The sequence below is a fragment of the Xanthomonas sp. JAI131 genome, from assembly GCF_013410075.1.
In the GTDB taxonomy this organism is placed as follows: domain Bacteria; phylum Pseudomonadota; class Gammaproteobacteria; order Xanthomonadales; family Xanthomonadaceae; genus Xanthomonas_A; species Xanthomonas_A bonasiae.
In genome coordinates this window covers 401,124-1,323,869 of sequence record NZ_JACCCN010000001.1, presented here as the reverse complement: position 1 = coordinate 1,323,869, position 922,746 = coordinate 401,124, and the positions used below count along the sequence as shown (strand labels likewise).

The 922,746-nt window shown below is 68.8% G+C and carries 737 protein-coding genes, 16 tRNA genes, 8 pseudogenes and 1 riboswitch (2 of these 762 running past the window's edge); of the genes and pseudogenes, 374 read left to right on the top strand and 387 right to left on the bottom strand.

Annotated elements, in window-relative coordinates; all coding sequences use genetic code 11:
- The 5 genes from HDC36_RS05460 to HDC36_RS05440 form a co-directional block, all read left to right on the top strand.
- On the top strand, window positions 1-4,207 hold the 3' portion of the coding sequence (locus HDC36_RS05460) for an NAD-glutamate dehydrogenase domain-containing protein (RefSeq protein ID WP_179565085.1). Its footprint begins 902 nt before the window's first position; only the last 4,207 of its 5,109 coding nucleotides appear in the window; its start codon lies beyond the left edge, outside the window; it ends in the stop codon at window positions 4,205-4,207.
- 255 nt (window positions 4,208-4,462) lie between these two features.
- A complete protein-coding gene (locus tag HDC36_RS05455) occupies window positions 4,463-5,086 on the top strand; it encodes a hypothetical protein (RefSeq protein ID WP_179565083.1) in 624 nt (207 codons plus the stop codon).
- A 73-nt stretch (window positions 5,087-5,159) separates the two neighbouring features.
- Complete coding sequence (locus HDC36_RS05450; protein ID WP_179565650.1) at window positions 5,160-5,930, top strand: NAD kinase; 771 nt, start codon at window positions 5,160-5,162, stop codon at window positions 5,928-5,930.
- Between the two features lie 134 nt (window positions 5,931-6,064).
- Entirely contained in the window at window positions 6,065-7,030 is a 966-nt protein-coding gene (locus tag HDC36_RS05445; RefSeq protein WP_179565081.1) for a 5'-nucleotidase, read from the top strand.
- On the top strand, window positions 7,027-7,836 hold the full coding sequence (locus HDC36_RS05440; protein WP_179565079.1) for a transferase: 810 nt from the start codon (window positions 7,027-7,029) through the stop codon (window positions 7,834-7,836). The genes HDC36_RS05445 and HDC36_RS05440 overlap by 4 nt, the downstream gene beginning before the upstream one ends.
- A 761-nt stretch (window positions 7,837-8,597) precedes the next feature.
- Here the strand turns inward: HDC36_RS05440 and HDC36_RS05435 are convergent.
- The 13 genes from HDC36_RS05435 to asnS all read right to left on the bottom strand — a co-directional run bounded on the left by HDC36_RS05435 (window position 8,598) and on the right by asnS (window position 20,788).
- On the bottom strand, window positions 8,598-9,134 hold the full coding sequence (locus HDC36_RS05435; protein WP_179565077.1) for a DUF2939 domain-containing protein: 537 nt from the start codon (window positions 9,132-9,134) through the stop codon (window positions 8,598-8,600).
- Window positions 9,135-9,245: 111 nt separating this feature from the next.
- Window positions 9,246-9,932, bottom strand: a complete 687-nt coding sequence (locus HDC36_RS05430; protein ID WP_179565075.1) for a DUF2461 domain-containing protein — start codon at window positions 9,930-9,932, stop codon at window positions 9,246-9,248.
- Window positions 9,929-11,368, bottom strand: a complete 1,440-nt coding sequence (sbcB, locus tag HDC36_RS05425) for an exodeoxyribonuclease I (protein WP_179565073.1) — start codon at window positions 11,366-11,368, stop codon at window positions 9,929-9,931. Before sbcB ends, HDC36_RS05430 begins: the two co-directional genes overlap by 4 nt.
- A 128-nt stretch (window positions 11,369-11,496) precedes the next feature.
- Window positions 11,497-12,876 carry an NAD(P)/FAD-dependent oxidoreductase gene (locus HDC36_RS05420; RefSeq protein WP_179565071.1) on the bottom strand — a complete coding sequence of 460 codons (1,380 nt, stop codon included), beginning with the start codon at window positions 12,874-12,876 and terminating at the stop codon, window positions 11,497-11,499.
- Between the two features lie 34 nt (window positions 12,877-12,910).
- Window positions 12,911-14,182 (bottom strand): kynureninase, encoded by a 1,272-nt coding sequence (kynU, locus tag HDC36_RS05415; protein ID WP_179565069.1) that lies wholly within the window; start codon window positions 14,180-14,182, stop codon window positions 12,911-12,913.
- Between the two features lie 30 nt (window positions 14,183-14,212).
- A complete protein-coding gene (locus HDC36_RS05410; protein ID WP_179565067.1) occupies window positions 14,213-16,348 on the bottom strand; it encodes an FUSC family protein in 2,136 nt (711 codons plus the stop codon).
- Window positions 16,349-16,381: 33 nt separating this feature from the next.
- Complete coding sequence (locus HDC36_RS05405; protein ID WP_179565065.1) at window positions 16,382-16,906, bottom strand: 3-hydroxyanthranilate 3,4-dioxygenase; 525 nt, start codon at window positions 16,904-16,906, stop codon at window positions 16,382-16,384.
- 45 nt (window positions 16,907-16,951) lie between these two features.
- The gene (can, locus tag HDC36_RS05400) at window positions 16,952-17,614 is read right to left on the bottom strand and encodes a carbonate dehydratase (RefSeq protein WP_058197164.1); all 663 of its coding nucleotides are present in this window, start codon (window positions 17,612-17,614) and stop codon (window positions 16,952-16,954) included.
- A 147-nt stretch (window positions 17,615-17,761) separates the two neighbouring features.
- Window positions 17,762-18,385 (bottom strand): FMN-binding negative transcriptional regulator, encoded by a 624-nt coding sequence (locus tag HDC36_RS05395; protein WP_179565063.1) that lies wholly within the window; start codon window positions 18,383-18,385, stop codon window positions 17,762-17,764.
- 7 nt (window positions 18,386-18,392) lie between these two features.
- The gene (locus tag HDC36_RS05390; RefSeq protein WP_179565061.1) at window positions 18,393-18,707 is read right to left on the bottom strand and encodes a hypothetical protein; all 315 of its coding nucleotides are present in this window, start codon (window positions 18,705-18,707) and stop codon (window positions 18,393-18,395) included.
- A complete protein-coding gene (locus HDC36_RS05385) occupies window positions 18,704-19,009 on the bottom strand; it encodes a hypothetical protein (protein WP_179565059.1) in 306 nt (101 codons plus the stop codon). The genes HDC36_RS05390 and HDC36_RS05385 overlap by 4 nt, the downstream gene beginning before the upstream one ends.
- Window positions 19,006-19,383, bottom strand: a complete 378-nt coding sequence (locus HDC36_RS05380) for an ADP-ribosylation/crystallin J1 (RefSeq protein WP_179565057.1) — start codon at window positions 19,381-19,383, stop codon at window positions 19,006-19,008. Before HDC36_RS05380 ends, HDC36_RS05385 begins: the two co-directional genes overlap by 4 nt.
- A 4-nt stretch (window positions 19,384-19,387) precedes the next feature.
- Window positions 19,388-20,788, bottom strand: coding sequence for an asparagine--tRNA ligase (gene asnS, locus HDC36_RS05375; RefSeq protein WP_179565055.1), 1,401 nt, complete (start codon window positions 20,786-20,788; stop codon window positions 19,388-19,390).
- A gap of 141 nt (window positions 20,789-20,929) precedes the next feature.
- On the opposite strand from asnS, the gene HDC36_RS05370 reads away from it, so the two are divergent.
- Window positions 20,930-21,283, top strand: coding sequence for an iron-sulfur cluster assembly accessory protein (locus HDC36_RS05370; protein WP_179565053.1), 354 nt, complete (start codon window positions 20,930-20,932; stop codon window positions 21,281-21,283).
- Between the two features lie 15 nt (window positions 21,284-21,298).
- On the opposite strand, the gene HDC36_RS05365 is transcribed toward HDC36_RS05370, so the two are convergent.
- The gene (locus HDC36_RS05365; RefSeq protein ID WP_179565051.1) at window positions 21,299-22,087 is read right to left on the bottom strand and encodes a 4'-phosphopantetheinyl transferase superfamily protein; all 789 of its coding nucleotides are present in this window, start codon (window positions 22,085-22,087) and stop codon (window positions 21,299-21,301) included.
- Window positions 22,088-22,513: 426 nt separating this feature from the next.
- On the opposite strand from HDC36_RS05365, the gene rpsF reads away from it, so the two are divergent.
- From rpsF to zipA, 5 genes are all read left to right on the top strand, one after another.
- On the top strand, window positions 22,514-22,948 hold the full coding sequence (rpsF, locus tag HDC36_RS05360; RefSeq protein WP_003473337.1) for a 30S ribosomal protein S6: 435 nt from the start codon (window positions 22,514-22,516) through the stop codon (window positions 22,946-22,948).
- A gap of 11 nt (window positions 22,949-22,959) precedes the next feature.
- The gene (rpsR, locus tag HDC36_RS05355; RefSeq protein WP_003473336.1) at window positions 22,960-23,190 is read left to right on the top strand and encodes a 30S ribosomal protein S18; all 231 of its coding nucleotides are present in this window, start codon (window positions 22,960-22,962) and stop codon (window positions 23,188-23,190) included.
- 228 nt (window positions 23,191-23,418) lie between these two features.
- Window positions 23,419-23,868, top strand: a complete 450-nt coding sequence (gene rplI, locus HDC36_RS05350) for a 50S ribosomal protein L9 (protein WP_179565049.1) — start codon at window positions 23,419-23,421, stop codon at window positions 23,866-23,868.
- A gap of 228 nt (window positions 23,869-24,096) precedes the next feature.
- On the top strand, window positions 24,097-27,600 hold the full coding sequence (gene smc / locus HDC36_RS05345) for a chromosome segregation protein SMC (RefSeq protein WP_179565047.1): 3,504 nt from the start codon (window positions 24,097-24,099) through the stop codon (window positions 27,598-27,600).
- A 58-nt stretch (window positions 27,601-27,658) separates the two neighbouring features.
- The gene (zipA, locus tag HDC36_RS05340; protein ID WP_179565045.1) at window positions 27,659-28,396 is read left to right on the top strand and encodes a cell division protein ZipA; all 738 of its coding nucleotides are present in this window, start codon (window positions 27,659-27,661) and stop codon (window positions 28,394-28,396) included.
- 198 nt (window positions 28,397-28,594) lie between these two features.
- Here the strand turns inward: zipA and HDC36_RS05335 are convergent, their stop codons facing one another.
- Window positions 28,595-29,719 carry a pyridoxal phosphate-dependent aminotransferase gene (locus tag HDC36_RS05335; RefSeq protein WP_179565043.1) on the bottom strand — a complete coding sequence of 375 codons (1,125 nt, stop codon included), beginning with the start codon at window positions 29,717-29,719 and terminating at the stop codon, window positions 28,595-28,597.
- A gap of 330 nt (window positions 29,720-30,049) precedes the next feature.
- Between HDC36_RS05335 and ligA the strand changes: the two genes are divergently transcribed.
- From ligA to gyrA, 5 genes are all read left to right on the top strand, one after another.
- Window positions 30,050-32,566 carry an NAD-dependent DNA ligase LigA gene (gene ligA / locus HDC36_RS05330; RefSeq protein WP_179565041.1) on the top strand — a complete coding sequence of 839 codons (2,517 nt, stop codon included), beginning with the start codon at window positions 30,050-30,052 and terminating at the stop codon, window positions 32,564-32,566.
- Between the two features lie 40 nt (window positions 32,567-32,606).
- A complete protein-coding gene (gene epmA / locus HDC36_RS05325; protein ID WP_179565039.1) occupies window positions 32,607-33,566 on the top strand; it encodes an EF-P lysine aminoacylase EpmA in 960 nt (319 codons plus the stop codon).
- 139 nt (window positions 33,567-33,705) lie between these two features.
- Window positions 33,706-34,413 carry a DUF3011 domain-containing protein gene (locus tag HDC36_RS05320; protein ID WP_179565037.1) on the top strand — a complete coding sequence of 236 codons (708 nt, stop codon included), beginning with the start codon at window positions 33,706-33,708 and terminating at the stop codon, window positions 34,411-34,413.
- 119 nt (window positions 34,414-34,532) lie between these two features.
- Window positions 34,533-35,597 carry an S-methyl-5-thioribose-1-phosphate isomerase gene (gene mtnA, locus HDC36_RS05315; RefSeq protein WP_179565035.1) on the top strand — a complete coding sequence of 355 codons (1,065 nt, stop codon included), beginning with the start codon at window positions 34,533-34,535 and terminating at the stop codon, window positions 35,595-35,597.
- Between the two features lie 211 nt (window positions 35,598-35,808).
- Complete coding sequence (gene gyrA / locus HDC36_RS05310; RefSeq protein WP_179565033.1) at window positions 35,809-38,649, top strand: DNA gyrase subunit A; 2,841 nt, start codon at window positions 35,809-35,811, stop codon at window positions 38,647-38,649.
- Between the two features lie 416 nt (window positions 38,650-39,065).
- Here the strand turns inward: gyrA and HDC36_RS05305 are convergent, their stop codons facing one another.
- The gene (locus HDC36_RS05305) at window positions 39,066-39,944 is read right to left on the bottom strand and encodes an AraC family transcriptional regulator (protein ID WP_179565032.1); all 879 of its coding nucleotides are present in this window, start codon (window positions 39,942-39,944) and stop codon (window positions 39,066-39,068) included.
- Between the two features lie 635 nt (window positions 39,945-40,579).
- A complete protein-coding gene (locus HDC36_RS05300; RefSeq protein WP_179565031.1) occupies window positions 40,580-41,434 on the bottom strand; it encodes a hypothetical protein in 855 nt (284 codons plus the stop codon).
- Between the two features lie 143 nt (window positions 41,435-41,577).
- On the opposite strand from HDC36_RS05300, the gene HDC36_RS05295 reads away from it, so the two are divergent.
- A complete protein-coding gene (locus HDC36_RS05295) occupies window positions 41,578-41,985 on the top strand; it encodes a hypothetical protein (RefSeq protein WP_179565030.1) in 408 nt (135 codons plus the stop codon).
- 348 nt (window positions 41,986-42,333) lie between these two features.
- Here HDC36_RS05295 and HDC36_RS05290 read toward each other — a convergent pair whose 3' ends face one another.
- From HDC36_RS05290 to HDC36_RS05260, 7 genes are all read right to left on the bottom strand, one after another.
- Entirely contained in the window at window positions 42,334-42,726 is a 393-nt protein-coding gene (locus HDC36_RS05290) for a DUF3037 domain-containing protein (protein WP_179565029.1), read from the bottom strand.
- The gene (locus HDC36_RS05285; protein WP_179565028.1) at window positions 42,704-43,480 is read right to left on the bottom strand and encodes a HipA family kinase; all 777 of its coding nucleotides are present in this window, start codon (window positions 43,478-43,480) and stop codon (window positions 42,704-42,706) included. The genes HDC36_RS05290 and HDC36_RS05285 overlap by 23 nt, the downstream gene beginning before the upstream one ends.
- A 126-nt stretch (window positions 43,481-43,606) precedes the next feature.
- Window positions 43,607-44,233 carry a TetR/AcrR family transcriptional regulator gene (locus HDC36_RS05280; protein WP_179565027.1) on the bottom strand — a complete coding sequence of 209 codons (627 nt, stop codon included), beginning with the start codon at window positions 44,231-44,233 and terminating at the stop codon, window positions 43,607-43,609.
- Window positions 44,233-44,490: an acyl-CoA-binding protein gene (locus HDC36_RS05275; protein WP_179565025.1), complete on the bottom strand. Its 258-nt coding sequence runs from the start codon at window positions 44,488-44,490 to the stop codon at window positions 44,233-44,235. The genes HDC36_RS05280 and HDC36_RS05275 overlap by 1 nt, the downstream gene beginning before the upstream one ends.
- 97 nt (window positions 44,491-44,587) lie before the next feature.
- Entirely contained in the window at window positions 44,588-45,319 is a 732-nt protein-coding gene (locus HDC36_RS05270; RefSeq protein WP_179565023.1) for a hypothetical protein, read from the bottom strand.
- A gap of 158 nt (window positions 45,320-45,477) precedes the next feature.
- A complete protein-coding gene (locus HDC36_RS05265; RefSeq protein ID WP_179565021.1) occupies window positions 45,478-46,998 on the bottom strand; it encodes a 4-amino-4-deoxy-L-arabinose transferase in 1,521 nt (506 codons plus the stop codon).
- Window positions 46,999-47,009: 11 nt separating this feature from the next.
- Window positions 47,010-48,122, bottom strand: coding sequence for a glycosyltransferase (locus HDC36_RS05260; protein ID WP_179565019.1), 1,113 nt, complete (start codon window positions 48,120-48,122; stop codon window positions 47,010-47,012).
- Between HDC36_RS05260 and HDC36_RS05255 the strand changes: the two genes are divergently transcribed.
- Entirely contained in the window at window positions 48,091-48,732 is a 642-nt protein-coding gene (locus HDC36_RS05255; RefSeq protein ID WP_179565017.1) for a hypothetical protein, read from the top strand. The genes HDC36_RS05260 and HDC36_RS05255 overlap by 32 nt on opposite strands.
- Window positions 48,733-48,972: 240 nt before the next feature.
- On the opposite strand, the gene HDC36_RS05250 is transcribed toward HDC36_RS05255, so the two are convergent.
- The 5 genes from HDC36_RS05250 to hutI all read right to left on the bottom strand — a co-directional run bounded on the left by HDC36_RS05250 (window position 48,973) and on the right by hutI (window position 56,044).
- Entirely contained in the window at window positions 48,973-50,409 is a 1,437-nt protein-coding gene (locus HDC36_RS05250) for a serine hydrolase domain-containing protein (RefSeq protein ID WP_179565015.1), read from the bottom strand.
- A gap of 192 nt (window positions 50,410-50,601) precedes the next feature.
- Window positions 50,602-52,269, bottom strand: coding sequence for a urocanate hydratase (hutU, locus tag HDC36_RS05245; protein ID WP_179565013.1), 1,668 nt, complete (start codon window positions 52,267-52,269; stop codon window positions 50,602-50,604).
- A 63-nt stretch (window positions 52,270-52,332) separates the two neighbouring features.
- Window positions 52,333-53,214 (bottom strand): N-formylglutamate deformylase, encoded by an 882-nt coding sequence (hutG, locus tag HDC36_RS05240; protein ID WP_179565011.1) that lies wholly within the window; start codon window positions 53,212-53,214, stop codon window positions 52,333-52,335.
- Window positions 53,215-53,303: 89 nt separating this feature from the next.
- Window positions 53,304-54,845 (bottom strand): histidine ammonia-lyase, encoded by a 1,542-nt coding sequence (hutH, locus tag HDC36_RS05235; RefSeq protein WP_179565009.1) that lies wholly within the window; start codon window positions 54,843-54,845, stop codon window positions 53,304-53,306.
- Window positions 54,842-56,044 (bottom strand): imidazolonepropionase, encoded by a 1,203-nt coding sequence (gene hutI / locus HDC36_RS05230; RefSeq protein ID WP_179565648.1) that lies wholly within the window; start codon window positions 56,042-56,044, stop codon window positions 54,842-54,844. Before hutI ends, hutH begins: the two co-directional genes overlap by 4 nt.
- Window positions 56,045-56,107: 63 nt before the next feature.
- Between hutI and HDC36_RS05225 the strand changes: the two genes are divergently transcribed.
- The 3 genes from HDC36_RS05225 to HDC36_RS05215 all read left to right on the top strand — a co-directional run bounded on the left by HDC36_RS05225 (window position 56,108) and on the right by HDC36_RS05215 (window position 60,439).
- Complete coding sequence (locus tag HDC36_RS05225) at window positions 56,108-57,505, top strand: formimidoylglutamate deiminase (RefSeq protein ID WP_179565007.1); 1,398 nt, start codon at window positions 56,108-56,110, stop codon at window positions 57,503-57,505.
- A gap of 40 nt (window positions 57,506-57,545) precedes the next feature.
- Window positions 57,546-58,277, top strand: a complete 732-nt coding sequence (gene hutC, locus HDC36_RS05220; protein WP_179565005.1) for a histidine utilization repressor — start codon at window positions 57,546-57,548, stop codon at window positions 58,275-58,277.
- A gap of 173 nt (window positions 58,278-58,450) precedes the next feature.
- Window positions 58,451-60,439: an SDR family oxidoreductase gene (locus tag HDC36_RS05215; protein WP_179565003.1), complete on the top strand. Its 1,989-nt coding sequence runs from the start codon at window positions 58,451-58,453 to the stop codon at window positions 60,437-60,439.
- Between the two features lie 231 nt (window positions 60,440-60,670).
- On the opposite strand, the gene HDC36_RS05210 is transcribed toward HDC36_RS05215, so the two are convergent.
- The 3 genes from HDC36_RS05210 to HDC36_RS05200 form a co-directional block, all read right to left on the bottom strand.
- Complete coding sequence (locus HDC36_RS05210) at window positions 60,671-61,675, bottom strand: restriction endonuclease (protein WP_179565001.1); 1,005 nt, start codon at window positions 61,673-61,675, stop codon at window positions 60,671-60,673.
- Between the two features lie 201 nt (window positions 61,676-61,876).
- Window positions 61,877-62,512 carry a phasin family protein gene (locus HDC36_RS05205; protein WP_179564999.1) on the bottom strand — a complete coding sequence of 212 codons (636 nt, stop codon included), beginning with the start codon at window positions 62,510-62,512 and terminating at the stop codon, window positions 61,877-61,879.
- 83 nt (window positions 62,513-62,595) lie between these two features.
- Window positions 62,596-63,870 carry a patatin-like phospholipase family protein gene (locus HDC36_RS05200; RefSeq protein WP_179564997.1) on the bottom strand — a complete coding sequence of 425 codons (1,275 nt, stop codon included), beginning with the start codon at window positions 63,868-63,870 and terminating at the stop codon, window positions 62,596-62,598.
- 87 nt (window positions 63,871-63,957) lie between these two features.
- Here HDC36_RS05200 and HDC36_RS05195 point away from each other — a divergent pair, with 87 nt between their 5' ends.
- Entirely contained in the window at window positions 63,958-64,677 is a 720-nt protein-coding gene (locus tag HDC36_RS05195; protein ID WP_179564995.1) for a hypothetical protein, read from the top strand.
- A gap of 195 nt (window positions 64,678-64,872) precedes the next feature.
- On the opposite strand, the gene HDC36_RS05190 is transcribed toward HDC36_RS05195, so the two are convergent.
- Complete coding sequence (locus HDC36_RS05190; RefSeq protein WP_003473856.1) at window positions 64,873-65,148, bottom strand: polyhydroxyalkanoic acid system family protein; 276 nt, start codon at window positions 65,146-65,148, stop codon at window positions 64,873-64,875.
- A 119-nt stretch (window positions 65,149-65,267) separates the two neighbouring features.
- Here HDC36_RS05190 and HDC36_RS05185 point away from each other — a divergent pair, with 119 nt between their 5' ends.
- Window positions 65,268-66,065 (top strand): FHA domain-containing protein, encoded by a 798-nt coding sequence (locus tag HDC36_RS05185; RefSeq protein WP_179564994.1) that lies wholly within the window; start codon window positions 65,268-65,270, stop codon window positions 66,063-66,065.
- Here the strand turns inward: HDC36_RS05185 and msrQ are convergent.
- Both msrQ and msrP read right to left on the bottom strand, forming a co-directional pair.
- Window positions 66,034-66,663, bottom strand: coding sequence for a protein-methionine-sulfoxide reductase heme-binding subunit MsrQ (gene msrQ, locus HDC36_RS05180; protein WP_179564993.1), 630 nt, complete (start codon window positions 66,661-66,663; stop codon window positions 66,034-66,036). The genes HDC36_RS05185 and msrQ overlap by 32 nt on opposite strands.
- A 105-nt stretch (window positions 66,664-66,768) precedes the next feature.
- A complete protein-coding gene (gene msrP / locus HDC36_RS05175) occupies window positions 66,769-67,737 on the bottom strand; it encodes a protein-methionine-sulfoxide reductase catalytic subunit MsrP (protein ID WP_179564992.1) in 969 nt (322 codons plus the stop codon).
- Window positions 67,738-67,889: 152 nt separating this feature from the next.
- On the opposite strand from msrP, the gene serC reads away from it, so the two are divergent.
- The gene (gene serC, locus HDC36_RS05170; RefSeq protein WP_179564991.1) at window positions 67,890-68,975 is read left to right on the top strand and encodes a 3-phosphoserine/phosphohydroxythreonine transaminase; all 1,086 of its coding nucleotides are present in this window, start codon (window positions 67,890-67,892) and stop codon (window positions 68,973-68,975) included.
- Between the two features lie 78 nt (window positions 68,976-69,053).
- Window positions 69,054-70,247 carry a prephenate dehydratase gene (pheA, locus tag HDC36_RS05165; protein WP_179564990.1) on the top strand — a complete coding sequence of 398 codons (1,194 nt, stop codon included), beginning with the start codon at window positions 69,054-69,056 and terminating at the stop codon, window positions 70,245-70,247.
- Window positions 70,248-70,321: 74 nt separating this feature from the next.
- On the opposite strand, the gene HDC36_RS05160 is transcribed toward pheA, so the two are convergent.
- The gene (locus HDC36_RS05160) at window positions 70,322-70,666 is read right to left on the bottom strand and encodes a hypothetical protein (RefSeq protein ID WP_179564989.1); all 345 of its coding nucleotides are present in this window, start codon (window positions 70,664-70,666) and stop codon (window positions 70,322-70,324) included.
- 78 nt (window positions 70,667-70,744) lie between these two features.
- Between HDC36_RS05160 and aroA the strand changes: the two genes are divergently transcribed.
- Window positions 70,745-72,058, top strand: a complete 1,314-nt coding sequence (gene aroA / locus HDC36_RS05155; RefSeq protein WP_179564987.1) for a 3-phosphoshikimate 1-carboxyvinyltransferase — start codon at window positions 70,745-70,747, stop codon at window positions 72,056-72,058.
- Window positions 72,059-72,137: 79 nt separating this feature from the next.
- On the opposite strand, the gene HDC36_RS05150 is transcribed toward aroA, so the two are convergent.
- On the bottom strand, window positions 72,138-72,356 hold the full coding sequence (locus HDC36_RS05150) for a hypothetical protein (protein WP_179564985.1): 219 nt from the start codon (window positions 72,354-72,356) through the stop codon (window positions 72,138-72,140).
- A gap of 106 nt (window positions 72,357-72,462) precedes the next feature.
- Window positions 72,463-73,122, bottom strand: coding sequence for an energy transducer TonB (locus HDC36_RS05145; protein ID WP_179564983.1), 660 nt, complete (start codon window positions 73,120-73,122; stop codon window positions 72,463-72,465).
- Window positions 73,123-73,263: 141 nt separating this feature from the next.
- Between HDC36_RS05145 and serS the strand changes: the two genes are divergently transcribed.
- From serS to HDC36_RS05120, 5 genes are all read left to right on the top strand, one after another.
- Window positions 73,264-74,544: a serine--tRNA ligase gene (serS, locus tag HDC36_RS05140; protein ID WP_179564981.1), complete on the top strand. Its 1,281-nt coding sequence runs from the start codon at window positions 73,264-73,266 to the stop codon at window positions 74,542-74,544.
- A gap of 573 nt (window positions 74,545-75,117) precedes the next feature.
- Entirely contained in the window at window positions 75,118-76,104 is a 987-nt protein-coding gene (locus tag HDC36_RS05135; RefSeq protein ID WP_179564979.1) for a LysR family transcriptional regulator, read from the top strand.
- 128 nt (window positions 76,105-76,232) lie between these two features.
- A tRNA-Ser gene (locus tag HDC36_RS05130) sits at window positions 76,233-76,322 on the top strand.
- A gap of 483 nt (window positions 76,323-76,805) precedes the next feature.
- Window positions 76,806-77,453 (top strand): response regulator, encoded by a 648-nt coding sequence (locus HDC36_RS05125; protein ID WP_145706360.1) that lies wholly within the window; start codon window positions 76,806-76,808, stop codon window positions 77,451-77,453.
- Between the two features lie 139 nt (window positions 77,454-77,592).
- A complete protein-coding gene (locus HDC36_RS05120) occupies window positions 77,593-78,156 on the top strand; it encodes a putative glycolipid-binding domain-containing protein (protein ID WP_179564977.1) in 564 nt (187 codons plus the stop codon).
- Between the two features lie 184 nt (window positions 78,157-78,340).
- Here the strand turns inward: HDC36_RS05120 and HDC36_RS05115 are convergent, their stop codons facing one another.
- Window positions 78,341-81,931, bottom strand: a complete 3,591-nt coding sequence (locus tag HDC36_RS05115; RefSeq protein ID WP_179564975.1) for an Rne/Rng family ribonuclease — start codon at window positions 81,929-81,931, stop codon at window positions 78,341-78,343.
- Between the two features lie 394 nt (window positions 81,932-82,325).
- On the opposite strand from HDC36_RS05115, the gene HDC36_RS05110 reads away from it, so the two are divergent.
- Window positions 82,326-83,318: an RluA family pseudouridine synthase gene (locus HDC36_RS05110; RefSeq protein WP_179564973.1), complete on the top strand. Its 993-nt coding sequence runs from the start codon at window positions 82,326-82,328 to the stop codon at window positions 83,316-83,318.
- A gap of 47 nt (window positions 83,319-83,365) precedes the next feature.
- Here the strand turns inward: HDC36_RS05110 and HDC36_RS05105 are convergent, their stop codons facing one another.
- The 4 genes from HDC36_RS05105 to HDC36_RS05090 all read right to left on the bottom strand — a co-directional run bounded on the left by HDC36_RS05105 (window position 83,366) and on the right by HDC36_RS05090 (window position 87,050).
- Window positions 83,366-85,180, bottom strand: a complete 1,815-nt coding sequence (locus tag HDC36_RS05105) for a DUF3300 domain-containing protein (protein WP_179564971.1) — start codon at window positions 85,178-85,180, stop codon at window positions 83,366-83,368.
- 130 nt (window positions 85,181-85,310) lie between these two features.
- Window positions 85,311-86,132, bottom strand: a complete 822-nt coding sequence (zupT, locus tag HDC36_RS05100; protein WP_179564969.1) for a zinc transporter ZupT — start codon at window positions 86,130-86,132, stop codon at window positions 85,311-85,313.
- 127 nt (window positions 86,133-86,259) lie between these two features.
- Entirely contained in the window at window positions 86,260-86,703 is a 444-nt protein-coding gene (locus tag HDC36_RS05095) for an energy transducer TonB (RefSeq protein ID WP_225209664.1), read from the bottom strand.
- A gap of 5 nt (window positions 86,704-86,708) precedes the next feature.
- Window positions 86,709-87,050, bottom strand: coding sequence for a 4a-hydroxytetrahydrobiopterin dehydratase (locus HDC36_RS05090; RefSeq protein WP_145706369.1), 342 nt, complete (start codon window positions 87,048-87,050; stop codon window positions 86,709-86,711).
- A 91-nt stretch (window positions 87,051-87,141) separates the two neighbouring features.
- On the opposite strand from HDC36_RS05090, the gene HDC36_RS05085 reads away from it, so the two are divergent.
- Window positions 87,142-87,738 carry an NfuA family Fe-S biogenesis protein gene (locus HDC36_RS05085; RefSeq protein WP_003468698.1) on the top strand — a complete coding sequence of 199 codons (597 nt, stop codon included), beginning with the start codon at window positions 87,142-87,144 and terminating at the stop codon, window positions 87,736-87,738.
- 16 nt (window positions 87,739-87,754) lie between these two features.
- On the top strand, window positions 87,755-89,455 hold the full coding sequence (locus HDC36_RS05080) for a hypothetical protein (RefSeq protein ID WP_179564967.1): 1,701 nt from the start codon (window positions 87,755-87,757) through the stop codon (window positions 89,453-89,455).
- 483 nt (window positions 89,456-89,938) lie between these two features.
- On the opposite strand, the gene HDC36_RS05075 is transcribed toward HDC36_RS05080, so the two are convergent.
- Both HDC36_RS05075 and HDC36_RS05070 read right to left on the bottom strand, forming a co-directional pair.
- Window positions 89,939-90,400, bottom strand: coding sequence for a cytochrome c (locus HDC36_RS05075; RefSeq protein ID WP_179564965.1), 462 nt, complete (start codon window positions 90,398-90,400; stop codon window positions 89,939-89,941).
- Between the two features lie 7 nt (window positions 90,401-90,407).
- Window positions 90,408-90,797, bottom strand: a complete 390-nt coding sequence (locus HDC36_RS05070) for a cytochrome c (protein ID WP_179564963.1) — start codon at window positions 90,795-90,797, stop codon at window positions 90,408-90,410.
- Between the two features lie 216 nt (window positions 90,798-91,013).
- Between HDC36_RS05070 and HDC36_RS05065 the strand changes: the two genes are divergently transcribed.
- The 3 genes from HDC36_RS05065 to HDC36_RS05055 are packed head-to-tail and all read left to right on the top strand — an operon-like array spanning window position 91,014 to window position 98,739.
- A complete protein-coding gene (locus HDC36_RS05065; RefSeq protein WP_179564961.1) occupies window positions 91,014-92,138 on the top strand; it encodes an efflux RND transporter periplasmic adaptor subunit in 1,125 nt (374 codons plus the stop codon).
- A complete protein-coding gene (locus HDC36_RS05060) occupies window positions 92,138-95,656 on the top strand; it encodes an efflux RND transporter permease subunit (protein WP_179564959.1) in 3,519 nt (1,172 codons plus the stop codon). Before HDC36_RS05065 ends, HDC36_RS05060 begins: the two co-directional genes overlap by 1 nt.
- Window positions 95,653-98,739: an efflux RND transporter permease subunit gene (locus HDC36_RS05055; RefSeq protein WP_179564957.1), complete on the top strand. Its 3,087-nt coding sequence runs from the start codon at window positions 95,653-95,655 to the stop codon at window positions 98,737-98,739. Before HDC36_RS05060 ends, HDC36_RS05055 begins: the two co-directional genes overlap by 4 nt.
- 203 nt (window positions 98,740-98,942) lie before the next feature.
- Here HDC36_RS05055 and HDC36_RS05050 read toward each other — a convergent pair whose 3' ends face one another.
- From HDC36_RS05050 to ykgO, 6 genes are all read right to left on the bottom strand, one after another.
- Complete coding sequence (locus HDC36_RS05050; protein ID WP_179564955.1) at window positions 98,943-100,226, bottom strand: TraB/GumN family protein; 1,284 nt, start codon at window positions 100,224-100,226, stop codon at window positions 98,943-98,945.
- 4 nt (window positions 100,227-100,230) lie between these two features.
- Window positions 100,231-100,779, bottom strand: a complete 549-nt coding sequence (locus tag HDC36_RS05045) for a GNAT family N-acetyltransferase (RefSeq protein ID WP_255432591.1) — start codon at window positions 100,777-100,779, stop codon at window positions 100,231-100,233.
- On the bottom strand, window positions 100,776-101,678 hold the full coding sequence (locus HDC36_RS05040) for a carbon-nitrogen hydrolase (protein ID WP_179564953.1): 903 nt from the start codon (window positions 101,676-101,678) through the stop codon (window positions 100,776-100,778). The genes HDC36_RS05045 and HDC36_RS05040 overlap by 4 nt, the downstream gene beginning before the upstream one ends.
- 313 nt (window positions 101,679-101,991) lie before the next feature.
- On the bottom strand, window positions 101,992-103,029 hold the full coding sequence (locus HDC36_RS05035) for an agmatine deiminase family protein (RefSeq protein WP_179564951.1): 1,038 nt from the start codon (window positions 103,027-103,029) through the stop codon (window positions 101,992-101,994).
- Between the two features lie 131 nt (window positions 103,030-103,160).
- A complete protein-coding gene (locus HDC36_RS05030) occupies window positions 103,161-103,490 on the bottom strand; it encodes a hypothetical protein (RefSeq protein ID WP_179564949.1) in 330 nt (109 codons plus the stop codon).
- Between the two features lie 128 nt (window positions 103,491-103,618).
- Window positions 103,619-103,744, bottom strand: coding sequence for a type B 50S ribosomal protein L36 (ykgO, locus tag HDC36_RS05025; protein ID WP_005913193.1), 126 nt, complete (start codon window positions 103,742-103,744; stop codon window positions 103,619-103,621).
- Between the two features lie 173 nt (window positions 103,745-103,917).
- Here ykgO and cmk point away from each other — a divergent pair, with 173 nt between their 5' ends.
- The 8 genes from cmk (at window position 103,918) to galU (ending at window position 112,265) form a co-directional block, all read left to right on the top strand.
- Window positions 103,918-104,589, top strand: a complete 672-nt coding sequence (cmk, locus tag HDC36_RS05020) for a (d)CMP kinase (protein ID WP_179564948.1) — start codon at window positions 103,918-103,920, stop codon at window positions 104,587-104,589.
- 237 nt (window positions 104,590-104,826) lie between these two features.
- Complete coding sequence (rpsA, locus tag HDC36_RS05015; protein WP_179564947.1) at window positions 104,827-106,506, top strand: 30S ribosomal protein S1; 1,680 nt, start codon at window positions 104,827-104,829, stop codon at window positions 106,504-106,506.
- 78 nt (window positions 106,507-106,584) lie between these two features.
- Window positions 106,585-106,890 carry an integration host factor subunit beta gene (locus tag HDC36_RS05010; RefSeq protein ID WP_179564946.1) on the top strand — a complete coding sequence of 102 codons (306 nt, stop codon included), beginning with the start codon at window positions 106,585-106,587 and terminating at the stop codon, window positions 106,888-106,890.
- A gap of 91 nt (window positions 106,891-106,981) precedes the next feature.
- On the top strand, window positions 106,982-107,281 hold the full coding sequence (locus HDC36_RS05005) for a LapA family protein (RefSeq protein WP_179564945.1): 300 nt from the start codon (window positions 106,982-106,984) through the stop codon (window positions 107,279-107,281).
- Window positions 107,282-107,287: 6 nt separating this feature from the next.
- Window positions 107,288-108,469 (top strand): lipopolysaccharide assembly protein LapB, encoded by a 1,182-nt coding sequence (lapB, locus tag HDC36_RS05000; RefSeq protein WP_179564944.1) that lies wholly within the window; start codon window positions 107,288-107,290, stop codon window positions 108,467-108,469.
- Window positions 108,470-109,441, top strand: a complete 972-nt coding sequence (locus HDC36_RS04995; RefSeq protein ID WP_179564943.1) for a glycosyltransferase family 4 protein — start codon at window positions 108,470-108,472, stop codon at window positions 109,439-109,441.
- Between the two features lie 17 nt (window positions 109,442-109,458).
- On the top strand, window positions 109,459-111,369 hold the full coding sequence (locus tag HDC36_RS04990; protein ID WP_179564942.1) for a nucleoside-diphosphate sugar epimerase/dehydratase: 1,911 nt from the start codon (window positions 109,459-109,461) through the stop codon (window positions 111,367-111,369).
- Window positions 111,369-112,265 (top strand): UTP--glucose-1-phosphate uridylyltransferase GalU, encoded by an 897-nt coding sequence (gene galU / locus HDC36_RS04985; RefSeq protein WP_179564939.1) that lies wholly within the window; start codon window positions 111,369-111,371, stop codon window positions 112,263-112,265. Before HDC36_RS04990 ends, galU begins: the two co-directional genes overlap by 1 nt.
- 123 nt (window positions 112,266-112,388) lie before the next feature.
- On the opposite strand, the gene HDC36_RS04980 is transcribed toward galU, so the two are convergent.
- From HDC36_RS04980 to HDC36_RS04970, 3 genes are all read right to left on the bottom strand, one after another.
- The gene (locus tag HDC36_RS04980; protein WP_179564937.1) at window positions 112,389-113,594 is read right to left on the bottom strand and encodes an acetyl-CoA C-acyltransferase; all 1,206 of its coding nucleotides are present in this window, start codon (window positions 113,592-113,594) and stop codon (window positions 112,389-112,391) included.
- A 161-nt stretch (window positions 113,595-113,755) separates the two neighbouring features.
- Window positions 113,756-116,128 (bottom strand): 3-hydroxyacyl-CoA dehydrogenase/enoyl-CoA hydratase family protein, encoded by a 2,373-nt coding sequence (locus HDC36_RS04975; RefSeq protein WP_179564935.1) that lies wholly within the window; start codon window positions 116,126-116,128, stop codon window positions 113,756-113,758.
- Window positions 116,129-116,187: 59 nt separating this feature from the next.
- Window positions 116,188-116,820, bottom strand: a complete 633-nt coding sequence (locus tag HDC36_RS04970; RefSeq protein ID WP_179564933.1) for a TetR/AcrR family transcriptional regulator — start codon at window positions 116,818-116,820, stop codon at window positions 116,188-116,190.
- A 222-nt stretch (window positions 116,821-117,042) separates the two neighbouring features.
- Between HDC36_RS04970 and ndk the strand changes: the two genes are divergently transcribed.
- From ndk to HDC36_RS04915, 11 genes are all read left to right on the top strand, one after another.
- Complete coding sequence (gene ndk / locus HDC36_RS04965; protein ID WP_002812972.1) at window positions 117,043-117,468, top strand: nucleoside-diphosphate kinase; 426 nt, start codon at window positions 117,043-117,045, stop codon at window positions 117,466-117,468.
- Window positions 117,469-117,501: 33 nt separating this feature from the next.
- On the top strand, window positions 117,502-118,683 hold the full coding sequence (rlmN, locus tag HDC36_RS04960) for a 23S rRNA (adenine(2503)-C(2))-methyltransferase RlmN (RefSeq protein ID WP_179565640.1): 1,182 nt from the start codon (window positions 117,502-117,504) through the stop codon (window positions 118,681-118,683).
- 22 nt (window positions 118,684-118,705) lie between these two features.
- On the top strand, window positions 118,706-119,488 hold the full coding sequence (locus HDC36_RS04955; protein ID WP_179565642.1) for a type IV pilus biogenesis/stability protein PilW: 783 nt from the start codon (window positions 118,706-118,708) through the stop codon (window positions 119,486-119,488).
- Complete coding sequence (locus tag HDC36_RS04950; protein WP_179564931.1) at window positions 119,485-120,348, top strand: RodZ domain-containing protein; 864 nt, start codon at window positions 119,485-119,487, stop codon at window positions 120,346-120,348. The genes HDC36_RS04955 and HDC36_RS04950 overlap by 4 nt, the downstream gene beginning before the upstream one ends.
- Before the next feature lie 64 nt (window positions 120,349-120,412).
- Window positions 120,413-121,051, top strand: a complete 639-nt coding sequence (locus HDC36_RS04945) for a tetratricopeptide repeat protein (protein ID WP_179564929.1) — start codon at window positions 120,413-120,415, stop codon at window positions 121,049-121,051.
- The gene (bamB, locus tag HDC36_RS04940) at window positions 121,048-122,409 is read left to right on the top strand and encodes an outer membrane protein assembly factor BamB (RefSeq protein WP_179565638.1); all 1,362 of its coding nucleotides are present in this window, start codon (window positions 121,048-121,050) and stop codon (window positions 122,407-122,409) included. The genes HDC36_RS04945 and bamB overlap by 4 nt, the downstream gene beginning before the upstream one ends.
- Window positions 122,410-122,425: 16 nt before the next feature.
- A complete protein-coding gene (gene der / locus HDC36_RS04935) occupies window positions 122,426-123,823 on the top strand; it encodes a ribosome biogenesis GTPase Der (protein WP_179564927.1) in 1,398 nt (465 codons plus the stop codon).
- A gap of 3 nt (window positions 123,824-123,826) precedes the next feature.
- A complete protein-coding gene (locus tag HDC36_RS04930; RefSeq protein WP_179564925.1) occupies window positions 123,827-124,432 on the top strand; it encodes an NTP transferase domain-containing protein in 606 nt (201 codons plus the stop codon).
- Entirely contained in the window at window positions 124,429-125,646 is a 1,218-nt protein-coding gene (glp, locus tag HDC36_RS04925) for a gephyrin-like molybdotransferase Glp (RefSeq protein WP_179564923.1), read from the top strand. Before HDC36_RS04930 ends, glp begins: the two co-directional genes overlap by 4 nt.
- 457 nt (window positions 125,647-126,103) lie before the next feature.
- Window positions 126,104-127,267, top strand: a complete 1,164-nt coding sequence (gene moeB, locus HDC36_RS04920) for a molybdopterin-synthase adenylyltransferase MoeB (protein WP_255432621.1) — start codon at window positions 126,104-126,106, stop codon at window positions 127,265-127,267.
- 302 nt (window positions 127,268-127,569) lie between these two features.
- A complete protein-coding gene (locus HDC36_RS04915) occupies window positions 127,570-129,420 on the top strand; it encodes a monovalent cation:proton antiporter-2 (CPA2) family protein (RefSeq protein WP_179564919.1) in 1,851 nt (616 codons plus the stop codon).
- A 119-nt stretch (window positions 129,421-129,539) separates the two neighbouring features.
- Here HDC36_RS04915 and HDC36_RS04910 read toward each other — a convergent pair whose 3' ends face one another.
- The gene (locus HDC36_RS04910) at window positions 129,540-130,313 is read right to left on the bottom strand and encodes an alpha/beta fold hydrolase (RefSeq protein WP_179564917.1); all 774 of its coding nucleotides are present in this window, start codon (window positions 130,311-130,313) and stop codon (window positions 129,540-129,542) included.
- Entirely contained in the window at window positions 130,314-130,610 is a 297-nt protein-coding gene (locus HDC36_RS04905; protein WP_179564915.1) for a DUF1244 domain-containing protein, read from the bottom strand.
- Between the two features lie 51 nt (window positions 130,611-130,661).
- Between HDC36_RS04905 and folD the strand changes: the two genes are divergently transcribed.
- The 3 genes from folD (at window position 130,662) to guaA (ending at window position 134,909) form a co-directional block, all read left to right on the top strand.
- Window positions 130,662-131,573: a bifunctional methylenetetrahydrofolate dehydrogenase/methenyltetrahydrofolate cyclohydrolase FolD gene (folD, locus tag HDC36_RS04900; RefSeq protein ID WP_179564913.1), complete on the top strand. Its 912-nt coding sequence runs from the start codon at window positions 130,662-130,664 to the stop codon at window positions 131,571-131,573.
- 182 nt (window positions 131,574-131,755) lie between these two features.
- Window positions 131,756-133,213, top strand: coding sequence for an IMP dehydrogenase (gene guaB, locus HDC36_RS04895; RefSeq protein WP_179564911.1), 1,458 nt, complete (start codon window positions 131,756-131,758; stop codon window positions 133,211-133,213).
- A gap of 130 nt (window positions 133,214-133,343) precedes the next feature.
- Complete coding sequence (gene guaA / locus HDC36_RS04890; protein WP_179564909.1) at window positions 133,344-134,909, top strand: glutamine-hydrolyzing GMP synthase; 1,566 nt, start codon at window positions 133,344-133,346, stop codon at window positions 134,907-134,909.
- Window positions 134,910-135,196: 287 nt separating this feature from the next.
- Here guaA and HDC36_RS04885 read toward each other — a convergent pair whose 3' ends face one another.
- Window positions 135,197-135,664: a PaaI family thioesterase gene (locus HDC36_RS04885; RefSeq protein WP_179564907.1), complete on the bottom strand. Its 468-nt coding sequence runs from the start codon at window positions 135,662-135,664 to the stop codon at window positions 135,197-135,199.
- A 137-nt stretch (window positions 135,665-135,801) separates the two neighbouring features.
- Here HDC36_RS04885 and HDC36_RS23445 point away from each other — a divergent pair, with 137 nt between their 5' ends.
- Entirely contained in the window at window positions 135,802-136,200 is a 399-nt protein-coding gene (locus tag HDC36_RS23445) for a hypothetical protein (protein WP_255432590.1), read from the top strand.
- On the opposite strand, the gene HDC36_RS04875 is transcribed toward HDC36_RS23445, so the two are convergent.
- The 3 genes from HDC36_RS04875 to HDC36_RS04865 form a co-directional block, all read right to left on the bottom strand.
- Window positions 136,201-139,266 carry an efflux RND transporter permease subunit gene (locus HDC36_RS04875; RefSeq protein WP_179564906.1) on the bottom strand — a complete coding sequence of 1,022 codons (3,066 nt, stop codon included), beginning with the start codon at window positions 139,264-139,266 and terminating at the stop codon, window positions 136,201-136,203.
- Entirely contained in the window at window positions 139,263-140,369 is a 1,107-nt protein-coding gene (locus HDC36_RS04870) for an efflux RND transporter periplasmic adaptor subunit (protein ID WP_179564904.1), read from the bottom strand. Before HDC36_RS04870 ends, HDC36_RS04875 begins: the two co-directional genes overlap by 4 nt.
- Before the next feature lie 75 nt (window positions 140,370-140,444).
- Complete coding sequence (locus HDC36_RS04865) at window positions 140,445-141,062, bottom strand: TetR/AcrR family transcriptional regulator (RefSeq protein ID WP_179564902.1); 618 nt, start codon at window positions 141,060-141,062, stop codon at window positions 140,445-140,447.
- Between the two features lie 86 nt (window positions 141,063-141,148).
- Here HDC36_RS04865 and HDC36_RS04860 point away from each other — a divergent pair, with 86 nt between their 5' ends.
- The 7 genes from HDC36_RS04860 (at window position 141,149) to HDC36_RS04830 (ending at window position 152,545) form a co-directional block, all read left to right on the top strand.
- Window positions 141,149-142,615: a TolC family protein gene (locus HDC36_RS04860; protein WP_179564900.1), complete on the top strand. Its 1,467-nt coding sequence runs from the start codon at window positions 141,149-141,151 to the stop codon at window positions 142,613-142,615.
- A 163-nt stretch (window positions 142,616-142,778) separates the two neighbouring features.
- Window positions 142,779-145,763, top strand: coding sequence for a TIM-barrel domain-containing protein (locus HDC36_RS04855; RefSeq protein WP_343204315.1), 2,985 nt, complete (start codon window positions 142,779-142,781; stop codon window positions 145,761-145,763).
- A gap of 35 nt (window positions 145,764-145,798) precedes the next feature.
- Window positions 145,799-147,184, top strand: a complete 1,386-nt coding sequence (locus tag HDC36_RS04850) for a glycoside hydrolase family 43 protein (RefSeq protein ID WP_218847998.1) — start codon at window positions 145,799-145,801, stop codon at window positions 147,182-147,184.
- A 268-nt stretch (window positions 147,185-147,452) separates the two neighbouring features.
- Window positions 147,453-148,574: a PAS domain-containing sensor histidine kinase gene (locus HDC36_RS04845; RefSeq protein WP_179564898.1), complete on the top strand. Its 1,122-nt coding sequence runs from the start codon at window positions 147,453-147,455 to the stop codon at window positions 148,572-148,574.
- The gene (locus tag HDC36_RS04840; protein ID WP_179564896.1) at window positions 148,571-148,930 is read left to right on the top strand and encodes a response regulator; all 360 of its coding nucleotides are present in this window, start codon (window positions 148,571-148,573) and stop codon (window positions 148,928-148,930) included. Before HDC36_RS04845 ends, HDC36_RS04840 begins: the two co-directional genes overlap by 4 nt.
- A 386-nt stretch (window positions 148,931-149,316) precedes the next feature.
- A complete protein-coding gene (locus tag HDC36_RS04835; RefSeq protein ID WP_179564894.1) occupies window positions 149,317-150,843 on the top strand; it encodes an ATPase domain-containing protein in 1,527 nt (508 codons plus the stop codon).
- The gene (locus HDC36_RS04830) at window positions 150,830-152,545 is read left to right on the top strand and encodes an ATP-binding protein (protein WP_179564892.1); all 1,716 of its coding nucleotides are present in this window, start codon (window positions 150,830-150,832) and stop codon (window positions 152,543-152,545) included. The genes HDC36_RS04835 and HDC36_RS04830 overlap by 14 nt, the downstream gene beginning before the upstream one ends.
- 87 nt (window positions 152,546-152,632) lie before the next feature.
- On the opposite strand, the gene HDC36_RS04825 is transcribed toward HDC36_RS04830, so the two are convergent.
- Window positions 152,633-153,991 (bottom strand): Nramp family divalent metal transporter, encoded by a 1,359-nt coding sequence (locus tag HDC36_RS04825; RefSeq protein ID WP_304951823.1) that lies wholly within the window; start codon window positions 153,989-153,991, stop codon window positions 152,633-152,635.
- A gap of 148 nt (window positions 153,992-154,139) precedes the next feature.
- Between HDC36_RS04825 and mntR the strand changes: the two genes are divergently transcribed.
- The 3 genes from mntR to orn all read left to right on the top strand — a co-directional run bounded on the left by mntR (window position 154,140) and on the right by orn (window position 155,792).
- Complete coding sequence (gene mntR / locus HDC36_RS04820; protein WP_179564890.1) at window positions 154,140-154,604, top strand: manganese-binding transcriptional regulator MntR; 465 nt, start codon at window positions 154,140-154,142, stop codon at window positions 154,602-154,604.
- A complete protein-coding gene (gene tadA, locus HDC36_RS04815; protein ID WP_179564888.1) occupies window positions 154,601-155,098 on the top strand; it encodes a tRNA adenosine(34) deaminase TadA in 498 nt (165 codons plus the stop codon). Before mntR ends, tadA begins: the two co-directional genes overlap by 4 nt.
- Before the next feature lie 115 nt (window positions 155,099-155,213).
- Window positions 155,214-155,792 (top strand): oligoribonuclease, encoded by a 579-nt coding sequence (orn, locus tag HDC36_RS04810; RefSeq protein WP_179564886.1) that lies wholly within the window; start codon window positions 155,214-155,216, stop codon window positions 155,790-155,792.
- A 60-nt stretch (window positions 155,793-155,852) separates the two neighbouring features.
- Here orn and HDC36_RS04805 read toward each other — a convergent pair whose 3' ends face one another.
- Together HDC36_RS04805 and ppsA are read right to left on the bottom strand one after the other, a co-directional pair.
- Complete coding sequence (locus HDC36_RS04805; RefSeq protein WP_179564884.1) at window positions 155,853-156,812, bottom strand: mechanosensitive ion channel family protein; 960 nt, start codon at window positions 156,810-156,812, stop codon at window positions 155,853-155,855.
- Window positions 156,812-159,187, bottom strand: a complete 2,376-nt coding sequence (gene ppsA / locus HDC36_RS04800) for a phosphoenolpyruvate synthase (RefSeq protein ID WP_179564882.1) — start codon at window positions 159,185-159,187, stop codon at window positions 156,812-156,814. Before ppsA ends, HDC36_RS04805 begins: the two co-directional genes overlap by 1 nt.
- 146 nt (window positions 159,188-159,333) lie before the next feature.
- Between ppsA and HDC36_RS04795 the strand changes: the two genes are divergently transcribed.
- The 3 genes from HDC36_RS04795 to HDC36_RS04785 all read left to right on the top strand — a co-directional run bounded on the left by HDC36_RS04795 (window position 159,334) and on the right by HDC36_RS04785 (window position 161,355).
- Window positions 159,334-160,155, top strand: a complete 822-nt coding sequence (locus HDC36_RS04795; protein WP_039009881.1) for a pyruvate, water dikinase regulatory protein — start codon at window positions 159,334-159,336, stop codon at window positions 160,153-160,155.
- A 147-nt stretch (window positions 160,156-160,302) separates the two neighbouring features.
- Complete coding sequence (locus HDC36_RS04790) at window positions 160,303-160,809, top strand: DUF1249 domain-containing protein (protein ID WP_179564880.1); 507 nt, start codon at window positions 160,303-160,305, stop codon at window positions 160,807-160,809.
- A gap of 57 nt (window positions 160,810-160,866) precedes the next feature.
- Window positions 160,867-161,355 carry an 8-oxo-dGTP diphosphatase gene (locus HDC36_RS04785; protein ID WP_179564878.1) on the top strand — a complete coding sequence of 163 codons (489 nt, stop codon included), beginning with the start codon at window positions 160,867-160,869 and terminating at the stop codon, window positions 161,353-161,355.
- A 290-nt stretch (window positions 161,356-161,645) separates the two neighbouring features.
- Here HDC36_RS04785 and HDC36_RS04780 read toward each other — a convergent pair whose 3' ends face one another.
- On the bottom strand, window positions 161,646-162,404 hold the full coding sequence (locus HDC36_RS04780) for a 3-hydroxybutyrate dehydrogenase (protein WP_179564876.1): 759 nt from the start codon (window positions 162,402-162,404) through the stop codon (window positions 161,646-161,648).
- A gap of 145 nt (window positions 162,405-162,549) precedes the next feature.
- Here HDC36_RS04780 and HDC36_RS04775 point away from each other — a divergent pair, with 145 nt between their 5' ends.
- From HDC36_RS04775 to HDC36_RS04750, 6 genes are all read left to right on the top strand, one after another.
- Window positions 162,550-163,164: a phosphatidylcholine/phosphatidylserine synthase gene (locus tag HDC36_RS04775; protein ID WP_179564874.1), complete on the top strand. Its 615-nt coding sequence runs from the start codon at window positions 162,550-162,552 to the stop codon at window positions 163,162-163,164.
- A 46-nt stretch (window positions 163,165-163,210) separates the two neighbouring features.
- A complete protein-coding gene (gene phaE, locus HDC36_RS04770) occupies window positions 163,211-164,401 on the top strand; it encodes a class III poly(R)-hydroxyalkanoic acid synthase subunit PhaE (RefSeq protein WP_179564872.1) in 1,191 nt (396 codons plus the stop codon).
- The gene (locus tag HDC36_RS04765; protein WP_179564870.1) at window positions 164,398-165,474 is read left to right on the top strand and encodes a class III poly(R)-hydroxyalkanoic acid synthase subunit PhaC; all 1,077 of its coding nucleotides are present in this window, start codon (window positions 164,398-164,400) and stop codon (window positions 165,472-165,474) included. Before phaE ends, HDC36_RS04765 begins: the two co-directional genes overlap by 4 nt.
- On the top strand, window positions 165,461-165,898 hold the full coding sequence (locus HDC36_RS04760) for a DUF5329 family protein (RefSeq protein ID WP_255432589.1): 438 nt from the start codon (window positions 165,461-165,463) through the stop codon (window positions 165,896-165,898). The genes HDC36_RS04765 and HDC36_RS04760 overlap by 14 nt, the downstream gene beginning before the upstream one ends.
- A gap of 28 nt (window positions 165,899-165,926) precedes the next feature.
- Window positions 165,927-166,130 carry a PspC domain-containing protein gene (locus HDC36_RS04755; RefSeq protein WP_179564868.1) on the top strand — a complete coding sequence of 68 codons (204 nt, stop codon included), beginning with the start codon at window positions 165,927-165,929 and terminating at the stop codon, window positions 166,128-166,130.
- Window positions 166,131-166,231: 101 nt separating this feature from the next.
- Window positions 166,232-166,582: a hypothetical protein gene (locus HDC36_RS04750; protein ID WP_255432619.1), complete on the top strand. Its 351-nt coding sequence runs from the start codon at window positions 166,232-166,234 to the stop codon at window positions 166,580-166,582.
- 3 nt (window positions 166,583-166,585) lie between these two features.
- Here HDC36_RS04750 and HDC36_RS04745 read toward each other — a convergent pair whose 3' ends face one another.
- On the bottom strand, window positions 166,586-167,797 hold the full coding sequence (locus tag HDC36_RS04745) for an FAD-dependent oxidoreductase (RefSeq protein ID WP_179564864.1): 1,212 nt from the start codon (window positions 167,795-167,797) through the stop codon (window positions 166,586-166,588).
- Window positions 167,798-167,974: 177 nt separating this feature from the next.
- On the opposite strand from HDC36_RS04745, the gene HDC36_RS04740 reads away from it, so the two are divergent.
- From HDC36_RS04740 to HDC36_RS04730, 3 genes are all read left to right on the top strand, one after another.
- Window positions 167,975-168,190 carry a hypothetical protein gene (locus HDC36_RS04740; RefSeq protein ID WP_179564862.1) on the top strand — a complete coding sequence of 72 codons (216 nt, stop codon included), beginning with the start codon at window positions 167,975-167,977 and terminating at the stop codon, window positions 168,188-168,190.
- Between the two features lie 75 nt (window positions 168,191-168,265).
- On the top strand, window positions 168,266-169,894 hold the full coding sequence (locus tag HDC36_RS04735; RefSeq protein WP_179564860.1) for a hybrid sensor histidine kinase/response regulator: 1,629 nt from the start codon (window positions 168,266-168,268) through the stop codon (window positions 169,892-169,894).
- Window positions 169,895-170,020: 126 nt separating this feature from the next.
- On the top strand, window positions 170,021-172,399 hold the full coding sequence (locus tag HDC36_RS04730) for a Tex family protein (RefSeq protein WP_179564858.1): 2,379 nt from the start codon (window positions 170,021-170,023) through the stop codon (window positions 172,397-172,399).
- A 57-nt stretch (window positions 172,400-172,456) separates the two neighbouring features.
- Here the strand turns inward: HDC36_RS04730 and HDC36_RS04725 are convergent, their stop codons facing one another.
- Both HDC36_RS04725 and HDC36_RS04720 read right to left on the bottom strand, forming a co-directional pair.
- The gene (locus HDC36_RS04725) at window positions 172,457-176,302 is read right to left on the bottom strand and encodes a PAS domain-containing protein (RefSeq protein ID WP_179564856.1); all 3,846 of its coding nucleotides are present in this window, start codon (window positions 176,300-176,302) and stop codon (window positions 172,457-172,459) included.
- A 115-nt stretch (window positions 176,303-176,417) separates the two neighbouring features.
- Complete coding sequence (locus HDC36_RS04720) at window positions 176,418-176,798, bottom strand: response regulator (protein WP_179564854.1); 381 nt, start codon at window positions 176,796-176,798, stop codon at window positions 176,418-176,420.
- A gap of 134 nt (window positions 176,799-176,932) precedes the next feature.
- On the opposite strand from HDC36_RS04720, the gene HDC36_RS04715 reads away from it, so the two are divergent.
- The 5 genes from HDC36_RS04715 (at window position 176,933) to HDC36_RS04695 (ending at window position 178,059) form a co-directional block, all read left to right on the top strand.
- Window positions 176,933-177,019, top strand: a tRNA-Leu gene (locus tag HDC36_RS04715).
- Between the two features lie 534 nt (window positions 177,020-177,553).
- A tRNA-Ala gene (locus tag HDC36_RS04710) sits at window positions 177,554-177,629 on the top strand.
- A gap of 48 nt (window positions 177,630-177,677) precedes the next feature.
- Window positions 177,678-177,753 (top strand) — tRNA-Glu (locus HDC36_RS04705).
- A 106-nt stretch (window positions 177,754-177,859) separates the two neighbouring features.
- A tRNA-Ala gene (locus HDC36_RS04700) sits at window positions 177,860-177,935 on the top strand.
- 48 nt (window positions 177,936-177,983) lie between these two features.
- Window positions 177,984-178,059, top strand: a tRNA-Glu gene (locus tag HDC36_RS04695).
- 97 nt (window positions 178,060-178,156) lie between these two features.
- On the opposite strand, the gene HDC36_RS04690 is transcribed toward HDC36_RS04695, so the two are convergent.
- Genes HDC36_RS04690 through HDC36_RS04670 form a run of 5 tightly spaced genes read right to left on the bottom strand, consistent with a single transcriptional unit; the run spans window position 178,157 to window position 186,541 of the window.
- Window positions 178,157-180,037 carry an alpha/beta fold hydrolase gene (locus HDC36_RS04690; RefSeq protein ID WP_255432588.1) on the bottom strand — a complete coding sequence of 627 codons (1,881 nt, stop codon included), beginning with the start codon at window positions 180,035-180,037 and terminating at the stop codon, window positions 178,157-178,159.
- Window positions 180,034-183,123, bottom strand: coding sequence for an efflux RND transporter permease subunit (locus HDC36_RS04685; protein ID WP_179564852.1), 3,090 nt, complete (start codon window positions 183,121-183,123; stop codon window positions 180,034-180,036). Before HDC36_RS04685 ends, HDC36_RS04690 begins: the two co-directional genes overlap by 4 nt.
- Window positions 183,120-184,235: an efflux RND transporter periplasmic adaptor subunit gene (locus tag HDC36_RS04680; protein ID WP_255432587.1), complete on the bottom strand. Its 1,116-nt coding sequence runs from the start codon at window positions 184,233-184,235 to the stop codon at window positions 183,120-183,122. Before HDC36_RS04680 ends, HDC36_RS04685 begins: the two co-directional genes overlap by 4 nt.
- Window positions 184,236-184,254: 19 nt before the next feature.
- Window positions 184,255-185,058, bottom strand: coding sequence for a MipA/OmpV family protein (locus HDC36_RS04675; protein WP_225209670.1), 804 nt, complete (start codon window positions 185,056-185,058; stop codon window positions 184,255-184,257).
- Window positions 185,059-185,083: 25 nt separating this feature from the next.
- A complete protein-coding gene (locus HDC36_RS04670; RefSeq protein WP_179564846.1) occupies window positions 185,084-186,541 on the bottom strand; it encodes an efflux transporter outer membrane subunit in 1,458 nt (485 codons plus the stop codon).
- A 114-nt stretch (window positions 186,542-186,655) separates the two neighbouring features.
- Between HDC36_RS04670 and HDC36_RS04665 the strand changes: the two genes are divergently transcribed.
- From HDC36_RS04665 to HDC36_RS04645, 5 genes are all read left to right on the top strand, one after another.
- Window positions 186,656-187,345: a response regulator gene (locus tag HDC36_RS04665; protein ID WP_179564844.1), complete on the top strand. Its 690-nt coding sequence runs from the start codon at window positions 186,656-186,658 to the stop codon at window positions 187,343-187,345.
- Window positions 187,342-188,529 (top strand): ATP-binding protein, encoded by a 1,188-nt coding sequence (locus HDC36_RS04660; protein WP_179564842.1) that lies wholly within the window; start codon window positions 187,342-187,344, stop codon window positions 188,527-188,529. Before HDC36_RS04665 ends, HDC36_RS04660 begins: the two co-directional genes overlap by 4 nt.
- Window positions 188,530-188,640: 111 nt before the next feature.
- Complete coding sequence (locus HDC36_RS04655) at window positions 188,641-189,330, top strand: TetR/AcrR family transcriptional regulator C-terminal domain-containing protein (RefSeq protein WP_179564840.1); 690 nt, start codon at window positions 188,641-188,643, stop codon at window positions 189,328-189,330.
- An 89-nt stretch (window positions 189,331-189,419) separates the two neighbouring features.
- Entirely contained in the window at window positions 189,420-190,514 is a 1,095-nt protein-coding gene (locus tag HDC36_RS04650) for an efflux RND transporter periplasmic adaptor subunit (protein WP_179564838.1), read from the top strand.
- A complete protein-coding gene (locus tag HDC36_RS04645; RefSeq protein ID WP_179564836.1) occupies window positions 190,511-193,579 on the top strand; it encodes an efflux RND transporter permease subunit in 3,069 nt (1,022 codons plus the stop codon). Before HDC36_RS04650 ends, HDC36_RS04645 begins: the two co-directional genes overlap by 4 nt.
- 207 nt (window positions 193,580-193,786) lie before the next feature.
- Here HDC36_RS04645 and HDC36_RS04640 read toward each other — a convergent pair whose 3' ends face one another.
- The 7 genes from HDC36_RS04640 to HDC36_RS04610 all read right to left on the bottom strand — a co-directional run bounded on the left by HDC36_RS04640 (window position 193,787) and on the right by HDC36_RS04610 (window position 199,424).
- On the bottom strand, window positions 193,787-193,993 hold the full coding sequence (locus HDC36_RS04640) for a hypothetical protein (protein WP_179564834.1): 207 nt from the start codon (window positions 193,991-193,993) through the stop codon (window positions 193,787-193,789).
- A gap of 84 nt (window positions 193,994-194,077) precedes the next feature.
- The gene (locus HDC36_RS04635) at window positions 194,078-194,329 is read right to left on the bottom strand and encodes a hypothetical protein (RefSeq protein WP_179564832.1); all 252 of its coding nucleotides are present in this window, start codon (window positions 194,327-194,329) and stop codon (window positions 194,078-194,080) included.
- Window positions 194,326-195,663, bottom strand: a complete 1,338-nt coding sequence (locus HDC36_RS04630) for a TFIIB-type zinc ribbon-containing protein (RefSeq protein ID WP_179564830.1) — start codon at window positions 195,661-195,663, stop codon at window positions 194,326-194,328. Before HDC36_RS04630 ends, HDC36_RS04635 begins: the two co-directional genes overlap by 4 nt.
- A gap of 19 nt (window positions 195,664-195,682) precedes the next feature.
- Complete coding sequence (locus HDC36_RS04625; RefSeq protein WP_179564828.1) at window positions 195,683-196,834, bottom strand: SPFH domain-containing protein; 1,152 nt, start codon at window positions 196,832-196,834, stop codon at window positions 195,683-195,685.
- Between the two features lie 233 nt (window positions 196,835-197,067).
- Window positions 197,068-197,343 (bottom strand): hypothetical protein, encoded by a 276-nt coding sequence (locus HDC36_RS04620; RefSeq protein ID WP_179564827.1) that lies wholly within the window; start codon window positions 197,341-197,343, stop codon window positions 197,068-197,070.
- A gap of 326 nt (window positions 197,344-197,669) precedes the next feature.
- On the bottom strand, window positions 197,670-198,302 hold the full coding sequence (locus tag HDC36_RS04615) for a Crp/Fnr family transcriptional regulator (RefSeq protein ID WP_179564825.1): 633 nt from the start codon (window positions 198,300-198,302) through the stop codon (window positions 197,670-197,672).
- Between the two features lie 291 nt (window positions 198,303-198,593).
- Window positions 198,594-199,424 carry a helix-turn-helix transcriptional regulator gene (locus HDC36_RS04610; RefSeq protein WP_179564823.1) on the bottom strand — a complete coding sequence of 277 codons (831 nt, stop codon included), beginning with the start codon at window positions 199,422-199,424 and terminating at the stop codon, window positions 198,594-198,596.
- A 116-nt stretch (window positions 199,425-199,540) separates the two neighbouring features.
- Between HDC36_RS04610 and HDC36_RS04605 the strand changes: the two genes are divergently transcribed.
- Complete coding sequence (locus HDC36_RS04605) at window positions 199,541-200,269, top strand: class I SAM-dependent methyltransferase (RefSeq protein ID WP_241093898.1); 729 nt, start codon at window positions 199,541-199,543, stop codon at window positions 200,267-200,269.
- A complete protein-coding gene (locus tag HDC36_RS04600) occupies window positions 200,266-201,015 on the top strand; it encodes a siderophore-interacting protein (protein ID WP_179564819.1) in 750 nt (249 codons plus the stop codon). The genes HDC36_RS04605 and HDC36_RS04600 overlap by 4 nt, the downstream gene beginning before the upstream one ends.
- Before the next feature lie 329 nt (window positions 201,016-201,344).
- Here the strand turns inward: HDC36_RS04600 and HDC36_RS04595 are convergent, their stop codons facing one another.
- The 8 genes from HDC36_RS04595 to HDC36_RS04560 all read right to left on the bottom strand — a co-directional run bounded on the left by HDC36_RS04595 (window position 201,345) and on the right by HDC36_RS04560 (window position 207,338).
- Entirely contained in the window at window positions 201,345-202,589 is a 1,245-nt protein-coding gene (locus HDC36_RS04595; protein ID WP_179564817.1) for a DUF418 domain-containing protein, read from the bottom strand.
- A gap of 26 nt (window positions 202,590-202,615) precedes the next feature.
- Window positions 202,616-203,173, bottom strand: coding sequence for a TetR/AcrR family transcriptional regulator (locus HDC36_RS04590; protein ID WP_179564815.1), 558 nt, complete (start codon window positions 203,171-203,173; stop codon window positions 202,616-202,618).
- A 660-nt stretch (window positions 203,174-203,833) separates the two neighbouring features.
- Window positions 203,834-204,337: a DoxX family protein gene (locus HDC36_RS04585; protein ID WP_179564813.1), complete on the bottom strand. Its 504-nt coding sequence runs from the start codon at window positions 204,335-204,337 to the stop codon at window positions 203,834-203,836.
- A gap of 45 nt (window positions 204,338-204,382) precedes the next feature.
- A complete protein-coding gene (locus HDC36_RS04580; protein ID WP_179564811.1) occupies window positions 204,383-204,721 on the bottom strand; it encodes a DUF3861 domain-containing protein in 339 nt (112 codons plus the stop codon).
- Entirely contained in the window at window positions 204,718-204,960 is a 243-nt protein-coding gene (locus HDC36_RS04575; RefSeq protein WP_179564809.1) for a hypothetical protein, read from the bottom strand. The genes HDC36_RS04580 and HDC36_RS04575 overlap by 4 nt, the downstream gene beginning before the upstream one ends.
- A gap of 122 nt (window positions 204,961-205,082) precedes the next feature.
- Complete coding sequence (locus HDC36_RS04570) at window positions 205,083-205,580, bottom strand: DUF1097 domain-containing protein (protein ID WP_179564807.1); 498 nt, start codon at window positions 205,578-205,580, stop codon at window positions 205,083-205,085.
- Window positions 205,570-206,511 (bottom strand): SDR family NAD(P)-dependent oxidoreductase, encoded by a 942-nt coding sequence (locus HDC36_RS04565; RefSeq protein WP_179564805.1) that lies wholly within the window; start codon window positions 206,509-206,511, stop codon window positions 205,570-205,572. Before HDC36_RS04565 ends, HDC36_RS04570 begins: the two co-directional genes overlap by 11 nt.
- Window positions 206,512-206,561: 50 nt before the next feature.
- Complete coding sequence (locus tag HDC36_RS04560; RefSeq protein WP_179564803.1) at window positions 206,562-207,338, bottom strand: SDR family oxidoreductase; 777 nt, start codon at window positions 207,336-207,338, stop codon at window positions 206,562-206,564.
- A 123-nt stretch (window positions 207,339-207,461) separates the two neighbouring features.
- On the opposite strand from HDC36_RS04560, the gene HDC36_RS04555 reads away from it, so the two are divergent.
- On the top strand, window positions 207,462-208,376 hold the full coding sequence (locus HDC36_RS04555; RefSeq protein WP_179564801.1) for a LysR family transcriptional regulator: 915 nt from the start codon (window positions 207,462-207,464) through the stop codon (window positions 208,374-208,376).
- A 213-nt stretch (window positions 208,377-208,589) separates the two neighbouring features.
- On the opposite strand, the pseudogene HDC36_RS23440 reads toward HDC36_RS04555, so the two are convergent.
- The 3 genes and pseudogenes from HDC36_RS23440 to HDC36_RS04540 form a co-directional block, all read right to left on the bottom strand.
- Window positions 208,590-208,820: pseudogene (locus HDC36_RS23440) on the bottom strand (Atu4866 domain-containing protein); the annotation flags it as partial.
- A gap of 108 nt (window positions 208,821-208,928) precedes the next feature.
- Window positions 208,929-209,294, bottom strand: a pseudogene (locus HDC36_RS04545) (nuclear transport factor 2 family protein); the annotation flags it as partial.
- A 261-nt stretch (window positions 209,295-209,555) separates the two neighbouring features.
- The gene (locus HDC36_RS04540; protein ID WP_218847996.1) at window positions 209,556-210,254 is read right to left on the bottom strand and encodes a hypothetical protein; all 699 of its coding nucleotides are present in this window, start codon (window positions 210,252-210,254) and stop codon (window positions 209,556-209,558) included.
- Window positions 210,255-210,412: 158 nt separating this feature from the next.
- On the opposite strand from HDC36_RS04540, the gene HDC36_RS04535 reads away from it, so the two are divergent.
- Window positions 210,413-211,312: an AraC family transcriptional regulator gene (locus HDC36_RS04535; RefSeq protein WP_179564799.1), complete on the top strand. Its 900-nt coding sequence runs from the start codon at window positions 210,413-210,415 to the stop codon at window positions 211,310-211,312.
- A 61-nt stretch (window positions 211,313-211,373) separates the two neighbouring features.
- On the opposite strand, the gene HDC36_RS04530 is transcribed toward HDC36_RS04535, so the two are convergent.
- Together HDC36_RS04530 and HDC36_RS04525 are read right to left on the bottom strand one after the other, a co-directional pair.
- Window positions 211,374-211,874, bottom strand: coding sequence for a lipocalin-like domain-containing protein (locus HDC36_RS04530; RefSeq protein WP_179564797.1), 501 nt, complete (start codon window positions 211,872-211,874; stop codon window positions 211,374-211,376).
- Window positions 211,871-212,164 (bottom strand): SDR family NAD(P)-dependent oxidoreductase, encoded by a 294-nt coding sequence (locus HDC36_RS04525; protein WP_179564795.1) that lies wholly within the window; start codon window positions 212,162-212,164, stop codon window positions 211,871-211,873. The genes HDC36_RS04530 and HDC36_RS04525 overlap by 4 nt, the downstream gene beginning before the upstream one ends.
- A 95-nt stretch (window positions 212,165-212,259) precedes the next feature.
- Between HDC36_RS04525 and HDC36_RS04520 the strand changes: the two genes are divergently transcribed.
- The 3 genes from HDC36_RS04520 (at window position 212,260) to HDC36_RS04510 (ending at window position 215,501) form a co-directional block, all read left to right on the top strand.
- Complete coding sequence (locus HDC36_RS04520) at window positions 212,260-213,189, top strand: LysR family transcriptional regulator (RefSeq protein WP_179564793.1); 930 nt, start codon at window positions 212,260-212,262, stop codon at window positions 213,187-213,189.
- Window positions 213,190-213,459: 270 nt separating this feature from the next.
- Complete coding sequence (locus tag HDC36_RS04515; protein WP_179564791.1) at window positions 213,460-214,470, top strand: AraC family transcriptional regulator; 1,011 nt, start codon at window positions 213,460-213,462, stop codon at window positions 214,468-214,470.
- Window positions 214,467-215,501, top strand: a complete 1,035-nt coding sequence (locus HDC36_RS04510) for an NAD-dependent epimerase/dehydratase family protein (RefSeq protein WP_179564789.1) — start codon at window positions 214,467-214,469, stop codon at window positions 215,499-215,501. Before HDC36_RS04515 ends, HDC36_RS04510 begins: the two co-directional genes overlap by 4 nt.
- Window positions 215,502-215,536: 35 nt before the next feature.
- Here the strand turns inward: HDC36_RS04510 and HDC36_RS04505 are convergent, their stop codons facing one another.
- Window positions 215,537-217,486 (bottom strand): M61 family peptidase, encoded by a 1,950-nt coding sequence (locus HDC36_RS04505; RefSeq protein WP_179564787.1) that lies wholly within the window; start codon window positions 217,484-217,486, stop codon window positions 215,537-215,539.
- 177 nt (window positions 217,487-217,663) lie between these two features.
- Between HDC36_RS04505 and HDC36_RS04500 the strand changes: the two genes are divergently transcribed.
- Window positions 217,664-218,311 (top strand): PAS domain-containing protein, encoded by a 648-nt coding sequence (locus HDC36_RS04500; RefSeq protein WP_179564785.1) that lies wholly within the window; start codon window positions 217,664-217,666, stop codon window positions 218,309-218,311.
- A 649-nt stretch (window positions 218,312-218,960) separates the two neighbouring features.
- On the opposite strand, the pseudogene HDC36_RS23435 reads toward HDC36_RS04500, so the two are convergent.
- Window positions 218,961-219,071 (bottom strand): annotated as a pseudogene (locus HDC36_RS23435) (exonuclease); the annotation flags it as partial.
- Window positions 219,072-219,278: 207 nt separating this feature from the next.
- Between HDC36_RS23435 and HDC36_RS04495 the strand changes: the two are divergent.
- Window positions 219,279-219,416 carry a hypothetical protein gene (locus HDC36_RS04495; protein WP_179564783.1) on the top strand — a complete coding sequence of 46 codons (138 nt, stop codon included), beginning with the start codon at window positions 219,279-219,281 and terminating at the stop codon, window positions 219,414-219,416.
- Between the two features lie 39 nt (window positions 219,417-219,455).
- Here the strand turns inward: HDC36_RS04495 and HDC36_RS04490 are convergent, their stop codons facing one another.
- The 26 genes and pseudogenes from HDC36_RS04490 to HDC36_RS04365 all read right to left on the bottom strand — a co-directional run bounded on the left by HDC36_RS04490 (window position 219,456) and on the right by HDC36_RS04365 (window position 264,723).
- A complete protein-coding gene (locus HDC36_RS04490; RefSeq protein ID WP_179564781.1) occupies window positions 219,456-223,679 on the bottom strand; it encodes a DUF4157 domain-containing protein in 4,224 nt (1,407 codons plus the stop codon).
- A gap of 3 nt (window positions 223,680-223,682) precedes the next feature.
- Complete coding sequence (locus HDC36_RS23295; RefSeq protein ID WP_218847995.1) at window positions 223,683-226,985, bottom strand: DUF4157 domain-containing protein; 3,303 nt, start codon at window positions 226,983-226,985, stop codon at window positions 223,683-223,685.
- A 281-nt stretch (window positions 226,986-227,266) separates the two neighbouring features.
- Window positions 227,267-228,352, bottom strand: coding sequence for a hypothetical protein (locus tag HDC36_RS04480; RefSeq protein ID WP_179564779.1), 1,086 nt, complete (start codon window positions 228,350-228,352; stop codon window positions 227,267-227,269).
- A 25-nt stretch (window positions 228,353-228,377) separates the two neighbouring features.
- The gene (locus HDC36_RS04475; RefSeq protein WP_179564777.1) at window positions 228,378-231,725 is read right to left on the bottom strand and encodes a DUF6519 domain-containing protein; all 3,348 of its coding nucleotides are present in this window, start codon (window positions 231,723-231,725) and stop codon (window positions 228,378-228,380) included.
- Window positions 231,726-231,734: 9 nt separating this feature from the next.
- Complete coding sequence (locus tag HDC36_RS04470; RefSeq protein WP_218847994.1) at window positions 231,735-234,053, bottom strand: phage tail protein; 2,319 nt, start codon at window positions 234,051-234,053, stop codon at window positions 231,735-231,737.
- Entirely contained in the window at window positions 234,050-236,656 is a 2,607-nt protein-coding gene (locus tag HDC36_RS04465) for a hypothetical protein (protein ID WP_179564773.1), read from the bottom strand. Before HDC36_RS04465 ends, HDC36_RS04470 begins: the two co-directional genes overlap by 4 nt.
- Entirely contained in the window at window positions 236,653-239,154 is a 2,502-nt protein-coding gene (locus tag HDC36_RS04460; protein ID WP_179564771.1) for a baseplate J/gp47 family protein, read from the bottom strand. Before HDC36_RS04460 ends, HDC36_RS04465 begins: the two co-directional genes overlap by 4 nt.
- Window positions 239,154-239,561: a GPW/gp25 family protein gene (locus HDC36_RS04455; RefSeq protein WP_218847993.1), complete on the bottom strand. Its 408-nt coding sequence runs from the start codon at window positions 239,559-239,561 to the stop codon at window positions 239,154-239,156. Before HDC36_RS04455 ends, HDC36_RS04460 begins: the two co-directional genes overlap by 1 nt.
- Window positions 239,558-239,836 carry a hypothetical protein gene (locus HDC36_RS04450; RefSeq protein ID WP_179564769.1) on the bottom strand — a complete coding sequence of 93 codons (279 nt, stop codon included), beginning with the start codon at window positions 239,834-239,836 and terminating at the stop codon, window positions 239,558-239,560. Before HDC36_RS04450 ends, HDC36_RS04455 begins: the two co-directional genes overlap by 4 nt.
- A 34-nt stretch (window positions 239,837-239,870) precedes the next feature.
- A complete protein-coding gene (locus HDC36_RS04445; RefSeq protein WP_179564767.1) occupies window positions 239,871-240,590 on the bottom strand; it encodes a phage baseplate assembly protein V in 720 nt (239 codons plus the stop codon).
- Window positions 240,590-241,705, bottom strand: coding sequence for a hypothetical protein (locus HDC36_RS04440; protein ID WP_179564765.1), 1,116 nt, complete (start codon window positions 241,703-241,705; stop codon window positions 240,590-240,592). The genes HDC36_RS04445 and HDC36_RS04440 overlap by 1 nt, the downstream gene beginning before the upstream one ends.
- A gap of 7 nt (window positions 241,706-241,712) precedes the next feature.
- Window positions 241,713-241,985 (bottom strand): hypothetical protein, encoded by a 273-nt coding sequence (locus tag HDC36_RS04435; protein ID WP_179564763.1) that lies wholly within the window; start codon window positions 241,983-241,985, stop codon window positions 241,713-241,715.
- Window positions 241,986-242,001: 16 nt separating this feature from the next.
- Window positions 242,002-242,703, bottom strand: coding sequence for a hypothetical protein (locus HDC36_RS04430; RefSeq protein WP_179564761.1), 702 nt, complete (start codon window positions 242,701-242,703; stop codon window positions 242,002-242,004).
- A gap of 1 nt (window position 242,704) precedes the next feature.
- Complete coding sequence (locus tag HDC36_RS04425; protein WP_179564759.1) at window positions 242,705-242,989, bottom strand: hypothetical protein; 285 nt, start codon at window positions 242,987-242,989, stop codon at window positions 242,705-242,707.
- Complete coding sequence (locus tag HDC36_RS23630; RefSeq protein WP_179564757.1) at window positions 242,986-245,223, bottom strand: ATP-binding protein; 2,238 nt, start codon at window positions 245,221-245,223, stop codon at window positions 242,986-242,988. The genes HDC36_RS04425 and HDC36_RS23630 overlap by 4 nt, the downstream gene beginning before the upstream one ends.
- Window positions 245,220-246,347, bottom strand: coding sequence for a DUF4255 domain-containing protein (locus HDC36_RS23615; protein WP_179564755.1), 1,128 nt, complete (start codon window positions 246,345-246,347; stop codon window positions 245,220-245,222). Before HDC36_RS23615 ends, HDC36_RS23630 begins: the two co-directional genes overlap by 4 nt.
- 1 nt (window position 246,348) lies before the next feature.
- Complete coding sequence (locus HDC36_RS04410; RefSeq protein ID WP_179564753.1) at window positions 246,349-247,272, bottom strand: hypothetical protein; 924 nt, start codon at window positions 247,270-247,272, stop codon at window positions 246,349-246,351.
- Window positions 247,273-247,292: 20 nt separating this feature from the next.
- Entirely contained in the window at window positions 247,293-248,078 is a 786-nt protein-coding gene (locus HDC36_RS04405; protein WP_179564751.1) for a hypothetical protein, read from the bottom strand.
- Window positions 248,078-248,587 carry a phage tail protein gene (locus HDC36_RS04400; RefSeq protein ID WP_179564749.1) on the bottom strand — a complete coding sequence of 170 codons (510 nt, stop codon included), beginning with the start codon at window positions 248,585-248,587 and terminating at the stop codon, window positions 248,078-248,080. Before HDC36_RS04400 ends, HDC36_RS04405 begins: the two co-directional genes overlap by 1 nt.
- 66 nt (window positions 248,588-248,653) lie before the next feature.
- On the bottom strand, window positions 248,654-251,065 hold the full coding sequence (locus HDC36_RS04395; protein WP_218847991.1) for a phage tail sheath C-terminal domain-containing protein: 2,412 nt from the start codon (window positions 251,063-251,065) through the stop codon (window positions 248,654-248,656).
- A gap of 57 nt (window positions 251,066-251,122) precedes the next feature.
- Window positions 251,123-251,401, bottom strand: coding sequence for a hypothetical protein (locus HDC36_RS04390; RefSeq protein ID WP_179564747.1), 279 nt, complete (start codon window positions 251,399-251,401; stop codon window positions 251,123-251,125).
- Between the two features lie 254 nt (window positions 251,402-251,655).
- Window positions 251,656-252,729 carry a sigma-54 dependent transcriptional regulator gene (locus tag HDC36_RS04385; protein ID WP_255432586.1) on the bottom strand — a complete coding sequence of 358 codons (1,074 nt, stop codon included), beginning with the start codon at window positions 252,727-252,729 and terminating at the stop codon, window positions 251,656-251,658.
- Window positions 252,730-253,244: 515 nt separating this feature from the next.
- A complete protein-coding gene (locus HDC36_RS04380) occupies window positions 253,245-254,714 on the bottom strand; it encodes a serine hydrolase (protein WP_179564745.1) in 1,470 nt (489 codons plus the stop codon).
- Between the two features lie 347 nt (window positions 254,715-255,061).
- Window positions 255,062-255,319 (bottom strand): annotated as a pseudogene (locus tag HDC36_RS04375) (pirin-like C-terminal cupin domain-containing protein); the annotation flags it as partial.
- 327 nt (window positions 255,320-255,646) lie between these two features.
- Window positions 255,647-257,323 (bottom strand): ShlB/FhaC/HecB family hemolysin secretion/activation protein, encoded by a 1,677-nt coding sequence (locus HDC36_RS04370; RefSeq protein WP_179564743.1) that lies wholly within the window; start codon window positions 257,321-257,323, stop codon window positions 255,647-255,649.
- Between the two features lie 44 nt (window positions 257,324-257,367).
- Window positions 257,368-264,723: an MBG domain-containing protein gene (locus tag HDC36_RS04365; protein ID WP_179564742.1), complete on the bottom strand. Its 7,356-nt coding sequence runs from the start codon at window positions 264,721-264,723 to the stop codon at window positions 257,368-257,370.
- A gap of 474 nt (window positions 264,724-265,197) precedes the next feature.
- Here HDC36_RS04365 and HDC36_RS04360 point away from each other — a divergent pair, with 474 nt between their 5' ends.
- A complete protein-coding gene (locus HDC36_RS04360; RefSeq protein WP_179564740.1) occupies window positions 265,198-266,259 on the top strand; it encodes a helix-turn-helix domain-containing protein in 1,062 nt (353 codons plus the stop codon).
- A gap of 336 nt (window positions 266,260-266,595) precedes the next feature.
- On the opposite strand, the gene HDC36_RS04355 is transcribed toward HDC36_RS04360, so the two are convergent.
- Entirely contained in the window at window positions 266,596-267,519 is a 924-nt protein-coding gene (locus HDC36_RS04355) for an alpha/beta hydrolase (protein WP_179564738.1), read from the bottom strand.
- 84 nt (window positions 267,520-267,603) lie between these two features.
- Window positions 267,604-268,245, bottom strand: a complete 642-nt coding sequence (locus HDC36_RS04350; RefSeq protein WP_179564736.1) for an isochorismatase family cysteine hydrolase — start codon at window positions 268,243-268,245, stop codon at window positions 267,604-267,606.
- A gap of 176 nt (window positions 268,246-268,421) precedes the next feature.
- Here HDC36_RS04350 and HDC36_RS04345 point away from each other — a divergent pair, with 176 nt between their 5' ends.
- Window positions 268,422-269,045: a response regulator transcription factor gene (locus tag HDC36_RS04345; RefSeq protein ID WP_179564734.1), complete on the top strand. Its 624-nt coding sequence runs from the start codon at window positions 268,422-268,424 to the stop codon at window positions 269,043-269,045.
- A 325-nt stretch (window positions 269,046-269,370) separates the two neighbouring features.
- Here the strand turns inward: HDC36_RS04345 and HDC36_RS04340 are convergent, their stop codons facing one another.
- From HDC36_RS04340 to HDC36_RS04330, 3 genes are all read right to left on the bottom strand, one after another.
- Window positions 269,371-270,165: an SDR family oxidoreductase gene (locus HDC36_RS04340; protein WP_179564732.1), complete on the bottom strand. Its 795-nt coding sequence runs from the start codon at window positions 270,163-270,165 to the stop codon at window positions 269,371-269,373.
- A 117-nt stretch (window positions 270,166-270,282) separates the two neighbouring features.
- A complete protein-coding gene (locus tag HDC36_RS04335; protein ID WP_179564730.1) occupies window positions 270,283-270,774 on the bottom strand; it encodes a cupin domain-containing protein in 492 nt (163 codons plus the stop codon).
- A 220-nt stretch (window positions 270,775-270,994) separates the two neighbouring features.
- A complete protein-coding gene (locus HDC36_RS04330; RefSeq protein WP_179564728.1) occupies window positions 270,995-271,606 on the bottom strand; it encodes a hydrolase in 612 nt (203 codons plus the stop codon).
- A 356-nt stretch (window positions 271,607-271,962) separates the two neighbouring features.
- On the opposite strand from HDC36_RS04330, the gene HDC36_RS04325 reads away from it, so the two are divergent.
- Window positions 271,963-275,076 carry a two-component regulator propeller domain-containing protein gene (locus tag HDC36_RS04325; protein WP_179564726.1) on the top strand — a complete coding sequence of 1,038 codons (3,114 nt, stop codon included), beginning with the start codon at window positions 271,963-271,965 and terminating at the stop codon, window positions 275,074-275,076.
- 197 nt (window positions 275,077-275,273) lie between these two features.
- On the opposite strand, the gene HDC36_RS04320 is transcribed toward HDC36_RS04325, so the two are convergent.
- The 7 genes from HDC36_RS04320 to HDC36_RS04290 form a co-directional block, all read right to left on the bottom strand.
- Entirely contained in the window at window positions 275,274-276,125 is an 852-nt protein-coding gene (locus HDC36_RS04320; protein WP_179564724.1) for an oxidoreductase, read from the bottom strand.
- Window positions 276,126-276,323: 198 nt separating this feature from the next.
- Window positions 276,324-276,881 (bottom strand): thioredoxin family protein, encoded by a 558-nt coding sequence (locus tag HDC36_RS04315; RefSeq protein WP_179564722.1) that lies wholly within the window; start codon window positions 276,879-276,881, stop codon window positions 276,324-276,326.
- A gap of 37 nt (window positions 276,882-276,918) precedes the next feature.
- Window positions 276,919-277,335, bottom strand: coding sequence for an organic hydroperoxide resistance protein (locus HDC36_RS04310; RefSeq protein ID WP_179564720.1), 417 nt, complete (start codon window positions 277,333-277,335; stop codon window positions 276,919-276,921).
- Window positions 277,336-277,367: 32 nt separating this feature from the next.
- A complete protein-coding gene (locus HDC36_RS04305; RefSeq protein ID WP_179564718.1) occupies window positions 277,368-277,874 on the bottom strand; it encodes a cytochrome P460 family protein in 507 nt (168 codons plus the stop codon).
- A 23-nt stretch (window positions 277,875-277,897) separates the two neighbouring features.
- Entirely contained in the window at window positions 277,898-278,965 is a 1,068-nt protein-coding gene (locus tag HDC36_RS04300) for an alpha/beta hydrolase (protein WP_255432585.1), read from the bottom strand.
- A 31-nt stretch (window positions 278,966-278,996) separates the two neighbouring features.
- Complete coding sequence (locus HDC36_RS04295; RefSeq protein ID WP_179564716.1) at window positions 278,997-280,328, bottom strand: epoxide hydrolase; 1,332 nt, start codon at window positions 280,326-280,328, stop codon at window positions 278,997-278,999.
- Between the two features lie 63 nt (window positions 280,329-280,391).
- Window positions 280,392-281,132, bottom strand: coding sequence for an SDR family oxidoreductase (locus tag HDC36_RS04290; RefSeq protein ID WP_179564714.1), 741 nt, complete (start codon window positions 281,130-281,132; stop codon window positions 280,392-280,394).
- Between the two features lie 252 nt (window positions 281,133-281,384).
- On the opposite strand from HDC36_RS04290, the gene HDC36_RS04285 reads away from it, so the two are divergent.
- From HDC36_RS04285 to HDC36_RS04275, 3 genes are all read left to right on the top strand, one after another.
- Window positions 281,385-282,128, top strand: coding sequence for a response regulator (locus tag HDC36_RS04285; protein WP_179564712.1), 744 nt, complete (start codon window positions 281,385-281,387; stop codon window positions 282,126-282,128).
- A gap of 68 nt (window positions 282,129-282,196) precedes the next feature.
- Window positions 282,197-283,483, top strand: coding sequence for a HAMP domain-containing sensor histidine kinase (locus tag HDC36_RS04280; protein WP_255432584.1), 1,287 nt, complete (start codon window positions 282,197-282,199; stop codon window positions 283,481-283,483).
- A gap of 204 nt (window positions 283,484-283,687) precedes the next feature.
- Window positions 283,688-284,032: a hypothetical protein gene (locus HDC36_RS04275; protein ID WP_255432583.1), complete on the top strand. Its 345-nt coding sequence runs from the start codon at window positions 283,688-283,690 to the stop codon at window positions 284,030-284,032.
- A 131-nt stretch (window positions 284,033-284,163) separates the two neighbouring features.
- Here HDC36_RS04275 and HDC36_RS04270 read toward each other — a convergent pair.
- Window positions 284,164-284,418: pseudogene (locus tag HDC36_RS04270) on the bottom strand (DNA/RNA non-specific endonuclease); the annotation flags it as partial.
- 54 nt (window positions 284,419-284,472) lie between these two features.
- Here HDC36_RS04270 and HDC36_RS04265 point away from each other — a divergent pair.
- The 4 genes from HDC36_RS04265 (at window position 284,473) to HDC36_RS04250 (ending at window position 288,102) form a co-directional block, all read left to right on the top strand.
- Window positions 284,473-286,458, top strand: coding sequence for a hypothetical protein (locus HDC36_RS04265; protein WP_179564708.1), 1,986 nt, complete (start codon window positions 284,473-284,475; stop codon window positions 286,456-286,458).
- Between the two features lie 339 nt (window positions 286,459-286,797).
- A complete protein-coding gene (locus HDC36_RS04260) occupies window positions 286,798-287,253 on the top strand; it encodes a hypothetical protein (protein WP_179564706.1) in 456 nt (151 codons plus the stop codon).
- A gap of 93 nt (window positions 287,254-287,346) precedes the next feature.
- Window positions 287,347-287,619 carry a hypothetical protein gene (locus HDC36_RS04255; RefSeq protein ID WP_179564704.1) on the top strand — a complete coding sequence of 91 codons (273 nt, stop codon included), beginning with the start codon at window positions 287,347-287,349 and terminating at the stop codon, window positions 287,617-287,619.
- Window positions 287,620-287,703: 84 nt separating this feature from the next.
- Window positions 287,704-288,102, top strand: coding sequence for a DUF4124 domain-containing protein (locus tag HDC36_RS04250; protein WP_179564702.1), 399 nt, complete (start codon window positions 287,704-287,706; stop codon window positions 288,100-288,102).
- 34 nt (window positions 288,103-288,136) lie between these two features.
- On the opposite strand, the gene HDC36_RS04245 is transcribed toward HDC36_RS04250, so the two are convergent.
- A complete protein-coding gene (locus HDC36_RS04245) occupies window positions 288,137-288,490 on the bottom strand; it encodes a hypothetical protein (protein ID WP_179564700.1) in 354 nt (117 codons plus the stop codon).
- Window positions 288,491-289,125: 635 nt separating this feature from the next.
- On the opposite strand from HDC36_RS04245, the gene HDC36_RS04240 reads away from it, so the two are divergent.
- Both HDC36_RS04240 and HDC36_RS04235 read left to right on the top strand, forming a co-directional pair.
- Complete coding sequence (locus tag HDC36_RS04240) at window positions 289,126-289,827, top strand: alpha/beta hydrolase (protein WP_343204314.1); 702 nt, start codon at window positions 289,126-289,128, stop codon at window positions 289,825-289,827.
- Between the two features lie 75 nt (window positions 289,828-289,902).
- Window positions 289,903-290,859: an AraC family transcriptional regulator gene (locus HDC36_RS04235; RefSeq protein ID WP_179564698.1), complete on the top strand. Its 957-nt coding sequence runs from the start codon at window positions 289,903-289,905 to the stop codon at window positions 290,857-290,859.
- 186 nt (window positions 290,860-291,045) lie between these two features.
- Here the strand turns inward: HDC36_RS04235 and HDC36_RS04230 are convergent, their stop codons facing one another.
- The 3 genes from HDC36_RS04230 to HDC36_RS04220 all read right to left on the bottom strand — a co-directional run bounded on the left by HDC36_RS04230 (window position 291,046) and on the right by HDC36_RS04220 (window position 293,866).
- Window positions 291,046-291,657 carry a TetR/AcrR family transcriptional regulator gene (locus HDC36_RS04230; RefSeq protein WP_179564696.1) on the bottom strand — a complete coding sequence of 204 codons (612 nt, stop codon included), beginning with the start codon at window positions 291,655-291,657 and terminating at the stop codon, window positions 291,046-291,048.
- Between the two features lie 143 nt (window positions 291,658-291,800).
- Window positions 291,801-293,201 carry an ATP-binding protein gene (locus HDC36_RS04225; protein WP_179564694.1) on the bottom strand — a complete coding sequence of 467 codons (1,401 nt, stop codon included), beginning with the start codon at window positions 293,199-293,201 and terminating at the stop codon, window positions 291,801-291,803.
- Window positions 293,201-293,866, bottom strand: coding sequence for a response regulator transcription factor (locus tag HDC36_RS04220; protein ID WP_179565611.1), 666 nt, complete (start codon window positions 293,864-293,866; stop codon window positions 293,201-293,203). Before HDC36_RS04220 ends, HDC36_RS04225 begins: the two co-directional genes overlap by 1 nt.
- 475 nt (window positions 293,867-294,341) lie before the next feature.
- Between HDC36_RS04220 and HDC36_RS04215 the strand changes: the two genes are divergently transcribed.
- The 8 genes from HDC36_RS04215 to HDC36_RS04180 all read left to right on the top strand — a co-directional run bounded on the left by HDC36_RS04215 (window position 294,342) and on the right by HDC36_RS04180 (window position 303,108).
- Window positions 294,342-295,874 (top strand): MFS transporter, encoded by a 1,533-nt coding sequence (locus HDC36_RS04215; protein ID WP_218847989.1) that lies wholly within the window; start codon window positions 294,342-294,344, stop codon window positions 295,872-295,874.
- A gap of 53 nt (window positions 295,875-295,927) precedes the next feature.
- Window positions 295,928-296,713 (top strand): MipA/OmpV family protein, encoded by a 786-nt coding sequence (locus tag HDC36_RS04210; RefSeq protein ID WP_179564692.1) that lies wholly within the window; start codon window positions 295,928-295,930, stop codon window positions 296,711-296,713.
- A 79-nt stretch (window positions 296,714-296,792) separates the two neighbouring features.
- Window positions 296,793-297,911, top strand: coding sequence for an SDR family oxidoreductase (locus tag HDC36_RS04205; RefSeq protein WP_179564690.1), 1,119 nt, complete (start codon window positions 296,793-296,795; stop codon window positions 297,909-297,911).
- 209 nt (window positions 297,912-298,120) lie between these two features.
- Window positions 298,121-299,497, top strand: a complete 1,377-nt coding sequence (locus tag HDC36_RS04200) for an MFS transporter (RefSeq protein WP_179564688.1) — start codon at window positions 298,121-298,123, stop codon at window positions 299,495-299,497.
- Window positions 299,498-299,646: 149 nt separating this feature from the next.
- Window positions 299,647-300,603 carry an SDR family oxidoreductase gene (locus HDC36_RS04195; protein ID WP_179564686.1) on the top strand — a complete coding sequence of 319 codons (957 nt, stop codon included), beginning with the start codon at window positions 299,647-299,649 and terminating at the stop codon, window positions 300,601-300,603.
- 151 nt (window positions 300,604-300,754) lie between these two features.
- Window positions 300,755-301,114: a hypothetical protein gene (locus tag HDC36_RS04190; protein WP_179564684.1), complete on the top strand. Its 360-nt coding sequence runs from the start codon at window positions 300,755-300,757 to the stop codon at window positions 301,112-301,114.
- A 103-nt stretch (window positions 301,115-301,217) separates the two neighbouring features.
- Window positions 301,218-301,463, top strand: coding sequence for a hypothetical protein (locus HDC36_RS04185; protein WP_179564682.1), 246 nt, complete (start codon window positions 301,218-301,220; stop codon window positions 301,461-301,463).
- A 61-nt stretch (window positions 301,464-301,524) separates the two neighbouring features.
- Complete coding sequence (locus HDC36_RS04180) at window positions 301,525-303,108, top strand: FAD-dependent oxidoreductase (protein WP_255432582.1); 1,584 nt, start codon at window positions 301,525-301,527, stop codon at window positions 303,106-303,108.
- On the opposite strand, the gene HDC36_RS04175 is transcribed toward HDC36_RS04180, so the two are convergent.
- The 4 genes from HDC36_RS04175 to HDC36_RS04160 all read right to left on the bottom strand — a co-directional run bounded on the left by HDC36_RS04175 (window position 303,105) and on the right by HDC36_RS04160 (window position 307,513).
- Window positions 303,105-303,581, bottom strand: coding sequence for a MarR family transcriptional regulator (locus HDC36_RS04175; RefSeq protein ID WP_179564680.1), 477 nt, complete (start codon window positions 303,579-303,581; stop codon window positions 303,105-303,107). The genes HDC36_RS04180 and HDC36_RS04175 overlap by 4 nt on opposite strands.
- Before the next feature lie 62 nt (window positions 303,582-303,643).
- Window positions 303,644-304,351: a TraX family protein gene (locus tag HDC36_RS04170; RefSeq protein ID WP_179564678.1), complete on the bottom strand. Its 708-nt coding sequence runs from the start codon at window positions 304,349-304,351 to the stop codon at window positions 303,644-303,646.
- 231 nt (window positions 304,352-304,582) lie between these two features.
- Window positions 304,583-306,298, bottom strand: coding sequence for an ABC transporter ATP-binding protein (locus tag HDC36_RS04165; protein ID WP_179564676.1), 1,716 nt, complete (start codon window positions 306,296-306,298; stop codon window positions 304,583-304,585).
- A 156-nt stretch (window positions 306,299-306,454) separates the two neighbouring features.
- Complete coding sequence (locus tag HDC36_RS04160) at window positions 306,455-307,513, bottom strand: serine kinase (protein ID WP_179564675.1); 1,059 nt, start codon at window positions 307,511-307,513, stop codon at window positions 306,455-306,457.
- Between the two features lie 202 nt (window positions 307,514-307,715).
- Between HDC36_RS04160 and HDC36_RS04155 the strand changes: the two genes are divergently transcribed.
- Both HDC36_RS04155 and HDC36_RS04150 read left to right on the top strand, forming a co-directional pair.
- Window positions 307,716-309,212, top strand: a complete 1,497-nt coding sequence (locus HDC36_RS04155; RefSeq protein ID WP_179564674.1) for a radical SAM protein — start codon at window positions 307,716-307,718, stop codon at window positions 309,210-309,212.
- Window positions 309,209-310,489: a nucleotidyltransferase family protein gene (locus HDC36_RS04150; protein WP_179564673.1), complete on the top strand. Its 1,281-nt coding sequence runs from the start codon at window positions 309,209-309,211 to the stop codon at window positions 310,487-310,489. Before HDC36_RS04155 ends, HDC36_RS04150 begins: the two co-directional genes overlap by 4 nt.
- A 96-nt stretch (window positions 310,490-310,585) precedes the next feature.
- Here HDC36_RS04150 and HDC36_RS04145 read toward each other — a convergent pair whose 3' ends face one another.
- The 15 genes from HDC36_RS04145 to HDC36_RS04075 form a co-directional block, all read right to left on the bottom strand.
- A complete protein-coding gene (locus tag HDC36_RS04145; protein WP_179564672.1) occupies window positions 310,586-311,692 on the bottom strand; it encodes a glycosyltransferase family 4 protein in 1,107 nt (368 codons plus the stop codon).
- On the bottom strand, window positions 311,689-312,813 hold the full coding sequence (locus tag HDC36_RS04140; RefSeq protein WP_179564671.1) for a glycosyltransferase family 4 protein: 1,125 nt from the start codon (window positions 312,811-312,813) through the stop codon (window positions 311,689-311,691). Before HDC36_RS04140 ends, HDC36_RS04145 begins: the two co-directional genes overlap by 4 nt.
- 26 nt (window positions 312,814-312,839) lie before the next feature.
- A complete protein-coding gene (locus HDC36_RS04135) occupies window positions 312,840-314,351 on the bottom strand; it encodes a radical SAM protein (protein WP_179564669.1) in 1,512 nt (503 codons plus the stop codon).
- Between the two features lie 23 nt (window positions 314,352-314,374).
- On the bottom strand, window positions 314,375-315,073 hold the full coding sequence (locus HDC36_RS04130; protein WP_179564667.1) for a class I SAM-dependent methyltransferase: 699 nt from the start codon (window positions 315,071-315,073) through the stop codon (window positions 314,375-314,377).
- Window positions 315,070-316,302, bottom strand: coding sequence for an amidohydrolase family protein (locus HDC36_RS04125; RefSeq protein ID WP_179564665.1), 1,233 nt, complete (start codon window positions 316,300-316,302; stop codon window positions 315,070-315,072). The genes HDC36_RS04130 and HDC36_RS04125 overlap by 4 nt, the downstream gene beginning before the upstream one ends.
- A gap of 3 nt (window positions 316,303-316,305) precedes the next feature.
- On the bottom strand, window positions 316,306-317,154 hold the full coding sequence (locus HDC36_RS04120) for a class I SAM-dependent methyltransferase (RefSeq protein WP_179564663.1): 849 nt from the start codon (window positions 317,152-317,154) through the stop codon (window positions 316,306-316,308).
- Window positions 317,155-317,292: 138 nt separating this feature from the next.
- The gene (locus tag HDC36_RS04115) at window positions 317,293-318,150 is read right to left on the bottom strand and encodes a Wzz/FepE/Etk N-terminal domain-containing protein (RefSeq protein WP_179564661.1); all 858 of its coding nucleotides are present in this window, start codon (window positions 318,148-318,150) and stop codon (window positions 317,293-317,295) included.
- Window positions 318,147-319,331 carry a hypothetical protein gene (locus HDC36_RS04110; RefSeq protein WP_179564659.1) on the bottom strand — a complete coding sequence of 395 codons (1,185 nt, stop codon included), beginning with the start codon at window positions 319,329-319,331 and terminating at the stop codon, window positions 318,147-318,149. The genes HDC36_RS04115 and HDC36_RS04110 overlap by 4 nt, the downstream gene beginning before the upstream one ends.
- A complete protein-coding gene (locus HDC36_RS04105) occupies window positions 319,328-320,269 on the bottom strand; it encodes a glycosyltransferase (RefSeq protein ID WP_179564657.1) in 942 nt (313 codons plus the stop codon). The genes HDC36_RS04110 and HDC36_RS04105 overlap by 4 nt, the downstream gene beginning before the upstream one ends.
- Window positions 320,269-321,522, bottom strand: a complete 1,254-nt coding sequence (locus tag HDC36_RS04100; protein ID WP_179564655.1) for an O-antigen translocase — start codon at window positions 321,520-321,522, stop codon at window positions 320,269-320,271. The genes HDC36_RS04105 and HDC36_RS04100 overlap by 1 nt, the downstream gene beginning before the upstream one ends.
- Window positions 321,519-322,634 carry a DegT/DnrJ/EryC1/StrS family aminotransferase gene (locus HDC36_RS04095; RefSeq protein WP_179564653.1) on the bottom strand — a complete coding sequence of 372 codons (1,116 nt, stop codon included), beginning with the start codon at window positions 322,632-322,634 and terminating at the stop codon, window positions 321,519-321,521. Before HDC36_RS04095 ends, HDC36_RS04100 begins: the two co-directional genes overlap by 4 nt.
- On the bottom strand, window positions 322,631-323,566 hold the full coding sequence (locus tag HDC36_RS04090) for a GNAT family N-acetyltransferase (protein WP_179564651.1): 936 nt from the start codon (window positions 323,564-323,566) through the stop codon (window positions 322,631-322,633). The genes HDC36_RS04095 and HDC36_RS04090 overlap by 4 nt, the downstream gene beginning before the upstream one ends.
- The gene (locus tag HDC36_RS04085) at window positions 323,553-324,512 is read right to left on the bottom strand and encodes a hypothetical protein (RefSeq protein WP_179564649.1); all 960 of its coding nucleotides are present in this window, start codon (window positions 324,510-324,512) and stop codon (window positions 323,553-323,555) included. The genes HDC36_RS04090 and HDC36_RS04085 overlap by 14 nt, the downstream gene beginning before the upstream one ends.
- Window positions 324,513-324,516: 4 nt before the next feature.
- The gene (locus HDC36_RS04080) at window positions 324,517-325,182 is read right to left on the bottom strand and encodes an acetyltransferase (RefSeq protein WP_179564647.1); all 666 of its coding nucleotides are present in this window, start codon (window positions 325,180-325,182) and stop codon (window positions 324,517-324,519) included.
- Between the two features lie 4 nt (window positions 325,183-325,186).
- Window positions 325,187-325,603 carry an FdtA/QdtA family cupin domain-containing protein gene (locus tag HDC36_RS04075; protein ID WP_004425725.1) on the bottom strand — a complete coding sequence of 139 codons (417 nt, stop codon included), beginning with the start codon at window positions 325,601-325,603 and terminating at the stop codon, window positions 325,187-325,189.
- A gap of 346 nt (window positions 325,604-325,949) precedes the next feature.
- Here HDC36_RS04075 and HDC36_RS04070 point away from each other — a divergent pair, with 346 nt between their 5' ends.
- The 14 genes from HDC36_RS04070 (at window position 325,950) to HDC36_RS04005 (ending at window position 337,197) form a co-directional block, all read left to right on the top strand.
- Window positions 325,950-326,486: a cytochrome b/b6 domain-containing protein gene (locus tag HDC36_RS04070; RefSeq protein ID WP_179565607.1), complete on the top strand. Its 537-nt coding sequence runs from the start codon at window positions 325,950-325,952 to the stop codon at window positions 326,484-326,486.
- A 60-nt stretch (window positions 326,487-326,546) separates the two neighbouring features.
- Window positions 326,547-327,908, top strand: coding sequence for a cytochrome C (locus HDC36_RS04065; protein WP_179564645.1), 1,362 nt, complete (start codon window positions 326,547-326,549; stop codon window positions 327,906-327,908).
- Between the two features lie 67 nt (window positions 327,909-327,975).
- Window positions 327,976-328,335 carry a c-type cytochrome gene (locus HDC36_RS04060; RefSeq protein WP_225209705.1) on the top strand — a complete coding sequence of 120 codons (360 nt, stop codon included), beginning with the start codon at window positions 327,976-327,978 and terminating at the stop codon, window positions 328,333-328,335.
- A 271-nt stretch (window positions 328,336-328,606) separates the two neighbouring features.
- Window positions 328,607-329,368, top strand: a complete 762-nt coding sequence (locus HDC36_RS04055) for a hypothetical protein (protein ID WP_225209677.1) — start codon at window positions 328,607-328,609, stop codon at window positions 329,366-329,368.
- 64 nt (window positions 329,369-329,432) lie between these two features.
- Window positions 329,433-330,020: a sigma-70 family RNA polymerase sigma factor gene (locus tag HDC36_RS04050; protein ID WP_179564641.1), complete on the top strand. Its 588-nt coding sequence runs from the start codon at window positions 329,433-329,435 to the stop codon at window positions 330,018-330,020.
- Window positions 330,017-330,667: a zf-HC2 domain-containing protein gene (locus tag HDC36_RS04045; protein ID WP_179564639.1), complete on the top strand. Its 651-nt coding sequence runs from the start codon at window positions 330,017-330,019 to the stop codon at window positions 330,665-330,667. The genes HDC36_RS04050 and HDC36_RS04045 overlap by 4 nt, the downstream gene beginning before the upstream one ends.
- Entirely contained in the window at window positions 330,664-331,995 is a 1,332-nt protein-coding gene (locus HDC36_RS04040; protein ID WP_179564637.1) for a S8 family serine peptidase, read from the top strand. Before HDC36_RS04045 ends, HDC36_RS04040 begins: the two co-directional genes overlap by 4 nt.
- Window positions 331,996-332,006: 11 nt before the next feature.
- Window positions 332,007-332,807: a heme ABC transporter permease CcmC gene (gene ccmC, locus HDC36_RS04035; RefSeq protein ID WP_179564635.1), complete on the top strand. Its 801-nt coding sequence runs from the start codon at window positions 332,007-332,009 to the stop codon at window positions 332,805-332,807.
- Complete coding sequence (gene ccmD / locus HDC36_RS04030) at window positions 332,804-333,019, top strand: heme exporter protein CcmD (RefSeq protein ID WP_179564633.1); 216 nt, start codon at window positions 332,804-332,806, stop codon at window positions 333,017-333,019. The genes ccmC (HDC36_RS04035) and ccmD overlap by 4 nt, the downstream gene beginning before the upstream one ends.
- Entirely contained in the window at window positions 333,003-333,479 is a 477-nt protein-coding gene (ccmE, locus tag HDC36_RS04025) for a cytochrome c maturation protein CcmE (RefSeq protein WP_179564631.1), read from the top strand. The genes ccmD and ccmE (HDC36_RS04025) overlap by 17 nt, the downstream gene beginning before the upstream one ends.
- A gap of 58 nt (window positions 333,480-333,537) precedes the next feature.
- Complete coding sequence (locus tag HDC36_RS04020) at window positions 333,538-335,523, top strand: heme lyase CcmF/NrfE family subunit (RefSeq protein ID WP_179564629.1); 1,986 nt, start codon at window positions 333,538-333,540, stop codon at window positions 335,521-335,523.
- Window positions 335,520-336,062: a DsbE family thiol:disulfide interchange protein gene (locus HDC36_RS04015; protein WP_179564627.1), complete on the top strand. Its 543-nt coding sequence runs from the start codon at window positions 335,520-335,522 to the stop codon at window positions 336,060-336,062. The genes HDC36_RS04020 and HDC36_RS04015 overlap by 4 nt, the downstream gene beginning before the upstream one ends.
- On the top strand, window positions 336,059-336,544 hold the full coding sequence (locus HDC36_RS04010) for a cytochrome c-type biogenesis protein (RefSeq protein ID WP_179564625.1): 486 nt from the start codon (window positions 336,059-336,061) through the stop codon (window positions 336,542-336,544). The genes HDC36_RS04015 and HDC36_RS04010 overlap by 4 nt, the downstream gene beginning before the upstream one ends.
- The gene (locus HDC36_RS04005) at window positions 336,538-337,197 is read left to right on the top strand and encodes a cytochrome C biogenesis protein (protein WP_179564623.1); all 660 of its coding nucleotides are present in this window, start codon (window positions 336,538-336,540) and stop codon (window positions 337,195-337,197) included. The genes HDC36_RS04010 and HDC36_RS04005 overlap by 7 nt, the downstream gene beginning before the upstream one ends.
- Window positions 337,198-337,432: 235 nt before the next feature.
- Here the strand turns inward: HDC36_RS04005 and HDC36_RS04000 are convergent, their stop codons facing one another.
- Entirely contained in the window at window positions 337,433-337,792 is a 360-nt protein-coding gene (locus HDC36_RS04000; protein ID WP_179564621.1) for a response regulator, read from the bottom strand.
- A 500-nt stretch (window positions 337,793-338,292) separates the two neighbouring features.
- On the opposite strand from HDC36_RS04000, the gene HDC36_RS03995 reads away from it, so the two are divergent.
- Genes HDC36_RS03995 through HDC36_RS03985 form a run of 3 tightly spaced genes read left to right on the top strand, consistent with a single transcriptional unit; the run spans window position 338,293 to window position 340,585 of the window.
- Window positions 338,293-338,640: a DUF3649 domain-containing protein gene (locus HDC36_RS03995; RefSeq protein WP_255432580.1), complete on the top strand. Its 348-nt coding sequence runs from the start codon at window positions 338,293-338,295 to the stop codon at window positions 338,638-338,640.
- Window positions 338,637-340,256 (top strand): PepSY-associated TM helix domain-containing protein, encoded by a 1,620-nt coding sequence (locus tag HDC36_RS03990; RefSeq protein ID WP_179564619.1) that lies wholly within the window; start codon window positions 338,637-338,639, stop codon window positions 340,254-340,256. Before HDC36_RS03995 ends, HDC36_RS03990 begins: the two co-directional genes overlap by 4 nt.
- Complete coding sequence (locus HDC36_RS03985; protein WP_179564617.1) at window positions 340,253-340,585, top strand: DUF3325 domain-containing protein; 333 nt, start codon at window positions 340,253-340,255, stop codon at window positions 340,583-340,585. Before HDC36_RS03990 ends, HDC36_RS03985 begins: the two co-directional genes overlap by 4 nt.
- Window positions 340,586-340,603: 18 nt before the next feature.
- On the opposite strand, the gene crcB is transcribed toward HDC36_RS03985, so the two are convergent.
- Both crcB and HDC36_RS03975 read right to left on the bottom strand, forming a co-directional pair.
- On the bottom strand, window positions 340,604-341,023 hold the full coding sequence (crcB, locus tag HDC36_RS03980) for a fluoride efflux transporter CrcB (protein ID WP_179564615.1): 420 nt from the start codon (window positions 341,021-341,023) through the stop codon (window positions 340,604-340,606).
- A 111-nt stretch (window positions 341,024-341,134) separates the two neighbouring features.
- Window positions 341,135-341,205, bottom strand: a riboswitch (Fluoride riboswitch).
- 1 nt (window position 341,206) lies between these two features.
- Entirely contained in the window at window positions 341,207-342,517 is a 1,311-nt protein-coding gene (locus HDC36_RS03975; RefSeq protein WP_179565601.1) for a replication-associated recombination protein A, read from the bottom strand.
- A 181-nt stretch (window positions 342,518-342,698) separates the two neighbouring features.
- On the opposite strand from HDC36_RS03975, the gene dmeF reads away from it, so the two are divergent.
- A complete protein-coding gene (gene dmeF, locus HDC36_RS03970; protein WP_179564612.1) occupies window positions 342,699-343,793 on the top strand; it encodes a CDF family Co(II)/Ni(II) efflux transporter DmeF in 1,095 nt (364 codons plus the stop codon).
- A 36-nt stretch (window positions 343,794-343,829) separates the two neighbouring features.
- Here dmeF and lolA read toward each other — a convergent pair whose 3' ends face one another.
- The 3 genes from lolA to HDC36_RS03955 all read right to left on the bottom strand — a co-directional run bounded on the left by lolA (window position 343,830) and on the right by HDC36_RS03955 (window position 348,939).
- Complete coding sequence (gene lolA / locus HDC36_RS03965; RefSeq protein ID WP_179564610.1) at window positions 343,830-344,456, bottom strand: outer membrane lipoprotein chaperone LolA; 627 nt, start codon at window positions 344,454-344,456, stop codon at window positions 343,830-343,832.
- Window positions 344,457-344,530: 74 nt separating this feature from the next.
- Window positions 344,531-346,480, bottom strand: coding sequence for a DUF3857 domain-containing protein (locus HDC36_RS03960; protein ID WP_225209678.1), 1,950 nt, complete (start codon window positions 346,478-346,480; stop codon window positions 344,531-344,533).
- A gap of 101 nt (window positions 346,481-346,581) precedes the next feature.
- Window positions 346,582-348,939: a DNA translocase FtsK gene (locus HDC36_RS03955; protein ID WP_179564608.1), complete on the bottom strand. Its 2,358-nt coding sequence runs from the start codon at window positions 348,937-348,939 to the stop codon at window positions 346,582-346,584.
- A gap of 298 nt (window positions 348,940-349,237) precedes the next feature.
- On the opposite strand from HDC36_RS03955, the gene trxB reads away from it, so the two are divergent.
- The 5 genes from trxB to infA all read left to right on the top strand — a co-directional run bounded on the left by trxB (window position 349,238) and on the right by infA (window position 353,280).
- Window positions 349,238-350,206, top strand: coding sequence for a thioredoxin-disulfide reductase (trxB, locus tag HDC36_RS03950; RefSeq protein ID WP_179564606.1), 969 nt, complete (start codon window positions 349,238-349,240; stop codon window positions 350,204-350,206).
- Complete coding sequence (locus HDC36_RS03945; RefSeq protein ID WP_179564604.1) at window positions 350,203-351,081, top strand: hypothetical protein; 879 nt, start codon at window positions 350,203-350,205, stop codon at window positions 351,079-351,081. Before trxB ends, HDC36_RS03945 begins: the two co-directional genes overlap by 4 nt.
- Window positions 351,078-352,199 (top strand): GNAT family N-acetyltransferase, encoded by a 1,122-nt coding sequence (locus HDC36_RS03940; protein ID WP_179564602.1) that lies wholly within the window; start codon window positions 351,078-351,080, stop codon window positions 352,197-352,199. Before HDC36_RS03945 ends, HDC36_RS03940 begins: the two co-directional genes overlap by 4 nt.
- A 30-nt stretch (window positions 352,200-352,229) precedes the next feature.
- Window positions 352,230-352,967, top strand: coding sequence for a leucyl/phenylalanyl-tRNA--protein transferase (gene aat, locus HDC36_RS03935; RefSeq protein ID WP_179564600.1), 738 nt, complete (start codon window positions 352,230-352,232; stop codon window positions 352,965-352,967).
- A 94-nt stretch (window positions 352,968-353,061) separates the two neighbouring features.
- Complete coding sequence (gene infA / locus HDC36_RS03930; RefSeq protein ID WP_004425677.1) at window positions 353,062-353,280, top strand: translation initiation factor IF-1; 219 nt, start codon at window positions 353,062-353,064, stop codon at window positions 353,278-353,280.
- A 124-nt stretch (window positions 353,281-353,404) separates the two neighbouring features.
- Here the strand turns inward: infA and clpA are convergent, their stop codons facing one another.
- Together clpA and clpS are read right to left on the bottom strand one after the other, a co-directional pair.
- Window positions 353,405-355,687 carry an ATP-dependent Clp protease ATP-binding subunit ClpA gene (clpA, locus tag HDC36_RS03925; protein ID WP_179564598.1) on the bottom strand — a complete coding sequence of 761 codons (2,283 nt, stop codon included), beginning with the start codon at window positions 355,685-355,687 and terminating at the stop codon, window positions 353,405-353,407.
- A 123-nt stretch (window positions 355,688-355,810) separates the two neighbouring features.
- A complete protein-coding gene (gene clpS / locus HDC36_RS03920; protein ID WP_046979857.1) occupies window positions 355,811-356,131 on the bottom strand; it encodes an ATP-dependent Clp protease adapter ClpS in 321 nt (106 codons plus the stop codon).
- Between the two features lie 75 nt (window positions 356,132-356,206).
- Between clpS and HDC36_RS03915 the strand changes: the two genes are divergently transcribed.
- The 6 genes from HDC36_RS03915 to HDC36_RS03890 all read left to right on the top strand — a co-directional run bounded on the left by HDC36_RS03915 (window position 356,207) and on the right by HDC36_RS03890 (window position 360,687).
- Entirely contained in the window at window positions 356,207-356,710 is a 504-nt protein-coding gene (locus tag HDC36_RS03915) for a hypothetical protein (RefSeq protein ID WP_179564596.1), read from the top strand.
- A complete protein-coding gene (locus HDC36_RS03910; protein WP_064539928.1) occupies window positions 356,710-357,168 on the top strand; it encodes an NUDIX hydrolase in 459 nt (152 codons plus the stop codon). The genes HDC36_RS03915 and HDC36_RS03910 overlap by 1 nt, the downstream gene beginning before the upstream one ends.
- Window positions 357,165-358,304 (top strand): tRNA 2-thiouridine(34) synthase MnmA, encoded by a 1,140-nt coding sequence (mnmA, locus tag HDC36_RS03905; protein ID WP_179564594.1) that lies wholly within the window; start codon window positions 357,165-357,167, stop codon window positions 358,302-358,304. The genes HDC36_RS03910 and mnmA overlap by 4 nt, the downstream gene beginning before the upstream one ends.
- The gene (hflD, locus tag HDC36_RS03900) at window positions 358,301-358,915 is read left to right on the top strand and encodes a high frequency lysogenization protein HflD (RefSeq protein WP_179564592.1); all 615 of its coding nucleotides are present in this window, start codon (window positions 358,301-358,303) and stop codon (window positions 358,913-358,915) included. Before mnmA ends, hflD begins: the two co-directional genes overlap by 4 nt.
- Before the next feature lie 135 nt (window positions 358,916-359,050).
- A complete protein-coding gene (locus tag HDC36_RS03895) occupies window positions 359,051-360,241 on the top strand; it encodes a methyl-accepting chemotaxis protein (protein WP_179564590.1) in 1,191 nt (396 codons plus the stop codon).
- A 128-nt stretch (window positions 360,242-360,369) separates the two neighbouring features.
- The gene (locus HDC36_RS03890; protein WP_179564588.1) at window positions 360,370-360,687 is read left to right on the top strand and encodes a hypothetical protein; all 318 of its coding nucleotides are present in this window, start codon (window positions 360,370-360,372) and stop codon (window positions 360,685-360,687) included.
- A 191-nt stretch (window positions 360,688-360,878) separates the two neighbouring features.
- Here the strand turns inward: HDC36_RS03890 and HDC36_RS03885 are convergent, their stop codons facing one another.
- The 4 genes from HDC36_RS03885 to HDC36_RS03870 form a co-directional block, all read right to left on the bottom strand.
- Window positions 360,879-362,198, bottom strand: a complete 1,320-nt coding sequence (locus HDC36_RS03885; protein WP_179564586.1) for a nitrate/sulfonate/bicarbonate ABC transporter ATP-binding protein — start codon at window positions 362,196-362,198, stop codon at window positions 360,879-360,881.
- Between the two features lie 21 nt (window positions 362,199-362,219).
- Window positions 362,220-363,974, bottom strand: coding sequence for an ABC transporter permease subunit (locus HDC36_RS03880; RefSeq protein WP_179564584.1), 1,755 nt, complete (start codon window positions 363,972-363,974; stop codon window positions 362,220-362,222).
- Window positions 363,975-364,055: 81 nt separating this feature from the next.
- Window positions 364,056-364,304 (bottom strand): hypothetical protein, encoded by a 249-nt coding sequence (locus HDC36_RS03875; protein ID WP_179564583.1) that lies wholly within the window; start codon window positions 364,302-364,304, stop codon window positions 364,056-364,058.
- Between the two features lie 394 nt (window positions 364,305-364,698).
- Window positions 364,699-367,488 (bottom strand): bifunctional diguanylate cyclase/phosphodiesterase, encoded by a 2,790-nt coding sequence (locus HDC36_RS03870; RefSeq protein WP_179564581.1) that lies wholly within the window; start codon window positions 367,486-367,488, stop codon window positions 364,699-364,701.
- Between the two features lie 172 nt (window positions 367,489-367,660).
- On the opposite strand from HDC36_RS03870, the gene HDC36_RS03865 reads away from it, so the two are divergent.
- On the top strand, window positions 367,661-369,760 hold the full coding sequence (locus HDC36_RS03865; protein ID WP_255432579.1) for a PAS domain S-box protein: 2,100 nt from the start codon (window positions 367,661-367,663) through the stop codon (window positions 369,758-369,760).
- A 5-nt stretch (window positions 369,761-369,765) separates the two neighbouring features.
- Entirely contained in the window at window positions 369,766-371,490 is a 1,725-nt protein-coding gene (locus tag HDC36_RS03860; RefSeq protein WP_179565595.1) for an EAL domain-containing protein, read from the top strand.
- A 137-nt stretch (window positions 371,491-371,627) separates the two neighbouring features.
- On the opposite strand, the gene HDC36_RS03855 is transcribed toward HDC36_RS03860, so the two are convergent.
- The 4 genes from HDC36_RS03855 to flgA all read right to left on the bottom strand — a co-directional run bounded on the left by HDC36_RS03855 (window position 371,628) and on the right by flgA (window position 374,330).
- Complete coding sequence (locus tag HDC36_RS03855; protein WP_318241166.1) at window positions 371,628-372,824, bottom strand: ATP-binding protein; 1,197 nt, start codon at window positions 372,822-372,824, stop codon at window positions 371,628-371,630.
- 137 nt (window positions 372,825-372,961) lie between these two features.
- The gene (locus HDC36_RS03850) at window positions 372,962-373,306 is read right to left on the bottom strand and encodes a flagellar protein FlgN (RefSeq protein ID WP_179564577.1); all 345 of its coding nucleotides are present in this window, start codon (window positions 373,304-373,306) and stop codon (window positions 372,962-372,964) included.
- On the bottom strand, window positions 373,303-373,620 hold the full coding sequence (flgM, locus tag HDC36_RS03845; protein ID WP_179564574.1) for a flagellar biosynthesis anti-sigma factor FlgM: 318 nt from the start codon (window positions 373,618-373,620) through the stop codon (window positions 373,303-373,305). Before flgM ends, HDC36_RS03850 begins: the two co-directional genes overlap by 4 nt.
- 65 nt (window positions 373,621-373,685) lie before the next feature.
- The gene (gene flgA, locus HDC36_RS03840) at window positions 373,686-374,330 is read right to left on the bottom strand and encodes a flagellar basal body P-ring formation chaperone FlgA (RefSeq protein ID WP_179565594.1); all 645 of its coding nucleotides are present in this window, start codon (window positions 374,328-374,330) and stop codon (window positions 373,686-373,688) included.
- Window positions 374,331-374,445: 115 nt separating this feature from the next.
- Here flgA and HDC36_RS03835 point away from each other — a divergent pair, with 115 nt between their 5' ends.
- From HDC36_RS03835 to HDC36_RS03395, 89 genes and pseudogenes are all read left to right on the top strand, one after another.
- Entirely contained in the window at window positions 374,446-375,390 is a 945-nt protein-coding gene (locus HDC36_RS03835) for a chemotaxis protein (RefSeq protein ID WP_179564572.1), read from the top strand.
- 150 nt (window positions 375,391-375,540) lie between these two features.
- On the top strand, window positions 375,541-375,942 hold the full coding sequence (flgB, locus tag HDC36_RS03830) for a flagellar basal body rod protein FlgB (protein ID WP_179564570.1): 402 nt from the start codon (window positions 375,541-375,543) through the stop codon (window positions 375,940-375,942).
- Window positions 375,943-375,944: 2 nt separating this feature from the next.
- Window positions 375,945-376,352, top strand: coding sequence for a flagellar basal body rod protein FlgC (gene flgC, locus HDC36_RS03825; RefSeq protein ID WP_145708233.1), 408 nt, complete (start codon window positions 375,945-375,947; stop codon window positions 376,350-376,352).
- Window positions 376,353-376,388: 36 nt separating this feature from the next.
- On the top strand, window positions 376,389-377,060 hold the full coding sequence (locus HDC36_RS03820) for a flagellar hook capping FlgD N-terminal domain-containing protein (RefSeq protein ID WP_179564568.1): 672 nt from the start codon (window positions 376,389-376,391) through the stop codon (window positions 377,058-377,060).
- 25 nt (window positions 377,061-377,085) lie between these two features.
- A complete protein-coding gene (gene flgE, locus HDC36_RS03815) occupies window positions 377,086-378,309 on the top strand; it encodes a flagellar hook protein FlgE (RefSeq protein ID WP_179564566.1) in 1,224 nt (407 codons plus the stop codon).
- A 149-nt stretch (window positions 378,310-378,458) separates the two neighbouring features.
- Window positions 378,459-379,214 carry a flagellar basal body rod protein FlgF gene (locus HDC36_RS03810; RefSeq protein ID WP_179564564.1) on the top strand — a complete coding sequence of 252 codons (756 nt, stop codon included), beginning with the start codon at window positions 378,459-378,461 and terminating at the stop codon, window positions 379,212-379,214.
- 117 nt (window positions 379,215-379,331) lie between these two features.
- Entirely contained in the window at window positions 379,332-380,117 is a 786-nt protein-coding gene (gene flgG / locus HDC36_RS03805) for a flagellar basal-body rod protein FlgG (RefSeq protein ID WP_179564562.1), read from the top strand.
- A 26-nt stretch (window positions 380,118-380,143) separates the two neighbouring features.
- Window positions 380,144-380,845, top strand: coding sequence for a flagellar basal body L-ring protein FlgH (gene flgH / locus HDC36_RS03800; protein WP_179564560.1), 702 nt, complete (start codon window positions 380,144-380,146; stop codon window positions 380,843-380,845).
- A gap of 8 nt (window positions 380,846-380,853) precedes the next feature.
- Window positions 380,854-381,972: a flagellar basal body P-ring protein FlgI gene (locus HDC36_RS03795; protein WP_179564558.1), complete on the top strand. Its 1,119-nt coding sequence runs from the start codon at window positions 380,854-380,856 to the stop codon at window positions 381,970-381,972.
- Window position 381,973: 1 nt separating this feature from the next.
- A complete protein-coding gene (gene flgJ / locus HDC36_RS03790) occupies window positions 381,974-383,203 on the top strand; it encodes a flagellar assembly peptidoglycan hydrolase FlgJ (RefSeq protein ID WP_179564556.1) in 1,230 nt (409 codons plus the stop codon).
- An 11-nt stretch (window positions 383,204-383,214) separates the two neighbouring features.
- Window positions 383,215-385,089: a flagellar hook-associated protein FlgK gene (gene flgK, locus HDC36_RS03785; protein WP_179564554.1), complete on the top strand. Its 1,875-nt coding sequence runs from the start codon at window positions 383,215-383,217 to the stop codon at window positions 385,087-385,089.
- Window positions 385,086-386,291, top strand: coding sequence for a flagellar hook-associated protein FlgL (flgL, locus tag HDC36_RS03780; RefSeq protein ID WP_179564552.1), 1,206 nt, complete (start codon window positions 385,086-385,088; stop codon window positions 386,289-386,291). The genes flgK and flgL overlap by 4 nt, the downstream gene beginning before the upstream one ends.
- The gene (locus HDC36_RS03775; RefSeq protein ID WP_179564551.1) at window positions 386,288-386,557 is read left to right on the top strand and encodes a hypothetical protein; all 270 of its coding nucleotides are present in this window, start codon (window positions 386,288-386,290) and stop codon (window positions 386,555-386,557) included. The genes flgL and HDC36_RS03775 overlap by 4 nt, the downstream gene beginning before the upstream one ends.
- 67 nt (window positions 386,558-386,624) lie before the next feature.
- Window positions 386,625-387,809, top strand: a complete 1,185-nt coding sequence (locus HDC36_RS03770) for a flagellin (protein WP_179564549.1) — start codon at window positions 386,625-386,627, stop codon at window positions 387,807-387,809.
- A gap of 198 nt (window positions 387,810-388,007) precedes the next feature.
- A complete protein-coding gene (fliD, locus tag HDC36_RS03765) occupies window positions 388,008-389,339 on the top strand; it encodes a flagellar filament capping protein FliD (RefSeq protein WP_179564547.1) in 1,332 nt (443 codons plus the stop codon).
- A gap of 169 nt (window positions 389,340-389,508) precedes the next feature.
- On the top strand, window positions 389,509-389,928 hold the full coding sequence (fliS, locus tag HDC36_RS03760; protein WP_179564545.1) for a flagellar export chaperone FliS: 420 nt from the start codon (window positions 389,509-389,511) through the stop codon (window positions 389,926-389,928).
- Window positions 389,925-390,227, top strand: coding sequence for a hypothetical protein (locus HDC36_RS03755; RefSeq protein WP_179564543.1), 303 nt, complete (start codon window positions 389,925-389,927; stop codon window positions 390,225-390,227). The genes fliS and HDC36_RS03755 overlap by 4 nt, the downstream gene beginning before the upstream one ends.
- Complete coding sequence (locus HDC36_RS03750; protein ID WP_179564541.1) at window positions 390,224-390,802, top strand: PilZ domain-containing protein; 579 nt, start codon at window positions 390,224-390,226, stop codon at window positions 390,800-390,802. Before HDC36_RS03755 ends, HDC36_RS03750 begins: the two co-directional genes overlap by 4 nt.
- 94 nt (window positions 390,803-390,896) lie before the next feature.
- Window positions 390,897-391,529, top strand: a complete 633-nt coding sequence (locus HDC36_RS03745; protein WP_179564539.1) for a response regulator transcription factor — start codon at window positions 390,897-390,899, stop codon at window positions 391,527-391,529.
- Window positions 391,530-391,799: 270 nt separating this feature from the next.
- Window positions 391,800-393,197, top strand: a complete 1,398-nt coding sequence (gene rpoN / locus HDC36_RS03740; protein ID WP_179564537.1) for an RNA polymerase factor sigma-54 — start codon at window positions 391,800-391,802, stop codon at window positions 393,195-393,197.
- Between the two features lie 13 nt (window positions 393,198-393,210).
- Entirely contained in the window at window positions 393,211-393,594 is a 384-nt protein-coding gene (locus tag HDC36_RS03735) for a response regulator transcription factor (RefSeq protein WP_010341669.1), read from the top strand.
- Window positions 393,591-395,081 (top strand): sigma-54 dependent transcriptional regulator, encoded by a 1,491-nt coding sequence (locus HDC36_RS03730; RefSeq protein ID WP_179564535.1) that lies wholly within the window; start codon window positions 393,591-393,593, stop codon window positions 395,079-395,081. The genes HDC36_RS03735 and HDC36_RS03730 overlap by 4 nt, the downstream gene beginning before the upstream one ends.
- Window positions 395,082-395,375: 294 nt before the next feature.
- The gene (locus tag HDC36_RS03725; RefSeq protein WP_179564533.1) at window positions 395,376-396,557 is read left to right on the top strand and encodes a DegT/DnrJ/EryC1/StrS family aminotransferase; all 1,182 of its coding nucleotides are present in this window, start codon (window positions 395,376-395,378) and stop codon (window positions 396,555-396,557) included.
- Window positions 396,554-396,778: an acyl carrier protein gene (locus tag HDC36_RS03720; RefSeq protein ID WP_003466862.1), complete on the top strand. Its 225-nt coding sequence runs from the start codon at window positions 396,554-396,556 to the stop codon at window positions 396,776-396,778. Before HDC36_RS03725 ends, HDC36_RS03720 begins: the two co-directional genes overlap by 4 nt.
- Window position 396,779: 1 nt before the next feature.
- Window positions 396,780-397,820, top strand: coding sequence for a ketoacyl-ACP synthase III (locus tag HDC36_RS03715; RefSeq protein WP_179564531.1), 1,041 nt, complete (start codon window positions 396,780-396,782; stop codon window positions 397,818-397,820).
- Window positions 397,821-397,822: 2 nt separating this feature from the next.
- Window positions 397,823-398,578 (top strand): SDR family oxidoreductase, encoded by a 756-nt coding sequence (locus tag HDC36_RS03710; protein WP_218847987.1) that lies wholly within the window; start codon window positions 397,823-397,825, stop codon window positions 398,576-398,578.
- On the top strand, window positions 398,575-399,354 hold the full coding sequence (locus HDC36_RS03705; protein WP_179564527.1) for an SDR family oxidoreductase: 780 nt from the start codon (window positions 398,575-398,577) through the stop codon (window positions 399,352-399,354). The genes HDC36_RS03710 and HDC36_RS03705 overlap by 4 nt, the downstream gene beginning before the upstream one ends.
- Window positions 399,351-399,998, top strand: coding sequence for a NeuD/PglB/VioB family sugar acetyltransferase (locus HDC36_RS03700; RefSeq protein WP_179564525.1), 648 nt, complete (start codon window positions 399,351-399,353; stop codon window positions 399,996-399,998). Before HDC36_RS03705 ends, HDC36_RS03700 begins: the two co-directional genes overlap by 4 nt.
- A gap of 13 nt (window positions 399,999-400,011) precedes the next feature.
- Window positions 400,012-401,151, top strand: coding sequence for an aromatic ring-hydroxylating dioxygenase subunit alpha (locus tag HDC36_RS03695; protein ID WP_179564523.1), 1,140 nt, complete (start codon window positions 400,012-400,014; stop codon window positions 401,149-401,151).
- Window positions 401,152-401,162: 11 nt separating this feature from the next.
- On the top strand, window positions 401,163-401,777 hold the full coding sequence (locus HDC36_RS03690; RefSeq protein ID WP_255432577.1) for an acetyltransferase: 615 nt from the start codon (window positions 401,163-401,165) through the stop codon (window positions 401,775-401,777).
- Complete coding sequence (locus HDC36_RS03685) at window positions 401,774-402,889, top strand: FkbM family methyltransferase (RefSeq protein WP_218847986.1); 1,116 nt, start codon at window positions 401,774-401,776, stop codon at window positions 402,887-402,889. The genes HDC36_RS03690 and HDC36_RS03685 overlap by 4 nt, the downstream gene beginning before the upstream one ends.
- A 69-nt stretch (window positions 402,890-402,958) precedes the next feature.
- Complete coding sequence (locus tag HDC36_RS03680; RefSeq protein WP_179564520.1) at window positions 402,959-403,888, top strand: sulfotransferase domain-containing protein; 930 nt, start codon at window positions 402,959-402,961, stop codon at window positions 403,886-403,888.
- Between the two features lie 216 nt (window positions 403,889-404,104).
- The gene (locus tag HDC36_RS03675; protein ID WP_255432576.1) at window positions 404,105-405,223 is read left to right on the top strand and encodes a DUF1028 domain-containing protein; all 1,119 of its coding nucleotides are present in this window, start codon (window positions 404,105-404,107) and stop codon (window positions 405,221-405,223) included.
- A gap of 242 nt (window positions 405,224-405,465) precedes the next feature.
- Window positions 405,466-408,957: a glycosyltransferase gene (locus HDC36_RS03670; RefSeq protein WP_218848062.1), complete on the top strand. Its 3,492-nt coding sequence runs from the start codon at window positions 405,466-405,468 to the stop codon at window positions 408,955-408,957.
- A gap of 343 nt (window positions 408,958-409,300) precedes the next feature.
- Window positions 409,301-409,663, top strand: coding sequence for a flagellar hook-basal body complex protein FliE (gene fliE, locus HDC36_RS03665; RefSeq protein WP_179564516.1), 363 nt, complete (start codon window positions 409,301-409,303; stop codon window positions 409,661-409,663).
- Window positions 409,664-409,674: 11 nt separating this feature from the next.
- Complete coding sequence (fliF, locus tag HDC36_RS03660; RefSeq protein WP_179564514.1) at window positions 409,675-411,387, top strand: flagellar basal-body MS-ring/collar protein FliF; 1,713 nt, start codon at window positions 409,675-409,677, stop codon at window positions 411,385-411,387.
- Window positions 411,388-411,397: 10 nt separating this feature from the next.
- On the top strand, window positions 411,398-412,387 hold the full coding sequence (gene fliG, locus HDC36_RS03655) for a flagellar motor switch protein FliG (RefSeq protein ID WP_179565591.1): 990 nt from the start codon (window positions 411,398-411,400) through the stop codon (window positions 412,385-412,387).
- Window positions 412,384-413,004: a FliH/SctL family protein gene (locus HDC36_RS03650; RefSeq protein WP_179564513.1), complete on the top strand. Its 621-nt coding sequence runs from the start codon at window positions 412,384-412,386 to the stop codon at window positions 413,002-413,004. The genes fliG and HDC36_RS03650 overlap by 4 nt, the downstream gene beginning before the upstream one ends.
- Window positions 413,001-414,377 carry a FliI/YscN family ATPase gene (locus HDC36_RS03645; protein ID WP_179564512.1) on the top strand — a complete coding sequence of 459 codons (1,377 nt, stop codon included), beginning with the start codon at window positions 413,001-413,003 and terminating at the stop codon, window positions 414,375-414,377. Before HDC36_RS03650 ends, HDC36_RS03645 begins: the two co-directional genes overlap by 4 nt.
- 3 nt (window positions 414,378-414,380) lie before the next feature.
- Window positions 414,381-414,848, top strand: a complete 468-nt coding sequence (gene fliJ, locus HDC36_RS03640) for a flagellar export protein FliJ (protein WP_179564511.1) — start codon at window positions 414,381-414,383, stop codon at window positions 414,846-414,848.
- Entirely contained in the window at window positions 414,845-416,143 is a 1,299-nt protein-coding gene (locus tag HDC36_RS23420; protein WP_179564510.1) for a flagellar hook-length control protein FliK, read from the top strand. The genes fliJ and HDC36_RS23420 overlap by 4 nt, the downstream gene beginning before the upstream one ends.
- 227 nt (window positions 416,144-416,370) lie before the next feature.
- Window positions 416,371-416,907: a flagellar basal body-associated FliL family protein gene (locus tag HDC36_RS03630; RefSeq protein ID WP_179564508.1), complete on the top strand. Its 537-nt coding sequence runs from the start codon at window positions 416,371-416,373 to the stop codon at window positions 416,905-416,907.
- A 12-nt stretch (window positions 416,908-416,919) separates the two neighbouring features.
- Window positions 416,920-417,927 (top strand): flagellar motor switch protein FliM, encoded by a 1,008-nt coding sequence (gene fliM / locus HDC36_RS03625; protein ID WP_179564506.1) that lies wholly within the window; start codon window positions 416,920-416,922, stop codon window positions 417,925-417,927.
- Entirely contained in the window at window positions 417,924-418,262 is a 339-nt protein-coding gene (fliN, locus tag HDC36_RS03620) for a flagellar motor switch protein FliN (protein WP_179564504.1), read from the top strand. Before fliM ends, fliN begins: the two co-directional genes overlap by 4 nt.
- Window positions 418,259-418,675 carry a flagellar biosynthetic protein FliO gene (gene fliO, locus HDC36_RS03615; protein ID WP_179564502.1) on the top strand — a complete coding sequence of 139 codons (417 nt, stop codon included), beginning with the start codon at window positions 418,259-418,261 and terminating at the stop codon, window positions 418,673-418,675. Before fliN ends, fliO begins: the two co-directional genes overlap by 4 nt.
- Window positions 418,676-418,677: 2 nt before the next feature.
- Complete coding sequence (gene fliP, locus HDC36_RS03610) at window positions 418,678-419,499, top strand: flagellar type III secretion system pore protein FliP (protein ID WP_179564500.1); 822 nt, start codon at window positions 418,678-418,680, stop codon at window positions 419,497-419,499.
- A gap of 4 nt (window positions 419,500-419,503) precedes the next feature.
- Window positions 419,504-419,773, top strand: a complete 270-nt coding sequence (locus HDC36_RS03605; RefSeq protein ID WP_145708136.1) for a flagellar biosynthetic protein FliQ — start codon at window positions 419,504-419,506, stop codon at window positions 419,771-419,773.
- Between the two features lie 15 nt (window positions 419,774-419,788).
- Window positions 419,789-420,580 (top strand): flagellar biosynthetic protein FliR, encoded by a 792-nt coding sequence (fliR, locus tag HDC36_RS03600; RefSeq protein WP_179564498.1) that lies wholly within the window; start codon window positions 419,789-419,791, stop codon window positions 420,578-420,580.
- 135 nt (window positions 420,581-420,715) lie between these two features.
- On the top strand, window positions 420,716-423,667 hold the full coding sequence (locus tag HDC36_RS03595; RefSeq protein WP_343204313.1) for a diguanylate cyclase: 2,952 nt from the start codon (window positions 420,716-420,718) through the stop codon (window positions 423,665-423,667).
- Window positions 423,668-423,882: 215 nt separating this feature from the next.
- Window positions 423,883-426,780 carry a ligand-binding sensor domain-containing diguanylate cyclase gene (locus tag HDC36_RS03590; RefSeq protein ID WP_255432575.1) on the top strand — a complete coding sequence of 966 codons (2,898 nt, stop codon included), beginning with the start codon at window positions 423,883-423,885 and terminating at the stop codon, window positions 426,778-426,780.
- Window positions 426,781-426,880: 100 nt separating this feature from the next.
- Window positions 426,881-428,011 (top strand): flagellar biosynthesis protein FlhB, encoded by a 1,131-nt coding sequence (gene flhB, locus HDC36_RS03585; RefSeq protein ID WP_179564494.1) that lies wholly within the window; start codon window positions 426,881-426,883, stop codon window positions 428,009-428,011.
- A 17-nt stretch (window positions 428,012-428,028) separates the two neighbouring features.
- Window positions 428,029-430,092, top strand: coding sequence for a flagellar biosynthesis protein FlhA (gene flhA / locus HDC36_RS03580; RefSeq protein ID WP_179565589.1), 2,064 nt, complete (start codon window positions 428,029-428,031; stop codon window positions 430,090-430,092).
- Between the two features lie 176 nt (window positions 430,093-430,268).
- Entirely contained in the window at window positions 430,269-431,930 is a 1,662-nt protein-coding gene (gene flhF, locus HDC36_RS03575; protein ID WP_179564492.1) for a flagellar biosynthesis protein FlhF, read from the top strand.
- Window positions 431,917-432,801: a P-loop NTPase gene (locus tag HDC36_RS03570; protein WP_179564490.1), complete on the top strand. Its 885-nt coding sequence runs from the start codon at window positions 431,917-431,919 to the stop codon at window positions 432,799-432,801. Before flhF ends, HDC36_RS03570 begins: the two co-directional genes overlap by 14 nt.
- A complete protein-coding gene (locus HDC36_RS03565) occupies window positions 432,798-433,547 on the top strand; it encodes an RNA polymerase sigma factor FliA (RefSeq protein ID WP_179564488.1) in 750 nt (249 codons plus the stop codon). The genes HDC36_RS03570 and HDC36_RS03565 overlap by 4 nt, the downstream gene beginning before the upstream one ends.
- 18 nt (window positions 433,548-433,565) lie before the next feature.
- Window positions 433,566-433,958 carry a chemotaxis response regulator CheY gene (gene cheY / locus HDC36_RS03560; protein ID WP_010341542.1) on the top strand — a complete coding sequence of 131 codons (393 nt, stop codon included), beginning with the start codon at window positions 433,566-433,568 and terminating at the stop codon, window positions 433,956-433,958.
- Entirely contained in the window at window positions 433,958-434,566 is a 609-nt protein-coding gene (locus HDC36_RS03555) for a protein phosphatase CheZ (protein ID WP_179564486.1), read from the top strand. The genes cheY and HDC36_RS03555 overlap by 1 nt, the downstream gene beginning before the upstream one ends.
- Window positions 434,567-434,570: 4 nt before the next feature.
- Window positions 434,571-436,304, top strand: a complete 1,734-nt coding sequence (locus HDC36_RS03550; protein ID WP_179564484.1) for a chemotaxis protein CheA — start codon at window positions 434,571-434,573, stop codon at window positions 436,302-436,304.
- 321 nt (window positions 436,305-436,625) lie between these two features.
- The gene (locus HDC36_RS03545; RefSeq protein ID WP_179564482.1) at window positions 436,626-437,366 is read left to right on the top strand and encodes a flagellar motor protein; all 741 of its coding nucleotides are present in this window, start codon (window positions 436,626-436,628) and stop codon (window positions 437,364-437,366) included.
- 10 nt (window positions 437,367-437,376) lie between these two features.
- Entirely contained in the window at window positions 437,377-438,366 is a 990-nt protein-coding gene (gene motD / locus HDC36_RS03540) for a flagellar motor protein MotD (RefSeq protein WP_179564480.1), read from the top strand.
- Entirely contained in the window at window positions 438,366-439,154 is a 789-nt protein-coding gene (locus tag HDC36_RS03535; RefSeq protein ID WP_179564478.1) for a ParA family protein, read from the top strand. The genes motD and HDC36_RS03535 overlap by 1 nt, the downstream gene beginning before the upstream one ends.
- A gap of 230 nt (window positions 439,155-439,384) precedes the next feature.
- A complete protein-coding gene (locus HDC36_RS03530; RefSeq protein ID WP_255432614.1) occupies window positions 439,385-440,614 on the top strand; it encodes a chemotaxis protein CheW in 1,230 nt (409 codons plus the stop codon).
- A gap of 288 nt (window positions 440,615-440,902) precedes the next feature.
- Window positions 440,903-441,211, top strand: a complete 309-nt coding sequence (locus HDC36_RS03525; RefSeq protein ID WP_074375519.1) for an STAS domain-containing protein — start codon at window positions 440,903-440,905, stop codon at window positions 441,209-441,211.
- Window positions 441,208-441,573 (top strand): response regulator, encoded by a 366-nt coding sequence (locus HDC36_RS03520; protein ID WP_003470902.1) that lies wholly within the window; start codon window positions 441,208-441,210, stop codon window positions 441,571-441,573. The genes HDC36_RS03525 and HDC36_RS03520 overlap by 4 nt, the downstream gene beginning before the upstream one ends.
- Window positions 441,574-441,607: 34 nt before the next feature.
- Window positions 441,608-443,608: a chemotaxis protein CheA gene (locus tag HDC36_RS03515; RefSeq protein ID WP_179564474.1), complete on the top strand. Its 2,001-nt coding sequence runs from the start codon at window positions 441,608-441,610 to the stop codon at window positions 443,606-443,608.
- A 600-nt stretch (window positions 443,609-444,208) separates the two neighbouring features.
- On the top strand, window positions 444,209-446,440 hold the full coding sequence (locus HDC36_RS03510; RefSeq protein ID WP_179564472.1) for a methyl-accepting chemotaxis protein: 2,232 nt from the start codon (window positions 444,209-444,211) through the stop codon (window positions 446,438-446,440).
- A gap of 313 nt (window positions 446,441-446,753) precedes the next feature.
- A complete protein-coding gene (locus tag HDC36_RS03505; protein ID WP_179564470.1) occupies window positions 446,754-448,919 on the top strand; it encodes a methyl-accepting chemotaxis protein in 2,166 nt (721 codons plus the stop codon).
- Window positions 448,920-449,312: 393 nt separating this feature from the next.
- Complete coding sequence (locus HDC36_RS03500; RefSeq protein WP_179564468.1) at window positions 449,313-451,523, top strand: methyl-accepting chemotaxis protein; 2,211 nt, start codon at window positions 449,313-449,315, stop codon at window positions 451,521-451,523.
- A 205-nt stretch (window positions 451,524-451,728) separates the two neighbouring features.
- Window positions 451,729-454,380: a methyl-accepting chemotaxis protein gene (locus tag HDC36_RS03495; RefSeq protein WP_255432574.1), complete on the top strand. Its 2,652-nt coding sequence runs from the start codon at window positions 451,729-451,731 to the stop codon at window positions 454,378-454,380.
- Window positions 454,381-454,784: 404 nt separating this feature from the next.
- Window positions 454,785-455,552, top strand: a complete 768-nt coding sequence (locus HDC36_RS03490; RefSeq protein ID WP_179564466.1) for a transporter — start codon at window positions 454,785-454,787, stop codon at window positions 455,550-455,552.
- A gap of 19 nt (window positions 455,553-455,571) precedes the next feature.
- Window positions 455,572-457,947 (top strand): methyl-accepting chemotaxis protein, encoded by a 2,376-nt coding sequence (locus tag HDC36_RS03485; protein ID WP_179564464.1) that lies wholly within the window; start codon window positions 455,572-455,574, stop codon window positions 457,945-457,947.
- A gap of 338 nt (window positions 457,948-458,285) precedes the next feature.
- A complete protein-coding gene (locus tag HDC36_RS03480) occupies window positions 458,286-460,529 on the top strand; it encodes a methyl-accepting chemotaxis protein (protein ID WP_179564462.1) in 2,244 nt (747 codons plus the stop codon).
- A 587-nt stretch (window positions 460,530-461,116) separates the two neighbouring features.
- Window positions 461,117-463,369 (top strand): methyl-accepting chemotaxis protein, encoded by a 2,253-nt coding sequence (locus HDC36_RS03475; protein WP_179564460.1) that lies wholly within the window; start codon window positions 461,117-461,119, stop codon window positions 463,367-463,369.
- 492 nt (window positions 463,370-463,861) lie between these two features.
- On the top strand, window positions 463,862-466,441 hold the full coding sequence (locus HDC36_RS03470; RefSeq protein ID WP_179564458.1) for a methyl-accepting chemotaxis protein: 2,580 nt from the start codon (window positions 463,862-463,864) through the stop codon (window positions 466,439-466,441).
- Between the two features lie 237 nt (window positions 466,442-466,678).
- Window positions 466,679-467,179, top strand: coding sequence for a hypothetical protein (locus HDC36_RS03465; protein ID WP_179564456.1), 501 nt, complete (start codon window positions 466,679-466,681; stop codon window positions 467,177-467,179).
- Window positions 467,176-469,440 (top strand): methyl-accepting chemotaxis protein, encoded by a 2,265-nt coding sequence (locus HDC36_RS03460; protein WP_179564455.1) that lies wholly within the window; start codon window positions 467,176-467,178, stop codon window positions 469,438-469,440. Before HDC36_RS03465 ends, HDC36_RS03460 begins: the two co-directional genes overlap by 4 nt.
- A gap of 303 nt (window positions 469,441-469,743) precedes the next feature.
- Complete coding sequence (locus HDC36_RS03455; RefSeq protein ID WP_179564453.1) at window positions 469,744-472,449, top strand: Cache 3/Cache 2 fusion domain-containing protein; 2,706 nt, start codon at window positions 469,744-469,746, stop codon at window positions 472,447-472,449.
- Window positions 472,450-472,507: 58 nt separating this feature from the next.
- Entirely contained in the window at window positions 472,508-473,290 is a 783-nt protein-coding gene (locus HDC36_RS03450) for a flagellar brake protein (RefSeq protein WP_179564451.1), read from the top strand.
- Between the two features lie 258 nt (window positions 473,291-473,548).
- Window positions 473,549-474,040 carry a chemotaxis protein CheW gene (locus HDC36_RS03445; RefSeq protein WP_145700030.1) on the top strand — a complete coding sequence of 164 codons (492 nt, stop codon included), beginning with the start codon at window positions 473,549-473,551 and terminating at the stop codon, window positions 474,038-474,040.
- A 202-nt stretch (window positions 474,041-474,242) separates the two neighbouring features.
- Complete coding sequence (locus HDC36_RS03440; RefSeq protein WP_145700032.1) at window positions 474,243-474,623, top strand: hypothetical protein; 381 nt, start codon at window positions 474,243-474,245, stop codon at window positions 474,621-474,623.
- A gap of 102 nt (window positions 474,624-474,725) precedes the next feature.
- Window positions 474,726-477,107 carry a methyl-accepting chemotaxis protein gene (locus HDC36_RS03435; protein WP_179564449.1) on the top strand — a complete coding sequence of 794 codons (2,382 nt, stop codon included), beginning with the start codon at window positions 474,726-474,728 and terminating at the stop codon, window positions 477,105-477,107.
- A gap of 179 nt (window positions 477,108-477,286) precedes the next feature.
- Window positions 477,287-479,386: pseudogene (locus HDC36_RS03430) on the top strand (methyl-accepting chemotaxis protein); the annotation flags it as partial.
- A gap of 304 nt (window positions 479,387-479,690) precedes the next feature.
- Window positions 479,691-480,260: an MCP four helix bundle domain-containing protein gene (locus HDC36_RS03425; protein ID WP_179564446.1), complete on the top strand. Its 570-nt coding sequence runs from the start codon at window positions 479,691-479,693 to the stop codon at window positions 480,258-480,260.
- A gap of 52 nt (window positions 480,261-480,312) precedes the next feature.
- Window positions 480,313-482,574, top strand: coding sequence for a methyl-accepting chemotaxis protein (locus tag HDC36_RS03420; RefSeq protein ID WP_179564444.1), 2,262 nt, complete (start codon window positions 480,313-480,315; stop codon window positions 482,572-482,574).
- Window positions 482,575-482,668: 94 nt separating this feature from the next.
- A complete protein-coding gene (locus tag HDC36_RS03415; protein WP_179564442.1) occupies window positions 482,669-483,535 on the top strand; it encodes a CheR family methyltransferase in 867 nt (288 codons plus the stop codon).
- The gene (cheD, locus tag HDC36_RS03410) at window positions 483,532-484,134 is read left to right on the top strand and encodes a chemoreceptor glutamine deamidase CheD (protein WP_225210148.1); all 603 of its coding nucleotides are present in this window, start codon (window positions 483,532-483,534) and stop codon (window positions 484,132-484,134) included. Before HDC36_RS03415 ends, cheD begins: the two co-directional genes overlap by 4 nt.
- A complete protein-coding gene (locus HDC36_RS03405; protein WP_179564440.1) occupies window positions 484,131-485,207 on the top strand; it encodes a chemotaxis response regulator protein-glutamate methylesterase in 1,077 nt (358 codons plus the stop codon). The genes cheD and HDC36_RS03405 overlap by 4 nt, the downstream gene beginning before the upstream one ends.
- Window positions 485,208-485,211: 4 nt before the next feature.
- The gene (locus HDC36_RS03400) at window positions 485,212-487,860 is read left to right on the top strand and encodes an EAL domain-containing protein (RefSeq protein ID WP_179564438.1); all 2,649 of its coding nucleotides are present in this window, start codon (window positions 485,212-485,214) and stop codon (window positions 487,858-487,860) included.
- A gap of 59 nt (window positions 487,861-487,919) precedes the next feature.
- The gene (locus HDC36_RS03395) at window positions 487,920-490,841 is read left to right on the top strand and encodes a diguanylate cyclase (RefSeq protein ID WP_179564436.1); all 2,922 of its coding nucleotides are present in this window, start codon (window positions 487,920-487,922) and stop codon (window positions 490,839-490,841) included.
- 406 nt (window positions 490,842-491,247) lie between these two features.
- On the opposite strand, the gene acnB is transcribed toward HDC36_RS03395, so the two are convergent.
- The 8 genes from acnB to HDC36_RS03355 all read right to left on the bottom strand — a co-directional run bounded on the left by acnB (window position 491,248) and on the right by HDC36_RS03355 (window position 500,028).
- Window positions 491,248-493,839, bottom strand: coding sequence for a bifunctional aconitate hydratase 2/2-methylisocitrate dehydratase (gene acnB, locus HDC36_RS03390; RefSeq protein WP_179564434.1), 2,592 nt, complete (start codon window positions 493,837-493,839; stop codon window positions 491,248-491,250).
- 54 nt (window positions 493,840-493,893) lie between these two features.
- Window positions 493,894-494,292 (bottom strand): type II toxin-antitoxin system VapC family toxin, encoded by a 399-nt coding sequence (locus tag HDC36_RS03385; RefSeq protein WP_179565583.1) that lies wholly within the window; start codon window positions 494,290-494,292, stop codon window positions 493,894-493,896.
- A gap of 7 nt (window positions 494,293-494,299) precedes the next feature.
- Window positions 494,300-494,524: an AbrB/MazE/SpoVT family DNA-binding domain-containing protein gene (locus HDC36_RS03380; RefSeq protein WP_179564432.1), complete on the bottom strand. Its 225-nt coding sequence runs from the start codon at window positions 494,522-494,524 to the stop codon at window positions 494,300-494,302.
- A 110-nt stretch (window positions 494,525-494,634) separates the two neighbouring features.
- Window positions 494,635-496,062 (bottom strand): porin, encoded by a 1,428-nt coding sequence (locus HDC36_RS03375; RefSeq protein ID WP_179564430.1) that lies wholly within the window; start codon window positions 496,060-496,062, stop codon window positions 494,635-494,637.
- Window positions 496,063-496,174: 112 nt separating this feature from the next.
- A complete protein-coding gene (locus tag HDC36_RS03370) occupies window positions 496,175-496,951 on the bottom strand; it encodes an ABC transporter permease (protein WP_179564428.1) in 777 nt (258 codons plus the stop codon).
- Window positions 496,935-497,768: an ABC transporter ATP-binding protein gene (locus tag HDC36_RS03365; RefSeq protein WP_179564426.1), complete on the bottom strand. Its 834-nt coding sequence runs from the start codon at window positions 497,766-497,768 to the stop codon at window positions 496,935-496,937. Before HDC36_RS03365 ends, HDC36_RS03370 begins: the two co-directional genes overlap by 17 nt.
- A 19-nt stretch (window positions 497,769-497,787) precedes the next feature.
- Complete coding sequence (locus tag HDC36_RS03360) at window positions 497,788-498,834, bottom strand: ABC transporter substrate-binding protein (RefSeq protein ID WP_179564424.1); 1,047 nt, start codon at window positions 498,832-498,834, stop codon at window positions 497,788-497,790.
- 87 nt (window positions 498,835-498,921) lie between these two features.
- Window positions 498,922-500,028, bottom strand: a complete 1,107-nt coding sequence (locus HDC36_RS03355; RefSeq protein WP_179564423.1) for a 4-oxalomesaconate tautomerase — start codon at window positions 500,026-500,028, stop codon at window positions 498,922-498,924.
- A 108-nt stretch (window positions 500,029-500,136) separates the two neighbouring features.
- Here HDC36_RS03355 and HDC36_RS03350 point away from each other — a divergent pair, with 108 nt between their 5' ends.
- Window positions 500,137-501,039: a LysR family transcriptional regulator gene (locus HDC36_RS03350; protein ID WP_179564421.1), complete on the top strand. Its 903-nt coding sequence runs from the start codon at window positions 500,137-500,139 to the stop codon at window positions 501,037-501,039.
- A gap of 174 nt (window positions 501,040-501,213) precedes the next feature.
- On the top strand, window positions 501,214-503,982 hold the full coding sequence (gene acnA / locus HDC36_RS03345; RefSeq protein ID WP_179564419.1) for an aconitate hydratase AcnA: 2,769 nt from the start codon (window positions 501,214-501,216) through the stop codon (window positions 503,980-503,982).
- Window positions 503,983-504,174: 192 nt separating this feature from the next.
- Here the strand turns inward: acnA and HDC36_RS23415 are convergent, their stop codons facing one another.
- Window positions 504,175-504,609 (bottom strand): nuclear transport factor 2 family protein, encoded by a 435-nt coding sequence (locus HDC36_RS23415; protein WP_255432573.1) that lies wholly within the window; start codon window positions 504,607-504,609, stop codon window positions 504,175-504,177.
- A gap of 109 nt (window positions 504,610-504,718) precedes the next feature.
- On the opposite strand from HDC36_RS23415, the gene HDC36_RS03335 reads away from it, so the two are divergent.
- Together HDC36_RS03335 and HDC36_RS03330 are read left to right on the top strand one after the other, a co-directional pair.
- A complete protein-coding gene (locus tag HDC36_RS03335; RefSeq protein WP_179564417.1) occupies window positions 504,719-506,404 on the top strand; it encodes a long-chain fatty acid--CoA ligase in 1,686 nt (561 codons plus the stop codon).
- Window positions 506,405-506,647: 243 nt separating this feature from the next.
- Window positions 506,648-507,523 carry a crotonase/enoyl-CoA hydratase family protein gene (locus HDC36_RS03330; RefSeq protein ID WP_179564415.1) on the top strand — a complete coding sequence of 292 codons (876 nt, stop codon included), beginning with the start codon at window positions 506,648-506,650 and terminating at the stop codon, window positions 507,521-507,523.
- A gap of 50 nt (window positions 507,524-507,573) precedes the next feature.
- Here the strand turns inward: HDC36_RS03330 and HDC36_RS03325 are convergent, their stop codons facing one another.
- The 21 genes from HDC36_RS03325 to HDC36_RS03225 form a co-directional block, all read right to left on the bottom strand.
- Complete coding sequence (locus tag HDC36_RS03325) at window positions 507,574-509,733, bottom strand: ATP-binding protein (protein ID WP_179564413.1); 2,160 nt, start codon at window positions 509,731-509,733, stop codon at window positions 507,574-507,576.
- Window positions 509,730-510,872: a two-component system response regulator gene (locus HDC36_RS03320; RefSeq protein ID WP_179564411.1), complete on the bottom strand. Its 1,143-nt coding sequence runs from the start codon at window positions 510,870-510,872 to the stop codon at window positions 509,730-509,732. Before HDC36_RS03320 ends, HDC36_RS03325 begins: the two co-directional genes overlap by 4 nt.
- Window positions 510,873-511,040: 168 nt before the next feature.
- Window positions 511,041-512,558 (bottom strand): lysine--tRNA ligase, encoded by a 1,518-nt coding sequence (gene lysS / locus HDC36_RS03315; protein WP_179564409.1) that lies wholly within the window; start codon window positions 512,556-512,558, stop codon window positions 511,041-511,043.
- Between the two features lie 97 nt (window positions 512,559-512,655).
- Window positions 512,656-513,781 (bottom strand): peptide chain release factor 2 gene (gene prfB, locus HDC36_RS03310; RefSeq protein WP_179564407.1). Its coding sequence is split into 2 segments (ribosomal slippage): window positions 512,656-513,705 and window positions 513,707-513,781, totalling 1,125 coding nucleotides; the frame shifts between segments, so codons are not numbered across the junction.
- Between the two features lie 97 nt (window positions 513,782-513,878).
- Window positions 513,879-514,775, bottom strand: a complete 897-nt coding sequence (locus HDC36_RS03305; RefSeq protein ID WP_179564405.1) for a LytTR family DNA-binding domain-containing protein — start codon at window positions 514,773-514,775, stop codon at window positions 513,879-513,881.
- Window positions 514,776-514,826: 51 nt separating this feature from the next.
- The gene (locus tag HDC36_RS03300) at window positions 514,827-517,763 is read right to left on the bottom strand and encodes a VIT domain-containing protein (protein ID WP_179564403.1); all 2,937 of its coding nucleotides are present in this window, start codon (window positions 517,761-517,763) and stop codon (window positions 514,827-514,829) included.
- Between the two features lie 321 nt (window positions 517,764-518,084).
- On the bottom strand, window positions 518,085-519,815 hold the full coding sequence (recJ, locus tag HDC36_RS03295; RefSeq protein WP_179564401.1) for a single-stranded-DNA-specific exonuclease RecJ: 1,731 nt from the start codon (window positions 519,813-519,815) through the stop codon (window positions 518,085-518,087).
- Window positions 519,812-520,732 carry a phosphoglycerate mutase gene (locus tag HDC36_RS03290; protein ID WP_179564399.1) on the bottom strand — a complete coding sequence of 307 codons (921 nt, stop codon included), beginning with the start codon at window positions 520,730-520,732 and terminating at the stop codon, window positions 519,812-519,814. Before HDC36_RS03290 ends, recJ begins: the two co-directional genes overlap by 4 nt.
- A gap of 4 nt (window positions 520,733-520,736) precedes the next feature.
- Window positions 520,737-521,201 (bottom strand): transcription elongation factor GreA, encoded by a 465-nt coding sequence (gene greA / locus HDC36_RS03285; protein ID WP_170867603.1) that lies wholly within the window; start codon window positions 521,199-521,201, stop codon window positions 520,737-520,739.
- Between the two features lie 8 nt (window positions 521,202-521,209).
- Window positions 521,210-524,452: a carbamoyl-phosphate synthase large subunit gene (carB, locus tag HDC36_RS03280; protein WP_179564397.1), complete on the bottom strand. Its 3,243-nt coding sequence runs from the start codon at window positions 524,450-524,452 to the stop codon at window positions 521,210-521,212.
- Window positions 524,453-524,460: 8 nt separating this feature from the next.
- Window positions 524,461-524,904 (bottom strand): hypothetical protein, encoded by a 444-nt coding sequence (locus HDC36_RS03275; protein ID WP_104558976.1) that lies wholly within the window; start codon window positions 524,902-524,904, stop codon window positions 524,461-524,463.
- A complete protein-coding gene (carA, locus tag HDC36_RS03270) occupies window positions 524,904-526,028 on the bottom strand; it encodes a glutamine-hydrolyzing carbamoyl-phosphate synthase small subunit (protein ID WP_179564395.1) in 1,125 nt (374 codons plus the stop codon). The genes HDC36_RS03275 and carA overlap by 1 nt, the downstream gene beginning before the upstream one ends.
- 161 nt (window positions 526,029-526,189) lie before the next feature.
- On the bottom strand, window positions 526,190-526,906 hold the full coding sequence (gene dapB, locus HDC36_RS03265; protein ID WP_179564393.1) for a 4-hydroxy-tetrahydrodipicolinate reductase: 717 nt from the start codon (window positions 526,904-526,906) through the stop codon (window positions 526,190-526,192).
- Window positions 526,907-527,269: 363 nt separating this feature from the next.
- Window positions 527,270-527,980, bottom strand: coding sequence for an MOSC domain-containing protein (locus tag HDC36_RS03260; RefSeq protein ID WP_179564391.1), 711 nt, complete (start codon window positions 527,978-527,980; stop codon window positions 527,270-527,272).
- Between the two features lie 22 nt (window positions 527,981-528,002).
- A complete protein-coding gene (locus tag HDC36_RS03255; RefSeq protein WP_225210146.1) occupies window positions 528,003-529,217 on the bottom strand; it encodes a PLP-dependent aminotransferase family protein in 1,215 nt (404 codons plus the stop codon).
- Window positions 529,218-529,545: 328 nt separating this feature from the next.
- Window positions 529,546-530,610 carry a hypothetical protein gene (locus HDC36_RS23410; protein WP_255432572.1) on the bottom strand — a complete coding sequence of 355 codons (1,065 nt, stop codon included), beginning with the start codon at window positions 530,608-530,610 and terminating at the stop codon, window positions 529,546-529,548.
- A gap of 58 nt (window positions 530,611-530,668) precedes the next feature.
- Window positions 530,669-531,262 carry a hypothetical protein gene (locus tag HDC36_RS03245; RefSeq protein WP_179564387.1) on the bottom strand — a complete coding sequence of 198 codons (594 nt, stop codon included), beginning with the start codon at window positions 531,260-531,262 and terminating at the stop codon, window positions 530,669-530,671.
- 654 nt (window positions 531,263-531,916) lie between these two features.
- Window positions 531,917-532,411: a hypothetical protein gene (locus HDC36_RS03240; RefSeq protein ID WP_179564385.1), complete on the bottom strand. Its 495-nt coding sequence runs from the start codon at window positions 532,409-532,411 to the stop codon at window positions 531,917-531,919.
- Window positions 532,353-532,607 (bottom strand): DUF6587 family protein, encoded by a 255-nt coding sequence (locus HDC36_RS03235; RefSeq protein ID WP_179564383.1) that lies wholly within the window; start codon window positions 532,605-532,607, stop codon window positions 532,353-532,355. Before HDC36_RS03235 ends, HDC36_RS03240 begins: the two co-directional genes overlap by 59 nt.
- A gap of 1 nt (window position 532,608) precedes the next feature.
- Complete coding sequence (locus tag HDC36_RS03230) at window positions 532,609-534,468, bottom strand: ferrous iron transporter B (protein WP_179564381.1); 1,860 nt, start codon at window positions 534,466-534,468, stop codon at window positions 532,609-532,611.
- Window positions 534,465-534,722 (bottom strand): FeoA family protein, encoded by a 258-nt coding sequence (locus tag HDC36_RS03225; protein ID WP_139117945.1) that lies wholly within the window; start codon window positions 534,720-534,722, stop codon window positions 534,465-534,467. The genes HDC36_RS03230 and HDC36_RS03225 overlap by 4 nt, the downstream gene beginning before the upstream one ends.
- A gap of 125 nt (window positions 534,723-534,847) precedes the next feature.
- Here HDC36_RS03225 and HDC36_RS03220 point away from each other — a divergent pair, with 125 nt between their 5' ends.
- From HDC36_RS03220 to HDC36_RS03195, 6 genes are all read left to right on the top strand, one after another.
- On the top strand, window positions 534,848-535,636 hold the full coding sequence (locus HDC36_RS03220) for an enoyl-CoA hydratase-related protein (RefSeq protein ID WP_179564379.1): 789 nt from the start codon (window positions 534,848-534,850) through the stop codon (window positions 535,634-535,636).
- Window positions 535,633-536,034, top strand: a complete 402-nt coding sequence (locus HDC36_RS03215) for a VOC family protein (protein WP_179564377.1) — start codon at window positions 535,633-535,635, stop codon at window positions 536,032-536,034. Before HDC36_RS03220 ends, HDC36_RS03215 begins: the two co-directional genes overlap by 4 nt.
- Window positions 536,035-536,211: 177 nt before the next feature.
- Window positions 536,212-537,105, top strand: coding sequence for a hydroxymethylglutaryl-CoA lyase (locus HDC36_RS03210; RefSeq protein ID WP_179564375.1), 894 nt, complete (start codon window positions 536,212-536,214; stop codon window positions 537,103-537,105).
- A 353-nt stretch (window positions 537,106-537,458) separates the two neighbouring features.
- Window positions 537,459-538,229: an SDR family oxidoreductase gene (locus tag HDC36_RS03205; RefSeq protein WP_179564373.1), complete on the top strand. Its 771-nt coding sequence runs from the start codon at window positions 537,459-537,461 to the stop codon at window positions 538,227-538,229.
- A 111-nt stretch (window positions 538,230-538,340) separates the two neighbouring features.
- Window positions 538,341-538,907 carry an elongation factor P-like protein YeiP gene (gene yeiP, locus HDC36_RS03200; protein ID WP_179564371.1) on the top strand — a complete coding sequence of 189 codons (567 nt, stop codon included), beginning with the start codon at window positions 538,341-538,343 and terminating at the stop codon, window positions 538,905-538,907.
- A gap of 22 nt (window positions 538,908-538,929) precedes the next feature.
- Window positions 538,930-539,298: a hypothetical protein gene (locus HDC36_RS03195; protein ID WP_218847983.1), complete on the top strand. Its 369-nt coding sequence runs from the start codon at window positions 538,930-538,932 to the stop codon at window positions 539,296-539,298.
- Window positions 539,299-539,530: 232 nt separating this feature from the next.
- Here the strand turns inward: HDC36_RS03195 and HDC36_RS03190 are convergent, their stop codons facing one another.
- The 3 genes from HDC36_RS03190 to HDC36_RS03180 all read right to left on the bottom strand — a co-directional run bounded on the left by HDC36_RS03190 (window position 539,531) and on the right by HDC36_RS03180 (window position 543,323).
- Entirely contained in the window at window positions 539,531-541,492 is a 1,962-nt protein-coding gene (locus HDC36_RS03190) for a DUF4105 domain-containing protein (protein WP_179564367.1), read from the bottom strand.
- Window positions 541,492-541,809 carry a DUF2388 domain-containing protein gene (locus tag HDC36_RS03185; RefSeq protein WP_179564365.1) on the bottom strand — a complete coding sequence of 106 codons (318 nt, stop codon included), beginning with the start codon at window positions 541,807-541,809 and terminating at the stop codon, window positions 541,492-541,494. The genes HDC36_RS03190 and HDC36_RS03185 overlap by 1 nt, the downstream gene beginning before the upstream one ends.
- A gap of 125 nt (window positions 541,810-541,934) precedes the next feature.
- Window positions 541,935-543,323, bottom strand: coding sequence for an FAD-binding oxidoreductase (locus tag HDC36_RS03180; RefSeq protein ID WP_179564363.1), 1,389 nt, complete (start codon window positions 543,321-543,323; stop codon window positions 541,935-541,937).
- Between the two features lie 291 nt (window positions 543,324-543,614).
- On the opposite strand from HDC36_RS03180, the gene serA reads away from it, so the two are divergent.
- Window positions 543,615-544,856 carry a phosphoglycerate dehydrogenase gene (gene serA, locus HDC36_RS03175; RefSeq protein ID WP_179564361.1) on the top strand — a complete coding sequence of 414 codons (1,242 nt, stop codon included), beginning with the start codon at window positions 543,615-543,617 and terminating at the stop codon, window positions 544,854-544,856.
- Between the two features lie 185 nt (window positions 544,857-545,041).
- On the opposite strand, the gene HDC36_RS03170 is transcribed toward serA, so the two are convergent.
- A complete protein-coding gene (locus HDC36_RS03170) occupies window positions 545,042-545,323 on the bottom strand; it encodes a hypothetical protein (RefSeq protein WP_179564359.1) in 282 nt (93 codons plus the stop codon).
- Window positions 545,324-545,436: 113 nt separating this feature from the next.
- Window positions 545,437-545,988 (bottom strand): NUDIX hydrolase, encoded by a 552-nt coding sequence (locus HDC36_RS03165; RefSeq protein ID WP_179564357.1) that lies wholly within the window; start codon window positions 545,986-545,988, stop codon window positions 545,437-545,439.
- Between the two features lie 169 nt (window positions 545,989-546,157).
- On the opposite strand from HDC36_RS03165, the gene HDC36_RS03160 reads away from it, so the two are divergent.
- The 6 genes from HDC36_RS03160 (at window position 546,158) to HDC36_RS03135 (ending at window position 552,260) form a co-directional block, all read left to right on the top strand.
- The gene (locus HDC36_RS03160) at window positions 546,158-547,633 is read left to right on the top strand and encodes an amino acid permease (RefSeq protein ID WP_179564355.1); all 1,476 of its coding nucleotides are present in this window, start codon (window positions 546,158-546,160) and stop codon (window positions 547,631-547,633) included.
- Window positions 547,634-547,717: 84 nt separating this feature from the next.
- The gene (locus HDC36_RS03155) at window positions 547,718-549,154 is read left to right on the top strand and encodes an amino acid permease (RefSeq protein ID WP_179564353.1); all 1,437 of its coding nucleotides are present in this window, start codon (window positions 547,718-547,720) and stop codon (window positions 549,152-549,154) included.
- Between the two features lie 10 nt (window positions 549,155-549,164).
- Complete coding sequence (locus HDC36_RS03150) at window positions 549,165-549,806, top strand: methylthioribulose 1-phosphate dehydratase (protein ID WP_179564351.1); 642 nt, start codon at window positions 549,165-549,167, stop codon at window positions 549,804-549,806.
- 105 nt (window positions 549,807-549,911) lie between these two features.
- A complete protein-coding gene (locus HDC36_RS03145; protein WP_179564349.1) occupies window positions 549,912-550,478 on the top strand; it encodes an acireductone dioxygenase in 567 nt (188 codons plus the stop codon).
- Between the two features lie 3 nt (window positions 550,479-550,481).
- Window positions 550,482-551,180: an acireductone synthase gene (gene mtnC / locus HDC36_RS03140; RefSeq protein WP_179564347.1), complete on the top strand. Its 699-nt coding sequence runs from the start codon at window positions 550,482-550,484 to the stop codon at window positions 551,178-551,180.
- A 51-nt stretch (window positions 551,181-551,231) separates the two neighbouring features.
- The gene (locus HDC36_RS03135; protein ID WP_179564345.1) at window positions 551,232-552,260 is read left to right on the top strand and encodes a C13 family peptidase; all 1,029 of its coding nucleotides are present in this window, start codon (window positions 551,232-551,234) and stop codon (window positions 552,258-552,260) included.
- Between the two features lie 1,335 nt (window positions 552,261-553,595).
- Here HDC36_RS03135 and HDC36_RS03130 read toward each other — a convergent pair.
- The 22 genes from HDC36_RS03130 to hisS form a co-directional block, all read right to left on the bottom strand.
- Entirely contained in the window at window positions 553,596-555,182 is a 1,587-nt protein-coding gene (locus HDC36_RS03130; RefSeq protein ID WP_179564343.1) for a calcineurin-like phosphoesterase family protein, read from the bottom strand.
- 548 nt (window positions 555,183-555,730) lie between these two features.
- Window positions 555,731-556,579 (bottom strand): sulfotransferase, encoded by an 849-nt coding sequence (locus tag HDC36_RS03125; protein ID WP_179564341.1) that lies wholly within the window; start codon window positions 556,577-556,579, stop codon window positions 555,731-555,733.
- A complete protein-coding gene (locus HDC36_RS03120) occupies window positions 556,573-557,277 on the bottom strand; it encodes an SDR family NAD(P)-dependent oxidoreductase (RefSeq protein ID WP_179564340.1) in 705 nt (234 codons plus the stop codon). The genes HDC36_RS03125 and HDC36_RS03120 overlap by 7 nt, the downstream gene beginning before the upstream one ends.
- A complete protein-coding gene (locus HDC36_RS03115; protein ID WP_179564338.1) occupies window positions 557,274-558,029 on the bottom strand; it encodes a hypothetical protein in 756 nt (251 codons plus the stop codon). Before HDC36_RS03115 ends, HDC36_RS03120 begins: the two co-directional genes overlap by 4 nt.
- A 5-nt stretch (window positions 558,030-558,034) precedes the next feature.
- Entirely contained in the window at window positions 558,035-559,282 is a 1,248-nt protein-coding gene (locus HDC36_RS03110; RefSeq protein WP_179564336.1) for a coproporphyrinogen-III oxidase family protein, read from the bottom strand.
- A gap of 101 nt (window positions 559,283-559,383) precedes the next feature.
- Window positions 559,384-559,665 carry a phosphopantetheine-binding protein gene (locus HDC36_RS03105; RefSeq protein WP_179564334.1) on the bottom strand — a complete coding sequence of 94 codons (282 nt, stop codon included), beginning with the start codon at window positions 559,663-559,665 and terminating at the stop codon, window positions 559,384-559,386.
- Window positions 559,658-561,007 carry a class I adenylate-forming enzyme family protein gene (locus HDC36_RS03100; RefSeq protein WP_179564332.1) on the bottom strand — a complete coding sequence of 450 codons (1,350 nt, stop codon included), beginning with the start codon at window positions 561,005-561,007 and terminating at the stop codon, window positions 559,658-559,660. The genes HDC36_RS03105 and HDC36_RS03100 overlap by 8 nt, the downstream gene beginning before the upstream one ends.
- Window positions 561,004-561,555: a hypothetical protein gene (locus HDC36_RS03095; protein ID WP_179564330.1), complete on the bottom strand. Its 552-nt coding sequence runs from the start codon at window positions 561,553-561,555 to the stop codon at window positions 561,004-561,006. Before HDC36_RS03095 ends, HDC36_RS03100 begins: the two co-directional genes overlap by 4 nt.
- 173 nt (window positions 561,556-561,728) lie before the next feature.
- Window positions 561,729-563,009 carry a hypothetical protein gene (locus HDC36_RS03090; protein WP_179564328.1) on the bottom strand — a complete coding sequence of 427 codons (1,281 nt, stop codon included), beginning with the start codon at window positions 563,007-563,009 and terminating at the stop codon, window positions 561,729-561,731.
- 9 nt (window positions 563,010-563,018) lie between these two features.
- On the bottom strand, window positions 563,019-563,828 hold the full coding sequence (locus HDC36_RS03085) for a CCA tRNA nucleotidyltransferase (protein ID WP_179564326.1): 810 nt from the start codon (window positions 563,826-563,828) through the stop codon (window positions 563,019-563,021).
- Window positions 563,829-563,896: 68 nt separating this feature from the next.
- On the bottom strand, window positions 563,897-564,670 hold the full coding sequence (locus HDC36_RS03080) for an ABC transporter permease (protein ID WP_179564324.1): 774 nt from the start codon (window positions 564,668-564,670) through the stop codon (window positions 563,897-563,899).
- 60 nt (window positions 564,671-564,730) lie between these two features.
- The gene (locus tag HDC36_RS03075; RefSeq protein WP_343204312.1) at window positions 564,731-565,552 is read right to left on the bottom strand and encodes a GrpB family protein; all 822 of its coding nucleotides are present in this window, start codon (window positions 565,550-565,552) and stop codon (window positions 564,731-564,733) included.
- Window positions 565,553-566,232: 680 nt separating this feature from the next.
- On the bottom strand, window positions 566,233-566,856 hold the full coding sequence (gene hisIE, locus HDC36_RS03070; RefSeq protein WP_179564322.1) for a bifunctional phosphoribosyl-AMP cyclohydrolase/phosphoribosyl-ATP diphosphatase HisIE: 624 nt from the start codon (window positions 566,854-566,856) through the stop codon (window positions 566,233-566,235).
- A complete protein-coding gene (hisF, locus tag HDC36_RS03065) occupies window positions 566,846-567,622 on the bottom strand; it encodes an imidazole glycerol phosphate synthase subunit HisF (RefSeq protein WP_179564320.1) in 777 nt (258 codons plus the stop codon). The genes hisIE and hisF overlap by 11 nt, the downstream gene beginning before the upstream one ends.
- Entirely contained in the window at window positions 567,616-568,350 is a 735-nt protein-coding gene (gene hisA, locus HDC36_RS03060; RefSeq protein ID WP_179564318.1) for a 1-(5-phosphoribosyl)-5-[(5-phosphoribosylamino)methylideneamino]imidazole-4-carboxamide isomerase, read from the bottom strand. The genes hisF and hisA overlap by 7 nt, the downstream gene beginning before the upstream one ends.
- Window positions 568,347-568,949, bottom strand: coding sequence for an imidazole glycerol phosphate synthase subunit HisH (gene hisH / locus HDC36_RS03055; RefSeq protein ID WP_179564316.1), 603 nt, complete (start codon window positions 568,947-568,949; stop codon window positions 568,347-568,349). The genes hisA and hisH overlap by 4 nt, the downstream gene beginning before the upstream one ends.
- A gap of 28 nt (window positions 568,950-568,977) precedes the next feature.
- Complete coding sequence (hisB, locus tag HDC36_RS03050) at window positions 568,978-570,051, bottom strand: bifunctional histidinol-phosphatase/imidazoleglycerol-phosphate dehydratase HisB (RefSeq protein WP_179564314.1); 1,074 nt, start codon at window positions 570,049-570,051, stop codon at window positions 568,978-568,980.
- Window positions 570,048-571,157: a histidinol-phosphate transaminase gene (gene hisC / locus HDC36_RS03045; RefSeq protein ID WP_179564312.1), complete on the bottom strand. Its 1,110-nt coding sequence runs from the start codon at window positions 571,155-571,157 to the stop codon at window positions 570,048-570,050. Before hisC ends, hisB begins: the two co-directional genes overlap by 4 nt.
- On the bottom strand, window positions 571,154-572,449 hold the full coding sequence (gene hisD, locus HDC36_RS03040; RefSeq protein WP_179564310.1) for a histidinol dehydrogenase: 1,296 nt from the start codon (window positions 572,447-572,449) through the stop codon (window positions 571,154-571,156). The genes hisC and hisD overlap by 4 nt, the downstream gene beginning before the upstream one ends.
- Window positions 572,446-573,360, bottom strand: coding sequence for an ATP phosphoribosyltransferase (gene hisG / locus HDC36_RS03035; protein WP_179564308.1), 915 nt, complete (start codon window positions 573,358-573,360; stop codon window positions 572,446-572,448). The genes hisD and hisG overlap by 4 nt, the downstream gene beginning before the upstream one ends.
- Window positions 573,361-573,369: 9 nt before the next feature.
- Window positions 573,370-573,696: a YerC/YecD family TrpR-related protein gene (locus HDC36_RS03030; RefSeq protein ID WP_179564306.1), complete on the bottom strand. Its 327-nt coding sequence runs from the start codon at window positions 573,694-573,696 to the stop codon at window positions 573,370-573,372.
- Between the two features lie 414 nt (window positions 573,697-574,110).
- The gene (hisS, locus tag HDC36_RS03025; RefSeq protein ID WP_179564304.1) at window positions 574,111-575,514 is read right to left on the bottom strand and encodes a histidine--tRNA ligase; all 1,404 of its coding nucleotides are present in this window, start codon (window positions 575,512-575,514) and stop codon (window positions 574,111-574,113) included.
- A 110-nt stretch (window positions 575,515-575,624) separates the two neighbouring features.
- Here hisS and HDC36_RS03020 point away from each other — a divergent pair, with 110 nt between their 5' ends.
- Together HDC36_RS03020 and HDC36_RS03015 are read left to right on the top strand one after the other, a co-directional pair.
- Complete coding sequence (locus HDC36_RS03020; protein ID WP_218847981.1) at window positions 575,625-576,380, top strand: helix-turn-helix domain-containing protein; 756 nt, start codon at window positions 575,625-575,627, stop codon at window positions 576,378-576,380.
- A 344-nt stretch (window positions 576,381-576,724) separates the two neighbouring features.
- On the top strand, window positions 576,725-577,045 hold the full coding sequence (locus HDC36_RS03015) for a hypothetical protein (protein WP_179564302.1): 321 nt from the start codon (window positions 576,725-576,727) through the stop codon (window positions 577,043-577,045).
- Between the two features lie 99 nt (window positions 577,046-577,144).
- On the opposite strand, the gene thrC is transcribed toward HDC36_RS03015, so the two are convergent.
- The 7 genes from thrC to HDC36_RS02980 all read right to left on the bottom strand — a co-directional run bounded on the left by thrC (window position 577,145) and on the right by HDC36_RS02980 (window position 584,290).
- Window positions 577,145-578,446, bottom strand: coding sequence for a threonine synthase (thrC, locus tag HDC36_RS03010; protein ID WP_179564300.1), 1,302 nt, complete (start codon window positions 578,444-578,446; stop codon window positions 577,145-577,147).
- Between the two features lie 393 nt (window positions 578,447-578,839).
- On the bottom strand, window positions 578,840-579,073 hold the full coding sequence (locus tag HDC36_RS03005; RefSeq protein WP_179564298.1) for a hypothetical protein: 234 nt from the start codon (window positions 579,071-579,073) through the stop codon (window positions 578,840-578,842).
- A 64-nt stretch (window positions 579,074-579,137) separates the two neighbouring features.
- Complete coding sequence (locus HDC36_RS03000; protein ID WP_179565573.1) at window positions 579,138-580,067, bottom strand: homoserine kinase; 930 nt, start codon at window positions 580,065-580,067, stop codon at window positions 579,138-579,140.
- A gap of 44 nt (window positions 580,068-580,111) precedes the next feature.
- Window positions 580,112-582,619 (bottom strand): bifunctional aspartate kinase/homoserine dehydrogenase I, encoded by a 2,508-nt coding sequence (thrA, locus tag HDC36_RS02995; protein WP_179564296.1) that lies wholly within the window; start codon window positions 582,617-582,619, stop codon window positions 580,112-580,114.
- Window positions 582,620-582,991: 372 nt separating this feature from the next.
- Window positions 582,992-583,171 (bottom strand): hypothetical protein, encoded by a 180-nt coding sequence (locus HDC36_RS02990; RefSeq protein ID WP_179564294.1) that lies wholly within the window; start codon window positions 583,169-583,171, stop codon window positions 582,992-582,994.
- A gap of 213 nt (window positions 583,172-583,384) precedes the next feature.
- Window positions 583,385-583,678 carry a hypothetical protein gene (locus tag HDC36_RS02985; RefSeq protein ID WP_179564292.1) on the bottom strand — a complete coding sequence of 98 codons (294 nt, stop codon included), beginning with the start codon at window positions 583,676-583,678 and terminating at the stop codon, window positions 583,385-583,387.
- A 535-nt stretch (window positions 583,679-584,213) separates the two neighbouring features.
- Window positions 584,214-584,290: transfer RNA gene (locus tag HDC36_RS02980), tRNA-Arg, on the bottom strand.
- Window positions 584,291-584,452: 162 nt separating this feature from the next.
- Here HDC36_RS02980 and HDC36_RS02975 point away from each other — a divergent pair.
- From HDC36_RS02975 to HDC36_RS02935, 9 genes are all read left to right on the top strand, one after another.
- Window positions 584,453-585,985, top strand: coding sequence for an aldehyde dehydrogenase family protein (locus tag HDC36_RS02975; RefSeq protein WP_179564290.1), 1,533 nt, complete (start codon window positions 584,453-584,455; stop codon window positions 585,983-585,985).
- Between the two features lie 3 nt (window positions 585,986-585,988).
- Complete coding sequence (locus HDC36_RS02970) at window positions 585,989-586,729, top strand: metallophosphoesterase family protein (RefSeq protein ID WP_179564288.1); 741 nt, start codon at window positions 585,989-585,991, stop codon at window positions 586,727-586,729.
- 85 nt (window positions 586,730-586,814) lie between these two features.
- On the top strand, window positions 586,815-587,096 hold the full coding sequence (locus HDC36_RS02965) for a DUF4190 domain-containing protein (protein ID WP_179564286.1): 282 nt from the start codon (window positions 586,815-586,817) through the stop codon (window positions 587,094-587,096).
- A 4-nt stretch (window positions 587,097-587,100) separates the two neighbouring features.
- Window positions 587,101-587,868 carry a class I SAM-dependent methyltransferase gene (locus tag HDC36_RS02960; protein WP_179564284.1) on the top strand — a complete coding sequence of 256 codons (768 nt, stop codon included), beginning with the start codon at window positions 587,101-587,103 and terminating at the stop codon, window positions 587,866-587,868.
- A gap of 9 nt (window positions 587,869-587,877) precedes the next feature.
- Window positions 587,878-588,933: a quinone-dependent dihydroorotate dehydrogenase gene (locus HDC36_RS02955; RefSeq protein WP_179564282.1), complete on the top strand. Its 1,056-nt coding sequence runs from the start codon at window positions 587,878-587,880 to the stop codon at window positions 588,931-588,933.
- Window positions 588,930-589,970: a UDP-N-acetylmuramate dehydrogenase gene (murB, locus tag HDC36_RS02950; RefSeq protein WP_179564280.1), complete on the top strand. Its 1,041-nt coding sequence runs from the start codon at window positions 588,930-588,932 to the stop codon at window positions 589,968-589,970. Before HDC36_RS02955 ends, murB begins: the two co-directional genes overlap by 4 nt.
- 32 nt (window positions 589,971-590,002) lie before the next feature.
- On the top strand, window positions 590,003-590,872 hold the full coding sequence (locus tag HDC36_RS02945; RefSeq protein ID WP_179565571.1) for a DMT family transporter: 870 nt from the start codon (window positions 590,003-590,005) through the stop codon (window positions 590,870-590,872).
- Between the two features lie 112 nt (window positions 590,873-590,984).
- Window positions 590,985-591,674, top strand: a complete 690-nt coding sequence (locus HDC36_RS02940) for an aspartate/glutamate racemase family protein (protein WP_179564278.1) — start codon at window positions 590,985-590,987, stop codon at window positions 591,672-591,674.
- Between the two features lie 109 nt (window positions 591,675-591,783).
- The gene (locus HDC36_RS02935; protein WP_255432570.1) at window positions 591,784-592,875 is read left to right on the top strand and encodes a TPM domain-containing protein; all 1,092 of its coding nucleotides are present in this window, start codon (window positions 591,784-591,786) and stop codon (window positions 592,873-592,875) included.
- 16 nt (window positions 592,876-592,891) lie between these two features.
- Here HDC36_RS02935 and HDC36_RS02930 read toward each other — a convergent pair whose 3' ends face one another.
- Complete coding sequence (locus HDC36_RS02930) at window positions 592,892-593,602, bottom strand: phosphatase PAP2 family protein (RefSeq protein ID WP_179564274.1); 711 nt, start codon at window positions 593,600-593,602, stop codon at window positions 592,892-592,894.
- Complete coding sequence (gene ispG, locus HDC36_RS02925) at window positions 593,583-594,848, bottom strand: flavodoxin-dependent (E)-4-hydroxy-3-methylbut-2-enyl-diphosphate synthase (RefSeq protein WP_179564272.1); 1,266 nt, start codon at window positions 594,846-594,848, stop codon at window positions 593,583-593,585. The genes HDC36_RS02930 and ispG overlap by 20 nt, the downstream gene beginning before the upstream one ends.
- A 104-nt stretch (window positions 594,849-594,952) precedes the next feature.
- On the opposite strand from ispG, the gene HDC36_RS02920 reads away from it, so the two are divergent.
- From HDC36_RS02920 to HDC36_RS02910, 3 genes are all read left to right on the top strand, one after another.
- The gene (locus HDC36_RS02920; RefSeq protein ID WP_179564270.1) at window positions 594,953-596,176 is read left to right on the top strand and encodes an ATP-binding protein; all 1,224 of its coding nucleotides are present in this window, start codon (window positions 594,953-594,955) and stop codon (window positions 596,174-596,176) included.
- The gene (locus tag HDC36_RS02915) at window positions 596,173-596,739 is read left to right on the top strand and encodes a response regulator transcription factor (RefSeq protein ID WP_179564268.1); all 567 of its coding nucleotides are present in this window, start codon (window positions 596,173-596,175) and stop codon (window positions 596,737-596,739) included. Before HDC36_RS02920 ends, HDC36_RS02915 begins: the two co-directional genes overlap by 4 nt.
- A 127-nt stretch (window positions 596,740-596,866) precedes the next feature.
- The gene (locus HDC36_RS02910) at window positions 596,867-598,663 is read left to right on the top strand and encodes a sensor domain-containing phosphodiesterase (protein WP_179564266.1); all 1,797 of its coding nucleotides are present in this window, start codon (window positions 596,867-596,869) and stop codon (window positions 598,661-598,663) included.
- A gap of 51 nt (window positions 598,664-598,714) precedes the next feature.
- Here the strand turns inward: HDC36_RS02910 and HDC36_RS02905 are convergent, their stop codons facing one another.
- The 8 genes from HDC36_RS02905 to pcnB form a co-directional block, all read right to left on the bottom strand.
- The gene (locus HDC36_RS02905; protein WP_179564264.1) at window positions 598,715-600,277 is read right to left on the bottom strand and encodes a sodium/sugar symporter; all 1,563 of its coding nucleotides are present in this window, start codon (window positions 600,275-600,277) and stop codon (window positions 598,715-598,717) included.
- A gap of 345 nt (window positions 600,278-600,622) precedes the next feature.
- Window positions 600,623-603,214, bottom strand: a complete 2,592-nt coding sequence (locus tag HDC36_RS02900; protein ID WP_179564262.1) for an exo 1,3/1,4-beta-D-glucan glucohydrolase — start codon at window positions 603,212-603,214, stop codon at window positions 600,623-600,625.
- Window positions 603,215-603,807: 593 nt separating this feature from the next.
- Window positions 603,808-605,322: a glucose-6-phosphate isomerase gene (pgi, locus tag HDC36_RS02895; RefSeq protein ID WP_179564260.1), complete on the bottom strand. Its 1,515-nt coding sequence runs from the start codon at window positions 605,320-605,322 to the stop codon at window positions 603,808-603,810.
- Window positions 605,319-605,699, bottom strand: coding sequence for an aspartate 1-decarboxylase (gene panD / locus HDC36_RS02890; RefSeq protein WP_003470181.1), 381 nt, complete (start codon window positions 605,697-605,699; stop codon window positions 605,319-605,321). The genes pgi and panD overlap by 4 nt, the downstream gene beginning before the upstream one ends.
- Before the next feature lie 465 nt (window positions 605,700-606,164).
- Window positions 606,165-607,004: a pantoate--beta-alanine ligase gene (gene panC, locus HDC36_RS02885; RefSeq protein WP_179564259.1), complete on the bottom strand. Its 840-nt coding sequence runs from the start codon at window positions 607,002-607,004 to the stop codon at window positions 606,165-606,167.
- Window positions 607,001-607,819, bottom strand: a complete 819-nt coding sequence (panB, locus tag HDC36_RS02880) for a 3-methyl-2-oxobutanoate hydroxymethyltransferase (RefSeq protein ID WP_179564258.1) — start codon at window positions 607,817-607,819, stop codon at window positions 607,001-607,003. Before panB ends, panC begins: the two co-directional genes overlap by 4 nt.
- 31 nt (window positions 607,820-607,850) lie before the next feature.
- Window positions 607,851-608,363 (bottom strand): 2-amino-4-hydroxy-6-hydroxymethyldihydropteridine diphosphokinase, encoded by a 513-nt coding sequence (gene folK, locus HDC36_RS02875; RefSeq protein WP_179564257.1) that lies wholly within the window; start codon window positions 608,361-608,363, stop codon window positions 607,851-607,853.
- Window positions 608,360-609,703 carry a polynucleotide adenylyltransferase PcnB gene (gene pcnB, locus HDC36_RS02870; protein ID WP_237651029.1) on the bottom strand — a complete coding sequence of 448 codons (1,344 nt, stop codon included), beginning with the start codon at window positions 609,701-609,703 and terminating at the stop codon, window positions 608,360-608,362. Before pcnB ends, folK begins: the two co-directional genes overlap by 4 nt.
- 103 nt (window positions 609,704-609,806) lie before the next feature.
- Between pcnB and HDC36_RS02865 the strand changes: the two genes are divergently transcribed.
- Window positions 609,807-609,881, top strand: a tRNA-Glu gene (locus HDC36_RS02865).
- Between the two features lie 86 nt (window positions 609,882-609,967).
- Here HDC36_RS02865 and HDC36_RS02860 read toward each other — a convergent pair.
- The 14 genes from HDC36_RS02860 to HDC36_RS02795 form a co-directional block, all read right to left on the bottom strand.
- Window positions 609,968-610,528 (bottom strand): carbonate dehydratase, encoded by a 561-nt coding sequence (locus tag HDC36_RS02860; RefSeq protein ID WP_179564256.1) that lies wholly within the window; start codon window positions 610,526-610,528, stop codon window positions 609,968-609,970.
- On the bottom strand, window positions 610,525-611,472 hold the full coding sequence (folE2, locus tag HDC36_RS02855) for a GTP cyclohydrolase FolE2 (RefSeq protein ID WP_179565569.1): 948 nt from the start codon (window positions 611,470-611,472) through the stop codon (window positions 610,525-610,527). Before folE2 ends, HDC36_RS02860 begins: the two co-directional genes overlap by 4 nt.
- 74 nt (window positions 611,473-611,546) lie before the next feature.
- On the bottom strand, window positions 611,547-612,713 hold the full coding sequence (locus HDC36_RS02850) for an N-acetylmuramoyl-L-alanine amidase (protein ID WP_179564255.1): 1,167 nt from the start codon (window positions 612,711-612,713) through the stop codon (window positions 611,547-611,549).
- A gap of 365 nt (window positions 612,714-613,078) precedes the next feature.
- Window positions 613,079-614,506 (bottom strand): sugar porter family MFS transporter, encoded by a 1,428-nt coding sequence (locus HDC36_RS02845; RefSeq protein WP_179564254.1) that lies wholly within the window; start codon window positions 614,504-614,506, stop codon window positions 613,079-613,081.
- Between the two features lie 90 nt (window positions 614,507-614,596).
- Window positions 614,597-615,937 (bottom strand): xylose isomerase, encoded by a 1,341-nt coding sequence (xylA, locus tag HDC36_RS02840; protein WP_179564253.1) that lies wholly within the window; start codon window positions 615,935-615,937, stop codon window positions 614,597-614,599.
- 39 nt (window positions 615,938-615,976) lie between these two features.
- Entirely contained in the window at window positions 615,977-617,470 is a 1,494-nt protein-coding gene (xylB, locus tag HDC36_RS02835) for a xylulokinase (protein WP_179564251.1), read from the bottom strand.
- Entirely contained in the window at window positions 617,467-619,878 is a 2,412-nt protein-coding gene (locus HDC36_RS02830; protein WP_179564245.1) for a glycoside hydrolase family 95 protein, read from the bottom strand. Before HDC36_RS02830 ends, xylB begins: the two co-directional genes overlap by 4 nt.
- A 184-nt stretch (window positions 619,879-620,062) precedes the next feature.
- A complete protein-coding gene (locus HDC36_RS02825) occupies window positions 620,063-622,963 on the bottom strand; it encodes a TIM-barrel domain-containing protein (RefSeq protein ID WP_179564243.1) in 2,901 nt (966 codons plus the stop codon).
- Window positions 622,964-623,016: 53 nt separating this feature from the next.
- Window positions 623,017-624,729, bottom strand: a complete 1,713-nt coding sequence (locus tag HDC36_RS02820; RefSeq protein WP_179564241.1) for a DUF5597 domain-containing protein — start codon at window positions 624,727-624,729, stop codon at window positions 623,017-623,019.
- A gap of 17 nt (window positions 624,730-624,746) precedes the next feature.
- Window positions 624,747-626,678, bottom strand: a complete 1,932-nt coding sequence (locus HDC36_RS02815; RefSeq protein ID WP_179564239.1) for a sialate O-acetylesterase — start codon at window positions 626,676-626,678, stop codon at window positions 624,747-624,749.
- Between the two features lie 114 nt (window positions 626,679-626,792).
- On the bottom strand, window positions 626,793-629,018 hold the full coding sequence (locus tag HDC36_RS02810; protein WP_179564237.1) for a cellulase: 2,226 nt from the start codon (window positions 629,016-629,018) through the stop codon (window positions 626,793-626,795).
- Between the two features lie 143 nt (window positions 629,019-629,161).
- Complete coding sequence (locus HDC36_RS02805) at window positions 629,162-631,894, bottom strand: TonB-dependent receptor (protein WP_179564235.1); 2,733 nt, start codon at window positions 631,892-631,894, stop codon at window positions 629,162-629,164.
- A gap of 391 nt (window positions 631,895-632,285) precedes the next feature.
- On the bottom strand, window positions 632,286-635,138 hold the full coding sequence (locus HDC36_RS02800) for a TonB-dependent receptor (RefSeq protein WP_179564233.1): 2,853 nt from the start codon (window positions 635,136-635,138) through the stop codon (window positions 632,286-632,288).
- A 451-nt stretch (window positions 635,139-635,589) separates the two neighbouring features.
- Window positions 635,590-636,549: a LysR substrate-binding domain-containing protein gene (locus HDC36_RS02795; protein ID WP_179564231.1), complete on the bottom strand. Its 960-nt coding sequence runs from the start codon at window positions 636,547-636,549 to the stop codon at window positions 635,590-635,592.
- A 332-nt stretch (window positions 636,550-636,881) separates the two neighbouring features.
- Here HDC36_RS02795 and HDC36_RS02790 point away from each other — a divergent pair, with 332 nt between their 5' ends.
- The 5 genes from HDC36_RS02790 (at window position 636,882) to fdxA (ending at window position 640,960) form a co-directional block, all read left to right on the top strand.
- The gene (locus HDC36_RS02790) at window positions 636,882-637,502 is read left to right on the top strand and encodes a 2-dehydro-3-deoxy-6-phosphogalactonate aldolase (RefSeq protein WP_179564229.1); all 621 of its coding nucleotides are present in this window, start codon (window positions 636,882-636,884) and stop codon (window positions 637,500-637,502) included.
- A complete protein-coding gene (gene dgoD / locus HDC36_RS02785; RefSeq protein ID WP_179564227.1) occupies window positions 637,499-638,650 on the top strand; it encodes a galactonate dehydratase in 1,152 nt (383 codons plus the stop codon). Before HDC36_RS02790 ends, dgoD begins: the two co-directional genes overlap by 4 nt.
- 8 nt (window positions 638,651-638,658) lie before the next feature.
- Window positions 638,659-639,576 carry an SMP-30/gluconolactonase/LRE family protein gene (locus HDC36_RS02780; RefSeq protein ID WP_179564225.1) on the top strand — a complete coding sequence of 306 codons (918 nt, stop codon included), beginning with the start codon at window positions 638,659-638,661 and terminating at the stop codon, window positions 639,574-639,576.
- Window positions 639,573-640,472 (top strand): 2-dehydro-3-deoxygalactonokinase, encoded by a 900-nt coding sequence (locus HDC36_RS02775; RefSeq protein WP_179564223.1) that lies wholly within the window; start codon window positions 639,573-639,575, stop codon window positions 640,470-640,472. Before HDC36_RS02780 ends, HDC36_RS02775 begins: the two co-directional genes overlap by 4 nt.
- 164 nt (window positions 640,473-640,636) lie before the next feature.
- Window positions 640,637-640,960 carry a ferredoxin FdxA gene (fdxA, locus tag HDC36_RS02770; protein ID WP_039005179.1) on the top strand — a complete coding sequence of 108 codons (324 nt, stop codon included), beginning with the start codon at window positions 640,637-640,639 and terminating at the stop codon, window positions 640,958-640,960.
- A 241-nt stretch (window positions 640,961-641,201) separates the two neighbouring features.
- Here fdxA and HDC36_RS02765 read toward each other — a convergent pair whose 3' ends face one another.
- Both HDC36_RS02765 and dapA read right to left on the bottom strand, forming a co-directional pair.
- Entirely contained in the window at window positions 641,202-641,735 is a 534-nt protein-coding gene (locus HDC36_RS02765) for a hypothetical protein (protein ID WP_179564221.1), read from the bottom strand.
- 18 nt (window positions 641,736-641,753) lie between these two features.
- Window positions 641,754-642,662, bottom strand: a complete 909-nt coding sequence (gene dapA / locus HDC36_RS02760) for a 4-hydroxy-tetrahydrodipicolinate synthase (RefSeq protein WP_179564219.1) — start codon at window positions 642,660-642,662, stop codon at window positions 641,754-641,756.
- A 160-nt stretch (window positions 642,663-642,822) separates the two neighbouring features.
- Between dapA and HDC36_RS02755 the strand changes: the two genes are divergently transcribed.
- From HDC36_RS02755 to HDC36_RS02715, 9 genes are all read left to right on the top strand, one after another.
- On the top strand, window positions 642,823-643,398 hold the full coding sequence (locus HDC36_RS02755; RefSeq protein WP_087943489.1) for a glycine cleavage system protein R: 576 nt from the start codon (window positions 642,823-642,825) through the stop codon (window positions 643,396-643,398).
- Between the two features lie 61 nt (window positions 643,399-643,459).
- Window positions 643,460-643,939 (top strand): peroxiredoxin, encoded by a 480-nt coding sequence (locus tag HDC36_RS02750; protein ID WP_179564217.1) that lies wholly within the window; start codon window positions 643,460-643,462, stop codon window positions 643,937-643,939.
- 84 nt (window positions 643,940-644,023) lie between these two features.
- Window positions 644,024-645,424 carry a PhoH family protein gene (locus HDC36_RS02745; RefSeq protein ID WP_179564215.1) on the top strand — a complete coding sequence of 467 codons (1,401 nt, stop codon included), beginning with the start codon at window positions 644,024-644,026 and terminating at the stop codon, window positions 645,422-645,424.
- Window positions 645,421-645,915 carry a hypothetical protein gene (locus tag HDC36_RS02740; RefSeq protein ID WP_179564213.1) on the top strand — a complete coding sequence of 165 codons (495 nt, stop codon included), beginning with the start codon at window positions 645,421-645,423 and terminating at the stop codon, window positions 645,913-645,915. Before HDC36_RS02745 ends, HDC36_RS02740 begins: the two co-directional genes overlap by 4 nt.
- A gap of 69 nt (window positions 645,916-645,984) precedes the next feature.
- On the top strand, window positions 645,985-646,653 hold the full coding sequence (locus HDC36_RS02735; protein ID WP_179564211.1) for a YoaK family protein: 669 nt from the start codon (window positions 645,985-645,987) through the stop codon (window positions 646,651-646,653).
- Between the two features lie 43 nt (window positions 646,654-646,696).
- The gene (thiD, locus tag HDC36_RS02730) at window positions 646,697-647,506 is read left to right on the top strand and encodes a bifunctional hydroxymethylpyrimidine kinase/phosphomethylpyrimidine kinase (RefSeq protein ID WP_179564209.1); all 810 of its coding nucleotides are present in this window, start codon (window positions 646,697-646,699) and stop codon (window positions 647,504-647,506) included.
- Window positions 647,503-648,354: an alpha/beta fold hydrolase gene (locus tag HDC36_RS02725; protein ID WP_179564207.1), complete on the top strand. Its 852-nt coding sequence runs from the start codon at window positions 647,503-647,505 to the stop codon at window positions 648,352-648,354. The genes thiD and HDC36_RS02725 overlap by 4 nt, the downstream gene beginning before the upstream one ends.
- A gap of 63 nt (window positions 648,355-648,417) precedes the next feature.
- Window positions 648,418-648,494 (top strand) — tRNA-Arg (locus HDC36_RS02720).
- A gap of 159 nt (window positions 648,495-648,653) precedes the next feature.
- A tRNA-Arg gene (locus HDC36_RS02715) sits at window positions 648,654-648,730 on the top strand.
- Window positions 648,731-648,813: 83 nt separating this feature from the next.
- On the opposite strand, the gene HDC36_RS02710 is transcribed toward HDC36_RS02715, so the two are convergent.
- Window positions 648,814-649,803 (bottom strand): DedA family protein/thiosulfate sulfurtransferase GlpE, encoded by a 990-nt coding sequence (locus HDC36_RS02710; RefSeq protein ID WP_179564205.1) that lies wholly within the window; start codon window positions 649,801-649,803, stop codon window positions 648,814-648,816.
- Between the two features lie 105 nt (window positions 649,804-649,908).
- Window positions 649,909-650,835, bottom strand: a complete 927-nt coding sequence (locus tag HDC36_RS02705) for a LysR substrate-binding domain-containing protein (RefSeq protein ID WP_179564203.1) — start codon at window positions 650,833-650,835, stop codon at window positions 649,909-649,911.
- Between the two features lie 162 nt (window positions 650,836-650,997).
- On the opposite strand from HDC36_RS02705, the gene HDC36_RS02700 reads away from it, so the two are divergent.
- The 3 genes from HDC36_RS02700 (at window position 650,998) to HDC36_RS02690 (ending at window position 654,797) form a co-directional block, all read left to right on the top strand.
- Window positions 650,998-651,699, top strand: a complete 702-nt coding sequence (locus tag HDC36_RS02700; RefSeq protein WP_179564201.1) for a pirin family protein — start codon at window positions 650,998-651,000, stop codon at window positions 651,697-651,699.
- Window positions 651,700-651,976: 277 nt separating this feature from the next.
- Window positions 651,977-654,115: a glycogen debranching protein GlgX gene (gene glgX, locus HDC36_RS02695; RefSeq protein WP_179564199.1), complete on the top strand. Its 2,139-nt coding sequence runs from the start codon at window positions 651,977-651,979 to the stop codon at window positions 654,113-654,115.
- A gap of 511 nt (window positions 654,116-654,626) precedes the next feature.
- The gene (locus tag HDC36_RS02690) at window positions 654,627-654,797 is read left to right on the top strand and encodes a CsbD family protein (protein ID WP_179564197.1); all 171 of its coding nucleotides are present in this window, start codon (window positions 654,627-654,629) and stop codon (window positions 654,795-654,797) included.
- A gap of 511 nt (window positions 654,798-655,308) precedes the next feature.
- Here the strand turns inward: HDC36_RS02690 and HDC36_RS02685 are convergent.
- From HDC36_RS02685 to rlmE, 27 genes and pseudogenes are all read right to left on the bottom strand, one after another.
- On the bottom strand, window positions 655,309-656,124 hold the full coding sequence (locus HDC36_RS02685; protein WP_179564195.1) for a 4'-phosphopantetheinyl transferase superfamily protein: 816 nt from the start codon (window positions 656,122-656,124) through the stop codon (window positions 655,309-655,311).
- Between the two features lie 183 nt (window positions 656,125-656,307).
- Window positions 656,308-659,361 carry an efflux RND transporter permease subunit gene (locus tag HDC36_RS02680; RefSeq protein ID WP_179564193.1) on the bottom strand — a complete coding sequence of 1,018 codons (3,054 nt, stop codon included), beginning with the start codon at window positions 659,359-659,361 and terminating at the stop codon, window positions 656,308-656,310.
- A 74-nt stretch (window positions 659,362-659,435) separates the two neighbouring features.
- On the bottom strand, window positions 659,436-660,491 hold the full coding sequence (locus HDC36_RS02675) for an efflux RND transporter periplasmic adaptor subunit (protein ID WP_179564191.1): 1,056 nt from the start codon (window positions 660,489-660,491) through the stop codon (window positions 659,436-659,438).
- Window positions 660,488-660,784 carry a hypothetical protein gene (locus HDC36_RS02670; RefSeq protein ID WP_179564189.1) on the bottom strand — a complete coding sequence of 99 codons (297 nt, stop codon included), beginning with the start codon at window positions 660,782-660,784 and terminating at the stop codon, window positions 660,488-660,490. The genes HDC36_RS02675 and HDC36_RS02670 overlap by 4 nt, the downstream gene beginning before the upstream one ends.
- Window positions 660,785-660,957: 173 nt before the next feature.
- On the bottom strand, window positions 660,958-662,025 hold the full coding sequence (locus HDC36_RS02665) for an ABC transporter permease (protein ID WP_179564187.1): 1,068 nt from the start codon (window positions 662,023-662,025) through the stop codon (window positions 660,958-660,960).
- Entirely contained in the window at window positions 662,022-682,949 is a 20,928-nt protein-coding gene (locus tag HDC36_RS02660; protein ID WP_255432611.1) for a non-ribosomal peptide synthase/polyketide synthase, read from the bottom strand. Before HDC36_RS02660 ends, HDC36_RS02665 begins: the two co-directional genes overlap by 4 nt.
- An 83-nt stretch (window positions 682,950-683,032) precedes the next feature.
- Window positions 683,033-684,877, bottom strand: a complete 1,845-nt coding sequence (gene fabD, locus HDC36_RS23280; RefSeq protein ID WP_218847977.1) for an ACP S-malonyltransferase — start codon at window positions 684,875-684,877, stop codon at window positions 683,033-683,035.
- 19 nt (window positions 684,878-684,896) lie between these two features.
- Window positions 684,897-685,154 carry an acyl carrier protein gene (locus HDC36_RS02655; protein WP_179564183.1) on the bottom strand — a complete coding sequence of 86 codons (258 nt, stop codon included), beginning with the start codon at window positions 685,152-685,154 and terminating at the stop codon, window positions 684,897-684,899.
- Window positions 685,155-685,251: 97 nt separating this feature from the next.
- Window positions 685,252-686,496, bottom strand: coding sequence for an aminotransferase class I/II-fold pyridoxal phosphate-dependent enzyme (locus HDC36_RS02650; RefSeq protein WP_179564181.1), 1,245 nt, complete (start codon window positions 686,494-686,496; stop codon window positions 685,252-685,254).
- A gap of 65 nt (window positions 686,497-686,561) precedes the next feature.
- A complete protein-coding gene (locus HDC36_RS02645; RefSeq protein WP_179564179.1) occupies window positions 686,562-687,548 on the bottom strand; it encodes an NAD-dependent epimerase/dehydratase family protein in 987 nt (328 codons plus the stop codon).
- Window positions 687,549-703,721: an SDR family NAD(P)-dependent oxidoreductase gene (locus tag HDC36_RS02640; protein WP_179564177.1), complete on the bottom strand. Its 16,173-nt coding sequence runs from the start codon at window positions 703,719-703,721 to the stop codon at window positions 687,549-687,551. It lies immediately after the preceding gene.
- A 449-nt stretch (window positions 703,722-704,170) separates the two neighbouring features.
- Window positions 704,171-704,279, bottom strand: a pseudogene (locus tag HDC36_RS23405) (IS5/IS1182 family transposase); the annotation flags it as partial.
- A gap of 469 nt (window positions 704,280-704,748) precedes the next feature.
- Window positions 704,749-705,111, bottom strand: a complete 363-nt coding sequence (locus HDC36_RS02630) for a hypothetical protein (RefSeq protein ID WP_179564173.1) — start codon at window positions 705,109-705,111, stop codon at window positions 704,749-704,751.
- A gap of 555 nt (window positions 705,112-705,666) precedes the next feature.
- A tRNA-Ser gene (locus tag HDC36_RS02625) sits at window positions 705,667-705,759 on the bottom strand.
- Window positions 705,760-705,840: 81 nt separating this feature from the next.
- Window positions 705,841-706,053 carry a carbon storage regulator CsrA gene (gene csrA / locus HDC36_RS02620; protein ID WP_145700275.1) on the bottom strand — a complete coding sequence of 71 codons (213 nt, stop codon included), beginning with the start codon at window positions 706,051-706,053 and terminating at the stop codon, window positions 705,841-705,843.
- A gap of 135 nt (window positions 706,054-706,188) precedes the next feature.
- Window positions 706,189-708,837 (bottom strand): alanine--tRNA ligase, encoded by a 2,649-nt coding sequence (gene alaS / locus HDC36_RS02615; RefSeq protein ID WP_179564171.1) that lies wholly within the window; start codon window positions 708,835-708,837, stop codon window positions 706,189-706,191.
- Between the two features lie 106 nt (window positions 708,838-708,943).
- Window positions 708,944-709,438 (bottom strand): recombination regulator RecX, encoded by a 495-nt coding sequence (recX, locus tag HDC36_RS02610; protein WP_179564169.1) that lies wholly within the window; start codon window positions 709,436-709,438, stop codon window positions 708,944-708,946.
- 118 nt (window positions 709,439-709,556) lie between these two features.
- Window positions 709,557-710,606, bottom strand: coding sequence for a recombinase RecA (recA, locus tag HDC36_RS02605; RefSeq protein ID WP_145700280.1), 1,050 nt, complete (start codon window positions 710,604-710,606; stop codon window positions 709,557-709,559).
- Between the two features lie 185 nt (window positions 710,607-710,791).
- On the bottom strand, window positions 710,792-711,427 hold the full coding sequence (gene lexA / locus HDC36_RS02600; protein ID WP_179564167.1) for a transcriptional repressor LexA: 636 nt from the start codon (window positions 711,425-711,427) through the stop codon (window positions 710,792-710,794).
- 148 nt (window positions 711,428-711,575) lie between these two features.
- On the bottom strand, window positions 711,576-713,252 hold the full coding sequence (locus HDC36_RS02595; protein ID WP_179565567.1) for an AarF/UbiB family protein: 1,677 nt from the start codon (window positions 713,250-713,252) through the stop codon (window positions 711,576-711,578).
- A 29-nt stretch (window positions 713,253-713,281) separates the two neighbouring features.
- Window positions 713,282-713,776, bottom strand: a complete 495-nt coding sequence (locus HDC36_RS02590; RefSeq protein ID WP_179564165.1) for a CinA family protein — start codon at window positions 713,774-713,776, stop codon at window positions 713,282-713,284.
- A 349-nt stretch (window positions 713,777-714,125) separates the two neighbouring features.
- Window positions 714,126-715,451 (bottom strand): ribosome rescue GTPase HflX, encoded by a 1,326-nt coding sequence (hflX, locus tag HDC36_RS02585; protein ID WP_179564163.1) that lies wholly within the window; start codon window positions 715,449-715,451, stop codon window positions 714,126-714,128.
- 26 nt (window positions 715,452-715,477) lie between these two features.
- Window positions 715,478-715,753 carry an RNA chaperone Hfq gene (gene hfq / locus HDC36_RS02580; protein WP_003471569.1) on the bottom strand — a complete coding sequence of 92 codons (276 nt, stop codon included), beginning with the start codon at window positions 715,751-715,753 and terminating at the stop codon, window positions 715,478-715,480.
- A gap of 119 nt (window positions 715,754-715,872) precedes the next feature.
- Window positions 715,873-716,823 carry a tRNA (adenosine(37)-N6)-dimethylallyltransferase MiaA gene (gene miaA / locus HDC36_RS02575; protein ID WP_179564161.1) on the bottom strand — a complete coding sequence of 317 codons (951 nt, stop codon included), beginning with the start codon at window positions 716,821-716,823 and terminating at the stop codon, window positions 715,873-715,875.
- Window positions 716,823-717,722 (bottom strand): dihydropteroate synthase, encoded by a 900-nt coding sequence (folP, locus tag HDC36_RS02570; RefSeq protein WP_179564159.1) that lies wholly within the window; start codon window positions 717,720-717,722, stop codon window positions 716,823-716,825. The genes miaA and folP overlap by 1 nt, the downstream gene beginning before the upstream one ends.
- Window positions 717,723-718,068: 346 nt before the next feature.
- A complete protein-coding gene (ftsH, locus tag HDC36_RS02565) occupies window positions 718,069-720,012 on the bottom strand; it encodes an ATP-dependent zinc metalloprotease FtsH (protein ID WP_179564157.1) in 1,944 nt (647 codons plus the stop codon).
- Between the two features lie 59 nt (window positions 720,013-720,071).
- Entirely contained in the window at window positions 720,072-720,704 is a 633-nt protein-coding gene (rlmE, locus tag HDC36_RS02560; RefSeq protein WP_179565565.1) for a 23S rRNA (uridine(2552)-2'-O)-methyltransferase RlmE, read from the bottom strand.
- 66 nt (window positions 720,705-720,770) lie between these two features.
- On the opposite strand from rlmE, the gene yhbY reads away from it, so the two are divergent.
- A complete protein-coding gene (gene yhbY / locus HDC36_RS02555; protein WP_003471333.1) occupies window positions 720,771-721,076 on the top strand; it encodes a ribosome assembly RNA-binding protein YhbY in 306 nt (101 codons plus the stop codon).
- 19 nt (window positions 721,077-721,095) lie between these two features.
- Window positions 721,096-721,470, top strand: coding sequence for an Mth938-like domain-containing protein (locus HDC36_RS02550; RefSeq protein WP_179564155.1), 375 nt, complete (start codon window positions 721,096-721,098; stop codon window positions 721,468-721,470).
- 393 nt (window positions 721,471-721,863) lie between these two features.
- Here HDC36_RS02550 and HDC36_RS02545 read toward each other — a convergent pair whose 3' ends face one another.
- Genes HDC36_RS02545 through surE form a run of 4 tightly spaced genes read right to left on the bottom strand, consistent with a single transcriptional unit; the run spans window position 721,864 to window position 724,760 of the window.
- Window positions 721,864-722,679: a peptidoglycan DD-metalloendopeptidase family protein gene (locus HDC36_RS02545; RefSeq protein ID WP_179564153.1), complete on the bottom strand. Its 816-nt coding sequence runs from the start codon at window positions 722,677-722,679 to the stop codon at window positions 721,864-721,866.
- Window positions 722,658-723,272 (bottom strand): YqaA family protein, encoded by a 615-nt coding sequence (locus tag HDC36_RS02540; RefSeq protein WP_179564151.1) that lies wholly within the window; start codon window positions 723,270-723,272, stop codon window positions 722,658-722,660. The genes HDC36_RS02545 and HDC36_RS02540 overlap by 22 nt, the downstream gene beginning before the upstream one ends.
- 34 nt (window positions 723,273-723,306) lie before the next feature.
- Window positions 723,307-723,984, bottom strand: coding sequence for a protein-L-isoaspartate(D-aspartate) O-methyltransferase (locus tag HDC36_RS02535; RefSeq protein WP_179564149.1), 678 nt, complete (start codon window positions 723,982-723,984; stop codon window positions 723,307-723,309).
- Window positions 723,981-724,760, bottom strand: coding sequence for a 5'/3'-nucleotidase SurE (gene surE, locus HDC36_RS02530; RefSeq protein ID WP_179564147.1), 780 nt, complete (start codon window positions 724,758-724,760; stop codon window positions 723,981-723,983). Before surE ends, HDC36_RS02535 begins: the two co-directional genes overlap by 4 nt.
- A gap of 109 nt (window positions 724,761-724,869) precedes the next feature.
- Here surE and HDC36_RS02525 point away from each other — a divergent pair, with 109 nt between their 5' ends.
- Entirely contained in the window at window positions 724,870-725,403 is a 534-nt protein-coding gene (locus tag HDC36_RS02525; RefSeq protein WP_179564145.1) for a Smr/MutS family protein, read from the top strand.
- Window positions 725,404-725,414: 11 nt separating this feature from the next.
- On the opposite strand, the gene truD is transcribed toward HDC36_RS02525, so the two are convergent.
- The 8 genes from truD to HDC36_RS02485 all read right to left on the bottom strand — a co-directional run bounded on the left by truD (window position 725,415) and on the right by HDC36_RS02485 (window position 732,603).
- Window positions 725,415-726,479, bottom strand: a complete 1,065-nt coding sequence (truD, locus tag HDC36_RS02520; protein ID WP_179564143.1) for a tRNA pseudouridine(13) synthase TruD — start codon at window positions 726,477-726,479, stop codon at window positions 725,415-725,417.
- Window positions 726,476-726,967: a 2-C-methyl-D-erythritol 2,4-cyclodiphosphate synthase gene (gene ispF, locus HDC36_RS02515; RefSeq protein ID WP_179564142.1), complete on the bottom strand. Its 492-nt coding sequence runs from the start codon at window positions 726,965-726,967 to the stop codon at window positions 726,476-726,478. Before ispF ends, truD begins: the two co-directional genes overlap by 4 nt.
- Window positions 726,968-727,039: 72 nt before the next feature.
- Entirely contained in the window at window positions 727,040-727,744 is a 705-nt protein-coding gene (ispD, locus tag HDC36_RS02510; RefSeq protein WP_179565563.1) for a 2-C-methyl-D-erythritol 4-phosphate cytidylyltransferase, read from the bottom strand.
- Window positions 727,741-728,094, bottom strand: a complete 354-nt coding sequence (ftsB, locus tag HDC36_RS02505; RefSeq protein WP_145700313.1) for a cell division protein FtsB — start codon at window positions 728,092-728,094, stop codon at window positions 727,741-727,743. The genes ispD and ftsB overlap by 4 nt, the downstream gene beginning before the upstream one ends.
- A gap of 3 nt (window positions 728,095-728,097) precedes the next feature.
- On the bottom strand, window positions 728,098-729,390 hold the full coding sequence (gene eno / locus HDC36_RS02500; RefSeq protein ID WP_179564141.1) for a phosphopyruvate hydratase: 1,293 nt from the start codon (window positions 729,388-729,390) through the stop codon (window positions 728,098-728,100).
- A 170-nt stretch (window positions 729,391-729,560) separates the two neighbouring features.
- Window positions 729,561-730,397 carry a 3-deoxy-8-phosphooctulonate synthase gene (kdsA, locus tag HDC36_RS02495; RefSeq protein WP_047324991.1) on the bottom strand — a complete coding sequence of 279 codons (837 nt, stop codon included), beginning with the start codon at window positions 730,395-730,397 and terminating at the stop codon, window positions 729,561-729,563.
- Between the two features lie 149 nt (window positions 730,398-730,546).
- Complete coding sequence (locus HDC36_RS02490; RefSeq protein WP_003474007.1) at window positions 730,547-732,211, bottom strand: CTP synthase; 1,665 nt, start codon at window positions 732,209-732,211, stop codon at window positions 730,547-730,549.
- A 137-nt stretch (window positions 732,212-732,348) separates the two neighbouring features.
- Window positions 732,349-732,603, bottom strand: a complete 255-nt coding sequence (locus tag HDC36_RS02485; RefSeq protein WP_179564140.1) for a hypothetical protein — start codon at window positions 732,601-732,603, stop codon at window positions 732,349-732,351.
- A gap of 166 nt (window positions 732,604-732,769) precedes the next feature.
- On the opposite strand from HDC36_RS02485, the gene parE reads away from it, so the two are divergent.
- Window positions 732,770-734,659, top strand: coding sequence for a DNA topoisomerase IV subunit B (parE, locus tag HDC36_RS02480; RefSeq protein ID WP_179564139.1), 1,890 nt, complete (start codon window positions 732,770-732,772; stop codon window positions 734,657-734,659).
- Between the two features lie 274 nt (window positions 734,660-734,933).
- Here parE and HDC36_RS02475 read toward each other — a convergent pair whose 3' ends face one another.
- Window positions 734,934-735,716 carry a CDP-diacylglycerol diphosphatase gene (locus HDC36_RS02475; protein WP_179564138.1) on the bottom strand — a complete coding sequence of 261 codons (783 nt, stop codon included), beginning with the start codon at window positions 735,714-735,716 and terminating at the stop codon, window positions 734,934-734,936.
- Between the two features lie 105 nt (window positions 735,717-735,821).
- Here HDC36_RS02475 and HDC36_RS02470 point away from each other — a divergent pair, with 105 nt between their 5' ends.
- The gene (locus HDC36_RS02470) at window positions 735,822-737,372 is read left to right on the top strand and encodes a S10 family peptidase (protein WP_179564137.1); all 1,551 of its coding nucleotides are present in this window, start codon (window positions 735,822-735,824) and stop codon (window positions 737,370-737,372) included.
- A gap of 104 nt (window positions 737,373-737,476) precedes the next feature.
- On the opposite strand, the gene HDC36_RS02465 is transcribed toward HDC36_RS02470, so the two are convergent.
- On the bottom strand, window positions 737,477-738,598 hold the full coding sequence (locus tag HDC36_RS02465; RefSeq protein ID WP_179564135.1) for an inorganic phosphate transporter: 1,122 nt from the start codon (window positions 738,596-738,598) through the stop codon (window positions 737,477-737,479).
- A gap of 85 nt (window positions 738,599-738,683) precedes the next feature.
- A complete protein-coding gene (locus HDC36_RS02460; RefSeq protein WP_179564133.1) occupies window positions 738,684-739,310 on the bottom strand; it encodes a DUF47 family protein in 627 nt (208 codons plus the stop codon).
- Window positions 739,311-739,560: 250 nt separating this feature from the next.
- Between HDC36_RS02460 and HDC36_RS02455 the strand changes: the two genes are divergently transcribed.
- Together HDC36_RS02455 and HDC36_RS02450 are read left to right on the top strand one after the other, a co-directional pair.
- Window positions 739,561-740,904: a hemolysin family protein gene (locus HDC36_RS02455; protein WP_179564131.1), complete on the top strand. Its 1,344-nt coding sequence runs from the start codon at window positions 739,561-739,563 to the stop codon at window positions 740,902-740,904.
- Complete coding sequence (locus tag HDC36_RS02450) at window positions 740,888-741,538, top strand: exopolysaccharide biosynthesis protein (RefSeq protein ID WP_179564129.1); 651 nt, start codon at window positions 740,888-740,890, stop codon at window positions 741,536-741,538. The genes HDC36_RS02455 and HDC36_RS02450 overlap by 17 nt, the downstream gene beginning before the upstream one ends.
- 61 nt (window positions 741,539-741,599) lie before the next feature.
- Here the strand turns inward: HDC36_RS02450 and HDC36_RS02445 are convergent, their stop codons facing one another.
- Complete coding sequence (locus HDC36_RS02445; protein ID WP_179564127.1) at window positions 741,600-741,764, bottom strand: hypothetical protein; 165 nt, start codon at window positions 741,762-741,764, stop codon at window positions 741,600-741,602.
- Between the two features lie 232 nt (window positions 741,765-741,996).
- Complete coding sequence (locus HDC36_RS02440) at window positions 741,997-742,992, bottom strand: LLM class flavin-dependent oxidoreductase (RefSeq protein WP_179564125.1); 996 nt, start codon at window positions 742,990-742,992, stop codon at window positions 741,997-741,999.
- Between the two features lie 326 nt (window positions 742,993-743,318).
- On the opposite strand from HDC36_RS02440, the gene HDC36_RS02435 reads away from it, so the two are divergent.
- The gene (locus HDC36_RS02435; protein ID WP_179564124.1) at window positions 743,319-744,125 is read left to right on the top strand and encodes an SDR family oxidoreductase; all 807 of its coding nucleotides are present in this window, start codon (window positions 743,319-743,321) and stop codon (window positions 744,123-744,125) included.
- 250 nt (window positions 744,126-744,375) lie between these two features.
- Here HDC36_RS02435 and HDC36_RS02430 read toward each other — a convergent pair whose 3' ends face one another.
- On the bottom strand, window positions 744,376-745,173 hold the full coding sequence (locus HDC36_RS02430) for a sulfurtransferase (protein ID WP_255432569.1): 798 nt from the start codon (window positions 745,171-745,173) through the stop codon (window positions 744,376-744,378).
- A gap of 199 nt (window positions 745,174-745,372) precedes the next feature.
- Window positions 745,373-745,738, bottom strand: coding sequence for a DUF6164 family protein (locus tag HDC36_RS02425; RefSeq protein ID WP_058360033.1), 366 nt, complete (start codon window positions 745,736-745,738; stop codon window positions 745,373-745,375).
- A gap of 66 nt (window positions 745,739-745,804) precedes the next feature.
- On the opposite strand from HDC36_RS02425, the gene HDC36_RS02420 reads away from it, so the two are divergent.
- The 3 genes and pseudogenes from HDC36_RS02420 to HDC36_RS02410 all read left to right on the top strand — a co-directional run bounded on the left by HDC36_RS02420 (window position 745,805) and on the right by HDC36_RS02410 (window position 749,092).
- The gene (locus HDC36_RS02420; RefSeq protein WP_179564123.1) at window positions 745,805-746,248 is read left to right on the top strand and encodes an FKBP-type peptidyl-prolyl cis-trans isomerase; all 444 of its coding nucleotides are present in this window, start codon (window positions 745,805-745,807) and stop codon (window positions 746,246-746,248) included.
- A 13-nt stretch (window positions 746,249-746,261) separates the two neighbouring features.
- Complete coding sequence (locus HDC36_RS02415) at window positions 746,262-747,521, top strand: TIGR03862 family flavoprotein (protein ID WP_179564122.1); 1,260 nt, start codon at window positions 746,262-746,264, stop codon at window positions 747,519-747,521.
- A 56-nt stretch (window positions 747,522-747,577) separates the two neighbouring features.
- A pseudogene (locus HDC36_RS02410) lies at window positions 747,578-749,092 on the top strand (serine hydrolase domain-containing protein).
- A 144-nt stretch (window positions 749,093-749,236) separates the two neighbouring features.
- Here HDC36_RS02410 and HDC36_RS02405 read toward each other — a convergent pair.
- The 4 genes from HDC36_RS02405 to HDC36_RS02390 form a co-directional block, all read right to left on the bottom strand.
- Window positions 749,237-751,423 (bottom strand): diguanylate cyclase, encoded by a 2,187-nt coding sequence (locus tag HDC36_RS02405; RefSeq protein WP_179564121.1) that lies wholly within the window; start codon window positions 751,421-751,423, stop codon window positions 749,237-749,239.
- A 224-nt stretch (window positions 751,424-751,647) separates the two neighbouring features.
- Window positions 751,648-752,175: a GNAT family N-acetyltransferase gene (locus HDC36_RS02400; RefSeq protein WP_179564120.1), complete on the bottom strand. Its 528-nt coding sequence runs from the start codon at window positions 752,173-752,175 to the stop codon at window positions 751,648-751,650.
- Window positions 752,172-753,797, bottom strand: coding sequence for an FMN-binding glutamate synthase family protein (locus tag HDC36_RS02395; protein WP_179564119.1), 1,626 nt, complete (start codon window positions 753,795-753,797; stop codon window positions 752,172-752,174). Before HDC36_RS02395 ends, HDC36_RS02400 begins: the two co-directional genes overlap by 4 nt.
- Before the next feature lie 126 nt (window positions 753,798-753,923).
- Window positions 753,924-755,216: a nucleotide sugar dehydrogenase gene (locus tag HDC36_RS02390; protein ID WP_179564117.1), complete on the bottom strand. Its 1,293-nt coding sequence runs from the start codon at window positions 755,214-755,216 to the stop codon at window positions 753,924-753,926.
- A 311-nt stretch (window positions 755,217-755,527) separates the two neighbouring features.
- Between HDC36_RS02390 and HDC36_RS02385 the strand changes: the two genes are divergently transcribed.
- Window positions 755,528-755,851 (top strand): transposase, encoded by a 324-nt coding sequence (locus tag HDC36_RS02385; RefSeq protein ID WP_179564115.1) that lies wholly within the window; start codon window positions 755,528-755,530, stop codon window positions 755,849-755,851.
- Window positions 755,852-755,867: 16 nt separating this feature from the next.
- A complete protein-coding gene (locus tag HDC36_RS02380; RefSeq protein WP_179564113.1) occupies window positions 755,868-756,044 on the top strand; it encodes a hypothetical protein in 177 nt (58 codons plus the stop codon).
- A 134-nt stretch (window positions 756,045-756,178) separates the two neighbouring features.
- Here HDC36_RS02380 and HDC36_RS02375 read toward each other — a convergent pair whose 3' ends face one another.
- Window positions 756,179-757,159, bottom strand: a complete 981-nt coding sequence (locus HDC36_RS02375; RefSeq protein WP_179564111.1) for a LacI family DNA-binding transcriptional regulator — start codon at window positions 757,157-757,159, stop codon at window positions 756,179-756,181.
- A 167-nt stretch (window positions 757,160-757,326) separates the two neighbouring features.
- On the opposite strand from HDC36_RS02375, the gene ptsP reads away from it, so the two are divergent.
- The 4 genes from ptsP to HDC36_RS02355 all read left to right on the top strand — a co-directional run bounded on the left by ptsP (window position 757,327) and on the right by HDC36_RS02355 (window position 763,964).
- On the top strand, window positions 757,327-759,837 hold the full coding sequence (gene ptsP, locus HDC36_RS02370; protein WP_343204311.1) for a phosphoenolpyruvate--protein phosphotransferase: 2,511 nt from the start codon (window positions 757,327-757,329) through the stop codon (window positions 759,835-759,837).
- On the top strand, window positions 759,834-760,787 hold the full coding sequence (locus HDC36_RS02365) for a 1-phosphofructokinase family hexose kinase (RefSeq protein ID WP_179564107.1): 954 nt from the start codon (window positions 759,834-759,836) through the stop codon (window positions 760,785-760,787). Before ptsP ends, HDC36_RS02365 begins: the two co-directional genes overlap by 4 nt.
- A gap of 97 nt (window positions 760,788-760,884) precedes the next feature.
- Window positions 760,885-762,606, top strand: coding sequence for a fructose-specific PTS transporter subunit EIIC (locus tag HDC36_RS02360; RefSeq protein WP_179564105.1), 1,722 nt, complete (start codon window positions 760,885-760,887; stop codon window positions 762,604-762,606).
- A gap of 92 nt (window positions 762,607-762,698) precedes the next feature.
- Window positions 762,699-763,964 carry a carbohydrate porin gene (locus HDC36_RS02355; protein WP_179564103.1) on the top strand — a complete coding sequence of 422 codons (1,266 nt, stop codon included), beginning with the start codon at window positions 762,699-762,701 and terminating at the stop codon, window positions 763,962-763,964.
- 602 nt (window positions 763,965-764,566) lie between these two features.
- On the opposite strand, the gene HDC36_RS02350 is transcribed toward HDC36_RS02355, so the two are convergent.
- Complete coding sequence (locus tag HDC36_RS02350; RefSeq protein WP_179564101.1) at window positions 764,567-765,421, bottom strand: hypothetical protein; 855 nt, start codon at window positions 765,419-765,421, stop codon at window positions 764,567-764,569.
- A gap of 97 nt (window positions 765,422-765,518) precedes the next feature.
- Here HDC36_RS02350 and HDC36_RS02345 point away from each other — a divergent pair, with 97 nt between their 5' ends.
- The 10 genes from HDC36_RS02345 (at window position 765,519) to HDC36_RS02300 (ending at window position 774,750) form a co-directional block, all read left to right on the top strand.
- Complete coding sequence (locus HDC36_RS02345; protein ID WP_179564099.1) at window positions 765,519-766,232, top strand: response regulator transcription factor; 714 nt, start codon at window positions 765,519-765,521, stop codon at window positions 766,230-766,232.
- Window positions 766,233-766,240: 8 nt separating this feature from the next.
- Entirely contained in the window at window positions 766,241-767,659 is a 1,419-nt protein-coding gene (locus HDC36_RS02340) for a sensor histidine kinase (protein WP_179564097.1), read from the top strand.
- A complete protein-coding gene (locus tag HDC36_RS02335; protein ID WP_179564095.1) occupies window positions 767,656-769,098 on the top strand; it encodes a TolC family protein in 1,443 nt (480 codons plus the stop codon). Before HDC36_RS02340 ends, HDC36_RS02335 begins: the two co-directional genes overlap by 4 nt.
- Entirely contained in the window at window positions 769,098-770,231 is a 1,134-nt protein-coding gene (locus HDC36_RS02330; RefSeq protein ID WP_179564093.1) for an ABC transporter permease, read from the top strand. Before HDC36_RS02335 ends, HDC36_RS02330 begins: the two co-directional genes overlap by 1 nt.
- Window positions 770,228-771,001 (top strand): ABC transporter ATP-binding protein, encoded by a 774-nt coding sequence (locus tag HDC36_RS02325; protein ID WP_179564091.1) that lies wholly within the window; start codon window positions 770,228-770,230, stop codon window positions 770,999-771,001. The genes HDC36_RS02330 and HDC36_RS02325 overlap by 4 nt, the downstream gene beginning before the upstream one ends.
- Complete coding sequence (locus tag HDC36_RS02320) at window positions 770,998-771,903, top strand: HlyD family efflux transporter periplasmic adaptor subunit (RefSeq protein WP_179564089.1); 906 nt, start codon at window positions 770,998-771,000, stop codon at window positions 771,901-771,903. Before HDC36_RS02325 ends, HDC36_RS02320 begins: the two co-directional genes overlap by 4 nt.
- Before the next feature lie 67 nt (window positions 771,904-771,970).
- The gene (locus tag HDC36_RS02315) at window positions 771,971-772,798 is read left to right on the top strand and encodes an alpha/beta fold hydrolase (protein WP_179564087.1); all 828 of its coding nucleotides are present in this window, start codon (window positions 771,971-771,973) and stop codon (window positions 772,796-772,798) included.
- Complete coding sequence (locus HDC36_RS02310) at window positions 772,798-773,160, top strand: EamA family transporter (RefSeq protein WP_009593961.1); 363 nt, start codon at window positions 772,798-772,800, stop codon at window positions 773,158-773,160. The genes HDC36_RS02315 and HDC36_RS02310 overlap by 1 nt, the downstream gene beginning before the upstream one ends.
- Window positions 773,157-773,555, top strand: a complete 399-nt coding sequence (locus tag HDC36_RS02305; RefSeq protein ID WP_179564085.1) for a DMT family transporter — start codon at window positions 773,157-773,159, stop codon at window positions 773,553-773,555. The genes HDC36_RS02310 and HDC36_RS02305 overlap by 4 nt, the downstream gene beginning before the upstream one ends.
- A complete protein-coding gene (locus HDC36_RS02300) occupies window positions 773,545-774,750 on the top strand; it encodes a DegT/DnrJ/EryC1/StrS family aminotransferase (protein WP_179564083.1) in 1,206 nt (401 codons plus the stop codon). Before HDC36_RS02305 ends, HDC36_RS02300 begins: the two co-directional genes overlap by 11 nt.
- A gap of 109 nt (window positions 774,751-774,859) precedes the next feature.
- Here the strand turns inward: HDC36_RS02300 and HDC36_RS02295 are convergent, their stop codons facing one another.
- Together HDC36_RS02295 and HDC36_RS02290 are read right to left on the bottom strand one after the other, a co-directional pair.
- The gene (locus HDC36_RS02295) at window positions 774,860-775,741 is read right to left on the bottom strand and encodes an arginase family protein (RefSeq protein WP_179564081.1); all 882 of its coding nucleotides are present in this window, start codon (window positions 775,739-775,741) and stop codon (window positions 774,860-774,862) included.
- 1 nt (window position 775,742) lies between these two features.
- Window positions 775,743-776,813 carry a GNAT family N-acetyltransferase gene (locus HDC36_RS02290; RefSeq protein ID WP_179564079.1) on the bottom strand — a complete coding sequence of 357 codons (1,071 nt, stop codon included), beginning with the start codon at window positions 776,811-776,813 and terminating at the stop codon, window positions 775,743-775,745.
- A gap of 113 nt (window positions 776,814-776,926) precedes the next feature.
- Here HDC36_RS02290 and HDC36_RS02285 point away from each other — a divergent pair, with 113 nt between their 5' ends.
- Together HDC36_RS02285 and HDC36_RS02280 are read left to right on the top strand one after the other, a co-directional pair.
- Window positions 776,927-777,199, top strand: coding sequence for an acyl carrier protein (locus HDC36_RS02285; protein ID WP_179564077.1), 273 nt, complete (start codon window positions 776,927-776,929; stop codon window positions 777,197-777,199).
- 6 nt (window positions 777,200-777,205) lie between these two features.
- Window positions 777,206-778,441, top strand: coding sequence for a beta-ketoacyl-[acyl-carrier-protein] synthase family protein (locus HDC36_RS02280; RefSeq protein WP_179564075.1), 1,236 nt, complete (start codon window positions 777,206-777,208; stop codon window positions 778,439-778,441).
- Window positions 778,442-778,502: 61 nt separating this feature from the next.
- Here the strand turns inward: HDC36_RS02280 and HDC36_RS02275 are convergent, their stop codons facing one another.
- Both HDC36_RS02275 and HDC36_RS02270 read right to left on the bottom strand, forming a co-directional pair.
- Window positions 778,503-779,858, bottom strand: coding sequence for an aminotransferase class III-fold pyridoxal phosphate-dependent enzyme (locus tag HDC36_RS02275; protein WP_206228713.1), 1,356 nt, complete (start codon window positions 779,856-779,858; stop codon window positions 778,503-778,505).
- Window positions 779,859-780,025: 167 nt separating this feature from the next.
- Window positions 780,026-780,718, bottom strand: coding sequence for an MtnX-like HAD-IB family phosphatase (locus tag HDC36_RS02270; protein ID WP_179564071.1), 693 nt, complete (start codon window positions 780,716-780,718; stop codon window positions 780,026-780,028).
- Between the two features lie 292 nt (window positions 780,719-781,010).
- Here HDC36_RS02270 and HDC36_RS02265 point away from each other — a divergent pair, with 292 nt between their 5' ends.
- From HDC36_RS02265 to HDC36_RS02255, 3 genes are all read left to right on the top strand, one after another.
- Window positions 781,011-781,988 (top strand): LysR family transcriptional regulator, encoded by a 978-nt coding sequence (locus HDC36_RS02265; RefSeq protein WP_179564069.1) that lies wholly within the window; start codon window positions 781,011-781,013, stop codon window positions 781,986-781,988.
- A 305-nt stretch (window positions 781,989-782,293) separates the two neighbouring features.
- Window positions 782,294-784,462: a TonB-dependent receptor gene (locus HDC36_RS02260; protein WP_179564067.1), complete on the top strand. Its 2,169-nt coding sequence runs from the start codon at window positions 782,294-782,296 to the stop codon at window positions 784,460-784,462.
- A 103-nt stretch (window positions 784,463-784,565) separates the two neighbouring features.
- A complete protein-coding gene (locus HDC36_RS02255) occupies window positions 784,566-786,650 on the top strand; it encodes a S9 family peptidase (protein ID WP_179564065.1) in 2,085 nt (694 codons plus the stop codon).
- A gap of 164 nt (window positions 786,651-786,814) precedes the next feature.
- On the opposite strand, the gene HDC36_RS02250 is transcribed toward HDC36_RS02255, so the two are convergent.
- The 3 genes from HDC36_RS02250 to HDC36_RS02240 all read right to left on the bottom strand — a co-directional run bounded on the left by HDC36_RS02250 (window position 786,815) and on the right by HDC36_RS02240 (window position 788,970).
- Window positions 786,815-786,901: transfer RNA gene (locus HDC36_RS02250), tRNA-Leu, on the bottom strand.
- Window positions 786,902-787,057: 156 nt separating this feature from the next.
- Window positions 787,058-788,464, bottom strand: coding sequence for an oxygen-independent coproporphyrinogen III oxidase (hemN, locus tag HDC36_RS02245; RefSeq protein WP_179564063.1), 1,407 nt, complete (start codon window positions 788,462-788,464; stop codon window positions 787,058-787,060).
- A gap of 71 nt (window positions 788,465-788,535) precedes the next feature.
- Window positions 788,536-788,970 carry a group III truncated hemoglobin gene (locus tag HDC36_RS02240; RefSeq protein WP_179564061.1) on the bottom strand — a complete coding sequence of 145 codons (435 nt, stop codon included), beginning with the start codon at window positions 788,968-788,970 and terminating at the stop codon, window positions 788,536-788,538.
- Window positions 788,971-789,197: 227 nt separating this feature from the next.
- Between HDC36_RS02240 and HDC36_RS02235 the strand changes: the two genes are divergently transcribed.
- Together HDC36_RS02235 and HDC36_RS02230 are read left to right on the top strand one after the other, a co-directional pair.
- On the top strand, window positions 789,198-789,512 hold the full coding sequence (locus tag HDC36_RS02235) for a hypothetical protein (RefSeq protein WP_179564059.1): 315 nt from the start codon (window positions 789,198-789,200) through the stop codon (window positions 789,510-789,512).
- A gap of 35 nt (window positions 789,513-789,547) precedes the next feature.
- Complete coding sequence (locus HDC36_RS02230) at window positions 789,548-790,654, top strand: 4Fe-4S dicluster domain-containing protein (protein WP_179564057.1); 1,107 nt, start codon at window positions 789,548-789,550, stop codon at window positions 790,652-790,654.
- Between the two features lie 162 nt (window positions 790,655-790,816).
- Here the strand turns inward: HDC36_RS02230 and HDC36_RS02225 are convergent.
- Together HDC36_RS02225 and HDC36_RS02220 are read right to left on the bottom strand one after the other, a co-directional pair.
- Window positions 790,817-790,890, bottom strand: a tRNA-Cys gene (locus HDC36_RS02225).
- A gap of 80 nt (window positions 790,891-790,970) precedes the next feature.
- Window positions 790,971-791,046: transfer RNA gene (locus tag HDC36_RS02220), tRNA-Gly, on the bottom strand.
- A 314-nt stretch (window positions 791,047-791,360) separates the two neighbouring features.
- Between HDC36_RS02220 and HDC36_RS02215 the strand changes: the two genes are divergently transcribed.
- Window positions 791,361-792,614, top strand: a complete 1,254-nt coding sequence (locus HDC36_RS02215) for a hypothetical protein (RefSeq protein ID WP_179564055.1) — start codon at window positions 791,361-791,363, stop codon at window positions 792,612-792,614.
- Between the two features lie 136 nt (window positions 792,615-792,750).
- Here the strand turns inward: HDC36_RS02215 and HDC36_RS02210 are convergent, their stop codons facing one another.
- The 3 genes from HDC36_RS02210 to HDC36_RS02200 form a co-directional block, all read right to left on the bottom strand.
- Window positions 792,751-794,283, bottom strand: a complete 1,533-nt coding sequence (locus tag HDC36_RS02210; RefSeq protein WP_179564053.1) for a hypothetical protein — start codon at window positions 794,281-794,283, stop codon at window positions 792,751-792,753.
- 42 nt (window positions 794,284-794,325) lie between these two features.
- Complete coding sequence (locus tag HDC36_RS02205; RefSeq protein ID WP_179564051.1) at window positions 794,326-795,150, bottom strand: glycosyl hydrolase family 18 protein; 825 nt, start codon at window positions 795,148-795,150, stop codon at window positions 794,326-794,328.
- 337 nt (window positions 795,151-795,487) lie between these two features.
- On the bottom strand, window positions 795,488-795,643 hold the full coding sequence (locus HDC36_RS02200; protein ID WP_179564049.1) for a hypothetical protein: 156 nt from the start codon (window positions 795,641-795,643) through the stop codon (window positions 795,488-795,490).
- 449 nt (window positions 795,644-796,092) lie between these two features.
- Here HDC36_RS02200 and HDC36_RS02195 point away from each other — a divergent pair, with 449 nt between their 5' ends.
- The gene (locus HDC36_RS02195; RefSeq protein WP_179564047.1) at window positions 796,093-799,461 is read left to right on the top strand and encodes an ATP-binding protein; all 3,369 of its coding nucleotides are present in this window, start codon (window positions 796,093-796,095) and stop codon (window positions 799,459-799,461) included.
- 172 nt (window positions 799,462-799,633) lie between these two features.
- Here the strand turns inward: HDC36_RS02195 and HDC36_RS02190 are convergent.
- The 6 genes from HDC36_RS02190 to kdsB all read right to left on the bottom strand — a co-directional run bounded on the left by HDC36_RS02190 (window position 799,634) and on the right by kdsB (window position 804,935).
- Window positions 799,634-799,709 (bottom strand) — tRNA-Gly (locus HDC36_RS02190).
- Window positions 799,710-799,745: 36 nt separating this feature from the next.
- A complete protein-coding gene (gene pgsA / locus HDC36_RS02185) occupies window positions 799,746-800,381 on the bottom strand; it encodes a CDP-diacylglycerol--glycerol-3-phosphate 3-phosphatidyltransferase (protein ID WP_179564045.1) in 636 nt (211 codons plus the stop codon).
- A 9-nt stretch (window positions 800,382-800,390) separates the two neighbouring features.
- Complete coding sequence (gene uvrC / locus HDC36_RS02180; RefSeq protein ID WP_179564044.1) at window positions 800,391-802,250, bottom strand: excinuclease ABC subunit UvrC; 1,860 nt, start codon at window positions 802,248-802,250, stop codon at window positions 800,391-800,393.
- A complete protein-coding gene (locus tag HDC36_RS02175) occupies window positions 802,247-803,668 on the bottom strand; it encodes a hypothetical protein (protein WP_179564043.1) in 1,422 nt (473 codons plus the stop codon). The genes uvrC and HDC36_RS02175 overlap by 4 nt, the downstream gene beginning before the upstream one ends.
- Window positions 803,665-804,153 carry a low molecular weight protein-tyrosine-phosphatase gene (locus HDC36_RS02170; protein ID WP_179564042.1) on the bottom strand — a complete coding sequence of 163 codons (489 nt, stop codon included), beginning with the start codon at window positions 804,151-804,153 and terminating at the stop codon, window positions 803,665-803,667. Before HDC36_RS02170 ends, HDC36_RS02175 begins: the two co-directional genes overlap by 4 nt.
- Complete coding sequence (gene kdsB, locus HDC36_RS02165; protein ID WP_179564041.1) at window positions 804,150-804,935, bottom strand: 3-deoxy-manno-octulosonate cytidylyltransferase; 786 nt, start codon at window positions 804,933-804,935, stop codon at window positions 804,150-804,152. Before kdsB ends, HDC36_RS02170 begins: the two co-directional genes overlap by 4 nt.
- A 213-nt stretch (window positions 804,936-805,148) precedes the next feature.
- Here kdsB and HDC36_RS02160 point away from each other — a divergent pair, with 213 nt between their 5' ends.
- Window positions 805,149-807,353 carry a TonB-dependent siderophore receptor gene (locus tag HDC36_RS02160; protein ID WP_225210093.1) on the top strand — a complete coding sequence of 735 codons (2,205 nt, stop codon included), beginning with the start codon at window positions 805,149-805,151 and terminating at the stop codon, window positions 807,351-807,353.
- Window positions 807,354-807,842: 489 nt separating this feature from the next.
- Here the strand turns inward: HDC36_RS02160 and lpxK are convergent, their stop codons facing one another.
- From lpxK to HDC36_RS02120, 8 genes are all read right to left on the bottom strand, one after another.
- Complete coding sequence (gene lpxK / locus HDC36_RS02155; protein WP_179564040.1) at window positions 807,843-808,877, bottom strand: tetraacyldisaccharide 4'-kinase; 1,035 nt, start codon at window positions 808,875-808,877, stop codon at window positions 807,843-807,845.
- Window positions 808,877-810,613, bottom strand: coding sequence for a lipid A export permease/ATP-binding protein MsbA (gene msbA / locus HDC36_RS02150; RefSeq protein WP_179565559.1), 1,737 nt, complete (start codon window positions 810,611-810,613; stop codon window positions 808,877-808,879). Before msbA ends, lpxK begins: the two co-directional genes overlap by 1 nt.
- A gap of 8 nt (window positions 810,614-810,621) precedes the next feature.
- Window positions 810,622-811,044, bottom strand: coding sequence for a biopolymer transporter ExbD (locus HDC36_RS02145; protein WP_179564038.1), 423 nt, complete (start codon window positions 811,042-811,044; stop codon window positions 810,622-810,624).
- Window positions 811,045-811,048: 4 nt separating this feature from the next.
- Window positions 811,049-811,726 carry a MotA/TolQ/ExbB proton channel family protein gene (locus tag HDC36_RS02140; RefSeq protein WP_179564036.1) on the bottom strand — a complete coding sequence of 226 codons (678 nt, stop codon included), beginning with the start codon at window positions 811,724-811,726 and terminating at the stop codon, window positions 811,049-811,051.
- On the bottom strand, window positions 811,620-814,190 hold the full coding sequence (locus tag HDC36_RS02135) for a DNA internalization-related competence protein ComEC/Rec2 (RefSeq protein ID WP_218847973.1): 2,571 nt from the start codon (window positions 814,188-814,190) through the stop codon (window positions 811,620-811,622). The genes HDC36_RS02140 and HDC36_RS02135 overlap by 107 nt, the downstream gene beginning before the upstream one ends.
- Window positions 814,191-814,691: 501 nt before the next feature.
- Window positions 814,692-816,158: a carotenoid oxygenase family protein gene (locus tag HDC36_RS02130; RefSeq protein ID WP_179564034.1), complete on the bottom strand. Its 1,467-nt coding sequence runs from the start codon at window positions 816,156-816,158 to the stop codon at window positions 814,692-814,694.
- Window positions 816,159-816,223: 65 nt separating this feature from the next.
- Complete coding sequence (locus tag HDC36_RS02125) at window positions 816,224-817,696, bottom strand: aldehyde dehydrogenase family protein (RefSeq protein ID WP_343204310.1); 1,473 nt, start codon at window positions 817,694-817,696, stop codon at window positions 816,224-816,226.
- On the bottom strand, window positions 817,686-819,350 hold the full coding sequence (locus HDC36_RS02120) for an FUSC family protein (RefSeq protein ID WP_179564030.1): 1,665 nt from the start codon (window positions 819,348-819,350) through the stop codon (window positions 817,686-817,688). Before HDC36_RS02120 ends, HDC36_RS02125 begins: the two co-directional genes overlap by 11 nt.
- Window positions 819,351-819,580: 230 nt before the next feature.
- Here HDC36_RS02120 and HDC36_RS02115 point away from each other — a divergent pair, with 230 nt between their 5' ends.
- Window positions 819,581-820,189, top strand: a complete 609-nt coding sequence (locus HDC36_RS02115; RefSeq protein ID WP_179564029.1) for a TetR/AcrR family transcriptional regulator — start codon at window positions 819,581-819,583, stop codon at window positions 820,187-820,189.
- Window positions 820,190-820,326: 137 nt separating this feature from the next.
- Window positions 820,327-821,391, top strand: a complete 1,065-nt coding sequence (locus HDC36_RS02110) for an SDR family oxidoreductase (protein ID WP_179564028.1) — start codon at window positions 820,327-820,329, stop codon at window positions 821,389-821,391.
- 574 nt (window positions 821,392-821,965) lie between these two features.
- On the opposite strand, the gene lolD is transcribed toward HDC36_RS02110, so the two are convergent.
- The 9 genes from lolD to HDC36_RS02065 form a co-directional block, all read right to left on the bottom strand.
- Window positions 821,966-822,676: a lipoprotein-releasing ABC transporter ATP-binding protein LolD gene (gene lolD, locus HDC36_RS02105; protein WP_255432568.1), complete on the bottom strand. Its 711-nt coding sequence runs from the start codon at window positions 822,674-822,676 to the stop codon at window positions 821,966-821,968.
- A gap of 37 nt (window positions 822,677-822,713) precedes the next feature.
- Window positions 822,714-823,958 (bottom strand): lipoprotein-releasing ABC transporter permease subunit, encoded by a 1,245-nt coding sequence (locus HDC36_RS02100; RefSeq protein ID WP_179564026.1) that lies wholly within the window; start codon window positions 823,956-823,958, stop codon window positions 822,714-822,716.
- A gap of 23 nt (window positions 823,959-823,981) precedes the next feature.
- Window positions 823,982-824,437, bottom strand: coding sequence for a hypothetical protein (locus tag HDC36_RS02095; protein WP_179564025.1), 456 nt, complete (start codon window positions 824,435-824,437; stop codon window positions 823,982-823,984).
- Complete coding sequence (locus HDC36_RS02090; RefSeq protein WP_179564024.1) at window positions 824,388-824,636, bottom strand: succinate dehydrogenase assembly factor 2; 249 nt, start codon at window positions 824,634-824,636, stop codon at window positions 824,388-824,390. The genes HDC36_RS02095 and HDC36_RS02090 overlap by 50 nt, the downstream gene beginning before the upstream one ends.
- Window positions 824,637-824,767: 131 nt before the next feature.
- Window positions 824,768-825,550: a succinate dehydrogenase iron-sulfur subunit gene (locus HDC36_RS02085; protein WP_179564023.1), complete on the bottom strand. Its 783-nt coding sequence runs from the start codon at window positions 825,548-825,550 to the stop codon at window positions 824,768-824,770.
- Between the two features lie 104 nt (window positions 825,551-825,654).
- A complete protein-coding gene (gene sdhA, locus HDC36_RS02080) occupies window positions 825,655-827,445 on the bottom strand; it encodes a succinate dehydrogenase flavoprotein subunit (protein WP_179564021.1) in 1,791 nt (596 codons plus the stop codon).
- A gap of 29 nt (window positions 827,446-827,474) precedes the next feature.
- Entirely contained in the window at window positions 827,475-827,861 is a 387-nt protein-coding gene (sdhD, locus tag HDC36_RS02075; protein WP_179564020.1) for a succinate dehydrogenase, hydrophobic membrane anchor protein, read from the bottom strand.
- Window positions 827,858-828,250 (bottom strand): succinate dehydrogenase, cytochrome b556 subunit, encoded by a 393-nt coding sequence (gene sdhC / locus HDC36_RS02070; protein WP_179564018.1) that lies wholly within the window; start codon window positions 828,248-828,250, stop codon window positions 827,858-827,860. The genes sdhD and sdhC overlap by 4 nt, the downstream gene beginning before the upstream one ends.
- 60 nt (window positions 828,251-828,310) lie before the next feature.
- Window positions 828,311-828,481 (bottom strand): DUF1674 domain-containing protein, encoded by a 171-nt coding sequence (locus HDC36_RS02065; RefSeq protein ID WP_179564016.1) that lies wholly within the window; start codon window positions 828,479-828,481, stop codon window positions 828,311-828,313.
- Window positions 828,482-828,519: 38 nt separating this feature from the next.
- Here HDC36_RS02065 and HDC36_RS02060 point away from each other — a divergent pair, with 38 nt between their 5' ends.
- The gene (locus HDC36_RS02060) at window positions 828,520-829,392 is read left to right on the top strand and encodes a folate-binding protein YgfZ (RefSeq protein ID WP_179564014.1); all 873 of its coding nucleotides are present in this window, start codon (window positions 828,520-828,522) and stop codon (window positions 829,390-829,392) included.
- A gap of 99 nt (window positions 829,393-829,491) precedes the next feature.
- Here HDC36_RS02060 and ugpC read toward each other — a convergent pair whose 3' ends face one another.
- Entirely contained in the window at window positions 829,492-830,583 is a 1,092-nt protein-coding gene (gene ugpC / locus HDC36_RS02055; protein WP_179564012.1) for a sn-glycerol-3-phosphate ABC transporter ATP-binding protein UgpC, read from the bottom strand.
- Between the two features lie 412 nt (window positions 830,584-830,995).
- Here ugpC and zwf point away from each other — a divergent pair, with 412 nt between their 5' ends.
- The 5 genes from zwf (at window position 830,996) to HDC36_RS02030 (ending at window position 836,975) form a co-directional block, all read left to right on the top strand.
- Entirely contained in the window at window positions 830,996-832,459 is a 1,464-nt protein-coding gene (zwf, locus tag HDC36_RS02050; RefSeq protein ID WP_225209771.1) for a glucose-6-phosphate dehydrogenase, read from the top strand.
- Entirely contained in the window at window positions 832,456-833,463 is a 1,008-nt protein-coding gene (gene glk, locus HDC36_RS02045) for a glucokinase (RefSeq protein WP_179564008.1), read from the top strand. Before zwf ends, glk begins: the two co-directional genes overlap by 4 nt.
- Window positions 833,460-834,179 (top strand): 6-phosphogluconolactonase, encoded by a 720-nt coding sequence (locus tag HDC36_RS02040; protein ID WP_179564006.1) that lies wholly within the window; start codon window positions 833,460-833,462, stop codon window positions 834,177-834,179. Before glk ends, HDC36_RS02040 begins: the two co-directional genes overlap by 4 nt.
- A gap of 124 nt (window positions 834,180-834,303) precedes the next feature.
- On the top strand, window positions 834,304-836,220 hold the full coding sequence (gene edd, locus HDC36_RS02035; RefSeq protein ID WP_179564004.1) for a phosphogluconate dehydratase: 1,917 nt from the start codon (window positions 834,304-834,306) through the stop codon (window positions 836,218-836,220).
- A gap of 98 nt (window positions 836,221-836,318) precedes the next feature.
- A complete protein-coding gene (locus tag HDC36_RS02030; RefSeq protein ID WP_179564002.1) occupies window positions 836,319-836,975 on the top strand; it encodes a bifunctional 4-hydroxy-2-oxoglutarate aldolase/2-dehydro-3-deoxy-phosphogluconate aldolase in 657 nt (218 codons plus the stop codon).
- Between the two features lie 128 nt (window positions 836,976-837,103).
- On the opposite strand, the gene HDC36_RS02025 is transcribed toward HDC36_RS02030, so the two are convergent.
- The 10 genes from HDC36_RS02025 to HDC36_RS01980 form a co-directional block, all read right to left on the bottom strand.
- A complete protein-coding gene (locus HDC36_RS02025; protein WP_255432567.1) occupies window positions 837,104-840,247 on the bottom strand; it encodes a discoidin domain-containing protein in 3,144 nt (1,047 codons plus the stop codon).
- 375 nt (window positions 840,248-840,622) lie between these two features.
- Window positions 840,623-841,459 carry a carbohydrate ABC transporter permease gene (locus tag HDC36_RS02020; RefSeq protein WP_179564000.1) on the bottom strand — a complete coding sequence of 279 codons (837 nt, stop codon included), beginning with the start codon at window positions 841,457-841,459 and terminating at the stop codon, window positions 840,623-840,625.
- Window positions 841,456-842,337 carry a sugar ABC transporter permease gene (locus HDC36_RS02015; protein WP_179563998.1) on the bottom strand — a complete coding sequence of 294 codons (882 nt, stop codon included), beginning with the start codon at window positions 842,335-842,337 and terminating at the stop codon, window positions 841,456-841,458. The genes HDC36_RS02020 and HDC36_RS02015 overlap by 4 nt, the downstream gene beginning before the upstream one ends.
- A complete protein-coding gene (locus HDC36_RS02010) occupies window positions 842,334-843,605 on the bottom strand; it encodes a sugar ABC transporter substrate-binding protein (protein WP_241092811.1) in 1,272 nt (423 codons plus the stop codon). Before HDC36_RS02010 ends, HDC36_RS02015 begins: the two co-directional genes overlap by 4 nt.
- A 38-nt stretch (window positions 843,606-843,643) precedes the next feature.
- A complete protein-coding gene (locus tag HDC36_RS02005; RefSeq protein ID WP_179563996.1) occupies window positions 843,644-845,266 on the bottom strand; it encodes a glucoamylase family protein in 1,623 nt (540 codons plus the stop codon).
- A 106-nt stretch (window positions 845,267-845,372) separates the two neighbouring features.
- On the bottom strand, window positions 845,373-848,348 hold the full coding sequence (locus HDC36_RS02000) for a TonB-dependent receptor (protein ID WP_179563995.1): 2,976 nt from the start codon (window positions 848,346-848,348) through the stop codon (window positions 845,373-845,375).
- 344 nt (window positions 848,349-848,692) lie between these two features.
- Window positions 848,693-851,674, bottom strand: a complete 2,982-nt coding sequence (locus tag HDC36_RS01995; protein WP_179563993.1) for a TonB-dependent receptor — start codon at window positions 851,672-851,674, stop codon at window positions 848,693-848,695.
- Between the two features lie 118 nt (window positions 851,675-851,792).
- Entirely contained in the window at window positions 851,793-852,812 is a 1,020-nt protein-coding gene (locus HDC36_RS01990) for a LacI family DNA-binding transcriptional regulator (protein WP_179563991.1), read from the bottom strand.
- A gap of 245 nt (window positions 852,813-853,057) precedes the next feature.
- Window positions 853,058-853,333, bottom strand: coding sequence for a BolA family protein (locus tag HDC36_RS01985; RefSeq protein WP_179565551.1), 276 nt, complete (start codon window positions 853,331-853,333; stop codon window positions 853,058-853,060).
- A gap of 20 nt (window positions 853,334-853,353) precedes the next feature.
- Window positions 853,354-853,653 carry a YciI family protein gene (locus HDC36_RS01980; protein WP_179563989.1) on the bottom strand — a complete coding sequence of 100 codons (300 nt, stop codon included), beginning with the start codon at window positions 853,651-853,653 and terminating at the stop codon, window positions 853,354-853,356.
- Between the two features lie 372 nt (window positions 853,654-854,025).
- On the opposite strand from HDC36_RS01980, the gene HDC36_RS01975 reads away from it, so the two are divergent.
- The 3 genes from HDC36_RS01975 to HDC36_RS01965 are packed head-to-tail and all read left to right on the top strand — an operon-like array spanning window position 854,026 to window position 857,567.
- A complete protein-coding gene (locus tag HDC36_RS01975) occupies window positions 854,026-854,964 on the top strand; it encodes a ScpA family protein (RefSeq protein WP_179563987.1) in 939 nt (312 codons plus the stop codon).
- 22 nt (window positions 854,965-854,986) lie between these two features.
- Window positions 854,987-856,012: an SMC-Scp complex subunit ScpB gene (scpB, locus tag HDC36_RS01970; RefSeq protein WP_179563985.1), complete on the top strand. Its 1,026-nt coding sequence runs from the start codon at window positions 854,987-854,989 to the stop codon at window positions 856,010-856,012.
- Window positions 856,005-857,567, top strand: coding sequence for a pseudouridine synthase (locus tag HDC36_RS01965; RefSeq protein WP_179563983.1), 1,563 nt, complete (start codon window positions 856,005-856,007; stop codon window positions 857,565-857,567). Before scpB ends, HDC36_RS01965 begins: the two co-directional genes overlap by 8 nt.
- Before the next feature lie 423 nt (window positions 857,568-857,990).
- Here HDC36_RS01965 and HDC36_RS01960 read toward each other — a convergent pair whose 3' ends face one another.
- Window positions 857,991-858,617 (bottom strand): hypothetical protein, encoded by a 627-nt coding sequence (locus tag HDC36_RS01960; RefSeq protein ID WP_179565549.1) that lies wholly within the window; start codon window positions 858,615-858,617, stop codon window positions 857,991-857,993.
- A 268-nt stretch (window positions 858,618-858,885) separates the two neighbouring features.
- Between HDC36_RS01960 and HDC36_RS01955 the strand changes: the two genes are divergently transcribed.
- Window positions 858,886-859,578 (top strand): hypothetical protein, encoded by a 693-nt coding sequence (locus HDC36_RS01955; protein WP_179563981.1) that lies wholly within the window; start codon window positions 858,886-858,888, stop codon window positions 859,576-859,578.
- 81 nt (window positions 859,579-859,659) lie between these two features.
- Here HDC36_RS01955 and HDC36_RS01950 read toward each other — a convergent pair whose 3' ends face one another.
- From HDC36_RS01950 to HDC36_RS01940, 3 genes are all read right to left on the bottom strand, one after another.
- The gene (locus HDC36_RS01950; RefSeq protein ID WP_179563979.1) at window positions 859,660-860,097 is read right to left on the bottom strand and encodes a hypothetical protein; all 438 of its coding nucleotides are present in this window, start codon (window positions 860,095-860,097) and stop codon (window positions 859,660-859,662) included.
- Between the two features lie 90 nt (window positions 860,098-860,187).
- A complete protein-coding gene (locus HDC36_RS01945; RefSeq protein WP_179563977.1) occupies window positions 860,188-861,018 on the bottom strand; it encodes an amidohydrolase in 831 nt (276 codons plus the stop codon).
- A gap of 150 nt (window positions 861,019-861,168) precedes the next feature.
- Window positions 861,169-862,317: a pyridoxal phosphate-dependent aminotransferase gene (locus HDC36_RS01940; protein ID WP_179563975.1), complete on the bottom strand. Its 1,149-nt coding sequence runs from the start codon at window positions 862,315-862,317 to the stop codon at window positions 861,169-861,171.
- Between the two features lie 218 nt (window positions 862,318-862,535).
- On the opposite strand from HDC36_RS01940, the gene ccmA reads away from it, so the two are divergent.
- The 12 genes from ccmA (at window position 862,536) to HDC36_RS01880 (ending at window position 872,551) form a co-directional block, all read left to right on the top strand.
- Window positions 862,536-863,183 (top strand): heme ABC exporter ATP-binding protein CcmA, encoded by a 648-nt coding sequence (gene ccmA / locus HDC36_RS01935; RefSeq protein ID WP_047324868.1) that lies wholly within the window; start codon window positions 862,536-862,538, stop codon window positions 863,181-863,183.
- Window positions 863,180-863,875: a heme exporter protein CcmB gene (gene ccmB / locus HDC36_RS01930; protein WP_179563973.1), complete on the top strand. Its 696-nt coding sequence runs from the start codon at window positions 863,180-863,182 to the stop codon at window positions 863,873-863,875. Before ccmA ends, ccmB begins: the two co-directional genes overlap by 4 nt.
- Window positions 863,876-863,990: 115 nt before the next feature.
- Window positions 863,991-864,740, top strand: coding sequence for a heme ABC transporter permease CcmC (gene ccmC, locus HDC36_RS01925; RefSeq protein ID WP_179563971.1), 750 nt, complete (start codon window positions 863,991-863,993; stop codon window positions 864,738-864,740).
- The gene (locus tag HDC36_RS01920) at window positions 864,737-864,910 is read left to right on the top strand and encodes a heme exporter protein CcmD (protein ID WP_003474125.1); all 174 of its coding nucleotides are present in this window, start codon (window positions 864,737-864,739) and stop codon (window positions 864,908-864,910) included. The genes ccmC (HDC36_RS01925) and HDC36_RS01920 overlap by 4 nt, the downstream gene beginning before the upstream one ends.
- The gene (gene ccmE / locus HDC36_RS01915) at window positions 864,907-865,359 is read left to right on the top strand and encodes a cytochrome c maturation protein CcmE (protein ID WP_179563969.1); all 453 of its coding nucleotides are present in this window, start codon (window positions 864,907-864,909) and stop codon (window positions 865,357-865,359) included. The genes HDC36_RS01920 and ccmE (HDC36_RS01915) overlap by 4 nt, the downstream gene beginning before the upstream one ends.
- A 123-nt stretch (window positions 865,360-865,482) precedes the next feature.
- Window positions 865,483-867,417 (top strand): heme lyase CcmF/NrfE family subunit, encoded by a 1,935-nt coding sequence (locus tag HDC36_RS01910; RefSeq protein ID WP_179563967.1) that lies wholly within the window; start codon window positions 865,483-865,485, stop codon window positions 867,415-867,417.
- Window positions 867,417-868,019 carry a DsbE family thiol:disulfide interchange protein gene (locus HDC36_RS01905; RefSeq protein WP_179563966.1) on the top strand — a complete coding sequence of 201 codons (603 nt, stop codon included), beginning with the start codon at window positions 867,417-867,419 and terminating at the stop codon, window positions 868,017-868,019. The genes HDC36_RS01910 and HDC36_RS01905 overlap by 1 nt, the downstream gene beginning before the upstream one ends.
- Window positions 868,016-868,462 (top strand): cytochrome c-type biogenesis protein, encoded by a 447-nt coding sequence (locus HDC36_RS01900; RefSeq protein WP_179563965.1) that lies wholly within the window; start codon window positions 868,016-868,018, stop codon window positions 868,460-868,462. Before HDC36_RS01905 ends, HDC36_RS01900 begins: the two co-directional genes overlap by 4 nt.
- Before the next feature lie 4 nt (window positions 868,463-868,466).
- A complete protein-coding gene (locus tag HDC36_RS01895) occupies window positions 868,467-869,543 on the top strand; it encodes a tetratricopeptide repeat protein (RefSeq protein ID WP_179563964.1) in 1,077 nt (358 codons plus the stop codon).
- A gap of 200 nt (window positions 869,544-869,743) precedes the next feature.
- A complete protein-coding gene (locus HDC36_RS01890; protein WP_179563963.1) occupies window positions 869,744-870,883 on the top strand; it encodes a homoserine O-acetyltransferase in 1,140 nt (379 codons plus the stop codon).
- On the top strand, window positions 870,880-871,929 hold the full coding sequence (locus HDC36_RS01885) for a DUF262 domain-containing protein (RefSeq protein ID WP_179563962.1): 1,050 nt from the start codon (window positions 870,880-870,882) through the stop codon (window positions 871,927-871,929). Before HDC36_RS01890 ends, HDC36_RS01885 begins: the two co-directional genes overlap by 4 nt.
- Window positions 871,919-872,551, top strand: a complete 633-nt coding sequence (locus tag HDC36_RS01880; protein ID WP_179563961.1) for an MAE_28990/MAE_18760 family HEPN-like nuclease — start codon at window positions 871,919-871,921, stop codon at window positions 872,549-872,551. Before HDC36_RS01885 ends, HDC36_RS01880 begins: the two co-directional genes overlap by 11 nt.
- Here HDC36_RS01880 and cydC read toward each other — a convergent pair.
- Both cydC and HDC36_RS01870 read right to left on the bottom strand, forming a co-directional pair.
- Window positions 872,542-874,227, bottom strand: coding sequence for a thiol reductant ABC exporter subunit CydC (cydC, locus tag HDC36_RS01875; RefSeq protein WP_179563960.1), 1,686 nt, complete (start codon window positions 874,225-874,227; stop codon window positions 872,542-872,544). The two genes, HDC36_RS01880 and cydC, sit on opposite strands and share 10 nt — an antisense overlap.
- A complete protein-coding gene (locus tag HDC36_RS01870) occupies window positions 874,224-876,143 on the bottom strand; it encodes an ATP-binding cassette domain-containing protein (protein ID WP_179563959.1) in 1,920 nt (639 codons plus the stop codon). Before HDC36_RS01870 ends, cydC begins: the two co-directional genes overlap by 4 nt.
- Before the next feature lie 201 nt (window positions 876,144-876,344).
- Between HDC36_RS01870 and HDC36_RS01865 the strand changes: the two genes are divergently transcribed.
- From HDC36_RS01865 to HDC36_RS01850, 4 genes are all read left to right on the top strand, one after another.
- Window positions 876,345-877,934, top strand: coding sequence for a cytochrome ubiquinol oxidase subunit I (locus HDC36_RS01865; RefSeq protein WP_179563958.1), 1,590 nt, complete (start codon window positions 876,345-876,347; stop codon window positions 877,932-877,934).
- Between the two features lie 19 nt (window positions 877,935-877,953).
- Window positions 877,954-879,105: a cytochrome d ubiquinol oxidase subunit II gene (gene cydB, locus HDC36_RS01860; protein ID WP_179563957.1), complete on the top strand. Its 1,152-nt coding sequence runs from the start codon at window positions 877,954-877,956 to the stop codon at window positions 879,103-879,105.
- A 34-nt stretch (window positions 879,106-879,139) separates the two neighbouring features.
- Window positions 879,140-879,250, top strand: a complete 111-nt coding sequence (gene cydX, locus HDC36_RS01855; protein ID WP_003470310.1) for a cytochrome bd-I oxidase subunit CydX — start codon at window positions 879,140-879,142, stop codon at window positions 879,248-879,250.
- 60 nt (window positions 879,251-879,310) lie between these two features.
- Window positions 879,311-879,387, top strand: a tRNA-Pro gene (locus tag HDC36_RS01850).
- A gap of 376 nt (window positions 879,388-879,763) precedes the next feature.
- On the opposite strand, the gene HDC36_RS01845 is transcribed toward HDC36_RS01850, so the two are convergent.
- On the bottom strand, window positions 879,764-881,680 hold the full coding sequence (locus HDC36_RS01845) for a CocE/NonD family hydrolase (protein ID WP_179563956.1): 1,917 nt from the start codon (window positions 881,678-881,680) through the stop codon (window positions 879,764-879,766).
- A 317-nt stretch (window positions 881,681-881,997) separates the two neighbouring features.
- Between HDC36_RS01845 and HDC36_RS01840 the strand changes: the two genes are divergently transcribed.
- Window positions 881,998-884,406, top strand: coding sequence for a glycoside hydrolase N-terminal domain-containing protein (locus HDC36_RS01840; protein ID WP_179563955.1), 2,409 nt, complete (start codon window positions 881,998-882,000; stop codon window positions 884,404-884,406).
- A 37-nt stretch (window positions 884,407-884,443) separates the two neighbouring features.
- Here the strand turns inward: HDC36_RS01840 and HDC36_RS01835 are convergent, their stop codons facing one another.
- The 14 genes from HDC36_RS01835 to HDC36_RS01770 all read right to left on the bottom strand — a co-directional run bounded on the left by HDC36_RS01835 (window position 884,444) and on the right by HDC36_RS01770 (window position 898,333).
- Window positions 884,444-885,217 carry a hypothetical protein gene (locus HDC36_RS01835; protein WP_179563954.1) on the bottom strand — a complete coding sequence of 258 codons (774 nt, stop codon included), beginning with the start codon at window positions 885,215-885,217 and terminating at the stop codon, window positions 884,444-884,446.
- 1 nt (window position 885,218) lies between these two features.
- Complete coding sequence (locus HDC36_RS01830) at window positions 885,219-886,466, bottom strand: glutamate-5-semialdehyde dehydrogenase (RefSeq protein ID WP_179563953.1); 1,248 nt, start codon at window positions 886,464-886,466, stop codon at window positions 885,219-885,221.
- A 124-nt stretch (window positions 886,467-886,590) separates the two neighbouring features.
- Window positions 886,591-887,802: a glutamate 5-kinase gene (gene proB, locus HDC36_RS01825; RefSeq protein WP_179563952.1), complete on the bottom strand. Its 1,212-nt coding sequence runs from the start codon at window positions 887,800-887,802 to the stop codon at window positions 886,591-886,593.
- Window positions 887,803-887,818: 16 nt separating this feature from the next.
- Entirely contained in the window at window positions 887,819-888,076 is a 258-nt protein-coding gene (locus tag HDC36_RS01820; protein WP_179563951.1) for a hypothetical protein, read from the bottom strand.
- 88 nt (window positions 888,077-888,164) lie between these two features.
- Complete coding sequence (locus tag HDC36_RS01815) at window positions 888,165-888,956, bottom strand: hypothetical protein (protein WP_179563950.1); 792 nt, start codon at window positions 888,954-888,956, stop codon at window positions 888,165-888,167.
- A gap of 65 nt (window positions 888,957-889,021) precedes the next feature.
- Complete coding sequence (argH, locus tag HDC36_RS01810; RefSeq protein ID WP_179563949.1) at window positions 889,022-890,320, bottom strand: argininosuccinate lyase; 1,299 nt, start codon at window positions 890,318-890,320, stop codon at window positions 889,022-889,024.
- 144 nt (window positions 890,321-890,464) lie between these two features.
- Window positions 890,465-891,433 carry an N-acetyl-gamma-glutamyl-phosphate reductase gene (gene argC, locus HDC36_RS01805; protein ID WP_179563948.1) on the bottom strand — a complete coding sequence of 323 codons (969 nt, stop codon included), beginning with the start codon at window positions 891,431-891,433 and terminating at the stop codon, window positions 890,465-890,467.
- The gene (locus HDC36_RS01800; RefSeq protein ID WP_179563947.1) at window positions 891,430-892,041 is read right to left on the bottom strand and encodes a GNAT family protein; all 612 of its coding nucleotides are present in this window, start codon (window positions 892,039-892,041) and stop codon (window positions 891,430-891,432) included. Before HDC36_RS01800 ends, argC begins: the two co-directional genes overlap by 4 nt.
- A gap of 5 nt (window positions 892,042-892,046) precedes the next feature.
- Complete coding sequence (locus HDC36_RS01795; RefSeq protein ID WP_179563946.1) at window positions 892,047-893,363, bottom strand: acetylglutamate kinase; 1,317 nt, start codon at window positions 893,361-893,363, stop codon at window positions 892,047-892,049.
- A gap of 59 nt (window positions 893,364-893,422) precedes the next feature.
- Window positions 893,423-894,520, bottom strand: coding sequence for an acetylornithine deacetylase (locus HDC36_RS01790; RefSeq protein ID WP_179563945.1), 1,098 nt, complete (start codon window positions 894,518-894,520; stop codon window positions 893,423-893,425).
- 6 nt (window positions 894,521-894,526) lie between these two features.
- Window positions 894,527-894,979, bottom strand: coding sequence for a GNAT family N-acetyltransferase (locus tag HDC36_RS01785; RefSeq protein ID WP_179563944.1), 453 nt, complete (start codon window positions 894,977-894,979; stop codon window positions 894,527-894,529).
- A 188-nt stretch (window positions 894,980-895,167) separates the two neighbouring features.
- Entirely contained in the window at window positions 895,168-896,409 is a 1,242-nt protein-coding gene (locus HDC36_RS01780; RefSeq protein ID WP_179563943.1) for an argininosuccinate synthase, read from the bottom strand.
- Between the two features lie 72 nt (window positions 896,410-896,481).
- The gene (locus HDC36_RS01775) at window positions 896,482-897,507 is read right to left on the bottom strand and encodes an N-acetylornithine carbamoyltransferase (protein ID WP_179563942.1); all 1,026 of its coding nucleotides are present in this window, start codon (window positions 897,505-897,507) and stop codon (window positions 896,482-896,484) included.
- A 298-nt stretch (window positions 897,508-897,805) separates the two neighbouring features.
- A complete protein-coding gene (locus tag HDC36_RS01770; RefSeq protein ID WP_179565547.1) occupies window positions 897,806-898,333 on the bottom strand; it encodes a hypothetical protein in 528 nt (175 codons plus the stop codon).
- 397 nt (window positions 898,334-898,730) lie between these two features.
- Here HDC36_RS01770 and cysS point away from each other — a divergent pair, with 397 nt between their 5' ends.
- From cysS to HDC36_RS01755, 3 genes are all read left to right on the top strand, one after another.
- Window positions 898,731-900,140: a cysteine--tRNA ligase gene (gene cysS, locus HDC36_RS01765; RefSeq protein WP_179563941.1), complete on the top strand. Its 1,410-nt coding sequence runs from the start codon at window positions 898,731-898,733 to the stop codon at window positions 900,138-900,140.
- A 415-nt stretch (window positions 900,141-900,555) separates the two neighbouring features.
- Window positions 900,556-900,993, top strand: coding sequence for a SufE family protein (locus HDC36_RS01760; protein ID WP_179563940.1), 438 nt, complete (start codon window positions 900,556-900,558; stop codon window positions 900,991-900,993).
- On the top strand, window positions 900,990-902,237 hold the full coding sequence (locus HDC36_RS01755; RefSeq protein ID WP_179563939.1) for an MFS transporter: 1,248 nt from the start codon (window positions 900,990-900,992) through the stop codon (window positions 902,235-902,237). Before HDC36_RS01760 ends, HDC36_RS01755 begins: the two co-directional genes overlap by 4 nt.
- 25 nt (window positions 902,238-902,262) lie before the next feature.
- Here HDC36_RS01755 and HDC36_RS01750 read toward each other — a convergent pair whose 3' ends face one another.
- Window positions 902,263-903,384, bottom strand: coding sequence for an alpha/beta fold hydrolase (locus tag HDC36_RS01750; protein WP_179563938.1), 1,122 nt, complete (start codon window positions 903,382-903,384; stop codon window positions 902,263-902,265).
- 621 nt (window positions 903,385-904,005) lie between these two features.
- Here HDC36_RS01750 and HDC36_RS01745 point away from each other — a divergent pair.
- The 9 genes from HDC36_RS01745 to HDC36_RS01705 all read left to right on the top strand — a co-directional run bounded on the left by HDC36_RS01745 (window position 904,006) and on the right by HDC36_RS01705 (window position 914,180).
- Window positions 904,006-905,280 (top strand): HlyD family efflux transporter periplasmic adaptor subunit, encoded by a 1,275-nt coding sequence (locus tag HDC36_RS01745; protein WP_003470118.1) that lies wholly within the window; start codon window positions 904,006-904,008, stop codon window positions 905,278-905,280.
- The gene (locus tag HDC36_RS01740; RefSeq protein ID WP_343204309.1) at window positions 905,277-907,490 is read left to right on the top strand and encodes a peptidase domain-containing ABC transporter; all 2,214 of its coding nucleotides are present in this window, start codon (window positions 905,277-905,279) and stop codon (window positions 907,488-907,490) included. The genes HDC36_RS01745 and HDC36_RS01740 overlap by 4 nt, the downstream gene beginning before the upstream one ends.
- Before the next feature lie 119 nt (window positions 907,491-907,609).
- Window positions 907,610-908,185, top strand: coding sequence for a 2OG-Fe(II) oxygenase (locus tag HDC36_RS01735; protein WP_003470112.1), 576 nt, complete (start codon window positions 907,610-907,612; stop codon window positions 908,183-908,185).
- A 26-nt stretch (window positions 908,186-908,211) separates the two neighbouring features.
- Window positions 908,212-909,111, top strand: a complete 900-nt coding sequence (locus HDC36_RS01730) for a hypothetical protein (protein WP_255432566.1) — start codon at window positions 908,212-908,214, stop codon at window positions 909,109-909,111.
- A gap of 35 nt (window positions 909,112-909,146) precedes the next feature.
- Window positions 909,147-910,808 (top strand): PQQ-binding-like beta-propeller repeat protein, encoded by a 1,662-nt coding sequence (locus tag HDC36_RS01725; protein WP_255432565.1) that lies wholly within the window; start codon window positions 909,147-909,149, stop codon window positions 910,806-910,808.
- A 107-nt stretch (window positions 910,809-910,915) separates the two neighbouring features.
- Window positions 910,916-911,782 (top strand): hypothetical protein, encoded by an 867-nt coding sequence (locus HDC36_RS23400; RefSeq protein WP_255432564.1) that lies wholly within the window; start codon window positions 910,916-910,918, stop codon window positions 911,780-911,782.
- A gap of 73 nt (window positions 911,783-911,855) precedes the next feature.
- Window positions 911,856-912,242 carry a hypothetical protein gene (locus tag HDC36_RS01715; RefSeq protein WP_179563936.1) on the top strand — a complete coding sequence of 129 codons (387 nt, stop codon included), beginning with the start codon at window positions 911,856-911,858 and terminating at the stop codon, window positions 912,240-912,242.
- Window positions 912,243-912,594: 352 nt separating this feature from the next.
- Entirely contained in the window at window positions 912,595-913,437 is an 843-nt protein-coding gene (locus tag HDC36_RS01710; protein ID WP_179563935.1) for a hypothetical protein, read from the top strand.
- A gap of 68 nt (window positions 913,438-913,505) precedes the next feature.
- Window positions 913,506-914,180 carry a hypothetical protein gene (locus HDC36_RS01705; protein WP_003470093.1) on the top strand — a complete coding sequence of 225 codons (675 nt, stop codon included), beginning with the start codon at window positions 913,506-913,508 and terminating at the stop codon, window positions 914,178-914,180.
- Between the two features lie 299 nt (window positions 914,181-914,479).
- On the opposite strand, the gene dksA is transcribed toward HDC36_RS01705, so the two are convergent.
- Window positions 914,480-915,574 (bottom strand): RNA polymerase-binding protein DksA, encoded by a 1,095-nt coding sequence (gene dksA, locus HDC36_RS23625; protein WP_179563934.1) that lies wholly within the window; start codon window positions 915,572-915,574, stop codon window positions 914,480-914,482.
- 130 nt (window positions 915,575-915,704) lie between these two features.
- On the opposite strand from dksA, the gene yidD reads away from it, so the two are divergent.
- From yidD to HDC36_RS01685, 3 genes are read left to right on the top strand one after another with little or no spacing between them, the layout of a single operon-like run.
- Window positions 915,705-915,977 (top strand): membrane protein insertion efficiency factor YidD, encoded by a 273-nt coding sequence (gene yidD / locus HDC36_RS01695; protein WP_179565541.1) that lies wholly within the window; start codon window positions 915,705-915,707, stop codon window positions 915,975-915,977.
- Window positions 915,978-917,312, top strand: coding sequence for a dihydroorotase (locus HDC36_RS01690; RefSeq protein ID WP_179563933.1), 1,335 nt, complete (start codon window positions 915,978-915,980; stop codon window positions 917,310-917,312). It begins immediately after the preceding gene.
- The gene (locus tag HDC36_RS01685) at window positions 917,312-918,172 is read left to right on the top strand and encodes a M23 family metallopeptidase (protein ID WP_179563932.1); all 861 of its coding nucleotides are present in this window, start codon (window positions 917,312-917,314) and stop codon (window positions 918,170-918,172) included. Before HDC36_RS01690 ends, HDC36_RS01685 begins: the two co-directional genes overlap by 1 nt.
- Before the next feature lie 376 nt (window positions 918,173-918,548).
- On the opposite strand, the gene HDC36_RS01680 is transcribed toward HDC36_RS01685, so the two are convergent.
- The gene (locus HDC36_RS01680; RefSeq protein ID WP_255432563.1) at window positions 918,549-919,505 is read right to left on the bottom strand and encodes a hypothetical protein; all 957 of its coding nucleotides are present in this window, start codon (window positions 919,503-919,505) and stop codon (window positions 918,549-918,551) included.
- Window positions 919,502-921,187 carry a diguanylate cyclase gene (locus HDC36_RS01675; protein ID WP_179563931.1) on the bottom strand — a complete coding sequence of 562 codons (1,686 nt, stop codon included), beginning with the start codon at window positions 921,185-921,187 and terminating at the stop codon, window positions 919,502-919,504. Before HDC36_RS01675 ends, HDC36_RS01680 begins: the two co-directional genes overlap by 4 nt.
- Before the next feature lie 483 nt (window positions 921,188-921,670).
- Here HDC36_RS01675 and eat point away from each other — a divergent pair, with 483 nt between their 5' ends.
- A protein-coding gene (eat, locus tag HDC36_RS01670; RefSeq protein WP_179563930.1) for an ethanolamine permease crosses the window boundary here: on the top strand, window positions 921,671-922,746 show its 5' portion. Its footprint extends 301 nt past the window's final position; only the first 1,076 of its 1,377 coding nucleotides appear in the window; it begins with the start codon at window positions 921,671-921,673; the stop codon falls past the right edge of the window.

Below are 922,746 nucleotides of genomic sequence, written 5' to 3'. Positions count from 1 at the left end.
CGGCGAAGACGTGCTGGCGCCGCTGGAGGACAGCGGCCTGGGCCTGCTGCGCGGCCACGACAAGTCGCCGGCGCGCCCGGTGCGCACCCTGGCCGCGCACGGCCTCAGCGAATCGGGGATCAAGGAAGCGCTGATCCTGACCAAGACCAACGCGCGCTCGCGGGTGCACCGCAGCGGCTACATGGACTACATCGGCGTGCTGGAGTTCGACGCCAAGGGCCGCATCGTCGCCGAGCAGCGTTTCCTCGGCCTGTTCACGTCCAGCGCCTACAACCGCCGGCCGTGGGAGATCCCGCTGGTGCGCGAGCGCCACGACTACGTGATGCGCAAGTCCGGGCTGACCCCGAGCAGCCATAGCGGCAAGGCGCTGCGCCACATCCTGGAGACGCTGCCGCGCGAGGAACTGTTCCAGTCCAACGAGGAGGAGCTGTACCGCACCGCGATGGGCATCCTCGGCCTGCAGGAGCGGGTGCGCAGCCGCCTGTTCCTGCGCCGCGACAAGTACGGCCGCTTCATTTCCGCACTCGTGTACATCCCGCGCGAGCGCTTCAACACCGACGTGCGCCTGCGCATCGAGGCCCTGCTGAAGGACGCGCTGCACGGCGAATACATCGATTCCAGCGTGGTGCTGGGCGAATCGCCGCTGGCGCAGCTGCACCTGATCGTGCGGCCCAAGCCCGGCGAAGCGCTGGAATTCGATACCACCGAACTGGAAGCGCGCCTGGCGCACCTGCTGCGCAACTGGCAGGACGACCTGCGCGAGGCGCTGGTCGCCAGCCGCGGCGAGCGCGACGGCCTGCGCCTGGCGGCCAACTACGGCCGCGCGCTGCCGGCCGGCTACATCGAGGAATCGACCGCGCAGATCGCCGCGCGCGACGTCGAGCGCCTGGCCGCGCTGCGCGGTCCCGACGACCTGCACCTGAGCCTGCAGTCGCTGCGCCGCGACGGCGCCGACAGCCTGCGCCTGAAGCTGTATCGCCAGCGCGACGACCTGCCGCTGTCGGACGTGCTGCCGATGATGGAGAACCTGGGCCTGCGGGTGATCTCCGAACGCCCGTACCGGCTGACCGTGGACGGCACGCTGCTGTACATCCAGGACTTCGAAGTGGAGCCGCTGGCCGGCAGCATCGACGTCGAACGCGCCGACGCGCCGCTGTGCGAGGCGTTCGTGCGCATCTGGCGCGGCGATGCCGAGAACGACGGCTTCAACCGCCTGATCGTCGGCGCCGGCCTGGGCTGGCGCCAGGTGGCGATCCTGCGCGGCTACTGCAAATACCTGCTGCAGACCGGGGTGCCGTTCTCGCAGGCCTACGTCGAAGAGACCTGCACGCGCTATCCGCTGCTGGCACGGCTGCTGGTGGAACTGTTCGAAGCGCGTTTCGATCCGGCCACCGGCAACGAGAGCAAGGCGCAGATCGCCGACGGCCAGGCCGCGCTGACGGCGCAGCTGCACCTGCTGGCGGCCGGCGACGAAGGCGCGCTGAAGGCGCTGCAACCGGTGATCGACGCGCGCCGCGGCGACCGCGATGCGCAGCTGGAGGCGGCCAATGCCGCGCTGCTGAAGCTGTTCGACCAGGTCGCCAGCCTCGACGAGGACCGCATCCTGCGCAGCTTCAAGGGCGTGATCGAAGCGACCCTGCGCACCAGCTACTACCAGACCGGCAAGGACGGCGGCCTGGGCCACTGCATCAGCTTCAAGCTCGATTCGGCCAAGGTGCCGGAGCTGCCCAAGCCGCGCCCGTACCGCGAGATCTTCGTGTACGGCCCGCGCGTGGAAGGCGTGCACCTGCGCTTCGGCGCGGTGGCGCGCGGCGGCCTGCGCTGGTCGGACCGGCGCGAGGATTTCCGCACCGAGGTGCTGGGCCTGGTCAAGGCGCAGATGGTCAAGAACACGGTGATCGTGCCGGTCGGCGCCAAGGGCGGCTTCTTCTGCAAGCGCTCGCCCGCCGGCGGCGACCGCGACGCGGTGCTGGCCGAAGGCATCGCCTGCTACAAGCTGTTCATCCAGGGCCTGCTCGACATCACCGACAACATCGTCGGCGGCAAGATCGTGCCGCCGCCGCAGGTGGTGCGCCACGACCAGGACGATCCGTACCTGGTGGTCGCCGCCGACAAGGGCACCGCCACGTTCTCCGACATCGCCAACGGGCTGGCGATCGACCACGGCTTCTGGCTGGGCGACGCGTTCGCCTCCGGCGGCTCGGTCGGCTACGACCACAAGGGCATGGGCATCACCGCGCGCGGCGCCTGGGAGTCGGTCAAGCGCCACTTCCGCGCGCTGGGCCGCGATTGCCAGAGCGAGGACTTCAGCGTGGTCGGCATCGGCGACATGTCCGGCGACGTGTTCGGCAACGGCATGCTGCTGTCGCGGCACATCCGCCTGCTGGCCGCGTTCGACCACCGCCACATCTTCCTGGATCCGACGCCGGATCCGGCGGCCTCGTTCGCCGAGCGCGAACGCCTGTTCAAGCTGCCGCGTTCCAGCTGGGCCGACTACGACGCCAAGCTGATCAGCGCCGGCGGCGGCCTCTATCCGCGCACGCTGAAGTCGATCGAGATCAGCGCGCCGGTGCGCGAGGCGCTGGGCCTGGAAGCGGGCGTCAAGCAGCTCTCGCCGAACGAGCTGATGAACGCCATCCTCAAGGCGCCGGTGGACCTGTTCTGGAACGGCGGCATCGGCACCTACGTCAAGGCCGCCAGCGAGACCCATGGCGATGTCGGCGACCGCGCCAACAACGGCCTGCGCGTCAACGGCGGCGAGCTGCGCTGCAGGATCGTCGGCGAAGGCGGCAACCTGGGCCTGACCCAGCTCGGCCGCATCGAGGCCGCGCAGGTCGGGGTGCTGCTCAACACCGACTTCATCGACAACTCGGCCGGCGTGGACACCTCCGACCACGAGGTCAACATCAAGATCCTGCTCAACGACGTGGTGCAGGCCAAGAAGCTGACCGTGGCGGCGCGCAACACGCTGCTGGCGTCGATGACCGACGAGGTCGCCGAGCTGGTGCTGTGGGACAACATCCGCCAGAACCAGGCGCTGAGCCTGATGGAGCGGATGAGCGTCAAGCGCCTGGGCTCCAAGCAGCACTTCATCCGCACCCTGGAAGCGCAGGGCCTGCTCGACCGGCAGATCGAATACCTGCCGTCGGACGCGGAGATCTCCGCGCGCAAGGCCCGCGGCCAGGGCCTGACCCGGCCGGAGCTGGCGGTGCTGCTGTCCTACTCCAAGCTGGTCGCGTTCCAGCAGCTGCTGGAATCGGACATCCCCGAGGACCCGTACCTGTCCAAGGAGCTGCAGCGCTACTTCCCGCAGCCGCTGCAGAAGAAGTACGCCGATGCGATGGAGCGGCACCGCCTGAAGCGCGAGATCATCGCCACCGCGGTCACCAACACCACCATCAACCGCATGGGCGCGACCTTCCTGATGCGCATGCAGGAAGACACCGGGCGCAGCATCGGCGAGGTGGCCAAGGCGTACACGATCAGCCGTGAGACGCTGGACGCGCGCGCGCTGTGGACGCAGATCGACGCGCTGGACGGGCAGGTGCCCGAGTCGGTGCAGATCGATGCGCTGGAAGTGATCTGGAAGCTGCAGCGCGCGTTCGTGCGCTGGCTGCTGTTCCGTCCCGGTCCGATGCCCGGCATCACCGCGGCGGTGGAGCGCTACCACGAGCCGTTCAACGACATCCGTGTCGCCTCCGGCGTGCTGTCGGACTCGCAGCGTCCGCTGTACGAGGCGTTGGTGCAGGAATGGCAGGACAAGGGCCTGCCGCCGGCGCTGGCGCAGCAGCTGTCGGAACTGCGCTTCCTGGAGCCGGCGTTCGACATCATCGAGATGGCGCGCACCCGCAAGCTCAAGCCGGTGGAAGTGTCGAAGGTGCATTTCCGCCTCGGCGAGGCCTTGCAGCTGCCGTGGCTGTTCGAGCAGATCGACGCGCTGGAGGTCAACGGCCGCTGGCATGCGGTGGCCCGCGGCGTGCTGCGCGACGAACTGGCCAAGCACCACAGCGCGTTGGCCGGGCAGGCCCTGGCGTTGCCGGGCGGCAATGCCGAGGCCAAGGTGCAGCAGTGGCTGCAGCGCGACGACAGCAGCCTGCGCTTCACCTTGAACATGCTGCAGGAGCTGTCGGCGCAGAAGGCGCTGGACTACCCGACGGTGTCGGTGGCGGTGCAGCGGCTGGGCCAGCTGGCGGCGCACGGGGTGTGACCCGTGCGCGGGCCCGCGACGCGGGCCCGACGCGCAGGTCGGCAGCGCCGGGTCCTGCGGCCCGGTCGCTGCGGCCGTCGCCATGCCTCTTTCACGAAAGGGGTGTGATCGCAGGCGTCGCGCTTGTCGCGATGCCGGCGCACGTCGCATGATGCCCATGGCCATGCCCGCGGGGCCGTTTGCCCTGGCGCTGGCCGGTCCGGTTCCCCGCGTACCGTCCGCTTCGCGTTCCGCGGCTTCGCGCCGGCAGAGACCATGCTCTACCTTCTGATTCCCGCGTTCGTCGTGCTGCTGCTGGTGCTCCTGGCCCGGCGGCCTTCGCTGGAGGTGCGGCTGCAGCGTGCGTTGCAGCAACAGCGGCAAGGCAACCTGGCGCCGCTGCGCGCGCTGTCCAGGAAATCCTTCGGCGATGCCGCGTATGCCTGGTTTCTGCACCTGGATGCCAGCGGCGAGCCGGTCGCGGCGCTGGCCGCATTGAAGCGCGCGGTCTACGCCCGCACCTGGCTGGACAATCGCTTCAGCGTCGCCTACCGCGAATATGGCCGCCGCTGCTTTCTGGGCGTCGGCGCCGAACCGGATCATGCCGCGCTGCTGGCGCAATGGGGCGCGCGCGGCTGGCGCGAGGGCGCGGGCTGGGAACCCGAACTGGCCTGGATCCAGGCCTTTGGTCCGCAGTCATGCCGGGATGTCGCACGCGCCTGGTACTGGTTATGTCTGGCCGATGCGCGGCAGGGCGAGGGCATGGGCGACATCAAGTCCGCGCAGCTGGCGCAGCAGGTCCGCGAACGCCTGATCGCCGTCGTGCCGGCATCGGTCCGCCAGGACATGCAGGAACAGGCCGCGCGCACCGTCTACGATGATTACGCGTCCGGACGCTAGCGTCGGCGCCGCCGGGATGGCCGCGCGCGCGTAACGGCGTGCCGGGTATGATCGCGGCATGAACGTTCCTGTCCTGCCGTCTTCTCCCCGCATCTGTTTCCTCGCCAGCACCGCGCCAGCCGCGCTCGCGGCGCGCGATCAGCTGATCGCGCGCTATGGCGACCATGCGCCGGCCGACGCCGATGTGCTGTGCGCGCTCGGCGGCGACGGCTTCATGCTGCAGACCCTGCATCGTCACGGCGGCCTGGGCAAACCGGTGTTCGGCATGAAGCTGGGCACGGTCGGCTTCCTGATGAACCAGTATCTGGACGACGATCTGGTGGTGCGGCTGGCGCAGGCCGAGCCGGCCAAACTGCGGCCGCTGGAGATGCTGGCGCAGACCGAGTCCGGCACCACCACCGGTTCGCTGGCCTACAACGAAGTGTCGCTGCTGCGGCAGACCCGCCAGGCCGCGCACGTCAGCATCGACCTCAACGGTCAGACCCGGGTCGACGAACTGATCTGCGACGGGGTGATGGTGGCCACGCCGGCCGGCAGCACCGCCTACAACTCCTCGGCGCACGGCCCGATCCTGCCGCTGGGGTCGCACACCCTGGCGCTGACCCCGATCGCCCCGTACCGGCCACGGCGCTGGCGCGGCGCGATCCTCAAGGCCGACACCGAAGTGCGCCTGCGCGTGCTCGATCCGTACAAGCGCCCGGTCAGCGTCACCGCCGACTCGCACGAAACCCGCGACGTGGTCGAAGTCACCATCCGCGAATCGCGCGACCGCCTGGTCACCCTGCTGTTCGATCCGGAGCACAACCTGGAGGAGCGGATCTTGAGCGAGCAATTTATGGTTTGAAAGCGGGGATTGGGGAGTCGGGATTGGGGATTCGCAACAGCGGGTCTGCCGCTCCGACGCTCTACTCCTTTACGTTCCGCTCCAGTAAGCCGCTTTTGCCAATCCCGAATCCCCAATTCCGAATCCCTGCTCCCATGTCCGACAACTCCCCCCGCCTGCTAACCGTCGCGATCACCTCGCGTGCCCTGTTCGATCTGGAAGAGGGCCATGCCCTGTTCGAGCAGCAGGGAGTGGAGGCGTACAGCGCGTACCAGCGCGAGCGCGAGGACGATGTGCTGGCGCCGGGCGTGGCGTTCCCGGTGGTGCGCAAGCTGCTGGCGCTGAACCAGGGCACGCCGCCGGAGACGCCCCCGGTGGAGGTGATCCTGCTGTCGCGCAATTCCGCCGATACCGGGCTGCGCATCTTCAATTCGATCCAGCACTACGGGCTGGGCATCGTCCGCGCCACCTTCACCTCCGGCGAGGCCACCTGGCCCTACGTCAAGCCGTTCGGCACCGACCTGTTCCTGTCGGCGAATCCGGAATCGGTGCGGCGCGCGCTGAGCCACGGCATCGCCGCGGCGACGATCCTGCCCAAGCCGCCGGGCGAACATGCGCAGGAAGCGGCCGCGGCGGCCGGAGCGATCGATTCGGAGCGGTTATCCACGCAGCTGCGCATCGCCTTCGACGGCGATGCGGTGATCTTCGGCGACGAGGGCGAGCGCTTCTCGCGCGAGCAGGGCGTGGAGGCGTTCGGCCGCTACGAGCGCGAGAACGCGCGCGAGCCGCTGACCGGCGGGCCGTTCCGCAATTTCCTGTCCGCGCTGCATGCCTTGCAGTCCGCGTTCCCGGCCGGCGAAGCCTCGCCGATCCGCACCGCGCTGGTCACCGCGCGCTCGGCGCCGGCGCACGAGCGGGTGATCCGCACGCTGCGCGAATGGGGCGTGCGCCTGGACGAGGCGCTGTTCCTGGGCGGCCGCCACAAGGGGCCGTTCCTGCAGGCGTTCGGCGCCGACATCTTCTTCGACGACTCGCAGCACAACATCGACAGCGCCGCGCGCGAGCGGGTGGCCGCCGGGCACGTGCCGCACGGCGTGGCCAACCTCATCGCCAAGCCGTGAGCGCGGCCTCCGGCGGCGGCGCAGGCCGCTGGGCCACGCTGCGCCAGTTGCTGCGGCCGGACCGCGCGCAGACGCAGGCGCTGCGCCCGGGACGGCCGTACGTGGAGCGCGGCTGGCGCTACACCAGCCTGCAGTTCAAGGGCGAGGTGACGCAAAGCCGGATGCTCACCTGGTGGCCGCACGTGCTGGAAGTGGACTACACCCGCAGCATGCTCGGCGCTCTGCTGCTGCGGCCGGAGCCGCGCTGCATCGGCATCGTCGGCCTGGGCGGCGGCTCGCAGGCCAAGTTCTGCTACCGGCATCTGCCGCAGGCGCGCATCGAGGCGATCGAGGCCGATGCCGACGTGCTGGCGCTGCGCGACGCCTTCCACATCCCGGCCGACGACGCGCGTTTCCAGGCGCTGCGCGGCGACGGTGCGCAACTGCTGCCGCAGCGCCGCGGCCGCTACGACCTGCTGCTGCTCGACGCCTACGATGCCGACGGCATCCCCGCGGCGATGCGCACGCGCGGTTTCTACGACGATTGCCATGCCGCGCTGACGCCCGGCGGCGTGCTGGTGGTGAACCTGTACGACACCGACACCCGCCAGCACGTGGCGCACCTGCGCAAGATCTTCGGCGGCCGGGTGCTGCGCATGGACGAGCCGGAACTGGACAACCACGTGGTGTTCGCCTGGACCGGCGATCTGCCGGTGCTGGACGCGCGTGCGGCATTGGCGCACCTGCCGTGGTCGGCGCGCTGGCAGTTGCGCGTACCGTTCCGGCGCGTGCAGCAGGCGTTCGAAACGACCGCCTGGCGCCGCTGAGCGGCGCGTCGCTGCGATATGCCGCCCGTCACTGTGGCAGCGGCTTCGATCGCGACCGGCGGAGGCGGATACCATCCTGGCTCCGGTACCTTGTTGGGGCGGATGCATCGAGCAGTCGGGACTGAAGCCCCTCCCACAGTGCACCCAGCCGGCTTGCCGCAAGTCCTTGTGGGAGCGACTTCAGTCGCGATGAGCGGAGGCGGATACCCTCTTGGCTCCGATGCCTTGTTGGGGCGGATGCATCGAGCAGTCGTGACTGAAGTCCCTCCCACAGTGCAGCCAGCCGGCTAGCCGCAAGTCCTTGTGGGAGCGACTTCAGTCGCGATGAGCGGAGGCGTATACCATCTTGGTTCGGTTGCTTTGTTGGTGCGGAAGCATCGAGCAGTCGGGACTGAAGTCCCTCCCACAGTGCGGCTAGCCGGCTTGCCGCAAGTCCTTGTGGGGAGCGACTTCAGTCGCGACGGGCAGAGGCGGATACCATCTTGGTTCGCTTGCCTTGTTGGTCCGGAAGCATCGAGCAGTCGGGACTGAAGTCCCTCCCACAGTGCGGCTAGCCGGCTTGCCGCAAGTCCTTGTGGGAGCGACTTCAGTCGCGACGAGCAGAGTTGGAAGCCGCTATGGTTTCGGCACTTTGTGGGTGGGTGTAAGGCCTGCACCCACCGGATTGGTCGCAAGCTTCCTGTAGTGACTCCGGGTGGCCTCGGGCCATCAGTTGCGATTGAAGACTTCTTCCGGCGTCGATGTCGCGGCTGAAGCCACTCCTACAACGGCAGCAGGATGTTGCTGAGCTTCCAGCGCAGCCCGTCGCGGGTGAACACGCAGGGCACCGCGGTGCCGTCGGCGGTGTGGAGGGTGGCGACGAAGCGCGAGGTCGATTCGAAGCGGTGCTCGGCCTGCCGCAACGGTTGCGGCGGACGCGGCGCGGCGTAGGTGTCGCCGCCGACGGTGTCGCCGCTGGCGCGCTTCCACAGCGCGTCGCCCTGCAGCAAGGCGCCGATCCCGGCCGGGGTGACCATCGCATCCACGCCCATGCCGCTGACGCTGCCGGCCAGCGACAGCAGCGCGCCGCCGAACAGGCCGGCCTGCAGGTCCGGCCCGGCGCGGCGCAGCAACGCATCGTCGACCTGCGCCTTCAGGTTGACCCGCAGGGTGGGGAAGTCGACGTAGCGCTCCAGCGCCGCCGCATCGCGCTGTTCCAACGCCTGGCTGATGCCGCGGATCGCCAGGTAGGGCCCGGCGACGACATAGCCGCCGAGCGCGAGCAGGGCGAGGAACAGCAAGGCCAGCCATTTTTTCATCGTGTGCCTCGGTGCGGATGCATCTTTTGTAGGAGCGGCTTCAGCCGCGACAGGCGTTACCGATGATGCCTGTCGCGGCTGAAGCCGCTCCTACAGGGAAAGCGGACTGCCTCAAAATTCCAGATCCAGGGCCGCGCACAAATAGTCCACGAACGGGGCCAGCGTCTGCAGATCGGCCGCCACCAGCGAGCGCAGCTTCGGCCCGGTCATCGTGGCGTCGTCGAGCTGGCGCCAGAACACCCAGTTCTTGTGTTTGAGGTCGTCGATGAACTCGAACTCGGCGGGAAAGCCGCGCGGCGGCCGCACCAGCATTTCCGTGGCCTCGAAATCGAAGCGGCGGCGCAGCTTCGGCGCGTGCGCGGCGGCTTTCCAGCTGCCCGGGTTGTCGAAGATGAACTGGCGCACCTTGCGCTGCGTGTCCGGCTCCGGATGCCACAGACCGGCGCCGACGAAGCTCTCGCCCGGCTGCAGGTGGATGTAGAACGACGGCGCCGGCACCTGCTTGCGCCGCTCGTGGAACAGGCGCGCGCCCTGCCAGGTCTTGTACGGCGACTTGTCGTGGGAGAAGCGCGCGTCGCGATGGATGCGGAACAGCGAGCCGCCGACGCCGCGCGGGTCGGAGCGGAAATGGTCGCTGACCTGGGCCAGGTCCGGCTGCAGGTCGGTGATCAGGCGCAGGAACGGCTGGCGCACGTGCTCCTCGTACTTGTGCCGGTTGTCGTTGAACCAGGCCTTGTCGTTGTGCCGCGCCAGGGCACGCAGGAACTTGAAGCTGGCGTCGCTGAAATAAGAAGTCATAGGGTACGTTGCAGGTCCTGGCCCCAGGCGGCCAGCTGATCGAGCAGGGCTTGCTTGGTAGCATCATCGGAGTGAGCCAGACGTAAATCGGCGAGCTGCGCGAAGTAGCCGTCCAGGCCCAGTTCGGACAGGCCGCTGTCGCCATGCAGGCGCCGGCGCCGGTAATCGTCCCAGCGGTTCTGCTCGACGATGGACAGCGTCTGCGGCCAGTTGCGCGCGCGGTAGCGGAACAACAGCTCGGGCAGGCGCGGATCGCGGAAGCCGGTTTCCAGCGGCGCCAGCTGTGCCGGCGGGGTCGCACGCACCTGCGCCATCGCGCGCTTGTCGGTGTCGGCCAGGAAGCCGTCGTACAGCGAGGCATCCACGTCGGCCGGGGCCGCCGCGCGTTCGTTGCCGAACACGCGGCGGACCTTCTCGGCCAGTTCCGGCCCGGCCTCGCGCAGGCGCGCGGCCTTGGCCAGGATCTGCGCGGGGTCGATCTGCAGGCGCGCGAAATCCGCATCGCGCAGGTGCGACCAGGCGACCAGCGCCGGTGCCTTGTTCAGGTGCACTTCCTTCAGCGGGATGCGCTGCTCGCCTTCGGGCAGGTCGGCCTGCGGGGTGTACAGGCGGTCGGCGATCTGCTCCGGGGTGTAGCGCAGCAGCGGCTCGATATCGCCTTCCAGGTCGAACACCAGCACCCGGCTGTCGATGCGCGGATGCCGCGCCAGCGGCAGCACCGGCGCGGCGCACAGGCGCGCGGCCGGATAGCGCATCGACACGTGCAGCACCGGCTGCATCGCCACCACGTCGAGCAGGCCGCCGCAGAAGCGCTTGTCGCGCAGTTTCAGCGCGTAGTCCCATAGCCGCGGTTGCCGCTCGCGGAACAGCCGCGCCATGCCGATGGTGGCATAGACGTCGGACAGCGCCTCGTGCGCGTCGCCGTCGCGCACGCCGTTGGCCAGCGCCAGCTGTTCCAGCTTGAACGAGGTGGCGCCGTCCTCGCGCTGCGGCCAGACCACGCCGTCCGGGCGCAGCGCGTGCATCAGCCGCAGCATGTCCAGCAGGTCCCAGCGCGAATTGCCGCCGCGCCACTCGCGCTCGTACGGATCGTGGAAATTGCGGAACAGGCCGTGGCGCACGAATTCGTCGTCGAAGCGCAGCGAGTTGTAGCCCAGCGTGCAGGTCTGCGGCCGCGCCATCTGCTCGGCGATGCGCGCGAACGCATCGGCCTCGTTGACCCCGTCGCGCAGGGCCTGCTGCGGGGCGATGCCGGTGATCAGCGTGGCGATCGGCGAGGGCAGCAGGTCGTCGGCCGGCTGCACGAAGAAACTGACCGGCTCCTCGACCACGTTCAGCGCCGCATCGGTGCGCACCGCCGCGAACTGGGCGATGCGCGTGCGCCGCGGATCGGCACCGAAGGTTTCCAGGTCGTAGAAGAGAAAGCTGTCGGGCATGGTCGGACCAGAGCGGTGTGGGTGGTGCGTGCGGGCTGGCTTTTGCAGGAGCGGCTTCAGCCGCGGCCAACGCTACCGGTAATGCCGGTCGCGGCTGAAGCCGCTCCTACAGGGTAAGGCACACAGGCTCAATGCGCGCCGTCCAGCGGTGCCAGGCGATCGTGCACGGTGCGTTCCAGCCAAGCCCAGTCGATCCGCGACAGGTCGCTGTGGCCCTGCGTGGCCTGTACCAGGATCTGGCGCTGGATCTCGCTGCGCTCCAACGCCAGCGCGTACGGCGTGCGCAGGAAAGTGACCATGGTGTAGTGCGGCACGAAGCGGGTCGGGTGGCGCTCCTGCAGCGCCTGTTCCAGCTCGCGCTGCAGCAGGAAGCCGGCATCGCCGACGCGGTCGCGCATCTCGATGTAGTTCTCCAGCGCCATCTGTTGGATCGCGCTGGCGTTGGGCTTGCGCTCTGCCTCGAAAGCCGCGTAGGCGCGGCCCAGGTCCGGTTCGCGCTGCAGGTGCGTGGCCAGGGCGACGCAATCCTCGAACGCGCAGTTCATGCCCTGGCCGTGGAACGGCACCATCGCATGCGCGGCATCGCCGAGCAGCACCGCGCGCCCGTCCAGGTGCCAGCGTTCCAGGCGTAGCGTGCCGAGCAGGCCCGGCGGGTGCTGTTCCCAGTGCTCGGCCAGTTGCGGCATCAGCGGCAGCGCATCGGCGAAGTCGCGTTGGAACAGCGCCAGGGCTTCCGCGCCGCTGCGGGTGGTGGCGAAACTGGGCTCGCCTTCGTTCGGCAGGAACAGGGTGACGGTGAAGGTGCCTTCGTCGTTGGGCAGGGCGATGCACATGTAGTGCCCGCGCGGCCAGATGTGCAGCGCGTTGGCCTCGATGCGGAAGCTGCCGTCGGGGTTGGGCGGGATCTCCAGTTCCTTGTACGAATGGTCCAGGAACTCGGTGTGCTCGGCCATCGGCGACTTGCGCTGCATCGCCGCGCGCAGCGCCGAGCCGGCGCCGTCGGCGCCGATCATGCTGCGGAAGCGGATGTCGTGCGGCTGGTCGTCGCGGTCGTCGATGAAGCGCGCGTAGCCGGCGTCGAAGTCCACCGTGTGCAGGCGCCGGTAGAAGTGGATCTGCGCGCCGGCCTGTTCGGCCAGCTGCAGCAGGGTGATGTTGAGGTCGTTGCGGTGCACCGACCAGATCACTTCGCTGTCGTCGCGGCCATAGCGCTGCAGTTGCTGGCGGCCGTCGGCGAAATGCACCATGCGCCCGCGCATCATCACCGCCTTGGCCATCACCGCGGCGTCAGCGCCGGCCTGGCGCAGCGCGTGCAGGCCGCGCTCGGCCAGCGCCAGGTTGATCGAGCGGCCGCGCTCGTAGTCCTGGATGCGCGGATCGCCGCGGCGCTCGTAGACGGTGACGCGCCAGCCCTGGCGCGAGAGCAGGATGGCGAGCAGGGAACCGGCCAGGCCGGCGCCGATCAGGGTGATGCTGCGGGGGGAGGCGCTCAAGGAGAAATCCGGCATGACGCGCGGCGGGGGCCGCGCAGGAGGGGGCGGCTCAGACGCCGGCCCAGGTTTCCGCTTCCTCGACGAAGCGGTAGACGTCGCGATAGCGGGTGTACAGCGGCACCGGGCTGATCCGGATCACGTCCGGCTCGCGCCAGTCGCCGAGCACGCCGACCGATTGCAGGTACTCGAACAGCGCACGGCCGCGTTCGCGGCCGCCGATCACGCGCAGCGACAGCTGGCAGCCGCGCTGCGCAGGGTCGGCCGGGGTGACGATCTGCAGGGTCTCGGCCAGGCGCGCGCGGATCAGCGTTTCCAGATAGCCGGTCAGCTGCAGCGACTTGCGCCGCAGCGCCGGCAGCCCGGCGCGTTCGAACAGCTCCAGCGAGGCGCGCAGCGGCGCCATGCTCAGGATCGGCGGATTGCTCAGTTGCCAGCCGTCGGCGCCGGGCGCGGCGACGAACTCCGGCCGCATCTGGAAGCGGGTGCGCTTGTCGTGGCCCCACCAGCCGGCGAAGCGCGGCGTGTCGCCGTGGCCATGGCGCTCGTGCACGAACGCGCCGGCGACCGCGCCGGGGCCGGCGTTGAGGTACTTGTAGTGGCACCACACCGCGAAATCGGGCGCGGTGTCGTGCAGGGTCAAGGGGATGTTGCCGACCGCATGCGCCAGATCGAAACCGACCGCGGCGCCGGCCGCGCGGGCCAGCCGCGCCACCGCGTCCAGGTCGAAGGCCTGCCCGGTGCGGTACTGCACGCCCGGCCACAGCACCAGCGCCAGGCGCGGGCCGTGTTCGGCGATCGCGCGCTCGATCGCCGCCAGCGACACGGTGCCGTCGGCGCCGTCGGGCTGCACTTCGATCAGTTCGGTCGCCGGGTCGAAGCCATGGAAGCGGATCTGCGAGGCCAGCGCATGCTGGTCGGACGGGAACGCGCCGGCCTCGATCAGGATGGCCGGGCGCTCGCGGGTGGGGCGGTAGAAGCTGACCATCAGCAGGTGCAGGTTCACCGTCAGCGTGTTCATCGCCACCACTTCGTGCGGCAGCGCGCCGACCAGCTGCGCCAGCGGCGCGGCCAGCAGTTCGTGGTAGGTCATCCACTGCGTGTCGCCGGTGAAGTGGCCTTCCACCGCCAGCGTCGACCACTTGTCCAGCACCTCCTGCACCGCGGCGCGCGCGCCGCGCGGCTGCAGGCCGAGCGAATTGCCGACGAAGTAGGCCTGGTCGGCGCCCTGGTGCTGCGGGAACAGGAATTCGCGGCGCAGCTCGCGCAGCGGGTCGGCGGCATCGAGCGCGGTGGCGTGGTTGCGGGTCAGGATCTCGTTCATCGGCAGCGGGTAACAGGACGAGGGCACAGTCTACCGGTCGCGGCGTAGCGCTTCGTCGGCGGGCGTGGCGGTGGCCGGCAGCATGGCGCTGCGCAACAGGTGGGTGAGGGTGCCGACGCTGTCGGCGACGCGGTCGCCGGTGTCGGCCAGCGCGGCCAGCGCCGAGCCGTCGCTGGCTTCCTGCAGATGCGCGGCCAGCGCCTCGGCCAGGCGCCGTTCGTCGTTGCGCAAGGTCGCCTGCGGCGGCGGGGTGCCGCTGCGCAGGCTGTCGGCCAGTTGGGTCAGCGCCGCATGCGCCTGCTGCCGAAACTGCGCCAGTTCCGGCAGCGGCGGCAACGCCGGGCTGTCGCGCAGCACCGCTTCCAGCGCCAGCGAGGCGCGGATCAGGCGATTGCCGTTGGCCAGCACCGATTCGGCCAGCTTGAGTTCGCGCAGGTTGCGCTTGCGCCGCGGTTCGCCGCGCAGGCGCTCGATCGAGGCCTGTACGTTGGTGCGCGCGGTACGCGACGCGGCGCGGGTCTCCGGCAGCGCCTGCAGGCGGCCTTCGAGCAGCGCGGCGAGATGGTCGCGATAGGCCAGCAACAGCTGCGCCAGGGTGGCGCGGATATGCCGCCGCTCCCAGGTCGGCCACAGCGCATAGGCGACCAGCGCCAGCGCGCTGCCGAGCACGGTGGCCTGGATGCGTTCGCCGATCGCCTCGCCCGGGGCCATGCCTTCGAACGACAGCAGCAACACCAGCATGCCGGTCAGGCAGGCCACGCCGAGGCCGTAGTTGACCTGGGTCAGCAGGCGGAAGCCCAGGCAGAACACAGTCAGCAACAGCAGCCGCACCACCGCGCCGTCCATCGTGAAGTGGGCCAGCACGGTAGCCAGCACCAGCCCGGCGAAGGTGCCGGCCACGCGCAACGCGCCGAAGCTGAGAGTGCCGCCGAAATCCGGCTTGAGCACGATCGCCGTGGTCATCGGGATCCAGTAGCCGTGCGGGATCGCCTGCCAGCGTTCGAACAGCACCGCCAGGCTCAGGCACACGCCGCAGCGCAAGGCATGCCGGAACGCGACCGAGGAGAAGCCGAGGTTGGCGCGCAGGGTCTGCAGCGGCGCCAGCGGGCGCAGCGCCGCCGGCAAGCGGGCCTCGGCCAGCTCGGCCTGGATCTCGCCGCGGCTGCTGGCCCAGTGGCCGTTGCGCACCAGCGCGCGCAGCTGCCCGCCCAGGCCCTGCGCGCGGGCCACGGCAATGCGCAGCAGGCGCCGCTCGCGGGTGTCCTGCGCTTGCGCCTGGGCCTGCGCCAGCGCCTCGGCCAGATCGTCGAAGCCGGTCATCGAGGCCTCCGCCGCGGCCGGGTCTTCGGCGTTGTCCAGCGCGTAGGCGAGCTGGTCCAGCACCACCGCGCTGCGTTCCAGCACGCGCTCGATCGGCAGCCGCGCTGCGGCGGCTTCGTCCAGGCGCCCGTGCAGGTCGGTCAGGGTCAGCAGTTCCAGTCGCGCGCGTTCGCACAGCTCGGCGATGATCCGGAACGACTGCACCGCCAGCCCGCGCGAACGGTGCTCGCCGTGCAGCATCACCATCGCCTCGAGCACCGCTTCGGTGGCCGGCGGCGCCAGCGTCGCGCTCGGCCGCTGGCGGGCGATGCCGGCCAGCTGCCGCATCAGTTCGGCCAGCGCGAACCGCTCCGGGCGGTAGCGCTGCAGCGGCCAGGCGGCCAGCGCCATCAGCATCTGCAGCACGCCGCCGGCGAAGATCAGCGCGGCCACGCCGACGCTCTGTGCCGCGGGGAGGCGCACGTCGGCGCTGACCACCAGCAGGATCATGCTGGTCAGCCCGACCCGCGCCGCGACCGGGCCCAGCGCCACCAACAGGCCGCCGCCGAGGCCCAGCAGCAGCGCCGCCAGCGCCAGCGCCGGGGTATGCGCGCCGATCAGCATGCCCAGCAGCGCCGCGCCGCCGGCGGCGAGCGCCGCCATCAGCATGCGCTGCATGCGCGCGCGGTACGGCCCGGGCTGGTCGGAGAACATGGTGTTCAGCGCGCCGGTGGCCATCGCCAGGCCCAGTTCGGCATGGCCGCTGGCCACGCCCACGGCGAGCGGGGCGACCACCGCGAAGGTGTTGCGCAGGGCGACGCGCAGCGGGACGTCGCGCGGCTTCAGCGCGATCAGGCTATGCAGCATCGCAGCCCGGCGCGACGGTCGGCGAGGGTGCGCTCACGGCGCGGCGACGGGCGCCGGCACCGGGTGCAGCTGTCCGCAACGGCCGCAGGTGCGCAGCGCCTCGGAGGCGTAGAAGCGCGCGAATACCGGCGGAAAATCGGTCTCGATATTGCGCAGCGGGAAATATTCTGCGTACAGCAGGTGGTTGCAGCGTTCGCAATACCACTGCAGGCCGTCGTTCTCGTGCGGCAGGCGGCGGCGCTCGATCACCAGGCCCACCGAATCGGGCAGCCGCTGCGGCGAATGCGGGACCTTCGGCGGCAGCAGGAAGGTCTCGCCGGCGCGGATCGGGATCTCGCGCACTGCGCCGTCTTCCTGGATCCTCAATACCATCTCGCCTTCGAGCTGGTAGAACCACTCCGGGCCTTCGTCGTAGTGGAAGTCCGAGCGCGCGTTCGGCCCGCCGACCGCCATCACGATGAAGTCGCCGGCGTAGATGCACTTGTTGCCCACCGGCGGTTTCAGCAGGTGCCGGTGTTCGTCGATCCAGGCGTGCAGGTTGAGCGGGGCGGGGAGCATGCGGTGTCCTTGGGCAGTCGTGTCGGCGCGGGCGCCGGCACCGGATCAGCGATCCTCGCGGTCCTGGCAGATCCGCGCCAGTGCGGCATCGTAGCGCGGCGCCAGGTCCTCGATCCGCTCCAGTTCCATGCCCAGGTCGTGCACGCGGCCGTCGCGCAGGCTGTAGACCCAGCCGTGCACGGTCAGCTCCTGGCCGGCGGCCCAGGCGTCGCGCACGATCGAGGTGCGGCTGACGTTGACCACCTGCTCGAGCACGTTGAGCTCGCACAGGCGGGCGTGCTGCAGGGTCAGGTCGCCGGCCTGCTGCAGGCAGCCTTCGTGCTTTTCGGCCACGTCGGTGACGTGGCGGATCCAGTTGTCGACCAGGCCCAGGCGGGCGCGGGTCAGGCCGGCATGCACGCCGCCGCAGCCGTAATGGCCGACCACCAGGATGTGCCGCACCTTCAGCACTTCCACCGCGAACTGGATCACCGACAGGCAGTTGAGGTCGGTATGCACGACCACGTTGGCGATGTTGCGATGGACGAACACCTCGCCCGGCGCCATGTCGATGATCTGGTTGGCCGGCACCCGCGAATCCGAGCAGCCGATCCACAGGTATTCCGGGGTCTGCTGCTTGGACAGGCGGCCGAAGAAGTCCGGATCCTCGCGATTGATCCGCTCGGACCAGGCACGGTTGTTGTGCAGTAGCTGATCGATTTTGCTCATAGCCGCGCATTATTCCAGAAGCAGGCGCACACATGGGCGGGTCGCGGCGGCGGCGGGCGTGGCGCGGTTCATCGGCGCGGACACACGCCGGCGTATGTTGGTCGGGACGTGCGGCGCGCCCGCGCTCGTGTGCGGACGCAGGCGCCGTCAGCGCCGTTGCAAGCGCTCGCGCATCAATGCGGCCACCGCCTGCGCGCCAGGATCGGCCTGCGCCTGCAAGGCCGCGCTCACCGCCGTCGCGTTCGCTGGCGGGTGGTTCTGGCTCAGCTTGAACTTCAGTTCCACCCGCTCCGGTTCGAAACGGAAGCCGACGATGCCGCGCAACTGGCGCCGGTGCGCCTCGTTGTGCGGCTCGTAGCGCCAGTCGCTGCCGAGCGCGCGCTCGTGGCGTTCGCTGAGCCGGGCCACGATGTCGGCCAGCAGCGCTTCGTCGTCGCTGGCCTGCAACCGGCCATGCAGGTGCGCGGTGGCGTAGTTCCAGGTCGGCACGCGCGCCATCGCCTCCTTGTCCGGATACCAGCCCGGCGACACATAGGCCTGCGGCCCGTGCACGATCAGCAGCGCCGGGCCGGCATGCCGCGACTGCGGGTTGGCGCGCGCCCAGTGGCCCTCGATCACGATGCGCGTGCCGTCGCGCCGGTACAGCACCGGCAGCGGCGTGGCGCAGGGCAGGCCGTCGGCGACGGTGACCAGGGTGACGAACGGATCGCGCGCGATCAGCGCGTCTAGCGCGCCCAGGTCGGTTTCGGCGAACGCCGGCGGGACGTGCATCGGCGGCTCAGGCGCGCGTGCCCAGGGTCTGGGTCATGCGTCCGCGCAGCGCGGCATCGTTGTCGGCCTGCGGCGGCGCCACTTCGTGCAGCGAGAACCCGCGCGCCAGCGCGTCGTCCTCGTCCAGGCCGTCGAAGGCGACGAACTCGGCGTCGAACAATGCCGCCTGCGCGGTGTCCTCGCTGTCGTAGCTGAGCGTGTTGCCGTCGCTGTCCAGCACCTCGGCGGTGCCGGCTTCGCGCACGCGCAGGCGCGCCCACACCAGGATGCGGCCGAGGCTGGCCAGGTACCACCGATCGGCGGCGGAAGCGTCTGAAGTCATGGAATCACCAGGGAAAGCAGCCAGAGCAGGGCGGCCATGCCCAGGCCGAAGAAGATGGTCAGCAGCGACAGCCAGGCCGGGGTCGCCAGCCCGGACAGCGAGCGGTCGCCGAGCGGGCGGTAGCGCCGCGCCAGCAACCAGCCCAGCGCCACCGGCTTGAGAAACGCGCCGGGCCCGAATTCAGCCACCAGCGGCGGATGCCGGTCGCGGATATGCACCAGGGTCAGCGGCCAGAAGATCAGGAACGCGCTGAACCCGGCGATGGCCACGCCGACGAAGCACAGCGCGAAGAACAGGATCATGCCGAGGTCTCCTCAAGCGGAGCATCGAAGCGCGCCACGATCTCGATGAGGCCGACGATATTGTCGTTCAGCGTCTCCAGCGCCTCGGCCGGGATCCACCACTCGGTGTGCTGCGCGCCGCCCACCTTCTGGATCGGATAGGGCGCCAGGAACGCCGCGCGCACCGCGAACCGCGCCACGTAGCCGACCCCGCTGTCCTTGACGTTCCAGCGCCCGGCGATCTCCTCGGCGTAGCGCTGGTTGGTCACCGGATAGAAGATCGGCTGTTCCGGCAGCCGCGGCGGCCAGCGCCGGAACCCGGAATCGCGCACCAGCGCGAATTCCTCCGGTCCCAGCGGCCGGTACATGGTCACCGTGGCGTCGGCGTCGGCCATGTCCTCAGAACTCGGCGCTGCCCGGCGCGCGCGGGTAGGGGATCGCGTCGCGGATGTTGCTCAGCCCGCAGATGTAGACCACCAGGCGCTCGAAGCCCAGGCCGAAGCCGGCGTGCGGCACCGTGCCGTAGCGGCGGAAGTCGCGGTACCAGCCGTAGTGCTGCGGATCCAGGCCGAACTGCACCATGCGCGTGTCCAGCACGTCCAGGCGCTCCTCGCGCTGGCTGCCGCCGATGATCTCGCCGATGCCCGGGGCCAGCACGTCCATCGCCGCCACGGTCTTGCCGTCGTCGTTCAGGCGCATGTAGAAGGCCTTGATGTGCTCGGGGTAGTTGGTCACCACCACCGGGCGGCCGACGTGCTGCTCGGTCAGCCAGCGCTCGTGCTCGGTCTGCAGGTCCAGGCCCCATTCCACCGGGAACTCGAACTTGTGCCCGGACTTCTGCAGCAGCGTGATCGCATCGCCGTACTCGATGCGCTCGAACGGCGAGTTGATGAACGCCTCCAGCTTGCTGATCGCGGTCTTGTCCACGCGCTCGGCGATGAACGCCAGGTCGTCGCCGCGCTCCTCGAGCACCGCGCGGAACAGGTACTTGAGGAAGTCCTCGGCGACCCGCGCGTCCTCGGCCAAGTCGGCGAAGGCGATCTCCGGCTCGATCATCCAGAACTCGGCCAGGTGGCGGGTGGTGTGGCTGTTCTCGGCGCGGAAGGTCGGGCCGAAGGTGTAGACCTTGCTCAGCGCCAGGCAGTAGGCCTCGACGTTGAGCTGGCCGGACACGGTCAGGAAGGTCTCCTTGCCGAAGAAGTCGCGGCCGAAATCGACCTGGCCCTTGCCGTCGCGCGGCAGGTTGGCCAGGTCCAGGGTCGACACGCGGAACATCTGTCCGGCGCCTTCGGCGTCGGAGGTGGTGATGATCGGGGTGCTGATCCAGTTGTAGCCGTTCTGGTGGAAATAGCGGTGCACCGCCTGCGCCAGGCAGTTGCGGATGCGGGTCACCGCGCCGAACAGGTTGGTGCGCGGGCGCAGGTGCGCGACCTCGCGCAGGAATTCCAGCGAATGCGCCTTGGGCTGGATCGGATAGGTTTCCGGATCCTCGACCCAGCCCACCACCTCGATCGCCTCGGCCTGGATCTCGAAGCTCTGGCCCTGGCCCTGCGAGGCGACCAGGCGCCCGCGCGCGATCACCGCGCAGCCGGCGGTCAGCCGCTTCACTTCCGCCTCGTAGTTGGGCAGCTCGGCCGGCGCCACCACCTGGATCGGCGCGAAGCAGGAGCCGTCGCTGACGTTGACGAAGGACAGCCCCGCCTTGGAATCGCGCCGGGTGCGGACCCAGCCGCGTACCGTCACCTCGCCGCCCGCCGGGATCTTCCCGGCCAGCGCATGCTCAACGCTCACCACCGTCATGACTTGAATCCTCGCCGCAGCGACTCGATATGGAACGGGCAAGTGTACTGGCTGAACCGCGGCGCTTGCGAGGCACGGTGCGCATCCGCCGCCGCGCTTCCTCCCTATAATGACCGTTCGCTGTTCCCGGAGTCGTTCGCCATGGCCATCCATCTCACTCCCGTCGCCTTCGAGCGCGTGCAGCGCTTCGTCGCCCAGACCCCCGGTGCGCTGGGCCTGCGTTTCGGCGTCGAGCGCACCGGCTGCTCGGGTTGGGGCCACGTCACCGACCTGGCGCGCGAAGCGCACCCGGACGATGCGGTGTTCGAGCAGGATGGGGTGCGCATCTACGTCAACGCCGCCAGCCTGCCGCTGGTCGACGGCACCGAGATCGATTTCGCCAAGCAGGGCCTGGGCGAGACCTTCATCTTCCGCAATCCCAACGCCACCGCCGAATGCGGCTGCGGCGAGAGCTTCACCACCGACGCCGAGCATGCGGCGGCCGCCGCGCGCTGAGCGCCGGCGCTGCGCTCACCACGCGTAGTGGGTCAGCACCAGCTGCGGATCCAGGTCCAGCCGCGCAAAACCGATCTCGCAGGCCTGGCCTTCGACGAACTGCGCGCATAGCGTCTCGGTGAGTCGCAGGCACAGGCGCTGCCGCACCGGATCGACCCCGCAGGCGCGGGCCGCGGCGAAGTCGAAATAACGCCCGACCGCGCCGAACGCGGCCTTGAACAGGCTTTCCTTGGCCGAGAACAGCGCGGTCAGCAGCGCATCGTGCGACCACTGCGGGTTGGCCGCGGCCGCCAGCAGCTCGGCTTCTTGCGCATCGATCGCCACGCCCAGCACGGCCTCGCGCGCGGCCGGCGCGAGCAGCCGTTCCAGGTCGATGCCGATGCCATGGGCCTGGCCGGCCGGCAGCGCCACTGCCGCCGCGCAGCCGCCGCTGTGGGAAATGCTGCCCAGGCCGCCGGCCGGCCAGCGCGGCTCGCGCGTCGCGCCGATCGCGATTTCGGCCCGCGCCTGCGCCGGGCCGAGCGCTTCGTCCAGCGCCAGCCGCGCGGCCAGGCGCCCGAACAGGAATTCCGCCTGGCGCTTGCGCACGCTGCGCGCGACGCTGTCCGGGCAGGCGATCGTCGCCGCGGCGAAGGCCTGCGAGTGGAAGCGCTCGGCATCGAACCCCAGCGCGTACAGCGGCGTGCCGTCGTGCAGCAGGTAGCGGTGTGCACTGCGCAGGGCGGTGGCGACCGCCGGCGGCAGGTCCAGCTGCAGCGGCTGGCCGACGCGCAGGGCAGGGTCGGCGTCCAGGCGGGCGCTCAATGCGCGCACCCGGCCGACATGCCGCGTATGCGAAAGGGGAGCGCGGCGCTTTCGGCGCGGCGTACTCGCGCAGGCCTGGCCGCAAGGTCGCGGCCTGCGGCAGCGGGCAGGGCAGGCCGCTGCGCGGGCAGGCGTGCAGGAAGCGCGCTGGCGTCGGTGGCTGAGGGTGCGGGCGGTGTGCGGTTCACCCGGCCAGTGTCGCAAAACCGGCGCCGGCGCGGCAGCGGCCCGGGCGGGCGCATCGTCTGCAGCCGGCGGCACCCGCTCAGGGCGGGTGGACAGCCCGCCTTGCGGCGCGGCCTCTGCGCTGCCATACTTTCCGGCTTCCTGCGCCCGTCGTGGCGGGATCCCTTGCCCCACCGCACCCGTTTCGGGCCTCGCGGGGGGCTGTCCGGCCCTCGGGCCACATCCGAAAGGTATAACCACATGAGTCGTCATTACGAAATCGTGTTCCTGGTCCATCCGGACCAGAGCGAGCAGGTCCCGGCCATGATCGAGCGCTACAAGTCGCTGGTCGAGAACGGCAGCGGCACCATCCACCGTCTGGAAGACTGGGGCCGCCGCCAGCTGGCGTACCCGATCCAGAACCTGGTGAAGGCGCACTACGTCATGCTCAACATCGAAGTGGACCAGGCCATCCTCGCCGAACTGGTCGAGAGCTTCCGCTTCAACGACGCCGTGCTGCGCCACCTGGTGATCAAGCGCGACGGCCCGGACACCGAGCAGTCGCTGATCATGAAGAGCAAGGACGAGAAGGGCGACAAGCCCGAGCGTAGCGAGCGCCGTCGCCGCGACGACGAGGAAGGCGATGCGCCTGCCGCCGCCACCGAAACCGACGGCGACGCCGCCGAAGCCGCCTAAGGAGCACTGCCATGTCCAAGTTCTTCCGTCGTCGCAAGTTCTGCAAGTTCACCGCCGAGGGCGTCAAAGAGATCGACTACAAGGATCTCAACACCCTGCGCCAGTACCTCACCGAGAACGGCAAGATCGTGCCGAGCCGCGTGACCGGCACCAAGTCCAAGTACCAGCGCCAGCTGGCCACGGCGGTCAAGCGCTCGCGTTTCCTGGCGCTGATCCCGTACACGGACAACCACGACATCTGATGTGACCGCTCCGGAAGCGCCCGCACGGTTGTGCGGGTCCTTCCGGGCAACAGCCCACGCATCCGTGCGCGGGCTACTCAATATGAAGTCTGGCGATCGAAGAGTGCGGCGTTGCTCGGGGATTTTGCGATTCCCGATTCCCGATTCCCGATTCCCGGCTTTTCCTATTCGGACAGCAAGCGTTGCGGGCGCCTTCGGGCGTGCGCTAACGAATAACGGAGCAACACCATGCAACTGATTCTTCTGCAGAAAGTCACCAACCTGGGCGGCCTCGGCGACAAGGTCGACGTCAAGCCGGGCTATGGCCGCAACTTCCTGGTGCCGCAGGGCAAGGCCGTGCCGGCCACCGCCGCCAACATCGCCGAGTTCGAGGCCAAGCGCGCCGAGTACGAAGCCAAGGCACAGTCGATCCACGCCGACGCCGAGGCCCGTGCGGCCAAGCTGGAAGGCGCCAGCGTGACAGTCAAGGCCAACGCGTCCACCGAAGGCAAGCTGTACGGCTCGGTCGGTCCGCGCGACATCGCCGAGGCGTTCACCGCCGCCGGCCTGCCGCTGGAAAAGGGCGAAGTGGTGCTGGGCGAAGGCGCGTTCCGCAACATCGGCGAGTACGAGGTGCTGGTGCGCCTGCACGCCGACGTCGAGACCACGGTCAAGGTCGTGGTCGAAGCCGAAGCCTGATCCACGGCTTCATGCTGTACCGAAACGGGCACCGCAAGGTGCCCGTTTCGTTTGCGGCCTCCGGCCCCGGTCCTCGCTGGGTGCCGTTATACTCATCGGTTCGTGCCTGTTTTCTGTCCGGCGATCGTAGTCGTATCAAGGACTTGGAAGCGGGACTTCACCTGGATATTCATTAGCGGCAGCGCGTGCCGGCCCGCCGGCCGCCGCCTGCCATGGATTGCCTGCCCCATGCGCCTGTCGACCATCAAGCTGTCCGGCTTCAAGTCCTTCGTCGATCCGACCACGCTGCACCTGCCGACCAACATGACCGGCATCGTCGGTCCGAACGGCTGCGGCAAGTCGAACATCATCGACGCGGTGCGCTGGGTGATGGGCGAAAGCTCGGCCAGCCGCCTGCGCGGCGACTCGCTGACCGACGTGATCTTCTCCGGCTCCTCGGCGCGCAAGCCGGTGTCGCAGGCCACGGTGGAGCTGATCTTCGACAACTCCGACCACACCATTTCCGGCGAGTACGCCTCGTTCAACGAGATCTCGGTCAAGCGCCAGGTCAGCCGCGACGGCAGCAGCAGCTACTACCTCAACGGCACCAAGTGCCGGCGCCGCGACATCACCGACCTGTTCCTCGGCACCGGCCTGGGCCCGCGCAGCTACTCGATCATCGAGCAGGGCATGATCAGCCAGATCATCGAGGCGCGCCCGGAAGACCTGCGCGTGTACCTGGAAGAGGCCGCCGGCATCTCCAAGTACAAGGAGCGGCGCAAGGAGACCGAGACCCGCATCCGCCATACCCGCGAGAACCTGGAACGCCTGGGCGACCTGCGCGAGGAGATCGGCAAGCAACTCGAGCACCTCAAGCGCCAGGCGCGCCAGGCCGAGCAGTACCAGGCGCTGCAGGAAGAGCGCCGGGTCAAGGACGCGCAGTGGAAGGCGCTGGAATACCGCGGCCTGGACGGCAAGCTGCAGGGCCTGCGCGAGGCGCTGGGCCAGGAAGAGACGCGCCTGCAGCAGTTCATCGCCGAACAGCGCGAGGCCGAGGCGCGGATCGAGACCGGCCGCGTGCGCCGCGAGGAAGCCGCCGACGCCCTGAGCAAGGCCCAGGCCGAGGTCTACCAGGTCGGCAGCACCCTGGCGCGCATCGAGCAGCAGATCCAGCACCAGCGCGACCTGTCGCAGCGCCTGCACAAGGCGCGCGACGAAGCGCAGCTGGCGCTGGCCGAACTCGGCCAGCACATCAGCGGCGACGAGGCCAAGCTGGCGCTGCTGCGCGAGTCGGTGGACATCGCCGGGCCGCAGCTGGAGCAGCTGCAGGAAGACAACGAATACAAGCAGGAAGCGCTGCGCGACGCCGAGGCCAGGCTGGCCGACTGGCAGCAGCGCTGGGAAGCGCACCAGCGCTACACCGCCGAGGCCTCGCGCGCCGGCGAAGTGGAGCGCACCCGCGTCGATTATCTGGACCGGCAGTCGCTGGAAGCCGAGCGCCGCCGCGAAGCGCTGGCCGCCGAGCGCGCCGGGCTGGACCTGGACGCGCTGGCCGCCGCGTTCGAACAGGTGGAGCTGCAGCACGAGACCCAGCGCGCCGCGCTGGACGGGCTCAACGAACAGGTCGAAACCCGCAAGCAGGCGCTGACCGCGCTGCAGGAACAGCAGCGCGGCGCGCAGGCGGAACTGGCCGAGGTGCGCAAGCAGGCGCAGGCCGCGCGCGGCCGGTTGTCGTCGCTGGAAACCCTGCAGCAGGCCGCGCTCGGCCAGGAGCAGGGCGCCGCGGTGGCCTGGCTGAAGGCGCGCGGGCTGGATTCGGCGGCGCGCGTGGGCGAGCGCATCAGCGTCGAAAGCGGCTGGGAAAACGCGGTCGAAGGCGCGCTCGGGCAGTTGATCGAAGGCGTGCTGGTCGATGCGCCGGAGACCCTGGTCGACGCGCTGGGCGAACTCGGCGAAGGCCGCATCGCGCTGGTCAGCAGCGACGAGGAGGCCGGCCACTTCGCGCCGACCTCGCTGGCCGCCAAGGTGCAGGGGCCGATCGCGATCCGCCGGCTGCTGTCGCGGCTGCACGCGGCCGAGGACCTGGCCGCCGCACGCGCCTTGCTGCCGCAGCTGGGCGAGGGCGACTCGGTCATCACCCGCGACGGCGCGCGGCTGGGCGAAGGCTGGCTGCGCGTGTCGCGCTCCGGCGCGGCCAAGCAGGGCGCGTTGCTGCGCGAGCGCGATATCCAGGCCCTGCGCGGCCAGATCGATGCGCTGCAGGACCGCGAAGCGGAACTGGACCAGCGCCTGGCGAGCCTGCGCGAGCAGTCGCTGGCCGCCGAGCAGCAGCGCGAGGAAGCGCAGCGTCAGCTGTACCAGGCGCACCGCAGCGTGTCCGAACTGGCCGGGCAACTGCAGAGCCAGCAGGGCAAGGTGGACGCCGCGCGCACCCGCATCGAGCGCATCGAGACGGAGATCGCGCAGCTGCTGGAAACGCTGGACAGCAGTCGCGAGCAGGCGCGCGAGGCGCGCTCCAAGCTGGAAGACGCGGTCACCAGCATGGGCGACCTGGAAAGCACCCGGCACACGCTGGAGAGCGAGCGTCGCCAGCTCACCGAAGCGCGCGACCTGGCCCGCGATGCCGCGCGCCGGGTGCGCGAGGCCTCGCATGCGCTGGCCCTGACCCTGGAATCACAACGCACCCAGATCGCCTCGCTGAGCCAGGCGCTGGAGCGCATGGGCAACCAGCGCGGGCAACTGGATTCGCGCCTGGGCGAACTCAGCGCGCAGCTGAGCGAAGGCGATTCGCCGGTGCATGCGCTGGAAGCCGAGCACCAGGCGGCCCTCAGCGAACGCGTGCGCACCGACCGCGCGCTCGGCGAGGCGCGCGCGCTGCTGGACGGCATCGACAACGAATTGCGCGGCCTGGAACAGACCCGCCAGCAGCGCGACGAACAGGCCCTGGCGCAGCGCGAGCGCATCGCCCAGCGCCGCCTCGACCAGCAGGCGCTGGTGCTCAGCGCCGAGCAACTGTCGGCGGCGGTGGTCAAGGCCGGCTTCGTGCTCGAGGACGTGATCAACGGCCTGCCCGAACAGGCCGATCCGGCCGAGTGGGAGCAGGCGGTGCAGCAGATCGACGGACGCATGCGCCGCCTGGAGCCGGTCAACCTGGCCGCGATCAGCGAATACGGCGAGGCCGCGCAGCGCGCCGAATACCTGGAAGCGCAGGACGTCGACCTGAACACCGCGCTGGAAACCCTGGAGGACGCGATCCGCAAGATCGACCGCGAGACCCGCGGCCGCTTCAAGGACACCTTCGACCGGGTCAATTCCGGCGTGCAGGCGCTGTATCCGCGCCTGTTCGGCGGCGGCCACGCCTATCTGGAACTGACCGGCGAAGACCTGCTCGACACCGGCGTGGCGATCATGGCGCGTCCGCCCGGCAAGCGCGTGTCCAGCATCTCGCTGCTGTCCGGCGGCGAGAAGGCGATGACCGCGGTGGCGCTGGTGTTCGCGATCTTCCAGCTCAACCCGGCGCCGTTCTGCCTGCTCGACGAGGTCGACGCGCCGCTGGACGAAGCCAACGTCGGCCGCCTGGCGGCGATGGTCAAGGAGATGAGCGAGAAGGTGCAGTTCCTGTTCGTCAGCCACAACAAGGCCACGATGGAAGCGGCGCACCAGCTCAGCGGCGTGACCATGCGCGAGCCGGGCGTCAGCCGCCTGGTCAGCGTGGACCTCGAGGAAGCCGCGCGTTTGGCGGGCGCGGCCTGACGTGACATGCTAAATACCTTGTCTTCCCCCTACGCACCCCTGCCGGAGTAACCCCCGAATGTCCGACATGGCAATGCTGCGCATCGGCATCCTCGCCGCCGGTCTGTTGCTGATCGCGGCGATCTTCCTGTTCGGCCGCCCGAAGAAACCGACCCAGGGCCGGCGCGTGGAGCCGGCCGACCCGGCCGCACCGCGCCGCGAACCTTCGCTCGGCGATGCCGCAGCGCCCGCCGACGGCGACGCGATCGCCGCGCCCGACCAGGACGGCGCCCTCGGCCAACCCGAACTGGGCCTGTCCGCCGCCGAGGCGGCCAACGCCGAACTCGGCAAGCGGCCGAGCCAGGACTTCGACAAGATCGTCTCGCTGTACGTCGCCGCGCGCGCCGGCCAGGTGCTGCGCGGCGAGGACATCGTCGTCGCCGCCGAGAAGACCGGGCTGGTGTTCGGCCACATGAGCGTGTTCCATCGCCTGGTCGAAGGCCATCCCGAGCGCGGCCCGATCTTCAGCATGGCCAGCATCATGAAGCCGGGCAGTTTCGACATGGCCCACATCCGCGAGATGGAGACCCCGGCGATCGCGTTCTTCCTGACCCTGCCGGCGCCGCTGACCGCGCTCGACGCGTGGGAAAAGATGCTGCCGACCGTGCAGCGCATGGGCGAACTGCTCGACGGCGTAGTCCTGGACGACAGCCGCAACGCCCTCGGCCGCCAGCGCATCGCCCACATCCGCGACGAACTGCGCGCCTACGACCGGCAGCACCAGGCGCCCCCGTTGACGAAGGCGCCACGCTGGTAAGTGTGGCGCCGGGATTGGGGATTCGGGATTGGGGATTCGTAACAGCGAATCCGCTGCGCCTTCCCTTCTCCCATCGGGAGAAGGTGCCCCGAAGGGGCGGATGAGGGTACGGGGGCCGATGAGGTTACGGGCCGATGAGGTAAGCGGCGAAGCCAGCTTTTACGAATCCCCAATCCCGACTCCCCAATCCCAAGCGCGCTACTTGCGCGCTTTCAACACCGCCTCACGAAACCGCAGCATCTCCGCCTCGGTGCCGACGGTGACGCGCACCAGCTTCGGCCAGATCGGCCAGCTGCGGCCGATCATCACGCCCTGCTTGGCCATCGCCGCGGCGAACGCCTTGCCGTCGCGCTTGACGTCGACCATTAAGCAGTTGGCCTGCGACGGCAGGCACTTGTAGCCCTTGCTCTGCAGCCAGGCGATGGTCTCGTTGCGGATCCGCGCGTTCTCCGCGCGCCGTGCCGGCACCAGTTGCACGTCGCGCAGGCTGGCGATGCCGGCGGCCACCGCGGGGATCGCCACCGGGTTCTCGCCGAACGCAGCCAGCTTGGTCAGCAGTCCCGGCGAGGCCACCGCCAGGCCCAGGCGCAGCCCGGCCATGCCGTACAGCTTGGAGAAGGTGCGCAGCACCAGCAGGTCCTGGCGCTGGCCGATCAGGTCGATCACCGAGGGCTGCTCGCTGTAGTGGATGTAGGCCTCGTCGACCAGCAGGACGCTGGAAGCGGGCTTATTGGCCAGCAGCCATTCGATGTCGGCGCGCGCGGTGATCGAGCCGGTCGGATTGTTCGGGTTGCACAGGTAGATCAGCCCGGCGTTCGGATCGGCGCTGGCCATCGCCTTGACGTCGTGCCCGCCGTCGGCGCGCAGCGGCACCCGCCGCACCGGCGCGCCGTGCGCGGCGGCGACATCGGCGACCGCTTCGAAGGTCGGATCGGCCACCACCACGCCGGCGCGGGCCGAGGTGAACGCACGCGCGGCGCGGTTGAGCGGGTCGCTGGAGCCGGGATAGACCGCGACGTGATCGCTGGGCAATTGCTGCTCGCCGGCGAACAGCGCGATCAGGTCGTTCTGCAGTTCGAACAGGTAGCGGCCGGCGCGCGGCAGGATCGCCTGCGCCGCATCCAGCGCGGCCGGCGCCGGACCCAGCGGACATTCGTTGAAGTTCAGATAGACCGGGCCGACCGCCGGCGCCACGCCGGGCGTCGCGACCGCAGCCGCCTTGCGCTTTGCCGCTTCCGCAGCGGGCGCCAGGCCCAGTGCGCCGACCGCCAGGCCCGAGGTGGCGAGGGAAAGGAAGGAACGGCGCGAAACCGGTAGCGACACGGGCACTCTCCAGCGAAACGTCAGGGCGGGGAGGCAAACCTAATGTTTCCTTAACGTTTCGGCAAGTTTTCTGAATCGTGGGAAAACAGGGAATCGGGAAAGGGGAGTGGGGAATCGGAAAAGCGAGGCGCTGCGATCGGAGCGTCCGCTGAGCCCCTCTCCCCTCGGGAGAGGGGTTGGGGTGAGGGTGCGTCCGCTGCGCTACCGGTCCCCCATCTTCAGAGCCCGAATCCGAATCCCTAACTCCAATCCCGGCCTCACCCGCATTTCCCCTTGCCAGGCACGCAGTTACTATCGCCTCCCTCTCCGTCACCAGGTCCCCGGCCGCGCATGACCGCCACGCCCGATCTCCAGCAGCGCGCCGCCGACTTGCGCCAGCGCATCGAAGACGCCAACGACCGCTACTACGTGCACGACGATCCGTCGATCACCGATGCCGAGTACGACGCGTTGATGCGCGAGCTGGAGGCGCTGGAAGCCGAGCACCCGCAGCTGGCGCGCGACGACTCGCCGACCCGCACCGTCGGCGCGCGGCCGGATGGCGGCTTCCCGGAAGTGCGGCATGCGATCCCGATGCTGTCGCTGGCCAACGCGTTCGAGACGCCGGGCGTGGCCGAGGATGCCGACGACCGCGAGCGCTTCGCCGAAGTCGCCGATTTCGAGCGGCGCATCGAGCGCGCACTGGACCTGGCCGCGCCGGTGTTCTCGGTCGAGCCGAAGCTGGACGGCCTGGCGATCAGCCTGCGCTACGAGGACGGCGTGTTCGTGCAGGGCGCCACCCGCGGCGACGGCAGCACCGGCGAGGACGTCACCGCCAACCTGCGCCAGGTGCGCTCGGTACCGTTGAAGCTGCGCGACCTGGGCACGCCGTTTCCGGCGGTGCTCGAGGTGCGCGGCGAGATCTACATGCCGCGCGCGGCGTTCGCCGCCTGGAACGCCAAGGCGCTGGAACGCAACGAGAAACTGCTCGCCAATCCGCGCAACGGCGCCGCCGGTTCGCTGCGCCAGCTCGATCCGGCGGTCACCCGGCGGCGGCCGCTGGCGTTCTTCGCCTATTCGGTCGGCGAGGTGCGCGGCCCGGAACTGCCCGAGACCCATTCGCAGACCCTGGCCCTGTTGCGCCGCTATGGCTTCCCGGTGGCGCCCGAGGTCGCGACGGCAACCGGCTTCGACGGCCTGATCGCGTACTTCCGCCGCATCGGCGCCAAGCGCGACGCGCTGCCGTACGACATCGACGGCGTGGTCTACAAGCTCGACGACTACGACCAGCAGGCGGCGATGGGCTTCGTCTCGCGCGCGCCGCGCTGGGCGCTGGCGCACAAGTTCCCGGCGCAGGAACAGTCCACCGTGCTGCGCGCGATCGAAGTGCAGATCGGCCGCACCGGCGCGGTCACCCCGGTGGCGCGGCTGGAACCGGTGCAGGTCGCCGGGGTCACCGTCACCAACGCGACCTTGCACAACGCCGACCAGATCGCGCGGCTGGATGCGCGCGAAGGCGACACCGTGATCGTGCGCCGCGCCGGCGACGTGATTCCCGAAGTGGTGCGGGTCATCGAAGAACGCCGTCCCGCCGGCACGCTGCCGTGGACGATGCCGGCCACGTGCCCGGTGTGCGGCTCGGAGCTGGTCAAGGAAGAGGACGCGGTGGCCTGGCGCTGCAGCGGCGGTCTGGCATGCGCGGCGCAGCGCAAGGAGGCCGTGCGCCATTTCGCCTCGCGCCGGGCCATGGACATCGAGGGCCTGGGCGATCGCCAGGCCGATGCCCTGGTCGAATTCGGTTTCGTGCAGTCGCTGGCAGATCTGTATGCGCTGAGCGTCGAAGACCTGGTGCGGATGAAGGCGGCGCTGGATGCGGCGACCGCCGCCGACCTGGTGCAGGCCGTGAACGACAGCAAGGGCGCGCTGATGCTCGATGCGCGGGCGCAGGCGCTGCTGGCGCAGGGATCCCCGGACTGGAAGCGCGCCGACTTCCTGCGCGCGCACCTGAGCGTGGATCTGGGCGGCAAGCTGGCGACGAAATGGGCGGAGAACCTGGTCGCCGGGATCGCCGCCAGCCGCGACACCACATTGCCGCGCTTCCTGTTCGCGCTGGGCATCCCGCACCTGGGCGAGACCACCGCCAAGGCGCTCGCGCACTGGCTGGGATCGCTGGACTTCGTGCGCAGCACGCCGGCGGTGCTGTTGCAGGCGCTGCCCGATATCGGCGGCGAGGTCGCGCGATCGATCGCGACCTTCTTCGAGCAACCCGGCAACGCGGCCGTGGTGGATGCGCTGGTCCAGGCCGGCATCCGCTTCGCCGACGAGGGCGCGCCGCCGGCGGAACTGCGCGAGCGGCTCGACCTGGCGCACCTGCTGACCACGCTGCCGGTGGACAAGCTCGGCGGCAAGAGCGCGCAACGGCTGGCCGCGACCTACGGCACGCTCGATGCGCTACTGCGCGCCAACGAAAGCGGCTGGACCGGCGCCGGGCTGTCGGCGGCGGGCGCGGCCAATCTCGCCGCCTATCTGGCCGATGACGCGCGGCTGCAGGCGTTGCACGCCGCCGACGCGGCGATGCGGCGCCTGCTCGACGCGGCGCCGGCGCAGGCCGTGCGCCGCGCCGCGCCGCTGGACGGGCAGACCGTGGTGCTGACCGGCACCCTGCAGCAACTCAGCCGCGATGCGGCCAAGGCGCGCCTGGAAGCGCTGGGCGCGAAGGTCGCCGGCAGCGTGTCGAAGAAGACCAGCTTCGTCGTCGCCGGCGCCGAGGCCGGTTCCAAGCTGGACAAGGCGCAGGAACTGGGCGTTGCGGTGTGGGACGAGGCGCAGTTGCTGGCCTTGCTCGGCGAACACGAGGGGCAGGGGTGAGCCGGCTTCCGGGCGCGACGCACCCGATCGGATCGCCGCGATGAGCGAGGCTGTGGACATCGCCGCGCTGCGCCTGCGCGCCGCGCTCAACGCGCGCATCCGCGCCTTCTTCGCCGCGCGCGACGTGCTCGAGGTGGAGACCCCGATGCTGTCGGCGGCCGGCAACACCGAACCCAACATCGACAGTTTCCAGACCCGCTTCAGCGGCCATGTCGATGCCGGCCCCGCGCTGCGCTGGCTGCGCACCTCGCCGGAGTATCCGCTCAAGCGCCTGCTGGCCGCCGGCGTCGGCGATTGCTACGAACTCGGCCGGGTGTTCCGCAACGGCGAGGCCGGCGGCCGCCACAATCCCGAATTCACCATGCTCGAGTGGTACCGGGTCGGCTGGAATCATCTGCAGCTGGTGGACGAGAGCGTGGCGCTGATGCGCGAGGCGCTGGCGCTGGTCGCGCGCACGGCGACGCTGCAGGTCGTCACCTATCGGCAACTGTTCCTGGATACGCTGGGCATCGATCCATTGCTGGCGCCGCTCGATGCGCTGCAGCAGCCATTGCGCGACATCCGCATCGACGCTGCAGGGCTGACCCGCGACGACTGGCTCGACCTGCTGATGACGCATCGCCTGCAAGCGGCGTTTCCGGCCGACCGCATCACCGTGGTCCACGACTGGCCGGCCACGCAGTGCGCGCTGGCGCGCGTCCGCGACGAACAACCGCCGGTGGCCGAACGCTTCGAACTGTACCTGGGCGGCTACGAGCTGGCCAACGGCTACCACGAACTCAACGACGCGGCCGAGCAGCGACGCCGCTTCCTGCGCGATCACGCGCTGCGCCGCGAGCGCGGCGCGCAACTGCCGCCGCTGGACGAGCGTCTGCTGCAGGCCTTGCCGGCGCTGCCCGATTGCGCCGGCGTCGCGGTCGGCGTGGATCGCCTGCTGATGGCGATGCGCGGCACCGCGTCGATCGGCGATGTGCTCGCGTACGATTTCGCGCGAGCCTGAACCGTGCGTCGTTCATGTAGCATCTTCTTGCTTTGTCGACATCGATGATGGTTTGATCCAGCCCAGCATGCGGTCGATGCGCGATATCGGTGGAGTGGTCTTCGTTGTTCAGGTTCCACGCATAGGGGCAGAGCCAAGCATGAAGTGGTCGTACGGGCTCGGTAGCTGGTGTTGGCTGGGGTTGGCGGTATCGGCGTGTCCGGCGAAGGCGTTCGCGCAGGCGCCGGACGGTTACGATGCCGCGGTGGTGCGGTGCGAATCGCGCGACATGAGTTGGGTGCATTGCCCGATGCCGACCGAACAGGGCGTGGAATTGATCCGGCAATTGTCCGACAACGACTGCATCCGCGGCAGCGAATGGGGCTCGGACGGCACCGGGGTGTGGGTGACGCTGGGCTGCCGCGCCGAATTCCGTTCCAATCCGCCCGAGCCTACGCGCAGCGCGATGCGCCGCGTGCTGCGCTGCGAATCCGACGGCCGGGTCGAGAGCTGCCCGGTGATGCTGCGCGGCGCGCCGGTACGGCTGATGCGCCAGCTGTCCTCGGTGCCGTGCCGCGAGGAGCGCAGCTGGGGCGTGCGCCGCAACGAGATCTGGGTGTCGCGCGGTTGCCGCGGCGAGTTCGAGATCGGCGCCAGCGACGGGTCCGGCTTCCCGGTCGGCGCACGTCCGGTGCTGTGCGAATCCAAGGGCCGCTCGCGGCGCCGCTGCGGGGTCAGCATCCACAACAGCGTGCAGCTGCGCCGGCAGCTGTCCGGCACCGCCTGCGTGCAGGACGACAGCTGGGGCTGGGACCGCGACGGCATCTGGGTGGACAAGGGCTGTCGCGCGGAATTCAGCGTCAACTGAGCATCGCAGCCACCGCGCGCCGACACTGCGCCGAGCGCCAGGGCAGGGCCCATGGCAACCGCACGCAGCGCCGCTTCTGCGAATCCCCAATCCCCAATCCCCGCCGTTAAAATAGCCGGATGAACGCCGACCTCGATATCGATTACGCCCGCTACGACCATATCCGTCCGATCCTGTGGACCGGCGAGGCGCTGGAGCTGCTGGACCAGCGCAAGCTGCCGTTCGTGGTCGAGCACGTGCAATGCACCGACAGCGACCAGGTCGCCGACGCGATCCACAGCCTGGCGGTGCGCGGTGCGCCGGCGATCGGCATCGCCGCCGGCTGGGGCGTGGTGCTGGCCGCGCGCGACGTGCAGGCCGACGACGGCGCACAGGCGCTGGCCAAGCTGGAACCGGCGCTGCAGCGGCTCAATGCGGCGCGGCCGACCGCGGTGAACCTGGCCTGGGCGCTGATGCGCATGCGCAAGGCGCTGGCCGCGGCCGGCGCCGACTGGCGCGAGGCGATCGCACGCCAGGCGCAGGCGATCGCCGAGGAAGACCTGGCCGCCAACCGCCACATGGGCGCGCTCGGCGCGGGCCTGATCGCGCCCGGCAGCGGCGTGCTGACCCATTGCAACACCGGCTCGCTGGCCACCGCCGGCTTCGGCACCGCGCTGGGCGTGATCCGCGCCGGCATGGCCCAGGGCCGCATCGCCAAGGTGTTCGCCGGCGAGACCCGGCCGTGGCTGCAGGGCGCGCGGCTGACCGTGTGGGAACTGCAGCAGGACGGCATCGACGCGACCCTGATCGCCGATTCGGCCGCGGCGCACCTGATGAAGACCGGCGCGGTGCAGTGGGTGATCGTCGGTGCCGACCGCATCTGCGCCAATGGCGACACCGCCAACAAGATCGGCACCTACCAGCTGGCGATCGCCGCGCGCCACCACGGCGTCAGGTTCATGGTGGTGGCGCCGTGGTCCACCGTGGACATGGACACCGCCGACGGCGCGCAGATCGAGATCGAGCAGCGCGACCCGGGCGAGCTGTTCGGCGTGGGCGGGGTGCGTACCGTGGCCGAGGGCATCGCCGCCTGGAACCCGGTGTTCGACGTGACCCCGGCCGAGTTGATCGATGCCATCGTCACCGAACGCGGGGTGATCGAACGGCCGGATCCCGAGCGCATGCGCGCCGCGTTCGGCGGCTGAGCCGCGGCAACCGCGCCAGCCGCCCTGCACGGCCCCGCAAATCCACGCAAGTGCTTGTTCGGGCCGGCAAAAACCGGGCATTCGCGCGCCCGTCATGATAGAATCCGGCGGTTCGATCGACCGCTGCGCGCCGTAGATTTTCGGTGCCGGCAGGCCCGCTTGCCGCGGGCCGGCGTCCTGGTCGATTAGCCACCAGACTTACGGAACCCGAATGGCAGAATCCGCCAAGGAAATCATCCAGGTCAACCTGGAAGACGAGATGCGCAAGAGCTACCTCGATTACGCGATGAGCGTGATCGTGGGGCGTGCCCTCCCGGATGCGCGCGACGGCCTCAAGCCGGTGCATCGCCGCGTGTTGTTCGCGATGAACGAACTGGGCGCGCACAGCAACAAGCCCTACTACAAGTCGGCGCGTATCGTCGGCGACGTCATCGGCAAGTACCACCCGCACGGCGACCAGTCGGTGTACGACACGCTGGTGCGCATGGCGCAGCCGTTCTCGCTGCGCTACCTGATGGTGGACGGGCAGGGCAACTTCGGTTCGGTCGACGGCGACTCCGCGGCGGCGATGCGTTACACCGAGGCGCGCATGTCGCGGCTCGCCCACGAGATGATGGCCGACATCGACAAGGAAACCGTCGATTTCCAGCCCAACTACGACGAGAAGGAACTGGAGCCGACGGTCATGCCGACCCGGTTCCCCAGCCTGCTGGTCAACGGTTCGGCCGGCATCGCGGTGGGCATGGCGACCAACATCCCGCCGCACAACCTGACCGAATCGATCAACGCCTGCCTGGCGCTGATCGACAATCCGCAGATCGACGTCGACGGGCTGATGGAATACATCCCCGGCCCGGATTTCCCCACCGCCGGCATCGTCAACGGCACCAGCGGCATCGTCGCCGGCTACCGCACCGGCCGCGGCCGCGTGCGCATGCGCGCCAAGGCCGAGATCGAGATCCAGGACAACGGCCGCGAGGCGATCGTGGTCAACGAGATCCCGTACCAGGTCAACAAGGCGCGGCTGATCGAGAAGATCGCCGAGCTGGTCAAGGAAAAGAAGCTCGAAGGCATCAGCGAACTGCGCGACGAGTCCGACAAGGACGGCATGCGCATCTACATCGAGATCAAGCGCGGCGAAGCCGCCGATGTGGTGCTGAACAACCTGTACCAGCAGACCCAGATGGAGTCGGTGTTCGGCATCAACATGGTGGCGCTGGTCGATGGCCGCCCGCAGCTGATGAACCTCAAGCAGATGCTGGAGGCGTTCGTCCGCCACCGCCGCGAAGTGGTCACCCGCCGCACCATCTTCGAACTGCGCAAGGCGCGCGCCCGCGCGCACATCCTCGAAGGCCTGACCGTCGCGCTCGCCAACATCGACGAGATGATCGAGCTGATCAAGACCTCGGCCAACCCGACCGAGGCGCGCGAGCGCATGCTGGCCAGGCGCTGGGACGCGGGCCTGGTCGGCGCGCTGCTCGGCGCGGCCGGTGCCGATGCCTCGCAGCCGGAAGACCTGCCGGCCGGCGTCGGCCTGCTCGCCGACGGCTACCAGCTGACCGAAGTGCAGGCCTCGCAGATCCTGGAAATGCGCCTGCACCGCCTGACCGGGCTGGAGCAGGAGCGCCTGACCGAGGAATACAAGCAACTGCTGGAAGCGATCGCCGGGCTGATCCGGATCCTGGAAAACCCCGACGTGCTGCTGCAGGTGATCCGCGAGGAGCTGATCAGCATCCGCGAGGAATACGGCGATGCGCGCCGCACCGAGATCCGCCACAGCGAGGAAGATCTCGACATCCTCGACCTGATCGCGCCGGAAGACGTGGTGGTGACGCTGTCGCATGCCGGCTACGCCAAGCGCCAGCCGGTCAGCGCGTACCGCGCGCAGCGCCGCGGCGGCCGCGGCCGCAGCGCCGCGGCGACCAAGGAAGAGGATTTCATCGACCAGCTGTGGCTGGTCAACACCCACGACACGCTGCTGACCTTCACCAGCAGCGGCAAGGTGTTCGCGCTGCCGGTGTACCAGTTGCCGGAGGCCGGCCCGAACGCGCGCGGCCGCCCGATCATCAACTGGATCCCGCTGGAGAACGGCGAGCGCGTGCAGGCGGTGCTGCCGGTGCGCGACTATGCCGGCGGCCGCTACGTGTTCTTCGCCACCCGCAACGGCATGGTCAAGAAGACCCCGCTCAGCGACTTCGCGTTCCAGCGCAAGGCCGGCAAGATCGCGATCAACCTCGACGAGGGCGATGCCCTGGTCGGCGTGGGCCTGACCGACGGCGAGCGCGATGTGCTGCTGTTCGCCTCCAACGGCAAGACCGTGCGCTTCTCCGAACGGCCCAAGGACGACGAGGCCGAGGACGGCACCATCGACGAGGGCACGGGCGAGGACAACGGCGACGATGAGATCGCGCTGGCCGAGGCCGTCGAGGACGGCGACGACGCGCGCAGCCCGCGCCGCAAGAGCCGCGGCGGGGTCAAGCCGACCGGGCGCAGCAGCCGCGGCGTGCGCGGCATCCGCCTGGCCAAGAGCGAGTACGTGGTCAGCCTGATCGTGGCCGAGCCGGCCGTGGGCCAGGACGAGGATGCCGAGGACGTCGAGACGGCGCCGGAGACGGAGGCCGACGTCGATGCCGAGGTCGCGGTGCGCAACGGCGACGAGCCCGATGCCTACATCCTCACCGCCACCGAGAACGGCTACGGCAAGCGCACTCCGCTGGCCGAGTACCCGCGCAAGGGCCGCGGCACGCAGGGCGTGATCGGCATCCAGACCAGCGAGCGCAACGGCAAGCTGGTCGGCGCGGTGCTGCTGAGCACCAAGGACGAGGTGCTGCTGATCTCCGATGGCGGCACCCTGGTGCGCACCCGCGCCTCGGAAATCTCGCGCGTCGGCCGCAACACCCAGGGCGTGACCCTGATCCGCCTGTCCAAGGGCGAGAAGCTGCAGGCGGTGGAGCGCCTGGACGGTTCGCTGGTCGAGGAAGAGCCGGCCGAGCCGATCGTGGGCGAAGGCGGCAGCGCCGAGATCGCCAGCGAGTTGCCGCCGGAAAGCTGATCGCGCATGCTGGAGGTATACGACGACGCCGGCGCAATGCCGGCGTCGTCGTTTCTGGCGCGGGCAGGGCGCGGCATGACGACGTCGCCGATGCAATGCAGGCACGCACGCCATGCGCGGCTTCTTCCGCACCTCATCCGCGCCTTCAGGACGAAAAGGCGGCCATGGTCCCGACGGGAGAAGGAAACGGCCGCGGCGCGCTTTAGCCCCTCTCCCCCCGGGAGAGGGGTTGGGGTGAGGGTACGGCGCGAAGCGGCTCGTGGATTTGGGTACAGGAGGCTGCGCCCGTACCCTCTCCGGCCCTGCGTGCCGTGCCACCTTCCCCCGACGGGAGAAGGGATCGGCCGCTGATCGATCGCCGAACGTGGAGCGCAGCCCGCACCACCAAGGGTTCGGTTCTGGTCACCACCGGCAGGTCAGGCCTCCACAGGGACATGGAAGTCGATGAAGGACCCTGGCTTGTGCGGATCGAAGCGGCCGTCGTAGAGCTCAAAGTCGGGACCATCGACGACCCTTAAGCCCGAGGCCGGGATTAGCTCGCCCCAGATGGATGCCAGCGCCTGTTTGACTTGCGGGTGCAGCGCCGTGCCATTGAGTGCGATGCGGAATACTGCGTAGGTCGCGGCCGGGATCTGCATCGTCGAAAAGTTGGTTGGCGGCACGCAGGCGGATTCGACGCCGACGCCCGCCATGTACTGAAAGCAGCCCTCAGCCTTGTCGACGACGGAGACGACGCCGTAGGTCGCCCAGCTCTGAACCTGGCCCGCGAATGGCAGCGCACCGATCAACGCCGACCACAACTGCGGGATCTCCGCCTTGCTGGCCTCGTCGAACTGGCGCGCGGGTCCGGCGACGCGGAAAGCCGGCATCGCTACGAGCTCGGGCAAGCGAAAGACGGATGTGTTGTGGGCGGAAGGGAGGTGCATGGGATATTGGCCTTCGATGGGTTCGACCGCAAATCCGCTGCGGAACCGGCCAGGAGAGACGCCGAACAGGCGCTTGAACGCGCGCGTGAACGCCTCCTGAGATTCGAATCCGCAGTCGAACGCAAGGTCGACGAGCTTCAGATAAGGCTCATCGCAGAGCCGTCGTGCCCCGCGCACGAGTCTGCGGCCGCGCACGTGGGCCATCACGCTGCGGCCCATGCGCGCGGTGAACAGCCGCGAGAAGTGATACGGCGACAAGCCAGCCCGTGCTGCGACCTGTTCCAGAGTCAGCGACTGGTCGAGATGCTGCTCTATCCAGGCGACGACGCTCGAGAGCGGGTCGAGGACGAGTGGTGTCGTGCTGTTCATGGCCGCATCGTGTCAAAGTGAGGGCGCAGCGTCTTGACCGAATTTGCTGCGCGGAAGAGACGACCAATCACGGCTGCCCGCATAACCAAGAGCTGCCGCCCGCCACTACCCGTGGCCGGTGGCCGAAATCCAATCTCCGGGTCCTGAAACCACTAGTTGGTCAAGATGGGGCGGGCGTTGGCTTACGGCCTGTCGCGGCTGGCCGGTTTGCTCGGCCTGGTACTGGGCCAGCCAGCGATGCACGGCGCATCGACCAAATCCAGATCGCGGCATACCTGGCCCACGCTCACGCCTTGGTCCCGCATCATCTGCACCGCCTACTACAGCTTGAAGGCGGTATCGAAGGTTCTATGCGGGCGGGATGTCATGTCGTGCTCGGTCCTCGTTGGCGATGATCATCCCCTATCGAGGTGTCCACGAGAATTAGACCAGGACAAAGGAACGGCCGATTAGCCCTCTCCCACCGGGAGAGGGGTTGGGGTGAGGGTACAGCGCGAAGCGACTCGCAATGATCGATTGCATGAGGCTTCGCCCATACCCTCATCCGCCCTGCGGGGCACCTTCCCCCGAAAAGGGGGGCATGGTCCCGATGGGAAAAGGGAACGGCCGCACATGCATGGCACTGCGGCCGCCAACTACTCCAACTGCTCGCGCGCGAACGCCGCGTCCAGCGCTTCCATCGCGTCGCGCGGCTTGAGCTTGGCGGCTTTTTCGAACGCGCCGGCGGCCGCGTCCTCGTGCTTGTCGCCGTGCAGCAGCAACAGCACGTTGGCGTATTCGACATGCGCGATCGGCGCATCCGGCGTCAGCTTCAGCGCTTGCTGGATATGCTGCTCGGCGGTCGCGGCCTTGGCGCCGTAGGTGAGTCCGCCGATCATCGCGCCGACCTTGCCGATGATTTCGGCGTGGTACAGCGCCAGCGCCATGTGCGCCTCGGCGTGCTTGGGCTCCAGTTCCAGCGCGGCCTCCAGCGATTGCCGCACCTTGCCGGCGATGCCTTGCTTGAGCGCCTTGACGATGCTCAGCCCCTGGCTGTAACGGCCCAGCGCGAACGCGTGGCGATAGTGGCTGTTGGCCTCGTCCGGCAGCACGGCGATCGCCGCTTCGGCCAGCGTCGCGGCCTGCTGCAGGCGTTGCAGCTTTTCCTTGTCGTCGTCGACCAGGTAGCTGGCGTGGATGCCCAGCGCCTTGACCGCGACCGAGGCGCCGAACACGCCCAGCGCCTGCCCGGCGCTGTAGGCCTGCTGGAACTGGCCCTGGTGGAAGGCGCGCCAGGCCTCGATCAGCGCTGCTGACAGCGTCTGCGCATCGTGGCCCTTGCCGGCCTTGCCGGCGGCAGCGAGCAGCGCCTGCGCGCGGGCCGGGTCCGGGTACGGCTCGCGGTCGCCGGCGTGCAGCTTGGGCCAGGCTTTCTTCAGCGCCTCGCCCGGGTAGGCGTAGGCGTTGGCGTCGTACGGAAACGGCGCCCATGCGGTCGGTTTTGCTGCCATGCCTGGCCTCCCTGGAGTTCGCGCCGAGCATGGCGCCGCGATGGCTGGCTGGCAAGCTGCACTGCGGATAGTGTGTTTGCTCAAGCCGCTGCCGCCAGCATGCGTCGCATCGGTGCCGCTGTCGGCATCCAAGGAGACCTGCGATGGCGACCAAGAAGCGTTCCACCTCTGCACCCCGATCCGAGACCCTGGCGCCGCGGCACCTGTGGCTGGCCGGCCTGGGCCTGGTGTCGCTGACCCGCAAGCGTGCGCTGGCCGCGGCCGCCGATGCCGCCAGCGGCGCGACCACGTTGAAGGCGCTGGTGGCGCAGCTGGCCGACGGCGCCGAAAGCAGCGTGCGCGAGGGTGCCGCGGCGCTGCGCGGCCAGGTGCAACCGTTGAGCGCCGAGGTCGAGGCGCGGCTGCAGCCGGTGCTGGTCAAGCTGGGTCTGCAGCCCAGGCCACGCGCCACGCCGCGCAAACGTGCGGCGGCGACCAAGACGGCGAAGCGGGCGACGAAGAAGACCGCTGCGCCACGCCGCGCGGCGAAGCGCAGCGCACGCTCGCCATAACAGCGCACGGCATCGTTGCCGGATGTGGGGCGCGTTGGGTGCGGGCACGGCGATCCGCGTGCCGAGTGCTGGATTCTGTCGCGGCTGAAGCCGCTCCTACAGGGGCGTGCGGCAGGTCTGCCGGGTGCACTGTGGGAGGGAGGTCGGTCCCGACTGTGACCGGAGCCGGGAAGATCCGCCGCTGTGCCGGTCGCGGCTGGCGCCGCGCTTGAAAGGACGGTTGCGTGCCGGATGGAAGGCGAGTCTACAGAGGGGCGCCGCGAGCTGCTTGAACGCGGTGCGGTAGCAACAGGGCTATGCGGTCGATCCGCCAATGTGCCGATGGAGGCTGACCACCACGTCGGCGAGCTAGCGCGGCGTCCTGACCATGCGTTCGAGCAGATGCTCGACCACGCGCTCGGGCTGGGTGGTGCGACCGACGTGCGCCGAGGACATCTGGATGATGGAGCTGCGCCGCGCGGTCAGCCAGTGGAAGCGCGCGCGCGGCGGCAGCAGTGCGATCGGGCCGGCATCGGCGTCGCCGCGGCAGATCGCCGGGATCGCGTCCAGGTACGGACGCAGGCGTTCGATGTCCAGGGTCGGGTCCAGCGCGTGCAGCCGTGCCGGCGCCAGTTCGATCGCCGCATGCAGCAGCTTGGAGGTCGGGCACGACACGATCACCCCGACGTTGACGAATTCCTCGCGCTCCACCCGCGGCACCACGCGGATGACCGCGTAGTCATACGTGTGCAGCGTGGGCACGGAGCGCCTCCTCGACGAACGCCGCGCGCAGTACCAGCCGCTGTTTGAGGTAATCGGCATAGGCCTGGCGATGCGCGTCCACGCTCGCGAAGCTGGCTTCGGCCTGCAGCCATGCGTCCGGGATCTGCGCCACGATCGCGTCGATGACCGCATCGGTCAGCCGCGGCGCCAGTTCCGTGTCGGCCTGGGCGATGGCGCTGGCGTAGGGCAGCAGCACGTGGTCGCGGATGCGCGCGAACGGCGAGGCGCAGGCGCTGCCGGCGTGTTCCCAGTCGTGATGGAAATACAGCGCCGCGCCGTGGTCGATCAGCATCAGCTTGCCGTGCCAGACCATCAGGTTGGTGTTGCGCGCGGTGCGGTCGACATTGGTGACGAAGGCGTCGAACCAGACGATCGCCGAGGCCAGCGCCGGGTCCGGGCGCAAGGCGGCCGGGTCGTAGTTGATCGCGCCGGGCAGGTAGTCCAGCGCCAGGTTCAAGCCCTCGCTGGCGCGGATCAGGTCCTGGATTTCCGGATCCGGCTCGGTGCGCGCGAACTCGCGGTCGAGCAGCGCGAACACCAGTTCCGGCATCGGCAGGCCCAGCGCACGCGCCAGTTCGCCGCCCAGCAGTTCGGCGATCAACGCCTTCGGGCCTTGGCCGGCGCCGCGGAACTTCAGCACGTACAGGCCGTCGTCGTCGGCCTCGACCACCGCCGGCAGCGAGCCGCCTTCGCGCAGTGGGGTCACGTAGCGGGTGGCGACGACGGTTCTCACGCGGATTCCGGGCGGCGAGGGCAGGGCGGCAAGCCTAGCCGATGCCGGCCGCGCTTGGCGAATCGATGCGCGGCGCACCTGGCACCTGGCGTCGTCGTCGCCTGCTGGGGGGCGCGTTCCCCGCGCTCAGTCCAGATAGGCCTGCATCAGCGTGGCCAGGTGCGCGCGCTCGGCCTCGCGCAGGAACGGACTGATCAGCAGCATCACCTGCACGATGCCGTGGCGGATCGCCAGTTGCTCGTCCTTCTCGCCGCGCGCGGCGGCGTAGTTGAGCCAGAACGTGGCCACCACCAGCACGTTGGTGGCGATGCCGCCCAGTTCCTGCGCGGTGGCGCGCATCGCCCCGGCCTGCGCCAGGCCCTGGAACACCGCCTGGGTGCTGTCGTCGGCGCGGCGCAGGATGCGCGCAAAGCGCAGGCGCAGGCGTCGGCTGCGGCTGAGGATCTCGATCAGGTCGCGGTACAGGAAGCGGTAGTCCCAGATGCACTCGAACACCAGGTGCAGCTGCAGCCAGATGTCCTCCAGCCCGGGCAGGCGCGCGCTCGGCAACTCCAGCGCCGCGTCCATGCGCTCCTCGTAGCGCGCGAACAGGTGCTCGATGATGTCGTCCTTGTTGCGGAAGTGGTAGTACAGATTGCCCGGGCTGATCTCCAGCTCGTCGGCGATATGGTTGGTGGTGACGTGCGGCTCGCCCTGCGCGTTGAACATCGCCAGGGCCGTGTCGAGAATGCGCCGGCGGGTGTCGCGCGCCATCAGGCCAGCAGCTTCTTCACCAGGTCCACGTACTTCTTCTGCGCCTCGGCCTGCGGCATGCCCTTGAGCTTGGCCCAGGCCTCGTACTTAGCGATGCCGACGAAGTCGAAGAACCCCGGCTTGGCGCCGGCGACGTCGCCTTCCGCGCCCTGTTTGTACAGCGCGTACAGGCGCAGCAAGGTGTCGTTGTCGGGACGCTCCTCGCGCTGCTTGATGTCCTTGGCCGCTTTTTCGAAGGCCGCCTTGATGTCTGCCATGTCGCTGCTCCCACCCGGATCGGGACGCATCACAGCACGCGCGACCGGTCCGGTCAACGCGGGCGCCAGGGGCGCGCGTTCGCCCGGTGGTGGTACGTCAGGCGACCGGTGCCGCGTGCAGTTCCGCGCTGGCCTGGGTCTGCGCCTGCCGCGCCAGCGATGCCTTGGCGGCGATCGAGCGGATGGCGTCGGTCACATCGGCGAGCGGGACGTGGCTGCTCAGCCGCTGGAACGTGTCGCGGCTGTTGTAGCCGGATCCGTCCTTCAGATATTGCTCGTACATCGCCAGCAGTTCGGTGCAGGCGGCGGTCAGGGTGTCCACGTTGCCCCTGGCCAGGGCGTGGCCGATCTGGTCCAGGCTGTGCAGGCAGTCGGAGAGCCAATGCAGGTCGTAGCGCGCGCTGCTCAGCTCCGGCGCGTTGTGGCCGCGGCTGTAGGCGCTGTAGCGGCGGATGCTCCGGGCCACCCGCGCCACATGCGCGAGCAGCGTGCCGATCTCCGCGGAAATGTCCAGGCGTTCCATCACCAGGATCGGCACCGGTGGCCGCTCCACGGCCTGCTCGGCCGGCGGCGCGTCCTGCTGCGCCTGCAGTTCCAGCGTCTGCCGCAGGCTGGCGTAGGCCTGTTGCAGCGCCTCCAGCTCGCGCGCGCTGACGGCCGCACGCGCCTTCATCTGCGACAGCGCGGCCTGGTGGCGGGCGAGGCTGTCCTGCACGCTCGCCTGTTGTTGTTGTTCGCGGCGCAGGCGGCCGAAGAAGACCCAGGCGAGAACGGTGGCGGTGATCGCCCAGAGCGCGACGGCGGGAGTCAGGTAGATCAGGATGCCCATGAAGGCTCCTCGAAACGTTGCATCTCTTGTCGGCGCCGTTTCGACGATCTTGAGCCCGCGTGTCGCAAGGCGTGACCGCGTTCCAGTTGCGCGCCGTTTGCGTGCGATCCAGGTGGCCGCAGGATGCGTCGCCCGCCAGCGCGGCGGCTTGGCCTGCGCTATTTGCCCAGCCTGGTCAGGACCGCGTTGACTTCGTATTCCCTGGGCACCTCCCCGGTACAGCCGCCGGCGCGCCGATAGACGCAGTAGGCCTTGCTGGAGCACCCCAGCAGCGCGTATTCCGGGGCCAGTGGCGGGGCCTGTGCCACCGACAGCACGGTGTCGTAGGCGCTGCGGTAACGCAATGCGGCGGCGTGGTCGTCGCGCGTGTCGAACAGGTAGATCGGGGTCTGGCGACCGTACAGGGCGTAGGCGGCGCTCAGTGGATTCGGTGGCCGGTACAACGCCATTCCGCAGGTGTCAGGGTCGGCGCCGGCCAGTTGCATCGCCGCGATCAAGGGGCGCCCGGATTTCCAGTAGCGTTTCACCGGCCCGGTGGTGGCCACCAGCAGCGAGGCCAGCAGCCACAGCAGCAGCGCCTGTCCGCACAGGCGCTGCAGACGCGGCTCGTCGCCGGCGGCGCGGCGCTGCAGCGCGTCGACGGTGCCGAACGCGGCCAGCACCACCAGCAGCGTGGTGGACAGCAGGACGAAGCGGTATTCCTTGTGCGGGATCAACGAATGCATCAACAGGTTGACCAGCGCCACCGCCAGCAGGACCGGGTAGCGCCGCGCGCCGAGGATGGCCAGCGGCACGATGCCCAGCGCCGCGAGCCGCCACTGGTTGCAGATCCGGGTCAGATACCAGTACGCCGGTTTGGTGCCGAAGCTGGCGCTTTTCTGCTCCACCAGGTTGATGTGGAAGTTGGCGTAGATCCAGCGCAACGGCGGCTGTCCTGCGACCAGCATGTCCACCGCCGCATCCACGCCCAGGCCGAGCAGGCCACCGGCTGTCAGCCACAGCCAGGCACGCCAGCGCAGGCCGCAGGCCCAGGCCGCGAGCACGAACAGCGCCGGCGCCAGCTGGAAGCGCGCCGAGAAGCACAGGCCGAGCAGCAGCCCGGCGCCTGCGTAGGTGGCCCGGGTGCGCTGCGCCAACGGCCGCGTGAGCAGCAGCGCGGCCGGAAAGAACAGCGCCATCGCCACCGGTTCGGACATCGCCCGCGGCCCGAAATAGACCAGTTCGGCCCAGATCGCGGCGACCACGCCGGCCATCGCGCCATGCAGCCGCGACAGGCGCATCCCCATGCCGGTGGCGCAGGCGACGGTGGACAGCGACAGCAGCACCAGCATCAGGCGCGGCAATGCCAATGTCAGGCCGCCGTCGGGCGCCAGCCAGGCGCCCAGCCGCATCGGCATGGCCAGCAAGGCGGGGATCAGCCAGGTGCGGATGCCGTCGCGGTATTCCCATGCCACCACCCAGTGCCCGAACACGAGGCGATGCGCCGGTTCCAGGTATTGCCAGATCTCGTCGGGGTGGTGGTAGTTGCTCGGCACCATCGCCAGCAGCCGCAGCAGCAGGGCCAGCCCCAGCACGCCTGCGAACATGCGCCGATCGGTGGACCACCACCATGCCAGGCGCGAGACGCCCGGCGTGCCGCCGATCGGCGGCCGGAGTTGGACCGCAAGCGAACCGGACATGGGCGGGCGCATCAGCGCGACGACACGCGCAGCTCGACCGCCACCGCCGCGGCTTGCGGCGGATTCAACGTCGACGACCATGCCGTGCGCTTGGCCGCGTGATAGTTCCACAACGCGGCGGCCACGCTGCCGGCGCCCGCCGCCAGCGCCCAGTTGACGCCGGCCGCGTGCAAGGCCCAGCCGATGCTTTCGTTGACGAACGCACCGAACATGCAGGCCAGATAGAACATCAGCAGGCCGCTGAGCATGCGTGCGCCACGTAGGCGGCAGTGGCGAAACGTCAGGATGTTGTTCATCAGGAAATTGCAGGTCATCGCCGCCATGATCGCCACCAGTTGCCCGATCCAGAACGGACAGCCGGCATGCAGCAGCGCCCACAACGCCGTCAGATGCACTGCCAGGCCGCCCAGCCCGACCGCGAAGAACAAGGCCATCTGCGCCGGCAGCAGCCCGCGCGTGCGCTTTTCCAGCAGCAGGGTCAGCAGGTCGGCCACCACGCGCGGATCCATCTTGGACACGCCGCCGCGGCGCTCGCCCAGTTGTGTGGGCACTTCGGCGGTGTTCGGGCGGCGGCGGCCGGAGGCCACCACGTCCACCAGGATCTTGAAGCCGAGCCCGGACAGGTGCGGACGCACGTCGGCGTACCAGTCGCGGGTCATCGCAAAGCAGCCGCTCATCGGATCGGCCAGCCGCGCGCCGAGCAGCAATTGGGTCAGGCGGACCGCACCGCGGCTCATCGCATGCCGGACCAGGCCCAGCCCGGAGCTGCGGCTGTGCAGATAGCGGCTGGCCACCACGACGTCCTGTCGGCCCTGCTCGAGGAGCCGGAACATCTGTGCGATCAGGCGCGGATCGTGTTGGCCATCGCCGTCCATGATCGCCAGGTACTGTCCATGCGCCGCATCCCATCCGGCGATCGCCGCGGAGGCCAGTCCTCGGCCTTCGCGCCGGCGCAGCAGGCGGATCTGGGGCGTGTGCGCGGCACAGGCCAGGACCGCCTGCGCGGTGAGCTCGTCGTGCGAATCGTCCACCACCACGATCTCGTGATCGATGCCGGCCATCGTTGCGGAGAGTTCGTCCAGGACGCCAGCGATGGCGTCCGACTCGTCCAGCGTGCAGATCACCACGGACAACCTTGGACCGGAAGAGCAGGGGGAAGCGGTGCCGATGGACGACATGGATGGCCTTGGCGGACTGGAGTTCGCCGAAGGTTCAAAACCGCCTGTTGCGCTCGATTGGCGAATTGCGCCGCCCGCTGCGATGCGCCAGCACGTGCCGGCGCGTGGCATCCGCAAAGCCGCCGCCGATCCGCCCGCGACCCTTGTGCCTGCAATCGATCGGCGTCCGCACGGCGCGTGCGCGGGCATGGCCGAAAAGCTTGAATCGCCCCTGACTGCTGCGACCGGCATCCTCTCCAGGGCGACAGCGGCACACCGCTATTGCGCGTATTTGCGCAATGTGCACAGGCTCTGGATTGGCGCGACGATGTCCGGTTCGTGGCCAATACAGCCGCAGCATCGCGGTCGGCACCGCAGGCTGCCCGGGTCGGGCGGCCTGCGGCGCAAGGCCATGGTCATCGGTCGGTGTCGGTCGGCAGACGCGTTCGCTTGCGATGTACGGCGTGCCGCTGTGTGTCCGGCCTGTTGCCACTGGCCGTTACCGGCCTCCAGCGGTTCGCGCAGTCCAGCGTTCGGATCGGCCGCGCGTTTCTGCGCGGTGAGCGCGTTGCGTTGATGCCCGCGATGTCTGCGATGCGAGCCGGCATGCCATGCAGTCCCTTGCGAGGCCATGCGCACCCCGCTGCCCCGTGACGCTTGCTCGAGCACGACTGTCGCGATGCGTGGCGGCGGTCCGGTTACGCTCCAGTCGGCGCGCTTTTCGTTGCGTTTGCGCTCGCTCGAACGCGTGGACCGGCATGCAATGCATTCTGCGCAGATCTGGTTCGGGGCGGGCGGCTGTTCAGCAAACGCGACCCTAAGGAATGGGCTTGGACAGTGCCTTCGACTTCGCGTACAGCGCCTTGGCGATCTCGGCATCGCCCAGCGCGGCGCGGCATTCGGCCAGGCTGTCCCAGGCATTGGCCGAGTCCGGATACAGCTCGGTGTTGAGGGTGAACACCTTCAGCGCCCTGCCTGCACCGAGACTCTCGCGGATGGCGTAGCCGCTGGCATTGATCGCGCGTTCCCGCTCACTGGCGGGGACGCCGTCGCCATCGCGCAGCCACGCACGCATGGCGTCCGCAGCGCCGGCGCGTTCGTCCATCGCGTAGGCGATCAAGCGTTCGGCGAGGACCGCATGCGGGAACTCCTTCGGCGCGACCTGCGCCATCGTGCTTTCCACCAGCGTGCTGGACCAGACATTGCGGGCGCTGCCGTTGGTGAAGTACACGAATACCCAATAGCCGCTGGCCAGGGTGCCCTTGTAGGCCAGTCTCGCCCGCACGCGGGTGCCGCCATCGTGGCCGACCTGGGTATAGCCATCGCTGCGGGTGGTATCCCATCCGGTGGAAAAGAAGTTGCTGCCGCCGCCGGTCAGCATCTGCGGTTGCCACAGTCTTTCCAGGGTTGCCGTGCGCACCAGCTTGCCGTTGGCCAGCGCCTGCAGGAATCGGTTGATGTCGCCTACGGTGGTCTGCAGGTCGGCGTGGCCCCAGCCGTAGCTCGGCCAGGGGTCTTCATTGGCCGGCTGCAGCGTGCCGTCCTTGCCGATGTACGGCACGGCCGCGCGATCCGGCGGGACGCTGGCCAGGCCCCACGACGTGCTGCGCATCTTCAGTGGCTGCAGGATGCGTTCGCGTGCGATGGCCGGGTAAGGCTTGCGGTAATGCGCTTCCAGCAGGGCAGTCAGCACCAGGTAGTTGGCCTGCGTGTACTGCACACGGCTGCCGGTGGCGAACTGCATCGGTGCCGCGCCGGCAACCTTCAGCGCAGCGGCGAGGTCGGGCGCCACGCCGGGGTAGCCCTTGCTCACCCAACGGTTGTCCACACGGTCGTAGTACTCGGCAATGCCGGAGCTGTGATTGAGGAAATCGCGGACGCGGATCGCCTGCCACGCGGCCGGCAGGTCCGGGACGTAGCGGTTGGCTGGGGCATCCAGATCCACCTTGTCCTGATCCACCAGCTGCATCACCAGCGTGCTGGTCAACAGCTTGGCCATCGACTGCGCGGCGAAGATGGAATCGACGGTGGCCGGCGCGTGGGTGGCCGGATCGCGTTCGCCGCTGGCACCCTGGTAGAGCACCTGGCCATTGTGTGCGACCAGCACCGCCTGACCGGCGATGCCATAGCGTTCGCGGTTGGCCTGCAGCTGGGCGTCCAATTGCGAGGCGAGGTCGTGCGGTGTATCCCGAGCCGAAGCAGGCAGGCTGCCGAGCAGGGCGCAGAGCAGTGCGACAGCAAAGGCGCGAGACATCGCGGTGATCCGTCAGCGGCGATCGCGCATCATCGTCACGACCGGGGACAGGGTCAAGCGTGCGTAGCCGAGCCTTTGCGCGGCTGCTCCTGGATGAGGCAGCGTGCGCCCGGATCCATTGAGCCGATGCCCGGCTCTACGGAAAGAGGGCGCTTGCAGGCCAGCGACCTGCATGCGCCCAGCGGCACTCGGTCAGCCCACAATCCCAGGCAGATCCAGTCCCTTCTCCTTCGCGCATTCCACCGCGATCTCATACCCCGCATCCGCATGGCGCATCACACCGGTCGCCGGGTCGTTCCACAGCACGCGCGCGATGCGCTTGGCCGCCGCCTCGCTGCCGTCGCAGACGATGACCATGCCGGCGTGCTGGGAGAAGCCCATGCCGACGCCGCCGCCGTGGTGCAGCGAGACCCAGGTGGCGCCGCTGGCGGTGTTGAGCAGGGCGTTGAGCAGCGGCCAGTCGGAGACGGCGTCGGAGCCGTCGGCCATCGCTTCGGTCTCGCGGTTGGGCGAGGCGACGCTGCCCGAATCCAGATGGTCGCGGCCGATCACCACCGGTGCTTTCAGTTCGCCACTGGCCACCATCTCGTTGAACGCCAGACCCAGGCGGTCGCGGTCGCCCAGGCCGACCCAGCAGATGCGCGCCGGCAGGCCCTGGAACTTGATCTTCTCGGCGGCCATGTCCAGCCAGCGGTGCAGGTGCGGGTTGTCCGGGATCAGATCCTTGACCTTGGCATCGGTCTTGGCGATGTCCTCCGGATCGCCGCTCAGCGCCGCCCAGCGGAACGGGCCGATGCCGCGGCAGAACAGCGGGCGGATGTAGGCGGGCACGAAGCCGGGGAAGTCGAAGGCATTCTCGACGCCTTCTTCCAGCGCCATCTGCCGCAGGTTGTTGCCGTAGTCCACGGTCGGCACGCCGAGCGCGTGGAAGGCGAGCATGGCGCGGATGTGGTTGGCCATCGAGTCGCGCGCGGCGGCCTCGACTTCCTTCGGCGCGCTGGCGCGCTTTTCGTCCCACTGCTTGACGCTCCAGCCCTGCGGCAGGTAACCGTTGACCGGGTCGTGCGCGGAGGTCTGATCGGTCAACAGGTCCGGCTTGACCCCGCGGACCAGCAGCTCGTCCAGCACGTCGGCGACATTGCCGAGCAGGCCGACCGACAGCGGTTTCTTCGCCGTGCACGATTCCTCGATCAGGCGCAGCGCTTCGTCCAGGTCGTCGGTCCAGGTGTCGAGATAGCCGGTGCGCAAGCGCATGTCGATGCTGCTCTTGCGGCATTCCACCGCCAGGCACGAGGCGCCGGCCATCACCGCGGCCAGCGGCTGCGCGCCGCCCATGCCGCCGAGGCCGCCGGTGAACAGCCACTTGCCGGCCAGGCTGCCGGCGTAGTGCTGGCGGCCCATCTCGACGAAGGTTTCGTAGGTGCCCTGGACGATGCCTTGCGCGCCGATGTAGATCCAGCTGCCGGCGGTCATCTGGCCGTACATGGCCAGGCCCTTTTTATCGAGCTCGTTGAAGTGGTCCCAGGTGGCCCAGCGCGGCACCAGGTTGGAATTGGCGATCAGCACGCGCGGCGCATCGGCGTGGGTGCGGAACACGCCGACCGGCTTGCCGGATTGCACCAGCAGGGTCTGGTCGTCGTCCAGGCGCTTGAGCGCGGCCACGATCGCGTCGAAGGACTCCCAGTCGCGCGCGGCGCGGCCGATGCCGCCGTACACCACCAGTTCCTGCGGGCGTTCGGCCACGTCCGGATGCAGGTTGTTCATCAGCATGCGCAGCGGCGCTTCGGTCAGCCAGCTCTTGCAGGTGAGGGTGCTGCCGGTGGGCGCTTGGATCGTGCGGGTGGTGTCGAGGCGGGTCATGCGGATTCCTTGATCTGAAGAGTCCGCACATGCAGGTGCGGGGTTTGCGAAGGATTCGCAGCGTCAAACGTTCGTGGAGGGCGGTGCGGGTGCCGGCGAGGAATGCGCGCTGTCGCGGGCGAAGTCCAGGCACGCCTGCAGCACCTGCTGCAGCACCGCACGCAGCGGCGCGGCGTAGTCCGGCTGCCACGGCGAGGGCCAGTTGTCCGGCGCCACCTCGGCCGGTTCGTGCATGTAGCCGCGGCAGGCCAGTTCCATCTGGATCGCATGCACGCCGCGCCGCGGCGCGGCGTGGTGGCGCGTGCTCCAGCCGCCCTTGAAGCGGCCGTTGCGCACGTGGCTGAAGCCGCTGCCGGCGCAGACCCGTTCGACCGCATCGGTCAGCGCGGGGGCGCAACTGCTGTCGTTCGCGCCGGAGGGCCCGGCGCTGCCGATATTGAACTGCGGCAGTTCGCCGTCGAACAGGTGCGGGATGCGCGAGCGGATCGAATGCGCGTCGTAGACCACGATGGCCGGGTGATGCGCACGCAGGCGCTCGATCTCCGCGTCGAGGGCGGCATGGTAGGGATCGAACCAGTGCGCGCGGCGCGCCGCGATCTCGTCCGCGTCCGGCTCGGCGCCGGGGCGATACAGCGGTTGCGCGTCGAAGGTGGTCAGCGGGCACAAGCCGGTGGTGTTCTGCCCCGGATACAGCGACGTGCCGCCGGGATCGCGATTGACGTCGATGACCGACCGCGAGATCGCGGTGCGCACGGTGGTGGCGCCGAGCGCGGCGGCGAAGGCGTACAGCTGGTCCACCCACCAGTCGGCATCGCGTTGCGCCAGCCACGGCGACACGAAGCGATCGGCCAGCGCTGCCGGCAGCTCGGTGCCGGTATGCGGAAAGCTGACGATCAGCGGCGCATCGCCGCGATGGAGGGTGAGCCAGTCGGGGAGGGTGGTCATGCGGGGCCTCGCTTTTTGTAGGAGCGGCTTCAGCCGCGACCGGGTTTTACCGGTAAGGCCCGGTCGCGGCTGAAGCCGCTCCTACAGGGTCATGGTCCGGACGTTGCGTCGGGCAGGGACACATCGACCGCTTCGGCCAGCGCGCCGCCGCGCACCAGCGCCGTGGCGGCCAGCATGTCCGGATGGAAATAGCGGTCGTCCTGCAGCGCCGGCACCTGCGCGCGCAGTAGCGCGCGCGCCGCTTCCAGCGCGGCGCTGGAGGTCAGCGGCGCATGGAAGTCGCAACCCTGCGCGGCGGCCAGCAGTTCGATGCCGACCACGTTGGCCGCGTTCTCGGCCATCGCCAGCAGCCGCCGCGCGCCATGCGCGGCCATCGACACGTGGTCTTCCTGGTTGGCCGAGGTCGGGATCGAATCGACGCTGGCCGGGTAGGCGCGCTGCTTGTTCTCCGACACCAGCGCGGCGGCGGTGACCTGCGGGATCATGAAGCCGGAGTTGAGCCCCGGCTTCGGAGTCAGGAACGCCGGCAGCCCGGACAGTGCCGGATCCACCAGCATGGCCACGCGGCGTTCGCTGATCGAGCCGATCTCGCACACCGCCAGCGCCAGCATGTCGGCGGCGAAGGCCACCGGCTCGGCGTGGAAGTTGCCGCCGGACAGCGCCTCGCCGGTGTCGCTGAACACCAGCGGATTGTCGGATACGCCGTTGGCCTCGATCGCCAGCGTGGTCGCAGCCTGGCGCATCACGTCCAGCGCCGCGCCCATCACCTGCGGCTGGCAGCGCAGGCAGTACGGATCCTGCACGCGCACGTCGTTGTCGCGGTGCGAATCGCGGATCGCTGAGCCGTGCATCAGTTCGCGCAGCGCGGCGGCGGTGGCGATCTGCCCGCGCTGCCCGCGCAAGGCGTGGATGCGCGGATCGAACGGCGTGTCCGACCCCTTCGCCGCTTCGGTGGACAGCGCGCCGGCGACCAGCGCGGCATGGAACACGCGCTCGATCTCGAACAGCCCGGCCAAGGCGTAGGCGGTGGAATACTGCGTGCCGTTGAGCAGCGCCAGACCTTCCTTCGCGCCCAGCGCCAGCGGCTGCAGCCCGGCCTGCGCCAACGCCTGCGCGGCGGGCAGGCGCTGGCCGCCGACGAAGGCCTCGCCGACCCCGATCATCACCGTGGCCAGATGCGCCAGCGGCGCCAGGTCGCCGGAGGCGCCGACCGAACCCTGGCACGGCACCACCGGGATCACGTCGTGCCGCAACAACGCTTCCAGCAGCGCCAGCGTGGCCGGGCGCACGCCGGACGCCCCCTGCGCCAGACTGGCCAGCTTCAGCGCCAGCATCAGCCGCACCACCGGCACCGGCATCGGCTCGCCGACCCCGGCCGCATGCGACAGCACGATATTGCGCTGCAGGGTATCCAGGTCTTCGCGCTCGATGCGCACGCTGGCCAGCTTGCCGAAGCCGGTATTGATGCCGTACACCGGCGCACCCTTGGCGACGATCGCCTCCACCGTCTGCGCGCTGCGCAGCACCGCTTCGGCGCAGGCAGGATCCAGGCGCACGCCGGCGCCGCGGTACACGGCGCGCCACTGTGCCAGGCTCACTGCGCCCGGGCGCAGCACGATCTCGTTGCTCATTGTCCCCTCCAGATGCGCGCATGCAGCGGGTTGAAGCCCATGCGATAGACCAGTTCGGCCGGTTGTTCGATGTCCCAGATCGCCAGGTCGCACTGCAGCCCGGCACGCAGCCGGCCAACCTGTTCGTAGCGTCCGAGCGCGCGCGCCGCCTCGCGGGTGAAGCCGGCGATGCATTCGGCCACGCTCATGCGGAACAGCGTCGCCGCCAGGTTCATCGCCAGCAGCGGGCTGGTCAGCGGCGAGGTGCCGGGATTGCAGTCGGTGGCCAGCGCGCGCGGCACGCCGGCGGCGCGCAGTGCGGCGATCGGCGGCAGCTGCGTGTCGCGGGTGAAGTAGAACGCGCCCGGCAGCAGCACCGCCACGGTGCCGGCGGCCGCCATCGCGGCGATGCCGGCGTCGTCCAGGTACTCGACGTGGTCGGCCGAGCGCGCGCCGTAGCGCGCCGCCAGCGCCGCGCCGCCCTGATTGGATAGCTGTTCGGCATGGATCTTCAGCGCCAGGCCATGCCGCTGCGCGGCCTGGAACACCTGCTCGGTCTGCGCCGGGGTGAAGGCGAGGTGCTCGCAGAACACGTCCACCGCTTCGGCCAGGCCTTGTGCGGCGACGGCAGGAATCATCCGTTCGCAGACTTCGTCGATGTAGGCCTGCGCCTCGGCGCCGGGCGGCACCGCGTGCGCGCCGAGGAAAGTCGGCGCCACTGCGACCGGGCGCAGTTCGCCCAGGCGCCGCGCCACCCGCAGCATGCGCAGTTCGTCGTCCAGGGTCAGTCCGTAGCCCGACTTGATCTCCACCGTGGTCACGCCTTCGGCGAGCAGCGCGTCCAATCGCGGCAGGCTCGCAGCGAGCAGCGCGGCTTCGTCGGCGGCGCGGGTGGCGCGCACGGTGGCGACGATGCCGCCGCCGGCACGGGCGATGTCGGCGTAGCTGGCGCCGAGCAGGCGTTGCTCGAACTCGCCGGCGCGGTTGCCGGCGTAGACCAGGTGGGTATGGCAGTCGATCAGGCCCGGGCCGATCCAGCGTCCGCCGCAATCGACGCTGTGCTGCGCGGCCAACGGTTCCGGCAGCGCCGCGGCGGCGCCGGCATAGACGATGCGTCCGTCGCGGCAGGCGACCACGCCGTCGCGGACCAGGCCCAGGCCGCCGTCGTCGGCGTCCAGGGTCATCAGGTGAGCGTTGTGCCAGAGCGTGTCGCAGGGCATGGTCACAGGCGGGCTCGTCGGTTATTTTGTATATACAATATTGTGGTCGACGGAGGGTGTCCAGTGCAGACCCTGGCGCAGCAACAGGCAGGCGGGAACGAGGCGGCGAGCGGTTTCTGGTGCGCGCAGGCGCTGCTGCCGGAGGGCTGGGCGCGCGAAGTGCGGATCGAGGTGCGTGGCGGGCGCATCGCCGCGGTGCAGTCCGGCGTGGTCGCCGCGTCCGGCGACCATGCGCTGGCCATCGCCGTGCCCGGGCTGGGCAACCTGCACAGCCACGCGTTCCAGCGCGGCATGGCCGGGCTGACCGAGGTCGGCGGCCGCAGCGGCGACAGCTTCTGGAGCTGGCGCGAGCTGATGTACCGCTTCCTGCAGCGGCTGGACCCGGACAGCATGCAGGCCATTGCCGAACAGGCCTACGTCGAAATGCTCGAGGCCGGCTTCACCCGCGTCGGCGAATTCCATTACCTGCACCACGCCGCCGATGGCCGGCCGTATGCCGACCGCGCGGAGATGGCGCAGCGCCTGGCCGCCGCCGCGCAGAGCATCGGCATCGGCCTGACCCTGCTGCCGGTGTTCTACGCGCATGCCGATTTCGGCGGCGCCGCGCCGAATCCGGCGCAGCGGCGGCTGATCCATGACGTGGACGGTTACGCCGAACTGCTCGACGGCAGCCGCCGCGCGCTGCGCGGCCTCGACGACGCGGTGCTGGGCATCGCCCCGCACAGCCTGCGCGCGGTGACCCCGGACGAACTGGCCGCGCTGCTGCCGCTGTGCGACGGGCCGGTGCACATCCACATCGCCGAGCAGACCCGCGAGGTCGAGGCCTGCCTGGCCTGGAGCGGGCAACGGCCGGTGCAGTGGTTGTTGGCGCATGCGCCGGTGGACGCGCGCTGGTGCCTGGTCCATGCCACCCATGTCGATGCCGCCGAAGTGCAGGCCATCGCCAGCAGCGGCGCGGTGGTCGGCCTGTGCCCGATCACCGAGGCCAACCTCGGCGACGGGCTGTTCCCGATGCGCGCCTTCGTCGACGCCGGCGGGCGCTTCGGCGTCGGTTCCGATTCCAACGTGCTGATCGATGTGGCCGAGGAACTGCGCCTGCTCGAATACGGCCAGCGCCTGCAGCTGCGCGGGCGCAACGTGCTCGCCGTTGACGCCGCGCAGTCCAGCGGCCGTTTCCTGTTCCAGTCCGCGGCGCAGGGCGCGGCGCAGGCGCTGGGCGTGGAACAGGGCCTGCGCGTCGGCGCGCCGGCCGATCTGGTCGAACTGGATCCGGCGCATCCGGCGCTGTGCGCGCGCAACGGCGACGCCTTGCTGGACAGCTGGATCTTCGCCGCGCGGCGCGGCGCGGTGCGCTCGGTCTGGCGCAACGGCCGCGCACTGGTGCGCGAGGGCCGCCATCATCGCCGCGAGGCGGTCGCTGCGGCTTATGCGCGCGCGCTGACCGCGCTGTTGGACGCATGATCCGGCAGCGCCTGCGGTACGCTGCCGCGCGGACGCGCCGATGAGCCCGTCCCGGCCCGCGGCGACGCTCAACCACCGCATCCGCAGCGACATCGAAGGCCGCATCCGCAGCGGCGAATGGCCGCCGGGCCATCGCATCCCGTTCGAGCACGAACTGATGGCGCAGTACGCCTGCTCGCGGATGACGGTCAACAAGGTGCTGGCGCTGCTCGCCGACGCCGGCATGATCGAGCGCCGCCGCCGCGCCGGCTCGTTCGTGGCGCGGCCGCATCCGCACATGGAACAGGTGGCGCTGGAGATCCCCGACATTCCGGTCGAGGTCGCCGCGCGCGGCCATGCCTATCGCTTCGAACTGCTGGATCGGCGCCAGCGCGCGCCGCGCGCCGAACTGCCGCAGGAAGCCGAGGTCGCTGCCGCCGGCACGCTGCTGTCGCTGCACTGCCTGCATTTCGCCGACGGGCGCCCGTTCGCGCTGGAGGAGCGGGTGATCAATCCGGTGGCGGTGCCGGAAGCGCTGCAGATGGATTTCGCGGTCGTCGTGCCCGGCAGCTGGCTGCTGCAGCACGTGCCGTGGACCCGCGCCGAGCACCGCATCAGCGCCGTCGGCGCCAACCCCGCGCAGGCGGCGCGGCTGCAGGTGGCCGCCGGCACCGCCTGCCTGCTGATCGACCGGCAGACCTGGCGCGGCGAACAGGCCGTCACCTTCGTGCGCCAGGTGTTCCTCGGCGACACCTACGACCTGGTCGCACGCTTCTCGCCAGGCGTGCGTTGAGCGCCACGCGGCAGGCGAAACCCGCCGTGTCGTGGACGACCGATGCTGCGCTGCCGCACGCGGCGCGTGCGCGCCGTACCCCGGCGTGCGTTTGTCCTGCCTGCCGCACTCTGGCAAGTTAGCGGCCAGGACGGGGCGAGGGGCCGCGGCCGCAGCACGAGGGATGGTTCGGCATGACGTATTTCGTTACGGGCGCCACCGGTTTCATCGGCCGTTATCTGATGGCCAACCTGATGCGGCGCAAAGGCCTCATCCACGTCCTGGTCCGCAAGGAGTCGCAACGCAAGTTCGATGCGCTGGTGCGCGAGCAGGGCTGGGACGCCAAGCGCCTGGTCGTGCTGCACGGCGATGTCGGTGCCGACTGTTGCGGCCTGGACGAGGCGCAACGCAAGACGCTGCGCGGCAAGGTCAAGCACTTCTTCCATCTGGCCGCGCTGTACGACCTCACCGCCAAGGCCGAGGCGCAGCGCGTGGCCAATCTCGACGGCACCCGCAACGCGCTGGAGCTGGCCGCGCAGATCGGCGCCGGCGTCTTCCACCACACCAGTTCGATCGCGGTGGCCGGGCTGTACCCGGGCATCTTCCGCGAAGACATGTTCGAAGAGGCCGAAGGCCTGGACGATCCCTACCTGCGCACCAAGCACGACGCCGAGGCGCTGGTGCGCGCGGAAACCCGGATCAAGTGGCGGATCTACCGCCCCGGCATGGTGGTCGGCGATTCGCGCACGGGCGCGATCGACAAGATCGACGGGCCGTACTACTTCTTCCCGCTGATCAAGAAGCTGCGCCAGCTGCTGCCGCCGTGGGCGCCGATGCTGGGCATCGAGGGCGGGCGCATCAACCTGGTGCCGGTGGATTTCGTCGCCGATGCGATGGACCACATCGCGCACAAGCCCAAGCTCGACGGCCACACCTTCCACCTCACCGATCCGGAGCCGCTGCGCGTGGGCGAGGTGCTCAACGTGTTCTGCCGCGCCGGCCACGCGCCGGAAATGACCTTGCGGGTGGATGCGCGGATGTTCGCGTTCGTGCCGGCGGGGATCCGTGCCGCGGTCGGCGGGCTGCCGCCGATCCGCCGCTTCACCGGCATGCTGTTGCGCGATTTCCGCATCCCGCGCGAGGTGCTGAAGTTCATCACCTATCCCACGCGCTTCGACAGCCGCGAGACCGAGCGCGCGCTGAAGGGCAGCGGCATCGCCGTGCCGCGGCTGGAAGACTATGCCTGGCGCCTGTGGGACCACTGGGAACGGCACCTGGACCCGGACCTGTTCGTGGACCGCACGCTGAAGGGCAAGGTGCGCGGCAAGGTGGTGCTGATCACCGGCGGCTCCTCCGGCATCGGCCTGGCCACCGCGCAGCGCGTCGCCGAAGCCGGCGCCACCACCATCATCGTCGCCCGCGGCGAACAGGAACTGTTTGCCGCACGCGATGCGATGAACGCCAAGGGCGGCAAGGTGTTCGCCTATACCGCCGACCTGTCCGACCTGGCCGGCTGCGATGCGCTGCTCAAGACCGTGCTTGAAGCGCACGGCCACGTCGACGTGCTGATCAACAACGCCGGCCGCTCGATCCGCCGCTCGATCGAACTCAGCTATGACCGCTTCCACGATTTCGAGCGCACCATGCAGCTGAACTACTTCGGCAGCCTGCGCCTGATCATGGGCGTGCTGCCGGGCATGACCGGGCGGCGCAAGGGCCACATCATCAACGTCAGCTCGATCGGCGTGCTGGCCAATTCGCCGCGTTTCTCCGCCTACGTGGCCTCCAAGGCGGCGCTGGACGCGTGGAGCCGCTGCGCGCAGGGCGAGCTGTCCGGCAAGGGCATCAGCTTCACCACGGTCAACATGCCGCTGGTGAAGACGCCGATGATCGCGCCGACCAAGATGTACGACAGCGTGCCGACGCTGAGCGTGGAGGAAGCCGCCGATCTGATGGTCAAGGCGATCATCGAGCGCCCGAGCCGGGTGGCGACGCGGCTGGGCATCTTCGCCGCGCTGGTCAACGCGGTGGCGCCGAAGGCCTACGAGGTGGTGATGAACACCGCCTTCGAACTGTTCCCGGATTCGGCCGCGGCCAAGGGCGACCGCAAGGCGCTACGCGAGGCCAAGCCCAGCCAGGAGCAGATCGCGTTCGCGGCGCTGATGCGGGGCGTGCATTGGTGATGAGCCGGGATTGGGGATTTGGGATTGGGGATTCGCAAGAGCGTTAGCACCTGCGAGTCCATCGTCCCGCTGTTTGCATCCGGTGCGGCAAAGCGCTTTTACCAATTAGCCGGGATTGGGGATTGGGGATTCGCAAGAGCGTTAGCATCTGCAAGTTCATCGTCCCGCAGTTGCATCCGGCGCGGCAAAGCCGCTTTTACCAATCCCGAATCCCGACTCCCCAATCCCGGCTCAAAACGTCCTACATTGCCGCCAGCGCACCGGCTCGTCGCGGTCCGGGCGTGGATTGAGCTGGATGCGCACGGTGCGCAGCGAGGGATAGCGCTCCACTTCCTTGCAGATCCGCGGCCACACCTGCGCGTCGTCGTCGCTGCGGTCGATCACCAGCGTCATCTGGGTCTGCCAGATGCCGCGGATCACGCCGGGCGTGCTGGCCAGGGCCTTGGAGACCGAATGGCGATACTCGGCCTCGGTGGCCGGGTCGGGGTCTGCGCTTGCCGGCGGTGCTCCGGTGACGGATGCGGCAGCGGCCGTTGCCGCAGGCGCGGCCACCGGCGTGGTGCCTGGTGCCGGCGGCGCTGCCGGCGTGGGCGCGGCGGGCGCGTGGGGCGCGACCACGGACGTGGCACCGTCGCTGCGCTGCTGCAGCGCCAGCCCGCCCAGTCCCACCAGCAGGCCCAGGGTCAGCGCGGCCAGTGCGGCGATCGCGGTATGCCGCTGCGCACGCCGGCGACTGGCGCCGATCACCCCGTCCTCCAGTTCGCTGGGCAGGTAGCGCTTGAGCATCGGCCAGATGCGGCGGCCGTCGAGGATCTCCACCGACTGCTTGTCGGCCGCGGCGATGCCGTCGCGCTGCACCTTGCCCTCGGTGACCAGGATGCCGCCCTGCGCGCCCATCAGCCGTGCCGCGGCCCCCAGTTCGTTGACCGCGGCCGAGCCGATCCGGTAGGCGCGGCCGTGCTTGCACGACAGCAGCCAGCGCGCATCGCCGCGGGTCATCACGAAATCGCTCTGCGGTTCCTGGGAAACGTCCTCGTCGGCCACCGCGTCGTGCAGGTCGCGCTGCTCGCGCATCGCGCGCCGCACCATGCGCGAGAAATCGCGCCAATGCAGTCCGGCCAGCGCATGCAGCCCGGCGGTGGTCTCGTTCTCGCGGCGCCGGACCACCCACAGGTAGAGCGTGGCAGCGAGCCATGCTCCCACTGCCAAGACCGTTGCCACTATCCAGGAAAACATGCTCGCACCCGCGTAACGCTATTCGATGACGCCAGTCTATCGCCAGCGTGTCACAGCGCCGGCAAGGCGACAGCGGGGAACGGCGGACAGCAGAAGACCCGCCAGTCCGAAGCCGAGAGGGGAGGGGAGCAAACGGTCTTCAGATGGACTGGCGGGTCCGTCCCGATTGTCGGAAAAAATCTGCTGCTTTGCAACAAAACCTTATTCGGCCGCTGCCGGTGCCGCTGCGCGCTTGCGGCTGGCGCGTTTCGGCGCGGGCGCGGCGCTGGCCACGACCGGACCGGCACGGCGTCGCGCCGGCGCTGCCTGCTTGGCCGGGCGGGGTTTGGGCGCGGCGGTCTTTGCCGCCTTCTTGGCTGCCGGCGCCTTGGCCGGCGCCTGGCGTGCGCGACGGCCGCTGCCGAGGTTGCGCAGTTCGGCATTCAAAGCGTCTACGCGGTCGACCAGGGTGCCGAGGTCTTCGCGGCTGGGCACTTCCAGTCTGCGCAACGCGCGCTGCACCCGGTCCTCGAACACCTTCTCCAACCGGTCCCAGGTGTCGGCGGCGCGCTCGCGCGCCTGGCCGACCCGGTTCTCCACCACGTCGCGCACCGCATCGACGCCGCCGCCGGCCAGCTTGCGCGTGCTCTGCTCCAGGGTCAGGCCTTCCTTGACCAGGGTTTCGAACAGCTTGCCGCCTTCGGCCTGGGCACGGCCGAACGCGCCGACCCCGGCCAGCCACACCTGCTGCGCGGATTCGCCCAGACGCTTGGACAGCTTTTCCGCCTGCGCCTGCAGGCCCTCGTCGGCAGCGGCGGCAGACTTCTTCTTGCGTGCGGATTTCTTCAGGGTGGCCATGACGATGCGGTTCCTTCGGCGGTTGGGTGGCTGGATTCGAGACTCACGGCGTTGGTTAGAGTAATCACACCAGCGCCGGCGCCTCAGTCGGCGGAAAGCGGCGGCGCGCGCCGGGTGCGGCGGGTGGCGCGGCGCCGGGCGATGACCTGGTCGACGTCGTCGAGCGCGCGGCGCAGGCGCGCGGTGGCTTCGGTGGTGCGCCCTTGCTGCACGTCCACGCCGTCGATGAAGGTGCGATGGCGATCGTTGAGGATGTCGTGGCGCAGCGCGATGCCGTGCGCGGCCAGCATCGGCTCCAGCACGTCGGCGTTGCGGCGCAGGTCGGCCAGCGTGTTGCGATAGGCCAGCTGGCAGACGCGGTGGCGCGCGGCATAGCTGAACAGATTGGTGAAGAACAGTTCGCTGTTGTCGGCGTTGGGCTCGAACACCAGCTGGTCCACGCGCGGATATTGCCGCGCGTACTTCTCCAGCCCTACCTGCATGCGCGACTGCAGGAGGGTGCGGAAGGTCTGCGACAGCACAGCCGGCAGGCCGCCGTTGAGCAGCCGCGCGCGGTCGATCTGGCCGTTGCGGCGCGGCGCGTGGGTGGCGTCGTAGGGCACCAGCGGGTTGATCCCGATCATCAGGTCGATGCCGCGCTCCAGCAGGGTGGAGGCATGCATCGTGCGCCGCAGCGCGCCGTCGACGTAGTGGTGGCCGTCGATCTCCACCGGCGGATACAGCCCCGGCAGCGCGGCGCTGGCCTGCACCGCCAGCGAGATCGGCACCTGGTCCAGGCCCGGTTCGCCGAAGCGCACGGTGCGGCCGCTGTCCAGGTCCACCGCGACCACGAACAGGTCGGTGTCCAGCGCGCGGAAATCGTTGCTGCGGCCGCGGCGGCTGAACACGTCCTGCATGAAGCGCTCGACCCCGGCGTTGTCGAACAGCCCGCTGGGCACCAGTCCGCCGAAGCGGGTGATCAGGTCCGACCAGCGGGTCTTGCGCGGTTCGGTCAGCAGGTCGTGCCACCAGCCGTAGGCGAGCTTGGGCAGGGTCGCGGCGCGGCGCAGGTATTCGTAGACGTTGGGGCGGAGGAAATCCTCAGGCCGGAAGTGCGCATCGTCGCTGTTGCCGGTGACGAAGATCCGGCAGATCTCGGCGCTGCTGATGCGATTGGCCAGGCCGGCGGTCAGGAACGCGCCGGAACTGACGCCGACGTAGCAATCCAGCCGGGTCAGGTCGAGTCCGTCCAGGGCCTCGTCCAGCGCGCGCAACGCGCCGAGTCCGTACATGCCGCCGATCGGGCCGCCGCCGGCGATGGCCAGGCCGATACGGCCGTGGGAACGGGGGCGTGGCGAGGCGCTGTGGAGGGAAAGCATGCGCGGTCCGCGAAGGGCGTTGGCCGGAGTGTAGCCGAGCGGCATGATGCTTGCGGTCACGCGCGGCGACCAGCATCATCGGCGCCCATGGCGCGCAGCAATCCCGTCCTGGAACGACTCGGCCGCCGTCTGGCGTGGCATCAGGCCGTGCACGATCCGGCGCACGAGCCGCGCAATGCGCTGCGCTGGCTGCAGGAACTGCGGCGCTGGCAGACGCAGCGGCTGGAGCGCAGCTTCGAACACTTCCTGGAGGACCCGCAGCGGCGCCCGGCGGCGATGTTCTTCCTGACCGACGTCTATGGCGACCGCGATTTCAGCCGGCGCGATGCCGACATCGTCAAGGTGCTGCCGATGATGCAGCGGCTGATGCCGGCCACGCTGCTGGACACGGTCGCCGACGGCATCGAGCTGGGCGTGCTGACCCACGCGCTGGACCTGCGCATGGCCGAAGCGCTGCAGGCGCTGGCGCCGCGCCGCAAGCGCCTGGACGACGAGCTGTACGCCGAGGCCTACCGGCACACCGGCCTGCGCCGCCTGCGCCTGCATCAGATCGACCTGATCGCCAGCGTCGGCCTGGGCCTGGCCACCGCGGTGCACACCCCGGGCGTGCGCATGCTGCTGCGCTTCGCACGCGGCCCGGCCAAGGCGGCGGGGCTGTCGGAGCTGCAGGGGTTCCTGGAACGGGGTTTCGACGCGTTCTCCAAGCTCGGCGACGCGGAAGGCTTCATCGGCGACATCGAGACCACGGAGCGCGAAGTCTCGCGGCGCCTGTTCGCCGGGCACCCGCAGCCGTTCGCGTTCGACTGAGCGGGCCGGACCCTCACCCCAACCCCTCTCCCGGTGGGAGAGGGGCTAGCCTGTCCCTTCTCCCATCGGGAGAAGGTGGCCCGCAGGGCCGGATGAGGGTACGGGCGAAGCCTCGCGCGCCCAAACACAGCGAGCCGCTTCGTGCCGGACCCTCACCCCACAACCCCGCTCCCGACGGGAGAAGGGCTTTGCCGCTCAGCCCAGCTTTTCCGCCAGCACGCGGCGGATCTCGCTTTCCACCGTGCCTTTCAGCGCCGACAGCAGGAAGCCCAGTTCGGCGGTGACATGCACCTGCTTGGGCAGCAGTTCGATGCGCCCGTCCACGCCGGAGCGCGAGAACAGCAGCGCATCGCCGTCCCAGCGCGATTCCAGGTCGAAACGTTCGGACAGCTTCTTGGCGGCGTCTTCGATCGCCTTGCGCGCCTGTGCGGGGGTCTTGCCGTGGTCGTGGCGGATGTCGATGCTGGACATGCTGGCTCCTGTGCGGGCATGCGGCCCGCGGAAAAGATCAGGCATTGTGCGTATGCGCGGAGTGTTGTCCAGGTGCGGCGCGCTTCTTCAAGCGCGGGCAACCTGCTAGGCTCCCCGCCGTGCCCGACCTGCAAGTCCATTTCAGCAACCGCCAGCAACCCGACCGGCCCTTGCGCGCGGGCGTGCACCGCATCGTGCGGCAGGCGTCCGGGCATGTGCGCGTGGTCGACGACACCCAGGGCGCGCTGCTGCTGGCGCAGTTCTGCCTGGACCGGCGCGGGCTGTGGCTGCAGGTCGCCAACGGCGTCCGCGGCATTCACGTGAACGGGCGTCCGGTGCGGCGCATGGCGCTGCTGCGCGCCGGCGATGCGGTCTATGCCGATGGCGTGGAAATGGTGGTCCGGGGCGTGTGCGAGCCGCTGCAGCGCCTGCCCGATGCGGCGGAAGGCGAGGGCGACGATCCGCGGCTGGTATTGCGCGGGGTCGGCGGCCAGCATCATGGCCGCAGCTATACCCTGGACCGGGTGCGCAGCATCGGCCGCCTGCGCGACTGCGATATCTGCATCGACGATCCCGCTTTCGCCGAACGCCACGCGCGCCTGGAGCGCCATGGCGAACGCGTGCTGCTGCGCGGGCTCGGCGATGCGCAGACCCAGGTCAACGGCAATGCGGTACGCGATTGCTGGCTGCAGCCTGGCGACCAACTGGTGTTCGACACGCAGCACCGCTTCGTGCTGGAAGTGCCGCAGGCGGCGGCCGGCGAGCCGCTGAAGCACGATCCGGCCAGCGTCCCGCTGGCCGCCGCAGCGGAGCCCGCACCGCGCCCGGCCACCGCGCTGCGCTGGCCGTGGCTGCTGCTCAGCGCCTTGCTGCTGGCGGCCGCGCTCAGCGGGCTGCTGTGGTTCGGCGCGCGCTGAGCGCCCGCCAGCCGCGCCAGCCCAGCAGCAACGCCAGGATCGCCGCGTACAGCAGCGGTTCGCGGATGTCCGATTTCACCAGCCACCAGAAATGCAGCACCGCCAGCACGCCGATCGCGTAGATCGCCTTGTGCAGCTTGCCCCAGTTGCGCTTGAGCCGGCGCATCCAGCCCTGGGTGGAGGTGATCGCCAGCGGGATCAGCAGCAGCCAGGCGATGAAGCCGACGGTGATGTAGGGACGTTTGACGATGTCCTCGAAGATCTGCGCCCAGTAGCCGCGCAGATCCAGGCCCAGATACACGCCCAGGTGCACGCAGGCGTAGAAGAACGCGTACAGCCCGAGCATGCGCCGGAACCGCAGCAGCCCGGATTGCCCGCTCAGCTGCCGCAGCGGCGTGATCGCCAGGGTCAGCAGCAGCAGGCGCAGTGCCCACAGCCCGGTGCGGTGCTCGATCTCGGCGACCGGATCGGCGCCGAGCGCATCGCTGCCGCTCTGCCACACCTGCCAGAACTGCCAGCCCAGATAGGCCAGCGGCGCCAGCGCGAGCGCATGCACCAGCGTCTTGGCCGCGATCAACGAAGCGGATGTCTTAGCCATGCGGTCTCAGTACGTCGGCGGCGGCTAGGCAGATCGGACGTGAGTTCGATGGCCGCACAGCAGCCACGCGTTCCCAATCCCGAATCCCGAATCCCCAATCCCGGCTCAATACCATTTCTTCAGATCCATCCCCGCGTACATCCCCGCGACCTGCTCGGCATAGCCGTTGAACGGGCGGGTCGGGATGCGTTCGGCGAACAGCTTGCTGGCCTTGCCGGCGATGCGGCGTTCGGTCTTCTGGCTCCAGCGCGGATGGTCCACCGCCGGATTGACGTTGGAGAAGAAGCCGTACTCGGAGGCCTGCAACTCGTGCCAGGCGGTTTCCGGCATGCGTTCGACGAAGCGGATCTCGACGATCGACTTGATGCTCTTGAAGCCGTATTTCCACGGCACCACCAGCCGCAGCGGCGCGCCGTTCTGCTGCGGCAGCGGCTTGCCGTACAGGCCGGTGGCGAGCAGGGTCAGCGGGTTCATCGCCTCGTCGATACGCAGGCCTTCCTTGTACGGCCAGTCGATCGAGCGGTAGCGGATGCCTGGCATCTGCTGCGGATCGGCCAGCGTGGTGAAGGCGACGTACTTGGCCTTGGAGGTCGGTGCGAAGCGCTTGAGCACCGCGGCCAGCGGCACCCCCAGCCACGGGATCACCATCGACCAGCCCTCGACGCAGCGCAGCCGGTAGATGCGCTCCTCCGGGCTGCTGCCCTTGAGCAGGTCGTCCAGCGCCAGGGTGCCGGGCTTTTCGCATTCGCCGGAGACCTTCACCGACCACGGCGCGGTGCGCAGGGTCTTGGCCGCCTTCGACGGATCGGTCTTGTCGGTGCCGAATTCGTAGAAGTTGTTGTAGCTGGTGACGTCCTCGTAGCGGGTCAGTTCTTCGCTGGTGCGAAAGCCGCTGCGCGCCTGCTCCGGGGTCACCACGGTCTTCGGCGGGGCCGGCGGCTCGGCCTCGGCGCAGCCGACCAGGCCCATCGCCGGCGCCAGCGCCAGGGCCTGCAGCAGGCGTCGCCGATCGCGGTAGACCGCCTCGTCGGTGATCTCGCGGCTGGGGATGTTGAGCGCATCGCGCAATGACATGGCTGACTCCTGGAGGGGGCGGGCGACCGTTGGCGGCTTCTTGGCAAAGACTACGCTTGCGCCGGGCCAATGGATGCAAATGCAACCTAAATTGCCCGGGCCGCAAGCTGGTGCGCTGCGGCATACTAGGCGTCTTGTCCGATAGGTGCCCCATGACACGCGCGTTCAATTTCAGTGCCGGCCCCGCTGCATTGCCGGAATCGGTCCTGCGCCAGGCGCAGGCGGAGATGTTGGAGTGGAACGGCGTAGGCGCCTCGATCGTGGAGTTGAGCCACCGCGGCGCCGAGTTCATGGCGGTGGCGGCCGAGGCCGAAGCCGACCTGCGGCGCCTGATCGGCATCTCCGACGACTACGCGGTGCTGTTCCTGTCCGGCGGCGCCACCACCCAGCAGGCGCTGCTGGCGCTGAATTTCGCCGCGCCCGGGCAGACCGTGGACTACGTGGTCACCGGGCACTGGGGCAAGACCGCGATCAAGCAGGTCACCCCGTACGCCAACGTGCACGTCGCCGCCAGCAGCGAGGCCGGCGGCTTCCACGACATCCCGCCGCGCGACAGCTGGCAGCTCAGCGCCGATGCCGCCTACGTGCACATCACCGCCAACGAGACCATCCACGGCGTCGAATTCCGCGACGCGCCTGACGTGGGCGCGGTACCGCTGTTCGCCGACTTCAGTTCCAGCATCGCCGCCGAGCCGATCGACGTGTCCAAGTACGCGGTGATCTACGCCGGCGCGCAGAAGAACCTGGGGCCGGTCGGGGTGGCGGTGGTCATCATCCGCAAGGACCTGTTGCAGCGCAGCGGCCAGCCGCGCGCCGACATCTTCGACTACCGCTCGCACGCCGCGCGCGATTCCATGCTCAACACGCCGCCGACCTGGAACTGGTACCTGGCCGGGCTGGTGTTCAAGTGGATGCTGGCCGAGGGCGGGGTGGAGGAATTCGCGCGCCGCAACCAGGCCAAGTCGGCGCTGGTGTACGCGGCGATCGACGGCTCCGGCGGCTTCTACCGCAACGAAGTGGTGGCCGATGCGCGCTCGCGGATGAACATCCCGTTCTTCCTGCCGGACGAGATCTTGACCGCGCGCTTCGTCGCCGAATCCAAGGCGGCCGGATTGCTGGCGCTGAAAGGACACAAGGCGGTCGGCGGCATCCGCGCCTCGCTGTACAACGCGATGCAGGTGGCCGGCGCGCAGGCGCTGGTCACCTTCATGCGCGACTTCCAGCAACGCAACGGCTGAGCCGTCCCCCTGTAGGAGCGGCTTCAGCCGCGACCGGATGCTTCACAGGCGCTCCGGAACATCGAGGAACCACGATCCATGGCCGCAAAGCCGAACAAATCCCGAACCGCTGACGCCGAATCCAGCAAGCCGACCAGGAAGGCCAAGCCGGACAAGCCGAAATCGACGGCGATCGCCGAGCCCGCCGCGGCGGGCTCGGCGCTGGCCGACGTGCGCGCCAAGATCGACCAGATCGACCGCACCATCCAGGCGCTGATCGCCGAGCGCGCGCAGTTCGCGCACCAGGTCGGCAAGGCCAAGGGCAAGCTCGCCGCAGCGGTGGACTACTACCGTCCCGAGCGCGAGGCGCAGGTGCTGCGCATGGTAGTGGACCGCAACCAGGGGCCGCTCAGCGACGAAGTGCTGGTGCACGTGTTCCGCGAGATCATGTCCGCCTGCCTGGCGCAGCAGGAGCCGCTGAAGATCGGCTATCTCGGTCCGGAAGGCACCTTCAGCCAGCAGGCGGTGCTCAAGCATTTCGGCCGTTCGGCGGTGGGCCTGCCGATGGCGACGATCGAGGAGGTGTTCCAGGAAGTGGAGAGCGGCAACGCCGATTTCGGCGTGGTGCCGGTCGAGAATTCCGGGCAGGGCACGATCCAGGTCACGCTGGACATGTTCCTGACCTCGAACCTGAAGATCTGCGGCGAGACCGAGCTGCGCGTGCACCAGTATCTGCTGTCGCGCACCGGCCGGCTCGATGCGATCGAGCGCATCTATGCGCATCCGCAGTCGTTCGCGCAGACCGCGGGCTGGCTGCGCGCGCACCTGCCGAAGGTGGAGAAGATTCCGGTGTCGAGCAATGCCGAGGGCGCGCGGCGCGCGCGCAATGCGGAGGATGCGGCGGCGATCGGCGGGGAGAGTGCGGCGCATGTGTATGCGCTGAAGAAGGTGATCATGAAGTCGATCGAGGACGACGACGACAACACGACGCGCTTTCTGGTGATCGGCCGGCAGATCTTTCCGCCGTCGGGGCACGATCGGACGTCGGTGCTGGTGTTCATCCACGACAAGCCGGGTGCGCTGTTCGATGTGCTGAGCCCGTTCGCGCGGCATGGGATCAGCATGAACCGGATCGAGTCGCGGCCTTCGCATCAGGCGAAGTGGGAGTATGGGTTCTTCATCGATCTGGCCGGGCATGTGGAGGACGAGTCGATGAAGCAGGCGTTGGCGGAGTTGAAGGCGCATTCGGCGCAGATCAAGGTGTTGGGGTCGTATCCGGTGGCGGTGCCCTGATCTGATGGTTTGCTTACGGGCGGCTTTAGCTGGAAACCAAAGCCAGCGCTAGAAGCCGGAGCTAGAAGCCGGAGCTAGAAGCAAAGGCTTTCGCGCGTTGCGCGACTTACTTTTCTTTGTACGGCCAAAGAAAAGTAAGCAAAAGAAAGGCCGCCCCAGTCGGGTCGCCCCGCGCTGCGCGCGGGGTCCGCGAGCAACCTGGGATTTTTCGATGGCACATCCATGTGCCAGCGAAAAACGTCGCGCATCCTGCGCGCCGCCCCTGCGGGGTTCTTCCCAGGCCGCTCGCCGACCCTCAATGGGGACGCCTGAAAAGCGAAGGGCAACAACAGCAACAACAACAGCAGCAACAGCAGCAACAGCAGCAGCAAAAGCAACAGCAGCAAAAGCAACAGCAGCAAAAGCAACAGCAGCAGCAACAGTGGAATCGGCTGCAACAACAAGATCAACAGCGCGGGGCCCGCTTGCGGGTGACGACGGCAATCTCAGGAACGGTGATGAGCAACGAGCAGTACTGGATCGCGACGAAGGGCTCTGCCTTGCAGGGGACGTTGAATGTGCCGGGCGACAAGTCGGTCTCGCATCGGGCGGTGATGTTCGCGGCGCTGGCCGATGGGGTGTCGCATATCGATGGGTTCCTGGAGGGTGAGGACACGCGGTCGACCGCGGCGATCTTCGCCAGGCTCGGGGTCAGGATCGAGACGCCGTCGCCGTCGCAGCGGATCGTGCATGGTGTCGGCGTCGATGGCTTGCAGGCGCCGCAGGGCGAGCTGGATTGCGGCAATGCCGGGACCGGCATGCGCCTGCTCGCTGGTTTGCTGGCGGCGCAGCCGTTCGACAGCGTGCTGGTCGGCGACGCGTCGCTGTCCAAGCGGCCGATGCGCCGCGTGACCGAGCCGCTGGCGCTGATGGGCGCGCGCATCGACACCGACGCCAACGGCGTGCCGCCGCTGCGTATCCATGGCGGGCAGCCCTTGCACGGCATCGAGTTCGCCTCGCCGGTGGCCAGTGCCCAGGTCAAGTCGGCGGTGCTGTTGGCCGGGCTGTATGCCGACGGCGTCACCTCGGTGCAGGAGGCGCATCCGACCCGCGACTACACCGAGCGCATGCTGTCCGCGTTCGGCGTGGAGATCGCGTTCGAGCCCGGCCAGGCGCGCCTGCGTGGCGGCCAGCGGCTGCGCGCCACCGACATCGCGGTGCCGGCCGATTTCTCTTCGGCGGCGTTCTTCATCGTCGCCGCCAGCATCGTTCCGGGTTCGGACATCACCCTGCGCGCGGTCGGCCTCAATCCGCGCCGCACCGGCCTGCTCGCGGCGCTGCGGCTGATGGGCGCGGACATCGCCGAGCACAATCACAGCGAACACGGCGGCGAGCCGGTGGCCGATCTGCGGGTGCGCTACGCGCCATTGCGCGGAGCGCAGATTCCCGAAGCGGTGGTGCCGGACATGATCGACGAGTTCCCGGCGCTGTTCGCCGCCGCCGCCGCGGCGCATGGCCAGACCGTGGTCACCGGCGCGGCCGAGCTGCGGGTCAAGGAATCCGATCGCCTGGCCGCGATGGCCGCCGGTCTGCGCAGCCTGGGCATCGTCGTCGACGAGACGGCCGACGGCGCCACGATCCATGGCGGCCCGCTGGGTAGCGGGGTGATCGAAAGCCACGGCGACCATCGCATCGCGATGGCGTTCGCGATTGCCGGCCAGCTGGCCGATGGCGAGGTGCGGATCAACGATGTGGCCAATGTGGCGACCTCGTTCCCGGGCTTCGACACGCTGGCGCGCAATGCCGGATTCGGGCTGGTCGCTGCCGGTTGAGGGGGGCCGCGGCCTGCCAGGCGCAGGCCGCGACGTGTGCATCGTTTGCCGGCCGCAAGGCGGTCCGGCGAGCGCGTCGCTACGGAGCGCGTGGAGGATCGTTGGCAGGCGTCGCCGGCGCGGGGACATTGGTAGGCATGTCGTCGCCGCGATCGCGGCTGAGCCACCAGCCGCCGGCCGCCAGCACCAGCGCGACGACAAGGATCCATGCCCAAGGCGAACCCCGGTGGGCATGCGAACGGGCCTTGGTGTCGTTTTCCCGCGTGTACAGCTCCTGAGTATCGTGCGGTCTCGACATGGTCGTGCTCCTGCGTCTTGAGGACGCGACCAGTCTTGCCTCGATCCTGTTCAAGGTGTGTCAGCCACCTGTGAACGCGCAGCGCGCGCCGCAAGTTTCGTTCAGCTTACTGAGCCGGCTTGAAGTCGAACGGAATCTCAAGGCTGCCGGCGACCGCCTGGCCCTTCTGCTGCGCCGGGCGGAAGCGCCAGCGACGCACGGCTTCCATCGCGGCGCGATCCAGTTCGCGCGAGCCGCTGCGCTTGACCAGGGCCACGCCACCGGGGTTGCCGCTCGCGTCCACCTCGACCCGCACCACCACCGTGCCGCTGTCGCCGCGGCGCAAGGCCGCCGACGGATAGCGCGGCGGCGGTTGCCCTTCCAGCGGCACCGGACGATCGCCCGGTGCCAGTGCGGTGGCGTTCGTTCCCGCAGCAGCGCCTTCGGTGCCGCCGGGCACCGGCGCCATCGCATCGGCGGGCGGCGGGGCCGGCGGCGCGGTCTCCACCAGTTTCGGTGCTTCTTCCGCTGCCGGCGGCTTGGCCTGCGGCATGTCGCTGGCGCCGCTGCCGGCGGGCAGGGGTTCGGGCAGCGGCTTGATCTCTGCCGCATCCTGCTGCACCTGCGCCGGCTGCGGCTTGTAGAAGTCGTTGTCCTTGCGCCCGACCAGCCATACCGCCAGGAACAGCAGCAGCCCTGCGCAGAAGGCGATGCCGACGATCACGAGGAGGCGGCGCGGCAGGCGCAGCACGATGCCGGTGTTGGAGGACGGAGGCGACGTGGACATGGGACTCACCGTAGGGAACCGCTGGATTCTGGCATAGCCGCGGTTAATCGGGTGCGCAGCGCGGCGCAGCCTCGCTGTTTCGGCAAAAGCGCGGCCGACAGGCGATAATGCGTGGCTCCGATCCATCCACGTGCCGCGCCCATGCTCGATCCCGTCCTGCTCCGCCAACAGCCCGCCGACCTTGCCGAGCGCCTGCGCACCAGCCGCGGCTATGCGCTGGACGTGGCCGCCCTGGAAGCGCTGGAGGCCGACCGCAAGCGCATCCAGGTGCGTACCCAGGAATTGCAGAGCCTGCGCAACAGCCGTTCCAAGGCGATCGGCCAGGCCAAGGCCAAGGGCGAGGACGTGGCCGCGCTGATGGCCGAAGTCGCCGGATTCGGCGACGAACTGAAGGCCTCCGAACAGCGCCTGGACGAGATCCGCGCGCAGTTGGAGACGCTGGCGCTGGAGATTCCCAACCTGCCGCAGGCCGACGTGCCGGCCGGCAAGGACGAGGCCGACAACGTCGAGGTGCAGCGCTGGGGCACGCCGCGCGCCTTCGATTTCGAGGTCAAGGATCATGTGGAACTGGGCGCGCGCCACGCCTGGCTGGACGGCGAGACCGCGGCCAAGCTGTCGGGCGCGCGTTTCACCGTGCTGCGCGGGCCGATCGCGCGCCTGCACCGCGCGCTGGCGCAGTTCATGCTCGACCTGCATACCGGTCCGCACGCCTACCAGGAAACCAACGTGCCGGTGATCGTCAACGCCGACAGCCTGTACGGCACCGGCCAGCTGCCCAAGTTCGAAGAGGACATGTTCGCCACCCAGCTCGGCGAGCAGAAGCGCTACCTGATCTCCACCTCGGAGATCTCGCTGACCAACCTGGTCCGCGACGAGATCGTCGAGGCCGAGCGCCTGCCGCTGCGCATGACCGCGCACTCGCTGTGCTTCCGCTCCGAGGCCGGCAGCGGCGGCCGCGACACCCGCGGCATGATCCGCCAGCACCAGTTCGAGAAGGTGGAACTGGTCAGCATCTGCCGTCCCGAGGACAGCGCTGCCGAGCACGAGCGCATGACCCGCTGCGCCGAAGTGGTGCTGGAAACGCTGGGGCTGCCGTACCGCAAGGTGCTGCTGTGCACCGGCGACATGGGCTTCTCGGCGACCAAGACCTACGACCTGGAAGTGTGGCTGCCGTCGCAGCAGACCTACCGCGAGATCTCCTCGTGTTCCAACTGCGGCGATTTCCAGGCGCGGCGCATGCAGGCGCGCTGGCGCAATCCCGCCACCGGCAAGCCGGAACTGCTGCACACGCTCAACGGCTCCGGCACCGCGGTCGGCCGCGCGATGATCGCGGTGATGGAGAACTACCAGAACGCCGACGGCTCGATCGACGTACCCGACGCGCTGCGTCCGTACATGGGCGGTATCGACCGCATCGGTTGAGCTTCAGGCCCCTGCGCACGCGGCGCGGCGGCCGGTCGTGCGGCAGTCTCCGGCGGTAAGTGCGGGAGCGAGGTCAGCCGCGACGGGCATTGCCGGGAACGCCTGTCGCGACTGACCTCGCTCCCACCGTCGTTGCCGGTTGACGAAAGCCGCTCCGGCGTGGCGTCCTGTGCCTTGCCGCTGTGCGGATGCGGTGGCTGCGCATTCGCCCGCCCCCAGGCAAGAGTTCCATCCGACCTGGCATCCCTGGCACGTCGCTCGTCTGCGTTAGGGTCAGGCGCATTCGATCGCATCGGCGCACCGGCAACCAAGACGCCGGTGTTGCTGCATGCTTGAATGGCTGCGAACGACCCAGCAGCCACGTGCCGATGCAAGGCTCAGGGCTGGGGCAGGGCGTTCACGTCATCACTCTGCCGCGAACCGGGAGCCGCTGCGGCGTTGCTGCCGGACGGGCCGCCGCGACGCGCTCGGGGATGCGTCATGCCAGGCAGGCCCGATTGCACAGCCCGGATCGTTGTGGGAGTAGAATGAATCCAACGCGATTTCATCCATCGTTCTAAATATCGAAAGAACATGCACGATCTCAACGACCTGTACTACTTTGCGATGGTGGTCGATCACGGCGGTTTCGCCGCCGCCGAGCGCGCCCTGGGCATTCCCAAGTCGCGCCTGAGCCGCCGCATCAGCCAGCTGGAAACCGATCTGGGCGTGCGCCTGCTGCAGCGCTCCACGCGCCGCTTCGCGGTCACCGACTTGGGCATGAGCGTGCATCGCCACGCGCAGACGATGCTGGCCGAGGCGCAGGCCGCGCGCGAGGTGGTGGATCGGCTCAGCGCCGAGCCGCGCGGCCTGGTGCGGGTCAGCGTGCCGGTGTCGCTGGCGCAGATGCAGCTGCCCAAGCTGCTGCCGATGTTCCTCGACCAGTACCCGAAAGTGCGCCTGCAGTTGAACATCAGCAACCGCCGCGTGGACATCATCAACGAGGGCTACGACGTCGCGCTGCGGGTGCGCTCGCGCCTGGACGACGACGGCAGCCTGGTGATGCGCAGCTTCGGCCAGGTGCAGGAACTGCTGGTCGCCAGCCCCAAGTATCTCGACCGCGCCGGGCGTCCCAAGGATCCGGAAGAGCTGGCCTCGCACGTGACCTTGAGCATCAGCGAGGACGAGGCGCGGCAACGCTGGGAACTGCACGGACCGGCCGGCGAAGTGCGCCGCGTCGACCTGCAGCCGCGCGTGGCCGGCTTCGATTTCCCGTTGCTGCAGTCGATGGTCAAGGACGGCTTCGGCATCACCTTGCTGCCCGAAACGGTCTGCGCCGACGCGGTGCGCAACGGCGAACTGGAAGTGGTACTGCCGGAATGGTCGCTGCCGCAGGGCATCTGTCACGCCGTGTTCGCCTCGCGCCGCGGCCTGTTGCCGGCGGTACGCGTGTTCATCGACTTCCTCGCCGAGCACCTGCCACGCCAGATCGAGGCCTCGCGCCTGGACTGCAGCGGCTGCCCGGAGCGGATCAAGGTCAAGCATTCGACCCTGGGCGCGATGGCGGTCGAAGCCGGCTGAGCAAAACCGGCGCGGCCGTGCGAAAATGCGCGGCCGCAGCGCCACGCCAACGCTGTGAGCCGTTCTAATCAGTTGCAAGCGCATGCCAGGCAATCTGGCATGCAGCGTGAAGTGGTGTAGTCGCAATCGGAGAGATGGCCGAGCGGTTTAAGGCACCGGTCTTGAAAACCGGCGAAGGGTCAAACCTTCCGTGGGTTCGAATCCCACTCTCTCCGCCAGTCGGTTCGACCCTGTTTCTTCGACAAGCGCCGAGCGCGCCCTTCGCGCGTGCGATTGCGCTGGTTGCATGCGCCATGCGCGCCTGACATGTGGTCGTTGTGGAGCGTCAGAAAATTCCGCTTCGGTACGGCGTACAACTGTTGCATCGAAACTCGGATTTCGGGTCGAGCGAGGTCAGGAAAATCTGACCCGATATCAGGCTTTGCCCTGATAACGTTGTCGCTGGCCAGCCGCGATACTGCGCCTGCCTGACGCAGGTACCGCCGCGCTTTCCTAGAGGAGCGAACAGGCTGGTCACTCGCCCTGCGTGCCGAGCCTTGAGTAAGCTCGGTGTGGTGTTTTTTCAGCATGATGACAGTGCGGCGTGGCTAGCTGAGCAGGCTGTGAAGTCTGGATGATTTTGTCTACAAATTGTAGTTGCCCTGAACAATTCACGCCGCTAGTCTGACTATGCGGCGTTCGCTGCGTTGGGGTTATACGAGATGGCCATTAGAGTTTTTTTGGTCGACGATCACGCTCTTGTCCGTACCGGCATGAAGCTGATCCTTTCGAATCAGACCGATATCGAGATCGTCGGTGAGGCCGAGAGCGGCGAGGCCGCGATGCCGCAGATCCGCCAGCTCAAGCCGGACATCGTGCTCTGCGATCTGCACATGCCTGGCGTCAGCGGGCTCGAGGTCACCGAGCGCATCGTCAAGGGCGATCACGGCACCAAGGTCATCATCGTGTCGGTGCTGGAGGACGGCCCGCTGCCCAAGCGCCTGCTCGAGGCCGGAGCGTCCGGCTATGTGGGCAAGGCCGGCGACGCGCAGGAGCTGCTGCGCGCGGTGCGTGACGTGGCGATGGGCAAGCGCTATCTCGGTGCCAACATCGCACAGAACCTGGCACTGGCCAATCTGGAAGGCGGCGGTTCGCCGTTCGATGCGCTGTCTCCGCGCGAACTGGAAGTCGCGCTGCTGCTGACCCGCGGACTGCGCCAGGAAGACATTGCCAAGCGTTTGAGTCTCAGCGCCAAGACGGTCAACACGCACAAGGCGCGGCTGTTCGAGAAGGTCGGCATCCACGACAACATCGCGCTGGCGCGGCTGGCGACGCAGTACGGTCTGCTGGATCCGGCGCATCCGCTGTAGCGCACCGGATTTTCCTTGCGCAAAGGAAAGCGACCTGACGGGTCGCTTTTTTTGTGTCCGTCGTGTGCATGCGGTGCCGTCGGACGTCGCCAGTTTGCAGGGTTTGCTTCGGGTGTCCGCCCCCGGCATCATCCGCGGCATGCAAACCGTTGCCTCCATCCTGTGGCGCAGGCTCGACGCACCGGGCCATGACGCTTGCCGGCTGCAGCGCAACGCCAGCGCATGGCAGCTCGACGGCGCCGCCGTGTTCCGCCTCGAACATGGCCGCATCGGCCAGTTGCAGTACCGCGTGCAATGCGATCTGCACTGGCATACGCAATGGGGCACCGTGCGCGGCTGGCTCGGCGGCGGGACGGTCGACCTCGCGATCGCGCGCGATGCGCGTGGCCACTGGACGCTCAACGGCCGGCCGGTGGCCGACGTGTCGCACTGCATCGACCTCGACCTCGGCTTCACGCCGGCCACCAACCTGCTGCAACTGCGCCGGCTCCGCCTGGCAGTGGGCGAGGGCGCCGACGCCCCGGCGGCCTGGGTCGACCTCGACGGCGGCGGCACGCTCAGCGAGCTCATGCAGCACTACGCGCGCACCGCCGACGATGCCTACGCCTACCAAGCGAAGCGCTTCGGTTATTCGGCGACGCTGTATGCGACCGGCGAGGGCTTCGTGCGCGACTATCCGGGGCTCTGGACCGCAGAGGCCTGAGCGGTCGCTCCAACGGCGAGCGTCTCCCGCCATCGGTTCCCGATTCCGTGTTCGGTCCGCTCCGATCGCGTGCGCCCAAGCTGCGCACGTCCTTGATGTGGTGCGCGAATAGAGATGGATCCACGCCCAGACAAAAAAAGCGGCCCGAAGGCCGCTTTTTTCTGCTGCGAAGAACGGCGCCGGATCAGCTGGCGCGTTCCTTGTGCTCCTTGTCGTCGTCGCTTTCGCCTTCGCCGGACTTGCTGGCATGCGGCTGGTGCTGAGCGACGCTGACCGGTGCGTCCGCCGGAGCGGCGGGCGCATCGAACAGGCCGTTGCCAGCCGCAGCGGCAGGTGCCGGGTCGGCATCGCCGACGTGGCGGCTTTCGGCGCTGTCTGACACCGGAGCGGCAGCGACCGGCGCGTGCACCGGCGTCGGTGCGACCGCGGCGGCCGGTTGCTCTTCATGGAAGACGTCCAGCAGGGTGGTCTGCACCGGCACGTAGGCCGGCTTGCTGGGCGCTTCTTCCTCGGCGAGCGGTTGCTGCGCCGTCGTGGCGTCCTGTTGCGGCTTGCTGCCCGTCGTGGATGCCGTGACCGCCTGTTCGACCGGCGCAGCCGACGCTGCAACAGTTTCCATTCCGGCGTCGTGCTTGGTCGTGGCAACCGGGGCGGGCTGCTCGACAATCGGCGTCGGCGTCGGCTGCAGTGCGTCCTCGATGGTTTCCGGAGACGCCGTTGCGGAAGCGGCCGACTCGGTGACGATCGACGGAGCAGGCTCCGCGGCAGTCGCTGCCTCGGAACGCGCCGCTGGCGCCTCGGCGACGACGGACGGCAGCGGTGCCGCCGCTACCGGCGCCACCGTTTCCGCCTGTGCGGTACCGACCGATGCTGCGTCGACCGATGCCGTCACGGCAACGGAAGGCGTGGTTGCGATCGCTGCGGCTGCGGCCACCGGCGCGGCCTGCACCTGCACGGTGCGGTCCTCGGTCTGCGGCGCTGCGGTTGCGGCGACCGGTGCGGTCTGCTGCGCGGGGGCGGTATCGCCCTCGGCCTGCGGCTCCACGCTTGCAGCAACGACCGGCGCCGGGGCGTTAGCGGCCTGCTCGTGACGCGGCGGCCGCGGCTCGCGCTTCTCCCGCGGCGCACGCGGCGCTTGCTGCGGCTTGGCCTCGGCGGCCTCGGCGGGCGCTGCGTCGTCGTCGAAGTCGAACTCCGGCTGGCTGCGGCTCGGCGCCGGCGCGGTTTCGCCGTCGCCGTCGCTGTCGCCGGCATCCAGGTCGTTGTCGTCGAACGCTGCACCCTCGCTGCCGCTGCCGGCTTCGCCATTGCCGCGACGACGGCGACGGCCGCCACGACGGCCGCGACGGCGGCGACCACCGGCCTCGCCATTGGCGTCGTCGGCTTCGCCGTTCTCGCCGACCGGTACGGCCTGCGCGGTTTCCGCAACGCTCTCGCGCTCGTCGACGCCTGCCGGTGCCGGGTTCGGCTGTGCCGTCACCGGAGTCGAAGCCGTGGTGTTGGCCTCGCTGGCTGGCGCATCGCCGCTCAGCGCGACGGCGCCGCCGGCCACGGCAGCGGCCGCGATCGTGGTGGCGTCCTGCGTTGCGGCGGCAGGTGCGGTAACGGGCTTGGCCGCGACTTCATCCTGGCGCGGCTGACGCTGCGGCTTGTCGCCCTGCAGGGCGGCCTGCGCCGGATCCTGCTGCGGCTTGGGCTGGCGCGGCGGGTTCTGCGGCTGCTGCTGCTTCGGCGCCTTCGGCTGCTGCGGGTTCTGTTGCTGCGGCTTGGCCTGCTGCGGCGCCTGCTCGTTGCGCGGCGGCTTGGGCGCAAGGTTCTGCTGGCCGCCCTGCGGGTTGCCGCCGCCGTTGCCTGGACGACGCTCGTCGCGGCGCACGTTGCCGCCGTTGCCGCGGGCGGCATTGCCGCCCTGGCCGCCGTTGCGGTTGCCGCCGTCGCGACGCGCGTTGCGGTCGCCGCGGTCGTTGCGGTTGCGGTTGCCGTCATGGGCACGCTGGCGTTGTGCCGGCTCGCTCGCGGCCGGGGCCGGCGCCGGGCTTTCGCCGGCACCGAAGATCCGCTTCAGCCAGCCAACCACGCCGGTGGCCGGCGCCGCGACCGGGGCGGGCGCCGGCGCCTGGACCTGCACGGGCGCGGCGACCGGTTCCGGTGCCTCGACCACTTCGCGCACCGGGGCCGGCTGCGAGTGCTTCACATTGGTCACCGCCGGCGCCGGAATGTTCAGCTGCGCCTTGGTCAGCGCATGCACCGGCAGCTTGCGCGGGGTGTTGCGCTGGTAGCTGGGCTTGGCGCTTTCCTCGCCGAGCTCGTTCTCGCGCAGGCGGGTCACTTCGTAGTGCGGGGTGTGCAGCTGCTCGTCGGCGACGATGACGATCGGCGCGTCGTGGCGCTTTTCGATCTCGCTGAGCGCGCGGCGCTTCTCGTTGAGCAGGTAGTTGGCGATCTCCACCGGGGCCTGCACCAGCACTTGTCCGGTGTTCTCCTTCATCGCATGCTCTTCGGCGACGCGGATGATCGACAGCGACATCGACTCGACGCTGCGCATGCGGCCATGGCCGTCGCAGCGCGGGCACACGATCTGGCTGGACTCGCCCAGCGACGGACGCAGGCGCTGGCGGCTCATTTCGAGCAGGCCGAAGCGCGAAATGCGCCCGATCTGCACCCGCGCGCGGTCGTACTTGAGCGCGTTCTGCAGGCGATTCTCGACCTCGCGCTGGTGCTTGTTGGAGGCCATGTCGATGAAGTCGATGACCACCAGGCCGCCGAGGTCGCGCAGGCGCAGCTGGCGCGCCACCTCTTCGGCGGCCTCCAGGTTGGTCTGGAACGCGGTGTCCTCGATGTCGCTGCCCTTGGTCGCGCGCGAGGAGTTGACGTCCACCGCGGTCAGCGCTTCGGTCTGGTCGACCACGATCGAGCCGCCGGACGGCAGGCGCACGCTGCGCTCGTAGGCCGCCTCGATCTGCGACTCGATCTGGAAGCGGTTGAACAGCGGGATGTCGTCGGTGTAGTGCTTGAGCTTGCGCAGGCTCTGCGGCATCACCTGCTGCATGAACTCCTGGGCATCGCCGTACATCTCGGGGGTATCGACCAGGATCTCGCCGATATCGGCGCGCAGGTAGTCGCGCAGGGCGCGGATGATCAGCCGCGATTCCTGGTAGATCAGGAACGGCGCCGGCTTGGCCAGCGCGGCCTCGGCGATCGACTTCCACACCTGCAGCAGGTAGTCCAGGTCCCACTGCAGCTCTTCGGCATCGCGGCCGACGCCGGCGGTGCGGATGATCACGCCCATGTCGTCGGGGATGTTCAGCTTGTCCAGCGCTTCCTTCAGCGCGGCGCGGTCCTCGCCCTCGATCCGGCGCGAGACGCCGCCGGCGCTGGGCGAGTTCGGCATCAGCACCATGTAGCGCCCGGCCAGCGAGATGAACGTGGTCAGCGCGGCGCCCTTGTTGCCGCGTTCTTCCTTGTCCACCTGGACCACGACCTCCTGGCCCTCGCGCAGCAGTTCGCGGATCGTCGCCTTGTTGTGGTCGACGCCGGCCTGGAAGTAGTCGCGGGAGATTTCCTTCAGCGGCAGGAAGCCGTGGCGCTCGCCGCCGTATTCGACGAAGGCGGCTTCGAGCGAGGGTTCGAGCCGCGTGATCCGGCCCTTGTAGATGTTGGACTTCTTCTGTTCCTTGGACGGCTGCTCGATGTCGATGTCGTACAGGGTCTGGCCGTCCACGATGGCCACACGCAGTTCTTCCGCCTGCGTGGCGTTGATCAGCATTCGCTTCATTGTTGCGTTCCTCGCGCTGCTACCGCGCGGAACGCCATGGGGTTTCGCTTCTGGTCACGCTTCGCCGCCCATCGCGCAGGCGCGGGGAGGGCGGCTTGGGTTTCCAGCGCTACGACACCACGGCGAGCCGCGGGAGCGCTTCTTTCTTTTAGGTGGTTCAGGACCGGCGGCGACTCCAGCCAGGCTGGGCGCCGCACGGGGCATGTTCAGCGCGGACGCTTGTGGCATCCGGCGATGGCCGGGTAGGCCGGTGAGCCGCTAACATGGCCGCCCCGGGGGCGGTGGTCGCGCACTGTGCCGGAATCGTCGCAAGCCGGGCTTCTGGCCCTGAGCTAACTTCCAACGAAATCAAACCCTTATCTCGCCCCCCGAGTGTAACAGAATAAACTGCCTGATGACTTCTTCCCCGATCCCTCCCAAGCCGCGCGACGTCGCGACCAGCGCGGTGCGCATTCTCAAGGTCCCGGAAGACAGGGCTGGACAGCGTGTAGACAATTTCCTGCTCGGCCAGCTCAAGGGCGCCCCGCGCAGCCTGATCTACAAGCTGATGCGCAGCGGCCAGGTCCGGGTCAACGGCGGCCGCACCAAGGCCGAGCGCAAGCTGGAGGCGGGCGACGAGGTGCGCATCCCGCCGGTAAAGCTGCACGAGGAGGGCGAGAAGACCGCGCCGCCGGACGCGTTCATGGCCCGGCTGGAGGCGGCGATCGTCTATGAGGACGCCCGCTTGCTGGCGCTGAACAAGCCGTCCGGGGTCGCCAGCCATGGCGGCAGCGGGATCAGCTTCGGCGCGATCGAGACCTTGCGCGCCCTGCGCCCGAACCAGACCCTGGAACTGGTGCACCGGCTCGACCGCGACACCTCCGGGCTGCTGATCGTGGCCAAGAAGCGCTCGGCGCTGACCGAGATGCAGGCGCTGATGCGCGAGGACGACCGGGTCGAGGGCCGCGGCATCAGCAAGCGCTACCTGACCCTGCTGGTCGGGCGCATGCCCGACGGGGTGATGAGCGTGGATGCGCCGCTGCACATCGGCCTGCGCCAGGGCGGCGAGCGCCATGTGCAGGTTAACGCGGCCGGCAAGGAGTCGCTGAGCCATTTCCGGGTGCTGGAGCGGCGCGGCGGGCATTCCTATTGCGAGGTGCGGATCGAGACCGGCCGCACCCACCAGATCCGCGTGCATGCCCAGCACCTGGGGCATGCGGTCGCCGGCGACGACAAGTACGGCGATCCGGCGGTCAACAAGCGCCTGCGCGAGCAGATCGGGCTCAAGCGCCTGTTCCTGCATGCCGCGTCGCTGGAATTCACTCTCGACGGCGGCAAGACCCCGTATCTGCTGAATGCGCCGCTGGCCGACGAACTGGCCGAGGCGCTGAGCCGCCTGGGCGGCTGAGCCAGGCGCGGACGGGCGGCGGTGTGTACGCCGCCCGCCGGTGCCGTCTATCCGTTGTGCTTTTCGTGGTCGTGCTCGTGGTGCGGCTCGGAATGCGCTTGTGGCGGACGCGAAGCGGGGCGCGGCTCGGTCGCGTGCATCGGCTGCGGCCGCGGCGATGCGACCCGCGCCATGCGCTGCTCCTGCATCGGCGGCCGCTGCTGTTCCTGTCGCGACATGGCCTGAACGCGCTCAGGGAACTCGCGCATCGGTGCCTCCCGGTGCGCGGGTGCCGGCTGCTGCGCATTGAACGCGGCGAACTGGTGCGGCGCCTGCCGTGCCGGCTCGGGCTGGGCGAATCGGGCCTGCTGCGCACGCGGATCCTCGTGGTGCGGTGCCGGCATCGACATTGCCCGCGGCTGTGCGGCATGCGACATCTGCATGTTCCCCATCGGCATCGGCGCGTTGGCGCGCGGCGCCTGCGGCATGTCGCGGCGCGGCGCTGCGGCAGCGTTGGCCATCGGCATGGCATGGCGGGAATCGGCCGCGGACATCGGCATCGGCGCGTGCGGCGGTTGCGCAAAGGGCGACTGCGTACGCGCATCGCGTGCGGCACTCATTGCGTTTGCGTTCGGGCCGTTCAGCCCGGGCAGCGGCGACCGCTGCGCCGCATTCGCCACGACCGGACGACCCGGCTGCAGCATCCGTTCGTTGAAATGCGGTGTGGACAGCTGTGCATAGTCGACTGGGTGGCGCGCCGCCACCGGTGCGAACTGCGGCGCGGGGCCGCGCGGGTTCTGGGCCAGATGCGGCGCCAACGCGGCCGCGGCGGCCGCCGCAGGCATCGCCGCCAGCGCGGCCCGCTGCGGGAAGCTGCGGTTGTCGTTGTGCACGAAGCTGCGCGCGTCGATCCGGTTGTTGCTGATGTTATTGGTGATGTTGTTGTTGATGATGGTGGTACGCGGCGCGTACACGCGGTTCTGGTAGACCACGTAGTGCGGTGCCGAGGGCGGGGCATTCCAGTTCATGCCCCAGCTGTTCCAGCCCCAGCGGTGCCAGGCCGGTTCCGGTTCCAGCCAGCCCAGCGGGCCGTGGTGGTGGTGTTCCAGCGCGTCGCCGACCAGCACGCCGACGCCGAAGGAGATGATGCCGGCGGTCACCAGATCGCCTTCGCTGTAGTACCGCGGACGGTAGCGGTACTCACGGTACACGTCGACCGGGGCGCCGTAGACCACGTCCGGATCGTAGCGCGGCACATAGACGACATCCGGCTGCGCCGGTTCGATGACGATGGTCTGCCGCGGCGGCGGGATCCGCTCGTCTTCGTAAGCCGGTTCCACCACGGTGCGTTGCACCACCTGCACCCGTTGTTGCGGCGTGCTGCGCAGATGGCCCTGCGCCTGCGCCCGCCCGCGCATGACCTGGATCGCGTCCAGCACCTCGTTGGGGTCGTGCGCATAGGCATCGCCGAGCGCGCGGGTCCAGTCGCCGTTGCTGGCCAACTGCTCGACCACGTCGGGAAAGGCGATCAGCGCCTTGACGCTGGGATCCCATGGCTGCGCTGCCGCCGCCTGCAGACGGTCCGCCGCGGCCAGGCCGCTGTTGCTATGCAGCCAGCCCTGGGCATCGCCGACCTGGTCCGGATACACCGAGGCGGCCAGGGTCTGCGCGAGCAGCTTGTCGGGAAACAGCGCGATCGGCGCGACCAGCTTGTACAACTGATCGGCGCTGGGCGGCACGTAGGGCGCGGGCGCGGCGACGGTTGCCGCGGCCGGTGCCGGTGCAGGCGTCGGTTGCTGTTGGCACGCACTCAGCGCCAGCACGCTCACCGCGGTGACCAGCGCCAGCGTCAACTTCGTTGATGGCAGGGAGCGGATATCCATGCTGCACCTTTTCGACGTGGTGTTCGGAAGTTGCGCGCAGGATGCTCTGTGTTGCATGTCTGCAAGCTTTCTGCGAAGCGCTGCAACACGGGCGCGCCAGCGTTCGTTCAGCCGGGCCGCCGCTGCCGGCTCAGGGCGTGGTGGACAGGCGGAACAGCACCAGGCTCAGCGCCAGCGTGGCCATGCCGGTGACCAGTCCGTATACGGTTTCGTGGCCCTTTGCGTAGCGCTTGGCCGCCGGCAGCAATTCGTCCAGGGCCAGGAACACCATCACCCCGGCGATGACCCCGAACACCGAGCCGAAGATCGCCTCGGACAGGAATCGCGACAGCGCCACGTAGCCGATGATCGCGCCGATCGGCTCGGCCAGGCCCGACAGCAGGCTGGCGGCGAAGGCATAGGATTTGCGCCCGGTGGCGTAGTGCACCGGCACCGCAATGGCGATGCCTTCGGGGATGTTGTGCACGGCGATCGCGAACGCCAGCGGCATGCCCACGGTCGGGCTTTCAAGGGTGGCGAAGAAGGTCGCCAGGCCTTCCGGAAAGTTGTGCGCGGTGATCGCCACGGCGGTCAGCAGGCCGACGCGCTTGACGTAGGCGCGGTTGTCGGCGCGGAACAGCGGGTCCTGGGCATTGAGGCTTTCGTGCGGATTGGGCACCAGCCGGTCGATCACCACGATCAGCGCCATGCCGGCCAGGAACGCCAGCGTGGCATAGGCGTAGCCCAGCCGCGGATCGAACGCGTGGCTGAAGGAGGCGACCGACTTGCCGAGGATCTCGGTCAGCGACACGTACACCATCGCGCCGCCGGCGAAGGCCAGGCCGAAGGCGAGCAGGCGCGGATTGGGGCCTTTGGTGAACAGCACCAGCACACTGCCCAGGCCAGTGGCCAGGCCGGCGGCCAGGGTCACCGCCAAGGCGATCCATACGTTGTGCGACGGAATATCCAGCATGCGCCAGGCGGCTCCTGTGTCGAGAGGGGGATGGAGACAGGGATGAAAGCGGGCGCGAGGCTGGCGGAATGTGAAGGGGGCGCACCGCCAAGGCCGGCGGCGCGCGCAAGCGGCCCGCGGGCCGCGTTCAGCTGGAGTGGTGCGCCTGCGCGTCGAGCGCGAAGCAGCGGTCCGGCCGCGGTTGCGGCGGATTGAAGTTGACCGGCACCTGGATCGTGCGCGGCACCGCCTTGCCGTCGCGCGTGGCGGGCTTGAAGATCCACTCGCGCACGCGCTGCTGCGCCGACGCGTCGAGTTTGGGCTGGCCGCTGCTGCTGACCAGCTGCACGTCGGTGGGCTTGCCCTGCACGCCGACCACCACGCTCAGTACTGCCTTGCCGCCGAGCCCGGCGCAGGCCAGTTCGATCGGGTAGTCCGGCGGCGGGGTCTGCACCGCGGCGACTTCGGTCGGCGCGGCGGCCACGCTCTGGGTCTGCGATTGCCCGGACTTGCCGCAGCCGCCGAGCAGCAGGACGGCAGCGAGCGGCAGGCAGGAGGCGGCGAGGATGGAACGGCGGGATGCGGCAGGCATGGGGATCATTCCGGTAGGGCCGAGGCTTTGGCGGCGCAGATGAAGTCGTTTTCGCTGAGGCCGCCGACGTCGTGGGTGGAATAGCGCACCACCACGCGGTCGTAGTGCACGCCCAGGTCGGGGTGGTGGTCTTCGCGGTGCGCGATCCAGGCCAGCGCGTTCACGAACGCCAGGGTGCGGTAGTAGTCGGGGAAGCGGAACGTGCGGCTGATCGCCATGCCGTTCTCGACCAGCTCCCAGCCGGGCACCTGCGGCAGCAATTCGGCCAGGCGCGCCTGGGTGAGCTTGTATTCGCTGCCCTTGCAGGGCGAGCAATGGGCCTGTGCGAGCGGGATCAGGTCGTTCATTGTTGGAGCCTCCGCGGCAGGCTGGCTGAACGCGCCGCCGATGGGAAAAGTTCGCGATGAGCCGGTCGCGTGGAAGCGTTAGAATAACCGCATGATCCAGATCTCCGACAACGCGCAGACCCATTTCCGCAAACTGCTCGAACGCGAGGCCGTGCCCGGCATGGGCGTGCGCCTGAGCGCGGTCGATCCCGGCACCGCACGCGCCGACGCGCGGCTGGAGTTCGCCGAGCCGGCGGACCTGGCCGGCGACGAATGGGCGATCGACTGCGCCGGCTTCACCCTGTATGTGGCCGCCGACAGCGTCGGCTGGCTGGACGGCGCCGAGATCGACTACGTCACCCAGGGCACCGGCCAGCAGCTGACGATCAAGGCGCCGAAGATCAAGGGCGAGGCGCCGGGCGAGGCCGCTTCGCTGGTCGAGCGGGTGCGCTGGGTGGTCGAGAACGAGGTCAATCCGCAGCTGGCCCAGCACGGCGGCCGCGTGGCGGTGCAGGAAGTGTCGGCCGAGGGCGTGGTGCTGCTGCGCTTCGGCGGCGGCTGCCACGGCTGCGGCATGGCCGACGTGACCCTGAAGCAGGGCATCGAGAAGACGCTGATGGGACGCGTGCCGGGCATCACCGCCGTGCGCGACGCCACCGACCACGACAGCGGCAGCGCCCCGTACATCCCGCGCGATTCCGCGGCCTGATTCCTCCGCTACGCCGGTGACGCGCGCCGCCGACATCCTCGCCGCGCTGTTGGCGCGCTCGCCGCGCAAGCTGCTGCGCGATCGCCGCACCGGCCTGCCGTACGGCTGGGCGCACTGGATCTCCTCGCAGCCGGTCAAGCCGCGTCCGTTCGTCTCCTCCGAGTTGATCGCGGCGTTGCCGCAACCGGCGCCGGCACCGACCTCGCGCCTGCCCGCATTGAGTCCATGGCAGGCATTCCGCCGCCTGTGGTGGCAGGACTGGGACCCGGCCCCGTACGACCAGCGCTGGTGGCGGCGGATCGCGGCGCTGGTCAGCCTGGCCTTGCATCTGCTGTTCGCGCTGTTCCTGCTGTGGGTCGCCTTCGTGCGCCTGTTGCCGCCGCGCCCGGAGGCGAGCGAGGCCGGGCGCGTGCAGGTGGAATTCGTCGGCCGCGGCACGCCGGCCGAGACCGGTGGCGGCGCGGACGCGCAAGACCCGGCGGCCGCTGCCGCCGCGCAAGCCGCAGCGGCGAGTGCGCAGCGGGCCGCGGCGACGACGGCCGTCACCCAGCCCAAGACCGCAGCCGCGGCGCCGGCCGCCTCCGCCACGCCAGCGGCGAGCACCGCGCAGGCGGCGCCCAGTCCACCGCCGCCGCCGCCGGATCAGCCGCTGCAGGTCACCGAGACTGCGCAGCCGAGCAGCGATTTCGTGCTGCCGCCGCCCAGCGTGCGCGAACCGACGCTGACCCTGCGCGAGATCGCGCCGCCGAGCGTGCAGGTGCCGGAGCGCGAAGTCGAAGTGGTCACCGAGATGCCGGCGGTGGCGCAGATCCGTCCGCGCGAAGTGCCGGTGCCGCGCCCGTCGGAACCCCAGTTGCAGGTACGCGAGCGCGAAGTGCCCGAGCCGCTGCCGCAGGTCCAGGTGCAGATGCCGCAGATCCGCGCGCGCGATCCCGCACCGACGCTGCGCACGCCGGAGGCGCCGCAGGTGCGGCAGATCGAACTGCCGACGCCTGCAACGGCGGCGACGCCGACGCCGCCAGCGGCGGTGCAGCCCGAGGTGCCGGCAAGCGCATCGGCAACTGGCGCGGCCTCGGCGCAGGCGGCGGCCCAGACCAGCGCCGCGGCGCAAGGCAAGGCCGAGTCGCGAACGCCAGCTGGCAGCGGTGCCGCGCCGCCCGGCAGCCAGGCGGCCGCGCCGGGCAGCGGTCCGGCGGCGGTCGCGCACGACGGCGGCTGGGCGACGCCGCAACGCGGCGACGACTGGGGCGCTTCGGCGCGCAACCGCGCCGGCGACGCCGGAGCCGGCGCCAGCCAGCGCAATGGCATGTTCAACGGCGATGGCAGCGTGCGCGTGCCTGGCGGCGAAGGGCAGGGCAAGGCGCCGCCGCGCGGCGCGCCCGGCAGCGAGACTGACAGTTGGTCGCGCGACCAGATCGCCAATGCCGGGCAGTGGCTCAAGCGTCCGCCGTACGACTACAAGCCGACCTCGTTCGACAAGTATTGGTTGCCGAACGCGACGCTGCTGGAAGAGTGGGTGCGGCGCGGCATCAAGACCGTCAACATCCCGATTCCCGGCACCACCAGCAGCATTTCCTGCGTGGTCTCGATCCTGCAGCTGGGCGGCGGCTGCGGCATCACCGATCCGAACCTCAACGACCAACCCGCCGGCGCGCGGCCGCCGCCGGCGGTGCCGTTCAAGCCGGGCCTGCAGGAAGACAACGGCAGCGTGAAGTAGGCGCCGGGAGTTCGCGCATCTGCGCTGTGGCGTCCAGCCAGCCGTGATTGCCCGGCACGCATGCGACAGCGATTCGCCAACATGCAGACGCCTGCCTCCTGCATTCTGCAGGCGCGGCCATCTTGCTGATGCGGCCATCCTGCAGGTGCGGCTTCAGCCACCACAGAATCTATCGGTAGATGCCTGTCGCGGCTGAAGCCGCTCCTACAGAACTCGCGGCCGACGGGTTGAATGCACAGTAGGAGCGGCTTCGGCCGCGACCGATCGCCGAGACCGGCGCAAGGCCGGATCGCGTTCGCCGCGCCTACAGAAAGGTGGCTCGCCGCCGACATGCGGGCGATCGCGCTCAATCCAGATGCGCACACACCGCCTCGCCGATCTCGGCCGGTCCGGCACGAAGCCGGGCACCTGACGCCGGCTATGCCGCGTTTGGCGTGCGGACTTGCGGTGGAAACCGGTGCCGGCAAGATGCCGGCGCCGCGATCACTTCACGCCGTGCAGGTCGCGCAGCTGGGTGGCGCGCGATCCGAAATACGCCGCCAGGTCGGCGATGTCCTGGTCGCTGAGCGGCGCCGCCTGCGGGGTCATCAGCGGATGCTGGCGATCGCCGGCACGGTACGCCTGCAGGGCATGCGCGACATAGTCGCCGTACTGGCCGCCGAGCTTGGGATAGCTCGGGTCGATCGGCGCGTTGCCGTCGGCGCCGTGGCAGTCGATGCAGCTCTGCCCGGTGGCCTTGCCCTTGGCGTGGGCCAGCTTCTCGCCGGCGGCGGCACGCCCGCTCGGCAGGCCGGCGGACGAGCCGGACCCATGTTCGCCGCTGGCGTGGCCGGGGTCGCCGGCGGACTGGCTGGTGGATTCCACCTGCGATTGCGAACACGCCCCCAGGCACAGGGCAGCAAGCAGGACGATGGCGGGACGCAATGCGTGCGCGGCTTTCGGCATGGGATGGCTACTTGAGGGTGGTCAGGTAAGCGGCGATGTCGGCGATGTCCTGGTCGGAGAAGCTCTCCGCCTGGGCCTGCATGGTCGGATGCTTGCGCTTGCCGAGCCGGTATTCGGTCAGCGCCTGGGTCAGGTACTGCGCCGACTGGCCGCCGATCTTGGGAACGCGGTAGCTCGGGTAGGCATTCTTGTAGCCGGTGACGCCGTGGCAGCCCTGGCAGGTATAGGTCAGCAGTCTGCCGTTGTCGGCATGGCCGACGGCGGCAGCGGGCGCCGCCGGGGCGGCGGCTGGGGCGGGAGCGGCGGGCGCCGGCGCGGTCTGCGCCGCGGCCGGGGCAACCCCGAGAGAAACGAGTACGGCCAAAGCAAAACAAGCGGCTAGCGGCTGCGTGCGCATGGTTTCGTGGTCCGGAGGACGGGACTGGGAGTTCCGGCGTGGGGGAACACGGAACGACCCGAGTATAGCCTGGCCTTTCGCGGCTCCGAAACAGGCCTTGGGAATCCTCACGCCGCACCGTGCGGTGGACCATGACCTTTGGCTCATTCACCTGGGCGTCATCAGGTGATCTACTTACCTACAACACCATTCACGCCATCCACCAGGGACACGACGATGACGCGATATTCCACGCGCCGACGCACCGCCAGCTGCGCCGCCGCGCTGTTGATCACCTCCACGCTGTTGCTCGGCGGCTGCAAGCCGGCGGCCGGCGATGCGCAGGCCAAGGCCAAGGAGGCCGAGAAGGCGCCCGACGCGGTCCCGGTCGAGGTGGCCAAGGCCAGCCGGCGCGCGGTGGCGGCCAGCTACAGCGGCACCGCGGCGCTGGAGGCGCGCGCCGAATCGCAGGTGGTGGCCAAGACCTCCGGCGTGGCGCTGGCGGTGCTGGCCGAGGAGGGCCAGCAGGTCCGCGCCGGGCAGCCGCTGGTGCGGCTGGATCCGGACCGCGCGCGGCTGGCGGTGGCGCAGAGCGAGGCGCAGCTGCGCAAGCTGGAGAACAACTACCGGCGCTCGGAGCAACTGGTCGGCCAGCAACTGGTCAGCGCTGCCGACGTCGACCAGATCAAGTACGACCTGGCCAACGTGCGCGCGCAGCACCAGCTGGCGTCGCTGGAGCTGTCCTACGCGACGGTGGTCGCGCCGATCTCCGGAGTGATCGCGTCGCGTTCGATCAAGACCGGCAACTTCGTGCAGATCAATACGCCGATCTTCCGCATCGTCGACGACTCGCGCCTGGAAGCCACGCTCAACGTGCCCGAGCGCGAGCTGGCCACGCTCAAGGCCGGGCAGCCGGTGACGCTGCTGGCCGATGCGCTGCCGGGCAAGCAGTACCTCGGCAAGGTCGATCGCATCGCGCCGGTGGTGGATTCGGGCAGCGGCACGTTCCGCGTGGTGTGCGCGTTCGAGGAAGGGGCCGAAGCCTTGCAGCCTGGCATGTTCGGGCGCATCCGCATCGACTACGACCAGCGCGCCGATGCGCTGGTGGTGCCGCGCCTGGCGCTGCTCGACGACGGCGAGCCGGCCGTGTTCCGGGTCAGTGCCGGCAAGGTCACGCGGGTGCCGGTCAAGCTGGGCTACTCCGAAGGCCCGTGGGTGGAGATCCGCGACGGCCTGCAGCCCGGCGACCAGGTGGTCACCGCCGGCAAGGTCGCCTTGCGCGACGGCAGCCGCGTGCAGGTGATCGCGCCGCAGCGCGAGGTCGCTGAGGTCGGCGGCGGCGCCGCGGTCGGAGCGCACTGATGACCAGCGCCGGTTCCGATCACGGCAGCGATCCGCACGAACATTCGCCGCCGGGCGTGCGCGGCGGTGGGCTGGTCGAATTCGCCACGCGCCGCCGCGTCACCATCGCGATGGCCACGGTGACGCTGCTGCTGTTCGGCGTGATCGCGCTGAACAGCCTCAAGGTCAACCTGCTGCCCGACCTGAGCTATCCGACCCTGACCGTGCGCACCGAGTACACCGGCGCGGCGCCGTCGGAGATCGAGACGCTGGTGACCGAGCCGGTCGAGGAAGCGGTCGGCGTGGTCAAGAACCTGCGCAAGCTCAAGTCGGTGTCGCGCACCGGGCAGAGCGACGTGGTGCTGGAGTTCGCCTGGGGCACCAACATGGACCAGGCCAGCCTGGAGGTGCGCGACAAGATGGAGGCGCTGGAGCTGCCGCTGGAAGCCAAGGCGCCGGTACTGCTGCGCTTCAATCCGTCCACCGAGCCGATCATGCGCCTGGTGCTGGCGAGCAAGGCGACGCCGGCCAGCGACGCCGATGCGGTGCGCGCGCTGACCCAGTTGCGCCGCTATGCCGACGAAGACCTGAAGAAGAAGCTGGAGCCGGTGGCCGGCGTGGCCGCGGTCAAGGTCGGCGGCGGGCTGGAAGACGAGATCCAGGTCGACATCGACCAGCAGCGGCTGGCGCAGCTGAGCCTGCCGATCGACAACGTCATCACCCGGCTCAAGGAAGAGAACATCAACATCTCCGGCGGGCGCCTGGAGCAGGGCTCGCAGCGCTACCTGGTGCGCACGGTCAACCAGTTCGTGGATCTGGACGAGATCCGCAACCTGCTGCTGACCACCCAGGGCGCGGGCAGCAGCGCCGCCGACTCGGCGATGCAGCAGATGTACGCGATCGCCGCCTCGACCGGCTCGGAAGCGGCGCTGGCCGCGGCCTCGGCGGCGCAGAGCGCCTCGTCCAGTTCCACCACCACCATCGCCAACGGCATGCCGGTGCGGTTGAAGGACGTGGCCGAGGTGCGGCAGGGCTACAAGGAGCGCGAGGCGATCATCCGCCTGGGCGGCAAGGAAGCGGTGGAACTGGCGATCTACAAGGAAGGCGACGCCAACACCGTGTCCACCGCGGCGGCGTTGCGCAAGCGCCTGGAGCAGCTGAAGACGCAGATCCCGCCGGACGTGGAACTGACCACGCTGGAAGACCAGTCGCGCTTCATCGAGCACGCCATCGGCGACGTCAAGAAGGACGCGGTGATCGGCGGCCTGCTGGCGATCCTGATCATCTTCCTGTTCCTGCGCGACGGCTGGAGCACGTTCGTGATCAGTCTGTCGCTGCCGGTGTCGATCGTGGCCACGTTCTTCTTCATGGGCCAGCTCGGGCTGAGCTTGAACGTGATGTCGCTGGGCGGACTGGCGCTGGCCACCGGGCTGGTGGTGGACGATTCGATCGTGGTGCTGGAGAGCATCGCCAAGGCGCGCGAGCGCGGCCTGAGCATCCTCGATGCGGCGATCGCCGGCACCCGCGAGGTGAGCATGGCGGTGGTCGCCTCGACCCTGACCACGATCGCGGTGTTCCTGCCGCTGGTGTTCGTCGAGGGCGTGGCCGGACAGTTGTTCCGCGATCAGGCCCTGACCGTGGCGATCGCCATCGCGATCTCGCTGGTGGTGTCGATGACCCTGATCCCGATGCTCAGTTCGCTGAAGGGACGCCCGCCGCTGGCGTTCCCGCCCGAACCCGAGCAGCCGCAATGGCAGCCGCAGCGCGGCTGGCTGAAGCCGGTGGCGTGGGGCCGGCGCGGTGCCGCCGCGGCGGTGCGCGGCAGTTTCTTCGGCGTGGCGTGGCTGGTGGTGCGGCTGTGGCGCGGCGGCGTGGCGGTGATCGCGCCGGTGATGCGCAAGGCCAGCGACCTGGCGATGGCGCCGTATGCGCGCGCCGAACGCGGCTATCTGCGGCTGCTGCCGGGCGCGTTGGCGCGGCCGTGGCAGGTGCTGGGCCTGGCTGCGCTGGCGTTCGCGGCGACGCTGGCAGTGGTGCCGATACTTGGCGCCGACCTGATCCCGCAGTTGGCGCAGGACCGCTTCGAGATGACGGTGAAGCTGCCGGCCGGCACGCCGTTGCGGCAGACCGATGCGTTGGTGCGCGAACTGCAGGAAACCCACGGCAAGGACGCCGGCGTGCAGGCGCTGTACGGCGTCAGCGGCAGCGGCACCCGGCTCGATGCCAGCCCCACCGAAAGCGGCGAGAACATCGGCAAGCTGACCATCGCCATGGCCGGCGGCGGCAGCGCGCAGTTCGAGGCGCAGCAGAGCGACCGCATGCGCGCGACGATGCGCAAGCATCCGGGCGTGCAGGTCGGTTTCAGCCGCCCGGAGCTGTTCAGTTTCTCCACGCCGCTGGAAATCGAGCTGCGCGGGCAGGACCTGGAGACGATCCAGCACGCCGGCCAGAAGCTGACCGCGATGTTGCGCGGCAATGGCCACTACGCCGACGTGAAATCGACGGTGGAAGAGGGTTTCCCGGAAATCCAGATCCGCTTCGACCAGGAACGTGCCGGTGCGCTGGGCCTGACCACGCGGCAGATCGCCGACGTGGTGGTGAAGAAGGTGCGCGGCGACGTCGCCACCCGCTACAGCTTCCGCGACCGCAAGATCGACGTGCTGGTGCGCGCGCAGCAGAGCGACCGCGCCAGCGTCGACAGCATCCGCCGGCTGATCGTCAATCCCGGCAGCAGCAAGCCGGTGACGCTGGATGCGGTCGCCGACGTGGTCGCCACCACCGGTCCCAGCGAGATCCACCGCGCCGACCAGATCCGTGTGGCGATCGTGTCGGCCAACCTGCGCGACATCGACCTGGGCGGCGCGGTGCGCGAGGTGCAGGACATGGTCGCGCGCGAGCCGCTCGGAGCCGGCGTCGGCATGCACATCGGCGGGCAGGGCGAGGAACTGGCGCAGTCGGCCAAGTCGCTGCTGTTCGCGTTCGGCCTGGCGATCTTCCTGGTGTACCTGGTGATGGCCTCGCAGTTCGAATCGCTGCTGCACCCGTTCGTGATCCTGTTCACCATCCCGCTGGCGATGGTCGGCGCGGTACTGGCGCTGCTGCTGACCGGCAAGCCGGTATCGGTGGTGGTGTTCATCGGCCTGATCCTGCTGGTCGGGCTGGTGACCAAGAACGCGATCATCCTGATCGACAAGGTCAACCAGCTGCGCGAGGAGGGCGTGGCCAAGCGCGAGGCGCTGATCGAGGGCGCGCGCTCGCGCTTGCGGCCGATCATCATGACCACGCTGTGCACGCTGTTCGGCTTCCTGCCGCTGGCGGTGGCGGCGGGCGAGGGCGCCGAAGTGCGCGCGCCGATGGCGATCACCGTGATCGGCGGCCTGCTGGTGTCCACGCTGCTGACGCTGGTGGTGATCCCGGTGGTCTACGACCGCCTGGATCGTCGCGCCGACGGCTATTACGCCGAGCGCGGGCAGCGCGCGCGGCGGCGTCTGGAAGGGCTTGGCCACGGCGCAGGCGACGGCGCGGGTGAACCGGCATGAGCGTCGCCGAGTTCAGCATCCGCCGTCCGATCACCACCATCATGTGCTTCGTGTCGCTGGTGGTGGTCGGATTGATCGCGGCGTTCCGGTTGCCGCTGGAGGCGTTGCCGGATATCTCCGCGCCGTTCCTGTTCGTGCAGTTGCCCTACAGCGGCTCGACTCCCGACGAGGTCGAACGCAACCTGGTGCGGCCGACCGAGGAAGCGCTGGCGACGATGACCGGGATCAAGCGCATGCGCTCGACCGCGACCGCCGACGGCGCCAACATCTTCATCGAGTTCTCCGATTGGGATCGCGACATCGCCATCGCCGCCTCCGACGCGCGCGAGCGCATCGACGCGATCCGCGCCGACCTGCCCGACGACCTGCAGCGCTACCACGTGTTCAAGTGGTCCAGCAGCGACGAGCCGGTATTGAAGGTGCGCCTGGCTGGCGCGGCCGACCTGACCGGCGCTTACGACATGCTCGACCGCGAGTTCAAGCGGCGCCTGGAACGCATCCCCGGCGTGGCCAAGGTGGAAGTGTCCGGCGCGCCGCCGAACGAGGTGGAGATCGCGATCGCGCCGGACCGGCTCAGCGCGCACAACCTCAGCCTCAACGATCTCAGCGAGCGCCTGGGCAAGCTCAATTTCTCGCTGTCGGCCGGGCAGATCGACGACCACGGCCAGCGCCTGCGGGTGCAGCCGGTCGGCGAACTGCGCGACCTGCAGGAACTGCGCGACCTGGTCATCGACAACAAGGGCTTGCGCCTGGGCGATATCGCCGACATCCGGCTGAAGCCGACCCGGATGAACTACGGCCGGCGCCTGGACGGGCGCCCGGCGGTGGGCCTGGACGTGTACAAGGAACGCAGCGCCAACCTGGTCGAGGTGTCGCGCGCGGTGCTGGCCGAGGTGGAGCAGATCCGCACCCAGCCGGCGCTCAGCGACGTGCAGGTCAAGGTCATCGACAACCAGGGCAAGGCGGTGACCTCGTCGCTGACCGAACTGGCCGAGGCCGGCGGGGTCGGCCTGCTGCTGTCGGTGACGGTGCTGTTCTTCTTCCTGCGCCACTGGCCGTCGACGCTGATGGTGACCCTGGCGATCCCGATCTGCTTCACCATCACCCTGGGTTTCATGTACTTCGCCGGGGTGACCCTCAACATCCTGACCATGATGGGCCTGCTGCTGGCGGTGGGCATGCTGGTGGACAACGCGGTGGTGGTGGTGGAGAGCATCTACCAGGAACGCGAGCGCATGCCGGACCAGCCGCAGCTGGCCTCGATCATCGGCACCCGCAACGTGGCCATCGCGCTGTCGGCCGGCACCCTGTGCCACTGCATCGTGTTCGTGCCGAACCTGTTCGGCGAAACCAACAACATCAGCATCTTCATGGCGCAGATCGCGATCACCATCTCGGTGTCGCTGCTGGCCTCGTGGCTGGTGGCGGTGAGCCTCATCCCGATGCTGTCCGCGCGCATGCGCACGCCGGCGCTGGTCCGCTCCGAGCGCGGCCTGATCCCGCGCCTGCAGCGCCGCTATGCCCGCGTGCTGCGCTGGTCGCTGGCCCATCGCGGCTGGAGCGTGGCCGCGATCGCGCTGATCACCGCGCTCAGCGTGGTGCCGATGCTGCAGACGAAGAAGGACATGTTCGGCGGCGACGGCGGCGAGCAGATCTTCATCGGCTACCAGTGGAAGGGGTCGTATACGCGCGAGCAGCTGTCCACCGAGGTCGCCAAGCTCGAACGCTTCATCGACGCGCGCCGCCAGCGTTACCACGTCACTCAGGTGTACTCGTGGTTCAGCGAAGTGGAAGGCAGCAGCACCACGCTGACCGTGGACCTCAAGCAGGTGCGCGACCTGCAGGCGCTGATCGAACAGATCCGCAAGGAGCTGCCGCGCTCGGCGCTGGCCGACTACAGCGTCGGCAGCAACGGCAACGGCAATGGACAGGGCAGCGGCGCGCAGAGCGTGCAGGTGCAACTGGTCGGCGATTCCACCCAGACGCTGCGCGCGATCGCCGACGACGTGGTGCCGCTGCTGGCGCGGCGCAAGGAATTGCGCGACGTGCGCGTGGACACCGGCGACCGCACCACCGAGCTGGCGGTGCGGGTGGATCGAGACCGCGCCTCGGCGTTCGGCTTCAACGCCGAGCAGGTCGCCAGCTTCGTCGGCCTGGCGCTGCGCGGCGCCTCGCTGCGCGAGTTCCGCCGCGGCGACAACGAGGTGCCGGTGTGGGTCCGCTTCGCCGGCGCCGAGGAGACTACGCCCGAGGACCTGGACAGCTTCAACGTGCGCACCAAGGACGGGCGCAGCGTGCCGTTGCTGAGCCTGGTGGACGTGCAGACGCGGCCGGCGGCGACCCAGATCGGGCGCACCAACCGGCAGACCACGCTGACCATCACCGCCAACCTCGGGGTCAAGGTCACGCCGGCGGAGGCCAAGCAGGCGATGGAGGACACGCTCAAGGGCGTCAGCTTCCCGGCCGGCTACCACTACAGTTTCGATGGCGCCGATGGCCAGGACGAGGACAAGGCCGGCCAACAGATGATGTTCAATCTGCTGATCGCGCTGTTGATGATCTACGTGGTGATGGCCGCGGTGTTCGAATCGCTGCTGTTCCCGGCGGCGATCATGAGCGGCGTGCTGTTCTCGATCTTCGGCGTGTTCTGGCTGTTCTGGATCACCGGCACCAACTTCGGGATCATGGCCTTCATCGGCATCCTGGTGCTGATGGGCGTGGTGGTGAACAACGGCATCGTGATGATCGAGCACATCAACAACCTGCGCCGGCGCGGCCTGGGCCGCACCGAGGCGCTGGTGGAAGGGTCGCGCGAGCGCTTGCGGCCGATCATGATGACCATGGGCACCGCGATCCTGGCGATGGTGCCGATCTCGCTGACCACCACGCAGATGTTCGGCGACGGCCCGGCCTACTACCCGATGGCGCGCGCGATCGCCGGCGGCCTGGCGTTCTCCACCGTGGTCAGCCTCCTGTTCCTGCCGACCATCTACGCGATCCTCGACGATCTCAGTGGCGGCGTGGCGCACCTGGTGCGCCGCGCCCGCGGTGGCCGCGGCGTGGCGGCGCCGCAGCTGTCCTGACCAAGGCAGATATGCCGCGCGCCGGAACGGCTCGCGCGCTCGTCGCCTGCGGCATATCGTGCAAAACCTTGTGGGAGGGGCTTCAGCCCCGACGCCGTTATCGATAGAGCGTCGGGGCTGAAGCCCCTCACACGACGGTTGACGACACGAAGGCCATATGCGATGGGGCAGGGCGCATGGCCCTGCCGCCGCGGCGCGCTAGCTCAACCGGCCAGCTTGCCGAAGATGCGGAATCCCGCCAGCCACACCCCGACCATGCTGCCGAGGTTGGTCAGCAGGAAGGTCAGCACCACCCGCGAGACGCGGTTGCGGTACCAGCCGCGCAGGTTCTGCGCGTCGTCGCGCAGCGCCAGGAAGTCGCCGTAGGCCGGCTTGCGCATGTGCACCTCGACCAGCGCGCTGAACGCACCGGCCGGCACGCCGGGCCGGAACGGCTTCAGCGGCGCGGCGATGGCGCCGGCGACGATGCTCAGCGGATGGCCGCCGGCCAGCAGGCAGCCGAGCCCGGCCAGGCCGCCGGTGAACAGCACCCACTGCAGCAGCAGGTCGGTGCCCAGCGCGAAGCCGCCACGCCAGTAGCCCCAGGCCACGCCGCCCAGCACCAGCGCGGTCAGGGTCAGGGTGATCCACGGAACCTTTTTCTTGGTCGGCACGTCTTCCAGCGTCTTGCGCAGCGTGGCCGGATCGTCCTGATCGTCCTGCAGGTGCCTGGCCAGGCCGGCCAGATGACCGGCACCGACCACCGCCAGCACGTCGCGGATGCCGTCGGCACGTGCGCTGTCGAGATAGTCCGGGGTCGCGATCGGCGTCTGGCCGGGCGCGGCCCGCTGCGCGTGTTCCTCGCGCAGGCGGGTGGCCATGTAGCGGTCGCGCTCGGCGATGATGGTGTCGTACAGCGCCGGGCTTTCGCTGGCGAAGTCGCCGAAGCTGGCCTCGAGCATGTCGCCCTGCTTGAGTTTCTCGATCTCCGCCTCGCCGACCTCGTCGGAGGCGAACAGGCCGCCGAGCAGGCCGCTGCCGAGCTTGAGTTTGCCGAAGAAACCGAGCCGGCCGGAGGCGCGCTTGAAGGTCAGTCCGACCTCGCGGTCGATCAGGTACACCGGCAGCTGCCGCTCGCGCGCCAACAGCACTGCGCGCTTGAGTTCGGCGCCGGGTTCGATGCCCAACTGCTCGGCCAGGCGCCGCTGGTAGGCGGCCAGCGCCAGGTTCGCCGCGAACAGCGCCACCCGGCCCTTGCGGATCACCTGCACCAGGTCCAGCTTGGTCAGCGCGTCCGGGTCGGTCAGCGCCTGCAGCCGTTGCGGGTCCAGCTCCACCGCGACCGCATCGAAGCGGCCGCTGTCGATCGCCCGTTCCACGGCGGCGACGCTGGCCAGCGACACATGCGCGGTGCCGAGCAGGGTATAGCGCACGCCATCGCGCTCGACGATGCGGTACGGCTGGCCGGCGAACAGGGCGTCGTCGCCGGCCTGGGAAAGTTCGTTCATTCCATCACTCATCGGAGGGCGCCTCGTCGGCGCCGGAGCCCAGTGGGCGTTGCATCTGTATTGTGTCCAGCCAGCGGTCATGCTTGCGGCCGAGTCCGGTGAATACGCCGACCGGGATGAAGCCATGGCGTTCGTGCAGGCGGATCGAGGCCTGGTTGGTCGAGTCGCCGATCACCGCCACCATCTGCCGGAAGCCGCGCGCCTCGCAGTCCGCGATCAGCGCCTGCAGCAGCGCCGTACCGATCCCGCGGCCGTGCAGCGCCGGCGCCACGTAGATCGTGTCCTCCACCGTCCAGCGGTAGCCGATGCGAGCGCGGTAGCTGCTCGCGTAGGCATAGCCGGCGAGGCGGCTGTCGGCGGTCTGCGCGATCAGATAGGGGTAGCCGCGTGCGACGACGTCCTGCATCCGCCGCAGCATTTCCGCCTGGTCCGGCGCATCGTACTCGTAGGTATTGACGTTGCAGCGCACCTCGTCGGCGTACAGCGCGGCGATCGCGGCAATGTCGGCGGCCTCGGCGGCACGCAGCTGCAGGTCGTCCAAGAGGCGGCTCAATCGATGTAGCGCTTCAGCAGATCGCCATAGGCGTCGATGCGGCGGTCGCGCAGGAACGGCCAGATCCGCCGCACGTGCTCGCTGCGCTGTAGGTCCACGTCGCAGACCAGCACGGTCGGTTCGGCGCTGGCTTCGGCGATGAATTCGCCCTGCGGGCCGAGCACGTGGCTGTTGCCCCAGAACTGGATACCGGCCGCGCCCACCACGCCATCGGCAGCCAGCGGCGAGGCTTCGTGGCCGACCCGGTTGCAGCTGAGCACCGGCACGCCGTTGGCGACGGCATGGCCGCGATGGCTGAGGATCCAGGCGTCGCGCTGGCGCTCCTGCTCGGCCTGCGCGTCGCTGGGATCCCAGCCGATCGCGGTCGGATACAGCAGCAGTTCGGCACCGGCCAGCGCCATCAGCCGCGCCGCTTCCGGATACCACTGGTCCCAGCACACCAGCACGCCGAGGCGGCCGACCGAGGTCTGGATCGGGGTGAAGCCGAGATCGCCCGGGGTGAAGTAGAACTTCTCGTAGAAGCCCGGATCGTCCGGAATATGCATCTTGCGGTACTTGCCGAGCAGGCTGCCGTCCTTCTCGAACACCACCGCGGTGTTGTGGTACAGGCCGGCGGCGCGGCGCTCGAACAGCGAGGCGACCAGCACCACGCCATGGCGCCTGGCCAGCGCGCCGAGGCGCTCGGTGCTGGGGCCGGGAATCGGCTCGGCCAGATCGAATTCGTCCACCGACTCGTGCTGGCAGAAGTAGGCGCCGTTGTGCAGTTCCTGCAGCAGCACCAGCTGCGCGCCCTGCGCCGCGGCCTCGGCCACGCGCGATTCGATGACCGCCAGATTCGCCGCGGCATCGCCATGGTTGCGCTCCTGGATCAGCGCGACGGAAAGAGTGTTTCGGCTCATTGCGGAAGGATGGTCGGCGAAAGCGCGCATGGTAACGCGGATGGCGCCGCGGCAGGTTCCCGGCAGATGAATGCCGCCCGGCGCGGCGTGGCGATGTTCCCGGGCGGCACGGCGTGGAGGCGCGAGCGCCGTGCGGTGCCGAATGCGGTGCGTTGCCCAGGTTCCGCAGAGGGGTATGAATGCCGGCGTTCTGTCGCCATCGCCGCCTCGGGAGCGGAGTCCTCCGGCGGCGCGGATGGCGATGCCTGCGGGGCGGTGCGACCTGGCGAAAGCCTGCAGTCGCTCGCGCGCGCCTTCGATCAGCGAACGCGGATCAGGCCGCCAGCACGCCCTCGGGCAGCTGCATGGTGATGCAGTGCAGGCTGCCGTTCTGCCAGATCAGCGCGCGGCACGGGATCGGCACGATGTCGTGCTGCGGGAACGCCTGCGCCATCACCGCCTGCGCCTGCGCATCGGCCGCATCGCCATAGGCCGGCATCAGTACTGCGCCGTTGACGATCAGGAAGTTGGCGTAGGACGCGGCCAGGCGCCGGCCGTGGTCGATCACCGGCTGCGCCCACGGCAGCGGGAACAGCCGGTACGGGCGACCGTCGGCGGTGCGCAGCGCCGCCAGTTCGGCGCCCATTGCCTGCAGTTCGGCGTAGTGCGAATCGCTCGCGTCGTTGCAGGCCTGGTAGACGATCGCGTCTTCGCTGGCGAAGCGGGCGAGGGTATCGATATGCGCGTCGGTGTCGTCGCCTTCCAGGTAGCCGTGGTCCAGCCACAGCACGCGCTGCTGCGCCAGCCAGTCGGCCAGGTCGCGGCTCAGCGATTCGCGCGAGCGCTGCGGATGGCGTTCGTGCAGGCACTGCCAGGTGGTCAGCAGGGTGCCGGCGCCGTCGCTGTCGATCGCGCCGCCTTCCAGCGCGAAATCGATGCTGCGCACATCGCTGTCCGCAAACAGCTGCTGCGCGGCGAGCGCGCTGACCAATTGGTCGTCGCGGCTGGCCTGGAACTTGCCGCCCCAGCCGGTGAAACGGAAGTCCAGCAAGCGGAAACCGCCGCCGGCGCGGGCCAGGGTGATCGGGCCGGAATCGCGCAGCCAGGTGTCGTCGTAGTCGGCCTCGACGAACTGCACGCGCTGCATATCCACCCGCGCCGAGCGCAGCCGCGCCTCGGCATAGATCTGCAGGTCGGCATCGGCGACGCAGACCAGCACGCGCTGGTAGCGCACGATCGCCGCGACCAGCGCGATATAGGTCTCCTCGACCTCGGCCAGGCGCTCGGCCCAGTCGGTGCCGGCATGCGGCCAGGCGATCAGGATGGCGGACTGGGGCTCCCATTCCGCGGGAAGGCGAAGGCTGTCGCTCATTGCAGACCACTACTCACGTCGTACCGGACCGAAGCCAGGCTGTTATTTAAGTCCCCGCACATGGATGTGCGGGCTTTTGAAGGATTCGCAGACATCGGGCTCTTGCGAAGGGGCTCGCATCCCGACTCGCATCACCGAATCGCAGGCTTGGGCCCAACCTCGTTGGCATCGGCCTGGTTGGCGACCACGTCCACCACCTTGTGCTTCTCGAAGTACACGGTGAAGGCCGGATACACCCAGCGGTTGATGGTCGGCCACTGCCGCTTCTGTCCGCCGCGCGGTTCCAGCTTCTGCTGCGGGGCGCCGTAGCGCGACTCGACCTCGCCCATGCTCAGCCCGCGCGCCGGCATCGCCGCCACGGGTTCCTGCTTGACCCGTTCGACCAGCAGGGTCTCGGCGTGGGCGCCCCCGGCCAGGCCCAGGACGACCAGCAGCGGCAGTACGGACAGACGGTGCTTCATCACGGTGTGCTCCCCAGAGGACGAACGGCGATTACAGCAAATTTCGGCAACAAAAAACCGCCCGAAGGCGGCTTTCGTCGATGACCCGCAACCGTGCGCGCGGTGCCGCAGGGCGGGCCGTCGTCGGATCAGCGCTGGCGAGCCTTGAAACGCGGGTTCGACTTGCAGATCACGAAAACCTTGCCGCGGCGGCGGACCACCTTGCAGTCGCGGTGACGGGTCTTCGCCGACTTCAGGGAGGACAGGACTTTCATGGCACACCTCGGCGTAAACTTGTGGATTAGAGAAGGAAACGGCGCGGTGAAACCACGTCGCTGGATCAGTAAGCCGGCGAGTATAGCCTGGTTTTCTTCATGGTTTCAACTGCTTGCGCCAGCCAGGCCGGCGCCGGGGCTACAATGCGCCGCCCCCCCGTCCGAGGAACCGCATGAACGACCCCGCTCCCGTCCTGACCATCGATGGCCCTTCCGGGGCCGGCAAAGGTACCGTCAGCCGTATCGTCGCCGGCAAGCTGGGCTGGCATTACCTGGATTCGGGCGCACTGTACCGGGCGGTCGGCGTGGCCGCCAGCTGGGCGAACCTGGACATTTCCGACGCCGCGGCGCTGGTGCGCTGCACCTTCGATACCCATGTCACCTTCGAGGACGTGGCCGGTCGCGGCCTGCGGGTCAGGATCAACGAGGTCGACGCCACCGACGAGCTGCGGCTGGAGACCACCGGCGCGGTGGCCTCGGCGATCGCCGCGATTCCGGAGGTGCGCGCGGCGCTGAAGCAGCGCCAGCGCGCGTTCCGGCGCCCGCCGGGGCTGGTCGCCGACGGCCGCGACATGGGCACGGTGATTTTCCCGGACGCCCCGTACAAGGTGTTCCTGACCGCCAGTGCCGAGGAGCGCGCCATGCGCCGGCATAACCAGTTGAAGGAAAAAGGAGTTTCCGTTATATTCGACGACCTGCTGCGCGAGATCATGGCCCGCGACGCACGCGATGCCCAACGTTCGGTGGCGCCCCTGAAGCCGGCAGACGATGCCGTCCTCCTCGACACCACCGGCATGGACATCGAACAGGTGGTCGGCCGCGTCCTGGACTTGCTGCCCGCCTGAGGGTCGCGCCGGGAGTAGGGCAGCAGCACGGCGCCGCTTCCGCGGCGTGCAGGCGATGTACCCGCAATCCGCTTCACGTAATGCCGCAATACCGTTGTTCCACGCGCCGCCGCGCAATGTCGCGCTGCGGTTTTTCCCATTTCACACCCGGCCGCGGTTTGGGCCGACTAACCAGGTGGGCAGTCCGCCGTTTCCAGAAGAAACGCACTGTCCGTGTGTCCACGAGAGTAATTTCAAATGACCGAATCTTTTGCCGAACTGTTCGAAGCCAGTCAAACCAATCTGGCCAAGCTGAAGCCGGGCTCCATCGTCACCGGTACCGTCGTGGAAGTCCGCGGCGACGTGGTGGTGATCAACGCCGGCCTGAAGTCCGAAGGCATCGTGCCGATCGAACAGTTCCGTAACGACGCTGGCGAGATCGACGTCGCCGAAGGCGACCTGGTCAAGGTCGCCCTCGACTCGCTCGAGAACGGCTTCGGCGAAACCGTGTTGTCGCGCGAGAAGGCCAAGCGCGCGATGGTGTGGGACGAGCTGGAAGAAGCGTTGGAAAAGAACGAGACCATCACCGGCCGCATCAGCGGCAAGGTCAAGGGTGGTTTCACCGTGGACATCAAGGATGTCCGCGCGTTCCTGCCGGGTTCGCTGGTCGATGTGCGCCCCGTGCGCGACCCGGCCTACCTGGAAGGCAAGGAGCTGGAGTTCAAGCTCATCAAGCTGGACCGCAAGCGCAACAACGTGGTGGTCTCGCGTCGTGCCGTGGTCGAGAGCGAGCACTCGGAAGAGCGCGAGCAGCTGATGGACAAGCTGCAGGAAGGCGCGATCCTGAAGGGCGTGGTCAAGAACCTGACCGATTACGGCGCGTTCGTGGACCTGGGCGGCATCGACGGTCTGCTGCACATCACCGACATGGCCTGGAAGCGCGTGCGCCATCCGTCCGAAGTCGTCAACGTCGGCGACGAGCTGGACGTGCGCGTGCTGAAGTTCGACCGCGAGCGCAACCGCGTTTCGCTGGGTCTGAAGCAGCTGGGCGAGGATCCGTGGGACAACATCGCGCGTCGTTACCCGGCCAACAGCCGCGTGTACGGCAAGGTCTCCAACGTCACCGATTACGGCGCGTTCGTCGAGATCGAGCCGGGCGTGGAAGGCCTGGTGCACGTGTCGGAAATGGATTGGACCAACAAGAACGTCAACCCGTCCAAGGTCGTGCAGGTCGGCGACGAGGTCGAGGTCATGGTCTTGGACGTGGACGAGGAGCGTCGCCGCATCTCGCTGGGCATGAAGCAGGTCGCCGCCAATCCGTGGGAAACCTTCGCTGCCACCCACAAGAAGAACGACAAGGTGTCCGGCCAGATCAAGTCGATCACCGACTTCGGCATCTTCATCGGCCTGGACGGCGGCATCGACGGCCTGGTGCACCTGTCGGACATCAGCTGGAACACCACCGGCGAAGACATCGTGCGCAACTTCAAGAAGGGCGACACGCTGGAAGCGGTGGTGCTGGCGGTGGACCCGGAGCGCGAGCGCATCAGCCTGGGCGTCAAGCAGCTGGAGCAGGATCCGTTCGGCCAGTACATGGCGGCCAATCCGAAGGGTTCGAAGGTCGAGGGCGTGGTGCGTGAAGTGGACGCCAAGGGCGCCACCATCGACCTGGCCGACGGCATCGAGGGCTACGTCGCCGCGCGCGACATCGCCAACGAGCGCGTCGACGATGCGACCCAGCACCTGAAGGTCGGCGACAAGATCGAAGCCAAGTTCGTGGGCATGGACCGCAAGGGCCGCACCCTGCAGCTGTCGATCAAGGCCAAGGACGATGCCGAAATGCGCGAAGTGCTGGAGGAATACCAGTCCGCGTCGGGCGGCACCACCCAGCTGGGCGCGCTGCTGCGTGCGCAGTTGAACGGCAACAAGTCCGAGTAATCCGCCACACGCAGCGTTTCTGGCACGGCCCGGTCGATCCGGGCCGTGCCGGGTTGCGACCCCACCGCACGAATCCGAATGACCAAGTCCGAACTGATCGAAATCCTGGCGCGCAAGCAGGCGCATCTGAAGGCGGACGACGTCGATCTGGCGGTGAAATCGCTGTTGGAAATGATGGGCAGCGCGCTGTCCGGCGGAGACCGCATCGAGATCCGCGGTTTCGGCAGTTTTTCCCTGCATTACCGGCCGCCGCGCCTGGGACGCAATCCCAAGACCGGCGAATCCGTCGCGCTTCCCGGCAAGCACGTGCCGCATTTCAAGCCCGGCAAGGAATTGCGCGAACGCGTCAGCGGCGTCGTTCCGGTCGAGTCCGACACGCCCTGATACGCTCCGAGCCCGCGCCGTGGCCTCCCGGACTTTCCCGGAACCCGCGCCTGTTCGGCTAATCTAGTGTCTCCCGACGCTGGAGAGCTTCATGAAAATTGCCCGTCTGCTGATATTGCTGGTGTTCCTGCTGGCCGGTCTGGTCATCGGATCGCTGAATTCGCAGCAGATCGTCATCAATTTCGGTGTCGCCGGCATCAACACCACCTCCGGCATCGCCATCATCGTCTCGCTGTTCGCCGGCGTGGTGATCGGCGCGGCACTGGTGCTGGCCACGTTGGTGATCCCGCTATACGCCAAGCTGCGCCGCGCCAACAAGGCCGCGACCGCCGCTGCCGCGCCGGTCGTCGCACCGGTACCGACCTATACCCCGCCTGTGGACGGACGCTGATCTTCGATGGACTTCCTGACCGAGTGGTTCTGGTTCTTCCTGTTCCTGCCGCTGGCGGCACTGAGCGGATGGGTGATCGGCCGCCGCGGTGGCCAGCGCCACGGCGACACGCAGGTCAGCCGGCTTTCCAGCACGTATTTCCGCGGCCTGAACTACCTGCTCAACGAAGAGCCGGACAAGGCGATCGAGCTGTTCCTGCACATCGCCGAGTTGGACAAGGAAACCTTCGAGACCCAGGTCGCGCTCGGTCACCTGTTCCGCCGCCGCGGTGAAGTCGACCGCGCGATCCGCCTGCACCAGGGGCTGGTGCAACGCGCCGACCTCAGCGATCCGCAGCGCGTGCAGGCCTTGCTGGCGCTGGGCGAGGACTACATGAAATCCGGCCTGCTGGACCGGGCCGAGACCGTGTTCACCGAGCTGGCGCAGATCGACCAGCGCGCGCCGCAGGCGCTCAAGCACCTGATCGGCATCTACCAGGCCGAGCGCGATTGGGAAAAGGCGATCGACAACGCCACCCGCTACGAAGACGTGACCGGCGAGCCGATGGGCAAGCTGATCGCGCAGTTCGAATGCGAGCTGGCCGACCGCTACCGCGCATCCGGCAAGCCCGAGCTGGCACGCTCGGCGATCGCGCGCGCCTACCAGGCCGACGCCACCTCGGTGCGCGCCGGCATCCTGGAAGGGCGCATCGACGTGGACGACGGCAACGACGAGGCCGCGATCCGCGCCTTCGAACGTGCCGCGCGGCACGATCCGGACTACCTGCCGGAGATCATGCCGGCGCTGATGGATTGCTATCGTCGCCGCGGCAACGATCTCAGCGGCGCGCGCGCCTTCCTGTCGGAAATGACCGAGCACTATCGCGGCATCGCCCCGGTGCTGGCGCTGACCCGGTTGATGGAGTCGCAGGAAGGCGTGTCTGCGGCGCGCGCCTATCTCGGGCGGCAGCTGAAGGATCGGCCGTCGGTCCGCGGCGAGTCGGCGCTGATCGACCTGACCCTGGCCGAGGGTGCCGATTCCACCGCCACCCTGCAGGACCTGAAGCACATCACCGACCAGTTGCTGGTGCGCAATCCCAGCTACCGCTGCACGCGCTGCGGCTTCGGCGCGCGCACCCATCACTGGCAATGCCCGAGCTGCAAGGAGTGGGGCACGGTCAAGCCCCTGCTCAACTACGCGGTGGTGTAGATGCAGCTGGCAGGGTGGGCGCTGCTCGCCGCGCTGGCGACGTTCAGCGCGGTCGGGACCTGGTTGTCGCGCCGCTATGCCCTCAAGCGCAAGCTGATGGACGCGCCCGGCGAGCGGCGCAGCCATACGGTGGCGACGCCGCGCGGCGGCGGCGTGGCAATCGTGGCCACGGTGCTGGCGGGGTGCGCGTATGCGGCGGCGCTTTGGCCGCAGCAGGGCATGGCCATCGCGGCGTTCGCTGCCGGACTGGTGCTGGTCGCCGGCATCGGCTGGTGGGACGATCACCGCCCGCTGTCGGCCGCACTGCGGCTGCTGGTGCATGCGCTGGCCGCCACGTTGCTGGCGGGGCTTGTCTACCGATTGCACCAAAATGCCTGGTTGACCGCGTTGACCTGGCTGGCGACGATCTCGCTGATCAACATCTGGAACTTCATGGACGGCATCAATGGCTTGGCGACCAGCCAGGCGATGCTGGTGGCGCTGGGTTTCGCCGTCCTGCTGCCCGCGCCGCTGCGCTGGCCGTGCTGGGTGCTGATCGTGGCCTGTGCCGGCTTCCTGCCGTTCAACTATCCGCGGGCGCGCATCTTCCTCGGCGATGTCGGCAGTGGCGCGTTGGGGTATCTGGTCGCCGCGCTGTTCGCGCTGTGCAATGTTGCGACCGAGCTCACGCCATGGTTGCTGTTGATACCAATATCCGCGTTCGCCATCGACGCAGGCTTCACGCTGCTGTCGCGCATGCTCGCCGGCGAACGCTGGTGGCAACCGCATGCGCAACATTTTTACCAGCGTTGGGTACATACAGGCAGGAGCCACACGGTTGTGACCTTCGCCTATGCCCTGTTCAGCATTGTCGCGATTACAATCGCCTGGTTCGGTGGAACGCTGCGCACCGGGGGGCAGGTTGGGTTGGCGTTTGCCTGGTACCTCTCGGCGAGCGCGCTTTGGCTGACTTTGCGCAAGGGATTGCGCTGAACTCTCATGGATAACTGATGCTTTCGATCCGCGACCGCTTTACCGAGCTGTTCCCCAAGGCCTCCGTGGTCGTGCACGATCTGGTGATCGTCTGGATCTGCTGGCAGCTGCTGCATGCGGCGCGCTACACGATGCTGCCCGGCGAGCATCCGCTGCCGTTCTGGAATCTCAATACCGCCATCGTGCTGTTGGCGCAGGGCCTGGTGTTCTGGAAGGTCGGGCTGTATCGCGGACTATGGCGCTTCGCCAGTGTTCCGGACTTGCTGAACATCTTCAAGGCCAGCTTCTATGGGCTGGTCGCGATCGTGCTGGGGCTGGCGTACAGCCGCTTCGACTCCATTCCGCTGTCGGTGCTGATGGTGTACCCGTTCGCGCTGTCGGCGCTGCTCGGCGCGCCGCGGCTGTTGTACCGCGCATGGAAGGACTACCAGATCGCGCATTCGGACGAGACCGCGCGGCGCGTGCTGATCGTCGGCGCCGGCCGCGCGGCCGAGGCGCTGGTACGCGACCTGCGTCGTTCGGGCGCTTATAACCCGGTCGGCTACGTCGACGACGCCGGCCATCTGCATGGCGCCAAGCTGCAGGGCCTGCCGATTCTGGGCCGGATCGACGAAGCCGGCGCGATCGCCAAGGAAACCGCGGCCAAGCTGCTGGTCATCGCGATCCCGTCGCTGGACGCGGCCGGCATGCAGCGGGTGGTGGCGATCTGCGAAAGCACCGGGCTGCCGTTCCGCACCGTGCCGCGCCTGCTCGACGTGCTCGAAGGCCACTTTCTGCCGGGCGAACTGAAGGAGGTCGCGATCGAGGACCTGCTCGGGCGCAAGCCGGTGACTCCGGACTGGAAGCTGATCAAGGGCTGGTTGTCCGGGCGCACGGTCATGGTGACCGGCGCCGGCGGTTCGATCGGTTCGGAGTTGTGCCGCCAGTGCGCGCGCCATGGCGCGCGCAAGGTGGTGCTGCTGGAGATCGACGAACTGGCGCTGATCACCATCCATGCCGATCTGCACCGCACCTTCCCCGACCTGGAGATCGAGTGCGTGCTCGGCGACTGCGGCGATCCGGCCGTGACCCGCCATGCGATGCGCATCGCCGAGCCGGATGCGGTGTTCCATGCCGCGGCCTACAAGCAGGTGCCGCTGCTGGAGCGGCAGTTCCGCGAGGCGGTCCGCAACAACGTGCTGGCCACCGAGAACGTGGCCCGCGCCTGCGTTGCCGCCAAGGTCTCGACCTTCGTGTTCATCTCCACCGACAAGGCGGTGAATCCGGTCAACGTGCTCGGCGCCTCCAAGCGCTATGCCGAGATGGTGTGCCAGTCGCTGGACGACCAGACGGTGGGCACGCGCTTCGTCACCGTGCGCTTCGGCAATGTGCTCGATTCGGCCGGCAGCGTGGTGCCGTTGTTCCGCGAGCAGATCCGCCAGGGCGGCCCGGTCACCGTGACCGATCCTCAGGTGACCCGCTATTTCATGACCATTCCCGAGGCCTGCCAGCTGATCGTGCAGGCCGCCGCGTCGGCCTCGCACGGCGCGATCTACACGCTGGACATGGGCGAGCCGGTGCCGATCCGCCTGCTCGCCGAGCAGATGATCCGCCTGGCCGGCAAGCAACCCGGCCGCGACATCGCGATCGTCTACACCGGGCTGCGCCCGGGCGAGAAGCTGCACGAGACCTTGTTCTATTCCGACGAGAACTATCGGCCCACCTCGCATCCGAAGATCCTGGAGGCCGGCGCGCGCAGTTTCTCGCGCGAGAACGTGCTGCAGGGACTGCAGCAGCTGCGTGCGGCGGTGGCCGAATACGACAGCGACGCGATCGAGAAATTGCTGCGCACCACCATGCCCGAATTCGCGCCGCTGCGACAACAAGCCGGTCAGGATAGCTCGGCTACAATCGTCCCATTCCCCGCACGCGAGGCCAGAAGGCTCTGATGAGCAAGAGAATCCGCAAAGCAGTTTTTCCGGTTGCAGGTCTGGGTACCCGCTTCCTTCCCGCCACCAAGACGGTTCCCAAGGAAATGCTGCCGATCATCGATCGGCCGTTGATCCAGTACGCGGTGGACGAGGCGATCGAGGCCGGTTGCGACACCCTGATCTTCGTCACCAACCGCTACAAGCACGCGGTTGCGGATTACTTCGACAAGGCCTACGAGCTGGAGCAGAAGCTCGAGCGCGCCGGCAAGCTCGAGCAACTGGAATTGGTGCGCCATGTGCTGCCCAACGGCGTGCGCGCGATCTTCGTGACCCAGGCCGAAGCGCTCGGCCTCGGCCATGCGGTGCTGTGCGCCAAGCCGATCATCGGCGACGAGCCGTTCGCGGTGCTGCTGCCCGACGATCTGATCTGGAACCGCGGTCCGGGCGCGCTGACGCAGATGGCCGACGTGGCCGAGCGCTCCGGCGCCAGCGTGATCGCGGTGCAGGACGTGCCGCACGAGAGCACCGGCAGCTATGGCATCGTCGCCACCGAGGCGTTCGACGGCAGCGAAGGCAAGATCACCGCAATCGTCGAGAAGCCCAAGCCGGCCGATGCGCCGAGCGACCTGGCCGTGGTCGGCCGCTACGTGCTCAGCTCCAAGATCTTCGATCTGCTGGAAAAGACCGTACCGGGCGCCGGCGGCGAGATCCAGTTGACCGATGCGATCGCCGCGCTGATCGAGAGCGATCCGGTGCATGCGTACCGTTTCGAGGGGACCCGCTTCGACTGCGGTACCCATATCGGCCTGATCGAGGCGACCATCCGCTATGCGCTGGACCACGAGAAGCTGAGCAAGCCGGCGCAGGACATGATGCGTCGCGCCCTGGCCGACGTGGACGCCGGCAGCAAGTAGAACGCGGCAACGCTGCCGGAGCGCGCGGGTCTGCCGCGTCGCGTACGGGGTTCGGCAGCGCGAACCGCCGCGCAAGAAAAAGGGCAGCCTAGGCTGCCCTTTTTCGTGGTCGCGGCGCGGGATTCAGAGCGCTTCGATGATGCCCGCCGCACCCATGCCGGTGCCGATGCACATGGTGACCATGCCGTACTTCTGTTGGCGGCGACGCAGGCCGTGCACCAGCGTGGCGGTGCGGATCGCGCCGGTGGCGCCGAGCGGATGGCCGAGCGCGATCGCGCCGCCGAGCGGGTTGACCTTGGACGGGTCCAGGCCGCTGTCGCGGATCACCGCCAGCGACTGCGCGGCGAAGGCCTCGTTGAGCTCGATCCAGTCGATCTGGTCCTTGCTCAGCCCTGCCTGCTTGAGCGCCTTCGGAATCGCCGCGATCGGACCGATGCCCATCACTTCCGGGCGCACGCCGGCGACCGAGAAGCTGACGAAGCGGGCGAGGGGAGTCAGGCCGTAGTCCTTGATCGCCTGCTCGGAGGCCAGCAGCACCGCGCCGGCGCCGTCGCTCATCTGCGAGGAGTTGCCGGCGGTGACGCTGCCGCCGAACTGGCCGTTGCGGAACACCGGACGCAGCTTGGCCAGGCCTTCGATCGAGCTGTCCGGGCGCGGGCCCTCGTCGGTGTCGACCAGGCGCTTGCGCAGCGCGATGACGTTGCCGGCCAGGTCGGGCTGGTGCGACAGGATCTCGTACGGGGTGATCTCGTCGCGGAACTCGCCGGCGGCGATCGCGGCGATGGCCTTCTGGTGCGAGGCGAGCGCGAACGCGTCCTGGTCCTCGCGCGACACCTTCCATTCCTCGGCCACCTTCTCGGCGGTGATGCCCATGCCGTAGGCGATGGCGACGTGGTCGTCGGCGAACACGCTCGGCGACAGCGCCACCTTGTTGCCCATCATCGGCACCATCGACATCGACTCGGTGCCGCCGGCCAGCATCAGGTCGGCGTTGCCCAGGCGGATCTGGTCCGCGGCCAGCGCCACGGCCTGGATGCCGGAGGAGCAGAAGCGGTTGATGGTCTGTCCGGCGACCGAATTCGGCAGCCCGGCCAGCAGCACGCCGATGCGCGCCACGTTCATGCCTTGCTCGCCCTCGGGCATCGCGCAGCCGATGATCGCATCGTCGATGCGCGAGGGGTCGATGCCCGGCGCCTGCGCGACCACTGCGCGCAACACGTGCGCCAGCATGTCGTCCGGACGGGTATTGCGGAACACGCCCTTGGGCGCCTTGCCGACCGGGGTACGGGTGGCGGCGACGATGTAGGCTTCCTGGATCTGTTTGCTCATGGCTTTCTCCGAAAGCCGGGATTGGGGATTCGGGATTGGGGATTCGTCAAAGCGAATCCCGGTGCCCGAATGTACTTGTGCCCGGCGGATGAATTGTTGGAGGGAATCGTTGGCGAGATGGGGAGCCGCTGTTGCGAATCCCCAATCCCAAATCCCGAATCTCAGTTCCTCAACGGCTTACCCGTCTTGAGCATGTGCCCAATCCGCGCCTGGGTCTTTTCCTGCTGGGCCAGTTCGACGAAGTGCTTGCGCTCGAGCTTGAGCAGCCATTCCTCGTCCACCAGCGCGCCGCGGTCGACTTCGCCGCCGCACAGCACGGTGGCGATGCGGGTGGCGATCTCGTAGTCGTACTCGCTGATGAAGCGGCCTTCCAGCATGTTGACCAGCAGCATCTTGAAGGTGGCGATGCCGACGTCGCCGGCGACCTGGATGCGTCGGGCGGGCAGCGGCGGGCGGTAGCCGCTCTCGGCCAGCGCGCGCGCTTCGGCCTTGGCGATGTACAGCGCCTCGTAGCTGTTGAACACGACCTTGTCGGTGCCGCGCAGCAGGCCCAGTTCCTTGGCGTTGACCGCCGAGGTGGAGACCTTGGCCATCGCCACGGTCTCGAAGGTCTTCTTCAGCTCGGCGAACACGTCGCCGCCGGGGCCGGCCGCCTGCGAGGCGCGCACCGCGATCTCCTTCAGGCCGCCGCCGGCCGGCAGCAGGCCGACGCCGGCCTCGACCAGGCCGATGTAGCTCTCCAGCGCGGCCACGGTCTTGGCGCTGTGCATCTGGAATTCGCAGCCGCCGCCCAGGGCCAGGCCGCGCACCGCCGCGACTACCGGCACCAGCGAATACTTGATGCGCTGGCTGGTGGCCTGGAAGTTGGCGACCATCGCCTCGAACGCATCGACCTTGCCGGCCTGCAGCAGGCCCAGCGCGCCGGCCAGGTCGGCGCCGGCGGAGAAGGGCTCCTTGTGCTGCCACAGCACCAGGCCCTTGAAGTCCTTCTCGGCGCGGCCGACCGCTTCCTGCAGGCCGTCGAGCACCTGGTCGGACACGGTGTTCATCTTGGTCTTGAAGCTGACCACGGCGATGTCGTCGCCGTCGTGCCACAGGCGCAGGCCGTCGTTCTCGAACACGGTCTCGCCCGGGGCGAACTTCTCGCCCAGCAGCGGATCGGGGAAGCGCTGGCGCTGGTACACCGGCAGCGCCGAGCGCGGCAGTTTGGCGTTGCGCGCCGGGCTGTAGCTGCCCTCGGCGGCATGCACGCCGTCGCGGCCGTCGAACACCCAGTCCGGCAGCGGCGCGCTGGACATGGCCTTGCCGGCGACGATGTCGTCGGCGATCCACTGCGCCACCTGCTTCCAGCCGGCGGCCTGCCAGGTCTCGAACGGGCCCAGCGACCAGCCGTAGCCCCAGCGGATCGCCAGGTCCACGTCGCGCGCGGTCTCGGCGATGTCGGCCAGGTGGTAGGCGCTGTAGTGGAACAGGTCGCGGAATGTCGCCCACAGGAACTGCGCCTGCGGGTGCTGGCTCTCGCGCAGCTTGGCGAACTTCTCCGCCGGGTTCTTGATCTTCAGGATCTCGACCACTTCCGGCGCCGCGCTGCGGTCGGCCGGACGGTAGTCCTGCTTCTCCAGGTCCAGCACCACAATGTCCTTGCCGACCTTGCGGAAGATGCCGGCGCCGACCTTCTGGCCGAGCGCGCCCTTGGCGATCAGCGCGTCCAGCCACTTCGGCGAGGCGAAGTACTGGTGCCACGGATCGTCGGGCAGGGTGTCGGCCATGGTCTTGATGACGTGGGCCATGGTGTCCAGGCCGACCACGTCGGAGGTGCGGTAGGTCGCCGACTTCGGGCGGCCCACCAGCGGGCCGGTCAGCGCGTCCACTTCATCGAAGCCCAGGCCGGACTGCGCGGTGTGGTGGATGGTGGACAGGATCGAGAACACGCCGATGCGGTTGCCGATGAAGTTCGGGGTGTCCTTGGCATAGACCACGCCCTTGCCCAGGGTGGTGACCAGGAACGCTTCCAGGCCTTCCAGCACCGCCGCATCGGTGCCCTTGGCCGGGATCAGCTCGGCCAGGTGCATGTAGCGCGGCGGGTTGAAGAAATGCACGCCGCAGAAGCGATGGCGCAGCTGCTCGGGCAGCACGTCGGACAGCGCATTGATGCCCAGGCCGGAGGTGTTGGAGGCCAGGACCGCGTGATCGGCCACGAACGGGGCGATCTTCTTGTACAGGTCCTGTTTCCAGTCCATGCGCTCGGCGATGGCTTCGATGATCAGGTCGCAGCCGCGCAGTTGCTCCAGGCCGGAGTCGTAGTTGGCCGGGGTGATCGCTTCGGCCAGCGTGGCGCTGGCGAGCGGGGCAGGGCTCAGCTTGGTCAGGTTGGCGATGGCCTTGAGCACGATGCCGTCGGGGTGGCCGTCCTTGGCGGGAAGGTCGAACAGGACGGTGTCGACGCCGGCGTTGGTCAGGTGCGCAGCGATCTGCGCGCCCATCACGCCCGCGCCCAGGACGGCGGCACGGCGGACTAGCAGGGGGTTGGACATAGCGATCAGCCTCTGTGGGTCAACGATTGCGGGATGTGGACAGAACGGTTCTTGCGGAATTACGGCGCGGAGCGGGCCAGGAAGCCCGCCTCGGCGAAACGGATGAGTTCGCGCGCGGCGTGGGCGCGATGCGCGCCTTCGCTGACGCCGGCGGGGCGCTTGATCAGGCCGAAGTCGGCCATGGCATAGGTCAGGGCGCCGGCCAGGAAGTCCAGGCGCCAGTACAGTTCTTCCTTGCTCAGTTCGGGCACGCAGACGGCGATGGCCTTGCCGAACTCGCGCAGCACGTGGCCGTAGTGGTCGGACAGGAACTGGCGCAGGCTGTCGTTCTTCTCGGCGTAGGCGCGGGCGATCACGCGCACGAAGGCGCCGCCGCTCTGGCGGTCCTGGGCCATCGCCAGCGCCGGCTCCACGAACGCCGCTAGCACCGGGCCGAGCTGGCCGGGATGCTGCCGTTGCGCGGCTTCCAGCTGCGCCAGGCGCGCGGCGGTCATCTCGTCCATGCGCCGCCGGAACACCTCGTTGACCAGGTTTTCCTTGGAGCCGAAGTGGTAGTTCACCGCGGCGATGTTGACGTCGGCCTGGCTGGTGACCTGGCGCAGCGAAGTGCCGGAAAAGCCGTGCTGGGCGAACAGTTCCTCGGCCGCGCTGAGGATGCGGTCCTTGGTGGAGAAGTGCGCTTGCTTTGCCATGCGGCCGCCGGAATCAATCAAACGATTGTTTGAGTCTAGGCCTGGCATCCGGCCGCGTCATGTTGCGATGCAGCATGATTCAGCCGGCGGCCGTGCAAAGCCCGCTGCGATTGGATAGAATTGTCCATCGCAATTCTGGCTAAGCCCGCGTTTTGACGCGGGTTTTTTTCATGCTAACCTCGGGCCATCCAGTCTAGTGGCCCGCCCAACGGAGAAATTCCCATGGCGCTGGAGCGCACCCTGTCCATCATCAAGCCCGATGCCGTCGCCAAGAACGTCATCGGCGAGATCTATTCCCGTTTCGAGAAGGCCGGCCTGAAGGTCGTGGCCGCCAAGTACAAGCAGCTGTCGCGCCGCGAGGCCGAGGGCTTCTACGCCGTGCACCGCGAGCGTCCGTTCTTCAACGCGCTGGTCGAGTTCATGATCTCCGGCCCGGTGATGATCCAGGCGCTGGAAGGCGAGAATGCCGTGGCCGCGCACCGCGACCTGCTCGGCGCCACCAACCCGAAGGATGCCGCACCGGGCACCATCCGCGCCGATTTCGCCGACTCGATCGACGCCAACGCCGCGCACGGTTCCGACTCGGTCGAGAACGCCGCCAACGAAGTGGCGTATTTCTTCGCCGCCACCGAAGTGGTTTCGCGCTAAGAGGTCATCGTGAACGAGGTCGTCCACACTCCGTTGGCGCTCGCCGATCCGATCCGGACCGGCGGCGCGACCAAGCAGAATCTGCTCGACCTCGATCGCGAGGGCCTGGAGCGTTTCTTCGCCGACACGCTCGGCGAAGCGCGCTACCGCGCCCACCAGGTGATGAAGTGGATCCACCATCGCTACGTCACCGACTTCGACCAGATGACCGACCTCGGCAAGGCGTTGCGCGCCAAGCTGCAGCAGCATGCCGAGGTCGTCGTCCCCAACATCGTGTTCGACAAGCCTTCCGCCGACGGCACCCACAAGTGGCTGCTGGCCATGGGCACCGACGGCAAGAACGCGATCGAGGCCGTGTATATCCCGGACAAGGGCCGCGGCACGCTGTGCGTGTCCTCCCAGGTCGGCTGCGGGTTGAACTGCACGTTCTGCTCGACCGCCACCCAGGGCTTCAACCGCAACCTGTCCACCGCCGAGATCGTCGGCCAGGTGTGGGTCGCGGCGCGGCATCTGGGCAACGTGCCGCACCAGCAGCGCCGTCTCACCAACGTGGTGATGATGGGCATGGGCGAGCCGCTGATGAATTTCGACAACGTCGTGCGCGCGATGAGCGTGATGCGCGACGACCTGGGCTACGGCCTGGCCAACAAGCGGGTCACGCTGTCGACCTCCGGCCTGGTGCCGATGATCGATCGCCTGTCCACCGAGAGCGACGTGTCGCTGGCGGTCTCGCTGCATGCGGCCGACGACGCGCTGCGCGAGACGCTGGTGCCGCTGAACAAGAAATACCCGGTCGCCGAGCTGATGGCCGCGTGCGCGCGCTATCTGCGCGCCAACAAGCGCCGCGAATCGGTCACCTTCGAATACACGCTGATGAAGGGCATCAACGACCAGCCCGAACATGCGCGGCAACTGGCGCGGCTGATGCGCCAGTTCGACAACGCGGTGCAGGCCTCGAACGCGGGCAAGGTCAACCTGATCCCGTTCAATCCGTTCCCGGGCACGCGCTACGAGCGTTCCGGCGAGACGGAAATCCGCGCGTTCCAGAAGATCCTGCTCGATGCGCAGGTGCTGACCATGGTGCGGCGCACGCGCGGCGACGACATCGATGCGGCCTGCGGCCAGCTCAAGGGGCAGGTGCTGGACCGCACCCGGCGCCAGGCGGACTTCCAGCGCCAGTTGCAGACCCAGGCGGACCGGGATGCGGCGGCCTAAGCATCCTCTGGCCATCGTCGCGTTGGCCGCGGCGCTGCTGGCGTTGTCGGCGTGTGCCGGGCACGGTACCAAGTCCGGCAAGCTGCGCAACGTCGAGCAGGTGGCGCCGGACTACGATTTCCGCGACAGCGGCGAGGTCAAGGCGCGCTACGCGTTGCAGGAACAACTCGGCCTGGCCGGCAACCGGCTCAGCGGCGGCGATCTGGTCGGCGCCGAGGAGCATGCGCGCAAGGCGCTGGCGCTGGCTCCGGATTCGGTGCAGGCGCACACGCTGATGGCGGTGGCTGCCGGCCGCCGCGGCGATACCGCCACTGCCGGCGAGCATTACCGCAAGGCCGCCGAACTGGCGCCGAACCGCGGCGAGGCCTTGAACAACTACGGCGCCTGGCTGTGCGCGAACGGTGCCGCGGCCGAGGCGCTGCAGTGGTTCGATCGTGCGCTGCAGGCGCCCGGCTACGCCACGCCGGCGTCGGCCCTGGCCAATGCCGGCGGTTGCGCGTTGCAGATCGGCCAGCGCGAGCGCGGCGAACGCGACCTGCGCAAGGCGCTGGCGCTGGAGCCGGGCAATGCCTACGCGCTGGAAGCGATGGCGCGCGACGAAGCGGCGCATGCGCGCTTTTTCGAGGCGCGCGCCTTCTCGGAACGGCGTCTGGCGGCTGCGCCGGCCACTGTATCCGTGTTACAACTTGCTATTCAGATTGAACAAGGGCTTGGCGACATGGCTGCTGCCGGCCGTTACCAACAGCGGTTGCGCAAGGAGTTTCCCGATGCCGCGACCACGACTCCCGGGGCTAGTGCATTGTGATCAGTGATTCCAATCCGAACGCTTTCGACGGCGCCAAAGGTTGCGGGCAACAGCTCCGCGAAGCGCGCGAAGCGGCGGGCCTGAGCATCGACGAGGTCGGTAGCCGTTTGCGCATGCCGGTGCACGTGATCGGTGCGCTGGAAGCGGAGCAGTGGCAGCGCCTCGGCGCGCCGGTGTTCGTGCGCGGTCAGCTGCGCAGCTATGCGCGCCTGCTCGGGGTGGACCTGGAGCCGCTGCTGGCCAGCGCGCAGATCGCGCCGGTGCAGCCGGTGGAGCTGATCAGCCATACGCATACCCCGCCGCTGCGGCGCATGCTCGAGAGCGCGACCCGGCGCATGGTGTACGTGGTGATCACCGCCGGACTGGCGGTGCCGGTCTGGTACGCGACCCGCACCCATTTCGCCGACGACGGCCCGAGCACCGCGTCGCTGGACGTGGTGCCGGCGGCGCCGGGCGACGCGGCGCCGACCGCGACGGCGGGCACCGGCGGCAACCCGGCGCCCACCGCCGCGTCCGGCAATCGCCCCGCGCCGCCTGCGGCGCCGTACATCGCCTCGCTGACGCCGCTGCCGCGCGCCTCCAGCGAGGCGGAAAAGCCCGGCCTGAGCCTGTCGTTCCAGGGCGACAGCTGGGTCCAGATCATCGCCCCGGACGGCACGCCGCTGGAAAAGGCGCTGCTGAAAGCCGGCGAAAAGCGCGACTACGCGCCGGGTCAAGTGGGCCGCATCGTGCTCGGCAATGCGTCGGCGGTCCAGGTTCAGCAATCCGGTAGTACCGTGGATCTGACTCCGTACAAGCGCGCGAACGTGGCCCGCTTTGCGGTATCCTCTGACGGTTCCGTGGTGCCAGCGTCCGAGTGACGGCGGCGCGGTTCCTCAATCTCAACATTCCATGTCCCGTCGTTGCGGCGGGGCGAGAGTACGCATGGCGATCGACGACCTGCTCGACGAGCACGAACAAAGCGAACGCGTCCGCACTTGGCTCAGGAAAAACGGCGCCGGCCTGATCGGCGGCATTGCCCTGGGCATCGGCGCGATCATTGGCTGGCAGTGGTGGACCAAGCAGCATTCCAACGACCTGGCGCAGGCCAATTCCCACTACGACGCCGTGCTCAAGAGCATCCAGGCCAAGCAACTGGACAAGGCCAGCAAGGATATGGCGGCGCTGCAGCAGGGCCCGGCCAACATCTATGCCGAACTGGCCGCGCTGCGCCTGGCCAAGGCGCAAGCCGATGACGACAAGTACGACCAGGCCCTGGCCACGCTGCGCGGCCTCAAGGCCGAGGGCGAGCTGAAGCTGCTCATCGACCAGCGCGTGGCGCGGTTGCTGATCCAGACCGGCAAGAGCGACGAAGCGCTGAAGTTGCTGGCCGCGGCCGACGACAACCAGAGCCTGGAGATCCGTGGCGATGCGCTGATCGCGCAGGGCAAGCGCGATGCGGCACGCGAGGCGTACGCCAAGTCGTTGACCACCCTGGACGTGGCGGCGCCGCAACGGCGACTGCTGGAAACGAAGTTGATGGATGCGGGCGGCACCGTGCCGAATCCTGCGGAGCCGATCTGATGAAGGTAGTCATGTTCAAGCGCATCGCGACCATCGCGCTGCTGGGTCTGGCGCTGTCCGGTTGCAGCACGGTCAAGGGCTGGTTCGCAGGCAAGGACGCGGCCGCCAAGAAGGCCGCCGAGCCGGCCGAGCTGGTCGATTTCAAGCCGTCGGTGAAGATCGTCAAGCTGTGGTCCACCGACGCCGGCAAGGGCGAGAAGCGGATCGGCGTGCGCCAGCATCCGGCCGTGGCCGACGGCAAGGTGTACCTGGCCGCGGCTTCCGGTTCGGTCTACGCGCTGGACCTGCAGACCGGCAAGACGCTGTGGGAATACGACGCCAAGAAGGCGCGCAAGGAGCGCCTGTCGCAGGTGCAGGAGCAGCAGCCGGAGAGCCAGGTCGAGGGCGAATCCAGCAAGGGCCTGTCCAAGGACGAGCGTGCGGCCTACAAGCAGCGCCTGCGCAACGAGAAGCAGCAGGCCAAGGAGCGCAAGCGGCTGGAGAAGAACCGTCCGCTGCCGCGCTTCGCCGGTGGTCCTGGCGTGGGCGAGGGCCTGGTCGTGGTCGGCGGCCTGAATGGCGAAGTGATCGCGCTCGACGCCGCCAGCGGCAGCGAGAAGTGGCGCGCCAAGGTGCCCAACGAAGTGATCGCCGCGCCGGTGGTCTCGCAGAACATGGTGTTCGTGCGCAGCAACGACGGCCACGTCACCGCGTTCGATGCGGGCACCGGGCAGCAGCGCTGGTTCCATGTGCAGGAACTGCCGACCCTGACCGTGCGCGGCAACGCGCCGGTGGTGTCCGGCCCGGGCGTGCTGTTCATCGGCAACGACGACGGCACGCTGGCGGCGCTGGCGATGCAGGACGGGCGCGTGCTGTGGGAGCAGACCATCGGCGTGCCGGAAGGCCGCACCGAACTGGAGCGCATGGCCGACGTGGACGGCGCGCCGGTGCTCGACGGCACCACCCTGTACGCGACCAGCTTCAAGAACCAGACCGTGGCGCTGGAAGGCCCGAGCGGGCGTCCGCTGTGGACCCGCGACCATGGCGGTGCCGGCGGTGTCGCGGTCAATTCCAGCAGCGTGGTGGTGGCCGACAATGCCGGTTCGGTGTGGGCGTTGGACAAGGCTTCCGGTTCGGCGACCTGGTCGCAGCCGGCGCTGGCGCGGCGTTCGCTGACCGGCGTGGCGATCCAGGGCGACTACGCCGTGGTCGGCGACTACAAGGGGTATCTGCATTGGTTGAAGCTCGACAACGGCGAGATCGCCGCACGCGAGCGGGTGGGACGCAAGGCGCTGGTAGCGCAGCCGGTGGTAGCCGATGGCATCCTGCTGGTCCAGAACACGAAAGGCGACCTGACCGCGTTCCGGTTGGGTCAATAAAGGAAGGGAATTCGCGATGCTGCCGCTGGTCGCCCTGGTTGGACGGCCGAATGTCGGCAAGTCCACGCTATTCAATGCGCTCACGCGCAGCCGCGACGCGCTGGTCCACGACCAGCCCGGCGTCACCCGCGATCGCAATTACGGCGTCTGCCGGCTGGAGCCGGACACCCCGTTCGTGATCGTCGACACCGGCGGCATTTCCGGCGAGGAAGAAGGCCTGGCCGGGGCGACCGCAGACCAGGCGCGCTCCGCTGCCGGCGAAGCCGATCTGGTGCTGTTCGTGGTCGATGGCCGTGAGGGATCCTCCTCGCTCGACGACGAGATCCTGGCCTGGCTGCGCAAGCTGGCGCGGCCGACGCTGCTGCTGATCAACAAGATCGACGGCACCGACGAGGACCAGGTCCGCGCCGAGTTCGCGCGCTATGGCCTGGGCGAGGCGATCGCGGTGTCCGCGGCGCATCGCCACGGCATCGACGACCTGCTCGAGGAAGTGCTGTCGCGCTTGCCGGAAGAGGGCGCCGGCGAGACGCTGGACACCGATCCCAAGCGCATGCGCATCGCCTTCGTCGGCCGCCCCAACGTCGGCAAGTCGACGCTGGTCAACCGGCTGCTCGGCGAGGAGCGGATGATCGCGTCCGAAGTGCCGGGCACCACCCGCGATTCGATCGCGGTCGACCTGCAGCGCGACGACCGCCTGTACCGGCTGATCGACACCGCCGGCCTGCGCCGTCGCGGCCGGGTCGAGGAGGCGGTGGAGAAATTCAGCGTGTTCAAGACGCTGCAGGCGATCGAGCAATGCGAGGTCGCGGTGCTGCTGCTCGACGCCACCGAAGGCGTCACCGACCAGGACGCCAGCGTGCTCGGCGCGATCCTGGACGCCGGCCGCGCGCTGGTGGTGGCGGTCAACAAGTGGGACGGGCTGACCGACTACCAGCGCGAACAGGCCGAGGCGCTGTTGTCGCGCAAGCTCGGCTTCGTGCCGTGGGCCGAAGCGGTGCGGATCTCGGCCAAGCACGGCTCCGGCCTGCGCGAGCTGTTCCGCGCGATCCACAGCGCGCATGCCTCGGCGATCCGCGAATTCAGCACCAGCGAAGTCAACCAGGCGCTGGAAGTGGCCTACGAGACCAATCCGCCGCCGAGCATCCGCGGCCATGTCTCCAAGCTGCGCTACGTGCATCCGGGCGGCAGCAATCCGCCGACCTTCATCGTCCACGGCACGCGCCTGAAAGTGCTGCCGGAGTCGTACAAGCGCTACCTGGAGAATTTCTTCCGCAAGCGCTTCAAGCTGGTCGGCACGCCGGTGCGCTTCATGTTCCGCGAAGGCGCCAATCCGTACGAAGGCAAGAAGAACGTGCTGACCGAGCGCCAGATCGCCAAGAAGCGGCGCTTGATGAAACACGTCCGCGGCAAGTAGCCGATGGACGCGCGGCGCGAGGTCACGCTGGGCATCCTCGCCGGCGGCCGCGCGCAACGCCTGGGCGGTTGCGACAAGGCCTGGCTGCAACGCGACGGGCAAGCGCTGGTGCAGCGCCTGGCGCAGGCCTTGGCGCCGGCGGTCGCGGCGGTGCTGGTCAGCGCCAACCGCGACCTGCCGCGCTACGCCGCCGCCGGACTGCACGCGCTGCCCGACCGGATCGCCGCGCCGCCTGGCGCCGAGCGCTCGCTGGGGCCGATCGCCGGCCTGGACGCGCTGGCCGCGGCCTGCGCCACGCCGTGGCTGCTGACCTTGCCGGTGGACCTGTGCCGGCTTCCGCCTGCGCTGCTGGACAGGTTGATCGACGCCAGTGGCGATGCGGATGGCGCCTGTGCCGAGGACGACGACGGCGTACAGCCGCTGGTGGCGCTGTACCGCGTCGCCGCGCTGCGGCCTGCGTTGGCTTCGGCGCTGGATGCCGGTCGCTACGCGCCGCGCGCCTTGCAGCAGCAGTTGGCGATGGTCCGCGCACGCGTGCCCGGGGAGACCTTCGGCAACCTCAACACGCCGCAGGACCTGCGCGCAGCGGGTATCCTGCCGGCGCCATGAACGACTATCCCTCCCGTATTGCCTATTCCGAGGCGCTGGCCATCGTCGCCGCCGTCGCCCAGTCGCGCCCGTTGCCGGCCGAACGCCTGGCGCTGCCGCGCGCCGATGGCCGCATCCTGCTCGAATCGCTGGACGCGCCGATCGACCTGCCGCCGTTCGCCAACAGCGCGATGGACGGCTTCGCGCTGCGCCATGCCGACCTGCATCCGGATGCGCCGACCGTGTTGCGCCTGGCCGGCGAGCAGTTCGCCGGCGAGGATTTGCGCCAGGCGATCGGTGCCGGCGAATGCCTGCGCATCACCACCGGCGCGCCGCTGCCGGCGGGCGCCGATACGGTGGTGATCAAGGAAAACGTGGTCGAGCGCGACGGCCAGGTGCAGGTGCCGGCCGCGCCGGTCGCCGGCGCGCACGTGCGTGCGCGCGGCGAGGACGTGCGCGCCGGCGAGCGCGTGCTCGAAGCGGGCCTGGCGTTGACGCCGTCGCGGATCGGCCTGGCCGCCGCGCTCGGCGTGGCGCAGGTGGCCGTGGCGGCGCGACCGACCGTGGCGGTGTTCGCCACCGGCGACGAACTGGTCGAGCCGGGCATGCCGCTCAAGCCGGGGCAGATCTACAACAGCAACCGCGACATGCTGATGGCGCAACTGCGCCTGCTCGGCCTGGAGCCGACCGCATGGCCGACGCTGCCGGACGATCCGCAGCGGATCGAAAGCATGCTGACCGATGCGGCCTCGGCGTTCGACGTGGTGCTGACCTGCGGCGGCGTCTCCGCCGGCGAGAAGGATTACCTGCCGCGGCTGCTGGCCGAGCGCGGCCGCATCCATTTCTGGAAGGTGCGCATGCGCCCGGGCATGCCGCTGCTGTTCGGCGAGCTGGACCGCGCCCTGTTCCTGGGCCTGCCCGGCAATCCCGTGTCGGTGCTGGCCACGTTCATGGCGATCGGGCGGCCGCTGCTGGACGCGCTGCAGCAGCGCGCCGAGCCGCGCCCGCAATGGCGCGCGCGGCTGGCCTCGGGTTGGGACAAGCGCCACGAGCGCCTGGAGTTCCTGCGCGGGCGCATGCGCTGCGACGCGTACGGACAGCTGTGGGTGGAGCCGAACCCGGCCGACGGCTCGCACCGCCTGCGCGGCGCCGCCGACAGCGACGTGCTGCTGCGGCTGGACGAGGGTGCGCGCCGTTTCGATGCCGGCGACGTGGTCGAGGTGTTCGCGTACTGAGTGTTGCGGGCGCGTCCGCACACAGGTCGCGCGAACGTTCATGCGGGTCGGACCGCACAGACCGTACGGCTGGAGCAGCTCGACCCAGGTTGCGGCCTGGTTGCACGCGCCGCCGTCGGCGGCGGCCGCCGCAGGTCAAGGTGTTCTCGATCGCCGGAAGCCGGCCTGCGTTCCGCACTGGCGCCCGTCACGTCGCGCGATGCGCGCGGCAACCGGCGAGCGCTCAGGACTGCGTGGCGATCGCGAACTCGTCTCCGGGGAGTGTGTGGGCAGCCAGTCACGGGCCTGGTTCGGGGAGTATTTCCTCGATGCGCCGATCCACCGTCCTGGCCACCGCGGCGACCATGCTTGAATAGCGTTCCCTCCGCCGGATGCAGGCGTCGGCGATGCGTCGAAGATGCCGGATCCGACGCTGCCGACTCGGGAACCGCACACCGCCCCCCGCGCGAAGGACGCGCTGCAAGTTTGCGCCGATAATGCGCGCATGAGCATTCGAGAACTGACCCCGCAGCAAGCCCGCGAGCGTGTGGCCCAGGGCGCGCGACTGATCGATGTGCGCGAGGAACACGAGCGCGCCGCCGGCATGGCCGAGGGCGCGCTCGGCGTGGCCCGCGCGCAGTTGCAGGACGACCCGGCCACGCATGTCGGCGCGGCCGACGCCGAGACGATCCTGATCTGCCAGAGCGGCAAGCGTTCGCACGAGGCTGCGCTGTTCCTGCAGCAGGCCGGTTATGCCGCGGTCGCGTCGGTGCTGGGCGGCACCACGCGCTGGCAGCGCGACGGATTGCCGCTGCAGCGGCCGGCGCTGGCGCCAGAGCAGCAGGATTTCTTCGAGCGCTATTCGCGCCACCTGCGCCTGCCCGAAGTCGGCATCTATGGCCAGCGGCGGCTGCAGGCGGCGCGCGTGCTGCTGGTCGGCGCCGGCGGGCTGGGTTCGCCGGCCGGCTTCTACCTGGCCGCGGCCGGGGTCGGCCAGCTGCGCATCGCCGACGACGATGTGGTCGATCGCAGCAACCTGCAGCGGCAGATCCTGCATACCGAAGCGCGGGTCGGGCAGCCCAAGGTGGCGTCGGCGGCCGCGGCGCTGGCCGCGCTGAATCCGGGCGTGCAGGTCGAGCCGGTACGCGAACGGGTGACCTCGGCCAATGTCGAACGCCTGTTGCAGGACGTGGACGTGGTGCTCGACGGTTCGGACAATTTCCCCGCGCGCTACCTGCTCAACGACGCCTGCGTGAAGCTGGGCAAGCCGCTGGTGTACGGCGCGGTGCAGCGCTTCGAGGGCCAGGTCAGCGTGTTCGACGCCGGCCGGCTGCGCGGGCAGGCGCCGTGCTACCGCTGCCTGTTCCCGGAGCCGCCGCCGCCGGAGTTCGCGCCCAGTTGCGCCGAGGCCGGCGTGCTCGGGGTGCTGCCCGGCATCGTCGGCCTGCTGCAGGCCAACGAGGTGCTGAAGCTGCTGCTGGAGATCGGCGAGCCGCTGCGCGGCCGCCTGCTGTACTTCGACGCGCTGGCGATGCGTTTCCGCGAAACCCGCCTGGCCGCCGATCCGCAGTGCCCGGTATGCGCGCCCGGGCTCGCGTTTCCCGGCTATATCGACTACGCGAAGTTCTGTGGCGCGGAGTAAGCCCCTCTCCCCTCGGGAGAGGGGGGTGGGGTGAGGGTACGGAGCGAAGCGCTCGCGCTGTTCGATCGCCAGGCTTCGCCCGTCCCCTCATCCGCCGCTGCGGGGCACCTTCCCCCGAGAAGGGGGCCATGGTCCCGGCGGGAGAAGGAACGGGCGATCGCTGCCGTCTTTGAACGGCGCGGCGTCTCTCCATGCGTGATGCGTAACGCGCTACGGCACTGCAAGCGTGCGCCGTCGTGCTCCGTCGCCATGCCGCACACCGATGCATGGGGGCGCCCCGGCCTTGTGGGTAGAATCGGCGCATGACCAGTGCAGCCGACAGCAGTGAATTGATCAAGGTGGTGGCGTTGCTCGGCGCCGCGGTGGTGGCGGTACCGGTGTTCCGCCGCCTGGGCCTGGGCTCGGTGCTCGGCTATCTGGCCGCGGGCCTGGCGATCGGGCCGTTCGGATTCGGCTGGTTCGCCGATCCGCAGGCGATCCTGCACGTGGCCGAACTGGGCGTGGTGATGTTCCTGTTCGTGATCGGGCTGGAGATGCGGCCCTCGCACCTGTGGAGCCTGCGCAAGCAGATCTTCGGCCTGGGCACGGCGCAGATCGTGGTGTGCGCGACGGTGCTGACCGGGGTGGGGCTGGCGCTGGGGCTGTCCTTGCCGGTGGCGTTCATCGCCGCGTCCGGTTTCGTGCTCACCTCCACCGCGGTGGTGATGCAATTGCTCGGCGAGCGCGGCGACATCGCCTTGCCGGCGGGGCAGAAGATCGTCGCGATCCTGTTGTTCGAAGACCTGCTGATCGTGCCGTTGCTGGCCGTGGTGGCCTGGATGGCGCCGGTGCCGGTCGCCGCCGATGCGCCCTCGCGCTGGATCGGCATCGGCATCGGCGCGGCGGCGATCGTCGGCCTGCTGGTGGCCGGGCGCTGGCTGCTGAATCCGCTGTTCCGGTTGCTGGCCGCGGCCAAGGCGCGCGAAGTGATGACCGCTGCTGCGCTGCTGGTCGTCCTGGGTGCGGCATTGCTGATGCAGCTCGGTGGGCTGTCGATGGCGATGGGCGCGTTCCTGGCCGGGGTGCTGCTGTCCGAATCCACCTTCCGCCACCAGATCGAGGCCGACATCGAGCCGTTCCGCGGCATCCTGCTGGGGCTGTTCTTCCTCGGTGTGGGCATGGCCCTGAACCTGGCAGTGGTGGCGGCGAACTGGACGCTGATCCTCAGCGGCGTGCTCGCGTTCATGGCGGCCAAGGCCGCGTGCATCTACCTGGTCGCGCGGCTCACCGGCAGCGGCCACGCGCAGGCGCTGGACCGCGGCGTGCTGATGGCGCAGGGCGGCGAGTTCGCATTCGTGCTGTTCGCCGCCGCCGGCGCGGCCGGGGTCATCGATGCGCAGGTCAACGCCAACCTGACCGCGATCGTGGTGCTGTCGATGGCGCTGACTCCGCTGTTCGTGCTGCTGTACCGGCGCTGGGCGCCGGTGGAAGCGCCGTCGCTGGACGGCGTGGAGGCGGCCGACGGGCTCACCGGCAGCGTGCTGATCATCGGCTTCGGCCGCTTCGGCCAGGTCGCCAGCCAGTCGCTGCTGGCGCGCGACGTGGACGTGACCATCATCGACAACGACATCGAGATGATCCAGAGCGCGGCCGAGTTCGGCTTCAAGATCTACTACGGCGACGGCACCCGCCTGGACGTGCTGCATGCCTCCGGCGCGCACAGCGTGCGCGCCATCGCGGTGTGCATCGACAACCGCGAGGCCGCCAACCGCATCGTCGAACTGGCCACCCAGGAATTTCCGCACGCCAAGCTGCTGGTGCGCTCCTACGACCGCGAGCATTCGCTGAAGCTGATCGCCGCCGGCGTGGACTACCAGATCCGCGAGACCTTCGAGTCGGCGGTGGAATTCGGCCAGGCCGCGCTGATCGAACTGGGCATGGCCGAGGACGAGGCCGCGAGCATCGCCCGCGAGATCCGCCGCCGCGACGCCGAGCGCCTGGAACTGGAGATCGCCGCAGGCGACGTGCGCGCCGGCAGCGGCCTGATGTACGGCAACATCGCCCCGGCGGTGCCCAAGCCGACCCCGTTCACTCCGCCGCGGCGCGAGAGCCGCACGCTCAATCCCGAAGCGGTGCCGGCGGCGGAGGCGGTGGACGAGCGCCGCAACGACTAAGGCACCGCCGCCCTGTAGGAGCGGCTTCAGCCGCGACCAGGCATCACCGGTGATGCCCGGTCGCGGCTGAAGCCGCTCCTGCAGTGGCTGCGGACTGCGAATGTCCTAGCTGAAACGCCTCAGCGCAGAAATGCGCGCAACGCCTGCGCATAACGCGGATCGGCGCTGATGTCGTCGTGTCCGGCGCGCGGCATCGCGACCACGGTGGGTGTCTGCGCCAGGGAATCGAGCAGCCGCTGCGTGCTCGACGCCGGCACCACCTGGTCGCGGCCGGCGCGCAGCACCAGCAACGGCCCGCGGTAGGCGCGCAGCGCGCTGGCCGAGTCGTAGCGGTCGCGCAGCAGCCAGCGCACCGGCGCCCACGGGTAATGCGCCTGCGCGGCCGAGGCCAGGCTGTCGAACGGGGTGACCAGCACCAGCCGCGCCAGCGGCCGCCGCGCCGCCAGCTGGCTGGCGACGCCGCTGCCCAGGCTGCGTCCGAGCACGGCGATCTCGGCCTGCGGCTGCGCGGCGTGCACGTGGTCGTACAGCGCCAGCGCGTCGCCGATCAGCGCCGCCTCGTTCGGCGTGCCGTCGCTGGCGCCGTAGCCGCGGTAGGCCAGCAGGTGCACGCTGTAGTCGGGCAGCAGCGGCGCCAGCTGCGCGCGCGCCTGGCGCAGGTCCTCGGCGTTGCCGCCGAAGTACAGCAACACCTTGTCGCGGCCGGGATTGACCCGCCAGCCGCGCAGGCGCAGCACCGGGCTGCGCTGCAGGACGAAATCGGTCTGCGCCGCGGCCACCCGGGTCGCCTGCGGGAAATACAGCAGCTCGCGCTGGCCCAGGTAGAGCAGGGCGCAGACCACCAGATAGGCGACGACCGCGATCGCCGCGACGATGCCCAGGTGACGCAGCATCTATCCGTGCCGGCGCTGCGCGTCGGCGAAGGCCGCCAGTTGTTCCGGCGTGGCCTCGGCCTGGAACTGCGCCTTCCAGTCGGCGAACGGCATGCCGTAGACGCGTTCGCGCGCCTGGTCCTTGCTCAGCGTCTCGCCTTCGGCGGCGGCCGCCTCGCGGTACCAGTCGGCCAGGCAGTTGCGGCAGAAGCCGGCCAGGATCATCAGATCGATGTTCTGCACGTCGCTGCGGTCCTGGTTGAGGTGCTGCAGCAGCCGCCGGAACGCGGCGGCCTCGATGCGGGTGGTGTCGGTCATGGCGGAATCGGGGACAATAGGGGTCCCCAGACTCTACACCCGCTCGCCTCGATGACCGATTCCGCGCCCGTCTCCTCCGTTCCGGCCCGCATCCTCGACGGGCGGCGCATCGCCGACGAACTGCTCGACCAGCTCAAGCTGCGGGTCGATGCGCGGCTGGCGGCCGGGCAGCCGCGGCCGGGCCTGGCGGTGGTGCTGGTCGGCGGCGATCCGGCGTCCACGGTGTACGTGCGCAACAAGCGCCGCGCGGCGGAAAAGGTCGGCATCGAGGCGTTCGACTACGACCTGCCGGCCGGTACCGGCGAAGCCGACCTGCTGGCGCTGATCGACCGCCTCAATGCCGACCCCAAGGTGCACGGCATCCTGGTGCAGCTGCCGCTGCCGGGTATTCCCGACGCCAGCCGGCTGATCCATCGCATCGATCCGCGCAAGGATGTGGACGGTTTCCATCCGGAGAACGTCGGCCACCTGGCGCTGCGCGAATTCGGCCTGCGCCCGTGTACCCCGCGCGGCATCGTCACCCTGCTCGGGCATACCGATCAGCCGGTGCGCGGCCGCAACGCCACCATCGTCGGAGTCAGCAACCACGTCGGCCGGCCGATGGCGCTGGAACTGCTGATCGCCGGCTGCACGGTCAGCTGCTGCCACAAGTTCACCCCGCCGGACGTGCTGCAGGCGCGCGTGCGCGATGCCGACATTCTGGTGGTGGCGGTGGGCCGTCCCGGCCTGATCCCCGGCGAATGGGTCAAGCCCGGCGCGGTGGTGATCGACGTCGGCATCAACCGCCTCGACGACGGCCGCCTGGTCGGCGACGTCGGCTTCGACGCGGCCGCGCAACGCGCCAGCTGGATCACCCCGGTGCCGGGTGGAGTAGGGCCGATGACCGTGGCCACGCTGATGCAGAACACGATCGAGGCCGCTGATGCGGCCGGGATTCGGGATTCGGAATTGGGGATTCGTTAAAGGCAACGGCAAAGCGCGTGCGGCGGTCGATCGCGGTTGCCTCCGAGGTCGGCCGGCCGTTGGCGTCCAGGCAACCATGCAAACGGCCGGCTGCGGAAGGCTTCGCCGTTGCGAATCCCAAATCTCCAATCCCGGCCCCAAATGCGTTAAAATGCCGCGCTTCCCCACATTCGGGTCCGCCGATGCTGCGCATCCAGGCTGAAGCTTTAACGTACGACGACGTTTCGCTCGTCCCCGCCCATTCGATCGTCCTGCCGAAGGACGTCAGCCTGGAAACCCGGCTGACCCGCGACCTGCGCCTGAAATTGCCGATCCTGTCGGCGGCGATGGACACGGTGACCGAACACCGCCTCGCGGTGGCCATGGCCCAGCTCGGCGGCATCGGCATCATCCACAAGAACCTGACCCCGGCGCAGCAGGCGGCGGAAGTGGCCAAGGTCAAGAAGTTCGAAGCCGGGGTGATCACGGAGCCGTTCACCGTCGGTCCGGAAACGACCATCGGCGAAGTGCTGAAACTGACCCGCGCGCGCAACATCTCCGGCGTGCCGGTGGTCGACGGCAGCGAGCTGGTCGGCATCGTCACCAGCCGCGACATGCGCTTCGAGAAGAAGCTCGACGATCCGGTCCGCCACATCATGACCAAGAAGGATCGGCTGATCACCGTGCGCGAAGGCGCCAGCGACGAGGAAGTGCTGCAGCTGCTGCATCGCAACCGCATCGAGAAGATCCTGGTGGTCAACGACAGCTTCGAGCTGCGCGGCCTGATCACGGTCAAGGACATCCAGAAGAAGACCGACAACCCCAACGCCGCCAAGGACGCGGCCACGCGCCTGCTGGTCGGTGCGGCGGTCGGCGTCGGCGGCGACACCGAGCAGCGCATCGAACTGCTGGCGGCGGCGGGCGTGGACGTGGTCATCGTCGATACCGCGCACGGCCACTCGCAGGGCGTGATCGACCGCGTGGCCTGGGTCAAGAAGACCTATCCGCAGCTGCAGGTGATCGGCGGCAACATCGTCACCGGCGATGCCGCGCTGGCGCTGATGGACGCCGGCGCCGACGCGGTCAAGGTCGGCGTGGGTCCGGGTTCGATCTGCACCACGCGCGTGGTCGCCGGCGTCGGCGTACCGCAGATCACCGCGGTGGACATGGTCGCCGAGGCGCTGCAGGACCGCATCCCGCTGATCGCCGACGGCGGCATCCGCTATTCCGGCGACATCGGCAAGGCGCTGGTCGCCGGCGCCTCCACGGTGATGGTCGGCGGCCTGTTCGCCGGCACCGAGGAAGCCCCGGGCGAGGTCGAACTGTTCCAGGGCCGCAGCTACAAGAGCTACCGCGGCATGGGCAGCCTGGGCGCGATGGAGAAGGGCAGCAAGGACCGGTATTTCCAGGACGCCTCCGACGCCGACAAGCTGGTGCCGGAAGGCATCGAAGGCCGCGTGCCGTACCGCGGTCCGCTCAGCGGCATCATCCACCAGCTGATCGGCGGCCTGCGCGCCACGATGGGTTACGTGGGCTGCGCGACGATCGAGGAAATGCGCACCAAGCCGAAGTTCGTCACCATCACCGGTGCCGGCCAGCGCGAGAGCCACGTCCACGACGTGCAGATCACCAAGGAACCGCCGAACTACCGCATGGGCTGATGCCCATGCGCGGGATTGGGGATTCGGGATTGGGGATTCGTAGTAGCCCGCCGCGTCTCCACCGGCAGTGCACATCGCCGCCATCCCGCTGTTGCGAATCCCCAATCCCGCATCCCCAATCCCGGCCCCAATGACCAACATCCACAGCGACAAGATCCTCATCCTCGATTTCGGCGCGCAGTACACGCAGCTGATCGCGCGCCGTATCCGCGAACTGGGGGTCTACTGCGAGATCTGGGCCTGGGACCACGATCCGGCCGAGATCGCCGGCTTCGGCGCCAAGGGCATCATCCTGTCCGGCGGCCCGGAATCGACCACGCTGCCGGGCGCGCCGGTCGCGCCGCAGGAAGTGTTCGACAGCGGACTGCCGGTGTTCGGGATCTGCTACGGCATGCAGACCCTGGCCGCGCAGCTGGGTGGCGCCACCGAGGCTGCCGACCAGCGCGAGTTCGGCCATGCGGAAGTGGAGGTGGTCGCGCCCGACGCGCTGTTCTCCGGCCTCAGCGACCATCCCGGCGCGGCGCGTTTGAACGTGTGGATGAGCCACGGCGACCACGTCTCCAAGGTGCCGCCGGGTTTCACCGTCACCGCCGTCACCGACCGCATTCCGGTCGCGGCGATGGCCAACGCCGCCAAGCGCTGGTACGGCGTGCAGTTCCATCCGGAAGTCACCCACACGCTGCAGGGCCAGACCCTGTTGCGCCGCTTCGTGGTCGACGTCTGCGGCTGCGAGACCCTGTGGACCGCGGCCAACATCATCGACGACCAGATCGCGCGCGTGCGCGCCCAGGTCGGCGACGACGAGGTGATCCTGGGCCTGTCCGGCGGCGTCGATTCGTCGGTGGTCGCCGCGCTGCTGCACAAGGCGATCGGCGACAAGCTGACCTGCGTGTTCGTCGATACCGGCCTGCTGCGCTGGCAGGAAGGCGACCAGGTGATGGCGATGTTCGCCGAGCACATGGGCGTCAAGGTGATCCGGGTCAACGCCGCCGACCGCTATTTCGACGCGCTGGCCGGGGTCAGCGACCCGGAAGCCAAGCGCAAGATCATCGGCAACCTGTTCGTGGAGATCTTCGACGAGGAGTCGAACAAGCTGGCCAACGCCAAGTGGCTGGCGCAGGGCACGATCTATCCGGACGTGATCGAGTCGGCCGGCAGCAAGACCGGCAAGGCGCACGTGATCAAGAGCCACCACAATGTCGGCGGCCTGCCCGAGCACATGAAGCTGGGCCTGGTCGAGCCGCTGCGCGAACTGTTCAAGGACGAGGTGCGGCGCCTGGGCGTGGAACTCGGCCTGCCGCGCAGCATGGTCTACCGCCATCCGTTCCCGGGTCCCGGGCTGGGCGTGCGCATCCTCGGCGAAGTGAAGCGCGAGTACGCCGAGCTGCTGGCCAAGGCCGATGCGATCTTCATCGAAGAGCTGCGCAAGGCCGACCTGTACGACAAGACCAGCCAGGCGTTCGCGGTGTTCCTGCCGGTCAAGTCGGTGGGCGTGGTCGGCGACGCGCGCGCCTACGAATGGGTGATCGCGCTGCGCGCGGTGGAGACCATCGACTTCATGACCGCGCACTGGGCGCACCTGCCGTACGACTTCCTCGGCACCGTCTCCAACCGCATCATCAACGAACTGCGCGGCGTCTCGCGCGTGGTCTACGACATCTCCGGCAAGCCGCCGGCGACGATCGAGTGGGAGTGATTTTTGCCGATCCGGGCGTATCCGACCTGCGCGACGGACCTCGCCCATATTGACCCGCCGCAAAATCGGAAGTGCCGTCAGGAGAGGTGAGCTCTTGACGGTTTCCTCGACATGAGTGTCTGAAGACGGTCATTTCCCGCCAAGACTCACTCAAGATCGTATTCCGGTACTTTTGCAGGCGACGCGCAAATGCAGCCGGATGCCGCGATCAAGGCTCTGAAGCCGCGAGACGACTGCGGATCTTCCGGCGTACCCGGACGAACTTTGCGGTTGCTGTGTTCTTCGGGTCAGGAGCGCTGCCGTTGCGGGCGCTCCATCACCAGCAGGGTCGAGGTCGCGCTGGCATAGATGCGCGCGTTGGCGTCCTTCAGCGTCGCCTCGGCAAAGGCGGCACGGCGGCCGACGGATAGGACGCGGCCTTCCGCGCGGAGCGGGCCGGTGTCGGCGGTGATCGGGCGCAGGTACGAAACCTTCAGTTCCAAGGTGGTGTAGGCCTGGTCCGCCGACAACTTGGAATGCACGGCGCATCCGCACGCCGAATCGAGCAACGTCGCGGCATAGCCGCCATGGACCGTGCCGATCGGGTTGTAGGCGTGCACGCCGGGCGTGCCTGAGAAGACCGCCCATCCATCGCCGGCTTCGACGAAAGTGAAGTCCAGCGAATCGCCGATCGGCGGTCGGCCTCCGGCAGCGATCAGCGCCTGCAGGGTCTCAAGCCCGGAAAGGCCGGGGGCAATTTCGTCGACGAGATTCACTGGCATGTCTCCAATGTGGGCCGGCGCAGGGCGCGGACGGCTTCAGCAAGATTGACGTCTGCGGGGCGCATCGTCTTTCCTGCTTATATGATGACCATAATATATGAACGTGCCAAGCGGCGGTCCTGACCGGGTGCGTGGCCGACATTTGTCGATACAAAAGCCGCGACCCGATCGCCGGTCAGCAGGGCAGGGCGGCGGTAGCGCTGGCGACAAGCAGCGGAGGCTGGATCATTTTTGACGCGGCGCCAGCAGCGTCCGCGGTCGATCCGGTTGCCCCGCGATCCGCTCCAGGGCGGGTAGCGCAACGTACCCTTGCCAAGGAGCCAGGCCGAGACAACGTCGAAGTCGTCTCGGCGGATCTCGTGGCGATGCCGGAGACCATGCAGCCAGCGGATGTGCTGTGGCTGCACCTGTTCTACCCCGATCTCCATACCGCGCTGATCCAGGCCAGGGGCGCGACTGCGGCCCGCTTCAATCGAGCCGTCTACGAGCGGCTGCGGCATCGCTTCGCCTATCGGTTCGTGAAGCCTTGATCAGCGCGAAGGTTCCGGCCTGATCCGGAACCAGATGGAATACATCGCCGGCAGGAACACCAGGGTCAGGATCGTCCCGGCGAAGGTGCCGCCGATCAGCGTGTAGGCGAGGGTGCCCCAGAACACCGAGTGGGTCAGCGGGATGAATGCCAGGATCGCGGCCAGGGCGGTCAGGATCACCGGCCGCGCCCGCTGCACGGTGGCTTCGACGACCGCGTCGAACGGGCTCAGCCCTTCGCGTTCGTTGTGGTGGATCTGCCCGATCAGGATCAGCGTGTTGCGCATCAGGATCCCCGACAGCGCGATCAGGCCGACCAGGGCATTGATGCCGAAGGGCTGCTGGAACACGAGCAGCGTCGGCGCGACGCCGATCAGGCCGAGCGGACTGGTGGCGAACACCATGACCATCGCCGCGATCGAGCGCACCTGCAGGATGATGATGAGCAGGGTGAGCGCGACCATGATCGGGAACAGCGGCAGCATCGCCTTGGTAGCCTTGCCGGCCTCCTCGATCGAGCCCGCCTGTTCGATCCGGTAGCCGGGCGGAAGCGCGCCGATGATCGGCTGCAGCTGGGCCAGGATGGCGGTGGAAACGTCCGGGGGCTGCAGGCCTTCGGCGATGTCGCCGCGGACCGTGATGGTCGGCGTGCGATCGCGGCGGCGCAGGATGGGATCCTCCATGCGCACATCGACGGTGCCGGCCTGGGACAGCGGAATGCGCTGTCCCGCCGCTCCGACCAGCGTGAAGCCGGCGATCTTCGCAGGATCGAAACGGATCTCGCCGGCCGCGCGTCCCAGCACCTGCACCGAACGGATGTCCTCGCGCACCTCGGTCAGGGGCACGCCGCTCAACAGGAACTGCAGCTGCGAGGCCACGGCGCTGGAGGTCAGCCCGACGGCCTGGAGCCGGTCCTGGTCGAGCGTGAAGCGCAGCGTGGGGACGCGCGGTCCCCAATCCGTGTTGACCGTGCGCATCATCGGGCTGGCATGCATGACATCGGCGACATCGCCTGCGATCTTGCGCAGCACGTCCGGGTCGGGACCCATGACGCGATACGCCACCGGAAACGGCGAAGGCGGGCCGAACACGATCTGGGTGGCGCGCACCTGCGCCTCCGGCGCCAAGCCGTCGGCCACTGCCCGGCGCAGCCTGAACTTGAGCGCTTCGCGTTCCTTGTCGTCGCCCGCAAGGACCACGATCTTGGCGAACGACGGATCGGGCAGTTCGGGCGACATCGCCAGGAAGAACCGTGGCGCGCCCTGGCCGATGTAGGAAGTCACGATCCGCGCCTCCTTCTGTTTCGCCAGCCAGGCTTCGACCTTCGCCGTCGCCGCACTGGTCTGCTCGATCGAGGTGCCGTAGGGCATCTGCACCTCGACCAGCACCTCGGGCCGGTCGGAGGTCGGGAAGAACTGCTTGTTGACCACGCCCATGCCGACGACGGACAGCGCGAACAGCCCAAGTACCGCGCCGGCGACCAGCCATTTGCGCGCGATGACGCGCCCGAGCACTTGCCGGAAGCGGTTGTAGTGGCGGGTGTCGTAGATGGCTGCGTGGCCGCCTTCGATCTTCTTGATGTCCGGCAGCAGCTTCACGCCCAGGTAGGGAGTGAACGCCACCGCGACGACCCAGGACGCGATCAGGGCGATGCCGACGATCCAGAACATGTTGCTGGTGTATTCGCCGGCCGTGGAGCGCGCGAATCCGTTGGGCATGAAGCCCACGGCCGTGACCAGCGTGCCGGACAGCATGGGCGCCGCCGTATGGCTCCAGGCATAGGCCGAGGCGGCGACGCGGCTGTAGCCTTCCTCCATCTTCACCACCATCATCTCGATGGCGATGATGGCGTCGTCCACCAGCAGGCCCAGCGCCAGGATCAGCGAGCCGAGCGTGATGCGGTCGAAGTTCTTGCCGCTCGCGGCCATGACCACGAACACCGCCGCCAGCGTCAGCGGCACCGCCGCGGCGACCACGAGGCCGACACGCCAGCCCATGCTGACGAAGCACACCACCATCACCACCAGCAGGGCGACGAAGAACTTGACCATGAACTCGTCGACCGCAGAATCGATGTTGACGGCCTGGTCGGTCACCTTGCTCAGCGTCATGCCCAGCGGCAGCCCGGCGTTGACCTTGGTCACTTCCGCCTCCAGCGCCTTGCCCAGCTCCAGGCCGTTCCAGTCGTCGCGCATCACCACGCCCAGCAGCAGCGCCGGTTCGCCGTTGTTGCGGACCAGGAAGGTGGCGGGATCCTCGTAGCCACGTTCCACGGTCGCCACATCCGACAGCTTCAGCGTCCGTCCCTGCGCGACGATCGGGGTCTGCCGGATCTTCTCCAGGCTGTCGAATGCGCCATCGACGCGCAGGAACACCTGCGGTCCCTTGGTCTCGATGGAGCCGGCGGGGGTCAGCACGTTCTGGCTGTTGAGCGCGGCGAAGATGTCCTGCGGCGCGACGCCCAGCGTGGCCAGGCGGTCGTGGGAGAAGGAGACGAAGATGCGCTCGGGCTGCTCCCCGATGATGTTGACCTTCTTCACGCCCGGAACGTGCAGCAATTGCTGGCGCAGCGTCTCGGCGTCGCGCACCAGCAGCCGTTGCGGTTCGCCCTTGGCCTTGAGCGCGAACAGCGCGAAGGTCACGTCCGCGTACTCGTCGTTGAGCATCGGGCCGATGACGCCGGCCGGCAGTTTCCTGGCCTCGTCGCCGAGTTTCTTGCGGGCCTGATAGAACTCCTCCTGCACCTGCGCAGGCGGGGTGCTATCGAGCAGCGAAATCATGGTGAAGGCCAGGCCGGGGCGCGTATAGGTTTCCGCGCGGTCGTACCAGCGCAGTTCCTGCAGGCGTTTTTCCAGCGGTTCGGCGACCTGGTCCTGCATCTCCTGCGCGGTCGCGCCCGGCCAGGCGGTGACGACCGTCATCTGCTTGATCGTGAACGGCGGATCTTCCGCGCGTCCGAGCTGGAAGAACGCGAGAACACCGGCGACGGAGATCAGGAAGATCAGGAACAGCGTGATCGAACGCTCGCGCACCGCCAGCGCCGACAGATTGAAACGCCCCTCGCTCATGGACGCGCTCCGCCGGCCAGCGCCTGGCCCTGGCCGATCGGCCTGACCAACTGGCCTTCGCGAAGCAGATGCGCGCCCAGCGACACCACCTGGTCGCCAGCCTCGAGATTGCCCTTCACCTGCGCTACCTCGTCGGTCAAGCCAAGCACCTGGACCGAGCGCCAGACAGCCTTGGCAGGCTTGCCCTCGACGGCCCACACGCCCGGGCCCTTGCCCGGATCGAACACGGCGCCGATCGGGACTTGCAGCGAAGCGGCGGCGTCCGTGCCGGTCGGGATCTCGACGGTGACGGTGGCGCCCAGCGGCGCGCGGGCCAACGCGCCGTCGAGCACGTACCTGGCCTCGTAGGTGCGGGTCAGCCGGTCAGCCGCATCGGACAGCTGCCGCAAGGTCGCCGGCATCGCGGCCTGGCGATCGCCGTACAGCCTGGCATGCGCCAGCGAACCCGCAGCCGGCCGCAGCGTCTCGGGCAGTTGCACGATGGCTTCGCGCTGGCCCGCATGCGCCAGGCGCATGACCGGCTGCCCGGCGCCGACCACTTGCCCCGGCTCGGCCAGCGTGTCCACGATCACGCCATCGGCGTCGGCGAGCAGGACGGCGTAGCCCGACGCGTTCCTGGCGACGCCGGCTTGCGCCTCGGCCGCCTTGAGTTGCGCCCGCGCCGTGTCGGCGGCGGCCTTGATCTGATCGTAGGCGGATACCGAGACGGCCCCTTCGGCAACCAGGTCGCGATAGCGCGCCGCCTCGTCGGCGGTCTGCGTGGCGCGCGCCCGCGCTGCGGCGACCGTTTCCTGCTGCGCCTGTGCCTGCAGGCCCAGGTCGATCGGGTCCATGCGCATGAGCGCCTGGCCGCGTTTGACAGTCTGCCCGGTATCGACCAGGCGCTCGAGCACCTTACCCGGCACGCGAAACGCCAGATCGCTTTGGATTCGAGCCGCGACGACGCCGGTGAACGACCGCGGTGCGTCGGCGCCGCCCTGCACGGCTCCGACTCTGACCAGCGGCGCTTCCGTGCGCGGATCGGCGGCATGTTTGTCGCCGCATGCCGCTAGGACAAGAGTTAATAGGCAAATGGCATACGGGACACACTGGCGCCGAAACATGGGAACCCTTCCTGACGGGATAGGGCACCCATTCTATACTTGTGACCAAAATGGTCAATAGTCACAACGAAGGACTCAGGGCGACAGGCTGCGCAGGATCAGGCCGGACAGCTGGCCTGTCGCCTCGGCGGCGTTGTCCAGGTTGTGCTGCAGCAACAGCGGATTGATGAACGGGCGCATGACCAGATAGATGGCATTGGCTGTCTCGTCCAGCGGGGTCTTGCGCTCGAATTCGCCCGCTTCGCGACCGTCGCGCACGATCTGCAGGACCAGGGCCTTGACGTGCTCTTCGTAGGCGCGGGCGGAGGGCCAGGATTCGGCGGCCGAGGTCCTGGCGATGTCGTAGAGCTTGCGATCGTCGAAAAACAGCGCGCTGCCGGCCTCCACCAAGGCCTTGAAAACGCGCCGCAGGCGCTCGGGGGCGGAAGGGGCGCCGGCCACGGCCGCGTCGACCGCGGCCATGATCGCGCTGAGGCGGTTGGAGCAGATGACCTCGCCGATCGCCTGCTTGGAATCGAAGAACTTGTAGATGTAGGCCTTGGAGAAGCCGATCGCTTTGGCCAGGTCGGAAACGGTCGTCTTCTCGTAGCCGTACAGGCCGAAATATTCGGTTGCCGCCTCGACGATCTGGTCGCGGACATCGTGATCCGACGGTCCCCTGGGTTGGGGCGCGGGGGAAGGGGTCTTGGTCATTGCCACAGGGTACCGTGCGGCCTGTGGATTGACAAAGAGTGACCATTTCGTAATATGGTCACAACAAGCCAGCTTTCAGGATCGCCATGCAGCTCCCTCGCTCTCTCGTCCTTCTGCTCTGCGCCAGCGTGACGGCGGGCTGCGCGGTAGGCCCCGACTACCGCCGACCCGAGGCGCCGCTGCCCAGCCACTACCTCGGGCAGACACAGGCCGGGCAGGATGGCGGCCCGTCCGCGATCGAACTGGCGGCGTGGTGGCAAGGCTTCGACGATCCGCTGCTGACGCGGCTGGTGGCGTTGGCGCTCGAGCAGAACCTGGACCTGGCGCAGGCGGCCGCGCGCGTCGCCCAGGCACGCGCCGGGCTTGGTGCGGCCAATGCGGCCCTGCTGCCGTCGGCAGCCGTCAGCGGTTCGGCCGCGCGCGCCCGCCAGTCGATAGAAACCCCGTTGGGGCAGGTGCTCGATGCCGCGCCCGGATACGACCGGTGGGGAAGCGCCTACGAGTTGGACTTGGAGGCAGGCTGGGAAGCGGACGTGTTCGGCGGTCTGCGGCGTGGTCGTGAGGCGGCATTGGCCGACTATCAAGCCTCGCAAGCCGGTGCCGGGGCAGTGCGGCTGGCGGTAGCCGCACAGACCGCCGACATCTATATCACCATCCGCGGCCTGCAGACGCGCCTCGACATCGCCCGGCGCCAAGTCAGGGCCCAGCAGGACCTGCTGGCGAAAGTGGGCCTTCTGTACAAAAAGGGACTGGCTGCCGAGTACGAAGTGCGACAGACGGAAGGCACGCTGTCGCAGGTGCAGGCGACGGTTCCCGGCCTGCAGACGGGCCTGGATGCGGCGATGAACGCCTTGGATGTGATGCTGGGTGTCCCGCCCGGAACGCATCGGGACGAACTCGAAGCCGCCGCACCGATTCCGGCGACGCCGGGAATCGCCGGGATGGGTTCCCCGGCCGACCTGCTGCAACGTCGCCCCGACCTCGTTGTCGCAGAACGCCGGCTTGCGGCGGCCAATGCCCGCATCGGCGAGGCGGTCGCGGAGTACTACCCGAAGTTCTCGTTGAGTGGCTTGCTGGGAAGCGCCACCGCGGTATCCAGCGGCAACCTGTTCACCAGCGGCGCGAGCCAGGCGGCAGGCGTGTTGGGACTGCGCTGGCGGCTTTTCGATTTCGGCCGTATCAATGCGCAGATCGATCTGGCCAAGGGTCAGGATGCCGAGGCCTTGGCCGCCTATCGCCAGGCGGTTCTGCGCGCGACCGAGGATGTCGAGAACGCCTTTTCGGCATTGGTCAACCGTCGGGACCAGGCCACGCTGTTGAAGCAGGGCGAGGCATCGCTGACTCGGGCCAGGGAATTGGCGTTTACCGCATACCAGCGCGGGACCGCGAGCCTGATCGACGTGCTGCATGCCGACGCATCGCTGTTGAACGCGTCCGACGCGAGAGCGCAGGCGCAGACCGAATCGGCGCGAGCCGCCGTCGCCGCGTTCCGGGCGCTCGGTGGCGGCTGGCAGCCGCTTTCTTCCGACGCGCTGGCGGCTCGTGGATCGTGAGGCGCGAATGACTGCTTGACGGTCATGCCGTCGGGGTAGATCGCAGGCATGGTGCCGCCGCAGACCGATGCGATCCCATATGCCGAGCCCGCATGGATGCAGTTGCAACCTTCGGTTGATCGCGCGAGCGCAAGGCGTACACTTTTTTCGGAAAGCGAACGCCATGCGCCCGCGACGGGCGACGAGGGAGCGGCACATGCGGATGGGGCGACAGAGGGTTGTGGCGGCGGCGTTCCTGGCCTTCGGGCTTTCGGCATCCATTCCGGCATCGTTCGCTGCCGGTACGAAGCAGGCTGCAAGCGCGGCGGAGACCGGCCTGGATGCGCGCGGACACCTGCGTGCTGTCGCGACCGGACGCGACGAGTCGTTCGCGTACACGCGGCTGCAGCAAGGCGTCCAGGTCCGCATCGGCCAGATCGCCAAGAACGTGATCTTCTACGGACCGCAGACCGTTCGCGTGAATGCGAACCTGGGAGAGAACTACTGGACCGCCCCCAGCCTGGCGGTGATCGGCACGCCGCAACCCATCGCCTTCGCCACCGGCGAGACCGAGGACACGCTGACGCTCAAAAGCGCCGCATTGCGCGTTGAAATCAGCAAGAGGACCGGCGCGGTGCGTTTCCTCGACGCTGCGGGTAAGCTCTATACGGAAGAAGACAGCGACGCGCCGCAGACGTTGAAGAAGGTGGTCGTGTCGGGCGCGCCGACGTTCGAGGCGGCCAACAGGTTGACCTTGCGCCCGGACGAAGCGATCTATGGCCTGGGTTTCCTCGGCGAGCAGAGCAGCAATCGGCGCGGCAAGGAACTGCTGCTGGTGCAGACCAACGTGGGCATCGTCATCCCCGTGCTGATGTCCTCGCGCCGCTACGGGATCCTGTGGGACACGTACTCGCAGATGCGCTTCAAGGACGATGCGGACGGCGCCTCGATGTGGGCCGAAAGCGCGCCCGGCGGCGTCGATTACTACTTCATGGGCGGCGATACCCCGGATGCGGTGGTCGCGGCCTACCGGGCGCTGACCGGGCAGGCGCCGATGTATCCCAAGCAGGCGTTCGGCCTGTTCATGAGCAAGGAACGCTACAAGACCCAGGAACAGCTGCTCGACGTCGCCCGCAGCTTCCGCAACGACGGATTTCCGCTCGACTACATCGTGCAGGACTGGCAGTACTGGGGATCGGACAAGGACGGCAGCTGGAGCGGCATGACCTGGGATCCGGTCCGCTATCCCGATCCTGCCGGCATGGCGCGCCAGGTGCACGACCTGCACATGAAGCTGATGGTGTCGATCTGGCCCTCGGTCGGCGACGATACCGCGCTGGCCCACGAACTGGACCAGCACCAGTTGCGTTTCGCGCCGCTGCACTGGATCTCCAAACACGCGCGTGTGTACGACGCCTACAGTCCGCTGGGGCGGCAGATCTACTTCAAGCACATCAAGTCGGGCCTGCTCGACAAGGGCGTCGATGCGCTGTGGATGGACGGCACCGAGATCGAAGTCAGCAGCGCCATGTGGAACACGCAGGACAATATCCGCGACACCAAGGCGCTGGGCTCCAACGCGCTGGGCGACTTCACGCGGTATCTCAATCCTTACTCGCTGCTCACCACGCAGGGCACGTACGACGGGCAGCGCGCCACCAGCGACAAGCGCGTGTTCACGCTGACCCGTTCGGCGTGGGCGGGCGCGCAGCGCACTGCGGCGGCGTCCTGGAGCGGCGACATCTACGCCAGTTGGAAGACGCTGAAACAGCAGGTCGCCGAAGGCGTCAATGTGACGGTGACCGGCAATCCCTACTGGACCCAGGACACGGGCGGCTTCTTCGTCGCCGATTTCCCCGGCGGCGAAAACAATCCGGCCTGGCGCGAACTCTATGCGCGCTGGCTGCAGTTCTCGGCGTTCAATCCGCTCATGCGGATCCACGGCACCAACGTCGAGCGCGAGCCGTACCGGTTCAAGTCGATGGACCCGGCGGTCTATGCCTCGCTGCTCAAGAGCACGCAGCTGCGCTATCGCATGCTGCCCTACATCTACAGCCTCAGCTGGAAGGTGACCGCGGACGGCTACACGCTGATGCGGCCGCTGATGATGGATTTCCCCGACGATCGCGCCACCGACGCCATCGACGATACCTTCATGTTCGGCAACGCGTTCCTCGTCCATCCGGTGACGCGGGCGATGTACCACGTCGAACCGCCGCCGGCGACGACCATCCCGGGCGAGGTGCTGCGCACGCCGGACGGGAGGCCGGGCCTGGCCGGCCAGTATTTCGAAGGCGAGCATTTCCAGACGCCCAGGAGCCGCTTCGTCGATCCGAAGGTGGACCACACCTGGCCCGATCCGCCGCTGGCCGAGGTGCCGGCCGGCCTTTCCGGCCTGATGCACTTCTCCGCACGTTGGCAGGGCACGCTGACCGCGCCTGAAGAAGGGGAATACGAGATCGGGGTCGAGGGCGACGACGGCTTCCGGCTGATGCTCGACGGCAAGACCGTCGTGCAGGACTGGGACGCCGGCGCTGCGCGGTACAAGGCGACGACGGTCGCGCTGCGCAAGGGCCAGGTCGTCAAGCTCGGGCTCGAGTACTACCAGGGCGATGCCGAGCGCATGCTGCGCCTGGCGTGGAGAACGCCGAGCGAGCGGCAGGCGCTCAGCGCGCCGCGCGCCGCCCTCGACGACAACGTCGACACCTATCTGCCCAAGGGCGCGGACTGGTACGACTTCTGGACCAACCAGCGCTTCGATGGCGGCCGCCACGTCGTCCGGCGCGCGCCGCTGGATCTGCTGCCGCTCTACGTGCGGGCCGGATCGATCGTGCCGATGGGGCCGCAGGTGCAATACGCCACGCAGGCGCCGCAGGCGCCCTACGAAGTCCGCGTCTATCCGGGCGCGAACGCGCGCTTCACCCTGTACGAGGACGACAACGAGACCTATGCCTATGAAAAGGGCGCCTATGCCACCTACGAGCTGATCTGGAACGATGCGGCCAGAACGCTGCGCATCGGTCCGCGGCGAGGCGGCTTTCCCGGCATGACCGCGCAGCGCGAGCTCGACGTCGTACTCGTGGACGGCGCCGCCGGCGGCGGCATGGAGCCGGCGCCGGTCACCAAGCGTATTTCCTATACCGGAAAACCTGTCACGGTCCGGTTCTGAAATCCCGCGTCGTCGTTGTCCGCAGGAGTACAGCCTTGTCGAAGCCTGCCATTTTCGCCGCGCTGGTCCTCGCCGTCGGCCTGCCGCTCGCTGCAGCGCGCGCCGACAATCCCATCGTGCAGACGCGGTTTACCGCGGATCCGGCGCCGCTGGTCCACGACGGCGTCCTGTATCTCTACACCAGCCATGACGAGGACGATGCCGCCGGCTTCAAGATGCTCGACTGGCGGCTGTACCGGTCCACCGATCTGGTCAACTGGACCGACCGCGGCGTGGTCGCCTCGCTCAAGACCTTTCCGTGGGCGGTGCAGAGCAACGATGCCTGGGCGCCGCAGGTGGTCGCGCGCGGCGGCAAGTTCTATCTCTATGTGCCGATCAGCGTGGCCGGTTGGCCCAAGAACGTCATCGCGGTCGCCGTGGCCGACACGCCCGACGGGCCGTTCCGCGATGCGCTGGGCAAGCCGCTGATCGCGCCAGCCGAGGGCTTCTTCGACCCGACGGTGTGGATCGACGACGACGGCCAGGCCTACCTGTACTGGGGCAACCCGGACCTGTGGTACGTCAAGCTCAACCCGGACATGGTGTCCTATTCCGGGCCGATCACCAAAGTGCAGAGCAAGCCGGCGGACTACCAGGAGGGGCCGTGGTTCTACAAGCGCGGCGGCCACTACTACATGGCCTACGCATCGACCTGTTGCCCGGAGGGGATCGGCTATGCGATGAGCGACGGCCCGACCGGCCCCTGGGTGCACAAGGGCAAGATCATGGATCCGAACCAGGGCTCCACCGGCAACCATCCCGGCATCATCGACTACAAGGGTGGCTCCTATCTGTTCGGCTTCAACTACTGGCTCAACTTCGAAACGACGCCGATCCATCACGAACGCCGCTCGGTCACCGTCACCAGGTTCCAGTACCGGCCCGACGGCACCATTCCCAAGCAGCCGTGGTGGGACCGCAAAGGGGTGGCGCAGCTCGGCACCGTCGATCCGTACACGCGGGTGGAGGCCGAGACGATCGCGTGGACGTCGCGGCTCAAGCGCGACCGCGACCGGCCGTACGACTGGGCGCCGGGCGTCAGCACCGCCGGCGAGGCGCGCAGCGGCGTGTATGTCACGCGCATCGCCGACCGCAGCTACATCAAGGTCGCCGGCGTCGACTTCGGCACGCCGGGCGCCAAGCGCTTTGTCGCCAGCGTGGCCAACGCGGTTGCGCCGTCGTCGATCGAACTGCGGCTCGACGGCGTGGACGGTCCGCTGATCGGCACGCTGCAGGTTGGCGCGAACGATGCCGTGGGTCGGTGGCAGGAACGCACGGCGTCCGTGTCCGGCGCTGTCGGCACGCACGATCTGTACATGCTGTTCAAAGGCGGCGCGGAGCCGTCGCTGTTCGATTTCGACGATTGGCGTTTCGCGCGTTGAAGCCCGCCCAGGGCGGCACCGGCTTTGGACGGTCCACGGCATTCGCTATCCGACTGGACGCGCGCGGCAGTCGCAGTCGCCAGCGACCGCCGGATGCGGACGTCCGGACCGGGCGTCACCGGAGCCTCGCCGTGTGGGTCGCGCAACGACTGAACTGCGGGCCGCAGCGAGATGCGCGGCGCCACGCAGCGAGAGGGCCGCGCAGTCCACAAAAAACTAACAATTGGCTGGCTATTTTTGGCCGACTTCACCGCCTCACCTGGCTTGAATGCGCACTCCGCTCGCAACCGAAGCAGACCGTCTGCTCCTGCAGAGCGTGACTGACTACGCGATCTACATGCTCGACCCGGAAGGCTTCATCCTCAGCTGGAACACCGGCGGCCGCCACATCAAGGGCTACGAGGAAGCCGAGATCGTTGGCCAGCACTTTTCCAGGTTCTACACGCCGCAGGACGCCGCCGCCGGCCTGCCGCGCAAGGGGCTGGACGCGGCCAGGCGCGAAGGCCGCTACGAGGCCGAAGGCTGGCGGGTGCGGAAGGACGGTTCGCAGTTCCGTGCCAGCGTGGTCATCGATCCGGTCTGGAAGGATGGCGCGCTGGTCGGCTATGCCAAGGTCACCCGCGATGTCACCGAGCAGTTCAATGCCGCGGAAGACCTGCGCAAGGCCGAACGCGCCCTGGCGCAGGCGCAGAAGGTGCAGGCCATCGGCCGCCTGACGCTGGGCATCGCCCACGATTTCAACAATCTGCTGGCGGTCATCGTCGGCAGCCTGGACCTGCTGGCCAAGACCCAACACGACGCGCGCAGCAAACTGCTGATCGGGGCGGCGACCGATGCGGCGGAGCGGGGCAGCAGGTTGTCGCAGCAGATGCTGGCCTTCGCCCGCGGGCAGGACCTGGTCCCCGAACCCAACGACGTCAATGCGCTGATCGTCGGGGCCGCCGAGCTGTACCGGCGCGTGGCCGGCGATGCCATGACCTGCGAGTTCGCGTTCGCCGATGCGTTGCCGCCGGTCGTGGTCGACGCCAGCCAGTTCGAAGCGGCGCTGATGAATCTGGTCGCGAACGCGCGCGACGCGGTGCGGCAGGGCCGGATCGTGATCTCCACGCGGCTGTGCCGCTCCGGCCTGTCCCTGCACGCGGAAGCCAGGCCCGATCACGACTACGTGTGCGTGGCGGTGCAGGACGACGGCCCGGGCATGTCCGAGGAGGTGCGGCTGCGCGCCATGGAGCCGTTCTTCACCACCAAGGATGTCGGCAATGGCAGCGGCCTGGGATTGAGCCAGGTGTTTGGCTTCGCTGGCCAGTCCGGCGGGTTCGCGACCATCGACAGCGGGCAGGGGCAGGGAACCCTGGTCACCATGTACATTCCGGTTGCGATGACGCCATGACCACGAGAAGGATCCTCTATGTCGAGGACGATGCGCTGCTGCGGATGGTGACGGTCCTCGCCCTGAAGGATGCCGGGTTCGACGTCCTCGAAGCGGTCAACGGCATCCAGGCGCAGGCGGAACTGGCCAGTGGACGGTTCGACTGCGTGATCAGCGACATCAGCATGCCTGGCGGCGTCAGCGGCATCGAGGTCGTGCGCACCGCGCAGGCGATGAATCCGGCCTGCTTGGCGATCCTGCTGTCCGGCTATGCGCAGTCGCAGTTGCCGCCCTTGCCGCCCACGGCGCGTTTCCTGTCCAAGCCGTATCGCATGCACGAACTGCTGGGGACGCTGGATCCAGAAGGCCACGCATGAACGCTGCCAGCGCGGGGCCGCGCTTGCCGGACTTCCCGGGTCTTGGCGAACCGCCTACCGGCTCGGGCGAGGCGGTTTCGCGACCCGGCGAGGCATTCGTGGTATTGGGCCTGGCCGTCGCTCGACCATGTTCGCGACCCGTTTCTCCGCCCTGCAGGACGCAGGCTGTGCCTACACAACAACATCACTTTGCCGAACGTAGTGTGTTTTGGCGTCACTGAACCGTGAGCGTTGCGGCACGCCCAGGTGAGCGGGCGCCGGTCGCGGCATCCATGCAAGGCGTGCTGGCGAAAGGGAGACTGCTGATGCGAGTTGCTGCGCGCGGTCCTTAGCAAGACAGTTGCAACACATTACGTTCGATCCACACGCACCCTTCAAGGACCCCTATGACCCCCCACCGGCAACCCGATCACGCGCACGGCGACGACCTGCCGCGCATCTCGACCGGCAGTGCGGGCCTGGACAATATCCTCGGCGGTGGCGTCGACCCCAACCGCCTCTATCTCTACGAAGGCCGCCCAGGCACCGGCAAGACCACGATCGCCTTGCAGTTCCTGCTGGAAGGCGCCCGGCATGGCGAGCGCGTGCTGTACATCACCTTGTCCGAAACCCAGCGCGAACTGCATCTGGTGGCTGCCCGCCACGGCTGGAGCATGAACCAGGTCGATGTGTTCGAACTGGTGCCGCCGGAGATCGTGCTGGATCCGGAACGCGAACTCACCGTGTTCCATCCTGCGGAAATGGAGCTGACCGAGACCACCAAGCTGATCTTCGACAAGGTCGAACAGCTCAATCCCACGCGGGTGGTGCTGGACAGTCTCTCCGAACTGCGCCTGCTCGCGCAGAGCCCGCTGCGCTATCGCCGCCAGGTATTGGCGCTGAAGCATTTCTTCGCCAGCCGGCAATGCACGGTGATCCTGCTCGACGACCTGTCCTCGCAGGAAAACGATCTGCAGTTGCACTCCATCACCCACGGCGTGGTGTTGCTGGAGCAACTGGCCATCGACTACGGCGCCGAACGCCGGCGCCTGCGCGTGGTCAAGATGCGCGGCATCCAGTTCCGCGGCGGCTATCACGACTTCACCATCGAGAAAGGCGGGCTGGAAATCTACCCGCGCCTGATCGCGGGGGAATACAAGCACCACCATATCGAGGAGGTCGCTCCCAGCGGCAACGCCGAGCTGGACCGGCTGCTCGGCGGCGGACTGGAGCGCGGCACCAACGCCTTGCTGTTGGGCGCGGCCGGCGTGGGCAAGTCCTCGCTGGCGTTGACCTATGCCATCGCCGCGGCCGAGCGTGGCGAACACAGCGTGTTCTTCGCCTTCGACGAGGGGCGCAGTACCGTCGAGGCGCGCGCTCGCACGCTGGGCTTGCCGCTCGACGAAAAGCTCGACAACGGCCTGATCCGTTTCCAGCAGATCGATCCGGCGGAGATGTCGCCGGGCCAGTTCGCGGCCAACGTGCGCCGCAGCGTGGAAGTGGACGGCGCGCGGGTGATCGTCATCGACAGCCTCAACGGCTATCTCAACGCGATGCCGGACGAACGCTTCCTGATCCTGCAGATGCACGAACTGCTCAGCTATCTGGGCCAGCAGGGCGTGCTGACCATCCTGGTCCTGGCGCAGCACGGACTGGTCGGGCCGATGGAAACCCCGCTGGACCTCAGCTATCTGAGCGATTCGGTGCTGATGCTGCGCTATTTCGAAGTGGACGGCACGGTGCGCCGGGCGCTGTCGGTGGTGAAGAAACGCAGCGGCAGCCACGAGACCACCATCCGCGAGTTCCGGCTCAGCGGCAACGGCCTGGATATCGGCTCGCCGATCAAACAGTTCAGCGCGATCTTCAGCGGCACGCCGCGCTACGGCGGAAACGATCTGCCTTTCATGGATTCCGCTGCGCATGAGCAGCAGTGACGCCATCGAAAGCCGGGTCCTGGTCTACGCTCCGATCGGGCGCGATGGCAATGCGTCGGTAGAACTGCTGCGGCGTGGCGGCGTGGTGGCATGCAACTGCGCCGACCTGGACAGCGTGGTGCGCGAACTGAACATCGGTGCCGCTGCGGTGTTCATCGCCGAAGAAGGCCTGTTCGGCAAGGATGCGAGCGCGCTGTTCGCCTGGGCCGACGCGCAGCCGCCATGGTCTGATCTGCCGTTCGTGGTGCTGACCAGCCATCAGGAACAACCGTCCGTGGTGACCTGGCGGCGCAAGCTGGTGGCCTCGCTGCGCAACGTCGCTCTGCTCGAGCGGCCGGTGCAGGCGATCACCTTGACCAGCACCATCAAGGCCGCGCTGCGCGCCCGTACCCGTCAATACGAAGTGCGCTCGCTGTTGCGCGAACAGGCGTCGGCGGCGCAGAAGCTGGAGGCGCAGGTGGTGGCGCGCACGCGCGAGCTGGAGCAGGCCAATCGCCTGCTGCGCACGCAGATGGACGAGCGCGCGCGGGTCGAGGAAACCCTGCGCCACGCGCAGAAGATCGAGGCCATCGGGCAATTGACCGGTGGCGTCGCGCACGATTTCAACAATTTGCTGATGGTGATCTCCGGCGGCCTGGCGATGCTCGACACCCAGGCCGATCCGGCCGTGCGCAAGCGGCTGATGGATGGCATGCAGAAGGCCGCGCAGCGCGGCGCCGGGCTGACCCGGCAGTTGCTGGCGTTCTCGCGGCGGCAGGAGCTCAAGCCGGAGCCGGTCGACCTGACCCGGCAGATCGGCGGCATGCGCGAACTGCTGGACCGCAGCCTGCGCGGCGACGTGCACGTGGATTTCGATTTCGCCGACGGCCTGTGGCCGATCGAAGTGGATCCGGGCGAGCTGGAACTGGTGGTGCTCAATCTGGCGGTCAACGCGCGCGATGCGATGCCCAATGGCGGCACGATCGTGGTGCGGGCGCAGAACGTGCCGGGCGCGGGCAAGACCGATCCGGACTTCATCCGCCTGTCGATCGTCGATACCGGCGTCGGCATGGCGCCGGAAGTGAAGGCGCGGGTGTTCGAACCGTTCTACACCACCAAGGACATCGGCAAGGGCTCGGGCCTGGGCCTGGCGCAGGTGCACGGGTTCGTGCAGCAATCCGGCGGCTCCATCCACATCGACAGCGAACCCGGGCAGGGCACCGCGATCCATCTGCTGTTGCCGCGCTCGTTCCGCGCGCCGGCGCCGGACGAACGGCATCTGGTGGACCTGCAACAAGTGGCGCGCCGCGCCCCGGGCGACGCCGGCTACGTGCTGCTGGTCGAGGACGACGACGAAGTCGCCGCCCTGGTGGGCGAAATGCTGCGCCAGCTCGGCTACCAGGTCACCCGCGTGGCCAGCGCCGCTGCCGCGCTGGGTGCGTTGGCCAACGAGCGCGTGGTGGACATCGTGTTCTCCGACATCATGATGCCCGGCGGCATGAACGGCCTGGAGCTGGTCCACGAGATCCGCCTGCGGCGCCAGGAATTGCCGATCCTGCTCACCAGCGGCTACGCGGAAGCGGCGAAATCCGCGGCCGAGGCGCAGGGCGTGCAGATCCTGTCCAAGCCCTACCGGCTGGACGAGCTGGCCACCGCGTTGCAGCAGGTGCGGGCCAATCCCGGCGCCCAGGACAAACCGGAAGCGGCGCCCCTGTATTCGTAAGCGCAGGCATCGTTGGCCCGGCCAGCGCGCCTGCGCCGACTCGCCCCGGCCGCCGCGTCAGCGCGGTGCCCGGGTTCTTGCGCCGGCTCAGTGCAGCAGGGTATCGCCGAGCAGCTTCACGTTCAGCGCCACGATCAGCGCGGCGATGATCCACGACAGCCAGATCAGCCAGCGCGGCGCGACCAGTGCGCCCATCTTGCGTTTGTCGGCGACGAAGCGCACCAGCGGGATCACCGCGAACGGCAGCTGCATCGACAGCAGCACCTGGCTCAGCACCAGCAGCTTGGCGGTGCCCTGCTCACCGTACAGCCAGGTCACCACCACCACCGGCACGATCGCCAGGCCACGGGTCAGCAGGCGCCGCGCCCAGGCCGGGATGCGCAGGTGCAGGAAGCCTTCCATGACGATCTGCCCGGCCAGCGTCGCGGTCACCGTGGAGTTGATGCCCGAGGCCAGCAGCGCCACCGCGAACAGGGTCGAGGCCACGCCGACGCCGAGCATCGGCGCCAGCAGCTCGTAGGCCTGCTCGATCTCCTCCACGTCGGTGCGGCCGTGCGCATGGAACACCGCGGCGGCCAGCACCAGGATCGCGGCGTTGACGAACAGCGCCAGGCTCAACGCGATGGTGCTGTCGGCCAGCGCCCAGCGCAGCGCCGAGCGGCGGCCGTTGTCGCTGCGCTCGTAGGCGCGGGTCTGCACGATCGACGAATGCAGGTACAGGTTGTGCGGCATCACCGTCGCGCCGATGATGCCGATCGCCAGGTACAGCGCGGCCGGGTTGGTCACCACCTCGGCGCGCGGGATGAAGCCGGCCAGCACCTCGTGCAGCGGCGGCGCGGCCATCGCGATCTGCACCACGAAGCAGGCGAAGATCACCAGCAGCAGCGCGATCACGAATGCCTCCAGGGTGCGGAAGCCGCGCCGCATCAGGTACAGCACCAGCAGCGCATCGATCGCGGTGATGATCGCGCCCAGGGTCAGCGGGATGCCGAACAGTAGCTTCAGCGCGATCGCGGTGCCGATCACCTCGGCCAGGTCGCAGGCCACGATCGCCGCCTCGCAGGCCAGCCACAGCAGGAAGTTGACCGGCCGGGAATAGTGCTCGCGGCAGGCCTGCGCCAGGTCGCGGCCGGTGGCGATGCCCAGCCGCGCCGCCAGGCCCTGCAGCACGATCGCCATCAGGTTCGACAGCAGGATCACCGACAGCAACAGGTAGCCGAAGTGCGAGCCGCCGGCGATGTCGGTGGCCCAGTTGCCCGGATCCATGTAGCCCACCGAGACCATGTAACCCGGCCCCAGGAAGGCCAGGAAGCGGCGCCAGCCGAGCCCGCCGCTGGGCACGGCAACGCTGCCGTTCATGCGCCCGAGGCTGCGCCGCGGCGGCTCGCTGGCCTGCGGCCAGGCGGCATTGGAATCGGGCAGGGGCAGGGGCAGAGGATCGGCCATGGCGGAAACGTGCGTGGGAGGAGCGCGATCCAGTATATAGCACTTGCTATTCTGTTTAGCATTGGCAAATCGGATCGCTGCGATAGGCGCGATTTCGGCCAGAATAGGCAGCGGCCGGCGTTCGCCGGCACCGGACAAGGGCGTTGCGATGCAGAAAAGCGGGAAGTTGACGGCACCGGGGGCGGTGCTGCTCGACGCCGAAGTGCAGGTCGAGAGCTTCCGCCAGGTGCGCGAGGCGCACCGCCTGGAGCTGATCGAGGACTATGTGGAGCTGATTTCCGACCTGCTGGCCGACGGCGGCGAGGCGCGGCAGGTGGACATCGCCGCGCGCCTGGGCGTGGCCCAGCCGACCGTGGCGAAGATGCTCAAGCGGCTGGTCAAGGGCGGCTGGGTGATCCAGCGGCCGTATCGCGGCGTGTTCCTGACCCCGGACGGCGAAGCGCTGGCGGCGGCCAGCCGGCAGCGGCACCAGACCGTGGAGCAGTTCCTGCTGGCGCTGGGCATCGACGAGGACATCGCGCGGCGCGATGCCGAGGGCATCGAGCACCATGTCAGCGAAGCCACGCTGGCGGTGTTCGCCGAGTTCGTGCGCAAGCACGCCGCGGCACGATGAACGGCGACAGCGACACCGCCGCGCGCGACGAGCGCTGGATGCTGCACGCGCTGGCCCTGGCCGACCGCGCCGAGCGCGAGTTCGACGAGATTCCGGTCGGCGCGGTGCTGGTCTCGGCGCAGGACGAGGTGCTGGGCGAGGGCTGGAACCTCAACATCGCCGAGCACGATCCCAGCGCGCACGCCGAGATCGTGGCGCTGCGCCAGGCCGGGCGCCGGCTCGGCAACCACCGGCTGGTCGGCAGCACCCTGTACGTGACCCTGGAACCGTGCGCGATGTGCGCGATGGCGGTGGTGCATGCGCGCGTGGCGCAGCTGGTGTTCGCGGCCGCCGATCCGAAGACCGGCGCCTGCGGCAGCGTGTTCGATCTGCTCGCCGATCCGCGCCACAACCACCGCGTGCAGGTGCGCGGCGGCGTGCTGGCGGCGCCGGCCGGGCTGCGCCTGACCAACTATTTCCGCGCCAAACGCGGCAAGCCGCTGCTCGGCGGTTGAGCGCCGCGGTGCGGCGCTGGCGGGGCGTGAACCCGCCGGGTCACGCGCGGTATCATGCACGACCGATACGAAACCCCCGCGCCGGCAGCGCCGCCGCGAACGACTGGATGGTGATATGGCGGAACCGCACGTGGACAACGATCGTCTGATCTGGATCGACCTGGAAATGACCGGGTTGGACACGGACAAGGATTCGATCATCGAGATCGCCACGGTGGTCACCGACAGCCAGCTCAACGTGCTGGCCGAGGGCCCGGAATTCGCCATCGCGCATCCGCTGCAGACGCTGCAGGCGATGGACGAGTGGAACCGCAACCAGCACCGGCATTCCGGACTGTGGCAGCGCGTGCTCGACAGCCAGGTCACCCTGGGCCAGGCCGAGGCGCAGACCGTTTCGTTCCTGGCGCAGTGGTGCAAGCCGGGCGCGTCGCCGATGTGCGGCAACTCGATCTGCCAGGACCGGCGCTTCCTGCACCGGCAGATGCCGCGGTTGGAGCGCTTCTTCCACTACCGCAACCTGGACGTGTCCACGCTGAAGGAACTGGCGCGGCGCTGGGCGCCGTCGGTCGCGTCGGGATTGAACAAGACCTCCTCGCACACCGCGCTCAGCGACGTGCACGATTCGATCGACGAACTGCGCTACTACCGCCCGTTCATGGGCGCGCTGGGCGGGCAGGGCAACGGCGCGCGCTGAGTCGCGCTGCGCGACACGCAGGCCGCGCCTGCACGGCGCGGCCTTGCGGCAAGGCCAGCGTCACCGGGCCAGCGGCGGCCCTTGCTTGGTCTCGCCGTCGTCGGTCACGCCCTTCAGCAGCAGCTCGGCGATCGGACGCCCATCGGCGTCGTGGTGGTACACGTGCAGATCGCGCTGCGGATAGGGAATGCTGAGCCCGTTCTCCAGCAACTGGTTGCGGATGTTCTCCAGCGTGCTGCTCTTGGCCGCGCCGAAGTCGCCGTTCCTGGCGTAGGCGAACAGCATCAGGTCCACCGTGCTCTCGCCCAGGTTGGTGACCTGCACGAACGGCGCCGGCGTCTCCAGGATGTTCGGATTGTCCTGGGCGATCTGCAGCAGCAACTGCTGCGCCTTCTTCAGATCGTCGCCATAGCCCACGCCCACCGTGATCTCCAGGCGCCGGTTGGGCAGGGTGCTGTAGTTGACGATCGGCGCGGTGGTGATGGTGCTGTTGGGCAGGGTGATCATGCGCTCGTCGAAGCTGCGGATGCGGGTCTGGAAGATCCGGATCTCGTCGACGATGCCTTCCTGGCCCGCCACCACCACGTGGTCGCCATCGCGCATCGGCCGCAGCACGATCAGCATCACCCCCGAGGCGATGTTGGACAGCGAATCCTTCAGCGCCAGGCCGACCGCCAGGCCGGCCGCGCCGAGCACGGCGAACAGCGAGGTCGGCGGCACGCCGATCTTCTGCAGCGCGGTGACGAACACCAGCACCAGCAGCAACGCATAGGCGACGTTGCGCAGGAAGTTGCTGAGCGTGGTCTCCACCCGGGCGCGGACCAGCGCGCGCTGCAGCCACAGGCTCAGGCGCTTGGCGATCCACATCCCGAGTACCAGGATGATCAGCGCCACGCCCCAGTTGAGCGCGTACTGCGCCCAATCCAGGTCTCTCCAGTTGAACGGCTGCTGTGTCCGCGCCGCCGGTGCGGCGGAGGCCGCCGTCGCGACCGCCGCCAGCAACGTCGTTGCCGTGCCCATCAGCCGGCGGCTTTCAGCTTGGCCAGGCGCAGCCAGGTGTCGACCACGGTGTCAGGATTCAGCGACACCGACTCGATGCCTTCCTGCATCAGCCATTCGGCCAGGTCCGGATGGTCCGACGGCCCCTGGCCGCAGATGCCGACGTACTTGCCCTTGGCGCGCGCGGCCTTGATCGCCATCGACAGCAGCTTCTTGACCGCCGCGTTGCGCTCGTCGAACAGGTGCGCCACGATCGACGAATCGCGGTCCAGGCCCAGGGTCAGCTGGGTCAGGTCGTTGGAGCCGATCGAGAAGCCGTCGAAGATCTCCAGGAACTCGTCGGCCAGCAGCGCGTTGGACGGCAGCTCGCACATCATGATGATCTTCAGGCCGTTCTCGCCCTGCTTGAGCCCGTTCTTCTCCAGCACCTCGATGACCTTGCGGCCTTCTTCCAGGGTGCGCACGAACGGGATCATCACCCACATGTTGTCCAGGCCCATCTCGTTGCGGACCTTGAGCACGGCCTTGCACTCCAGCGCGAAGGCGGCCGAGAAGCTCGGGTCGACGTAGCGGCTGGCGCCGCGGAAGCCGATCATCGGGTTCTCTTCGTGCGGCTCGTAGTTGCTGCCGCCGATCAGGTTGGCGTACTCGTTGGACTTGAAGTCGGACAGGCGCACGATCACCGGGTTCGGCGCCACCGACGCGGTCAGCGTGGCGATGCCTTCGGCCAGGCGGTTGACGTAGAAGCTGACCGGATCGGCATAACCGGCGATCTTCTCGTCGATCTTCTTCCTGGTCGCCGCGTCCTGCTTGGCGTATTCCAGCAGCGCGTTGGGATGGATGCCGATGTGCGCGGCGATGATCATCTCCAGCCGCGCCAGGCCGATGCCGGCGTTGGGCAGCTGGCCGAAGTCGAACGCGCGCTCCGGGTTGGCCACGTTCATCATGATCTTCAGCGGCGCCGGCGGCATGTTGCCCAGATCGGTGGTGGTGCGGTCGAACGGCAGCAGGTCGGCGTAGATGAAGCCGGTGTCGCCTTCGGCGCAACTCACCGTCACCTCGCGGCCGTCCTCGATCAGTTCCATCGCGTTGCCGGTGCCGACCACCGCCGGCACGCCCAGCTCGCGGGCGATGATCGCCGCGTGGCAGGTGCGGCCGCCGCGGTTGGTGACGATCGCCGAGGCGCGCTTCATCACCGGCTCCCAATCCGGATCGGTCATGTCCGCGACCAGCACGTCGCCGGGCTGCACCCGGCTCATGTCGTCAAGGCTGCGCACCACGCGGGCGACGCCGGCGCCGATCTTCTGGCCGATGGCGCGGCCTTCGGCGATCACCGTGCCGCGCTGCTCCAGCGCGAAACGCTCGATCTGGGTGGCGTGGCCGCGCGATTTCACCGTCTCCGGGCGCGCCTGCACGATGAACAGCTTGCCGCTGACGCCGTCCTTCGCCCATTCGATGTCCATCGGCCGCTGGTAGTGCTTCTCGATCACCAGCGCCTGCTTGGACAGTTCCTGCACGTCCTCGTCGCTGATCGAGAAGGTGTTGCGCAGCTCGGCGGGGGTGTCTTCGATGCGCACGCGCTCGCCGGGCACGTCCGAATAGACCATGCGGATCATCTTGCTGCCCAGCGAACGGCGCAGGATCGCCGGCTTGCCGGCCGCGAGGGTGGGCTTGTAGACGTAGAACTCGTCGGGATTGACCGCGCCCTGCACGACCATTTCGCCGAGGCCGAAGCTCGAGGTAACGAACACCACGTCGCGGAAACCGGATTCGGTGTCGAGCGTGAACAGCACGCCGGCGGCGCCGACGCCCGAGCGCACCATCAACTGCACGCCGGCCGACAGGAACACGTCCTCGTGCTTGAAGCCGTGGTGCACGCGATAGGCGATGGCGCGGTCGTTGTACAGGCTGGCGAAGACTTCCTTGACCTTGTGCAGCACGTCGTCGGCGCCGGTCACGTTGAGGAAGGTCTCCTGCTGGCCGGCGAAGCTGGCGTCGGGCAGGTCTTCGGCGGTGGCCGAGGAGCGCACCGCCACCGCGACGTCGCCGCCGCCGTTCTCGGCGCACAGCTGCGCGTAGGCCTCGCGGATCGCCTGGTCCAGCTCCGGCTGCAGCGGCGCATCGGTGACCCAGCCGCGGATTTCCTTGCCGGCCAGGGTCAGCGCGCCGACGTCTTCCACGTCCAGCGTCGCCAGCTTGTCGAAGATGCGCTGATAGAGATTGTTGTGGGCGACGAACGCCTTGAACGCTTCGGCGGTGGTGGCGAAGCCGCCGGGTACCGAGACTCCCAAACCCGCCAGGTTGCCGATCATTTCGCCGAGGGAGGAGTTCTTGCCACCGACGCGGGCCAGGTCGGTCAGGCGCAACTCGTGCAACCAAAGGATGTTCTCGTTCAAGCGCGATGCTCCGTAGGGCCATCGCCCGAGGCGGGCAGAGTGGCCGCGTCCGTGGGGGAAGAAGCCGATATCATGCAGTGCGCACCCGAGTCGGCACAAGCTCGGCGGGGTGCATCCGTTGGGTTTCAGCAAGGAGAATCCAGGCAATGTCGACGATCCGACCGGTGTTCTACGTGTCCGATGGAACCGGTATCACCGCTGAAACCATTGGGCATAGCCTGCTCACCCAGTTCAGCGGTTTCAGCTTCGTCACCGACCGCATGTCGTTCGTAGACGATCCGGAAAAAGCGCGCGAGGCGGCGCAGCGCATCCATGCCGCGGGCGAGCGCTATCAGGTGCGGCCGATCGTGGTCAACTCCTGCGTCGATCCGCAGCTGAGCATGCTGCTGTCGGAAAGCGGGGCCTTGATGCTCGACGTGTTCGCGCCGTTCATCGAGCCGCTGGAGCGCGAATTGAACGCGCCGCGGCATTCGCGGGTGGGGCAGGCGCACGGCCTGGTCGATTTCGAGACCTACCACCGCCGCATCAACGCGATGAATTTCGCGCTGACCCACGACGACGGCATCGCGATCAACTACGACGAGGCCGACCTGATCCTGGTCGCCGTCTCGCGCGCCGGCAAGACGCCGACCTGCATCTACCTGGCGCTGCACTACGGCGTGCGTGCGGCCAACTATCCGCTGACCGAGGAGGATCTGGAGCACGACCGGCTGCCGCCGCGGTTGCGACCGTATCGCAGCAAGCTGTTCGGGCTGACCATCGATCCGGATCGGCTGCAGCAGATCCGCCAGGAGCGGCGGCCGAATTCGCGCTATTCCAACCTGGAGACCTGCCGGCGCGAGGTGTCCGCGGCCGAGACCATGTTCAGGATGGAACGGATCCCGACCCTGAGCACCACGCATACCTCGATCGAGGAGATTTCCAGCAAGGTGCTGGCGACGCTGGGGCTGCAGCGCGAGATGTTCTGAAACGCCGCGGGGCGGAGCGGGCCGCCTGCGTGGAATCGGCAGAACGGCGAGGCGGTCGCACCGCCGCGCCGAGACTTCCAAGGTAGGCCGGCGCGGGCGATCCGTCAATGCTGCCGCGCCGGCGTTGCAACGTGTAGCATCGGCTCCATGCAGCACGCCCTGACCCGCAGCGAACGCATCCCCCGGCTGAGCCGATTCGGCTGGCTGATGGGGCTGTACGCCGAGAACTTCGTGCACCTGAACCGGCTGTTCGTGCCGTCCGACCTGGCCGTGGGCAGCTACCTGTCCTCGATCGGCGACGGCCTGGACCTGCGCCTGGACGTGATCGAGCACCACCGCTACACGGTGGAACTGCGCCTCACCTACGACCTGTGCGACCCGCTCACCGGCGAGCCGGATCCGTCGGCCTACGTGCGCCTGTACCGCGACGCGCGCCAGGCCGAGACCACGCATTGCTACGTCGGCCGCCGCTGGCAGGACGTGATGGGGCTGTATCCGCCGCCGGCGGAACTGATCAGCCACCGCATGCGCATGAACACCTTCCTCAGCAAGTGGCTGGAATACCTGGCCGAGCGCGGCCACGGCGTGGCCACGCTGAAGCCGGCCGGCCCGCTGCGGCGCCCGGCCGAGAACGCGACGCCAGCCGTGCCCTGACCGTTGGCCGCGGCGGATGCGGCATACTGCGCGCCCGCCGACTCGCCCGCCCGCCGCATGCCCTACACCCCGATCGTCGCCACGCTGGGCTACGTGCTGTCGCCCGACCGCTCCAAGGTGCTGCTGATCCATCGCAACGCGCGGCCCGGCGACCACCACCTGGGCAAGTACAACGGCCTGGGCGGCAAGGTCGAGGCGGACGAGGACGTGCTGGACGGCATGCGCCGCGAAATCCGCGAAGAAGCCGGCATCGAATGCGACGCGCTGCAACTGCGCGGCACGATCAGCTGGCCCGGCTTCGGCAAGCACGGCGAGGACTGGCTGGGCTTCCTGTTCCTGATCAGCGCCTACAGCGGCGAACCGTTCACCGAGAACGCCGAGGGCACGTTGGCCTGGGTGCCGGTGGCGGACATGGAAGCGCTGCCGTTGTGGGAGGGCGACCGCCACTTCCTGCCGCTGGTGTTCGACGGCGATCCGCGCCCGTTCCACGGGGTGATGCCGTACCGCGACGGGCGCATGCTGTCGTGGCGCTATTCGCGGGTCTGAGCGCGCTCGCGCCTGCGCCCGGCTTGTCCACAGCGGCTGTGGATCGATCCTGCACAAGCCTGTGGGCAAGCACGGCAAGTCGCTGAAACTGCTGCCGCATTTTGCCGGCTGGCGAAAATTTCACCATTGCCGCCACGCTTCTCCACAGCGGGTGTGGATGGAACCGGCCGAACGCTGTGGATAAGGCCGCGATCGCGTTGCAGCGCAACGCCTGTCGCCAGGCTGGCGAAAATTTCGCCAGCATCGAGCGCTGTTCCGAGCGGCGTCCATCTCGCCGAACGCACCGCACGCTACTGCGCGGTCCAGCCGCCGTCGATGGCGATGGTCTGCGCGGTGATGTTGCGCGCCGCCGGCGAGGCCAGGAACGCGACGCAGCCGGCCAGTTCGTCGTAGTCGATGAACACGCCCTTGGGCATCGGCCTGAGCATCACCTGCGCGATCACGTCGGCTTCGGAAATGCCGCGGGTGCGCGCCTGGTCGGCGATCTGCTTGTCCACCAGCGGGGTTTTCACGTAGCTGGGGCACAGCGTATTGATGGTGATGTCGGTGTCGGCGGTTTCCAGCGCCACGGCCTTGGAGAACCCGACCAGGCCGTGCTTGGCGGCGACGTAGGCGCTCTTGTACGGGCTGGCCACCAGCGAGTGGATGCTGCCGATGTTGACGATGCGGCCGAAGCCGCGCTCACGCATGCCCGGCAGCACGGCCTGGGTCAGGCGCGCCACGCCGGTCAGCATCACCTCGATCAGCAGGCTCCATCTGGCCATCGGGAAGTCCTGCAGCGGCGCCACGTGCTGCAGCCCTGCGTTGTTGACCAGCACGTCCACAGGCCGCGAGATCGCCGCCAGCGCCGCGCCGATGCTGGCCTCGCTGGCCACGTCCAGCGCCACCGCCTCGGCCGAGCCGCCGGCTTGGCGCAGCTGTGCGGCCACGGCGGCGGCCGCGTCCGCATCCAGGTCGCTGACGACGAGATGGCGGCCGCCGGCGGCCAGTTCGCGGGCGATGCCGGCGCCGATGCCGCTGGCGGCGCCGGTGATCAGGACGGTCTGCATGGGAAGCACCTGTCGGGGAGGGAAGGTGCGCAGCGTAGCAGCGCGGGGCGAGGGCGCCACGGCACCGGTCCTCGCCAGTGCGGTGGCGCCACGCTACCCTGTGCCGGTCGCACCCTTCTCACGCCGGATCCGCCACGCTATGCCGATGAAACGCCACTTTTCGATGCTGCGCGAATTCCAGTTGGCCGACTGGTTCACCCTGGCCAATGCCTTCTGCGGCACCGGCGCGGTGTTCGCGTCGATGCGCTTCCTGCAGGAGGGCCGGCGCAGCGACCTGCTGATCGGCATGGCGCTGATCCCGCTGGCGTTCGTGTTCGATGCGCTGGACGGGCGCGTGGCGCGCTGGCGCAAGTCCTCGTCCACGCTCGGCCGCGAACTGGATTCGCTGGCCGACGTGATTTCCTTCGGCGTCGCCCCGGCGGCGCTGGCCTATGCCTGCGGCATGCAGGGCGGCTGGGACTGGCTGGTGCTGAGTTTCTTCGTGTGCTGCGGGGTCAGCCGCCTGGCGCGCTACAACGTCACCGCCGAGCAACTGGCCGGCGACGGCGACAAGGTGCCGTATTTCGAGGGCACGCCGATCCCGAGCAGCCTGGCGCTGGTGATCGTGCTCGCGGTCGCCGCGCACCTGGGCCATCTCCGCGATGCGCTGTGGTGGGGCGAATGGCGGCTGGGACCATGGCTGCTGCACCCGCTGGTGCTGCTGTTCGCGCTGTCCGGTTCGCTGATGATCAGCAAGACCCTGCGCATTCCCAAGCCTTGAGCGGCGGCAGGTTGCTATCATCCCCGCCTGACCTGGGAGGGTGGCGATGAAGGCTAGCGGCGGCAGCGGTGCCGGCGATTTCGAAGCGTTGGCGCGGCAGTACTGGGGCGCGTGGAGCGATGCGTTGCGCCAGAGCGGCGCTGCGGCCGCGCAACAGCCCGCCGATGGTGCCGGCCACGGGTCGTGGCGCGAGGCGATCGACACCTGGGCGCAGTGGTTGCCGCGCGGCACCGGGGCGCAGGCCGAGGACGCGGTGTCGCAGTTGCAGCAGCAGGCCGGCGAGTGGTTCGGCGCGATGCAGCAGGTGGCCGCGCAGTTCGCCGGGCGCGATGCCAGCAGTGCCGACGTGGCCGAGGCCTGGAAGCAGCAGGTGCAGGGCCAGCGCGAGCAGATGCTGCAATGGCTGCTCGGCACCGCGCGCGGTGCCGGCCAGGCCGGCGTGGATCCCTGGCTGCAGCAGGCGGCGCAATGGCTGCAGGGCTGGCAGCGCGACAGCGGGCCGTGGCTGCAGATGCCGGGCTTCGGTCCGGGCCGCAACCACCATGCGCGCTGGCGCGCGCTGGCCAAGGCGCAGCAGGACTACCAGGCGCAGTTGCAGGCGTACATGGGCCAGTTGCAGGGTGCGATCGATCGCGCCTTCGGCGTGTTCGAGGCCAAGCTGCGCGAGCACGAGGATCCGGGCCGCCAGCTGACCAACGCGCGGGCGATGTTCGACCTGTGGATCGACGCCGCCGAAGAGGCCTACGCCGCGTCCGCGTTGTCGGAAGAATTCCGCGAGGTCTACGCCGGCTTCGCCAATGCGCAGATGCGCCTGCGTGCGCTGCTGCAACGCGAGACCGAGCAGCTGTGCGAGCAGTTGGGCCTGCCCACCCGCACCGAGCTGGATGCCGCGCATCGGCATATCGCCGATCTGGAGCGGCGGCTGCGCCGGCTGGAGCGGAGCGCTGCGCCGGCCGCCGCGGCGGCGCCATCGGAACGAACCGCGAGCGGTAAGGCAGCGTCGCGTCCGCCGTTGCGATCCAGGCCTGCGCCCGCTGCGCCGTCCAAGGCGGCTGGCACGAGGACCAGAGCCGCTGCCAAGCCCTCCGTTGCGCGCGCCGCTTCAACGTCCAAGCCACCGGCCAAGTCCAAGCCCGTTGCGAAGCCGAAGTCCAGGCCTGCCGCGAAACCCAAGCCCGCTGTGCCCAAGCCGGCACGCGGCAAATCGGGCGCCACGCCGCGCCGGAGCCGCGCATGAAAGGGCCATTGAGCTTCAGCAGCGACGACCTGCTTCAGGAAACCCTGGAGCTGCAGCGCAAGCTGATGGAAGGGCTGCGCGTGCTGCCGGGGCTGGACGACGTGCAGTACGGCGTCACCGAGCGGCAGGAGGTGTGGCGCGACGGCAAGGTGGTGCTGTACCGCTTCGTCGGCGAGCGGCCGCCCACCGCGAAGGTGCCGCTGCTGATCGTCTATGCGCTGGTCAACCGTCCGTACATGGTCGACCTGCAGGCCGACCGCTCGCTGGTCAAGGGCCTGCTGGCGCTGGGCGAGGACGTCTACGTGCTGGACTGGGGCTATCCCGACCGTTCCGAGCGCTACCTGACCCTGGAAGACTATCTGCTGCGCTACATCGACGGCGCGGTCGATCACCTGCGCGAGGCCGCTGCCGGTGCGCCGGTCAACGTGCTCGGCATCTGCCAGGGCGGCACCTTCTCGCTGTGTTACGCGGCGCTGCAGCCGCACAAGGTCCGCAACCTGGTGACGATGGTGACGCCGGTGGATTTCCACACCCCGGACAACATGCTGTCCAACTGGGCACGGCAGGTGGACGTGGACCTGTTCGTGGACACGCTGGGCAACGTGCCGGCGGACCTGATGAACGCCAGCTACCTGATGCTCAAGCCGTTCCGGCTGAACCTGCAGAAATACGTGGGGCTGCTGGACATCCTCGACGATCCGCGCGCGCTGGAGGATTTCCTGCGCATGGAGAAATGGATCTTCGATTCGCCCGACCTGGCCGGCGAGACCTTCCGCGAGTTCGTCAAGCAGTTCTACCAGGACAACGCGTTGGTGCACGGCCGCGCGCGCATCGGCGAGCACGCGGTGGACCTGGCCAAGGTCGCCATGCCGGTGCTCAACATCTACGCCGAACAGGACCACCTGGTGCCGCCGGACGCCTCGCGCGCGCTGCGCGGCCTGGTCGGCAGCGACGACTATGCCGAACTCAGTTTCCGCGGCGGCCACATCGGCATCTACGTGTCCGGCCGCGCGCAACGCGAAGTGCCGGCGGCGCTGCATCGCTGGCTGGCCGAGCGCGATGGCGGCGAGTGAAGGCGTGATGCGCCGCGCCGCGCCATGTCCGCGTCGGCTCGGTGCGCGCCTGCTGGCGTTCGGCCTGGTCTGCGTCTGCGCGGTCGCCGCGGCCGCGCCGTCGCCGGTCGCCGAACGCGAAATCGACGCGCTGCTGGCGGCCTTGCAGGCCTCGCCGTGCCGGTTCCAGCGCAACGGCAGCTGGTATCCGGCGGCGGAGGCCAAGGCGCATCTGCAGCGCAAGTACGACTACCTGCGCAAGCGCGACCTGGCCGCCAGCGCGGAGCAGTTCATCGAGCGCGGCGCGAGCCGCAGCAGCAGCAGCGGCAAGGCCTACCGGGTGGCCTGTCCGGGCCAGCCGGAGCAGGACGCGGCGAACTGGTTCGCACAGCAGTTGGCCGCGCTGCGCCGTCACCCCGCATCCGCGCCGCCGCGCCCAGACTGAGCGCGCATTCGTCGCAGGAGCCGCCGCCATGTCCCAGTCCACCCCAACCCTGTCGCGCTCGCTCAACGACCGCATGCTTGCCGGCGTGATCGGCGGCATCGCGCACCGCTTCGGCTGGAGCGCTACGCTGCTGCGCGTGGTCTACGTGGTCGGTTCGATCGCCTCGGCCGCGTTCCCCGGCATCCTGGTGTATCTGATCCTGTGGCTGCTGATTCCCAACGAAGCCGATTGACGCGGCAGGCGCTGGCCGCGCTGCGCCTGGCCGGTTTCGCGCTCGGCGCGCTGTGGACCTCGCCCAATACGCTGCTCGGCCTGGTCGCCGGCGTCGCCGGCATGCCGTTCGGCGCGCGCGCGCGGATCAGCCGGCGCGAGCTGGCGCTGGTGTTCGACCGCTTCCCCTGGGGACCGCGCGGCGCGTTGACGCTCGGCACTGTGATCCTGGTCAGCGCCGACGACCTGGACGTGGCCTGCGCCACCTACGAACATGCCGCCGGCCGCTGCCGGCATCCGAACGTGCGTCTGGGCGACCACGAGCGCGCCCACGTGCTGCAATATCTGCTGCTCGGTCCCTTGTTCCTGCCGGTGTACTTCGCCTGCGGCGGGGTCGGCGTACGCAACCCGTTCGAACGCGCCGCCGACCGCTACGCCTTGCGCGGCCGCGGCTGGTGGCCGGGACGGCGCTGAGGCTCAGTCGAGCCGGCCGAAGCCGAACAATCGCTTGAGCGGATGCGCGCGGCGCTCGATCTGCGCGCGCAGCAGGCCGGCGCCGAGCATGCTGTAGGTGATGCCGTTGCCGCCATAGGCCATCGCGAACTGCATGCGCGGCCCGTGTTGCGGGTGCGGGCCGAAGAACGGCAGGCCATCGGCGGTCTCGGCGAAGGTGCCGGCCCAGGCGAAGGTCGGCTGCAGTTCCAGCCCCGGCATCGCCTTGGCGATCTTGCGGCACAGCGTGCGCGCCTTGCTGTCCACGCGTGCATCGCGGCGCGCGGGAATGTCCACGCTGTCGTCCTCGCCACCGGCGACGATGCGGCCGTTGCCGGTGCTGCGCAGGTACAGATAGGGGCGCGCGCTTTCCCACACCATGGTGTCCTTCAGCGCACCGAGTTGGGCGTCGTCCAGCGGATCGCTGACGAAGGCGTAGCTGCTGCGGTTCCTGGCCACGCGCTGGTCCAGCCAGCCCTGGCTGGCATAACCGGCCGCCATCACCACGTGCCCGGCACGCACCTGCACGCCTTGCTCGGTGCGCAGGGTGGCGCCGCGGCCGTTCACCTGGATATCGGCGATGCGCGTGCGGTCGTAGACGCCGGCGCCGTGCTTGTGCGCGCGGCCGAGCAGGCGGTAGGTGAGGCGATACGGATCGACGCGCGCGGCCTGATGGCTGAGGATCGCGCCGTGCGCCTCGACCCCGTACACGCTGCGCAACGCCTGCGCATCCAGCCATTCCACCTCCAGGCCATGGCGCGCGCGCAGCTGCAGTTCCTGCTGCAGCACGCGCACGTGGCGACGGCGGCTGGCGTAGTACAGGCTGTCGTTCCAGCCGAAGTCGACGTCGCGCAGCGGCCGCACCAGCGCACGCAGCTGTTCCAGCGCCTGCGCGCAGGACCGGTAGGCGAGGGCGGCGGCGTCCTCGTCGTAGCGCTTGGCCAGGTCGAGCATGTGCGTGTCGATCTCGTACTGCAGCAGCGCGGTGCTGGCCGCGGTGCTGCCCCAGCCGATGTCGCGTTGCTCCAGCACCGCGACATCATGGCCATGCGCGACCAGTTCCTCGGCGATCAAGGCCGCAGTGATGCCGCCGCCGACGATCGCCACGTCGCAGCGCAGGTCGCTGCGCAACTGCGGGAAGCTCTGCATCAGGCCGTTGCGCACCGACCAGAAGGGGTAGCCGCTCTTGAGATCCATACATGCCGATTGCGGTGGGAGGTGCGCGACTAACGCTCAGATTCGGTTAAACCGGCGTGAGGCCGGCGTAAGTCATGTGCGGGCAAACAGCCGCGATTAACCTGCGTGGAGAAAGTCCTCACGATGCGCTGTGTAGGCTGCGCGCCAGTTCCACGAATTCCCAGCAGAGGAAGTGTCATGTCGGTCGTTCTGTATATCGGTGGCAGCAAGGATGGCCAGAAGGGCGTGATGCCCTATGGCTTCAGCAAATCGATGAAAGAAACCGACGAGGGGCCGGAGATCTATGTCGAGCGCGTGCTCGCGCTGAGCGATCGCCGGGTCCGGATCATGGCGCTGGAATCGCTGCAGGAGGAGATCGTGGTGGAACGCTTGCACCAGTACTATTCGCGTTGACGCCGGCATGCGAACCCCGGTGTGGTCGCCCGCCTAGCAGGGCCAGCAGCGGTTCGCATCGATCTTTTCTCGACCATGCCCGCACCTGACTCCAGCAATCTGCCGCGCGTCACCGTCCACGAAAGCACCACGGCCGATCTGTCCGAGCACCGTAGCGACATCTTCTTCGCCGCCGTGGAAACCACGCGGATGCCGATGATCGTCACCGATCCGCGGCAGGCGGACAATCCCATCGTGTTCGTCAACCGCGCCTTTCTGGAAATGACCGGCTACAGCAGCGAAGAGCTGCTCGGCAACAACTGTCGCTTCCTGCAGGGGCCGGACACCGATCGCGACACCGTGGACAGCGTGCGCGAGGCGATCGCCGCGCGCAACGAAGTGGCGGTGGAGATCCTCAACTACCGCAAGGACGGTTCCAGCTTCTGGAACGCGTTGTTCATCTCGCCGGTCTACAACGAGCATGGCGAGCTGGTCTATTACTTCGGCTCGCAGCTGGACGTCAGCCGCCGCCGCGATACCGAGGACGCATTGCGCCAGGCGCAGAAGATGGAGGCGCTGGGCCAGCTGACCGGCGGCATCGCGCACGACTTCAACAACCTGCTGCAGGTCATGTCCGGCTACCTGGAATTGATCGAGCATGGCCTGGAGCGCGAGCCGCTGGATCCGGCGCGGCTGCGCAAGAGCGTGGAGCGCGCGCGCGACGCGTCCGGCCAGGCCGCGCGGCTGACCCAGCAGCTGCTGGCCTTCGCGCGCAAGCAGAAGCTGGAAGGGCGCGTGCTCAACCTCAATACGCTGGTCGCCGGCATGAGCGACGTCGCCGAGCGCACCTTGGGCGACGGCATCGCGTTCGCGCTGGACCTGGCGCCGGACCTGCGCAACTGCCGGATCGATCCGACCCAGGCCGAAGTGGCGCTGCTGAACATCCTGATCAACGCGCGCGATGCGATGGCCGAGCAACCTGCGCGGCGCCTGGTGATCCAGACCCGCAACGTCACGATCCGCGCCGACGAGCCCACCACCTACGACAACCTGCTGCCCGGCCACTACGTCTGCGTGTCGGTCACCGACAACGGCAGCGGCATGTCCGCGGACGTGCTGGCCCATGTGCTGGATCCGTTCTTCACCACCAAAGACGAGGGCAAGGGCACCGGCCTGGGCCTGTCGATGGTCTACGGCTTCGCCAAACAGTCCGGCGGCGCGGTGCGGCTGTATTCGGAGGAGGGCCACGGCACCACGGTGCGGCTGTACTTCCCGATCGACGACAACGTCGAGAACCTGGCGCCGCGCGACGCGCGCGCCCGCCGCGCCTCCGACCGACAGGGCAACGAGACGATCCTGATCGTGGAGGACCGGCCGGACATCGCCGAGCTGGCGCGGCTGTTCCTGGAGGACCAGGGCTACGCCACCCACGTCGTGCACAACGCGCGCGAAGCGCTGGAACTGGTCGACAACGGGCTGCAGGTGGACCTGCTGTATTCGGACCTGATCATGCCCGGCGGCCTCAACGGGGTGATGCTGGCGCGCGAAGTGCGGCGGCGCCGGCCCAAGATCAAGGTGCTGCTGACCACCGGCTACGCGGAGACCTCGATCGAGCGTACCGATGCCGGCGGCACCGAATTCGACGTGCTGTCCAAGCCGTACAACCGCCAGGAGCTGATCCGCAAGGTGCGCATCGTGCTGGACGGCCCCACTGGCGTGAGCTGATGCGGACAAGTCGGCCCGCGGCGTGAGCTGACGCCGACAGGTCGGCGCGCCCCTGTCAACGGGTTCCCGGACGGCGCCGGCACTGCGAAAATGGCGTTTTCCGCAAGGCGGCTTCGGCCGGATGCAATGCACGACACTCAGCTCGCCCAGCAGATTGCCACTACCATCGCCGCCGAGATCGGCGCGCAGCCGGCCCAGGCCCGCGCCGCCATCGCCCTGCTCGACGAAGGCGCCAGCGTTCCGTTCATCGCGCGCTACCGCAAGGAAGTCACCGGCGGCCTCGACGACACCCAGCTGCGCAACCTGGAAACCCGCCTGACCTATCTGCGCGAGCTGGAAGACCGCCGCGCCGCGGTGCTGGCCAGCATCGACGAGCAGGGCAAGCTCAGCGCCGAATTGCGCGCGGAGATCGTCGCCGCCGATACCAAGTCGCGGCTGGAAGATCTGTACCTGCCGTACAAGCCCAAGCGCCGCACGCGTGCGCAGATCGCGCGCGAAGCCGGCCTGGAGCCGCTGGCCGACGGCCTGCTGGCCGATCCGTCGCTGACGCCGGACAGTTTCGCCGCCGGCTTCGTCGACGCCGACAAGGGCGTGGCCGACGTCAAGGCGGCGCTGGAAGGCGCGCGCGCGATCCTGATGGAGCGCTGGGGCGAAGACGCGGCGCTGGTCGGCGAACTGCGCGGCTGGCTCGCCGAGGTCGGCGTGATCCGCGCGCGCGTGGCCGAAGGCAAGGAGCAGGAAGGCGCCAAGTACCGCGACTACTTCGACCACGCCGAGACGCTGGGCAAGATTCCCTCGCACCGGCTGCTGGCGCTGTTCCGCGCACGCCGCGAGGAAATCGTGTATCTGGAGCTGGACCCGGGCAGCGATGCCGAGGCCGGCCACCAGTACGCCGAAGGCCGTGTCGCCGTGCGCGCCGGCATCGCCAACCAGGGCCGTCCCGGCGACCGCTGGCTGCTCGACGCGTGCCGCCTGACCTGGCGCGCCAAGCTGCACATGCACCTGCTGCTGGACCTGTTCAACCAGGCGCGCGAGAAGGCAGAGGCCGAGGCGATCGCGGTGTTCGGCGACAACCTGCAGGACCTGATGCTGGCCGCGCCGGCCGGCGCGCGGGTGACCCTGGGCCTGGATCCGGGCATCCGCACCGGCTGCAAGATCGCGGTGGTCGATGCCACCGGCAAGCTGCTGGCCACCGACACCATCTATCCGCACGAGCCGCGCAAGCAGTGGGACCAGTCGCTGCACACGCTCCGGCAGCTGTGCACGCAGCACGGCGTGGAGCTGATCGCGATCGGCAACGGCACCGCCAGCCGCGAGACCGACAAGCTCGCCGCCGACCTGATCAAGCAGAACCCGCAGCTGACGCTGGAGAAGATCGTGGTCAGCGAGGCCGGTGCGTCGGTGTATTCGGCGTCCGAATTCGCGGCCAGGGAATTCCCGCAACTGGACGTGTCGCTGCGCGGCGCGGTGTCGATCGCGCGGCGCCTGCAGGATCCGCTGGCCGAGCTGGTCAAGATCGAGCCGAAGGCGATCGGCGTGGGCCAGTACCAGCACGACGTGGACCAGTACCGCCTGGCGCGGGCGCTGGATGCGCGGGTGGAGGATTGCGTCAACGCGGTCGGCGTCCACGTCAACACCGCTTCGGCGGCGCTGCTGTCGCGCGTGTCCGGGCTGTCGGCCAGCGTGGCCGAGAACATCGTCCGCCACCGCGACGACAATGGCCCGTTCAAGCGCCGCAAGGATCTGCTGAAGGTGCCGCGGCTGGGCGACAAGACCTTCGAGCAATGCGCCGGCTTCCTGCGCATCGCCGATGGCGACGAGCCGCTGGACGCCTCGTCGGTGCACCCGGAAGCGTATCCGGTGGTGGAGCGCATCGTCGGCGCCACCGGCAAGCCGATCAAGGCGTTGATCGGCGACGGCGGTTTCCTGCGCGCGCTCAAGCCGGACCAGTTCACCGACGAAAAGTTCGGCGTGCCGACCGTGCGCGACATCCTCAAGGAACTGGAGAAGCCTGGCCGCGATCCGCGCCCGGAGTTCAAGGCCGCGCGCTTCGCCGACGGCGTGGAGGACATCAAGGACCTCAAGCCGGGCATGGTGCTGGAAGGCGTGGTCAGCAACGTGGCCGCGTTCGGTGCCTTCGTCGATATCGGCGTGCACCAGGACGGCCTGGTGCACATCTCCGCGTTGTCCGACAGCTACGTCAAGGACCCGCGCGATGTGGTCAAGGCCGGCGATATCGTCAAGGTCAAGGTGCTGGAAGTGGATGTGGCGCGCAAGCGCATCGCGCTGACCCGGCGCCTGGACGATGCGCCGGCAGCGGCATCGGCGCGTGGCGGCGAGCGCGATGGCGGCGCGCGTCCTGCGCCGGGCGCGCCGCGTCGCGAGCGCGATGCGCGCGGCGGCAATGGCGGCAATGGCGGCGGCAACGGCAAGCCGCGTGCACCCGCTGCGCCGCCGTTGAACAGCGCCTTGGCCGACGCGTTCGCCCGCGCCAAGCGCAACTGAGCGGACGCGCGCCGCGGCGGCCGCGGCACGCGTTCGGCGTCGCGGCGTCGCGCCGGCTCAGGCCGGTTCGGCCTGCGCGTTCGGGTCCTGTTCGGTGGTGCTGTGCGGCTGCGCCAGCGAGGCGGCCAGCGCGATCAGTTTGACCGGATCCACCGGCTTGCCCAGATGCGCGTTGAAGCCGGCATCCAGCGCCAGCGAGCGATCCTCGCCGCGCACGTAGGCGGTCAGCGCGATCGCCGGAATGCGGCTGACCGCGCCGGCGCCGCGCGCGCGCACGCTGCGGATCAGGCTGTGTCCGTCGCGGCGCGGCATGCCCACGTCGCTGACCAGCAGATCGTACGGGCGCTCGCGCAGCAGCGACTCGGCATCGTCGGCGGACACCGCGGTCTCGACCACCGCACCGGCTTCCTGCAGAAAACGCTGGGTGACCCCGCGCGAGTCCATGTCGTCGTCGACCACCAGCACGCGCACACCGTTCAAGCGGATCCCGCCGCGCTGCAACGCCGCTGCGGCGTTCGCCGCGCCGTCGCTGCGCCGCGCCGGATCGAGTCGCTGCAGATCGTTGCGCGGCAGCAGCAGGGTGAAGGTGGCGCCCATGCCGATGCCTTCGCTGCTGACCGACAGCTGGCCGTGGTGCATTTCGGCCAATTGCTTGGCGATCGCCAGGCCCAGGCCCAGGCCGCCGGCGCTGCGCGTACTGCTGGCGTCGGCCTGGCGAAACCGGTCGAACACGTGCGGCAGGAACAGCGGATCGATGCCGACGCCGCTGTCGCTGACGCTGACGCGCAGATGGGTGGTGCTGTTGTCGAGCGTCACCGTGATCTTGCCCGCGCTGGGGGTGAACTTGATCGCATTGCCGATCAGGTTGGTCAGCACCTGCTGCAGGCGCACCGCGTCGCCGAGATAGGGCAGCACGGGGGCGTCGCTGCACGGGGTCAGCGCGATGTCGATGCCTTTGCTCTCGGCGCCGGGCCGCGCCGCATCGATCGCTTCGCCGACCAGCGTGCACAGATCCAGTTCGGTGGCCTCCAGCCGCACCTTGCCGGACAGGATCGCGCTCATGTCCAGCAGGTCGTCGATGATCTGCGCCTGCGCATGGGCGCTGCGCTCGATCACCTCCAGGCCGCGGCTCAGGTCCTTCTCGCGCACCGCCTCGCCCTGCATCAGCCGCGACCAGCCCAGGATCGCGTTGAGCGGGGTGCGCAGTTCGTGGCTTAGCGTGGCCAGGAATTCGTCCTTCATGCGGCTGGCGCGCTCGGCCTCGCCGCGCGCGCTCTGCTCGGCGGCGAGCAGCTGCTGCAGGCGCAGGTCGGTTTCGCGGCGTTCGATGATGATGCCGGCCAGGTGCGAGGCCGAGCGCGCCAGGTCCTGCTCGTGCACGGTGGGGTAGTGCACGAACGGGTGGTACAGCGCGACCACGCCCAGCACCTGGCCGTCGCTGGCCAGGATCGGCGTGGAGCAGCAGGCGACGATGTCCGCTTCGGCGGCCGCGACCAGATACTCCTGCCAGTTGGGGTCCACGCGCACGTCGCTGCACAGCACCTGCCGGCGCAGGAACGCGGCGCGCCCGCAACAGCCGCTGCGCTCGCCGATCGGCAAGCGGTGCACCATCTTGCGGAACGCGGCGGGCATGCTCGGCGCGGCGCCTTCCAGCAGGCACTGGCGGTGTTCGTCGACCAGCATGATGGTGCAGCGCAGGCCCGCGTCGCTCTGCGCCTCGATGCCGCGCGCGATCGCTTCGAGCACCGCGGTCAGCGGCTTGCCGGTGGTGATCATCTCCAACGCCGCACGCTCGGCGGCGGTGGCGTTCTCGATGCGCTTGCGCTCGGCGATGTCCAGCAGCGAGCCGATGAAGCCGAGGAACTGGCCCGACGAGCTGAACCGCGGCGAGGCGGTGTCCACGCACCAACGGTACTCGCCGTCGTGGCGGCGCAGCCGGTATTCGATGGTGAAGGCGCGGCGATCGGCGGCGGCGCGGGCCAGCGTACGCCCGACTGCCGCGGCGTCGTCGGGATGGATCTTCTCCATCCAGCCCGAGCCCATCGCCTCCTGTTCGGTCTGTCCGGTGAACAGGTACCACTGGCGGCTGACGTATTCGCAATCGCCATCGGCGTTGGCCATCCAGATCAGCACCGGCGCGTTGTCGCACAGGTTGCGGAAGCGCAGTTCGCTTTCCTGCAGGCGCTGTTCGACCACGCGGCGATCGTGGATGTCGGTATTGGTGCCGATCCAGCGCACGATCCGGCCGCCGCCATCGCGGATCGGAAGCGCGCGGCCCAGGTGCCAGCGATAGCTGCCGTCGTGGCGGCGCAACGGGTATTCGATCTCGTAGGGCTGGCCGCTGCGCACGGCGTCCGGCCAGGCCTGCATCGCCCGCGCCAGGCCGTCCTCGGTATGCACCTTGCGCCAGCTGTCGTAGCCGGATTCGCCGACCGGAAGGCCGGTGTATTCGTACCAGCGCCGGTTGAAATAGTCGACGTTGCCGTCGGGCGTGGCGGTGAACACGATCTGCGGCATCGCATCGGCCAACTCGCGCAGGCGCGCCTCGCTGCGCGCCAGGTCCGATTGCGCGCCGGCGCGCTCCATCGACTCCCAGCAGCGCGCCGCGACCAGCCGCACCAGTTCGATCTCCGCCGAGGTCCACACCCGCGGCCGCAACTGGTGCACGCCGATCACGGCGACCAGGCGGCCGGCCTTGTGCAGCGGCGCACTCAGCATCGCGCGCATGCCCAGGCGCCGGTAGCCGGGGTCGTCGACATGCAGCGGCGGCGCATACGCCTCGGTGTCCTGCACCACCCACGGCCGGTTCTCGCGCATGCATTCCAGCAGGTCGCTGCCGAACTCGCTGAAGCGCGCGCGCCCGGTCAGGTGCGCGGTGCCGTCGACATAGTCGGCGCGCACGTCGAAGGCATCTTCGTCGGCGTCGACGATCGCATACGCGCAGCGGTTCGCCTGCAGGTGCCGGCCGAGCAGTGCGGCGCCGGTCTCGCAGATGGCCTCGGCGCTGTCGAGGTTCTGCAGCGCGTCCTCCAGCATCAGCAGGAAGCTGTCGTGGGCCTGCGCGCGGGTCTGCTCGGTGCGGTCGATGCCGTGGACCAGCACGCCGGTGACCTTGCCTTCGGCGTCGCGCATCGGCTGGTAGACGCATTCCAGCGTGGTTTCGGAGACCGTCTCGTGCGGCGTGCGGCGCAGGTTGAAGGTCATCGACTCGCCGGTGAAGGGCAGGCCGCTGGCGCGCACGTTGTCGAGCAGGCGGATGAAACCCTGCTGCTGGATCTCAGGGATCGCTTCGGCCAGCGGCTTGCCGACCACCTCGCGCGGCCCGACCAGTTGCTGGTAGCGCCGGTTGACGCTTTCGACCACGTAGTCCGGGCCGCGCAGGATCGCCAGCGCCGCCGGCGACTGCTCGAACGCATCGGCCATCTGCGTGCGCTGCGCATCCAGCGCCTTCAGCAACGCATCGCGCTCGCGTTCCAGCTTGATCCGGGCGGTGTCCTCGGTGCAGACGCACAGCACGCCGCCGATGCCGCCCTGGTCGTCGAACAGCGGGCTGTAGGAAAACGTGAAATACACCTCTTCGCTGTAGCCGTTGCGCAGCATCACGAACGGGACGTGCTCGTTCCAGGTCGATTCGCCGGTGGCCATCACCTGTTCGGCCTGCGCGCCGACCGTCGGCCACACGTCGGGCCACACCTCGGCCACCGCGCGCCCGAAGGCGAAGGGGTGGCGCATCCCCAGGATCGGAATGTAGGCGTCGTTGTAGAGGTTGATCAGCCGCGCGCCCCAGCGGATCACCATCGGGAAGCGCGAGCTCAGGCAGATCGACAGCGCCGAACGCAGACTCTGCGGCCATTCGTGCAGCGGTCCCAACTCGTGGCCGGACCAGTCGATGGCGCGCAGCAACTCTCCCGTGACGCTGTTGGCGGGCAGCCAGACAGGAGGGGGCGATCGGTCATGAGCGTTGATGGCGATATCCCTCGAATCGATCCCTGCAGGGCAGGCTCCCGATCCGGGATTCTCAAGGGCGAGCGGTCATTTTCGCGTGAGCATCGCCCAGCGCCTTGATCAGCTGTTCCGACAGATACGGCTTGGTCAGCACCACTCCGGCGGCGAAACCGGCAGGAAGCGATTCGGCCGCCACGCCGGTGGCCAGTACATACGGGATCGCACGCTCGGTCAGCATCCGCGCGACCGCCTCGCTGGTCTCGCCGGCGGCCAGGCGGAAGTCGAGCACCGCCCGATCCGGCCGTTCCTGGTCGATCAGCAAAAGCGCTTCCCGCACCGACTCGGCCGGGCCGATGACGTCTGCCCCGGCCTGGGCAAGCTGCAATTCCAGCAGCGTGGCGTTCATTTCGTCGTTCTCGACCACCAGGATACGCAGGCCCCGCAATGCCGACATCGCTTGCTCGTTAAGGTTTGGGAACGGAAATTATAGCGGCAGCCGCGATGGCGCTGGTTGGATCGCGATCCCAACGAAGATGAAGGATTTACCCCTGTCGCAGGCCGTTGCGGTCGGCTATACTTCGCGGCCGCGCCGAAGTGGCGGAATCGGTAGACGCAGCGGACTCAAAATCCGCCGCCCTTAAAAGCGTGTGGGTTCGAGTCCCACCTTCGGCACCAGAAACCTACGGCAGCTTCGGCTGCCGTTTGTTTTTTGCGCGATGGGTCGTGGGAGCTCTGCACCGACCTGCGCTTGTGCCGATGGCGCTGGTCCGCGACGAGCGCATCGACACCATGGCTTCTGGAAAGGGGGCGCCGGCCGTTTGCGTTTGCGGAGGCGAGCGGGGCATCTGTCCGCTCCTCACCGAGGCGGACCCTGGATCCGGATTGCCACCAGCGCCTCGACCCATGCCGCGGACGCGAACTCCCGCGGGACGCCGATGCGAAGTTGGTCTTACACATCTCTAGGTGTGCGGTGGACGAGGCAGTGCTTCGCTGTCGGCCCGGCATGTCTGATCATGCACACCGATATCGCCTGGCTGCTGGCGATCGAATGCGATCGAAGGGCAGTGCAGCGAGGCGATGGACGCATGCGGTCGGCGCTTGCGCCAGCCGATCGCCTAAATCGCACGCTCCGCCGCGTTAAAAAAACTTCAAAAAACGCTTGCGCAGGCAGGACGCCGTCGCTAATATTCCGCTCCTCGCAGCACACGTGGGGCCATAGCTCAGCTGGGAGAGCGCTTGCATGGCATGCAAGAGGTCGCCGGTTCGATCCCGGCTGGCTCCACCAACTTTTTCGGGCACTAGGCCTGTCCGCAGAAGCTACATCGTTATCAGCGTCCCCATCGTCTAGAGGCCTAGGACATCACCCTTTCACGGTGGCGACCGGGGTTCGAATCCCCGTGGGGACGCCATTTTTATTTGCAAGAAACCTGAAGTCCGGCGATGCCGGACTTTTTTTGTGCGGGGTTTGTACATGCCGCCAGAATCGAGTAAGATTCCGCTTCTGCCAGTACACGTGGGGCCATAGCTCAGCTGGGAGAGCGCTTGCATGGCATGCAAGAGGTCGCCGGTTCGATCCCGGCTGGCTCCACCAACTTTTTCGGGCATTAGGCCTGTCCGCAAAAGCTACATCGTTATCAGCGTCCCCATCGTCTAGAGGCCTAGGACATCACCCTTTCACGGTGGCGACCGGGGTTCGAATCCCCGTGGGGACGCCATCTACACCAAGACACCCGGCGCTGCCGGGTGTTTTTTTGTCTGCGTTTCGCGCGCCGCCGGCACCCGGTCGGCGGCGTTGTCGCTCGCCGCTGCGGTTCAGCGCAGCAGCTTGCGGATCTGCAGGATGGCCTGCGGGGTTTCCTGCACGCTGTGGCCGGAGGCGATCACGGTTTCCGACGCCGCACCGTCCAGGTGCGCGCTCCAGTAGGGCACGAAGCCGTCGTCCGATTGCGCCAGCGGCACGCGCGGATCGCGGCGGGCGATGATCGAGTGATAGCTCACCTTCGGCGAAATCTTCAGCTGCGCCGCGGCTTCGACGAAGTCGTCGTGGTCGTCGAGGTTGTCCATGCTGGTCGGCAGCTTGCCGACCAGGCCGGTGCCGGTGATGTCCTTGAACTGGTCGAGAACGCGCGCGGGCAGGCCGATCAGGCGTCCCACCAGGCTGCCGAGCATGCCGGTGGCATGCGGGGTGCCGCGATGCGGCGAGGCCAGGAAGATGGCCTCGGAGACTTCCGGCATCGGCTCGAAGTGCAGCATCGGCGACAGTGTGTCGCGCAGCGTCCGCATCGCCTGCGGCGCGAGCGTCGCGTTGCCGAACAGGCGCTGCCAGAGCCGGTCGCCGTCGCTGGAGGACACCATCAAGCGTGCCAGCACGCCGCCCATGCTGTGCCCGACCAGCACCATGTCGTGCGTCGAGGCGCTGCGCCGTTGCGGATCGAAATGGTCCAGCGCCTGCTCCAGGCCTTTGCGGATTTCCATCTGGTTGTAGGCGATCGGCAGGTTGGTCGGGTAATAGACCAGCCAGATCTGATAGCGGGCGCGCAGCTGTTCGTCGCCCAGCAGTTCGTTGGCCAGGTTCACCCAGGCCTCGGGACTGCTGGCCAGGCCGTGCAGCAGCACCAGCACCCGGCGGTCGGGATCGTAGGGTTGGGTCAGGAAGATGTGCGGCCGGTCGATGCCATGGGCCATGCCGAACAGCGTGCGCAGCGATTGCTCGGCGAAACCCGAGCGCGCCATCCACACCCCGTAGCCGGCACTGAAGTCGCCGGCCAGCGGTACCGCGTAGCCGCCCAGCGTGGCGCGGGCGCTCAGGTACGGATCGTAGGCTTCCACCCGCACCGCGCGGCTGGCCAGCACCTCGGCCAGCGTGTCGCCATCGAAGCGCAGCAGCACGGTCAGGCTCGGCGTCGGCATTTCGCTGTAGGCCGGGCTCGTCGCGTCCGACGCGCTCGCCTCGTTCCGCAGCGACGTCGCATCCGGCAGCACCGCGACCATCTCCGCGCCGAATCCGTCGCGCCGGTAGACGCTGCGCAGCCCGGTGAAGCGCAGGCCGCTGGCCGGCAACATCGCATCCGGCATCGGCATGTCCTGCAAGGCGCCCAACCGGCTCACGTCCAGCGCGATCCTCCAGCCGGGCAGGGCCGACAGTTCGGCCGCGCTGTCGGCCCGCTGGCCCTGTTGCTGGAAGCGCACGAACAGCGCCGACACTGCCTGTTGCACCGCATAGTTGTAGTAGTCGCGGACCTGGGTCTGGCGGTCCTCGAAGGTGCGCTCGCCAGGCGCGCGCGCGCTGAAGAACAGGTAGGCATAGGCATAACGCGCGGTCTCCAGCCAGGCGCTCAGTGCCGCGTCGCTGCGCGGCTGGCGCTTGGCCAACCGCAGCGAGGCCTGCAACCACAGCTCGGCGACGGCCGCCAGCTTGCGTTCCTGGACCACGCCGTCGTTGTCGAGCAACTGCTCGGCGCATTGCCGGGTCCGCGTGCTGCATGCGCTTTCGCTCAGGCCGATCACTGCGAGCGTCTCGATCGCCGGGATGCTGAGGTGGCCGTTGCCGAGCGGGTCGCCGCGCCTGGCCTGGATGTACTCCGCCGCGCTCACCGGTTTCAGCGTGACCATGGCGCAGCCGCTGGCGCCCGACGCCAGGCACAGCGCGGCGAACATGCGCCAGGCCAGGCGGCGGCTGCGCTGGCCGATCATGCCGCGGCCGTCCGCAGTGCGCTGCGGACGGTGCGCAGCGAGAACAGCAGGTCGTACAGCACCGGGATCACGCCCAGCGTGACCAGCGTGCCCAGCGCCAGCCCGCCGATCATGGTGATCGCCATGCCGGTCCACAGCGGGCCGGCGAACAGCATCAGCGGGACCAGGCCGACGATGCAGGTCAGCTTGGTCATCACGATCGGGCGCAGGCGCTTGACCGCGGCCGCGACCACCGCTTCGTGCCGGTCCAGGCCGTCGGCCAGTTCGGCATCGATGCGCTCCAGCAGCAGCACCGCGTTGTTGACGATAATGCCGGCCAGCGCGAGCAGGCCGAAGGTGGCCATGAAGCCGAACGGGTAGCCGGTGACGAGCAGCGCCAGCGCCGCGCCGATCAGCACGAACGGAACGCTGGCGACGACGATGAACAGCTTGCGGAACGAGTTGAATTGCCAGATGAACAACAGCAGGATCGCGCCCAGCGCATGCGGCATGTACTGCAGCAAGGCCTGGTTGGCCTCGGCCGAATCCTCCAGTTCCCCGCCCATCTCGATGCGGTAGCCCGGCGGCAGGCGCAGCGCGGCGACCTTGCCGGCCAGCGCGGTCACCACTTCGTCGGTGGTCATGCTCGGGTTGTGCCCGGTGACGGTGATGGCGCGGCTCAGGTTGCGGCGCTGGATCGCCGACGGCTCGGAGGACAGGGCGATCTCGGCGATCGCCGACAGCGGCACGGCGGCGGCGCCGGACGCGGGATAGAGCAGGATGCTGCCCGGATCGCTGGTCGCGGCGCGTTCGTCGGCGCCGCCGCGCAGCACGATCGGCACGTTGACGCTGTCGTCGCGGATCACCGAGGCGTCGATGCCGCTGTAGCGCAGTTGCAGGGCTTGGGCGATGTCGTCGCTGCCGACCCCGGCGCGGCGCGCCTTGACCTGGTCGACGCGGACCTCGTAGCGCGGAATGCGGATCTCCCAGTCGTCGCTGACATCGATGGTGCCCGGCAGCTGGCGCAGCGCCTGCGCGATCCCGGCGGCGATGCGGCGCAACTGCGCTTCGTCCGATCCGACCACCCGATAGATCGCCACGCCGGATTCGGTCGAGCCCATCGAGAAGCGCTTGGGCTCGGCGCGCACGGCGGGATAGCCCTGGCGGATGTGCTGGCGGACGCGCGCGATGACCGCGTCGAGGTCGGTGCCGGGGCGCACGCTGACCGTGAAGTAGGCGATGTTGGCCGCGGCCTGCGGCGGATTCAGGCCGAGCACGATGCGCGGTCCGCCGTCGGCGACGTAGCCGATGCTGTCCACGATCTCGGGATTGCGCTTGCGATCGGCCAGCCAGCGGCTGATCGATTGCACGGTGCGCAGGGTTTCGCGCGAATCGCTGCCCGGCTGCAGCGTCACCGGCATCTGGAACTGCAGGCGATCGGACTTGGGCAGGAAGCTGTAGGGAATCGAGCCCAGGATGGTGGCCGCCACCGCCAGCAACAGCAGCATGCTGCCCAGGAACAGCGCCTTGTGCCGGAGCAGGGTTTCGATAATGCGCCGGTAGCCGCGGTACAGCCTGGAATCGTAGTGGTCGGCGCCATCGGCACCTTCGGCATGCGCGCTGCGGTGCGCGCGCGCGAAGTACATGCACAGCAGCGGGGTCACGGTGACGCTGAGCAGCCACGAGCCGAGCAGGGTCACCGCCAGCACGATCGCCAGCGAACGCATGTACTCGTTGGTGCTGGTCTGGCCGAAGAAGAACGGCGAGAACGCGAGCACGATGACCAGCGAGGAGGTCAGCAACGGCAGCGCCAGCGTGCGCCCGGCGGCTTCGCAGGCCTGCCGGCGTTCCTCGCCGGCGGCCAGGCGGCGCTCGATGTCCTCGGCGATGACGATGCCGTTGTCCACCAGCAGCCCCAGCGCCAGGATGATCGCGGCGATGGAGACGGTCTGCAGTTCCACGTCCAGCGCCCGCATCACGATCAGCGTGCCGAGGATGGTCAGCGGCACGATCGCGCCGACGATCAGGCCGGTGCGCCAGCCCAGGAACAGCATCACCACCGCCATCACGATGAGCACGGTCTCGCCCATGACGTGATGCATCTTGCCCATTTCGCGTTCGACCACGTCGGCCTGGAAGGTGACCACGTGCTGGGAAAAGCCGACCGGCAGCATCCGCGCGGTCTCGCCGAGCTTCTGCCGCAGCGCCTGGCCGACTTGCGCGATGTTGTAGCCGGGCGCCATCGACACCGCCACCACGACAGCCGGCTGGCCCTGGTAGATCGCGGCGCTCTCCGGCGGATCGGCCGGCATCAGCGCGATGCGGGCCAACTGCGACAGCGGGATCTGGCGCGCGCCATCGGCACCGGAAACCGAGATCGGCGTATTGCGCAGCTCGTCCAGGGTGCGGATTTCGCCGGAGGTGGTGACGGTCATCGCCAGCCCGGACGCGGCGATCTGGCCGCCGCTGGCGACCACGTTCTGGGTGCGCAGCTGTTGCGCCACCGCGCTGGGCGTCAGGCCGGCCTCGCTCAGCCGGGTCCGCTCGAAGGCGACATAGATGCGGTCCTCGCGCAGTCCGTGGAAGCTGACGCGTTCCACCCCGGGCACGGTGTACAGCTGTTCGCGCATCTGCCGCAGCGGCGCGCGCATCTCGCTGGTGGCGAAGCCGGGCGCGGTCACCGCGATGGAGGCGATCGCGACACGGCCGAAATCGTCGTCGACGAACGGCCCCTGCGTGCCCGGCGGCAACTCGGCGCTCGCATCGGCCGCCTTGGTGCGCACCCGCTGCCACAGCGCGGGCAGATCGTCGACGTCGTCGCGCGCGGTCAGCTGTACGATCGCGCTGCCGGGCCGCACGGTGGTGACGATCTTCTTGATGCCGGTCAGTTCGCGCAGGTGTTCCTCGAGCGGGCGCGCGATCATGTTCTCGATGCGCTCGCTGGGCATGCCGGGAAACGCGACCTGCACCACCGCATCGCGGACGGTGACGCTGGGTTCCTCCTGCGACGGAAAACCCAGGAAGGTGACGATGCCGCCGATCAGGATCAGCGCGGCGGTGAACAGCGCGAAGCGGCTGGAAGCGAGGGTGGCGCGGGTCAGGTTCATGGCGAGGCGGTGCCGGTCAGGCGCGTAGCGGGATGGAAGGGGACGACGGTCTGTCCGTCGCTGAGGAAGGCCGCGCCGGCGGCGACGATGCGTTCGCCGGCGCGCAGTCCCTGGCGGACCTGCACGCGGTCGCCTTCGGCATTCCCGGTCACGATCTGGCGCCGGCGCACGCTGGCGTTGCTGTCCTGGTAGACGAACACCATCGGCTTGCCATTGCCCATGCTCGGCACCAGCGCGCTGAGCGGGACGCTCAATGGCTGCGTTTCGGCGTGGGGCAGGGCCAGCAGCAGGTTCTCGCCGCTTCGCAAGCCAGCGGCGGGATCCGCGGCACTTTCGAACAGCGCCTGCACGGTGGCGCCGCCGTCCAGGCGATCGGACACGCTGCGCAGCCGCAGCGGCAGCGCCTGCTCGGGCGCGCCGGCCCGATACGCCGTCGCCGCCTGGCCGGGATGCAGCGTCGCTGCCAATGCCGACGGCAGCGCGACCGTCACCTGCGCACGCCCGCGGCCTTCCAGTTGCAGCACCGGCTGGCCCGCTGCCACGTTGGCGTCGGGCTGCTGCAGCCGCGCCACCACGCTGCCGTCGAACGGCGCACGCAGCTCGGCCTGGCGCAGGCCGCGGCGCGCCAGCGCCAGGTCCGACTGCGCGCTGCGCACGCGCGCCTGTGCGCTGGCGAAGGCGGTCTTGGCGGCGGTCAAGGTGGTGGCGGACGCGGCGCCGTCCTCGAACATGGCCTGCTGCTGGGCGAGCTGGGTCTGCTGCTGTTGCAGATCCGCCGCCGCGATACGCACGTTGGCCTCGGCCTGCTCGGCACGCAGGCGGATCGGTTCCGGATCCAGCCGCGCCAGGACCTGGCCCTGGCGCACGCTGTCGCCGACATCCACCGCGACCGAGGCGATGCGGCCGCCGCCTTCGAAGCCCAGTTCGGCGCGCTGCTCCTGGCGCACCTGGGCCACGAGGCGATCGTCGGTGCCGGCGCTGCTGCCGACGGCCTCCAGCTTCACCGCGCGCGGGGCTTCCGCAGGCGGCGTCGGGTCGCGGCTGCAGGCGGTCAACGCCACTGCCGCCAGCGGCACGCAGACGCAGAGAAACATCGCAAGACTCGGTTTCATGGGCATTCTATGTGGCGGGTCAGAAGGTGTAGGTCACGGCGCCGATGGCGCTGGCGAAGGCGCGGCGCTGCACGATCGGGCTGCCGTCGGCGTTGTCGACATAGCGCGTACCGGCGACCGTCAGCGAGGTGCTCCAGTGCTTGGACAGCGCGTGGTCCCAGTTGGCGCCGACCGAATAGGCGTACAGGCCGGAGCCGGCGCTGTAGGCGGCAAACCCGCTACGCGCGCTCTGCGCATCGGTGACCCCGAAATAGGCCTGGTTGTAGCGGCGGTCGCCCCAGTGCGCGTCCAGGTTCATGGTCAGCGTGTCGCGGTCGTTCTGCAGCAGGGTGAACTTGGCCCCGGCGCGATAGTTGTTGCGACGCGCACCGTCCTTCAGGGCGAATTCGGCTTCGGCATCCAGCATCAGATACGAGGTGAACTGCTGCGCGATCATGGTGCGGCTGGTGATCGAACCGGGCACGTCGCCCATGCCGGCCAGGGTTCTGGAGCCCGGGCGCCAGCTGCTGTTGCGGTCCAGCCGGCCGAGGTCGTAGCCGAACGACTGGCTGACGTAGAAGCCGCCATCGCTCTGGAATTGCGCGCCTAGGCCACGCACGCTGTCGAAGAACAGCAGGCCGCTCTGCGCCGCGAGCACCGGGGCGAATTGCACGCGGTCGTCCCTGGAGCCGAAGTAGCGCGGCGCCGCCACTGCGGCGGCGCCGATGCTGAGTTCGGTCTGATGGCCGAACAGGCGGAAGCCGGATGCGTCCGCATCGGCGGCGTTGGCCACCAGCGGCGACACGGCGCAGGCCAGGAGCGGGAACAAGGCGATCATTTTCATGGACGTTCTCTTCGACGTGGAGGGATCAGGAGGCGTGCGGCAGTTGCACGCCATAGAACGCGCGGAACAGCGCGATACGGTTGAGGATCAGGTCCTGGCGGGCCTGCAGGTGATCCAGGGCGGCCTGCTCGGCGGCGATGCGTTCGCCGAGCAGCGCGGGGCGATCCTGCAGGCCCTGGGCGACGCGGCGCTGCATGCGTTGGATGCGTTGCCGTTCGCGATCGCGGTTGGCCCGCTCGTGCTGTTCGCGTTGCTGCAGGGCAGGGCCGGCATCGAGCGCATCGGCCACTTCGCGGAACGCCGATTCGATCGCCTTCTCGTAGTCGGCGACGCCGGCCTGCTTGCGCAGCTGCGCGATGTCCAGGTTGGCGCGGTTGCGGCCGAAGTCGAAGATCGGCATGGTCAGTTGCGGAACGAAACTCCAGGTGCGGCTGCCGGCGGCGAACAGGCCGCTGAGCACATCGCTGGCGGTTCCCAGCGAGGTGCTGAGCTTGATCGACGGGAAGAATGCGGCGCGCGCGGCGCCGATGTCGGCATTGCGCGCGCGCAACTCGGCTTCGGCCTGCTGGATGTCCGGACGCTGCAGCAAGACCGCCGAGTCCAGGTCGCGCAGCGCCATGCTGCCCGCGTCGGCCGGCAGCACGTCCTCGAGATCGCCGGCGCTGGCCGGTGCGTCGTAGCCGGCGACCAGTTGCAGCGCGCGGCGCGCGGCGGCGTGGTCGCTGGCCGCCTGCATCGCGCGGACTTGGGCCTGGTCGGTCTGATGGCGCTGGCGGTCGAGCGCGTCGGTGGAGATCAGCCCGACATCGTGCTGGTCGTCGGCGACTGCCAACAGCGCGTTGCTGTCGTCGGCGATGGCCTGGAAACGCGCCTGCGCCTGGGCGGCGGCGCGTTCCAGCGTGTAGGTGCGCAACACCTCGGCGACCAGCGCGCCGCGCGCGGCCTGCTGGCCGGCGCTGGACGCCAGATAGCGCTGCTGCGCGGCAGCGGACAACGCGGCCAGCTTGCCGAACAGATCCAGTTCGAAATCGTCGACGCCGACCGCGGCGGTGACCAGCTTCTGCCCGTAACGCTCCTGCTGCCGCGGATCGTCGTAGCTCTGCCGGGCCTGCTGCGCATCGATGCCGAGCTGCGGCAGCTGCTGCGACCGCTCGATCCGGTATTGCGCGCGGGCCTGCTGCACTTGCAGGACGGTGTTGCGGAAGTCCGGATTGTGCGCCAGCGCCTGCTGCACCAGCGGCGCGAGGTCGTGGTCCGGCGAGAATTCGCGCAGGAACCGCCGTTCCTGCTCCGACAGCGCGACCGCGGGCGCCGCGCTCGCTTGCGGCAGCGGTGGCGCCGCTGCGCCGCCCAGCGTGCTCGGCACGGCGGCCTGCGGGCGCTCGTAGACCGGCGCCAGCGAGCAGCCGCCGAGCAGCACCGCCAGCGCGGCGACGAGGAGGCGAGGGCGGTACGGACGCTTGCCTGCGGGCGATACAATCATTGGGGGTCAGTCGGGGTGGCCAATCTCGAGTGATAGAGTCGGCCGGCAAGTTCAAGCTGGCTTCTAGGAATCTTCAAGATTCCGTCAAGACGCGCGACCAGGGCGGCACAGGGCATGAGTTCCAAGAAGATTCTTGTCGTCGAGGACGACGCCGACAGCGCCAGCATCCTCGAGGCGTATCTGCGCCGCGACGGATTCGACGTCGCCATCGCCGGCGACGGCGCGCGCGCGATCCAGCTGCATGCGCAGTGGAAACCGGATCTGGTGCTGCTGGACGTGATGCTGCCCAAGCTGAGCGGCACCGAAGTGCTGTCGACGATCCGCCGCAGCGGCGACACGCCGGTGATCATGGTGACCGCGATGGGCGACGAGCCGGAGAAGCTCGGCGCGCTGCGCTACGGCGCCGACGACTACGTGGTCAAGCCCTACAGCCCGAAGGAGGTGGTCGCGCGCGTGTACGCGGTGCTGCGCCGCGCCGGGCCGGCCAGGACGAGCGAGGAACCGCTGAAGTACGAGCGGCTCACCGTCGACACCAACGCGGTGCTGGCCACGGTGCAGGATGCCGACGGCCACGACGTACCGCTGGACCTGACCCCGACCGAATTCAACATCCTGGCCACCTTGCTGAAGACGCCGTTCAAGGCCTATACGCGCAGCGAACTGCTGGAAATCTGCCTGCCGGAAAGCGACGCGCTGGAGCGGGTGGTGGACGCTCACGTGCACAACCTGCGCAAGAAGCTGGAGAGCGAACGCATCACCGATGTGCTGGTGACAGTGCGCGCGATCGGCTATCGCTTCCGATGAAATGGCCGTTCGCCCGGCGCAAGGCACACACGCCGCTGTGGCGATGGGCGGGCCTGCGCATGAGCGCGCTGGCGGTGGTCGCCATCCTGGCGATCGTGTTCGGCATGTGGCTGCGCTTCGCGATCTGGGACATCCTCACCCTGCGCCAGATGCCACCGGCGGCGCGCCAGGAGATGATGGAACTGCGCGAGGATCCGCACAGCAACGAGCAGCGCCTGTGGCAGCTGTTCGCACGCTACTACGACGTCGCCGATTTCCTGCCTGGCTTGGCCAGCCGCGACTGGCTGCTGCTGGCGGTGCTGGTCATCGCGTCGATTCCGGTCATCGTGGTGTGCGGGTTGCTCGCGTCGCGGCCGTTGTCGCGCCAGTTCTCCAATGTGGCCGAGGCCGCCCGGCGCATCAGCGAGGGCGACTTTTCCGCGCGCGCCAAGGTGATCCCCTCGGCGCCGGACGAACTGGCCAGCTTCGCGATGGACTTCAACGGCATGACCGCGCAGCTGCAGCAGTACGAGCGCGAGGTGCGCGATTCCAGCGCGATGCTGGCGCACGAACTGCGCACGCCGTTGAACGCGGCGATGGGCCGGGTGCAGGGCATGCTGGACCAGGTCTTCCCGTGCAGCGACGAACAGCTGCAGATGGTCCATCGCCAGCTGGAGCAGATCAATCGCCTGGTCGGCGACCTGCATCTGCTGTCGATGGCGCGCGCCAATCAGCTGATGCTGGAGCCGCACACCTTTCCGCTCGACGTGCTGATCCGCGAGCGCCTGGCCTGGCTGGCGCAGCCGCTGCAGGCGGCGCAGATGGAGGTGGAGGTGCGCGTGCCGGGCGGCGTGTCGATCAGCGCCGACCGCGACCGCATCGGCCAGGTGCTGTCGGTGCTGATCGACAACGCGCTGCGCTATGCCGCGGCCGGCAAGCATCTGCTGATCGAAGTGAGCGCCGGCGCCAACGACATGCTGATCTGCGTCTGCGACCGCGGCCCGGGCGTGACGCCGGAACTGTTGCCGCGGATGGTCGATCGCTTCTGGCGCGCCGAGGATTCGCGTGCCCGGCACTCGGGCGGCAGCGGCCTGGGCCTGTCCATCGCCGCGGCGATCTGCCATGCCCACAGCGGCGCGCTGGAATTCGGCAACCGCGACGGCGGCGGCTTGTGCGCGCGGGTGCGATTGCCGCGAGTGGCGTAAATCCGACTCGGCAACCCCGGACACTGCGGTCGGCATGCCGTGCTGCAGCAGCCCTTGTTCGTGTCCCCTAACACTGTTAGATTTCGCCAAACTAACAGCGTTAGGCTAGGCATGCGCAAGACCCTCGGGCGCGACCAGATCGTCGACGCGGCCTTCCAACTCCTGGACGCAGCCGGCATCGAAGGCGTGAGCCTGCGCAAGGTGGCCTGCCAGTTGGGCATCCGCGCGCCGTCGCTGTATTGGCACTTCAAGAGCAAGCAGGCGCTGATCGATGCCATGGCCGATGCCTTGATCGAGGATGTGGCCCGCGACATCCCGGCCGGCCAACCCTGGCGGGCGACCCTGCGCCAGGTCGCGCATGAATTCCGGCTCGGATTGAAGGCGCACCGCGACGGCGCGCGCGTCTATGCGGGCACCTACATCGCAAGCGATAACGTGCTGCGCCTGGGCGAAGCCATGATCAAGGCACTGGCCGAGGCCGGTGCGCCGGTCGGCTTCGCCGCCACTGCGGCGATGGACCTGGCCTATTACGTCATGGGCTTCGTCATCGAGGAACAGGCAATGCCCGACTATCGCCACCTCGAGGACGTGGGCAAGGCGTTCCTGGCGTTGTCCCAGGCGCGCTTTCCCTACTGCTGGCAGGCCAGGCATCTGCTGACCGAGCCGGATTTCGATCGGCGCTTCGAACAGGGCCTGGGATTGATGCTGGACGGCATCGAACACTGGCTGGCCCAGGCCGACGCGCAACCCGGCCAGCACGGCGACCTCCCTGCCCAGGCACGGGCCGCCGTTGCGCCATGACCGCCATCGCGTCCCGCTTCCCCTCCCGCCAGCCATCGCCAGCGTCCACTCTTCCAGCGCCCTTCCACTGTGGGCTACAGGCGTCCTCCATGCGTATCCAGATTCTGCGTTGTGCTTCCCTGATCCTGATCGGCGTGCTGCTGTCGGCCTGCGGCGGCACGGACAAGAAGGCCGATGAGGCGGGCGCTGCGTCCGCGCTTGCAGTCACCGTGGCGGCCGCGCAGACGCAGACGCTGGCACGCACGGTGGTCGTGTCCGGCCCGGTCTCGGCCTACGAGGAAATGCAGCTCGGGGTCGAACTGTCGGGCCAGCGGGTGACGGCGTTGAAGGTGGACGTGGGCGAATGGGTCAAGCAGGGCCAGGTGCTGCTGGAACTGGACCACCGCACGCTGGACAGCGAACTGGCGCAGGCGGACGCCGCGCTGCACCAGGCGCAGACCGCGCAGGAGCTGGCGCGGCTCAACTACGAACGCGGCGCGAAGCTGGCGGCCGAGCGGCTGGTCAGCGCCAGCAGCCTGGACGAACTGCGCGCCACGCGCGTGGACGCCGAGGCGCAGACCGCCACCGCCCGCGCCAGGCGCCAGGCGGCGCAACTGCAGCGCGACTTCGCGCAATTGCGGGCGCCCGCCGACGGCGTGATCTCCAAACGGCTGGTGCAGGCGGGGCAGGTGGTCGCGGCGGGCAACGAACTGCTGCGCTTGATCCGCGATGGCCGGCTGGAATGGCGCGCGGAACTGTCCGAGGCGCAGCTTGCCGGCGTGGCCGTCGGCAACAGCGTCGAACTGCCGTATGCCGGGCAGACCATCGCTGGCCGCATTCGCGCGGTCAGCCCCGGCGTGGACGCGCAGACGCGCACCGGCACCATCTACGCGGATCTGCCCGCGCCCGGCCCGCTCAAGCAGGGCATCTACGTGGAAGGACGCATCGTCACCGGCGATGGCCGGGCGCTGACCATTCCCAGCGCCGCGATCGTGCAACGCGACGGGCACAGCTATGTGTTCACCGTGGATGCCAGGCAGCACGTGCAGCGCCGGCGCGTGCGCAGCGGCCAGACCGTGCAGGGGCGTACCGAGATCGTGGAAGGATTGAAGGAAGGCGACCGGGTGGTGGTGGACGGCGCCGGTTTCCTGGGCGAGGGCGACCGCGTGCGCGTGGTGACCGAGGCGAAGGCGGCCGCGCGATGAATATCTCCGCCTGGGCGATCAACCGCCCGCTGCCTGCGATCCTGGTCTTCTTCGTGCTGTGCGTGGCCGGCCTGTGGGGCTTCCACCAATTGCCGGTGGCGCGCTTCCCGGACATCGCCTTTCCGATGACCACGGTCACGGTCACCCAGCCGGGTGCCTCGCCCAGCCAGCTGGAGGCCGAGGTCACGCGCAAGATCGAGGATTCCGTGGCCACGGTGACCAACGTCAAGCGGGTGATGTCCACCGTCAGCGAAGGCGTCAGCACCACCACCATCGAGTTCCAGCTCGAGGCCGACCTGGCCACCGCGCTGGACGACACCCGCGATGCGGTGACGCGCATCCGCACCGACCTGCCGCAGGACATCCAGGAACCGGTGATCTCCAAGGTCGACATCGGCGGCTCGCTGATGACCTATGCGCTGGTGGCGCCGCGGATGACGCCCGACGAGGCCAGCTGGTTCGTCGATCGCGAGATCGCGCGCGCCATGTACGGCGTCCCGGGTGTGGCCCGGGTCACCCGGGTGGGCGGCGTGCAGCGCCAGGTGCGCGTGGACCTGGACCCCAACGCCTTGCTCGCCTTCGGCATCACCGCCGGCGACGTGTCCAAGCAGCTGGCGCAGATCCAGGTGGAGCGGGCAGGCGGCAAGGCCGAACTCGGCGGCGCGCAGCAGACCATCCGCACCCTGGGCACCGTGGGCGACGCGCAGGCCCTGCGCGATTTCTCGATCAGCCTGCCCGACGGGCGCGCGGCGCGCTTGTCCACGCTGGCGCGGATCACCGATGCCGCCGCCGATCCCAGCGAAGCCGCCTTGCTGGACGGGCGCGACGTGGTCGCCTTCTCGATGTCGCGCACCCGCGGCTCCAGCGAGGTCGAGGTGGAGGCGGGCGTGCACAAGGCGCTGGACGCCATCAAGGCCGCGCATCCGGGGATCGATTTCCGCCTGGTCACCACCGCCATCGACGAGACCCACCGCTCCTACGAATCGTCGATGACCATGCTCTACGAAGGCGCCGCGCTGGCGCTGCTGGTGGTGTGGCTGTTCCTGCGCAACTGGCGCGCGACCTGGGTCTCCGCGCTGGCGCTGCCGCTGTCGATCATTCCGACCTTCGCGGTGATGCACCTGTTCGGCTTCACCCTGAACATGATCACCTTGCTGGCGCTGTCGGTGGTGGTCGGCATCCTGGTCGACGACGCCATCGTGGAAATCGAGAACATCGTGCGCCATCTGCGCATGGGCAAGCCGCCGTTGCAAGCGGCGCGCGACGCCGCCGGCGAGATCGGCAACGCGGTGATCGCCACCTCGCTGACCCTGGCCGCGGTGTTCGTGCCGGTGGCGTTCATGCCCGGCATCGCCGGCAAGTTCTTCCGCGAATTCGGCTGGACCGCGGCCACCGCGGTGCTGTTCTCGCTGCTGGTGGCGCGCCTGCTGACGCCGATGATGGCCGCCTACCTGCTCAAGCCGCATGGCGAAGAGCAGGCCGATTCGCGGCTGATGCGCTGGTACCTGGGCTGGGTCGACGCGGCGTTGCGCCATCGTGCGCGCACCTTGTGGATCGCCACCGGCCTGTTCGCGGCCTCGCTGGCGCTGGTGCCGCTGATCCCGGCCACCTTCATCCCGCAATCGGACCTGGGCCGCAGCAATCTGAACCTGGAACTGCCGCCCGGTACCCGGCTGCAGGAAACCGTCGCCGTCGCCGAGCGCGCGCGCGCGTTGCTCAAGGACATTCCCGAACTGAAGCAGGTCTACACCGCGGTCGGCAGCGTGCTCGACCTCGGCGATCCGAACGCCACCGGCGTGGGCGAGGCGCGCAAGGCCACGCTGGTGCTGGACTGGGGCGTTGCCGACCACCGCGAGCGCGACCAGCGCGTGCTCGAGCGCGAGGCGCGCGCGCGCCTGGCGGACATGCCCGGCGTGCGCGTGAGCTACGTGAGCTCGGAACCGGGCAATCTGTTGCAGCTGGTCCTGGCCGGCGACGACCCGCAGCACCTGCAGGACGCCTCCACCGCCCTGGAGCGCGACCTGCGCGGCATCTCCGGACTGGGCAGCGTCACCTCCACCGCGTCGCTGCTGCGGCCGGAGATCCAGATCGTCCCCGATCCAGCGCGGGCCGCGGACATGGGCGTGGCCACGGCCACCATCGCCGAGGCCGCGCGCATCGCCACCGCCGGCGATTACGAGCAGCGCCTGGCCAAGCTCAACCTGCCCGACCGCCAGGTCCCGATCCGGGTCGGCTTCGCCGAATCCACCCTCGCCAACCCGGCCCTGATCGGCCAGTTGCGCGTGCCGGGCCGCTATGGGCCGGTGCCGCTGGCCGCGGTGGCGGAGATCCGCATGGGCAGCGGCCCGTCGCAGATCTCGCGCTACCAGCGCCAGCGCAACGTCACTCTCACCGCCGAACTCAACGGCCGGCCGCTGGGCGAGGTGATGGAACAGGTGCAGCAGCTGCCCAGCGTGAAGCAGCTGCCGCCGGGGGTGAGCTTCCTCAACACCGGCGATGCCGAAGTGTTCGTGGAGCTGTTCGTCGGCTTCATGCTGGCGATGGCCGCCGGCCTGGTCTGCATCTACATGGTGCTGTTGCTCCTGTTCAACCATGCGCTGATGCCGATCACCATCCTGGTCGCGGTGCCGCTGTGCGCCGGCGGCGCGTTCGGGGCCTTGCTGCTGACCCAGAACATGCTCTCGCTGCCGGCGCTGATCGGCTTGCTGATGCTGATCGGCATCGCCACCAAGAATTCCATCCTGCTGGTGGACTACGCGGTGATGGCCGAGGACGAGCACGGCATGAGCCAGCACGACGCGCTGATCGACGCCTGCCGCAAGCGCGCCCAGCCCATCGTCATGACCACCCTGGCGATGGGCGCCGGCATGATGCCGATCGCGCTGGGCTTCTCCGGCGATTCCAGCTTCCGCGCGCCGATGGCGATCGCGGTGATCGGCGGCCTGATCACGTCCACGCTGCTGAGCCTGATCGTGATCCCGGCCGCGTTCACCCTGGTCGACGATCTCGGCGAGTGGATGTCGCGGCGCTTCCGCCACCGGTCGTCGCATTCGGCTGCCGGTTGAGCAAGGCTGCCCAGGTGCGCGCAACGTGCGCGCGCGCTCGCGTGGCCGCAACGGCGGTGCGCGACGCGGGCGTCGACGGCGGCCCGATCGCGGCGGATTTGGCGGTAAAGTTGTGCCTGGCCGTTGCAACCGGCCAACCTGGATTTCCATGACCGGACGAACGCATTGACTGCAAAGCGCCCAGCCGGCCCGACCGGCACGACCCGTTCACAGTGGCAGGCGATCGAGCGAGCTGCGGAAGAGGAACTGCAGCGCCGCACGCGCGAGGCGCACGCGGCGATCCTCGCATTGCTTCAGCGCCATGCCCAGGATTTCAGCCCGCGGCAGATCGCGGGGCTTCGGCGACGCTTGCGCAAAGGGCGTTGAGCGCAGGAACGGGCATGCGAACCGATCGGCGCGGAAGCATCGCGCCATGGATGGATCGTCGCGTCGAAGCGGTGCATCTCGGGCCTGCACCGCTGCCCGCCCCCTTGGCCGGGCATGGAGCTGGACAGCGCCTCAGCCAGTCTCCCGCTGCACGCGCGCCCGGTACGCGCGCACGTTGTCGCCGCGGATGCGCCGGTCCTGCGTACCCGTCACCGTGCCGACCTTGCTGTCCGAGCCGGTCACCGGCTTGGCCTCCACGCTCGTCTCCCGCTCGAAGGCATGCGATTTGTCGGTGTTGCGGTAGTACCGGTACAGGGCCCAGTACAACGCGCTCGCGCCGGCCGGGCCGGCCAGCAGCAACCAGAGTCCACTGTCGTCGCTCATGAGGTGGTCACCACGATCCAGAGGGCGATGGCTTCGATGACGCTGCCGGCGGTGAGCGCGGCCAGCAGCAGCTTCCACTGCTGCACCGGCACGCTGCCCATGGTCTCGCCGGTGCGGCCGTTCACCGCGATGTAGTGCAGCATTCCGCCGTTGCGGCCGGGCTGGTGGTACGAATACAGCCACACCGGCAGGTACATCGACACCCAGCGCGTGCCGTGGACCTCGAGCCGCTCCTGCTCCCAGCGCACGCCGCGGTCGTAGCGGTCGACGGAGTCCTCGACCTGGGCGCGGGCGATCGACAGCAACTGGTCTTCCAGCCGCGGCCGCAGGTGTTCGACGTCGCGGTTGCGCTTTTCCGAGGTGAAGCCCGCCAGGTACGACGCGTTCCACTGCACCGCGTTCTTGGTGTCGAACGGCAGGATGGTGTTGATGATGTTGTTGGTGTTGGCCTGCGCATCCAGGTTGCCGCGTTCGGAAGACGATTCCAGCGGCAGGTCGTCCACGGTGAAATCCACGTGCCGTTGCACCTGGTACACGTCGGCGTCGTAGTACGTGGTCTTGTTCTTCTCGGTGCCGCGCGTGTATTCGCGGGTCTTGATCTCGCCCTTGCCGGCCACGCTGGCGCTCACGTTGCCGTCGACGATCATGTAGGGCAGGTACACGCCGACCACGTTCTCGGGCGTGAATTGCTCCTTGAAGGCCTTCAGCGCGAACAGGCGCCGCTTGTCCACGAACTGGCGGATGCGCGCGACCGCATCCTCCTTCTTGATGTGGAAGGGCAGCACCGCGTCGGGCACCGCGCCGTTGGCGACCTGCTCGTTGACGCCGAACACGTGGCGGCACCAGTGGCAGCGCGCAGTCATCGTGCTCTCGGTATTGACCGTGACCTCGGCACCGCAGCCGCTGCACTTGAAGCTCATCAGGCTGGCCGCGTCGGCGGCGATATCGCGCGCGCCGGAGGCGATGACGGTGCCGCGCAGCTCGCCGATGCCGGCGCCGAACCCGAAGACCTCCTCGACCCGCGCGCCATGCCATTCGTTGCGGCAGTACTGGCAGACCAGCAGGTCGGTGCCGAGCTTGGGACGGATGTCGGTGGCGCCGCATTTCGGGCAGCGGTTGAGGCCGTCCTTCAGCTCGTTGGCGGCGGTGTCGATGGCGAGCGGATCGGGCGCCTGCAGTTCGTCGCGGATCGGCGCGGGCAGGGTGGCCGGATCGAGCGGAAAGCTGCCGGGCAGGGGCGGCACGTCCTGCGGCGAACCGGGTCCGGTCACGGCCGCCGCAGGCAAGGGCGGCGGCACCGGCGGCAACGGCGGCGGGGTTCTGGAATCGGACATGATCGCGGCGTCCGGCGGCTTACAGGCCCAGCGCCTTGGCCTTGGCCGCGTCGTAGTCGCTTTGGGTGATCAGGCCCAGGTCCAGCATCTCCTTGGCCTTCTTCAGCTTGGCCACCGCATCGTCGGCGGCCGGCGCGGCGGGCGCGACCGGCTGCTGCAGACCGCCCACGCCGCCGACCATGCCCGTGGCCATGCCGACCCCGACCAGGCCCGCGGCGCCGCCATGCTCGCCCGCCGACTGGATGCCCTGGGCGACGCTCGCCTGCAGGTTGGAGTTGCCGCGCGCGCCGGCCAGCGCATCGGCGCGCTGCACGGTCTTGAGCAGTTCCCGCGTGTTCGCGTCGTACTCGATCGACACGATCGCGGTCTTGACGATGGCCAGGCCGCGCTCGGAGCGCCACTGGTACGCCTGCTCGACCGCATCGGACAGGCTCTTGGCGAAGCCGAGCGAATCCTGCTGCAGCTTGGTGATGCGGTTGCCCTTGCCCGGGTCGTTCGTGTACAGGCTGAAGGCCGGCGCCAGCGACCCAATCACCTCGTTGAACAACTGGTTGGCGGCGGCGTTGTCGAGGTCGGTGAAGTCGAACACCTGGCCCGGCTGCAGATAGCGCGCCGGCACGAAGTTCTTCACGAACAGGATCGGGTCGACGATCTTCAGCGTATACGCGCCGCGCGTCACCGCGCCGACCTGGGTGCCGAGGAAGCCGTCGTCCCAGTAGATCTCGGACTGCGTGCCGAAGCGATTGTCGGGCAGCTCCTTCAGCGAGACGAAGAACGCGGCCTGCTGCGACCCCGGCTGGCCACCGAACTTGAAGCGCTCCCAGCTCTGCCGGATGAGCGGCGCGACCAGGCCGTCGCCGGCGAAGATCGACTGCGAATTCGGATCGTCGGAGCGCCACTCGTAGCCGCCCGGCTCGGCGACGAAACCGGTGATCGCACCGTCCTGGATCAGCAGCAGCCCGTAGCCCTCGGGCACCACGATCTTCGACCCGTTACTGATGATGTTCGACGACGCGCCGGTGTTGGAACCGCGCCCGGCATTGGTGCCGTGCGGCACCGCGGCGAACAGCGCCGCCGTCGCCGGCAGGCCGGCCGGCACGGTGTAGAAGTCCTTCCACTGATCGGCGAGAACGCCGCCGACCGCACCTGACACTGCCTGGACGAGACCCATGACAACTCCGTTTGATTCGTGGACGGGCACCATGCCCATCGTGCTGGCCGGACTATATCAGCAGCGGGCACCGGGCGAGGGAGGGCGCGGGTCTAGCGCCGGGGTGTCGTTGGCTTTGTGCCGAAGAGGCCATCGCGGTACGCGGCACGCCAAAAACAAGGCCCCGCGCGAGCGGGGCCTTGTTCGAGGGACGGGGCTTCAAGGCGCGGACCGGTGCAACGCCGGTATCGGCCTTACGGCAGATTGCACTTGAGCTTGCCGTCCACATAGTAGGGCTTGGGGACATCCGGATTCTGGCTGGTCTTCTCGAACACCACCTCGAACGATTCGAGATCCGGCGTGCCCTTGCGCGACGTGCAGGCCTCCTGCAGCTTCTGCTTCACCGCGGCGATGCCGGCGTCGCGATTGGCGCCATCCGCGCTGTTGGTCAGGTTGACGACCTCCGCCGATGCCAGTGGGCTCAGGCCGAGCAGGCATCCGGCGAACACGAGTACGTGCAGCTTCTTCATGGAGTCTCCTTTGCGATGTCGATGTCCGTTGGCGGCCGGCGACGTGGTATGTGCTCCACGATCCACGCGAGGGCGTGGCGGGCATCGTCCGGCGCGTCGGTAGGATAGGGGGAGCGGGTTAAGGCTTCGTGGGGACAGCGTTGGACCGAGGGAATCGCCCACTGCGGTCGCGCGCTTCTTTGCCCACCTGGTGCCGGCGCAAAGCACGCTGGTCAGTGCCGGCGACACGGTGAAGGTGGAACGCAATCGTGGCAGCCAGCGATGCCGCGCTTCCTTGGCGATGCGAAACGGCGCGCAGCCTCTCGATGCAGCGATCGAACGGGTGGCTACCATCGTCCAGGAAGAGGCTTGACCAGAACCAACCGCGCCCCTTCGTTCTTGGCGATGAAACCGCCTCGCAGCAGATCGCGAATGACGTGGTTGACCATCTCGCGCGTCGCGCCGACCCGCGCGGACATCTCGCGCTGGGTCAGCGCGGCGGGAATGAGGCGCTGCCCGTCCTGTTCGACGGCCTCCGCGTTCAACAGATCCACCAGCCGTTCGTAGACGCCGCTGAGCGCGAGGCTGCGCGCCTGATCGGTGGCATGCCGCAGGCGCCTGATCAAGGTCACGATCAGGAACTCCGCGAACGCCGCATTCTTCTCCATGAACGCGCGGAACTCGGCAAACGCGATGACGATGCATTCGGATGGCTCGGCGCTCTTGACCGAGGCGGATCGCCGACCGCCGTCCAGCAGCATCTCGCCGAAGAATTCACCCGGCCGCATGACGTTGTAAACCAACTCGCGGCCCCTGCTGTCGCACGTGAACACCTTGAGCTTGCCGCTGACCAGGATGTACACGGCGTCGGCCAGGTCGCCCTCGGAAACCAGGATGTCGCGGGGGGCGTAGCGGCGCGTTTCACCGACCGCAACCAGCTTCTTCAGAAGTTCCTCGGGAATCAGACTGTTCGGTTCCATGACCATCACGTCCCGGTAGCCTGGAGGTGCGCGGAAAGCTCTGCCCCCCAACGCAGACGGCAAGGCTGTGAACTATTTCCATTGCAGCCACGTTGGATCCGTGGTTTTTTAGCACACCAGGGGATGCTGCTCGGGAGGATGATTCCACCAATCCGTAGACAGGCGAGCCTTGGGGAAGAGGCTCGCGCTCGCTTCGAGGCAGCGGTCGGCTACCAAGCCGATCGTTGCTCGGAGCCCGGATCCGGCAGGAACATCCATCGGGGGCATGAGGGGCGAAATGCCGGATGGCCATCAGCAGGGATTGCGCCGCTCGGCCATGTAGCGGCCAGGCGAGGTGCCCAGCGCCTTGCGGAACATCGTGACGAAACTGCCGGCGCTTTCGTAGCCCAGGTCATCGGCCACCTGTTGCACCGAGTTCCCCGTGCTCAACCATTTGACGGCGAGCATCAGGTGCAGCTGCTGGCGCCAGCGGCCGAAGCTCATGCCGGTCTGATGCGTGAGCAGGCGCGCCAGCGTGCGCTCGCTCATGCCCGCGCGCCGCGCCCACGTCTGCACCGTGCCGCGCTCGGCCGGCTCGGCGACGATCGCCTCCACGATCCTGCGGAGCCGGACGTCGGTCGGCATCGGCAGGCGCAGCGTTCCAATCGGCGCCGCCGCCAGTTCGTCCAGCAGCAGGACGATCAGATGCGATTCGGCGCCGCCCTCCGGATAGAGCAGCGGAAGCCGCGCGGAACGGATGACCAATTCGCGCAGCAGCGCCGTGGTGGAGAGGGCGCAGCAGGTCGCCGGAAGCGCCGAGGCGGCAACCGGATCGATGAAGGCGACATAGACTTCGATCATGCCGGCGGCCGTGATCTTGTGCAGGACATCGCACGGGACCCACAGCGCGCCCTGCGGAGGCACGATCCAGAGGCTGCCTTCCACTTCGCAGGTGAGCACGCCACGCAGCAACAGCATGAGCTGCCCCTTGCGGTGGCGATGGAAGTCCTTTTCCAACCGGTCCTGCCCGAGGTCGAGGCTGGCCACGTCGATGCCGGTGGTGCCGATGATCACCACCGGGCGCGGCACCAGGTCCGGATCGATCCACTCGGCGGGATCGCTGAGATCGGTCAGGACAGGCACGTCGCCGGCTCCGAAGCAGTTGGCAGGAATTCCGAATATCTTGACATGGTTACCCAATGCCGCCAGCGCTGCGACTTCCTACGATGCGTGACGGCCGATGGATCCCCCGTCGGCCCTTGCCATCGATTGGAGGAAACACCGTGGATTCACTCAGCAGCGGACGCGTCGCGCAGACCCTGCAGCACCTGTTCCAGGAAGCGGAGCGCGCCGACAAGGGAATCACGGACCAGTTCGAGGCCGATCACGGCGAGCATGCAGAGCAGGTCTTCAGCGGCGCCATCACCGAGCTGATGGACGCGGAAAGGCGCGACCTGCGCGGCGTGTACCACGCGTACGCCGAGAACTTCCTCAACGTCACGCCGGCGTATGGCCGATTCCTCTACCAGATCGCGCGCGCGCGCCGGGCCACGCGCATCGTCGAGTTCGGCACGTCGATGGGCGTGTCCACCATCCACCTCGCCGCCGCATTGCGCGACATGGGCGGCGGACAACTGATCGGTACCGAGTTGGAACCCGGCAAGGCCGCCCGCGCCAACGCGAACCTGCACGCTGCCGGGCTCGCCGACCTGGTCGACATCCGGGTCGGCGACGCGCGCGAAACATTGGCCGCTGTCGGCGGCGAGATCGATCTGGTGCTGCTGGACGGCGCGTTCAGCCTCTATCTGCCGATACTCAAGCTGCTCGAGCCGCACCTGACGCCAGGTACGCCGATCCTTGCGGAAAACGCCTTCGACCACGACAACGAATACCTGGCCTATGTTCGCGACCCGGCGAACGGCTATCTGTCGCAGCCGATCGCGATCAACGAAGGCAGGGGCAACGAACTGACGGTCCTGACCCGATGAGCGCGCAGAACGCCGACGCCGCGATGCCCAGGCCCGGCCGCATAGGCCGCGCCTTCCTCAAGATGTTCATGAAGCAGGCCAGCGTCGTGCAAGCCGAACGTCTTGCCGACGACTTCCGGCTGATCACGCTGGAAAGCCCGGCGTTCCGCGAGCTCCAATGGCAGCCTGGCCAGAAAATCCAGATCGCAATGGGCTCCGCGCTGGTCGCCAGGACCTACACGCCGATCGACTGGGACGCGGCCGCCGGGCGTACCCGCATCGTCGCATGCACGCACGGCAGCGGTCCCGGCAGCGCCTGGATCGCCAGCGCCAGGCCCGGCACCGAATGCGATGTCTTCGGCCCACGCGCATCGCTGGATCTCAATCGCGTCACCGGCCCCTGCGTCGTTCTCGGCGACGAGACCTCCATCGGACTGACCTACGCCCTCGGTCGCCGGCTCGGCAGCCGCAGCCGCAGCGGCGTGGCGTGCTTGCTGGAGGTGACCCGCGAGCCCGCGGCGCGCGCAGTGCTGGACCGCCTCGACCTGGGCGGTGTCGAACTGTTCGGCCGCTGCGCCGACGACCTGCACCTCCAGGACATGGAGCGCCGCCTGCCCGCGGTCGCCGCGACCGAGGCCACCTTCGTCCTGACAGGCAGGGCGGCTTCCATCCAACGCCTGCGCCGGGCGCTGCAAGGCCTGGGCATTCCGGCATCGCGGATCAGTGCCAAGGCGTACTGGGCGGCGGGCAAGACGGGATTGGACTGAGGTTGGCGAACGAGGGCAGGGCGCACGACAGCGTCCGACCCGAAGCGGACATATGGATCGGGTGTAGCAGCATGGGCGAAGGTCTTCTTCAGCTTCGTTCGGCGCAATCCTCCCAATTTAGTCGGCCCTGGGAGTTCTGCCAGCGCTCAGCCAAAGAAGGCCGCGTAGCCGGCGCGGCTGTGAGGTAGATTGACGGCATCCCAGTATCCGGGTCTTGTCGACGCCGGCGGCCGCAGCGACGCGCTCATGGCGCTGAATCCGCCCGCACACCACCACGCCGACAGGCGCAAAAAACACGGCGCTAATGCCGCGACGCGGCATCACCCACGCTACCGGCTTCGGGCCTGTTCAGCCTCCGCCCCGGCCGCTGCGAGCGCCGGTGGGCGCCGGTGAATGCCGCCGTAGCTCAATCGCCGCCACAGCCACTCCACCGGGCCGATGCTGAAGCGCGCCAACCACCAGCGGCTGCTGATCACCTGCATAGCGAACAGCAGCACGCCCAGCGCCAGCGCCAGGTCGAGCGGCATCCGCCCGTACTGGCCCAGACCGAAGCCGTAGAAGATCCATGTGCAGACCAGCGACTGCAGCAGGTATTGGGTCAGCGCCATGCGACCGAGCGGCGCGAACACACCCAGCCACACGCGCCAGCGCGATCGCTGCAGCAGCAACAGGATACCGGCCGCGTAGCCCAGGGTCAGCGCGAACTTGGCGAAGAAGAAGGTCGCCTTAATCAAGACCCGCAGCGGCTGCAGCGCAAGCTGATTCACCCAGGCATGCAGCGCCTCCTGCGGCACCGCGTTGGCCACCAGCCCGAAGCTGAAGCAGAGCACGAAGACCTGCCGCAGCCGGCGCCGATGCGCGTCCGGCGCCGAAAGCCATCCGCCCTTCCAGGCCGCAACGCCGACGATGAAGAACGGCGCCAGGATGACGAAGCGATTGGCGATACGCATCGGGCCGATCACATGCAGCGTTTCCCACCATCGGTATTGCAGGGCGTCGAGCCACCCACCTTGCCCGTAGTGCTGGAGACCAAGGGTGTAGGTTTGCGCCGGCGGCAGATCCGTTGCAAGCGCCTCAATCGGACCGGCAATCACCGCCGAGACGATCAGCACCACCGGGATCGCCCACAACACCCGGCCGGCCGACAGCCGCAGGAAGGGCAGAACCATCAAGCTGATCAGTGCGTAGTCGAGCAGGATGTCGACGTTCCACAACAAGAACGTGTGCACGCTGCCCAGCAGGGCGAGCACCGCGCTGCGACGCAGCGCAAATGGCCAGCGCGACTGACCCTTGTCGGACGCACGATCGGCCTGGATGGCGAGGCCAGCACCGAACAGGATCGACAGCAGCGCCGCCGCCTTGTTCTCCAACAGCACCCTAACGAGGTCGCCGGCCAAGCCGCCGGAGTCTCCCAGCGGATAGGCGACCCCGGCCTCCCGCGCCAAATCGGCACCGCAGAAGTAACCGATATTGACCAGCAGCACGCCGAACAAGGCCAGACCGCGCAGCACATCCAATTGCAACAACCGTTCGCCGCGAGCGACCGGGCCTTGCGACACAACTTGCGCGGACATAACTACTCTCTCAGTAAGACACTGACTCAGTTCGCCGGCGCGATGCCGAGTACCCGCGCCGCCATGTTTTTTGCCCGCGTGGCGGGGGTCGGCTTTCCTTCGCGAACCGCGGTGACCACGGCCCCGTCGAACAGCAGCATGAGATCGCCGGCCGCGCTTTCGTCCAGCCCGGCCGCTCGCAACAAACGGGCGAAGTAGGCCTCGAAGCGGTGCTTGTGCGCAGCCGCAGCCCGATGCAGTGCGTGGCTGGGCAGCGGCGTCTCGGCGATGGTGTTGAGGAAGGCGCAACCGCGGTAGTCGGGGCTGGCCAGGCGCATCGCCAAGGCGTCGAACACTGCCAGCGGCCGCAGATTTGCATCGGGCGCCAAGCGCTCGACCTCCTGCTCGAACCAGGCGCAGAGTCGTTCGTCGCGCCGCTCCAGCACCGCCAACGCCAGACCTTCCTTCGACCGAAAGTGCCGATAGAAGCTCATGCGGGCGACTTCCGCGGTGCTGATGATGGCGTCCACGCCGACCGCCTGAATCCCCTGCCGATAGAACAGATTGGTGGCGACATCCAGGATGCGCTCGCGAACCTTGCTCATGATCACTCCGGCGGTGGATTCCCGGCGGATGATATAGACCGGTCAGTATCATTTCAAGTCAAGCGCAGGCGGACCCTACCCACGACATCGCCGGGAGCAGGCGTGGCATCGCGTTTGGCTTGGCTGGCCCGGCGCTTGAACTCAGGCGTGTTCGGTGCTGGCGGCAAAGGTCCAGGCCTTGCCGTGGATCGTGCTGATCCTAGCCATCACGGAGTACGCGGGGCGGGGCCAAACGTTCGATCGATGTGCTACTCCCCATAGTGGCCGGAAGGGATGCTCAGGGTTGCGAAGCGATCAGTAGGAACCTCATGAAGTTCCCTCTTTCGGGCGAGGTCTCGCAGCACTTTCTGAACTTCTTCTTCTGGCCGATCAGGTTTCCTTTGTTCCAAGCCTCGTGAGGCTGAGATGTGTAAAGAATTGCCATGACTATCTCCTGATGAAGGGTTGGTCAGGCTTCTCCCAAGCCTGGAAGCATGGCGTGATGCGACCCGAAGCGGACCTCTTCGACGGTGGCGACGCCAACCGGCACGGGCGGAGTCGCCGACGAAGGTGCCGGATGCCGCGCCTCTCGACCGGACCCATCCACTTGTCGCCACGGCCACCGTCACGGCGTCGCCAAGCGGGACGCAAGAATCTGGCCTCTGCGGTGCGTCCCCGATCTCAAAGTTCGCGTCCAATGGCGCGGTCCAGCGACCAGCGGCCGCCCCCCTTGAAGGCCATGAACAGTCCGAGGAACATCATCAGGAACGGGAACTCGATGCCGCGATCGATCCAGGGCCAAGTCGGCCCCAGGGCCACGCAGATCACGAGCATCTGCACCGCGACCATGGCGGCAATGGCGCGCGTACCCAAGCCGATGGCCAGCAGTGTGCCGCCTACGCCTTCGAGCAAGGCGACGAACATCGCCAATGCGGGCGCGGCGGGCAGGTGCAGGACATTCTCGATCAAATGGATCGAGCCGGACATCGGGTCGGCCATCGAGCCGTGCGAGGTTCGCAGCAGCTTGGGCAGGCCATGGGTAATCAGGACCACGCCGAACACGACGCGCAACAGGGCATAGGCCAGCGGCTCGACACCCGCGTACAAGCCGTGCAGGAAAGGGAAGATCAGTTGCGGGTCGGCGGCGGCCGGGCTGACTGCATGGCGCGGGGTGGGAAGCTGCATGGTGTCCTCCTGGAGGGCGACGACCAAGGGCCGTCGCGTCGAGCATCAGGGTGGTGGTGCGGCTGAGGCGGGCGTGGTGGAGGCGACGCGTGCCTTCAGATTGCCGATAAGGGTGCGCAACGCAGGCTGGACATCGGCGAACAGCGGATCCTTGCGGTGAAGCGACATCACGCCGGTGAAGAGCTTCAGGCCGACCGCGAGTGCGATGGCGTCAGCGTCCGCAAAGGCCGTGGCAGCGCGGATGCGCGTGACGATGCCGAACAGGTCGTCGCGCTGGTCCACCTCGAAAGTGAGCGTGGCGTTCGACCAAGCCGATGTGCCGCCCGCATCCGCTTGCGCCTGCCCGAGCTCCTCGATGTGGATGCGATAGTGATGCGCTTTCATGCGACGTCCTCGACGGCAACCGGCTGCAGTGAGCGGGTGACTCCCGCAATGTGGCGGCGGACCGTCCCTGTCGACCGCACCGCGGCCGCGGCATTGGCAATGGCGTTGAACTGCGCTGCCGGTTCGCCCATGTAGGTTGGCGCAGCGAAGACCATCGCGTCGGGCTCGCCCAACTGGCGCAGCACCGAGTCGACCTTCCACCGGCCACCGAAACTGGGCGTGGCGGCTGCCGCAGGCACGGGCGTCCCTGCCTTCGATCTTGCGAGCGCCCTGGCCAATCGCGTCGGCGAGCAGCGCCGTCGTTCCGGTCTGCGAGAAGGGGATGACGGAATCGATGGACATGGGATCTGCTCTCGGCGGCTCAGGCTCGGGCGTCGGCGCGCAGAGCCAGACGCTGGAGCACGACGGCGATGCCGGCGGCCGCCGCGCCGACGGCGGCGGCCAATCCCAACTCGGTGAATGCGCTCCATGACGGCGGCTTGTGCGAAGCAAAAAACGCGACCAGCCCGAGGAAGAAGCCGAGCAGGTTGTTGAATACCGGCAGGTGCCGCAACGACAACACCAAGACCGACACGGCGAATACCACGGCCGTCAGCGTGGCTGAACCGAGGTGCGGCGTGAGGACCTGCGTCGCTGCGCCGGCAGCGATTCCCAGCCCGAGTCCGACGAACACGCAGGTCAGATTGATCAGCCCTTGGCGAAGATTGACGCCCCGCGTGAAGTAGGAGATCCACCCGACGAACATCGCCCAGACCGGAACTTCCAGCACCAGCGTACTGACCGTTGCCGCGAGCGTCGCAACGACAGACTCGCCCAGTGTGATCTTGAGCTCCCTGGCAACACTGGCGTCATGCCGCATTGGATACCTCCTCGGCTGGCGCCGGGTTGTCGCGCGGTGCCAGCAGATCGCCGAGCTGGATGCGGCGCAGGAACTCGGCGCGAATTCGGTCGGCCACTGCGTTCACTACTTCGCAGCCGTCGCTGGACGGATCGACGTGGACGCGGAACGGACGTGCTCCAAACGGTGAAGCGACGACGTCGACGACGGCCTGTGCAACGGCGGCCACGTCGGCATCCGGTGGCTCGCAAGCGGTGAGTCCGCTGAGGATTTCCTGGGTGAAGCCTCTGGTCGGACCGGTGTCGTACTCGGCGACGCGATTCGCATCGGCGGGCGTTCCTGCGTGGGTGAAGTGATTCGTGCCCTTGGTGAACGCGCCGGGTACCACGATCGCGGTTTCGATGCCCCATCGCGCGAGCTCGCCGGCATAGCTGACCGCGAGCGCATCCATTGCCGCCTTTGCCGCGAAGTACGGGGCGAGATAGGGTGGGGTGCCACCGCGATGGCTGCTGCTGCCGATCCACACCACCAGGCCGCGGCCCTGTTGGCGCAGCTGCGGCAGGGCCGCGCGGTTGACGCGCTGCGTACCGAGAACGTTGACATCGTAGGTCTGCGCATACTGCTCGGGCGTGAATGCCTCCGCCGGGCCGAACACCATGTGCCCGGCGTTATGCATGACCACATCCAGCCGGCCGTTCTCGGCAACGATGCGCGCCACTGCCTCGTCGGCAGAGGCTTGCGACTGTACGTCCAGTTCAATCGTCCGCAGGTCGACGCCGTGCTCGTTCGCGTAGTCGCGTGCGGCCCGCACCTGCGCGGCGTTGCGGCCAGCGATCTCCCGCATGCTCGCGTAGACGATGTGTCCCGCGCGTGCGAGCGCTCGAGCCGACAGGGCGCCGAAACCGCTGGATGCGCCGGTAACCAGGATGACGTGCTTCGGATTTGCATTCATGGAGATTCTCCGGTGTGTGCGCCTGCATCGCGCGAGGAAGACCCGCGTGCTCAGGCGTAGCCGCCGTTGACGCGCAGTACTTGGGCATTGACCCAGCCGCCATCAGGCCCGGCCAGGAAGGCGACCGCGCCTGCGATCTCCTCGGGAGTGCCGAGGCGTTCGAGCGGCGCGAGCTTGCCGATGTGTGCAATCTGCTCCGCGGTCTTGCCGTTGAAGAACAACTCGGTGCCCACTGGCCCCGGGGCGATCGCGTTGACGGTGATGCCGCGGCCACGCAGTTCGTTGGCGAGCACCGGCACCAGTGCCTCCACACCGGCCTTGGAGGCGATGTAGGACCCGTAGCCGGGGAAGGACTTGGCGATCACGCTGGTGGACAGCGCGATGATCCGACCACCTTCGCGCAGGTGATGCGCTGCGTGCGCCAGCATCAGGAAACTGCCGCGCAGGTTGATGGCGATGGCGCGATCGAAGTCGGCGAGGCTGGACTCCGCGATGGGCGCCATCGGCATGATGCCGGCACTGTTGACGACCACGTCGACACGACCGAAAGCTTCCTGCGTCGCCGCGAACAGGTGGGCGACATCTTCCGCGCGGCTGACATCTCCCTGCACGGCGATGACATGGCCGCCGTCGGCGCGGATATCCTGCGCGACCGCTTCTGCCGCTGACGCGTTGCCGGCGTAGTTGATGACGACCGCAAAGCCATCGGCCGCGAGACGATGCGCGATCGAGCGGCCGATGCCGCGCGAGCCGCCGGTAACGATGGCGACCCGCGCGGCAGGGCCGGGGGGGACTGGCTGACGGGCCTGGGCGGTGGTGCTGTTCATTTTTTGCTCCTTGGGGCATCTGCGGGAGGGACGCGGGGGACGGAGGGCATTCTTATCGTTGTCGCCATCTGAATAAACAGGCTTGAACTGGCAATTGAATTCAAAAATGGACAACAATCAGGCATGGACCGCTTTGACTCCTTCCAACTGTTCACTCGGATCGTCGAACTGGGCAGCTTCACCCGGGCCGCCGGCGCGCTCGGCCTCCCGCGCGCCACCGCCACCCATGCGATAAAGGAACTGGAGGCGAGACTGGGCGCGCGCCTGCTCGAACGCACCACCCGCCAGGTGCGGCCGACCCTCGATGGCCAGGCGTTCTACGAGCGCTGCGTGCAACTGCTGGCGGATCTGGACGACGCCGAATCCTCACTGCGCACGATCGCCGCGAACCCGCGCGGCACCTTGCGCCTGGATCTGCACGGCACCCACGCCACCCGGATCGTGTTGCCGCGCATCGATGAGTTCCGCAGCCGCTATCCGCAGATCGACCTCGTCGTCAGCAGCGGCGATCGCCTGGTCGATCTGGTCCGCGAGGGAATCGACTGCGTCGTGCGTGCCGGCACGCCCAAGGATTCGTCCCTGGTGGCGCGGCGCCTGGCTGTCATGCCCGAAGTGATATGCGCGAGCCCGGAGTACCTGCAGTACTTCGGCACGCCTCAACATCCCGATGAGTTGTCTTCGCATCAGGCCGTCGGGTTCTTTGCCAGTAGCCATGACCGCAACTACCCGTTCGAACTCGTCGTCGACGATCAGGTCCGCGAATTCGAGTTGGGGGGCTGGATAACGGTCAATGACGCGGAAAGCTACGTGAGATGCGCGCTGCGCGGCTGTGGCCTGATTCAGTTGCCGCGGTTCCATGTCGAGGACGAGCTACGCGATGGCCAGCTCGTGGAAGTCCTGGGGAATTGGTCGAGCGCGGGCCTACCTGTGTCGGCGATGTACCCCCTGCATCGCCAGCTGTCGCCACGCGTGAGGGTCTTTGTCGACTGGGTAGCGAAGGTGTATGAGGATCGTTTTGGAGCTTCGCCACCCCGGTAGCGGCGACAACGCTCATATGCATCCGCGGCCGGAGGCGGCCAGCCTTGTGCCTGCTGGCCAAAAACGGCGGGCAGTCCCCCCCCTTTGAATCGAACGAAGTGGGGCACTGCTGCCCGATTCAATCTCCGGCGCAAAGCGCGTCGGCCCCCGGCATAGCCGGCGCGACGCCGAAACTCGCGGCGGGCGCCTGGCATGCAGGGCAAGAAATGGCGGCTATCGACGGCGAAAGATCATCCCGCCGTGATGGAGCGTGTTCTCGTCGACGAAGACGCCGTCTGCCGTGAACCCGGTGTCGTCCCAGTAGTCGATCCGGTTGCCCTTCACCTCGTACCGCCCCTGGTAGGCGCTTTCCCGCGTACCGCGCGCCTCGTCATAGCGGCCACTGGCCAGAAGCTCATGACGGATGCGCCCGTCATCGGTCACCCACATGCCGACGTAGGGGTGCTTGCTCATTTGCGTATCTCCCTGATGATCGATCGGAATTCGCCTGATGACGTCGTCGTAGGGCACCAGGTCGAGGAAAGCGGTGACTTCGCTCGCGCGTAGATTCGCCATTCGGAGGATCCACACATAGCTGTTGCTGTAGGGCATTCCGTCGGCGGCGGTGGCGGCACCGTCCCAATGTACGATGACGTGGTCGCCCTCCGCCCAGATGCCCTTCACCGTCGGCCGGACGGGTGAGGACAGGCGGGCGGCGAAGGGCGCCACGGCCTGTTGCAGGAACGCATCGCGCCCCTTGTAGCTCCCGGCCGCCGGGCTCGTTCCCTTGATCGTCCAGGTCGCGTCGGGCGCCAGCACGTCCCGGAAGAACGTCCCGCCGCCGGCTGCCCACTTCTCGAAGGCTTGCGCAATGAACTGGCGGTTGCGTTCGGCGGTCGAATCGACAGGCCGCGCCAGCGCGCAACCGCTGATCAGCATGGCCAGAACCAGCGCCGCAGCAGTGACCGATCTTGGCATCGTCATGTCGTGTGCTCCTGAGCATGTTGGAGCGCGCAGGACGACGGTCGTGCGCGCGTGATGGACCTGGCGTGTTGCCGGAGTGTGGAAGCGCTTCGACTTTGGGCACCGCGATGACGAGGAATGAGTGGCGCCCGCCGGTCTTCCCGTCGGTGCCGTGACGCGGCCGGACCAGCGTCGAGCGGGTGCGCGGGCCCATTCGCTCCATCTGTCGACAAGATCTCATTGGCTGGCAGGGACGATCGCATCGATCTCCTCCCGCGGCAGGCGGCGGGTGGACGTGTGCTCGCGCACGATCCTCCAGCCAGTGGACGTGCACTGCCAGACCAGCGACGAGCGCGCCCGGATGCCGACGATCTTCTCTTCCGCGGTCTCGAGGCGCGCCGCGAATTCGAGGGTGGAGGCGGACAGAACGCCGCCGTCGACGACCTCCGGGCCATCCATGATGCGGTGCCTGGCGGACCTCAACGCAGTGAAGGGCTCGGTCCAGATCGAGGCCCATTCACTCGCGCTGCGCGCCACCCGGTGCTGGGGATCGAAGTCGTCGTAGAGCCGGACATCGCTGGAGTTCCAGTGATAGAGGTGGCCCAGCCTCTGGCGAAAGTCGAACGGGGGATCGCCGCGACGCTTTTCCCATCCCACCATGATCCATTCGCGATGAAGCTCGCCGGGGCTGGTCGGACCGTTGGCGGCGCACATCCCGGGTTGAGGTTCGGCCGTTGTTTGTGCGCTGGCCGGGGCAAGGCTGCCCACTGTGGTGGCCAGGATCAGGGCGGCACACAGGCGCCGAAGATGCAGCGTGCCCCCGTCCGCGCCCCGGCCCGATCGGAGCCGAAGGTCGCGTTGCCCGGAGCAGGGCGAGACACAGATGCCGGATCGTCCGGAAAGGCGATATTGGTCCAGCGTAAGGGGATGGAGCATCCTGACCTCCTTCCAGAGTCGATGCATTGGATTTGCAGGGCAGAAGTCTGCCGTTGAGCGGCCGAAAGCCTGTAGCGGGATCGTCCGGCGTTCTTGTACGATCGTCCAGGCGCGGGCTTTCGACTCGCTGGCACCGCGACCCGTTGATGGAGTGACGCATGGACTCGCTGACAAAGCTCGCCGATATCCTGGGCCGTCACGCCCGGGACGACGGCATGCACGGCACGCCGATTCCGGGCGTCCGCCTGGTTCGCTCGGGTACGCCCACCATGCCGATGCCTGTGGTGTACGAGCCGACGCTCTGCCTTGTCGCGCAGGGCCGCAAGCGGGTGATGCTGGGAACAACCGGCTATGTGTACACCCCGACCAGGTACCTGCTCGCATCGGTCGATCTTCCGGTCACTGGGTCGGTCATCGAGGCCAGCGAGACCGTTCCCTATCTGTGTCTGGTGCTCGACCTGGACATGACCGAACTGAGCGACCTTGCCCTGCGTCATCCCACCCCGGACGAGACGGACGGGGCACCGCCCGCCGGCCTTGTCCTCAACGACACGACGCCCGAACTGTTGGACGCGGCGGCACGGCTCGCGGCATTGCTCGACAGGCCGCGCGACATCCAAGCGCTGGCCCCGTTGCTGGTTCGCGAGATCCTCTACCGTCTTCTGACCGACCCCGGTAACGGCGTCGTCCGCCAGATGGCGACCGCGGACAGCCGCTTGAACCAGATCGCAAGGGCCATCGCCTGGCTGAGGGAGCACTACAGCGAAACATGCCGGATCGATGAAATCGCGGAGATCGCCGGCATGAGCCGTTCCACGTTCCATGCGCACTTCAAGGCGGTCACGTCGATGAGCCCGCTGGAATTCCGTAGCCAGTTGCGGCTGCAGCAAGCGCGCAGGCTCATGGTTGCCGAGGCCATGGATGCAGCAGGCGCTGGATATCGCGTCGGCTACGAGAGTCCCTCGCAATTCAGTCGCGACTATGCCCGCATGTTTGGCATGCCTCCAGCCAAGGATGCCGGGAGGCTGCGCAGGATGGCCGCGATGCCGACAGGCTAGCCCCGGGTTGGCGGTCCCATCGGGGATCGCCTTCGCAGGTCCTTCCGGCGCCCGATGCGCACTAACGGACCCGCACGAACTCCGCGCTCACCCGTCCTCCGTCCGGGCGAGTGAACGTTTCGTACATCCGATCGCCCTCGACCGTCAGCTGCAGGTCCCGCCTGGTTCGCACCGCGCCCACCCAGTTGGGAAACGTGGCGCCTTCGACGCGGTTGCCGGCGAAACGGCCGTGTTCGTCCACCGCGTAGGTACCGAAGAACCCGATGCTGGACGCCATGGCGCGCCTGTTCTCATCGTCGGTGCCACCGCCCCGAGCGTCTGACGCGAAGCGTGGGGTGTCGCCGTCGGTCAGTACCTCGACGAAGTGCATGTCGGTAGTGAAGACGAGCATGCCCCGGGGATTCTCGCCATAGGGTCGCAGGGTCTCGCCACCGGTCTCCAACGTGGCGGCAACCATGCGCCACGTGCCGGCAACCTGGTTGGGTCCGGCAGGGGAGGGCGCAGGCTCGCCGGCGCCGACGACGATGGGGGCCGCGAGCAGGAGCGCGAGCAACCACTTCATCGCCTGTCCGCCTCGGCGGCGCCAAACGATCCGTGACCGGCCTCGCCGACCACCGTCTCGATCCGGCCGAAGGCGGCGAAGGCGGTACCCGCTTCCTGCCGCAGCGCGGCCATGTCGTCGGCAAGGTCGAAGCACGCGACGCGCGGGCTGTCGCCCACCGTTCGCTGCAGCGCCCCGAACGGTGCCGCCCGTCGCCCGCACGCGACCATCCGCTCGCCCCGCGCCAGCAGCTTCGCGGTCGCGACCAGCCCAAGGCCGGACGACGCACCTGTGATCGACCATGTCTTCATCGGGGGCTTCCTGTGGGGGTGCATGCAAGGTAAGAGCCCGGATGGCATATGATAAGTCGCACCAATACGAACGAGCTGGTGAAAAGCATTCACCAATGACGGATGTCAGCCTCTCCGATCTGAAGGCATTCGCCCTCGTGGCGCGACACCGCGGCTTCCAGAAGGCTGCCGACGCGCTTGGCGTATCGCGGTCGTCCCTCAGCCATGCACTGAAGGGGCTCGAGCGCCGACTCGGCGTCCGCCTTCTGCATCGGACCACCCGCAGCGTTGCGGTGACGGAGGACGGCGCACAGCTGCTGCAGCGCCTGGTTCCCTTGTTGCGGGAACTGGACGACCTGCTGGATGCTGTCAGCCATGGCCAGGACGAACTGGTCGGCACATTGCGCATCAACGCCAACAGGAGCGGGGCGCGCTGGCTACTCAGGCACGCCATCCCGCTCTTCCAGCAGCGACATCCGCGCGTCGTGCTGGATCTCGTCGCCGAAGCGCAGCTGGTGGACATCGTGGGCGAAGGCTTCGATGCCGGCGTGCGCCTAGCCGAGTCGGTACCGAAGGACATGGTGGCCGTGCCGTTCGGCAGCGACATCCGTTTCGTTGCGGTGGCGGCACCGGGCTACGTCGAGGCGTTCGGGGCGCCCGCGACGCCGGGCGACCTGATGTCCCATCGTTGCATTCGCCAGCGGCTTCCCGGCGGAAAGCGCTACCGCTGGGAGTTCGAGAAGGGCACGCAGCGGCTCGCACTGGATGTCCCCGGCATGCTGAGCCTGGACGACAACGACCTGATGGTCCAGGCGGCGTCCGATGGCCTGGGCGTGGCGTTCGTCCCGGAATCCTTCGCTCGGCCAGCCCTGGATAGCGGCGCGCTGGTCCTGCTGCTGGAAGACTGGACCCCGGCGTCGCCTGGCCTGTGCCTCTACTACGCCAGCTATCGCCATGTGCCCGCGCCGTTGGGGGCATTCATTGCGGTCGTTCGTGAGGCGACGCGGAGCCGCGACTTGCGCGGATCACCGAAAGCGTCCAGCTGAGCTAGGCGGGATCCGTTGCGACTGGCGGCCCGGCCATCCGGAGCGCCGAGCGCGACATGCAGGCGCCGGCGGCTCCCGGTTCTGGGTAGCGCGTCGATCGGGGATGTCCATTGGGGGCAACGAGGCGTGCTCCCCGACCCAAGGCCAGCATCGTTCCCAATGGGATCGCGTTGCCGGCGAGCTGTTGGACGTCACCGCGCCATTCTTCGGGAATCGCAATGTTGGCGCGATCGGATTTGCTGGCATCGCGCATCTGCCTATAGTCGCGCCATGGAAGGGCCAACCACGTTCTCAATCCATCAGGACATCCTGACAGACCCCGGTCTGCCGTTTGCCCGGCTTTTGGCGCGCGCGGGCGTCGAACCGTCAAACAGATGGACGACGAAGGACTTCTTCCGCATCTGGGAAGCCGCAGACCGAGAGTTCGACGACCGGTCCATGGGCCTGAGCTTTGGAGCGAACGGGATGAGTTCCGGCTATGGCATAGCGTCGTTGGTCGCCCTGCATGCCCCGGACTTCAGTGGCGCGCTCGCCGCCCTGTCTCGCTACAAGCGCCTGACGTGCCCGGAACTTGTCGAGGTGGACGTCACGGGAAGCGAGGCGGTCGTTCGCTACCGCTGGCTGCAAGCCACGAGCGAAGTGCCACGACTGCTCGTCGACATGACGATGGCCTCATTGTTCCAGCTGGCCAAGGTCGGGACGGGCTTGAAGGTGAAACCGATCAGGCTCGAACTCTCGCGCCCAAGCGAAGATCGCGAAATGCTCCAGAACCACTTCGGTTGTCCCGTGGTCTTCGGGGCGATGTCCGACGCCATGGTATTCGAGAGATCCGCGCTCGATGCAGCGCTCGTCACCGCCGATGGAGGCGCGTTCGCTCGCCTCGTGAGGGATCTCGATGGGGAGTTGGCCAGCGGGGCGGGGTATCCAGCACCGATCGCGGAGTTGCGGGTGAGCATCGCTCGCCAGCTCAGCGAAGGCCGCCAGGCAAGCGTTGCTGCAGTCGCAGGCCGACTCAATGTCAGCAAGCGCACGCTTCAGCGCCGCCTGGATGGGCACAAGACCAGCTTCCAGCAGCAGCTTGCCGACGTGAGGCGGACGATCGCCAGGCGCCTGCTCGCCAATACCAAGTTCGATACCGTCGCCATTGCCATGGCACTGGGTTTCGTCGAGCCGAATTCATTCACGCGCGCGTTTCGCTCCTGGGAAGAACAGACGCCGCTTCATTGGCGTCAACAGAACGAAGGCGCACGCAAGCGCCAGAAGACCAGTAACCGCCTGTGAAACACTCGCATGTGCTTGTTACAGGCGGCTCCGGTTTCATTGCCGGCCACTGCATTCTTGAGCTCCTTGGGCAGGGATACTCCGTACGTACTACGGTGAGATCCCTCGACAAGGAGGCGGCCGTGCGGTCGGCGCTCGAGGACGCCGGCATGGCGCACTCGGATAGGCTGAGTTTCGCTGCAGCGAACCTCACCGATGATGCAGGCTGGACGGAAGCAGCGTCCGATGTCGAATTCGTGTTGCACGTGGCGTCTCCGGTGCAGCCCGGATACGTGCGAAACGAGAGCGAGGTGATCGCTCCCGCACGGGAGGGCACATTGCGCGTGCTGCGTGCCGCGCGGGACGCGGGAGCAAGACGGGTCGTGTTGACCTCGGCATTTCATGCCGTAGGTTGGGGCCACCCGCGCCGCAGCCATGCTTTCACCGAGAGCGACTGGACCAACATCGACGGCCCGGGTGTGGATGCGTATGGAAAGAGCAAGACGCTTGCGGAACGAGCGGCATGGGACTTCGTGTCCAGCGGCGCTGGAGCCATGGAGTTGACCACAGTGCTGCCGGTCGCGGTGATGGGGCCGGTCCTCGGCAAGGAGATTACCGGCTCGAATCACTTGATTCAGCTCATGCTCGCTGGGCGGATGCGCGCCCTGCCTGATCTCCATGTGCCCATTGTGGACGTCCGGGACGTGGCCAAGGCGCACGTCCAGGCCATGACCAACCTGCGCGCTGCCGGCGAGCGCTTTCTGCTGTCGGGCGGCCGCGCCCTCTCCATGAAGGAGATCGCCACCATCCTCAAAGCCGAGTTCGGCGGTGCGGCCGCGAAAGTTCCCACCCGATTGGCGCCGAATCTGGCGCTGAGGATCGCCTCCTTCTTCAATCCGGCCGTTCGCGGCATCCTTCCCGATCTCGGTTACGCAAAGAAGGTGTCTCATGAGAAGGCCACAGGCCTGCTCGACTGGATCCCGCGCGACTCGACCGAAGCACTCGTTGCTGCGGCTGAAAGCATGATACGGAAGGGACTGATTGATGCGTGATCTTCGATGACGCGCTTCGAGCAGAGATCGAAGGGCTACTCACCCCTCTCGACTTCCACTGGCTTGTCGGCCGACACAGCCGCTCCGAGTGATCGTGGCTTCAGGAGTGGCGTCAGCCGGTCAGGGCGACCGCCGATCCTGCGCAAATGCGGATAGCGCGGGCCTCCGTCATAGTCGATCTCCAGGTCGGAACGACGGGCGTCGTTGTTCACCCGCAAGGCGATGGGTGTCTCGGTGCTTTTCTCGATCGCGCTCAGCAGCGCTGCGCGAGAGAACGCTTCGCCATCGATCGCTTCCAGCACCGCCCCGGGAGCGATGCCCGCACGGTAGGCCGGGCTGTCCCACATGACCGACAGCACCCGTCCCCGCGTGTCGACCACCATGCCAATGGAGTGACGCACGTCGTAGCCCCCCATTTCCGCTTCGGATTGCAGAAAGGTGGGGGTGGGTTTGCGGTCATAGACAAGCTCCCAGCCCGCACGTTCCAGCCCTCTCAGTACCAGCGGCATGTGCGTATCCAGCCGCTCGTCGAGTTGCCTTGACCAGTCAATGGGTAGAAGTCCGTGCAAGGCGGTGCAGAGATCATCGAACGTGTAGGTATGAGGGCCAGACCCCATGTCGGCGGAATAGAACGCCGCGGCCAGGTCGTCCAGACCATACCGGCCATCGGAGCCCTCGCGAAGCATCATGTCGATCTCCAGCCAGAGCAGGACTCCCTCGGTGTAGTAATCCTTGCGACGCTGCCATTCCGGCCATGCCGCATAACGGCTTGACAGGTAGACCGGGTCGTTCGTGGTGTCTCGCAGCGTCTTCCACGCTCGGCCGTTCATCGCCTGGGTGTTGGCCGCATCCAAGGCAAGTTTGTCCAGCGTCTCCTGGTGGTTGCGCAGGCCGCTTCTGGCCGCAAGCACTCGTCCCCAGAACTCGGTCTGACCTTCGTAGATCCATAGCATTCCGTTGCGTATCGGGGTGTTCGGCGTGGGAGTCCATTGTCCGGTCGGCACGCGGAAGCGCCCATTCCATGCGTGCACGTGCTCGTGGACGATCAGGTCGAGGTTGTTGAGTTGGCTGGAGCGATCGCGGAAGTAATCTGCAGGCAGATAGATCTCCGCAGAGTCGGCATGCTCGACGCCTCCAGCAGGGAATGCATCACTCAGCACCACCATGGCCTCAAACCGTTCGTAGGGCGCCCGACCGAACACGGCATGGGTTTCCTCCACCATGCGCCGCATGCCGGTCGCATCTCGATCCGAGAGCTGGGGTGCTTCTTCGCTGTCGGACAGAAGGCTTAGCCGGAAGGCCGGCTGTCCCGGCAGGCCCAAGTCGTGAGCGCGGATGTATCTGGCGGCTATCACCGGGGCGTCCAGCAACGCATCCAGCGTGGTGCCACCGAACCGCACCGATTCACCCGAGGTCGCTTCGGCATGCAAGGAAGAAACAGCGTGCAGGCCGCGCGGGAGACGGACAGCCGCCTGGATTGGGAGGTTTCTCGCGTACCAGCCGGCAGGGTAGAGCAGCAGCCTTTGCCATTGCACCGTGACCAGGTCCGGACGCAGCAACGCTTCGCCCGCCCGAACCACGTACTGGAACTCGACCGTGATGTCATGGGCGCCTTCAGGGACATCGACATGGAAGGCATGCATCTCGAGCTCATCTCTGCGCCACTCCAGGCGCTGCGGGCCGGCGAACACCACCAGTCCCGCCAGACTTGCCGCGGAGATGGTGGGCGCGTGGCTGGACGCTTCCCACTCCGGATACAGCAACGTCATTGTGCCCGGCGCCTGCACGGGGATGGTTTCCCGCACATGGAACACCCGGCGAACGACATCGCGAGCGTCGACCTCGAGCCGTATCGTGCCGTCGAACCTCCGGTCTTGCGGTGCCGCAATGGTCGGCTGCTGCAGATCCTGCTGCGCATGACAGTTGGCCGAGGCCGGCACTCCCAACGCGGCCACCGCGCCAAGGATCTGAACCAGCCAGCTCAAGAGGACACCATGACCTTGTTTGCTCGCCACACAATGCCTTTCATTGCCGCACCGAACGTCCGGTGACACCCAGGCTAGATCGGCATTAGACAATTTGTCAATCTTGGATAATTTGAACAGACCTGCTTGATCGGGCTACGCTGCACGCTTCCAACATGGTTCCCGCCACCTCCCGACATGCCCAATCGTCCTAGCCCTGCCGCCTCTCTTGCGCCGCATTTCCCGGTTGCCGACGCGATAGCGGCGCTGTTCCGGCCTCACGTCGAAGTGGTCGTCCACGACCTTCACACGATGAAGATCGCCCACATCGCCAATCCGATCTCCAGACGCAAGGTGGGCGACAGCTCCAGCGGTGACCGCTTTCCGGATGAGGCGCTCCTGCAACCTGTGATCGGCCCCTATCGCAAGACCAATACCGACGGCCGCAACCTACGGTGCGTCACAGCGGTGATACGCGACGAGAAAGGGAAGCCACGTGCGATGCTGTGTATCAACTTCGATGTGACCATGCTGGAACGCGTCCGCGATAGTCTCGGGACGCTGGCATTCCTGCCCCCGTCGCCTGAGCCAGAGAACTTCTTTCACGACAACTGGCGACAGGTCCTGGAACAGATCGTCAGCAATCACGAAACGGCCGTGGGAATGTCCGCCCGGGCACTGGACACCACCGGACGTCGTGAACTGATTGCCCGGCTGCACGAGGCCAGGATCCTGGATATCCGCAACGCCGCGCCCGCCGTGGCGAACAGGATGGGCATTTCCCGCGCATTGCTCTACAAGTATCTGAAAGAGATCCGAAAGCCGGACTCGGCTTCCGGCAACTGATCCATCTTTGCCTCGAATCGAACAGTGCGTGCCGTCAGCGCCTGGTGCCGTGTGCTGGCTGACAGCGCTGGCATCCACCTGGATGATGGATGCGACGCCTCCTGAGCAGCAGGCCAGCTTCGCTCTGCGAGCGCAGGGATTCGGAAGCGTCATCAGGAGTAACGAGGACGTGCGAACTGGCCACGGTGGGAAATCCGGAAACGCGATCGGAAGTGCATGGTGAGTACTTCTGTTCCTCAACGTCCCCGAGCACAGGCTGATTGGATGCGATGTTCCAGCCCAGACCCTTCCGTCAGGGCACCTGACGATGATCGTCACTCCTGGCGGATAGGATGCCTCGCTCGTCGGTTCCACCTGACATTTTGGCTCGGCAAACGTACCAGGCACCCAGCCGGTTCGGGCCAGACTGACGAGGCGCCTGCCGTATGCTGGGACTGCGGCGGCAGCCGAGTCAGCGCTGAGGCGTTCGTCGTGTAGTCCTTCGCCGACCGCGACGCTTCCTCAGCCTGTCACGGAATGATTCGGTTTCCTCGAAGCCATCCTCTGTGGGCTGAGCACGTGATGCGATTTGGTGCTCGGTGGACGATAGCCAGCCACCAAGCGTGGACCACGTCGTGATGGTACCTGGGGCCAAGTAAAACAGCACACCGGCCAGACTTTTCAGACCTTGGCGGTTGTGCTCCAGAACGCGCCTGAGATTCACCGCAGACCGGCCGCGTGGATGGCTCAGCCATGCAACCAGCGCGTCTGAGCCGGGCAGGTGTGGCCGCCCTCTGGGCTTGCACGAGCTGCGCAACGAGAGAGTTCGCATGGGCAAGAGCCGGTGTGTTCGAATCCTTCGAGCGGCTCCATAACCCAAGAATGCGGCGAAGGGCCGCCAGGCTGGATTTGGAGTTTTCCACCCTCAATGGGCAGGCGGGCAGGGGCTGTTGACGACGCGTTGAGGTCTTCACTGGATCGCGCAGCAATGCAGGGCACACAGACGGGCAGGCAGCGCGAACGCAGCACGATTCGCGAGCGTTATCGAGGGCAGGGAGATGTCCGCTTCTGGCCGGAAGCGGTCATCATCGCCGCGCCAGCCGGGCGCTACGGCGTCAACCGCTGAATGAGGCGCGGCAGCGCCGCACACCGCGGGCTGGCGCGCTCACTCGACTTCCGCGCCATCGGGGCGGATCTTCTGCGGGCATTGCGCGCCCTTTGGCAGCAGGGCTTGCCGGCTGCCGAGGTCCTGCTCGGTGCCGTCTGAGCGGTAGAGGGTGATGCGCTCGGCGGAGATGAGGTAGTGCTGGTGGCCGCAGAAGGCGGTGGCGGCCTTCTTGCTGTCTTCCGGCGAGGGGTGTTGGCTGTTGCCGTCGTCTTCGGGGTGGGTGTGGACGGTGCCCAGGGCGTAGCTTTCCTTGCGGATGCGGCTGCAATCGATGACGGTCTCCAGGTGTTCGTCGTCGCCGGTGCCTTCGAAGAAATCGGTGCCCTCGGGCGCTCGCACTTTCTGGCGGTCGCGGTCGATGCCGTAGGCGAGCGCGAATTCGCGCGGTCGGATGAATTCCAGCGGGCTCTGGGTGACGTCCGAGCAGGCCCACATCTGCGCCATTTCAGCTTTGATCTTCGGGTCGTCGATCAGCAGCGGTTCGGCTTCCTTGGGTGCCAGGTGGAAGCTGACCACGCCGTTGCTGGGCGGGTTGCGCAGGATGGCGGCCTGGCCGGTGCCGAGGAAGTCGCGCTTGTGCAGGCGCAGCGCGAGCGCGCGGGCCAGGTGCAGGCGCGCGACGTCGGCCAGGCTGGGCGAGACCACCTGTACGGGATTGTCCGCGGCGCTGGCGTTGAAGTAGGGCTGCATGCGGCCGGTGGCGGGGTTGACCTTGATGCTGATGTCCATCGGTGCGAACACGAAGCCCAGACGCGGCATTTCCCGCTCGGGCTCGCCGTGTTCGAGCTCTTCGGTGGTACGCAGCTTGAGCGTGTCGAGGATGGTGGTGGCGGTGCGGATGTATTCGGGCACGGTCATCTGGCCGGCGCTGGCCGCGGAGGGCGGGGCGATGGTGCGCTGGAACTGGCGGAACAGGTCGATGTCCGAGGCCACCGGCTGATCGAAACGGGCCTGGCGCGTGTCGGGCATGTCGTCGGAGTTGAGCAGGGTGCGGAACTCGCTGTCGAAGGCGAAGCGCTCGCGCTCGGGGTCTTGGCCCAGCGCAGGGTTGACGTCGCGTTCGGCCTGCGAGAGGTTGCCGCGGATGTGGCTGGTGCGCTGGTCGTAGTGGGTATCGATGTCGTAGCTCAGGCCGTCGATGAACGTCACGCCAAAGCGGTCCAGCGGCGCGCCGCGGCGGCGCGCGGCCAGCCACAGGCCGACCCGGGTGTGGCGCTGCCAGTTGTCCATCACCACCGAGCCAGCGGTGGCGGGGCGCAACAGGTTGAGCATGAGCGCGAAGCTGTGGGGCAGCTTCCAGGTGGCGCGCATCGAGACCAGACCCCGCGAATCCGGACGCCCCGAGGCGGTGGCGCTGGTCCATGGCGCGGGCGCCACGGCTTCGCCGCGAAGCTGCGCGGCGCGGATCGGGACGGGCAGCTGCTGCAACACCTGGGTGCCATCGACGTATTCGGCCAGGAACAGGTCATCGAGCACGCCTTGCATGAAGCCGACTTCGTAATCGGCGAAGTGCGCCGGGTCGCCGAGCGTCTGCAAGGTGCTCGAGGCGCCCATGATCGCACCGCTGTTGAAGGTCATCGGGCGCTGGTTCTTTTCGGTGCCTTGGGGATTGCCGGTGGCGGCGGACAGTCTGCCGTCGAAGCCGACGAAGTTGAAGAAATGCGGGGGCGTGGCGTCCACGGTCAGGAAGTCGGCGCGTTGCAGGCCGTCGTCGCCGGCGATCGCGCCGCTGGAGCGGGTGGGCTGCGGCGCGCTGGCGCAGCGTGGTAGCGGAAGGCCCGTGCGCGGATCCCGCTCCAGCGGCGCGTCGATGCCGATCGGGCCGAATGCCGCCGAAGTGGCCATGCGCTGGCGATCGCCCTCGCAGGCGCCCAGGCCGGCGAGGTGGATCAGGTGCAGGCCGGCCAGGTGGCGGTCGGAGGGCGGGGCGGCCTTGTCGTTGGGGTCGATCTTGCCGGGCCGCGCGTCGGTGAGGTCGCTCGGCAGGTCCGGGTCGCGGAGCACCGCGTGGTGGAAGGCCATGTCGACCAGGCGGCCCATCACGCATTCGATCGGGTTGTCCGCACGCAGGGCGGTGTTGGACAGGCGCACGCCGTTGACGCCGAGGTCGCCGCTTTCCTCCTGGCCGTTGGCCTGGTCGCGGAACTGTTCGTTCTTGTCGTTCTGCGGCAGCGACACCTGCAACCGCTGCACGGCTTGGCGCACGGTGGCGGTGCGGCCGCAGGTCCAGCGGCTGATGTAGATGTCGGCGGCGGCCTCGTACTGGCCGGCGGTCAGGCGCGCGCGCGCCACGTCGATGATGCGTTGCTTCTGCGCGTCGGTGTCGGCGGGGCGATCGGGGTCGCGGAGTTCGCTGACCGCGCCCTGCTCGGCCAGCACCACGGCGACGCGATCGAGGCCTTCCATGCCCGCTTCGCCCGAGCTGAAGGCGGTGGTCTCGCCGTTGCCGGCGACTTCGCGCAGTTGGTCGGGGCGCACGCCGGCATTGAGCAGTTCGCGCGCGACGCGTTGTGCGCGATGGCAGGACAGGCGCTGGTTGTAGGCGCTGTCGCCTTCCTGGCTGGCGAAGCCGTGCACCACGTAAGTGGCGGCCGAGGCCTGGTGCGCGGCGAAACTCGCGATGCGGGAGGAGCCGCGATCGTTGAACACGTCGGAGTCTTGGCAGAACTGGAAGTGCTGCAGCTGCGCGCTGGAACTGCGGCCCCGCAGCTCGACGCTAGCGCGGTCGCAGGGCACTTCGGTCTGCACGTCGCCGAGGTGGCGTGGGGCGTCGGCGCAGTCGGGTTCTTCGGGCGTGGTGGAACCGGGAATCTCGGCGTAGAGCACGACCAGGCGGTTGTCGGCCGGATCGGGACCGAACTCGGCGGTCTCGCCACGCGTCGCCACTTCCATGCGCTCGCGCAGGTCCGCGTCTTCGGCGCTGCGGTTGCCGGTGCGGCGCAGTTTGTCGGCCAGCGCGGTGCGCAGCGCAGCGCCGACGGTGTTGGCGCGGTGGCAGGCCAGGGCGAGGTTGTAGCCGGCGTCGCCATCGGTGCTGGCGTGGCCGTGCACCAGGTAGCGGGTGTTGCGGTGGTGGTCGCCGATTGTGTTGGCGAGGTCGCGCAGGGTTTGGCCCGGGGCGATCTGGTTGGAATCCAGGCAGAAGCGCCAGCGCCGCACTTCGTTGGTGCCGATGTGGCTGGCGCGCGGGCACGCCGGCTGCGGCGCTTGCAGGCCCAGGTTGGTCGGCGTGGGCGGGCACGGTTCGCCGCTGTCCGGCGCGGAGACGGGGCGCTCGAAGCCGGGGATGTCCTGGCGCTGCACACGGCGTTGCGGCGCGGCGGGAGCGGCGCAGTTGCCGCGTGCGCCGGCACCGCCCTGCTGCACGACGTGGGTGAGTTCGTGCGCGAGCAGATGCAGGCCTTGCCGCGTGTGCGGTGCGTAGCGGCCGGCGCCGAACACGATGTCCTGGCCGTAGGTGTAGGCCTGCGCGTCGATGGCGGCGGCGGCGCGGGCGGCGGCGCCGTCGTGGTGGATGCGGACGGGCGCGAAGTCGGTGCCGAATTGCGCTTCGACGAAGGCGCGCGTGCGCGCTTCGAGCGGGTGGCCGGGGCCCAGCGCGGTCGGCAGCAGCGCCTGTTCGGGCACGCCGCGGTAGTGGGCGGGATCGCCGCCGCCTTCGCGTTGCAGGCGGCGCCTGGCGTCATCCTTGCAACGGCTGCAACTGCCGCCGCAGGCGCAGCGCCGCACGCTGCGGACCGGGCTGCGGTTCACGCGCAGGCGCACGTCGGCGTTCGCGTTGGCGCTGCGCGGTGTTGCGTTGGTGGCTCGCGATGCGGCGCCTGCGGGCGCGCGCGGATCGTCGTTGGCAGGCGGGGGCGGGGTGGCGTCGCTGGTTGCCGGTGGCGGTGGTGGTGGCGACGCGGGCGGCGGATCGTGTGGTGGCGCGGCGGGCGGGTCGGGCAGTGCACCGGCCGCGGCGGCGACGACACGTTCGGCGACGCGTTCGGCCTCCTGTTCGAAGGCGTCGTCGGGCGCGCCGATCTCCAGGCGTGGTTGCAGGCCTTCGCGCTTCTTGTCGGCGCAGCGCGGGCAACCGCCGCCGCAGGCGCAGCGGCGTTGCACCGGGGCGGCGTGCAACGCTGTGGCGGGTGCGTCGCCGCGCGCGCGCTTGGCCGGCTTGGGTTGCACGCGCTTGGCCGGCGACGCGGCGGGCGAGCGGCGTTCGCGCGACAGGCGCATGGCTCAGCTGCCCCACACCGCGGGCAGCGGCACGCGGGTGTTCATGCCGTCGGGCATGCGGGCGGCGAGTTCGGCGAACTCGCGATCCATCATGCTTTCCAGGGTGTTGCGGGTTTCCTGCGACAGCCCGGGGGTCTGCCGCAGCGCCTGCCGTTGCGCGTCGAGCACGTCGCTCAGCGGGGCGGTGAAGTCGCTGCTGCCGAAGGCGCGGATGGCGCGGCGACGGTTGGAGATCCAACGCATCCAGTTGTGGTCGAAGGCCTGGTGGGTGGCGCGCGGCAGCAGCACGGTGAGCGCGCGGGCGCGGCTGTAGTTGAGCAGGGTGCGCAGCAGCGAGGTGGCGCCGATGTGCGCCGACTCGCGGGTGCGTCCGGTCTGGCCGGTGGCGCCGCGGCGCTCGCTGGCGTCCTCGTGGGCGCCGACGACCGCGCGCACCGGGCTGCCGGCGGCCGGATCGCCAGCGGGGTCGACCCAGCCGGCGGCGGTGGCATCGGCGTGGGCGTCGGCGATGCGGGTGGCGGTCGAGCCGGTACGTGGCGCGGTGGTCGGCGCATCCAGGCCCAGCTCGGCGGTGATCTGCGCGCCCCAGGCCTCGGCGTCGGCGGCTTCGTTCGGATTGGGCGTGACCGCGCGCGTCGCCGAGGTGACCGGCGCGACTTCTTCGGTGGCGCTGGGTGTCGTGGGTGGCGCGACGGTGGTGGCGGCGGGAGCGGCGAGTTCGTCGGCGCCGGCGGTGGGCGTGGCGGCGTCAGTCGCCGCAGAGGTGTCCGGCGCGGGGGCGGGCGTGGCGGCGGTGGGGGTTTCGAGCTCCGGACGCGGCGCACCGATCGCGGCGGCCGGGGTCTCGATGTCGGGCGCGGCCGTCGTGCGTGGGGTGGTGGTGGTTTCGATCATTGGATCTGGCGTGGGGGCGCTGCGCGTGGTGGGCGAGGCGGACACGCTGCCGATGCGCGGCGAGGCGTCTATTTCCAGCGCGGCGATGGAGCTGCCACCGAAGCCCGAGCGCAGCGGCGGCAGGGCGTCGGCGGTGCCGATCAACACCGCGGCCGAGTAGGTGGCCACGGTGCGGCCGGTGCTGCGCAGGCTGTCGCGGGTGGCGGCACCGGCGCTGCGGCCGCTCTCCACCAGTGCGGCGTCGGCATCGGCACCGTGGGTGGCGCGGCTCATCGCGATGTTCTGCGCGACGGCGACGCCGGCCTGCGCCATCGCATCTTCCGGCGACATGCCGGAGGCGCGCGCGCCGAGGTAGGCGGTGCCGCCGGCGGTGAACGGCGCCACCAGGTTGCGCGCGATCGGATTGTTGGAGCCGCCGACCAATGCGCCGGGGGCGCTGAGCACGGCCGAGCGCAGCGCCGCCTGCACCGCCTGCTCCAGCGTGCCGCCCTGGATCAGCACGTCGATCAGGGTGGAGGTGCCGTTGACGATGGCTTCGGCGGCGATGCGGCGCAGCGCCTGCGCGCCGAGGTTGCTGCCGACGCCGAGCGCGGGGCCGAGCAGGCGGCCGGCGGCGCCGCCGGCCCCGGCCATGAAGCCCTCGCGGAAGCCGGTGGAACCTTCGCTGCGGAACGCGGCGGCAGCCTCGTCGAGTGAGCCGCCGGCCAGGCCGGTGCCGAGCGCGGCCGAACCGCCGCGCACCACGCCCACCCCGGTGCCGACCAGCGTGCCGGTGCCGACCACGGTCAGACCGGTGCCCATGATGCCGGTGACGCCCAAGCCGCCGGCGCCCACGAAGCCGGCCACCACCGGGGCGGCCAGCACCGCGGCGATGGAGCCGGCGATGGCGAACGACGCGTTGCGGGTGATTTCCAGGTAATGCACCGCGCGCTCGGCGCCTTCGATGTAGCCCTCGTAGTAGGCGCGCGCGAGTTGGCGGATCGCCTCGGCGTTGTTCTCGATGGTGGGCAGCAGCGTGGCCGCCTCGACCATGTTGCCGCTGGCGACGTAGGCGCGCAGCGTGCCGACCTGGCCCTGCACCACGAAGCAGCGCGTGGCCAGTTCCGCGCCGGGGTCTTCGACATCGCCCAGCCAGCCGCTGATGCCGGCGATGACCGGGTGTTCGTCGTTGAGCGCGACCTGCGCGTGGTATCGCTCCCAGTAGTACTCGGAGTTGCCGATCACCCGGGTGCCGGCGCGGCTGAGCTGGTCGTGCAGCGTGCCGCGGAGCGACTGCGCCTGCTCGGCGGAAATCGCCACGCGCTCGCCCTGGTGGTACAGGTAGAACAGGTTCGGGTTGCCGGGTTCGCCGGCGATGCCCTGGATGGTGCGGGCCAGGTTGGCCAAGGCATCGACGGCGGCAGGATCCGGCGGCGCCAGCGCGGCCTGCACGCGGCGCGCGTGCCGCTCGGCGACCACGCGGCCGCGATCGACGTTGAGCTGCGGGGCGAGGTTGTTGCGCTCGGTGGTGAGCACGCTGCGCTCGTGCGCGGAGATCTCCGGGCGGGTCAGCCACTGCATGATGAGGTCGTACTCGGCGCGCATGTCGGCCGGGTTCTCGTACATCACGCTGGTCATCTCGGTGAGGATGCGCGGGTAGCGGTCGGGCAGCGGTTCGCTGCTGGCCGCCGCGGCGGGGGCCGGCGCGCGTGCGGCACGGGCGCCGCCGCGGGTGCGGCGTGCCGCCGGCGTGCGCGGGCCGGCGGCCGCGGTGTCGCGGCGGTTGACCTCGGCGCGCAGCAGGCGCAGGGCTTCTTCGACGCGTTGCAGGTCGTCGGTGGTGGCGGTCTGGCGGTTGATCCACTGGTTGAGTTCGTCGATTTCGGCGACCAGTTGGGTGTAGCTGAGCGAGTTCACCGCGACCGAGCCGGCGAGCCATTGGTCCACCGAGCGCGCGACGGCGGGGGCGGCGCCGCGGATCCCGACCGGGTCGGCGCCGGCGGCATTGGCCGCATCGGCCGGCGTGGTCTGCTGCACGACGTGGGCCAGTTCGTGTGCGAGCAGGCGATCGCCCGAGTCGGTGCCGGGCGCATAGCGGTCCGCGGCAAACACGATGTCGGCGCCGTGGGTGTAGGCATCGGCGCGGATTTCGCGCGCGCGTGCGGCGGCGTCCGGATCGGTATGCACGCGCACGTGGTCCAGGCTGGCGCCGAAGCGTGGCTCGTAGCGCGCGCGCGTGGCCGGATGCAGCGGCTGGCCGGCGCCGAGGTCGGGATGGCGAGGGGTGGGGTGGGCGATAGCGGGGGGCGGGGCGCGCGCGGCGCCATCGGGCTGGGCGCGAACGCGGCTGGCGGCGCGGTCGGCGTCGTGTTCGAGGGCGGCATCGCTGCGCACGGGGGCGCTGCCGCGTGGCGCCGGTGCGGTGGTGTTCATGGCGGCGGCGCGCTTGGCGGCGCAGCGCGGGCAGCCGCCACCGCAGGCGCACGGCGCGTGCGCAGGCGCGACGGTGGGGGCGGTCGAGGCGCCGGTTTCGCGTGCGCCTGCGGCGGTGGCCGCACTGCTGTCGCCCGCGGACATGCCCGGTGCGAGCGAAGCGCCGGCACGCGCGCTTGCGCCAACGCCGCGGCCGCCGCGCGCGGGTGCGGATGCGATGCGACGCGTGCCGTGCCTGCGCATCGCTCTGGCTCAGGGCCTGGCGGTGGAGGGCGGGCGGCTCATTTGCGCCTGCCCTTGGGTGGGGTCGCGGGCGCCTTGCGCGATCGGGCGACGGCGGGTCCCTTGGGGGCCGATGCGCGCGGTTCGAGCGCGGGCTTCGCGGCGGTGGCCTTGGTTACCGTCTTCGTCACGGGCCGCGTGGTGGCGGTGGCGGCGGGTTTGGCCTCGGCGAGTCTGGTGTCGGCCGTGGTGCCTGCCGGATCGGCGGCCTTGGTCGCTGCGGAACTGGCGGCCTCTCGCGCGGCGGCGGAGGCTGCGGTCTGCGTCGTGGCCGTCGCGGCATCTTTCGCCTTCGTGTCGTTGGCGGTGGTGCCGGTCGCGGTGCGGCCCTTCGGCGGTGGCGGCGGGTCGCCGTCGTCGGCCGCCTCGCCGCTGATCAGGTATTCGCGGTAGACGGTGCCGGCATCGAGTGCGATGGCGTCGGGGTCGGCGTACAGCAGGGTGCCGTTGGCGTCGTGGATCGACAGCTTGCCGGCGGAGCCACCGGGGGTGGGAGCCGCCGCGGCCGCGGCGTTGACCTGCGCGTTCTTCGCATCGACCTTGGCGCCGGCGGTGCCGCGTGCGAGCAATGCGGCCAGGCTGCCGACATCGGCCTTGGACTTGCGGTCGCCGAGCTCGATGCGGAAGTAGCCGTCCTCGCCGGTACTGGCGCTGCGCGGCTTGTCGTTGTCCAGCTGCAGTTGCACGCGCAGCTTGGACAGCGGCCGCAGCTGCGAGTCCGAGACGAAGCCGTGCAGCAGCCGCGCGTCGGTGTCCTGCAGCGAGAGCATGCGCTCGACCCGGGCCAGGCCCAGCTCGCTGGTGCCGCGCAGGGTTTCGGCCTGTTCCATGGAGTGCAGCAGGCGCTGCACGCGCGGGCTGTCCTTGCCATTGTCGTCGGAGGCCTGTACGCGCTGCAGTTCGCGGCGCTGCGAATCGGCGAAGGCGCGCGGCAGCAGCTTGAGCAGCGCGAACGCTTCCAGCGCGGCGGCCAGCGCCGGCGCGCGCGCGCTTTCCAGTTCGCGCGCGATCACCGCGTCGCGCGGGTCGCGGCCGTTGCCTGCCATGCGGGCGGCATCGCCGAAGAAGTTGTCGGAACTGACCATGTCGGTTGCCTTTCCAGGAGTGGGATCAGACGTTGCGGTGTCCGCAGATGTCCTCGCAGAACGCCTCGATCAGCGCGAGGTTGTCGCGGAACACGAGCAGGTTGGGCTGCATCGCGTTGGCGCGCATGCAGTGGGTGGACTGGTTGCCGGTGGTGGTGTTCATCAGCCCCATCGACACGCCCGAATACGCCGCGCGCATCCAGGTCTCGCTGAAGCGGTTGTCGGCCATGCGCACGCTGCCGCCGATCGCCAGGTTGGCGAAGAAGTACACCTGCTGGGTCGAGCTGATCTCGATCTGGTTGTCGACCATGGCCACGTCGTCCAGGCTCGCCACCAGCACCGAGGTGATGCCGAGCAGGCCCTCGTCGTCGATCACGTCCAGGGTGATCTGGTTCTCGCTGAGCAGCAGCTTGCCGGTGGCCCAGCGCCGCACCAGCGGCGGCCACAGCGTCGGCGGCTTCCGGGTGGTGTCGTACACGCCGAAGGTGCGCGCGTACTCGCAGAAGATCTTGCGGTCGTCGAACTTGTCGCCGCCCACGAGCATCAGGACCAGCACGCTGAGCAGGCCCAGCGTCCATTCGTTGCTGATGCCCAGGTCGCCGATCAGCACGGTGGCGGCGATGCGGTCCAGCCCGGTGCCGGTGTTGCCCTGGGTCACCAGCCGGTTGCGCGCCACCGTGGCCGGGCCGACCGCGAAGCAGGTGAGCGCGCGGCCGAGCGGGGCGACGATGACGTTGTCGCGTACCATCAGCGCGGTGGCGCCGTTGCGCAGCACCAGCCGGGTGTCGGCCTTGAGGTCGCTGGCGAGCATGGCCGCGGCCGGCGCCTCGATCTGCGGCAGCACCAGCCACACGTGCACGCCGCCGCGGATGCCGGGTTGCGGCTCGCGCAGCGCGCCGTCGCGCGGTCCGTTGTCGACGATGCGGTTGGCGTCGACCTGCAGGCCCTGCACGATCAGCGCGAACACGCCGCACACCGGCAGCTGGAAGCGGTTGCCGTTCTGCACGATCTCGTTGCCGGTGATGCGCAGGTCGGTGACCTTGGCCAGCGCGATGCCACCGTAGGCGATCAGCAGCGCGAAGGCGTCCTTGGGGCGCGCCGGATCGCGGTACAGGCAGCGGGCGATCACGTTGTCGGCGATGCGCAGGCCGTGCACGCCGACCAGGTCGCCGCCCTTGGCCAGGTCGAAGTAACGCACCGTGCCGATGCCGTTGATCCCCATGTCGGTGATGCGGTTGGCGACGATCTCGATGTCGTACAGGTCGCCGGTGGACACGTAGCGCGGGCGGCCGTTGTCGTCCACGTCGTCGTCGCTCAGATCCGGCGGCTGGCACGGATGGCAGCGGTCCGGCGGCTGCGGCTTGTCGGGGATGTCGTCGTCGGGCCGGCCGTCGACGGCGGTCAGGCTGCCGAGGGTGATGCCGTTCCACACCCCGCCGCGGATCAGGTTGTGGGCGATGCGCACGCGGTCCGAGCCGCCGGCCAGCTGGATGCCGCCGCGGGTGGCCTCGCCACGCCACAGCGGATCGGGCGCGGTGTGCACGCCGGCCGGCGCGCTCGCATCGCCGAGCTTCGGTGGCCGCTGCGCCGCACCGGGGACGAGGCCTTGCTTGAGGTCGCGCGGATCGATCACCTCGATGATGTTGTGCTCGATCAGGATGTCATCGCCGCGCGAATAGACCGCCTGCCACACGGTGTCTTCGTCGCGCATCTGGATCAGGCAGCGGCGCACCTGCACGTGGCGCGCGTTGTCGATGTGCACGGCGCTGCGCGGGCCCGATTCGATCGCCATGTCCTCCAGCGCGACGCTGTCGCAGTCGCGGATCCAGAGCGCGGGCAGCGCGCCCCTGCGCTCGTCCCGGATGGCGCGCACGCGGGTGGACGGGCCGCAGCCGTGGATGCGCACGTTGACCCGCCCGCGGATGCGCACGCTCTCGTCATAGGTGCCCTTGCGCACGCAGATGGTGCCGCCCTCGACGGGCAGCGCGTCGACCGCGGCCTGGATGGACGTGAACTGGCCGAAGCTGTGGCGGCCGTCGCCGACGGTGTAGATGCAGCAGCCGCGCATCTTCGCCAGCGGCAGGAACGGCTGGCGACAGTCGTGGATGTCGTCCTTGCCCAGCGCGAGCGAAGTCGGCGGGCTGCCGCTCCAGGTCAGCACGCCGAGCGCAGCGCGGTGATGCACGACGCCCTGCGGCGGCGCGGCGTTGGGCCACACGCCGGGATCGAACGCCACGCCGGCCGCGCGCGCAGGGAAGGTCCAGTAGTCGCCGGGCACGTACAGGCCACTGGCCGGCATGTCGAAGGCGATGCGGATGCCGTCGTTGAGCTCGTTGTCCAGCGGCAGCCCGAGCGGGAAGTCGCCAACGTTCCCGATGCCGTTCCACAGCCGGAAGAAGGCCGTCTCCATCGGCGCCGGCCAGCTGCCCTCCACCGCGGTGAGCGCGAGCGTGCCGCCCGCGCCGAGGGCGGCCTGCGCGCTCATGCGCACGCGCCAGTGGCCGTCGGCCGGGTCGAACGCGAGCGCTTCGAAGTAGAAATCGTCCAGCCCGCTCTGTTCGAGCATCGACAGGTTGGCGGTGATCGCGACGGTGCCGCTGCTTGCATCGATCGGGGTGTACTCGCCGCGGCCGACCAGCCCGCCATTGAACTGCGACCACTTGAAGCGTGCGACGCCGGCCTTGGGCTCGGCGATCTCGATGCGGTAGAGATAGTGCTCGAAGCCGCTGTAGCCGCCGCTGTCGGGCACCGGGCAGGGGCCGGGGATCACCGTGGTCGGCGAAGGCGTGACGGTGAGCCTGCCGCGGCTGCCGAAGTCGTCGTCCAGGTCGAGGTCGCCGCAGTCTTCGCCCGGCTGCAGGCGCTTGAGCTTCAATGCCAGGCAGGTCTGCACGCGCGCGGTGGTGTCCGGGCCGCCGAGTGCCGGCTCCAGCAGAGCGAGCGGATCCTGGAACGCGCTGAGCGCCTCGTCCCAGACTTCCAGCACCACGGCGTCGCGTACGCCGGCGGCAATGCTGGAGACATCGAACGGCGGATCCTGCAGCGGCGCCTGCAGGTATTCGGCGTTCAGCGCGCTGCTCGCGGCGTAGTGCAGCAGCACGCCGTCGACCCAGGCGCGCCCGGGCGCGAGCGTCAACTCCACGCCGCCGGCGGTGGCGCTGGCGCCGAGGATCTGCAGGCTGTCGGGCGCGGCCACCGGCACCGCGACCACGCCGTCGCCGACGATGTCGCGGCCGGCCTGCTCGCGCCACAGCGCCTGGATCTGCTGGGCGGCGTTCCAGTCCTGGTCGAGCAGCACGCGGCCCTGCTGATGCAGCACGCCGCTGTAGTTGTCGGCGGAGGACAGGCCCCACTTGGAAAAGTCACCTTTCATCTCGTCCTCCTACGTGACCGTCACCAGCACCGGGCGCACGCCGACCGGCATGTATTCGCGGTAACGGATCTGGATGTTCTTCATGCGATGGCTGTTGAGCAGGAACCCGTAGGCGCCCATCTCGTCGTTGTCCGGCCCTTGTTCGCGGATGCGCAGGTCGCTGTCGGCGGCCAGCTGCGCATACGCCGGATCGCCGAAGGTCTCGGCGACGAAGCGCAGCGGCGCGGTGTTGCCCTCCACGCAGGCATGGTGGGGCGGCAGCCAGTTGCCATCGCCGCAGAAGCAGCAGTGCTTCAGGCAGCCTGACTGGTTGTCGCGCACCCGCAACGCGTGCACGAACAGGCCGCCGCGGCCCGAGGCGCTGAATACCCGTGCGCGGCCGAAGCAGGTGACGCCGGCGACCGTCAGCGGTGGGCCCCAGGTCAGTTCGGGGTTGCCGCTCGCTGCGCCGATGGCCAGCGCCGGTACGGCGGCGCCAACGCCGCTGCCGGCATCGACGATGCAGTCGCCCAGGTCGAGCCGGTAGCCGCCATCGATCGCCAGCGGGCCGGCGATCGTGCGCTGCAGGACGATCTGCGGGGTCTGGTCGAAGGCGGTGAGTTCGTTGGCGGCGCTGAAGCCGTACGTATCGTCCAGGCGCAGCGCCTGGCGGATCGGCGCGCGGCTGCCATCGAGCGCGATGCAGCCGCCCGGGTCGAGCGTGCAGTCGCGCACGTGCAGTTGGTTGACCGCGGCACGCGCGACCAGCGCGGCGGTGGCCGGAAACGCGCTGGCGCGCGTCAGGTACAGGCCTTCCAGCCGCACGGTGAGCGCGTCCATCAGCGCGCCGGCGTTCGGGCCGAGCACGGCGTGCGGGCGGAACGCGAGCGGACGCGCCAGCCGGATCACCGGGCGTTCGCCGTCGGTGGCGCGGATCCACAGCGGGGCCGCGAGCCGCAGCGTGTCCAGGCCGGCTTCGTTGCCGCTGCCGGCGACCGCAGCCAGGTCCAGCGCGTGCACCTGGCTGTCGGCGATTTCGACGATCAACGGCGCGCCGAGCGTGTGCAGGTTGGCGAGCGCGTCCTGCAGGGTGAAGCCGGGCGTCGCGAGCGTGTCGACGCGGCGCAGCAGCGGGGTCTGCTCCAGCCACTGCGGCGGGCTGGCCGCACGCGCGATCGGGTGCGCGCCGACCGGTCCGGGCGCGGCATAGGTCGCCGATGCGAACAGCGCGGCGGCGATGGCATCGGCCTCGCTGGCCTGGGTGGCGCCCATTGCGCCGAACACGACGCGGCCGCGGCGCGGATCGATCGCGATCTCGTGCGCGCGCAGCGGCGGCTGCAGCCCGGTTTCCCACGCGCACAGGTTGGCGCCGCGGAACCGCCAGCCGATTCCCGCGAACGGCGGCGCGGGCAGCAGCAGGCTCAGCCCGAGGCGATCGACGATCGGCGGCACGCCGGCCTGCGGATAGTTCAGCACCTCGACGTATTCCTCCGCGCGGCCGGCCGGGGTGTCGTCGCTGAGCCGCGCCGGCGGCATCGGACCGGGCACGGCGTCGGCCGAGGTCAGCTGCGGCGGCTCGGCGTCGGCCTGGTAGCGATGGGTGTTGAACAGCTGCAGCGGCTCGGCCTGCGGATGCAGTTCCACGCGCACCGCAAAGCGCGCATCGCTGGCGACCAGCGGCGCCAGCACGACGACCTGGGTGCGACCCGGACGCGTGCGCGTCACCGTGTAGACGTGCAGCCGCCACAGGAAGATTGCCAGGTTGGGCAGGGTGTACAGGCCGCGCCAGCCGGCCGCCGGCTTGACGTCGACCACGTGCGCGAACGGATCGAACGGGGTATCGAGCAGGCGCAGCAACGCGGGGTCGCGCAGGTTGACCGTGCCGCCGCGCCGCGCATCGCCCAGGAAGCGGCTGCGGGTCAGGGGCGGCACGCCGCCTTCGTCCGGGCGCTGGTGGTTGAGGTGCTGGTTCCAGACCAGTCGATCGCGCATCTCCACCACGTGCACCGCCCAACCCGACAGCGCCCAGGTCAGCGACTCGATCGCGCCGAGCGTGCCCTTGCGGCGCCGGTGGTGCACGGTGCGCGCGACATCGGCGCGCAGCGTCCACGGATCGCCGGACAGGTGCGACACGCCCAGGCCATCGGCGATGTATGGAATCACCCAGTCGTCGCAGGTCTCGATGAACAGGTCGTCGCCGAGCGCCTCGATGTTGTCGCGCAGCGCGGCGTGCGCTTCATCGAACAGGCCCACGTACGCGGCGAGCTGGCCGGGCGGCTGCTGTTCCTCGTCGCGAATCCGATAGATCTCCGGCAGGCGCTGGTACATCGGTCGACGCGGACTGTTCATGACGCGCACTCCGCTTGTCCGATGTCCAGGGTCAGGCTCAGCCGCAGGTGGCGTGCGTGCAGCGCGAGCAATGCGCGCGGCGGGCAGGCGATGGCGGCGGCGGGAATCACGTCGACGGCCGGCAGCGGCAGCAGCGACGGATCGGCCTGCGGCGGCGAACCGGTCGGCAGTGCCATCGCAGCCAGCAGCCGCACCCACAGCACCCCGTCGACCCCCTGCAGCGCCGCGATCACTTCCGAACCGTGCACGGCAGCGTGGAAGTCGCGGCGGTCCAGCCCGAACAGGCCATCGCGCGCGTCCATGCCGTCCGCCTCCAGGCCGGCCACGCCGAGCGCGCGTTGCAGGTCGCGGGCGAGCGCACCGGTCTCGCGCGAGCCGTCATGCGCCACCTGCGCGTGCAGGTAGACGTAGCGGCGCTCGCCGCGCAGCACGCGCAGCGGATGGCGGCCGGCGCCACGGCAGCGCTGGTAGCCGGCCAGCGCCTCGCGCACCGCGGCCAGGTCGGCGTCGTTGCCGCTGGCGGTCAGCACGGTGAGCACCACCGCGGGCACGCCGTCGGGCGCATCCCAGCGCGCACCGGCCTTGACCACGTTGGGCAGCATCAGCGCCTCGGCCTCGTGGTCGGCCAGGCTGACCAGCCGGCCCAGGCTCTGCAGCCGCACCGGCGCGGCGCGGCGTGCGTTGTCGGCGCTCTCGGCCGGCGCGCCGGTGTCGACCGGGCCGGGCAGGAACACCTTGTCCAGGCCGGTCAGCTTGCCGGTGGCCTGCGGCTGGGTATCGGGCTTGAGCGCGCCGTGCGCGGCAATTCCGGTGCGGTAGCGCGCCTGGATGTTGTCGCGGCCGCTAGGCGCGCGCGCGCCGGTGATGCCATCGCCGAACTGCACGACGCTTTGGCCCTCGGCGTCCTCGCGCACGATGTAGACGCGGTCGCCGGGCGCGGCGTCGAACAGCGTGTCGACCTGCCGCCAGCGCGTGCCATCGACGAAGATCTCCAGCGCCGGAACCTGCGCCGGTTGATGGGTGGGCTCGAAGCGATAGGTCAGCGGCGACTTCGGCAGCGGCACGCTGTGGAAGGCGACGCGCGCATCGCCGGAGCCGATCGCGGCCAGTTCGACGGTCTTGCCCTGGCTGGCCGCCACGACATTGCCGAACACCCGCGTGCTCGGCGTGGCGACATCGAAATCGCCGTGTCTGACCGGCGCGCTCAGGCGGACCCGATGCCAGGCCTCGCGGGTGGGGTCGGGGCCGGCCGGCGGCGAGATCGTCGTCTGCACCACGCGCTCGTCCACGCGCCCGTCGGCATGCGCGAACAGCAGCCGGCGTCCGCGCAGCGCGCGCGCGGCCGCCGCGGTGCCGAAGTAGCCCAGCAGGTCCCCCTGCGCGGCGGCGGTGGGCAGCGGCGGGGCGTGCACGTCGAACGCCGGTGCGCTCACCTGCAACAGGCTCAGCGTGCGTACGTCCAGATAGGGATAGGTACTGGCGCCGATGCTGGCGAGCAGGTCCTGCGCCAATCCCAGCACGCTGCTGGCGCCGCTGTTGCTGCCCCAGCGCAGCGAGCGCGACTCGGCCTCGCTCACCCGCCGCAGCAGGGTGATCCGCTGGCCCGCGCCGCCGGCGCTCGCGGCGAAGCGTCCCTGCACCAACACGCTGTCGCCGGGCTGGATGCGGTCGAAACTGCGGTCCAGTGCGAATTCGTTGGCCGCCAGCGCAGGCGCCACGTCCGCGCTGGTGGTGGCATTGCCGAGCCGCGCGAACGAGATCGCGCGCTGGCTCGGCACGCCCTGTGCCGACACCGCGGCGATCGTCTCCGGCGCATTGTGGCCAAAGTGGCGCAGGCTGTCGCCGAGCGGGAACGCGCGCAGTTTCGCGATCGGCGTGGCGCGCCGCAGCGGTGTCTTCAGCTGGATATGGGTCCGGTCGAATTCCACCCAGCTGGCCTCGACCTCCACGATCTGCGCATCGGCGATGCGTGCATTGGCCGCGCCCTCGGGCAGCGGCTGGCCGACCAGCAGGCGGTCCCTCGGCTTGATCGGCAGGCCCGGGTCGTCCACGCACAGCACGCTGGCGCCGGCGCTCAGCGCCGGCACCGCCTGCGGGCGATACAGCGAGAACTCGCTCAGCGCCGGCAGCGCGTCGAGCGCGGCATCGGTCTCGAAGTCGACCGGCTTGTCGCTGCCCTGGATCTGCGCCTTCAACCCGAACGCCAGCGGCACGCTCACCGCCACGCTGCCCTTGAGCTTGAGCGCGAACGTCGCCTCGCCGCCCACGCCTGGCGCCAGCCGATAGCCGCCGAGCCGCACCAGGTCGGCCACGCTCTCGCGCAGTTGCGCGGTGCGCAGCCAGGCCTCGTTCGCATACAGCGACTGGTAGAAGGTGAGGATGTCGATGACGACCGCGTCGGCCTCCAGCAGCGCGATGCCGGGGTCGTCGACCTCGCGGTGCGTCCACGCCGATAGCGCCGGCGCGGCGTTGAGCCGTTCGAACAGATGCGCGCGCACCTCCGGATAGCGGCCGATGCGGTAGTCGATGCGCGGCAGCCCCGGGCGGTTGTCGAGCGTGCGCGGAAACAGCGGCGGACGCGGGCAATCGTGTTTGCAGCTCATCGCCGGCCCCCGAGGATCTCGAAGTTGAGCCGCCCGGTGTCCAGGTGGCTGGGATCGTTGAGGACCTGGATGATCTCCATCGGCCGCACGGCGAGTTTCTCGACGATCGGCAACGGCACATCCCCGGGCGCGACGGTGATCGTGGCCAGGCTCGGCCCGCTCGATCCGTGCAGGCGGCGTACGCTGACCAGCAGCACGCGGCCCACGCCGGTCACCGCCATCGCCCGCCCGACCAGCTGCGACAGGTGCAGCGGCTGGCCGAAGGTCCATGCGTCCGGATGGAAGAAGCCGCGGCGGCCGTCGGCGGTATGCCCGGCGGAGAATTCCAGCTCCAGGGCGCGGCGCAGGTGCTCGGGCCAATAGTCCGGATGCGCGCACAGGCGCAGGAAGATATCCAGCGGCACGTAGCGCGCCGGGCGCACTTCGATGTCCTCGCCGATCAGCCGCACCGCCTCCAGCGAATCGGCGATGCGCCGCCGCAGCGTCTCGTCGAGCACGTTGCGGTCGCGCGGATCGATCGCCACCCGGACGGTGCGCCACGAGCCGGTCCACGCGTAGCTGGCATGCGCACGCGCGACCTCGGCCAGTTGCTCGGCGCGCTGCGCGTAGTCGGCCAGGGTCACCGCGCGCAACTGGCGGCGGCGATAGGCCTCGGGCACCTTGCGCAGGATCTCGGCCACCGGTTCGGGCGCGCGTCCGTTGCCCACGTCGAACGGATTCCAGACCCGGCTGCCCGGCGGCAATGCGGCCGGCGCGAAGCCGGTAATCGCATCGCAGCCGACGTTGCCATCCAGCCCATCGCCGACCTGGTACAGGCAACGCACGGTGGCATCGGGTGCGAGCGCACGGCCGTTGAGGCCCCAGCCGAAGCGCAGCCGGCTGGTGCGCGATTCGTCGGTCTCGACGATGAAGTGCTCCTGCTCGGGACGCGATTCGATCAGGTCGCTCTGCTCGGCCCACGGATCGGCGAAGCCGGACACCCGCACCAGCAGCGTGCTGCGCGGCGGGGTGATGCCATCGGGCCTGGCGCCGGGCGCAGTGACGTCCAGATAGGCGAGCGGCGCATGCGGCAGCGTGGCCAGCACGCCGCGCCGGGTGAATGCGTAATACGCCTCGTCGGTGTAGCGGAACGCGTCGGGATTGGCTGCCGCCAGGTCGCTGCCCGGGGGCCGCAGCAGCGTGCGGTGCGGGCGGCCGTGGCGGATCGCGACCAGATTGCCGTGGAACAGGCTGACCCGATCATCCGGCAGTGCGAGAGCGCATTGGGTGCTGAAGCAGTAGCGCCGCGCCAGCGCATCGGCTTCCACCCAGTTCACCCGCACGCACCATTGCCCGCCGGCGCCAGCCATCGGATCGAACACCGACTGCGCGTCGCCGCGCAGCAGCAGGCGTTGGCGTGCGCGCGGGTCGCGGCCGTTGACGGTGCCGGTGGACGGATTGAGATGCTGCTGCAGCAGCAGCGCCCGGCCGGGCGCGTTGAGCAGGTCGCGCAGCGCGTCCGCGTCGGCCTGCAGGTCGGCGTTGAGCGGCGGTGGCAGCGCCAGATCGGCACTCGTCGCGCCGGCCTCCAGCGCGGTGACGCTGCCGCCCCAGCTGTACAGCGCCAGCGTGTTGAGCACGCGCCGGCAATCGACCGCGGCGGTGGTGATGAAGATGCACGCGCCCGGCCGGCGCCAATCGTCGCCCGTCCACACCCCGGTCTCGACCGGCAACAGCGTGTCGCTGCCCACTTCCAGCGCCAGCCAGGTGCTGGCCTGGTTGCCGTGGTGCAGGTGGTAGTCCATCAGCCGCGCGTGCCGCGCCAGCGAGACGCGCTTGCGTGCGCTGCCCAGCCAGGCCTCGTTGATGGTGCGGTCCTGGTAGTCGGACAGCTCGTCGGCGTCGGCGGCGATGAGGTCGATGAGCACCTGGTCCAGGTCGGCCTCGCTGCTCGGCGTCCAACCCGGCACGCGGTCCTGCATCGCGCAGATCAGCGTGTGCTTGAACGAGTCGAAGTCCTTGGCCAGGTAGCCGATATCCGGCAGCGGCGGCGCGGCGGGCAGTTGCTGCTCGCCGGCGCAGTTGAGGTTGAAGCAGGCCGGGCGGAACTTGAAAGCGATCTCCGACAGCATCGGATCGATCAGCGCGAAGTCCACCGCCAGCGTATAGGTCGAGTAGTCGCCGATCAGCGGCACCTTCAGCCGCAGCTGGTTCGGTTGTGGCCCGGCCAGCACCTGGGCGACCTGGACCTGGCCATGGGCCGGCCCGGCGACGATCCGGCTGCCGCCGCGAATCGGGAAGATTGCGCGCGGCGCGGTGCCGCCGCCGATCGCGCCCAGGATCGCGGCCAGCTGCAGGGTGTTGTGGAATTCCAGGTCGAGCCAGGCCTCGGTCGGCGCCGGGTCGGGCAGCAGCCGCACGAACAGCAGGTGCACGCCGTTGAGGCCGCGCGCGGCAAGGTTGCGCGCACGCTCGGCCAGCACTTCCTCGTTGACGATGCGGGTGCTGGACTGGGCCATCACGCACCTCCGCCGCGTTCGAAGCGCACCCGGCGTTCTTCGCCGGTGTCGATCACCCGGTAGCTCAGTTCGATGTCCAGCCGCGCGTCCTCGGAGGCGATGTTGAGCGCGGTCACGCTGATCCGGTGGCCCAGCCAATCGCTCAGCGCCTGGCTCAGGCTGGCCTTGGCCAACCCGGCGGCGACCTCGTCGTTGCGCTGGAACAGCCTGCTCGGGTCGTTGCCCTCGAACACCAGGCGCCGCACGTTGCCGCCGAAGCCGGGCAGGAACGGGCGCTCGCCGGTGTTGGTCAGCAGCAGCTGCAGCAGCTCGCCGCGGATGTGCGCATCCAGCGACTCGGGCATCACGGTGCGGCCATCGCGGCCGATCCGGAACGGGAAGGCGAGGTGGCGTCCGTTGCCGTTCACAGGTTGAGCTCCAGCTGGGTGACCAGGTTGATCTCGTCGGCGCCGATGCCGGTATCTTCGCGCAGGGTGATGCGGGTGATCACCTCGTCCTCGTGCGCCTTTAGGTAGGTGAACAGGCCGCGTGCGAAGGCGACGAACAGCAGGCGCCGGTCCTCGCTGCCCTGTTCGGGCAACGCGAAGCCCTTCACCGCCAGCCATTCGTCCTTCATCGCCAGCTCCATCGCCTCGGCCAGGCTGTTGCCGAAATCGGAGACGCGGCCTGCCTTCAGGGCCATGTCGGTGTCCTCCGCATGCGGGTCGCGAGCGCGTTCATCCGGTCTTGACCTTGGTCGACAGCAGCGCCGGGGTGGCCGGCGGCATCGGGGGCACCGGCGTCATCGGCGTTACCGGGAACACCCCCAGCGCCATCTCGCCCGGGTGGGTGTGGGTCTGGTAGATGTTGATCATCTGGTTGAGGAAGTTGAGCAGGTCGTCGCCGAACACCAGCGGGTGCATGCAGTTCTCGACCAGCTCGATCTGCGGCGCCTCCACCACGACTTTGCTGGCGGCGGCGATGCGCACCTTGCCGGCGTTGACCTCGATGGTGACGACGTTGTCGGCCTGGCTGTCGCTGATCGAGATCTGCCTGGCGTCATCGTCGAGGGCGACCAGCAGGCCGCTGTCGCTGCGCAGTATTCGCCGGTTCGGCGTGGCGTCGCTGCCCGACTCGTTCTGCGGCAGCTCGTCGTCGGCCCACCAGGTGCCCGCCCAGATCGGCCGCGACGGATCGCCGCCCTCGAACTCGATCCACACCCCGGCGCCCACCGGCGGCACCGCGTACAGGCCCTGGTTCGGGCCGGCATACGGCGCGCACGGCAGCGCCCACGGCGACTCCACGTCCTGCAGCACCGCCGGCACGTGCGCGCGCAGTCGCCCCAGATGGCTCGGGTCGTCGACCGCGCTGACCACGCCGCGATACTTGCCGAAGAAGCGCGAGCGCGACCGCTCGGCGAGCTCGACGATGAGTTGTTCGATGCCGGCGTCGTACATCAGAACACCCCCCCGAGCAGCCCGCCGGCCGAGGCCCCGCCGGCCGAGCGCGCGTTGCGCTTGAGCGTGAGGTTCTGCCGGTAGTGGCCATCGCCGATGACGTGGTGCACGCGGCTGACCAGGTAGGCGCCGCCAAGCTGGCTGCCGGCGCCGGAGACATTGACCACCCGGTACGGCGCCAGCGACTGGTCGTAGTCGTTGGCGTCCAGCTCCACGCTGGCGGTGTAGGCGAAGCTGGACAGGTCCACCGCCGCAGTGGTGGCCGCGTCCAGGTCGGCCTGCTCCTCGCGCACGTCGCTCATCAGCGTGAGCGCGCTGGGCGAAAGCATCGCGTGTACGGTTTCGTCGCCGAGCGCCTCGACTACCGGCGCGTCGGTACGGCTGTCGAGCAGCTGTTTGTCGGACACCCGCACGCTGCCGGCGCGCGCGGCCAGCGGCTGCAGCGCGTCCAGCTGCGCGGAGAACTTCTGCACGTTGCGCTCGGCGCCGATCAACAGCAGTTCGGCCGCATCGTCCGCGGCCAGGCTGGGACGCGCGAACACGCACACGCTCTGGCCCGGCAGCTCGCCCGGCTTGACGTGCACGAACATGCCGTTGCGCCGCGCCAGCTCGCGCAGCAACTGCATCGCGCTGCCGCGCTGGACCACGAAGCGGGTGTGCGCCGCGCCCGCGGCCGGCACGCTCTGCACGTCGGGGATCAACCCGCCGTCGCTGATCAGCGCCTGTGCGATCTCGTGCGCGGCCATGTCCTCGAACAGCGCCACCTGTTCGGTCTGGCTGAGCAGCACGCTGTCGTCGTGCACCACCAGGGTCAGCGCGCTCTCGCCGGGGCCGGCGCTGAGTTCGAAGCGCTGCGCCACGATCGGCCCGTCGATCAGCGCGCTGTAGTCGCCTTCGCCGATCTTCACCTCCACCCGCACCCGCTGGAAGGCCTGCGCGAACGGCGCCTCGATCGTCGACCACAGGCCCTGGTCGTCCAGGGTCAGGTCGATGTCCAGCTCGCCCTCGGCGGCCACGCCTATCGCCTGGTCCACGCGCACTTCGCGCAGCAGCTCCAACTGCTCGTCGCTGGCCGGCTGGCCGTTGAGGAATACGCGCAGTGCGACCAGGCTCATGGGCGGCTCACTTCGCCGGCACGTCGATGCGACGGCCCGGTTCGCGCACCAGCGTGTTGGCTTCCAGCTCGCTGTTGGCGTCGGCGATGTGCCAGAACCGGGTGCCGTCGCGATAGCGGCGATACGCCATCACGTCGAGCTGGTCGTGGTCGTGCACGCTGGTCGGCTCGCCGGCCGCGCTCGGCAAGCGGCGTGGCGCGACGGCCTGCACCGGCTCGCCGCGCGCGTCGGCGGCGCTCATCGTCGGCAGGCCGTAGTAACGGGAGTTCTTCAGGAACACGTGATTCTCCGGTCGACTAGAAGGGGATGATCTCGATCGCGCTCTGCACCGACTTGGCGAGATTGGCGACCGCCTGCACGTCCTTGATCGCGCGCGTGTAGGCCAGCGCGCCCTGGCCGACCTTGTCGCTGCTGCGGCGGTTGAAGGTGATCACCTCCAGGCCGATCTGCACCTCGGCCTGCACCGGGTTGAGGAACGCATCGAATTTCTGCTCGGTGATCGTCATGCTCTTGATCCGCACCGGCAGCACCCGCGACGGACCCCAAATGAACAGGATCCGCGGCAGCACTTCGCGCGGGGTGGGGCGGGTCGGCGGGGTGGCGTTCGCGCTCAGCCCCAGCGCGCTGCCGACCGCGTCGATCGCCTGCCCGAGCAGCCCGCCCAGCGGCGCGGCCGGATACACCATCTTCTCCAGCGCGGCCAGCTGCGGCCCGATCCCGAACACCCGCGGGATCGCCGACACCGCGCCGCCGCTGCCCAGGTCGTCGGCGGCGCTGAAGTGCGCGCTCACGGTGAAGCTCTCGCTCGGCGGCGAGGGCGTCTGCGCCGGTTCGCGCTGGCGCGTGCGGGCGCCGGTGTTGGCGGCCGGCGGCTCGGGGATGGTGATCGAGCGCGCCAGCTGCTCCGGATTGAACTGGAAGAACACGATGTTCGGGATCGGCCCGATGAAGTCGCCGCTGTATTCCACCAGCACGCCACGCAGCAGGAAGCCGGACATGTCAGGGCGCCTCCGTTTCTTCGCCGGGCTGCGCCGGTGCCAGCAGCGCGGCCAGGCCATCGACGATCAGCCCGCGCAGCAGCGCCGGATCGGTCGCGCCGCGCGCATCCACCGGTGGCAGCCGCAACGTCGGCGCCAGCGCACGCCAGCGCGCCGGGTCGATCGCGCGGGTGTCGAGACGGTGCAGCAACTCGATGTCCAGCCCGTCCAGCGCCGCGCGTGCCAGGTCCGGGCGCACGCCTTGCAGGTGCAGGGTCAGCCGGTCGATCTTCAGGGCGGCGCTCATGGCGACTCCGCGAACAGCGGGCGCAGCAGCGCCTCGTAGGGGCCGAAGGTCTCTGGCGCGTGCGGCCGGTTGAGCTTGTCGAGCTCGCGCTTCACCGCCACCAGCACCGGCGGCATGTCGATGCGCGGCGCGGCGTTGTCGCGCGCGGCCTGCAGGCTGGCGTTGAAGGCGATCGAGCGGATGTGGCCACCGGCCAGCGGGAACAGCCTTGCCAGCAGCGGGAAATCCAGCGCGCCGGTGTCCACGCCCGGCGGGAACACGCCGCGCCACAGGCGCTCGCGCTCGCGTTCGCCCGGCAGCGGGAATTCGATCAGGTAGCGCAGCCGGCGCAGGAACGCCTCGTCCAGGTCCTTGCGGCGGTTGGTGGCCAGCACCGCGATGCCCTTCAGCCGCTCCATGCGCTCGAGCAGGTAGCTGATTTCGATGTTGGCGAAGCGGTCGTGCGCGTCCTTGACGTTGGTGCGCTTGCCGAACAACGCATCGGCCTCGTCGAAGAAGATCACCGCATCGCTCTCCTCGGCCGCATCGAAGACCCGCTTGAGGTTCTTCTCGGTTTCGCCGATGTATTTGTTGACCACCTGCGACAGGTCGATGCGGAACATCGGCAGCTGCAACTCGCTGGCCAGCGCCTCGGCGGCCATGGTCTTGCCGGTGCCGGGCGGGCCGCAGAACACCACCGACAGCCCGGCATCGTTCCAGGTGCGCGCGGTGCCCCAGCCGTGGTGCACGCGGGTCAGCGCACGCATCGCCTGGGCGATCTCCTGCAGCTGCGCCATCTGCGCGGCGGGCAACACCATGTCGTCGAACGCGAAGCGCGGCTCCACCCGCTGCGCCAGGCTGCCCAGGTCCGGGCGGGTCTGGCTGCGGCAGATCGCCTGCAGCCGCGCGCCGTCCAGGTGCGGCTCCAGCGCCGCGGCCGCGCCGACCGCGGCAATCGCCGTCGGGCCGAGCCGGAAGCGCCGCGCGGCCTCGTCGATCTCCGCCGCCAGCGCGCCCGCACGCGGGCCAAGGGCCTGCGCGAAGCGACGCACGCGGGTGTCGAAGTCGGTTGCCGGCAACACGATCGCCGCCTGCAGCGCGCCCTGCGGCAGCAGCGAAGTGGCGGACAGGTCGTGCATCGGCGCCAGCCAGCGCAGCGGCGTGCGCGGCCAGCGCGGGGTTTCGCGCGCGGCGTGTTCCTCGCCCCGTTGCAGCAGTGGCAGCAACACATCGGCCCGGTACAGCCAGCACCAGGCGGCGAGGGCGGCCAAGCGGTTCGGTTCGGGCAACGGATCGGCGATGAGTTCGACCAGCGCACGGCCATGCTGCGCCGCCAGGCGCGTGGCCCATTCGGCGAAGTCGCAGCCGGCGTCGCCGAGCAGCGGCACGAACTGCGTGCGCGGCGGCGGCTCGCGCAGCAGATGCACGGCGATCGCCAGCGCCTCGGGCAGTTGGGCGGCCTCGTTCGCCGCCGCGCCGGCCTGTCGCGGCGCCTCGGTCTGCACGTGGCGCAGCCGCAGCTCGGGGGGCAGCCGGCCGTCGTCGTGCAGCAGCGCCTGCGCGACCAGCGCGCCGGCCTCGAAGGGCAGGTGCCAGGCGGCGCCCTCGTGCAGGCCATCGGCGTTGATCAGCAACGCATGCTGGAACAGGGCATGCACATCGTCCTGGTCCAGTCCGAGATCATTGCCGTTTTCGTCGTCGAACAGGCGTCGCGCCAGCGCCAGCGTGGGCAGCAGCCGCGTGGCGTCGTTCTGGCACGCGGCCAGGACCGGCCCGCTGGCCGGATCGGCGTAGGCCAGCAGCCCGAGCGCCAGCGCGAACTGCGCCGGCTCGCCCAGCCGCAGCCGCTCGGTGATCGCCAGCCACGGGCCCGGTAGCGCTTGCCGCTGCGCGCGCAAGGCAGCGATCCGCGCCTGCAGGAACGCGGCGGTCGCATCCTCGGCGAACAGCCGCCGGCGATCCTCGGCGAAGCGGCGCAGCTCCAGGCTCTCCAGCAACGCATCGCCGCCGGGCGGCAGCAATCCAGCGGCCCCGGCCAGCGTGGGCGACAGCCCGCCGCGCTGCTGCCACAGCCAGCACACTTCGCGCCGCAGCCGCAGCGTCGCCTCGGCCAGCCAACTGGCGGTGAGCGGATCGCTCACCCGCACGCTCGGGCTGAAGGCGATGGCCTCGTTCAACGCCACGCCCTCGTCCAGGGCGGTGGCCTGCGCCTCGGCCGCCGGCACTTCGATCACCGCGGGCGCAGCGGCGTTCACAGCTGCCACTCGACGCGCGGAGTGAGCGTGGCCTGCGCGCCGTTCACGCGCACGATCAGGTAGTACTCGCCCGGCGCCAGGGCATGCGCGGTGTCCACGCTGGCCAGCAGCGAGGTCTGCGACAGCGTGCCGGCGGCCTCCAGGTTCAGCGCCACCACGCCATCGCGATAGAACGCGACGAAGACGCTGTCGTCGGGCCCGCCCAGGCGCTGCCCGGCGATGCTCACGTCGCCGGACAGCTTGCCGGCGCTGTCGGTCAGCGCGCCCAGCCCCGCCGACACCACGGTCGGCAGCAGCGTGGCGAACTGCGGATTGCTGCCCATCCAGCGGCCACTCGGCAGCCGCCGCGCGACAGTGACCGGATGGAAGCCGGGCGACAGCGCCGGCGTGGCCGGAATGCGCGCCTGCACCGCACCTTCGCGCGCGGCGATCACCGGCAACGCGAGCGGGCCGACGTTGACCTGTTCGATCGAGCCGTCCACGCCGGCGCCGCGCAGCTCGATCAGCGTCCCGGCCTCGAAGCGCGCCGGCACCACTTCGTCCAGCCACGGCCCCAGCGTCGGCAGCACGGTCACGCCTTCGGCACCGGCCGGGCCCACGGTCAGCACCGGCGGCGCGTAGGCCGGCGGCACGTCCGGCACGATCAGCACCGGCCGCACCTGGAACGCCACCGACAGCCGGTACTTCTCGTCGGTGCCCTGCATGATCTTCGACAGCAGGTCCACGTCGCATGGATCGAAGGTGAGCTTCAGCGGCTCCGGGTTGTCGGCCAGCGCCGGCACCGTGGGCCGCAGGAAATTGAGTTCGCGCAGGCACGCCATGCCGCGCGCCAGCAGCCGGTGCGCGGCGATCGAGTCGCTGTCGTGGCCCTGGTCGTAGGCGGTGAGCAGGTAGCGCAGGGTCAACCACAGCGGCGCCGGCTGGCCGGCGTCGAGCGGGTGGTTCTTCAGGTACGCATCGAAGTCGGCCTGGTACAGGAACAGGTTGAGCTTGGGCTCCTCGTCGCTGGTCGCGGCCAGGTCCGGCCGGCTCACCGTCACCAGCAGCGCGGTGCGCAGCGACAGTTGCGAGCGCAGCGCCTCTGACACCGCGCCGATCGCTTCCTGGGAGGCGGCCAGAGGCATCTCAGCCGCTCCGCAGGTAGTGGCGGCGCGGGTTGAACGCCGGCCTTGGCGGGGCAGTGGCCGGCGCCGCGGGCGCCGGCGCGGGATTCGGCGCGAACGCCGGCGGCGCGGCGCTGATCTCCAGCTCGATGCGGCCGATGTGGATCTGCCATTGCGCCGGCGCGTCGCTGCGGCGTTCGATGTGCAGCGGCGTGGCGTCGCGTGGTCGCGCGGTCGCGGCGGGTTCGAGTGTTCGCGGCGCCCCGGCGATGCGGGTGGCGGCGTCCTGCTGCGCTGTCGCTGCAAGCGGCGCATGCGATGCAGTCGGCGCCGCGTCGCGCACCGGCACCGGCACCGCCTGCGCCAGCACCGGCAACACGCGCATCGCCGCGACCGGTGCAGGCGACGAATCCGGCACGCTCACCGCGGCCGGGGCAGGCGACGAATCCGGCGCCCTGACCGCGACCGGCTCCGCGTGCGCATGGGTCTCGAGATAGTCGTCCGCGCCAGCGGCAGCGAGGGTTGCCCGCGACGGCGGCAGCGCAACGCGCGGCCGCGGCGCGGCGGCGTGCGAGGCCGGTGAAGGGGGTGTCTGCGGGCGACGTGGTGCGGCGGCCCGAGCGGTCTGCTGGGTGGACGGCGCATGCGTTTGCATGGGCGTCGGTTCGGTGCGCGGCAACCCGCTTGCGGGCGTGGCCGACGTCGTCGCCGCCTGCTGCGAAGCCGCGTCGTGCGTGATCGCCGAATCCGTTGCAACGGCCGGCGTCGCGCGCCTCTCCAGCGCAGGTGCCACCGGTTCCGGCCCGGCCTCGCTCCAACCCTCCACTTCCTCGAAAGGCGCGCTCGCGCGCTCCGGCGCGTCCTGCATCGTTTCCAGCGCCGTCGGCTCGGCCGCGCGCGCCGGCCCCGCGACGGACACATCGGCGCCGCCGCCGCGTTCGGCCAAGCGGGCGAAGTAGGGATTCATCACGCGAACTCCGCCTGCACGCGCGCCAGGTAGCGACGGCGCCGCCAGGCCGGCATCGCCACGATCTGCGCCTCGCTCCAGTGATACGCGCGCGCCAGCCGATGCACCTCTTCCAGCACCGCGTGCTGCCGACGGCGCAGCGCATCGAGCAGCAACGTCTCCAGGTCGATCGCCACCGGCGTGGCGCGGCCGCAGAACGGGCAGGGCACCTCCAGGGTCAGCGCGGTCAGCGGATCGACGTCCTGCAGCGCCTGCGACATCGGCGCCAGCCACGCGTCCGGCAACGGCCACTCGGGCGCTGGCACCCGCCCATCGACCTGCAGCAGCAGCCGACGCGCCAGCCAGCCTTCCTCGCCATCGCCCTCGCGCCACCATGCCTGCAGGTCCACCGGCGTGGGCAGACGGCAACGCACCGTGTGCCCGTCCGGCGCCGACCACGCGAACTCCGCGGGCGCCACCCGCTCGAACTGCCGCAGCCCCAGCTCCAATTCGATTTGCCCCGCGCATTCGCGGTCCAGGCAGCGCGCCAGCGCAGGCAGCACCTCGCCCACGCTCGCTCGCGCGATCGCCAGCAGACCCTGCAGGCGTTCGGCCACGCTCCAATGCCGCAATGCCTCGGCCTCGAACGCCGAACCATCCGGCGCACGCAGGCACAGCAGCAGCAATTCGCTGGCCGCCACCGTCGCCGACTGCGCGTCGAATTCGATGTCCAGGTCCTCGCTGCCACGCGCGAAGGCGCGCGCGCGGAAGCCGGGCAGGGCGGCGCTGACGTGACGGGCGGACATCAGCCCGCCTCGCCCGGCTCGGTCGTAGCGACGTCGCGCTCCCAGCCCTCCAGCTCGATCTTGATGTTTTCGATCGCGATCGCGTTGGCGTTGGCGTCCAGGTCCGGCATCGCGGTGTACTCGCTCACCCAGCACGCATGCAGGAAGTAGCGCTTGGCGACCTGGCCCTTCTCGTTCATCACCTCCAGGGTCAGCTCCTTCTTGTAGCCGGCCAGGTCCATCACCGGGTCGCCGGCATAGGCATGCACCTTGTTCGCCCAGGCCTCGAAGTCCGGGTCGTGGGTGATGCCGCGCTCCAGGGTGATCGGTTCGTAGCTGGTGCGCCCGGGCGACTTGTGGTCGATGCTGTTCTCGCCGCCGCTGCGGTGCTTGACTACCTCGGTGGTGCGCTTGAGCGAACTGGCCTTGCTCACCCCGAGCACCGGCCTGTTGTCCCACAGCACGCGGAACTTGAAGTTCTTGTAGGGGTCGAAGCGATGGGTATTGATGACGAATCCGGTGTTTGCCACGGGCGATCTCCTGGATGGATCGGCCCGCCGCCACCGCGGTCAGGGCCGGGATGGAAGCAACGCGCGCTACAAATCGCCCGCGATCTGCTGGATCTTGATGACCACGAACTCGGCCGGCTTCAGCGGCGCGAAGCCCACCTCGATATTGACGATGCCCTTGTTGCGGTCGTCCTGCGTGGTGGTGTCCTTGTCGCATTTGACGAAGAACGCCTCCTTCGGACCGGTGCCCTGGAACGCGCCCTGGCGGAACAGCGACATCATGTAGGCGTTGAGGTTGAGGCGGATCTTGGCCCACAGCGGCTCGTCGTTCGGCTCGAACACCACCCAGCGCGTGCCGCGATACAGCGACTCCTCCAGCATCAGCGCCAGGCGCCGGATCGGGATGTACTTCCACTCGCTGCCCAGGTCGTCGTCGCCGGCCAGCGTGCGCGCGCCCCAGTTGACCAGCCCGTTGGGAAACACCCGGATGCAGTTCACCCCTTTCTTGTTGAGCACGCCGTTCTCAGCATCGGTCAGTTTCACTTCCACGCCGAGCACGTCGCGGATGTCGGCCTCCAGCCCGGCCGGCGCCTTCCACACCCCGCGCGTGGCATCGGTACGCGCCATCAGCCCGGCGATCGCACCCGACGGGCCGATGTACTTGCGCAGGCCGTTGTTGTCGAACATCAGCCGCGGATAGAACACCGCCGAATGGGTGATCACCGATACCCCCAGCGCGCTGATCATCGCGGTGTCGCCGGTTACCACCGGCCGCTTGTCCTTGTCGGTCCACGACGCCGGCGAATCGACCAGCAGGAACGCGCGATGCTCGGCGCAGTACACGCTGGCCGGTCCCCACAGCGTCTGGTGCACGGCGGGCAGCACGCCTTCGTCGGCGGGCAGCACCAGCAGGTTGAACAGGTCCACCGAATCCAGCGCATGGAAGCCGGTCTGCGTGGCCTCGTCGCCGAGATAGTCGGCTGCGGTCGGCGCGCCGCCCTCGTCGCCGTCCACGCCAGCGGAGGCAAACGGTCCGGTGCTCGCGGTGCCGAGCGCGGTCTGCGCGGTGTTGAAGGCATTGTCCGTGTTGAAGCCGGCCGGCGCCGCCACGATGCCCGCGGGCACCGTGGCCACGCCCGGGGTCTTGGCGATCAGCGCGATCTCGTAGCCCCAGCGCTCGGCGCGGAATGCGGCGGCCGCCTGCGAGTTGATCGCCGCGACCAGGATGTCGAGCTTCTCGCGCACGCCATCGCCATTGCCGGGCGCGCTCTCGTGCCAGAAGTTCGCCGCACCCACCGTGCGCAGGTCGAACGGGCCGGTCGTCAGCGGCAGCGCCGGCTGGCCGTTGAACGCCAGCGAGGTCACCCCGCCCTGGGTCAGTCCGGCCAGGTTGTTGACGTAGGCGGCCAGGTTGCGGTGCTCGAACGGCACTGCGGCCCCGCTGTGCAGGTGCCACAAGCCGGCGCTGGGCGCGGGCCGGAAATTGCTGAAGCGGGTCTGCTCCAGGCCGCCCTGGTCCACCCCGAACAGCAGCGGCCCGGCGATGTCGCGGCTGCTGGCGCGGCTCACCCGTACCGACGCCTTCGCATCGCTGGTGGCGGTGAAGGTCAGCAGCCGGCCGACATTGGCACCGCCATCGACCACGGTGGCCGCCACGGTCTGGATCGGCGACTGCTTGGCCAACGCATCGTTCGCGCGCAGGGTGAGTTCGGCCTCCACATTGGCGGCGGTCAGCGCCGCACCGGCCAGCGACACGCGCACTGGCGCGGCGTCGTTGACCGACAGCATCAGCGTGTCCCGGCCGCCGGTGATCAGCGCCTGCAGGGCAGTGGCCGCCGCCCCGACGTTCGCGCCCAACGGGCGGCGCGCCTGCGAGTAACCGTCGAAGCTGTTGCCCGCCACGTTGATGAAGGAGCCGGGCAGGGTCGGGTCGCCCATCGCCGGCGCCAGCGCCAGCTCGATCATGTCCGAGCTCTGGGTGATGAAGTCCGGCGCGAACCGCGGAGAGCGCGGATTCATCGACAGGCCCAGGTGCCGTTCCGAGGCCACCGTCGCGCCGCCCTCGACCTGCGCGATGCTCAGGTTGAACGTGTCGTGCGGGCTCGGCGTGGCGTAGTCCACGCTCAGCCGCAACTGATTGCCCCACGCGCCTTCCGACTTCGCGGTGGCCACCAGCACCGGTTGCGGCCCGGACCCGAGCAGGCTGTGCAGGGTGATCGAGGCACGCGCCGCGCCGCTGGCGATGCGCACCACATAGCAGTCGGTACCGCCATTGGCGAAGAACTGCCGCACCGCGAAGGCCAGGTCGCTCTGCGGATGCGGCGCGCCGAAGTTGCGCGTGAAGTCGGCCAGGCTCAGGCATCGCACCGCCCGGTTGAGCTTGCCCTTGCCGGTGCGCCCGAGAAACGCGGCGATCGAGGTCGAGACGTTGGTGATGGTGTGCACCCCACTCGACACTTCGTCGATATACACCCCGGGATAGCTGACGGTGACTGCCATACGGAACTCCTTCGGTGGCGTCGGCGTGCGACGCCGCGCGGTGGTGTGGACTCGGACTCAGTGGCCTTGACGGTGAACACTTTCGGAATCGACGCCGACATCGCCGCGTGCATACAGGGCAGTGCCGTCGGGCAGCGTGGTGCACTGCATCTCGCCGCCATCGACCAGGTGTTCCAGGGCCGGCAGCAGCACTCCGAGCGGTATTGCCTGCAACGCCTGCGGCAGCCACCAGCGACGGATGCCTTCCGGGCTGTCGGCGGCTTCGGGATGCCGCTCAAGGTAGCGCCGCAACGCATCGCACAACGCCTGGGACATCGCTGGTGCGTCCGCCGACATGGCGCCTCCGCTGTGCGTCGGCGTGGACGCCCAGTGAGGAACGCAAAACGCGTGCCACCGTGTCGAGGGCCGCAAATCAAACGTTTGCGCCGTTGGCACCCGGGGCAGCGGGTCGTTTCCGACCCACAAACCCGGGTACGCACGCATGCACCGGGTAACGATCGACCCACCCGGCCTGCGCCGCTTGCAGCGGCTTCCGCCGCGAACCACGCCACGCGCGACATACATACGCCGCTGCCACGCGGAGAACACCCTCAACGCGCAGCAATTCCATACTTCTTGATCAGCTTCCCGATCGAGCGCCGTTCCTTGCATGCCAGCCGCGCCGCAGCGGTCACATTGCCGCGCGTCACTTCCAGCAATCGCTGGAGGTAGTCGCGCTCGAAAATTTCGATGGCACGCGACTTGGCACTGCGAAAGTCCGTGTGCTGCTCATCGAAAACAACCGATGCGCCAGCACCCGCACTCGTGGCCGCCACGGCCGCCACCTCGCTTTCCGGCAGATCTTCGAACACGATCTCCGCTCCGTCGCTCAACAGCACCGCGCGATGGATCATGCTCTCCAACTCGCGGATGTTGCCCGGCCAATCGTGGCGCATCATCCACTCCCAGCAATCGGTGCGCAGCGACCGCAACGGCAGCCCATAGCGCGCGCAATACTGCTTCAGATAATGGCGTGTCAGCGGCGCAAGGTCGCTGCGGCGCTCCCGCAGCGGCGGCACGCGCAGATGGATGATGTTGATGCGGTACATCAAGTCGCCACGGAACGCGCCACGTCGCACCAGTTCCCGCAACGGCTGGTTGGTGGCCGCGATGATCCGGCTGTGCGAGATGCGCTCGGTCGAATGCCCGACCGGCCGGTAGCAACGTTCCTGCAGGAAGCGCAGCATCGCCACCTGCCCCTTGCCAGGCAGGGTATCGATCTCGTCAAGAAACAAGGTGCCGTCGTGTGCCTGCGCGACCACGCCGTCGCGATTGCTGCGTGCATCGGTGAAGGCGCCGCGCACGTGCCCGAACAACTCGGACTCGATCAACGACTCGGGCACCGCGCCACAATTCAACGCCACGAACGGCTTGCCATTGCGCGCACTGCAGTAGTGGATCGCGCGCGCCGCCAGCTCCTTGCCCACGCCGGTCTCGCCTTCGATCAGCACGGGTGCATCGGTATGCGAGATCCGCTGGATCTGGCAGAGCAGCCGGCTGAACTCGACCGAATTGCCGATCATGCCGCCCGGATGCGGGCCATCGCTCATTGCGCAGGCGTATGGCTGTTCCGTCAAGCGCTCCGGAGACTGCGGACTTTCCTGTGGCTGCTCCTTGCGTTTCATACGTAGATTTCCTGTTGAACCAACTACAACAACGTAAGCTGCGGCAAATTCGGCCAGCACCACCAGGATCGGACCTGGGCGACCTCCGGTGTTGGGCAGCGGACTGCATTGAAGTCCAAAAATCGGCAACACTTCGATGCCTGAAAACCGGGCATCGCACTCCAATGCGCCCTCAGTAACACATTGATTTCAATGGCAGGAACGTCCGTCGCACGCCGAACTGCGACCACCCTGCACACGGCATGGCATGGATGTCCATGTCGCGCATTCGAGTGCGGCATATTTCGGTGCGCCGCACCGGAACGTGCCCAGTCTTCGCGATGAAGTTGTGATGGATGCCTGGCTACGGGCGACGTTGGTGTCTTCGCTTTCGTACGTCTACGCGCACGGCGCTGATTCGCCATGTGCGGCGCAGGGCAAGCTCCGCCCCTGGATCAGGGATGTCTATCGGGGGCAGGGGAGGGCCGCTTCCGAACCGAAGCTGCCCATGGGTGAAATCGCAACAGTGTCACAGTCTATTTACTTTGCAGGCTTCGAAGGCGCGTGACTGCATGATTGTTTTCAGGATTGAACCGCAGTGACAGTTTGTAATTTTCAATGGCCCCGGCCCGATCGCCGGTATCTTCGAGTAGCTCGCCCAGGCTGTCATAGGCATTCCAGCTCTGTGCGAAGAGCGTGGTATTCAGCCTCATGATCGCCAGCGCCTGAATTGGCTGTTTCTGGTTCAACAACGTGTATCCCCAGGCGTTCAGATCCTCCTCTTTCAGCTGGAACGACGGATTCTTCGCGTGGAGTTCGGCCGCGATTTGCGGCGCCCGTTCGAAGCCTCGTCGCAGCAGTTCGCTACGCAGAAGCCTGATGTCTTGCGGCAGTCCGAACCCTGTGGATGCGTGCATATCCGGGAGATAGTAGGCGGCGACTTCATCGGCGAAGTTCTCGGGGTTGGCCCCTTGCAGATTGGTCAGGATGACAACGGACAGATCGTCCTTCGGATATACAAAGAAGGTCGAGCGCATGCCGCCGATCGGACCGGCAGCCGGATGGTCCGCTCTTGTCGTTACAGGCCAGCCCAATCCCGATCCGTGAAGCAAATCGTTCATGCCCCCCGTCGTACCGTCGTTCAGGACGACCGAGGTCCACAGCAGTTGAACGCTGGCCTCGTCTTTCAGAAGCCTTCCCGACTGCAACGCGATCAACCAGTGCGCGATGTCGGTCGAGGTCGACAATATGCCGGCGGCGGTCCTGAAAAACGTCGGGAAGGTGACGTGGATGGCTGACAGTCGATCGCCGCGTTTCCATTCGCCGTCGACGTTGTGGAGATAGGAGTAGCCGCCTGCGGAATGGGGCACGACGTCGGAAGAGTCGCCAAACCGCGTGTGGTTCATGCCGGCCGGCTTGAACTGTTTTTCCTCGATGAACCTCGCGAACGGCTCGCCGCTCAGCTTGTCGATGATTTTGCCAATGATGACGTAGCCAGTCTGGTTATAGCGGAACCGCTCGCCCGCCTTGAATTCCAGCGGCAGCGTTTTCACGGTGGCCCAGGCCGATGCCTCGCTACCGTCCCCGATCAGATTTTCCTTGTCGTCGATGATATTGGGCAGGCCCGACACATGCGCGAGCACCTGCTTGATCGTGATCGATCGCCATGCCTGGGGCAGATCGTCGAGATACAGCGAGATGGGGTCGTCGACCTTGAGCTTGCCTGCTTCGGCCAGCTGCATGATCGCCACGCCCGTAAATGCCTTGGTGCAGGAATTGATCGAGAAGACGCTTTCGTTCGAGGTGGCCACGGCGTGTTCGACATTCGCGGTGCCGAAGGCGGCCCGATTGACGATCTTGCCGTGGCGGATGACGGCGACCTGCAGCCCCGGAATCTGCTCGTCGCGCATCTTGTCCTTCAGGAACGTCGCTACGCCGTCTTCAGGAGACTGGGCATGTGCCGGAACAGAGAGGCACAGCGCGGCGAGCAGCATCAATCGCTTCATGATTCGGAAATCCAATGTGAGACAGGCGCGTTTTGGCTTGATGGCGGGCAGATGCAAGAGGACAGAGCGCAGGATGCTGCTGCTACGCATGCGCAACGCGTGGGAGTGTCGGTGGGGCTTTCACGAGAACAGTTCCAGCGCACCCAGCGAGTGGCCGGCTATACCGGCCTCACCCATGGACGCCACTTTCAGTGGTCTTTCAACGCCTCCACTATGGCATATCGATGCCGTCCGGGGGCGTCCACCCCAACGCATCGGCTGACCGCTTCTGCGGTCTTCTTCAGGCCTTCAGCGTCCATGAATGCCGTTGCGCCGGGTTGAGTGCGTTGCCGCAGACCAGGGGCCGCTCAGGACATGGAGTTCGGAGGCGGCAGCGGATCCACCGGCAGGGGGATGAATTCGCCGTTGTCGAGATCGGGGAGCTTCATGCATCCCGCGCGCCAGTCGGCCTTGGCTTCTTCGATCCGTTCGAAGCGAGACGACACAAAGTTCCATTCGATGTAGCGGCGCCCGAGCGGCTCGCCGCCCAGCAGCATCACGACCGCACGGGTGCGGGCGAGCACCGAAGCGCTCCTGCCGTTCTGGAAGATCAGCATCTGTCCGGGGCCATCGGTGCGCTGTGACCTCACTCTATCGGTCCAAGCCGATGTCGCATCGCGATGCCGCTTAACCCGGGCGTTCGTCGCCAAGTTCGCTTTGGGTCGGAAGCCGACCTCCGCCAGTCGGCGGCGTCAGACTGGTCAGCTGCGACTGGAACCGTGATGCAGCGGCGTCGGCGCACGCACCCAGTTACGATCGGGACTTCTAGGCCTCTGTTGTTGTATGCGCCGAAGGCGCGTCGCAGGCTGCGTCCCTTGGCCGGTGCGAGTGTGTTCGAATCCATCGAGCGGCTCCATAACCCAAGAATGCGGCGAAGGACCGCCTGGCTGGATTCAGAAGCCCCTGACCAGCTGTAACCATGCCCGTGCGGAGCTGCGCTTGCCGAGCAAGGTGGGTGTCGCGCCCACCGGCGCGGCCAGTTGCACTTGCGCCTGCCAATGGCGCGTGCCGACCCAGCTGAAGCCGATGCCGACGCCATCGAGGTCGAGTTGATTGCGGCCGGCGATCCACGGGTCGGCATTGATGCGCAGGCTGCCATGGTCGACAAACAGGCTGCCCTCGCAGCGGCCGGCGCAGCCGAACGGCAGGTGGTGGCGCAGCTCTACTGTGCCCAGCCAGCCGCTGGCGCCGGCGATGCTGGAGACGTCGTATCCGCGCACGCTGTTCGACCCGCCCAGCAGGAACTGCTCGGAGGAGTCGAGGTTGCGGTTGCTGTACTGGCCGCTGAGGCTCACATACACGCGGGTAGCGGCACTGAGGTTCTGCAGGCGGGCGAGGCTGGCGTTCCAATGGGTGTAGCTACCTTGCGTGCGTGCGGTGGCAGCGTCGGCGGCCGCTGTCGCTGCGTTGGCGAAGCCGAGCCGACCGTGGCCGAGGCTGAGGCTGGCGCTGCTCAGCCCGCCGCCGCCCCAGTCGTCGCCGTGCTGGCTGACGACGCTGGCTGTCCAGTGGTTGCTGTGGCGGTCGTTGCGCAGGGCGGTGCTGTCGATGCGGTCGCGCAGTTGCTTGCGGTCGAACTGCAAACGGACGTCCAGTCGGCTGTCGTGCGTGCGCACCAGCGGCTGCGTCAGCCAGGCACTGGAAACCCGGGCGGTACCGTGCGCATCCAGCGCATCGAGCGGACCACCCAGCGCGTAGGCCAGCATCGAATACGCCGCGCCGAGTCGGGTGCCATGCCCGTTCAGGGTGAACTGGTAGCCCAGCCGGCCGTAGCGCAGGCCGCGGCCGGAGGTGAGTGTCCCCAGGCTGAGCTGGTCGCCGTGGCGCATCGGATTGTTGATGTCGAGATAGGCTCCCGCGCGCAGGCGGCCGGTGTAGCGGCTGCCTGCGGTGTCGGCGACCAACTGGCCTTGCAGAGTTGGTTCGGCGTCGGCCTGCACGTCGAGGGTCGAGGTGCCCGGTTCTGTACCGGGGCGCAGGGTGGCGTGGGGTTCCACACCGGGCAGGTCGCCGAGCAGCAGCAAGCGGGTATCCAGCGTGGACTGGGTGACGACCTCGCCGGAGTGCAACGGCGCCAGCGTGGCGCGCAGCAGGCCGTTGCCGATGCGGCTTTGGTTGGCCAGTTCGATCTGGTCGTAGCGCGCCTCGACCACCAGCAGCCGCACCGTGCCGCCGCTCAAGGTCTGCGCCGGTACCAGCGCACGGGCCAGCGGGTAGCCGTGCGTGTGGTAGTAGTCGGTGATCCGTTGCGCCAGCGCGTTGAGCTGGGTCAGGGTCTGCGTTTTCCCTTCGCCGTCGGCGACCAGCGCATGCAGGGTTGCGTTGTCGAAGATGGAGTTGCCTTCCATCTGCAGCTGCGTCACCGCGAACGGGGTGGCGTCTTCGGTGGTGTTGCTGGTCGGCGATTCGATCACCAGGCCGGGTGCGGCGACGGGTTTCTCCAGCGGCTTCGGCGGCACTTGCTGCAGGATCTGGCCGCTGTTGGGGATCGTCTGCGCTGGCGCGGCCAGCGGCAGGGCGCAGCAGGCCAGTGCAAGCGGGGCGAAGCGAAAGCGGAACGGTGACGGCATGCGGTGATCCTTGCGCGCGGCGCGGAATGTGCGGGTTGCATGGTTCACGGCAGACGAACTCCACCATCGACGATGTGCACATCCGGGGCATGCGGCGCGTGGACAGCATCGGTGGCGTCCGAGGATTGCTGCAGCCCGGCGACGGTGCTGGCGACAAGGCGCGGCGCGCTGCCATCGACCACCTGTAGCGCGGCGGCGTTGCCTGGTGCCTGCTCAAACAGATAGTTGAGTGCGGACAAGCCGCTGCCGTCGATGGCGTACGGCCCGGCCGGGCTGGTCGCGGTGGCTGGCGTCTGCCATGTCAGCGTGCCATCGGTGGCATCGGTCAAGGTATCGCCACCGACGAACCCGGTTACGGCACCGCTCAAACCAGCCGGCATCTGTCCGATCTTGAAGTGGGCGGTATCCGCGCGGTACGTCAGCGTCGCGGGGGTGACATCGGCGGTCGTGGTCGCGCTGGTTTTGAAGCTGTAGTTGTTCGCTTCGCTGCCGCTGGCCGTGATGCCGAAGACGTTGACGGTTTTTCCGGTACCGACATTCTTGGTGAGGAAGCTGCCGGTACCGGTGAAGTGCACCGTATCGCCGGACAGCACACCGACACTTGCCAGCGTGACCGCATCGGCCGTGCTGCCGTCGTAGACGCGGTTGGTACCGGTGGCATCGACGGTGATGCCGAGCGGGCTGATGTCGGCTGTCGTGTTCGTGGTGGTGTTGTAGCTGTAGTTGCCCGCATCGGCACCGCTGGCGATGATGCCGTTGACGGTGACCGCCTTGTTGCTGCCGGCGTTCTTGTCGGCGAAGGCCGCCGAGGCGTTGCCGAAGGTGACGGCATCGCCCGCCACCAGACCAGTTGTGCCCAGTGCTGCGATTTTCGCGGCCGTGCTGCCGTCGTAGACCTTGTCCACGCCGATCGCATCGACCGTGATCGTCTTGGCGGTAATGTCGGCTGTCGTGTTCGCAGTGGTGTTGTAGCTGTAGTTACCCGCGTCGGCGCCGCTGGCGGCGATGCCGCTCACACTGACCGCCCTGGCCGTGCCGACATTCTTGGTGAGGAAGCTGCCGGTACCGGCGAAGTGCACCGTATCGCCGGACAGCACGCCGGCACTTGCCAGCGTGACCGCATCGGCTGTGCTGCCGTCGTAGACGCGGTTGGTACCGGTGGCATCGACGGTGATGCCGAGCTGGCTGATGTCAGCTGTCGTGTTCGTGGTGGTGTTATAGCTGTAATTGCCCGCATCGGCGCCCGTGGCGACGATGCCGCTGACACCGACCGCCTTGGCGACACCGACGTTCTTGTCGGCGAAGGCGCCGGTGCCGCTGAAGTCCACCGTGTCACCGGCGAGGATGCCGATACTGGCCAGTTTTACCGCATCGGCGGTGGTGCCGTCGTAGACGCGATTGGTACCGGTGGCATCGACGGTGATGCTCCGCGCGGTGATGGTGCTGCTGCTGTTGTCGACGTAGGTGACGGCATAGTTGCCGCCGCTGTTGCCGTCGCTCACGGTGACGCCGTTGATGGTCACGTGCTTGCCGATGCCGACGTTCTTGTCGGTAAAGGCGAAATTGCCGCCGCTGAGGGTATCGCTGCCGAACAGCGTGCCGCCGCTCACTACCGCTGTGCCGATCGCGCTGAGCCCGCCATCGTAGGTTTTGCTGACGTTGCTGCTGCTGACCGTCAGCGCGGCCTGACCCACCGAGAGGCGGCCATTCCTGTAAGCGATGGCGTAGTTGCCAGAGGTGAGGCCGTCGGGCGTGATCGTGTAGCCGCCCGCATTGGTGGCGCCTTGCGCATCGCCGGCATAGCGCAGCGCGCCGCCGAGTACCGAGGTGGTCTCGCCGTTGACAAAGCCACTGTAGGTGATGCCGTGGCCGCCCGTATAAGCGAGGCCGTTGTAGGTCTTGCTGTCGTCATTGGCGGTGACCGTCAGCGCGGCCTGGCCCACCATGAGGCTGCCATTTCTGTAGGTGATGGCATAGTTGCCAGCGGTGAGGCCGTCGGGCGTGATCGTGTAGCCGCCCGCGTTGGTGGCACCCTGCGCATCGCCGGCATAGCGCAGCACGCCGCCGAGTACCGAGGTGGTCTCGCCGTTGACAAAGCCGCTGTAGGTGACGCCGTGGCCGCCCGTGTAAGCGAGGCCGTTGTAGGTCTTGCTGTCGTCATTGGCGGTGACCGTCAGCGCGGCCTGGCCCACCGTGAGGCGGCCATTCCTGTAGGTGATGGCGTAGTTGCCAGAGGTGAGGCCGTCGGGCGTGATCGTGTAGTCGCCCGCGTTGGTGGCGCCTTGCGCATCGCCGGCATAGCCCAGCGCGCCGCCGAGTACGGAGGTGGTCTCGCCGTTGACAAAGCCGTTGTAGGTGACGCCGTGGCCGCCCATGTAAGCGAGGCCGTTGTAGGTCTTGCTGTCGTCATTGGCGGTGACCGTCAGCGCGGCCTGGCCCACCGTGAGACTGCCATTCCTGTAGGTGATGGCGTAGTTGCCCGCGTTGAAGCTGCCGCCGGTAGCTGCGTTCGACGTGATGGTGTACGGGCCGCCGGTGACGCCGGCGCTTGCCGCGGCACCGGCGCTGGTGAGCGCGACATCGCCGATGGTTTCGCCGTTCTGCAGGCCGCTGGCCGTGAACTCGTTGCCTGCAAACGTGAGCGTGTCACCGTAGGTCTTGCTGGCGTTATTCGCTGTGATTGTCAGGATGGCCGGGTTCACCGTCAGTGCGGCGGCGTTGCCTGTCGCTTGTGCGAACGTGTAGTTGCCGTAGTTCGCGGTCAGGCCGTTGCCGTCGATGGCGTAACTGCCGACGTTGCTGGTGGCTGTGGCACCGGTAGCGAAACTGGCGGTGCCGGTGGTGGCGTTGGCCAGGGTCTGGCCGTTGACGAAACCGGTCACCGTGCCGGTCAACCCGCTCGGCGTGTTGCCGTAAGTCGTAGTGGCGGTATCGGCCAGATAAGTCAGGAGGGCCGGATTCACCGTGAGTGCGGCGGCATTGCCTGCCGCTTGTGCGAACGTGTAGTTGCCGTAGTTCGCGGTCAGGCCGCTGCCGTCGATGGCGTAGTTGCCGACGTTGCTGGTGGCTGTGGCAGCGGTGGCGAAACTGGCGGTGCCGGTGGTGGCGCTGGTCAGGGTTTGACCGTTGACGAAGCCGGTCACCGTGCCGGTCAACCCGCCCGGCGTGCTGCCGTAGATGCTGCTGGTCGATGTCGCCAAATAGGTCAGGATAGCCGGGTTCACCGTGAGTGCCGCGGCGTTGCCTGTCGCTTGCGCGAACGTGTAGTTGCCGTAGTTTGCGCTCAGGCCGCTACCGTTGATGGCGTAGCTGCCGACGTTGCTGTTGGCTGTGGCGCCGGTGGTGAAACTGGCGGTACCGGTCGTGGCGTCGGCCAGAGTCTGGCCGTTGACGAAGCCGGTCACCGTGCCGGTCAGCCCTGTCGGCGTGCTGCCGTAGGTGGAAGTTGCGGTATCGGCCAGATAGGTCAGGGTGGCTGGGGCGATGGTCAGCGTGCCGGGCGTGAAAGCTATGTCGTAACCCATCTGGCCGGAATACAGGTCGCTAGCCAGCGCGTAGCTGCCGGCATTGGTGGCCGGGGTGCTGGTTCTGGCGTTGGCGTCGCCCAGAATCAGGCTCGCATCCACACTGCTCGACGGCCGCCAATAGCTCGGCGTCAGCGTGCCAAGGACCAGGCTGCTGCTGCCAGCAAAGGCGGTGCCGTTGTAGACCGTGCCGAGATTCTTGGCGCTGACCGCCAGACCAGTCATGAAGATACGCAACAGCGGCGCGGTGTCACCCGCGTAGATCCGCCAGGCCGCAGAGCTGCCGCCGACGGCACTGATATCCGTGCTCCAGGCCGCAAAACTGGCCGGGTCCATCATCTGCACGGTGGTGAGGCCGGTGCCGCCGCCGTCACTGGTGGATCGGCCGGTGGTTTCCCTGTTCCAGTAACTGCCGGTGATGGCGCCTCCGCCGTAGAGACCGACCAGACCCCCGACATAGTTGTTGCCGCCGACCGCCCCCGTGGCGTAGGTGTTGGTGATCGTGCCGCCCGCTTCGTTGGAGCCAACCAGGCCGCCTACGTAGTTGCCGCCGCCGTTATAAAAGATGCCGTTGACCGCCCCTGTGGCATAGGCGTTCGTGATCGCGCCAAGGTTGCTTCCGACCAGACCACCGACATAGTTGTTGCCTCTGACCGCCCCGGTGGCATAGGCGTTGGTGATCGTGCCGCCCGCTTCGTTGAAGCCAACCAAGCCGCCAACGTAGTCGCGTTCGTCGGAGGTCAGGCCGTTGGCCATCCCGGCGGCATAGGTGTTTGTGATCGTGCCGCCGTTGTCTCCTACCAGGCCGCCGACGTAGTTCCGGCCTGCAACCGACCCGCCGAGCAGACCGAGATTGCGGATCGCGCTGCCGTTGCCGGTGACGCCGAACAGGCCGACGTCATCGGTGTTTGGCCAATTGATGGTCAGGTTGTTGATGGTGTGACCAAGGCCATCCAAGACGCCGGTGAACGGTGCGCCTGCGGCGCCAATCGGCCGGAAGCCGTTGTAGGCGATGATGGGGCGGCCTTGGGCGTTCAACTCAACGCCCAGCCATGCGATCGAGGCGCTGGCATCGATGTCGTTGCCCAGCACATAACGGCCGGCGAGGCCGGTGTTCACGGCCTGCAACTGATTCAGATCCAGGATGACGGTGTAGAGGTTGGGCCGGTTGCTGGGCGTCACGGTGCCTGTGGGCAGGTCGTTGGTGTTGAATACCTGATTGCCGGACATGCCCAGCAAGTATGGCGTGGTCTGGTTGCCGACATTGCCCCACCTGGCGGCCGTGAAACCTGCGGGCAGCGCTGCGATCAGTGCCTTGGTAGTCAGGCCGGTACCGCCGCTGCTGGTGGACTGGCCGGTGGTTTCCGTGTCCCAGTAACTGTTGGTGATCGTGCCGGCATTGTTGAACCCAACGAGACCGCCGACGTTGCTGCCGGTGCCGCTGACCGCACCAGTGGCATAGACCTGGCTGATCGTGGTGCCGGATACGTTGTTCCCGACCAGGCCACCGACATAGTTGCTGCCACTGACCGCGCCGGTCGCATAGGCTTGGCTGATCGCGCCGCTGATGTTGTATCCCACCAGACCGCCGACGTCGTTGCTGCCGCTGACCGTACCGGTCGCATAGGCTTGGCTGATCGAGCCGCTGTCGTTGATCCCGATCAGGCCGCCGACGTCACCGCCGCTGCTGCCGACCGTACCAGTCGCATAGGCTTGGCTGATCGGGCCGTGGTTGTTGTACCCGATCAGGCCACCGACAGTGGTCGCGCCGCTGATCGCACCGCTGGCATAGACTTGGCTGATCCGGCCGCTGCTGTCGTTGTATCCGACCAGGCCGCCGATGTTGGCACCGCCGCCGAAGCCGACGTCGGCACCGCCGAGATTGCCGTTGATCGCACCGGTGGCGTAGGCCTGGCTGATCGTGCCGTAGTTGTACCCGACCAGGCCGCCTACGTTGCTTTGCCCCTGGATCGACACGCCAAGCAGGCCGACGTTGCGGATCTTCGTAGTGGTGTAGGTGTAACCGAACAGGCCGACGTTGTTGGAGCCGGGTCGGTTGATGGTGAGACCACTGATGGTGTGGCCGAGGCCGTCGAAGGTACCGGTGAACATCTTGGAATCGGTGGCGTTGAACCTGTGGCCGATCGGCACGAAGCCGGAGCCGATGGCAGAGCCGAAGGCGGAATCCCCCCAGTTGGCCGTGGCGCTGGCGTCGATATTGGCACCTAGCGCGAAATAGCAAAAACAGTTGAGGGCGCCGCTGATGCCTTGCAGGTCCGTTCCGGACGTGCTGCCGGGGGCACCCAACGTCGTGATGATGGTGTACGACTGGCCGTTGATTTTCAGCGTGTTGCTGCCGCCGGTGAAATCCACCCGGCCACTCTGGCCCGGCGTGGTACTGACCATGTTGACATTGACGGTGCCGCCGCCAATCGCCGCATCGCCGCCGTTGGCGGTACTGGGATTCAGCGCGAGGCCGGCGCTGCCGCTGGCCGTCATCACGGCGTTGATATCGACATCGTGGGCGGCGGTGAGCGTGAGCGTGTTGGCGCCCCAGTTCACTAAATCATTGACGTGGATGTCGCCGCTGCCGCTGGCGTTGGCGCCTTGGCTGGACTGAATGGTGACATTGCCACCACCAAGCTGGCTGCTCAAAGTGCCGCCGCTCATGTCGCCACCGCTGAAGGCGATGGTGAAATCGTGCGGATCGATCAGCCAGGTGCCGGCGTTGCCCGTGGCGGCCAGGGTGGTGATCTTTGCGCCGTCGGCCACCCGCACATGCGCCGCCGAGGTTTCGACAAAGCCGCCGTCGCCGCCGTTCGGCGCGCTGGCGTCCAGCGTGCCGTCCACCTGCGTGGTGCCTGCTTCCATGCCGCCGAGCAGCACGATCTTGCCGGCGCGGTTTTCGACCGTCCGCGCCTGGATCGTGCCGCTGTTGTTGACCACGCTGGCCAGCAACGAATCCTTCGCGCCGGCGCTCATCAGCACCTGGCCGCCGTCGGCGACGATCAGCTGCTTGTTCTCGGCCAGCGCATTCAAGGTGCTGGCGTCGATCTGCATGTCGAGCAGGTGGTTGCCGTCGAAACGCAAGGTGACCGCGCTGCCGCCGGCCAGCGCCACGCTGCCGGCAGGCGCATGGATCGCACCCTGGTTTGACACCGCGTGGCCGAGCAGGGCCACGTAGCCGCCGGGTGCAGCGGTGATCGTGCCGAGGTTGGTCACGCGGCCGACGCTTGTGCCGGTAAAGTGCAACGTGCCGCGATCCAGCTGGCTGTCGCTGACGTCGAGCGTGCTGGCGACCAGGCCGCCCGCGCTGACCTGCGCGCCTTGTCCAAACAGCACGCCGTTGGGGTTGATCAGGAACACCTGGCCGTTCGCGTTAAGGTGGCCGAGGATCATGCTGCCGTTGGGATCGGCGATGCGGTTGACAGCGATGGACTGCGCATTCGGCTGCAGGAAATTGACCGTGTCCTGCGCGCCGATATTGAAGCTCAGCCAGTTCAGTGACAGGTTCTGGCTGTTCTGCTGGATAGTGGTGAGGTGATCGCCGTAGTCGATACGGCCGCTGCCGGCGGTGACCTGGCCGCCGGCGGGATGGGTCGAGGATGCCGCCGACGCGATGACCGTCGGCGCGAGCGTCGGATGAGCGGCGACGATGGCGCCCGCCGGACGGGCGCCATCCATCGCCGTAACGCCGCTTGGCGCGGTAGCGAGGGCCAGCATCGGCAGGCTCAGGGGGAGCGCAGCCCACCCGGCCCGGCGCGTACGGCGCGATGTCGAGGTACGCCCGGCCTTGCCGCGGCCGCGGGCGAGTTCGGAAACGACCAGCCAGGCGCGACGGACCTGGCTCCAGACCAGCCGGTAGATGTGATTCATGCGATTCCCCTGTGGTGCAACGCAGATTTCCCCGGGCAAGCTTCTCTTGGACAGGCTCGGATGACCGGGTTGGTTAGCTGGGAATTTTGCGCGTTAGGGCACAGGCGACTTGATCGGCTGTCTCAGTTGGGAAGGGAAGGTTGGGGAATGACGACGTTGGGGTGACGAGCTATCGCTTGCGAGGGCAAGGCCACAGCGGAGGAACGGTTCGCTTTTGTGGGGCAATTGCCAACTTCGCTGTTGTAAAGCGACTCCCGCCTTCGCGGGAGCGACGACATGGGGAAAGAGGTTTTCGTCGGCAAGACGGCAGGCGGTAGCGAGTCGATACGCCAGGCCTGGCGCTGATTCGATGTGCCAGCAAGCGTGAGCGCCAGCGTGGGAGGGTGTTGCGGCATGCCACGACAGGCGGCGACCGGCGGGGATAAAAGCGGGCGCGCGTCCTGTAGCATGAGCGCGAGCGGACGGGGGCCCGGGATGACCAGCAACAGCACAAGCCATGTCGAGGTCGAGGCAAGCGTTCGCGCGCCGATCCGCCACCACTTCAGCACATGCGACGTCGCACGAACGCAGCAACTGGTGGCATGGCGTGATCGAACCTCCTCTTTTCTCGAGATAGCGGTGTCGCACGCACAGGTGGCTGACGGGTTTCGCGCCACGCTCGACCATTACCAGGTCGATGGCATGAGGTTTATGCACGCCTGCACCGACCCGATCACGCAGACCCGCACGGCGCCACAAATTTCCACGGACACCATGCGCGATTATGTCTTTCACATGCTGCTGGTGGGGGGCGGCGGCGTCGAAACCACAACCGGTCTGTATCCGCGGCGCAAGGCGCTGCAATCCCGGCCAGGCATCCTGGCGCTGGACATGGGCCAGACGATGCGCATGGAGCGGGAGTGCAGGAGCCGGGTCATGGCCTTGTTCCTGCCGCGAGCCCAGGTGGAATCGGTGCTGCCCGATGCGGAAGCGCTGCATGGCCGCGTGATCGACTACGTTTCGCCGTGCGCGCGCATGTTTCTCGGCGAACTGGAGGCGCTTTCCAGCAGCATCGATACGATGAGCGTGGCTGAAGCCCGCTCGATGATGGCCACATGCGCGCACCTGATCGTCGGGGCCTTCGCCAAACAATGCGGCCTGAGTGGCGACGCGCGCGCCGCGATCCGCGCGGCGGTGTTCGGGAGGGTACGGCGGCATGTCGAGCAGCACTTGCACGAGCCGGAACTGTCGCTGGAGAGCATCGTCGGTGCATCGCGGCTGTCCCGCGCCGCGCTGTATCGCCTGTTCGAGCATGAAGGCGGCCTGGCCACCTACATCCGCAATCGCCGGTTGCGCGAGGCCGCGGACGAACTCATCCGATTCCCGAAGGCACCGGTCGTGGAGATCGCTTACGGCCTGGGGTTCAGGAGTGCGGCGGATTTCAACCACGCGTTCCGCCGCGCGTATGACATGCCGCCCCGGGACTTCCGTGCCCTGGCCAGGGCGCGCCAAAGCCGGGCATCAGGCCAGAAGTCCGTCGCTTCCATCACGCCGTGAATGGCAAGGACCGACACTTGCAGACCGCCGGACATGCGTCGCGCTATCGCTTGGAGATGCAGATTCGGCGCAGCGCCAGAACTGCCCGGCGAAATGTGCGGGGAGGGACGGGAGCTTGGATTGGGTGATTAGAGAGCGTTAACGCAGGCAGGCACTGCCTGCGGGCAGGCAGCGCCACCGTCGACCATCGCGTATCACCACGCGTTCGCAACAGTCATCCTTGCAATCTGCTCGCTCCCCGGCAGCTCGCGTGGAAATGAACCACCCAAGTGCCGTTCGCCGAGGACGACCGCATCGTGAATGCGAGTCGGTTCCTCGCATACTATTTCTCTCGCGTTACTTGTCCAGAAAGGAAACGAGCGCAGGGATCGTCTGCTCTGGCGCCTCCTCCATCAGCCAGTGGCCCGAGCCCTTGACGATGACGCCTTCGACATTGGTATCGACCAAGCGCGCTTGGTCGATCAGGAACTGGCCACCGGCCTTCTCGCCGGACAACACCAGCATGGGGACATGGAGCGGGGTCCGGGCGAAGCCGGCGAAGTCCTTGGCGTCCTGCTCGAAGTTGCGGAAGTATTCGAAGCCGGCGCGCATGCCTCCCGGCTTGGCGTACTGCGCGGCGTAGAACTGCCGGTCCGCCTCGGAGATCGAACGCGCGCGATCGGCAGCGAAGTCGTTCCAGAAATGCTCGAAGTAGATGCGTTCGCGTCCATCGACCAGCTTGAGCGGCACCTCTCCATAGAAGTGAAAGTGCCAGAGGTCGCGCAGCAACCAGACCTTGGTCCAGTCGCCTACGCCCGGCAGGAAGGCGTCCATCAGCACGACACGCTCGACCTGATCGGGGTACTGGGCCGCGTAGGCGTAGGCTACCATCAGGCCGATGTCATGGCCGACGATTTTGACCTTGGGATAGCCGAGCGACTGCACCAGCGCATGGATGTCCTGGGCCATGGACTTCTTGTCGTAGCCGCCTTGCGGTTTCGAGGACGAGCCTGCACCCCGCAGATCGGGTGCGATCACCACATGGCGGTCGGCCAGTTGGCGCATCAGCGGACGCCACATGTGGCTGGTCTCGGCATAGCCATGCAGCAGCACGACCGGTGTGCCGGTGCCATGGCCGGCCTGCAGGTAGTGCAGCGTGACGCCATTGACGTCGGCCGAGCGGCTCTGGATGGGATCGTTTGCCGCATGGGCGTTGGATATGGCGAGAAGCGTCAGCAATGCGATGACGGCATGCTGGAAGGATCGAAGCAGCGTTTTCATGGTGATTCCTCGTTAGGAGCGTTGCGGGGAGGGACGGTTTCCTCCGGCCACATGGGCGCCGTTGCCGGCAGAGAAGGAACTGGGTCATGGATCGGCGGTGAAGGGCACGCGTGCCAGGAACTCTCGCGTCGTCAGTAGTTCATGGGCATAAGTGGGCCCGTTGATTTCGTGTGCGTAGAACATCACGTCGTGACTCGAGGCCGCGGTGGCATCGGTGACCAAGGTGACGTGGTAGCCCAGCTCGCTGGCATGGCGGGCGGTGGTTTCGACGCAGAGATTGGCGATCAACCCGACCACGACGACGTGGCTGATGCGCTGTTGCTTGAGCAGGAAATCCAGGTCCGTGCTGACGAAACCGTTAGCGCCCCAGTGTTCCTTGGCCACGGTGTCGCCGGGCGCCGGCATGAAGTCCGGATGCCACTGGCCTCCCCAGCCGTTCTTCAGGAACGCCTGGGCTTGCGAGATCACCTTCTGGTAGGGGGTGGGCTGCTGCCAGCGGTCGAAGTCGTTGGGTTCCGCGCGGTGATGGGGCACGAAGAACAACGGCCATCGGGCGCAGCGGATCGCCTGCCGGATCCGGCGCAGGTTCGGCAACAGGTCGACGGCCACGGCAACTTCGGCCAAGCGCGGCCAGAGCTTTCCGCCATCGGACAACGAATCGTTGTAAGGGTCTACCAGCAGCAGAGCGGTATGGCCCGGTGGATAGAACGGCCCCAGCGAATCCATGGCAGCGTCTCCGGGCGCGCCGGTGCGCCCACGACGCCAGCTTCGGCCGGTCGTCGCGAGGCGACATCGCAGAGAATGGTGGCGCGCGCGTCCTCCATTTGGGGGATCCCGCTGCCGCCCCGGGTTTGCGGTACATTGCACCGCGAACGACAGAGGCGGGCGTAGCGGAGCAGGGCATGGCCATCCGGATACTGACCATCGACGATCATCCACTGGTACGGGAAGGCATTTCCGCCATGCTGGAGGTCGAGCAGGACTTGATCGTGGTAGGCGAGGCCGGCGATGTCGACAGCGGCCTGGAAGCGTTCCGCCGCCTGCTGCCGGATATCGTGCTGGTGGATCTGCAGATGCCAGGCTGCAATGGCATCGAGTTCATCCGCAGGCTGCGCGGGGAGTTTCCCGCAGCCAAGGCGGCAGTGCTCACGACCTACGGCGGGGATGGCAATGCGCGCGAGGCGATGGCGGCGGGTGCGTACGGCTACCTGCTGAAGAGCTCGCTGAGGGGCGAACTGATCGACGCGCTGCGCAAGATCGCGCAGGGAAAGCGTTGCGTGTCCGCCGAGGTGTCGCAGGAGATTTCCCGGCACATCGGCGAGGAAGCGTTGACGGCGCGCGAACTGACCATCCTCACGGCGCTGGCGCGGGGCTGGGAAAACAAGCGGATCGCCAACGAGATGGGGATCTCGGCCGAGACCGTCAAGTCGCACCTGACCCGCATCTTCGAAAAGATCGATGCCAGCAATCGGACCGAGGCATTCCAGATCGCGCTGCGCCGCGGCCTGGTGAGGCTGGACGATTGAACGGCTGCTCTGTCCAGGCGATGAGGGCGGCGGCAGCGTACCCCTCAAGGGGAGTTCACGACACCGACTGCAGGGCGCCGGTGGACGCCGCGGCTTCCGCCTGGTCGAGCAGCAACATCGGTTGCGTCCGCGCGACCTGCTGCTTCCAGCCCGGTGTGCCTCGCGGTTGACGAGGCGGCGGGCGATGGTGCAGCAACGTCGCGCCGCCTCGTCGAGGGAGCGGCACTGCCTTGGCCTCGGTCGATCGCGATTGGCAGCAGCGCGATCCAGCCGGCATCGGCCCGGTCGGCAATCGCTGCTGCGCCAGCGCGGTTTTCCCGCCAGTTCAGACAACGGAGCGCACCACGCCACCATCTACGCGTACGGCCGCGCCGGTAGTGGCCGAGGCCTGCTCCGAGGCAAGATAGACACTGGCATTGGCGATTTCTTCGACCGTTGCGAGGCGTCGAATCAAGGAAGTCGGGCGGTGTGTGGCAATGAAGTCGCGTTCGACCTCCGCCTGCGGAATTCCCTTCTCCGCGGCGATTTTCCCAAAGAAGTCGCCGACGCCTTCGGATCTCGTGGGACCCGGCAAGATGGCATTGACGGTGACCCCTGTTCCGGCCAGCGATTCGGCGAGACCGCGCGACACGGCGAGCTGTGCGGTTTTGGTTGCGCCGTAATGAACCATCTCCGCGGGGATCTGCACCCCTGATTCGCTCGAGATGAATTGAATGCGGCCCCAGCCACGCAGGGCCATTTCCGGAGCGTAATGCCTGGCAAGGCGAATGCCACTGAGAACATTCACTTCAAAGAATCGCATCCAATCTTCGTCGGGAATATCGAAGAAGGCTTTCGGCTCGAAGATACCCAGATTGTTGACAAGGATATCCGTGGCCGAGACGGCGCCAATCAGCTCCTGTGCGCCCTTGCTTGTCCCCAGGTCGGCGGCGATGCCCGATACCTTGGCATGGGGAACGTTGCTGGTAATGGCAACGACCGCATCGTCCACGCGCTGATGGGTACGGCCAGTGACAATCACCCGAGCGCCAGCGGCGGCCAGGCCATTGGCAATGGCAAGGCCAATGCCAGCGGTCGAACCCGTGACGATGGCGGTCCTGGTGTTCAGATCGATTCGCATGGAAATTTCCTCTGGCGGACTTCGGCGATGTTGTTCCTGGGATTGCTCGGGCTCGATGGGGCCGCGCATTGCAGCACCATGACATCGGCCGCTCTTCTCCGAGCGCGACGGGCGGGCTCAGCGCTTGGACTGCGGAGCGTCAGCGGGATTTTCGTAGACCGTATCCGTCGGCCCGAATCCGGTGATGAGGACGGTGACCGCCTCGTCGCCGGTCTGCGCGAAATGCGCGGCATTTGCCGGCTCGGTGTAGACCGAACCGGCCGCCAGTGTCTTGAGCTTGCCTGGGTCGAATTTCTGTCCGTAGCCGAAACGCCACGTGCCCGACAACACCGTCCCGACGCGGTCACCGGCATGATGATGCGCGGGGATGGCGGCATGTGGGGCCACGCGAAGCAGTTGGCTGTAAGAGCCGGGCTGCGATGGATCGCCGAGGATGGTGACCACCTGCACTTTCGCATTGCCAGAGCCGCCTGCGCCGCCCGTGGGGGAAATGGCAGAGAGTTCGCCGGGTGTCTTTGCATAGTTATCCGAGAACGTCGGGGCACTCGTCTGCTGCGCATGCGCATCCACTGCAAGAGCAACCAGGAATGCAGTCATCAGCTTGTTCATGTGGGCTCGTCCTTTCGGTGATGTTTGAATTCTCTGCGCCCTTCATGGGCGAGGCGGCCTGCAAGTGCGTGCAGAAGCCTGGTTCCGTGTCGTGCCGGATCGGGTTCCGCATGGCACCATCGACATGGCCACGCGCCCGCTGGCGTTCCGCTTGAGCGGTTGCGTTCCTTGCACGAGTCGGCCCGAGGTGACGAAACGCAAGGTGCCTTGCAGCGCCGCGTCAATGGTCCTCGACCGCGAAAAGAATCTCGGCGAAGCCGGGCACGGTCGCCTCCCGGTTCCAGTCGCGCTGCAGCTCGCAGATCAGTTGCACCCAGCTTGTTGGCTTGGCACCGGCCTGGAGCAGTCGGTCGAGGGCAGCGTTGTGGGCCTCGAGCGAGGTTCCTGCGCAGGCATCAACGACGGGGTAAACCTCGAAACCGTCCTCGATGGCGTCCAAGGCAGGATGAACCAGACACACCTCCGTCCATAGCGCCGCCACGATCAGCTTCTTTCTGCCTGTCGCTTTCACTGCGGACACGAAGTCCTGGTCCTCCCAGGCGTTGATGGAGGTGCGGTCGATGATCGGGATCTGCCCGAGGACGTCGGTAAGTTGATGGATCGTGGGCTGGTTTCGCCCGGTGGAGACGTTCACCGACGAGAGCACGGTCGGCAGCCCGTAGAGCCTTGCGATACGCGCCAGCGCCGTGATGTTGGCGACCAACTGACGCTTGTCGCGCGAGGCGATCGAGCTCACCTGCACCGGCTGGAAATCGATGATCACCACAGCGGAATTCTGTGGGGTAAGCAGGTGGTCGGTGACCGCATCTCGGGCGCTGGGATATGACGTCATTTCGAAGATCCTTTGGGAGAAGGAATGTCATCGGCGCGGTCAGGAGCACCGCGGATCAGGAAGGCCTCCAGGAGAGCGGCATGGCCCGGCGAACGGACTGGCCGCAGTGAATCCATGGCAGGTGCTCCGGGCACGTGCCGTGGCGTCCACGACATCAGCATCGACCGATCTTCGCAGGGCGGCATCGCGGGAAACGGTTGGTCGCCCATCCTCCATTTGGGGGATTTCCCGTGTTGCCCGCGTTCGCCGATCGTCGCGCGCAGCCGGATGCAGCGCTTCACCTGCTGCGCCATACTCCTGACGTCCATCCCGGCGAGGGAGATCGCCGGGCACATCCCTCTGGCTACGACATACCCATGGCCCCTCTGGTCTCCGCCGTGCTGTCCTTCCGGTTTGGCGAGCCGGACGGTGGTGCGCGCCGTCTCCTGGATGCTGGCTTCGCCTTGCTCCTGCTCGGCTTGTGCGCCACGGCACAAGCCCTTTCTCCCGATCGCGCGTTGTCGCAGCTGCGGCATGACCGATGGACTCCCGACCAGGGAGCGCCGGCGCAGGTCATGTCGATCGCGCAGACGCCGGATGGATTCCTCTGGCTAGGATCGCGACAGGGCTTGTACCGGTTCGATGGGGTGCGCTTCGAGCGGATTACCCGGATCGCAGGCGAGGCCATCGTCGACGACGACATCCTCAACCTGTTCGCCGACGAAGACGGCAGCGTCTGGATCGGCTATGTCAGCGGCGGCATGAGCCGCATGGGCGGGCCACGTCCAGCGAACTACGCGTATCAACGCGACGACGTACCCGTCGGTTCGGTGATCGGGTTTGGACGGGACGCGACGGGGCGGCTGTGGGCAGCCACGTCGGCCACGATCGTGTATCTGGACCTCGGCACGGATACGTGGAAGGCCCCTGGGGATATGGGCTTCGATCCGGCGTGGTCGCCGCAGCGCTTGTTCGTCGACCGCGAGAAGGGCATGTGGGTGGCCTTTTCGGACGGAGCGCAACACGGTATCGCGTACCTGGCGCCCGGCGCGAAGCGGTTCGAGCGCGTGCCGCAGTCGATCGAGACTCCATTTTTCGACCAGGCGTCGAATGGCACGCTCTGGGCGGCGGACGAATGGGGCGTCCGTCCGCTTGCGCAGGCAATGCCGCTGCCCGGACACGCCGGAGCCACGGCCAGTTGGCTTGCACCGGATTTCAAGGGCGCCGGCCTTCGCTTCGACCGCGATGGCGTGATGTGGCTCGCCACCGCGGATGGAATCGCGCGCGTACGCGATCCCGCCAAGCTGCATGCGCCGGACAAGGTCCATCCCGCGCCGTCGCCGGAATACTTCGGCACCGCGCAGGGATTGACCTCCGAGGTGGTGTGGACGCTGTTCGAGGATCGGGAGGGCAACATCTGGACCGGTACCGCCAACGGCCTGGACCGCTTCCGTGAGAACGCGCTGGCCGCGATCCGCCTACCGCGGCGCGAGCAGGCATTTTCCGTAGAGGCGGATCGCTCGGGCCGCATCTGGACGGGCAATCCCGACCAGGGGCCGATGCGCGTCACCCCGGATGCCGACCAGGCCAACGGCGCGCTCGTGCAGGAAGTCGGGGGTGCGGATGACGGCGTTACCGCACTGCATCGCGATGGTGCCGGAAATCTCTGGGTCGGAGACGCCGACGGCGGGTTGTGGCGCACCGACGGGGCAGGGCTCCGGCCTGTCCCGCTGCCGCCGGAGGTCGCCGGTGGCGGCAGGATCGTGACGATGGCCAGCGATCACGAGGGCGGACTGTGGCTGAGCAAGGTCAATGGTGGATTGCTGCGGTTCCACGAGGGCCGGTGGGAAGCACAGAACGCCAAGTACGGCATGGCACCGGGGACCGCGCCGCGGGCGCTGGTGGAGGACGCCCAGGGCCGGATCTGGTCCGATGCGGGACAGACGATCCGGGTGTTCGAGCACGGCGGACACCATGATTTCGATGAAGAAGGACCGGGTGTCGGTCGCATCGCGGTGCTGCGCACCTGGAAGGGCGAGCTCTGGATCGGTGGCGTGCAGGGCGTGGCGGCGCGCATCGGCGAGCATTTCCAGCGCCTGCTGGGCCGCGGTGGCGAGGCGTTCGAACGCACAGCCGGGATCGTGATGCTGGCCAATGGCGAGGCCTGGTTCATCGGGCGCCCCGGCGTCACCCGGGTGCCCGCTAGCGAGATCGCACGCTGGCGTGTGCAGCCGTCCTATCGTGTCGCCTTCGATCGATTCGGGGTGTTGGATGGCTTGCGAGGCGCAGCGGAGCAGAGCGGTGCTTCGCCGGTCGCAGCGGCCGACGGCCAGAGTCGGATATGGTTCGCGACCAGTCGCGGCGTCCACTGGATCGATCCGCGGGAGCTCCAGCGCAGCACTGCGGGTCCGGGTGCCGAGCCCGTCGTGCTGACCCTGCACGTCGATGAAAAGAATCTACCGCTCGCATCGTCGCTGACCCTGCCGGCCGGTAGCCGGGACCTGCGGATCGGCTACACGGCGCCGTTCCTGCGCAGGCCCGAACAGGCCCGGTTCCGTTACCGCCTGGATGGACTGGACGATGACTGGCGTGACGCCGGCGCTCGACGCCAGGCGTTGTACAGCCGCCTGGCCCCGGGCACCTATCGGTTCCGGCTCATGGCGGGCGACGGGGCACGGCCGTGGTCCGAACGGGAAGCGGCGTTTACCTTCGAAGTGATGCCAGCGTTCTGGCAGACCTGGTGGTTCGCACTGGCCTGCCTGGTGGTCACGCTGCTGCTGGTCTGGTGGCTGGTGCGTTGGCGTGTGGCGATCGCGCGTGAGGGCCTGCAGCGGGCGTACCGTGCCCGTATCGGCGAGCGCGAGCGTATCGCACGCGATCTGCACGATACGCTGCTGCAATCGATGCAGGCGCTGGTGTTCCTGGTGGATGCCGCGCGGGGACGGCTCGAACGCGGCGATGGCGAAGCGGCCAAGGCCGGGCTTTCCCGCGCGATACGCGAAGCCAATGCCGGGCTGGTGGAAGGCCGCGACCGTATCCGCGACCTGCGGCAGCAAGGCGCGGAGCGCCAGGATCTGGAAGCGGCCCTCTGCGACCTGCCGAAGAAACTCGAGATGTCGCCGGATTTCGCCTACGCGTTCAGTACGCGGGGCAGGCCGGTCCGCTGGCATGCGTCGGAGCAGGACGAGGTGTATCGGATCGTGCGCGAGGCGGTCGCCAACGCGGCGCGCCATGCCGGTGCCACGCACATCCGCGTCCGCGTGACCGCTGGATGGCTTGGCGTCATGGTGGAGGTCAAGGACGATGGTTGCGGGATCGAAGCGAAACTCCTGGCACGCGGCAACCGGGATGGCCATTGGGGACTGACCGGCATGCGTGAACGGGCGAGACTTTTGGGGGCAACGCTCTCGGTGACATCCAGGCCGGCGGAGGGCACCGTCGTGCGGCTGCGCCTGCCACGCTGGCGCGCGGTGAGAGGCGCTGGAGTTTAGGTCGGGTTTTGGCTCCATCCACTCAAGATGCTCATGCGATGGCATCGCCGCTGGCACTGATGGCGTGACGACGCAGCCACGCTGAAGATGCTTCATTCCGGCCTCGATCGCGCTCGACGCAACAGCGGTGTTCCGCGAGCGCCGCGGCAAGGCTTGGTTGCCACGGAACGACGACGTTGCCGGTGCCGCTTACAGCGCTACGCCGACCCCGTAGCGGCGGCCGCAGCAAAGTCGGTGGAGATGCTCAGCGGCCGCCAGCGTTCGAGTTCGGCCATGCGCGCCGTGTCGGCGGCGCCGATGCTGGCCACCGCATCGCTGCCCAAGGCCAGCCGCAGCGGCGGTGCATCCATGGCCGCCACCGCGAGGATGACCTGCGCTGCCCGCGCCGGGTCGCCCGGCTGTCGGCCGTTGTAGTCGCGCTGTCGGCGTGCCGTGGCGCCGACCACGGCATCGTAGTCGGCGCGGCCTTCGCGCAGCGAGCTCGATGCGCCGGCGAAGTCGGTGCGAAAACCGCCCGGCTCAAGGAGGGTGACATGGACGCCGATCAGGGCCATCTCCAGCGCCAGAGACTCGGAGAACCCTTCCACGCCCCACTTGGCAGCGGAGTAGGGCGCCCTTCCCGGGGCACCGAGGCGGCCGCCGACCGATGACAGCTGCAGAATCCGTCCGTTGCGCTGCGCACGCATGATCGGGATGGCGGCCTTGGTCAGGATGATGGTCCCGAACAGGTTGGTCTCGATCTGGCGGCGGAACTCTTCGAGCGGGGTGTCTTCCACGGAATCGACGTCGCCGTACCCGGCATTGTTGACCAGCACGTCCAGTCCGCCGAAGGCGTCGACGGCGGTCTGTACGGCATGGCGAGCGGCGGCGGGATCGGTGACGTCCAATCGCACCGTGCGCACCGCATCGCCGTAGCGTTCGGCGAGGTGCTGCAGTTGGGCCGGGTCGCGGGCGGTGGCGACCAGGCGGTGGCCGGCATGCAGGACGGCGTCGGCGAGGGCGCGGCCCAGCCCGCGCGAACTGCCGGTGATCAACCAGGTGGATGGCATGAGGGAATGCTCCGGTGGTGTCGAGGGAAGCAGGTTGAAGCGCGGCAGCCGAGTGAAGTCGACGGTGCACGGTTACCGCTCGCAACGTGTGGCGTGTTGCTGCAGGACAGCGTCATGGTCGAACAATCGCTCTGTCGGTTGCATGTGCCCAGCTGGCGTCGCCTGGCGAACGGAGCCGGTTGCAGCTGCTTGGCGGCGTCATCCGCCTGCGGTCTGCATCGCCAGCAGCCTGCGGATCTGCGCCTCGGTGGCGGCGTAATCGCCTTCGCCGACGTGCCGATAGACGATGCGGCCCTGCTGGTCGATCAGATAGAACGCCGGCCAGAACTGGTTGCCGTACGCGTGCCAGGTCTGGAAGTCGTTGTCCTGCGCGACCGGCCAGGTGATCCCGAAGCGCTTCACCGCGGCCTCCAGATTGGGCAGTTCTTTTTCCTCGTCGAACTCGGGCGTGTGCACGCCGATCACCACCAGGCCCTGGTCGGCATAGCGGGCGTGCCACTGCTTCACATGCGGCATGACGTTGCTGCAGTTGATGCACGAATAGGTCCAGAACTCGACCAGCACGACCTTGCCGCGCAGCTGCTGCAGCGTCTGCGGCGGGCCGTTGAGCCAATGGCCGGTACCCTTGAACTCGGGCGCCAGCGGCGCCGGCGTGCTAGGGCTGGGCCGCACCGGGTCGGCCGCGGCGCCAGGCGTGCAGGCACTGGCCGCGATGCAGGCGGCCAGCAGGGTGACGATGGGACGAAGTATGCGCATCGGAAAATTCCTTGCCGACGAAGGGGAGGGGATGGCTTTACGCGACGGAAATCCGCACGTCGATGTTGCCGCGCGTGGCCTTCGAGTACGGGCAGATGCGATGCGCCGCTTCCACCAGCGCCCGCGCCTGGGCCCCGTCCAGGCCGGGCACGCTGACGTGCAGGCGCGCCTGCAATTGGAATTCCTCGCCGGCGATGCCCAGGTCGACTTCCGCATCGATCGCGGTCTGCGCCGGCAGCACCAGTTGCAGCGTGCGCGCGGCCTTGCCCATCGCACCGTGGAAGCAGGCCGACCACCCTGCGGCGAACAGTTGTTCGGGGTTGCTGCCGGGCTTGCCGCTGCCCGGTGGCGACAGCGCGATGTCCAACTGGCCATCGTCGCTGCGGGCGCGGCCGTCGCGGCCGCCAACGGTGCGTGTCTTGCCGGTGTACAGAACCTTGTCGATCGCCTTCATGACGGTTGCCTCTCGATTGGGCGCCGTGGGATTCACGGTGCGTAATGGGTGAACACGTAGTCGCGCTGCTTGACCCGGGACGTGTGGCAGGCCGCGCAGGTGCGGTGCTGCGCCTCGTCCACCGGCTGGCCATCGACGAAACGGCCGTAACCCCAGCCGCCGGTGGCGGCATAGCGCTTGGCGTCCTTGACCATCACCTGCACGGTGGTGGCGTGGCCCGGAATGGTCGCCGTCGCGAAATCCGGCGAGGCCTGGCGCTTCCAGGCGCGCTTGACCAGCACCGAGCCGTCGGGGAACGGCAGCACCCCGTCGCGATAGGCGCGCATCGCCACCGGGTTGCCGACCACCACCCGCAGCTCGTCCAGCGGCGCTGCTTCCTCCGCAGGGGCGACCAGGGGCCAGTCGCGGTAGCCCTCCGGCAACGCCACGCCGTAGATCGGCGACACCGGGCGGGGCGTTTGCCCGCAATGCGATGCCCAGCCCAGGCCGAGCGCTGCCGCGACGATAGCGAGCGCCGCGGCGTAGTGAACAGGTTTCATCGTGTCAGCTCCGGTGGCCGCGGTCAGAGGGCGGACGCATCGATCACCGCCTGCGCGAACGCCACCGGCGCCTCTTGCGGCGGGTTGTGGCCGATGCCGCCGGGCAGCAGGCGGTGTTCGTAGCGGCCGGTGAACTTGCCCGCATAGGCCGCCGGATCCGGATGCGGGGCGCCGTTGGCGTCGCCCTCCAGGGTGATGGTCGGCACGCCGATGGTCGGCGCCTTCGCCAGCCGCCGCTCCAGCGCGGCGTACTTCGGCTCGCCCTCGGCCAGACCGAGCCGCCAGCGGTAGTTGTGCACGACGATGGCGACGTGGTCCGGGTTGTCCAGCGCGACCGCGCTGCGCTCGAAGGTGGCCTGGTCGAACGTCCACTGCGGCGACGCCAGCTGCCAGATCTGGCGCGCGAACTCGTGGGTGTAGCGCGCGTAGCCGGCGCGGCCGCGCTCGGTGGCGAAGTAGTACTGGTACCACCATTGCAGTTCGGCCTGCGGCGGCAACGGGGTCTTGCCCGCCTCCTGGCTGCTGATCAGATAGCCGCTGACCGAAACCAGCGACTTGACGCGCTGCGGCCACAGCACGGCGACGATATCGGCCGTCCGCGCGCCCCAATCGAAACCAGCGAGGTTGGCGCGTTCGATGTGCAATGCATCCATCAAGGCGACCACGTCGGCAGCCAGCGCGGCGGGTTCGCCGTTGCGTGGCGTGTCCGCCGACAGGAACCGGGTGCTGCCGTAGCCGCGCAGATGCGGCACGATCACGCGATAACCCTTGGCCGCCAGCAGCGGCGCCACCGCGGCATAGGCGTTGATGTCGTAGGGCCAGCCGTGCAGCAGTACGACCACCTCGCCCTTGGCCGGCCCCAGTTCGGCGTAGCCGATTTCCAGGTCGCCGGCGACCACGCGCTTGTCCGCCAGCAACGCGCGGGGCGACGGCGAGGCCGAGACTGTCTGCGCTGCCGTCGGTGCGGCAGGCGGTGCCGGAGCGGCCGCGGCCATGCCCGTCGCCAGCAGCTGGGCAGCCAACAGCGGCATCAGGCGGGACATCTGGATGCGCGGCGAGCGCGAGGCGGCAACAGCTAAAGATGGCAGCATGGTTTTTCCTCGAAAGGCGGTGGTCAGTGACTCAGCGTCTGGCGCGGAGCGGGCGGAAGGCGGCGCGCAATTCGGCGCTGAATCGCTGCGGCTGTTCCCAGGCGGCGAAGTGGCCGCCCTTGTCCACTTCGCTGAAGTAGTACAGCGTCGGATAGGCGCGTTCGGTCCAGGTCCTGGGTGCGCGGTAGATCTCGCCCCGGAACACCGAGACCGCGACAGGCACGCTGATCTGCGTGGTCCTCTGCGCGGCAGCGCTGAAGTTGTTGTTGTTGTTTTCCCAGTAGAACCGCCCGGACGCGGTAGCGGTGCCAGTCAACCAGTACAGGCTGACGTCATCGAGGATGGCGTCGCGGCCGAGCACGCGCTCGGGTTCGCCGTCGCTGTCGGTCCATTGCACGATCTTGTCGTACATCCACGCGGCCAGGCCGACCGGCGAATCGTTCAGCGCATAGCCGATCGTCTGCGGGCGGGTGACCATCATCGCGCCGTAGGCGGCATTGCGGCCGAAGAAGCGGCTGAGCGTGTCGTAGGCGATGCGTTCGTTTTCCGCCAACCCGGCCGGGGCGGGCGCGCCGTCGTTGATGCCGGCGACCAGTTCGCTGGGCACGGTGGCGGGCATGGTCAGATGGATGCCGAGCAGGCCGGCAGGCGCCTGCCGCCCCATCGCGTCGGAGATGACCGAGCCATGGTCGCCGCCCTGCGACACATAGTGCCGGTAGCCGAGCCGTTTCATCAGCACGTCCCAGGCGTGGCCGACCCGCTCCGGGTTCCAGCCCAGCTCCGTCGGTATGCCTGAGAAACCGTAGCCGGGAATGGACGGGATCACCACATCGAACGCATCCTCGGCGCGGCCACCGAATGCGGTCGGATCGGTCAACGGCCCGATCGTGTCGACGAACTCCAGCACCGAGCCCGGCCAGCCATGCGTCAGGATCACCGGCAGCGCGTTCGCATGCGCCGAGCGGACATGGATGAAATGGATCACCACGCCGTCGATGGTGGTCGTGAACTGCGGCAATGCATTGAGCCTGGCCTCCAGCCGGCGCCAGTCGTAGCCGGTCGCCCACCAGCCGACCAACGCCTGCAGTTTCGCCAGTTGCAGGCCCTGGCTGTCGTCGGCCACCAGCTCGCGGTCCGGCCAGCGCGTGGCCTGCAGGCGGCGACGCAGATCGGTCAGTTCGCTTTCCGGTACATGGACCTTGAAGGGACGGATTGCACCGTCGACCCGCGGCGGCGCCGCCGCGCGCGCAGCCTGCGTCGGCAGCAGGCCAAGCAGTGCACTGCCGGCAGCGGCAGCGGTGGCCGCACCAAGCAGGCGACGACGGGACGGGCTGGCGGCATCGTTGGGCGGGGCGATGGACATGGCGGATACCTCGTGGCGCAAGGAAGAGGGGAGACGCAGGGGAGGGGGCGCGGGACGTTCGACTCAGATCGCCCAGCCGCCATCGATGGTCAGGCTGGCGCCGGTCATGTAGCCGGCCTCGCTGCCGGCCAGCCACGCCGCCAACCCGGCGACTTCCCCGGGCTGGCCGACGCGGCCCAGCGGATTGCGCTGCACCAGTTGGTCGAGCAGGCCGGCGGTGATGTCGGTCGCGATCGGACCGGGCTGGATGTTGTTGATGGTGATGCGTCGTGGCGCCAGGTCCAGCGCGAGCTCGCGCACCAGGGTGGCCACCGCGGACTTGGTCATCGCGTAGACGCTGCTGCCGACCGAACCGCTGCGCACCGCGGTGTTGCTGCCGATGGTGATCAGGCGGCCGCCGTCGCGCATGGCGGCCGTGGCCGCCTGCACGGCCAGGAACACCCCGCGCACGTTCACCGCGAGCATCCGGTCCAAGACATCGGTGCGGAATTCGGCCAGCGGGCTGCCGTCGTAGATGCCGGCGTTGACCACCGCGACCTGCAGCGGGCCGAACCGCGCCACGGCCTGCGCCACCGCGGCCGCGATCGCGGCCGCGTCGGCGCTGTCGGCCTGAATGGCGAGCGCCTGGCCGCCTTCGGCCTGGATCGCGGCCACCACCTCGGCGGCCTTGTCCGGCTGGGAGACATAGGTCAGTGCGACCGCATGTCCTTCGCGCCCTAGGCGCAGGGCGATGGCCGCGCCGATGCCGCGCGAACCGCCGAAGACCAGTGCGGTGGTGGAGGAGGGCTGTGCGATGGCGCTCATGCGGGTGTCCTGTGGGCTTGCCGGCGGAAGAGCCGCTGGCGTCGGAGGCCATTGGATGCCCGCGCGGTATCCGGCAGGTGTCGCCGGCCCCGGGGATTTGTCGGGTTTTCGCGCAATCGCGGCCGTTGATACACAGGCATACAAAAGTCCGCGTCCGGCGCCTGGGCGCGGTGCCGTCGGGCCGGCCAAGCGGCGATACCATGGCCAGCAGGGCCCGTGCGGGCCGCAAGAGCGAACGACACGGAGCCGCGGATGACGACCCATACCGACCACATCCTGGTCGTCGACGACGACGGCGACATCCGCCAGTTGCTCGGCGATTACCTGCGCCGCAATGGCCTGCGCGTGACCCAGGCCGCAGACGGACGCGACATGCGCGCCACGCTGGAGACCAGCGATGTCGACCTGATCGTGCTGGACGTGATGATGCCGGGCGAGGACGGTCTGTCGTTGTGCCGGAACCTGCGCGCCGGCAAGCATCGCGCCGTGCCGGTGGTGATGCTGACCGCACGCGACGACGAGACCGACCGCATCGTCGGCCTGGAAATGGGCGCCGACGACTATGTGGTCAAGCCGTTTTCGTCGCGGGAACTGCTGGCGCGCATCACCGCGGTGCTGCGCCGCGCGCGCATGCTGCCGCCCAACCTGCAGGTCAGCGAGGCCGCGCGCCTGATCCGCTTCGGGCAATGGCGGCTGGACACCACCGCGCGGCACCTGCTGGACGAAGCCGGCACCGCGTATCCGCTCAGCGGCGGCGAGTTCCGGCTGCTGCGCGTGTTCATCGATCACCCACAGCGAGTGCTCAGCCGCGACCAGTTGCTGAACCTGACCCGCGGCCGCGACGCGGAACTGTTCGACCGCTCCATCGACCTGCTGGTCAGCCGCCTGCGCCAACGCCTGGGCGACGACGCGCGCGAACAGACCTTCATCAAGACCGTGCGCAGCGAAGGCTACGTGTTCAGCCAACCGGTCGTGCTGGTCGGCGAGGACGCATGAAGCCGACGGCGCGCTGGCGATGGCCGCGCACGCTGGGCGCGCGCCTGCTGCTGATCCTCGCCGCAGGCATGCTGCTGGCGCATGGCCTGTCGTTCGCGTTGCTGTTCTACGAGCGCGCCATGGCCACGCGCTCGATGATGTTGAGCAATATGGAGGACGACGTCCCGCTCAGCGTCGCGCTGCTGGAACGCCTCACGCCCGACGAGCGTATCCAGTGGCTGCCGCGGCTGGAGCGGCGGACCTACCGCTACCTGTTGCGCCCGGCGCGGCCCGGCGCCGCGCTCGCCAGCGACCGCGCGCGGCGGGTCGTGGCGCTCGTCGACGACGCGCTGGCGCACCGTTACGCATTGCGGCCGCGCGCGGTGTCCGCCGTGCCCGAGCGCTACGAAGTCGAGCTGACCTTGTCCGATGGCCGGCCCCTGACCATCGAAGTGACGCCCTCGCTGCTGCCGATCGCGCAATGGTTGCCTTGGGTCCTCGCTGCGCAGGTCGTAGTACTGCTGGCCTGCGTCTGGCTGGCGGTACGCCTGGCCACGCGGCCATTGGTCCGGCTGGCCGAGGCCGCCGACCGGCTGGACGTGGCCGGGCAGGGCGCCGCGATCGCCGAACAGGGGCCGCGCGAAGTCGCAACCGCGGCGCGCGCCCTCAACGCATTGCAATCGCGCGTCGCCGCGCACGTCGGCGAGCGCATGCAGATCCTGGCGGCGATCTCCCACGACCTGCAGACGCCGATCACGCGCCTGCGTCTGCGCATCGAGTCGCTCGACGAAACCCCTGCGCATGCACGTCTGCTGGACGACGTCACCCAGCTCGGACAACTGGTGCGCGAAGGGATCGACTACGCACGCAGCGCCAACCTCGCCATGGGCGCACCGGTACAGCTCGATCTGCCGGCATTCCTCGACAGCGTGGTGGGCGACTACGAAGACATCGGCAAGCCGGTCGAACGCCTGCCGGGCGACCGCGCCACGCTGCAGACCCATCCGCAGGTACTGCGCCGCATCGTGCAGAACCTGATCGACAACGCACTGGCCTATGCCGGCAGCGCCCAGGTCGGCCTGACGGTGGACGCGGAGGGAAGGACGAGCATTGCCGTGCTGGACCTGGGACCCGGCATCCCCGAAGCATCGATGGCTGCGGTGCTGCAGCCGTTTCATCGCCTGGAACCTTCGCGTGGGCGCGCGAGCGGCGGCACCGGCCTAGGCCTGGCAATCGCCGAGCAGCTGAGCCGGTCGCTGGGCGGGCGTTTGCGATTGAGCAATCGTGTAGGGGGTGGGTTGTGTGCGGAGGTGGAGTTGAATGTGGGAGTGAAGTTGAGTGCGAAGGGAAAGGATGGAGTGGAGAAGAAGGCGTAAGGAAGACCAAAGGCCTCGCATGCGAGGCCTTTGCTTTTTGCCCCGCGGCTCCTTGACGAGGCAGGTGGGCAGGTATGGAATTGGCAGCGGCAAGATGCATGTCTATCCTCGTAGACGTTTTTAACAGTCATCGAGTTGTCGCTTGCGGGCCTATCTGGCCAGCAGTAGGGTTTCTGCAACGCGTTCCTCGTCAAGGACCGAACGATGAAAACCATCTCCAGAGCATTGCTCGGAGTGGTCGTGCTGGCGACTGGCCTCTCTCCAGTCGCCGAGGCAGCGGACCAAGTGACGAACCCAGGCGACGTCATCGACGGCATGGGAGAGCGCGTCCCCCCGGGCAAGAAGAGCGTTAGCCTATCCCCGCTGTTCAAGGTCGACACCTTCGAAAAATCGGGGCTGAAATTCGTTCAAATCAACTATCTGCGGGACGAGGTCATTACGGTCATCGTCGTGACCCCAGGCGCCGAGTCCCGTCTGCCGATCGGCTCCGCAGCGGGCCAGCCACTGCTCTTGATCAACAACGAAGCCGCGAGCTTGCAGTCCGGATAAGGAGCAATGGCGGGACGCTTGGACTCGTCGCTACTGAATCGGCGACTGCCGGGATGTGCCAGCCCAAGTCTGGGAAGCCCCGGTTGGACTGGGGGTTGGGGCGAAGCTGTGTAGTGCTGACGTGCGATCAGCTCAGGTGTCCGGGTGCCGTGGCTGGAGAGGAAGTAGTCATTAGACGTATCTCCGAAGACAACGCCACCGTAGACCTTTAGTGGCTTGATGTCGCGGCAGCATTCGACCATGTTCTCCGCCTCCACCCAGATGCCCTGATTGAAGCCAGAGACCTGGACGGCGATGTTGGTCATGTAGTGCGACCGGCGGATGTAGGTCGCGTTATGGTCCATGTGGTTGGACGTGACCAGAGAGCTTTCATAACCAACGTCGTAATTTCACACCCAAATAGCTTAACTGGGAATGTCCTCAGACATGGAGGTAGATCCATGCTTCGTGTGCAGCAAAGATTCAGCACTCTTGCGCTTGTAACCAGCCCGAAGGGCAATTTGAACGTTCTTGGTATTGGTATTGGAACCGAACAAACGGACCCTCCTCAGTTACAAAACGTCGCTTGGCAATCAAACGCACGAGGCGAATGGATGATTCCCAGCTATCCAGTCCCTGGAAAACAAGATCATCCGATCGACAGCATCACGGCGGCGAAAGGCGGCCATGGTACGGTTGAGGTAGTAGTGCGCTATACCCATGACTTGCGCCTCTGGGTTGCTGCACGCCAAGAGAGTAATGATTTATGGCAGCAAAATTTTGATTCCATAGTGGTCACAGTCGATCGATACGATCCTCCGCTCTTGGTTCCGGGAAACGCTAATCGGCTACAAATGCTCGCCATTAGGCAAAAGGACAGGACGATATGCCTTGCCGCCTGGCAAGACTTAGACGGAAAGTGGAAATATAAAGATCATAGTTTGGATGGCGCTCAGCGTTATACCAGTTTCACTGCGGCTCGAGATGCGGAAGGGTTAGTGCGAGTCGCAGGGGTCCTAGAAGATGGGCGAGTTAAAATTGCTGCTTGGCAGAGTTCAGCAGGTACATGGGCACCTGACGCTGGCGTGGTTGAGGTCTACGGCGAGTTCAAAGACGTACTTATGGCGGATGGCCACTCAACTTTATTCTTGATAGGTATTTTGTCGAACAATATCCCTACGATCATAGGTGTAAAAGCACGCGGCAAGCATTGGAGCTTTCCTGCCAATGGATCTCTAACATTATCTGAGGGACTTGATAACTATGTAATTGGAAAAGGTGAAAAAGGGCGCCTCCAACTTATAGGGCTCAGGGATGGAGACGTATACTGTGTCAGCTCATCGGATGATGAAGATCATTGGTCGCCCTCCAACAGTCCAAGTAGACTTACAAGTGGTCTTGAACTACAAAACATCTGGACTGAGCGGGGCGACGGAAAGCTGCAAGTAATAGGTATTGACCGACATGGCAAGCCTAGCGTCGTGCTTTATCAGGGGGAAGATGAAAAATGGCACCGAGGACGCTCCCTTGCGTTAGAGGACGATTCTGGGCGATGGAGCAGCATCCATCTGGCAGAGGTGCTGAAGGCTTACATAAATGTCCCAGACAATTATAATCGCTTTACATACACAGGCTACAGGCCGCCAATTAGCGAGACCCTCACCCATATTCAAGGGATGGCGCAGTATAAAAATTACTATATCATGACCCATGATGTAATAAGGGGAAACTCATTGATTTATATTTTCAACAGGACAACCAAGAAGCAAGTTCACAAACTAGAAGCACCTCATGGCGACTATCATCACCCCGGAGGCTGCCAGATTATCGGTGATTATCTCGCGATCGAAATCGAGAAGGGTGACGAATCCTATGTGCTTTTTTACTGGCTAGGAACGCTGACGGATACTAGCTCCCCCATCCTCATGCCTGCCAAGATAAAAACGGAGGGCAAGACGGGCGCGAACTGCATTGGCATATCGGATGTGAAAACACGGAACGGCCGAGAGTACGTGATTATAGTCAGGTCAAACGAGGGAATGACTGTGTATCGCTCCAACGGCTTGTATCTGGATGATCCGGAACTTGAGTTTATCAGAGATTTCAACGGCTCGTTTCGCAAGGGAGAATCTACTGGTGCGGACAGTATCAACCTTGTGACACAGCAAGATGGTGAGCTTTTCGCTTTGGTCTTTGCTGGCAATGAAAAGGACTGGCAGTCTGATTACTTTGACTTGTACAGGATTGATTTGCTGGATAAGGAAGTTAAATTCATTAGAACGCGCAGCATAACTGTAAAATCTACAGTTGATTTTATAATGGGATTTCGGTATGGCGCGGGATCCGTTGTGGTAGATCAAGACACTTTGAATATTTACTGCTGTGGCCGGCAAGCAATCCCTACCACTAACTTCCTTCTTATAGATGAGTTCGATTCAAGGCATTGAATTGATACATAAGACAACTCCTCTATTAAGGAGCTCCAGGGCCATTTTCACCGAACGCTCCCGAATTTCTGGCGAGGGGAGGGGGCTTGCTCGCCCTGCTCATCGCTCCATCTTCTCAAGAAAATGGAGTCTCAGAATTACCGGGGTGCTTCAAAGTCCTCAATTGCACTACCTTGCCGCAATTCCGCCCGAGGCGCCCGGAACAGGCGACTGAACCTCACGCAGGTATGCCGGGCTGCACACCAACCTTGTCCGCAATGCCGCCCTCATGTCGCGGAGGCAACCATGATGAGATGACCAGTTCGATGCCGCCCTTCTAGCTGAACAAAGGAGAACGCCATGGATGCTGCGCCATTTTTTCCAAAACGGATCGCCATCGGCACAGCACTGCTTGCCATGTTCATTGCCTTTGTTGCTGGACGATCTATTTCACATGGCACGCCAGATTGGGCACTGGTACTCACAGCCAGCCTAATCGGCAGCCTGCTGATCATTAAGTGGTCCGCCCCCAGAATTCCCTTGTATCAGGCAGGGGAGGTTACCTATGTCGCCACGGGGTGGCCGCGCGCCGCGCCCGAGCCTGATGCCAGGACGTACAACACACGTGAGGCCGGGCTCGTCGACGGTGGTGGCGCGGGTGCGAGCGCAAGCTCGCAGAGCGGCGCCACCGGTGGCGAGCCAACCCGTTCCGGTGGCGTCGTCGTGCGCAAGGCAACCAGGGCGCTCGGCACGTTCACTGAGAACAAGCCCTACGAGACCGCCACGTACACGCCGGCGACCACGCTGGAAATTTAATTTCGTGACGCGTCACTTATAACGAACGACATTAGGCATTCGTGACGCGTCACTATAATATATCACTATCGACAGGCAGTATGGAGTTGCGTGATGCGTGACGAAAAAGACTCGGGCACCATGGAGATGCCGCTGCCACGTCGGCGCGGCCGACCTCCTGTCGGCGATGTTGCTATGACCCCTGCGCAGCGTGCGCGCGAATATCGCTGGCGCCGCAAGGATGCGAGGGATGCTGCCTACCGCAAGGAAGTTTCCGACGCCGCGATGATCGATGCGTTGCGCGATGCCATGGCGAAAGGTGATGCGGATTACGCGCTTGACCTGTTGGCGGATCTGCGCGCTCGCGTCCAGGCGTCTAAAGCATGATCGTAACGCTTCACGAAAATACTACGGTTTGTCTAAGTCCTCTCGATGCCTCTTCGATATGATCCGCCCATAAGGGGAGGGATCATGGCCGTTCGGGTATTTCTTGTAGTTTTGGTTGCGGTCGCTGCGCCCGCGCACGCGCAACAGGTCTATAAGTGCGTCAGCGGCAAGGCTGTCACCTATCAGTCGGCGCCGTGCGTCTCTGGCTCCGCGGTGAAGTCCTGGGATGCCGCACCCGTTCCCGAGCCTTCCAACGCCGAATTGTGGCGCCGCTACCGCATGCAGCAAGAGCTAGACCAGCGCTATGCGGCGCAGCATTCCAGCAGTCGCGCTTATGGTGCGAGTGTTTCGGGTTCGCAATCGGGCAGTGCCTGCGAGGCCGCCAAGCGCCAGCGCGACGCTGTCTACAAAGCGGCCGGGCTGAAACGCTCTTTTGAGCTGTCCAGTCGCATGGATGGCCAGGTGCACGACGCCTGCAAGTAGACCGGGTGCAGGGGCACGCCCCTGCATAGACGCTCTATCCTGCGATCGATCCGAAGTGACGTCCTCGCCAGCTTGCCAGATCCACGACAACGACTTTCACCATCGACTGCTGACGCGCCTTCCTGGCGAGGTTCCGATTTCGTGCCGCGTCACGTAAGTCCGTGGCATCTGCGCGCCATAGCAGGCCGCGCAGCCGGCGTTCGGGGATGTGTTCGCCGGACGGCGCGACCAGGTCCCGTCCGGCGAGACACCAGCCAGCCCAGGGGCCGTGCAGATCCACGTGGTTGTCGATGACGTGCCGCGCGTGGGCCTGGGCGCACGGATTCGGGCAGGGCTGGTCGGCAGCACAGCAAGGCGGCCGCCGGTCCATGTTGTAGCTGTCGCTCATGCTGCGAGTTCCGTTTCGCGAGGGGAGCGCCTGGGCAAGCAAGACTTGATCCATAGCCAGATCCAGCGCACCCGGACCCGTAGTGCATTTCGCATAATGTATATTATGTTAAATATGGTTGCGCCGTGGGTGTCTCAAGCCATACCAACTCCAACTGATTGGAGCGCGACGGAAAACAGCGAACCGTTCGTGCCCAGCGCCGCCGCCCGTCGGATGCGAACCTCCCTGCCCTTGATAGCACCATTGGCTGGCGCTGCTGCCCACTGCCCAGTTGTCCTGGGAGGTCCATGCGCTCCTGGCGCCCCATCGGATTCTGTCGCTGGATGATCCCGCTGCCGGCGCAGCGCCAGATGGACGGCGTGCCGGGGCGAAGATCGCCGAAGCTGCAGGCAGCCAAGCGCTCTATGCCTCCCGACCTCAGACCGTCGTGGATCTGATCAAACAGGCAGCGCAAGGTTCGAAGTGGCTCAGCACAAAGAATGGATACCTCCGGGTGTCCATTCTCCCCTGGTCCCCGCGCACGCCGGTACAAGGACGTGGCCCGTTCGTTCAACCGTTGTCTCGATTATTCGCGACCGGCTCTCCATGCCTGCGCCAGCATGGCGCCTCGTCAAAAACTCACTTCGGAGGCTGCTGTGGAACTGAAAGACGCATTGATTTCCATCGTTCTCGTCCACGGCGGATTCGTGGACGCATCGGGCTGGCGGGGTGTCTACGAGGAGCTGACCAGGGACGGCTACCACGTCAGCGTGGTCCAGAACCCGACAACGTCCCTGGCGGACGATGTGGCGGCTACCCGCCGGGCCATCTCGGCAATCGACGGACGCGTGGTCTTGGTTGGCCACTCTTACGGTGGCGTTGTCATTACCGAGGCAGGTAACGACCCCAAGGTCGCGGGCCTGGTCTATGTCGCTGCATTCGCGCCCGATGCGGGCGAGTCGGTGTCCTCGCTGATCGCCAATCCTCCCCCTGGCGCTCCGGTGCCGCCGATCCTGCCCCCAAACGAGGGATTGCTCCTGCTGGACCGGTCGAAGTTCGCTGGCGCGTTCGCCGCTGATCTGGACCCCGCGCTGGCACAGTTCATGGCCGACTCCCAGCTGCCCTGGGGCGTGAACGCCCTGACAGGCGCGATCGGCACGCCCGCATGGAAAAGCAAGCCCAGCTACTACCTCGTGGCCACGGAAGATCACATGATCCCGGTCCCTGCCCAGCGCTCGATGGCAGAGCGCGTGGGCGCGACGGTTGCGGAGGTCCCCGGAAGCCACTCCGTGTACGTCTCCAAGCCCAGGGAAGTCGCCGCGCTGATTCGCCGTGCGGCCGAGGAGGTTTCCAAGTAGGCCGGGATGACGCGATCACGGCGGCGGCGCATACTCGCGCCGCCGCCGTGCTCTGCTGGCCCTCCGAGGAACCTCATGAGCCTCGATACTGCACACCTAGAGAGAAAGCCTTCCGGCCTCCGGGTCGTTCCCGACTCTCTCCATTTGCGCGATGCCGCCGTGCTCCCTGCAGGTGCCACCTGCAAGTCGGGCATGGGATTTGTAGAGCTGGTCGGCAGCCGGGCGGACGTAGGGATCAGTGAATCCGTTTGCAACGACGCGTTCATGATCGCGGTCCAGCTCAAGGACTGCCCGGATTTCGACTTATTTGTGGATGAGCGGGCGCACCGCCACCGTGGCTTCGTGACCGGCAGTGTCGCGATCTACGACCTTCGCGCCAATCTGGTCTACGACCTGCGCGCGCCGAGGTCGGCGCGGTCTGCCGAATCGTTTCATGCGATCGATTTCTACCTGCCTCGAAAATCGCTCGACTCCCTAACCGACGACATGGGGTGCGGCCGAATCGATGAGCTCAGGCACGAGCCCGCGAAAGTGCTCGCGGATCAGGTTTCGGGCAACCTCTTGAGGGCTGTTCAGCCCACGCTGGCAGCACCGGCCGAAGAGCGCAACGGCCTGTTCGTCGACCACGTGGCAATGGCGCTTGCCACACATGTCGTGCACGCCTATGGCGGAGTCCGGTCGCTGCCACGATCGGCGTTTGGGCGCCTGGCCCCCTGGCAGGAACGGGCGGCGAAGGAATATCTTGCCGCAAATCTCAGCGGCAACATCGCGTTGAGCGACCTGGCAACGATCTGTGAATTGTCGGTCCGACAATTCACGCGGGCCTTTCGCGTGTCCACGGGCATGTCCGCCCATGCTTGGCTGCGGCAGGCGCGAATAGAGAAGGCAAAGAGCCTGCTCGTCGCTCGCAACTCGGTGCTTGCTGACATCGCGTTCCACTGCGGTTTCGCCGATCAAAGCCATTTCACCCGGGTCTTCCAGCGAAACGTCGGCATAGGCCCCGGCGCCTGGCGCCGCATGTATCGACGCTAGCTTCTCCCCTGGGGAATGACCTCGCGTTCAATGGGCCGACTGAGCGACGTCGGCTTTCGGCCAGAAGCTGACATGACGATCGCCACCGCAGCGAGCCCAATCGGGGGCGCCCACCTCACGGCTAACCGGTTTGAGGTACGCACCGATCACGGGGCCAGAGGCAGCGGATCCGATCCCAGTGCGCCGTCAAAGTACGGACTTCAGGGTATCAAAGGCGTCGCGCAAGAACTTGGCGGCCGACCTTCGCTGGCCGCTCTGTTCCCGCCACGCCTGAAGCGCGATCTTCATCGCGCCGATGGACACCATGGCCACCATCCGAAGCGCCGCGCGGCGTTCGGGCTGTCGCCAGACCTCGCACAGTGCGTTGAACAGCGCCTGTTCCTGTTCCGCGTAATGTGCCTGCTTGCGCGCAAGCAGCGATTCGCTCGACAGCATGAGCTTGTCGACCGCGATCATCTGCTCGGTCGTGTATCGCGCGATGTGCTTGACCATCACGTCGCGGACCGCGTCGAGCGGAGGCACGTCGGGCGACGTCTTCAGCAGGCTGGCGATCAGGCTGACGCTGTCAGCGTCCAGCCAGAAGAATATGATGTCGTCCTTGGACTTGAAGTACGAGAAGAAGGTGCGGCGCGAGATGCCGGCCTCCGCTGCGATCGCGTCCAGTGTCGTGCTGTCGTAGCCCTTGCTGAGGAACAGGCGCTGGCCGATCTCGGCGATGCGCTGCTGCGTTTGGCGGCGCTTGCGTTCCCGCAAGCCTTCTGTGGGCACAATGCCCGAGCGGGAAAGGAGTTCCGACATCGTGAATGGCGCCTACCGATTATGCGCTCAGCTTACCAGAGCGTGGCCACCGGGAAGCCCTCGGCAAGCCACTTGGCACGATCCTGCGACGGTTGCGATGCCGCTGGCCGGGCCCGCGTTCTCGCGTGCTGCCCTCGTACGCGCTACCGGCCACGGTCGGCGTGGGAACCTCTTGCAGCGAGAGCAGGCAACCGGATCTCGACGCCAAAGCCGCGGCCGTCGAGCCCCGCACCACAGCGCAGCCGCCCGCCATGCGAGGCGACAACGCGCTCGACCAGCGACAGACCCATGCCGATGCCCTGTGCGCGATGGCCGGTGCCGGCGCGGTAGAACCGTTCGAAGACCCGCTCGTGCTCGCCCTCGGCGATACCCGGGCCATCGTCGGCAACGGTCAGGATCGCCACCGGCGCGCGCTCCTCGTCCTCGACTCGGGTTTCCAGTCGCACGCGCGTGCCCGGCCCTCCGTGTCGCAAGGCGTTGTCGAGCAGGTTGCGGACCAGGATTCCCAGGTCGTCGATGTCGCCATGCACCGGCGCGTGCCCGCCTTCGACCTCGATCGACTGGCCAGCACGCAGCGCGAACAGTTGGAACTCGTCGGCGACCATTCCTGCGACCAGCGCCAGATCGACGTCCGCCGCGCGCACGCTGCCGCCACCGCCCTCCACCCGCGCGGCATCGAGCAGTTGCTGCGCCAGCCGCGAGGTGCGCTCGATCCCGGCGACCAGATGGTCGAGCGCCTCGCGCGCTTCGTCGCGGTCGCCGGCGTGCTGCAGCACCTGCGCCTGGGTCAGCAACGCCGCCAGTGGCGTGCGCAGTTCGTGCGCGGCCTCGTCGAGGAACTGGCGCTCGTGCTGCAGCGCCTGCTCCAGCCGCGCCATCAGCTGGTTGAACGAGCGCACCAGCGGCATGAACTCGTCCGGCAGTCCGTGTTCCGGCAGCGGCGTCAGGTCCAGCGGCGCGCGCGTGGCGAGCGACTGGCTGATCTGCACCACCGGCCGCAACGACCAGTGGATCACCAGCCAGATCGCGATGCCGATGCACAGCAGCAGCAGCAGCGCGCTGCCGAGGCTGGTGCCGAACCACCGCCGCAGCTCCGCCCGCAGCGCCGCCTGCGGCAGGCCGACCTGCACCTGCACCCGCGCGTCGGCGTCGCTGAGCGCGAACACGCGCCAGGGCGCGCCGGCGATGGTCGCCTCCGAGAAACCGTCGGCGAAGTCCGGCACCATCGCATGCGCCGGCGCCGGCCGCGACGACATCAGCCGCCGCCCGGTGCCCCGCTCCCAGACCTGGAACCCCAGCGCGGCGAACTTGCCGCTGGCCCGCGTCGTTTCGCCGCCCAGCGCGAACTGCCGCTGCTGGCCCGCGGTCGCGATGTCCGCGGGCAACGAATACAGGATCTGTTCGGCAACATTGCGCAACATGCCATCGACCTCGCCGCCCTGCCGCGCCGTCATCTCCAGGTACTGCATCAGAAACCAGCCGCCCCAGGTGGCGAGCAGCACCGCCGCCAGCGCCACGAGCAGTCGCGTACGCAGTGCGCGCATCAGTCTTCGCCCCCGGCACGGTAGCCGAAACCGAGCTCGGTCAACACCACCTCGTCGCCGAGCTTGCGCCGCAACTGGTGCACGTACACCGCGACCGTGTTGCTGCCGATCTCTGCGTCGCCGCCGTAGAGCCGATCTCGCAGCTGATCGCGGCTGAGTACGCGGCCGCGCGACTGCAGCAGCGCCACCAGGATGCTGTATTCGCTCGCGCTCAGGCTCACCCGCTTGCCGCCCCGGGTCACCGTCCGCGCGGCCGGATCGACCTCGACATCGCGCCAGCGCAGCACTGGCGTCACCGCGCCGCGGCTGCGGCGCAGCACCGCGCGCAGCCGAGCCAGCATCTCGTCGCGCTGGAACGGTTTGACGATGTAGTCGTCGGCGCCGGCGTCCAGCCCGCGGACCCGGTCGCTGAGTTGATCGCGCGCGGTGATGATCAGCACCGGCGTCGGGTCATAGCGGCTGCGCATCGTCGCCAGCACTTCCAACCCGGAGCCGCCGGGCAGCCCGAGGTCGAGCAGCACCGCGACGAAGGCATGGTCGACCAAGGCGGCACGCGCGGATGTCGCGTCCTCGCAATGGACCACGCGCCAGCCTTCCTGGCCAAGCGCGGCAGTCAGCGCACGGCCGAGCATGTGGTCGTCTTCGACGAGAAGGAGTGCATCCATAGCGGCGGGCAGAAGAGAAAGCGATCGGCGATGGTCCGCTGCCGGCATTAATACCGGATTAAACGCCGCCGTCAAAACCCGCCGGGTCCCTCGCCCGCCGTGGCAGGTCCCCCGCGCGCTGCGACAGCGCCTGCATGGCGCCTTAAACGCAAATTAATCGCGCCCGCAGAAGTTGGCGGCGCTCGCTCCCGCCGATGCATGGATGCATTGCATCCGATCCCTTTCACCTCCCCCGCAAGGCACAGACCATGGCCCACTGGACAGCGACCGGCATTCCCTCTCGACGCGCGCTCTCCGCGGTCGGCATCGACACCGCAAGCCGCGCTCCCATCGCACGCCCGCTTTCACGATGGCGCACCTTTCTCGCCGCGCCTGGCGCGCTGCCGCCTTCCGCGTGCGCTGCGGGTGGCCCGATCGCGCGGGGCCAGCCCGAGCCGGACGGGAGCACTGCGTGGCCCACTCGGCTTCGCACCCGATGCCCAGCGCGCCATCCGCCTTTGGACCTTCCGCGAACAGCTCAGCCGTGCGCGCTCTCCGTCGCGCCTTGCCGGATGAATTGCCAACGCACGCCCCTGCGGCGCGCACCGAACCAGGATTCCCACGCATGAATCGAACCACGACACCGGCGCCGCATCGCCCGAGCCCGTTGCAGGCCCTGTTCAATCTCCGCCGCGAGGAGGCCGGACCGGTACTCGTCGCATCCCTGTTCTTCTTCTGCGTACTGACGGCACTGATGCTGCTGCGCCCGGCCCGCGACGCGCTGGGCATGGAGCGCGGTATCGAAGGCATCCGCTGGCTGTTCATCGGCACCGCGGTGGTGACGCTGGCGGTGAACCCGTTGTTCGGCTGGCTGGTCGCCCGTCTGCGGCGACTGCAGTTCATCGCCGCCACCTACGGGTTCTTCGTGCTGAGCCTGGTGGGCTTCTGGGCGCTGCTGTCGTTCGCGCCCGGCGCGATCGGGCAGCGCAGCGGGCAGGTGTTCTACGTCTGGTTCAGCGTGTTCAACCTGTTCGTCACCATGGTGTTCTGGGCGCTGCTGGCCGACCGTTTCAGCCTCGACCAGGGCAAGCGATTGTTCGCCCTGATCTCGGTGGGCGGCACTCTCGGCGCGATCTTCGGGCCCTGGCTGACCTCGCGGCTGGCCGAGCCGCTGGGCACGCCGAGCCTGCTGCTGGTCGCGTGCGGATTCCTGCTGTTGGCCCTGGCCGCGGCCTGGTTGCTGGTGCGCGTTGCGCCCGACAGGACGGGCACCGAGGCACCTGGCGCCGATGTCGGATCGGCAACCGAGGCCGGACCTATCGGCGGCAGCGCCTGGGCGGGCGTGCGCGCCGTGCTCCGGTCGCGCTACCTGACCGGCATCGCCGGCTACATCATGCTGATGACCGTACTGGCGACCTGCATCTACTTCACCCGCCTGCAGATGGTCGCGGCTGCGGCGGACGGCCTGGACGCGCGCGCGGCGATCATGGGCAACATCGACATGTGGACGCAGGTCGCGGTGCTGGTGCTGCAGTTCACCCTCACCGGGAAGATCATCCAGCGCTTCGGCCTGGGTGTGACGCTGGCGATCCTGCCGGTCGCGACCGCGCTCGGCTTCATCGGGCTGGCGATCTACGGCTCGTTCGCGGCGCTGATCCTGCTCGAGGCCGCCAACCGCGCCGTGCAGCGTGGCATCACCCGACCGGCGCGCGAAGCGCTGTTCACCGTGGTCAGCCGCGAGGAGAAATACAAGGCCAAGGCCTTCGTCGACACCTTCATGTACCGCGTCGGCGATGTCGTCGGCGCGCAGGCCGAAGGCGTGCTCGGGCGATTGGGCCTGGCCATGGGCGGACTGGTGGGCGCGGTCGTCCCACTGGCGCTGGCATGGGCCGCGCTGGGCATCTGGCTGGGCCGCGCGCAAGCCCGACGCAGCACGCCGCCGGCAGACGCCGCGTCTGCGCCTTCCGGAGGCGCGCACCAAGACCCTCCCCCTTCTGCAGCGCATACCGCCGCTTCCTCCGCGCGCTAGCGCGCATCGAACGAGCCCCACCCACCCATCACCACGGCAGCCACGGAATGAACATGACAACACGCAACCTCGTAAAGCTCGCCCTTCTCGCGCTTCCCGCCACCGCGCTCGGCCAGCAGCCCCCGCCCGCCTCCGGCGCATGGTCCATCGGTGCCGGCGCTGCGGCCATCGACAGCCCGTATGCCGGCGAAGGGACGCGGGTACGCCCGTTCCCCCTGGTCGGCTACGAGGGAGAACGCGTATTCCTGCGTGGCGTCTCCGGCGGCGTGCACGTGTACAAGTCCGACGGGTTCACGCTCGATGCGCTGCTGTCCGCCCGGCTCGACGGGTTCGACATCGGCGATCTCGGGCGGACCGAGCTTCTCGCCAACGGCGTGAATCCCGCCCTGCTGAGCGATCGCGACGACGGCATCGATGCCGGCTTTCGCGCCAGCGTCGGCTCGACGTGGGGCGCGATCTCGCTCGAGGCCGTCCACGACATTTCCGATACCAGCGACGGCTACCAGATCTCCCTGGACTACCGGTACACGTGGCTGTTCGACCGCAGCACGCTCACCACCAACGCGGGCGCGAGCTGGATGTCGTCGCATCTGGCCGACTACTACTTCGGAATCCTCGACGAGGAAGTCGCGCGCGGCGTCGCCGCGTACGCGCCGGGATCGGCGCTGGTCCCGCGCGTCGGGCTGACCCTGATGCAGCCGATCGGGACGACCAAGTGGCAACTGCTCGGATCGGTCGAGTATCGGTTCCTGCCAAGCGAGCTCAGCGACAGCCCGTTGCTGGAACCTGGACGCAACGGAATCGGCCGCGTGGTGCTCGGACTGAGCAGGCGCTTCTGATCCAGCGCCATACGCAATGCCGCTATCGCAACCAAGCGACTCGCCCCCCTGCTCCCCCATCACCTTTAGGAAGACGATCATGACCAATTGGACAGTTCGCACGATTTTCTCTCGACGTCGGCGCCCGGCGCTGGCCGCTGGAACTGGCAGCCACAGCACCCAAGATCGGCGTGCCGCCCGCCATGGATGGCGGAACCGGCTCGCCGCCCTCAGCGTGCTGCTGAGCTGCGCTTTCTCGACAGGCAGCGCGCTTGCGCAGGACCCGCCGAAGCCCGATTGGGGCCTGGCCGACATTCCGTCGCAGAAAGGCCACATCTTCCTGATCACCGGGGGCACCAGCGGCATGGGATACGAAGATGCCCAGGCCCTGGCCGCTGCGGGCGCCCAGGTGGTGATCGCGGCGCGCAACCCGCAGCGGGGCCAGGAAGCGATCGATCGGATCAAGCAGCGGACGCCCGACGCCCAGGTGCGGTTCGAAGCCGTCGACCTGGCCGACCTGTCCTCGGTTCGCGCGTTGGCGAGACGTCTGGGCACCACCCTGCCCCGGCTCGACGGCCTGATCAACAACGCCGCCATCATGGCGCCGCCGGAGCGCGGCACGTCGGCGGATGGCTTTGAGATGCAGTTCGCCACCAACTACGCGGGGCATTTCGTGCTGACCGCCGAGCTGTTGCCGCTGCTGCGCAAGTCCCAGTCCCCCCGCGTGGTCACGGTATCCAGCATCGCAGCGCAACGCGGCCGCATCAATTTCGACGACCTCCAGTTCAAACAGGCCTATGACCCGATGGGCGCCTACGCCCAGTCCAAGCTGGCGTGCCTGATGTTCGCCTTCGAGCTGCAGCGGCACAGCGAGGCCGAAGGCTGGGGCATCCGCAGCATCGCCGCCCACCCCGGCGTGGCGGTGACCGAACTGGTGGCACGCGGCCCGGGCCTGGACAGCGCACAGGGCCGCCAGTGGTCCAGCAACCGCGAGCACTTCCAGACCGCCGCCCAGGGCGCGGTACCCACCCTGTACGCCGCCACCGCGGCCGAAGCGCAAGGCGGAGCCTACTACGGCCCGACCGGCCCGAACGAACTGGCCGGCCCGCTCGGCCTGGCCGCCGTTCCCGCCGCAGCCAGCGATGCGACGGTGGCGGCCTACCTGTGGACGATCAGCGAAGAACTCACCGGCACGCGCTTTCCCACGCGCGCCCGGTGATCCCGTCGGCCACCGTCCGGCGCGAGGCATCCCGACGCCCGCACAGGAGAAGGTCGCAGGCGCTGCCCAGGCGTTCTGCGATCTCTGTGCGCAGGCCCCGCCCGCCGTTTCGCGCCCCCCTTCCTGTGAGCATCCGGCATGGCCGCCGTGTGCCTGACTGCACCGATCGAGCGCTCGCGTCCCAGACGCCGGCGCGCCCGGGAACCACCATGAGCCGGACCGACATCTCCGCCCAGCGCCCGCCTCTGTGGGAGGCAGTGTTCAACCTCCGTCGCGACGAGTTCGCGACGGTCGTGATCGCGTCGCTGTTCTTCTTCTTCGTGCTGACCGCCCTGATGGTGTTGCGGCCCGCGCGCGACGCCCTGGGCATGGAGCATGAGATCGAAGGCGTGCGCCGGCTGATCGCCGTCACCGCGGTATTGACGCTGGCGGCGAACCCGCTGTTCGGCTGGCTGGTCAGCCGCCTGCGCCGGCTGCAGTTCATCGGCGCGACCTACGGCTTGCTCGCACTGGCCCTGGTGGGCTTCTGGGGCCTGATGACGTTCGCGCCCGCTGCGGTACGCCATGGCGCCGGCCAGGTGTTCTACGTCTGGTTCAACGTGTTCAACCTGTTCGTCACCATGGTGTTCTGGGCGCTGCTGACCGAACGCTTCACCAGCGACCAGGGCAGGCGCCTCTTCGCCCTGATCTCGATCGGCGGCACGCTCGGCGCGATCTTCGGCCCATGGCTCGCCTCGCGGCTGGCCGAGCCGCTGGGCACGTCCAGCCTGTTGCTGGTCGCCAGCGGCTTCCTGCTGCTGGGCATGCTGACCGCCTGGCTGCTGCTGCGCATCGTGCCCGACCGCGCGGCCGACACCGGCCTGGCCGCGTCGCTGCGCGCGGACGACGCCGCACGCATCGGCGGCAGCGCCTGGGCCGGCATCGGCCTGGTGCTCCGCTCGCCCTATCTGGCCTGCATCGCCGGCTACGTGATGCTGATGGCGGTGATGGTGACCTTCGGGTACTTCACCCGCCTGCAGATGGTCGCGGCGATGGTCGACGGCATCGACGCGCGCGCGGCGATCCTGGGCAAGATGGACATGTGGGCGCACGTCGCCGCGCTGGCGCTGCAGCTCACCCTGGCCGGACGGATCATCAAGCGCTTCGGCCTGGGCGTCACGCTGGCGATCCTGCCTGTGGCCACCGCAGCCGGTTTCATTGGATTGGCGATCTACGGTTCGTTCGCGGCATTGGTGCTGCTGGAGGCCGCGACCCACGCAGTGCAACGTGGCATCACCCAACCGGCGCGCGAGACGCTGTTCACCGTGGTCGACCGCGAAGGCAAGTACAAGGCCAAGGCGCTCGTCGACACCTTCATCCACCGCGCAGGCGATGTGGTTGGAGCCCAGGCCGAGGGCGCGCTGGGTCGGCTCGGGCTGGCGATGGGGGGCCTGGCCGGCGTGGTCGTGCCGCTGGCGCTGGCGTGGCTGGCGCTGGGCCTTTGGTTGGGCCACGCACAGGCGCGGCGCGCGGCGCCGCCGCTGGCGCGCGGCAGCCCGCCGCCAACCGGCGCCACGAACAGTCGTCCCGTCCGACCCGTCGCGTAGTTCCCGCGCCCTCCGCTGGTTTGGCGCTGCTGTCCCTGGAGAGTCCATGACGTGCGAACGAGTCGTTGCAAAGCGCGCCCGGATACTCATATTATGCACTGAGTGCAATTTTTAATGCACTTGGCGCAACCACTCTAAAGGCAACCACCATGGCCCACTGGAAAGCTACCGACATACCCTCTCAACGCGGTCGCATAGCGGTCGTCACTGGCACGGGCGGACTCGGGTTCGAGGATGCATTGGCGCTGTCGCGTGCCGGTGCGCACGTCATCATTGCCGGCAGAAGCCCGTCGAAAGGGGCGATCGCGGTCGACCGGATTCGCAAGCGCGTTCCCGACGCGGATGTCCGGTTCGAAGCACTGGACCTCGCCAGTCTCGCTTCCATCGAAGCGTTCGGAGAGCGGCTGCGCTCTTCGATCGACTGCCTCGATCTGCTGATCAACAACGCCGGTGTGATGGCGCCTCCGAAGCGGCAGGTGACGGCCGACGGGTTCGAATTGCAGTTCGGTACGAACCACCTGGGCCACTTCGCCCTGACAGCGCAGCTGCTTGGGTTGCTGCGCCGGGGCAGGCAGTCACGCGTGGTCACGCTGTCAAGCGTCGCCGCGCGTGGCGGTGCAATCAACTTCCACGATCTGCAGTCCGAGCGCGACTACGTACCGATGACCGCCTATAGCCAGTCGAAGCTGGCCTGCCTGATGTTCGCGCTCGAATTGCAACGCCGCAGCGATGCGGCTGGCTGGGGGATCCGGGGCGTGGCGGCTCATCCAGGCATTTCGCGCACCGATCTGTTGCCCAATGGTGCGGGCGCAGGGAGCACTGCCGGCCTGGTCCGTCGCTTCCTGTGGTTCCTGTTCCAGCCGGCCGCGCAAGGCGCGTTGCCCACGCTCCTCGCCGCGACGTCGCCACAGGTCCAGGGCGGCACCTACTACGGCCCGGACAAGCTAAGCGAGACGCGAGGCTACCCTGCCGCCGCCAAGGTGCCTGCGCAAGCGCTGGACCTGGGCGACGCCGAAAGGCTGTGGCGCGAGTCGGAACGACTGACGGGCGCGGTTTTCCCTGCCGCCCACGCCCAGGATTCCAGCGTGGCGTACATCGGGAAATGATCGCAACCACCGCCACCGCCAGCCCTGTACCGGATTCATTCCCGGCGCGGAGCCACCTGGTCGCCCACGCCAATGGGCCGTGCGCCGACGCGCATGGCCGCTGTCGCCGGCGAGAAGCCGCTCGCCGCACCGATCATCAGGAGCAAGCACCATGCACAAGTACATCGTCTATGCAGCCTACGGCTGGCTCGCCCTGAGCGGGGCACTGCACTTCATCGTCGACGTGGCATCCCAGTATCTACGCGGGAAACGCGAACCCGGCTTGGAAACGACGCTGTACTACGGGCTGAACTCCGCCTTTTCCCTAGGGCAGCTTGCCTTCGGGCTGCTCGGGGTCTTCCTGGCCTGGCGGGCCATGGACCTGGTGAGCGCGACACCCGTGCTGATCCTGTCGATCGCGGCGGCGCTTGGATGGCTCGCAATCACGTTCATGTTCATGGAGTACTGGGAGCCCAAGCTCAACGCTGGAGTTTTCCTTGCGCTGCTGGTTGTCGTCTTCGTCACCCGGTGATATCGCGGCTCGCACCGGTCCAGAGCGGATCCTCCATTCCTGTCGCACGATCAGAACGTGTCCCTCGCCGTCCACCCATAGGCAAAAAATAGGAGGTCCCGTCATGAAGCACGGCATCGTTCGTCAAGTCGCCAATCTCGCGCTCCAGCTCGACAACGACCCGGAGCACGTTTATCGCTGGATAACCGAAGAGCAGATTCCAGCCCTCGATGATCGAAGGCCGATCGAACTCATCTGGGAAGATAAAGGCGAGCTCGTGCTTTCCTTTCTGTCTGATCTCATCGGCAGGAACGTGCCATCCCGAGCGTTCGCGCCGTCCCGCGCCGGACCGCTGGACGAACATCGCTAGCTGCCGTTACCCATCCCGGAGCGCGCGACCGGCAGTGGCGCCATCGCCTGCTCGATGACGCATGGGATTCAGACACAATCATGTGTATCTTGCACTCTTCTCGAAAGAGGCATACGCTGCCGCCCAATTGAGTGCATTTTGCACATATGGAGGCGGTATGAACGACAGTCAGCCACTGGACGTGTTGATCTGCGGCGCTGGCGCCGCGGGCCTGACCCTGGCCTTGGAGCTGGCGCGGCGCGGGGTCGGCTTTTGCCTGATCGACAAGATCGACGAGCCGTTCGGCGGGTCCCGCGGCAAGGGCATCCAGCCACGGACGCTGGAGATCTTCGAGGACCTGGGGATCGCCAATCGGCTCGCCGCGGTGGGCGGTCCCTACCCGCCTGAGCGGAAGTACGGCGAGGACGGCAGAGAGTACGTCGCTGCTGCCGAACAAGCCCCGCCAGCGCGGCCCTCCGAGCCGTACACGCTGCCGTTGATGGTGCCGCAGTTCCTGACCGAGCGCGTCCTGCGCGAGCGGCTGGCCGAATTCGGGCATGCCCCTAGCTACGGGTGCGAACTGGTGGATGTGCTGCAGGACGCCGACGGCGTGACCGCCCAAGTGGTCGACGCTGCTGGCACGCATCGCATTCGCGCGCGCTTCCTGGTCGCGACCGACGGCGGGCGCAGCTTCGTGCGGCACGCGCTGGCGGTCGATTTTCCCGGCAAGACGCTGGGGGTTCGCGCCATCGTTGCCGACGTCGCCTTGGGCGGTCTGGATCGGGCTTGCTGGCACCGCTTCAACGAAGCGTCCATGCAGCGCCACGTCTCGCTGTGCCCGCTTGCCGGCACCGATCTGTTCCAGGTGCAGGCGCCGATTCCGCTGGAGGGCGAAGTCGACCTGTCCGCTGCCGGCATCGATGCCATGATCGCGGAGCGTACCGGGCGCACGGATATCCGCATCCACCAGGTCTTCTGGGCATCCGCCTATGCGATGAACGCCCGCCTGGCCGATCGCTATCGCGTCGGCCGCATCTTCCTGGCCGGCGATGCTGCCCACATCCATCCGCCGACTGGCGGACAAGGCCTCAACACCAGCGTGCAGGACGCCTACAACCTGGGCTGGAAGCTGGCCGCGGTGATCGCCGGCGCCGCCGACGCGTTGCTGGACAGTTACGAGCAAGAGCGGCGCCCTATCGCCGCGGGCATGCTCGGCCTGTCGGTCAAGCTGCTGGGCGCGGCCAAGCAAGGCGACATGCGCCGGGGCCGCGAGACCCAACAGCTGGACCTGTACTACGACGCTTCGGTCCTGGTGCAACCGGCCATGTCTTCTTCCAGGATCGCCTCCGGAACGCGTGCGCCCGATGCGCCGCTGCTAGGTGCGGCAGGCCAGATGACGCGCCTGTTCGAGCTGTTCAAGGGGCCGCACTGGACGCTGCTGGGCTACGGAATCGAACACGCGGCACTGCCGGCCCGTCGCGGTGTGCAGGCGTATACCGTTGGCGAGCGCGGCGACGTGCGCGACATTGGCGGGCATGTCGCCGAGGCCTACGGGCTGTCGCCGGGCGATGTGGTACTGGTGCGGCCGGATGGCTATGTCGGCATGACCGCGCAGGTCGGCGAACGGCATGCGCTCGCCGATTACCTGGCGGCGCTCGGCCTCTAGTCTGCGGGCAGCTTGCCTTTGATGTCGTCGGCGAACTTGCACATGAGCCGGACCAGTTCCTCGACATCCCGATCCTCCCAGTCGGCGAAGACCGAGACGCCGATCCGCTTGCGCGCCTCGTCGACACGGTCCGTCATCGCCTTGCCCTTGTCGGTGACGACGGCCTCGCGGATGCGGCGGTCGCTGGCGCTTTCGCGGCGGTTGACCAGGCCGTGGCCTTCCAGCTTGGCCACCTGGCGGCTGACGGTGGTGTAGTCGCGCCCCACGCGATCGGCCAGCTCGACGACCCCGATCGGTCCAAGCCGTTCCACCAGCACCAGCAGCGGGAACAGGGCGCGTTCCAGGGAGATTCCCGCTTCCCGAATCATCGCCTCGTCGCGCTGCGGCCTGTTCATGACGCCGACGATCTCGAGCAACGCCCCGTGCAGATCGCGGAATCGATCGTTGCGCTGTGCCTGTTTCGCCTTCTTCATCGACCCTGAATCAGCTTTCTTCGATGCGTGCATGCTACACCCATGCACCTGGGAACGAGGTCTCAGGCGGCATGCACGGCCAGCGTTCGCGCCAGCACCGCCAGCACCGCCAGATGCCCCACGTAGTAGATGTAGAACGCCCAGCGCGTCCGTGGAATGGGGAAATCGCGGTTCGCCAGCAGCACCACCATCGGCAATGCCAGCAAGGCCCAGCCGTTGCCGTTCCACCAGCACAGCGGTCCGAACGCCACGACGAGTACGGCGATGCGCGCATAACGGTGTTCAATCACGTCGCGCAAGCCGCGCCGGCGCGCGCCCTGGCGTGGCGCGTGCGGCATCGCGCGCAAACGGAACACCCACCAGGCGGCCAGTACCAGGATCAGTCCGGCCCAGTTGTAGTCCACCAACGGCGGCGCCGCCAGGACGCACATGCCGAGCAAGGTCCATTGCCGTCGCTGGATACTCCAGATCACCGCCGCCGCCAGGGCGAAGCTCAGCAGCACGTTGAACGGCATCCAGTAGCCGAACGCCAGTCCGTACGCCGGCTGGGCCAGGATTCCCCACAGCAGCAGCCTGCGCACGGACTTGAGCAGGTCGGCGCCAGGCTGGGCCAGGTTGTAGGCCATGACCAGGGCGAACAGCGGGAACGCGACGCGACCGAGTTCGGACACGATCGGGATATAGCCGTGGACCAGCACCTTCGCTGCGTGATCGCCGGTCATCAGCAGCAAGGCGATCCATTTCAACAGTTCGCGGGCACTGCTGGTCATCGTGTCGTTCAGAACGCCGCTCCTGGCGGCCAAGTGTCCGCCCTGCCCCTGCCTTGCCGCCATTGCCTGTGACGGCGGCGCGGCGCGCATCGCGGCGGTTCGGCGAGCAGCCGGCGCGCATCGCTGTCGAAGCCATGGACGGTAGACTGTTCCGCGCAAGTCGGCAATACGGGCGACTGCGTTTCCCGGCGCGGCGCGCCATCGCGGATCGCGCCATGGATGCGGCCGCGGTCAGTGCGGCTGTGGCTGCGCCATCGGCAATGGTGCGGAAGCCGGGCGCGCCATGTGCAGGCAGCGGTCGGCCACGGCGGACAGGCTGGTCCGGTGCGATACCACGACCAGCGCGGTGCGCGGCAGGCGTTGCCGCAGCGTCGCCAGCACGTGCTGCTCCGAGACCGCGTCGAGAGCGCTGGTGGCCTCGTCGAGCAAGGCGATCCGCGGTTGCCTGAGGATCACCTGCGCCAGCAGCAAGCGCTGCAGTTCGCCGCCGGAGAGTTTGGCGGCGGCGCTGTTCAAGGTGGTGTCCAGGCCCTGCGCGCCAGTCTGCAGGCGCGCGGCCAGGCCGACGTCGCGCAGCGCCTGCCACATCGCCGCTTCGCTGGCGCCCGGCTCGGCCCAGGCCAGGCAGTCGCGCACCGTGTGCTGCCACGGGCGCACGCTCTGGCCGACATAGGCGCCATGCCGCACCAAGGCGCGGTACGCCGCGAAATCCAGCGTTTGCCCATCACATTGCGCCGCGAACACGCGAGGTTCGACCATGCCGGCGAGCACGTCCATCAGGCTGCTCTTGCCGGCACCGGAGTGTCCGCAGATCAAGGTCATGCTGCCGGGCGCCAGGATCAGTTCGCCGATCACGACCGCGGCCAGCGGCGGCGCCAGGCCGATCCTGTGGATCCGCAACGGGCCATGCATGGGCGCGGCCGCGTGCGGCGTTGCCGGTGTCGCCCTCGCCGTCCCCAGGCCCACATAGTGCTGCCACAGCTCCAGCGCCGGTGCCGCCGAACGCAGTTGCTGGAAGCTCTGCCGGGTCGAGACCAGATACGGCAGCAGCCGTCCCAGCAACAGGCCTACGGTGATCAACGCGCCGCGGTCGATGCCGTGCCAGAAGCCGGCCAGCAGCATGATCGCCGCGATGGCGGCGACGGCGCTGAGTTCGAGCAGCAGCCGGCCCGAGGCGACCAGCGCCTGTTGCCGCCAGTAGCCATGGCTGAGCCGGCTGGAGATCGCGTCGTAGCCGCTTTTCTCCAGGTCTTCGCGTTCGAACGAACGCACGTGGCGCAGGCGCCGCGGGAAATCCTCGCTGAGCCAGAACAGCCGGGTCATGTCGGCGACGTACTGTCGGCTCACCCGCGCCTGTTCGTGGCCGGAAATGCGGAACGCGAGCACGGCCAGGCCCAGCAGCGGCGGCAGCGCCAGCACCAGGGTCGGCGACACCAGGAAGGCGATGCCCAGGCTGACGCCGGCGGTGATGGCGGCCACCAGCAACTGCAGCAATGCGCTGAAGCCCTGGACGATGATCTCGATGTTGTAGGTGAGGACGTTGGCGATTTCCGCCGAACTGGCATCGGCAAGCGCCGGTAGTGGCGCGTCGAGCAGGCGCGCGTGCACCATGCGGCGCAGGCGCGCCGCATGGCCGCTGGCCAGGTCGGCGGCCTGCCGCGCGCCCGTCCAGCGCAGCAGGGCAAAGCCAACGCTGGCGACGACGAAGATCGCCGCCTGGGCGAGGACGCCGTCGGGCAACGCGAGCACGCGGCCGCCGAGCGTCAGTGCATGCCCGGGTTGCACCAGCGGCACCAAAGCGACCGTGGCGACGCCGCCGGCCAGCGCGCAGACCAACGACAGCACGACGTAGACACAGATGCGCATCCGCTCGCCACGATCCAGGGTGGCGATGAAGGTACGCAGCAGCGGCGCCGGGTCGGGCGCGCTGTGGCGGTGCGCGGTCATCGGTGCCGGCCCGGGGACGGCGCCCGTTCGCCGGTCAGCGTGGCAGGCTGCGGCGCGCCAGCATGCCGCGCCACTGCGAGCATGGTGCCGCGGCCGCCCTCGCCTGCGCGCGACGTCGCCGTTCTCATGGCCAGCATACGTTCGTCGTCGCCGCACTCATCGCAGCAACTGCAGCACGGCGTCGACCGAAGCATCAGGATGCGTGCCGCGTTGCAGTTCGTGCACGCCCAGTCGCTGCAGCTGGCGTGCGAACAGCGGCCATCCCGGTTGCGCGGCGGCATAAGGCTGGTCGGCGGTCAGGCGCTCGAGTACCTCGGGCTCGGCAATGGGCCGCAACAGCTGCTGGGGATCCGCGGCAGCCGTGCTGGAAACGAACACCGCACCGGCAAGCTGCAACGGCGCGGGCGCAAGACAGGCGCGACCGTTGCGGATATCGACTTCGTGCTTGACCGCGCCGCTGCGGCGCCGGATCGTCGGCGCGGCGGCGATCCAGGCGCGGGTCCGCGCGTCGACCAGTCGCAGCAGATCCGGCCGCAGGTGCAGGAAATTGCCGATGCCGGTGGCGAGCATGCGCTGCGGTTCGACGAACAACGCGTCCTCGGCGAGGAATTCCAGGCCGCGCAGCAGGCTGTGCAGGGCCAGCGTGGACTTGCCCGCACCGCTGGCGCCGAGCAGCAGCACGCCGCGCCCGCCGGCGCCGACGCAGGCGCCGTGCAGCGGCACCAGGCGCATCGCGCGCGCCGCCAGCACGAACACCGCGAACTCGATCAGTTCGTAGCGCACATGGTAGGGATGGGCGAGCATGTCCTCCGACACCACCAGCAGCGCCCTGCCCTGGTCCGGCATCAGCACCATGTAGTTGTCGGCGTCGATGACCCCGCACAGTACGCCGGCGCCGGAATGGGTCTGCACCGGCGGCGGCTGCAGCGCGAAGACATAGGGGGCGTCGTGGCGCGCGACCAGGTTCAGTTCGATATGAAAGTCGGCCGCCTCCGGCAACTGGTGCGGCGGTACGCCGCCGAACGCCGCTTCGACCAACTGCAGCAAGGCCTCGCTGTTGCTTTCGAAGCGGAAGCGACCGCCCAGCAATTGCTTGCTGAGCACGTGGTCGCGCCGCAGCCGGTCGTGAAACGGATCGGCGGCGACGCCAGCCTGCGTTGCGGCAGTGCTGGCCGCAGGCTCCCAGCGTTGCGTGCGCATGGTCGAGAGCTGCATCGGGGATGGGTCCGTGGGGTCGATGCGCGTGAGTGCGTGCAGCGGCAGGAAAGGTTGCGCGGGTCATGCGCGACGACGCGCCTGCGCGGCGTGCACAACCAAAGACGGCGCCGGCGGCACTTACGGCACGGCCACCTGTGCGCGGCCACTGCTGCATGCGCCGCGGCATCCGTTGCCGGCGCCGAACGAGACCCTTCCGCCGATGCCAAAGATCCAGGTCAGCCACTCCTATTTCCTGCGCTACGACCCCAAGCAATGGGAGCGCGGAAAGCCGTATCCGCCGCTGGCCACACTGCAGGTGGCCACGCTGCTGCGCCGGCACGGGCACGAGGTGACGCTGTTCGACGCGATGCTGGCCGACGGCGTGGAGGACTACCAGGGCTCGCTGCGCGCGGCACAGCCGGACCTGGTGGTGTTCTACGAGGACAACTTCAATTTCCTGACCAAGATGTGCCTGAGCCGGATGCGCGAGGCCGCTTGCCGGATGATCGCCGAGGCGCGTGCCGGCGGCAGCCGGGTGATCGTGGCCGGCTCCGACGCGTCGGACCACCCCGAAGCGTTCCTGGCCGCCGGCGCGCACGCGGTGCTGATCGGCGAAGGCATCGCGCCGCTGCTGGAACTGGTCGAGCGGCTGCAGCGAACGCCCGACATCGATGCCGCGGCCTGGGTGGCGGACGTGGCCGATGTCGCCACCGCTGCGCTGCCGCAGCTCAAGCGCGCGCAGATCGGCGCGCGGCCGCCGGATCCGCGCCTGTCCGGGCTGGCCGCCTGGGACCTGGTCGATATCGAGCGCTACCGGCGCCTGTGGCTGCAGCGGCACGGCTATTTCAGCCTGAACATGGCCGCCTCGCGCGGCTGCCCATTCCGCTGCAACTGGTGCGCCAAGCCGATCTGGGGCAACCACTACAAGCGCCGCAGCGCGCCGGAAGTGGCCGCGGAAATGATCCATCTCAAGCGTGCCTTCGCCCCCGACCATATCTGGATGGCCGACGACATCTTCGGCTTCCACATCGAGTGGGTGGAAGAATTCGCCGCGGTGCTGGCCGCCGCCGATGGCTCGATCCCGTTCACCATCCAGACCCGCGCCGATCTCGGCAGCGAGCGCATGGCCGCCGCGCTGGCCCGCGCCGGCTGCGCGGAAGCGTGGATCGGCGCGGAAAGCGGCAGCCAGCGCATCCTCGACAAGATGACCAAGGGCACCGCGGTGGAGGACGTGATCGCCGCCCGCCAGCGCCTGGGCGCGCACGGCATCCGTGTCGGTTTCTTCCTGCAGCTCGGCTACCTGGACGAGCAACTGGACGACATCCTCGCCACCCGTGCGCTGGTGGCGACGGCGCGTCCGGACGACATCGGCGTCAGCGTGTCCTACCCGCTGCCCGGAACCAAGTTCTACCAGCAGGTGAAGAACCAGCTCGGCCGCAAGACCCATTGGCAGGACAGCGACGACCTGGCGATGATGTTCCATGGCGCCTACGACTCGGAGTTCTACCGGCGGGTGCGCGATCTGCTGCACCGGCAGGTGAACCTGCAGCGCAGCGAGGCCACGCGGCCGGCGCAGGACTATGCGCAGGACTGGGTGGCATTGGATGCGCAGTGGGACGCATTGATCGCCAGCGAAGGCCGGCACCGGACCGACGCCGCCCTGCCGGCCGCAGCCACTGCCTCCGACCGCCGCATCCCGCTGGTGCAACGCCAATGACCGCGCAGGCGACGCCGCAAACGCATGCGCCCTCCTCCGCCGATCCCTTTGCCGAGCGTGCGACGCAACCTGCGTTGAAGCATGTCGGCACCGGGTTGCGGCTGGCGACCGAAACCCTAGCGCGCGAGCTGGCGCGGCCGGGCAACGCGATGCCGCAGTGGGACCGGCTGCAATGGCAGCTGGCCGCGGCGGCGACCGCCGCGCACGGCATCGGGCCGTTGCTGAGCCGGCTGTCGGTATGGCCCGATCGCGACTGGAGCGCGTTCCTGGCCGAGCAGCGCGAACACGTCGCCCACCGCTACCGGCGCATCGCCGCGCTGCTGGAGCGGATCGATGCGCTGGCGCAGGCCGCCGGCGTGGCGATCGTGCCGCTGAAGGGCGCGGCCTTGCACGCACAAGGCCTGTACCTGCCTGGCGACCGGCCGATGGCCGACATCGACCTGCTGGTGCGCGCCGAAGATGCGGCACAGGTGGGTGCGCTGCTGGAAGAGCTCGGCTACGTGGCCGAGTTCGCGCAGTGGAAGCACCAGACCTTTCGCCCGGCGCAGGCGCACTCCGTCGCCAGCCTGGGCGAGCATCGCGACACGCCGATCAACATCGAGCTGCACCTGCGCATCCAGGAGCGGCTGCCGCTGGCCACGGTCGATATCAGCGAGCGGATATTCCCGCGCGACAGCCGCCCGGGGCTGAACCCCTACCCGTCCAACGGCGCGCTGATGAGCCATCTGCTGCTGCACGCGGCCGGCGGCATCTGCAGCCGCAGCCTGCGCTTGATGCATCTGCACGATATCTCGTTGCTGGCGACGCGGATGAGCGGCAAGGACTGGCGGGTGCTGTGCGACACCGCCGATGGCGCGGCGTGGTGGGCGTTGCCGCCGTTGCAGCTGGTGCTGCGCTATTACCGCACGGCGATTCCGAAGACGGTGCTGGCGCAGCTGCGCGCGCAGTGTCCGCCGCTGCTGCGGCTGGTCTCGCGGCGGCTGGACCTGACCCGCGCCTCGTGCTCGCAGCTGTGGCTGCCGGCGCTGCCCGGGATCGAGTGGGCGCGCTCGCTCGGCGAGGTCGTGCGCTATCTGCGGCAGCGGCTGCAGCCTTCGCAGGAAAGCCGGCAGGAACGCGCGGACATGATCCGCACCCAGCTGTGGCTGCAGGGCCAATCCTGGGTCGCCCTGCCGCAGCGTCGGCGCGTGCTGCTGCGCCTGCTGCGTCCGGTGCCGCGCATGGATACGTTGTATGCGGTGCGCAGTGCGCTGCAGGGATATGCGGCGGCGCGTTGAGTGATGTAGCTCCCTGTAGGAGCGGCTTCAGCCGCGACAGGCAGTGCCGGAAACGCTGTCGCGGCTGAAGCCGCTCCTACAGGGAAAACGTTATGTTCACGCGCGCGCCGGGCACAGCCGGCGGTAGATCGCGCCGAAGCTGCGCACGGTGTGCTCGGCATCCTCGCGCACCGCGCGGCACTGCGCGGACCAGGCCAGGCGCAGGCGCAGTTCGTCGTCGGCCAGGACCTGGCGCAAGGCTTCGGCCAGACCGGCCCAGTCGCCGGTCGGCACTGCCAGCGCGGCCGACGGCGCCCATTCCAGCAGGTGCCCTACCCCGGTGCCGACGGTGGGCACACCGGCCACCGCCGCTTCCAGCAGCACCATCGGCCCGGCCTCGTGCAGCGACGACAGCACCAGCAGATCGGCGGCCTCCACCAGCGGGCGCAGTTCGCGCTGGGTCTTGAAACCCAGGAAGCGCACCTGCCGCGAAAGCCCCAGTTGCGCGACCAGGCGCTGCATCTCGCCGTCGAGCGTGTCGACGCCGACGATGTCGATCCGGAACGCGACCCCGGCACGTGCCAGTGCCGCCAGTGCGCGCAGCAGCGTCGGCTGGTCCTTGACCCGGTTGAGGCTGGCGACGTGCAACAGCTGCGCCGTGCCGCCACCGCGCCGGCGCGGCGCGCGCTGCGGCCAGGCGCGCAGGTCCACGCCCAGCGGCACGCGTTCGGCGGCGATGCCCAGCGCCTGCACTGCCTCGACGATCGGCGCGCTGGCCGCGGTGACCGCGTCCGCCAGCCGCAGCACCAGCGCTTCGCGCAGCCGCCCTTGCCATTTGCGCCGCCCGCCATAGCCGATGGCATGCAGCGCGACCAGTTCGCCGCCGGCGATGTGCACCAGGCTCGGCCGCCGCAGCAAGCGCGCGGCGGCCACCGCGATCAGGCTGCAGTGGCCGGAGAAGATCGATTGCACCAGGTCGAACGGCGCCCGCCGATGCTCGGCGCGGATCGCGGCGACCGCGCGCAGCCGGGTGCGGCCGTCGCCGATGTTGTGGATGCGCGCGCCGAGCAATTCCCAGCACGCCGGCGCAGGCTCCTGGTGCAGCACGAACACATGCACCTCGTGGCTGCGCGCCAGGCGCTCGATCAGGGTCAGCAGCACCGGGATCACCCGGTACTCGCCGCTGCGATCGACTCCGCCGGGCACCACCAGCGCCAGCTTCATGCGTCGCTCCGCGCTGCTTGCTCCAGCAACTGCGCATAGGCGCGCGACCAGCGCCGGCCCACCGCCGCGAACGACAGCTGCGCATCGAAATGGGCCCGGACCTGCGCCGGCGACGGCCGTTCGCTGGCGGCATGCACCAGCGCCTCGGCGAGCAGTCCGGCATCGCCGCACGGCCACAGTTCGCCGACGCGGCCGCAGTCGGTGAGCGCACGGAACGACGGGATGTCGGTCAGCACCGGCAGCGTGCCGCAGGCGAACGCTTCCAGCGCCGCGTAGCCACAGCTTTCGGCCAGGCTGCCCGACACGAACAGATCCGCCGCGCGCATCAGCGTCTGCACCTGCGCGTGGTCGACCTTGCCCAGCAGATGCACGCGCCCGCGCAGACGCGGATCCCGCTGCACGCGTTGCTCGACCGCTTCCAGCAACGGCGCGCTGCCGAACGCGCAGAACAGCTGCAGTCCGGGCAGCCGCGCGGCGGCGCGGGCCACGCCTTCGAGTACGGTCAACGGATCCTTGCCGGCGCTCAGGTGCCCTACCCACAGCACGCAGGGCGCGCCATGCAGGCCGCTCTCGCGCCGCGCCTGATCCCGATCGCCGGGGGTGAAACGACAGCTGGATTCGGGGATCGCGAACAGCCGGGTGGACGGCGCGAACAGACCGGCATGCACGAACGTTCGCGCCAGATCCAGCGAGGTGAAGGCGATCCCCGCTGCGGCCGCGTACCACTGCCGCCACTGCGAACGGCGCCACCAGCGCGGCGGGCGATTGGCGTGGTCCTGCAGCAGGATCGGCACCTGCGGCAACTGCCGCGCCATCGCGCAGGCCTCGCGCGCGAACTCCAGGCCGTGCACGTGGACCACGTCGGCGCCGATCGCGTGCACGATGCCGGCGATGCGCCGCGCACGGCTGCTGGTGCCGGCGTTGCCCGGATCGGTGAAGTGATACTCCAAGCCGTTGCGCAGCAACTGCTCCGATGCGTCCGCGGCCTGGATCACCGACACGCGAGTGCCGGCGCTGGCCACCGCTTCGGAGATGTCGGCCAGCGACGGCCAGTGCGCGAACACCTGCGCCGGCGCCAGTCCCGGCGGCGTGCGGACGAAATTGATCTGGGCGACGTGCATGGGTTTTCCGCTGGGGGGCGACACGCCTAGATGCCGGAGACCTGCGGCCGGCGCAGGCGCACCAGCCAATTGGCCAAGTTCAGCTCCCACGGCCTGTCGTAGCGTCGGTAACGGTAGCGCCATGCGGCCATCGCGCTGAGGCCGCGCTTGGCCCAGCGCGGTGAGCGCAGGTCCTGCGCGGTGGGATAGCGGCAGCCGAGCACGGTGACGAAGTCGCGGATGCGCTGGCGCAGCGCGTCGTCGAGCCAGGGCGCATCGGCATGGCAGGCGTAGTCCACCCATTGCGGCTGGGTCCACTCCTCCGGCGTGCGCGGGAACTCCACCGGCGCACCGTGCAGGTCGCGCAGCGGCATCGATGCGCGCTTGCCGCGATCCTTTTCGTGGCGGCTGGCTTCCGGCAATGGCGTGTACACGTAAACGATGATTTCCGACTGCGGATTGATCCGCTTGAGCTCGCGGATGAACTCGAAGGTCTGCTCGGTCTCGTGCGCGGTGTCCTGCGGTGGCGCGACCATGAACGACAGTTCCGGGATCACCCCGTTGCGCCGGCACAGCTCGGCCACTTCCAGGGTCTGGTCCGGGCGCGTGCCCTTGCGGATTTCCTTCAGCATCGCCCCGCTCGGCGATTCGGCGCCGATGTAGGCCATGCGCAGCCGGCTCTTGCGCACCAGCTTCCAGGTGCTCTCGGACAGGTTGAGCAGCGCGTCGGCGCGCGCATAGCACCACCAGGGCATCTCCAGCTTGGCCATGACCTCCAGCAGCGGGATCATCTCCGCCTCGCGGTCGAAGAAGTTGTGGTCGAAGAACTGGATCGAATCGGCGCCCAGTTCCTCTTTCAGGTAGCGCAGCTCGCGCTCCAGCCGCGCCGCGGTGGGCAGCGCGGTGGCGCCACCGAACATCGCCGCCACGCCGCAGAAGGTGCAGCGGAAACGGCAGCCCAGCGCGGCCTGGTGCGACGCGGTGCGGCGGCCGAGAAAGCTGCGGCCCAGGTACTGGCGCGGGTCGCCGAGCTTCGCGTACGCCAGCGCCGGCGCCGCCTCGCCGCGGCTGAAACCGCGATTGCGGTTGTGCACGATCGCGCCGTCCTGTTTCCACGACAGGCCCTCGATCTGCGCCAGGCCGGGGCCTTCGCCGCGCAACGCCGCAACCAGTTCCGGCAGGGTGTCCTCGCCCTGCGCGCGGATCGCATAGTCCACGTACGGCGCGCTCAGCGCGGTGTCGGTGTACAGGGTCGGGAAATAGCCGCCCCAGACGATCGGCATGGCCGGGAAGCGTTCGCGGATCGCCGTGGACAGCGCGATCGACGGTGCGATCTGCGGCCCGCCCATGACGCTGATGCCGACCGCGTCGTAGCGTTGCTCCTGCAACGCCTGCAGCGCGCTGTCGATGAAGCCGCGATCGACGTTGCCGTCGATGATGCGGCTGTCGCCGCGGCGGTCCAGCGCCGCGGCCAGGTTCAGCAGCGCCAGCGGGAAGCGGGCGTTGCCGCGCGAGGTGATGGTCGGATTGACCAGCAGCGTGTTCGGTGTGGAAGGCATGGGAGGAGACCGCAGGACGAGGCTCACGGCAGGCGCCGCAGCCGGAACACCAGCGCCACCGGGACCTGCAGCGCGGCAGGATCGAAGTGCGCGCCGGCGGGAATGTCGGCAGGATCGAGCATCGGTTCGCATACCGCCTCGATCGCCAGCCCGAGCGCGGCGCAGGCCGCATGCCAGTGGCTGTAGAGGTGCTGGGTATGGCGCACCGCGTAGCGTTGGCCAGCGGCCTTGAAATCGCGCTTCCAGCCCAGCGCGTGGCCGATCGGGTGCACGTCGCTGCACAGCACGCTGCCGCCCGGGCGGGTGGCGCGGCGCAGTTCGGCCAGCGCCGGCAGCAGTTGCGGCAGATGCCCCACGACCAGGGCGCAGATGCTCAGGTCGGCGTCGGCATCGGCCACCGGCAGCGCGTCCAGGCTGCCTTCGCACAGCGTGTAGCGATTGCCGACGCCGGCCGCATCCAGTTCGCGTGCGGCGCGGCCAAGCATCTGCGGCGACAGGTCCACGCCGGTGGCGTGCGCGGCGTGACGCTCCAGCGCATGCAACAGATAGCGTCCGCTGCCGCAGCCGGCATCGAGCACGCGCTGGCCGTGCAGCGCGGGCGGCAACAGCGCCAGCATGGCGCGCTGCTCGGCCTGCATCACCGGGTTGTGGGCGTGCGCCGGGTAGCTCGCCGCCCACAACGCATAGGCCTGGACCGGATCCAGGATCGGCACGGCGCTCATGCGCGGCGCGCCTGCAGCGCGGACGGCGCGATCGTGCGAAGCGCAGCGCCGCCTTGCAGCTCCAGCCCGGGTTCGAGCGCGAGCAATGCGGGGTCGGCCAGTTCCGCGGCCAGCAGCTTCGGCACGCCGTCCAGCGTGACCGGCACCGCCGCCACGCCGGTGGCCTCGAACCAGTCGGCGAAATCGGGATCGGCGATGCGCGGGCGGCCATCGCGCACTACCGCACGCAGTTCGCTGCGTGCCAGCCCGACCAGGCTATGCGCCGGATCGCCGCCGCGGTCGCCGACGATCAGCAGGTCCGCGGCGCTGCCGACCGCGAGACTGCCGCGTCCGGGCAGGCGCAGGATGCGCGCCGCGGCGGTGGTCGCCAGTGCGAGCGCCTGTCCGGCATCCAGGCCGTTGGCGGTGGCCACCTGCAGTTCCTCGAGCAGGTCGCGCGCGCCGCTCAGGCGCGAATCGCTGCCCAGCGCCAGGCGCCCGCCCGCGTACAGACGGCGTGGATCCAGCGTGCGCCCCAACAGCGTCAGGTTGCTCGACGGGCACCACACCACGGCGGCGCCGCAAGCGAGCACGCGCTCGATGTCGGCCGCGCCGAGGCCGACCCCGTGGATCAGCACGCTGTTGGCGGCCAGGCAGCCGCGCCGGTCCAGCTCGGCCAGTTCGCCAGCGGCGACCGCATCGGTGCCCTCGGCCAGGTGGATCATCCACGGGCGGTCGGCGGCGGTCGCGGCGAAGCTCTGCGCCAGCGGCGGGCCGTAGTCGGGGCCGTGCAAGGCGTAGCTCCAGCCGAACTCGCGCAGCAGCGCGACCGGGAAGTCCGCCGCGTCCAGTTCGGCATGCCACGGATCGTGGTGGGCGACGCAGGTGACACCGGCGAGCAGGTTCTTCAGCGCGCCGTGGCGCAGTCGCAAGGCTTTCGGCAGTTGCAACGCGGCGGCGACGGCGGGATCGCGGAAATGCGCGGCGAACGCCTCGATCCACGCGTAGCTGTTGGCGAACGGCGCGGTCTGCGGCAACGGCGGCACCGCGTTGACCTGCAGGTGCTCGTGCGCATTGAGCAGCCCCGGAAACACCAGGTGCCCATGCAGCGCGACCCGGTACGCCGCAGTGGCCGGCGCAGCGGCGATGCATGCGCCGCGCAACCCCAGGGACGCGCGTATCGCGCCGGCCGGCGTGGCCAGGCGCGCGCCGTGCAGGCAGATCTCGGCAGCAGCGGAAGGCATGCGCATCGGTCAGCGCTTGCGCATCACGATCAGGAAGTGATCGCCCATGTCGCGCAGCAGCGGCCAGCCGCCGATGCGGTCGTCGAGCCGGCCCAGGCGCTCGCCCCAGCGCGGGTGGCGCCGGTAGTGGTCGACCAGGTACGGCGGCGGCAGGCACAGGCTGAGCGCGCGGTAGGAGTCCAGTTCGAAATGCGCGGAGAAGGCGCGGTAGAACTCGCGTGGCAGGTAGTACCAGGTCCAGATCGTGTGCCCGTTCATGCCCACCGCGGTGACCCCGCGCGCGCCACGCACCGCGGCGCGGCGGAAGCGCCCGCGCAGCGCGTAGTGGCCCACTTCCCACGGGCACAGGCGGCCGATCACCGAAAACACCAGGCGCCCGTCGCGGCGCAGCAGGCGCGCGCATTCGGCGGCGACCGCGGGCAGATCCGGCGCGCAGTTCAGCGGGCCGAAGTTGGAATACATGCCGTCGAACTCGCCGTCGAGGCGGTCCAGTTGCTGGATGCCGACGTGCGCCGCGCTGAGCCGCCCCTGCAGCGCCGGGTCCTGCGCCCGCTGCCGGGTGCGCGCCACCATCTGCGGCGACCAGTCGGTGGCCAGCACGCGATAGCCGCGTTGCGCGAACTCGTGGGCGTCCAGGCCGGTGCCGCAGCCCAGGTCGATCAGCCGAGCGCCAATCGGCAACTGCGCGGCCACCGTGTCCCACAAGGTGGTGCGCATGCGCTGGATCAGCTCGTTGTTGCCGCGCGGGCCGTCGTAGTCGGCGGCGACGCTATCGAAGGCGCGCTGGGTCTCCAGCAGCAGCGCCGGATCGATCGTCGCCGCGCGCGCAGCGGCGCCGGGCTTGCCATTCGCAGTCACATCCACTCTCCACTCGCCTGCCGTCGTCGTCGGGAATTGCCGTGCCGGCCGCAAGCGCGGATCGCACGGTATGCCAGTGAGTGCGGGTGGCGGGCGGTTTGGTTGAATCGCCGTGAGCGGCGTCGTGCGTCTTCGCGCTTATGCGCCGCTGCCGGCCGGCGCGGGCTGCGGCATGCGTGCGGCCTGCCGGCGCCGCAGCGCGTTGCGGACGATCGCGGCGAACACGCCAAGCCCGACGCCCAGCATCAGCCCCACCGCCAGCACCAGCACCGGATTGGGAAATGCCGGGCGTTCGGGCACGTAGGCCGCCCATGGCGCGGAGGTGTCGTAGGTATAGCGTGCGCCGAGCCGGGCGAGCAGGTCGTCGCGCTCGGACTTCAGGCTGCGGATGGTCGCGTTCTTCTCCGACAGCAGCATGTTGCCGAGCAATTGCTGCTCGACGCTGCCCTTGCCCTCGGCCTGCTGTTGCAGCAGGCGCGCGCGCTCGGCCTGGGTCGCGGCGAGTTCGCTGCCGATGTCCTGCAGGCGTTCGCGCGTCTGCTGCATCGGCACGGCCTGGATGCGCCGGTGCAGTGCCTGCAGCTGCGCCGTGGTCGCCGTGGCCAGGGCGCGCGCCTGCTGCGCCGAATCGGCACGCAGGCTCAATTCGATCAGGTTGGCATAGGGATCCGGGTCCAGCTTCAGGCTGCTGCGGTACAGCGCGGCCTCGCGCCCGTTCAACGGCAGGCCCAGGCTCTGCAGCACCTGGTCCTGGAACAGCCGGGTCTTGATCCGCTCGATCACGCGCTGGAACGGCTCCAGCTTGGGGTCGCGCCCGGCCGGGGTCGGGCCGAATTCGCCGACCTGCACCCACGCGGTGGCCTGCCACTGGCGCGTGGCGCCATGCAGGAAGGCGAACGCCAGCGCCAGCGCGGCGAGCAGCGGCAGCACGCACCATCTCCACTCGCGCCGCAGGATCCGCCACAGGTCGATCAGGTAGATTTCGTCTTCTTTCATGGCAGGGCACTTCCCGGAGAAAAAGGTGGCGACGGCGCCTGCCCCGCCCCGCCCGGCGCCGACAGCGCCGCGCGGCGGTTCGGCAGCAGCGCGCTGCAGGCGTGCAGGACCAGGCACAGCGCGATGAAGCCGGCGTTGGTCCAGGTGAAGGCCTGCGGCGCGAACGGCGACATCAGGCAGGCGTAGGCGATGCGCAGGAACACCAGCAGGTTGAACAGCGACACCGTGCTGCCGAGCAGGCGCACGCTCCACAGCAGCGCCGCGTACAGCGCCAGCATCGCCGCCAGCGCGGCGCCGGCGCCGCCGGCCAGCAGGAACGGGAAGAATTCGGTGCCGACGTTGATGTTCGGCGCATCCAGCGGAATGCCGGTGCCGGCGGTGGCGATCGAGCCGCTCAGCGGCACCAGCTGGTTGACCAGGAAGCTGGCGTTGACGTAGTCCTTGGCCAGCATCGCGCCGAAGTTGTACGGGCCGGCGCCGATGTACAGCAGCAGCCACTTGATGCCTTGCGGCGCGGCGCGGTACAGCGCGCCGAACGGCAGCGTCACCGAATCCAGCGACCCCGAACGCAGCGTGCCCAGCAGCGAGAACGCCGCGCCGCCGGCGACCAGCAACGCCATGATGGCCTTCCACGGCACCGGCCGCGCCGGATCGCGCCGCAGCAGCAGGAGCAGCGCGAAGCTGAACAACGCGGCGAAGATGCGGTTGCGGTCGATCACCAGCACCGGGAACACGAAGCCGGCGACGATCATCGCGTTGCGCAGCGTCTTGTCGCGCACGCACAGCAGCGCGATCGGCGGGAGGATCCAGCACATGTTGGACAGGTGCCGCACGTGCGAATGCAGCGGCGTCAGGTCGGCATACGCGGAGGGATTGGTGAACAGCGGGATCGGGAACAGCGCCAGGTCCAGCACGCAGAACACGCCGACCAGCGCGGCCAGGCACAGCGCGACGAAGGCCTCGCGCGTGCCGGCATAGCGGCGCGCGCGAAACGCGGCCAGCGACGGCAGGCGGATGCCGTGCAGCGCATCCAGCAACAGCGTCGCGGCGGCCGCGGCGGCCAGCAAAGCGATGCCGGCGGAGTAGCCGGGCGGCAGATCGAAGCTGAGCAGGGTCAGCGCGCAACTGAACAGCAACGGCAGGCCGAAATAGCTCGACGGCAGGCGCAGCAGGCGCTTCATGCGCGCTCCGCCAGCGGCGCCGCTGCGGCCGGCCGCAGGCGTGCCAGCAGCGACAGCCAGGCATGCGCCAGCAGGTGGCCGCCCAGCGCCGCCGGCTGCCGCCGCAGGAACGCGATCTTGGCCGCGATGTAGTGCGCCTGCGCATGCAGCAGCGTGCGGCATGGGGGATCGAACAGCGCGGCGCGGCGCAGCGCCACCTGCCGCGACTCGGTCAGATTGGCCAGGCGGCTGGGCAGGTGCCGGGTCCTGCTGGCGTTGGCGCCATGCAGCCGGTACGCGCAGACGCCGACGTCGATGAAGCCCAGCGCGTCGCGCGCGACCAGGCGCAGGAAGAAGTCCCAGTCCTCGATGTGCAGCTCTTCGTCCCAGGCCACGCGCGCCTGCAGCGCGCTGCGCCGCACCAGGGCCACCGCCCCGCTCACCGCCCAGTGCCGGATCACCGCGCGGCGGATGCCGGCGTCGCTCAGGTACAGGCGTTTGTCCACGCCGTGCAGGTCGCGCATGCTGCTCTGGTGCAGCAGGCGCCCGTCCGCGTCGACCACGACCGCATCGCCGATCACCGCGGTCTTGTCCGGCGAGGCGCGCAGATAGGCGACCTGCGCGGCCAGACCGCCCGGCAGCAGATAGTCGTCGCTGGCGCCCAGGCGCAGGAACTCGCCGCTGGCCATCGCCACCAGGTGGTTCAGCGTGGCGGCGATGCCGCGGTTCTCGCGCGGCCAGAACCGCACCGTCAGGCGCTGTCCGTGCAGCGCGATCCACTCGGCGATGCGCGCGGCGGTAGCGTCGCTGGAGCCATCGTCGACGATCACCAGTTCCTTGTTCGGATACGGATCTTCCAGCACGCTGTCCAGGCAGCGCTGCACGAAGCGTTCGTGGTTGTATGCCGGCACCAGCACGGACACCAGCGGCACGTCGTGATGCGGTCCAAGTTCGGCCATCAGCGCAACCCTCCCAGATAGCGCCGCACCACCACGACGTTGAACGCCAGGTACAGCGCATAGTTGACTGCGAATGCGTAGGCCGCCCCGATCAGGCCCATGCGCGCGGTGAACAGATAGACCAGCCCCAGATAGCTGGCGGCGAACACGCATTCGGAGATCACGAACAGCCGCGTCATCGCCTTGGCCAGCATCAGGTACGACAGCACGAACGAGGCGATCTTGATCACGTCGCCGACCAGCTGCGGCGCGTACAGCGGCGCGGCGGCGGCGAAATCGGCGGCGAACAGCAGCCGGGTGAGCCAGTCGCGGCACAGGTAGATCGCCGCGGCCAGGGCGATCACCGCCGGCAGCACGTAACGGTAGGCGGTGCGCAATTCCAGCAGCAGCCCGGCGCGATCGCGCAACGCCGCCAGCTTGGGCAGGTAATAGACGTTGATCGCGGTGGTGAAGAACAGCAGGTAGGCCTCGGAGACCTTGCTCACCGCCTGCCAGTAACCGACCTGCCGCCAGCCGAAGGTCTCGGCCAGATGGTCGCGCACGCCGATGTTGACCAGCAGCGGCAGCAGTGCCGAGGTCAGCGTCATCACCGAGAACGCGGCCAGGCGCCGGGTCATTTCCGCATCGAAGCGGATGCGCAGCATGTCGCGGCGGAAGTATGGGCTGCGCCACAGGGCCGGCAGGCCGGCGCACAGCCACAGCACCTGCCCGGCGACCAGCGCCAGCAGCGCGCCGTACAGCTGCAGCCAGCGCGACAGCCACAGCACCACCAGCACGCTGAGCACCGAGCCGGCGACCTGGATGAAGGCCAGTCGGCGCACGTCCATGAAGCCGTTGACCACGGCCAGGATGTAGTTGACCAGGGCGATGCCGAGCTGGGCCACGGCCAGCACGCAGATCAGGCTCTGGTACTGCGGATCGCCGAGCAGGCGCTGCGCGATCTGGCGGCTGAACAGCAGCGCGAGCACGCCCATCACGCACGCGGCGCAGCAGGCATAGCCCAGCGCCGCACCGAGCAGCCGCGCCAGTGTCTGCGCATCGTCGCGGTACTCGGCCACGTACTTGACGATGCCCGCACCGATGCCGCCGCCGGCCAGCACCGCCAGCAGCGACATCAGGCTGGTGAACTGGCCGAGCCGGGCCACGCCGGCCGGCCCCGCGTAGACGGCGACCAGCTTGAGCACCAGCAACGCGGCCAGCAGCTTGGCCGCGGTGGCCGCGCCGCTGTACAGGCCGCTGCGCAGCACGTTCATGCCGCCACCGCCTCGAATTCCAGGCAGGCTGCGATCACCTGTTCCACCGCATCCGCGTCCAGGGTCGGCCCGATCGGCAGGCTCAGCACCTCGCGGTGCAACTGCTCGCATAGCGGCAGGCTGAGTCCGCTCAGTGCGGCATAGGCCGGCTGCCGGTGCGGCGGCTGAGGATAGTGCACCAGGCAGTGGATGCCGCTGGCCAGCAGATGGCGCTGCAGCGCGTCGCGCCGAGCGCAACGCACCACGAACAGATGCCAGGCGTGGGCCGCATCGTCGGCCACCTGCGGCAACTGCAGCTGCGGATGCACGATGCCTGCGCGGTAGCGCCGCGCCACATCGCGGCGCAAGGCGATGTCGGCATCCAGGTAGCTCAGCTTGACCCGCAGCAACGCCGCCTGCATTTCGTCCAGGCGCGAGTTCACGCCTTGCACCAGGTGCCGGTACTTGATGTCCGAACCGTAGTTGCGCAGCATCCGGATCTGCGCGGCCAACGCGGCATCGTCGGTCGTCACCGCGCCGCCGTCGCCGAGCGCGCCCAGGTTCTTGCCGGGGAAGAAACTGAAACCGGCGGCGTCGCCGAAACTGCCGGCGTGGCGCCCGTGCCGGCGCGCGCCGTGCGCCTGCGCCGCGTCCTCGATCAGCAGCAGGCCGTGCTGTCGCGCCAGCGTTCGCAGCGCGGCCATGTCCGCCAGCTGGCCGTACAGGTGCACCGCCATGATCGCCCGCGTGCGCGGGCCGATCGCGCGTTCCACGCTGGCCGGGTCCAGGTTGAAGCTGACCGGGTCCGGCTCCACCGGCACCGGCAGCAGCCGGTTCTCGCTGATCGCCAGGAAGCTGGCGATGAAGGTGTTGCCCGGCACGATCACCTCGTCGCCGTCGCGCAGCCGGCCCAGTTCGCGGTAGCCGCGCAGGATCAGGGTCAGCGCGTCCATGCCGTTGCCCACGCCGATCGCATGTTCGGTGCCGCAATAGCCGGCGAATTCGCGCTCGAACGCGTCCAGTTCCGCGCCCAGCACGTACCAGCCCGAGTCGATGACCCGTGCCGCCGCGGCCTTCAGTTCGTCGGCGTAGCGGGCGTTGAGCGCGCGCAGGTCCAGGAACGGCACGCTCATCGCAGGTCCCAGGCGTAGAAATCGTGGACCACGCCGCGCGCGCCGAAGCGCTCCTTCTGCGTGACCAGGCCGTCGTTGAGTGCCTGGCCCTGCTGCTCGGTGGAAATGCCGAGGCTGAAGTAGTCGCGCTGCGCGTAGCGGTCTTCGATCAGCTCGGCCAGCAGCAGACTCAGCGCGTCCACGCGCCGGCCCTGCTCGGAGCAGGCCAGGTACTGGGTGTGCACCACGCGGCCGAAGTCGTACAGCAGCGTGCCGGCCAGCAGCGTCTCGCCATCACGCACTTCGTACAGCACCAGGTGTTCCGGGAAGCGCCCGCACAACAGGCGCAGTTCCTGCAGGCTGTGGGTGGGCGTGGCGCCGTGGCGCTGCAGCACTTCGCTCAGCAGCGCATGGAACGGCGCCGGATCGTCGCTGCGCTGCACGCGCAGGCCGGCCTTGCGCGCCTTGCCGACCGAGCGCCGCCGTTCGGCGGCGAAGCGCGGCGGCTCGCGCAAGGCGATCGCCGAAGACAGGTCGCGGCGCTGCAGGCGCGCACCGAGCCGATGCAAGGCGTAAAGATCCTCTTCCGCAGGCGCGGCATGGAACAGGTGCGGCACCGCCTTGTAGAGCAGCTCGCGTACGCCGCGGGCGCGGTAATGCGCGGCGATCTGCTCGAACACGTCCAGCGTCGCCGCCGCGCGCAGGGCATGCGCGGACAGCAGCCCGGCATAGCTCAGCCCGGCATGGCTGACCACGCGCGTGCCGTCGATGTTGGCCGGGAACGCGGCCACCAGCGCACTGCCGCGTTCGACCAGCAGCGAGGCGTCGACGAAGCGCTCGGCGTGGTAGTCCATGTAGCCGCGCCGGTGCAGCAGGTTGCCGTTGCGGGATTCGGCGATCAACGCGTCCCAGGCCGGCGCATCCTCGGCGCGATAGGGCCTAACCGAATACATCGCCGCTCCCCTCGCCCGCACCCTGCGCAAGCGGCGCCACCGCCACGCCGAAGCCGTCGCGGCCCATGTCGTTGCCGTTGTAGAACATCAGCACGCGGTCGCGGTGCCGGATCAGCGCCGGATAGCACAGCGTGCGCGCGTCCCAGCCGCCGGGCGAAAGCGCCAGACCGAAGGCGTCGTCGCAACGCTGCCAGTGGCGGCCGTCGTCGCTGCGCGCCACGCCGGGGAAATACGCCCCATCGACGTTGCCGCGGGTGAAGTACATCAGGTAGCCGCCCTGGTGGCGGTACACGCGCGGGCGGCCGATGCGGTATTCGCTGCCCTGCGGTTGCAGGCACGGCGTGTCCTGGCGCGGGATCGCCTGAAGGTCGTCGGTCTCGGCGTAGCGGATGTGGTAGCGCGGGAACGGCGTGCCGTCGATCCATTCCCAATCGTCGCCGACCGCGTACCACAGTCGCCAGCGGCCGTCCTCGTAGCGTGCCGAATGCACTGCGGCGATGGTGCTGCGCCCGGGCGCACGGTCCAGCAGCGGCGTGTCCTGGCGCCGCTGGAACGTCTCGCCGCCGTCGCTGGACACCGCCAGCCCGGTGAAGGCCAGGAACTTGGCCTTGGCCACGCGCTGGAAACCGACATAGAACATGTACAGCCCGTCCGGCGCGGAGACCACGTCGCCGAGGATCATGCCGTTGTCGTCGAAGCAGCCGTCGCGGCCGATATCCAGCACCGGCGTGGCGCTGACCCGCACCACCCGGGTCGGGTCGTCGCCGCGCACGTCGACGTAGCCGATGCGGCTGATCCCGGCGTCGTCGCGGAAGCCGGCGTAGACGCGGATCAGCTCGGCATCCAGGCGATGCGGGGTCGGCGTCAACGCCGAATGCCGCATCCAGCCGCCGACGCCGTCGCGTGCGGTGGCGAACGCCAGGCCGCGTTTGCTCCAGTCGAACATGGCGTCAGAGCGTCACGTCGAAGCTGGACTTGCCGGCCACCGCGCGCGCCGGCGCGCCGACGTAGACCCGGCCCGGCTCGGTGTCGCGGGTGACCAGCGCGCCGGCGCCGATCACGTTGTCCGCGGCGACCTTGACCCCGTCGCTGAAGGTGGCATTGACCCCGACGAAACTGCTCTGGCCGATCTCGCAGTAGCCGGAAATCACCGCATGCGAGGCGACGAACACATGGTCGTGGATCACCGTGCGGTGGCCGACGTGGTTGCCGCTCCACAGGATGCAGTTGTCGCCGATGCGGGTGAACGGCTGCACCACATTGCCTTCGAACACGAAGCAGTTCTCGCCCAGCTGCGCATTGCGCCAGACGAAGGCGCGCGAACTGACGTAGCTGGCCAGGCGATAGCCGCGGCGCTTGGCGTCGAGGAAAAACCGCGTGCGCAGGCGGTTGAGGCCGCTGGCGGGAATCGCCACGAACGCCTCGACCTCGCCTGGCGGGTACAGCCGTTCCAGCTCCTCGTACGCCACCACCGGCCGTTCGGCCAGGGTCGGCGCGGCGATGTAGGCGCGCTCGGCGCTGAAGGCCAGCACCTCGTAGTCGCTGTCGTGGCTGAAGTACTCGCAGGCGATCTGCGCCAGTTCGCCCGCACCGATGATGACCAGCGGTTTCGCCATGGCCCTACGCCTCCTGCCTGCGTTCGCCCGCGGCTTCGCGCAGGAACTCGTCGTAGTCGAGGATGTAGTCGGCCGGATCGTAGGCCTGGTCGGCCAGCACCATCAGCACGCAGTCGGCGCTGAAGTCGTACAGGTCGCGCCACACCATGCTGCCGAGCAGCAGCCCCTGGCAGGGGTCGTCGAGCACCACCTGCACCGGTCCGCTGCCGTCGTCGAGCAGGAACGATACCGAGCCATGCAGGGCCACCGCCAACTGATTCAGATGGCGGTGCGCGTGCTGGCCGCGGTGCACACCGTGCTTGGTGGCGAACAGGTAGTACACGCGCCGGATGTCGAAGGGCACGTCGCGTTGCTGCTCCAGGGCCACGAGCAGACCGCGCTCGTCGCCGTGCGTACGCAACTGGATTCGTTCGATTGCCATAGTGTGTCCGACACGGACTCCGACGCGGAGTTACCAGGCTGAGTGCCGCCGGCCTGCGGAAAGGTTGCGCCATGCCATCGCAGCGCGATCCGAAGGTGACCGCCACGCCGACGCAACCTTTTGCCGCGCCCCCGGCACCCATCTGCGACCACCACTGCGCCAGCCGTTGCGCTGCCCGCCGGTGGCGCAGCACGACGCCGCGAACGGCAGCGCGCATTCCATCGACACGACCTGGACAGGGCACGCCACCATGACTTCATCCACGCAGGCCGACGACGGCACCTCTCTCTCCGACGCGGCGGCGCATTCGCCACCCGCATCTGCCGCTGCAGGGTTGCCGCGGCCGATGGTGCTGCTGCACTGGCTCACCGTGCTGTGCCTGGTGCTGGCGGCGGGCCTGATCCTGCTGCGCGAAGAGGTCGAGGGCCGTGCCGTGCGCCAATGGTTGCTGGAGGGACATCGGCATTTCGGCCTGTTCGTGCTCGGCCTGTTCTTCCTGCGCGTGGCGCTGCGCCTGCGCCTGGGCAAACGCCACGACCCCGAGGCCGCCTCGCCGCTGCTGCGTGCGGAGGCCGCCTCGCCGCTACTGCGTGCGCTTGCCGGGCTCACCCACGTGGTCATGTACGCGCTGCTGCTGACCCTGCCGGTGCTGGGCTGGGCGCTGAGCCAGTCCATGGGCAAGCCGGTGCATCTGTTCGCCGCCACGCTGCCGGAACTGGTCGCCCCCGATCCGGATCTGGCCGACACGCTCGGCGCCTGGCACGTGTATGCCGCCTGGGCGCTGCTCGGCCTGATCCTGCTGCATATCGGGGCCGCGCTATGGCACCACTTCGTGCGCCGCGACGACACCCTGCGGCGAATGCTGCGCTTGCGCCGCGGCTGAACCGTGCTTTACGCCCTTCCCTCGTCCGCCGCCGCGCCGACCCGCTCAAGGACCCATCGCATGCAGACCACCCCGTCCCCTTCTTCCTTCTTCCGTCCAGGCACGCTGCGTGGCGCCGAGCAGGTGCTGCTGTGGTCCACGCTCGGCTCGCTGTTGCTGCTGGCCAGCCCGCGCGCCGCGGCGGTGCCGGCGTTCGCGCGGCAGACCGGCTCCTCCTGCGCGGACTGCCACATCGGCGCCTACGGCCCGGCGCTGACCCCGTACGGCATGCGCTTCAAGCTCAACGGCTACACCGACAGCGACGGCAACGGGACCAAGATCCCGGCCTCGGCGCAACTCACCGGCACCCGCAGCGTGCCGGTGCGCGGCAAGACCAACAACCAGCTCAGCGAGGCCGACCTGTACCTGGCCGGCCGGGTCAGCGACAACGTCGGCGGCTACATCAAGGTCTCCAGCACCAACAACGGCAAGGACAAGTTCACCACCAAGCTGGACAACGTGGACCTGCGCTTCGTCGCCAAGACCTTCAAGCTCGGCGGCAAGGACGCGCTGCTCGGGGTGAGCGTCAACAACAACCCCGGCAGCCAGGATCCGATCGGCGTGCTGCCCAATGCCTCCGGCCTGGGTCCGGCCTCGGCCTACGCCGGCTCCACCACCCTGCTCAACCAGTCCTCGCTGTCCAACCGGGTGATCGGCACCAGCGTCTACGGCGTCTACGACCGCAACTGGTACGGCGAGATCGGCACCTACAACGCGCTGCCGGTCTCCACCCAGGACGACCTCGGCTACGCGGTCGGCGGCGACCCGGGCAAGCTCAGCGACACCGGCTACCTGCGCCTGAGCTACATGAAGGACATGAAGAAGCAGTTCTTCTCCGCCGGCGTGGTCGCGCTGAGCACGCGCCGCCAGCTGCCGCGCAGCACCGGCCCGCGCGACGACTTCACCGACCTGGGCTACGACCTGAACTACCAGTTCCTCGGCACCCGCGAGCACATCCTCAAGCTCGGCTACCTCAACATCTACGAGCGCCGCCGCTACGGCAGCGCGGCGATCGACCCGGCCGACCCCAGCGTGGCCGGGCTGCGCCGCGGCAGCATCCGCGACCAGTCGATCAATCTCAGCTACACCTACAAGCAGAGCTACGGCCTGCTGCTGGCGCACTTCATCAATACCGGCTCGGCCGACCCGTTCCGCTACAGCCCGTACGGCACGCCCGACACCACCAGCAACCTGATCAGCGCCTCCTGGGCGCCGTTCGGCAAGGACGACTCGTTCACCTCGATCGCCAACCTGCGCCTGTCCGCGACCTGGTTCCGTTTCAGCAAGTTCAACGGCACCACCGGCAACGTGTTCGGCGCCCTGCCGGTGACCCGCCCGCACGACCTGAACCAGTTCTCGCTGGCCCTGAGCCTCGCGTTCTGAGCACACCTTTCCCCCAGTACGGATCGTCATGAAACCAGCCAACGCATTTCCCCTGTGGTGCACCCTGATGGCCAGCCTGCTGCCGCTCGGCGTCGCGCTCGCACCCGCCGCGCATGCCGGCGGCGGCCTGCCCGGCGCCGGCGTGTTCGCCACCGAATGCGCCGAATGCCATAGCGCGGCGCCGGGCAAGAACAAGAAGGGCCCGACCCTGTTCGGCGTGGTCGGGCGCAGCGCCGGCAGCGTGCCCGACTACCGCTACTCGGACGCGATGAAGAAGACCCAGTGGACCTGGAGCGACGACAAGCTGCGCAGCTACCTGGCCCAGCCCGCGTCCAAGGGCATCCCCGGCGCCAACATGAAGTACGACGGGCTCGACGACAGCAAGCAGCTCGAGGACCTCATCGCCTATCTCAATACCCTGCATTGAAGTCGGCGCCCGGCCCCGGCATAGTCGAAACTGAACCCGGCGGTCCACGCCGGGTGTGCGCCGCGTCGCCGCCAGTCCGCAACGCCGATAATGGCGAGCGTCCACGCGGCGAGCGCTCCGGCGTTGCCGCTGCCACGCGCCCCAGCGTCCCCTGCGATCCGACCCGCGACCATCGAGCGACCGTGCACAACCGCCCTTCCGCCGCCGGCTCCCTGTCCCCGACCGCCCTGCCCGCGACCGACATGGGCCGCCGCCGCGGACACCGCCATGCATGGGCATCCCGACCGGCATGACCGCGGCCGCAGGTGACCTGGCGCAGCGTGCCGCGCGCCTGCGCCCGCTGCGCGGCACGCTGGCGCTGGCGGCGGCGCTGTGCCTGCCGGGCACGGCGCTGGCGGCCAAGCTGGGCGGCGCGGTCGGGCTCAGTTCGCAATTGGTCGATCGCGGCATCGCGGTGACCGCCGACACCCCGTCCCTGCAGCTCGCCGGCTACTGGCTGCCCGCGCCGGGCTGGTCGCTGGGCGCGTCCGCCAGTACCGCGCTGGACGCGCCGGGCCACCAGTTGCTGACCACGATCGAGCTGTCGCGCAGCTGGACCCTGTCCGACAGCTGGCAGATGCAGGCCGGGCTGCTGCGCTACGACTACCCCGGCAACCGCATCAACCGCCTGTTCAACCGCAACGAGGCCAGCCTCGGCTGGTCCTACCGGGACCGGCTGAGCGTATCGCTGGCCGCGTTCGAGCTGCCCGACAGCTACCGTGGCCGCTGGTACGGCGCGGCCGACCTCACCGTGCACCAGCCGCTGCCGGGGCAGCTGTCGCTGTCGGCCGGGATCGGCATCAGCCAGGCCCCGCCGGCGCTGTACGGGCTGGACTACGCCGACCACTACAGCTACGGCCACGCCGGGCTGATGTGGAACGCCGGCGCCTGGAGCGTGGAGGTGGACCGCGTGTTCAGCGACGCGCGCAGCATCTACGCCAGGCGCGGCAACGGGATCTGGCCGTGGGTGGTCACCGTGTCGCGCGCCTTCTGATCCGCACGCAACCTTTCCGTGCCGACCCGGCACATACCGGTGCCCGTTGCCAAGCCAGCCCTCCATGACCGACACCGATCCACTAGGCGATGCCACCGACCGCATGCTGCTCCGGCGCATGGCCGGCGGCGACCGCGATGCGCTGGCCACCCTGTACCGCAACTACCACGGGCGCCTGTGCCGGTTCCTGTCGCGGCTGACCCGGCGCCCGGACATCATCGAGGAGGCGATCAACGACTGCTTCTGGATCGCCTGGCAGAAGGCCGGCGATTTCCGCGGCGACTCGCAGGTCTCGACCTGGATCATGGGCATCGCCTACCGCTGCGGGCTCAAGGCGATCCGCCACCACAGCGACGAGGCGATCGAGGACGGGGTGAGCGCCGAAGAGCATTTCGCCTCCTCCGCCGACCCGGACGAGGACCGCGAACTGCGCGACTGGCTGGGCAAGGGCCTGGAGCGGCTGTCGGCCGACCAGCGCCTGGTGGTCGAGCTGGTCTACGGCCTGGGCCACAAGCTGGAAGAAGTCGCGGCGATCATGCAGTGCCCGGTGGGCACGATCAAGGCGCGGCTGTTCCATGCCCGGGTCAAGCTGCGCAACGTGCTGCCGGGATTGGCCGGCGGCGCTTCCCCTCTGACGGAGAGCGTGTCATGAAGACAGGCTTCAACGAGCCGGGCAACGAGTGCTCGCATGCCTGGGAACTGATGCCGTGGGTGCTGCAGGCCAGCGCCACGGAAGAGCAACACGAGTGGCTGATCGCGCATCTGGCCAAGTGCAGCTTCTGCAGCGCCGAGTTCGCGCAGCAGAGCCGGCTGCGCATGGCGATGTCGCTGCCCAGCGACGTGGCGGTGGACGCCGAGGCCGGGCTGCAGCGCCTGCTCGGCCGCCTCGACGCGCCGGAACCGCAGCGCCTGCCGGCGCGCGCGCGCTCCAGCTGGACCACGCGGGCGCTGGTCGCCGCGGCGCTGGTGCAGGCGGTCGGACTGGGCGTGCTCGGGGTCAGGCTGTCCGCCAGCGACCAGGGCCAGGGCCAGGGCGCCAGCTACCGCACCCTCAGCGAGACCGCGCAGCCGCTGGCGAGCGACGCGATCCGCGTGGTGCCGGACGCGCGCATGACCCTGGCCGACTGGGACGCCGTGCTGCGCAAGCTGCAGCTGCGCGTGGTCGGCGGCCCCAACGGCGCCGGCGCCTACACCGTGGTGCCGGTCCAGGCCGGGTCGCCGGCGCAGCCGCAGCGCAGCGTGCAGCAGCTGCGTGCGACGCCCGGCATCCGCCTGGCGGAGCCGATTTCCGCACCATGAGCCTGCGTCGTCTCTGCTTGCTGATGGCCTGCCTCGCGCTCGGCGCCTGCGCCCATGGCGGGCGCAGTGGCGCCGACGCGCCCGTCGCTGCCACAGCGGCGCCGGCCAAGACGCCGACCCTGGACGCCTCGCCGGCGTTGGACAGCCAGCGCCAGATCGTGCTCGCGGTGGCCAACCCGATGGCCGCACCGGGCCGGCATGCCGGCTCCAACCTGATCGGCTATGCCTCTTCCAAGTATTACGGGGCCGGCACCCAGGCGGCGGCGACGCTGGACGCGCTGGCCCAGCGCTACGGCCTGCGCCAGGTGACCGGCTGGCCGATCAAGCCGCTGGGCGTGTACTGCGTGGTGTTCGAGCCGGCGCCGGGCGCGGCGCGCGACGCGCTGCTCGCCGCGCTGGCCAAGGACGAACGCGTCGCGCTGTCGCAGCCGTTGCAGGAGTTCGCCACCTACGCCGACCCGGCGCCGCCGGCCAAGCCCGCGCAGCCGCTGCGCTACAACGATCCCTACGTCGACATGCAACGCGGCTTCGCCGCGACCAACGCCGCCACCGCGCAGGTGCTGAGCCAGGGCCAGGGCGTGGGCGTGGCCATCGTCGATACCGGCGTGGACACCGCCCACCCCGACCTGCAGGGCCGCCTGCGCGAGGTGCGCGACCTGGTCGGTGCCGACCCCGCCGCGTTCAATCGCGATCACCACGGCACCGAGGTCGCCGGGATCATCGCCGCCGGCAGCAACAACCATCTGGGCATCGTCGGCATGGCGCCCAAGGCCATGCTCGACGTGTACAAGGCCTGCTGGTACCCGCAGCGCGCCGGGGCCGGCGCCGGCTGCAATTCCTTCACCCTGGCCAAGGCGCTGGTCGCGATCGGCGACACGCGCACGCGCATCATCAATCTGAGCCTGGGCGGGCCGGCCGATCCGCTGCTGCGCAAGCTGCTCGAGCAGTTGCTGCGGCAGGGCCGCATCGTGATCGCGGCGATGCCGCCGGACGGCCGCCTGGACGGCTTTCCCGACGGCACCCCGGGCGTGATCGTGGTACGCACCAGCAGCGCCACCGCGTCGCCGCCGGGGGTGCTCAGCGCGCCGGGCGAGGACATTCTCACCACCCAGCCCAACGGCGCTTACGATTTCACGTCCGGCTCGTCGATGGCCACCGCGCACGTCAGCGGCGTGGTCGCGCTGCTGCTGTCGCTGGCGCCGCAGCTGGACGCGCGCAGCGTGCACGAGCTGCTGCGCCGGACCAGCCGGCAACGCGACGGCCTGCTGCAGGTGGATGCCGCCGCCGCGGTACAGGCGCTGCCCCGCGCCGCCACGACGTCCCGCTGAGCGCAGCGGCCATGGCCAAGTGGATTCCGCACTGGATGCACCGGCTCGCCTCGCCGCCAACGTTCTATCGCGTCGCCGGCGCGATCCGGCCATGGGCGCTGGGCGCGGCGCTGCTGCTCGGCGCAGTGGCGTTCTACGGCGGCCTGGTGCTGGCGCCGCCGGACTACCAGCAACACGACGCCTACCGGATCATCTTCATCCATGTGCCCAGCGCCTGGATGAGCCTGTTCGTCTACGCCGCGATGGGCGCGGCCGCCTTCGTCGCCCTGGTGTGGCGGCTGAAGCTCGCCGAAGTGGCGTGCATGGCCTCCGCCTCGATCGGCGCCGCGTTCACCTTCATCACCCTGTGCACCGGCTCGCTGTGGGGCAAGCCGATGTGGGGCGCCTGGTGGACCTGGGACGCGCGGCTGACCTCGGAACTGGTGCTGCTGTTCCTGTACCTGGGCGTGATCGGCCTGTACCGCGCGATCGAGGATCCGCGCCAGGGCGCGCGCGCCGCCGCGCTGCTGGCGCTGGTCGGGCTGATCAACCTGCCGATCGTGCATTTCTCCGTGGTCTGGTGGAACACCCTGCACCAGGGCTCCACGGTGCGCGTGCTGGGTCCGTCGAAGATGCCGCTGGCGATGCTGTGGCCGCTGCTGACCGCGGTGCTGGCGAGCAAGTGCTATTACCTGGCCAGCCTGCTCGGGCGCATGCGCACCGACCTGCTGGCGCTGGAGCGCGGCAAGGGCTGGGTGCGGGCGCTCGCCCTGGCCGCACACGCGCCGGCGCCGCTGCCGGAAGCGCGCCTGGCGGCGGAGCGCGCGGCATGAGCGGCTTCTGGGCGATGGGCGGTTATGCCGCCTACGTATGGCCGGCCTACGCGCTGTTCCTGCTGGTGCTGCTGCTGGACACGCTGCTGCCGCGCTGGCGGCAGCGGCGCCTGCTTGCCGAGACGCGCGCACAGGTGGTGCGCGAACACAGCCGCCGCCAGCGCGGCGCCGCGCCGCTGTCGCCAGGTCCCGCCCATGAATCCCACCCGTAAGCGCCGCCTGCTGATCGTGCTGCTGGTGCTGGGCGCCGCCGCGCTCGCCACCGGCCTGTTCGTGCTGGCCCTGCAGCACAACATCAGCTACCTGTTCACACCGAGCCAGGTGCAGGCCGGCCAGGCCGACGGCTACCGCGTGTTCCGCCTCGGCGGCATGGTCAAGGCCGGCTCGATCCGGCGCAGCGCCGATTCGCTGCGGGTGGACTTCACCGTGATCGACGCCTCCGGCGCCACCGCGGTCGCCTACACCGGGATCCTGCCCGACCTGTTCCGCGACAACCAGGCGGTGATCGCCACCGGTTCGCTGCACGGCGCCGCTTTCGTCGCCACCGAGGTGCTGGCCAAGCACGACGAGACCTACATGCCGCAGGAGCTGAAGGACGCGATGGCGCAGGCCCATGAGGGCCGCACCGCAGCGGCGGTTTCCGCGTCGGCGGCCACGTCCGCGACGCCATGAAGCCGATGCCGCCCCACCGCGCCGCGCTGCGCTGGCCACGCTCGGCCGCCCTGCCGCGATGACCGCCGAACTGGCCCAGCTCGCGTTGATCCTGGCCCTGCTGCTGGCGCTGGCGCAGGGCCTGCTGCCGCTGCTCGGCGCCTGGCGTGGCGACCGTGCGCTGATGGCGGTGGCACGGCCGGCCGCCTGCGCGCAGGCGCTGTTCGCCTGGCTGGCCTTCGCCCTGCTCGCCTATGCGCTGCTGCGCCTGGATTTCTCGGTGCGCTACGTGGCCGCCAACGCCAACCTGGCGCAGCCCTGGTACTACCGGCTGGCCGCGGTCTGGGGCGCGCACGAAGGCTCGCTGCTGCTGTGGATCGCCATCCTCGACCTGTGGACGGTGCTGCTGGCGCGCAGCAGCCGGCACCTGCCGGAGGCGTTCGCCGCGCGTGTGCTGGGCGTGCTCGGCCTGATCGCCGCCGGCTTCCTGGCCTTCGTGCTGTTCACCTCCAACCCGTTCGCGCGGCTGTCGCCGATGCCGCTGGACGGCAACGAACTCAACCCGGTGCTGCAGGATCCGGGCATGGTGTTCCACCCGCCGGTGCTCTACACCGGCTACGTCGGCTTCTCGGTGGCCTTCGCCTTCGCCATCGCCGCCCTGCTCGGCGGCGAACAGCAGCAGGCCTGGGTGCGCTGGGCGCGACCGTGGACCAATGTCGCCTGGGGCTTCCTCACCGCCGGCATCGTCGCCGGCAGCTGGTGGGCCTATGCCGAACTGGGCTGGGGCGGCTGGTGGTTCTGGGATCCGGTGGAGAACGCCAGCTTCATGCCGTGGCTGGTCGGCGCGGCGCTGATCCACACCCAGGCGGTCACCGAAAAGCGCGGCGCGCTCGGCGCCTGGACCCTGCTGCTGTCGATCCTGGCCTTCTCGCTGTCGCTGCTGGGCACCTTCCTGGTGCGCTCGGGCGTGCTGACCTCGGTGCACGCCTTCGCCGCCGACCCGCGCCGCGGCCTGTACATCCTCGGCTTCCTGATCGTGACGGTCGGCGGTGCGCTGCTGCTCTACGCGCTGCGCGCGCCGCGGCTGGCCGCCGGCAAGCCGTTCGCGGCGCTGTCGCGGGAAACCGCGATCCTGGTCGGCAACCTGATGCTGACCGTGGCCGCGGCGATGGTGCTGCTGGGCACGCTGTTCCCGCTGCTCGGCGATGCGCTGCGCTTGGGCAAGGTCTCGGTCGGCCCGCCCTACTTCGGCCTGCTGTTCCCGCTGCTGATGCTGCCGGTGGTGCTGTTGCTGCCGTTCGGCCCGTACCTGCGCTGGGGCCGGACCGAACCGGGCGCGCTGCAGGCAGTGGCCGTGCGCGCGGTGCTGGCCGCACTGGCCTGCGCGCTGGTCGCCTTCGTGTTGACCGACGGCTCGGCCCGCGCGGTGGCCGGCGTCGCCGCCGCCACCTGGATCGGCATCGGCACCGCGCTGTATGCCTACAAGCGCCTGCGCGAAGCGCCGCGCGGGCGCCGCTTCCCGGCGGAGCTGGCCGGCATGCTGTTGGCCCATGCCGGCGTGGCGGTGTTCGTGGCCGGCGTGCTGCTGTCGGAAAGCCTGTCGATCGAGCGCGACGTGCGCCTGGCGCCCGGGCAAAGCGAACAGATCGGCGGCTACGCGTTCCGCTTCGATGGCGTGCGCATGATCGACGGGCCGAACTGGAAGGCCGAGCAAGGCACGCTGACGGTGAGCCGCGACGGTGCGGCGGTGGCGGTACTGCATCCGCAGAAGCGCCTGTATTCCAGCGAACGGATCCAGACCGAGGCGGCAATCGATGCCGGCGTCGTCCGCGATCTGTACGTCGCGCTGGGCGAGCCGATGGACGACCAGCACATCGAGAACGCCTGGACCCTGCGCCTGTACTACAAACCCTTCATCCGCTGGATCTGGCTGGGCGGCCTGCTGATGATGCTCGGCGGGTTCGTCAGCGCCTGCGCGCGCCGGCTGCGTGCGCCGCACCCGGTCGCACCCGGCGCCGAGCTTGCCGCGCCGCTCGCCACGACCGCATCGGCGATACCGACATGAGCCGGCTGCTGCCCCTGCTTGGTTTCCTGCTGCTGGCCGCACTGTTCGGTTTCGGCATCTACTGGAGCCGCGCGCACGACCCGCGCGAGGTGCCCTCGCCGCTGATCGGCAAGCCGGCGCCGGCGTTCTCGCTGCCGCGCCTGGACGATCCCGCGCAACGCGCCGGCAGCGCCGAATTGCGCGGCCGCCCGTACCTGCTCAACGTGTTCGGCAGCTGGTGCCTGGCTTGCGGCGAGGAGCATCCGCTGCTGCTGGCGCATGCCAACGACCTCGGCGTCGCACTGATCGGCTACGCCTACAAGGACGACCCGCGCGACGCGCGCGCCTGGCTCGCGCAGCGCGGCAATCCGTATGCGCTGGTGGTGGTCGATCAGGATGGACAGCGCGCGATCGACTTCGGTGTCTACGGTGCTCCGGAAACCTTCCTGATCGATGCCCGGGGCGTGATCCGCTACAAACATGTCGGCGTGCTGACGCCTGCAGTGATCGCCGGCGAACTGCGTCCGGCGATCGCCGCGCTGGACGGAGCGCAGCGATGAGCGGTCCATTTGCGCGGGCGCTGCGCGGCCGGCCATGGACCAGGCCGTGGCTGTCGCTGCTGGTCTTGCTGCTGCTCGCCCACGCGTTGCCGGCGGCGGCGCAGGCGGTGGATCCGTTGCCGTTCCGGGATCGGCAGCAGGAACTGCGCTTCCAGCGCCTGACCGCGCAGTTGCGTTGCCTGGTCTGCCAGAACGAGAACCTGGCCGACTCCAACGCGACGCTGGCGCGCGACCTGCGCCACCAGGTGTTCGCGCAATTGCAGGCCGGCCGCAGCGATGCGCAGATCAAGCAGTACATGGTCGATCGCTATTCCCGGTTCGTGCTCTACGACCCGCCGCTGGCGCCCGGCACCTGGCTGCTGTGGTTCGGCCCGCTGCTGTTCCTGCTCGGCGGCGCGGCCATGGTCGTGGCCACGCTGCGGCGCCGGGCCGCCGCCGCGGCGCACGTGGCGCCGGACCAGGAGCCGGAAGAACAATGGTGACGGCCGGCTTCGGCATTGCTGCCGCGGGAATGGTCGGCATCGCCTTGGGCGCCTTGCTGTGGCCGCTGCTGCGCCGGCGGCCCGGCGCCCGCGTGCAGCGCTGCGTCGCCGCGGCGCTGGTGGCGGTGACGCTGCCGCTGGCGAGCGCGGGCCTGTATCTGCTGGTCGGCGATCCCGCGGCGCTGGCAGGCATCCCCGTGCAAGCCGCGCCTGCGCCCGACCCGGACGCGGCGCAACGTGCGCTGCAGCGATGGATGGAGCAGGCCGCGGCCGCGGCGCAGGCCAAGCGCAGCGCCGAGGCGCGCGACGCCTACGCGCAGGCGCTGCGGATCGCCCCGGACGACAGCGAGGCGATGCTCGGCTGGGTCGAGGCGGACATGGCGCAGCAACCCGACTTCGCCGTCGGCCCGGCCGCGCACGGCATGCTCGAGCGCATCCTCGCGCGGCAACCGGACAACCAGCGCGCGCTATGGATGCTCGGCATCGGCGAGTTCCAGCAACACCGCTACGCCAACGCCGCGATGCGCTGGCGTCACCTGCGGACCTTGCTGCCGGACGCTTCCCCGCTGCGCGCGGCGGTGGCACAGAAGATCGTCGCCGCCGACGCGATGGCCGCTGCGCCCGCCGCCCGGGCGCCTCCCGCGACGCGTTGAAGCGCGACTGTCGATACCGCCGCGACGGCACGCTGCCTCGGCATTCCCCGCACATGCGAGCCCAGGCGCCACTTGCGCCGATCGAGGCCTGCGGTGCGATCGGCCCGCAGGTGGCCGGCGCTGCCGGTCAGTCGCGCTGCGCAGCCACGGCGCTTGCCCGCCTTGGCCATGCCGCGACCAGCGCACGCACCGCAGGCCGGTTGGACCCTGTCGCATCGCCGATCGCCGAAACCGGTCAGAGCACGGCCTTGATCTTGCCCTGCAGCGTCTCGGCGTTGAAGGGCTTCATGATGTAGCCGCTCGCCCCCGCCTCCTTGAGGGCGGTGATGTCGTCGCGCCTGTCGTTGGCCAGGACCATGATGAACGGCGTGCCGGCCAGCGCACGGTCGCTGCGGATTTCGCGCAGGAGCTGCAGGCCGGTCATCGGCTGCATGTTCCAGTCGCACAGGACCAGGCCGATCCTGTCCGCCCGCAACGCGGCCAGGGCCGACGCACCGTCTGCAGCCTCGGCCACGTCGTCGTAGCCGAGCCGATTCAACAGGTTCTGGATGACACGCCGCATGGTGCGGTAATCGTCGACCACGAGAATCTTCATCCATCGCATCTCCGCAGTGATCCGTTGCCGGCATCGATCGGCCATCGTGCGCGTCAGGCGCGGGACCGTGCCGTGACGGGAGCGCGGCACCGGCCGTCGGTCCCTTGCGCTCGGCATCGTTGCCTGGCCCATGGTGCCAGCAGCGCGGGAAGGATGGCAGCGCCGGAACATGCCGCGAGAGATCGTCATTCGTCCCGAGCCGCTTGCCGGCGCCGTGGCCTGACTGCCGCCTCCGCTACCTGCGGCCATGGCACCAGGCATGGCCGCAAGGTTCGAGCGCCGCCGCTGCGGATCGCTCCGCCAGCGCTTCAGCCGACGGCCAACCCCGGCGGCACGTTGCGCAGCGTGGTCCTGGCATGCGCTGCGCCCACTGCCGCATTGGCGGCGCATTGCGCAGCAAAGATAGGAATGCGTATCATTAACGTGTTCGGCATGCTTCATCGCCGCCACGCTCCCGCCTAGCCCGATGCCAAGCCGGTGCCTTTTCCCGACAGGCTTCCATGCATCCAGTTCCTCCCGCGCCCCTGCACGATCCCCACGCCTCGCGCCCGCCCGCCGCGTCGCGGCGTCCATTGCCACCCTGGCTGGGCGTGCTGTCGCGCACCCTGGCGGCGATCTTCGGCGGCTATGCGCTGGCCGCGGCGACCTCCGCGCTGCTGCCACTGCTGTGGCCGAGCCTGCGTGCGCAGGCCGTGCTCAGCGGCATGATGCTGGGCATCCTGGTCTGCGCCTGCACCGCGTTGTGGGCGTTCGCCGCGCGCAGCGCCGCCCGCGCCTGGCTGGGGATCGTCGCGTTGCTGGCGCCGATGGCCCTGGCCATCGCCTGGCTGCAGCAGCACACGCCATGAAGCAGGGATTCCGTCAGTCGATGGCCTGGCTGCACACCTGGACCGGGCTGCTGGTCGGCTGGGTGCTGCTGCTGATCTTCATGGCCGGCACCGCCAGCTATTTCCGCAACGAGATCAGCCGCTGGATGCGCCCGGAGCTGCCGCGCGCGTCGCTGGGCACGGACACCGTGGCCGCACGTGCAGTCGCGTTTCTGGAGCGGCAAGCGCCGCAGTCGCCGCAATGGACGGTGTCGCTGCCGGGGGCACGCTCCTCGTTCACGCAACTGTTCTGGCGCAATCCGCCGCCGGCCGACGGCAGCGCCCAGAGCCGCAAGCAGATGTTCGGCGACGCACTGCTGGATCCGCTCAGCGGCCAGGCCAGCACCGCGCGCGACACCCGCGGCGGCGAGTTCTTCTATCGCCTGCACTTCGACCTGCACTACATCCCGGTGATGTGGGCGCGCTACATCGTCGGTTTCTGCGCCATGTTCATGCTGGTGGCGATCATCAGCGGGGTCATCACCCACAAGAAGATCTTCAAGGACTTCTTCACCTTCCGCCCGGCCAAGGGCCAGCGCTCGTGGCTGGACTTCCACAACGTCAGCGCGGTGCTGGCCCTGCCCTACCACGCGATGATCACCTACACCGGGCTGGTCACGCTGATGCTGATGTACCTGCCGTGGGGCATCAAGGTCGCCTATCCGAATGCCGAAGAAGCGTTCTACGCCGAAGCGTTCTCGCAGCCGGAGAATCCCCGCGAAGCCAGCGGCCGGCCGGGCACGCGCCTGCCGATCGCGCGCCTGCTGGACGTGGCGCGCGCCGAATGGGGTGCGCAGGCTCCGATCGCCGGATTCTCGCTGTACAACCCGGGCGATGCCGCGGCGGTGATCGAGATCCGCCAGGGAGAGGGCCGGCGCCTGGCCTACGACCCGCCGGCGCTGCTGCTGGACGCCGGCAGCGGACAGGTCCTGGCGCGCAGCGGCAGCCCCGGCGCGGCCGCGCAGACCCGCAGCACGCTGTACGGCCTGCACCTGGCGCACTTCGCCGGGTCCGGGCTGCGCTGGCTGTTCTTCGGTTCCGGCCTGCTCGGCTGCCTGATGGTGGCCAGCGGCGTGATCCTGTGGGCGGTCAAGGAACGGCCCAAGCACGCCAAGGCCGGCCGGATCGGTGTCGGCCTGCGCCTGGTCGACGCGCTGAACATCGGCACGGTGGCCGGCCTGCCGATCGCCTTCGCCGCCTATTTCTGGGGCAACCGGCTGATCCCGGTGCATCTGGCCGAGCGCCCGGAGCAGGAAGCGGCGGCGTTCTTCCTTGCCTGGGCAGCGGCGCTGGTCGCCGCCTTCGTCTGGCCAAGGCGCGCGATGTGGGCCTGGCAGTTGTACCTGGGTGCGGCCCTGTTCACGCTGCTGCCGGCGCTCAACGCACTGACCACCGACGCGCATCTGGGCAATACCCTGCCGGCCGGCGACTGGGCGCTGGCCGGTGTGGACCTGGTCTGCTTCGGGCTGGGCTGCGTGCTGGCGGTCGCGGCGCGGCGCATGCAGCGCTGGCAGCCGCCGCTGTCGGCGGCCGAACGCCGCGCGCGCGAACGGGCGGCGGCGCAGCCCGTGTCGACCACGGCACTGGAGACGCCATGAACCTGCTCGGCCTGGGCCTGGCCTTTTCCGGCTTCGTCGCGCTGTGCCTGGCGATGGAGAAACACCAGCTGGAACTGTACGGCGCGCAGCGCGCCGCGCCGGCGCGGATGCGCCAGCTGCGCATCGGCGGCTGGCTGCTGCTGGCCGCGGCGTTCGCGTGCTGCGTGACAGCGCTGGGCTGGACCATCGGCCCGGTGCTGTGGCTGGGCACGCTCAGCGCCAGCGCCGCGCTGCTGACCTACGGCCTGCTGCCGTACCGGCCGCGCGCCATCGTGCCGCTGGCGCTGGCAGCGCCGCCGCTGGGGCTGGCGGCCGCGCTGCTGTCCTAGCACGCACGGCCAATGCACTCACTTGCCGGCACTGGCTGCCGGCGGTCGCAGTTCGGTCGCCACACGGGCGCCGCCGATCACCAGCAGCAGGCCCGCCGCCAGGGTGATCGCCAGGTACAGCGGCACCATGCCGCCGCGCCCGTTGCGCAGGAACACCAGGCTTTCCATCATCAGCGAGGAGAACGTGGTCAGGCCGCCGAGCAGGCCGACGACCAGCAACGCACGCCAGTACGGCGCGCTGGCGCCCTTGCCTTCGATCCAGACCAGCAGGAAACCGCCGAAGAACGCGCCGACCAGGTTCACCGTCAGCGTGCCCCACGGGAAACCGGCGCCGTAGCGCTGCAACAAGGCGCTACCGACGGCGAAGCGCACACCGGAGCCGACCGCGCCGCCGGCCATCGCAAGCAACAGCTGCTGCCACCACAGGGCGAAGTTCATGCGCTGCCCCGCTGCGCGGCGGCGCGGCGGCGTGGGAAAACGAAAACGAAGTGCGGCATCGTGGTCTCCAGATCGGGCGATGCCGGGGCGCAGGCCTGCCGCCCCGGCGGGGGTTGGGCAGGCATCATCAGCGCGCAGGGACTGCGGGCGGTTCGAGGAGGAATGCCATCTCCTTGATGCCGATTATGAGCGCGTCGGCTTGGCCTTGTCAGCCCGTGCCTGCTCGCGTGCGGCGCGCAGCCGGTCGAGCTTGTCCTTGAGCTTGATCTCCAGGCCGCGCTCCACCGGCCGGTAGTACACGCGCTCGCCCATCGCATCCGGAAACCCGGTCTGGTCCAGGGCGATGCCGCCTTCGGCATCGTGGTCGTACTGGTAGTGCTCGCCGTAGCCGAGGGTCTTCATCAGCTTGGTCGGCGCGTTGCGCAGATGCAGCGGCACTTCCTGGGTGCCGCTCTCGCGCACTTCGGCCTTGGCCTGGTTGAACGCGGCGTAGCCGGCGTTGGACTTGGCGGTGCTGGCCAGGTACAGCACCAGTTGCGCGAAGGCCAGCTCGCCTTCCGGACTGCCCAGCCGCTCGTAGATGTCCCAGGCTTCCAGCGCCATCTGCTGGGCGCGCGGATCGGCCAGGCCGATGTCCTCGATCGCCATGCGGGTCAGGCGCCGCGCCAGGTAGGCCGGATCGCAGCCGCCGTCGAGCATGCGCGTCAGCCAGTACAGCGCCGCATCCGGATTGGAGCTGCGCACCGACTTGTGCAGCGCCGAGATCTGGTCGTAGAACTGCTCGCCGCCCTTGTCGAAGCGGCGGGTGCGGTCGGCCAGCACCTGCAGCAGGGTCTGCGGGGTGATCTCGCCGTCCTCGCCCTGGGCCAGCTCGGCGGCGATCTCCAGCAGGGTCAGCGCGCGCCGCACGTCGCCGTCGGCGGCGCTGGCGATCTCCAGCAGCGCGGCGTCCGAGACCCGGATCGCGTCCTCGCCCAGGCCGCGCTCGCTGTCGTGCAGCGCACGCTGCAGCGCCTCGACGATGTCCTGCGGCGACACCGATTCCAGCACGTGCACGCGGCAGCGCGACAGCAGCGCCGAGTTCAGTTCGAACGACGGGTTCTCGGTGGTGGCGCCGACGAACAGGATGGTGCCGCGCTCGATGTGCGGCAGGAACGCGTCCTGCTGCGCCTTGTTGAAACGGTGCACCTCGTCCACGAACAACACCGTGCGGCGCCCGTCGGCGAAGCGCTGCGCGGCCTCGGCCAGCACCAGCCGCACCTCCGGCAGGCCCGACAGCACCGCCGAGATCGCCTTGAACTCGGCCTCGGCATAGTGCGCCAGCAGCAGCGCCAGGGTGGTCTTGCCGCAGCCGGGCGGTCCCCACAGGATCATCGAATGCACGCGCCCGGACTCGACCGCGCGGCGCAGCGCGCTGGCCGGGGCCAGCAGGCGTTTCTGGCCGACCATTTCGTCCAGCGTGCGCGGGCGCATGCGCTCGGCCAACGGGCGCATCGCATCGCGATCGACGCTCAGCAGGTCGGGGGTATCGGGGGCGAGGAGTCTGCGCTTGGCCACCTGCGCATTCTATCGCCGGCGCGTGCAGGCCGCGCGTTGCCGGTGGCGCCGGCAGCGCAAACCGGCGCCGCGCTGTCGCTACAATCCGTTGCGTTCCCCCTGCCCTGCGAGTGCCCCGATGAGCCACCACCGCACGCTGGACGCCTTCACCCATGCGCACGACTTCCTCGGCGATCGCCACGAGCGCAACGCGCGCCGGACCTGGGCGGTGGTCGCGCTGACCGCGGCGATGATGCTGGTGGAGATCGTCGCCGGCTGGTGGACCGGCTCGATGGCGCTGCTCGCCGACGGCATGCACATGGCCACCCATGCCGGGGCGCTGTCGATCGCCGGCTTCGCCTACTGGTTCGCGCGCCGCCACCGGCACGATCCGCGCTTCAGCTTCGGCACCGGCAAGGTCGGCGACCTGGCCGGGTTCTGCAGCGCGCTGATCCTGGCCCTGATCGCGCTCGGCATCGGCGTGGAGTCGGCGCTGCGCCTGGCGCAGCCGGTCCACATCGCCTACGACGAGGCGATCTGGATCGCGTCCTTGGGCCTGTTGGTGAACCTGGTCAGCGCCTGGATGCTCGGTGCCGACCATCACCATGGTCACGATCACAACCACGATCACGGGCACGGCCATTCCCACGCGGCGCAGGCGCCGGCCGCGCAGCGCCACGCACATCACGACCACGACCACGACCACGACCACGACGATCATGCACACGGGCACGGGCACGATCATGCCCACGCCCACAACCATGGGCCCGACCATACGCATGGCAGCAGCGCCCACACCGCGCACGCGCACACCGACCACAACCTGCGCTCGGCCTACGTGCACATGCTGGCCGACGCCCTGACCTCGGTGCTGGCGATCGTGGCCCTGCTGCTGGCCAAGACCCTGGGCTGGCTGTGGATGGACGCGCTGATGGGCATCGTCGGCGCCATCGTCATCGCGCGCTGGTCGCTGGGCTTGTTGCGCGACACCGGCGCAGTGCTGCTCGACGCTTCGGCGCCAGCCGCCTTGCAGGCGCAGATCCGGCAACGCCTGGAACAGGACGACGAGCGCATCGCGGACCTGCACGTGTGGCGGATCGGCCCCGGCCAGCATGCGGCGATCGTGTCGCTGGTGACCCACCGGCCGCGGCCGGCGACGTTCTACCACGCGCGCCTGGAGGGCGTGGCGACACTGGGGCACGTCAGCATCGAAGTGCAGACCTGCCCCGATTGAGCCGGCCCGGCGTGGCCGCAGCCGGCGTTCGGCGCCTCAGCGGTCGCCGACCACGTCCACGTCCTTGTCCGGCACGTAGCGGAAGGTGCCGGCGGCGAAGGCCGGGTTGCGCTGCCAGCCGCTGAAGCTGATCTCGGTGCGCTGGCCGACCGCATCGACCACCTCCATCCGCGCCAGGCCGTTACCGTCGAAGCCGAGCTTGGCGATCTGGAAGCTGGCCTCGGTGTCCACCTTCGGCGTCATCGACAGCCACTGCAGGCCGTCGCGCGCCACCGCTTCCTCGCTGACGTCGTACTGGCGGTCCAGCTTGCCCGGGTCGATCAGCGCGGTCAGCGGGCTGTTCTGCTCCTCGGCGCCCTGGGTGCGCACGGTGACCTGCTTCAGGTCCGGATCGTAGACCCAGACCTTGGCGCCGTCGGCGACGATCAGCTGCGTATAGGGCTTGCGGTATTCCCAGCGGAACAGGCGCGGCGCCGACAGCGCGACGCGGCCGCTGGCGGTTTCCTTCAGCGCGCCCTTGCCGTCGTAGACCTTCTGCGCGAACTGGCCGTCCAGGCCCTTGAGCCCGCGGGTGAAGGTGTTCAGGTCGTCGCGCGCGCCGGCGAAGGCGCTGCCGGCCAGCAGCGCGCTGGCGAGGACGGTATAGCGGAGTGTGCGAAGCATGCGGATGGAGTTCCGGATGGAGTGTGGGAAGTGTGCCGCGAACAAGCTGAATAGGCGATCAGACCCCGATGCGCTCAGTGCCCGGTCTGCATGCGGCCGAGGTCGCCGTACAGGATCTGGCCGCGGAAGCCGCGCCGCACCTGCTGGTACAGCTCGCGGAACGCGGCATAGTCCTGCGGCTGGCACAGCGCCTGCGGGCCATGCACCGCACGCCGGTGCAGCGTGTGCGTGGCGACCACGGTCTGCCCGTCGCGCACCCAGGTCGCGGCGTATTCGCCGGCGGCGTTGCGGAAATGGGTGTCGGCCGGGATCGCGATGATCGGCACGCTGTCCGGGAAGGTCAGCCGGTAGGTCTCGCTGCGCGCGTTGTCGTTGCAGTAGAACGGGGTCAGGTTGCGCTCGGCCGAGGTGGTCGCATAGACCCCGCGCACCGAATCGGCGCCGGGCATCTGCGGCAGGGTCATGCCGCCGACCACGCCGAAGTCGACGTAGTCGGTGGCGTGAAATTTATAGGCGTAGCCGAACGGCCGGCTCAGGTCCTGCGGCGCTCCCTGCAGCTCCAGTTCGCCGCTGCCGTCGAAGCCGGACGTGGCCAGGATCGATTCCTCGATGCGGGTGCGGTTCTGCGTATTGAGCTGCACGAACATGGTGCGCAGGCCGATCTCGCCGATCTGGCCGCTGTCCAGCCGGGTGGTGCCGCTCAGGCTGCCGTCGGCGGCGAAGCGGTAGTCGGCCTCGGCCTGGTACAGGTTGACCCGCGCGTCGTTGGGCGGGGTCCGCGCCACGCTGCCGTCGACGGTGTGCAGCACCGGCACGCCGAGATCGCCGGCCGGCAGCTGGCCGAAGCGCGCGTAGGGATTGGTCGAGTCCACGTACAGCTTGAACTCGGGCAGATAGGTGATGGCGTGGTTGAAGCGGCCGAGCACCGGCACCTCGGGCAGGGTCGGCCCGCCTTCGGCGCCGATCAGCACCGGCGTGCTGGCGATGCCCTTGGCCGCCAGCAGCGCCTCCAGCACCACGGTGTGGTCCTTGCAGTCGCCGTAGTGGTTGTCGAGGATGCTGTCGGCGCTGTTCGGCTCCAGCCCGCCGTTGCCCAGGTACACCGCCACGTAGCGGATGTTGCGCGCTACCCATTCGTACAGCGCCGCGGCCTGCGCACGGCGGTCGCCGATGCCGGCGGTGATCTGCTCGGCGCGGGCGCGCACCTTCGGCGTGACCTGCGCGGCGACGCCGCTGCTGCGCTGGTAGGCCTGGCCCATCTGCGACCAGCGGCGGAAGCTGCTGGCCATGATGGTCGGGCTGAACTCCCAGGTCGCCGCCGCCCAGTTCTGGCTCTTCATCGGCTCGCGGCGCTGGTAGCGCCATTCCCAGCGCGCCTGCGCGCCATCGATCTTCGGCGTGTCGGCGCCGTCCACGCCGCGCGTGGACACGTGCATCGGCATGCGCCGCGGCGCGACCAGGGTCACCGTCGCGTCGTCGTACTGGGAGAACACGCTGAAGGTCTCCCACAGGCTGAAATAGCCCGGGAAGTACGGCACGGTCTGGGTGCGGCGCACCCGGTACACCAGCCGCGTGCCCGGCATCAGGTTGGGGAACACCACCACCTTGACCTTGCGGTCGGCGTACATCGCCGCCGAGGCGCTGGAGTAGCTTTCCTGGGTGTAGATCTTGTCGGCCGGCACGTCGTGGCGCAGCCCGTCCGGGGTGATCGCGTAGGCCGCCAGCACCTCCAGCGTCTCCAGCTTCTCGCTGTAGCTCAGCCGCACCTGGCTGAACTTGTCCACGCCGGCCTTGGTCTTCAGCAGCAGCTCGTACTCGTCGGTCTCCACGCTGCTGGCGTCGTCGCGCACCTCGTAGTCGGCGCGGTAGCGCACGTAGCTGTAGTTGTTGGCGACTTCGGGCGTGGCCGCTGCAGGGCTGGCCGCCGCGGCGGCAGCGGCTGGCGGCTGCGCGGCGGCAGCGGATCCGGCCACGGCAAGGACGGCGCACAGCAACAAACGCACGGTGCAGGCGGTTCGGGACATCGGCAACGGCAGCGGGCGGAAACGGCCGCCAGCATCGCATGCGGCGCTGCGCCGGGCGGTTCCGATGGCCGGGAACCGGGATGCGGGCCGCGTCGCGCGTCTCACTTCGGCGGCGGCGGCGCCAGCACGCTGCGGTCGCCGTTGTGTTCGGGCGGGCTGACCACGCCGGCCGCTTCCATCGCTTCGATCAGCCGCGCGGCGCGGTTGTAGCCGATCTTCAGCCGCCGCTGCACGCCGGAGATCGACGCGCGGCGGGTCTCGGTCACGATGCGCAGGGCTTCGTCGTACAGCGGGTCGGACTCATCCCCGCCGCCGCCGCTGCTCTCCGGCAGGCCGGTGGCGCCGACCACGGTGCCGTCGCCCATGGTCTGTACCTCGTCGAGCACGCCCTCGATGTAGTCGGCCGGGCCGCTGGCCTTGAGATGCTCGACCACGCGGTGCACTTCCTCGTCGCTGACGAAGGCGCCGTGCACGCGGTCGGGCATCGCCGTGCCCGGCGGCAGGTACAGCATGTCGCCGTGGCCGAGCAGGGTCTCGGCGCCGGACTGGTCGAGGATGGTGCGCGAGTCGATCTTGGAGCTGACCTGGAACGCGATGCGGGTCGGGATGTTGGCCTTGATCAGGCCGGTGATCACGTCCACCGACGGGCGCTGGGTGGCCAGGATCAGGTGGATGCCGGCGGCGCGCGCCTTCTGCGCCAGGCGCGCGATCAGCTCTTCGACCTTCTTGCCGACGATCATCATCATGTCGGCGAATTCGTCGATGAAGATGACGATGAACGGCAGCGTGTCCAGCGGCCGCGGCGCCTCGGCCAGGTCCGGGTTGGGCTTGAACAGCGGGTCCATCATCGGCTGCCCGGCGTCCTGCGCGTCCTTGACCTTCTTGTTGAAACCGGCCAGGTTGCGCACCCCGACCGTGCTCATCAGCTTGTAGCGGCGCTCCATCTCCGCCACGCACCAGCGCAGGCCGTTGGCGGCCTCCTTCATGTCGGTGACCACCGGCGCCAGCAGGTGCGGGATGCCCTGGTAGACGCTCAGCTCGAGCATCTTCGGGTCGATCATCAGCATCCGCAGTTCCTTGGCCGAGGCCTTGTACAGCAGGCTCAGCACCATCGCGTTGACCGCCACCGACTTGCCCGAGCCGGTGGTGCCGGCGACCAGCAGGTGCGGCATGCGCGCCAGGTCGGCCACGGTCGGGCGGCCGGCGATGTCCTTGCCCAGCGCCAGGGTCAGCGGGCTGGCCGACTTGTCGTATTCCTTGGAGCGCAGCAGTTCGCTGAGATAGATCATCTCGCGGCTGACGTTGGGGATCTCCAGACCGACCACCGACTTGCCCGGGATCACGTCGACCACGCGCACCGACTTCACCGACAGGCCGCGCGCGATGTCCTTGTCCAGCGAGCTGATCTGGCTGACCTTGACGCCCGGCGCCGGCTCGATCTCGAAGCGGGTGATCACCGGGCCCGGATAGGCGCCGACCACCTGCGCCTCGATGCGGAAGTCCTTGAGCTTGAACTCGATCTGCCGCGACAGGGTCTCCAGGGTTTCCTCGGAATAGCCCTTGGTCTGCGGCTTGGGATCGTCGAGCAGGGCCAGCGGCGGGATGCCGGACTGGTCGCCGCCGGTCCCGTGGAACAGCGGGATCTGCTGCTCGCGCTTGGCCCGCTCGCTCTTCTCCACCACCGGCGCCGGCGGCGGCTCGATCTTGACCGGTTCGCGCTTGGCGCGCTGCACCGCATCGACCTTGCGCACTTCCTCGCGTTCCTCGCGCATGGCGCGGGTCTGCTGCCATTCGTTGGCCTGCTGGCTGCCGCGCCGGGCCAGCGTCGGCAGGGTCATCACCGCGCGGCCGATGCGCTCCATCACCGCGAACCAGGACAACCCGGTGGCCAGGGTGATCGACACCAGCAGCAGCACCAGCACGAACAGGTTGCTGCCCAGCGCGCCGAAGCCGGCGGTCAGCGAACTGCCGACCAGCTTGCCGAGGATGCCGCCGGCACCGGCCACGTCGCCGCTGAACAGGCGCAGGTGCAGCAGCCCGGTGCCGGCGATCAGGAAACCGACGATCCCGACCAGGCGCAGCGCCGGGCCCAGGTCGGCCTCGCCATCGCCATCGCTGTCCATGCCGAACAGCGCGATCCAGGAGACCGCGCCGATCACCACCGGCAGCAGGAACGCCACGTAGCCGAACAGCTGCAGCAGCACGTCGGCGATCCAGGCGCCGAACTTGCCGCCCATGTTGTGCACCGGCGCGACCACGCTGCCGGTATGCGACCAGCCCGGGTCGGTCGCCGAATAGGTGGCCAGGCTGGCCAGCAGGTACAGCAGCAGCGGCGCGATCGCGATCAGCGCCAGGTCGCGCCACAGCTTCTGCCGGCGCGGATTGGCCGCGGCGGCCTGCTTGCGTGCGGCCGCGTTGGCGCCCTGGGATTTGCCGCGTTCCGGAACCTGCTTCGCCACGCTATGACCAGACCTTAGAAATACACCGTTAGTGATTGATAATAAACGAATCGGATCGGCATTTCAGCAGTCGGCACCGGATCGGCAGGCGAAGCCTGAATCGTCCAGCGCCCTCTCCCCCACCGCGACGCGGCGGCATGGACACGCGGCGGGCGCAAGGCGGCGCGCTGGCCGCAGGCCGCAGCGTTCTCGCCACGCGGCTTGATTCATCCCAGGCCGGCCGCCACTCTATGCGACTACGCCGGAAGCCGCGCAATGCCGCGAATCCGCCGCCATTTCCACCTCTTCGCGAGTATACATGAGCTCTTCTGTCGCCAATTCCGCCAAGCATTCCCGCCTGCTGATCCTGGGGTCGGGCCCGGCCGGCTGGACCGCCGCGGTCTACGCCGCGCGCGCCAATCTCAAGCCGGTGGTCATCACCGGCCTGCAGCAGGGCGGCCAGCTGATGACCACCACCGAGGTCGACAACTGGCCCGGCGACGCCCATGGCCTGCAGGGTCCCGACCTGATGGCGCGGATGCAGGCGCATGCCGAGCGCTTCGATACCGAGGTGATCTTCGACCACATCCACACCGCCGACCTGTCGCAACGCCCGTTCAGGCTCAGCGGCGACAGCGCCGAGTACACCTGCGACGCGCTGGTCATCGCCACCGGCGCCACCGCCAAGTACCTGGGCATCCCCTCGGAAGAAGCGTTCAAGGGCCGCGGCGTGTCCGCCTGCGCCACCTGCGACGGCTTCTTCTACAAGGACCAGGACGTGGTCGTGGTCGGCGGCGGCAACACCGCGGTGGAAGAGGCGCTGTACCTGTCCAACATCGCCCGCAAGGTCTACCTGGTGCACCGCCGCGACACCTTGCGCGCCGAGAAGATCATGCAGGACAAGCTGTTCGCCAAGGTCGCGGCGGGCAAGATCGAGACCGTCTGGCACCACGCCATCGACGAGGTGCTGGGCAACGAGGCCGGCGTCACCGGGGTGCGGGTCAAGTCCACCCAGGACGGCAGCACCCGCGAGATCGAAGCGCATGGGTTCTTCGTGGCCATCGGCCACCACCCGAACACGCAGTTGTTCGACGGCCAGCTGGCGATGAACAACGGCTACCTGGAGATCCGCTCCGGCCTGGGCGGCGCGGCCACCGAGACCTCGGTGCCCGGCGTGTTCGCCGCCGGCGACGTCGCCGACCAGCACTACCGCCAGGCGATCACTTCGGCCGGCTTCGGCTGCATGGCCGCGCTGGATGCCGAGCGCTATCTGGACAAGGGCGCTTGACCGAATCGGGCTCCCGGGCCGGCGAGCGCGGCCGCCGTGGCGTCGCGCTCGCCGGCCTGCTCGCGGCGGCGGGCGCGCTGCATGCCGAGCCCGTGGCGCCGCCGCTGACGATCGGCTCGGTGGAAGCGGCGCATATGGCGTTCTGCATGTCCCCGGAACAGGTCGATGCGCTGGCCGCGACGATGGCCGGCGGCTTGCTGGGTACCGGGGCCGACGACAGCATCAAGCTGCTGATGAGGTCGATGAGCAAGTCCGTGCGCGACACCGGCGACCGCATCACGGCCGAGGCCATCGCTGGCGATGCCGGCGCGCGGGCCGTGTTCACCCGTTTTCTCGGCGAGTGCCTGCTGGCTGGCATTCCGACCGCCCCGCAGCGCCGCGAGCGCGCCCTGGGCTGGTTGCGTGAGGACGCGGCTGGCGGCACCGTCGACGCGGCCGACACGCTTGCGGCCCTGGTCGCGCTGGGCGATCTTCCGGGCGGCGCCAGCGAAGTGCAACGCTTGCTGGCAGCGCACCCTTCGCAGGCGCCGGCAGGCGAGGCCGCCGTGCAGACCGAGGCGGCGCAGCAGCACCTGGCGCTGGCCTCGGCGCTGTTGCGCGGCGCGATGAGCACGTTCTCCAGCGAACTGGGCGCCAACGCGTCCGATGGCGCCCAGTTGCGCTTTCTCTACCGGCCCTGCCCGGGCTCGTTCGAATCCAGTGCAGCGCAGGCGGTGGCGGCGCCGCCGCAACGTGCCGCCGGCCTGGCCCGGGTGACGGCGCGCCTGGCGCAGTTGCCCAGGACCGGGCTCGACTGCACCGACCCGGCGCTCGCCGCGGTCGTCCTGCCGCTCTCGTTCACCGCGCCGGCCCGTCCCGAACCAGCCCGGCGATGACCCAGGTACGCTGGCTGCACCGGCTCGACGAGGTCGCCGCGTCCGCCTGGGATGCCCTGCACGACGGCCGCAACCCGTTCGTCGCGCACGCGTTCCTGGCCGGCCTGGAACGGCATGGCTGCCTGCGCCCGGACTGGGGCTGGAATCCACTGCACCTGACCCTGTGGGACGGCGAGGCGCTGGTCGCCGCTGCGCCGGGGTACCTGAAGACCAACTCGCACGGCGAATTCGTGTTCGACCATGCCTGGGCGCACGCCTATGCGCGCTACGGCCAGGACTACTTCCCGAAATGGCTGTGCGCGGTGCCGTACTCGCCGGTGACCGGGCCGCGCTTGCTGGCACGCGATACGACCGGCCGCCAGGCGCTGCTGGCGGCGATGCAGGCGTTGACCCAGGCCAGCGGCCTGTCCTCGGCGCACGTGAACTTCCACAGCGCCGACGAGGACGCCGCGTTCGGCGACGACTGGCTGGCACGCAGCGACGTGCAGTACCAGTGGCACAACGACGCCGGCTGGACCGAGTTCGATGCCTACCTGGCGGCGATGGACCATAAGCGGCGCAAGAACATCCGCCAGGAGCGGGCCAAGGTGCAGCGCGCCGGCATCGGCTTCCGCGTCGTGCACGGCGACGAGGCCAGCGCCGCCGACCTGCAGGCGATGTACGCGTTCTACCTGCGCACCTTCGACGACTACGGCAACTCGCCGGCACTGACGCTGGAGTTCTTCTCGCATCTTGCGCGAGAAATGCCGCGTAATTTCCTGATATTTCTAGCCACTCTGGATGAAACGCCGGTGGCCGGAGCGCTGTGCCTGCGCGGCGGCGACACCTTGTACGGCCGCTACTGGGGCGGCGACACCCTGCCCGGCCTGCACTTCGAGACCTGCTACTACCAGGGCATCGACTACTGCCTGCGCGAGGGCCTGACCCGGTTCGAGCCCGGCGCGCAGGGCGAGCACAAGATTGCCCGCGGCTTCCTGCCGCGGCTGGTGCGCAGCCGCCACTGGATCGCCGACCCCGGCTTCCGCGCGCCGCTGGCGGACTGGTGCGCGGAGGAAACCGTCGCGGTCCGCCAGCATGCGGCGACCCTGCTGCGGCACTCGCCGTTCCGCCAGGACTGAACCGCCCGCCCGATCGGCTACCCTGCGCCGATGCGCCGTCTCCCTGCCCTGCTTGCCGCCGATCCGGCCGCCCCGTTCCCGCCCGCGGCGAGCGCGCTGCGCGAACCGGAAGGCCTGCTCGCGATCGGCGGCGACCTGACCCCGACGCGCCTGCTCAATGCCTACGCGCACGGCATCTTCCCCTGGTACTCGGAAGGCGATCCGATCCTGTGGTGGAGCCCGGACCCGCGCACCGTGTTCCGCAGCGACGGGGTGCGGCTGTCCTCGCGCTTCCGCCGTTCGCTGCGCCACTCGCCGTGGCGGGTGCGCGCCGACACCGCGTTCGCGCAGGTGATCGCGGCCTGCGCGCAGGCACCGCGCCGCGGCCAGGACGGGACCTGGATCACCGCCGAGATGACCTCCGCCTACGTCGCCCTGCATCGCGCCGGGCACGCGCACTCGGTGGAGGTGTTCGACGGCGAGGCACTGGTCGGCGGCATCTACGGCGTGGCGCGCGGACGCATGTTCTTCGGCGAAAGCATGTTCAGCGCGCGCAGCGGCGGCTCCAAGGTGGCGCTGGCGGCATTGGCCAGGCGCCTGCATGGCTGGGGCTGGCCGCTGATCGATGCCCAGGTCGAGAACGACCACCTGCTCAGCCTCGGCGCCGAGCGCTGGCCGCGTGCCGCGTTCCTCGACGCGATCGCCGCGCTGGTGGCCGAGCCCGGCCCGGCCGGCCCGTGGACGCCGCGTTTCGGCGAACTGGCGGCCGCGGAACTGGCCTTCCCCTGAGCCGCATTAACGCAAACTTTGCATGCTGCGGCCGAGGCGAGTAAAATCCCCGCTCTTAAGGCCTTTGGCCGCACGCGAAATCGCACAGGATTACATGTCGAAAGACGACTCCATCGAATTCGAAGGCACCGTCAGCGAGACGTTGCCCAATACCACCTTCCGGGTCAAGCTGGAAAACGGGCACGAGATCATCGCCCACATCTCCGGACGCATGCGCAAGAACTACATCCGCATCCTGACCGGCGACCGGGTGAAGGTCGAGATGACCCCGTACGACCTGACCAAGGGTCGTATCACCTACCGCATGAAGTGACCGCCCCGCAGCGGTTGTAAGAAAGGCGGCCATCGGCCGCCTTTTCGTCTCTCATCGGTGACATCGCAAGGCGACTGCAGGGTCTGCAGCCGCCTTTTGTCGTGCCTGGCGTTCTAGCGCGCCATCACTCCACGGTCGCCGGCAGCAGGCGCTCCGGCTCGGCCTGGGTGTCCACCACCAGCTCGCCGTCCTGCACGTCGATGGTGACGCGGCCGCCGCCGACCAGCTTGCCGAACAGCAGCTCGTCCGCCAGGGGGCGCTTGACCTTGTCCTGGATCACCCGCGCCATCGGCCGCGCGCCCATCAGCGGGTCGAAGCCGTGCTGGGCCAGCCAGTCGCGCGCGGTCGGCGTGGCCGACAGCGACACGTGCTTCTCCTGCAGCAACATCTCCAGTTCGATGATGAACTTGTCGACCACGCGCAGGATGTGGCTGAACGCCAGCGGCTGGAACTGCACCACCGCGTCCAGGCGGTTGCGGAATTCCGGGGTGAAGCTGCGGCGGATGGTTTCCATCGCGTCGGTGGAATGGTCCTGCTTGGTGAAGCCGATCGAGCGCCGCGAGGCCTGGGTGGCACCGGCATTGGTGGTCATCACCAGGATCACGTTCTTGAAGTTGGCCTCGCGCCCGTTGGTGTCGGTCAGCACGCCGCGGTCCATGACCTGCAACAGGATGTTGAAGATGTCCGGATGCGCCTTCTCCACCTCGTCCAGCAGCAGCACGCAGTGCGGGGTCTTGACGATCTTCTCGGTCAGCAGGCCGCCCTGGTCGAAGCCGACATAGCCGGGAGGCGCGCCGATCAGGCGGCTGATCGAATGCGGCTCCATGTACTCGGACATGTCGAAGCGCACCAGCTCGATGCCCAGCTGCAGCGCCAGCTGCTTGGTCACCTCGGTCTTGCCGACGCCGGTGGGGCCGGCGAACAGGAAATTGCCGATCGGCTTTTCCGGATTGGCCAGGCCCGAACGCGCCAGCTTGATCGACGAGGCCAGTGTCTCGATCGCCGGATCCTGGCCGAAGATCACCATCTTCAGGTTGCGCTCCAGGTGCTGCAGCACGTCCTTGTCGGTGGCGCTGACCTGCTTGGCCGGGATCCGCGCCATCTTGGCGACGATGGTCTCGATCTCCTCGATGTCGATCAGCTCCTTGCGCACGCCCTGCGGCAACAGCCGCTGGCGCGCGCCGGCCTCGTCCATCACGTCGATCGCCTTGTCCGGCAGCAGGCGGTCGCCGATGTGCTTCACCGACAGGTCCACCGCCGCCTGCAGCGCGTCGTCGGCGTAGGTCACGCCGTGGTGCGCCTCGTACTTGGGCTTCAGGCCCTGCAGGATCTCGAAGGTCTCGCCCACGGTCGGCTCGACGATGTCGATCTTCTGGAAGCGCCGCGCCAGCGCGCGGTCCTTCTCGAAGATGCCGCGGTATTCCTGGAACGTGGTCGAGCCGATGCAGCGCAGATCGCCCGAGGCAAGCGCCGGCTTGATCAGGTTGGAGGCGTCCATGGTGCCGCCCGACGCCGAGCCGGCGCCGATGATGGTGTGGATCTCGTCGATGAACAGCACCGCGTTGGGCACCTTCTTCAGCGAGGTCAGCACGCCCTTCAGGCGCTTCTCGAAATCGCCGCGGTACTTGGTGCCGGCGACCAGCGCGCCCAGGTCCAGCGAGTAGATGACCGCGTCGGCCAGCACCTCGGGCACGCTGCCCTCGACGATGCGCTTGGCCAGGCCCTCGGCGATCGCGGTCTTGCCGACACCGGCCTCGCCCACGTACAGCGGGTTGTTCTTGCGCCGGCGGCACAGCACCTGGATGGTGCGCTCGATCTCGTCGGCACGGCCGACCAGCGGGTCGATGCGGCCATTGCGCGCCTGTTCGTTCAGGTTGCTGGCGTATTCGGCCAGCGCGTCGCCCTTGGGCTCGCCCTCACCCGCCTCGCCCTTGGCTTCGCCGTCGGACGGCGCCGGGCTTTCGCCCTCCTCGCCGAGCTTGGCGATGCCGTGCGACAGGTAATTGACGATGTCGAGCCGGGTGATGTCCTGCTGATTCAGGAAATACACCGCATGCGAATCCTTTTCGCCGAAGATCGCGACCAGCACGTTGGCGCCGGTGACTTCCTTCTTGCCCGAGGACTGCACGTGGTAGACCGCGCGCTGCAGCACCCGCTGGAAGCCCAGCGTGGGTTGCGTGTCGCGGCCGTCGTCTTCGGCCAGGCGCGACACCGAGGCTTCGATGGCCTGCTCCAGCTCGCCGCGCAGGCGTTCGGTATCGGCGCCGCAGGCTTTCAGCACCGCCTGCGCCGAGGGGTTGTCGAGCAATGCCAACAACAGGTGTTCGACCGTCATGAACTCGTGACGGGCTTCCCGGGCGCGCTTGTAGCACTGGCCGATGGTTTGCTCGAGATCTTTGCTGAACATGGTTCACTCCGACGTCTGTTGCCAACAATATGCGGCTGGAGTTGCGAATTTCCACAACCCTATCGGATCAGTGTGTTCAGACCGCGTTAGTCCGGGCAAACCGGTGACCGACGCTTACCAATATCAGGCTTTTTCCATCGTGCACAACAGGGGATGCTGGTTCATCCGCGAAAACTCGTTGACCTGAGCTACCTTGGATTCAGCCACTTCGCGGGTGTACACCCCGCAAACGCCGCGGCCGCGGGTATGCACGTGCAGCATCACCTGCGTGGCCTTCTCCAGGTCCAGCGAGAAAAACTGCTGCAACACGGTCACCACGAAGTCCATCGGGGTGTAGTCGTCGTTCAGCAACAGCACTTGGTACATCGGCGGGCGGGCGACTTCGGGCTTGCCGGTCTCCACCATTACGCCGTGGTCGTGGTCTGAAGAATTCTTGCGAGGCATGCGCCGATTATATACGGCGGCTGTCGGCCCGGATTGGACGACCGCCGATCCTGCCCGCACAATTCCCCTTCTTTGATGGCGCAACGCATGCAATCGACGAATTTCCGCACGGCCGCCCTGCTCGCCGCGCTCCTGGCCGGCACCGCCGCGCCGGCGCTGGCCGCGCCGGACCAGGCGCTGGGCAAGCGCCTGAAGGCAATGGGCTACGACGTCCAGGCCGATGCCGACGGCGACTACCAGTTGCTGTTCGGCCTGCGCGAACAGGGCCGCGAGCGCCAGCAGCTGATCTACGTGCGCTCGCCGGTGGAGAGCTTCGGCAGCCACCGGATCCGCGAGATCTGGTCGCCCGCCTACCAGGCCAAGGGCGACACCCTGCCCGCCGCGGTCGCCAACCGCCTGCTGGAAGACGCCCAGGCCGACATCCTCGGCGGCTGGGTGCGCCAGGGCGGCACCGCGGTGTTCGTGGTCAAGGTCGCCGCCGATGCCGACGACACCGCCTTGCGCGAGGCGCTGGAAGCGGCCGCGCGCGGCGCCGACGCGATGGATGCCGAACTCAACGCCGGCAAGGACGCGTTCTGATGGCGCTGGCCCCCGGCCCCTGGCAGCCCGACGTGACCGTGGCCACGGTGGTGGTCCGCGACGGGCGCCTGCTGCAGGTGGAGGAGTCCATCGCCGGCGCGCTGGTGCTGAACCAGCCGGCCGGGCACCTGGAGCCGGACGAGAGCCTGCTGCAGGCGGCGCTGCGCGAGACGCTGGAAGAGACCGGCTGGCAGGTGCGGCTGACCGCGTTCATCGGCGCCTACCAATGGAAGGCCGACAACGGCCGCCACTACCTGCGCTTCGCCTTCGCCGCCGAGCCGGTGGCGCACGACCCGCAGCGTCCGCTGGACGACGGCATCGTGCGCGCGCTGTGGATGACCCCGGCCGAGCTGCAGGCCGCCGCGCCGCGCTGGCGCAGCCCGCTGGTGTGGCAGGTGGCCGCCGATTTCCTCGCCGGCAAGCGCTATCCGCTGGACCTGGTGCGGCAACTGGCATGAACGGCGCGCGGATCATGGTCGGCGTCTCCGGCGGGGTCGATTCGTCGGTGGCGGCCTGGCAACTGGTGCAGCAAGGCGCCGACGTGGCCGGCCTGTTCATGCAGAACTGGGCCGACGACGGCAGTGGCGATTGCCGCGCCGAGGACGACCGCCGCGACGCGGTGGCGGTGTGCGGCCTGCTCGGCATGCCGTTCCACTTCCGCGATTTCTCGCAGGAATACTGGCAAGGCGTGTTCGCCCATTTCCTGGCCGAATACGCCGCCGGGCGCACCCCGAACCCGGACGTGCTGTGCAACCGCGAGGTCAAGTTCAAGCATTTCCTGGACGCGGCGCGCGAACTGGGCGCCGAGCGCATCGCCACCGGCCACTACGCCCGGGTGGCGTTCGCCGACGGCCGCTGGCGGCTGCTGCGCGGGGTGGACCGGAACAAGGACCAGAGCTATTTCCTGCACCAGCTCGGCCAGGCGCAGCTGGCCGCGACCCTGTTCCCGGTCGGCGAGTTGCCCAAGGAACAGGTGCGGCGCATCGCCCGCGAGGCCGGCCTGCCGACCCATGCGAAGAAGGACTCCACCGGCATCTGCTTCATCGGCGAGCGCGACTTCCGCGAGTTCCTCGGCCGCTACCTGCCGGCCCGGCGCGGCGAGATCCGCGACCCGCAGGAACAGGTCGTGGCCGAGCACCCGGGGGTGTTCTATTTCACCCTAGGCCAGCGCGAGGGCCTGAACATCGGCGGCGTGCGTGGCCGCGCGGCGGCGCCGTGGTACGTGGTCGGCAAGGACGTGGCGCGCAACGTGCTGTACGTGGACCAGGATCGCGACAGCCCGCACCTGATGTCCATCCAGCTGCAGTCCGAAGCCGCCCACTGGATCGCCGGATCGGCGCCGGCACGGCGCTTCGACTGCACCGCGCAGACCCGTTACCGCCAGGCCGACGAGCCGTGCACGGTCGAGGTGGCCGACGACGGCACCCTGGCGGTGCGCTTCGCCCGCCCGCAGCGCGCCGTGACCCCCGGCCAGTCGCTGGTGCTGTACCAGGGCGACGAGTGCCTGGGCGGCGCCGTGATCGCCACCACCGATGCCCCGCTGCAACGCCGTCTGGCGCAGCGCACCGATCTACATGAGGAAACCACCCGATGACCGATTCCATGGACGCGCGCGTGCTGGCGCTGGCCGGCGTCGCCCAGGCCCTGCAGCAGGTCAGGCGCATCGCCGAGACCGGGCAGTCGGAGGCGTCGCTGGTGCGGACCCTGCTGGACAGCGTGTTCCGCACCGATGCCGATACGCCGGAGGCGGTCTATGGCCGGGTCGGCGACGTCGCGCCCGGGCTGCGCCTGCTGCACAACTATTTCCGCAACCAGGGCCAGGACGAGGAGCTGCCGCGGCTGGCGCTGGCGGTGCTGCAACTGGAGCGGCGCTTCGTGCGCGACACCGAGACCAGCGCCAAGGTCACCGCCGGCATCGCCCAGATCGCGCCTAGGCTGGCCGAGCACGCCGACAGCGCGCATCCGGAGGTGATCGGCGCGCTCGGCCAGCTGTATGCCGACACCATCAGCCACCTGCGTCCGCGGGTGATGGTGCAGGGCAATCCGCATTACCTGGGCCAGGCCGGGGTGGTGGCGGAGATCCGCGCGCTGCTGCTGGCCGCGGTGCGCTCGGCGGTGCTGTGGCGGCAGATGGGCGGCAGCCTGTGGGATTTCCTGCTGGCCAAGCGGCGCATGATCGACGCGGTGGACCGCGCGCTGGGCTGAGCGCGGCGCTGGCGCCGCCGGCGCAGGCTCGATGCAGCGCACGTTTCGCCGCGCGGACGCGATCGGCAGCACACCGCGGCTAAAGACCGAGGGGGTACGGCCGATACAGCAATCGTGAATCTGCCGAGAACGTCCATGTACTCACGCCTCCTGATCCGTCTGGCTGCTCCGCTCGCCCTGACGCTGCTGTTCCCCATCGCCGCCGGTTTCGATTGGCCGGCCCCGGTCCGTTGGGCCATCCTCACCACGATGACGTTGAGTTGGCTGGGCTTCGCCGCCTGGACAGCCTATAGCCAGAGCCGGCGTTCGCCGGAGCAGTCCAAGATCATGCGCGAGCAGGATCAGCTGCTGAGCGAACTGCGCAGCTTCGTCGGCAACGAGATCGACGGCTCGCGCAGCGAGATCGAACGGGCCCGCGAACTGATCCGCCAGGCGGTCAGCGGCCTGGGCGGCAGCTTCGAGGCGATGAACCGCAAGTCGCGGCAGCAGAGCGTGGCGCTGGCCCGGATCGTGGATCGCGCCGGCGACGACGGCGGTGCCGGGGTCGACGTGGCCCGCTTCGCCCAGCATGCCAGCCAGCGCATGGAGCAATTGGTCGAGGCGCTGGAACAGGTCAGCGGCCAGAGCAGCGCCACGGTGCATTACATCGACGACATGTCGCAGCACCTGGACGGCATCTTCGCCCTGCTGGAGGACGTCAAGTCGATCGCCGACCAGACCAATCTGCTGGCGTTGAACGCGGCGATCGAAGCGGCGCGTGCCGGCGAGGCGGGCCGCGGCTTCGCGGTGGTCGCCGACGAGGTGCGCAACCTGTCCGAGCGCTCGACCACCTTCAACGAGCAGATCCGCAAGCTGGCACACAGCTCCAAGGACGCCATCGCCAAGGTCCGCGAGACGGTCTCGCACATGGCCTCGCGCGACATGGACCGCTCCCGCGAGGCGCGCGCCGAGGCCGCGTCGATGCTGGACAACGTGGCGGCGATCAACAACTCGCTGGGCGAAGGCATGCGCGAGATCTCCGAGTGCGGCCGCGCCATCGACAGCAGCGTCGCCGAAGCGGTACGCGCCCTGCAGTTCGAGGACATCGCGACCCAGGCCCTGGGTGGCGTGCATACCCACCTGGACCGCCTGACCGCGATCAACCGCGAGGCGGTGGCCCTGCAGGAACTGCTGCATCGCAACGGCGGCGTGTTCGACAGCGAGTTGGTCGATGCGCTGCAACGGGTCGGCACCCGCCTGCGCGAGATGCGCGTGGAGTGGGAGCGTCCGCCGCACAAGCCGGTGGCGCAGCAGAGCATGGGCGCCGGCACCGTCGAGCTGTTCTGACCGACACCGCGTGCACCCTGCCGTACCATGAAACGACCAGTCCCCGGCCCTGTCCGGGGCTTGTCGTGTCTGCCCTCCTCCGACCGTTCGAGCCGATGCCTTTCCAGTCCCAATCCCGAGTCGAGGCCATGTCCTGCGACGACCTGAGCGCCGAGCACGGCGCCCTGCCCGCTCGCGCGCACCCGGCACCGGGTGTGGCCGCCAACGTCACGCCCGTCGCGGCGCGGCGCCAGCCGGGCAGCGCGCTGCGGCAGCTTGAAATGCTGGCGCAGGACGAACTGCGGCAGATGCTCGGCGGGCGTGGCCCGATGGCGCAGAGCGACGGCATCGCCGACCTGATCTGGGCCGGCCTGGCCTGGGACATGGGCCTGAGCGGGACCGCCATCGCCGCGGCCGGCACGCCGCACCCGCTGCCCGGCTACGCGGCACTTTGCGACAACGACTGAATCGGTCCGCGCGCGCGCGCCGCCATCTGCGCTTGCGGATGCAGCCACCCGACCGCATCGCGACATCGCCACGGCCGCTGAAATGCCTTGGCGCCGCCAATCCTGTAGGAGCGGCTTCAGCCGCGACCGGGCGTTCCCGGTGAGACCCGGTCGCGGCTGAAGCCGCTCCTACAAGAGCGCGGGCGAACCAGCTAGCTGGGATTCTCCAGCGAAAACAGGTCCGCCTGCTTGTCGTAGGCGAAGTACTCGGCGTAGCGCGCCCAGCTGATCACTGCCTGTACGGTTTCGGCCGCATAGTCCTCGGACATGTGATCTTCCAGCTCGTCGCGGAAACGCCGCGCCGGCGCATGGTGGGTCGGGCGTTCGTCGAGCACGCGGCGGATGTGCGCGGCCAGCGGCACGTAGGTGGCCAGGTGCTGGGCGAACATCTGCTTGCGCGCGTCGGTGCCCAGTTCGGCGAAGCGTTGCCCGGCCGGGGTCAACTGCAGGTCGCCCTGCTCGAACACCGCGAAGCGCAGCAACTGCAGGGTTTCGGCGATCGGGAACAGTTCGTCCACTTCCAGCTGCAGGCTGGCCGCCAGCGGCGGCAGGTCGGCGCGGCCGTGGTAGGGCTCGGCCGCCACCGCCTCGACCAGGCCGGCCAGCAGGTTGCTCGACACCCGCGGCAGCACCATCGCGATGCCGCTGCCGGGGAACACGCCTTCGCGCGCCTGCGGCCGCTGCGGGCTGGCGGTCATGCGCGCGTAGATGTCGTCGACCAGGGCGCGGAACGCCGGCGCCAGGCGGTTGCGCGGCTGCGGCAGGGTGACCTGGATCTCGCCGATCACCCGGCCCGGATTGGCGCCGAAGATCACGATGCGGTCGCACATCAGCACCGCTTCCTCGATGTTGTGGGTGACCATCAGGATCGACTCGATCGGCATGCGCCCTTCCGACCACAGGTCGAGCAGGTCGGTGCGCAGGGTCTCGGCGGTCAGCACGTCCAGCGCCGAGAACGGCTCGTCCATCAGCAGCAGTTTCGGCCGCACCACCAACGCGCGGGCCAGGCCGACGCGCTGGCGCATGCCGCCGGACAATTCCTTCGGGTAGGCGCCCTCGTAGCCGTCCAGACCGATCAGGTCGATCGCCGCCAGCGCCCGCCGGCGGCGTTCGTCGGTGGCCACGCCGCGCGCCTCCAGTCCGACCTCCACGTTCTGCAGCACGGTCAGCCACGGGAACAGCGCGAAGCTCTGGAACACCATCGCGATGTCGTCGATCGCCTGGGTCGGGGTGGCGTCGCGGAACGCGATGCTGCCGGCGCTGGGCTGCAGCAGCCCGGCGATGGCGCGCAACAGCGTGGACTTGCCGGAGCCGGAGCGTCCGAGCAGGCCGACGATCTGGCCCGAATGCAGGGTCAGGTCGACATCGTCCAGCACCACCAGCGGCGTCGCCCCGCCCTTGTCGTAGCTCTTGCGCACGCCGTGCACGCGGACCAGCGGGGCGCGCTCGGGCGCGCTTGCGGAAAAGGTCATGGTCGGAATCTCCAAGGATGGTCAGTCGAAGCGCAGGCGGCGTTCGGCGAAGGCGTACAGGCGCCGCCACACCGCGCGGTTGAAGACGGTCACGAACAGCGACATCACCGCCACCCCGAGCAGCACCCGCGCGCCGTCGCCGGCGGCGGTGGCGCGGGCGATGTAGGAGCCCAGCCCGTAGGCCTGCACCTGGGTGTCGCCCCAGCTGGCGAGTTCGGCGACGATGCTGGCGTTCCACGAGCCGCCGGAGGCGGTCAGCGCGCCGGTGATGTAGTACGGGAAGATGCCCGGCAGGATCACCCGCCGCCACCAGGTCCACGAGCGCAGTTGGTAGACCGTGGCCGCCTCGCGCAGGTCGGTGGGAAACGCGCTGGCGCCGGCGATCACGTTGAACAGGATGTACCACTGCGTGCCCAGGATCATCAGCGGCGACAGCCAGATGTTGGGATTGGCGCCGGTGGCGACGATCGCCAGCACCGCGAACGGGAACAGCACGTTGGCCGGGAACGCGGCCAGGAACTGCGCCAGCGGCTGCACCCGCTGCGCCACCTTCGGGCGCAATCCGATCCACACCCCGATCGGCACCCACACCACGCTGGCCAGCGCGATCAGCACCACCACCCGCAGCAGCGTGGCCAGGCCGCCGCCGAACGCCTCGACCAGGTCGTGCAGGCGCAGGTGCTGGCGGCCGTAGTCGAACGCGAACCAGGCCGCGGCCAGTCCCGCGAGCGCCAGCGCCGCGCTCCATAGGCGGTCGCCCCAGACGTTGCCGCTGGCGTCCTGCACGGACGCCGACGCCGGACGCGGGCGCCGCGGCGCCCAGCGCAGCAGCAAGGTGCGCTGCCACACCCAGGCCAGCGGCGCGACCAGGCGCTTGGCCAGGCGGGTGCGCCGCAGCAGGTCGTACAGCCACGATTGCGGCTTGTCCTGCGAGGCGGTGAGTTCGGCGCGGAACTTGTCCGACCAGGCGACGATGGGGCGGAACAGCAACTGGTCGTACAGCACGATCAGCACGCCCATCGCCAGCACCGCCCAGCCGACCGCGGCGAAATTGCGCTGCGCGATCGCCAACGCCAGGTAGGAGCCGATGCCGGGCAGTTCCAGGGTGTGGTCGCCGACCGTGATCGCTTCGGAGGCGACCACGAAGAACCAGCCGCCGGACATCGACATCATCATGTTCCAGATCAGCGCCGGCGTCGCATACGGCGCTTCCAGCCGCCAGAAGCGCTGCCACGACGACAGGCCGAAGCCGCGCGTGACCTCGTCCAGGTCGCGCGGCACGTTGCGCAGCGACTGGTAGAACGAGTACGCCATGTTCCAGGCCTGGCTGGTGAAGATGGCGAAGATCGAGGCCAGTTCGGCGCCGATCTGGCGGCCGGGAAACAGGCCCAGGAAGAAGGTCACGGTGAAGGTCAGGAAGCCCAGCACCGGTACCGACTGCAGGATGTCCAGCGCCGGCACGATCAGCCGCTCGGCGCGGCGGCTCTTGGCCGCCAGGGTCGCCACGACGAAGGTGAACATGAGCGAGGCGGCCATCGCCGCGAACATGCGCAAGGTGGTGCGCAGGCCGTATTCGGGAAGCTGGCGCAGATCCAGCGAGACCGCTTCGGTGCCCGGCGGCGGCAGCGGCGCGCGCATGTCGGCGGCGCCGTGCAACAGCAGCACGCCCAGCGCCAGCAGCAGCGCGAACACCGCCAGATCGTGGAAATTGGGCAGCACGCCGGGGCGTGCGGCGACAGTACCGGGCGCGTTGCGGTCGCGGGGGAATAGCACCATGGGAAGGTTCCGGCAGGACGGCGGCGCCAGCTGCGCCGCACGGATGGTAGGGAATGAGGGAAACCGGCGGGGGACGACCGCTCAGTGTGGCAAGCGAATATGCAAGCCAGGCGTCAGCCGCTGCTGCGCCGCGTTCGTGGTGTGCCCAGAGGCCACCTGGCCGATGCCGGTCGCGGCGTCGATCGCGGCAGGCGCGCCGGCGTCGGCCAGGGCCGCAGCGCGTCCGTGACGGCACATGCCCAGCCGGATCGGGTTGCCGGCGGCGCGACCGGCAGCCGCGCCGCTGCCGCGCGCCGGCGTGCAGCGCGGATCGAGCAGCGGCGGCAGCATGCCCCGCCGCGGACCATGGACCGCGGCGGGCGCGCGTACGCACAACCGGCGGCGCTCAAGCGGCGTATGGCGACAACGACGACGACAGATGCATGGGCGGCTCCGGAATGCGGAAACGCCAGTGGCCACGCTCGGGGTCCTCGCGGATCGGGCTTGCGTACTGCGGGAGTGTCTTGCCAGCGCCGGTGCGGCGGTGGCGAACGATCCCGTCCTGAGCGGACGGGACCCATCTGGGACGAACCCAGACCTTGGCGGTCCTGTCAGCTCGACAGCTGCAGCGTCGGTCTAGGATGACTGTCCAAGGAAGTGGCCTCTGGCCGGGAACGATGGGCGCGAAGTATAGCCAGCAACCGCGGTACCGCAACAGCGTCCGACGGGCGCCGGCGGCGAGCGTTCACTGGCCAGCAAGCACCAGCCGCGGCAGCGTCGCCGGGGTCTCGGCCTGACGCGCGCGCAGCCAGGCCGCCAGCTCGCGCGGCGGCAGCGGCCGCGAGTGCAGATAGCCCTGGATCTCGTCGCAGCCCTGCTCGCGCAGCAGCGCCTCCTCCTGCGGCGTCTCCACGCCCTCGGCCACCACCTGCATGCCCAGCGCATGGCCGAGTTGCACGATCGCCTGGGTGACCTTGGCGGTGCCGCTGTCGATGAGCATGTCCTGCACGAAGCTGCGGTCGATCTTCAGCCGCTGCACCGGGAAGCGGTTGAGGTAATGCAGGTTGGAGAAGCCGGTGCCGAAGTCGTCCACCGCCAGCAGCACGCCTTCCTGCTCGAACAGTTCGAAGCAGCGGCGCAGCGATTCGGTGTCGCGGATCAGCGCCGATTCGGTCAGTTCCAGCTCCAGCCGCTTGGGCGACCAGCCGTTGCGCTGGCACAGCTCGATCACCCGCTCGGCGAAGCCGCGGTCGCGCAGCTGCATCGCCGAGACGTTGACCGACACGCGGTCGAAGCTCAGCCCCGCCGCATCCCAGGCCGCGGCCTGGCGGCAGGCCTCGTTGATCACCCAGTCGCCCAGGCGCACGATCTCGCCGCATTCCTCGGCGATGGGAATGAACTCGGCCGGGTTGCAATGGCCGTGGCCGGGGCGGTGCCAGCGCAACAGCGCCTCGACCGCCGGCGCGCGTTCGCCGGCCGCATGCACCAGCGGCTGGTACACCAGCGAGAACTCCTCGCGGTCCAGCGCGCCGTGCAGCGCATGTTCGATCTCCAGGCGCCGCTGCGCACGCAGCAACACGTCCTGGCTGTAGTAGTGGCAGGTGTTGCGGCCCGATTCCTTGGCCGCGTACATCGCCGCATCGGCGGCGCGCAGCAGGCTGTCGAAGTCCTGGCGCCCCTCCTCCATCAAGGCGATGCCGATGCTGGCGCCGATCTTGATCACGTTCTCGCCGTTGTGCAGCGGCTCGGCCAGCGCCGCGATCAGCTTGCGCGCCACATGGCCGGCATCGCCCGGCTCGGCCAGGTCGCGCAGCACCACCAGGAATTCGTCGCCGCTGAAGCGCCCGAACAGGTCGCTGGTGCGCAGCTGCTGGTGCATGCGCGTGGCCGCCAGTTTCAGCAACGCATCGCCGGTGGCATGGCCGAAGGAATCGTTGATGCTCTTGAACCCGTCCAGGTCGACGAACAGCATCGCCAGCGTGCTGCCGCGCTCCACCGCGTCGTGCATCGCCGCTTCCGCCTGCTCGCGCAGCAGCTGCCGGTTCGGCAGCCCGGTCAGCAGGTCGTAGTGGGCCAGCAGTTCGATGCGCTCGCTGGCCTCGCGTTCGCGGCTGATGTCGCGGAACAGCACCACGAAGCGCGGCGGCAGGCCGTCGCGGTCGTCCAGTTCGATCAGCACCTGCACCCACACCCGGTGCCCGGAGGGGCGGTGGAAGCACAGGTCCAGTTGCTCGGGCAGGCCGCCGTGGGCGATCCGCGCCAGCGCCGTTTCGAACGCGTCGCGCGAATCCAGGGTGTACAGGGCCAGCGCCTGGTCCAGGTCGATGTTTTCCTTGCGCAGGCCGTGGATGCGGTAGCACTCCTCGGTCCATTGCATGCGCCGGGTGCCGACCTCGATCTCGCAGCCGCCGATCTTGCCCAGCGCCGAGACGCGGTTGAGCAGTTCGGTGCGCCAGCGGATCAGCGCGTCGGTCTGGCGCTGCTCGGTGATGTTCTGCACCTGACCGAGCACGCGCTGCACGGCGCCGTCCGCTTCCAGCTGCGGTTGCGCCCATACCCGCAGGTGCAGCGGCGCCTCGCTGCCGCGTACCAGCTCGACCTCGAAATTGGCCTGCTTGCCGTCGCGCTGCATGCGCCGCCAGGTGGAGATCACCTGCGCCGCCGACTCGCGGCTGAGCAGGCGCAGCCAGCCGCGGCTGCTCGGCACCTGATCCTCGGCCAGGCCGGTCACGCGCAGGAACTCGCGCGACCACCAGATCCGGTTCTGCAGCGGATCCCACGACCAGCTGCCCATGCTGGTCATGCGCTGCGCCTCGCGCAGCAGGGTCTGCTGGTCGCGCAGGCGCTGCTCCAGCAGCTTCTGTTCGTGGATGTCGGTATGCGTGCCGACCATGCGCAGCGGGCTGCCGTCGGCGGTGCGGGCGACGATGCGGCCGCGGTCCAGGATCCAACGCCACTGGCCGTCCTGCTGGCGCAGCCTGAATTCGCACACGTAGGTCGCGCTGCGGCCTTCGAAATGGGCGCGGATCGCCTCGCGCAGGCGCGCCTGGTCGTCGTTGTGCACCAACGGCAGCAGCGCGTTGAGTCCGTAGTCCGGCGCGTTGCCTTCGTAGCCGAGCATCTGCTTCCAGCGCTCGGAACGGAAGATCCGGTCGCTGGGGATGTCCCAGTCCCACAGGCCGTGTTCGGCGCTGTCCAGGGCGATTTCCCAGCGCGTGGCGCCGTCGCTGCCGACCGGCTCGGGCACGCTCAGGGTATAGGCCAACAGCGCGCCGGCATCGTCGCGCACCGCGCGCAGCCACCCGTCCAGGCGCCGCCCGGCGGTGCCGGGCAGCGCGCAGGCGAGCATGCTCTCGCCGTTGACCAGTCGCTCGCGCACGTCGCGCATCAGCTCGGCATAGGCCTCGACCGTACGCGGCAGCTCCAGCGCCTGCGCGGCCCGGTTCGCGGCCAGCGGCCGCCCTTCGGCGTCCAACAGGACCACGGCCGAGGTGAGCGGATGCTGCAGCAAGCTTGCGATGACGCCTTGATCCACGCCGAGGTGCTCCGTTTCTGCCGCGCTGGTGCTGGCGGACGAAGGTGATAACGGCACCCGGCGGCATTAATTGAGCGCCCGGCCGGCCGCGGCGCCGGTCGCGCTGGGCCGCAATGGCCGCTTGCCGGTAAGATGGCGGCGGACGAATACCGCCGCATCGGGCTGTCGGGGCATGCAACCACAACGCGATCTCTCCCCGACCTCCCCGTCCTCGGGCATGCGTCTGGCGCAGCGGCTGGACCGGGGAATCTGGCGGACCGCGCTGCTGTACCTGCTGGTCGGCCTGATCTGGTCGCTGGGCAGCGACCTGCTGCTGGTTCGATTCGTGGACGACACGCAGACCCTGGCCATGCTGCAACTGGTCAACGACGCGGTGTTCCTGCTGTTGACCGCCATCGCCCTGTACTGCCTGCTGCGCCCGCTGGTGCGCGGCGCGGTGCAGGTGCACGCGCAGCTGGCGCTGTCCGAGGCCGGCTACCGGCAGATGTTCCAGGCCAATCCCAGCCCGATGCTGGTCTACGATCCGGAAACGCTGCGGGTGGTGGACGTCAATCCGGCGGCGATCGCCTTTTTCGGGTGGCCGCACGACACCTTCGTCGGGCTGGAACTGGGCCGGCTGTGGCCGCCCGGCGCCGCCGAGCGCATGAGCGACGTGATCCAGGCGATCCGCGACGCCCCCTCCAAGGTCTGCGTGGTGGCCGAGCCGCTGTGCCTGCGCGACGGCAGCCAGCGCATGGTCGAGGCGCGCAGCACCGGCCTGGACTACCGCGGCCGCGGCGCGCGGCTGGTGGTGATCAGCGACCGCAGCGCCGAGCACGAGGCGCAGCAGCGCCGCGACCAGGCGCTGCTGCGGCTGGAGGAGGCGCAGGCGATCGCCCGCCTCGGTTCCTGGCAACTGGACCCGGCCAGCGGCCTGGGCCGCTACTCCGACCAGGTCTACCGGATGCTCGGCCGGCGCGCGCCGGAGTCGCCGCGCCAGCATCGCCTGGAGGAATTGCTGATCCCCGCCGACCTGGCGTCGCAGGCGCGCATCCAGCGCATGCTCGAGGACCTGTGCGGCACCGCACCGGTGCAACTGGACATGCTGCTGCCGGTGCTGGCCGCCGACGGCCAGGCGCGCATGCTGCACCTGCGCGCCGAATCGGCCAACGACGACGATGGCGCGTCCTGCGTGCGCGGCACCCTGCAGGACGTGACCGAGCACGAACGCTCGCGGCGCCTGCTGCACGAGCGCGAGGAACAGTTCCGCGAACTGGTGCGGGTGCTGCCCGACGGAGTGGCGATCCTGCACCAGGAACACGTGCTGTACGCCAATGCCGCCTGCGCCGGGCAGTTCGGCTACGAGGGCGAGAACCTGCTCGGCGAACCGTTGCAGGGCCTGGTCTACCCCAGCGATCTGCAGCAGGTGCGCGAGCAGATGCGCGATGCCGGCGACAAGGGCGAGCGCGGCGCCGCCGCGCGCATGCGCCGCCGCGACGGTTCGCTGTTCCACGCCGGGCTGTCGTTCGGCAAGGTGCGCTACAGCGGCCGCGACTGCAAGCTGCTCATCGTGCGCGACCTCAGCGAGCCCGAGCGCATGCGCGACGCGCTGGCGCTGAGCAACCGCGAGCTGCAGGCGATGGCGCGGCGGCTGTTCTCGCTGCAGGAGGACGAGCGCCGCGCGATCTCGCGCGACCTGCACGACGACATCGGCCAGGCGATCACCGCGATGAAGCTGTCCGCGCACGCGGCGCTGGACGAAACCGATGCCGAGCGCCGCCGCGAAGACCTCAACGAGATCGTGCAGCTGGCCGACAGCAGCATCACCAAGCTGCGCAACCTGTCCACCCTGCTGCGCCCGCCGCAACTGGACGCGCTCGGGCTGGAAGCGGCGCTGCGCTGGCAGGCCGGCATGCTGTTCCGCGCCTCGCCGGTGCGCCTGCAGCTGGAGATCGCCACCCTGCCCGCGCGGCCCAGCGGCGAGGTCGAGCAGGCCTGCTTCCGCATTGCGCAGGAAAGCCTGACCAATGTACTGCGCCACGCCTGCGCCGGCGAAGTGCGCATGGCGCTGAGCGACGAGCAGCACCGGCAGCTGCGCCTGGAGGTGGTCGACGACGGCGACGGCTTCGATCCGGCCGGACCGCGCGGACTGGGCCTGATCGTGATGCGCGAGCGCGCGCAGAGCGCAGGCGGTACCCTGCAGATCGACACCGCGCCCGGTGCCGGCACGCGGGTGACGCTGTGCCTGCCCTACACGACGGCGGCGACGCCGACGCACCCACCTGGACCCTGAAGACGATGTGGAATCCCGCTGCCCCCGTGCCGCCAGACGACGAACTTCCGTCGCGCCTGGGCGCAGGCCACCCGGCGCTGACCGGCATGATCGCCGAGGCGCTGGCCGGCGGGCCGGGGGTGATGCTGCTGCACATCGACATCGACCACTTCGCCTCGATCAACGAGAACATGAGCGCGGAAGTCGGCGACCACGCGCTGGCGCTGCTGGCGCATCGGCTGCAGGCGCATCTGCGCGGGCGCGGCCTGCTGTGGCGCCACGGCAGCGACGAACTGGTCATGGCGGTGCCGCGCACCGCCGACGTGCCGCCGCCGGAGGCCTTCGCCGAAGAGGTGCGGCAGCAGATCGAACTGCCGCTGTCGGTACTGCCGTACACCTTGTTCATGACCGGCAAGATCGGCGTGAGCCTGTGCCCGGAACACTCAACGCGGCTGTCCACGCTGCTCGACTACGCCGAGGACGCGGTCTACCAGGCCGCGCGCGAAGGCGGCAACATGGTGCGCCTGTACGCGGCCGACGGCCCGCCCAGCGCGCACAGCGAGAGCATCATCTCGCGGCAGATCGTCGATGCGATCCCCAATGGCGAGCTGCGCCTGCGCTACCAGCCGATGGTCAGCGCCCGCGACGGCCGCGTGGTCGGCATGGAATCGCTGCTGCGCTGGCAATCGCCGACGCTGGGCATCCTGGTGCCGGAACGGTTCATGCGCACCGCCGAGCGGCTGGGCGTGATCGTGCAGATCGGCACCTGGGTGATGGAGGGCGCGCTGCGCCAGGCGCGGCTATGGCGCGACCAGGGTTTCGACGACTTCACCATCGCGGTCAACGTCTCCACCCTGCAGCTGCTGCGCCCGACCTTCTTCAACGAAGTGATGTCGGCGCTGCAGGCGGCCGGCGTGCCGCCGCAGATGATGGTGCTGGAGATCAACGAAAGCGCGCTGACCAACAACGTCAACTTCGTCCACGAGACCCTGGCCAACCTGTGCCGCGAAGGCATCAGCCTGAGCCTGGACAACTTCGGCACCGGCGATTCCAGCCTCAGCGCGCTGGTGCGCTATCCGGTGGACAAGCTGAAGATCGACCGCAGCTTCATCAAGAGCGCGCCGGCCGGCAACCGCGAGGCGGCGATCGCCCGCGCCATCATCGCCATGGGCCACCAGCTGGGCATGGTGGTGATCGCCAACGGCGTCGAATCGCAGGCGCAGCTGGGCTTCCTGCGCCGCAACGACTGCGACATCTTCCAGGGCTACCTGTTCGGCGAGCCGATGTCGGCCGAGGCCGCGGGCATGGCGTTGCGGCGCCGTTACCTGCGCCCGGAATCGTTCACCGAGACCCGTCCGGACCGCACCCTGCTGCTGCTCGACGACGAGGAGAACGTGCTGCGCTCGCTGGTGCGCCTGTTCCGCCGCGACGGCTACCGGATCCTGGCCGCCGGCAACGTGCGCGACGCCTTCGACCTGCTCGCCACCAACGACGTGCAGGTGATCCTGTCCGACCAGCGCATGTCCGACATGAGCGGCACCGAGTTCCTGGGCCGGGTGAAGATGCTCTACCCCGACACCATCCGCCTGGTGCTGTCCGGCTACACCGACCTGGCCACGGTCACCGACGCGATCAACCGCGGCGCGATCTACCGCTTCCTGACCAAGCCCTGGAACGACGACGAACTGCGCGAACACATCCGCCAGGCGTTCCGCACGCACGACGAACAGCGGCGGGATGCTGGGCCCTGACGGGCCGGGATTGGGCATTCGGGATTCGGGATTCGCAAAAGCCGCGGCGTCGGCTTTTCATTGGCTCGCGAGGGGATGGAGCAGCAAACGCAAACCGCTCTTGCGAATCCCCAATCCCGAATGCCGAATCCCGGCTCCTACTTCGGCTGCCTCACCGGAATCACGATCCGGAAGCTGGAGCCCTCGCCGACGGTGCTGGTCACGTCGATGCGGCCGTGGTGCTTGTTGATGATGCCGTAGGAGATCGACAGGCCCAGGCCGGTGCCGCTGCCGACCGGCTTGGTGGTGAAGAACGGGTCGAAGATGCGCTGCAGCAGGTCCGCCGGGATGCCGGCGCCGGAGTCCTTGAACTCGATCCAGACCTCCTCGCCGTCCTGGCCGGTGCTGACCACGATGGTGCCGCGCTCGCCGATCGCCTGGCCGGCGTTGAGCAGCAGGTTCATGTACACCTGGTTGAGCTCGGACGGCAGGCACTCGACCAGCGGCAGGTTGCCGTAGTGGCGGTCCAGGGTGACCTTGTACTTGAGCTCGTTCCAGATGATGTTGATCGTGGACTCGAGCCCGGAATGCAGGTCCACCAGCTTCCACGATTCCTCGCGGCCGGAGTACGAGAAATCCTTGAGGTCGCGCACGATGCGCGTCACCCGCTCGATGCCTTCGCGCGACTCGGCCATCAGCTGCGGCAGGTCGCGGCTGATGAAGTCGATGTCGAAGCGGTTGCGGATGTCGTCGATTTCCGGGATCAGCGCCTTGGGATCGGGCGCGCGCAAGGCGCGCTCGTAGGCTTCGATCAAGGTGAACAGGCTGCGCAGGTATTCCTGCAGGCTGCCCAGATTGGAATGCACGTAGCCGATCGGGTTGTTGATCTCGTGCGCGACGCCGGCGGCGAGCTGGCCGATCGAGGCCATCTTCTCCGACTGCAGCAGTTTTTCCTGCGCGCCGTTGAGGCGCAGATAGGCCTGGCGCAACTCGGCGTGGCGCTGCTGCAGTTCCTGTTCGTAGTCCTGCTGGCCTTCGATGCCCTGGATCAGCACCAGAAAGTGGCCATCGTCGCCGTCGGCATGGAAATACAGATGCGCCAGCACCACGTGTTCTTCGGTCGGCAGGCTGCCGCTCCAGCGGCCATGGCTGCGCGCCTGCGACAGCGCATCGCTGGGCAGCCACTGCGCCAGGCGCTCGCCCAGGGCGCAGTCGTCGAAGACTTCGGCATTGCACAGATGGCCGCGCGCGGCACTGTTGGCCAGCAGCAGGCGGCCATCGGCGCGGAACAGCACCAGGCCTTCGTCGATCAGCTCGCTCAGCGCGAGCAAGCTCTTGCGCGAAGGCAACGGCACCGTGTCGGTGTAATCGGGATCGGCGAAATTCACGAAAGGCAACGGGTAACGAGCGGACGCTCAATATACGCCGATGCCATCGCCAGGTGCGTGGATGCCGGCACATGGCCGGCACGCGGTGACGCGCCTGGCGTTTCTCAGGCGATCGCCAGCGGGCGACTCATCCGCAAGGTGCTGGACTGGCCATTGGCATCGTAGGACGAGGCGCTCTCGCTGCGCCCCAGATGCCGCAGCGCCCAGTTGACCTCGCGCCGCCGCCGCGACAGCAACGCGCCGTTGGCGCGGTTGGCGTCGGCCAGCTGGCGCAGCAGCGACTCGGCCTCGGCACCGGCCGGCACGTTGGCCTCCAGCGCCCGCAGCGCGGCCAGCTTGTCGCCGGTCGCCTGCATCAGGCCTTCCACGTTGTGATCCAACAACGCCTGCCGTTCGCCGGCGAGTGCGTCGCTGAGCTGCTGCAAGGGGTTGGTCACGGTCGTGTTCATGCGCTGAGCTGCTGGTCCATCTGCAGCATGCGGCTGGCGATCGCGTCCGGATTGATCTTGTAGCTGCCGCTCTGCAGCGCGCTGCGCACCGACTCGACGCGGTTGCTGTCCACCGCCGGCGCCGCCGCCAGTTCGCGCTGCAGGCTTTGCAGCCCGGACGCTTCGCCGGTCAGGCGCAGACTGTCGGTCGCGGCCGTGGCGCCCACCGCACTCGTCTTGCCGTCCTCGGACGCGCCGGAGGCGGCCTTGGTGTTGACGGTCGACGTGCGAAGGGTGGCCTGGGTCGGCGAATTCCCTTCAATTTTCTGGCTCATGACGAAATCCTGCTACGGGTTCGGTGTAGGTAACGGCCCTACACCGACGAACTTTAGGCCAGATCTCAACGCGTCACAAAAACGTCGCCATTTTGTGACACGGTTCCCTGAACGACGCGGCGAGACGACAGGTTTTCGACGGTCACCCGCTCGTTCTCGCCGCCGTCGCTGAGCGCGCGCCCCGCCATGCGCACTTCCAGCGCCCCGTTGCGCGCCACCAGCGCCACATTGTCGCCGCGCCGCACCAGCCGCTGCGCGACCAGATCGCTGGCCGACAGCAAGGTGCCGGCCGGCAGGGTACGCCGCACCACCCTGCCGATCGCCGCGGCCGGATCGGTCATTGCCGCACCGACGATCCGCGCCGCGTCGCGCTTCTCGACGACCATATCGGCGGCACCGACGGTTTCTCCAGCGGCCAGGCCGCGGCCCAGCACCAGCACGTTCTGCAGGCGCCGCACCTTGACCGGCACGAACAGGCGCCAGCCGGCCTCGCGCGGACAACTCACTTCCACTGTCGTGGTCCCGGTCGGCTGCGCCTGCAGCGACACCGGACACAGCGGCACGCGCACCGACGGGTCCAGCGTCGCCTCGGCTTCGGCATCGGCGCCAAGGGTGGACAGCGCCGCGGCGCGGATCGAGTCGACCGATTGGAATTCCGCGGCCCAGGCCGGCATCGCCGCCAGCAGGACCACTAACAGGATCAGGCGCATGGCCGTCTCTCTAATGAAGGTGTCGCCAGTCCCATGCAAAGCGCGTGCCGCAATTCGCGCCCCTCGCCGACAGCCCGGCCTCAAGTTCCGCCGCGAAGGCGCCGATATGAACCCCATGTCTCATGACCTGCTCAACCGAATCGACCAGCGCACCCGCTTGGCGGGCCACAATCGGCTTGCCCTGCTGCTGTTCCGGCTGGGCGGCCGTCAGCTTTTTGGCGTGAACGTCTTCAAGGTGCAGGAAGTGCTGCGCCGGCCGGAGCTGTTCCAGGTGCCGGGGCTGCCACTGCAATTCTCCGGGGTCGCCGATGTGCGCGGCCGTTCGGTGCCGGTGCTCGACCTGGGCCTGGCGATCGGCCATCCGGAACGCGAGACGCAGGCCGACAAGGCGCCCGGCTACCTGGTGGTCACCGAGTTCAACCGCTCGGTGCAGGGCTTCCTGGTCAGCGGCGTGGAGCGCATCGTCAACATCGCGGTGGAGGACATCCATCCGCCGCCGGAACTGGGCGCCGAATCCAGCTACCTGACCGCGGTGACCCGCTTCCAGGGCGAGCTGATCCAGGTCATCGACGTGGAAAGCGTGCTGGCCGACATCGCCCAGAACCGCACCGAGGCGCTGATCGACCCGTCGCTGGCGCTCACCGGCTCGCAGCTGCAGGTGCTGGTGGTGGACGACTCGCGCGTGGCGCGGCAACAGATCCGCAGCGTGCTCGACCAGCTCGGGGTCGGCGCCACCCTGCTGTCCGACGGCCGCCAGGCCCTGGACCACCTCCTGCAGATCCACGCCGGCGGCGAGAATCCGGCCGACCGCTACGCCATGGTGATCTCCGACATCGAGATGCCGGCGATGGACGGCTATACGCTGACGACGGAAATCCGGCGCCACCCCGGCCTGGCCGGCCTGTACGTGCTGCTGCACACCTCGCTGTCGGGGGTGTTCAACAACGCCATGGTCGAGCGCGTCGGCGCCAACGCCTTCGTCGCCAAGTACAGCCCGCACGAACTGGCCGATTACGTGCTAGCGCGGCTGCGAGTGGTCGCCGAGGCCCAGGCCGCCTAGCGTTTCGCGGCCCCGGCGCGACGCCGGGCGCCCAGCAGCACGCCTTCCGCCGCAATGGCGAAGGCCGCCCCACCGCGCCGCACGGCGCGCGCACCCCGGTTCTGGCACAGACTTTGCCTGTACTCCTGCAACGAACCGCGGGAGCGCGCCATGCCCAATCTGATTTCATCCTACCTAGGTGTCCACGGCGACGCCCTGCCGCTGCGCGAGCAACGGATGAAGCTGATCGCCAGCAACCTCAGCAATGTCGACACGCCCGGCTACAAGGCGCAGGACCTGGATTTCGACGCGGCGATGCGCGCCGCGCAGGGCCAGCGCGACGGCAGCCAGATGCAGGTCACCGACAGCCGCCACATCGCGGTCGGCGGCAGCACCGGGCTGAATCCGTTCCAGGTCACCCGCGAGGCCAACCAGCCCAGCCTCGACGGCAATACCGTCGATGCGGACACCGAACGCGCCGCCTACGGCCGCGCCGCGCTGGAATACCGCGCCTCGCTGAGCTTCGTCGAATCCAAGGTGCGCAGCATGCTCACCGCGATCACAGGCCAATAAGCATGAGCAATCTGCCGATTTTCGACGTCGCCGGCTCCGCGCTGCAAGCGCAGTCGGTGCGCCTGAGCACCATCGCCAGCAACCTGGCCAACGCCGATTCGGTGGCCGGGTCGGCCGAAGCGGCCTACAAGCCGATCGAGCCGATCTTCCAGGCGGTGCGCAACCCGCACGACAGCAGCCTGACCGCGGTCAACGTCAAGGAAATCACCCAGAGCAAGGATCCGCCGATCAAGCGCTACGAGCCCGGCCATCCGCTCGCCGACGCCGACGGCTACATCTACTCGCCGGACGTGGACCCGGTATCGCAGATGGTCAACCTGATCTCCGCCTCGCGCAATTACCAGGCAGGCGTGGAAGTCCTCAACACCGCCAAGGAACTGGCGTTGGCCACCTTGTCCATGGGCCGCTGAGCCCTCCCCTCCCGCCTAACGGCCTAGGACGTACTGATGAGCACCGTTTCCAGCGACATCTATTCCAGCCTCGGATTGACCGCCTCCAGCACCACCAGCACGTCCAACAAGTCCTCGTCGCTGGACCAGGCCGACTTCCTGAAGCTGATGACCGAGCAATTGCAGCACCAGGATCCGCTCAAGCCGATGGACAACAGCCAGATGGTCTCGCAGATGGCGCAGCTGTCCACCGTGCAGGGCATCGGCGACCTCAACAAGACCGTGACCGCGCTATCCGATTCGATGAGCACCGACCAGATCCTGCGCGGCGCGCAGCTGGTCGGGCACAAGGTGCTGGTGCCGTCGGCGACGATGCCGCTGGGCAGCGACGGCGGCACCACCGGCGTGATCGCCGCGCCCAGCGCGGGCATCGTCAACCTCACCGTCACCGATGCCAACGGCAACGCGGTCAAGCAGATCAGCGTCACCGCCAGCAAGGCCGGCGAAGTCAATTTCAGTTGGGACGGCACCAACACCGCCGGCGAGCGCATGCCGGCCGGCGCCTATGGCGTCACCGCCACGCATACCGACAGCAAGGGCACCAACACCGCGCTGTCCACCTACGTCCAGGCCCCGGTCGAGAGCGCCACCATCGGCTCGGACGGCATCTACCTCGACCTGACCGGGCTGGGCACCGCCCCGCTCGCCAACGTGCTCCGCGTCAGCTGAGCCGGCCAATCCACAGGAGTCCATCATGGGTTTCAATACTTCGCTGTCCGGTATCAAAGCGGCCAACTCCGACCTCAACGTCACCGCCAACAACATCGCCAACGTCAACACCACCGGCTTCAAGGAGTCGCGCGCCGAGTTCGCCGACCTGTTCTCCGCCACCGGCTACGGCCTGGCGCGCAACGCGATCGGCGCCGGCGTGCGGGTCAGCAACGTCGCCCAGCAGTTCTCGCAGGGCAACGTCGACCCGACCGGGCGCAACCTGGACCTGGCGATCTCCGGCGACGGCTTCTTCACCCTGACCAACAACGGCGCCAAGGTGTATTCGCGCGCCGGCAACTTCCAGACCGACGAGAACGGCTACGTGGTCAACCCGCAGGGCGCCAGGCTGCAGGTGTTCCCGCCGGCGGCCAACGGCAACGGCTTCGCGGTCGGCACGCTGAGCGACCTGCAGCTGCTGACCACCGACAGCTCGCCCAAGCAGAGCGAAACGGTGAACCTGATGTTCACCCTGCCCGGCAACGCCAGCGTGCCGACGGTGACCACCTTCGATCCGGCCGACGCCAACAGCTACAACCATTCCACCGGCGGCATCACCGTCTACGACTCGCTGGGCGTCAGCCACACCCAGACCTCGTATTTCGTCAAGACCGCCAACGCCAACGAATGGCAGGTGCACAACTATGTCGACGGCACCGCGGTCGGCACCCCGAGCACGATCCAGTTCGACGGCAACGGCAAGCTCACCACTCCCGCCGACGGCAGGATCGCGCTGAGCACCTTCACCCCCAGCACCGGCGCCGGCACCCTCAACCTGACCCTGGACATCAGCGGCTCGACCCAGTACGGCGAGGCGTTCGCCTTGCGCGACGCGCGCCAGGACGGTTACGCCAGCGGCAAGCTCAACTCGATCAGCATCGACGCCAGCGGCGTGGTCTACGCGCGCTACTCCAACAACGCCGACAAGGCGCTGGGCCAGGTGGCGATGACCAACTTCGTCAATCCGCAGGGGCTGAGCTCGCTCGGCGACAATGTGTGGGCGGAAAGCTCGGCCTCGGGCAACGCGCGCACCGGCGCGCCGGGGACCTCGGATTTCGGCAGCGTCCAGTCCGGCGCGCTCGAAGCCTCCACCGTCGACCTCACCGAACAGCTGGTCAACATGATCGTCGCGCAGCGCAACTTCCAGGCCAACTCGCAGATGATCTCGACCCAGGACCAGGTCACGCAGACCATCATCAATATCCGTTAAGGCCGGGATTGGTGATTCGGGATTGGTGATTCGTCACGGCTGGCATTCCGTCGATCGGAAGCCAGCCTTGCACGCCACCCCTGATCGTTTGCGGCACCCCCGCTTCTTCGAATCCCGAATCCCCCCATCCCGAATCACGGCTCACACCCATGGACAAAGCACTCTACGTCGCCATGACCGGCGCCCGCGCTTCGCTGCAGGCGCAGGGCACGGTGTCGCACAATCTGGCCAACGTCGATACCGCCGGCTTCAAGGCGGCGTTGGCCAATACCGAGGCGTACCGCATCAAGGGCGCCGGCTATCCGTCGCGGATCGATGCGCTGCACATCGACCAGGGCTTCAATCGCGATGTCGGCGCGCAGCAGGTGACCGGCAATGCGCTGGACGTCTCGCTCAGCGCCGACAACTGGCTGGCGGTCCAGGCCAGCGACGGCAAGGAGGCGTACACGCGCGGCGGCGAACTGGCGTTGACCCCGAACGGCCAGCTGGTCACCTCCAGCGGCCGCGCGGTGCTCGACGACCAGGGCAATCCGATGGCGATCCCGCCGCACCAGTCGCTGGAGATCGGCGGCGACGGCTCGGTGTCGATCGTGCCGCTGGGCGAAGGCCCGCAGGCGATGACCGTGGTCGGCAAGATGAAGGTGGTGCAGGCGCCGGCCGAACGCCTGGAACGCCGCCCCGACGGGCTGATGCGCAACATCAGCGACGATCCGACCCAGGCTTTCGCCCTGGCCACCGGCACCGCCGTGCACACCGGTGCGCTGGAAGGCAGCAACGTCGATGCCGCCGGCGCGCTGGTGCAGATGATCCAGCTGCAGCGCCAGTTCGAGATGCAGGTGAAGGTGATCAAGCACGGCGACGAGAACGCGCAGTCGGCCAACACCATGCTGCGCCTGAACGGCTAAGCCCGCCATGGGCGCCGCGCCGCTGCCGACGAAAAGCCGGCGCATTTGTGGCACGGCACATGCATCAATCCCCCTGCCCCTCGCGGATCTCGGGGCCACCATCAGAGGAATCGGGTCATGAATCAGGCTTTGTGGGTCGCCAAGACCGGACTGGATGCGCAGCAGACGCGCATGTCGGTCGTGTCCAACAACCTGGCCAACACCAACACCACCGGCTTCAAGCGCGATCGCGCCAGCTTCGAGGACCTGCTGTACCAACAGGTGCGTCAGCCTGGTGGCGCGACCTCGGCGCAGACGCAGTTGCCCTCGGGCCTGCAGCTGGGCACCGGCGTGCGCGTGGTGTCCACCTCGAAGGATTTCGAACAGGGCAATCCGCAGCAGACCGGGCGCGCACTGGACGTGATGGTCAACGGCCGCGGCTTCTTCGAAGTGCAGATGCCCGACGGCACCTCGGCCTACACCCGCGACGGCAGCTTCCAGATCAACTCGCAGGGCGAGCTGGTCACCAACAGCGGCTACGCGATCCAGCCCGGCATCCAGGTCCCGGAAGGCGCGCAGTCGCTGACCATCGGCACCGACGGCACGGTCAGCGTGCAGGTCGCCGGCACCGCCGCGGCGCTGGAGATCGGTTCGTTGACGCTGAGCGACTTCATCAACCCCTCGGGCCTGCAGGCCAAGGGCGAGAACCTGTACGCGGAAACCGCCGCCTCCGGTCCGGCGCAGAACGGCACGCCCGGCCTCAACGGCCTCGGCACCACCGTGCAGGCCTCGCTGGAAGGCAGCAACGTCAACGTGGTCGAGGAGCTGGTCAGCATGATCGAGACCCAGCGCGCCTACGAGATGAACGCCAAGGCGATCTCCACCACCGATTCGATGCTCGGCTATCTGAACAACAACGTCTGATCCCGACACTTCTTCTGGAAACCGCCATGTCGCGTCCGTCCTCCTTCTCTCTCATCGCTGCGCTGGTCCTGCCCGCGCTGCTCGGCGGCTGCGCCGGGCTGGGCATCGCCGCCGGCGACGTGCGCCCGTATGCGCCGATGGCGCCGATCGTGCCGGTGGTGGCGCAGCCCGCGCAGCCCAGCGCCGGCGCGATCTACGCCGCCGGCCCGAGTCTGTCGCTGTATTCGGACCGGCGCGCGCGCGACGTCGGCGATCTGCTGACCATCACCCTGGTCGAAAGCACCAACGCCAGCTCCACCGCCAACACCAGCATCACCAAGAAGGACGCGGTGACGATGGCCACGCCGACCCTGCTCGGCGCGCCGCTGACGGTCAACGGCATCAACGTGCTCGAAAACAGCACCAGCGGCGACCGCAGCTTCGCCGGCAAGGGCAACACCGCACAGAGCAACACCATGCAGGGAAGCATCACCGTGACCGTGGTGCAGCGCCTGCCCAACGGCAACCTGGTGATCCAGGGACAGAAGAACCTGCGCCTGAACCAGGGCGACGAACTGGTGCAGGTGCAAGGCATCGTCCGCGCCGCCGACATCGGTGCGGACAACACCATTCCGTCCAGCAAGGTCGCCGACGCGCGCATCGCCTACGGCGGCCGCGGCGCCGTCGCCCAATCCAACGCGATGGGCTGGCTGAGCCGCTTCTTCAACTCGCGCATCTCGCCGTACTGAGGCCTGCCATGAACCTTCTGTCCCTGTCCTGCCGCCTGCTCGCCGCGTTCGCGCTGTGCGCCGGCCTGGCCGCCCCGGCCGCCGCCGAACGCATCAAGGACCTGGCCCAGGTCGGCGGCGTGCGCGGCAACGCGCTGGTCGGCTACGGCCTGGTGGTCGGCCTGGACGGCAGCGGCGACCGCACCAGCCAGGCGCCCTTCACCGTGCAGAGCCTGAAGAACATGCTCGGCGAGTTGGGCGTCAACGTTCCGTCGAACGTCAATCCGCAGCTGAAGAACGTGGCCGCGGTGGCGATCCACGCCGAACTGCCGCCGTTCGCCAAGCCCGGCCAGCCGATCGACATCACCGTGTCCTCGATCGGCAACGCGGTGTCGCTGCGCGGCGGTTCGCTGCTGATGGCGCCGCTGAAGGGCGCCGACGGCCAGGTCTACGCGATCGCCCAGGGCAGCCTGATCGTCGGCGGCTTCGGCGCGCAGGGCAAGGACGGCTCGCGGATCTCGGTGAACGTGCCCAGCGTCGGCCGCATTCCCAACGGCGCCACGGTGGAGCGCGCGTTGCCGGACGTGTTCGGCAGCAGCGGCGAGATCACCCTGAACCTGCACCAGAACGATTTCACCACGGTGTCGCGGATGGTCGCGGCGCTGGAGAACACCTTCGGCCCCGGCAGTGCCCACGCGGTCGACGGCGGCACCGTCGCGGTGCGCTCGCCCACCGACCCGAGCGCGCGCATCGGCCTGCTGGCGCGGATCGAGAACGTGGAACTGTCGCCGGGCGCGGCGCCGGCCAAGGTGGTGGTCAACGCCCGCACCGGCACCGTGGTCATCGGCGCGCAGGTGCGGGTCAGCCCGGCGGCGATCTCGCACGGCTCGCTGACCGTCACCATCAGCGAAGGCACCCAGGTCAGCCAGCCCAACGCGCTGAGCAACGGCCAGACCGTGGCCACGCCGAAATCGACCATCACCGCCACCAACGAAGGCAGCCGCATGTTCAAGTTCGAGGGCGGCACCTCGCTGGACCAGATCGTGCGCGCGGTCAACGAAGTCGGCGCCGCGCCGGGCGACCTGATCGCGATCCTGGAAGCACTGAAGCAGGCCGGCGCGCTGAGCGCGGAGCTGGAGGTGATCTGACATGCGCATCTCGGCCTCTCCCATCGAACTGAGCGCGACCACCCAGAACGATCCTGCCCGGATCGACAAGGTGTCGCGCCAGTTGGAAGGACAGTTCGCGAACCTGCTCGTCAAGAGCATGCGCGACGCCAGCTTCGGCGATTCCCTGTTCCCGGGCGAGAACCAGACCTTCCGCGACATGTACGACCAGCAGATGGCCAAGGCGCTGACCGAGGGCAAGGGGCTGGGCCTGGCGGCGATGATCGCCAAGCAACTGGGCGGCGGCAAAAGCGCCGACGCGCCGGCCATCAACACCTCGATCGGTGCCGCGCAGGCGGCCAAGGCGTATTCGCTGGTGTCCGGCCAGGGCGGCGGCAGCGCCGGCAACAGCGCCAACGCCGGTGCCTCCGCGCTTGCCGATACCGGCGCAGCCGCAGGTGCCGGTGCCGCTGCCTGGGGCGGCCTGGACGCCGCCGACGCGCCGCAGCAGCAGGTCGCGCGCGTGCTCGACCTGATCGCCGGCCGCGAGACCAGCGCCATGCACGAAGCGATCGGCAGCAATCCTGCCGACGGCAGCGCCAGCCTGGCCTGGACCGGGGCGGACGACCGCTGGTCGGATCTGGCGACGACGGCGGCGGACGACAGCATCGGCATCGATGCCAGCGCTACCGCCGCCGCCAAGGCCGCCGCGGCCAGCCTCGGCGAGCGCACCCCGGAAGGCTTCGTCGCGCAGATCTGGACCCATGCGCAGAAGGCGGCCAAGGAACTGGGCGTGGATGCGCGGGCGCTGGTCGCGCAGGCCGCGCTGGAGACCGGCTGGGGACGCCGCGGCATTTCCCGCGGCGACGGCGCCAGTTCCAACAACCTGTTCGGGATCAAGGCCACCGGCTGGAGCGGCGAGCGCGTCACCACCGGCACCCACGAATACGTCGGTGGGGTCAAGCAATCGCAGACCGCCGATTTCCGCGCCTACGCCTCGCCGGCCGAGAGCTTCGCCGACTACGTGCGCCTGCTGAAGACCAATCCGCGCTACCAGCAGGCGCTCAATGCCGGCACCGACATCCGCGGCTTCGCCCAGGGCCTGCAGCGTGCCGGCTATGCCACCGATCCGTCCTACGCCGCCAAGATCGCCGCGATCGCCGGCGGCCCGACCATCGGCCGCGCCGTCGCCGCGATCGGCAACGCCGCCGCCAGCGGCATCGAACGCGCGTTCGCCAGCACCTCCGATCCATCCAACAGCGTCCTGCGCTGAGGTAGCCGTCCATGTCCGTCCTGTCCACCGGCACCAGCGCCCTCATCGCCTTCCAGCGCGCCCTGGCGACCGTGAGCCACAACGTCGCCAACATCAACACCGACGGCTACAGCCGGCAGCGCGTGTCGTTCGCGACCACCACGCCGACCCAGTACGGCTCGGACTACATCGGCAACGGCACCAAGATCACCGACATCTCCCGCGTCGCCGACCAGCTGGCGACCTCGCGGCTGCTGGACAGCAGCGGCGAACTGGCGCGGCTGAAGCAACTGTCGAGCCTGTCCGACCGCGTCGACGGGCTGTTCTCCGACAAGGCCACCAACATTTCCGGGCAGTGGTCGAACTTCTTCGACGCCACCACCGGGCTGTCCTCCAACGCCTCGGCCACCGCCAGCCGGCAGAACGTGCTGGACAACGCCAACTCGCTGGTGACCCGCTTCAAGCAGCTCAACGGGCAGATGGATTCGCTCGGCAACGAGGTCAACAACGGCCTGCTCTCGGCCACCACGGAAGCCAACCGCCTGGCCACCGAGATCGCCAAGATCAACGGCCAGATCGGCGGCGACGCCAGCTCGGCCGCGCCGGACCTGCTCGACCGGCGCGATGCGCTGATCACCCAGCTGGTCGGCTACACCGGCGGCAGCGCGGTGCAGCAGGACGGCGGTGCGATCAACGTCTATACCTCCGGCGGCCAGGCGCTGGTGGTCGGCACCACCGCCTCCACCCTGACCACGGTCACCGATCCCTACCAGCCCGGGCGCCTGCAGGTCGCGCTGAAGGCGCAAGGCACCACCATCACCCTGAGCGACAGCTCGCTGGGCGGGCAGATCGGCGGCCTGCTCGAGTTCCGCAGCAGCGTGCTGGATCCGACCAAGGCCGAGCTGGGGCGCATCGCCACCGGCCTGGCGGTCACCTACAACCAGCAGCACAAGGCCGGCGTGGACCTGTACGGCAACCTGGGCAGCGACTTCTTCTCGCTGTCTGCGCCCAGCGTCAACGCCAACGCCGCCAACACCGGCACTGCCAGCTTCAGCGCCAGCGTCAGCGACCTGAGCAAGCTCGACGGGCAGAACCTGCTGCTGAAGTTCGACGGCAGCACCTGGACCGCCAGCCGCGCCGACACCGGCGCCAGCGTGGCCATGACCGGCACCGGCAGCAGCACCGATCCGTTCGTGGTCAACGGGGTAACCCTGCAGGTGTCCGGCAGCGCCGCCGCCGGCGACAAGTTCCTGCTGCAACCCACCGCCAACGCGGTCACCGGCCTGGCGGTGGCGATCACCGATCCGTCGCGCATCGCTGCGGCCACGCCGGTCACCGGCAGCGCCGACCTGGACAACCTGGGCACCGGCAAGGTCAGCAACGTGCGCGCCACCGACGCCAGCAACGCCAATCTGCTGACGCCCTCCAGCATCGCCTTCATCGACGCCAACCAGTACACCATCGACGGCGCCGGTCCGTTCGCCTACACCGCGGGGCAGACCATCAGCGCCAACGGCTGGAGCATGACCCTGGACGGCGCGCCGGTCGCCGGCGACACCTTCGCGGTCAAACCCACCGGCGCCGGCTCCAGCAACAACGGCAACGCGCTGACCCTGTCCAACCTGGACGACAGCAAGGCGTTCAACGGCGGCACCATCACCCTCAATGGCGCGGTGTCCGGACTCACCACCACGATCGGCTCGGCGGCGCGGCAGGCGACCTACGCGGCCGACGCGCAGGAAGTGATCCACACCAGCGCGCAGGACGCGCGCGACTCGGTTTCCGGCGTCAACCTGGACGAGGAAGCCTCGGACATGTTGCGCCTGCAGCAGGCCTACCAGGCCGCCTCGCAGTTGATCTCCACCGCCGACACGATGTTCCAGTCCATTCTGGGTGCGATCCGATGAGCAACCGTATCTCCACCGGCATGATGTTCAGCCAGTCGGTCAACAACATGCTGGGCAAGCAGGCCAAGATCTCGCATCTGGAACAGCAGCTGGCGACCGGCCAGCGCCTGGTCACCGCCGCCGACGATCCGGTCGCCTCCGGCACCGCGGTCAACCTGGACCGCGCGGTGGCCGAACTGGAGCGTTTCGGCCAGAACGCCAACAACGTGCAGAACCGCCTGGGCCTGCAGGAGAACGCGCTGTCGCAGGCCGGCGACCTGATGGCCCGGGTCAACGAATTGACCGTGGAAGCGAACAGCTCGGCGTTGACCACCGACAACCGCAAGGCGATCGCCTCCGAACTCAAATCGCTGCACGATAGCCTGCTCAGTCTGTCCAACAGCACCGACGGCAGCGGCCGCTACCTGTTCGCCGGCGCCGCCGACGACAAGGCGCCGTTCGCGGTGGTCAACGGCAGCGTGGTCTACAGCGGCGACCAGACCCAGCGCAGCGTGGAGGTGGCGGCCGACACCCAGGTCGCCGACGCCCTGCCCGGCAGCGAGATCTTCATGCGCATCCGCACCGGCGACGGCACCGTCGATGCGCACGCGGCCAGCACCAACACCGGCACCGGCCTGCTGCTGGACTACAGCCGCGACTCCGGCGCCGGCGGCTGGAACGGCGGCAGCTACAACGTCGCCTTCACTGCCGCCGACACCTATGAAGTACGCGACAGTACCGGCACCGTGGTCACCACCGGCACCTATGCCGCCGGCGAGACGCTCAGCTTCGGTGGCCTGAAGATGCGCCTGGACGGCGCGCCAGCGGTCGGCGACAGCTTCCAGATCGGCGCCTCCACCACCAAGGACGTGTTCTCCACCATCACCAATCTGGTCAATGCGCTGAACACCGACCCGATCACCGCGACCGACAAGGCCGCGTTGCAGAACACCCTGCAGTCGTCGATGCGCGACATCAGCCAGGCCTCGGCGAAGATGATCGATGCGCGCGCCGCCGGCGGCGCGCAGCTGGCCGCGCTCGACAGCGCCGCCGAGCTGCGCGAATCCAATGAAGTGACGCTGAAGACCACCCTGTCCTCGCTGCGCGACCTGGACTACGCCGATGCGATCGGCCAGTACCAGCTGGAACAGGCCGCGCTCAAATCGGCGCAGACCATCTTCACCCAGATGCAATCGATGTCGCTGTTCAGCATGATCCGTTGAATCCCGATTCCACTCCATACGCGAAGGCCCGGAGCGCAGCGATGCCTCCGGGCCTTTGCCTTTATACCGAGTTCGTCATCGCTGCCGATCCCGCCAAATTTCGTGCCAAGGCCGCTAAAGTTTGCCAAACCGCGGCCGAAACAAGCTCTTCGCCGCGCGTGCCACAGGCTCCCGGTTCGCCACATCGCGATAATTTCCGCAGCGAATCGCTAAAGGTTGTTGACATCGCGCCGTTATTTATCTCAGCAGCGGCAACGGCCAATTGATGGCCCCCCTGCGGAGGCTCCAGGCACCGATGGGTTGCCGGATAAATCGCTTAGAGGAGATATCAAAATGGCACAGGTAATCAACACCAACGTAATGTCGCTGAACGCTCAGCGTAATCTCAACAGCACCAGCGCGAGCATGGCGACGACGATTCAGCGTCTGTCTTCGGGCCTGCGCATCAACAGCGCCAAGGACGATGCCGCCGGTCTGGCGATCTCCGAGCGCTTCACCACCCAGATCCGCGGCCTGGACGTCGCCTCGCGCAACGCCAACGACGGCATCTCGCTGGCGCAGACCGCAGAAGGTTCGATGGTTGAAATCGGCAACAACCTGCAGCGTATCCGCGAGCTGTCGGTGCAGTCGGCCAACGCCACCAACTCCGCCACCGACCGCGAGGCGCTGAACTCGGAAGTCAAGCAGCTGACCTCGGAAATCGACCGCGTCGCCAACCAGACCAGCTTCAACGGCACCAAGCTGCTGGACGGCTCGTTCTCCGGCGCGCTGTTCCAGGTCGGCGCCGATGCCGGCCAGACCATCGGCATCAACAGCATCGTCGACGCCAACGTCGATTCGCTGGGCAAGGCCGGCTTCGCCGCCACCCAGACCGGTTCGGCCGCCCTGGCCTCCGGCACCGCGACCGCCAGCGGCAGCTTCTCCGGCATGTCGGTCAACGGCACCACCATCGCCTCGGTCGCCGTCGCCGTCGGCGACACCGGCAGCGATATCTCCAAGAAGATCGCCGCCGCGATCAACGACAAGCTGGACCAGACCGGCGTGTATGCCTCGGTCGACAGCACCACCGGCGCGCTGAAGCTGGAATCGCTGAAGGCCGGCAAGGACTTCTCCTTCACCGCGGGCTCGGCCACCGGCGCCACCGGCGTCACCTTCAGCAACGCAGGCATCGCCGCGTCGGCCACCGCCGTCGCCGGTACCACCAACACCCTGAAGGACCTGGACATCTCCACCTTCTCCGGTGCGCAGAAGGCCCTGGAAATCGTCGACAAGGCGCTGACCGCGGTCAACTCCTCGCGCGCCGACATGGGTGCGGTGCAGAACCGCTTCACCTCCACCATCGCCAACCTGAGCTCCACCTCGGAGAACCTGTCGGCCTCGCGTAGCCGCATCCGCGACACCGACTACGCCAAGGAAACCGCCGAACTGACCCGCACGCAGATCCTGCAGCAGGCCGGTACCGCGATGCTGGCGCAGGCCAAGTCGGTCCCGCAGAACGTGCTGAGCCTGCTGCAGTAACAGCCCGCTCGACACCGGCAAGACCCGAAAGCCCCTCCGCAAGGAGGGGCTTTTTTGCGTCTGGCCGGGCGCAGGCACAGGATTTGCATTGCCTCCAGGGCATTGCCGACGCGCGCGCGGCCTCAAGAACCGCCGTGCGCCGCCGATACCCCTATCTACCGCTGGCCTCCGCGCCCGCTACCGTAAGGAAGCCCATCCATGGCTACTTCATCGCTCTCTGCCGTCGGCTCCGGTATGGACGTCGCCGCAGTCGTCAAAACCTTGGTCGCCGCCCAGCGCGCTCCGCAGGAAAACCGGATCAACGCCGACGGCACCGCGTCCAGCGCCCAACTTTCGGCGCTGAGCACGATCAAGGGTGCGCTGTCCAACCTGCAGACGGCGATGAACGCGATCGCCAAGAGCGCCGACAAGAGCGCGGTCAAGGCCACCGTCGCCGACGGCGCCGGCTATACCGCCAGCGTCACCGAGAGCGCCACCGCCGGCAACTACAGCGTGGAAGTGGTGAAGCTGGCCGAACGGCAGAAGCTGACCTCGGCCGCCTACGCCGACGACGCGGTGGTCGGCGACGGCACCTTGACCATCGGCTATGGCGACAAGACGCTGAACGTCACCGTGGCCGAAAACAGCAAGCTCAGCGACGTCGCCGCCGCGATCAACAAGGCCGCCGGCGGCAGCGGGGTGACCGCCAGCGTGGTCAGCGCCGACGACGGCGACCACCTGGTGCTCAACGCGGTCGATTCCGGCACCAAGGGCGCGCTGACCATCACCAGCGCCGGCGGCAACGGCGGACTCGCCGCGCTGACGTACAGCAGCGGCAGCAGCGGCGGCCTGACCCAGACCGTGGCCGCGGCCGATGCGGTGGTGCGCGTGGACGGCTTCGAACGCACCTCCAGCAGCAATGCGATCGCCGACCTCGTGCCCGGCGTCACCCTGAACCTGACCAAGGCCGCGGAAGGCACCAAGTACAGCCTGACCATCGCCAACGACAGCAGCAGCCTGAAGGCGAACCTCACCGCGTTCGTGACTGCCTACAACACCGCCAACACCCTGCTGAAGTCCTCCAGCGCCTACGACGCCACCAACAAGAAGGCCTCGGCGCTGACCGGCGACTCGATGGTGCGCGGGCTGCAGCAATCGCTGCGCAAGCAGGTCAGCGACAACGTCGTCGATCTCAAGGCGATGGGCGTGACCATCGACAAGGCCGGGGTGATGAGCTTCGACAGCGCCAAGTTCGACAGCGCCATCGCCAGCGACCCGGCCTCGGCCAAGGCGATGTTCGGTACCGACGGCAGCTTCACCGCGGGCGTGACCACGCTGCTGAACAGCAACCTCGACGTTACCAACGGCACCATCACCCAGCGCACCGCCTCGCTCAACAAGCACATCACCGACCTGACCGACCAGCTCAGCGACCTGGACAAGCGGATGGACACACTGACCACCAACTACACCGCCAGGTTCACCGCGATGGACACCATCGTCGCGAAGATGCAGACGATCAGCCAAAGCCTCTCCCAGTTCTCCTCGTAGCGGCAACGGCATCGGAATGAAAGACGCTGCCAGCGCTCAAGTCCGAGCGGGCAGCTGCCGATATCTTTAGCATCGACAGTCATTCCGGACTGGCAGCACGTACCGCCGCCGCGGCGCCTTCGCCGTCCGGCGCGGCAGCGCGGCACCAGGCCACCCGAGGGAGTTTTCCATGCACGGTTCCAGTCGCCAATACGCCGAGCAATATCGCAAGATGAGCGTGTCCACCAGCATCACCGATGCCGACCCGCACAAGCTGGTGGCGCTGCTGTTCGCCGGCGCGTGCCAGCGCATCCGCCAGGCCCAGGCCTGCCTGGCGCAGGGCGACCAGGCGCGCAAGGGCAAGGCGATCGGCGAAGCCTGCGCCATCGTCGGCCACCTCAACGGCTCGCTGGACCACGAGGCCGGCGGCGAGATCGCCAACAACCTCTCGGCGCTGTACGACTACGTGATGCACCGGCTCACCGAAGCCAACCTGCACAACGACGACAGCGCGCTGGTCGAGTCGCTGGAACTGCTCAGCGAGATCGATGCGGCGTGGAACGCCATTCCCGTCCAGCAACGCGAACTCGCCGCGGTCGCCACCCTATGATCGCCGTCAGCATCGAATCGCTGCACGCCGAACTGCAGCAGCTGCAGCAGGTGCTGCACGGCGACGACCACGCGCTGGCCGAGCGCATGGTCGCCGAGCACGACCAGCACCTGCGCGAATACCTGCAGCAGGCCGGCAGCGACGTCTCGCGCGAGGGCATCGGCTCGCTGCTGAAACTGCAGCAAGCGGTGATCGCGCAGATGCTGCAGGCGCGCGACGAGGCCGGCGACTGGCTGCGCGCCAACCGCCTGTCCAACAATGCCGCGCGCGCCTATTCGCAGGCCGGATCGCTGAGATGAACAGCGCGTCCGACGGCGTCGTGCACCACCCTGCCGAAACGGAGCTGTTCCACGACACCCTCAGCTGCGAACTGGCATTGCCGGCCGACTTCAAGCTCGGCAACGGCATCGGCCGCTTCGGCGCCGGCGAAGCCCTGCTGCGCGGCCTGGCCCAGGTCGAGGACCTGCGCAGCGAGGACGGCGGCGAGGAGCGCAGCGACCAGCCGCTGCAACTGCAGCGCATGGACGCCAAGCTCGACCTGATGCTGGTGCTGCTCGGCCGCCTGGCCCGGCAGCACGAGGAAGGCCTGCCGCTGCGCCCCGTGCGCTGGTCGCGCCGAGGCCTGAGACTGGAATTGGGATCGCGCTCGGGCGCGCTGCCGGGCGCGGCCGGCCTGTTGCGCCTGCAGCCCTCGGACTGGCTGCCCGACCACCTCGAACTGCCGGTCCAGGTGCTGGCCGAGGCCACCGCTGGCGGCGGTTTCTATCTCTGGCTACGATTCGAGACACAGCCACCCGGCCTGGAAGAAGCCCTGGAACGGCACCTGTTCCGCCTGCACCGGCGGCAGATCGCCGACAGCCGGCGCGCGCGCTGAATCGCCGCTGGCCGCCCCGCCGCGGCGCCGCGAGGTTGGCGGCGACGGCGCGCTCGGCTAAGGTGCGGTACTAGAGTAGAGAGATCTTCCCACTGTGCGAGTCATCATCGTCGACGATCACACCCTGGTCCGCGCCGGCCTGAGCCGGCTGTTGCAGACGTTCGCGGACATCGACGTGATCGCCGAGGCCAGCAACGCACAGGAAGCGGTGGACCTGGCCAGCCTGCACCGCCCCGACCTGGTGCTGATGGACCTGTCGCTGCCCGGGCGCAGCGGCCTGGACGCGCTGACCGACGTGCTGCAGACCTCGCCCAAGACCCGCGTGGTGATGATGTCGATGCACGACGATCCGGTACACGTGCGCGACGCGCTGGACCGCGGCGCCACCGGCTTCGTGGTCAAGGATGCGGCGCCGCTGGAACTGGAACTGGCGCTGCGCGCGGCCAGCCTCAACCAGGTGTTCCTGAGCCCGCAGATCTCCTCGAAGATGATCGCGCCGATGCTGGGCCGCGAGCGCCCGGTCGGCGTCGCCGCGCTGTCGCCGCGGCAGCGCGAGATCCTGCGCCAGATCGGCCGCGGCCAGAGCAACAAGGAAATCGCCTCGGACCTGGGGATCAGCGTCAAGACCGTGGAGACCCACCGCGCGCGGATGATGGAATCGCTGGGCTGCCGGCGCGCCAACGATCTGGTCCTGCTGGCCGCGCGCCACCAGAACGAATTGACCTGAGCGGCCGGGAACGGGTTCCCGACGCGACGCACTGGCATGCGGCTTGCCTTAACCGCTCAGCTGCCGCCGTGAAACCGTCGAAGCCCGCCAGCGTTGACTCTGCAGCGCCGATCGACCGGCGCCCCCTACGGTCATGTAGGGATTTTCCCCACATGCTGTCGGGAATTTGACTACCTCACTCAGGAACGCCCTGATTCTGTTACCGTCAGGTGGCAAGCACTATGCATTCCACGGGCGCCAGAGGGTTGGCGCCAAACCGAGGAAGTTCGCATGAAGCCGACCGTCTCCGCCCAGCTAGGCCAGCAACTCCACCTGACCCCGCAATTGCTGCAGTCGATCCGGCTGCTGCAACTGGACGGGATGCAATTGGAAATGGAAATCCGGCGCGCGCTGGAAACCAATCCATTGCTGGAACTGGAAGAGCCGGAAGGCGTGCTCGAGCCGGTGGTCGATCACGACACCACGCTGGAAACCGCCGCGTTCGACGAGCTGCCCGAATCCTCGATGTGGGACATTCCCGCCGCCGGCTGGAGCGAGGGCGAAGACGACCGCATGCAGCGCATTGCCGCCGGCGAGTCCACCGATCCGCAGCTGCGCGTGCTGCAGCGCCTGGCGCTGGAACTGGACGAGCGCGACCTGGAAGTGGCCGCGTTCTGGCTGGAGCACAGCGACGATGCCGGCTACCTCGACGGCGCGCTGGACACCCTGACCCTGCTCGCCTGTGCGCGCTTCGACCGTTCCGCCGCGCAGGTGGAAGCGATCCGCCAGCGGCTGCTGCACGGCGACCCCGCCGGCCTGGCCGCCTGCGACCTGCGCGAATGCCTGAGCGTGCAGCTGGCCGCCCTGCCCGGCCGCGTCGCCGGCCGCCACCTGGCCGCGCGCATCCTCGCCGGCGACCTGAATCTGCTCGCCAGCCACGATTACCCGCTGCTGGCGCGCCTGCTCGACGCCGAAGCCGACGACGTGCGCGAAGCGGTGCGGCTGATCCTGTCGCTGCAGCCGCGTCCCGGCGACAGCCTGCTGCCGGAGAACCTGGGCCACGTGATTCCCGACGTGGTCGCCTGGCACAGCGACGGCACCTGGCGGGTGGCGCTGAACCCGGCCACCACCCACCGCGTCAGCGTCAATCCGATGCACGAGCGCGCCCTGGCCGAGGCCGGCGAGGCGGCGGCGCCGTTGCGCGAAATGCTGCAGGAGGCGCGCTGGCTGACCCGCGGCCTGTCGATGCGCTACGAGACCCTGCTGCGCACCACCCGCGCCATCGTCGAACGCCAGGCCGCGTTCCTGGTCAAGGGCGAGGAAGCGATGGCGCCGCTGACCCTGAAGGAAGTGGCCGACGCGATCGGCATGCACGAGTCCACCGTGTCGCGCATCACCACCGGCAAGTACCTGCAGACGCCGCGTGGTACCTTCGAACTGAAGCATTTCTTCGCCGTGCGCCTGGAAGGCGCCGCGGTCTCGGGACAGGCGGTGCGCGCGATGGTGCGGCGCCTGATCGAATCCGAGCCGTCGGGGCGGCCGCTGGCCGACGAGGCGATCGCCGGCCTGTTGTCGCGCCAGGGCGTGAACGTGGCCAGGCGCACCGTGGCCAAGTACCGTGAACAACTGGATATCGCCCCCGCCCGCGAACGCCGTCGCGCCAAACCGCTGCTGGCCCGCGCGGGCTAAGGAAACACTACACATGAACAAATTGTCCGTGCTTCTGGTCGACGACCACGAAGGCTTCATCAACGCCGCGATGCGCCACTTCCGCAAGCTCGACTGGATGGAAGTGATCGGCAGCGCCGCCAACGGCCTGGAGGCGATCGAACGCTCCGAGTCGCTGCGCCCGCAGGTGGTGCTGATGGATCTGGCCATGCCCGAAATGGGCGGCCTGCAGGCCACGCGCCTGATCAAGACCCAGGACCAGGCGCCCTACATCGTGATCGCCAGCCATTTCGACGATGCCGAGCACCGCGAGCACGCCATGCGCGCCGGTGCCGACAACTTCGTCAGCAAGCTGTCCTACATCCAGGAAGTGATGCCGATCCTGGAGGGCTTACGCACAGAGGGAGTACCGGCATGAGCGAATCGCGCATCCTGGTGATCGATGACGACGCGGTCCGCGCCGAACGCACGGTAAGCCTGCTCGAATTCATGGACCTCAACCCGCGTTGGGTGACCGACGTGGCCGACGTCAATCCCGGCCGCCACCGGCAGAGCGAGTGGATGGCGATCCTGGTCGGCGGACTCGACGACCAGGCCCAGGCCGACGCGTTCTTCGGCTGGGTCGCGCGCAGTCCGCTGCCGCCGCCGGTGCTGCTGCTCAATGGCGAGGCGCAGGCGTTCGCGCAGCGCCACGGCCTGCACGAAGCCAACGTGTGGCAGCTGGAAGCGCCGCTGCGCCATGCGCAGCTGGAAACCCTGCTGCGCCGCGCCAGCCTCAAGCGCCTGGACGCCGAGCACCAGGCCGGCGCGGTGCAGGACAGTGGCCCGACCGGCAACAGCGCCGCGGTGGTGCGGCTGCGGCGGCTGATCGACCAGGTCGCCGCGTTCGACACCACCGTGCTGGTGCTGGGCGAGTCCGGGACCGGCAAGGAAGTGGTCGCACGCGCGATCCACCAGCAGTCGCCGCGCCGCGACGGCCCGTTCGTGGCGATCAACTGCGGCGCGATCCCGCCGGACCTGCTGGAAAGCGAACTGTTCGGCCACGAGAAAGGCTCCTTCACCGGCGCGCTGTCCGCGCGCAAGGGCCGCTTCGAGATGGCCGAGGGCGGTACCCTGCTGCTCGACGAGATCGGCGACATGAGCCTGCCGATGCAGGTCAAGCTATTGCGCGTGCTGCAGGAACGCAGTTTCGAGCGGGTCGGCGGCAACGTCACCATCCGCTGCAACGTGCGGGTGATCGCCGCCACCCACCGCAACCTGGAAGAGCGCATCGCCGGCAACCAGTTCCGCGAGGACCTGTTCTACCGGCTCAACGTGTTCCCGATCGAGATGCCGGCGCTGCGCGAACGCAGCGACGACCTGCCGGCGCTGGTCAACACCATCGCCGCGCAGCTGGCGCGCACCGGGCGCGGCGAAGTGCGCTTCTCCGAAGAAGCCTTGCAAGCGCTGCGCGGCTACGACTGGCCGGGCAACGTGCGCGAGCTGACCAACCTGGTCGAGCGCCTGGCGGTGCTGCATCCCAGCGGCCTGGTGCGGGTGCAGGACCTGCCGGCGCGCTACCGCGGCGACTTCGCCTCCTCGATCGACGTGTCGGCGCCGCCGGCGCCGATCGCCGCACCGGATCCGCGCCGCGTGCCCAACGTGGTCGACCTGCACGTCGGTCCCAAGGCGTTCTCCGATCCGTCCGAAGCGGCCGCGCAGACCGCATCGACGCTGCCGGAGAGCGGCCTGGACCTGCGCGGGCACATGGCCAACATCGAGTTGGCGCTGATCAACGAAGCGCTGGAGCGCACCCAGGGCGTGGTCGCGCATGCGGCCCAGCTGCTGGGCCTGCGTCGCACCACGCTGGTGGAGAAACTGCGCAAGTACGGCATCGATCGCGACCAGACCGAACTGGCTGGCTGAGCGCGCGTCGCGAGCAGATCCGCGTCGCCACGCGCGTGCTGCGCTACGGAACGACCGCGGTTCGAAACTGAAGTACCCTCCCCTCTACGCATCGCATGCTTTCCGGACGTGCGTCCGGCCGGCCCGCTGCGGCTGTGTCGCGAACGATGGGGATCGTCGCGCGCTCGCACGCTTCTCGCAGGCGAACGCGGAAGCAGTGGACACGTCTGTTGGCATATGGCTTGCTTTCAGAACAGGAACCCCGTCGCCACGATCCGCGCCGCGGATTCTCCACACGTACCCACGCAGGCCACCATGCCCATTCCCGTCACCAGTCCGCTGCTGCCTCCCCTGGACGAGTTCGTGCCGTACCTGGAGAAGATCTGGAGCAGCCGCATCCTGACCAACGGCGGCGACATGCACCGGGCGCTGGAGAAGGCGCTGGCGGAGTACCTGGGCGTCGGGCATCTGGCGTTGCTGACCAACGGCACGCTGGCCCTGCTCACCGCGCTGCAGGCGCTGCGCGTCACCGGCGAGGTGATCACCACGCCCTACTCGTTCGTGGCCACCGCGCACTCGCTGCTGTGGAAAGGGATCAAGCCGGTGTTCGTCGACATCGATCCGGTCACGCTTAACCTGGACCCGCAGAAGATCGAGGCCGCGATCACCCCGCAGACCACCGCGATCATGCCGGTGCACTGCTACGGCACGCCGTGCGACACCGCCGCGATCGAGCGCATCGCCGACACCTACAACCTCAAGGTCATCTACGACGCCGCGCATGCCTTCGGGGTCAAGGACGACGGCGGCTCGATCCTGCGCCACGGCGACCTCAGCGTGCTCAGCTTCCACGCCACCAAGGTGTTCAACACCTTCGAGGGCGGCGCCATCGTCTGCCCCGACGAAAAGACCTACCAGCGCATCAGCCGGCTGAAGAACTTCGGCTTCGTCGACGAGACCACGGTGGTGGCCACCGGCATCAACGGCAAGATGAGCGAGGTGAACGCCGCCTTCGGCCTGCTGCAACTGCAGCACATCGATCGTGCGCTGGCGCAACGCCGCGAGATCGACGCCGACTACCGGCGACGCCTGGCGCAGGTCCCCGGCATACGTTGCCTGGCGCCGCGCTCCCCGGACCTGGCCAACTACGCCTCGTTCCCGATCCTGATCGAGGACGACTTCCCGCTGACCCGCGACGGCCTGCATCAACTGATGCGCGAGCGCGAGATCCTGGTGCGCCGCTACTTCTATCCGCTGATCAGCGATTTCCCGATGTACCGCGGCCTGCCTTCGGCCGCGCCGGCCGGCTTGCCGGTCGCCCGGCAGATGTCCGAACGGGTGCTGTGCCTGCCGATCTATCCCGGCCTGAGCGCCGGCGACGTGGAGACCATCGCCGACCTGATCGCGGGTGCCGGTACAGCCGCATCAACCGCTGCAAAAATCGGTCGCCCTGCCGCGACCCTCCCTTCCTCCGCCCACTCCGTGGAACAAGAATGAGCCAAGCAACGTTTATCGAGAATTTCCTGTCGGCGACCGATTTCCAGACTCCGGTCGAGGTGACGACGGACACCGTGCTGCGCGAGCTTCCCGAATGGGACTCGCTCGCCGCGCTCGGCGTGATCGTGATGTTCGACATGGAATACGGCAAGACCATCACCGGCGAGCACCTGGCCGCCGCCGTCACCGTCGGCGACCTCTACCAGCTGACCGAGGCATAGCATGCCGATCTCCACCCTGCACAACGTGCGCTTCGCCGGCATGGCGACCTGCGTGCCCAAGCGCATCGTCTCCAACCTGACCGATTGCCGGCCGCAGATCCGTTCCGAGCGCGAGCGGCTGGTCCGCAACATCGGCATCGAGACCCGGCGCATGGCGCAGGAGTGGCAGTGCTTTTCCGACCTGGCGTTCGATGCCGCGCAGGGCTTGATCGAACGGCTGCAATGGCAGCGCGAGGAGATCGATGCGCTGATCGTGGTCACCCAATCGCCGGACTATCCGATCCCGGCGACCGCGATCATCCTGCAGGATCGGCTGGGCCTGTCGCATGCCACCGTCGCCTTCGACGTCAACCTGGGTTGCTCGGCCTATCCGTTCGGCATCAACCTGCTGGGCTCGATGATCGCCGCCGGCGGGGTCAAGAAGGGCCTGCTGCTGGTCGGCGACCGCAGCGCCAACCTGGAGGACCCGATCTTCTCCGATTCCGGCACCGCCACCGCGCTGGAATTCAGCGCCGACGCCGCGCCGATGCATTTCGACCTCAACAGCGACGGCAGCGGCTACAAGGCGATCATCCTGCCGGTGGGCGGCCAGCGCGAGCCGGTCGGCATCCAGCACCTGATGCCGTTCCGCGCCGACGAGAACGATTACTGGCATCGCGGCGTTGACCTGCAGCTGGACGGCGTGGCGGTGCTGAGCTTCTCCACCCAGCGGGTGCCGCCGGCGGTGCAGAAGCTGCTCGACTACACCGGCGTGTCCAAGGACGAGATCGACTACTTCGTGTTCCACCAGGCCAACCGGATGATCAACGAGACCATCCGCAAGAAGCTCGGCCTGCCGGTGGAGAAGGTGCCTTCGACCCTGCGCGACTTCGGCAACACCAGCGGCGCCTCGCTGCCGGTGACCATGACCGCGCGGATCAACAAGGAACTGGAATCGGGACGCAAGCGCGTACTGCTGTGCGGTTTCGGCATCGGCCTGTCCTGGGGAAGTTGCCTGGTGGACATCGAGGGCGCGGTGTTTCCCGACCTGATCGAATCGTGACGATGGCGGCTTCCACCGAGGCGTTCGGCCTGACGGACAAGGTCGTGCTGGTGACCGGAGCCTCCTCGGGCATCGGTGCGGCCACTGCCAGACTGTGCGCGCGCCTGGGCGCCAGGCTCGTCGTCACCGGGCGCGACGCTGCGCGGCTTGAGGCCGTGGCCACCACGCTCGAAGGCACCGGCCATGTCAGCGTGATCGGCGACCTGACCGACGCGCAGACCCGGCAGCAGTTGCTCGACGCCGCCGACGGCTACCACGGCATGGTGTCCTGCGCCGGCGTCGCCGCCCTGGTGCCGTTCCGCATGGCCGCCGAAAAACACCTGCAGCAGATGCTGGCGGTCAACTACCTGGCGCCGATCACCCTGACCCAGCAGTTGCTGTTCAAGCGGCGCCTGCACGACAACGCTTCGCTGGTGTTCGTGTCCGCATTGTCGGCGCGCGCGGCGCCGCAGGCGGCGGCGGGCTATGCCGCATCCAAGGCGGCGCTGGAAGCGGCGGTACGCACGCTGGCGCTGGAGCAGGCCAAGCATGGCATCCGCGCCAACTGCATCGCGCCTGGCTATGTCGATACGCCGATGCTGGAAAAGCTGGGCACGGCCACGGACATGGACGACAAGATCGGCCTGACCCCGCTGGGTCGCATCGATCCGGACGACATCGCCAAGGGCGCCGTGTATCTGCTCTCCGCCGCGAGCCGCTGGATCACCCGCAGCACCTTGACCATCGATGGCGGCATCTCCCTGCCGATACGCTTATGACCGAACTCGCAGCCGCCTCCTCTTTCGATACCGCGTCGGCGCTGTTGCGCGACATGTTCGGCCTGCAAGGCAAGACGGTCCTAGTAACCGGCGCGTCCAAGGGCATCGGCCAGGCCGTCGCGCAGACCTGCGCCGCCGCGGGCGCCCGTGTGCTCGTCGCCGGACGCGACGCGGCGCGCCTGGAGGCGGTGCGCGCAGCGCTGGACGGCGACGGGCACCGGTCGTTCGTCGGCGATCTAAGCGATTCGACCACGCTGCAGCGCCTGGCGCTGGAAAGCGGGCCGATCGACGGGCTGGTGCACAGCGCAGGCATCCGCGGCCTGTCGCCGATGAAGCTGGTCGGCGAGAGCTTCCTCAAGGAAGTGCTGGACATCAACTACGTCGCGCCGGTAATGCTGACCCGGCACCTGCTCGCACGCCAGTCGATTCGTCCAGGCGGCGCGATCGTCTTCATCTCGTCCATCGCCGCGTTGACCGGCACGGTCGGCGTCGGCCCCTATGCCGGCTCCAAGGCGGCGCTGATCGGTACGCTGCGGCCTCTGGCGCTGGAACTGGCGCGGCGCAACATCCGCGCCAACGCGCTGTGCCCGGGACTGGTCGAGACCACGCTGATCACCGAGGACAAGAGCTGGTTCGAGGAGAGCCGCAAACGCTATCCGCTCGGCGTCGGGCAACCGGACGATGTCGCCCTGGCCTGCCTGTACTTTCTTTCCGACGCCAGCGCCAAGATCACCGGACAGGTGTTCAGCATGGACGGGGGGGTGGAATTCGCATGAGCGCTCTCTCGTTCTGGCATGTACTGATCGTGGGCGCGGGCGGCTTCGGCAAGGGCGTGGCCGCCATGGCCGTTAACGACGATCCGGGGTTCGGCACGAAGTGGGACATCAAGGGCTTCCTCGACGATCGCAGCGGGTTGGCGCAAACCTCGCGCTGGCCGATCGTCGGCGACCCGCACACCTACCAGCCGGTGGAAGGCGACCTGTTCGTGTGCGCGCTGGGCGATCCGGCGACGCGCCGTCGCTACACCCGGGCGCTGCTGGAGAAAGGCGCGGACTTCATGGTGCTGCGTCCGGGCCTGCGCGAGGCATCGGCGACCCGGATCGGGCGCGGCGGCCTGTTCGAGCCGGGCGTGTCGATCGGCGCGGACAGCCAGCTCGGCGAATTCGTCACCGTGCTCTCCACCACCATCATCGGCCACGACGTGACGATCGGCGACTACGTGCAGATCGGCAATTTCGTGTTCATCGGCGGTGGCGTCCGCATCGGCAGCGACGTGGTCATCCATCCGCATTCCACCCTGATCCCGGGGATCACGATCGGCGACGGCGCGGTGATCGGGGCCGGCAGCGTGGTGGTCAGGGACGTTCCGCCCAATGTCACCGTCGCCGGCAATCCCGCACGCACCATCTTCAGCAAATAGCAGGACCCGCACCATGCCCCGCCATGCACTCGATGCCGAGCACTACATCAGCGAGCACAGCCTGCGCCTGGAACAGCAGCGGCTGTTCGGCAAGCTGTGGAACTTCGTCGGCTTTTCCTCGATGGTGCGCGAACGCAACCAGTTCTTCGCGCGCCAGGTGGCCGGCGTGCCGGTGCTGGTGCAGCGCACCGATGCGGGCATCCGCGCCTTCCTCAACCAATGCCCGCATCGCCAATCGGCGATCCAGATCGAGGCGCAGGGCAAGCGTCCGCTGGTCTGCCCGTACCACGCCTGGTCGTTCGGCCCGGAAGGCGAACTGCGAGGGCTGCCGAATTCCGGCCTGTACCAGTTCACCGCGCAAGAAAAGGCCGGTATCTGCCTGACCAGGTTCCGCCTGGAGCAGGTCGGCCAGCTGCTGTTCGTGAACTTTTCCGACGACCCGTTGCCGCTGGAAGAACAATTTTCGCCAGAGTATCTCGAGAACCTCCGCACCGCGTCGTCGCACCTGGATGCGCAGATCATCTACAGCTGCCATCGCGTGCGCTACAACTGGAAGTTGAACATGGAGAACGTCAAGGACTACAACCATGTTCCGTTCGTCCATCCCAAGACGTTCAGCCCGTTGATGGTGGGTGCGAGCAAGCCGTCCGCCAGCGTGGAGCGGCCCGCAGACGTCGCGTCCGAGGTGCAGCAGCTGCTGCAGGCGCAGGCCCGCCCGGCGCTGAGCGAACTGAGCTTCCCGGTCAAGGCGCCGATCACGCCGCAGGAAAACTGGTTCCGCGAGCTGTGCGAGGCCTATGGCGAAGAATCCGCCTACTACAACTGGTTCATCTATCCCAATGTGAACTTCTGCAGCGTGCGCGGCGATTACTTCCTGCTGCAACAGTACGATCCGGTGTCGGCGCACGAAACCGATTACCACCTGTGGGTGATGACCGCGCGCCGAAAGAGCGAGCGCACCGATTTCACCGCGCTGTTGAGCAACCTGATCCGCGGCGAGCGCACCGTCATCGCCGAGGACACCGTGTTGCTGGAACGCATGCAGGCCGGCCTCGGCGCGCATTCGCCGCGCGTCATGCACGGCGACTACGAAACGCAGCTGGTGCGACAGCACCTGTGGTATCGCGCCAACGTGCTGGGAGAGCCGGCATGACCTCGCTGCTGTTGCTGGGCGAAGGCGCCGCGCTGGAGCAGGCGCAGCGGACCGCGCAGGACTGTGGACTCGTCTATGCGTCTCTCGCGCTGACTTCAATCGACCACTACAACTTCGATCTAGGCGCGCTGCTGACGCACCACGCCGCTGCCGATACCGAGGTGTTCGTCGCGCTCGACGAACGCGCGGTCAACCATGCGCGGCACAAGCTGCTGGCCGATGTGCGCCTGGCGGGTTACCGCACGATCAATCTGGTCTCGGCGTCCGCGCACCTGGATGCCGACGTGCGCCTGATGGGCAACGTGCATATCGGCCCTGGCTGCAACTTGGCGTCGGGCACCCGTGTCGGTCCTGGCTGCTGGCTGGAGCGGCAGGTGATCGTGGAACGGGAGGTACGCCTGGGCGCCTGCGTGACCCTGCATGCCGGAGTGCATCTTGGGCGCAGCACGCAGATCGGCCAGGGCAGCACCCTGGGCAGCGGCAGCCTGACCCGCATCAACAGCAACATCGGACGCCATTGCGAATGGTTGCTGCCGGGCATGCTGCCCGATGCACTGCCGGAGCGATCTTTTCACGATGCACTGATGCCGGAAGGCGCACGCATCTTTACCGGAACACACTCATGAACGACATCGCAGCGCTTCGCTCCGACCCGTTGGATGCGCTCGCAAAGGCACGGGCGGTCTTCTTCCTGGCGCCGAGTTCCCACATCGGCAGCATCCACATGCCGCAGGTCCTGGTCGAATGCAGGCAGCGATTTCCGGGAATCCGCCTGGTCGCGGTGGACGACATGTACCATGCCGCGCCAGGCATGGTTGAAGGATACGACCAGATCCTGCCAGTGGCCGACTATGTCGGCGAGCCGCACTCTGTCGCCGTGAATTGCGGTCATCTGCTGGCGACATGGCTGTATTTCGACCACCTCGCCAAAGCCAGGCAAGGCAGCGTGATCGACCTTCCGGAGCTGTTGTACGCCTTCGACATGGTGCTGGTCTATCAGAACGGAAAGACCACGCGCGCGCAGACGCTCGAACACGCCGAACGATTCTCCGCGCTGAAACGCCGATTTGCTGACGCGCACAGCGTCGATACGCTCGATGCCGTGCTGCGCATGAGGATGACGGGCGACCGAGCGCATCTGCTGGATGTGATATGTCCCAGCGAGCAGGAATACTTTTCCATGTATCGCTCCGAGCTCACCCCGATCACGCTGCACGATAGCGAACACTATGTGGACATCGGCGCCTACGATGGCGACACGCTTCGCAAGTTTCTGACCGCCGCGCGCCATCGCTACCGGTCGATCCACGCGTTCGAGCCGGACCCGAGCAATTTCGCCGCCCTGCAGCAGCGCATGGGCTCCGTACCCGGACCGATATTCCTGCACAACCAGGCGGTCGGCAATTCGGACCAGCCGCTGTCGTTCTCGGCCAAGGGCAACATGGGCAGCCGGGTAGAGGTTGGCGGCGACATCCAGGTGCCGAGCGTGCGACTGGACGACGTGCTGGACGAGATCACGCTGTTGAAGATGGACGTGGAAGGGTTCGAGGCCCAGGTGTTGCTCGGCGGAGCGCAGGTGATCGGCCGCTGCCGTCCGCGCATGGCCATCACCTGCTACCACCATGCGCTGGACCTGCTGGACATCGTCGCTGTGCTCGACCGGATCTACCCGGACGCGCGCCTGCGGCTGCGGCACTATGCGATGTTCTTCTACGACACCATCCTCTACGTGGAGTGAGCGAAAGACCGTGCGAGCGAATCGATACACCTGCGCCGTTGGCGGCGACCGCTAACGGAAAATGGCGCAATGAAGCCCGATTACATCTTCATAGCCGGTACCGACAAAAGTGGCACCACGGCGTTGGCCAGCTGGCTCAGCAGCAATGGCCTCGCGCGCTTTGTCTTGCCTGGAATCAAGGAACCGTACACCTATCTGTCGGAAGGAACTGCGCGGCCGCTGCCGGCGGAACTGCCCTGGCTCGATGCCAGCGTCAACTATGCGATCAGTCCCCACGTGATCGCACGCCTGCCGGAGCACCGCACCAAGATCGTGCTGTGCGTCAGGAACCCGCTGGAGCGGGCCTGGAGCTCGTACCGGATGAAGAAAATCGCCGCGCTCGGCGGTGCGGTGGCGGCACGGATGTTCAGCGACTACCACCAGCATGGAGGCTGTATCACCGATGCCACCCCCGCGGGCTCGCACTCGGACGCGGTTTCCCTGGACGTCCTCAGAGACATTACCGCGCTCTGCTTTCCGCGCGCGTCCTCCCCCCATGTCCAGCGCCACTTCCAGGCCGAGGCCGAACGGCTGCGCGTCACCACCTTTGCCGCACGCGCCGATTACGAGATGCAGTTCCTGATGACGCGCCGCGCCTTCCCGTTCCTGTCGATGCTGGAAGGCAGCTTCTACTACGCCGCGCTGCGTCCACTTTCAGCGCGCTATCGGCCCGAGGACATCCTGCTGGTGTCGCTAGGTCGGCTGCGCGAGCCGCAGTACCGTGAGACGTTTCTGCGGCGCCTGATCGGCCACGCCCCGGCCACCGAACCGGTGCCCTTCGTCTTCTCCAGCCGCGAACTGGCGTTCGACGAGCCGGTGCCCGACTTCGCAGCGCCGGCGCTGCAGGCGCTGCGCGGCGCCCTGGCTTATGATTTCCGGCAATCCACCGAGCTGATCGCAGCACAGGGAATCGATGACGACTTGCTGGACATGGACGACATGCGCCGGCACCTGTTGTAGAGCCGACGTGGAAAAGCGCACGGACCTGCCGTTGCGTCAGCGAGCCGTCCGCGGCACGCATGCTGCATCTGCAGCGGACCGGCCTGCTCATGGGATCCAACGCCCCGCTCAGCATCGTCGTGCCGGCCTGCATGCCTTTGCGCCGCGTCGGCCAGACTCGCAGTACCGGCTGCCGATCGCCATGACCGGCATAGCTCCGCGCCGCGGATGCTGTGCATGATGTGCGCTCGCGTGCCGCTGCCGGCAGCGATGAACGTCCGCATTGCGGCGTGCGGAGAGCAACGGCCACGGCCGCGGACTTTCCGCAAGGCGTTTTCTTGTTCGCGACATCGCGAGGCATCGGACACCATGCGTTTCACCAGGAACCTCCGCCAAAGAGCGGTACGCCTGATCGCCGTTGCGTTTGGTTTCGCTATCGCCGGGCCGGCACTGGCGACATTTTCGATCGTGGCTTGCGCGCCGTCCGGCACGTGCGGGGCCGCGGTCGCAACCAACAATCTCGCCGTGGGCGCGACCGTCATCTATGCCCAGGCGAACGTCGGCGCAGTAGCCTCGCAATACGAAACCAATCCCTCCTACGGCCCCAAAGGCCTCGCCTTGCTGCAACGGCACGTCAGTGCGCGCGCAGCACTGGATGAACTGGTGCGGACCGACGACGGCTTCGAAGGGCAGGATGCCGCGTTCCGGCAGGTAGGAATCGTCGGAATCGGTGACGAGGGCGCTGCTTTCACCGGCGAGCAAGCCATGGCGTCTCCCTGGTCGGGGTCTGCGACCGGACCTGGCTACGCGATCCAGGGCAATGGCCTGAAAAGCGAAGCCGTCATCGCCGCGATGCGCGGCGCCTTCCTCGATGGCAAGGGATCGCTCGCCGATCGCCTGCTTGCGGCGCTCGCCGCGGGTCAGCGCGCCGGGGGCCAGACGACGGGAAAGATGTCCGCCGCGTTGTTGGTGCGAACGCAGGAAGGCGGCTTCCAGGACATCGATCTGCGCATCGACGCCGCTGCCGACCCCGTACCTGCTCTGCGTCATCTGCTCGATCTGCACCAGGCCAACAGCGCGATGGTCCGGGCCGAGCGCGCGCAACGCCGGGGAAAACGCGAACAGGCGCGCATCGCGCTGCACGAGGCGATCAGGCTTGGCGCCGACTGGGACCGGGTCTGGCGCCGCGCGGCGCGCCTGCAGATGGCATTGGGCGACAGCAACGGCGCGCTGCAAGCGCTGGCCGCGTTCGCGCATCTGAACCCGACCTGGGCGCAACTGGAAATGCAAGACCCGCTGTACACCGCCTTGCCCGCGGACCAGTTGCCCAGGATCGTCTCCCCGGCGCCGGATTAGGCCAAGGCGTGTGGCATTGGCGGACGTTAGCCGGATCGCGCGCCGCCGCGCCGGCCTCCATCTGAGCGCGCGGTCGTTCACCTCCCGCACGCCTCCACGGCACGCATTTTGCATCGCCTGCAGATCGGCAGCGCCAACGCCATCGTCGACCCGGCGCGTGCCGTGAACCGGCAAAACGCGCCTCCTTCCTCCTTCGAGACGGCCCATCCCGCATGAGTTCCAACGCCCTGGTCAGCATCGTCATGCCGGCCTACAAGTTCCGCTACTTCGAGCGGACGCTCGACAGCGTGCTGGGCCAGACCCATCCGGCGCTGGAACTGGTGATCTGCGACGACAACCCCGATGGCACGATCGCCGCGGCGGTGGAGCGCAGGCGTGCTGCGGCGCGCTTCCCGATCCGCTACCAGCGCAACCCCAGCCGCCTGGGCGAACTCGGCAGCACCATCAAGGGCATCGGCCTGGCGCAGGGCGACTACGTCAAGTTCCTGCACGACGACGACGTGCTGGAACCGGACTGCATCGCCGCGCTGGTGCAGGCCATGCAGGCCAGCCCCGACGTGGTGCTGGCGTCCTCGCGCCGGCAGCGCATCGACGGCGACGATGCGCCGCTGCCGGACATCCACGCCACCAGCTTCCCGTTCGCCGGCGACGTGCTGCTCGACGGCCCGGAGCTGCTGTCCTTCCTCGCCGACCACACCATCAACTTCATCGGCGAACCCAGCTGCGTGCTGTGCCGGCGCCAGGATCTGCTGGAGATCGGCGACCAGCTGATGATGCTGGACGGCAAGGTGATCCACTGGGTCGGCGACCTGGCGCTGTACGCCAAGCTCCTACACCGCGGCAACCTCGCCCTGCTGGCCAGGCCACTGACCCGCTTCCGGGTGACGCGGGACCAGTACAGCCAGGCCGGCCGCGACCAGCCGGGGATCGGCGACCAGGGCCACGACGATTTCCGCCGCGGCGTGCGCGCCATGGGCTGGTACCGCGGCGACGGCGACGTGCGCCTGGTCCATGTGACCCCGCTGGACGGAGGCCGCGCCGAACCGGTCGATCTGCTGCAGGCGATCCAGGCCGTGTATGCGCGCGGCCGCGCCCAGCTGGCGCTGCGCGACTGGCAGGCGCAGCGCCAGCTGCCGCCGGCCAAGCGCGCCCTGTTCGACGCGCGCCTGGCGGAACTGGGCGGCGGCGCGCGGCTGGCGGTAATGCTGGACGCGCGCAACGCCGACGCGGCCGCGCTGCAAGCCAGCCTGCACAGCCTGCTGCTCGACGGCGCCGCGTTCGCCACGCTGAGCGTGGCCGTGCTCGGCGCCGCGACGGCCACGCCGTGGCCGGATCCGCGGGTCCGGCATCTGCCGCTGGCGTCCGCCGACGAGGCCGCCGACCGCAACGCCGCGCTGGCCGAACTCGACCGCTCTGACTGGTTCCTGTGCGCCCGCGCAGGCACCGTTTTCTGCGCGGGCGGCCTGCTGCGCTTGGTGCTGGAACTGGCGCAGCAGCCGCACGGCAGCGCGCTGTATGCCGACGAATGGCTGGCGCTGGACGCCCAGACGCTGGCCCCGGTGCTGCGCCCGGATCCGGATCTGGACCTGCTGCTGGGTAATCCGCTGGCGACCGCCGGGCACTGGGTGTTCCGCCGCGCCCTGGTGCAGGAGCTGGGCGGGTTCGATCCCGATCACGACGGCGCGCTGGAATTGGAGCTGATCCTGCGCCTGTTCCAGCGCGATGCCGGCGCCAGCCTGGGACATCTGCCCGAGCCGCTGCTGATCGCGGCGCCGGCCGACGCCGCCGCGGGCGCCGAGGCGCGCCAGCGCGCCGTCGCCAGCCATCTGCGGGCACGCGGCTATGCCGACGCCAGGATCGACGCGCTGCCTGGCGGGCTGCATCGCATCGACTATGGCCATGCGCAGCAGGCGCCGGTCTCGATCGTGACCATCACCCAGGACAATCTGCCGGCCCTGCAGCGCCTGGTGGTCGGCCTGCTCGAGACCACCGCCTACCCGGCCTACGAACTGCTGCTGGTCGACAACGCCAGCGACGCGCCGGCGGTGGGCGCATGGCTGCAGGCGGTGGCCGAACTGGGCAACGGCCGCATCCGCGTGTTCGCACTGGAGCAGCGCGTGGCCCAGGCCGAGGCGCGCAACCTGGCCGCGACCCAGGCGCATGGCGACTACCTGCTGTTCCTGGACGCCGACAGCGCCGTGGTCCAGGGCCGCTGGCTGCACGAACTGATGAACCACGCGCAGCGCCCGGAGGTCGGCATCGTCGGCGCCAAGGGCGTGTCCGCGGACGCCACCATCACCCACGCGGGTCTGCTGCCCGGGCTGTTGCCCGGTGCCGGCCACGCCTTCGCCGGCGAGCCGATGGCGCAGGCCGGCTACATGGGCCGGCTGCAGGTGGCGCACCGCTACAGCGCCGTGTCCGAGCGCTGCATGCTGGTGCGGCGCGACCTGTTCGAACGCTTGTCCGGCTTCGATGCGGGCGGGTTCGGCGACGGCGGCGCCGACGTGGACCTGTGCCTGCGCGCCGCCGCGCTGGGCGAATGGACGCTCTGGACGCCGGAGGCGCTGCTGCTGCAGCCCGCCGCGCCGCCACGGCCGCAAAGCGCGGACGATGCGCTGCTGCAACGCTGGCTGCCGGTCATGGCGCACGATCCGGCCTACTCGCCGAGCCTGGGCCTGGAGCAGCCGGGCGGCTTCAAGCTCGGCGAATCCGAGTTCTCCTGGCAGCCGCTGGCGTGGAAGCCGCTGCCGCGGATCCTGGCGCATCCCGGCGACGCGTTCGGCAGCGGCCACTACCGGGTGATCCAGCCGTTCCAGGCGCTGGCCGAGGCCGGGCAGATCGACGGCGTCTACTACGCGCGCCTGCTCGACCCGGTGGAGATGGAGCGCATCGCCCCCGATGCGGTGGTGGTGCAACGCCGGGTCGGCGACGTCGAACTGGCCAAGATGGAGCGCATGCGCCGCTTCTCCACCGCGTTCAAGGTCTACGAACTCGACGACTACCTGCCCAACCTGCCGTTGAAGAGCGTGCATCGCGAACAGATGCCCAAGGACGTGCTGCGCTCGCTGCGCCGCGCCGCGGCGCTGGTGGACCGGGTGGTGGTGTCGACCCCGACCCTGGCCGACGCCCTCGCCGGCCTGCATGCCGACATCCGCGTGGTCCACAACCGGCTGGATCCGCGCATGTGGGGCGATCTGCCTGCACCGACCAGGACCAGCGCCGGCGCCAAGCCGCGGGTCGGCTGGGCCGGCGGCGCCAGCCACACCGGCGACCTGGAACTGATCGCCGACGTGGTGCAGGCGCTGGCCGGCGAGGTGCACTGGGTGTTCATGGGCATGTGCCCGGAGCGGCTGCGTCCGCATGTGGCCGAAGTGCACCCGGGGGTGGACTTCGAACGCTATCCGCAGGCCCTGGCCGCGCTGCGCCTGGACCTGGCGCTGGCGCCGCTGGAAGACAATCTGTTCAACCGCTGCAAGAGCAATCTGCGCCTGCTCGAATACGGCGCCTGCGGCTACCCGGTGGTGGCCAGCGACCTGCCGCCCTACCAGCACGGGTTGCCGGCGACCCTGGTCAAGAACCGCTTCCGCGACTGGGTCAATGCGATCCGCATGCACCTGGCCGATGCCCCCGCCCGGGCTGCGGCCGGCGACGCGCTGCACGCGGCGGTGCGCCGCGACTGGATGCTGGAAGGCGCCAACCTGCAGGCCTGGCGCGCGGCCTGGCTGCCGGACTGAGCGCAGCGGCCGCCGGGACCGGCACCAGGATTGCATCCTGCTGATCCGGTCCAGGACCCGGGCCGGCACGGCGCGTCAATCGGCCGTCACCAGGGCAGCGACGACCGCGGCCGGGCTGCGTCGGGAAGCCGACGCCGCCGCCTGCCCTCGCACGGCGCGCGCCTCCCTTCTCCCCCGGGAGAAGGTGCCCCGAAGGGGCGGATGAGGGTAAGGGCGACGCTTCGTGTCGTTCGATGCGGCCATGCGTTCGCCCGTCCTTCCGGGTAGCCGATCGGCACCCGCCGGATTTCGGCACACCGCTTGCATCCATCCCGGGTAGCCGCCCCGGCATGGACATCCCCGTATGAGCGACTCCATCAGTTCCATCCTCTCGCAGATCCGCAGCTACCAGAGCCAGGTCGGCCAGGCCGCGCCTGCGCAGGTGGCCGATGCCGGACGCAGCAATGCGATCGAAGGCCTGACCGGGACCCAGGGCACGCAGGCCCCGAGCTTCAGCGAAACCCTGCGCAGCGCGATCAGCGGCGTCAACGACACCCAGCAGAAGGCCGGCGATCTGGCCAAGGCGTTCGAAATGGGCGACCCCAACGCCGGCCTGGCCAAGGTGATGATGGCCGCGCAACAGTCCCAGGTGGCGTTCCGCGCCACCGTGGAAGTCCGCAACCGACTCGTCCAGGCGTACCAGGACGTGATGAACATGCCGCTGTAAGGTAGACAACGATGGCTCTTGCGCTCAGCAAAGACACTCTCAGCGGCGAAAAGGCAGGCGCCTGGTTCGATCGCCTGCAGAGCCTGCAGATCACCCGCCGCATCGGGCTGATGGCGATGATCGCCGTGGCGGTGGCCGCGGGCCTGTTCGTGTTCTTCTGGTCGCAGAAGCCCGCGTACACCCCGCTGTACACCGGCCTGGACGAAAAGGGCACGGCCGAGGCCACCGATCTGCTGCGCACCGCGCAGATCCCGTTCAAGCTCGACCAGACCACCGGCGCGATCACCGTGCCGGAGGACAAGCTCTACGACGCGCGGCTGAAGCTGGCCGGCTCCGGCCTGACCGACACCGGCAACATGGGCTTCGAGGTCATGGAGAAGGATCCGGGCTTCGGCGTCAGCCAGTTCGTCGAAAACGCGCGCTACCAGCACGCGCTGGAGACCGAACTGGCGCGCACCATCGCCAGCCTGCGCCCGGTGCGCGAGGCGCGGGTGCACCTGGCCATCCCCAAGCCCAGCGCGTTCACCCGCCAGCGCGACGTGGCCAGCGCCTCGGTGGTGCTGGAACTGCGCGGCGGCACCACCCTGGAACGCAACCAGGTCGATGCGATCGTCAACATGGTCGCCTCCAGCATCCCCGACCTGACCCCGGAGCGGGTCACCGTGGTCGACCAGAGCGGGCGCATGCTGACCATCGCCGACCCGAACAGCGACGCGGCCCTGAATGCGGCCCAGTTCGAGCAGGTGCGGCGCCAGGAAAGCTCCTACAACCAGCGCATCCGCGAACTGCTGGAGCCGATGACCGGCCCCGGCCGGGTCAACCCGGAAGTCAGCGTGGACATGGACTTCTCGGTCACCGAGGAAGCGCGCGAGCTGTACAACGGCGAGCCGCCGAAGCTGCGCAGCGAGCAGGTCAGCGACAGCAGCATGGCGGCGGCCGGCCCGCAGGGCGTGCCCGGCGCGACCAGCAATTCGCCGCCCGGCGCCGCCGCGCCCGGCCAGCCCGGTGCCGCCGGCACCCCGGGCGCGACCCCGGCCAACACGCAGCAGGCGGCCGCCGCGACCCCGACCGAAACCTCCAAGAGCGCCACCCGCAACTACGAGCTGGACCGCACCCTGCAGCACACCCGGCAGCCGCCGGGCCGGATCAAGCGCGTGTCGGTGGCGGTACTGGTCGACCACGTGCCGCGGCCGGGCGCCAAGGGCAAGATGGTCGAGCAGGCGCTCAGCGCCGCCGAGCTGACCCGCATCGAAGGCCTGGTCAAGCAGGCGGTCGGTTTCAACGCCGAGCGCGGCGACACCGTCTCGGTGATGAATGCGCCGTTCGTGCGCGAAGCGCCGGAAGCGGCGGACAAGCCCGGTTGGTGGGAAGATCCGCGGGTGATGAACGGCTTGCGCCTGCTGCTCGGCGCGGCGGTGGTGCTGGCCCTGCTGTTCGGCGTGCTGCGCCCGGCGCTGCGCCAGATCGCCGGCCCGGCGCCGGCCAAGAACACCGGCAAGGACAAGTCCGAGCCGCACAACGCCAATGTGTCGATGCTGGACGACGACGACCCGCTGCTGCCGTCGATGGCCGAAGACACGGCCAGCATCGCCGGCGGCAGCCGTCCCGCGATCGCCCTGCCCGACGCCTACGAAGAGCGTCTGCGCCTGGCCCGCGAAGCGGTCAAGCAGGATTCCAAGCGTGTCGCGCAAGTCGTGAAGGGATGGGTCGCCAGTGAAGCCTGATGCCAGTGCAATCAATGGAGTGCAGCGCGCCGCGGTGCTGCTGCTGTCGCTCGGCGAAGCCGACGCGGCCGAGGTGCTCAAGCACATGGACCCCAAGGAGGTGCAGAAGATCGGCATCGCCATGGCGACCATGAGCGGCATCTCGCGCGACCAGGTCGAGAAGGTCATGGACGAGTTCAACAACGAACTCGGCAGCAAGACCTCGCTGGGCGTGGGCGCCGACGACTACATCCGCAACGTGCTGGTGCAGGCGCTGGGCGCGGACAAGGCCGGCGGCCTGATCGACCGCATCCTGCTCGGCCGCAACACCACCGGCCTGGACACGCTGAAGTGGATGGACCCGCGCGCGGTCGCCGACCTGGTGCGCAACGAACACCCGCAGATCATCGCCATCGTCATGGCGCACCTGGACAGCGACCAGGCCGCCGAGGCGCTGAAGCTGCTGCCCGAGCGCGTGCGCGCCGACGTGCTGATGCGCATCGCCACCCTCGACGGCATCCCGCCGAACGCGCTGAACGAACTCAACGAGATCATGGAGCGGCAGTTCTCCGGCAACCAGGGCCTGAAGTCGTCCAACGTCGGCGGGGTCAAGGTCGCCGCCAACATCCTCAACTTCATGGACAGCGGCCAGGACCAGGGCGTGCTGGCGGCGATCGGCAAGATCGACGCCGAGCTTAGCACCCGCATCCAGGACCTGATGTTCGTGTTCGACAACCTGGTCGAACTGGAAGACCGCGCGCTGCAGACCCTGTTGCGCGAAGTCAGCGGCGACCGCCTCGGCCTGGCCCTGCGCGGCGCCGACATCAAGGTGCGCGAGAAGATCACCAAGAACATGTCGCAGCGCGCCGCCGAAATCCTGCTCGAGGACATGGAAGCGCGCGGTCCGGTGCGCCTGGCCGACGTGGAGGGCGCGCAGAAGGAAATCCTCACCATCGTGCGCCGGCTGGCCGATGAAGGCGTGATCAGCCTCGGCGGCGCCGGTGCGGAGGCGATGGTATGAGCGGCAACGTGGTGCGCTGGTTCGCGCCGGAGCTCAACGCCGCGCCGGTACCCGAGCCGCAGTTCGAGGACGCCCTGCCCGAAGAGCCGGTCTTGCGTCCGCCCAGCCTGGAAGACATCCAGGCGATCGAGGCGGCCGCGCAGCTCGAAGGCTTCGAGCGCGGCCACAGCGAGGGCCTGGCCCAGGGCCAGGCCGAGATCCGCCGCCTGACTGCGCAGATCGAAGGCATCCTGGACAATTTCTCGCGGCCGCTGGCGCGGCTGGAAAACGAAGTGGTCGGCGCGCTCGGCGAACTGGCGGTGCGCATCGCCGGCAGCCTGGTCGGCCGCGCCTACGAGGCCGATCCGGCGCTGCTGGCGGACCTGGTCGGCGAAGCGCTGGACGCGGTCGGCGGCGCGCGCCGCGAGGTCGAGGTGCGCCTGCATCCGGACGACATCGCCGCGCTGACCCCGTTGCTGGCCTCGATGGCCGACGGCACCCGGCTGGTGCCGGACCTGACCCTGAGCCGCGGCGACCTGCGCGTGCATGCCGAAGCGGTGCGCATCGACGGCACCCTGGAAGCGCGCCTGCGCGCGGCGCTGGAGACGGTGATGCGCAAGTCCGGAGCCGGCCTGTGAGCGCGCTGTCCGGCACCCATCCGGCCGACTGGCTGGACGCGCGCAACCTGCGCCTGGCCTCGCGCCTGGGCCAGCTCGACCTGGACGCCGCCGCCGGCCGCGGCCTGATCCGCGAAGGCATCCTGCGCCGCGCGGTCGGGCTGACCCTGGAAGCGGTCGGCTGCGAGGCGCCGATGGGCGCCACCTGCAAGGTCGAGGTCGACGGCGGCTGGGTCGATGCCGAAGTGGTCGGCTTCTCCGGCGAACGCACCTCGCTGATGCCCAGCGCCGAAACCCATGGCCTGCTGCCCAACGCGCGGGTGGTGCCGGTGCGCCGCCGCGGCGGCGTGGAAGTGGGCGAAGGCCTGCTCGGCCGGGTCATCGATTCGGACGGCGTGCCGCTGGACGGCAAGGGCCCGATCCGCGCCGAAGGCTCGGTCGGCATGGCCGGCATCTCGATCAATCCGCTGGCGCGCGAGCCCATCACCATGCCGCTGGACGTGGGCGTGCGCGCGATCAACGCGCTGCTGCCGATCGGCCGCGGCCAGCGCGTGGGCCTGTTCGCCGGCTCCGGCGTCGGCAAGTCCACCCTGCTCGGGATGATGACCCGCTACACCGCCGCCGACGTGATCGTGGTCGGGCTGATCGGCGAACGCGGCCGCGAAGTGCGCGATTTCGTCGAGACCACGCTGGGCGAGGAAGGCCTGCGCCGCGCCGTGGTCGTGGCCGCGCCGGCCGACCGCCCGCCGCTGGCGCGCCTGCACGGCGCCTACCGCGCCACCGCGATCGCCGAATGGTTCCGCGACCAGGGCCTGAACGTGCTGCTGCTGATGGACTCGCTGACCCGCTTCGCCCAGGCGCAGCGCGAGATCGGCCTGTCGGTCGGCGAACCGCCGACCACCCGCGGCTACCCGCCGTCGGTGTTCGCCAAGCTGCCGGCGCTGGTCGAGCGCGCCGGCAACGGCGCCAAGGGCCGCGGCTCGATCACCGCCTTCTACACCGTGCTGACCGAAGGCGACGATCCGCAGGATCCGATCGCCGACGCCGCCCGCGCCATCCTCGACGGCCACATCCTGTTGTCGCGGCGCGTCGCCGACAGCGGCCTGTATCCGGCCATCGACGTCGAATCCTCGGTCAGCCGCGTGGTCCAGGACATCGCCGACGAGCCGTGGCGGCTGCGCATCCGCGCGCTGAAGCGGCTGGTCTCGGCGTACTCGGCCAACCGCGACCTGATCACCATCGGCGCCTACCAGCGCGGCAACGATGCGGCCGTGGACGAGGCGCTGGAGCGTTGGCCCGAAATCATGGAATTCCTCGGACAGGATGTCGCCAAGGCCGCAGATCTGCCCCACAGCCAGGCCGCGTTGAAGCGCCTGGTCGAACGTGAGAACTAAGCCATGATGCAATCACAGCGTATCGATCCCCTGCTCCGCCGCGCCCAGCAGCACGAGGACGAGGTCGCCCGCGACCTGGCCGAGCGCCAGCGCGCGCTGGAGACCCACGAGTCGCGGCTGGAAGAACTGCGCCGCTACGCCGAGGAATACGCCAACAGCCAGATGGCCGCGACCAGCCTGGCGCAACTGGCCAACCGCCGCGCGTTCCTGGATCGCCTGGAAAGCGCGGTGCAGCAGCAGTGCCAGACCGTGGACCGCAATCGCGAGAAGGTGGAAATGGAGCGCAGCCGGCTGTTGCTGGCCAGCCGCGACAAGCAGGTACTGGAACAACTGGCGGCCAGCTACCGCGCCCAGGAACGCAAGGTCGACGACCGCCGCAGCCAGCGCGAGATGGACGACCTCGGCGCGCGCCGGGTGCGCCTGGCGGTGGCCGCGGCCGACAGCGACAACGACAACGGAGACAGCCGATGAGCAACGCACTTTCCGCGCTGGGCGGCAACGCCCGCGCCAGCGCCTCCGGCAACAGCGCCGACACCCAGGGCCGCGACCGCAGCGGCGGCCAGGACTTCGACAAGCTGCTAGGCAACGACAGCGCGCGCGCCGCGCCGAAGCCGGCGCCGCGGTCGAGCGCCAAGTCGCAGCAGGCATCCGCCGACAAGGACGCGGCGGCGAAGCGGCCGGAGGCGGCGGACGACAACGCCAGCGAACCGGCGCGCAGCGCGCAGGCCGGCAACCAGGCCGCCCGCGACAGCGAAAAGAGCAGCGAGGACAGCAAGGCGCCGAGCAAGGACAGCAAGGCCGCCGCCAAGAAAGGCGAGGACGGCGAGGAAGACGCCGGCTGGCCGCCGGCGGGCCTGGCCGGCATCGGCATGAGCCTGTTGCCGACGCTCGCTGCCGCGCTGCCGGCGGCGAGCGCCGGCCCGCTGGGCGCGGCCGGGCTGGCGATCGGCGTCGCCGGCGCCGCCGCCCAGGGCGTGGCCGCGTTGCTCGGCGGCGACACCCTGGCCGCGGCGGCCGGCGCCGATACCGCCGCCGCCGGTGCGGCCGCGACCGCCGCCGCGCCGGCCACCGCCGCGGCCAACAGCGGCGCCAGCGCCACCGGCTTCGGCGGCATGCTGGCGCAGGTCGCCGGGGCCGCGGCGCAGGCCGCCAGCGGCGGCGATGCCACGGCCCCGGTCGCCGCACTGGCGGCGCTGGCGACCGCCACCGACAAGAGCGCCGACAGCGGCAGCGATGCGGCCAGCACCGGCACCGATCCGATCAACCTGCTGGCCACGGCCGGGATCCACGCGCCGGCGCGCAGCGCCGACACCGCCGCGCCGTTCACCGGCTCGCCGACCCCGACCCCGAACCTGCACGGCGACAACTTCGACGACGAACTCGGCGCGCGCATGAGCTGGCTGGCGGACCAGAAGATCGGCCACGCGCACATCAAGCTCAGCCCGGCCGACCTGGGCCCGGTCGAGGTGCGCCTGCATCTGAACGGCGACCAGGTCAACGCCAGCTTCAGCAGCGCCCAGCCCGAAGTGCGCCAGGCGCTGGAGAACAGCCTGCCGCGGCTGCGCGACATGCTCGGCCAGCACGGCTTCCAGCTCGGCCAGGCCGACGTCGGCCAGCAGCAACAGCAGGCCTCGCAGAACGCCCGCCAAGGCAGCGGGTCGAACGCCGGCAATGCCGGCGGCGGCGTTGGCGACGAGCTGCTGGGCAACGTCGGGATTCCGTCGGTGGTGCTGCGCCAGCGCGGCCTGCTCGACGCCTACGCGTAAGCCGACCGCAGCATCGCGGCGGCCTCGGCCGCAACCGCTGCCTGTGGGAGGGGCGTCAGCCCCGACGCGGGTCGCCGATCAAGCCCGTCGGGGTTGAACTCCGTCCCACAAAAAGCCGCATCCATCGGCCGTCGCAGCCACCGTCAAATATCCGGCGAGTCCATCCCGCCGTTTCGGCACGCCGATTGCATCCTTAGGGGCAGAGTCCCCCCTTAAGGAGCCCATCCGTGGCAGCAGCAGCCGACAAATCCAAGAAATCCGCCGACGCCAAGGATGCCAAAGAGGCACCGGAGGGCGGCAAGTCGAAGAAGAAGCTGCTGATCATCGTCATCGCCGCGGTGCTAGTGCTGGGCGGCGGCGGCGCCGGCGCCTGGTTCTTCCTGAAGAAGCCCGATGCCGCCCATGGCAAGGCCGCGGCCAAGACCGCAGAACTTCCCAAGCCGGCGCAGTACTTCGCGATGGACCCGGCGTTCGTGGTCAATCTCAACGGCAGCCCCGACGAGGGCCCGCACTACCTGCAGATGGAAGTGCAGCTGATGACCCGCGACCCGGAAGAGCTGAAGCTGATCACCGAGAACGCGCCGGCGATCCGCGCGCACCTGCTGATGCTGTTCTCGCAGGTGCAGGCGCAGGACATCGCCGACATCGCCGGGCGCAAGAAGCTGCAGGCCGCGGCGCTGGCCGACGCGCAGAAGCTGATGACCGCCGAGACCGGCAAGAAGTGCGTGGAAGACCTGCTGTTCACCAGCTTCGTGACCCAGTAAGGCGCCGCCGCGATGACCGACCTGCTTTCCCAAGACGAGATCGATGCGCTATTGCATGGCGTCGATGCCGGCGCGGTGGACACCGGACCGGCGCCGCCGGCGCCCGGCGAAGCGCGCCAGTACGATTTCTCCAGCCAGGACCGGATCATCCGCGGGCGCATGCCGACCCTGGAGATGGTCAACGAGCGCTTCGCGCGGCTGTGGCGGATCGGCCTGTTCAACCTGATCCGGCGTTCGGCCGACCTGTCGGTGCGCGGCATCGACCTGATCAAGTTCAACGACTACATGCACTCGCTGTACGTGCCGAGCAACCTGAACCTGATCAAGTTCAAGCCGCTGCGCGGCACCGGCCTGATCGTGTTCGAACCGACCCTGGTGTTCACCGTGGTCGACAACTTCTTCGGCGGCGACGGCCGCTATCCCACCCGCATCGAAGGCCGCGAATTCACCCCGACCGAGATGCGGGTGATCCAGCTGATGCTCAAGCAGACCTTCGCCGACCTGCACGAGGCCTGGGCGCCGGTGATGGAGGTGGAGTTCGAGTACCTCAACTCCGAGGTCAACCCGCACTTCGCCAACATCGTCACCCCGCGCGAGTACGTGGTGGTCAGCCGCTTCCACGTGGAGCTGGAAGGCGGCGGCGGCGAGATCCACATCACCCTGCCGTACTCGATGCTGGAGCCGATCCGCGAACTGCTCGACGCCGGCATCCAGAGCGACCGCGTGGACCGCGACGAGAGCTGGAACATCATGCTGCGCGAGCAACTCAACACCGCCGAGGTCACCATCTCCAGCGTGCTGGCGCAGAAGCAGATGACCCTGCGCGAGCTGACCCGGCTGAAGATCGGCGACGTGCTGCCGATCGAGCTGCCCAAGCAAGTGCCGCTGTGCGTGGAGAACATCCCGGTGTTCACCGGCGAGTTCGGCATTTCCCGCGGCCAGAACGCCGTGAAGATCACTTCGACCCAACCCCCGGGCGCGCTGCGCCGCCGCCCCGCCCTTCAGGAAGACGCGTCATGAGCCAGAACGAAATCCCCGAGCCGGTCCCGACCCAGTTCGACAGCCTGCAGCCGGAAACCGGCAGCGACGGCAACGAGCTGAATCTGGACATGATCCTGGACGTGCCGGTGACGCTGTCGCTGGAAGTCGGGCGCAACCGCATCCCGATCCGCAACCTGCTGCAGCTCAACCAGGGCTCGGTGGTGGAACTGGAGCGCGGCGCCGGCGAGCCGCTGGACGTGTACGTCAACGGCACCCTGATCGCGCACGGCGAGGTGGTGACGATCAACGACCGCTTCGGGGTGCGCCTGACCGACGTGGTCAGCCCCAGCGAACGCATCCGGAGACTGCGGTGAGCCTATTGCTCGCGGCCGCCACCCAGGCGGCCAAATCGGCCTCGGGCGTCGGCAGCGCCGCGCCCTCGCCGCCCAGCCTGATCGGCGCGGTGTTCGCGCTGCTGCTGGTGTTGGGGCTGATCCTGGGCATGGCCTGGGTGCTCAAGCGCCTGCCCGGCAGCGGCTTCCGCCCGGCCGAGGGCCTGCGCGTGGTGGCCAGCCTGGCGGTCGGCGCCAAGGAGCGCGTGGTGGTGGTCGAGGTCAACGGCGAGCAGTTGCTGCTGGGCGTGTCGCCGGGCGGGGTACGCACCTTGCATCGCCTGCCCGAGCCGCTGCCGCAGGTGCCGGCGCCGTCGCTGCCGAACCTCAAGCAGCTCAAGAACCTCCCCGATTTCGCCCAGCTGCTGGCGCAGAAGCTGCGCAAGGACAAATGATCATGTTGCCTCGTTGGAACCGTTATGCGCGCGGCCTGCGCCTGCTGCTGATCCTGCTGACGCTGAGCCTGCTGCCGGCGCTGGGCTGGGCCCAGGCCGCGCCGACCGCGCCCGCCGCGCCGGCCGCGCAGAACGCCGCCCCGACCCTGCCCTCGCTGCCGGAAGTGAACGTCGGCAAGGTCGGCGCGCAGCCGGTGAGCCTGCCGCTGCAGACCCTGCTGCTGATGACCGCGATCACCCTGCTGCCGTCGATGCTGCTGGTGCTGACCGCGTTCACCCGCATCACCATCGTGCTCGGCCTGCTGCGCCAGGCGATGGGCACCGGGCAGACCCCATCCAACCAGGTGCTGATGGGCCTGGCGCTGTTCCTGACCGCGCTGGTGATGATGCCGGTGTGGGAAAAGGCCTGGGGCCAGGGCATGAGCCCCTACCTCAACGGCCAGCTCGACTTCCAGACCGCGTGGACCCTGACCACCCAGCCGCTGCGCGCGTTCATGCTGGCGCAGATCCGCGAGGCCGACCTGATGACCTTCGCCGGCATGGCCGGCAACGGCACCTACAGCAGCCCCGACGCGATCCCGTTCCCGGTGCTGGTGGCTTCGTTCGTGACCTCGGAGCTGAAGACCGCGTTCGAGATCGGCTTCCTGATCTTCATCCCGTTCGTGATCATCGACCTGGTGGTGGCCAGCGTGCTGATGTCGATGGGCATGATGATGATGTCGCCGATGCTGGTCTCGGCGCCGTTCAAGATCCTGCTGTTCGTGCTGGTCGACGGCTGGGTGCTGACCGTCGGCACCCTCGCCGCCAGCTTCAACGGAGTCTGAGCCGATGAGTCCCGAATTGGCCCTGACCGAATTGCGCGGCGGCCTGATCACCGTGTTGTGGGTGGCCGGCCCGTTGCTGCTGTCGATGCTGGTGGTGGGCGTGGTGATCGGCGTGTTCCAGGCCGCCACCCAGCTCAACGAACCGACCATCGCCTTCATCGCCAAGGTCATCACCCTGACCGCGATGCTGTTCGCCACCGGCAGCATGCTGCTGGCGCACCTGGTCGAATACACCACCATGCTGTTCCAGCGCATTCCGCATCTGATCGGCTAGCGGGCCGCCGGCGCCATGGATTCCGCAACGCAAATGGTCATCGATGGCCAGCAGGCCTTCGCCATGGTCGGGGCGATCCTGTGGACCATGCTGCGCATCGGCGCGATGCTGATGGCGATGCCGCTGGTCGGCACCCGCGCGGTGCCGGCGCGGGTGCGGGTGATGCTGGCGGCGACGCTGGCGATGGCGCTGGCGCCGCTGCTGCCGCCGGTGCCGGACTGGAACGGCTTCGACGCCGCGGTGGTGCTGAGCGTGGCGCGCGAACTGGCGGTGGGCGCGAGCATGGGCTTCATGCTGCGGCTGATCTTCGAGGCCGGCGCGCTGGCCGGCGAACTGGTCTCGCAGAGCACCGGCCTGGGCTTCGCGCAGATGGCCGATCCGCTGCGCGGGGTCACCTCCGGGGTGATCGGGCAATGGTTCTACCTGGCCTTCGGCCTGCTGTTCTTCACCGCCAACGGCCACCTCGCCGTGGTGCAGCTGCTGGTGGACAGCTACAAGGCGCTGCCGATCGGCAACGCGCTGCCGGATGCGCAGGCGATGGCCTCGGTGGCGCCGGATTTCTTCATGAGCATGATGCGCGGCGCGGTGACCCTGGCGCTGCCGGTGATGGTGGCGATGCTGGCGGTGAACCTGGCGTTCGGCGCGCTGGCCAAGGCCGCGCCGGCGCTGAATCCGATCCAGCTCGGCCTGCCGGTGGCGGTGGTGATCGGCCTGGCGCTGCTGGCGGTGCTGGTCGGCGAGATGGGGCCGCCGGTGCAGCGCCTGTTCGATGCCGCCTTTGACGCCGCCCGGCAGGTCACCGCCTAGACTACGCGGGCGCAGGCGCGCTGCCGGGCCTTGCGCATTCAAGCCCCGTGCGGCTGCGCCGATATCCTTTCCAACGGTGTTGCGCGTGCAGCACTTACCGCCGCGCAGCGCCTTCCGGGGACGCCAGTCATCGCCGTGCCGAACAGCCACCCGCCGCTGTCGCCCTCCCCGTCGCGCGGCATCGCATGGCGGCTCGCCGCCCTGCTCGCGCTATGCGCCTGCGTCGGCGCCGCCCCGGCGCAGGAATACAGTTTCCGCGACTACGCGCAGGCCGACGGCCTGCAGGGCCTGAGCATCAATTGCCTGTACGCCGATCGGCACGGCGTGGTCTGGGCCTGCACCGAACTGGGCCTGCACCGCTACGAGCGCGAACGCTTCGAACAGGTCGGCACCGATGCCGGCTTCGGCAGTCCGCTGGTCTATTCGATCGCCGAGGATCGCCGGCAACGCATGTGGGTCGGCACGTCCAATGCGCTGTACGTCGGCGACGGGCGCCGCTTCGCCGCCGTGCCCGGCGCCGACGGGCGCCGCCTGCGGATCGACCAGGGGCAATCGCTGGCGGCGTTCGGCGACGCCATCGTGGCGCTGAGCGGCAAACAGCCGCTGCGGATCGCCGCTGGCGCCGCTGGCGGCTGGCAGGTCGCGCCGCTGCGCACCGCCGACGGCGCGCCGCTGGCCGAGATCTCCAGCGTCACCGCGATCGGCGAGGCGCTGTGGCTGGGCTGCGGCCGCCAGCTGTGCCGGCTGGACGCGCAAGGCCGCCTGCAGCGGCTCGGCCGCGCCGAGGGCGTGCCCGACGACAGCTGGCTGGCGCTGCTGCGCGACCGCAACGGCACGCTGTGGGCGCGCGGCATCCACCACGTGCTGGCCTGGCCCGCCGGCGCGGCGGGCTTCGCCGAGCGGCCGCCGCCGCCGGGCAGCAGCCTGTCGACCATGGCGGTGGGCATCAACCTGGTCGAGGACGCCGCCGGCCGCGTACTGACCCGCAGCGACACCGGCCTGCTGCGCTGGGAAGGCGGGCATTGGCGCGCGTTCGAGCGTGCGCAGGGCCTGGGCGCGCTGGCGGCCAACATTTCCCCGATGCTCAGCGATCGCCAAGGCCGCCTGTGGATGGGCACCCGCGGCCGCGGCGTGCAGCGCTGGCTGGGCTACGGGCTGATCCAGCATTGGGAGGAACCGCAGGGACTGGCGACCGGGCCGACCTGGTCGATCCTGCGCAGCCGCGGCGACGGCCGCCTGTACGTGGGCAGCGAAATGGGCGCCAACGTGCTCGACGCCGACAGCGGGCGCATGCTGCCGCTGACCGACCGCGACGGGCAGGCGTTGCGGCAGACGGTGCAACTGATCGATGCCGCCGACGGCAGCCTGTGGCTGGGCCAGTCGTCCGGGCGGGTGCTGCAGCTGGATCGCGGCAGCGGCCGCATGCTGGAGCGGACCAAGGTGCTGTCGGCGCTGAAATGGATGTTCTTCGACGACGCCGGCACGCTGTGGCTGTTGACCACCCGCGGCATGTTCCTGCTGCCGCCGGGCGAATCCAGCGCACGGCCGGCGCGCGACGTGCCGCGCGACCAGTTCGTCGGCGGCGGCTGCGATGCGCGCCGCCGCCTCTGGCTGGTCGGCAAGAACGGCCTGTACCTGCGCCAGGCGCAGGGCTGGCAGTCGATCCGCCTGCGCGGCGCCGCGCTGCCGGATGCGGAACTGGACAAGTTCAGCATCGACGCCAGCGACGAAGCCTTGCTGTCGTTCGACGATGTCGGGATCTGGCGCGGGCGCTTCGACCCGCGCAGCGCCAGCCTGTCGCTGCGCAAGGTGGACGACCCGCTGCTGGCGCGGATCGTGCCCTACGTGTTGCGCCAGGACCGGCAGCAACGGCTGTGGGTCGGCAGCAGCCAGGGCCTGGATTTGTGGTCGGGCGGACGCTGGATCCGGGTCACCCAGGCCGACGGACTGCTGTGGGACGACACCTCCGAATCGGCGTTCTTCGAGGACAGCGACGGCTCGGTGTGGATCGGCAACAGCAAGGGCGTCAGCCAGATCCTGGACCCGGCGCGGCTGTTCGCCGTGCGCCCGCTGCAGTTGCGCTTGCTGCGCGCCACCCGCGCCGGCAAACCGGTCACCGCCGGCGCACAGCTGCCGTGGTCGCAGCAGCCGATCGAGTTCGCCTTCTCGGCCCCCGGCGCGGTCGGCGGCAGCGACAGCATCGGCTTCCGCTACCGCCTCGAGGGCCTGCAGGAGCAATGGGCCGGCACCCAGCAGGCGCATCTCAGCTACACCCTGCTCTCGCCCGGCCGCTACGCGCTGGAGGTGCAGGCGCTGGACGAACGCCAGCGCACCCGCAGCAACCTGGTGCGCCTGGAATTCTCGATCATGCCGCCGTGGTGGCGCAGCCCGCTGGCATGGATGGCGTACCTGCTGGCGGCGGCATTGCTGCTGACCGTGGTCTGGCGCTGGCGGGTGAAGCAGTTGCTGGTGCGCGAGCGCACCCTGGCGCGCCTGGTCGCCGAGCGCACCCAGGAACTGGAGCACGACAAGCGCGAACTGGAGCAGGCGCGTGCCACGCTGGCGCTGAAGTCGGTGCGCGACGACCTCACCGGCCTGCTCAACCGCGTCGGCATCCTCGACGCGCTGGCGGTGCAGATCCAGCGTTGCCAGGACGACGGCAGCCCGTTGGCGGTGGCGATGATCGATCTGGACCACTTCAAGCAGATCAACGACCAGCACGGCCATCTGATCGGCGATGCGGTGCTGGCGCGGGTCGGGCGGCGCATGAACGCCAACCTGCGCGGTGCCGACCTGATCGGCCGCTACGGCGGCGAGGAACTGCTGGCGGTGCTGCCGGGCCTGTCGCCGCCGGCGCAGAGCCGGCTGCGCGCCCTGCACCAGGTGATCGGCGCCACCCCGTTCCTCACCGACGCCGGCCTGCTCGAGGTCACCGCCTCGATCGGCGTGGCCTGGTACCGCGAGGGCGAGTCGGTGCAACAGTTGCTCAGCCGCGCCGACGACGCGCTGTACCGGGCCAAGCATGGCGGCCGCAACCGGATCGAATTGCATCTGGACCCGGCCCTGGGAGCCAGCGTGCCGCGCTGAGCGGCGCCGGCTCAAGCCCAGCCGCGGCGCGGCCGATAACAGACAGCGAGCGACGCGCCGCGCGCGCAGCGCCACGGCCGCCGACCGCTGCGACCACGGCACGCAACGGTCGCGCTCCTTCTCCACTTCTTGCCCGGTGCCGCACGCGATGTCGGATTTCCTGCCAGCCCCCGCCGATGACTGCCGCGGCACACGCGGCGGCTGAGGGGCCCGGTATGCGCGCGCGCCGGCGCGGCCTGTGGCCGCTGCAGGCCCTGCTGCTGTGGCTGGCCCTGGAACTGCTGTCGGCCGGCGTCGCCCGTGCGCAGTCGATTCCGTTGCGCCGCTACGCCCACGACCAGGGCCTGCTCGGCCTGGCCGACACCTGCCTGCTGCAGACCGGCGACGGCAGCCTGTGGGTGTGCACCGAGAGCGGGCTGTACCGCTTCAATGGCCATCGCTTCGAACAGGTGCCGCTGCAGGGGCAGCGCGGCCATTTCATCAGCGCCGCGACCGAGGACGCCGAGCACCGGTTGTGGGTGGCCACCTTCGACGCGCTCTATGTCGGCGACGGCACCCAACTGCGCCGGCTGACCACGCAGGAGACCGGACCGCTGCACAAGAACAAGCTGCGCCTGGCCAGCGCCCCCTGGGGCATGGTGCTGCTCAACGGCCAGCAGGCGCTGCGCGCGGTGCCCGCCAGCGACGGCCGCTGGCGGCTGCGGCCGCTGTTCGACGCGGCGACCCTGGCGCGGCTGCCGCAGCTCGGCAAGCTCGCTGCGGCGCAGAGCGAAGCCGACACGCTGTGGCTGGGCTGCGACCAGGAGCTGTGCCGGGTCGCCGCCGATGGTTCGGTGACGGTCTACGGCCAGGCGCAGGGCCTGCCGCCCGATCGCTGGCGCCATGTCGTGCGCGACCACGACGGCGCGCTGTGGCTGCGCGGCGACCACCACGTGATGCAGTTGCCGGCCGCGGCCGAGCGTTTCGTCGCGCGGCCCCCGCCCGGCGCCGGCCAGCGCCAGGTGGTCGGCCAGGCGCAGATCCTGCTCGATCCGCAGGGGCGCGTGCTGGTCCGCACCGGCCAGGGCCTGGCGCGCTGGGAACATGGCCACTGGCGCCAGTTCGACCGCAGCAACGGCCTGCCCGACGGCGGCATCGTGGTGCTGCTGTTCGACCGCGCCGGCGACCTGTGGATGACGGTGGACGGCGAAGGCGTGGTGCGCTGGAACGGCTACGGCTGGATCGAGAACTGGGACGTCTCGCAAGGCATGAGCACCGCGCCGACCTGGAGCATCCTGCGCAACGGCGACGGCGCGCTGCTGCTCGGCAACGAAGCCGGCATCAACCGCCAACGCCGTCCCGACCAGCGCTTCCAGCCCTGGCTGGCGGATGCCGGGCTGCAGGTCATCAGCCTGCAGATCGCGGCGGACGGATCGCTGTGGAGCCTGGGCTCGCTGGGCGAACTGCGCCACCACGATCGCCACGGCCGCCTGCTGCGCAGCTATCCGCGCCTGGGCGGCTCGATCAGGCGGGTGTTCCTGGATGCCGACGGCCGGATCTGGATCCTCGCCGCGGATGGGCTGTACCTGCTGCAGCGGCCGCAGTCCGACGACGTGCCGCAGCGGGTGCAGGCACTGCCCGCCGGCGAGTACTCGGACATCCAGCAGCGCCGCGACGGCACCCTGTGGCTGGCCGGCGCGGCCGGCGTGTTCCGGCTGCGCGGCGACACCTGGACCCCGATCCGGCTGCAGCTGGACGGCAAGCCGGCGCAGCCGTGGGTCAGCAAGCTGCTGATCCAGGAAGACGGCCAGGTCTGGGCCGCGCTGTACAACCCGGGCGTGTGGCAGGGCCGGCTCGACGGCGACACCCTGCAGTTGCGGCCGAGCGCCCAGCCCGAGCAGCGCGAACTGCAGATCTACCTGATTCGGCGCACCCGCAACGGCTGGATCTGGATCGGCCACAACCAGGGCGTGGACGTCTACGACGGCCGCCGCTGGTCGCGCCTGACCCAGTCGCAGGGGCTGCTGTGGGACGACATCTCCGAATCGGCGTTCTTCGAAGACCACGACAGCTCGGTGTGGATCGGTACCAGCAAAGGCGTCAGCCATATCCTGGCCCCGCCGCGCCTGTTCCAGGCCAACGCGCCAGGGGTGATGCTGAGCGAATTCAGCCGCGGCGGCCATCCGATCGCGGCCGGCGCGCGCCTGCCCTGGAACGAGGAGCCGCTGCACATCGAGGCCGGATCGCCGGACCTGTACGACGACCGCAACCGGGTTTCGCTGCGCTACCGCTTCGAAGGCGCGCATACGCGCTGGATCTACACGCCCAACTTCGAGATCGAGCATCCGCCGCTGGCGCCGGGCGACTACACGTTCGAACTGCAGTTGCTCGACGCCTACCGGCACAGCGCCTCGGCGCCGGTGCGGGTGGCGTTCTCGGTGGCGCCGGTGTGGTGGCGCAGCCAGACCATGCTGGCGCTGTACGCGTTGCTCGGCGGTGGGCTGGCGATCGCCGCGCTGCATTGGCGCGAGGGCCGCCTGCGCCAGCGCGAGCGCCACCTGGCCGACCTGGTCGCGCTGCGCACCCAGGAACTGGAGCACGACAAGCGCGAACTGGAGATCGCCCGCGCCGCGCTGGCGGTGAAGGCCTCGCACGACTCCCTGACCGGCCTGCTCAACCGCGCCGGCATCCTCGATGCGCTGGCCGCGCAGATGCGGCACAGCCTGGCCGAAGGCTGGCCGCTGGCGGTGGCGATGATCGACCTGGACCACTTCAAGCGCATCAACGACACGCACGGCCACCTGATCGGCGACGCGGTACTGACCAAGGTCGCGCAGCGCCTGAACAGCAATCTGCGCGAATCGGACCTGATCGGCCGCTACGGCGGCGAGGAACTGCTGGGCGTGCTACCCGGCCTGCCGATCCCGTCCCACGAGCGGCTGCAGGACCTGCGCGTGGCGGTCTCCGGGCATCCGCTGCGGGTCGGCACGCAGAGCCTGGCGGTCACCGCCTCGATCGGCGTGGCCTGGTACCGGCCGGGCGAGAGCCTGCAGCAGTTGCTGGCCCGTGCCGACGAGGCGCTGTACCGGGCCAAGCGCCTGGGACGCAATCGCGTGGAACTGCAGCAGGACTAGGCAGAGGCGCCGCGGCGGAGACGCGGCGCGGCCGTGCAGCGAACGGTACGGTCCTTGCAAGAGGCTGGGTTGAATCCCCTGCCCGGCACGCCTCACCGTCATGTCCGAAAACGAAGAAGGCACCGAAAAAACCGAACAACCGACCGAAAAACGCCTGCGCGAGGCGCGCGAGCAGGGCAACATCCCGCATTCGCGCGAACTGGCGACGGCGGCGGTGTTCAGCGCCGGCATCTTCGCCCTGATGGGGATGTCCGGCTCGCTGGCGGCCGGCGCGGCGAACTGGATGAAGGGCGCGCTGCGCCCGGATCCGCGCCTGCACGACAACCCGGACGCGCTGTTCGGCCACTTCGGCGAACTGCTGCTGGGGCTGCTGTGGGTGACCCTGCCGCTGGTCGGCATCTGCGTCGCGGCCGGCTTCGTCGCGCCGATCCTGATGGGCAGCCTGCGCTTCTCCGGGGCGGCGCTGATCCCCAAGTTCGAGCGGCTCAACCCGATGGCCGGACTGACCCGGCTGTACGGCCCGGAAAGCCTGGCCGAACTGTTCAAGTCGATGCTGCGCATGGGCTTCGTCGGCGGCGCCGCCGCGCTGTGCATCTCCAACAACGTGGACGGCCTGCGCAGCCTGATGCGGCAACCGCTGGAGACCGCCATCGGCGACGGCCTGGGCTTCACCCTGCACCTGCTGCTGTATACCGCCGGCGCGCTGGCGCTGCTGGCGGCGATCGACGCGCCGTACCAGAAGTGGAACTACACCCGCAAACTGATGATGACCCGCGACGAAGTGCGCCGGGAAATGAAGGAGAGCGAGGGCAGCCCCGAGGTCAAGGGCCGCATCCGGCAGATGCAGATGCAGCTGTCGCAGCGGCGGATGATGGAGGCGGTGCCCAGCGCCGACGTGGTGGTGGTCAACCCCACCCACTACGCGGTGGCGCTGAAGTACGAGAGCGGCCGCATGCGCGCGCCGACCGTGGTCGCCAAGGGCGTGGACGAACTGGCCTTCCGCATCCGCGAGATCGGCGAGCAGCACCGCGTCGCAGTGGTGTCTGCGCCACCTTTGGCACGCGCCTTGTATCGGGAAGGGCAACTCGGCAAGGAAATTCCCGTGAGACTGTATTCGGCGGTGGCCCAGATCCTCTCCTACGTCTACCAGCTGCGCTCCTGGCGCAGCGGGCCGATGCCGCCGTTGCCGCCGCTGGAGGTCGATGAATTCGCCCCGGGGAGCAAGCCGTGAGCCAGCCTGCCGCGCAGATGAACACGCGCAAGATGATGGACATGATCAAGCACGGCCTGGGCGCGCCGGTGATCGTGATGGCGATGCTGGCGATGGTCGTGGTGCCGCTGGCCGCGCCGGTGCTGGATGCGCTGTTCACCTTCAACATCGCGATCTCGCTGATGGTGCTGCTGGCGGTGGTCTACGTGAAGCGGCCGCTGGAGTTCAGCATCTTCCCGATCGTGCTGCTGATGACCACGATGCTGCGCCTGGCGCTGAACGTGGCCTCCACCCGCGTGATCCTGATCAACGGCCAGGACGGCCACGGCGCCGCCGGCAAGGTCATCGAGGCGTTCGGCGAGTTCGTGATCGGCGGCAACTACGCGGTCGGCATCGTGGTGTTCGCGATCCTGACCATCATCAACTTCGTGGTCATCACCAAGGGCGCCGGGCGCGTGTCGGAAGTGACCGCGCGCTTCATCCTCGACGCCATGCCCGGCAAGCAGATGGCGATCGACGCCGACCTCAACGCCGGCCTGCTGACCCGCGAGGAAGCCAAGGCCCGGCGCGAGGAGGTGCGCGAGGAAGCGGACTTCTACGGTTCGATGGACGGCGCCAGCAAGTTCATCCGCGGCGACGCCATCGCCGGCATCCTGATTCTGTTCATCAACCTGATCGGCGGCATGGCGGTCGGCGTCCTGCAGCACGGCATGCCGGTGGCGCAGGCCGCGTCCACCTACACCCTGCTGTCGATCGGCGACGGCCTGGTGGCGCAGCTGCCGGCGCTGCTGGTGTCCTCGGCGGTGGCGATGCTGGTCACCCGCGCCTCGCGCTCGCAGGACATGGGCGCCTCGATGATGGGCCAGGTGTTCGGCCAGCACAAGGCGCTGGCGGTGGCCGCGGCGATCATGGGCCTGGTCGGCCTGGTCCCGGGCATGCCCAACGTCGCTTTCTTGACGCTGGCGCTGATCCTGGGCCTGCTGGCCTGGAAGATGTGGAAGCGCAGCCTGCTGCCGGAAGAAGCCAAGCCGGATCCGGCGCAGCAGGCGGCCAGCGCCGGCGCGCAGGCCAACGCCGAACTGGGCTGGGACGAACTGCGCCCGATCGATCCGCTGGGCCTGGAGGTCGGCTACCGGCTGATCCCGCTGGTGGACAAGGCCCAGGGCGGCGAGCTGATGGCACGGATCAAGGGCGTGCGCCGCAAGCTGACCCAGGACATCGGCTTCCTGATCCCGCCGGTGCACATCCGCGACAACCTGGAGCTGCCGGCCAACGCCTACCGCCTGCTGGTGCACGGGGTGCCGGTGGCCACCGCCGACATCCACCCCGATCGCGAGCTGGCGCTGGACCCGGGCGGCGCGCTGGGCAAGATCGACGGCATCGCCGGCAAGGACCCCGCGTTCGGCCTGGACGCGATCTGGATCCAGCCGCACCAGCGCGCCCAGGCCGAGACCATGGGCTACACCGTGGTCGACCCGGCCACCGTGATCGCCACCCACCTGTCGCACCTGATCCGCGAGCACGCCCCGGAACTGCTCGGCCACGAAGAGGTGCAGCAGCTGCTGGCCACCCTGGCCAAGAGCGCGCCGAAGCTGGTCGAGGACCTCACCCCGAAGGCGCTGCCGCTGTCGGTGGTGGTGCGCGTGTTGCAGAACCTGCTGATCGAGAAGATCCCGGTGCGGCAGCTGCGCAAGATCGTCGAGGCGCTGGTCGAGCACGCCCCGCAGAGTCAGGAACCCGGCGCGTTGACCGCGGCGGTGCGCAATGCGCTGGGCCGTTTCATCGTCCAGGAAATCGCCGGAATGTCGGCGGAACTGCCGGTGTTCACCCTGGCCCCGCAATTGGAACGTGTCTTGCAAGACTCTACCCAAGGCAACGGTGCCGCGCTGGAACCCGGCCTGGCCGAGCGACTGCACCAGAGCCTGGCCGAATGCGTCAGCAAGCAGGAAGCCCGCAACGAACCGGCGGTGGTGCTGGTCCCGGCGCAAGTCCGCGCCGCGCTGGCCAGGCTGGTCCGCCACAGCGTCCCCTCGCTGTCGGTGCTGTCCTACAGCGAGGTACCGGAAGACAAGCGGCTGAAGCTGGTCGGGACGATCAGCTGACAGGCAGGGATTGGTGATTTGGGATACGGGATTCGCAACAGCGGGTCCCGCGAGCGGAGAGAGACAGCAGTGAAACGATCGAAGACAACCAGAGCAAGGCGACCGGATGCCAGCCGCGCAATGGCGGCATCCGCGACCAATCCCCAATCCCCACTCCCGAATCCCGGTTTCCACCCATGAAGATCAAACGCTTCGTAGCCCCCGACATGCGCACCGCGTTCCGCATGGTCCGCGACGAGCACGGTCCGGATGCGGTGATCCTGTCCAACCGGCGCACCGACGAGGGCATCGAGATCGTCGCCGCCAGCAACTACGACGAAGCCCTGGTGCAGCAGGCGCTGGACGCGGCGCGTCCGGAAGAGGCGGCGCCGCGGCTGCAGGTGTCGGCCGCCAATCCGGCGCCGCGTGCGGCCAAGGCCGCCGCCAACCCGGCGATGGCGATGATGGCCGCGATCAGCGAGCGCCGCGCCCCGGCCGCGGCCATGGCCGGCGCCGGCAGCAGCGCGAGCGTGGCGCAGGCCGCGCCGGCGCGGCCGCTGACCCAGCCCGCCGCGATCGCCGCTTCGGCGATGCCCGCCGGCACCGCGCCGGCGCCGAGCCGCCCCGCCGCCGCGCCGCGGGCCCCTGCCCCGGCCCAGCCAGCCGCCCCCTTCGCCGAATTCCGCATTCCCGAGGACGTGTTCCGCAACGCACCGATCAGCGTGCCGATGCCCAGCCCGTTCGCCGCCCCGGGCGCCGCTGCCAGCGCTGCCGCGATCGCCGCCGACGTGCCGGCCTGGCTCGAGGACATCGCCGCCGTGTCGCTGACCCCGGCCGCCGCGCCGAGCACCGCGAACGTGGTGCCGCTGCCGGCCGCGGCGCCGGCGGCCAGCGCCGGGATCCCGGCGCCGCCGACGCTGGCGCCGGTGGCGAGCTTCCCCGGCGTGCAGAACGACGAACAATTGACTCAGCTGCGCGACGAACTGGCGCTGATGCGGCAGATGATCGAGCGCGAGATGAACCGGCTCACCGACGAACGCCTGCGCGGCTCGCCGGTGCGCGCCCAGGCGCTGGAGCTGATGGACGACTACGGCTTCGACAGCGGCCTGACCCGCGACGTGGTGATGCAGATTCCCGCCGACCTGGAGCTGCACCGCGGCCGCGGGCTGATGCTGGGGCTGCTGTCCAAGCGCCTGCCGATCGCCCCGCTGGACCCGATCGAGGAAGGCGGCGTGATCGCCCTGATCGGCCCCACCGGCGCCGGCAAGACCACCACCATCGCCAAGCTGGCCTCGCGCTTCCTGGAGCGCCACGCCGCCCGCGACGTGGCCCTGGTCACCACCGACACCATCCGCGTCGGCGGCCGCGAACAGCTGCACAGCTACGGCCGCCAGCTCGGCATCGCCGTGCACGAGGCCGACAGCGACGCCGCCCTGCAGCAGCTGCTGGAGCGCCTGCGCGACTACAAGCTGGTGCTGATCGACACCGCCGGCATGGGCCAGCGCGACCGCGCCCTGGCCGCGCAGTTGCACTGGCTGCGCGCCTCGCGAGTGGTCCGGTCCTTGCTAGTACTCCCTGCCAACGCTCATTTCTCCGACCTGGACGAGGTGGTGCGCCGGTTTGCCGGCGCCGATCCGCAGGGGGTGATCTTGACCAAGCTGGATGAAACCGGGCGGTTTGGCAGTGCCCTGTCGGTGGTCGCGGACCACCGGCTTCCCATCACCTGGGTGACCGATGGTCAGCGCGTGCCGGACGACCTGCACCGCGCCAACGCCGCCAGCCTGGTATTGCGCCTTGAAGATTTGCGGCGCGCTGCCGATAAGCCCTGTACTCCGGAGCAGAACCATGCCGTCGCGTGATTACGCCAATCTGACCAATGCCTTCCCCCTGTCGGCAACGCGCAGCGAACCGCTCGGCCCGGTGCGCACGATCGCCGTGACCGGCGGCAAGGGCGGCGTCGGCAAGACCAACATCTCGGTCAACCTGTCGATGGCGCTGGCCGACATGGGCAAGCGCACCCTGCTGCTGGACGCCGACCTCGGCCTGGCCAACGTCGACGTGCTGCTCGGGCTGACCCCCAAGTTCACCCTGGCCGACCTGGTCGCCGGGCGCTGCACCCTGGAAGAGGTGCTGATCGACATGCCCAACGGGCTGATGGTGGTGCCCGCCGCCTCCGGTCGCCGGCACATGGCCGAGCTGCCGCCGGCCCAGCACGTCGGCCTGGTCAACGTGTTCTCCGAGCTCAAGCGCGAGCTGGACGTGATGATCATCGACACCGCCGCCGGCATCACCGACAGCGTGCTGACCTTCTGCCAGGCCGCGCAGGACGCGGTGGTGGTGGTCTGCGACGAGCCGGCCTCGATCACCGACGCCTACGCGCTGATCAAGGTGCTGTCGCGCGAACGCGGCGTGGACCGGGTGCAGATCGTCGCCAACATGGTCCGCGACCTCAACGAAGGCCGCCTGCTGTACGACAAGCTGAGCCGGGTGTGCGAGAAGTTCCTCGGCGACGTGTCGCTGAACTACCTGGGCTGCGTGCCGCAGGACGACTGGCTGCGCCTGGCGGTGCAGCGCCAGCAACCGGTGGTCAAGGCCTACCCGTCCAGCCCGTCGGCGCAGGCGATCGCCGAGATCGCCCGCCGCACCTCGCGCTGGCAGGCGCCGACCGTGCCGCGCGGCAACGTCGAGTTCTTCGTCGAACGGATCATCCAGCGGGGGGTCGCCGCATGAACGCCGCCGCCCAGTACCGCGCCGTGCAGCGCAACAGTTCCAACGACTACATCGCCCAGCATTCGGACCTGGTGCGGCGCATCGCCCACCACCTGGCGGCGCGGCTGCCGGCCAGCGTCGAGATCGACGACCTGATCCAGGCCGGCATGATCGGCCTGATCGAGGCCTCGCGCAGCTACGACGCCGACCAAGGCGCCTCGTTCGAGACCTACGCCTCGATCCGCATCCGCGGCTCGATGATCGACGAGATCCGCCGCGGCGACTGGGTGCCGCGTTCGGTGCACCGCCGCGCCCGCGACGCCGCCTCGGCGATCCGCAAGATCGAGCAGAGCACCGGCCGCGCCGCCGCCGCCAACGAAGTGGCCGCGGCGATGGACATGCCGCTTCCCGAATACCTGCGATTGATGGAAGATGCCGCGCGCGGCCAGGTGCTGAGCCTGGAGTCGCGGGTCGAAGACCACGGCGAGCTGGACACCATCGCCAAGGGCGGGCCCAATCCGCAGCAAATGCTGGAGCGCAGCGAGTTCGGGCGCGAACTGGGCAAGGCGATCGCGCAGCTGCCCGAGCGCGAGCAGCTGGTACTGTCGCTGTACTACGAACAAGAATTGAACTTGAAGGAAATCGGCGCGGTGCTCGGTGTCAGCGAGTCGCGCGTCTGCCAGATCCACGGCCAGGCCACGGTACGCTTGCGCGGACGCTTGAAAGCGTTCGAAGCGGCGGACGCCGGCCTGGAAGACGAAGAATAAGACCCAAGGGAGTTAGCGGTGAACAAGAACATGCGGATTTTGATCGTGGACGATTTCTCGACGATGCGGCGCATCGTCAAGAATCTGCTCGGCGATCTGGGCTTCACCAACACTGCAGAGGCCGAAGACGGCAACAGTGCGCTGGCGGCACTGCGCTCGGCACCGTTCGAGTTCGTGGTCACCGACTGGAACATGCCCGGCATGACCGGCATCGACCTGCTGCGCAACATTCGTGCCGACGACAAGCTCAAGCACCTGCCGGTGCTGATGGTGACCGCCGAGGCCAAGCGCGAGCAGATCATCGAGGCGGCGCAGTGCGGCGTGAACGGCTACATCATCAAGCCGTTCACCGCGCAGACGCTGCAGGAGAAGCTGGGCAAGATCTTCGAACGCCTGGGAGCGACCGCCTGATGCAAGCCACCGCCGAACGCAGCGCCCTGATCGAACGCCTGCAAGGTGCGCTGGACGCACTGGAGCGCGGCGACGAAACCGCCTGGCGCAAGGAAATCGACACGCTCGCCGCGTGGCGCACGCGGCCGATGATGCAGGGCCTGAGCCGGCTGGCGCGCGACCTGGGCCAGGCGCTCGGCGAGCTGCCCACCATCCCCTCCGAAGCCGGCGAGCTGGACGACGCCTGCTCGCGCCTGGACCACGTGGTGGCGATGACCGAACAGGCCAGCCACCGCACCCTGGACCTGGCCGAGGAATGCCGCGCGCTGGCCGACCAGCTGCGCGCCGGCGGCCTGACCGGCGACCAGGGCGAGATCCTCGACAAGATCCGCCACAACCTCACCGAGATGGCCCTGGCGCAGAGCTTCCAGGACCTGACCGGGCAGATCATCCGCCGCGTGGCGACCATCGTGCGCCGCGTGCACGAAGGCTTCGGCGCGCTCGGCCTGCCGCCGAAGGAAGACAAGAAGCCCGACGGCAGCCTGGCCGGCCCGGCGCTGGCCGGGCTGGACCGCCACGGCGTGTCGCAGAACGACGCCGACGACCTGCTGTCCGGACTGGGGCTGTAATCCGATGAGCGCCGTGCCCGACGACATCGCTGCCGACTTCATCATCGAGGCCCAGGAAATCCTGGACCGGCTCGGCGAGCAGTTGGTGTCGCTGGAGCAGGCGCCCGAGGACAGCGACCAGCTCAACGCGGTGTTCCGCGGTTTCCACACGCTCAAGGGCGGCGCCGGGTTCCTGGCGATCACCCCGATGGTCGAGCTGTGCCACGCCGCCGAGGACACCCTGGGCCAGGCCCGTGCCGGCCAGGCCACCCTGCAGGCGCGGCACTTCGATGCCGCGCAGCAGTCGCTGGACTACCTGCAGTCGATGCTCGACGCGTTCGGCAGCGGCAACGAACCGCCGCGCGCGCCGCAACAGCTGATCGCGCAGTTCGCCACCAGCGGCGAAGAGACCGCCGCGCCCAGCGCCAAGGCCGCCGTCGCCGCGCCGCCGCCTGCCGCAGGCGGCAACGGCGACATGATCGACGACGACGAATTCGAAGCGTTGCTCGACCAGTTGCACGGCGGTGCCGCGCCGGCCGCGCTGCCGGTGCCGGCCGCCGCGCCGCGGCCGGCGCCCAGCGCCAAGCCCGCCGCTGCGCCCGGCAAGGCCGCAGAACCCGAACACACCGTGCGCGTGGACACCAAGCGCCTGGACGCGATCGTCAACCTGATCGGCGAGCTGGTGCTGTCGCGCAACCGGCTCAAGACCCTGCGCGTGCGCCTGCGCGACGAAGAACTGGACCGCGCGGTCAGCAGCCTGGACATCGCCACCTCGCGCCTGCAATCGGCGGTGATGCGCACCCGCATGCAGCCGGTCGGCAAGGTGTTCTCGCGCTTCCCCAAGGTCGCGCGCGACGTCGCCCGCTCCCTGAACAAGGAAGTGGACCTGGAACTGATCGGCGCCGACACCGAACTGGACCGCAACCTGGTCGAGGCGCTGGCCGATCCGCTGGTGCACCTGGTGCGCAACGCGATCGATCACGGCATCGAGACGCCGGCGCTGCGCGAAGCCACCGGCAAGCCGCGCGGCGGCCACGTACGCCTGTCGGCGCAGCAGGAAGGCGACTACGTCAGCATCGAAGTGCAGGACGACGGCGCCGGCATCGACCCCGAACGCCTGCGGCAGAAGGCACGCGAAAAGGGCCTGATCGATCCGGAGGCGGCCGCGCGGCTGACCACCGAGGAATGCCTGCACCTGGTGTTCCTGCCAGGTTTCTCGACCAAGTCCGAAGTCACCGACATCTCCGGCCGCGGCGTCGGCATGGACGTGGTGCAGTCGCGCATCCGCGAACTCAGCGGGCAGATCCAGATCCAGTCCGAACTGGGCCGCGGCAGCCGCTTCCTGATCCGCGTGCCGCTGACCCTGGCGATCCTGCCGACCCTGCTGGTGCAGGCCGGCGACACCGTCTATGCGCTGCCGCTGGCGCGCGTGGTGGAAGTGCTGCACGCGCCGCGCCGCGCGCTGGGCTGGTTCGACGGCCGCGCCGTGCTCGACCGGCAATCGCACACCTTGCCGCTGGTGGACCTGCGTCACTGGTTGAACATCGAAGCGCCGGAACTGCCGCTGCTGACCGTGGTGGTGCTGCAGGCCGGCGAATCGCGCATGGGCCTGGTCGTGGACCAGGTCCGCGGCCGCGAGGAAGTGGTGATCAAGCCGCTGCCGCGCGCACTGCGCGGCCTGCCCGGCTACGCCGGCGCGACCCTGATCGGCGATGGCCGGCTGGCGTTGATCCTGGATGTGGACGGGTTGAAGAGCTGAGAAGCCGGGATTGGGGAGTCGGGATTGGGGATTTGAAGGCGGTCCCGGTGCGGATCGCTGGCGGGCGATCCGATGCCCAAAGTGTCATCGACCTGCCGGTAAGTTCAACGTCGGTTTCCCGCCGCGCGCTCCTGTAGGAGCGGCTTCAGCCGCGACGCCTTACCGGTAACGCCTCGCGGCTGAAGCCGCTCCTGCAGGGTGCCGCGCGCGCGCCGATCCGCGGCTCGACAGCCGACGGCCTGGCGCCTCGAATCCCCACTCCGGACTCCCCAATCCCGGCCGTCCCATCAAGTCCCTCCCCTAGCTGCCGATAGTTTCTGCATGGACAAACTCAGTCTCATTGGCTTGCTGTTGGCGATCGCCTCGCTGGTCGGCGGCAGCATCCTCAAGGGCGCCGGCGTTTCGGCGCTGTGGTCGCCGGCCGCGTTCGTGATCGTGATCGTGGGCACCGTCGCCGCGATCCTGGTGCATACCCCGCCGGCGGTGTTCAAGCGCGCGTTCCAGATCGCCAAGTGGATCCTGCATCCGCCGGCCAGCGATCGCCAGGCGCTGCTGCAGCAGATCGTGGAGTGGAGCAACATCGCCCGCCGCCAGGGCCTGCTCGGCCTGGAGAACCAGGTGCAGCAGCAGCACGACCCGTTCGTGCGCAAGGGCCTGCAGATGCTGGTCGACGGGGTGGAGCCGGAATCGATCCGGCACATGCTGGAAATCGACCTGGACGGCCAGGAACACTGCGACCTGGCCGCGGCCAAGGTGTTCGAAGGCATGGGCATCTATGCGCCGACGCTGGGCATCATCGGCGCGGTGCTGGGGCTGATCGCGGTGATGAAGAACCTCGCCGACCCGAGCAAGCTCGGCCACGGCATCGCCGCCGCGTTCACCGCCACCATCTACGGCATCGCCTCGGCCAACCTGCTGTTCCTGCCGATGGCCAGCAAGCTCAAGAGCGTGATCAAGCACAGCAGCGGCGAGCGCGAAATGATCATCGAAGGGCTCATCGCCATCGCCCAGGGCGAGAACCCGCGCAACATCGAATCGAAGCTGGCCGGCTTCTTGCATTGACCCGACGACTATGGCCCGCAAGCGTCAGCACGAAGATCACGTCAACCATGAGGCATGGGCCATCCCCTATGCCGATCTGATGACGTTGCTGCTCGCCTTCTTCGTGGTGATGTACGCGCTGTCCACGGTCAACGAGGCCAAGTACCGGGTCATGGCCGACGCGATGAGCACCGCCTTCGGCGGCGCGCCGCGGACGATGAGCCCGGTGCAGGTCGGCGATCACCTGATGCAGGGCCAGGGCGGCGCGCGCCCGACCCCGATCAAGTCCAGCCCGGCGCTGTCCCTGCCCGACCCGAACCGGCTGCCCTCGGCCTCGCCGCTGCGCTCGCCCAGCGCGCTGCGCGACGAGGAGCAGCTGCGGCGCGCGCAGCGCCAGCTCGACGGCATCGCCGACCGGCTCGGCGCCGCCCTGGCGCCGCTGATCCAGAAGAAGCTGATCACCGTGCGCCATGCCGGGCTGTGGATCGAAGTGGAGATCAACAGCGACATCCTGTTCGGCTCCGGCTCCGCGTCGCTGGACCAGAGCGCCCGCGCCACCCTGGCGCAGCTGGCGCAGGTGCTGGTGCCGGTGCCCAACGGCGTGCGCGTGGAGGGCTATACCGATAACAGCCCGATCGCCACCCTGCAGTTCCCGTCGAACTGGGAACTGTCGGCGGCGCGCGCGGCCAGCGTGGTGCATCTGTTCGCCGACCAGGGCCTGCAACCGTCGCGGCTGTCGATGATCGGCTACGGCGAGTTCCGCCCGCGGGCCGACAACGACAGCCAGGCCGGCCGCAACGCCAACCGCCGCGTGGTGCTGGTGATCCTGGCCGACGCCGGCGGTCCCGACAGCGGCAGCGGCACGGCGCCCGTCGCCGCGGCCGGCGCGCCGACGCCGCAAGACCGATTGACCGATACCGCCGGCGCCGCGCCGGCGACCCCGCTACATTCCGCCGCGGCGGCCACCGGCAATGCCGGCCCGTCCCGCGCGGTACCTGCCGCCATTGAAGGAGTGAACTGATGCGCATCTGGGCGATTGCCAACCAGAAGGGTGGCGTGGGCAAGACCACGACCACGCTGGCGCTGGGCCGTGGCCTGGCCATGCTCGGCCACCGCGTGCTGATGCTGGATCTCGATCCGCACGCCTCGCTGACCCGCGCCTTCGACGTGCCGCAGGACCCGCCGCCGAGCGGCGTGCTGGACCTGTTCGCCACGCCGCCGAGCGACCTGGCCGCGCTGGCCCGCGACAGCGCCATCGAGCGCCTCAGCTACGTCTGCGGGCAGACCGCGCTGGCCACGCTGGAGCGGCGCAGCGCCAACCAGCCCGGGCTGGGCCTGGCGCTGCAGCAGGCGATGGCGCGGCATGCCGGCCAGCACGACTACATCCTGCTCGATTGCCCGCCGACCCTGGGCCTGCTGATGATCAATGCGTTGGCCGCGGCCGACCGGGTGATCATCCCGACCCAGGCCGAGCCGCTGGCGCTGCACGGCCTGGCCAGCATGGTCCGCACCGTGGACATGGTCGAGCGCTCGCGCCGCCGTCCCCTGCCCGCCTCGATCCTGCCGACCCTGTTCGACAAGCGCACCCGCGCCGGCAACGACACCTTGCGGCAGATGCAGGACAGCTACGGCGAGCGGGTCTGGGAAGACGCGATCCCGGTCGACACCAAGATCTGCAACGTCAAGGCGTTGACGGTGGCCGGCGTCCCCGGAGACTACCCCGGCCGCGGCCTGGCCGCCTACCGCCGCGCGCTGGAATGGCTGATCGCCAGCGACGCCACGCCCATGGAGCAGGAGCAGGCCGCATGAACACGCCCGGGGTCATCGATGACTATCTGGAAGGCCTGCTGCACGACGTGATCGCCGAAGAGCGCGACGCCGAACGCCAGGCCACGCTCGCCGCGGCCAGCGCCGCAGCGACGCCGGAACCGGAACCGGTGCGCGCCGTCGAGGCCGCCGCGCCGGTGGTCCCCTCCGCGGAGGACATCGCTGCCGCGGTGCTGGCCGAAGCCGATTCCGATCCGACCCTGGCCGGCATCATGTCGCAGCAGGCCCTGACGCCCAAGCCGGCCGGCCCGACCCCGGAAGAACTCGCCGCCGCGGTGCTGGCCGAAGCCGACGCCGACCCGGCGCTGGCCGGCATCATGTCGCAGCAGGCCCTGGCGCCCAAGCCGGCTGGCCCCACCCCGGAAGAACTCGCCGCCGCGGTACTGGCCGAAGCCGACGCCGACCCGGCCCTGGCCGGCATCATGTCGCAGCAGGCCCTGGCGCCCAAGCCGGCCGGCCCGACCCCGGAGGAACTCGCCGCCGCCGTGCTGGCCGAAGCCGACGCCGACCCGGCCCTGGCCGGCATCATGTCGCAGCAGGCCCTGGCGCCCAAGCCGGCTGGCCCCACCCCGGAAGAACTCGCCGCCGCGGTACTGGCCGAAGCCGACGCCGATCCGGCCCTGGCCGGCATCATGTCGCAGCAGGCCCTGGCGCCCAAGCCGGCCGGCCCCACCGCCGAAGAAATCGCCGCCGCGGTACTGGCCGAAGCCGATTCCGACCCGGCCCTGGCCGGCATCATGTCGCAGCAGGCGCCGTCCGCCGCCGACCGTGAGGCCGATCTCGAGGTGGTCGCGGCGATGGAGATGCAACGCGCCGCCGCGCCGCCGCGCGACCTGGCCGCCGAAGACGACGCCGCCGCCGCGCGTGCGGTCAAGCGCCCGCCGATGGCGGTGCCGCCGGAACGCCGCGTCGAGGCCGAGCGTGCACAGGCCGCGGGATCGCGGCTGCCGCCCAACCTGCAGGCGTTCATGGCCCCGAGCGCCCCCCACGAAGCCTCCCCGCACCAGCGTCGCGCGCCGGACCGCAGCACCCGCTGGCTGCGCCTGCGCTGCGGCGAACAGGCCTATGCGCTGGAACTGCTGAAGGTGCAGGAAGTGGTGCTGCCGGTGCCGTTGCTGGCGCTGCGCGGCACCCCGACGGCGATGCTGGGGATCATGAACCTGCGCGGCCAGGTGGTGCCGGTGATCGACCTGGGCATCCACCTGGGCGCCGCGCCGATCGAGATGGACATGCTGACCCGGGTGGTGGTGCTGGAAGAGAACGGCGAGACCCTGGGCCTGCGTGTGTCCGCGGTCGAGGACGTGGCCAGCCTCACCGACCAGCAGATCGAGCCGCCGGACAACGCCCGCATCTGCCGCATCTCCAACCACCTGTTCCGCGGCGTGGCGCGGCTGGGGCCGCAGCCGATGATCCTGCTCGACGCCGAGCAACTGCTGCACTGAGCGCGCGAGGGCAGGCCCGCCGTGCTTGCGCACCTGCGCGGCAAGCCGGGCCAGAAAGGGAACCTGTGCCGGCAGGCGCCCCGCAATGGCGCAGTGCCGTGCGCGCCGGGCGCCGCACGGCCAGTGGCCGTGTGCGGCGCGCCCCAACCCAGGCCCCGAGCCAGCGGCGATGCGCCGTGGCAGCGGCGGCCGGCAACTGCCAACCCTGCCGCACTTTCCCGATGCGCCGCTAAAGCTTCCCGCGCATTGGCCGTTATCTGCCCTAGAACCATTCCGTGCGGAGCAATGATGAGCACAGTGACCCTTGGCGAAGATCTCGGCATCGAGACCAGCGCCGACCTGAAACAACGGCTGACCCCGTTCCTGGCGTCGGACGACGAGCTGCAGCTGGACGCCGGCGAGGTCCGCCGCATCCATACCGCATCCGTGCAGGTGCTGTGCGCATTCGTCGATGCACGTCGGAAGGACGGCAAGAGCACTGTGTTCGCAACCTGCAACGACACGTTCCGCGACGCGGCACGCCTGCTAGGGGTCAGCGCATCGCTGGGCCTTCCTGCAACCCCTGACAACCTGAAATCTGTGGAGAACGCCGCATGAGCGCACGTATCTTGGTGGTGGACGATTCGGCGTCGATGCGCCAGATGGTCTCCTTTGCCCTCACTTCGGCCGGTTTCGCGGTCGAGGAAGCCGAAGACGGCCAGGTCGCCCTCGGCCGCGCCCAGGGCCAGCGCTTCAACGCGGTGGTCACCGACGTCAACATGCCGAACATGGACGGCATCTCGCTGATCCGCGCGCTGCGCCAGCTGCCGGACTACAAGTTCACGCCGATGCTGATGCTGACCACCGAGTCGGCGGCGGACAAGAAGTCCGAAGGCAAGGCCGCCGGCGCCACCGGCTGGCTGGTCAAGCCGTTCAACCCGGAACAGCTGATCGCCACCGTCCAGAAAGTCCTGGGCTGATTTCCTCTCCACCCTTTTTCCGGATTCCCCGCCCATGAGCATGGACCTGCAACGTTTCCACGCCACCTTCTTCGAGGAGAGCCGCGAAGGGCTGGACGCGATGGAAGCCGGATTGCTGTCGCTGGAAGAAGGCAACCGCGATCCCGAAGTGATCAACTCGGTGTTCCGCGCCGCGCACTCGATCAAGGGCGGCGCCGCCACCTTCGGCTTCGAGGCGATGGCCGGCCTGACCCACGTGCTGGAGACGCTGCTCGACGAGCTGCGCTCGGGCAAGCGCGAGGTGGAAGCGCACGCGATCGATGCGATCCTGGGGTCGGTGGACGTGCTGCGCGCCTTGCTGCGCGAAGCCGAGCACGGCACCCCGGCCGATCCGGTCGCGGTCAAGGCGGTGCACGACCGCCTGCAGCAGGCCCTTAACGGCAACGCCGCCGCCGCGCCCGCCGCGACCCCGGCCGCCAACCAGCCGGCCGAACCGGAAGCCTGGCAGATCGGCTTCACCCCGGCGCCGTCGCTGTTCATGAGCGGCAACGACCCGCTGCGCATCATCCGCGAACTCGAACACCTCGGCCCGCTGCAGGTCGCCTGCCGCACCGCGCGCCTGCCTGGCTTCAGCGACCTCGACCCGCTCGAGGCCTATCTGGCCTGGGACCTGGGCCTGGTCGGCAAGATCCCGCGCAGCGCGATCGAAGACACTTTCGCCTGGGTGATCGACGATTGCGAACTGGACATCCGCGCGGTGCCGCCGCCGAGCCTGGCCAGCGCGCCCGCCCCGACCCTGGCGCAGCCGCCGGCCAGCGCCACCGCCGCGCCGGCCGCTGCCGTGGCCGCCAATGCGCCGGCCGGCAATGCCGCCGCCGCGCACGAAGCGGAAAGCTCGATCCGGGTCAGCGTCGACAAGGTCGATGCGCTGATCAACCTGGTCGGCGAACTGGTCATCACCCAGGCCATGCTCAAGCAGGTCTCCGGCGATCTCGACCCGGCCCATGCCGAGCGCCTGTTCGCCGGCCTGGACCTGCTCGAGCGCAATACCCGCGACCTGCAGGAAGCGGTGATCGGCGTGCGCATGCTGCCGGTGGACGCGGTGTTCCGCCGCTTCCCGCGCCTGGTCCGCGACCTGTCCACCCGCCTCGGCAAGCAGGTGCGGCTGCGCACCATCGGCGAAGGCACCGAACTGGACAAGGGCCTGATCGAAAAGATCGCCGATCCGCTGGTGCACCTGGTGCGCAATTCGATCGATCACGGCCTGGAAATGCCGGAAGCGCGCCGCGCCGCCGGCAAGGACGAGACCGGCACCATCACCCTGGCCGCCTCGCACCAGGGCGGGCACATCGTCATCGAAGTCAGCGACGACGGCGCCGGCCTCAACCGCGACCGCATCCTGGCAAAGGCCGCCGAACGCGGCCTGAGCGTGCCGGACAACCCCACCGACGCGCAGGTGTGGGACCTGATCTTCGCCCCCGGCTTCTCCACCGCCGACGCGGTCACCGACCTCTCCGGCCGCGGCGTGGGCATGGACGTGGTCCGCCGCAACATCCAGGGCCTGGGCGGCGAAGTGCAGCTGGAAAGCAATTCCGGCCGCGGCACCCGCGTGCTGATCCGCCTGCCGCTGACCCTGGCGATCCTGGACGGCATGACCGTGTCGGTCGCCGGCGAGACCCTGATCCTGCCGCTGGCCTACGTGCTCGAAGCGCTGCAGCCGCAGCCCGACGACATCCGCAGCATGGCCGGCGAAGGCCGCGTGTTGCGGGTCCGCGGCGAATACCTGCCGATCCTCTCGCTCAGCGATTCGTACGGCTACGGCCGCACCGAGCAGGCCGAGCCGCTGGTGGTGGTGGTCGAGGCCGACGGCCAGAAGATCGCGCTGGAAGTGGACGAACTGGTCGGCCAGCAGCAGGTGGTGGTCAAGAACATCGAGAACAACTACCGGCGCATCGGCGGCATCTCCGGCGCCACCATCCTCGGCGACGGCCGCGTCGCCCTGATCGTGGACATCGGCGGGCTGGTGCGTTCGCTGAAGGTGCCGCAAGCGGCCTGATCGCTTCGGTCGATGCACCGCCGACGACGCGGCAGCGCGTCGTCGGCCAACGAAATCGCGGCCAAAGCCGTTGCTTTCGGAACACGCCGCATCCTGGACGGACTCCCCACGCGTCGTGACGCAGACGGGTCCGTGCAGTCGAACACATCGACGTTGGCGTTCGGCTCGGCGCAATGCCGAGAACGCCCAGGGCATGATGCCTGCTCGCGGATGCGCCTGATGCATACCGCAGAGTCACCAGAAATCAGGTAGCCGAACACGCAGCTGCGCTCGACCCGCTTCGCCGGGATCGGGCGCCGATCGCGCAGGCTGCAGCGGCGATGCAGCAGGCCGCACGACCCCACCGCATGCGCCCCAAGAACGCCGGCACCATCGCCGGCGCGAAGAAAAGCAGGCCGGACACCGACGCTGGCCGCCGACGCTCCATTTTTCAGACGCCACGACCGCTACGCCGCAGACCCCAGACGCGATGCCCAGGATCCATGGGCATGGCGCGCGGTCTTGCGGCTACAGCGGCCTTCCTGCAGGGACGCCGCAAACGCAACTGACATCCTCACGTCAGCCGATCTTCCGTGCCCTCGGGCTTCCTGGAACTCTGCAATGAACGCACTTCTGCAACGCTACAACGTCGGCCGCCGGCTGACGATGGCCTTCGGCCTTTTGATCCTGCTGTCCTGTCTGCTGGTCACCGCCGGCCTCGTCACCCTCGCCAAAGCGCGCGGCGAGCTCGACGACATCGTCAACGTCAACATGGAAAAGATCCGGCTATGGAGCGAGATGCTGGATGCCAACAACAGCATCTCGATCGCGTTGCGCGACCTGTCCATCGCCAAGGATGCCGACGACATCGCCACTGCCAAGGGCGTCATCGATAACCAGCGCCTGCGCTACAACACCAACCGCGATGTGCTGTTCGCCAAGCCCACCGATGCGCAGGGCATGACGAACCGCGCGCTGGTGTCCAAGCAACGGGACATTGCCCGCGTAGCGAACGATGCGATCATCGACAGCGCCATCGCAGGCCGCCAGGCAGAAGCGCAAGCGATGTTGATGGGGACAGGCGGATCAGCGATGAACGCCTGGCAAAAAGGCATCCGTGACGCCGTTTCCACCCAGCGCAAGAATGCCGCCATCGCCTACACCACGGCGACCAGGGCAATGGCGAACGGGCGCAATACGATGGTCGCCGGGGGCTTCGGCGTGCTGCTGGTCAGCAGCCTGCTGGCCTGGATGATCACCCGCAGCCTGACCCAGCCGCTGAACCGCGCCATCCGCATTGCCGAGGCGATCGCCGACGGTCGCCTGGACAACGATGCGAAGACCCAGGCGCGCGACGAGACCGGCCGCCTGCTCGATGCAATGGATCGCATGCAGACCCAGTTGCAACGCTTCTCCAGCGAAACCGCGCTGATGATCGAATTGCACGCGGACAAGGACATGACCCACCGCATGCCGTCGGATTTCCCGGGCGTGTACGGCGAGCTCGGCGCAGGCGTCAACACCATGATGTTCGAGCACCTGGATGCCATCGTCGATGCGATCGCGGTGCTCAACGAGTACGCCATCGGCGACCTGCGCCGCGATGCGCGGCGCCTGCCCGGCAGCCGGGTGGTCCTGCACGAATCGATGGACGCGGCCAAGGCCAGCCTGCTGGCGATCAACACCGAGATCAAGCGCCTGGCCGCGGCCGCCGCCGCCGGCGACTTCAGTGCCCGCGGCGATGCCGGACGGTTCCAGTACGATTCGCGGGTGATGGTGCAGGATCTCAACGCGATGCTGGAAGCCAGCGACAGCAACCTGGGCAAGCTGTCCACGCTGTTGCGCTCCATCGCCGAAGGCGACCTGACCGCACGCATGCACGGCGAGTTCCAGGGTGTGTTCGCCACGATGCGCGACGATGCCAATACCACGGTCGCGCAACTGACCGACATCATCGGCGGCATCCAGACCGCCGCGATCAGCATCAACGCCGCCGCCAGCGAGATCGCGACCGGCAACGACGACCTGTCGCGCCGCACCGAGCAGCAGGCCGCCAGCCTGGAGGAAACCGCCGCGTCGATGGAAGAGCTGACCTCCACGGTCAAGCAGAATGCCGACCATGCACGCCAGGCCAACCAGCTCGCGGTCGGCGCGGCGGCCGTCGCCACCCAGGGCGGCGATGTCGTGAGTCAAGTGGTGACCACCATGAGCGGCATCGAGACGTCGTCGAAGAAGATCGCCGACATTATCAGCGTCATCGACGGCATCGCGTTCCAGACCAATATCCTCGCCTTGAATGCCGCCGTGGAAGCGGCGCGTGCCGGCGAACAGGGCCGCGGTTTTGCGGTGGTCGCCAGCGAGGTGCGCACCCTCGCCCAGCGCTCGGCCGGCGCGGCCAAGGAGATCAAGAGCCTGATCGACGACTCGGTCGGCCGCGTTGCCGCAGGTTCGGTCCTGGTCGGCCAGGCCGGCCAGACCATGCAGGAGATCGTGTCCTCGGTGCAGCGTGTCACCGACATCATGAGCGAGATCTCCTCGGCCTCGCAGGAGCAGTACGCCGGCATCGAACAGGTCAACCAGACCGTGACCCAGATGGACGAGACCACCCAGCAGAATGCCGCCCTGGTCGAGGAAGCCACTGCCGCGGCGCGTTCGATGGAAGAACAGGCCGGTCAGCTGACCGAAACCGTCGCCCTGTTCAAGCTGGAAGCCGCCGCCGCGCCTTCGCCGCAACGCACCTCGGCCGCATCGCGTCCGGCCCTGCATGCGGTGCCCGCACGCAAGCTGCCCGTACGCGCCAAGCCGGCGCTGGCAGCGACAGCCTCCACCGCGAAGGATTGGCAGACCTTCTGAGCCAGGCCAGGGCATTGCCCTGCGAAGCGCCCCATCGGCCGTGCTCACCCCACGGCCTTTTTTGTGTGCATGGGCGCATCGCGCGCTTCAGTCCGGCCGCAGCCGATCGCGGACCAGGGTGGATCCCGCCCGGCACTCGGGCGCTTGGCAGCCGAACCCTGCCATCTACAGGTGCGCTGCGATGCGCTCAACCGGCTAAAGATCCCGACCACACCGCCGTTATGAAGTAGACAAAATACGACGAAATTCACAGTTTCAAAAAAATATTATTGCTTAGTGAATTAAAGTCAATCTACGACAAGGAGCCAGCTACATGACCGCATTCCTGCAGCGCTACAGCGTTGGCAATCGACTCTCAGCAGCATTCGGCATCCTGATCCTGATCTCCGGCCTGCTGGTTGCCGCCGGATTGTTCGCGATGTCCGCCGCGCGCAAGCAATTGGACAGCATCGTCCATTCCAACATCGAGAAGATCAACCTGTCCAACGGCATGCTGGATGCGAACTCCGCCATCCTGGTGGCACTGGGATCGTATGCCACCCAGGTCGGCAATACCGATGCCGCCAAGGAGTTGGCAGTGATCCAGACCGAACGCCAGCACTACAACAGCGAACGCGACAAGCTCTATGCGATGCCGACCAATGACGCCGGCAAGCGCCTGCGTGCGGAAATCCAAGACCTGATGAACAAGGCACGACCGCTGAACAACGCGGTGATCGAAGCCGTCAAGGCGGGCGAGTATGCTCAGGCGCAGCAACTCTTCCACGAAAAATCGCGTCCCGCGACGCTCGCCTGGCAGACCAAGATCCGCGAGAACGCGGTCCTGCAGAACCAGCTCAGCAAAGAGGCGCATGCGACCGCGGTCGGCCATATCGAACGCGGCCGCGCGATGCTGATCGGCGGCGGCATCGCCGCGGTGCTGGCCAGCAGCCTGCTGGCCTGGCTGATCACCCGCAGCCTGACCCAGCCGCTGAACCGCGCCACCCGCGCCGCCGAGGCGATCGCCAACGGCCGCCTGGACAACGACGTCAGTACCCAGGCCCGCGACGAGCCCGGCCGCCTGCTCAACGCGATGGACAAGATGCAGACGCAGCTGCAGCGCTTCTCCAGCGAGACCGCGCTGATGATCGAACTGCATGCGGACAAGGACATGACCCATCGCATGCCGCTGGACTTCCCCGGCGTGTACGGCGACCTGAGCAAGGGCATCAACACGATGATGTTCGAGCACCTGGACGCGATCGTCGATGCGATCGCGGTGCTCAACGAATACGCCAACGGCGACCTGCGTCGCGACGCGCGGCGCCTGCCCGGCAGCCGCGCGGTGCTGCACGAATCGATGGATGCGGCCAAGGCCAGCCTGCTGGCGATCAACACCGAGATCAAGCGCCTGGCCGCGGCCGCCGCCGCCGGCGACTTCAGTGCCCGCGGCGATGCCGATCACTTCCAGCACGACTTCCAGGCAATGGTGCAAGGCCTCAACGCCATGATGGAAGTCAGCGACCGCAACCTCGGCAAGCTCTCCGCGCTGCTGCAGTCGATCGCCGCCGGCGACCTGACCGCGCGCATGCACGGCGAGTTCCATGGCGTGTTCGCGCGGATGCGCGACGACGCCAACGCCACCGCCGATCAGTTGACCGGCATCGTCGGCCGCATCCAGACCGCGGCGGTCAGCATCAACGCCGCGGCCACCGAGATCGCCGCCGGCAACGACGACCTGTCGCGCCGCACCGAGCAGCAGGCCGCCAGCCTGGAAGAGACTGCCGCCTCGATGGAAGAACTGACCTCGACCGTCAAGCAGAACGCCGAGCACGCACGCCAGGCCAACCAGCTCGCGGTCGGCGCCGCATCCGTCGCCTCGCAGGGCGGCGACGTGGTCGGCCAGGTCGTCACCACGATGAGCGGCATCGAGACTTCGTCGAAGAAGATCGCCGACATCATCAGCGTCATCGACGGCATCGCGTTCCAGACCAATATCCTCGCCTTGAATGCCGCCGTGGAAGCGGCGCGTGCCGGCGAACAGGGTCGCGGTTTCGCCGTGGTCGCCAGCGAGGTGCGCACCCTCGCCCAGCGCTCGGCCGGTGCGGCCAAGGAGATCAAGAGCCTGATCGACGAGTCGGTGACCCGCGTCGCCGAGGGCTCGACGCTGGTGCGCCAGGCCGGCCAGACCATGACCGAGATCGTGTCCTCGGTGCAGCGCGTCACCGACATCATGGGCGAGATCTCCGCCGCCTCGCAGGAGCAGTACGCCGGCATCGAACAGGTCAACCAGACCGTGACCCAGATGGACGAAGCAACGCAGCAGAATGCTGCGCTGGTGGAAGAAGCCACGGCCGCGGCGCGGTCGATGGAAGACCAGGCCGGCCAGCTCACCGAAGCCGTGGCGGTATTCAAGCTCGAGGCGGCCAACACCGCGCCGGCCAGCCGGGCCGCCCTGCGCAGCCTGCCGGCACAGCCGGCGCAATTGCGTCAGGCATAGACGCCAGGCCTAGCCAGACAGGAATGGCGGCGATCGCAAGTCCAGCCGCCACCTGACCCAGCGCAATGCGACACCGATCGGCCGCGGACCCCGCGGCCGAATCGCGTTCTGGGACACAGTGACGACTTACCCCGTGCTGGGACTCGCCGCACACGGCCGCTGTGCGGCAAGCCACAACCACACGCCGTCGCGTGCCACTGGCCAGCCGGATAAAGGCGTCATGCATCAATAAACCAAATATCGATATGCTTTGACTATCTATTGATATCAAGAAATCGATTGAATTTAACGATAGATCCGCCGTTACAGAGGACATGGATGCAGTGACCGGCATCCGACGCGCTGCTGTCGCCCTTTCATAGCCCGTTTCATCCTCAACTCCGGGATCCATCGATGAAGACCAAGAATCTGCCCCTGTCGGCCCAACTCGCCATCGGCTTCGGCGCCGTCGTGCTGGTGCTGCTCATCGTCGGCGCGATCAGCCTGCGCAGCCAGTTCCAGTTCAACGACGCCGTCGCCATCAACGAACATACCTTCAAGGTGCTGGCCACCGGCGAACTGATGCAGGCCAACACCCTGAACGTGCAGACCAGCACCCGCGGCTATCTGCTGTCCGGCAACAAGGACTACCTGCAGCCGTTCGCACTCGGCCAGGCCGGCTTCGAGAAGAGCTTCGCCGAGGCCAAGCGCCTGACCGCGGACAATCCGCGGCAACAGGCGCGCCTGGCGCAATTGCAGTCCGCGTACCAGGAGCTGGTGCAGATCGAGCAGCAGGTCATCGCCCTGCGCGAGCGTCCCGACAGCCAGCAACAGGTCCTGGCCGCGTTCGGCGAAGGCCGCGACCGCGAGGCGATGAACAAGATCCGCCCACTGCTGAGCGCATTCGCCGACGAGGAAAGCGGGTTGCTGGTCAAGCGCAGCCAGCAGCTGGAAACGGTGCGCGCGCAGGGCAAGTGGTCGGTGCTGCTCGGCAGCCTGGTCGCGATCCTGGTCGCCGTGGGCATGGGCCTGGTGATCCGCCGCCAGCTGGTCAAGCGTCTGGGCCTTGCGATCGACGTGGCCGACGCCATCGCCTCGGGCAAGCTGGACAACACCATCGATACCCAATCGCGCGACGAGACCGGGCGCCTGCTGGTCAGCATGAGCAGCATGCAAAACCAGTTGCGCGCCGTGCTCGCCGCGCAGACCGAAATGGCGCAGCGCCACGACGCCGGCCAGATCAGCTATCGCATGGACGAGAGCGTCTTCCCCGGCGACTACGGGCGCATGGTCCGCGACAGCAATGGCCTGGTCGCTGCGCATATCGCGGTGAAGATGCGCCTGATCCAGATCATGGGCCGCTATGCGATCGGCGACCTCAGCGAGGACATGGACCGCCTGCCCGGCGAGAAGGCCGTGCTGACCACGACGATGGACACGGTCAAGCAGAACCTCGGCGCGATGAACCGCGAGATCGGCCAGCTTGCCGATGCCGCGGCGGCGGGAGACTTCAGCGTGCGCGGCGACGCCGAAAGCTTCCAATACGACTTCCGCGCCATGATCGACAGCCTCAACCAGCTGATGGCCACCGCCGACGGCAACCTCGACGCGCTGTCGCAAATGCTGCGCGCCATCGCCGCCGGCGACCTGACCGCCCGCATGAGCGGCGACTTCAACGGCGTGTTCGCGACCATGCGCGACGACGCCAACGCCACCGCCGAGCAACTGGCCAGCATCGTCGGCGGCATCCAGACCGCGGCGGTCAGCATCAATGCGGCGGCCAGCGAGATCGCCGCCGGCAACGACGACCTGTCGCGCCGCACCGAGCAGCAGGCGGCTAGCCTGGAAGAGACCGCCGCCTCGATGGAGGAACTGACCTCCACCGTCAAGCAGAATGCCGAACATGCGCGCCAGGCCAACCAGCTCGCGGTCGGCGCGGCCTCGGTCGCGGCGCAGGGCGGCGACGTGGTCGGCCAGGTGGTGACCACCATGAACGGCATCGAGGCCTCGTCCAAGAAGATCGCCGACATCATCTCGGTGATCGACGGCATCGCCTTCCAGACCAACATCCTGGCGCTCAATGCCGCGGTGGAAGCGGCGCGCGCCGGCGAACAGGGTCGCGGCTTCGCGGTCGTCGCCAGCGAAGTGCGGACGCTGGCCCAGCGCTCGGCCGGCGCGGCCAAGGAAATCAAGAGCCTGATCGACGACTCGGTCGGCCAGGTGTCCAACGGTTCGGCGCTGGTGCGCCAGGCCGGCCAGACCATGAGCGAGATCGTGTCCTCGGTGCAGCGCGTCACCGACATCATGGGCGAAATCTCCGCCGCCTCGCAGGAGCAGTACGCCGGCATCGAGCAGGTCAACCAGACCGTCAATCAGATGGACGAGACCACCCAGCAGAATGCCGCCCTGGTCGAGGAAGCAAGTGCCGCGGCGCGGGCGATGGAAGAACAGGCCAACCAGCTCACCGGCGCCGTGGCGGTGTTCAAGATCGAGGCCGCCAACGACGCCGTCGCGGCCCGACCCGGCCTGCGCAGCGTGCCGGCCCCGCGTTCGCCGCTGCGCCCGGCGCCGCGGCCGCGGGCCCTGGCCGCCGTGGGGACCGCAACGGAATGGCAGGAGTTCTGAGTCCAGCGGCGGCCCCCACCGCTGCATGAGGTTCGATCGGCCGCAGCTCGCTGCGGCCGATTCAATTTATGAGACGCAGTGCCGATAAGGAATCAGACCCAGGATAGTGCCGATACCGTCGTACCCAACAAGAAACGCGGCACCACAGCGCGGGCGAACGGATCGGTTGCTTCGTTTTTTTCCACTTCTGCCAGCGATGAACGCCATGAGCCCGACCCCAGCCCCCCGCTTCACCAGCGTCGCCACCCGCCTGATGCTCGGCGTGGCCGCGATCGCCGTGCTGTGTTTCGGCGTGACCGCCGCGATCATCTACGTGCGCAGCAGCGATGCGCTGCTCACCTCGGCCAAAGCCGGCATGACCGATGCCGCCTACCTGGAAGCGCAGCGCATTTCCAACGATATCGGCGCGGCCTTCGTCTCCAACCAGGTGTTCGCCAACAGCCTGCTGGCGCAGCGCAACCAGGACGGCAAGGTGCGCGAGACGTTCAGCGATATCGTGCTGCGCGAATTGCGCCAGCACCCCGACTGGACCGGCCTGGGCACGCTGTGGGAGCCGCAGGCGTTCGATGGCAAGGACACGGCCTATGCCAACGCCGACGGCCACGACGCCAGCGGCCGCTACATGGTGTATTGGGCCTGGCAGGGCGACAAGCAGGTGCGCGAACCGCTGCGCGACTACGAGGTGCCCGGCTCCGGCGACTGGTATCTGAAGGCGCGCCAGCAGCACCGCCCGACCGTGGTGGAACCCTACGTGTACGAGATCGGTGGCAACAAGGTGCTGATGACCACGCTGACCACGCCGGTGCTTGAGGACGGCAAGTTCCTGGGCGTGGTGACCACCGACTTCGGCCTGGCCAAGCTGCAGGAACGCCTGTCCAAGCTGCGCCCGCTCGGCGCCGGCCATGTGCGCCTGCTGTCGCCCGGCGGCGCGATCATCGCCGACCGCGACCCGGCCAAGGTCGGCAAGAAGCTGGACGACCCGGCCACGCGCACCTTGCTGGCCGCCATCGCCAAGGGCGAGAGCGTGACCCGCGAAGTCGCCGATGCGCAGACCGGCGCCACCGACATCGAAGTCTACGTGCCGCTGCAGATCGGCCAGGCGCAGGAGCGCTTCGCGCTGGGCGTGGCGGTGCCGCGCGCACTGCTGATGGCCCAGGCGCGCTCGCTGCTGTGGACCATCGTCGCGGTCGGCCTGTGTGCGGCGCTGCTGCTCAGCGCCGGTCTCTACCTCCTGCTGCGGCGCCTGGTGGTCACCCCGCTGGCCAACGCCGTAGAGGTGTCCGGCGCCGTCGCCGCCGGGCGCCTGGACAGCCGCATCCACTACCAGCGCAACGACGAGCTGGGCCGCCTGTTCGGTTCGTTGCAGCGGATGCAGGAACAACTGCGTGCCGTGCTCGATGCGCAGAAGGAAATGGCGCAGCGCCACGACGCCGGTCAGATCAGCTACCGCATGGACGAAAGCGCCTTCCCCGGCGATTACGGGCGCATGGTCCGCGACAGCAACGCACTGGCCGCGTCGCATATCGCGGTGAAGCTGCGTCTGGCGCAGATCATGGGCCGCTACGCGATCGGCGACTTCAGCGAGGACATGGACCGCCTGCCCGGCGAGAAGGCCGTGCTGACCGAGACCATGGACACGGTCAAGCAGAACCTGACCGCGATGAACCGCGAGATCAACCAGCTCGCCTCTGCCGCCGCGGCCGGCGACTTCAGCGTGCGCGGCGATGCCGAGCGCTTCCAGTACGACTTCCGCGCCATGGTCGACAGCCTCAACCAACTGATGGCCACCGCCGATGGCAACCTGGAAGCGCTGTCCACGCTGCTGCAGGCCATCGCTGCCGGCGACCTGAGCGCCCGCATGCAGGGCCAGTTCCAGGGCGTGTTCGCCCGGATGCGCGACGACGCCAACGCCACCTCCGAGCAGTTGGCTGCCATCGTCGGCCGCATCCAGACCGCCGCGCTGAGCATCAACAGCGCCTCCAGCGAGATCGCCGCCGGCAACGACGACCTGTCGCGCCGCACCGAACAGCAGGCGGCCAGCCTGGAGGAAACCGCCGCGTCGATGGAAGAACTGACCTCCACGGTCAAGCAGAACGCCGAGCACGCACGCCAGGCCAATCAACTCGCCGTCGGTGCGGCCACCGTCGCCTCGCAGGGTGGCGACGTGGTCAGCCAGGTGGTGACCACAATGAACGGCATCGAGACCTCGTCGAAGAAGATCGCCGACATCATCAGCGTCATCGACGGCATCGCCTTCCAGACCAACATCCTGGCGCTCAACGCCGCGGTGGAAGCAGCGCGTGCCGGCGAGCAAGGTCGCGGTTTCGCCGTCGTCGCCAGCGAAGTGCGCACCCTCGCCCAGCGCTCGGCGAGCGCGGCCAAGGAGATCAAGGGCCTGATCGACGAATCGGTGACCCGCGTCAGCGAGGGCTCGGCACTGGTCGATCAGGCCGGCAGGACCATGCAGGAGATCGTGTCCTCGGTGCAGCGCGTCACCGACATCATGGGCGAGATCTCCGCCGCCTCGCAGGAGCAGTACGCCGGCATCGAGCAGGTCAACCAGACCGTCACCCAGATGGACGAGGCCACCCAGCAGAACGCCGCATTGGTCGAGGAGGCCACGGCCGCGGCGCGCGCGATGGAAGAGCAGGCCGGCCAGCTCACCGAGGCCGTGGCCGTGTTCAAGCTCGACAACGCCGCCGTCTCCACGCCGGCAGCCGTGGCCAAGCCCGGCCTCGCGGTCGCCGCGTCAGGCACGAACGCCAAGCGCGCGCCGGCAAAGCGCAGCAACGTGCCGATGCGCGCGGTGCCAGGCAAGCCGGCGAGCGCCGCCGACGCGCAGTGGCACGAGTTCTGAGCCGTTGCGGTTCGGCGCATTCCCGCACCACCGCGGGTATGCGCCGCAACGGCATGGGCGGCTGTGCCTGGTTGGATGGCTTGTCGCCAGCCGTTCCATCGCGTCGCCATCGGCTGGGCCCCTCTCCCACCGGCGACCGAAGGAAAGCCCTGTGGGAGAGAGGATTGGGGTGACGTGCGACAAGCACGCCACGCCAACCGCCGCTGCGTTGTCCTTTCGATGACCTCCGCGCGCCATCGGTCGGACATGTTTAAAGATACGTCGCGTCTGGCCGCTAGCCAGTATGACATTTGGCTGACCGCGTCTTGGGGACGCGACAGCCGGTCCAAACGGACCATGCGGCCAGTCCGGGACAGCCCGGCCAGGCGCATGCGTTTCACGGTCGACCGTTCACGGGGAACACAATGAAACCTATCGTTCTTGCCAGCTGCCTGACCTTGTTCGGCATCGCCAGCCTCGCGCACGCCGAAGAGGAGCCGATCGCCACCGATCGCCCCGACTTCGTCGAATCCAGCCTCACCGTCGGCGATCGCCGCCTGCAAGTGGAAACCAGCGTGGCCTGGGAGCGCGACGACGGTGTCGACGGCTACGCCACGCCCACCCTGTTCCGCTACGGGCTCGGCCCGACCTGGGAACTGCGCCTGGAAACCGACGGCTGGCAGCACAACGACGTGCCCGGCGGCGATGGCGACATCTCCGGCTTCGCCGACGTTTCGCTCGGGGTCAAGCATCACCTGGCCGCGTCCGACGACGGCGGCGCCTCGCTGGCGTGGTTGCTGCACGTGGACCTGCCCAGCGGCGCGCGCCGCCTGCGCGGCAACGGCGCGCGGCCTTCGTTCCGCCTGGTCGCCGAATGGGAGCTCAGCGACAGCCTCTCCGCCGGGGTGATGCCGGGCGTGATCTGGGACGAGAACGAGGATGGCCACCGCTACGCGGCCGGCATCTTCGGCGTGGTGCTCGGCAAGTCATGGACCGAACGCAGCCGTTCGTTCGTCGAACTGGCGCTTCCGCAGATCGCGAAAAGCGACGACGGCGGCACCGTCGCCCTGCTCGACGTCGGCTCGGCCTGGCTGCTGAGCAACGACGTGCAACTGGATGTGGCCTACAGCTACGGCCTCAACGATCGTTCGCCGGATCACGCGCTCGGCGCGGGTTTGTCTTTCCGTTTTTGAACCGAACCAGGCGATACCGATGAAGATCATGCACATGCTCGCAATCCTGGTGCTGGTGGCGGTGCTCGCACTGCTGGCGCTGGGCGGCGTCGGCTACAGCGCCCAGCAAGGATTGCTAGGCGCGGTCGCCGCACAGGTCACCTCGTCCGATGCGCTGCGCAACCACATGCAGGCGGACATGATGCACGACGCGTTGCGCGGCGACGTCACCACCGCGCTACTGGCCGCCTCGCGCCAGGACGATGCCGGCATCAAGGCCGCGCGCGCCTCGCTGGGCGAGCACGCCGCGGAGTTCCGCCAGGCCCTGGCCGACAACCGCAAGCTGCCGCTGGATCCAGCCCTGCGTCGCGAACTGGACGCGGTCACGCCTGCGCTGCAGGGCTACATCGACGCGGCGAGCCAGGTCGTGGGCCTGGTCGAAACGGGTGCGGACAGCGCCGCCGCCTACGCCGCCTTCACCGAAAAGTTCGAGCAGCTCGAAACCCGCATGGGTTCGATCAGCGACCGCATCGCGGCGCTGAACGAGGCCAATCGCAGCGCGGCCGAGCAGTACAGCCACCGCGTGACCTGGCAACAGTCCGCTGCGGTGGTGCTGGCGATCCTGTGCCTGGGACTGGCCGCCGGCTGGATCCTGCGCTCGGTCTCGCGCCTGCTCGGCGGCGAGCCGAGCGTGGCGATGGCCGCCGCCCAACACATCGCGGCGGGCCGCCTGGACCAGCCGATTCCGGTCGCCGCCAAGCACGCCAACAGCCTGATGGCGGCGCTGGCGCGGATGCAGCGCGAACTGCGCGAGCGGATCGAACGCGAGCGCAGCGTCGCCGCCGAGAACCTGCGCATCCGCACCGCGCTGGACAACGCCTCGACCGGCATGTACATCGCCGATCCCGACCTGACCATCGTCTACGCCAACGGCGCGCTGCAGAAACTGCTGGACACCTACGCCGACGATATCCACGCCTGTGCGCCGGCGTTCCAGCGTTCCAGCCCCCTGCTCGGCCAGCCGGTGTCGTTGCTGGAAGTGGGCAACTCGCAGGACGCCGAGATTTACCAGCAGCTCGACCGCCAAGGCGTCGCGCAGCGCGAGGTGCGCTACCGCGAAGCCTGCATCGCCCAGGAGGTCTCCGCGATCCGCAACGAGGTCGGCGCCCACGTCGGCTTCGTCTGCGAATGGCGCGACCGCACCGCCGAAGCCAGGGTCGAAGTGGAGGTGGCCGAGGTGGTGCGCAGCGCCGCGGCCGGCGACCTGTCCAGACGCATCGACAGCGACGGCAAGCAGGGCTTCTTCCTGTTGCTGGCGCAGCAGCTCAACGGCCTGCTCGACGCCAATGCGGGCAGCATCGCCGAAGTGTCGCGCCTGCTCAGCGCGCTGGCCGACGGCGACCTGAGCGCGCGCATGCACGGCGAGTTCGACGGCGTGTTCGCGACCATGCGCGACGATGCCAACGCCACCGCCGAACGGCTCGCCGGCATCGTCGGCCGCATCCAGCAGGCCGCCGGCAACATCAACACCGCGGCCAGCGAGATCGCTGCCGGCAACGACGACCTGTCGCGGCGCACCGAGCAGCAGGCCGCCAGCCTGGAAGAGACCGCCGCCTCGATGGAAGAGTTGACCTCCACGGTCAAGCAGAACGCCGAACACGCGCGTCAGGCCAACCAGCTCGCGGTCGGCGCCGCCTCCGTCGCCTCGCAGGGCGGCGCCGTGGTCAGCCAGGTGGTGACCACGATGAGTGGCATCGAGACCTCCTCCAAGAAGATCGCCGACATCATTTCGGTGATCGACGGCATCGCCTTCCAGACCAACATCCTGGCGCTCAATGCCGCGGTGGAAGCGGCACGTGCCGGCGAACAGGGCCGCGGCTTCGCCGTGGTCGCCAGCGAGGTGCGCACCCTCGCCCAGCGCTCGGCCGGCGCGGCCAAGGAGATCAAGGGCCTGATCGACGACTCGGTGACCCGCGTCGCCGAAGGCTCGGCACTGGTCGATCGCGCCGGGCAGACCATGGCCGAGATCGTGTCCTCGGTGCAGCGCGTCACCGACATCATGGGCGAGATCTCCGCCGCCTCGCAGGAGCAGTCGGCGGGCATCGAGCAGGTCAACCACACCGTCACCCAGATGGACGAGGCCACGCAGCAGAACGCCGCCCTGGTCGAGGAAGCCACCGCCGCGGCGCGCGCGATGGAAGAACAGGCCGGCCAGCTCAGCGAGGTCGTCGCGATCTTCAGGCTCGACGGCAGCGCGCCGGGCACGGCGCTACCGAGCCGACCCGTGGCTGCGGCGCAGACGCAAGCGAAGCGGCCTCAGCCGGCGAGCGGCGCGCGCAAGCCCGCCATGCGCGCGATCCCCGGCAACCGCGCCGCCGCCAGTACCGCGGCCGAGACGGATTGGCAGGAGTTCTGACCGAGGGCCAGGCGGACAGTTCGTCCGGCTGGCCTTCGGTACCGACGCGACATGCACGACGAGGCGCAATGGCGCGCCTCCCAGGCGTAGGGAGCGCACGCATCCAAGGTCGGGAATCGCCTTACGCCTAATGTTTCATGCAGCACCCCGGCTTCCGTGCCGATAGAGCCTTGAGGCGACGGCACGGCAGCTGCACACCAGTACAACGAAACAGTTGAATTCTCGCTCCATTTGCTTACCGCCACGTCTCGCCGCTCAAGGTTTCTTTCGGCACCGCCCATTGGGCGTGGCCAATCGAACCGCGACAGCCAACCTTCGGTAATCCAAAGAGGTCAGCCATGAATTCGTTCCTGCAACGCTACAACGTCGGCCGCCGCCTCGGCGGCGCCTTCGGTCTTCTGATCCTGCTCTCGTGCCTGCTGGTGGCGGCCGGGCTGCTTTCCATGTCGCGTGCCAAACAGGAACTCGACAACATCGTCAAGGTCAGCGTCGAGAAGACCCGGATCAGCAACGGCATGCTCGACGCCAATACCAATATCCTGGTCGCGCTGGGCACTCTGTCCATGGTCACCAGCGAGGAACTCAATCATCAGGCGCTGGCCGAGATCAAGAAGCAGCGCCAGCGCTATGCGGATTTGCGCAAGCAACTGGACGCGTTTCCGCCGAGCGAGAAAGGCAAGGTGCTTCGCGCCGAGATCGACGCCGCACGCGCCACCGCCCGCACCATGAACGACGAAGTCATCGCGCTCGCCACCTCCAACCGCAATGCGGAAGCGCAAACTGCGCTGAGCGAACACTCGCGCCCGGCCACCCTCGCCTGGAATGCGAAGATCCGCGAGAACGTGGACCTGCAGGACGAACAGCTGCAGACGGCCTATGCCGAGGCGACGCAGGCGATCGCCAGCGGTCGCAACATGCTGATCGCCGGCGGCGTGGCGGTACTGATCGTCAGCAGCCTGCTGGCCTGGGCGATCACCCGCAGCCTGACCCAACCGTTGAATCGCGCTACCCGCGCCGCCGAGGCGATCGCCGACGGCCGCCTGGACAACGACGTGCGCACCGATGCGCGCGACGAACCTGGCCGCCTGCTCAACGCGATGGACAAGATGCAGACGCAGCTGCAGCGCTTCTCCAGCGAAACCGCGCAGATGATCGAGCTGCATGCGGACAAGGACATGAGCCATCGCATGCCGCTGGATTTCCCCGGCGTGTACGGCGACCTGAGCAAGGGCATCAACACCATGATGTTCGAGCACCTGGACGCGATCGTCGATGCGATCGCGGTGCTCAACGAATACGCCAATGGCGACCTGCGCCGCGACGCGCGGCGCCTGCCCGGCAGCCGCGCGGTGCTGCACGAATCGATGGATGCGGCCAAGGCCAGCCTGCTGGCGATCAATACCGAGATCAAGCGCCTGGCCGCGGCCGCCGCCGCCGGCGACTTCAGCGCCCGCGGCGATGCGCAGCACTTCCAGCACGACTTCCGCCTGATGGTGGAAGGCCTCAACGCCATGATGGAAGTCAGCGATCGCAACCTCGGCAAGCTCTCCGCGCTGCTGCAGTCGATCGCCGCCGGCGACCTGACCGCGCGCATGCACGGCGAGTTCCATGGCGTGTTCGCGCGGATGCGCGACGACGCCAACGCCACCGCCGATCAGTTGACCGGCATCGTCGGCCGCATCCAGACCGCGGCGGTCAGCATCAACGCCGCCGCCACCGAGATCGCCGCCGGCAACGACGACCTGTCGCGCCGCACCGAACAGCAGGCCGCCAGCCTGGAAGAAACCGCCGCCTCGATGGAAGAGCTGACCTCCACGGTCAAGCAGAACGCCGAGCACGCACGCCAGGCCAACCAGCTCGCGGTCGGCGCGGCAGGCGTCGCCACCCAGGGCGGCGACGTGGTCGGCCAGGTGGTGAGCACGATGAGCGGCATCGAAGCCTCGTCGAAGAAGATCGCCGACATCATCTCGGTGATCGACGGCATCGCCTTCCAGACCAACATCCTCGCGCTCAATGCCGCGGTGGAGGCCGCGCGCGCCGGCGACCAGGGTCGCGGTTTCGCCGTGGTCGCCAGCGAAGTGCGCACCCTCGCCCAGCGCTCGGCCGGCGCGGCCAAGGAAATCAAGGGCCTGATCGACGACTCGGTGGCCCGCGTCGCCGAGGGCTCGGTACTGGTCGACCAGGCCGGCAGGACCATGCAGGAGATCGTGTCCTCGGTGAAACGCGTCACCGACATCATGGGCGAGATCTCCGCCGCCTCGCAGGAGCAGTACGCCGGCATCGAGCAGGTCAACCAGACCGTCACCCAGATGGACGAAACCACCCAGCAGAACGCCGCGCTGGTGGAGGAAGCCACCGCCGCGGCGCGCTCGATGGAGGAACAGGCCGGGCAGCTCACCGAAGCGGTGGCCGTGTTCAAGATCGACGACGCTCCCGCGGCAGCGCGCCGCCGCCCCACGGTCAGCGCGCCGGAGGTGGCCGCCGTGGTCAAGGCACAGGTCGCCGCTGCGACGCGTGCGGTGCGCAATGCGCCCAAGCGGGCGGCCGGAGGCGGCGGCGACGCCAGCTGGCAGGAGTTCTGAGTTCCGCAGTCGCCATGCCCACCACGGCATGGCGACTGCGGCCGGCCAGGCCGGCATCGCATGATCGGCAAGCCCGGATCGCGGATTCGGGCTTTTAATGTCCGCAGCGCGAATATGCGCCGCGCGCACCCGACAGATCGCGTCGCACCGCAACGGTCGCGGCGCCGCATGACCAGGCGCCGGAAGGCGCGTCGGCCAGTGCACAGCGACAGCGCCGCAAGGCATGGGAATCATTCTCATGCACGACACAAAAAAACCTGCTCAAACCCCTCAAGTTTCTGAGATGCGCATCTTGAGCCGAACATTTTTCGGTTCGCCCCCCTAAAGTCCATCCGGCCAATGCCGCTAAAAGTCTCAATATGAGAATTTGTCTAAAAAATACTACTAAAGTTTTCGCCCTTCTCTGCTAGGGACTGCCGCCGTCCGACAGACGGACGGCCGCGTCTGTGGGCCAGACGCACAGTGCCAACCGCTTCTCCTGCATCCGCGTCACGTCTGCTGAGCTCCGGCGCCATGCAGACCGTTCTCCCTGCCGGGCCCGTACTTCCACAGTTCGACCATTCGTTAACCTGACCCGGTAGAGCCACATGACATCCAAAAATCCATCCATCTCCACCCAGCTCGCCATCGGCTTCGGCGCCGTGGTGCTGGTCTTGCTCGTCGTCGGCGGCATCAGCCTGAGCAGCCAGTCCAAATTGAACAGCGCCATGGAGATCAACGAACACACGTTCAAGGTGTTGGCCACCGGCGAAGAGATGCAGGAGAACGCACTGAATATCGAGACCGGCACGCGCGGCTATCTGCTGTCGGGCGACAAGCAGCATCTGCAGCCGTTCGAGAAGGGTCAGGTCGCGTTCGAAAAGGGCTACGCCGATGCCAAGCAGCTGACCGCGGACAATGCCAAGCAACAGGCGCGCCTGGTCGAGGTGGACAAGGCATACCGGCAATTCCTGGACGTGGAAAAAGACACCATCGGCATACGCGAGGCGGCCAACGGTGCCGAACAGTCCCTGGCCGTGTTCCGCGAGGGACGCGACCGCGCCGCGATGGGCAAGATCCGCCAGCTGCTCGCCGACTTCGCCAACGAAGAGACCAGTCTGCTGGCCAAGCGCAGCGCCGAGCTGGAAGCGGTCCGCGCCCGCGGCAAGTGGTCGGTGCTGATCGGCAGCCTGATCGCGGTGCTGGTCGCTGTGGGCATGGGCCTGGTGATCCGCCGCCAGTTGGTCAAGCGGATGGGCCAGGCCATTTCGGTCGCCGATGCCATCGCCTCGGGCAATCTCGACAATGCCATCGACACCCGGTCGCGCGACGAAACCGGCCGCCTTCTGCTCAGCATGAACAATATGCAGACGCAGCTGCAGGCGGTCCTGGCCGCGCAGACCGAGATGGCCCAGCGCCATGATGCCGGCCAGATCAGCTACCGGATGGATGCCAAGGCGTTCCCGGGGCAATACGGCCGCATGGTGCACGACAGCAACGAGCTGGCGGGTTCGCACATCGCGGTGAAGATGCGCCTGGCGCAGATCATGGGCCGCTACGCGATCGGCGACTTCAGCGAGGACATGGATCGCCTGCCGGGCGAAAAGGCCGTGCTGACCGAGACCATGGACACGGTCAAGCAGAATCTGACCGCGATGAATCGCGAGATCAGCCAGTTGGCCACTGCCGCAGCGGCCGGCGACTTCAGCGTGCGCGGCGACGCCGAGCGCTTCCAGTACGACTTCCGCGCCATGGTCGACAACCTCAACCAGCTGATGGCCACCGCCGACGGCAACCTGCAGTCCTTGTCCACGCTGCTGCAGTCCATCGCCGCCGGCGACCTGACCGCACGCATGCACGGCGAATTCCAGGGTGTGTTCGCCCGGATGCGCGACGACGCCAACGCCACCTCCGAGCAGTTGGCCGCCATCGTCGGCCGCATCCAGACCGCCGCCTTGAGCATCAACAGTGCCTCGAGCGAGATCGCCACCGGCAACGACGACCTGTCGCGCCGTACCGAGCAGCAGGCCGCCAGCCTGGAGGAAACCGCCGCCTCGATGGAAGAGCTGACCTCCACGGTCAAGCAGAACGCCGAGCACGCGCGGCAGGCCAACCAGCTTGCGGTCGGTGCCGCCGCGGTCGCCTCGCAGGGCGGCGACGTGGTCGGCCAGGTCGTCACCACGATGAGCGGCATCGAGACCTCCTCCAAGAAGATCGCCGACATCATTTCGGTGATCGACGGCATCGCCTTCCAGACCAATATCCTGGCCTTGAATGCCGCGGTGGAAGCGGCGCGTGCCGGCGAACAGGGCCGCGGTTTCGCCGTGGTCGCCAGCGAGGTGCGCACCCTCGCCCAGCGCTCGGCCAACGCCGCCAAGGAAATCAAGAGCCTGATCGACGACTCGGTCAGCCAGGTGTCCAACGGCTCGGCGCTGGTGCGCCAGGCCGGCCAGACCATGACCGAGATCGTGTCCTCGGTGCAGCGCGTCACCGACATCATGGGCGAAATCTCCGCCGCGTCGCAGGAGCAGTACGCCGGCATCGAGCAGGTCAACCAGACCGTCACCCAGATGGACGAGGCGACGCAGCAGAATGCTGCGCTGGTGGAAGAAGCCACCGCCGCGGCACGCTCGATGGAAGAGCAGGCGCGCGAGCTCACCGAAACCGTCGCGGTGTTCAAGATCGACGATGCTCCGGCGACGACGGCACCGGCGAGCCGGCGCCAGGCGATCAGCGCACCTTCCGTGTCCGCAATGGTCAAGCCACAGGTGTCGGCAGCGACCCGCACCGTGCGCGCCGCACCCAAGCGTGCGGTCGGCGCTGGCGCCGCCGCTACCGATACCAGCTGGCACGAGTTCTAAAGCCCTGCCATCGGAATGCCCACGATCGCCATGCCGTTCCGGCATGGCGATCGTCGTTGTGCCTGCCACGCGCAGCGCGAGCGCCTCCAGACTCGCGCTCTGCAGCGGTCGCTTGGATTCCCGCGCAGCTCACGCCGATCGCCGGCAGTGACGGCACCGCCTCGGAATCGGCCCACCGTGTCGGATCGAGCGCCACGCCCAGTGCCAGGCGATGCAACGGCGCTGTAACCAGGCGCTCACAGCCACGCGACAAACTCGATCGTCGGCTGACTCGCACGCCGGAAACGCTTCAACAATCCAGCCCCCACGCCGTTACTGCATCGACACCAAGCCGCTTCCGCAAGCAGTGATCGCCATGAAGCATTCCCTATCGCGCTGCCCACTGCCTGCATCCGTGCGCGCCGCGGATCCGTATCTGCAAGCAGACGATGCCGTGCAGTCGCAATCGCGCGCTGCTTGACCTGTCGCCACCACGACGCTCAGAGACTTTTCATGTCACAACAGGTTCCCCAGGCCGCTGCCGGCCATCCCCGCTCCGCCCTCGGGTCGCAGCGCGTCTTGCGTGCCTGGCACGATCTCGCCATCGCCAGGAAGCTCAGCATCATCGGCATCCTCGTCCTGCTCGGGCTGGCGATCCCGGTCCTGCTCTACAGCGACAAGCTCAACGAAAGCGTCGGCATCAGCCGCAACGAACTGCGCAGCTATGCGCCGCTGCGCGAAATGCTGTCGCTGCTGGCGGCGCTGCAGGCCGAACGCGTCGAAACCGGCGCCGCCGCCGCCGCTGCGGCACGCGCTGCGGACCGGTCCCTGGCCGATCTGCAGCGCACCGTTGCGGCGCTGCCCGGCTTCGAAAGCAGCGACAAGGCCTTGGCGCGCTTGCGCCAGGCGTTGGCAAACGGACGCGGCGACAGCGGCGCGGTCGGCGAACAGGCCGCTGCTGCGCTCGATGCGCTGCGCGACGACAGCCAACTGGTCTATACCCCGTATGTGGAGAGCTATCACCTGGTGGTGGCCAGCCTGATCTACGGTCCGGATACCAGCGAAGCGCTGACCCGCCTGGATGCGGCGGCGGATCCGTCGCAGGCCGGCGCGGATGCGCCGGTGCTGCGCGAGCAGATCGCGCAGATCGCGCGCGACCATGCCCGGCTGCGCAACGAAATGGAAAAGGCGGTGGGCCTGCTCGAGCAACCGGATCCATCGCTGGCCGCCGCCGTCGCGACCGAAGCAGGCCACGCCGACGACGCCTTGCAGCAACTGTCCGCCGCGCTGGACAGTGGCGCGCCCGATGCCGACCGCCGCTGGAACCGCGCGCTCGACGCCTGGGGCCATGCGCTGCAAGCGCTGAGCGCGACGTCGTTGCAAGCGCTGCAGCGGCAGTCGGCACGGCACCTGGCCGACGCGCGCAGCGCGATGTGGTGGACGATCGCCGGGTTGAGCCTGCTGACGCTGCTCATCGTCGCCTTGTGCGTCCACACCCTGTCGGTGCTGACCCGCAACGTCCGCAACGCCGCCAGCGTCGCCGCGCAGATCGCGCAGGGCCGCCTGGATACCGCGATCGCGGTGTCCAGCCGCGACGAAAGCGGCCAGTTGCTCGCAAACATGCAACAGATGCAGCAGCAACTGCAGCGCGTGCTGGCGGCGCAGGTCGAGATGGCGCGGCGCCACGACGCCGGCCAGATCAGCTACCGCATGGACGAAAGCGCCTTTCCCGGCGACTACGGGCGCATGGTCCGCGACAGCAATGCGCTGGCCGCGGCGCATATCGCCGTCACCCTGCGCTTGGCGCAGATCATGGACCGCTACGCGATCGGCGACCTCAGCGAGGACATGGAGCGCCTGCCCGGCGAGAAAGCCGCGCTGACCGCGACCATGGACACGGTCAAGCAGAACCTGACCGCGATGAACCGCGAGATCAACCAGCTCGCCGCCGCCGCCGCGGCCGGCGACTTCAGCGTGCGTGGCAACGCCGAACGCTTCCAGTACGACTTCCGCGCCATGGTCGACAGCCTCAACCGGCTGATGGCCACCGCCGACGGCAACCTCGACGCGCTGTCCGCGATGCTGCAGGCCATCGCCGCCGGCGATCTGACCGCACGCATGCACGGCGACTTCAACGGCGTGTTCGCGACCATGCGCGACGACGCCAACGCCACCGCCGAGCAGCTCGCCGGCATCGTCGGCCGCATCCAGAGCGCCGCATCGAGCATCGACAGCGCCTCCAGCGAGATCGCGGCCGGCAACGACGACCTGTCGCGGCGCACCGAGCAGCAGGCGGCCAGCCTGGAAGAAACCGCCGCGTCGATGGAAGAGTTGACCTCCACGGTCAAGCAGAACGCCGAGTCCGCGCGCCAGGCCAACCAACTGGCGGTGGGCGCCGCGTCGGTCGCCGCACAGGGCGGCGACGTGGTCGGCCAGGTGGTGAGCACCATGAGCGGGATCGAGGCCTCGTCCAAGAAGATCGCCGACATCATCTCGGTGATCGACGGCATCGCCTTCCAGACCAATATCCTCGCGCTCAACGCCGCAGTGGAAGCGGCGCGCGCCGGCGAACAGGGCCGCGGTTTTGCGGTGGTCGCCAGCGAGGTGCGCAGCCTCGCCCAGCGCTCGGCCAACGCCGCCAAGGAAATCAAGCGCCTGATCGACGACTCGGTCGGTCAGGTGTCCAACGGTTCGGCGCTGGTGCGCCAGGCCGGCCAGACCATGAGCGAGATCGTGTCCTCGGTGCAGCGCGTCACCGACATCATGGGCGAGATCTCCGCCGCCTCGCAGCAGCAGTACGCCGGCATCGAACAGGTCAACCAGACCGTGACCCAGATGGACGAGGCGACGCAGCAGAACGCCGCGCTGGTCGAGGAAGCCGCCGCCGCGGCGCGCGCGATGGAAGAACAGGCCGGCCAGCTCACCGAGACCGTTGCGCTATTCAAGATCGACCCGACCCATGCCACGCCATCGCCGCGGTCCCGCTCCGCTGCGACAACCAAGGCAGCGGCAAACGCGCTGGCCTCGGCGACCGAACGCAAGCCGCAGCCCGCGTATGCCAGCCACGGCAGCGCGGCGATGGCAGGGCCGTAACGCACCCTGCCCAACGGCGCCGGACCCCTGCGCCGACCCGCACCGGCCGTGGAGCGTTCCCGCGGCCGAGGCGGTCCGCGTCGCCACCCGGGCGACGGCGCGTCGGCGGCGAAGGCCTGGGGCAAGCGCCCTGCCCCGCTTCCGGCATCCGAATCGGCAATCGCCTAAAGCCAGCCGGGTTCCCGTCGATAACGTGAAGAGCCGGTGATTGTCGGCGCAGCGCCCATCGGGGGGCCCATGCACGATGCCACCATCGCCGAGGCGAATCGTCCGCGCCGGCGCTCGCCGTTGCCGGTCGGCATGCTGTTGCTCGCCGTCTGGGCCGCGTGGTCGGCGGCCAGCCTGGCGTACCTCGCCGAGCCGTCGTCCGGCGCCAGCGCCGACACCATCCGCCGCCAATTGCAGGCCTTCGCGTCCTCCACGCCGCCGCGCGGCCAGGCCGTGGCGTTCCAGTTGCGCCTGGCCGGATGCGGCTGCACGCCTCGCGGACCCGCGCCCACGCTGCCGGGCCTGCTCAACATCGACCTGGGCGACCGGCCGGCGCCCGAGGCGCTGCCCTACCCGCTGATCGTGCTCGATGCCGACGGCCGCCTGGTCTACGCCGGCCCTTCGCACATCGAGGGCTGCGGCGCCGCCATTCCCGCCGCGTCATTGCTGCCGCGCCTGCTCGCGGCCAGCAGTGCGACGCCGCTGATCCTTCTCACCCACTGTGCATGCCCAAAGGAACCATCCGCATGAGCGCCGCCACCACCCAGGGAAGCTTTCTCGTAGGCAACGAGCGCTACGTCTATCTGCAGAAACTGGCTGCGGAGGCCGACCGCCTGTTCCTGGCTGTGGCCGCGTTCACCGCCATCGTCAGCCTCGCCGCCGCCTGGCGCCAGGACGTGTGGACGCCATGGCTGGCGGTGACGCTGCCGACCCTGGCGATCATCGCCCTGCAGGTGAAGCTCTATCCCGGCACGCTGCTCAGCCGCTGCACCGTGGCGCTGGGCCTGATGGTGCTGGCCGCCGTGCTGATCCAGCAGGCCGGCGGCATGGCCGAAGTCCACTTCGGCGTGATCGTGCTGATCGCATTGCTGCTGTACTACCGCGACTGGCGGCCGATCGTGGTCGCCTCCGCCGCCATCGCCGTCCACCACGTGCTGTTCTTCTGGCTGCAGCATCGCGGCCTGCCGCTGCAGGCATTCGCGGCCGACGCCGGGATCGGCATCCTGGCCACCCATGCCGGCTATGTGGTGGCCGAAGCCGGGATCCTGGTGGCGATGGCGGTGCAGATGCGCAAACAATTGCTGGACGTCGGCCACGACCCGCGCGACCTGGCGCTGCTGGCGCGCGCCATGGCCCGCCAGCAACCGCTGCCGGCCTCGATCCGCGGCCTGACCCTGCCGGAAGGCTCGATCGCCCATACCCTGGTGGTGGCCAGCGAGCAGTTGCTGAGCAGCCGCGAACAGGACGCGGAGATCCAGCGCGAGGGTCTGCGCATCCGCACCGCCCTGGACAACGTCACCGCCAACGTGATGATCGCCGACGCCGAGCGCAACATCGTCTACGTCAACAAGCCGCTGGCGCGGATGCTGTCGGCGGCGCAGGAAAACATGCGCCGCGAGCTTCCGGGCTTCGATGCGGACGCCCTGCTGGGGCGCAACATCGACATCTTCCACAAGCGGCCCGAGCACCAGGCCAAGCTGCTGGCGGCGCTGCAGCAGACCCACACCGCGCAGATCCGGGTGGGCGGGCACACCATGCGCCTGATCATCAACCCGATCGTCAGCAGCGCGTCCGAGCGCCAGGGCTTCGTCGTGGAGTGGGCCGACCGTACCGGCGAAATCCAGGTGGAAGAGGAAGTGACCCAGATCGTGCGGGCGGCCGCCGCCGGCGACCTCGACAGCCGCATCGGCCTGCACGGCAAGCAGGGCTTCTACCTGCTGCTGGCGCAGCAGCTCAACACGCTGCTGGACAACAACGCCGACGGCCTGGCGCGGATTTCGCAGCTGCTGTCGGCGCTGTCGCAGGGCGACCTCACCGCGCGCATGGACGGCGATCTGCATGGCGTGTTCGCCCGCATCCGCGACGACGCCAACGCGACCGCGACCCAATTGGCAACGATCGTGCGCCAGATCCAGGGCGCCTCGGATGCGATCAATACTGCCGCCGGCGAGATCGCCGCCGGCAACGACGACCTGTCGCGGCGCACCGAGCAGCAGGCCGCCAGCCTGGAGGAAACCGCCGCCTCGATGGAGGAACTGACTTCCACGGTCAAGCAGAATGCCGAATATGCGCGCCAGGCCAACCAGCTCGCGGTGGGCGCCGCCTCCGTCGCCTCGCAGGGCGGCGACGTGGTCGGCCAGGTCGTCACCACGATGAGCGGCATCGAGACCTCCTCGAAGAAGATCGCCGACATCATCAGCGTCATCGACGGCATCGCCTTCCAGACCAACATCCTCGCCTTGAATGCCGCGGTGGAAGCGGCGCGTGCCGGCGAACAGGGCCGCGGCTTCGCCGTGGTCGCCAGCGAAGTGCGCACCCTCGCCCAGCGTTCGGCCACCGCCGCCAAGGAGATCAAGGGCCTGATCGACGCCTCGGTCGGCCAGGTCGCCAACGGCTCGGCGCTGGTGCGCCAGGCCGGCCAGACCATGAGCGAGATCGTGTCCTCGGTGCAGCGCGTCACCGACATCATGGGCGAGATCTCCGCCGCCTCGCAGGAACAGTCGTCCGGGATCGAGCAGGTCAACCAGACCGTCACCCAGATGGACGAGGCCACGCAGCAGAACGCCGCGCTGGTCGAGGAAGCAAGCGCATCGGCGCGGGCGCTGGAGGAACAGGCCGGGCAGCTGGCCGACGCGGTCGCGGCGTTCAAGCTGTCCGACGCGGCAACGACCGCCACGCTGCGCGCGCATCCCGCCGCAGCGCCTCGCCCTGCCAGCAAGCCGGCCGCGTTGTCCGCAGTGCGCAGCGCACCGATCGCCGTCGCCACGGGCACCGAGTTGCGCGAGTTCTGATCCCGCGCAGCGCAGCCGCCCGGCCAGCCGCACACCGACATCCCGCGCTCACCGGAGCGCGGGGACGCATATCGCTTCGACGCGCATGCGTCGCCATAGCAAACGTATTTGCCGCAGGAGCTGGGGGGGCCTGCCGGCTTAGCGAATGTCCCGATCATGTCCCCAACTGTCTCGGGACAGGCCGAAATGCAGGGAAAACTGCCTGCAACGGGTCACTATTCGGTCAATTTTTCGTCATCGCCGCCGATAGGATTTCACGCGCCGCTCACATAGGCGCCCTATCTCGTCCGCATAGGCGTTGCCATGAAAAAATTCAGCCATCTCTCGGTCGGCACCAAGCTGTCGGCCCTGCTCACCATCGCGGTCAGCGCCGCGCTGGTGTTGCTGGCCACTCTGATCTACCGCCAGTCCGCCAGCAGCCATGAGACCCAGGTACGCAAGGAAATCGAGTCGGCCACCACGCTGATGAATCAGTCGGTGGCGATGTACGACCGGGTCCTGAGCGAGGAAACCGATCGGATGGGGCAGATGTTCGCGACCATGCTGCCCGCCGGTGCGGCGCAACTGGAACCGGCCAAGACGGTACAGATCGGCGACGTGCAGACGCCGACGCTGCGGCTCGGGCCGCATGTGCTGAATCTGGATTTCGCCTCGGTGGACCATTTCGCCGACGCCAGCGGCGGCGTGGCGACCGTGTTCGTGCGCAGCGGCGACGACCTGGTCCGGATCGCGACCTCGCTGCACGACCAGTCCGGCGCACGCGTGGTCGGCACCGTGCTGGACCATGCGCATCCCGCCTATGCGCTGCTGCTGCAGAACAAGCCCTACACCGGGCCGGCGCATCTGTTCGGCAACGACTACATGACCCATTACCAGCCGCTGCACGACGCGCAGGGCAACCTGGTCGGCGCGCTGTTCGTCGGCCGCAACTACACCCAAGGCCTGGCCGCGCTGCAGGAACGCCTGCGCAGCACGCGCATCGGCGAAGACGGCCACTTCATCGCCGTGGACATGCACCCGGCGCGGCGCGGGCAACTGCTCGCGCACCCGGTCTCCAAGGCCGCCAACGTGGAAGCGCTGGTGGTGGAGGCGGACAAGCCGTTGCTGCAGGCCTTGCTCGAGGGCAAGCAGGCCAGCGCCACGCTGCGGCTCAAGCGCGACGCGACCGCAGATGCGGCGGCCGAGCCGTTCCTGGTCACCGCCCAGGCCTATCGGCCATGGCAATGGGTGCTGCTCGGCGCGCAGCCGCGCAGCGCCATCGAGGCGCCGCTGCAGGCCTTGATGCGCAACATCCTGGCGTTCTCCGCGTTGATGCTGGTCGGCTGCGCGGTGCTGGTGTTCGTACTGGCCCGGCGCATGGTGTCGCGGCCGCTGGCGGTGGTCGAGCAGGTGGTCGGCGACATCGCCGCCGGGCGCCTGGAAAGCCATATCGAGGTCGGCCACGGCCAGGACGACGTCGGCCGGCTGCTGCACGGCATGCGCCGCATGCGCGACGATCTGCGCGAACGGCTGCGTACCGAGCGCGTGGTGGCGGCGGAGAATCTGCGCGTGCGCGTCGCGCTGGACGATGTCAGCACCAACGTGATGATCGCCGACGCCGATCGGCGCATCGTCTACGTCAACCGTCCGCTGGTGAAGATGCTCGGCGACGTGCAGGACGACCTGCGCCGCGACCTGCCGCACTTCGACGTGCAGAAGCTGATCGGCAACACCATCGACGTATTCCATCGCCACCCCGAGCACCAGGCGCGCCTGCTGGCCGAACTGAAGACCACCTACCGTGCGCAGATCCGCGTCGGCGGCCGCACCATGCGCCTGATCGTCAATCCGGTGATCGACGGCGACGGCAATCGCCTCGGTTTCGTCGTCGAATGGGCCGACCGCACCGACGAGGTGAGCGTGGAAGAGGAAATCGCCGGCATCGTGCGTGGCGCGGTGGCTGGCGACCTGGGCGGACGCGTGCGCCTGGACAACAAGCAGGGCTTCCTGTTGCAGCTGGCCGAACAGATCAATGCCCTGCTGGAAGCCAGCGCCTCCGGCCTGGGGCATATCCAGCACATGCTGCAGGCGCTGTCCGAAGGCGACCTGTCCACCCGCATCGACGCCGACCTGCAGGGCGTCTACGCCAACATGAAGGACCACGCCAACACCACCGCCGAGCAACTGGCGACGATCGTGCGGCAGATCCAGGGCGCTTCGGATGCGATCAATACCGCCGCCAGCGAGATCGCGGCCGGCAACGACGACCTCTCGCGCCGTACCGAACAACAGGCCGCCAGCCTGGAAGAGACCGCCGCCTCGATGGAGGAACTGACCTCCACCGTCAAGCAGAACGCCGAACACGCGCGCCAGGCCAACCAGCTCGCGGTCGGCGCCGCCTCCGTCGCCACCCAGGGCGGCGACGTGGTCGGTCAGGTGGTCACCACCATGAGCGGCATCGAGACTTCGTCGAAGAAGATCGCCGACATCATCTCGGTGATCGACGGCATCGCCTTCCAGACCAACATCCTGGCGCTCAATGCCGCGGTGGAAGCGGCGCGCGCCGGCGAACAGGGCCGCGGCTTCGCCGTGGTCGCCAGCGAGGTGCGCACTCTCGCCCAGCGCTCGGCCGGCGCGGCCAAGGAGATCAAGGGCCTGATCGACGAGTCGGTCGCGCGCGTCAGCGAAGGCTCGGCGCTGGTCGACCGCGCCGGACAGACCATGCAGGAGATCGTGTCCTCGGTGCAGCGCGTCACCGACATCATGAGCGAGATCTCCTCGGCCTCGCAGGAGCAGTACGCCGGGATCGAGCAGGTCAACCAGACCGTGACCCAGATGGACGAGGCCACCCAGCAGAACGCCGCGCTGGTCGAGGAAGCCACCGCCAGTGCGCGTTCGATGGAAAGCCAGGCCGGCGAGCTGGCGCGTGCGGTCGCCTCCTTCACACTTGACCAGCGCCCGCCGGCCGGCGCCGCGGGAAACATCGCCACATTGCATCCAGGCTACAAAAAAGCCGGTCACGGCCGATAGCATCGTGGGACGGGCGGAATGCGCCGCCCCGCCCCATCCACGATCGCATTGCCCACCCATGGCCGAAGGCATTCCCAGCGACTCCCCCGAACCGTCTCCGCACGAGGCGACGGAACAGGACGACCGCTTCCTGCTGACCAACCCGCGCCAGATCCGGCAGCTGCTGCAGTCGCTGATCAACCAGCGCTCGCAGATCAGTGCGCATCTGGGCGGCCGCGACCAGTCGTTCTCGACCGCGCTGCTGGAACTGGACGAGCACAGCCTGCTGCTGGACCTGAGCGTCAACGAGGCCAGCAACCGCTCCGCCGAGCACGCCGAGTACCTGCTGTGTTTCGCACAGCTGGACAAGGTGCGCCTGCGCTTCCGCATCGCCGACCTGGAACGGGTCGACAGCGACGGCACGCCCGGCTTTCGCGCGCCGCTGCCCGATTCGCTGTATTACCTGCAGCGCCGCGAGCACTTCCGCCTGGAGACGCCGATCACCGAATCGCCGATGTGCGTACTGCGGCTGGACGATGCCAGCCCGCCCACCGAACTGGTGCTGCGGGTCATCGACATCAGCGGCGGCGGCCTGGCGGTGGCGCTGGTCCCCGGCCAGCCGGTGCCGGAGCAGCGCCAAAGCTACCCGCGCTGCGTGCTGCAGTTGCCCGACGCCGACGCCATCAAGCTGACCCTGCAGGTCTGCAACATGTACCCGCACAAGCTGGCCAACGGCCAGGACACGCTGCGGGTGGGGCTGCGCTTCGCCGACCTGCCGCGCGGCGCCGATGCGGCGATCCAGCGCTACATCTTCCGCATCGAGCGCCAGCGCAGCGCACGCAAGAGCGGCGTGCTGTCCTGAACGGCGCATCGACCATGCACCACGCATCCTGCAGGAGCGGCTTCAGCCGCGACCGGGGCGTTACCAGGAAAGTCCCGGTCGCGGCTGAAGCCGCTCCTGCAGGCAACGCTTTCCATATGTCTGTCTCGGATGCATCAGGCCGGCCAGGACGGTTACAGGGACCGCTAAAGTTCTGCCCCACCACGCCGATCTAGTGCAAGAGCCGCATTTCCCGCTTCCCGCCATCCCTCCGCAATCCGTGCGCACCAGGAGCACACGATGAACGACAAGAATACCTCTGCCTCCGGTGCCACCGGCGGCGAATTCCTCAGCTTCACCCTCGGCGAAGAGCATTACGGCGTCGACATCCTGAAGGTGCAGGAAATCCGTGGCTACGACTCGGTCACCCGGGTGCCGGACGCCCCGGAGTACATCAAGGGCGTGATCAACCTGCGCGGCACCATCGTGCCGGTGATCGACCTGCGCCTGAAGCTGCGCCTGAAGGAAGCCCGCTACGACGCCTTCACCGTGATGATCGTGCTCAACGTCGAGGACCGCGTGGTCGGCATCGTCGTGGACAGCGTCTCCGACGTGATCCCGTTGAACGAGGACCAGATCCGGCCGACGCCCGAATTCGGCGCCGCGGTGGACACCCGCTTCATCTCCGGCATCGGCACCCAGGACGACAAGATGCTGATCCTGCTGGACATCGAGACCCTGCTCGACAGCGCCGACCTGAGCCAGCACGCGCACGTCGACGAAGCCGCCTGAGCCGGCTCGAGCCGCGGCCGCGCCGCGGTTTCGCACGCAATTCCCGACCCGCCGTCCATCGGCGGGTTTTTTCTTTCGGAAATGCGAACTGCTTATCACTTGCGCCGGTCAAGTTCGTCGTTACCACGCCGATAGCTGATAGGTGGCCCGATCAAGCACCTGGGCCGACCTCTTTCGCCCACCCCTAAAGGAGTTTCCCCCGATGAAGCCGAGCTTTCCCCTGCTGCTGGTCCTGCTGCTTGCCGCCAGCCCGAGCGCCTTCGCCCAGTCGCAGCAGATGATCCCGCCGGAGATGGCGGCCCGCTTCGTCGGCAAGGACGGCATGGTCTGCGGCAAGGTCGAGAAGGCCAAGTACGCGCAGAACTCCGAAGGCGAGCCGACCTTCCTGTACATGGGCGGCATGTTCCCGCGCCACACCTTCTCCGCGCGCATCGCCGGCGCCGACCGCGGCAAGTTCGGCTTCGCGCCGGAAACCCTGGAAGGCAAGGACGTGTGCGTGATCGGCAAGATCGAACGCGACAGCTCGCGCGCCGAGATCCAGGTCAGCGCGCCGTCCAGCCTGAAGCTGGCCACGATCAAGTAAGACGAAGCGTCGCCGCGCCGGAGCCCATGCGCTTCCGGCATGGCGGCGCTTTTGTTTTTTTGGTGCTTCGCCGCCGTCGTCGAACCAAGGGGAAATGCGTTCATGCAGTGGATAAAGAATCTCAAGTTGATGCCGAAGCTGATGCTGGCGTTCGGTCTCGTACTCGCCATCATGTTGGTGCAGGGATTGGCGGCCTACAACGGCCTGCACTCGCTCAACGGCGTGGCCGACGGCGTTTCCAAACAGGTGGTGCCCAGCGTGCGCACCGGCGGCGAGATGCGCGGCATCCTCGGCGAATACCGCAATGCGGCCTACCAGAGCCTGATCCGCAGCAGCGATGCACTGAAGAAGGAATCGGAGGCGCGCAAGGTTGCGCTGGGCAAGCAGTTGGACGATATCCTGGCCAAGTACCCGCCGATGATCGGCAGCGAAAAGGAACGCGAGATCTACAAACGCACCGTCGCCGACTGGAAAAAAGCCGGCGACTCGTACAAATCGGTCGACGAAATGCTGCAGCTGGAGCTGCACGACGATGCGATCGACACCTTCACCAGCGAGACGCGCACCCTGCACAACAAGGTGGTGGCCGACGTGATCGACCTGATCGCGGAGAACAATCGCCAAGCCGAGGTCGCCGCGAACGCCGCAGCCAACACCTACGGCAAGGCCTCGGCCACCCTGCTGGTCTGCCTGCTGATCGGCGTCGCCGGCGCGGTGGGCCTGGCCTGGCTGTTCGGGCGCATGCTGGCCACCAACGTGCGCGGCGCAGTCAAGATCGCCAATGAAGTCGCCGCAGGCAAGCTCGACGGGCACATCGACGCCAGCGGCCAGGACGAGATCGGCGAACTGATGCAGGCGCTCAAGCGCATGCAGCAAGACCTGCGCGAGCGCACCGAGCGCGACGCGGCCGTGGCGTCCGAGAACCTGCGCATCCGCACCGCGCTGGACAACTCCTCCACCGGCATGTTCATCGCCGACCTGGACTACGCCATCGTCTATGCGAACCCGTCGATGCAGGGCATCGTCGACAAGTACGCCGACCAGATCCGCAAGGTCGCTCCCGCGTTCGATTCGAGCATGCCGCTGGTCGGTTCCTCGCTGTCGGTGCTGGAATACGGCAACCAGATCGACACCCGCACCGTGGCCGCGATCGAGAAGCATGGCGTGGCCGAACGCGAGATGGCCTACGGCCACGCCCGCATCGCCCAGATCGTCTCCAGCATCCGCGACGCGCACGGCAGCCATGTCGGCTTCGTCTGCGAATCGCGCGACCGCACCGTCGAGGCCCAGGTCGAAGAAGAGGTGGCCAAGATCGTGCAGGCCGCCGCCGCCGGCGACCTCTCCGGGCGCGTGGCCACCGACGGCAAGCAGGGCTTCTTCCTGCAGCTGGCGCAGCAGCTCAACGGCCTGCTGCAGGCCAACGGCGACAGCATCGGCGAAGTCTCCAAGCTGCTGACCGCGCTGTCGCAGGGCGACCTGACCGCGCGCATGCATGGCGAGTTCGACGGCGTGTTCGCGACCATGCGCGACGATGCCAACGCCACCGCCGAGCAGCTCGCCGCCATCGTCGGCCGCATCCAGACCGCTGCGATCAGCATCAACGCCGCCGCCGGCGAGATCGCCGCCGGCAACGACGACCTGTCGCGCCGCACCGAGCAGCAGGCGGCGAACCTGGAAGAAACCGCCGCCTCGATGGAAGAACTGACCTCCACGGTCAAGCAGAACGCCGAGCATGCGCGCCAGGCCAACCAGCTCGCGGTCGGCGCCGCGTCCGTCGCCTCGCAGGGCGGCGCCGTGGTCGGCCAGGTCGTCACTACGATGAGCGGCATCGAGACCTCGTCGAAGAAGATCGCCGACATCATTTCGGTGATCGACGGCATCGCCTTCCAGACCAACATCCTGGCGCTCAATGCCGCGGTGGAAGCGGCGCGTGCCGGCGAACAGGGCCGCGGTTTCGCGGTGGTCGCCAGCGAAGTGCGCACCCTGGCCCAACGCTCGGCCAATGCGGCCAAGGAGATCAAGGGCCTGATCGACGCCTCGGTCAGCCAGGTCGCCAACGGCTCGGCGCTGGTGCGCCAGGCCGGCCAGACCATGAGCGAGATCGTGTCCTCGGTGCAGCGCGTCACCGACATCATGAGCGAGATCGCGGCCGCCTCGCAGGAGCAGTCGTCCGGCATCGAGCAGGTCAACCAGACCGTCACCCAGATGGACGAGACCACCCAGCAGAACGCCGCGCTGGTCGAGGAAGCCACGGCTGCCGCACGCTCGATGGAAGAACAGGCCGGGCAGCTGACCGAGGCCGTCTCGATCTTCCGCGTGGAACAGTCGCCGGCCAGCGCGCCAGCACCGCGCCATGCGCAGGTGCACTCGATCCGCACGGTGGCGAAGAAGCCGGTCGCGGTGCCGTCGGGCAAGCCGGCGCTGGCCACCGGCAGCAAGAAGTCCGTACCGGCCCTGGCCGATTCGGACTGGCAGGAGTTCTGAGGCGCCGGCAGTCGCGGCATTCAGGCACGTCCCGATCCCCGGCCCCGCGCCGGGGATTTTTTTGCCGGCCACCCCCGGTCCCGGCCACGGCGGCTCGGCCGGGCCCGCGCGGGTTTGTCTCAATTTTGTTACCGCCGCGCCGTTAAAGCCTTCGAGAACCACTCGAAGGTGTCCATCCAATGTCGTATCCGTCGCTCGTCGCTCGCCTGTCGGATCTGCCGCTGCGTCGCAAGTTCGTCTGGCAAACCCTGCTGCTCGGCAGCGGCATCGTGCTGCTGGCGATCCTCGCCGCGCGCATGCAGTACGTGGATATCCGCAACACCCGTGAGCAGGCGTTGAAGAGCCAGATCGAACTGGCGATCGGCGTGGTCCAGGCCTACGCGGCCAAGGTGGAGGGCGGGCAGATGCCGCTGGCCGAGGCGCAGCGCACCGCGCTGGCCACGCTGGAGTCGATGCGCGCCCGCGACGGCGTGGACTATTTCTACGTGCACGACATGCGTCCGACCATGCTGATGCACCCGACCCGCCACGACCTGGTCGGCAAGGACATCGGCAACGTGCTCAGCGCCGACGGCAAGCCGATCTTCCGCCAGTTCGCCGCGGCGGCCGCGGCCGGCGGCGGCTATGTGGACTACCTGTGGCCCAAGCCGGGCAACGACAAGCCGGTCGAGAAGGTGTCCTACAACGCGCCGTTCAAGCCCTGGAACTGGGTGATCGGCACCGGCGTGTACATGGACGACGTGCAGGCGCAGGCGCTGCTGTTCACCGGCGTGATGACCGTGGCCGGCGGCGTGCTGGTGCTGATCACCTTCGGCATCAACTGGCTGATCGGCAGCTCGGTGCTGGTGCCGGTGTCGCGCACGCTGCAGGCGATCCGCGCGGTGTCGCGGGGCGACCTGAGCGTGCGCATCGACAATCCCGGACGCGACGAGACCGGGCAGATGCTGCGCGCCACCGGCGAGATGATCCAGATGCTGGAACGCTTCTCCAGCGAGACCGCGAAGATGGCGGTGCTGCACGCCGACAAGGACATGTCGCACCGCATGCCGCAGGACTTCCCCGGCGTGTACGGCGAGCTCAGCAAAAGCATCAACACGATGATGTTCGAGCACCTGGACGCGATCGTCGACGCGATCGCGGTGCTCAACGAATACGCCAACGGCGATCTGCATCGCGATGCGCGGCGCCTGCCCGGCAGCCGCGCGGTGCTGCACGAATCGATGGATGCGGCCAAGGCCAGCCTGCTGGCGATCAACACCGAGATCAAGCGCCTGGCCGCGGCGGCCGCCGCCGGCGACTTCAGCGCCCGCGGCGATGCGACGCATTTCCAGCACGACTTCCGGCTGATGGTGCAGGACCTCAACGCGATGATGGAGGTCAGCGACCGCAACCTGGGGCAGTTGTCCACGCTGCTGCAGGCCATCGCCGCCGGCGACCTGACCGCGCGCATGCACGGCGAGTTCCACGGCGTGTTCGCGACCATGCGCGACGACGCCAATGCCACCGCCGACCAGCTGGCCGACATCGTCGGCCGCATCCAGACCGCGGCGCTGAGCATCAATACCGCGACCACCGAGATCGCCGCCGGCAACGACGACCTGTCGCGCCGCACCGAGCAGCAGGCGGCCAGCCTGGAAGAGACCGCCGCCTCGATGGAAGAGTTGACCTCCACCGTCAAACAGAACGCCGAGCACGCGCGCCAGGCCAACCAGCTCGCGGTCGGTGCCGCCGCGGTCGCCTCGCAGGGCGGCGACGTGGTCGGCCAGGTCGTCACCACGATGAGCGGCATCGAGACCTCCTCCAAGAAGATCGCCGACATCATTTCGGTGATCGACGGCATCGCCTTCCAGACCAACATCCTGGCGCTCAACGCCGCGGTGGAAGCGGCGCGTGCCGGCGAACAGGGTCGCGGTTTCGCCGTGGTCGCCAGCGAGGTGCGCACCCTCGCCCAGCGTTCGGCCGGTGCCGCCAAGGAGATCAAGAGCCTGATCGACGACTCGGTGACCCGCGTCGCCGAAGGCTCGGCACTGGTCGATCGCGCCGGGCAGACCATGGCCGAGATCGTGTCCTCGGTGCAGCGCGTCACCGACATCATGGGCGAGATCTCCGCCGCCTCGCAGGAACAGTCGGCGGGCATCGAGCAGGTCAACCAGACCGTGACCCAGATGGACGAGGCCACGCAGCAGAACGCCGCGCTGGTCGAGGAAGCCAGCGCATCGGCGCGGGCGCTGGAGGAAGAGGCGCGCCGGCTGAGCGAGGCCGCAGCGGTGTTCCGGCTCGGCACCGGCGGCGGCAGCAACCCCGCTGCGGCCACGCCCGTGCGCGCGGCGTCGCGTCCGGCGGCGGCCAAACCGGCCCCGCGCCAGGCGGCGGGCAAGCGCGCGGCGGTGACGGAAACGGACTGGGCGGAGTTCTGAGCGCTGCGCCGCGGCCCGGCCATCCAATCGGACTTGCATCACAGTTGCATCGGTGCCGCGCACGGGCGATCTCAAGCGTCCGTCCGCGCAGTCGATATCGAATTAACGATGCGTGAATGCGGTCACCGCAGCCACCTCGCCATTGCCGCCGCTTCGGGAGCCTGAGATGCCGCGCTATACCGATCTGAAATCGTCCCTGCTCGCGTCGCTGCTGTGCGTGCTCGGCTGCGCCGCGGTGATCGGGGTGGCGCATCTGAGCACCCGCACCCTCGACGACTCGCGCCAGCACCTGCTGCAGTTGCAGACCCGGCAGGCGCCGTCGGCCATGGCCTTGCGCGAGCTGCGCGCGCAGCTGGCGGAACTGCGTCTGTACCAGCTGTCGCTGATCGCCGCGACCGGCAATGCCGCGGAAGTGGCCGACTACGACCAGCGCATCGAACGCTCGATGCGCGGCGCGCGCACGCAGGTGGCGCGGTACATCGCTACCGCGCCGAGCGGCGACGAACGCCGCCGCTTCGCCACGGTCCAGGCGGAGCTGGACGCCTATCTGCAGCTGCACCGGCAGATCAGCAGCGCGGTGCATGCCGGCGATCGCGAACGCGCCCGCCAGCTGTCCACGCAACAGGCGCTGCCGCAGCGCCGCGCCCTGTTCGCCGACCTGGAGGAACTGAGCCGGGTCAACGCCGCACACGCGCTGCACCCGGACGCCGACGCGCCCGCCTACGTCGCCCGCTAGCCCCACTGCGGTACTGCCTCGCCATCGCCCAATCCGCTGCACGGAAACGCCAATGAACGTCTTCAAGCAACTGAAAATCCGCGACAAGCTGATCTTCGCATTCGCCCTGACCACGCTGCTGACCGTGATCCTGGGCGTGTTCACCTATTCGCGCACCACCTTGGCGATGTCCGAGCTCAAGCGCATCGAGCTGGATTGGGTGCCGGCCACGCAGGCGCTGGCCGAAGTGCGCGCGCAGCTCGGCGAGTTCCGCACCTACGAGCTGGCGCAGATCGCGCGCGCCGACGACCCGGAAGCGATGGCCGACTATTTCAAGCGCATGCAGAAGGTGCGCACGGAAGTTGCGAAGAACCAGGCCATCATCGAACGGGTGATGCTGGAAAAGACGCAGCGGCAGATGTATGCCGGGGTCAAGGAAAAACTGGACGCCTACCTGCAGGCCAACACGCTGATGGGCGATGCGATGCGCGGCGGCGACGTCGCCGCGGCGCAGACCATCTCCGACAAGCAGTCGCGGCCGCTGCGGCGCGACCTGTTCGAACGGATCGTGGCGCTGACCGACTACAACGTCGCCCAGCTGAACCAGGAAATGGACACCATCAACGCGCAGCTGGCGCGCACCAAGCTGCTGATCATGAGCCTGCTCGCACTGGCCATCGCGGCCGCAGCCAGCGTCGGCTGGATGATTTCGCGCGGCATCGCGCGCCAGCTCGACGCGGCACGGCAACTGTCGCAGGCCATCGCCCGCGGCGAACTGGACAGCGCCGTGCGCGCGCGCTCCAACGACGAGGTCGGCCAGCTGATGGGCGACATGCTGGACATGCGCAGCCGCATCCGCGAGGTGATCGATGCGCAGAACCTGATGGCGCAGCGCCACGAACAGGGCACGATCAGCTATCGCATGGACGCGACCGCCTTCCCCGGCGACTACGGGCACATGGTCAAGGCCACCAACGATCTGGTCGCCTCGCACGTGGCGGTGAAGCTGCGCCTGGTGCAGATCATCCAGCGCTATGCGATCGGCGACCTGTCCGAGGACATGGAACGCCTGCCCGGCGAGAAAGCCGTGCTGACCGAGGCGATGGACACCGCCAAGGCCAACCTGACCGCGATGAACGTACAGGTCAAGCAACTGGCCGAAGCCGCGGCGATCGGCGACTTCAGCGCGCGCGGCGACGCCGAGCGCTTCCAGTACGATTTCCGGGCGATGGTGCAGAACCTCAACGCGATGATGGAGGTCAGCGATCGCACCCTCGGCGAGCTGTCGCAGCTGCTGCAGGCCATCGCCGCCGGCGACCTGAGCGTGCGCATGCATGGCGAGTTCCACGGTGTGTTCGCCAAGATGCGCGACGACGCCAATGCCACCGCCGAGCAGTTGGCCGATATCGTCGGCCGCATCCAGGGCGCAGCGGCCAGCATCAACGTCGCCTCGTCGGAAATCGCCGCCGGCAACGACGACCTGTCGCGCCGCACCGAGCAGCAGGCGGCCAGCCTGGAAGAGACCGCCGCCTCGATGGAGGAACTGACCTCCACGGTCAAGCAGAACGCCGAACACGCGCGCCAGGCCAACCAGCTTGCGGTCGGCGCGGCCGCGGTGGCCTCGCAGGGCGGCGACGTGGTCGGCCAGGTGGTCGCCACCATGAGCGGCATCGAGACCTCGTCGAAGAAGATCGCCGACATCATCAGCGTCATCGACGGCATCGCCTTCCAGACCAATATCCTCGCGTTGAATGCCGCGGTGGAAGCGGCGCGCGCCGGTGAGCAAGGCCGCGGCTTCGCGGTGGTCGCCAGCGAAGTGCGCACCCTCGCCCAGCGTTCGGCGGGGGCGGCCAAGGAGATCAAGGGCCTGATCGACGACTCGGTGACCCGCGTCGCCGAAGGCTCGGCGCTGGTCGATCGCGCCGGACAGACCATGCAGGAGATCGTGTCCTCGGTGCAGCGCGTCACCGACATCATGGGCGAGATCTCCGCCGCCTCGCAGGAGCAGTCGCTGGGCATCGAGCAGGTCAACCAGACCGTCACCCAGATGGACGAGGCCACCCAGCAGAACGCGGCGCTGGTCGAGGAAGCCACCGCCGCGGCACGTACGCTGCAGACCCAGGCCGGCCAGCTCAGCGCCACCGTCGCCGAGTTCAAGCTGGACCCGCAGGCCAGCGCACCGGCGCCGCAGGCCGCGCCGGTCGCAAAAGCCAGGCCGTCCGTGCGCGCCAAGACCTCTCCGGTGGCGACCGCACCGCGTGCGCCCGCACGCATCCGCAGCGTGACGGGTACGGCACGCGCCTCCACCGCCGAAGACCAGTGGCAGGAGTTCTGAAGGCAGCGGCAGCGGCCCAGGCCGCGCCTTGTTCCGGCGTCAATTTCGCCCGGCGCCGGCCGATAACCCGATAGACCGATCACCGCTGCGAGCCATGGCCACTCCAACGTCTTCCCTGCCCCACCCCGGTTCCGACAACCGCGACTTCGAATTCAGCGATCGCGATTTCAAGCGGGTCTGCGACCTGATCTACCAGAAGGCGGGCATCGCGCTGGCCCCGGCCAAGCGCGACATGGTCTACGGCCGGCTGTCGCGGCGCCTGCGCACGCTGGGCCTGCGCTCGTTCCGCGAGTACCTGGACTGGCTGGAGCGCGACGGCGGCGACGAGTGGGAAGCGTTCACCAACGCGCTGACCACCAACCTGACCTCGTTCTTCCGCGAGCCGCACCACTTCGAGCGCCTGCGCGAAGAGCTGCAGAAGCACGCCGCCTCGGCGCCGGTGAAGATCTGGTCGTGCGCCGCCTCCACCGGCGAGGAGCCCTATTCGCTGGCGATCACCGCCTGCGAGGCGTTCGGCACGCTGACCCCGCCGGTGCGGATCCTGGCCACCGACGTGGACACCCAGGTGCTGGCGACCGCCTCGCGCGGCGTGTACGCGGTCGATCGCATCTCCAGCCTGGACCCGGCGCTCAAGCGCAAGTACTTCCAGCGCGGCAGCGGCGCCAACGAGGGCCAGTGCCGGGTGGTGCCGGCGCTGCGCGAGCTGCTCGAGTTCCGCCAGTTGAACCTGCTGGAGCCGCGCTACGACGTCAGCGGCCCGTACCTGGCGCTGTTCTGCCGCAACGTGATGATTTATTTCGACAAGCCCACCCAACGTGGCATCCTGTCGCGGCTGATCCCGCATCTGGACGATGAAGGCATGCTCTACACCGGCCATTCGGAAAACTACCTGCATGCGGCCGACCTGATCCAGCCCTGCGGCCGCACGCTGTACCGGCGCGCCGCCAAGGCACGCGCATGAGAGCCGCCACGATGGTCGCGGATCAGGTGATGCGCTACCACGACACCCGCTTCCAGACCATGGCGGCCAAGCTGTTGCCGACCCAGTATCTGGTCGTGGACGACGACACCGCGCTGACCACCATCCTCGGTTCCTGCGTGGCCGCCTGCATCCGCGACCCGCTGCTGAAGATCGGCGGCATGAACCACTTCATGCTGCCCGATGGCCAGGCCGGCGACGGCGCACCGGCGCGCTACGGCAGCTATGCGATGGAAGTGCTGATCAACGACCTGCTCAAGCGCGGCGCCAGCCGCAGCCGCCTGGAAGCCAAGGTATTCGGCGGCGGCAACGTGCTCAAGGGTTTCACCAACAACCCGGTCGGCACCCGCAACGCCGAGTTCGTGCTGAACTACCTGAAAGCCGAGCAGATTCCGGTGGTGGCCGAGGACCTGCGCGGCATCCATCCGCGCAAGATCTGGTTCTTCCCCGGCACCGGCCGCGTGGTCGTGCAGCGCCTGCCGCATGCGCACGAAGAAGCCGAAATCGCCGCCGCCGAATCGGCGGTGCGTGCCCGCCTCGCCAAAGCGCCCGTCACCGGCGCCGTGGAGTTGTTCGAATGACGTCAGAAATCCCCTGCCGCGTGCTGATCGTCGACGACTCCGCGGTCGTGCGGCAAATGCTGACCGAGATCCTGTCGCGCGCGCCCGGCATCGAAGTGGTCGGCTCGGCCGCCGATCCGATCCTGGCCCGCGAGAAGATCAAGCGGCTCAATCCGGACGTGATCACCCTGGACGTGGAAATGCCGCGCATGGACGGCCTGGCGTTCCTGGAAAACCTGATGCGGCTGCGGCCCACGCCGGTGGTGATGATCTCCTCGCTGACCGAGCGCGGCGCCGACACCACGCTGCAGGCGCTTGCGCTGGGCGCGGTCGATTTCATCTCCAAGCCCAAGCTCGACGTGGCCCGCGGCCTGGAGGAATACGCCGAGGAAATCGTCGGCAAGGTCAAGGCCGCGGCCAAGGCCAAGGTCCGCGCGCTCGACCGCCCGGCCGCGCCGCGGCCTGCCGGCAACGCGGTGATCACGCCCAGCGCCGTGTCCACGCTGAAATTCCGCACCACCGACCGGCTGATCGCGATCGGCGCCTCCGCCGGCGGCACCGAAGCGCTGCGCGTGGTCCTGGAAGGCATGCCGGCCGATGCGCCGGCGGTGGTGATGACCCAGCACCTGCCGGCCGGCTTCAGCACCGCCTTCGCCGACCGTCTCAACCGGCACTCGGCGATGGCGGTGCGCGAGGCCAGCGAAGGCGAAGCGATCCTGCCCGGCCACGCCTACCTGCCGCCCGGCGGCAAGCACCTGCAGGTGGTCCGCGACGGCGCCCGCTGGCGCTGCAAGATCGACGACGGCCCGCCGGTCAACCGGCACAAGCCGGCGGTGGACGTGCTGTTCCAGTCGGTGGCGCGCAACGCCGGCGCCAACGCGATCGGCGCGGTGCTGACCGGCATGGGCGACGACGGCGCACGCGGCCTGCTGGAAATGCTGCAGGCCGGCGCCAGCACCCTGGTCCAGGACGAAGCCACCAGCGTGGTCTGGGGCATGCCCGGCACCGCATTCCGGCTCGGCGCCGCGCAGGAGGTGTTGCCGCTGGACCGGATCGCCGAACGCCTGATCGCCTTGTCCAACCAGGCCCGCTAGCCCCATGCCGCGCCAGCGCGTCCGCACCCCGAACGCGCCCAGCGAACCCGCTGCGACCTCGGCTTCCTGCCTGGCCAGGCTGCAGGATTCCGAACAGGCCCTGCTGAGCTGCCTGCAGCAGGCGCCTGACGGTGTGGTGGTGATCGACGCGGACGCGCGCATTCTCGCCTTCAATCAGACCGCCGAGGCGCTGTGGGGCCTGTCGCAGGCGCAGGTGCTGGGGCGTTCGCTCGGCGAGCTGGTACCGGACGAGGCGCGCGCGCCGTTCCTGGCCAGGTGCATGCGGCATCGCGCCGACACGCCCGGCGACGGCTACGAACTGCAGTTGCCCGGCAACGACGGCGTGCAGCGCTGGGTGTCGGTCAGCGCGGCCACGGTGCCGCAGCAACCGGCGCCGCTGTCCGTGGTGTTCGTGCGCGACATCAGCGCCGAACGCGAGCGCGACGCCAAGATGCGGCTGCTGTCGCTGGCCCTGGACCGCAGCGACAACGCCATCGTGGTCTGCGACCCGCAGCTGGCGATCCTCTACGTCAACGCCGGCTTCGTGCACATGTTCGGCTATGCCGCCGAGGAAGTGCGCGGACTGCTGCCCAGCAGCGTGCTGCCCGGCATCGGCACCGACATGCAGGCGGTACGGCTGACCCGCGAACGCGTGGTCGGCGGCCTGGGCCACCAGACCGATCTGCTGGTCTACCGCAAGGACGGCTCGCCGCTGTGGACCACGCTGATGGCCAATCCGATCGCCGACGCGGACGGCGGCATCCAGCACTACGTGGTCTCGTTCACCGACATCACCCAGAGCAAGATGCACGAGATCCTGCACAAGAACGTGCTCGACGCGCTGGTCCGCGAACAGCCGCTGGTCGACGTGGCCACGCTGATCTGCAGCGAGGTCGAACGCATCGCCCCGCAGGTGGTGGCCTCGATCATCAGCGTCGATGGCGACGGGCGGCTGCACCCGCTGGCCTCGCCGAGCCTGCCGACCGCCTTCAACGAGGCGGTCGAATGCATGCGCGTGGGTCCCACCGCCGGTGCCTGCGGCGCGGCGATCTGGCGCGGCAAGCAGGTGCTGGTGCGCGACGCCGCCACCGATCCGCTGTTCGCCGAGTACCGGTCGCTGGTGCAGCAGCTCGGCCTGGGCAGCTGCGTGGCCAGCCCGATCAAGTCCAGCGGCGGGCGCGTGCTCGGCAGTTTCGCGCTGTATTACCGCGACGTCTGCGAACCGCAGGCCTGGCACCTGCGGCTGATCGAGCTGTGCCTGCATCTGTGCGCGCTGGCGCTGGAGCGCGAGCAGACCAAGGCGCGCGTGCACCAGTTGGCGTTCTACGACTCGCTGACCGGCCTGCCCAACCGGGTGATGTTCAGCGCCCGCGCCGAGCAGGCGCTGGCCGCCGCCGAATACCACGCGTTTCCGGTGGCGATCCTGTTCGTCGACATCGACCGCTTCAAGCGCGTCAACGAGACCCAGGGCCACGCCGCCGGCGACGGCATGCTGCGCGACATCGCGCGGCGCCTGGGCGAGACCTTGAACGCGACCGACCTGATCGGCCGCCAGGCCGGCGACGAGTTCGTGCTGATGCTGCCGCAGTGCGGCGCCGAGCAGGCCGCCGGGGTGGCCGAGCGCCTGTTGCTGGCGCTGGCCGAGCCGCTGGTGGTCGGGCACGTAACCCTGCACCCGGGCGCCAGCATCGGCGTGGCGATGTTCCCCGACGACGGCCGCGACATCGAGACCCTGCTGCGCCACGCCGACCTGGCCATGTACCGGGCCAAGAACGAAGGTGGCGGCAGTTTCCGCTTCTTCAGCGCCGACATGAACCGCATGGCGCAGGAACGCGTGGCGCTGGAGACCGCGTTGCGCGAAGCGTTGCGCCGCGACCAGCTGCAGTTGCACTACCAGCCGCAGCTGCACAGCCAGCCGCCCTACGCGCTGTACGGGGTGGAGGCGCTGCTGCGCTGGCAGCACCCGCATCTGGGCGACATCTCGCCGGCGCGCTTCGTGCCGATGGCCGAGGAATGCGGACTGATCGACGAACTCGGGCATTGGGTGCTGCGCCAGGCCTGCCGGCAGATGGCCGATTGGCGCCTGCGCGGCGTGCCGGTGCCGCGCGTGGCGGTCAACCTGTCGGCCAGCAACTTCGCCGACGCGCAGTTGCCGGCGCGGGTGGCGCAGATGCTGAGCGCGCATGCGCTGGCGCCCAGCGACCTGGCGCTGGAAATGACCGAGAGCGTCATGCTGTCCAACGCACCGGCGGTGCTGGCCAATCTGCGTCAGTTGCAGGCCAGCGGCGTACGCCTGTCGCTGGACGACTTCGGCACCGGCTATTCCAGCCTCAGCCATCTGCACCAGCTGCCGGTCAACGAACTCAAGCTGGACATGAGCTTCGTCCGCGACCTGGAACACAGCGAGACCGCACGCGCGCTGACCACCTCGGTGCTGCGCATCGGCGAGAGCCTGCGCCTGCATACCGTCGCCGAGGGCGTGGAAACCGAGGCGCAGCGGGCCTTCCTGGCGTGGCTCGGTTGCGACGTGCTGCAGGGCTTCCTGTTCGCGCCCGCGCTGCCGGCGACGCAGCTGGAACACTGGATCGGCGCGCATCGGGCCGAGGCGGCAGCGGCCGCGCCGCCCGCAACGTCCGGCGCGGCGCCTCCGTAGCCGGTCGCGGCACAGTTATTGCTTGATCCGCAGCACGTTTTTTTACCCCCCGTCAGGCAATGCCGATCCGCTTCCTGTTGTCGCTGCTGCTGTGGTCCGCCAGTGCTGCGCTCGCCGCGCAGACGCTGCGCCCTGCCTATCCCGACGTCGTGCGCCGCTTCTCCACCCACGACGGCCTGCCGCAGAATTCGGTGAACGCGATCGTGCAGGACCGCGACGGTTTCCTGTGGCTGGGCACCTTCGGCGGGCTGGCACGCTTCGACGGCAGCGGGTTCAGCGTCTACCGCAGCCTGGCCGGCAGCGGCCCGTCCAGCGACCGCATCCTGCAACTGCTGGAGGACGAGCGCGGCCAATTGTGGATCGGCAGCGAGGACGCCGGCGTCAGCGTCTACCGCGACGGCCGCTTCCTGCGCCTGGACCTGTGCGGCGGCCGCTGCCTGATCCGCCGCTTCGTCGCCGCGGCCGACGGCAGCGTGTGGGTCTTCAGCAGCGCCGGCGCCTACCGGATCGACCCGCGCACCCTGCGCACCCTCGAACAGCAGCCGCAGGCGCTGGACATGGCCGCCGCGCTCGGCGGCGACGGACAGCTCTATCTGGGTGGGCAAGGCCTGTGGCGGCTGCGCCAGGGACGCCGCGAAGCGGTGCCGTTGCCGGCCGGGGAAACCCGGGTCAGTTCGCTGCACAGCGAAGGCAGCGTGCTGTGGGTGGGTGCCGGTGCGGCCCTGCACCGCTACGACACGCTGCGCCGGCAATGGCTGCCGGCAGCGGCGCCGGTGCGCGGCGCGCAGGCGCTGGCGCGCGATGCGCAGCACCGGCTGTGGGCGGTCGATGTCGATGGACAGCTGTTCCGCGACGACGACGATGGCGCTGGGCTGCGTCCGTTGACGACGCCGGCGCTGCCGGCGTCGCACAGCCTGCTCAGCGACCGCGACGGCAACCTGTGGCTGGGCAGCAACGCACGCGGCCTGCTGCGCATCGCGCGCTCGCGCATCGGCCTGCTCAACGACGCGCAGCAGGGCATGGACCTGCCCGGCCTGCCGGTGATCGGCGACGGCAGCGGCGGGCTGTGGCTGGGCACCGTGTGCGGCGGACTGCGGCACTGGGACGCGCCCAGCGGACGCCTGCGCCGCTGGTCGTTGCAATCCGCGCTCGGCAACGAGTGCGTGTGGTCGCTGCACCGCGACGAGGCCGGCGGCCTGTGGATCGGCACCGTCGATGGCCGCGTCGGCTATCTGCAGCCCGACGCGCAGGACGACCGCGCCGATCGCGACAACGACGCCTACCGCAGCCAGGCGCTGCGGCTGGTGGCGCAATGGCCGGACCAGTTGCCGATCCGCGCCCTGTACCGCACCGCCAAGCACAGGCTGCTGGTCGCCAGCGGCCACGGCGTCTACGCGGTCCCGGTCGGCGCCGGCGGCGAGACCGGCGCGCCGCAGCGCCTCCCCGGCTTGCCCGGCAGCGTCACCCTGATCCAGCCGGCGCAGCAAGGCGGCCTGTGGCTGGCCGGCGGCGAAGGCGTGGTGCGCTGGCGGCGGCAACGGGTGGTGGAACGCTGGAACACCGGCAACGGCCTGTCCAGCCGCTTCGTGCGCTCGCTGTACGAACAGCCCGACGGCACGCTGTGGATCGGCACCTATGGCGGCGGCCTCAACCGCATCGGCAACGGCCGCGTCCAGCGCTTCGATCGCGGCAGCGGCCTGTTCGACGACGTGGTCTCGTGCATGGTCGCCGACGCGCGCGGCGGGCTGTGGCTCAGCGGCAACCGCGGCATTTCCCTGCTGCCGCCGGAGGAACTGGCCAAGGCCGCCGCCGGCAGCGAGGAGTTGAGCGCGATCGGCTTTTCCGAGAGCGACGGCCTGGAACCGGCCGAAACCAACGGCGGCGGCCAGCCGGCGTGCCTGCGCGACGCCGCCGGCAAGCTGTGGTTCCCGCTGATTTCCGGCTTCGCCGAGATCGATCCGCTCGCGCTCGGCCAGCGCCGCGTGCAGGCGCCGCCGGTGCGGATCCAGTCGCTCGACGTCGGCGGCCGCAGCGTGCCGCTGGCCGCGGAGCTGCGCCTGCCGCCGCACAGCCACGACATCGAGGTGGGCTTCACCGCGATCAACCTCAGCGCGCCGGAGAAGACCCGCTTCCGCTACCGGCTGACCCGCCCGGGACAGGACCCGGCGTGGACCGACATCGGCGCGCAGCGCAGCCTGCACTTCCCGCTGCTGCCATGGGACGACAGCACCCTGGAAATCATCGCGCGCGGCGATACCGGCGCCTGGTCGAGCACGCCGGCGCGGCTGCGCTTCCGGCAGCCGTCGCCGTGGTATCTGTCGCCGTTGAGCTGGGGTGCGGCAGCGGTGTTGCTGCTTGCCGCGCTGCTGCTCGGCTGGCGCGTGCACGGCTATCGGCTGCGCCGCCAGCGCGACCTGCTGGCGCAACTGGTGAGCACCCGCACCCGGGAACTGGAGCAGGCCAACCGCCGCCTCGCCGACCAGGCGCAGCGCGACCCGGTCACCGGCATCGCCAACCATCGCCATTTCGTCGAAAGCCAGCAGCGATTGTGGGACCAGATGCAGGCGCAGCAGCGGCCGCTGGCGCTGCTGATGATCGACATCGACGAATTCAAGCGCTTCAACGACCACTACGGCCATCTGGCCGGCGACGACTGCCTGCGCGTGGTGGCGCTGGCGATGGCCGCGCAACTGCGCGAGGACGGCGTGCTGGCGCGCTACGGCGGCGAGGAATTCGTGGCGCTGCTGCCCGGCTGCGACAGCGAGGCCGCGCATGCGGTCGGCGAACGGCTGCGCCAGGCGGTGCTGGGCTGCGCGGTGGCGCACGCCCCGGGCGCGCGCCACCGGCTGGTGACGGTCAGCATCGGCTGCGCCAGCAAATCGCCGCGGTCCGGCCTGTCGAGCACGCGCCTGACCAACCTCGCCGACCAGGCGCTGTACCGGGCCAAGGAGAACGGCCGCAACCGGGTGGAAAGCGCCTGAGTGCAGGTCGTTACGCAAGCGGTCGCGGTTGAAACCGCTCCTACAGAGAGCATCCTGGGTGCACTGTAGGAGCGGTTTCAACCGCGACCAACGAAGTCGGCATGCCGGCCGGCGCAGCGATCGATCCAGACGCGAAATGCTCCGGCAGCACAACACAACCGAACCGAAGGGGGATGAGGGTACCGGCGAAGCCTCATGTACCCAAACTTCGCGAGGCGCTTCGCGTCCGTACCCTCACCCCAACCCCTCTCCCGGGGGAGAGGGGCTTTGATCAGCGGCGCGGTGCCGGTGCGACCTTCTGCGCCAGCGCTGTCGCCGCATCGGCCCGTCCCTACTGCAGGGCCAGGCGCAAACGAAAAAGCCCGGCATCGCCGGGCTTTCTCGTTGCACTGTTCGACCGCCTGGATCAGGCCGCGACGGTATCGGCCACGTCCTGATATTCCTGGATCTGATCGAAGTTCATGTAGCGATAGATCTGCTCGCCACTGGTCTTGATCACGCCCACGTCGGCCATGTACTCGTCCTTGGTCGGGATGCGGCCCAGGCGCGAGCAGATCGCCGCCAGTTCCGCCGACCCCAGGTACACGTTGGTGTTGCGGCCCAGGCGGTTGGGGAAGTTGCGGGTGGAAGTGGAGAACACCGTGGCGCCCTCGCGCGCCTGCGCCTGGTTGCCCATGCACAGCGAGCAGCCCGGCATTTCCATGCGCGCGCCGGCCGCGCCGAAGGTGCCGTAGTGGCCTTCCTTGGTCAGCTCGGAGGCGTCCATCTTGGTCGGCGGCGCGACCCACAGCCGGGTCGGGATGTCGCGCTTGCCTTCCAGCAGCTTGGCCGCGGCACGGAAGTGGCCGATGTTGGTCATGCACGAACCGATGAACACCTCGTCGATCGCCGCGCCTGCGACTTCGGACAGCGTCTTGACGTCGTCCGGATCGTTCGGGCACGCCACGATCGGCTCGTGGATGTCGGCCAGATCGATCTCGATCACCGCGGCGTACTCGGCATCGGCATCGGGCTCGAGCAGCTGCGGATCGGCCAGCCACTCTTCCATCTTCTTGATGCGGCGGCCCAGCGTGCGCGCATCGGCGTAGCCCTCGGCGATCATCCAGCGCAGCAGGGTGATGTTGCTGGTCAGGTATTCGATGATCGGCGCCTTGTCCAGGCGCACCGTGCAGCCGGCGGCGGAACGTTCGGCCGAGGCGTCGGACAGTTCGAACGCCTGCTCCACCTTCAGGTTCGGCAAGCCTTCGATCTCCAGGATGCGGCCGGAGAAGATGTTCTTCTTGCCCTGCTTGGCCACGGTCAGCAGGCCGTCCTTGATCGCGTACAGCGGGATCGCGTTGACCAGATCGCGCAGGGTCACGCCCGGCTGCATCTCGCCCTTGAAGCGCACCAGCACGCTCTCCGGCATGTCCAGCGGCATGACGCCGGTGGCGGCGGCGAACGCGACCAGGCCGGAGCCGGCCGGGAACGAGATGCCGATCGGGAAGCGGGTGTGCGAGTCGCCGCCGGTGCCGACCGTGTCGGGCAGCAGCATGCGGTTGAGCCAGCTGTGGATCACGCCGTCGCCCGGGCGCAGCGACACGCCGCCGCGGGTGGAGATGAATTCCGGCAAGGTGTGGTGGGTCTTGACGTCCACCGGCTTCGGATATGCGGCGGTGTGGCAGAACGACTGCATCACCAGGTCGGCGGAGAAGCCCAGGCAGGCCAGGTCCTTCAGCTCGTCGCGGGTCATCGGCCCGGTGGTGTCCTGCGAGCCCACCGAGGTCATCTTCGGCTCGCAATAGGTGCCCGGGCGCATGCCCTGGCCTTCCGCCAGACCGCAGGCGCGGCCGACCATCTTCTGCGCCAGCGAGAAGCCCTTGCCGGTGTCCGGCGGCACCATCGGCAGGCGGAACAGGTCCGACGGCGGCAGGCCGAGGAACTCGCGCGCCTTGGCGGTCAGGCCGCGGCCGACGATCAGCGGGATGCGGCCGCCGGCGCGCACTTCGTCGAACAGCACGTCGGACTTCATCGCGAACTCGGCGATCACCTGCCCGTTCTTCAGCGCCTTGCCGTCGTACGGACGCAGCTCGACCACGTCGCCGTGCTCCATCTGCGACACGTCCAGCTCGATCGGCAGCGCGCCGGCGTCTTCCATGGTGTTGTAGAAGATCGGCGCGATCTTCGAACCCAGGCACACGCCGCCGAAGCGCTTGTTCGGAATGAACGGAATGTCCTCGCCGGTCCACCACAGCACCGAGTTGGTCGCCGACTTGCGCGAGGACCCGGTCCCGACCACGTCGCCGACGTAGGCGACCAGGTGGCCCTTGGCCTTGAGGTCGGCGATCGCCTGGATCGGGCCGCGCTTGCCGTCTTCTTCCGGCACGAACGCGGCGCCGTCGCGCTTGTTCTTCAGCATCGCCAGCGCGTGCATCGGGATGTCCGGGCGCGTGGTCGCGTCCGGCGCCGGCGACAGGTCGTCGGTATTGGTCTCGCCCGGCACCTTGAACACGCTGACGGTCAGGCTCTGCGGCACTTCCGGCTTGCTGGTGAACCACTCCGCGTCGGCCCAGCTCTGCAGCACCGCCTTGGCGTGCGCGTTGCCGGCTTCGGCCTTTTCCTGCACGTCGTGGAACGCGTCGAAGATCAGCAGCGTGTGCTTGAGGCCTTCGGCGGCCACCGCGCCGAGCTCGGCGTGGTCCAGCAGCTCGATCAGCGGGTGGATGTTGTAGCCGCCGAGCATGGTGCCCAGCAGTTCGGTGGCGCGCTTGGGCGAGATCAGCGTGCACTGCTCGCTGCCGAAGGCGACCGCGGCCAGGTACGACGCCTTGACCTTGGCCGCGTCGTCGACGCCGGCCGGCACGCGCTGGCTCAGCAGCTCGACCAGGAACTGTTCTTCGCCGGCGGGCGGCTGCTTCAGCAGCTCGACCACCTCGGCGGTCTGCTGCGCGCTCAGCGGCAGCGGCGGGATACCGAGCGCGGCGCGCTCTGCGACGTGGTGGCGGTAGGCTTCCAACATGGCAACTCCAGATGATTCTTCGGGAAGAATGCGGTTTAAAAAAATGAAGTGGGCTCAGGCTTGCGGCACGATCAGCTTCAGGCCCTTGAAGTAGTCGCGATAGAATTTTTCGTTCCAGGTGATCAGGCCATCGCACTGCAGCAGTGCGTGCGCCCCCACCATGAAAGCGTCCAGGCTGCGGCGGCCTTCGCCGCGCTGCCGGTGGCGGCGCTGCATCTCGCCGGCGCGCAACGCGGATTTAGCTTCCAGCGCATTGAAATGCACGCCCATTTCCTCCAGCGCCTCGAGCACTTCGGCGCCGCCGCGCAGCGCGGCGCACAGCTCGGCCAGCGTTGCGGCGCAGACCACCACGCGCCCACCGACCAGGTTCTGACGCAGGCAGGCTTCGACCGCATCGGCCTGCGGACCGTTGCTGAGCAACTCGATCAGGACCGGGGCATCGACCGCGATCATCGCCGGCTCAGTCTTCGTCACGGACAGCCTTCACCGCGGCGTCGGACGAGGCGAAACCGTCCAGCGCGAACTTGCCGCGCGCGCGGGAAATGGCGTCGTCCACGCTCTTGCGCAGGATGATTCGGCCGCCTTCCAGCTCGACGGTCAACTGCGTGCCCTTGGTCAGGCCCAAGGCATCGCGCACCGCCTTGGGGAGGGTGATCTGGCCGCGCTCGGCAACGGTGGCTTCCATCGGTGGACCTCCAAGGTATGCATGAATTATACATACCTCAGATGGCATACCGCCATTACCGAGACGACCTGCGCTCCAGGACGCGATTCACCCGCGGACGCCGCTGCCGCTCAGAACGCCAGTTGCAGCCGCGTATTGACGGTGGTGCCCTGGTCCGGCCCGAGGTAGGCGCCGCTGCGGTTGTCGGTGCGCCAGCGCACGACATCGAGCATGATCCGGCTGTAGTCGTTCAGGTACCAGTTGCCGCCGGCGGTCCATGCACGCCCGGTACCGCCGCTCGGCAGGTGCGCATAGTCGACGTCCTCGTAGCGCGCCTTGAGCTCGAACGCGCCCCATCCGCCGGCCCCCACCGGTTCGGCCACTTTCACCCTGCCCCAGGTCCCCGCCTTGGCCGAATACGCCGGCAGCGCGCCGGACACGAACCACCCTGCCCCGACCGCCCAGGCCTGGTGGTCCAGAGCGTAGCGGCCACGCGCGCCGATCCCGCGCACGTTGCGCGTGCCCCACTCGCCGCTGGTCCAGAACGGACCGAAAAAGCCCGCCGCCTCCAGGCCCCAGGCAGTGCTGCGCTCGGCGCCGGCCAGCGCGCCCGGCGCCACCTTGACCTCATCGTTGAAATGCCCGCCGATCGCCGAAGCGCGCAGCACCCCGGACGCGTCGCGGGACAGTTCCTCGTGGAAGGCCCAGCCGGCCAGGTGCACGGTGGCGTGCTTGCCGAGCAGCGGATTCCAGTGCGCGCGCGTGGCCCAGGTCAGGCTGTCGTTGTCGCTGCCGCTGTTGTTGAGGTCGTTGCCGGCCGCCGACACGCTGGCATGCCAGGCCTTGCCATAGACCCGTTCGGTCAGGCCCACGCCGAACAAGCCGCGCTGCGGCAGCACCAGCGTACCGACCACGTTGCGCTCCTGAAACGGGGTGTTGGAGGTGCTGCTGGATCCGTCCAGGCCGCGATCGTTGAGGCGGTTGCCGACGGTCAGTTCGGCCGCCTGCCCGAACAAGCGGTGGTCGACCGTGGCGTACACCGACTTCCAGGCCACCTCGTTGTCGGCAAAGTCGCCTTCCACCACATAGCCGAGGACGCCGTAGCGGCCTTCGGCACCCAGGCGGACGGAACGGATTTCGGTACCGGACAGGTTGCGCGCCGCGTGGTCGGACCCGGAGGTGCTGGACTGGTCGGCGAACAGGCGCCCGCGGGGACGGAAGGTCGCCTCGCCATCGGCGCTGCTGAACTCCGGCGCGCCCTTCGACCACGACACCCGTGGTGCCCTGGACTGTGCGGCTTCCACGGCCGCTACGCGTTGTTCGAGCGCCGCCGGCGGCGCCGCTGTGCCGGCGATCGGCGCGGCAGCCCCCTCGACGGCGCGTAGCCGCGCTTCGAGCTGTTGGATCTGCCGGGCCTGCTGCCGGACCAGCGCGGTGAGTTCAGCCTGGCTCAGCGGCGGCGGCACGTCGGAGGTCCGGGCGCCGGCGTGGCCGCTGGCCAACAACAGGCCGAGCGCCACCGACAGCGCTGCACGGGGCAGCACATGGAACGTTTGCATGGGTTCTCTCCCCGGCCAGTCGGCGCCTGGCCGGATGCTGTCCGGTATCTGGTGGGTGCGGAAAAGGCGAAGGCCGCGGCGGCGCCGGCAACCGGCGCCGCCGGGCCAGGCGTCAGCTGGTGGCGGACTGCGACGCGTTGGGGCGCCAGGTGATGACGCGATTCTCGACCAGGTCGAGCAGCGCATCGATGACCAGCACGAAGGCGGCCAGGATGATGATGCCGGCGAACACGCCCACCGCGTTGAAATTGCCTTCGGCCTGCGCGATCAGATAGCCCAGGCCCGCCGATGCGCCCAGATACTCGCCGATGATGGCGCCGACCACCGCGAAGCCCACCGAGGTGCGCAGCGAGGACAGGATCCAGCTCGCCGCCGCCGGGAAATATACGTGGCGCAGCAGGTCGCGGCGCCCGGCACCGAGGATGCGCGCGTTGGCCAGCACCACCGGATTGACTTCGCGCACGCCCTGCATGGCGTTGAAGAACGTGGTGAAGAACACCAGCGTCACCGCCAGTGCGACCTTCGACCACAGGCCCAGGCCCAGCCACAGCACGAAGATCGGCGCCAGGACCACACGCGGGATCGCATTGAAGCCCTTGATGAACGGATCCAGGATGCGCGCGGAGCGGCGGCTCAGCCCGAGCCAGACGCCGCCGGCCACGCCCAACGCGGTCCCGATCAGGTAGCCCAGCGCGGTTTCGGCCAGGGTGATGTACACGTGCTGGTAGAACGCGGTGTCGGCCAGCCAGGCGTACATCTGCTTGCAGATCTCCCATGGCGCCGGGAAGAAGAACGGGTCGATCCAGCCCAGCGCGTTGCCGGCCTGCCAGCCGCCGAACACGGCGGCCACCAGGGCGATCTGCAGGAAACGGTCAGTCTTGTCGTGCATAGCTCTTCTCCACTTCGCCGCGCAGGCAGGCCCAGATGTCGCGGTACAGATCGGTGAAACGTTCGTCCAGCTTGATCTCCGCCACGTTGCGCGGGCGCTCGAGGTCCACGTCGAAACTGCGCACGACCCGGCTGGCCGGGCCGGAGGACAGCACCACCACCCGGTCGCCCAGCGCGATCGCCTCCTCCAGGTCGTGGGTGATCAGGATCACCGAGCGGCGATCCTCCTGCCACAGCCGCAGCAGTTCGTTCTGCATCAGGTGCCGGGTGTGGATGTCCAGCGCCGAGAACGGCTCGTCCATCAGGATCACCTTCGGCTCCACGATCAACGCCTGCGCCATCTGCACGCGCTTGCGCTGGCCGCCGGAGAGCTGGTGCGGGTAACGGTGATCGAAGCCGGTCAGGCCGACTTTCGCCAGCCATGCAGTGACCTTGCGCTTGCGCTCGGCCTCGCCGACGCCGCGGAAACGCAGGCCCAGTTCGACGTTCTGGTAGGCCGTTTTCCAGGGCAGCAAGGCGTCCTGCTGGAACAGGTAGCCGACCGCCTCCTGCACGCCGGCGACCGGCTTGCCATCGATCGCGATCTCGCCGGCGGTGGGCTTGAGCAGGCCAGCCACGGAATTGAGAATGGTGCTCTTGCCGCAGCCGGTGGGCCCGACGATGGCAAGGAATTCGCCGTCGCGCACCTGGATATCGACGTCGCGCACGGCGGTGAAATCGCCGAAGGACATGCTCATCCGGTCGATGCTGACCATGGTCTGCGCAGGCTCCAGCTGCGGCACGCCATTGAACTGGCGCACGGTGGCATTGAGTGCCATGGGGAGTCTCCCTTGTAGGTTACGGTTGGGCGGCCGGCGCAGCGGCGCCGGCACGCTCGACGAAGGCATTCGTATACGTCCTGGACAGATCGATCCGGGCAGCGGCGACGTCCTTGTTGAACTCGCGCAGCACCGCCAGCGGCGTCTGCAGGTCGGCGGGGATGAAGCGGCCGTCGCGGGTGAAGATGGCGCGGGCGTTGTCGACGGCGCGCGCGTAGGTCTTGCGGTCGCCGGACACGTACGCATCGGGCAACGCGGCGACGATGTCCTCGGCGCTGTTGTCGGCGATGAAGCGCAACGCCATCTGCTGCGCGCGCGCGATCTTCTCGGCCGCATCCGGGCGCCGCTCCAGGAAACTCCGATTGGCGTACATCACCGAGGTGGGATACAGGCCGCCGTACACCTGGCGCGCGCCCGCATCGCTGCGCGCATCGATGATGATGCGGCCGACCTTGCGCTCGGTGATCAGCGTGGCAGCAGGATCGTAGTTCACCAGGAGGTCGATCTTGCGCTGTTCCAGCGCTGCCACGGCAGCCGCACCGGAACCCACCCCGATCAGCGAGACGCTGTCCACCGGTATGTCGTGCCGGGCCAGGAAGTGCCGCACGAAGAAATCGGACGAGGAGCCCGGCGCGGTGATGCCTACCTTCAGGCCCTTGATGGTCTCCGGCCTGGCCGGATCGAACGTGGTGTCGTCCGGCCCCGCCAGCACCAGGCCCGAATTGCGCGACAACAGCACGAAACCCACCACGTCCTTGTGCTTGGCCTGCATCTGGATGGTGTGGTCGTAGAAGCCGACCGCCACGTCGGTGGAGTTGGCCACCAGCGCCTGCAGCACCTTCGAGCCGCCCTGGGCGAAGTTCTCGGTCTTCACCTTCAATCCGACCTGGTCGAAGTACCCGTTCGCATCGGCGATGAAGAACGGCAGGTTGTTGATGTTGTAGGAGCCGACGCTGATGCGTACCGGCGCATTGTCGGCGCCGCCGCCCTCGGCGGCGCCCTTGCCGCAGGCGGCCAGCGCCAGCGTCGCCGCGACCAGCGCGGCCTTGAGAATCTGCTTGTACATCATCCCTCCCAGGATTGTGGAACGTTGTTGCCGTAGTGGTGTCGGAACGGCGCGCCACCCGTGGCGCACCGCCGCGACGGTGTCAAGTCATGCAGCGGACGTCCATTGGCTTGCTTCGGTGGAAGATGGCGAGGTCGCGAACACGCGGCCCTCGAACAGACGCCGGGCGGTGCGGATCACGCTGGCCACGACCGGCGCACTCTCGGAACTGCGGCTCAAGCTCACGTCCAGGGCACCGCTCGGATGTTCGAGGGTAATCTCCGCGGGCAGGTCGACACAGCCGACGAAAGTGTTAGGCAGCGTGCCCACGGTGACCGCGGCGGTGGCGATCCCGACGCCGCCGGTGATCGCCAGTGCCGTGTGGCAATGATGGGGCATGAAGTAGCGCACCTGCAGCGCGCCGCCGTGCTCGGCTGCCGACAGCAGCACCGGCTTGGGAATCACCTTGCTGCCGGCGTCGGCGATGCCCATGCGCACCCCGGCCTCGATGCGGATCGCCTCGATCCGTTCCAGCAGCGCGCGATTCGCATTCAGTTCGGCCGGTGTTTCGCCGCCGCGGACACCCAGATCGAGCGCACGCATCATCACCATCGGCATGGCGCAATCGATCAGGCTGACCGGCACGCCCTGGATCTGGTCCTGTGCATTGCCGGTGGGCAGCAGCCGGCCGGTCCTGGCGCCGGCAGCGTCCAGGAACGACAGCCGTACCGGTGCGGCGCTGCCGGGCGCTCCGGCGATGCGGGTGTCGCCGCGGTACACCACCTGCCCGCCCGGGGTTTCGACCGTGGCCAGAATGATCTTGCCGGTATTGACGTTGTGGATCCGCACTTCCGTGCGCGGGTGGCGCGCCGCGACCAGGCCCTTCTCGATGGCGTACGGCCCCACTGCGGCCAGCATGTTGCCGCAGTTCGGCGAGGTATCCACCACGCGCTGCTCGACCCTGACTTGGGCGAACAGATAGTCGACGTCCGCGTCCGGCCGGCTGGCGCGATCGACGATCGCGACCTTGCTGGTCAGGGCGTTGCCGCCGCCGATGCCGTCGATCTGCAGCGGATGCCCCGAACCCATCACCTCCAGCAGCAGGCGGTCGCGCCATCCGGTGTCGGCAGGCAGATCCGTGGCGAGAAAGAACGGCCCCTTGGAGGTGCCGCCACGCATCAGGACGCAGGGAATGCTGGTGAGATCGTTGGCCATACGTGTGCTAGATTGATGTCTCAATCAGATCAATTAACTTCTGTGATTCGATACTGGCATGAGCAAGATTGATCTGTGAATTGCTATTTTTTGGATGATTGATACCTCATGAGCATCAATTGCGAGATCCTCGATCTACGTGCCTTCCTGCTGGTGGCCGAGACCCGCAGCTTCCACCGCGCCGCCGAGGCGCTGCACGTTTCCCAACCGGCACTGAGCCGGCGCATCCAGAAGCTGGAACAGGCGGTCGGCGCGCCTTTGCTGGAGCGGACCACGCGCAGCGTGTCCACCACCGCGGTCGGCGAGAACCTGCTGCCGCTGGTCCGGCGCATGCTGGAAGAATTCGATGGTTCGCTGTTCTCGGTACGCGGGCAGGACGACACCCGCGGCGCCCAGGTCACCATCGCCTGCCTGCCCACTGCCGCGTTCTACTTCCTGCCCAGCGTGATGGCGCGCTTCCACGAGGCGTTCCCGAAGGTACGCTTCCGCATCCTCGACATCCCCGCCACCGAAGGCCTGCAGGCGGTGGAGCGTGGCGAAGTGGAATTCGGCATCAACTTCATGGGCGCCAACGACCCCAATCTGGATTTCGACGTGCTGGCCGAAGACCCGTTCGTGCTCGCCTGCCGGCGCGACCATCCGCTGGCGAAGAAGAAGCGAGTGGAATGGGCCGACCTGGCCCGCCATCAGCTGATCACCGTGCACCGCACCAGCGGCAACCGCACCCTGCTCGACGGCGCGCTGGCGCGCGAGAATCTCAAACTGAGCTGGCACTACGAAGTGACCCATCTGTCCACCTCGCTGGGCATGGTGGAGGCCGGCATCGGCGTGTCGGTGCTGCCGAAGATGGCCACCCCCGACGGCGAACACGCGACCCTGGTCACTCGCCCGATCGGCAACCCGGTGGTCTCGCGCACGATCGGCATCGTGCGCCGTCGCGGCGCGCTGCTGTCGCCCAGTGCCGAGCGCTTCCTGCAGATGCTGATGAGCCAGTGGCGCGGCAAGCCATGACATCGACACTACACATGCCCGTGTAACCTTGCGTCCTGAGCCCAGGGCTGGCACGCCGCCGCCGCTGTCGCATACTGCGATGCAGCGGCGGGCACAGCGAGCCCGGCGCAGCCGCAAGCAGGCGCGCGTTCCGGCGCAGCCGTTGCAAGCCATCAGCAAAAGGAGCCATCTGCAATGAGCGATTCGTTCTCCAGCCGCAGCCAGCTGCACGTCGGCGGCAAGACCTACGGCTACTTCAGCCTGCCCAAGCTCGGACAGCAGTTCGACATCTCCCGCCTGCCCTACTCGCTGAAGATCCTGCTGGAAAACCTGCTGCGCCACGAAGACGGCGGCGTCACCGTGGGCAAGGACCACATCGAGGCGGTGGCGAAGTGGGATCCCAAGGCCGAACCCGACACCGAGATCGCGTTCATGCCGGCGCGGGTGGTGCTGCAGGACTTCACCGGCGTGCCGTGCGTGGTCGACCTGGCCGCGATGCGCGATGCGGTGGTCAAGCTCGGCGGGCGCCCGGAGCAGATCAACCCGCTGATCCCGTCGGAACTGGTGATCGACCATTCGGTGCAGGTGGACGTGTTCGGCAAGGCCGACGCGCTCGATCTCAACGGCAAGATCGAATTCCAGCGCAACAAGGAACGCTACGGCTTCCTGCGCTGGGGCCAGAAGGCGTTCGACAACTTCAAGGTGGTGCCGCCGAACACCGGCATCGTGCACCAGGTCAACCTCGAGCACCTGGCGCGGGTGGTGATGACCGGCGAGCGCGACGGCGAGGCGATCGCCTATCCGGACACCGTATTCGGCACCGACAGCCACACCACCATGATCAACGGCATCGGCGTGCTCGGCTGGGGCGTGGGCGGCATCGAGGCGGAAGCGGCGATGCTCGGCCAGCCCTCGTCGATGCTGATCCCCCAGGTGGTCGGCTTCAAGCTGACCGGCAGGCTGCCCGAAGGCGCCACCGCCACCGACCTGGTGCTGACGGTGACGCAGATGCTGCGCAAGCACGGCGTGGTCGGCAAGTTCGTCGAGTTCTTCGGCGAGGGCCTGCAGCACCTGCCGCTGGCCGACCGCGCCACCATCGGCAACATGGCGCCGGAGTACGGCGCCACCTGCGGCATCTTCCCGGTCGACGCCGAATCGCTGACCTACCTGCGCCTGTCCGGGCGCAGCGAGGAGCAGATCGCGCTGGTCGAGGCCTACGCCAAGGCGCAGGGCCTGTGGCACGACGCCGACACCGCGCACGCCGACTACAGCGCCACGCTGGAACTGGACATGGGCCAGGTCAAGCCATCGCTGGCCGGCCCCAAGCGGCCGCAGGACCGGGTGCTGCTGGAAGACATGCAGCGCAATTTCCGCGACAACCTGGTGCCCTTCGCCGAAGCGCGCCACAAGCGCCACAGCGACCTCAAGCAGGAAGACCGGCTCAAGAACGAAGGCGGCGGCGGCACCGCGGTCGGCGCCAAGGCCTCGCAGGCCGAGACCGGCGAAGACAGCGGCGCCGGCTGGCAGTTGCGCGACGGTTCGGTGGTGATCGCCGCGATCACCTCGTGCACCAACACCTCCAATCCGGCGGTGATGCTCGGCGCCGGGCTGCTGGCGCGCAATGCCGTGGCCAAGGGCCTGAAGGCGCAGCCCTGGGTCAAGACCTCGCTCGGGCCGGGTTCGCTGGTGGTCACCGACTACCTGAAGAAGGCCGGGGTCATGGACGACCTGGAACGACTGGGGTTCTACGTGGTCGGCTACGGCTGCACCACCTGCATCGGCAACTCCGGCCCGCTGCCGGACGACGTGTCGGCGGCGATCGCCAGGGACGACCTGGTGGTGGCTTCGGTGCTGTCGGGCAACCGCAACTTCGAAGGCCGCGTGCACCCGGAAGTGAAGATGAACTACCTGGCCTCGCCGCCGCTGGTGGTCGCCTACGCCATCGCCGGCACCACCGACATCGACCTGAGCCGCGACCCGCTGGGCACCGGCAGCGACGGCCAGCCGGTATACCTGCGCGACATCTGGCCGAGCAACAAGGAAATCGGCGACACCATCGCCGCCACGGTCGGCCCGGAGATGTTCAAGCAGAACTATGCCGACGTGTTCAAGGGCGACAGCCGCTGGGCCGCGATCGCCTCGCCCGACGGCGAGCTGTACGCCTGGGACGCGGCCTCCACCTACATCAAGAACCCGCCCTACTTCGACGGCATGACCATGCAGGTCGGCAACATCGACGATGTGCACGGCGCGCGCGTGCTCGGCCTGTTCGGCGACTCGATCACCACCGACCACATCTCCCCGGCCGGCAACATCAAGAAGGACTCGCCGGCGGGCCGCTTCCTGCAGGAACGCGGCGTGCAGCCGGCCGACTTCAACAGCTACGGCAGCCGCCGCGGCAACGACGACGTGATGGTGCGCGGCACCTTCGCCAACATCCGCATCAAGAACCTGATGTTCGGCGGCGAAGAAGGCGGCAACACGCTGTACCGCGGGCCCGACGGCGCGCAGCCGCAGAAGCTGGCGATCTACGACGCGGCGATGAAGTACAAGGCCGACGGCGTGCCGCTGGTGGTCGTGGCCGGCAAGGAGTACGGCACCGGCTCCTCGCGCGACTGGGCGGCCAAGGGCACCAACCTGCTCGGGGTCAAGGCGGTGATCGCCGAGAGCTTCGAGCGCATCCACCGCTCCAACCTGGTCGGCATGGGCGTGCTGCCGCTGCAGTTCCTGGACAACGAGAACGCGCAGTCGCTGGGCCTGGACGGTTCGGAGGTGTTCGACATCACCGGGCTGCAGGACGGCGCCAGCAAGCGCGCCACCGTCGATGCGAAGAAGGCCGACGGCAGCGTCAAGCAGTTCCAGGTCAAGGTGCTGCTGCTGACGCCGAAGGAAGTGGCGTACTTCAAGCACGGCGGCCTGCTGCAGTACGTGCTGCGCCAGCTGGCGGCGCGCAAGGCGGCCTGAGCGGCCATGGCGGCGCGGCGCCTGCACGGGCGCCGCGCACGCTCGCGCGGGGACGCACCGCCACGCACGCGCACCGCCTTTTCATCGGCACCGCGTTTCGAAACAACGGGTCTTTGCCCGCCAGACAGACCGTACTGAAGGTGCCCCGTTTCCCGAACGGGGCGATTGCCGTTTGGCGCTGCGCACGGCTCGCTACGGCGCTGCATTCCATTGCGCATGCCGCAGCCGCCAGCGCCCGTCCTGCTCGCGCCAGCCGGTGACCACCTCGTAGCGCCGGACCCGCTCCGGCAACACACGCGCATCGCCGCCGCTGACCACCGCGTCGAACCGTACCGTGGCGTCGTCGCCCTGCAGCGCGATCGACAGCGGTCCGGTGTTCACCCCGATCCGCGCGTTGGCCAGGAATTGCGCGCGCAACAGGTTGTGCAGCGCAGCACGATCCATCCCCGCCTCGCCCGCGAAATCGTCGGCCACCGCGGCCATCGCATCGCGCAGGCGATGTTCCTCCACCGCCTCCTGCATGGCGGCGATGTCCTTGCGCAGCCGCTGTTCCGCCGAATCGCGCTGGCAGCCGGGCAAGGCCAGCAGCAACGCGCATCCCCATCCCCACGCCCATGCCTGTCGCATCCGGATTCCTCCTCGGCTTCGCCTTTTCCATGCGGAACGGTATCCTGCCACTCGCCACGCCGCAGCGTTGCGTCGGCGTGCGGCAGCATTCCACACGAGGGGGGAGTACATGAGTCAGGAACGTCCGTGGTTGCAGAGTTATCCGGCCAGCATTCCCGCCGAGATCGATGTCAACGAGTACCGGTCCGTCGCCGCCGTCTTCGAAACCTCCGTCGCCAAGTTCGGCGACCGTCCGGCCTACTGCAACTTCGGCAAGACCCTGACCTACCGCGAGGCCGGCGAACTGGCCCGGCACTTCGCCGCCTACCTGCTGGGCGAGTTGCAGCTCAAGAAGGGCGACCGCGTCGCGCTGATGATGCCCAACTGCCTGCAGTACCCGATCGCCACCTTCGGCGTGCTGCTGGCCGGCATGACCGTGGTCAACGTCAATCCGCTGTACACGCCGCGCGAACTGCGCCACCAGCTGATCGACTCCGGCGCCAGCGCGATCGTGGTGATCGACAACTTCGGCAAGACCGTGCAGGAAGTGCTGGCCGACACCCCGCTCAAGCAGGTCATCACCACCGGCCTGGGCGACATGCTCGGCTTCCCGAAGGGCGCGCTGGTCAACTTCGTGCTCAAGTACGTCAAGAAGCTGGTGCCCGACTACGACATCCCCAACGCGGTGCGCTTCCGCGACACGCTGACCCTGGGCCGCCTGCACACGCTGCCGCAGCTGGACATCGAGCCGGACGACATCGCCTTCCTGCAGTACACCGGCGGCACCACCGGGGTGGCCAAGGGCGCAATGCTGACCCACCGCAACCTGGTCGCCAACATGCTGCAGGCCGGCGCCTGGATCGCGGCGACCGGCAAGCTGGAGGAAGGCAAGGAAGTCATCATCACCGCGCTGCCGCTGTACCACATCTTCGCGCTGACCGCGAACGGCCTGGTGTTCATGAAGCTCGGCGGCCTCAACCACCTGATCAGCAATCCGCGCGACATGCCCGGCTTCGTCAAGGAGCTGCAGAAGACCCGCTTCACCGCCTTCACCGGGGTCAACACGCTGTTCAACGGCCTGCTCAACACGCCCGGCTTCGACAAGGTGGATTTCTCGACGCTGAAGTTCACCCTGGGCGGCGGCATGGCGGTGCAGCGCGCCGTGGCCGAGCGCTGGAAGCAGGTGACCGGGGTGACTCTGGTCGAGGCCTACGGCCTGACCGAGACCTCGCCCGCCGCCTGCATCAACCCGCTGACGCTGAAGGAATACAACGGCGCCATCGGCCTGCCGATCCCGTCCACCGACGCCTGCGTCAAGGACGACCAGGGCAAGACCATGGCGCCCGGCGAGGTCGGCGAGCTGTGCATCAAGGGTCCGCAGGTGATGAAGGGCTACTGGCGCCGTCCCGAGGAAACCGCCGGCGCCATCGATGCCGACGGCTGGCTGCACACCGGCGACATGGCGCGGATGGATCCGCAGGGCTTCTTCTACATCGTCGACCGCAAGAAGGACATGATCCTGGTCTCCGGCTTCAACGTGTACCCGAACGAGGTCGAGGACGTGATCGCGATGATGCCCGGCGTGCTGGAAGTGGCCGCGGTCGGGGTCCCGGACGAGAAATCCGGCGAAGTGGTCAAGGTGGTCATCGTCAAGAAGGACCCCAACCTCACCGCCGAGGACGTCAAGGCCCACGCCCGCGCCAACCTGACCGGCTACAAGCATCCGCGCATCGTCGAGTTCCGCAAGGAACTGCCCAAGACCAATGTCGGCAAGATCCTGCGGCGGGAATTGCGCGACAGTCCGCCGGCAGCCTAGGTCGCCGCTGGCGTGGACTGCGGGTCCACGCCGCCCGGGCAAGGGAAGGCCCTGCCCTCCCCTTCGCGGCCCCTGCCGTCAAGCCGCGTGGCTGCAGCCAGCCACGCGCGCCAGCAGACGCGAATTTCTCCGTCTGCGTCGCCATCAGTCCTCAGTTTACGTAGGTGTAGCATCGGCTCGCGCGCCGCTTCCCGGCCCCTGCGCACGCCGTTTCGCCGCCAACCAAAACACCGAGGAAATCCCATGAACGTTGACAAACGCTTCTTCAACCCCAGCTTCCCCACCATCCGCGTCGAGTCGAGCGTGGATGGCAACGCGCATTGGATGTTCATGCACAACGACGCGGCCATCGGCTCGCGACCGTGCTTCAGGGACGATCTGCTCGACGACATGTGGAGCTTTACCGATGCGATCACCCTGAGCGGCGGCAATGCGCTGCAGCGCGGGCAACTGCGGCACTTCGTATTGGCTTCGGATGCGAATGTGTTCAACCTCGGCGGAGACCTGGAGCTGTTTACCCAGCTCATTCGCCTGCGCGACAGGGACAGCTTGCTCGCCTACGCCAAGCGCTGCGTGGAAGGCGTGCATACCCTGCATACCGGCCTCGGCGGCGACGTACGGACCATCGCGTTGCTGCAGGGCGACGCCCTGGGCGGAGGCCTGGAGATGGCGTTGGCATGCCACACCATCGTGGCGGAGGAAGGCGTCGGCATGGGCTTGCCGGAGGTGATGTTCGGCCTGTTCCCAGGCATGGGCGCCTATTCCTTCCTGTGCCAGCGTGTATCGCCGCAACTGGCGGAGAAGATCATTCTGGAGGGAACCGTCTACAGCAGCGAGCAGATGCACGCACTCGGCGTGGTCGACATCCTGGTCCCCAAGGGCGAGGGAAAGGCGGCGGTCGAGGAACTGATCCGCATCCAGCAGCGCAGCAAGCTGTCCTATCTCGCGATGAACGCGGCACGCCGCATCTCGCAACACGTGTCATTGCGGGAACTGATGGACATCACCGAAGTCTGGGTAGACACGGCGCTTGCGCTCGACGACAAGTCGCTACGCATGATGGACCGATTGGTGCGGGCGCAGACGCGGCGCGCGCACAACGTCGCCGCGCTCGCCTAGAAGACTCGGACCGGAAGGGGCCGGGCCCGGCCGTATGCCGGGCTTTCCCCTCAGCGCAGCTCGTTGCCGTCCTGCTGACTGCTTCGCAGCGCCCGCAGGTCCAGCACCTCCCTGCCCTCGGTCAGGCTGGCATTGAGCGTCGCCAGGCATTGCCGCCACTCGCTGCGCATCTGCCAATCCGCCATCCGCATCAGTTCGCCGCCAAGGTTGGCCATCTTCACCAGCCCCAGGTTGCTCGCCACGCCCTTTACCGCATGCGCATGTTCGCGCAACCGCTCCCAATTCTCGGACTCGCCCGCCACCTGCATTCCGCCCAGGCAGCCATCGGCATCGTTGAGGCACTGGGAAATGAATTCCCGCTCGAATCCGTCGCCCATGCCCAGACCGGCCAGTTCGTCGAGCACGGACGAATCCAACACACCCTCCTTGGAAAGCCGCGATTGCGGTTCGGCCGGGCGCAACCTGCCGTCCGTGGCGATATCCGTCAGCGTGTCCAGCAGCCGCGAGGCCACCACCGGCTTGGCCAGGAACGTATGTGCGCCGGCCTGTTCGCAGCGGTGAATCGACTCCGGCGTGACGTCCGCGCTGAGCACCACGACCGGCGTGCGCGAGCGGCCGGCCTGCATGATCCGCAGGTGCTTGAGCATGTCCAGGCCACTCATCCCGGGCATGTGCAGATCGACGATGACGGCATCGAAATCGGTTTCGGCAAGCGCATCGAGCACCGCTTCCGCGCCATCGAGACAGATCGCGCGATGGCCGGCCTTTTGCAGCAGGCGCTGCAGCACCATGCGGTTGGCCGCATGATCGTCGGCGACCAGGATGCGCATGCTGCGCACCCGCGCACGGTGGCGCAAGAACGGATCCGTGAACGCGATGATGTTGCCGCTCGGCGACGGCTCTTCTTCGCTTGCGCCATCCCGAGCGGTGCTGGACAGCGGCGCGGCGGCGGCCGCCTCGAACGGCAGCTCGAACCAGAAACGGCTCCCGCGCGGAGGACTCTCCTGGTAGCCGATGCTGCCGCCCATCGCTTCGACCAGGCCCTTGGCGATCGTGGTTCCCAGGCCGGTGCCTTCGTAGCGCCGGGACAGGCCCACGTCCGCCTGCTCGAAGGCCTCGAACAGGCGCGGGCGCATCGCGGGCGGCACGCCGATCCCGGTGTCGACGATGTCGAAACTCAACCGGAACGGTTCGCCGGCATCGTTGCGCTGTATCCGGACACGGATGTCCACCCGCCCCATGTTGGTGAACTTGATCGCGTTGCCGGCCAGGTTCAACAGGATCTGCCGCAGGTGCCCCGCGTCGCCACGCACATTGTCCGGCACATCGGCTGCGACCTCCAGGTGATAGCCCAGCGCCTTGGCGCGCGCCTGCGGCTGCAGGATCAAACCGATCTGCGCCAGCGTCTCGCGCAGCGAGAAATCGTGTTTCTCGGTGCGGATCTTGCCCGCCTCGATGGCGGAAATATCCAGCACCTCTTCCACCAGGGACAGCAGACTGCGCGCGGAGGCCTGGATGGTGCCCACGCACTCGCGCTGTTCCGCGTCCAGCTTGGTGGTGGCCAGGACTTCGGTCATGCCGGACAACCCGTTCAACGGGGTCCGGAACTCATGGCTCATGTTGGCAAGGAATCGGCTCTTGGCTTCGCTGGCGCGCCGCGCCTCCGCGGTCGCCTGGGTCAACTGCCGCAGCAGCCCCGACAGATACATGGGAATGGCGATCAGACCGGCCCACAGCCCGGCGCTCAGCGTGATGTTCTCGCGCCAGTAGCCATTGAGCAGGACCACGCAACCGAAACTGATGCAGGCGGACACCACGGCGCCGATCAGATAGCGGTTTCCGTAGCGAAGGCCATTGCCGACGGTGACCCACATGATGATGACGTACAGCCAGGCCAGCGGTTCTCCCTGCAGGATCATCGCCACCGTCATCAGGCCATAGTCGGTCACCATGCCGATGACGCGCCGAACGTTCGACGTCCCTGGCCGCACCAGAATCGCGGCGAACAGCGCCAGACCGACAAGCACGCCGACGCCGCTCATCAGCACCGATGTCAGGTATACATCGGGTGCGAGCTGACCCAGCTTTTCGGCGATCGTCATGCAGACGATGACGCACAGGAAGATGCCGACCCGGATCAGCGTCTGCCCGTGTTCGGTGTCCGTGCGTTGTCGCAAGCGGGCCCTGATCCATTCCAGCCGCGGTTTCACAGCGCGACCCCCGGCCGGACCGAGGCGCTCGAGAACTTCTCGCAGATCAGATGCAACTGCTCGCGCCCGCGGAACAGCGCGTCCACGCAGCGCGGGTCGAACAGGCGGCCGCGTTGCGCGTAGAGATAGGCGAGGGTCGCATCCATGGTCCAGGCTTCCTTGTAGGGACGCGGCGAGATCAGCGCGTCGAAGACGTCGGCGACCGCCACGATCCGCGCCTCCAGCGGGATCGCTTCGCCGACCAGTCCGTCGGGGTATCCGCTGCCATCGTAACGCTCATGGTGGCGCAGCGCGATCAGCGCGCCGACCTGGATGAAGCGGTTCTGGCTGCCGCTGAGCAGTTCGTAGCCGATGCGCGGGTGCATGCGCATCACCGCCATCTCTTCCTCGTTGAGCTTGCCGGGCTTGAGCAGCACCGCATCGGGAATGGCGATCTTGCCCATGTCGTGCAGGCTCGCGGCCATCTCGATGACCCGCACCTCGTCCTCGGACAGGCCCAGCTGCTCGGCGATCAGGCCGGCCACGTGCGCCATCCGCTCCAGGTAGGCGCTGGTCCCGGCGTCGCGGTACTCGATCGCCCGCGCCAGCCGCGACAGGGTCTCGCGCTCGCGTTCCTCGACCTCGCGCATGCTCGCCAGCAGGCGCTGCTCCAGCGACATCGCGCGCTGCTTGATGTTCTCGCTCTGCAGCCGCAGCTGCAGCAGGTTGTGGCAGCGCGCGCGCAGCTCGCGCGGGCGGATCGGCTTGACCAGGAAGTCGATGACCCCGGCTTCCAGCGCGGCCTGGCGGATCGGCTCGTCGCCGACCACGGTGATCAGGATGATCGGAATGTCGCGGTGCTTGGGCAGGCGCCGCAGCCGCCGCGCGAATTCCAGCCCGTCCATGCCGGGCATGCGGTAGTCGAGCAGCAACAGGTCGACCTTGCCGGCCTCGCACCAGGCCAGGGCAGCCTGCGAGTCGCCGAAGTCGCGGACGGTGAGTTCCGGGGCGATGTCCTCGATCACGTGGCGCAGCATGGTGCGCGCGGACGTCTGATCGTCGACGATGACGATGTTCAAGCGATTGTCCGCCCCCTCCGCCCAGTCCGGGCGGTCGCTGCTGGAGGATACTCCGGACAGGCTCATGCTGGCATCTTGCATCTGCGATCCTCTTGCCCACGGGCTTCGGGCTGCTGAGACAATAACGGGAAACGCTCCGGCGCCGGCTATGCCGACCCAACCGCCTCACTTCGCTTGCTTGCCAACCGCTTGCTTGCCGACGCCCGATACGAGAACCCCACGCCAAGGCCACCGCCGCCTTCGGCTAGATTAAGCCTCCGGACGCATGTACGGGAACAGCAGCACGTCACGGATCGAATTGCTGCCGGTCAGCAACATTACCAGCCGGTCGATGCCGATGCCCAGGCCGCCGGTGGGCGGCAGGCCGACCTCCAGCGCACGGATGTAGTCGGCGTCGAAGTGCATGGCCTCGTCGTCGCCGCCCTCCTTCGCCGCCACCTGGGCCTGGAACCGGGCGGCCTGGTCTTCCGGATCGTTGAGTTCGGAGAAGCCGTTGGCGATCTCCTTGCCGTTGATGAACAGCTCGAAGCGGTCGGTATAGCCGGGTTCGGTGTCGCTGGAACGGGCCAGCGGCGACACCTCGACCGGGTGGTCGGTGATGAAGGTCGGCTGGATCAGGGTGTGCTCGACGGTGGCCTCGAAGATCTCCAGCAGCAGCTTGCCCCAGCCGTAGGACGGCTTGGTGCGGATCTTCAGCCGCTCGCAGTGGCGCAGCAGCGCCTCACGGTCGGTGCAGTCGGCGGCGCTGATCTCGGGGTTGTGGTGGCGGACCGCCTCGTCCATGCGCCAGCGGCGGAACGCCGGGGCCAGGTCGATGTCGGCGCCGTCCCAGTGCACCTGGGTGGTGCCGAGCACCTCCTGGGCCACGTCGCGGATCACGCTCTCGGTCAGGTCCATCACCTCGTGGTACGTGGCGTAGGCCTCGTACAGCTCCATCATGGTGAATTCGGGATTATGCCGGGTGCTGACGCCTTCGTTGCGGAAATTGCGGTTGATCTCGTAGACCCGTTCCAGGCCGCCGACCACCAGCCGCTTCAGGTACAGCTCCGGCGCCACCCGCAGGTACAGGTCCAGGTCCAGCGCGTTGTGGTGGGTGGTGAACGGCTTGGCGGTGGCGCCGCCGGGGATGTAATGCATCATCGGCGTCTCCACTTCCAGGAAGCGGCGCGCGTCCAGCCAGGCGCGCATCGCGCGGATGATCTTGGAGCGCTTGACGAACACCTCGCGCGCCTCCGGCGACACGATCAGGTCCACGTAGCGCTGGCGGTAGCGCTGCTCCACGTCGGACAGGCCATGCCACTTGTCCGGCAGCGGGCGCAGCGCCTTGGTCAGCAGCCGCAGCGCGGTGGCCTTGACCGACAGTTCGCCGGTCTTGGTGCGGGTCAGCCCGCCTTCCACGCCGATGATGTCGCCGATGTCCCAGCCCTTGAAAGCGTCGTAGGCCGGGCCCAGCGCGTTGGCCTGCAGGAACAGCTGAATGCGCCCGGATTCGTCCTGCAGCTGCACGAAGCTGGCCTTGCCCATCACCCGCTTGGCCAGCAGGCGCCCGGCCAGGCGCAGGCTGCGGCCTTCGGCCTCCAGCGCCTCGGCGCTCCAGCGCTCGGCATCGGCGAATTCGGCCTGCAAGTCGCCGGCGAAATCGTGGCGGCGGAAATCGTTCGGATAGGCCACGCCCTGCGCGCGCAGCGCTCCCAGCTTGGCGCGGCGTTCGGCGATGAGGCCGTTCTCGTCGACGGGAAGGGACGGCGCGGGGGTCTGCTCGGTCATGGGAATGGGTACGCGGAGAAGAAGGGAGAGGATGCAGCAGATGCGGGGGGCTGCCCCGCGTGGCCGGCCTCCGCCACGGCGGGCGGGGGCCGACGGTTCAGGCGTCGCTGCGTTTGGCGCCGACTTCCAGGCCGGACTTGAGGCTGGCCTCGACGAATTCGTCCAGGTCGCCGTCGAGCACCTTCTGCGTGTCGGTGCGTTCGATGCCGGTGCGCAGGTCCTTGATCCGGCTCTGGTCGAGCACGTAGTTGCGGATCTGGCTGCCCCAGCCGATGTCCGACTTGGTCGCCTCGACCGCGTCGCGCTCGGCGTTGCGCTTCTGGATCTCCAGCTCGTACAGCTTGGCGGCGAGCATCTTCATCGCGTTGTCGCGGTTCTGGTGCTGGCTGCGCCCGGTCTGGCAGGCCACGACGATGTTGGTCGGGATGTGGGTGATGCGCACCGCCGACTCGGTCTTGTTGACGTGCTGGCCGCCGGCGCCGGAGGAGCGGTAGACGTCGGTCCGCAGGTCGGCCGGATTGATGTCGATGTCGATGTTGTCGTCCACTTCCGGCGACACGAACACCGAGGTGAAGCTGGTATGGCGGCGGTTGTCCGAGTCGAACGGCGACTTGCGCACCAGCCGGTGCACGCCGGTCTCGGTCTTCAGCCAGCCGTAGGCGAAATCGCCTTCCACGCGCAGCGTGGCCGACTTGATCCCGGCCACTTCGCCACCGGAGACTTCCATCAGCTCGGTCTTCCAGCCGCGCGACTCGCACCAGCGCAGGTACATGCGCAGCAGGATTTCGGCCCAGTCCTGGGCCTCGGTGCCGCCGGCGCCGGCCTGGATGTCGACGAAGGCGTTGCTGGCGTCCATCTGCCCGGAGAACATGCGCTGGAATTCCAGCTTCTCCACGTGCGCCTGGAAGCGGTCGACATCGGCGACCACCGCCAGCGCGGTGTCCTCGTCGTCCTCGCTCTCGGCCAGTTCCAGGAACTCCAGCGCCTCGTTCAGCCCGTCGAGCACGCTGGCGATGCCGCCGACGGTCTTCTCCAGGTTGGCGCGTTCGCGGCCCAGGCCCTGGGCGCGTTCGGGGTCGTTCCAGACATCGGGGCTCTCAAGCTCCCGGGTGACTTCCTCTAGGCGTTCTTTCTTGACGTCGTAGTCAAAGAAACCCCCGGAGCGACAGCACCCGATCGGACAGATCGGCGATGCGGTGGCGGATGGGATTGAGTTCGATCATGGCGGCATTCCGGCAAACGGCAAACAAGAGCGCGATTCTAGCAATTCCGGCCGCCGCGCCACAGCGCGCGCGCTGCCGCGACCGGGCCGGGCCGCGATCACTCGGCGATCGCCGCCTCGCCCTCCCCGGCCGCCGTGCGCAGGGCGGCGCGGTAGCGGCGGCTGCACGGCACATGGCCGCCGTCGCGCAGGTGCACGCGCGCCTCGCCGGCCTCCAGCGGTTCGATCGACACCACGCAGCCCAGGTTGACCATGTAGCTGCGATGGATGCGCACGAACACGGCCGGGTCGAGCCTGGCCTCGATCGCGGCCATGGTGCTGCGCAGCGGGTAGTCGTGGCCGCGCACGTGCAGGTTGACGTAGTTGCCCGAGGCCTGCAGCCATTCGATATCGGCGGCGGCGACCAGGAACTCGCGGCCGAGCTTGCGCACCAGGAAGCGCTCCGGGCGCTCCAGCGACTCCACCGGCGGGCCTTCGTCGGGCGCGCCGAGCAGGGCCGCCTCGCCCTGCCAGCGGCGCAGCAGGAAGCGGTACATCTCCACGCACAGCAGCATCGAGGCCAGGCTGCGCACGTCTTTCAGATACTCGTAGGCCAGCCCCTGCGGCCACGGGCCGAAGTCGTAGTGCATGCCCTGCAGGCGGTACACCGCGCTGCGGATCGCGACCATGCCCAGCACGTGCAGCACCGACAGCGCGACGCTGCCCAGCAGGTAGGCCGGCAGACGGCGCCGCCAGTTGTCCCAATGCAACGGATGGCGCCGGGTCAGCGCCGCCAGCAGCGGCACGATCAGCAGGAACATCAGATTGCTGGACCATTCCCACAGCGCCGGCTCCCACGCGGCGAAGTGCAGCCCCGCCTTGCGGATGTCCATCAGCACGGTGACGCTGTTGGCGGTGCTGTTGACCAGGGTGAGCGCGACCCAGAAGCCGATCTCGAAGCTGCGGCGCCACGGCAGGAAGCGGGCGTAGACGCTGGTGGCGGGCGATTCGGACATGGCGCATTTTAGCGCGCCGGCCACTCGGCAATGGCCGGCGCGCGGACGGCCTCAGCGCACCTCGAACTCGCCGACCAGGATCGTCTCCTTCTTGTCCTTCAGCCGCAGCGTCACCTGCTGGTCGCGCTGCGTGGCGCTGCCCCAGCCGGTGCTCAGCTGCAGGTGCAAGGTGGTGGCGCCGGTGACCAGCGGCTGGCGGTCGCCGAAGAAGTTCGCCTCCACCTTGTACTTGCCCGGCTTGGCCCGGCGCAGCGAGAACTCTTCCGGCCCGTAGCCGCCGGTGAAGTCCTGCGACAGCTGCCCGCCCTGGTAGGTCGAGCGGTGCGCGTAGTAGCAGCGCTCGCCGTTGGGATCGGTCACCCACAGATCCATGTCGCTGTTGTCGCTGTCCCAGTTCAGCACCACGCGCAGGTCCAGCGGCAGGTTGCGCTGCAGGCGCGGGTCGATGAAGGCGGTCTGCAATGGCCGCTGCGAGCGCGCCACGATCGCGTTCAATTCGTTCAAGGCGATCAGCGCCACGCCGTCGAAGCGGGGGTCCCAGTCGCGTGCGACCACCTGGTACAGCTGTTCGATCGCGGCCTGCGCGTCGCCGCGCGCGGCGTAGGCCAGGCCCAGGTCGCGGAAGCTCTGCGGCTCTTCCTCGCCCAGCCGCAGCACCTGCTCGAACACCGGCACGGCCAGGTCCGCCCTTCCCGCCTGCAGCAACCGGTAGCCGAGCACGCGCAGCACATGGCGGTTCTCCAGCTGCAGTTCGGCCAGGTTCGACAGCACGCGCAGCGCCAGCTCGCGCTGGCCGCGTTCGAACAGCACATCGGCCACGTCCAGATAGAACGCCACGCTGTCGGCATGCGCGGCGCGCTCGCTCAGGTACAGCGGATAGACCGCCTCCGGCGCGGCGGCACGCAGGCGCCGGGCGTAGGGCGAATCCGGCTGCCACGGCTGCAATGCCAGGGAAATCGTGGTGGATGCGGGCGCGCCGGCACGCGCATCGGCGTTCGCCGCGTCGCCGTCCGAGGCCGCGACCGCGCCGGTGACGACCACCGCCTCCAGCTCGGCGGACTCCGCGGCCGGCATCGGCGCGGCGGGTGCAGGCGGCGGCGCCATGGCCATCGCCGGTGCGGGCCGCGAAACGCCGTCCCGCCGCTCCCGACTGGCGTCGTGCTCCTCGCGTTGCGGCTTGGGCTGCGGCGGCGCGTTCTTCGGGAACGTGCGCTGCCACCAGGCGACGCGCTGGGCGAAATCCTCGGCGACGCGATCGATGCGCTGCTTGCGCTGCTCGCCCTGCGCTTGCTGGCGCTGCGCCTGCGCGCGCGCCACCGCCTCGCGCAGCGCCGCTGGCGGCGCGATGGCGTAGCGCACGTAGTCGTCGACGTTCTCCAGCACCAGCAGCGAGGTCTCGGCGCTGACCAGGCCAAAGCGGCTGGCCAGTTGCTGGCGGCGTGCGGCGTCGCCTGTCGGATCGGCGGCCAGGCTGCGCAGCATGGCCCGCGCCCAGGCGCCCGGCACCAGCTCGCCCGGCACCTCGCTGGCGTCGCGCAACGGGAGACTCAGGCGGCGCGTGCTGGCGGCGGTGGCGATCTCCAGGTGCAGCGTCGCATCGGCCGCGAGCAGGCGCCCGGCGATGCGCAGATAGCCGTCGTCGGCGTAGCGCGAATCGGCGACCAGATCGGCGACGCCCTCGCCCTGTAACGCCACCAGTTCGCCGCCGCGCTGCAGCAGCCGTTCGCTGGCCTGCTGCACGCCCTGCACGCCATGCAGCTCGATCAAGCGGCCGCCGCGCGCTTCCGCCGATGCCGCCAGGCGTGCGGCATCGGCATGGGCACCGGCCGAATCGACCGCGTACAGGCGCTGGCCCGGCGCCAGCGCCGGCAAGGCCTGCGCGCCGTAATTGCCCAGGCCATCGCTGAACAACAGATACTCCTGCACGTCCGCCACCGGCCGCCAATCGCCCAGCGCGCTGGCGCCGTCCGGCTGCAGGCCCTGCAGCGTCGCCTTCAACGCGCTCCAGTCGCCGGCGCGCACCTGGAACCGGCGCGGCGCCTCGGCGCGGTCGCGCAGCACGACCAGATCGACCTGCGCGTTGCCCAGCGCGGCGAAATAGCGCTGCAGCAAGGCCAGTTCGGCGGCAATGTCGCGCTGCCGCGCCGAACCCGATGCATCCCACAGCAGGCCGATGCGCTGCGGCAACGGGCGTGCGCCGTGCAGATCGGCGATCGGCAGCAGCGCCTGGAAATAGCGCTGGCCGTCGTGGCTGCCGACCGCGACGCGCGGATCGCTGGTCGCGCGCAACGACAGCGCCAGTTCCCTGGGCAGTTGCGCGGGCGTGCCCGACCACGCCGCCGCGTAACCGCCGGGCGCCGGCGACAGGCGCAGGCCCGCAGGCAACGCGGCGGTGTCCACCGGCGCCGCCTGCGTGCTCAATGCCAGGCGCAGCGTCTGGGCGCTGGCCGCATAGCCCAGCGGCAGCCGCCACTGCCAACCGGCGGCAGTGCGCGGCAGCGACTCGCGATAGACCAGGCGCACGCGGCGGCTGCCGTGCGCGGGAATCGGATAGAGCCGCAGCTGAAACTGGTTGCCGGCGGTCTGCTCGACCAGGCCCGGGTCCACGCCGCGCCGCTCGATCGCCTCGAACACCTGCCGCCCGCGCGCCTTCGGCACCGGCACCGCGTCGCGCATCTGTCCGTCGATGTCCAAGGCGAAGCCGCTGATCTGCTGGCCCTCGCGCAGCGGGAACGCCAGTTGCCCTTCCAGCACGCGCGCATTGGGGTTGAAGAACAGCAGCTCCACCGTGGTTTCGGCCAGGCCGGCCGCGGCGTGCGCGCTCACCGTCGCCGAGCGCAGCTCGACCGGGCGCTCGCTGTGATCGGTCTTCAGCAGTGGGGCGAGGAGTTGCCGCTGCGGCGCGGTCTGGGCCAAGGCCGGCACGGCGGCCGCCGACAACAGCGAGAACAACAGCAGGCACAGGCCTTTGCGCGCGACGTACGGCATGGATCACTCCTTGATGGGACGGTACAGCTTGAACGTCCGGGGCGGCGCAGCGGGGTTATCCGGAATCTTCGCGCGGTGTGCTCGGGCCGCTGAGTCTTGCATCGATGCGGCTGATCCCAGCTTCACCCAAGCCGTCTGCGGGGGAGAGAGGCTGGCTGTTCCCTTCTCCCGTCGGGACCATGGCCCGCTTTTCGGGGGAAGGTGGCCCGCAGGGCCGGATGAGGGTCCGGGCGCCGCCTCGTGCACCCAACGCTGCGAGTCGCTTTCGCGCCGTACCCTCACCCCAACCCCTCTCCCGAGGGGAGAGGGGCCAAGGACGGATCAGCCCGACAGGCTCCGGCAGTGCTCCACCACCAGTTGCACCGCGTCGCCGCCGCGGTAGTCGTCGGCGACCAGGCGGTAGGCGATGTGCACGCGGCGGCCGGGTTCGTCGCCGCGCCACCCGTTGAAATGGATCGCGTTCAATGGCTCGCCGCGGCCGGCGCAGCGCAGGCTCAGCTTGAGGTGGCGCTCCTTCAGCAGGCGCCACTGCAGCACCTCGAACTCGCCGTCGAACAGCGGCTCGGGGAAGCCCTGTCCCCATGGACCGGCCAGGCGCAGCGCCTCGGCATGGCGATGGTCCAGCTCGTGCGGATCCAGTGCGCCGTCGCTGAGCAGTTCGGCCTGCAGCAGCGCCGCGTCCAGGCTGGCCAGCGCATGCTCGCGGAACAGCTGTTCGAACTCGGCCAGCGCGGCCTGCGGCAGGCTCAGGCCCGCGGCCATCGCATGGCCGCCGAACTTGTCCATCAATCCGGGCCGGCGCGCCTCCACCGCGGCCATCGCGTCGCGGATATGGAAGCCGGGAATCGAGCGCGCCGAGCCGCGCAACTGGTCGCTGCCCGGCTCGGCCGGGGCGAAGGCGATCACCGGGCGATGCAGGCGGTCCTTCATCTTCGAGGCGACCAGGCCGATCACGCCCGGATGCCAGTCGGCATCGAACAGGCACACCGCCACCGGTGGCGCGTCCGGCGCGGCCAGCAGCGCCTGCGCCACCGTGGCCTCGGCCTCGTCGGTCATCTGCTGCTGCACCGCGCGGCGCTCGCCGTTGATCTGTTCCAGCGTGGCGGCGATTTCGCGCGCCTGCTGCGGGTCCTCGCACAGCAGCAGCTCGATGCCCAGCGCCATGTCCTCGAGCCGGCCGGCGGCGTTGAGCCGCGGCGCCAGCGCGAAACCGATGTCGCTGGCGCTGAGCCGCGCCGGATCGCGGCCGCTGGCTTCGATCAGGGCGCGCAGGCCGATGCAGCCGTCGCCGCGCTGCAGGCGGCGCAGCCCGGCCGACACCAGCGCGCGATTGTTCGTGTCCAGCGGCACCAGGTCGGCGACGGTGCCGACCGCGACCAGGTCCAGCAACACCGTCAGATCCGGCGCCTGGGTCGCGAACGCACCGCGCTCGCGCAGGTGCCGGCGCAACGCCAGCAACACGTAGAAGATCACCCCGACGCCGGCCAGCATCTTGCTCGGGAACGCGTCGCCGGCCAGGTTCGGATCGACGATCGCGTCGGCCGGCGGCAGCACGCTGCCCGGCAAGTGGTGGTCGGTGACCAGCACCTGCCAGCCCAGCGCCTTGGCCGCGGCGACGCCGGCATGGCAGGCGATGCCGTGATCCACGGTGACCAGCAGGTCCGGCTGCAGCGGCGCCAGCTCGGCGACCAGCGCCGGCGACAGGCCGTAGCCGTGCACCATGCGGTTCGGCACCGCGTGCAGCACCTGCGCGGCGCCGAGCAGGCGCAGCCCGCGCACCGCGACCGCGCAGGCGGTGGCGCCGTCGCAATCGAAATCGCCGACGACCAGGATCCGTTTGCCGGCGGCGATCGCGGCGGCCAGCAGCGCGACCGCCGCGTCGATGCCGCTCAGCGCATCCGGCGGCAGCAGCTGCGCCAGCTTCGGCTGCGCCAGGCTGGCGTCGTGGGCGCCGCGCGCGGTGTAGATGCGGCGCAACAGCGGCAGCACGCTGTCCGTCCACGGCCCACCCTCGGCGGCCGGCCGCCGGGTGATGCGCAGCGGCGGGCTCATGCGTCCAGGCGTGCCAGCGGGCGCCGCCAGAAGCGCCAGCGCTGCTCGCGCTCGATCCGGAAACGGGTGCCGTCCTCGAAATCCAGCAGCAGTTGCTGCAGTTCGCCCAGGCGCAGCGCTTCGAGCAGCGGCTGCATCACCTCGCCGACGAACTGCTCGGGCGCGCGCAGCTGGCGCAGATCGACCAGCGCATCGACGCGCGGCGTTTGCCCGGCGTCGATGCCGGCGGCCTGGGTCAGCGCGCGCAGCAGCGGCTCGCGGCTGCGCACCTGCGCATGCGCGCTGGTCACCGTGGCCGGCAACGCGCCACCGCCCCAGAACCACAGCGAGTTGATTGCCGGCTGCCCGCGCGCACTGCGTTCGCGGTTCCACGGATGCTGGTGCAGCAGCACCTGCGCCTCGGTCAGCAGCGCCCGCCAGCGGCGCCCGCCCTCGCCCTGCGGCAGATGGTCGAACAGATCGGCGCCGAGCACCTGCGCCGGTGCGGCGAACGCGGGCAGCACGCTGTCCGGCGCCAGGCGCAGATACCAGCGGGTGGCTTCCGGCGCGTCCAGGACCAGGCCGGCCTCCGCGAACAGGTCCTGCAGCGACGGCAGCAGCGCGGCCAGGTCGATGGCGTCGATCGCGAGCATGTCGCCGTGCGCCATCAGCCGCGCGCCCTGCATGTCCGGCACCACATACGCCGGATCGGCGCGCAGCCACACGGCGTCGCCGGCGTCGCCGGCGTCCAGCTGGCGGGTCAACGCCGCCACCGGCCATTGCCCGGGCGGCAGCGTGAAATGGCGGCGCAACTGCGCTTCGGAACCGGGCTCCAGGCGCTCGCGGTCGGCGCGGCCGAACGCCCGCGCCACCTCGCCGGTCAGCGCCGCAGCGGCCAGGCGCGCGCGCTCCGGCAACAACAAGGTGGCGACCGCCACGACGTCAGCCGACGTATTCGACGCTGACGATCTCGTACTCGCGACGGCCGGCCGGGGCGTCGATGCTGACACTGTCGCCTTCCAGCTTGCCGATCAGCGCGCGCGCCAGCGGCGAGGAGATCGCGATCAGGCCCAGCTTGATGTCCGCTTCCAGATCGCCGACCAGCTGGTAGCGCTTCTCTTCGTCGTTTTCCACGTCGGCCAGGGTCACGGTCGCGCCGAACACCACCTTGCTGCCGACCGCCAGCTTGCTGACGTCGATGATCTCGGCATGCGACAGCTCGCTCTCCAGCTGCTTGATGCGGCCTTCGATGAAGCTCTGCTGCTCGCGCGCGGCGTGGTACTCGGCGTTTTCCTTCAGGTCGCCGTGCGCGCGCGCCTCGGCGATCGCGGCGATGACCTGCGGCCGCTTGACCGACTTCAACTGGTCCAGTTCCTCGCGCAAACGCAGCGCGCCTTGCATGGTGATCGGGGCTCTCACGCTTCCAGCTCCTTGTGCAGTTCCTGCAGCGCCCAGACCGGACCGGTGCCGCGGAATTCCAATGAATGCACCAGCGCGCGGGCGCCGGCAACGGTGGTCGAATAGGTGACGCGCTGCTGCAGGGCTTCGCGCCGGATCGAGAACGAATCGGAGATCGCCGCACGGCCCTCGGTGGTGTTGACGATATACACGATTTCGCCGTTCTTGATCAGATCGACGATATGCGGGCGGCCTTCGGCCACCTTGTTGATCTGGTCGCACTGCAGGCCATGCTGGCGCAACCACGCGCAGGTGCCGCTGGTGGCCACCAGGGTGTAGCCGCGCTCGACCAGCGCCTGCGCCACCGGCAGCACGCGCTGCTTGTCCGGGTCGCGCACCGACAGGAACGCCTTGCCCAGCGGCGGCGCCTTGATCCCGCCGGCTTCCTGCGCACGCGCGAACGCGGCGCCGAAGCTGCGGCCCACGCCCATCACCTCGCCGGTGGAGCGCATCTCCGGGCCGAGGATCGGGTCCACGCCCTGGAACTTGGCGAACGGGAAGATCGCTTCCTTCACCGAGTAGTAGTCGGGCACGATCTCCTTCAGCGCGCCCTGCTCGGCCAGGGTCTTGCCGGCCATGCAGCGCGCGGCGATCTTGGCCAGCGCCATGCCGGTGGCCTTGGACACGAACGGCACCGTGCGCGAGGCGCGCGGGTTCACTTCCAGCAGGAACACGATGTCGTCGCCGGCTTCGTCCACCTGCACCGCAAACTGGGTGTTCATCAGCCCGACCACGTTCAGGCCCTTGGCCAGCATCACCACCTGGCGGCGCAGTTCGGCCTGGGTCTTGGCCGACAGCGAGTACGGCGGCAGCGAGCACGAGGAGTCGCCCGAATGCACGCCGGCTTCCTCGATGTGCTCCATCACCCCGCCGATCAGCACCTGGCCGTCCTTGTCGGCGATGATGTCCACGTCCACTTCCACCGCGTTGTCGAGGAAGCGGTCCAGCAGCACCGGCGAGTCGTTGGAGACCTTGACCGCGTCGCGCACGTAGCGCGCCAGGTCCGATTCGCCGTAGACGATCTCCATCGCGCGGCCGCCGAGCACATAGCTCGGGCGCACCACCAGCGGATAGCCGATCTCGCGCGCCAGCACCAGCGCCTCTTCAGCGTTGCGCGCGATGCGGTTCGGCGGCTGCTTCAGGCCCAGCTTGTCGACCAGCTGCTGGAAGCGCTCGCGGTCCTCGGCCAGGTCGATCGAGTCCGGGCTGGTGCCGATCACCGGCACGCCGTTGGCCTCCAGTGCGCGCGCCAGCTTCAGCGGGGTCTGCCCGCCGTACTGCACGATCACGCCCTTGGGCTGCTCCAGCTCGACGATCTCCAGCACGTCTTCCAGGGTCAGCGGCTCGAAGTACAGGCGGTCGGAGGTGTCGTAGTCGGTGGACACGGTTTCCGGATTGCAGTTGACCATGATGGTTTCATAGCCATCCTCGCGCAGCGCCAGCGCCGCGTGCACGCAGCAGTAGTCGAACTCGATGCCCTGGCCGATGCGGTTGGGGCCGCCGCCGAGGATCATGATCTTGTCGCGGTTGCTCGGCTTGGCCTCGCACTCGTCCTCGTAGGTCGAATACAGGTAGGCGGTGTCGGTGGCGAATTCGGCCGCGCACGAGTCCACCCGCTTGTACACCGGGCGCACCTTGTGCGCGCGGCGCAGCGCGCGCACCGCCGCCTCGTTGGTGCCGCACAGTTCGGCCAGTCGCGCATCGGAGAAACCGGCACGCTTGAGCGTGCGCAGGCGCGCGGCATCCAGCGAGCCCAGGCCGTCGGCGGCCAGCTGCTTCTCCTGCGCGATCAGGTCCTCGATCTGGTCCAGGAACCAAGGATCGATGAACGACAGCGCATGCACCTGCTCCACGCTCATGCCGGCGCGGAACGCATCGGCGACGTAGAACAGCCGCTCCGGACCGGGCGCCTTCAACTCGCGCTTGAGCGCGGCCATGTCGTCCTCGCTGCCCAAGTCCAGCCCGGTCGGGTCGAGCCCGATCTTGCCGGTCTCCAGGCCGCGCAGCGCCTTCTGCAGCGATTCGGAGAAGGTGCGGCCCATCGCCATCACCTCGCCCACCGACTTCATCTGCGTGGTCAGGCGCGCATCGGCCTGCGGGAACTTCTCGAACGCGAAGCGCGGGATCTTGGTGACCACGTAGTCGATCGACGGCTCGAACGAGGCCGGGGTCAGGCCGCCGGTGATCTCGTTCTTCAGTTCGTCCAGCGTGTAGCCGACCGCCAGCTTGGCGGCGACCTTGGCGATCGGGAAGCCGGTGGCCTTGGAGGCCAGCGCCGAGGAGCGCGACACGCGCGGGTTCATCTCGATGACGACGACGCGGCCGGTCTGCGCATTGATGCCGAACTGCACGTTGGAGCCGCCGGTGTCCACGCCGATCTTGCGCAGCACCGCGATCGAGGCGTCGCGCAGGCGCTGGTATTCCTTGTCGGTGAGGGTCTGCGCCGGGGCGACGGTGATCGAGTCGCCGGTGTGCACGCCCATCGGGTCCAGGTTCTCGATCGAACAGACGATGATGCAGTTGTCCGCGGTGTCGCGGACCACTTCCATCTCGAACTCCTTCCAGCCCAGCACCGATTCCTCGACCAGCACTTCGCTGGTCGGCGACAGCTCCAGGCCGCGGGTCACGATCTCGATCAGTTCCTCGCGGTTGTAGGCGATGCCTCCGCCGCTGCCGCCGAGGGTGAAGCTGGGGCGGATGATGGTCGGATAGCCGACCCGGGTCTGGATCTCCAGCGCTTCCTCGAGGGTGTGCGCCACCGCCGCCTTCGGGCATTCCAGGCCGATCTCGCCCATCGCCACGCGGAACAGCTCGCGGTCCTCGGCCATCATGATCGCTTCGCGCTTGGCGCCGATCAGTTCCACGCCGTACTTTTCCAGCACGCCGTGGTCGGCCAGGTCCAGCGCGCAGTTCAGCGCGGTCTGCCCGCCCATGGTCGGCAGCAGCGCATCGGGCTTTTCCTTGGCGATGATCTTCTCGACCGTCTGCCAGTTGATCGGCTCGATGTACACGGCGTCGGCCATGTTCGGGTCGGTCATGATCGTGGCCGGGTTGCTGTTGACCAGCACCACCCGGTAGCCCTCGTCGCGCAGCGCCTTGCACGCCTGCGCGCCGGAGTAGTCGAACTCGCAGGCCTGGCCGATGACGATCGGGCCGGCGCCGATGATGAGGATGGTTTTTAGGTCGGTGCGCTTGGGCATGGGGATTCTCAGTAAAGTCGGTCCTGCCACGCCGCGGGGGCGCGCCAGGTGATCTGGTCGGACGATCGGGCGTCGATCGCACCATGGTCGACCGCGGCGCGAACCTCGCGCTGCATCGCGGCCCAGCTGGGAGCGGCGGCGCCGATGCGCGCGCCGATCCGGTTGTTGTGGGCATCCATCGCCCGGCTCGCGTTGCCGCGCCCGTCGCGCTCCATCACCGCCGTCACCCAGTCCACGCAACGCGGCGACAGGGTGTAGGCGACGATGGCGCTGGCCAGGCTGTGGCGGTACGCATCGGCCGGGCCGTTGCGCCCGCCGGGCAGACCGGCGCCGAGCCACTGCGCGTAGACCGCGACCAGCACGAACAGCGGATACGCCGCGAGCGCCAGCAACGCCAATACGCCCCAACGCCAGCGGCGTGGACGCAGCGACGGCGCCAGCGCGGCGCTCATCAGGCGGCGGCCGCCATCAGCGCGGTGAAGCGATCGAACAGCGGCGCCACGTCGCGCGGACCCGGCGAGGCTTCCGGGTGGCCCTGGAAGCTGAAGGCCGGCGCGTCGGTCAGTTCGATGCCCTGGTTGGTGCCGTCGAACAGCGAGCGGTGGGTCACCCGCACGTTGGCCGGCAGCGACGCTTCGTCCACCGCGAAGCCGTGGTTCTGCGAGGTGATCATCACCCGGCCGCTGTCCAGGTCCTGCACCGGATGGTTGGCGCCGTGGTGGCCATGGCCCATCTTCAGGGTCTGCGCGCCGGCGGCCAGCGCCAGCAGCTGGTGGCCCAGGCAGATGCCGAAGGTCGGGATCTTCCTGGCCACGATTTCCTTGATCGCCGCGATCGCGTAGTCGCACGGCGCCGGATCGCCCGGGCCGTTGGACAGGAACACGCCGTCCGGCTGCATCGCCAGCACCTCGGCGGCAGGCGTCTGCGCCGGCACCACGGTGACCTCGCAACCGCGCTCGGCGAGCATGCGCAGGATGTTGAGCTTCACGCCGTAGTCGTAGGCCACCACCTTGTACTTCGGTGCGGCCTGGGCGAACGCGTTGCTGTCCAGGTCGAGCTGGCCGTCGCGCCACGGATAGGCCTTGCCGGTGGAGACCACCTTGGCCAGGTCCATGCCCTTGAGCCCGGGGAACTTGCGCGCCGCTTCCAGCGCGGTGTCCACGTTCACTTCGCCGGCCATCACCGCGCCGTTCTGCGATCCCTTTTCGCGCAGGATGCGGGTCAGCTTGCGGGTATCGATGCCGGCGATGGCGACCACGCCGCGCTGGATCAGCCAGTCCGGCAGCGATACCTGGCTGCGCCAGTTGCTGGGACGGCGCGGCACGCTGCGCACGATCAGCCCGGCCGACCAGACCTGGGCGGCTTCGTCGTCCTGGTCGGTGCAGCCGGTGTTGCCGATATGCGGGTACGTCAGGGTGACCAGCTGACGGGCGTAGGAGGGATCGGTGAGGATCTCCTGGTAGCCGGTCATCGCGGTGTTGAACACCACTTCGCCGACGGACAGGCCGGCGGCGCCTACGGATTCGCCCTCGAACACGGTGCCGTCTTCAAGGACAAGGATTGCGGGTTGAGTCACGGGGTTCGCCTTGGGGAGAGAGGAACCCTGCCCCACCAACTTGCGGCTGCAAGAAACCGCGAACTCGGCGCTTCTCCGGGTCCGTGGCGATGGGTAACAGGCGAGCGAGAATTGTACCGACGCGGACCTGTCCGCGCCAGACGTTTATGTGAAAGCGCCGTTCAGCCGAGCAGATCGCGCAGCCGGTAGGCCCCGGGCGCGCGGCCCGGCAGGCGCGCGGCGGCATGCAGCGCGCCGCGGGCGAAGATGTCGCGGTTGCTGGCGCGGTGCACCAGTTCCACCCGCTCGCCGAGTCCGGCGAACTGCACCAGGTGCTCGCCGACGATGTCGCCGGCGCGCAAGCTGGCGTAGCGCGGCTGCGCGCCGCCATGCGCGGCGGCCTCGCCCAGGGTCAGCGCGGTGCCGGACGGCGCGTCCTGCTTGTGCACGTGGTGCGATTCGACGATGTCGCAATCCCAGCCCGGCAGCGCCGCGGCGGCGCGTTCCACCAGGTCGTTCAGCACCGCCACGCCGAGGCTGAAGTTGGACGCCCAGATCAGCGGGATGCCCGCCGCCGCGTCGGCCAGTGCCTGCCGCTGCGCCGCGTCCAGGCCGGTGGTGCCGGACACCAGCGCCGCGCCGCGCGCCACGCACAGCGCCAGCACCGGGTCGAAGCCCTGCGGCAGGCTGAAATCCACCGCCACGTCGAACGCCGGCGCGCCGTTCAGCTCGGCCGCGGCGAAGTACGGCACCCCGTCGACCACCCGCTGCGCCGGCGCACGCCGGATCACCGCCCCCACCACCTGCAGCGCCGGGTCCTGCGCCGCCAGGCGCAACAGCGCCTGGCCCATGCGGCCGGATGCACCATGAATCAACACACGTACGGGGGAAGTCGTCATCGCACAAGGCTAGCGGTTTGTCGCGGTGGGCGACAGGGGTGCGGCGCCGTGGCGTTGGTCGGCAACGCAGGCGGGTCGAGCGTTGACGGCATCCGGCAACGGAAGTTCATCGCGGCTGCAGTCGCTCCCACAACGGTCTTGTGGCCCTCTTGCAGGGTGCCCTGTAGGAGCGGCTTTAGCCGCGACAGACAAGCGAAATCGCAAGGCTTACTGACATCCCTTGTCGCGGCTGAAGCCGCTCCTACAGGGGCTTGCGGACAGCGGGCTGGGTGCACTGTGGAAGGGCTGCAGACCCGACGCCATTCAACCCCGGAAGGTCCGCGGTTCCGCTGGTCGCCGCCGCTGGCCCTGCGGTTGAGCGCCCTACTCGGCCGCCGGCTGCCCCAGCAGGCGCTTGTCCCAGCACTCGACCTCGCGCTGGGCCAGGCGCCGCTCGAACAGCACGCGCCAGTTCGGCACCAGCGGCAGTTCCAGCACCTGCTCCAGCTGCGCCGGATCCACCTCGCGCCGATACAGCAGCTGGATCAGGCGGGTCAGCGACCAGTCCGGGTAGGGCCGCTCCAGCAGGGTCAGGCGATCGCCGGCGGCGACCTCGCCCGGCTGCAGCACGCGGTAATACCAGCCGGTGCGGCCGCTTTCCTGCACGCGCCGCGCCAGCGTGGCCACACCGAAGCGGTCGGACAGCTTCCAGCACGGCTGCCGCGACTGCGAAACCTCGACCAGCGCCGTGCCCAGCCGCAGCCGGTCGCCCAGGCACAGGTCGGCCTCGGTGGCGCCGAGCGTGCTGAGGTTCTCGCCGAATGCGCCCGGCGCCTCCAGCAAGGCATGCGCACCCAGTTCCTGGCGCCAGGCCGCGTAGTGGTCGCACGGATAGTGGTGCAGCGCCTTGTCCGGGCCGCCGTGCACGCGACGGTCGCCCTGCTCGTCCAGTTCCAGGCCGTCGATGCCGATCCGCAACCGCCCCGGCAGCGGCCGCTTGGCGATCGCGCTGCGGCTGCCGGGCCGGGTGAACGCCTGCGCACGGCCGACCAGCACCGCGTCCACGCCCAGGTCCAATGCCGCAGCCGAGTGCATGCGCAGGCGTCCGGGTGCCGGATCAGGCCGCCGCGCTGCGATGCGCGGCGATCTCGGCCTGCAGCAGTTCGCCGAGGATGCGCACGCCGCGCTCGATGCGCTCTTCCGGCACGGTCACGAACGACAGGCGCAGGGTATTGCGCTGCGGTTCGACCGCGTAGAACGGCGCGCCCGGCACGAAGGCGACGTTGCGCTCGATCGCCTTGGCCAGCAGCGCGCCGCCGTCCATGCCTGCCGGCAGTTCGACCCAGATGAACATGCCGCCGGCGGGACGATTCCAGCGCACCTGTGACGGGAAATACTTCTCCAGCGCCGCCAGCATCTGCTGGCAGCGGCTCGCGTACAGGCTGCGGATACCGGGGATGTGCGCATCCAGGAAGCCGTCCTGCACCGCCTCGTAGACGATGCGCTGGCTGAACGAGGGCGTGTGCAGGTCCGCCGCCTGCTTGGCCTGCACCAGCTTGGCGTGCACCGCTTCCGGCGCGACCACGAAACCCAGGCGCAGGCCAGGCGCCAGCACCTTGGAGAACGAGCCCATGTAGATGGCCCCGTCCGGATTCATCGACAGCAGGCTCGGCAGCGTGTCGCCGCTGTAGCACAGCTCGCCGTAGGGGTCGTCCTCGACGATGGGCACGCCGGCGGCGGCCGCGCGCGCGACCAGCGCCTGGCGCCGGTGCAGCGGCAGGCGCCGCCCGGTCGGGTTCTGGAAGTTCGGCAGGCAGTACATGAAGCGCGCGCCGGCCAGTTGCGCGTCGTCCAGCGCATCCACCACCAGCCCGTCGTCGTCGGACTGCATCGCCGCGAACGCCGGCTGGAACAGCGAGAACGCCTGCAGCGCACCGAGATAGCTCGGCGTCTCCACCAGCACCTTGCTGCCTTCGTCGATGAACACCTTGCCGAGCAGGTCCAGGCCCTGCTGCGATCCGGTGGTGATCAGCACCTGGCCGGGGCGGATGCTGGCGCCGTCGCGGCTCACCCGCGCCGCCACCCATTCGCGCAAGGGCAGATAGCCTTCGGTCGGGCCGTATTGCAGCGCCGCCTGCGGCGCCTCGCGCAGCACCTTGTCGCAGGCGTACTGCATGCGCGCCACCGGGAACGTGTCCGGCGACGGCAGCCCGCCGGCGAAGGAGATCACCTCCGGGCGTTCGGTGACCTTGAGGATTTCGCGGATCGCCGAACTGGTCAGCGCCTGCGCACGGCGGGAGAACTGGAAGGAGGTCGTCATGGCCACTAGCATAGCGGCAGCATGGCCGCGCTCCACTGTGCAGCGCAGCGCAAGCGACAGCGCCGGCCGGCGATGGACCGGGCCGACCCAGGCCTGCGCTGGCGCAGGCCTGGGTCGGCAACGTCGACGCACGATGGTGGCGTCGCTACGCGTGGCGGTCCGCAGGAACGGAGCGCCCAGGGTGGCGCGCGCCTCGACCAGCGCCGAGCATGGTCCGGCGCGATCTCGATGCTGCGGACGGGGTGGCTGCAGCGGCAGAGTTCGCGGCGCCGGCCAGCGGACGCCAGCTGGCCCGACACGGGCGCCGTGTCCTCGCTGGCCGCGCAGACCTGGTGGCCGGCTATCGACCCGCTCCGACCACCTGCCCGAACCGCTGGCGCTCGGCACTGGACGCCGAGGGGCGCGCGACCGCGCTGGCGAGCGTGGACCTGAGGGTCGGGCTCAGTTGCACGTCGCCGCTGGCGACGGCATCGAGCGTGGTCATCACCAAGGGGCTGGTGGCGCCACGTGCGATGTAGTTCACCGCCACATCCGCGGCTTCGTCCGGGGCGGAGAGGCGGTAGATCTTCTGCACCGCCAGGGCGCGCACCAAGGCGTCGCCATCGCCCGAGGCCAGCGAGTCCATCTGCGCCACCGCGCTGCGCTTGAGCGCGTCGGCACCGGGCGAGACGTCGTTCTCGATGGTGCCGATGAAGTTCAGCGCGGCCACCGCGGTGCGCTGATCGGTCCCGCGCGCGTCCAGGGTCGCCAGGGCATCGGCGTAGACCTCCCGTGTTGCCTGGCCAGGCAGGTTGAAATAGGTCTCGTACATTTCTGCGTAGAGTCCCTTGTCCTTGCCGGCCCAGATCTGGTTGGCCTCGTCGAGTACCAGCGCGCGTCCCTGCGGCGAGGGCACCAGCATGCCGCGCAACATGTCGCGTTCCATCGCCTGGCTTGCCGGCATGGCCCGGTAGGCCTCGGCCACCGCCTGTCTCGCCTCGGCGCTGCCGTCGACCGACGCCAGCAACCGCGCCGCGAACGCGTCCCGCTCGGCGCGCGACGGTGGCGGGTTGGCGTTCACCCGGGCAAAGAACTCGCGCAGACGGCGCTGGACCTCGCCGGCGTCGAACGGCGTTGCCGCGTCGGCGGCGCCGTCTAGCATTGGCGCATCTTCGATCGCGGCTTGCGCGGAGCGATGAGGATTGGCCGCATCGATGGCCATGCCGAGGCGAACCTGGCCGGAGGAGCCTGCCGGCGCGGCGATCTCGCCTTCTGCGCCAGGCAGGTCAGCGTGCGCATGCTGGTAGAAGTACAACGCGGTAAAGGCGAACAAACCGCCGACGATCGCCAGCGGCAGGTAGCCGCGACGTACAGGACTCTTCATTATTTTCATTGGATTGTCACAGGTCTGGAAGAACACCGGCACAACCCCGTACCTGCGCTGACGCGCAAGCACGGGGAGCTTCCGCCATCGCGAGGCGCGCTTAGATGCGCTCGTAGTCGCAGGTGCTGCCGCGCCATTCCGGCAGATAACCCTGTCGGGAATAGGTGCCGCCGTCGTAGCGACAGGACCAGCCGGAGCCACCTTCCCAGTTCGACTTCCAGCCTGCCGGACAGGACGACCGCAACGTGACGTAATAATCCGGATCGCCACCGACCACGTTGACCGTGCCGACACGCTCGCTGAAGAGGATCGCAGCGCGGCCCTTCCAGCCCGGTTTCGGCGAACAGGTCACGGTTTCCGAACGGACATTGCACGCCGACCACGAGTTGTTGTAACCGCCGTTGATTTCCATCGAACCGACCCGGGTGGGAACCGCCCATTTGATACCGATATTGAATCCACGGGTCACGCAAGAGCTGTGGCCCGTGGTCAGCGCCACCGAACCGCAGGAACCGCCCTGGTTGCTGAAGCAGTAATGCCAGTCCGATCCGTCGATATATTCGGAACGCTGCTGCTTGCCGACCCAGCCGCCGAAGGTGGTTCTCAATTGCGTAGACGGATCTGCAGCGGCGACGCCACTGAACAAGAATAGGACCAACGAAAACAAGATGACCCTTACTTTTAATTTCGACATACCACTCTCCCTAATAAATAAGCCAGCCCAAGATGTAGACAAATAGCGCCACTGCGTCACACACGACCACCCTGGAAAACGCAGCGAAAACCTCCGCATGGCGTGCGGAGTATTTCGATCGACATTTACCAAGGAATTCCAGTTGGAGTGACGGTGCGCAGCCTATCCAGGCAATGCTACATATTGGTGGCACGCAAAATTAACTGGATGCAGAAAATCAAATTGTATGAATATTATAATATTGAACTAATTTGAAAATCCGGTCGGCCGGCCCCGCGCTTGCGCTGGCAGCGACCGCTGCCCACCTTCCCGCAAGATCGCCACTGAGCCTTCTACGTTGCTTATCACGCAGGCATGGCAGTAGCGCTTCAACGCAGCGCCAGCGCAGAGCGCATCGTGCAGCCAAGACGCTGCGGCGCGACCGCTACGCGAACCGGTCGCGCGCGCGGATGCGGGCAGGCTTTTTTGAGCGCAACGCGATGTCGGCAACAGCCATCGCCGCAGGCACAGCCCGATGGCGCAGCCTCACGGCAGCAAGTGTCGCCTCCGCCATTCGCCTGCCGGCAACGTCGATGCCGCCGCGACGGTGACAGGCCGCAGCAGTCGCAGCCGCCGCTATGACGGCCGCCGAACAACGGTCCGCGGGTGCCGGCATCAAGCCTGTGCTGCGGCGCCCAACAATTGCCCCAGCGCGGCAGGCGTATACAGACGCACATCCGAGATGGCGGGGAGTGCCGCCGCCGCGAACAGCGCCTCGTCCAACTGCAGGATCGGGCCGTAGGCGATCGCGGTCTGCGCACCGATGGAGGACAGGCGGCGCAACACGGTCAACCGATAGCCCTGCCCCCGGTAATAGCGGGTGCCGCCGTCGGCCGGCAATGGCGCTTCGGGATCGATGCGCGCGTGCAGCGGCACGCGACCAGCCGCGACGGCACGGAAATCGGCATCGGCGTGACGCAATGCGTCGCGCCGCGGCGGCGCGAGCGCCTGCAGATCCAGGCCGAAGAAGGCGGCCGCCGGCGGCATGGGCAGCGGCAGATCGCTCATGGCAGCCGGTGTCGGCGCATCGTTGCCGCCCGCCGCTGCCAGTTCAATGCCGGCGCGGCGGTGCCGGGCCGCAGCTGTCGCAGCCGCCGCACGCGCCGGCACCGGCGGTGGCCGCAGGCGCGATCCTGCGGCCCATGGCCTGCAACCAGGATGGGCGACCCGGCTTGAGCAGGCGCACGGCGATAGCCCCGCGCAGCTTGCGTGCGGTGCCGGGAAACTGCTTCTTCAGCACCACCCAGGCGCTGAGCAGGACCGCCAGTGCGATCACCAGGTACTGCAACAGCAGCGAAGCGCTCATCTCAGCCGGCTCCCAGTGCCGCCGCGACCTGGTAGGTGACCAGCGAGGCCAGATACGCCAGCGCGAACAGGTAGAACGCGGCGAAGCTCATCTGCTTCCACGAGTTGGTCTCGCGCTTGATCGTGGCCAGGGTGGAAATGCACATCGGCGCGTAGATGTACCAGACCAGCAGCGACAGCGCGGTGGCCAGCGACCAGCCGTCGCTGATCAGCGGCGACAGCGCCTGCGCGGCGGCATCGTCGTCGGCCGCCGACAGCGCGTACACCGTCGCCAGCGACGCCACCGCCACTTCGCGCGCGGCCAGGCCGGGGATCAGCGCGATGCAGATCTGCCAGTTGAAGCCCAGCGGCGCGAACACCGTGGTCATCGCATGGCCGATGCGGCCGGCGAAGCTGTAGTCGATCGGCGGCAACGTGGCGTTGGCCGGCGCGGCCGGGAACGACAGCAGGAACCACAGCAGGATGGTCAGCGCCAGGATGATGCCGCCGACGCGCTTGAGGAAGATCGCCGCGCGCTCCCACAGGCCCAGCGCCAGGTCGCGCAGGTGCGGCACGCGGTACGACGGCAACTCCAGCAGCAACGGGTGCTCGCCCTTGTCGCGGCGCCACTTCTTCATCGTCCACGACACCGCCAGCGCGCTGGCGATCGCGGCGAAATACAGGCCGAACAGCACCAGGCCCTGCTGGTTGAACACGCCCCAGACTTTTTTCTGCGGGATGAACGCGCCGATCAGCAGCGCGTACACCGGCAAGCGCGCCGAGCAGGTCATCAGCGGCGCGACCAGAATCGTGGCCAGGCGGTCGCGCGGGTCCTGGATGCTGCGCGTGGACATGATGCCGGGCACCGCGCAGGCGAAGCTGGACAGCAGCGGGATGAACGAGCGCCCCGACAATCCGGCCGCCGCCATCATGCGGTCGAGCAGGAACGCCGCGCGCGGCAGGTAACCGGATTCCTCCAGCGCCAGGATGAAGGCGAACAGGATCAGGATCTGCGGCAGGAAGATCACCACCCCGCCGAGGCCGGCGATGATGCCGTCGACCAGCAGGCTGTTGAGCGGCCCGGGCGGCAGCGTCGCACCGACCCAGGCGCCGAGCGCCTTGCTGCCGCCGTCGATCAAGTCCATCAGCGGCGCCGCCCAGGCGTACACCGCCTGGAAGATCAGGAACATCACCACCGCCAGGGTCAGCAGCCCGGCGACCGGGTGCAGCAGCCAGCGGTCCAGCGCGTCGTCGATGCGCGAGGTGCGGGTCGGCATCGACACCGCGGCGGCGAGGATGCGCCGCACCTGCTGGTGGTAGTCGCCCTGCCCTTCGGCCGGCGCCACCGCCGGCGGCAGCGCCGGAGCCAGCGCGTCGAGCCGCTCGACCAGCGCCCTGGCGCCGTTGCGGCGCACCGCCACGGTCTCGATCACCGGCACCCCGAGCGCGTCTTCCAGCGCCTGGCGGTCGATCTGGATGCCGCGGCGCTGCGCGGCATCGACCATGTTCAGCGCCACCAGCATCGGCTTGCCCAGTTCGCGCAGTTCCAGCGCGAAGCGCAGATGCAGGCGCAGGTTGGTGGCATCGACCACGCACACCAGCACGTCCGGCGCCGGCTCGCCCGGATAGAAGCCGCGGCACAGGTCGCGGGTGATCGCCTCGTCGAGGCTGGCCGGCTGCAGGCTGTAGGCGCCCGGCAGGTCGAGCACGGCGAAGTCGCGCCCGGACGGCGCGCGGAAGCGGCCTTCCTTACGCTCGACGGTCACGCCGGCGTAGTTGGCCACCTTCTGCTTGCTGCCTGTGAGCTGGTTGAACAGCGCGGTCTTGCCGCAGTTCGGATTGCCGACCAGGGCCAGGCGCAGCGGAACGGCGTCCGCGCTCATGACTGCGCCTCGGCGGCGGCACCGACGCTGACCTGCACCCGCGCCGCTTCGCTGCGGCGCAGGGCGAAACGGGTATAGCCGACCTGCACCAGCAACGGCTCGCCGCCGACCGGACCGCTGGCCAGCACCTGCACCTGTTCGCCGGCGACGAACCCCAGCTCGCGCAGGCGGCGCGCGATGGCGTCGTTGGGCTGGCGGTCGTGCACGGTCTCTACGGTGGCGGTGCTGCGCAACGGCATGTCGGACAACGTCACGGAACGTTCCGTCGAATAAGAATGGTTATCAATTGTAGCACCGTCGCAGCGCATGATGGCGCGGCCGGCGCGGCCCGCTATGATTCCCATATGGCTGCCGTTATCCCTCCGTACGAGAACTGCCGATGAGCGATGCATTGCTGCTGGAGCGCTCAGGCAAGGTCCTGACGCTGCGGCTGAACCGACCCGAGGTGCGCAACGCGTTCGACGCCGGACTGATCGCGCAGCTGACCGAAGCGCTGCACCAGATCGGCGCCGATCCGAAGGTCAAGGTGGTGGTGCTGGCCGGTGCCGGCGCCGCGTTCTCGGCCGGCGCCGACCTGCAGTGGATGCGTTCGATGGCCGGCGCCAGCGAGGCCGACAACCTGGCCGATGCGCTGGCGCTGGCGCAGCTGATGCGCACCCTGGACGAACTGCCCAAGCCGACCGTGGCGCGGGTGCACGGCGCGACCTTCGGCGGCGCGGTCGGGCTGGTCGCCTGCTGCGACATCGCGGTGGCCTCCACCGATGCCCGCTTCGGGCTCAGCGAGAGCCGCCTGGGCCTGTTGCCGGCGGTGATCTCGCCGTATGTGATCGCCGCGATCGGCGCGCGCCAGGCGCGGCGCTGGTTCGCCAGCGCCGAAGCGTTCGATGCGGCGACCGCTACCCAGATCGGCCTGGTGCACCAGACCGTGGCGCCGACCGCGCTGGACGCGGCGGTGCAGCGCCAGGTGGAACTGCTCGGCCAGGCCGGCCCGCTCGCCGCCGCCGGCGCCAAGGCGCTGGTGCGCCGGGTCGCCGCCGGCGGCGACAACGCCGCGCTGGACCGCGACAACGCCGCGCTGATCGCGCGGCTGCGGGTCTCGGCCGAAGGCCAGGAAGGCCTGAGCGCGTTCCTGGACAAGCGCGACCCGAACTGGCTGGGATTCTGGTGAGCCCGTTCGACCACATCGGCCTGCGCTGCGTCGACCTGGAGCGCAGCCTCGCCTTCTATCGCGCCGCACTGGCCACGCTCGGGCTGGACATCGTGATGGAGGTGAGCGCGGCACAGAGCGGCGATCGCCGCCACATCGGCTTCGGCCGCGACGGCAAGCCCAGCGTCTGGCTGACCGATGGCGCCGCCGGCGCCGGCGGCGAACTGCATCTGGCCTTCGTCGCCGCCGACCGCGCCCAGGTGGATGCCTTCCATCGCGCCGGGCTGGCCGCCGGCGGTCGCGACAACGGCGCCCCAGGCCTGCGTCCGCACTACCACCCCAACTACTACGGCGCCTTCCTGCTGGATCCGGATGGACACAACATCGAAGCCGTCTGCCAGCGGCCGGCGAGCGCCTGAGCGGCGCCCACTGGATGGCGCCGCACTTCGCGCAGGCTGCGGTCTGCGCCGCTCGGCAACGGCGCGCAGCCGTTCACTTCAAGGACTGCATGTGACCGCCACTTCGCCATTTCCGCCCTGCCCCGCGCCGCCTCTCCCGACCGCGCCCGCTTGCGCGCGCCAGTGCAGGCGCCGCCGATGAGCGACTTCGTCCGCCTGGTGGAAGTAGGACCGCGCGACGGCCTGCAGAACGAAAAGGCCTGGGTCGCCACCGCCGACAAGATCGAGCTGATCGCGCAGCTGTCGCGCACCGGCCTGCGCAGCATCGAGGCGACCAGTTTCGTCAGCCCGAAATGGGTGCCGCAACTGGCCGACGCGGCCGAGGTCTACACCGGCATCGTGCCGGCGCCGGGCGTGGACTACCCGGTGCTGGTGCCGAACCTGCAGGGTTACGAGCGTGCGGCCGCGGTCGGCGTGCGCGAGGTCGCGGTGTTCACCGCCGCCTCGGAAACCTTCAACCGCACCAACACCAATGCCGGCATCGACGAATCGTTGGCGCGCTTCGCGCCGGTGCTGGCGCGCGCGGCCGCCGATGGGGTCAAGGTGCGTGGCTACGTGTCCACCGTGCTCGGCTGCCCCTACCAGGGCGACGTGCCGCTGGCCGACGTGGTGCGGGTGGCGCGGCAGCTGCACGCGATGGGCTGCTACGAGATCTCGCTGGGCGACACCATCGGCGTCGGCACCCCGGGCAAGGCGCGGGCGATGCTGCGCGCGGTCGCCGCCGAGGTGCCGATGCCGGCGCTGGCGGTGCATTTCCACGACACCTACGGCCAGGCCCTGGCCAATATCGCCGCGTGCCTGGAAGAAGGCGTGCGCGTGGTCGATGCGGCGGTGTCCGGTGCCGGCGGCTGTCCGTACGCCAGGGGCGCCAGCGGCAACGTGGCCAGCGAGGACGTGGTCTACCTGCTGCACGGCAACGGCATGGCCACCGGCATCGACCTGCCGGCCTTGGCCGCGACCGGGCGCTGGCTGGCGCAGAAACTCGGCAGGCCGACCGGCAGCAAGGTCGGCCAGGCGCTGGCGGCGGCGTAACCGCGGCCGACCGGCGCGGCGGGATCGGCGCGCCGGCAAGGCCCACCGATCCTGCGCCGGCAACGACGCCCACGCCAATGCCGGGCGTGCAGGTCGAGGACAGTCCAGGCCGGTGCGCACAGCACTGACGCGGATACGGGCGCCGACCGGCGGCGCATGTCCTCCTCGCGCGCACCGGCCGAAGCGGGTGCGCCGTGTTCCATGTACTCGCCGCCGTGCAGGCAGACGCAGCGAACGCGAAGCACGATGCGCCCGCCAGGCCTGGCAGGCGCTTTCACGCGCTTGCCCTCGCCAGCCGGGCAGCGGCAGCGGAGAGTCGGCTAAAATGCGCGCTTTCCTGGGAGGGAACATCCATGCAGCTTGCCGATATCCGCGCGGTGGTCACCGGCGGCGTTTCCGGCCTTGGCCTGGCGGTCGCGCAACGCATCGTCGCCGACGGCGGCAAGGTCGCGCTGTTCGACCTCAACGACGACAAGGGCGCGGCCGCGGTCGCCGCGCTCGGCGCCGCGCAGGCGCGCTATTTCCGCACCGACGTCAGCGACGAGGCGCAGGTGGCCGCGCACCTCGGCGCGGCGCGCGACTTCCTCGGCGGGCTCAACGCCGCGATCAACTGCGCCGGCATCCTCGGCGCCGGCCGCGTGCTCGGCAAGGAGGCGCCGATGGCGCTGGCCACCTTCCAGGGCACGGTGATGGTCAACCTGGTAGGCAGCTTCAACGTCGCCAAGGCCGCCGCCGACCTGATGCAGCACAACCCGCCGGGCGAGGACGGCGAACGCGGCGCGATCGTCAACACCGCCAGCGTCGCCGCCTACGAAGGCCAGATCGGCCAGGCCGCCTATGCCGCCTCCAAGGGCGGCGTGGTGGCGATGACCCTGCCGATGGCGCGCGAACTGGCGCGCTTCGGCATCCGCGTCAACACCATCGCCCCGGGCATCTTCTGGACCCCGATGGTGGACGGCATGCCCGAGGCGGTGCAGCAGTCGCTGGCCGCCTCGATCCCGTTCCCGCCGCGGCTCGGCCGCCCCGAGGAATTCGCCGACACGGTGATGTTCCTGCTGCGCAACCGCTATCTCAACGGCGAGGTCATCCGCCTCGATGGCGCGGTGCGGTTGGCACCTAAGTAGCGGGGATTCGTGATTGGGGATTGGGGATTCGTAAAAGCACCCCGCCCCTTCGCCCCCGCCCTGCCTTTTACCAATCCCGAATCTCCAATCCCCAATCCCGGCTCCAAACCCATGAAAGCCAACGAAATCAAGAAAGGCAACGTCGTCGAGTACAACAACGGCGTCTATCAGATCCGCGACATCGAACGCAGCTCGCCGCAGGGCCGCGGCGGCAACGTGCGCTTCCGCTTCGTGATGTACAGCGTGCCGGGCGGCAACAAGCTCGACGCCAGCTTCGACGGCGACGACGACCTGCGCGAGGTCGAGCTGACCCGCCACCAGGCCACGTTCTCGTACAAGGACGGCGACGCGTTCGTGTTCCTGGACGACGAGGACTACACCCCGTACACGCTCGATGCCGACGTGATCGGCGACGACGCCGGCTACATCACCGAAGGCCTGACCGGCATCTACGTGCAGGTCATCGACGACCAGCCGGTGGCGGTGCAGCTGCCGCAGAGCGTGACCCTGGAAGTGATCGAAACCCCGCCGGAACTGAAAGGCGGCACCGCGACCAAGCGGCCGAAGCCGGCCAAGCTCAATACCGGGCTGGAGATCATGGTGCCGGAGTACATCGGCAACGGCGAGCGCGTGCTGGTCAACACCACCACCGGCGAGTTCGCCGGTCGCGCGGACTGAGTCCGTGCGTCCGCGCCGCTGCATGGCGCTGGCCGTGCTGTTGCTCCTGCCGGGCTTGGCGGCGGCCGCTGCTGCCAAGCCTGCGGTCGCGGCGCCGGCCAAGGCCGGCTGCACGATCCCGGCGGAGGTGGATCCCGAGCACCACACCGGCTTCTGCGCGCTGCCGCAGGAGATCCGCACCTTCGTCGCGCGCCAGGACGTCTGCAACCACTTCGCCGGCGAGGAGCCCTACGATGCCGCGCGCCGCCGCGAGCTGGACAAGGCGATGGCGAAGTACTGCGACGGCAACGAGGCGACCTGGGCCAGGTTGCGCGCGCAGTATCGGCAGGATCCTGTGCGCGACGCCTGGTTGAGTCGCTACAGCGAAGACGTGGGTCTCGATTTGCCGTAATGGCGGCTGGTTGCGCGAGTTGCGCCGATGGTCCTGTCGCGGCTGAAGCCGCTCCTACAGGGGGCAGCAATCCCTTGTAGGAGCGGCTTCAGCCGCGACACACCGTGTCAGCAAATCCATTCGCGCCCGATGGCGTCAAGACGCTATGGGGCGCTCTCTGACAAACCCTGTCGTGATCGGAATAGGATCAACAAACGGCTCGCGTCAGCCGCGAACCACCCTACCAGCGCCGTCATTTCGTGTCCGCAGGCTGCAGCAGCGACGGCGACAGCAACTGTAGCCCCCCGCCTTCGCGATTGAGATCGCGCAGCCGCGCGCCCACTGTCGCCAGATTCGTATCGATCTGCCGCAGTTCCGCGCGCAGCGGTGGCGGCAGCAAGGCGTGCAGGCGCGCCTGCAGCGCGGCGCCGTCGCCGCGCAGCGCGTCGATCCGCGCCTGCCCCTGCTGCTGCAGCCATGCGCGCTCCTGCGCCTGCGGCAACCCATAACCGGGCTGGCCCTGCAACAACGTCGACGGTTGGCTCAGCAGGCCTTGCTGCGCCAGCACCGCGCGAACTGCGGCAGCGGCATCCCGGGTCTGCGAACCCGCCGCGTCGGCGACCGTGGTGCCATCACCGGCACCGGCATCCGCGCCGACGCCTGAATCGGCCGTCTTCGACGCAGGCAGATGCGCCCTGGCCAGATAACGCCGCTTCAACGCATCGCGGCCGCGCTGCTCCTGGCGCCGGCGCGCGGCGTTCTCCAGCAGCAGCAGTGCGGCGCTGGCACGCAGGTCGCCACGCTGCAGCCAGGGCGCGCGCTGCGCCGCCGGCAGGTCCAGCCAGGTTTCCACGCTGCGCGCCGGCAGCGCCAGTTGCGCACGCGCGACCGCGAACATCGCCGCGTAGTGCGCGCTTGCCGGCGCGAAATAGTAGCCCTGGCGTGCGGCGGCTTCGGCATCGTCCAGCACCGCGGTGTCGGCGATGCCGGCGCGGCCCAGGCGCCGCAGCAGGCCGGTCGGGCTGATCCCGGCCAGGCGCGCGCCGGCCAGCCGCGGCACGCCGTCGTGCAGCAGCTTGTAGGTTTCCACCGCACAGTTGTTGCTGAGAAAGTAATAGCGCCCGTCGTAGCTCCAGTGCAGCTGCGCGGCGCGCTCCAGCAACGCCGCGCGCTCGTCCGCGGTCAGCCGCAGCGGAATCGACTGCAGGCCGCGCAGCTGCACCTGGGTGTAGTCGTCCACCACCTGGCGCAGCGGCAGCACGAACAGCCGCGACGGATACGAACCGATCAGGCCGCGCACGCTGGAGATCTGCACGTCGTCGACGAACGCGCGGAACGACAGCACCTTGTGATACGCCAGGTCCAGGCGGCAATCGGGACCGGGCGCGCGTCCCGGCGCGCAGATCACCAGCCGCAGCATGCTGTGGCCCCAATGGCTCATCGGCTGCGCGTTGCCCTCGGCCAATAGGTAATCGATCGCGTAGACCCGCGCCGGATCCAGTTGCAGCAACGCCGTCTCGTCGGCCAGCGGATCCTGCAGATAGGCCAGGCCGGGCGCGCAGGCGCTCGCCGGAGGCGACCAGGCCAGGCGCTGCGCGAAATACCGTGCCAGCGCCGGGCGCCGGCACGCGTAGTCGGGATCCAGCAGGAAATGTTCCAGGTTGACCGCGACGAATTCCGTCGGCGACGCCAGTTCGTAGCGGTCCGGGCTGCGCTCGCTGAAGGCGTTGCGGCCCATGCGCAGGCCCAGCCGCATCGGACTGACCTGCCAGCCGGCCAGATCCAGCAGGCGCGGATCCGACGACAGCCGGCCGGCCGCGGAGCGGTCGTAGAAATGCGCCAGTTCGTGCAGCAGCGCAGCGACCGCCGGCCGCCTCGCCGGGTCGGCGCCGCCGTCGGCGGCACCGGCGGCAGGCGGCGCCATCCACGCGCGCAGCAAGGCATTGTTCAACAACAGGTGCCGCGCCTGCGCCCTGCCGTGCACCTGCTCAGGCAGGTCGTCGCGCCATTGCAGCGTCAGCGGCGTCTCGATCGCCGCGGCCCAGGCCGGCGGCAGCGTCGGCAGCGTCGCGTCGAGCAGGGCCTGGCTGGCCGCGCGTTCGGAAGCGCTCAATCCGCCTGGATCGACCTGCAACCGCACTGCCTGCGCAGGCAGTGCGCAAGCCAGCCAAAGCAGCGCCAGCCACGCCAGCCGGCGCAGCCGCCGGCGCGGCATCACAGCGCCAGGATGGCCTGCGCCAGTTGCAGGTCGCTGGCCTGCTGCGCCTGCGGGTTGCGCTCGCGCAGCACGCGCAGCGCCGCCTCCAGCTGCACGCCGCGGATGCGGCCGGCGCTGGCGACGAAGCCGGCCGCGTCGTCGCGCGCCTGCAGCACCAGCTTGTCGTCGCCGGAGCTGCTGTCCGAAGACGCGGAACTGCCGGCGGAACCGGCCGAAGCGGAACCGGCGGAACTGCCGGCGAAGCTGGAAGCCTGCGCGAACGCGGGGACGGTCAGGATCAACAACAGGGCGCAGCGCGCGGTCACTCGGTTCATCGCATCGGTTCCAACGGGATCGGGAAAGAGGCGCGGCCGTGGCCGCGCCGGCATAGCCTAGCCGGCCGCCGCCGCGAGCGCGAGCGCCGCCGCCGCCGCGCGCATGCCTGCACGGCGCGCGCGGCTCAGGGATCGAACAGCTTGCCCGGATTGAGCAGCCCGGCCGGATCGAACACGCGCTTGACCGCGCGCATCAGCGCGATCTCCTCTACGCTGCGGGTACTTTCCAGGTACGGCTTCTTGACCAGGCCGATGCCGTGTTCGGCGGAGATGCTGCCGCCATGCTCGGCCAGCACCTGCGCCAGCAGCTTGGTGACCTGCTCGCAGGCGGCGATGAAGTCGGCGTCGGCGGTGGCGTCGGGCTTGAGCACGTTGATGTGCAGGTTGCCGTCGCCGATATGGCCGAACCAGACCACGTCGAACTGCGGATACGCTGCGCCGAGCAGTGCCTGGGTCTGCGCCAGGAACGCCGGCATCGCCGAGATCCGCACCGACACGTCGTTCTTGTACGGCTTGTAGCGCGCCACCGCCTCGGTGATGCCTTCGCGCAGGCGCCACAGCTGCGCCGCCTGCGCATCGCTCTGGCTGATCACCCCGTCCAGCACCCAGCCCTGCTCCATGCAGGTTTCGAACGCGGCCAGCGCCGCGGCCTCCTGCGCCTCGTCGCCGCTGGCGTACTCGGTGACCACGTAATACGGATAGACCGTGTCGAACGGCGCCTGCGCGCCATGCGCCAGCACATGCTGCAACGCGCGGTCGGTGAAGAATTCGAACGCTTCCAGTTGCAGGCGGCCGCGGAACGCGGCGAATACCTGCATCAGCACCTCGAACGAAGGCAGCGCCAGCAGCATCACGTTGCTCGGCGGCGGCGGATCGGTCAGCCGCAGCGTGGCCTCCACGACGATGCCGAGGGTGCCTTCCGAACCGATCAGCAGCTGGCGGAAATCGTAGCCGCTGGAGTTCTTGATCAGCCCGCGGTTGAGTTCGAGCAGCTCGCCGCTGCCGGTCACCACCTTGAGTCCGGCGATCCACTCGCGGGTATTGCCGTAGCGGATCACGCGGATGCCGCCGGCATTGGTGGCGATGTTGCCGCCGATCGAACACGAGCCGCGCGCGGCGAAATCCACCGGATACACCAGCCCGTGCTCGCGCGCCGCGTTGTGCACCGCCTCCAGCGGCATGCCGGCCTGCACGGTGAGGGTGCGATCGACCGCATCGAACGCCAGCGCCTTGTTCATCCGCTCCAGGCTCAGCACCAGTTCGCCGTGCGCGGCCACCGCGCCGCCGGACAGGCCGGTGCGGCCGCCGGAAGGCACCACCGCCACCGCGTGCTCGTTGGCCCAGCGCAGCGTCGCCTGCACTTCCTCCACCGTCGCCGGCAGCGCGATCGCCAACGGCGCCGGCGTCCAGCGCCGGGTCCAGTCGCGACCGTAGTGCTCCAGGTCGGCGGGGTCGGTCTTCAGGCGCAGTCCGGGAACGGAGTGCGTAAGGGCGTCCAGGCGCGGGTCGGTCATGGGTCGGGATCGGGCGAAGGCAAGCGTTCAAGCCTGCCAGCGTTGGCTAGCGGCGTCTAGGTGGGCGGGACTCGGGACTCGCAGGGAGCCTGGGTCTGACCTTGCCCTCTCGCTTCATGCTGATGCTCCTGCTCTTCGAGTCCCCAGTCCCCAGTCCCGAGTCCCGAACAGATGCAACTGAAACCTTTGCCAGCGTTGCGTCTGCGCGCCCCCGGCGTCCTATTGCGACGCACCAAAACGCGGACGCATCTGGCATAGTGACCGACCCTTCCGCCTCGCCTCGCCGCCGCAATGTCGCCCAAGAAAACCTCGTTTCCGAAGCAGGACATCCGCGTCCTGCTGCTCGAAGGCATCAGCCAGACCGCCATCGACGTGTTCCGCGCCGCCGGCTACTCGCAGATCGAACTGCACGCCAAGTCGCTGCCGGAAGAGGAACTGAAGGCGCGCATCGCCGACGCGCACATCGTCGGCATCCGCTCGCGCACCCAGCTCAGCGCCGAAGTGCTGGCGCAGGCCAAGCGCCTGATCGCGGTCGGCTGCTTCTGCATCGGCACCAACCAGGTGGACCTGGACGCGGCCGAGCTGGCCGGCATCCCGGTGTTCAACGCCCCCTACTCCAATACCCGCAGCGTCGCCGAGCTGGTCATCGCCGAGGCGATCCTGCTGTTGCGCGGCATTCCGCAGAAGAACGCCGAATGCCATCGCGGCGGCTGGTCGAAGTCGGCCGCCGGCAGCCACGAGACCCGCGGCAAGGTGCTGGGCATCGTCGGCTACGGGCATATCGGCACCCAGGTCGGCGTGCTCGCCGAATCGCTGGGCATGCAGGTGATCTTCCACGACATCGAGGCCAAGCTGTCGCTGGGCAACGCGCGCGCGGCGACCGACCTGGACGACCTGCTGGCGCGCTCGGACGTGGTGACCCTGCACGTGCCGGAGACGCCGTCGACCAAGGACATGATCGGCGCGGCGCAGATCGCGCAGATGAAGCCCGGCGCGCACCTGATCAACGCCTCGCGCGGCACCGTCATCGACATCGCCGCGCTGGACGCGGCATTGACCTCCGGCCACATCGGCGGCGCGGCGGTGGACGTGTTCCCGGTCGAGCCGAAGGGCAACGGCGACGTGTTCGAATCGCCGCTGGCCGCGCACGACAACGTGATCCTGACCCCGCACGTGGGCGGCAGCACGCTGGAAGCGCAGGACAACATCGGCGTGGAAGTGGCGGCCAAGCTGGTGCGCTACAGCGACAACGGCAGCACCCTGTCGGCGGTGAACTTCCCCGAGGTCACCCTGCCCGAGCACGCCGAGAGCCTGCGCCTGCTGCACATCCACCGCAACGTGCCGGGCGTGCTGTCGCAGATCAACGAACTGTTCTCGCGCCACAACGTCAACATCGACGGCCAGTTCCTGCGCACCGACCCCAAGGTCGGCTACGTGGTGATCGACGTCGCCGCCAGCGAGGAACTGGCGGGCGTGCTGAAGGACGAACTGGGGCAGATCGCCGGCACCTTGCGGACGCGGATTCTTTACTGACGGGGATTGGGGATTGGGGAGTCGGGATTGGGAAGAGCGGCGGCACTGGCGCATCCTTTTTCCGACTGCGATCTGGCTTGGCGGTGGCTCCGACACGAATGCGGAATGCCAAAACAAGCGCGAACGCTGACCACGCGACGCACGCTCTTACGAATCCCCAATCCCAAATCCCGAATCCCAGCCCCTCAGGGCTGCAGCTCGCCGCGCAACCCTTGGCTCAACAGATAGTCGTCGGCCTTCAGGTACCACCGCTCCGGGCCGGTGGTGACCGCCTCCATGTACAGGCCGCCGCCGTCCTCGCGCGGCGGGCGCTGCAGGCTGACGATCGCCACGCCATGCGGCGGCCCGCTTAAGGCCAGCAGCGTGCGTTGCACGGTGCGCGCCAGTTCGGCCGACTCCATCCGGTCGTCGACCGGACGGAACGCCAGGCGGTAGGTGAACGAAGCAGCGGCGCGGGACATGGGCATGGACAGGCAACGGGCGCCCAAGGGTACCCAATCCCGCCATGCCCGCCCAGCCAGCCGCGGCCGCCCGGCGCCCGGACCCGCCAGCCAGTCCGGCGGCGCCCGTCACCGACGCGTCAGCCGCCGCTGTGCGCCAGCCACTTTCCGGCCATGCGCCGCAACGACGGATCCAGGTCCGGCTCGGCCAGCAGTTCGGCGATCGGGCGCCAGGCCAGGGCCAGCGATTCGGCGCTGACCGCGAACGCCTCGTCGGCACCGGCGCGCACCACGTAGCGCGCGTCGAAATGCCAGTGCCCCGGCACGTCCTGGCGCGCGGGGATCCAGTGCCGGTCCAGGTCGAACAGTGCGCCGTCCTCCAGCGCCAGGCCCGGCAGCCCGGATTCCTCCTCGGCTTCCTTCAGCGCCACCAGCGCCAGGTCGCGGTCGCCGTCGGCATGTCCGCCCAGCTGCAGCCAGCGCTGCAGCTTGCGGTGGTGGGTCAGCAGGGTGCGCGCGCCATCGGCGCTGACCAGCCAGGCCGACCCGGTGAAATGGCCGTCCAGGCGATCGCGCACGAACGGGTCCTGCGCATCGTCCAGCAACGCCAGGAATTGCGCGGCAACCTCGGCCTCCTGCGGCCAACGGGCGGCATAGGCCTGCAACTGGCGGCGCAGGGAAAGGTCCGGCATGGGCGGTTCTCGCGATCGGGGGCGGCCATTATCGCCGCCGACGGTGCGGCGCGGCTTGTGGCGGCCGTCCGGCTTTGGCATGGTACGACGCTTGCGTGGCCTGCTTGGGCCTAGCGCACCATCTTTACCGGGGCACTACTGTCCCGATCGCCACCGGGGAATGCACCGCATGCTGAAGTCTCTGTTGAGGGTCAAGCCGATCGAGCCCGCCGGCCACGTCGATGCCGGCGAACCGTTCGAAGGCAGCCTGGAAGGCGAAGCCACGCTGAAACGGACCCTCACCGCCAAGCACCTGATCATGCTCGGCATCGGTGCGGTGATCGGCGCGGGCATCTTCGTGCTGACCGGCCAGGCCGCGGCCAATCACGCCGGACCGGCGGTGATGCTGTCGTTCGTGTTCGCCGGCATCGCCTGCGCCTTCGCCGGCCTGTGCTACGCCGAGTTCGCGGCGATGATGCCGGTCTCCGGCAGCGCCTACTCCTACTCCTACACCACCCTGGGCGAAGGCGTGGCCTGGTTCATCGGCTGGTGCCTGGTGCTGGAATACCTGTTCGCCGGCTCCAGCGTCGCGGTCGGCTGGTCGGCCTACCTGATCAGTTTCCTGACCGGCACGCTCGGGCTGCCGTTCCCGGCCGAACTGGCCGGCGCACCGCTGGCCTGGACCGGCCATACCTTCGTCGCCTCCGGCAGCATCGTCAATCTGCCGGCGGTGCTGATCGTGGTCGCGGTCAGCGCGCTGTGCTACGTCGGCGTCACCCAGTCGGCGTTCGCCAACGCCATCGTGGTGGCGATCAAGGTCGCGGTGATCTGCCTGTTCGTCGGCTTCGGCATTTCCCACGTCGATCCGGCCAACTGGCACCCGTTCATCCCCGAGAACACCGGGCCGGGCGAGTTCGGCTGGAGCGGCATCTTCCGCGCCGCCTCGATCGTGTTCTTCTCCTACATCGGCTTCGACGCGGTCTCCACCTCGGCCGGCGAAACCAAGGACCCGCAGCGCAACATGCCGATCGGCATCCTGGTGTCGCTGGCGGTGTGCACGGTCATCTACATCATCGTCTGCGCGGTGCTGACCGGCCTGCTGCCCTACACCCAGCTCGGCACCGCCAAGCCGGTGGCCACCGCGCTGGAGCACTATCCGAGCCTGGCCTGGCTGAAGACCGCGGTGGAGATCGGCGCGATCGCCGGCCTGTCCTCGGTGGTGCTGGTGATGCTGATGGCGCAGCCGCGCATCTTCTACACCATGTCCCGCGACGGCCTGCTGCCGAAACTGTTCGGCAAGGTCCACCGCAAGTTCCACACGCCCTACGTCGGCACCCTCTTCGTCGGCGTGGTCGCCGCGCTGCTGGCCGGGCTGATCCCGCTGGACGTGCTCGGCGAACTGGTGTCGATGGGCACCCTGCTCGCCTTCGCCACGGTCTGCGTCGGGGTGATGGTGCTGCGCTTCACCAAGCCGGACCTGCCGCGCCCGTTCCGGGTGCCGCTGGCGATGGTGATCTGCCCGCTGGGCGCGCTGGCCTGCCTGTTCCTGTTCCTGCAGGCGTTCCAGGAACACTGGAAGGTGTTCGTCGGCTGGACCGTGATCGGCCTGTTCATCTATTTCGGCTACGGCATCCGCCACAGCCGCCTGGCCACCACCAAGGCCTGATCCGTCCCCACAGACCGGCGCCCGCGCCGGTCTGTGCGTTCGTCCCTTCGTCCATCGCGCGCAGCGCCAGGCTGGAACCGCTCCATGTTCAAACAACTCTGGGCCACCAAACACCCCCATGCCGCCCACGAGGACGCCGGCGGCCTGGGCCTGCAGCGTGCGCTCGGTCCCTGGGGCCTGACCGCGCTGGGCATCGGCGCGGTGATCGGCGGCGGCATCTTCGTCATCACCGGGCAGGCCGCGGCCAACCACGCCGGCCCGGCGATCATGCTGTCGTTCGTGCTGGCCGCGCTGTGCTGCGCGTTCTGCGCGCTGGCCTACGCCGAGTTCGCGGCGATGGTGCCGGTGTCCGGCAGCGCCTACACCTACACCTACGCCACCTTCGGCGAACTGGCGGCCTGGTTCATCGGCTGGATGCTGGTGCTGGAATACGGCGTGTCGGCCTCGGCGGTGGCGGTGAGCTGGACCGGCTATTTCCTCAGCCTGCTCGACCATTTCGGCATCCACCTGCCCGCAGCGCTGGTCAATGCGCCGCTGGACGGCAAGCTGCAGCGCACCGGCGCGATCGCCAACCTGCCCGCCGCCGGCATCGTGCTGCTGCTGACCTGGCTGTGCTACGTCGGCATCCGCAAGTCCTCGGCGATGAACATGGCGATGGTGGTGCTGAAGACCGGGCTGATCCTGCTGGTGATCGCGGCCGGCTGGAAGTACGTGGACACGGCCAACTGGCACCCGTTCATTCCGGCCAACGAAGGCCCCGGCAAGTACGGCATGGACGGCGTGCTGCGCGGCGCGGCGATGGTGTTCTTCGCCTACATCGGCTTCGAGGCGGTGTCGGTGGCGGCGCAGGAATCGCACCGGCCGCAGCGCGACCTGCCGATCGGCATGATCCTGTCGCTGGTGGTCTGCACCGTGCTGTACATCGCCATGGCGGCAGTGATGACCGGGCTGGTGCCGTACACCCAGCTGGGCACCGACGAGCCGGTGGTGACCGCGGTAGGCGCGCATCCGCAGCTGGCCTGGCTGCGGGTGGTGGTCGAGGTCGGCGCGCTGATCGGCCTGTCCTCGGTGGTGCTGGTGATGATCATCGGCCAGCCGCGGATCTTCATGATCATCGCCCGCGACGGGCTGCTGCCGCCGCTGTTCACCAAGATCCATCCCAAGTACCGCACCCCGCACGTCAACACGGTGATCACCGGCATCGGCATCGCGCTGCTGGCGGCGCTGTTCCCGCTGGACGTGCTCGGCGAGCTGACCTCGATGGGCACGCTGATCGCCTTCGCCGCGGTCTGCGCCGGGGTGCTGATCCTGCGCCGCACCCAGCCGGACCTGCCGCGCCCGTTCCGCATCCCGTTCGCCTGGCCGATCTGCATCGCCGGCGTGCTCAGCTGCCTGGCGCTGCTGTCGGCGATGACCGCGCACAACTGGCTGCTGATGGCCGGCTGGACCGTGCTCGGCCTGCTCATCTATTTCGGCTACGGCTTCCGCCACAGCCGTCTGCGTGCCACACAGGCTCGCTAGAATAGGGGGCATGAACGCACAGCCCTACGATACCGAACGCCTGCGCACGCTGGCCCAGCTGCTGATCGGCAACATCCGCGAACTGTCGGCGGCCGGCTGGACCCCGGCCACCAGCAGCAACTTCTCGCACCGGCTCGACGCCGCGCATGCCGCGATCACCGTGTCCGGCCGCGACAAGGGCCGGCTGGTCGAGGCCGACATCATGGTGGTGGACTTCGACGGCAAGGCCGTCGGCAGCGATCACCGGCCCTCGGCCGAGACCCTGCTGCACACCCAGCTGTACCGCCGCTTCCCGGAGGTCGGCTGCGTGCTGCACACGCACTCGCCGGTGCAGACCATCGCCTCGCGGCTGTATGCCGATGCCGGCCACGTCCGCCTGGAAGGCTACGAGTTGCTGAAGGCCCTGCATGGCAACCAGACCCACGAGACCGCCGTGGAGTTGCAGGTATTCGCCAACACCCAGGACATGACCGTGCTGGCCGCGCAGGTGGACGCGCTGCTGGACCGCGCCCCGCTGTGGGGCTACCTGATCGACGGCCACGGCCTGTACGCCTGGGGCCGCGACATGGCCGAGGCGCGCCGCCACCTGGAAGCGATCGAGTTCCTGCTGCATTGCGAGCTGGAACTGCGCAAGCTGCGCGCAACCGGCTGAGCCCGGCGCACAGCGCCCGCGCGACAGCGTTCCAGCGCCGCAACGGCGGCTTCCCCGCCAGCTGCTACCCTTTTCCTCCCCTCCTCGACGCCCTCGCCCGCCGCCATGAGCCGACTCCGCATCTTCGCCGAAACCACTCCCGACGCGCCGCTGTTCGACAGCCGCGATGGCGACGCGATCGCCGCCGAACTGCGCAAGATCGGCGTCACCTTCGAGCGCTGGCAGGCCGACCAGCCGATCGAGGCCGGCGCCACCCCGGAAGCGGTGATGGCCGCCTACAAGAGCGACATCGACCGGCTGGTGGCCGCGCACGGCTTCAAGACCGTGGACGTGGTCAGCATCGCTCCGGACCATCCGCAGCGCGAGGAGATGCGCAAGAAATTCCTCGAGGAGCATTTCCACAAGGAAGACGAGGTACGGTTCTTCGTCGCCGGCTCGGGCCTGTTCACCCTGCACGTGGACGGCAAGGTCTATGAGATCGAATGCGTGCAGAACGACCTGATCGCGGTGCCGGACGGCACCCACCACTGGTTCGACATGGGGCCGGAGCCGCGTTTCATCGCGATCCGCTTCTTCACCGAGCCGGACGGCTGGGTCGGCCATTTCACCGGCACCGACATCGCCCAGCGCTTCCCGCGCTACGAAGCGGCGCTGCGCGGCGAGGCGAGCTGAGCGATGGCCAGCCCGCGCGTGATCCTGACCGACATCGAAGGCACCACCAGCAGCATCTCCTTCGTCAAGGATGTGCTGTTCCCCTACGCGCGCCGCGCCCTGCCCGACTTCGTCCGCGCGCACGGCCAGCAGCCGCAGGTGCGGCAGTGGCTGGACGCGGTGGCGAGCGAATGCGGCGGCATCTGCAGCGACGCGGTGATCGTGGAGACGCTGCAGGGCTGGATCGACCAGGACCGCAAGCACACCGCGCTGAAGGCGCTGCAGGGCATGATCTGGGAGGCCGGCTACCGCGACGCCGACTTCGCCGCGCACATCTATCCCGACGCCGCGCCGGCGCTGCGCCGCTGGCATGCCGACGGCCACCCGCTGTACGTGTACTCGTCCGGCTCGGTGCCGGCGCAGAAACTGTTCTTCGGCCATAGCGACGCCGGCGACCTGACCGGGCTGTTCTCCGGCTGGTTCGACACCGAGGTCGGCGCCAAGCGCGACGCGGCCAGTTACGTGCGCATCGCCGAGGCGACCGGCGTGCCGGCCGCGCAGATCGTGTTCCTGTCCGACGTCGTCGCCGAACTCGATGCCGCGCGCGCGGCCGGGCTGGACACGGTGCTGGTCGATCGCCGCGAGGACTATCCCGAACCGCGCCTGGGCGATGCCTGCAACGGTCACCGGCGCGTGCAGAGCTTCGCCGAGCTGGCGCTCTGAGCGTCGCGGCACCCGCTGCGCGCTAACGCCGCATCTCCTCTGCCGCCCCCCATGCCTTGGTTCCTGCGCAACCTCCGCGTGCCGCACCGCCGCCTGGCCCTGGCCCTGCTGCTGGCGCTGCTGTTGCCCGCCTGCCATCCGGATGCCGGTGCAGCGCAGGCGCAGGCCGATGCAGCGGCGCCGGTCGATCCGATCGACCAGGCGCAACTGCGCAAGGCGCTGAACGCGCTACAGCCGCAGCGCCCGGGCACCACCGACCTGTACGTGGTCGGCTTCGCCGGCGACGCCAGCGAGGACGTGTTCCGCAACGAGACCCAGTACCTGCGCCAGCTGTTCGCGCAGCGCTTCGACGCGGCGGGGCGCATCGTCACCCTGATCAACCACGCCGACAATCTCGGCGCCCACGCCTACGCGCCGCAGGCCTCGTACGACAACCTGGCCGACACCCTGCAGCGGATCGGCAAGCTGATGGACCGGCGCGAGGACGCGCTGCTGCTGTTCCTGACCAGCCACGGCACCGAGCAGCACGAACTGTATGTGCAGTTCGGCCCCGGCGAGGACGCCGACTACGACACCATCACGCCCAAGGAATTGCGCGGACTGCTCGACGATGCCGGCATCCGCAACCGGGTGATCGTGCTGTCGGCGTGCTACTCGGGCGGTTTCGTGCCGGCGCTGAAGAGTCCGGACACGCTGATCATCACCGCCGCGCGCCGCGACCGGCCCTCGTTCGGCTGCGGCAACACCGCCAGCGCGACCTATTTCGGCCGCGCCTGGCTGATCGACGCGCTGGCGCGCACCACCGATTTCGTCGAGAGCTATCGCCTGGCCACGGCCGAGATCACCGCGCGCGAACAGGCCGAAGGCGAAGCGCCGTCGTATCCGCAGCTGTATGTCGGCGCGCGCATCGCGCCGCTGCTGCAGCGCTGGCGTGCGCAGCTGCCGCCGGTTGCGGCGCCGACTTATCCCTATCCGGAACCGGAACCGGAACCGGAACCGAAACCGAAACCGAAACCGGAGACGGAGACGGAGACGACAGCAGCGCCGGACACAGCGGCCGACGTCAAAGCCCGGCAATAACCCAGCCGGACAAGGCTTCTCAAATCCGAATGCCGACGACCAGGCCGAGATGGCGGGCTGGGTGCGCGCGCGACAGCATTCGAAGGGATGGCGAGGTGGCTTCGGCTTCGGCTTCGCCCTCACCCTCACACCACCCATCTCTTCCCACGGGCACTTCCTTCGGTCGCCGCGAGGAGAGGCGCTTCAATGTGGCGATGGGCATCGCCCTCCGCGATCGTACCGACCATGGGTATCGCGCGACGACAGCCTCGCAAGACGATCCGACAAAGTACGCAGCGCGGCATCGAGTGCATGTCTCTCGTACGCCGCCTTGCGAACAAATGCGAGTGAGTCGCGTTTGATCGTCGAATCGTGGCACTCGCTAGACTTGGCCCCGCAGCAAGCCCGCCAGCCTCACGCCAGCCAGCTGCTCCCGATCCTTCCGCCCGCTCGCCTTCGCTCGCCAGCCAGGATCACCCGCTTTCGACAGCCTCCCGCGCGGAGGCGTTTTTGTTTCCGGGATTCGGAAACTCCACTTACTGGTCTTTTGGTCTGCGGTGCCGAAAAATCCGCGAGCTCTGAAGGGGTTGCCACTCGCGCTCGTCGCGACTGAAGTCGCTCCCACAAGGACTCGCGGCAAGCCAACCGGGTGCACTGTAGGAGGGGCTTCAGCCCCGACAGTTCGCTGGCGGGGCCGACCGGTTTGCCGGCTCGTTCGTCGCGGCTGAAGCCGCTCCTACAAAGGCGCGCAGCAGCGGGCTGGACGCAGTGTGGGAAGGACTTCAATCCCAACGACGGACGAGGTCATCCGTCTCGTTGCCGTACTCGCCTTGATTGAAACCTCTCCTGCAGAAAGCGCAGAAAGCCAGCCGGGTGCACTGTAGGAGGGGCTTCAGCCCCGACAGTTCGCTGACGGGGCCGACCGGTTTGCCGGCTCGTTTGTCGCGGCTGAAGCCGCTCCTACAACGGCGCGCAGCAGCGGGCTGGACGCAGTGTGGGAAGGACTTCAGTCCCAACGACGGACGAGGTCATCCGTCTCGTTGCCGTACTCGTCTTGATTGGAACCTCTCCTGCAGAAAGCGCAGAAAGCCAGTTGGGTGCACTGTAGGAGGGGCTTCAGCCCCGACAGTTCGCTGGCGGGGCCGACCAGCTTGCCGACTCGTTTGTCGCGGCTGAAGCCGCTCCTACAAAGGCGCGCAGCAGCGGGCTGGGCTGCCGTCGGCGCGCACCCGCGCGGCGCTGACGCATTGTGGGAGGGACTTCAGTCCCGACGCAGGAAGCTGGACCGTTCGTCGCACGCCGCTTCTTGACATCGGCTAGAACCCGTCGATCCACGAGCCGACCCGCGGCGCGCACTCAGGGCGTCGCGTCCTGCAGGCGGTAGTCGGTGGTTGCGCGCTGCTCGCCGCGCCAGCGGTCGAAGGCGCGCACCTCGATGCGGTGCGCGCCGGCGGCCAGGTCGGTCGGCAGGGTGCCGCGCCACAGATGCTGCGACGGGACGGCTTCCGGCGAGCGATCGTAGCCGCGCAGCGCCTCGGCTGCATCGTCGCGCGCGTTCTCGGCGAGCAGGTCCGGATCCGGCCGCTGCACGCGGACCATCGGCTTCCATGCGCCCTCGTCGATGCGATATTCCACGCGGCTGTCGTCCTCGCCCATGAACACGTTCGCGTACACCCCGAAGTCCGGATAGGCCTTGCGGCGCAGCAACCTGGGCGCGTGCAACTGCAGCTGTGGATCGCCGGCCGCGCGCGCGGCGTGATAGGCCAGCGCATAGTCGCCGCCCCGCTTCACGTCCAGGACCGCATAACCGTTCGGGGTGCCGTCGGCCATCGTCGTCGCGGGAATGCCGTCGGCATCCTTGACGCCGGACCAGTACGCGCCGCAGGCCGCGCCGACGTTGTATTCGTGCAAGGGCTGCGCGCCGTGCCAGCCGTCGTCGGCGCCGTGGTAATAGTGGCGCTGGGTGTGGGTATGGCCGCTGAGCACCAGCACGTGCGGAAACGCCTGCAGCAAGCCGAACAGGCGCGCGCGGTCGGCATGGCGGAAGGTCTCCCTGCCCGGCGCGGCGTCGAACAGCGGGATGTGCATGCCCAGCACCAGCAGCCGCTCTTTGGGCAGCGTCGCCAGGTAGGCCTGCAGGAATGCGAACTGGTCCTCGCGCAGGCCGCCAATGTAGTCGGGCTGCTGCTTCGGCCGATAGACCACGTCGTCGAGGAACACGAAGCTGGCGCCGCCCTCCTCCACCGCGTAGGTGTCCGGGCCATAGATCGCGCGCCAGCTGGACAGCGAGCCGGCATCGTCGGCCGCATCGAAATTCAGATCGTGGTTGCCGGGCACATGGAACCACGGCACGCCGAGCTTGGCGGTTTCGGCGTTCAGCGCCGGATACAGCGACAGGTTGTCGCTGACCACGTCGCCCAGGGTGGTGCCCAGGCGCGCGTGGGTCTTGCCCACCAGCGGCGCGACGATGTCGCGCGCGTAGTAGCCGACATCGGTCGCCGAGGCGGTCTGGGTATCGGTGAACACCAGCACCTCGGTGCTGGCCGCCGGCGCTTGCGCGCGCAGCGCGAAATCCCAGCCGCTGGTGGCGCCGCTGGTGGGCGCGATGCCCGGATACTTGAGCTTGGGCGATCCCGCCGGTGCATAGTGCCGCCAGTAGTCCGGCAAGCCGTTGCCGGCGCTGGCGAAGGCGTAGCCGTCGGGCTTGATCACGAACACCGTGCGCCCCGGCTCCACCGCGAGGCTGTAGCGGCCCTGCGCATCGGTGCGCACGATGCGCACGCCGTCGGACACCTGCACGCCGGCGATGCCGCGCTCGCCGTTGCCGCGGCCCGCGTGGCCGTCGCGCTCCTGGTAGACGCTGCCGCTGATCGTCGCCGGTTGCGCCAGCGCCGGAAGCGCGGCAGTCAACAGGCAGGTGAGCATTACGACGCGCAGCGACATGGCATGGACCCGGGAAAGCGTAAGAAGTCGCGATTGTAGCCATCCCTCACGGCACTGCGGCGACGCGGCCGCGTCAGCCGGCGCGCCGGTGAGCGGGACGCACGCCACTGGCCGGCGGCTTCGCCGATTGGGTCGATGCCGGCCACCACGCACTGATTGAGAGGCTTCGGCCGCGACAGCGCGCTTGTGAAGCCGGCCAGTTCGCCGGCTCGTTCGTCGCGCGTCGCGGCGGAAGCCGCTCCTACAAAGGCGCGCAGCAGCGGACCGGGTGCAGTGTGGGAGGGACTTCAATCCCGCCGCAGGAAGGCAAACGCTCGCCGCTCGCCAAGCCAGAAACCCATCGCATCAATCCGCGGCGCTCGCGGTGTCGCATCCCGCAGTCCATATCCGCTGCTCGCCACACCAAGGGCCGAAGGCGCGCCCCCCCGATGCGGTGCGCACCGGCACCCAGCGCGGCCGGCGAACCCGGCCGCGCGCAACCGTAGCAGGCCCGAATCCCTGCCGACCTGCGATTTTGCTGGCGACTGACGCGCTTCGGGCCGAAGCGGTCAGGCATGTCCCCAGGCGTCAGGCCATGGCCTGCCCGCCGCCACCGGAAAACCGGCGTTGAGCTCCCGGGCGCGTTGGCGCAGGCGCAGGCGCAGCGCGTCGGGGATCGCGACTCCCCCCTTGCCGGCGTGCAACCGGGAAGCGTCGGGATTCATTTTGCGGCGAAGATGCTCCGGCAGGTCGCGCAGTTGCTTCATCGCCATCGTCCGCACCGCCTCGCGCGCTTGCCGGGAGTCGAAGCTCACCGCAGCGTCCCGGTCGATCCCCAGCCAGCCGCAGAGGTCGCGGAAACCGGCGCCCGGTGCCGCGTACATCTCCTCGAACGTCATCAACCGCAACCGCTCTTCCGGGAAGAACTGGCGCCAGCGCGACAGCGGCCCGGTCACGTCCAGCAGGTTGAGGTAGTGCAGTCCGAACGGGAAATACGTGGTCGCAAAGCGCGTCTCGCCGGTGCGGAAGATCGCCGCCTCGGGGTCCGCGTCGCCTTCGTTGCCCGTGCGCAGATACAGTTCGTACAGGCTGACCAGCATGTCCGCCGGATTTCGCAACAGCAGCACGATGCGCGCATCGGGATGCGCCTTCGCGATCAACGCCGGCGCCTCGTGGCTGTAGAAGTACCAGACCGAGGCCTCGGCGCGATAGCGCTGATCGCCGGCAACGGCGAACAGCCGTTGGTAATCCGCAGGATCGGACACGGTATGCGGTTGAGCGGGCAGATCCGCGGCGTAGAAATGCGGTTCCTTCAGCACGGACGCGTAGACATCGGGATGCTGCTTCAGCGCGGCGAACAGCGACGTGGTGCCGCATCGTGGCGCGCCGATGACGAAGAGATTCGGCGCCTTCACCACGGAAAAATCGCCTTGTCCTTGTAGAACTTTCCGGTCTCGCCGCCGCCATCGGCCAGCCACAGGATGGTCTCGGCCCCCTCCTCCGGCGAACGCGGCGCGGCGATGCCGCCGAGCTTGGTCCTGACCCACCCCGGGGTCATGCAGTTGACGCGGATGCCGCTGTCGGCAAGCTCGATCGCCAGCGCCTGGGTCAGCACGTTCAATGCCGACTTCGAGCTTCGGTACGCCAGGTTGTTGCCTTCGATCTTGGTGGAGCTGCCATGGCCGCTGGACACATTGATGATCTGCGCCTGCGCACGCTCGCGCATCAGGGGCAGGACGAGCTGGATCAGGCGCCACGGGCCGAAGAAATTGACGTCGAACGTCGCCCGCGCCTGCGCCTGGGCTTCCGTGCTGGGCTTGTCGCGCACGCCGACGGAGACACCGGCGTTGTTGACGAGCAGGTCGATATGCCCGTGGGTTTGGGCGACGACGTCGATCGCCGCCGCCATCGACGCTTCGCAACAGACGTCCAGTTGGATCGGCGTCACGTTGGTCAGCTGGCGACGCTCGACCGCCAACGCGCCGTCGGCCAGATTCCGGCAGCCCATGTACACATGCAGGCCGCGCTGGGCGAGGCCTTCGCATGCGGCGAGGCCGATGCCCCGATTGCCGCCGCTGATGAGGGCGACGCGATCGCCGGCTGTCGTTTCGGTCATGCTGCATCCATCCGGTATTCCGGAAAGCGGTTGAACAGGAAGGCTTCCCTGCGCACGACGAAGTCGCGCAGGTTGTCGTCGAAGTAGTCGCGCGCGTGCGGGCGCGCCCGCGCTTCGTGGGCCTCGTCCGGCAAGACCCGGCCGTGCTCGCGGACGGCTTTCGACAGCGACGCATCCGCGCCATGGCGCTCGAGATAGTCGGCGAGGTCGTCGTTGAGCGTCTCGGTCCGCAGGAACTCGACCGGATACTCGAACGCCTGCAGGTGTCCCCGATCGAGGTCTTGCTCGTCGATGCCGGCGAATGCGCTCTTCGGGTCCTTGCAGAAGAAGCGGATGAACTGCTCCGTATGCCATCCGAGCGCACGCTCCGCCGGCAGCTTCGGAGTGTCGTATCCGCTGGCCACGCCACGATGCACGTTGACGAAGAAGCGATTGGCGATCGCGACGAACGCGTCGAAACCGACCTGGGGATACTCGGGAAAGTCCCGCTGGATCAGCGCCGGATCGCAGTATTCCTGCGGATGCGTCTTCCACCAGCCGTAGTGGTACTGGGACACGTAGCGGTCGAAGGGCGAGCGCATGACCGAGAGGATGGGCTTGCCTCGGTCGGCGTCCGGGATCTCGTCGCAGGTGGCGTGTTTCCGCCCGGTTTCCACGGCCTGCGCGCCATACACGCGCCGCAGCATCTGGGTGATGAAGGTTCCGCCCGTCTTGGGCATGTGGATGAAAACGAAATCCGGCGTTATCAGCATCGTGGTCAGGCCTTGAGCGGCCTCGCGTTGCCGGTGAGCCGACGCCTCAACGCCGCGCCGAGATAACGGCCGCAATAGTCGCCGTAGATGACGCCCTCGTCGGTGAGGCGCAGTCGCTGGTCCTTGAGGGTGACCAGGCCTTGGCGCTGGAGGTGCGCGAGATCCTCGGCGAGCATCATGTCCAGGTGCACGCCGTGCCTGTTCTGGTAGTCGGCGAGATCGATCGAGGTCGTCTTCAGCCCCATCACCAAGTCGCGCAGCATATGGTCGGCGCTGCTGATCTCCAGCACCCGCTGGGTCGGGATCAGTCCGCTCTCGACGCGTTCCAGATATGCGTCGATCTCGGTGATGTTCTGCCTGCTGCGGCCGCCGACGGTTCCGAACGCCGACGCGCCGAAGCCATACATGTCTTCGCCGCGCCAACGGCTGATGATGTGATGCTGCGGATACTTCCCTTCGCGGGTAAAGGTGAAGTACGTGGACGGCAGGTAGCCGGCCTCGCGCAGGCGCGAAAGCCCCCAGCGCGCGAACGCCATCTCCTGATCCGGCCCGGGCAGCGAGAGCGTGCCTTGCCGGACGTCGTTCATGTAGTGCGCGTTGGAGTACAGCTCCATCTTGTACACGGTGACGGCATGCACCCCGAGGGAGACGGCACGATTGATCGAGTGCTGCCAGCTCTGCATCGTTTCGCCTTCGAGCCCGGACAGCAGATCCACGTTGACCACTGCGCCGGTGCTCAGCGCGCGCTCGATCGCGCGCGAATTCTTTTCGTCGGTATCGTGGCGGCCGGTCAAGGCGACGACGCGGTCGTCGAAGGACTGAATGCCGAAGCTGATCCGGTTGACGCCGAGGTCCGCCAGACCGTCGATCATGCGGTTGTTCAGCGTGATCGGCTCGATCTCGAAAACGAACTCCGGCGCGTCCAGCACGAAGCATTCCTCGATCTTGCGCTTGATCCGCCGCAGCTGCTCGGGCTGGATCACGCTGGGCGTGCCGCCGCCGAAATAGATCGACTTCACGCGCCGTCCGCGCAGCCTGTGCGCGTCGGCGACCAGCTCGATCTCGCGGCACAAGGCGTCGACGTAGCGCTCGCGGACCGCGTGCGAAGACTCGGACAGGATCTCGATCTTGAAGAAGCAGTAGCGGCAGCGCTGCAGGCAGAACGGAATATGGAAGTACAGATGCAGCGGCTTTTCGGACAGCAGATCGGCGTCGCCGGCCGACTTCCAGTAACGCTGGGGCGGCCACGCCACCACGAAGCCGTCGCGGTTCGGCGCTTCGTTGCGATAGTCCGGCGGCGCTTCGATCGGCGGCGCGCCCGCGTCGCCGACCAGCGCGATCGTGAGGTTCTTCATTACGCGCTGGCCTCGTCCGCGTGCTCGGGCAGGCGCTTCAGCACCAGCGCCGCCACGCTGTCGAGCGACTTGAACGTGCCCGAATCCAGATCTTCGTCCAGGATGCGGATCGGGAAGCGGCGCTCGAGATGGTCGATGAACTCGGCCATGCTGATGGAATCCAGCGCAAGTCCGTCTTCCAGGAAAGAAGCCCCGTCCTGGATCTGCTCGTAGCGCACGTTGAGATCCAGGTCCTCGGCGATGAGGCGCTTCAAGATGTCGACGATCTGAGACTTATCCATGGCGATACTCCTTGATGATGGTCTTCCTGTCGGGTTTTCCGCTACCCAGGCAAGGCAGATCCGACACGAGCGTGTAGTGGTCCGGCCGGGCGAAGGCCGGCAGGGTCATCGATGCGTGGCGCTTGAGGGCGTCGATGGTCAAGGCCGAGGTCGAGGGCTTGATCACGGCGGCGATGGCCTTGCCGGCCGTGGTCTCGTCTTCGAGCACGATCGCCACGGCCTGGTCGACATCCGGCCAGCCCATGATGGCGCCCTCGAGATCGGCCAGGATCAGCAGCTTGCCCGCGCGGTTGAGGCTGAGATCGGCCCGTCCGCGTATCGCGAAACCGCCGCTGTCGTCGAAGGTCGCGATGTCGCGCGTGTCCCACTCGGCGGGCAACGCCGACAGCGTTCCCTGGTGGGCGATATGCGTCGCGGCATGCGGATGGCTCACGATGAGAGTGCCTTGCCCGGCGTCGACGTCCGCGACGCATGCGCGCACGCCTTCGAGCGGACGCAGCGCCTTGGGTGCGTTGGGCTCGGAGATCGCCACCACGCCGAGCTCGGAACTTCCGTAGAGGTCGAAGACGCGGTTGAACACCCGTTGCGCCTGCGCGTGCAGCAAGGGCGGCGTGCCGTCGCCGGCGAGCACGAGGCCGCGGCAACTGGCGACCGCATCGCTCTTGCGCTGCAGCAGCATGCGCAACAAGTGCGGCGTGGAAAAGACCCAGGTCGGCTGTGCGGCCCGCAGCGCATCGTTGAATCCGAGCAGATTGGCCCTGGCCAGCAAGTGGATCTGCGCGCCGGCCAGCAACGCCGGAATCAATGCCGCGCCGAGGCCGTACATATGGTGCAGGGGAACGGTGATCAGCACCTGGTCGTGCGCGCCGAGTTCGAGCCGGCGCAGGACCATGGCGCCGGTCGCGAGTAGATCGTCGTACGCATGCCAGATCACTTTCGGCGTGCCCACAGTACCCGAGGACAGCACCGCCAACCCGTCGGGCCATCGCACATGCCCAATGGGCGGCGGCGCGATCTCCGGAGGCGAGGCCGTTGCGTCGTTCCCGACCGCCGCGCCGATATGCGCGTCGCACAGGGCCGGTGGCGTGGCGTCGCCCGCGCAGAGCAGCAGCGGATGCCCGTCGACGATGGCCGCCAGTTGCAGCGACAGCATGCCGAGATCGCCGATTCCCAGCAGCGCGACCCGCCTGTGCATACGGTAGGCCTTCCATCGCTCGCGCCCTGTGTCCAGGAGCTGTTTCAGCGTCGCGCTTTCGCCATTGAGATGCACCACGCTGCCGCTAGCGGCAAGCGCGTCGCGCCAGCCCTGCGCGCGGAACGGAGCGAGGGCCGCTGCGTTCATCGCGCGCGCTCCAGGGATTCGTTGTTGAGGATTTCGCTCACTTCGACGCAGTGGGCGCCATTGAGCCGCATCGCGTAGCGTCGCGATATCGCCCAGGTCGATTCCGTCCGCAGACTGCGCGGCGCCGGCACGCGCAGGGTTTCCAGGTCGGTCTTTTCGAGCAGACCGCGGTCGTGCGGATCGAACAGCTTGCCGATGCCCACGCTGCCGTCGAGAAGCCTTTGCCGCTGCTCCGCGTCGATGCAGGCCAGTTGGATCGACGATTCGGCGACCAGGAGGATGTTGCCCGGGTCGCGCACGTACAGCCGGGAACGACGGCGCAGGACCTCGCTGCCGTCGGCTTGCGCCTCGATGCATTGACCCAGGACTTCAACCTCTACGGGCAATCCGGCGACGGCCTCCAGAAAGAAGGTGGTCGAACCCTGCAAGGCCAGATAGTCGTTGAGCCGCTGCGATGGCATGGCTTCGGCCCAGAGGCTCCCGGCATACGGCTCCGAGGAGGTCGTGTCCGGAGAAGCAGTCCAGGAAGCCAACAGGTGCGAGGTCATGCGCGTTCGTCCTTGAGAGAATCCCGCAGGCCGCAGACACACGGCTGTCAGATGCACAACGCATCATTGTGCATTTCCTTATGCTCCGGGGGCATTTGCCGAGTATATTCAGAAGACGCAGCGGAAATGTAGACAAGCGACGGCATCGCCCGCCGGATATCCGCGCATCGACATCACCGCGTTCGCGGCGCGAGCACCGTTTCGACCGGGGCCGAAAACACCCACGCGGTCTCGCGGCAGGGTTGGTTGTTGGGATCGCAACCGCCGACGTACAGCGTTCCTGGTTCGAAGGGAGACGCAGCGAAGCTGCGAGCGGCGAAAAGCGCTGCCGGCGCTTCCAGGTCCGCCGTTTCGATCCGTCCGAGCGTATGCCGCCGCCCTCCCGGATCGCGGATCAGATACCAGGCATCCCGCACCCACTCATCCGTCGGATGGATGTCGACCCGCGTGCTGTAACTGGCGCCGACGCCGGCCAGCAACAGCGCCTGTCCGGTACCGGGATCGACCACGGGCGTGAAGTCGTCGTAGGCCACCACGCCGAACGCCGGGCGTTTTCCCCAGTGCATGCCCAGGAAGTCGAGCACGTCCAGTTCCAGGGTCTCGCGGAAATCGTCGCGCGGGTCGATCCGCACTATCCGGCAGCGGTCCCCTTCCAGCGCCGCCAGCAGCACCTGGCCCGATCCCGAGGGATGGGCAACGGCGGTGAGTCCGCGGTATCCGCAACTGGGAAAGATCAGCGGGTCCGCGATGGTGTGGACCTTCTCCCATCGCGGCGCCGGGCCGTCGATGCGTCGATACAGGTGCGGCCGGATGCTGACGTACAGGTGGCCATCGCATTGGGTGAAGGCCATCGGACGGCGCCGATAGCCGGACAACTCGGCATGTTCGTCCCAGCGGATCTTGCCCGGCGCGTCCCGGTCGTAGCTGCCGCTGAAAATGCCGAGCGGCAACGTCCCGGCAAAGACGCGCTCCTGCCCGGTCACGGTGTCGCGATGGACGAAGAAGCTGCGGGTGCTGGTCAGGCCGGAGCCGACGCCCAGGCGCGTGCGCGCCCACGTCTCGGCTTCGTCGTCGAAGCAATCGACATACACCGCACCCTGGCTGTTCGAGGGACCGGCGAGCAGCAGCGAGACCGGGGCATCGAGCGTGCGGCCGCGCCCGTCCTCGGTGAACGTCACCGATTTCAGCAACACCCGCCAATAGTCGCGATCGTATTCGTGGGCCTGCCGCCACTCGCCGTCCGCCCGGTCCAGCACGGCGATCTGCGCGCCGACCGGCGGATCGCCCGGCAGATACCGGTTGTGGGTGTAGGACAGCGAAGAAAACAGCCGCCCGCGATGCGGTACCAGGTGCAGCACTTCGGTGCCGCTGAGCAGTCGGCCACCGCCGTCGCGCATCCCGGCCTGAAAGACGCGGCGGAAAGGCGCCGGCGTGGTGGCGATCGGTGCATCCATGCGAGCCTCTCAGGCGAAGAAGGAATCCAGCGTGTCGATCGAGGCCGGCTGGCGGGCGTGCGCATAGAGCGCGCGCTTGAACGCCTCCTGCTGGTCGCTCTCCACACGCAGATGCTCGGGAGTCCATCGCCGGATGCGCGTGCCCATGCCCTGGATGTCGCGATCGGCGTGACTGTCCAGATAGGCGAGCACGTTGCTGGTGGCCGAGTAGCCGCGGCTGAGGAATTGGGCGATGCGGAAGGTCATCCGGTAACTGGCTTCCAGCACGCGAGGATGGGCGATGAGTCTGAGCGATTTTTCGCGCAGATCGCCGACGCCGCAGCCCAGGGGATCGAGCAGGACCCGCTCGGCGCAGTCGTAGTAGAACGCATTGACCGAGAAGTCGCGCATGAGCGCGTCCTCGGTCAGATCGGCGCGCGCGACGAAACGCGTGTTCCACATGTCGCCGTTCTGGATGTCCTTCCAACTGCGCAGGATATTGATGTCCACCGCGCCCGAAGCGGCGTCGCCCCAACGCAGGACGCCGAAACGGTCGTTGCGCATGCGCAACGCAGCGGCGTCGGTACCGGGATAGGCGTCGCACAGCAGGCGGTGCGCTTCGTCCAGGCCGCAGTCCAGCGCCAGATCGATGTCCTTGGCCGGCAGGCCTGCGAGCCAATCCCTCGGCGTGCCTCCGATGATGAAGACGCGCTTGCCCGCGCGTCGGAACACCTCGATGAGGTCGCGCACGCGCACGTCGCATCGGTCGTCCCGATACACCTGCTGTTCCAGAGCGGCTTCCACTCGCTCGGGTGCGAGCGATGCATCGATGATCTTCATGTCGCGAGATACCTGATCCTGGTGGCCGATCATCGCCGCTGCGTCCCGCGCACGCTTCCCCACGATGCTCAGGACCTGATGCCGACGCCTCTGCCGAGCAGCGTCAGCGCGAAGGCGGCCAAGCCTATAATGAACAACAGCATCACCACAAGCGAAGTGCCGATGCCCGCCGTGTCCATGCCCAGCACGCCATAACGGAACGCGCTGATCATGTGCATGAGCGGATTGAGCCGCGAAATGCTCTGCCAGGGTTCGCCCAGCAGGCCGACCGGATAGAACACGCCGCCGAGATAGGAGAGCGGCGTCAGGACATAGGTCGACACGTGCCCGGTGTCGTAGAAGTTCTTCGCGTATATGGCGACGATGATGCCGACCAGGGCAAAGATCGTGGCGGCCAGCAGTGCCGACAGGAAGACGATGGAGGGATGCGCGATGCGCGGCGAGGTCAGCGACAACGCGACCAGCAACACCAGGCCGCCGACCAGGAAACCGCGCACCACCGCACAGGTCACATAGCCCAGCAGGATCGTCCAATCGCGCATCGGCGATACCAGCAGCTCTTCTATCGCGCGGTTGAAGCGCATGAAATAGAACGCGCTGGAAGCGTTGGCGTAGCTGTTGGTGATGATGCACATCATCACCAGGCCGGGAGCGATGAATTGCACATAGCTGAACCCGTCGAAGGTGCCGATGCGACTTCCGATCAGCTTGCCGAAGATCGCGAAGTACAGAACCATCATCGCCAGGGGCGGGACCAAGGTCTGCACCCACATGCGGAACATGTGCGCGACCTCGCGCCGGACCAGGCAACGCAGGGCGATCAAACTATGCGACGCGTTCATGCCGCACCGGGTTGCGTCTGAAAGCGGAGAGCGTGCGTCGCGACGGCGGTTGCGGGCATGTCAGTTACGCATGCGCCACGCGTTGGCGCGCGCGGTGATCCGCACGACGAGGACTTTCTTGAACACGCTGTATTCCATCCAGGTCTGACCGGGCACCGCCGCCAGCGCCTGCTTGAGGTCCAGGTAGCCCTGCCGCTCCTCCGGGAAGGCGCGCAGGAAGTCGCGGAAATTCAGGATGTCGGCGAATCGAGGATTGTCGGCGGCGCAGGTGTGCACGACGAACGAGCGGCCGCCGTCCTGCCCGATGCGCCAATGCCACGAGAACCCCGCATCGATCGGACTTTCGCCATACGCCTGATAGCCGAGCCCGGCCAATATCCGCGACTGGCGCTCTGCCGGAAGCGATGCGCCGGTCGCCACCGCGATGTCCAGGATGTTCTTGCTCGGCAGGCCGGCAATGGACGTGCTTCCGATATGTTCGATGCCGACCACGTCCTCGCCGACCAATGCCTCCAGCAGCCGACCTCGCTCGTCCTCGAATGCCTGCGGCCAGCCCGCGTCGTACCGGCTCTGCACGTCCAGCTCCAGCGCCGGCGGGCGCACGCGCGAGTAGCGGCGCACGAGGTGTTCGACGGTCTCCGCGCCCAGCTCACCGGGGAGCACCTGCTCCTTGAGCCGCCTGATGACGCGCGCCAGCTGGAGGGCGCCGCCGGTCTCTCTCGCCTGGGAACTCACGACGGCACGCGGCATCGCCCACGCGTTGTCATAGCGTCGCCGATGATCAGGAAACCCAGATACGGTCGCCGGTTGCAGCCGGAAGCGGTGATCTCGGTGTGCAGGGACCTGCGGGAACACCGACGCACCAACCGCCTGTTCAACCACGCGTGACTCCCGACGGTCCCCTGCCGATCCCCGACTAGCGCATTCGGCTGGCGCTCAAGCCCGCGGGTGGCACGGCTCCATGGAACATGGCGGTTCCATTGGAGGCATGGGATACGCGCTTTCGGTGTCCGGCCGAGGTCCGCGTACCGCTCAGGAAGCGCATCGCCCGGATCGGCGGCGGTTGCATCCAGCTTACCTGCCATTGCATCTCCATTGCATGTGAGTTGATCGGCGCAAGCGCTGTGCGTGGCCCAAGCATCCCGGCACTGCGGCATTCCGCGCCCAGCATCGCCGGCATGCGGATGCTTATGGATGGCCATGGTCGTTGTCAAGCGACATCAGGCCGGCGGAGCAGCCGTCGGACTCGATCACGAACACCGCGCACCCTGCTCCACCGTGAGGCCATAGCGGCCCGGCGCATCGGTCCGCACGATGTGCACGCCGTCGACACCTGCACGCCGGCGATGCCGCGCTCGCCGATGCTGCGACCCACGTGGCCGTCGCGCTCCCGGTAGATGCTGCCGCCGATCGTCGCCAGCTGCGCCAGCGAGGATGCCGCGACAGTCGGCAGGCCGGTGAGCACTGCGGCGCGCGGCGACGTGCGTGGAGTCCGGCGATCGAAACAGGCCGCGATGGCAGCCACCGTCGCGGCACGACGCGCTGGCTGCCGCCGCGCCAGCCTACTTGTGCCGGGCTTCCAGCACCGCGACCGCATCGGCCAGCGCCAGGCCGCGCGCGCGCAGCAGCACGGTCAGGTGATACAGCAGGTCGGCCGATTCGCCGAGCAACGCTTCATCGTCCTGCGCCACGCCGGCCAATGCGGTCTCCACGCCTTCCTCGCCGACCTTCTGCGCGATGCGCCGCGTGCCCTTCTCGAACAATTGCGTGGTGTAGCTGCCCGGCGGACGCTCGCGTTCGCGTTGCGCGACCAGGCGGTCGAGCGCGCCCAGGAACTGGCCCGGCGCCTGCGGGAAGCAGCTCGTGCGGCCGAGGTGGCAGGTCGGGCCGTGCGGATGCGCCAGCACCAGCAACGTGTCGCGGTCGCAATCGGTCTCGATCGACACCAGGTCCAAGGTGTTGCCTGAGCTTTCGCCCTTGGTCCACAGGCGCTGCTTGCTGCGGCTGTAGAAGGTGACCTTGCCGCTGGCGCGGGTCGCCGCCAGCGCGTCGGCATTCATGTAGCCGAGCATCAGCACGCGCAGCGTGGCCGCGTCCTGCACCACCACCGGCAGCAGGCCATCGCCCTTGCTCCAGTCCAGTTCCGCATCCGCAGTCGCGGCGGCGGCTTCGTGCTCATGCGCCATCGCGCACCTCGATCTGTCGTTGGCGCAGGAAGCGCTTGAGGTCGGGAATCGGAATCGCGCCGCTGTGGAACACGCTGGCGGCCAGGGCGCCGTCCACGTCGGCCTGCTCGAATACGTCGGCGAAGTGCTGCAGTTCGCCGGCGCCGCCGGAGGCGACCAGCGGCACCTTGCACAGCGAGCGCACCTCGAACAGCTGGGCGATGTCGTAGCCGCGGCGAACGCCGTCGTTGTCCATGCAATTGAGCACGATCTCGCCGGCGCCGAGTTGCTGCGCTTCCACCACCCAGTCCACGGTGCGCACGCGCAGCGCCTGGGTCTTGCTGGGATCGCCGGTGAAGCGGCGCACGCGCCATTCACCGTCGTCCTCGCGGATCGAATCGATGCCGACCACCACGCATTGCACGCCGAACGCCTCGGCCAGTTCGGCGATCAGCGCCGGGCGTTCCAGCGCCGGCGAATTGATCGAGATCTTGTCGGCGCCGGCATGCAGCACCGCACGTGCGGTGGTGACGTCGCGGATGCCGCCGGCCACGCAGAACGGGATGTCGATCAGCCGCGCCACGCGCTCGACCCAGGCGTAGTCGACCGAGCGCCCTTCCGGGCTGGCGCCGATGTCGTAGAACACCAGCTCGTCGGCGCCCTGGTCGCGGTAGCGCAAGGCCAGTTCGACGATATCGCCCATGTCGATGTGGTCGCGGAACTTGACGCCCTTGACCACGCGGCCGTCGCGCACGTCCAGGCACGGGATGATGCGCCGGCTCAGCATGCCAGCGCCTCGTCCAGGCGCAATCGCCCTTCCAGCAGCGACTTGCCGAGTACCGCGCCGGCGCAGCCGACCTCGCGCGCGGCGCGCACGTCGGTGGCGTCGCGGATACCGCCGGAGGCCTGCACGTGCACGCCCGGCGCGATCCGGCGCAGGTAGGCGTACAGCTCCAGGTTCGGCCCGGACAGCATGCCGTCGCGGGCGATGTCCGTGCACAGCAGGTGTTTCAGCCCGGCCGCGGCGTACTCGACCGCCAACGCTTCCAGGGTCAGCGAGGAGGTCTCGGTCCAGCCCAGCACCGGCAACCGCCACACGCCCTGCGCGTCCTGCCGCGTGTCCAGCGCCACGGTGATGCGCTCGGCGCCGAACTCGGCCAGCCATTCCAGCACCGACTCGCGGTCGCGCACCGCCAGCGAGCCGATCACCACGCGCGCGGCGCCGGCGTCGAGGATGCGTTGCACGTCGGCGCGCGAGCGCACCCCGCCGCCGGTCTGCACCTGCAGTCCGGTCTGCGCGCGGATCTGGCTCAGCAGCGGCGCCAGGGTGTAGCCACCGGCGCGCGCCGCGTCCAGGTCCACCAGGTGCATCCAGCCTGCGCCGGCGTCGGCGAAAGCCTGCGCGCGCGGCAACGGATCGTCGCCGTAGTGGGTTTCGCGGGCGTAGTCGCCCTGCACCAGCCGCACCACGCGGCCGTCGCGGATGTCCAGCGCGGGATAGACGAGGAAGCTCATGGGAAATCGGTCTCGAGGAAGTTGCGCAGGATGCGCGCGCCGGTGCTCGCCGAGCGCTCGGGGTGGAACTGCGCGCCGCAGCGGCGGCCGCGTTGCACCACCGCGGTGAACAGGCCGCCATGGTCGCAGGCGGCCACGGTGTCGGCGGTGACCGGTGCGGCGTAGCCATGCACGAAATAGGCGGTGGCGGTGTCCGGCAGGCCGTGCAGCAGCGGCGACGGACGCATCGGCAGCAGCCGGTTCCAGCCCATGTGCGGGACGCGGATGCCCAGCGCCGGCGGCATGTGCCGGACCACGCCAGTCAGCAGGCCCAGGCAATCGACATCGCCTTCCTCGGAATGCTCGAACAGCAGCTGCATGCCCAGGCAGATGCCGATCAGCGGCACCTCGAGCGCGCGCAGCGGCTCGATCAGGCCTTGCTCGCGCAACCGCGCCATCGCGTGCGGTGCGGCGCCGACGCCGGGCAGGATCACCCGGTCGGCGCCCTGCAGCCCGGCGGCGTCGCGCACCAGCCTGGCTTCCACGCCCAGGCGTTCGAGCGCGTAACGCACCGAGCCGAGGTTGGCGCCGCCGGCATCGATCAGGGCGACATCGGTCATCGCAGCGTCCTCGAAGCACCTGCGCGCATCACAGCACGCCCTTGGTCGAAGGCAGCGCCGCACCCTCGCGGCGCACGGCCTGGCGCAGGGCGCGCGCCAGCGCCTTGAAGCAGGCCTCGACCTTGTGGTGGTCGTTGTCGCCGTGCACGCGCAGGTGCAGGTTCAGGCCAGCGGCATCGCACAGCGAACGGAAGAAGTGCGGCACCAGTTCGGTCGGCATGTCGCCGACGCGCTCGCGCCTGAACTCGCCTTCGAACACGAAGTACGGGCGGCCGCTGAAATCCAGCGCGGCGCTGGCCAGGGTCTCGTCCATCGGCAGGGTGAAGCCGTAGCGGCCGATGCCGCGCTTGTCGCCCAGCGCCTGGCGCAAGGCCTGGCCCAGCGCCAGGCCGGTGTCCTCGATGGTGTGGTGCTCGTCGATATGCAGGTCGCCCTCGGCGCGCACGTCCAGGGCGAAGCCGCCGTGCTTGCCGATCTGCTCGAGCATGTGGTCGAAGAACGGCAGGCCGGTGGCGCAGTGCGGGTCGCGCGCCAGGTCCAGGTCGATCTCGACCGCAATCCGGGTTTCCTTGGTGTCGCGCTGCACCCTGGCGCGGCGCGGCGCATCGGCCAGTTCGTGGGCGATGCCGGCCCAGTCCCAGTCGCCGCCGAATTGCTCGGTCTTCAGCTGGAAACCGCGGATGCGCAGGTTCTCGGCGAACTGGATGTCGGTGAGGCGGTCGCCGACCATCGCCGAACGCGCCCAGTCGATGCTGCGGTCCTGCAGGTACGGCAGCATCAGGCCGATGCCGGGCTTGCGCGTGGGCGCGTTGTCGGCCGGCCAGCTGCGGTCGACCAGCACCTCGCGGAAGGCGATGCCCTGGCTGGCGAAGATCTGCAGCATCAGGTCGTTGGGACCTTCGAACGCGGCCTGCGGATAGGCCTCGCTGCCGAGGCCGTCCTGGTTGGTGACGATGACGAACTGGTAGCCGGCATCGCGCAATTTCAACATCGCCGGGATCACGCCCTGCACGAAGCGCAGCTTCTCGTAGGCGTCGATCTGGAAATCGGCCGGCTCCTCGATCAGGGTGCCGTCGCGGTCGACGAACAGGATCGGGGTCATGCCGCCGCCCTCCCCGCCTGCAGCGCGCCGAGCACGCGCTGGTTCTGCTCCGCGGTACCGAGGGTGATGCGCAGCGCATCGCCCAGGGTCGGCGCGGCGCGCTGGTCGCGCACCACCACGCCAGCGCCGAGCAAGGCGCCGAACGCGGCCTCGGCATCGTCGAAGCGCAGCAGCAGGAAGTTGCCCTGCGACGGATACACGCGGCGCACGCCGGGCAGCGCGGCCAGTGCGGTGGACATGCGCTCGCGCTCGCGGCGGATCTCGGCCACGCGTGCCGCGGTCTGGCGCAACGGCTCGGCCTGTAGCGCAGCCAGCGCCAGCTGCGTGCATGGCGCCGGAATCGGATACGGCGCCTGGCAGCGGCGCAGCACCGCGATCAGCGCCGGATCGGCGATCACGCAGCCGATCCGCGCCGCAGCCAGCGCATGCGCCTTGGACAATGTGCGCAGCACCGCCAGATTGGCGTGACGCGCCAGCAGCGTGGTCGCAGACGGCACATCGGAGAATTCGCCGTAGGCCTCGTCGACCACCAGCAAGGCGCGCCCGTGCAGGCGCTCGGCGGCGCGTTCGATCTCGGCCAGCGGGATCGCCGCACCGCTGGGATTGCCCGGCGAGCACAGGAACACCAGCTTGGCCATCTGGCTCAGTGCTGCATCGACCACCGCATCGACGTCGGTCACCAGTCCGGCCACGTCCTCGCGCAACGGCACTTCGACGATGCGCGCGTTCTGCAGGCGCGCGCAGACCGCATACATGCCGAACACCGGCGGCGTGATCACGATCGCGTCGCGGCCCGGCTCGCACAGCGCGCGCAGCAGCAGGTCGATGGCCTCGTCGCTGCCGCGGCCGAGCAGCAACTGCTCCGGCGCGCAGGCGTACAGCGATGCCAAGGCCGCACGCAACGCTGGCGGCTGCGGATCCGGATAGCGGCGGTTGCCGGCGTCGCGGTCGGCCGGGTTGGCCCAGGCCGATTCGTTGGCGTTGAGCCAGACCTCGCCCTGCAGCGCGCTGCTGCGCGCCGAGGAGTAGCCGGCGAAGTCGCGCAGGTCGTGGCGGACCAAGGCCAGCATCGATCCCGGCATCTGCGTTCCGTTGTGCGCGCTCATGCCGCCTTCTCCATGCGCAGCGCCACCGCATTGGCATGTGCGTCCAGGCCCTCGGCGCGGGCCATGGTCACCGCGCAGGCGCCGATCGCGGCGATGCCGGCGCGGCTGGCGCTCTGCACGCTGACGAAGTTCTGGAAACTGGCGACGCTGACCCCGCTGTAGGCGCGCGCCGCGCCGTTGGTCGGCAGCACGTGGTTGGTGCCGCTGCAATAGTCGCCCAGCGCTTCCGGGGTGTAGTCGCCGAGGAACACCGAGCCGGCCGCCTCGACCCGCTCCAGCCAGCCGCGCGGCTCGCGCAGCGCCAGGATCAGGTGCTCGGGCGCATAGCGGTTGCTGATCGCGAAGGCATCCTCGAGCGTGCCGACCTGGATCAGCCGCGACGCGGCCAGCGCCTGACGCGCGATCGCCGCACGCGGCAGCGTCGCCAGCTGGCGCTCGATCTCGTCCTCGACCGCATCGATCAGCTCGGCGCTGTCGGACAGCAGCAGCACCTGCGAATCCGGGCCGTGCTCGGCCTGCGACAGCAGGTCGGCGGCGACGAACGCGGCATCGGCACCGACATCGGCGATCACCAGCACCTCGGACGGGCCGGCCGGCATGTCGATCGCCGCCGCACCGGCCTGCGCCACCTGCTGCTTGGCCTCGGTGACGTAGCCGTTGCCCGGTCCGAACAGCTTGTCGCAGGACGGCACCGACTCGGTGCCGAAGCCCATCGCCGCGATCGCCTGCGCGCCGCCGAGCTTGAACACGCGGTCCACGCCGGTCAGTTTTGCGGCGACCAGCACCGCCGGATCGGCCGAGCCGTCGGCGCGCGGCGGCGTGCACAGCACCACCTCACGGCAGCCGGCCAGCGCCGCCGGCACGCACAGCATCAGCGCGGTGGACGGCAGCGGCGCGCTGCCGGCCGGCACGTACAGGCCGACCCGGCCGATCGGCCGCACCACCCGCTCGCAGACCACGCCCGGTGCGGTTTCCACTGCATATGGCTGGGTCATGCCGGCGCGGTGGAAGGTCTCGATCCGCGCCGCGGCCTGCGCCATCGCCTCGCGCAGCACCGCAGGTACAGCCGCTTCGGCGGCGGCGAACTCGTCGGCGCCGACCTCGAAATGCTGCAGCACCACGCCGTCGAAACGCGCGGTGATCTCGCGCAGCGCGGCGTCGCCGCGGCTGCGTACGTCGTCCAGCAGCTGCGCCACCGCGGCGCGAGTCTGCGCGGCGACGGTCTGCGCCGGCCGGGTCAGAGCCTGCGTGCGCGCCTGCGCGTCGAGCGAATTCCAGTCCAGTCGGTTCATGCCAGCGAACGCTCCACCGTCAACACCATCAGCCCCTGCGCGCCGGCGCGCTCCAGTTCCTCCATACGCTGCCAGGTGATCGCGCCGTGGCACATGGTCTGCAAGTGCAGCGGGCCGTCGGCGTCGCCGGGCAGTTGCACCAGCGGATCGGCATCAGGCAGCAACCGGGTCAGTTCGGCGACGTGGTCGCGCGAGGCGCGGAACATCAGCAGCTTGCTGTCGCGCAGCTTGAGCACGCCGTCGAGCCGGCGCAGCAGCATCGCCGCCAGCCCGGCACGGGCGTCGCCCGGTTCGCGCACCGGCCCGGCCAGCACCGCCTCGCTTTCCAGCAACGTCTCCACCGGCTTGAGCTGGTTGGCGGCCAGGGTCGCGCCGCTGGAGACCAGATCGCAGATCAGGTCGGCGGTGCCCAGGCGTGGCGCGATCTCCACCGAGCCGGACAGCTCCACCACCTGCGCGTCGAGGCCGCGCGCTTCCAGCCAGTCGGCCAGCACCGCCGGATAGCTGGTGGCGATGCGCTTGCCCTGCAGTTGTTCCGAACCGGTCCACTCCCAGCTGTCGGGCACCGCCAGCATCAGCCTGCACTGGCCGAAGTTCAGCCCGCGCAACGCGCGGTAGGCCTCCGGCAGGCCGTTGCGGCGGCGCTCGCCGGCCTGCTCTTCCAGCTCGTTGCGGCCGACGATGCCGAAATCGCAGACGCCGTCGGCGATCAGCCCGGGGATGTCGTCGTCGCGCACCAGCAACAGGTCCACCGGCAGCGACTCGCCGTAGCAGAACAACTTGTCGCGGCTTTCGCGCCAGCTCAGCCCGCAGGCGGCCAGCACCGCCCGCGCCGGCTCGGCCAGGCGGCCGCTCTTCTGGATCGCGATACGCAGCCGGTCACGCGCCGGCGCTGCCAGGGAAGCACTCATCAGGACATCTCAATGGGAATCGGAGGGGCGCGCCGCTTGCCGGCGCAGCGCCGTGGCATAGCCGCCGGCGCCGTATTCCAGGGTCCGCGCGACGCGGCCGATGGTGGTCACGCTGACCTGGGTCAGCTCGTGGATCTCGCGGTACGGCACGCCCTTGAGCAGCAGCGGCACCACCCGCCAGCGATCGGACATCGCCTCCAGCTCGGCCGGCGTGCACAGGTCCTGCAGGAATGCGGCGACCTCCTGCGGCTTGCTCAGGTGGGCCAGGGCGCGCGAAAGCGCCTTGAACGAGGTGTCGCTGTCGCGATCGGGTTGCGTGGCGGGTCGTTGTTTCATTGCAATAATGTAATAGCGTGTTAGTACATTAGCGCGATTGGACAGACCGGGTCAAGCCGCGGCTTGCGGGCGTTCTGCGGTTGTTGTGTTCGGCCCCTGATGGGCGCGAGGTCGCCATGCGATCTGTCGCGGCTGAAGCCGCTCCTACGACGCACGCACACCGCTCCCTGCAGGAGCGGCTTCAGCCGCGACAGGCACTCGCAGCGATCGCATCGGCCAAGGGTGCACGCACCGCTTAGGTCGCCGCCACGGGAACGCCTGGTTGCAACAGCGAACGCGCCTTGCGCTCGCCGTTGCGTGTGCGGCTTCAGTGGCGGCAGGCTCTGGTCATCCGCGTCGCGACTGAAGTCGCTCCTACAAGGGACATGCGGCGCGCCCGTCCAGGCTGCGCCATCCCCGGCCCTGCCGGCCCGCTCAGGGCATGACCTTGGCCTGCTCCAGCTCGACCAGCAGGGTGCTGGCGAGTTCGTCGCGGGCGACGTCGAACTGCTGCTCGCGCACCAGGTCCTTGACCGCGACCACGCCGCGCGCCAGTTCGTCGTCGCCGGCCAGCACCACGAAGCGGATGCCGGCGCGCGCGGCGTACTGGAACTGCTTGCCGACCTTCTTCGGCTCCATCTGCACTTCGGTATTGATGCCGCCGACGCGCAGGCGACGAGCGATGTCCAGCGCGTCGTCCAGCTTGGCCTCGTCCATCAGCGCCACCATCGCCTGCACGCTGCTGGAGGCGATGCCGTCGATCAGCCCGGCCTCGCGCAGCTGCCAGAACAGGCGGGTCAGGCCGATGGAGATGCCCACGCCCGGCAGCCTGGACTTGCTGTAGTGGCTGGCCAGGTCCTCGTAGCGCCCGCCCGAGCAGATCGAGCCGATCTGCGGGTAGTCGGTCAGCAGGGTCTCGTAGACGGTGCCGGTGTAGTAGTCCAGGCCGCGGGCGATGGAGAAGTTCAGGCAGTACGCGGTCTCCGGCACGCCCAGCGCCTTGACCAGGGCCAGCACCTCGCGCAGCTCGGCCACGCCCTCGCGCAGCGTCGCGCTCGACTCGGCGGCCGCAGCCAGCGCATCCAGCCGCGCCAGCGCGTCGTCGTGGCCGCTGGAGCGCACCGCGACGAAGGCCAGGATCTGCTCGACCTGCTCGGCCGGGATCGCGAAGCCTTCGCCGGCCAGCGTCTCGCGCACGTAGTCGGCGCCGCGCTTGTCCAGCTTGTCGACCTCGCGCAGCACCGCCAGCTGGCGCTCGCCCTCGGCCACGCCCAGGCTCTCGAAGAAGCCGCGCATCAGCTTGCGGTTGTTCAACTGCACCGCGAACGCGCCGATGCCCAGTTCGGCGAACACCGCGTGGATCACCGCCAGCACTTCGGCGTCGTAGCGGATGCTCAGCGCATCCTTGCCGATCACGTCGATGTCGCACTGGTAGAACTCGCGGAAACGGCCGCGCTGGGCGCGCTCGCCGCGGTACACGCGCTGCATCTGGTAGCGGCGGAACGGGAAGCTCAGCTCGTGTTCGTGCTCGGCCACGTAGCGCGCCAGCGGCACGGTCAGGTCGAAGCGCAGCGCCAGCTCCGGCAAGCCGCCCTCGCCGCCGGCGTCGGCCGCAGCGTTGGCCAGCGCGCCGGTGGACTGCACGAAGTACACCTGGCGCTCGGTCTCCCCGCCGGACTTGGTCAGCAGCACGTCGGACAGTTCGAACACCGGGGTCTCCACCGGCAGGAACCCGAACCGCTCGTAGTTGCGGCGGATGACGTCCAGCATGCGCTGGAACGCGATCTGCTCGCGCGGCAGCAATTCCATGATGCCGGGCGGCGTACGGGGCTTGATCACGTGCAAAACTCCTGCGATTCGGGGGCGAGCGGACGCCAATTCTAGCCGCACCGACTGCTGGCGGCCGCATCGTCGTATCATTCCCCGGTGCCGACGCCGCTGCCACGCCCATGACCAGGCCTCCTTCCGGATTCGCCCTGCCCTATGCCGAGCCCGCCGCGGCACGGGATCCGCGCGCGCACGAATGCCTGCATTGCGCGGTGCGGCACCTGGCGATCTGTTCGGCGCTGGCCTGCGACGAGGTGCAGGCGCTGGAACGGGCGACCACCTCGCACGCCTACGCCGCCGGCGCCACCGTGGCCCGCACCGGCGAAGCGCGGCAGGCGGTCTATACCGTCACCGCCGGCGCCCTGCGTCTGGTGCGCACGCTGGCCGACGGCCGCCGCCAGGTCGCCGGCTTCGTGTTGCCGGGCGACTACGTCGGGCTCAGCGAATCGGCCAAGCACCGCCACGACATCGAAGCCATCGCCGACAGCCGCGTGTGCCGGGTCCCGGTGGCGCAGATGCAGCAGCTGCGCAGCCAGTTCCCGCAGCTGGAACGCAAGCTGCTGCAACGCGCCTGCCTGGAACTGGACGCCGCGCAGGACGCGGCGCTGGCACTGGCGCGGCTGCAGCCGTCCGAGAAGCTGGCCGACTTCCTGCTCAAACTGGCCGCACGCGCGGCGCGCCAGGGCGACTCGGGCAACAAGGTGACCCTGCCGATGGGCCGCGGCGACATCGCCGATCATCTGGGCCTGACCATGGAAACGGTGAGCCGCACCTTCACCAAGCTGCGCCAGCAAGGCCTGATCGCGCTGCCGCAGCTGCACGTGGTCGAGATCCGCGACTTCGCCGCCTTGCACCGGCTGGCGTCCGACGAGGACTGAGCAGGACGACGGCGGCGATTTTTTCGCCAGCCCCTGTCTACACCTTGCACCACCGGGGCCGCACCGACTTATCCACAGGTTTCCAGGGCAACGCTCCACATCCGCTGTGGACAACCCGCCGTGCCCGCCCGCGAACGCTTTGGGCTCCCGACGCAGATTGCGCCTGGCTGGACAACCCGAGCGAGCCGACGCCTCCGGATCGGCGCGAACGCCGCCCGGCGACATCTCCATGAATGCTTCAGACCCGAGCCATGCCTTGCCACGCGCGCGGGCATAGACTTGCGCCGCGATACACCTGCGGCGGCGCCGCGGTGCCGGAGGGGGGAACCAACGGGAGGGCAACCATGTTCGTCGCCATCGATGTGCCGCAAGACCCCCGCGCCTGCGTGATGCTGGATCGCGAAAGAGAACTGGACTTCTGGAAGGCGCACTTCGCCCAGGCTCCGTTCCATCAGCCCGGGCATGCGTTCGCCGACTACGAGCCGGCGCTGAAACTGGCCTACGACGCCTACTTGAAGTACCACGGCCAGCGCTTCGAGGACGTCGCCCCGCAGCTGCGCGACGTGTTCCTGCGCGACCATCCCCGCTCGCGCCTGGACTGGCTGCAGGTGCGCAGCGTGGTGCAGGCCGCCTGGTTGCGGCTGCAGCCGCAGGATCAGGACTGAGCTGCGCCCCGGACCGCGCGCCACGGTGCGCGCGGGACGCAGGCGGCGGCGCGGCGGCCCGGACAGCGGTGCCGCCGCCGGGTCAGGCGGCGGCAGATCTCAGCCGGCCAACAGGCGCGCGCGCAGCGCCGTGTAGTCCGGCGCGATCGGCTCGGCGTGCGCCGGTCGCTGCAACAAGGCCGCCAACGCCGGCGGCACCGGCACCGGCTGACCGATCAGCGGCTCGACCACCGCCTCGAACTTGGCCGGATGCGCGGTCGCCGCCACCGCCCAATCGCCGGCATCGGCCTCCGCGCCCTCGGCGCGGATCTGCTGCAACACGTGCAACGCCGTCGCGGTATGCGGGCAATGCACCTCGCCGTAGCGGCGGAAGCGCTCGCCGATCAGCTGGCGGATCTGCGCGTCGTCCACCGAATAGGACTGGAACTGCGCGCGCAGCGCGGCATCGTCGCCGCGATACAGCCAGCGCAGGCGCTCGAAATTGCTCGGCGCGCCGACGTCCATGGCATTGGCCACGGTGGCCACGCTGGGCTGCGGCGCGTAGTCGGCGCCGGCAAAGTAGTCCGGCAGCACGTGGTTGGCGTTGGTCGCCAGCACGATGCGCCCTAGCGGCACGCCCAGTCCGCGCGCCAGGATCGCAGCCAGCGCATTGCCGAGGTTGCCGGTCGGCACCACCAGGTTCAGCGGCTGCGCGCGCCCGGCGTAATGCACCAGCGCGCTATGCGCGTAATAGCTCATCTGCGGCAGCAAGCGGCCCAGGCTGATGCTGTTGGCCGAACTGAGCGGCGCCTGCGCCTGCAGTTCGACATCGTTCAAGGCCTGCTTGACCAGCGCCTGGCAGTCGTCGAACGAGCCGGCCACGCGCAGCGCCTGGATGTTGTCGCCGAAGCAACCCAGCTGGTGCGCCTGCCGCGGCGACACGCGCCCGTCCGGATACAGCACCACCACGCGCAGGCCAGGCTGGCGATGGAAGGCGGCGGCCACTGCCGCACCGGTGTCGCCGGAGGTGGCGACGAGGATGGTCAGCGGCGTGGCGGCATCGCGGCGCAGCCGGGCCAGGCAGGCGGCGAGGAAGCGCGCGCCGAAGTCCTTGAACGCGGCGGTCGGCCCATGGAACAGCTCCAGCGCATGGTCGCCGGGCGTGGCCAGCGGCTGCAGCAGCGCATCGAAATCGAAGGCTTCGGCGCAGATCGCCGGCAGCTCGGCGGCAAGCGCGTCGCCGTCGAAGAACGGGGCCAGCAGGGTCGCCGCGGTCTCGGCCAGGCTGGCGCCGGCCTGCAGCTCGCGCACCGGCGGCATGCGCTCGGGCACGTACAACCCGCCATCGGGCGCCAGGCCGGCGGCGATGGCCTGGCTGAGGCTGGCGGCGGGCGCGGCATTACGGGTGGAAATGAAGTTCATGGTGGTTCCATCAACAGGGGGAGTTCGATCGCGCTGTCATCCGTGACTGTGGCACTGCTTGGTTGCTGCTCTTGTTGCTGCTCTTGATTGTTGCTCTACCCTTGCTTCGGCTGTGGCTTTTTTTGTTTTTCGATCTCCCGTGAGGCGCGGCAAGCAGGATGGGCACAACCCCCGCAGGGGGCGACGCGCAGGATGCGCGTCGTTTTCGGCAGGCACATGGATGTGCCTTCCGAAAATTCCCATCCTGCTTGCGGACCCGCGCGTAGCGCGGGCGCGCCGCCCGGGTGTGCTTTCTTTTGGTTACTTTTCTTTGCACAAGCAAAGAAAAGTGACCCGCGCCAGCGGAAGCTTTGCTCCTGCTCCTGCTCCTGCTCTTGCTCTTGCTTTGAATCTTCAAACCAAAGCAAAAGCAAAGGCAAAGGCAAAGGCTTTCGCCTTGCGGCGAGTCACTTTTCTTTGCTCGCGCAAAGAAAAGTAACCAAAAGAAAGCGCGCCCTGCCGAGCGCCCTCCGCGCTGCGCGCTCCGGGTCCGCGTCCATGACGGGGATTCGCGGAAGGGGCATCCTGCCCCTGCCGCGAACGGCGCACATCCATGTGCGCCGCCCCTTCGGGGTTTTTCCCCGCCATGGCCGCCGCTGCGGAAGGGAACCCGGTACAGCAACAGCAACAGCAACAGCTCGGCTACGCGCCGCTACAGCAATCGGGCGCCCGGACACTGCAGCGGCGATACCCAATGCTGGCTGTCGAAGCCGGCCGCCGCGAATGCCGCCTGCACCGCCGGCGCAGCCGCCTCCGCCGCCGCGCGCGTCGCGAACCAGGCGAACACGCTGGGGCCGGCGCCGGAAATGCTCGCGCCCATCGCGTCCGCCGCCAGCGCGGCCTGCTTGGCCGCATCGAAGCCGACGATCAACGGCGCACGCCGTGGCTCGATCAGCACGTCGCGCAGGCCCGCGCGCACCAGCGCCTCGTCGCCGGCGTGGCAGCCCGCCAGCACCAGCGCCAGATTGGAACTCTGCGCCACGAACTCGCCGAGCCGGTAGTCACCGGCCAGCGCCTCGCGCGCGCGGCGCGTCTCCAGCACCGCGTCCGGGTGCACCAGCAGGCTGTGCCAGGCCGCCGGCACCGGCACCGGCACCATCCGCTGCAGCGTGGACAGCACCAGCCCGCCCAGGAACATCGGGCCGAGGTTGTCGCCGTGGCGGCTGCCGCTGGCCACCGCCTCGCCCTCCAGCGAATACGGATAAAGCTGCTCGCGCGACAACGGCGCGTCCAGCAACGCATTGGCGGCCACCAGCGCCGCCACGCACGACGCCGCCGAACCGCCCATGCCGGAGCTGAGCGGAATGCCCTTGTCGATCTCCAGTTCGAAACCGAACGGCAGCGCCAGTGCCTCGCGCAGCGCGATCAGCGCCGCGCCGGCGGTGTTGCGCGCGGCCTCCAGCGGCAACGCCACCGTGGTGCCGCGGATCGCGGCGACGCGCACCAGCGGCGCGTCGATGCAGCGCACGGTGACCGTGTCGCCGACGCCCTCCACCGCATAGCCGAGCAGGTCGAAGCCCACCGCCACGTTGGCCACCGAGGCCGGCGCGAACGCGCGCGCCTCGCGCGCCTCGCGCGGCAAGGCGCGGGCGGCGGCGTGCGGCGCCAGCGAGGTCTGCGCCTGGCTCACAGCCGCGCGCCCTCGCCCGCCGCCACCCGCAGCAGGTCGGCGAACACGCCCGCGGCGGTGACTTCCGGACCGGCGCCGGGGCCCTGCACCACCAGCGGATTGTCGCAATAGCGGCGAGTGGTGAACTGCACCACGTTGTCGGTCAGGCGCAGGTTGGCGAAGGCATGCTCGGCCGGCAGTTCCACCAGGCCGACGCTGGGCGCGCGGTCCGGCGCCAGCTGCGCCACGTAGCGCAACACGCAGCCGCGCGCCCTGGCCGCCTGCAGGCGCTGCGCGAACGCCGCGTCCACTTCGTGCAGGCGCGCCATGAAATCCTCCACGCTGGCCTGGCGCAGCGCCTCCGGCACCAGGCTCTCCACCGCCACGTCCTCCAGGCTCAGCTCGCGCCCGGCCTCGCGCGCCAGGATCACCAGCTTGCGCGCCACGTCGGTGCCGGACAGGTCGTCGCGCGGATCCGGCTCGGTATAGCCCATGCCGCGCGCATCGGTAACCAGTTGCGAGAACGGCACGCTGCCGTCGTACTTGTTGAACAGCCAGGCCAGGGTGCCGGAGAAGATGCCCTCGATCGCGGTCACTTCGTCCCCGGTGTCGACCAGATCGCGCAGCGTGGTGATCACCGGCAGGCCGGCGCCGACCGTGGCCTCGTAGCGGAAGCGCGCACCGCTGCTCTCGGCGGCGGCACGGATCGCATGGAAGCGCGCCAGCGGCCCGGCGCCGGCCTGCTTGTTAGGGGTGACCACATGGATGCCGGCGGCGAGCCAGTCGGCGTAGCGGTCGGCGACATTGGCGCTGCCGCTGCAATCGATGATGACCGCATGCGGCAGGTGCGCCGACAGCAGGTGCGCGGTGAACGCGTCCAGGTCGGTGGGCTGCTGGCCGCTGGCGAAGGCCTGCCGCCAGTCGCCGCCGATCGCGCGCGGTTCCAGGCGCATCGCGCTGCGCGAGGCGATCGCGCGCAGGCGCAGGTCGAGGTTGGCCTTGGCCAGCAACTGCGGCTGTGCCACGCGCAGTTGGTCGAGCAGCGCCGCGCCGACGTTGCCCGGGCCGATCACCCCGACCGAGAAGGTCTGTGGCGACAGCCAGAACCCGGCGTGCGCGGCGCGCAGCGCCTTGGTCGCGTGCGCGCTGTCGATCGCCACCGAGATGTTGCGTTCCGACGAGCCCTGCGCGATCGCCAGGATGTTGACCTGGGCGCGGCCCAGCGATTCGAACAGGCGCGCAGCCACGCCCGGCTGCCCGGCCATGCCGTCGCCGACCGCGGCCAGCACGCTGATGCCGGTGGTCAGCTGCACGCGCTGCACCTGGCCGACCACCAGCTCGTGCGCGAACGCCGACAGCAACGCGTCGCGCGCGCGCTCGCATTCGTTCTGCCGCACCACGCAGCAGATCGAATGCTCCGAGGAGCCCTGCGAGATCATCACCACCGACACCCGCGCGTTGCGCAGCGCGGCGAACACGCGCTCGGCGGTGCCGGGCACGCCGATCAGGCCGGTGCCCTCCAGGTTCAGCACCGCCAGGTCTGGACTCAGCGTCAGGCCCTTGATCGGGCCGCTGCTGGCGCTGCTGGCGGTGATGCGGGTGCCCGGATGTTCGGGCTGGAAAGTGTTGCGGATGATGATCGGCAGGCCGCGCTCGATCGCCGGCGACATGGTCTGCGGATGCACCACCTTGGCGCCGAAATAGGCCAGCTCGCAGGCCTCGTCGTAGCTCAGCGTTTCCAGCTGCACCGCTTCGGGCACCACCCGCGGGTCGGCCGACAGCACGCCGTCCACGTCGGTCCAGATATGCAGTTCGTCGGCATCGAACAGGGCGGCGAAGATCGCGCCGGAGTAGTCGCTGCCGTTGCGGCCCAGCGTGGTGATGCGGCCGGCGCGGTCGCGGGCGACGAAGCCGGTGACCACGACACGCTGCTGCGGATGCTGCGCGCGCCACGTCGACAGGCGCGCCGCGCTGGCCTCCCAATCCACGTCCACGCCCAGTTCGCCGCGATCCACCACCAGCACCTCGCGCGCGTCCAGCACCGCGCAATCCTCGCCCAGCGCGCGCAGGTGCTCGCCGAGCAATTGCGCCGAATACACCTCGCCCAGGCCCTGCACCCGGTCCAGCACCTCGCGCGGCAGTTCACCGATCACCGCCAGCGCGCCGAGGATCTCGGCGAGATGGTCGAAGCGCGCATCCAGCCATTCCACCGTGACGCCGGCATGCTCGCCGAGCAGCGACACCGCCGCGGCGCGGTGCCGCGCGCGGGTCTCGTGCCAGCGTTCGCGCCAGTCGCTGTTCTCGCTGGCGGCCAGTTCGGCCAGCCCGATCAGCGCATCGGTCACCCCCTTCATCGCCGAGACCACGGTGATCTGCAGGGTTTCCGGGCGCGCCAGCAGCAACTGCGCGACATGGCGATAGCGTTCGGCGTCGGCCACCGAGGTGCCGCCGAACTTGTGGACGACGGTGCGCGCGGCGAGCGCGGGGTCTGCGGCGGGAGCGGAAGCGACGGCGGGGGACGGCATGGGAGACCTCGGAGTGGAGGCCCCGCTCGCATCAGGCCGACGGGTTCCCCGCATCCTGATCCGGGTGCGGGGCCGTGGGTTTCGACAGTTACGCGAAAACGACGGGCCGCACCGGGCGAATGGTGTGGGTGGTAATACCGGTGGTAATGCCCGCGCAGCAGGCGGCCCGGCACCGAAGCGCGGGCGGCACGAAGCTGGTGACGAGGGCGAGAACGTTGGGCATGGGCGCAAGAGGACATCATGCGCCGGGGTGCTGTCAAGCGCTGTCTGCTGCGCGGCGGCATGCGGACCGCGCCCGGACCGATCCGTTGCAAAAGTTACTATCCGCCGCCGGCGCGACAGATCCTTCGCCAGCAGCACGGCAGGCCCCGCTCACCGGCGCCTTGGCCGGAGCGGATGGTGGGGTCTGCCGGCCTGCCACGCCGATTTGCGCGGCATCGCCGAATGGCGCATCCATGCCACGATCTTGTCCACCATTTTGGACAGTTCCGACGCGATCAGCGCGACCACTGTCAGGAGCATCATGCCGAGCGCGGCGAATACGGGATTCATGCGCCGCACTGTAGGCAAGCGTTTGTGCTGGCCCATGTTCGGCGCGACAAAAACGGCGTGCGGTTGCGGTGTGTTCAGTGCGCGGTTCGGTGCGATTCATTTGCTTCCGGCCAGCGCTCGCAGGCACTAAGCAAGGCAAAGCAAAACTAAGCTTTTGGGAAAGACGCGCGGACCTATCGTCCGCGCGCCATGCGCCGTTAACGCTGCGTTGGATCAGTGCTGTTGGTTATCCGCCGGCGGCTGTTGCTGCGGATCGCTGGTGGGCTGCTGCGGATCGGCCGGAGGCTGGGTGCCCTGGGTGCCGTCGCTACCGGTGGGCGCGCCGGCGGCGGCGTCGCCGCTGGTGGTACTCGCCGGTGCCGTCGCGCTGTCGGCCTGACTGGCGTCGGTCGCGGGGGTTGCCGACGTCGGGTTCTGGTCCTGGGCCGGCTTGTCGCCATCGCGCTGGCAAGCGGCCAGGCCCGCCAGGAGCGAACCGATCAATACAAATTTCAACGTTCTGCTCATTGAGTGACTCCTGCTGTGCATTCGCATGGGGTTGTCGGGAGCGGCCGCCGTGGCTGGCCGGATGAGATGAAGCCCGCAATCCAGGACACCGGCATCGCCCTGCGTTGGGCAACCGGCCAATGGCAACCAGGTGGTGCATACGCCATGCGATGGATACATCGCTGGCGCTGTCCTGCAGCCATGCCTGGGTGGAGACTGCAACTGGACAGGCCAGTCGCCGTGCGTCCCAGGTTGCCGGAGCGGATCCGCATCGCGACGTTGCGATGCCGTCCTTTCCAGCATCAGCGGACGGTTGCAGCCTACGCACCGCGGTGCTCAGGCAGCGTCGGCGCAAGGTGTAAACGGCGTTATGCGGGCCGGGCGCGTAGCGGCCCGATGGCGTGAGGCCACGGCGGGCGATCCGGCTTCCTGCACGCGCGACTGCGGCGCATCGACATGCGCAACGCGGCGCAAGCCGGAACCCGGGACGCGTCCTTGCCCACGTCACCAGCGCGCGACGGCAGCGACCGCGCCGAGCGCGCAAACCAACTTGCGGTGGTGACCCCGGCGCGATTCGAACGCACGACCTGTCCCTTAGGAGGGGACCGCTCTATCCAGCTGAGCTACGGGGCCTTGGCCGGCGCATTGTCGCACGATCGCCGCGCTTGCCAAGCCCGCCGCGGCGCGCGGCGGATGCGGCCTGGCCCGCCCGGTCTGCTAAAATTGCGGGCTAATCGCGTCCCGCGTCCCCCGCCTGCGGTCGCCTTCCCTGTCGCAACGAACCCAGGAGATTCCATGTCCGCTGACCTGCTCAAGGCGCTCGGCCTGACCGCGTCCAATTCCGGCACCTATCTCGGCAACGGCGAGTGGTCCACGGCCACCGGCGCCGGCGTACTGCAGCCGCTGAACCCGTCCAGCAACGAGATCATCGCCGAAGTGCAGGCGACCACCGCGCAGGACTACGAGACCGTGGTCGCCCGCGCGCAGGCCGCGTTCAAGCTGTGGCGCACCACGCCGGCGCCGCGCCGCGGCGAGGCGGTGCGGCTGTGCGGCGAGGCGCTGCGCAAGCACAAGGACGCGCTGGGGTCGCTGGTCGCGCTGGAAATGGGCAAGAGCAAGCCCGAAGGCGACGGCGAAGTGCAGGAGATGATCGACATCGCCGATTTCGCGGTCGGCCAGAGCCGCATGCTGTACGGCTACACGCTGCACTCCGAGCGCCCCGGCCACCGCATGTACGAGCAGTATCAGCCGCTGGGCCTGGTCGGCATCATCAGCGCGTTCAACTTCCCGGTCGCGGTGTGGGCGTGGAACGCCTTCCTGGCCGCGATCTGCGGCGACATCTGCCTGTGGAAGCCGTCCAACAAGACCCCGCTGACCGCGATCGCATCGATGAAGATCTGCAACGACGCGCTGCGCGATGCCGGCTTCCCGGACATCTTCTTCCTGATCAACGACGCCGGCACCGAACTGGCCGAAACCCTGGTCGAAGACAAGCGCATCGCGCTGATCAGCTTCACCGGCTCGACCCAGGTCGGGCGCAACGTCGCCGAGAAGTGCGCGCGGCGCCTGGGCCGCTGCCTGCTGGAGCTGGGCGGCAACAACGCGATCATCCTCGACGAGAGCGCCGACCTGAAGCTGGCGATCCCCGGCATCGTGTTCGGCGCGGTCGGCACCGCCGGCCAGCGCTGCACCACCACCCGCCGGCTGATCGTGCACGACTCCATCTACGACACCGTGCTGGCGACGCTGCTCAAGGCCTACAAGCAGGTCGAAGGCAAGATCGGCGACCCCACCGACCCGGCCAACCTGATGGGGCCGCTGAACAGCCGCGGCGCGGTCGAGCAGTTCCTGGCCTCGATCGCCAAGGCCAAGGCCGCCGGCGGCACCGTCGAGACCGGCGGCACCGCGCTGGACCGCCCCGGCAACTTCGTGCTGCCGGCGATCGTCACCGGCCTGCACAACGGCGACGACGTGGTGCAGCACGAGACCTTCGCGCCGATCCTGTACGTGATGAAGTACAGCAGCCTGGACGAGGCCATCGACATGCAGAACGGCGTGCCGCAGGGCCTGTCCTCGTCGATCTTCACCCAGAACCTGAAGGCGGCGGAGAAGTTCCTGTCGGCGGCCGGCAGCGACTGCGGCATCGCCAACGTCAACATCGGCACCTCCGGTGCGGAGATCGGCGGCGCGTTCGGCGGCGAGAAGGACACCGGCGGCGGCCGCGAATCCGGCTCGGACGCGTGGAAGGTGTACATGCGCCGGCAGACCAACACGATCAACTACTCCGACTCGCTGCCGCTGGCGCAGGGCATCAAGTTCGACCTGTAAGCGATGCGCATCGCCGCCCTGTCCGACATCCACGGCAACCTGCCCGCGCTGGAGGCGGTGCTTGCGGATATCGGGCGGCGCGGCGTGGAGCGGATCGTCAACCTCGGCGATATCGTCTCCGGTCCGCTGTGGCCGCGCGAGACCGCCGCGCGGCTCATGCCGCTGGCGCTGCCCACGGTCCGCGGCAACCACGAGCGCCAGCTATGCGAGCTGGCGCCCGCGGCGATGGGCGCCAGCGATGCCTACGCGCATGCGCAGCTGACGCCGGCGCAGCGGCGCTGGCTGGACGAACTGCCGCCGACCCTGTCCCTGCCGCAGGCGCTGCTGTGCCACGGCACCCCGCACGACGACCTGTGCTGGCTGCTGGACGACCTGGCCGCACCGCACCTGCTGCCTGCCAGCGCGCAACGCGTGCGCGAACGGCTCGGCGATACGCCGCCGGCGCCGCTGGTGCTGTGCGGGCACAGCCATGTGCCGCGCACGCTGCGCCTGGACGACGGGCGGCTGCTGTGCAATCCGGGCAGCGTCGGCCTGCCCGCCTACGCCGAGGCGCATCCGCAGCCGTACCGGGTGGAAACCGGCACGCCGCAGGCGCGCTACGCGATCCTGCAATGCGCGCAGGGCCACTGGGACGCGCAACTGCTGGCGGTCGACTACGACCACGCCAGCGCCGCGCTGCAGGCCGAACGCAATGGCCAACCGGAGTGGGCGTATGCGTTGCGCCACGGCCGCACGCGCCGATGAACGGCGCACGGCAGGCGCGCTTCTGGGATAATTCGGGCACCGTGCATGCGAGCGAACCCGCTGCCCCCTTCACGAGGATCTGCACATGAGTGCCGTACGCGAAACCAATTCCCTCGCCGTGGTCAGCCTGGTCGCCGGCATCCTCGGCTGGACCCTGATGCCGGTGCTCGGCAGCCTCGGCGCGATCATCACCGGGCACCTGGCGCGCGCCGAGATCCGCCGCCAGCCGCAACGCTTCCAAGGCGACGGACTGGCGGTCGGCGGGCTGATCCTGGGCTGGGCCGCGGTGATCGTCGCGATCCTGTCGGTGCTGGCGTTCGTGCTGTTCTTCGGCGGGCTGGCCTGGTTCGCCAGCACCCAGGCCTGAGCCGATGGACGCCTCCGCTCCGCGCGAACGCTTCAGCGACCGCGTCGCCGACTACATCCGCTACCGCCCCGACTATCCGCCCGCGCTGCTGGACTGGGTGCACGGGGAACTCGCCGTGGCACGCGATGCGCAGGTCGCCGACATCGGCGCCGGCACCGGCATTTCCACCCGCATGTTCCTGCTGGCCGGGCATCCGACGCTGGCGGTGGAGCCGAACGCGGCGATGCGCGCCGCCGCCGAGACCCTGCTGCGCGACCTCCCCGGCTTCGCCGCGGTCGACGGCAGCGCCGAGGCCACCACCCTGCCCGCCGCCAGCGTCGACCTGATCAGCGCCGCGCAGGCCTTCCACTGGTTCGATCTGGAAGCGGTACGCCGCGAATGGGCGCGCGTGCTGCGCCCCGGCGGACTGGCGCTGGTGTACTGGAACTCGCGCCTGCTCGACGGCACGCCGTTCCTGCAGGACTACGAGCAGTTGCTGCTCGACTACGGCACCGACTACAGCACGGTGGCCGAGCGCTACCACGACGATGCGACGATGCAGCGCTGGTTCGGCGCCGGGCTGCGCGGCACCGCCCAGTTCCCGAACGTGCAGAAGCTGGATTACGACGGCCTGCGCGGGCGCCTGCTGTCCTCCTCCTATGCGCCGCTGGCCGGGCATCCGCGCCACGCGCCGATGCTGGCCGCGCTGCGCGTGCTGTTCGATCGCCACCAGGTGGATGGCCTGGTCGATGTCCACTACCGTACCCGTGCCTTCGCCGGCACGTTGAACTGAGCTGTGCCCATGTATTCCCTCGCCCGCCCGTTCCTGTTCGCCTTCGACGCCGAGCGCGCCCACGCGCTGGGCCTGCGCGCGATCGAGATGGCCTACCGCACCGGCACCAATCCGCTGCTGGCCAGGGCGATCGCGCCGATGCCCACGCGCGCGTTCGGCCTGGAGTTTCCCAATCCGGTCGGGCTGGCCGCGGGCCTGGACAAGAACGGCGAGCACATCGACGCGCTGCTGGCGCTGGGCTTCGGCTTCGTCGAGATCGGCACCATCACCCCGCGCCCGCAGCAGGGCAATCCGAAGCCGCGCATGTTCCGGCTGCCACGCGAGCAGGCGGTGATCAACCGCATGGGCTTCAACAACCTCGGCGTGGACGCGCTGGTGCGCAACGTCGAACGCGCGCGCCGCCGCCATGGCCTGCTCGGCATCAACATCGGCAAGAACAAGGACACCCCGAACGAGGACGCCGCGTCGGATTACCTGCATTGCCTGGAAAAGGTCTACCCGCTGGCCGACTACGTGACCGTCAACATCTCCTCGCCGAACACCGCCGGCCTGCGCGAGCTGCAGGAGGAACAGGCGCTGCGGCAGCTGGTGTCGCAGCTGCGCGAGGCGCAGGAAGCGCTGGCCGCGCGCCACGGCAAGCGCGTGCCGATGCTGGTCAAGGTCGCGCCGGATCTGAGCGACAGCGATATCGACGCAGCAGCGCGGGTGCTGTCGGACCTGCAAGTGGACGGCGTCATCGCCACCAACACCACCGTCGCCCGTCCCGGCCTGGAGCGCAACGCGCTGGGCGCCGAAGCCGGCGGCCTGTCCGGCGCGCCGCTGCTGGGCCAGTCCACGCTGGTGCTGCGCCGGCTGCGCGCGCGCCTGCCCGAGGCGATCCCGCTGATCGGGGTCGGCGGCATCCTGTCCGGTGCCGATGCGGTGGCGAAGATGGCCGCCGGCGCGGCGCTGGTGCAGTGCTACAGCGGGCTGGTGTTCCGCGGCCCGGAGCTGATCGGCGAATGCGTCGAGGCGATGCGCCGGCGCCGCGAAGCGCCCAGCCGCGGCGCGGTCGCCGCGCTATGAGCAACGCCTGGTCGCTGACCGCGAATGCGCCGCTGCAGGCGCTGAATACCTTCCATGTCGCCGCGCAGGCGCCGTGGCTGCTGCAGATCTTCGCCCCCGACGCGCTGCCCGAGGCGCTGCTGGCGCCGCAGCTGGCCGGTGCGGCGCTGCTGCCGCTGGGCGGCGGCAGCAACATGCTGTTCGCCGGCGACGCGCCCGGCGTGGTGCTGGCCTTCGCCAACCGCAGCATCGACACGCTCGAACACCGCGCCGACTACGCCATCGTCCGCGCCGGCGCCGGCGTGGGCTGGCACGAACTGGTGATGTGGTCGCTGGCGCAGGGCCTGTCGGGCCTGGAGAACCTGGCGCTGATCCCAGGCACGGTCGGCGCCGCGCCGATCCAGAACATCGGCGCCTACGGCGCGCAGGTCGGCGAGTTCGTGCATGTGGTCGAGGCCTACGACCGCGCCGACGCGCGCTTCGTGCGGCTGGATGCGGCCGCCTGCGAGTTCGGCTACCGCGACAGCCTGTTCAAGCGCCAGCCCGACCGCTACCTGATCGCCGCGGTGGAATTCAACCTGCCGCGGCTGCATGCGCTGCGCCTGGACTACGCCGGCATCGGCGAGGAACTGGAGGCGCTCGGCATCGCCATGCCCGGCGCGCCCGACGTGGCGCAGGCGGTGATCAACATCCGCCGCCGCAAGCTGCCCGACCCGGAGGTGCTCGGCAACGCCGGCAGCTTCTTCAAGAATCCGCTGCTGCCGGCCGAACAGGCGCAGGCGCTGCAGCACGCGTACCCGGCGCTGCCGGTGTTCCCCGGCGACGGCGAGGACCAGCGCAAGCTGTCGGCGGCGTGGCTGATCGAGGCCTGCGGCTGGAAAGGCCACCGCGACGGCGATGCCGGCGTGTCCGCCGCGCACGCGCTGGTGCTGGTCAACCACGGCCAGGCCAGCGGCGCCGAGCTGCTGGCGCTGGCGCGGCGCATCTCCGCCTCGGTGCTGGAGCGCTTCGGCGTGATCCTGGAGCCGGAACCGCGCATCGTCGGCGCGCACTGGTGAAGCAGCCGGTGTCGCTGCGCGCGGCCGCGCTGATGCTGGCCAGCACGCTGTCGTTCGGACTGATGGTGATCGCGATCCGGCTTGCCTCCGCGCACCTGTCCACGGTGGAGATCGCGTTCTTCCGCAACCTGTTCGGCTTGCTGTTCCTGCTGCCGATGCTGCTGCGGCCGGGGCAGTCGCTGCCGCGCACCGCGCAGTTGCCGCGCTACCTGCTGCGCACCGCGATCGGCCTGGTGTCGATGCTGGCCGGCTTCTGGGCGATCGGCCACCTGCCGCTGTCGCAGGCGATCGCGCTGTCCTACTCCACGCCGCTGTTCGTGACCCTGGCCGCGGCGTTCTGGCTCGGCGAGAACGTGCGCCTGCGGCGCTGGATGGCGGTGCTGTGCGGTTTCGCCGGCGTGCTGATCATCCTGCGCCCCGGCGCGGCCACGTTCAGCGCCGGCACCCTGATCGCGCTGCTGGCGGCGGTGATGGGCGCGCTGGTGGCGATCCAGATCAAGCAGCTGGCACGGGTCGATTCGGCCAACACCGTGGTGTTCTACACCTATGCGTTCTGGGTGCCGATGTCGCTGCTGCCCGCCCTGTTCGCCTGGACCTGGCCGCAGGGCATCGACTGGCTGTGGCTGCTCGCCACCGGCCTGTTCGGCACGCTCGGGCAACTGCTGTGGACGCGCGCGCTGCGCATCGGCGAAGTCTCGGCGCTGACCCCGATCAGCTTCGTGCAGCTGCCGTTCGTGGCCGTGCTCGGCTGGTGGCTGTTCGGCGAAGCGCCGGATCGCTGGACCGTGCTCGGCGCGCTGATCATCCTCGGCGCCAATGCCTACATCGCTCACCGCGAGGCATTGCTGGCGCGGCGTGCCGCCAGCGCCGCGGCCACCGCGGCGGCCAAGCCTGGCGAATGAGCGCGCCTGTCCGGCCCTGCCGGCGCCAGGCGCGCGGGCCGCGCACGAACCGGCGACAGTGCGCGATCATCGCTGCCCGCACCCCGCGAACGGGCGACACATGGAGAACGGCATGAAGACCATCGGCCTGATCGGCGGCATGAGCTGGGAATCCACCGTGCCCTACTACCGGCACATCAACGAAACGATCCGCGCGCAACTGGGCGGGCTGCATTCGGCCAGGCTGCTGCTGTACAGCGTGGACTTCCACGAGATCGAGCAACTGCAGCAGGCCGGCGACTGGGACGCGGCCGGCGAAGCGATGGCCACGGCCGCGCGCGCGTTGCAGGCCGGCGGCGCCGATTTCCTGGTGCTGTGCACGAACACCATGCACCGCGTCGCCGACGCGATCGCCGCGGCGGTGCCGCTGCCCCTGCTGCATATCGCCGATGCCACCGCCGACGCGGTGCAGGCCGCCGGCATCACCCGGATCGGGCTGCTCGGCACCCGCTTCACCATGGAGCAGGACTTCTACCGTGCTCGGCTGCAGCGGCGCGGCTTGCAGGTGCTGGTACCGGACCTGCCAGGGCGCGAGGACGTCCACCGCATCATCTACGACGAACTGTGCCAGGGCGTGATCCGCGACGCCTCGCGGCGGCGCTACCGCCAGGTGATCGCGGCGCTGCAGGCGCAGGGCGCCGAGGCGGTGATCCTGGGCTGCACCGAGATCTCGCTGCTGATCGGCGCCGGCGACGCCATGCTGCCGCTGTTCGATACCACCGCACTGCATGCGCACGCGGCGGCACTGCACAGCCTGGCCTAGCGGCGACGGGGACGCGCTGCCCGGCATGGAACGGCAAGCGTCCGCCTGCATGCGGCGATGCGCTCCGGCAGACTCCATAATGGCTGCACGCTCGATTGCAAAGACCACCATGCGCATCCTTCGCCTGCTCGCCATCGCCGCGCTCGCCCTGCTGCTGTGCCCTGCAATGCCGGCCTTGGCAAGCGCGATTCCCGAGTACACGCCGAACGTGGTCGATCCGGCCGGGGTGCTGAGCGACGCGCAGCGGCAGCGTGTCAATGCAGCGCTGCAGCGGATCCGCGACGAGCAGCACATCTGGGGCGCGGTCTATCTGGTCCCCTCGCTCGAAGGCGAGGACATCGAGCGCGTGGCCGACGATGCGTTCCGGACCTGGCACCTGGGGGACAAGGACGCCAACAATGGCCTGCTGCTGGTGCTGTCCATGCAGGACCGGCGCTCGCGCTTCGAAGTCGGCTACGGGCTGGAGGGCGTGCTGCCCGATGTGGTCGCCAGGCGTGCGCTGGACGATCACCTGGCGCCGAAGATGCGCGAGGGCGACACCGCCGGCGCCATCGTCGATGCGTTCGGCTTCATGGCGCGCGTGGCGGCCAAGGACCCGGACAGCCTCGCGGAACTGGCGCGGCCGCCGTCCGCTTCCGAACGAAGCGACCAGAGCGACTGGAAGCGCGGCGCCGCCGCCTGGGCAGGCCTGCTTGCGCTGATCTGGCTGCTGCCGCCGCTGCTAGAGCGCCAGCAGCGACGGCTGCGCACGCGCCTGCTGCAGCGTCACCCGGAACTGGCCGACGCGCCCGAGGAGATCGCCGCCTCCAGCAAGCGCGCGTCCTCGGGACTGTTCATCAAGCTGTTCCTGACCGTCAACCCGGGCGTGTTCGTGCTAATCCTGTCGGCGCTGTTCCCGCTGGCGTTCTGGCTGTGGATCGCCGCCGAGCTGCTGGCGTTGGGGCTGGCGCTCGCGCTGTCGGGTCGCCGCTACCGCTCGCCGCAGCGCTACCGACGCTTCCTGAAGCAGCAGGAGCGCACGCGCAATACGCTGATCCGCAAGGGCCATGTGGTCGAGACCGGGACCGGCGCGTTCGCCTATACCGCGGCCTACTACGCCAGCGAGGCAGTGTCCTCCGGATCGTCCTCGTCCACGTCCAGCAGTTCGTCCTCCTCCGGCGGCGGCAGCTCCGGTGGCGGCGGCGCGAGTTCGAGTTGGTGACCTGCGGCAGCACCGCTCAGGCAGACGCACGCCGGCGACGCCAGCGCGGACGCCGTTCGCCGCGGAACATCAGCAGGTACAGCCCGAGCACCCAGACCAGCGCCGCGCACCAGCCGCCGAGGATGTCGGAGGGATAATGCACGCCCAGGTAGATCCGCGACACGCCGACCAGCAACGCGAACGTGCTGGCCAGCAGCAGCACCGGCCAGCGCCAGCGGGTGCGCCAGGCCAGCGCGATCAGCACCGCGGCCAGGGTCATCGAGCCCATCGCGTGGCCGCTGGGGAAACTGAAGGTGTGCTCCGGCGCGATCGACTCCCACAGGCTGGGCCGGTCGCGCTGGAAGAACTGCTTGGCGCTCATGTTCAACAGCGCCGAACCGACGAACGAGAACGCGGCGAACATGGCCTCGCGCCAGCGCCGCAGGCCCAGCAACAGCAGCACGATCAGCGTGTCCAGCGGGATCACCCCGTACTGGTAGCCGGCCTCGGTGACCACGCTGAAGAACCGGTCCCAGCCCGGCGAGGTCAGCGCGCGCATGCTCCACAGCAGCGGCTCGTCGAAATAGAAGTTCTCCAGTTCGTGGACCTCGTCGGCCAGCGCCACGAACACGCCCATCGGCAACAACACGCCGGCGAACAGCAGGCCGATGCGCCAGGCGTTGCGGCGCAACCAGTGGCGCACGCCGGCGGCGCGCTCGGCCGGGTTCTCACCCGGCGCGGCGGACATACTTGGTTTCGACGTAGTCGTCGATCAGCGCGACGAACTCGTGGGCGATGTTCTCGCCGCGCAGGGTGACCGTCTTTTCGCCGTCGACGAACACCGGCGCCGACGGCGCCTCGCCGGTCCCCGGCAGCGAGATGCCGATGTTGGCGTGGCGCGATTCGCCCGGCCCGTTGACCACGCAGCCCATCACCGCCAGGGTCATGTTCTCGGCGCCGGGATGGCTCACCTTCCACTCCGGCATCTTCGCGCGGACGTGGTTCTGCACCACCTTGGCCAGTTCCTGGAAGAACTCGGAGGTGGTGCGGCCGCAGCCCGGGCAGGCGGTGACCAGCGGGGTGAAGGCGCGCTGGCCGGTGGTCTGCAGCAGTTCCTGGGCGACGATCACCTCCTGCGTGCGCGACTGCCCCGGCTCGGGGGTCAGCGAGATGCGGATGGTGTCGCCGATGCCTTCCTGCATCAGCACCGCCAGCGCCGCGCTGGAGGCGACGATGCCCTTGCTGCCGATGCCGGCCTCGGTCAGGCCCAGGTGCAGCGCGAAATCCGAGCGCTGCGCCAGGTCGCGATAGACCGCGATCAGTTCCTGCACGCCGCTGACCTTGCAGCTGAGCACGATGCGGTCGCGGCCCAGGCCCAGTTCCACCGCGCGTTCGGCCGAATCCAGCGCCGAGCGGATCAGCGCCTCGCGCAGCACCCGGCCGGCGTCCCACGGCGTCTCGCGGCGCGAATTCTCGTCCATCAGCTGCGCCGCCAGGGCCTGGTCCAGCGAGCCCCAGTTGGCGCCGATGCGCACCGGCTTGTCGTACTTCAGCGCGAACTCGATCAGTTGCGCGAACTGGGTGTCCTTCTTCTTGCCGAAACCGACGTTGCCGGGGTTGATGCGGTACTTGGCCAGCATCTCGGCGCACGCCGGCTCGGCCGCCAGCAGCTGGTGCCCGTTGTAGTGGAAGTCGCCGATCAGCGGCACCTCGATGCCCATCATCCGCAGCTTGTCGACGATGCGCGGGATCGCCGCGGCCGATTCGGCGTTGTTGACGGTCAGCCGCACCAGTTCCGAGCCGGCGCGCCACAACTCGGCCACCTGCTTGACCGAGGAGGCCACGTCGGCGGTGTCGGTGTTGGTCATCGACTGCACCACGATCGGCTTGCCGCCGCCCACGACGACGCCTCCGACGCGGACCGGCTGGGTGGAACGGCGCGCCCAGGGCGCGGCGTCGCTGGGGGGGGTGGGTCGGCTGACGGCGTCGTACATGCGCGCATTTTAGCGTGAGCGGGCGGCCGTGCCCCACCCCGGCGCCGGGGACTGCGACGGTTTGTCGCAGACAGCCGTGCGCGCCAGCGCATACGATGCGCGCCATGACCTCCACCGATGCCTCGTTCCTGCGCACCCTGTGCAGCCTGCGCTGGCTGGCCACCGCCGGGCAGGCGGCGACGATCTTGGTCGCGACCTGGGCGATGCGGCTGCCGCTGCCGCAGCTGCCGCTGTGGTCCGGCGTGGCCGCGCTGACCCTGTTCAACCTGTATGCGCAGCTGCGCCTGCGCCATGCCGACACCGCCGCGCCGGCCACCGCGTTCGGCCACATCCTGGTCGATGTGACCGTACTGACCTGGATGGTCGGCTGGAGCGGCGGCATCGGCAACGCCTTCGGCTCGCTGTTCCTGGTGCTGATCGCGTTGGCCGCGCTGGCGCTGCCGCTGCGCTGGGCGCTGGCGGTGGCGGCGGCCTGCGTGGCCGGCTACGCGGTCAGCGCGCTGTTCGGCCTGCCGCTGCCGCGCGGCCCGCACCAGGCCTTGGACCTGCAGCGCTGGGGCATGGCCGCCAACTTCCTGCTGTCCACCATCGTGGTGCTGGTGTTCTCCACCCGCCTGGCGCTGTCGCTGCGCGAACGCGAGCGCGAGCTGGCGCTGCTGCGCGAGCGCTTCACCCGCAACGAAGGCATCGTCGCCCTGGCCACCCACGCCGCCTCGGTCGCGCATGAGCTGAATACGCCGCTGGCGACGATGACCCTGCTCACCGACGACATCGTCGAGCAGATCGAGCAGCCGGAACTGCGCGAGGACCTGGAAACCCTGCGCGAACTGCTGGTGCAGTGCCGCGAACGGGTGCTGGCGCTGGCCGCACCGGCGCAGCGCGCCGGCGGCGGCACCGTGTCGCTGGCGCACGTGCTGCACCAGTGGCAGCTGGTGCGCCCGACCGTGCAACTGCGGCGCAACGACGACGCGCCGCTGCAGCTGCGCCTGGAGAGCGCGATCGGCCACCTGCTGCAGGTGCTGCTGAACAACGCCGCCGACGCCGGCGAACGCGCCGGCCATCCGCAGGTGGACCTGAGCGTGCGGGTCACCGGCAGCGAACTGGTCGGCGAGGTCCGCGACTACGGCGGCGGCTTCGACGCCAACCAGGTCGCGCTGCCGGCCACCCTGTTCCGCAGCGGCAAGCCCGACAGCATGGGCGTGGGCCTGGCGCTGTCGCATGCCACCATCGAACGCCTGGGCGGCGAACTGTGGACCCAGCCGGCGCCGGACCACGGCGCACGGGTCGGTTTCCGCCTGCCGCTGCTCGCCCTGGAGACGCCCGCATGAGCAACGACGCCCCGCTGGGCCTGCTGGTCGACGACGACCCGCTGTACCTGCGCACCCTGCAACGCACCCTCGCCCGCCGCGGGCTGGAGACGCTGACCGCCGACAGCGGCGCCGCGGCGCTGGCGCTGGCCACGGCGACGCCGCCGGACTACGCGCTGATCGACCTCAAGCTGGGCGACGAATCCGGCCTGGCGCTGATCCAGCCGCTGCGCGCGATCCGCGCCGACATGCGCATCCTGCTGGTCACCGGCTACGCCAGCATCGCCACCGCGGTGGAGGCGATCAAGCTCGGCGCCGACGACTACCTGCCCAAGCCGGCCACGGTGCAGATGATCCTGCGCGCGTTGAGCCTGGAGGCGGACAGCGCCGAGGACGACGACGCACTCGAACTGCCGGACGCGATGACCCCGCTGAGCCGGCTGCAGTGGGAGCACATCCAGCAGGCCATGCACGAGACCGGCGGCAACGTTTCGGCGGCCGCGCGCCTGCTCGGCATGCACCGCCGCTCGCTGCAGCGCAAATTGGCCAAGCGCCCCAGCCCGCAACGCGAGCCGCCGCGCTGAGCGCGGTGCGGTTGCGCATGGCGTCGCCGTCTACCGTCGTACACACCGGCTTCACTTTCCCGACCCGCGGCTGTTCGCCGCCCGCGCGCCGACTCAAGTCGCCCACGCAGGCGCCGTTAAATCCTGCATGCGCCCTTCTTCTCATCCGCTGCCGCCCGACGAATCGACGAGGCTGGCGACCCTGCGCCAGCTGTGCCTGCTCGATACCCCGGCCGACCGCGTCTTCGACCTGATCACCCAGCTGGCCTCGCGCACCCTGCGCACCCCGATCGCGCTGGTCTCGCTGATCGACGAGCAGCGCCAGTGGTTCAAGTCCCGGGTCGGCCTGGACGCGCCGCAGACGCCGCGCAGCCAGGCCTTCTGCGCGCATGCGATCCACAGCCCCGAGCTGCTGGTGGTGGCCGACGCGCGGCAGGATCCGCGCTTCCGCGACAACCCGCTGGTCACCGGGCCGCCGTTCATCCGCTTCTACGCCGGCGCGCCGCTGATGCTGGCCGACGGCACCGGCCTGGGCACGCTGTGCGTGATCGACAGCGAACCGCGCAGCGAGTTCGACGCCGACGCGCGGCGTACCCTGCAGGAGCTGCGCGACCTGCTGCTGCTGCGGATCGAGACCCTGCGCAACACCGGCTACGTCGATGCGCTGACCGGCCTGCCCAACCGCAGCCGCTTCAACGAAGACCTGACCATGTGGCTGTCGCTGCAGAGCGCGGACCAGCACGACACCGGCGTGGCGATCGACGTCTGCGGCACCGAGTACTTCCGCGACATGGTCAAGGCCCTGGGCTGGGAATACGCCGAGGGCTACCTGCTGGCCGCGCGCGACCGCCTGCTGCAAGCCCTGGACGGGTTGCCGGCCTACCGCATCGACACCACCAGCTTCGCCTTCGTGGTGAAGGGCAACGACCCGGCACAGCTGGCGCAACGCTGCGAACGCGTGTGCGGCGCCTTCGCCGAGGCGATCGAGCACCAGGGCATTCCGCATGCCGCGACCCCGTCGCTCGGCGCGGTGAGCCTGGACGGCGTGCTGAGCGCCAACCACACGCTGCGCTCGCTGACCACCGCGGTGGACATGGCACGCCAGCGCGGCCTGCCGTGGAGCCTGTACGAGCGCAGCCACGACGCCAGCCAGCGCAATGCGTTCCGGATCCTGGCCGCGCTGCCGGAAGCGCTGAGCGCGCGCGAGCAACTGAGCCTGCACTACCAGCCGCGGGTCAGCCTGCGCAGCGGCGACTGCGTCGGCGTGGAAGCGCTGCTGCGCTGGGAGCATCCGCTGCTCGGCACGGTCGCGCCCAACGACTTCATCCCGCTGGCGGAGAAGACCGCGCTGATGAGCCGGGTCACCGCCTGGGTGCTGCGGGCCGGCATCGCGCAGGCCGCGCTGTGGCAGCAGCAGGGGCATCGCTTCAGCGTCTCGCTGAACGTGTCGGCGGTGGACCTGGAACAGGCCGACTTCATCGCCACGCTGCGCGAGCTGCTGACGCGGCACGCGCTGGAACCGGGCCGCATCGAGATCGAGTTCACCGAAAGCGCGATGATCCGGCATCCTGAGCGCGTGGCCGAACAGTTGCAGGAGATCAGCGCGCTGGGGGTGAAGATCGCCATCGACGACTTCGGCAGCGGCTACAGCAACCTCAGCTACCTCAAGCGCATCCCCGCCAACGCGCTGAAGATCGACCAGTCGTTCATCCGCTCGCTGCCGGGCAGCCGCAAGGACTGCATGATCGTGCCGTCGATGATCCGGCTCGGCCACGATTTCGGCCAGCAGGTGGTGGCCGAAGGCATCGAGACCGAGCAGATCTACGACATGCTGCGCGAATGGGGCTGCGACGAGGGCCAGGGCTACTGGATCGCGCGGCCGATGCCGGCGGCGGCGCTGGAGGCCTGGCTGGCCACGCCATGGCGCGACCAGGCGCACGGTTGAACGCGCCGCCTGCGCACCCCTGAGGTCACGGCGGCGGCGCTCAGGCGTCGCTCACCAGAACACCGTGTACAGCGCGATCAGGATCGCGACCACGCCGACCGCGCCGATCTTGAAGCCGAGCGTGGTGGCATAGCCGACGTCGTCGGTGCGGATCAGGTCGCGCGCCTGCGTGGCCGCGGTCGCCAGCGACACCACCACCGCCAGCACCAGCGCCGCCACGAACACCACGCCGATGCGGTCCATGAACGGCAGTTCCGGCCAGGCGAACTTGAGCGCGAACGACAGCACCACCGAGCCGATCGCCGCGGTCAGCGCGCCGGCTTCGTTGGCGCGCTTCCAGAACAGCCCGAGCATGAAGATCACCACCACGCCCGGGGTGAAGAAGCCGGTGAATTCCTGGATGAACTGGAAGCCCTGGTCGAAGTTGCCGAGCAACGGCCGCGCGGTGAGGATGCCGACCAGCACCGACGTCACCGCCGCGATGCGGCCCACACGCACCAGTTGTTTCTGTTCGGTGCGCGGGCGGAACTTGGCGTAGAAGTCCAGGGTGAAGATCGTCGCCACCGAATTGATCTTCGACGCCAGCGAGGCCACGATCGCCGCCACCAGCGCGGCGAACACCAGGCCCAGGATGCCGCTGGGCAGCAGTTGCATCATGGTCGGATAGGCCTGGTCGGGCTTGGCCAGGTCCGGCGCCAGCACCACCGCGGCGATGCCCGGCACCACGATCACCAACGGCATCAGCAGCTTCAGGAACGCGGCGAACACGATGCCCTTCTGCGCCTCGCCGATGTCCTTGGCGGCCAGCGCGCGCTGGATGATGTACTGGTTGAAGCCCCAGTAGCTGATGTTCATCACCCACAGCCCGCCCAGCAGCACGCTCAGGCCCGGCAGGTCCTTGTAGAACGGGTTGTCCTTGCTCAGGATCATGTGGAAGTGCTCCGGGTGCGCGTTCCACAGGTGCTTGAACCCGGCCAGCACGCCGGCACCGTCGCCGATGCGCGACAGGGTCAGCCCGGCCACCAGCAATCCGCCCAACACCAGCAGGGTGACCTGCACGATATCGGTCAGCGCCACCGCCTTGAGCCCGCCGTACAGCTGGTAGACCAGCGCGAACACGCCGATCAGGGCCAGCGCCAGGGTCTGGTCCATGCCGGTGACCTGGCTCACCGCGATCGAACCCAGCCACAGGATCGAGGTCAGGTTGACGAACACGTACAGCAGCAGCCAGAACACGGCCATCAACGTGCGGATCCACTTGCCGTAGCGCTGCTCCAGGAACTGCGGCATGGTGTAGATGCCGTTGCGCAGGAAGATCGGCAGGAAGAACTTGCCGACGATCAGCAGGGTCAGCGCCGCCATCCATTCGTAGGACGCGATCGCCAGGCCGATCGCATAGCCGGAACCGGCCATGCCGATGATCTGCTCGGCGGAGATGTTGGCCGCGATCAGCGACGCGCCGATCGCCCACCACGGCAGGGTCTTGCCGGCCAGGAAGTAGTCCTCGGCGCTCTTGCTGTGCCCGGCCTTTTCCCGCGACACCCACTGCGCGAGCACGAAGATGCCGGTCAGGTAGACCAATACGATCGCAATATCCAACGTCGCCAGACCCACTGCACTTCTCCCACGGGCCGCGGCCCTTTCGCCTGTGTATCGATGCGCCCATCCGCACAGGACGGGCGTTGTCTTTGAATGGCCTAGCGCGACTGCGAGCGGCCGCTGCCGCCGTGCCGTCGCGCATCGGCCGTCGCGCGAATCGTTTGTCGCGGCGCGTCCTGTCGCCCGATGCCGCTCCTGCGACCGCTGCCGCAGCGACCACGCAGCAGGCGGTTCGGGCAGCGGCTGGCGCTATCCGCCTTCGCCGTAGCCCTGGCATTGCGCGCTGCGCCGCTTGCGTCCGTATCGGTCGCAGGCGACGCCATCCGGCGATGGCGCCGCTGCATCCTGGTCAGGCGCGCATCAGCGCACCGGGCAGTCGACCACGCTCTGCGCGTCGTTGCTGGCGCCCAGCGCGATCCGCGACAGCGCCAGGTCCAGCGTGCCGTCGCTCTCGATCACCGGCAGCCGCTCCAGCTTGGAGACATCGGCACCGGCAACGCTGAAGCACTTCAACGGCACGCCCAGCGTGCGCCATTCGCCCTTGGGCAGCGCCGCCAGCGCCTTGCCCAGATCGACCTGCGCCGCACAGCCATTGCCGCAGGCCACGCCGATATGGGTCGCGCCGCTCGGCGCCGCGTCCACCTTCAAAGTCAAGATCAGTTGCACGTCGCCGTTGCTCTCGCGCGACACGTCCAGCGGCCTGGGCAGCACCAGCGCCATCCCGGCCTTGCCCTTGCCCGACCACTCCAGCCGGCGCGCATCCTCCTGCGCCTTGTGGTCGATCGCGGTGACCTTGAGCGACCCGTCGGCCAGCGCCGCCGGGGTCGTCACCGCCGGCAGATTGGCCTGGCTGGCGCCCTGCAGGACCATGTTGATGCCCGCCGCCGGCTTGCCGCGTTCGAAGTACACCCCGCCCACCGCCTGCGCGCCGGACACGCCGGAGACTTCGGACAGGCGGATCAGATCGCCCTTGTCGGCGTAGCGCAGGCCATAGCCGAATGCGAACTGCGGGTTGTAGTTCTTCTGCCCGACGTTGTTGGCGTACTGGGTCGCGGTGCGCGGCCAGGAGAAGCTGAGCTTGCCGTGGAAGTCGTACTGGATGCCGCCGTCGGGCTTGCGCAGCAGCACGTCGGCGATGCCGCCGCCTTCCGACCCCGGCAGCCACGCGGCGACGAACGCATCGGCGGCATTGATCTCGCGGTTCACCCACAGCGGACGCCCGCTCAGGAACACCGCCACCACCGGAATGCCTTCGGCCTTGAGCTTCTTGATCAGCTGCAGATCGCTGTCGTCGCCGGGCTTGTACAGCAGCGTGGCGATGTCGCCCTGGAACTCGGCGTACGGGTTCTCGCCGAACACCACCACCGCCACATCCGGCTTGGCCTGGTACTTGCCGTCGATCGCCAGCTCGGCGCTGCCGCCGGCGGCCTTGACCTGCTGCTGCAGGCCTTCCCAGATGGTGTTGCCGTTCGGGTAGTCGGCGCGCTTGGTGCCGGTGCCCTGCCAGTTCAGCGTCCAGCCGCCGGCCTGCTTGCCCATGTCGTTGGCGCCGTCGCCGGCGACCAGGATCTTGCTCTGCGGCTTCAGCGGCAGCAGCTGCTTCTGGTTCTTCAGCAGCACCAGCGACTCGCGTACCGCCTGCCGCGCCACCGCGCGGTGCTCGGGCGCGCCGAGCAGTTCGAACTTGCCGCCGAGCGGGCGCTGCGACGGCTTGCCGGCCTCGAACAGGCCCAGCCGCAGCTTCACCCGCAGGATCCGCCGCACCGCGTCGTCCAGCCGCGTCATCGGGATCTCGCCCGACTTGACCGCCTTCAGCGCGCTCTCGTAATAGCCCTTCCAGCTGTCCGGCGCCATCAGCATGTCCACGCCGGCATTGAACGCGGCCGGGCAGTCGTCGTTGCGGCAACCGGGCACCTGGCCATGGCCGTTCCAGTCGCCGACCACGAAGCCGCCGAAATGCATCTGCCCCTTCAGCACGTCGGTCAGCATCGGCTTGTTGCCGTGCATCTTCACGCCGTTGAAGCTGTTGAACGAGGCCATCACCGTCTGCGCGCCGGCGGCGATCGCAGGCGGATAGCCGGCGCCGTGGATGTCGCGCAGCTGCTGTTCGCTGACCCGGGTATCGCCCTGGTCCTTGCCGTCGGTGGTGCCGCCGTCGCCGAGGAAGTGCTTGACCGAGGCGATCACGTGCGAACCGTCGAGGAAGCCGGGCTGGCCGGGCACGCCCTGCAGGCCTTCGACCACCTTGCCGGAAAAGCTGGCGACCACCTCGGGCGATTCGGAATAGCCCTCGTAGGTGCGGCCCCAGCGATCGTCCTGCGGCACCGCCACGGTCGGCGCGAAGGTCCACTCCATGCCGGTGGTGCGGGTCTCGGCCGCGGTCACCGCGCCGATCTTGCGCATCAGTTCCGGGTCGCGCGTGGCGCCCAGGCCGATGTTGTGCGGGAACAAGGTGGCGCCGACGATGTTGCTCTGTCCGTGCACCGCGTCGATGCCGAAGATGATCGGGATCGCCAGGCCGCCGTTGCCCTTGTCCATCGACGCCGCGTAGTAGGCGTCGGCCAGCTTCAGCCACTCCGCCGGGCTGGCGTCGTACTTGCCGCCGGGGTCGGAATTGCCGCCGGCCAGCACCGAGCCGATGTGGTACTTGCGCACGTCGTCCGGGGTCATGCTGGCGATGTCGCCCTGCACGATCTGCCCGACCTTCTGCTCCACCGTCATCTGCGCCATCAGCTTGGAAATACGCGCTTCCAGCGCCGCGTCCTCGGCCAGCGGCCAGGCCGGCGACGGCCACAGCTGCGGATGGATCGCCGGCGGTGCGGCGGCGGCGGCAGTGGCGGCCGGAGCCGATTGGCCGGGGCCGGCCGCGGCCAACGCAAGCAGGCCCAGCGCGGCCGCGGTGGCCAGCGCATTGCGAATCGGCGCAGACACGCCAGCGGACTGTTTTTGCAAGGTCTTCCCTCCCAGGAACGGCGAACGCGCGACACACGGCGGCCGCGCTCCCTCCCGAGACGCGCGACCGGCGCCTACGCTTCATTACTCGCCCCGACCCTGTCAACCACGCCGCGAGGTATGCCTTGCCCCGCTACGGATATTGGATTGCGCTATAGCGATGGAATACCGGCAAGGCCGGCCCGCCGCGTGATCGAAGCATCGCCAGCCGCCGCCATGGTCGCGCAGGCAAACACGCTTGTTGCGCCGCAACACTGCCGTGCCGGAGAACTGCGCAACTCTGCCGCGGCGATGGCGCCGTCTTTGAACGGTCTGCGGCATCACGCGACGCAGCGTTTTTAGCGCCGATCCAGTCGGACGATTGCAGCGCCCATCTCCGCTCGTCGCGACTGAAGTCGTTGCCAAAGACTTCTCTCCGCTATCGCGCGGCAGGTCAACCGACAAGCAAGGTGCGTGAGCCCGCTGCGGTTTCTCGAGCGGCCAGTCGGCGCCTGCCGTGCAGGACGAGTCCGCTCACGGATACCGAAAGCGTAGCGCGCGGCAAAAACGAACGGGGCCCGAAGGCCCCGTTGCAGGACACCCGAAAGTGCGCCTCAGCCGCGCAAGCGCGCCAGCACCGCGCGCGTCACCGGGTCGGCGACCTCGGTGGTTTCGCCCTGCAGCGCCGGCAGCAGCTGGCTGGCCAGTTGCTTGCCCAGCTCCACGCCGAACTGATCGAAGGCGTTGATGCCCCAGATCACCGACTGCACGTAGACGCTGTGCTCGTACATCGCGATCAGCGCGCCCAGCGCCTGCGGGGTCAGCGCATCGAGCAGGATCAGCGTGCTCGGGCGGCCGCCGGGGTAGTCGCGGTGCGGGTCGTCGCTGCCCTGCCCGTTCGCCAGCGCCTCGGTCTGCGCCAGCAGGTTGGCCAGCAACGCCTGGTGGTTGACCGTGTAGGGATCGTCGTTGTGGATGCAGCCGATGAAATCGGCCGGCACGATGCTGGTGCCCTGGTGCAGCGCCTGGAAGAAACTGTGCTGCACGTCGGTGCCGGCGCCGCCCCACCATACCGGCACGGTATCGGCCTGCACCGGGCTGCCGTCCAGCCGCACGCGCTTGCCCAGGCTCTCCATCACCAGTTGCTGCAGGTAGGCCGGCAACAGCGCCAGGCGCTGGTCGTAGGTCATCACCGCCTGCGTGGCGTAGCCGAGCACGTTGCGGTTCCACAGCGTGGTCAGCGCATGCAGCACCGCCACGTTGCGCTGCAGCGGCGCGTTCAGCGCGTGCTCGTCGAATTGCGCGGCGCCGGCCAGCAGCTGCTCGAAGCCGTCGGCGCCGATCGCCAGCGCGATCGGGAAGCCCACCGCCGACCACAGCGAATAGCGCCCGCCGACCCAGTCCCACATCGGCAGCACGCGGCCGGCGGCGATGTCGAAGGCCTTGGCGGCGCGCTCGGGATTGGCGCTGACCGCATACAGGCGCTCGCTGCCGCCGAGCCAGTCGCGCAGGATCTGGCCGTTGAGCAGGGTTTCCTGGGTGCCGAAGGTCTTGGAGATCAGCACGCCGGCGGTGCGCGCCGGATCCAGCGTGGCCAGCGTGCGCTGCATCGCCGCGCCGTCGACGTTGGAGACGAAATGCACGCGGAAACGCGCGCCTTCGACCGGACGCAGCGCGTCGGCGACCAGGCGCGGGCCCAGGTCGGAACCACCGATGCCGACGCTGACGATGTCGGTGACCTCGGTCTGCGCCAGCGCGTCGATCAGCGCGCGCATGCGCTGCTGCACCTCGCGTGCGCTGGCGTTCGCTTCGGCCGCGACCGGCGCGCCGCTGAGCTCGCCGCGCAGTGCGGTGTGCAGTGCGGCACGGCCTTCGGTGACGTTGACCGTCTCGCCGCGGAACAGGCGCTGAAACGCGCCGGCCACGTCGTGCTCGGCGGCCAGCGCGAGCAGCGCGTCGAGCGCGGCGCGGTCGTATTTCTGCCGCGCGAAGTTGAAGTACAACGGTCCGACCTGCACCGCCAGGTCTTCGACCCGGCCGGGCTCGGCGGCCAGCAATTCGGGAAGGCGCGCCCCGCGCAAACGCTGGGCGTGGGAGTGCAGTGCGTCGAAACCGTTGGACTGTGTCATGCGGCCTGCTTCGGGATGCTGTGGTTGGTATGGGTGATCTTGTTGGCGCCGTCCACGTAGACCAGGGTCGGCTGGAAGCGCGCGGCTTCCTCTTCGCTCATGCCGGCGAAGGCGGCGATGATGATCAGGTCGCCGACCTGCACGTGGCGCGCGGCGCCGCCGTTGAGCGAGACGATGCCGCTGCCTTCGTCGGCGCGGATCGCGTAGGTGCTGAAGCGTGCGCCGTTGGTGACGTCCCAGATATGCACCTGCTCGAACTCGCGGATGCCGGTGGCGTCCAGCAGCAGCCCGTCGATGGCGATCGACCCTTCGTAGTTGAGCTCCGAATGGGTGACGGTGGCGCGGTGGATCTTGGTCTTCAACAGGCTCAGTTGCATGCTTGCGGTACTGCGGTGGGGAAAGACGTGCAGTTTAGCAGCCGAGGGGTTAAGCGGCAGTGGCAGCAAGGCTTGGCGGCAGGTGCGTGGCGTTGTCCGCTGCGCGTCCCGGCATGCCGAGCGCAGGACATGATTTGGCTGCCTGACGCGGCAATGCGCGATGCGAGCGACGCCAACCGCGGCCGGTCGCGCGGCGGATCCCGCGGTTGCGGATCGCGTCGCGAAGCATCAGGCCTGACGGCTTCGGACACAGTCGGGGCTGAAGCCCCTCCTACAGTGCACCCGGCCGACTCGCCGCAAGCCCCTGTAGGAGCGGCTTCAGCCGCGACGAACGAAGCGGCAGGCCTGACGGCTTCGGACACGACACAGTCGGGGCTGAAGCCCCTCCTACAGTGCACCCGACCGACTCGCCACAAACCCCTGCAGGAGCGGCTTCAGCCGCGACGAACGAATCGGCTACCGCGCTCAGAACTCCAGATTGTCGATCAACCGGGTCCGCCCCAGGCGCGCGGCGATCAAGGCCACGCGCGGGCCGTCCTGATCCTGCGGCTCGCTCAGGTCGGGCAGGCGCAGCACGGTGTAGTCGACCTCGAAGCCGACCTCCTGCAACTGCCTGGTCGCCGCCGCCTCGATCGCGGCGCGCGGATGCCCGGCGACATGCCCGTCGCGCATCGCCAGCAGGGTCTGGCGGATCTGCGCCGCGCGCGGCCGCTCTTCGGCCGACAGGTACTGGTTGCGCGAACTCATCGCCAGGCCGTCGGCCTCGCGCACGATGCTGCCGCCCAGGATCTCGATCGGGAACGCCAGGTCGGCGACCATCTGCCGGATCACCGCCAGTTGCTGGTAGTCCTTCTTGCCGAACGCGGCCAGGTCCGGCTGCACCTGGTTGAACAGGCGCGCGACCACGGTGCACACGCCGTCGAAATGGCCCGGCCGGCAGGCGCCTTCCAGCACTTCGCTGACCCCGGGCGTGTGCATGCGCAACGCCAGCTCCACGCCCAGCGGGTACATGCTCTCCACCGTCGGCAGCCACAGCACGTCGCAACCGGCGCCTTCCAGGCCGCTGGTGTCGGCTTCGGGAGTGCGCGGGTAGCGGGTGAAGTCCTCGTTCGGGCCGAACTGGGTCGGGTTGACGAACACGCTGGACACGACCCGGTCGGCGTATTGCCGGGCCAGCATCACCAGCGAGAAATGTCCGGCGTGCAGGTTGCCCATGGTCGGCACGAAGGCCACGCGCAGGCCCTGCCGCTTCCAGCCGGAAACGACGGCGCGCAGCCGGGCCAGGTCGGTGATGGTCTCGATCATTTGGCGTAGGCGTGTTCGGCGTCGGGGAAGGTGCCGGCGCGCACCGCGTCGGCGTAGGCGCGCACGGCGCCGGCGATGGAGCCGCCTTCGGCCAGGAAATCCTTGACGAAGCGCGGCCGCCGGTGGCCGCTGTCCAGGCCCAGGAAGTCGTGCAGCACCAGCACCTGGCCGTCGCAGTCGGGACCGGCGCCGATGCCGATGGTGGGGATCTCCACCTCGGCGGTGATCCGCGCCGCCAGCGGCGACGGCACGCATTCGAGCACCAGCAGCGCGGCGCCGGCCGCAGCCACCGCCTTGGCGTCGGCGAGCAGCTTGGCCGCGGCGGCCTCTTCGCGGCCCTGGATCTTGTAGCCGCCGAAGGTCAGCACCGACTGCGGGGTCAGGCCCAGGTGCGAACACACCGGGATGTCGCGCTCGCTGAGGAAGCGGATCACCTCCAGCTTGTGCCCGGCCCCCTCCAGCTTGACCATCTCCGCGCCGGCCTGCAGCAGCCGGGTCGAGGCGTCCAGCGCGCGCTCCGGGGTGGCGTCGGACTGGAACGGCAGGTCGGCCACCAGCAGCGCGCGCTGCAGTACCCGCGCCACCGCGGCGGTGTGGTAGACGATGTCGTCCACGGTCACCGGCAGGGTCGAGTCGTGGCCCTGCACCACCATGCCCAGCGAATCGCCGATCAGGATCAGGTCTACCCCGTTAGCGTCGAACGCGCGCGCGAAGCCGGCGTCGTAGGCGGTCAGCATCACCAGTTTCTGCTGGCGGCGCTTGGCCTCGGCCAGGGCGGGAACGGTCCAGGGCTTGCTGTCGGCGTGGCTGCTCATAAGCTCATGCGGTGCGGTGATAAGCCGGGCATTATCTACCGATTGCCACGATCCCGTCGGTTTCGATGCGGTCGCGTATGTCACGCACCGTTCCATGGCCGGGGATGCTCGCCTCGGCGGCGATCTCGGCCAACGGCAGCAAGGCGAAGCCGCGCTGGTGCAGGTGCGGGTGCGGCACCTGCAGCCCGGGCAGGTCGATCACCGCGTCGCCGTACAAAAGCAGGTCCAGGTCCAGGGTGCGCGGGCCCCAGCGCTCGCCGGGCGCGCGCTGGCGGCCGTGGCGGGCTTCCAGCGCCAGCAGCGCCTGCAGCAGCTCCAACGCCGGCAGCGCGGTGCTCAGCACGGCCGCGGCATTGATGAAGTCCGGCTGCGCCTGGTTGCCCCAGGCCGGGCTGCGGTACAGCTGCGAGGCGCGCAGCAGGCGCGTGTGCGGCAGCGTGTCCAGCTCGGCGATGGCCGCGCGCAGGGTCGCGACCGCATCGCCGAGGTTGCCGCCCAGGCCGATGCAGGCCTGCACCGGCGCCGGACCAGGCGAGGCGCTCACTCGGCCGGTGCGGCGGCATCCGGACGCCGGCGCCGGCGCCGGCGGCGCTTGGGGGTTTCCTCGCTGTCGGCCGGGGCCATCGCCACCTCGTCACCGACGTAGTCGATCTCCGGGTCGAAGCCGCGCGGCGGCGGCGCATAGCCGGGCTGCTGCTGCAGTTCGCGCCAATAGGCGATGTCGGCCTCGTGCTCGGCCGAGGCCGACTGGCGCAGGATCAGGAAATCGAATGCGGCGCGGAAGCGCGGATGCGACAGCGTGCGCACCACCCGCTTCTTCTGGCGCGAGGTGAAGCGCGACTGCAGCAGCCAGATCTCCTGCATCGGCAGCGAGAAGCGCCGCGGCAGCGCGACCGTACTCAGCTGGTGCAGGGTCACCCGGTCGGCGGCGCGGCGCTGCGCCTCCTCCAGCTGCATGCCCTGCTTCTGCAGCGCCATCAGCGCGCGGCAGTAGGCCGGCCACAGCAGCAGCGCGAACAGGAACGCCGGCGACACCGGCTCGTCGTTGGCCACCCGCGCATCGGTGTTGCGCAGGCCTTCGATCAGCATCCGCCGCAACGCGCCGCTACGGTTGGAATGCAGCGCCGCGGCGCTTTCCGGGAACAGCGCGGCGAGCAGGCCATAACGCTCCAGGCCTTCGAAGCTGGCCACGCCGTCGCCGGACAGGAACAGCTTGAGCACTTCCTCGAACAGCCGTGCCGGCGCCGCTTCGGCCAGCAGCCCGGCCAGGCGCGGGATCGGTTCGGCGGTACTCGGCTCGATCTCGAAGTCCAGCTTGGCGGCCAGGCGCACCGCCCGCAGCATGCGCACCGGGTCTTCGCGATAGCGCTGCTCGGGGTCGCCGATCATGCGCATCAGCCGCGCCTGCACGTCGGCGAAGCCGCCGGTGTAGTCGCGCACCGAGAAATCCTCGATCGCGTAGTACAGCGCGTTGCAGGTGAAGTCGCGGCGTACGGCGTCGTCCTCGATGCTGCCGTAGACGTTGTCGCGGACCAGCCGGCCGTTGTCGAGCTCGCGGTCGCCGCTGCCGTCGTCGACGTTGGCGCGGAACGTGGCCACTTCGATGATCTCGCGGCCGTAGACCACGTGCGCCAGACGGAAGCGGCGGCCGATCAGGCGGCAGTTGCGGAACAGCTGCTTGACCTGTTCGGGGGTGGCGTCGGTGGCGACGTCGAAGTCCTTGGGCTGCAGCTCGACCAGCAGGTCGCGGACCGCGCCGCCGACCAGGTACGCGCCGAAGCCGGCTTCGCGCAGCCGGTACAGCACGCGCAACGCATTGGGACTGATGTCCTTGCGCGAGACGTTGTGCTGATCGCGCGGGATCAGTTGCAGGGTGAACGGCACAGGAACTGGCGGATTGATGATGGCGCTTCCGTATCGAGTTGCGGGATTGCCGCCGGGCGGCTAGCCCCATATACTAGCGCCCTGCAATCGATGCGACCAACCTGCTCCCTTCGTCTAATGGTTAGGACGTGGCCCTCTCAAGGCTAAAACAGGGGTTCGAGCCCCCTAGGGAGCACCATCGCCGCCTCGCCTGCAGCGAAAACCACAAAAGCCCCGCCCTGGCGGGGCTTTTGCGTTGTGGGGCCGGCCCCGGACCGGGTGCGCTCACCACTGGTTGCGCAGGCGCCGGTAGCCCTCGACCAGGCGGATGTTGGTCGCGGCCACCTCCTCGGAGAATTCGCTGGCCGCGACGCTGACCCGCGCGATCTTCGACAGGTCGGTGCGCGGCCCGATGCGCTCGGTCGAGGGCACGTAGAACCCCGGCGGCAGATCGCAGCCGTCGACCACGGCGTTGTGCCGGACCACGCAGCCGTCGCCGACCTCGCAATTGAACAGCACGCTGTTGAAGCCGATGAACACGCGCTCGCCGACCGTGCACGGCCCGTGCACGATGGCGCGGTGCGCGATCGAGGTGCGTGCGCCGATCAGCACCGCCGCGCCGGCCTTGGAATGGATCACCACCCCGTCCTGGATATTGGCGTAGGCGCCGATGTGGATCGGCTCGATATCGCCGTCGGCGGTGGTCTCGTCGGCGCGGATCACCGCATACGGGCCGATGAACACGTGCGCGGCGACCACGACCCGCCCGCACAGGATGGCGGTGGGATCGACGAACGCGCTCTCGTCGACCACCGGCAGGTCGCCGCGCGGATTGCGGCGGATCATCGGCCGCCCTCGCCCGCCGCGAACGGGTCCGGATCGCCATATCCGCGTTCGGGAGCCCCGGCCTCGGCCACCGCGTCGTGCGGGTGCAGGCTCTCCAGGTGCCGCACCTGCACCCGCACGCTCTGGTAGCGCGCACCCAGCGCCTGCTGCAGGCGCCGCGCGGCGTCCTCCACGTACATCAGGTTGGCGCCGTTGAGGCGGGCGAAGGCCTGTTCGTCGGCGCGCCGCACCGCGGCCTGCACCGGCGTGGCCAGGGCCTGCTCGGCCAGCGCGATCAGCGCGTCCAGGTCGAAGCGCACCGCGCGCGGCGACACCGCCACCCGCAGCGTGGCGATGCTGCGCTGGCTGTGCGGGGTGGCATGGCTGCCGTGCCGCAGCAGCCAGTCCGCCACGGCCTCGCGCTGCAGCGACGGCTGCCCGGCATGCTGCTGCAGGAACGCCGCACTGAGCAATTGCCGGGCTAGCGCCGCCGAACACGGGCAGGTGGAGGAATAGACCACGTCCACTCCGACCTCGATGCGCACGCTGGCGCCGCGCAGCAGCGCGTCGATCCGCAACGGATACGCCTTCCAGCCGGCCAGGCCTTCGCTGCGCAGCGCCGGGCTGCGCCGCAGCAGGGACAGGCGCAAGCCGACCCGCGCCGCGGTGGAGGCGCAGTCGGCATGGCTGTGCACCATCGCGTGCAGCAGTTGCGCCAGCCGCGACGGCGACAGCGGCTGCCGCGCATGCTCGTCCAGCAGCCGGTACAGCCGCGACATGTGGATGCCCTTGACCTGCGCCGCCGGCAGATCGACATGCAGCGCCGCCTGCGCCGGCAGCGGCTCGGTGTCGGCCGTGTCGCACAGGCGGACCGGCAAGGCGATGCCGTCCATGCCGACCCAGTGCAGCGGCGCGACGATCGTGGACGGTTCGCTGCTGGCGACGTCGGGCAACGGCGGTGGAATCGGCAGGTTCATCGGATTGGCAAGGCCAGCAAAGGGAAAGGAATGCAGCGGCGGCGCCATGCGCCGGCAGCGGCTCAGGCATGCACCGGAAACGCCTGGAAATAGTCGTCGATGCCCAACTGCAGCGACTGCGCCAGTTCCTCCTGGTGGCGGTCGCTGACCAGGCGGCGGCAATCGTCGGCGTTGCTCATGAAGCCGGTCTCCACCAGCAACGACGGAATGTCCGGCGATTTGAGCACCGCGAAGCCGGCCTGGCCGACATCGCCCTGGTGCAGCCGGGTGACCTGCTGCAGGCGCCCGAGCATGTGCTTGCCGAACTGCAGGCTGGTGGCGATGGTGCCGCTCATCGACAGGTCCACCAGCACCTTCGACAGCACCGGGTCCTTCTGCCGCAGATAGCGCTCGGCGACGTTGCCGTACTGGTCGGCGCTGTTCTCGCTGTCGGCGATCCAGCGCGCCAGCGCCGAGCTGGCGCCGTTCTCCGACAGCGCATACACCGAAGCGCCCTGCGCGCTGCGGTTGGGCGCCGCATCGGCATGGATCGACACGAACAGATCGGCCTTGCGCTGGTGCGCGATCACCACCCGCTCGTGCAGCGGCACGAACCGGTCGTCGCTGCGGATCAGGGTCGGCCGGTAGCGCGGGTCGGCCTGCAGCGCGTGGTACAGGCGCCCGGCCACGGCCATCGCCACGTGTTTCTCGTAGCGGGCATCGGCGCTGACCGCGCCCGGGTCCTTGCCGCCATGGCCGGCATCGATGGCGACCACGCGCGGCCGCGACGGCGTCGCGATCGCGGTGCGCGGCGGCACGACGAGCGCGGCAACGGGCGCGGCAGCCGCGGCGTCGACCGGTCCGAGGTCGAGCAGCAACCGTGGCGACACCCCCGCATCGGTGTCCCAGTGCGCGCTGGCGGTGACCGGCCGGCGCAGGTCCAGCACGATGCGCAGGCCATCGGCCTGCGCCCCGCTGCGGATCGCGGCGACCACCGCGTCGGGTTCCGGCAGCAGGATCGGCGGTGCCGGCGCGGCGATCCCCGGCAAATCGATCACCAGCCGCTCCGGATCGGACAGCGCGAACACCCGGTAGTCCACCGTCGCGTCGAGCTGCAGGCGCAAACGCAGGCGCCCGTCATCGGTTTCCAGGTGGCCGCCGGTCAGCCTGGGCGGCGATCCGGCGCGCGCCCAGGCCGGCGCCAGCAGCAGTGCGGTGCCCGCCATCCCCAGCCATTCGCGCCGATTCATGCGCGGCCTCGCCCTGGCGCGGAGCGGAAATCGCGGATGTAGCCGGAGCCGAACCGAAAGTCGCGACCAGACACTGCAATGCTCCACGGCAAAATGTTACTAAGTAACATATCGCGGACGCAGTGCGACCGCCATCGCATTGCGACCGGCAGTCAGCTTGCAGACGGGATGGTGCTTGCCGGCACAGGCCGGCAGCTGCGAGGGCGCAGCTGCCGGGCAAGTGCAGACGGTCTTTCCGGCGCGGCCATCAACAGGGGCGATGGCGCCGCGGCGTGACCGCAGGCGATGCCGCACTGCCGGCGATCGCGCCGGGCGCGGCGCCGCGTGCGCCGGCGCGGCCGCATGGGCCGCGCCGGCGACAGCGCTCAGCCCTGCATCTGCTCCAGCTCGCGGCCCTTGGTCTCGTACACGTACTTGAGCACGAAGAACACCGAGACGAACGCGGCCACGGTGTAGATGCCGTAGGCGCCGGCCAGGCCGATGCTGCCCAGCAGGATCGGGAACGAGACGGTGATGGCGAAGTTCGAGGTCCACTGCGCCGCGCCCGCCACCGCCAGGCCGGAGCCGCGGATCTGGTTGGGGAACATTTCGCCCAGCATCACCCACATCACCGGGCCCCAGGACATGTTGAAGAAGATCACGTAGACGTTGGCCGCGACCAGCGCCAGCCGGCCCATGCCCGGCGACATCGCCAGCTTGCCCGCCGCGTCCAGCGAGGCGCTGGCGAAGGCCAGGGTGACCAGCGCCAGCGACACCGCCATGCCGGCCGAACCGATCCAGAGCAAGGGTTTGCGCCCGATCTTGTCGATCAGCATCACCGTGATCAGGCAGGCGCCGATGCTCAGCGCGCCGGACAGCACGTTGATCAACAGCGAATCGCTTTCGGAGAAGCCCACCGCCTGCCACAGCACCGCGCCGTAGTAGAACACCACGTTGATGCCGACCAGTTGCTGGAAGGTGGCCAAGCCGATGCCGATCCACACGATCGGACGCACCTTGCCGGTGACCTTGCTGACCAGGTCCGACAGCTTCGGCTTGTGCTGATCCGCGGCCAGCGAGGCGGAGATCTCGGTCAGCTTGGCCTGCGCCTCGCGCGGGCCGTAGAGCCTGGTCAGCACCGCCAGCGCGTCCTCGCGGCGGCCCTTGACCACCAGGTAGCGCGGGCTTTCCGGGATCGCCAGCAACAGCAGCAGGAACAGCAGCGACGGGAACGCCTGCATCCAGAACATCCAGCGCCACGCGGCCTGGCCCAGCCACAGCGGCTCGGTCGAGGCGCTGGCCAGCTTGACCAGCACGTAGTTGCTCAGGAACGCGGTGAACAGGCCGCTGATGATGGCGATCTGCTGCACCGTGGCCAGGCGCCCGCGATAGCGCGCCGGCGCGACCTCGGCGATGTACGCCGGCGACATCACGCTGGCCGCGCCGACCGCGAAGCCGCCCATGACCCGCGCGAAGACGAAGAACGCGGAGCTGTGCGAAGCGCCGGCGCCGAGCGCCGACAGCAGGAACAGCACCGCGGAGATGATCAGCACCGCACGGCGACCGAGGCGATCGGCCAGCCAGCCGGCGAAGAACGCGCCGATCGCGCAGCCCAGCAGCATCGAGGCAACCTCGAAACCGGTGCCGGCGGCGCTGGAATGGAAGGTCTGCTTGAGACCGTCGACGGTGCCGTTGATCACGCCGCTGTCGAAGCCGAACAGGAAGCCGCCGATGGTGGCGACGCAACTGATGAGGATGATGAGGCGCGTGTTCTCGCCTGCGCCATGGGCGCGGTCTAGGGATACGCTGGACATTGAGTCACCTGGTGTCGTGCAGAAAGGAAGCCGGCCATCGGGGGAGGACAGCACGGCCGGCGGCAAGGGTGCCGCCGACCGTCGCGCGCATCAGCGGATCAGGTACTGGTTGATCAGGTTCTCGTAGGCTTCCTGGCGGCCGCTGACCTGCTTGGGCGCGCCGACCTTGGCCGCGTGCGCCGCCAGGTCCGCCAGCGTGCTGCTGCCGGCCGCGAACGCCGCGCCGGCGCCGCTGTCGAAGCTGCTGTAGCGCTCGGCGCGCCACTGCTCCAGCGGCGAGGCCGTCAGCAGCGCATGCGCCACTTCCAGCCCGCGCGCGAACGCGTCCATGCCGCCGATGTGGGCCAGGAACAGATCCTGCGGATCGGACGACTCGCGCCGCACCTTGGCATCGAAGTTCAGCCCGCCCGGCGCCAGCCCGCCCTGCCGCAGCACCACCAGCATCGCCCCGACCGTGTCGTACAGGTCGGTCGGGAACTGGTCGGTGTCCCAGCCGTTCTGCGGGTTGCCGCGGTTGGCGTCGATGCTGCCGAGCAGGCCGGCGTCGCTGGCCACCTGCAGGTCGTGCTCGAAGCTGTGGCCCGACAGCGTGGCGTGGTTGGCCTCGATGTTGAGCTTGAAATCCTTGTCCAGGCCATGCTGGCGCAGGAAGCCGATCACCGTGGCGCTGTCGAAGTCGTACTGGTGCTTCATCGGCTCCATCGGCTTGGGCTCGATCAGGAAATTGCCGGTGAAGCCGATGCTGCGCCCGTAGTCGCGGGCGATGGTCAGAAAGCGCGCCATGTTGTCCTGCTCGCGCTTCATCTGCGTGTTGTGCAGGCTGGCATAGCCTTCGCGGCCGCCCCAGAACACGTAGTTCTCCCCGCCCAGCTCGACCGTGGCCTCCAGCGCCGCCTTGACCTGCACCGCCGCGCGCGCGACCACGTCGAAGTCCGGATTGGTCGAGGCGCCGTTCATGTAGCGCGGATGCGAGAACAGGTTGGCGGTGCCCCACAGCAGCTTGATGCCGGTGTCGGCCTGGCGCTGCTTGGCGATGCCGACCATGTGCTTGAGGTTCTTCTCGTACTGGCCGACCTCGTCCGCGTCCGGCGCCAGGTCGATATCGTGGAAGCAGTAGTACGGCACGCCGAGCTTGGTGAAGAACTCGAACGCCGCATCGGCCTTGGCCTCGGCGCGGCCCAGCGCGTCGCTGCCGGCGTCCCACGGATAGGCGCGCGTGCCCGGGCCGAACGGATCGGCGCCGTTGCCGCAGAAGCTGTGCCAGTACGCCACCGCGAAGCGCAGGTGCTCGGCCATGGTCTTGTCGCCGATGCGCTTGTTCGCGTCGTAGACCTTGAAGGCGAGCGGGTTGTCCGAGGCCTTGCCTTCGAACGCGATGCGGCCGATGCCCGGGAAGTATTCCTTGGCGCCGATGTAGACGGAGTTGCTCATGACGAAGTCCTGGTGTGCGTTTGCGGGGGAAAAAGTGGATCAGCCGGCGTAGAGCGGGCCAATGGCGTGCAAGTGCTTCAAGAAGGTCTGGTAGTGCGCCTGGTACTGCGCGCCGCGTTGCGGATCGGGCTGTGCCGACAGCGTCGCCTCGTCCTGCTGGTGCTGCAGCACCACCTCGGCCAGGCTGGCCTGGTCGCCCTGCGCGTGGCCGTCGGCCCACAGCGCCTGCAGCGCGGCGCCGAACGCGGCACCCTCGGCTTGCGCCGGCACGTGCACCGGCAAGCCGAACAGGTCGGCGATCAGCTGCCGCCAGCCGGCGCTCTTGCTGCCGCCGCCGGTGACGTAGATCGAGTCGAACGCCAGCCCGGCATCGACGAAGGCGTCGAAGCCGTTGCGCAGGCTGTAGGTGGCGCCTTCCATCGCCGCGCGGTAGAAATGCGCCGGCGTGGTGTTGTGCAGGTCCATGCCGGTCATGCAGCCGCGTGCGGCCGGCAGGTTCGGGGTGCGCTCGCCGTTGAAGAACGGCAGCAACACCAGCCCGCCGGCGCCGGGCGCGGTGGCCTCGAGCAAGGCCTCGCCCTGCCCGGTCTTGATCCCGAACAGGCGCGATATGGTCTCGGTGGCCACGGTGCAGTTCATCGTGCAGATCAACGGCAGCCAGCCGCCGCTGGACGAGCAGAACGCGGCCCAGCGCGCGGCATCGTCCACCACCGGACGATCGGCGTACGCGAACAGCGTGCCGGAGGTGCCCAGGCTCATCGTCAGCCGCCCCGGCACCACGTTGCCGGTGCCGATCGCGGCCATCATGTTGTCGCCGCCGCCGGTGGCCACGCGCACGTCGCGCGGCAGGCCCAGGGTCTGCGCCGCGGCCGCGGACAGGACGAAGGTGGTCTCGGTCGGCACCAGCGGCGGCAGCGCCGCAGCCAGGTCGCGCTGCGGATCGATCGCCTGCAGCAGCGGCGCCGACCACTGCCGGGTGCGCACGTCCAGCCAGCCGCTGCCGGAGGCGTCGCCGAACTCGGTGTAGCGCTCGCCGGTGAGCCAGAAATTGACGTAGTCGTGCGGCAGCAGCACCGAGGTCATCGCGGTGTAGGCGTCGCTGCGGTGCTTGCGCGTCCACGGCAGCTTGGAGGCGGTGTAGCCGGCCAGGATCGGGTTGCCGGCCAGCTCCACGCAGCGCTGTTCGCCGCCGGCGGCCTGCATGATCTCCTCGCACTCCAGCTGGGTGCTGGTGTCGCACCATAGCTTGACCGGTGCGGTGACCTGCCCTTGCGCATCCACCGGCACGAAGCCGTGCTGCTGCCCGGACACCGAAATCGCCCGCACCTGCGCACGCTGCTCCGCGGTCAGCGCTGCGAAGCAGGCGACGATGCCGTCGATCCACCATTGCGCCTGCTGCTCGCGGGTGCCGTCGTCGCGGCTGATCAGGTCCAGCGCATGGCCGTGCGTGGCGACCACGCGGCGGCTGTCCGCATCGTAGGCCAGCAGCTTGACGCTCTGCGTGCCCACGTCCAGGCCGATGTACAGACTCATTGCCGCACCAGCCGATCGTCGTGCAAACCCAGTTCCATCGTCGCTCCAGGAGAAAGATCGGCGGTCAGGGTCTGCCCGCCGTAAACCAAAGTGTAGTGCCCGCCACGCTCGCTGCTCAGTCGCGCATGCTGCAGGCGGCCATCGCGCCAGGCCAGATCGACGCCGGCCGCGCCGCGCACGCGCAACCCGCGCACCTGGCCCTGCGGCCAGGCCTGCGGCAGCGCCGGCAACAGCCAGATGCTGTCGCCCCAACTCTGCAGCAGCATTTCGGTGATGCCGGCGGTGCCGCCGAAGTTGCCGTCGATCTGGAACGGCGGATGCGCGTCGAACAGGTTCGGATAGGTACGCTCGGGCGCCAGCAGCATCGCCAGAATACGATGCGCGTGCTCGCCGTCGTGCAGTCGCGCCCACAGGTTCAGGCGCCAGCCGAGGCCCCAGCCGGTAGCGCTATCACCGCGGATCTGCAGCGAGCGCCGCGCCGCGGCCGCCAACTCGGGGGTGTCGCGCAGGTTGATCTGGCTGGACGGATGCAGCGCATACAGATGCGAGACGTGGCGATGGTGGATTTCCGGGGCCTGCATGTCCCAGTCCTGCTGCCACTCCTGCAGCTGCCCGGCGTCGCCGATGCGGTCCGGCGGCAGCTGCGCGCGCAACGCCGCCAGGCGCTCGCCGAAGGCCGCGTCCACGCCCAGCAAGCGGCCCATTTTGATGCACTGCGCAAAAAGATCGCGCAACAATTGCGCATCCATCGCCGGGCCGGCGCACAGCGCGGCGCCGAACGGATGCCGGTTCTCCGGCGACATCGACGGGTTGGTCACCATCGCGCCGGTCTGCGGATCGCGCACCAGGGTGGCGACGAAGAACTCGGCCGCGCCCTTGAACAGCGGATAGATGCGCTGCAGGTAGGCGCGGTCGCGGCCGTAGTCCCAGCGGTCCCACAGCTGTTGCAGCAGCCAGACGCCGCCCATCGGCCACAGGCTCCACTTCACCCCGTCGACCGGCCCGGCCTGGCGCCACAGGTCGGTGTTGTTGTGCACCACCCAGCCCGGCGCGGCGTACATCGCCCGCGCGGTGCGGGCGCCGGTTTCGGCGAGATCGAACAGCATGGCTTCCAGCGGTTCCACGCATTCGTGCAGCGCATTGGCCTCGCTGGGCCAGTAGTTCATCTCGGTGTTGATGTTGACCGTGTATTTGCTCTCCCACGGCGGCTGCATCAGGTCGTTCCAGACGCCTTGCAGGTTGGCCGGCTGGCTGCCCGGCCGCGAGCTGCTGATCAGCAGGTAACGGCCGTACTGGTGGTAGAGCGCGGCCAGTGCCGGATCGTTGCCGTCGGCGTAGCGTTGCACGCGCTCGTCGGTAGGCAGCTGCGCGGCAGCGCTGCCGCCCAGGTCGATCGCCACCCGGCGGAACAGGCGCCGGTGTTCGGCCAGATGCCGCTGCAGCAACTGCGCATAGGGCAGCGCCGCCGCCTTGCGCAGTTGCGCGGCGCTGAGCGCCAGCGGATCGCCGCCGACGTCGTCGTAGCGCCGGTAGCTGGTGGCCGCGTTCAGCAGCAGCACCACCTCGTCGGCGCCTTCGATGCGGATCCGCCCGCGCTCGATGCGGGTCTGCCCGCCAGTGGCCTGCGGCAGCACGCGCAACGCGAAGCGCAGCCCCCCCTCGATGCCGGCGAAACCGGCGTTGCGCCCGGCGAACAGCAACGCGCCCTGCTCTTCGGTGACCTCGCCGGCCTGCGGGCTGTCGATGCCGATGCGCAGCGAGATCCGGCCGGGGTGATCGCAGGACAGGCGCACCACGATGCACTGTTCGGTCGGCGAGACGAACACCTCGCGGACATGCGTGGCGTCGCCCGAGACAAAGCGGGTGCTGGCCACCGCGGTGTCCAGATCGAGTTCGCGCCGATAGCCGTCGATGCCGTCGGCACGGTCGTAGTCGAGCAGCAGGTCGGCCAGCGGCTGGTACGGCATCTGCTTGCGCGGGCGCGACAGCATCGTCGCGTCGGCCAATGCTTCGGCCTCGGCATAGCGGCCGGCGAAGATCAGCGCGCGCACCTGCGGCAGCGCCGCCAGCGCTTCCGGCGAGGTCGCATCGTAGGGCTGGCCTGCATACAGCGTGTCTTCGTTCAACTGCAGGCGTTCGTGGGCGATGCCGCCCCAGACCATCGCACCGAGCCGGCCGTTGCCGACCGGCAGCGCCTCCACCCATTGCGTGGCCGGGCGCGGATACCACAGCTGCAGCGCGGCCGGTTCGGCGGCGGTCGCCGGTACCGGCACGCGCGCGGCACCGGCACCGGCACCGGCACCGGCATCGGCATCGGCAGCGAGCGCAGCGCCCGGCACGGCGAGACCGGCGACCAGGCCGCCGCCGATCGCCTTGCACAGCTCGCGGCGGGTCAGCGCGATGCTCACTTTGCGCCCCCGCCCGCATGCGGCGGACGCACGCGCCGCCACGCGCTGCGGGTGCAGGCCGCCCGCGCGCACCGGCCCCGGACCGAATCCGGGCGCGCAGCGGCACCGCTCGCGCCGCAAACGCGCCGCAGCGGCGCCCGCGTCACGCCGCCGCCCCTGCCCGGGTTGCCGCGCACCTCGGCCATCACTTCGCCTTGCTGCCCTTGTTGCGCTTGGCGCCCTTCACCGCCTTGCGCGCCACGCTCAGGCTCTTGCCGCTGTATTGCACGCTGGCGTCGGCCTTGGGCTCCAGCGCCCCGGTCTCCTCGCGCACCCCATCGACGAAGCGCACGTTGATGGTGCGCTTGGCCAGCATGCCCGGCCAGCTGCCCTCGCGCGCGCCGATGGTCAGCACGCCCTTGGCCTGGTTCCAGCTCAGCGGAATGCGGCTGAACTCGCCCTTCTCGTAGCCATAGCCCTTGCCGTCGTCCTCGTACAGCGAGAACTGGCCGTCGGCGCCGGTGTAGACGACCACGGTCAGCGGCGCGTTCGGCACCTCGTCCACGTATTGCTGCACGGTGGTGGTGGGCACGATGGCCCCGGCGCGCACGAACAGCGGCATGCGCTCCAGCGGCGCGGCGGCGTCGATGCTCTGGCCGCCGTCGTAGCGCTTGCCGCTGTTGAAATCGATCCACGAGGTCCCGGCCGGCAGGTAGACCTGGCGCGAGGTGGCGCCGAAACGGGTCACCGGCGCGACCAGGAAGGCCGGCCCGAACAGGTACTCGTCGTTGATGTCGGCGACCTTGGGATCGTGCGGGAAGTCCATCGGCAGGCCGCGCATCATCACCCCGTCGTGGTGATAGGTGTCGCCGGCGAGCGTGTAGATGTACGGCAACAGCGCATACCGCAGGCGGCTGTAGTACGCCATGCTCGCATAGTACGGCGTGCCTTCCGGGGCGATGTTCCAGATCTCGCGGAACGGGAACTGGCCGTGCGAGCGGAACAGCGGCACGAACGCGCCGAACTGGAACCAGCGCGTGTTGAGCTCGCGCCATTCGCTCTGGTGCGCCGGGTCCTGGTCCTCGTAACGCTTCTCCACCGCGAAGCCGCCGATGTCGAAGGTCCAGTTCGGCAGGCCGGACATGGAGACGTTGACGCCGGCGGAGATCTGGTCGCGCATGTCGTCCCAACGCGAGACGATGTCGCCGCTCCACACCGCCACCGCATTGCGCTGGGTGCCGGCATAGCCCTTGCGCGAGAGGATGAACACGCGCTTGCCGTCGGCGGCGCGGTCGCCGGCATAGACGCCGTGGGTGTGCGGCAACGGGTAGGAATTGAAGAACTCGGTGGACGGGCCGAGCGCGGTCGGCGTGGTGCGCGCCTTGCGCTCGCCGATGTCCAGGTTGGAGTGCACGTCCGGCTCGTCGGCATCCATCCACCACGCATCGAAGCCCTTGCTGTTGAGCTTGTCGTTGATCTGCCGCCAGTAGATCGCCTGCGCGTCGGCCGAATACGGGTCGTAGAACGAGTTCTTGTAGCCCTTGCCGATCCAGTCCAGTTCGCCGACTTCGACGTTGCGCCTGTACATGTGCCCGGCGGCGTCGAGTTCCTTGTAGTTGGCGGTGGTCGGATAGAACTTGGGCCAGATCGAGATCATGATCTGCGCGTGCATGTCGTGCACCGACTTGACCATGCCGTCCGGATCGGGGAAGTGCGCCTTGTCGAAGTCGTGCGAACCCCAGGCGTTCTCCGGCCAGTACGACCAGTCGAGCACGATGTTGTCGATCGGCAGCTTGCGCTTGCGGTATTCCGCCAGCGCGGCGACCAGTTCGTCCTGGCTCTTGTAGCGCTCGCGGCTCTGCCAGAAACCGTAGGCCCACTTCGGCAGCAGCACCGCCTTGCCGGTCAGTTCGCGGTAGCCGGCGATGACCTGGTCGGCGTCGGCGCCGGCGACGAAGTAGTAGTCGATCATCTGCCCGGCCTCGGACCACAGCGACAGGTCCTTGGCCTCGGCCGCCGGCAGCGGGTCGCGGTGCAGCAGCGCGATGTAGCTGGGATCGATCAGGTCCCACTCGACCTTGATCTTGTGGCGCTGGCCCGGTTGCAGCGCGAGGGTGAACTCGTTGTGCCACGGGTTCCAGTTCTGGCGCCAGCGGTCGACCACCAGCTTGCCGTCGACCCACAGCTTGGCGTACTCGCTGGAGTACAGCGAGAAGCTGTGCTCGCCGCCGCTCCTGGCCTCGATCTCGCCTTCCCAGCTGACCTGCATGCGACTCTTGTCGCTGGGCTTGGCCTTGGCGGGGAACTTGGCCAGGTCCTTGATGTACTGGTAGTTGAGCTCCTTCTCGCGGCGCTCCAGCACCTGCTTGCCGTTGACCGAATAACGCGCGGTCAGCGCGCCCGGCTTGCCCTTGGCGTCGTACAGCTTCAGCGACGCCGGCAGCGGCTGCAGGCCGCGCGGGTCGCCCATGCGGGTGATCGAATTGTTGTCCCACAGGATGCCGTAGTTGCGGCTGGACACCAGGTACGGCACCGCCAGGTCGATATTGCTCTGCAGCAGTTCGACGTTGCGGCCCTTCTGGTTCATCCAGCCCTGCTGGTGCTGGCCGAAGCCGTAGAAGGCCTCGTCGTCGGGCGAGGCGAAGCGCTGGCGCGTGCTCAGATAGGATTTGCCCTCCACCTTCAGCGGCGCGAAGCTGCGCCCGCCCGCCACTTCCGCCAGCAGCGGCTTGCCGTCGGCATCGGCGAAACTGACATGGCCGTCGCGCGTGGACACCTGCGCGGTGACCTTGGCGGTCTTGATCCGCACCGTGTCGCCCTGCTCGTCGAACTGGTAGGCGGTGTCGCCCTGCACCGGCACCCGCATCAGGCTCGGGGTGCGCTTGAAATCGCCGTCCGGATCGGCGCTGACGCGGATGATGCCGCTGTCCACCACCTGCAGCCGTACCGGCGCGGCGCCCTTGGTGCTGGGACGCACGGTGACGCCATCGGCGTCCTTCTTCACTTCCTGCGCATTCGCGCCGGCGGCGAGCAGCGCCAGCGACAAGGCCAGCAGGCGCGGCAGCGGCTTCATCGCCAGGCGGACGGGACGGTTCGCGTTGTACATGTTCACTCCCTCTGTAGCGGGTGACGGCGCCGCACGCTGGCGGCGCCGAGGTGTCAGTAGGTGGCCAGCTTGATCTTCAGCAATTGCGGCACATCGGAGAAATTGACGCCGTAGTCGGTCTGATCGCCGTTCCAGTTGCGCTGGAACTTCCACTGCGTGTCATCGTAGAAGCCTTCCTCGACGCGGTCGTAGACCATGTTGGCGGTCGCTTCGCTGGCCGGGTGCAGGTTCACCCGCACGTGGTAGCCGGTGACCAGGAATTCGTCCGGGCCCAGTTCGGCGATCAGCGCCGCGCCGGTCGGCTCGGGATTGCCGGGCGGCGTGCCCTTGAACCAGAACTGCGGCACGCCGTAGGTGATGGTCGCGCTCCAGCGCGCGTTGAGCCGCAGCTCCTGCACCGGCTGGCCGGGTTCCTCGGCGGTGCCGTGCAGCTTGCCTTCGGAGGCGGCCTTGGCGAACGGGCGCATGCCCATGCCCACCGCCTTGAAGCCCAGCGCGAACGGCGCCATGGTCGGCTCGTCCACCTTCTTGGCGCCCAGCGGCCAGTTCGAATAACCGCTGTAGTCGATGCCGAAGGTCGACCAGCCGATGCCGTCGTGGCCGAGCGCGGCGTACAGGTAACGTGCGTATTCGGGCCGGTTGCCGGTCTCGGCGACGAACAGCGGGTTGTCCGGCCGCGCGTAGCGATCGAGCACGGTGATGTACGGCGTGTAGTCGGGCAGGTAGATGTCCGGCGCCAGCAGGTCGATGTGCGGCGCAGCGGCCTTCCACACGTCGAGCACGTTGTCGGTGGGACCGCCGCTGGCGTACTGGCCGGGCTGGCCGGGATTGAACGGACCGCGCAGCGCCGCGTTGACGTACATCGGCAGCGGGTACTCGGCCTTGCCGGCCGCGGCCACCTGGTCGATGAAGTGGCCGATATGCCAGGCGTGGAAGAACTCGTCGGCGTCGGCGCCGAACACCTGGGCCCAGGTGCCGGGCTGCTTGCCCAGTTTCTGCAGCAGCGCCTCGGGCACCGGTCCATCGAAGGCTCGCTGCGCCAGCGGCGAGAAATCGCGCACGCTGCCGTAGGTGCCCGGCTCGTTCTCCGGCTGCACCATCAGCACGGTGCGCTGAGGATCGGCCTGCTTGAGGTGCTTCATGAACGCGACGAAGGCCTTGCGATCGGCGTCCAGCGTGGCCGGCGCCAGCGGCGACAGCGACCCCAGCGCCTTGCCGTCGCGGGTGACGACCCGCGGGAAACGCACGTTGTCGGTCTTGACCCAGTGCGGCGTATAGGCCGGGCCGTTGTTCTTCCAGGTGCCGAACCACAGCAGCACCAGCCGCACCTTGTGCTCGCGCGCCTGCGCCAGCAGCGTATCGACGAAGGAGAAATCGAACTTGCCCTCCTCCGGTTCCACCTGCTCCCAGGCGATCGGCACCTGCACGGTGTTGGGACCGAGGAACTGCATAGCCGGCCACACCTTTTCCAGGGCGGCGGGATAGTTGCTGGAATTGTTGACCTGCGCGCCGAGGATCAGGAACGGCGCGCCATCCACCAGCAGCGCGTGCTTGCCGTCCTTGCTGACCAGCTGCGGGATCGGTGCCGGCGCCGCCGGTGCAACGCTGGCCTGGTCGGCAGCGGGCTTGGCCGCGCCGGGCTTGGCCGCAGCGTCGGGCGGCGCCTGCTCGGGCGCGCACGCCGCCAGGCCAAGCGCGAGCGTGGCGGCCAGCAGCGGGCGCCAGCGGCGGCGTGCGAGGAACGTGCGGGAAGCGAGGGAATGCATGCGGATAGGACTCCGTGTCACCAGGTATCGGTTCGGAAGGGGGAAACGGGCAACTGCTCGCGGTTGACCAGGTTGGCCTCGGCCGGGTTTTCGCTCCAGGCATAGCGCACCGCCTGCGGTTGCGCCACTTCGGCGCTTTCGACCACCACCACCCGGTCGCCGTCGATGCGCGCCTGCGCCGGATGGAAGCGGCGGTCGGCGCCGGCCACGCTGAAACCGCGCAGCTGCGCGGCACCACCGCGTATCGCCAGCGCACTGCCCATCGGATCGAAACGCAACGCGACCGCATGCCGGCCGAACTCGGCCTGCGCGAATACCGGCGCGCTGTAGACCAGCTGTTCGCCATACGCCACATGCCGCGCCGCCAGCGCGAGGCGATGGCCGACGTCCTGCTTGTTGGTCGGATGGATGTCGCCGGGCGTGCCGATGTCGATGGTCACCGCCTGCGCGGTCGCCGGCAGCGCCAGGGTCCTGGACTGCGATTCGCGCAGCTGCGCCCACGGGCTCAGGTCGCCCTTGTCGGAGCCTGCCTGGAAGTTGGCCAGCTGCACCCACAGGAACGGCAACTGCGGCTGTGCGCGTTCCTCGCGCCAGCTGCGGATCAGGGTCGCGAACTGCTCGCGGTAGCGCAGCGCGCCGCCTTCGTAGGCATTGCTCTCGCCCTGGTACCAGATCACGCCCTTGAGCGGGAACGGCTGCAGCGGATGGATCATGCGGTTGTACAGCAGCGTCGGCTGCTGGTTCCTGCCGTCGTCCAGCGTCATGCTCACCTTGGCCGGACGGAATTTCCATTCCGGCAACGGGCGCTTCGTGCCGTCGCCGAGTTGCACGAAGCGTTCGCTGTCGTCGCCGTGCAGGCCGCCACCGCCGCTGAGGTCGGTCACCTGCACCGCGATGCGGTTGACTCCGGCGTGCAGCGCCGCTGCGGGCACGCGGTATACGCGCGGCAGGTTCCAGCGCTGCTCGGTATGCCCGACCGCCTGGCCGTTGACATAGGTGATGTCCGAGTCGTCGACCTGGCCGATCCCCAGGGTGATGCCGGCCTCGGCCTCCTCCGCGCTGAGGGTGAAGGCGGTGCGGTACCAGGCGATGCCGTCCATGCCGTCGTAGCCGCTGGCCTCCCAGTTGCGATCGACCGCAATCCGGTCCCAGTCGCTGTCGTCCAGGTCGGCGGCGCGCCATTGTTCGGCGCCATCGGCCACCGCCGGCCAGCGCGCGATGCGCTGCCGCACCGCGGCCAGGGTCTGCGCGTCCTTGGCCTGCAGCGCGGCGATGCTGTGCTCGGTCTGCGCGGCATCCATGCCCAGCGCTGCGGCATCCATCCACGCCTCGATCGCGCTGCCGCCCCAACTGCTGTCGACGATGCCGATCGGCACCCCGGTGCTCCTGCGCAACTCGCGCGCGAAGAAATAGCCGACCGCGGAAAACGCGCCGGCGTCCTGCGGCGTGGCGGCCTTCCATTCGCCGCCGGCCAGCTGTCGCTGCGGCTGCGGCGACCACGACTTGGGCACCTTGAAATGACGCAACTGCGGATCGTTCGCCGCGGCCACCTCGCGCGCGCCGTCGCGCGCCTGCGCCAGCGGCCACTCCATGTTGGACTGGCCGCTGGCCAGCCACACGTCGCCGACCAGCACGTCGCCGAGACGGCGTTGCGCACCGTCGCCCTGCACCTCCAAGACATACGGCCCTCCGGCCGCATGCGCCGGCAGCTGCGCCTGCCAGCGCCCGTCCGCGGCGGCGACGGCGGTCGCCGCGGCACCGTCCAGGCGCACCTGGATGCGCGCGCCCGGCGTGGCCCAGCCCCACACGCGCATCGGCACATCGCGTTGCAGCACCGCGCCGTCGGCGAACAGCAACGGCAGTTGCAATTCCGCCCAGGCCGATGCGGGCAATGCCGCCAGCGCCAAGGCGGCCAGCCAGTACAGACAACGGGTCGAGCGTGCGTTCATCGGATCGTTCCTGCATCGGTCGTTGCCGCCGGCGGCGCGCACGGCAACAGGGAAGCCAGCGCAGCGCCCGCGCAGGCGCGCGCACGGCCGCATGCAACGCGCTGGCCGCGCGGACTACGGCGCATCGCCATAGAAGATGCCTCGGCCGCCGGTGGCGAAGTAGACGCGGCCGACCACACGCGGGTCGCCGGTGACGGCGTAGGGGCGGCCGAAACGGTGCGCGTCGTCGTCGATGCGCTGCCAGCGGTGGCCTTCGTCCTCGGAGCGGAACAGCCCGCCGACGCCGTCCACGGTACCGGCAAGGAACAGCATCGGCGGCGCACCCTCGCGCGGCGCCCGGCCCAGGCCCAGCGAGCGCGCTTCCTGCACGTTCGACAGCACCTGCAGCCTGCCGTCCTGCCAGCGCAGCACCCCGTGGCTGGGGCTGGCCAGGTAGACCACGCCAGCGCGCAGCGGATCCGGACGCAGCTGCGGGCGGGTGCGCTCGGCAGCGGACGGCGCGCCGACCTGGACGCCGCTGTCGCGAAACCGGCGGCCGCCGTCCTCGCTGAGAAAGAAGCGGCCACTGGCCGCATCCACCGCGTACCAGCGCTGCGGATCGACCCGGTCGGCCTCGATCAGCAAGCTGCCCGAGGAACCTTCCACGCGCTGCCACTGCCGGCCCCAGTCGTCGCTGGCCCAGGCGCTGCCGCCGTTGCGCGGCGACCAGATCACGCGGCTGCCGTCGGCGTTGATCGCGATATGCCCGGCGCCCTCGCCCACCGGCGGCTCGCTGGCGAATGCCGTCCAGTTGGCGCCGCCATCGCGCGACCACGCCGCGCGAACCTCGTCGTTGCGCCGCTCGCGCAACGTACCGCTGCGCACCACCAACTGCGGCGCCTGGCCGGCGGCATCGATGCTCTCGCCGTTGGTCAGGCGCGGCCCGGCGAACTGCGACTGCGCGCGGTCCAGGGTGTCGTGGCGGAAGCCATCGATGTCGCCGAGCGCGCTGAGCAAGTGCGCGCCTTGCGCCGGGCTGAGCAGGTCCAGCGGCACCGTTTCCTCCAGCCCGGCGTCGGCGAACCACCACTGCACCACGCCATCGGCGGCATCGAACGCGCGCAGGTTGCGCGAGGCCCAGACGCCGTAGCCGGTGACGAACAGCGCGCGATCGCTGTCGAACGGATCGATCGCCAGCGACGCCATCCAGTGCGGGCGCGCCTGCGCGGTCCACGGCGCCGCGTCGTGCGCGAAGCGCGAGCGCGGGAACAGCGGTGCCCAGCTGCGTCCGCCGTCGGTGCTGCGGTAGATGTCGTCGCCCGGCTGGTAGCGGCGGAACGTGCTGGCGATCAGCGTGTCCGGCCGGCGCGGGTCCACCGCCACCGCGCCCCAACCGAAGCCCGGCCCGCTGCGCGGCTGCGGCACCGGGGTGATGTCGGTCCAGCGCGCCGCGGCCGGTTCGTACTTCCAGACCGCGCCGTCGGCCATCAGGTCCGGACCCGGCTGGTCGCCGTAGCTGAGGTAGTAGATGCCGGCGCTGGAACGCACCATGTGGCTGGGGCGCAATCCGGTCGGCTGCCCCGGCACCGGCCGCCAGCTGCGCCCGCCATCCGCGGACTCGAACAGGCTCTGTTCCGGCGTGGACACGCCTACGTAGATCCGCTGCGACGCGCCACCGCTGGCGGCGCTGGCCGGGTCGAACAGCACGAAGGCGATGCCGACCTGCTGGCGACGCCCGGCATGGTTCACCGCGCTGGCCGACGGCCCGGTGGCCACCGCCGGAAACGACTGCACCCGCTGCCAGTGCGCGCCGCGGTCGGCGCTGCGCCACAGGCCGGCATCGCGCGAACCGAGCAGCAACACGCGGCCGTCGTTGGGGTCGACGGCGAGCCGTTCGCCGTTGCCGCGGCCCAGTTCGTTGCCGCCCAGCCTGAACGGCAGATCGGTGCGCACGAAGTGGCGCCCCTGGTCGTGCGAACGCAGGATCGCGGCGTTGCCGGCGCGCTCGTGCAGATAGGTGCCCGCGGCCAGGTACAGCGCCTGCGGATCGTGCGGGTCGATCGCGAACGCATCGATGCCCATCAGGTTCTGGTCGGCCGGCCCGAGCCAGTCGGTCAAGGCGACCCAGTGCGCGGACGCGGCGTCCCAGCGGTAGGCGCCGCCGACGTCGGTGCGCGCATACAGCAGCCCCTGCTGCGCCGGGTGGAACAGCAGGCCGCTGACGAAACCGCCGCCGCCGATGGCGACGCTGCGGAACTGGTAAGGCACTGGCGGCGCCGCGAGCACCGGAACCGCGCCGCACAGCAAGGCCAGCAGCAGCGCCAGCCAGGCCGAACGCAGCCGCCCGGCACGCTGCGACATGCCAGGCAGTGCGTCGGATCCTAGCAAGCGATGTTGCCGCATCGTGCGCCCTACTCCGAGTGCAACCGACGGCCACGCCGTCGGCAGGAAAACCCCCGCTCCGGCCACGCTGCGCGCGCCGGAGCGGATCGACCGCGCCGTGCTCAGAAGCTGGCGCGCAGGGTCAGGCCGTAACGACGGTCGTTGATCACGAAGTCGCGGTAACGCGATTCCACGCCCAGGTAGCTCTCGTTGCGGGTATCCAGCAGATTGACCCCATCCACCGACACCGACCATACGTCGTCGATGTTGTAGCGCACCGACGCGTCCAGCTGACCGAAGCCCTTGTTGTACACCGGCAGATTGCCGGTGCCGTTGCCGGCCGTGGTCACCAGCCAGTCGCTGCGCCAGTTGTAGGCCACGCGCGCCTGGAAGCGCGACATCTCGTAGCTGAGGATCAGGTTGTAGCTGTTCTTGGACAGGCCCTGCAACGGCACCGTCAGCGCCTGGCCGTTGGTGTCGGTGGCGGTCGGGCTCGGCGCCTCGCTGTCCACGTAGGTGTAGTTGGCCTGCAGGCCGAAGCCGCTCAGCCAGCCCGGCAGGAAGTCGAAGAACTGGGTATAGCCCAGCTCCGCGCCCTTGATCCGGCCGTCCTTGCCGTTGACCGGGCGGGTGATCTCCCAGGTCTGGCCGCCGTAGACCTCCTCGAACACGGCATCGGCGATGAAGCCGTCGACCTTCTTGTAGAACACCGTGCCGTACATCATCGAACCCTTGCCGAAGTACCACTCCAGCGCGGTATCGAACTGGTCGGCCTTCATCGGCCGCAGGTCCGGATTGCCGGCCGAACCGGTGCGGCGGGTGGTGCCGTCGTTGCCGGTGGCGGTGCCCAGGCTCAGGTTCGGATTGAGTTCGTTGAGATCCGGACGCGAGATGCCGCGCGAGGCGGCGAAGCGCCACTGCAGCGTGTCGGTGAGCATCCACCGCAGATTCAGGCTCGGCAGCACGTCGGTGTAGGTCTGCTGCACGTCCACCGGCAGCAGGCCACCGCCCTCGGCGTCGGTGCCGGTGCGCACGCCCTGCGAATCGACCTTGGTGCGCACGATACGCAGGCCGATGTTGCCGTCGAACGGGATCGCGCCGCTGTCCACGCCGAAGCGCAGCACGCCGTAGGCGGCGTAGGTCTTCTCGCCCTGGCCGTTGATGTTGTTCGGCGCGAAGGTCAGCGGCGAGGCGCCGAACACCGACAACGCCTGCGCGTAGTTGTCGACCAGCGCGTCGGACGGGGTCAGCCTGGGGCCGAAGGTCTGCGAATCGCCGCGGAAGAAATCGGTGATCGGATTCTGCATCACCTGCGCGTCCGGGTACTGCGAGAACGGCGCGCCCAGGTACATGTAGCGCCACACGTTGCCCTTGTTCTGCGCATCGCGGTCGGTATAGCGCACGCCGGCCTTGAAGCTGCGCGCGAAACTGTCGTCGAACGCCAGGTCCATGTCGCTGCGCCAGGCGAACTCGGTGGCCTTGTTGTCGTCCTTGTTGTCCAGGTGGAACTTCCAGCCGCTGTAGTTGGCCTGGTCGGCCAGGTAGCCCGGGTTGCCGGCGGCATCGGTCACCGACAGGCGCGGCAGGTCGCCGCTAAAGTCGATTGTGTAGCGCGGCGTGGTGTCCATGCCGGTGCCGAGGATGTAGCGCGTGCCCTTGGTGGTGGCATCGATGTACTGGAAATCGGTGCTCAGGCTCAGGTTCGGCGATACCGTCCACTTGGCGCCCAGCGAGTAGTCGGTGGTCACCGAATGGCGCTCGGTCAGGCTGGTGTTGGAATCGGCCGGGGTGTTCTGGAACGTGCCGCTGACGAACTCGTTGCGGTCGTTGACCACGATGTCGTCGTAGCCCTGCATCGGGTTCTGCCCGCTGTAGGCGAAGAACGAATAGTCGTGCCAGCGGAAATCGTAGTCCGAGCGCAGCACCTGCGCGGTGACCTCGACGTCGTCGTTCGGCCGCCACTGCAGCGCGAACGCGCCGGTCTTGCGCTTGCGCTCGCCGACCGTGGTGTTGGTGCCGGCGCCATGCGGCACCGAGATCTCCTGGCCTTCATAGCCCGGCAGATCGGTCTGCGTGTACCACGGCTCGATGGAGATGGTGTCCTGGCGGAACGGACTGGTCTGCTGCGAGTAGTTCACCAGCAGGCCGATCTCGCCGATGCCGGTCTGCCAGCGGTCGCTGTACATGCCCGAGAACGCCGGCTTGCTGTCGTCGGCCAGGTCGTAGTGGTTGTACTGCACGCTGCCGGCGATCTTGCGCCCGTCGTAGTCGAACGGCAGGCGCGTGCGCAGGTCGACGGTGCCGCCAAGGCCGCCTTCGATCATGTCCGCGGACGGATTCTTGTAGACGTTGACGCCGGCCAGCAGTTCGGCCGACACGTCTTCGAAGCTCAGGCCGCGGCCGTCGTTGGCGGTGAAGATGTCGCGGCCGTTGAGCTCGGTGCGGACCTGGGTCAGGCCGCGGATCGCGATGCTGCTGCCCTCGCCGTAGTTGCGCGCGATCTGCACGCCGGAAATGCGCTGCAGCGCCTCGGCGACGTTGTTGTCGGGCAGTTTGCCGATGTCCTCGGCCACGATCGAGTCGACGATCTGCTCGGAATTCTGCTTGACCAGCTGCGCCTTGGTCACGCTGCTGCGGGTGCCGCTGACCTGCACCGTATCCAGTTGCGTGGTGGCGTCGTCGGCCTGCGCAGGCGCGGCCTGCTCGGCTTGCTGGGCCTGCGCGGCGGACGCGGCGACCAGCGCGGCGACGGCCAGGGCGATGGCGGAGCGGCGCACGCCGCGGCCGGAAATCGAACGGGTAGAACGGAGCGCCACGGTCCGCGCAGGCGGACAATGGCTATGGGGCGCTGACATGGTGCTTCCCTCCCAGGACACATGTACAAACGATTCGGCGATCGTGCCAAGGGCAACGTCGCCGTTTCTAAGTTGTCCGGCCGCACCTGCCGAAATGGGATGCTGGCCGCAAGTCGGACACGAGCGGGGTTGCCGCAGCGCGCACGCGATCGGAGACGATCACGACTCGGACCTGAGAATAGGTTGCAGTCACCATGCCATCCAATGAAATATTTACAGTTAGCTATATGTTTTCCACATACGAAAAGCGAGTCCGCCTGTAAACAGCCGCATACCGCCGTTGCGCAGGCTGTTTCGTTTCGGCGCGACGCCGACCGCATCCGCAACGCCATAAAAAAAGCCCGCATGCGTCGCGCATGCGGGCCGAGGACAGCGTCCTGGCGAACGTCGCTTACCAGTTGGCGCGCAGCACCAGCGAATAGCGGCGGTCGTTGACGAACCAGCTGCGCGTGTACAGGTGGTTGTCGACCTCGCCGTCGGCATAGGAGGTCGGCCCCATCAACACCTTGGTCACGGTATTGGTCAGGTTGTTGGCCTGGACACCGAGCTGCAGATGCGGGGTGAAACGATAGAACGCCGAGGCGTCGAGCTGGCCGTAGTCATCCGACCAGGTCGGCAGCTTGGTCGACACGTCGCTGGCGGTCAGCAGGTAGCGCGAACGCCAGTTGTAGGCCAGGCGTACCGACAACGGCCCCTTCTCGTAGATGCCGGCGAGGTTGTAGCTGCGCCGCGACAGGCCTTCCAGCGGCAGGCTCACACCGGTGACGGTGGTCTGCGTGTAGGGATCGGTCGCGGAATTGACGCCGCCGCTGCTGTCCACGAAGGTGAAGTTGGCATTGACGCCGAAGCCGCTCAGCCAGCCCGGCCACGAGTCGAAGAACTGCGTGTAGCCGTACTCGAAACCGCGGATGCGGCCCTTGGACATGTTGTACGGCCGCGTCACCAGCCAGTCCTGGCCACCGTAGGTCTCGGTGGTGGTCTGGGTGGAGAAGTAGTCCTTGACGCTCTTGTAGAACAGGGTCAGGTACATCATGTCGCTGGCGTCGAAATACCATTCCAGCGCGGTGTCGTACTGGTTGGCCTTCATCGGCTTGAGGTTCGGATTGCCCGCGGTGCCGGTCCACTTGGACACGGTGCCGTCCTCCTCGGTGGTCGCCGTCAGCAGCAGGTACGGCTGCAGCTGGGTGTAGTCCGGCCGCGCCATCGCCTTGGACGCGGCGATGCGCCACTGCAGCGCATCGGAGAACTTGAAGCGCATGTTGAAGCTCGGCAGCACGTTGGTGTAGCTGCCTTGCGCGTTGTTGGCGAAGAACTGCCCGGTGTACTGCGCCTTGAGCGCATCGGAGGCGGCGGTGGCCGACAGGTCGGGGAACTGGCCGTAGCCGGTGGCCTCGGTCTTGGTCTGCACGATGCGCACGCCGACGTTGCCGTCCACCGGCACGCCCAGTGCGTCGTCGTTGCCGAAGTACAGCACCGCGTAGGCCGCCTGGGTGCGCTCGAACTGGCGGTTGGTGTCCTGCAGCTGGTACTGGTCCGGCGCCCAGCCCCAGCCGCGCAGCGCCACCAGCTGCTGGATCAGCTTGGAGGTGCCGGCATAGTCCTTGACCGCGGCATTGCTCGGGAAATACAGACTATTGGGCACGCTGATCTTGCCGCGGAACAGGTTCGAGTACGAATACAGCTCCGAGGACTCGGGCGAGTAGCTGGCCAGGTCGGCCAGGCCGGTCCCGTTGGCGGTACCGGGAATCATCGCCCAGTTGTCGCTGATCACGCCCCAGTTGTAACCGGAGTTCTTGTTGGTCTGGGTGCGGTCGGTGGCGCGGATACCGGCGCGGAAGGTGCGCAGCCACGGGTTGTCGTCGTAGGTGTATTCCAGGTCGAAGCGCGTGGCCAGCTCGCGGCCGCGGTTCTTCGCCAGGTGGTCCATCGCCGCGCTCCAGAAATAATTGGAGGGGTCGGAGGTATAGCTGGTGTCGGCGATCGACACCGACGGGTACTTGCCGCTCAGGTCGAAGGTCAGGCCCGGCAGGTAGATCGAACTGAACACGGTGAAGTCCAGCGAATCGCTTTCCGACTGCACCAGCTGCATGTCGCCGCGCACGGTGAGGTTGCTGGTGAGCTTGTGGGTGAAACCGCCGGACAGGTCGGAGGTGGTGGTGCTCTGCTGCGCGTAGCGGTTGTCGGTGTAGAAGCGCACGCCATCGTTGCCGGTGACGTTGCCGCGCCAGGAACTGGACACCGGCGAGCCGCTGACGAAACGGCCGTCGGCGTCGTAGGTGAAGGTGGTGCCGGGAGCGGGACTGATCGCGTTGGTGTCGTCGTTGAAGAACGCCGCGCGCTCCTGCCAGTTCATGTCGTAGGTGGAGCGCATGTACTGCACGTAGATTTCGGTGTCGTCGCTGGGCCGCCACTGGAACGCCCCGGCCACGCCCTTGCGCTTGCGTTCGAAATCCAGTTGCCGCCAGTTGACGCCGCCGGGCACGTAGACCTTGTCGAAATCGGTGCCGGCCAGCAACGCCGCATCGGTGCGGCGCACGAACGGTTCCACCTGGATGCCGTCGCTGCGGGTGGCCAGTTCCGAATAGGCCACGTCCAGCATCAGCCCCATCTCGCCGACGCCGGTGTTCCAGCGATCGCTGAACAGGAACGAGCCGGACGGCTTGTAGGTCTTGCTGAAGTCGCCGTAGTTCTCGTCGGCGGTGAAGCCGATCACCCGGCCGGGCTGGTCGAACGGCATGCGCGTACGCAGGTTGACCGTGCCGCCGAGGCCGCCTTCGATGATCTCGGCCGACGGGTTCTTGTACACGTCCACGCCGGCCATCAGTTCGGCCGGCACGTCCTCGAAGCTGAGTCCGCGGCCGCTGGCGGCGCTGAAGCTGTCGCGCCCGTTGAGCTCGCCGCGCACCTGGGTCATGCCGCGGATCATCACGCCGCTGCCTTCGGCGGAGAAATGGTCGGGGTCGTTGCGCGCCATGAAGTGGTCGATGGTCACGCCGCTGACCCGCTGCAGGGTCTCGGTGACGCTGCGGTCGGGCAGCGCGCCGATGTCCTCGGCGCTGACCGAATCGACGATCTGCTCGGCATCGTGCTTGATCGTCTGCGACTTGATCAGGCTGGCGCGCACGCCCTTGACCTCGATCGCGTCGAGCTGGGTCACCGGATCGGCGCTCTTCTTCTTGCTGCTGTCCTCGGCGTCCTGTGCCATCGCCTGCGCGCTCAACAACAGGCCGATGCTCAGCGCCATGGCCGAACGACGCAAAAGACAGGTAGTACGAACCGCTGCGGTCGGCGAGGCCGGACCACGGTAATGACGCGATGACATGATGTTTCCCTCCCAGGACACATGCACACACGGGTGACGGTCGCGCGTGCGCGCCGCCTTGCTGGTTGTGACGGCGGCAAGCCATGGCCCGCTGCCGTATCGCGAGGCGTGGCGGGCGTCGCAACCGGGCGACGCGCCGCGACATCGGTCACGATCGGCTGAGCCTAGAAGTGAATTTCGCGTTAAGCAAATGAAAAATTCACGCCAATCTATGTGCTTTTCGACTACCTGGACGGCACCACAAAACCACCTGGCGGACCAGGCAAAACGTAACCAGAGCGTGGCAATGCATGCCGCCAGATGCCACTCAACGGCACGTGTTCCATCGAGTCACCCTGCCCCGCACCAGCAGACGGTGTCCCTCGGACTTCGCTCAGCCCGGCGCCCGATCCGGATACAGGCGCTTGGCGGCGTTGCGCAGCGCCAGCAGGATGCGTTCGGCACCCGGCGGCAACATGTAGTCGCGGCGGCGGATGATGCCGAACGATTCCATCCGTACCCCCAGCGCGATCGGCAGCACGGTCAGCAGCTTGGCCTGCACGTACGGCGCCACCGCGTCGGCCGGCAGCGCCGCCAGCAGGTCGCTGCCGCGCAGCAGGCTGGTCATCACCGGCAACGACGAGGTCTCGATGACGTTCTGCGGGGTCGGCACGCCGTGCTCCATGAACATCGCGTCCAGCCGCGCGCGCAGCACGCTGTCCACCGGCGGCAGCACCCAGCCGTAGCGCGCCAGGTCGGCGTGGCGCAGGTCGGCGCGCGCCGACAGCGGATGCCCGGCGCGCGCCACCACCGAATGCGGCTCGTCGGCCAGCGGCTCGAACTCCAGTTCGTCGCCGCCGTACGGGCCGAGGATGCGGCCGATGACGATGTCGAGCTGGCCGTCCAGCAGCTTGGCCACCAGCGGCCGGCTGTAGTCCATCTCCACCCGCACCAGGATGCCGGGGAACTCGCGCTTGACCTCGGCGATCGCCTGCGGCACCAGGTTGGTGCCCGGATTGACCACGGTGCCGATCGAGACCTGGCCCATGCGCCCCTCGCGCAGCGCGGCGATCTCCTCCTGCGCGCGGCCGATCTCCGACATCGCCGAACGCGCGCGGCGGATCAGCACCTGCCCGTACCAGGTCGGCTCCACCCCGCGCGCATGCCGCTCGAACAGCTTGACCCCGAGCAGGTCCTCCATTTCCGCCAGCAGCTTGGACGCCGCCGGCTGGGTCATGCTCGCCGCCTCGGCCGCGCGCAGCACCGAGCGATGCTCGTGCAATTGCAACAGCAGCAACAGATGCCGGGTCTTGAGGCGAGCAGCGTTGAACCAGGGATTGGCGGTAGCGGTCATAAGCGGAAAGCGTCCTGAGCGAGAAGATGCGTATTCACCACCGGAATAGCATATGTCTAAAATTTCATTTGCCGAGCATATCTTCACGCGCGCAGGCTATCGGCCAGTCGCGACTCCGGCCGCGACGCCGTCCCACCGCCACACCCGCCTCGTGAAGGCGCCGGCGCACCGCGCCAGCGTAGATGAGCAGGACGATCAGCCAGCGCACCGGTCGATGGCGCCCGCCCGTTCGTCGCCAACGGGACGGTCGCTCACCTGCGCGCCACTGCGGCCGCGCGATGACGACGTCGCAGTGGACGCCTTCCGCTCCACGCACGTTGCCAGGTAAGCCGATGTCCGCCGTCTCCCCGTTCCAGTTTCCCCTGATCGCGATCCTGCGCGGCCTCACCCCCGACGACGCGCTGGACCATGTCGGCGCGCTGGCCGAGGCCGGTTACGACGCGATCGAGATCCCGCTCAACTCGCCGCGCTGGGCCGACAGCATCGGCGCGGCCGTGCAGGCGTTCGGCCAGCGCTGCTGGATCGGCGGCGGCACCGTGCTGAAGATCGCCGACGTCGATGTCCTCGCCGATCTCGGCGCGCGCTTCATCGTCACCCCGAACACGCGGCCGCCGGTGATCCGCCACGCGGTCGCGCGCGGCCTGCAGGTGGTGGCCGGCTTCGCCACCGCCACCGAAGCCTTCGACGCCCTCGACGCCGGCGCGCAGATGCTCAAGCTGTTCCCGGCCGCCACCTACGGTCCCGGCCACCTGCGCGCGTTGCGCGCGGTGCTGCCGCCGACGGTGCCGCTGTTCGTGGTCGGCGGGGTCAGCACCGACACGCTGCACGACTACCTGGCCGCCGGCGCGACCGGCGCCGGCATCGGCGGCGAACTGTACCGGCCCGGCCAGGCGCTCGCGCAGACCCGGGCGCAGGCCGCCGCCTTCCGCCAAGCCTACTTGGACCACGCATGAAGATCGTTCGCCTCACCACCTATCACGCCGCGCCGCGCTGGCTGTTCCTGAAGATCGAAACCGACGAAGGCATCACCGGGTGGGGCGAACCGGTGATCGAGGGCCGCGCGCGCAGCGTCGACGCCGCGGTGCACGAACTGAGCGGCTACCTGATCGGCAAGGATCCGGCGCGGATCAACGACCTCTGGCAACTGCTGTACCGCAGCGGCTTCTACCGCGGCGGGCCGATCCTGATGAGCGCCATCGCCGGCATCGACCAGGCGCTGTGGGACATCAAGGGCAAGGCGCTGGGTGTGCCGGTGTACGAACTGCTCGGCGGGCTGGTGCGCGACCGCATGAAGACCTACCGCTGGGTCGGCGGCGACCGCCCGTCGGCGACCATCGCGCAGATCCAGGGCTACCGTGAGCTGGGTTTCGACACCTTCAAGTTCAACGGCACCGAGGAGATGAAGCTGATCGACGGGCCGCGCGCGGTGGACGCGGCGGTGGCCAAGGTCGCGCAGATCCGCGAGGCGTTCGGCACCAGCATCGACTTCGGCATCGACTTCCACGGCCGTGTCGCCGCGCCGATGGCGCGCGTGCTGCTGCGCGAACTGGAGCCGTTCAAGCCGCTGTTCGTCGAGGAACCGGTGCTGCCGGAACTGGCCGAATACTATCCGCGCCTGGCCGCGTCCACGCCGATCCCGCTGGCGGCCGGCGAACGCATGTTCTCGCGCTTCGACTTCAAGCCGGTGCTGCAGGCCGGCGGCCTGTCGCTGCTGCAGCCCGACCTGTCGCATGCCGGTGGCATCACCGAATGCCTGAAGATCGCCAGCATGGCCGACGCCTACGATGTCGGCCTGGCCCCGCACTGCCCGCTCGGCCCGGTCGCGCTGGCCGCCTGCCTGCAGGTGGATTTCGTCTCGCACAACGCGGTGTTGCAGGAACAGAGCATCGGCATCCACTACAACGAAGGCGCCGACCTGCTCGACTACGTGATCAACAAGGAAGACTTCGCGTGCGACGATAGCGGCAGCATCGCCGCATTGCCCAAGCCCGGCCTCGGCGTGGAAATCGACGAGGAGCGCCTGCGCCATGCCAACGAAAATCCGCCCGACTGGCACAACCCGGTCTGGCGCCACGCCGACGGCAGCATCGCCGAATGGTGAGTGAGCCCATGAGCACCGAACCCGCACACACCGCCACGCTGGCGGTGGACAGCCGCTGCACCCACGGCGAAGGCGTGGTCTGGTGCGAACGCCGGCAAGTGCTGTTCTGGGTCGACATCGACGGACGCCAGCTGTGGCGGCACGACCCGGCCAGCGGCGCCACGCGTCACTGGGCCCTGCCCGACCGCCCCGGCTGCCTGGGCCTGTTCGACGACGGCCGCCTGCTGCTGGCGCTGGCCAAGGGCGTGTACGCCGCCGATCCCGACGCCAGCGCCGCCGACGCGACCGACTTGCCGCTGCACAAGCTGGCCGATCTGGAACCGGAGCGCGACGACACCCGCGCCAACGACGGCCGCGCCGACCGCCACGGCAATTTCGTGTTCGGCACCATGAGCGAACGCGCCGACCAGGCCCCGGTCGGCAGCTTCTACCAGTGGTCCGCGCGCCACGGCCTGCGCCGCCTGCCGTTGCCCGGCGTGGCGATCCCCAACGCGATCTGCTTCAGCGCCGACGGCCGCACCCTGTACTACTGCGACTCGGTGCGCCCGCAGATCCTGTGCTGCGACTACGACGCCGCCAACGCCCAGACCGGCAACAGCCGCGTGTTCGCCGAGCTCGATCACCCCGGCGCCGAACCCGACGGCGCCATCGTCGATGCCGAAGGCCACCTGTGGAACGCGCAATGGCGCGCATGGCGCGTGGTCCGCTACCGGCCCGACGGCAGCGTCGAACGCAGCGTCGCGCTGCCGGTCAAGCATCCCACCTGCCCTGCTTTGGGCGGCGCCGACGGCCGCACGCTGTACCTGAGCACCTCGCGCATGGACCACGCCGACGCCGAACTGGCGCGCACGCCGCAGGCCGGTGGCCTGTTCGTCGCCGCGGTCGGCATCGCCGGCCTGCCCGAAGGACGCATCGCCAGCGCATGATCGCCATCGATTGGGGCACCAGCAGCCTGCGCGGCTACCGGCTCGCCGCCGACGGCCGCGTCCTCGAGCAGCGCCGCAGCGACCAGGGCATCGGCGCCTGCCAGGGCCGCTTCGCCGCGACCCTGGCGGCGCTGATCGACGGCTGGCCCGGCGACGTGGTGCTATGCGGCATGATCGGCAGCCGCAACGGCTGGATCGAACTGCCTTACGCGCCCTGCCCGGCCGACGCAGACGCGCTGGCCGCGGCGATGCAGCCGCTGCAGGACCCGGCCCTGCCCGGGCGCACGCTGTGGTTCGTGCCCGGCGTGGCCAGCGGCGCCGAGGCGGTGCCGGACGTGATGCGCGGCGAGGAGACCCAACTGATCGGGCTGCTCGACGCCCTCGCGCAGGACGCCCGGGACGCGGGCCGCCACAGCGTGTGCCTGCCCGGCACCCACAGCAAATGGGTCGATCTGGAACACGGTCGCATCGCCGCCCTGGCCACGATGATGACCGGCGAGCTGTACGCGCTGCTGCGCCAGCACAGCCTGCTGGCGCGCCTGATGGATGCCGACGACGCGCAGTTCGACGGCGCCGGCTTCGACGCCGGCCTGCAGCGCAGCGGCGAGCCCGGTGGCCTGCTGCACCACCTGTTCGGCGTGCGCAGCCTGGGCCTGTTCGAGCGGCTGAGCGCGGCGGCCGCGCCGTCCTACCTGTCCGGCCTGCTGATCGGCCACGAACTGCGCGCGCGCCTGCCGCTGGCGCCGCGCGTGCACCTGATCGGCGGCAGCGGCCTGCTGAACCGCTACGCGCACGCGCTGCGCGCGCTGGGCAGCGCGGTCCACAGCCACCCGGAAGACCTCGCCGCACGCGGCCTGTACCGCCTGGCGCAACGCCGCGGCGGCATCGGCGTCTGATCCCCGCACCGTCCCCGGCGCCGCCTGCAAGCCGCGCCGCAAGGCCCGCCTGCCGCGGCGCGGCGGGACCCGCGCCGGCACCGCCACGCGCATTCTCCACGCGCATTCTCCACGCGCCGGCGCCGACTGCTTTAGAATTGCGCGCTTAACCGCCGGATCGAACCATGCCTTTTGTCGTCACCGAAAACTGCATCAAGTGCAAATACACCGACTGCGTGGAAGTGTGTCCCGTGGATTGTTTCCACGCGGGTCCCAATTTCCTGGTGATCGATCCGGACGAGTGCATCGACTGCACCCTGTGCGAGCCGGAGTGCCCGGCCAACGCGATCTATCCCGAGGACGACGTGCCGGCCGGACAGGAAGGCTTCGTCGCGCTCAACGCGGAGCTGGCCAAGGCCTGGCCGGTGCTGACCACGCGCCAGGAACCGCTGCCCGACGCCGCCGAGTGGGACGGCAAGCCGAACAAGCTGCCACTGCTGCTGAAGTAACCGGCGCGCAGCGCCGTCGAGGCAACCCGAGCTGCGCGAGCGGTTTTTGTAGGAGCGGCTTCAGCCGCGACAGGCTCCATCGGTAAAGCCTGTCGCGGCTGAAGCCGCTCCTACAGGGGATTCCTGGAACCTCAGCATCCGGGCGCAATCCGCATCTTCCCCAAAAACGAAACGGGCGCCCTGCGGCGCCCGTCTCTGTCCATCGCCACAGCCGGCGCGCACGCCGGCCGGCGACGCCGGCTCAATGGCCGAGCTTGGCCTTCAGCGCCGCGATCAGCTTGACCGGGGCATCGCCATTGGCCGGCATGCCGCGCGGATCGACCGCCGACACGTATACGCCGGCATCCACCGCCACCACGCGAACCAGGAAGTTGCTGCCTTCGTAGGCCACGTCGTAGGAGCCCAGCACCTGCGCACGGCTGGCGATGGTGACGCCCTCGATGCCGCCCAGCGCGTCGCCGACCTGGCCGAACACCTGGTCGCGCGCGCCCGGCACCACGAAACCGCTGTTCGACGCCGCCGGCGCCTGGGCCGGCGCGCTGCCGGCGCCGGGGCGCTGCGTGGCCGAGGCCAGCGCCGGCACCTTCATCGCCGCCGACGTATCCGGCGCGGTCAGATCCGGCGGCACTTCCAGCGGACGCATTTCGGGAGCCAGCGCATAGTCGCCACGCGGCTTGCCCTTGTGGAACCAGCTGCAACCGCTGGTGGCCGCGACCATGGTGGTCGCCAGCACGGCGGCCGACAGCACGCGGACGTAGGGAACGGAAGCACGCATCGATAAATCTCCTGAGGGTCAGGCCGCGAGCGTTTCGCGGCTGGATAGTTCTTCCAACGCGGCTGCGTCGGTGGCGAGACGGTCGGCCGTGGCGTGGTGCGCCGCGGACAGCGGCAGCAGCGGCAGCCGCAGCCCCTGGCCGATACCGGCGCGCTGCAGCAGCGCCTTGACCGGGATCGGGTTGGATTCGATGCCGCAGAAGGCGTGGAACGGCTGCAGGCGCGCGTCCCAGGCCTGCGCCGGCTCGGCCTGGCGCGCACGCGCCAGGTCGCACAGGCGGCGGTAGGCGGCCGGCAAGGCGTTGGACGCGACCGAGATCAGCCCGTCGTAGCCGCCGAGCATGGCCTGCGCGGCGCTGCCGTCGTCGCCGCTGAGCACGGCGAAGCCGTCGCTGCGCAGCGCCAGCAGCGCGGCGATGCGTTGCGGATCGCTGCTGGCTTCCTTGATGCCGACGATGTTCGGATGCTGCGCCAGCTGCGCCACCGTCTCCGGCAGCAGGTCACAGCCGGTGCGCCCGGGCACGTTGTACAGCACCACCGGCAGGCCGCCGTGCTCGGCCACCTGCAGGTAATGCGCGAGCAGGCCGGCCTGGGTCGGGCGCACGTACGGCGGCGTCACCACCAGCGCGTACTGGGCGCCGTTGGCGGCGGCGCGGCGGGTCAGCGCGACGGTCTTGGCGGTGCCGGACAGGCCGGTACCGGCCAGCAGCGGCACGCGCCCGCCGATCGCCTGCGCCGCCTCGCGCAGGATCAGGTCGTACTCCTCGTCCAGCAGGGTGGCCGCCTCGCCGGTCGATCCCGCCACCACCACGCCCTGCACGCCGCCGTCCAGCTGCCGTTTGAGCAGCCGCTGCCAGGCGTCGAGGTCGAGGTCGCCATTGCCCTGGAAGGGCGTGGCCAGGGCGGTGATGATGCCGGAGAGGGACAAGATGCGTGATGCTCGCTGTGATTTGGAGAGGGCCGCGTGCAGCCCGCACGGACGGGATTCGTCCCGCATGTTACTTGCGGCCCGAAAGCGCGGGCAAGTATGCTGCATACTGCGCCGAGCGACCGCCCGGACGCCGTTCAGCCTTACGCAATCCTACGCAATGCCGGAAGCCCCTTTGACAGACACCACGCCCCGGCCCGCGCCGACCGAAAACCACCTCCTGATCAACGCCTATACGACGCATCCGGAGTCGCCGCTGTTGCCGGTGACGCGCCGTATCGCCGACAGCGGCTGCAATCTCGTCGATGCGCGCCTGGCCACGGTCGGCCGCGACGTGTCGGTGACCGCGCTGGCGACCGGCTCGTGGGATTCGGTCGCCAAGCTCGAAGCCATGCTGACCCGGCTCGACCGCGAGGAAGGCATGAAGCTGGTGTGGTACCGCACCGGCGCCAAGCAGGCGCAGTCCAACCTGCTGCCCTACATCGTCGAGGTCATCGCCGCCGACAAGCCGGGCATCCTGTTCCAGCTGGCGGACTTCTTCGACCGCCAGGGCATCACCATCGAGAACCTGCAGAGCACCCGCTACCGCGCGATGCAGACCGGCGCGGAGATGTTCTCGGCGCAGGTGACGATCGGGGTGCCGGCGAACATGCACATCGCCGCGCTGCGCGACGACTTCCTCGAGTTCTGCGACCACCTGAACCTGGACGCGATCATGGACCCGATGAAGTTCTGATCCGCGCTGGACATCGATGCATTCGAACGCAGATGATGGCGATGCACGCGGAGGACACCCCATGAAGGACGGCGACACCCTGGACCGCACCACGCTGGCATTGCCGCTGGCGTTGTCCGGCGGCGCCAGCGCCACGCTCGGCGATTACGCCGGCCGCTGGCTGGTGCTGTATTTTTATCCGAAGGACAGCACCCCCGGCTGCACCACCGAGGGCATCGACTTCAACGCGCTGCTGCCGCAGTTCGAGCAGGCCAACGCCGCCGTGCTCGGCGTCTCGCGCGATTCGCTGAAGTCGCACGACAACTTCTGCGCCAAGCAGGGCTTCCGCTTCCCGTTGGTCAGCGACGCCGACGAGGCCCTGTGCCGCGCGTTCGACGTGATCAAGGAAAAGAACATGTACGGCCACCAGGTGCTCGGCATCGAGCGCAGCACCTTCCTGATCTCGCCCTCGGGCCGGCTGCTGCGCAGCTGGCGCAAGGTCAAGGTTCCCGGCCACGCCCAGGCCGTGTTCGACGCACTGCAGGCCGCCGCCCAGCAGTGATCATTCGCGTTTCCCGCACGTCGCATCACCCTGCCCTGCGCAGGCCGTGATGGTCTTTCCCTGTCCCACTCCCAGGAATCCACGATGACCCGAGGCAAGCGCATCTACGTGCTGGATACCAACGTGCTGATGCACGACCCGACCGCGCTGTTCAAGTTCGAGGAACACGACGTGTTCCTGCCGATGCAGGTGATCGAGGAGCTGGACAACGCCAAGAAGGGCATGTCCGAAGTCAGCCGCAACGCGCGCCAGGTCAGCCGTTTCCTCAACGAGCTGATCGAGGGCGCCGGCGCCGAGCAGATCGAGTCGGGCATCCCGCTCAGCCATCCGCAGGGCATCCAGCTCAAGAGCAGCGGCAGCATCGGCCGGCTGTACTTCCAGACCCGCCCGGTCGAGCCCGGGCGCAGCTTCGGCACCGTGGCGCCGGACAACAAGATCCTGGCCGCGGTGCTGGCGCTGCGCGAGGACGGCCCGGAAACGCCGGTGATCCTGGTGTCCAAGGACATCAACCTGCGGATCAAGGCGGCGATCAGCGGCCTGATCGCCGAGGACTACGAGAACGACCGCGCGCTCGACGATTTCAGCCTGCTGTACACCGGCGCGATCGAGCTGCCGGAGGATTTCTGGCAGAAGCACAACCAGGACCTGCGCAGCTGGAGCGACAAGGGCCGCACCTGCTACGAGATCGCGCTGGCCGACGACGAGGACTGGTATCCGAACCAGTACCTGTACCTGCCCGGCGACGACGAAGTGGAACTGCGCGTGGTCAAGGTCAGCGGCGAGCGCAAGGCGACGCTGGCCCTGGTCGACGACTTCCGCAGCGGCCAGCACGCGGTGTGGGGCATCGCCGCGCGCAACCGCGAGCAGAACTTCGCGCTCAACGCGCTGATGGATCCGGAAATCGACTTCGTCACCCTGCTCGGCACCGCCGGCACCGGCAAGACCCTGCTGGCGCTGGCGGCGGGCCTGGCGCAGACCATGGACCAGCAGCGCTACCGCGAGATCATCATGACCCGCGCCACGGTCAGCGTCGGCGAGGACATCGGGTTCCTGCCCGGCACCGAGGAAGAGAAGATGACGCCGTGGATGGGCGCGCTGACCGACAACCTGGAAGTGCTGACCCACAACCAGGAAGGCGGCGCCTGGGGCCGCGCGGCGACCAACGACCTGCTCGCCAGCCGGATCAAGATCCGCTCGATGAACTTCATGCGCGGACGCACCTTCCTGTCGCGCTACCTGATCCTGGACGAAGCGCAGAACCTGACCCCGAAGCAGATGAAGACGCTGATCACCCGCGCCGGCCCCGGCACCAAGATCGTGTGCCTGGGCAACGTCGAGCAGATCGACACGCCGTACCTGACCGAGACCACCTCGGGCCTGACCTATGCGGTGGACCGGTTCAAGGCCTGGCCGCACAGCGCGCACGTCACCCTGCGCCGCGGCGAGCGCTCGCGCCTGGCCGACTACGCCTCGGAGGTCCTGTGAACGCCGCCGGCGCGTGCCGTCTCGGCGGCGCGGCGCTGGCCCTGGCCCTGCTCGGCGCGTGCACCACCACGCGCGGGCCGGCCAGCGTGCCGACCGCGATCAAGGCCGGGCAATCGTGGATCGTCACCCGCAACAGCACCGCCGCGCAGGTGCTCGATACCTGCTCGCGCGACAGCCCGGCGCGCCACGACGGCGCGGTGAGCGGCTATTGGGTGCCGAGCGTGGAGCAGATCGCACAGCTGGAAACCCGGCTGGCGCAACTGCAGCCGGACATCGCCGATCCGGCCGGCGCCGACCGCCAGTACGTCGGCATCCTCTACCGCGGCAAGCAGGCGATCTACGTCAACGCGTTCAAGCCGCACGACGACAGCGACCTGGATCCCAGCGTCGACGCGGTGCGCGTGTGCGGCGGCGGCGGCGGCTTCTGGGGCGCGGTGTTCGACCCGGACAGCGGCACGTTCTCCGAGATCACCGTCAACGGCGCGAAGTAGGCCGCGACGCATGCGCCGCCAGCCCTCGCCCAGCCTGTCGCGCGCCGCGCCGCGGCGCCGCACCGGCGCATGAACTTCGAGTTGCCGCGCTGGGCCTGGGCGTTCGCCGGCGCGCTGGCCTGCGTCGCCGGCATGGTCAACGTGGTCGGCTATCTGGGCTTCGAACACCAGGCGGTGACCCACCTGACCGGCACCACCACCCTGCTCGGCGCGGCGCTGGCCGATGGCGACATGCGCGTGATCGGCAACCTACTGGGCGTGGTGCTGGCCTTCCTCGGCGGCGCCGTGCTCAGCGGCATCGTGGTGCAGGACAGCCGGCTGCGCCTGGGCCGCCGCTATGGCGTGGCGCTTGCCTTGGAAGCATTGCTGCTGCTGGCGGCGATGCAGGCGTTCAAGCAGCAACAGCTCGTCGGCGCGCTGTTCGCCGCCACCGCCTGCGGTCTGCAGAACGCGATGACCACCACCTACAGTGGCGCGGTGGTGCGCACCACCCACCTGACCGGCATGTTCACCGACCTGGGCATCGGCCTGGGCCAGGCCCTGCGCGGCCTGCCGCTGCCGCGGCGGCGCATCCGCCTGAGCCTGCTGATCATCGGCGGCTTCCTGCTCGGCGGCGTGCTCGGCGCCTGGGCCTACCGCCATGTCGGCTTCGATGCGCTGCTGGCGCCGGCGCTGCTGACCGGCCTGGTCGGCACCATCTACGCGCTGCAGGCCCACTACCGCCGCCAGCAGCGCTGAGCCCGCGGTCGCCAAGCCGCGGCGGGCGCTGCACAATCGGCGCATGAGCGAACCCACCGTCGTATCCGCACTGAGCATCGCCGGCACCGACTCGGGCGGCGGCGCCGGCATCCAGGCCGACCTGAAGACCTTCGCCGCGCACCGCGTGCACGGACTGTCGGCGATCGCCGCGCTGACCGCGCAGCACACCCGCGGGGTCAGCGCCGTGCACGTGCCGCCGCTGGCGTTCCTGCGCGCGCAACTCGACGCCTGCTTCGCCGATTTCGACATCGGCGCGGTCAAGCTCGGCATGCTCGCCAACGCCGCGGTGATCCACTTGGTCGCCGACGCGCTGGAACAGTACCGCCCGCCGTTCGTGGTGCTGGACCCGGTGATGGTCGCGACCAGCGGCGCCAAGCTGCTCGAAGACGACGCGCTCGATGCGCTGCGCGGCCGCCTGCTGCCGCTGGCGACCCTGGTCACGCCGAACACGCCGGAAGCGCAGCTGCTGCTGGGCCGCACGATCGAGAACGCCGACGATGCCGAGCACGCCACCGCCGCGCTGCTCGAGGCCGGCGCGCAGGCGGTGCTGCTCAAGGGCGGCCATCTGGCCGAAGGCCATCGGGTGATCGACCGCTACGACGACGGGGTCAGCCGCAGCGAATTCAGCCATGCGCGGCTGGACTTGCAGGCGCACGGCACCGGCTGCACCCTCGCCTCGGCGATCGCCGCGCAGCTATGCCAGGGATTGGCGCTGCCGGTGGCCTGCGAGGCAGCGATCGACTACGTCGCCCGCGCGCTGCAGGGCGGCTACCGTCCCGGCCGCAGCGAGGTGGTGGTGCTGGACCACTTCGGCGCCGCGCGCAACGCATGAGCACGCACACGCCGGCGAGCGAGGCGCTGCCGGCCGTCGCCGGCGACGGCCACCGCTGGACGCTGCTCGCACGCATTCCCGCGGCGCCGCGCCAGGCGCTGCTGTGGCTGCCCGCGCTCGGCGTGGCCGCGCGCCACTACCTGCCGCTGGCCGAAGCGCTGGCCGCGCAGGGCGTGGCGGTGTTCCTGCACGAATGGCGCGGCAACGGCAGCAGCGCGCTGCGTCCGTCGCGCGCGCAGGACTGGGGCTATCGGCAACTGCTGTGCGAGGATCTGCCGGCCAGCCACGCGGCGATCGCGCAGCGCGCCGCGTTGCCGCTGGCCATCGGCGGCCACAGCCTCGGCGGGCAAATCGCCTGCTGCTACGCCGCGCTGCATCCGCGGGCCTTCGCCCAGCTGTGGCTGGTCGCCAGCGGCACGCCGTACTGGCGCCAGTTCGCCGCGCCGCGTCGCTATCTGCTGCCGCTGGCGTACCGCTTCCTGCCGTGGCTGGCGCAGCGCCAGGGCGTGCTGCACGGGCGCAGGCTCGGCTTCGGCGGGACCGAGGCGCGCTCGCTGATCGCGGACTGGGCGCGGGTGGGCCTGAGCAATCGCTATGCGGCGGCCGGCATGGCCGCGGATCTGGAAGCGCTGCTGGCGCAGGTGACCGCGCCGGTGCGCGGCGTGGTGCTGCAGGACGACTGGCTGGCGCCGGCAACCTCGCTGCGCGCCCTGCTGCGCAAACTGGCGCCGCGCACGCTCGAGCTGCACTCGCTGGATGCGGCGCAGCTGGGCGCTGCGGCCGACCATTTCGCCTGGATGAAGCGGCCGGCGGCCGTGGCGCAGGCCCTGCTCGGCAGCGCAGACTGAATTTTTTCCGCGAAGGGCATTGACGGGTCCGGGGGACTCGGTAATAATTCCGCTCCTGACGACGCGCCCGTAGCTCAGTTGGATAGAGTACCTGGCTACGAACCAGGCGGTCGGGAGTTCGAATCTCTCCGGGCGCACCAGTCAGATGAAAAACGACAAACTCGGTTTGTCGTTTTTTTTTGCGCGTTCGCCGGCTATTGCGGGCATGCGACCGCGACGTTGCGCAGCGCAACGACGCATCGGCACACGCCGCTGTAGACGAATCGGCAGAACTCGGGAATAATCCCGCGCCTGACAACGCGCCCGTAGCTCAGTTGGATAGAGTACCTGGCTACGAACCAGGCGGTCGGGAGTTCGAATCTCTCCGGGCGCACCAGTCAGATGAAAAACGACAAGCCTGCGCTTGTCGTTTTTTTTTGCATTTCCGCTTGCCCGCGCTCGCGCCGCAAGCGCGCGCGTTTACGCGGCGACCTTGCCGCCGAGGTCGGCCGCCGGCGCTGCCGCGCCGCCGCCCAGTTCGATCACCGCATAGCCCGCGGCACGCCACGCATCCAGCCCGCCGCGCAGCGGCACCACGTCCTCGTAGTGACGCTGGCGCAGGCGCGTAGCCAACACCGCCGCCGACACCTCGTTCGGGCAGGCGCAGTAGATGACGATCTTGCGATCGCGCGGCAACGCCTCGACGATGGCGTCGATACGGCGATCGTCCACCTCCATCGCGCCCGGAATCGCATACGGCTCGAGCGCGCGATATCCCGGCGCGCGGATGTCCAGCAGCACCGGCACCGCCTCGCCCTGCATCAGGGCGTACAGCTCGTCGACGTCGATGCGCAGCGTCTCCATCGACTTCAGCAGCGCATGCCGGCGCCACGCGCGATAGCCGATATAGAGCGCCAGCGCGCCCGCCAGCAGCAGCACCGCGCGCGAGCCGAGCAGGCTCAGCCAGTCCAGCACGTCCTGCACCTGGTCGGCGAATGCCAGGCCCAGCAGCAGCCCGCAACCGGCCCACAGCGCCGCGCCCAGCGCGTCGTAGCGCAGGAACGCGCCCGGCCGCACCCGCATCGCCCCGGCCATCGGCACCGACACCATCGACAGGCCGGGCACGAACTTGGCCACCGCCAGCACGCGCACGCCCCAACGGGTATAGAAGCGCTCGGTCTGCTTCATGCAGGTATCGCGCGACAGCGACAGGCGGCACAGCGACTGCAGCGTGCGGTTGCCATAGCGGCGGCCGGCGCCGAACCAGACCAGGTCGCCGATCAGGCTGGCCACGATCGACACCGACAGCGCGGCCAGCAGGCTGCTCCACACCGCACTGCCATCGAGCAGCGCATAGGTCGCGCCGACCAGGATCAACGTCGGCAGGGCCGGCACCGGCAGGCCCAGCGACAACGCCAGCACGTTGACGAAGACCAGGCCCAGGCCGTAACGCGCGATCAGTTCCTGCATGGCCGAGCCTGCGCCTGGGGGAGAGAGGGATGCGCCATTATCCTCCCGGCATCGCCGCCCGGCGCGCGCGATGCCGCCTCACCAGCGGAACAGACCCGCCCACACTCAGTCCAATCGCGCCTGCAGCCGCGCCAGCCACGCCTCGAACACCCCGGGCTGGCGCATGCGCGCGCGCCACCAGGCCAGCGCCGCACCCTCCTCGCCGCTGCGCCACGCCAACTGGAACACCTCGTCCGGCTTCGGCTCCTCGACCTGCTTGCGCAGCAGAGCGCCGCGCGCCAGCGCCGCCCGCGCGTAGGGTTCGGGCAGGAAACCGAAGCCCAGCCCGGCCACCTGCAGCCGGTACTTGCTGCGCATGTCCGGCACGGTCAGCGCATCCTGGCCGAACAGCAGCCCGACCGTGCGCGGCAGCAGCCGCCGTGCCGAATCGGCGACCGCGATCGCGCGATGCTCGGCCAGCTGGCTGCGGCCGAGCGGCTCGGCCGCCTGCGCCAGCGGATGCGTGGGCGCGACCACGAACACGAACGACAGCGTGCCGAACGCCTCGGCCACATAGCCGCCGCCGCTGGGCCCCTCCCCGGCCGCGCCGACCAGCAGGTCCACGCGCCGGTCCAGCAGAGCCTCCCAGGTGCCGGACAGCGATTCCTGCACGATCCGCAACCGGGTCTGGTCGGCGACCGCATAGAACGCGGCGATGTCCTCGGCCAGGCAGTCCGGGGCGAATACCGAGTCCAACGCCAGCGCGAACTCGGTCTCCCAGCCGGACGCGACGCGGCGCACGCGGAGTTCCAGGTCCCCGGCCGCGCGCAGCAGGTGGCGGCCCTCGCGCAACAGCTCGGCCCCGGCCGCGGTGAGCGCCACCTTCGGACCCAGGCGATCGAACAATTGCACGCCCAGGTCCTCCTCCAGCTTGGCCACCGTGTAGGAAATAGTGGACGGCACCTTGTACAGCGCCTTGCCGGCGGCCGAGAACGAACCGCGGCGGTCGATGGCGTCGATGATCTGCAGCGCGTCGAGGCTGATCTTGAGCATTCGAATTTTTCGATGATAGGTGCCGAATCTATCCGTTTTTCAAACCCGGCGACAGTGCGGATACTGTCCCTCACCGCAAGGCGGCCACGAAATCAACCAGATATCGCCACCGCCCTGCCTTATCGATCCACTTGCACATATCGCCACTATCAGGAGCTTCCCATGTTGCAGATCCGCACCAGCGATACCCGTGGCCGCGCCGAGCACGGCTGGCTATCCTCGCGCCACACCTTCTCCTTCGGCCACTACCACGATCCGCGCCACATGGGCTTCGGACCGCTGCGGGTGATCAACGAGGACCGGGTGCAGCCGGGCCAGGGCTTCGGCACCCATGCGCACCGCGACATGGAGATCCTCTCCTACGTGCTCGACGGCGCGCTGGAGCACAAGGACAGCATGGGCAACGGCTCGGTGCTGCGCTATGGCGACGTGCAGCGCATGACCGCCGGCTCCGGGGTCACCCACAGCGAGTTCAACCACTCCGCCAGCGAGTCGGTGCACTTCCTGCAGATCTGGCTGTTGCCGGAACGCGCCGGGATCGAACCCGGCTACGAGGAAAAGCACTTCGCCCCGGAGACCAAGCGCGGCCAACTGCGCCTGATCGCCGCGCCGCAGGGCGAGGATGGCGCGGTACGGATCCACCAGGATGCGCGCATCTATGCGGCCATCCTGGACGGCGAGGAACGCGTGGACCATGTGTTGGCCGACGGGCGCGGCGCCTATGTGCAGGTCATCCGCGGTTCGCTGACGGTCAACGGCCAGGCGCTGCAGGCCGGCGACGCGGCGCAGATCGTCGACGAGGCCGAGCTGACCTTCGCCGATGCGCGGGATACGGAATTCCTGTTGTTCGACCTGCCGCGCTGAGCCGCGACGCCGGCCCGACCGGTGCCGCAGCACAGGCGGTGCCCGCAGAACCCGCCCGATGGCGGGTTCTGCGTGTTCGCACGGCACAGCGCGCATCCGCGGCGGCACTGGCAGCCACCGCGCAGCGCGCCGATCGCAACGCCAGGCACGGATCCGGTGCCGCAATGCCCGCTCCTCACGCGCCCCTCGACAGGCCATGACGCGTCCTGCACGGCATCCGCGTCAATGCTTGCGCTCTTCCCCACACGCCGGCATGCCGGCCAAGAGCCCTGCACCGATGCGACACCCCACCAGCGCCGTCTACGCCACCCCCTCGCGCATCCGCCAGGGCCGCCCCTTCCCCCGCGGCGCCGTGTTCGACGGCCAGGGCACCAACTTCGCCCTGTTCTCGGCGCACGCCACGCGCGTGGAGCTGTGCCTGTTCGACGAATCCGGCACGGAAACGCGGCTGGACCTCCCCGAGTACACCAACGAGATCTGGCACGGCTACCTGCCCGATGCGAAGCCCGGCCAGCGCTACGGCTACCGCGTGCATGGCCCGTACGCGCCCAGCGAGGGCCATCGCTTCAATCCCAACAAACTGCTGCTCGACCCCTACGCCCGCGAGATCGAGGGCGACCTGATCTGGGCCGACGAACTCTACGGCTACACCGTCGGCCACCCGGATGGCGACCTCAGCTTCGACGAACGCGACAGCGCGCCGTTCATGCCCAAGTGCGTGGTCGTCGAAGACACCTACGACTGGGGCGACGACGCCCGGCTGCTGACCCCATGGAGCGACACCCTGGTGTACGAGACGCACGTGCGCGGCTACACCATGCGCCACCCGCAGGTACCGCAGGAGTTGCGCGGCACCTGCGCCGGTCTGGCCCAGGAACCGGTGCTGCGCTACATCAAGGAGTTGGGCGTCAGCGCGGTGGAACTGCTGCCGGTGCATGCCTATCTCGACGACCAGCACCTGCTCGACAAGGACCTGCGCAACTATTGGGGCTACAACACCCTGGGCTTCTTCGCGATCAAGTCGCGCTACCTGGCCAGCGGCCATCGCGACGAATTCCGCGACATGGTCAAGGCCATGCACCGCCAGGGCCTGGAGGTCATCCTCGACGTGGTCTACAACCACACCGCCGAAGGCAGCGAACTGGGCCCCACCCTGTCGTTCCGCGGCATCGACAACGCCAGCTACTACCGCCTGGCCGAAGACAAGCGCTACTACATCAACGATACCGGCACCGGCAACACGCTGAACCTGAGCAACTCGCGGGTGATCCAGTTCGTCAACGACTCGCTGCGCTACTGGGCCGGCGAGATGCACGTGGACGGCTTCCGCTTCGACCTGGCCACCATCCTCGGCCGCGAACCCACCGGCTTCGACCAGCGCGGCGGCTTCCTGGATGCGTGCAACCAGGATCCGTTGCTGTCGGAAGTGAAGCTGATCGCCGAGCCGTGGGACTGCGGCCCGGGCGGGTACCAGGTCGGGCATTTCCCGCCGGGCTGGTCGGAGTGGAACGACAAGTTCCGCGACAACGCACGCGCGTTCTGGAAGGGCGACGACGGCATGCTCGCCGAGTTCGCCACCCGCTTCACCGGCTCGGCCGACCTGTTCGATCGCCGCGGCCGCCGGCCCTGGGCCTCGGTCAACTTCATCACCGCGCACGACGGCTTCACCCTGCGCGACCTGGTCAGCTACAACGAAAAGCACAACGACGCCAACGGCGAGGACAACCGCGACGGCTCGTCCAACGACGGCTCCTGCAACTACGGCGAGGAAGGCGCGACCGACAACGCCGAGATCCTGCAACTGCGCGAGCGGCAGATGAAGAACCTGCTGGCCACGCTGCTGCTGGCGCAAGGCACGCCGATGCTGCTCGCCGGCGACGAACGCGCGCAGAGCCAGGGCGGCAACAACAACACTTATTGCCAGGACAACGAGATCACCTGGCTAGACTGGGACCACGACCCAACCGAAGGCCGGCTGACCGAGTTCGTGAAGGCGCTGAGCGCATTGCGCAAGCGCTACCCGATCCTGACCCGCGGTCGCTTCCTCAACGGCCAGTACAACGAAGAAGCCGGCGTGCGCGATCTCACCTGGCTCAACCCCGGCGGCACCGAGATGGAAGACGCGCACTGGACCGATGCCGGCGCCCGCGCGGTCGGGCTGCTGCTGGAAGGCAAGGCGCAGACCTCCGGGGTCAGGGAACTGGCCAACGACGACACGCTGCTGATCGTCATCAACGCCTACCACGAAGGGGTGAACTTCACCCTGCCCTCGTCGGAGGAGGAACTGCACTGGAAGCTGGTGCTGTCCACCGACGACGCATTGCAGATCGACAGCATGCCCGCAGGCGCCAGCGAGTTCCTGGCGCCGCCGCGCAGCGTCAGCGTGTTCGAGTGCCAGGCGCCGCAGCCTCAGTGACGACACGCGCCACCTGGAGGCCGCGAGCGGTAGCCGGGTGTCGCATGCGGCGTGCTGCAGCCGCGGAAAGCGCAGCCCGAATCCAGCCTTCAGAATAGTCGGCACGCCGCATCTGGCGGCTGGTATCGGACATCCAAGGAGGAGGAAAAAGCGGAAATGGGTCATCGCCAGCCTTGTCCAAGGCTCGCGGATCGCAAATCCACGATTCCAGCATTCCGACCATCGCAGCGACCCGCTCGCCGCTGCCTGTACGCCTGTGGACACGTCAAGGCGCACGATCCCGGGAGCCAACGCCGATGCGCAACAGCGCAGCGCCATGGCCCATGGCATCGCGTGCAGGCTGCGCCCATGGACGACACGAGAACCGGACCGAAGCATCGCCTCGGCGCCCAAACTTTCCAGCGATTAAACGGCACCTCCGACTGCGCCCAATCTTCACTCGCGCCATACCGCTGCACGCGCAGTTTGGCGATGCCCGCTCAAGGGCTCTAACTTACTCGCGGAGTCAACGATGGATAAGAATCGCACTGAAGGCGCCAAGAACCAGGTCAAGGGCACCGTCAAGGAAGTCGTCGGCAAGGTCACCGGCAACAAGTTGAAGGAAGTCGAAGGCAAACTGCAGAAGGGCGCAGGCAAGGTTCAGAGCGAAGTCGGCAAGGCACGGGACAACGCCCGCCACTGAGCAGCGCCGCAGCGCTTCCAAGACCTCGCTGGGCGCAAGTCTTTGAACGATGGCTTCGAGGCGTCCTTGCTTGGATCCCGAGCAACCGGTTTCGAGCACGACAGCCAGGGCCAAGCCATCGGCGCTCCAGGGAGTTTCGCGATGATGCACGCGGACAGCGGCTTGCAGTAATGGGCCAGGCGTGGCCGGGCGTATCGCCCATAACACGCCTTTGACGAAGTTCCGGTTGTCGGCATCCATCCAGACCGGCGTACTCGCGTTGACATGGGGCAGATCTTCGGATCTGCCCCCGTTTTGGTCACAGTCGATTCGTAGCGGCCAGACTGCGCCGGCGCGCTCTTTCGCATCAGCCAAATGCAGCCAAGGCAAGGGCCTCATGTCCAGTCGGCCCATAGCGGCGAATCTTCCTTGCCAGTCACACAGCTTTTCCGGAACCAGCGTTCGCACTCGCGGGTCAGAGGCACACGCCAGCACCCCGCTCGACACGGAGCACTTGAATCATCCGGATCTCTCACGAGGTCTTCAGAAACTCCAGATCGAGCACGGCATGCTCGCCAGTTGGAATCCAGCGGCGGATGATGACCTGCGGCACCGCGTCGTCGCCTACATCCACGCAAAGCGCCAACAAGTGATCGCGCGTGGGCCGGCATTGCCAAAAACGCCAGCGGCTCACGTCGTGGTCCAGGCTCGGATCTGCCACCAACCGCACTGAGCGTCCGTCCCCCAACCGAAAGCCGAATTTCTCCAACGGCATGGACATCCCTAGACCGCGCGCCTTGGCGTAAGATTCCTTGAAGGTCCAATACTCGAAGAAGCGATCCTGCTGTTGATCGGTAGGCACGCAGGCGAGATCGGCGATCTCCTCCGGGGCGAAATTGCTGTTCGCCACTCCCATGGACACCTGCCGCGCCACGATCTGTTCGACATCCACGCCCACCGCGCGGCGCGAGGCAACGGCCATGGCGATCAACCCACGCGTATGCGAGATATTGAAGGACAGACTGCACGCATCAACCCCATGCCGATCCGCGATGTATGGACGCCCGAAGCCATCCTTCAGAAAACTCCAGTCCTCCGGCGACACATCCACATACTTGGACAACACCGTACGCGCCATGCCACGGGTCACGAGGTAACGCTTGCGGTCATCTTCGAGCAAGAACCGCACGTATTGACTGCGTTCGTCCGCATTCAACAAGGGCAGAATGCCGGCAAGTGCGTCTTCGGCGATGTGGTCATAGAACGCGAGCCAGACATCGACGCCCGCCCCGCCAACCCCTGGCGGAACACCCAGCGCGGATGGGCATCTATGTTCGACGTTCGTCATGACCCCAGGTTTCGCACGCCAGCAAGACGGAGTGGATGAGATGCTCCATGAAAAACGCCATCGGAGCAGCTCGGCAAGCGCGCCCTACCAAGGCGCCGCACGCCGATTGCGTTGCGGCAACAGCGATTGCCCATGCATCGCCACTCGCCCCTCCCATTGGCTCGTCGCTCGTCATGCCCCCGATCACGCCGCACTGGACACGATCGCCTGCACCTTGGGACCAAATTTCCGCGCGAGCCATAGCTCGATGTCATGGACGAAACTGAAGAGCACCGGGACCAGGATCAGGCTGAGCACGGTCGAGGAAATCAGTCCACCAATCACCGCGATGGCCATCGGCGCGCGAAACGCGGAGTCCAGCGATACGCCGAACGCCAACGGCAGCATGCCCGCAGTCATCGCCACCGAGGTCATCACGATCGGGCGCGCGCGGGCGCGGCAGGCCAGCATGATTGCGTCGAATCTCGGCACGCCTTCGCGGATATTCTCCAACATGGCATCCACGAGCAGGATCGAGTTCTTATCGGCGATACCCATCAACATCAGCATGCCGAGCAAGGCAGGCAGACTCAGCTCCATGCCGGTCGCGAACAGCAGCAGGAACGCGCCGCCGATCGACAGCGGCAACGCCATCATCCGCGCCAATGGCTGCAACCAGTCGCGATACAGCAAGACCTGGATCGCATAGACCAGAAACAGACCGGTACCGAGCGCCTTCAGGAAACTCACCATCAGTTCGTTCACGAACTCGGCGTCGCCGGTATTGAGCACACGCACGCCCGGCGGCAGGTGCTTGATCGATGGCAAGGCGTTGACCGCCTCCATCGCGGTACCGAGGGCGACGCCGTCGAGATTGGCCTGCAGATCGATGCGACGCTGCCGGTCGTAGCGCTCGATGGTGGCCGGCCCCTTGCCGAATCGCAGCGTGGCCACGGACGCCAACGGCACGCTGTCGCCAGCGGCCGTGCGCAGCTTGAGATTCTGCAAGATGCCCAGATCGGTGCCGTATTCGCGCGGCAGGCGAACGCGCACCGGAATTTCCCTGCTCATGTAATTGAACTTGGACAGGCGCGGAATATCGTCGCCGATCGTGGAGGTGCTGACGGCCTCGCCGACCTGCTGCGCGGTGATGCCGAACTCGGCCGACTTGAGCGGATCCATCTGCACGACGATTTCCGGCTGCTCCTGGCCGACGCTGGTATCGACGCCGATCAGCCCGGGAATCTTCTGCATGTCGCGTTTCACCGCATCGGCCGCGCGGGTGAGCGCGCGATCGTCGTCGCTTACGAGCGCGATCGACACGTCCTTTCGACCCGACAGGCTGTCGAAACTGACCCGCATGTCGGCCAGCTTGGCGATCTCCGGATAGACGCGCGTGGTGAATTCGCGCTCGCTGATGTCGCGCTTGGTTGGAGGAACCAGCTTGACGTAGATCCGCGACTTGTTGACCGCGCCGTCGGCGCCGCCGGAAAGGGTGAGGACGTACTCGACCTCTGCATGCTTGCTCACCACTGCGGCGACCTGCTGCGCTGCCTGATCGGTCTGCTCGATGGTGCTGCCGCGAGGAACTTCCAGAGTGATGCTGGAGACCGAGTAATCGTCGTACGGCATGAAGCCGAGCGGCAACAAGGGCACCAGCCCGAACGAAGCGACCACGCCGAGCAGCGCCATCACCAGCGTCTTGATGCGGTGCTTGAGCGTCCATCGGACGATCGCAAGATATCGGATCGTCAAGGCGCCGTCCTGCGGATGATCCGTAGTCGGCACTTTCATCAGTCGCGACGCCAACATCGGCGTCAGCAAGCGCGCCACCATCAGCGAGAAGAACGCGGCGACCGCCACGGTCAGACCGAATTGGCGGAAGTACAGGCCCGGCAGCCCGCCCATGAAACTGACTGGAATGAACACGACGCAGATCACCAAGGTCGTCGCGATCACCGACAGGCCGATCTCTTCCGAGGCTTCGATCGCCGCCTGCATGACCGATTTTCCGGAGCGCATATGCCGGTCGATATTCTCGACCTCGACGATCGCATCATCGACGAGCACGCCGGTGACCAAGGTGATCGCCAGCAGGCTGATCATGTTCAAGCTGAAATCCAGCCATTGCATGACCAGGAACGTGGGAATGATCGACAACGGGATCGTCAGCGCCGCGATCAAGGTGGCGCGCCGATTGCGCAGGAACCAAAACACCACCAGCACGGTGAGAATGGCGCCTTCGAAGAAGTTGAACATCGTCGCGCGATAGCCGATCTCGACGAAATCGATATCCGAGAAGGCTACACGGAACTTCACCCCACCCGTCTTCGACAACGCTTCCAGACGCTCGCGTACCGCCTTGGCGACCGAGACCTCGCTGATGGCGGGATCCTTGTAGACCATGAAGGTCACCGCCGGGCGACCATCGACCTTGGTGATGTTGCGCACCTCCGACGGGCCGTAGGAAACGACACCGATGTCCGACAGCTTCACCTTGCGTCCGCCCGGCACCGCGATGCGCGTTCCCGCCAAGGCATCCAGACTGTCGGCGCGGCCGATCGTGCGCAACGCGTATTCCGTCGCGCCGAGGGTGAAGCGTCCGCCCGGAGAATTGACGTTGCTGGCCACCATTTGCTGGCTGACGTCAGCTGCGCTGATTCCGAGCGACGCCAGTATCGCCGGGTCGAGCACGATGGAGATTTCCTGATCGCTGCCGCCACTGCGGTCGACACGCGATACGCCCTTGACCGTAAGCAGTTCGCGCGCGACCGTCTGGTCGACGAACCGGCTCAGGTCTTCCATCGGCATTTCCGGCGCTTCGGCGATGTAGATGCCGACCGGCCGGCCGGTATCGCTAGCGCGGCGCACGATGGGTTCGCGTACTGTCGCCGGCAGATTCTGCCGGATCGCGGCTACCGCGTTGCGTACGTCGTTGGTCGCGCGATCGACGCCGATATCGAGGTTGAACTCGATCTGCGTCGTCGACTGGCCTTCCGTCACTGTCGACACGATGCGCTTGATGCCCGGGATCGACGCCACCGCATCTTCGACCTTCTGTGTCGTCTCCGTCTCCAGCTCGGTGGGGGTCGCGCCTGGCTGCAGAATCAACACGTCGACGACAGGCGTGACCACGTTGGGCATCGCGGTGATCGGCAACTGCATGAAGGCGACGATGCCCGCCAGCGTGAGCATGACGAACAGCAGAATCGGTGGCACCGGATTGCGGATCGCCCAGGTGGAGAAGCCGAAGTTCATTTCGAAAGGTCTCTATCCAATGAGGAAGTGCGGCAGGTGGAGCGTTGCGGTACCTGGATCATCGACGCGCGCGGTCAGCGACTCGCGTCGGCGATCAGCACTTTGTCCTTCTCGCGCAGGAACGGACCGGCCTTGGCCACAATGCGCAGATCGCCGAGAGATTCCGACACCACCACTTCGTCGACGGTCTGCAAGGTCGGCGTGATCGGCATGCGCGACACCAGGCCCTTGTCGCCCACACGCCAGACATAGCTGCCCAGCGAATCCTGCTGCATCGCCGTGCGCGGAATCGTCCAGCCTTCCACCTGCGCCAGGTCGATGCGCGCCTGAGCGAAGATGCCGACCGGAACGACGTCTTGCGTGTGCAGACGGATCCGCACTTCGCTCGAACGGGTGGTGCTGTCCACGTTCGGAGTGATCAGCCGAATCTCGCCGGAGATGGGCTCGGCGTGCCCGGCCAGCTTGACGCTCGCGCTCATGCCCGGCTTCAGACGCACGACCACCGCTTCGGGCACGCTGGCATCCATCTCCATCTCGCCGTCCTTCGCGATTTCGAACAAGGCGACGCTATCGCTGGTGAGATTGCCAATCTCGGCGGTGCGCCGATAGACGAAGCCTGCGGCCGGAGCGACTACGCTGGTGCGCTGCACGCTCAGTCGTGCGTTCTCGTAGCGCGCACGTGCGCCCTCGAAATCCGCCTGTTTCTGCTTGAACGACTCCACGCTGACCAGCTGCTGCGGCAGCAACAGGCGCATGCGCTCGTAGTCGCCCTGCGCGCGCTCGAAGTCCGACCGCAGCTCGTTGCTGGAGATCCCCATGCCCTTGCCATCCAGCACCGCCAATACCTGCCCGGCCTTGACGTAGTCGCCGACCTCGGCTTCCACGCGTTGCACCTGCAGGCCCGACAACTGCGGGATCACCGGTACGTTCTCACGGCTGCGCGTCGCGCCAACCACGGAAACCGCCTCGGCCAGCGCCTTGCGTTGCGGCTTGACGATGCTGACCGTCAGTGGCGGCGTGGCTTGGTTGGTGGTGACGGCAGACTTCGCGGGCCGGCCGCTGAGCAAAAGCCCCAACACCAAACCGGTGCCCAGCAAGGTTACAGCGTAGATCATGGGACGCATTTTCATGGCGAGGCCACTTCGGTATTTGAACGGTAGGAACGAGCCAGCGACATGTGCACATCGAACCGCTGCGGCAATTGCGCCTGTGTCGGCGCGGCGGCCACCTCGTGACGCTCCGTCGCCAGCGCGGCCAACTGTGCCGACGATGGCGGAGCGAACGAGACGACGCGAGAACTTCCGAGCATGTGATCCATCGCACTTCCCTGCGCTAGATAAATGGTGCTGTAGGTAGCCATAACACCAGCACTGCCAATATCAATGGATGTGTCCGTCATTTGCACCCAACTGATGGCATACATGGATCGAAACTGGGGACTGTCTCTCATATCCGGATGCGATAATCGCCGCTGCCGTTCGTTTCGTACGGCACACCCTCCATGCCGCCCTGCCCCGCGCCTGCTGCGGCCGCGCATGAATATTCCGTCGTCCTGCACGACGATGCCCACGCCTATCCGCCACACAGGCGCAGCGCTCACCATCGGAATCTCCAGCGCGCCAGCAACAGAATCACCACCATCCAGATCGACATGGTGATCAGCGACGGATACAGCTGCGAGACGTCGCGCAAACCGACGCCACCGAACATCAGCTCGCGCAGGATCGAGGTGAATGGTGCCAACGGCGAATGCTCGGCGATCGGCTGCAACCAAGATGGGAACAGCTTGATCGAGAAGAACGCGCCTCCGAGCAGCAGCATCGGCACCTGGATGAAGCTGACGATGCCGCTGAACGCCATTACCGAGCGGCTGAACAGGAAGACGATCAGGCCGATGCCGAGGTAGGTCGTCGCGCCCATGGTCACCGCCAGCAACAGCAACGGATAGTTGATGTCGGCCGACACGCCGAGCCCGAGCACCGAGACGGCGAGCATGCCGGCGACCACGCTGTAGGCGACCAATACGCGCGAGAGAAACAGTCCGGCGAAGAACGGCGTCGGCGAAACGTCGATGGCTTTCAGATTCTTGAACAGCCCTGCGCTTTCCTCGCCGATCAGCACCGACCCGAAACCGCTCAAGCCGATCACCAGCATCGTCATCCCGATCAGGCCCGGCAACAAGGTGGCCAGATAGGAAGAGCGCCGGCTTACTTGCACGTTCTGCAGGCGCAGGTTGGCTGCCGGCAAGGCGGAGGCGTTCGCCTTCAGGATCGACGCCAGCGCGATCGCCGAGATTCGGTTCTCTTCCAGCGAGTTGCTTTCGATCGTCACGTTCGCCGGCCCGCCTTCCGAGGAGCCGGACACGCTCAGCAGGTGCTGGATCTCGTTGTTCTTGAGCGCGCTCTCGGCCTGCCCGCGCTCGCCCACGAAGGGCACGACGTGGACGAGGTCCTGCTTGCCGAGCGCGTCGACCAAGGATTTTCCGGCCGGCGCGATCTCGGCTTCCAGGTAGGAGACCTTGATCTTGTGATTGCCGGACAACTCCAAGGGATAGCCGATACCGAGCAGCAGCACCACCGGGAAGATATAGCAGAACACCAGCGCCACCTTGTCGTAGCGCAGCTGGCGCATGCGCAATTTGAAGAACACCCAAACCGTTCTCATGACTTCAGTTCCTTCCCTGTCTTGTTCAAGAACACGTCTTCCAGATTCAAACGGTCGACCTGTATGCCGGCCACCGCGACGCCGCGCGCTTCGGTGATGGAGAGGATCTGGCGGATCGCGCCGGTCACGTCGTCGGTGGGGATGCGCAGCGAGTCGGTGAAGGCGTCCCAGGTCGCGACGAACTTCGGCGCCATTTCCACGGCGATCTCTTCACCGGGCGCGCCGATGCCGAGCTTGACCACGACCTGCTGGGTCGCGTTCAACTGCGCCACCAGGGACTTCGGATCGCCGCGATCGACGATCTTCCCCTGATTCATGATCATGATCTCGTCGCACAGACGCTCGGCCTCTTCCATGTAGTGCGTGGTCAGCACAATGGTGCGGGTGCGCTCCTGCTTGAGTTCTTCGATGAACTCCCACAGATGGCGACGGCTATGCGGATCGAGGGCGGCGCTGGGTTCGTCGAGGAACAGGATGTCCGGATCGCCGAGCAAGGCGATCGCGATCGACAGGCGCTGCTTCTGCCCGCCGGACAGGTCGTCGACCTTGAACTTCATCTTGTCGGCCAGATCCAGGCGATCGAGCAAGCGTGCGGTCGTGTCGAGCCTGCGCTTGCCGCTCGCCGCGGCGCGGTACTGCGAGTAGAAGGTCAGCAATTCCTCGACGGTGAGGAACTGGAAGTAGTTGCTGCTCTGCAACTGCACGCCGAGCCGCGGCTGGATCTTGCGGATCTGCGTGCCAACGTCCATGCCGAGCATGGTGATGCGGCCGGAGGTGATCGGAACGATGCCTTCGATCATGCCCAGAAGCGAGGTCTTGCCGGCGCCGTTGGGGCCGAGGATGCCGAAGCAAGTCCCCTTTGGCACGCTGAAGGTAAGGCCCTTGACCACCTCGACATCGCCATAGCGCTTGTACACATCCTGCACGACGATGGCAGGTTCCGCGACTGCGACCGACGGCGCCACCACCGCAAGGATCGGTGCCGCCGCCAGTACAGGCGCAGGTACCGGATCGGCGCCGGCGCTGGCGTCTGCGGTGCGGATCATCCCTCCCGCCGACGCGATCAAGGCGTTCACTTCTTCGACCATCGCATTGCTTCCTTTGAATACCAATATGGCGTCGAGTCTTTCGCTGCCGGCGTAGGCGTCGAACACGACGCCCTGCACGGCTTCGATCTTGGCGTGCAGCGCCTGGAAGTCGACATGCGAGTGGTCCAGTCCTTGGCCGGCGACACGTTGGAAATTGAAGGCGACTTCGCTCTGTGCCGAAGCCAGCGTTCCCGCGACGCGGGCGTCGCCGGAGCGATACCAGTCGAGGAAGCGAACGCCTTGGCGATGCAGCAGGTTGGCGCGTTCGATCGCATCCTCGAGCGCGCTCTCCGGGCCGACGGCGACCGGAATCTTGTCGAGGAACAGGCCGAACTGACCGGCGAACCCGCGGTTCGCCAGTTGTCTTCCGTGATGGGTCATCGCCATCGCGAAGCGGTCCAGCCCGGTGACCGTTGCGACCAGCGTGCGGAACAGATCGAAGGCTTGCTTGGCCGCGCCGTCGGAGGATGCCGCCGGCATTTCGATCACCAACATGCGTGTGGGCTGATCCGCATTCGCCGCGAGTGCATCGGCGGTGGCCCGCGTCGCCTGCGCCATGCCCGTGTTGTCCAGCGCGAGCGCCAGCCGCTCGAGCAAGGACGGATCATGTTCCTGCGCGCACGCCGCCACGAACTCGCGATAGCAGCCCCGGGTCGGTTCGCCGTCCCCGATCAGGACCCGACGCAGCCCGTCGGCGATGGCTTCGAAGGAGCGGCCGTCGCTGATCAGGTGATCGTTCACCATCAGCAATCGATGTTCGGTATCGCTGTGCGACAGCAGCACGGCGGCATGGCATAGGCGTGACGTCGACTGCGCCCGATGCAGCGCGGCGACGATCGCCGGCCAGGCAGCATCGGCATCGCTGGACGAGAGCTGGCGCAGGTCGAGCCACGGCACGTCGACGGCACGGAACGCCGCCGGTTCCAGCACGTCCCAGCTCAACGTGTCGAGATCGGCGGCCGCACGCAGCATGTCCTGACTGCGCACCAGCACGGCGAACGCAGCGCGCAACTCATCCGCCGACCACCAGCCGTTCACCGGCACGACGTGCTGGGAGACGCGATCGTGCCATTCGATGCCGGACTTCTGCACTTCGCTGAAGGCATACCGTTCGGCGACGCCCGCCGCGCGGATGGCGCGTTCGCTTTGCGCAAGCGAGGCGTCCAGGTCGGCGAGGAACGCGCGTTGATCGAAGCGTGCGTTGCTGGCCGCGGGCGTTTCCTCGCCGATGACGATACGGCTCGGATTCGCCGCGCCGCTCAGCGAAGCGCTGAACTTCTTCAACGCGGCAATGTCGGCCGGCGTGGCCGGCGACAGGCGCAGGGTCCGACGCCCTTCGACGGTTTCGGCACGGTAACTCCAGCCGCGACGATCCAGCCACGCTTCCATCGTGAGGTCGGCGGCGGCCGCATCGCTATCGGCCTCGATCGCGGCCGCGATGGCCTGCACCGTGCCGAGCCGGTAGATGTCGGGAATCTTCAACTCGATGCCCAGGGCCGCGAGCCTGTCGATCACCACCAACACCATCAGCGAGTGACCGCCGAGTTCGAAGAAATCGTCGGAACGGCCGACCCGGTCGACGTGCAGCAAGTCGGCCCAGATCGTCGCCAGCGCGGTTTCCACACGCCCTTGTGGCGCTTCGTATTCGCGCCGCGCGTAAGCGGCATCGTCCGGCGCCGGCAAGGCCTTGCGATCGAGCTTGCCGTTTGGGGTGAGCGGTAGCGACGGCAACACCACGAATGCCGCCGGGACCATGTAATCCGGCAATTGTGACAGCAACTGCGTGCGCAAGTCGGCGATCGCCGAGGTCGCCCCGGAGCGCAGCGTCACGTAGGCGACCAGCCGCTTCTCGCCCGACGCGTCCTCGCGCGCCACGACCGCCGCTTCGTGCACACCGGTGCATGCGGCCAGCTTGGCCTCGATCTCGCCCAACTCGATGCGGAAGCCGCGGATCTTCACCTGGAAGTCGTTGCGGCCCAGATATTCGAGTTCGCCGTTCGCGGTCCAGCGAGCGAGATCGCCGGTCTTGTACATGCGCGCACCGGCCTGCATCGCGAACGGATCACGCAGGAAGCGCTCGCCGGTCAGCTCCGCAAGCCCCAGATAGCCGCGCGCGACCTGCACGCCGCCGAGGAACATCTCCCCGGGCACGCCGACCGGCGACGGCTCGCCATAGGCATCGAGCACATACACCGGCGTGTTGAGGATCGGCTTGCCAATCACAGGGCCACCCAGCGATTCGCGGATGCTGCCGATGGTCGCATCGACCGTGCATTCGGTCGGGCCGTACATATTGTGGAAGTGAATCTTCGGCGAGGCCTTCAGGCGCTCCCACATGCGGCGGCCCACCGGCTCGCCGCCCAGATAGATGCTGGTAGGACGATGCCCAGTGGATTCGAGCAGGCCCGCAGACAGCAGCACCTCCAATTGCGACGGCGTACTGTCCATCGCCTCGATCCGGTAGCGATCGAAGAAGGCCAACAAGGCCGGACCGTTGGCGCGGATCGCCTGCGGCACCAGCACCACGCAGTGGCCTGACAGCAACTGCAGAATGCCCTTCAACGACATGTCGAAAGAGAATGCCGCGTTCAAGGCAACGCGCGAATTCGGCGCCAGCTCGCGATGCGTGGTCTGACGCATCGCCCGCCAGAAATTGACCGGCGAGCGATGTTCGACCATCACCCCCTTGGGTTGACCGGTCGAGCCGGAGGTGTAGATCACGTAGGCCAAGTGGCGCGAAGTAAGACCCGCGATGCTCGGATCGTGCGCGTCCGCCGCATCCAGGCTACCGTTGTCCAGCACCAGTACCGGCGCTTGCGCAGCCTGCAGCAATGGCAAGCGCGCGTGCACCTGTGCTTGCGTCAGCAATGCCCTGGGCCGGCTGTCTTCGAGCATGTAGGCCAGACGATCTGCCGGATAGCTGGGATCCAACGGCACGTAGGCCGCGCCGGCTTTGAGAATGCCGAGCAGACCCACGATCATCGACAGGCTGCGCTCGGTGCAGATCGCCACCCGATCGTCGGGCTGTACGCCCAGGGCGACCAAGCGATGCGCCACCTGGTTGGCACGACGGTTCAGTTGGGCATAACTGAGCGTGTCGTCTTCGCAGATCAGCGCCGGTGCATCGGGCGTGCGCCGTGCCTGCGCTTCGAACAGCGCGTGCACGGTCGACTCCGGATGCGTTTCGCGGGCCGCGTTACACTCGTGCAGCATGCGCATGCGCTCGGCTTCGTCGAGCAGCGGCAGACGCGCCACGGCCATGGACTCGTCCTGCGCCATTCCCGCCAACAGACGCTGCCAGTAGCCGGCGTAGCGGGCCGCGGTCGCTTCGTCGAACAGCGCCGTCATATAGGTCAGCGCACCGACGATGGCGCCATCACGTTCGCCCAGGTCCAGGGCCAGATCGAACCGGGCCTTGCTGGTGTCCTGGGCCAATCCCTCTGTCGCAATTCCGGGCATCGACAAGCGCGCTTCGTCCTGGTTCTGCCACGCCAGCATCACCTGGAAGATCGGCGTGTGCGCGGTGCTGCGCACCGGCTTGGTCACTTCGACCACGTGATCGAACGGCAGGTCTTGGTGCGACTGCGCATCGAGGACTTGTCGGCGCGTACGCGCCAGCAACTCGGCTACCGTCGGTTCATCGCCCAAGTCGATCCGCAGGGCGAGCGTGTTGACGAAGAAACCGATCAACGGCTCGATCTCGGCCCGGTTGCGGCCGGCCATCGGGCTGCCGATCACCACCTCGTCTTGGCCGGACAGGCGGCCCAGTAGCGCCGCCCAGCTCGCCAGCAGGGTCATGTAGAGCGTGACGCCGTGGCGTTGGCTCAGCGCTTTCAGGCTCGCGGTGAGCCCCGCATCCAGATCGATTGCGAGTGCGGCGCCGGCGAAATTCTGATGCGCCGGACGCGGGCGATCGGTCGGCACTTCCAGCAAGGTCGGCGCGCCGGCCAGCGCTTCGCGCCAATACGCGGTCTGCCGCTCGAGTTGACCGTCGGCCAGCCACTGTCGTTGCCATTGCGCATAGTCGATGTACTGGATCGGCAGCGGCGGCAAGGGATCGGCCGCACCTTCGACCTCGGCGGTATACAGGCGACTGAGTTCTTCCAGCATGACGCCGATCGACCAACCGTCGGAGACGATGTGATGCATCACTACGTACAGCGCGTAGTCCTCGTCTTCCAGCTGCACCAGCAGCACCCGCAGGGGCAGATCGGTGCGCAGGTCGAAGGCTTCGGCGTAGATCGCTTCGCCTCGGGCCGCGCGCAACGCCTCGCGGTTTTGTTCGCCACGCAGATCTTCGAAGCGCAGCTGCAGCGTCGCCTCTGCATCGATCTTCTGCATCGGCTGGCCATCGACCAGCACGAAGCGTGTGCGCAACGATTCATGGCGCGCGACGATCCGTCGCAAGGAGCGCTCCAGTGCATCTACATTCAAGCGGCCGCTCAGACGCAAGGCTCCGGCCGAGTGATAGGCGGCGCTGGCGCCATCGATCTGGGTCAGGAACCACAAGCGTTGCTGTGCCAACGACAGCGGCATGTGGGTGCGACGCTCGGCCACGGCGATCGCGGTCAGTTGCGCGGTTTCTCCAGTCGCCAGACGCTGCGCCAGTTGCGACAGCACCGGCGCTTCGAACACCCAACGCAGCGGCAGTTCCACGCCCAGGGTCTGGCGCACGCGCGAACTCAGCTGTACCGCGAGCAGCGAATGCCCTCCCAGTTCGAAGAAGCCGTCGTGGCGGCCAACCTGTTCGACCCTGAGCAACTGGCTCCACAACTGCGCCAGAGTGTGTTCGATCTCGCCCTGCGGCGCCTCGTACGCACGCCGCGCATAGGCGCTGTCGTCCGGCGCGGGCAGCGCCTTGCGATCGAGCTTGCCGTGCGCGGTCAGCGGCCACGCGTGCATCTGCACGAACGCCGCCGGGACCATGTACTCGGGCAACTGGCTCGCCAGGCGCTCGCGCAACGCACCAGCGTCCACCCCCTCGTCCGAGGTACCGTCGCCCAGGCAGTACGCCACCAGCCGCGGCTCGCCGCCCTCCTCACGCGCGACCACCACCGCCTCGCCCACGCCGGGGCATTCGACCAGCCTGGCTTCGATCTCGCCCAGCTCGATGCGGAAGCCGCGGATCTTCACCTGGAAGTCGTTGCGACCCGCGAACTCCAGACTGCCGTCGGACGACCAGCGGCCGAGGTCGCCGGTGCGGTACATGCGCCCACCGGGTTCACTGCAGAACGGATCGGCGACGTAGCGCTCCTCGGTCAGCGCGTCGCGGTTCAAATAGCCCGGCGTGACGCCGTCGCCGCCGATCCACAACTCCCCGGTCACACCGACCGGCACCGGCTGACGGTGCGCGTCCAGCACGTACACCCGGGTATTGGCGATCGGACGGCCGATGCTGATGCGCGCTTCGTCGGCGCTCAGCGCCGTCGTGGTCGACAGGATCGTCGTCTCGGTCGGGCCGTAGCCGTTCACGTATTCGCCGCGCCCCGCCCAACGCCGCACCAACTCCGGCGTCGGCGCCGAACCGGCGGTCAGCAGCTTCATGCCGGCCGGGGCCAGCGCCGGATCCAGTTGTTGCAGATACGCCGGCGGCAAGGCCGCGAAGCCGATCCGCTGCTCCAGCAGATACGCCTGCAGGCGCTGCGGACTTTGGATCGTCGCTTCGTCCAGCAGGTGCAGCTCGGCGCCGCCGAGCAGGCCGGCGAAGATCTCGCCCGCCGATGCGTCGAAGGTATACGGCGCGAATTGGGTCATGCGCACGCCCGCTGCGAGCAATCCGGCATCGCGGCACCAGCAGCAGAAGTTCACCACGTTGCGGTGCGAGACCTGCACGCCCTTGGGCGTCCCGGTCGTGCCGGAGGTGTAGATCACGTACGCCAGCTGCGTCGCATCCATCTGCGCGAGCGCCGGATCGTGATCGGGGTGCGCCGACAGCGCCTCGGCCAATGTCTCCAATCGCGCCACCGGCACACCGGTCACGTCCGGCAGCTGCGCGCTCGCGTCCGCGATCAGCAGGGCCGGCTGCGCGTCGTCCAGCATGAATGCCACCCGCGCCGCCGGCAGATCCGGCGCCATCGGCACGTAGGCCGCGCCCGCCTTCAATACACCGAGCAGCGTCTCCACCATCGGCACGCCGCGCGACAGCGACAGAGCGACGCGTGCGCCACGGCCGATGCCCTGCGCCCCCAACCAGTGGGCAAGTCGATTGGCACGGCGATTCAACGCGTCGTAGCTGACCCGCTGCTCGCCCCACACCAAGGCCACCGCGTCCGGCTGTGCCGCGGCCTGCGCGGCGAACAGCTCGCCCACGCAGGTGTCGCGCGGATAGGGCTGCGCCGTCGCGTTCCAGCGGTGCAACACCTGCCCGCGTTCGGCCTCGCCCAGCAACGGCAGCGCCGACACCGGCGCCGCATCGTCGTCGGCCATCGCTGTCAGCAAGCGCTGCCAGTAGTCCGCGTAACGCGCCACGGTTGCTCGATCGAACAGCGCGGTCGCGTAGTTCAGGCCACCCTCGATACCCTGCGCGGTTTCGCGCAAGCCAAGGGTCAGATCGAACTGCGCCGTGCGCAGCACCGTGGCAACGGCCGTCGCTTCGATGCCCGGCAACGACAACTGGCCTTCGTCCTGTGTCTGCCAAGCCAGCAGCGTTTGGAACACCGGTGTATGCGATGGATTGCGCGGCGGCTTGACCGCTTCGACCACTTGATCGAACGGCAGATCCTGATGCGACTGTGCCTCGAGCACGCAACCGCGTGTGCGCGCCAGCAACTCGGCGACCGTCGGCGTGCCGGCCAGATCGATGCGCAACGCCAGCGTGTTGACGAAGAAACCGATCAGCGGCTCGATTTCCACGCGGTTGCGACCTGCGACCGGGCTGCCGATCACCACCTCGTCCTGACCGGATAGACGGCCGAGCACTGCGGCCCAACTCGCAAGCAGGGTCATGTACAAGGTCGCACCGTGGCGGTGGCTCAGCGCCCTCAGCCGCGCGGTCAGATCCGCATCCAGACTGAGCTCGAGCGCGGCTCCAGAGAAATCCTGATGCGACGGACGCGGACGGTCGGTCGGCAGTTCCAGCAAAGCGGGCGCGCCGCTCAATGCCTCACGCCAATACGCGACCTGGCGTTGTGACTGGCCGTCCGCCAGCCATTGCCGCTGCCATTGCGCGTAGTCGACGTATTGCACCGGCAACGGCGGCAGCGGATCGCGATCGCCCTGCAGTTTCGCGACATAGAGGCGGCTCAGCTCTTCCAGCATCACGCCGATCGACCAGCCGTCGGAGATGATGTGGTGCATCACCACCGCCAGTCCGAAATCGTTCTCGCCCAGCTGCGCCACCTGCACGCGCAGCAGCGGATCGTGCTCCAGATCGAAGGCCTGCGCGAACAAGGCCTCGTTGAGTGTCGAATTCGCCGCTTCGACATCGTCGTGACCGCGCAGATCGCGCACGCGCAGATCGGCCGCAGCGTGCGCCGCCACCTGCTGCATCGGCTGCCCGTCGACCAACACGAATCGCGTCCGCAGCACGTCATGCCGCGCCACAACCTGATCGAGCGCATGCGACAGCGCGGCCAGATCCAGCGCGCCACGCAGACGCTGCGCGCCCGACAAGTGATAGGCGGCGCTCGCGCCGTCGATCTGGCTCAGAAACCACAGACGCCGTTGTGCCTGCGACAAGGGCATGAACGCCTGCCGTGCCGCCGGCAGAATTGCCGATTGATCCGAGCGCTGCCCCGCCGCGACGTGCGCGGCCAGCCGCGACAGGGTCGGCAACTCGAACAGCTCGCGCATCGACAAGTCGACATCGAACGTCTTGCGCACCCGCGACGCCAATTGCACGGCCAACAGCGAATGTCCGCCGAGCTCGAAGAAATCGTCGAAGCGGCTGATCGCCTCGACCGCCAGCAACTCGGCCCAGATCACCGCCAGGCCTCGCTCGGTCTCGCTTTGCGGCGCCTCGAAAGCGCGTCGCGCATATGCAGAGTCGTCCGGCGCCGGCAATGCCTTGCGATCGAGCTTGCCGTTCGGCGTCAGCGGCCATGCAGGCAATCGCACGAACGCCGACGGCAGCATGTACTCCGGCAAGCGCTTGGCCAGATGCTCGCGCACCGAGGCGATGTCCAGCGTCTCGTCGGCCAGGCAGTAAGCGACCAGACGCTTCTCGCCAGCCGCATCCTCGCGCGCCAGCACGACCGCTTCGCGAACCCCCAGGCTTTCGACCAGCTTGGATTCGACCTCGCCCAGCTCGATGCGGAAGCCGCGGATCTTCACCTGGAAGTCGTTGCGACCCAGCAAAGTGACTTTGCCCTCATCCGACCAACGGCCCAGATCGCCGGTGCAATACATCCGCGCGGCGGGATCGGCCGCGAACGGATCGCAGACGAAGCGCTCGGCCGTAAGCTCGGGTTGGCCCAGGTAGCCGCGCGCCACGCCCGCACCGGCGATCCAGATCTCGCCGGCTACGCCGATCGGCACCGGCGCACCGGCCGTGTCCAGCACATAGACCTGCGTGTTGCCGACCGGGCCGCCGATATCGCCGACAAAGCCGCTGTCGCGCGTCATCGTGGTCCAGGTCGAATAGGTCGTCGTCTCCGACGGCCCGTACAGATTGCACAGACGTTCGACGTTGGCGCTGGCCAGGATGCGTTCCGCCAGCGAACGCTTGAGCGCCTCGCCTGCCACATTGACCACGCGCACGCTGGGCGGAATGGCCTGCGCACGGGTCAACTCGGCCATTGCCGAGGGGACGGTGTTAATCAGCGTCACCGGGTGCGCGGCGTCCAACAACGTCAGCGCATTCGCGACCAAGGTCACGGTGCCGCCGACAGACAGCGGTGCACCGTACTCGAACAACGACAGATCGAAATTGATCGAGGTCGAGAACAGGCAGTTGCTCAGGTCGTGCGCGCTGAACGCCCCCGTGGCCCAGCTGAGGAAGTTCACCGCGTTGCGATGCTCGATCGCCACGCCCTTGGGCCTTCCGGTCGAGCCGGAAGTGTAGATCAGGTAGGCGAGATTCGACGAGCGCAAACCAGCGACCGCGACGTTCTCATCGGAGGCGTTTTCCCACTGTGCCGCGTCGGTGTCGATATCCACGATCACCGGCGAGGATGTGTTTTCGGCGCGGTCCAATGCCTGTGCCAACACCGGCAGGCCCACCGCATCGGCAAGCACCACGCGCGGCGTCGCATCGTCGAGGATCTGCGCCAGGCGATCCGGCGGATACGCCGGATCCAGGGGCACATACGCCCCGCCCGACTTCAACGTCGCCAGCAACGCCACCATCATCCCGGCATTGCGTTCCAGGCACAGACCAACCCGATCGTCGGGGGCAACGCCCAGGCTGCGCAAATGCCGGCTCAAACGATTCGCGCGGCGATTCAGCTCGTCGTAACTGAGCCGCTCCTCGCCCGCCACCAAGGCAATCGCGTCAGGCGTACGTTGCGCCTGCGCTTCGAACAAATCGTGCAGGCAAGCCTCACGCGGGTACGCCAATGCCGTCGCGTTCCATTCCGACAGCATCCGAGCGCTCTCGGCGGCGCCCAACAAGGGCAAGCGCGCGACGAAGGCCTCGCCGTCGGCGGCCATGGCGTGCAGCAAGCGCTGCCAGTATTCGGCGTAGCGCGATACCGTTTCCGCATCGAACAACGAGGTCATATAGCCGAGCGCGCCCTCGATAGCGCTGCCGGTATCGCGCAGATCGAGAATCAGCTCGAACGGCGCGGTCGTCGTCGCCAGTGCCTGCTCGGCGACGTCGATGCCGGCCAGATGCAAGCGGCCCTCGGCCTGGCTCTGCCAAGCCAGCATCACCTGGAAGACCGGCGAATGCGCGGTGCTGCGCGGCGGCTTCACCGCTTCGACGATCCGATCGAATGGCAGATCCTGGTGCGCCTGTGCGTCGAGCACCTGGGCTCGCGTGCGCGACAACAGTTCGGCCACGGTCGGCTCGCCGCTCAAGTCGATGCGCAGCGGCAGCGTGTTGACGAAGAAGCCGATCAACGGTTCGATCTCGGTGCGAGCGCGGCCTGCGACCGGGCTGCCGATCACGACCTCGTCCTGCCCCGACAAGCGGCTCAACACCGCCGCCCAACTCGCGAGCAGGGTCATGTACAGGGTCGTGCCGTAACGCTGGCTCAGCCTCTTCAGACCCATGTAGAGCGTTTCGTCCAGATGCAGGCCGATGGCCGCGCCGGCGAAATCCTGATGCGGCGCGCGTGCACGATCGGTCGGCAGCTCGAGCAGGGTCGGCGCACCGGCCAGGGTTTCGCGCCAGTACTTCGCCTGCCGCTCGGCCGGACCGCCGGCCAGCCACTGCCATTGCCATTGGGCATAATCGATGTACTGCACGGGCAACGGCGCCGGCGATTGCGCCGCGGCTCCGACTTCCAAGGCATAGAACGCGCCGAGTTCGTCGAGCAACACACCGATCGACCAACCGTCGGAGACGATGTGGTGCAGCACCGCGTGCAAGGCATGGACGTCGTGCGCGATCTGCACCAATTGCATGCGGATCGGCAGTGCCGCACCCAGATCGAAGGGCTGCGCGAGGAAGGCGGTGCCGAGCGCTTGGCTGGCGCCCTCGGGATCTTGCGCGGCCCGCACGTCTTCCAAGCGCAGATCGAACGCATCTGCGCCGACGAACTGCTGCATCGGCTCGCCTTCTACCAGCACAAAGCGTGTCCGCAGGATCTCATGTCGCTCGACGATGCGCCGCAGCGCCCGCGCCAGCGCGCCGCGATCCAATGCACCGGTGAGGCGAAGAGCGCCGGCCGAGTGATAAGCGGCGCTTGCGCCGTCGACTTGGGTCAGGAACCACAGACGTTGCTGTGCCGGCGACAGCGGCATGTATGGCTGGCGCTGCACGATCTCGATCGCCGTCGTCACCGACGAGGTCGCGAGCGATACGCGTTCGGCCAGGCATGCGAGTTCGGAGGCTTCGAACACGTCGCGCAGGTTCAGCTCGACATCGAGCGCATCGCGCACACGCGTCGCCAGCTGCACCGCGAGTAGCGAATGGCCGCCGAGTTCGAAGAAGTCGTCGAAGCGGCCGACCCGGTCGAGCTTCAGCAGCTCGATCCAGATCTTCGCGAGAGTGGCTTCCACATGTCCTTGCGGCGCCGCATGGCCGCGGCGCGCATAGGCCGCGCCGTCCGGCGCTGGCAAGGCCTTGCGATCCAGCTTGCCGTTCGGCGTGAGCGGTAGCGACGGCAGAATGACGAACGCGCTGGGGACCATGTAGTCGGGCAGCTGCACCAACAGCTGAGCGCGCAGGTCGGCGACGGCCGTGGAAGACTCGACCGACATGGTCAGGTAGGCGACCAACCGCTTCTCGCCCGGCACGTCCTCGCGGGCCAGCACCACCGCCTCGCGCACGTGCTCGCATTCGGCGAGCTTGGCTTCGATCTCGCCGAGTTCGATGCGGAAGCCGCGAATCTTCACCTGGAAGTCGTTGCGTCCGAGATACTCGACGTTGCCGTCGGGTAACCAACGCGCCAGGTCGCCACTGCGGTACAGGCGTGCCCGTGGATCACGCGAGTAGGGATCGGCGATGAAACGTTCTGCGGTGAGCTCCGCGCGGTTGCGATAGCCGCGGCCGACTTGCACACCGCCGATGTGCAATTCGCCGGCGACGCCGACCGGAACCGGCTCGCCATGCGCGTCGAGCAGATAGACGGAGGTGTTGGCGACCGGCTTTCCGATCGGCACGGTGCCGGCATGCGCGTCGTCGACACACCGCCAGTAGGTGACGTCGACGGCGGCCTCGGTCGGCCCGTACAGATTGTGCAACTGCGCGTGCGGCAATGCGGCACGGAAGCGTTGCTGCAAGGCATAGGGCAAGGCTTCACCGCTGCATTTGACGTGACGCAGCGAACCGCAGCGCGCCAGATCGCTCTGCGTCAGGAAGGCCTGCAGCATCGAGGGCACGAAGTGCATCACGGTAATGCCGCAGTGCTCGATCATCTCGACCAGGTACGCCGGGTCCTGATGGCCGCCGGGACGGGCCAGGGTCACGCGCGCGCCAGCCAGCAACGGCAGGAAGAACTCCCATACCGACACGTCGAAGCCGAAGGTGGTCTTCTGCAGAACGCGATCGCTTGCGTCGAGCCCGAACTGATCCTGCGCCCACAGCAAACGATTGACCACGCCGCGATGTTCGTTCATCGCCCCCTTGGGCAGGCCGGTCGAACCAGAGGTATAGATCATGTAGGCCAGGTGCGACCCGCTCACCGCGACAGACGGATTCGCATCGCTATGCGACTGCGTCGACAGCCGATCGAGGTCGAGCACGGGGAACGGCGCTTCGGACGCTGCGGCCAGCGCAGCGATCGTCTGCGTCAACTGACCATGGCTGAGTGCCGCTTTCGGCGCGCAATCGTCCAGCATGTGGCGCAGACGATGGTGCGGATACGAAGGATCGATCGGCACATAGGCCGCGCCGGATTTGAGGATCGCCAGCAGGCCGACCACCATGTCCAGGCTGCGTTCCATACAGATCGCGATACGATCCTCCGCGGCCACGCCCATCGCGATCAGATGATGGGCAAGGCGGTTGGCGCGGCGGTTCAATTCGGCGTAGCTCAGCGCATTGCCTCCGGCGCCGTCCTCGTAACTCAGCGCGATCGCATCTGGGCTGCGTTGCGCCTGCGCCTCGAACAGCGCATGCACGGTGGTGTCTGGATAGCTGCGCTCGGTCGCGTTCCACTCATTCAGCAAGCGGTGGCGTTCGGCGGCGCCGAGCAACGGCAGGCGCGCCATCGCCGCGGTGTCGTCCTGGGTCATGCCGGCCAGCAGACGCCGCCAATAGCCGAAGTAACGTGCGACTGTCGTTTCGTCAAACAAGGACGTCATGTAGCTCAGCGCACCGACGATCTCCTCGCCCTGCTCGCGCAAGTTCAGGATCAATTCGAACTGGGCGTTGCTCGCTTCCTGTTCCAGGCTCTCGGTGGCCACGCCAGGCATCGACAGCCGCGCTTCGTTCTGGTTCTGCCATGCCAGCATCACCTGGAAGATCGGCGTGTGCGCGGTGCTGCGCACCGGCTTGGTCACTTCCACCACGTGGTCGAACGGCAGGTCCTGATGCGATTGCGCGTCGAGTACGCGACGGCGTGTGCGGGTCAGCAGTTCCGCCACCGTGGGCTCGCCGCCCAGTTCGATACGCAGCGCGAGGGTATTGACGAAGAAACCGACCAGCGGCTCGATCTCGGCCCGGTTGCGGCCGGCCATCGGGCTGCCGATCACCACCTCGTCTTGGCCGGACAGACGGCCCAGCAGCGCCGCCCAGCTCGCCAGCAGGGTCATGTAGAGCGTGACGCCGTGGCGTTGGCTCAGCGCTTTGAGCTGCGCAGTCAGGGTCGCATCGAGTACGACGTCCAGCGCGCTGCCGGCGAAGCTCTGATACGGCGGACGCGGGCGATCGGTCGGCACTTCCAGCAAGGTCGGCGCGCCGGCGAGGGCTTCGCGCCAATACGTGACCTGACGCTCCAGCTGGCCGTCGGCCAGCCACTGCCGTTGCCATTGCGCATAGTCGATGTACTGGATCGGCAACGGCGGCAAGGGATCGGCCGCACCTTCGACCTCGGCGGTATACAGGCGACTGAGTTCTTCCAGCATGACGCCGATCGACCAACCGTCGGAGACGATGTGATGCACCACCACGTACAATCCGTAATCCTCGTCCTCCAGTTGCATGAGCATCACCCGAAGCGGCGGATCGGCGCTCAGGTCGAACGGTTCCGCGTACAGCGCTTCACCTCGGGCGGTGCGCAAGGCTTCGCGATTGTGTTCGCCGCGCAGGTCTTCGAAGCGCAGTCGCACGCTTGCGCTTGCGTCGACCCGTTGCATCGGCTGGCCGTCGACCAGCACGAAGCGCGTGCGCAGCGATTCATGGCGCGCGACGACGCGTTGCAAGGAGCGCTCCAGCGCCGCCACGTCCAAGCGGCCGGTCAAGCGCAATGCGCCCGCCGTGTGATAGGCGGCGCTGGCGCCGTCGAGCTGGGTCAGGAACCACAAGCGTTGCTGTGCCAACGACAGCGGCATGTGGGTGCGACGCTCGGCCACGGCGATCGCGGTCAGTTGCGCGGTTTCGCCAGTCGCCAGGCGCTGCGCCAGTTGCGACAGCACCGGCGCTTCGAACACCCACCGCAGCGGCAGTTCCACGCCCAGGGTCTGGCGCACGCGCGAACTCAGCTGTACCGCGAGCAGCGAATGCCCTCCCAGTTCGAAGAAGCCGTCGTGGCGGCCGACCTGTTCGACCCTGAGCAACTGGCTCCACAACTGCGCCAGAGTGTGTTCGATCTCGCCCTGCGGCGCCTCGTACGCACGCCGCGCATAGGCGCTGTCGTCGGGCGCGGGCAGCGCCTTGCGATCCAGCTTGCCGTGCGCGGTCAGCGGCCACGCGTGCATCTGCACGAACGCCGCCGGGACCATGTACTCGGGCAACTGGCTCGCCAGGCGCTCGCGCAACGCACCGGCGTCCAACGTCTCGTCCGAGGTACCGTCGCTCAGGCAGTACGCCACCAGCCGCGGCTCGCCGCCCTCCTCGCGCGCGACCACCACCGCCTCGCCCACGCCGGGGCATTCGACCAGCCTGGCTTCGATCTCGCCCAGTTCGATGCGGAAGCCGCGGATCTTCACCTGGAAGTCGTTGCGACCCGCGAACTCCAGGCTGCCGTCGGACGACCAGCGGCCGAGGTCGCCGGTGCGGTACATGCGCCCACCGGGTTCACTGCAGAACGGATCGGCGACGTAGCGCTCCTCGGTCAGCGCGTCGCGGTTCAAATAGCCCGGCGTGACGCCGTCGCCGCCGATCCACAACTCCCCGGTCACACCGACCGGCACCGGCTGACGGTGCGCGTCCAGCACGTACACCCGGGTATTGGCGATCGGACGGCCGATGCTGATGCGCGCTTCGTCGGCGCTCAGCGCCGTCGTGGTCGACAGGATCGTCGTCTCGGTCGGGCCGTAGCCGTTGACGTATTCGCCGCGACCCGCCCAACGCCGCACCAACTCTGGCGTCGGCGCCGAACCGGCGGTCAGCAGCTTCATGCCGGCCGGGGCCAGCGCCGGATCCAGTTGTTGCAGATACGCCGGCGGCAAGGCCGCGAAGCCGATCCGCTGCTCCAGCAGATACGCCTGCAGGCGCTGCGGACTTTGGATCGTCGCTTCGTCCAGCAGGTGCAGCTCGGCGCCGCCGAGCAGGCCGGCGAAGATCTCGCCCGCCGATGCGTCGAAGGTATACGGCGCGAATTGGGTCATGCGCACGCCCGCTGCGAGCAATCCGGCATCGCGGCACCAGCAGCAGAAGTTCACCACGTTGCGGTGCGAGACCTGCACGCCCTTGGGTGTCCCGGTCGTGCCGGAAGTGTAGATCACGTACGCCAGCTGCGTCGCATCCATCTGCGCGAGCGCCGGATCGTGATCGGGGTGCGCCGACAGCGCCTCGGCCAATGTCTCCAATCGCGCCACCGGCACACCCGGCATGCCTGGCAGCTGCGCACTCGCGTCCGCGATCAGCAGGGCCGGCTGCGCGTCGTCCAGCATGAATGCCACCCGCGCTGCCGGCAGATCCGGTGCCATCGGCACGTAGGCCGCGCCCGCCTTCAATACACCGAGCAGCGTCTCCACCATCGGCACGCCGCGCGACAGCGACAGAGCGACGCGTGCGCCACGGCCGATGCCCTGCGCGCCCAACCAGTGGGCAAGCCGATTGGCACGGCGATTCAACGCGTCGTAGCTGACCCGCTGCTCGCCCCACACCAAGGCCACGGCGTCCGGCTGTGCCGCGGCCTGCGCGGCGAACAGCTCGCCCACGCAGGTGTCGCGCGGATAGGGCTGCGCCGTCGCGTTCCAGCGGTGCAACACCTGCCCGCGTTCGGCCTCGCCCAGCAACGGCAGCGCCGACACCGGCGCCGCATCGTCGTCGGCCATCGCTGTCAGCAAGCGCTGCCAGTAGCCAACGAAGCGCTCGATCGTCTCGCGATCGAACAAGGCGGTCATGTAATTCAGGAAGCCGCTGATGCAGCCGTCCTTCTCGCGCAGATCCACCAGCAGATCGAGCTGCGCGGTCTTCATCGCCTTCGGCGCGCGCAGGACTTCGATGCCTGGCAGGGCCAATTCGCCCTCGTCCTGACTCTGCCAGGCCAACATCACCTGGAACATCTGGTTGTAGGCGCTGTTGCGCGGCGGCTTGAGCGCTTCGACCACGCGGTCGAACAGCACATCCCCGTGCGCCTGCGCATCGAGCAGCCGCTGGCGCGTGCGGGTGAGCAGTTCGCCGGTGGAGGGATTGCTGTCCAGATCGATCCGCAACGCCAGGGTATTGATGAAGAAGCCGATCAGCGGCTCGATCTCTTCACGGCTGCGGCTGGCCATCGGGCTGCCGATCACGACCTCCGATTGACCCGACAGGCGCGAGAACACTGCCGCCCAGCTGGCCAGGATCGTCATGTAGAGGGTGACGCCGTGGCGCCGACTCAAGGCTTTCAGCCGTGTGGTCAAGGCTTCGCCCAGATGCAGATCGATCGCTGCGCCAGCGAAATCCTGCTGCGGCGGGCGCGGGCGATCGGTCGGCAACTCGAGCAGCGGCGGCGCACCCGCCAGCGTATCGCGCCAGTAGCCGACCTGCCGATCCAGCTCCGCGGCCGGCAGATGCTCGCCCTTCCAGAACGCGTAATCGAGGTACTGCACCGGCAGCGCTGGCAGTGCTGCCTGAGCGTGGCCGGTCTCGGCGGCGTAGAACTCGCTCAGTTCCTTGAGCATGACACCGATCGACCAGCCATCGGAGACGATGTGATGGGTCACCCATTGCAGCTCGAATGCATGCTCGTCCAGTTGCAGGACTTGTGCGCGCAGCGGAACGTCGTGACCGAGATCGAAGGGTTCCGCGTACAGTTCCGAATACAGCGTGTCGCAACGAGCGGCCGTATCTTCGGCGCCACGGATATCCTGAAAGCGCAAATCGAACGGCGCAGTCTGGTCGACGCCCAGCATGGGCTCGCCATCGACCTGAATGAAACGGATGCGCAGGATCTCATGTCGCGCGATGATGGCGCGCCAGCTGCGCTCCAGTGCCGGACGATCGAGGTCGCCAGCGAGGCGATAGGCGCCGCCGATGTGATGCGCTGAGGTCGCCTGACCGAGCTGGGTCATGACCCAGAAGCCGCGCACGATCTGCGGCATCTGCATCAACGGCCGGCGCGCCACCGGCACGATCTGGCTCAGGCTCGAGACGGCGATGCGTGGCAGGCGCTCGCCCAGCTCGCGCAATTCCGAGGCTTCGAACACATCGCGGAACGTCAGCTCGACATCGAGCGCCTTGCGTACGCGCGATACCAGCTGTACGGCGAGCAACGAGTGCCCGCCAAGTTCGAAGAAATCGTCGTTGCGTCCGATCTTTTCGAGCCGCAGCAAATCGGACCAAATGGAGGCGAGCGTCGTCTCGATCTCGCCCTGCGGCGCCTCATAGGCACGGCGCGTATACGCGTCGTCGTCGGGCGCGGGCAACGCCTTGCGGTCGAGCTTGCCATTGGCGGTGAGCGGCCAGGCTTCCAGACGCACGAATGCCGACGGCATCATGTATTCGGGCAGAGCGCTGGCGACATGCTCGCGAATCGCCGCGATGTCCAGCGCTTCGTCGGCCAGGCAGTAGGCGACCAGACGCTTGCCGCCGTTGTCGTCGTCGCGTGCGACCACCACCGCTTCGCGTACACCCGCGCATTCGCCGAGCCTGGCTTCGATCTCGCCCAGCTCGATGCGGAAGCCGCGGATCTTCACCTGGAAGTCGTTGCGACCCAGCAAGGTGATGGTACCGTCGTTCGACCAGCGCCCGAGGTCGCCGGTCTTGTACATGCGCGCGCCGGGCTCGGCGCTGAAGGGATCATCGAGAAAGCGATCCGCGGTCAGCTCCGGCTTGCCGAGATAGCCGCGGGCGACGCCATGGCCGCCGATGAAGATCTCACCGGCCACGCCGACCGGCGCGGGAGTGCCGGCCTCATCGAGGATATAGACCTGCGTGTTGCCGACCGGACGGCCGACGTCGGCGATGAAGCCGGTACTGCGATCCATCCGCGTCCACGTCGAATAGGTGGTGGTTTCGGACGGGCCATAGAGATTGCACAGTTGCTCGACCTGCGGGGTCGCGATGATGCGTTCGGCGAGCGCGCGCTTGAGCGGCTCGCCGGCGACGTTCACCACCCGCACGCTCGGCGGAATCGCCTCGGCGCGCGTCAGCTCCATCATCACCGAAGGCACGGTGTTGATCAGGGTGACCGGCAAGGCCGCGTTCAACAAGGTCAGCGCGTTGTCGACCAGGGTCACACAGCCTCCGCACGACAGCGGCACGCCGTATTCGTAGATCGACAGATCGAAATTGATCGAGGTCGAGAACAGGCAGTTGCGCAGCGTGTCGGGCGAGAACTCCTGCAAGGCCCAGCAAATGAAGTTGACTCCGTTGCGATGTTCGATGGCCACGCCCTTGGGCCGGCCGGTCGAACCGGAGGTATAGATCAGATAGGCCAGATGACGCGAGTGCAGGCCGACCGCTTGCGCCGACGGATTCTCGCCGGGCGCGTTCGCCCACACAGCCGCATCGGCCTGCAGGTCGAGCACGGCCAACGACTGCGCCTGTTCCGCCAAGGCCAGCGCTTGCGCCAGCACCGGACCACCAACGGCATCGGTGAGCACCACGCGCGGCATGGCGTCGTCGAGCATGTAGCCCAGACGATCGGCCGGATAGGCCGGGTCCAGCGGCACATAGGCGGCGCCGGACTTCAGCGAGGCCAGCAGCGCGACCAACATCTCGGCGTTGCGCTGCACGCAGATGCCGACCCGCTCGTCCGGGCCAAGGCCAAGCGCGCGCAAATGATGCGCGAGGCGGTTGGCGCGCTCGTTGAGTTGCGCATAGCTCAGCGTACTGGAGCCGGCGACCAGCGCCACCGCATCCGGCGAGCGCACGACCTGCGCTTCGAACAACTCGTGCATGCAGGCGTCGTGCGGATATTCGATCGACGTCGCGTTCCAGGTCTCCAGAACCAAGCGGCGCTCCTCCTCGCCAAGAATCGGCAGGCGCGAAACCGCCCGCGTCTCGTCGAGGGTCATCGCGCGCAACAAGCGCTGCCAGTGGCCGAGGTAGCGTTCGACGCTGTCGGCGTCGAACAAGGCGACCGCGTAGCAAAGTTCGCCGGCGATGCCCTCGCCGGTCCCGCGCAGATTCAAGGCCAGATCCACGCCTGGCGACTGTGCCTGGGATGGCGCATCGGCGTCGCGCAAGGCCAGCACGCTCTGAAACACAGGCGCCGGCAGCGCGCCGGCCAGCGATGCGGTCGACGCGACAATGCCTTCGAAGGTTGGCACCGCGTGCGCGAAGGCATCGCGCAGACGCCGGCCGACCCTGGCCAGCAGTTCGGCAACGCTCGGCTGCCCGCTCAGATCGATGCGCAGCGGCAGCACATCGCCGATCGAACCGGCTGGCGCATCGCCATCGGTCGGCACGCCGATCACGACATCGTCCTGACTCGACAAGCGCGCCAGCGTCGCCGCCCACGCCGCCAGCAAGACGGTTTGCAGGGTCGCGTCGTGACGCGCGGCGAGCGCGTCCAGGCGCACGGTCAACTCGGGATCGATAGCGACCGCGACGCCGGCCGTAGCAGGGTCCCGTCGCCCGGAACGCGGACGGTCGGTCGGCAACTCGAGCATGGCCGGTGCGCCGGCGAGCGCGTCGCGCCAATAGGCGACGTGACGATCGAAGTCGTTGCCGATCGCAGGGTTGACCGTTGATGTACCCGCATCGGAGCCGATGCCGGTGCTGATCGAAGCGTCCAAGAAGTTCCCGTTTGACATCCCTATTCCCTGTCCTTGCTGCATCGAACCGGCTTTCCAGCCGGTCCTGTCCTCATGATGCGGACCGAAAGGTCCGATACGCTTCAGGCCGCGAGCCTGTCGATCGCGCCGGCGACGGTTTCCGCGTTGCGTCCGAACTGATTGATCGTGGTGATCTGTTCCAGGCGATCGCCATAACCGTATTTGATGAAACCCGACAGCGTGCCGGTGGGGCCGAGATCGACGAAGCGACACGGCCCTTCCGCGGCGATCGCGGCGATCGCGGCGCGGAAATCCACCATCTCGCTGGTCACCTTCCAATAGTGCGACGGCTCGACCCGCTCCAGGCGACCACCGGTCGCGGAGGAGTATTGCGCGATGGATGGCACCGAGATCGGCACCCCATCGAACATGCGCAGGAAGGTCGGTTCGATCGGTGCGAGCAAGGGCGAATGAAACGGATACTCGACCGGGAGACGCATCGAGACGACGGCCCGAGCATCCAGCTTGCGCCGGGTGTCGTCGATGGCCGCACGACTGCCACTGACAACGAAGTTGCCGTCGAAATTGACGCTGCCGATCGCGGTACCGCCGTAGAGCTCGGGATGGCTGTGGAAATGTCCGACCGGCGCCATCACGGTGAGCATGCCGCCGCCGGCGGCCTCGCTCCTGAACACCCCGGCCTGGCGGATCACGATGCGCATCGCGTCTTCGTGCAACAGCGTTCCGGCCGCGACCGAGGCCGCGTACTCGCCCAGGCTGTAGCCGAGCACGGCATCCGGACGAATGCCGGCATGCGCCATCGCCTGGGTGAGGCCGTAGCCGATGCTGAAGATGGCCGGATGCGACAAACCGATATCGGTCATCTCGCGGCGCTTGCTCGCTTCGTCGTAGAGCTCGGCGACCAGATCGCGCGACGTCATATCCCGATAGATGGCGTTGCACGCGTCCATCGCCTCTCGGAACGCGGCGTTCTTCGCATACAGCTCTCGCCCCATCCCGTAGTACTGCGAGCCTTGGCCCGAGTACATGAAGACGATGCGCGGTTTCGCCGCGAAGCGGGCTGGCTCCGTGGCAGCGCTCAAGATCATCGGCGCCTTGCGGATCTTCACGAACAAGCCGCTCAGCACATCGCCCGGCCCGATTTCCCGCAACGCGACCTCGCCCTGCGCCAGCAGCCACGATATCGATTCGTACCAGTTCACCGGATGGCTGATCTGCTCGATCAACTTCGGCAGCCAGGCCTCGCGCGCATGCGGGCGCGCCGTGCGATTGGAGACGACATCGGCGCGCAGCGGATGCAGACGGCCTTGTTCGAACAGCTGTCCGACGAACTCGGCGTAGGCATTCTCGACTTCGCGCATATAGCGCGAATGGAAGGCTGCGCTGACTTTCAGGCGCACGAAACGCGCGCCCGCCCCGGCAAACACGGCCTCGCAGCGACCGATGTCCTCGTGCAGACCCGAGATGACGTGCTGAGTGTCGGAATTGATGTTCGCGATATCGACGCCGCTCAACCCCGATTGGTCCAGAATCGTCCGCACGTGGGCCAGCTCCGGTCCGATGATTGCCGCCATCGCGCCGCGCGGCGCTTGCGCCATCAATGCCCCGCGCTTGGCGACCAACTCGATGCCGGTCGCGAAATCGAACGCGCCCGCGGCGAACAGCGCGGCGAATTCGCCGAGACTATGGCCGGCAAAGACCTGTGGAACTGCCGCACCCTCGTCGCGGGCCTGCAGAAACGCCAGCGCCGACACTGCGAACAGCGCCGGCTGGGTGTACTCGGTCTGGTTGAGCAAGCCGTTCGGATCCTCCAGGCACAGCTCGCGCAAGGAGTAGCCCAGGACCGCGTCGGCCTGCGCGACCAGCTCCGGATAGCGCCCGAACAGCTCGCCGCCCATGCCCTTGTGCTGCGATCCCTGTCCAGGAAACACCCATACCGTCGTCATCGCGCCGTCCTCGTCCGTCTCAGGCGACCAGCGCGCGGTTGTTCAGCTGCGCGCTCAGCACGTCGACGACGTCCTGCAGCGTGTAGCGGTCGCGCTTGTCCGAATCGGCGATGCGCACGCTCAGGCGCTGCTCCAGTTCGTACCAGATTTCCAGCATTTCCCGCGAATCCACGCCCAGATCGCCACCGAGATAGAAGTCCGGTTCGACGGTATCGACGGTGAATCCGGTCCGCTTGATCTCGTTGATGGCGGACAACACTTCTGCGTACACGTTCATGTCTCTCTCCTCAGCTGACGTTGCGTCCGGCACGAAGCGGCGCTCGCCCGGATCTCGTTGGCGCGCATCGCGGCGCGCGAATGGCGAAAAACCGGCGTTAGAGCAGCCCCATCTCGCGCGCGGTCGATGCGATCAGATCGACCGCGGCGTCGATCTCTTCGCGCGTATGCGTGGCCATCACCGACAGACGCAGGCGCTCAGCACCCGGTGGAACCATCGGGTATTCCATGATGTTGGCGAACAGGCCGCGACGGTACAGCTCCTTGTTCAGCCGCCTGACCGCGCCGTCCTCGCCGAAGAACACCGGCACGATCCCGGATTCGCCGCGAGCGATGCGCATGCCCGCCGCCTCCAGGCGATCCTGGATGTAGCGGACATTGGCATGCAAGTTCTCGATGCGCTGCGGTTCGCGCTCCATCACGTCGAGCGCGGCCGAGATCGCGGCGATCGTCGGCTGCGCCAGGCCCGAGGTAAACAGGTACGGATACGAGAAATTGCGCAGCAGGAAGATATGCTCGTTGCTGCCCGACACGAACGCGCCCTGCGCACCGATCGCCTTGCTGCAGGTGGACATGCGCAGGTCGACCTGGCCCAGCAGATCCAGATGCTCCAACGTGCCGCGCCCGTTGCGGCCGACCGTGCCCAGGCCGTGGGCATCGTCGAGGATGGTGATCACATCGTGGCGTTTGCAGATCTCGACATACTTCTTCAGGTCGATGATCAGACCGTCGACCGAGCGCACGCCCTCGACCGTGGAGAAGATCTGCGCGCCCGGCTTGGCCTTGGACTTGATCCGCTCGAGAATCCTCTCGAAGCCATCGAGTTCGTCGGGGTCGAAGGTGTAAAACGGTACGCCGGCCATCTTGATCGCGTTGATCACGCTGGCGTGGCTGTTCTTGTCGTAGACGATGACGTCGTTGCGGTTCATCAGGCCGCTGACCCAGCACAGATTGGCCATGTAGCCGCCCGGCAACAGCACCGCATCTTCGTGGTCGGCCAACTTGGCCAGACGCAGTTCCAGATCGCGATGCTGTTTGGTGTAGCCGGAGAACGCCGGCGATCCGCCGCTGCCGATGCCGTACAGTTCGACCGCCTCGATCACCTTGCGCTTTACATAGGGATCGTTCGACAGACCCAGATAGCTGTTGGAACCGAATACCAGGACCTCATTGAAGACCTCGCTGTTGAGTTCCTTGTACTTCATGCGGCGATCGACCGGACCGAAGCCCTGGCGGCCGACCATGTACCCCGCCTCCAACTCTTTCACATAGGTTTCGTACTGGTGCGCGAGCCGCTCTTTGAAAGGCTTGCGTTCGAGTTCGATCAAAGCTCTTGAGTCCATGTTCTTTCCCTATCCTTCCTGTTAAGTGTCCCTACCGCGTCCTGAGCATCGTCCACGCAGAGCCTTCAGCCGAAAAATCCGTTGCGCCTGTACCACTCCGCGCTGTCGCGAACCATCGCTTCGATCGGCGCGGAGCGATAGCCGAGCTCACGCTCGGCCTTGCTCGAATCGAAGTAATACGTACATCCCATCACGCGCATCCGGTACGCCTCGACCGCGGGCTGGCCGGGTACGAACGGGAACCGGCGCTCCTGCAGAGTGGTCTTCAGGCGCAACCAGCGGTAATTCGCTTTCGGAATACGCAACGGCTTTTCCAAGACTTCGCCGATCACGTTCAGGAAACGAGCGATGCGAATATTCTCTCCGCCCAGCAGATAACGCTCTCCGGGCCTTCCAAGGGACAACGCACTGACATGCGCGCGCCCCACCTCGGCTGCGGAGCAATAGGTCGCACCGCCTGGCGGACTGAACGGAAGTTGGTCGTAGTGTGCGGCGATCAGCAACCGACCCCACTGCAGGTTGTGATCGTAGGCCCCGACCACCTCCGCCGGATTGAGCACGATCGTCTCCAGACCACGCGCATTGGCCTCGAACACGACGCGCTCAGCCTGCTGCTTGGTCGCCGCGTACGGGCTGCGCCTACGGTAGCCGGTGAGCGGCACGCTTTCATCGGCGACGCGCGACGCGTCGTCGAAAGCGCCGACCGTCGACGTGGTGCTGGTGTAGACCAGCCGGCGTACGCCATTGCGCAAGGCCGCATCGACGACGTTGCGCGTGCTGTGCACGTTGGCTGCCTGCAACATCGGCAGGTCGCTCCACTTGCAACTGGTGTTGCCGGCGGCATGAATCACCGCCTCGGCGCCGCGCATGGCCTGCGACAGTGCATCCACATCGTCAAGACCGCCACGGACGATGTCCACGCCGAACGGTTCCAGGTACTTCGTGTTCGAATCCGACCGCACCATGGCGGTGACGCGATGCCCGGCAGATACCAGCGCGGAGACGATGTTGAGACCGACGAAGCCATTGCCGCCAGTGACGAATACAGTCATTCAGGAACCTTCCGTGGTGATGGCTTTGGCTTCCATGGTCTTCCAGAAGCGTTCCCGGCTCTCGGATTTGGTGCGCATGCCGAGCGCGGACGGGATGCGATCGGGATTGGAGACAATGCCTTCGAGCAGCACGGTGATCTGTTCGAGCAGCATCGCCGCGCTGGCGTGGTCGGGTTCGACCGCGCGATAGATCAAGCTCAGCTCCAGCGAATCGACGTCGATCGCCGCAGCCAGTTCCATGCGCGGGCGCAGGCCGCAGGGATACGCTTCCGAGGCCAGGTGGCGTTCGCCATCCTCCCCTGGCTCGATCGGCGAGCCGAAGCTCACCACGCAATCGAACAACTGCTCGCGCCCGACCCATTCGCCAATCCGTTCGACCGTCGTGGAGGCGTGGCGATGCTTACGCAGCAAGGTCGTCTGCAACTCACCCAGCCATTCGAGCACCTTCTGCCGACCGACGGTGCGCACCCGCACCGGCAGCAGGACCGCCTCACCGGCATGATCGGCGCCGAGGAGACCAAACTGGGAATAGCGGGCATTGCTGTAGCGATTGAGTAACACGGCCCAGGCCGCGGCGATCAAGGTTTCCAGCGCGATGCTGTGGCGCGAACCAAAGACCTGCAGCAACTGCGTCAATGCCGGATCGACCACCTCGGACACGGCATGCACCGTCCCCGGCCCATCGCCCCCCGGTGCCGCGGACTCCAGCGACATGCGCTCGCCCAAGGCGACCACGGTATCGGACGCGTCGCCAAGGTGGTCGACCCAGTAGCGGCGCACCCACTCCTCGTAAGGCTCATCGGCCGCGGTCCAGCCTGATGCATCTTCGACGTCGGTGGAGGCGACATCCGACAGACGGCGCCATTCCGCGGATGCTTCCACCGCTCCTGTGGGGGCTTCGGCTTCGCCGATTTGCAGGCGGTTGTCGGCCAGGATGTCACCCGGCCTCGACTGAGCAGAGGCCACACCGTCCGGGACGACCACATTGCGCAAATCGCAACGTACCTGTTCGAACGGCGTGCCCGGGAACGAGGCGCGACGGCGCGGTTGGCCATGGTGGATCTCGGACCAATCGATCGCCGCACCGCGCACCCACAGCTCGGCGAGCTTGTCGAGGTCTCGCGCACGCAGCAGCGTGTCGACGAATCCGTCTCCGGCATCGCCGTCTAGCAAACGCAGCATGTCCAGCGAACCATGGGCTTCAATATCGCCCGAGAACATGCCGCTACGGCCGCCGGCCTCGTGTGGGTGCTCGAGCGCTGCAATCAGCACCTGCGCATCGGCGGCAACCACCGCCAGACGATGACGATAGGCGATGCGCCCGACTTGCGAGGTGTAGGCGAGGTCGGCGAATGCAGACTGGGTCAGTCCCTGCGCGATCTGCTCGCGCATGAAGGCAGCAAGCGAGGCCGTGTAGCTCTTCAATCCCTCTTGGCTACGCGCCGACAACACGAACAAGACCGGCACCGCGACGCTCGCGGCTTCGGCCGGCGCGGACTCATGCGATTCCACGATCACGAATGCATTGGAACCACCCATGCCGAACGAGTTGACGCCGGCGATACGCGTGCCCTTGGCATTGCGCGGCCATACCGCCGCCACATCGGGAAAACGGAAGGCTGAACCGGCATGATCGAAATTGCTGTTGATCCGGCGCAGCTTCGCGCAGGGCGCGAATTCGCCGTGGCGCATGCTCAACAACACCTTGATCAGCGAACCGATGCCGGACGCGGCCTCCATATGCCCGATGCCGGCCTTGCTGCCGATCGCGCACCGGCCGATCGCGCTGGAAGTACGCCGCAGCGCATTGTCGAGCGCCTTCAATTCGATCGGGTCACCCAATTCGGTACCGGTGCCGTGTGCTTCGATGCAGCCTATGTCGTCGGCGACCAGACCGGCATCGCGAATGCAATCGGCGACGGTGTCTTCCATCACCTGCAGATTCGGCATGAACTGCCCCGGTCCGGTGCCGAAGTGGCCGATGCGCGAAGCGCGGATGACGCCGTGGATATGATCGCCGTCGGCAAGCGCACGGCTGAGCCGCTTGAGCACCACCACGCCGGCACCCTCGCTCGGCACAAGACCATTGGCGCCTTCATCGAAGGTGCGTTCCTTGCCGTCAGGCGACAATACCTTCATATCGTGCAACAACTGGTACTTGCTCTGATGCAGCGACAGATTGATGCCGCCGACCAGGGCTATTTCGCAATCGTCCGAAAGAATCGACTGCCGCGCCAGATGCAGTGCGGTCAGCCCCCCGGAGCATGCGGTCGAAACGGTCAGGCTGGGCCCATGGAAGTTCATCACGAACGACAAGCGGTTCGACAGCTCGCTGGCGACCGAACCCGGGCCGATGTACTCGCGGCTATTCCGCTGCATGTCGGCGGCGACACGGCTGAAGTCGTCGTTCATCGCGCCAACGAACACGCCGACCTTGGAGGTGGCCAAGGCCTGCGGCGTATACGCGGCATCCTCGACCGCACGCCACGCGGCGCGCAGCAATACGCGCAGTTGCGGATCGGCCTTGTCGGCCTCGGCCTGCGACATGCGGAACAGCTTCGGATCGAACAGCTCGACACCGGACAGGAAACCTCCGACGTCGGCGATCGATTGGCCGGAGCGCGAGCGATGCTCGTTGAGCGAAGATGCGAATCCGCGTGCCAGCGGAATACGGGTCAGGCAATCGCGGCCTTCGCGCAGATTCCGCCAGAACTGATCCAGGTCGGGCGAGGACGGGAATTCGCCGGCCATGCCAACGATCGCGATGGCTTCAGCTGCGGCGGACGGCGCGCGCCCGGCCGGCAGCCGCTTGGAGTGCATCGGCGCGGCGGTCTTCTCGCGAGCGGGCGACGGCACGGCCGGCGTTGCGCGCGCCTCGCGAACCGGGATGCCGGTAGCCAGCGCGTCGGCAATGGCGAAACGCTGGCGCACCGCCTCCGGATAACGCGCAAGCAGATAGCGCGCGAGCTGCGCGGCACTGTCGTATTCGAACAGCGCGGTCTTCGGCAATTCGGCGAAGTCCGCACGCAGTGCGGTGTGCAATTCGAGCATCAACACCGAATCCATCCCGCACTGCTCGAAGCTGGCACGCGAACCGATCGCCGAGGCCTGGGTCTTGGTGACTGCGGCCATGCATTGCTTGATGAATTGTTCGACCTCGATAAGCAGCGCGTCGTCGATGACGCTAACGTCGGCTACGCGGCGCGCGGCTGGCGACATTTGCTGGCTGGGACGCGCGGCCAACGGCGGTGCGGCCGGCGCAATGTCGCGCACCGCTGGCTTGGCATCGATCATGCGCATCGCAACGGCGCGCTCGACGGCGACCGGCTTGTCCGCTTGCGGCACAGCGTCGTCCGTCAACCTCAGGGTCTTCGCGATGCGCTGCGGATCGCCGACCGTCACCAGCACGCGTCCCTGCGCCGAACGCAACAGCGTGTCGAGGATCTCCAGCCCTTCGGCCTCGCTCAGCGCCTGCATGCCGGAGAACCCGAACACCACCGAATCGCCGCCGGTGATTTCCATGCCGCCGGTCGCCCACAACGGCCAACCGATCGACAGGCTGCGACCATGACGCAGGCCGCGGGCGCGCTGCGCCTCGCGCCACAGCGCATAGCCATCCATGAAGCGATTGCCGGCTGCATACGCGCCCGATCCCAGATCGCCGATCAGCGCCGAGACCGACGAGAATGCGACGAAGAAATCCAGCGGCAATGCCGCGGTCGCACGGTCGAGCACGATCAAACCGTCGACCTTGGGCGCGAGCAGCGCGTTGAAACCGGCATCGTCGAGTTCGAGAATGGAGCGATCGCTGGCCGCACCGGCGCAGTGAACGACGCCGTTCAAGCCGCCCAACTCGCGCTCGGCCACCGTCACCAACGCCGCAACCGCGGCCGCATCGGCGGTATCGACGCCGCGGTACTCGACTTGCGCGCCGAGCGCGCGGATCGCGTCGACCGCCTCGCACGCGCTCGCCGGCAACTCGAGCGAGCGACCGCAGAGCAGCAGCCGCGCCCGGCACTTCGTCGCCAACCAATGCGCCACCGCCAGCCCGAGCTTGCCCGCGCCGCCGGTTATCAGATACGTGCCGTGATCGCGCAACGGCAATGCGGCATTCGCATCGTGCGCGGCCATCGGCAGGACGCGCAACGCCCGGCGGTGCCGATGGCCGCCGCGCCAGGCGATTTCGTTGGCGCCGAAACCAGTATCGACGTCCAGCTCGTCGATGATCGCCCGTGCGCACACCTCGATCCGATCTCGATCGTCGCTCAGCGTGGACAGTTCGAAACGATGATTGGCCATCAACAGCGAACGCGCGTATCCAATGATCGCCTCGTGTTGCGGCTGGACGTCGCCGTCATCGCGATACGCATACAGCAGCCGCACCGCGGCGCCGGGATTGGCGCGCTCCGAGGCGATGAACAATTGGCGCACCGACTGCAGTCCGCGATGCAAAGCGCTCGGCCCGGCGCCCTGGGCCGACCACGCGGCAGCGGGCGCACCGCTCCTAATCACGATATGGTCCGGCAGCAGATCGCGCTCGCGCAGAGAATCGAACAGGGCCGACGCACTCGCAGCATTGAACGGATCGAAGCGATCCGGCGCAGACGCCTCTTCTCCATCCGCCGCGAACGCGATCGCGACGCCGCGATCGCCCTTGGGTAAGGCGCGAACCAAACCATGCGCAAACTCGCGGTCGTCCGCGATCACCAGCACCGTGCGCGCGGCACGGCTCGCGGCCGTGACCTGCGCTAGCGGCGCAGGCACCCAGTGATCGTCGAAGAACTGCACCGCGCGGCTCGGCACCTCCTGACGAACCAGCGCGCGGCCGCTGAACCCGTGCAACTTCGCCAGCACGCGACCATCCGCGTCGGTCACCAAGATGTCGTACTTGTAGGCGGTCGCGTCGGTGGTCGACGCCAATCCGGCCGGCAGCGCGGCCGCCAGCGCATCGCGGCTGCGCACGACATGCGCATAGCAGGTTTCGGTGAGCGGGTGACGAATCTCCAACTCATCCAGTGCGAATGGCACGATCGGCACCACCGGATCACCGCTACCGGCCATCTCGACCGCCAGCCCGGCGCGCAATGCAGCATCGAGCAAGGATGGGTGCAGAGCGAATTGGCTCACGCCCGAGCGCAGATGCGCCGGCAGGCGCAGTTCGCACAACGCGCCTTCGGCCAGGCGATAGCGAGCCTGGGTGACCTGGAAGGATGGGCCGAAATGGAAGCCCATGCGGCGGAAGGCCGAGTAGATCTCCTCCGGACCGCGTTCGATGCGGGTGCCGCGCGCGACCATGGCCTGGATGTCCAGCCACTCGTCGGCGACCTCGTCCCCGGCCCCCTGGAACAGCAGTTCGCCGTCCACGCAGATCGCCGCATCCGATTCGCGCAGGATATCGAACTGCAATCCGGCCTCGTCGTTGTGCATGCGGATCGTCAGCGCATCGGGCGCGCCGGCGATTTCGAACGGCTGGCGCCAGGCGAAATTGCGGATACGCGACACGCGCCAACCTTCCCCCGCCGCAAGATCGCCGGCCGCACGCGCCATTTCCAGATAGGCCACGCCCGGCAGAATCCTACGGTCGCGGTCGGTATGGACAATATGGTCTCGCAGGTAGAACTCCTGGCCATCGAAACGCTTGCGATAGATCTGCGCGGCGAGAGTGGACAGGTTGCGGTCGATCAGCGGATGCGGGGCGTCGGCAACCGCATCGCGGCGCTTCTCGTCGACCCAATAGCGCTGGGTGATGAAGGGCATGGTCGGGAACGGCACACGACGCGGTCGGGCGCCACTGGCATTGATCGGATACAAGATGTCGACATAACGCGCCCAATCTACGTCGAGCATCGAGACCCAGGCGCGCGCCAACTGGGGCAAGCGGCCGCCGGCGATCAAGGTGCGGATAATCGCGTCGCGCTCGCCCTCCTCGACGATCGCATCGAGCTTCTCGCCTTGCCGGCGCGGCGAACCGCGCAGCACGCCCTCGGCAATGGAACCGGCGCGACAGGCGCACAACGCGTTCAACAGTTCGGCGACGCTGGTCGCAACGATCGCGAGGCGCTCGTCCATCGCCTCGCGGCCGATCTGCGAGGAATAGGCGAGCGAACGAAGGTCCAGACCGACATCCGGATCGCCGCCGCGTTCCAGGAACGCGATCATGCGATCGACATAGCGCATCAAGCGCTCTTCGCCGTCGGCCGACAACACGAACAGCACCGGTCGACCGTCGGCGACCGCCGGCAAGGTCCTGGGATGGTCCTCGATCAGACAATGCGCGTTGGCCCCGCCTGCACCGAAGGAACTCAAACCGGCGCGACGTGGGCTGTGCACGCCGGTCGCGACCCACGGCTCTTGCTGTTGAACCACGCGAAAAGGCGCTTGGGCGAAGTCGATGTTCGGATTCGCAGGCGAAGCATGCAGCGACGGTGCGATGGCGTCGTGGCGGAACTGCAGCAGGATCTTGGTCAACCCGGCGATGGCCGCAGCCGATTCCAGATGGCCGACATTGGATTTGACTGAACCGATGCGACACTTCTGGGGATTCGATTCGGTGCCGCGGCCGAAGGAAGCGGAGGCCGTATCGAATGCGCGGGTCAGCCCGGCGATCTCGATCGGATCGCCCAAGGACGTGCCTGTACCGTGCGCTTCGATGTAATCGATGCTGCGTGGATTCCAACCGGCCTGCTTGAGCGCCTTGCCGATCACATTGGTCTGCCCGACCTGATTCGGCACGGTGTAGCCATTGGTCTTGCCGCCGTGATTGAGGCTGGTCGCCTTGATCACGCCGTAGACGTGGTCGCCGTCCTCGATCGCCTGACTCAAGCGCTTGAGCATTACCACACCGACGCCCTCGCCCGGCACGTAGCCGTCGCCGTTGGCGCCGAACGCGCGGCAGCGGCCGTCGCTGGACAGGAACTGCGCGGCGGACAACTTCTGATACTTGTTCGGATGCACGATCACGTTGACGCCACCGGCGAGCGCCATGTCGCAGTCGCCGTTGTCGATAGCGCGGCACGCCAGATGGATCGCGGTCAACGACGAGGAGCACATCGTATCGATGGCCATGCTCGGGCCGTTGAAATTCATGAAGTACGAAACGCGGTTGGCGATCGAAGAGAACGGCGGATTCGGCCGTCCCGACTTGAGCTGCTCGTCTGTGACGTCGATCTGACCGTAGTAGCCCCACATCACCCCGACGTACACGCCGACCGACCGGCCTTTGAGCGACTGCCGGGTCTGGCAGGCGTCCTCGACGCATTCCCAGGCGGTTTGCAGGAACAAGCGCTCCTGCGGATCGATCAGTTCGGCTTCGCGCGCGGAAATATTGAAGAAGCGCGCATCGAACTGATCCACGCCGTCGATGAATCCACCCCACTTGCTGTAGACCGCGCCCTTGAGCGTGCGATCGGGATGGAAGTAACGGCTGTGGTCCCATCGCGACAGCGGAATTTCGCTAACGCTGTCGCGGCCGGCCGAGAGATTCTGCCAGAACGCGTGCAGATCATTCGCGCCGGGATAACGGCCACTGAGGCCGACGATGGCGATGTCTTCCGGCTCGAAGCGATCCGCGCCGCCTCGCAGACGGCGGAACGCGCCCGACGTGCTGAGCCCACGCGCTCTCGCGGGCGTCGGACTAGCGGCGCTCGCCTGCGTGTGCACTTCCGCGCGGATGTGCTGAGCGCGTCCGTCCCGCCAATACAGGTCGGCGGCCCAATCGGCAAGCGTGCCATGGCGGTATGGAGCGGACGCATCCACACCTTCGAAATCCTGCGCCAAGGCATGCAGCACGGTGACGATGTTGACCGCGTCCAGAGGCCAATGTGCGATCGGCGTGTCGACGCGGCAGCTCGCGGCTTCCGCGCCGAGAATCCGCCGCAGTTGCCGGAACAGATGTGCATGCACGCTCGCATCACCGCCTTCCGCGGCTACCGGCGCCTCATCGCTCGCGCTGGTCGGCGCGATCCATGCCGCCGACGTTGCTGCGGAACCGGCTCCGGCCAAGGATTGAGCGGCCTCCGGGAACGCCTCGGCCAGATGCTCGGCCACACTGGCGACGTCCTGGTATTCAAAGAACAGCGTCTTGGAGATTGCGCCGAAGGCCTCTTCCAGACGACCGGTCAGTTTGACGATCATCACCGAATCGATGCCGTAGTTTTCCAGCGACACGTTCGGATCGATATCGGACGGACTCAGGCCAACCGTTTCGCCGAGGATGCGGCGCAGGAACTCCTGCGCGGCCAGTCGCGGTGCATCGACGGAGACAAGCGGTTCTTGCGCGACAGCGAAGGTTTGCGTTGTCGGTACGTGCGCCTCGGCGGCAGGCGCCATCGCGCGCAACAGCTCAGCGTGATTTTCTGCGAGGTAGCCCGCGATGCCGGACAGTTCCTGGTACTCGAAGAACAGCGTCTTGGGCACTTCGCCGAAGCGCAGCTCCAACTCGCGGTTCAAGGCAGCGATCATGACCGAATCGATACCGTAGTTTTCCAGCGGCGCATGCGGATCGATCTGCGCCGGCGCAAGCTTGGTGACGTTGGCGAGCAGTTCGACCAGGCGCGCGGTCGCGATCGCCTGCAGGACTTCCGGTTCGGCCATGGTCGAGTTCGCCGCAACCACAGACGACTGCATGGCCGCCGGCAGGGCCTTCGCGGCCACCGGTTTCGGCGCCGTACGCGCACGCGCGAGCAGCGACAGTTGCGGCGCGGACTGAATAGTGAGTTGTTCGATGCGCACCAGTACCCGGCCTTGCGCATCGCACACGCTCAGGTCGAAGTGCGATTGCTCAGGCGTCATATCGCCGTGCACGATCGTGCTCCTGCACGCATGCACGAAGACCCGTTCGCCCGGGATCGCGAGGATCTCGATCCGGCGCAACCGTACCGGCACGCGGATACCATCGCCGTTCGCGCTGAACCCGCCGACGCCGAGACCGACGCGGATGGCACCGTCGATCAACGCCGGATGCAGGACGAAATCGCCCGCCTCCACCCCGACGATACGCGGCAGGCGCAACACGCCCAGCGCTTCATCGGCGTTGTGACGCAGGCTTTCGAAGACCTGGAAACTTTCGCCGAAGGCAAAGCCCATGGCCGAGAACGCGGCTTCCACGTCGCTGCCGTCGAGCGCGGCCGTGCGGGCCGCTATCGCGGCCAGATCCACGCCCGCAACCTCGCCAGCGACGAAAGCATCGCCGAGCACGATCGCACCATCGGCATACGGCTGTTGCGCATCGCCGCCGACGGCGCCGATACCGAAGGCAACCGCGCCACGCTCAGGCAGCAGCGAAATCCGCACGGTTTGCGGCGCATCGTTGACCACGATCGGCTTGTACCAATGCACGTCTTCGATTGCCGTCACCACGCGCCCGGGCGCGGCCAGCTGCGCCGCCTGCAAAGCCAGTTCGAGATACACCACACCCGGCAGGACGCGGTTGTCGCCCAGTCGATGATCGCGCAGATAGAACGCGTCGGGCCGCAATGTCTTCAGGAAAGCCTGTTCTTCCAAGGTGGACACGTTGACGTCGATCAACGGATGCAATGTAGCGATGCCGCCCCCGCCGCTCGCGTCGACGTCCGATGTCTCGACCCAGTAACGCTGGCGTTGGAATGCATACCCCGGCAACGGCACACGGCGCCGGCTGCCGGCGACATGCAACACGCGCCAATCGATCGCTACGCCGTCCACCCAGGCCTGCGCCAAGGCGGGCAGATCGCGAGCGGCGAGCGATTCCGACAGCCGTGCCGTCGCAGCGGCGCCGCGTGCGGCCACCGCAGGGTCGCGTTTGGCGGTATCGCGATGACCGGACCACGCTTGCGCGGCCAGCAGACCCCGCTCGGCGTACAGTCGCAGCGCATCCAGCAGCTCGCGACGCGACGTCGTCACGAAAGCGACGCGGATTTCCATCGCGATGCGGCCGATCTGCAAGGTATATGCTGCATCCTGCAAACCGATCGTCGGATCGTCCTGCAATCGTTGGGCCAACCTGGCGGCCATTTCGCGCAAGGCGGTATCGCGACGCGCGGACAGCACGACGATGACCGGTGCATCGGCGCCCACGCTGCCGCGAGCCTCCTCGATGTATTCCTCCACGATCAGATGGCCATTGCTGCCGCCGGCGCCGAACGAGCTGATGCCGGCCAGGCGCGGCAATTCCGTGCTCGCCCCGGCATGTTCGACGACCGGACGCCGCCAAGGCTGCAAGCTGCGCTGCACGCGGAACGGACTGTGCGCGAAGTCGATGTAGGGATTGGGCGCATCGGAATGAATCGACGGCACCAGACTGCAATGCCGCATCTGCAGCAGCACCTTGGTCAGGCCGGCGATGCCCGCCGCCGCTTCGAGATGGCCCAGATTGGATTTGGCCGAACCGATCGCGCAGTACTGGTGCTCGCTTTGAGCGAAGGCCTTGGTCAGGCCCGCGACCTCGATCGGATCGCCCAGGCTCGTGCCGGTGCCATGCGCCTCGACATAACTGATATGGCGCGCATCCACGCCCGCCGAATCCAGCGCTTCCTGCACCAGCGCCGCCTGGCGCTTGGGATTGGGCACGGTGAACCCAGAGGCCTTGCCGCCGTGATTGATCGACGAGCCGCGGATGATGCCGTAGATGTGGTCGCCGTCGCGGCGCGCCTGAGCGAGGGATTTCAACACCACCGCACCGACGCCTTCGCCGGGCACATACCCGTCGCCACCTTCGCCGAAGGCGCGGCAGCGGCCATCGCTGGACAGGAAATGCATGTCCGAGAGCAGGTTGTACTTGTTCGGGTGCAGCGACAGATTGACCGCACCGGCGATGGCCACGTCGATCTCGCCCACGCCGATCGCCTGACAGGCGAGATGAATCGCGGTCAGCGAGGACGAGCAGGCGGTGTCGATGGTCAGACTCGGGCCGGAAAAATTGAACTGATACGAAACCCGATTGGCGACAGCCCAATAGAAGCTGTGCGGCACCACCCAGCTGTCACGTGGACGATCCACGCCGTGCAGCTGGTAGTCACCCCACATCAGACCGGCATACACGCCGACCGGGTTCTCGCGATACCCACGCGCCTGCGCCAGCGTGTCCGGCGTATAGCCGGCATCCTCGATCGCCTGCGAGGCGATCTCCAGGAACAGGCGTTCGTTTGGATCGATGTTCTCCGCTTCTTTTGGCGAAATATTGAAGAACAGCGGATCGAACTGGTCGACATCGCGCAGGAATCCGCCCCAACGGCTGTAGCTGTTGGCCCGCGTCGCTTCGCCCGGCTGGAAGCGGAACTTCGCCGCCAGATCCGGCCTGTCGGCGGGAATTTCCTCGACGCAATCGCGGCCCAGCCGCAGGTTTTCCCAGAACGCTTCCAGCGTTTCCGCCTGCGGATAGCGACCTGCCAGGCCAATGATCGCGATGTCGTCGCGCTGCGGCGGGGATGCGGGTTCGACGGCACCGCGGCGGATCGGCGAGGAGACAGCGTAGGCGGCAGCGCGCCCGGAATCGTTCGCGATGGTCGGCGCAGGCGGCGTTTGCGCGGCCGTGTATGCGGCAGATGCAGCGGCGATGTCGACGGCGGCTTGTGTGGGATTCGCGATCGCGCGGCAACGATCCGGGTGCTGTTCGATAAAGTACGCGCTGAGTTCGGCCAGCGTCTGGTATTCGAAGAACAGCGTTTTCGGCAAGGTGCCGAAGGGTTTTTCCAGATCGGCGATGAGGTCGATCATCACCACCGAATCGAAGCCGTAATCCTTGAACGAGCGGTCCGGCTCGAAGTCGGCGGAAATGCCGAGCTGCGAGGCGAACAAGTTCGCGAGGAAACTGGATACCGGCGCGCGCCAGGCAGAAGGATCGTGATCGGCATGGCTCCCGTCGGCACGCGGCGCGGCGATGGCGATGGCGGCAACCACGGGCCGGTGATCCTCGGCGATCACACCCAGCACTTCGCGCACCTTATCGATATCGCCCGCCGGCATCACCACGACTTGCGGCTGCGCTTGCGCAATCGCGTATTCCAGCACCTCGATACCGCGCTGGGTCGTCAACGGCACGATACCGAAGCTGCGCCGCAGCGCTTCCTCTTCCTTGTCGCTAAGCCGCATGCCGCCGTCCTGCCAATACGGCCAGTTGATCGACACCGACTTGCCGCTGCGTTGGCCGACTGCGACCAGCGCCTCGCGCATCGCCGAAAACTCATCCTCGAACGCGTTGCCGAACGCGTAGTCGCTCTGCCCGACATTGCCCAGCACACCGGTGACGGAGGAAAACAGCACGAACAGGTCCAGCGGATCGCGCTGCGTCTCCTGATCCAGGCACCAGGCACCCAGGGTCTTGGGCGCAATGACGCGCGAGAACGCTTCCGCGGGCTTGCGCAGCAGGAAATCGTCCTCGATGACCCCGGCCGAGTGCAGCACGCCGTTCAGCACTTGATCGCGCAAACGCAGATCCTCGCGGATCGCCGCAAACACGCGCCGGACTTCGTCGCGGTCGGTGATATCGCACGCCAAATACATCGCACGACCGCCCAGGCCGGCCAGGGCGTCGAGCGCCGGCTGCTGCGCCTCGGACAGTGGCTTGCGACCGGTCAGATAGACCGTGGCCCGATAGCGCTCGCACAGATGGCGGGCGACGATCAGGCCGAGCGCACCGAGTCCGCCGGTAATGAGATATGCGCCGCCCGCCCGAAAGTCCATGCCGCTCGCGTGAGCCGCGGCCGGCAGGGCGTTCGAATGCACGGGCGCGAACCGGCGCGTCTCGCGCAGGCCGTTGCGATAGCGCACGTCGGTGACTTTGTCTGCGGCGAGCAATTCGTCGGCGACCAGGTCGGCCCAGCCCGTGCGATCGGCCGGGCATTGCACAACGCGCCCGTTGAAGCTCGGCTTTTCGATCGCCAGCGTCTTGTAGAACCCGCCCAGCGCGACGACGTCGGTGACGCCGAGCCCGTCGCGATTCGCCACGCCTTCGCTGTCTTGTTGGGCCAGATGAACAAAGCGCGCACGCTTAGGACCGCGCAGCATCGCCTTGACCAATGCGAACGCGGCACGCGCGCTGGTGTCGATGCGCGCCTGCACGGACAGGTTCTTGCCCGGCCTCGGCGCGACCCAGACAAAGTGTTCCGGTTGCGCGCCGCGCGCTTTCCAGGCTGCGACCACGGCCTCGGCATCGGCGAGCGAACCAGCGCGAAGAACCTTGCCCTGCTCTGCCGGCGCGAGTCCGGCGTCCGCGGCCAGGACCGGCAGGCATTCGAAACTCGTGCCGGCGAACCGCGGCGATCCTGCAAGCAGCGCATGCAGGCTGTCGAGATCGTCCCGCTCGCCGATCATCACCACCGTCGCGGGCGCTTGCACCGCGCTCGCTGCCGCAGCCTGCACCCACAGCGGTGCGTAGAGATCGCCGGCAATCGATTCGGGCGGAAGACGCATCGCAACGGCGGCGGGGCCCTGCGCCACCGAGCTTTGCGCCATGCGTGGACGCAAGCTCAATCCACGGAATGCCAGGCACACACGGCCGACGGATTGGCCGGGCTCGCACCCGATCAGATCGATATCGAACCGGGAAATTCGCTCGCTGCCGGACGAGGTCGGCGCGAATCGCGCCCAAGCGTACAGCTCGGTTGTATTCGAATCGGAACCCGTTCCCGCATCCAGAACATCCAGACGATCCAGGGCGAACGGCAAGCACGGCGCATGCGCGCGAGGTGCGTTAGTCGCGTCGATGGCGGACGCGAGCAGGACCGCCGCCTGCAGTGCCGCATCAGCCGTACTCGGATGCACGACGAACCCCACGTGGCCGGCCAAAAGCTGAGTGGGCGACACGATCCGCGCCAGACACTGGCCGGCGCCGAGGCGCACATCGGCGATCGACTGGTGCCCCGGTCCGTATTGCAATTGCAATCCGGCCAAGCCACGGTAGCACGCTGCCGAATCGACGAGGCCGGCCGTGCAGTCGTTGCCGATCGCGCCGACATCCACCAGCATTTCGCCGGCATCCCGATCGACGTCCAACAGGCCCTGGCAGTACACCTGCGCCGATTCCCGCGTTTCCGCGTCAATGACCCGAAAGCGCAGACGAGCCGGGCCGGCGTTCTGCGCCACACCGTCGCCGGATGCATCCAACTCCAACTCGACCGACACCGCAGCGCCCGTCACTTCGAGCGGACGCTGCCAGACCACGTCGTGCAAGCTGACAGTGGACACGGCCCCCGCATCCGTACCATCGGCCAGCGCAAGACGCGCAGCGGCACGGGCCATTTCCAGATACGCGACGCCAGGCAGGATCGATCGGCCGTCGACGACGTGATCGGCAAGGAAGAATTCGCGACCGTCGAAGGTCGAGCGGAAGCGCTGCCGGCCGAGGACGGACACGTTGTTGTGCAGCAGCGGGTGCAGGCGGGCTTCGGCCTTGGCCTCGCCGCGCAGATCCGCCGTGATCGATGCGGGCGTCCAGAAGGTCGCGCCCTTGAAGGGGTAGCCGGGCAGGCGCACGGGCTGCGCCGACATGCCGGCGAACAGCGGCGGCCACGACAGCTTCGCGCCGCCACGGAAGGCGTTCGCCAAGGCGCTCAATGCGTCGATGCGCGCCTGTTTCTTCAGCTTTGGCCATTTCGACAGCAGCGCCTGCAGCGCTTCAGCGTCCACATTTTCGGGTGTGGCGGCGCCTTGCGTGTTCGCATCCATCGCTTGATTCAATGCATCCAGCAATGCAGCCGGGCTATCCACCACGCATGCGAACCGGCAAGCCAAGGCGTCGCGGCCCAATAGCAACGATCGGCTGACATCCATCAGCCGCGTCCGTCCCGCATCGTCCCGTACCCAATCGCGCAGTGTCGCGATGCGGCGCTGCAAGGCCGATGCCGTCTTGGCCGACAAGGCGATCAACACCGGTTCATCGCCACGAACGCGACCGACGCCCTGCCCGACCGGCGCCGCCGGCGCCTCTTCCAGAATCACGTGGGCATTGGTGCCGCCGAATCCGAACGAACTCACGCCGGCGCGCAGCGGTTGCCCCGGCGCAGGCGGCAGCCAGGGGCGGCTGTCATCGAGGACATAGAACGGCGTGTCATCGATAGCGATGCGGTGGTTGAGCCGGGCGAAATTCTGGAACGGCGGCAGGCGGCGATGCCGCATCGCCAGCAACACCTTGATCACGCCGGCCACGCCCGCGGCCGCCTCGAGATGGCCGATATTGGTTTTCACCGAACTCAAGCCGCAGTATGCGGACGGCAGTTCGATGCCCTGCTTGCGCGCCAGGCCACCGAAGGCCTGCAGCAGGCCTTCGAATTCGATCGGATCGCCCTTCGGTGTGCCGGTGCCGTGCAGTTCGACGAATCCCAGGCTGTCGACGGCCACGTTGGCGCGTTCGTGCGCGGCCATGATGACCTCGGCCTGCGCCTGCGGACTCGGGTAGGTCAAGGTATAGGTGCTGCCGCAGTGATTGACCGCGGAACCCTTGATCACACCATGGATCGCGTCGCCATCGGCGATGGCCCGCTCCAGCGGCTTGAGCAGCAAGAACGCCGCGCCTTCGCCGCGCACATAGCCGTCGGCAGCGTTGTCGAACGTCTTGCAGGTGCCGCTCGGCGAGAGCATGCCCATCTTCGAGAACGAGATATGGCGGGTCGGCGTCAACATCAGGTTGATGCCGCCAGCGAGCGCCATCTCGCAATCGTCGTATTGCAAGGCCTGGATGGCGCTGTGGATCGCGTTGAGCGAACTAGAACACGCCGTATCGATCGGCACGCTAGGCCCGCGCAGGTCGAAGTGATGCGAGACGCGATTGGCGATCACCGCGGTCGCGGTACCGGTGGAATGATGCGCTTCGATCGAAATCTCGTCGCGCTCCTGCAGTTCCTTGTAATCGTGATTGAAGACGCCAACCACAACGGCGATCTTGCGTCCGCGCACACTCGAAGGCGCCACACCGGCGTCTTCCATGCAATTCCAGGCGAGCTCCAGCATGATCCGCTGCTGCGGATCCATGGACTGCACCACCTTGGGCAGAAAACCGAAGAACTCATGATCGAACGCGTCGACCGCGTCGATGAATCCGCCCCATTTGCTGTCGGTTTTATTGACCGTCTGCTTTGGATCGCCCCATACGCCGCGCCAATCCCAGCGCTGCGCTGGAATCTCGGTCACGCTCGATTTACGGTCAATCAAATTTCCCCAGAACGTCGTACTGTCGTTCGCCCCTGGAAATCGAAACGCCATCCCAATAACCGCGGTATCCATATCGCTCTAAGCATCCTGTCTGCGTCGCGATCGCGATCGCCGTCTCTCCCCATTTAAGAGACCGGCAATATCCTTCTGCCCCCACAGATGGTTATCCGAATGTGACGGACTTACTCGAAAATATTTTAGATTGATATCACAAACCAAGAAAGACGCCGTAGACAGATGCTGAGTAAACCGGGGAAGAGATACCTAGCGCATGTCGATCCAGCGCTCGAAGCGGATGCAAACTTGCCGTGCCGGCGGACTGAACGCCGTTCCGCTCGACCGGCCGACGAGGCGCCACCAGGTCATCACCCTTGATCGCCTGGCGCGCGATGCGCAAAGCCGCTTAGCTTGAAGCGATCACGGCAGCGGTCGATGTCGCAGCCCTTGTAGGCAACTCGCTTGGTCCGCGCCATGGACGCCCCGCCTGCCGGCATTAGCAACAAGGTATCGATCAACTCTTGAAGCATCTGAAGCATCAACAAATCGTGCCGATTGGCTTGGGCAATACAAAGCGCCAGAGGCACCATTGCGATCGACGATCAGATGCCGGCAGCAGTATTTCTTTGCAATGAGTCATGCGGATAACTCTGCCGCGACCGATGCAGTGTTTGAGCGGTTTTGCTGGAGGTTCTGAGTGCTGCCTAGCCGAGATCGACGGCGATAGCGCGTACGCGGTTTTTCATCCTCGTCTCCTTCGATTCTGTTGCGAGCATGGATCGCCCTGGAATGAAGACGAGGTGCGCGCGCACTGACCGTCCGGAAACGTCCGCGTCCTGATCGACAACCGCCATGGGCCGATCGTCAATACGTGGGCGATAGGGCGTGCTAGCCGATGCTCGGCAAGCAGCAGCACGGGACGCGGTGCTGACACTTGGAACGGACAAGGCGCTATGACCCAGCCGAGTTCATCCAGGCGCAGGACAGGCTGAAGATCCTGCCGCGTGTGACGCAGAAGTGCGCCAGGCCGACGTTCGGCGATGGCCGATGCGGTCGCGGCCAGCGAGGATGGGGCGATCTCTCAGCGCAAAAGCGAGTTGCTCGTGTAGGGATTGGGCTGGACCAAGTCATCAGGCCGTATCCGGCAGGCGAGGTACACGGCCTGGAGAAAGTTGACCATGTGTTGGTGCTGAACATGGCGGCCTACAACGTGATGCAAATGCGCACGCCAAGACAACTGCGCCTGCCGACCGGGGCAACGGCACGCCGGCACTCGCTTGATGAAGTTGGCGCAGGCCGGGAACCGGTTGGTGATGTAGATGCAGATGATGACCCGCTTCTGCGCGGTCTCGTGCAGGAACCACTCGAAGAAGCCGGTTCGCGTCAGCTTTCCCAGCCGCACGGCACGCCTGGCCTTGCGCTGCACCGCCACGAAGGCATCCATCCTTGAGGGTGCGGGTGTTTGAACGATCGTCTTCGGGTAGTTCTGCCCTAGATGCTACCCAGATATTTGGCGCCGGCGTCTGCGAGGGTTAGGCCGGCGGGGGCGCGCCTCGCCGATAGGCTGGATGCCCCTCGGCGGGAACGGCGCCGGTGCGGGCCGGGCACTGCGCTGCCAACCGCTGGAACAGCGACAAGTCGTGATGTCGTTGATTCCGACCTGACCGGATGCCCCGCCCGGCAGCTTCACGCCTTTGATCAGCTCCAGTGGCGGCGTCCCTTCAAAGCTCTTCAAGCACTCATCCAGCTCCGATCCCGTGCTGCCATTCCTGATGGCTGCGAAGGCTTGAGCCGAGGCAGCGCGATCGCATGTCGTCCCGGTGCCGCGCGTGAAGACCTGCCTGCAGATCGGCAGGAACGCGCAAACGGACGTAGTAGCGGCCAGTCGAGCCGCGCCTGAGGAGTGCGCTACTCGCATGGAAGTGTCCAAGCGAGTGTCCAAGGTGGGCGAAAAGAAAAACGCCCGCAAATCGTTGATTTGCGGGCGTTTCCTTGACACTGGCGGAGTGAGAGGGATTCGAACCCTCGATAGAGCTTTTGACCCTATACTCCCTTAGCAGGGGAGCCCCTTCAGCCGCTCGGGCATCACTCCGGATTTAGACGCTGCGGATATTCCGCGACCGGGCGCGAAGGATAACGGTTTGTAGGGTCTCAGGTAAACCCTTTCGACGCATCAATCGGAAGATTGATCGCCATGGCCGCCGCCATGCGAAGTCGGCTCGTCGCCGCGCTGGATGCGCTGATAGATTTCTTCGCGGTGCACGGCGACATCCTTCGGTGCGGTGATACCGATGCGCACTTGATTGCCCTTGACCCCAAGCACCGTCACGGTGACCGAATCGCCGATCATCAAGGTTTCGCCTACCCGGCGAGTCAGGATCAACATTTTTAAAATTCTCCAGGGAACCGGTGATTCCCACCGGTACGGCGTCCCGAGCCGGGACGCCCCATCACGAAAGGGAAAAGAAGATCGATGTTAAGGGAAGCCGCGCCCTGCCAGCAAGGCGGCGCGAGTTCGTGTTCAGGGGAGATGTTGCTTGACCCAGGCGGGTACGCCCTCGAGCGCAAGGGCAAGGGCGGGCCCGTCCTCGCCACCACCCTGGGCGAGGTCCGGGCGGCCGCCGCCCTTGCCCGAGATCTGACCGGCGATATGGCTCAGCAGTTCCCCAGCCTTGACCCGGCCCATTGGGCTGCCGTTCACCCCGGCGACCAGGGCCGCCTTGCCCTCGCTGGCGCCGGCCAGCACGATCACGCTGTCGCCCAATTGCTGCTTCAGGCGGTCCATCGCCTCGCGCAAGGCCTTGGCATCGAAGCCTTCCAGTCGCACCGCGAGCACCTTCACACCGGCCACCTCGACCGCCGTGGCGGCCAGGTCGGCGGTGGCGCCGGACGCCAGCTTGGCCTTCAGCGCCTCCAGCTCGCGCTCCAGGCGCTTGTGCCTGTCGCCCAGCTGGCGAATCTTCTCGACCACGTCGCCGGCGCTGCCACCGACCAGCTCGGCCGCCTCGTGCAGCTTGGCCTCTTCGGCCGCCACATGGTCCAGGGCGCCCTGCCCGGTCACCGCCTCGATCCGGCGCACGCCGGCCGACACGCCGCCCTCGCTGGTGATCTTGAACAGGCCGATGTCGCCGGTGCGCGCCACGTGCGTGCCGCCGCACAATTCGGTGGAGTAGTCGCCCATCTTCAGCACACGCACGCGTTCGCCGTATTTCTCGCCGAACAGCGCCATCGCGCCGAAGTCCAGCGCCTCCTGCATGCCCATGTGGTGCACCTCGACCGCGTGATTGGCACGCACCTGCGCGTTGACCTTGCGCTCGATCACCGCCAGTTCCTCGGCGCTCATCGGCTGGAAGTGCGAGAAATCGAAGCGCAGCCGGTCCGGCGCGACCAGCGACCCCTTCTGCTGCACGTGGGTGCCGAGCACCTCGCGCAACGCGGCGTGCAGCAGGTGCGTGGCCGAATGGTTGAGGATGGTGGCGCCGCGGCGGTCGCTGTCGACCTGCGCCGACAGCGTGGCGCCGACCTGCAGGCGGCCGCTGCGCAGCTGGCCGACATGGCCATGGAACTGGCCGGCGAACTTCTGCGTCTCCTCGACCTGGAACAGCACGCCGTCCGCGCTCAACTGGCCCAGGTCGCCGACCTGGCCCCCGGATTCGGCATAGAACGGGGTGCGATCGAGCAGCACGATCGCCGCATCACCGGCCTCGACCGACTCGACCGGACGCCCGTCCTTCAACAGCGCGACCACCTTCAGCGCATCGGCCTGCAGCGCGTCGTAGCCCAGGAACACCGTGGGAACCAGTTGCGCCACCAGGTCCGCCGGCAGCGTGGTACCGCCGCCGAACTTGCCGGCCGCGCGCGCGGTCTCGCGCTGGCGCTCCATCGCGCTTTCGAAGCCGGCCATGTCCACCTCCATGCCGCGCTCGCGGGCGATGTCGGCGGTGAGATCGACCGGGAAGCCATAGGTGTCGTACAGGCGGAACGCGTCCGCGCCGGGGATGCTGCCGCTGGCGCGGGCGGCGATCTCGTCGAAGATCTTCATGCCCGAGTCCAGGGTCTCGGCAAAACGCTCCTCTTCGGCCTGCAGCGCCCGCTGCACGGTGGACAGCGCCGCCGGCAGTTCCGGATAGGCCTCGCCCATCAGGTCGGACAGGGTGGCCGCCATCTTGTGGAAGAACGGCTGGCGCACGCCGAGCATCCAGCCATGGCGCAGGGCGCGGCGGATGATCCGGCGCAGCACGTAGCCGCGGCCCTCGTTGGAGGGCAGCACGCCATCGACGATCAGGAACGAGCAGGCGCGGATGTGGTCGGCGATCACGCGCAGCGACTTGTTCTCCAGGTCGGCCATGCCGGTCAGCTCGGAGGCGTGGCGGATCAGCGTCTGGAACAGGTCGATCTCGTAGTTGCTGTGCACGTGCTGCAGGATCGCGGCCAGGCGCTCCAGGCCCATGCCGGTATCCACGCACGGCGCCGGCAGCGGCACCAGGGTGCCGTCGGGCTGGCGGTCGAACTGCATGAACACCAGGTTCCAGATCTCGATGAAGCGGTCGCCATCCTCGTCCGGCGAGCCCGGGGGGCCGCCGGCGATATGCGCGCCGTGGTCGTAGAAGATCTCGGTGCACGGGCCGCAGGGGCCGGTGTCGGCCATCTGCCAGAAGTTGTCCGAGGCGTACGGGGCGCCCTTGTTGTCGCCGATGCGCACGATCCGCTCCGGCGGCACCCCGATCATGTCGCGCCACAGCTCGTAGGCCTGCTCGTCGGTGTGGTAGACGGTGACCAGCAGGCGCTCCGCAGGCAGCTTCCAGACCTGGGTCAGCAGTTCCCAGGCCCAGGCGATCGCCTCTTTCTTGAAGTAGTCGCCGAACGACCAGTTGCCCAGCATTTCGAAGAAGGTGTGATGGCGCGCGGTATAGCCGACCGAATCCAGGTCATTGTGCTTGCCGCCGGCACGCAGGCAGCGCTGCACGTCGGCCGCGCGCACATAGCTGCGCTTCTCGGCGCCGAGGAACACGTCCTTGAACTGCACCATGCCGGAATTGGTGAACAACAGCGTCGGATCGTTGCCCGGCACCAGCGGCGCGGACGGTACGATGGTATGGCCCTTCCCGTTGAAGAACTCGAGGAAGTCGCTGCGGATCTGGGAGGTGGAGAATTTGGCGGGTGCGTTCATGGGCTGGCTATAGACGAGCGGACGGGTTTCCGGGCGTACCCCCTCAAGATAAGGGCGTGCGGAAACCGGACAAGACAATCCGCCAAGGTTAGCAGGCCCGGCCCGCTCAGTCCTCCGGCTCGTAGCGCGTGGCCGCGCGGATGCTGTCGCCATCGAAACCGCGCCGCGCCAGCAGATCGGCGGCCTTGCGCCGCTGCGCCAGGTCCACCGGTCCGGCCGCGCCGAAGCGTCGCTGCACCAGATCGCGGGCGTTTTCGCTCCAGTCGCCGTCGAATGCGGCCATCGCCGTGGCGATAGCCTCGCTATCCAGGCCGTGGGTGCCCAGTTCGGCACGAATATGCAAGGGTCCATAGCCGGTATTGGCCCGGCTGCGCACCAGCAGTTCGGCGAAGCGGCCATCGTCCTGCCAGCCCTCGCCCGCCAGGCGCTCCACCGCGGCGGCGGCGGCATCCTGCTCCACGCCGCGCGCCCGCAATTTGCGGGTCAGTTCCTTGCGCGAATGTTCGCGGCGCACCAGCAGGCCCAAGGCCCGCTGCAACGGCGTCTGTTCCGGCTGCCGGCGGCGCCGGCGCGGTTCCTGTGCTTGTTCGTCGTCACCCATGCAGGCTCACCGCCACGATCGTCAATGTGCCGTCCCTGGCACCTGCCCTCCTGGCTTGCTCAAGACTGCCGAGGGAGACGAGCGGCACTGACTCCACCGCTCCCCCGGCAGAAGACCATCACGCCTCGGCGTCTGCGTCGGCGTCCTCGGCTTCGGCCGCGCTCGGTGCGATTTCCGTAGGCTGGAACTTCTCGCGCAGCTCGCTTTCCAGCTTCGCCGCCACCTGCGGGTTGTCGCGCAGGTACTGGCGCGAATTGTCCTTACCCTGGCCGATGCGCTCGCTGCCGTAGCTGTACCAGGCACCGGCCTTCTCGACCAGCTTGGCTTCCACGCCCATGTCGATCAGCTCGCCTTCGCGGCTGATGCCCTCGCCGTACAGGATCTCGGTGATGACCTGCTTGAACGGCGGCGCCAGCTTGTTCTTGACCACCTTGATCTTGGTCTGGTTGCCGATGATCTCGTCGCCCTTCTTGATCGCGCCGATGCGGCGGATGTCCAGGCGCACCGAGGCGTAGAACTTCAACGCGTTGCCGCCGGTGGTCACTTCCGGGCTCTGGCCGGGCATCATCACGCCGATCTTCATGCGCAGCTGGTTGATGAACACCACCAGCGTGTTGGAGCGCTTGATGTTGCCGGTCAGCTTGCGCAGCGCCTGGCTCATCAGGCGGGCCTGCAGGCCCGGCAGCTGGTCGCCCATCTCGCCTTCGATTTCGGCCTTCGGGGTCAGCGCGGCGACCGAGTCGACCACCACGATGTCGACCGAGCCCGAACGCACCAGCATGTCGGCGATTTCCAGCGCCTGCTCACCGGTATCCGGCTGCGACAGCAGCAGTTCGTCGACGTTGACGCCGAGCTTGCCGGCATAGATCGGGTCCAGCGCATGCTCGGCATCGATGAAGGCCGCGGTGCCGCCCTTCTTCTGGCACTCGGCGATGGCCTGCAGGGTCAGCGTGGTCTTGCCCGAGGATTCCGGACCATAGATCTCGACGACGCGGCCCTTCGGCAAGCCGCCGATGCCCAGCGCGATGTCCAGCATCAGCGAGCCGGTCGGAATCACCTCGACGGCTTCGATGATGCGATCGCCCATCCGCATCACCGAACCCTTGCCGAACTGCTTCTCGATCTGGCTCAGTGCGGCAGCGAGCGCGCGCTTCTTGTTCTCGTCCATTTTGGTGTCCTTCGGAGGTGAGGATGATTTGCGGGGTAGGTTCAATTTAGCGGCCAGGTATCGCACGGGCTGAGACAGTGCGGGGCAAAGAAAAAATAATTCGTCCGGGCAGGTCTACAGCAGCGGCGAACAGCGATGGTGCGGGTCGGGAAAATCCGGCCTGCGGTGTAGTGCAATCTCCAACATCAACGGTTGGGGCGCAGCAGGCCGCAATACAGGCCTTCGATGGCGAAATCCTGGTCGGGCAGCACGTCGATCGGCGCGTAGTCCGGGTTGCGCGGCAGCAGGCGGATGCGGTCCTTGCCGATCTTCAGCAGCTTGACCGTGATCTCCTCGTCGATCCGCGCCACCACGATCTGCCCGGAACGGGCGTCGCGGGTCCGGTGCACGCCGATCAGGTCGCCGTCGAAGATGCCTTCGTCGCGCATCGAGTCGCCCTGCACCTTCAACAGGTAGTCCGGCGCCGGCGAGAAGAACACCCGATCCAGCACCACGAAATCGTCCGAACCGATGTCCGCGCCGATCGGCAGGCCGGCGGCGACCCGCCCCAGCACCGGCAGGCGCAGGATGTCGGCACTGTCCACCTGCGGGGCCGGCGCCGGTGCGGCCGCGCCGCTCACCAGCCGGATGCCGCGCGCCTGTCCCGGCACGCGGCGGATCGCGCCGGCCTGCTCCAGGGCTTCCAGGTGGTATTGCGCGGCGCGCACACCCTTGAAGCCGAAGGCACGGGCGATCTCGGTCTGCGACGGCGGTGCGCCGTCGTGCTCGATACGCTGGGCGATCAGGTCGAGGATCGCTTGCTGGGTTTCGGTCAGTTCCATGGTTAGTAGTAATACTACTAAAAACGGAAATGGGCAACCCCTGCGTGATCGCATCAAGGGGGCTGCCGTTCCGCAGATCGCCCGCCCCGCTGGGCCTTGCGGCCACACCCGCACACCGGGACTTCGCTCACAGCGACCACCGCTCCGCTCAGCGGCCGCTGCGCCAGATCGAGATCAGGATCCACACGCCCGACAGCGCCGCGCCGATGAAGCCGCCCACGCCGATCGCCAGCAGCCAGCGGCTGGAGACGCCGCCGACGCTGTTCATCACGATCGAGGAGCCGATGATCAGCGCCGCGGTGACGATGCCCATGGTCAGCCGATTCGCGGCGCGGTTGACCTGGTCGCCGAAGCCCTTCAGCGACGTCGTCTCGACATTGAGCTGCAGCCGTCCGCGCCGCGCCGCCTGCAGCAGCCGGCGGGTGTCGCGCGGCAGGTCGCCGAGCAGTTCCAGCGCGCCGAGCACGGTGCGGCGGCCGCGCTTGGCCATCGCGCGCGGGGCGAAGCGCTGCAGCATCACCCGCTCCAGGTACGGCGCCGCGGCGCCGGCCATGTCGAAGTCCGGATCGAGCTGGCGCCCTACCCCTTCCAGGGTCAGGAAGGTCTTGATCATCAGCGCCAGGTCGGCCGGCAGCGCCAGCGCGTGCTGGCGCAGGATCGCGGTGACGTCGCCGAGCATCGCGCCGACCCGCAGCTCCTTCAACGGCACGCCGCGGTACTGGTCGACGAAGCCGGCGATCTCCAGTTGCAGCCGCGCCTCGTCGATCTCGGCATCGCCGTCGGTCCATTCCAGCAGCACGTCGGTGACCGCCTCGGCCTCCTGGGTGACCAGGCCGTGCAGCAACTGCACGACCTGGTAGCGGCGCTGCTCGGAGATGCGCCCGACCATGCCGAAATCGATCACCGCGATGCGTTCGCCGGGCAGGTAGAAGATGTTGCCCGGGTGCGGATCGGCGTGGAAGCAGCCGTCCTCGAGCACCATCTTCAGCACGATCTCGGCGCCGACGCGGGCCAGTCGGCGGCGGTCCAGGCCGGCGGCATCCACACCCGCCAGGTCGCGCCCGCCGATGCCGGCGACGAAGTCCTGCACGTTGAGCGTCTCGCAGGTCCACTGCCAATGCACGCGCGGGATCAGGATCTCGTCGTGGCCCTGGAAATTGGCGGCGATGCGCTCGGCGTTGCGGCATTCGCCGGCGAAATCCAGTTCGCGCCGCAGCGACACGGTGAACTGATGCACCACCTCCGCCGGGTGGTAGCGCTTGAGATCGGCCGCACGCGCCTCGACGATCTCCGCCAGCCGCGCCAGCAGCCGCAGGTCGGCCTCGATCACGTCGCGGATGCCGGGGCGGCGCACCTTCATCACCACCGCAGTGCCGTCGTGCAGCCAGGCGCGGTGAGTCTGCGCCAGCGACGCGGCGGCCAGCGGAGTCTCCTCGACCTGGGCGAAGATCGCCGACGGCGCCTCGCCCAACGCCTCGAGCAGTTGCGGCAGGATCTGTTCGTAGGGCAGCGCCGGTGCCGCGTTCTGCAGCTCGCCGAGTTCGTCGATCCACTCCGGCGGCAGCAGGTCCACGCGCGTGGCCAGCACCTGGCCGAGCTTGACGAAGGTAGGCCCGAGATCCTGCAACGCACGCCGCACCCGCTGCGGCGCCGACATGCGCAGCATCTCTTCGGCGTTGTGCCAGTGCAGCAGGCGTCCGGCGCGTTCCAGCACGTCGGCCATGCCGATGCGGCGGACCACGTCGCCGAAGCCGTAACGGATCAGCACCGAGGCGATTTCCTGCAAACGCCCCAGGTCGCGGACCGTGCTCAGCGCCTCCCACATCGCGGTCGCCACCTAGCGCCCGTCGGCGTTCACAGAAGCGCGCCGAGGCCGTGCAGCGCCGCGGCGACGGTCTGCCGGCGCACCGCGTCGCGGTCGCCGTCGAAATGGAACAACTGCGCGCTGGCGTAGCCGCCGCGCCGCTTCCAGCCCACCCACACGGTGCCGACCGACTTGTCGGCGGAACCGCCGCCGGGGCCGGCGATGCCGGTCACCGCCACCGCGATGCTGGCGCCGGAATTGACCAGCGCGCCGGACACCATCTCGATCACCGTCTCGCGGCTGACCGCGCCGTGGTGCTCCAGGGTCTGCGGACGCACGCCGAGCAGCGCCTGCTTGGCCTCGTAGCTGTAGGCGACCATGCCGCAGTCGAACCAGTCCGAGGAGCCGGAAATATCCGTCATCGCCTTGGCGATCCAGCCGCCGCTGCAGCTCTCGGCGGTGACCAGGCGCTCGCGCGCGGTGCGCAGCTGATCGCTGAGCGCAGTGGCGAGTTGCAGGAGTTGCGGGTCGGTGGGGACGTTCATGGCGCTGCTCGGGAAACCAATGCGCTTTGTAGCCGAATTCGCCACGGCTGTCGCGTTTGCGCGGCGCGCGGCCCTGCGTGGCTTCAGCGATGGTGGCGCAGCGGGCTGGCGCTGGCGCTTCAGGCGCCGGCTCGCTTGCATGCCGCCGCCATCAGTAGCGTCTTCGCGCAGAGGAGAGCGACTTGCCGACTCAAATGACACCACCGTAGGAGCGGCTTCAGCCGCGACGGACCGTCTCGGTAGAGCCCGTCGCGGCTGAAGCCGCGCCTACAGACCTTGCGCAAGCCGCAAACGGCCGAGTCCAAATGCACCTAGCCGAGGCGTGCAGCGGCGCGATCCGGCATTGCGGCTAACGCTGCTGCCACTCCTCTTCCTCGCGCGGCGGCAACAGCGCGCGGATCGGCGCGCCGTCGGCGCTGGCGGCCAGGCGCTCGGCCTCAGTGATCGGGATGTCCACCTGCAGCAGCCAGCCGTCTTCGTCGGCCTGCTCGCTGCGGACCACCTGCAGTTGGTGCAGTTGCGAGCGCAGGCGCCCGGCGCTGGACGGCAGGCGCAGGCTGCCCTGCACGTGCTGCAGCCCCAGCCGCTGGCCGAGCACGCCCTGCAGCAGGTCCAGGCCACGTTCGTCGCGCGCCGAGATCCAGACCCGCTCGCGGCGCGCCTCGTCCGGCACACCGTCCTGCGCATCGTGGCGCACGTCGGCGCCTTCGATGCGGTCGATCTTGTTGAACACCAGCAACTGCGGCAGATCGCCGGCGCCGACCGCGTGCAGCACCTCGTCGACCTGGGCGATGCGCTCTTCGCGCAACGGATCGGCGGCATCGACCACGTGCAGCAGGAAATCGGCCTCGCGCGCCTCGGACAGGGTCGAGCGGAACGCGGCGACCAGTTCGTGCGGCAGGTTGCGCACGAAGCCGACGGTATCGGCCAGCATCGCGTTGCCGCCCGGCAGCGCGATGCGGCGCACGGTCGGGTCCAGGGTCGCGAACAGCTGGTCGGCGGCGTAGGCCTCGGCCCCGGTCAAGGCGTTGAACAGGGTCGACTTGCCGGCATTGGTATAGCCGACCACCGCGATCCGCGGCAGTTCGCTGCGCACCCGCGCACGGCGCATCTGGGTGTGTTGCACCTCGACCTTTTCCAGCCGCTTCTGCAACTGCTCGACCCGCTTCTGCAGCAGCCGGCGGTCGGTTTCCAGCTGGGTTTCGCCAGGACCGCGCAGGCCGATCGAACCGCCGCGCTGGCGCTCCAGATGGGTCCAACCGCGCACCAGCCGCGTGGCCATGTGGCGCAGCTGCGCCAGTTCGACCTGCAGCTTGCCCTCGTGGCTGCGCGCGCGTTGCGCGAAGATGTCCAGGATCAGCCCGGTGCGGTCGATCACGCGCCGCTCCAGGTACTTTTCCAGGTTGCGCTCCTGGCCGGGACTCAGGGCATGGTTGACCAGGATCAGATCGGCGCCGCTGGCCTCGGCCGCGGCCTTGACCTCTTCCAGCTTGCCGCTGCCGATCAGCGTCGACGGGCTGGGCTTGTCGATGCGCGCGGTCAGCGTGGCGGCGATGCTGGCACCGGCGGAGCGCGCCAGGTCGGCGAACTCCTCCAGCACATCGTCCTCCAACGGTCCACCGGCATAGGGCTGGATCAGCAGTGCGTGTTCGCCGCGGCGGGAACGATCAAACACCCGCGGCTCCGGTCTTCACCAGCGTCTTACTCGGCTTCGTCATCGTCCGCACTACCACCCTCGTTCTGCTGCACATAGCCACCGCCCGGTCCGACGCGCACGTTGCGCGCCGGCACCACGGTGGAAATGGCGTGTTTGTAGACCATCTGGCTCACGGTGTTGCGCAACAGCACCACGAACTGGTCGAAGGACTCGATGGTACCCTGCAGCTTGATGCCGTTGACCAGATACACCGAGACCGGCACCCGTTCGCGACGCAGCGCGTTCAGGAAAGGATCCTGTAAGGATTGCCCCTTGGACATGCTTCACTCCCGTTTATTGTTTTTATGTGCCCGGGACGGCACTGCAGCTCCCCTGCCGTGGCCCGGACCGCCGATGTTACACAACCGCGGGCTCCAGCACAGCGCGGCGTGTAGCCAAATCAGCCAAGAAAGTCCGCCACTGCGACATCCAGGCGCGCGCCGTCGCATTCGGGGTCGAACCAGCGCGCGTCCAGCTCCCCGCGCAGCCAGGTCAGTTGGCGCTTGGCCAGCTGGCGGGTAGCGGAGATCGCGCGATCGCGGAACGTGGCCGCATCGCTGGCCCCGTCCAGGTGTTCCCAGGCCTGGCGGTAGCCGACCGCGCGCACCGCCGGCAGCTCCAGCGGCCGCGCCACCTGGCGCAACGCCGGCAAGGCGCGCAGCGCACGCACCTCGTCGAGGAAGCCCTGCTCCAGCATCGCGTCGAAGCGCAGCGCGATGCGCCGGTGCAGCAGCGCGCGGTCGGGCGGCGCCAGCACCAGTTTCAGGACCCGCAACGGCAGCCGCGGCGGCCCCGGCTGCGCCTGCCATGCGCTGATCGGGCGGCCGCTGAGCTGGAACACTTCCAGCGCGCGCTGGATGCGCTGCGCGTCGCCGGGCCGGATCCGCCGCGCGGCCAGCGGATCGACCTGCTGCAGTTGCGCGTGCAGCGCCGCCCAGCCGTCGGCCTGCGCGCGCGCGGCCAGCGCTGCGCGCAGCTGCGGATCGGCCGGCGGCATCGGCGCCAGGCCTTCCAGCAACGCCTGGAAATACAGGCCGGTGCCGCCGGCCAGGATCGGCAGGCGGCCGCGGGCGACGATCGCCTCCAGCGCGGCACGCGCGTCCACCGCGAATTCGGCGGCCGAATAGGGTTGCCACGGATCGCGCAGGTCCAGCAGATGGTGCGGCACGCGCGCCAGCTGCCGGGCGTCGGGCTTGGCCGCGCCGATGCTCAAGCCGCGGTACACCAGGGCCGAATCGACGCTGACGATCTCGCCGCCGTAGCGCTCGGCCAGGGCGATCGCCGCGGCGGTCTTGCCCGAGGCGGTCGGCCCCATCAGCGCGATGGCGCGCGGGCGCCGGTCGGCGGGCATCAGTCCTCGTCCGGCCAGCGGAGCGCGGCGGGCGCGGCGCCGCTGCGCGGCAGCGGCACCGCCGCCAGCGCAGTCCAGACCTTCAGCGCGTCGACCGTGGCGGCGACGTCGTGCACGCGCAGCAGCAGCGCACCGCGCTGCGCCGCCAGCAGATGCGCCGCCACCGAGCCGGCCACGCGCTGCTCCGGCGCGGTGCGCCCGGTCAGTTCGCCGATGCTGCGCTTGCGCGACAGCCCGGCCAGCACCGGCACGCCGAGTTCGACCAGGCGCGACAGCTGCGCCAGCAACTGCAGGTTGTCGGCGGTGCCCTTGCCGAAACCGAAGCCCGGATCGACCAGCAGGCGGCGCTTGTCGATGCCGGCCATTTCCGCGGCGAACAGGCGCTCGGCCAGGAACCGGTGCACCTCGCCGACCACGTCGTCGTAGTGCGGCGCGCTGCCGGCGGCATAGGCGTCGTCGGGCATGTGCATCAGCACCACCGGCACCCGCAGTTCCGCCGCCGCGTCCAGTGCGCCGGGCCGGCGCAGGGCCTGGATGTCGTTGATCATGCCGGCGCCGGCGGCGACCGCCGCGCGCATCACGTCCGGCTTGAAGGTGTCCACGCTCAGCGGCAACGTGGTCTGCGCCGCCAGCCGCTCGATCACCGGGATGACCCGGCGCAATTCCTCTTCCACCGGGACCGGGGTGGCGCCGGGACGGGTCGATTCGCCGCCGATGTCGAGCAGGTCGGCGCCCTCCTCCACCAGGCGCAGACCGTGCGCGACGGCCGCTTCCATCGTCGCGTGCGCGCCGCCGTCGGAAAACGAGTCGGGGGTGACGTTGACGATGCCCATCACCCGCGGACGATCCAGCGACAGGCGGCGTCCGCCGCAATCCAGGCTCGGCGAGGTTTCGAACATCAGCGGTGCTCCTGAGGGTTGCCGCACCGGACGGGGATGCCGCGCACGGGCTTCGTTGCGCTTCGTGCAGCGGCGCGGCGCGTCGTGGCGACGACGGCGTTCGCAGGCAGCGACAGCGATGGACAAGCGGGCGTTGGCATGGCCGGCGGACAGTGATGACGGGGCGCCATTGTCGCCCAGTCGCAGTGCCTACGACGACGCGGCGACAGGATGCGTCCACAAGCTCGGCCGGAGCGATGCGATCGCCGCTGCGGCGACCTGCCCTGCACCGCCGGATCTACAAAAGCGCAGGCAACAAAAAAACCAGGGATCGCTCCCTGGCTTTCTGATCGACCCGAGCGGGCGCTTACAGCTGCTCGGCCGGACCGGTGATCGGCGGCAGCGGCCGCGAACTGCCCTTGTCGTTGCCGCCGTCCTTGCCATCCTTGCCGGACTTGTTCCAGCCCATCGGCGGCGGCGGATCGCGGCCTTCCATGATCGCGTCGATCTGCGGCACGTCGATGGTTTCGTACTCCAGCAGCAACTTGGCCATCACGTGCAGCTTGTCCAGGTTCTCGGTCAGGATATGCGTGGTCTTGGCATAGGCCTTGTCGAGGATCGAACGCACCACTTCGTCGATGCGGCGCGCGGTATCGTCGGACACGCTCTTGTGCTGGGTCACCGAACGGCCCAGGAACACCTCGTCGTCTTCCTCGCCGTAGGCGATCGGCCCCAGCTCGTCGGACAGGCCCCACTTGGTGACCATGTTGCGCGCCATCTTGGTCGCGCGCTCGATGTCGTTGGAGGCGCCGGTGGTGACCTTGTCGGTGCCGAAAATCAGCTCCTCGGCGACGCGGCCGCCGTACAGCGAGCACAGCTGCGATTGGATCGCGACGCGGTTGATCGAGTACTTGTCGCCTTCCGGCAGGTACATGGTCACGCCCAGCGCACGCCCGCGTGGGATGATGGTGACCTTGTAGACCGGATCGTGCTCCGGCACCAGGCGACCGACGATGGCATGGCCGGCCTCGTGGTAGGCGGTGAGCGTCTTCTCTTCCTCGCTCATCGCCATCGAACGGCGCTCGGACCCCATCAGGATCTTGTCGCGGGCGCGGTCGAAGTGGTCCATGCGGACCTCCTTGACCGTTTCGCGCGCGGCGAACAGCGCCGCCTCGTTGCACAGGTTGGCCAGGTCGGCGCCGGAGAAGCCCGGGGTGCCGCGCGCGATCACCATCGGCTCGACGTCGTCGGCCAGCGGCAGCTTGCGCATGTGCACCTTCAGGATCTGCTCGCGGCCACGCACGTCCGGCAGGCCCACCACCACCTGGCGGTCGAAGCGGCCCGGGCGCAGCAGCGCCGGGTCGAGCACGTCCGGACGGTTGGTCGCGGCGATCACGATCACGCCTTCGCCGCCCTCGAACCCGTCCATCTCCACCAGCAACTGGTTCAGGGTCTGCTCGCGCTCGTCGTGGCCGCCGCCCAGGCCGGCGCCGCGATGACGGCCGACCGCATCGATTTCGTCGATGAAGATGATGCACGGCGCGTGCTTCTTGGCCTGCTCGAACATGTCGCGCACGCGGCTGGCGCCGACGCCGACGAACATCTCGACGAAGTCGGAACCGGAAATGCTGAAGAACGGCACCTTGGCCTCGCCGGCGATGGCCTTGGCCAGCAGCGTCTTGCCGGTGCCGGGCGGGCCGACCATCAGCACGCCGCGCGGGATCTTGCCGCCGAGCTTGGTGAACTTGGTCGGATCGCGCAGGAAGTCGACCAGCTCGCTGACTTCCTCCTTGGCCTCGTCGCAGCCGGCGACGTCGGCGAAGGTGATCTTGATCTGGTCCTCGCCCTGCAGCTTGGCGCGCGACTTGCCGAACGACATCGCGCCCTTGGCGCCGCCGCCGCCACCCTGCATCTGGCGCATGATGAACAGCCAGAAGCCGATGATCAGGATGACCGGCAGGAAGTTCAGCACCAGCGACCAGAAGCTCGGGCCGTTGGCCGGTTTCTGCCGGGTCATCTCCACGTTCTTGCTGTACAGCACGTCGACCAGCTTGTCGTCGCGCGGCCCGTAGACCGTGCTTTCGCTGCCGTCGCTGCGCTTGAAGCGGATCGCGGTCACCGACAGCCCGGTGTCGTCGGTGAAGTCGACCGACTTCACCCGCCCGCCGTCCACTTCCTTCAGGAACTGGGTATAGGTCACGGTGTCGTTGCCGGGACCGCCGGCCAGCCGTGGCGAGAAGCTCTGGAACACCACCATCAGCACGACGGCGACGACTACCCACAGCAACAGATTCTTGGTCAAGTCGTTCATCCTCATTGGCTCCGGTGTCCCTTCAACTCTTTCTCGATGCGTGATGCGACGGGTTCAGCTTACTTGATCTGGGCACGCTTGCCCTGTCCGAGGACATAGACCTCCGGCGAGCGCTTGCGCGATGCCGCCGGTTTGCGGATGGACACCTTCTCGTAACGGCGGCGCATCTCGCGGATGTAGTCGTCGGACCCGACGCCCTGGAACAGCTTGATCAGGAACGCCCCGCCCGGCTTGAGGTGGGTATCGGCGAACGCCATCGCCAATTCGGCCAGATGCATCATCCGCGGCTGGTCGACCGCATCCATGCCGCTTTTATTGGGGGCCATATCCGACAGCACAAGGTCTACCGGGTTGCCGCCCAGCATTTCCTCGAACTGCGATAGCACCGCGTCTTCCCTGAAGTCGCCGTGAAGGAACTCCACGCCGGCCAGCGGCGGCATCTCCAGGATGTCCAGCGCCAGCACCCGGCCGCGCTCGCCCAGCGACTTGCGCACCTGCTGCGACCAGCCGCCCGGCGCGGCGCCAAGATCGACCACCAGCATGTCCGGCTTGAGCAGCTTGTCGCGCTGCAGCAGCTCTTCCAGCTTGTAGGCGGCACGCGAACGCATGCCTTCGGCCTGGGCCTTCTTCACGAAGGGGTCGGCGAAATGTTCGCGGAGCCAGCGTTGGCTGCTTTTGCTGCGGGTTGCCATGGGATCGCGGTCGTGGTGGGCGGCCATGATACCCTGATCGCCCTTGGCAACCCCGTTCCCGCCTGCATGTCGATCAGCCTGACTCCGTCCCAGAACCGCTTCCTGCGCGGCCTGGCGCACGACCTCAAACCCCTGTTGCAGATCGGCGGCAAGGGCGTCACGCCGGCCTTCCTGGCCGAACTGGACGAGGTGCTGGAGCGCCACGAACTGGTCAAGGTGAAGGTCGGCGGCGACGACCGCGAGGCCCGCGACGCGAGCATCGCCAGCCTGGTCGAGCAATCGCACAGCGTGCTGGTGCAGCGCATCGGCCACACCGCGATCCTGTATCGCCCGGCCAAGGAAGACCGCCAGATCGTGCTGCCGCGCGGCTGACCCGCTTCCCGGTGCCCTCATGCAGCTGACCCAGGACCTGCCCGATTACGCCTACACCCTGCGCATGGCCGATGGCCGCCAGGCCAAGGTGAACGACCGCCTGCTCACCCGCAGCTTCATTCTCGCCCCGGATGCCTTGGTCGAGGCGTGGGACGCACCGGTCGCAACCGAGCTGCAGCCACAGCACCTGCAGCCCTTGCTGGAAATGAACCCGGCCCTGGTGATCCTGGGCACCGGCGAACGCCAGGTCTTCCCCTCTGCCGCCGCGCTGGCGCTGTTCCTGACCCGCGGCATCGGCATCGAAGTGATGAACAACGCCGCGGCGGCGCGCACCTACAACGTACTGGCCGCCGAAGGCCGGCGCGTGGCGGTCGGGTTCCTGCTCGAAGGCTGAGCGGCGGCACCGCCGCTGTCTGCGCGGACCGCGTTTCGCCGTCCGATCCACTGGCGCGCTGCGCCGGAATACGCCCCATCGCCGATCCGCCGCTTGCTTGCTCAGCAAATACAGCAGCGTGATCGACCGGCTTGGCCGTTGTAGCGGACGAGGAGGCGCCGCCTGAGGTCCACCTGACCGCGCGCCGCTAAGCGCCCGGCGCGCTGCGCCGGGCCGGGGATCCCCCCGAGGGCCGACGTACCGATTACTTGCTGGGCAAGTACAGCGGCGGGTCGACGGACTTGCCGTTGTAGTGGGCGAAGCGGCGCCGCTTGCGGTCCACCGGACCGCGCGCCGCTGAGCGCCCGGCGCGCTGCGCCGGGCCGGGGATCCGCCCGATCGATGACGTGCCGGTTATTTGCTGGGCAGGTACAGCAGCGGGTCGACCGGCTTGCCGTTGTAGCGGATCTCGAAGTGCAGCATGTCGCGCGCGGCGCCGCTGCGCCCCATCTCGGCGATCTGCTCGCCGGCCTTCACGTTCTGGCCTTCGTTGACCAGGCGCTTGCGGTTGTGGCCGTAGGCCGACAGCCATTGCTCGTTGTGCTTGATGATGATCAGTTCGCCGTAGCCGACCAGGCCGGCGCCCGAATAGACCACCACGCCATCGGCGGCGGCACGCACCGCCTGGCCGCTGCTGCCGGCGATGTCCACGCCCTGCTTGGTAGTCTCGCCGACCACAAAGCGGCTGACCACCGCGCCGTCGGCAGGCCAGCGCCAGCTGAAGCCGCTGCTCACCGGCGTCGGCGCAGCGACCGGCGGCCGCGCGGCCGTTCCCGCAGAACCCGGCGGCGCGACCGGAGCGCTACCCGGCCGCGCGACGACCGTGCCGCCGCCACTGCCGCCACCCGGCGGGTACAGCTTCAGCGACTGCCCGGGATAGATCGTGTACGGCGGCGGCAACCGGTTCCAGGCGGCCAGGTCCTGCGGATTGATGTTGTTGACGCGGGCGATCGCATACAGCGTGTCGCCACGGCGCACGGTCGCACTGACCCCGGGCTTGGGCACGGACGGACGCGGCGCCGACGTGCCGGGCTTGCCGGGCGCTCCGGACGTCCGCACGACGGTGGCGCTGCTGCACGCGCCCATCCCTGCCGCCACCAGCAACCACACGCTGCAACGCAGGCCGTTGCGCACCACCCGATCGACGCTCATCCGTACTTCGCTCTCCATATGACCCACACCACCAGCAGCGCCAGGATCGCCATCGCGACCCAACCGAGCGGTTCGATCCAGCGCCGCAACGCGGCTTCCGCACGCGGCCCGCCCAGGCGGATCGCGCCGGCCACCAGGTACACGCGCTTGCCGCGGCCGACCAGCATGCTCGCCAGGAACGGTAGCAGCGGGATTCCCACGATGCCTGAGGCCCAGGTAAATATCTTCAGCGGGATCGGGGTGAAACCGGCCAGCACCAGCAGCCAGAACGCACGCCATGGCGACTCGGCGACCACCTCGCGCAGATGAGTCACCTGCGCATCGATCTTCTGCGTCCAGCCCAGCCATTCGATCAGCGGCTGCACCGCGGCGAAGGCGAAATGGCCGAGCATGTAGCCGACCAGCGCACCGGCCAGCGAGCCCATCAGGCTCAGCGTGGCGAACCACAGCGCGCGCCGCGGTTGCGCCAGCGACATCGGCGCCAGCATCACCTCCGGCGGCACCGGGAACACGATCGCCTCGGCGAAGCTGAGCCCGGTCAGGAACGTCGGCGCGCGGCGATGGCGCGACCAGGCGATGGCACGTTCGTACAACGGCCCGAATATCTTCATGCAACCCAGCTCCGGTGATTCAATCCAGGGTGACTCAATCCAGCATGCCCGACAGCAGCGGGACGAAGGTCACCGGCGCCAGAATGTCCTGTTCGATGCGGCCTTCGGCATCGCGGCGCAAGCGCACCAGCGATTGCGACGAGGGACCGCCGACCGGCGCCACCAGGCAGCCGCCCGGCGCCAGTTGCTCGACCAGCGCATCGACCAGCGCCGGCGCCGCGGCGGTGACCACGATCGCATCGTAGGGGCCGTGCTCGGCCCAGCCGATGCGGCCGTCGTCGTGCTTGCTGCGCACGTTCATGCCGAGCTGGCGCAAGCGCTTGCGCGCCTGCCGCAGCAGGTCGCCGATGCGCTCCACGGTATAGACCTCCAGCCCCAGCGCGGCCAGGATCGCGGCCTGGTAGCCGGAGCCGGTGCCCACTTCCAGCACCTTCTTCGGCGCCGCCTCGAGCACGGTCTCGGTCATCCGCGCCACCACCCACGGCTGCGAGATGGTCTGGCCATGGCCGATCGGCAGCGCGGTGTCCTCGTAGGCACGCGAGGCCAGCGCTTCGTCGATGAACAGGTGCCGCGGCACCGTGCGCACCGCGTTGAGCACGGCCTCGTCGCGAATGCCGGACTCGCGCAGGCGTTCGACCAGGCGGTCGCGCACGCGCTGCGAGGTCATGCCGATGCCGATCGCTTCCGGTTGCAGGCGCAGCCGCGGGGTCATGCCGGGTTGTCCAGCGCGGCGGTGAGGCCGCCGACCCAGCTGGCCACCGTCTCCAGCGCCTGGTAGCGGGTCAGGTCGACCTGGATCGGGGTGATCGAGATGAAGCCGGTGCGCACCGCGTGGAAATCGGTGCCCGGGCCGGCGTCCTGCTCGCGGCCGGCCGGGCCGATCCAGTACACGGTGCCGCCGCGCGGGTCGGGCTGCGGCAGGCACGGTTCGGAGCGGTGGCGGTTGCCGAGCCGGGTGACCTCAAAGCCCTTGATCTCGCCCCACGGCAGGTCCGGCACGTTGACGTTGAGGATGGTGTCCGCCGGCAGCGGATCGGCCTTCAGCCGCGCCACGATCTCGACCGCGGCGCGCGCGGCGGTCTGGAAGTGCTTGGGTTCGTGGTTGTGGGTGACCAGCGACATCGCCAGCGCGGGCAGGCCCAGGAAGCGGCCTTCCATCGCCGCCGAGACGGTGCCCGAATAGATCACGTCGTCGCCCAGGTTGGCCGAGTTGTTGATCCCCGAGACCACCATGTCCGGTTCGTCGTCGAGCATGCCGGTGAGCGCCAGGTGCACGCAATCGGTCGGCGTACCGGCGACGCTGCAGGTGTGCGGGTCGATGCGCTTGATCCGGATCGGCAGATCCAGGGTCAGCGAGTTGCTGGCGCCGGAACGATCGCGATCGGGTGCGACCACGGTCACTTCGTGGCCCGCGCCGCGCAGTTGCTCGGCCAGCATCTTGATGCCGGGGGCGTCGACGCCGTCGTCGTTGCTCACTAATACGCGCATGGGACTCCTCGGATAACCCGGCCATGATACCGGATGCGTCCCTCGCCTTCCGCCCTCATGCACGCTCGCACTGCTTGCGCCGCGTGACCGGCGGGTTACGCTGTGCGCCATGTCGCATCCCGAAGACGAAGATCCCGCCGCCCTGTTTCGCGCGGCGATCGGCGCGGTCACGCCGCTCAACGCGACGCCGCCGGCCAATGCCAAGCCGCGGCCGAAGCCGCGCGCGCGCATGGCCGAGCGCGACGACGCCGAGGCGCAGAGCGAATTCCAGCGCCTGTTGCGCGACAGCGCGCCGCTGGAGGCCGGCGACGTGGCCAGCTACCGCCGCGAGAACGTGCCGGCGCGGGTGTTCCAGCGCCTGCGCCGCGGCCAGTTCTCCGCCCAGGACGAACTGGACCTGCATGGCGCCAACGCGGCGCAGGCCGAGGCGCTGCTGCGGCAGTTCATCGCCGAGGCGCATGCGCACGAGTTCGGCTGCGTGCGCATCGTGCACGGCAAGGGCCTGCAGTCCGGCGGCATCCCGATGCTGAAGAATCTGGTCGATCGCCTGCTGCGGCAGCGCAACGACGTGCTGGCGTTCCATTCGGCGCCGCCCACGCAAGGCGGTACCGGGGCGATGCTGGTGTTGCTGGCGCGGCGCTGACGCCGCGCCGCTCACTCCTGCGCCGCCGGCTCGGCCTGCGCGCCCTGTCCGGCATCGACGACCTCGCCCAGCTCGTGCAGCAGCGCGGTGGCATAGCTGCCCGGCGGCAGCGCGAAACGCAGTTCCAGCGCGTCGTCGTGCGCGTCCAGCCAGCGCCACTGCAGCGCGGCCGCGCGCAAGCGGGTGGCGCGCCGTTCCTGTTTCAGGCCTTCGCGCTCCAGGCCTTCGCGCAAGCGCACGGACGTCGCATCCTCGAGCGCGGCCAGTTCCAGCGCGCGCGCCGCGTCGGCGCTGCGCAACTCGCCCGCGCCCCACAACGGCGCCGAAGGATGGATGTCGAAACGCTGCAGCCGCTCGGCCAGCAGGTCGGACCAGGGTTCCGGGCCGAACACGCTGCGGCTGCCGTCGAGCAGCCACACCTCGCCATCCAGCGCGCCGTCCCAGTTGCCCGCCGCCACGCGCGCGGCCAGGACCCGGTTGAACAGTTCCGAGCGCGCCGCCGACAACAGCAGCGAGCGCTGCTCGCGCCGCACCCGGCGCCCGCCGAACATCGCCAGCGCGTTGCCGACGTTGCCGCCGTCGCGGCCGAAGCGCTGTTCGCCGAACCAGTTGGGAATGCCGCGCGCGGCGATCTGCGCCAGCCGCGCCTCGATCGCGGCGCGCTCGCCGCGCACCTCGCGCAACACCAGCACGAACCCGTTGCCGGCCAGCGCGCCGCGCGGCAGCTTGCGGTTGTGCCACTGCGACTGCACGACCTGCAGGTCCTCGCTGTGCAGCGCCTCCAGCGCCGGCGCCACCCGCTTGGGCAGGTGCACCGAGAAGCGCTGGGTGGTGACCGCGTGGCGGTCCTTCATGCCCGCATAGCCGATCGCCATCTCCGTCACACCTGCCCATTGCGCCAGGCGGCGTGCGGCGAATGCGGTGTTCATGCCGCGCTTGCGCACGGTCAGCAACAAATGTTCGCCCTCGCCGCTCGGCTCGAACGCGGGCATTTCGTCGACCTGGAAATCCTCGGCCACGCTGCGCATGCGCGCCTGCAACGGCGCGGCGCCGAACGCGCGCGGCAAGTCGCTCACAGCGCCACCAGCAACACCGCCGCCTGCGCCGCGATGCCTTCGCCGCGGCCAGTAAACCCCAACTGCTCGCTGGTGGTGGCCTTGACGCTGACGCGCTCGACGCCGACCTGCAGCAGCGCGGCCAGGCGTTCGCGCATCGCCAGCGCATGCGGGCCGACCTTGGGCCGCTCGCAGATCACGGTGACGTCGGCGTTGCCGAGCTGCCAGCCGCGCTCGCGCAACAGTTGTTCGCAATGGCTCAGGAACTGCGCGCTGTCGGCGCCTTTCCAGCGCGCATCCGAGGGCGGGAAATGCTGGCCGATGTCGCCCAGCGCCAGTGCGCCGAGCAGCGCGTCGCACAGCGCGTGGATCACCACGTCGCCGTCGCTGTGCGCCAGCACGCCGCGCGTGTGCGGCACGCGCACGCCGCCGAGCATCACGTGGTCGCCGTCGCCGAAGGCGTGCACGTCATAGCCCTGGCCGATACGGAAGGGAGGAAAGTCAGGCATGGGCATCGCAGGATCGCAAAAGGAAAAAAGGAAGGCATCGGCGGCGCGACGCCGCAGCGCGGCGCGGCCGCGTCACGGCTGCCGCGCGCGCAGGAACAGTTCGAACTCGAAGCGCACCAGGTCGGCCGGGGTGGTCACCTTGAAGTTGTCCTCGGCGCCCTCGACCAGCAGCGGCCGCAGGCCCAGCAACTCCATCGCCATCGCATCGTCGGTGACCTCGACACCGGCGGCCGCGGCCTGTTCCAGCGCCCTGGTCAGCTGCAGGCGCCGGAACAACTGCGGGGTCAGCGCGCGCCACAGGCGCTCGCGCGGCTCGGTGGCGTCGATGCCGCCGTCGTCGCCGGCGCGCTTGAGCGTGTCGCGCACCGGTGCGGCCAGGATCGCGCCGACCGGATCGCCGCGCCCGGTTTCCAGCAGCCGGTCCAGGTCCGCCAGCGCCAGGTTCGGGCGCGCCGCATCGTGCACCAGCACGAAATCGTCCGCCTTGACCGAGTCCGGCAAGGCCTGCAACGCGGCCAGCACCGAGCCGGCACGGCTGGCGCCGCCGACGCAGGTCAGCACCGGCTTGCCGTCCAGTTCGTTCCAGCCCGGCCAATCGGCATCGTCGGTGCCGAGCGCGACCATCGCCCCGGCCACCGCTGGATGCGCCAGCAGGGCCTGCAGCGCATGCGCGATCAACGGCTGCCCGCCGGCCTGCAGATACTGCTTAGGCACGGGACTGCCGAAACGGGTGCCGCGGCCGGCGGCCGGCACCACGGCCCAGACCGTGGCCATCAGGGTTGCTCGCTCGGCGCGGCCGGCGCCTGCGCCGGGGTGCCGTCGGCGGCCGGCGCGACCGGCACCGGCGCGTCCTCGACGACGCGATAGAACTTCTCGCCCGGCTTGATCATGCCCAGTTCGCTGCGCGCGCGCTCCTCGATCGCCGCCTCGCCGTCCTTGAGGTCCTTGACCTCGGCGGCGAGCGCGGCATTGCGTTGCTGCAGGCCTTCGTTATCGCGCTTCTGGTGCTCGACCTGGCTCTCGAGCACCAGTACCTCGCCGGAATTGCCCGGACCGAGCCAGAAACGGTACTGCAGCCACGCCAGCAGTCCCGCCAGCACCAGCAGCAGCCAGCGCCAGTTGCGCACGGCTTACCGCTTGAGCGAGACGAATGCGTCGCGCCCCGCGTAGCGCGCGCCGCTGCCCAGCGCTTCCTCGATCCGCAGCAGCTGGTTGTACTTGGCCACGCGGTCGCTGCGGCACAGCGAGCCGGTCTTGATCTGGGTGGCGGTGGTGGCCACGGCGATGTCGGCGATGGTGGTGTCCTCGGTCTCGCCGGAACGGTGCGAGACGATCGCCGCGTAGCCGGCGGTGTCGGCCATCGCGATCGCTTCCAGGGTCTCGGTCAGGGTGCCGATCTGGTTGACCTTGATCAGGATCGCGTTGGCGGTGCCGGACTCGATGCCCTGCCTGAAGATCTTCGGGTTGGTCACGAACAGGTCGTCGCCGACCAGTTGCACCTTGCTGCCGAGGCGATCGGTCAACAGCTTCCAGCCGGCCCAGTCGTCCTCGGCCAGGCCGTCCTCGATGCTGATGATCGGGTACTGCGCGGCCCAGTCGGCGAGGAAGTCGACGAACTGCTCGCTGGTCAGGCGCTTGCCCTCGCCCACCAGGTGGTACTTGCCGTTGTCGTAGAACTCGCTGGAGGCCACGTCCAGGCCCAGCAGCACGTCTTCGCCGGCGGTGTAGCCGGCCTTGCCGATCGCCTCGAGGATGGTGTCCAGCGCTTCCACGTTGCTGCGGAAGTCCGGCGCGAAGCCGCCCTCGTCGCCGACCGCAGTGGACAGGCCATGGCCCTTCAGCACCGCCTTGAGCGCGTGGAAGATCTCGGTGCCGGCGCGCAGCGCTTCGGAGAACGAGGCGGCGCCGACCGGCAGCACCATGAATTCCTGGAAGTCGACGTTGTTGTCGGCATGCGCGCCGCCGTTGATGATGTTCATCATCGGCACCGGCAGCGCCACGTTGGCGGTGTTGGCGCCGGCCAGGTACTGCCACAGCGCCTGCTTGCGCGAGGCGGCGACCGCATGCGCGTTGGCCAGCGACACGCCGAGCAGCGCGTTGGCGCCGAGGCGGCCCTTGTTCTCGGTGCCGTCCAGGTCGATCAGGCGCCGGTCAAGGCCCTGCTGGTCGGCACCATCGAAACCCTGCAGCGCACTGGCGATCGTGGTGTTGACGTTCTCCACCGCCTTGCGCACGCCCTTGCCCAGGTAGCGGGTCTTGTCGCCATCGCGCAGCTCGACCGCTTCCTTGGTGCCGGTGGAAGCGCCCGACGGCACCGCGGCGCGGCCCAGCGAGCCGTCGGCCAGCGCGACTTCCGCTTCGAGCGTGGGGTTGCCGCGGGAATCGAGAATCTCGCGGGCGTGGATCTTGGCGATAGTGGTCATAAGTCCAGTCGGTTACCAGGAAAGGAGGGGGACACCGGAAACCGTCGGATTATGGCCGCAGCGCCGCTGCTTGCCAAATGAACCGCGCGCCGCGCACGGGCCCGAACAGCGCGAGCGCTGTGCGAGAGACGGGTGCGTCCAGGGGCCGGCGCACCCGCACCGTCGCCGCATCAGCCCAGCCCGTGCTCCAGGAAGCCGCTGCGCTTGGTGATCGCGTCCAGCGCCATCAGCGTCTCCAGCAGCGCCTCCATCTTGTCCAGCGGCCAGGCATTGGGGCCATCGGACAGCGCCTTGGACGGATCGGGGTGGGTCTCGGCGAACACGCCGGACACGCCCACCGCCACCGCTGCGCGCGCCAGCACCGGCACGAACTCGCGCTGGCCGCCGGAGGTGCTGCCCTGCCCGCCCGGCAACTGCACCGAATGGGTGGCATCGAACACCACCGGGCAGCCGGTCTCGCGCATCACGCTCAGCGAGCGCATGTCGCTGACCAGGTTGTTGTAGCCGAAGCTGGCGCCGCGCTCGCAGACCATGATCTGCTCGTTGCCGGTGGACTTGGCCTTGTCCACCACCGGCTTCATGTCCCACGGCGACAGGAACTGGCCCTTCTTGATGTTGACCGGCTTGCCGGCGGCGCAGACGTTCTTGATGAAGTCGGTCTGCCGCACCAGGAACGCCGGCGTCTGCAGCACGTCCACCACCGCCGCCACCTCGTGCATCGGCGTGTACTCGTGCACGTCGGTCAGCACCGGCACGCCGATCTGCTTCTTCACCGCCTCCAGCACCTTGAGCCCCTCTTCCAGGCCGGGGCCGCGGAAGCTGGTGCCGGAAGTACGGTTGGCCTTGTCGAAGCTCGACTTGAAGATGAAGTTGATCCCCAGCCTGCCGGTGATCTCCTTGAGCTTGCCGGCTACGTCCAGCTGCAGCTGCATCGACTCGATCACGCACGGGCCTGCGATCAGGAACAGCGGCTGGTCCAGGCCGACTTCGAAGCCACACAGTTTCATCGGATCACCTATCGATTGGAGCCCCTCTCCCATTGGGAGAGGGGTTGGGGTGAGGGTACGGGCGAAGCATCGAGGAATTCAGGCGCGCGAGGCTGCGCCCGTCCCCTCATCCGGCGCTTCGCGCCACCTTCTCCCGATGGGAGAAGGAACTAAGCGCGCGCTTCCTTCAACAGCTTGCCGCCGGCCTTCTTCTCGCGCGCGGCGCGCACGAAGCCGATGAACAGCGGATGGCCGTCGCGCGGCGTGGACAGGAACTCCGGGTGCGCCTGGCAGGCCAGGAACCAGGGATGCACCTCGCGCGGCAGCTCGACCATCTCCACCAGGGTGTCGTCCATCGACTTGGCGGAAATCACCAGGCCGGCGTCCTCCAGCTGGGTGCGGTAGCGGTTGTTGAACTCGTAGCGGTGGCGATGGCGCTCGGACACCACGTCCTTGCCGTACATCTCGCGCGACAGCGTGCCGGGCTTGAGCCGTTGTTCCTGCAGGCCCAGGCGCATGGTGCCGCCCAGATCGGACTTCTCGTCGCGCTTCTCCACGTCGCCGCTGGCGGTGCGCCACTCGGTGATCAGGCCGATCACCGGATACGGCGACTGGCGGTCGTTCTCGGTGCTGTTGGCGCCGTCCAGGCCGGCGACATGGCGCGCGTAGTCCACCACCGCCGCCTGCATGCCGTAGCAGATGCCGAAGTACGGCACGCGGTGCTCGCGCGCATAGCGCGAGGTCAGCACCTTGCCTTCGAAGCCGCGATCGCCGAAGCCGCCGGGCACCAGGATGCCGTCCACGTCGGCCAGCGCCGACAGGTCGCTGCCTTCCAGTTCCTGCGCCTCCAGCCACTTCAAGGTGACCTTGGTGCGCTGGCGCAGGCCGCCGTGCTTGAGCGCTTCGCCGACCGACTTGTAGGCGTCCTGGTGGTCCACGTACTTGCCGACCACGGCGATGGTGACCTCGTCGAGCGGGTGCTTGGTGGCGTCCACCACCGCTTCCCATTCCGACAGATCGGCCGGGCCGACCTTGTCGCGCAGCTTGAACTGGTCGATGACGATCTCGTCCAGGCCCTGCCGGTGCAGTTCCAGCGGCATGCCGTAGAGCACGTCGATGTCGGCGGCGCTGATCACCGCGCGCTCGGAGACGTTGGTGAACAGCGCGATCTTGCGCCGCTCCGAATCCGGAATCGCCTGCTCGGAGCGGCACAGCAGCACGTCCGGCTGGATGCCGATCGAGCGCAGTTCCTTGACCGAATGCTGTGTCGGCTTGGTCTTCAGCTCGCCGGCGGCGGCGATGTACGGCACCAGGGTGAGATGCATGAACAGCGCGCGCTCGGCGCCGCGCTCGGTGCGCACCTGGCGAATCGCTTCCAGGAACGGCAGCGACTCGATATCGCCGACGGTGCCGCCGATTTCCACCAGCGCCACGTCGAACCCGGCGGTGGCCTCGTCCACGCAACGGCGGATCTCGTCGGTGATGTGCGGGATCACCTGCACGGTGGCGCCAAGATAGTCGCCGCGGCGCTCCTTGCGGATCACGTTCTCGTAGATGCGGCCGGTGGTGACCGAATTCTTGCGCGAAAGGCGGGTGCGCACGAAGCGCTCGTAGTGGCCCAGGTCCAGGTCGGTCTCGGCGCCGTCGTCGGTGACGTACACCTCGCCGTGCTGGAACGGGCTCATCGTGCCCGGGTCAACGTTGATGTAGGGGTCCAGCTTCATCATCGTGACCGACAGGCCACGTGCTTCGAGAATGGACGCAAGCGAAGCGGCCGCGATGCCCTTGCCAAGCGAGGACACTACGCCGCCGGTAACGAAGATCAGGGGGGTCATGGCTCGAAGGCCTCCCAGAAAGCCATAGTTTAACGGGTGAAGCCGATTTGCCCAAGCGCTTTCGGACCGATCGACCGCACAAAAAGAAGACGCCCCGGCACCAGCCGGGGCGTCGCAGGTCGCAACAGGGCGCGCGCTCAGGGCTTGCGCGCTTCCTCTTCTTCCTCTTTCTTCGGCGCAGCCGCATCCTTGCCGGCCTTGTGCTCGGCCGCCGCAGCGGCACGGCGCTTGGCCTTGGCATCGGCCTCGGCCTTCTCCTTCGCGACCTGCGCCTCGTAGGCGGCGGCGCCGGAGGTGGCCGGATCGGCGCTCTGCGCCTGGGCCATCGCGACCGGGATGGCCACCGCGGCGGCGACCAGCGCGGCCAGGGTCAACAGCTTGCGAACGTTCATGGCGTACTCCTGTGTGAGGCTGCAACGACAATGGGGATGCCGTTACGGATTTTCCAGTGCAAGGCTAGCGCACGGCCACGGCACTGGCCCTGAACACCGGCGACGTGCAAAAAGCCGCCGCACACCGCACACTTCCGGATCTGCTTCGCGCCACCTGTTGAGACGCATGAATACCCGCTACAACGCCGCCGACATCGAAGTTCTCTCTGGCCTGGACCCGGTCAAGCGCCGGCCGGGCATGTACACCGACACCGCCCGCCCCAACCATCTGGCGCAGGAAGTCATCGACAACGCCGTGGACGAGGCGCTCGCCGGCCATGCCCGGCACATCGAGGTGACTCTGTTCAAGGACGGCAGCTGCGAGGTCGCCGACGACGGCCGCGGCATGCCGGTGGACATCCATCCGGAAGAGAAGATTTCCGGCGTCGAACTGATCCTGACCCGGCTGCACGCCGGCGGCAAGTTCAACGACCGCAACTACACCTTCAGCGGCGGCCTGCACGGCGTCGGCGTCAGCGTGGTCAATGCGCTGTCCAAGAAGGTGGAGCTGTTCATCAAGCGCGACGGCAACGAATACCGGATGGAATTCGGCGACGGCTTCCCCGCCTCGAAGCTGGAGATCGTCGGCAGCGTCGGCAAGAAGAACACCGGCACCCGGCTGCGCTTCTGGGCCGATCCGAAGTACTTCGACACGCCCAAGTTCGCGGTGCGCGCGCTGCGCCACCTGCTGCGCGCCAAGGCAGTGCTGTGCCCCGGCCTGACCGTGAAGCTACACGACGAGGCCACCGGCGAACAGGACACCTGGTACTTCGAGGACGGCCTGCGCGACTACCTCAAGGGCGAACTGGCCGAGCGCGAACTGCTGCCGGCCGACCTGTTCGTCGGCAACCTGAAGAAGGACCGCGAGATCGTCGATTGGGCGGTGGCCTGGGTCGCCGACGGCGAGCTGGTGCAGGAAAGCTACGTCAACCTTATCCCGACCGCGCAGCACGGCACCCACGTCAACGGCCTGCGCAGCGGTTTCACCGACGCGCTGCGCGAGTTCTGCGACTTCCGCAACCTGCTGCCGCGCGGGGTCAAGCTGGCGCCGGAAGACGTGTGGGACCGGGTCACCTTCGTGCTGTCGCTGAAGATGACCGACCCGCAGTTCAGCGGCCAGACCAAGGAACGCCTGTCCTCGCGCCAGGCCGCCGGCTTCATCGAAGGCGCCGCGCACGACGCCTTCAGCCTGTGGCTGAACCAGAACGTGGAAACCGGCACGCGCATCGCGCAGATCGCGATCGATCGCGCCAGCGCGCGGCTGAAGACCGAAAAGCAGATCACCCGCAAGAAGGTCACCTCCGGCCCGGCCCTGCCCGGCAAGCTGGCCGACTGCATCAGCCAGGACCTGTCGCGCACCGAGCTGTTCCTGGTGGAGGGCGACTCGGCCGGCGGCAGCGCCAAGCAGGCGCGCGACAAGGATTTCCAGGCGATCCTGCCGCTGCGCGGCAAGATCCTTAACACCTGGGAAGTAGCCTCCGGCAGCGTGCTGGCCTCCGAGGAAGTGCACAACCTGGCGATCGCGATCGGCTGCGACCCGGGCAAGGACGACATCAGCGGGCTGCGCTACGGCAAGGTGGTGATCCTGGCCGACGCCGACTCCGACGGCCTGCATATCGCCACCCTGCTCACCGCGCTGTTCCTGCGCCACTTCCCGGCGCTGGTGAAGGCCGGTCACGTATTCGTGGCGATGCCGCCGCTGTTCCGCGTGGACGTGGGCAAGCAGGTGTTCTACGCGCTGGACGAAGAAGAGAAGCGCTCGCTGCTGGAGAAGATCGCGCGCGAGAAGCTCAAGGGTCAACTCAGCGTGACCCGCTTCAAGGGCCTGGGCGAAATGAACCCGCAGCAGCTGCGCGAATCCACCATCCACCCGGACACGCGGCGGCTGGTGCAGCTGACCGTCGACGAAGGCGACGAAACCCGTGCGCTGATGGACATGCTGCTGGCCAAGAAGCGTGCCGGCGATCGCAAGCAGTGGCTGGAGACCAAGGGCGACCTGGCGTCGCTGGAGGTCTGAGGGGCTGGGATTGGGGAGTCGGGATTGGGGATTGGGTTAGCCCGATAGACTCCATGCGTTGCCCGCGCTGCGCCTGGTGACAGGAATGCGATTCGGTTGGAGCAGAGCCACACGGCCCGGGCCATCTGGCACCGCGCTGCGTGCCGGCCATGGTTGCAGATCCAGCGGCGCCGTCACGCGCGGCCGGCCACTGAGAGGAGCGGCGTTCGATTCCAGGCGCTCGCCGGCATCGCGGTAGACCGGTCCTCGCGCCGCCCCTCCCCGCGGGAGGCGCTCAGCGCACGCCCGGCAGCACCTGCTCCGCACCGGTCACCAGGCCGCAGGCATGGTCCTGCAGTTCCTCGCCGCTGGCGCGATTGCCGCTGGCGGCATCGACTCGCGTTGCCAGCAACACGAACCCGGGCGCCGGACTGGCGTCCCCGACGACGACCAGCGAGTAGTCGCGCAGCGCGTCGCCGGCCGGCAATCCCTCGGCGAGCAGCCGCAGCGGATTGGCCGACAGCGCCTCCCCCGGCAGGCGCCGGGCCAGGTAGCGGTGGCCCAGCAGCGGCTGCGGCAGCGGCCGCCACGCCGTACCGACCTGCGCCTGCATCGCATCCAGCTCGCGTCGGACCTGCGGATGCAGGCAATCGACATGGATGTGCAGTTGCTCCTGCGACCGGCCATGCGGGGAATTGAGCGCCAGCGACAGATACTGCCGCGGCAGCGGACGGCCGAGCGCCCGTTCCACGAAGATGCGCGCGTCCCACGCCGCGGCGAAGTAGTTGGGCGAACCGGCCTGCAGCAGGCGGGGGTCCTCGATGCCGGTGATGCGGTCGATCGGCAGCAGCAGGAACTGGAAGTCGCCGTGATTGTCCTTGAGCACCACCGAGCGTCGCTCCGGCTGCGACCACACCGCGGCGCAGTCGACCGCGCGCGGCGCGTCGGCGGCCAGGCAGTGTGTGTTGATGATGCGCCACAGCGCGTCGGGATCGGCCGCATGACGCACGCGCGGTACGCTCAGGCACGCGGCCAGCGCCAGCAGCAACACCAATGGCAGCAGGCTTCTGAACTTCAAAACGACGTCTCCGGGCAAGCAGGGCGGGACATGATAGGGCCCGTCGCGCCATGCGTGCCGACCATGCCTTTGGGCACATCCGCGCGCGCCGCGCCGCGGCCTAGCATGCCGGCTTCCCTTCTGCCGAGCGCCCTCCCCGTGCCGAACCTGTCCAAGCCGCTGCTGGCGGCGTTGTTGCTGGCCGTCCTGCCGATCTCCGCCGCACTGGCTGCCGATGCCGACGGCGCCGACAAGGCGGACAAACCCGACAAGGCCGACAGCGCCGAGCAAGCAAAGCCGGCCGCGCTGCCGGCCGACGCGAAGGTGCGCCAGGTCACGCACGTGGACGGCAAGTCGCTCAGCTACACCGCCACGGTCGGCACGCTGCCGGTGAAGGACGCACAGGGCAAGACCGTCGCCGACGTGGTGTTCACCGCCTACACCGAGGACGGCAAGGACCGCCCGGTCACCTTCGCCTTGAACGGCGGCCCCGGCGCCGCGTCGGTCTACCTCAACCTGGGCGCGATCGGGCCGAAGGTGGTCACCTTCGGCAGCGAGGGCGACAGCGCCTCGGCGCCGGCGACGCTGCACGACAACCCCGGCACCTGGCTGGATTTCACCGACCTGGTGTTCATCGATCCGGTCGGCACCGGCTTCAGCCGTTCGCGGGTCGCCGACGAGCAGGCCAAGAAGCTGTTCTACAACCCGCAGGCCGACATCGAATACCTGTCGCGCACGATCTACGACTGGCTGCTGAAGAACCAGCGCCTGCAGTCGCGCAAGTATCTGGTCGGCGAGAGCTACGGCGGCTTCCGCGGGCCGCGCATCACCCATTACCTGCAGACCCAGCTGGGCGTGGCGATGAACGGCGTGGTGCTGGTCTCGCCGTACCTCAACCCGACCCTGGACGACAACGGCGACGTGTCGCCGCTGGCGTGGATGCTGACCCTGCCCTCGATCGCCGCCGCGCACCTGGAGCGCGAGCAGCGGCTGACCCCGGAGGCGATGCGCCAGGTGATCGACTACACCCGCGGCGACTACGTCACCGCGCTGCTGCGCGGGCGTTCCGACGCGGCCGGCAGCGAACGCATGATCCAGCAGGTGGCGGCGATGACCGGACTGGACCCGGTCTACGTGCGCCGCGCCGGCGGCCGCCTGGAAACCCAGGCCTACCTGCGCGAGGTGTTCCGCGACAAGGGCCAGCTCGGCAGCCGCTACGACTCCAACGTCACCGCGTTCGACCCGTTCCCGAACGCGCCCGAGCAGCGCGCCAACGACCCGCTGCTGGACAGCATCATCGCCCCGACCACCACCGCGATGGTCGATTTCGTGACCCGCGTGGTGGGCTGGAAGGTGGATGCGCGCTACCAGGCGCTGAACTACGACGTGAACAAGCTGTGGGACTGGAACGACGAACTGCGCAAGGGTTCGGTGACCGAACTGCGCCAGGCGGTGGCGATCGATCCCAAGCTTCGGGTGCTGATCGTGCACGGCTGGAACGACCTGTCGTGCCCGTTCATGGGTTCGGTGCTGACCGTGGACCAGATGCCGGTGATGGGCAACGACCCGACCCGGGTACAGGTCAGGAACTATCCGGGCGGGCACATGTTCTACAACCGCCCCGACAGCCAGCGCGCGTTGCGCGGGGATGTGCTGGCGCTGTATCGGGCCAACTAGCGGGGATTCGGGATTGGGGATTCGGGATTGGCAACAGCAGGGGTTCGGCGCGCGCTGAACGCGCTTTTACGAATCCCCAATCCCGAATTCCGAATCCCCGCCCGTCACGTCCAACCGAACAGCGCAAACATCCGGAAGATCAGATACGCCACGCCGGCGGCGGCCGGGATGGTCAGGATCCAGGCCCAGACGATGCGCTCGATCACGCCGAAGCGCAGCGAACGCGGGTTCTTGGCGAAACCCACGCCCATGATCGCGGTGGAGATGCTGTGGGTGGTGGACACCGGCATGCCGAAGTGCGCGGCCAGGGTCAGGATCGTCGCCGAGCTGGTTTCCGCGGCGAAGCCGTGGATCGGGTGCAGCTTGACCATCTTGTGGCCCAGGGTCTTGATGATCTTCCAGCCGCCGGAGGCGGTGCCGGCGGCCATCACCACCGCGCAGGTCAGCACGATCCAGGTGGCGATGCCCTGGCCCTGGCTGGCGGCCGGGTGCAGGAACGCCAGCCACGCCGGCAGGTCGTCCAGCGCGCCGGTGCTCTGCGCGCCGACCAGGGTCATGGCGATGATGCCCATGGTCTTCTGCGCGTCGTTGTGGCCGTGCGCATAGCCCATGTACGCGGCCGAGGCGATCTGCGCCTTGCCGAAGAAGGCGTTGACCCAGCGCGGCCGCGCCAGCCGCCCGATGCGGCCGCCGAGCCCGGCCATGCCGGCGATGATCGCCCACAGCAGCAGCATCACCACGATGCCGAGCAGGAAGCCGGCGATCGGCGAGGTGATCATCGGCACGAACACCTTCCACAGCAGGCCCTTGTTCTTGGCCCAGTCGCCGACGTTCTGCGACCAGATCAGCGCGCCCCAGTTGTTGTGCGCCGCGGCCAGGCCGGCGCCGCACAGGCCGCCGATCAGGGCGTGCGAGGACGAGGACGGCAGGCCCTTCCACCAGGTGATCAGGTTCCAGACGATGCCGCCGAGCAGCGCGCACAGGATCACCTGCGGGGTCACCGTCACCACGTCGGTGTTGAGCAGGCCCGAGGCGATGGTCATCGCCACCGCGGTGCCGGTCAGCGCGCCGATCAGGTTCATGCCGGCGGCCAGGATCACCGCCCAGCCGGGGCTGAGCACCTTGGTCGCGACCACCGTGGCGATGGAGTTGGCGGTGTCGTGGAAGCCGTTGATGAACTCGAACACCAGCGCGGCCAGGATCACGATCAGGACCAGCGTCAGCATCGTGCGCTCCTCGCCTCAGGCATGGCGGCCGCGGCGGCGGGCATGGCGGCGCAGCCGCGCATGCAGCGGATCCGGAGCGTGCCCATTACGAATTCTTCAGCACGATCTGGTAGACCACCACGCCGGCCTCGCGGCAGCGGTCGATGGCCTTCTCCAGGATCTCGAAGAATTCCTTGAGCAGGAACATCTGCAGGTTGTCCAGGCGCCCGGAATAGATGTCGCGGTACAGCTCCAGCATCAGCCGGTCGGCCTCGTTCTCCAGCGAGCGCAGCTTGTCGTTGAGCGCGCTCATCCGGTCCAGGTGCATGTTGCGCAGGTCGTGGACCATCTCCACCACCACCGCCGCGGCCTGTTCCAGCATCGCCGCGCGCGGCGCGAAATCGATGTGCTCCAGGTGCTGCACCGCCAGCGAATAGCGGTCGGCGAACTTCTCCACCTGCTTGGGGATCTTGTACAGCGCCGAGCCCAGCGCCTCGATGTCCTCGCGCTCGATCGGGGTCATGAAGCTGTCGACCAGCGCCTGGCCGATCTTGTCGGCGGCGGCGCGCTCGCGCAGCCGCGCCAGCTTGAAGGCGTCCAGCGCCGGCTGCCGATCCGACTCGCGCATCATCGAATGCAGCGCCTTGGTGCTGTCGTAGGCGGCCTGGGCCGCCTCGTCGAGCAGGGTGTAGAACTGCTTGCCGGAACCGAAGATGGTCTGCAACGAGAACATGAAACGCAATCCCGCCGTCGCGGGAGGGACGGCACCGGGGCGGAATTATGACCGTTTGCTGACAAAACGGGGGAATCGGGCGACCGGCGGCAGCGCACCGGCGCCGCGTGGACGCGCCCGCCACCCGGGTTTGCTACCATGCACCCGCGCCGTCGCTAGGCGCACCCTATGGACGACCACCCTAGCCCCCCTCCCCCGCGCCGCCTTGGCGCCCATGTCCCCGCTTCCCTCGCCGCCAGGGAGCGCGCGCATGCTTGAACTATTGGTCGTGGCAGCCCTGGTGCTGCTGAACGGCTTCTTCGCGATGTCCGAGATGTCGCTGATGACCTCGCGCAAGAGCCGCCTGAAGCAGATGGCGCAATCCAGCACGCGCGCGGCCAAGGCGCTGGCGCTGGCCGAGAATCCGGAAAACTTCCTGTCCACCGTGCAGATCGGCATCACCGCGATCGGCATCCTGACCGGCGTGTTCGGCGGCGAGGCCATCGGCGAGGCGATCGCGGCCAAGCTGCAGTCGCTGTTCCCGGCGCTGTCGGCCACCTTCAGCCTGATCGGGCAGCCGCAGCCGTATTCGGCGGTGATCGGCAAGACCCTGGCGATCGTGCTGATCACTTTCCTGACGCTGATCTTCGGCGAACTGGTGCCCAAGCGCCTGGCGCTGACCCGCTCGGAAGTCATCGCCGGCTTCGTCGCGGTGCCGATGGGCTGGCTGGCGCTGATCGCCGCGCCGGCGGTGTGGGTGCTGTCGCGCTCGACCCGGCTGGTGCTGCGCGTGCTCGGCCTGGGCAACGAGCAGTCGGCGTCGGTGACCGAAGAGGAGATCCGCATGCTGGTGGCCGAGAGCCACGAGGCCGGCGTGATCGACAGCCACGAGCGCGACATGATGAACCGGGTCATGCGCCTGGGCGACCGCACCGCCGACAGCCTGATGACGCCGCGCAACCGCATCGCCTGGCTCGACGCCAATGCCGAGGCCGAACGCAATTTCCAGGTGATGCGCGAGCACGAGTTCTCGCGCTATCCGGTGTACCGCGGCAGCGACCAGGACATCGCCGGCGTGCTGGAAGTGAAATCGCTGGTCACGCGCATGGACGGCAACGCCACCCAGCTGTTCCAGAGCCTGCGCGAGACCCTGTTCGTCTCCGAATCCACCCACGCGATGAAGCTGCTGGAGATCTTCCGCGAGGAACAGCAGTCGATGGCGCTGGTGGTGGACGAATACGGCGAGATCCAGGGCCTGGTCACGATCAGCGACCTGATGGGCGCGGTGGTCGGGCGCCTGCAGTCGGTGGACAACGCCGACGAGGACGCGCTGGTGGTGACCCGCGCCGACGGCTCGCTGCTGATCGACGGCTCGCTGGCGATCGAGGACCTGCGCGAGCTGCTCGGCGGCGCCGAACTGCCCAACGCCGAGGAAGGCGACTACAACACCCTGGCCGGCCTGTGCATCTACTACTTCGGCCGCATCCCGCACGCCGGCGAGTTCTTCGATTGGGCCGGCTGGCGCATCGAGATCGTCGATCTGGACGGCGCGCGCGTGGACAAGCTGCTGTTGAGCAAGCTGCAGGACGAGAACAGCGATGACATCACCGGGTGAGACACCCGGCACGGACGAGGCTCACGGCTACAGCGCCGAAGGCATCCGCACCCTGCTCGACACCTTCCTGCTCGGCGATCCGAACGAACAGCTGCGGCTGCGGCTGATCCTGGCCGACCTGCAGCAGAGCGCGTTCGGCATGTTCCTGTTCGTGGCGATCCTGCCGGCGTTCCTGCCGGTGCCGGGCCTGGCCGGCGGCATCAGCGGACCGCTGGTGACGCTGATCGGCGCGCAGATGCTGATCGGCCTGCGCAAACCCTGGCTGCCGCGCTTCATCGGCGAACGCGGCCCGCGCCGGCGCACCATGCAGCGCTTCGTCGGGCGCATCGCGCCGTGGCTGCGGCGGCTGGACAAGCTGCTCAAGCCGCGCCTGCCGGCGCTGGTCGAGACGCTGCCGGCGCGCGCCTTCAGCGGCCTGTTGCTGGTGGTGCTGGGGATCCTGCTGTCGCTGCCGATTCCCTTCACCAACTATGCGTTCGGCGCGATGCTGCTGCTGTTCTCGCTGGCCCTGCTGGAACGCGACGGCGGCCTGATGCTGGTGTCTTGGCTGGGCGGCATCGCGGTGGCGGTCGGCCTGGGCCTGGCCTCGGACCAGGTGGTGGACCTGGGCCGCGAGTGGATGCACAAGCTGTAGCCCGAGTTGGCGCGAACCCGTGCCGGGCGCGCCACGGGCACGCTTCTCTCGCGACGCAGCGCTACTCCGAAACAGGCGCCTCGGCGAACACCTGCCTGCGCAACGGCTGCGCCGCCCGGGCGTCCTCCGGCGCGCGCTGCAGACGTTGCAGCTGCAGCGCGAGCTGATGCAAGACGGCCTCCAGGCCGCAGCCGCGCGCGGCCGGCGGCAGGTATTCGGATTCCATGTGACGCCCCCTGTTCGATCCGTGGATGCGTGGCGCCGACCGGTGCGATGCTGGGTCCTGCCGCCACGTGCGCGCCAACCCATGGCGTGCCATCCGAATCTGCTCCAAGGCACCGACAAGGCGCAGTGAAAACCGCCGCTGTCGCCGCGACTTGTCTACGCTGCGCGCCAAGACGGCCCGGGCCGCCGGCCTGGCGAACGCGGCCGCGCAGTGCGACCGCGCCTGCCGCCGCCTACGCGGCCGCCGCCTGGGTCCAGGCCTCGGCGGCGATCGCGAACGAGCGCAGCCGCGCCGCGTGGTCGTGGATGTTGGCGGTCAGCAGCAGTTCGTCGGGGCGATGGCGGGCGACGAACTCGGCCATGCCGCGCGCGACCTCGGCCGCATCGCCGAGCACGGTGCAGGCCAGCGCGCGCTCCACGCCGGCCTTCTCGTGCGGCTGCCAGAACGCCTCGATGTCGTCGATCGGCGGCGGGATCAGCCCCGGGCGGCCGCGGCGCAGATTGACGAAGCTCTGCTGCTGGGTGGTGAACAGCCGCCGCGCCGCATCTGTGGACTCGGCGCCGACCACGTTCAGCGCCAGCACCGCGTACGGATCGCGCAGCCGCGCCGAGGGGCGGAACTCGCGCCGGTAGACCGCCAGCGCCTCGTCCATCGCATCCGGTGCGAAGTGCGAGGCGAACGCGAACGGCAGTCCCAGCGCCGCCGCCAGGCGCGCGCTGAACAGGCTGGAGCCGAGCAGCCACACCGGCACCTCGATGCCGGCACCCGGCACCGCGCGCACCAGCTGGCCGGGTTCGGCCGGCTCGAAATAGCGCAGCAGCTCGGCGACGTCCTGCGGGAACTGGTCGGCGCTGTCGAAATAGCGGCGCAAGGCGCGCGCGGTGGGCTGGTCGGTGCCGGGCGCGCGGCCCAGGCCCAGGTCGATGCGCCCCGGATACAGCGAGGCCAGCGTGCCGAACTGCTCGGCCACCTGCAGCGGCGCGTGGTTGGGCAGCATGATGCCGCCGGCGCCGACCCGGATCCGGCGCGTGCCGCCGGCCACATGCCCGATCAGCACCGCGGTGGCGGCGCTGGCGATGCCGGGCATGTTGTGGTGCTCGGCCAGCCAGTAGCGATGATAGCCCCAACGCTCGGCGTGCTGCGCCAGGTCCAGCATGTTGGCGAAGGCCTGGGTGGTGTCGCTGCCTTCGCAGACCGGGGCGAGATCGAGGATGGAGATCGGCATCATGGAGAGCGGGTTCCTGCAAAGCGATGCAGTGGAAATGGGGACGGACGCGCCGATTGCAGCGGCCGGCGCCGGAACGCTGATTTGCGGTGGCGGCATGGCTGGTTCGCGTGCGGCCGTACCCTCACCCCAACCCCTCTCCCGGGGGAGAGGGGCTCAAGCAAGCGAGCGCTCCCTTCTCCCTCCGGGACCATGGCCCCTTTTCGGGGAAAGGTGCCCCGAAGGGGCGCCCCGCTGTCTTTCGACACCCACGCGCGGCCGCGCGACGGCAACGCCGACTGCACGACCGCCTGGCTACGCTTGCACTCCCGCCCTGCCCGGTGTGCGCCATGCCCCTGATCCCACCAGTCTCCACCACTCCCGCCCTGCCGCTGCGCGACCGCGTGGTGCTGGTCACCGGCGGCGCGCAAGGAATCGGCCGCGGCGTGGTACAGGCGGTGCTGGGCGCCGGCGGCCGGGTCGCGTTCGGCGATCTGGACGCCGAGGCCGGGCGCGCCTGCGTCGCCGAACTCGATGCCGGCGACCTGGTGCTGTTCCGGCGCCTGGACGTGGCCGCCGAGGCCAGCGTGCGCCGTTTCGTCGATGCCGCGCTTGTGCGGTTCGGCCGCATCGACGGCCTGGTCAACAATGCCGGCGTCGCCGATCCGCACAGCGGCCCGCTGGAGCGCCTGGCGCTGCGCGAATGGAACCGGCGCCTGGGCGCGAGCCTGGGCGGCGCCTTCCTGTGCAGCAAGCACGCGCTGCCGGCACTGCGCGCCAGCGCCGGCGGCGGCGCGATCGTCAATATCGCCTCGACCCGCGCCCACCAGTCCGAACCCGACAGCGAAGCCTATGCGGCGGCGAAAGGCGGCCTGCTGGCCTTCACCCATGCGCTGGCGATCAGCGCCGGGCCGGCGGTGCGGGTCAACTGCATCAGCCCGGGCTGGATCGCCACCGATGCCTGGCGCAAGCCCAGTGCGCGGCGCAAGCCGGCGCTGTCGCGGCAGGACCATGCGCAGCATCCGGCCGGGCGGGTCGGCACGCCGCAGGATATCGGCGCGCTGGCGGTGTACCTGCTGTCGAACGATGCCGGGTTCGTCACGGGCCAGGACTTCGTGGTCGATGGCGGGATGACGCGCAAGATGCAGTACGCCTGACGGCGGTGGGATTGGGGAGTCGGGATTGGGGATTCGTTAAAGCGGCTGTTGCCTGACCTGAGGGACCGAGTGCGCCATCGCGCCACTGACTAGCACCTCTGGCGAACAGCGTACGGCTCGGACGCTTTCCAAGCCATTTTTTTTCGGGATTCGTGTTTGGGGATTTGGGATTCGCTGGAGCATTTTTTGATGCTCTGAGGGGACGCGGCATGCAGCGAGCCGAAACCCACTTGCAGACCGCAAGTTTCGGTCAGTTGCGGGGCAGCCCGCTTTGGCCAATCCCCAATCCCGACTCCCCAATCCCCACCTCAGCAACATCCACCAGCGGCCGCAGCTGCGGGTCCAGCGCCACGCGTTCGTCGAACACGAAGCAGCGGCCGGCGTAGCCCTCGCCGCCCACTTCCTCGAAATAGCCGAGGATGCCGCCGTCCAGCTGCAGCACGTTGTGCATGCCGTCGGCGCGCATCCACAGCGCCGCCTTCTCGCAGCGGATGCCGCCGGTGCAGAAGCTGACCACGGTGGCGTCGGCCAGCTCGGCGCGATGCGGCGCCAGCGCCTCGGGCAGCTCGGTGAACTTGACGATCGGCAGGGTCAGCGCGCCGGCGAAGGTGCCGTACTCCACTTCCTGGGCGTTGCGCGTGTCCAGCAGCACCACGCGGCGGCCGCTGTCGTCGTGGCCCTGGCGCAGCCAGCGCTGCAGCGTGGCCGGCGCCACCGCCGGGGCGCGTTCGGCGGCCAGCGGCGAGGCGGCATCGCGGCGGAAACTGATGATCTCCGGCTTGACCTTGGTCTTCAGCCGCGCGAACGGCTGCTGCGCGCTGAGGCTGGTCTTGACCCGCAGGGCGGCGAAGCGCGGGTCGGCACGCAGTTGCGCGTAGAAGTCGTCGATCGCCTCCGGCGCGCCGGCCAGGAACAGGTTGATGCCCTCGCCCGCGACCAGGATGGTGCCGCGCAACGCGCCGGCCTGCGCCCAGTCCTGCAACCGCGCGGCGAGCGCGTCGGGATCGGCGATGGCGACGAAATGGTAGGCGGCGGTATTGGCGATCATCCGCGCATTTTAGCGCGCGGCGTGCAGCCGGGGCTGGCAGCGCGAGGGCGATGGCGACGGCGTCGCCGCGCTCATGCGCGAGGGCAAGGGAGCAACGAGGCCCCATGCGCCACCTGAGTCGCCGAACGACGATCCTTCCGGGACACGCCCAGCCACATCACGCCGGTCGCCGCGCCCCTGCCAATCGTGCCGGCTGGCTTCAGCCGCGCAACAGGAAGAACGGCAGCAGCACCAGCGAGGCGATCAGCAGCATGCCCAGCAGCGTCGCCAGCACGAACAGCGGGCGCCGCCGCAGCAGCGTGGCGAAGGTCTCGGCGCTGCCGTCGCGCAGCGCCGCGGCACGCTCGGCGCGGGCGCGTTCGCCGCGCTGCGCCTGGTAGTCGGCCAGCAGCGCCTTGGCCCGCGCCTGCTCGGCGTCCTCGCGCAGCCACACGCCGCCGGCGGAAATGCCGAAGGTGCCGGGGCGGGTCTCGTAGTAGTCGATGCGCGCGGCATCGAGCAGTGCCCGCACCTCGGCGAGTTCGTCGTCGGGCACGTGGCGCAGGTTGAGCAGCAGTTTGGCCATGCGCCGATGATAGCCGCTGCGGCGATGCGCTACCCTTGCACGCCCTGTTCGCCCATGGATGACCGCATGCGCCGTGCCCTGTTGCTGTTGAGTCTGTCGTTGCCGGCCTGGCTGTTGAGCGGCTGCACGCCGCCGGGTCCGCCGCCGGGCGGCAGCATCGCCACGTTCCAGATGATCGACGAGCAGGTCGGCAGCGGCGCCGAGGCGCGGCCCGGCAACCAGGTGACCGTGCACTACACCGGCTGGCTGTACGACGAGGCCGCCAAGGACCAGCATGGCGAAAAGTTCGACGCCTCGGCCGACCACGGCCAGCCTTTCAGCTTCACTCTTGGCGGCGGCCAGGTGATTCGCGGCTGGGACGAAGGCGTGGCCGGCATGCGCGTGGGCGGCAAGCGCAAGCTGATGATCCCCTCGGAATACGGCTACGGCGCCAGCGGCGCCGGCGGGGTGATTCCGCCGAACGCCTCGCTGGTGTTCGAGGTGGAACTGCTCGACGTCAAGCCGCGTTGAGCCGCTGCCACCGATGTCCGCCAGCAAGCTCGCCGCCGCCGTGCGCGGCCGCATCGCCATCGTCGGCGGCGGCCCCGCCGGGCTGATCGCCGCCGAGACCGCACGCGCGGCCGGTGCCGAGGTCGACGTGTACGAGGGCAAGGGCTCGGTCGGGCGCAAGTTCCTGATCGCCGGCAAGGGCGGGCTCAACCTGACCCACTCCGATCCGTTCGCGCTGTTCGTGTCGCGCTACCGGGAGCGTGCCGCGCAGGTCGGCGAATGGCTGGCCGACTTCGACGCAGACGCGCTGCGCGCCTGGGCGCAGGCGCAGGGCGTGGAGACCTACGTCGGCAGTTCCGGCCGCGTGTTCCCGCTGGACCGCAAGGCCGCGCCGCTGCTGCGCGGCTGGGTGCGGCGGCTGAAGGACGCCGGAGTGCGCTTCCACGTGCAGCATCGCTGGCTGGGCTGGGACAGCGCCGGCGCGCTGCGCTTCGCCGGCGCCGACGGCGAGCGCCTGGTGCATGCCGATGCCTGCGTGCTGGCGCTGGGTGGCGGCAGCTGGCCGCAGCTCGGCTCCGACGGCGCCTGGCAGGAGACGCTGCGCGTGCGCGGCGTCGACCTCGCGCCGCTGCGGCCGGCCAACTGCGGCTTCGATATCGACTGGAGCGCGCATTTCCGCGAGCGCCATGCCGGCGCGCCGCTGAAACCGGTGATCGCGCACTGGCGCGATGCGCAGGGATGCGAACACGCGCTGCAGGGCGAATGCGTGGTCGGCGAGCACGGCATCGAAGGCAGCCTGGTCTATGCGCTGTCGGCGGAGCTGCGCGAGGCCATCGCCGCGCACGGCGCGACCACGCTGTGGCTGGACCTGGCGCCGGGGCGCGAGCTGGCGCGGCTGCAGGCCGAACTGGGCAAGCCGCGCGGCGGGCGCAGCTTCGGCGAGCACCTGCGGCGCCAGGCCGGCATCGACGGGGTCAAGGCGGCGCTGCTGTTCGAGATCCTGGGCAAGCAGGCCGGCGACGATCCGGCGCGTGCGGCGGCCACACTGAAACGGCTGCCGCTGACCCTGCTGCGCCCGCGTCCGCTGGCCGAGGCGATCAGCAGCGCCGGCGGCGTGCGCCTGGAAGCGCTGGACCCGGCACTGATGCTGCATGCCCTGCCCGGCACCTTCTGCGCCGGCGAAATGCTCGACTGGGAAGCGCCAACCGGCGGCTACCTGCTCAGCGCCTGCTTCGCCAGCGGCCTGCGCGCCGGGCGTGGCGCGGTGGCCTGGCTGCAACGGACGACGGGCTGAGCGGCATCGGCCGCAAGGGGCGCCGGAACGGCCAATGACCTTCGGGCCTGTCGGCCATGCCGCGGCGTGGCATATCCATGCGGTGGCCGCCGCAACGGCGCCATCGACCCGGAGCACGCATGCGCCTGTTGACCCTTCTCGCACTCGGTGTGGTGAGCTGCGACATCGCCGGCGCCGCGCCGCCGGCGTCCTCCGCGCAGATGCGGCGGGTGGAAACCGGCCTGTTGCCGGCCGTCGTGGTGCAGGACCAGGCCACCACGACGCTGTCGCTGCGCGAGCAGATGGACGCCTTGCACGTGCCGGGCGTGTCGATCGCGGTGATCCACGGCGGCCGCGTCGACTGGGCCAAGGGGTACGGCGTCACCGCCGCCGACGGCGCCCCGGTCGACGCCAGGACCCTGTTCCAGGCCGGCTCGGTGAGCAAGCCGGTCGCGGCGATGGCGGCCTTGAAGCTGGTCCAGGACAAGCGCCTGGCGCTGGATGCGCCGGTCAATGCGCTGCTGAAGACCTGGAAGCTGCCCGACTCCGTCTACACCCGCGATCACCCGGTCACGCTGCGGCAACTGCTGTAGCACAGCGCCGGCACCAGCGTGCACGGCTTCGACGGCTATGCCCAGGGCGCGGCGGTCCCGACCCTGCAGCAGGTGCTCGACGGCCAGGCGCCGGCCAACTCGGCGCCGGTGGTGGTGGATGCGCCGGTCGGCGAACGCTACCGCTATTCGGGAGGCGGCTATACGGTCATGCAGCAGTTGCTGATCGACGTCGGCGGCAAGCCGTTCCCCGACCTGCTCCGCGACAGCGTGCTGGCGCCGCTGCGCATGGAGGCCAGCGGCTATACGCAACCCTTGCCGGCGGCGGTGCTGGCCAAGGCGGCGCAACCGCACGACGCCATGGGCCAGCCCATCGCAGGCGGCGCGCATGTCTATCCGGAACTGGCCGCCGCAGGGCTGTGGAGCAATGCCGAGGACCTGGCGCGCTATGCGCTGGAGCTGTGCGCGGCCAGCGCCGGACATGGCCGCGTGCTGTCCGCGGCCAGCGTGCGCGGCATGCTGACCCCGGTGCGCGGCGACTACGGGCTGGGACTGCAGATCGGCGGGCACGGCGCGCGCCGCTACGCCTATCACGATGGTTCCAATGCCGGCTACAAGGCCACCCTGGTCGTCTATCCCGACCGCTGCGACGGCGCGGTGGTGCTGAGCAACGGCGACCAGGGCTACCAGTTGGGCCTGGAAATCGTCCGCGCCGTCGCCGCAGCCTACGACTGGCCCGACTTCCGGCCGATCCAGCGCCAGGCCGCCAGCGTGGACATCGCCGTGCTGCGCCGCTTCGTGGGCCGCTTCGCCATTCCAGAGTTGGGCACGTTCGACATCCGCGAAGGGGCTGGCGGCCTGCAGGTCGAACTGCGCAAGGATCAGGCCTACCCGCTGATTCCCTCGTCGGAGCATGCGTTCTTCCTCAGCGCGCAGGACATCGTGATCCGCTTCGACGCCGGCCAGGCCGACCTGGGCACGATCGACGCCGGAAGCTTTCATGCGCCGTTCCGCCGGGTGCCGGCCGACAGCGTACGCTGAGGCGCGCGAATGCGACGGGAAGGCCCGCGCCGTGCTCGGGCGCGTCCGCGGCAGACAGGCACGAAGACCGACAAGCGCGCGAACAATGGCGCCCCCCGCACGCCGATCGGGTCGCCGTGCCCGCCCCCATCGCGCCGCCGCGGATCAGAGATCGGCGATCTGCACGCGTCGCTGCGGATCGCGCTTGGCGCTGTACATGGCCTCGTCGGCACGCTGGATCAGCAGGACCGGGTCGAATTCCGGGCCGGTCTGCAGCGCGATGCCGATGCTGGGCTGCAACGGCAGGCGCTGCCCGTCGACCACGCAACCGTCGCGCGCAGCGGCCAGCACCCGCGCCGCCGCCGCGTGCGCTTCGCTGCGGGCGTCGGCCAACTGGTCCAGCAGCACCACGAACTCGTCGCCGCCCAGGCGCGCGATGAAGTCCTCCTCGCGCAGGCAGGTCTTGAGCAATCGCGCGAAATGCACCAGCACCGCGTCGCCGGCGTGATGGCCGAACCGGTCGTTGACCGTCTTGAAATCGTTGAGGTCCAGGAACATCACCGCCACCTGGTCGGCACCGCGGCGGCCGGGCTGGGCCAGGGTCCGGCGCAGGGTCTCGTTCCACGCCATGCGGTTCGGCAGCCCGGTCAGTTCGTCGCGCAGCGCGCGCGCTTCCATCAGCCGCGCCAGTCGCGTCTGCCCGGTGATGTCGCTGATCATGATGTGGAAGCCGGGGCGCGCCGGCACCATGGAGTCGTCGGGCACGTAGCTGGAGTGCATGACCCGCAGTTCGCCGGCCGCGTCGCGCAATTCCGTATCGAAGTGCTGCGCCTCGCCGTCCAGCACCCGCTGCAGATGCGTCCGGATCCTGTCCATGTGCTCGGCATCCAGCAGCTCCGGCATGCGCCGGCCGACGATCGCCGCCGGCGCCAGCGCGAACCAGTCCGCATAGGGCTTGTTGACGAACTGATAGCACAATTGGCTGTCGACGTAGGCGATCAGGGTCGGCGCGTTGTCGGCGATGGTGCGCAGCTGCGATTCGCTCTGGCGCAGGCGCGCCTCGGCCAGGTGCTGCTCGGTGACGTCCTGGATCTGCGCCACGAAATGCAGTGGCCGCTCGTGTTCGTCGCGCACCAGCGATACCGCCTGGCGCGTCCACAGCGTGGCGCCGTCGCGGCGCAGGTAGCGCTTGTCGAGGTGGTAGCCGCTACGTTGCCCGGCCACCAGTTCGGCCGCCAGCGCCAGGTCCGGGGCGACATCCTGCGGATGGCTGAGCTGGCGGAAATCCAGCGCCAGCAGCGCATCGCGATCGTAGCCGAGCATCGCGCACAGGGCGTCGTTGACCTCGAGCCAGCCGCCTTGCAGCGACACCAGCGCCATGCCGTGCGCCGCCGCCGAGAACGCGCCGGAGAAGCGCTGTCCGGCCAGCAGCGCGGCACGCGTGGCCTGGCGCTCGACGGTGACGTCGCGCATCACGCAGACCGCGCCCAGCGCGTGGCCGTCGGCGTCGTGCAGCCGCTCGGCGCTGCACAGCACGCTGCGCGGCGGCTGTCCGGCGGCGGCGACGACGATTTCCGCATCGCGCACCGATTCGCCGCGCCAGGCGCGGAACAGCGGGATCCGTTCGCGCTCGAGCAGGCGCTGGCCGTCCGCGTCGAACAGATCGAAATACTGCGCCCACTGCGCCGGCGGCAACGCACGCGGATCGGTGCCGTGCCAGGCGCGCGCGACCCGGTTGAACTGGGACAGCGTGCCGTCGGCGGAACACGACACGACCGCGTCGGGCACCGTTTCCAGCAGCAGGCTCAGCATCTGCGCCTGGGTCTGGGCGATGCGCGCGTCGCGGCGCGCCTCCAGCTGCATCGTCACCTGCGCGGCCAGGCGCCGCAGCCCCTCGCGCTGTGCCGTGCCCAGCTGCCGCGGCATGGTGTCGATCACGCCCAGGCTGCCGTAGAGATGGCCGCCGCTGCCGCGCAGCGGCATGCCCGCGTAAAAACGGATATGCGGCGCCCCCTGCACCAGCGGGTTGCCGGCGAAGCGCGGATCCTGCAGCGCATCCGGCACCTCCAGCAGTTGCGGCGACAGCAGCGCATGCGCGCAGAACGCCAGCTCGCGCGGCGTCTCTGAAACATTCAGGCCGCGGCTGGCCTTGAACCACTGGCGGTGTTCGTCGATCAGCGTGACCAAGGCGATCGGCACGTCGCACAGTTGGCTGGCCAGCCAGATCAGGTCGTCGAATACCGGCTCCGGCGGCGTGTCCAGCATGCCCAGTTCGGCCACCGCGCGCAGCCGCTCCAGTTCGTCGGCGGGCAACGGCGCGGGAATGAAGCCGAGGGGCGGTCGCTGGGGCATGCGCGGCAAGCGGGATGGGGAGCCGGTCACGATAACTGGCCGCGGGCGACGATGGCAGTCGCACGATCGCGGTTGGCGACGTGCACCACGCATTCGGCGCGCAGCGCGGGTGTCGCGGCAGGTGACGTGCTGCGGCGCAAGCAGTGCCTGCGCAGCGGGGTGGCCGGGGGCGTCACGCCCCGGGCCGGCCGCCGCGCCGCTCCAGGCAGCCGCCGCAGGCGCCGCTAGACGGCGGCTTGCGGCGTGCCTGCCTGCGTCTGTGCGTGGTGCTTTTCCATGTACACGCAGGCCAGCGCGATGCCGCTGGGATGCGCATAGCTGCCCTGCTGCAGCACCGCGTAGCCCTGGGCCCGATAGAACGCGACCGCGTTGAGTGCGGCGGCCAGGTGGATGCGCGCGCCGGGCACCAGTTTGGCTTCGAGCGCCTGCAGCAGGCGTCGCCCCAGTCCGCTGCCGCGCACGTCGGGATCGACGAACAGGCCGTCGATCTCGCTGCCGGCCAGATCGGCCACGCCGAAGCCGAGCAGGCGACCGCCGGCGTCCTCGGCGAGCACCGCGCCGCCGCTGGCGATCAGCTGCGGATACGTCGCCGGCGCCGGTGCCGACGCCCAGGCCGCGATGACCTCGGGCGGATAGTGCGTGCTGCACACCTGGCGCACGCAGCGGGTGCGCAGCGCCCACATCGCGGCGATGTCGGCGTGCCGCGCCGCGCGCAAGGCGACGGCGCCCGACGGAGGCGCGGCGGCACTCATCGCGACTTGCTGTCGCGCAGGCTGCGGATCCGCGCCGGCGGCTGGAACGAATCGCTGCGCGCATCGGCCCAGTACTCCTGGAACACCGCGTGGTCGGGCACGCCGTCGCGCAGCAGTTCGCCCGGTTCCAGATAGCGGTACAGCGAGGCCAGCGAACGGATCTCGACCTGCGAGATGCGCCGCAGGATGTGCTCCGGCCCCAGTTGCGACGGATCCGCCAGGCCGGCGGCGCTGAGCAGTTCGCGCAGCGCGCGCAGGGTGTTGGCGTGGTAGTGCTCCACCCGCACCGCCTTGTCGGTGGGATCCAGGTGCTTCCAGCGGCGCTGGTCCTGGGTGGCGATGCCGGTCGGGCAGCGGTCGCTGTGGCAGCTCAGCGACTGGATGCAGCCCAGCGCGAACATGAAGCCGCGCCCGGCGTTGCACCAGTCCGCGCCCAGCGCCAGGGTGCGCGCGATGTCGAACGCGCTGGTGATCTTGCCGGCCGCGCCGAGCTTGATCCGGTCGCGGATGTCCAGCCCGACCAGGGTGTTGTGCACCAGCAGCAGCGCCTCGTGCATCGGCACGCCGACATGGTCGATGAACTCGGCCGGCGCCGCGCCGGTGCCGCCCTCGGCGCCGTCGATGACGATGAAATCCGGGTACAGCCCGCTTTCCTGCATCGCCTTGGCGATCGCGAACCACTCCCACGGATGCCCGATCGCCAGCTTGAAGCCGCTCGGCTTGCCGCCGGACAACTCGCGCAGCCGGGCCACGAACTGCAGCAGTTGCAGCGGCGTGGAGAACGCCGAATGCCGCGACGGCGACACGCAGTCCTGGCCCATCGCCACGCCGCGGGTGGCGGCGATCTCGGCGCTGACCTTGGCCGCCGGCAGCACCCCGCCGTGGCCGGGCTTGGCGCCCTGCGACAGCTTGACCTCGATCATCTTCACCTGCGCCAGCGTGGCGTTGGCGACGAAACGCTCCTCGCTGAAGCGCCCGTCCGCATCGCGACAGCCGAAGTAGCCCGAGCCGATCTCCCACACCAGGTCGCCGCCGCATTCGCGGTGATACGGCGAGATCGAGCCTTCGCCGGTGTCGTGGTAGAAGCCGCCGCGACGCGCGCCCTCGTTGAGCGCGCGGATGGCGTTGGCCGACAGCGCGCCGAAGCTCATCGCCGAGATGTTGAACACGCTGGCCGAGTACGGCTGCGCGCAGCCGGCGCCGATGGTGACGCGGAAATCGTGATGGGTGATCTCGCTGGTCGCCAGCGAGTGGTTGATCCACTCGTAGTCGGTGGCGTAGGCGCTGCGCAGGGTGCCGAACGGCACCACGTCCATGACGTTCTTGGCGCGCTGGTAGACCAGGGCGCGCTGCTGGCGCGAGAACGGCGCCTCCTCGATGTCGCTCTGCAGGAAATACTGGCGCATCTCCGGGCCGACCGATTCCAGCCCATAGCGGAAATGCGCCAGGATCGGATAGTTGCGGCGCAGCGTGCTGCGCGTCTGCAGCAGGTCCCAGGTGCCCAGCAGGGCCAGGACCGCGAAGGCGGCCACGCCCCAGCCCCACAGCGGCCAGATCGCGCACAGGGCGATGGACAGCGCCAGCAGCACGCAGCTGGCGACATAGGCTAGGTAGCGGTGCATCGCGTTCCTCGCGAGATTCGGAAGGCAGCGAGTGTAGGCGGTGCAGGCCGGCAATGGCGCTGGCGCGGCCTACCGCCCGCTTGGGCGGCGTACAGCTTGGTGGTGCACAGCGTGCGGCGCTTTCGGCTACAGCCGGTCGTCCACCGCCTCGCGCGGCCACACCGACTTGACGTCGTAGACCACCAGGTTCGGCGTGCCCAGCGCGCGAATCCGCGCGGCATCGAAGCCGCGGTATTCGTCGTGCGCCACCGCCAGCACCACCGCGTCGTAGCGGCCGGCGACCGGCGCCGGCAGCAGTTCCACGCCGCCATGTTCGCGCGCCAGCTGCGGCTCGGCCCACGGGTCGCAGGCATCGACCCGCGCGCCGCTGGCGGCCAGCGCCTGCACCAGCTCCAGCGCGCGGCTGTTGCGCAGGTCCGGGCAGTTTTCCTTGAAGGTGACGCCGAGCACCAGGATCGTGGCCGCGGCCATGGCCACGCCCTTGTCCGCCAGCAGCGCCTGCACCCGCGCGGCGACGTGCGCGCCGACCCGGTTGTTGACCTGGCGCGCGGTGTGGATCAGGTCCGGGTGGTAGCCCATGCTCTCGGACTTGTGCAGCAGGTAGTACGGATCCACGCCGATGCAGTGGCCGCCGACCAGCCCGGGACGGAACGGCAGGAAGTTCCACTTGGTGCCGGCCGCTTCCAGCACGTCCTGGGTATCGATGCCGAGGCGGTCGAAGATCAGCGCCAGCTCGTTGACCAAGGCGATGTTGACGTCGCGCTGGATGTTCTCGACCACCTTCGCCGCCTCGGCCACGCGGATCGACGGCGCGCGCCAGGTGCCGGCGTCGATGATGCTCGCGTACAGCGCATCGACCGCCTCGGCGGCCGCGGCGCTTGAGCCGGAGGTGATCTTGCGGATGTCGGCCAGGCGCCGCTGGCGGTCGCCCGGGTTGACCCGCTCCGGGCTGTAGCCGCAGTGGAAGTCCTCGTTGAAACGCAGGCCCGAGCCTTGTTCCAGCAACGGCACGCACACCTCTTCGGTGGTGCCCGGATACACCGTGGACTCGTAGATCACCAGGTCGCCACGCTTGAGCACGCCGGCGAGCAGTTCGCTGGCCTGGCGCAACGGCTGCAGGTCGGGCTGCTCGTAGGCGTCGATCGGGGTCGGCACGGTGACGACATAGACGTTGCGGTCGCGCAGCGCGGCGGCATCGTCGCTGTAGCGCAGGTGCACGCCGGCACGCAGTTCGTCCGGTTCCATTTCCAGGGTCTGGTCGTGGCCGTCGCGCAACTGCGCCACGCGCTGCGCGTCGATGTCGTAGCCGAGCGTGTCGTAGCGCGCGCCGAACGCCACCGCCAGCGGCAGGCCGACATAACCCAGGCCGATGACGGCGATGCGCAGTTGCGCGGGATCGAACACGATATCGACGGGCATGCCGTTCCTTTCAGGGCGCAGCGGCGGCGTGCGCCGTCGATGCGGGTGGTCGCGGAAGTGCGGATGTCCGCGGCGCGGACCCACGGCCATGGTAAGCGGCGCGGCGGCACGCTCCAAGCGGGCACTGCCTTCACGTACGACGTGCCTATCATTGGCCCATCGCACACACCGTCTCGCCAGCCTGTCGCGGTTCTTGCCACGGCCGCGACGCCGATGTGACCTGGCGTTTACGCCTTACGCCCTAGTCTGGCCAAGCGCCTCCCCGCAGTTCCCAGAACAACCCCCTCATTACTACTACAGGAGATCCTGCCGTGAGCCACGCTCCGTGCCTGCTCGTGGATGTCGAAGCCGAACTGGCGCATTGGAAGGTGCTGCACGGGGAAGGCAAGCTGGGGCCGCAGTCCTTCAGCGAGCATGCGCGTCTGATCAAGATGGCCTGCGATGTGTTTCTGCAGCTGCCGCGCGAGTCCAACGAGGTGCGCATGCAGCGCCTGCGCCAGCGCTACGACGCCGAACATCCGTGGCCGCGCATCGCCTGGAACGATGCCGAAGCCTTCGTGCTGGCCTGCTGGGCCAGGCTCGACGGTTCCGAGCGGCGCGATACCCAGCCAGATCCTGCCCCTGTCCCCGCCTGACCCTGGAGGCACGCCCATGTCCAACCCACCCAATCGCGAGAACGCGGACAGTCCGCAGCAGCGCGGCCACACGCCCGACAAGCTGCGCAACGACGCGGCGAAGTGGAAGGACCGCGACCAGCCGGACAGCGACCCCGAACGCGACCACGCCGATCCGGAACACGACTACCCGCGGCCGGACGGCAGCGAGTAGGCAGACACACCGCCGGCGTCACAGCGCCGGCGATTCCAGACTCACGCATCGGGCATCGCGCTGCGGCGCGCTCGCCGACGCTCGGGCTACCGCGCCAGCGTCCGTCCCTCGGCTCCCCCTGCGACGCCATGCCCTCAGCGCAGGCTGGACCCGCGCACGATGCAGCGTCCGCTCAGCACCACCTTGCGCATCGGCAGGGTCGGCGCATTCAGCCGTTCCAGCAGCAATGACATCGCGGTGCGGCCCATGTCCTCCACCGGCTGTTCGATCACGGTGATGCCCGGCTCGACCAGGTCGGTCCAGCTCTCGTTGTCGAAGCCGGCCAGCGCCAGGTCCTGCGGAATGCGCAGGCCGGCGCCGCGCGCGGCCTTCAGCGCGCCCATCAGCAACAGGCTGTTGCTGGCCACCAGCGCCTCCGGACGCTCGGGTTGCGCCAGCCACGCCTGCACCTCGGCGGTTGCCGCCTCCGCGCTAGGCGCCACCTCGCGGTAGCTCGGCGCCAGGCCGTGCGCCTGCATCGCCGCCAGATAGCCGTCGCGGCGCTCGGCGGCGGTGCTGCTGGTCTTGCCGAACAGCCCGCCGATGCGGCGCAAGCCGCGCTCGGCCAGGTGCTCGATCAAGCTCGCCATCGCCGCGGCATTGTCCAGCACCACGCTGTCGTGCACGCCGGCCTTGCCGGCACGGTCGAGCAGCACCACCGGATAGTCGAAGTTCAACTTCGGCAACTGGCTCTGGGTGGTGCGGGTCGGCGCGAAGATCAGGCCGCTGACCCGTTCTTCCTGCATCAGCTGCAGGTACAGCGCCTCGCGCTGCGGATCCTCGTCGGTGTTGCACAGGATCACCCGCATCCCGGCGCGGTAGGCCACCTCCTCGACCGCGCCGATCGCCGCAGTGAAGAACGGGTTGCGGATGTCGGCCACGATCAGCCCGACGATCCCCGAATGCTGCGAACGCAGCCGCCGCGCCATCAGGTTCGGCCGGTAGCCGGTCTCGCGCACCGCCGCCTCGACCCGCGCCCGCACATCCTCGCTGACCGGGCCCTGGCCCAGCGCCCGCGATACGGTCGAAGTCGAGACCCCGGCCACCCGCGCCACGTCATGGATGCTGACCGTCACTGGCAACGTTCCCGCAAAATTCCCACTGCAACCCCCTTCCAAGTGGCCAAATTCGATAGTAGCACCGGGTTTTCCCGAATAAATTGTGCAGTGCACATTGACGCGGCAGTGGGAACGTTCCCACACTGCGCCCACTCGCCGCCCCAGGCCCTCGAAGGATGCCCCGCGTGACCCAGACGAATCCCCCCGTATTGGTCGCCAGCGAACTGGTCCGCGTCAACGTCCAGGTCCGCGACAAGGCCGACGCCATCGCCCAGGCCGCGCAGCTGCTGGTCGCCGCCGGTTGCGTGCCGCCCGCCTACGCGGCCAGCATGCTGCGCCGCGAAGCCCTGGCCAACACCTTCCTCGGCCACGGCGTGGCGATCCCGCACTGCACCGGCGAGGACCGCCACCTGGTCCAGCGCGACGGCATCGCGGTGCTGCAGATCCGCGACGGCGTGGAGTGGAATCCCGGCCAGACCACCCATCTGGTGGTCGCCATCGCCGCGCAGTCCGATACCCACATCACCTTGCTGCGGCGCCTGACCCGGCTGATCCAGGACCAGCCGCGGCTGGACGCGCTGTTCGCCAGCGACGACCCGCAGGCGATCGTCGACGCGCTGAGCCAGGATCCGGCCATCGCGGCGAGCGGCGCTCCGGTCGCCGATCTCGGCGAGCGCTTCGAATGGACTGTCGCCTACCCCACCGGCCTGCATGCGCGCCCCGCGACGCGCTGGGTGGAGACCGCGCGCGGTTTCGCCGCCAGGATCCAGGTGCGCGCCGGCGAGCAGACCGGCGATGCCAAGAACCTGGTGTCGCTGCTGCAGCTGGGCCTGCATGCCGGCGACACGGTGACCATCTCGGCCGAAGGCCAGGACGCCGCCGCCGCGCTGGCGCGGCTGCGCAGCGTCATCGACGGCCTCACCGCACAGGAGAAAGCCGACGCGCAGGCCGCGGCGCAGCGCCGTGCCGCCCCGGTCAGCGGCTGGACCCCGCCGCAGGCGCAACCGGCCATCGTCGGCATCGGCGCCAGCCCCGGGCTGGCGATCGGCGTGGTGCACAAGCTGGCCGGCAACGACGGCCCGGTGCCGGACGCGCCGGTGCCGCTCAGCGACGGCGGCGCGCTGCTGCACGACGCCTTGCTGCGCACCCGCCAGCAACTGCAGGCGATCGAGGACGACACCCGGCGCCGGCTCGGTGCCGGCGATGCGGCGATCTTCCGCGCCCAGGCCGAACTGCTCAACGACACCGACCTGATCACCCTGGCCTGCCAGCTGATGGTCGAAGGCCACGGCGTGGCCTGGTCCTGGCAGCAGGCGGTCGAGCGCATGGCCAACAAACTGTCGGCGCTGGGCAATGCGGTGCTGGCCGGACGCGCCAGCGACCTGCGCGACGTCGGCCGTCGGGTGCTGACCCAGATCGACCCGAGCCTGGCCAGCGGCAGCCTGGAGCACCTGCCCGACCGTCCGTGCATCCTGCTCGCCAGCGACCTGTCGCCGTCGGACACCGCGCACCTGGACACCAGCCGCGTGCTCGGCCTGGCCACCGCGCTGGGCGGGCCGACCTCGCATACCGCGATCCTGTCGCGCACCCTGGGCCTGCCGGCGCTGGTCGCCGGCGGTGCCGACCTGCTCGACCTGGACGACGGCGCCACCGTCATCGTCGACGGCAGCAGCGGCCGCCTGTACCTGGCGCCGTCGGAGGACGACCTGGCCTCGGCCCGCGCCTACATCGAGGAACAACGCCAGCTGCGCGAGCGCGAGGCCGAGCAGCGCAACCAGCCGGCGCAGACCCAGGACGGCCACCGCGTGGAGATCGGCGCCAACGTCAACCTGCCCGAGCAGGTGCCGATGGCGCTGGCGCAGGGCGCCGAGAGCGTCGGCCTGATGCGCACCGAATTCCTGTTCCTGGAGCGCGGCAGCACGCCGAGCGAGGACGAGCAGTACGACACCTACATGGCGATGGCCAAGGCGCTGGACGGGCGTTCGCTGATCGTGCGCGCGCTGGACATCGGCGGCGACAAGCAGGTCGCGCACCTGAACCTGCCGCGCGAGGACAACCCGTTCCTCGGCGTGCGCGGCGCGCGCCTGCTGCTGCGCCGCGCCGACCTGCTGCAACCGCAGCTGCGCGCGCTGTACCGCGCGGCCAGGGACGGCGCCAAGCTGGCGATCATGTTCCCGATGATCACCTCGGCGGCGGAGATCGTCGCGCTGCGCGCCGAGTGCGAACGCCTGCGCGCCGAGCTGGACGCGCCGGAGGTGCCGCTGGGGATCATGATCGAAGTGCCGGCGGCGGCGATCCAGGCCGACGCGCTGGCGCGGCATGCCGACTTCTTCTCGATCGGCACCAACGACCTGACCCAGTACACGCTGGCGATCGACCGGCAGAACCCGGACCTGGCCGCCGAGGCCGACAGCCTGCACCCGGCGGTGCTGCGCCTGATCCGCACCACGGTCGAAGGCGCCGCGCGCCACGGGCGCTGGGTCGGCGTGTGCGGCGGCCTGGCCGGCGATGCGTTCGGCGCGGCGCTGCTGACCGGGCTGGGCGTGCACGAACTGTCGATGACCCCCAACGACGTGCCGGCGGTGAAGGCGCGCCTGCGCGGCAGCCGCCTGGATGCGCTGCAGGCGCTGGCGCAGCGGGCGCTGGACTGCGAAAGCGCGGCCGACGTGCGCGCGCTGGACGGAGCCGGCGCATGAGCGTGCAGGCCGTCAGCGTCAGCCTGAACCCGGCGATCGACCTGACCGTGGCGATCGAGCGGCTGCAGCCCGGCCAGGTGCATCGCGCCAGCAGCGCGCACGCCATCGCCGGCGGCAAGGGCATCAACGTCGCCGCCTGCCTGGCCGACGCCGGCGTCGCCACGGCCGCGCTCGGCGTGCTCGGTGCCGGCAACGCGCACCTGTTCGAGACCCTGTTCGCCGCGCGCGGCATCGACGACCGCTGCCTGCGCGTGCCCGGCGACACCCGCACCAATCTCAAGCTGGTCGCCGCCGACAGCGGCGACACCACCGACATCAACCTGCCCGGCCTGCCGCTGGCCGCGGCCGAGCTGCACGCGGTCGGCGCGCGCCTGGCCCCGCTGCTGCGTCCGGGCCTGCCGGTGGTGCTGACCGGCAGCCTGCCGGCCGGCCTGGCCGACGACAGCTGGCGCGTGCTGCAGGCGCAGGCCGCCGCCGCCGGCGCGCGGGTGTTGCTGGACACCAGCGGCGCGCCGCTGCGCGAAGCGCTGGCCGCACCGCGCGCGCAGCTGCCGTTCGCGATCAAGCCAAACCGCCACGAACTGGAGGACTGGGCCGGCACGCCGTTGCGCGCGACCGCCGAACTATTGGCGGCCACCCACGCGCTGCTGGCCAGCGGCATCGCCCTGGTGGTGGTGTCGCTGGGCACCGACGGCGCGCTGTTCGTGCGCGGCGAGCAGGCGCTGCTGGCGCGGCCGCCGCAGCTGGCCGGCGGCAGCAGCGTCGGTGCCGGCGATGCGATGGTCGCCGGCCTGGTCGCGGCGCTGCTCGCCGAGGCCGACCTGGCGACCTGCGCGCGCCAGGCCACCGCCTTCGCCGTGGCCACGCTCGGCAGCGGCGCCGCGCGCCGGCTGCCGCGCGACCAGGTCGACGGCATCGCCGCCGCGGTCCGCATCGAGTCGCTGCAATGAACCCCACGTCGAACCGCATGTGTTCGAACCGCATGTCATCGAACCGCACGCCGCCGCCATCGCGCGCGGCGTCCCCCTGCGTCCATCGGGAGCAAGCATGAATCCTATCTTCGTGGTGATCGTCGCCGGCGAGCGCAGCACCGAAGCCGTCCTCGCTGCCGAAGCCTTGCGCCATGCGGCCAGCGCACGCGGCGCGGTAGTGCACGCCGAGGTGCGCACGCCGCAGGGCGTGATCGCGCCGCTGGACCTGGCCGCGGCCGGCAGCGGCTATCCGCTGCTGCTGGTCGGCGACGGCGATGCCGATGCGGCGCGCTTCGCCGGCGCCGCGCCGCTGCGCGCCAGCCTGGATGCGGTGCTCGACGACGCCGACGGCGTGCTCGCGCCGCTGCTGGCCGCTGCCGCGCCGGCAACGACCGCCGGCGCGGCCACGCAGACGGACGGTCCCAAGCGCATCGTCGCCGTGACCTCCTGCCCCACCGGCATCGCCCACACCTTCATGGCCGCCGAAGGCCTGCAGCAGGCGGCCAAGACCCTGGGCCACCAGATCCGGGTCGAGACGCAAGGCTCGGTCGGCGCGCAGGACACGCTCAGCGACGCCGAAATCGCCGACGCCGACCTGGTGCTGATCGCCGCCGACCGCGAAGTGGACCTGTCCCGCTTCGGCGGCAAGCGCCTGTTCAAGAGCGGCACCAAGCCGGCGATCAACGACGGTCCCGGACTGATCCGCAAGGCGCTGGCCGAGGCCGGCGTGCACGTGGCCAGCGGCAACGGCGCCGCAACCGCGAGCAGCGAACGCGGCAAATCGGCCGGTCCGTACAAGCACCTGATGACCGGCGTGTCGTTCATGCTGCCGTTCGTCACCGCCGGCGGCCTGCTGATCGCGCTGGCGTTCGCGCTGGGCGGCATCTACGCCTTCGACGACGCGCACAAGGGCACCCTGGCCTGGTCGCTGTTCCAGATCGGCGCCAAGGCCGGCTTCACCCTGATGGTGCCGGCGCTGGCCGGCTACATCGCCTACTCCATCGCCGACCGCCCCGGCATCGCCCCCGGCATGATCGGCGGCATGGTCGCGGCCAACCTCGGCGCCGGCTTCATCGGCGGCATCTTCGCCGGCTTCATCGCCGGCTACGGCGTGGCCGCACTGAACCGCGCGATCAAGCTGCCGCGCACGCTGGAAGGGCTCAAGCCGGTGCTGATCCTGCCGGTGCTGGGCACCCTGCTGGTCGGCCTGACCATGCTGTACGTGGTCGGCCAGCCGGTCGCCGAAGCGCTGGCCTGGCTCACCGACTGGCTGCGCGGCATGCAGGGCAGCAGCGCGGTGCTGCTGGGCCTGCTGCTCGGCGCGATGATGGCCTTCGACATGGGCGGGCCGGTCAACAAGGCCGCCTATGCGTTCTCCACCGGCCTGATCGCCAGCCAGGTGTACACGCCGATGGCCGCGGCGATGGTCGCCGGCATGACCCCGCCGCTGGGCATCGCGCTGGCGACCTGGGTGTTCCGCAACCGCTTCACCCGCGAGGAGCGCGGCACCAGCGCCGCCACCGGCGTGCTCGGCCTGGCCTTCGTCACCGAAGGCGCGATCCCGTATGCGGCGCGCGACCCGCTGCGCACCATCCCGGCGCTGATGCTGGGCTCGGCGCTGGCCGGCGCGATCTCGATGGCGGCCGGTGCCGAACTGAAGGTGCCGCACGGCGGCGTGTTCGTGCTGCCGATCCCCAACGCGGTGACCCATCTGGGCATGTACCTGATCGCGCTGCTCGCCGGCACCGTGCTGACCGCGCTGGCGCTGCGCGTGCTGAAGAAGCCGGTCGCCGAATAAGTCCTGCGCCGACGCGCTGCCGGGGGCGATGTCCCCTCCCCCGTCGCCCACGGCGGCGCGCCGGCCTCCATCACACCCCAGGAGTCTCTGCCATGTCCCTCCCCCTCACCCGGCGCCTGTCGCTCACCGCCCTGGCGCTCGCGCTCGCCCCGCTGGCCCACGCCCAGGACGCCAGCGACGCGTTCAAGCTAAAGCTCGCCTACACCGGCGAGGCCGCGGTCTCGCTGGACGGCGGCAAGGAACAGGGCAGCGCCTACGCCGGCCAGCTGATGCTCGGCACCGACGTCGACCTGCAGCGGCTGATGGGCTGGAACGGCGCCACGCTGAAGGTCTATGCGATCAACCGCCACGGCACCAACCTGGCCAACAGCGACATCGGCAACAGCACCTCGGTGCAGGAAATCTACGGCGGCCAGGGTACGCGCCTGGCCAACTTCACCATCGCGCAGAAGCTGTTCGACGACCGCCTGGAACTGGAGGCCGGCCGCAGCGTGGCCAACATCCATTTCCTCGGCTCGGACCTGTGCGGCTACTTCCAGGGCAACTCGGCCTGCGGCAACCCGACCTTCGTGTTCCGCACCAGCAACTTCACCTACTGGCCGGTGTCCAGCTGGGCCGCGCACGCCAAGGCCTGGGTGACCCCGACCGTGTACGTGCACGTCGGCGCCTACGAGGTCAATCCGACCCAGGCCGAGGACGGCGAGCACGGCCTGAACTGGAGCACCCGCGACCGCACCGGGGTGATCGTGCCCTACGCGATCGGCTACAAGACCGAGGCGGCCAGCGTGCGCTTCCCGGCGATGTACGAACTGGGCGGCTGGCAGGACAACTCCGACTACACCGACCCGCTGACCGACCGCAACGGCAACCCGGCGCGGCTCAGCGGGCTGGACTACGCCACCCGCAACGGCCGCTCCGGCGCGTTCTTCCGCTTCGAGCAGCAGGTCACCCGCCCCGACGCCGACAGCGCGCGCGGGCTGGTGCTGTTCGGCTCGGTGCTCAAGGGCACCTCCGGGCAGCTGATCGAAGACCACTTCCTGGAGCTGGGCCTGGTCCAGCGCGGCACCTTCGCCAGCCGCGAGCAGGACAACATCGCCTTCGTCGTCACCCAGCAGCGCTACAGCGACGACGCGCTGGAAGACCTGCGCCTGGCGCGCGCCGCGGCCGGCGGCAGCGGCACCCCGCACAGCTCGCAGTACATGATGGAACTGAGCTACGGCATCCAGGTCACCCCGCAGCTGCGCATCGCGCCGAACCTGCACTACATCGTGCATCCGGACCAGTTCAACGACCCGTCGCGGACCCGCGACCTGCCGAATGCGCTGGTCGCCGGCATGCGCGTGGATTGGGCGTTGTAGGCCGGGATTGGGGATTGGGGATTCGTCGCGCCCGCGGATGCTGATGGCGGCATTTGCAGGCGGCGGCGTTTCCGCAGGGCTCGGCAGCGGATCTCCGCGATGCCGGGCGGCAGGATCGAAGCGACCGCGCTAGCGGCGATCCTGCCTGGTTGACGAAGCAGCGGTCCGGCGGATCTCGCGAGGTCGAGGACGGCCCGGGAACGGATGCACCGACAGTCCGCAGCAGCGTCCAGGCGACGCCGATTTCTGCATCGGCGCCACGCGAACGTCACCGCTCGGCCGGTATTCCGCGCAGGCGCGCGGCCAAGCAACATGCACCCAAACCCAAACGCACGACGCCCCGGCATGCCGGGGCGTCGTGCGTTCCGTCCGTGTCACTCCGCTCGCATGCACGCGCGCCGGTCCGTCGGCGCATGCGGGAACGAAATCAGGTGGCCGGCGAATCGAGATCCGTTCGATTCCGTGCAAGCGCGCATCCCTGGCGCGGGAGCGATGACGTTGCCGACAGACACAGGATGCCTGTGGCCACGTGCCGGCGCGATCGGTCGATGCCGTGTCGTGCCGTCAGAATTTCCCGACACGGGCCGACAATCGAGGGCGGGCTAAGGATTCCGATCCGCCGCAAGCTGCCGCGCGCACAGTCCTTGCGGCTGCCAGGCCTGGGTCAAGGTCGTCGCTGGCCGGTCGGCGTCGTGGAGGATGAGCGCAAAGCCTTGCCGTGGCACCGTGCCGATCGCCATCAGCAGCATCGGCGGTCCGGCCTCGACCGTCAGGCTGTTGCCGGGCCCGCGCCCGACCTGGACGCCGGCCGGCGTCTCCAGGCAGGTGTCGCCGCTGACCGCGAAGAAGGCCTCCGGCCCGGAATGGACATGCAACGGCGCCGTCGTCCCCGGGAGGAAGATCGAGCGCAGATAGTCGGCCGCATAGGTCGACGCCGGCGCCACCGCGAGCGGACCGACCGTGGACACGTGCTCGCCGCCCTTTGAATGCCATGCGGCCTGCGCGAGGGTGAATAGCCAGACCGATCCGAACGCCTCCACCACCACGCTGGTCGGGGCGGCGGCAGCGTCTGCGGACGCCTTCGACGCAAAGCGATCGAGATGCCAGAACACCGCCCCGGCAGGCAACGCCGGCAGCGGCTTGCGCGCCAGCAGGCACGCCGGCCCCGCCTCCTCCACTGCCCCGCATTGCCGTGTGGTCGCCTGCGCGACCGCCGCGGAGGGACACGCCGCCGCACCTGCAAACAGACAGAAAAGCATCCCGCGCATTGCCAATCCCCTGGCCGCGAAGCAGATCGGGAGCTTGCGCGCTTGTGGGCCCGGTTTCAACGGCGTGCGCGCATCGACGCGCGGCGGCTTGCGCAACGGCAGGCGCCGCCGCGGAAGGACCGCGGCCGTGGCCGAGCCGCCCGCTGGCCGCGCCGGCTCGGCGCCGGCCGCGCCGCAGTTGCCGCGCAACGGTCACCGTCGCTACATAAACGGATCCCATCGTAATCGCCTCGCCACCGCCGATTACGACGGTTTTCCAACATCCGCGTTGCAAGCATCTCGCGCCATGCGCATCCTGGTTGCCGAAGACGATACGTCCATTGCCGTTGCGTTGCGCGACTCGCTCGCCGAGTGCGGGCACGTGGTGGACCACGTCAACGACGGCGCCGCCGCCGAGCGCGCGCTCAGCGCCGAGTCCTACCACCTGCTGGTGCTGGACCTGGGCCTGCCGCGGCGCGACGGCCTGCAGGTGCTGCAGCGCGTGCGCGAACGCCGCGACGAGGTCGCGGTGCTGGTGGTGACCGCGCGCGACGGCGTGGAAGACCGCATCCGCGCCCTCGACCAGGGCGCCGACGACTACCTGATCAAGCCGTTCGAACTGTCCGAGTTCCTGGCCCGCACCCGCGCCCTGCTGCGCCGGCGCAGCAGCGGCGGCATCCCCGAGCTGGCCCTGGGCCAGCTGCGGATCAACCTCGCCGGGCGCCGGGTGTGGCTGCAGGACGAGCCGCTGGAACTGACCGCGCGCGAGTTCGCGCTGCTGGAAACGCTGCTGATGCGCAGCGGGCGCGTGGTCAGCCGCGGCCAGCTCACCGACGCGCTGTGCGACTGGCAGCACGAGATCACCGACAACGGCCTGGACATCTCCATGCACCGCCTGCGCCGCAAGCTGCACGGCTCCGGGGTCGGCATCCGCACCATCCGCGGCCTGGGCTACCTGCTGGAAGAATCCCGCACCGCGGACGCCGACGCCGACACCGCCCACGACCCGCACGCGTCGTGAGCGCGGCCGTGGCAGCCGCGACGGCGGGCGCAGTCCCCGCCCATCCCAGCCTGCGCCGGCGCCTGCTGGCGTTCCTGCTGATCCCGACCCTGCTGCTGATGCTGGTGGTCTCGGCGCTGTTCTACCTGCTGATGCTCAAGTACTCCAATCACGTCCACGACATGGACCTGAAGGAGGACACGCTGGGCCTGGCCAAGGCGGTCAACGACGCCGGCGCGCGCCTGCCGCTGCCGCTGCAGGCGCGGCGCCTGCTCGAATACAGCAGCGACGGCCGGGTGTTCTTCGAGGTACGCAGCCGCGACCACGGCGTGATCAGCAACAGCGCGCAACCGATCCCGGCGCACGCCGCGCCGGCCGCGCTCGGCCGGGTGGTGCTGCGCGACGAACGCATGGCCGACGGCACCCCGGTGCGCGTGGCCAGCCTGATCGTGCCGTCGGCCTGGGAGGCCAACGACCGGCTGACGATCTCGGTGGCCGAGACCCTGGACGACCGCCACCGCCGCGCGCGCGAGATCCTGATGCTGATGCTGCCGACCGAACTGCTGCTGACCTGCTCGCTGCTGGCGCTGGTCTGGCATGGGGTGCGCGTGGGCCTGCGCCTGCTGCAACCGGCGGTGCGCCGGCTTGACGACAGCCAGCGCGACCTGAGCCCGGTGTCCGGCCCCGACATCCCGATCGAGGTGCTGCCGCTGACCCAGGCCATCGACGGCCTGCTGGGCCGGCTCAAGCAGCTGATGGCCTTGCAGGAGCGCTTCGTCGCCGACGCCGCGCACCAGTTGCGCACGCCGCTGGCCGGACTGAGCATGCACGTGCAGCGCGCCCAGGCCAGCACCCGTCCGCAGGACACCGCGCAGGCGCTGCAGCACATCCGCCAGCTGACCGACCGCGCGATCCGCAGCTCCACCCAATTGCTGGCGCTGACCCGCGCCCAGGCGCCGCGCGAGAGCATCCGCCCGCTGCTGCCGCTGGACCTGGCCGCGTGGCTGCCGCAGGCGCTGGCCGAGCGCATTCCCGACGCGCTGCAGGCCGGAGTCGATCTGGGCTACGACGACGACGATGCCGACAACGGGCCGGCCTGGGTCGCCGCCGACGCCTGGTCGCTGCGCGAACTGCTCGACAACCTGCTCGACAACGCCTTCAGGCATGCCGCCGGCGGCATGGTCACGGTGAGCCTGCGCCGGCAGTCGCGACACCTGCAGCTGGCGGTCGACGATGCCGGCCCGGGCGTGGACGAGGCCTTGCTGCCGCGCCTGGGCGAACGCTTCTTCCGTGCCCCGGATGCGCCCGAAGGCGGCACCGGCCTGGGCCTGGCGATCGTCGCCAGCATCGCCGCACGCCACCACGCCGCCCTGCGCTACCAGCGCTCGGCGCTGGGCGGCCTGCGCGTGGAGCTGGACCTGCCGGCCAGCGCGGCGACGCCCGCATGAGCCGGCGCCGCGCATCCCGGCTGGCCGGCCTTGCCGTGCTGAGCGCCGCAGCGCTGGCCGGCTGCGTCAGCACCCCGCTGCCGGAGCTGACGCAGCCGCTGCCGTCGCAGTGGACATCGCTGCCGGCAGCGGCCACTCCGCGACCGCCCGGCAGCGCGTGGTGGCAGGACTTCCACGAGCCGCAACTCGATGCGCTGGTCGCGCAGGCGCTGCGCGACGATCTCGACGTGGCCCAGGCTCTGGCCAGGCTGCGCGCGGCGCGGCGCATGGATGGCGTCGCAACGGCAAGTCTGAAGCCGCAGTTGCATGCGCGCACCGAAGAACCGATCGACCCCGACGCCAGCGCCTCTTTCCTGGTCGCCGGCTTCGACGCGGAATGGGAACTGCCGCTGTTCGGGCGCGGCGAAGCCGCCCGCCGCATGAGCCGCGGCGACCTGCAGGCCGCGCAGGCCAGCCTGGAGCAGGTCCGCACCGCCACCATCGCCGACGTGGCGCGCAACTGGATCGAACTGCGCCACGCGCAACAGGCCGAACAACTGCTGCAACGCATCGCCGACGCCCGCCAGCGGCAGGCGACGCTGAGCGCCTCCCTGGTCGCGCTGCGCCTGGCGCCGCCGGCCGCCGCCGCCCAGGCGCAGGCCGCGCAACTGCAGGCGCAAGCCGCGCTGGACGAACCGCGCACCGCCAGCGCCGCCGCCGCGCAACGGCTGGCGGTGCTGCTGGCGCGCAGCGCACCGGACCCGGCGTGGAGCGCCGCCGACGCGGCAGCCGCCGCCCCGGGCGCGACGGCGTCGGGCCTGCAGATCGGCGCGATCGACGCGGTGCCCGCGGACCTGCTGCGGCGGCGCCCGGACATCGCCGCGCGCGAGGCCGAGGTGCTGCGCGCGGCCGGCGAACTGGGCATCGCCCGCGCCGACCGCTACCCCAGCATCGGCCTGGGCGGCGCCATCCACTGGTCCACCAACCTGCTCTCGCACCGCCGCACCGCCACCCCGCACGAGATCGCCTCGCTGGGTCCGCTGATCGACATCCCGCTGTTCGACTGGGGCCTGCGCCAGGCCACGGCGCAGGCCCGCGGCGAGCTGCTGCAGGCGGCGACGCTGGCCTACCGCCAATGTGTGCTGGACGCGGTGGCCGAAGTGCAGAACGCGCTGACCGCGCTGGAACAGCAGCGCCAGCGCGTGCTGGCGCAGCAGCAGGCGCTGCAGGCGCTGCAGCAGGCCGCCGACGCGGCGCAGGCGCGGCGCAGGCTGGGCCTGGGCAGCGACCTGGACGTGGCCACCCAGCAGGCCGCGCGCGACCAGACCGCGCTGGAGCTGCTCGAGGCGCAGCGCCAGCGCGACCTCGACTACATCGCGCTGCAGACCGCGCTGGGCAGCGCGCAAACGCAGGCCACCGCCACCGTCGGCGACGCGGGCAGCGCAGGCGCAACGCCCTGATGGTCGCGCTGGCCCGCCAGACCCTGCGCCACGAATGGCGCCGCTTCCTGCCGGTGGTGGTCTCGGTCGGTTTCGCCAGCCTGTTGCTGCTGCTGCAGACCGCGCTGGTGCTGGGCATCTTCGGCAGCGCCAGCGTCTACGTGTCCGGCTCCGACGCCGACCTGTGGCTGGGCTATCCGGGCACCCAGAGCGTGGACCAGGGCCGCCCGATCGATCCGGATGCGGCTACGGCGCTGTACCTGGACCCGCGCGTGGTCCAGGTCGAGCCGTTCGTCTGGTTCGACGGCGACTGGCGCGGCCCCGACGACACCGGCGCGGTGTCGATCTACGTCTCCGGCATCGACACCCGCGCCGACGGGCTGATGTTCGCGCGGCTGCTGAGCCCCGCCCTGCGTGCGGCGCTGCGCGAACCGGACACGGTGGTGGTGGACCGCGCCGAACTGGACAAGCTCGGCGTCGGCATCGGCCGCAGCGCGCGCATCAACGGCCACCGGGTGCGGGTGATCGGGGTCGGCCGCGGCCTGCGCGCGCTGGGCGGGGTCAACGTGCTGGCCTCGCTGGAAACCGCGCGCGCCCTGAACACCGATGCCGTGCACCCGGACTGGCCGACCTACATGGTCGCGCGGCTGCGGCCCGGCAGCGATGCCGCGGCGGTGGCGCGCAGCCTCGCCGGCAACGCCGCGCCGGCGCGCATCGAGGCCTGGAGCGCGGCGCAGTTCGCCCGGCGCAGCATCCTGTTCTGGATGTTCGACACCGGCGCCGGCTCCGGCGTGCTGTTCCTCGGCGGCATCGTGCTGCTGGTCGGCGTGGCGATCACCAGCCAGACCCTGCTGGCCACGGTGCTCGGCGCGGCGCGCGAGTACGCCACGCTCAACGCGCTGGGCGTGAGCATGCGCGCGCTGCGCTGGGTGGTGCTGGAGCAGGCGGCCTGGGTCGGCGCGCTCGGCCTGCTCGGCGCCAGCGCGCTCGGCGCCGCGCTGGTGGCGCTGGCGCGTGCGCACGACGTGCCGGTGGCGTTCGATGGCAACGGCTGGGCCGCGTGCGTGGTCGCGGTGATGCTGCTGACCGTGCTCTCGGCGCTGGCCGCGCTGCGCGGACTGCGCCGCGCCGACCCGGCGCTGCTGCTGCGATGAACCAGGCCACCGCCCCCGTCGACGCCGCACTGCTGCCGCACGCCGCCACGCTGCACGGCAGCGCCCTGTGCAAGAGTTTCGTCTCCGGCAAGCTGCGCACCGAGGTACTGCGCGACGTGAGCCTGCAGGTGTGGCCCGGCGAACTGACCCTGATCTCCGGACCGTCGGGCTGCGGCAAGAGCACCCTGCTGTCGATCCTCAGCGGCCTGCAGCGCGCCGACAGCGGCCGGGTGCAGGCGCTGGGCGAGAACCTCGGCGCGCTCGACGCGACCGCGCTGGAGCGCTTCCGCCTGCGCCATACCGGCTTCATCTTCCAGGGCTTCAACCTGTTCCCGGCGCTGAGCGCGCTGGACCAGGTGCGGCTGCCGCTGCAGTACATGGGCCTGGCCGCCGCCGAGGTGCGCGCACGCGCCGAAGCGGCGCTGGCCGAGGTCGGCATCGCCCATCGCCAGCAGCTGCGCCCGGCCGAGCTGTCCGGCGGCGAGAAGCAGCGCGTGGCGATCGCGCGCGCACTGGCCAAGCACCCGGCGCTGCTGTTCGCCGACGAACCGACCAGCGCGCTGGACGCCGGCAACGGCCAGATCGTGATCGACCTGCTGCACCGCATCGCCCGCAGCCACAACACCATGGTGCTGTGCGTCAGCCACGATCCGCGGCTGATCCGCCATGCCGACCGCGTGCTGTCGATGGAAGACGGCCGCATCCTCGACGACCGCCGCCTGGCGCCGCCGCCCCCGCCCCCCTCTTCGTCCCGGATGTCCGCACCATGAAAGCGTTCCTCGCCGCTCCCCTGCTGGGCCTGCTGCTGGCCGCCTGCGCGCGGCCGCCGCAGGCGGCGCCCGTGCCCAGTGCGGCGCCGGCCTACCTGGCGGTGGCGCGCGGGCGCATCGACGTGGAAGGCGGCCTGCTGCGGCTGAGCCTGCCGGTCGCCGCGACCCTGCAGCGGGTGGCGGTGCACGAAGGCGACGCGGTGCGACGCGGCACGCTGCTGATCCAGGCCGACGACCGCGCCGCGGCGCTGGACCTGGACATCGCGCAGACCCGCGCGCAGGCGGCCAGCGCGCACGTGAGCCAACTGCAGCAGCGGCTGGCGCACGCGCAGCAGCGCCAGCGACGGCTGGCCGAAGCGGCGCGGATCGGCGCCGGCGACGGCCAGAGCGCGGATGATGCCGCCGACGCCAGCCAGACCCTGGCCGACGCGCTGCAGGCCGCGCGCAGCGACGCCGCGCTGGCTGCCGAACAGGTGCATCAGGCGCAACTGCAGCGCGACCAGTACCGCCTGTCCGCGCCGGCCGACGGCCGCGTGCTGCAACTGGCCGCCGCGGTCGGCGCGCGCAGCGACGGCGGCGCCACGCCGCTGCTGACCCTGCTGCCGGACGCGCCGCGCCTGGTCCGCGCCGAATTGAACGAAAGCTACGCCGCCGCGGTGAGCCCCGGCATGCAGGCCGAGGTGATCAGCGACGACGGCCGCCAGACCGCATTGGGTACCGCGGTGGTGCGCTGGCTGGCGCCGGCGTTCGGCCCGGCGCAACTGCACGACGACGCCGATGGCGCCAGCGCCGGCAACGACCGCAGCGTGGCCTGCGTGCTGGCGTTCCGGCAGCCGTCGGCGCTACGCCTGGGCCAGCGCGTGCTGGTGCGCTTCCGCAACCCGGCCGCCGCGCAACGCTGACGAAAGGCTGCTGAAACGCCTGTCCGCCACGCTGCGCGCGTTCCTCCGCTGCCGACGCTGTGCCGCCATGATCCAATCCGCCGAATTCCACTTCCAGGGCGGCCGCCACGGCGTGCTGCTGATCCACGGCCTGACCGGCACCCCCAGCGAGATGCGCCTGCTCGGCAAGAGCCTGCACCGCGAAGGCTTCAGCGTGCATGGCGTGCAGCTGGCCGGACATTGCGGCAACGAGGACGACCTGATCGCCACCGGCTGGCGCGACTGGAGCGCCAGCGTCGAGCAGGCCGCGGCGCAGATGCGCCCGCAGGTGGACAAGCTGTTCGTGGCCGGCCTGTCGATGGGCGCGCTGCTGGCGTTGCAACTGGCCGAAGAACGGCCGGAGTGGGTCGACGGCGTCGGCGTGCTCGGCGCCACCTTCCGCTACGACGGCTGGAACATCCCGCGGCGTGCGCGGCTGGCGTTCCTGCTGCCGTGGTTCAAGCGCCTGGGCATCGGCCGCCGCCGCATGTTCCTGGAAGAGCCGCCGTACGGCCTGCGCGACGAGCGCATCCGCGCGCAGATCAGCGGCGCGATGCTCGGCGGCGACAGCAGCGCCGCCGGCCTGCCCGGCAATCCGTGGCACGCGCTGGCCGAGATGCACCTGCTGTCGCGGCGGGTGCGCCGCAACCTGGCCAAGGTGACCGCGCCATGCCTGGTCGCGCATGCGGCCGAGGACGACATCGCGCATCTGCGCAACGCGCAGCTGGTGGTCGCCGGCGTGTCCGGACCGGTGGAACTGCTGTTGCTGCACGACAGCTACCACATGATCACCCTGGACCGCGAACGCCGCGTGCTCGGCGCGCGACTGGCGCAGTTCTTCGCCGCCCAGGCCGGCGCGCCGCGCCAGGCCGCCTGATGGCGCTGCAGGCGCCCGTGGTCGGCGTGTGGCTGGCGACGGTGGCGCTGGACACGGTCGGCCAGCTGGCCTTCAAGCACGTCGCCAGCGATCCGCTGGCGAGCGGCGCGGCACGCTGGCGGCGCATGGCGCGGCAACCGTGGCTGTGGCTGGGCATGGCCTGCTACGCGTTCGAATTCCTGGCCTGGACCGCGTTCCTGTCGCTGGTGCCGCTGGGCCGCGGCGTGCTGCTCGGCTCGATCAACATCGTGGCGATCATGCTCGCCGGGCGCTGGCTGTTCGGCGAGCGGCTGGGACGCATGCAGGTGGCCGGAATCTGCCTGGTCAGCGCCGGCGTGGCCGTAGTCGGGCTGGGCACATGAGCCGCCCGCCGCTGCACCGCTACGCCGTGGGCTTCGCCCTGCTGCTGGGCTTCGACACCCTGGCCCAGTTCGGCTTCAAGCTGGGCGGCGCGCACGCGTTCCCGCCACAGGCCGAGTGGGCCTGGGTGCTGCGCCTGCTCGCCAGTCCCTGGCTGTACGCCGCACTGCTGGGTTATGTCGGCGCGTTCTTCACCTGGATGAAACTGCTCGAACACGCGCCGATCGGCCCGGCGTTCGCCGCCTCGCACCTGGAGGTGGTCAGCGTGCTGCTGCTGTCGGCGTGGTGGTTCGGCGAACCGATCGGCGCATTGCAGGCGCTCGGCGCGGCGCTGATCGTGGCCGGCATCGTCTGCCTCGCGCTCGGCGAGCGCGCCGCGCCGGCCGATGCGCACTGAGGTTCCGCCCACCGCCGGCCTGCCGCTGCGCTGGCGCGACCTGTGGCCGGCGCGCACGCCGCAGCGGCTGGCCGCGCAACTCGGCGTGCCCGATGCGCTGCTGACCTGCTCGGGCACCGCCGCGCTGGTCGTCGCACTGCGCACCCTGGCCGCCGGCAGCCGCCGCCGGCAGGTGCTGGTGGCCGCCTACACCTGTCCGCTGGTGGCGCTGGCGGTGGCCCACTGCGGCCTGCAGCTGGTGCTGTGCGATCTGCTGCCCGATGCGATCGAACCCGACCCGGCGCAGCTGGCGCAGCGCTGCGGCAGCGACACCCTGGCGATCGTCGCCACCCACCTGGGCGGGCGCCTGACCGACCTGGAACCGCTGCGCCAGGCCGCCGCGGCCTGCGGCGCGATGCTGATCGAAGACGCCGCGCAGGCGCTGGGCGGCGTGCACGCCGATGGCCGGCCGGCCGGCCTGGGCGGCGACATCGGCTTCTGCAGCCTGGCGGTGGGCAAGGGCCCGACCCTGTACGAAGGCGGCCTGCTGATGTCGCCGCACGCGCCATTGCGGCGCAGCCTGGCCGCGATGGCGGCGCGCCTGGGCCAGCGCGACTGGCGTTGGGAACTGCAGCGCAGCCTGCAGTTGCTCGGCTACGCCGCGCTGTACCGGCCGCACGCCTTGCGCTGGGCCTACGGCGCGCCGCTGCGCCGCGCCTTGCGCCGCGGCGACCGCGTGGCCGCGGCCGGCGACCATTTCGATGCGGCGATCCCGCAACACGCGGTCGGCGCCTGGCGCGAAGCGGTCGGCGTGCGCGCCAGCGCGCGCTGGCCGGCGTTCCTGGCGCAGGCGCGCGACCAGGGCCGGCGCCGCAGCGCCCGCCTGGCCTCTCTGCCCGGGCTGCGCGTCGTCGCCGACAGCGCCGGCGCGCAAGGCAGCTGGCCGGCGCTGCTGGTGCTGCTGCCGGACGCGGCCGCGCGCGAACGCGCGCTGGCGCAGCTATGGCCGCGCGGACTCGGCGTCGGCCTGCTGTTCGTGCACGCCCTGCCCGACTACGCCTATCTGCGCGACATCGTCGATCCCGCACCGATGCCCAACGCGCGCGACTTCGCCGCGCGCTGCCTGAGCATCAGCAACAGCCCGTGGCTGGATGAGGATGGATTCGAGGCGATTGTTGCGGTACTGCGGCAGGTGTGTGCCGAGCGGATGGGCTGATCCCGCAACACCATCGCACCCTGCACAATCCTGTAGGAGCGGCTTCAGCCGCGACAGGATCCATCGGTAACGCGGGTCGCGGCTGAAGCCGCTCCTGCACGGGCATGCGCTATCGACGCAGCCCGGCCTCGGCCAGCGCGTCCAGCAGCCGCAAGTTCACCTCGTGCTGCTGCGCCTGCCATGCCGGCAGCGCCTGCGGCGACGGCGGCGGCTGCGCATCCAGTGCCGCCAGGCGCCGCTTCCACCATTGCGGATAGCGCGCTTGCGACACCTCGCCGGTGATGTCGCTGCCGAGCAGTTGCCCGTGCAGATAGGCGATGGCGGTGAGCAGGTGCGGCACCCGCAGTTCGCCCTGGTCCCAGTTGGTGCGCGCGTCCTGCGGATCCAGCACGTCCTTGTCCAGCGACAGGTAGGTCGGCATCGGCGTGCTGCGCAGGTGTTGCAGGAAGGCGTCGATCATCTCCATGCTCGAGCCGAAGCCGCGCACCGCGCGGCCCAGGCCCAGGCGCCGCGCCCAGCCCACGTCCACGCCGCTGCACCAGTAGCGCAGCTTGCCGCGGTACAGCGGGCGCAGGTGATTTTCCCAGGCGTGCGCGGCGCCGACATCGCCCGAGGTGATGCCGACCACTTCCACCCGCGCCACCTGCGGCAACGCCGCGACCCGCCATACCCACGAGCCGCAATGCACCGCGAACGGGAAGCGCATGTTGTCCGGATGATTGTCGAACACCACCACCCGCAGCGGCGCCTGCGCGCGCTGCGCCTGTCGCACGATCAGCGGCAGGCTCAGGTGGTGGAAATCGCCGCTGCCCAGCAGCACGGTGCCGTGCCGCGCCGGCAGCACGCGGTCGAGCGCGACGCCGAAGCGCCGCAGCCGGCGCAGCGAACAGGCGAAGCGCAGCCCGTCGCACCACTCGTGCAGCGGCAGGCGCAACGCGCCCGGCACCGTGCCGAGCGAGTCGTCCAGGTCCAGCAGTACCGGTGCGCTCATGTCATTCCGCCGCGTCGGCGTCAGGGTCTGGAGTGCCGACGTCGTCGGCTTCGAACAGCGGCCGCAGCCGCCGCAGCGCGATGCGCAGCAGCGGATTGCGCAGGTACACCGCATGCCAGGTGTAGGTGAAGCTGGCGCCGAGTTGCGCCTTCACTTCCGGATCGGTCCAGCCGGCGACATAGGCGCGCAGGCCATGGCGGCAGGCGTAGTCCAGGTTGTGCATCCAGCTCAGCGCGTACAGGTTGTGTTCGCGCGCGTCCGGATAGTGCAGGCCGATGTACTTGTCCAGCAGCCGCCCGTCGTGCACGTAGCACAGGTTCCAGCCGATCAGCCGGCCCTGGTGGCGGTAGGTGAACACCAGGCCGCCGGAATCGGCATCGGTCAGCAGCGCGTCGAAGAACGCTTCGGTCAGCAGGTCGAAATGCACCTCGCTCTGCGCATAGACCTGCAGGTACAGCGCGTAGCAGTGCGCGCGCAGCGCCGGGTCGGCAAAGGCGGCGCCGGTCGGCAGTACCTCGATCTCCAGGTCGGCGCGCGAGCGCAGCTTGCGGCGGATGTTGCGGCGGCGGCCGCGCGACAGCCGCGCCAGGTACTCGTCGGTGGAGGCGAAATCGATCGGCACCCAGGCCAGCGCCTGCCCGCGCAGCATCACGTAGCCGCTGCGTTCGCAGGCCTCCAGGAACACGTGCGCCCAGGCATTGTCGGTGGCATCGAGCAGCGGCGAGTGCTGCGGGATGTCCTTGACGATCAGCAGCGGGCGCTTGCGCCCCAGCTGCGTTCGCCACTTGCCGGGCAACTGCGCCGGGTCGGCCGCGCGCGGCAGCCAGGCGTATTCGCTGACGGTACTGCCGACGAAGCTGGTGCGCGGCCGCAGCCAGCGCCGCCACAGCCGCTGCAGCGGCCAGCCGGCCACGCGCGCGCGCAACGCCGGATCGGCGGTGGTGAGCAGGTCGAACACGGCGTCGAACGCAGGCACGCCATGCTCCAGGGTCCGCGCCTGGAAATCCTGCGGGGGATGCGCGAGGAACTGCTGCTGCAGTGCCCGCGGTTCGAGTTGGCTTACGAAAGGCATCTGCAAGATTGACCGGCTAGCGTGGAGGATGGATGCCGCCGCCGTGGGCTGTGGCATGCCTTCCACCGGCGGCACGCGCCGCGCGGTGGCCATTCATTTCGCGGAGGACTGCCATGACCCCGTCTATCGAGACACAGATCCACAGCATCGTCGCCAAGCATGGCGAGATCGATCCCACCGGCCTGACCGCCGACACCAAACTGCAGGACCTGGGCGTGGATTCGCTCGAGGCGATCGAAATCCTGTTCGACATCGAGGAGCACTTCGACATCACCTTCCCGCAGCGCGATCCGAACCTGGACGACGGCTCGCTGGGCAAGCTGGCCGAAGCGGTGCACCAGGCGCTGGCCGCCAAGGCCGCCGCTGCGCTGGCACCGGCGCACTGAGCCGGCATGGACCGCTCGGCGCAGGGACACCGCGTCGTCGTCACCGGGATGGGCGCGGTCAGCGCGCTCGGCCTGGGTGCCGATGCCCTGTGGCGCGGCATGTGCGAGGGCCGTAGCGGCATCGCCGCGCTGGCCTCGCCCGATCCGCAGGCCACCCTGAAGATGCGCCTGGCCGCCGCCCTGCCCGGCTTCGCGCCGCAGGCGGCGCAACTGGGCGGCATCGCGCCCGGCCAGTTGGACCGGATGACGCAGATGGCGCTGGTCGCGGCCTACGAGGCCGTGGCCCAGTCCGGCCTGGACGTGGACGGCACCGGCGCCGCACGCGGCGCGGTGGTGATCGGCACCGGCGTCGGCGCCGAGTTGAGCCGCGACGAACAGTCGCGGCGGCTGTACCGCGAGCAGGCCGAGCGCCTGCATCCGCTGACCATCGTGCGCAGCATGAACAACGCCCCGGTCAGCCAGATCAGCATCGCCTTCGGCCTGCGCGGCCCGGCCTTCGCCGTCTCCAGCGCCTGCGCCTCGGCCAACCACGCGCTGGCGCAGGCGGCGCTGCTGATCCGCCACGGCCTGGCCGACGTGGCCATCGCCGGCGGCAGCGAAGCCTGCCTGAGCCTGCCGCTGATCCGCGCCTGGGAAGCGATGCGGGTGGTCAGCGACGACACCTGTCGGCCGTTCTGCGCGCAGCGCAGCGGCCTGGTGCTGGGCGAAGGCGCCGGCATCTTCGTGCTGGAAAGCGCCGCGCATGCGGCCGCGCGCGGCGCCATGGCGCTGGCCGAACTGGCCGGTTTCGGCATGAGCGCCGATGCCCACGATATCGTCGCGCCCAGCGCCGACGGCGCCGCCACGGCGATGCGCCTGGCCTTGCAGGATGCCGGCCTGCAGCCGCAGCAGATCGACTACATCAACGCCCACGGCACCGGCACCCTGGCCAACGACCGCTGCGAGACGCAGGCGATCCGTGAGGTGTTCGGCAGTCACGCCGATGCGCTGGCGGTGAGTTCGACCAAGGCGGTGCACGGGCATGCGCTGGGCGCCGCCGGCGCGCTGGAACTGGTCGCGGCGATCGGCGCGCTGCGCGAGCAGACGGTGCCGCCGACCGCGAACTTCCTGGATCCGGATCCGGACTGCGACCTGGACTACGTCCCCAACCAGGCCCGCGCGCAACCGGTGCGCGCGGTGCTCAGCAATTCCTTCGCCTTCGGCGGCCTCAACGCGGTGCTCGCGTTGCGCGAGGCGCGCTGAGGCCGATGCCGCGGCGGACGACGGGAGGCAACGCGGCGCCAACGCGCTGTCTCCCGCCATCTCATGCCACCCGCTTGGCGCGGGTCAGCAACTGGTCCAGCAGCGACAGGCCCAGATCGATCTCGTCGTGGCTGATGTGCAGCGACGGCGCCAGAGTGATCACGTTCTTGTAGTAGCCGCCCACGTCCAGCACCAGGCCGATGCGCTTGCCGTTGTGGCGCAGCTCGCCTTCCAGGCCCATGTCCACCATCGTGTCGAGCAGCTTGCGGTTCGGGGTGAAGCCGTCCGCCTGGCAGATCTCCGCGCGCAGCGCCAGGCCCAGGCCGTCGACGTCGCCGATTTCCGGATGGCGCTTCTGCAGGTCGCGCAGGCCGTCGAGGAAGTGCGCGCCCTTGGCCATGACCATCGACTCGTAGTCGGTCTCGGCCAGCATGCGCATCGTTTCCAGACCCACCGCGGTGCCGAGCGGGTTGGAGGCGAAGGTGGAATGGGTCGAACCCGGCGGGAACACGGTCGGGTTGATCAATTCCTCGCGCGCCCAGATGCCGGCCAGCGGATTGAGGCCGTTGGTCAGCGCCTTGCCGAACACCAGCACGTCCGGGGTCACCCCGAAATGCTCGATCGCCCACAGCTTGCCGGTGCGGAAGAAGCCCATCTGGATCTCGTCCACCACCAGCAGGATGCCGTACTTGTCGAGCACCCGCTTCAGGCCGGTGAAGAAGTTCGGCGGCGGGATCACGTAGCCGCCGGTGCCCTGGATCGGCTCGACGTAGAACGCGGCGTACTCGCACTGCCCGGCCTTGGGATCCCACACGCCGTTGTACTCGGTCTCGAACAGGCGCTCGAACTTGGCCACGCACTGCTCGCCGTACTCTTCCTTGGAAATGCCCTTGGGGCCGCGGAAGTGGTACGGGAATTCGATGAACTGGGCGCGGTCGAAGTGGCCGAAGCGGCGCCGGTAGCGGTACGAGGAGGTGATCGCCGAGGCGCCCAGGGTGCGGCCGTGGTAGCCGCCCTCGAAGGCGAACATCAGGCTCTTGCCGCCCGTGGCGTTGCGCACCAGCTTCAGCGAATCCTCCACCGACTGCGCGCCGCCGACGTTGAAGTGCACGCGGCCCTTGCGGCCCCACTTGCGTTCGGCATCCACCGCGATGGTCTTGGCCAGTTCGATCTTGGTCGGGTGCAGGTACTGGCTGGCCACCTGCGGCAGCGTGTCGATCTGCCGCTTCAGCGCGCCGTTCAGGCGCGGATTGGCGTAGCCGAAATTGACCGCCGAATACCACATCTGCAGGTCCAGGTACGGCACCTCCTCGGTGTCGTACAGATAGCTGCCGTCGCAGTGGGCGAAGATCCGCGGCGGCTCGCTGTAGTGCACGGTGTCGCCGAACGAGCAGTACTCGGCCTCGTCGGCCAGCATCTGCGCATCGCCGAGCGCGGCGTGGTAGGCCGGGCCGGTGCGCAGCAGCGCGTCCGGATCGGGCGAGGCCGGCTGCAGGCCGTCGTGCGCGGCCGGATCGAGCGTCTCGAGATCGCCGTGGAGCGGCGCAAGCGCGGTGGGGAGCGGAACATTCCGATTCATGGGGATCAGGCTCGTTGGGGAACGGGGAGTGGGAAGCGGGCGCTGGCGGCGGCAGGCGCGGCGAGCTCGTGCAGCAGCGCGATGGCGTCGTCGAAACCGCCGATCGCGCGGTGGGCGATGCCGCTGGCGCGGCAATGGCGCAAAAGGCCGTCCTTGGCGAAGACCAGATCGGCCTTGCCGGCCACGCAGAAATCGGAGCGGCCGTCGCCGATCAGCAAGGTGGCGCGCGCCGGCTCCTGCTGGGCCATGACCGCGCACTTGCAGGTGCCGCTGGCGCAGCCAGGCTGCGCGTGCGGCGAGGCCATGCGCCATTGCCCGGCGTCGGTGCGCAGCAGGCGGTTGGCGATGATCGGCAGCTGATGCAGGCCGTGCCGCGCCAGGATCCGCGCGATCGGGTAGTCCAGGCCGTCGCTGACGATGCTCAGCGGCATGCCCAGGTCGCGCGCCAGATCGACGAAGCGCACGAACGCCGGATCGATGCGGACCTCGTCCAGCACGCGGTGCAGCGCGTCGACGTCGCCGTCGAGCAGCGCCACCTGGCCGCTCATGCACTCGCGCGCACCGATGCGCCCGGCCACCCAATCGTCTTCCAACGCGCGCCAGCCGGGCTGGCCGAGACGCTCGAGCAAGGTATCGGTCACATCCTGCAGCGACACGGTACCGTCGAAATCACAAAGAATTTTCCACTGGACGCGCAAGGCGGCTCTCCGGCTAATTCGGGCAGAGCCTAGGCGGGCTGTCTTTCGTGCTCCTTTCCGCGCGCGGACAGCGCCCGGCAACGCGGGCCTGGCCGGCGGACACGACCGGCAGGCGGCAGCGGCGGCTGGGCGAACCGCTTCGCGCACCCCGGCACGCATCGCGTCTGCGCCCGATCGGGCGGCGGCCGTCGCCGTATTGCGCGCCTTGACACACATCCGGCCAGGGGCAAGGCTAGATTCGCATCAGGGGGGGCTCATCGGCGGTACCGGGGGCCTATCAATGAAAGACGCCATGCTGTCGTCCTGCGCCGAGCAGGACGCGTTCCGCCTGGACGCGCAACTGCTGTCGGACCTGTGGGTGTTCCGCGCCGCCGCCCGCCATGGCAGCATCACCGGCGCGGCGGCGGCGCTGAACGTCACCCAGGGCGCGGTCAGCCAGCGCGTGTTGCGGCTGGAAGCGCGCCTGGGCACCGAACTGTTCCGCCGCAGCCAGCGCAGGATCGCGCTGACCCCGGCCGGCATGACCCTGCTCGGCGCGGTCAACGGCGCGTCGGCCGGACTCAACGACGCGCTGTCGCGCATCGCCCGTTCGCAGGGCGGCGCGCTGGTCGTGGTATGCCCGCCGTCGCTGGCGATCGAATGGCTGATGCCGCACCTGCCGGACTTCTACCGCGAATGCCAGGGCATCGAGCTGCATGTGCGCGCGGAGATGGTCGCGCCGCATGCGTACTGGATGGAAGAGCAGCGCGTGGACGTGGTGATCGGCTATTCGCATGCGCCGATCGCCGGCCTGTGCCAGCTGGCCGAATTCGCCGAGACGATCTTTCCGGTGTGCTCGCCGGCGACGCGGCAACGCCTGGACGCGCAGCCGGCGCAGGTGCGCGACGTGCTGCTGATGCACGACGACGCGGTCTGGCTGGAAGGCGAGTTGGCCGGCGCGGAGTGGCGCGAGTGGCTGGACCACGTGGCCGAGAAACCGCGCTGGCGGATCACCGCCGAACGCCATTTCAACCTGGCCTATCTCGCCTACCAGGCGGCGATCTACGGCGATGGCCTGGCGATGGCGCGCTCGGTCGGGATCCAGCGGCTGATCGATTCCGGCCTGCTGGTGCCGGCGCTGGATCGGCCGCCGGTGCCCAGCGCGCATTACCGGCTGATGTCGCTGCTGCCGGCCCGGGAAGGCAGCTCGGCCGCACGCTTCACCGAGTGGCTGATCGGCAGCATGCGCCGCACCCAGCAACGCGCGTTGGCGGCCCTGGAGCATCGGTGAACACGATCTATCAGCCTGGCTATTGGATTCGCTAGAAATGCTGCATTGCCGCAAGCGCGGCGCCGCGCTACATAGGATCACAGCAAGGCAGAGAAAGTGGGGATGCGCTTTCCGGCCGGGGACAGGCCCGCCTTGCACTGCTGGAGCGGGATCCATCCTGCCCGGCCTCCGCTTCTGCCTTCCGCTCGCCGGATCGTCGTCATCGCCCGTACCGGCGCAGTCAGTGCGTGGGCGCCGGTATGCCGACGCTCGCCGGACCCGGCGTGGAGGCATTCGCCTAGCCACTTTCGCGAGGTTCGACCGCCATGATCGCCATACCCGTCCGTGCCGTTTCCCACGCCCTGCCCCGCCGCGCCGCGGTGTCCAGCCGCATCTCCGTCGCCCTGGCGCTGGCATTGCTGACGCAGCATGCGTTCGCCGCGGAGGATGACGGCACCCAGGTGACCGATCTCAACAGCGTCGAGGTCACCGCCAAGAAACAGAAACAGCAGGTGCAGAACGGCGCGCTCGGCGACACATCCGACCTGGACACGCCGTTCTCGGTCAGCACGGTGGACGCGGAGCAACTGGAAACGCGCCAGGCCAAATCGCTGATGGACGTGTTTTCGCGCGACGCCAGCGTCAGCCGCAGCGCCGGCAGCGACTACAACGGCTGGGCCTCGCGGCTGATCGTGCGCGGCCTGCCGTTGAGCTTCGAGGACAGCATGAAGGTCAACGGCCAGCCGACCGCGCTGTTCGGCGTCAACCTTCCGCTGGAGGCGATGGAACAGGTGCAGTTGCTCAAGGGCGCCAGCGGCTTCATGTACGGGTTCGGCCAGCCCGGCGGCATCGTCAACTACATCACCAAGAAGCCGCCTGCCGACGGCGGCGACATCGCCAGCCTCGACGTCGGCTACCGCTCCGACAGCGTCGTCAGCGAACACGTCGATGTGGGCGGCTGGCTCGGGCAGGACAAGGATTTCGGCTATCGCATGAATGCCGTGCACGAAGCCGGCAACTTCTATTCCGGCGGCCACGTCGACCGCAACGCGTTCGCGCTGTCGCTGGTCGGCAAGCTGACCCCGGCGGTGACCTGGACCGCGGACCTGCTGTACCAGGACAAGCAGATCGATGCGCCCACGCCCTACTTCTATCCCTGGAGCTACCCGCTCAAGTACCTGCCCGACGGCATCAGCGGCAACACCAACTATTCCTCGCCGGCCACGCTCAACCACGACAAGTTCAGCATGCTCTCCACCGGCCTGGCCTGGGAGATTTCGCCCGACTGGAAGGCGACGCTGTCGCTGGGCTACCTGAAGAACGATTACCGGCTGCGCCAGGAATACTTCGAACTGGACGGCGCCGACGGCTACTACGACGACTGGGTGTTCAACGGCCTGGACCTGTGGACCTTCAAGTACGCGCAGGCGATGCTGCAAGGCGGCTTCGCCACCGGCGCGATCGGCCACAAGGTCGTGGTCGGCGCGTCCTGGCAGGAAATGGCGCAGGACCTGGGCAACGGCAACCTGAGTTCCTGGGACGTGATCGGCTCGGGCTATCTGTCGGTGCCGGTGCGCTTCGCCTGGAATCCCAGTTCCGACAACCTGGCGCTGTTCCGCTATTCGGACGTCAAGCAACTGGCCGGCTTCGCCAGCGACACCCTGACCTTCTCGCCGCACTGGTCGCTGCTGCTCGGCGCGCGCTTCACCGACTACACCCAGACCAACCACGCCTGGGGCACCGGCGAGGTCACCGACATCTACAAGAAGCCGGTGTGGACGCCGACCGTGGCGCTGCTGTTCAAGCCCGCCGCCGACTCCACGATCTACGCCAGCTACGTGAAGTCGCTGGAACAGGGCAGCAGCGTCGGCAACAGCTTCGCCAATGCCGGCGCGCAGCTGGATCCGCTGCAGAGCAAGCAGTACGAGCTCGGCTACAAGATCGAAAAGCCGGGCTGGCAGGCCGCGGCGGCGCTGTTCCGGATCGACCGCGGCGCCGAATACGCCAATGCCGCCAACGTCTACGTGCAGAACGGCAACCTGCGCTACGACGGGCTGGAGCTGGAGGGCCGCGTGCAAGCGACCGCACGGCTGGGCCTCGGCGCATCGCTGCTGCTGCTCGACGCCTACTACCAGCAGACCAGCACCGCCTGGCTGGTGGACAAGCAACTGGAAGGCACCGCCAAACTGACCGCGACCCTGGACGCCGACTACCAGGTGCCCGGCATCGACGGCCTGGCGCTGCATTCGGACCTGAAGTGGTACGGGCGCACCGCGATCTACAACAATACCGCGCAGCAGACGACCGTCTATGCCAAGGGCTATGCCGTGGTCAACGCCGGTGCCGGTTACCAGACCCGGATCGGCGGCCGCCCCGTCACCTTGCGCGCCGAGGTGCAGAATCTGTTCGACCGCGACTACTGGCAAGGGGGCTATTACGAGTTCGCGATCGGCGCGCCGCGCACCTACGCCGCCAACGTCAAGATCGATTTCTGAGCCGGCATCCGCAGCCTGCGTTTGCCATCCTGCGCGGCCGCCACCGGCTGCGCACCTGCCGCCGTGCGTCCCACGGCGGCATTCTTCGAAGAGATGCCCCGCTATGACCCGAACGTTGTTGCCATGGCGGTTGTGCGCCGCATTGCTGGTGTCGGCATGGAGCGTCGCCACGCCGGCGGCGGGCTTGCGTCCGATCAGCGCCGACGACATCGTCGACCTGCGCCATCTGGACGATCCGCAGATTTCCGCCGATGGCCGCCAGGTCGCCTACGTGCTGAAGACCCCGCGCGACAACGGCAAGCCGCCCCTGTCGCGGCTGTGGCTGGTGGACACCGCCGCCGGCGCGGCGTCGGCGCATGCCTTGACCGATGCGGGAAGCTCCGCGGCCGGCGAAACGTCTCCGCGCTGGTCGCCCGATGGTGCCTGGATCGGCTTCCTGTCCGATCGCGGCAAGACCCAGGACCCGCGCCCCGCCTGCGCTCTCGGCGACGCGGCGGCGGACGCCGACGCGCCGAGCATGCAGGTCTGGCGCATCGCCCGCGACGGCGGCGCGCCGCAGCAGCTGACCGCGGCTGCAGGCGCGGTCAGCGCCTTCGCCTGGTCGGCGGACGGAAAGCGCCTGGCCTGGATCGCTACCGATCCGCTGTCCGCCGAGCGCAAGGCACGCCTGCAGCGCAAGGACGATGCGCAGCAGGTGGACCACGACGTCGCATTCGACCGGGTCTGGGTCCGCGACCTGCCCGACGGTGCGCCGCGCGCGCTGACCGCGCCCGGCCTGCAGGTCTCGCAACTGGCCTGGTCGCCGGACGGCACCAAGCTGGCCTTGCGCGTGGCCGACGCCCCCGGTTTCAACGGCTACTGGAACCGCTCGCGACTGCTGCTGGTGGATGCCGCCGACGGCCACCTGCTGCGCGTGGTCGCCACCGACGTGGGCGCGCAGCCGCCGCGCTGGTCGCCCGACGGCAGCCAGCTGCTGTACGCGGCGCTGAGCCGGGGCAAGATGACCTCGACCCTGCTCGCGCATCGCCTGGCCGACGATCGCCAGGTGCGCCTGGCGCCGGACTGGGACGGCACGCTGTGGCATGCGCAATGGCGCGACGATGCGCACATCGTGGTCGAAGGCCAGCGCGGGCTGCGCGCCGAATTCCTGCAGGTCGACGCCGGCAGCGGCAAGGCGCGCACGCTGGCCGCCACGCATGCGGCCTGGGCCGCGTTCACACTCGCCCGCGACGGCCGTGTCGCCTTCCTGGGCGAAACGCCGACGGCCCCGGCGGAAATCTGGCTGCTGCGCGACGGCCGCACGCACGCGCTCACCGACAGCAATCCGCAGGTACGGCAATGGGCGCTGGGCACATTGCGCGAACTGAGCTGGCGCAGCTCGCGCGACGGACGCCGCATCGACGGCGTGCTGGTGCTGCCGCCAGGATGGAAAGCCGACACGCCGTTGCCGACGCTGCTGCAGATCCACGGCGGGCCGGCATGGGCGTGGTGGTCCGGCTGGCTCGGCTCCTGGCACGATTGGGCGCAGCTGCTGGCCTCGCACGGGTACGCCGTGCTGCTGCCGAATCCGCGCGGCTCCGAAGGCCAGGGCGCCGCCTTCACCGAGGCGGCCAACAACGACTGGGGCGGCGGCGACTACCAGGACGTGCTCGACGGCCTGGACGCGATCGTGGCCCAGCGCATCGCCGATCCCGCGCGCGTGGCCATCGGCGGCTGGAGCTACGGCGGCTACCTGGCGGCGTGGGCCGCGACCCACGACCCGCAGCGGCGCTTCCGCACCGCCATCGTCGGCGCCGGCGTCACCGACCTGTACAGCATGGCGCTGACCACCGACGTGCACGATTTCCTGCCCGGCTATTTCGGACGCGACGCCCTGGCCGCACGCGCCATGCTGGACGAGCGCTCGCCGCTGCGCTACGCCGAACGCGTGCGCATGCCGGTGCTGATCCTGCACGGCGAACAGGACCAGCGCGTGCCGCTGGCGCAAGGGCAGATGCTGTACCAGGCGCTGAAAACCAACGGCACGCCGGTGCAGATGGTGACCTACCCGCGCAGCACGCACTGGCCGGAAGAACGCGATCTGCAACGCGATCTGCTGCAGCAGGTGGCGCGCTGGCTGGACAAGGAGCTTGCCGTCGGCGCAACGAGCGCCGGCTCCGGCGATGCCGAGCCGGCGCCGGCCCAATGACGTTGTGCTTCATGCAGATCGGCCCAGCCCGCGAAGATGCGCCATGTCGGCGCACGCTACAGCTGCGGCATCACGAGCGTGCAGTCTGGGAAATGCGCGGAAGCCGACCCGCCTTTCCCCATTCCCTACTCTCCATTCCCCATTCCCGGCGTCAACGACGCCACTGGTGCCCGGAGCCGGAATCGAACCGGCATGGGGTCGCCCCCGGCGGATTTTAAGTCCGATGCGTCTACCAGTTTCGCCATCCGGGCCTGGTGCCGCTAGCGTGCCTGATTGCAGCCCGCTTGTGAACCGCGGCGCGGGCAGCAGGCTCCTGCGCGGCCCCCGAAAAGAACCCCGGCGTCGCCGCCACGACGGCGCCGGGGATGCCATTCGGCAACGGTGAACCTGGTGACTCCGCGCGGCGCTCAGATCGCCCGCGAATAGCGCGCCGGTTGCGCCGGCTGGCGCAAATAGCGGTCGAAGCACATCGCGATCAGGCGCAGCAGCGGGCGCCCGCGCGCGGTGGCCTGGATCGTGCCGTCGCGGTAGTCGGCCAGGCCATCGGCGCACAGCGGCGCCAGCGCCTGCAGCTCCTCGTCGAAATAGCTGGCGAAGTCGATGCCATGGCGCTGCGCCAGCGCCGCCACATCGGCGCGGCCCTGGCACATCAGCTGCTGGATCAGCTCCGCGCGCAGCGCGTCGTCGGCGCTGAGCCGCAGGCCGCGCAGCACCGGACTGTCGCCGGCATCCACCGCCGCTTCCCAGGCCGGCAACTCGCGCTGGTTCTGGCTGTAGCTGTCGCCGATGCGGCTGATCGCGCTGACGCCCAGGCCGAGCAGGTCGGTGTCGGCATGCGTGGTGTAGCCCATGAAATTGCGGTGCAGCCCGCCCTGGCGCTGCGCGCGCGCCAGGTCTTCGTGCGGCAACGCGAAATGGTCCATGCCGATGTACTGGTAGCCGGCCGCCGACAGCTTGCGCACCGCCAATCCGAGCAGCGCGAGCTTGTGCTCGGCGTCGGGCAGGTCCGCATCGGCGATGCGCCGCTGCGCCTTGAACAACTGCGGCATGTGCGCATAGCCGTAGACCGCCAGGCGGTCCGGGCGCGCCGCGATCACCGTGTCCAGGGTGCGCTCGAAGCCGGCCAGGGTCTGCCGCGGCAGGCCGTAGATCAGGTCCACGTTGACCGAGCGCATGCCCTGCACGCGACAGGCGCGCAGGATGTCCAGCGTCTCGGCCACGCCCTGGCGGCGATTGATCGCCTGCTGCACCAGCGGATCGAAATCCTGGATGCCCAGGCTGGCGCGGTTGAACCCCAGCGCCGCCAGCGCGGCGATGTCCTGCGGCGTCACCGTGCGCGGATCCAGTTCGATGGAGATGTCGCGGTCCGGCGCCTGGCTGAAGCGGAACAGCCCGCGCAGGCCCTGCAGCAGTTCGCCGAGCAGTTCCGGCGCCAGGAAATTCGGCGTGCCGCCGCCCAGGTGCAACTGCACCACCTCGCGCTCGGTATCCAGGCAGGCGGCCATCATCGCCGCCTCGCGCAACACCCGCTGCACGTAGGCGCGGCCCTTGCCGGTGTCGCGGGTGATGACCCGGTTGCAGCCGCAGTAGAAACACGGGTTGCGGCAGAACGGCACGTGCACGTACAGCGACAGCGGCCGCGTCGGATCGCTGGCCTGCACCGCCGCGAACAGCTGCACCGGGCCGAAGCCGGCCTGGAAATGCGGCGCGGTCGGATACGAGGTATAGCGCGGGCCGGGACGGTCGTAGCGGCGCAGCAGCTCGGCGTCGAAGGTCCAGGTGGCGGCGGGATCGGAGGCGGTCAGGATGTCCATGGCGGCCAGCATGCGCGGCGCGGCGGCAGGCCGCTTTGACCTGGATCAATCCGCCGGATCGATCCGCTGCGTCACTCGACAGGCGACAACGGCGTCGCCGGCTCGAACGGCCGCCAGCTCATCTGGTGGCGGCGCCAGAAGGTGTCGGCGATGCGCGCGGCGATGTCGTCGGCCAACAGGCGCATCGGCGCATTGTCCAGTTCGGCGGTGGTGGCGCGGAACAGGCCCAGCCAGCGCTGGAACAGGACGTCGCTGAGTTCGCGCATGGCCATGTGCTTGGGCATCGGCGCGCCACGGAAGCGGCGGGTGCCGCGCAGCATCGCCGACCAGAAATCGGTCAGCTGCAGCAGGTGCGCGTCCCAGTCCTCGATATGCGCGGCGAACACCGCGGCCAGGTCGGCGTCGGCGCGCACGCGGCGATAGAACGCGTCCACCAGCGCGCTCACTTCCTCTTCGCTGCACAGGTCCGGCCCGGGCAACGGCAATGTGGCGATGTGGTCATGCATGTCGGTGCTCCTGCTCGATGGCGCCAGTATCCGCAGCCGCCGCGGCCCGGCCTTGATCAGGATCAATGTCGCCACGCGCCGCACTGCCTAGTCTGCATGGGCGGCATGCGCCTGCGCCGACGCCGACGGGGAGCGGCGGCGCGACCGCGTGCGGGCGGCGCCAACCCATGCGTGGCACCACCCAGGCGCATGCCGCACCTCCCCTTCCGCGATGGAGCCCGCCCGTCATGACGCCCAGCGACGACCCCCTGCTCGATCCGCTCGATGCCGCCGCGCCGCGCCCGCTGGTGCAGCGGCTGGGCGTGATCCTGTGGCCCAGCTTCCTGGTCGCCGGCGCGATGAGCGTGCTGTTCTTCGCCCTGGTCGATCCGCTGGCGCTGCGCGACATCACCTTCCCCGGCCGCCCGCTGAGCCGCGAACTCGGCTACACGCTGGGCTTTTTCATGTTCTGGTTGGCCACGCTGAGCTCGAGCGTGCTGACCGGGTTCCTGCTGCGGCCGGCGCCGCATGCCGCTGCAGACGACGACGAGTCGCTGCCGTGAGCGGAACGCCGATACCCCGCGGCATTCCCTTGCGCATGCACGACGCTAGTGCCGCACACGGCGCCGCCGATGCCGCGGCACCGCCACGCGGCCGCTACGCGCGCCTGCGCCGCTGCAGCCTGTGGCTGCTGTTCGCCGCGTTCTACCTGCTGCCGTGGCTGCGCTGGGACGGCCGCCAGGCGCTGCGCTTCGACCTTCCCGCGCGGCGCCTGGACCTGTTCGGCCTGACCCTGTGGCCGCACGATGTCGGCTGGCTGCTGCTGGCGCTGTTCGCCGCGGCCGCCGCATTGATGGTGACGACCACCCTGGCCGGACGGGTGTGGTGCGGCTTCGCCTGCCCGCAATCGGTCTGGAGCCATGCCTTCGCCTGGCTGGAACGGCGCTTCGCCGCGTGGCCGGCGGCCGCGCGGCATGTGGTCTGGGCGGCGCTGGCGCTGTGGACCGGGATCAGTTTCGTGGGCTACTTCGCGCCGATCGCCGACCTGGTCGCGCGACTGCGGCCATTCGCCTGGAGCGGCTGGGAAAGCTTCTGGGTGCTGTTCTACGCCCTGGCCACCTGGGGCAATGCCGGCTTCCTGCGCAGCCAGGTGTGCCGCTACCTGTGCCCCTATGCGCGGCTGCAGCCGCTGCTGTGCGATCGTGACACGCCCCTGATCGGCTACGACGCGATGCGCGGCGAGCCGCGCGGCGCGCGCGCCTGCGGCCAGGGCAGCGTCGCCCAGCGCGGGCGGCGCCTGCTCGACGCCTGCACCGCGCGCGACTATGCGCTGCGCGCCAGCATCGCCCGGCTCGCCGGCCAGGGCGGCCACCGCGGCGACGCGCTGGCCACCTACGCCGGCACCCTGCCCAAGTTCACCGACGCGCAACTCGGCGACTGCGTGGACTGCAGCGCCTGCGTGGACGCCTGTCCCGCGCGCATCGACCTGCGCAACGGCCCGCACTACGCCTGCACCGCCTGCGGCGCCTGCGTGGACGCCTGCGACCGCAGCATGGACCGCCACGGCTTCGCCCACGGCCTGCTGCGCTGGGCCAGCGCCAACGCGATCGAGCGTCAGCCGCCACGCAGGCTGCGGCCGCGGCTGCTGACCGGCGTCGCCCTGCTGCTGGCCGCGTTGCTGGCGGCGTTGTTCGCGGCTGCCTGACCGGCACGCCGTCGGCGACGGGAACGACAGGCATTCCAGGCGCGCAGCAAAAGGGCCCGGCAAGCGCGGCGGCGATCCACCGCGGCGAGCGCCCGCCAGATCGGGCAGCCACGAACGCAAACGCCCGGTAGATCGTGGATCTACCGGGCGTCGAAGTGCAGATGGAGGCCTGGGTCGGAATTGAACCGGCGTACGCGGATTTGCAGTCCGCTGCATAACCACTCTGCCACCAGGCCGGTGGACTGAATTCTAGCCGAAACCGCCAACAGCGGTGTCCGACAAAACAAAGCCCCGCTGACGGGGCTCTGTCTGAATCTGGAGCGGGAAACGAGACTCGAACTCGCGACCTCAACCTTGGCAAGGTTGCGCTCTACCAACTGAGCTATTCCCGCTTGGGAGCCAGCCATTCTACAGCCCTCCTGCGCATTGCGCCAGCCTTCCGACAAAAAAATCCGACGGTGGCGTTCGCGTGGCATGGCGCACGGCGCGACGGGCCATCCGCACCGGATCCGCGGCGCGCGGCGGCGCCTGCCCCGGCGAAGACCGCTGCCGCATCGGCGGCGCCGCCGGCGCGAGCGCGGACTGGAATCTCCACCACAGCGCCTCGCCCATCGCGGTAGACAAGTGCCTGGACGTGCATGCGTCGCTGCGCACCTGCGCCGGCCATGCCCCTAGCATCGCAGCGACATCCATACGAGGGATCGCCATGAACCGATGGACACGCTGCAGCGCCGCGGTGGTTTGCCTGGCCGCGGCCGGCGCCGCGCAGGCACAATCCTGCCGGCTGCAGACGCAGACCCTGCGCTTGCCGCTGGTCTCGCAGAACATGCCGAAATACGCCTATCAGGTGCGGGTGCAGGTCGGCACGCCGCCGGCCTCGGCGACCTCCGCCGCTGCCGCCAGCCAGGTCCTGGAAGTGGACACCGGCTCCACCGGCGTGGTGGTGCCGCTCAGCGCGGCGATCCAGCAGGCCTGGGACGCCTCGACCAAGCTCGGCTACATCTTCTATTCCAGCAACAGCCAGTACCACCCCGGCAAGTACGTGCAGGTGCCGATGCGGCTCGGCGTATCGGCCGACGGCAACAGCGCCGCGGCGCGCATCGACGCGATCGAGGTCCTGGCGGCGCAATGCACCTGCGACGTCGCCACGATTCCGAAGGGAACGCCGCCCGGGTCGGCGAAGACGCTGAGCCAGGCGCCGGACAACTGCGCGGCCTACAACAACACCCTCGCCCTGAGCAGCGGCGGCACGCAGACGTTGAAGAACTGCAAAACGATCTCTCCCGACTTCGGCATGATGGGCGTGGGCTACGACCGCGGCGTCGCGGCAGCACGCAATCCGTTTCTCAACCTCGTGCAGATGCGTACCGGCAACATGAGCCCGGGCTACATCGTCAGCGCGTCGGGCATCACCCTGGGCGTCAGCGAGCAGGCGCTGCGCGGCTTCTCGCTGATTCCGCTGCAGCGCGCCGCGGCGAGTGCCGCCGGTGGCGCCGACTGGCAGGCGCCGAACGCATGCGCCGGTTTTCCGGCCAGCGGCAGCGATTACCAGGTCTGCGGCAAGCTGCTGCCGGATACCGGCATCGCTTACATGATGCTGACCCCAACCAAACAACCGCCTGCCCCGGCGAAATTGCAGCAGAAGCTGACCACACCCGCAAAGCCTGCAAGCGCAACGTCCGGCCGCGCCTCCGACGCCACTGCGGCCACCTCGCTGGTGGTACCGGAAGGAACGCAGATGACGCTCGCCATCGGTCCGGCCGGGGATCCGGTCTTCAGCTACGGCTTCAAGGTCGGGGGCACCGCACCGGCGACACCGGACAGTGTGCAGTGGCGCGGACCGCTCGACGCACCGCCCGCGCACATCAACAGTGGCCGCCACGTACTCGCTGCGACGGACTACGCCTACGATGCCGCCTGCGGACGGGCGGGCTTCCGCGAGGCTGCGACGCTGCCCTGACGCAGCGGTCGGGTACTGCGATTGCGACGGGCGTACCGGTAACGCCCGTCGCGGCTGAAGCCGCTCCTACAGGGTCACGTGCATCGACAGGCCGCATCCGCAGCGAACGCTCCGTATCTCCGCCGCCGGCGCGCGTTCAACGGCGCCGGAGCAGGAACACACCGACGCGGACGGCCGCCAGCGCCTTCTTCAATTTGCCGGGCAGCGCGACCTTGCCGAAGGATTCCCGATCGATACTGCCGGCCAAGTGCTGCTGCAGCCGGCGGAAGCTGTCGACCTGCCGCGCGAGCGCGTCGATGTCGACCAGGTCGCCTTCGCACTCGGCGAGCAGGTACTCCGGACCGGTGACCAGCGCGACCGCAGGAATTCCCCGCTGGAACAGCGGCTCGCCTTCGCCGAAATGCAGCAGCGCGCCGGGCTTGACCGGGGTCGCTGCATCGGCGATTGCGCCACGCCACAGCGTGCGGGTGAGCCGGGCGAGTTCGGGTGTCGTGGCGTACAACAGTTCGGGTTCGAGCGTGCCGTCGGACGCGTAGCGCCCGGTGGCGGCATCGATGCGCAAGTGCTTTGCGCCCAGATGTTCGATGACCAGACCGGCGGCCGCGGTATAGCCGCCAGGTGTTCCGGCCCACAGGTCGCGGTGGGTCTCGAGCCAGGCGGTGGTGGCTTGGCCGTGCGCGGTGACGGCCGGCATACGCAGGTGGCCGGCGGTGTAGACGAAGACGATGCTGCGTTCGTGCGGCGCGGCGACCGCGTCGCGCGCCAGCGCGAGCAAGCCGATGTGGCCGTTCTCTTCGACCGCGTTGCCGCCATCGCTGTGGGTGACGACCAGCACCGACTCGCTGGCCCGCGGACCGGTTCCCGGCGACATGGCCCAGAGCGTCTCCATGCGCGCGTTCGCGGTCTTGCTCGCGCTCACGGTCAGCGTGGCCACAGCGCCGCGTTCGGCGGCGGCGAGCAGCTGCGCGCGCTGGCTTTCGGCAACCCAGACGGCCGGCAGTCCCTGATAGCCGCGGGTGAAAGGCAGATACTGACCCGCAGCGGCCGCATCGGGCAGGCCGCGCCAGACCGCGATCACGCCGAGCACCCCCGCGCGCTTCGCCTTGGCCAGATCGGTGCCGGCGAGTTCGGAACTGATGATCGGGTTGAAGACCCGGTCGAACGGCAGCGGCCCGTCCCAGGCCTCGACCAACAGCGTCGTCGGCACCGCGATGTGCGGCACTTCGATCACCGCGATCTTGCCGGCGGCCGCTCGCCAGTGCTTGCGTCGCCCGCGCAGCAGGACCAGCGGCGCCGTCGTGCCTTCGCGCGGAGTTTCGCCCGAATAAGGCCACGCCGAGGCGATCGCGATGCGGCGTTCCCCCACCTGCAGCGCCAGCGCGTCCCGGTCGACCTCCCAGCGTTCGAACGTGTGCGGATCGCGCCGCACGTCGAGGCCGAGCTCGGCCAACGCGGTCGCCACATGGTCGATCAGCGCATTGTGGGCCGGCGTACCGGACGCACGCGGCCCCAGCTCGGTCAGGTAGCGAATCTGATCCGCGTAGGCGTCATGGCTGGCACTCACGTCCTCGGTCTTCTCTCTCGTCTGCGCCGCTGGAGTATATCCAGCGACGCATGACGCCCCGATCGTGCGCGCGACGATGCAAGCGGCGTGCAGCGTGCCACGCATGCACCCAGGCCTGGCGGCGTACTGCCGCCGTGCCGAAGCGCGCTAACGCAGCGGGTCCGCGGCGCCGCGCTGCGCATGGACGGTGTCGTAGATCGTCTTGGCGCCGGTGAAGGTCGGGTCCACGTCCTCTTCCTGGCCGTCCTGGCCATGGTCGTTGTCGAGCCTCCAGCTGAACATGCCGCGCAAGCCGTTCTGCAACGCGTAGCTGGTCCAGGCCGCGGTGTCTTCGAGCGAGGTCTGCACGTTGCCGTTCTCGGTGGCCACCCCGCCCATCAGAATGTCGGCGCGCACCCCGGCCTGGATCCACACCTGCGCATCCTGCGGCGTGCCGGAGGACGAATAGTCCTGCAATTCGGCGGCATCCACGTACTGGTTGAACGCCGCCACCGCCCCGTCGCCGTACAGCGCGACCGGCCCACCGGCAGGCCACGGCACCGACACCGCGATGCCGAGCCCGGCCGCCTTGAAACTCGGGCTGAGCTGCGTCACCAGCTCCACCACCGAGGACATGCCGTCGCCTTCGGAATCGATGCTGATGCCGTTGAGGCCCTGCTGTTGCAGATAGGCCACGATGTTGGCGGCGGAACGGTTGGCGTTGTCGCGATTGTCCGCCACCGTCGCCACCAGCCCGGTGTCGCCGACGCCGGCATAGATCAGCGCACCGGGCGCCTGCGTCTTGATCTGATCGAGGTTCTGCGCGGCGAATTGCGCGTTGAGGTCCAGGGTATAGCCGTTGCCGGTCTCGACGAATATGCCGAAGGCCAGGTTGTAGCGGCTGGCATAGCCGAGCGGCACCTTGCCCTGCGCAAGATTGTCGGCACCGGTGCCGTTCCAGGTGTCGTACCAGGTCGCGATCTCGAAGTTCATGGTGGCTCCTGCAGCGGTGAGATGGATGTGCGCCGGGCGACCGGCATCCGCGCATGCGCTTGCCGCCGCGACCGTTCCGGTCCCGATGCAAACGTCTGTCGTGTCTTGCTCGTGCCGGGTCGCTGCGGCTGCAACGCCGCCGCCTCCTCCACCCGCCTGCACGCGATGCAATGCCGCCTGGCCGAACCTAGCGCAGATCGCGGCGCGCGCGGTCGACACTGCGCGGCTCCGGAACAGCCATCCCAGTCGCGAAGCCGGCGCGCATGCGGGCCGGCGCCGCCGGCCTCAGTAGCCACGGTCACCAGCTGCGCCTGCGCCGCGGCATCGCCGATGCTGTTCAGCGCGACGTTGGCCGGGATACGCCCTTGCCGCCCTCGCCCAGGCGCGGATCGGCGTGCACGCCATCGCTGACGATCGGCAACGGCGCAGGCTCAAGCAGCCACACATGGCGGTACAGGCCGCCGCCTTCGGACCGCCACCGTTCCCATGCCATGCGAACGAAGAAAGAACGAAGGACACACGCCGACCACACTGCGATCGCGCACGGGCATTTTCAAGCACACCCGGCCGCAGCACGCGCGGCAGGCGATTCGTCCCGCGCAACTGGCGTCCAGTAGACACCGCCGGCCTGGCGCGCAGCTGGCGCCAGGCCGCGCCCGAGGTGCCGCAGATGGATAAACTCCCCGCGTCTGGATCGAACCATCCATGCGACCGGCGCCCCACGCGGCACCACATGCCGATAGCCGGCGTGATAGACGCCACAATCCGGCGCCGCACCGCTCCAGACTGCGATGCTGCGCACGGCATCCTGCGGACCACTGCATGGTGGGGCGAATTCGGAAGCGCTATGCTCGAAGCGCATTGCTTTTGTCATCGGCGGGACCGGCAAGGACCCGTGCAGGCGCAGGAAACGCGCCGATGTGTCTTGAATGGAGTGAGACCTTGAGTAATTCGGCCAGCGAACCCCTTCGCGTCCTCGGTTTTTGGCGCGACCTGGAAGTCTTCAACATCCCTACCGCGCCTTCGGCCCGGGATGCCACCGGCCAGACCAAGATCACCACCCTTCGCCACGGCCAGTCGCTGCCCTGGCATCGCCACGATTTCAGGCCCACGGCAGAACACGGCTACGTCCATGTGGTCTATCTCGGCGTCGCCGATACCGATGCTCTTTCTCGGCTGCTGTTGCGCGCGCTCTTCCCCGGCCGCGACCTGAGCGAGCGCGAGCGTCAACGCGTCACCGGCAACGGTTGGCTGGCCGCCTTCGTCGTCGACGAGGACGGTCGTCCCAAGCCTGACAGCTACCTGGCTGCCAGCTTCGCCCACGGCGTGCAGGCATTGCGGCAAAGCAACACGCTGGAGAACGTCAATGCGCGCCTGGGCCGTGCGCGCGACGAGTTCGCCCAGCGCTGCCACCGCCTCGAAGAGATCGACGATGCCTCCGCTCCGCGCACGGCGAGCGAGAGCGCGACGGCCTTGTCGCTGACCTGGGACGAGCTGGAGACCGAGTTGCAGCTGGTGCGCCAGTTGCTAGGCAACGACACCGACGAGCCAGCCCTGGACTGGCGGGTGGTTGTGCGCAGCAGCCGGGTCAAACGCCGCTACCTGAGCGACAGCCTGCAGGCCGCCACCGATTTCCTGAATTCGTTCTACCTGGACGACCTCGATCGCCTGATTGCCCAGGCACAGAACGGCCGCCCCTTCGGCGCGGCGCTGAGCGCCTACCTGGGACCAGCGCTCGAGCAGCACCAGCGTACCGACATCCTGGTACAGCATGCCGCAATGGCCAAGCTGGTGAGCGCGGCGCATCTGCCCAGCGCACGTTGGCCCGCGTCGTCGCGGCACCCCTTGGTACTGGCGCAGCAAGCCGCAGTCGCGCAGGTGCTGCATACGCTCGGAACGGCCGATGGCGTCATCGGCGTCAATGGACCTCCCGGCACCGGCAAGACCACCCTGCTGTGCGATGTGGTCGCCGACATCGTCACCGAACGCGCCCGTCGGATCGCTGCGCTCGACCGGCCTGCGGCCCTGTTCGAGGACAAGATCGGCGTGGCCGGCAAGAGCTTCTTTCCGCTCAAGGCCTCGGTGGTCGCAGGCACCTCCATCGTGGTCGCCAGCACCAACAACAACGCGGTCAAGAACATCACCCAGGAGTTGCCGGCACGCAAGAAAATCGCGGACGAGTATGGCCCTGTCGATTATTTCGCCGGGGTCATGGCAGAGATATTCAAGGCGCAGAAGGTCGTGGACGACAACGATCGGCCGCTGCAAGGCTGGGGCGTGATCGCCGCGGCGCTGGGCAACGCCGGCAATCGGCGCTCGTTCGCCCAGGGGTTCTTCCGCGAGGACTATGTGCCGCGGGTCGAGACCGCCGAGGCGTCCGGCGAGGATGCGGAACCGACGCAGCAGCAAGCCGAGGAATCAGCTGGCGCCACTCCGGCCGCAGCGCTGCCGCCGTCGATGAAGCAGCTGCTCGAGGTCGCCGCCGATGCCGACTACCGACGCCATCAGGAAGAATGGCAAACCGCCAAACGCGGTTTCCTGCAACTGCTGTCCGAGTTCGAGCAACACCGCGAGGCGTTGCTGCGCGCAGAGCGAGCGGCCCAGGCGCTGGATGCCGAGCATGGCCACCTGGCTGCGCTCCAGGCCGACATCGATCGCGTGACCGGCGACATCGCCGAGAGCGCACTGATCCTCTCCCGACAGCAGGCAGCGCTGTCGGATCAACGCGCGATGCTGGATGCCCACAAAGCCCTGCTCGCGCAGCGGCAAGCGGCAGCGACGCCCAACCTGCAGGATCGCCTATCGGGCTTGTTCGGCCGCCAGACGCAGCGGATGGCGGCATTGCGCCAAGCCCTGGAAGAGCCCGCCAGGCGTCTGGCCGAGTCCGCCGAGACCTTTGCGCAGCAAGCCAAGGACGTCGCCCAACGCCAGGCAGAGCTGGATCATCGGCACGAGCGCCTGAAGTTGCTGTCCTCCGAGCGCGCCAGGTTGGACCAGGACCTGCAACGGCACAGACAGGCGCTGGACGCCGGCTACGCGCTGGGGGCCCGCCACTTCCCGGACCGCAAGCTGTGGGAGCTGCAGCCCGCCGACCTGCAACGCGCCAGCGTGGCGGTCTATTCGGAGCTGGACCAGCTGCGTGCGCGGGTCTTCCTGCAAGCGGTGGAGTTGCACAGGCTGAGCATCCTGGCCAACGCCGGCAAATTCATCGCCAATCTGCGCGCGGTCAACGGCATGTTGATGGGCACGCTGCGGGACAAGCTCCCCGTCGAACAACGCCCCGCACTGTGGGACGCGTTCTTCTTCGCCGTGCCGGTGGTGTCCACCACCCTCGCCTCCTTCGACCGACTGTTCCTGGGCATGGGCCAGGACAGCCTGGGCTGGTTGCTGCTGGACGAAGCCGGCCAGGCCACGCCGCAGTCGGCGGCAGGCGCCCTGTGGCGCAGCCGCCGCGCCGTGATCGTGGGCGACCCGCTGCAGATCGAACCCGTCTTCACCGTGCCGCTCAGCCTCGCCGAAGACCTGCGCCAGCGGCATGGCGTCGACCGCACCTGGTCGCCGGTCGACGAATCCGTGCAGACGCTGGCCGATCGCATCACGCCCTTCGGCTCATGGGTCGCGATGGCATCCGATCCGGCCGCAGCCGATGCGCCGGAACGCCTGTGGACCGGCATGCCGTTGCGCACGCATCGCCGCTGCGACGACCCGATGTTTTCCGTTGCCAACGACATCGCCTATGCAGGACAGATGGTGCAAGGCCGGGTGGACAAGCACGGGCAACCCCAGCCCATCGCGTTCTCCTGCGTCCTGGGCGAGAGTGCCTGGCTGGACGTGCGGTCCAGCCAGATCCAGCACCCGGTCTGCAGCGACGAAATCGCTCACCTGCTCGCGTGCCTGGAGCAATTGCGGCAGACGCCGGCACGCGTGCTGTCGGGATCGCCGGATGAGCCGGACACGCAGGCCAAGGTGTTCGTCATTTCGCCCTTCCGCAAGATCGCCCAGGCCTGCAGGAGCCACATCAAGCAGGCCGGCGTCAGCGGCATCGAATGCGGCACCGTGCATACGTTCCAGGGAAAGGAAGCGGATATCGTGTTCTTCGTCCTCGGCACCGCGCCGGGCGCGGAGGGTGCAGGCGCGCGTGCCTGGGCCGCAGGCAAGCCCAACCTGTTGAACGTGGCGATCACACGCGCCAAGTGCCGCCTGTATGTGTTGGGCGATGTGCAGCAATGGGGTGGCCTGGACTATTTACGGCAATTGCGCGAAGCGCTGCCGGTGCGGCGTATCGACGCGACGACCGCATCGACGCCGTAGCGGACGGCGCGTCCGCTCGCGCGATGGCGCCCGCCAGGCGCAGCACCGTGCCGATGGGCGGAGCGTCGTCGCGCAAGCGCATTGCGCTGCCATCGGCCAGAAACGAAAAAAGGACCCGAAGGTCCTGATTTCATCGTTTCGCCGGTATCCGCTGGATGCCTGCAAAACCGTCTGGAGCGGGAAACGAGACTCGAACTCGCGACCTCAACCTTGGCAAGGTTGCGCTCTACCAACTGAGCTATTCCCGCTTGAGGCCGCGAATTTTACCGGGAACCGGCAGGCTGTCAACTGTTGCCTTCGATTTTTTTCGCATTCTTGTCCGCGACCGCGGCACGCTCGTCGGCGCGCAGGCTCGGCCAGGCCGCATGCAGGTACTGGATGCCGGACAGCAGGGTCAGGATCGAGGCGATCGCCAGGGTCCAGTCGCCGATGTGGAAGATGAACAGGCCCATCCACACGCTCTCCGGCGGCGAGCCGTCGGGCATCACCGAATACAGCAGGCACAGCAGCGCGACCATCTGCGCGGTGGTCTTGACCTTGCCGATCATCGCCACCCGCACCTTGGCGCGCTGGCCGATCTCGGCCATCCACTCGCGCAGCGCCGACACCGCGATCTCGCGGCCGACGATCACCGCCGCCCAGAACGCCATCCACGGCGTCGGGTGGCCCTGCACGATCAGGAACAGCGCCACCGCGACCATCAGCTTGTCGGCCACCGGATCCAGGAACGCGCCGAACGCGGAATACTGGTGATAGCGCCGCGCCACCCAGCCGTCCAGCCAATCGGTGAACGCGGCCAGGCCGAAGATCGCCGCCGAGGCGAAGTTCGTCCACGTGTAGGGAAGGTAGAACACCAGCACCAGCACCGGAATCATCACGATCCGCAGCAGCGTCAGCCAGGTGGGGATGGTCAACTTCATTGCGCTGCTCTACTCGCCTGCCGGATCGGGCACCGGCAGCCCGTGCAGGTTAGCGTAGATTCGTGCAGCGAGCGCGTCGTTGATGCCTTCCACGCGCGCGATCTCCGCTTCGCCAGCCGCCTTGAGTCCGGCCAGTCCACCGAAATGCTTCAACAGGCTGGCGCGGCGGCGCGGACCGATGCCGGGGATGTCCTCCAGCTTGCTGGTCATGCGCGCTTTCTGGCGCCGCCCGCGGTGGCCGGTGATCGCGAAACGGTGCGCCTCGTCACGCACCTGCTGAATGAACTGCAATGCCGGCGAGGCGGCACCGGGGCGCAGTTCGCGCCCGTCCGGCATCACCAGCGTCTCGTGGCCGGCGCGGCGCTCGGCGCCCTTGGCCACGCCGATCACCAGGATGCCGTCCACGCCCAGGTCGGCGAGCGCGGCGTTGGCCTGCGCCAGCTGGCCGGCGCCGCCATCGATCAGCAGCACGTCGGGCAGCACCGCATCGCCCTTGCCCTCGCCTTCCGCGGCGCGGCGGAAGCGGCGCTCGATCGCCTGGCGCATCGCCGCGTAGTCGTCGCCCGGCTCGATGCCGCTGATGTTGTAGCGCCGGTACTGGCTGCGCACCGGGCCGCTGGCGTCGAACACCACGCACGAGGCCACGGTGGCCTCGCCCATGGTGTGGCTGATGTCGAAGCACTCCGCGCGCCGGACCGGCTCGGCCAGCCCCAGCATCTCGCGCAAGGCCTCGCTGCGCGCATGCTGCGCGTTGCGGCTGGTCAGTTCGGTGGCCAGCGTGGCCTGCGCGTTGCGGCTGGCCAGTTCCAGGTAGCCGGCGCGCTCGCCGCGTACGTTCCAGCGCAGCTGCACCTTGCGTTCGGCGGCCGAACTCAAGGCCGCCTCGATCATCTCCGCATCGTCGATCTCGCGGTCCAGCAGCACCTCGCGCGGCGGCGGCTGTTCGGCGTAGTACTGCGACACGAACGCGCCCAGCACCTCGGCGGCGCTGTCCTCGCCGTTGGTCTTGGGGAAGAACGCGCGGGTGCCGAGATTGCGGCCGTCGCGGAACGCCAGCAGCAGCACGCAGGCGTTGGCGCCCTGCATCGCGCAGGCGAGCACGTCCAGGTCGGCGGCACGGCCGTCCACGTACTGCCGGCTCTGCATGCTGCGCAGCGAGCCGAGCAGGTCGCGCAGGCGCGCGGCGCGCTCGAATTCCAGTTGCTCGCTGGCGGCCTGCATCGCCTGCACCAGTTCCTCGCCGAGCTGGTCGCTGCGGCCGTCCAGGAACATCGTCGCGCGGCGCACCGATTCGGCGTACTCGTCGGCCGGCACCAGCGCCACGCACGGCGCGCTGCAGCGGCCGATCTGGTACTGCAGGCATGGCCGCGAGCGGTTGCGGAACACGCTGTCCTCGCAGCTGCGCAGCTTGAACAGCTTGTGCATCAGGTTCAGCGTCTCGCGCACCGCGGTGACGCCGGGATACGGGCCGAAGTAGCGTCCGGGCAGCGCGCGCGGGCCGCGGTGCAGCGCGATCCGCGGCCATTCCTCGCGGGTCAGCAGCACGTAGGGATAGCTCTTGTCGTCGCGCAACGACACGTTGTAGCGCGGCGCCAGCGACTTGATCAGCTGGTTTTCCAGCAGCAGCGCCTCGCCTTCGCTGCGGGTCACGGTGACGTCCATGCGCGCGACCTGGGCCAGCATCGCCATGGTCCGCGCGTTCTTCGGCGAGGCGCTGAAATAGCTGGACACGCGCTTGCGCAGCGCGCCGGCCTTGCCGACGTAGAGCAAGGTGTCGTCGGCCGCGTACATGCGGTAGACGCCGGGCGCGGTACTGAGGTTGGCGGCGAAGGCCTTGCCGTCGAACGGGGGCAGTGCGGATGCGGTCATTCGCTGATCGGCACGTCGCTCAGTTCGCCGCTGGCGATGTCGTAGCGCAACACGGCGTGGGCGTCGGTCTCGGCGATCCACACCGTACCGGCGCTCACCGCCAGCCCGGCCGGGCCGTGCAGGCGCCGCGGCAGGGCGGTGGTCGACAGCTCGCCGCCGCCCAGGCGCAGGCTGCGCAGGCTGCCGTTGCCGCTGTCGGCGATCCACAGCAGCGGCGATTCCGGACTCAGCGCGATCGCCTGCGGGAACTGCAGCCGCGCGCGGCTGCGCGGGCCGTCCTCGTTGCCGAAATCCCACGGCCCCTGGCCGCCGAGCAGGGTCTGCACCAGGTCGCCGCGCAGCTGCAGCGAACGCACCGCCGAGCCCAGCGCATCGCACACGTACAGCGCCTGCTGGACCGCGGCCAGGCTGCACGGCTGCGCGAACGCGGCCAGATGGCCGCTGCCGTCGCGCAATTCCAGCGCGCCGGCGCCGGCACGCCAGCGCAGGGTGCGATTGCCGAGTTCGTAGCTCCAGATGCGGTTGTCGCCGGCCATGGCGATATGCACCTGGTTGTCGGCCACCACCACGTCCTGCGGGTGGTTCAGCGGCGCCTGCTGCGCGTGCTGCACCGGCCCTTCGACCGGTTCGCCGGCACGGCCGTTGCCGCACAGGGTATCGACGTGGCCGCTGAGCAGGTTGATCCGGCGCAACGCGTGGTTGCCGGTATCGGCGACGTACAGCACGCCGCGTTCCAGCGCCAGTCCGCGCGGCCGGTGGAACGCCGCCTCGCCGATGCCGCCGTCGATGAAATCGGCGGTGCCCAGCCCGAACTGGCGCAGCACGCGGCCGCCGGTGGTGCATTCGAGAATGCGGTGGTGGCCGCTGTCGGCGATGTACAGGCGATCCTCGGCGACCGCCAGGCCGACCGGGAAACGCAGCGGCAGGCGCGGCTCGGGCTGGGTCTCGCGCGCATCGCGCAGTTCCTCGTCCAGCGGCAGCGACTGCCCGGCGCACAGCGCGTTGAGCGCCTTTTCCAGATCGGCGCCGCCGATCCCGACCAGGCGCTCGCGCTCGTAACCGCCGGCGTCGAGCAGCACCAGGGTCGGCCAGGCCTGCACGTCGAAACGCTGCCAGGCGGCCCAGTCGGCGTCGAGCAGGATCGGCGCCGACACGCCCTGGCTGCGCAGCAGCTTCAACGCCCGCTGCGGCTCGCGCTCGCTGTCGAAGCGCGGCACCTGCACAACGATCAGCTGCAGGCGTCCTGGATTGCGCGCCTGCCACTGGCTGAGTTCGGCCAGGCGCTGCGCGCACCACACCGAGGCGGCGTTGACGAAGGCCAGCACCAGCGCGCGGCCCTGCTGCTCGCGCAGCGTGGTCGGCGCGGCATTGAGCCAGGTGCCGGGCTGCGGCAGTTCCAGGGCGGCGATCGAGTTCATCGGCCGATTATGCCGGAGCCGCCGTCGGCGGACAGTCGCGCCACGCTGCGCGCCGCCGCTTCGTCCACCAGGCGCCAGACGTCCTCGAAGTGGTCGCTGCCGCCGGTGTAGGGGTCGGGGATCTCGCTGCGGCCGTCCACCCCGGCCCACGGCAGCCACAGCGCCACCCGTTCCAACGCGGCGGCCGGCGCGCGCTGGCGCACGTCGCGCAGGTTGGCCGCGTCGGCGCACAGGATCCAGTCGAAGGCGGCGAAGTCGGCCGCGCGCAGCTGCCGCGCGCGCAGCCCGGCGATGTCCACGCCATGGCCGCGGGCGCAGGCGATCGCGCGCCGGTCCGGCGGCTCGCCGCCGTGCCAGTCGCCGGTCCCGGCCGAATCCACCTGCACCTGGCCGGCCAGCGGCGAGCGCTCGAGATGGTGGCGCAGCGCGCCTTCAGCCATCGGCGAGCGGCAGATATTGCCGAGGCACACCAGCAGCAGCTTCATGCCAGGGCCTGCAGGTGCGCCTCGGCGCGGGCCAGGTCCTCGGGCGTGTCCACGCCCGGCGGGAACGGCTCAGGCGACAGCGCCACCGCGATGCGGAAGCCGGCCTCCAGCACCCGCAGTTGCTCCAGCGCCTCCACTTGTTCCAGCCCGCCCGGCGGCATCGCCGCGAAACGGCGCAGGAACCCGGCGCGGTAGGCATAGATGCCGATGTGGCGCAGCCACGGACCCGGCGGCAACCGTTCGCGCGAGGCGGCGAACGCGTCGCGGTGCCACGGGATCGGCGCGCGGCTGAAATACAGCGCATCGCCCCGCGCGCTGCGCACCAGCTTGACCACGTTCGGGTCGAACAGGCTGTCGGCCGAGGCGACCGGCGTGCCCAGCGTGGCCATCTCCGCGCCGCTGTCGGCCAGCGCCTGCGCCACCGCGACGATGCCGGCGGCAGGCGCGAACGGTTCGTCGCCCTGCAGGTTGACCACCAGGGTGGCGTCGTCCCAGCCGGCGATGTCGGCGCATTCGGCCAGGCGATCGGTACCGGAGACATGCGCCGCGGACGTCAGCGCGACATGCACCCCGTCCAGATCGGCCACCGCCGCGGCGATGCGCGGATCGTCCGCGGCCACCCAGACCTGCTGCGCGCCGGCGCCGAGCGCACGCCGTGCCACGTGCCGCACCAGCGGCTCGCCGCCGAGCAGGCGCAGCGGCTTGCCGGGCAGGCGCGAGGCGGCGTAGCGCGCCGGAATGGCGACGACGAAGGGCGGCGGCGCCGCGTGCGGTGCGCTCATGGGGCGCTCGCGCCGGAGGCGATAGCTGAACGCTGGAATTCACCAAACCGAAACATGCGTTGCTCTTTCCCTGTCGTTTATTGAGAATAGTTCGTATTCGCCAGAACGGCGACGACCTGCGGCTACCAAATGGCGTCAACTGCACGCCGTTTCCAGTCCGCTGCCGGCCGCGTGACATTTCGCCCTCCCCCACCATTCTATAGATCCCGCCCGATGAACCTTCCTGCCCGTTCCGCCTGGTCTGCCGCCGCGCCGGCCCGCCTCCCCGTCCGCCGCCAGGCCCTGTGCCTGGCGCTTGCCGCCCTGCTCGCGCCGCTGGCCGCCAGCGCGGCCGATACGGAAGCGGCCACGGCCGATGCGGCCACGGCCGGCGACACGGCACCGAAGCTGCTGGACAAGCTGCAGGTGGTGGCGCAGCGCAGCGACGGCTATACCCCGCCGGCCAGCGCCACCGGCACCGGCCTGGTGTTGAGTCCGCTGCAGACGCCGCAGTCGGTGAGCACGATCAGCCGCGAGCAGATGGACGATTTCGGCCTGGACAGCGCCAATGCGGTGCTGGCGCTGGCCACCGGCGTCAACGTCGAGAAGATCGAGACCGACCGCACCTACTACACCGCGCGCGGCTTCGACATCATCAATTTCCAGGTCGACGGGCTGGGCCTGCCGTTCACCAACGGCGGCGCCGAGGGCGACCTGGACACCGCGATGTACGAGCGAGTGGAGGTGCTGCGCGGCGCCAACGGCCTGCTGTCCTCGACCGGCAACCCGTCGGCGACGGTCAACTTCGTGCGCAAGCGCCCGACCGAGGAACTGCAGGGCAGCGTCGGCGTCACCGCCGGCAGCTGGGACACGCGGCGCGTGGACGCCGACCTGTCCGGCAAGCTCGACCGCAGCGGCCGCGTGCGCGGGCGCATCGTCGCCGCCGGCCAGGACGGCGACAGCTATCTGGACCGCTACTCGCTGAAGAAGCGCAGCGTCTACGGCATCGTCGAGGCCGATCTCAGCGACAGTACCTTGCTCAGCGTCGGCGCCAGTTACCAGAAGAACGAGCCGCACGGCGGCATGTGGGGCGCCTTGCCGCTGTACTACAGCGACGGCAGCGCCACCCACTACGCGCGCTCGACCAGCACCTCGGCCGACTGGTCGTACTGGAACAGCACCGACAAGCGCGCGTTCGTGGAACTGCAGCAGGCGCTGGGCGGCGGCTGGCAGCTCAAGGCCGCACTGAACTACCGCAAGCTGGAGTCGGACGGCAACCTGTTCTATGTCTACGGCACGCCCGACCGCGACACCGGGCTGGGGCTGTACTCCTATCCCTCGCGCTACGTCAGCCACGAGACCCAGAAGTACGCCGACCTCTACGCCAGCGGTCCGTTCGCCCTGGGCGGACGCGAACACGAACTGGTGGTGGGCGTGAAATGGGCCGGCATCGACGTCTCGCAGATCTCGACCTATCCCGATTCCAGCGACAGCAGCGCCTGGTTCGCGCTGCCCAGCCTGGAGGACTGGACCGGCGCCATCGCGCTGCCGGCGTTCACCACCGCGCCGACCGGCGCCGAATTCGACATGATCCGCCGCAGCGCCTACGCCACCGCGCGCTGGAACCTGAGCGACGCGCTGAAGCTGATCACCGGCGTCAACCACACGCAGATCGAGAGCCGCGGCCAGAACTACGGCGTGCAGCACGTCTACGACGACAGCAAGACCACCCCCTTCGTCGGTGCGGTCTACAATTTCGATCCGAACTACGCGCTGTACGCCAGCTATGCGGAGATCTTCAATCCGCAGACCGAGCTGGACCGCAACCTGCAGGTGCTGGATCCGATCACCGGCAGCAATGCCGAACTGGGCATCAAGGGCCAGTGGCTGCAGCAGCGGGTCAACGCCTCGTTCGCGCTGTTCCGCGCCAAGCAGGACAACACCGCCGAAACCGACCTCTACATCGGCAACGTGCAGACCTACAAGGCGGTGGACGCGACCTCCACCGGCTACGAGTTCGACCTCGCCGGCCGGCTCGGCGACCACTGGCAGCTCAACGCCGGCTACACCCAGCTGAGCCTCAAGGACGACGCGGGCCGCAACGTGCGCACCTACGTGCCGCGCCGCACCTTCAAGCTCGCCACCACCTACACGGTTCCGCAATGGGAAGCGCTGAAGCTGGGCGCGACGCTGACCTGGCAGGGCGACATCTACCGCGACCAGCAGGCGCTGGACACCAGCGGCAACGAGATCTTCACCCGCCAGGACAGCTATGCGCTGCTCGGGTTGATGGCGCACTACGACTTCACCCCGCAGTTCAGCGCCACGCTCAACGTCTACAACGTCACCGACCGCAAGTACATCAACAGCCTGTACTGGGCGCAGGGCTATTACGGCGCACCGCGCAATACCTCGCTGTCGCTGAACTACAAGTTCTGAGCGGGGGTGCGCGGCGGACATCGCGATGCGGCGATGTCCGCCTCGCCGAACGGCGTTGGCGAGCGCTGCAAGCCGCTCCTCGGCACGCGACCAAGCGCTGGCGCTTCAGCGGCGGAGGCGTGTTCGAGGTCGGCGGCCATCAAGTCGGCCACGGCCTGGAAACGAACAGGCCTGCCTACAGGCGGGACATGCGGCAGCAGCTGCGCATGGCCGCCACGTCAGCGGCCTGCGCGTGGCAGCGATCGCGAATATGACAAGGAACTAGCCGCGTGCGCACCTGCGGACAGTCCGTTACTGCGCGCGATCGGGACAGCACTTGCGTCGCATCGCGACACAGCGAGCTGTGGCCCCAATCGAGGTGTACTCGCGACCGAACCAGGCGCACCCCGGCAGCCGAGGCCGTCGGGCTGGCCGCATGCAACAGGGTCTCGGCGCCCTGCACCGCCACTCTAAGTCTCCGCTGACTGCGCCTGAGCGCAGCCAGCGCCGCTATTCGATGGCGTCGCCGCTGCGCCCGCGCAGCTTGTCCAGCCGGTCGAGCAGGCCGATCCAGAACGCGGCCGGCAACTCCGCCACCAACGGCACGCTGAAGCACCAGTCGTTGACCAGCGCCGCGCACTTGACCGCGTCCTTCTCGGTCATCAGCACCGGCAACTCGCTGCCGAACGACAGGTCGGCGGCGCGGTAGCGGTGATGGTCGGGAAACGCGTGCGGCACCACGCCGATGCCGTGCGCGCGCAGCATGTCGAAGAAGCGCTGCGGATGGGCGATGCCGGCGACGGCGTGCACGCGCTGCCCGGCGAAGCTGCGCAAGGCGCGCGCGCGGCCGCCCTGCAGCGGTTGCGCGCTGTCGATGCGCAGGCGCATCGCCCATTCGCCGAAACCGGCCTGGACTTCGCCGACATCGCTGGCCTGGCCCAGGTTGATGACCCGGAAATCGCATTCGCGGCCGCGCGCCACCGGCTCGCGCAGCGGCCCGGCTGGCAACAGGCGGCCGTTGCCGTAGCGGCGGTGGCCGTCGACCACTTCGATCTCGATGTCGCGCTGCAGCCGGTAGTGCTGCAGGCCGTCGTCGCAGACGACGATGTCGCAGCCGGCCTGCAGCAGCGCGCGCGCCGCGGCGACGCGGTCGCGGTCCACCCGCACCGGCGCGCCGGTCTTGTGCGCGATCAGCACCGGCTCGTCGCCGCCCAGTTCCGGCGTGGTCCCGGGCTCGATCCAGCGCGCGACCTGGTCCTGGCTGCGGCCGTAGCCGCGGGTGGCCACGCCCGGCGTCCAGCCGGCGTCCTGCAGCTTGCGCACCAGGGCGATGGTCAGCGGGGTCTTGCCGGTGCCGCCGGCGGTGAGGTTGCCGACCACGACCACCGGCACCGCGATGCTGTAGCGCTTGCGCCAGCCGCGCCGGTACAGCGCGCGGCGCAGGCCGATCGCCGCCGCGTACAGCGGAGTCAGCAACTGCGCGTACAGCGGCGGGGTGCCCTGGCCATACCAGTAGCCAGGCGTGTGTGGCCCGCGACCGCTCATCAGGGCTGCCTTTCGCGGAACTGCATGCTGTGCAGGTGGGCGTACAGGCCGCCCTGGGCGAGCAGCGCGTGGTGGGTGCCGCGCTCGACGATGCGGCCGTGGTCCATCACCAGCACCTGGTCGGCATGCTCGATGGTGGACAGGCGGTGCGCGATGACCAGCGTGGTGCGCTCGGGCATCAGCCGGTGCAGCGCGTCCTGCACCAGGCGCTCGGATTCGTTGTCCAGCGCGGCGGTGGCTTCGTCCAGGATCAGGATCGGCGCGTCGCGCAGGATCGCGCGGGCGATCGCCAGGCGCTGGCGCTGGCCGCCGGACAGCAGCGCGCCGTTCTCGCCGACCGGGGTGCGCAGCTGCAGCGGCAGCCGCTCGATGAACTCCCAGGCATTGGCGGCCTCGGCCGCGGCGCGGATCTGCGCGTCGCTGGCCTGCGTGCCGTAGGCGATGTTGGCGGCGATGGTGTCGTCGAACAGCATCACCCGCTGCCCGACCAGGGCGATCTGCCGGCGCAGGTCGTGCAGGCGGTAGTCGTGCAGCGACACCCCGTCCAGGGTGATGCTGCCGCCGCTGGGCTCGTAGAAGCGCGGCACCAGCCGCACCAGGCTGGTCTTGCCGCTGCCGGAGCGGCCGACGATGGCGGTGACCGTGCCCGGCCTGGCGGTGAAGCTGATGTCGTCCAGCGCCAGTCCGCTGTCCTGGCGGTAGCGCAGCATCACCTTGTCGAACGCCAGTTCGCCGCGCACGCGCTGCACCGACACGCTGCCGCTGTCGCGTTCCTCCGGCGTGTCCAGGATCGAGAACAGACGTTCGGCCGCGGCCACGCCGCGCGAGATCGAGGTCTGCACGCTGGTCAGCCGGCGCAGCGACGGGATGATCGCCATCATCGAGGTCATCAGCGCGATGAACTGGCCCGGGTTCAGGCGCCCGGCCAGCGCCTCGCGGGTGGAGACCCAGACGATCGCCGCCAGCGCCACCGCGGCCAGGAACTGGACCATGCTCGAGGCCAGCGCGCGGGTGGTCTCGACCTTCATGTTCAGGCCCAGCATGCGGTTGGCCAGCACCGCGTAACGCGAGATCTCCAGCGACTGGGTGCCATGCACCTTCACTTCCTGCTGCGCGCTCAGCGATTGCTCGGCACTCTGCGCCATCGAGCCCATGCCGTCCTGGATGCCGCGGCTGATCTTGCGGTAGCGCTTGCCAACGTAGGAGACGATGACCCCGATCAACGGCGCCACCACCAGCAGCGCCAGGGTGACCTTGACGCTCATCTGCAGCATCACCACCAGCATGTAGAAGATGGTCAGGGTGTCGGCGACGATGGTCTTCAACGCATCGGCGGCGGCCTGGGTGACCTGCTCGGTATCGAAGTTCAGCCGGCTGACCATCACCGGGGTGGCCTCGACGTCGAAGTGCGAGGACGGCAGGTGCAGGTACTTGGCCAGCACCTGCTCGCGCAGGTCGCGCACCACGCTGCGCCCGGTGCGCGCCATGCAGTAGTCGCCGACGAAGGTGGCGAAGCTGCGCATCACGAACAGGCCCAGGATCGCCAGCGGCAGCAGCACCGCCATGCGCGCCTCCGGATTGACGAAGCCGCGATTGACCAACGGGTCCATCAGCCGGGTGAAGAAGTAGCCGGCGGTGGCTTCCACCACCATCGCCACCAGCGCGGCGGCCAGCATCACCCAATAGGCGCGGGTATATCCGAGCAGCCGACGGTAGATCGGCCAGACCGGTGCCATCTTGCCGCTCACTGTTTGACTTCCGGCGCGGTGGCGATGGCGATGCGGCGGAAGCCGAGCTGGCCCAGCGCGTCCTGCGCGGTGACCACGGCCTGGTAGGGAGTGCGCGCATCGGCGCGCAGCAGCACCGGCTGCTCGCGGTCGTCGCCGGCGACCTGGGCGATGCTGCGCTTGACCGACTCCACGTCGGTGCGCAGCACTTCCTGGTCGTTGATGAAATAGTGCCCGTCGGCGTTGACCAGCACGCTCAGCGCACGCGGCGGCGCCGGGTTGTGCTGGTCGCTGGCGTTGGGCAGTTGCAGCTGCAGCGTGGAACGGGCGTCGAAGGTGGTGGTCACTACGAAGAAGATGATCAGGACAAGGATGACGTCGATCAGGGGCACCAGGTCGATATGCGGCTCGTCCTGGCCGCGGTCGTCGCGGATCCGCACCGGCTCAGCCCTTGGCCGGCGCAGCGGCGCCGCCGCGCGCAGCCGGACGCGGCGCGGCCGGCGTCGCCGCGCCCGCACGGCCGTGGCCGTCGAGGACGTCGCTCAGGGCGGTGGCTTCGCGCTCCATCTCGATGATGTAGCCGGCGATGCGGCTCTTGAAATAGCGGTGGAAGACCAACGCCGGCACCGCGATGATCATGCCGGTGGCGGTGCACACCAGCGCCTTGCCGATCCCGCCGGCAAGCTGGTTCACGTCGCCGACGCCGTGGTCGAGGATGCCCAGGAACATCTGGATCATGCCGACCACGGTGCCGAGCAGGCCGAGCAGCGGCCCGGCCGAGGCCACCGTGCCCAACGCGTTCAGGAACCGCTCCATGCGATGCACGACGTGGCGGCCGGTGTCCTCGATGCGTTCGCGGACGATCTCGCGCGGCCGGCTGCGCACGTCCAGCCCGGCGGCGAGCAGCTCGCCCAGCGGCGAATTGCGCCGCAGCGACTCGATGTGGGTCGGGTCGAGCTTGCCGCGCGTGGCCCAGTTGCGCACTTCCTGGCCCAGCCCCGGCGGCAGCACTTCGCTACGGCGCAGGCTCCAGAACCGCTCCAGGACGATCGCCAGCGCGACCACGCCCAACAGCAGCAACGGCACCATCGGCCAGCCACCGGCCTTGACCAGTTCCCACACGTTGCAACCCTCCGGCACGTTCGGCCGTTCGTTCACTGGCCGATAGGATAGCAGCCGCCCGCGCCCGCTCCGCGGCATCCCACAGCCGCGCCCGCCACGGCCGCCGTTCGCGCAGCTGCAGGCCGGCGCGTCCCAGCCACACGCGCAGCGCGCCGCCGTGCGGGGTGGTGGCGACCTCGGCGCCGGACGCCTGCCAGCGCGCCACCACCGCCGCCCGCGGATGGCCGAAGCGGTTGCCCTCGCCGGCCGAGATCAGCACCAGCCGCGCGCCGGTGGCGGCGACGAAGGCCGCCTGCGAGGAATGCGCGCTGCCGTGATGCGGCGCCAGCACCACGTCGGCGCGCAGGTCCTGCGGCGCCTGGCGCAGCAGCCGGCGCTCGATCACATCGCCGATGTCGCCGGTCAGCAGCATCGCGCCATGCGCGGTTTCCACCCGCAGCACGCAGCTGGACTCGTTGTCGAGATAGGGAAAGCCGGGCGCCGGATGCAGGAAGCGGAAACGCACCCCGTCCCATTCCCACGCCGCTCCGGCCAGGCACGGCCGGTCGACCCGTACCGGCGCGCCGGCCGGCGCCTCGGCCAGGCCGACCGGCAGCGCCGCGCGCACCGCCTCGAAGCCGCCGGCGTGGTCGTTGTCGCCATGGCTGATCACGGCCCGGTCCAGGCGCGCCACGCCGAGCGCGTGCAGCGTCGGCACCACCGCGCGCTCGCCGGCGTCGTAGCCGTCCTTGATCGCCGGGCCGGCGTCGTACAGCACCTGATGCCGTGCGGTACGCACCAGCACCGACAGGCCCTGGCCGACGTCGATCATCACCAGTTCCACTTCGCCCGCCGCCGGCCGCTCCAGCGGCGGCCAGAACAGCGGCAACCACAGCAGCGCCGCCAGCGGCTTGCCCGGCACCGCGCGCGGCAACAGCAGCCAGAACGCACCGAACAACGCCAGCGGCAGCGCCCAGTCGCGCGCCTCCGGCAGCCACCACAGCGCGAAGCGGCTTTCGCCCAGCGCGGTGAACAGCGGCCAGCTCAGGTCGAAGCACGCCGCCGCCGCGCGCCATGCCCACACCCCGGCGCCGGCGTGCACCGCCTCCAACGCGCTGCCGAGCAGCGCCAGCGGCACCACCACCAGGCTCCACCACGGGATCGCCAGCAGGTTGGCGAGCGGCCCGGCCGCCGAGGCCTGGCCGAACAGCATCGTGCTCAACGGCAGCAGGCCCAGCGTGGCCACGCCCTGCGCCGACAGGAATTGGCGCAGTTTGTCGCGCCAGCCGCTGCCTGCGACCGGCATGCACCAGGCCAGCCAGGCCACGCCGAGGAAGCTCAGCCAGAAGCCGGCGGACAGCACCGCCAGCGGGTCGAACGCGAGCATGACGATCGCCGCCAGCGCCAGCGCATCGACCACGCGTACCGGGCGCCGCCACAGCCGCGCCGCCACGACCACCGCGATCATCAACGCGGTGCGCACGGTGGGCAGCGCCATCCCCGACAGCACGGTGTAGCCGCCGGCACCGAGCACCGCCAGCAGCGCAGCGACCTGGCGGCGCGGCCAATGCCGCCCCAGCCGCGGCCACAGCCGCCACAGGCCGCCGCCGAGCAACGCGAACGCGCCGGCGACCAGGCCGACATGGAAGCCCGAGATGGCGATCAGGTGGGTCAGGCCGGCGGCGCGCAGGATGCGCCAGTCGCGGTCGTCCAGCATGCGCGTGTCGCCGAGCGCCAGTGCCTGCACATAGCGCGCCGACGCATTCGGCACCGCTGCCGCGATCCGCGCCGCCAGGCGCTCGCGCCAAGCATCGATGCCGTGTCCCGGCGCCAGTTCGACGGCCGCGTGCGGCGCGGTCACATAGCCGCTGGCGCTGATCCGCTGCGCCAGCGCATACGCCTCGGCATCGAAGCCGCCGGGATTGCTGAGCCCGCGCGGCGCGCGCAGGCGCACGCTCAGACGCCAGCGGGCGCCGGCATGCAGCGCCGTGCGCGGCCCAGGCGCGTGCGCACCGAAGTCGTCGTACCAGGCCAGTTGCAACAAACGCCCGCGCAACGGCGCCGGCTGCGCGGGATCGGCGTCCACCCGGAACATGAACCGCGTGCGCCGCACCTCGGCCTGCGGCAGCTCCACCACCTGCCCCTGCAGCGTCGCCACGCGCTTCTCCCAGTCGGCGGGCAGTTGCCGCGCCAGCACCATGCCGGCGATCAGCCCCAACCAGCCGCAGCCCACGGCGAAGGCGCCCAGCCATCGCCAGCGCGGCATGCCGACGCAGACCGCGATGCCGCCGAGCAGCAGCGCCAGCGACAACGGCCACGGCGCCAACCGCGGCAGCCACAAGGTGGTCAGCACGCCGGCGGCGAGGCTGGCGGCGACGGCAATGCCGAACGGGGCGACCGCAATGCCGTGCCACGGCGCAGACGTCGGCGCGGACGCCGGCGCCACGCGCTCATGGCCACTCGCGGATATGCGGCATTGCTGCATACGATCGCCACTCCTTGGCGGGGCACTAACGTGCGGATGGAAATGCGACGGCCCGGTTCGCGACCGGTGGCGACCAGCACGACGAAAACCGCATCGCCAGCGTCGCGCGCCGATCGACCGGCCGCTATCGGCCAAGTCCAGGGCAGTGCGTAGGAATTCGCCTCAGCCGCCGCATCGGTCGGTGGCTTGGCCGCATCCCCTGCCCGACCGCAACGCGGCGAGCGAGGCGAACCGACATCGCTGCCGCGGCGAGGCAGGCCGGAACGCTCGACATCCCCGTCAAGTGGCCGCAGTGCCGTCGCTACGCACCCGCATCCGCATCCGCATCCGCATCCGCATCCGCGCCAGCGTCCCGATCGTCGTTGCGGCGGCGCGCAGCAGCGCCAGGCGAGCGCAGTTACGGCGACCGCGCCAGGGGCACGCACGCGATCTCGCCCGGACCCGGCACGCCCGGCGACGCGGCCTGCGTCGACGCCTGCCGCGCCCGGCCCGGCAGTGCGATCAGACCGGCGCTGGCGCCAGCGCCCTGGCCGGCGTCCAGTTGCCGTGCAACGACATGCGCATCCGCAACGGCACCTTGATGCGCGCCACCGGGCCATCGGCCATGCGCAGCGAATCGAACACCAGCAACTCGGTATCCTCGCCGTGCAGGTGGTTCAGCAGCGCGAGCACATAGCCGTCGCCTTCCGCCGCGTCGGCCGAACGCGGCACGAAGACCGGCTCCTGGAAGCATTGCGCATCGCCCGGATACCAGGCTTCGCTGGTGCCGGCCACCACATCGACATGCGCCAGCTGGTTGAAGAACTGGAACGGCGGCGCGCCGAGCGAGGCGTCGAACGGTAGCGTCGGATCGAACGCCAGCACGAAGCCATGCCGATACGGCTTGCCGCTGTAGCGTTCGTCGCAGCGCGGGAACTCGCATGGGAATTCGGTCAGCGCCACCGGCTCGATCGCGCCGCCCTGGGCGCTGAGGTCGAACGTCCAGCGCATCAGCTGCGAGCGCAGCGTCTCCGGCGACGGCACCGACCCATCGGCCTGCGGGAAGAAGTAGAAGACGTTGCCCGACGTCACCGGCATGTCCAGATAGAGCTTGTCGCCCTCTTCATAGGCGTTGAGGGTATGGCCCTGGAAACCGTCCTTGGGGCCGGTGAACCAGCGCACATCCTCGGCACCGCCGCCGCGCGGCAGCACGCCGAACAATTGCGGCAGATCCGGTTGCCACTGGAAATGCTGCCCGCCCTGGCGCATACGCTGCACATCCACGGTCAGCGGAATGAGCGGAAACACGACATGGTGCTCGGTGACCGCGAAGTCGTGGATCATCGCCGCGTACGGCGCCTCGAACCAGACTTCCTGCTTCAGCTTGCCCTGGGCGTCGAGCTCGAAATAGGCGATGTCCGGCGTGCCGTCGCCCTTGGCTTCATAGGCGAAGCACAGCAGGTCGCCGTTGTCGGGATCGACCTTGGGATGGGCGGTGAAGGTGGCCGAGGTGATCTGCCCGCCGAAGTCCCAGACCCCGCGCGTCTGCAGCGTGTGCGGATCGAGCGCGTAAGGCAGCGCGTCTTCCTTCATCGCCAGCAGCACGCCGCCATGGAACAGCACGGTGGTATTGGCGGTGGTGTTGTTGGCGGCGGCCAGCGCATCGTTGGTGTGCACGTTGCGATAGACGCCGTTGAGCGAACGCCCTTCGCGGCGCTGCGCCAGCAGGCGGTCGGTCTGCACATAGCGGCGGCGCAGGCTGACCCGGCCAGCTTCGAAACGGAACGCGCTGACCAGGCCGTCGCCGTTGAAGAAGATGTCCTTGCCCAGCATCGGCGGGTACTGCGAATCGGGCGAGACCTGGAAGAAGACGCCGTCGATCGCGGCCGGCACCTCGCCTTCGATCTGCAGGTCGACCACATCGGCTTCGACGCGGCTGGGCTTGTACAGCCCGGTGAATTCGGGGATTTGCGGAAACAGCATGCTCATGGTGTTGTCCTTTTGCTGGGTAGGGCCTGGCGCGGGGTGAGCCAGCGGGAGTGCCGGCGGATGGGTCAGAACGGAGCGGCGTACGCTTGGTGCTGCACGCTGATCCAGTGGTCGGTGGTGAACTCGTCGATGATCCAGTCGCTGTTGAAGCGGCCGATGCCGCTGTTCTTCTCGCCGCCGAACATCGCCGACGCGTCGTCGTTCGGGCTGATGTCGTTGATGTGGGTCATGCCGGCCTCGATCCGCTGCGCGAAGCGCAGACCGCGCGCCGCGTCGCCGGTGAACACCGCGCTGGACAGGCCGAACTCGGTGGCGTTGGCCATGCGCAGCGCGTCCTCCTCGTCGGCGGCGCGGATCAGCGGCGCGATCGGGCAGAACTGCTCGGTCTGCGCCAGCGCCGAGTCGTTGGCGACATCGACGAACACCTGCGGCGGCAGCACCTGCCCGATCGGCGCGCCGCCCAGCACCTGGCGCTGCCCCTCGGCCTGCGCGGCGGCCAGGCGCTGGGTCGCCGCCTGCAGCTGGCGGGCGTTGATCAGCGGGCCGATCACCGTGTCCGCCAGATTGGGATCGCCCACCTTCAGCCCGCGCGCGCGCTCGACGAAGGCCTCCACGAAACGGTCGTACAGCGGCGCCTGCACGATGATGCGGTTGCTGCTCATGCAGATCTGGCCCTGGTGCAGGAAACGGCCGACGATCGCGCCGGTCACCGCCCGCTCCAGGTCGGCATCGTCCAGCACCACGCACGGCGCGTTGCCGCCCAGCTCCAGGCCGACGCGCTTGAGCCGCGGCCCGCTGACGGCGAGCTCGCCGATGCGCCGCCCGACCCGGGTGGAGCCGGTGAAGGAGATGAATTTCGGGATGGGATGCAGGGTGAAGGCATCCCCGATCTCGGCGACCTGGCCGACGACGACGTTGAACAGGCCCGGCGGCACCCCTGCCTCCTCGTAGATGCGCGCCAGCAGCAGGCCACCGGTCACCGGCGTGTCCTCGGCCGGCTTGAGCACGACGCCATTGCCCAGCGCCAGCGCCGGGGCGACGGAACGGCTGGACAGGTGCAGCGGCCAGTTCCACGGGCTGATCACGCCGACCACGCCGAGCGGGCTGCGGTACACGCGGCTTTCCTTGCCGGCGATGTCCACCGGCAGGATGCGGCCGGCCACGCGGCTGGGCATGGTCGCGGCGGCCAGCGCGTCGGCGCGCAGCGCGCCCCATTCCATCTCCGCCTTCAGCCGGGTGCTGCCGGATTCGGCGATCAACCAATCGACGATCTCGGCATGCCGGCGCTCGATGACCTCGGCGGCGCGCAGGAACACCGCGGCACGTTCGCGCGGCAGGGCGCGGGCCCAGTCGCGCTGCACCGCCGCGGCGGAACGGTAGGCCGCGTCCAGGTCGGCCCGCGACGCATTGGCGATCTCGGTCAGCAGCGACTGGTCGTAGGGATTGCGGTCCTGCAGCACGGTGCCGGCGCTGCCGGGGCGCCACTGGCCGGCGATGTACTGCCCGGTGAAGTCGTTCGGGTATCGGCTATCGCTCACGGTGGTTGTCCTTGGTGGAGGTGGGCACGCGTTCGGCATGCGCGGCGGTTGCGGCGCGGCCGGTTGTGGAAGGCGGCATGGCGGCTTCGGCGAGCGAACGGCTGGTCAGCCGCCTGCGCGCCCACGCCAGGCACTGCAGCGTGTCGGCGGTCGCTTGCCGCGGATCGCTGCAGGCCAGCAACCGGACCTGCGCAGCGCGCAAGCGGCGGTGCGCACGCAGTGCCGCCGCCGCATCGGGCGCACGCTCCAGGCGTGAGGCCAGGCGCGCGATGCGCCGCCGCAGCAGGCGGCGCCGTGCCGCCGGCGTGGCCGGCAGGATCAGCCAGTAGGTCGCGACCGCCAGCAGCACGCCGGCGACGATCGCCGCCGCCTGGTGCAGCGCCACCGCGGCCGGCACCGGCGGCGAGCCGGGCTGGGCCACGAGCAGGAAGGTCAGGGTCAGATCGATCGCCATCCTGGCCGTGCGCGGTCGCTGCATCAGCCAGGCGCCCAGCAGCAGGAACGGCGCGATGCACAGCAGCACCGGCAGCAGGCCCTCGGCATGCGGCAGCGCCAGCAGGCGCGCGCCGGCACCGAGGAGCGCGCCCGACAGCGAACCGAGCAGCACCTGCAGCAGCGCCTGGTTGCCCTGGTCGCTGCTGGAAAAAAGCGAGGCGAACAGCGCGGCGGTCATCGCCATCATCGCGCCCATCTGCCAGCCCGTGCCCCACCACAGCGCGGCGGCGATGGCCAGCGCGACCACCGGGCGCAAGGCCGCGCGCGACATCGCGGCGACATCGATGTCCCATGCCACGCCAGATGGAAGCGAGGCCGCGGGTCCGCGCAGCGCCTGTCGCAGTTCGTCGAGCGTCGCGGCCAGCGCCGGCTGTCCGGCCGATGCGGCGTGCGCGGCAAGCAGGACGAGCCGATCGTCGGCCTTGTGCGGCATCGCCGGCAGCTCGGAAACGGTGGCCGCTGGCGGCTGCAGCGTCAGCGCGATCAGCTCCAGCAACGGGCCGGCGATGCGCCGCACCCGCAGCGCGACGCGACGCCCGCTCAGCGAACCGGCCGCGTCGCTCTCGATGTCCCGATCGAGCGCCTGAATCTGCGCGATGGCGGCCACGGCCGGCGCCGGTGCGGCGCCGCGCAGCTGCGCCTCCACCCTGCACAGGCAACGCTGCAGAACCGCCTCCAGGCGCACCGCCACGTGCTCGCCGCGCGCCGCTGCTGCCCCATGCAGCGATACCAGGCTTACGCAGACGATCCCGAGCACGGTGCAGACCACGCGGTCCAGTGCCAGCCCCGCGTCGAACGCGCCATCGCCGAGGCCGAACAGCGCCACGATCGCCGCGGTATAGCCGGCCAGCACGAAACCGTAGTTGCGGAAATGGCGAAACAGGCTGCCGACGCCCGCGCACAGCGCCAGCCACACGGCGATCGCCGCAAGCAACAGGGCCGGAACGCCACCGAGCGTGTGCAGGATCAAGGCGCCGACGATGGCCCCAAGCGCCGTTCCGACGAACCGTGCCACGCCGCGTTCCAACAACAGCCCGCGGGTGGGCTGGGCGACCAGCCAGACCGTCATCGCCGCCCACCACGGATGCTGGATGCCCAGGCCCGCGGCGATCGCCAGCGCCAGCAACGCCGCAAGCGTCGTGCGCAACGCCCACGCCATCGGGCCATCCATGCCCAGGCCAGGTATCTGTCGCGAAACGAGCATCGGATTGGCCACGGGCCCTTCTTAACTGAACTAATTCGTGCAGTTATCCGCCCAGGAAAGGGTCACGTCAACATTTCTTTACGATGTCGTTCAGTTATCGGCTATGTTATCGGCGAAGACTGCACCGGCCGCCAAGCGCGCCACGGCCTTCTTCCCTTCCGGATATCGACGAGACCCGCTGCACGATGCGCAAGAAAACCGAAGTCCGCCGCCTGAGCTTCGCCAATGCCGCCGGCAAGCTGTTCATCGAACGCGGCTTCGGCGCGGTGACCATGGAGGCGATCGCGGCGGAAGCCGGCGCCTCCAAGGTCACGCTGTATGGCTACTTCGCGAGCAAGGACGCCTTGTTCGAAGCGTTCGTGGTGGAAGCCGGCCGCGGCGGTCTCGCCGCGCTCGAGGCGTCGAAACAGGACACCGATCTGCAGCAGAGCCTGCTGCATCTGGGCACGGCCTACCTGGAGCTGGTGATGCGCCCGGATGTCGTCGCGCTCAACCGGCTGATCATCGGCGAAGCCGGACGCCAGCCGCAGCTGAGCCGCATCTTCTACGAGAACGGCCCCAAGCAGACCCTGCTCACGATCTGCGACGTACTGGAAAGCCTGATGGAACGCGGCCTGCTGCGCCGCGCCGCGCCGCGGCAGACCGGCCTGTACTTCAAGTCGCTGTGCGAAGCGGGGATGCTGGAACGGCAGCTGTGGGGACTGGACCCGCCGCCCGATGCCGAGAGCCGCCAGGCCGCCGTGCTCAGCGCCATCGAGGCGTTCCTGCCTGCGTATCGTCCCGCATCGTCGTAACCGAAGTCCGCACCGCATCGGAGCAGCAAGACCCCACGTCTCTTCTCGCGACTGCGACGCGCAAGTACCGACGACTTCGCCGCATGTTCATCGGCCTGCGGCTAGCGTGTGCCTTTTATGGCGAAGGAATTCTGCGCATGCGCAAGGGCACCGCACTGGTGGTCGGGGTCACCGGTATCTCCGGCTACAACCTGGCGAACGTTCTCGTTGCCGAAGGCTGGACCGTCTATGGGCTGGCGCGCCGTCCGGTCGCGCAGGAAGGCGTGATTCCAGTCGCGGCCGATCTGCTCGACCGCGACGCGACCATCGCCGCGCTGCACGGGTTACCGATCACCCACGTGTTCTTCTGCACCTGGACGCGGCGCGACACCGAGCAGGAAAACGTCGCCGCCAACGGCGCGATGCTGCGCCACCTGTGCGAGGGCCTGGACAGCGCAGCGCTGCAGCACATGGCGCTGGTCACCGGCACCAAGCACTACCTGGGTTCGTTCGAGCACTACGGCAGCGGCAAGGCGGAGACGCCGTTCCGCGAGAGCGAGCCGCGCCAGCCCGGCGAGAATTTCTACTACACGCTGGAGGACCTGCTGTTCGACGCCGCCGCGCGCCATGGCTTCGGCTGGAGCGTGCACCGCTCGCACACCATGATCGGCCAGGCCAACGGCAGCAATGCGATGAACATGGGCGTGACCCTGGCGGTGTACGCGACGCTGTGCAAGCACAGCGGGCAACCGTTCGTGTTTCCCGGCTCGCGCGCGCAATGGGACAGCCTCACCGACCTCACCGACGCCGGCCTGCTCGGCCGCCAACTGGCCTGGGCCGCGACCAGTCCGGCCGCACGCGACCAGGCGTTCAACACGGTCAACGGCGACGTGTTCCGCTGGCGCTGGATGTGGGGCGAGATCGCCGCGTTCTTCGGCCTGGAGGCGGCACCGTATCCGGATGCGCCGATGCCGCTGCAACCGCGCCTGCAGCACACCGCACCGGCGCAGTGGCGCGAGATCGCCGAACGCCATGGGCTGGTACAGGCGGACGTGGACCAGTTGGCGTCGTGGTGGCACACCGATGCCGACCTCAGCCGTGAGATCGAGTGCGTCAACGACATGACCAAGAGCCGCGACCTGGGCTTCCTCGGCTATTACGACAGCCGCGCGTCGTTCCTGGAGCTGTTCGCGCGGCTGCGCGCGCAGCGGGTGATTCCCTGACGGTCGCAGCATCGGCGGGATAGCTGCCGCCGCTGTGAGAGCGGCGGTGCGGGATTGCCGAATTGATGGACGCTTGAGCGGTCTTCATGAGGTTGGTCACCCCCGTTGCGGGAGCGACTCCGCATGCCTCGGCCCGTCAGCCCATCGGTTCCGCGACCGGACAAACGCCGACTTCGCTCGTCGCGGCTGAAGCCGCTCCTACAGTGGCTTGCGGGCGACCGGCTGGGTGCACTGTGGGAGGGACTTCAGTCCCGACTGTTTCCGAAGCCGGAGGCTGGATGGCTCCGCCCGTCGCGGCTGAAGCCGCTCCTACAGTGGCTTGCGGCCGACTGGCTGGGTGCACTGTGGAAAGAACTCCAGTCCCGACTGTTTCCGAAGCCGGATAGCAGGATGGCTTCGTTTGTCGCGGCTGAAGCCGCTCCTACAGGAAGCTCGCGGGCGACTCGCCGGGTGCCCTGTAGGAGCGGCTTCAGCCGCGACCGATCGCCGAAACCGCCATGCTCTCGGGATGCATGGGTCGTGACCGCCGGGCCGCGCCCATGCCGGCGCGCCTTCCACGCCGGCATGCCTGCCGCTACACGTCGGCAGGCGCCAGTTCGCGCAGCTTGCCCTGGTGCAGTTCCAGCACACGGTCGAGCTTGCGCGCCAGGCTGCGGTCGTGGGTGACCAGGGCCAGGCTGGTGCCGTGCGCGCGGTTGAGGTCGAGCATCAGCGCGAACACGTTGGCCGCGGTCTTGTCGTCGAGGTTGCCGGTCGGTTCGTCGCCGAGCACGCAGGCCGGACGGTTGACCAGCGCGCGCGCCACCGCCGCGCGCTGCCGCTCGCCGCCGGACAGCTCGCCGGGCTTGTGCTCCAGGCGGTGACCCAGGCCCACCGATTCCAGCAGCGCACGTGCGCGCGCATCGGCGTCCTTGACCGCGGCGCCGCCCAGCAGCACCGGCATCATCACGTTCTCCAGCGCGGTGAATTCCGGCAGCAGGTGATGGAACTGGTAGACGAAGCCGAGCGAGCGGTTGCGCAGCTGGCCGCGCGCCGCGTCCGACAGCGCCGACATGCGCTGCCCGGCCACGTACACCTCGCCTGCGGTGGGTACGTCCAGGCCGCCGAGCAGGTGCAGCAGCGTGCTCTTGCCGGCGCCGGATGCGCCGACGATGGCCACGGTCTCGCCCGGCGCCACCGCCAGGTCCAGCCCGTCGAACACGGGCGTGCGCATCTTGCCCTCAGCGTAGGTCTTGCCCAGGCCTTCGGCACGGATCGCCGCCTGCGCTTGCTGTGGCTTGTGCATTGCCGATTCCCGATTCGCGATTCCCGACTCCCGGCCCTCATTCATAACGCAGCGCCTCCGCCGGTTGCGTGCGCGCGGCGCGCCAGGCCGGATACAGCGTGGCCAGGAAGCTCATCAGCAGCGCGACGATGGTGATCACCACCACGTCGTGCGGCTGCATGTCGGTGGGCAGGCCGGTGATGTAGTACACGTCCTCCGGCAGCAGCTTGATGTTGAACAGCGCCTCGATGCCGGCCAGGATCCGCTCCAGGTTCAAGGTCAGCAGGATGCCGCCGATCACCCCGGCGATGGTGCCGAACACGCCGATCAGCGTGCCCTGCACCATGAACACCTGCATCACCCCGCCCGGGCTCAGCCCCAGCGTGCGCAGGATGGCGATGTCGGCCTGCTTGTCGGTGACCAGCATCACCTGCGAGGACACCAGGTTGAACGCGCCCATCGCGATGATCAGCGACAGCAGGATGCCCATCACCGTCTTTTCCATCTTCAACGACTGGTACAGGTTGGCGTTCTCGCGGGTCCAGTCGCTGACCATGTACGGGCCGTGCAGGTTCAGCGCCAGGTCGCGCGCCACCTCCCAGGCCAGGTCCATGTTGTGCAGCTTCAGGCGCACGCCGGTGACGCCGTCGCCCATGCGCAGCACGCGCTGCATGTCGGGCATGCTGGTCACCGCCAGGCCGCGGTCGATCTCGTTGTAGCCGGCTTCGAAGATGCCGCTGACGGTGAAGCGCTTGTAGCGCGGCACCATGCCCATCGGGCTGGCCTGCGGTTCGCCGAGCATCACCACCACCTTGTCGCCGACGCCCACGCCCAGCCACAGCGCCAGTTCCTGGCCGAGCAGGATGTTGTAGGAGCCGGGGGTCAGGCTGTCGATCGAGCCCTGCTTCATCTTCTGCGCCAGCACCGAGACCTTGGCCTCTTCGCTGGGCAGGATGCCGCGCACGATCGCCGGCTGGTTGCGCTGCCCGGTGAGCAGCGCCTCCTCTTCCACATACGGCGCGGCGCCGGCCACGCGCGGATCGCGGGTCGCCACGTCCACCGCATGCTGCCAGTTCTCCATCGGCGCGCCTTGCGCGCTGACCGTGGCATGCGCTGCCATCTGCAGCAGGCGGTCACGGATCTCCTTCTGGAAACCGCTCATCACCGCCAGCGTGGTGATCAGCACGGTCACGCCCAGGGCGATGCCGAGGATCGAGGCCATCGAGATGAAGGAGATGAAGTTGTTGCGGCGCTTGGCGCGCAGATAGCGCAGGCCGATGGCCACGGGTAAGGGTTTGAACATGCGCAGCCACCATCCAGGGAGCGCTATGGTGCCATCTGCGGCGGCGCAGACGAAGCGGCACGGGCCTGAGCGGCCAGACGCAGTTCACGTCGTGCCGCCGGCGGCAGCGTGTCCGGCCACCAGGCCAGGCGCCCGACCCGGCCATCCGCGTCGCGCCAGCGCACGAAGGCCAGCGGCCCGCGCCAGTCCACCTGCAGCGCCGCCAACGGCTGGCCGTCGAGGCTTGCCGCGGCGCTGCCCTGCGGCGGGATCAGCAGCGCGCGCGGCGCGCGCCGGGCTTCGCGCCGCAGCAGCAGTACCGCATACAGCGCGGCCAGCGCCGCCGCCGGCCAGGCGCAACTGCGCGGCATGTCAGAACCCAGGATCGACAGCGGCGCCAGCACGCTCAGCAGCGCCAGCGCCGCCAGCAGCCAGCGCGAGGGACGCCACTCAAGCCGGCATGGCGCGGATGGTGGCGATGAGATCGGCGGCGCGTGCATCGGGACAAGCCTCGTAGCCCATGAACCAGCGCCACAACTTATCGTCCTCGCAGTCGAGCAGGTATAGGAAAACCCCGCGCTCGGCTTCGGACACCTGCGCCCAGCGCCGGTCCAGGTAGCGCCCGAACAGCTGGTCCAGTTCGCGCATGCCGCGCCGGCAGCGCCAGCGCAGCTTCTTCAGTTCGGTGGCTTCGTCCATCATCGCATCGCACCCTTGCCTGGTGGACGGACGCCTTGCCTGGCGACCGTCGAAAACGCGCGCGGCACCGAACCCGAGAGCCGGTGCCGCGCAGTGGACGGGCGTGCCCGTCGTGGTGAAGCGCTAGCCGATCAGGCGCGGCGCGCCATCATCAGCTTCTTGATCTCGGCGATCGCCAGCGCCGGGTTCAGCCCCTTCGGGCAGGTCCGCGCGCAGTTCATGATGGTGTGGCAGCGGTACAGCTTGAACGGATCTTCCAGATCGTCCAGGCGCGCACCGGTGTCCTCGTCGCGCGAGTCGATGATCCAGCGGTAGGCCTGCAGCAGGATCGCCGGGCCCAGGTAGCGCTCGCCGTTCCACCAGTAGCTCGGGCAGCTGGTCGAGCAGCACGCGCACAGGATGCATTCGTACAGGCCGTCGAGCTTCTTGCGGTCTTCCGGCGACTGCAGCCGCTCGCGGTCCGGCGGCGGCGGGGTCTGGGTGCGGATCCACGGCTTGATCGACGCGTACTGCGCGTAGAAATGGGTCAGGTCCGGCACCAGATCCTTGATCACGCTCATGTGCGGCAGCGGATAGATCGGCACTTCGGCCTTGTCGCAGTCGGCGATCGCCTTGGTGCAGGCCAGCGTGTTGGTGCCGTCGATGTTCATCGCGCACGACCCGCAGATGCCCTCGCGGCAGGAACGGCGGAAGGTCAGGGTCGGATCGATCTCGTTCTTGATCTTGATCAGCGCGTCCAGGACCATCGGGCCGCACGCGTCCAGATCCACCTCGTAGGTGTCGGTGCGCGGGTTGCTGTCGTCGTCCGGATTCCAACGGTAGACCTTGAAGGTACGAGCATTCTTCGCGCCGGTGGCGGGAAAGTGCTTGCCCTTGCCGATCTTGGAATTCTTGGGGAGGGTGAACTCTGCCATGGCTTTTAAAATCCGGGATTGGGGATTAGGGATTGGGGATAGGTTGAGAGCAGGAAACGAAGTGCTTCGAATCCCGAATCACCAATCCCCAATCCCGGCTTTGGTCAGTAGACGCGCGGTTTCGGCGGCACCACGTCGACGTCCTTGCTGAGCGTGTACATGTGCACCGGGCGGTAGTCGAAGCTGCACCGGCCCTTGTCGTCGACGGTGACCAGGGTGTGCTTCTGCCAGTTGACGTCGTCGCGGTCCGGGAAATCCTCGTGCGCATGCGCGCCGCGGCTTTCCTTGCGTTGCTCGGCCGAGTTGATCGTCGCCACCGCGTTGAGCAGCAGGTTGTTCAGCTCGTAGGTCTCGATCAGGTCCGAATTCCACACCAGCGAGCGGTCGGAGACCTTCACGTCCTCGAACGTGGCGTAGATCTCGGCCATCTTGTCGACGCCTTCCTTCAGCGTCTTGCTGGTGCGGAACACCGCCGCGTCGGACTGCATGGTGCGCTGCATCTTGTCGCGGATCACCGAGGTCGGCGTGCCGCCATTGGAATTGCGCAGCTTGTCGAGCAGGCCCAGCGCCTTGTCGCAGGAATCGCTGGCCAGGGTCTTGTGCGGCGCGCCGGTCTTGATCGTCTCGGCGCAGCGGTTGGCCACCGCACGCCCGAACACCACCAGGTCCAGCAGCGAGTTGGAGCCCAGGCGGTTGGCGCCGTGCACCGACACGCAGGCCGCCTCGCCGATCGCGTACAGGCCGGGCACCACCGCATCGGGGTTGTCGCCGTCCTTGCGCACCACTTCGCCGTGGTAGTTGGTCGGGATGCCGCCCATGTTGTAGTGCACGGTCGGGATCACCGGGATCGGCTGCTTGGCCACATCGACGCCGGCGAAGATGTGCGCGCTCTCGGCGATGCCGGGCAGCTTCTCGTTGATCACTTCCGGGCCGAGGTGGGTCAGGTCGAGCAGGATGTGGTCCTTGTGCTCGCCGACGCCGCGGCCTTCGCGGATCTCAATGGTCATCGAACGCGACACCACGTCGCGCGAGGCCAGATCCTTGTAGTGCGGCGCGTAGCGCTCCATGAAGCGCTCGCCATTGCTGTTGCGCAGGATGCCGCCTTCGCCGCGCACGCCCTCGGTGATCAGGCAGCCGGCGCCGTAGATGCCGGTGGGGTGGAACTGCACGAACTCCATGTCCTGCATCGGCAGGCCGGCGCGCATCACCAGGCCGCCGCCGTCGCCGGTGCAGGTATGCGCGGAGGTGGCGCTGAAGTAGGCGCGGCCGTAGCCGCCGGTGGCCAGCACCACGCCGTGGGCGCGGAACAGGTGTAACGAGCCTTCGGCCATGTCCAGCGCGAGCACGCCGCGGCACACGCCTTCCTCGTCGAAGATCAGGTCCAGCGCGAAGTACTCGATCATGAAGCGCGCGTTGTGCGCCAGCGACTGCTGGTACAGCGTGTGCAGCATGGCGTGGCCGGTACGGTCGGCGGCGGCGCAGGTGCGCTGCGCGGACGGGCCTTCGCCGTACTTGGTGGTCATGCCGCCGAACGGACGCTGGTAGATCTTGCCGTCCTCGGTGCGGCTGAACGGCACGCCGTAGTGCTCCAGCTCGATGATCGCCGGGATCGCCTCGCGGCACATGTACTCGATCGCGTCCTGGTCGCCCAGCCAGTCCGAGCCCTTGATGGTGTCGTAGAAGTGGTAGCGCCAGTCGTCCTCGCCCATGTTGCCGAGCGCGGCGGAGATGCCGCCCTGCGCGGCCACGGTGTGCGAACGGGTCGGGAAGACCTTGGTCAGGCAGACCGTCTGCAGGCCCTTGGCGGCCAGGCCGAAGGTGGCGCGCAGGCCGGCGCCGCCGGCGCCGACCACGACCATGTCGTACTTGTGTTCGGTGATCTTGTAAGCGGACATCTAGTTTGAATTCCTGTTCCGGGCGCCGATCAGGCGCTGCCCAGCGCGATGCGGGCGACCGCGAATACACCGACGATCGCACCGAGCACGGCGACGAACTTCACCGTGGTCTGCAGCGCCAGGGCCAGCAGCGAGTTGTGCACATAGTCTTCGAGGATCACCTGCAGGCCGATCTGCGCATGCCAGAACATCGCGACCAGGAAGCCGACCAGCAGCACCGCGTTCCACGGCTTGGCCACCGCCTCGGTGGCGGTGACGTAGTCGGCGCCGAGCAGGCTCAGCACGAACACCAGGAACCAGATGGTGAGGCCGACCAGCGCGGTGGCGGTGAGTCGCTGCAGCACGAAGTGCTCGGTGCCGGACTTGGCGGCTCCCAGGCCGCGCACGTTCTTCAACGGGGTGCGGTATCGGCTCATGCGGCGGCTCCGGTCAGCACGTAGGCCCAGATCAGCGCGACGATCACCAGGCTGCCGATCACCGACAGCCAGCTGTTGCGCACGAAGGCGGGGATGCTGAAGCCGTGGCCGAAGTCCTGCACGATGTGGCGCAGGCCGTTGCACAGGTGGTAGGCGAAGGCCCAGCTCCAGGCGAACAGGAACAGCTGGCCGTACCAGGCGCCGGCCATGCCGCGGAAGCAGTTCCAGGAGGCCGGGCCGAGCATCAGCACCAACAGCGCGGCCGCAATGATCAGGGCACCGACCGACAGGATGATGCCAGTGGCTCGATGCAGGATCGAGGTCACCATCTGGATCTGCCAGCGATAGACCTGCAGGTGGGGGGAAAGAGGACGTTCGCGGGTCGCCATTCGCTGGGCTCGTTGTCTCGGCTGGGCGGCGTGCTTAAGGCCGCGTTGGCTCAAAGCTGCTCAAAAATCGATGCAGCGTCCGTTTTTCTCCCAGTCGCCGTAGCGCGTCGGCTCGAGGCCGCCGCGACCGCCGATTTCCCGCGGCGCAGGCGTCGCTTCCGGAGTGTTCTCCTCGGCGGGTCGCTGCGTTTCGGGATCGGGCTCGGGTGTGGGGGTTGGTTGGCCTATCATGCGGGTCTCACAACAGCGTAATTTTAGTCCTCCCCCTCGTGCCTGACAACCTGAATCTCACTTCCGCCGGTTTTTCCGCGCTCCCAGACCTGCAATACGTGGCGTTGAGCGGCGCGGATGCAGTCGCTTTCGCCCAGGCGCAGTTCGCCAACGACGTGCAGGCGCTGTGCAACGGCCACTGGCAATGGAACGCCTGGCTGAGCGCCAAGGGCCGGGTGATCGCGCTGTTCGCGCTGCTGCGCCGCGCCGACGACGCCCTGCTGGTGCTGCTGCCGGACGGCGGCGCGGCGGACCTGGCCACGGCGCTGAACCGTTTCGTGTTCCGGCGCAAGGTGCGCATCGCCGCGCACGACGACCTGCACGCCTACGCGCGCCTGGCGGCGCCCGCGCATGCGCAAGGCGCAGTGCTGGCCGAGCGTGGCGACGGGGCGATCGAACTGGACATGGGCGGCGACGGACTGCCGCGCACCCTGCTGCTGGTGCCGGCCGCGCAAGCCACGCAGGACGTGGCTGACCCCAGCTTCGCCGCCGCCTGGCGCCAGGCCGATCTGCGCCTGGGCCTGGCCCGGCTCGATCCCGGCCAGCGCGAGCAATGGACCCCGCAACAGCTGGCGCTGGACCGGCTGCACGCGTTCAGCGTGAAGAAGGGCTGCTATCCGGGCCAGGAGATCGTCGCCCGCACCCATTTCCTGGGCAAGGCCAAGCGCGCGCTGCAGTTGTTGGACGTGGACGGCACGGCCGAGGTCGGCGCGCAGGTGCTGCGCGACGCACAGCCGCTGGGCAGCGTGGTCAGCGTCGCCGGCACGCTGGCGCTGGCGGTGCTGCCGCTGGAGGAGGCGCCGCCGACCGGCTTGTCCATCGGCGCGCACCCGGCGCACTGGCAGCCGCTGCGCGACGGTCTGGCACGCTGAGCGAGCCTCGCAGCCCGCCGTCCTGCCCTCCTCTGCAGCGCGCTGCGTCGGCGCGGCGGCGCGCTGCCAGAACTCGCCGCCGCCGGCCGGCGCGATGCCTCAGGCCGGCGACAGGCGCTCGCCACTCTCCGGATCGAAGAAGTGCAGCGCCTCGCCGCGCACCGCCACGCGCAGGGGCTCGCCCAGGCCGGGCAGCGCGCGCGGCGCCACCCGCATCACCAGCGGCTGGCTGCCGTAGCTGAGGTTGACGAAGATCTCGTTGCCGACCGGCTCGATCACCTCGACCGTGGCCTCGAACCCACCCTGCCCGTCCTCGCTGGGCTGCAGGTGCTCGGGGCGCACGCCGATCGCGATCGGCCGGCCCAGCCATTGCGGCGCGACATGCGCGCCGTGCAGCGGCACGCGGCTGCCGTCGGCCAGCTGCAGCTGCTGCAGGCCGCCCTCTTCGAGCAGTTGGCCCTGCAGCACGTTCATCGCCGGACTGCCGAGGAACCCGGCCACGAACAGGTTGGCCGGGCGGTCGTACAGCGCCATCGGCGTATCGATCTGCTGGATCCGCCCGTCCTTGAGCACCACGATGCGCTGGCCCAGGGTCATCGCCTCGACCTGGTCGTGGGTCACATAGATCATCGTGGTGCCGAGCTTGCGGTGCAGCTGCGCGATCTCGGTGCGCACCGAGTGGCGCAGCTTGGCGTCCAGGTTCGACAGCGGCTCGTCGAGCAGGAACACCGCCGGCTCGCGCACCAGCGCGCGGCCCAGCGCCACGCGCTGGCGCTGGCCGCCGGACATCGCGCGCGGCAGCTTGTCCAGCATCGGGGTCAGGCCCAGGGTGTCGGCGGCGGCGGCGACGCGGCGCGCGATGACGTCCTTGGTCTCGCCGCGCAGCTTCAGCCCGAACGCCAGGTTCTCGGCCACGGTCATGTGCGGGTACAGCGCGTAGCTCTGGAACACCATCGCGATGTCGCGGTCCTTCGGCGCCACGTCGTTGACCACGCGCTCGCCGATGCGCAGCTCGCCGCCGCTGATCTCCTCCAGGCCCGCGATCATGCGCAGCAGGGTGGATTTGCCGCAGCCCGAGGGCCCGACCAGCACCATCAGTTCGCCGTCGGCCACTTCGAAGCTGGCCCCGTGCACGGCGACCTGGCCGTTGTCGTAGACCTTGCGGATGTTGTCCAGTTGTACTTTCGCCATGGTGCGGTATCCGGTTTCCGGCAGAAGGGACGGGCTGCCGCCGGTCCCTCCCGAAGGCAGTGCATACGAATGCGGTTCGCATCGTGCCAGCGACACAGGCAACAATGGGATCGCAATGCGGTATTCTGCCATGTAACCGTTTTCACGGGGCAACATCGACGCCTGGGAGGGCTTGCGATGCGAACCGCCAGCCGCCGCCGTCCGGGCGTGCGCCGAGCGCCGGCTCTGATGCTTGAGGCATTAGACAGGTATGCTCAGAGGTCTGGCAGTCGTATTCATCTCCCGGATCGTGCGGTCCCGCCTGGCGGTCGTCATCGCTATGCCCCCGCGCGAGCTGCAGGACGGATACAGGCCGCTTCCGCCGCTTGCTTACCAACGCCACGTCACTACTAGCCCCCAGGTGATCGACGAAATGTCACCCGAAACCGAAAACCGGTCGATGCACGATACGTTCCTGCTGTTTGGCGCCACCGGCGATCTGGCCCAGCGCTACCTGTTCCCGTCGCTGCTGCGCATGCTCGACGACGGCTTCCTGCCGGAAGACTTCCGCATCCGCGCGCTGGCGCTGTCGCCGCACGACACCGCCAAGTTCCACGAGATCCTCAAGCCGCGGCTGCAGGCGGCGATGCCGCAGGTCAGCGAGGCGGTGATCCAGTCGCTGCTGGATCGCACCGACTACCGCTCGGTGGACCTGCGCAATGCCGAGTCGGTGGCCGACGCGGTGCGCGAGCTGGCCTCGCGCAAGTGCGTCAGCTATCTGGCGATCCCGCCGGGGCTGTACATCAGCACCTGCCAGGGCCTGGCCCTGGGCGGGGCGCTGGCCGCGCCGAACCGGCTGATGCTGGAGAAGCCGATCGGCCACGACTCGGCCAGCGCGCGCGAGATCCTGCAGGCGATCGGCGCGCTGATCGACGAGGACCGCGTGTTCCGCCTGGACCACTACCTGGGCAAGGCGGCGGTGCAGAACCTGATCGCGCTGCGCTTCGGCAACACGCTGCTGGAGGCGGTGTGGAACCGCAACTACATCGAGTCGGTGGAGATCCTGGTCGCCGAGAGCGAGGGCGTGGACGGCCGCGACGCCTACTACGCGCGTTCCGGCGCGCTGCGCGACATGGTCCAGAGCCATATCCTGCAGCTGCTGTGCCTGGTGGCGATGGAGCCGCCGGCCTCGCTGGAGGCGGACCGCATCCGCGACGAGAAGGTCAAGGTGCTGCGTGCGCTGCGTCCGCTGCAGGCCGCGCACGCCGCGCGCGACAGCGTGCGCGGGCGCTACACCGCCGGCACTATCAACGGCCAGCAGGCGCAGGCCTACCAGCCGCCGGAAGGCAGCGACGTGGAGACCTTCGTCGGCGTCACCGCCTACATCGACAACTGGCGCTGGGCCGGGGTGCCGTTCCGGCTGTGCACCGGCAAGCGCCTGGCCGAACGCACCACGCGCATCGTGGTCACGCTCAAGCCGGTCACCCATTGGCTGTTCGAGCGCCCGGACGCGAAGCACGTGGCGCCGAACCGGCTGACCTTCCAGCTGCAGCCGCAGGAGAACATCGAACTGGGCCTGATGAGCAGCCTGGCCGGTCCGGAATGGGGCGCGCTGGAACTGCAGCCGCTGGAACTGGAACTGTCGGTGCCGACCGGCCTGCATCGCCGCATCGCCTACGAGCGGCTGATGCTGGACGCGCTCAACGGCAACCACGCGCTGTTCGTGCGCGACGACGAAGTGCGCGCGGCCTGGGCCTGGATCGACAGCGTCAGCGACGCCTGGGCGCAGGCGCAACTGCCGCTGCTGCCCTACCCGGCCGGCAGCTGGGGGCCGCAGGAGGCCGAACGCTACGTCTCCGCCGACGACGCCAGCGCCGTGCAGCGGGACGCGTCATGAGCGCGCCGCTGCGGCCGGTGCTGGTCGCCGACATCGGCGGCACCAACGCGCGCTTCGCGCTCGCCGACCTCGACGCGTCCACGCCGTTGCTCGACGACAGCACCCAGACCTATGCGGTGGTGGAGTTCCCGTCGCTGGGCGACGCGGCGCGCCACTACCTGCAGCAGACCGGCGTGGACGCGCGCAGCGGCGTGTTCGCCGTGGCCGGGCGGGTGGACGGCGACGAGGCGCGGATCACCAACCACCCGTGGGTGATCTCGCGCTCGCGCACCTGCGCCATGCTCGGCTTCGACGAACTGCACCTGATCAACGACTTCGCCGCGCAGGCGATGGCGATCAGCCTGCTGCAGCCGCAGGACGTGGTCCAGGTCGGCGGTGCGGCGTGGCAGCCGGCGCCGGTCGCCACGCCGCGCAACTACGCGGTGATCGGCCCCGGCACCGGCCTGGGCGTCGGCGGCCTGCTGACCCGCGGCGGCCGTTGCATCCCGCTGGAGACCGAGGGCGGCCACGTCAGTTTCCCGCCGGGCACGCCCGAGGAGATCCGCATCCTGGAGCTGCTGTCGCAGCAGTTCGGCCGCGTCTCCAACGAACGCCTGATCTGCGGCCCCGGCCTGGTCAACATCCATCGCGCGCTCAGCGAGATCGCCGGCGACAATCCCGGTCCGCTGCAGCCGGAGGACATCACCGCTCGCGCCGCGCAGGGCGACTACCGCGCGATGCGCACCATCGACGTGTTCTGCGCGGTGTTCGGCGCCATCGCCGGCGACCTGGTGCTGGTGCAGGGTGCCTGGGACGGCGTATTCCTGACCGGCGGCCTGGTGCCGAAGATGCTCGACGCGCTGCAGCACTCCGGCTTCCGCCAGCGCTTCGAGCACAAGGGCCGCTTTTCGTCGATCATGGCGCGGGTACCGTCGCTGGCGGTGATCCACCCCCGTCCCGGCCTGCTCGGCGCCGCCGCTTACGCGGTCGATGCCGAGCGGCAATCCCCAGGAGTCGTTACATGAGCCCCACGTTGTCCGATCGCATCACCCTGATCCGCTACGACGATCCCGACGAATGGATCGACGCGGCGGCGGCAGAGATCGGCGACGCGCTGCGCGCGGACATCGAGCTGCGCGGCAACGCGCGGCTGCTGCTGTCCGGCGGCACCACCCCGGCGCCGGTGTACCAGGCGCTGGCGGAATTGCCGCTGGACTGGACCAAGCTGGAAGTGGGCCTGGTCGACGAGCGCTGGCTGTCGCCGCAGGACAGCGACAGCAATGCCTACCTGGTCCGGCAGAGCTTCCTGGAACGTGCCGAAGGCGCGCGCTTCGAGCCGCTGGTGCGGGTCGGCAAGCCGCTGCAGGATTGCGTGCACGCCGCCAACCTGCATGCGCAGCATGCGCCGGCCGCGTGCATGGCGGTGCTCGGCATGGGCGGCGACGGCCACACCGCGTCGCTGTTCCCCGGCGCCACCGACCTGAACAAGGCGCTGGCCAATCCCCTGCCCTACGCCGCGCTCGACGCCACCGGCTGCCCCGGCGCCAACACCTGGCCGCTGCGCATCACCCTGACCCCGGCCGGGTTGGCGCCGATCGGCCAGCGCATGCTGTTGCTGCGCGGCAAGCAGAAGCTCGACGTGCTCGAGCGCGCGCTGGCCGGCAGCGATCCGCACGAATTCCCGATCCGCGTCGCCTTCGACACGCCTGGTGCGCGCTTGCGCGTGCATTGGTGTGAGTGAGGCCGGGATTGGGGAGTCGGGATTGGGGATTCGGAACAGCCGCGCGCTGCCGCCTTCCCGGTTTGTTCGAGTTCCCCGTTCCGTCATGCGGTCACTCCCCCACACTTCATAGCCACTTCTGCCAATGAGCCTGCATCCGAAAATCCACGCGATCACCGAGCGCATCCGCTCGCGCAGTGCGCCGTCGCGGCGCGCCTACCTGGCCGGCATCGATGCCGCATTGCGCGACGGCCCGTTCCGCAGCCGCCTGAGCTGCGGCAACCTGGCGCACGGCTTCGCCGCCTGCGGCCCGACCGACAAGAGCCGGCTGGAAGGCGGGATCACCCCGAACCTGGGCATCGTCACCGCCTACAACGACATGCTGTCGGCGCACCAGCCGTTCGAGCACTACCCGGAGATCATCCGCAGCACCGCGCGTGCGCTGGGCGCCACGGCGCAGGTCGCCGGCGGCGTGCCGGCGATGTGCGACGGCGTGACCCAGGGCCGTCCCGGCATGGAGCTGTCGCTGTTCTCGCGCGACGTGATCGCCCAGGCCACCGCGATCGGCCTCAGCCACGACATGTTCGACACCACCCTCTACCTGGGCGTGTGCGACAAGATCGTGCCCGGCCTGCTGATCGGTGCGCTGGCGTTCGGCCACCTGCCGGCGGTGTTCGTCCCGGCCGGGCCGATGACCCCGGGCATTCCCAACAAGCAGAAGGCCGAGGTGCGCGAGCGCTACGCCGCCGGCCAGGCCACCCGCGAGGAACTGCTGGCCGCCGAATCGGCGTCCTACCACGCGCCCGGCACCTGCACCTTCTACGGCACCGCCAATTCCAACCAGGTGTTGCTGGAAGCGATGGGCGTGCAGTTGCCCGGCGCCTCGTTCGTCAATCCGGGCACGCCGCTGCGCGACGCGCTGACCCAGCAGGCCACCGAGCGCGCGCTGCGCATCACCGCGCTGGGCAGCGATTTCCGCCCGCTCGGCCGGCTGATCGACGAACGCGCGATCGTCAACGCCGCGGTCGCGCTGATGTCCACCGGCGGCTCCACCAACCACACCATCCACTGGCTGGCGGTGGCGCGCGCGGCCGGCATCGTGCTGACCTGGGACGACCTGGACGAACTGTCGCAGATCGTGCCGCTGCTGACCCGCGTGTATCCCAACGGCGAGGCCGACGTGAACCATTTAGCCGCGGCCGGCGGCGTGGGGTTCGTGTTCCGCGAGCTGATGGACGCGGGGCTGATGCACGACGACCTGGCCACCATCGTGCCCGGCGGCATGCGTGCCTACGGCGACGAGCCGTGCGTGCAGAACGGCGCGCTGGCCTACGTGCCGAGCCCGGCCAAGAGCGCCGACGAAAGCGTGGTGCGCCCGGCCTCCAATCCGTTCGAAGCGCAGGGCGGATTGCGCCTGCTGCGCGGCAATCTCGGCCGCTCGCTGATCAAGCTGTCGGCGGTGAAGCCGGAATTCCGCACCATCGAGGCGCCGGCGGTGGTCATCGACGCGCCGCAGGCCTTGAACAAGCTGCATGCCGCCGGGGTGCTGCCGCACGACTTCGTGGTGGTGCTGCGCTACCAGGGCCCGCGCGCGAACGGCATGCCGGAACTGCATTCGCTGGCGCCGCTGCTGGGCCTGCTGCAGAACCAGGGCCGGCGCGTGGCGCTGGTCACCGACGGGCGCCTGTCCGGCGCCTCGGGCAAGTTCCCGGCGGCGATCCACGTGACGCCGGAAGCGGCGCGCGGCGGCCCGATCGCGCGCGTGCGCGAAGGCGACATCGTGCGCCTGGACGGCGAAGCCGGCACCCTGGAAGTGCTGGTGGATGCCGCCGAATGGGCGGCGCGTGCGCTGGCGCCGAACACCGCGCCGGCTGCGCACGACCTCGGCCGCAACCTGTTCGCGATCAACCGCCGCGTGGTCGGTCCCGCCGACCAGGGCGCGATGTCGATCTCCTGCGGCCCGCCGGCCGCCGACGGCGACGACTGGAACTACGACGCCGAGTACGACCTGGGCCGCAGCAGCGAGGCCGCCGACGCGCCGCACGAGGCGAAGGACGCGTAAGCCTTGCGGCCCGACCGGCGCCACCGGCGCCACGCCCCCCCCGCGTCGGCCGCCTGCGGCCGATGCACTCCCGCCATCTTCGCGACTACGAGATTGCCATGACGATTGCCGAACACCAGAACACCGCCGAACAGCTCCTGCGCGCCGCCGGCATCCTGCCGGTGGTGACCGTACACAGCCTGGACGAGGCGCGCCGCGTCTCCGCCGCGCTGCTCGAAGGCGGCCTGCCCGCGATCGAGCTGACCCTGCGCACGCCGGTGGCGATGGACGCGCTGGCGATGCTCAAGCGCGAACTGCCGGACATCAAGATCGGCGCCGGCACGGTGCTCACCGAAACCCAGCTGCAGCAGGCGATCGACGCCGGCGCCGATTTCATCGTCACCCCGGGCACGCCGCCGGCGCTGGCCGACGCGCTGGCGCGGGCGCCGCTGCCGGTGGTACCGGGCGCGGCCACCCCGACCGAACTGTTGGCGCTGATGGCGCGCGGCTTCCGCGTCTGCAAGCTGTTCCCGGCCACCGCGGTCGGCGGCCTGGCGATGCTCAAGGGCCTGGCCGGTCCGCTGGCGGACCTGAAGCTGTGCCCCACCGGCGGCATCGGCGAAAGCACCGCGGCCGAGTACCTGGCGCAGCCGAACGTGGTCTGCATCGGCGGCTCGTGGATGGTGCCGAAGGACTGGCTGGCCAACGGCGAGTGGGACAAGGTGCGCGAGAGCGCGGCGAAGGCGGCGGCCATTGTCCGCGGGATTCGGGATTAGGGATTCGGGATTCGCTAAAGCCCGGCTCCCCGCGATCGGGAAACAAAAAAAGCGCCGGCATGCCGGCGCTTTTTTTGCTTTTGCTTTTGCTGTTACGACTCCCGAATCCCGACTCCCGAATCCCGGCCTCACCGCACCTCGATCTGCACATCCGCCGGCAAAGAACGGATCCGCAGCTCGCCATTTTCCCACTGCGCCGGCTCGCCATTGACCAGGGTGCGCCCGGGCTCGCCCGGATACGGCCACGGCAGCACCAGGCCGCCGCTGGGCACGCGCAGGCCGCCGCCGATGCCCAGGGTCAGGCGGTTCTTCTGCCGGCGCAGCTGGTAGCTCAATTCGCCCTGCGGGGTGCGCAGGTCCTGGATCGCGATGCCCTTGCCGTCGAACCAGGCCGCCGGCACGCCGGCCGCCAGCACCAGGCTGTCGTCGATGTCGCGCGCGTAGGCGAACATGTCCAGCGTCGAGCGCACGAAGTCCGACGCCACCCAGGCATGCGGCAGGTCGCCGACGAAGAACGGCTTGCGCGGCGTGCGCGAGACCACTTCGGCCCACTGGTTCCACGGCTGCGGCGCGCGGTCCTTGAAGAAGAACTGGGTCGCGTCCCAGGCCCGCTCGCGCCAGCCCAGGCGCACGAACGCGGCGACGTTGCGCCATTCGTACGGGGTGTAATCCTTCCACTCGCGCTTGCCGTCGCGGCGGCTGGCGAACTCGCCCCAATAGCGCTCGAAGGTGTTGCCCAGCAGCTGCGGCGGCAGCCGGCCCTGCTCCCCGCCCGGCGCCAGCGCGATGGTCGTGGAGGTCGGATCGAAATCGCCCAGCTCGGCCGAACCGGGCAGGAAATCGATGTGGTGCTGCTGCGTGGCGGTCTGCAGCGAGGCGTACAGGTCCTGGCGGAATTCGTCGCGCGCGGCGGCGAAGCGTGCCGCATCGTCGACGCGGCCGAGCTCGGCGGCGATCTCCACCGTGTCCTTGTAGCCGCGCAGCGCCCAGAAGTTGTCCCAGTACGAATGCATCGGCTTGGCCGAATAGCCTTCGTGGCTGATCGACACCGGCATCATCCCGTAGAACGCCGGATTGCGCGCCCGGTTCTCCTCGGTGCGCTCGCTGAGCCGCAGCTGTTCCATGTACTCGTACGCGGCCAGCACGTGCGGCCACATCTTTTCCAGGAACGCGCGGTCGCCGCTGTAGCGGTAGTAGTCGGCGACGCCGAAGATCAGTTCGCCATGGCTGTCGTTCTCCGGCACCGGATCGCTGCCGCGGTCGTCCACGCAGCACGGCACCATGCCGTTGGCGAACTGGTACGGCGCGTACCACTCCAGGTACTCGCGCGCCACGTCGGCGCGGCCCAGGCGCAGCAGGCCTTCGGAAATCATCGCGCCGTCGCGGATCCAGCTGCGCGAATACGAGCGTGTGCCCGGCTGCAGGCGTGGCCCGATCCGCGAGATCAGCATGTGCGCCAGCGCGGTGCGCAAGGTGTCGGCCAGCGCCTTGCCCTCGGCCGGGACGCTCAGCTGCACCCGGTCCAGTTTCTCGCGCCACTGCTCGGCCACCAGCTGTTGCGCACGCGCCGCATCGAACCCGGACGGCAGCGCCTGCGCGCCGGTCTGCGGGATCAGCAAGGCCACTTCGCGCACTTCGCCCGGGGCCAGGCGCCCGCGGTACAGCAGCGCGCCCGAGGCCAGGCCGTCGGCGTCGGACGCCTGCTGCGGCAGCGCGGCGCTGTCGGCGGCCAGGCGCTCGATGTCGATGCCGGCGTCGAACGCCGTGGCGTAGGCCGCGTCGGGCTTCTGCACCGCGAACACGCGCGGCTCGCCGTTGACCTGCACCTGGCCGCCGTCGAACGCCAGCAGATGGATCGGGCTGACCCCGCCGACGGTGTTGAGGAACTGGCTGGGCGGGTTCACCTGGAACGGCCGCACCGCCAGCGCCAGGGTGTAGTCGTGCGGCTTCTTGCTCGGGTTGCTGAGCCGGTAGCGCGCCACCAGCTGCGCCTGCTCCGGCGTGCCCTGCACGAAGGCGGTGATGCGCAGGCCGGCGTTGTCGTGGCTCCAGTCCACGCTGGGGATCGGCAGGTAGTCGTCCTGCAGGCTCTGCGCGGTCTTCACGTCGGCCCAGCTCAGGCGCTTGCCGTCCAGCAGCAGGAACGGCTCGATGCTGAAGCCGCCCTTGCCCACTTCGATCGCGCCGTCCTCGCCGACCAGGCCCTGCTCGCGGCCGCCGTCCAGGCCGACGATGGTCCAGTACGGCTGCTCGCCGCTGAAGCCGCGCGGGAACCAGCCGCGGGTGGAATCGGCCGCCACCGACTTGACGAAGTCGTTCGGGGTCGCGGCGAAGGCCAGCGGCTGCAGCGCGATATCGGCGATGCCGTAGCGGAAGCTGGGGCCGTCCTCCAGGTCGATGCGCACGTAGCGCGCCTCGGTTTCGGGCATCGGCAACCAGTCGGTGCTGCCGTTGCCGGCGGTGACGGTGCGCAGCTCGCGCCAGCTGCGGCCGTCGGCCGAGCCCTGCAGCTTGTAGCGCGAGGCATACACGCCCGGCGCCCATTGCACCTTGGCGCCGCCGAACTCGCGCACCTTGCCCAGGTCGAGCATGATGGTCTGGGTCTTGGCGTTGCCGCTGTACCACACCGTGTCGGGCTTGCCGTCGGCGATGCGCTGCTCCAGCGCCGGCGCGGTGTCGGCGCTGACCTTCACCGTCAGCGGCGAGGTGTCCTGCGGCGGCAGCGGCGTCAGGGTCAGCTGGTCGAAGCACACCGTGCCCTTGCCGCCGACCTGGTTGTAGATGGTGAACTCGACCTGCGCGCTGTGCTTGAGTTCCTTGTCCGGACTCGGTCCCCAGGCCTTGTCGATCTGCCGCTTCTTGAAGCTGACCGTGCTCCACTGCTTGGGGAAGTCGTAGCGCGGCCGGTTGACCCACCACACGTTGTCGCCGCTGGCGTCGACCAGCTTGAACTGCAGGTCGTTGCTCGGCGAATCGCCGCGCAGCTGGAATGCGAGCTGGTAGTTGTCCGGATAGTCGATCGGGATCGCGCGGCGGATCCCGGCGTAGCCGGAAACGCCGTTGAAGTCGTAGTCCAGGCAGATCGCCTTGGCGCGGCCGCCGCTGGCGGCCTGCACCAGCCGGGTCGAGGCGGTGACCTGGTTGGAGACGACGATCTGCCAGTTGTCGAGATTGTTGAAGCTGTCCAGCGCTACCGGCGCGGTCGGCGCCGCGGCAAAGGCCTGCGCCGCCGCCAGGCCCAGGATGGCCATCGTCCACCGTCTGCTCGTCATCGCCGCTCCCGTCATGAACCTCGTCCCCGTTGTGTCGTTGGCTTTTTTGCAGGAGGGGCTTCAGCCCCGACGCATGACCGGTAAGGCGTCGGGGCTGAAGCCCCTCCTACAGGTGCGCGTCCACCATGACCTGCGAGTCGCACGCCCAGCACCAGTGCATACGCCATGCCGTCCCTGGCGAAGCATACCGGCTTCGGACAACCCGGCCTGACCATCGCGGCCAGGCGTTCGGCGCAACGCGCGCCAGTGGCGCTCCATGATCGGCAGAACCGCTGCCATCCATGGCGTAACACTCGCACTCCAGAACGTCCGGCCCGGCCATCCATGGCCGGGCGTTCGGGAACGCGCGAGCCAATGGCTCGCAAGCGCGTTCCCTCACCCCTTCACGCTACCCAGCAGCAAGCCCTGGATGTAGTAGCGCTGCAGCGCCAGGAACAGCGCCAGCACCGGGATCACCGTCACCACCGCGCCGGCCATCATCATCTCCACGTCCATGATGTGTTCGCGCGACAGCGCCGCCAGCGCCACCGGCAGGGTGTAGTGCTCCTGGTCGGTCAGCACGATCAACGGCCACATGAAGTCGTTCCACGCGGCCATGAAGGTGAAGATGGTCAGCGTCACCAGCACCGGCTTGAGCATCGGCAGCACGATCTGGAAGAAGATGCGCAGCTCGCCGGCGCCGTCGATGCGCGCGGCCTCCAGCAGTTCGTCCGGGATCGAGCGCGCGTACTGGCGCACCAGGAAGATGCCGAACACCGTAGCCAGCGCCGGCACCACCACCCCGCCGAAGTTGTTGACCAGGTGCAGCTGCTTCATCAGCAGGAACAGCGGCAGCATGGCCACCTGCGCCGGGATCACCAGCGCCGCCAGCAGGATCTGGAAGATCCGCTCCTTGCCGACGAAGCGCAGCTTGGCGAAGGCGTAGCCGGCCATGGTGTTGATCAGCAGCGAGCCGAAGGTGATCGCGCACGACACCAGCAGGCTGTTGGCGAAGTTGCGCGCCATGCCGGTCCGCGAGAACAGCTCGCCGTAGTTGGCCAGGGTCGGGCCGGTCGGCAGCATCGGCGGCGGGAAGTGGCTCGCCTGCCCCGCCGGCATGAACGACACCGACACCATCCACAGCAGCGGCGCCAGGCTGATCAGCGCCAGCACCAGCAGCCCGCCGTTGACCAGCAGCGTGTTCCAGCGCGACGCGCCGATTTCGCGGCTCATACCAGGTCCTTCTTGCGGCCGAAGCGCAGCATCACGGAGGTCACTCCCAGGATGATCAGGAACAGCAGGAACGCCACCGCCGACGCGCGGCCGAGGTTCCACCACTTGAAGCCTTCCTCGAACATGAAGTACAGCACGCTGACCGTGCTTTGCAGCGGGTCGCCGCGGGTCATCACGTAGGGTTCGGCGAACAGCTGGAAATAGCCGGACACGGTGATCACTCCGACCACCAGCAGCACCGGACCCAGCATCGGCAGGGTGATGTGCAGGAACTGCCGCCACTTCGACGCGCCGTCGATGCGCGCGGCCTCGTACAGGTCCTGCGGGATGCCCTGCAGGCCGGCGAGGAAGATCACCATGTTGTAGCCGAAGTTCTTCCACACCGCGAACAGCATGATCGTCGGCATCGCCCAGTGCGGGTCGCCGAGCCAGTCGATCGGGCCGATGCCCAGATGGCTCAGGCCGTAGTTGACCAGGCCGTAGCTGGTGTGGAACAGGTAGCGCCAGATCACCGCCACCGCCACCAGCGTGGTCACCACCGGCGCGAACAACGCGGTGCGGAACAGCGGCTTGAACCGCGCCACCGGCGCATTGAGCAGCAGCGCCGCACCCAGCGAGGCGCCGATCGACAACGGCACGCCGACGATGACGAAGTAGGTGGTGTTCCACAGCGACTTCCAGAACATCTGCGTCTGCAGCAACTCGATGTAGTTGCCGAAGCCGACGAAGCGCAGGTGGTTGCTGTCGGCCAGCGCGTACAGGTCGAAGTCGGTGACGCTCAGCGCCAGCGCCGACAGCACCGGCAGGCCGAAGAACACGCCGATCACGATCAGCGCCGGCCCGGCGAACAGCCAGCCGGCCAGGGAACCGCGCTTCATGGCGCCGCTCCCGCAGCCGCTGCGGCCGCTGCCTGCGGATGCTGCTGCTGGTAGATCCAGCGCCGCTTCTCCAGGATTTCGTCCACGCGCTTGTCCAGGTCCTGCACCGCCTTCTCCTGGCTTTCGCCGCCGCGCACCACGCGCTCGGTGACCAGCCGCATTTCCTGCACGATGCGCTCCCACTCCAGCACCTTCGGCGCCGGCTTGACCCGCTCCAGCTGGTCGCGGAACGCATGCGCCAACGGATCGTTGGCCAGCGACGGGTACTCCCAGGTGCTGCGCCGCGGCGGCATGTCGCCGATCAGCGCATGGAACCGCGCCTGGGTCTGCGGCCGCGACAGGAACTCGATCAGCTTCCACGCCGCGTCCTTCTGCTGCGACTTGCGGAAGATCACCAGGCTGGTGCCGCCGGCGATGCCGGCGCCCGGGCCGCTCGGGCCCGGCAGCGGCATGGTGCCCCACTGCCCTTTCAGCGCCGCCGGCTCCAGCTTGCGGAACTCGCGGATATTCCACGGCCCGGAGATGTAGAACGCGTAGAAGCCGTTGAAGAATTCGTCCCACACGTTGGAGATCTGGGTCTCGGACATCTTCGGCGCCCAGCCCTGTTCGAACATGTTGGCGTAGAAGCCCAGCGCCTTGCGGAAACCGGGGCTGCGGAAGTTGCCGTAGTTGTTGTGGTCGCGCAGCAGCGGATCGTCCAGCTGCAGGCCCAGCGACAGCTGCTGCTCGAATTCGTTGATCGGCATCAGGATCGCGTAGCGCTTCGGCCCCACGTGCTTCTTCACCGCCGCCATGGCCTGCTCCCACTCGGCCCAGGTCTGCGGCAGCTTGTCCACGCCGGCCTCTTTCAGCATGTCCTTGCGGTAGAACAGCAGGCGCGTATCCACGTACCACGGCACCCCGTACAGCTGGCCGTCGATGACGCTGGTGTCCCAGATGCCGGCGAAGTAGTCCTTCGGATCGACAATCTTGGACTTGTCCACGTAGGGCTGCAGCGGCTGCAGCGTGTCCAGCGCGGCGAATTCGGGGATCCAGGTGTTGCCGAGCTGGCACACGTCCGGCAACCCGTCGGCGGCGAACGCGGTCAGCAGCTTTTCGTGCGCGGCGGTCCACGGGATGTTCTGGATGTCCACGTGGATGCCGGGATTCTCCTTCTCGAACTCCGGGATCAGCTCGGCCACCACCTCGGCCTCGCGGCCCATCGCCCAGAACCGCACCACCTCGCCCTGCGGCGCGCGCGCGCAACCGCACACGGCCAGCACCAGCATGCCCAGCGTCACGTACCGGCGCATCGTCCGCACAGCGCTCATTGCGGATTCTGCGGCTGGCGCTGCGCGGGATTGGGCTGCGCTTCGGCGGACGCGGCGCGCGACTCGGCGATGCCCAGCGCCCGGGCCGTGGCCGCCTGCTCGTCCTTCTTCGGCAACGGCTGGGTCTCGCCCTCCGGGGTCAGCCAGCCGCCGCTGAAGCCGGCGCGCTCCAGGCCGGTCCGCAGGTACTTGTTCTTCTTCATCACGTTCCAGACGAACTCGTTGCGGTAGTTGGCGATCATGGTGACGATCGCGCCCTGGTCGATGCCGATGTAGTCGCCGGCGACCCAGCCGCGGTTGGGCAGCATGCGCCCGGTCTTGAGCGGGATATCGTAGTTGAAGCTGGGATTGAACGAATCCAGGAAGCCGTAGCTGGAATAGATGTAGTCGCCGAAGCGCTTGTGCATCTCCTGGGTCGCCGGGATCACCACTTCCGGCGCGAACACGATCGAGGACACCGCCGCGGTCGGCGCGATGGTGCCGTCGTCGAAGGCTTCGAACAATCCGGCGCCGCGGGTGCGGTAGTGGAAGAACTGGCGCTGTTCGCCGCGGTAGTCCTGGGTGGTGTTCTGCGGGCCGTCGCTGGCGGTCAGGCCCCACACGTTCTCGCCGTACTCCTTCCACTTCATCGGGTTGTCGATGGCGTACTCGCGCTGCGCGAGCGTGGCGCGGCGGCTGTTGAGGAAGTAGTCGATGCCGTGCTCGCGCATGTACTGGTCCTGGATGTCGCGGAAGTCGATCCAGACGTGGTTGTACTGGTGCGCGAACAACGGCCCGAACGCCAGATATTCCTGGCCGTAATACACGCCCCAGTCCTTGTTGTAGGTGCGGGTCCACTCCAGCCACGCATCGGGTTCCACCGGATGGGTCGGCGAGCCGAGCGCCAGCAGGTAGACCATCATGCCTTCGTTGTAGCCCATCCAGTCGTGCTGGATGAAGCCGCGCTCGGGGTACCAGCCCATCGTGATCAGCGGCGTGCGCTGCTGCATCCACTTCCAGTCCACGCGGCGGTACAGCGTGTCGGCGATCTGGCGGATCTCCTTCTCGTCGGCGCTGTCGCCTTCGTAGTAGGACTGCGCGAACAGCACGCCCATCATCAGCAGCGCGGTGTCCACGCTCGACAGCTCCACCCACTGGTCGTAGCGCAGGCCTTTCTGCATGTCCAGGAAGTGGTAGTAGAAACCCTTGTAGCCGGCGCGACCGGTGCGCTGCGGACCGACCGGCACGTCGCGCAGGAAGCGCAGCGTGGTCAGGGTGCGTTGCACCGCCTGCTCGCGGCTGATCCAGCCGTTCTCGTAACCGATCGGATAGACGGTGAGCGCAAACCCGATCGAGGCGATGCTGGCGAACGGGCGCGACGGGTAGCGGTCGACCGCCAGGCCGTTCTGCTCGTTGGTGGTGTCCCAGAAGAACTGGAAAGTGCGCCGTTCGATGTCGTCGAACAGCGGCGGCAACTCGGGTTTGACCAGCTTGGGGGGAAGTTCCGCTTCGATCAGGATCACTTTTACCGGCTTCTTGTCCGCTACGGAGGGCTCCTCGGTTTTCTTGCAGGATGCCAGCAGCGCTGCCGCCGCCAGCAGCAGGACCAATGGTGAGCGTGCGACGCTGCCCAGTTTCATGCCTTCGACACCCCTGTGAAATCGTTTACATGCATGTGCGAAATTATCCTACTTCCCGCCTCGCCGCGACCACCCTAAACGTTCCGGGGTGGCCGCGGCAAAGCCTTTACCAATCCAGGCCCAGCGACAGCTTCGCGGTACGGGTCGCGTACTGGTCGTAGCCGGTATAGGTCCCGCTGTCCCAATCGACGCTGTACGAGTCGTAGTTCTTCCAGTTGAAGACGTTCAGCACATCCAAGCGCATCTTCAGCTTGACGTTGGACCCGGTGTCCCACACCTTCTGCGCCGCCAGGTCCAGCTGCTTGATGCCCAGCGTGGTGTCGGGATGGAACTGGCGGATGCGGCACTGCCCGTCCGACGGGCAATAGGTGGTGTAGTAGTACTCCGGCGTGGACAGCGTCAGCTTGCCGGAGAACGTAGTGTCCCAGGGACCGTCGGCGACGCCGCTGATCACCAGGCGGTGCCGCGCCACGCCGCCGGAGGTGAACCAGCCGTAGCCGGAGAGCGTCGGGTAGTCCAGCGCATAGTGCTCGCCGAACTGCCGGTTCTCCTTGGCGTTGCTGTAGGTGTAGGCGAAGTTCACGCTCCACGGCGACTCGGACGTGTACGGCTTCTCCAGGCTCAGCAGCAGCGAGTTGTTGCGCGTCTCCAGACCGTTCATGCCCAGGATCAGCGACCCGTAGCCCGGCACGCCATAGTCCCACGGCGAGCCGGAGATGGTGCCTGCCTCGAAGAAGCTGCCGTCCGGACGCCGGTTGCCCAGCAGGAACACCAGGCCGTCCTTGGACACGATGCGCTGCAGGGTCACCGAACTGTTCCAGCCGTAGCCCAGCATCTGGAACGTGTCGCGGATGCCGAGGCTGAACTGGTCCGAATACGGCACCTTCAGGTTGTTGGCCAGCAGGTCGACCTCGCGGCCGGCCGCCGAGTTGTTCGCCACCAGCCCGTCGAGCGTGGACTGCTGCAGCAGCGAATCGTCCCACTCCAGGCAATTGTTGACGCCGACCGTGCACGGATGCGCGGCGGTGTTGACCGAATAGCCGTAGCTGCCGTAGGTGGCCTTGGTCTGCTCCAGCGCCAGGTAGTCGAACAGATTGCGGTCGTAGGAGCGCCCGGCGCCGCCGAACAGCACGTGCTTCTGGTCGCCGCTCAGGTCGTAGGAGAAGCCCAGGCGCGGCTGCCAGGCATCCTTGAACGCATGCCGGTTGCTGCCGTCGCTGATGTAGTTGGAGATGTCGATCCCGCCCAGCGCCAGCGTCTGCGCATAGGTCTGGCCAGTCGGCGCGTTCGGATCCTGGCTGTAGATGGCCGCCACCACGTCCGGATCGGTCACATAGTTCAGGTAGCTCGGCGTCTTTTCGTAGTCCCAGCGCAGGCCCAGGTTCAGGGTCAGCCGGTCGTTGACCTCCCAGTCGTCCTGGAAATAGAGGCCGAACTGCTTGTTCTTGGACGTCAGCGTGCCCTGACTGGTGCCGGTGAGGCCGGAGGCGAAGCTGATGTAGTACGGCACCGAGGTGCTGTCGTTGATGTCGTAGTAGTACTGCGGGTTGTACGGCTGCTGCTCGAGCGTGGTCAGCTCGACCTGCTTGTACTTCACGCCCATCTTGAGGGTGTGGCCCTCCCAGCCGGAGAAGGTCAGGTCGTCCTGGAAGGAGTGGCCCGTCTGTCCCTTGTGCTGGTAGCCGCCCGAGCCGGCGCCGGTGGCCAGGATCACGTTGCCGGTGTTGCCCGCGCCGTCGGTCAGCACATAGCCGTCGCCGAAGTTCTTCGGCTCCAGCGACCAGAACGCCTTCTCGTAGGTCAGGTGCGCATCGTTGAGCCAGTCGCCCATGGTCAGCTGCCAGCGCAGGTCCACCCGGGTTTCGTCCACCTGGTTTTCGGTGGCATAGGACTCGGTGTTCTGCGCGCCGACGTTGCCCAGGCCGGTTTCCTCGCGGCGCTTGGCGGTCAATTCGAGCAGGTTGTTGTCGTCGATCGCCCAGTCGATCTTGCCGAAGTACAGGTCCTCATGGAACGGCACGGTGCTGTTGCGCACCGCCGACTGCACGGACGCGGGCAGTTCGGACACGGTGTAGCCCTGGCCCGGATACACGTCCTGCGGCGCGGAGTAGTCCTTGCCTTCGTAGGTCACGAAGAAATGCGCCACGTCCTTGACGATCGGGCCGCCGAACGAGAAGCCGTACTGCTCGTCCTTGGAACGGTCCTTGCTGCCCTGCGCCTTCTCCGACTCGCGCGCCGCGCGCCAATCGGAATTGCTGTAGTCCCAGAAGAAGCTGCCGTGGAAATCGTTGCCGCCGGACTTGGTCACCGCCGACACCGCCGCGCTGCTGAGCTGGTCGTACTCGGCCTTGTAGTTGGAGGTGATGACCTTGTATTCGCCGATCGCCAGCTGCGGGAACGGATTGCCGCGGCTGGAGTCCTGCCCGGTGATGCCGCCGGCCAACACGTAGTTCTTCTGGCCGACGCCATCGATGAACACATTGATGTTGTTCGCGCTCTGCGCGCCGGACTGCAGCTTGGTCGAGCCGTCGCTGGGGCTGGTCTCGAACACCATGCCGGGCACGGTATCGGCGAAGGCCAGGAAGTTGCGCGAGCTCTGCGGCAAGGCCTCGATCTGGCGCGTGGTGACGTAGGTGGCCACCTCGGAAGTCTTGGTTTCCACCGCCAGCGGCGCGGTGACCTGCACCGTGTCCAGCGTGGTGGCGCCGCCGCCAGCGGCAGTGCCGGTGCCACCGGCGGCGAGATTCAGCGTCGCCGCCTGGCCGACCTGCACGGTGATGGTCTGGCTGCTGGTGCTGTCGCCCGCCTGCACGTCGACCCGGTAGGTGCCCGGCGGCAAGCCCGCGACCGAATAGCTGCCGGACGCCGTGGTCTGGACGCTGCGGCTGAAGCCGGTCGCCAGGTTGGTCGCGGTCACTTTCGCGCTGCCGGCAGCGGCCGAATCGGCCGTCACCTGGCCGCGAATGGTGGCCGCGGTGCTCTGCGCGAGCACCGGCGCGGCGGCAAGCAGCAAACAGCCGGCCAGGGCGCAGGCAAGTGCGCTGCGTTGCGGCCGGCACGTCGATTGGATGGAAATTTTCATGAAACCCTCCCGGGGTTGTTCATGTTCTGGTTGCAGGGAAGAGCGAATTGGCCGAATGCAAGAAAGAAAAATCCAACAAGTGACGCATCATCAGCAGCGACACGGGCAGCGACGACGTTGCGCGGCCCATGCTTTTCCAACGTTTCCACCGGCACTACCCACCACGCGCGGCAAGGTCGCACTCGGATCGCCGAACGCGGGTTCGCGCTGCGGCGGCGCCGTTCCTGCGACAACGCGCTGTTTCGACCTCGTGCGCGCCCCGGCAATCGCTTGCATCCACGCTTGCAACATGTCCCTGCAACCGCCGCGGCCCCCGAACGGTGTCGGGAGCCGCGGCCGCTGCATCACCAGTTCAGGCCGAACGACAGCTTGAACGTGCGCATCGGCGACGCCAACACGCCGTTCGCGGTGCCGTACGACGTGTTGAGGTCGTCGTAGGTCCCGGTGTCGGTGTTGTAGTCGGCGTAGTTGGTCCAGTTGAACAGGTTGATGACGTCGGCGCGCACGTTGAACTTGATGCCCGCGCCGGTATCCCATTCCTTGTTCGCCGCCAGGCTGAATTCCTTGTAGCCCAGCGTGGCATCCGGCTTGTACTGGATGATATAGCACTGGTCGTTGCCGGCCAGGCAGTTGGTGCCGTAACGCGGCGTCTGGCTGGCCAGCGACAGCTTGCCCGACAGGGTGATGGCGTACGGCAACTCGTAGATGCCGGTGACCACCAGGCGATTCTTCGGGATGCCGCCGGCCTCGCGCCAGCCGTAGCCGGCCATCGACGCCTGGTCCAGCGCGTAGTGCTCGCCGTACTGGCGGTTTTCCTTGGCGTCGGAGAAGGTGTAGGCCACGGTCAGGCCCCAGCCCGACTCCTTGTCGTACGGCTTGTCCAGCTTCAGCGCCAGCTGGTTGTTGCGCGTTTCCAGGCCGTTGGTGCCCAGCACGATCGCGCTGTAGCCGCTCGGCGAATCGGTCGGCACGCCGGACGTGGTGCCGGGCAGGAAGAACGAACCGTCGGCACGACGGTTGCCGCGCAGGAACACGAAGCCGTCCTTGCTCACGATCCGGCTCAGGGTCACGTCGGTGTACCAGTCGTTGCCCCACAGATGCACCATGTTGCGCATGCCGAGGCTGAACTGGTCGGAATACGGCACCTTGATGTTGTTGTCGATCAGGTAGATCTCGCGACCGCCGCCGCCGGTGTTGCTCGACGCCAGCCCGTCCAGGCCGGCCTGGGTGGCGTAGCTCTCGTTCCAGGGCACGCACGGGTCGCCCAGGCACGGGGTCGCCACGCCATTGTTGTTGACGCTGTTGAAGTAGTAGCTGTACGACTTGAAGCTGTTGTTGAGCTGCTCCAGCGCCAGGTAGTCGAAGATGTTGCGGTCGTAGGCACGGCCGGCGCCGCCGTAGATCACGTGCGCCTGGTCGCCGAACAGGTCGTAGGAGAAGCCCAGCCGCGGCTGCCAGGCGTCCTTGAACGCCTTGCGGTTGTGGCCGTTGCTGATGTAGTTGGAGATGTCGTAGTTGGCGTTGTCCAGGTTGCTCCAGTTCTGCAGCGCGCTGGCGACGTCGGCCGGGGTCACGAAGTCGAGGAACGAGGGCGTCTTCTCGTAGTCGTAGCGCACGCCCAGGTTGAGCGTCAGGTGCTCGTTGACTTCCCAGTCGTCCTGCAGATAGATGCCGTACTGCTTGTTCTTGGACACCACCGAACCGCCGCTGGTATCGCCCCAGCGCACCCGGTACGGCGTGTCGGTATCGGTCAGGATGTTGTAGTAGTACTGCGGATTGGCCGGATTGATCTGGGTCGAATCCAGCTCGATGTCCTTGTACTTGAAGCCCATCTTGACCGTGTGGCTGCCGTGCCAGTCCATGCTGTTCAAGGTCAGGTCGTCCTGCAGGGTCCAGCCTTCCTGCCCCTTGTTCTGGTAGCTGCTGCCGGCGCCGGCGGTGAGGATGGTGGTCTCGTTGCCGGCCTGCGGCACGTACGACAGCACGTAGCCGCTGCCGTTGGTCAGCGGATTCTGGGTCCAGTACGCGCTCTCGTAACTCAGGTTCAAGTCGTTGAGGAACGCGGCGCCGGTGTACTGCCAGCGCAGGTTGGCGCGCTTCTCTTCCTGGCCGTTGCTGCTGCCGTGCTGGTAGGTGGTGGTCTCGCCGATGTCCGACAGCTCGTCTTCCTTGCGGTACTTGCCGCTCAGCTCGAACAGGCTGTTGTCGCCGATGGTCCAGTCGATCTTGCCGAAATACAGGTCTTCCTTGAACGGGGTGCTGTAGGTGGTGACCAGCGGCTGCAGTTCGCTCGGCAGCTGATCGACGCGGTCGGCATAGATGCCGCCCGGGATCACCGTATTGGGCGTGGTGTATTCCTTGGCCTCGTAGGCGATGAAGAAATGCGCGCGATCCTTCAGGATCGGGCCGCTGAACGTCGCGCCGTACTGGGTTTCGGAGAAATCGTCGCGCTTGCCGGCTTCGCGTTCCAGCGGACTCTCGGCGCGCCAGTCGTCGTTGGTGGTGTCCCAGAAGAAGCTGCCGTGGAAATCGTTGCCGCCGGACTTGGTCGAGGCGACGATCGCCGCGCTGCTGACCTGGTCGAACTCGGCCTTGTAGTTGGAGGTGATGACCTTGTACTCGCCGATCGCCGACTGAGGGAACGGATTGCCGCGGCTGGAGTCCTGGCCGCTGACGCCGCCGGTCAGCACGTAGTTCTTCTGGCTGATGCCGTCGATGTAGACGTTGGTGCCGTTGGCCGAGGTCGCGCCGGAGCGCACCGTGGTGTTGCCCTTGGCGTCGCGCTGGAACTGCACGCTCGGCACGCTGTCGGCCAGTTCGAGGAAGTTGCGCGTGGCCTGCGGCAGCTTCTCGATCTGCACGTTGGAGATGTAGGTGGCGTTCTCGGAGGTGCGGGTCTCCACCAGCACCGGCGGCGCGGTGACCTGTACCGCGTCAAGCGTGGTGGCGCCTTCGGCGCCGGCGCTGGCGGCCGGTGCGGCGGCGCCGAGGTTCAGCGTCGCGGTCTGGCCGACCTGCACGGTGACGTTCTGCGAGGTGGTCTGGCCATTGGCGGTCAGGTCGATGCGGTACGAACCCGGCGGCAGGCCGCCGACCGCATAGCTGCCGTTGTTGACCTGCACGGTGCGCGACAGACCGGTCGCCAGGTTGGTCGCGGTGACCTGCGCTTGCGCCGACGGCGCCGACTCCAGCGCGACCTGCCCACGGATCGTGGCGGCGGTGCTCTGCGCGAACGCCGGTGCGGCGCTCAGCAGCAGGCAGCTGGCCAGCGCACAGGTGAGAAGCTTGCGCGCAGGCCTAGCCGCGGTCTGATTACGTTGATGCATGAAAACCCTCCAGGTTGGTTCTTAGTTGTTGTAGCGACTGCGTAAACAAGGAAAAAAGTGCAGCAAGTGAAGCGTTGAAAACAGCATGGCGACAGCGGCGTCGGCGACGTTGCTCCTCCTATTTCTTCGTGACGTTGCGACTGGAATCGCGCACGACGAGCAGCGGCGTCAGCGTCTGCCGCAGCCCCTCGTCGTTTCCCGGTTGATCGATCAACTGCAGCAGGCGCCGCATCGCCTGCTCGCCGAGGCCGGCGATACTCACCTGCATGGTGGTGAGAGACGGGTGAACGAAGCGCGCCAGCGGGATGTCGTCGAAGCCGGCCAGCGCGATGTCGTCGGGCACGCGCACGCCGGCCTGGGCGAAGGCGTACAGGCAGCCGAGCGCGGTCATGTCGTTGGCGGCGAACACCGCATCGGGCAGCGTGCCCGACTGCAGCATCGCCTGCCCGGCACGATGGCCCGAGGCTTCGTCGAACTGTCCGGGAAACTCCTGGCCCTGCGCCTGGCCCGGATGCGCGGCGATCGCGTCGCGGAACCCGCGCAGGCGTTCGCGCGCATCGAAGTTCAGGTCCGGGCCGCCGACGAAGGCGATGCGGCGATGGCCCATCGCCAGCAGGTGCTCGGTCATCGCCATCGCGCCGGCATGGTCGTCGATGCTCAGTACCGGATACTCGGCGCCCGGCAGATAGGTGTTGATCAGCACCGTCGGCAGCGCCTGCGGCAGGTTGTCGGTGAGAAAGCCGGGACGCTCGGCGTACGGCGACAGCACCAGCAGGCCGTCCACGCGCCCGCGCATCGCGCGCAGCGCGCGGCCCTGCTCTTCCGGATCGCCGTGGTAGCTGGACACCAGCAGATGCTGGCGGCGCGCGCGCGCCGCGCCGTCGATGCCGCGGATCAACTCGGAGAAGAACTCGCCGTACAGGTCCGGCAGCACCACGCCCAGGGTCTGGGTGCGACGGCTGCTGAGGCTGCGCGCGGCCGCATGCGGGCTGTAGCGCAGCCGCTCGGCCACTTCCAGCACCAGCTTGCGTACCGGCTCGGCGACGTTCTCGTGGCCGTTGAGCGCACGCGACACCGTGGCCACCGATACCCGGGCCTCGCGTGCGACATCTTTGATGGTGACCGCGCTCTTCGCCATCGTGCCGCCCTCCGCGGCCGAGACATTGAGAAACTGGCGCGGACTGTAATCGTTTTCAGGACGAGGCAGAAGCCTTTTGTTATTTTTTCAATAAAAACGTTTCAATTCAAACACTTGACCCATCGCAAAATCGCCAAAATCATGACGCGCCGCAGCATAATAACGGCCTGGATCCCGCTTTTTTCGGCTGCCGCGGCATGCGCGCGGCACTGCGGACGGTCCGCCGCGAGGCCCTGCGCGACGGGTCAGGCGGCCTCGCGCGGCGCCTCGGCGCGGATCGACAGCGCGTGGATGTCGCTCTCCATCATCGTGCCGAGCGCGGCGTAGACCGCGCGGTGCCGGGCCAGCGGCGCCATGCCGGCGAAGGCGGCACTGACGATGCGCACATTGAAATGACCGCGCCCGTCGCGCGCCCCGGCGTGGCCGGCATGGCGGTGGCTGTCGTCCTCCACTTCCAGCGACTGCGGCGCGAACGCCGCCTGCAACGCGGCGCGGATGCGCTCGACCCGGCTCGCGGCCATCTCGCCCACGGCAGGCCCGCTCACGGCAAGGTCTTCCGGAACGGCCGCACTTCGACCCGCGCGTAGACGCCCGCAGCCACGTACGGATCGGCCTCGGCCCAGGCCCGGGCCTGCGCCAGCGAGTCGAACGCCGCCACCACCAGGCTGCCGCTGAACCCGGCCGGACCCGGGTCCTCGGCGTCGATCGCCGGGCACGGACCGGCCAGCAGCAGGCGGCCGTCCTGCTGCAGAGCTTCCAACCGGGCCAGGTGCGCCGGCCGTGCCGCCGCCCGCCGCGGCAGCGCATCGGCGCCGTCGTATCCCTCGATCACGTACCACATACCGCCACCCGCCTTTCGTTTCGCGTATGAACCCCGCACAATTCTAGCGCCACGGCGCTGGACACCGACCCGGCTGGCGCATTACCCTTGGTTCCATTGCACGCGGCCGGATGCAGCGGCCCGTCGGTGATTGGCTCCCCCAGCCCCTTCCGACGACCGATTCGCTGCCTGACACCGCCCGCGCAGACGTCCTCCTCAAGCTGTTCCGTCGCCGCGACTCGTGCGGCGTACGCCTTGTGTCCTGTTGAAGTGTGGATCGCGTTGCGGGGATGACGCGACGTGAACTGCAGTACTGCTGGCAAGGCCCCGAGCCGGATCGCCCCTGCCCGGCCCTTCGCTACCGCAACACCTGATGTACCTGACGTCCAACTGATGACCTCCGAACTCGCGCTCGACGCGAACCCGCCAATCCAGCAGACCGCGCCACAGCAGCAGGAAATGCCGCTGGCGGTGGTGCATGGGCAGCCGGTCCTGCAGATCCCGCAGGACCTGTACATCCCGCCGGATGCGCTGGAAGTCATCCTGGATGCGTTCGAAGGCCCGCTGGACCTGCTGCTGTACCTGATCCGCCGGCAGAACCTGGACATCCTGGACATCCCCGTCGCCGAGATCACCCGGCAGTACGTGGACTACATCAACGTGATGCAGGAGCTGCGCTTCGAACTGGCGGCCGAATACCTGGTGATGGCCGCGATCCTGGCCGAGATCAAGTCGCGGATGCTGCTGCCGCGACCGCCGGCGCAGGAAGGCGAGGAAGCCGATCCGCGCGCCGAACTGGTCCGCCGCTTGCAGGAGTACGAACGTTTCAAGCAGGCCGCCGAGGACATCGACGCGCTGCCGCGGCAGGACCGCGACACCACGCCGGTGCAGGCGCATGTGCCCGACCGCGCCGCGGTGAAGCTGCCGCCGCCGGTGGAGCTGAAGGAAATGCTGCTGGCGCTGTACGACGTGCTCAAGCGCGCCGAGCTGTTCAGCGGCCACGCGATCAAGCGCGAGGCGCTGAGCGTGCGGCAGCGGATGGGCGATGTGCTGAGCCGCCTGGACGACGGCCGGTTCTACCGTTTCGAATCGCTGTTCAGCGCCGAGGAAGGCAAGCTGGGCGTGCTGGTCACCTTCCTGGCCTTGCTGGAACTGGCCAAGGAGCAGTTGCTGGACATCGTCCAGGAGCCGATGGATCAGGTCGTTCGCAACGGCGAACGGCTGCCGCTGGCGCCGATCTACGTCAAGTCGCTGGCGCTGGGCAACACCAACGAACCGCTGCAGTTCAACAGCGAGTTCGACGATACCGACGCCGCCAACGACCCTACCTGAGTTTTCGAAGACCCCCTTACGCATGGATCAAGCGCTGATCAACCGCATCGTCGAGGCCGCCCTGCTCGCCGCCAACCAACCGCTGCCGCTGGCCCAGCTGCACGGCCTGTTCCCCGAGGACGAGCCGGCGCCGCCGGGCAGCATCGAGCGGGCGCTGGAGCAATTGCGCGAGGCCTGCGCCGGGCGCGGCGTGGAACTGGTGGAAGTGGCCTCCGGCTTCCGCTACCAGGTCAACAGCGAGGTGCACCCGTGGGTGGCGCGGCTGTGGACCGAGCGCAAGACCCGCTACACCCGCGCCACGCTGGAGACCCTGGCGCTGATCGCCTACCGCCAGCCGATCACCCGCGGCGAGATCGAGCAGGTGCGCGGCGTGGCGGTCAGCAGCAACATCATCCAGGCGCTGGAAGAGCGCGAGTGGATCCGCGTGGTCGGCCACCGCGACGTGCCCGGCAAGCCGGCGCTGTTCGGCACCACCAAGGGCTTCCTCGACTACTTCGGGCTCAAGCGCCTGGACGAACTGCCGCCGCTGTCGGAACTGAAGGACATCGGCGAACTGGAACCGCAACTGCAGCTGGACCGCGACACCCTGCCGGTCGGCGACATGGCCCAGGCCGGAGCGGCCGATGCCGACACCGATGCCGACGCAGCCACGTCGGCAGCGGATGCCGACGCGGCCGACGCGCCGCCCGCCGAGGCGAGCGACGAAGACAACGGCACCACACCCGATCCGGATACTGCGCCCGAGCTAGACGCAGCAAAGGCCGAAGCCGACAGCGCAGCCGATCCGCACGCTGCGGACGACACCGCCGCAGCGCACAGCGATACCGATACCGAACGCGAGACCGATGCAGACGCCGCCACGGCGACTGCCTCGTCTGCAGACACCGCCCCGACGGGCGAACCCGAAGCCGCGCCGGGCGAGCGCGCGGCGGATGCGAACGAAGCCGAAGACAACGCCGTCGCGACGACGACCGTGGCTGTTGACGATGCCGATTCCGAACCACAGGCCGACGCACCCCGCGCCGGCCGGAGCCAAGTAAATGAGTGACACCTCCCGCAAGCTGTCGTTGAACAAGCTCTCGCTCAAGCGCGATGCCGCCGGCGAGCAGCCGAAACTGGAAGAACGCCTGCACAAGGTCCTGGCGCAGGCCGGCCTGGGGTCGCGCCGCGCGCTGGAGCAGCGCATCGCCGACGGCCTGGTCAAGGTCAACGGCGAGGTCGCGCAGACCGGCATGTCGGTCAAGAGCGGCGACAGGATCGAGCTGGACGGCCGCAGCTTCGTCGCCAGCGCGCTGACCGAGCCGGCGCGCGTGCTGATCTACAACAAGCCCGAAGGCGAAGTGACCACGCGCGAAGACCCCGAAGGCCGCCCGACCATCTTCGAGGCGCTGCCGGCATTGAAGGGCGCGCGCTGGATCGCCATCGGCCGCCTGGACATCAACACCACCGGCCTGCTGCTGCTGACCACCGATGGCGAGATGGCCAACGCGATGATGCATCCGTCCTACGAGATCGAGCGCGAGTACGTGGTGCGCGTGCGCGCCCCGGAAGGCGAGGACAAGGTGCCCGACAGCATGGTCGAGCGCCTCTCGCGCGGCGTGCTGCTGGAAGACGGCGGCGCCAAGTTCGACGAGATCGAACGCATCGGCGGCACCGATTCGCACGACTGGTTCCGCGTCGTGGTCAAGGAAGGCCGCAACCGCGAAGTGCGCCGGCTGTGGGAATCGCAGGGTTGCCAGGTCAGCCGCCTCAAGCGCACCCGCTACGGCAAGGTGGGCCTGCCGCGCGAGCTGCTGCGCGGGCAGTCGCTGGAGCTGGCGCAGGACAAGGTCGAGGCGCTGCGCGCCGAACTGAAGCTGGAAGAAGGCACCCCGTCGGCGCTGACCCTGCAGCCGGTGATCGGCCAGCGCAAGGCGGCCAAGGCCACCGTGCAGGTCGGCCGCGGCGGCAATGCCTACGTCAACGGCCACAACGTCGCCGACGAAGGCCGCGAGCTGCGCCGCTTCGACAACTTCCGCGAGGACCGCGGCCGCGGCCGCGGCGGCAAGAAGCCGCATGGCGGGCTGACCGTCAGCGGCGAGATGGCGGCCCAGCAGGCGCAGAAGCCGTTCAAGCAGCGCACCCCGAAGGGGCCCAAGCCGCTGCCGGACGGCAACCCCGCCGCGTTCCGCACCTGGTACGTGCCCGACGGCGTCAGCACCGGTCCGACCGGCCACCGCAATGCCGGTCCCGCCGCTGCCCGTGGTCCGGGCCAGGGGCAAGGCCAGGGTCGTCCCTATGGCAAGCCGCGCCCCGCCGGCGCCGGTGCCGGCCAGGGCGCAGGCCAGGGCCGCGGCGGCCAGGGACAGGGCCAGCGCAAGGCGCACCCGTACGGGCACCCGGGCAATGCGCCCAGCTTCCCGTCCGACCATGCCAACCCCGGCTTCAGCCCGTACGGCGCGGCACCGCGCTCTGCGCGACCGGCCGGCCCGCGTGCCGACGGGCAGAAGCGCGGTCCGGGCGGCCCCGGTGGTCGTCCCGGCGGCAACCGCCCCGGCGGCGGGCGTCCGGGCGGCGGCGGTCGCCCCGGTGGCGGCAACCGCGGTCCGCGCGGCGGCGGCTGAGTAGCATGCGGCCGACACCGCTGCCGGCCGCATTAAGCCAAGACCAAGGGCGCCTGCGCATGCGACGCCCTTTTTGCTGGGCGCAGATGCGGCAGGCGCTGCCGGATCCCGCCCGCCAAGGCGGCCAGCGGGAGATCGAGCAGGCGATCCCGCCGCAGACGCGCGCCGCGATGCCGCCGGCCAGGGCGTGCCGTCGGTTGCCGAGTCAGTCGCCGGGTCTGCCGGGGCGCCGGCCGGCACTGCGTCGCAGCGCCCGACTGGCGCTCGGGTCGTCGAGCCGCGCGGTGTCGGCTGGCACCCGACAAGCCCAATCCACAGCGCGTGCGCGCTGCCGCATCAGCGCTCTGGCACGGACGTGGTTCCCTTGCTGGCTTTGCCCCATGCACGCGCAGGCGCGGCGCGACCTGCGGTAGATGCCACGCCCTAAGGCGAGCCTGCCCGGCATTCCTGGCTGTAGGCCACGGCGTAGGATTTCTCCATGCACCGCGCCAGCCCTTCGACGACGTCCGCATTCGGCGGCCAGCGCATCTTGATCACCTGCCCATCCTGCATCGGCAGCTCGATGACTCCATCCTTCAACGGCGGCAGGTCCGGCGACGGCGGCACCGCGTCCAGCGCCTTCTTCGCCGCTGCCAGGCCCTTCTGGTCGTGGGCGAGGAACGCCATCGTCGCATCGACATACGGATTCCATCCGGCGGGATCCTGCGATGCAGGCTTCTTGGACGCCTGCATCAGCGCCATCGCGGCGGGATAGTCGCCGGCGAACGCGCGCAGCTGTCCCTCATGCCAATAGAGAAGACTGGCGTCGTCGGGATGCGCCTTCCTGTAGTCGCGGATCAGATCGGCAGCGGCCGTTTCGCAGCCGGGACGCGCCGCAATGGCGCGCCAACCGCCGCCGCCATCGCGCACGTCCTGATCGAACTGCTGCTGATCCAGGGCCAGCAGCCTGGGCCTGTCGATCTCGCAGGCTTGCATGCCCTGCCCGGCTGCAGACGCGTCGCGCGCCGACAGCAGCGCCATGAACACAACGGCCAGCCCGATCCTGCTCATCGATCGCCTCTCCTGCCTGCGGCATGCGCATCCGCCGGATGTCGGTGGCGATCTTGCCACGGCAAGCGGCTGGCTACGAACAAGCGTTCGATGCGATAGGTCTTGGTCCGCACAGCCGGGACATGACGCGCATGGGGCCAAGGCCCGCTGCCGCATCCGCGCATGGCCGCACGCCCGAGGCGCCGATGCGCAAAAGCGGCGAAGCCGATATCCTGGGCGTCCTGAGCTGCCCACTTCGGCGGCGGCGCCTCTACCGATCGGAGATTCCATGTCACGGAAGATACTGTTGCCCCTGTTGATCGCCGCCGTGCTGAGCCTGGGCGCGTGCAAGAAGGTGCAGGAAGAAGTCGCCGCCGCGCAGAACCCCTACCCCAAGAGCTCGCCGCTGCACGAGCCGTTCGACCGCATGCTGCGCAAGCTGGTCAACGATCCGCGCTATGTCGCGCTGCTCAAGCAGGGCGACAAGGCGCAGGCGCAGCGTGCCGGCTTCGAGCTGGCGCAGAAGGGCATCACCCGGCTGGACCATGCCACGCTGGAACAGCGCCTGGAAATCCTTGCCGCGGTCAGCGAAAAAGTGGACGTGCCCAAGTGCGCGCTGCTGGCCCGCGGCGGCAACCCGAACGACGCGCAGGCGATGAGCGCGGCGATGCTGCAGGGGCTGGAGACGCTGCCGCCGGCGCAGATCGATCAATGGTTCGAGATTTCGCTCAAGGCGACCGATGCGCAGTTGAGCAACACGCCGCCGCAGACCGTGGCGCCGGCCGATGTGCAGGCGGCGATGACCAGCCTGATCGGGGCCCTGCCCGCCGATCAGCAGCAGCGCCTGGTGAAGGTGCTGCCGCAGATGGCGCAGGCCAGCGACGCCGACGCCTGCTGGGCCGCGCGTACGCTGTACGCGCAGGCGCTGGCCGCCAAGGAACCGGTGCGCGGCCAGCTGGCCTGGGTGTTCGCTCAGCAGTGAGCGGACCTGCCGGCGCTGCGGCCTCCTGCGGGAAGCCGCCTCGCCCTGGCGCCGCTGCGATCGCAGACGGCGCCGCGCGGCTCAGCGCCGCTCGATGGTGAAACCGCCGACCGCCACGCCCAGGTCCCAGCCCTTGCCGGTGCCGGCCAGCGCCAGCGAGATATCGCCCTTGGTCATGACCTGCGCGTCGGAAGACTTGGCCGCGCCGGCATGCGCCTCGGCGGTCGCGTAGGTGCCGAACAGGTCGTTGAGGGTGTAGGCGCCGGTGAACCGGCCGCGGCCGTCGACGATCTTCGACTTGCCCACGCTCAGGCCGCCGCCCTTGGCGCTGATCTTGACCGGGATCTTGGAGCCGTTGTCGCAGGTGATGGTGCCGGTGCCGGTGGCGGTCTTGTAGAACACCGACCAGCCGGACAGATTGAAGCGCAGCTGGCAATCGATGTTGCCGGCGGCATGCGCCTGCGGCATGAAGGCGATGCCGGCGAGCAGCGCGGCGGTGGTCAACAGTTTGTTGTACATGGCGACGCTCCGTGGATGGAAAACCGGCCCGAGCGTAGCAGCGCGCCGCGCACGGCAGCGTGGTGAAACCCGCCTCCGGCACGGCGCCGTTCAGCGATCGGCGTTGGCCGCGCCCAGGGTGAAGGCGTCGGCATCGAGCATCGCCGGGAAGCGCGCGCGATGCGCGGCCAGCGCCGCCGCCGAGATCGTGGTGGTGGCCACCTGCTCGCGCTCGCGGATCTCCAGCTGCGGCTGGCCGAGGAAGTCGATCACCGCGCTGTCGCCGGCATAGTGCAGGCCGTTGCCGTCCTCGCCCACCCGGTTGACCGCGGCCACGAAGCACAGGTTCTCGATCGCGCGCGCGCGCAGCAGCGTGCGCCACGGGTAGGCGCGCGCCGACGGCCAGTTGGCGACGAAGATCTGCAGGTCGAAATCCAGCTGGCCGGGGCGCTCGACGTCGTAGCGGTTGCGGCAGAACACCGGGAAGCGCAGGTCGTAGCAGACCTGCGGATTGATCCGCCAACCCTTCCAGTCCACGCACAGCCGCTCGCGCCCGGCGGCATAGCGCTGGTGCTCGTTGGCGTAGCGGAACAGGTGGCGCTTGTCGTAGTGCTGCAGTGCGCCGTCGGGCGTGGCCCACAGCAGGCGGTTGAACACCTTTGCGGCGCCGTCCTCGCTAGGCACGCGCAACTGCACGCTGCCGGTCACCGCCGCCCCCAGCCGCGCCGCCTGCTCGCGGATCCAGGCCACGGTCGGCCCATCCATGCCCTCGGCCTGGTCCAGCGCCTCGTTGGAGAAACCGCTGGTGAAGGTCTCCGGCAGGATCACCAGATCGGTCGCTCCGGCCAGCGGCGCCAGCAGCTCGGCGTAGTGCACGCGATTGCCGGCCGGATCGTGCCAGCGGGTGTCGCCTTGGATCAGGGAGATGCGCAGATCGGTCATTGAGGGGCCGGGATTTGGGATTGGGGATTCGGGATTGGCAAAAGCGGGATTTGAACTCGTGATTGGGATCGGTAAGCAGACTTTCCGCTAAAGGGGTACCTAGCTTCTCCGAATCCCCAATCCCGAATCCCCAATCCCGGCGGTTGCGCGCTACAGCGCGCGCAACCGCTCGATCGCCGCATCCAGCGTCGCTTCGTTCTTGGCGAAGCACAGCCGGGCCAGGCGCTGGCCCGGCGGCGGGGTCTGGTAGAACGGCGACAGCGGGATCGCCGCCACGCCCTTCTCGATGGTCAGCCACTTCACGAACTCGGTGTCGGGCAGGTCGCTGATGGCCGAGTAATCGACCAGCTGGAAGTAGCCGCCCGGCACCGGCAATGGCTTGAGCCGGATGGTCAGCAGCTGTTCGCGGAAGCGGTCGCGCTTGGCCTGGTAGAACGCGCCCAGTTGCTCGTCGTGCTCGGGTTCGTCGCGGATCATCGCGGCGAAGGCGTACTGGGCCGGGCCGAAGCTGGTGAAGGTGTTGTACTGGTGGACCTTGCGGAATTCGGCGCTCAGCGCCGGCGGCGCGATCGCGTAGCCGATCTTCCAGCCGGTGCAGTGGTAGGTCTTGCCGAAGCTGGAGACGACGAAGGCGCGTTCGCGCAGTTCCGGCCAGCGCAGCACCGATTCGTGGCGGCGGCCGTCGAACACGATGTGCTCGTAGACCTCGTCGGAGATCAGGAAGATATCGCTGCCGCGCAGCAGGTCGGCCACCGCCTGCAGATCGTCGGCGCCGAGCATCGCGCCGGACGGGTTGTGCGGGCTGTTGAGGATCAGCAGCCGCGTGCGCGGGGTGATCGCCGCGCGCACCCGCTCCCAGTCCACCGCGAAACTTTGCGGGTCCAGCGGCACGTGCACCGCGCGCGCGCCGGCCAGGTCGATCGCCGGCTCGTAGCTGTCGTAGGCCGGATCCAGCACGATCACCTCCTCGCCCGGCCGCACCACCGCATGGATGGCGTTGAACAGCGCCTCGGTGGCGCCGCTGGTCACGGTGACCTCGGTGTCCGGATCGACCTGCGCGCCATAGCAGCGCAGCGCCTTGCCGGCGATCGCCTGGCGCAGCACCGGCACCCCGGTCATCGGCGGATACTGGTTGTGGCCGTCGCGCATCGCCTGGGCGAGCGTGTCGATCAGCCGCGCCGGCGCGGCGAAGTCGGGAAAGCCCTGGCCCAGGTTGACCGCACCGTGCTCGGCGGCCAGTTGCGACATCACGGTGAAGATGGTGGTGCCCACCTTGGGCAGCTTGGTCTGCGGGTGCATGCGTCCGGGTACGGGAGCGGGAAAGCGTCGAGTGTACGCAAAGCCGCTTGCCGGCGATGCGTCGTCGCCGCGCAAAACAGCGTTCTTCGCGCGGCCCACTGGGCCGGCGCCGCCGTCGCCGCGGCGGCGCCCGCGCCGGGTGGCCGCATGCCGATACAATGCGCGCCTCCCGCACCCACCGCCTGCCGCCGCGCCCGTCCCGGCGCGGCATTCCGCCGATGACCGATCCGCTGCATTCCCCGCCGCCGCTGCTGGCCGCGCACGGGCTCACCTTCGCCCGCGACGACGCCGCCGTGTTCGGCCCGCTGGACTTCCATCTGGATGCGGGCGAGGCGCTGCTGGTGCAGGGCGACAACGGCGCCGGCAAGACCACCCTGCTGCGGGTGCTGGTCGGGCTGCTGCGCGCCGAGGCCGGACGCATCGAGATCGACGGCCGCCCGGTGCGCCGCGGCGACCGCGCGCGCTACATGGCCTACCTGGGCCACCTGGGCGCGCTGAAGGCGGACCTGAGCACCTTAGAGAACCTGCACTACCTGTGCGGCCTGCAGGGCCGCCGCGCCAAGCAGATGCCGGGCAGCGCGCTGGCCATCGTCGGCCTGGCCGGCTACGAGGACACCCTGGTGCGGCAGCTGTCGGCCGGACAGAAGAAGCGCCTGGCGCTGGCCCGGGTGTGGCTGTCGCCGGCGCCGCTGTGGCTGCTCGACGAGCCCTACGCCAACCTCGACCTGGACGGCATCACCCTGGTCAACCGGATGATCGCCGCGCACCTGCGCAGCGGCGGCGCGGCGCTGGTCACCACCCACGGCGCGTACGCCGCGCCGCCGGTGCGCACGCGCATGCTGAGCCTGAGCGGGGTGGCCGCATGAGCCTGGCCGCACCGGTGCCCTCGTTGTGGCAGGCCACCCGCGCGCTGTTGCTGCGCGATCTGCGCCTGCTGTGGCGGCGCCGCGGCGACGCGCTGCAGCCGGCGCTGTTCGCGTTGCTGATCGTGGCCCTGTTCGCGCTGGCGCTGGGCAACCAGCCGCGCCTGCTCGGCGAGGTCGCCGGCGCCGCGCTGTGGCTGGCGGCGCTGCTGGCCGGACTGCTGGCGCTGGACAGCCTGTTCCGCGGCGACGCCGAGGACGGCTCGCTGGAACAGTGGCTGCTGGCGCCGGTACCGCTGGCCTGGCTGGTGCTGGTGCGGGTGCTGCTGCATTGGCTGACCACCGCGCTGCCGCTGATCGTGGCCACCCCGCTGCTCGGCGAATTGCTGCACCTGCCGCATGACCGCATGCCGGTGCTGCTGGCATCGTTGGCGCTGGGTACGCCGCTGCTGAGCCTGATCGGCGCAGTCGTGGCGGCGCTGACGGTGAGCATGAAGCGCGCCGGGATCCTGGTCGCGCTGCTGGCGCTGCCGCTGTACGTGCCGGTGCTGGTGTTCGGTGCCGGCAGCGTGGCGGCCGCGGCGCAGGGCCTGGATCCCAGCGGCGGCCTGCTGCTGCTGGCGGCCGGGCTGGTGCTGGGCCTGGTGCTGGCGCCGCTGGCGGCGGCGGCAGCGATCCGCATCTCGTTGAGCTGAGCGCATTTGGCGCAGCGCCGGCGCCGCGCGGGCCGTACCATCGTGTTGTCCTGGTCCATCGTCGCACCGCTGTCGCCGCACCGTAGCAAGCCCCCCGCCCGCTAGAATCGACCGCATGTCCTCCGTCGTCCGCTGGTTCCACCAACTCGGTTCGCCCCCCGCCTTCGACCGCTTCGCCGCGCGCTGGACGCCGTGGTGCTATCTGGCCGCGCTGCTGCTGGGCGGGCTGGGGATCTGGCAGGCGCTGTTCGTGGTACCGGCCGACCGCCTGCAGAGCGACGCCTTCCGCATCCTCTACATCCACGTGCCCAGCGCGTGGATGAGCCTGTTCGTGTTCGGGCTGATGGCGCTGTACGCGGCGATCGCGCAGGTCTGGCGGATCAAGTTGTGCGAGGTGCTGGCGATGGCCTGCGCGCCGATCGGCGCCGCCTTCACCGTGATCACCCTGCTGACCGGCAGCATCTGGGGCAAGCCGATGTGGGGCGCCTGGTGGGACTGGGACCCGCGCCTGACCACCGAACTGATCCTGCTGTTCCTGTACATCGGGGTGATGGGCCTGTACCTGGCGATCGAGGACCGCCGCAACGCCGCGCGCGCGGCCGGGCTGCTGGCCATCGTCGGCGTGGTGCTGCTGCCGGTGATCCGCTATTCGGTGGTGTGGTGGAACTCGCTGCACCAGGGCCAGACCATCCGCCTGTTCGGCCAGTCGAGCATGGACCCGAGCATGCTGCCGCCGCTGTGGCTGATGGTGGCGGCGACCAAGTTCTGGTTCGCCGGCTCGCTGCTGGCGCGCGCGCGCGCCGACAACCTGCGCCGCGAGGCCGGCAAGGACTGGGTGGCGAAACTGGCGGAGGCGCGCGGATGAATTACCTGCCCTACGTGATCGGTGCCTATGCGGTGTTCGTCGGCGTGCTGCTGGCCGACTTCGTGCTGGCGCGGCTGCAGCTGCGCGGCGCCCTGCGCGCGGCGCGACTGCGCGCGCAACGCAAGCAGCAGCCCAAGCCCGACCCGGCCACGCTGGACCTGAGCCGATGACCCCGCAACGCAAGCGCCGCCTGCTGCTGTTGATGGTGCTGGTGCTGGCCGCCGGCCTGACCACCACGCTGGTGGCGATGGCCCTGCAGCGCAATACCGCCTACCTGTACACCCCGGCCGAAGTGCTGGCCGGCAAGACCGCCGAGCACGCGCGCTTCCGCCTCGGCGGCATGGTCGAGAAAGGCTCGTTCCAGCGCGCGCCCGGCTCGTTGCTGGCGCGGTTCCGGGTCACCGACGGCGATGCGCAGCTGACCGTCAGCTACGACCGGATCCTGCCCGACCTGTTCCGCGAAGGCCAGGCGGTGGTGGCCACCGGCCGCATGCACGACGGCGTGTTCGTGGCCGAGGACGTGCTGGCCAAGCACGACGAGACCTACATGCCCAAGGAACTGGAAGACAAGATGGGCAGCGCGCATCGCAAGCACGCTGTGGCGGAGGCGGCGCGGTGACTGGAGTTTTTTGCGGGACTCGGGACTCGGGACTCGGGACTCGTAACAGCAAGACCGCGCGCGGCCTGAGCGTTCGCTTTTCCGGGGCCCGCGTCCCGGGTCCCGCGTCCCGGCGCACGCCCCATGCTTCCTGAATTCGGCCAGATCCTGCTGATCCTGGCGCTGCTCGCCGCGCTGCTGCAGGCGGCGGTGCCGCTGGCCGGCGCGCAGCGCGGCGACGCGCGCTGGATGGCGGTGGCGCGGCCGGCCGCGTTCGCGCAGCTGGCGCTGGTCGCCGGCGCCTTCGCGGTGCTGACCCATGCGTTCCTGGTGCAGGATTTCTCGGTGGCCTACGTGGCCGAGAATTCCAACTCGCTGCTGCCGCTGATCTACCGCTATTCGGCGGTCTGGGGCGCGCACGAAGGCTCGCTGCTGCTGTGGACGCTGATCCTGGCGCTGTGGACCGGCGCGGTGGCGCTGTTCTCGCGCAGCCTGCCGGCGCCGGTGGTGGCGCGGGTGATCGGCACGCTGGCGCTGGTCAGCCTGGGGTTTCTGGCGTTCCTGCTGTTCACCTCCAACCCCTTCGCGCGGCTGCTGCCCGCGCCGCTGGAAGGCCGCGACCTCAATCCGCTGCTGCAGGATCCGGGCCTGGTGATCCACCCGCCGCTGCTGTACGCGGGCTACGTCGGCTTCGCGGTGCCGTTCGCGTTCGCGATCGCCGCGCTGCTCGACGGCCATGTCGATGCGCGCTGGCTGCGCTGGACGCGGCCATGGACCAATGTGGCCTGGGGTTTCCTGACCATCGGCATCGCGCTGGGCAGCTGGTGGGCGTACTACGAGCTGGGCTGGGGCGGCTGGTGGTTCTGGGACCCGGTGGAGAACGCCAGCTTCATGCCGTGGCTGGCCGGCGCGGCGCTGCTGCATTCGCAGGCGGTGACCGAAAAGCGCGGCAGCTTCACCGCGTGGACGCTGCTGCTGGCGATCGCCGCGTTCTCGCTGTCGCTGCTGGGCACGTTCCTGGTGCGTTCGGGCGTGTTGACCAGCGTGCATTCGTTCGCCGCCGATCCCGGCCGCGGGCTGTTCATCCTGGTGTTCCTGAGCCTGGTCTGCGGCGGCGCGTTGCTGCTGTACGCGCTGCGCGGCGGGCGCATCGGCGCCAGCGCCGGCGACGAACGCCAGCGCTTCGCCGCGTCCTCGCGCGAGACCCTGCTGCTGGCCAACAACCTGCTGCTGACCTGCGCCTGCGCGATGGTGCTGCTGGGCACCCTGTATCCGCTGCTGGCCGACGCGCTGGGGCTGGGCAAGCTGTCGGTCGGCCCGCCCTACTTCGGCACCCTGTTCGTGGTGCTGATGGCGCCGCTGGTGGCGCTGCTGCCGTTCGGTCCGCTGACCCGCTGGCAGCGCGAACAGCCGTCGCGGCCGCTGGCGCTGCTGGCGCCGTGGGCCGGGCTGGCGCTGCTGGCCGGCGTACTCGGTTTCTTCCTGGCGCCGCAGGGACCGTGGAAGACCACCGCCGGCGTGGCCGGCGCGGCCTGGGTGCTGCTCGGCACCGCGCGTTTCGTGTGGAGCCGCTTCCAGCTCAAGGGCAGCCGCTTCACCGCCGAGATGCTGGGCATGACCCTGGCGCATGCCGGCATCGCGGTGTTCCTGACCGGCGCGCTGCTGGTGGAAGCGCTGGACCAGCAACGCGAGGTGGCGCTGGCGCCGGGGCAGAGCCTGCAGATGGGCCGCTACCGCTTCGAATTCCAGAGCCTGGACCAGATCCGCGGCCCCAACTACCTGTCCGAACGCGCGCACGTGCAGGTGCTGCGCGACGACCGCCCGCTGGCGCTGCTGCATCCGGAAAAGCGCGTCTACGCCAGCGGCGGGCAGAGCCTGAGCGAGGCCGGCATCCATCCCGGCCTGTTCGGCGACGTCTATATCGCCCTGGGCGAACCGCTGGGCGGCAACGCCTGGGCGATGCGCCTGCATGTCAAACCGTTCGTTCGCTGGATCTGGCTCGGCGCGGCGCTGATGGCGCTGGGTGGCTTCGTCACCGCCGGCGACCGGCGCTTCCGTCGTTCCCCGGAGAAATCCTGATGTCCGCTCCTGCTCCACGCCGCCTGCCGCTCGCCGCCATCGTGCTCGGCGCCCTGTTCTTCCTCGGCCTGCTGGCGCTGATGTTCTACGCGGTGCAACGTTCCGGGGTGGCCGATCGCGATGCGCTGCCGTCGGCGCTGATCGGCAAGCCGGCGCCGGCGTTCGACCTGCCGGTACTGCACGATGGGTCGATCCGCGTGCGCAGCGCCGAACTGCGCGGCGCGCCGTATGTGCTCAACGTGTGGGGCAGCTGGTGCGCCACCTGCCGCGAGGAGCACCCGGTACTGACCCGCTTCGCGCTGACCAAGCGCGTGCGGGTGATCGGCTACGACTGGAAGGACACCCGGCAGGATGCGCTGCACTGGCTGGAGCAATTGGGCAATCCGTTCTTCGTGGTGCTGTTCGATCCGGACGGGCGCACCGCGATCGACTGGGGCGTGGCCGCGGCGCCGGAGACTTTCCTGGTCGATGCGCGCGGCGTGGTGCGCTGGAAGCATTCCGGCGCATTGACCGACCAGATCGTGCAGGACGAACTGCTGCCGGCGCTGTTGCAGGCCGAACGCGACGCGCCGACCGCCAAGCAGGGCCGGGCCGCACCGTGACGCGCCGTTGGCTCGCGCTGCTGCTGGTGCTGCTGGCCTGCGCCGGGCATGCCGGCGCGCAGCCGGTGGCCAACCCGACCCCGCTGGCGTACCGCTCGGCGGCCGAGGAAGCGCGCTTCCATGCGCTGACCGCCGAACTGCGCTGCGTGCAGTGCCAGAACCAGTCGCTGGCCGATTCGCATGCGCAGATCGCGCTGGACCTGCGCCGCGAAGTGCTGCAACTGATGCAGCAGGGACGTTCGGACGCGGAGATCAAGCGCTTCCTGGTCGATCGCTACGGCGAGTTCGTGCTGTACCGGCCGCAGGTGGAAGCGCGCACCTGGCTGCTGTGGTTCGGGCCGTTGGCGCTGCTCGGCGCCGGTGCGCTGCTCGTGGTCTGGGTGGTGCGCCGCCGCGCGCCGGCCGGCGCTGCGCCGCCGGCGCAGGAGGAACAGGAATGGTGAGGCGATGCTGAGCTGGGGCATGCATGCCGCCGCCGCGGTCCTGGCCGCGCTCGTGTTCGGCGCGGTGCTGTGGCCGTTGCGGCGTGGCCGCGGCGGCACGCCGCTGCTCGCCGTTGCGGTGCTGGCGCTGGGCGTGGCCGCCGCCGCGCTGTATGCGCTGGTCGGCACGCCGCGCGCGCTGCAGGCGCAGAACCGCGAAGCGCCGCGCAACCTGGAAGACGGCGTGGCGCAGTTGCAGGCGGCGCTGGCCAAGGATCCAGGTCGCGCCGAAGGCTGGGCGCTGCTGGCGCGCTCGCAGATGTCGCTGGGCCGCCCCAACGAGGCCGCCGCCGCGTTCGCACGCGCGGTGCAGCTGGCGCCGGACGAAGCGCAATGGCTGGTGCAGGCGGCCGAAGCGCGCGCGCTGGCCACGCCGCAGCGCCAGTTCGACGACCAGGGCATCGCCTGGCTGCGGCATGCCTTGCAGGTCGAACCGACCAACGAGCGCGCCGCCTGGTTCCTGGGCATCGCGCAGCGCCAGCGCGGCCAGCATGCCGAGGCCGCGGCGACCTGGGAGGCGCTGCTGCCGCGCGTGGATGCCGCTACCGCCGCCGCGCTGCGCCCGCAGATCGACGCGGCGCGTGCCGATGCCGGGTTGCCGGCGCTGCCGGCCGCTGCGCCAGCCGCAACGGCGACGGCCGCGGCAAGCGCAACGGCCGCACCGAACGCCGCCGCCTCGTCTGCATCCGCCGCCGCCGGCACGCTCACGGTTGCGGTGTCGCTGGATCCGCAATTCGCCGCGCGCGTGCGCCTGCGCGGCGACGCCAGCGTGTTCGTGATCGCGCGCGTGCCCGGCGGCCCGCCGATGCCGGTCGCGGTGCAGAAGCATGCGCTGCAGTCGCTGCCGCTGCGCGTGACCCTGAGCGACAGCGACAGCCCGATGCCGACGCAGAAGCTGTCGCAGCTCAAGCAAGTGCAGGTGCTGGCGCGGCTCTCGAACAGCGGCAACGCGATGCGCCAGGAAGGCGACCTGGAATCGGCGCCGGTGACGGTGACGCTGCCGGCGGCGACGCCGGTGGAATTGGTGATCGGGACGCCATGACGCGGCGCGCCCGGGTTCTCCTGTAGGAGCGGCTTCAGCCGCGACACCGGCGCGAGGGACATGTCGGTTGCGGAAAATGCCTGTCGCGGCTGAAGCCGCTCCTACAGGGGCGCCGCTCGTTGCTGGCTTCGTCTACGCGTCTCCTTCGCCGGGCACGCGCACGCACGCCGCGTCCGCCGCGGCACGGCTAGAATCGGCGCATGACCGAATTCATTCCTCCCGGCAGCCGCTTCCTCGCCCTGCCCTCGCCGTTCCCGATGAAGCGCGGCGGCCAGCTGCGCGATGCGCGCGTCGCCTACGAGACCTGGGGCACGCTGGCGGCAGACCGCGACAACGCGATCCTGATCGTCACCGGCCTGTCGCCCGACGCGCATGCCGCCGCGCATGCCGACGATCCCAGCCCCGGCTGGTGGGAGGCGATGCTCGGTGCCGGCAAACCGATCGACACGCAGCGCTGGTTCGTGATCTGCGTGAATTCGCTGGGCAGCTGCAAGGGCTCGACCGGCCCGGCCTCGCCGGATCCGGACGACGCGCGACCGTATCGCCTGCGCTTCCCTGAACTGTCGATCGAAGATGTGGCCGATGCCGCCGCGCACGTGGTGCGCGCGCTGGGCATCGACCGGCTGGCGTGCGTGATCGGCAACTCGATGGGCGGCATGACCGCGCTGGCGCTGCTGCGCCGCCACCCCGGGCTGGCGCGCAGCCACATCAACATCTCCGGCAGCGCGCAGGCCTTGCCGTTCTCGATCGCGATCCGCTCGCTGCAGCGCGAGGCGATCCGTCTGGATCCGAACTGGAACGGCGGCGACTACGACGAGGCCACGTATCCGGAGTCTGGCATGCGCATGGCGCGCAAGCTGGGCGTCATCACCTACCGCTCGGCGCTGGAATGGGATGGCCGCTTCGGCCGCGTGCGGCTGGATTCGGACCAGGCCGACGACGATCCGTTCGGCCTGGAATTCCAGGTCGAAAGCTACCTGGAAGGCCATGCGCGGCGCTTCGTGCGCCGCTTCGATCCGAACTGCTACCTGTATCTGAGCCGTTCGATGGACTGGTTCGACCTGGCCGAATACGCCGGCGGCCACGTGCTCGCCGGACTGGCGACGATCCGCGTCGAACGCGCGCTGGCGATCGGCGCCAACACCGACATCCTGTTCCCGGTGCAGCAACAGCAGCAGATCGCCGACGGCCTGCGCGCTGGCGGCGCCGAGGCGCAGTTCCTGGGCCTGGATTCGCCGCAGGGACACGACGCGTTCCTGGTCGATTTCGCGCGTTTCGGGCCAGCTGTACGGCGATTCCTTGAGTCAGAAATGCAAAAAATCATTAAAGGAGAACCATGAATAACTTAGAAGATGTAATTACCGAGAAAAGGAATTCACTTAAAACTGACCGACTTGATATGTCGTTTGGTGAAATTATGAGCATCTTTGAAGATGGAGATTTATTCATATCACCCGAATACCAGCGTGTTTTCCGATGGTCTCAATTCCAACAAACCAGATTTATTGAATCCGTACTTCTTGGAATACCAATTCCGCCAATATTCGTTGCTGAGGACGATGCAGGGAAGTGGGAGGTAGTTGATGGATTACAGCGCATATCTACAATATTTTCTTTTTTTGGCCTCCTGAAAGAAGTTCCTGAAAAAAACAACTCCACCCTCACGGTGGGCGAAATGATCCCTCAACTTGAAGGGCTAACAAGCGGCACACTTCCTATTAAGTTAAAAACAACATTAAAGAGGGCGGTATGTCGAGTTGAAATTGTTCGATGGGACAGCCTTGAAGACATTAGATATGAGCTGTTTAACAGACTGAATACAGGAGCGAGTCCTCTCTCCGATCAAGAAATTAGGAATTGCATATTCCGAGCATATGCAGTGGACCTCAATCAAGTTCTGAGAGATGTAGCAAAAATTCAAGAATTCAATGAATTAATTACACCAAGCGACGCAAAAAAAGAAGGGATGTTCCTTGAAGAACTAACACTTCGTTTTTTTGCATTTAAACACTTAACAAAAGAATTTAGAACCACCGTCCCTCAATTTTTAACTGAATTTATGAAAGAAGTCTCAAAAGGAACTCATCCTTTTGATCTCGAAAAAGAGAAAAATTATTTTATAGAAGTAATCAATTTCCTAAACGACACATACGGGAAAAAAATATTTCGCCCGAAGGGAAACTTCGCATTGCACTTGTTTGACTCAATAGCATATGCACTACCAAAGAAATTCAAAAAAATCAAGGGAAATGAAAAAAAGATAATATCCAAGATAAGCACATTAACCAAAGATAAGACATATAGCGCGATTGGCACCAGCACATTTTCAAACACTCGAATCAGGAACAGAATGAATCGCGCACTAGAGATATTCAATGCCCCATGAAGTCATAGAAGAAATCGTCGCCAGCAACGAATGGAGGCAAGGCGACTTTGCAAAACTAAAGATGAACTCCTCCGGCGTAGATGAACTACTCTGGTGCAGGCTTTGCATACCTTTAATATATGCTCACTGGGAGGGATACGTCGTCAGTTCACTTAAAGTTCTTTTAGATCATTTGAATAAATTAAGCCTATCCCCTGAAGACATTCCCACCAAACTAGTAGTCATAGGACTTGGGGAAAGTTATAAGTCATTAAGTGGGAAGCAATCCTTTTCCCAACGCATTGTTTTCACCGAAAAATTTAGAAAACTCCTTAAAGAATCAATGCGATTTCAAAAAAAAGTTGACACAAAATCCAACCTAAAATTCGAAAATTTCAGAGAGCTCTGTGAGATGTATGGATTCGATTACTCTAGATTTTCGGATGTAGGCGCAGATATTGACAGGCTTGTTAGCATCAGGAATGCAATAGCTCATGGCGAAAACAGCTTCAACCCCGACATGAAGAATATTGAAAAATATATAAATGCAGTAACCATAGCCACAGATCTCTTTCGAGAAGAGATAGAGAAATTTCTTAAAAACGAGGAATATTTAGTTAAGAAAATCGTTCATCAGCAATAGAAATCAGGCAACAAGCTTCCGTTACATAAGCGATAGCGCGTATGCACCACGCCCTCCGGCAACGCGTCGTGGCTGATCAGCAGCAGGCTGCGCTGTCCGAGCGCACTGGTCAGGTCACGCAGTAAGGCCTGCGCGGTGTCCACGTCCAGGCCTTCGGTGGGCTCGTCCAGCACCAGCAGCGGCGCGTTGCGCAGCAGCGCGCGGGCCAGGGCCAGGCGCCGCGCCTGGCCGGCGGACATGGTCGCGCCGTTCTCGCCCAGCCAGGCATCCAGGCCGCCGACTTCGTGCAGCCACGCGTCCAGGCGCACGTCGGCTAGCACGCGCTGCAAGCTGGCGTCGTCGGCATCGATCGCGCCCAGGCGCAGGTTGTCGCGCACGCTGCCGGCGAACACCGGCGCGCCCTGCGGCAACCAGGCGATGCGCTGGTGCCATTGCGCCTGGGCCAGCTCGCGCAGGTCCACGCCGGCATAGCGGACGCGGCCCTGTTGCGGATCCCACAGCCGCAGCAGCAGCGCCGACAAGGTGGTCTTGCCGCTGCCGCTGTCGCCGCAGATGGCGACGCGCTCGCCCGGGGCGATGCGCAGGTCGATGCCGTCGAGCACGTGCCGGGTCTCGCCGGGCCAGGCGAAGACCACGGCGTCGAACTGCACGTCGCCGACATCGGGCAGCGGTTGCGGCTGTGCGGCGTCGGCCACCGGCGCGCTCTGGCCGGCGATGGCCTGCAGCCGCCGCGCGGCGACGCGTCCGGACTGCAGCGCCTGCCAGGCCAGGCCGGCACCGGCCCAGACCTCGAGCAGGGCCACGGTCAGGAAGATCAGCCCGGCCGCCTGCTCGGCGCCGATCAGCGCGGCACGCGCCGCGCCCAGCGCCAGCCACAGCATCGCCAGCAAGCCCAGCGCCGCGCACAGCGCGTGCAGCGCATTGCCTCCGATCAGGCGCTGCCGCTGCCGGCGGTCCTGCGCGCGCAGGTCGTGCGCGCTGGCGTCCACGCGCGCGATCCAGTCGGCCTGTGCGTCCAGCGCGGCCAGGTCGGCGGCGCCTTCCAGGCCTTCGTAGGCCAGCGTGCGCAGCGTCTCGCGCTGCTGCGCGCGGCGCTGCTCGCGGATGCGGCCGCCTCGCGCGACCACCCACGGCACGCCGGCGCCGATCGCCAGCGCCAGCACTGCCAGCACCAACGCCGCCGGCCAGTAGATCGCGGCTGCCGCGGCCACGCCGGCCACGCCGATGCCCAACAGCGCCAACAGCGGCGCCAACGCGCGTACCACCAGGCCATCAACCTCGCCGATATCGGACATCAGGCGCGCCAGCAGCTCGCCGGTGCGGCTGGCGCCGAGCCTGGCCGGCGCCAACGGCAACGCGCGGCGGAAGAACCACACGCGCAGGTCGCGGGCGATGCGCAGGGTGGCATCGTGGCCGACCAGCTTTTCGCCGTAGCGCGAAGCGATGCGGGCGAAGGTAAGCGCACGGATGCCGGCCGAGGGCGAGAAGAAGTTGAAGCCGCTGCCCATGCCGGCCACGCCGGCCAGCGCCGCGGCGGTCAGGAAGCCGCCGGACAGGCCGAGCAGGCCGACCCCGGCCAGCATCGTGCACAACAGCAGCAGCGCGGTCAGCAGCAGCCGGCCGAGGTGGCGGCCGAACACGCTGCGCAAGTCGTCGTCGCGCGCGGGGCCGCTCATGGCGCCACTCCGATCGCGTCGTCCATCGCCACCCGCGCCGGCAGCCGCAGCACGCTGTCGGCCCAGCGCATCGCGGCCTCGCTGTGGGTGGCGACGATCACGCTGCGGCCGTGGCTGAAAGCGGCCAGGGTGCGCAGCAGTTCGGTTTCGGTGTCCGGATCGAGGAAGGCGGTGGGTTCGTCGAGCAGCAACAGTTCGGGATCGCGCAGCAGCAACCGCGCCAGGCCGATGCGCCGCGCTTCGCCGCCGGACAGGCCGAAGCCGCGTTCGCCGATCACGGTCTCCAGGCCCAGCGGCAGGCGTGCGGCGAAGCGCATGACCTGCGCGGCCTCGGCCGCGGCGTGCAGCTGTGCGGCGCTGGCCCGCGGAGCGGCCAGCCGCAGGTTGTCGGCGATGCTGCCGTGGAACAGGTACGGGCGCTGCCCGGCGTAGCCGACGCGCAATCCGGGCCGCAGTTGCAGGCTGCCGGCGCGTGGCGGCAGCCAGCCGGCCAGTGCTTCGAGCAAGGTGCTCTTGCCGCTGCCGCTGGGTCCGATCAGGGCCAGGCGCTGGCCGGGCTGCAGGCTGAAGGACAGATCCTGCAGCGCGTCGCAGCGCGCGCCTTGCGGGCGCAGCGTCAGCCCCTCGGCGTGCAGCAGCGGCGGCGTGGGCGCTGCCGGCGGCGCCAGCGCCATGGGCACTGCGGGGACTGAAGGCTTTTCAGGCACTGCGAGCGTTGCAGGCACCGCAGGCGTTGGCGGTGCTGCAGGCGATGGCACTGCGGATTCATCAGGCGCCGCCGGCATTGCCGGCGCAGGTGGCGCAGACAATGGCGGCGCCAGCGTTGGGAGCGCCGGCGCGGCAACCGCCGGCGACGACACAAACGGCGCCAGCGCTACCGCCGAATCCGGCAACTCACCAAGCAGGCGCTCCACCTCGGCCGCCGCGGCCAGCGCGTTGGCGCGGTCGTGGTAGTGCGCGGCCAGGCGCCGCAGCGGCGCGTAGAACTCCGGCGCCAGCAGCAGGCAGAACACGCCCACGCCCAGGGTCGGCACCGTCGCGTGCAGCGCGATCATGCCCAGGTAGCTCAGGCCCAGGTACATCGCCACCATCGCCACGCTGACCGAGGCGAAGAACTCGAGCACGGTCGAGGACAGGAAGGCGATGCGCAGCACCTTCAAGGTGCGTTCGCGCACGCCCTCGGCGGCGGCGGCGATGCCGCGCAGTTCGTCCTCGCCGCGGCCGTACAGGCGCAGCAGGCCCAGGCCCTTGAGCCGGTCGGCGAAATGCCCGCCCATCCGCGCCAGCTCGCGCAGCTGGCGGCGCCCGGCGGCTTCGGCGCCCCAGCCCACCAGCATCATGAAGATCGGCACCAGCGGCGCGGTGCACAGCAGCAGCAGGCCCACCACCCAGTCGCTCCAGCCGACCGCGAGCAGGATCAGCAGCGGCACCACGCTCACTTCCAGCCGCGCCGGCTGGTAGCCGGCGTAGTAGCCGTCCAGCGCGTCGCCGTGGGCCAGCAGCAATTCGCCCAGTTCGCCGTTGCGCTGGCCGCGCAGCCACAGCGGGCCGCGCTGCAGCAGGCGCCGGTACACGCGCCGGCGCAGTTCGAACTTCGCCGCATCGGCGACCTCGCCGGCGGCGCGCTGCGCGCAGGCGCCGAGCAGCGCGCGCACGGCCAGCACCAGCGCCAGGACGGCGAACGCGGGCAGCGCCTGCTGCAGCGCGCGATGCTCCACCAGCAAGGCCTGCAGCAACCAGGCGATGGCGCCGGCCTGCACGATCAGCAGCGCCCCGGACAGGCTGATCGCGGTCGCGGCCAGCCGTTGCCGCCCACGCGCCGCGCTGGCCAGCGACGCCAGCCAGCGCACGCGTTGCCGCCGCAGGTGCGGCGACTCGGCAGGCGGTGCGGCGGGCGACTCGGCGGGATCGGTCAAAACGGACTCGGCGCGGCGAACAGGCCGCCATTGTAAGGCGGCATCCCGGTCGGGACCGCCGCGTGCCGCCACGATGCCGATCGCGGCCGGCGAGGACATTGATCTGGATCAAGGCTTCGCGCGCGGCGGAAGCGGAACATCGCTCTCAACCTACCGCCACTCGGCCACCCAGATGCACATTTCCCACGAGGTAGCACAGCCATGATCGACACCACTGTCGTAGAGCTGTCGCGGCTGCAATTCGCCATGACCGCCATGTACCACTTCCTGTTCGTTCCGCTCACCCTCGGCCTGTCCTTCATGATCGCGATCATGGAGAGCGTGTTCGTCATGACCCGCAAGGAGGTCTGGCGGCGCATGGCGCTGTTCTGGGGCGTCCTGTTCGGCATCAACTTCGCGATGGGCGTGGCCACCGGCATCGTCATGGAGTTCCAGTTCGGCATGAACTGGTCCTACTACAGCCACTACGTCGGCGACATCTTCGGCGCGCCGCTGGCGATCGAAGGGCTGATGGCGTTCTTCCTGGAAGCCACCTTCATCGGCCTGTTCTTCTTCGGCTGGAACAAGCTGTCGCCGGTCAAGCACCTGATGGTGACCTGGCTGATGGCGCTGGGCACCAACCTGTCGGCGGTGTGGATCCTGATCGCCAACGGCTGGATGCAGAACCCGACCGGTGCGGTGTTCAACCCGGACACGATGCGCATGGAAGTGGTCGATTTCATGGCGGTGGTGTTCAACCCGGTGGCGCAGGCCAAGTTCGTGCACACGGTCAGCGCCGGCTACGTCACCGGCGCGGTGTTCGTGATGTCGATCAGCGCGCTGTTCCTGCTGCGCGGCACGCACCGCGACATCGCGCGGCGCTCGTTCGCGGTGGCCGCCGCGTTCGGCCTGGCGTCCTCGCTGTCGGTGGTGGTGCTCGGCGACGAAAGCGGCTACGCCGCCAACGAACACCAGAAGATGAAGCTGGCCGCGATCGAAGCGATGTGGGAGACCGAGCAGGCCCCGGCCGACTTCACCGCCTTCGGCATCCCCAACCAGACCACCGGCAAGAACGACTACGCGATCAAGGTGCCGTACCTGATGGGCCTGATCGCCACGCGCTCGCTGAACACGCCGGTCCCCGGCATCCTTGAACTGGTCAAGCGCGCCGAGCACCGCATCCGCGGCGGCCAGATCGCCTACGGCGCGCTGGAACGGCTCAAGGCCGACCGCAACGACGTGCAGGCGCGCGAGGTGTTCGACCGCCATTGGCAGGACCTGGGCCACGGCCTGCTGCTCAAGCGTTACCGCGACGACATCCTCAATGCCACGCCGGAGGAAATCTCCAAGGCCGCGCTCGACACCGTGCCGCGCGTACTGCCGCTGTTCTGGACGTTCCGGGTCATGGCCGGCCTGGGCTTCTACCTGATCGCCTTCTTCATCGCCGCGATGTGGTTCTCGTGCAAGCACAACTTCGAGGACAAGCGCTGGTTCCTGAAGCTGGCCCTGTGGACCCTGCCGGCGCCGTGGATCGCGATCGAATGCGGCTGGTTCGTCGCCGAATACGGCCGCCAGCCGTGGGCGGTGGAAGGCGTGCTGCCGACCTTCTACGCCGCCTCCGGCCTGGCCCTGCACGAGATCCTGATCACCCTGGCCGGCTTCGTGGCGATCTACACCGTGCTGCTGGTCATCGAGATCAAGCTGATGCTCAAGGCGATCCGCAAGGGCCCCGACAATCTGCCCGCGCTGCTGCAACCGACCCCGCGCCCCGCCGCGCCCCTTGCCGCCCCTGCGGCCGCCGGTCAACTCTGATCCCGGCAGGAGAATGACGATGGACTTCATTGCATTGGACTACACCACGCTGCGCGTGATCTGGTGGCTGCTGCTCGGCATCCTGCTGATCGGTTTCGCGGTGATGGACGGTTTCGACCTGGGCGTCGGCGCGCTGCTGCCGTTCGTGGCGAAGAACGACGCCGAACGCCGGCTGGTGGTCAACACCATCGGCCCGGTCTGGGAAGGCAACCAGGTCTGGCTGGTGCTCGGCGGCGGCGCGATCTTCGCCGCCTGGCCGCCGCTGTACGCGGTCAGCTTCTCCGGCTTTTACTTGGCCATGTTCGTGATCCTGTTCGCGCTGATCCTGCGCCCGGTCGGGTTCAAGTTCCGCGGCAAGCTGCCCAGCCAGCGCTGGCGCAACGGCTGGGACTGGGCGCTGTTCGTCGGCGGCTTCATCCCGGCGCTGATCATGGGCGTGGCGGTGGGCAACGTGGTGCTCGGCGTGCCGTTCCACTTCGACGACACGCTGCGGGTGTTCTACACCGGCACCTTCTTCGGCCTGCTGATGCCGTTCGCGCTGCTCGCCGGCCTGCTCAGCGTGAGCATGCTGGTGGCGCACGGCGCGGCGATGCTGGTGCTGAAGACCGACGGCCCGGTGGCCGAGCGCGCGGCCCGCTACGGCAGCGCGGCGGCACTGGTCGCCTGCGCGCTGTTCGCCGCCGGCGGCGCCTGGGTCGCAGTGGCCCTGCCCGGCTATGCGGTGACCTCGCCGGTGGTCACCGACGGCGCCACCAATCCGCTGCTGAAGACCGCGGTGCTCGGCGAGGTCGGCGGCTGGATGCACAACTACCAGTCGATGCCGCTGACCGCACTGGCGCCGGTGGCCGGCCTGCTCGGCCTGCTGCTGAGCGCAGTGCTGCTGCGCAAGCGGCGCGGCGGCCTGGCCTTCATCGCCTCCGGCGCGGCCATCGCCGGCATCATCCTCACCGTCGGCTTTGCGATCTTCCCGTTCCTGCTGCCCTCCTCCAGCCAGCCCGGCTCCAGCCTGACCGTGTGGGACGCCTCCAGCAGCCACCTGACCCTGTGGATCATGCTGCTGGCCACGGTGGTGTTCCTGCCGATCGTGCTCGGCTACACCACCTGGGTGTACCGGGTGCTGAAGGGCAAGGTCACCGCCGAATCGCTGGACGACAACCCCAACGCGTACTGAGCGCGTTCACCCCGATCGCATAGGAGTTTGCACCATGTGGTATTTCGCCTGGATTCTCGGTGTCGGCCTGGCCTCCACCGCCGCCATCCTCAACGGCATGTGGTTCGAGGCACGCGAGGGCGCCGCCCCCGACGCGGCCGACTGAAATTTTTTCGCAAAGGATCTTGCCGAATGCGGGTGACCCCCGTATCATGTGCGGCTCCTTCGGGGTGTAGCTCAGTCTGGTAGAGCGCTACGTTCGGGACGTAGAGGTCGCAGGTTCGAATCCTGTCTCCCCGACCAGTTTCAAGGTCACAAGAAGCCTGGAAAACGAAAGTTTTCCGGGTTTTTTTGTGTCTGCGGCACGGCGCCGCGCGCTTGCGCTGCGCGCTCGAGGCAGCAGCGGCCTGGCCTGCCGCGATCCGAGGCCGACATCGCGTCCGCACCGCCGGGCGGGCTGACGCTCGATGCCTCCGCCCCATCCGATCGTGCAGGCCCATGCAGACATGTGCGACTCGCGGCAGGCATCGCCTCGGCGGCGCATGCCTGCTGCCGGATTGGATCTAGCGCGATGCAACACCGGCATGGCGTGCGCGACGCATGCGACGCGCATCGGTGCGCTGCTGCATCACTGCCGAGAAAGGCCGCGGCGGCTGCTCGCGCGCCGCGGACGACGCGCTCAGCGCACCGGCAGACTGATGTAGCTCGCCTGCTGCGGCGTATGCCAGATGCGCTGCGTGGCCTTCTGGTAATCGCCCGGCTTGGCGAAGTAGATATTGGGCACGTAGGTCTGCGGATTGCGGTCGTACAGCGGGAACAGGCTGGATTGCACCTGCACCATCACCCGGTGGCCACGCTGGAAGGTGTGGTTGGCGGTGGGCAGGCCGAAGCTGTAGGCCAGCGGCTGGTTCGGCGCGATCGGCTTGGGCGTTTCGAAGCTCTCGCGGTAGCGGCCGCGGAAGATCGCCATCGACACCGCCAGTTCGTAGCCGCCCAGCTTCGGATCGGAGGCCATCTCGTCCGGGTAGACGTCGATCAGCTTCACCACCCAGTCGCTGTCGCTGCCGCTGGTGGAGGCCTGCAGGTGCACCTCGGGCACGCCGGCGATGCTGAGCGGCGCATCCAGCGGTTCGCTGACGAAGGTCAGCACGTCCGGGCGGCCGTCGACGAAGCGCTGGTCGTGCACCAGCCAGCTGGTCCACATGTCGCGATCGCCGAAATCGACCGGGCGCGGCACGAACGGCACCGGCTTGGCCGGGTCGGACACGTATTCCTCGTAATCGCCCTGCCCGGCCGTGGGCGCGTCGAACGACAGCGTGCCGCCGGCGGCCAGGTACAGCGGCTTGCTGCGTGACGCGCAGCCCTGCGCGCAGCTGCGCGGCCAGGTCTGCAGGCGATCCCAGTGGTTCTCGCCGGTGTTGTAGATGAACACCGGCGGGGTGTCGGCCTTGGCCGCGCCGTCGACCAGGTACTGGTCGAAGAACGGCTTGAGCACGTCGCGGCGGAACTGCAGCGCGGTGTCGCCGTCGAACTTCAGCGCGCCCAGCGCCGAGCCGTCGTAGTTGACCTGGCTGTGCCGCCACGGCCCCATCACCAGGTAGTTCCTGTCGTTGCCGGTGTCGCGCGGTTCCATCGCCTGGTAGCTGTGGATCGCGCCCCACATGTCCTCCTGGTCCCACAGGCCCTGCAGCCACATCGTCGGCACCTTCAACGGGGTGCGCGCCATCACCTTGTCCAGCGCCTGCTGCTGCCAGAAGCTGTCGTAGGCCGGATGCTCGGTGAGCTTGTGCCACCACGGCAACTGCTCCAGGCCCGCGGCCTTGGCGTAGTCGCCGGCCGAGCCGGCGCGCAGGAAGTTGCTGTAGTCGTCGTGGCCGTGGCGCGGGATGCCGCTGCCCTTGCCGCGCTGGGTCAGCTGGCCGGTGAAGTAGTCGAAGTTGACCTGGCGGAACGCGCCGTAGTTGAGCCAGTCGTCGCCCATCCAGCCGTCGATCATCGGGCTTTCCGGCGCGGCCACCTTCAGCGCCGGGTGCGGATCGGTCAGCGCCATGACCACGGTGAAGCCCTCGTAGGACGAGCCGATCATGCCGACCTTGCCGTTGGACTCGTGCACGTTCTTGACCAGCCAGTCGATGGTGTCCCAGGCATCGGTGGCGTGGTCCACCTTGCTGCCGTTGAGCGGCCCGCGCAGCGGCCGGGTCATCACGTAGTCGCCCTGCGAACCGTACTTGCCGCGGATGTCCTGGAACACGCGGATGTAGCCGCCGTCGACGAACACCTCGTCGCCCTGCGGCAACAGGTCGCGCATATGCGGCGAGGCCATGCGGCTGGCGCGGCCGCTGGCGTCGTAGGGCGTGCGCGTCAGCAGCATCGGCGCATGCTGCGCGCCCTTGGGCAGCACGATCACGGTGTGCAGCTTGACCCCGTCGCGCATCGGGATCATCACCTCGCGCTTGACGTAGTCGTTGGCCTCGGTCGGCGCGACGAAGGCCTTGCCGGTGATGTCGGGCGTCATCGGCGCGGTCTGCGCCTGGGCGGCGGCGGCCAGCGCGGCGGCAACGACGGTGACGAGCAAGCGGGCGGCGATGGGACGCATGGAACCTCCGGGCAGTGAGACGGCGACTGTAGGCGCAACCGCGGCCCGGGCGGAAGTGTCGGCGCGCCGCAGACGGCCCGGCGTGTCCGCACGGGGGTCGCGGTGCGCATGCGTCAGGACACGGAAATGGCGGGATCCGGAGCGGGAACGGCCATGCGACCGCCAACGCTCCGGTCAGTTGCGGACATGCCTGGCGCCATCGGCGCCACCGCACCGGAAACCGCACGCGATAGCTTCCCTGCGGCGCGCACGGCAGGTACAACGATGCTTCTGCCCATCGCCGCAACCGCGTGCGGGGCGCCGGCGAGACCCACACGATGAGCGACTCCGAGCACGCGCCCGGCCATGCGGCGCGCCGCGCGTTCCTGAAACAGGGCGGCGCCCTGGCGGCCATGCTGCCGTTGCTGGGCCTGCCCGCATTCGGCCGTACGCTGGCCGCGCCGCTGCGCCCGGCCCGCTCGCCGCTGGTGCCGCCGGCGCAGGCGCTGCGGATGCGCTACGCCAGCGCGGCCAACGAGGCCGACGTGTTGCGGCAAGGCCTGCCGATCGGCAACGGCCGGCTCGGCGCCCTGGTCGGCGGCGCGCCCGACCGCGACTTCCTGTACCTGTCCGATGCCAGCCTGTGGACCGGCGGGCGCAACGACGTGCTCGACGCGCAGGGCCAATTTCCCTACGAGAAGGACAACTTCGGCAGCTTCGTGATGCTGGCCAAGCTGTATCTGGAACTGGACGGACACGCGCCGGCGCAGCTGCGCGACTACGCACGCGAGCTGGACCTGAGCAACGGCTGCATGCGCGTGCACTACGCGCTGGGCTCCGCGCAGTTCACCCGCACCGTGTTCGCCAGCCATCCCGACGACGCCCTCGTGATCCAGCTCGAGCAGCGCGGGGGCGGCCTTCACAGCGGCCGGCTGCGACTGGTCAGCGCGCACGCCGCACCGGTGCAGGGCGATGCGAGCGGGCAGCTGGGATTTTCCGGCGCATTGGCCAACGGCCTGCGCCATGGCGCGCACGTGCAGTTGATCGCCACCGACGGCAACGTGGAACTGCACGGCGACACGCTGCACTTCCGCGACTGCAGCGCGCTGCGCATCGTGGTGTGCGGCGGCAGCAACTACGTGCCCGACCTGGCCAGGAACTGCCGCGACCCGGACCTGGATCCGCAGGCCCTGGCGCGGCAACGTTGCGAGGCGGCGGCCAGGCTCGCGCCCGAGGCGCTGCTGTACACCCACGTGGCCGACTACCGCGCCCTGTTCGACGGCATGCAGGTGGATCTGGGCCGCTCCAGCCCGGCGCAACGCAAGCTCGACCTGTGGGAGCGGCTGCAGGCCCGCGCCGCGGCCGACACGCCCGACCCCGAACTGGAAGCGCTGTACCTGCAGTTCGGCCGCTACCTGACCATCGCCGCCTCGCGCGACGCGCTGCCGATCAACCTGCAGGGGCTGTGGCTGGAGAACAACGATCCGCCGTGGATGAGCGATTACCACAGCGACGTCAATCTGCAGATGAACTATTGGCTGACCGACGCGGCCGGGCTGGCACCGTGCTTCGACGCCCTCGCCCGCTACTGCCTGGCGCAGCTGCCGGCATGGACGCAGATCACCCAGGCGCACTTCAACGACCCGCGCAACCGCTTCCGCAACACCTCCGGCAAGGTCGCCGGCTGGGCGGTGGCGTTCTCGACCAATCCGTTCGGCGGCAGCGGCTGGTACTGGCACCCGGGCGGCAACGCCTGGCTGTGCGACAGCCTGTGGCAGCACTACGAATACACCCAGGACCGCGCCTACCTGGCACGGATCTATCCCTTGCTCAAGGGCGCCTGCGAGTTCTGGCAGGCGCGGCTGATCGAGCTGGAGGTGCCCGGTGCCGATGGCCGCCCGCAGCGGCGCCTGGTCGACGATCACGACTGGTCGCCCGAGCACGGCCCGGAAGACGCGCGCGGCATCGCCTACGCGCAGGAGCTGGCCTGGAACCTGTTCGGCCAATACCGCCAGGCCAGCGCGCTGCTCGATCGCGATGCGGCCTATGCCGCGACCGTCGCCGAGCTGCAGCGGTGCCTGTACCTGCCGGAAATCAGTCCTAGCAGCGGGCAACTGCAGGAGTGGATGTCGCCCGACGACCTGGGCGAGGCGCACCACCGCCACCTGTCGCCGCTGATGGGGCTGTATCCCGGCCATCGCCTGCATCCGGACCTGGCCCCGCCGCAGCAGGTCGCCGCGGCACGCAAGCTGCTGGAAGCGCGCGGCATGCACAGCTTCGGCTGGGCCTGCGCCTGGCGTGCGCTGTGCTGGGCGCGGCTGGGCGAGGCCGAGCGCGCCTATGCGCTGGTCGCGACCAACCTCAAGCCGTCGATCGTGCACAGCAACGGCACCGCGCCGAACTTCTTCGACATCTACGACCTCAGCCAGCATGGCGACCCCACCCTGGGCGGCGTGTTCCAGATCGACGCCAACTTCGGCACGCCCACGGCGATGCTGGAGATGCTGCTGTATTCGCGGCCCGGGCATATCGCGTTGTTGCCGGCGCTGCCCAAGGCCTGGGCCGAACGCGGCCGGATCAGCGGCATCGGCGCGCGCGGCGGCTTCGTGGTGGACCTGGAATGGCGCGCCGGCAAGGCCACGCGGATCGCGCTGCGCAGCGTCGGCGGCACGCGCACCGAACTGACGTTCAACGGCACGCGGCGCATGGTGGAGCTGGCGCGTGGCGCAACCATGCGCGTGCTCTGAGACATCCGCAGATGACGGCGTACGGCATGCCGCCCGGTCAGCCCAGCCGGATGCCGGGTCCCATCACGGCGACGAACCACAGGCTCGCCAACACGCCAGCGATACGCCACGCCATGCCGAGCCGCAGCGCACCGCGTTCGGCCAGCGCCACAGGCAGCGATGCGGGCAGCGCCAGCATGCCTGCCATGGCCAGGAATCCAGTCGCCACGCCGGAACTGAACACCAGCGTCCAGCTGATGGGGTTGAACAGCGCGCCGAGTGTGAGCAACGCGCCGAAGCCGAGATAGGACACGCGGCAGGCACGCGTGGCTTCATCGGCAGACAGCACGCCATCGGCGCACAGCGTTGCCAACCCCGATGCGGCCATGCGGATGGCGGCCCAGTAGCCGAGCACGCCTGCAATGCCCAATGGGATCCGCCATGCCGCAGGATGGGCAACGCCGGCAAACACCGTCGCCCAGTCGCCGCTGCTCAGCAGCGCCGAATAGACCAGGTAGGCCACCGCATTGAACAGATTAAAGGTGCCGACCACCCAGGCGACATAACGCCACGACGGCGGCAGGCCAGCGCTGCGCGCCAGCAACAGCGTTAGCGCGGCGCACAGATTGAACGCCGGGCCAGCCAAGGCAATCCAGGGTGAGGTGCCGACGCTGCTAAGACCGATGGTCGAGATCTGCTGCAAGCTTACGCCTGGCATGAACATCGCGACCACAGTGTGCGCAAGCTCGTGTCCGGCATCGCCGACCACACCAGCCAGCGCGGCAACGGAAAGCAGCGACAAGGTGCCCAGGCCAGCATGGCGTGGCTGCATCTCAGTGCCGCACCTGCCCCTCGCCACGCACCACGAAGCGCTCCACGGTCAGCGCTTCCAGGCCCATCGGGCCGTAGGCGTGCAGGCGCGTGGTGGAGATGCCGATCTCCGCGCCCAGGCCGAGTTCGCCGCCGTCGGAAAAGCGCGAGGAGGCGTTGACCATCACCACCGCCGCGCGCAGCGCCTGCACGAACGCCTCGGCGTTGGCCGCATCGGCGGTGGCGATGACTTCGGTATGGTCCGAACCGTAGTGGCGGATGTGCGCGATCGCCGCGTCCAGGTCCGGCACCACCCGGATCGCCAGGATCAGGTCGAGGTATTCGGCGGCATAGTCGGCGTCGCTGGCCGCGTCGATGTCCGGCAACAGGTCGCGGCTGGCGTCGTCGCCGCGCAGGGCCACCCCGCGTTGCTGCAGCGCCTGCGCCGCCAGCGGCAGGAAGCGTGCGGCGACGTCGGCGTGCACCAGCAGCGTTTCCAGCGAATTGCAGGCGGACGGGCGCGTGGTCTTGCCGTCTACCAGCAGCTTCACCGCCAGCGCCAGGTCCGCCGAGGCGTCCACGAACAGGTGGCAGACGCCCTTGTAGTGCTTGATCACCGGCACCCGCGCGTGTTCGGCGACGAAACGGATCAGGCCCTCGCCGCCGCGCGGGATCGCCAGGTCGACGATGTCGTTGAGCTGCAGCAGTTCCAGCATGGTCTCGCGGCGCAGATCTTCCACCAGGGTCAGGGCGTCCTCGCCGATCCCCGCCTCGCGCAGCGCGCGCCGCAGCGCGGCGGCGATCGCGGTGTTGGAATGGATCGCCTCCGAGCCGCCGCGCAGGATCACGCCGTTGCCGGCCTTGATGCACAGCGCCGCGGCGTCGGCGGTGACGTTCGGGCGCGCCTCGTAGATCATCGCGATCACGCCCAGCGGCACCCGCACCTTCTGCACGCGGATGCCGTTCGGGCGCACGTCGTCGCGGGTGACCTGGCCGACCGGATCGGGCAGCGCCGCCACTTCGCGCAACGCCGCGGCGACGCCCGCCAGGCGCTTGCCGTCCAGCGCCAGCCGGTCGAGCATCGCGCTGCCGACGTCCCTGGCCCGCGCCGCCTCCAGGTCGCGCGCATTGGCGGCGAGGATCGTCTCCGCATCCGCCTCCAGCGCCGCCGCCATCGCCTCCAGCAAGGCCTGCTTGGCCGCCGAGGACAACTGCGCCAACGCCTGCGCGGCATCGCGGCATTGCAGGGCTTGGGATCGGATCGTGCTCATTGATGGTTCCAGTGGTTAGGCGGGACTCGGGACTCGAAAAGGCTGCGCGAGCGGCGGGAATCGTCAAGCTGTCGGGCGAAACACGTCGAAACATTTGCGCGATCGCTGCAACGACGCAACGTGCTTACAACGAGTCCCGAGTCCCGAGTCCCGAATCCCGGCTCCCGAATCCCGAGTCCCGAATCACCACCAGATCGTCGCGGTGAATCACATTCTCTCCATAGCTGTACCCCAGGATCGACTCGATGTCGCGCGAGTGGCGGCGGGCGATGCGGCGCACGTCGGCGGCCGAGTACTGGCTGACGCCGCGCGCCAGGCAGCGGTCGCCGCCGGCATCGCGCAGGCGCACTTCGACCATGTCGCCGCGGCGGAAGTCGCCTTCGGCGCCGGCCACGCCGCCGGGCAGCAGCGAGGCGCCCTTGTCGGCCAGCGCGGCGGCGGCGCCGGCGTCGACCAGGATCGCGCCGGGTTCGACCGGCACCTGGCGCAGCCAGTACTTGCGCGCGGCGATGCGGGTGCGCGCGGGATGGATGCGGGTGCCGCGCAGGCGGTCCTGGGCCAGGCCGCGCACCACCTCGGCGCTGCGGCCGTTGAACAGATAGGTCTCGATGCCGGCGGCGCCGGCCTTGGCCGCGGCCTCCAGCTTGGTGCGCATGCCGCCGGTGCCGACGCGGCTGCCGCTGCCGCCGGCCATCGCCAGCACCGCCGCGGTCAGCTCCGGTACGTCGTCCAGCGGCTGCGCACGCGGGTCGCTGCGCGGATCGGCGGTGTACAGGCCGTCGATGTCGGTGGCGATGAACAGCGCGTCGGCATCGACCAGCGCGGCGACGATCGCGGCCAGGTTGTCGTTGTCGCCGAGCTTGAGTTCGTCCACCGACACGGTGTCGTTCTCGTTGACCACCGGCAGCGCGCCCAGCCGCAACAGCTCGCCCAGGGTGGCGCGCGCGTTGAGGTAGCGGCGGCGGTTGCGCAGGTCGTCGTGGGTCAGCAGCACCTGCGCCACCGGGCGTTCGAAGAAGCGCTGCCACAGCGCGATCAGCTGCGCCTGGCCGAGCGCGGCCAGCGCCTGCCGCGCGGCGATCGCCGCGCCGGCCTCGGCGGCCCGCGGCAGGATCGCGCGGCCGGCGGCGACCGCGCCGGACGACACGATCACCAGTTCGCGCCCGGCCGCCAGGTTGGCCGAGACGAACTGCGCCAGCCCCAGCGCATAGCGCGGCGACAGTCCGCCGCCGCCATCGGCGGCGAGCAGGCTGCTGCCGACCTTCAGCACCGCGCGCCGCCACGGCGGCAGCGCCTGCTCGACGAACGCCGATGCGCCAGCGATCACGACGCTCATCGCGGCCGCGCCCGGCTCATTGCGCGTTCCATGCATGCACGCTCAGTTCGGACGCGTCCTCGATCGCCAGCGGATCCTCGGCGACGATCGCCCGCGCCTGCTCCAGGCTGGCGACGTTCTTCAGCAGATAGGCGCCGCCGCTGCCGTCGCCGAAACCGCCGGCCAGTTCCAGCAGCCCGCGCGCGCGCAACGCGGCGAGAAAATCGCGGTGCGGCTGGACCACCGACGGCGGAAAGTCCGGCTTGCGCATCGCCATCACCAGGTACAGCGTCATCCTGCTTCTCCTCGATCGACTACGTCACCATCGGGCCGGCGTGGCCGCCCGCCCTTCCCGCACCGCCTGCCAGCGGCCGCTACCGACACTAACGCACCACAGCCGTGCGTGTCGCCGCGAAGTAGCGCAGCAGGCGCCGCATCTTGTCCTGCGCCGCGGCGTCGCCGCCCTCCTCGTCCATCCAGCTGGCGTCGGCTTCGGGATGGGGGCCGGTCAGCAGCACCGTGCCGGCGCCATAGCCGTAGCGGGCCATGGCCACGTCGCCGTTGCGGTAGTGGGCGATCGGCGCATAGCCCGCCGCGGCCTTGCCGGTGAAATACGGACCGTCCTGATAGTAGAAGCGTTCCAGCGTCCCGTCCCAGCGCACATCGATCGTATGGTCGCCTTCGTCGTCGATGCCCGAACCCGGGCGCCCGACCTCCGATTGCAGAGCCACGTCCACCAGCCCGATCCAGTCGCGGTCGGCGAGATAGGCGCCCATGCACAAGCCGAGGAAGCCCTTGCCGCTGCGCACGAACGCCCGGATCGCACTGGCGCCGTCGTCGCCGATGGCGGCATAGGCGGCAGGAATGTCCTGCCCGCCGCCGGGTTGGATGTACAGGTCGAAGCCGCTCAGCGTACGCGCGTTCACCTTGAGCGGCTCGCGCTCGCCGACATAGGCGAGTTCGAGATCCAGGCCGCTTCCCTGCAACGACTTCACCACCATTTCCGAACAACCGCGGCAACCGGCCTTGCCCCGGTACACCGCCACCTTCAGCGCGTCGCCGGCTGCCGCCTGCGGCGGCAGGGACAACGCCAGCAGCAGCGGCAACAGCAACGTCGCCAGCGCGGCCCAGCGATGGCGCTTGGGTGCCTGCGGCAGCGCGGTCGATCGGTCCATGCGTTCTCCTTCCGGTGCAACCCGTAAACCCGGCGTGGCAGCGTACGGCCTGGGCCGCGCCGGCCTCAGCCGGCCAACGCATCCCAGCGCGATTGCAATTCCGCCAGCCGCAGGTCGGCGGCGGCACCGGGCGAGACCCGCGCGGCCAGGCTGCCTTCCGGCGTGCGCCCCTGCCCTGCGCTGGCCGCCGACGCGGCGGCGGCCTGGTAGGCCTCGCGGAACGGCACGCCGGCCAGCGCCGCCTCGACCGCCACATCGGTGGCGTACATGCCCGAGTCGATCGCCGCGCGCAACTTGTCCTCGCGCCATTCCAGGTTGGCCAGCAACGCCGGCAGCAGCTCCAGCGCGGCCAGGCCGCGGCCGAAGCCGTGGAAGATCGCGCCCTTGCTGCTCTGCAGGTCGCGGTGGTAGCCGGACGGCAGCGACAGCAGCTGCTCGATCTCGGTGCGCGCGGCGGCCACGCTGGCGTGGGTGGCGCGCATCAGTTCGATCACGTCCGGGTTGCGCTTGTTGGGCATGATCGAGCTGCCGGTGGTGTACTGCGCCGGCAAGGCGACGAAGCCGAATTCGCCGCTGGTGAACAGCGACAGGTCCCAGGCCAGCCGGCGCAGGTCCAGGGTCGCGCTGCCCAGCGCTTCCAGCGCGGCCATCTCGAACTTGCCGCGCGACAGCTGCGCGTAGATGGGCGAGACCTGCATGCGCGCGAAGCCGAGCGCGGCGGTGGTGTGCTCGCGGTCGAGTTTCAGATTGACGCCGTAGCCGGCGGCGGTGCCGAGCGGGTTGGCGTCGATCAGGCGCAGCGTGTCGTGGGCGCGGATCGCATCGTCGATGAAGGCCTCGGCCCAGCCGGCCCACCACATGCCCGCCGAGGACACCACGGCGCGCTGGATATGGGTGTAGCCCGGCAGCGGCAGCGCCTGCTCGGCCTGCGCGCGGTCCAGCGCGACCTTGGCGATCTCGCGGCTCAACTGCGCCAGTTGCGCCAGCCGTTCCTTCAGCCACAAGCGGGTGGCGACCAGGATCTGGTCGTTGCGGCTGCGCCCGGTGTGGATCTTGCGGCCGGCGTCGCCCAGGCGCTCGGTGAGCCGCGCCTCGATCGCCGAATGACCGTCCTCGAAGCGCTCGTCGAGCACGAACGCGCCGCTGCGGAAATCCTCGGCCAGGATCGCCAGTTCGCGCTGCAGCCCGGCCAGTTCGTCGGCCGACAGGATGCCGATGCGCTGCAGGCCTTCGGCGTGCGCGCCGCTGGCGGCGATGTCGTGCAGGAAGAACTCGCGGTCCAGGATCACGTCGTCGCCGGCCAGGAAGGCCTGGATCTTGGCATCGACGGCGACGCCGGGTTTTTGCCAGAGGAGATTGGTCATTTTTGGGGGGAATCGGGAATGGGGAATGGGGAATCGAAAGCCGTCGCTTGCTCTATTTCGGGGCGCGTGACCGACGGGGCGATGTCGAGGTGGGCGCGCTTCGTGTCGTTGTCCGGGGTTCCGAGTCCGGGCGGCAAAGAAGCCTCATTGCGGCTGCCCCACCACCGGGATCGAGGTCAGCTCGTCCAAGCCCAGCGCCAGATTGAGATTCTGCATCGCCTGCGTCGCCGCGCCCTTGAGCAGGTTGTCCAGGGTCGCCACCACCACCAGGCGCTTGTTGCCCGGGGCCAGGGTGAAGCCGCCGATCTGCACGCCGTGCCTGCCGGCGATGCGGCTGACCCACGGGGCTTCATCGAGCACTTCGATCAGCGGCTCGCCGGCGTAGCGTTCGCGGTAGCGGCGCTGGATCGCGTCCAGCGTCAGCGGTTGCTGCAGCCACAGGTTCACGGTCATGGTGATGCCGCGGAAATGCGGCGCCACGTGCGGCATGAACTCCACCGGCACGCCCAGGTGCGTGGACACTTCGCGCTCGTGCATGTGGTCGGTCAGCGCGTACGGCATCAGGTTGTCGCGCAGCAGCTCGGGGTTGTTCTTGTCCGATGGCGTGGTGCCGGCGCCGGAATAGCCGGACACGCCGAAGCACTGCGGCGGCCCGGCCAACTGGTCGAGCAGCGGCGCGATCGCCAGCTGCATCGCGGTGGCATAGCAGCCGGGATTGCTGATCCGCTTCTGCCCGGCATAGCGGCCGCGGGTCAGTTCCGGCAGGCCGTAGTACCAACTGGGATCGAAGCGGTAGTCGGCCGACAGATCGACGACGATCGTCTCGGCCGCCGCCGCATCCAGCGCCGCGACGTAGGGCGCGGCCTTGCCGTTGGGCAGCGCCAGCACCACCGCCGCGGCACCCTTGGCCGCGACCGCATCGACGTCCAGATTTTCGTAGCGCAGCTCGCCCTGGTAGTCCGCGCTGTGCTCGGCCACGCGCTGGCCGGCCAGTTCGCGCGAGGACACGAAGGCCAGGTGCAGGTGCGGATGCGCGGCGACCAGCTTGATCAGTTCGGCGCCGGTATGGCCGCGCGCGCCGACGATGCCGACGCCATAGGTCTTGGAAGTCATGTATGCGAGTCCAGGCGGAACTGCAGGTGGCGTTTCACCCCGGCCCATTCCGTATCGATGATGGAGAACACCACGGTGTCGCGCGGCGTGCCGTCGGCGTGGCGCTTGTGGTTGCGCAGCACCCCGTCCTGCTTGGCGCCGAGCCGGGCGATGGCCGCGCGCGAGGTGTGGTTGAACCAGCTGGTCTCGAAGCCGACGCTGATGCACTGCAGGGTCTCGAACGCGTACTGCAGCAGCATCAGCTTGACCTCGGTGTTGACCCCGCTGCGCTGCACCCGCGGCGCGTACCAGGTGTAGCCGATCAGCAGCGTCGGCACCTCGGCGTCCAGCCCGTAGAAGCGCGTGCTGCCGACGACGTCGCCGGCCGCATCGCGCACCGCGAACGGCAGCACGCGGCCCTGCGCCTGCACGTCCAGCGCGGCGGCCACGTAGCCGTCGACCTTGTCCGGCGCCGGCACGCTGGTGTACCACAGCCGCTCCAGGCCGCTGCCGTGCACCGCCGCGCGCAAGGCGTCGGCATGCGCATGCCGCAACGGTTCCAACGACGCATGCCGGCCCTGCAGGGTCGGCACCTCGCGCCACAGCGCAGGCAGCAGGTCCAGGCTCATCGCGCTCAGCCCAGCAGGGTCGGCGTGCGCGTGGCGCAATGCGCCACGCAGTGCTGGATCTGCTCGAAGTTCTCCAGCCCGTACCAGAACACCTTCCACTTCTCCTGCTTGAAGCAGCCGTCGGATTCGGCGTAGTAGAAGATGTTGACCTGGTTGTTGTGGCGCGAGCGCCAGAACAGCTGCGGGGTCTCCTCGCGCATCACGTTCCACACCGCGCGGCCCAGGCCTTCGCCCTGCGCGTCGTCGAGCACCGCGAACTTGTCCAGGTAGGTGTAGCCGTCCTCGTTGGTCAGGATCACCGCGGCGCGGTAGTTCTCGCTGACGTAGGCGCGCAGCAGCCGGGTCTTGTCGAAATAGTCCGGCACCAGGGTGCGGCCGAAGCTGGATTCGATCAGCGACTTCAGCCGCTGCGTGTCCAGCTCGCCCCACGCGGTGGCGCGCAGCACCTTCTCGCCGCGCCGCACCAGCGTGCCCGAACCCTTGTGGGTGAACAGTTCCTTGGCCAGGTCGGCCGGGCGCGTGATCGACACCGACGATTCCAGCGGCAGCCGGTCCAGCAGATCCTTGATCTGCTCGATCTTGACCCGCATGCCGCCGTTGATCCACGGCTGCTGCATCAGGTGCGCGTACTCGGTGGACAGGTTGATCGAATCGATCACCTTGCCCTCCTCGTCGAGCAGCCCGCCGGTGCCGGTGAGGAAGATGATCTTGTACGGCTGCAGTTCCTGCACCAGTTCGTTGGCGGCGAAATCGGCGTTGATGTTGAGGATCTGGCCGCTCGGGGTTTCGCCCAGGCTGGTGATCACCGGGATCGAACCGGCCTGCAGGCTGGCCTCGATCGGCGCCAGGTTCACCGCCTTGACCTCGCCGACCAGGCCGTAGGTGTCGCGATCCAGATACTGCGCCTCGAACACCCCGCCGGTGATCGAGGTGGCGCGCGCGCCGTTCTGCTGCAGCGCCTCGACCAGCTTGAGGTTGGAGGCCTGGAACACCTTGCGCACGATCGCCAGCGCTTCCGGCGAGGTCACCCGCAGGCCGTTGACGGTCTGCTTCTCGATGCCGGCGGCCGACAGCTCCGCATCCAGCTGCGGGCCGGCGCCGTGCAGCACGATCGGGGTCAGCCCGACTTCCTGCAGGAACGACAGCGAGGAGGTCAGCGCCTCCAGATCGTCGCGCAGCACCGCGCCGCCGACCTTGACCACGGCGAAGCGCTTGGCGTCCAGCTGCGAAAAGCGCTTGAGGTACTGGCTGATCTCCTTGGCGCTGGCCATGCTCGAGAGCAGGCGGACGATGGTCTGGCGGGTTTGCTTGTTGGCGTGCATGGCGGTGATGGCGGTTCCGTGATCCGGGATGGAAGGGCCGTGGCCCCGGCGGCGCGCGCTCAGCGCACGCCGTTGATGATGCGGTCCACCGAGGTGGCGTAGCGCTGCAGCTGCTGCAGCGTCACGAACTCGTCGGCGGTGTGCGCCTGGGCGATGTCGCCCGGGCCGTAGACCAGCGCGGTGTAGCCGCCGGCCGAGAACAGCGAGGCCTCGGTCCAGAAGTCCACCGCATTGCCGATCGGCAGGTGCAGCGCATCGGCGACGTCGCGCGCGGCCAGGCGCTTGTCCTCGGCGCGGGCGATCTCTCCGGAGGGCAGGCTCGGCCCGCGGAAGGTCTCCTCGAAGTGCGCGGCGGCCGGATCGGCGAAACCGGCGAAGGTCGCCAGCAGCGCGTCCACGTCCATCGACGGCAGCGGCCGGAAACCGAACCGCAGCTCCGCCGCCGGCGCGATCATGTTGGCCTTGATCCCGCCCTCGACCCGGCCGATGTTGAAGCGCAGGCCGGTCAGGCCGCCGAAGCGCGCATGCGCCAGCGACTCGACATGGTCCAGGGCCTTGCCGCCCCAGCGCATCGCCTGGTGCAGCGCGCTGGCCGACGGATCCTGCTTGCCCGACGCATGTCCGGCGCGGCCGGCGAAGCGCATCAGCACCGAGCTGATGCCGCGATGCGCCAGTACCGCTTCGCTCATCGTCGGCTCGGCCACCAGCACCGCCTCGTAGGGAATGCGGCGTTGCAGGAACGCGGCGATGCAGCGCGGATCGTTGGCTTCCTCGTCGCTGGAGAACAGGAACGCGGCATCGCCGTCGCCGGCATTGGCCGCCGCGACCAGCGCCGCGGCCGCGCCCTTGATGTCGCACACGCCCAGGCCGATCACCCGGTCGTCGGTCCGCCGCATCAGGTGCGGGTCGGCGCTCCAGTGCGGCGAGTCCGGCACCGTGTCCAGGTGCACGTTGAACAGGTACTGGGGCGCGCCGCGCACCGCGTACAGGCTGACCGCCCCGGCGCCGTGGTCGATCACCTCGACCTGGAACCCGGGCAGCTGCGCGCGCAGGTAGTCGAAGATGCCGCCGGTGCCGATCGCGCGCGGCGGATTGCGGGTATCGAAGGACACCAGCTGGTGCAGGTGCGCGAGGGTGGGTTCGAGCAGATCGGTCATGGCGGGTCAGGCAGCCGTGGCGCTGGTGCGGTAGAGGTCGGGATAGGCGATTTCCATCAGCGACTGCGGCCGCGCCGGCGCGGCGAAGCCGTGCCGGGCGTACAACGCATGCGCGTCGGAGGTGGCGAGCATGAAGCGGCGCAGGCCCTGCAGCTGCGGGTGGGCCATGATCGCCGCCACCAGCTGCTTGCTGTAGCCGCGGCCGCGGTACGCATCGAGCACGAACACGTCGGCCAGGTAGGCGAAGGTCGCCCCGTCGGTGATCACCCGCGCGAACGCCACCTGCCCTGCACCCTCGACGTAGCCGCCGAAGCACAGCGAGCCGGCGATCGCCCGCTGCACCGTGTCCAGCGGGATGCCCAGGCACCAGTAGGCCTGTTCGCTGAGGAAGCGATGGATCAGCGGCAGATCCAGTTCCTGCTTGTCGGTGCTGATGCGCAGTGCGTGCATGGGTTCCATCAAGACAGTTCCTTCTCCCACCGGGAGAAGGTGCCCCGAAGGGGCGGATGAGGGTACGGGCGAAGCCTGGTGAATCGAATTTCGCGCGAGCGGGTGAAGGTGCGGGGAAGCTTGCAGGTCGAAATGTTGCGAGGCTTCGCCCGTACCCTCACCCCAACCCCTCTCCCGATGGGAGAGGGGCTCTACCCTCAGCGGTTGACCTGCGCGTACAGCGTCGAGCTCATCCCGAACAGCTTGATGAAGCCTTCCGCCTCGGCCACGCCCCAGTCCGCCGACTGCGCGTAGGTCGCGCCCTTGGCGTTGAGCAGGTGCGGCGACTTCACCGCCACCGCATCGACGCGGCCGCCGCGGGTTTCCAGCGTGACTTCGCCGTTGACCTTGGCCTGCGAGGAATCCAGGAACGCCTCCAGGTCGGTCTTCAACGGATCGTGGTAGAAGCCTTCGTAGACCAGCTCCACCCACTTGCGCGCCACCTCCGGCTTGAAGCGGTTCTGCTGCTTGGTCAGCACCGCGTCTTCCAGCGCGCGGTGCGCGGCCAGCAGCGCGATCAGGCCCGGCGCCTCGAACACGATGCGGCCCTTCAGCCCGATCACGGTGTCGCCGGTATACATGCCGCGGCCCACGCCGTACGGAGCGAACAGCTTGTTGAGCTTGGCCAGCAGCTTGGCGCCTTCCAGTGGCTTGCCGTCCACCGCCACCGCTTCGCCGTGCTCGAACTTCAAGGTCACCGTCAGCGGCTCGATCGGCCACGCGCTGCGCGGCGCGCACCAGCCGCGGGTGCCCTCGCCCGGCGCTTCCCAACGGTCGATCTCGCCGCCGGACATGGTCACGCCCAGCAGGTTCTCGTTGATCGTGTAGGCCTTCTGCTTGGCGCGCACGCCGAAGCCGCGCTCCTCCAGATACTTCTGCTCGTAGGCGCGGGTCTGGGTGTGCTCCTTCTGGATCTCGCGGATCGGCGCGACGATCTCGTAGTCGCCCAGCGCCTTGACCGCCAGGTCGAAGCGCACCTGGTCGTTGCCCATGCCGGTGCAACCGTGCGCGATGATCTTGGTGCCCAGCTCGTCGGCGCGCTTGAGCGCGGCATCGACGATCAGGTACCGGTCGGACACCAGCAACGGGTACTGGCCCTGATAGCCCTCGCCGGCCCACACGAACGGCTTGACGAAGCCGCTCCAGATCGCCGGGCCGCCATCGACGGTGACGTGGCTGGCCGCACCCAGCTCGGCGGCGCGCTTCTCGATGAAGTCGCGCTCCTCGTCGTCCACCCCGCCGGTATCGGCGAACACCGTGTGCACGGCGTAGCCCTTGGCCTGCAGATAGGGAATGCAGAAGCTGGTGTCCAGGCCGCCGGAGAAGGCCAGGACGATGTCCTTGGTGCCGGGATTCGGGATTGGGGATTCGGGATTGGTGGAAGCGGTTTGCTGCGACATGGGGGAATCTCTCTGCGGTTGACTAAATGGGAGCGGGGGCGGGATTCGACGTTGCGAATCCCCAATCCCGAATCACGAATCCCGGCGGCCCTGGCCTACCAGGGCCGCCATGATCGCCTTCTGCACATGCAGCCGGTTCTCGGCCTCGTCGATGGCGATGCAGTTCGGCGAATCCATCACCGCGTCGGTGGCCTTGACGTTGCGGCGCAGCGGCAGGCAGTGCGAGAACACGCCGTTGTTGGTCAGCGCCATCTTGCGCTCGTCGACGATGAAGTGCTGGTACTGGTCGCGGATCGGCTTCTCCGGCGCCCAGTTGCCGAAGAACGGCAGCGCGCCCCAGCTCTTGGCGTAGACCACGTCGGCGCCGGCGTAGGCGCTGTCGATGTCGTGGCTGACCTGCAGCGAGCCGCCGCTCTCGGCCACGTTCTGCGCCGCCCAGTCCATGTAGCGCTGGTCCAGCACGTAGTCCGGGGTCGGGCACAGCAGGGTCACGTCCATCCCCAAGCGGGTGGCGATGGTCAGCGCCGAATTGGCCACCGCGGTGTTCAGCGGCTTGGGATGGTAGGTCCAGGTCAGCACGTACTTCTTGCCGCGCAGGTCCTGGGTGCCGAAATGCTCCTGCAGCGCCAGCGCGTGCGCCAGCTCCTGGCACGGGTGGGTAATGGTCTCCATGTTGATCACCGGCACCGGCGAGTACCTGGCGAAGCTCTTCAGCACCAGGTCCTCGCGGTCCTTGGACCAGTCCACGAACTTCGGGAACGCGCGTACCCCGATCAGGTCGACGTAGCGGCCCAGCACCCGCGCCACCTCGGCGATGTGCTCCTCGGTGTCGCCATCCATCACCGTGCCCAGGTCGAACTCGATCGGCCACGCGTCCTTGCCCGGCTGCAGCACCACCGCATGCCCGCCCAGCTGGAACGCGCCCAGTTCGAAGCTGGTGCGGGTGCGCATCGACGGGTTGAAGAACACCAGCGCGATCGACTTGCCCTTCAGCTCGCTGCCCAGCCTATTGCGCTTGAACAGCGCGGCCTGGGTCAACAGCGCGTCCAGCTCGGCCCGGCTCCAGTCCTGGGTGTTCAAGAAGTGCTTCAGAGACATCGATCCATCCTTTGCTGCGTGGAGCCACCGCGGCGGTGGCGTGCGCGGGACGCGCTGTAGTTCTTTACGGGTGAAACCTTTCCGGGGTATGAAAACGAAAAAACCCAGCCTCGGGCTGGGTTTTCAGAACGAACGGCACAGCGCTCCGGTTACCCAGCCAGGATGTGGGATTCCGGTCGACGCGCGCGCGACGTCATGCCCGAAGCCATGCGTGCGGCGCTGAGATCGTGCTGGGGCAGGTTCGCTTTCATCGGCGCGCATCCTCGCACGCGCACGCCGCAGGCGCAAGCGCGCGCGCTCATCGCGGCGGCACCACGACCGCGTCGGGCACGTACGGCGCCACCGAGACGCGGATACGCAGCCGGTTGCCCGGATCCTCCGGCAGCCGCGAGCGGTACTTGGTGCCCTTGTAGACATAGTCCACGTCGTAGGCGATCGGACGCCGGAACTCGCGGCCGACCTCGACGGTGCGGCAGTTGCGCCCGCTCGACGCCGGCGCCGGCGCGGCGGCGGCCGGCGCCGGTGCCTCTTCGTGGCGGCGGCTGAAGATGTCCTTGACCGAATCCATCAGCCGGTTCAGGCGGCTGTCGTCCTCCGGCTTGGCCGGCGCCGGGGTCGGGGCCGGCGCCTGCACCGGGTCGCATTGCTGTTCGGTGCGGGTGGCGCGCAGGGTCTGGTAGACCGGCTCCACGTTCAGCACCTGCGCGTAGTCGAGCTTGACGTTCTCGATCACCACCACGCGGTTGCGCGCCTCGCCGTCCTGCGCCCAGGCCGGCGCGGCGCATGCGAACAGGCCGACCAGCGGCAACAACAGGTACGGACGCATCGGCACCGGGCTTCGAAGGACAGATCGATCAGTGTAGGCATCGCAGCTTGCGTCGGGCTGAACGCAAGCCTACGGCCCCGTGGCCTGTCCCGGCCTGTCCCGGACAGCTCCATTTCCGGGCGCAGTTCGCACCGATTTCGTGCGTATGCCGACAAGAAAGCGCTAGGAAGACGACACCTGCGATGGCGCGGCGGCCGGCGCGCGCAAGCGCGGTTCTTCGGGTCGGGCCAGGCAGGTCGCCAGCCGGCGCGGTGCGACTGGACTTGGCCATGTCCGTCGCACGGCGCGCCGCCGCCCGCTGGCGACCTGGCGGACACGACGCGGCCCAGCCCGGAAGGGATGAGACGCCCTGGGCCGCTGCCGGTAGAATCGCAAGGCTTCCCCACGCCCGATGCCGATGAGCCTGCGCCTGCACAACAACCTGACCCGCCGGGTCGATGTCTTCGAACCGCTCGATCCGGTCGCCGGTCCCACGCTGTATGTCTGCGGGCCAACCGTCTACAACTATGCGCATATCGGCAACGCGCGCGGCCCGGTGGTGTTCGACGTGCTGGCCGCCCTGCTGCGGCGCCGCTACGGCGCGCTGCGCTACGCGCGCAACATCACCGACGTGGACGACAAGATCAACGCCGCCGCGCAGGCGCAGGGCGTGCCGATCGCCACCATCACCGACCGCTTCGCCGCCATCTACCGGCAGGACATGGCCGCGCTGGGCGTGGCGCCGCCGGACCTGGAACCGGAGGCCACCGCGCACATCCCGCAGATCGTGGCGATGATCGAGCGGCTGATCGGCAGCGGCCACGCCTATGCCGCCGAGGGCCACGTGCTGTTCGCGGTGGCCAGCTTCGCCGGCTACGGCAAGCTGTCGCGGCGCGACCCGGAGGAGATGCTGGCCGGCGCCCGCGTCGAGGTGGCGCCGTACAAGCGCGACCCGGGCGACTTCGTGCTGTGGAAGCCGTCCAGCGACGACCTGCCGGGCTGGGACTCGCCGTGGGGCCGCGGCCGTCCCGGCTGGCACATCGAATGCTCGGCGATGGCCGCCGCGCACCTGGGGCCGACCATCGACATCCATGCCGGCGGCGTGGACCTGCAGTTCCCGCACCACGAGAACGAGATCGCGCAGAGCGAATGCGCCCACGGCGGCGCCACCTTCGCCCGGTTCTGGTTGCACAACGGCATGCTCAACTTCAGCGGCGCGAAGATGAGCAAGTCGCTGGGCAACATCGAGACCGTGCACGACCTGATCGCCCGGCATCCGCCGGAAGCGCTGCGCTATGCGTTGCTGAGCGCGCACTACCGGCAGCCGCTGGATTGGTCCGATGCGCTGATCGAGCAGTGCAAGAACACCCTGGACCGGCTGTACGGCACCTTGCGCGACCTGGACGCGGTCCAGGCCACCGCGTCGATTCCGCAGGCGATCGAGGCCGCGCTGGAAGACGACCTCAACACGCCGCAGGCGCTGGCCGAAGTGGCGCGGATCGCCACGGCGGCGCGGCAACTGCTCGCGCCGGCCGGCGGTCCCGACGCAGCGCGCGACGCACAGCTGCAAGCGCAATTGCAGCAGGCGAAGTCCGAGCTGCTCGGTGCCGGCCTGGCGCTGGGCCTGCTGCAGCAGACGCCCGAGGCCTGGTTCAACCGCGGCGTCGGCGACGGCGACGACGCGCGCATCCAGGCGCTGATCGACGAACGCAGTGCCGCCAAGAAGAACCGCGACTTCGCCCGCGCCGACGCGATCCGCCAGGCGCTGGCCGACGAAGGCGTGGTCCTGGAAGACACCGCGCAAGGCGTGCGGTGGAAGCGCGGCTGAGATTTTCCCTTCTCCCATCGGGACCACGGCCCCCTTTTCGGGGGACGGTGGCGCGCAGCGCCGGATGAGGGTACGGGCGAAGCAACCGGCGTCGATTTTTCACGAGGCTGCGCCCGTACCCTCACCCCAACCCCTCTCCCGGGGGGAGAGGGGCTTTACCGCTTGATCTTGGATTTGCGATGACCGATACCGATTTCCCGCTCGAACATGGCGCTCGAAGACACCGCGCAACGCTGAGTCCTCCCTTCTCCCATCGGGAGAAGGTGCCCCGAAGGGGCGGATGAGGGTACGGCAGCGCCGATAGGACGGCGGGCGAAGCGACTGCCGTCGATTTCTCGCGAGGCTGCGCCCCTCCCCTCACCCCAACCCCTCTCCCGGAGGGAGCGGGGCTTTACCGATTGATTCTGGATTTGCGATGACCGATACCGATTTCCCGCTCGAACCCACGCCCGCCGACGCGCAGGCCGCCATCGCCGAGGAATTCGGCTTCTTCGGCGACTGGTCCGAGCGCTACCAGTACCTGATCGACCTGGGCCGCAAGCTGCCGGCGTTCCCCGAGGAGTGGAAGACCGAGCAGCATCGCCTGCACGGCTGCCAGTCGATGGTGTGGATCGTGCCCGAGGGCGATGCGCAGCGGCTGGTGTTCCATGCGATCAGCGATTCGGCGATCGTCTCCGGCCTGATCTACCTGGCGCTGCGGGTCTACTCCGGGCGCAGCGCCGCGCAGATCCTGGCCACCGCGCCGGACTTCGTCGCCGCGATCGGCCTGGGCAAGCACCTGTCGCCGACCCGCAGCAACGGCCTGGCCGCGATCCTGGCATTCATCCAGGACAGCGCGCGCGCGCAGGCATGAGCGCCCCGCTCCCGCCCGCACAGAGCCTGCGCACGCTGCTGGCGCATCCCGGCTTCGCGCTGGTGCTGGCCTATCGCATCTGCGCGATGCTGTCCTACCAGATCGTCGCGGTCACGGTCGGCTGGCACATCTACGAGATCACCCGCAATCCGTTCTCGCTGGGGCTGATCGGACTCGCCGAGATCCTGCCGTTCTTCTGCATCGCGCCGTTCGCCGGCTATCTGGTCGATCACCTGCCGCGGCGCCGGCTGGGCATGCTCGCCAGCCTGGGCCTGGTCGCGACCGCGGGGGTGCTGACCGCACTGACCCACGGCAGACTGCCGATGCAGGGCGTGTGGCCGATCTACGCGGCGATCGCGCTGACCGGCGCGGCCCGCGCGTTCCTGTCGCCGGTGTACAACGCGCTGTTCGCGCGCACGCTGCCGCGCGAGGCCTATGCGCGCGGCGCCAGCATCGGCAGCGTGGTGTTCCAGACCGGCATGGTGATCGGGCCCGCGCTGGGCGGCGTGCTGGTCGGCTGGGGCGGCAAGGGCCTGTCCTACGGCGTGGCCATGGCGGTGGCCGGCGTGGCGATGCTGTCGCTGTTGCTGCTGCGCGTGGCCGAGCCGATCAACGACGGCCCGCGCGCGCCGATCTTCCGCAGCATCGCCGAGGGCGCGCAGTTCGTGTTCTCCAACCAGATCATGCTCGGCGCGATGGCGCTGGACATGTTCTCGGTGCTGCTCGGCGGCGCGGTGTCGATGCTGCCGGCCTTCATCCACGACATCCTGCATTACGGTCCGGAGGGCCTGGGCATCCTGCGCGGCGCGCCGGCGCTGGGTTCGGTGCTGGTCGGGCTGTGGCTGGCGCGGCGCCCGCTGCAGCGCAATGCCGGCCGCATCCTGCTGCTGGCGGTCACCGGCTTCGGCCTGTGCACCATCGCCTTCGGCCTGTCGCGGCATTTCTGGCTGTCGGCGGCGATCCTGCTGGTCTACGGCATGTGCGACGGGGTGTCGGTGATCGTGCGTTCGACCATCCTGCAGCTGGCCACGCCGGATGCGATGCGCGGCCGCGTGTCCTCGATCAGCGGCATCTTCATCGGCTCGTCGAACGAGCTGGGCGCGTTCTACGACGGCGTCATGGCGCGGCTGGTCGGCCTGGTGCCGGCGGTGGTGATCGGCGGCTGCGTGACCCTGGGCGTGGTCGCGACCACCGCCTGGAAAGCGCCGAAGCTGCGCAAACTGGACCTGCGCGAACTGCAGTGACGGCGCAGTAGCCGCCGCGTCGCGCTCAGCGCGCCGCGGCGGCGTCCAGGCGCTCGTCGGCGTTCCACGCCGCCGCGCAATCGGGCACGTTCGCCGGCTGGGTCAACCCGCCCTTGCCGGCCAGGAACCGGCAGGTCGCCGCGAACACCGCCGGCACCGCCTTGGAGCGGATCGGCGAGGCCAGCACGTGATTGCCGGCGCCGGGAAAATCCACCGCCTGGCGCAGCGCCCGCGGCGTGCCCAGTCGCGCGAACATCGCCTGCATCGCCGCCACCGACACCGTCGCGTCCTGATGCTGCGCGTCGCGATAGTAGTAGCCGAGGAACACCGGCACATGGATCCGCGCATAGGTCGCCGGCAGCATGCCGCCGCGGGTCAGCGCGGCCAGCGCGCGGTAGCCGTCGACATGGGTGGCGTCGGCCCAGTAGCCGCTGTCGACCGGGTAACGCATGACCGGATCGCCGCCGTTGCGCGACCACAGCAGCAGCTGCGCCCCCCATGGCCACAGCATCGGCTGCAGCTGCTCGCCGTGCTCGCGTACCAGCGGCGACCACAGCACCAGCGCCTGCACCTGTTGCGGGTGTGCGGCCACGGTCTGCAGCGCCAGTGCGCCGCCCATCGAATTGCCGATCACCACCACCCGCCGGCCCAGCACTCGCGCCACCGCCAACGCCTCGGCGGCGCCACCGAGCAGGCGCGGCGCATCGATGCCGCGCAAGGCGTCGGCGGCGACCAGCCCGTGCCCCGGCAAGCGCGGCAGATACAGATTGCAGCCGAAGCTGCGCGCCAGGCGTTGGTGGGTCGGCGCGCCCTCGCCCTGGCTGGCGGTGAAGCCGTGCAGATAGACCATGGCGCAGTCGCGGCGTCCCGGGTGCGCCGGGTCGGCCCAGACGATGCGCGCCTGGTTGTCCGCACGCAGGCCGGCAGTGGCCCGCTCGCGCGCGTCCAGCCAGACCTGCAGCGCGAGCGGATCCTGCGGCACCGCCGGCAACGCGACCTGCGGCAGCGCCGGGCTGACCCGCGGCCCCACTGCCAGCACCGCCAGCAGCACCAGCAGGAGCGACAGCGGCCAGCGCGCATAGCGCCAGACGCGGGACGTGCGTGCGCGTGGCGGCGGCGCCGCAACGGACACCGGTGCAGAGGTCATGCGCACCTGTCCGCAGCCTGCCGCGGATGGCGCCGCGCCCGCGGCGAGCGCAGCGGCGTGGCTTGCGTAGCGCCCTCGGCGCCGGCAGCACGGACCCGCCACGTCGCGGAAGCGTGCACGACCACGACAGCCACGTGCTGCGGCGGGCAGGAAAGGCGATTGGCGAGCATCGGCAGGCGGCGGCAGCGTGGCCGTCCGCCACGCGTCCAGTCTGCGGCGGCGGCATGACAGACGCATTTAAACCCGGTCGCGGCCCGGCATGCGCGGCGAGGATGCAACGGCGCAACCTCGCCCTTTTCGGCTTGCGCCTGCGTCGCCGCAGGCAGGTCCAGCGCATTTGTCTACAACACGCGCAGAGCCCGCTCACGCACGCCCGCCAGCACTGCAGCGACGTCGATTTCCTTGCGTCCCAGGGGCGAACTACGCACGCCGTCTCACTCGCTTGCAGCAGGCGGCGCATGCCCGCGCCATGGCCGGATCGCAGCGCCGCGCTGCCGAAAGGTTCGCGAAAGCCATGCCTGGAACCGTTGCGCCCGGACCAGCGGCAGGGTCCTTGACGGAACGCCAGGTTCGCCGCTTGCCTGCATTTTCCCGTGCGAAGTTCATACGGAGAGAAGTGAAATGGAAGGTTCGCTTTTTCGCAGCGAGGTGCTGGACGCACCCAGCCAGGCATGGCTGGGGACAGTGCGATTGGCCACGCCGGTCTCGACCCAGGCATGGACGGTCGCCGCGCTGCTCATCGGCGCCGCGATCCTCGCCTGGCTGTTCGCCGGACACTACACGCAGCGCGTCCACGTCACCGGCCTGCTGGTGCCGCGCGCCGGCCTGATCAGCCTGACCGCCAACACCGTCGGCGTGGTCGACCACGTCGCCGCCGCCGAAGGCGATCGCGTCGTCGCCGGGCAGATCCTGGTGTCCCTGTCCGGCGAACACACCAGCAAAGCGCTAGGCAATACTGCGGCCGGCGTCAGCACGCAGCTGCAGCGGCAGGCCGGCAGCCTGCGCCAGGACATCGGCGATGCGCTCACCCTGCGCGACAAGCAGGCCGAGGACAACCGCGCCCAGCAAACCCTGCTGAAGGATCAACTGGCGCAGATCGACGCGCAGATCGCGATCGAGAAGAAACAGATGGCGCTGGTCCAGGACCTGGTGAACAAGTGGTCCGGGCTGGTGGCCGGCGGCTACATCCCGGCGCTGCAGGTCGAGCAGGAACAATCGGCCCTGCTCGCCGACGAATCGCAATTGCGCTCGCTGCAGCAGCAGCACGCCGGCACGCGCCAACAACTGAGCGCGCTCGACGACCAGTTGACCCAGCTGCCGTTGGCGGTCTCGGCCAAGCTCAACGAACTGCGCCGGCAACTGGCGCAGGTCGAACAGGCGCTGGCCCAGAACGAAGCGACCCGCGCCAGCGAACTGCGCGCGCCGGCCAGCGGCATCGTGTCCTCGCTGCTGGTCAAGCCCGGCGCGTCGGTGTCGCTCGGACAGCCGCTGCTGGCCATCGTGCCCGACGGTTCGCGACTGCAGGCGCAGCTGCTGGTGCCCAGCCAGGCGGTCGGCTTCGTGCATCCGGGCGTGGAGGTCACCCTGCACTACCAGGCCTTTCCCTATCAGAAATTCGGCCTGCAGCATGGCGTGGTGCGCAGCGTCTCGCGCAGCGCGCTGATGCCCGGCGAGGTGACCCTGCTGCTCGGCGGCGGCACGCCGCCATCGACCGACTCGCTGTACCTGGCGCGCGTGGATCTCGCCAACCAGAACGTGCAAGCCTACGGGCAGCAGCAGCCGCTGCGCCCGGGCATGGCGCTGGAGGCGGACATGCTGCTGGATCGGCGCCGCATCGTCGAATGGATCTTCGAACCGCTGTACGGCATGGGGCATCGCTGGAGCAGCGGTTCGTGAGCCGCCACGCCGAGGATCGCAGCGCGAACGACGACAGCCTGCACGCCGCTCGCGCGCAGGCCACGCCGCGGCTGCGTTTCTGGCGCTCGCGCGGGCTGCCGAACGTGCTCCAGTCCGAAGCGGCCGAGTGCGGACTCGCCTGCCTGGCGATGATCGCCGGCTACCACGGCCACCATACCGACCTGGCCGCGCTGCGCCGGCGCTTCACCCTGTCGCTGAAAGGCATGACCGCGCGGCGCCTGATCGAAGTGGCGCATGCGCTGGGGCTGCAAAGCCGGCCGCTGCGGCTGGAGATGGACGAACTGGGCCAGTTGCAGACGCCGTGCGTGCTGCATTGGGATCTCGACCATTTCGTGGTCCTGCACGAGGTCGGCAGGAACAAGGTCACCCTGCACGATCCGGCCGTGGGCGTGCGCACCCTGCCGCTGGCCGAGGTCGCACGGCATTTCACCGGCGTCGCCATCGAGTTTTCGAAAGGCCCCACGTTCCAGCGCCAGCGCGAGGCGCCGCCAGTCTCGCTGCGCTCGCTCGCCGGTTCGATCCGCGGCCTGGGCCGCGGGCTCGCGCAGATCTTCGGCCTGGCGCTGGTGCTGGAGCTGTTCGCCTTGCTCGCACCGCTGTTCATGCAACTGGTGGTGGACCAGGTCATCGCCGACGGCGACCACGACCTGCTGACCTTCCTCGGGCTCAGCTTCGCCCTGCTGATGGTGCTGGAAACGCTGGTCTCCGCGTTGCGCAGCTGGACGGTGATGTGGCTCAGCACCCACTTCAACCTGGGCTGGACCGGCAACGTGTTCCAGCACCTGATGCGGCTGCCGCACGCCTACTTCGGCGCGCGCCACCTCGGCGACATCGTGTCGCGCTTCGGCGCGATCGACGCGATCCAGCAGACCCTGACCACGCGCTTCGTCGAGATCCTGCTCGACGGGCTCATGGCCGGCATCACCCTGGTCGTGCTGTTCGTCTACAGCCCGCTGCTGTCGGCCATCGTGCTGAGCGCCGTGGCCCTGTATGCGGGCCTGCGGCTGCTGTATTTCCGCATCTACCGCGAAGCCAACCTCAGCCAGATCACGGTGACCGCCAAACAGCACAGCCGCTTCCTGGAAGCGGTGCGCGGAGTGCAGACGATCCGCCTGCACAACCAGGAAGCCGAGCAGACCGGGCGTTACCTCAATGCGGCGGCCGACACGCTCAACACCTCGATCGCAGTGCAGCGCCTGGACATGCTGTTCACCGCGCTGCAGGGCCTGGCCACCGGCGCGCAACGGCTGGGCGTGCTGTGGCTGGGCGCGTGGCTGGGGCTGAAGGGCCAGTTCACCGTCGGCATGCTGACCGCGTTCGTCGCCTACGGCGACCAGTTCAGCAGCCGCGTCGCCAGCCTGATCGATTACGCGATCGAACTGCGCATGCTGCGCCTGCAGGCCGAGCGCCTGGCCGACATCGTGCTGACCGCGCCGGAAGCCTACGCCAGCAGCGAGCACGTCGGCCCGCTGCCGGAACCTGGCGTGGCCTTCAACAAGGTCGGCTTTCGCTATGCCGAAGGCGAGCCGTGGATCCTGCGCGAGTGCAGCTTCGCGGTGCGGCCGGGCGAATCGGTGGCCATCGTCGGCCCGTCCGGCTGCGGCAAGAGCACCTTGATCCGGCTGCTGCTCGGCCTGCTCGACCCGCAGCAGGGATCGATCGAGATCGGCGGCATCGATCTGCGCCGGCTCGGCAAGTCGCGCTATCGCGCGATGACCGCCAGCGTGATGCAGGACGATCACCTGTTCACCGGTTCGATCGCAGAAAACATCAGTCTGTTCGACGCCCTCGCCACGCCGCAGGACATCGAGGACGCAGCGCGCCTTGCCGGCGTGCACGAGGACATCGTGGCCATGCCCATGGGCTATCACAGCCTGGTCGGCGACATGGGTTCCTCCCTTTCCGGCGGACAGCAGCAGCGCCTGTTCCTGGCCCGCGCGCTGTATCGCCGGCCGCAGATCCTGGTGCTGGACGAAGCCACCAGCCACCTGGACGTCGCCATGGAACGGCGGCTCAACCACGCCATCAAGGCGCTGAACATCACCCGCATCGTGATCGCGCACCGGCCGGAGACCATCGCGCATGCGGACCGTGTCATCGAGTTGTGCGAAGGGGCAGCCGTGACGCGTCCGCTGCCGCGCCACGCGGCTCCCATCGCAGCGACGTCGTCCATCGGAGACGCGCCATGAGACCACGCCGGCTCCTGGCGGGCGTCGGCGACGACGCCGCGCCGCGGCCTCCGCCGGGAACGCGTGGCGCTCGCCCATCCCCGCTCCTTTCGCCCTCCACGAAACCATGAGGTAACGCCGTGTCGTCATCGGAAGCGTCATCCCTGAAGGTCGTCAACAACTTCGTCGACGTGCAGCATCTGCCGGAACTGGCCAGCGGTCGCGGCGGCTGGGCATACGGCGTCTACCCGGGCCTGCTCGGCGACGCGCATCCGTCCTGGCACATCCACCTGTGCGGCAGCCGCAACGCGCAGGACCGGGCCATCCACGACGACGTGCTCAACGCCACGCCGGGGCTGGAATCGCTCAACGACGTGTGGCGACACATCCGCGAAGAACTGGCGCCCGACTACGGCCTGGTCCGCGCCTACGCCAGCGGCCATACGCATGGACAGGACGGCGCCGCGCATCACTACGCCAAGCCGTCCGACCAGGAGCGGGTCGCCCTGCTCTACACCAGCACCGAATGGAAGGACGGCTGGGCCGGCGAAACCGTGTTCTACGACGCCGCGCGCGAATGCATCTCCATCCGTCCGCGTCCCGGCCGGCTGGTGCTGTTCGACGGGACCATCGTCCGTGCGTCGCGCGCCCCGGCCCGCGATTGCCCGACGCTGTGCACCACCCTCGCGTTCCACATGCGGCGCATCCGCCGCTAGACCAGCACAGCAAGAGACGACTTCCGATGCAGACCACCATGCCACGCAGCGCGCTCGTGGCGGTGCTCCTGGCCTTCGCCGTGGCGCCGCACGCAGCGGCGGCGGACGCTCTCGGCCGCAGCCGCGCCGACCCGGGCGAACCGTTGCGGATCCCGATCGCCGACGACAGCGGGCATCCATGGACGCTGCAAGGGCGCCTGTGCCGCCCCGAGGGCGTGCATCGCCCACGGCTGGTGGTGATCGCGCACGGCTCGCCGGCGAAAGCGTCGGAGCGGCCGGGCATGACGCTGGAGAGCTGCAGCGGCGAATCCGCGCAATGGTTCCTGCACCGGCACTACGCCGTCGCGCTGGTGCTGCGGCTGGGCTACGGCGTGACCGGCGGCCCCTGGACCGAAGGCTACGACGGCTGCGACCGCGCCGACTACGCCAAGGCCGGCCTGGAGACGGCGCGGCAGCTCAAGACGATCGTGGATTTCGTCACCGCCCTGCCCGGCCTCGATCCGGGCCGCGCCATCGTCGTCGGCCAGTCGGCCGGCGGCTGGGGCACGCTGGCCTACGACAGCATGCCGCATCCGAACGTCGCGGCCTTCGTCAACATGGCCGGCGGCCGCGGCGGCCACTTCCACGATCGGGCCAACAGCAATTGCGCGCCGGAAAAACTGGTCGAGGCGGCAGGCCGCTTCGGCACGACCGCAAGCACGCCGATGCTGTGGATCTACACCGGCAACGACAGCTTCTTCGACCCGGCGCTGGCCGCCGCGCTGCATCGCGCCTTCGTGCAGGCCGGCGGCCGTGCCGAACTGGTCGCGCCCGCCGCCTACGGCGACGACGGGCATCACCTGTTCTTCGGCCGCCGCGGCTCCGCGATCTGGGGACCGCCGGTCGATGCCTACCTCAAGACGCTGGACGCTGCGGCGTCCCCATGACCTCCCCGACCACCCGCGCAGAGCACACGATGACCATGCAATCGATCCGGGACATCATCCAGACCATCGGCCTGCACACCGCGGCCGAGAACATTCCGCTGATCACCAAGAAGGGCGGCGCGTACACCTGGCTGTTCGACCTGCGCCGGGTGTTCATGCAGCGCGAGGCGCTCGAGCAGATCGCCCACGCGTTCTGGGAGCGCAACGCCAGCCGCGAACCGTTCCAGCTCGGCGGCCTGGAGACGGCGGCGATCCCGCTGCTCACCGCATTGCTGCTGACCGCGCCGAAAGAGCGCGGCGCGGTCAACGGCTTCATCATCCGCAAGGACCGCAAGACCACAGGCCTGGGCAATGCGATCGAAGGCGAGGTGCTGGACCTGCCGATCGTGCTGGTCGACGACTCGCTCAACTCCGGCAACAGCGCCGAAAAGGCGCGCGCGGTCATCGCCATGGCCGGCCACCCGCTGGGCGAGGTGTTCGTGGTGGTCGATTTCCTGTCCAGGGCCGGCATGCAGTGGCGCAAGACCCACGGCATCGCCGTGCAATCGCTGTTCACCCTGAAGGACTTCGACCTTCCGCCGGACCACAGCACGCCGCACCCCACGCAGGCCTACCGCGAGCTGTGGCGAACGGCGACACCGGGCGGCTTCGCCTATCACGTGGTACCGAAGTCCGCGCCGCTGCTGGTCGGCGACACCATCTTCCGCGGCTGCGACGCGGCGAAGATGCAGGCGTTCTCCGCCGAGACCGGCGGGCTGCTGTGGGAATACCAGGTGACCGGCGCGGCCTATACCAAGAAAGGCATCTGGTCGTGCCCCGCCCATCACGACGGGCGCCTGTACTTCGGCGCCTACAACGGCACCGTCTATTGCCTGGACGCGCAGAGCGGCGAGGAGATCTGGACGCATCCGGACGGCGACTGGATCGGCGCCTCGCCGCTGCTGCTGCCGCAGCACAACCTGCTGTATGTCGGCATCGAGTACGTCCGCCCCTGGGCGCAGGGCAGCCTGGCCGCCTACGACATGGGCACGGGCGAGAAGGTCTGGGAACATCAGGTCGAAAAGCTGCAGCACGGCTCGCCGGGCTATTGGGAAGGCGGCGACCTGGTGATCTGGGGCAGCGCCGATCACGAGACGCTCGCGCTCGAGGCCAAGACCGGCCGCATCGTGTGGCGCTTCCCGACGCGGCGCTCGGTGAAATACGCGCCCGCCGTTGACGAACAGCGCCGGCTGACCGCCTTCGCCTCCTTCGACAAGTCGATCTACCTCCTCGACGTGGCCACCGGCGAGAAGCGCGGCGAATGGCAGACCGACGAGATCTGCTACACCACGCCGCTGTTCGCCGGCAACAAGCTGTTCTGCGGCTCCGGCGACCGGCATCTGTACGTCATCGACGTGGACACCATGCAGCTGCTCAAGAAGATCAATCTGCGCGCGCGGGTGTATGCCTCGCCCAAGCGCGTGGGCAATCGCGTCATCGTCGGCAGCAATGGCGGCCGCGTCGTGGAGATCGACATCGACACGCTGGAAACCAAGGGCGTGCTGCAACTGCCGGATGCGGTCACCAACGGCGTCGCGGTCTCGCCGGACGGCCGGCGCATCTTCGTCTCCACCTACATGAACCATCTCTACGCGTTCGAGCGCTTGCGCGAGGCCGGGGAAGGCGCGGCCGGCCAGGCGCTTGCCGCGTCGTCGTAGCGCAGCGCGCGCGGCAGGATCGATCCGGACGCGCGGCCAGAAACGGCGTGCCGCCGGATCAGCCGAAGCGAGGACGGTTTTCCCCGCAAACATGTCAAAGGATCAACATGAGAACGCTCGATATCATCGAAATCGACATGGTCGCCGGCGGCACGCGCGCTTCGATCGGCGCGCACCCGTTGTCCACCTCGATCCATCACGCCAAGGCGCACAAGAAAGTGCACCACGCCAAGGCCAAGGCCCATCACCACCACGCGGCGATGCACAAGTCGGCCGCGATGCAGACGGTCGCCGAGTTCGACGCGCCGATTGAGGCCGAAGGCGGCGAAGGCGGCGAAGGTGGTGAAGGCGGTGAAGGCGGTGAAGGTGGCGAGGGAGGCGAAGGTGGTGAGGGAGGTGAGGGAGGTGAAGGTGGCGAGGGAGGTGAAGGTGGCGAGGGAGGCGAAGGCGGTGAAGGTGGCGAGGGTGGCGAAGGCGACGGCGGCGGCGGTTACGACGACGGCAACGATGCGGACGGCAACGGGCCGGCCGATACCAACATAGGCAGCAGCCACCAGACCAGCGATGGCAGGACGGTTTCGATCACCTACCAGAACACGCAGGATGGTTCGAGCAGCGACAATCCGGTCACGTCCAAGATGGCCTCGGCGCTGAACTCGGTGCTCGACAACGACGATGGCGTCAACAGCATCGACATCTCCGCCACGACCAACGGCAGCCACAACCCCAACTCCGCCCACTACACCGGCAACGCCGTCGACATCAACATCATCAACGACGTGCATGTCGGCACCAGCGGCACGGGCTTCGACAACGCGCAGGCGCTGGAGAATGCCGCGATGAACGATCCCAACGTCAGCTACGTGGAAGGCCCCGCCGGCAACTTCATCAGGTCCAGCCCAACCGCGGACTGGACCGCCGCCAGCCGGGAAAGCGGCGACACGACGCACGTCCATATCAGCGTCTTCAAGTAACCCGGATCCCACTCCCCTCTTCCGGGCCGGAACCGCTCCGGCCCGGAAGACAATCACCTATCGGAGATTCCCCATGAAGTCCTCCTGGCTGCCGCGCATGTGCATGGCGTCGCTTCTCGTCTTCGCCGCGCAAGGATCGTTGCAGGCGATGCAACCCGCACCCGGCAACGAAGCTCAACAGGCGCTCGCCTACGTCCTGAAGAACGACATCGTCCTGGCGAGGACGTTCGGGGAGTGCCCGAACCTGACATTCACCCGCAGCGCGGCAAAGGGAGCCCACACGTTCCTGATCGAGGGCAGCTGCGACATCAAGAACAATCCCGAGGAAGATGCGGACTGTCCCGCCTACCACGTGCACGCGAGCGGGACGATCGACACGCCGTCGCATTGGACCGTCCGCCAGTTGCAGTTGAAGCTGGTGTGTTCCAGCGAGGGAGAGCAGGCGCAACGCCGGATGTGATCGTTCGGCACGCTGCTCATCCTTGCGGAAAGCGCGATTGCCGGAGCCACGCGTGGCACGCGGCACGCAGTGCCGGCTATCACGTCGCGCCGGCCTGCGGCCGCAAGCGACCCTCGGCACGGCGATGTTCTCCGGTTTTCGGGACGCATCGGCATGCCGATCTGCATGAACCATCTCTACGCGTTCGAGCGTTTGCGCGCAGCCGAGGAGACCACGGCCGGCCGCACGCTTGTTGCGTCGCCGCAGCGCAGCGCGCGCGGCAGGATCGATCCGGGCGTGCGGCCATGCGCCGTGCGGCCGGATCAGCCGAAGCGAGGACGGCTCCTTCCCCGCAACATGTCAAAGGATCTACATGAGAACGCTCGATATCATCGAAATCGATATGGTCGCCGGCGGCACGCGCGCTTCGATCGGCGCGCACCCGCTCTCCAGCTCGATCCATCACGCCAAGGCGCACAAGAAGGCGCACCACGCCAAGGCCAAGACCCACCACCATCGCCACGCGGCGATGCACAAGGCGGTGGCGATGCAGACCGCCGCCGAGTTCGACGCGCCGATCGAGGCCGAAGGCGGGGAAGGCGGTGAAGGTGGCGAGGGCGGTGAAGGTGGCGAAGGTGGCGAAGGTGGTGAGGGAGGCGAAGGCGGCGAAGGCGGAGAAGGCGATGGCGGCGAGGGAGATGGCGGCGACGGTGACGGTGACGGTGACGGCGGCGAGGGCGACGGTGGCGAGGGCGACGGTGGCGCCGGCAGCAACGCCAATCCGGCCACCTCCGCATCGGCCAGCGGCACCACGGTGACCTACACCGCGGCGGACGGCTCGACCCAACAGGTCACCGGTACCCACCCGAACCGCGACAACAACCCGCTCGACATCCGTTCCGGCAGCTTCGCCGACGACCACGGCTCGCTCGGCAACGATCGCGGCTTCGCGATCTTCTCCAATCCCCAGGCCGGGCTCGACGCCGCAGTGGCCAACATGAACCGGATCAACGACAACAACAACGGCACCGCCACGCTCAGCCAGATCATCAGCACCTGGTCGCCGCCGAGCGAGAACCCGACCGCGGAGATGATCACCACCATCACCACCAATTCGGGCCTGAATCCGACCGACCAGTGGAGCTCGTTGACCAGCGCCCAGCAGAGCGCCTTCGTCACGGCCTACGGCCACCGCGAAGGCTGGCACGGCAACTGATTCACCCTGCGGTGAGGCCGGGATGCGCATCCCGGCCTCATTCACCACGACACGCTACGGAGATCCCCATGACACCCCGATCCCTTTCGCTGTTCGGCCTGCTCGCCTTCGGCATGGCCGTCGCGCAGGCCCACGCCGCCGGCAGCGACGCCGCTGCCTGCACGCGCGCGTTGCAGCAGGCCTTCGCCGCCTCCGCCAGCGCGGCCACCCTGCCCGCTCCGTGCACGCGCATCGGCCCGGTCGCGCTGGGCATGCGCAAGCAACAGGTCCTGGCCGCGCTCGGCCAGCCGGACGTCACCCGCGCCGATGCCGCACACCCGCAGACGCTCAGCGTCGTGTACCTGTACCCGCGCGAGCTCAACGCGCAACTGGCGCGCCATCCGCGTCCGGCCGGCACGCTCGTCCACAGCCAGTTGGCCGTGGGCTTCCGCAACGACCGGGTCACCAACCTGATCGCCTTCGCCGATCCGAACGTCCCCTTGCCCTTCGACCTGCTCGGCCAGCCGGCCGGCACCCACATCGACCGCCTGCTCCAGGCGATCGGCGGCCGCCCGCAATGGAACGACAGCCGCGACTACGTGCAGTTCGCCGCCATGCCGCTGGGCGTGGACGTGGATCCGGACACCTCGGCCATCGTCGGGCTGAACATCGCCGCGAGCAAGGCGGACCTGGACAGCTTCGGCCTGCCCGGCCTGCAACTGCTCAAGGATGCGAAGAGCGGCCTGGTCAACGGCGTCCGCTGAATGCCGGCGTCGTCCCGCGGCGCGGTGAGCGGCGTGCGCCGCAGCGCGGCGCGGGTGGGCCGAATCGGGATCGGCGGCGTTCGCGAGACCTGCGCGCGCGCCATGGCCCACGCACCAGGCGCAGCGGCCGCACATGCCGCGGACGCCATCGCCACCGGGCTCCCGCCCACCGCCGCGGCACCGGATCGCACGCCTGGCGGCAGGCCGGCCGGGCCCGCCGGATCGGCGCGAACGGCCAGAAAGCACAAGGCCCCGCGCGAGCAGGGCCTTGGGCGAACGCAGACGCGGGTGTTGGCGAATCAGTCGCCCTGCTGCTTCTGCAGGTGTTCCCAGCGCTCCTGCGCATCGATGGTGCGCTCGGCGGTCAGGCGCGCCTCCAGGCGCTCCAGGCCGATCTCTTCGCCGGTGTCCACGCAGTAGCCGTAGTCGCCGGCATCCAGACGCTTGAGCGTGCTGTCGATCTTGCCGATCAGCTTGCGGTAGCGGTCGCGGGTGCGCAGTTCCAGCGAGTTCTCGGTCTCGCGGGTGGCGCGCTCGGCCTCGTCGCCGATGTCGCGGACTTCGTCGCGCAGGTTCTCGATGGTCTGCTTGGATTCCTCGACCAGGTCGGCACGCCAGTTGAGCAGGCGCTGGCGGAAGTACTCCTGCTGCAGCGTGCTCATGTACTCCTCGTCGCCGGCCGGCTTGTAGCCCTTGGGCAGGATCGGACGACCGGTCGCTTCGTCGGTCTTGTACTCGACCACCTTGTACTTGGCCGGCTTGGCGGGGGTGTTGGACTTGGCGGTCACCGCGACGGCGACCTTGCCGGTCGGCTTGGCGATCGGCGCCTTGGGGGTGGATTCGGATTTGGTGGGGGTTTTCGCGGAGGATTTCGAAACGGACACGGGATTCTTATGTGGCGGGGCCGAGGGCGCAGCGGGCTTGGCGGCGACCGGCTGGGAAACCGGTGCTGCGGCGGGCGTGGCGGCCTTGGCCGGGACAGACTTGGCCGGCGCCGGCTTGGCAGCCGGCTTCGGTACGGATTTGGACACCGCCGGGGCGACCGGGGCGGTGGCCTGCTTTGGCTTCACTGCGGGCGTGGCCTGCTTGGCTGCCGCCTGCTTGGCGACCGGCGCGGCGCTGGATTTGGCGGCGGCTTTCGCTGGCTTGGCGGCCGGCTTGGCCGGGGCCTTCTTGGCCGGCGCGGCGGCAACCGGCTTGGGCGCCGGCTTCTTCGCCACCGCCTTGGCTGGCTTGGCCGGGGCCTTCTTGGCCGGCGCCGGCTTGGCTGCCGGCTTGGCCACCGGTTTCTTCAGCGGCTTGGCAGCAGCGGACGCCGTCGCCTTCTTGGCAACGGGCTGGACGGGCTTCTTGGCGGCCTTGACGGCCTTCTTTGCAGGTTTTTTAGCAGCCACGAATCGCTCTTCCTTGGTTTCCCCGGGGCCCGGGAAAGCGGGCCTTTATAGCCTACCCTACCCCCAGCGGCAACCACACCGTCTACACGCCGGTGAATGGCAGGCCGGTGAGCGACGGCCCGTTGCGCAACTGGCATATCATGGCCGGGTGATCGCCCGCGCTCTCATCGCCTTGCTGCACCTGTACCAGCGCTTCATCAGCCCCCTGCTGGGCCCGCGCTGCCGCTTCGTGCCCAGTTGCTCGGCCTACGCGGTCACCGCCATCGCCCGCTACGGCGCGCTGCGCGGGGGCTGGATGGCCGCCCGCCGCGTCGGCCGCTGCCATCCCTTCCATCCCGGCGGGTTCGACCCGGTGCCCGATCCCGCGGCGCCGCCGGCCTGCCGCTGCCCAGGAAAACACTGAATGTCCTCCTCCACCCTCATCGTCAACGCCCGCCTGGTCAACGAAGGCCAGGAAACCCAGGGCGACCTGCGCATCGCCGACGGCCGCATCGCCGCGATCGCCCCGCACCTGGCCGCCCGCGAGGGCGAGACCGTGGTCGACGCCGCCGGGCGCTGGCTGCTGCCCGGCATGATCGACGACCAGGTGCACTTCCGCGAACCCGGCCTGACCCACAAGGGCGACATCGCCAGCGAGTCGGCGGCCGCGGTGGCCGGCGGCCTGACCAGCTTCATGGACATGCCCAACACCAACCCGCCGACCCTGGACGCGGCGGCGCTGCAGGCCAAGTACGACGCCGCCGCCGGCCGCGCCTGGGGCAACTACGGCTTCTACCTGGGCGCCAGCAACGACAACCTGGCCGCGATCCAGACCCTGGACCCGAAGACCGCACCCGGGATCAAGGTGTTCATGGGCGCCTCCACCGGCAACATGCTGGTCGACAACCCGCAGACCCTGGACGCGATCTTCCGCGACGCGCCGACCCCGATCATCACCCATTGCGAAGACACCCCGACCATCGACGCGACCCTGGCCGCGTTCAAGGAAAAATACGGCGACGCATTGACCCCGGACATGCATCCGGACATCCGCTCGCGCGAGGCCTGCCTCAAATCCTCGCAGCTGGCGGTGTCGCTGGCGAAGAAGCACGGCACCCGCCTGCACGTGCTGCACATCTCCACCGCCGACGAACTGGCGCTGTTCGCGCCCGGCCCGATCCAGGGCAAGCGCATCACCGCCGAGACCTGCATCCACTTCCTGCGCTTCGACCGCGCCGACTACGCGGCGCTGGGCAACCTGATCAAGTGCAACCCGGCGATCAAGGACGCCAGCGACCGCGAAGCGCTGATCCGCGCGCTGGCCGAGGACGTGATCGACGTGCTCGCCACCGACCACGCGCCGCACACCTGGGAAGAGAAGAGCAAGCCGTATGCGCAGGCGCCCTCGGGCCTGCCGCTGGTGCAGTACGCGCTGGTCGCGGCGCTGGAGCTGGTGCACGAAGGCCGGCTCGGCGTGGCCCAGGTGGTGCACAAGTTCGCGCATGCGCCGGCGCTGCTGTTCGACGTGCACGAGCGCGGCTTCCTGCGCGAGGGCTATCACGCCGACCTGGTGCTGATCGACGACAAGCCCTTCACCGTGCGCCGCGAGGACATCCTGTCCAAGTGCGGCTGGTCGCCGTTCGAAGGCCGCACGTTCCGCTCCAAGATCGCCGCGACCTGGGTCAACGGCGCACTGGCCTGGGACGGCGCGCGCCTGGTCGGCAGCCCGAACGGGCAGCGCCTGGCGTTCGACCGCTGATGCGGCGCGCACGCGTGCCGGGCGTCGCGCTGGCGCTCGGCCTGCTGGCGTCGGCGCTGGCGATCCCGTCGCTGCAGGCGCAGGCCGGGTCCGCCGCCAGCGCCGACACGCGCAGCGTGTTCCCCGCCAGCGCCTCGCAGGGCGCGCTGGTGATCGGCAAGGTGGCGCCCGGCAGCCGCGTGCAGTACGCCGGGCGCACGCTGCGGGTCAGCGGCTACGGCAGCGTGGTGTTCGGCATCGGCCGCGACGAACGCGGCCCGTTGCGGATCCTGGTGCAGCGCGCCGACGGCGGCAGCGAGAGCATCGACCTCGCGGTGACGCCGCGCGACTGGCCGCTCGAACGCGTCAACGGCGTGCCGCCGAAGACGGTCAACCCGCCGCCGGCGATCGCCGAGCGCATCAAGCGCGAACAGGCGCAGGTCACCGCCGCGCGCGACCGCGACGACGACCGCACCGATTTCGCTACGCCCTTCATCTGGCCGGTGCAGGGCCGCATCAGCGGCCGCTTCGGCAATGCCCGCGTGTACAACGGGCAACCCGGCGCCGGCCACTCCGGCATGGACATCGCCGTGCCCACCGGCACCCCGGTCAAGGCGCCGGCCGCCGGCGTGGTCACCTTCGCCGCGCCGGACCTGTACCTGACCGGCGGCACCGTGCTGCTCGACCACGGCTACGGCGTCAGCTCCAACTTCCTGCACCTGTCGCGGATCGACGTGAAGGTCGGCGACCGCATCGCCCAGGGCCAGGTGCTCGGCGCGGTCGGCGCCACCGGGCGTGCGACCGGTCCGCATCTGCATTGGGGGATGAACTGGTTCGACGTGCGCATCGATCCGCTGTTGGTGCTGGAGCGCACCAAGTAACAGCCTGGCGGTGGTGCGCCAGCAGCGGCACATCGATCCGCTGCTGGCGCTGAAGCGCACGAAGCGACTGCTTTTTTGTGGGAGCGACTTCAGTCGCGACGGGCCTTACCGGTAGAGCCCGTCGCGACTGAAGTCGCTCCCACAGAAGCCGCTCCCACAAATGTCGAAGGCGCTCGCCCCGTTCTGTCGAAACAGCTTCAGTCGCGGTCGGCGCAGCGGTGAACCTTCCGGCTTCGGACATGGTCGCGGCTGAAGCCGCTCCTACAGTGCACACGGCAAGTGCCCGCGCACCTTGTAGGAGCGGCTTCAGCCGCGACAGACACCATCCGCAAACGCACTTTCGCAGCTTACGAAATTCCTGCGTCAACAGCCTGCGCTACGCCGGCGCATCCTCGGCCTGCAACAGCCGCCCCAGCACCACGTGCGAAGGGCTGTTGGCCAGGTCCAGCGGCATCACCAGCTTGGGATTGGGATGCGGCAGCGGCGTCGGCGTGGCGTCGGCAGCCGCCTCCACCAGCAGCGAACCGTCGTCCTCCGCCTGTGTGGTGACCGGCAGCGGCTCCAGGCCCAGCCCGGCGCGCACCGCATTGGCGCGCGCGGCCAGCTCGTCGTCGCCGACCGCGGTCAGCGACGCCGCCAGCATGCCCGCCGGCGCGCCTTCCACTGCGGCCAGGCGCTGCGCCACGTCGCCGAGCGCCTGCTGCCGCTGCGGATGCAACAGCTGCCACACCTCCTCCCACAGCGCCTTCCAGTCCATGTCCGGAAACGGCAGGTGGGTCGGCCCGCTGAGCACGATCTGCGGCGCCAGCCGTTCGCTCGGCTGCGCGTCGCATTCGGCCAGGGCGCGATACACCACCTCGCTGCACACCATGTGCGAGGGGTTGTCGCGGACCAGGTGGTCCAGCGCCTCGCGCACCACGATCCGCGCCAGCCAGTGCTGCGGCCACTTGCCGCGGATCGCCACCAGCACGCCCAGCGTGGCCAGGCTGTCCAGCGGATACGGAACGCCGAGCAGCGACTGCGCCTTGGCCAGCACGCTGGCGCGATCGGCATCGTCCAGCGCGACGCCGGCATAGCTGAGCGGGCGATAGGCGTCGATCAGCAGATAGTTGCCGGTATCGGCCAGCCGCTGCTGCAGCGGATAGCGGCGCACGCCCTTGGCCGCGGCCTCGATCAGGTCGCCCTGGTCGGCCACGATCGCGGCATGGCTGTAGATGCTGTCGCCGCACCAGGCGATCAGTTCCGAGACCGGCCCCCGGCCCAGTTGCAGCAGGATGTCGGCGACGCGCAGTTGCGCGGGATCGATCGGGGAAACGGCGGGACGTGCGGTCATGGCGGCGACTCCTCGTGGGGGGACGTGATGGGGGATACGCTGACCCGGTTGCGGCCGGCGGCCTTGCTGGCGTAGAGCGCGGCGTCGGCGCGCTGCAGCAGCGACTCGATGCTCTCGCCCGGCTGCCATTGGGCCACGCCGACGCTCAGCGTGCATGACAGCGTCTGCCCGCCGTGCTGCAGCGGCTGTTCGTGCAGATGCCGGCGGATGTCTTCGGCCACGCGCTGCGCCGCGGCGAGCGTGGCGCCCGGGATCAGCACCAGCATTTCGTCGCCGCCCTGGCGGCCGAGCGTGTCGGTGCTGCGCAGGCGCGCGCGGGCGCAGGCGGCGACCCAGCGCAGGCAGTCGTCGCCGGCGGCATGGCCATGCACGTCGTTGATGCGCTTGAAGTGGTCGATGTCGATATAGGCCACGGCCAGCGGCTGCGCGGCGGCCGCGGCGTCCAGCAGCGCCTGCGCCAGGCGCTGCTGCATCGCCGCGCGGGTCAGCATGCCGGTGAGGCCGTCCACCGTCGCCAGCCGGTTCACCCGGTCGCGGTCGCGACGCAGTTCCAGCATCTGTTCGGCCAGGCCGATCGTCACCAGCAGGCACGAACTGGCCAGCGCCAGGCTGATGCCGTGCGCCACCCAGGGCGTGGCCTGGTCCAGGCGCAGCCATCCGCTCAGTTCCAGGCAGCGCAACACGCAGAACGTCAGCAGCGGCGCCCACGACGCCAGCAGGTGCCAGGCGTAGCGCTGCCCGCGCAAGGCGAGCAGCAGCGAGCACGGCAGCAGCAACATGGCGCCGACGATCAGCGTGAGGTTGCCGAGCAGGCTCAGCCACGCCGCCGTCGAGATCGCGCAGGCCCCGGCGATGCACAGCAAGAGCATGGCGCAGGCCTGCAGCACCCGGTCCAGCCGCGGCAGGTGCCGGTGCATTTCCAGCTGCCGGCGCTGGAAATTGATGATGAAGAAGCCGCCGAGCGCCGCCACGATCCGTATCGGCGCCGGCGAAGAAGCGAACAGGATGTCCAGGCCCGGCACCGCCCGCGCTTCGCCGCCGATGCCCAGCAGATACAGCAGCACGCACAGCACGTTGGCGGTGAAGTAGCCGTAGACCCGCTCGCGCAGGCGTGCCCACAGCGCGATCGCCAGGATCGCCAGCACCACGGTCGAGCCGATGATGAAGGCGCGCCAGCCGACGTAGTGCAGGTCGTCGCGGTGCACCTGCGCCAGCGGCGCGATCGACACCGGCATCGGGATCGCCGCCGGCGCATGCACCCGCAGCCACACCGAGGCGCCCCGCGGCAGGCCGTGCGGCAACGCGATGACCAGCGCGCGGGTCGAATAGCGCAGGTCGGCATCGGCGCCGTACAGCGCGTGCCTGGTCGGCGCGGCCTGGCCCGGCACCCAGGCCTCGACCCGGGTCAGGTACGGCGCCTGCAGCACCAGTTGCGGATCGCCGTCCACGCCGATCGCGCGGTCGGCGCGGACGCGCCACCAGGTCGGCGTCTTCAGCGGCTCGTATAGGGCGCTGCCATGCGCACCGTCCTGCACTTGCGCCAGATGCGCACCCGCCATCACCTCGGCGGCCGGCGGATCGGCCGGCAGGCGTTGCAGGTGCACGCGCTGCGCAAGCGCGCCTTCGGCCACGCACAGACACAGCAATAGCAGCCAGCGCGAGCAACGGCACAAACGCGTCATACGTCGATCAGGGCCGGCCGGCGCGATGGGGACGGGCCATGTGTCCGGCGTGCAACCGCTGGCGCCTGACGCCGCGACGGGCGCGCCGCTCGCCAGCGACGCCCTCCCCCGCCTGGACGACGGCCACGACAGAGCGACGGAACGCGCTTGAGCGCGCCCGGTACGGCGGCATCGTGCGCTCGCTCATCGGCCTACATCCACTCGGTCTTCCTCGTCGCGTCCGCGCCAACACGGCGTGGCCCGTCCCGCACCGGACTGACGGCCCCCTGAAATCTGCGCCCGAGGATAGCGCAGCCGCCGCCATCGATCGTATCCAAATGCGGCTGCGGAGCGAACCCGCGGCGCCATGCTGCTTTGCGGTATAACCGTGAGGCGGCCATCGCAAAGGCGGCTGGCCCGGCGCCGGCAACGGCGCGCGATGCGCAATCGCAGTCCCCGCGGTGGTTCGCCGCGGCGTTCGCTCTCCCTCCCCCCGTCCAGGAGATGTGCGCAATGACGATCGACAAGCTCAAACCCACCCTCGGCACCCTGCACCTGTGGGGCATCGCCGTGGGCCTGGTGATCTCCGGCGAGTACTTCGGCTGGAGCTACGGCTGGGGCGCCGCCGGCACGCTCGGCTTCCTGGTCACCACCGTGCTGGTGGCGGTGATGTACACCTGTTTCATCTTCAGCTTCACCGAACTGACCACCGCCATCCCCAACGCCGGCGGCCCGTTCGCCTACAGCCTGCGCGCGTTCGGCACCGCCGGCGGCATGATCGCCGGCATCGCCACGCTGATCGAGTTCGTGTTCGCGCCGCCGGCGATCGCGATGGCGATCGGCGCCTACCTCAACGTGCAGTTCCCGACCCTGGATCCGCGCCTGGCCGCGGTCGGCGCCTATGCCATCTTCATGACCTTGAACATCCTCGGCGTCGGCATCGCCGCCACCTTCGAGCTGATCGTCACCGTGCTGGCGGTGATCGAGCTGCTGGTGTTCATGGGCGTGGTCGCGCCGGGCTTCAGCGTGGCCAACTTCGTGCGCGGCGGCTGGGCCGGGTCGGACACGTTCGGCGTGGCGGCGATCGGCGGCATCTTCGCCGCGATCCCGTTCGCGATCTGGTTCTTCCTGGCGATCGAGGGCGCGGCGATGGCCGCCGAGGAGGCCAAGGACCCCAGGCGCACCATCCCGCGCGCCTACATCGCCGGCATCCTGACCCTGGTGACGCTGGCGTTCGGGGTGATGATCATGGCCGGCGGCGTCGGCGACTGGCGCACCCTGTCCAACATCAACGATCCGCTGCCGCAGGCGATGAAGGCGGTGGTCGGGCACAACTCGACCTGGCTGCACATGCTGGTGTGGATCGGCCTGTTCGGCCTGGTGGCCAGCTTCCACGGCATCATCCTGGGTTATTCGCGGCAGTTCTTCGCGCTGGCGCGCGCCGGCTTCCTTCCGCACGGCCTGGCCAGGCTGTCGCGCTTCCGCACCCCGCACCGCGCGATCCTGGCCGGCGGCGTGGTCGGCGTGGCGGCGATCTACAGCGACGGGCTGGTGCAGGTGCAGGGCATGTCGCTGACCGC

Coding starts and splice junctions, on each gene's coding strand:
- HDC36_RS02490 (WP_003474007.1), bottom strand. CDS start 732,211: ATGACCCCCCTGATCTTCGTTACCGGCGGCGTAGTGTCCTCGCTTGGC.
- HDC36_RS03105 (WP_179564334.1), bottom strand. CDS start 559,665: ATGGATAAGTCTCAGATCGTCGACATCTTGAAGCGCCTCATCGCCGAG.
- thrC (WP_179564300.1), bottom strand. CDS start 578,446: ATGAACTTCATTTCCACCCGTAATGCCGCGCCCGCCGCCAGCCTCAGC.
- HDC36_RS04380 (WP_179564745.1), bottom strand. CDS start 254,714: ATGAAGCGATTGATGCTGCTCGCCGCGCTGTGCCTCTCTGTTCCGGCA.
- HDC36_RS05055 (WP_179564957.1), top strand. CDS start 95,653: ATGAGCGTCGCCGAGTTCAGCATCCGCCGTCCGATCACCACCATCATG.
- eno (WP_179564141.1), bottom strand. CDS start 729,390: ATGACCACTATCGCCAAGATCCACGCCCGCGAGATTCTCGATTCCCGC.
- HDC36_RS02745 (WP_179564215.1), top strand. CDS start 644,024: ATGACCCGAGGCAAGCGCATCTACGTGCTGGATACCAACGTGCTGATG.
- hisH (WP_179564316.1), bottom strand. CDS start 568,949: ATGACCGATGTCGCCCTGATCGATGCCGGCGGCGCCAACCTCGGCTCG.
- HDC36_RS04335 (WP_179564730.1), bottom strand. CDS start 270,774: ATGAACAAGCTGATGACTGCATTCCTGGTTGCTCTTGCAGTGGATGCG.
- flgJ (WP_179564556.1), top strand. CDS start 381,974: ATGCGCATCTCGGCCTCTCCCATCGAACTGAGCGCGACCACCCAGAAC.
- HDC36_RS04015 (WP_179564627.1), top strand. CDS start 335,520: ATGAGCCGGCTGCTGCCCCTGCTTGGTTTCCTGCTGCTGGCCGCACTG.
- dgoD (WP_179564227.1), top strand. CDS start 637,499: ATGAAGATCGTTCGCCTCACCACCTATCACGCCGCGCCGCGCTGGCTG.
- HDC36_RS04370 (WP_179564743.1), bottom strand. CDS start 257,323: ATGCCGTCACCGTTCCGCTTTCGCTTCGCCCCGCTTGCACTGGCCTGC.
- HDC36_RS03915 (WP_179564596.1), top strand. CDS start 356,207: ATGGCGCAACGCATGCAATCGACGAATTTCCGCACGGCCGCCCTGCTC.
- motD (WP_179564480.1), top strand. CDS start 437,377: ATGGCCCGCAAGCGTCAGCACGAAGATCACGTCAACCATGAGGCATGG.
- HDC36_RS02800 (WP_179564233.1), bottom strand. CDS start 635,138: ATGGCGCTGAGCATCGGCCTGTTGTTGAGCGCGCAGGCGATGGCACAG.
- HDC36_RS03210 (WP_179564375.1), top strand. CDS start 536,212: ATGAGCGACTTCGTCCGCCTGGTGGAAGTAGGACCGCGCGACGGCCTG.
- HDC36_RS03985 (WP_179564617.1), top strand. CDS start 340,253: ATGAACCTGCTCGGCCTGGGCCTGGCCTTTTCCGGCTTCGTCGCGCTG.
- fliS (WP_179564545.1), top strand. CDS start 389,509: ATGCACGGTTCCAGTCGCCAATACGCCGAGCAATATCGCAAGATGAGC.
- HDC36_RS05010 (WP_179564946.1), top strand. CDS start 106,585: ATGACCAAGTCCGAACTGATCGAAATCCTGGCGCGCAAGCAGGCGCAT.
- HDC36_RS02790 (WP_179564229.1), top strand. CDS start 636,882: ATGTCCGCCGTCTCCCCGTTCCAGTTTCCCCTGATCGCGATCCTGCGC.
- HDC36_RS04235 (WP_179564698.1), top strand. CDS start 289,903: ATGAGCCTCGATACTGCACACCTAGAGAGAAAGCCTTCCGGCCTCCGG.
- HDC36_RS02920 (WP_179564270.1), top strand. CDS start 594,953: ATGACCTCCACCGATGCCTCGTTCCTGCGCACCCTGTGCAGCCTGCGC.
- kdsA (WP_047324991.1), bottom strand. CDS start 730,397: ATGAAACTGTGTGGCTTCGAAGTCGGCCTGGACCAGCCGCTGTTCCTG.
- HDC36_RS04685 (WP_179564852.1), bottom strand. CDS start 183,123: ATGAACCTGACCCGCGCCACCCTCGCTTCCAGCCGCTTCGCGCTGTTC.
- HDC36_RS01680 (WP_255432563.1), bottom strand. CDS start 919,505: ATGACCGCACGTCCCGCCGTTTCCCCGATCGATCCCGCGCAACTGCGC.
- HDC36_RS04470 (WP_218847994.1), bottom strand. CDS start 234,053: ATGAACAGTCCGCGTCGACCGATGTACCAGCGCCTGCCGGAGATCTAT.
- lolA (WP_179564610.1), bottom strand. CDS start 344,456: ATGCTTCGCACACTCCGCTATACCGTCCTCGCCAGCGCGCTGCTGGCC.
- HDC36_RS04115 (WP_179564661.1), bottom strand. CDS start 318,150: ATGAAAGAAGACGAAATCTACCTGATCGACCTGTGGCGGATCCTGCGG.
- zipA (WP_179565045.1), top strand. CDS start 27,659: ATGTCCGACATGGCAATGCTGCGCATCGGCATCCTCGCCGCCGGTCTG.
- HDC36_RS04180 (WP_255432582.1), top strand. CDS start 301,525: ATGGGATTCAGACACAATCATGTGTATCTTGCACTCTTCTCGAAAGAG.
- tadA (WP_179564888.1), top strand. CDS start 154,601: ATGAACGGCGACAGCGACACCGCCGCGCGCGACGAGCGCTGGATGCTG.
- HDC36_RS04265 (WP_179564708.1), top strand. CDS start 284,473: ATGCTTCGTGTGCAGCAAAGATTCAGCACTCTTGCGCTTGTAACCAGC.
- HDC36_RS01830 (WP_179563953.1), bottom strand. CDS start 886,466: ATGAGCACGATCCGATCCCAAGCCCTGCAATGCCGCGATGCCGCGCAG.
- HDC36_RS05250 (WP_179565015.1), bottom strand. CDS start 50,409: ATGTCTCGCGCCTTTGCTGTCGCACTGCTCTGCGCCCTGCTCGGCAGC.
- HDC36_RS02670 (WP_179564189.1), bottom strand. CDS start 660,784: ATGTATGCCATCAGTTGGGTGCAAATGACGGACACATCCATTGATATT.
- HDC36_RS03460 (WP_179564455.1), top strand. CDS start 467,176: ATGAGCGCCGCCACCACCCAGGGAAGCTTTCTCGTAGGCAACGAGCGC.
- HDC36_RS02470 (WP_179564137.1), top strand. CDS start 735,822: ATGCCGGCTTCCCTTCTGCCGAGCGCCCTCCCCGTGCCGAACCTGTCC.
- lexA (WP_179564167.1), bottom strand. CDS start 711,427: ATGGAACTGACCGAAACCCAGCAAGCGATCCTCGACCTGATCGCCCAG.
- HDC36_RS03415 (WP_179564442.1), top strand. CDS start 482,669: ATGGCCACTCCAACGTCTTCCCTGCCCCACCCCGGTTCCGACAACCGC.
- HDC36_RS02690 (WP_179564197.1), top strand. CDS start 654,627: ATGGATAAGAATCGCACTGAAGGCGCCAAGAACCAGGTCAAGGGCACC.
- HDC36_RS03835 (WP_179564572.1), top strand. CDS start 374,446: ATGTCTCATGACCTGCTCAACCGAATCGACCAGCGCACCCGCTTGGCG.
- flgL (WP_179564552.1), top strand. CDS start 385,086: ATGAGCAACCGTATCTCCACCGGCATGATGTTCAGCCAGTCGGTCAAC.
- HDC36_RS03425 (WP_179564446.1), top strand. CDS start 479,691: ATGCCGCGCTATACCGATCTGAAATCGTCCCTGCTCGCGTCGCTGCTG.
- guaA (WP_179564909.1), top strand. CDS start 133,344: ATGACCAACATCCACAGCGACAAGATCCTCATCCTCGATTTCGGCGCG.
- HDC36_RS03680 (WP_179564520.1), top strand. CDS start 402,959: ATGAAGCCCGATTACATCTTCATAGCCGGTACCGACAAAAGTGGCACC.
- yeiP (WP_179564371.1), top strand. CDS start 538,341: ATGAAAGCCAACGAAATCAAGAAAGGCAACGTCGTCGAGTACAACAAC.
- HDC36_RS04250 (WP_179564702.1), top strand. CDS start 287,704: ATGGCCGTTCGGGTATTTCTTGTAGTTTTGGTTGCGGTCGCTGCGCCC.
- HDC36_RS04110 (WP_179564659.1), bottom strand. CDS start 319,331: ATGAAGCGCCTGCTGCGCCTGCCGTCGAGCTATTTCGGCCTGCCGTTG.
- kdsB (WP_179564041.1), bottom strand. CDS start 804,935: ATGAGCGCACCGCACGCGGCGCCGCCGCCCTTCGTCGTCGCCATTCCG.
- HDC36_RS01905 (WP_179563966.1), top strand. CDS start 867,417: ATGTCCGCTCCTGCTCCACGCCGCCTGCCGCTCGCCGCCATCGTGCTC.
- HDC36_RS03990 (WP_179564619.1), top strand. CDS start 338,637: ATGAAGCAGGGATTCCGTCAGTCGATGGCCTGGCTGCACACCTGGACC.
- HDC36_RS02780 (WP_179564225.1), top strand. CDS start 638,659: ATGAGCACCGAACCCGCACACACCGCCACGCTGGCGGTGGACAGCCGC.
- HDC36_RS01955 (WP_179563981.1), top strand. CDS start 858,886: ATGTCACGGAAGATACTGTTGCCCCTGTTGATCGCCGCCGTGCTGAGC.
- folP (WP_179564159.1), bottom strand. CDS start 717,722: ATGTTCGAAACCTCGCCGAGCCTGGATTGCGGCGGACGCCGCCTGTCG.
- HDC36_RS03385 (WP_179565583.1), bottom strand. CDS start 494,292: ATGATCGCGGTCGATGCCCCGGTCCTGATCGAGTTGCTCAGCAACGGT.
- infA (WP_004425677.1), top strand. CDS start 353,062: ATGTCGAAAGACGACTCCATCGAATTCGAAGGCACCGTCAGCGAGACG.
- fliM (WP_179564506.1), top strand. CDS start 416,920: ATGACCGACCTGCTTTCCCAAGACGAGATCGATGCGCTATTGCATGGC.
- HDC36_RS01685 (WP_179563932.1), top strand. CDS start 917,312: ATGCGGCGCGCACGCGTGCCGGGCGTCGCGCTGGCGCTCGGCCTGCTG.
- rpsR (WP_003473336.1), top strand. CDS start 22,960: ATGTCCAAGTTCTTCCGTCGTCGCAAGTTCTGCAAGTTCACCGCCGAG.
- hutU (WP_179565013.1), bottom strand. CDS start 52,269: ATGACCCGCCTCGACACCACCCGCACGATCCAAGCGCCCACCGGCAGC.
- HDC36_RS04395 (WP_218847991.1), bottom strand. CDS start 251,065: ATGGCAGTCACCGTCAGCTATCCCGGGGTGTATATCGACGAAGTGTCG.
- HDC36_RS03005 (WP_179564298.1), bottom strand. CDS start 579,073: ATGGCGGGGAAAAACCCCGAAGGGGCGGCGCACATGGATGTGCGCCGT.
- HDC36_RS03420 (WP_179564444.1), top strand. CDS start 480,313: ATGAACGTCTTCAAGCAACTGAAAATCCGCGACAAGCTGATCTTCGCA.
- HDC36_RS02970 (WP_179564288.1), top strand. CDS start 585,989: ATGCGCATCGCCGCCCTGTCCGACATCCACGGCAACCTGCCCGCGCTG.
- HDC36_RS03350 (WP_179564421.1), top strand. CDS start 500,137: ATGAGCATCAATTGCGAGATCCTCGATCTACGTGCCTTCCTGCTGGTG.
- yhbY (WP_003471333.1), top strand. CDS start 720,771: ATGTCGATCAGCCTGACTCCGTCCCAGAACCGCTTCCTGCGCGGCCTG.
- HDC36_RS05195 (WP_179564995.1), top strand. CDS start 63,958: ATGGCGCGCAGCAATCCCGTCCTGGAACGACTCGGCCGCCGTCTGGCG.
- HDC36_RS02285 (WP_179564077.1), top strand. CDS start 776,927: ATGACCCCGTCTATCGAGACACAGATCCACAGCATCGTCGCCAAGCAT.
- HDC36_RS04670 (WP_179564846.1), bottom strand. CDS start 186,541: ATGATTGTATCGCCCGCAGGCAAGCGTCCGTACCGCCCTCGCCTCCTC.
- HDC36_RS03355 (WP_179564423.1), bottom strand. CDS start 500,028: ATGGCCAACGATCTCACCAGCATTCCCTGCGTCCTGATGCGTGGCGGC.
- HDC36_RS01780 (WP_179563943.1), bottom strand. CDS start 896,409: ATGTCGCAGCAAACCGCTTCCACCAATCCCGAATCCCCAATCCCGAAT.
- HDC36_RS02030 (WP_179564002.1), top strand. CDS start 836,319: ATGACGATTGCCGAACACCAGAACACCGCCGAACAGCTCCTGCGCGCC.
- HDC36_RS04205 (WP_179564690.1), top strand. CDS start 296,793: ATGACCAATTGGACAGTTCGCACGATTTTCTCTCGACGTCGGCGCCCG.
- HDC36_RS03890 (WP_179564588.1), top strand. CDS start 360,370: ATGTCCTGCGACGACCTGAGCGCCGAGCACGGCGCCCTGCCCGCTCGC.
- HDC36_RS03490 (WP_179564466.1), top strand. CDS start 454,785: ATGAAACCTATCGTTCTTGCCAGCTGCCTGACCTTGTTCGGCATCGCC.
- HDC36_RS02040 (WP_179564006.1), top strand. CDS start 833,460: ATGAGCCCCACGTTGTCCGATCGCATCACCCTGATCCGCTACGACGAT.
- HDC36_RS01790 (WP_179563945.1), bottom strand. CDS start 894,520: ATGACCGATCTGCTCGAACCCACCCTCGCGCACCTGCACCAGCTGGTG.
- HDC36_RS02430 (WP_255432569.1), bottom strand. CDS start 745,173: ATGATCGCCAATACCGCCGCCTACCATTTCGTCGCCATCGCCGATCCC.
- HDC36_RS04915 (WP_179564919.1), top strand. CDS start 127,570: ATGACCAGTGCAGCCGACAGCAGTGAATTGATCAAGGTGGTGGCGTTG.
- HDC36_RS04320 (WP_179564724.1), bottom strand. CDS start 276,125: ATGCCATCCACCTGGTTGATCACCGGCAGTTCGCGCGGGCTGGGCCGC.
- HDC36_RS03715 (WP_179564531.1), top strand. CDS start 396,780: ATGCCGATCTCCACCCTGCACAACGTGCGCTTCGCCGGCATGGCGACC.
- HDC36_RS04465 (WP_179564773.1), bottom strand. CDS start 236,656: ATGAGCTGCAAACACGATTGCCCGCGTCCGCCGCTGTTTCCGCGCACG.
- HDC36_RS03470 (WP_179564458.1), top strand. CDS start 463,862: ATGTCACAACAGGTTCCCCAGGCCGCTGCCGGCCATCCCCGCTCCGCC.
- HDC36_RS04845 (WP_179564898.1), top strand. CDS start 147,453: ATGCGCACTCCGCTCGCAACCGAAGCAGACCGTCTGCTCCTGCAGAGC.
- HDC36_RS02990 (WP_179564294.1), bottom strand. CDS start 583,171: ATGAATCCCGTATTCGCCGCGCTCGGCATGATGCTCCTGACAGTGGTC.
- HDC36_RS04245 (WP_179564700.1), bottom strand. CDS start 288,490: ATGAGCGACAGCTACAACATGGACCGGCGGCCGCCTTGCTGTGCTGCC.
- HDC36_RS04860 (WP_179564900.1), top strand. CDS start 141,149: ATGCAGCTCCCTCGCTCTCTCGTCCTTCTGCTCTGCGCCAGCGTGACG.
- HDC36_RS03590 (WP_255432575.1), top strand. CDS start 423,883: ATGCGCGCGCGCCGGCGCGGCCTGTGGCCGCTGCAGGCCCTGCTGCTG.
- fliE (WP_179564516.1), top strand. CDS start 409,301: ATGAGCGACTCCATCAGTTCCATCCTCTCGCAGATCCGCAGCTACCAG.
- HDC36_RS05390 (WP_179565061.1), bottom strand. CDS start 18,707: ATGACTTCAGACGCTTCCGCCGCCGATCGGTGGTACCTGGCCAGCCTC.
- HDC36_RS02255 (WP_179564065.1), top strand. CDS start 784,566: ATGACCCGAACGTTGTTGCCATGGCGGTTGTGCGCCGCATTGCTGGTG.
- HDC36_RS03185 (WP_179564365.1), bottom strand. CDS start 541,809: ATGAACCGAGTGACCGCGCGCTGCGCCCTGTTGTTGATCCTGACCGTC.
- HDC36_RS04540 (WP_218847996.1), bottom strand. CDS start 210,254: ATGCTCCATCCCCTTACGCTGGACCAATATCGCCTTTCCGGACGATCC.
- HDC36_RS03880 (WP_179564584.1), bottom strand. CDS start 363,974: ATGGTGCTATTCCCCCGCGACCGCAACGCGCCCGGTACTGTCGCCGCA.
- HDC36_RS02110 (WP_179564028.1), top strand. CDS start 820,327: ATGCGCAAGGGCACCGCACTGGTGGTCGGGGTCACCGGTATCTCCGGC.
- HDC36_RS04085 (WP_179564649.1), bottom strand. CDS start 324,512: ATGTTCGACTGGAGCAAACGCGGCCTGGCGTTCGCCACCGCACGCGAC.
- aat (WP_179564600.1), top strand. CDS start 352,230: ATGCGCCGTCTCCCTGCCCTGCTTGCCGCCGATCCGGCCGCCCCGTTC.
- panC (WP_179564259.1), bottom strand. CDS start 607,004: ATGATCGAGACCATCACCGACCTGGCCCGGCTGCGCGCCGTCGTTTCC.
- HDC36_RS03700 (WP_179564525.1), top strand. CDS start 399,351: ATGAGCGCTCTCTCGTTCTGGCATGTACTGATCGTGGGCGCGGGCGGC.
- HDC36_RS05215 (WP_179565003.1), top strand. CDS start 58,451: ATGACGTATTTCGTTACGGGCGCCACCGGTTTCATCGGCCGTTATCTG.
- HDC36_RS04130 (WP_179564667.1), bottom strand. CDS start 315,073: ATGAGCGCCGTGCCGATCCTGGATCCGGTCCAGGCCTATGCGTTGTGG.
- HDC36_RS02115 (WP_179564029.1), top strand. CDS start 819,581: ATGCGCAAGAAAACCGAAGTCCGCCGCCTGAGCTTCGCCAATGCCGCC.
- HDC36_RS04005 (WP_179564623.1), top strand. CDS start 336,538: ATGGTGACGGCCGGCTTCGGCATTGCTGCCGCGGGAATGGTCGGCATC.
- HDC36_RS04185 (WP_179564682.1), top strand. CDS start 301,218: ATGAAGCACGGCATCGTTCGTCAAGTCGCCAATCTCGCGCTCCAGCTC.
- HDC36_RS04075 (WP_004425725.1), bottom strand. CDS start 325,603: ATGGCAATCGAACGAATCCAGTTGCGTACGCACGGCGACGAGCGCGGT.
- HDC36_RS02735 (WP_179564211.1), top strand. CDS start 645,985: ATGAACTTCGAGTTGCCGCGCTGGGCCTGGGCGTTCGCCGGCGCGCTG.
- HDC36_RS04600 (WP_179564819.1), top strand. CDS start 200,266: ATGAGCGCGCAGAACGCCGACGCCGCGATGCCCAGGCCCGGCCGCATA.
- HDC36_RS01725 (WP_255432565.1), top strand. CDS start 909,147: ATGCAATCGATCCGGGACATCATCCAGACCATCGGCCTGCACACCGCG.
- HDC36_RS05305 (WP_179565032.1), bottom strand. CDS start 39,944: ATGAACAGCACGACACCACTCGTCCTCGACCCGCTCTCGAGCGTCGTC.
- HDC36_RS03650 (WP_179564513.1), top strand. CDS start 412,384: ATGAGCGGCAACGTGGTGCGCTGGTTCGCGCCGGAGCTCAACGCCGCG.
- HDC36_RS02235 (WP_179564059.1), top strand. CDS start 789,198: ATGACGCCCAGCGACGACCCCCTGCTCGATCCGCTCGATGCCGCCGCG.
- HDC36_RS01975 (WP_179563987.1), top strand. CDS start 854,026: ATGACCTCCGAACTCGCGCTCGACGCGAACCCGCCAATCCAGCAGACC.
- HDC36_RS02810 (WP_179564237.1), bottom strand. CDS start 629,018: ATGTCGCAGCGTGCCGGGCGGCTGCGTTCGGCCTGGCTGGCGCTGCTG.
- HDC36_RS04870 (WP_179564904.1), bottom strand. CDS start 140,369: ATGTTTCGGCGCCAGTGTGTCCCGTATGCCATTTGCCTATTAACTCTT.
- HDC36_RS04875 (WP_179564906.1), bottom strand. CDS start 139,266: ATGAGCGAGGGGCGTTTCAATCTGTCGGCGCTGGCGGTGCGCGAGCGT.
- HDC36_RS04680 (WP_255432587.1), bottom strand. CDS start 184,235: ATGAAACCGAGTCTTGCGATGTTTCTCTGCGTCTGCGTGCCGCTGGCG.
- ccmE (WP_179563969.1), top strand. CDS start 864,907: ATGACCCCGCAACGCAAGCGCCGCCTGCTGCTGTTGATGGTGCTGGTG.
- HDC36_RS05005 (WP_179564945.1), top strand. CDS start 106,982: ATGAAAATTGCCCGTCTGCTGATATTGCTGGTGTTCCTGCTGGCCGGT.
- HDC36_RS03875 (WP_179564583.1), bottom strand. CDS start 364,304: ATGCTGCCGCCGCTGCTCGATCCGCGCTGCACGCCGGCGCGCGGCAGC.
- HDC36_RS04975 (WP_179564935.1), bottom strand. CDS start 116,128: ATGTCCAACCCCCTGCTAGTCCGCCGTGCCGCCGTCCTGGGCGCGGGC.
- HDC36_RS05030 (WP_179564949.1), bottom strand. CDS start 103,490: ATGAAGCACCGTCTGTCCGTACTGCCGCTGCTGGTCGTCCTGGGCCTG.
- HDC36_RS03720 (WP_003466862.1), top strand. CDS start 396,554: ATGAGCCAAGCAACGTTTATCGAGAATTTCCTGTCGGCGACCGATTTC.
- HDC36_RS05385 (WP_179565059.1), bottom strand. CDS start 19,009: ATGATCCTGTTCTTCGCGCTGTGCTTCGTCGGCGTGGCCATCGCCGGG.
- hutI (WP_179565648.1), bottom strand. CDS start 56,044: ATGCCCTGCGACACGCTCTGGCACAACGCTCACCTGATGACCCTGGAC.
- HDC36_RS04590 (WP_179564815.1), bottom strand. CDS start 203,173: ATGAGCAAGGTTCGCGAGCGCATCCTGGATGTCGCCACCAATCTGTTC.
- HDC36_RS04150 (WP_179564673.1), top strand. CDS start 309,209: ATGACCGCGCAGGCGACGCCGCAAACGCATGCGCCCTCCTCCGCCGAT.
- HDC36_RS04225 (WP_179564694.1), bottom strand. CDS start 293,201: ATGCGCGCACTGCGTACGCGACTGCTCGTGGCGCTGGCGGCGGTGCTG.
- HDC36_RS01785 (WP_179563944.1), bottom strand. CDS start 894,979: ATGGAACCCATGCACGCACTGCGCATCAGCACCGACAAGCAGGAACTG.
- hisF (WP_179564320.1), bottom strand. CDS start 567,622: ATGCTGAGCCGGCGCATCATCCCGTGCCTGGACGTGCGCGACGGCCGC.
- HDC36_RS05455 (WP_179565083.1), top strand. CDS start 4,463: ATGCTCTACCTTCTGATTCCCGCGTTCGTCGTGCTGCTGCTGGTGCTC.
- HDC36_RS03475 (WP_179564460.1), top strand. CDS start 461,117: ATGACATCCAAAAATCCATCCATCTCCACCCAGCTCGCCATCGGCTTC.
- HDC36_RS02675 (WP_179564191.1), bottom strand. CDS start 660,491: ATGAAAATGCGTCCCATGATCTACGCTGTAACCTTGCTGGGCACCGGT.
- HDC36_RS03335 (WP_179564417.1), top strand. CDS start 504,719: ATGAGTCAGGAACGTCCGTGGTTGCAGAGTTATCCGGCCAGCATTCCC.
- HDC36_RS02940 (WP_179564278.1), top strand. CDS start 590,985: ATGAAGACCATCGGCCTGATCGGCGGCATGAGCTGGGAATCCACCGTG.
- HDC36_RS05090 (WP_145706369.1), bottom strand. CDS start 87,050: ATGAACGACCTGATCCCGCTCGCACAGGCCCATTGCTCGCCCTGCAAG.
- rplI (WP_179565049.1), top strand. CDS start 23,419: ATGCAACTGATTCTTCTGCAGAAAGTCACCAACCTGGGCGGCCTCGGC.
- HDC36_RS04280 (WP_255432584.1), top strand. CDS start 282,197: ATGCTGCTGGCGCATGGCCTGTCGTTCGCGTTGCTGTTCTACGAGCGC.
- HDC36_RS03820 (WP_179564568.1), top strand. CDS start 376,389: ATGAGCACCGTTTCCAGCGACATCTATTCCAGCCTCGGATTGACCGCC.
- HDC36_RS01865 (WP_179563958.1), top strand. CDS start 876,345: ATGATCGACACCACTGTCGTAGAGCTGTCGCGGCTGCAATTCGCCATG.
- HDC36_RS02230 (WP_179564057.1), top strand. CDS start 789,548: ATGCACGACGCTAGTGCCGCACACGGCGCCGCCGATGCCGCGGCACCG.
- HDC36_RS02415 (WP_179564122.1), top strand. CDS start 746,262: ATGTCCGCCAGCAAGCTCGCCGCCGCCGTGCGCGGCCGCATCGCCATC.
- HDC36_RS02595 (WP_179565567.1), bottom strand. CDS start 713,252: ATGTGGGAGGCGCTGAGCACGGTCCGCGACCTGGGGCGTTTGCAGGAA.
- HDC36_RS03670 (WP_218848062.1), top strand. CDS start 405,466: ATGCCGGCCTACAAGTTCCGCTACTTCGAGCGGACGCTCGACAGCGTG.
- fliR (WP_179564498.1), top strand. CDS start 419,789: ATGGATTCCGCAACGCAAATGGTCATCGATGGCCAGCAGGCCTTCGCC.
- HDC36_RS05370 (WP_179565053.1), top strand. CDS start 20,930: ATGGCCATCCATCTCACTCCCGTCGCCTTCGAGCGCGTGCAGCGCTTC.
- HDC36_RS03260 (WP_179564391.1), bottom strand. CDS start 527,980: ATGCACTCGGCTGCGGCATTGGACCTGGGCGTGGACGCGGTGCTGGTC.
- HDC36_RS03400 (WP_179564438.1), top strand. CDS start 485,212: ATGCCGCGCCAGCGCGTCCGCACCCCGAACGCGCCCAGCGAACCCGCT.
- HDC36_RS03155 (WP_179564353.1), top strand. CDS start 547,718: ATGTTCAAACAACTCTGGGCCACCAAACACCCCCATGCCGCCCACGAG.
- folD (WP_179564913.1), top strand. CDS start 130,662: ATGACCGATTCCGCGCCCGTCTCCTCCGTTCCGGCCCGCATCCTCGAC.
- HDC36_RS05050 (WP_179564955.1), bottom strand. CDS start 100,226: ATGAACGAACTTTCCCAGGCCGGCGACGACGCCCTGTTCGCCGGCCAG.
- HDC36_RS01750 (WP_179563938.1), bottom strand. CDS start 903,384: ATGACCTCTGCACCGGTGTCCGTTGCGGCGCCGCCGCCACGCGCACGC.
- HDC36_RS02170 (WP_179564042.1), bottom strand. CDS start 804,153: ATGAAGCTGCTGCTGGTGTGCCTCGGCAATATCTGCCGCTCGCCGATG.
- pgsA (WP_179564045.1), bottom strand. CDS start 800,381: ATGAAGTTGACCATCCCCACCTGGCTGACGCTGCTGCGGATCGTGATG.
- HDC36_RS04990 (WP_179564942.1), top strand. CDS start 109,459: ATGCTTTCGATCCGCGACCGCTTTACCGAGCTGTTCCCCAAGGCCTCC.
- HDC36_RS05275 (WP_179565025.1), bottom strand. CDS start 44,490: ATGGCAGACATCAAGGCGGCCTTCGAAAAAGCGGCCAAGGACATCAAG.
- HDC36_RS02425 (WP_058360033.1), bottom strand. CDS start 745,738: ATGGCCAAACTGCTGCTCAACCTGCGCCACGTGCCCGACGACGAACTC.
- serS (WP_179564981.1), top strand. CDS start 73,264: ATGCTCGATCCCGTCCTGCTCCGCCAACAGCCCGCCGACCTTGCCGAG.
- HDC36_RS02535 (WP_179564149.1), bottom strand. CDS start 723,984: ATGACCCCGCGGCTGCGCCTGCAACCGGAAGCGATCGGCATCGGCATG.
- HDC36_RS02960 (WP_179564284.1), top strand. CDS start 587,101: ATGGACGCCTCCGCTCCGCGCGAACGCTTCAGCGACCGCGTCGCCGAC.
- HDC36_RS04350 (WP_179564736.1), bottom strand. CDS start 268,245: ATGGATTCGCTGGGGCCGTTCTATCCACCGGGCCATACCGCTCTGCTG.
- HDC36_RS02265 (WP_179564069.1), top strand. CDS start 781,011: ATGCTGTCGTCCTGCGCCGAGCAGGACGCGTTCCGCCTGGACGCGCAA.
- HDC36_RS01950 (WP_179563979.1), bottom strand. CDS start 860,097: ATGTACAACAAACTGTTGACCACCGCCGCGCTGCTCGCCGGCATCGCC.
- HDC36_RS02755 (WP_087943489.1), top strand. CDS start 642,823: ATGCCGGAAGCCCCTTTGACAGACACCACGCCCCGGCCCGCGCCGACC.
- HDC36_RS05095 (WP_225209664.1), bottom strand. CDS start 86,703: ATGCCTGCCGCATCCCGCCGTTCCATCCTCGCCGCCTCCTGCCTGCCG.
- carB (WP_179564397.1), bottom strand. CDS start 524,452: ATGCCCAAGCGCACCGACCTAAAAACCATCCTCATCATCGGCGCCGGC.
- HDC36_RS03850 (WP_179564577.1), bottom strand. CDS start 373,306: ATGAACACGACCGTGACCAACCCCTTGCAGCAGCTCAGCGACGCACTC.
- cydX (WP_003470310.1), top strand. CDS start 879,140: ATGTGGTATTTCGCCTGGATTCTCGGTGTCGGCCTGGCCTCCACCGCC.
- ccmC (WP_179563971.1), top strand. CDS start 863,991: ATGTCCTCCGTCGTCCGCTGGTTCCACCAACTCGGTTCGCCCCCCGCC.
- HDC36_RS04125 (WP_179564665.1), bottom strand. CDS start 316,302: ATGCGCATGCCTTCCGCTGCTGCCGAGATCTGCCTGCACGGCGCGCGC.
- HDC36_RS05280 (WP_179565027.1), bottom strand. CDS start 44,233: ATGGCGCGCGACACCCGCCGGCGCATTCTCGACACGGCCCTGGCGATG.
- HDC36_RS03485 (WP_179564464.1), top strand. CDS start 455,572: ATGAAGATCATGCACATGCTCGCAATCCTGGTGCTGGTGGCGGTGCTC.
- HDC36_RS02650 (WP_179564181.1), bottom strand. CDS start 686,496: ATGGACTCAAGAGCTTTGATCGAACTCGAACGCAAGCCTTTCAAAGAG.
- sbcB (WP_179565073.1), bottom strand. CDS start 11,368: ATGCCCGACAGCTTTCTCTTCTACGACCTGGAAACCTTCGGTGCCGAT.
- HDC36_RS04475 (WP_179564777.1), bottom strand. CDS start 231,725: ATGAAAGGTGACTTTTCCAAGTGGGGCCTGTCCTCCGCCGACAACTAC.
- HDC36_RS04160 (WP_179564675.1), bottom strand. CDS start 307,513: ATGCAGCTCTCGACCATGCGCACGCAACGCTGGGAGCCTGCGGCCAGC.
- HDC36_RS04460 (WP_179564771.1), bottom strand. CDS start 239,154: ATGGCCCAGTCCAGCACCCGCATCGTCAACGAGGAAGTGCTGGCCGAG.
- HDC36_RS02085 (WP_179564023.1), bottom strand. CDS start 825,550: ATGGCAGAGTTCACCCTCCCCAAGAATTCCAAGATCGGCAAGGGCAAG.
- HDC36_RS02860 (WP_179564256.1), bottom strand. CDS start 610,528: ATGATCCGCCGCAATCCGCGCGGCGACCTGCCGGTGGTCGACGAGAGC.
- surE (WP_179564147.1), bottom strand. CDS start 724,760: ATGCGCGTATTAGTGAGCAACGACGACGGCGTCGACGCCCCCGGCATC.
- HDC36_RS04055 (WP_225209677.1), top strand. CDS start 328,607: ATGGGCATCCCGACCGGCATGACCGCGGCCGCAGGTGACCTGGCGCAG.
- HDC36_RS01690 (WP_179563933.1), top strand. CDS start 915,978: ATGTCCTCCTCCACCCTCATCGTCAACGCCCGCCTGGTCAACGAAGGC.
- HDC36_RS02640 (WP_179564177.1), bottom strand. CDS start 703,721: ATGGCGTTTCGATTTCCAGGGGCGAACGACAGTACGACGTTCTGGGGA.
- glgX (WP_179564199.1), top strand. CDS start 651,977: ATGCGACACCCCACCAGCGCCGTCTACGCCACCCCCTCGCGCATCCGC.
- HDC36_RS04655 (WP_179564840.1), top strand. CDS start 188,641: ATGCGCAAGACCCTCGGGCGCGACCAGATCGTCGACGCGGCCTTCCAA.
- HDC36_RS04640 (WP_179564834.1), bottom strand. CDS start 193,993: ATGGCGCGATGCTTCCGCGCCGATCGGTTCGCATGCCCGTTCCTGCGC.
- HDC36_RS03370 (WP_179564428.1), bottom strand. CDS start 496,951: ATGCACGACAAGACTGACCGTTTCCTGCAGATCGCCCTGGTGGCCGCC.
- HDC36_RS05265 (WP_179565021.1), bottom strand. CDS start 46,998: ATGTCCGGTTCGCTTGCGGTCCAACTCCGGCCGCCGATCGGCGGCACG.
- HDC36_RS04760 (WP_255432589.1), top strand. CDS start 165,461: ATGGCGGCGAGTGAAGGCGTGATGCGCCGCGCCGCGCCATGTCCGCGT.
- HDC36_RS04165 (WP_179564676.1), bottom strand. CDS start 306,298: ATGACCGCGCACCGCCACAGCGCGCCCGACCCGGCGCCGCTGCTGCGT.
- HDC36_RS04560 (WP_179564803.1), bottom strand. CDS start 207,338: ATGAACAGCACCACCGCCCAGGCCCGTCAGCCAGTCCCCCCCGGCCCT.
- HDC36_RS02240 (WP_179564061.1), bottom strand. CDS start 788,970: ATGCATGACCACATCGCCACATTGCCGTTGCCCGGGCCGGACCTGTGC.
- HDC36_RS02705 (WP_179564203.1), bottom strand. CDS start 650,835: ATGCTCAAGATCAGCCTCGACGCGCTGCAGATCATCGACGCCATCGAC.
- glk (WP_179564008.1), top strand. CDS start 832,456: ATGAGCGCGCCGCTGCGGCCGGTGCTGGTCGCCGACATCGGCGGCACC.
- HDC36_RS03160 (WP_179564355.1), top strand. CDS start 546,158: ATGCTGAAGTCTCTGTTGAGGGTCAAGCCGATCGAGCCCGCCGGCCAC.
- HDC36_RS05420 (WP_179565071.1), bottom strand. CDS start 12,876: ATGCCGGATTTCTCCTTGAGCGCCTCCCCCCGCAGCATCACCCTGATC.
- HDC36_RS03115 (WP_179564338.1), bottom strand. CDS start 558,029: ATGCTGATAACGCCGGATTTCGTTTTCATCCACATGCCCAAGACGGGC.
- HDC36_RS02465 (WP_179564135.1), bottom strand. CDS start 738,598: ATGCTGACGCTGGTCCTGATCGTGATCCTGGCCGCGCTGGTGTTCGAG.
- HDC36_RS02275 (WP_206228713.1), bottom strand. CDS start 779,858: ATGCTGGCCGACGAGGCCGAGTACTGCTCGTTCGGCGACACCGTGCAC.
- HDC36_RS03145 (WP_179564349.1), top strand. CDS start 549,912: ATGAGCCGACTCCGCATCTTCGCCGAAACCACTCCCGACGCGCCGCTG.
- HDC36_RS02665 (WP_179564187.1), bottom strand. CDS start 662,025: ATGAGAACGGTTTGGGTGTTCTTCAAATTGCGCATGCGCCAGCTGCGC.
- HDC36_RS03910 (WP_064539928.1), top strand. CDS start 356,710: ATGGCGCTGGCCCCCGGCCCCTGGCAGCCCGACGTGACCGTGGCCACG.
- HDC36_RS04745 (WP_179564864.1), bottom strand. CDS start 167,797: ATGGATCTCAAGAGCGGCTACCCCTTCTGGTCGGTGCGCAACGGCCTG.
- HDC36_RS04255 (WP_179564704.1), top strand. CDS start 287,347: ATGCGTGACGAAAAAGACTCGGGCACCATGGAGATGCCGCTGCCACGT.
- HDC36_RS04045 (WP_179564639.1), top strand. CDS start 330,017: ATGAAGACAGGCTTCAACGAGCCGGGCAACGAGTGCTCGCATGCCTGG.
- HDC36_RS02400 (WP_179564120.1), bottom strand. CDS start 752,175: ATGAGTGCCGCCGCGCCTCCGTCGGGCGCCGTCGCCTTGCGCGCGGCG.
- HDC36_RS04635 (WP_179564832.1), bottom strand. CDS start 194,329: ATGAGCGACGACAGTGGACTCTGGTTGCTGCTGGCCGGCCCGGCCGGC.
- HDC36_RS03730 (WP_179564535.1), top strand. CDS start 393,591: ATGAGCGAATCGCGCATCCTGGTGATCGATGACGACGCGGTCCGCGCC.
- HDC36_RS01895 (WP_179563964.1), top strand. CDS start 868,467: ATGCTGAGCTGGGGCATGCATGCCGCCGCCGCGGTCCTGGCCGCGCTC.
- HDC36_RS04615 (WP_179564825.1), bottom strand. CDS start 198,302: ATGGAACCGAACAGTCTGATTCCCGAGGAACTTCTGAAGAAGCTGGTT.
- HDC36_RS02005 (WP_179563996.1), bottom strand. CDS start 845,266: ATGAAACTGGGCAGCGTCGCACGCTCACCATTGGTCCTGCTGCTGGCG.
- HDC36_RS02380 (WP_179564113.1), top strand. CDS start 755,868: ATGTCCAACCCACCCAATCGCGAGAACGCGGACAGTCCGCAGCAGCGC.
- HDC36_RS04730 (WP_179564858.1), top strand. CDS start 170,021: ATGCACGACACTCAGCTCGCCCAGCAGATTGCCACTACCATCGCCGCC.
- HDC36_RS04135 (WP_179564669.1), bottom strand. CDS start 314,351: ATGCCTTCCACACCGAACACGCTGCTGGTCAATCCGACCATCACCTCG.
- HDC36_RS04780 (WP_179564876.1), bottom strand. CDS start 162,404: ATGCAGACCGTCCTGATCACCGGCGCCGCCAGCGGCATCGGCGCCGGC.
- HDC36_RS04230 (WP_179564696.1), bottom strand. CDS start 291,657: ATGTCGGAACTCCTTTCCCGCTCGGGCATTGTGCCCACAGAAGGCTTG.
- ligA (WP_179565041.1), top strand. CDS start 30,050: ATGACCGCCACGCCCGATCTCCAGCAGCGCGCCGCCGACTTGCGCCAG.
- HDC36_RS04340 (WP_179564732.1), bottom strand. CDS start 270,165: ATGCGAATCGATCTGAACACCAGGACCGCCATCGTCACGGGTTCGACC.
- HDC36_RS02590 (WP_179564165.1), bottom strand. CDS start 713,776: ATGAACGTCCCCACCGACCCGCAACTCCTGCAACTCGCCACTGCGCTC.
- HDC36_RS04200 (WP_179564688.1), top strand. CDS start 298,121: ATGAGCCGGACCGACATCTCCGCCCAGCGCCCGCCTCTGTGGGAGGCA.
- HDC36_RS03525 (WP_074375519.1), top strand. CDS start 440,903: ATGAGCACAGTGACCCTTGGCGAAGATCTCGGCATCGAGACCAGCGCC.
- HDC36_RS04095 (WP_179564653.1), bottom strand. CDS start 322,634: ATGAGCGTGCCGTTCCTGGACCTGCGCGCGCTCAACGCCCGCTACGCC.
- HDC36_RS04145 (WP_179564672.1), bottom strand. CDS start 311,692: ATGAAGCTGGCGCTGGTGGTGCCCGGCGGAGTCGATCGCAGCGGCGAG.
- HDC36_RS04300 (WP_255432585.1), bottom strand. CDS start 278,965: ATGCTGCCATCTTTAGCTGTTGCCGCCTCGCGCTCGCCGCGCATCCAG.
- HDC36_RS02985 (WP_179564292.1), bottom strand. CDS start 583,678: ATGAGCAGAACGTTGAAATTTGTATTGATCGGTTCGCTCCTGGCGGGC.
- HDC36_RS03245 (WP_179564387.1), bottom strand. CDS start 531,262: ATGTCGAAATTAAAAGTAAGGGTCATCTTGTTTTCGTTGGTCCTATTC.
- HDC36_RS04500 (WP_179564785.1), top strand. CDS start 217,664: ATGCCCAATCGTCCTAGCCCTGCCGCCTCTCTTGCGCCGCATTTCCCG.
- HDC36_RS05035 (WP_179564951.1), bottom strand. CDS start 103,029: ATGAGCGACAGCCTTCGCCTTCCCGCGGAATGGGAGCCCCAGTCCGCC.
- hfq (WP_003471569.1), bottom strand. CDS start 715,753: ATGTCCAAGGGGCAATCCTTACAGGATCCTTTCCTGAACGCGCTGCGT.
- HDC36_RS03235 (WP_179564383.1), bottom strand. CDS start 532,607: ATGAGCGCTTCGCTGCTGTTGCAGTACCTGGTGATCGCACTGGCGGTC.
- HDC36_RS01775 (WP_179563942.1), bottom strand. CDS start 897,507: ATGTCTCTGAAGCACTTCTTGAACACCCAGGACTGGAGCCGGGCCGAG.
- HDC36_RS02420 (WP_179564123.1), top strand. CDS start 745,805: ATGCGCCGTGCCCTGTTGCTGTTGAGTCTGTCGTTGCCGGCCTGGCTG.
- HDC36_RS02130 (WP_179564034.1), bottom strand. CDS start 816,158: ATGAGCATGCTGTTTCCGCAAATCCCCGAATTCACCGGGCTGTACAAG.
- HDC36_RS03555 (WP_179564486.1), top strand. CDS start 433,958: ATGCAAGCCACCGCCGAACGCAGCGCCCTGATCGAACGCCTGCAAGGT.
- ccmC (WP_179564635.1), top strand. CDS start 332,007: ATGGCCAAGTGGATTCCGCACTGGATGCACCGGCTCGCCTCGCCGCCA.
- HDC36_RS02965 (WP_179564286.1), top strand. CDS start 586,815: ATGAGTGCCGTACGCGAAACCAATTCCCTCGCCGTGGTCAGCCTGGTC.
- acnA (WP_179564419.1), top strand. CDS start 501,214: ATGAGCGATTCGTTCTCCAGCCGCAGCCAGCTGCACGTCGGCGGCAAG.
- HDC36_RS03455 (WP_179564453.1), top strand. CDS start 469,744: ATGAAAAAATTCAGCCATCTCTCGGTCGGCACCAAGCTGTCGGCCCTG.
- HDC36_RS23420 (WP_179564510.1), top strand. CDS start 414,845: ATGAGCAACGCACTTTCCGCGCTGGGCGGCAACGCCCGCGCCAGCGCC.
- hisA (WP_179564318.1), bottom strand. CDS start 568,350: ATGAGCTTCCTCGTCTATCCCGCGCTGGACATCCGCGACGGCCGCGTG.
- HDC36_RS04090 (WP_179564651.1), bottom strand. CDS start 323,566: ATGTATTCGGTTAGGCCCTATCGCGCCGAGGATGCGCCGGCCTGGGAC.
- HDC36_RS04305 (WP_179564718.1), bottom strand. CDS start 277,874: ATGAAACCTGTTCACTACGCCGCGGCGCTCGCTATCGTCGCGGCAGCG.
- hisIE (WP_179564322.1), bottom strand. CDS start 566,856: ATGGCGCATGAGCACGAAGCCGCCGCCGCGACTGCGGATGCGGAACTG.
- lysS (WP_179564409.1), bottom strand. CDS start 512,558: ATGACCGAGCAGACCCCCGCGCCGTCCCTTCCCGTCGACGAGAACGGC.
- HDC36_RS03725 (WP_179564533.1), top strand. CDS start 395,376: ATGCCCATTCCCGTCACCAGTCCGCTGCTGCCTCCCCTGGACGAGTTC.
- HDC36_RS05120 (WP_179564977.1), top strand. CDS start 77,593: ATGCAAACCGTTGCCTCCATCCTGTGGCGCAGGCTCGACGCACCGGGC.
- fliF (WP_179564514.1), top strand. CDS start 409,675: ATGGCTCTTGCGCTCAGCAAAGACACTCTCAGCGGCGAAAAGGCAGGC.
- HDC36_RS23295 (WP_218847995.1), bottom strand. CDS start 226,985: ATGAACACCACCGCACCGGCGCCACGCGGCAGCGCCCCCGTGCGCAGC.
- HDC36_RS04065 (WP_179564645.1), top strand. CDS start 326,547: ATGCAGACCACCCCGTCCCCTTCTTCCTTCTTCCGTCCAGGCACGCTG.
- HDC36_RS02805 (WP_179564235.1), bottom strand. CDS start 631,894: ATGTCAGCGCCCCATAGCCATTGTCCGCCTGCGCGGACCGTGGCGCTC.
- argH (WP_179563949.1), bottom strand. CDS start 890,320: ATGACCAATCTCCTCTGGCAAAAACCCGGCGTCGCCGTCGATGCCAAG.
- sdhC (WP_179564018.1), bottom strand. CDS start 828,250: ATGGCGACCCGCGAACGTCCTCTTTCCCCCCACCTGCAGGTCTATCGC.
- HDC36_RS04275 (WP_255432583.1), top strand. CDS start 283,688: ATGAAAACCATCTCCAGAGCATTGCTCGGAGTGGTCGTGCTGGCGACT.
- HDC36_RS03735 (WP_010341669.1), top strand. CDS start 393,211: ATGAACAAATTGTCCGTGCTTCTGGTCGACGACCACGAAGGCTTCATC.
- HDC36_RS04175 (WP_179564680.1), bottom strand. CDS start 303,581: ATGAAGAAGGCGAAACAGGCACAGCGCAACGATCGATTCCGCGATCTG.
- HDC36_RS04140 (WP_179564671.1), bottom strand. CDS start 312,813: ATGCACGTCGCCCAGATCAATTTCGTCCGCACGCCGCCGGGACTGGCG.
- serA (WP_179564361.1), top strand. CDS start 543,615: ATGTCGCCCAAGAAAACCTCGTTTCCGAAGCAGGACATCCGCGTCCTG.
- HDC36_RS04425 (WP_179564759.1), bottom strand. CDS start 242,989: ATGAGCGCCGCCCTGAAGATCGACCGGCTGACCCTGCACCTGCAAGGC.
- HDC36_RS01920 (WP_003474125.1), top strand. CDS start 864,737: ATGAATTACCTGCCCTACGTGATCGGTGCCTATGCGGTGTTCGTCGGC.
- HDC36_RS05410 (WP_179565067.1), bottom strand. CDS start 16,348: ATGCTGCATAGCCTGATCGCGCTGAAGCCGCGCGACGTCCCGCTGCGC.
- HDC36_RS04105 (WP_179564657.1), bottom strand. CDS start 320,269: ATGGCCGAACTTGGACCGCATCACGACGTGCCGCTGGTGTCCGTGCTG.
- HDC36_RS04080 (WP_179564647.1), bottom strand. CDS start 325,182: ATGGCGAAACCGCTGGTCATCATCGGTGCGGGCGAACTGGCGCAGATC.
- HDC36_RS04835 (WP_179564894.1), top strand. CDS start 149,317: ATGACCCCCCACCGGCAACCCGATCACGCGCACGGCGACGACCTGCCG.
- HDC36_RS04625 (WP_179564828.1), bottom strand. CDS start 196,834: ATGGGTCTCGTCCAGGCAGTGTCAGGTGCGGTCGGCGGCGTTCTCGCC.
- HDC36_RS04495 (WP_179564783.1), top strand. CDS start 219,279: ATGCAGGGCACACAGACGGGCAGGCAGCGCGAACGCAGCACGATTCGC.
- HDC36_RS02025 (WP_255432567.1), bottom strand. CDS start 840,247: ATGACGAGCAGACGGTGGACGATGGCCATCCTGGGCCTGGCGGCGGCG.
- HDC36_RS02700 (WP_179564201.1), top strand. CDS start 650,998: ATGTTGCAGATCCGCACCAGCGATACCCGTGGCCGCGCCGAGCACGGC.
- HDC36_RS04910 (WP_179564917.1), bottom strand. CDS start 130,313: ATGCTGCGTCACCTGGGCATCGTCGCGGCGATCGCGGTCGTCGCCTAT.
- lpxK (WP_179564040.1), bottom strand. CDS start 808,877: ATGAGCGGTCGCGGGCCACACACGCCTGGCTACTGGTATGGCCAGGGC.
- kynU (WP_179565069.1), bottom strand. CDS start 14,182: ATGAACGAGATCCTGACCCGCAACCACGCCACCGCGCTCGATGCCGCC.
- flhA (WP_179565589.1), top strand. CDS start 428,029: ATGAACACGCGCAAGATGATGGACATGATCAAGCACGGCCTGGGCGCG.
- HDC36_RS01705 (WP_003470093.1), top strand. CDS start 913,506: ATGACACCCCGATCCCTTTCGCTGTTCGGCCTGCTCGCCTTCGGCATG.
- HDC36_RS03545 (WP_179564482.1), top strand. CDS start 436,626: ATGGACAAACTCAGTCTCATTGGCTTGCTGTTGGCGATCGCCTCGCTG.
- ispG (WP_179564272.1), bottom strand. CDS start 594,848: ATGTACGACGCCGTCAGCCGACCCACCCCCCCCAGCGACGCCGCGCCC.
- lolD (WP_255432568.1), bottom strand. CDS start 822,676: ATGCACAAGCCACAGCAAGCGCAGGCGGCGATCCGTGCCGAAGGCCTG.
- HDC36_RS05190 (WP_003473856.1), bottom strand. CDS start 65,148: ATGTCCAGCATCGACATCCGCCACGACCACGGCAAGACCCCCGCACAG.
- fliD (WP_179564547.1), top strand. CDS start 388,008: ATGGCTACTTCATCGCTCTCTGCCGTCGGCTCCGGTATGGACGTCGCC.
- HDC36_RS02750 (WP_179564217.1), top strand. CDS start 643,460: ATGAAGGACGGCGACACCCTGGACCGCACCACGCTGGCATTGCCGCTG.
- HDC36_RS04260 (WP_179564706.1), top strand. CDS start 286,798: ATGGATGCTGCGCCATTTTTTCCAAAACGGATCGCCATCGGCACAGCA.
- HDC36_RS01715 (WP_179563936.1), top strand. CDS start 911,856: ATGAAGTCCTCCTGGCTGCCGCGCATGTGCATGGCGTCGCTTCTCGTC.
- cysS (WP_179563941.1), top strand. CDS start 898,731: ATGAGCCTGCGCCTGCACAACAACCTGACCCGCCGGGTCGATGTCTTC.
- HDC36_RS04360 (WP_179564740.1), top strand. CDS start 265,198: ATGACCAGCAACAGCACAAGCCATGTCGAGGTCGAGGCAAGCGTTCGC.
- HDC36_RS04750 (WP_255432619.1), top strand. CDS start 166,232: ATGCCGTTCGGCGCGCGCGCGCGGATCAGCCGGCGCGAGCTGGCGCTG.
- HDC36_RS03255 (WP_225210146.1), bottom strand. CDS start 529,217: ATGCTAGTGGCCATGACGACCTCCTTCCAGTTCTCCCGCCGTGCGCAG.
- trxB (WP_179564606.1), top strand. CDS start 349,238: ATGAGCTCTTCTGTCGCCAATTCCGCCAAGCATTCCCGCCTGCTGATC.
- HDC36_RS03205 (WP_179564373.1), top strand. CDS start 537,459: ATGCAGCTTGCCGATATCCGCGCGGTGGTCACCGGCGGCGTTTCCGGC.
- HDC36_RS05060 (WP_179564959.1), top strand. CDS start 92,138: ATGACCAGCGCCGGTTCCGATCACGGCAGCGATCCGCACGAACATTCG.
- HDC36_RS02845 (WP_179564254.1), bottom strand. CDS start 614,506: ATGTCCAGCGTATCCCTAGACCGCGCCCATGGCGCAGGCGAGAACACG.
- HDC36_RS04355 (WP_179564738.1), bottom strand. CDS start 267,519: ATGAAAACGCTGCTTCGATCCTTCCAGCATGCCGTCATCGCATTGCTG.
- ccmD (WP_179564633.1), top strand. CDS start 332,804: ATGAGCGGCTTCTGGGCGATGGGCGGTTATGCCGCCTACGTATGGCCG.
- HDC36_RS03885 (WP_179564586.1), bottom strand. CDS start 362,198: ATGACCTTTTCCGCAAGCGCGCCCGAGCGCGCCCCGCTGGTCCGCGTG.
- HDC36_RS03320 (WP_179564411.1), bottom strand. CDS start 510,872: ATGCAAGATGCCAGCATGAGCCTGTCCGGAGTATCCTCCAGCAGCGAC.
- HDC36_RS04645 (WP_179564836.1), top strand. CDS start 190,511: ATGAATATCTCCGCCTGGGCGATCAACCGCCCGCTGCCTGCGATCCTG.
- HDC36_RS03570 (WP_179564490.1), top strand. CDS start 431,917: ATGCCGTCGCGTGATTACGCCAATCTGACCAATGCCTTCCCCCTGTCG.
- HDC36_RS02450 (WP_179564129.1), top strand. CDS start 740,888: ATGACATCACCGGGTGAGACACCCGGCACGGACGAGGCTCACGGCTAC.
- HDC36_RS05295 (WP_179565030.1), top strand. CDS start 41,578: ATGGCGACCAAGAAGCGTTCCACCTCTGCACCCCGATCCGAGACCCTG.
- cydC (WP_179563960.1), bottom strand. CDS start 874,227: ATGAGCGGCCCCGCGCGCGACGACGACTTGCGCAGCGTGTTCGGCCGC.
- HDC36_RS02335 (WP_179564095.1), top strand. CDS start 767,656: ATGAGCCGGCGCCGCGCATCCCGGCTGGCCGGCCTTGCCGTGCTGAGC.
- mtnC (WP_179564347.1), top strand. CDS start 550,482: ATGGCCAGCCCGCGCGTGATCCTGACCGACATCGAAGGCACCACCAGC.
- HDC36_RS02975 (WP_179564290.1), top strand. CDS start 584,453: ATGTCCGCTGACCTGCTCAAGGCGCTCGGCCTGACCGCGTCCAATTCC.
- guaB (WP_179564911.1), top strand. CDS start 131,756: ATGCTGCGCATCCAGGCTGAAGCTTTAACGTACGACGACGTTTCGCTC.
- HDC36_RS04445 (WP_179564767.1), bottom strand. CDS start 240,590: ATGTACGACGCCGGCATCGAACAACTCATCGTCGAGCTCGCCGAGCGG.
- HDC36_RS02280 (WP_179564075.1), top strand. CDS start 777,206: ATGGACCGCTCGGCGCAGGGACACCGCGTCGTCGTCACCGGGATGGGC.
- HDC36_RS03085 (WP_179564326.1), bottom strand. CDS start 563,828: ATGAAGATCATCGATGCATCGCTCGCACCCGAGCGAGTGGAAGCCGCT.
- HDC36_RS03015 (WP_179564302.1), top strand. CDS start 576,725: ATGTTCGTCGCCATCGATGTGCCGCAAGACCCCCGCGCCTGCGTGATG.
- HDC36_RS02850 (WP_179564255.1), bottom strand. CDS start 612,713: ATGAATCGGCGCGAATGGCTGGGGATGGCGGGCACCGCACTGCTGCTG.
- msrQ (WP_179564993.1), bottom strand. CDS start 66,663: ATGGCTAAGACATCCGCTTCGTTGATCGCGGCCAAGACGCTGGTGCAT.
- flgA (WP_179565594.1), bottom strand. CDS start 374,330: ATGCGCCTGATCCTGTTAGTGGTCCTGCTGGCGGCGATGCCGGCCTGG.
- HDC36_RS02545 (WP_179564153.1), bottom strand. CDS start 722,679: ATGGAGAGCGAAGTACGGATGAGCGTCGATCGGGTGGTGCGCAACGGC.
- hisB (WP_179564314.1), bottom strand. CDS start 570,051: ATGACCCCGATCCTGTTCGTCGACCGCGACGGCACCCTGATCGAGGAG.
- ccmB (WP_179563973.1), top strand. CDS start 863,180: ATGAGCCTGGCCGCACCGGTGCCCTCGTTGTGGCAGGCCACCCGCGCG.
- argC (WP_179563948.1), bottom strand. CDS start 891,433: ATGACTTCCAAGACCTATGGCGTCGGCATCGTCGGCGCGCGCGGCCAT.
- HDC36_RS01745 (WP_003470118.1), top strand. CDS start 904,006: ATGGAAGGTTCGCTTTTTCGCAGCGAGGTGCTGGACGCACCCAGCCAG.
- HDC36_RS05040 (WP_179564953.1), bottom strand. CDS start 101,678: ATGAGCCGAAACACTCTTTCCGTCGCGCTGATCCAGGAGCGCAACCAT.
- dapB (WP_179564393.1), bottom strand. CDS start 526,906: ATGACGACTTCCCCCGTACGTGTGTTGATTCATGGTGCATCCGGCCGC.
- HDC36_RS02365 (WP_179564107.1), top strand. CDS start 759,834: ATGAGCGTGCAGGCCGTCAGCGTCAGCCTGAACCCGGCGATCGACCTG.
- HDC36_RS04480 (WP_179564779.1), bottom strand. CDS start 228,352: ATGGTCAGTTCCGACAACTTCTTCGGCGATGCCGCCCGCATGGCAGGC.
- HDC36_RS02215 (WP_179564055.1), top strand. CDS start 791,361: ATGAACCGATGGACACGCTGCAGCGCCGCGGTGGTTTGCCTGGCCGCG.
- HDC36_RS02320 (WP_179564089.1), top strand. CDS start 770,998: ATGAAAGCGTTCCTCGCCGCTCCCCTGCTGGGCCTGCTGCTGGCCGCC.
- miaA (WP_179564161.1), bottom strand. CDS start 716,823: ATGCCCGCCGACCGGCGCCCGCGCGCCATCGCGCTGATGGGGCCGACC.
- flgE (WP_179564566.1), top strand. CDS start 377,086: ATGGGTTTCAATACTTCGCTGTCCGGTATCAAAGCGGCCAACTCCGAC.
- HDC36_RS02300 (WP_179564083.1), top strand. CDS start 773,545: ATGCGCACTGAGGTTCCGCCCACCGCCGGCCTGCCGCTGCGCTGGCGC.
- recX (WP_179564169.1), bottom strand. CDS start 709,438: ATGGGTGACGACGAACAAGCACAGGAACCGCGCCGGCGCCGCCGGCAG.
- HDC36_RS03220 (WP_179564379.1), top strand. CDS start 534,848: ATGAGCGATGCATTGCTGCTGGAGCGCTCAGGCAAGGTCCTGACGCTG.
- HDC36_RS02775 (WP_179564223.1), top strand. CDS start 639,573: ATGATCGCCATCGATTGGGGCACCAGCAGCCTGCGCGGCTACCGGCTC.
- HDC36_RS04570 (WP_179564807.1), bottom strand. CDS start 205,580: ATGCGGCATGACGCCAGTGTTGCCAGGGAGCTCAAGATCACACTGGGC.
- mnmA (WP_179564594.1), top strand. CDS start 357,165: ATGAACGGCGCGCGGATCATGGTCGGCGTCTCCGGCGGGGTCGATTCG.
- HDC36_RS02290 (WP_179564079.1), bottom strand. CDS start 776,813: ATGCCTTTCGTAAGCCAACTCGAACCGCGGGCACTGCAGCAGCAGTTC.
- HDC36_RS04630 (WP_179564830.1), bottom strand. CDS start 195,663: ATGTCCGATTCCAGAACCCCGCCGCCGTTGCCGCCGGTGCCGCCGCCC.
- HDC36_RS04865 (WP_179564902.1), bottom strand. CDS start 141,062: ATGACCAAGACCCCTTCCCCCGCGCCCCAACCCAGGGGACCGTCGGAT.
- HDC36_RS05125 (WP_145706360.1), top strand. CDS start 76,806: ATGGCCATTAGAGTTTTTTTGGTCGACGATCACGCTCTTGTCCGTACC.
- HDC36_RS05270 (WP_179565023.1), bottom strand. CDS start 45,319: ATGGGCATCCTGATCTACCTGACTCCCGCCGTCGCGCTCTGGGCGATC.
- HDC36_RS05065 (WP_179564961.1), top strand. CDS start 91,014: ATGACGCGATATTCCACGCGCCGACGCACCGCCAGCTGCGCCGCCGCG.
- HDC36_RS04515 (WP_179564791.1), top strand. CDS start 213,460: ATGGAAGGGCCAACCACGTTCTCAATCCATCAGGACATCCTGACAGAC.
- HDC36_RS23415 (WP_255432573.1), bottom strand. CDS start 504,609: ATGCGACAGGCATGGGCGTGGGGATGGGGATGCGCGTTGCTGCTGGCC.
- HDC36_RS02355 (WP_179564103.1), top strand. CDS start 762,699: ATGTCCCTCCCCCTCACCCGGCGCCTGTCGCTCACCGCCCTGGCGCTC.
- HDC36_RS02765 (WP_179564221.1), bottom strand. CDS start 641,735: ATGCGTGCTTCCGTTCCCTACGTCCGCGTGCTGTCGGCCGCCGTGCTG.
- HDC36_RS01800 (WP_179563947.1), bottom strand. CDS start 892,041: ATGAGCCTGGACCTGCTGCCTGCGCTGTGGCGCGAGGTGCCGACCCTG.
- HDC36_RS03100 (WP_179564332.1), bottom strand. CDS start 561,007: ATGAACGCAGCGGCCCTCGCTCCGTTCCGCGCGCAGGGCTGGCGCGAC.
- flhF (WP_179564492.1), top strand. CDS start 430,269: ATGAAGATCAAACGCTTCGTAGCCCCCGACATGCGCACCGCGTTCCGC.
- epmA (WP_179565039.1), top strand. CDS start 32,607: ATGAGCGAGGCTGTGGACATCGCCGCGCTGCGCCTGCGCGCCGCGCTC.
- HDC36_RS01845 (WP_179563956.1), bottom strand. CDS start 881,680: ATGCGTCCCATCGCCGCCCGCTTGCTCGTCACCGTCGTTGCCGCCGCG.
- HDC36_RS04775 (WP_179564874.1), top strand. CDS start 162,550: ATGAAACGCCACTTTTCGATGCTGCGCGAATTCCAGTTGGCCGACTGG.
- HDC36_RS02010 (WP_241092811.1), bottom strand. CDS start 843,605: ATGCTGGTGCTGGCCGTGTGCGGTTGCGCGCGCGCGCCGCAGGGCGAG.
- HDC36_RS05255 (WP_179565017.1), top strand. CDS start 48,091: ATGGCGTCCGACTCGTCCAGCGTGCAGATCACCACGGACAACCTTGGA.
- HDC36_RS02655 (WP_179564183.1), bottom strand. CDS start 685,154: ATGAACGTGTACGCAGAAGTGTTGTCCGCCATCAACGAGATCAAGCGG.
- HDC36_RS03755 (WP_179564543.1), top strand. CDS start 389,925: ATGATCGCCGTCAGCATCGAATCGCTGCACGCCGAACTGCAGCAGCTG.
- HDC36_RS02310 (WP_009593961.1), top strand. CDS start 772,798: ATGGCGCTGCAGGCGCCCGTGGTCGGCGTGTGGCTGGCGACGGTGGCG.
- hisD (WP_179564310.1), bottom strand. CDS start 572,449: ATGAACCGACTGGACTGGAATTCGCTCGACGCGCAGGCGCGCACGCAG.
- parE (WP_179564139.1), top strand. CDS start 732,770: ATGAATACCCGCTACAACGCCGCCGACATCGAAGTTCTCTCTGGCCTG.
- HDC36_RS04535 (WP_179564799.1), top strand. CDS start 210,413: ATGGACTCGCTGACAAAGCTCGCCGATATCCTGGGCCGTCACGCCCGG.
- HDC36_RS23400 (WP_255432564.1), top strand. CDS start 910,916: ATGAGAACGCTCGATATCATCGAAATCGACATGGTCGCCGGCGGCACG.
- HDC36_RS02525 (WP_179564145.1), top strand. CDS start 724,870: ATGTCGCATCCCGAAGACGAAGATCCCGCCGCCCTGTTTCGCGCGGCG.
- xylA (WP_179564253.1), bottom strand. CDS start 615,937: ATGAGCAACTCCGTCTACATCGGCGCCAAGGAATACTTCCCGGGCATC.
- HDC36_RS02175 (WP_179564043.1), bottom strand. CDS start 803,668: ATGAACTCGATCGCCGCCCTGGAACTGCCGCAGCCCGGCACCTGGCTC.
- HDC36_RS03515 (WP_179564474.1), top strand. CDS start 441,608: ATGAGCATGGACCTGCAACGTTTCCACGCCACCTTCTTCGAGGAGAGC.
- HDC36_RS03705 (WP_179564527.1), top strand. CDS start 398,575: ATGACCGAACTCGCAGCCGCCTCCTCTTTCGATACCGCGTCGGCGCTG.
- HDC36_RS03190 (WP_179564367.1), bottom strand. CDS start 541,492: ATGCCGCGCCGGCGGCTGCGCCGGCTGGCGTGGCTGGCGCTGCTTTGG.
- HDC36_RS03150 (WP_179564351.1), top strand. CDS start 549,165: ATGAACGCACAGCCCTACGATACCGAACGCCTGCGCACGCTGGCCCAG.
- HDC36_RS02295 (WP_179564081.1), bottom strand. CDS start 775,741: ATGAGCGCACCGGTACTGCTGGACCTGGACGACTCGCTCGGCACGGTG.
- HDC36_RS05145 (WP_179564983.1), bottom strand. CDS start 73,122: ATGTCCACGTCGCCTCCGTCCTCCAACACCGGCATCGTGCTGCGCCTG.
- HDC36_RS04450 (WP_179564769.1), bottom strand. CDS start 239,836: ATGGCCCTGAAGGCAGGCCGCGTCTCCGATTTCGGCAACAGCCTGGCC.
- HDC36_RS03445 (WP_145700030.1), top strand. CDS start 473,549: ATGAACGACAAGAATACCTCTGCCTCCGGTGCCACCGGCGGCGAATTC.
- dmeF (WP_179564612.1), top strand. CDS start 342,699: ATGAGCCACCACCGCACGCTGGACGCCTTCACCCATGCGCACGACTTC.
- HDC36_RS03550 (WP_179564484.1), top strand. CDS start 434,571: ATGAGCGCCGTGCCCGACGACATCGCTGCCGACTTCATCATCGAGGCC.
- HDC36_RS03450 (WP_179564451.1), top strand. CDS start 472,508: ATGGCCGAAGGCATTCCCAGCGACTCCCCCGAACCGTCTCCGCACGAG.
- HDC36_RS03135 (WP_179564345.1), top strand. CDS start 551,232: ATGCCTTGGTTCCTGCGCAACCTCCGCGTGCCGCACCGCCGCCTGGCC.
- hutG (WP_179565011.1), bottom strand. CDS start 53,214: ATGACCACCCTCCCCGACTGGCTCACCCTCCATCGCGGCGATGCGCCG.
- HDC36_RS04840 (WP_179564896.1), top strand. CDS start 148,571: ATGACCACGAGAAGGATCCTCTATGTCGAGGACGATGCGCTGCTGCGG.
- HDC36_RS02095 (WP_179564025.1), bottom strand. CDS start 824,437: ATGCACGCGCCGCCGATCTCATCGCCACCATCCGCGCCATGCCGGCTT.
- HDC36_RS04790 (WP_179564880.1), top strand. CDS start 160,303: ATGCAGCACGCCCTGACCCGCAGCGAACGCATCCCCCGGCTGAGCCGA.
- HDC36_RS04765 (WP_179564870.1), top strand. CDS start 164,398: ATGAAAGGGCCATTGAGCTTCAGCAGCGACGACCTGCTTCAGGAAACC.
- HDC36_RS02200 (WP_179564049.1), bottom strand. CDS start 795,643: ATGGCATGGGAACGGTGGCGGTCCGAAGGCGGCGGCCTGTACCGCCAT.
- HDC36_RS02015 (WP_179563998.1), bottom strand. CDS start 842,337: ATGAAGCGCGGTTCCCTGGCCGGCTGGCTGTTCGCCGGGCCGGCGCTG.
- HDC36_RS04010 (WP_179564625.1), top strand. CDS start 336,059: ATGAGCGGTCCATTTGCGCGGGCGCTGCGCGGCCGGCCATGGACCAGG.
- HDC36_RS03030 (WP_179564306.1), bottom strand. CDS start 573,696: ATGAAACAACGACCCGCCACGCAACCCGATCGCGACAGCGACACCTCG.
- rpsA (WP_179564947.1), top strand. CDS start 104,827: ATGACCGAATCTTTTGCCGAACTGTTCGAAGCCAGTCAAACCAATCTG.
- HDC36_RS02910 (WP_179564266.1), top strand. CDS start 596,867: ATGCGCCCTTCTTCTCATCCGCTGCCGCCCGACGAATCGACGAGGCTG.
- HDC36_RS02160 (WP_225210093.1), top strand. CDS start 805,149: ATGAACCTTCCTGCCCGTTCCGCCTGGTCTGCCGCCGCGCCGGCCCGC.
- HDC36_RS01885 (WP_179563962.1), top strand. CDS start 870,880: ATGAATAACTTAGAAGATGTAATTACCGAGAAAAGGAATTCACTTAAA.
- phaE (WP_179564872.1), top strand. CDS start 163,211: ATGAAGGCTAGCGGCGGCAGCGGTGCCGGCGATTTCGAAGCGTTGGCG.
- HDC36_RS04195 (WP_179564686.1), top strand. CDS start 299,647: ATGGCCCACTGGAAAGCTACCGACATACCCTCTCAACGCGGTCGCATA.
- HDC36_RS03750 (WP_179564541.1), top strand. CDS start 390,224: ATGAACAGCGCGTCCGACGGCGTCGTGCACCACCCTGCCGAAACGGAG.
- clpA (WP_179564598.1), bottom strand. CDS start 355,687: ATGTTCAGCAAAGATCTCGAGCAAACCATCGGCCAGTGCTACAAGCGC.
- HDC36_RS04905 (WP_179564915.1), bottom strand. CDS start 130,610: ATGACCGACACCACCCGCATCGAGGCCGCCGCGTTCCGGCGGCTGCTG.
- HDC36_RS03465 (WP_179564456.1), top strand. CDS start 466,679: ATGCACGATGCCACCATCGCCGAGGCGAATCGTCCGCGCCGGCGCTCG.
- HDC36_RS03165 (WP_179564357.1), bottom strand. CDS start 545,988: ATGCCGGACCTTTCCCTGCGCCGCCAGTTGCAGGCCTATGCCGCCCGT.
- HDC36_RS02645 (WP_179564179.1), bottom strand. CDS start 687,548: ATGACTGTATTCGTCACTGGCGGCAATGGCTTCGTCGGTCTCAACATC.
- zupT (WP_179564969.1), bottom strand. CDS start 86,132: ATGCTGGATATTCCGTCGCACAACGTATGGATCGCCTTGGCGGTGACC.
- HDC36_RS03685 (WP_218847986.1), top strand. CDS start 401,774: ATGAACGACATCGCAGCGCTTCGCTCCGACCCGTTGGATGCGCTCGCA.
- HDC36_RS04155 (WP_179564674.1), top strand. CDS start 307,716: ATGCCAAAGATCCAGGTCAGCCACTCCTATTTCCTGCGCTACGACCCC.
- recJ (WP_179564401.1), bottom strand. CDS start 519,815: ATGAGCCCGCCGCTGCGCATCACCCGGCGGCCGGCCGCCGAGGGTGGG.
- HDC36_RS03940 (WP_179564602.1), top strand. CDS start 351,078: ATGACCCAGGTACGCTGGCTGCACCGGCTCGACGAGGTCGCCGCGTCC.
- HDC36_RS02945 (WP_179565571.1), top strand. CDS start 590,003: ATGCTGGCCAGCACGCTGTCGTTCGGACTGATGGTGATCGCGATCCGG.
- HDC36_RS03675 (WP_255432576.1), top strand. CDS start 404,105: ATGATGTGCGCTCGCGTGCCGCTGCCGGCAGCGATGAACGTCCGCATT.
- HDC36_RS02440 (WP_179564125.1), bottom strand. CDS start 742,992: ATGATGCCGATCTCCATCCTCGATCTCGCCCCGGTCTGCGAAGGCAGC.
- HDC36_RS04555 (WP_179564801.1), top strand. CDS start 207,462: ATGGACCGCTTTGACTCCTTCCAACTGTTCACTCGGATCGTCGAACTG.
- HDC36_RS05445 (WP_179565081.1), top strand. CDS start 6,065: ATGTCCGACAACTCCCCCCGCCTGCTAACCGTCGCGATCACCTCGCGT.
- HDC36_RS04325 (WP_179564726.1), top strand. CDS start 271,963: ATGGCCCCTCTGGTCTCCGCCGTGCTGTCCTTCCGGTTTGGCGAGCCG.
- HDC36_RS03180 (WP_179564363.1), bottom strand. CDS start 543,323: ATGACCGACCCGCGCCTGGACGCCCTTACGCACTCCGTTCCCGGACTG.
- HDC36_RS04170 (WP_179564678.1), bottom strand. CDS start 304,351: ATGACCAGCAGTGCCCGCGAACTGTTGAAATGGATCGCCTTGCTGCTG.
- HDC36_RS03695 (WP_179564523.1), top strand. CDS start 400,012: ATGCCCCGCCATGCACTCGATGCCGAGCACTACATCAGCGAGCACAGC.
- HDC36_RS04995 (WP_179564943.1), top strand. CDS start 108,470: ATGCAGCTGGCAGGGTGGGCGCTGCTCGCCGCGCTGGCGACGTTCAGC.
- HDC36_RS04565 (WP_179564805.1), bottom strand. CDS start 206,511: ATGAATGCAAATCCGAAGCACGTCATCCTGGTTACCGGCGCATCCAGC.
- HDC36_RS02390 (WP_179564117.1), bottom strand. CDS start 755,216: ATGCCCGTCGATATCGTGTTCGATCCCGCGCAACTGCGCATCGCCGTC.
- HDC36_RS04660 (WP_179564842.1), top strand. CDS start 187,342: ATGAAATGGCCGTTCGCCCGGCGCAAGGCACACACGCCGCTGTGGCGA.
- HDC36_RS03810 (WP_179564564.1), top strand. CDS start 378,459: ATGGACAAAGCACTCTACGTCGCCATGACCGGCGCCCGCGCTTCGCTG.
- HDC36_RS03795 (WP_179564558.1), top strand. CDS start 380,854: ATGAACCTTCTGTCCCTGTCCTGCCGCCTGCTCGCCGCGTTCGCGCTG.
- hutH (WP_179565009.1), bottom strand. CDS start 54,845: ATGAGCAACGAGATCGTGCTGCGCCCGGGCGCAGTGAGCCTGGCACAG.
- can (WP_058197164.1), bottom strand. CDS start 17,614: ATGAGCAAAATCGATCAGCTACTGCACAACAACCGTGCCTGGTCCGAG.
- HDC36_RS02460 (WP_179564133.1), bottom strand. CDS start 739,310: ATGTTCTCGTTGCAGACCATCTTCGGTTCCGGCAAGCAGTTCTACACC.
- HDC36_RS04525 (WP_179564795.1), bottom strand. CDS start 212,164: ATGAAGACATGGTCGATCACAGGTGCGTCGTCCGGCCTTGGGCTGGTC.
- pgi (WP_179564260.1), bottom strand. CDS start 605,322: ATGACACAGTCCAACGGTTTCGACGCACTGCACTCCCACGCCCAGCGT.
- HDC36_RS01710 (WP_179563935.1), top strand. CDS start 912,595: ATGAGAACGCTCGATATCATCGAAATCGATATGGTCGCCGGCGGCACG.
- HDC36_RS04970 (WP_179564933.1), bottom strand. CDS start 116,820: ATGGCAAAGCAAGCGCACTTCTCCACCAAGGACCGCATCCTCAGCGCG.
- HDC36_RS03865 (WP_255432579.1), top strand. CDS start 367,661: ATGCAACCACAACGCGATCTCTCCCCGACCTCCCCGTCCTCGGGCATG.
- smc (WP_179565047.1), top strand. CDS start 24,097: ATGCGCCTGTCGACCATCAAGCTGTCCGGCTTCAAGTCCTTCGTCGAT.
- HDC36_RS03500 (WP_179564468.1), top strand. CDS start 449,313: ATGAAGACCAAGAATCTGCCCCTGTCGGCCCAACTCGCCATCGGCTTC.
- HDC36_RS05200 (WP_179564997.1), bottom strand. CDS start 63,870: ATGCTTTCCCTCCACAGCGCCTCGCCACGCCCCCGTTCCCACGGCCGT.
- murB (WP_179564280.1), top strand. CDS start 588,930: ATGAGCAACGCCTGGTCGCTGACCGCGAATGCGCCGCTGCAGGCGCTG.
- HDC36_RS03375 (WP_179564430.1), bottom strand. CDS start 496,062: ATGCAAACGTTCCATGTGCTGCCCCGTGCAGCGCTGTCGGTGGCGCTC.
- HDC36_RS03020 (WP_218847981.1), top strand. CDS start 575,625: ATGACCAGGCCTCCTTCCGGATTCGCCCTGCCCTATGCCGAGCCCGCC.
- HDC36_RS02100 (WP_179564026.1), bottom strand. CDS start 823,958: ATGTTCAAACCCTTACCCGTGGCCATCGGCCTGCGCTATCTGCGCGCC.
- recA (WP_145700280.1), bottom strand. CDS start 710,606: ATGGACGAGAACAAGAAGCGCGCGCTCGCTGCCGCACTGAGCCAGATC.
- HDC36_RS03440 (WP_145700032.1), top strand. CDS start 474,243: ATGAAGCCGAGCTTTCCCCTGCTGCTGGTCCTGCTGCTTGCCGCCAGC.
- HDC36_RS03435 (WP_179564449.1), top strand. CDS start 474,726: ATGCAGTGGATAAAGAATCTCAAGTTGATGCCGAAGCTGATGCTGGCG.
- HDC36_RS01815 (WP_179563950.1), bottom strand. CDS start 888,956: ATGGACCGATCGACCGCGCTGCCGCAGGCACCCAAGCGCCATCGCTGG.
- crcB (WP_179564615.1), bottom strand. CDS start 341,023: ATGAACTTCGCCCTGTGGTGGCAGCAGCTGTTGCTTGCGATGGCCGGC.
- HDC36_RS04585 (WP_179564813.1), bottom strand. CDS start 204,337: ATGCAGCTTCCCACCCCGCGCCATGCAGTCAGCCCGGCCGCCGCCGAC.
- gyrA (WP_179565033.1), top strand. CDS start 35,809: ATGGCAGAATCCGCCAAGGAAATCATCCAGGTCAACCTGGAAGACGAG.
- HDC36_RS01945 (WP_179563977.1), bottom strand. CDS start 861,018: ATGACCGATCTGCGCATCTCCCTGATCCAAGGCGACACCCGCTGGCAC.
- HDC36_RS04945 (WP_179564929.1), top strand. CDS start 120,413: ATGGCGATCGACGACCTGCTCGACGAGCACGAACAAAGCGAACGCGTC.
- HDC36_RS02680 (WP_179564193.1), bottom strand. CDS start 659,361: ATGAACTTCGGCTTCTCCACCTGGGCGATCCGCAATCCGGTGCCACCG.
- HDC36_RS04390 (WP_179564747.1), bottom strand. CDS start 251,401: ATGTCGGCGGACGCACCAGCGATGTCCCAGGCGTTGTGCGATGCGTTG.
- ftsH (WP_179564157.1), bottom strand. CDS start 720,012: ATGAACGACTTGACCAAGAATCTGTTGCTGTGGGTAGTCGTCGCCGTC.
- HDC36_RS04785 (WP_179564878.1), top strand. CDS start 160,867: ATGCCCTACACCCCGATCGTCGCCACGCTGGGCTACGTGCTGTCGCCC.
- HDC36_RS01985 (WP_179565551.1), bottom strand. CDS start 853,333: ATGGCCGCGAGCCGGGTCGAGCGCATCCGCGCCGCGTTGCAGGCGGCG.
- HDC36_RS05380 (WP_179565057.1), bottom strand. CDS start 19,383: ATGGCCGACGCCGACGCCACGGTGACCATGTACCGGCCGCTGGGACCG.
- HDC36_RS05430 (WP_179565075.1), bottom strand. CDS start 9,932: ATGACTTCTTATTTCAGCGACGCCAGCTTCAAGTTCCTGCGTGCCCTG.
- glp (WP_179564923.1), top strand. CDS start 124,429: ATGAACGACTATCCCTCCCGTATTGCCTATTCCGAGGCGCTGGCCATC.
- HDC36_RS02815 (WP_179564239.1), bottom strand. CDS start 626,678: ATGAACGCACGCTCGACCCGTTGTCTGTACTGGCTGGCCGCCTTGGCG.
- hisC (WP_179564312.1), bottom strand. CDS start 571,157: ATGAGCGCGCACAACGGAACGCAGATGCCGGGATCGATGCTGGCCTTG.
- HDC36_RS03360 (WP_179564424.1), bottom strand. CDS start 498,834: ATGTACAAGCAGATTCTCAAGGCCGCGCTGGTCGCGGCGACGCTGGCG.
- HDC36_RS04365 (WP_179564742.1), bottom strand. CDS start 264,723: ATGAATCACATCTACCGGCTGGTCTGGAGCCAGGTCCGTCGCGCCTGG.
- HDC36_RS04490 (WP_179564781.1), bottom strand. CDS start 223,679: ATGCGCCTGTCGCGCGAACGCCGCTCGCCCGCCGCGTCGCCGGCCAAG.
- msbA (WP_179565559.1), bottom strand. CDS start 810,613: ATGGCACCGGTCTGGCCGATCTACCGTCGGCTGCTCGGATATACCCGC.
- rpoN (WP_179564537.1), top strand. CDS start 391,800: ATGAAGCCGACCGTCTCCGCCCAGCTAGGCCAGCAACTCCACCTGACC.
- HDC36_RS03130 (WP_179564343.1), bottom strand. CDS start 555,182: ATGTCGCTGCGCGTCGTAATGCTCACCTGCCTGTTGACTGCCGCGCTT.
- ndk (WP_002812972.1), top strand. CDS start 117,043: ATGGCGCTGGAGCGCACCCTGTCCATCATCAAGCCCGATGCCGTCGCC.
- HDC36_RS01995 (WP_179563993.1), bottom strand. CDS start 851,674: ATGCATCAACGTAATCAGACCGCGGCTAGGCCTGCGCGCAAGCTTCTC.
- HDC36_RS01890 (WP_179563963.1), top strand. CDS start 869,744: ATGACCGAATTCATTCCTCCCGGCAGCCGCTTCCTCGCCCTGCCCTCG.
- rpsF (WP_003473337.1), top strand. CDS start 22,514: ATGAGTCGTCATTACGAAATCGTGTTCCTGGTCCATCCGGACCAGAGC.
- HDC36_RS02550 (WP_179564155.1), top strand. CDS start 721,096: ATGCAGCTGACCCAGGACCTGCCCGATTACGCCTACACCCTGCGCATG.
- HDC36_RS03520 (WP_003470902.1), top strand. CDS start 441,208: ATGAGCGCACGTATCTTGGTGGTGGACGATTCGGCGTCGATGCGCCAG.
- rlmE (WP_179565565.1), bottom strand. CDS start 720,704: ATGGCAACCCGCAGCAAAAGCAGCCAACGCTGGCTCCGCGAACATTTC.
- HDC36_RS03275 (WP_104558976.1), bottom strand. CDS start 524,904: ATGAGCGCCGCGCTGGCGCCGTCGCTGCGTCCACGCCGCTGGCGTTGG.
- HDC36_RS01760 (WP_179563940.1), top strand. CDS start 900,556: ATGACCGATACCGATTTCCCGCTCGAACCCACGCCCGCCGACGCGCAG.
- HDC36_RS04530 (WP_179564797.1), bottom strand. CDS start 211,874: ATGAAGTGGTTGCTCGCGCTCCTGCTCGCGGCCCCCATCGTCGTCGGC.
- HDC36_RS04440 (WP_179564765.1), bottom strand. CDS start 241,705: ATGAGCCTGGTCGCACTGCGCGTATTCCTCAACGGCCAGCCGGCCAGC.
- panD (WP_003470181.1), bottom strand. CDS start 605,699: ATGCAACTGAGCCTGTTGAAGACCAAGATCCACCGCGCCACCGTCACC.
- HDC36_RS02660 (WP_255432611.1), bottom strand. CDS start 682,949: ATGTCAAACGGGAACTTCTTGGACGCTTCGATCAGCACCGGCATCGGC.
- HDC36_RS02820 (WP_179564241.1), bottom strand. CDS start 624,729: ATGCATTCCCTCGCTTCCCGCACGTTCCTCGCACGCCGCCGCTGGCGC.
- zwf (WP_225209771.1), top strand. CDS start 830,996: ATGTCACCCGAAACCGAAAACCGGTCGATGCACGATACGTTCCTGCTG.
- HDC36_RS04690 (WP_255432588.1), bottom strand. CDS start 180,037: ATGATCGGCCAGCGCAGCCGCCGCCTGGCCTGGCGCATGTTCGCCGCG.
- HDC36_RS05110 (WP_179564973.1), top strand. CDS start 82,326: ATGACTTCTTCCCCGATCCCTCCCAAGCCGCGCGACGTCGCGACCAGC.
- HDC36_RS02210 (WP_179564053.1), bottom strand. CDS start 794,283: ATGCGTGGCACGCTGCACGCCGCTTGCATCGTCGCGCGCACGATCGGG.
- HDC36_RS02630 (WP_179564173.1), bottom strand. CDS start 705,111: ATGGATGCCTTCGTGGCGGTGCAGCGCAAGGCCAGGCGTGCCGTGCGG.
- HDC36_RS04215 (WP_218847989.1), top strand. CDS start 294,342: ATGCCCAGCGCGCCATCCGCCTTTGGACCTTCCGCGAACAGCTCAGCC.
- ispF (WP_179564142.1), bottom strand. CDS start 726,967: ATGCCTGACTTTCCTCCCTTCCGTATCGGCCAGGGCTATGACGTGCAC.
- pheA (WP_179564990.1), top strand. CDS start 69,054: ATGGCCGCAAAGCCGAACAAATCCCGAACCGCTGACGCCGAATCCAGC.
- HDC36_RS03860 (WP_179565595.1), top strand. CDS start 369,766: ATGTGGAATCCCGCTGCCCCCGTGCCGCCAGACGACGAACTTCCGTCG.
- HDC36_RS04720 (WP_179564854.1), bottom strand. CDS start 176,798: ATGTCGGCATTGCGGGGCCTGCGTATCCTGGTGGTCGAGAACGACGAA.
- HDC36_RS04620 (WP_179564827.1), bottom strand. CDS start 197,343: ATGAAGAAGCTGCACGTACTCGTGTTCGCCGGATGCCTGCTCGGCCTG.
- HDC36_RS05115 (WP_179564975.1), bottom strand. CDS start 81,931: ATGAAGCGAATGCTGATCAACGCCACGCAGGCGGAAGAACTGCGTGTG.
- HDC36_RS02360 (WP_179564105.1), top strand. CDS start 760,885: ATGAATCCTATCTTCGTGGTGATCGTCGCCGGCGAGCGCAGCACCGAA.
- HDC36_RS03090 (WP_179564328.1), bottom strand. CDS start 563,009: ATGGATGCACCGATCGCCACCACGCCGGCGCCTTTCCGCCGCGTCTTT.
- HDC36_RS04825 (WP_304951823.1), bottom strand. CDS start 153,991: ATGGCCGATCCTCTGCCCCTGCCCCTGCCCGATTCCAATGCCGCCTGG.
- HDC36_RS04650 (WP_179564838.1), top strand. CDS start 189,420: ATGCGTATCCAGATTCTGCGTTGTGCTTCCCTGATCCTGATCGGCGTG.
- mtnA (WP_179565035.1), top strand. CDS start 34,533: ATGAACGCCGACCTCGATATCGATTACGCCCGCTACGACCATATCCGT.
- flgH (WP_179564560.1), top strand. CDS start 380,144: ATGTCGCGTCCGTCCTCCTTCTCTCTCATCGCTGCGCTGGTCCTGCCC.
- HDC36_RS03480 (WP_179564462.1), top strand. CDS start 458,286: ATGAATTCGTTCCTGCAACGCTACAACGTCGGCCGCCGCCTCGGCGGC.
- HDC36_RS04050 (WP_179564641.1), top strand. CDS start 329,433: ATGACCGACACCGATCCACTAGGCGATGCCACCGACCGCATGCTGCTC.
- HDC36_RS05395 (WP_179565063.1), bottom strand. CDS start 18,385: ATGCACGTCCCGCCGGCGTTCGCCGAAACCGACCTGGGCGCGCTAGAC.
- HDC36_RS03230 (WP_179564381.1), bottom strand. CDS start 534,468: ATGAGCGCGGACGCCGTTCCGCTGCGCCTGGCCCTGGTCGGCAATCCG.
- sdhD (WP_179564020.1), bottom strand. CDS start 827,861: ATGAGCCGATACCGCACCCCGTTGAAGAACGTGCGCGGCCTGGGAGCC.
- HDC36_RS03530 (WP_255432614.1), top strand. CDS start 439,385: ATGTCGCAGCAGGCCCTGACGCCCAAGCCGGCCGGCCCGACCCCGGAA.
- sdhA (WP_179564021.1), bottom strand. CDS start 827,445: ATGTCCGCTTACAAGATCACCGAACACAAGTACGACATGGTCGTGGTC.
- HDC36_RS04980 (WP_179564937.1), bottom strand. CDS start 113,594: ATGAGCAAACAGATCCAGGAAGCCTACATCGTCGCCGCCACCCGTACC.
- HDC36_RS04330 (WP_179564728.1), bottom strand. CDS start 271,606: ATGACGTCATATCCCAGCGCCCGAGATGCGGTCACCGACCACCTGCTT.
- HDC36_RS04430 (WP_179564761.1), bottom strand. CDS start 242,703: ATGTCCGGCTTCCTGCTGCGTGGCGTGCTGGTGGAATACAGCGGCGAC.
- HDC36_RS03605 (WP_145708136.1), top strand. CDS start 419,504: ATGAGTCCCGAATTGGCCCTGACCGAATTGCGCGGCGGCCTGATCACC.
- HDC36_RS02710 (WP_179564205.1), bottom strand. CDS start 649,803: ATGCAGGAACTGATCGCGCGTTACGGCCTGGGCCTGGTCTTCGTCAAC.
- HDC36_RS02685 (WP_179564195.1), bottom strand. CDS start 656,124: ATGACGAACGTCGAACATAGATGCCCATCCGCGCTGGGTGTTCCGCCA.
- acnB (WP_179564434.1), bottom strand. CDS start 493,839: ATGTTGGAAGCCTACCGCCACCACGTCGCAGAGCGCGCCGCGCTCGGT.
- HDC36_RS01965 (WP_179563983.1), top strand. CDS start 856,005: ATGAGTGACACCTCCCGCAAGCTGTCGTTGAACAAGCTCTCGCTCAAG.
- cydB (WP_179563957.1), top strand. CDS start 877,954: ATGGACTTCATTGCATTGGACTACACCACGCTGCGCGTGATCTGGTGG.
- HDC36_RS04070 (WP_179565607.1), top strand. CDS start 325,950: ATGGTGCTGCTGCACTGGCTCACCGTGCTGTGCCTGGTGCTGGCGGCG.
- fdxA (WP_039005179.1), top strand. CDS start 640,637: ATGCCTTTTGTCGTCACCGAAAACTGCATCAAGTGCAAATACACCGAC.
- HDC36_RS01820 (WP_179563951.1), bottom strand. CDS start 888,076: ATGACGCTGTACCTGGTGATGGCGATGCGCAAGCCGGACTTTCCGCCG.
- hutC (WP_179565005.1), top strand. CDS start 57,546: ATGAGCCCGTCCCGGCCCGCGGCGACGCTCAACCACCGCATCCGCAGC.
- asnS (WP_179565055.1), bottom strand. CDS start 20,788: ATGACGGTGGTGAGCGTTGAGCATGCGCTGGCCGGGAAGATCCCGGCG.
- HDC36_RS05300 (WP_179565031.1), bottom strand. CDS start 41,434: ATGGCAGCAAAACCGACCGCATGGGCGCCGTTTCCGTACGACGCCAAC.
- HDC36_RS02915 (WP_179564268.1), top strand. CDS start 596,173: ATGAGCAACGACGCCCCGCTGGGCCTGCTGGTCGACGACGACCCGCTG.
- HDC36_RS03535 (WP_179564478.1), top strand. CDS start 438,366: ATGCGCATCTGGGCGATTGCCAACCAGAAGGGTGGCGTGGGCAAGACC.
- HDC36_RS03300 (WP_179564403.1), bottom strand. CDS start 517,763: ATGCCGTACGTCGCGCGCAAAGGCCTGTGCCTGCTGTTGTTCTCGCTG.
- HDC36_RS05075 (WP_179564965.1), bottom strand. CDS start 90,400: ATGCCGAAAGCCGCGCACGCATTGCGTCCCGCCATCGTCCTGCTTGCT.
- HDC36_RS04210 (WP_179564692.1), top strand. CDS start 295,928: ATGACAACACGCAACCTCGTAAAGCTCGCCCTTCTCGCGCTTCCCGCC.
- HDC36_RS03895 (WP_179564590.1), top strand. CDS start 359,051: ATGTACTCACGCCTCCTGATCCGTCTGGCTGCTCCGCTCGCCCTGACG.
- HDC36_RS01795 (WP_179563946.1), bottom strand. CDS start 893,363: ATGCACGCCAACAAGCAAACCCGCCAGACCATCGTCCGCCTGCTCTCG.
- HDC36_RS05210 (WP_179565001.1), bottom strand. CDS start 61,675: ATGTTTTCCTGGATAGTGGCAACGGTCTTGGCAGTGGGAGCATGGCTC.
- HDC36_RS02955 (WP_179564282.1), top strand. CDS start 587,878: ATGTATTCCCTCGCCCGCCCGTTCCTGTTCGCCTTCGACGCCGAGCGC.
- HDC36_RS02305 (WP_179564085.1), top strand. CDS start 773,157: ATGAGCCGCCCGCCGCTGCACCGCTACGCCGTGGGCTTCGCCCTGCTG.
- ugpC (WP_179564012.1), bottom strand. CDS start 830,583: ATGGCGAAAGTACAACTGGACAACATCCGCAAGGTCTACGACAACGGC.
- HDC36_RS02435 (WP_179564124.1), top strand. CDS start 743,319: ATGCCCCTGATCCCACCAGTCTCCACCACTCCCGCCCTGCCGCTGCGC.
- HDC36_RS02315 (WP_179564087.1), top strand. CDS start 771,971: ATGATCCAATCCGCCGAATTCCACTTCCAGGGCGGCCGCCACGGCGTG.
- HDC36_RS01730 (WP_255432566.1), top strand. CDS start 908,212: ATGCAGACCACCATGCCACGCAGCGCGCTCGTGGCGGTGCTCCTGGCC.
- serC (WP_179564991.1), top strand. CDS start 67,890: ATGACACGCGCGTTCAATTTCAGTGCCGGCCCCGCTGCATTGCCGGAA.
- HDC36_RS04740 (WP_179564862.1), top strand. CDS start 167,975: ATGTCGGTCGTTCTGTATATCGGTGGCAGCAAGGATGGCCAGAAGGGC.
- HDC36_RS03495 (WP_255432574.1), top strand. CDS start 451,729: ATGAGCCCGACCCCAGCCCCCCGCTTCACCAGCGTCGCCACCCGCCTG.
- HDC36_RS03960 (WP_225209678.1), bottom strand. CDS start 346,480: ATGTCCCGAACCGCCTGCACCGTGCGTTTGTTGCTGTGCGCCGTCCTT.
- HDC36_RS04855 (WP_343204315.1), top strand. CDS start 142,779: ATGCGCCCGCGACGGGCGACGAGGGAGCGGCACATGCGGATGGGGCGA.
- HDC36_RS05135 (WP_179564979.1), top strand. CDS start 75,118: ATGCACGATCTCAACGACCTGTACTACTTTGCGATGGTGGTCGATCAC.
- lapB (WP_179564944.1), top strand. CDS start 107,288: ATGGACTTCCTGACCGAGTGGTTCTGGTTCTTCCTGTTCCTGCCGCTG.
- HDC36_RS02725 (WP_179564207.1), top strand. CDS start 647,503: ATGAGCACGCACACGCCGGCGAGCGAGGCGCTGCCGGCCGTCGCCGGC.
- edd (WP_179564004.1), top strand. CDS start 834,304: ATGAGCCTGCATCCGAAAATCCACGCGATCACCGAGCGCATCCGCTCG.
- HDC36_RS03095 (WP_179564330.1), bottom strand. CDS start 561,555: ATGACCTCGCACCTGTTGGCTTCCTGGACTGCTTCTCCGGACACGACC.
- thiD (WP_179564209.1), top strand. CDS start 646,697: ATGAGCGAACCCACCGTCGTATCCGCACTGAGCATCGCCGGCACCGAC.
- HDC36_RS23615 (WP_179564755.1), bottom strand. CDS start 246,347: ATGCCTCTGGCCGCCTCCCAGGAAGCGATCGGCGCGGTGTCAGAGGCG.
- ccmE (WP_179564631.1), top strand. CDS start 333,003: ATGAATCCCACCCGTAAGCGCCGCCTGCTGATCGTGCTGCTGGTGCTG.
- HDC36_RS02935 (WP_255432570.1), top strand. CDS start 591,784: ATGCGCATCCTTCGCCTGCTCGCCATCGCCGCGCTCGCCCTGCTGCTG.
- proB (WP_179563952.1), bottom strand. CDS start 887,802: ATGAGCGTCGTGATCGCTGGCGCATCGGCGTTCGTCGAGCAGGCGCTG.
- HDC36_RS04000 (WP_179564621.1), bottom strand. CDS start 337,792: ATGAAGATTCTCGTGGTCGACGATTACCGCACCATGCGGCGTGTCATC.
- HDC36_RS04805 (WP_179564884.1), bottom strand. CDS start 156,812: ATGGGCACGGCAACGACGTTGCTGGCGGCGGTCGCGACGGCGGCCTCC.
- HDC36_RS02205 (WP_179564051.1), bottom strand. CDS start 795,150: ATGAACTTCGAGATCGCGACCTGGTACGACACCTGGAACGGCACCGGT.
- hemN (WP_179564063.1), bottom strand. CDS start 788,464: ATGGACATCCTGACCGCCTCCGATCCCGCCGCCACCTGGACCTTCGAC.
- flgG (WP_179564562.1), top strand. CDS start 379,332: ATGAATCAGGCTTTGTGGGTCGCCAAGACCGGACTGGATGCGCAGCAG.
- HDC36_RS04020 (WP_179564629.1), top strand. CDS start 333,538: ATGACCGCCGAACTGGCCCAGCTCGCGTTGATCCTGGCCCTGCTGCTG.
- HDC36_RS02325 (WP_179564091.1), top strand. CDS start 770,228: ATGAACCAGGCCACCGCCCCCGTCGACGCCGCACTGCTGCCGCACGCC.
- flhB (WP_179564494.1), top strand. CDS start 426,881: ATGTCCGAAAACGAAGAAGGCACCGAAAAAACCGAACAACCGACCGAA.
- HDC36_RS02825 (WP_179564243.1), bottom strand. CDS start 622,963: ATGTACAACGCGAACCGTCCCGTCCGCCTGGCGATGAAGCCGCTGCCG.
- galU (WP_179564939.1), top strand. CDS start 111,369: ATGAGCAAGAGAATCCGCAAAGCAGTTTTTCCGGTTGCAGGTCTGGGT.
- ykgO (WP_005913193.1), bottom strand. CDS start 103,744: ATGAAAGTCCTGTCCTCCCTGAAGTCGGCGAAGACCCGTCACCGCGAC.
- HDC36_RS01980 (WP_179563989.1), bottom strand. CDS start 853,653: ATGTGGTACGTGATCGAGGGATACGACGGCGCCGATGCGCTGCCGCGG.
- HDC36_RS01940 (WP_179563975.1), bottom strand. CDS start 862,317: ATGCACCCGCAGACCAAGCTGCCCAAGGTGGGCACCACCATCTTCACC.
- HDC36_RS02330 (WP_179564093.1), top strand. CDS start 769,098: ATGGTCGCGCTGGCCCGCCAGACCCTGCGCCACGAATGGCGCCGCTTC.
- HDC36_RS02135 (WP_218847973.1), bottom strand. CDS start 814,190: ATGCAGCAATGCCGCATATCCGCGAGTGGCCATGAGCGCGTGGCGCCG.
- HDC36_RS05150 (WP_179564985.1), bottom strand. CDS start 72,356: ATGTCGAGACCGCACGATACTCAGGAGCTGTACACGCGGGAAAACGAC.
- HDC36_RS05405 (WP_179565065.1), bottom strand. CDS start 16,906: ATGCTCCCCGCCCCGCTCAACCTGCACGCCTGGATCGACGAACACCGG.
- HDC36_RS02345 (WP_179564099.1), top strand. CDS start 765,519: ATGCGCATCCTGGTTGCCGAAGACGATACGTCCATTGCCGTTGCGTTG.
- flgC (WP_145708233.1), top strand. CDS start 375,945: ATGAGCAATCTGCCGATTTTCGACGTCGCCGGCTCCGCGCTGCAAGCG.
- fliP (WP_179564500.1), top strand. CDS start 418,678: ATGTTGCCTCGTTGGAACCGTTATGCGCGCGGCCTGCGCCTGCTGCTG.
- alaS (WP_179564171.1), bottom strand. CDS start 708,837: ATGAACGCACCCGCCAAATTCTCCACCTCCCAGATCCGCAGCGACTTC.
- clpS (WP_046979857.1), bottom strand. CDS start 356,131: ATGCCTCGCAAGAATTCTTCAGACCACGACCACGGCGTAATGGTGGAG.
- fliJ (WP_179564511.1), top strand. CDS start 414,381: ATGATGCAATCACAGCGTATCGATCCCCTGCTCCGCCGCGCCCAGCAG.
- HDC36_RS03305 (WP_179564405.1), bottom strand. CDS start 514,775: ATGTCCGAATCGCCCGCCACCAGCGTCTACGCCCGCTTCCTGCCGTGG.
- HDC36_RS02260 (WP_179564067.1), top strand. CDS start 782,294: ATGATCGCCATACCCGTCCGTGCCGTTTCCCACGCCCTGCCCCGCCGC.
- HDC36_RS03195 (WP_218847983.1), top strand. CDS start 538,930: ATGGCGCTGGCCGTGCTGTTGCTCCTGCCGGGCTTGGCGGCGGCCGCT.
- HDC36_RS02405 (WP_179564121.1), bottom strand. CDS start 751,423: ATGCCCCAGCGACCGCCCCTCGGCTTCATTCCCGCGCCGTTGCCCGCC.
- HDC36_RS03405 (WP_179564440.1), top strand. CDS start 484,131: ATGACGTCAGAAATCCCCTGCCGCGTGCTGATCGTCGACGACTCCGCG.
- HDC36_RS04310 (WP_179564720.1), bottom strand. CDS start 277,335: ATGAAGGCGATCGACAAGGTTCTGTACACCGGCAAGACACGCACCGTT.
- HDC36_RS02090 (WP_179564024.1), bottom strand. CDS start 824,636: ATGGACGAAGCCACCGAACTGAAGAAGCTGCGCTGGCGCTGCCGGCGC.
- HDC36_RS04315 (WP_179564722.1), bottom strand. CDS start 276,881: ATGCGCATACTTCGTCCCATCGTCACCCTGCTGGCCGCCTGCATCGCG.
- HDC36_RS03770 (WP_179564549.1), top strand. CDS start 386,625: ATGGCACAGGTAATCAACACCAACGTAATGTCGCTGAACGCTCAGCGT.
- HDC36_RS04345 (WP_179564734.1), top strand. CDS start 268,422: ATGGCCATCCGGATACTGACCATCGACGATCATCCACTGGTACGGGAA.
- scpB (WP_179563985.1), top strand. CDS start 854,987: ATGGATCAAGCGCTGATCAACCGCATCGTCGAGGCCGCCCTGCTCGCC.
- aroA (WP_179564987.1), top strand. CDS start 70,745: ATGAGCAACGAGCAGTACTGGATCGCGACGAAGGGCTCTGCCTTGCAG.
- HDC36_RS03330 (WP_179564415.1), top strand. CDS start 506,648: ATGAACGTTGACAAACGCTTCTTCAACCCCAGCTTCCCCACCATCCGC.
- fliN (WP_179564504.1), top strand. CDS start 417,924: ATGAGCCAGAACGAAATCCCCGAGCCGGTCCCGACCCAGTTCGACAGC.
- HDC36_RS04930 (WP_179564925.1), top strand. CDS start 123,827: ATGGACGCGCGGCGCGAGGTCACGCTGGGCATCCTCGCCGGCGGCCGC.
- HDC36_RS01755 (WP_179563939.1), top strand. CDS start 900,990: ATGAGCGCCCCGCTCCCGCCCGCACAGAGCCTGCGCACGCTGCTGGCG.
- HDC36_RS04830 (WP_179564892.1), top strand. CDS start 150,830: ATGAGCAGCAGTGACGCCATCGAAAGCCGGGTCCTGGTCTACGCTCCG.
- HDC36_RS04040 (WP_179564637.1), top strand. CDS start 330,664: ATGAGCCTGCGTCGTCTCTGCTTGCTGATGGCCTGCCTCGCGCTCGGC.
- HDC36_RS01960 (WP_179565549.1), bottom strand. CDS start 858,617: ATGAGCAGGATCGGGCTGGCCGTTGTGTTCATGGCGCTGCTGTCGGCG.
- HDC36_RS02795 (WP_179564231.1), bottom strand. CDS start 636,549: ATGACCGCTACCGCCAATCCCTGGTTCAACGCTGCTCGCCTCAAGACC.
- panB (WP_179564258.1), bottom strand. CDS start 607,819: ATGAGCAGCCACGCCGACAGCAAGCCCTGGACCGTTCCCGCCCTGGCC.
- thrA (WP_179564296.1), bottom strand. CDS start 582,619: ATGCCGTCCCCCGCCGTCGCTTCCGCTCCCGCCGCAGACCCCGCGCTC.
- HDC36_RS05085 (WP_003468698.1), top strand. CDS start 87,142: ATGATCCAGATCTCCGACAACGCGCAGACCCATTTCCGCAAACTGCTC.
- HDC36_RS02065 (WP_179564016.1), bottom strand. CDS start 828,481: ATGATAGGCCAACCAACCCCCACACCCGAGCCCGATCCCGAAACGCAG.
- HDC36_RS02455 (WP_179564131.1), top strand. CDS start 739,561: ATGCTTGAACTATTGGTCGTGGCAGCCCTGGTGCTGCTGAACGGCTTC.
- HDC36_RS02120 (WP_179564030.1), bottom strand. CDS start 819,350: ATGGCGTGGGCGTTGCGCACGACGCTTGCGGCGTTGCTGGCGCTGGCG.
- HDC36_RS05070 (WP_179564963.1), bottom strand. CDS start 90,797: ATGCGCACGCAGCCGCTAGCCGCTTGTTTTGCTTTGGCCGTACTCGTT.
- HDC36_RS01880 (WP_179563961.1), top strand. CDS start 871,919: ATGCCCCATGAAGTCATAGAAGAAATCGTCGCCAGCAACGAATGGAGG.
- HDC36_RS05435 (WP_179565077.1), bottom strand. CDS start 9,134: ATGAAAAAATGGCTGGCCTTGCTGTTCCTCGCCCTGCTCGCGCTCGGC.
- HDC36_RS02930 (WP_179564274.1), bottom strand. CDS start 593,602: ATGTCCGCCGCGCCGGGTGAGAACCCGGCCGAGCGCGCCGCCGGCGTG.
- HDC36_RS04665 (WP_179564844.1), top strand. CDS start 186,656: ATGAGTTCCAAGAAGATTCTTGTCGTCGAGGACGACGCCGACAGCGCC.
- HDC36_RS03170 (WP_179564359.1), bottom strand. CDS start 545,323: ATGCCCATGTCCCGCGCCGCTGCTTCGTTCACCTACCGCCTGGCGTTC.
- cmk (WP_179564948.1), top strand. CDS start 103,918: ATGAACGACCCCGCTCCCGTCCTGACCATCGATGGCCCTTCCGGGGCC.
- HDC36_RS02540 (WP_179564151.1), bottom strand. CDS start 723,272: ATGAAGATATTCGGGCCGTTGTACGAACGTGCCATCGCCTGGTCGCGC.
- HDC36_RS02020 (WP_179564000.1), bottom strand. CDS start 841,459: ATGAGCCGCGAAATCGGCGCGTCGCGCTGGAACACGCTGCTGGTCAAC.
- uvrC (WP_179564044.1), bottom strand. CDS start 802,250: ATGACCGCATCCGCACTGCCCCCGTTCGACGGCAAGGCCTTCGCCGCC.
- fabD (WP_218847977.1), bottom strand. CDS start 684,877: ATGACGACGGTATGGGTGTTTCCTGGACAGGGATCGCAGCACAAGGGC.
- HDC36_RS01770 (WP_179565547.1), bottom strand. CDS start 898,333: ATGCGTCCGTACCTGTTGTTGCCGCTGGTCGGCCTGTTCGCATGCGCC.
- HDC36_RS04520 (WP_179564793.1), top strand. CDS start 212,260: ATGACGGATGTCAGCCTCTCCGATCTGAAGGCATTCGCCCTCGTGGCG.
- HDC36_RS04405 (WP_179564751.1), bottom strand. CDS start 248,078: ATGTCCGCCCGTCACGTCAGCGCCGCCCTGCCCGGCTTCCGCGCGCGC.
- flgK (WP_179564554.1), top strand. CDS start 383,215: ATGTCCGTCCTGTCCACCGGCACCAGCGCCCTCATCGCCTTCCAGCGC.
- HDC36_RS04190 (WP_179564684.1), top strand. CDS start 300,755: ATGCACAAGTACATCGTCTATGCAGCCTACGGCTGGCTCGCCCTGAGC.
- HDC36_RS03505 (WP_179564470.1), top strand. CDS start 446,754: ATGACCGCATTCCTGCAGCGCTACAGCGTTGGCAATCGACTCTCAGCA.
- HDC36_RS01675 (WP_179563931.1), bottom strand. CDS start 921,187: ATGACGCGTTTGTGCCGTTGCTCGCGCTGGCTGCTATTGCTGTGTCTG.
- HDC36_RS04100 (WP_179564655.1), bottom strand. CDS start 321,522: ATGAACGTGCTGCGCAGCGGCCTGTACAGCGGCGCGGCCACCGCGGCC.
- HDC36_RS03080 (WP_179564324.1), bottom strand. CDS start 564,670: ATGAACGCGTCGCATAGTTTGATCGCCCTGCGTTGCCTGGTCCGGCGC.
- HDC36_RS04580 (WP_179564811.1), bottom strand. CDS start 204,721: ATGAAAGCGCATCACTATCGCATCCACATCGAGGAGCTCGGGCAGGCG.
- flgM (WP_179564574.1), bottom strand. CDS start 373,620: ATGAGCCAGAAAATTGAAGGGAATTCGCCGACCCAGGCCACCCTTCGC.
- HDC36_RS03995 (WP_255432580.1), top strand. CDS start 338,293: ATGCATCCAGTTCCTCCCGCGCCCCTGCACGATCCCCACGCCTCGCGC.
- HDC36_RS04295 (WP_179564716.1), bottom strand. CDS start 280,328: ATGTCCATCGCCCCGCCCAACGATGCCGCCAGCCCGTCCCGTCGTCGC.
- xylB (WP_179564251.1), bottom strand. CDS start 617,470: ATGAGTCTGTACATCGGCCTGGACGTGGGCACGCAGAGCGTCAAGCTG.
- HDC36_RS03975 (WP_179565601.1), bottom strand. CDS start 342,517: ATGCGCCCGTTGGCCGAGCGCATGCGCCCGCGCACGCTGGACGAAATG.
- HDC36_RS04290 (WP_179564714.1), bottom strand. CDS start 281,132: ATGAGCGCCATCGCACAGCCCTCCTCCACCACCGCACTGGTCTTCGGC.
- HDC36_RS04735 (WP_179564860.1), top strand. CDS start 168,266: ATGCCCGCACCTGACTCCAGCAATCTGCCGCGCGTCACCGTCCACGAA.
- HDC36_RS03565 (WP_179564488.1), top strand. CDS start 432,798: ATGAACGCCGCCGCCCAGTACCGCGCCGTGCAGCGCAACAGTTCCAAC.
- HDC36_RS04060 (WP_225209705.1), top strand. CDS start 327,976: ATGGCCAGCCTGCTGCCGCTCGGCGTCGCGCTCGCACCCGCCGCGCAT.
- HDC36_RS04755 (WP_179564868.1), top strand. CDS start 165,927: ATGTCCCAGTCCACCCCAACCCTGTCGCGCTCGCTCAACGACCGCATG.
- hflD (WP_179564592.1), top strand. CDS start 358,301: ATGACCGATTCCATGGACGCGCGCGTGCTGGCGCTGGCCGGCGTCGCC.
- HDC36_RS04795 (WP_039009881.1), top strand. CDS start 159,334: ATGTCGACGATCCGACCGGTGTTCTACGTGTCCGATGGAACCGGTATC.
- der (WP_179564927.1), top strand. CDS start 122,426: ATGCTGCCGCTGGTCGCCCTGGTTGGACGGCCGAATGTCGGCAAGTCC.
- HDC36_RS03510 (WP_179564472.1), top strand. CDS start 444,209: ATGAACGCACTTCTGCAACGCTACAACGTCGGCCGCCGGCTGACGATG.
- HDC36_RS04285 (WP_179564712.1), top strand. CDS start 281,385: ATGACGACCCATACCGACCACATCCTGGTCGTCGACGACGACGGCGAC.
- cheD (WP_225210148.1), top strand. CDS start 483,532: ATGAGAGCCGCCACGATGGTCGCGGATCAGGTGATGCGCTACCACGAC.
- HDC36_RS04220 (WP_179565611.1), bottom strand. CDS start 293,866: ATGGATGCACTCCTTCTCGTCGAAGACGACCACATGCTCGGCCGTGCG.
- ccmA (WP_047324868.1), top strand. CDS start 862,536: ATGACCGATCCGCTGCATTCCCCGCCGCCGCTGCTGGCCGCGCACGGG.
- flgB (WP_179564570.1), top strand. CDS start 375,541: ATGCCCAATCTGATTTCATCCTACCTAGGTGTCCACGGCGACGCCCTG.
- HDC36_RS01910 (WP_179563967.1), top strand. CDS start 865,483: ATGCTTCCTGAATTCGGCCAGATCCTGCTGATCCTGGCGCTGCTCGCC.
- HDC36_RS04675 (WP_225209670.1), bottom strand. CDS start 185,058: ATGAAAATGATCGCCTTGTTCCCGCTCCTGGCCTGCGCCGTGTCGCCG.
- HDC36_RS01990 (WP_179563991.1), bottom strand. CDS start 852,812: ATGGCGAAGAGCGCGGTCACCATCAAAGATGTCGCACGCGAGGCCCGG.
- HDC36_RS02485 (WP_179564140.1), bottom strand. CDS start 732,603: ATGAACGTTCGCAAGCTGTTGACCCTGGCCGCGCTGGTCGCCGCCGCG.
- msrP (WP_179564992.1), bottom strand. CDS start 67,737: ATGTCATTGCGCGATGCGCTCAACATCCCCAGCCGCGAGATCACCGAC.
- HDC36_RS03120 (WP_179564340.1), bottom strand. CDS start 557,277: ATGACCGAAACGACAGCCGGCGATCGCGTCGCCCTCATCAGCGGCGGC.
- HDC36_RS03365 (WP_179564426.1), bottom strand. CDS start 497,768: ATGGCACTCAATGCCACCGTGCGCCAGTTCAATGGCGTGCCGCAGCTG.
- HDC36_RS03395 (WP_179564436.1), top strand. CDS start 487,920: ATGCCGATCCGCTTCCTGTTGTCGCTGCTGCTGTGGTCCGCCAGTGCT.
- HDC36_RS04385 (WP_255432586.1), bottom strand. CDS start 252,729: ATGAAACGCAAGGAGCAGCCACAGGAAAGTCCGCAGTCTCCGGAGCGC.
- HDC36_RS02000 (WP_179563995.1), bottom strand. CDS start 848,348: ATGAAAATTTCCATCCAATCGACGTGCCGGCCGCAACGCAGCGCACTT.
- mntR (WP_179564890.1), top strand. CDS start 154,140: ATGCAGAAAAGCGGGAAGTTGACGGCACCGGGGGCGGTGCTGCTCGAC.
- HDC36_RS02395 (WP_179564119.1), bottom strand. CDS start 753,797: ATGCACCGCTACCTAGCCTATGTCGCCAGCTGCGTGCTGCTGGCGCTG.
- HDC36_RS01835 (WP_179563954.1), bottom strand. CDS start 885,217: ATGCAGCCACGCCATGCTGGCCTGGGCACCTTGTCGCTGCTTTCCGTT.
- hisG (WP_179564308.1), bottom strand. CDS start 573,360: ATGAGTGCTTCCCTGGCAGCGCCGGCGCGTGACCGGCTGCGTATCGCG.
- HDC36_RS03710 (WP_218847987.1), top strand. CDS start 397,823: ATGGCGGCTTCCACCGAGGCGTTCGGCCTGACGGACAAGGTCGTGCTG.
- HDC36_RS01840 (WP_179563955.1), top strand. CDS start 881,998: ATGAGCGACTCCGAGCACGCGCCCGGCCATGCGGCGCGCCGCGCGTTC.
- HDC36_RS04595 (WP_179564817.1), bottom strand. CDS start 202,589: ATGTCCGCGCAAGTTGTGTCGCAAGGCCCGGTCGCTCGCGGCGAACGG.
- HDC36_RS02445 (WP_179564127.1), bottom strand. CDS start 741,764: ATGGAATCCGAATACCTGCCGCCGGCCGCGCGCGGCTGCGGCCTGGAG.
- HDC36_RS05105 (WP_179564971.1), bottom strand. CDS start 85,180: ATGGATATCCGCTCCCTGCCATCAACGAAGTTGACGCTGGCGCTGGTC.
- HDC36_RS05205 (WP_179564999.1), bottom strand. CDS start 62,512: ATGGCCACCCTGAAGAAATCCGCACGCAAGAAGAAGTCTGCCGCCGCT.
- HDC36_RS05320 (WP_179565037.1), top strand. CDS start 33,706: ATGAAGTGGTCGTACGGGCTCGGTAGCTGGTGTTGGCTGGGGTTGGCG.
- csrA (WP_145700275.1), bottom strand. CDS start 706,053: ATGTTGATCCTGACTCGCCGGGTAGGCGAAACCTTGATGATCGGCGAT.
- HDC36_RS03380 (WP_179564432.1), bottom strand. CDS start 494,524: ATGGAAGCCACCGTTGCCGAGCGCGGCCAGATCACCCTCCCCAAGGCG.
- orn (WP_179564886.1), top strand. CDS start 155,214: ATGGCGGAACCGCACGTGGACAACGATCGTCTGATCTGGATCGACCTG.